Below are 902,492 nucleotides of genomic sequence, written 5' to 3'. Positions count from 1 at the left end.
GAAGATCCGCCAGTGGTTCACGAAGGAGCGGCGCGAGGAGGCGCTCGAGCGCGGTCGGGAGGAGCTCGCCAAGGCGCTGCGCCGGCAGGACCTGCCGATGCGGCGCCTGCTCACCCACGAGACGCTCGCCGCCGTCGCCGGGGACCTCAACCTGCAGAGCGTCGACGCGCTCTACACGTCGATCGGCGAGGGGCACACCGGGGCGCAGAACGTCGTGGACAAGCTCCGGGCGACCTTCGGCGGCTCCGACGGTGCGGAGGAGGACGTCGCGGAGGCGACGATCCCGACCTGGGTGCGGCCCAAGCCGAGCACCCGCACGGAGCGGCACACCTCGGAGACGGACCAGGGGGTCATCGTCGAGGGCCATGCGGACCTCTGGGTGAAGCTCGCGAAATGCTGCGCCCCGGTGCCGGGTGACCCGATCGTGGGCTTCGTGACCCGCGGGAACGGCGTCTCCGTGCATCACCGCGAGTGCGCGAACGCGATCCAGCTGACGCAGCAGCAGGGCGATCGGATGGTGGAGGTCAGCTGGTCCGGCCGTCACAGCACCGCCTACCTGGTGCACATCAAGGTCGAGGCGCTGGACCGGCCGCGGCTGCTCACCGATCTCGCGCTCGTGATCTCGGAGCAGCAGGTGAACCTGCAGTCCGCCTCGGCGCAGTCGAATGCGGACCGGCTCGCGGCGACCTTCTTCTCCTTCGAGCTCGCCGAGCCGAGCCATCTGCAGGCGGTGCTCGCGCAGGTGCGCCGTGTGGAGGGCGTCTACGACGTCTACCGCGTCACCGCGGACGGCAAGCCCGTGGGCGCGGGGGAACCGCTCACCCGCGGCTGAGACCCCGGCCGGCCGGTGCGGAGGCACCCTCACGCGGCGCGCGTGCCCCGGCCTGCGTCGTGCGCCGGGACCAGTGCGCACGCGCGGTCCATGGCCTCCTGCGCGGAGCGCGACCCGGGATGGTGGGTGATCGCCTCGAGCCGACGGCGGATCCCCTCGGGTGAGGCGTGTCCCGCGGCGATCAGGCGGGACACGGCAGCGAGCCGCTCGGCATCGGGGGAGAAGCGCAGCAGATCCATCGCGGTGCGGTCGGGGATCGTGAGCGGCGCCCCGCCGACGGTCTCCACCTCGTCCATGGCGACGCGGGCCCCGCGCTGGATCGTCCCGGCGATCGGACCCCGGTGCGCGGTCGAGATGAGCTCGACCTGGACGGGCGCCGTCCCGCCGAGCACGACCCAGGCGGCCGTGACCCCGGCGAGCACGTGATGGGGCCGCAGCGACGTCCCGAGCGCACTGCCCACGGCGAGCGCACGACCCACGGCGGTGCCGACGACGTCCGGCGGGACGTAGATACCCGGCAGCAGCCTCACGAGGTAGCCGTCGGCGACCATCCGCGCGGTGGTGGGGGTGTCCTCCCAGCGCTCGAGGGCGCGGGAGACGGGCACCGCGAGCTCCGCCGCATGGCGGGACCAGGCGAAGCAGGCGGGACCCAGGAGCGGCATCCGAGGACCGGGGGAGCGGGGAGGCGGGAGACTGTCGTCCTGCGGTGGCGGGGGCGGGCCGGAGGGCGCGGGCGGCGAGTTCTGCATGCACCGACTCTGGGGGCACGGAGGCCGCACGGCAACGCCCCGCCCGTCCTTGTGGACGGGCGGGGCGTGGGGAGGAACGGCCGGGCCGTCCTCATCGGCGGTGATCGCCGCGGTCAGCCGAGGTCGCGGGCCGAGCGCTCGATGACGGCGAGCCACTCGCGGCGGGCCTCGAGGGCGGCCTCCGCCTTCGCGATCTTCGCCGGGTCACCGGTCGCGCGCGCCTTCTCGAGGTCCTCCTCGTAGCCGGCGATCGCGGAGTGCAGCTGCGAGGAGGCGCCCTCGACACGCGCCTTGGTGCGCGGATCGGTGCGTCGCCACTCGGCCTCCTCGGCGTCCTTCACGGCGCGCTCGACGCTGCGCAGGCGGTCGTCGATCCGACGCATGTCGCCGCGCGGGACCTTGCCGGCCGCCTCCCAGCGCTCCTGCACGGAGCGCAGGGCGTCCTTCGCCCTGTCGAGATCCTTCGTCGGGTCGATCTGCTCGGCCTCGGCCAGCAGCGCCTCCTTGACGACGAGGTTCTCGCGCTGCTCGGCCTCGGAGGCCTCGAGATCGGCGTTCCGGGCGGCGAAGAAGGTGTCCTGCGCGGCCTTGAACCGGGCCCACTGGGCGTCGTCCTTCTTGCGTCCGCCGCGCGGGGCGGCGCGCCACTCGGCCATGAGGTCCTTGAAGGCGCGGACCGTCGGACCCCAGTCCGTGGAGTCCTGCATCTCCTCGGCGCGGGCGATGAGCTGCTCCTTGACGGCGGCGGCCTCCTCGTGACGCTCGTCGAGCTGCGAGAAGAACTGCTTGCGATGGCGGTCGAAGGTGGACCGCGCCGCGGAGAGCCGCTTCCAGAGGGCGTCCTCGGTGGGACGGTCGAGGTTCACGTCCTCGCTCTGCATCTGCTTCCAGGTGGGGACCATCTGGCGCATGGTCTCCCCGGCGCTCTTCCACGAGATCTGCTCGGGCGGCGTGGCGACGAGCTGCTCGATCGACTCGACGAAGGCGGTGCGTCGGGCGATCGCGTCCTGGCGGGCGGCGGTGCGCGCGCTCTCGAGCTCGGCGATCTGTGCCTTCGCCTTCTCGCGGAGCTCGTGGGCGCGGGCCCGCAGCGCGGGGATGTCACCCACGACCTGCGGTTCCTTCATGTTCTTGCGCAGATTCTCGAGCAGGCGGTTGAGCTCGTTGTGGGTGTGCCCGGTCGTGGAGAGCTTCTTCTCCGTGAGATCGAGGAAGGCCACGAGATCGAGGTAGGCGCGCGCGAACGGGTCCAGCGCGGTCTCGGGGTCGATGCCCTGGGCCTGGCCGGCCTCACCGAGGGTGCGCACCTGGGTGCCGTCCTGCACGGTGACGGTGCCGTCCTCGGTGACGGCGCCGAAGGTCTTCGCCTCGGCGAGGAGGGCGGCGTCGTACTCGGTGACCGAGGGCGCGGCCGGCAGCAGCGGGGCGGCGGGCTTGCGCCCGGCGAGCGCGGCCGGGGAGGGCGCGCCTCCCGGCGTGGGCCCGGGGCGGCCGGGGCGCGGTCGCGGCGAGGGGGTGGGTGCGGGAGCCGCGGCGGCAGACGCCTCGGCGTCGGGAGCATCCGCTGAGGGAGCCTCCGCGGCGGGAGCGTCTGCGGCGGCCGGCTCGGCGGCCTCCTCCGCAGGCGCCTCCGGGGAGGCGTCGTCCGCGGCGGGTTCCGGAGCCGGGGCGGAGGGGGCCTCGACGGCCTCGGCAGGCTCGACGGCGGGGGCGGCCACATCGGCGGCGGCATCGGCCGCTGCGGTCTCCTCGGGCTCGGGGGAGGTGGGGACGGGAGTCTCGGACTCGCTCACGATGGAGCTCCTTCGAACGGATCCGCTGCGCGGCGGGACACTGCCGCCACGAGGGCGGCCGGGCGGTGCGGGACCCTCCCGCGGAGCGGGGTGGGAACCACGTCACGGAACTCTACAGCGAGCAGGCGTGCGCCCCGCCCCCTGCCCGCGCACGCACCGGGCCCCGACCGGGCGGAGCCACGGGCGAGGAGGACGGGACGACGCCCGCCCGCCGAGGAGGGGATAATGGACCGGCCCGCTCTCCCCTCACCCTCGAAGGACGTGCACCCGCATGGCGAAGATCGCCGCTCTGTCCGGCTTCCCCGAATGGCTCCCCGCGGAGCGTCAGGTGGAGCAGCACGTGATCGACGTGTTCCGCGAGGTCGCTGAGCTCCACGGGTTCTCCGGCATCGAGACGCGCGCGGTCGAGCCTCTCGACCAGCTGCTGCGCAAGGGGGAGATCGACAAGGAGGTCTACCTCCTGCGCCGTCTGCAGGCCTCGGAGGAGGAGGAGGACCCCGCCGCCGACGCCTCGCGGATCCTCGGTCTGCACTTCGACCTCACGGTGCCGCTCGCCCGCTACGTGCTCGAGCACCAGAACGATCTCGCCTTCCCGTTCCGGCGCTTCCAGATCCAGAAGGTGTGGCGCGGCGAGCGACCCCAGGACGGCCGCTTCCGGGAGTTCTACCAGGCCGATCTCGACGTGATCGGGCAGGACGTCCTCCCCGCGCACGTGGAGTCCGAGGTCGCGATCGTCATGGCGGAGATCCTCTCCCGCCTGCCGCTGCCCGCCTTCAGCATCCATGTCAACACCCGCAAGCTCTCCGAGGGCTTCTTCCGCTCCCTCGGCTTCGAGGACCACACGGCGGTGCTGCGCAGCCTGGACAAGCTGCCCAAGATCGGCGAGGACGCCGTGCGCGCCCTCCTCGTCGACGAGGCCGGGGCCACCGCCGAGCAGGCCGACGCCGCGCTCGCCTTCGCGGGGATCCGCTCCCGGGACGCGTCCTTCGGCGACCGCGTCCGCGCGCTCGGCGGGACCGGCGAGATGGTCGAGGAGGGCATCGCCGAGCTGACCGCGGTGCTCGAGCGCGTCGAGGCGGCGGTGCCCGGGGTGATCCTCGCGGACCTCTCGATCGCCCGCGGGCTCGACTACTACACCGGCACCGTCTTCGAGAGCTTCGTCGAGGGCCACGAGTCGCTCGGCTCCGTCTGCTCGGGGGGCCGCTACGACCGTCTCGCGGAGGACAACCGTCACAGCTACCCGGGGGTGGGCCTGTCCATCGGGCTGTCCCGTCTCGTCTCGCGGCTGCTCTCCGCGGACCTCGCCCGGCCGAGCCGCCCGGTGCCCACCTGCGTGCTCGTCGCCGTCTCCGACGAGGCGTCCCGCGGGGAGAGCGAGGCCGTGGCCCGCACCCTGCGCGGGCGTGGTGTGCCCTGCGAGGTGGCGCCGACCGCCGCGAAGCTGGGCAAGCAGATCCGCTACGCCGACCGGCGCGGCATCCCCTTCGTCTGGTTCCCCGGGGCCGACGGCGCCGAGGACGAGGTCAAGGACATCCGCTCCGGCGACCAGGCCGCCGCGTCGGCCGGGTCCTGGGAGGTGCCCGAGGAGGACCGCACGGTGCGGATCCTCCCGGCGTCGGAGATCGCGCACCCGCGCTCGTGACCCGTCCCCGGGTACTCGCCGTCACACACGGCGGTGAGCACCCTCACCGTGTGCGACAGTGGGAATGATCCCCGCACCGAGAACGTTGGAGGAACCATGGCTACCGTCACCCTGACCACCGAGAACCACGACACGACCGTCGAGGACGGCGTCGTCCTCATCGACTTCTGGGCGGGCTGGTGCGTGCCGTGCCAGCGCTTCGCCCCCATCTTCGACAAGGCGTCGGAGGAGCACCAGGACGTCACCTTCGCGAAGGTCGACACCGAGGACCAGCAGGAGCTCGCGATGCGCTACGGCGTCACCTCGATCCCCACCCTGGTCGCGTACCGCGAGGGCATCCCCGTGTTCTCCCAGCCCGGCGCGCTGCCCCAGGCCGCGCTCGAGGACCTCATCGGCCAGGTGAAGAACCTGGACATGGAGGAGGTCCGCAAGGCCTACGCCGAGGCGCAGCAGCCCTCCTGATCCGCGTCCGGCCGCAGGGCCGCGCCGATCGCACGACGAAGGGCCCGCATCCGTGAGGATGCGGGCCCTTCTCGCGTTCCGGGGAGGGGCGGCGGTCGCCCTCCGCCCCGTCGGATCAGCCGTCGTGCCGGCGACCGCCGTGGCGCTTCGCGTCGTAGCGCGAGGAGTCGTCACGACGGGCACCGCCGCGGTAGCCCCCGCGATCGCCGTCGCGGTGGCGCGGGCGGTCGTCGTCGAAGCGGCGACGGGGACGGTCGTCGCGCCCGCCGCGGCCGCCGCCGGCGCCGCCGCGGGGACCGGTGTCCTCGCTGATGCGCAGCTCGCGGCCGGCGATGCGCGCACGGCTGATGTCCTCGATCTGCTTCGGGGAGAGGCTGCCCTTGATCTGGACGAGCGCGAAGTTGCCGAAGATCGAGATCTTGCCGACGTCCTTGCCGTTCAGGCCGCCCTCACCGGTGATCGTGCCGAGGATCGACGGCGGCTTCGCCCCGTGGGTGTGGCCCACGCCGATGCGGTACTGGGTGTAGCCGTGCTCGGTGCGCGAGCCGCCGGAGCGGTCGTCCCGACGGTCGCCGTGACGGTCGTCCCGGCGGTCGTCGCGGTCGTGGCGACCGGTCTGCTGGGTGAACTCCTCGTCCTCGTTCGGCGCGCCGGGGCCGGCGTCGCCGACGGTCATCGCGCCGAGCACGGCGGCCAGCTCGAGCGGGTCGATGCCCTGGCTCTCGACGAACTCGCCGATCAGCTCGCGGTACAGCTCGAGGCGTCCGCGCTCCTGGCGGGCGGGGACCTCCTTGAGGAGGGTGGCCAGGCGATGCTTCGAGACGTCCCGCGGGGACGGGATCACGGCCTCCTCGAGCGTCTGCTTGGTGGCCTTCTCGATGGTGCGCAGCGTGCGGCGCTCGTGCCCGCCGATGAAGGTCAGCGCCTCACCGGAGCGGCCCGCGCGGCCGGTTCGGCCGATGCGGTGCACGTAGGCCTCGGGCTCGCGGGGCACGTCGAAGTTCACGACGAGCCCGATCTTCTCGACGTCGAGGCCGCGGGCGGCGACGTCGGTGGCGACGAGGATCTTCAGGGAGCCGTCGCGCAGACGCTCCACGATCTTCTCGCGGTCCTTCTGCGGCACGTCGCCGGAGATGGTCGCCGCGATGTGACCGCGGGCCACGAGCTCGGTGCCCACCTCCTCGGCGGCGGCGCGGGTGCGCACGAAGACGATCGCGGCCTCGGCGTCGGAGGTCGCGAGCACGCGGGAGAGCGCGCCGGTGCGGTGACGGAAGGGGACGACGGCGAAGGTCTGATGGACGCTCGAGACCGTCGAGGACTGCGGGGTGATGCTGATCCGCTCGGGGTCGGTCATGTGATCGGCCGCGACCTTGCGGATCGCGGGCGGCATGGTGGCGGAGAACAGCGCCACCTGGCGGGAGGCGGGAGCCTTCGACAGGATCTCCTCGACGTCCTCCGCGAAGCCCATGCGGAGCATCTCGTCGGCCTCGTCGAGGACGGCGAAGCGCACCGTGTCCAGCCGCAGGCTCGAGCGGCGCATGTGGTCCATGACGCGGCCGGGGGTGCCGACGACGACCTGGGCGCCGCGGGCCAGCGCGCGCTCCTGGGGCGGGTAGGGGGAGCCGCCGTAGACGGCGACGACCTCGAGGCCGCCGATCGACGAGGCGAAGGAGGTGATGGCGTCGGCCACCTGCATGGCCAGCTCGCGGGTCGGGGTGAGCACGAAGGCCTGGACCTCGCGCAGGGACGGATCCACCGCGGCGAGCAGCGGGAGGCCGAAGGCGGCGGTCTTGCCGGTGCCGGTCTGGGCGACGCCGATGACGTCGCGGCCCTGGAGCAGCACGGGGATGGCCTTGGCCTGGATGGGGGAGGGGCGCTCGAAGCCGAGGTCGGCGACCGCGCGGCGGAGCGCCGGCGGCAGGTCGAGGTCCTCGAAGGTGGGGCCCTCGCTGCGCGGGGCCGGTGCCTCTGCCGAGGGCTGCGCGTCGCGCTGCTCGTCCGTGCCGGGCTCGGCGGGGACGGAAGAGGCGGCGGCGCCCTCGTGATCAGGGGCAGGGGAGACGTCGGTCATGGTGTCCTTCGACGGAGGTGGGTGGTTTCCCGCACCAGGTCGAAGCGCAGGAGGCGGGCCCGCTCGGGGCCGTGACGGACCGGCGATGCCGCAGGTCGGCCGCTGGTCGGAACCCGTTCAGTCTACGGACGCCCCTTGCGCCGCGACAGGGGGCGCCGTGGCGAGATCGCTCACCTTGCGCGGTACTCTGAACCGGTGCCCCCGCGGCACGCCGACCTCTCGGCGGAGCCCCGCTCCCGCCGCCCCGAAGAACGAAGGACGACCTCGTGCTGCGCACCCACCACGCCGGCGAGCTCCGCACGGAGCACATCGGACAGACCGTCACCCTGACCGGCTGGATCGGCCGACGCCGTGACCACGGCGGAGTGACCTTCCTCGATCTGCGCGACGCGAGCGGCGTCGCCCAGGTCGTGGTGCGCGAGGACGAGGCGATGCACCTGCGCAACGAGTACGTCCTCAAGGTCGTGGGCACGGTCGACCGCCGCCCCGCCGGCAACGAGAACCCTCAGCTGCCCACCGGTGAGATCGAGGTCACCGCGACCGAGGTCGAGGTGCTCAACACCTCCGCGCCGCTGCCCTTCCAGCTCGACGAGCACACCGAGGTCGGCGAGGAGGCGCGGCTGCGCTACCGCTACCTCGACCTGCGCCGGCAGGGCCCCGCCGCCGCGCTGCGGCTGCGCTCGCAGATCAACCGCGCGGCGCGCGAGACGCTGCTGGACGACGGCTTCGTCGAGATCGAGACGCCGACCCTCACGCGCTCCACCCCCGAGGGCGCCCGGGACTTCCTGGTCCCCGCGCGCCTCTCGCCGGGCTCCTGGTACGCGCTCCCGCAGTCGCCCCAGCTGTTCAAGCAGCTGCTGATGGTCTCCGGCATGGAGAAGTACTTCCAGATCGCCCGCTGCTACCGCGACGAGGACTTCCGCGCGGACCGCCAGCCCGAGTTCACCCAGCTCGACATCGAGATGAGCTTCGTGGACCAGGAGGACGTCATCGCGCTCGCCGAGCAGCTGCTCGTGAACGTGTGGCGGACCGCCGGCCACGAGATCAGCACCCCGATCCCGCGGATCACCTACGAGGAGTCGATGCGGCGCTACGGCTCCGACAAGCCGGACCTGCGCTTCGACCTCGAGATCGTCGAGATGACGGAGTACTTCGCGAACACGCCGTTCCGCGTGTTCCAGTCGCCGTACGTGGGAGCGGTCGTCATGGCCGGCGGCGCCTCGCAGCCGCGCCGCACGCTCGACGCCTGGCAGGAGTGGGCCAAGCAGCGCGGCGCGCGCGGCCTCGCCTACGTCCTGATCCAGGAGGACGGCAGCCTCACGGGCCCCGTCTCCAAGAACATCTCCGAGGAGGAGAAGGCCGGGCTCGCGGAGAAGGTCGGGGCGAAGCCCGGCGACTGCGTGTTCTTCGCCGCGGGCGAGGCCAAGCCGTCCCGCGCGCTGCTCGGCGGCGCCCGCGCCGAGATCGCCGAGCGACTCGGCCTCATCGACCACGACGCGTTCTCCTTCGTGTGGGTCATGGACGCGCCCATGTTCGAGCCGGCCGGTGACGCGGTCGCCGCGGGCGACGTGGCCGTGGGCTCCGGCGCCTGGACCGCCGTGCACCACGCCTTCACCTCCCCGAAGCCCGAGTTCCTCGACAGCTTCGACAAGGAGCCCGGCGAGGCCCTCGCCTACGCCTACGACATCGTCTGCAACGGCAACGAGATCGGCGGCGGCTCGATCCGCATCCACCAGCGGGACGTGCAGGAGCGCGTGTTCTCCGTCATGGGGATCGACGAGGAGCAGGCCCGCGAGAAGTTCGGGTTCCTCCTCGACGCCTTCGCCTTCGGCGCCCCGCCGCACGGCGGCATCGCCTTCGGCTGGGACCGCGTCGCGGCCCTGCTCGCGGGCACCGACTCGATCCGCGAGGTCATCGCGTTCCCGAAGTCCGGCGGCGGCTTCGACCCGCTCACCCAGGCGCCGGCGGCGATCACGCCGCAGCAGCGCAAGGAGGCCGGGGTCGACGCGAAGCCCGAGCCCAAGGCCGCCGCGAAGGAGCAGTCGGCGACCGTCGAGGGCGCCGCGCAGGGCTCCGCCGGGGCCTGAGCGCCCGAGCCGACGCCACGACGAGCGAGGGCCCCGCACCGTACGGTGCGGGGCCCTCGCTCGTGCTGTAGGCCTGCCCGGCATCCGGTGTCCCGGCATGCCGGGCCCGGGCGGGGCGGGAGCTCAGCGCTTCGCGCGGGGCTTCTTCGGCTCGACCGGCGCGCCGCCGTGCTTGACCTGGGGCTTGGGCAGGCGGAAGCGGCGGATCTGGATCGCCCGCATGATGCCGTAGCCCACGAGCCCGCGCTTCACCTCGCCGAACTCCTCGGTGAGGGCGGCACGGAGCCGGCGGCGCAGGAAGAACGCGTCGATCACGCAGATCGCGATGCCGCCCCACAGCAGCGCGATGAGCAGGGTGCTCATCGCGAGGTAGAGCGACTGGTCGATCAGCGGCAGGACGAGCGCGACGATCATGAACACGAGCGCGACCGGGAAGAAGTACTCGGCGACGTTGTGACGGGTGTCCACCAGGTCCCGGACGCGGCGGCGCTCGGGGCCGCGGTGCTGGAGCGGCATCTTCGCCTCGTCACCGGTCACGAGGGCCTGCTGGGCCTCCATCTGGCGGGTCCGCGAGCGCTCGCGGTCCCGGCGGCGGGCCTCCTTGCGGTCGGAGACGACGAGAGGCCGACGACGGGCGGCCTCCGCCTCCTTGCGGGAGCGGGTGGGGCGGCCCTTCGCGGCGGTGCGCGCGGCATCCGTGTCGCGGGATGCAGGGCTCTCGGGGGTCGGCGGCTGGGAGGAGTTCACCACGGCAGTCTAGGCGGAGCGTCCCCAGGGAGCCTCCCAGGGGGCCGGTACGGTGGGAGCCATGAGCACGACCTCCTCCGCACATCCCGTCCCGGCCCCCGATCCCGCCCTGGTCCAGGAGCTCCGAGCACGGCTGGAGCCGATGCTCGAGCGCTCCGTCGCCGACCTCGAGGACCTCGTCCGCATCCCCTCGATCGCCTTCCCGGGCTACGACCGCGAGCCCGTGCAGCGCAGCGCCTCCGCCGTCGCCGCGCTGCTCGAGGACGCCGGGCTCCCGGACGTGCGGATCACGGCCATCGAGGACGGTGCGCCCGCGGTGATAGGCCGCCTCCCCGCCGCGCCGGGACGCCCCACCGTCATGCTCTACGCGCACCACGACGTCCAGCCCACCGGGGACGTCGACTCCTGGTCGAGCGCGCCCTTCGCGCCCGAGCGTCGTGGGGACCGGCTCTACGGCCGCGGCGCGGCGGACGACAAGGCCGGCGTCATGGCGCATGTCACGGCCCTGCGCCTGGTGGGGGAGCGGCTCGCGGCCGAGGGGATCGGCGTGACCGTCTTCGTCGAGGGGGAGGAGGAGGCCGGATCGCCGACCTTCCGCCCCTTCATCGAGGCGCACCGCGACGCGCTCGCCGCGGACCTGATCATCGTCGCGGACTCTGCGAACTGGGCCGTCGGCACCCCCGCGATCACCGCCTCCCTGCGCGGCCTCGTGGACGCGGTGGTGGAGGTGCGCGTCCTCGAGCACGCCGTGCACTCGGGCATCTTCGGCGGCCCCGTCCTGGACGCGCCGACCCAGCTCGCCCGGCTGCTCGCGACGCTGCACGACGACGAGGGCCAGGTCGCGATCGAGGGCCTCGTCCACGCCCCGGACCCGGCCGTCGAGATGCCCGAGGAGGACTACCGCCGTGACGCGGGCGTCCCCGAGGGTCTCGAGCTCTCCGGCCGCGGGTCGATCGCGGCGCGGATGTGGACGAGGCCCGCCCTCTCGGTGATCGGCATCGACGCGCCGTCCGTCCGCGAGGCGTCCAACACCCTCGTCCCGGTCGCCCGGGCCAAGGTCTCCCTGCGCATCCCGCCGGGCCAGGACCCGCAGGCCGCCGAGGACGCGCTGCTGGCGCACCTCGAGCGCCACACCCCGCGCACCGCCCGGCTGACCGTGCATCCCGGCGAGCAGGGCCGTCCCTACGGCGCGGACCTCGCGAGCCCGGCGACGGCGCTCGCCCGGCAGGCGCTCGGCGCCGCCTGGGGGACCGAGGCGGTGGACACCGGGCTCGGGGGATCGATCCCGTTCATCGCCGACCTCCTCGAGGTCTTCCCGCAGGCCTCCGTGCTCGTGACCGGGGTCGAGGACCCGCAGTCCCGCGCCCACGGGATCGACGAGTCCCTGCACCTGGGGGAGTTCGCCCGGGTGTGCCTCGCCGAAGCGCTGCTGCTCCTCGGCGCGGGCTCGCTCCCGCAGGCCGAGGGATGAGCCCGCTCGAGGAGGAGCGTCGCGCGGAGCCCGTGAGCGCCGCGGCCGTGCCGCTGCTCGGGCTGGGCCTCGTGCTCGGCTTCCTCGGCGGATACATGCTCGGGTGGTGGGGAGCCGTCGTGGTGGCGCTCGTGCTGATCGCCGCGCTCTCGGCGGTGCTCGGCGGCCGCAGCCGCGCGGCCGCCGGGGCCGCGGCGATCGGCGTCGTCGTCGGCTACGTCGCCATCATGCTGGTCGCCGCGTTCCGGGGGCTGCTGTGGTGACCGGCTGCTCCCGGGAAGGGGAGCGCCTGCACGAGCGTCAGGACGGGCCGTCCGCGCGTGCGGTGCCACACACCATCCGCGGCGCCCGAGGCGTACGCTGGACCCATCCGCAGCACCCGAGGAGGACCGCATGACCACGACGACCGAGCGTCCCACCGCCGCGCACCAGGTGACCCTCACCCCGGAGGCGGCCGGCAAGGTGAGCACTCTGCTCGAGCAGGAGGGTCGCGACGACCTGCGCCTGCGCATCGCTGTGCAGCCCGGCGGCTGCTCCGGCCTCATCTACCAGCTCTACTTCGACGAGCGCCTCATGGACAACGACCTCACGGTCGACTTCGACGGCGTCGAGGTCGTGGTGGACAAGATGAGCAGCCCGTACCTCACCGGTGCGGTGATCGACTTCTCCGACACCATCGAGAAGCAGGGCTTCACGATCGACAACCCCAACGCGCAGAGCTCCTGCGCCTGCGGTGACTCCTTCGCCTGAGCCGCGAGACGGTCCGCGACGGCGGGCGACCCCCTCGGGGGTCGCCCGCCGTCGTGCATCCGGGCCGGTCCCGGTCCCGCGAGGGCCGCGTCCGTGCACCGGCGACCGCGGCAGGTGGCAAGGGACACACCGTCCTTCGGCGAAGCCTCGTTCCCACAGCGTGCCGGTGGTCCGGGGCCCGCGAAGAGCACGTATGATGACGGGGTGCCGTGACGTGGAGGGCGCGCCGCCGTCGTGCGGATCGTCCCCCACGGCCCTCGTCCCCACGAGGCGCGGCACCATGGGCACGTCCCCGCCCATGTGAGTACCAGCCCTGGCCCCCGCAGCAGTCCCGCCCTCCACGAGCGGGTCGCGCCACGGAACCGGTCGGGGACGACGAGCGGAAGGTCATCCTTGTGATCCCCCAGGCCCCCCAGCGCGCGCGGCGCAGTCGCCGCATGGCCGCCGGCATCGCTCTCGCAGCACTGGCCCTGGCCGGCTGCACCGAGAAGCAGCAGCGGGGGTTCCTCCCCGGATACAGCGACGGTCAGGTCACCGACCAGACCCAGCGCATCACCGACCTGTGGGTCGGGTCGTGGGTCGCGCTGGTCGTCGTCGGCCTCATCGTGTGGGGCCTGACGATCTGGTGCGCCGTCGCCTACCGTCGCCGCAAGAACGACACCGGCTTCCCGATCCAGCTGCGCTACCACGTGCCGCTCGAGCTCATGTTCACGCTGCTGCCCGTCGTCATGGTGCTCACGCTCTTCTACTTCACCCAGCGCGACATCCACGAGATCGAGTCCCTCGACAAGGACCCCGCGGTCACCGTCACCGCCGTCGGCAAGCAGTGGAGCTGGGACTTCAGCTACGAGACCGCCGACGGCCAGCAGGTGCACGAGCCCGCCGGTGTGCAGTCCTTCGAGACCGGCGTGGAGGGCGCGTCCGACTCGCTGCCCGTGCTGTACCTCCCCGAGGGCGAGACCGTCGAGTTCCAGCTCGAGTCGCGCGACGTCATCCACTCGTTCTGGGTCGTGGACTTCCTCTACAAGAAGGACATGATCCCGGGGCACACCACGACCTTCCAGGTCACCCCCGAGCGCTCGGGCACCTACCGCGGCAAGTGCGCGGAGCTGTGCGGCGAGTACCACTCGGACATGCTGTTCAACGTCGTCGTGGTCCCGGCCGACGAGTTCCAGGCGCACCTCGACGAGCTCGAGGCCGAGGGCAACACCGGCGAGCTCGGCGTCGACCTCAACCGCAACCAGGACGACTGGTCCATGCGCGAGAAGTACGACGAGGGCGTGGACCGCACGCAGCGCACCGCCGACACCACGACCACGCAGGAGGGGGACAAGTGAGCGCCCAGACCGAGACCCGCCCGGGAGCAGAGGCTCCGGCGCGGTTCAGGAAGACGCCCGAGACCGGCCTCGGCAAGCAGTTCTTCACCCTGCTCACCACGACCGATCACAAGATGATCGGCCTCATGTACATGGGGATGGCGTTCGCCTTCTTCTGCTTCGGCGGAATCCTCGCGCTCATGATCCGTGCCGAGCTCTGGGAGCCCGGCCTGCAGGTCGTGGTCTCCAAGGACCAGTACAACCAGCTGTTCACGATGCACGGCACGATCATGCTGCTCATGTTCGGCACCCCGCTGTTCAACGGCTTCGCGAACTACCTCGTGCCGCTGCAGATCGGCGCCGTCGACATGGCGTTCCCGCGCCTGAACATGTTCGCCTTCTGGCTGACGCTCTTCGGCTCGCTCATCGCCGTCGCCGGCTTCCTCACCCCGCAGGGCGCCGCCTCCTTCGGCTGGTTCGCCTACGCGCCGCTGTCGGACACCACGTTCACACCGGGCCTCGGTGGTGATCTCTGGGTCTTCGGACTCGGCCTGCAGGGCTTCGGAACGATCCTGGGCTCGGTCAACTTCATCACCACGATCATCTGCATGCGCATGCCCGGCATGACCATGTTCCGGATGCCGATCTTCACCTGGAACATCCTCATCACGGCCGTGCTCGTGCTGATGGCCTTCCCGCCGCTGGCCGCCGCGCTGCTGGCGCTGGGTGCTGACAGGCGGTTCGACGCACAGATCTTCAACCCGGAGAACGGCGGCGCCATCCTCTGGCAGCACCTGTTCTGGTTCTTCGGCCACCCCGAGGTGTACGTGCTCGCCCTGCCGTTCTTCGGCATCGCCTCGGAGATCATCCCGGCCTTCAGCCGCAAGCCGATGTTCGGCTACAAGACCCTCGTCGGCGCGACCATCGCGATCGCCGCCCTCTCCGTGACCGTGTGGGCGCACCACATGTACACGACCGGCGCGGTCATGCTGGACTTCTTCGCCTTCATGACGATGCTCATCGCCGTGCCGACGGGCGTGAAGTTCTTCAACTGGCTGGGCACGATGTGGCGCGGCTCGATCACCTTCGAGACGCCGATGCTGTTCACGCTCGGCTTCCTCACCACCTTCACCTTCGGCGGCCTGACCGGCGTGATCCTCTCGTCGCCGGTGCTCGACTTCCATCTCTCCGACACCTACTTCGTCGTGGCTCACTTCCACTACGTGATCTTCGGGACCGTGGCCTTCGAGATGTTCGCGGGCTTCTACTTCTGGTGGCCCAAGATGTTCGGCCACAAGCTCCACGAGGGCCTGGGCAAGCTGCACTTCTGGCTGCTGATGATCGGCTTCCACACGACGTTCCTCGTCCAGCACTGGCTGGGTGTCGAGGGTGCGCCCCGCCGTTACGTGAACTACCTCGCGGAGGACGACTTCGGCTGGATGAACCAGCTCTCGACGGTCGGCGCCTTCATCCTCGGCGCGTCGACGCTGCCGTTCATCCTGAACGTGGTGCTCACCCACCTCAAGGGCAAGAAGGTCGAGGTCGATGATCCGTGGGGCTACGGCGCCTCCCTCGAGTGGGCGACCTCCTGCCCGCCGCCGCGACACAACTTCCACTCGCTGCCGCGCATCCGGTCCGAGCGCCCCGCCTTCGACCTGCACCACCCCGAGGTCGCCGCGCAGGACCACATGCTGCACGAGGAGCCCGTGCAGAACCCGAGGAGCAACTGATCCATGAACACCACGTCGAAGATCTTCTACATCATCGGGACCTTCTTCCTCGTCGTCGGCATCGTGTACGGCGTGCTCTCGCACGGCGGGGAGCCGATGGGGATCGAGCCCGTGGGCGCGATCGCGCTCCCCGGCGCCTTCGCCATGTCGTTCATGATCGCGGCCTACACGGGCTTCAAGGCGAAGTCCTTCCCGGGCCGCCCCGATGACGACCACGACGCCGAGGTCGAGGCCGAGGCCGGCGTCCAGGGCAGCTTCGCCCCGTACAGCTGGTGGCCGCTCTGGGCCGCCCTCGGCGCCGCAATGGTGTTCCTCGGTGTGGCCGTGGGCTGGTGGCTCTCGACCTTCGGGATCATCCTCGCCATGTACGGCGTGATCGGCTGGGTCCTCGAGTTCTCCCGCGGACAGCACGCGCACTGACCACCGGCTCCGCCTCGTGCGGATCCTCCGAACGGCCCCGCTTCGCTCCGGCGAAGCGGGGCCGTTCCGTGTCCCGGGACGCAGAGGGGCCGTTCCGGGCCCCGGGGTGCTGGACGGCGCGACTGCCACGCGGCAGGCTGTCGCTCGACGGCGCCCGGTCCGGGCAGCCGCGAGCACCCGGAGGTCCCCATGTCCTTCTACCTGATCACCTTCCCGTCCCGCGCCATGCAGATCCCCGTCGAGGAGTTCCAGGACGTCGTGGACGCCTCGCACGCGGTCGTCGAGGACGCGAAGGCCGCCGGCGTGTACCGGTTCGGCGGTGGGATCGACGAGAGCGTGGCGCCCGTGCTGATCGGGGTCGACGGCTCGCGGGAGGACGGGTCGCATCCGCTGCGGGCTCCGCTCGACGGCGGCTACACGGTGCTGGGCCTCGCCACCCGGGCGGAGGCTGAGCAGTGGGCCGCGCGCATCGCCGCCGCGTGCCGGTGCCCGCAGGAGCTCTACGTGTTCGGGGATGACCCGGCCAGCTGAGGAGACCTGCCGCGGAGACCCGACACCACGGGTCTCTGTGTACAAATGATACAGGCTGTGGATGGCATGATCCCAGATCAACGCTGTTCAGCTCACCCCTCGCTGTCGGTGGTGGACTCCGGCGCCGTCGTCGCCGGCGGTGCGGGGAGGCGACGGTGCTCCGTGGGATACATGGCCGTCAGCAGTGCATAGGTGCGAGTGCCCGAGGTGGTGCGGGGGAGCTGGTCGTACTCCGCGACGAGCTCCATGACGCGATCCCAGAACTCGGCGGCCCTCTCCTGGTCGATCCAGGCGTAGCGCGTGAGCCCTCGCGGGTCGACCTACCGGACCCCTGCGGCGGCGTCCCAGGACGCCGTCTCGAAGGAGCCCGGCGTGACGCCGGCGGGGGAGAGTCGGGTGCCGCCGACGGTGAACAGGCGTGCCGTCCGGCCGTAGAACGCCTCCTCGCGGCCGCGGACCGGTCGGGTGCGCACCACCTTCATGACCCCGGCCTCGTGCAGCACCTTCACGTGGTGCGCGACGCTGCTCTTGGGGCGGCCGACGGCGGCGGCGAGCTCCTGCACGCTCGCAGCGCGCTCGAGCAGGAGCTCGAGGAGGAGTCCGCGCAGGGGGTCGAAGATCGCCTTGATGGTCTGCGGCTCCTCGACCACCTGGATCTCCTCGAGGGGATAGTCCGGGAACCGACTGCTCGACATCGTTCGATCACTCCTCTGCCCTGACTGATCGAAGGATATGGATCAGTCGGTCCACCGCACTCCGGACGGTTCCGGGGGAGTGGCAGAGAGGCCTGAGATGAGCACGATCGGACGTGCACGGACCGACGAGGGGTGGGAGGTCCGCCCGCTCGACGCGACGACCTGGGACGACTTCGCCGAGCTGGTGGAGCGCAACGGCGGCGTCTTCGGCGGCTGCTGGTGCATGGGGCATCACGCCACGACGGAGGGCATCTCGCACCATCAGGTCCCCGGCATCAGAGGGCCACCAAGGAGGCGCTCGTCCGTTCGGGGCGCGCGCACGCCGCCCTCGTGGACGACCCGCACGGGGTCGCCCAGGGACGGGCCGAGGACGGAAGGCTCGAGGAGCTGCCGCTGCTCGCGCAGCACCGTCGGGCGTACGAGAAGGAGCCCGGGGCGATTCCTGTTCCCGGCCTCGGTGGAGCTGTTCGAGGAGCACGGCGCCGAGCGGATCCGACAGCTCGGGAAGTGGGCCTGGCTGGTGCGCCGCACCGTGCCGGCCGCACCGCAGGGGTAGCGCTCGCCCGACCACGCCCCAGGCGCCGTCGCTCCCCGGACACGAAGGAGCCCGGGAGAGTGGCTCTCCCGGGCTCCTGCGATCAGCGGTGGCGGATGCTCAGTGCATCGCCTTCTCCGCGGGGATGCGGTAGTCGCCGTCCGTGACCTCGTCGATGACGTGCTTCTCGTGATGCGCGTGCTCCATGGCCTCCCGCAGCTCGGCGGGGGAGACAGGGGCGATGCGGTCCTTGAAGAAGAACGACGTGGCCTTGGCGCGCAGCGCCGAGACGCCGTTCCCGGCCTTGAGGGGACGGAAGTCGTCGTGCTGCACGAGGACCCAGCGCTCGAACTCGTCGAGCGGCTCGTGGATCTCGAGCATGTCGCCGGTCTTCGTCCGGACCACGCGGGAGGTCTCCTCGCCGTGGAGCACGAGGTTCCGCTTCTGACGCTGGATCGAGAGGCACAGGCGCTTCGTGATCCAGAACAGCAGCACCGGGGCGACGAAGATCGAGACGCGGAACAGCCACGTCAGGTCGTTGATCGACAGGTGCAGCTTGAGCGCGATGAGGTCGTTCGTCGCGGCCATCGCGAAGATCAGGTAGATGCTGATCCAGGCGACGCCCAGGCCCGTGCGGACCGGCGTGTTGTACGGCAGGTCGAGCACGTGGTGCTCGCGGTCGTCACCCGTCACCCATGCCTCGATGAAGGGGTAGAGCGCGAGGAACGCGAGCAGGCCGCCGTAGATGACGATCGGGATCAGGATGTTCAGCGACACCGTGTAGCCGAAGATCGTGAACTCCCAGCCCGGGATCAGGCGGAGGCCGCCGTCGGTCCAGAGCATGTACCAGTCGGGCTGGGATCCCGCGGAGACGGGGGAGGGGTCGTAGGGCCCGTACACCCAGATCGCGTTGATCGCCGTCGTGGCGGAGACCAGGGTGATGATGCCGAAGACGAGGAAGAAGAAGCCGCCGGCCTTCGCGGTGTAGACCGGGAACAGCGGGAAGCCCACGACGTTGCGGTCGGTGCGGCCCGGACCCGGGTAGTGCGCGTGCTTGTGCGCCACCAGCATGACGAGGTGGATCGCGATGAGCCCCAGGATCATGGCCGGCACCAGCAGGATGTGCATGGTGAAGAAGCGCGGGATGATGTGGGTGCCGGGGAACTCGCCGCCGAACAGCAGCATCGAGATGTAGGTGCCCACGATCGGGACCGACTTCATGAGGCCGTCGACCACGCGCAGGCCGTTGCCGGAGAGCACGTCATCGGGGAGCGAGTAGCCGGTGAAGCCGGCCACCATGCCGAGGACCATGAGCGTGAAGCCCACGAGCCAGTTGAGCTCGCGCGGCTTGCGGAACGCGCCGGTGAAGAACACGCGGAACATGTGCACGAAGATCGCGACCATGAACACGAGCGCGGCCCAGTGGTGCATCTGCCGGAACAGCAGGCCGCCCTTGACCTCGAAGGAGATGTAGAGGGTCGACTCGTAGGCGCGGGACATGTGCATGCCCTGCAGCGCCTCGTACGGCCCGTCGTACTCGACCTCGGTCATGGAGGGGTCGAAGAACATGGTCAGGAACGTGCCCGAGATCAGCAGGATGACGAAGCTGTACAGCGCCACCTCGCCGAACATGAAGGACCAGTGGTCGGGGAAGATCTTCCGCGCGAAGAACTTCACCAGGCCGCCGCCGCCGACGCGCTCGTCGAGCCAGTCGCCACCGACGGCGCCGAGCTTCATCACGCGTCCGGGCTTCTCGCCGGCGCTCTGCGTCCGGGAATCAGAAGTCGTGGTCGTCACGTGATCACTTGTCCTTGTGGATGTCCCAGAAGCTGGGACCGATCGGCTCGGGGAAGTCTCCGGTGGCCACGAGGTAGCCCTCGGCGTCGACCTCGATCGGGAGCTGGGGGAGCGGGCGGTGCGCCGGGCCGAAGATGACCTTCGCGCCGTCCGTGACGTCGAACGTGGACTGGTGGCACGGGCAGAGCATGTGGTGCGTCTGCTGCTCGTAGAGGGCCACCGGGCAGCCGACGTGGGTGCAGATCTTCGAGAACACGAGGATGCCCTCATGGCCGTTGGCGAGGCTCTCCTCGTTCTTGCCGAGGGCGGGGTCGATGCGGACGATCACCGCGGCGGCCTTCGCGCGCTCCTCGAGGTAGTGCTCGGTCTCCTCGGTGAGGTCCTCCGGCATGACGTGGAAGATCGAGTTCATGGCGACGTCGGCGGCGCGGATCGGCGTGCCGTCGTGGTCGCGGGCCAGGCGCATGCCGGCCTTCCAGAAGGTGTGGTGCAGCTTGTTGCCCGGGAGCGGGCCCAGCGTCGAGAGCGGGGCGAGCACGGCGATCGGCAGCGCGGCGAGCGCGGCGACCATCGTCGTGACGATCAGCGGGCGGCGGCCGATGCCGGACTCGTGAAGGCCGTCGGTGATGATCGTCGCCGCGGCCTGACGGGTCTCGTCGGTGCCGCGCATCGTGTGGCGCTCCTCGACCATCTCCTCGTCGGGCATGAGGGTCTTGGCCCAGTGCACCGCGGCGGCGCCGATGAAGAACACCGCGATCGCGAGGCCGAGGCCCGTGATGAGGTTCGACCACCACACCGCGCGGGTGGAGCCCTCCTCCGCGAAGATGTTCGTCCCGGTCGGCGTCACGAGGAAGTACGCCGCGATGAACACGGCGGTGCCGAGGACGGAGAGGAGGAAGAGGCCCGCGACCACGCGCTCGGCGCGGCGCTCCGCGCGCTTGTCGGAGTCGGCCTGGCGGTGGACATGGGGGGCGAGGCCCGGGTTGGGGAACCCGCCGCCCTCCTTCGGGGCGATGGCGCTGACCCCGCGGGCGGGGGAGCTGCCGTCGAGATTGTCGTTCATGTGCTCGTTCACTTGGCCTTCGCCCCCAGCCACGTGGCCGTGCCGAGGAGAAGGGCGAGGATGATGGTCCAGGCGTAGAGGCCCTCGGTGACGGGACCGAGCGAGCCCAGGGAGATGCCGCCGGGGGAGCCGGTCTCCTCGAGGGAGTGGAGGTACGTGACGACGTCACGCTTGTCCTCGGCGGAGAGGTTCGTGTCGTTGAAGACCGGCATGTTCTGCGGGCCGGTCTCCATGGCCTCGTAGATGTGCTTCGCCTCGACGCCCTCGAGGGTCGGCGCGAACTTGCCGCGGGTCAGCGCGCCGCCGGCGCCTGCGGCGTTGTGGCACATGGCGCAGTTGATGCGGAAGATCTCTCCACCCTTGGTCGCGTCGCCCTGCGCGGTGTCGAGGTACTCGTCCTCCGGCACCGACGGGCCGGGGCCGAGGGAGGCGACGTAGGCCGCGAGCTGGCGCGTCTGCTCGTCGTCCATCTGCGCGGGCTTGCGCATGGCCTGGGCGCCGGAGTTCTCCATGGGCATGCGGCCGGTGCCGACCTGGAAGTCGACGGCGGCGGCGCCGACGCCGATCAGCGACGGGCCGAGCGTGTTGCCGTCCGCGTCGGTGAGGCCCTCGGCGTTGGTGCCGTGGCAGGTCGCGCAGTTCGCGAGGAACAGCGACTTGCCGGCGTCCACGTCCTCCTGCGTGTAGGCCTCGGCCTGGGCGGTGCGCGGCTGGAAGGCGGCGTACAGCCCGCCGGTCGCGACGAGCGCGAGCAGCAGGATCACGAGTAGCGCCATCGGGTGATGGCGACGTGCGGCGAGTGCCTTCACGGTTCGAACCTCGATTCGTGGAGGGGACGAGCGGGGGAGGGATGGACGGAGCCGAGGGGAGGGTCGACCGTGGGGCGGGCGACCGGGCCGCGGATCAGAAGACGGTCCAGTCGAAGCTGACCGGGACGACGTGATCCGGGCTGATGGCGGTCATCATCGGATCGAGCATGTAGACGATGAAGAACAGGCCGATCCACACGACGTCCACGAAGTGCCAGTAGTAGGAGAGGCAGATGACGGAGATCTGCTCGTGCTGGGTGAACTTCTTCGCGGACCACAGGCGCACCATCACGAGCAGGAAGGTGATGAGGCCGCCGAGGACGTGCAGCCCGTGGAAGCCGGTGGCGAGGTAGAAGATCGAGGCGAAGGGCGAGGACGAGAGCGTCACGCCCTTGTGGATCAGCTCCGTGTACTCGAAGGCCTGGCCGGAGATGAAGAAGGCGCCCATGAGGAAGGTGAGGACGAACCATTCGATCGCACCCCAGCCAGCGATGTTGACGATCGAGCCGGTGCGGCGCTTGCGCGGCGGGAAGACCTTCTTGCCGAGGCGACCCTCTGCCATGAACACACCCATCTGGCAGGTCACCGAGCTGAGCACCAGGATCGTGGTGTTCAGCAGTGCGAAGCCGTGGGTGAAGTGCGCCTGGCCCTCCGCGAACGTGTCCGGCACCGAGGATCGCAGCGTGAAGAACATCGCGAACAGGGCGCCGAAGAACATCAGCTCGCTCGAGAGCCAGACGATCGTGCCGATCTGCGTCGGGTTGGGGCGGCCGACGGCTGCTGTGGCAGCGGCGGCAGGGCGCTCAGACAGGGTCGCAGTAGTCACGTCACCATTATGTCGTGCGGTCAGATTCGGTGGGTGCGGCTCACGACTCCCGCGCCCACTGCAGGGCACCGCCCTGACGGACCCCGCCAGCATATCCCTCCTGACGGCCTGTCACGAACCGGGACACGCGCCCGACGTCCCAGGTGGGCGGCCACTGCAGGTCCGGGGCCCGCCGCATGCGGGGCGGCGCGGGGTCCCGGGCGTCGCGGTCGTGACGAGCATCCCACCGCTTCGTCGTCCGACACGGGGGATCCGAGGCGTGGGAGCCGTCGCCCCCGGGTCCCGCCTGGTGGGAGGATCGGGCCATGAGCGCTGTTCCCGCCGTCCCCTTCACCTGGTCCCGGATCATCGGCCGTCTCGTGCGCGGCGAGGAGCTGGACGGCGCCGAGGCCGGCTGGGCCATGGACGAGGTCTTCTCCGGCGGTGCCACCCCGGTGCAGCTCGCCGGCTTCCTCGTCGCCCTCCAGGCCAAGGGGGTCACGAGCACGGAGCTCGAGGCGCTCGCGGACGCGATGATCGCCCATGCGCGGCCGGTCTCGCTGCCGGAGCGCGCGATCGACATCGTCGGCACCGGCGGCGATCTCGCCCACACCGTCAACATCTCGACGATGGCCTCGGTCGTCATCGCGGCGAGCGGGCGCACGGTCGTCAAGCACGGCAACCGCGCCTCGACCTCGAAGTCGGGCTCCGCCGACGTCCTCGAGGCCCTCGGCGTGCGCCTGGACCTCCCGGTGCCCCAGGTGGAGGCGCTCGTCGGGGAGATCGGCATGACCTTCCTCTTCGCGCAGGTCTTCCATCCCTCGATGCGCTTCGCCGCGGAGGCCCGCAAGGGCCTGGGCATCCCCACCGTCATGAACATCCTCGGGCCGATCACCAACCCCGGCCGGCCCCGGGCGAGCGCCGTCGGCGTCGCGGACCCGCTCATCGCCCCGACCGTCGCCGGGGTCTTCGCGTCCCGGGGGACCTCGGCGCTCGTGTTCCGCGGTCAGGACGGGCTCGACGAGCTCACGGTCACCGCGCCGTCGGACGTCTGGGAGGTGCGCGGGGGAGAGGTGCGCGAGCACGTGCTCGACCCCGTCGCGCTGCTCGACGTCCCCCGTGCGGGGCACGACGCACTCCGCGGCGGCACCGCGGAGGAGAACGCCCAGGTGGCGCGTGACGTCTTCGACGGGGTCAGGAGCGGGAGGCTCGAGGCCGTGCGTCACGCGGTGCTGCTCAACGCGGCGGCCGGGATCCAGGCCCATGACGGGATCGATCTCCCGGCGGAGGGCGGCTTCGAGGAGCGCTTCGCCGCCGCCTACGCCGAGGCCGAGGCGACGCTCGAGGCGGGCGGGGCCTCCGACCTCGTCGATCGGTGGGCCCGCGCCTCCCAGCGCGCGCAGGCCGAGGGCTGATCCCCCGGGGCGCCCGGAGGGCCAGCCGTTCCGGTCAGCCGTCGAGGCCGAGGTCGAAGGCCGCGTCGAGATCCTTCTTGGAGTAGGTGCGGAAGGCGATGTTGGTCGAGGTGTCGACGATGCCCTCGACCTTCCCGAGCCGGTCCGCGATGACGTCGGCGAGATCCTCGTGGGCCCGGACGCGGACCACCGCGATGAGATCCACGTCCCCGGTCACCGAGTAGACCTGCTCGACCCCGTCGATGTCGACGACGGCCTGGGCCACCTCCGGGATGCGCTGGGGCTGCACGACGATCGAGACGATGGCGGTGATCATGGGGCTCCTCCTGGGACGACGGGCCGCTCCCGGCCCGGGGCGCGGGAGGACGGCATGCAGTGCCGACCCTATGCCCCGACGGCGTCCGCGTCCGGCTCCTCGCCGGCGTCCGTCCCGGTGCGGGCATCCGCGCCCGTGCTCCCGTCGTGAACGGGAGCGGTCCTCGCGAACCGCTCCGCGAGGGCCTCGGCGTCGAAGCGGGCCCGCGCCGGCTGCTCCCACGTGCCCTCGACGAGCACCGTGCGCACGCCCTCGCCCTCGAGCCAGCCCAGGAGGATCTCCGCCTCCTGATGGTGGCCCTGGCACATCGGCGCCGGGACGGGGAGATCGGGGTCGCGGCGCGCCGCGAGCTCCTGCGCGGCGGCGACCGGGTCCGTCGACCACGGGACGAGCGCGGTGGCCGCGAAGGCGCCGTTCCGCACCGCCAGCAGCTCCCACCCGCGGCCGCCGATCACCGGGTCCGAGCTCGGCCGCGCCGCCACGAGCAGGTCGACCGCTCCGATCGCGCGGAGCCGGGAGGCCCTCCGCGCGGCGGCGAGATAGGTGAGGGTCGTGCGGCGCAGTCTCTCCGCCTCCTCGTAGCGGCCCGCCGCGACGTGCGCCCGCAGCCGGCCGGCGACGTGGTCGAGGACCTCGGAGGGGTCCTCGAGCAGGGCGCGGCGGATCCGCGCGCGATGACCGCCCTCGAGGGGCGTCCCGGACGCCCCGTGATGCTCGAGGGCGCGGCCGCGCCCCATGACCGCATCGGTGAGCAGGGCCTTGAGGGGCTCGACGTCGTGGCGGCTCGCGAGCGGTCCGATCTGCGCGGAGCCGCCCTCCTCGGGACGGGCGAGCCGCGCGGCGCGCAGTCCCTCGCGCCCCGGCCCGAGCCGGAGCCAGAGCGCCTTCTCGGGGGTGAGGCCCTGGCGGTTCGACGGGGGCTTCTCCGCGGCGATCATCCGCAGCTCCCGGACCGACGCCTCCGTGGGGGTCCGGCACTCGAGGATCCGCACCCCCTCCGCCCGCGGGAGCATGTCGAGCACCTTGCGCCGCGTCTCCGCTGCCGTGAAGTACGTGCGCACGCGGGAGCGGAGGTTGCGGGAGGTGCCGACGTAGAGCGCGTTCCCCGCGATGTCCACGAAGGCGTAGACCCCGGGGACCGCCGGGATCCCCTCCGCGAGGTGCTTCTTGCGCAGCTGCGCGGGGCTCGTGCGCCGGTGGGCGGATCCGAGGTCCTCGAGGGTCCCCGCCGCCGGGCCGAGCCGCGCGATGATCGCGTGCAGGACGTCCACGGTCGCGCGGGCATCGGAGAGCGCGCGGTGATCGGGGGTGACGGAGGCGCCGACGTGCGCCGCGAGGGTGCCCAGCTTGTGGTCGCGCACCTCGTCGCGCCGGAAGACCGTCCGGGCGAGCGCGAGGGTGTCCAGGACCGTCGGGCGAGGCCAGGTGAGCTCGAGCCGCGCGGCATGGGCGGTGAGGAAGCCGACGTCGAAGCGGGCGTTGTGGGCCACGAGCGCTGCGTCCCCCACGAAGTCGAGGAACATCGGCAGCACCGTCGCGATCACGGGGGCGTCGCGCACCGTCGCGTCGCTGATCCCCGTCAGCGCCGCCACATAGGCGGGGATCGGCCGCTGCGGGTCCACGAAGCTGCGGAACTCCCCGAGCACCTCCCCGCCGCGCACCTTCACCGCGCCGATCTCGGTGATGCCGTCCGTGCTCGGATCCGTCCCGGTGGTCTCGAGGTCGACGACCACGAGCGTCGCCTCCGCGAGCGGGGTGCCGAGGTCCTCGAAGCTCATCTGTCGGCGGCGGGCGGGCATGGCGGCAGACTACGACGGGGCCCTGACGAGCGGGTGGGGACCACCGGCCGTCAGGGCCCCGTCGGGACCGGGACGCTCAGGCGCGGGGCCGGGAGTAGATGCCCTCGATGACCTCGGAGAAGTCCTTGACGACGATGTTCCGCTTGAGCTTCAGCGAGGGCGTGAGGTAGCCGTTCTCCTCGGTGAAGTCCGTGTCGATGACCTCGAACACGCGGATCGACTCGGCCCGCGAGACGGTCTGGTTCGCGCGGTCCACGGCCGTCTGCAGCTCCGCGTAGATCCGCTCGTCCTTCGCGGCCTCGGCGACGGTCATCTCCGGGAGCCCGTTGTTCCGCAGCCAGGTCGGCAGCATCTCCTCGTCGAGGGTGAGGACGGCCGCGACGAACGGCTTCTGATCGCCCACGACCATGCACTGGCTGATCAGCGGGTGGGAGCGCAGCACGTCCTCGAGCGGCGCGGGGGAGACGTTCTTGCCGCCCGCGGTGACGATGAGCTCCTTGGTGCGCCCGGTGATCGAGATGGAGCCGTCCTCGTCGAGGGAGCCGAGGTCACCGGTGTGGAACCAGCCGTCCTTGAGCGCCTCGGCCGTCGCCTCGGGGTTGTCGTGGTAGCCCTTGAACACCATGACGCCCTTGACCAGGATCTCGCCGCTGTCGGCGATCGCCACGGCGGAGCCCGGCAGCGGCGGGCCGACGGTGCCCGGCTTCACGTCCCAGGGCATGTTCACGGCGACGGGCGCGGTGGTCTCGGTGAGGCCGTAGCCCTCGAGGATCGTCACGCCGATGCCGCGGAAGAAGTGCGCGAGGCGCTCGCCGAGCGGGGCGCCGCCCGAGACGGCCCAGCTCACCTGACCGCCCATCGCGTTGCGCAGCGTCGAGTAGACGAGGCGGTCGAACAGGGCGTGGCGGAGCCGGAGCGTGACGGGCACCGAGCCGGCCATCTTCGCGCGGGACCAGGCGATGGCGGTCTCCGCGGCCATGGCGAAGATCTTCCCCTTGCCGCCGGCGACGGCCTTCGCCTCCGCGCCGTTGTAGACCTTCTCGAACACGCGCGGCACGGCGAGCAGGAAGGTCGGGCGGAAGGCCTCGAGGTCCGGCAGCAGGTTCTTGGTGTCCGGGGTGAACGCCGTGGTCGCCGGGTGCGAGACGGCGAGCACCGTGAGCAGGCGCGCGAAGACGTGCGCGAGCGGGAGGAACATGAGCATCCGCGACCCAGGGGGGAGGACGACGTCCCCGAGCAGGGTCACCGCGCTGCGGGTGGTGTCCACGAAGTTGCCGTGCGTGAGCTCCACGCCCTTGGGTCGGCCGGTGGTGCCGGAGGTGTAGATGATCGTGGCGACGTCGGCGAGCGACTGGGCCGTGCGACGGGCCTCGAGGTCCTCGTCGGCGACCTGGGCGCCGCGCTCCTTGAGGACGTCGAGGATGCCGTCCTCGAGCACGCCGATCTGCTCGAGCGCGGGGAGCTCGCCGCGCACGGACTCCATGTCCTCGCGGTGACGGGCCTGCTCGACGATCGCGAAGCGCACCCCGGAGTTCGAGGCGATCCACTGGATCTGGCTGGGGGAGGAGGTCTCGTAGATCGGCACGGGCACGCCGCCGATCCACCAGGTGGCCCAGTCCACGAGGGTCCACTCGTAGGAGGTCCGGGCCAGGATCGCGACCGCGTCGCCGACCTGCATCCCCGAGGCCATGAGCCCCTTCGCCACCGCGCGCACCTCGTCCAGGAACTCCTGGCCCGACATCGGCACGAAGGCCCCGGCGTCGTCCCGACGCTCGAAGACCGGAATCGAGGGGTGGGACGCCACCCTCCCCAGCAGGAGGTCCGTGATGTTCTCGTCCTCGCGGCTGGTGTGCTGGGCGGCCGTGCCGTACTGCTTCATCGAATCTCCTTCGATCCGGGTCGTGCCCCCGCTCCGCGAGCGGCGCGGGCGTCCGGATGCGCTGGTGGGGGGTCGAGGCGAGTGTACGGCAGGGCACCGTACGATGTGGGCGGCCAGCTGGCCGGACGACCTGGATGACTTGGACGACGTGGAAGGGGAGCCATGCTCTCGATCGGTGTGGACATCGGCGGCACGAAGATCGCGGCGGGCGTGGTCGACGAGGACGGACGCATCATCGCCTCGACCACCCGACGCACCCCGGCCACCGATGCCGAGCTCATCGAGGCGGGCGTGGCGGACGCCGTCACGGAGCTGCGGGCGCAGCACGAGGTCGTCGGCGTCGGGGTGGGGGCCGCGGGATTCGTGGACGCCGATCGCCGCGTGGTGCGCTTCGCCGCGAACCTCGCCTGGCGCGACCGGGCGCTCGCGGAGCACCTCGAGACCGCCACCGGCCTGCCCGTCGTCGTCGAGAACGACGCGAACGCGGCCGGCTGGGCGGAGTACCGCTTCGGCGCCGCGCGCGACGCGGCCCACATGCTCATGGTCACGGTCGGCACGGGCCTCGGCGGCGCCGTGGTCCTGGACGGGCGCATGCTGCGGGGCAACGGCGGATTCGCCGGCGAGATCGCGCACATGACCGCCGTGCCCGACGGCCAGTGGTGCGGCTGCGGCCGCCGCGGCTGCCTCGAGCAGTACACCTCCGGCACCGCCCTCGTGCGGGCGGCGAAGCATCGCGCGGCGATCGGCGACCCGGTCATGGAGCCGCTCGTCGCCGCCGCCGGCGGGGACCGGGAGGAGATCACGGGCCCGCTCGTCACGCGCCTCGCGCAGCAGGGCGACCCGGGGTCGGTGGATCTCCTCCACGACCTGGGCGCGGCGCTCGGCCGGGGCGTGGCCTCGATCGCGGCGCTGCTGGACCCGGGGGCGATCGTGGTGGGAGGCGGTGTCGCCGCGGCCGGCGACCTGCTGCTCGAGCCGGCGCGCGCCGCCTACGAGGAGGATGTCACCGCGCGGATGCACCGCCCGATGCCCACCTGGGCGATCGCCGCGATGGGCAACGAGGCGGGGATCGTCGGCGCGGCGGACCTCGCCCGCTGAGTCGCCCACGGGCGGACGCGCGAGGGGATCAGAGCTCGATCCCCTCGTCGTCCCCCTTCCGGCGGGTGGGCACCTGCAGCAGCAGCGCGATCAGCCCGCCCACGGCGATCAGACCGCCGAGACCGCCGAGCCAGGCCGGCAGGGTCGCGGAGACGGTCGCGACGAGCAGCAGCACGAGACCGCCGACGAGCGCCGTCCAGGACCACAGCATGGGGGAGGACGTCGGCGCGAGGTCGGGGTCCGGCGGCACGAAGTCGCCGAGCAGGGCGGCCTCCTCCTCGTCCTCGGCCTCCCGGTCCCCGGGAGCGGGGCGCGCGCCGGCCGAGGGGTGAGCGGCGCGGGCCCGGGCGCGGGACTCCTCGCTCGTCACGGCGGGGGCGTCGTCCGTCCCGCCCTCCCACGGGTCCTCGTCCTCGTCGAGACGGGCGGGGTCCTCCGCGGCCGGCTCGCGGGGCGCCTCGCCGGGGCCCACCACGAGCCCCTCGTCGGCGAGCATCCGCGAGAACTCTGCGTCGACGTCCCGGCCCTCCGGGCGCTCCTCCCGCGGCGCGGTCACGTCGGCCGCCCGGGAGCGGGGACGTGCCGGTCCAGGAACACCGCCGAGCGCTCGAAGAGCAGCTCCGCGTCGTGGTCCAGCGGCGCCAGGTGATAGCTGCGGGGGAGCGGCAGGCGCTCGACGGGGCCGCTCACGCCGGCCGCGACGATGTCGCTGTCGCCCGCCGGGACGGTGTGGTCCTGCGGCGAGGTCGCGAGCAGCAGCGGGACCTCGACCGCGCCGAGACCGGCCCGGGTGCGGGCGAAGAGCCGGCGGAGCTGGGCGACGGCCCGCGTGGGCGTGCGGTCGTAGGCCTCCTCCACGGCGCCGGGCAGGGCGATGTCCGAGCCGATCGGGGCGACGGAGCGCACGACGGGGGCGATCAGCCCGGCGACGTGGGCGACCGGGGGCACGGTCATCCCCGGGTTCACGGCGACGAGCGCCGCGATCCTCCCGCGCAGCGCCGGGTCCTCCCCGAGGGCGAGGGTCAGCGCGCCGCCCATCGACAGCCCGCCGATCGCGATCGGGCCGTGGTCCTCGGAGAGTGCGAGCGCCGCGTCCCGCAGTGCGCCGTACCAGTCCTGCCAGGTGGTGCCCGCGAGGTCCTGCCAGCGGGTGGCGTGACCGGGCAGCAGCGGCAGCTCGACCTCCCAGCCGCGCTCCGCGTGGTGCTCCGCCCAGGGCCGCAGCGACTGGGGCGATCCCGTGAACCCGTGGCACAGGAGCAGCCCGCCGCGGGGACTAGAGTGACCCCGCGCACGCCACGGCCGGGACAGTTCGCTGAACGTCATGTGCCCATCGTCGCACCCGCGCCCGCGTGCTTCATCACGGGCCCCGTCCCCGACCCCGGGCAGATCGCCCGCGGGAGCACCCCGCCGCCCCAGGAGGAGACCGGATGCTCTACGACATCGCCAAAGGACCCGTGCGGACCGTGATCCGCGCCGTGTGGCGCCCCGACCTGCGCGGCGCCGACCGCATCCCCGCGACCGGCCCCGTCGTGCTCGCGTCGAACCACTGCGCCTACTCCGACACCGTCATCCTCCCCGCGCTCATCGAGCGCACCGTCCACTTCCTCGGCAAGTCGGACATGTTCTCGAGCCGCTCGGCGGCCGGGCGGATCGGCGGCTGGATCATGCGCCAGCTCCGGGTGATGCCCGTGGACCGTGCCGGGGGCAGCGCCTCGGAGGCGGCGATCGGCGCCGGGCTCGCGGTGCTGAGGTCCGGCGGTGTGCTCGGCATCTATCCGGAGGGGACGCGCAGCCCGGACGGTCGGCTGCACCGCGGCAAGACGGGTGTCGCGCGGCTCGCGCTCGCCGTGGACGCTCCGATCGTGCCGGTCGCGATGATCGGCAGCTTCGAGGCCCAGCGGGGCCGCCGGTTCCTCCCGCGGCGTCACCCGCGGATCCGGGTGCTGGTGGGGGAGCCGATCGACGCGCCCGCGATCGCCCGGTCGCTCGGCGACGCGGAGCGCGCCGTCGTGCTGCGCGCCGTGACCGACGCGGTCATGGACGCGATCGCGGAGATGTCCGGGCAGGAGCGGGTCGACGAGTACGCCGGGGACGTCAAGCGCCGCCTGCGCGAGGCGGCGAGCCCGGCCTCGCGGGGCGCCCGCCGCTCCTGAGCGCGCTCGCCGCGCGGCCGGGACCCGCTGCCCGGACCGCGGACGTTCCGAGGCCCGGACCGTGGGCGGGGGAGCTCCGCGGGGCCCGTACCCTGTGGGGGTGACCCAGTTCAGTCCCGATGCCCCTGCCCGCGCCCACTCCTTCACGCTCTCGGCGGCCGATGACGGCCTCGCCGCGCTCGGGGGCTGGCGCGAGTATCCGCGGGTCCAGCAGCCGATGTGGCCGTCGGAGGACGCCCGCGCACAGGTCTTCGACCGCCTGCGCGCCGCGCCGCCGCTGGTCTTCGCCGGCGAGGTGGACGTGCTGCGCTCGCGGCTCGCGGCCGCCGCGCAGGGCGAGGCGTTCCTGCTCCAGGGCGGGGACTGCGCCGAGACCTTCGCGGACTCCACGGCGGACAGGATCCGCAACAAGATCCGCACCATCCTGCAGATGTCCGCGGTGCTCACCTACGGCGCCTCCGTGCCGGTGGTGAAGATGGGCCGCATGGCGGGCCAGTTCGCCAAGCCCCGTTCCTCGGACACCGAGACCCGTGACGGCGTCACCCTGCCGACCTACCGCGGTGACGCCGTGAACGCCTACGCGTTCACGGAGGAGTCGCGCCTCCCGGACCCGCAGCGACTGTGGGAGACCTACACGACGAGCGCCTCGACGCTGAACCTGCTGCGCGCCTTCACGGGCGGCGGGTTCGCGGACCTCCGCGAGGTGCACTCGTGGAACCGCGGCTTCACCTCGGGCCCCGGCTACGACCGCTACGAGGAGCTCGCCGGTCAGATCGACAAGGCGATCCGGTTCATGGACGCGATCGGCGCGGAGTTCGACTCGCTCAAGGTCGTCGAGTTCTTCTCCTCCCACGAGGCGCTGCTGCTCGACTACGAGGAGGCGCTCTCCCGTGTGGACTCGCGCACGGGCGAGATCTACGGCTGCTCGGGCCACTTCCTGTGGATCGGGGAGCGCACCCGCCAGCTCGACGGCGCCCACGTGGACTTCATGTCCAAGCTCCGCAACCCCATCGGGGTCAAGCTCGGGCCGAACGCCTCGGTCGACGACGCGCTGCGCCTGATCGACCGCCTCGATCCCGACCGCGAGCCGGGGCGTCTGACCTTCATCACCCGGATGGGCGCCGACAGGATCCGCGACGCCCTCCCGGCGCTCGTCGAGGGCGTCCGGGACGCGGGCGCCCGTCCGGCATGGGTCACCGACCCGATGCACGGGAACACGATCACCTCGTCCAACGGCTACAAGACCCGCCGCTTCGAGGACATCCTCGACGAGGTCGTGGGCTTCTTCGAGGTGCACCAGTCGCTCGGGACGGTCCCGGGCGGGCTCCACATGGAGCTCACCGGCGACGACGTGACCGAGGTCCTCGGCGGCAGCGGGCACATCGACGAGGCGGGTCTCGAGCGGCGCTACGAGACGCTCGTGGATCCCCGTCTGAACCACCAGCAGTCCCTCGAGCTCGCGTTCCTCGTGGCGGAGATGCTCTCCCGTCGCTGAGCCGGCGCGATGTCCGGCTGCACGCAGGGGCGGTGCGATCCTCGGATCGCACCGCCCCTGCGCCGTCCCGGGAGCGGGAGGGTCAGAAGACCGAGATGGTGACCGTGGAGCCCTTGGCGACCTGGTCGCCGGCCGTCGCGGACTGCTGGTAGACGAGGCCGAAGGCGGGATCGCCCTTGGGATGCTCCACGGAGACCTTCAGCCCGGCGGCCTCGAGCGCCGAGCGGGCGTCCGCCTCGGACTTCTTGAAGACGTCCGGGACCGTGACCATCTCGGGTCCCTGCGAGATCACGAGGTTGACCGTGTCCCCGCGGTGGAGGGTGCCGGAGGCGGGGGACTGCGAGACGACCGAGCCCTTGGGCACGCTGCTCGAGTGGGCGCTCGAGGTGGTGACCGTGAACCCGGCTCCCTCGAGCGCGCTGCGCGCGGCGTCCGCGCCCCGGCCGGTCTGGTCGCTCACCGCGATCGGCACCCGGCCCTGGGAGACGACGACGTGGACCTCCCCGCCCTCGGGGAGGGAGTCGGCCTCCTGGCTCTGGGAGATGATCTCGCCCTTCGCGACGGTCTCGGAGTACTCCGGGTCGTCCTCGACGAGCACGAGGTTCTGCGCCTCGACCGCGTCGCGCGCCCCGTCCACGTCGAGCCCCGTGAGATCGGGGACCTCGAAGACCTGCTCGCCGCGCGAGACGACGAGCTCCACGGGGGTGCCCTTCTTCACGACGCCTCCGCTGCTGGGGCTCGCGGAGATGACGTGGCCGGCGGGGACCGTGTCGTCGTAGCGCTCGACGGTGCGGATCGTGAGATCGGCCGAGTCGAGCGCCTGCTCGGCGTCGGTGAGCTGGGTCCCCACGAGCACCGGGATCGTGCGGTCGGCCCCGGGGCCGGTGTTCGCGTACCAGTCGACACCGCTCCAGGCGCCGGTGCCGAGCGCCGCGACGAGCGATCCGATCGCGAGCATCGCGGCCGGACGCGAGCGGCGACGCGCCGCGAGCGGCAGATGGCGCCCTCGCCGGGTGCGGGGTGCGCGCATGACGACGGTCCGCGGAGGCTCCTCCGCGCCCTCGCCGCCTCCGTCGGAGGGGGCGTCCTCCCCGGTGTCGGGGAGCGGCTCGGGGCCGACGGCACGACGCGCGGCCGGATCGGCGTCGGCGTCGGCGTCGGCGTCGGCGGCATCGTCGGCCACGACGACGGGGGCGTCGGCCTCAGACATGTCGACGTCGGGGGCCTCCGCGGCGAAGGAGCGTGGCCCGGTGCGCAGCGACGCGAGCGCCTCGTCGAGCCGCGCGGTCGCCAGGCGCACCTCGCCCGTGCTGGTGTCCGGTCCGTTCTCCAGCGAGCGCGGGCGGGTGGCGAGCACGCCGGCCGGGAGGGTCCGGCGCAGGTCCTGGACGCTGCGGAGCAGCTCGGCGGCGCTCGAGGGACGGTGCTCGACCGTGCGCGAGCTCGCCCAGGTGATGAGCGAGTCGAGCTCGGTGGGCACGCCCTCGACGCGGCCCGAGGGGGCGGGGATGTCCTCGTGGACGTGCTGGAAGGCGATGTGCACGGGCTGGTCGCCGGTGAAGGGCTGCACGCCGGTGAGCATCTCGAAGAGCACGACCCCGAGCGAGTACAGGTCGCTGCGCTCGTCCATCTGCCCGCGCGTGACGACCTCGGGGCTGATGTACGCGACCGTGCCGAGCAGGGTCGCGCTCGCGGAGGAGTTCGAGGTGCCGATCGCGCGCGCCAGCCCGAAGTCGGCGACCTTCACCGTCCCCTCGCGGTCGATGAGGATGTTCTCGGGCTTGATGTCGCGGTGGACGATCCCCGCGGCATGGGCGGCGACGAGAGCCTGGAGGGTCTGCGCGGTGACGTCGAGCGCATCCCCCACGGTGAGGCGCCCCTGGTCGGCGATGCGGGAGCGGAGGGTCACGCCCTCGACGAGCTCCATCGCGAGGTAGATGCGGTCCTCGTCCTCGCCCTGGTCGAAGACGCCCACGACGTTGCGGTGCGCGAGACGGGCCGCGGCGCGCGCCTCCCGACCGAAGCGCCGGCGGAAGTTCTCGTCGGTCGCGAGGTGGGGATGCATGATCTTGAGCGCCACGACGCGGTCGAGGCGCTGGTCATGACCGCGATACACGGTGGCCATGCCGCCGCGCGCGATCGGCTCCTCGACCCGGTAGCGGTCATCGAGGAGCAGGCTGATGCCGGGGGAAGTCGACGTCGCCGCGCTCACGAGGCCCACTGTAGGTCGGGCATCCGGGGAGAATCATGTGCGACACGGCGGCGGAGCGACCGGGATGCCCCGTGATGTCGGGAACACCCCGTGCGGCCGCACGGCCCGCGGCAGGCGCCGGGAGCGGCGCTGTGGCACCCTGGGGGACGTGGACGACCTCGAGAACCTCATCACCCAGTGGCTCCCCCTGCCCGACGTCGCCGAGCGCCTCGATGTCGAGGTCTCCCAGGTGCGACGGCTCATCGAGGAGGGGAAGCTCGTCGCCGTCCGCCGCGGCGACCCCGTGGTCCGCTCGGTCCCCGAGGAGCTGCTCGTCGACGGCGAGATCGCACCTCACCTCGCCGGGACGATCACCCTGCTGCGCGACGGCGGCTTCTCCGACGTCGAGCTGCTGGCCTGGCTCTTCCAGGCGGACGAGACCCTCCCGGGGCGGCCGATCGACCAGCTCCGGGCCGGACAGCGCGGAGAGGTGCGCCGGCGCGCGCAGGCCCTCGCCTTCTGACCGTCCGCTGACGGCCCGCCGCCCCGTCGCCGGCCAGGACCCGGGGCTCCCGCTCAGCCGCCGATCGACTCCACGTCGGTCGCGGAGTCCGCGATCGACTGCAGCCCGGTGACGCCCAGCGTTCCCAGCTCGCCGCCCTCCGCCGCCCGGGAGAGGATCGACCGGGCCCGCTCCGCGGCGGCGCGCACATCACGCACGACGGAGTCCACCGCGCCCGTCCGCACCATGAGCTCCTGCACCGCCGTGACGTCCTCGGCCGCGGCATCGGGCCTCCCGACGGTGCGCTCGAGCAGACGGCGGCCCGCCGCGTCCGCCGTGGCCACCGTGCGGGCCAGGAGCACCGTGCGCTTCCCCTCGACCACGTCGCCGCCGATCGGCTTCCCGGTCTCGTCGGCGTCGCCCACGACGCTGAGCAGGTCGTCCCGCAGCTGGAAGGCGGTGCCGATCTCGACGGCCCAGGTCGACAGCAGCTCGAGCGCCTCCGTCCCCGCCCCCATGAGCGCGGCCCCCGCGCGGACGGGCCGCAGCACCGTGTAGGGGACCGTCTTCCACCGGATCACGGCGAGCGCGGCCTCCTCCTCCGAGGGGGCGGACGTGAAGCCGCCCGCCTGGTGGAGGACGTCGAGGTACTGGCCGCTCATGACCTCCGTGCGCAGGCGCGCGAACTCGACCGCGGCGGCGGCGGGACGAGGGCCCGCCCCCGGGGACGCGACCTCGACGGCGAGCTGCTCGGACCAGCTGAGCGCGAGATCGCCGAGGACGATCGCGGTCGCGATGCCGAAGTCCGCGGCGGAGCCGTCCAGGCCCTGCTCACGGTGCGAGGTCGCCGCCTCGACGTGGAGGGCGGGACGCCCGCGACGGGTCGGGGAGTGGTCGATGACGTCGTCGTGCATGAGGGCGGCGGCCTGGACGAGCTCGATCGCCGTGCCGAGCGCGGCGAGACGGGACACCTCGTCCTCCTCGGGGGCGCGGCCGAGCGCCGCGATCCCGCCCCAGAAGCAGAAGCGCGGGCGCAGCAGCTTGCCCCCGGCGAGGTAGTCCTCGACCACGCCGACGAGCGCCTCGGCCTCGGGGGCGACGGCGCCGAGGTGGGCGCGGTGCGCGGAGAAGGTGCGCTCCCGGCTCTGCTCGATCGCGGCGACGAGCTGCGCGTCCAGCGCCTGGGGTGCGGTCGTGGTGCCGGTGGGTCCAGCGGAAGTCATCGGGGCGTTCCTCCGTACGGTGCGTCCCTGGATCCTCCCACGCCCCGCCGGGACCTCTCCTCCCCAACGTCCCGGCGTCCACACCGTCGGCCGTGCCTCCCCGGTCCGGGCCGGCACCGGTCAGGGTCGGGACATGACCACCCACGTCCCTGCCCCTGACGGCCCCCGCGCCCTGCGCCTCCACGACCCCGCCGAGCTCCTCGCCGGCATCCGCCTCTCCTTCGGCGAGCTGATCGCCGACGCCCTCGTGCTCGTCGGCCATGCCGGCGACGGCGGCACCCCTGTGCTCGCCCGCTCCGATCTGGTGACCCTGCTCGTCCCCGACGCCGAGCTCCAGCTGCGCCACCAGCTGGCCCTGCTGAGGGAGCAGGGCTGCACCGCCGCCGCGGGGGTCCTCGTGATCGGCGACGGCCGGGAGAGCCTGCTCCCCGGTCTCGTCGAGGACGCCGCGCTGTTCCTCGGTCCGCTGCTCCTGGGTGCCGCCCGGGACGAGGGGTGCTTCTCCCTCGGGCCGATGTGGGTGGTCGGCGACGGGACGGGGGTCGAGGTGATGCTCGGCGAGCGCTCCGAGTCGTGCGTCGAGGTCCTGGTCTCCCCGCCCCGGCGGCTCCGGGACTTCGAGGAGACGGACGTCGCCGTGCGGGCCGTCCTCTCCGGGGAGTCGCTCGTCGCACCGGTGGCCGCAGGTCCCGGGCTCGAGGAGCTCGGGCGGTCGCTGCGCCTGGGCGGCGAGAGGATGCCCGCCTTCGGCCGCCCCGGGGACGCGCACCTCGTGCAGCTGCTCGAGCGCAGCGGGGACACGATCGCGCGCCGCTGCGGCCCCGGCCCGGCGGGAGGTCACGACGGCTCGGTGACGGACTGTGAACACCTCGAGGAGCTGCTCAGCGCGCTCGCCCTGGACAGCGTGCACTGGGCGATCATCGGGATCTGCGCCGATCGGGGACGCGAGGGGCGGGTCCCGCGCGACGAGCTCCTCCAGGCCATCGCGAGCGACCCGGATCTCCGTCCCCACCCCGACGTCTGTGCAGGTGGGAGGTGGTACGAGACGCTCGAGGGGCTGCGGCTCCTCGCGCTCGCCGCGCAGGGCTCCGGGGACGCGGAGCATCGCGGGACCGCTGCTGCGGCGTGGAAGGGGGCGACCATCGCCCTCACGGTCCTGGCCTGGTGGAACCATCGCGGCGCGACGGCCGGGCATCTCGTGGAGGAGCTCCGGATCCACGATCCCGCCTCCACTCTGGCACCCTTGCTGACGCGCCTGATCGACACCCCGATCCGCCCGGCCTGGTGGCCGGAGCGCTGAGGAGGGCGCCGGACGAGAGGAGAGCGAGGCGGTGACCATGATCGGCGAGCGCAGGCCAGCCGCGGTGACCCTGCAGGACGACCGCGCACTCTCCGGCGGCGCGTGGCGCCCCGAGCTGGGCCCCGGGCACCGGAGCTTCGCGGGGATCGGCGATCTCCCCCTCGAGAGCGGCGACGTCCTCGCGGACGTCACGATGGCCTACGAGACCTGGGGGTCGCTCGACGAGGACCGCGGCAACGTCGTGCTCGTCCTGCACGCCCTCACCGGCGACTCGCACGTCATCGGCGCCCAGGACGCGTCCCACCCGAGCCCCGGCTGGTGGGAGGACCTCATCGGCCCCGGGAAGGCGATCGACACTGACCGCTGGTTCGTCATCGCCCCGAACGTGCTCGGCGGCTGCCAGGGCAGCACCGGGCCCAGCAGCCCGGCGCCCGACGGCAGGCCCTACGGCTCGCGGTTCCCCCTGCTGACCGTCCGTGACCAGGTGGCCGCGGAGCGGGCGCTGTGCGACCACCTCGGCCTCCTCGACCTCGCCCTCGTCATCGGCGGGTCGATGGGCGGCATGCGGGCGATCGAGTGGGCGTGCACCCACCCCGGGGCCGTGCAGCGCCTCGCCGTCATCGCCTCCTCCGCCCGGGCGAGCGCGGACCAGATCGCCTGGAACAGCGCGCAGATCGCCGCGATCCGCGCCGACGCCGGCTTCCACGGCGGCGACTACTACGACCTGCCGGCGGAGGAGGGGCCGCATCGCGGGCTCGGCGTCGCCCGCCGGATCGCCCACACCACGTACCGCACGGCCTCGGAGCTCGAGTCGCGTTTCGGGAACCAGGCGCAGCCGGGGGAGGACCCCTTCCGCGGCACGGGCCGCCACCAGGTGACGAGCTATCTCGACCACCATGCGGCGAAGCTCTCCCGCCGCTTCGACGCGAACTCCTACCTCGTGCTGGCCCAGTCGATGAACACCCACGACGTCGGCCGCGGCCGGGGCGGCACCGCCGCGGCGCTCGCCGCTGTGCGGGCCCGCACACTCGTCGTCGCGATCGACTCCGACCGGCTCTTCCCGCCCTCCCTCGTCGAGGAGACGGCGCGGTACGTCCCGGACGCCGCCTGGCACGTGGCCTCCTCGCCCGTCGGGCACGACGCCTTCCTGCTCGCGCACCCCGATCTGGACGAGTGGATCGCCCGCCTCCTGGCCAGCTAGGCTGGCGGGAGCCGGATCGGCGCGGAGTCGTCGCGGACCGGTCCGCACGCAGCGCACCCGCAGGAGGTTCACGCATGACGATCGTCGTGGGATTCACCCCGTCCGGTCAGGGCATGGCCGCGCTCGCCGCCGCCGTGCGCGAGGCGCGCCGCAGCCGGGACGCGCTCGTCATCGCCTCCCACACGTACCACCACCCCGAGCACGGCCCGGCCGTCGCCGGGGAGGAGGAGACGCGCAGCGCGCTCGCCGAGGTCGGCGGCGAGGACGTGGACTGGTCGCTCCACCGCAGCGGGGACCAGGAGGACGTGGGGGAGTTCCTGCTCTCCGCCGCCGCGGAGTCCTCCGCGCGCCTCCTCGTGATCGGCCTGCGCCGGAAGTCGCCGATCGGGAAGCTCAACCTCGGCGCCGCCGCCCGTCGCGTGGTGCTCGGCGCCGAGATCCCGGTGCTCGCCGTGAAGGACGAGACCCCGTCCGGCGCCCTCGCGTCCTGAGACCCTCCGCGCACGGCCGCACCGCCCCTGCACCTCGCGCTCCTCGTCGGAGCGCGGCTCCGCCCCCCGGGCGAGGTCTGCGTCACCGGTTCCCGCCCCCGGGGGACCATGGGAATAGACCGTGCCCGGAGACGTTATACTTTCCAGGCTTGACGGCACCGTGCCTTCGTGCGCCATGAACCCGGTGGGGACCGGGACGGAGTGAGGCGCCGGTACCCGTCAGCCGCGCGAGAAGACCGAACGCCACAGCGCGCTCGCACCGCAGGGTGCAGCGCCGGAAGAAGGAACTCTGTGACCTCCTCCAAGACCCTTGAGACCACCGCTGACACCACGACCGAGGTGGATGTGCAGGCCGAGGAGACCCCTGCCGCCGGCACCGCGGCGAAGAAGACCGCCGCGAAGCGCACCGGGGCGAAGACCGCCGCCAAGAAGCCCGCCGCCAAGAAGGCCACCGCCAAGAAGGCGGCCACGAAGGCCGCCGGCGAGGAGCCCGAGGTCGAGGAGCCCGAGGCCGAGGAGGCCGACGAGGCCACGGCGGAGAACACCGCCGCCGACGCCAAGGTCGAGGACCGCGGCGGCTTCGTGTTCAACGCCTCCGAGGACGACGCCCCCGCGCAGCAGGTCGTCACGGCCGGAGCGACCGCGGACCCGGTCAAGGACTACCTCAAGCAGATCGGCAAGGTCGCGCTGCTGAACGCGGCGCAGGAGGTCGAGCTCGCCGAGCGCATCGAGGCCGGCCTGTTCGCCGAGCAGCAGCTCAAGCGCGACGAGTCGATCGTCAAGACCAAGCAGGGCCGCGAGCTCGGCATGATCGCCGAGGACGGCCGCGCCGCGAAGGACCACCTGCTCGAGGCGAACCTCCGTCTCGTCGTGTCCCTCGCCAAGCGCTACACCGGGCGCGGCATGCTCTTCCTGGACCTCATCCAGGAGGGCAACCTGGGCCTCATCCGCGCCGTCGAGAAGTTCGACTACGCCAAGGGCTACAAGTTCTCCACCTACGCCACCTGGTGGATCCGCCAGGCGATCACGCGCGCCATGGCGGACCAGGCCCGCACGATCCGCATCCCGGTGCACATGGTCGAGGTCATCAACAAGCTCGCCCGCGTGCAGCGCCAGATGCTCCAGGACCTGGGCCGTGAGCCCACCCCGGAGGAGCTCGCCAAGGAGCTCGACATGACCCCGGAGAAGGTCGTCGAGGTCCAGAAGTACGGTCGCGAGCCGATCTCCCTGCACACCCCGCTGGGCGAGGACGGCGACAGCGAGTTCGGCGACCTCATCGAGGACTCCGAGGCGGTCGTCCCCGCGGACGCCGTGAGCTTCACCCTCCTCCAGGAGCAGCTCCACTCGGTGCTCGACACCCTCTCCGAGCGCGAGGCGGGCGTGGTCTCGATGCGCTTCGGCCTCGAGGACGGCCAGCCCAAGACCCTCGACGAGATCGGCAAGGTCTACGGCGTGACCCGTGAGCGGATCCGCCAGATCGAGTCGAAGACGATGAGCAAGCTCCGTCACCCCTCGCGCTCGCAGGTCCTGCGCGACTACCTCGACTGAGACGAGCGTTCCCGGCCCTCGCGGCCGGATCGCACGAGACGGCGCCGGCACCCCGTGGAGGGGGCCGGCGCCGTTCGGCGTCACGGGCGGGCCGGTGATCAGGGCACGGCGCGGATCGCGTCCACGGAGATCGAGCCCGACTCGGCTCCGCCCTCCTCGGCGTTGACGAACACGCTGAAGCGGGAGACGGCGGAGAGGGCCTCGGCGTCGAGGCGGCGGTCCGCGTTCGCGGTGTCCCAGGGCGCCGGTCGCCAGTCCTCCGTCGGGATGCTCGCGAGGAACGGGTCGGTGCCGGTGAGCGGGGGATATGCCTCGAAAGCGATCCCGCCGGCGACGAGCTGCAGCACCAGGCGGTTGCCCGAGCCGTCCGGGGCGATCCACGCCTCGACCGCGGAGCGTCCGGTCCAGTCGTCCTCGAGCGAGCGGCCTGCGCCGGTGTAGTCCTGCGCGGCGAAGGAGTAGCCGATCCCCATCGCGGCGTCGCCGTCCCCGACGACCTCCCCCTCTCCCGCGCGGAGCAGGCGGAGCTCGTTGACGGTCTGTGCGACCCAGGTGCGTGCGAGGGCCGTGCCGTCGCCGTAGCTCTCGAAGTCGTCGACGACGCCCGGCGGCAGCGCGGGCTCCTCGCCGAGGACGACGACGGAGCGGACGGCGAGAAGCTCGCGGTCGCCCCGGTGCACACGGAGGGTGAGCTCGCGCGTCGTGTTCGTCAACTCCTCGGCGACGGGCTCCCAGGTGCCCGTCCACCACGGCGAGGCGCCGGACGGCGGCGCGAGGGCGATCTCCGTGGCGCCCGCGGGGCCCTCGTCGGTGCTCACGGTGACACGGTGCCCGCGCCCCGGCAGGCCGGTGACCGCGGCGCGCAGGGTGACCGGTCCCGTCGCCGCGCGAGAGCCGTCCGCAGGGCTCGCGAGGTGGGCGACCACGGAGGTGGTGCTGCGGGTGCGGGTCGTGGTGAGGTCGGGGAGATCGGCGGCGAAGACGGTCGCGGGATCGTCGTGGAAGGCGCGGAAGTCCGCGAGCATCTCCCCGTCGACCGGCGTGTACGGGGCGGCGTCGCCACCGTAGTTGGCCCAGGTGAGCATGTAGGCGGTCCGGGCGGCGGCGTCGTCGGAGAGCATCGCGCGGAGCAGGTCGGTGTACCAGGTGAGGGAGACGTTCTCCCCGTCGGGGCGGACGCCGCCGTCGATGCCGAACTCCGTGAGGGCGCTGATCTTGCCCTTCTCCTCGGCGACGGCGGCCATCATGGCGAGGTCGGCCACGAGGCCCCGGGCGTAGGTGTCGGAGAGGCCGGAGGCGTCGTAGGTGTCGCAGCCGAGCACGTCGACGAAGTCGTCACCGGGGTAGGTGCGGAGGTAGGCGTCGCGGTCCCCGCCGAATCCGCCGCCGGGGGAGAAGGCGTAGAGCAGGTTGTGCACGCCGCGGGCGTCACGGAGGTGCTCGACGGTGAAGCGGAACAGCTCGATGTACTCGCCGGGCGTCCCGTTCCCGGAGCCCCACCAGAACCAGGCGCCGGCGTTCTCGTGCCAGGGCCGGACGATGATCGGGATCGCTTCGCCGGTGTCGTCGATCGCGTGGAGCGCCGTGGTCGCGAAGCGGTCCAGGTGCTCGACGAGGGCGGCGTGGCGACCTCCTCCGGGCAGCACGGCGCGCAGGGCGTCACCGGAGGTGTCGTAGAAGTCCCCGCCGGTCGCGAGATTCTCCATGTGCAGCGTCATGGTGCTGATCGCGCCGACGCGATGGGCCTGCTGGATGCTGCGGGCGAGGTCGAGGGCGCCCTGCTCCCGGTCCTCGCGGCTCATGCCGACGCGCTCGGGGGTGTCGAAGCCGATGACGGAGGGATGGTCCCCGGTCGCGGCCCGGACGTCCGAGGCGGTGCCGTCCGGGGTCGAGAACGACGAGCCCATCAGGAGGTCCTCCTGATGGCCGAGGAGGATGCCCTGGGCGGTCCGGTCGCGCAGAGCCGCGAAGAGCGAGCGGGTGCGGGCCGTCGCCTCCGGATCCGCGACGGTGATCGGGACGGGCGGGCCGTCGGCGAGCGCGGCTCCGGCGGGGGCGAGGGTCAGCCCGGCGAGGGCGGTGCCGAGCAGGAGGCTGCGGCGACGGAGAGGTGCTGTCACGGGGGAGTCCTTCCGAGGATCCCGGACGTCGCTGTCCGGGGAGCGCCGTCTCGGGTGAGCGGCACCGACATTCTTCCCTCACTTAATTAAAGGACGCAAGGAAGTGCTCCGGGCGCGGGACGCGGACGAGGGCGCCCACCAGCAGGTGGACGCCCTCGGATGCTCGGGTCCCGCAGGGGACGGGAGATCAGTCCTCGACCGGCTCCGGCTTCGCGTGGAGGCGCTCGGTCTCGTCGATGACCTCGGAGGCGATGTCCCTCAGGGCATCGCCGTGGGCGCGGGCGTGGTGCGCGCAGAAGAGCAGCTCGCCGCCGGCCTGCAGCACCACCTTGACGTACGCCTGGGCACCGCAGCGATCGCAGCGGTCCTTCGCCGTCAGGCGGGGGGCTTCGAGAGTGAGGTTCATGGGTCCTTTTGTAGCACCTGGGCCCGCGCGGGGGGGAGGGACTCGTGACCCGGTTCGCCAGGGGCGCAACAGCCTGTGACGCGCGTCCCCGTCGGGCCCGCGCCCCCGACGCCGACGGCGTGCGGGCGCGGGCAATACCGGGCCGGGAGGCCTCGCGGCCGTAGGATCGCAGGGTGTCCAGCTCCTCCACCTCCTCCCGTCCCGCGGCCTCCGCCTACGACGCCCGCAACCTCCAGGTCCTCGAGGGTCTCGAGGCCGTGCGCAAGCGTCCCGGCATGTACATCGGGTCCACCGACTCGCGCGGCCTCATGCACTGCCTATGGGAGATCCTCGACAACGCCGTGGACGAGGCCCTCGGCGGCAACGGCGACTCCATCGGCGTGCTGCTGCACCCCGACGGCTCCGTCGAGGTCCGGGACACCGGGCGAGGCGTCCCCGTCGACACGGAGCCCCGCACCGGCCTGACCGGCGTCGAGGTCGTGTACACGAAGCTCCACGCGGGCGGGAAGTTCGGCGGCGGCTCGTACGCCGCCTCGGGCGGCCTCCACGGCGTCGGCGCGAGCGTCGTCAACGCGCTCTCCGCGCGGCTCGACGTCGAGGTCGACCGCGCCGGGAAGACGTACGCGATGAGCTTCCAGCGCGGCCAGGCGGGCGTCTTCGAGGACGACGGCGACCCGAGCCCCACCGCGCCGTTCACCCCGGCGGACGGCCCCGCCGAGCTGCGGATCGTCGGCAAGGCCAAGCGCGGCGTCACCGGCACCCGCGTGCGCTACTGGGCGGATCCCCAGATCTTCATCAAGGGCAGCCACTTCTCCCTCGACGACCTCACCCGCCGCGCCCGCCAGACCGCCTTCCTCGTCCCCGGGCTCGAGATCGCGATCACCGACCACCGCCCCGAGGCGTCCCCGGACCAGCCCGCGACCCGCGCCTACCGCTACGACGGCGGCATCGCGGAGTTCGTGGACTACCTCGCCCAGGACCAGCGGATCACCGACGTCGTGCGGCTCCAGGGCACCGGCGAGTACACCGAGACCGTCCCCGTGCTGGACAGCAAGGGGCACATGGTCTCCCAGGAGGTCTCCCGCAGCTGCGAGGTGGACATCGCCCTGCGCTGGGGCGCGGACTACGACACGACCCTGCGCTCCTTCGTGAACATCGTCGCGACCCCCAAGGGCGGCACCCACGTCGCCGGCTTCGAGCAGGCCCTCGTGAAGGTGATGCGCAAGCAGGTCGAGAACCAGGCGCGGCGCGTGAAGTTCAACGCGAAGAACGAGAAGATCGAGAAGGACGACACCCTCGCCGGCGTCACCGCCGTCGTGAGCGTGCGCATCGACGAGCCGCAGTTCGAGGGGCAGACCAAGGAGGTGCTCGGCACCCCCGCGATCCGCCAGATCGTCGGCCGTGTCGTCGAGGAGCGCCTGACGGCCTTCCTCACCTCGACCGCGAAGGGCGAGAAGGAGCAGGCCGCGCTCGTCATCGACAAGGTCGTCTCCGAGATGCGCGCCCGCATCGCCGCCCGCATGCACAAGGAGGTCTCGCGGCGCAAGAACGCCCTGGAGTCCTCGACCATGCCCACCAAGCTCGCCGACTGCCGCTCGACCGACGTCGAGCGCTCCGAGCTGTTCATCGTCGAGGGCGACAGCGCGCTCGGCACCGCGAAGCACGCCCGCTCCTCGGAGTTCCAGGCCCTGCTGCCGATCCGCGGCAAGATCCTCAACACCCAGAAGGCGTCCATCACGGACATGCTCAAGAACGCCGAGTGCGCGGCGATCATCCAGGTGATCGGCGCGGGCTCGGGACGCACCTTCGACCTCGACGCGGCCCGCTACGGCAAGATCATCATGATGACCGACGCCGACGTCGACGGCGCCCACATCCGGACGCTCCTGCTCACGCTCTTCCACCGCTACATGCGTCCCCTCGTGGAGGCCGGGCGGGTCTACGCCGCGGTGCCCCCGCTGCACCGCGTCGAGATCGTCCACGGCGGCTCCAAGAAGAACGAGCTCGTCTACACCTACTCCGAGGCGGAGCTGCTGCGGCTGCTGAAGAACCTCGAGAAGCGCGGCAAGCGCTACAAGGAGCCGATCCAGCGCTACAAGGGCCTCGGGGAGATGGACGCCGACCAGCTCGCGGACACCACGATGGACCCCCGTCACCGCACCCTGCGGCGGGTCCGCATCGAGGACGCCGAGGCGGCGAGCTCCATGTTCGAGCTGCTCATGGGCTCCGACGTGGCGCCCCGCAAGCAGTTCATCATCGAAGGAGCCGAGGAGCTCGACCGGGAGAGGATCGACGCATGAGCGTCTCCGTGCGCGTCATCCCCTGCCTCGACGTCGACGCCGGTCGCGTCGTCAAGGGCGTGAACTTCCAGGACCTGCGGGACGCCGGCGACCCCGTCGAGCTCGCCGCCCGCTACGACCTCGAGGGAGCGGACGAGCTCACCTTCCTCGACGTGACCGCCTCCTCCTCCGGCCGCTCGACCATGATCGACGTCGTCCGGCGCACCGCCGAGCAGATCTTCATCCCGCTCACCGTGGGCGGCGGCGTGCGCAGCGTCGACGACGTCGACCAGCTGCTGCGCGCCGGCGCGGACAAGTGCGGGGTGAACACCGCCGCGATCGCCCGCCCCGCGCTCGTGAGGGAGATCGCCGAGCGCTTCGGCAACCAGGTCCTCGTGCTCTCGATCGACGCCCGCCGCGTCACCGAGGACACCCCCGAGGGCAGCGCGCGCACGGGATCCGGCTTCGAGGTGACCACCCACGGCGGTCGCCGCGGCACCGGGATCGACGCGATCGCCTGGATCCGCGAGGTCTCCGAGCGGGGTGCGGGAGAGATCCTGCTGAACTCGATGGACGCCGACGGCACGAAGGACGGCTTCGACCTCGAGCTCATCACGCTCGCCCGTGAGGCGACCGGGGTGCCGCTCATCGCCTCCGGCGGGGCGGGCACGCCCCAGGACTTCGCCCCCGCCGTGCACGCCGGGGCCGATGCCGTCCTCGCAGCGAGCGTCTTCCACTTCGGGACGATGACGATCGGCGAGGCGAAGGCCGCCATGGCGGCCGACGGCATCTCCGTGCGGTGAGCATCCCGCTGGGCAGCGGGCCGGACGACAGCGGCTCCGGCGGCGTCCTCGCACCCCTCGACGTCGCCGCACCCGTGCTGGAGCCGCACAGTCGTCGGCGCGTCCTGGCGGCCCGTGCCGTGCTGGCCCTCCTGCTCGCCCTCGCGGTCGGAGCGGCCTGGCTCGTGTGGGACAACCGTCGGCTCGTCGTCACCGCGGTCGACGTCGCCGCGAGCACCTGGCCCGCGGGGGAGCGGCCGCTGCGGATCGCCCACGTCTCCGATCTCCACGGCGGCGGGGACAGCGCCGCCCGCGCCGCGCTCGTGGAGGCCGTCGCCGCGCAGCACCCGGACCTCGTCGCGATCACCGGTGATCTGGTGGACCGCCGCACGCGGGACCTCTCCGGGGCGCTCGCGGTCGCGTCCTCGCTGGCCGGGATCGCGCCGACGACGATGGTGCTCGGCAACCACGAGGCGGACTCCCCGCTGCGCGATGAGCTGCTCACGGGCCTCGAGGGCGCGGGGGTGCAGGTGCTCCGCGACGAGGCGACCACGATCGAGGTGCGGGGCACGACCGTGACCGTCGCCGGGATCGACGACCCGCGGGTCGCCTCGGTGGAGGGCGTCGTCCCCGCGGACCCGGGCACGGTGCTCGACTCCCTGCGCCTCCCCGCGGACGCTCCGGTCGTGCTGCTCGCCCATCGCCCCGAGCTCTGGGAGCACTACGTGCGGGAGGACGTGGACCTCGTGCTCTCCGGCCACGCCCACGGAGGGCAGGTGCGCGTGCCCGGGATCGGAGGTCTCTACGCGCCGCACCAGGGCTGGCTCCCCGCGCTCACCGAGGGCGCGCACGTGAGCGGGACGACGACCATGGTGATCAGCCGGGGCCTCGGCGACGGCATGCTCCCGGTGCGCGTGAACAATCCGCACGAGCTGGTGATCGTGGATCTCGCCGCCTCCCTCAGCGGCTGACCCTCCGCAGGCCCTGAGGTGCGCAGGGCAGCACGGACGAGACGGCCCCCGGTCCCGCGAGGGGCCGGGGGCCGGGGCGTCCGGGGCCGGGGTCACAGCACGTGCAGGACGCCGGAGGCGAGCAGTGCGCGCTGATGGCTGCGCTCCCGCTCCCGCAGGCGCTGCTCGTGGCGGAGCACCTCCTCCGGGGATCGGCCGCGCAGGAGCCTCCGCACGAGGAGCAGGGCGCCCGGGAGCGCGGGGTCCTGCGGGCGGGCCGGTACGGTGCCCGGCGCGGGGCGGTGCTCGTCCTCCGCGCGATCGGCGAAGCTGCGCTCGTCGAACACGGGGCGGTGCAGCGGCGCCGTCGGCGGCGGGGTGACGGGGAAGGAGGGATCGGTGGTGTCGGTGGGGGGATGACGGCGGTCGACGTCGAGCTGGATGCTCATCTGGGGTCTCCTGAGGCGGTGGTCACGATCCTTCGCCGGTGTGCGGACAGCACCTGACCGCGGATCGGGAGGGATCCGGGCAGGGGAGGGCGCGCGGCAGGACCGCAGGGGTGAGGGCAGGCGGAGCAGGCTCCGCCGGTGCGGGACGGGGACGCGGTGCGTCACCGGGGCCCGTCGGGCCTCCGCCCGGTCAGGGCGAGAGGCGGGTGGCCGTCAGCGGACGGCGGCGGTGCCGGTCGGCGTGCCGGGGCGGGAACCCCCGGGTCCGAATGCCTTCCGCGCGGCGGGCTGCCGCAGGGACCGGGGGATCGTCGCGCCCGGGACGGCCGGACCGGCCGCGGGGGCCGTGGTCGTGGTCGGGGTCGTGATCTCCATGGGATGTACTCCATCACGGCGCCCCGCCCGGGTCCAGCGGATAAACCTGCAGGCAGCACGACGCCCCGTCACCGAGCTCGGGACGAGCGGCGGTGACGGGGCGAGGGGAGCGGGGAGACGGCCCGGAGCGGGCCGGGCCCGGAGGGTCAGCCGAGGACGGTGTAGGTGACGCCGATCGAGAGGCTGTCGCCGGCGGCGAGGTCCACGGCCGCGTCCTTGGCGACCGCCGGCTCGACGCACAGGAAGCCGGGCCAGGAGTCGTCGGGGACGTCGGCCATGCCCGCCGCGAGCTCGGTCCAGGGGTTCCAGACGACGGTCTTCGCGGTGCCCCGCGGGCTCGAGACGATCGTGCGGCCCGCTCCCTCGTCGACGATCCGCACCTCTCCGGCGCGATCCACGACCCGGTCGGTGGAGCCGGTGAGCACGAGGTCACCGGCGGGGAGGACGTCGGCGGCGAGGCCGCGCGTGTTGTCGAGGTACTCGGCGCCGCCGAGTCCCTCGATCCGCACCCGGCGCACGTCGGACACGGCGAGGTAGGTGTGCAGGGCCGCCTCGACCTCGAGAGCGGTGCCCGCGGTGAGCGTGAGGTCCAGCGAGAGCTCCGCGCCGATCCGCACCACGAGACGGGCGGAGAGCTCGGTGCGATCGGCGGGGGAGACGAGGTGCAGGACCACGTCCTCACCGGCCGCCTCGGCGCGCTCGAGCGTCCAGCGGACGTTGCGCAGCCAGCCGTGCTTGATCTCCTGGTCGCCCTGACGCCCCGGCCCGAACCAGGGGCCCACGAGCGGCACGCCGCCGCGGATCGCCGCGCCGTGCCCGAACGCCGAGTCGGGGGAGAGCCAGAGGACGTCCGTGGTCCCCGCGGGCGCCCAGCTGGTGAGGTGGGCGCCGTCGAGGTGCAGGACCGCGCGGGCGGCGGGGGTGTCGACGAGCACGGCGTCGGCGCCGTGGTCCTCGCCCCGGCGCACGCCGGCCGGGAGGGGGAGATCTGCGGGTGCTGTGGTCATGGCCCCATGCTCCCATCCGGGGCGGCGAGCGCGTCGTCGCCGTTCGTCGGCGGGTGCTGCTGCGCGTCCTCGCCCCTGGCCTCCTCGGCGCCGTCGGCCGCGGCGGAGACGATGCGGATGAACAGCAGCAGCCACACGTAGACGATCGCGGCGGCGCCCATCTCGAAGGCCGTCATGTTGAGGTAGCGCACCTCCACGAACATCACGATGATCGAGACCAGGAGCGCGAAGGCCGTGATCGTGACCGGCAGCAGCCCGCCGGGCATCCGGCGCAGCAGCACCGGGGTGACGACGAGGAGCGCGCCGAACACGACGACGAGGGTCTGCGCGATCACGTCGTGCCAGGTGACGCTCACGTCTCGGGAGACGAGCGCGACGAGGGCTACGAGCACGCCCACGGCGGAGAGCAGGGTCCGGACCACCGCGGTCACCCAGGCCGGCTCGCCGGCGGAGGCGGCCCAGCGGTCGAGGTCGTGGGCGAGGAACTCGGTGACCGTGAGCAGCGCGACGCCGGTGACGAGCAGCGTGAGGTTGAAGGTGACGCTCGCGAGGTCCCCGCCCTCGCCGAGCTCCGAGAAGTACCGCTCCCACCAGTACCGGTCCGTCGCGTTCATCGCGCTTGCGAGGACCCCGGCGGTGAGGAACACCGCGAGCAGGGTCGCGAGGGAGCGGCCGGTGAGCGCGGACGCGGCCGCGGAGGTCGCATAGGCTCCTGCCGCGCTCGCCACGACCACCCAGAAGGTGCCCGCCATGCGGTCCAGCGCCACGCCCTGGAACGCCTGCTGGAACACGCCGAACAGCGCGCTCGTGAGGAAGAGCCCCAGCAGCCCGTACACGAGGGCGAGGCCCACGATGTCCAGCGCCCGCCGCCATCGGTGTGTGCCGCCGAACCACGGCATCGAGCGCGGCGTGACGACGGCGAGGACGAGCGCCGCGGTCGCCGCGGCGCAGCCGAAGACCGACAGCGCCGCGACCTGCCCGATCGACCCGGTCCCCGCGAGCGGAGCGGTGCTGCGCAGGAACACGAGTCCCACGGCGAGGCCCACCACCGCCCCGCCGCCGCCGAGCACGAGGTGCAGCGACTCCTCCCGCGTCGCGCGGGAGGCCATGAGGGCGAGGCGAGGTGCCATGGGGGAGGTCAGCCCACCGCGGCGATCGGGACCGCGACCGGGGTGCCCGAGCCGTCGCGCCGGCCGAGCGGATCGGGCAGGTCGATGGGCTGCCCGGCCTCGGAGCAGGCGCGCGCCGGGTGCGGGACGACCCAGGCGCCGATCAGCACGTCCTCGCCGCGCAGGAAGCGGTGGCAGCGGACGCCGCCGGTCGCACGGCCCTTCGCGGGGAACTCCGCGAGCGAGGACACCTTGAGCGAGCCCGTCTGCAGCAGCGGCAGGGTCGCCGAGGAGCCGGAGACCGTGACGACGTCCGCCGGGGCGGTGACGTCGACGACCCCGAAGGAGAGGACCCGCGCACCGGCGCCCAGCTTGACCCCGGCGACGCCGCCCGCGGAGCGCCCCTGCGGGCGCACACCCGAGGAGGGGAAGTGCAGCAGCTGCGCGTCGGAGGTGATGAGCACGAGGTCGAGGTCCGCGTCGTCCTCGAGGTCCACGACGCCGACGACCTCGTCGCCCTCCTTGAGCGAGATGATCTCGAAGCCGTCGGAGCGCGGGAAGTCCAGCTGGACCCGCTTGACGACTCCCTGGCGGGTGCCGAGCGCGATCGCCCCGCCGCGCTCGAGGTCCGCCGGTGCGAGGCGCACGAGGGCGAGCGCCCGCTCACCGTCCTCGAGGTCGACGAGGTCCGCGAGGCGCGTGCCGCCCGCGAGCGAGGGCGCCCCGGCGGTGGGGGCGAGGGAGGGGAGGTCCACGACGGAGAGCTGCAGCACCCGGCCGCGGCTCGTCGCGACGCCGGCGGTCGCGCGGGTCGTCGTGATCACGCGCGAGACGATGACGTCGTGGGAGGCGCGGCCCCCGTCGCGCACGAGGTCCTCGGTGCCCGCCGTGCGGGCGACGAGCCCGGTGCCGGTGAGCAGGACCGTGCAGGGCTCGTCGGCCACCTCGAGCCCGGCGCCGGAGGCGGTGGGACGGCTCTGCTCGGAGGCCTCGAGCAGCACGGTGCGGCGGGGCGTGCCGTGCTCGGCGGCGACCGCGGCGAGCTCGTCGGACACCAGGGCGCGCAGCACCTGGTCCGAGCCGAGGATCTCCTCGAGGCGCGCGATCTCGGCGAGCAGCTCGTCCCGCTCGCCCTCGAGCTCGATCTGGGAGAACTTCGTCAGCCGGCGCAGCCGCAGCTCGAGGATGTACTCCGACTGGACCTGCGAGAGGTCGAAGACCTGCATGAGCCGCGTCCGCGCGGAGTCCACGTCATCGCTCGTGCGGATGATCTGGATGACCTCGTCGATGTCGACGAGCGCGAGCAGCAGGCCCTCCACGAGGTGGAGGCGCTCGGAGCGCTTGCGCAGACGGTGCTCGGTGCGGCGGCGCACCACCTGCAGACGATGGTCGACGAACACCTCGAGCAGCTGCTTGAGGCCCAGGGTGCGCGGCTGCCCGTCCACGAGCGCCACGTTGTTGATGCCGAAGGACTCCTCGAGCGGCGTGTAGCGGTAGAGCTGCTCGAGCACCGCCTCGGGCTCGAAGCCGGACTTCACGGTGAGCACGAGGCGCAGACCGTGGTGACGGTCCGTGAGGTCCTGGTAGTCGGTGATGCCCTGGACCTTCTTGGCCTGCACCGCGTCGCGCAGCTTCTCGGCGACCTTCTCGGGGCCCACCTGGTAGGGGAGCTCGGTGACGACGATGCCCTTGCGGCGGGTCGTGACGTTCTCGATGCGCGTCGTGGCGCGCATGCGGAAGGAGCCGCGGCCCGTCCGGTAGGCGTCGCGGACCCCGTCGAGGCCCGTGATCCGGCCGCCGCTGGGCAGGTCCGGCCCGGGGACGAGGCGCATGAGCTCCTCGAGGGAGGCGTCGGGATGGGCGATGAGGTGGCGGGCCGCGGCGATCGTCTCGACGAGGTTGTGCGGCGCCATGTTCGTCGCCATGCCGACCGCGATCCCGGAGGCGCCGTTGACGAGGAGGTTCGGGTACTGGGCCGGGAGCACCTCCGGCTGGGTCAGCTGGTTGTCGTAGTTCGGGACGAGGTCCACGACGTCCTCGTCGAGGGAGTCCGTCACCAGCTGCGCCGCCCGGGCGAGGCGCGCCTCCGTGTACCGGGGCGCGGCGGGGCCGTTGTCGAGGGAGCCGAAGTTGCCGTGGCCGTCCACGAGCGGCAGGCGCATCGAGAAGTCCTGCGCCATGCGGACGAGCGCGTCGTAGATCGCGGTGTCGCCGTGGGGGTGGAGCTTGCCCATGACCTCGCCGACCACGCGCTGGCTCTTCACGTGCCCGCGATCCGGGCGCAGGCCCATCTCCGCCATCATGTAGAGGATGCGGCGCTGCACCGGCTTGAGCCCGTCGCGAGCGTCGGGCAGCGCCCGGGAGTAGATCACCGAGTAGGCGTACTCGAGGAAGGACGTCTCCATCTCGCTGGTGACGTCGATGTCGACGACGGTCTCCTCGAACGGCTCCTCGTCGGCCGGGGACTTCGTGGTGCGTGAACGGGCCATGGGGGTCATTCTTGCCCATGACCGGCACGGGGACGGGGAGGCGGGGCCCGGGGCGGGACGGTGGTCCCCGTCTCCCGGGCCGTGCGCGGCGATAGGATCCCGGCATGGCGGACCGGCACGGACCCTTCCCGTCCCCCTCGGAGCGGAGCGCGGGACGACGCTCACGGCGCCGCGGCGCCCCCGCACCGGCGCAGGCGGCGTACCCCGCCCACTGGGAGGCGGACATCGCGCTGCGGGACGGCTCCGCCGCGCACCTGCGCCCCATCCTCCCCGAGGACGCCGACGCCCTCCAGGACTTCCACGTGCGCCAGTCCGAGCGCTCCCGGTACCTGCGCTTCTTCGCCCCCATGCCGCGGCTCTCCCCGCGGGACCTCGAGCGGTTCACCGTCGTGGACCACCACGACCGGGTCGCGCTCGTCGTGCAGCGGGGAGAGGAGATCATCGCCGTCGGCCGCTACGACCGGACCTCGCCCGAGGAGGCGGAGGTCGCCTTCAACGTCTCCGACGCGAGCCAGGGCACGGGGCTCGCCTCCGTGCTGCTCGAGCACCTCGCCGCCGCGGCCCGCGAGGTGGGGATCTCGGTCTTCACCGCGGAGGTCCTCCCGCAGAACGCCCGCATGCTCTCGGTGTTCACGGACGCCGGCTTCGACGTGCGGCGCGTGCTCGACGACGGCGTGGTCATGGTCACCTTCCGCATCGACCCGACGGCGCGGTCGCTCGAGGTCATGGCGGAGCGCGAGCACCGCGCGGAGGCCCGGGCCATGGAAAGGCTGCTGCACCCCTCCTCCGTGCTCGTGGTCGGCGTCTCCACACGGGCCGACTCCATCGGCGGCCGCGTGCTCACCGCGCTCGAGGGCTCGGGATGGCAGGGCGACCTGCACCTCGTCTCCCGTGACGCCTTCGAGGTGCGCGGGCACCTCGCGAGGCCCCGCATCGCGGACGTCCCCGGGCCGGTGGACCTCGCCGTGATCGCCCTGCGCCCCGAGTCCTGGCTCGAGGCGATCGAGGAGTGCGCCGCGATCGGCGTGCGCAGCGTGCTCGTCCCCACCGAGGGCCACACCGACAGCGCGGAGGGCCGGCGCCGGCAGCGGGAGCTCGTCGCCGAGGTCCGGCGTCACGGCATGCGGCTGCTGGGCCCGGGCTCGCTCGGCGTCCTGCGCACGGGGGAGGACGCCCTCAGCGTCTCGCTCTCCCCGCGCCTCCCGCGGCCGGGCACCGCCGCCGTCGCCGGCCAGTCCAGCGCGCTCGGCGCGATGCTCCTCGCGGGGGTCGACGAGCGCGGCACGGGGGTGCACGAGTTCGTGGCCGTCGGGAACCGGGCCGACGTCTCCCTCAACGACGTGCTCCAGCACTGGGAGGACGACGAGCGCATCGAGGTCATCGGCCTCGCCCTCGAGACGATGGGGAACCCGCGCAAGTTCACCCGGATCGCGCGCCGCCTCACCCGCAGCACGCCCGTGGTGGTGCTCCGCCCGCCGGGGCTCCGGGTGAGCGGCACTCCCGGTCACGACGTGCGCGAGTCCTCCCTCCCACGGCGCGCGCTCGACCAGGTCCTCGCCTCCTCCGGGGTGGTGCAGGCGCGGACGGTCGACCACCTGCTCGACGTGGTCGACGCGGTCTCCCGCCAGGGCGTCCCCAAGGGGCCGCGGGTCGCCCTGCTCTCCAACACGGCGGCGCTCGGGGCGAGCCTGCGCGGCGCGGCCGACGAGGCCGGTCTGCAGATCGTCATCGACGACCGGAACGTCCCTCTCGCGGCGGACCCCCGCGTCATGCAGCGCGCCCTCACCGCCGTCGCCGGTCCCGATCGCGCGGACCTCATCATCGCCGGGGTGATCGACCCGCTCGTGGGGGACCACCTCGGCGCCCTGCGGGAGATGGCGACCATCGCCCGGCACAGCGAGGTCGCGCTCGTCGTCTGCCTGGTCTCCGAGCGCAGCCGGTTCCAGGAGGTGCACGAGGCGGTCCGGGAGGACCTCGCCCTCCCGCCGGTCCACGTGACCCCCGCGCTCGCCGTGCGCGCGGCCGCCGGCATGCTCGCCGCCGCCGAGCGGCCCGCGGCGGACCGCGAGGAGCCCGCCGTGCGGGAGGACGTGGACCGCGCCGCCGCCCGCAGGATCGTCGAGCAGCACCTGCCGCCGGTGGGGGAGCGGGTCACCCTCGACCTCGAGACCACGCGTGCGCTGCTCGCGGCCTACGGACTGCCGCTGCTGCCCTCGCTCCCCGCCGCGGACGCCGAGGAGGCCGTCCGCGCGGCCTCGACGGTGGGATACCCCGTCGCGCTCAAGAGCACCGACCCGGTGCTGCGCCATCGCGCGGATCTCGGCGGTGTGCGGCTGGACATCACCGACGCCGTGCAGCTGCGCCACGCCCACGCCCGGATGCGCGAGGACCTGTCCTTCTCGAGCGCGCCGCTCGAGGTGCAGTCCATGGCCCCCACGGGCGTGCCGATGGTCGTGCGCAGCGTCGAGGACCCCTCGCTCGGTCCCGTGGTGTCGCTCTCCGTGGCCGGGGACGCGACGGATCTCCTCGAGGACATCGCCTACGCGATCCCGCCCTTCTCGCAGCGCGCCGCGCGGGAGCTCGTGGACGCCCCCGCGAGCGCCGTGAAGCTCTCGGGGGAGCGGGGCCTCCCGCCGGCGGACAGGGACGCCCTCGCGGACGTCGTGGTCCGCACGGGCCTGCTCGCCGAGGACGTCCCGGAGCTCGCCTCCTTCGAGCTGTACCCGGTCGTCGTCGCGCGGGAGGGGGCGTTCGTCGTCGGCGCGAGGGCGGAGCTCGCCCCGGCCCCCAACCGGACGGACGGCGCCCGCCGCGTGCTGCTGGGCGGCCGCTCCGGCTGAGCCGCTCCGCCGTCCCCTCCCGCGTGGGACAATCGGAGGATGACGACCGCGCTCCCCGCCTCCCTGACCGCGGACCTCGAGACCGCGGGCTACTTCCCGCAGACGGCAGGCGGCTCGCTCGCCCTGGCCCTGCGCGGCGCCCCCGTGCTGGGGCACCTGGTGCGGCCGGAGACCACGTTCGACGGCCCGGAGGTGCGACGCCACCTCACGGTGCTCGTGCTGACCGCTCGCCACCTCATCATCAGCCATCTCGACGACGACCCGGCGGACGACCTCAACCCCAGCCAGGTCATCGCGACCACGGAGCGGATCCGCCTCAGCCGCGTGACCGGCACCGGGCTCTCCCAGGTCTTCGACACCGAGGGGACCCGCGTGCGGGGCAGCGAGGCCGAGGTGACGCTCGGCATCACCTGGGGCGGCACCCGTCGCGTCGACCTCGAGCGCGCGGACTGCGGCGACCCCTCGTGCCAGGTGGACCACGGCCTCAGCGGCACCATCGCCCCCTCGGACCTCGCCCTGCGGGTGAGCGCGCTCGCCGACGGCGAGGCCGCCGTCCAGGAGGCGCTCGCCTTCCACGGCCTGCTGCTCGACGCCGTCGACGCGCTCGACTCCTGAGCCCGGTGCAGCCCTCCGACTGGCCCGCCGACCTGCTGCCGCCGCCCTTCGCGGCGGGCGCCCGTCCCGCGCTGCTCGACGTCGTCGCCCCGCTGGCCCGGGCCGGGGCCCGCGGCCGCGACGTCGTCGTGCTGATCGACGGCCTCGGCGCCGAGCTGCTCGAGGAGCACCGCGCGCTGACCCCGACCCTGCGCCGACTCGCCGGGAGCACCGAGCGCGTCCGCACCGTCGCCCCCTCCACGACGGCGACCGCCATGGTCTCCCTGCACACGGGTCTGGCGCCGCTCGAGCACGGGGTGCTCGGCTACACGGCCATCGATCCCGCGACGGGCACCGCCGTCAACCAGATCACCGGTGAGCCCGGGATCGACCCGCAGCGGTGGATGCCGCTGCCCGGGCTGCTCGAGGAGCGTCCCCGCCGCGCCGTGCAGGTCGCCCCCGCGAAGCATCAGGGCTCGCACCTCAGCCGCGTCGCCTATCGCGGCTGGGACTTCCAGGGGCACGGTCGCCACGACCGTGCGGACGCGGTCCTCGTGGCCGTGCGGCGCGCCGGTCCGGACGGCCTCGTGCACCTGCACGTCGACGACGTCGACCACGCGGGGCACCAGCACGGCACGGACTCCGACGCCTGGCGCGAGGCGCTCGCCGAGGCGGACGCCCTGCTCGGCACCCTCCTGCGGCGCCTGCCCTCGGGCACCCGGGTCACGGTCACCGCGGACCACGGCATGGTCGACACGGACCCCGCGCACACCGTGGACCTCTCCGACCATCCGTCGCTGCAGCGCCTGGCGCGCACGGTCGCGGGGGAGGCCCGTGCGCTCGCGCTCGCCGTGCGCGAGCGGGACGAGGCGCCGCTGCTCGCGGTGGGGCTCGCGGAGCTGCTCGAGGACCGCGCCCTCGTGCTCACGCGCGACGAGGTGCTCGGCTCGGGCCTGCTGGGCCCGCAGGGCGCCGAGCCCTCTGCCGTCGCCGCCGGCCGGGTGCCGGACGTCCTCGTGCTCGGCCGCGGCCGCTGGGGGATCGACGACTTCTCCCGCCGCCCCGAGGGCGCACGGAAGCTGGTCGGTGTGCACGGGTCGCTCACGCCGCGCGAGGCGCTCGTCCCGCTGCTGCGCACGGAGGCCTGAGCGCCGGGCCCTCCGGAACGACCGGGCACGGGAGACGTCGGGCGCCGAGGACGACGACAGCGGCCCCGCTCGTGAGGTCGGAGCCGCTGCCGGGGCGGGCGGTCGAGCCGCTCAGTCGTGCTTGGCGCCGAAGACGATCTCGTCCCAGCTCGGCATCGAGGCGCGGCCCTTCTTCGGGGGCCTGGACGCCTTCTTCGGGGCGGGGGCGCTCTTCTGCTCGGCCTTCCCGGTGCTCTCCGCGGTGTCCTCCTGCGTCGCAGGACCGTCCTCGTGCCCATCGGCACCCGGGGCCTCATCGGCGGCGCGGTCCTCGTCCTGAGGGTCGTCGAAGCCGGGGAGCGGGGTGAGGTCCTGGGTGAGGTCCACCGTGTCCTGGTACTGGAGCGGCTCCGGGGCCGGGGCGCCGTCCTCGTCCTCGCCCGTGGGGCCGGTGGCGTCGTCCTCCGTCAGGTCCTCGGAGAAGGGGTCCTCCTCCTCGGGGGCCTCCCCCGCATGATCCCGCTGTGCGTCGAGGTCCGGATCGGCGTCCAGGTCACGATCGGCGGACGGCACGATGTCGGCGGCGGTGTCGGTGTCGGCCTCGTCGGCCGGACCGGTGATCCCGCGCGACGGCGCGCTCCGCGGCACGTCCTCGTCCAGGGTGCTCCACACCCCGGCGGAGTCGTCGTCCTCGAGCGGCGGCACCGACCGCAGCCCGCGCCGGGCGTTGAGCGCGTCCAGCTCGGCCTCGTCGAAGGCGGCCGGATGGGCGGAGCGCTCGGACGCGCCGCGCCGCGCCGCGGCGGACTCGTCGAAGGAGCCGTCGGCCTCGAGGTCGTAGACGGAGCTCTTGACCGCCATCAGACGGGTGCGGCCGCGGGACGGCTCGACGGGGGCGTCCTCGTCGCTGATCCAGCGCGCCTCGTCGTCGACGGGGGCGAGGGAGCGGTTGTCGAGATCGGCGACCCAGTGCGCCTGCCGGGTGCGACCGGCGGCGTTGAAGCTCAGCTCGAGGGTCCAGGTGCCGTCCGGGCGGCGCCAGGCGTCCCAGGCGACGTCCTCGGCGGCCTGACGGGCGGCGAGCCGCTCGGAGACCACGGAGGTGAGGGAGGGGCCGCCGCGACCCACGGGGAAGGTGCGGGCACGGCCCGCGGTCCACTCGCGCTCGGCGAGCACCGGGCCCTCGTAGCGGCGCACGTGCTCGACGGTGATGTCCGCGAGCTCGGCGATCTCCTCGGCGCTGCGCCCCGAGCGCAGCAGGCCCTGGATCTGGCGGGGGCTGAGTGGGGCGGCGTCGGCCGCCTGGATCATGCCCAGCGCCGGTCGGTCGCGCCGGACGGCGGCGCGGAGCGCCTCGTCGATGCGCAGGGTGTACCGCTCACCATCGGAGTCGAGGAGGATGAGGTGCTCCCCGTCGTCGTGGATCCCGTCGAGCTCGAGCTCGCGCATCGTCGTCCTCTCCGTCGGTGCCTGGTCGGAACGTGGACCGAGTCTAGACGCCGAACATAGCGTGTCGTGCAGGGAACTCACGCTGCGCCGCGCCCGGCGGAGGGCACGCGTGGGACCCGTGTTGTCGCAGGCCGGGCGGTCTGCAATAATGCCGCCGCATTCGGCGTTGTGTCGCGCATCGGCCCGCAGGGGACGGGCGCCTGCGCACAGCCGAGGATCCACCCCCGGAGGACGGCGGAGCTCGCCCCCGTCATCCCCCGGACCACCACCAGGAACGGACCGTAGATGGCCACAGATTACGACGCACCGCGCAAGAACGACGACGAGTCGAACGACGACTCGATCGAGGAGCTCAAGGGTCGATCGAACAAGGCGGCGACGCCGGTGGTCGACGAGGACGAGGCGGAGGCCGCGGACTCCTACGAGCTGCCCGGCGCGGATCTCTCCGGTGAGGAGCTCTCCGTCCGCGTGCTGCCGCGGCAGGCCGACGAGTTCACCTGCGCCAGCTGCTTCCTCGTGAAGCACCGCAGCCAGATCGACCACGTCGAGGGGACCCTCATCATCTGCACCGAGTGCGCCGCCTGAGCGCATCCGCAGAGCATCACCCCCGCAGCGCGGGGACAGAGCCGACGGCGCCCCTCCGGGAGGAGGGGCGCCGTCGGCGCATCAGGGGAGAGGGCGCATCGGAGGCCGCATCAGGGGAGAGCGGCCGCCGTGCGGCGGCCGGGCTCGCGGGGCTCAGGCGCTGCGCAGAGCGAGCGCGAGATCCTCGGGACGGCGGGTGGAGACGACCCAGGCGGTCGTGGGGTCGCCCTCGTCGAGCACCTCGGCGCGCAGGCCCGAACGGATCCAGCCGCGGGTGAGGTGGAAGGCGAGGGGCTCGAAGCCGACGCCCATCGTGCGCTGCCAGTCCTCGCCCTCGAGCTCCTCGGGGGTCCCCAGCAGCCCCACCTCGATCTGCGCGCGTCCCGCGCGCAGGCGCCCGCCGCTGACCTCGACCACGGGAGCGGTGAGCACCCCGAGCATGACGGCCACGACGATCCCGACGAGCCCGACGACCAGCGCGAGGGTGGCGCCCAGCGGCACGAGCACCACGCCGCACATGGCTCCCACGGCGACGATGACGATCCAGGTGCCGATCCCGGGCAGCAGGCGCTCACGGTGCAGGGGCGTGCCCGCGGCGCTCGCGGGAGCGGCGGCCGGCCGGGTCCCCGCAGGGGAGGACGGGACGGCGGGATCAGGGGGGATCGGGGCGGCGGGGGAGCTCCCCTCGGCGGCGTCGGACATGCCCCCATCGTCTCACGCAGAGCCTGGACCACTCCTCAGCACGGAGCGCCTACCCTGGGTCCCATGCCTTCCACCACCCCGACCGCCACCACCGCGGGCGCCGTCCCCGCGGAGGGCGCACCCGAGCTGCGCCTCCGCCTGGCCGAGGGGGCCGTCGCCCCCGTCCGCGCCCACGCGGACGACGCCGGCCTGGACCTCTCGAGCGCCGAGGACCTCACGATCGCCCCGGGCGGCCGTGCGCTCGTGGACACGGGCCTCGCCGTCGCCCTCCCGCCCGGCACCGTGGGCCTCGTGTGCCCGCGCTCGGGCCTCGCCTCCCGCCACGGCGTCACCGTGCTCAACGGCCCCGGCGTGGTCGACGCCGGCTACCGCGGGCCGATCAAGGTCGCGCTGCACAACACCGATCTCAGCGAGCCCTTCGCGCTGCGACGCGGCGACCGGATCGCCCAGCTCGTCGTGGTCCCCGTCCTCGCCCCCGTCCTGCGCACCGTCGAGGAGCTCGACGACACCGAGCGGGCGGCCTCCGGCTTCGGGTCGAGCGGCGGCTTCGGGCCCGCCACGGACGAGGAGGTGGCCTGAGATGGGACTGTTCTCCCGCCGCGGCAGGAAGGCCGCCGAGGACGTCGAGGAGCCCCAGGTCGGGACCGCGGACGGCGCGGGGACCGCTGCCGGCGCCGCGAAGGCCGACGCTGTCGACGCCGATGACACGGCCGACGCCGAGAAGGAGCAGGGGCGCGCCGCGCACCTCGAGGACGGCCCCTACGACGCCTCCGACGCCCCCGAGGAGGAGCGGATCGACCTCGGCGGCATCCAGGTCCCCGGGATCGACGGCCTCGAGCTGCGCATGGAGGTGGACCAGCGCACGAACGCCGTGACCGGCGCGAACCTCGTGCTGGGCGGCTCCTCGCTCCAGGTCCAGGCCTTCGCGGCGCCGAAGACCAGCGGGCTCTGGGACGAGGTGCGCACCTCCCTGCGCGACTCCGTGGTCGGGCAGGGCGGCACGGCGGAGACCCGCCCCGGCCCCTTCGGCACCGAGCTCATCACGCGGCTGCCCGTCAAGCGCTCCGACGGCCGCACCGGATACCGGCCCGCCCGTTTCCTGGGCGTCGACGGTCCCCGCTGGTTCCTGCGCGCGATCCTCACCGGGAAGGCGCTCGGTGACGCGGCGCAGGCGAAGGAGTTCGAGACGCTGATCTCCCGGCTCGTCGTGGTCCGCGGGCACGAGGCGATGGCCCCGCAGGAGCTCATCCCCCTGCACCTGCCGGGGGAGCGCGTCGCGCCGACCTCCGCTGCGCCCGACGAGCTCCTCGACCCGCTCGCGCGCGGTCCCGAGATCACCCAGATCGGATGAGCACCCCCGACGGAGGCGCCCCGGAGCAGGGGAGCGGATCCGCCCCGGGCGGCGCGTCGCGCCAGGACGGCGCCGAGGACCGGCGCGCCCGCGGCCTGGGCGGCGTGCTGCGCCAGGAGGAGTTCTCGGTGCGCGACGCCGTCGGCGGTCCGCGCGGGATCGCCGAGTCCGTGACGCCCACGCTGCTGTTCGTCGTGCTCTTCGTCGTCACCCGCTCGGTGGCCGTCGCGGCGGTCGTCGCCGTCGCGGTCGTGGTCGTCGCGCTCGTGGTGCGGCTCGTCCAGCGGCAGAGCCCGCAGACCGTCCTCGGCGGGCTGATCGGCGTGGCGCTCGGCGCGGTGCTCGCGCTCCGCTCGGGCGACGGCACCGACTTCTACGCGCCGGGCATCGCGATCAACGCCGTCGCCCTCGTGCTGCTCGTGGTCTCGGTGCTCGCCCGTCGTCCGCTCATCGGCCTCGTCGTGGGCGCGCTCGACCCGCGGGTCGAGGATTGGGCGCAGGACCCCGACGCCCGCCGCGTCTACACCCGTGCGACCTGGCTGTTCGCCGGTCTGTACGCCGCGAAGCTCGCGGTGCAGGTCCCGCTGCTGCTCGCGGGACAGGTCGCGGCGATGGGCGTGGCCAAGCTCGCCATGGGCCTGCCGCTGTTCGCCGTGGTGGCCTATCTCGTCTGGCTCATGCACCGGTCGCTGCTCGCGCGCCGGGCGGCACGATCGCAGGACGGACCGGCGCACCGCGCCGGGTAAAGAATCGATCCCGATCCGGCGCCACGGCGCCAGGTGCGTCCGCATCGCGATCATCGGGGTGGGAGACTGGCCCGGACATGAACGAGTCCGCGGCGTGTGCCGCCGCGGGAAGGGAGCGGGACGCATGAACGCCACGGACTCCGAGCCGGAGCGCACGGTCGAGGACGCCGCCGCCCAGGGCCGGCTCCTCTCCCTGACCGCCGAGCGTCCCGCCGCCGGCGGCACCTTCGTCGCCCGCCACGAGGGTCGTGTGGTCTTCGTCCGCGGCACCGCTCCCGGGGAGACCGTCACCGCCCGCCTGCTCGACGACCCCGAGCAGGCGGCCGACGCGCGCTTCTGGCGCGCCGAGGCGATCGACGTGCTCGAGGCCGGCGTGGACCGCGTCCCCTCCGTCTGGGCCGAGGCCGGCGTGGACGGCGTGGGCGGCGCGGAGTGGTCGCACATCGCCCTCCCCGCGCAGCGTCGGATCGCCTCCGAGGTCATGCAGGAGCTCCTCCAGCGTGCCGGTGTGACGAGCTATCCCATCGAGGACGTCCAGGTCGAGCCGGCCACCCATGACATGGACGGACTGGGGTGGCGCACCCGCGTGCGCTTCGCGGTGGACGCCGACGGCACGGTGGGCATGCGCGGCTGGCGCTCGCACGAGGTGCGGTCCGTCGGCGAGAACCCCCTCGCGGCCCAGGCGATCCGCGACCTGGACCTCGGATCGTGGACCGCGCCGGAGGGCGTCGAGGCGATCGACGTCGTCGCGCCCTCGGCGGGCCCGCCCGCGGTCGTCCTGATCGGTCGGGAGCTGGACCCCGCCTCGGTGAGCATCCCGGACTCGTGGGGGGACGCCGACGTCGCCGTGCGCACCGCGCAGGGGCTGACCCCGCTGCGCGGCGACGGCACCGTCACCGAACGCGTGGGGGAGCGGCTGTTCACCGTCGCGGCGACGGGCTTCTGGCAGGTGCACCGTCGGGCCGCGGAGCTGCTCACGGAGGTCGTCTCCGGTGACCTCGCGGCGCCGAGGGGCGGCAGCGTGTGGGACCTCTACGGCGGTGTCGGGCTGTTCGCCGCGGCCGCGGCGGAGCAGGTGGGCCAGGACGGGACGGTCGTGAGCGTCGAGGGCAACCGTCGGGCCTCGCAGCTCGCGGCGGAGAACCTCGAGGACCTCCGGCAGGTCTCCACCGCGACCGCGGACGTCACCGACTGGGTGCGGGCGCGTCGCGGCGGCGTCGACGTCGTCGTGCTGGACCCGCCGCGCTCGGGCGCCGGGGCGGAGCTCATGGAGCTGCTCACGAAGGTCGTGCGGGAGCGGATCGTCTACGTCTCCTGCGAGCCGTCGACCCTCGCCCGGGACCTCGCCGTCGCGGAGAAGGCGGGCTGGGGCATCGTGGACCTGCGCGTCTTCGATCTCTTCCCGCATACCCATCACGTCGAGTCGGTGACCGTCCTGGAGCGCCCGCTGCGCTGATCAGGCGCACTCCGGCGTGCCCACTCGAATATCGGGACATCAGAATTCGCTAATGCGGTGAGCATGCCCTTGGCGGCAGAACTCACGGTCTCGCCGCGGCGAGACGGCGGCGAGGCTCCGCCGGACGAGTGCCCTGCGTGCTAGGGTTATCTTGACGTCAAGATAACTGGTCCGTGGCCCCTCGCCCCGTGATCGCCGCGTCATTCCGGCGCTGACGGAGAAGTCCGTGCAGTCCGCTCCGGGACGCTGTGACCGCGATTACGATGGACGAGTTCGCCCACGACATGAAGGAGTGTGCCCCGTGAGCACAGTCGATTCGTTCTCCGCGAAGCAGAATCTCAGCGTCGGCGAGACCGACTACGAGATCTACGCCCTCGACGCCGTCGAGGGCGCCGAGAAGCTTCCCTACAGCCTCAAGATCCTCCTCGAGAACCTCCTGCGCACCGAGGACGGCGCGAACATCACCGCCGAGCACGTGCGCGCCCTCGCCGGATGGGACCCCACCGCGGATCCGTCCGTCGAGATCCAGTTCACCCCGGCCCGCGTGATCATGCAGGACTTCACCGGCGTGCCCTGCGTCGTCGACCTCGCCACCATGCGCGAGGCCGTGCAGGACCTCGGCGGCGACCCCGAGCGCATCAACCCGCTCGCCCCCGCGGAGATGGTCATCGACCACTCCGTCATGATCGACGTGGCCGGCCGTCTCGACGCGCTCGAGAAGAACATGGAGCTCGAGTACGAGCGCAACCGCGAGCGCTACCAGTTCCTGCGCTGGGGCCAGACCGCCTTCGACGACTTCAAGGTCGTCCCCCCGGGCACCGGCATCGTCCACCAGGTCAACATCGAGCACCTGGCCCGCACCGTCATGACCCGCGAGGTGGACGGGGTGCTGCGCGCCTACCCCGATTCGTGCGTCGGCACCGACTCCCACACCACCATGGTCAACGGCCTGGGCGTGCTGGGCTGGGGCGTGGGCGGCATCGAGGCCGAGGCCGCGATGCTCGGCCAGCCGGTCTCCATGCTCATCCCGCAGGTCGTGGGCTTCAAGCTCACCGGCGAGATCCCCGCCGCCGCGACCGCGACCGACGTCGTGCTCACGATCACCGAGATGCTGCGCCAGCAGGGCGTCGTCGGCAAGTTCGTCGAGTTCTACGGCGAGGGCGTCGCCCAGGTGCCGCTCGCGAACCGCGCGACCATCGGCAACATGAGCCCCGAGTTCGGCTCGACCTGCGCGATCTTCCCGATCGACGACGTGACCGTCGACTACCTGCGCCTCACCGGCCGCTCCGAGGAGCAGCTCGCGCTCGTCGAGGCCTACGCCAAGCGCCAGGGCCTGTGGCACGACCCGTCCACCGAGGCGCAGTACTCGGTGACGCTCGAGCTGGACCTCTCCACCGTGGTCCCCTCGATCGCCGGCCCGAAGCGCCCCCAGGACCGCATCGTGCTGTCCGAGGCCAAGGAGTCCTTCCGCGAGGTGCTGCCCTCCTACGCGACCGGCCACCCGGCCGTGAGCAACGGCGACGGCTCCTTCCCGGCCTCCGACCCGGCCACCCCCGACTCCGACAACGAGTCCGGCGGCGCCGCCCCCGAGCACCAGCACGTCACGGGTCGCGCCTCGCAGCCCACCGCCGTGCAGGGCGCGGACTACACGATCGACCACGGCATCGTCTCGATCGCCTCGATCACCTCCTGCACCAACACCTCGAACCCCTCGGTCATGATGGCCGCCGGCCTGCTCGCGCAGAACGCCGTGGACAAGGGCCTCGAGGCGAAGCCCTGGGTGAAGACCTCGATGGCACCCGGCTCGCAGGTCGTCACGAACTACTACACGAAGGCCGGCCTCTGGCCCGCCCTCGAGCAGCTCGGCTTCCACCTCGTGGGCTACGGCTGCACCACCTGCATCGGCAACTCCGGCCCGCTCGCGCCGGAGATCTCCGAGGCGATCGCCGAGAACGACCTCGCCGTCACCGCGGTGCTCTCGGGCAACCGCAACTTCGAGGGCCGCATCAACCCCGACGTGAAGATGAACTACCTGGCCTCGCCGCCGCTGGTCATCGCCTACGCGCTCGCGGGCACGATGGACTTCGACTTCGAGAACGACGCGCTGGGCACGGACAAGGACGGCAACGACGTCTACCTCCGCGACATCTGGCCCAACCCGACCGAGGTCGAGCGGGTCATCGGCGAGAACATCACCCAGGAGATGTTCTCCGAGGACTACAAGGACGTCTTCGCCGGCGACGACCGGTGGCGCGGGCTCGACACCCCCGAGGGCGCGACCTTCGCGTGGGACGAGGAGTCCACCTACGTGCGCAAGCCCCCGTACTTCGAGGGCATGGGCGCCACCCCGGACCCGGTCGAGGACATCACCGGCGCCCGCGTGCTCGCCAAGCTCGGCGACTCCACGACGACGGACCACATCTCGCCCGCGGGCTCGATCAAGGCCGACTCCCCGGCGGGTCGCTACCTGCGCGAGCATGGCGTCGAGCGCAAGGACTTCAACTCCTACGGCTCGCGCCGCGGCAACCACGAAGTGATGATCCGCGGCACCTTCGCGAACATCCGCATCAAGAACCAGCTCCTCGACGGCGTCGAGGGCGGGTACACGAAGAACTTCCTGACCGGCGAGCAGGAGTTCATCTACGACGCGGCGCAGGCCTACGCCGAGCAGGGCATCCCGCTCGTGGTCCTCGCGGGCAAGGAGTACGGCACCGGCTCCTCGCGCGACTGGGCCGCCAAGGGCACCAAGCTCCTGGGCGTCAAGGCCGTCATCACCGAGAGCTACGAGCGCATCCACCGCTCCAACCTCATCGGCATGGGCGTGCTCCCGCTGCAGTTCCCCGCGGGCCAGAACGCCGAGTCGCTGGGCCTGGACGGCACGGAGACCTTCGACATCTCCGGAGTGACCGCGCTCAACGAGGGCACCACGCCGAAGACGGTCGCCGTGAAGGCCACCAAGGAGGACGGCTCCGTCGTCGAGTTCGACGCGGTGCTCCGCATCGACACCCCCGGCGAGGCGGACTACTTCCGCAACGGCGGCATCCTGCAGTACGTGCTCCGCTCGCTGGTCGCCGCCTGACGAGCCCTGCACACGCCACGGCGCCCCGTCCACCTCCGGGTGGGCGGGGCGCCGTCGTGCGGGGTCGTGTCGACGGTGGTGGCCCGGCGCGGGGGATACGAGCACCCCTGAGCACAGGATCTGCACCCTGTTGCAGATGGCTCCCGCACGCCGTGAATCCCCGGTGAAGATGTGCACAGATGTGACCATGTCTCCCGTCGATCCTGGTCAGGGAGTCGTACGCTGGGCTGGTCCCGTCCCCGACCTCCTTGGGAGGAACGCGCGTGCCCACCACCCAGCAGCGCTCCTTCACCTCGCTGATGCGCACCGCCGCGCCGAGCGACCTGCCGACGGCGCGGTCGGCCCACGCCGAGGTCGCCCCTGCGGAGGTCGCGATCCCCGCGGACCCCGCCGCGCTGCGTGACCTGACCCCCGAGCAGCTGCCCGGACTCGCCCGCACCCTGCGCCGGCGCCTGCTCGAGATCTGCTCCCGCACGGGCGGGCACCTCGGCCCGAACCTCGGTGTCGTCGAGCTGACGATCGCCCTGCACCGTGAGTTCGTCTCCCCGCAGGAGCCGATCGTCTTCGACACCGGGCACCAGGCCTACGTGCACAAAATGCTCACCGGGCGCGCGGACCTCCCCGGCCTGCGCAGCGCCGGCGGCACCTCCGGATACCCCGACCGCGGCGAGTCCGCCCACGACCTCGTGGAGAACTCCCACGCCTCCGGCTCGATCGCCTGGGCCCACGGCCTGGACCGCGCCCGCCGCCTCGCCGGGCAGGACGGTGCGAGCGTCGCGGTGATCGGCGACGGCGCCCTCACCGGAGGCGTGGGTCTCGAGGCGCTCAACGAGCTCGCGGCGGATCGCGGGTCCCGCACCGTCGTCGTGCTCAACGACAACACCCGCTCCTACGCCCCGACCGTCGGCGGTCTCGCCCGGCACCTCGCGGCGCTGCGCGACGGCGACGTCCCCGCGGGGGCCGACGTCTTCACCGCGCTGGGGCTGACCTACGTGGGACCGGTCGACGGGCACGACCACGAGGCCCTCGCCGTCGCCCTCCGCCAGGCGCGTCGCGCCGCGGAGGACCCTGCCCGGCCCGGCGTCGTCGTGCACGTGCTCACCCGCAAGGGCGCCGGCTTCGCCCGCGCCGAGTCCGACGCCGTGGACCAGTGGCACGCCACCGGACCCTTCGCCCTCGACGAGGAGACCGACGCCCCCGCCGCCGCGGACACCTGGACCCGCCGGCTCGGCGCGGCCGTGCTCGACGCTGCCCAGCAGGACGAGAAGGTCCTCGCGATCAGCGCGGCGATGGTCGACCCCGTGGGGCTCACCCCGATGCAGGAGGAGATGCCGGACCGCGTGCTCGACGTCGGCATCGCCGAGCAGCTGGCGCTGGACACCGCCGCCGGCCTCGCCGCGGGCGGCCGTCGGCCCGTCGTCTCCCTCTACGCGACCTTCCTCGGTCGCGCCCACGACCAGCTGCTCCTCGACCTCGCCCTGCACGGCGAGGACGTCCTCATCACCCTCGACCGCGCGGGCGTCACCGGCGACGACGGACCCAGCCATCACGGGGTATGGGACCTGGGCCTCGCCGCGCAGGTGCCGGGGCTGTCGCTGTGGGCGCCGCGGGACGGTGAGCGGCTCGCGGGAGCGGTGCGCTCCGGGCTCGCGACCTCCGGCCCCTCCATCGTGCGCTTCCCCAAGGGCGCCTGCCCGCCCGATCTCCCGGCCACGGCGACGATCCCCGCGGGCGACGCGCTCGCCGGGGATCCGGACGCCCCGATCGACGTGCTCCTCGTGAGCGTCGGCGCCCTCGCCGGCCGCGCCGTCGAGGCCGCCCGCCTTCTCGCCGCGGAGCAGGAGGGCGCGAACGTCCTCGTGCTGGACCCGGTGCAGGCGCTGCCGCTCGGCGATGCGCTGCTCGACCTCGCGAGCACCGCCCGCGCCGTCGTCACACTCGAGGACGGCATCGCCGAGCGCGGCATCGGTGCGGCCCTCGCCGTGCGCCTCGCCGCCCGCGGCACCCTGTCCCGCCCGGCGCCGGTGCTGCGCACCCTCGGCCTCGCTCAGGAGTTCGTGCCCCACGCCAAGCGCGACGCGATCCTCACCGCGCACGGCCTGGACGCCGCGGGGATCGCCGGGAGCCTGCGCCGCGTGCTCGGCTGAGCACCGCGGGGGATCAGACGGTGGACGCCGCCGCCCCGTGCACGGGGATACTCGCTCGCTCCCGTCGGTGACGGTCTGACAGGGTGGAGCCCATGAGCACCCTCCCAGCGGATCTCGCACGTCTCCGCGAGGCCTTCGCCCTGACCGGGCTCGAGACCGCGAGCCTGACCCCCGTCGCCGCCGTCCACCGCTGCCGCACGCGGGCGGGGGAGGATGCGGTGCTCAAGCGCACCGCGCGTGCCGCCCCCGCCATGGCCCACTGGCTGAGCGCCCTGGACGCCGCCGGCGTCGACGTGGTCGTCCCCCTCGCCGAGGCGCAGGAGGTCGACGGCGCGACGTGGGTGCTCTACCCGTACATCGAGGGGGAGCGCTACAGCGGCACGACGGAGCAGCTCCGCGCCGCCGGTGACCTGCTGGGCCGCCTCCATGCCGCGGAGGTGCCGCTCGAGGGCCTGCGCCGCTACGCCCACCCCAGCACCGTGCGCGCCGAGGTCGAGGCGGATCTCGTGACCCTGCGGGAGATCCTGCACCGCGCCCTGCCCGCGGAGCGCGCCGCCGCGGCGGACGCCTCGATCACCGCTCTCGGCGCCCGCTGGTTCGAGCGCTCCTGGCCCGCCCTGCGCGCCGCGGACCCCGACCTCCCGCGCACAGGCGTCAGCTCGGACTGGAAGGCCGCGAACCTCGTGTTCCGGCCCGGCGGCGCGGTGCTCGTGGACCCGGACAACGGCGGCGTCGAGCCGCGGCTCCTCGACCTCGCCCTCGCGCTCGTGCTCTTCCCCTGCGAGACGCCCGGCGCGCCGCCGCGCATGCTCGAGCCCGCCGAGTGGGACGTGCTGGTCGGCGCCTACGCGCGCCACGTCACGCTCACCGACCGCGAGCGGGAGCTGTGGCCCGCGGCGCTGGACCACCAGTGGTGGGAGGAGGGCACCTGGGTGCTCGAGGACGCCGGGGAGGACGGCTGGACGGATCCCGTCCAGGGCGGCTACCTGCGCTCACTGGCCGAGTGGGACCCCGCCCCGTACCGCCTGCCCGACTGACCTGCGCAGCGAGGGGTCAGCCCAGCGAGGAGCGCGGGGCAGGATCGTCCGCGCGGGCGGTGAGCACGACCGGGGCGCCGTCGGTCACCTGCAGCGTGTGCTCGGCGTGCGCGCCGCGGGAGCCGTCGGCGGAGAGCTGGGTCCAGCCGTCGCGCTCGTCGACCACGAGGCGGTCGGTCGTCGGGACGAGGAAGGGCTCGACCGTGATGAGCTGCCCCGCCACGAGGCGCACGCCCTCCCCGGGGGTCCCGTGGTTCGGCACGAACGGCGCCTCGTGCATCGTGCGGCCCACGCCGTGCCCGCCGAAGCGGTCGTTGATCGTGTAGCCGAGATCGTGCGCGGCCGTCATCACCGCATGGCCGATGTCGCCCACCGTTCCGCCGGCGCGGACCTGGTCGATGCCGGCCCACATGACGCTCTCGGTGTCGCGGATCAGCTGCAGGTCCTCGGGCCGTGGGGTGCCCACGGGGACCGTGACGCAGGAGTCCGCGACCCAGCCCTCGAGCTCGACCGCGAAGTCGAGGGAGAGCAGGTCGCCGTCGGCCAGCACGCGGTCGCAGGGGCGGCCGTGCAGCACGCCCTCGTTGACCGAGGTGCAGATGACGTGCCCGAACGGCGAGGCGCCGAAGGCCGGGTGGTAGTCGATGTAGCAGCTGGTCGCGCCCGCCTCACGGATCATCCGATGCGCCTCCGCATCGACCTCCAGCAGGTTCCAGCCCGGCTCGACCACGGTGCGCAGGTGCGAGAGCACGGAGGCGACGAACTCGCCCGCGGGTCGCGCCTGCGCGAGCGTGGGCAGCTCCTGGGTCGAGGAGCGGCGGCGCCGTCCGATCATCACCGCGCGCCCTCCGGGGCGACGGGCTCGGGACGTGCGCCCGGCTCCGCGGGGTCCGTGCCCGCGGCCGGACGGCGCGTGACGAGCTCCGCACCCACCCAGGCGATGCCGCCGCCGAAGAGCGCGGCCCCGATGAGGTGGAGGAAGACGACCGCCGCGGGGAGGCCCGCGAAGTACTGGACGTAGCCGATGACGCCCTGCAGCGCGGTGAGCAGCAGGAGGACGATCGCCGCGCGGCGCGGCGCGCGGTCCGCGCGGCCCTTCAGCAGGATCACGAGCAGCGCCACGAGCAGGGCGCAGAAGACCCACACGGCGGCCGCGTGGGCGCGGGCGATCTCGACGGGGTTGATGAGCAGGCGGGTGATGTCGCCGCTGTCCCCCGAGTGCGGGCCGGTGCCGGTGACGATCGTGCCCAGCACGAGGACGACGAAGCCGGCCGCCGCGAGCGGCGCGTAGACCCACACCGCGGCGCGGGGCACGGCGAGACGGCGCGGCCCCTCCTCGTCCATGGCGCGCACGAGGAGCACCGTGGACGCGACGACGAGCAGCGGCGAGATGAGGAAGTGGGGGCTCACGAGGCCCGGGTGCAGGTGCAGGATCACGACGAGGGCGCCGATGAGCGCCTGGGCGATGGTGCCGATCAGGGGCACGGCCGCGAGCAGGAGGAACGCCCGGCCGCGGTGCCGCATCCAGCGCCAGGTGACGATCAGGACGAGCACGGCGACGATGCCGAGCAGGCCGGTCATGGTGCGGTTGCCGAACTCGATGAACGGGTGGATCCCGGACTCCGGCGTGTACCGCGGGGTGAACTGGCCGGGCTCGCAGCTGGGCCAGGTGGAGCAGCCCAGTCCGCTGCCGGTGAGGCGCACGAGCCCTCCGGTGAGGATGATGCCCATCTGGCACACGAGGTTCGCCCACAGGACGATCGCGACGATCCGGGAGCGGGCGGCGGCACCGAGCCCTGGGAAGCGGGGATCGGGCAGGGTGGTCAGGCGGCCGTGGCGCTCGGGTCGCGTCCCGGCGCCCGCGACGGGGGCAGCGGCGGTGGGCATGCGGCCGATCCTAGTGACCGGCCCGCGCACGACGGGGGTCAGAAGGTCCCGACGACGCCGGGATGGGACCAATCCCATCCCCGCGGATCGCCCGGGGCGCCAGGAGCGTCCGGGCGCGCGGCGGTGCTCAGGCGTCGGTCCAGCGGAACCAGCGGACGACGGCCGCCGTGCCGCCCGCGGCCCACGCGAGGAGCACGACGACCGAGCCGATCGAGAACGGGCCGTGGGCGAGGCAGGCGCGCAGCAGCTCGCCGAGCGCGCCGGAGGGCAGCAGGTCGACGATCCCTCCGAGGAACCGCGGGTACCGGGCGACGGGGACGGCGATCCCGGCGACCACGAACAGCACGAAGACGAGGTTCGAGGCGGCGAGGACCCCCTCGGTGCGCAGGCGCCCCGCGAGCAGCAGCCCCAGGGCGCCGAAGGCGATCGTGCCGAGGGCCCACACGGGCACCGCGGCGAGCAGGCCGCCGATCCCCGGGCGCCAGCCCATGACGAGCGCGACCGTGCCGAGCACGAGCACCTGGAGCACGTGCACGAGGAGCGTCGCGAGGATCTTCCCGGCGAGATAGCCGTCCCGCCCCAGCGGCGTCGTCGCGACCCAGCGCAGCACGCCGTTGCGGCGGTCGAAGCCGGTCTGGATGGCCTGCGAGGTGAAGGCGGTCGAGACGAGGGCGGTCGCGAGGGTCGCGGCGATCGCGGTGTCGATCGGGGCGGCGCCGTCGATGCGGCCCACGGGCAGCAGCCGCAGGCCGATCAGCACCATCGCGGGCAGGGCGAGGGCGACCATGAGCTGCTCGCCGTTGGTGAGCAGGGTGCGCGCCTCGAGCGCGGCATGGGCGAGGATCCTCCGACTCCGCGGCGCGGGCTCCGGGGCGATCGCCCCAGGGCCCTCGGGGACGGCGGCGAGGGTGGGATCGGGCGTGCTCATCGGGTGGTCTCCTGCTCGGGCTCGGCCTGCGCCATGAGGTCCAGCAGCACGGCCTCGAGATCGGCCGCCCCGCCCGCCGTGATCCGCAGCCGGGCGCCGTGGCGCTCGGCCGCGGCGCGGAGGTCGTCCTCGAGGGCGTCCCGACGACCGGGGTCGACCGAGTCGATGCGGGCGCTGAGTGACTGCGCGCCCGCGCGGTCCCGGTGCGAGGCGATGACCTCCTCGACGGAGCCGGAGGCGACGGTGCGTCCACGGGCGATCACGTGGACCTCGTCGGCGAGGCCCACCACGTCCTCCATGAGGTGCGTGGTGAGCACGACCGCCGTGCCCTTGCGCGCGAGGCCGCGCACGAGGGTGCGCACACGGCGCCGGATCGCGGGGTCCATGCCGGCGGTGGGCTCGTCGAGGAAGACGAGCTCGGGGCGGCCGATGATCGCGAGGGCGAGGGCGAGGCGCTGGCGCTGGCCGCCCGAGAGCCGCCGCACGAGCGTCCGCGCGAATCCGTCGGGCCCGGTGATGCCGAGGTACTCGGCGATCTCGTCGACGTCGAGCGGGTGGGCGTGCAGCGCGGCGCCGTAGCGCAGCAGCTGCAGGGCGGTCGCCCCGGAGGTGAGCCCGCCGTCCTGGATCATCACCCCGACCCGGGCACGGTGCTCCGGGGAGGCGCGCCAGGGGTCCGCGCCGAGCACGCGGACGCTCCCGCCGCCGGGGCGGAGGAGCCCGGTCGCGCAGGAGATCGCGGTGGTCTTCCCGGCGCCGTTGGGGCCCAGGAGGGCGGTGACGGCGCCGCGCCGCGCGGAGAGCGAGAGGCCGTCGAGGGCGCGGACCTCGCCGAAGGAGACGGCGAGGGACTCGGCGACGAGGGCGGGGGAGTGGTCTTCCATGGCGGCGCCCATGCTAGGCCCCCGTCCCCGGGAGCCGCCTGCGCTCCCGCCGCCCGGTGATCAGCGTCCCTGCACGAGCAGCGGCGTGTGCGCGGGGTCGACGACCTCGGCGGCGAGCGGAGGCTGCGGGGCGGAGCCGCCCGGGCCCCAGGTGTCGGTCGGGAAGCGGTCGCGGTCGTGGGGCTCGATCAGCGGCGCCGGGTCCGGGCCGAGCGGCACCACGCGGGTGGGGTTGATGTCGGTCTGCACCGCGTAGTAGTGCTCCTTGATGTGCTCGACGTCGATCGTGTCGCCGAAGCCCGGGGTCTGGAACAGGTCCTTCGTGTAGTTCCAGAGGTTCGGCATCGTGAACAGCGGCTGCCGGTTGGCCTTGAAGTGGGAGTAGTAGACGAGGTCGAAGCGCACGAGGGTCGGGAACAGGCGCACATCCGCCTCCGTGATCGCGGGCCCCATGAGGTAGCGGCTGCGGGAGAGGCGGTCCTCGAGCTCGTCGAGCGCCGACCAGAGCAGGCGGTACTCGCGCTCGTAGTCCGCCTGCGCGCCGGCGAAGCCCACCTTGTAGACGCCGTTGTTGACACGGTGCAGCATCCAGCGGTTCAGCTCGTCGATCTCCCCGCGCCGCTCCTCGGGGTAGAGGTCCGGGGCGCCCTCGCGCTGGAGCGCGGTCCACTGGGTCGCGAGGTCGAGGGTGATCTGCTGGAAGTCGTTGGTGACGACGGCGCGGGTCGGGACGTCGACCATGGCGGGCACGGTGATGCCGCGCGGGTAGTCGGGGTGGCGCGCGAAGTAGGCCTGCTGGAGCCGTTCGTAGCCGAGCACCGGGTCCACCCCGCCCTCGTCGAGGTCGAAGGTCCACGAGCGCCTGTCATGGGTGGGGCCGGCGATCGCGAGGGAGATCGCGTCCTCGAGGCCCAGCAGGCGGCGCGAGATGACGGTGCGGTTCGCCCACGGGCAGGCGCGGGAGACGGCGAGGCGGTAGCGGCCGGCCTCGACGGGCCAGCCGTCGCGCGCATCGACGGTGATGCGGTCGGGGATGTAGGTCATGTCGCGGTCGAAGGGCTTCCCGGCGTGGACGTAGCTGCCCGTCTGGTCGTTCTCGTCGGACGTGCTCATGAGGTCTCCTCGGTGCAGGGTCATCGCTCGGACACGGTCAGAGTAGTTGAAAAGCGTACGATCGATCGAGGGGTGCCGACGCCCCACGATCCTCCCGCGGGTGACCCTTCTCATGGGGCGGTCCGGGATCGACAATATGCAAGCTGGACATTGTAAAATCTTGGACCGATGATGGTCCCGGGACCTGCGGCGCCGACCGCGCGTCCCCGTCATCGCGAGGCCCGTCATCACGGGACCCGATTGCACCGGAAGGAGGGGCGCATGAGCACGAGCGCCGGCACCGTCGACAGCACGGGCATCGGAGCCCCGCCCGCCGCAGGAGCTCCCGGCGACATCCCCTGCGAACCCGCTCGGGGCGCCGAGCACCGCGACACCCGCGAGCGGCTCATCGAGACGATCTCCGCCCACGGACCCATCACCGCCCGGCAGCTCGCCGAGCGGTTCGGGCTCACGAGCGCCGCCGTCCGTCGGCACCTCGCGGCCCTCGAGGCCGACGGCGTCATCGCCGAGCACGAGATCATCGTGGCCCACCGCGGCCGCGGCCGGCCCAGCAAGGCCTTCGTGCTCTCGCAGTCCGCGCACGAGGCCCTCCCGGGCGGCTACGACGAGCTCGCCGTCCTCGCCCTCCAGGAGATCTCCGCCCTGGGCGGCGACGAGGCGGTGGCCCGCCTCGCGGACCGCCGCGTGGAGGACTGGGAGCGCGAGGTCGCCCGCCGCACCGCCGAGCGCGAGGCGGCAGGGGAGCACGTCTCCCTCGCCCGCAAGCTCGAGCTCCTGGCCGAGCTCCTCACCGAGCGCGGCTACGCCACGACCGTGCGCCCCCTGAACGTCCCCCTCCCCGCCGCCGGTGCGCGATCCGGCACGGGGACGCGTACGCTCGTCACGGCGCAGCTCTGCCATGGTCACTGCCCCGTCCTCGACGTGGCCGCGGACCATCCGGAGCTGTGCGAGGCCGAGACCCGCATCATCGCGCGCATCATCGGAGCACCCGTCCAGCGCCTGGCGACCCTCGCCCAGGGCGCTCACGCGTGCACGACCCACATTCCGCTCACCGAGGGAAGGACACCATGACGAGCGCACCAGAGCAGCTCAGCCAGGACGAGATCATCGACTCCATCGGCAACTACGCCTTTGGCTGGCACGACGAGGACACGGCCGGCGCGAGCGCCCGCCGCGGTCTGGACGAGGACGTCGTCCGCGACATCTCCCGCCGCAAGGACGAGCCCGAGTGGATGCTCGAGCGCCGCCTCAAGGCCCTCGGCATCTTCGACAAGAAGCCGATGCCCACCTGGGGCCCCGATCTCTCCGGGATCGACTTCGACACCATCAAGTACTTCGTCCGCTCCACCGAGGGCCAGGCCTCCAGCTGGGAGGAGCTCCCGGCGGACATCCGCGAGACCTACGACCGCCTCGGCATCCCCGAGGCGGAGAAGCAGCGCCTCGTGGCCGGCGTCGCCGCCCAGTACGAGTCCGAGGTCGTCTACCACCAGATCCGCGAGGACCTCGAGGAGCAGGGCGTCATCTTCGTGGACACCGACACGGGTCTGCGCGACTACCCGGAGCTCTTCGAGGAGTACTTCGGCACGGTCATCCCCTCGGGCGACAACAAGTTCTCCGCGCTGAACACCGCGGTGTGGTCCGGCGGCTCCTTCGTGTACGTCCCCCCGGGCGTCCACGTCGAGATCCCGCTCCAGGCCTACTTCCGCATCAACACCGAGAACATGGGCCAGTTCGAGCGGACCCTGATCATCGCCGACGAGGGCTCCTACGTGCACTACGTCGAGGGCTGCACGGCGCCGATCTACAAGTCGGACTCGCTGCACAGCGCCGTCGTCGAGATCGTCGTGAAGAAGGACGCGCGCGTCCGCTACACGACGATCCAGAACTGGTCGAACAACGTGTACAACCTGGTCACCAAGCGCACCACGGTGGAGCAGGGCGGCACCATGGAGTGGGTCGACGGCAACATCGGCTCCAAGGTCACCATGAAGTACCCGGCCGTGTGGCTGATGGGCGAGCACGCTCGCGGCGAGACGCTGTCGATCGCCTTCGCGGGCGAGAACCAGCACCAGGACACCGGCTCGAAGATGGTGCACATGGCGCCCCACACCTCGAGCTCGATCGTCTCGAAGTCGGTCTCCCGCGCCGGCGGCCGGACCTCCTACCGCGGTCTCGTGCAGGTCATGCCCGGGGCGGAGCACTCCGCCTCCACGGTGCTGTGCGACGCGCTGCTCGTGGACACGGTCTCCCGCACGGACACGTACCCCTACGTCGACGTGCGCGTCGACGACGTCCAGATGGGCCACGAGGCGACCGTCTCGAAGGTCTCCGAGGAGCAGCTCTTCTACCTGATGAGCCGCGGCATGGAGGAGACCGAGGCCATGGCGATGATCGTGCGCGGGTTCATCGAGCCCATCGCGCGCGAGCTCCCCATGGAGTACGCCCTCGAGCTGAACCGCCTGATCGAGCTGCAGATGGAAGGAGCAGTCGGTTGATGACCACGTCCACCACGGAGGGCACCGAGACCACCCAGGAGCGCTCGGACGGCGAGATCGTCGGCGGGGCCGCCGGCGCCGCCCCGGTCGCGGCCCGAGCGACGATCGACGGTCTCGCGCCCGTCGCCCCGCAGCTCGAGGACGAGCGGCTCGCGCTGCCCTCCGACGGCCCCGCGAAGCACGCGGCCACGAGCCGTGCGGCACGGCTGCGCTCCTTCGAGCTCGGTGACCACCCGGTGCCGACCTCGAAGATCGAGGAGTGGCGCTTCACCCCGCTGCGCCGCTTCACGTCCCTGTTCCAGGACGACGCGACCGAGGACGGCGCCGTCGAGTACGAAGTGACCGTCCCCGAGGGCGCCCCCGAGGCGTCGACCCTCGCGATCGGCGAGGCGCCCCGCGGCACCGCGCTCGTGCCCGAGGACCTCACCGCGGCGATCGCGTCCGCCCGCTCGGAGCAGGCGCTGCACCTCGTCGCCCCCCGCAACGCGGAGCTCGCGGATCCCTTCCGCGTGGAGATCACCGGCCGCGGGGCGGACCGCCGCGCGAACGGGCACCTCGTGCTCGAGACCGAAGAGTCCTCCACCGCGACCTTCGTCCTCAACCACACCGGCTCCGCGCAGTACGCGCAGAACGTCGAGATGGTCGTCGGCGACAACTCGCGGATGACCGTCATCGCCCTGCAGGACTGGGACGACGACGCGCTGCACATCTCCACGCACCACGCGCGGCTCGGTCGGGACGCGAAGCTCAAGCACATCGTGGTCTCGCTCGGCGGCAGCGCCGTGCGCGTCAACGCGATCGGCGAGTTCTCCGCCCCCGGCGCCGAGCTCGAGAACACCGGGCTCTACTTCGCCGACGAGAACCAGTTCCTCGAGCATCGTCTCTTCGTGGACCACGCCGCCCCGAACTGCACCTCCGACGTCGCCTACAAGGGCGCGCTGCAGGGGCAGAAGGCCCGGTCCGTGTGGGTGGGCGACGTCCTCATCCGCAAGGAGGCCGAGGGCACCAGCACCTACGAGCTGAACCGCAACCTCGTGCTCACCGAGGGCGCGCGCGCCGACTCCGTCCCCAACCTGGAGATCGAGACGGGCGAGATCGAGGGCGCCGGCCACGCCGCCGCCACCGGGCGCTTCGACGACGAGCAGCTGTTCTACCTCCGCGCCCGCGGCATCCCCGAGAAGGAGGCCCGCCGCCTGGTGGTGCGCGGCTTCTTCGCGGAGCTCATCCAGAAGATCGACGTGCCGGAGATCCGCGAGCACCTCTTCGAGTCCATCGAGGCGGAGCTCACCCGGAGCATGAACTGATGCAGGACGTCTCCGACCGCTTCGTGCAGGTCGCCCGGCTCGAGGAGCTCGCGCCGGGCACCGCGCTCGACGTCGTCGCAGGAGGGCTCGAGATCGCCCTCGTGCGCGACGAGGCCGGAGGCGTCCATGCCCTCGAGGACCGCTGCTCGCACGACGAGATCGCGCTGAGCGACGGCGACGTCGAGGGATGCACCATCGAGTGCTGGAAGCACGGGAGCCAGTTCGACCTGAACACCGGCCGCCCGCTCCAGCTCCCCGCCGTCCGCCCCGTGCGGGTGCTGCCCGTGCGGATCGACGAGGCCGCCGGGACGATCCACGTCGATCCCGCCGGCGACGCCTCCCACCCCTGAACATTCCACCGTCCCGCGAGGGATACCGGTCAAGGAGAAACCCACCATGTCTGTCCTGGAGATCACGAACCTCCACGCCACCGTCGACACCCCCGAGGGGACCAAGGAGATCCTCAAGGGCGTCGACCTCACGATCCGCGGCGGCGAGACCCACGCGATCATGGGCCCCAACGGCTCGGGCAAGTCGACCCTCGCCTACGCGCTGGCCGGCCACCCGAAGTACCAGATCACCGAGGGCTCGGTGACCCTGGACGGCGAGGACGTCCTCGAGATGAGCGTCGACGAGCGCGCCCGCGCCGGCGTGTTCCTCGCGATGCAGTACCCCGTCGAGGTCCCCGGCGTCACCGTCTCGAACTTCCTGCGCACCGCGAAGACCGCGGTCGACGGCGAGGCCCCCTCGCTGCGCACCTGGGTCAAGGACGTCAAGGGCGCCATGGACGACCTCCGCATGGACCCCGTCTTCGCCGAGCGCAACGTCAACGAGGGCTTCTCCGGCGGCGAGAAGAAGCGTCACGAGATCCTGCAGATGCAGCTGCTCAAGCCCTCGATCGCGATCCTCGACGAGACCGACTCCGGCCTCGACGTCGACGCCCTGCGCATCGTCTCCGAGGGCGTGAACCGCGCCAAGGAGAACACCGAGGTGGGCATCATGCTCATCACGCACTACACGCGCATCCTCAACTACGTGAAGCCCGACTTCGTGCACGTCTTCGTCAACGGCCGGATCGCCGAGCAGGGCGGCCCGGAGCTCGCGGAGCGCCTCGAGAACGAGGGCTACGACCGCTTCCTCGCGGCCGCGAACTGACCCCGCCGCCCCTCATCAGGAGGACATCATGACCGACCAGCTCCCGACGGCGACCGTGACCGTCGAGCAGGTGACCGAGGCGCTCAAGGACGTCATCGATCCCGAGCTCGGCATCAACGTCGTCGACCTGGGCCTTGTCTACGGGGTCACCGTCGAGGACGGCAACGCCGTCATCGACATGACGCTGACCTCGGCCGCGTGCCCGCTCACCGATCTGCTCGAGGAGCAGACCTTCGCGGTGCTCGACCCGATCACCGAGACCCACCGCATCAACTGGGTCTGGATGCCCCCGTGGGGCATGGAGAAGATCACCGAGGACGGCCGCGAGCAGCTGCGCGCCATCGGCTTCAACCTCTGATCCAGGCCCTCTCAGGCTCGCCGACCCCCTGATCCGCTTCGTTGCGGATCAGGGGGTCGTCCCGTCGTGGGGGACGGCGGCCGGCACAGGGCCAGGGGAGTCGGCGGCCCAGCCGCCGAGGATCGCCATCGCGTCCGCGGTGGGGGAGTCGGGCTCGACCTTGTAGACGAGCAGGCTGAGATCGGGGTCCTTGTCGACGGTGAAGGACTGCGAGTCGACGACCACGTCGCCCACGAGCGGGTGGTGATAGCGCTTGGGGCTGCGCCGGTAGCGCAGCACGTCGTGGGACGCCCAGAGGGAGCGGAAGTGCTCGCTCCTGGCGGACAGCTCGCCGATGAGGGCGAAGAGCACCTTGTCGCCCTGCTGGCGGCCCGCCGCCTCGTGCAGCACGGCCGTCCCGTTGCGGACGGCCAGGTCCCAGTCCACGTAGAAGTCCTTCGCCCGAGGATCGAGCACCTGGAAGCGCATCGCGTTGAAGCGGGTGCCGTCCCCGAGCGCGATGTGCTGCTCGGCGTGGGGGAACAGCTTCCATCCGATCCTGTTCGCCGCGACGATGTCGAGGCGGCTGTTCTGCACGAACGCCGGCGCGTCGATCTCGTCGACGACGCGCTGCAGGAAGCCGTCACCCTCCGGGGCCGACGGTCTCCGGGCCGGGGCTCGCCGTGCCGACTGCGGGCGCAGCGCCTGCACGAGCCGCAGGAGGTGCTCGTGCTCGACGTCGTCCAGCCGCAGCGCGCGGGAGACCGCGACGAGGATCTCCTCGGAGATGCCCTGCACCCGGCCCCGCTCGAGCCGGGTGTGATAGTCCACGCTGATGCCGGCGAGATAGGCGACCTCCTCACGGCGCATGCCCGCCACACGACGGATCCCCGGGAATGGGGTCATGCCCGCGTCCTCCGGGGTGAGACGCGCACGGCGGCTGATGAGGAACCCGCGCAGCTCTTCCTGATGGTCCATGGGGACACGCTAGGCGCGGGGGTCCGCCCGTGGGAGGGACGCGGAGACCCTGGCACCGCCTTGGGCTCCTCCCTCGGCGGTGCCGCCCCCTCCGCGGGGCTCGCCGAGCAGGGCGCCAGGTGAGTGCCCGGCGGGGCTCCTGCACGCTTCCGGAGCAGAGCGGTGGCAAGTTGAGATCCGGAGTGAGGCCTGTGCAGGGGGACACGTGTGATCGCGATGACCGTGCGTCGAATCACTTTTCATGTTCGTCATGACCTGGCCTGCGATGATGCGTGAACAGTCGACGGGATGCGAGCGCCGTGCCAGGCTCAGGGTTGAGCGCGGGCGCTGAGCCCGCCCGCGCTGTCGGAAGGTTTGAGAACTTCACAGGCGCCTCTCCGCCGCTTCTACCGTGGAGCCGTCGCCGGGCTCCGAGCCCGGCTCCCGCCGCCACCGAAGGAGCCGTCATGGAGCCCACCCCCGTCGCCCCGGAGCGCCCCCGCACCGTGTCCCGCCGCGCTCTCGCCCGCGGCATCGCCTGGAGTGTGCCCACGCTCGCCGCCGCCTCGGCGGCACCTGCGCTCGCGGCCTCGCGATGCGAGATGACGACCGTCAACATGGTCAAGGGCACCACGTCCCAGACGAGCGCCTCGACGACACTCTCGGACGGCACGAAGATCAACGCGACGCGGTCGTCCTCCTCGAACCTCTTCTTCACCCTCTCCGAGGAGAACGGCAGCGGCGCCAACGGGGGCACGTACAACTTCAACACCCGCCAGATCTCGACGTCCGGTCTCCCGGTCGGCACGTACCTCGAGCTCAACCAGAAGGCGAGGAGCACGGATGTCTCCCAGGTCCTCACGTTCACGCTGCCCAAGAAGGCGTACTGCGTCGAGTTCTGGGTGACGGACATCGATCTGCAGTCATTCACGGACCGGAAGTACGGAGATCGGGTCACGGTCTCGGGGTTCACCGGCGTCGCCTCGAACACGAGCTGGGTCACGTGCTCCGGGGCGACCTGCACCACGGCTTTCGTGAACTCCCCGGGGAACAAGGAGACCTCTCCCGATGTGCTGAACGGGGCCGTGAGGTATCGACTCACGTCGACGTCGGGGATCACCTCGTTCACCCTCAGCTATTCGTCGGCCTATACCGGGTCGTCCACGACCAACTATCAGCAGGTCTGGATCTCGCCGATCAGCTACTCGACCACGGCGGGCTGCAACTGCTTCTCCTGAGCCGGGCCCCGGTCGGATCGCAGGCGGCTCAGCCGAGCACCTCGGCGGGCGGAGTGACGGGCAGGTCGTGCGCCTCACCGGTGCCCTCGTGGGTGAGCACACCCTCGTGGGTGTGCAGGCCCGCGGCAAGGGCGGCGTCGGCGCGCAGCGCGTCCTGCCAGCCCTGGCCGGCGAGGCGCAGCACGTAGGGGAGGGTCGCGTTGGTGAGCGCCGCCGTCGCCGTGACGGGCACCGAGCCGGGCATGTTCGCGACGCAGTAGTAGATCGCGTCGTGCACCGTGAAGGTCGGGTCCGCATGGGTGGTGGGGCGGGAGTTCTCGAAGCAGCCGCCCTGGTCGATCGCGACGTCGACGAGCACGGAGCCCGGCTTCATCGAGGCGACCATCTCGTCGGTCACGAGCTTCGGGGCGCGCTTGCCGGGGATCAGCACCGAGCCGATGACGACGTCGGACTCGGCGACCTGGGCGGCGACGTCGAGGGTCGTCGAGTAGCGGGTGAGGATCCCGCCGTCGTGGGTCGTCGCGATCTGGGAGAGCCGCGGCACGTTCACGTCCATGACGGTGACCTGCGCGTGCAGGCCCAGTGCCATCATCGCGGCCTGCTCGCCGACGACCCCGCCGCCCAGCACGGTCACCTTCGCCTCCGCCGTGCCGGGCACGCCGCCCATGAGCACGCCGGAACCGCCGAGCGGCGCCATGAGGTGGTAGGCGGCGACCTGGGTCGCGAGGCGACCGGCGATCGCGCTCATCGGGGCGAGCAGCGGCAGCGAGCGGTCCGGGAGCTGCACCGTCTCGTAGGCGATCGCGGTCGCGCCCGAGTCGATCAGGGCGTCGGTGAGCGCGCGGTCCGCGGCCAGATGCAGGTAGGTGAACAGCACGAGCCCGCGCCGCAGGCGGTGGTACTCCTCCGGCAGCGGCTCCTTGACCTTGACGACCATCTCCGCGCGGGACCAGACCTCGTTCGCCTCGTTCACGATGACCGCTCCGGCGGCCGTGTACTCCTCGTCGGTGATCCGGGCGCCGACGCCCGCGCCTGCCTCGACGAGCACCTCGTGGCCGCGCGCCACGAGCTCGTGGACACCGGCGGCCGTGAGGCCCACCCGGTTCTCGTTGTCCTTGATCTCCCGGGGGATGCCGATGCGCATGGGGAAGCTCCTCGTCCTTCGCTCGTCGCGTGGCCCGGCCTCCTTGCCGGACCGGCACCAGCTTGGCATCGAGGGTGGCCGTCGTGGGCGGGAACGGCGCACCCCGTCGCCCGTCGAGACCGTGCTGTGATCCGGCGCCCCGGGGGAGGCGGCGGCGCGGCCGTGTGGCGCTGGGCACCGCGGGCGATATGCGCGGGACCTCCCGCCGCTCGCGGACCTAGACTTCACGGGGCCGTCCGGCCTCCTGACCGTCCCTCCTGAGGAGCTCCTTCCGTGATCACCGTGCACGACCTCGCCATCCGGGTGGGCGCCCGCCTCCTCATGAGCGACGTCAGCTTCCAGGTGACCGCCGGGGACCGGGTGGGCCTCGTGGGCCGCAACGGTGCCGGCAAGACGACGCTCACCAAGGTGCTCTCGGGGACCCTCGCGCCCACCGAGGGCAGCGTCGAGATCTCCGGCGAGCTCGGCTACCTCCCGCAGGACACGCACACGGGCGAGGACACGGAGCTGGTGCTCGCGCGGATCCTCTCCGCCCGCGGTCTCGACGACATCTTCTCGCGCCTGCGCAGGGCCGAGCACGAGATGGGCGACATGGAGCTCAGCGAGGCCAAGCGGATGAAGGCGATGGACCGCTACCCGCGCCTCGAGGCGGAGCTCGACTCCCGCGGCGGCTACGCGGCGGAGGCCGAGGCCAAGCGCATGGCGGCGAACCTCGGCCTGCCCAGCCGGATCCTCGAGCAGGAGCTCGGCACGCTCTCCGGCGGCCAGCGCCGCCGCGTCGAGCTCGCCCGGATCCTGTTCTCCCAGGCGGACACGATGATCCTCGACGAGCCCACGAACCACCTCGACGCGGACTCCGTGATCTGGCTGCGGGAGTACCTGCTGACCTACCGCGGCGGGCTCATCGTCATCAGCCACGACGTGCAGCTCGTCGAGCAGGTCGTCAACAAGGTGTTCTACCTCGACGCGAACCGTCAGCAGATCGACGTCTACAACATGGGCTGGAAGAACTACCTGCGCCAGCGCGAGGACGACGAGAAGCGCCGCAGGCGCGAGCGCCAGAACGCGGAGAAGAAGGCCGGCGCCCTCACCGCCCAGGCGGAGAAGATGCGAGCGAAGGCCACCAAGGCCGTCGCCGCACAGAACATGCTCAAGCGCGCCGAGCGGATGCTCGACGGGGTCGAGGGGGAGCGGCAGAAGGACCGTGTCGCCTCCCTGCGGTTCCCCAAGCCCGCCCCCTGCGGGAAGACGCCGCTCATGGCGGAGGACCTCTCGAAGTCCTACGGCAGCCTCGAGATCTTCACCGGGGTGGACCTCGCGATCGACCGCGGCTCGCGCGTGGTCATCCTCGGCTTCAACGGTGCCGGCAAGACGACCCTGCTGCGGATCCTCGCCGGGGTCGACGCCTCGGACACGGGCGGCATCATCCCCGGCCACGGGCTCCGCGTGGGCTATTACGCGCAGGAGCACGAGACCCTCGACGGGGAGCGGACGGTCCTCGAGAACATGATGACGGCCTCCCTCGACCTGCCCGAGGTCGAGGCGCGGAAGATCCTCGGCTCGTTCCTCTTCACGGGCGACGACGTGCACAAGCCGGCGAAGGTGCTCTCCGGCGGCGAGAAGACCCGCCTGGCGCTCGCGACCCTCGTCGTCTCGAGCGCGAACGTGCTCCTGCTCGACGAGCCGACGAACAACCTCGACCCGGCGAGCCGCGAGGAGATCCTCGGGGCCCTCGCCGCCTTCGAGGGGGCCGTCGTCCTGGTCTCGCACGACCCGGGCGCCGTGCAGGCGCTGTCCCCGGAGCGCGTGCTGCTCATGCCCGACGCCGTGGAGGACCTCTGGAACGCCTCCTACGAGGAGCTCATCCAGCTCGCCTGAGGCCGCGCTCGCCGACGGTGGGATCCGATGATCCCGGCTGTCCCTCGAGGTTCAGCGGATAAGCGCTGTTCTGCGGCCGCCGACTGGTAGCGTCCGGACCATGCTCGTCATCGCCCTCTCCCCGCCGCGCGGGCACCGCGGTCCCGACCCGCTCCCCGCCCTCCAGCAGGCGCTCGCCCCGCTGGAGCTGCGCCGTACCCCGGAGCGGACCGTCGGCAGCGCCGCGATCGCCCTCGCGGACCGCGCGGAGACGGCCGTGGACGCCGTGCGGATCGCCGCCGAGACGGGCGCCTGGGAGGTCGGCCTCGGCGTCGGCCCCGTCGAGCAGCCGATTCCCGCCGAGACCCGCGCGGCCGGAGGGCCGGGCGTCGCCGCCGCGACCCTCGCGCTGCGCGCCTCCCGCACGACCGGCCAGGTGCCGCTGTCCGTGCGCGCCTCCGACCCCCGCCACGAGGCGACCGCCGCCGACGCCGAGGCGGTCCTCCGCCTCGTCGGCTGGATGATCGCGACCCGCAACCGGGGCCAGTGGCGCGCCGTGCACGCGCTGCGCGAGCACCCGGGGGCGACCCAGCGCGAGCTCGCCGCCCTCCTCGGCATCACCCAGCAGACGGTCTCGCGGGCCGTGAAGACGAGCGGCTGGCGCGAGGAGAGTGCCGCCGTGCCGCTCGTCGTGCGCCTGCTGTCCATGATCGAGCTCACGTCGAGGCCCTGACCGTCGCGGCGTGGGCGGGGGAGCGGCGCCGCGGCACGCTATCCTGAACCGCGCGCGAGCCGCGGATGACCCGGCGGCGCCGACACTCATGCACATCGCCGCGGGGTCCCACGTGCCCGGCGGGAACCCGAGGAGACACATGGCGACGACGAACGACCTCAAGAACGGGATGGTCCTCAAGCAGGACAACGGCCTCTGGACCGTCACCGAGTTCCAGCACGTCAAGCCCGGCAAGGGCCCGGCCTTCGTGCGCACCAAGCTCAAGAACGTCCTGTCCGGAAAGACCGTCGACAAGACCTTCAACGCGGGCGTCAAGGTCGAGACCGCGACCGTCGACCGCCGCGACATGCAGTACTCGTACCTCGACGGCGAGCTGTACGTCTTCATGGACCCCAGCAACTGGGAGCAGACCAACGTCACCGCGGAGACCGTCGGCGACGCCAAGGACTTCATGCTCGAGGGCCAGGACGTCATCATCGCCTTCCACGAGGGCGAGGCGCTGTTCGTCGAGCTCCCGGCATCCGTGGTCCTCACGATCAGCTTCACCGAGCCGGGCCTCCAGGGCGACCGCTCCAACGGCGGCACCAAGCCCGCGACCCTCGAGACCGGCCGCGAGATCCAGGTCCCGCTGTTCCTCAACCAGGGGGACAAGGTCAAGGTCGACACCCGCTCCGGCAGCTACCTCGAGCGCGTGAAGTGACCGATCCCTCGGCGTCCTCCACCCCCTCGGCCCCGCGCAAGGGACCGGGTCTGCCCCTGCCCGCACGGGAGGGGGAGGAGATCGAGTTCGAGCGCACCCTCCCTGCCCGCACGGACCGGCTGCACACCCTGACCCGTCAGCGGATCCGTGCGCTCGACGTGCTCTTCGAGGCCGACGCCCGCCGCCTGCCCGTCCTCGAGGTGCTCGCGGAGCGCCTCCGGGTGACGGCCGCGCAGACCCCGGTCCCGGAGCGGGCCCGCGAGCTCGTCGAGGGGTACGCGGAGCACGCCGAGGAGGTCGACGACCAGCTCGAGACCCACTCGCGCGACTGGCCGCTGCACCGCATGCCGGCCGTGGACCGCGCGATCCTGCGCCTCGGCGCCGCGGAGGTGCTCTTCGACACCGAGGCCTCTGACCGCGGCCCTGTGATCGGCGAGTACACGAAGATCGCGGAGGCGCTGTCCACCGACGACTCGCCCCGCTTCGTCAACGGGCTCCTGCAGCGTCTGGTCGACGTGCAGGGCCTGCTGGGCTGAGCCCGCCCCGGCTCCGCGCCACGGCCCGCCGGCGCCGTCCCACGGGACGGGCGCCGGCGTGGCCCCGGCCGGGTCTCGCGTAGACTCGGCCCCGGTCCGCACGGACCGATCCACCCTTTAACGACACGTCCCGTGAGGCGTGGAAGGGAGAGACATGACCGAGAGCACGACCCCCGTCCCGGACCGCGTCAGGATCCTGGGACCCGAGGAGATCCGACGAGCCCTCGTGCGCATCGCGCACGAGATCCTCGAGAGCGGCCACGGCGCCGACGACCTCGTCCTGCTGGGCATCCCGCACCGCGGCGTGCCCCTCGCCGAGCGGCTCGCCGCGCAGATCCTCGCCGCCGAGGGCATCGACCGCCCCGTCGAGGACCTCGCCGGCTCCCTCGACGTGACGATGTACCGCGACGACCTGCGGCAGCATCCCACCCGGGCACCGAGCCCCACCCGCATCCCGCGCGGCGGCATCGACGGCCGCACCGTCGTCCTCGTCGACGACGTCCTCTTCTCCGGCCGCACCGTGCGCGCCGCCCTCGACGCCCTCGGCGCGATCGGCCGCCCCTCCGCGGTGCGCCTCGCGGTGCTCGTGGACCGCGGCCACCGCGAGCTGCCGATCCGCGCGGACCACGTCGGCAAGAACCTCCCCACCTCGCGCGGGGAGCGCGTCCACGTCGAGCTCGCCGAGACCGACGGCGAGGACGCGGTCGTCCTCGCCCGCCCCGCCGGCGAGGAGGAGGCCCGATGAAGCACATGATCTCGATCGCGGACCTCTCCCGCGAGGAGGCGATCGCCGTCCTCGCGACCGCCGAGCACATGGCGCAGACCCAGTCCCGCTCGATCCGCAAGCTGCCCACCCTCGTGGGCACCACGGTCGTGAACCTCTTCTTCGAGGACTCCACGCGCACCCGGATCAGCTTCGAGGCCGCCGCGAAGCGCCTCTCCGCCGACGTCATCAACTTCTCCGCGAAGGGCTCGAGCGTCTCCAAGGGCGAGTCGCTCAAGGACACGGCCCTCACCCTGCAGGCGATGGGGGCGGACGCCGTCGTCGTCCGCTCCGGCTCCTCGGGCGCCGCGCACCTGCTGGCCCACGCGGGCTGGATCGACCAGCCGATCGTCAACGCCGGCGACGGGGCGCACGAGCACCCCACGCAGGCCCTGCTCGACGCCTTCACCCTGCGCCGCCACCTGCGGCCGGGGGAGCCGGAGGCCGGACTCGACGGTGCTCACGTCGTCATCGTCGGCGACGTGCTGCACTCGCGCGTCGCCCGCTCCAACGTGCTCCTGCTGACCCTGCTCGGCGCACGCGTCACGCTCGTCGCCCCGCCGGCCCTCGTCCCCGTCGGCGCGAGCGCCTGGCCGTGCGAGATCACCTACGACCTCGACGAGGCGCTCGCCCAGGGCCCGGACGCCGTCATGATGCTCCGCGTCCAGCGCGAGCGGATGGTCGGCGGCGGGTTCTTCCCCACCGCGGGGGAGTACTCGCGCCGCTACGGCCTCTCCACCGCGCGCGCCGCGGCGCTGCCCGAGCACACGCGCGTCATGCACCCCGGCCCCATGAACCGCGGCTTCGAGATCGCCGGTGACGTGGCCGACGGCCCCCGCAGCGTCATCGTCGAGCAGGTCTCCTCCGGCGTGTTCGTCCGGATGGCCGTGCTCTACCACCTGCTCGCCACCGACTCCCGGGAGGACGCCCGATGACCACCGCACCCACCCTCCTGCTGCGCGGGGGCCTGCTCTACGGCGAGACCGTCGCGGACCTCCTGCTCGAGGGCGGCGAGATCGCCGCCGTCGGCACGGACCTCGAGGCGCCCGCGGGCGCCGAGGTGATCGACGTGGACGGCTGCGTGGTCCTCCCGGGCCTCGTCGACCTCCACACGCACCTGCGCGAGCCGGGCGGAGAGGAGGCGGAGACCGTCGAGACCGGCACCCGCGCCGCCGCCCGCGGCGGCTACACGGCCGTCCACGCGATGGCCAACACGACCCCCACCGCGGACACCGCGGGCGTGGTCGAGCAGATCGCCCGCGCGGGCGAGAGCGCCGGATGGTGCACCGTGCGGCCCGTCGGCGCGGTCACCGTGGGCCTCGCGGGGGAGCGGCTCGCCGAGCTCGACGCGATGGCGAGCTCCCGGGCCCGCGTGCGCGTGTTCAGCGACGACGGGAAGTGCGTGCACGACCCCGTCCTCATGCGCCGCGCGCTCGAGTACGTGAAGTCCTTCGACGGCGTCATCGCCCAGCACGCGCAGGACCCGCGCCTCACCGAGGGCGCCCAGATGCACGAGGGCGAGGTCTCCGCGCAGCTCGGCCTCGCCGGCTGGCCCGCCGTCGCCGAGGAGTCCGTCATCGCCCGCGACGTGCTGCTCGCCCACCACGTCGGCTCCCGCCTGCACGTGTGCCACCTGTCCACCGCGGGCAGCGTCGACATCATCCGCTGGGCCAAGCAGCGCGGCATCGCCGTGACCGCCGAGGTCACGCCGCACCACCTGCTGCTGACCGACGAGTCCGTGCGCGGCTTCGACGCCCGCTACAAGGTGAACCCGCCGCTGCGCACCCAGGCGGACGTCGAGGCGGTCCGCGAGGGCCTCGCCGACGGCACGATCGACATCGTCGCGACCGACCACGCCCCGCACCCCGCGGACGCCAAGGACCGCGAATGGGACCAGGCGGCGATGGGCATGACCGGCCTCGAGACCGCGCTGTCCATCGTGCAGTCCACGATGGTGGACCGTGAGGCGCTCAGCTGGCGCGACGTCGCCCGCGTCATGTCCGAGACCCCCGCGCGGATCGGCCGCGACGAGGATCAGGGCCGCCCCCTCGAGTCCGGCAGTCCCGCGAACGTGCTCGTGTGGGACCCGCGCCCCACGACCGTCGTCGACCCCGCCGTGCACGCCTCCCGCAGCACGAACAGCCCCTTCACGGGCCGGGAGCTGCCGGGCCGCAACCGCCTCACCGTCCACCGCGGCCGCGTCACCGTGCGCGACGGCGCCCTCGTCGAGGGCTGAGGCGCGATGGACCGCCTTCTGCCCGTGCTCGTGCTCGCGGCGGTGTTCCTCGCGGCGCTCGGCCTCATGGCGCTCGGCTGGCGTCTGCGCGGCCGGCGCCAGTCCGGACTGCCCGCCCCGGACCGTCGCAGCGAGCTCGCCGACCTCGGCGAGGAGACCGAGGTGGGGCCCGTCGACGCGATCTACGTCGACACCGTCCTCGCCGACCGTCCCCTCGAGCGGGTCGTCGCCCACGGCCTCGGCGCGCGCTCCAAGGCGCGCGTGAGCCGCGGCGACGGCGGCTCCTGGCGGATCCTCCGCCAGGGGGCGCCCTCCCTGACCATCCCCGCCGACGCCGTCCTCGACGTCGCCTCCGCCCCCGGCATGGCCGGGAAGTTCGTGGGCGGCGACGGACTCCTCGTCATCCGGTGGCGCCTCGGCGACCAGGACCTCGACACCGGCCTCCGCCTCGGCGCACGCGCCGACCACGACCTGCTGCTCTCCCGGAAGGAGCACCCATGACCGCCCCCACCCCCGCTCGGGAGCGCCGAGGCGCCTCGCGCACCGAGCCCGCCCTGCTGATCCTCGAGGACGGCACCGTCCTGCGCGGCAGCGCCTACGGCGCCCGCGGATCCCGCCTCGGCGAGGTCGTCTTCTCGACCGGCATGACCGGCTACCAGGAGACCCTCACGGATCCCTCCTACGCCGGGCAGATCGTCGTGCAGACCGCTCCGCACATCGGCAACACCGGCGCCAACGCCCAGGACATGGAGTCCTCCCGGGTGTGGGTGCGCGGCTACGCCGTGCGCGAGGCCAGCCGCGTCGCCTCGAACTGGCGCTCCGAGCAGACCCTCGACGAGCTCCTCGAGAGCCAGGGCGTCGTCGGCATCGCCGGCATCGACACCCGCATGCTCACCCGCGTGCTGCGGGAGACCGGCTCCCTGCGCGGCGGCGTCTTCTCCGGCGACGCCCTCGCCGCGGGCGAGGCGGCCCTGCTCGAGCAGGTCCGCGAGCAGCCCTCCATGGAGGGCGCGAGCTTCGTCGACGAGGTCACCATCGCCCAGCCGCTGCTGCTCGAGCCCGAGGGCGAGGTGATCGGCACGGTCGCCGCCGTGGACCTCGGCATCAAGGGCGCGACCCCCCGCGCGATGCTCGAGCGCGGGCTGCGCGTGCACCTCCTGCCCGCGACGACGACCCTCGAGGAGCTCCGCTCCACCGGCGCCGACGCCGTCTTCTTCTCCAACGGCCCGGGCGATCCCGCGACCGCCGACGCCCAGGTCGAGCTGCTGCGCGGCGTGCTCGACGCCGGGCTGCCGTTCTTCGGCATCTGCTTCGGCAACCAGCTCCTGGGCCGCGCGCTCGGCTTCGAGACCTACAAGCTCAAGTACGGGCACCGCGGCATCAACCAGCCGGTGCTCGACCGCGAGACGGGCACCGTCGAGATCACCGCCCACAACCACGGCTTCGCGGTGGACGTGCCGCTCGAGGGCGAGCACACCGCTCCCCACGACGGCGGCCGCTACGGCAGGGTCGTCGTCTCCCACGTCGGCCTCAACGACGACGTGGTCGAAGGCCTGCGCTGCCTCGACCTGACGGCCTTCTCGGTCCAGTACCACCCCGAGGCCGCCGCGGGACCGCACGACGCCTCGTACCTCTTCGACCGCCTCGTCGACCTCGTGCGCGCCCACCGCGCCGGCGACCAGAGCAAGGAGTCCTGATGCCCCGCCGCACCGACATCTCGTCCGTCCTCGTCATCGGCTCCGGCCCGATCGTCATCGGCCAGGCCGCCGAGTTCGACTACTCCGGCACCCAGGCCTGCCGCGTGCTCCGCGAGGAGGGCCTGCGGGTCGTCCTCGTGAACTCGAACCCCGCGACGATCATGACCGACCCGGAGATCGCCGACGCCACCTACGTCGAGCCGATCGACCCCGACGTCATCCGCTCGATCATCGCCGCCGAGCGCCCCGACGCGATCCTGCCGACCCTCGGCGGGCAGACCGCGCTCAACGCCGCGGTCGCCCTCGCCGAGAACGGCACCCTCGAGGAGTTCGGCGTCGAGATGATCGGCGCGAGCCTCGACGCGATCCAGAAGGCCGAGGACCGTCAGCTGTTCAAGGGCGTCGTCGAGCGCGTGGGCGGGGAGTCCGCCCGCTCCCGGATCTGCCACAGCATCGAGGACCTGCTCGAGGCCGCCGACGAGCTCGGCTACCCGATGGTCGTGCGCCCGAGCTTCACCATGGGCGGTCTGGGCTCCGGCATGGCCTACGACGAGGCGGACCTGCGCCGCATCGGCGGCGACGGCCTGCACTACTCGCCGACCACCGAGGTGCTCCTGGAGGAGTCGATCCTCGGCTGGAAGGAGTTCGAGCTCGAGCTCATGCGCGACCGCGCCGACAACTGCGTGGTCATCTGCTCGATCGAGAACGTCGACCCCGTCGGCGTGCACACCGGCGACTCGGTGACCGTCGCCCCCGCGCTCACCCTCACCGACGTCGAGCTGCAGAAGCTCCGCGACCTCGGCATCGGCATCATCCGCGAGGTCGGCGTCGACACGGGCGGCTGCAACGTGCAGTTCGCGGTGGACCCCGCGACGGGCCGCGTCGTCGTCATCGAGATGAACCCGCGCGTCTCCCGCTCCTCGGCGCTCGCCTCCAAGGCGACGGGCTTCCCGATCGCGAAGATCGCCGCGCGCCTCGCGATCGGCTACACGCTCGACGAGATCCGCAACGACATCACCGGCACCACCCCGGCGAGCTTCGAGCCCACCCTCGACTACGTCGTCGTCAAGGTGCCCCGCTTCGCCTTCGAGAAGTTCCCGGCGGCGGACCCGACGCTCACCACGACCATGAAGAGCGTCGGCGAGGCGATGGCCCTGGGCCGCAGCTTCACCGAGGCGCTCGGCAAGGCGCAGCGCTCCCTCGACGTCAAGGGCGCCGCGGTCTCCTACGCGGGCCGGCCGCCGAGCCCTGCCGAGGTCACCGAGCTCATCGACGCCTCCCGGATCGCGACCGACGGCCGCCTCGGGGCGCTCGCCCGCGTGCTGTGGTCCGCGGCGGAGGGCGTCGTGGACGCCGACGAGACGCTCGAGCGGGTCCACGAGGCCACCGCGATCGATCCGTGGTTCCTCGACCAGATGCTGCTCGTCGCGGAGATCGCCGCGGAGGTCCGCGCGGCCTCCGTGCTCGACGCGGAGCTGCTGCGGGTGGCCAAGCGCCACGGCTTCTCCGACGACCAGATCGGCGAGCTGCGCGGCCAGGGCGGCGACGTCGTCAAGGGCGTGCGCGAGGCGCTCGGCATCAACCCCGTCTTCAAGACCGTGGACACGTGCGCCGCCGAGTTCGCCTCGAGCACGCCGTACCACTACTCGAGCTACGACCAGGAGACGGAGATCGAGCCGCGCGAGCGGCCGGCCGTGCTCATCCTCGGCTCGGGCCCGAACCGGATCGGCCAGGGCATCGAGTTCGACTACTCGTGCGTCCACGCGGTGCTCGCCCTCGGCGACCGGGACCTCCCCGGCGGCGGCTTCGAGACCGTCATGGTCAACTGCAACCCCGAGACCGTCTCGACGGACTACGACGTCGCCGACCGCCTCTACTTCGAGCCCCTCACCTTCGAGGACGTCGTCGAGGTCTACGAGGCGGAGAAGGCCGTGGGACCCGTCGCCGGCGTCATCGTGCAGCTCGGCGGGCAGACCCCGCTCGCCCTCGCCCGCCGGCTCGAGGCCGCGGGGCTGCCGATCATCGGCACGAGCCCCGCGGCGATCGACCTCGCCGAGGACCGCGGCCACTTCGGCGCCGTCCTCGCCGACGCCTCGCTCCCCGCCCCGCCCTACGGCACCGCCTGGGGCCTCGGCGACGCGCTCGAGGTGGCGCGCGAGGTGGGCTACCCCGTGCTCGTGCGCCCCAGCTACGTGCTGGGCGGCCGCGGCATGGAGATCGTCTACGACGAGGCGCAGCTGACGGACTACGTGGGCCGCAACCTGCCCGAGGGCGGTCGCGCCGAGGCCCCGATCCTCATCGACCGCTTCCTCGACACCGCGACCGAGATCGACGTCGACGCCCTGTACGACGGCGAGGACCTCTACATGGGCGGGATCATGGAGCACATCGAGGAGGCCGGGATCCACTCGGGCGACTCGGCCTGCACCCTGCCCCCGGTCACCCTCGGCGACGGCGTGCTCGAGCGGATCCGCGAGTCGACCCTCGCGATCGCCCGCGGCGTGGGCGTGCGCGGCCTGCTGAACGTGCAGTACGCGCTCGCGCAGGACATCCTCTACGTCCTCGAGGCGAACCCGCGCGCCTCCCGCACGGTGCCCTTCGTCTCCAAGGCGACCGGCGTGCAGCTCGCCCAGGCCGCCGCCCGCGTCATGGCGGGGGAGAGCGTCGCGCAGCTGCGGGCCGCGGGCGTGCTGCCCGCGGAGGGCGACGGCACCTCGCTCCCGGACGACGCGCCGATCGCGGTCAAGGAGGCCGTGCTGCCCTTCAAGCGGTTCCGCACCGCCGAGGGCCGCGCGGTGGACTCCCTGCTGGGTCCCGAGATGCGCTCGACCGGTGAGGTGATGGGCCTGGACACGACCTTCCCGCTCGCCTTCGCGAAGTCGCAGCTGGCGATCTCGGGGCAGGGCCTGCCCACCTCGGGCGCGGTGTTCGTCTCCGTGGCCGACGGCGACAAGCGCGGTGTGGTGCTGCCCGTCGCGCGGCTCGCGGCCCTCGGCTTCGAGATCCTCTCGACGACCGGCACCGGCCGTGTGCTGCGCCGCTCCGGCATCCCGTGCCGGGTGCTCCGCAAGGCCTCCGAGTCCGGCGAGGGCGACAGCGTCATCGAGATGATCGAGTCCGAGCAGATCGCGCTCGTGCTCAACACGCCCTCGGGCTCCGACTCCCGCGCCGACGGCTACGCGATCCGCGCGGCGGCGACGAGCATGGACGTCCCGATCATCACGACGCTGCAGGAGTTCCAGGCGGCCGTGCAGGCGATCGAGGCGCTCCCGGAGGAGCCGTTCTCGGTGCTCAGCCTCCAGGAGCACACCGCCCGCCTCGTGGCCGCGCGGACGGTGACGGCATGAGCACGACGGGGACGACCGGGACGGACGGCACGAGGGCGGCGGTGAGCTTCGGGGCGCGGCTGCAGGCCGCGGTCGCGGAGCACGGCCCGCTGCTCGCCGGCGTGGACCCCCACGCGGGGCTGCTCGCGCAGTGGGGGCTGCCGGACTCCCCGGCCGGGCTGGCCACCTTCTCCCGGGCGGTGCTCGACGCCGTGGACGGGCAGGTCGCCGCGATCAAGCCGCAGTCGGCGTTCTACGAGCGCCACGGCTCCCGCGGTCTGGCGGTGCTCGAGGAGCTGCTCGCCGGCGCCCGGGAGCGCGGCATCCTCACGATCCTCGACGTCAAGCGCGGGGACATCGGCTCGACCATGGGCGCGTACGCCGAGGCGTACCTGCGCCCCGGCGCCCCGCTCGAGGCCGATGCGATCACCGCGAGCCCGTACCTCGGCGCCGGGTCGCTGGACCCCGCCGTGGACCTCGCGCTCGAGCACGGCAAGGGCGTGTTCCTGCTCGCGCTGACCTCGAACCCCGAGGGGCACGGCGTGCAGCACGCGATCGCGGCCGACGGCACGAGCGTCGCTCTCGGCGTGGCGCGACACGCCGAGGAGCGCGGCGGCGGCGACGGATCCGTCTGGGGCTCGGTCGGGCTCGTGGTGGGCGCGACGGTGGGGGACGCCTACCGGCGCCTCGGCCTGGACGCGGCCGCACCGAGCGTGCCGCTCCTCGCCCCGGGCTTCGGCGCGCAGGGCGCGGGCACCGCGGAGCTCACCGAGGTCTTCGGTGAATCCGCAGGTCACGTGCTGGTCTCGGTGTCCCGCGGGCTCCTCGCCTCGGGCCCGTCGGTCGAGGGCCTGCGCGTGCGCGCGAAGGACCTGCAGGCCGACTACAGCTGAGCCGCCGCGACGGGGCGGGCCCGGGGCGGATCACCGCTCCCCGGGCCCGCCCCGTCGGCGTCCCGGACGCCTCTCCGGGGGAGTGCACATGCCCCTGATCTGCGACACCTCGCGCGATCAGTGTGCTCCGACACGTCGATGGGGTTACGCTCTTCCCACGTGCGGGGGCCTTCCGGTTCCTGCGTACCACCAGCGACAGAAGAGGTAAGAACCGTGGCTCTCCCTCCCCTCACCCCCGAGCAGCGGGCCGAGGCCCTCAAGAAGGCCGCTGAGGCCCGCCGCGAGCGCGCCGCCATCAAGGCCCGCCTCAAGGACAGCGCCGGTCGTCGCAGCGAGGAGATCCAGAAGGTCCTCGAGGAGGCCGAGACCAACGAGGTGATCGGTCGCCTCCGCGTCGCGGCGCTGCTCGAGGCCCTCCCGGGCGTCGGCAAGGTCAAGGCGCAGCAGATCATGGAGGAGATCGGCATCTCCCCGTCCCGCAAGATCCGGGGCCTCGGCTCCCATCAGGCGGAGAAGCTCGTCTCGCACTTCTCCGAGTGACGCCGCTCGACGGGGCCGGTGCCGCCACGGCACCGGCCCCCGTGACGGTCCTCGCCGGCCCCACCGCGGTCGGCAAGGGCACGGTCTCCGCCGCGATCCGCGCGCGCTATCCCGAGATCTGGCTGTCCGTCTCCGCGACCACGCGGGCCCCGCGGCCCGGTGAGGTCGACGGCGTGCACTACCGCTTCGTGAGCGAGGAGGAGTTCTCCCGCCTCGTCGACGAGGGCCAGATGCTCGAGTGGGCCGTGGTCCACGGCCGCAACAAGTACGGGACCCCGCGCGGTCCCGTCGAGGAGATGCATGCGGCCGGCCGGCCCGTGCTCCTCGAGATCGACCTCGCCGGGGCGCGTCAGGTGCGGGAGTCCCTGCCCGAGGCGCACTTCGTCTTCCTCGCCCCGCCGGACTGGGACACGCTCGTGGAGCGGCTCGTGGGACGCGGCACGGAGGACGCGGAGGAGCGGGCCCGCCGGCTCGAGACCGCGAAGGTCGAGCTCGCCGCCGAGAGCGAGTTCGACGTCACGATCGTCAACGACGAGGTGGACCGCGCGGCGGACGAGCTCGCCGCGCTCCTCGGCGTCCGCCGCTGACCACCCGCACGGAGCGCCGGGCCGGGCCCGGGGCGGGGGAGTGCGCAGTCTCACCCGCCCCCGTCCCAGACCGCCTCGCGCTCGGACTGCTCCAGGGCGTATCCTGGACCGTCGCACGCACACTTTCGATGAAGGGACTTCCGTGGCCGGAACCGTCGCCCAGCCCGAGGGCATCACGAACCCGCCGATCGACCGTCTCCTGGAGACCGTCGACTCGAAGTACGCCCTGGTGCTCTACGCGTCCCAGCGCGCCCGCCAGATCAACGCCTACTACTCGCAGCTCTCCGAGGGCCTGCTCGAGTTCGTCGGCCCGCTGGTGGACGTCGAGAACCAGGAGAAGCCCCTCTCGATCGCGCTGCGCGAGATCGACGAGGGCCTGCTGACCGTCCGCGAGGTGGACGAGGAGGAGCTCGCCGCGGCCGCCGCCCCGGATCCCGACGCCCCCGCCCCGCTCGTCCTCGGCGACGACGCCCCCGAGGCGCCGTCCACGGACTTCACGCTCTGAGATGACTCCTCCGGGACGCGCCGCCGATCTGAGCGGCGCACGGGTCCTGGTCGGCATCGGCGGCGGCATCGCCGCGTACAAGGCCGCGCACCTGGTGCGCGGCCTTGTCGGCGCCGGGGCCGAGGTGCGGGTGGTCCCGACCGCCGCGTCCCTCGAGTTCGTGGGCCGTGCCACCTGGGAGGCGCTGAGCCACCATCCGGTGCTCACGAGCGTCTTCGAGCAGGTCGACGAGGTCGCGCACGTGCGTCACGGCCAGGAGGCCGATCTGACGATCGTCGCCCCTGCCACCGCCGATCTGCTCGCGCGGATGAGGGCCGGCCGGGCGGACGACATGCTCACCGCCTCGCTGCTCGTGACCCGCGGACCGGTCGTCGTCGCCCCGGCGATGCACACCGAGATGTGGGAGCACCCCGCCACCCGCGAGAACGTCGCCGTGCTGCGCGAGCGCGGGACGCTCGTGCTCGAGCCCGCCGTGGGCCGCCTGACGGGCCCGGACTCCGGCGCGGGACGCCTGCCCGAGCCCGAGGCGATCCTCGCCGCCGCCCGCGCCGTGCTCGCCGCACCGCGCACCGACGACGGCGCCGTGCGCCGCGACCTCGCCGGGCGCACCGTGCTCGTCACCGCCGGCGGCACGCGCGAGGAGCTCGACCCCGTGCGCTATCTCGGCAACCACTCCTCGGGCAAGCAGGGCTGGGCGCTCGCCCATGCCGCCCTCGCCCGCGGCGCGCGCGTGCAGCTGCTCGCGGCCAACGTCGACCTTCAGACCCCTCCCGGCGCCGAGCGCGTGGACGTGGGCAGCGCCGCCGAGCTCGCCGAGGCGGTCGAGAGCCGTCTCGACGGGGTGGACGCCCTCGTCATGGCCGCCGCCGTCGCGGACTTCACCGCGGCCTCGCGATCCGGGGACAAGATCAAGAAGGACGAGTCGCAGCCGGACTCCGTGCCCGTGCTCGCGCTCGCCCGCACCCGCGACATCCTGCGTCACAGCGTCGAGGTGCGCTCCGTCGCCTCCCACCCGGCGCGGCCGGCGATCGTCGGCTTCGCCGCGGAGACCGGGGGAGAGGGCGGCACCGCTCTCGAGCTCGGGGCGCAGAAGGCTCGGCGCAAGGGCGCGGACCTGCTCGTCCTCAACGACGTCTCCACGGGCGTCTTCGGGGCCGAGGACAACGCGGTGCGGATCCTCGACGCCCAGGGGGAGATCCGCGGCGAGGCGTGCGGGAGCAAGGTCACGGTCGCCCACGCCGTGCTCGACGCGCTCGTCCCGCGCCTGCCTGACCTACCCTGGGACGCATGACGTCCAGCGACCTGCGCACCTTCACGTCCGAATCGGTCACCGAAGGGCACCCCGACAAGATCTGCGACCAGATCTCCGACGCCATCCTCGACGACATGCTCGCGCAGGACCCCGGCGCCCGCGTCGCCGTCGAGACGATGGTGACCACCGGACTCGTGCACGTCGCGGGCGAGGTGCGCACCACCGGCTACAGCGACGTCGCCCGCATCGTGCGGGACGTCATCCGGGAGATCGGCTACGACTCCTCCGCGAAGGGCTTCGACGCCGATTCGTGCGGCATCGAGGTCTCGATCGGCGCGCAGAGCCCCGACATCGCCGCGGGAGTCGACGAGTCCTGGGAGCACCGCGACGGCGGCTCCACGGAGGCCTTCGCGAACCTCGGCGCCGGGGACCAGGGCCTCATGTTCGGCTACGCCTGCAACGACACCCCCGAGCTCATGCCGCTGCCCGTGCACGCCGCGCACAAGCTCTCCGAGAACCTCTCCGAGGCCCGCCGCAGCGGCGTGCTGCCCTTCCTCCGCCCGGACGGCAAGACCCAGGTCTCGATCGGCTACGACGCCGACGGCGTGGCCCGCAGCGTCGAGGCCGTCGTCGTCTCCTCCCAGCACGACGACGACGTCGACGTGCGCGAGCAGCTCGACCCGGGTCTGCGCCGCGTGGTCATCGCCCCCGTGCTCGAGGAGCTCTCGGGGATCGGCCTGGACGTCGAGGACGTCACCTTCCACGTGAACCCCTCGGGCCGCTTCGTCATCGGCGGCCCCAAGGGGGACGCGGGCCTCACGGGCCGCAAGATCATCGTCGACACCTACGGCGGCATGGCGCGCCACGGCGGCGGCGCCTTCTCCGGCAAGGACCCGAGCAAGGTCGACCGCTCCGCCGCCTACGCGATGCGCTGGGTCGCGAAGAACGTCGTCGCCGCCGGCCTCGCGGACCGCTGCGAGGTGCAGGTCGCCTACGCGATCGGCGTCGCCGCCCCCGTCGGCCTGTACGTCGAGACGTTCGGGACCGGCAAGGTCGCCGACCACCTCATCGCCCGCGCCGTCGAGAAGGTGTTCGACCTGCGCCCCGCCGCGATCATCGACGCCCTGGACCTGCTGCGCCCGATCTACGCGCGCACCGCCGTGCACGGTCACTTCGGCCGGGAGCTGCCGGAGTTCACCTGGGAGCGCACCGACAGGGTCGCCGAGCTGGAGCGCGCGCTGTGAGCGCCGCGGACGTCGCGTCCTCCACCGCCTCCTCCCCGGCGGCCGCCGGGCTCGACCCCGCGCTCGCCGCCCGGCTCAAGCGCGATCCGCAGGGGCTCGTGACCGCCGTCGTCCAGGACGCGCGCAGCAAGCGCGTGCTCATGGTCGGCTGGATGGACGACGAGGCCCTGCACCGCACGCTCACCACGGGCCGCGCGACCTACTGGTCCCGCTCCCGGCAGGAGCTGTGGGTCAAGGGGGAGACCAGCGGGCACGTGCAGTACGTGCGCTCGGCGTCCCTGGACTGCGACGGCGACACGCTGCTGCTCGAGGTGGACCAGATCGGCCCGGCCTGCCACCGCGACACCGACACCTGCTTCGACGGCGGGGAGCTGGAGGCCGTGGTCCTGGCCCCGGAGGAGCGCACCGCATGAGCACCGAGTCCTACCCCGAGCTCGTGGGCGGGATCGAGGGGGACGCCCTCGGCGTCGTCCAGCCCGACCGCGAGACCTTCCGCGCCCTCGCCGCCCGCCAGCGGATCGTCCCGGTGACCCTGCGGCTGCTCGCCGACGAGGACACCCCGATCTCCCTCTACCGCCGGATCACCCGCGGCACCGACGCGCGGGGCACGTTCCTGCTGGAGTCCGCCGGTGAGGGCGGGGACTCCCGCTGGTCGATCATCGGCGCCCGCGCCCGCGCCGTGCTCACGGAGTCCGAGGGTCGCGCCCGCTGGATCGGTGACGTGCCCGCGGGCCTCGCCGAGGGCGGCACGCCCGTCGAGGCGCTGCAGGAGATCACCTCCGCCTTCCGCGCCGCGCGGCTGCCGCACCTGCCCCCGTTCACGGGCGGCATGGTCGGCTTCCTCGCCTACGACGCGGTGCGCTACTGGGAGCGCCTGCCCGACTCCCCGCCGGACGAGATCGGCCTGCCCGACCTCTCGATGCTGCTCGCCGAGGACGTGCTCGTCCACGACGCCCACGACGCGACCGTGCTGCTCGTCGCGAACGCCCTGAACATCGACGGCTCCCCGGACAACGTCGATGCCGCGTACGACGCCGCCGTGGCGCGCCTCGACGCCCTGCGCGGGAAGCTCCGCGGTCCGGGCGGCGACGGCGCGGTCGCCTACACGGGCGTGCGCGAGGTCGAGCCGAAGTCCCGCACCGCCCAGCTCGAGTACGAGGCCGCGGTGCAGGCGGCGGTGCGCGACATCGTCGACGGCGAGATCTTCCAGGTCGTGCCCTCGCAGCGGTTCTCGCTGCCCACGGCGACGGACCCGCTGGACGTGTACCGGGTGCTGCGGCGCATGAACCCGAGCCCCTACATGTACCTGCTGCGCACGACCGACGCCGACGGCGCCCCGATCGACGTGGTCGGCGCGAGCCCCGAGTCGCTCGTGACCGTGCGCGGCCGCACCGCGACCACCCACCCGATCGCCGGCTCCCGCCCCCGCGGCGCGAGCCCGGAGGAGGACCAGGCCCTCGCTGAGGAGCTGCTCGCCGATCCCAAGGAGCGCTCCGAGCACCTCATGCTCGTGGACCTCTCCCGCAACGACCTGCAGCGCTTCTGCGAGCCGGGCACGGTGGTGGTGCGCGACTTCATGCACATCGAGCGGTTCTCGCACATCCAGCACATCGTCTCCACGGTCACGGGTCGCCTCCGCGAGGACGCCCGCGCCTACGACGCGCTGCGCTCGACCTTCCCCGCGGGGACGCTCTCCGGCGCCCCGAAGCCCTCCGCGATGGCGATCATCGACCGGCTCGAGCCGGTGCGCCGCGGCGTCTACGGCGGCACGGTCGGCTACATCGACTTCGCGGGGGACATGGACATGGCGATCGCGATCCGCACCGCCGTGCTCAAGGACGGCACCGCCCACGTGCAGGCCGGCGGGGGAGTGGTGGCGGACTCGGTCCCCACCATGGAGCACCGCGAGACCCAGTCCAAGGCGGCCGCCGCCCTGCGCGCCGTCGCCTCCGCCGAGACCCTGCGGCCCGCATGAGCGCCGACGACACCACCCCGGCGCCGCTGTCCGAGCGCACCGACAGCGCTGACAGCGCTGTCGGGGCACGCACGACCGGCGCCCCGGACGGACCGGCGGGCCGCCGGCGTGGCCCGGGCCGTCGGGGCGCGGTCCTGGGCGGGCTCGTGATCGCGGGCCTCGTCGCCGGCAGCACCCGCACCAGCTGGGCGACCGCGACCGCCCCGGACATCACCGGAGCCGTGCAGACCTATCCCGTGACCGGTGCGGACGCCGCTCCCGCCGTGCTCGCCCTGTCGCTCGTGGCCCTCGCGGCCGCGGCCGCGACCTCGCTCTCCTCGCGCTGGGTCCGCTGGGTGACCGGTCCCGTGCTGGCCCTCTCGGGCATCGGCACCGTCGTGGCCGCCGCCGGCATGCTCGGCGACCCCACGGCGGCCTCCGCCGGTGCGGTCGCCGACGCGACGGGCATCTCCGGCGTCGAGCTGCACGCGACCGCGAGCGCCTGGCCCGTCGCCGCGATCGTCGGCGGTGCGCTGCTCGCCCTGCTGGGCGTCCTCGTGCTCGTCGTGGGCGGCCGCTGGCCCCGCGGGAGCAGCCGCTACTCGCGGGCGACGCTCGCCCCGCGCCGCGCCGTGGACCCGGAGCAGGACCCGGCCGCCGCCTGGGACGCCCTCACGCGGGGCGAGGACCCCACGGAGCCCACGGAGGATGACGCCGACCCCGATCCCGACGAGGGGCCCGCGCCGGACCAGGAGCACGCCGACGCAGCGGACGAGCAGGTCCCCGCGGCGTCCGATGACCCGCGTCACAGCGCCGCGTCAGGACCCGCCGCACGCCCTGCGGACCGCGAGGATCCGCCCGCTGGCGTGGCACAATGACCCCGTACCCCACGCCTTCGATCGGAGCTGGACGATGACCAAGACCTACACGGTGCCGCCGCCCCCGCCGCACAACGAGGGCAAGACCCCCGCCGCCTGGACGCTCAGCCTCGGTGTCGTGATCGGCATCACGCTCGCGGCGCTCGGCATGGTCATCGGGATGCCGGCGCTGCTCGTCGTCGGCATCGTCGTCGCGGCGCTCTCCGTCGTCGCCGGCGTCGTCATGTCCGTCGTCGGCCTCGGGAAGAAGCGTCCCGCCCGCTCGGCCGCCACCTCGTGAGCTCCGCGGTGCGGGCCGGGGACGGCCTCCCCGCGCCGGAGGCCCCGCGTCCCCGCGGCCCGCACCGCGCCCTGCTCCCGCTCGGCATCGCCCTCGGCGGCGCCGGTCTCGCCTTGCTCGTGCAGCAGGTGTTCGACCCCTTCCGCACGGACGTCCCGCTGTGCGCGGTGTACCACCTCACCGGGCTCTACTGCCCGGGCTGCGGCGCCACCCGCGCCGTGCACGCGCTGCTCGACGGCGATCCGCTGCTCGCCCTGCGCAACAACGTCCTCATCGTGGTCGCCCTGCCCGTCGTCGCCGCGGGACTCGTACTCTGGACCGCACGGCGAGTGCAGGGACGCACCCTCGGCCCGCCGCCGCAGGTCGTGGTCGTCCTCCTCGCCGTGCTGGCCCTCGTGTTCGCGGTGCTCCGCAACATCCCGGCCTTCTGGTTCATCGCCCCGACGTCCCTGATCGGCGCCTGATCCGGCCCCGCCGTGATCGGCCCGACCCCTGCAGGAGTGCACCCGTGACCCTCACCGGAACCGTCCTCGACGAGATCATCGTCGGCGTCCGCGAGGACCTCGCCGCCCGCCGCGCCGAGGTCCCCCTCGCCGCGGTCGAGGAGCGCGCCGCGGCGACCGCCCCGGCACGGGACACCCGCGCCTCCCTCGAAGGCGACGGCACGACCATGGGTCTGATCGCGGAGGTCAAGCGCCGCAGCCCCTCCAAGGGCGCGCTCTCCGAGATCCCCGAGCCCGCCGTCCTCGCGGCCGCCTACGCGGGCGCCGGGGCGAGCGCGATCAGCGTGCTCACGGAGGAGCGCCGCTTCGGCGGCACCCTCGCGGACCTCGACGCCGTCCGCGCCCGGGTCGACGTGCCCGTGCTGCGCAAGGACTTCGTCGTGGACCCCTACCAGGTCACCGAGGCGCGGGCCCACGGAGCGGATCTCGTGCTGCTCATCGTGGCCGCGCTCGACGACGCGCTCCTGCGGGACCTGCACGACCAGATCACGGGCCTCGGCATGCAGGCCCTCGTGGAGACCCACACCGAGGAGGAGGTCGAGCGCGCCCTCGCCCTCGGCGCCGACATCGTCGGCGTCAACGCCCGCAACCTGCGCACCCTCGACGTGGACCTCGACCGCGCGGCCGCGCTGCTGCGGCGGATCCCCGCCGGGCCGCTGGCGATCGGCGAGTCCGCCGTCGCGGGCGTCACGGACGTCGAGGCCTACGCGGCCGCCGGCGCCGACGCCGTGCTCGTGGGCGAGGCCCTCGTGACCACCGACGACCCGGCCCGCGAGGCCGCCGCCTTCCGCGCGGTCGCCCGCCGCGGCCGGCCCCAGCAGGACGGAGAGAGCCAATGACCGACACCGCTCCCCAGGGCGGCCCCGTGCTGCCCGAGCTCACCCGCCCCACGACCCCGCTGCGCGGCGTGACCGGTCCCTACTTCGGCGACTTCGGCGGGCGCTTCCTGCCCGAGGCGCTCGTGCCCGCCCTCGACGAGCTCACCGAGGTCTACGAGAAGGCCCTCGTGGACCCGGAGTTCCTCGCCGAGTACCGCCGGCTGTGCGCCGAGTACACCGGCCGCCCCTCCCTGCTCAGCGAGGCGCCGCGGTTCTCGAGCCTCGCCGGCGGCGCGCGGATCCTGCTCAAGCGCGAGGACCTCAACCACACCGGCAGCCACAAGATCAACAACGTGCTGGGCCAGGCGCTGCTCACGCGGCGCATGGGCAAGACCCGCGTCATCGCGGAGACCGGTGCCGGCCAGCACGGCGTCGCGACCGCGACCGCCGCGGCCCTGTTCGGCCTCGAGTGCACGATCTACATGGGCGAGGAGGACACCGAGCGGCAGGCGCTGAACGTCGCCCGGATGCGCCTGCTCGGGGCGGACGTCGTCGCCGTGTCCCAGGGGTCCCGCACGCTCAAGGACGCCATCAACGAGGCCTTCCGCGACTGGGTCGCGAACGTGGAGACCACCCACTACCTGCTGGGCACCGTCGCCGGCCCCCACCCCTTCCCGACGATGGTCCGCGACTTCCACCGGATCATCGGCGAGGAGGCCCGCTCCCAGGTCCTCGAGCGCACCGGCGCCCTGCCCGACGCGGTCGTCGCGTGCGTGGGCGGCGGCTCCAACGCCATGGGCATCTTCCACGCCTTCCTCGACGACACCGACCCGCTCGTGCGGCTCGTCGGCTGCGAGGCCGGCGGCGACGGGATCGCGACCGGACGCCACAGCGCGACCCTCACGGGCGGGACGCCCGGCGTGCTGCACGGGGCGCGCAGCTTCGTCATGCAGGACGAGGACGGCCAGACCATCCCCTCGCACTCGGTCTCCGCGGGTCTCGACTACCCGAGCGTCGGCCCCGAGCACGCCTGGCTCGCGGCGACCGGCCGCGCCGAGTACCGCGCGATCGACGACGGCCCCGCGATGGACGCCTTCGCCCTGCTGTCCATGACCGAGGGCATCATGCCGGCCGTCGAGTCCGCCCACGCCCTCGCGGGCGCGCTCGAGCTGGGCCGCGAGCTGGGGGAGGGGTCCACGATCCTCGTGAGCCTCTCCGGCCGCGGCGACAAGGACGTCGACACGGCCTCGCGCTGGTTCGGCCTCGTCGACGACCAGGACCGCCCCGCCGAGCAGGGCACCTTCCCGGGCGTCCCCGGCGACCTCGAGCACCTGCGCGAGCTCGCCCGCGGCACCCTCGACACCCCTGCCCAGGAGGCCACGCGATGACCGCGCCCCGCTCCGTCGCCGCGAGCGGCACCGACCGGCTGCGCGCCGGCCATGCGATCGACGCCGCCCGCGCCGAGGGCCGCCCCGCCCTGATCGGCTACCTGCCCGTCGGCTTCCCGTCCGTGCAGGGCTCGATCGACGCCGCCCGCACGCTCATCGACCACGGCGCGGACATGATCGAGCTGGGCCTGCCCTACTCCGACCCCGTCATGGACGGCGCCGTCATCCAGCAGGCCGCGAGCGCGGCCCTCGCCGCCGGGACCCGCACCCGCCACGTGCTCGAGGCCGTCGAGGCGCTCTCCGGCCGCGGCGCCGCGATCCTCGTCATGTCCTACTGGAACCCGATCCTGGCCTACGGCCCGGACGCCTTCGCCCGCGACCTCGCCGGCGCCGGCGGCGCGGGGGTCATCACCCCGGACCTCATCCCCGACGAGGGCGCCGACTGGATCGCCGCGAGCGAGGAGCACGGGGTGGACCGCGTCTTCCTCGTCGCCCCGAGCTCCCCGGCCGACCGCCTCGCGTACGTCGCCGGGCACAGCCGCGGCTTCGTCTACGCCGCCTCCACGATGGGCGTCACCGGCACCCGTGCGAGCGTCTCCGCCGCGACCGAGGGCCTCGTCGAGCGCACCCGCGCCGCGGGCGCCCGCAACGTGTGCGTGGGCCTCGGCGTCTCCGACGGCGACCAGGCCGCGCAGGTGGGGTCCTACGCCGACGGCGTGATCGTCGGCTCCGCCTTCGTGCGCGCGCTGATCGAGAGCCCCGAGGGCGACCTCGCGCCGCTCGCCGCGGTCGCGGACGACCTCCGCGCCGGCGTGGACCGGGCGCGCGCCACCGGGGCACGGCCATGATCCCCAGCTCCCCGATCTCCGCGATCCACCTCGGACCGCTGACGATCCACTTCTACGCGATCTGCATCCTGCTGGGGATGGGCGTCGCGCTGTGGTGGGCCACGAAGCGCTGGGTGGCCCGCGGCGGGGACGGCGACGACCTCTTCGACATCGCCTTCGCGGGGATCATCGCCGGCATCGTCGGCGCCCGGGTCTGGCACGTCCTCACGTCCCCGGAGCCGTTCTTCGGGCCCGGCGGGAACCCCGTCGCGGTGCTCTACATCTGGCAGGGCGGCCTCGCGATCTACGGCGGCGTGGCCGGCGGCGCGATCGCCGTGTACGTCATGTCGCGGATCAAGAGGGTCTCCTTCGCCGCGCTCGCGGACACGATCGCCCCCACGCTCATGGTCGCCCAGGCGATCGGCCGCTTCGGCAACTGGTTCAACCAGGAGCTGTACGGCCCGGCGACGGACCTCCCCTGGGCCTGGCAGGTCACCTGCGTCACCAACGGCGAGACCATCGCCGGCTGCACCCCGGGCGACTACCACCCGACGTTCCTCTACGAGCAGCTCTGGAACCTCCTCGGCGTGATCGTCCTGCTCGCGATCTCCCGCCGCTTCCAGCTCGCCGGCGGCCGCGTGTTCTGGGCCTACGTCGGCATCTACTCCGCCGGGCGCGCCTGGATCGACGCGATCCGCACCGAGCCCGTGCTCATGGTGGGACCGCTGCGCATCCACACCGTGGTCGCCCTCGTCATGGTCGTGGTCGCAGTGGGTATGTTCTGCGTCCTGACGGTCCGCCGGCGTCGCCGCGGCGGCGAGACCGTCGCCGCCGACGGCGCCTTCGAGCTCTCCCCCCAGAACCCGGGGAACGGGCCCGACGAGACCGCTGTCGCTACCTCCGGCACCCCGCCCTCCGACCAGGACGAGCCCCGCACCGGATCGTAGGACCGGGCCCCCGCGCGACCGCGCGGCAGGCGCCAGGCCACGTCCGGAACCCGTCCCTCCCGACGCGCCCTGGCCGTCGGCCGAACCCTGAAGGGTCCCGCATGATTCCCCTCGACTCCCGCTTCTCCAGCCTCCCTCCCGCGCAGGGCCTCTACCGGCCCGAGAGCGAGGTCGACTCCTGCGGTGTGGCCATGGTCGCCACCCTCCGCGGCACCCCCGGGCACGACATCGTCGAGGCCGGGCTCACCGCCCTGCTCAACCTCGACCACCGCGGCGCCGTGGGCGCCGAGGAGAACACGGGCGACGGCGCGGGCATCCTGCTGCAGATGCCCGACGCCTTCCTCCGCGAGGTCTCCGGCCTCGAGCTCCCCGAGCGCGGCGCCTACGCGGCCGGCATCGGCTTCCTGCCCCGCGAGGACGCCGCCCGCGGCGAGGCCCTCGCGGCCCTCGACACGATCGCCCGGGAGGAGGGCCTGAGCGTCCTCGGCCGGCGCGAGGTCCCGATCGTCGAGTGCCTCGTGGGCCCCTCGGCGGCCGCCGTCCAGCCCCGCTTCGAGCAGGTCTTCCTCGTCGACACGGCGGGGGAGCGCACCGGCCTCGCCCTCGAGCGCGCCGCCTTCGCGGTGCGCCGCCGGTTCGAGCACACGACCGGCGCGTACTTCCCCTCGCTCTCCACCCGGGTGATGGTCTACAAGGGCATGCTCACCCCGCAGCAGCTCGCGGACTTCTACCCCGACCTCGCCGACCCGCGGATGACCACCGAGCTCGCGGTCGTCCACTCGCGCTTCTCGACGAACACCTTCCCCGCCTGGCCGCTCGCGCACCCCTTCCGCGTGCTCGCCCACAACGGCGAGATCAACACGGTCATCGGCAACCGCAACCGCGTGCGCGCGGCCGAGGGCGTCATGTCCACCGACGTGTTCGGGGAGGACTTCTCGCGGCTGCTGCCCGTGAACAGCGAGGGCGCCTCCGACTCCGCGAGCCTCGACGAGGTCCTCGAGCTGCTGCACCTCTCGGGCCGCTCCCTCCCGCACGCGCTCATGATGCTCGTGCCGGAGCCGTGGGAGAACGACCCCCACATGGACCCCGAGCTGCGCGCCTTCTACGAGTACCACGCGGCGCTCCAGGAGCCGTGGGACGGCCCCGCCTCGCTCGTCTTCACCGACGGCACCCAGGTGGGCGCCCGCCTGGACCGCAACGGACTGCGCCCCCTGCGCTACTGGATCACCGAGGACGACCTCGTCGTGCTCGGCTCCGAGACCGGCCTGCTCGACGTGCCCCGCGAGCGGATCGCCCGCACCGGCCGCGTCGCCCCGGGCGAGATCTTCCTCGTGGACCTCGAGCGCGGCGAGGTCGTCCCGAGCGACGAGGTCAAGCACGAGATCGCGACCGCGCAGCCCTACGGGCAGTGGGTCGCCGAGCAGAAGGTGCGCCTCGCGGACCTCCCGCGCCGCGAGCACATCGTCCACTCCCGCTCCTCGGTCGTGCGCCGCCAGCAGACCTTCGGCTACACGGAGGAGGAGCTGCGGGTGCTGCTCGCCCCCATGGCCGCCAAGGGCGCCGAGCCGCTCGGCGCGATGGGCACCGACACCCCGATCGCGGTGCTCTCGGACCGCCCGCGGCTCCTGTTCGACTACTTCACGCAGATGTTCGCGCAGGTGACGAACCCGCCGCTCGACTCGCTGCGCGAGGAGATCGTCACGAGCCTCGGCGTCACCATCGGCGCCTCCGGCAACCTGCTGGACGAGACGCCGGAGCATGCGCGCCAGCTCTCGCTCGACTTCCCGATCATCGACAACGACGAGCTCGCCACGATCTACGGCGTCCACACGCTCGAGGGCACCGCGGACTTCCGCGCGGCGCGCCTCAAGGGGCTGTACCACGTGGCCGGGGGAGCGCGGGCGCTCGAGGAGCGGCTCCACGAGATCTGCGAGGAGGCCGTCGCCGCGATCGACGCGGGCGCGACCTTCCTCGTGCTCACCGACCGTGACGCCAACGCGCTGCTCGCCCCGATCCCCTCGCTGCTCATGACCTCCGCCGTGCAGCACCACCTCGTGCGCACAGGCCGGCGCACCCGAGCCGCGCTCGTGGTCGAGGCGGGCGACGTGCGCGAGGTGCACCACGCGGCCCTGCTCATCGGCTACGGCGCGAGCGCCGTGAACCCGTACCTCGCGATGGAGAGCGTCGAGGACCTCGTGCGCCGCGGGGTGCTCGGCGACGTGACCCCGGAGAAGGCGGTCGCGAACCTCAACTACGCGCTCGGCAAGGGCGTCCTGAAGATCATGTCCAAGATGGGCATCGCGACCGTCGCCTCCTACCGCGGCGCGCAGATCTTCGAGGCCGTGGGCCTCGCCGAGGACTTCGCGGAGACCTGGTTCCCCGGCACCACGACCCGGATCGGCGGCATCGACCTCGAGGTCGTCGCGAAGGAGAACGCGGCGCGCCACGCGCTCGCGTACCCCGTCGAGGGCGACCAGCTCGCGCACCGCCGCCTCCCCGTGGGCGGCGAGTACCAGTGGCGCCGCGAGGGCGAGCCGCACCTGTTCACCCCGGAGACCGTCTTCCGCCTCCAGCACTCGACCCGCAGCCGCCGCTACGACGAGTTCCGGAAGTACACGGACGCCGTGGACGACCAGCACGAGCGGCTCATGACGATCCGCGGCCTGCTGCGCCTGCGCACCGGCCAGCTGAACCCCGTGCCGATCGAGGAGGTCGAGCCGGTCGAGTCGATCACCAAGCGCTTCATGACCGGCGCGATGAGCTACGGCTCGATCTCGCAGGAGGCGCACGAGACCCTCGCGATCGCGATGAACCGCCTCGGCGGCATGTCCAACAGCGGTGAGGGCGGCGAGGACCAGGAGCGCCTGCACGATCCCGAGCGCAGCAGCGCGATCAAGCAGATCGCCTCCGGCCGCTTCGGCGTGACGAGCGAGTACCTGAGCTTCGCGAAGGACATCCAGATCAAGATCGCGCAGGGCGCGAAGCCCGGCGAGGGTGGCCAGCTCCCGCCGGAGAAGGTCTACCCGTGGATCGCGCGTACCCGTCACTCGACCCCCGGGATCGGGCTCATCTCCCCGCCCCCGCACCACGACATCTACTCGATCGAGGACCTCGCCCAGCTGATCCACGACGCGAAGTCCGCGAACCCCGCGGCCCGCGTCCACGTCAAGCTCGTCTCCCGCTTCGGGGTGGGCACGGTCGCGACGGGCGTCTCGAAGGCGCATGCGGACGTCGTCCTCATCTCGGGGCACGACGGCGGCACCGGCGCGAGCCCGATGAACTCGCTCAAGCACGCGGGCACGCCCTGGGAGCTGGGCCTCGCCGAGACCCAGCAGACCCTGCTCCTGAACGGTCTGCGGGACCGCATCACCGTCCAGGTCGACGGTCAGATGAAGACCGGGCGCGATGTCGTCATCGCCGCCCTGCTGGGCGCCGAGGAGTACGGCTTCGCGACCGCCCCGCTCGTCGTCTCCGGCTGCGTCATGATGCGGGTGTGCCACCTCGACACGTGCCCCGTGGGTGTCGCGACCCAGAACCCCGAGCTGCGCGCCCGGTTCACCGGCCACGCCGATCACGTCGTGACCTTCTTCCAGTTCATCGCCGAGCAGGTGCGCGAGCATCTCGCGGCGCTGGGCCTGCGCTCCCTCGACGAGGCGGTGGGCCGCACCGACCTGCTGGGCCTCGCCGAGGACGACCGCTCCCGCAGCGAGCTCGCCCGCGCCAAGCACCGCGGGCTCGACCTCGAGGCGATCCTCGCGGCCCCCACGATCATGGAGGGCGACTTCCCGCGCCGCCGTCGCGGGCAGGACCACCACCTCGACCTCGCCGCGGACCACCCGTGGATCGAGCAGGCGCTCCCCGTCATCGAGGGGGAGCAGGAGTCCGTGCGCATCACCGACTCCATCCGCAACGTGCAGCGCACGACGGGCACCCTGCTGGGCCACGAGGTCACCCGCCGCACGGGCGGCACGGGCCTTGCGGAGGACGCGATCGTGCTCGACCTCGACGGCACCGGCGGCCAGAGCCTCGGCGCCTTCCTCCCGGCGGGCGTGACCCTCGAGCTCACGGGCGACACGAACGACTACGTGGGCAAGGGGCTCTCGGGCGGCATCGTCGCCGTGGGCCACGGCCGCGGGACGACCGGCTCGCTGACCTCCGCCGCGATCGCGGGCAACACCTGCGCCTACGGCGCCACGAGCGGGAAGCTGTTCCTCGCGGGCGCCGCGGGCGAGCGCTTCGGCGTGCGCAACTCCGGCGCGACGCTCGTGGTCGAGGGCATCGGCGACCACGGCGCCGAGTACATGACCGGCGGCGTCGTGCTCGTGCTCGGCCCCACGGGCCGCAACCTCGGCGCGGGCATGAGCGGCGGGACGCTCTTCGTGCTCGACCTCGACGAGAACGACCTGAACCCCGCGGACGCCGCGACCTTCGAGATCTCCCCGGTCCGCGAGGACCACCGGGAGTTCGTGGTCTCCGCGATCCGTGAGCACGCCCAGCGCACGGGCTCCGACCGCGCGGCCTCGCTGCTCGCGGACGAGGACGAGCTGTTCTCGCGCCTCACCGAGATCGCGCCGCGCGCGTTCCTCGAGATCACCGGCATCCGCGAGGACGCCCTCGCCGCCGGGATCGACCCCGATTCGAACGAAGTCTGGAACACCATCATGGAGGCCACCCATGGCTGATCCCCGCGGATTCCTGCGGTACCGCGAGCGTGAGCTCCCCGAGCGTCGCCCGGTCCCCGTGCGCCTCATGGACTGGCGCGAGGTCTACGAGGCCCGCGAGAAGGGCACCCTCGACGTCGTGTCCCGGCAGGCCGGACGCTGCATGAACTGCGGCATCCCCTTCTGCCACCAGGGCTGCCCGCTGGGCAACCTCATCCCCGAGTGGAACGACCTCGTGTACCGGGGCGACTGGCAGGAGGCCGCCGAGCGGCTCCACGCGACGAACAACTTCCCGGAGTTCACCGGTCGCGCCTGCCCCGCGCCCTGCGAGTCAAGCTGCGTGCTCGGCATCAACCAGCCCGCGGTGACGATCAAGAACGTCGAGGTGTCGATCATCGACCGCGCCTTCGACGAGGGCTGGGTCCAGCCCGTCGAGGCGAGCCGCCAGACGGGTCGCTCGGTCGCCGTGATCGGCTCCGGCCCCGCGGGGCTCGCGGCCGCGCAGCAGCTGACCCGGGCGGGCCACTCGGTCGTGGTGCTCGAGCGCGACGACCGCATCGGCGGCCTCCTGCGCTACGGCATCCCGGAGTTCAAGCTCGAGAAGCGCCACGTGGACCGCCGGCTGAAGCAGATGCGGGCCGAGGGCACGCGCTTCCGCACGGGAGTGGACGTGGGCGGCGAGGGCGAGGGCGCGATGAGCGTCGAGGACCTGCGCAGCCGCTTCGACGCGGTGCTCGTGGCGACGGGCTCCTCCGCGCCGCGCGACCTGCCCGTCCCCGGCCGCGAGGCCGCGGGCATCTTCCCGGCGATGGAGTACCTCACCCAGGCCAACCGGCTCGTGGAGGGGGACACGCTCGACGCGCCGATCTCCGCGGAGGGCAAGGACGTCGTCATCATCGGCGGCGGCGACACCGGCGCCGACTGCCTGGGCACCGCGCTGCGCCAGGGCGCGCGCTCGGTCACCACGCTGGCGATCGGCACGCAGCCGCCGGTCGAGCGCGACGAGAGCCATCCGTGGCCCACGCACCCCGTGCTCTTCGAGGTGACGACCGCGCACGAGGAGGGCGGCGACCGCTCCTTCCTCGCCTCCACGACCGGCTTCGAGGTCGGCGAGGACGGCGCCGTCACGGGCCTGCGCGTGGCGCGGACCCAGTACCGCGACGGCAAGCGGCTCCCGACCCCGGGCACCGACCAGGTGCTCCCGGCGACGCTCGTCCTCGTGGCCATGGGCTTCACCGGTCCGCAGCAGGAGGGGCTGGTCGAGCAGCTCGGTCTCGCGACCACCTCCCGCGGCAACATCGAGCACGACGACAGCTGGGAGACGAGCGTCCCCGGCGTCTTCACCGCGGGCGACTGCGCGCGCGGTCAGAGCCTCATCGTCTGGGCCATCGCGGAGGGTCGCAGCGCGGCCGCCGCGGTGGACCGCCACCTCATGGGCGCGAGCTCCCTCCCGGCGCCTGTCCACGCCGGGGAGACCGCGCTCACGGTGTGAAAGACTAGGCTCTGATCACGCGATGCTGCGTCCCCCGAGGCGGAGCGTCCCCACTCCGCCTTGGCCCGCGGCCCCTACAGGAACAACAGATGGGTTGACATGCGAAAAGCGAAGATCGTCTGCACACTCGGTCCGGCGACGAACACGTATGAGCAGATCCGTACCCTGATCGAGTCCGGGATGAACGTCGCCCGGATGAACCTCAGCCACGGCTCTCACGCGGACCACGAGCAGGTGTACGCGAACATCCGGCGCGCGGCCGAGGACCTCGGCCAGAACGTGGCGATCCTCGTCGATCTGCAGGGCCCCAAGATCCGTCTGGGGAAGTTCGAGGACGGCCCGCACTTCCTCGAGGTGGGTGACACCTTCACGATCACGGTCGACGACATCGTCGGCACCAAGGACCGCGTCTCGACCACCTTCAAGGGCCTCCCGGGCGACTGCCGCCCCGGCGACGTGCTCCTGATCGACGACGGCAAGGTCTCGGTGCGCGTCACCGACGTCTCCGACACCGACGTCACCACCGTCGTCGAGGTCCCCGGGCCCGTGTCCAACAACAAGGGCATCAACCTCCCCGGCGTCGCCGTGTCCGTCCCCGCCATGAGCGAGAAGGACATCGACGACCTCCGCTGGGGCCTGAACCTCGGTGCGGACCTCATCGCGCTGTCCTTCGTGCGCGATGCGCACGACATGGACGACGTGCTGCGGATCATGCAGGAGGAGGGGCGCCGCGTCCCGGTCATCGCGAAGATCGAGAAGCCGCAGGCCGTGCGCGCGCTGCGCTCGATCGTGGGCGCCTTCGACGGCATCATGGTCGCCCGCGGCGACCTCGGCGTCGAGCTCCCCTTCGAGCAGGTCCCGCTCGTGCAGAAGCGCGCGATCGAGCTGGCCCGCCGCAACGCGAAGCCGGTCATCGTCGCGACCCAGGTGCTCGAGTCGATGATCGAGAGCCCGCGCCCCACCCGCGCCGAGGCCTCCGACTGCGCCAACGCCATCCTCGACGGCGCGGACGCCGTCATGCTCTCCGGCGAGACCAGCGTCGGCAAGTACCCCTTCGAGGCGGTGCGGACCATGGCCCGCATCATCACGAACACCGAGGAGAACGGTGCGGACCGCATCCTCCCGCTCGGCACCATCCCGCACACCCGCGGCGGCGCCATCACCCGCGCGGCGGCGGAGATCGGCGACCAGCTCTCCGCGCAGTACCTGGTGACCTTCACGGAGTCCGGCGACACGGCCCGTCGTCTCGCGCGTCTGCGCCCGACGATCCCCCTCATCGCGCTGACCCCGTACCCCGAGGTCGCGCGTCAGCTCGAGCTGTCCTGGGGCACCGAGACGCACCTCGTCCCGATGCAGAAGGACACCGACGCGATGGTCTCCGTCGTGGACGAGCTGCTGCGCGAGCAGAAGGGCCTGCAGAAGAACGATCTCGTCATCGTCGCCGCCGGCTCGCCCCCCGGGGTCCACGGCTCGACGAACACGCTGCGCGTGCACCGCATCGGTGACCTCGACGGCACCGAGTCCGCCCGCATCGAGGCGGACCGCATCGCCTCCGGTCTGGACAACTGACACCGACGACGCCCCCGGAGGGCCCGCGAGGGCCCTCCGGGGGCGTCGTCGTCGGGTCCTCGGCGGGGGCAGGCGGCCCTCGCCGCGGTACCGGATGCGGGACTCGAACCCGCACGCCCTCACGGACAGCGCATTTTGAGTGCGCCGCGTCTACCATTCCGCCAATCCGGCTCGTCCACCCCGGAAACGGGGCTGGACTAGGATAGCGCCGATGACCATCCGTCCCGTGCACCGCCGAGCGCGGCCGCGCGCTGCCGACGTGCAGCGCGGAGCATCGCTCCCGCGGCAGGTGCGGGACCCTTTCCCGAGACACAGGGTGACATGAACGACGACACCACCACGCTTCCCGACGACGCCCCGGAGCAGACCGGCACCGAGGACGCGGCCGCCCGCCGCACGGCGGTGGTCGCGGAGGACGAGAGCCTCATCCGCATGGACATCGTCGAGACCCTGACCGAGGCGGGCTTCGAGGTGCTGGCCGCCGTGGGCGACGGCGAGAGCGCCGTGGAGAAGACCCGCGAGCTGCGCCCCGACGTCGTCGTCATGGACGTGAAGATGCCGCAGACCGACGGCGTCACCGCCGCGGCGAGGATCGGCGAGGAGAACCTCGCGCCGGTCGTCATGCTGACGGCCTTCTCCCAGACCGAGCTCGTCGAGCGGGCCCGTGACGCCGGCGCCATGGCCTACGTGGTCAAGCCCTTCACCCCGGCGGACCTGCTCCCGGCGGTGGAGATCGCGATCTCCCGCTACCAGCAGATCGTGCAGCTCGAGTCCGAGATCGCGGACCTCGGCGAGCGGTTCGAGACCCGCAAGCGCGTGGACCGCGCGAAGGGCCTGCTGCAGACCAACATGGGCCTCTCGGAGCCCGAGGCCTTCCGCTGGATCCAGAAGACGTCCATGGACCGTCGTCTCACGATGCGCGAGGTCGCCGACGCGGTCGTCGACCAGCTCGGCGGTCAGTCCAAGGAGTGATGCGAGGGCCGTCCCCGCCCTCAGGGCGGGACGGCCCTCCCGTCGCGCCGCGGGGGAGCGGCGCACCACGAGGAGCGGGGGAGCAGGGGGACCATGGCCATCTCACGTCGCCGCCTCATGCGCGGGCTCGGGATCGGGGCGCTCGGGGTCGGGGCGCTCTCCGCCTGCGACCAGCTGCCCTCCCGCGGGAGGGGCCGGCGGAAGGCGACGACCCCGCCGCCCACCGGCGTCGCCCTCGGCGAGCCGGAGACCCCGCTCGTGATCGCCTCGATCGGCGCCTCCCACGGCCGCACCGCGCAGTGGGAGCGTCCGATCTCCCTCGCGGTGCAGGAGGCGCTCACGGACGTCGACGCCCGCTGGGACGGGCTCTTCGGCCAGGAGGTCACCGGTCCGGAGCGCCACGTCCAGGAGGCGGCGGGCGAGGACCTCGCCGGGGTGGTCGCGGACTGGCAGGAGCAGGGCGTCACCGCCGTCGTCAGCTCGCTGGACGAGGACGCGCTCGTCGCCGCGATGCCCCTGTTCGCGGAGGCGGGGATGGTGGTCGTCGACGTCGCGACGGCGGGGATGAGCGTGCGGGAGGACGCGGTGCAGGACGCGGGCCTGCTGTTCCGCCTCGCACCGAGCACGCGGGCGATCGCCGCGCTCTACGCCGAGGAGGCGTGGTCCGGGTCGAGCGACCGCGGGGGCCGCCCCGGGACCGTCGCGATCGTCTCCGAGGACACCGCCCAGGGCCACAGCCTCCGCGACGAGATGAAGCTGATCCTGGACCCGATGTCCGGCTCGATCGTCCTGGAGTCCTTCCACGAGCCGGGCGAGCTCGGCGACGTGGGGAAGCTCGTGGAACAGATCATCGAGAAGAAGCCCGCCCTGCTCGTGGTCCACGGCGGCCCGGAGTCCGGGGCGCTGCTCTCCGCTCTCCAGGAGGCCACGACGGACGAGAACGGCCGCTCGGACCTCCAGCTGCCCGTGCGCCTCTCCCCGGGCGGCACCGTGGACCAGTCCGAGGCGGGGCTGGTCGCCGAGGCGATGACCCGCGCCACGGGCTACGAGCCCGGCGGCGATCTCACCGACGTTCACGTGAACATGATGCTCAACGCGGACTCGACCCTCCAGAGGAGCAGCTACGCCTACTCCCAGCAGGCCTACGACGCGGTCGTGATCCTCTGCCTCGCGGCCTACCAGGCGCTGTCCGTGGTGGGCACGGCGATCGCCGCGCAGGTGCCGGTGGTGCTCACGGGCGCCGAGGAGTGCGAGGACTACGGGACGTGCCGCTCGGCGCTGCGCGACGCGCTGATCGCGGGCGGCACGACGACCGTCTCCTACCAGGGACGGTCGGGCGCGATCGAGCTCGGGGCCGATCGCGACGCCCGCACGGGGCAGCTGCGCACGTACTCCTTCACCGGGACCGGGGCGCTCGAGGCGCCCTCCGCGACGGGCTTCGAGGTCCCCGCCTGAGCGCGGACCGGGTCGAGCGGGTCCCGGCCGCCTCAGCGCGGCGGCAGGAGCATGGTCTGCACCGTGACGGTGCTCAGGAGCGCACCGGCCTCGTCGTGCACGTCCACGAGGTAGCTGGCCGTCTGCCGGCCGGAATGGCGCACGGTGCACACGGCGCGCACCTCGCCGGCCCTCCCCGAGCGGTGGTGCAGCGCGGAGACGGAGGTCCCCACGGCCTGCGCCCCCTCGCCGTGCACCTCACGTGCCCGCAGGATCGCCGCGAAGGACGCGACCGACTCCGCGAGCGCGATCGTGGCCCCGCCGTGGAGCAGGCCGGCGGGCTGGGTGTTCCCCGCGACCGGCATCGTCATGACGCCGCCGTCGGCGCCGAGCGAGACCAGGCGCATGCCCAGGAGCTCCACGAGCGTGCCGCGCGTGGACTCCTCGAGCTGGGTGCGCAGGCCCTCGGGCATCGCGGCGAGCGGGGTGCCGGGGGAGTCCGCGGCGGCCGGGCGGGGAAGCTGTTCGTCCATGCCCCGAGCGTGCCACAACGGCCCGGCCTGCGAGGCCCGGGCCCGCGACGGTTGCGGTTCCGGGGGACGGGCGGATGTCGCCCGGGCGTGGGAGGATGCTCGCCATGAGCGCGAGCGACATCACCGACGCCCCCGGGACCACCGACCCCGGGGAGCGGCGCATCCTCCTCATCGACGGCCACGCGATGGCCTTCCGCGCCTTCTTCGCGCTGCCGGCGGACGGCTTCAGCGACGGCCGCGGGCAGGCGACGAACGCCGTCTACGGGTTCACGCGCATGATCTTCAACGTCGTCCAGTCGGAGCGGCCCACCCACGTGGTCGTGGCCTTCGACCTGCCCGGCGGCACCTTCCGCGACCGGATCTACGACCAGTACAAGGCCGGCCGCGACGAGACCCCGCAGGAGTTCAAGGGGCAGATCGGACTCATCCAGCAGGTGCTCGACGCGCTCGGCGTCGCCTGGCACACCGTGCCGGACTACGAGGCGGACGACATCATCGCGACCCTCGCCACGCGCAACGCCGCGGAGGGCATCGAGGTCTCGATCGTCTCGAGCGACCGCGACGCGATCCAGCTCGTGGGGGAGCGGGTCACCCTGCTCCAGCCCGTCAAGGGCGTCACCGAGATGAAGCGCATGACCCCGGCCGCGGTCGAGGAGAAGTACGGCATCCCGCCGGAGCGCTACCCGGACCTCGCCGCCCTCGTCGGCGAGCAGGCGGACAACCTCCCCGGGGTGCCGGGCGTGGGCCCCAAGACCGCGGCGAAGTGGATCGTGCAGTACGGCGACCTCCCGGGCATCCTCGCCCATGCCGAGGAGATCAAGGGCAAGGCGGGCCAGTCCCTGCGCGACCACGTCGAGGACGTCGAGCGCAACCGCCGGATGAACGCCGCCGTCACCGATCTCGACCTCCCCCCGCTCGAGGGCTGCCTGCTGGGCCGCGGCGACGCCGCGGCCGCGAGCGCCGTCTTCGACGACCTCGCCTTCGGCCCGACCATCCGCAAGGACCTCCCGGCGGTGCTGCTCGACGCGAGCACCGCGGAGGACGCGGCCGCCGAGGCCGCGCGCGAGCTGCCGCCGATCTCCCGCCCCGGCTCCGAGGATCTGCCCGCCCTGCTCGAGGGCGAGCTCGCCGGCGGCGCCGCGCTCGTCGTGGAGGGACGCTGGGAGCTCGGGGAGGGCGACGCCCACCAGCTGGCGCTCGCCACCGAGGAGTCGATCGCCGTGATCGACCTCGCCGGGCTGGACGACACCGCCGAGCGGGCCCTCGCCGCCTGGCTCGCGGACGCCGGCATCCCGAAGTCCGCTCACGACACGAAGCTCGCGACCCATCAGCTGGCAGGGCGCGGGCTCGAGGTCGCCGGCTGGGCGACGGACCTCGCGATCGCCGAGTTCCTGTGCCGTCCCGACCAGCGCCCCGTGGACGTCGCCGCGCTCGCGCTGCGCCACCTCCAGGAGGACCTCCAGGTGACGACCGCGGCGGCGCAGCAGGAGCTCGACCTCGGGGCCGGCGACGAGGACGCCGCCGCCCGTGATGCCGAGCAGCTCGGCCGCACCGCGGACGCCGTCCGACGGCTCGCGGAGTTGCTGCGGGCCGAGCTCGAGGAGCGCGGGGCGACCTCCCTGCACGACGACCTCGAGCTGCCGCTGTCCCAGGTGATCCGGGTCATGGAGGCCGCCGGGATCGCGGTCGAGGACACGGTGCTCGCGGAGCTCGACGCCGAGCACGAGACCCGGCAGGCGGAGGTCGCCGAGTCGGCCTTCTCCCACCTCGACGGCGATCGCATCAACCTCGGCTCGCCCAAGCAGCTCCAGGAGGTGCTCTACGAGCGCCTGGGCCTGCCCAAGGGTCGCCGCACGAAGACGGGCTACAGCACGAACGCGGAGACCCTCGCGGACCTCCTCGACAAGACGCAGCACCCCTTCCTGGTGGACCTGCTCGCGCACCGCGACGTGACGAAGATGCGGCAGATCATCGACACCCTGCGGCGGTTCATCGCCGCGGACTCGCGCATCCACACGACCTTCCACCAGAACATCGCGGCGACCGGCCGGCTCTCCTCGAACAACCCGAACCTCCAGAACATCCCGGCCCGCACCGAGGAGGGGCGCCGGATCCGCTCGGCCTTCCGCCGCTCCGACGGCTACGTCGCGCTCATGACGGCGGACTACTCGCAGATCGAGATGCGGATCATGGCCCACCTCTCCGAGGACGAGGGGCTCATCGAGGCCTTCAACTCGGGGGAGGACCTCCACCGCTTCGTCGCCTCGCGCGTGTTCTCCGTGGAGCCGGAGGAGGTCGACGGCGCCATGCGCTCGAAGACCAAGGCCGTGAGCTACGGCCTCGCCTACGGGCTCTCCGCCTTCGGCCTCGCCCGGCAGCTGCGCATCTCCCAGGGGGAGGCGACGGCGCTGCGCGACGGCTACTTCGAGCGCTTCGGCGGGGTGCGCGACTACCTCCGCGAGAGCGTCGAGAAGGCCCGTGCGACGGGCTACACCGAGACGATCCTCGGTCGCCGCCGCTACCTCCCGGACCTCACGAGCGACAACCGCCAGCGCCGCGAGAACGCCGAGCGCGTCGCGCTGAACTCGCCGATCCAGGGCAGCGCGGCGGACATCATCAAGCTCGCCATGCTGCGGGTGGACGCGCTGCTGCGCGAGCACGGCCTCGCCTCACGGGTGCTGCTCCAGGTGCACGACGAGCTCGTGCTCGACGTCGCCGAGGGCGAGGAGCAGCGGCTGCGCGAGCTCGTCGCCGAGGGGATGGGCTCCGCGTACACGCTCTCGGTGCCGCTGGAGGTGGGCATCGGCGTGGGCGAGGACTGGCTCGCCGCCGCCCACTGATCCCGGCGGCGGACCGGACCGCGTGCAGGAGGTCACAGTCCGCATCCGCGCAGGGGAGGGCTGCGTCCTCGCACGGAGCGGGCGCGGCTGGTAAGGTGACGGGGGTCTGTGCGCCTTCGCGCATCGATCCGCCCCCACGGATCGCCCCCGAGCACGGCTCAGCCCGAGCACGGATCAGGGTGGTCCCGAACGGGCACTGCACGTCCACCGTACCTACTCATTCCTGTCCCGACGGAGTTCCTGACTACATGACCGAGACCACGACCCCCCAGATCGCCATCAACGACATCGGCGGCGCCGACGAGCTCATGGCCGCCATCGATGCCACCATCAAGTACTTCAACGATGGCGACATCGTCGAGGGCACCGTGGTGAAGGTCGATCACGACGAGGTCCTCCTGGACATCGGCTACAAGACCGAGGGCGTCATCCCCTCGCGCGAGCTGTCCATCAAGCACGACGTCGACCCCGGCGAGGTCGTCGGCGTCGGCGACGAGATCGAGGCCCTCGTCCTCCAGAAGGAGGACAAGGAAGGCCGTCTGATCCTGTCCAAGAAGCGCGCCCAGTACGAGCGCGCCTGGGGCACGATCGAGCAGATCAAGGAAGACGAGGGCGTCGTCACCGGTCGCGTCATCGAGGTCGTCAAGGGCGGCCTCATCGTCGACATCGGCCTGCGCGGCTTCCTCCCCGCCTCCCTCGTCGAGATGCGTCGCGTCCGCGACCTCCAGCCGTACGTCGGCCAGGAGATCGAGGCGAAGATCATCGAGCTCGACAAGAACCGCAACAACGTGGTCCTGTCGCGCCGCGCCTACCTGGAGGAGACCCAGTCCGCGGTCCGCTCCGACTTCCTGCAGACCCTCCAGAAGGGCCAGGTCCGCGAGGGCGCCGTGTCCTCGATCGTCAACTTCGGCGCGTTCGTCGACCTGGGCGGCGTGGACGGCCTCGTGCACGTCTCCGAGCTGTCCTGGAAGCACATCGACCACCCGTCCGAGGTCGTCGAGGTCGGTCAGAAGGTCAAGGTCGAGGTCCTGGACGTCGACATGGACCGCGAGCGCGTCTCCCTGTCGCTGAAGGCGACCCAGGAGGACCCCTGGCAGCTCTTCGCCCGCACCCACGCCATCGGCGAGGTCGTGCCCGGCAAGGTCACCAAGCTGGTCCCCTTCGGCGCGTTCGTCCGCGTCGAGGACGGCATCGAGGGCCTCGTGCACATCTCCGAGCTGGCCCAGCGTCACGTGGATCTGCCCGAGCAGGTCGTCACCGTGGACCAGGACGTCTTCGTCAAGGTCATCGACATCGACCTCGAGCGTCGCCGGATCTCGCTGTCCCTCAAGCAGGCCAACGAGGGCGTGGACCCGGAGGGTGACGACTCGACCTTCGATCCCGCGCTCTACGGCATGGCCGCCGAGTACGACGCCAACGGGGAGTACAAGTACCCCGACGGCTTCGACCCGGAGACCAACGAGTGGCTCGAGGGCTACGACGCCCAGCGCGAGGAGTGGGAGGCCCAGTACGCGGCCGCCTACGAGCGCTGGACCGCGCACAAGGCCCAGGTCGCCGAGGCGATCAAGGCTGACGAGGAGTCCGCGAACGCCCCGGCGGCGAGCGCCTCGACCTCCTCGTCCTCCTCGGCCCCTGCGGCCCCGGCGCAGGCGTCCTACCAGTCGGCGTCGTCGGACGAGGGCACCCTCGCCTCCGACGAGGCGCTGGCGGCGCTCCGCGCGAAGCTCACCGGCAACTGATCCCCTGATCAGCGCCCGCTCCGGCGGGCACGCCTGAGGAACGGCCCGATCCCCGGAAGGGGGTCGGGCCGTTCCGCGTCCCGGGGGAGGGGCAGGTCGCCGCGAGTGCTCGCGGGCGTGCACACTAGGGGCATGAACACCGGTTTCGACGAGTCCCCGATCCACAGCTGGCTCACCGACATGGACGGCGTGCTCGTCCACGAGCAGTCCGCCCTCCCCGGCGCGGCAGAGTTCATCGCCGAGCTCCAGCGCTGCGGTCGGCCCTTCCTCGTGCTGACGAACAACTCGATCTTCACCCCGCGCGATCTCGCGGCCCGGCTCTCCCGCGCGGGCATCGAGCTGCCCGAGGAGTCGATCTGGACGAGCGCGCTGGCGACCGCCCGCTTCCTCGCGGAGCAGGAGCCCGGGGCGAGCGCCTACGTGATCGGCGAGGCCGGGCTCACGAGCGCCATGCACCAGGAGGGCTTCATCCTCTCCGACACCGACGTGGACTTCGTGGTGCTCGGCGAGACCCGCACCTACTCCTTCGAGGCGATCACCCGGGCGATCCGCCTCGTGGGGCAGGGCGCGAAGTTCATCGCCACGAACCCCGACGTCACCGGGCCGAGCGCCGAGGGGCCGCTGCCGGCCACGGGATCCGTCGCCGCGATGATCACCGCCGCGACCGGGATCTCCCCGTACTACGTGGGCAAGCCGAACCCGCTCATGATGCGCACCGCGCTGAACCGGATCGGGGCGCACTCGGAGACCTCCGTGATGATCGGCGACCGGATGGACACCGACGTGAAGTCCGGCCTCGAGGCGGGCATGCGCTCGATCCTCGTGATGACGGGCTCGACGCGCGCCGACCAGATCGAGCAGTACCCCTACCGGCCCACCGTGGTGCTGGACGGCATCGCCGATGTCGTCCCGCTCGTCGAGCAGCTCACCCCCGGGATCTCCGAGGAGCTGGGCGAGGACTGACCCGGTCCGGGCCCGGAGCCGGGGAGACAGGCGCTCCCGGCGCTCCGGGACCCGGCCGACGGGCCGCCCGGGGCGCTCTGGACGAGGAGGCCGGGGCCTGCGGCGACGTGAGAGAATCGGGGCCATGCTGCGCTGGCTCACGGCCGGGGAATCCCACGGCCCCTCCCTCATCTCCCTGCTCGACGGCGTCCCCGCCGGGATCGAGCTGACCGGCGACGACCTGCGGGCGGCGCTCGCACGTCGTCGCCTCGGCCACGGCCGCGGGAGCCGTCAGAAGTTCGAGCAGGACGTGCTCACGATCCACGGCGGTCTCCGCCACGGGCTCACGATCGGCTCCCCGCTCGCGATCGAGATCGCGAACTCCGAGTGGCCCAAGTGGGAGAAGGTCATGAGCGCGGACCCGGTGCCGCGCGAGGATCTCGTGGTGGACGCCGGCACCGGCGACGAGCGGGAGATCGCCCGGAACCGGCCGCTCACCCGCCCCCGTCCCGGCCACGCCGACCTCTCCGGCATGCTCAAGTACGGCTTCGAGGACGCCCGTCCGGTGCTCGAGCGGGCGAGCGCCCGCGAGACCGCCGCGCGCGTGGTCGCCGGCCGGGTCGCCGCCGCCCTCCTCGAGCAGGCCGCGGGCATCCGCCTCGTCTCCCACACGCTCTCCGTGGGCGCCGTGCGCGTCCCCGAGGACGCCCCGCTGCCCGCGCCCGAGGACGCCGCACGCCTGGACGAGGATCCGCTGCGCTGCTTCCACGCGGAGACCTCCGCGGCGATGGTCGCGGAGGTCGACGCCGCGAAGGAGGACGGCGACACCCTGGGCGGCATCGTCGAAGTGCTCGCCTACGGCGTTCCCGTCGGCCTCGGCTCGCACACGCAGTGGGACCGCAAGCTCGACGGTCGGCTCGCCCAGGCCGTCATGTCGATCCAGGCGATGAAGGGCGTGGAGATCGGCGACGGCTTCGCGACCGCCGCCCGCCGCGGCTCCGCCGCCCACGACGAGATCCTCGTCCCGCAGGAGGACGGCTTCGGCCGCGTCACGAACCGCGCCGGCGGTCTCGAGGGCGGCATGAGCAACGGCCAGGTGATCCGCGTGCGCGGCGCCCTCAAGCCGATCTCGACCGTCCCGCGCGCGCTGCGGACCGTCGACGTCGCCACGGGCGGCGAGGCCACCGCGAACCATCAGCGCTCGGACGTGTGCGCCGTCGCTCCCGCCGCCGTGATCGCGGAGGCCGTCGTCGCGCTGACCCTCGCCGACGCCCTCCTCGAGAAGGCCGGCGGCGACAGTATCGAGGAGATCCGCGCGCACCTCGCGGGCACCGCGGAGCTGCAGGAGCACCTGAGCGCACGGCGCCCGGACCCGGCCTCGTGAACGACGGGCCCGGGACCGGGCCGCTCGTCATCCTCATGGGGCCGATGGCGGCAGGGAAGACGAGCGTGGGGCGGTCCCTCGCCGCGCGCCTCGGCGTGCCCTTCGCCGACCTCGACGAGCTCATCGTCGCCGCCGCCGGCCGCGGCATCCCGGCGATCTTCGAGGACCGCGGCGAGAAGGGGTTCCGCGCGCTCGAGGCGGAGGTCCTCGCCCGCGCCCTCGAGGAGCAGCCCGGGGTGCTCGCCCTGGGCGGCGGTGCCCCGCTCCGCCCGGAGTCCGGGGAGCGGCTCCGCGGCCGGCCCGTGGTGCTGCTCGAGATCGACGAGCAGGCCGCGGCGCGTCGTCTGGGCCGCGGCGCGGGCCGGCCGATGCTCGCGGGGGACGACCCGCTCGAGCGCTGGCGGCGCCTCATGGAGGAGCGGGGTCCCGTCTACCGCGACCTCGCCGCGCACCGGGTCGACGCCGGCCGCGGGAGCCCCGGGCACGTGGCCCGCACCATCATCAGCACGCTGGGGCTGTCGGCCCCCGGCGCCGAGGAGGAGAACGCATGAGCACCACCACGATCCCCGTGACCACACCGACCGGCGGCTACGACGTGCTCGTGGGCCGCGGTCTCCTCGCCGAGATCCCGGCGCTCGTGCCCGAGGCGACGCGTCGCGTGCTGATCGTGCACCAGCCGCCGCTGCGGGAGGTCGCCGAGCAGATCCGCGAGAGCCTCGTCGGCTCCGGCCGGGAGGCCTTCGCCGCGGAGATCCCCGACGGCGAGGAGGCGAAGACCGCCCAGGTCGCCGGGTTCCTGTGGGGCGTGTGCGGGCAGGCGGAGATCGGCCGCCAGGATCTCGTGATCGGCCTCGGAGGCGGCGCCGCGACGGACCTCGCGGGCTTCGTCGCCGCGTCCTGGCTGCGTGGCATCGCGGTGCTCCAGGTGCCCACCACGGTCGCCGCGATGGTCGACGCCGCCGTCGGCGGGAAGACCGGGATCAACACCTCCGAGGGCAAGAACCTCGTGGGCGCCTTCCACCCGCCGATCGCCGTCGTCGAGGACCTCGACGTGCTCGCGGGCCTCGGCGGGAACGATGTCGCGGCGGGGCTCGCCGAGGTGGTCAAGGGGGGCTTCATCGCCGACGAGCGGATCCTCGAGATCATCGAGGAGGACCCCCGGGCCGTCCTCGACGTCACCTCCGACGCCTTCCGGGAGGTCGTCGAGCGCAAGATCCGGATCAAGGCCCGCGTGGTCTCCGAGGACCTCACCGAGCAGGGGAACCGCGAGATCCTCAACTACGGCCACACCCTCGGCCATGCGATCGAGCGCAACGAGCGCTACCAGTGGCGCCACGGCGCCGCCGTCGCGGTCGGGATGATGTTCGCCGCGGAGCTCTCGCACCTCGCGGGCAAGCTCTCCGAGGCGGACGTGGACCGCCACCGCTCGGTGCTCACCTCCCTCGGCCTGCCGACGACCTACCGCGACCGCCAGTGGCCGAAGCTCGAGGACGCCATGAAGCGGGACAAGAAGACCCGCGCGGGCGTGCTGCGCTTCGTGGTCCTGGACCGCATCGGGACCGTCAGCCGCCTCGAGGGGCCGGACCCGGCCCTCCTGCTCGCCGCCTACGCGGCCGTCACCGCGGACTGACCGTCATGGCCGCCCCGACCCTCACCGTGCGCGGCACGGAGCTCGGCGCCGGAAGGCCCGAGATCATCGTGCCCGTCGCCGGGGACGACGAGGCCGCGCTGCTCACGCACCTCGCGGCCGCCCGGCGGGCGCCGGCGCGGATCGTCGAATGGCGCACCGACCGCTTCGCCCGCGGGGCCGGCACCGCCGAGCACCGGGCGGCCGTGCTCGCGGCGCTGCCCGGGGTGCGGGAGGCGCTCGGCCCGGAGCGCGCGCTCCTGCTCACGCTGCGCACGAGCGCCGAGGGCGGGGACCGGGAGATCACCGATGACGATCTCGCCGCCCTCCTGATCGGTGCGATCCGGGCCTCCTCCCCGGACGGCGCGCCGCTCGTGGACCTCGTCGACGTGGAGACCGCGCGGGACGCGGGCGCCGTGCGCGCCGTGGTCGAGGAGGCCCGTGCGCGCGGGGTGGCCGTCGTCGGCTCCTTCCACGACTTCACCGGCACCCCGGGGGAGGCGCGGATCGTGGAGATCCTGCGCGGTCAGCGGGCGCTCGGAGCGGACCTCCCCAAGGTCGCCGTGACCCCGCGCGATGCGCGGGACGTGCTCGCGCTGCTCGGGGCGAGCCTCACGGTCGCAGCCGACGCCGCGGGGCCGCACCTCGCGATCTCCATGGGGTCGCTCGGCGCGGTGAGCCGGGTCGCCGCGGAGACCTTCGGCAGCGCGGCGACCTTCGCGAGCGCGGGCGAGGCCTCCGCCCCCGGTCAGCTGGATGCCGAGGACGTCTCGCGCCTCCTCGCCCTGCTGCGTCCCTGATCCCCGGATCCTGACAGGGGGATCAGCGCCGCTCGGGATCGGCGGGGTCCCGGAACGGGTTGATGCCGTCGAGGGCGACGTCCTGGCCGAGCACCCGGTCCTCGTACGCGGCGGCGTCGTCGTCGGCGATCGTGACGTCGTCCGCGAGGTCGTCGTGGCCGACGCCGACCACGGGGACCGTGCCGGTCTCCGCGGCGACGCGGGACCGCTCGCTGCGACGCACCCGCCGCACGAACGCCTTCATCTGCGCCGCGGACATCGTCACCTGCCAGCCGCCGTGCGCGGGGAGCGTCCAGCGCCGCCAGGCGGCGAGCCCGGCGAGCAGGGCACCTGCGGCGACCGCGACGAGCACCCACGCGGCCGGCACGTGCAGAGCCACGACGCCCCACGTGCCCACGGCGGTGATCAGGGCGCCCGTCGCGTAGAGCGGGCCGCCGCCGAAGATCGCCGGGATCCGCCCCACGAGCACGTCCCGGATCACCCCGCCGCCCACCGCGCTCGTCACGCCGAGCAGGATCGCCGGCAGCGGGTCCAGCCCGTAGCCGATGGCCTTCGCGGTGCCGGTCGCGGCCCACAGCGCCATCGCCATGATGTCCAGCACCGTCACGAGGTGTCGCCACCAGGCGCCCTCGGGGGAGAGCAGGAAGGTGACCGCGGAGCCCGCGAGCGCGCACGTGAGGTAGCCGGCGCCGGAGAACGCCGCGGGCGTGCCGTAGTCCAGCACGAGGTCGCGCACGATCCCGCCGCCGAGCGCCGCGACGATCCCGATGATCGCGAAGCCCACGGCGTCGAAGTTCAGGCGCGCCGCGAGGGCGCCCGCCGCGACGCCCATGATGAACACGCCGAGCAGGTCCAGGGCGCGCAGGAGGTCGTTGGAGACCAGGAGCTGCAGAGGATCCACGGGCCCGACGGTAGTCGCCCGGGGGCGGGCGCGCCCGTGGTCGTCGGTGAGAGGTGCCGGGCACCACTCCGCCGGTGGGACGGCGGGGGACGCGCCCCGTAGCATCGGGGCCATGGAGCGCACCGCCACCCGCGAGGGGTCCCCCGTCCGTCTCGGGCTCACGGGCGGCATCGGCGCCGGGAAGTCCACCGTCGCCGCGATCTGGCGGGAGCGGGGCCTGCGCGTGGTCGACCTCGACGCGCACTCCCGGGCGGTGCTCGACGTGCCCGGCGCCGGGGTCGAGGAGGCGATCGCCCGCTTCGGCGAGGAGTACCGGCAGGACTCCGGGACCGTGGACCGCGCGGCGCTCGCCCGCCTCGTCTTCGCCGACCCCGGCGCCCGTGCGGACCTCGAGGCGATCGTGCTGGGCCGCGTCGACGAGGCCGTCGCCGCGGAGGAGGTGCAGGCGCGGGAGGCGGGGGAGGGCGTCGTCGTGCACGACAGCCCGCTGCTGCTCGAGAAGCGTCACGACGCGGGGGACCGCTATGCCGCCGTGGTCGCCGTGCTCGCGCGGCGCGAGGACCGCATCGACCGGGTGGTCCGCGACCGGGGGCGGGAGCGGGGCTACGCGGAGTCGGTCATGGCGGCCCAGGTGAGCGACCTCGAGCGGATTCGCCGCGCGGACCGCCTGGTGCTGAACACGGGGGACGAGCAGGTGCTGCGAGGGCGGGCGCTGCACGCCCTCGAGGCGGTGCTCGCGGAGCTCGGCGTGTCGTCGGTCGGCCCTGCGACGTAGGCTCGACCCATGCGTCCTGTCACCGATCTCGTCCGTTCCGAGCATCCCTTCGAGGTCGTCTCCGAGTACACGCCCTCCGGCGACCAGCCTGCCGCGATCGACGAGCTCGCGCGCCGCATCGAGAGCGGCGAGCAGGACGTCGTGCTGCTCGGCGCGACCGGCACCGGCAAGTCCGCGACGACCGCCTGGCTGATCGAGAAGCTCCAGCGGCCCACCCTGGTGATGGCGCACAACAAGACTCTCGCCGCGCAGCTCGCGAGCGAGTTCCGCGACCTGCTGCCCAACAACGCGGTCGAGTACTTCGTCTCCTACTACGACTACTACCAGCCCGAGGCGTACGTCCCGCAGTCGGACACCTACATCGAGAAGGACTCCTCGGTGAACGCGGAGGTCGAGCGGCTCCGGCACAGCGCGACCAACTCGCTGCTCACCCGCCGAGACGTCGTCGTGGTCTCCTCCGTCTCCTGCATCTACGGCCTGGGCACGCCGCAGGAGTACGTGGACCGGATGGTGCAGCTGAGCCGCGGCGACCAGGTGGACCGCGACGAGCTGCTGCGCCGCTTCGTGGACATGCAGTACGACCGCAACGATGTCGCCTTCGAGCGCGGCACCTTCCGGGTGCGCGGCGACACCGTCGAGATCATCCCGATGTACGAGGAGCTCGCGATCCGCATCGAGTTCTTCGGGGACGAGATCGACGCGCTCTACACGCTGCACCCGATGACGGGGGAGGTCATCCGCGAGGAGGACCACATCCACATCTTCCCCGCCTCCCACTACGTCGCCGGTCCCGAGCGGCTCTCCCGCGCGATCGGCACGATCGAGACCGAGCTCGAGGAGCGGCTCGAGGAGCTCGAGGGGCAGAACAAGCTGCTCGAGGCCCAGCGGCTGCGGATGCGCACGAGCCACGACCTCGAGATGCTGCGGCAGACGGGCTCCACCAACGGCGTGGAGAACTACTCGCGTCATCTCGACGGCCGCGGCCCCGGCACCCCGCCGAACACGCTCATGGACTACTTCCCGGAGGACTTCCTGCTCGTCATCGACGAGTCGCACGTGACGGTCCCGCAGATCGGCGCGATGTACGAGGGGGACCGCTCCCGCAAGCGCACCCTCGTGGACTTCGGCTTCCGCCTGCCCTCCGCGCTCGACAACCGGCCGCTCACCTTCGGGGAGTTCACCGAGCGCACCGGGCAGACGGTCTACCTCTCGGCGACCCCGGCGCAGTACGAGCTGGACCGGTCCGACGGCGTCGTCGAGCAGATCATCCGCCCCACGGGCCTCGTGGACCCCGAGGTGATCGTCAAGCCCGTCAAGGGGCAGATCGACGACCTCCTCGAGCAGATCCACGAGCGGGTCGAGAAGGACGAGCGCGTGCTCGTCACGACCCTCACCAAGCGGATGGCGGAGGACCTCACCGACTACCTGCTCGAGAACGGCGTGAAGGTCCAGTACCTGCACTCCGACGTCGACACCCTGCGCCGCGTCGAGCTGCTGCGCTCGCTGCGCACGGGCGAGTTCGACGTGCTCGTGGGCATCAACCTGCTGCGCGAGGGCCTGGACCTGCCGGAGGTCTCACTCGTCGCGATCCTCGACGCGGACAAGGAGGGCTTCCTCCGCTCGCGCACCTCGCTCATCCAGACGATCGGCCGTGCGGCCCGCAACGTCTCCGGCCAGGTGCACATGTACGCGGACAGGATCACCGACTCCATGGAGGAGGCGATCGACGAGACCAACCGCCGCCGGGCGAAGCAGATCGCCTACAACGAGGAGCACGGGATCGACCCGACGCCGCTGCGCAAGCGGATCGCCGACGTCACAGACATGCTCGCCCGCGAGGACATCGACACCGACACCCTCCTCGCGACCGACTACCGCTCCGGCAAGGAGCGTGTGCAGCGGGACCGGGCCCGCTCCCAGGCCGTCGACGCGGTCACGGCCCGGACGGTCGACCTCGGCGACGACCCCGTCGGCGCGCTGACCGCGATGATCGACGAGCTGACCGCGCAGATGCACCAGGCGGCGGAGTCCCTGCAGTTCGAGGTCGCGGCGAAGCTCCGCGACGAGGTGCAGGGGATGAAGAAGGAGCTCAAGGCGATCCAGCGCTCCTCCTGAGCTCCGACCGGCGGTGACCTCGGGCCCGACGACGCCTCGGCGACCTGGGTCGCCCGGGCGCCGACCATGGTCGGGGGTCGCAGGGGAGGGGCGGCGCCTAGCGTCGTGGGGACCGGCCCGGTCCGCGCCCCGACCGTCCGGGCCCCTGCCTCGGAAGGACCCCTCATGACCCGGACCCGCCGCTCCCGACCCTGCGACCTCGCGATCCAGGCCGTGGCCTCGGCCTCCCTCGGCACCCTTCCCCTCCACCGCGCGCCGCGCCCCCTCCGCGCGGCGATGGTCTGGGGACCGGCCGTGCTGACGGCCGGGGTGATGGCGCGCGCGCTGCTGCGGGGACCCGCCGAGCCCCGTCCGGTCGACGTCGATGCCGTGGCCGACGGCGACGCCGATGCCCGTCGGCCCGAGGTCGAGGGCGTGCCCGCGCCGGATCCCGCCGAGGAGGTCGAGGCGTGGACCCGCCCGCCGCTGGCGATGGTGGTGCTCATGCCGATCGCGTTCGGCGGGTTCGTGGGCGCGGCGAGCGCGGCGGGCATCCGCGCGGACCGCTGGGTGGAGGAGACGCTGCGGCGTCACGGTGCCCCGGCGCCGCGACTGATCATCGGCGCCGCCTCCGGCGTCCTCGTCACGGGGCTGACCCTGCTCGAGGAGCGGGTCGAGGACCGCGACGACGCCGATGGAGCCGAGGGGCCGGGAGCGGCCGGCGACGCCTGAGCGCCGCGCGGCGGCATCGGCTCACCAGCCGCGCTCGCGCCACTGCGCCAGCGCAGGACGCTCGTCGCCCAGCGTGGTGCCGTCCCCGTGCCCGGGGTGCACCCGCGTGGCGTCGGGGAGCACGGCGAAGACCCGCTCCTCGACGTCGTCGATGAGCTGTCCGAAGCGCACCGGGTCGTGATCGGTGTTGCCGACGCCGCCCGGGAACAGGGAATCGCCCGTGAACAGGTGGTCGCCGTGCTCGCCGCCGCGCCAGAGCAGCGCGATCGAGCCGGGGGTGTGCCCGCGCAGCGCGATCACCTCGAGCTCCGCCTCCCCGACCCGCACGCGGTCGCCGTGCGCGAGGGACGCGTCGATCGCCGTGCCCGTCTGCTCCCGGATCGCGACGGCGTCCTCCGCCCCGGCGGCCGTGCGGGCACCGGTCGCGGCGACGACCTCCGCGAGCGCGCCGATGTGGTCGTGATGACGATGGGTGGTGACCACCTGGTCGAGCCGGGCCCAGGCGTCGCCCGCCGCGCCGCCGCCGGCCTCGCCGGCGCCCTCGGCGAGCAGCGCCCGCAGCCGGTCCGGCTCGGCGGCGGCGTCGATCAGGAGCTGCTCCCCGGTCGCCGTGCAGGTGAGCAGGTAGGCGTTGTTGTCCATCGGGCCCACCGAGGCGGTGCGCAGGATGAGCGGGCCCAGCGGGTGGACCGCATCGGCGCCGTGGGGGAGTGGGGTCGCGGGGTCGCTGTTCTCGCTGCGGGTGCTCATGGGACCAGTCTCGCGCACGACGACACGGGTGATCCTCTCGACGAACAGTTGTTCGAACGTGGGGGTGCGCTCGTAGGATGTGCGGGTGACTGATTCCCTCGTCGTCCGCGGTGCACGCGAGCACAACCTCAAGAACATCGACATCGAGATCCCCCGCGACAAGCTCGTGGTGTTCTCCGGCCTGTCCGGCTCCGGCAAGAGCTCCCTGGCCTTCGACACCATCTTCGCCGAGGGCCAGCGCCGCTACGTGGAGTCGCTCTCCGCCTACGCGCGCCAGTTCCTGGGCCAGATGGACAAGCCGAGCGTGGACCTCATCGAGGGCCTCTCCCCGGCGGTGTCGATCGACCAGAAGTCCACGAACCGGAACCCCCGCTCGACCGTCGGCACGATCACCGAGATCTACGACTACCTGCGCCTGCTGTTCTCCCGCACCGGCGTGCAGCACTGCCCGAAGTGCGGGGAGCGGGTCTCCTCGACCTCCGCCGAGCAGATCGTCGACATCCTGCTCGACCTCGAGCCCGGCACCCGGTTCCAGCTCATGGCCCCCGTCGTCCAGGGCCGCAAGGGCGAGCACGCGGATCTCCTCAGCTCGCTCCGCTCGCAGGGCTATGCCCGCGCCCGGATCGACGGCGAGGTGCGCCGTCTCGACGAGGACCTCAGCCTCGACAAGAAGTACAAGCACACGATCGAGGTGATCGTGGACCGCCTCGCGGCGAAGCCCGACGCCCGCCGCCGGCTCACCGACTCGGTGGAGACCGCGCTGCGCCTCGCGGAGGGGCTGCTGCTCGCCGACTTCGTCGACCGCGACGAGGACGATCCCCAGCGCACCCGCAAGTTCTCCGAGAAGCGCGCGTGCCCCAACGGGCACCCGATCGAGATCGACGACATCGAGCCCCGCACCTTCTCCTTCAACGCCCCCTACGGCGCCTGCCCCGAGTGCACGGGCCTGGGCTCCCGCCTCGAGGTGGACCCCGAGCTCGTCATCCCCGACGAGGACCTCACCCTCGCCGAGGGCGCGATCGCCCCCTGGGCGATGGGCAGCAGCGACCACCACCAGGAGATGATGGCGGCGCTCGGCCAGGAGCTCTCCTTCTCCCTGGACACGCCGTGGCGCGCGCTCCCCGAGCGGGCCCGCGAGGCGCTCCTGCACGGCAAGGACTTCGAGGTCCACGTGCGCTACCGCAACCGCTTCGGCCGCGAGCGCACCTACTCCACCGGCTTCGAGGGCGTCATGCACTTCCTCGAGCGCCGCCACTCCGACACCGAGTCGGACTGGGCCAAGGACCGCTACGAGCAGTTCATGCGCGAGGTGCCCTGCCCCGCCTGCCACGGCACCCGCCTGCGCCCCGAGGTGCTCGCCGTGACCGTGGGCGGCCGCTCGATCGCCGAGGTCTGCGACCTCTCGATCCGCGAGGCCCTCGACTACGCGACCGGCCTCGAGCTGGGCGTGCGCGAGGCCGCCATCGCCGACGAGGTCCTCCGCGAGGTCCGCTCGCGGCTCGGCTTCCTGCTCGACGTGGGCCTGGACTACCTCTCGCTCTCCCGCGCGGCCGGCACCCTCTCCGGCGGCGAGGCCCAGCGCATCCGCCTCGCCACGCAGATCGGCTCCGGCCTCGTGGGCGTGCTCTACGTGCTCGACGAGCCCTCGATCGGCCTGCACCAGCGCGACAACGAGCGCCTCATCGGCACCCTCACGCGGCTGCGCGACCTCGGCAACACCCTCATCGTCGTCGAGCACGACGAGGACACCCTCAACGCCGCCGACTGGGTCGTCGACATCGGCCCGCTCGCGGGCGAGCACGGCGGCGAGGTCGTCCACTCCGGCACCGTCGAGGACCTGCGCAGCAATGCGCGCAGCCTCACCGGGCGCTACCTCTCCGGGGATCTCGAGATCCCGCTCCCGGAGAGCCGCCGCCGGGTGGACAAGGGGCGCATGCTCAAGGTCGTCGCGCCCGCGGCGAACAACCTGCGCGGCGAGGACGTCTCCTTCCCGCTCGGTGTGCTCACGGCCGTCACGGGCGTCTCCGGCTCGGGGAAGTCCTCCCTCGTCAACGACATCCTCTACTCGGTGCTCGCCAAGGAGCTCAACCGCGCCCGCGTGGTGCCCGGCAAGCACAAGCGCGTCACGGGCCTCGAGCACCTCGACAAGGTCGTGCACGTGGACCAGTCGCCGATCGGCCGCACGCCCCGCTCGAACCCCGCGACCTACACGGGCGTCTGGGACCGGGTGCGCACCCTCTTCGCGCAGACCGCCGAGGCGAAGGTGCGCGGCTACACCGCCGGGCGCTTCTCCTTCAACGTCAAGGGCGGCCGCTGCGAGGCCTGCTCGGGCGACGGCACGCTGAAGATCGAGATGAACTTCCTGCCGGACGTCTACGTCCAGTGCGAGGTCTGCCACGGCAAGCGCTACAACCGCGAGACCCTCGAGGTGCACTTCAAGGGCAAGAACGTCGCCGAGGTGCTCGAGATGTCGATCGCCGAGGCGCTCGAGTTCTTCGACGCGGTGCCCGCGATCCGCCGCCAGATGCAGACCCTCGTGGACGTGGGCCTCGGCTACGTGCGCCTCGGCCAGAGCGCGACGACCCTCTCCGGCGGCGAGGCGCAGCGCGTGAAGCTGTCCTCGGAGCTCCACAAGCGCTCCAACGGCCGCTCGATCTACGTGCTCGACGAGCCCACGACGGGCCTCCACTTCGAGGACGTCCGCAAGCTGCTCGAGGTGCTGAACGGGCTCGTGGACAAGGGCAACACCGTCATCGTCATCGAGCACAACCTCGACGTCATCAAGAGCGCCGACCACATCATCGACCTCGGTCCCGAGGGCGGATCGGGCGGCGGCCGGATCGTCGCGACCGGCACCCCCGAGCAGGTCGCGACGGTCGAGGGCTCCTGGACCGGGCACTTCCTCGCCCCGATGCTCGGGGCGGGCCGCGCGGGACGGGGCTGATCCGCATGGCGGACCCGTCGACCTACCGTCCCCCGGCGGGGACCATCCCCACCTCGCCGGGGGTCTACCGCTTCCGCGACGCGGACGAGCGCGTGATCTACGTGGGCAAGGCGAAGAACCTCCGCCAGCGCCTGTCCAACTACTTCCAGGACCTCTCCGTCCTCCACGAGCGCACCCGGCGCATGGTCACGACCGCCGCGCGGGTCGAGTGGACCGTCGTCGGCACGGAGGTCGAGGCGCTCACCCTCGAGTACACCTGGATCAAGGAGTACGACCCGCGGTTCAACGTCAAGTTCCGCGACGACAAGTCCTACCCCTTCCTCGCCGTGACGATGGGGGAGAAGGTCCCCCGGGTGCACATCACGCGGAGACCGCGCGCGAAGGGCGACCGGACCTTCGGCCCCTACCCGCAGGTGGGCGCGATCCGCGAGACCCTCGACCTCATGCTGCGGGTGTTCCCCGTGCGCTCCTGCAGCGCCGGGGTCTACCGCCGCGCCGAGCGCTCGGGCCGGCCCTGCCTGCTCGGCTTCATCGGCAAGTGCTCGGCGCCCTGCGTGGGGGACATCTCGGAGGAGGACCACCGCCGGCTCGCCGAGCGCTTCAGCGACTTCATGGCCGGCAACACCGCCGCCTACACGAAGGACATCGAGCGGCGCATGCGGGAGGCCGCCGCCGCGATGGACTACGAGACCGCCGCGTCCCTGCGCGACGACCTGCAGGCGCTGAACAAGGTCATGGAGAAGAACTCCGTGGTCCTCTCCGACGCGACCGACGCGGACCTCCTGGGCCTCGTCCAGGACGAGCTCGGGGCCTCCGTCCAGGTGTTCCACGTGCGCGGGGGGCGGATCCGCGGCCAGCGCGGATGGACCGCGGAGATCCTCGACGAGTCCGAGCCCGAGGACCTCATCGAGCGCGCGCTCACGACGCTCTACGCGGAGGGCTCCGCGCCCCGCGAGGTGCTCGTCCCCGTCCTCCCGCGGGACGTGGAGCAGGTGCGCGGGATGCTCGGCGCCGGCGTGGACCTGCGGGTCCCGCGCCGCGGGGAGAAGAAGGACCTGCTCGGGACGGTCACGAAGAACGCCGAGGAGGCGCTGCGCCTGCACCGGCTGCGGCGCACGGGGGACCTCACCTCCCGCACGAAGGCGCTCGAGGACCTCGGCGAGGCGCTCGACCTGGCCGAGCCGCCGCTGCGCATCGAGTGCTACGACATCTCCCACTCGCAGGGCACCAACGTGGTGGGCTCGCAGGTCGTCTTCGAGGACGGCCTGCCCCGCAAGAGCGAGTACCGCCGCTACTCCGTCCACGGCGCCGCAGCCCGGGACGACACCGCGTCGATGTACGACGTCATCCTGCGCCGCATGAGGCACCATCTCGACCCGCCCGAGCCGGCGGTGGACGAGCAGGGCGCTCCCCGGCGCTTCGCCTACCCGCCCTCGCTGCTGCTCGTGGACGGCGGGCCGCCCCAGGTCGCCGCCGCGCAGCGCGCCCTCGACGACCTCGGCATCACGGACGTCGCCCTCGCCGGCATCGCGAAGCGCCTCGAGGAGATCTGGCTGCCGGGGGAGGAGTACCCCGTGATCCTCCCGCGCACGAGCGAGGCGCTGTTCCTCGTGCAGCGGCTCCGGGACGAGGCGCACCGCTTCGCGATCACCTACCACCGCTCCAAGCGGGGCCGGGCCATGCAGGCGAGCGCCCTCGACGGGATCGCCGGGCTCGGCGCGGCGCGCCGTCGGGCGCTGCTGGACCGCTTCGTCACCGTCTCCGCGATCCGCGAGGCGGAGCCCGAGCAGCTCGAGGAGGTCGACGGCATCGGCCCCGCGCTCGCCGCCAGGATCAGCGCCGCGCTACGATCCGATCAGGGGAGCGCGCCGGCGGAGGCCGACGGCGCCGCTGATCCCGAGGCCATCGGCCTCAGCATCGACATGGCCACCGGCGAGATCCTGGACCCCGCCCCCGGCGGGGACGCGCAGGAGCCCCGCCCCGACCCGGAAGGAGCCCCCGGTGACCGCTGATCGTGCCGATCGCGCCGATGACGCCACCGCCGAGCCCGGCGCCCTCGACGAGCCCGCGGGACCCGCGTCCCGCGGCGACGTCGTCATCATCACCGGCCTCGCCGGATCCGGTCGCGAGACGGCCGCCCACGCCCTCGAGGACATGGGCTGGTACGTCGTCTACAACATCGTCCCGCAGCTGATCCCGCGCCTCGTGGAGCTGCAGGCCTCGGCGGAGGGCCGCGACTACCGCGTGGCCGTGGTCGTCGACCCCCGCTCGGGCCCCTTCTTCGCGGAGCTCTCCGACGTCGTCGCCGAGCTGCGCCGGTCCCAGCACCGGCTCCGCCTGGTGTTCCTCACGGCCGACGAGGCCACCCTCGTGCGCCGCTTCGACTCGGTGCGCCGGCCCCACCCCCTGCAGGGGGAGGAGGGCGTGCTCGAGGGCATCCGCCGTGAGCGGGAGATGCTCGCCGCCTATCGGCGCATGGCGGACCTGGTCATCGACACGTCGCCGCTGAACGTCCACCAGCTGACGATGAAGATGCGCTCCACCTTCGGCACGAGCGCGGAGACGCGGCTCACGGTGACCATGCTGTCCTTCGGCTTCAAGTACGGCATCCCGCTCGAGGCGGACCACGTGAGCGACGTGCGCTTCATCCCCAACCCGTACTGGGTGCCCGAGCTGCGCGCCCTGCGCGGCACCGACCAGCAGGTCTCCGACTTCGTGCTGCGGGACGCCAACGCGGGCGAGTTCGTCGAGAAGTACCTCGAGATGATCACCCCGGCGCTGCGGGGGTACGTCTCGGAGAACAAGCACTTCACGACCCTCGCGATCGGCTGCACGGGCGGCAAGCACCGCTCCGTCGCCGTCGCCGAGCGGATCGGCGAGGAGCTGCGCCGCGCCGGCCACGCGGTGCGGATCCGGCACCGGGACCTGGGGCGCGAATGAGCATCGCGCACCGCTCCGGGGGCGTGCGCCCCTCCGTCTCCTCCCGTGCCGCCTCCGCGCGCGCCGCCCGGCGCCGCCGCGGGGAGGGCGAGCCGCTGCGCGTGGTCGCCCTGGGCGGCGGGCACGGCCTCGCGGCGAACCTGCGGGCCCTGCGCCTGCTCGCCGACGACATCACCGCGGTGGTCACCGTCGCGGACAACGGCGGCTCCTCGGGCCGCCTGCGCACGGAGATGCCCGTGCTGCCGCCCGGCGATCTCCGCATGGCCCTCGCGGCGCTGTGCGAGGACTCCGAGTGGGGGTCCATCTGGGGTGAGGTCATCCAGCACCGCTTCGCGACGACCGGGGAGCTCGACGGCCATGCCCTCGGGAACCTGCTGATCGTCGCCCTGTGGCAGATCCTCGAGGACCCCATCGAGGGGCTCGACCAGATGGGGGAGCTGCTCGGCGCGCGCGGTCGCGTGCTGCCGATGGCCCTGGACCCGCTCCACATCGAGGCGGACGTCCGCGAGGCGGGCGGTGAGCTGCGCACGATCCGCGGGCAGTGGCAGGTCGCGACCGCGGAGGGGCGCGTGGAGCAGGTGCGGCTGGACCCGCCGCGCCCGCGCGTCCCCGAGGACGTCCTCGAGGCCATCGAGCGGGCGCACTGGGTGATCGTGGGCCCCGGCTCCTGGTACACCTCGGTGCTGCCGCACCTCATGATCCCCGAGATCGCCGAGGCGCTGCGCTCCACCTCCGCCCGGCTGTGCGTGACCACGAACCTCTCCGTGGGGCAGCAGGAGTCGGAGGGCATGTCGAGCCTCGACATGCTCGACGTGCTGCTCCATCACGCGCCGGGCCTCCGGTTCGACGCCCTCGTCGCGGACCCGACCGCGCTCGAGGACGTCCTCGAGCTGGCCTCCGTGGCCGAGTCCCGGGGCATCCGCACGCTGCTGCGGCAGGTCTCGACCGGCGACGGCACCCCGCAGCACGACCCCGTCCGGCTCGCCGCCGCGTACCGTGACGTCTTCGCCGACGTCTACGGCGACGTGGACGGGCCGTCCGATCCCACCGGTCCCACCGAACCCGAGGAGGACGCCCATGGCGCTGACCGCTGACGCCAAGGAGGAGCTGAGCCACCTGGAGGTGACCCGGCCCTCGGCCCGCAAGGCGGAGGCCGCGGCGATGCTGCGCTTCGCCGGGGGACTGCACCTCGTCGGGGGGCAGGTGGTGGTCGAGGCGGAGCTGGACTCCGCGGCGGTCGCCCGCCGGCTCCACCGCACGATCGCGGAGATGTACGGCCACCGCGCCGAGCTGGGTGTGCTGCAGCCCTCGGGCATCCGCCGCTCGACCCGCTACATCGTCCGTGTCGAGCGGGAGGGCGGTCAGCTGGCCCGCCAGACGGGTCTCATCGATGCCGGCGGTCGTCCCGTGCGCGGCATGCCGCCGACGGTCGTGGGCGGTGCCGCGGTGGATGCCGAGGCCGCCTGGCGCGGCGCCTTCCTCGCCCGCGGCACGCTCACCGAGCCGGGACGGTCCTCCGCGCTCGAGCTGTCCTGCCCGGGTCCGGAGGTGGCCCTCGCGATGGTCGGCGCGGCCCGCCGCCTCGGCGTCGCCTCGAAGGCGCGGGAGGCGCGCGGCGCCGATCGGGTGGTGCTGCGCGACGGGGACGCGATCTCCGCGCTGCTCGCACGGATGGGGGCCCAGCAGACGGTCGTGGTCTGGGAGGAGCGGCGCACCCGCCGCGAGGTGAAGGCGACGGCTCACCGGCTCGCGAACTTCGACGACGCGAACCTGCGGCGCTCCGCCCGGGCCGCGGTCGCCGCGGGGCAGCGGGTCCAGCGCGCGCTCGAGATCCTCGGCGACGAGGTCCCCGAGCACCTGCGCACGGCCGGGGACCTGCGCCTGGAGCACCGGCAGGCGAGCCTCGAGGAGCTGGGGCGGCTCGCGGACCCGCCGATGACGAAGGACGCCGTCGCCGGCCGCATCCGACGTCTGCTCGCGATGGCGGACAAGCGCGCCGAGGACCTGGGGATCCCGGGCACCGAGGACGGCGTGGACGAGGAGCATCTGCCGCCCTCGCCCGACCAGGAGCGCTGAGCGTCCGGAGCCCGTCGGCCCGCGGCGCCGTCGCAGGCGGGGCGGCCCGGGACCGAGGTCCCGCGCCGGGTGCCCGGGCGCCGGTCCGTCCCACGGAGTGTGCACGCCGTCCCGCTCCTCGGACGGACAGTGATGTGGATGACCCTCCTCATTGATAGGATCACCGCGGTCGTCGGCCCAACCGGCGTCCTCTCGAGCGTACGACGGGGTGCGCGCCATCAGTCCACACCCGCAGACACCCTGCGGAACGAGGAGGAACCGTGACCATTAAGGTCGGAATCAACGGATTCGGTCGCATCGGGCGCAACTTCCTGCGCGCTGCTCTCAAGCAGGAGGCCGACATCCAGATCGTCGGCGTCAACGACCTCACCGACAACGCGACCCTCGCGAACCTCATCAAGTACGACTCCATCGGCGGCGTCCTGCCGTTCGACGTCTCGCACGACGAGGACTCCATCACCGTCGGTGACCTGACGTTCAAGGCGTACGCCGAGCGCGACCCGAAGAACATCCCCTGGGGCGAGATCGGCGCGGACGTCGTCATCGAGTCCACCGGCATCTTCACCGACGCCGAGAAGGCCAAGGCCCACCTCGAGGCCGGCGCCAAGAAGGTCATCATCTCCGCCCCGGCGAAGAACGAGGACGCGACCTTCGTCATCGGCGTGAACGAGGGCGACTACGACCCCGCCGCGCACACCATCGTCTCGAACGCCTCCTGCACCACCAACAGCCTCGCGCCGGTGGCGAAGGTGCTCAACGACGAGTTCGGCATCGTCAAGGGCCTCATGACGACGATCCACGCGTACACCTCGGACCAGGTCCTCCAGGACGGTCCCCACAAGGACCCGCGCCGTGCACGCGCCGCCGCCCTGAACATCGTCCCCACCACCACCGGTGCGGCCAAGGCCGTCGCCCTGGTGCTGCCGGAGCTCAAGGGCAAGCTGGACGGCTACTCCCTGCGCGTCCCGGTCCCCACCGGCTCGATCACCGACCTGACCTTCGAGGCGAGCCGCGAGGTCACCGCCGAGGAGATCAACGCCGCGATCAAGAAGGCCGCCGAGGGCCCCCTCAAGGGCATCCTGCGCTACACCGAGGATCCGATCGTCTCGAAGGACATCGAGGGCGACCCGCACTCGTCGATCTTCGACGCGCAGCTGACCAAGGTCAACGGCAACCTCGTCAAGGTCTTCACCTGGTACGACAACGAGTGGGGCTTCTCCAACCGCCTCGTCGAGCTCTCGCAGCTCGTCGGCAAGTCCCTCTGATCCTCCCCGGATCATCGACGGAGCCCGTCCGGAGCTGAGTCGCCCCCGGCGACCCGGCGTCCGGGCGGGCTCCGCCCTGTCCACCCCACCCTGCGAGGAGCTCTCGTGCTGAAGACCATCGATTCCCTCGGTGACCTGCGCGGCCAGCGCGTCATCGTGCGCGCCGACCTCAACGTGCCGCTGGACGGCACCACCATCACCGACGACGGCCGCATTCGTGCGGCGCTGCCGACCCTCACCCGCCTCGTCGAGGCCGGCGCGAAGGTCGTCGTCGTCTCCCACCTCGGCCGCCCCAAGGGCGCGCCGGAGGAGAAGTACTCCCTGCGACCGGTCGTCTCCCGCCTGGGCGAGCTGCTCGGCCAGGAGGTCGCCTTCGCCGAGGACACCGTGGGCGACGCGGCCACCGCGACCGTCGGCGCGCTCGAGGAGGGCCGCGTGGCCGTCCTCGAGAACCTGCGCTTCAACGCGGGCGAGACCGCGAAGGACGACGCCGAGCGCCTCGCCTTCGCGCAGCGGCTCGCGGCCCTCGGCGACGCCTTCGTCTCCGACGGCTTCGGCGTGGTCCACCGCAAGCAGGCCTCCGTCTACGAGCTCGCGACGCTGCTCCCGGCCGCGGCCGGCGAGCTCGTGCTCCGCGAGGTCGAGGCGCTGCGCAAGGTGACCGACGAGCCCGAGCGTCCCTTCGTGGTCGTCCTCGGCGGCGCGAAGATCGCCGACAAGCTCGGCGTGATCGACAACCTGCTGGGCAAGGCCGACCGCATCCTCATCGGCGGCGGCATGGCGTACACCTTCCAGAAGGCCCAGGGCCTCGAGGTCGGGAAGTCGCTGCTGGACGAGTCCAAGGTCGAGGTGGTCAAGGAGTACCTCGACCGTGCGGCGGCGAACGGCGTCGAGCTGATCCTCCCGGTGGACACCGTCGTCGCCCCCGAGTTCTCCGCGGACGCCACGCCGACGGTCGTCGCCGCGGACTCGATCCCCGCGGACCAGGAGGGCATGGACATCGGCCCGGAGACCGCGAAGCTGTTCGGGGACAAGATGGCGGACGCCGCCACCGTGTTCTGGAACGGCCCGATGGGCGTCTTCGAGTTCCCGTCCTTCGCGAAGGGCACCGCGGCGGTCGCGGAGTCCCTCGCCTCGGCCCCGGGCTACACCGTGGTCGGCGGCGGCGACTCCGCCGCGGCCGTGCGCACCCTCGGCGTGGCCGAGGACCGTTTCTCGCACATCTCCACCGGCGGCGGTGCGAGCCTCGAGCTCATCGAGGGCAAGGAGCTGCCGGGCATCGCGATCCTCGAGGAGGGCAAGGCATGACCACCCGCACCCCGCTCATGGCGGGCAACTGGAAGATGAACCTCGACTGGAAGCAGGGCCTCGCCCTCGTCGAGGACCTGGGCGACGCGCTCAAGGGCCTGGACACCTCGGCCGTCGAGGCCGTCGTGCTGCCGCCCGCGGTGGACCTGCGCACCGTGCAGACCGCCGTGGACGCCGGGAAGCTCCCGATCGCCTACGGCGCCCAGGACATCTCCGAGCACGAGTCCGGCGCCTACACCGGCGAGATCTCCGGTGCGATGCTGACCGCCCTCGGCGCGACCTACGTCGCCGTCGGCCACTCGGAGCGCCGCCAGTACCACGGCGAGACCGAGCAGGTCACGAACGCCAAGGTGAAGGCCGCCTTCGCGGCGGGCCTCACGCCGATCCTGTGCGTGGGCGAGCCGCTCGACGAGCGCAAGGCCGGCAAGCAGGTCGAGTTCTCCCTCGCGCAGGTCGAGGGCGGCCTCGAGGGCCTCGACGCCGAGCAGGTCGCGAGGACCGTCATCGCCTACGAGCCCGTGTGGGCCATCGGCACCGGCGAGGTCGCCACCCCGGACGACGCGCAGGAGGTCTGCGCCGCGATCCGCGAGTGGGTCCGCACCGTCCACGGCGACACCGCGGCGGACGCCGTGCGCGTGCTCTACGGCGGCTCGGTGAAGTCCTCGAACGTCGCCGAGCTCATGCAGCGCCCGGACGTGGACGGCGCCCTCGTGGGCGGCGCCTCGCTGAAGGCGGACGAGTTCGCGAAGATCGTCCGGTACCAGGACGCCTGAGCGATCGCTCACCCGGTCGCCGGGGCCCCGGCGACCTCGACGCTGTGACGGGCCGGACCCTGCGGGGTCCGGCCCGTCCGCGCACCGTGCCGTATCCTTGACCGGTACGTCCGACCCCTGTGGAAGGTGCACTCCCTCGTGGATCTCAGCCTCATCAAGACCATCCTCCTGGTGCTGCTCGCCGTGACGAGCCTGCTCCTGGTGCTGCTCGTCCTCCTGCACAAGGGGCGCGGCGGCGGTCTCTCCGACATGTTCGGCGGCGGCGTCTCCTCCTCCGCGAGCGCCTCGGGCGTCGCGGAGCGCAACCTCAACCGCCTCACGGTGACCGTGGCGATCCTCTGGGGCGCGTGCTGCGTGGGCCTCGGGATCCTCGAGCGCATGCTCTGACCCGGCCGCCGGCGCCCGCCGCGTGCGGCGCCGCACCGAAGACGAAGAGCCCGTCCCCCTGCTCGGCAGGAGGACGGGCTCTCTCGTGTCAGGAGTCGGTCAGAGCTTCCCGGCGGCGGCCTCGTCGAGGAACCAGGTCGTCGACTCGAGCCCGCGCACCGAGGACGCCGGCACCTGCAGCGGGTCGATGTCGCCATGGGCCTTCGCGACGGCCTCCGCCTTCTCCGCACCGGCCACGAGCAGCGCCACATGGCGCGCCGAGTTCAGCACGGGCCAGGAGAGCGACACCCGCAGCGGCGGGGGCTTGGGGGAGTCCTCGACCGGGATCGCGCTCGCGCTCGTCACCCGCTGCGCCGGGTGGCCCGGGAACAGCGAGGCCACATGGGCGTCGGGCCCGACCCCGAGCCACAGCACGTCGAAGAACGCGCGGCCGCGGGTGCGGAACGGCTCGTCGCCGCCCGCGGAGTCCAGCTGCTGGCCGTACCAGGCGGCGGCCTCCGCGAGGGACATGCCGTCCTGCGTGGAGGGCACGAGGTGCACGTTGCGCTCGGGCAGCCCCGCCGCCTCGAGCGGCTCGAGCAGGCCCTCACGGACCTGCACCGCGTTGCGGTCGTCGTCGTCCGGGCCGACGAAGCGCTCGTCGCCCCACCACAGGTGGAGGGTCGAGAGGTCCACGCCCGCGGCCTCGAGCGCCGCGGGCAGGGCCCCGGCGGCGCGCACGCCGACGGTCCCCCCGGTGACGACGAGATGCGCGACCCCGCGCTCGGTCTGCGCCTCGGCCAGACGCGCCGCGGCGGCGGTGGCCGCCTCGGTCGCGACACCGGCGGCGTCCGCCGAGACCACGTCCGTGGGCGCGGGCTTGCCGGAGGCGAAGGTCGCCGCGTCGTCGACGCCCGTGAAGGCGTGGGCGAGGACCTCGCCGTAGACCTCGTCGGGATCCAGGCGGCGCAGCTCCTCCGCGAGCAGCTCGTACAGCGAGCGCTGCGGCATCGTCACGTGCTGGTCGGAGTCGTCGCCGGGGAGCGAGAGCACCACGGTGTCCTCGCCGGTGCGACGCAGGGCGATCGTGCCGTCGGGACGCTCGAGGCTGAGCCCTTGCACGCCCTGGCCCGCGGCGTCCTCCTCCGGGGCGCGGAGGGTGACCTCCACGCCGAGCGCGTTCTCGAGCCACGCCTTCATGAGGACGACCGAGGGATCATCCTCCTGGCCCGTGACCTCGACGGCCGAGGGGACGGCGACGGGCGTGATCTCGTACAGGCTCGCCACGAGACCGCGCCAGGTGGTCAGTCGCGACCAGGCGAGGTCCGAGTCACCGCTCGTGTACCCGCGGCGGAGGCGCTTGAGCGTGCCCACCGGGTTCGAGCAGGCGGCCGCGTCGGTGATGCGGCGCTGCGACATGGAGCCGAGGACGTCGTTCACCGGGGCGGACGGAGCGGTCTCCGGCCACCAGGTGACGATCGGGGCGTCCGGCAGCAGCAGCGGCATGACGAGCGTGTCCGGGGCGATCATCGTGTTCCCGCGGGCCCGCAGGATGATGATCTCGCCGGCGCCCGCGTCGCGGCCCACGCGGATCTCCGCGTCGAGGCCGGAGGTCTCCGCCTCCTGGTCCACGTCGACCACGATGACCCGCGCGGGGTGCTCGTGCGAGGCGTGGACGGCGGCCTCGAGGGGCTCGTCGATCGTCTCACCGGTCGCGACGATGATCAGCGTGAGGACCCGGCCGATGGTGTTCGCGCCGAAGGTCTCGCGCATCTCGGTCATCGTCTTCGCGACGGCCGAGGCGGTGGTGTCTTGCAGGGTGGTGATCACGGTCGCCTCCAGGTACGTCCGTCACGGGCGAGCATCTCGTGCGCGGTGTCCGGTCCCCAGGAGCCGGGGCGGTAGGGAGCGGGCCTCAGGTGCTCGGCCCAGTATGCGGTGATGGGGTCGAGGACCTTCCAGGACAGCTCGACCTCCTTCTGGCGCGGGAACAGCGGCGGATCGCCGAGCAGCGCGTCGAGGATGAGCCGCTCGTAGGCCTCGGGGGACTCCTCGGTGAAGTTCATGCCGTAGGCGAAGTCCATCGAGACGTCCCGCACCTCCATCTGGGTGCCGGGGACCTTGGAGCCGAAGCGCAGGGTCACGCCCTCGTCCGGCTGGACGCGGATGACGATCGCGTTCTGGCCGAGGTCCGCGGTGTCCGTGGAGCGGAAGGGCAGGAACGGCGCGCGCTTGAAGACGACCGCGATCTCGGTGACGCGGCGGCCCAGGCGCTTGCCGGCGCGCAGGTAGAACGGCACGCCCGCCCAGCGACGGGTCGCGATGTCCAGGCGCATGGCGGCGAAGGTCTCGGTCGCGGAGTCGGCGGGGATGCCGTCCTCCTCGAGGTACGCCTTGACCTCCTCGCCGCCCTGCCAGCCGCTCACGTACTGCCCGCGGGCGGTGTGCGCGGCGAGGTCCTCGGGCAGCTCGATGGCCGCGAGGACCTTCTCCTTCTCCGCGCGGAGGTCCTCGGCGCGGAAGGAGACGGGCTCCTCCATCGCGGTGAGGGCGAGCAGCTGGAGCAGGTGGTTCTGGATGACGTCGCGGGCGGTGCCGATGCCGTCGTAGTAGCCCGCGCGCGAGCCGATGCCGATGTCCTCGGCCATCGTGATCTGCACGTGGTCCACGTAGCTGGCGTTCCAGACCGGCTCGAAGAGCTGGTTGGCGAAGCGCAGCGCGAGGATGTTCTGCACCGTCTCCTTGCCGAGGTAGTGGTCGATGCGGAAGACGTCCTCGGGACGGAAGACCTTCTCGACGACGGCGTTGAGCTCGCGGGCGGACTCGAGGTCGTGCCCGAAGGGCTTCTCGATGACGACGCGTCGCCAGGAGCCGTCGCGCGGCGTGTTCAGCCCGGAGTTCGCGAGCTGCTCGCACACCTGCGGGAAGGCGTCCGGCGGGATCGAGAGGTAGAAGGCGTGGTTGCCGCCGGTGCCGCGGGTGCGGTCCAGCTCGCCGACGACCTCGGTGAGGTGCTCGAAGGCCGCCGGGTCGTCGAAGGTGCCGGTCACGAAGCGCAGACCGCCGCGGAGCTGCTCGAAGACGCTCTCCGAGAAGCCCGTGCGGGAGTGCTCGGAGACGGACTTCTTCACGTACTCGGCGAAGTCGTCGTCGGACCAGTCGCGGCGGCCGTAGCCGACGAGCCCGAAGCTCGGCGGGAGCAGGCCGCGATGGGTGAGGTCGTAGATGGCGGGCAGCAGCTTCTTGCGGGCGAGGTCGCCGGTGACGCCGAACATCACCATCGAGCTGGGCCCGGCGATGAGCGGGAGCCGCCGGTCACGCGTATCGCGCAGGGGGTTGAGGGCGTCCTGCGCGTCGCGCCCTGACGTGGGCGCACTGGAGTCGGTCACTGTGGTCCCTTCCTGGACACTGGACACGGAACCGTGCGCACGGCCCCTCCCCGGGCCGGGGTCGGGGGAGGGACCGTGCGCACGGGCGGGATCAGGCGCGGGCGGCGTCGATCGAGGCGGAGACGGTCTCGAGCAGCTGGCCCCAGGCCTGCTCGAACTTCTCGACGCCCTCGGACTCGAGGACGGCGAAGACGTCGGCGAGGTCGACGCCGGCGGCGGCGACCTGGTCGAGCACGGCCTGGCCGGCCTGCGCGGCGGCCGCGTCGAGCGCGGGGGCCGGCGCGGAGTGGTCGGCCGCGGCGTCGAGGGTCTTCTCCGGCATGGTGTTCACGACGGGGGAGGCCACGAGCTGGTCGACGTACATGGTGTCGGAGTACTCGGGGTTCTTCACACCGGTGGACGCCCACAGCGCGCGCTGCACGTTGGCGCCCTTGGCCTCGAGCGCGGCGAAGCGCTCGGAGCCGAAGGCGGCGAGGTAGATGCCGAAGGCGGCCTGCGCGTTGGCGACGCCGGCCTTGCCCTTGAGGGCCGCCGCGTCGCCGCCGATCTTCTCGAGGCGGGCGTCGATCTCGGTGTCGACGCGGGAGACGAAGAAGGACGCCACCGAGTGGATGGTGGAGAGGTCCTTGCCGGCCTCCGCGGCCTTCTCGAGGCCCGCGAGGTAGGCGTCGATGACCTGCTGGTAGCGGTCGCCGGAGAAGATCAGGGTCACGTTGACGCTGATGCCCTCGGCGATGACCGCGGTGATCGCCGGGAGGCCCTCGAGGGTCGCGGGGATCTTGATCATGACGTTCTCGCGGCCGACGATCTCGAAGAGGCGCTTGGCCTGCTCGATGGTCTTCTCGGTCTCGTGGGCGAGGCGGGGGTCCACCTCGATGGAGACGCGGCCGTCGAAGCCCTTGCTCGAGGCGTAGACGCCGGAGAAGAGGTCCGCCGCGGAGCGGACGTCGTCCGTCGTGAGCTTCTCGATGACGGCCTCGACGTCCTTGCCGTCCTTCGCCAGGGCGGCGATGTCGGCGTCGTAGTCCTCGGCGCCGGAGATCGCGGCCTGGAAGATCGAGGGGTTGGTGGTCACGCCGACGATGTTCTTCGTGTCGACGAGCTCCTGCAGGTTGCCGGAGCTGAGACGGCCGCGGGAGAGGTCGTCGAGCCAGATGGAGACGCCGGCGTCGCTGAGGGCCTGGGTCTGGGGGTTCTGTGCCATGGGTGGCGATGTCCTTCCGGGCGCTCGTGGCGCCCCGTGCGAACGATGGGGATGGCGGGGTGAGGGGCGGGACCCCCATGGGTCCCGCCCCTCGTGCGGATCAGGCGCCGGCGGCGGCCAGGGACTCCTTGGCGGCGGCGACGACGGCCTCCGCCGTGAAGCCGAACTCCGTGAACAGCGTCTTGGCGTCGGCCGAGGCGCCGTAGTGCTCGAGGGAGACCGCGCGGCCGGCGGTGCCCAGGAAGCGGTACCACGGCATCGCGATGCCGGCCTCGACGGTCACGCGGGCGGTGACCGAGGAGGGGAGCACGGACTCCTTGTACTCGTCGGACTGCTCGTCGAACCACTCGACGGACGGCATGGAGACCAGGCGGGTGGGGGTGCCCTCCGCCTCGAGCTGCTTCTGCGCCTCGACGGCGTACTGCACCTCGGAGCCGGTGGCGATGAGGATGACCTCGGGGGCGCCGTTCGAGGCGTCCTTGAGGACGTAGCCGCCCTGGGCGAGGCCCTCGGCGCCCGCGTACTCGCTGCGGTCCAGCGTGGGCAGCGCCTGGCGGGACAGGATCAGGCCGACGGGCCCGTTGTCGCGCTCGAGCAGCGCCTTCCAGGCCTGGGCGGTCTCGTTGGCGTCCGCCGGGCGCACGATCGAGAGGTTCGGGATCGCGCGGTAGGCGGCCAGGTGCTCGACCGGCTGGTGGGTCGGGCCGTCCTCGCCGAGGCCGATCGAGTCGTGGGTCCACACGTAGGTCGCGGGGACCTTCATGAGGGACGCGAGGCGCACGGCACCGCGCATGTAGTCCGCGAACTGGAAGAACGTGCCGCCGTACGGACGGGTCAGACCGTGCAGCGAGATGCCGGAGAGGATCGCGCCCATCGCGTGCTCGCGGATGCCGAAGTGCAGCGTGCGGCCGTACTCGTCACCGGCGAACTCGGAGGAGGAGTACTCCGCGGGGATGAAGGACGGCTCGCCCTTCATCGTGGTGTTGTTCGAGCCGGCGAGGTCGGCGGAGCCGCCCCACAGCTCGGGGAGCACCGGGGCGAGCTTCTCGAGGACCGTGCCGGAGGCGGCGCGGGTCGCGACGCCCTTGGCGTCGGCCTCGAAGGTCGGGAACGCCTCGGCGAAGCCCTCGGGGAGCTCGCGGGCCTGGAGGCGGTCCAGGAGGGCCGCCTTCTCAGTGTTCGCGGAGCGCCACGCCTGGTAGCCCTTGTCCCACTCGGCCTTCTGCTCGGCCGCGCGGTCCGAGAGGGCGCGGGTGTGGGCGATGACCTCGTCGGAGACCTCGAAGCTCTTCTCCGGGTCGAAGCCGAGCTCCTTCTTGAGGCCGGCGACGGCCTCGTCGCCCAGGGCGGAGCCGTGGACGGAGTGGCTGCCGGCCTTGCCCGGGGTGGGCCAGCCGATGACGGTGCGCAGACGGATGAAGGTCGGCTTGTCGGTGACGCCCTGCGCCTCGACGATGGCCTGCTTGAGCGCCGCGACGTCCTCGACGTACTCGGTGCCGCCGTTGGTCCAGTCGACGGTGCGCACGTCCCAGCCGTAGGCCTCGTAGCGCGCGGCGGTGTCCTCGGTGAACGCGATCGAGGTGTCACCCTCGATGGAGATCTCGTTGTCGTCCCACAGGACGATGAGGTTGCCGAGCTTCTGGGTGCCCGCGAGGGAGCTGGCCTCACTCGAGACGCCCTCCTCGAGGTCGCCGTCGGAGGCGATGACATAGGTGAAGTGGTCGAAGGGGCTCTCGCCCGCGGCGGCCTCGGGATCGAGCAGGCCGCGCTCGCGGCGCTGCGCCATCGCCATGCCCACGGCGGAGGAGATGCCCTGGCCGAGGGGGCCGGTGGTGATCTCCACGCCCGTGGTGTGGAAGTTCTCGGGGTGGCCCGGGGTCTTGGAGCCCCAGGTGCGCAGCGCCTCGATGTCCTCGAGCTCGAGGCCGAAGCCGCCGAGGTACAGCTGGATGTACTGGGTCAGGCTCGAGTGGCCCGCGGAGAGGACGAAGCGGTCGCGGCCCAGCCACGACGGGTCCTTCGGGTCGTGACGCATGACGTCCTGGTAGAGCAGGTACGCGGCGGGGGCGAGGCTCACGGCGGTGCCGGGGTGGCCGTTGCCCACCTTCTGCACGGCGTCCGCGGCGAGCACGCGCACGGTGTCCACGGCGCGCTTGTCGAGCTCGGTCCAGCCCTCGGGGGCCTTGAAGGTGTCGGTCACGGGGAGTGCTTCCTTTCGCCGGGTGACGGCCTGTGCCGTCGGGATCACAGGCTCTGCGTCCCGCAGGAAGCGACGTCGGCGCTCGGTGCGGGACGCGGAGCGACGGGGTCCACCTTAGTGCGCACGAGGGGTGGTGAGGCGAGCCGTCCCGTCCCACGGGCCCCGGGTTCGCCGAGGGCGGAGCGCCCGCGGGCGTGCGGAGCGGCTCCGCCGGGGCCCGGGAGTGAGCTGACAGACACCTGGACGTCGGCGCGCCGTCCGTGCCCGGACTCACCCGACTCACCGCCCGCGCGCCGCCCACCTGAGCCCCGTCGGCACCTACACTGGGACCCGTCTGCATGCGGCGGGACCGTCGCGACCTCAGGAAGGACGGTGGGCGGTGACCGCCACCCCGGGAGTGCCCTTGCAGGGCACCGACCAGCACGAGCAGCGCGCCCAGCGGCACGATCACGAGGGTGTGGGGACGGAGAGCTCCGCGGCCGTGCCGTCGGGTCCCGCGTCGACGCCGGCCCCCGCGCCGAGCCCCTGGCGCCGTGTGCTCGCCGTGCTCAAGCCCTACGTGGCGCTGACGAAGCCGCGGATCATCGAGCTCCTGCTCATCACGACGATCCCCACCATGTTCCTCGCCGCGGGCGGCTTCCCGAACCCGTGGCTGATCGCCTGGACGCTCATCGGCGGCTACCTCGCCGCGGGCGGTGCGAACACGCTGAACATGTACCTCGACCGTGACATCGACGCGAAGATGAAGCGGACGAAGAATCGTCCGATCGTCACCGGCGAGGTCTCGCCGCGGGCCGCGCTCGTCTTCGGCATCGCGCTCTCCGTGGTCTCCGCGCTGTGGCTCGGGGCCCTGGTCAACGTGATGTCCGCCGTGCTCGCGGTCGCCGCGATCCTGCTGTACGTCGTCTTCTACACGATGATCCTCAAGCGCCGCACGAGCCAGAACATCGTCTGGGGCGGCGTCGCCGGGTGCATGCCCGTGCTCATCGGCTGGTCCGCCGTGACCGGCACCGTGTCCTGGACCGCCGTGCTGCTCTTCCTCGTCATCTTCTTCTGGACGCCGCCGCACTACTGGCCGCTCGCCGAGAAGTTCTCCCGCGACTACGAGACCGCGGGCGTGCCGATGCTGCCCGTCGTCGCCTCGCGCTCCTCCGTGGCGCGGCAGATGATCCTGCACACCACGCTCATGATCGCCTCGAGCCTCGCGATCATCCCGCTGGGCCACACCGGCATCGTCTACACCGTCGCCGCCCTCGGGTCCGGCGCCTGGTTCGGCTTCCTCGTGGGCCGCTACGCGCTGCGCACCCGGAAGGGCCTCACCGGGAAGAAGCTCGACCCGATGGTCGTCTTCCACGGCTCGATCACGTACCTCACCGTGCTCTTCGTGGCCCTCGCGGTCGATCCCTTCGTGCACCTGTGAGCGGGCCGGCGGTGATCCCGGGCGCGGACGACCTGCGCCCGGCCCACCGCCGCCTGCTCGAGCAGTACCTGAGCCACCTGCGCATCGAGCGCGGACTCTCCGAGAACACCCTCGCCGCCTACCGGCGTGACCTCCTGCGCTACCTCGGACACCTGGACCGCACCGGCACCGAGGCCACCGCCGTCAGCACGGAGGACGCCGCCGCCTGGGTGCGCGCGCTGCGCACCGGGGAGGACGGCGGCACACCGCTCGCCGCCGCCTCCGCGGCCCGCGCCCTCGCCGCCGTGCGCGGCCTCCACGCGTTCCTCGACGCCGAGCGCGCGTCGGAGACCGGGGACCCGACCCGGCTCGTGCCCGGTCCGGCGCTGTCCTCCCGGCTGCCGCACCCGCTGCCCGTGGACCAGGTGCTCGACCTCATCGAGGCCGCCGGCCGGCCCGGCACCGGCGCGCTGCCCGCCGAGCGCGCGCTGCGCGACCGGGCCCTGCTCGAGGTGCTCTACGGCCTCGGCGCCCGGATCTCCGAGGCGATCGGCCTGGACGTGGACGACGTGGACCGCGAGCAGCGGGCGGCGCTGCTGCACGGCAAGGGCGACAAGCAGCGCACGGTGCCCGTCGGCTCCTTCGCCCTCGACGCCCTCGACGCCTACCTGACCCGTGCGCGCCCGGCCCTCGCCGCGCGCGGCCCCGGCACCCCGGCGATCTTCCTGGGCTCGCGGGGGACCCGGCTCACGCGCCAGGCAGCCTGGCAGGTGGTGCGGCGCGCCGCGGAGGACGCCGGCCTCGCCGAGGCGGTGAGCCCGCACACGCTGCGCCACTCCTATGCGACGCACCTGCTCCAGGGCGGGGCGGACGTCCGCAGCGTGCAGGAGCTGCTCGGGCACGCCTCGGTCACCACGACCCAGCTCTACACGCAGGTGACCGTGGACTCGCTGCGCGAGATCCACGCGAGCGCCCATCCGCGGTCCGGAGCGGGGGCTTAGACTTGGGCGGCCGGATCGCCCCCGGGCAGGGGAGCGAGGGCACACCACTGCCGGGCGGCTGTCCCCAGCCGCCCCTCCCGGGGCTGGGGCCGCTCGTCGGCCCCCTCGGCGCCTCCGCCACGGCGGCGCGCCCCGCACGACCACGACGCCGACGACAGGACTCCTCCGTGAACGCGAACCAGCAGCTGGACATCGACCTCGGCCCCACGGGACGGCCGATGCCCGAGCTGCCGGAGCCCGCGCCCCTCGACGGGCACGGACCGGCGCGGATCATCTCGATGGTCAACCAGAAGGGCGGGGTCGGGAAGACGACCTCCGTCATCAACCTCGGCGCGGCCCTCGCGGAGATCGGCCGCAAAGTGCTGCTCGTGGACCTCGACCCGCAGGGCGCGCTGAGCGCCGGCACCGGGGTGAACCCCTACGAGCTCGACGTGACCGTCTACAACCTGCTCATGGACCGCAAGCACGACGTGCGCGACGTGATCCAGGAGACGGGCACCGAGAACCTCGACGTGCTGCCCGCGAACATCGACCTCTCCGCGGCGGAGGTCCAGCTCGTCAACGAGGTCGCCCGCGAGATGGCGCTCGCCCGCGTGCTGCGCCCGGTCGCGGACGACTACGACGTCATCATCATCGACTGCCAGCCGTCGCTGGGCCTGCTCACCGTCAACGCCCTCGCGGCGAGCCACGGCGTGGTCATCCCGCTCGAGGCGGAGTACTTCGCCCTGCGCGGCGTGGCCCTGCTCGTCGAGACGATCGAGAAGGTGCAGGACCGCATCAACCCGCGCCTCGAGATCGACGGCATCCTCATCACGATGTTCGACCCGCGCACGCTGCACGCCCGCGAGGTGTGCCAGCGCGTCGTGCAGGCATTCCCGGACAAGGTCTTCCACACCACGATCAACCGCACGGTGAAGTTCCCCGACGCCTCCGTCGCTGCGGAGCCGATCATCTCCTTCGCCTCCTCGAACAAGGGCGCGGACGCCTACCGCCAGCTCGCCCGCGAGCTGATCTCGCGCGGCGGCGCGGCCTGATGGCCGGCCCGCGGGGCGAGGGTGCCGGCGGGGACGGCCGGAAGGACGCCTCCGGCGAGGGACGGGGACGCCGGGGCGGTCACCGCGGGGCGCGCACCGGGGCGTCGCGGCAGCGCCGGCGCAGCGCGTTCACCCCGCCGCGCACGGTCACGCTGCGTGACGACGAGGGCCGGAAGGGCGCGACGCCCGCCGCCTCGGGCGCCGAGCCGGGAGACCTTCACCAGGAGGGCGGGGAGCGCCTCCAGAAGGTGCTCGCCCGCGCCGGCTTCGGCTCGCGCCGCGCGTGCGAGGCGCTCATCACCCAGGGTCGCGTGAGCGTGGACGGCGAGATCGTCACCGAGCAGGGCCTGCGGATCGACGCCGCCACGCAGGCGGTGCACGTGGACGGGCGCCGGCTGCAGCTGGACGAGCGCAAGCTCACCGTGGTCCTCAACAAGCCGCGGCACGTGGTCTCCGCGATGCACGACCCCGAGGGTCGCCGCGATCTCACGGAGTTCACCGAGCGCTACGACCAGCGGCTCTACCACGTGGGGCGCCTCGACTACGAGACCGAGGGCCTGCTGCTGCTCACGAACGACGGCGAGCTCGCGCACCGCCTGACCCATCCCTCCTTCGCGGTGGAGAAGACGTACGTGTGCCGCTTCGACGCCCCCGGCGGCCCGCCCCGCGGGCTCGTCAAGGCCCTGCGCGACGGCGTCGAGCTCGAGGACGGCCCCGCGCGCGCCGACCGCGCGCGGGTGCTCGCCCAGGACGGCCGCGAGGCCGTCGTCGAGGTGAGCCTGCACGAGGGCCGCAATCGGATCGTGCGCCGCATGTTCGCCTCCCAGGGCTTCGAGCTGACCGGCCTCATGCGCACACGCATCGGGCCGGTCCTGCTGGGCGACCTCGCCCCCGGCGCGACCCGCGAGCTCACCGGCCGCGAGCTCGGCACGCTCATGGCGGAGCTGGGGCTGTGAGCGCCGACGCCCTCGTGCCGTCCCCGGTGCGGATCATCGGGACCGGGCTGATCGGAGGGTCCCTGGGCCTCGCGCTGGGCCGTGCGGGCGCCCGGGTCCAGGTCGAGGACGTCTCGCCGGGGACCACGGCCCTGGCCGTCGAGCTCGGCGTGGGGGAGCGGCCCGTCGAGGGCGGTCCCGACCCGCGGCTCGTCGTGGTCGCCGCCCCGCCCGACGTCGCCGCGACGCTCGTCGCCGACGCCCTCGCCCGCTTCCCCGCGGCGCTCGTGACCGACGTCGCGAGCGTCAAGGGCACCGTGCTCGAGGGCGTGCGCGCCCTCGCCGCCCCCGCCGACCTCCCGCGCTACATCGGCGCCCACCCGATGGCGGGCCGCGAGGTCTCCGGCGTCATCTCCTCGCGCAGCGACCTCTTCCAGGGCCGGCCCTTCGTCGTGGTCCCGCACCCCGCGACCCGCGAGGGCGCCGTGAGCGTGCTGAGGGGCCTCGCGACGGAGATCGGCGCCGTGCCGGTGGTCATGGACGCCGCGGCGCACGACGACGCGGTCGCCCATGTGTCCCACGTGCCGCAGGTGCTCTCGAGCCTGCTCGCGACGAGCTTGCTCGAGCCGACGGAGCAGGCCCTCGGTCTCGCCGGCCAGGGACTGCGGGACACGACCCGCATCGCGGACTCCGACGCCCGGCTCTGGGTCGAGATCCTCGGCGCGAACGCGGCCGCCGTGGGCGGTGTGCTGCAGGGGCTGCGCGAGCGGCTCGACGACGTCATCGCGGCGCTCGGCACCCTCGAGGGCGATCCGCGCCCGGAGCTCGGGTCCCGGCGCGCGATCGCGGACCTCGTCGCCGACGGCAACCGCGGGGTGCGGCGCATCCCCGGCAAGCACGGCGGGGCCACCGACTCCTTCGCGACGGTCGTCGTGCTCGTCCCGGACAGGCCCGGCGAGCTGGGCCGCCTGCTGACCGAGATGGGCGAGATCGGCGTGAACCTCGAGGACCTCCGTCTCGAGCACACGCTCGGGCAGCCGGTGGGCCTCGCGCACATCGCCGTGGACGTCCGCGCCGAGAACCTGCTCACGAGATCGCTCACCGAGCGCGGCTGGACGGTGGCCGACGCCTGAGCGCCCCGTATCCTTGACGGATGCACACCAGCGCTCCCTCGACCGCCCCCGGCGGCGTGACCATCGCGATCGACGGCCCCGCCGGCTCCGGCAAGTCCACCGTCTCCCGCCTCGTCGCGGAGGCGCTGGACGGCGGCATGCTCGACACCGGCGCCATGTACCGGGCGGTGACCTGGTGGTGCCTCGAGAACGACGTGGCGCTGACCGACCGGGAGACCGTGGCGCGCGTCGCCGAGGCCCTCGACCTCGAGCTGGGGACCGACCCGGCCGGGGCGACCGTCGTCGTCGACGGCGAGGACGTGACCGGGGAGATCCGCAGCGAGCGGATCTCCCAGCAGGTCAGCGCCGTCGCCACCAACACCCTGGTGCGGCCCGTGCTCCAGCGCCGGCAGCGGGAGCTGCTGTTCGCGACCGCCGCCGAGCGCGGCAGCTGCGTCGCCGAGGGCCGTGACATCACGACCGTCGTCGCCCCCGACGCCGCCGTGCGGGTCCTGCTCACCGCGAGCCCCGAGGAGCGCATGCGCCGCCGCGCGCAGGAGCTGGGGCTCCCCGACTCGGAGGAGTCCCGCGAGCGCATGGAGGACCAGGTGCTGCGCCGTGACCGCGACGACGCGACCGTCTCCGAGTTCGCGACCGCGGCCGACGGTGTCCACGAGGTCGACACGACGGGCCGCGGCGTGGCCGAGGTCGTCGCCGCCGTGCTCGAGCTCGTCGAGCAGGCCCGCACCGCCACCGCCACTGCCACTGCCTCCGCCGTCGACGGCACTGCCCCTGCCGCCGGCGCGGCGGGACTCGACACGAGCGACGACGACGCGGTCGAGGCCGCCCTGCGCGCCGGTCTCGAGGACTTCGACCTCGACGCCGACGACCTCGCCCTCCTGGACGCGGACGATCTCGAGGACCTCGGGTACGGGGACCCGGCGCCGAACCTGCCGGTCGTCGCCGTCGTCGGCCGTCCCAACGTCGGCAAGTCGACCCTGGTCAACCGCATCCTCGGCCGCCGCGAGGCCGTCGTCGAGGACGTCCCCGGCGTGACCCGCGACCGCGTGTTCTACGAGGCCGAGTGGGCCGGGAAGGACTTCTGGCTCGTCGACACCGGCGGCTGGGAGGAGAAGGTCGACGGCATCGCCTACCGCGTCGCCGAGCAGGCGGAGGTCGCGGTCGAGCTCGCGGACGTCGTCATGTTCGTGGTCGACGCGAACGTCGGCATCACGACCACCGACGAGCAGCTGCTGAAGGTGCTGCGCCGCTCGCAGCGCCCGATCGTGCTCGTCGCCAACAAGGTCGACGACCAGCGCGGCGAGCTCGAGGCCGCCGCCCTGTGGAACCTGGGGCTGGGGGAGCCGTTCCCCGTCTCCGCCCTCCACGGTCGCGGCTCCGGTGACCTGCTCGACGCCGTGCTCGCCGTGCTCCCCGAGGAGGGCCGCGGCGACGCCGTCGACCACGGGCCGCGGCGCATCGCCCTCGTGGGACGGCCGAACGTCGGCAAGTCCTCCCTGCTGAACCGGCTCGCGGGGGAGCGGCGCGTCGTCGTCGACGACCTCGCGGGCACCACGCGCGACCCGGTCGACGAGAAGATCACCCTCGGCGGCAAGGAGTGGACCTTCGTGGACACGGCCGGCATCCGCCGCCGCGTGCTGCAGTCCTCCGGGGCGGACTACTACGCCTCGCTGCGCACCCGCTCCGCCCTGGACCGGGCCGAGGTCGCCGTCGTCCTCATCGAGGCGAACGAGCCGATCTCCACCCAGGACCTCAAGATCATCGACATGGTCCTGGAGTCCGGTCGCGCGCTCGTGCTCGCCTTCAACAAGTGGGACCTCCTGGACGAGGAGCGCCGCCACCAGCTCGAGTTCGAGATCGAGAAGGACCTCGGCCACGTCTCCTGGGCGCCGCGCGTGAACCTCTCCGCCAAGACGGGACGTCACGCGGAGAAGCTCGTGCCTGCTCTCGAGCAGGCGCTCGAGTCCTGGGACCAGCGCATCCCGACCGGGCGCCTCAACGCCTTCCTCGGCACGCTCGTCGCGGCGCACCCGCACCCGCTGCGCGGCGGCAAGCAGTCGCGGATCCTCTTCGCGACCCAGGCCCGGACGCGACCGCCGCGCTTCGTCATCTTCGCGACCGGCTTCCTCGAGCACGGCTACCGCCGCTTCATCGAGCGCCGCCTCCGCGAGGACTTCGAGTTCACCGGATCGCCCGTCGTGATCGGCGTCCGGATCCGCGAGAAGCGCAAGCGCTGAGCGGCGCCGGGTCGCCGGTACTGTGGTGCCCATGAGCTCCACGGACCCGCAGCGACCCGGTGACCACCCCGTCGACCCCTACGGAGCGCCGCAGCCCGGGGGCCGGGACCCGTACGGCGCGGGGTCGGGTGACCTGTCCTCCGGAGGACCCCAGGACCCGTGGGCCGCGCCCCCGCAGTCCGGCGGGTCGGCCGCACCGGCCGACCAGGACCCGTGGGCGGCACCGCCCGCGGAGCCCTCCTGGCACCCGGCCCCGGCGGATCCCTACGGCGGTGGTGTCCCCTCGGCAGGAGCCCCGTACGGCGGACCGCCCTACGGCGCTGCACCGCAGGGAGGGGCCGTGCCCGCGCCCCTCCACGGGGCACCCGGCCAGATCGGCACGAGCAGACTGCTCGCGGGGCTGATGGGGATCTTCCTCGGCGGCTTCGGCGTGCACCGCTTCCTGCTGGGGTACACCGCGATCGGCGTGGTCCAGATCATCGTCACGATCCTCACCTGCGGCGCCGGCCACCTGTGGGGCCTCATCGAGGGCATCATGATCCTCGCCAAGGCGGAGCCCTTCACCCGCGATGCGCAGGGCCGCCCGCTGACCGACTGACCACCCCCGGCACCTCCCGAGGAGCACCATGGCCACGCCCGAGTTCGTGCTCGCCCTGCGCGAGCGGATCGGCCACGCCCCGCTGTGGATGAGCGGCGTCACCGCGATCGTGCTCGACGCGGATCGCCGCCGGATGCTCGCCGTGCGCCGCGCCGACAACGGCGCGTGGACCCCCGTCACCGGCATCATCGACCCGGGGGAGGAGCCGGCGGTCGCCGCCGAGCGGGAGGTGCTCGAGGAGGCCGGCGTGCGCTGCCGGGCGCTGCGCCTGATCGACGTGAGGACCGTCGGCCCCGTCACCTACCCCAACGGCGACGTCGCCGAGTACCTCGACCTGTGCTTCCTGTGCGAGCACGAGGACGGGGATCCCCATCCCGCGGACGGCGAGAACACCGAGGCCCGGTGGTTCCCGATCGACGCCCCGCCCCCGATGAACGAGAGGTTCACCGAGATGCTGACCATCGCCCTCGCCGGTCGCCCCGAGGCGAGGTTCCGCCGATGAGGGACCCGCTGCCCGGGACGCAGGTGGCCATCGCCCTGACCGAGGACCCGCGGGACACGGCCGAGGTGCGCGTGCTGGCCGCGCCGCGCCGCGACCTCGCGCGCGACGGTGTGCTCTCCGCCCCGCTCGGCCCCTTCGCGGACGCGCTGCTCGTGGACGTCCACCGCGAGGGCCGCCTCGTGCTTCCCGGCGCCTGGGTGCAGCCCGAGGTGCTCGAGCGGGGGACCCCGCTCGCCCCGCGGCCCGTGCGCGCGAGCGACCTGCGCCTGCCCGCCGTGATCCGCGGCAAGGGCGCCGGCGCGGAGCTGCACTGGGGCGAGACGATCTGGCCCCTCTCCCTCGACGGCCACCTCGCGGTGCCGCCCGCCTCCCGGCCCTCGCCGCACCCCTACTCGCGGCTGCGCCGGCTCCTGCTCGTCGCGACCGGCCGCCGCGAGGAGGTCGCCCTGACCCTCTGGCAGAGCCCCTCCTTCGAGGTGCCCTGGCACGACGTGCGCCTGCTCCCGCGCGCCGAGCGCTGGTTCGAGCTCGCCCAGGTCCCCGCCGGCATGCGCTACGCGGACGCCGAGCAGGCCCAGGGCGTCGGGCGGGCCGCGCGCCGCTGAGCCCTGCGCGCGCGGCTCGCGCCTCCCGGCAGGCGGCGCCGCCACGCCGCCTCCTCCCTGATCATGTGATCCGCGCCATGGTCTGTGTAAGGTCGACGGGCGGTCCCGGACCCGGGCCGCCGTCACCGTCGACGAGGAGGACCCGTGCCCGCCGGTACCCCGATCCGCCCCCGCCCCGCGCGGCGCAGCTTCCTGCGCTGGAGCGCGGGCGTGGCCACGGTGCTGCCGCTGGGGGCCCTGGCCGGCTGCTCCGGCAGCAGCCGCGACCCCAGCACCCTGCGCATCGCCTACCAGCAGTTCGGCTCGAACACGATCAAGGAGAAGTGGATCCAGGGGGCCGCGAAGGAGTTCTCCGCGCAGAACCCCGATCTCGTCGTGGACCTCGTGCCGATCGTGGCCGCGGAGAACGACTACTTCACGAAGAACGAGCTGCTCATGAGCTCGCCCCGCACGAGCCCCGACCTCGTCTACGAGGACTCCTTCATCCTCCTGTCCGACGTCGGCGCCGGCTACCTGCAGCCGATGACGGACCTCGTCGAGGGCTGGGACCACTGGAAGGACATCGCCGACGCCTCCAAGCTCGCCGTCACCGGTGAGGACGGCGAGGTCTACGGCGTCCCCATCACGACGGACACCCGCGCCATCTGGTTCCACCGCGGCGTGTTCGAGGAGGCCGGGCTCCCCGCTGACTGGCAGCCCACCAGCTGGGAGGACATCCTCGAGGCGGCGCGCGCGATCAAGGAGTCCGACTCCGAGGCGACCCCGTTCTTCCTCTTCGCGGGCACCCCGCAGGGCGAGAAGGCCTCGATGCAGGGCTTCGAGATGCTGCTCTACGGCACCGGGGACGGCACCGGCCTCTACGACGACGAGACCAAGAAGTGGGTGCTCGGCTCGGCGGGCTTCGTGGACGCGCTGACCTTCCTGCAGACGATCGTCCAGGAGGAGCTCACGCTCCCGCTCGGTCAGCTGCTGGACCCGAACATCTCCGAGCAGATCTACACGCAGCTGCTGCCGGACGGGAAGCTCGGCATGCTCGTGGACGGCTCCTGGATCTCCCAGAACTGGACCGAGTCCGCCGGTCGTCCCTGGCCCGAGTGGCCGGACGAGGTGGGACTCGCGGACATGCCCACCCAGGACGGCGGCGGCACCGGGACGGTGACCCTCGCCGGCGGCTGGGGCCTGTCGATCCCGGACCACGTCACGGACCGTGAGACCGCCTTCGCGTTCCTCGAGGTGCTCGTCTCCACCGAGACGCTCGTGCAGTACGCGATCGCGGACAACCACATCACCGTGCGCTCCGACGTCGCCGAGGTGAAGGAGTACCTCGAGTACTCGCCGGCCGTCGAGTACTTCACGAACCTGCTCGAGACCGCGTACTACCGGCCCGCCCTGCCTGCCTACCCGGAGGTGTCCTCCGCGATCCAGGAGGCGATGGAGGCGGTGCTGACCGGCAGCGACCCGGCCTCCGCGGCCGCCGCGTACGACGCCACCGTGACGGACATCGTCGGCCCCGAGAACGTCCAGGAGGCGAACGGATGACCACCGCGACACCCACCACCACCGGCGAGCAGGTCCCCACGCCGCGTCGCCGCTCCCGGCTCGGGGACCGGCTGACGGCCGTCCGTGCCGTGCCCATGCTCCCGGCCGGGATCCTCCTGGTCGTGTTCATGCTCGGCCCGATCCTGTACTCGCTGTACCTCGCCTTCACCGACAGCGCGATCCGCGGCGAGGGCGCCTCGGACACGAGCTTCGTGGGCTTCACGAACTTCACCGACGCCTTCACCGACGCGGACTTCTGGAACTCCGTCGTGCTGACCCTGGTGTTCACGCTGATCTCCGCCGTGATCGGCCAGAACGTGCTCGGCATGCTCCTGGCCCTGCTCATGGAGCGCGCGAACCGGGTCATGACCTTCACGGTCACTTCGATCGTCATCGCGGCGTGGATCCTGCCGGAGGTCGTCGCCGGCTACCTGCTCTACACCTTCTTCGCCGACGGCGGCAGCCTGAACACGCTGCTCACCTCCGTGGGCCTGCCCGGGCAGGACCTCCTGTTCAGCGCCCCGATCATCGCGGTGTCCTTCGCGAACATCTGGCGCGGCGCGGCCTTCTCGATGCTCGTCTACTCCGCGGCGCTGAGCTCGGTGCCCGGTGACGTGTACGAGTCCGCGGCGCTCGACGGCGCCGGCCCGGTGCGGCGCTTCGTGTCCGTGACGATCCCGCTGCTGCGGCCCGCGATCGCCACGAACCTCATGCTCACCACACTGCAGACCCTCTCCGTCTTCGGCCTGATCTTCATCATGACCGGCGGCGGTCCCGCCCGGCAGAGCCAGACCCTGCCCCTGTACATGTACGAGCAGGCGTTCTCGTACGGGCAGCTCGGCTACGGCACCGCCGTGGCCCTGCTGCTCCTGCTGATCGGGGCGCTGGCCTCCGTCGCCTACCTGCGCCTGCTGCCGGAGGAGGACAAGCGATGACCGCCGCCGACCCGACCGCCACCGCTCCCGCCGCGGGTGTCCGCGACGACGGAGTGTCCTCCGCCGCCGCGCCGCGTGACCCCCGTCCCCGCCGTCGGAAGGCCAGCCGCGCCGCCGGGACCTCCCTCGCGAGCACCATCGCGATGGTCGTCATCGGGATCGTGTTCCTGGTGCCGCTGCTGTGGGTGGTCCTCGCCTCCTTCGACACGGAGGCCTCGCTCTCCGTCGCCTGGCCGAAGCGCTGGAGCCTGGACAACTACGCCGCCATCTGGAACACGGAGACGACGTTCCGCCCGCTCGCGAACTCGCTCGTGCTGTGCGGCGGGGCCACGATCCTCACGATGGTGACCGCGGTGCTGTGCGCCTACCCGCTCTCCCGCTACCGCTTCAAGGCCAAGCGCCCGCTGCTGCTGACGATCATCTTCTCCACGGGCCTGCCGATCACGGCGATCATGATCCCCGTCTACTCGATGTTCGTGCAGGTGAACCTCATCGACTCGATGGGCGGGGCGATCCTGTTCCTCGGGGCGAGCTCGCTGCCGTACGCCATCTTCCTCACCAAGGGGTTCATGGACGGGGTGCCGCTCGAGATCGAGGAGTCCGCCTGGACGGAGGGCGCCGGGGTCTACCGGACCCTGTGGTCCGTGGTGCTGCCGCTCATGCGCTCCGGGCTCGCGGTCGCGACGATCTTCACCTTCGTCTCCATGTGGGGCAACTTCTTCGTGCCGTTCATGCTGCTGCTGAGCCCGGACAAGCTGCCCGCGGCCGTCACCCTGTACACCTTCTCCTCGCAGTACGGGCAGGTCGCCTACGGACAGCTCGCGGCCTTCTCGATCTTCTACTCGCTGCCCGTCGTGGTGCTGTACCTCTTCCTGGGCCGGAACCTGGGCCAGGGCTTCGCCGCCGCCGGCGGCGTCAAGGGGTGAGCGCGGCGTCGGCGCGCGGCTCCCGGGCCGCGCGCCGACGCCCGAGCGCTCGCGGCCGACGGTGCCCGTTCAGCCAGGCACCCACCCAGGTGCTGCGTACCAGCAGGTCGTAGCTCAGCAGCAGCACGGCGAGCACGACCGCGAGGGCCACGACCAGCTTGACGACCAGCGGCAGCGCCAGATCGGCGAGTGGGATCTCCACGAGCAGCAGCAGCGGGAAGTGCACGAGGTAGATCCAGTACGAGGCGTCCGCGAGATAGCGGACGGCCGGGATCTCCCGGCGCACGAGGCGGGCGCTGAGGCCCAGCAGCCCGTAGACCCAGGTCCACCCGGCGAGCGCGGCGATGACGGCCACGAGCAGGGCGGGTGAGCCCGGGGGCACGAGGATCGCGGCCGTGCTCAGCACGGCGGCGGCGATCAGGTGGAGGATCCATCGGCCCTCGAGCCGGGGGAGCGCCTCGGGCCGTGCCCGCAGGAACCAGCCCGTGAGGAACGCCCCGGCGTAGGCGACGCTCGCACCGGGCACCGGCACCAGCGTGTACGGCTCGGTGATGCTGGCGAGCCCGTCCCCCTGCAGCAGGAGGCCCGCGGCGTAGGGCACGGCGGCGAGCAGCACGCCGAACGGGGAGGCGAGCACGGAGGAGATCCGCGCGGACCAGCGCCCGGCCCGCTCCGCGCCGAGCACTCGGATCGTGACGGCGCGCAGCGCGAGGACGACGACCACGATCTCCAGGAGCAGCAGCAGGAACCACAGGTGCATCGTCGGCAGCGCGAGCAGTCCGGTGGGCGATCCCGCTGCCGGCTGCGGGGCGGCGACGGGACCGAGGTCGCGCACGGCTCCGTTCAGCACGAGGGCGGCGACCATGAGCGCGAAGAGCCCGGGCCAGAACGCGACCAGCGGGAGCCCGATCCGGGTGAGCCGGTCGCGCAGGTAGGCCCCGGCGCCGCGGCGATGCAGCACCATGCTGCCGAAGTAGCCGGCAAGCATCATGAACAGCACCATCCGGAACAGATGGATCACCGCGACGACGAGGATCGCCGGCATCGAGTCGATGTCGTCGTTCACGAGCCAGAGATCGCCGGGGGCGAAGGGCATGAGGGCGTGCAGCAGCACGCCGAGCAGGAGGGCGCCGCCGCGCAGCGCATCGAGATGGTGCAGGCGGGTGGTCGGAGCGGGAGAGGGGGCGGGGGCGACGGCGGGTGAGCGGGCCATGGCCCCAACCTAGGGACGCGCCCCACGGCGACGCCTCGACCGATCGGCAGCCCGGACCTCCACCGATCGGTGGAGGGCAGGGTCCTGGCGCCGGGCGTCGCCGCGGGGGAGACTGGCGGCCATGGACGCCCCGTCCGCTCCGCCGTCGCCGCGCGCCGTCGCCCCCGACGTCCCTGCATCGAGCCCGGCGCGCCTGTTCACGGCACCCACCACGAGCGGCCGCTTCGTCGTCTGGCTGCCGCCGCTCCTGCTCGTCGTGTCCTGGCTGCTGGGCCTGATGACCGTGGGGTTCTGGCTCACCGCGGAGCAGATCACCTGGGCGCTGGTCCCCACCGGCGTGCTGCTCGTGCTCCGGGCGCTGCTGGAGGCGCTCCTGGCCCGCACGGGTCCCGGCAGCCCCGCACTGGGCGTCCTCTACGTGCTGCACCTGCTGCTCCTCGTGGTGCTCACCGCGCTGAACCCGCTCGCGAGCGTCTACGCCTTCGTCGGCTATCTCGACGGGCCGAGGTTCGTCAGCGGCGCCGCCGTCCCCGCCGTCCTCGTCGCCACCGCGTTCCTCTCCGCCCTGGGCCAGGTCGGCGGGCCGGCCTCCGCCGCGAGCGTCCCCCTCATCTACGGCGGGCTGGTCGCGGTGAACCTGCTGATCGCCGGGGCGATGAGCTACCTGTCCTGGGAGCGGGAGCGCACGATCGCCCAGCGCGAGGAGGCCCTCGCCGAGCGGGACCGCACCGCGCAGGACAACGCCCGCCTGCAGCAGGAGCTCGTGGACCGCGCGCACGATCGCGGCGTCTCCGCGGAGCGGGAGCGGCTCTCGCGGGAGATCCACGACACCGTCGCCCAGGGGCTCGTGGGTGTCATCCGCCAGCTCGAGGCCGTGGGGGACGGGCTCGGCGCCGCGGAGGGCGAGCGGGTGCGTCGGGCGGAGGAGGCGGCCCGCGACTGCCTCGTGGAAGCGCGGCGCGCGGTCGAGGCGCTCTCCCCGCATCAGCTGGACGGGGCCCGCGCGAGCGAGGCCCTCGGGGGCATCGTCGCTCGCTGGGCGCGCACGCACCGGGTGGTCGCCACCTTCGACGCGGACGACGCCCCCGCCGAGGTCGCGCACGGCCCGGTCATGCTGCGCGTCGCCCAGGAGGCGCTCGCGAACGTGGCCCGCCACGCCGGGGCCGGGACGGTCGCGGTGACGTTCGGCTCCACGGCCCGGGGGCAGCTGCTGCGGGTGCAGGACGATGGTCGGGGCTTCTCCGCGTCGACGGCGGTCGCCGGCCACGGCCTGCAGAACATGCGCGAGCGTCTGCGGGAGGTCGGCGGCACCCTGACGGTCACGTCGGCGCCGGGGGAGGGCTGCACCGTCAGCGCCGAGGTGCCGCGATGACGGGGCCCGTGCGCGTCGTCGTCGCCGACGACCATCCCGTGGTGCGGGACGGTCTGGTCGCCATGCTGGGCGCCGACCCGGGGATCGAGGTGGTGGGCACCGGGTCCGACGGCGCGGAGGCCCTCGAGACCGTCGCCGCCACCCACCCCGACGTGCTCCTCCTGGACCTGCGGATGCCGGTCATGGACGGGGTGGCGACCCTCCGCGCGCTCGCCGAGCAGGAGGGACCCCGCCCGCGGGTGCTCGTCCTCACCACGTACGACACCGACCACGGCATCCGTGCCGCCTTCGAGGCCGGGGCCGACGGCCTGCTGCTCAAGGACGCCCGCCGCGAGGAGCTCGTGCGCGCCGTCCACGACCTCGCGGCCGGGGGAGCGGTGCTCACCCCGAGCACTCTCGCGGTGCTCGCCGCCCCCGCGGCGCCGTCGGCGGCGCTGAGCCCGCGGGAGACGGACGTGCTGCGCCTCGTCGCGGAGGGCTGCACGAACCGCGCCGTCGCCTCGCGGCTCGGGATCGGCGAGGCGACGGTGAAGACGCACCTGCTGCACGTCTACGAGAAGCTCGGCGCGAGCGACCGCGCCTCCGCCGTGCGCACCGCCTGGGAGCGCGGCCTGGTCTGAGGAGGACCCCGCGTGACCCACCGACCGGTCGTCCGGGGCGCGGGACGCGATGGGGGCGCACGGCATAGCGTGGCACCGCACCCCTCGATGCACCCGCCCTCGACGAAGGAGCCGTGATGACCGAGAAGAACAGCACCCTGGACCCGCACGTCGCCCGGCGCGCACAGGCGCTCTCCACCCGCGACGGCGAGCCGTCGTTCCCCGCGCAGGACCAGCAGCCGCCCGGACTCACCGCGCCCATGACCCCGGTCCCCGACCACGGCGAGGAGAGCTACGTGGGTCATGGCCGGCTCGAGGGGCTCTCCGCGCTCATCACCGGCGGCGACTCGGGGATCGGCCGCGCCGTCGCGATCGCCTACGCCCGCGAGGGCGCCGACGTCGCGATCTCCTACCTCCCCGAGGAGCAGGAGGACGCCGAGGAGACGGCCCGCTGGATCCGCGATGCCGGCCGTCGCGCGCTGCTGCTGCCCGGCGACATCCGGGAGGAGGACACGGCGCGGTCGCTCGTGACCCGCACGGTGCAGGAGCACGGAGGGCTCGACGTGCTCGTGAACAACGCGGCCTTCCAGTGGGGCCGCGCGGAGCCCCGCGGCCTCGCGGGCATCGACTCCGCGCGCCTGCACCGCACGCTGACCACGAACCTCGAGGCTCTGTTCTGGATCACCCAGGAGGCCGCGCCGCACCTGCGCGCGGGATCCTCGGTGATCAACTGCTCCTCGATCCAGTCCTACGACCCCTCGGTGCCGCTCATGGACTACGCGGCGACGAAGGCCGCGATCAACAACGTCACCGTGAACCTCGCGGCGGACCTCGGCCCGCAGGGGATCCGCGTCAACGCGGTCGCCCCGGGACCGATCTGGACCCCGCTGAACGTCGCCACGCGCGTCAGCGACGACTACGTCGCCTTCGGCGGGAACACACCGCTGGGGCGCGCGGGCCAGCCGGCGGAGGTCGCGGGGGCCTTCGTGTTCCTCGCGAGCCCGACGGAGGCGAGCTATGTCTCCGGCACCGTGCTCGGCGTGACGGGCGGTCGCCCGGTGTTCTGAGACCGCCCGGCCGCCCTCGGCGTATCGCTCAGCGGAAGATGACCGTCCGGGTGCCGTCGAGCAGCACGCGCGACTGCGAGAACCAGGTGACCGCCTGGCGCAGCGTGCGCACCTCGGCGTCCTGGCCGATCGCCATGAGCTCCTGCGGGGAGCGGGTGTGGTCCACGCGGATGACGTCCTGCTCGATGATCGGGCCCTCGTCGAGATCGCTCGTGACGAAGTGCGCCGTCGCGCCGATCTGCTTGACGCCGCGGGCGTGCGCCTGGCGGTAGGGGTTCGCGCCCTTGAAGCCCGGCAGGAACGAGTGGTGGATGTTGATGCAGCGCCCTGCGAGCTCCTCGCACAGCTCGGGGGAGAGGATCTGCATGTAGCGCGCGAGCACCACGAGCTCCACGTCGTGCTCGACGACGGCCTCCCGCACCCGGTCCTCGAAGGCGGCCTTGGCGCCCTCGCCCGTGGTGGGCAGGTGCTCGAAGGGCACGCCGTAGAACGAGGCGAGCGGCTCGAGCGTGGGGTGGTTGGCGAGGATGAGCGGCACCTCGATCGGCAGGTGGCCCGCGTCGATCTGGAACAGCAGGTCGTTCACGCAGTGCTTCGCGGTGGAGCCGAGGATCAGTGTGCGCACCGGGCGGGCGACCTCGTCGAGGCGGTGCTCGATCCCGAAGCGCTCCACGACGGGCGTGAGCGCGGCGGCGATCTCCTCGGGGGAGGCCGTGGTGGTCAGCTGGAGACGCATGTAGAAGCGCTGGGTGGCGCCGCTCTCGAACTGGCGGCTCTCCGTGATGTTGCCGCCCACCTCGACGATCGCGCCGGTGACGGCGTGGACGATGCCGGGTCGGTCCTCGCACACGAAGGTGAGGACGTACTCGACGGTGGGGGAGGCGGCGGCGGTGGGACTGCTCATGGCGGGAAGTCTAGGAGGGAGGCCTGCGCGGCACGGAGGGCGCCGCAGGGCGGACCTCCCGAATGGGGCCCAGCTCACGCGGCGGCGTGGACCTACCGATCGTTCGGTCCCCTGACCTGCCGGGGGAGATGCGGGGGCGACGGGGGAGCCGGGGTCGCTTGACGGGGTTCGCGACGGGGGGTGAGGGTCGACACACCGGCCCGTCCTTGCCAGATGAGGCGATCTTCGCTAGGGCCGGGAGTGGAGATCGGGATCGCCCACCACCCCGTCACGAGAGGTCTCCCATGGACACCAGCGTCTTCGAGGACCACGAGTCCACCATCCGCGGCTACTGCCGGAACTACCCCACCGTGTTCGCCTCGGCGTCCAACGCGCGCCAGGTCGACGAGGACGGGAGGTCCTATCTCGACTTCTTCGCCGGCGCGGGCGTGCTGAACTTCGGGCACAACGACCCGGCCATGAAGGAGGCGCTGATCGCCTTCATCCAGGCCGACGGCGTCGCCCACGGCCTGGACACCTACACCACCACGAAGCGCGACTTCGTCCGACGCTTCCAGGAGGTGGTCCTCGCGCCTCGCGGCATGGACCACCGGATGCAGTTCATGGGCCCCACCGGCTCCAACGCGGTCGAGGCGGCGATGAAGCTCGCCCGCGCCGCGACCGGGAGGCGGGAGCTCGTCGCCTTCAGCCACGGCTTCCACGGCATGACCCTCGGCTCCCTCGCGGCGACCGCGAACGACGCCTTCCGCCAGTGGGCGGGCGTGCCGCTCGAGAACATCCTGCGCCTGCCCTTCGAGACCGCCCCCGGCGGGGACACCGCCGTCGCCGAGTACGCGGCCGCGCTGCGTGACCCCTCGAGCGGGCTGCTGCCGCCCGCGGCCTTCCTCGTCGAGGTGGTCCAGGCCGAGGGCGGCGTCAACGTCGCCTCGGAGGAATGGCTGCACGAGGTGCAGGACCTCGCCCACGAGGTGGGCGCCCTGTTCATCATCGACGACATCCAGGCCGGCGTCGGACGCACCGGCGGCTACTTCTCCTTCGACGGGATGGACCTGGACCCGGACATCATCACGCTCGCGAAGGGCCTCGGCGGCTTCGGCACCCCCATCGCCATGAACCTCAACAAGCCCGAGGTGGACGAGCACTGGGCGCCCGGCGCCCACACCGGCACCTTCCGCGGGCAGGGGCTCTCCTTCGTCGCGGGCACCGTCGCGCTCGACCGCTTCACCGACGAGGAGTTCCTCGCCGGGGTGCTGAGCAAGGGGGAGACGATGCGGGAGCGCCTCGAGGCGATCGCCGCCGCGCACCCCGACCGCGGCTGGGAGGTGCGCGGTCGCGGGATGATGCAGGCCCTCGACACCGGGGACGGCGCCTTCGCCAAGCGCGTGCAGCAGGCGGCCTTCGAGGCGGGCCTGCTGATCGGCCCCTGCGGGAGCGAGGGACGCGTGATCAAGCTGATCCCGCCGCTGACCATCCCCGAGGACGACCTCGACGAGGGCCTCGACCTTCTCGAGCAGGCGATCACCACCGCGACGGAGGCGGCCTGATGCGCCGCCGGGAGGACATGACCTTCCCGCCGGAGGAGTACGAGCGCCGGCTCGCGGAGCTGCGCGGGCGGATGGCGGAGCGGGACCTCGACGTCGTCGTGATCTCCGACCCCGAGAACCTCATGTACCTCACGGACTACCAGACCACCGGCTACTCCTTCTTCCAGGCGCTGATCGTGCCCCGGGAGGACGAGCCGGTGATGGTGACCCGGGCGATGGAGGAGTCCAACGTCGTCCACCGCACGTGGGTGGAGCTCACCCATCCCTACCCGGACTCCGGGGACGCGATCCGCGAGCTCGTCGCCGCGCTCGAGGAGCGGGGGCCGGGCGATGCCCGGGTGGGCTTCGAGCGCAACAGCTACTACTTCCCCGCCTATCAGCAGGACCGCCTCCACGACGCCTACGGGAAGGGACTGGTGGACTGCTTCGGCATCGTCGAGCAGAGTCGCCTGCGCAAATCCCCCGCGGAGATCGCCGTGATGCGCCGCGCCGCCGTGGCGGCGGAGGCGGGGATGAGCGCGGGGATCGAGGCCGCGGTCCCCGGCGCGAGCGAGAACGACGTCGCCGCCGCGATCTCCTCGGCGATGTTCCGCGCGGGCGGGGAGTTCCCCGCGGTGATGCCGTACGTGACCTCGGGGCCGCGCTCGATGATCGGGCATGCCACCTGGGAGGGCCGGACGATCGAGAAGGGCGACCACGTCTTCCTCGAGATCGCGGGCTGCTACCGGCGCTACCACGCGGCGCTCATGCGGACGATCGTCACCGACGCCCTCTCCCCGTCGATGCGCAGCGCGCAGGACACCATGAAGGAGGCGCTGGACACGCTGCGCTCGCGCATGGGCCCCGGGATGAGCGTCTCCGAGGTGGATCAGATCGTGCGCACCGTCATCACGGCGAACGACGTCGGCGCACGGCTCGTGACGCGCGCCGGCTACTCGATCGGCATCGCCTTCCCGCCCAGCTGGGACGAGGGCTACATCCTCTCGCTCATGGCGGGGGACCCCACCCCGCTCGAGCCCGGCATGACCTTCCACGTCATCCCCTGGATGTGGGGCGTGGACGGCGACAAGACCGTCGGCACCTCGGACACGATCGTCGTCACCGAGGACGGCTGCGAGTCCCTCTTCACCCTTTCCGAGGACTTCGCCGTCCCCGGCGGGTCCCCGCACGGCTCCACCCCCGACCTCATCGCTCGCGCGAGCTGAGAGGAGAGCACCATGACCCCAGCAGAGACTGCGGCCCCGTCAGCCGTCCTGCGCGTCGTCGACCCGACCACCGAGAGGATCGTGCGGGAGGTGCCGGCCGCGACACCGGAGCAGATCGCCGCGGTGATCGACCGCTCCCGCGCCGCGTTCGCGACCTGGTCCGCCACGAGCCTCGAGGAGCGCGCCGCGGTGATGCGCGGCGTCGCCGCCCACCTGCGCGAGCACGTCGAGGAGCTCGCCCCCGTCATGACGGAGGAGATGGGCAAGCCGATCACCGAGGCGCGCGGCGAGGTGGTGAAGTCCGCCTGGGCGGCCGAGCACTACGCCGACCACGCCGCGGAGTACCTCGCGACCGAGCACCTGGACTCCGATGCGACCTCCTCCTACGTCCAGCACCTGCCGCTGGGCCCGGTGCTCGGGATCCTCCCGTGGAACGCCCCGTTCTGGGTCGCCTTCCGCTTCTGCGCCCCCGCGCTCATGGCGGGCAACACGTGCGTCATGAAGCACGACCCGCACGTGCCCGGCTGCGCGACCGCGCTCGAGGAGGCGTTCCGCGCGGCGGGCGCGCCCGAGGGCATCTTCCAGGCCGTCCACGCCGCGACGGAGGACGTCGAGCTGATCATCCGCGACCCGCGGATCAGGGCGGTGTCCTTCACCGGATCGGACCGGGCCGGGGCCGTGGTCGCCGCGACCGCCGCCTCGGAGATCAAGCCGGCCGTGCTCGAGCTCGGCGGCTCCGACCCGTGCATCGTCCTCGCCGACGCGGACCTCGGGACGGCCGCGGACGTCACGGCGCTGTCCCGGATCATCAACGCGGGGCAGTCCTGCATCGCCGCGAAGCGCGTGATCGTCGAGGACTCCGTGCACGACGAGTTCGTCGCGCTGCTGCGCGAGCGGCTCGCGGCGCTCGTCGTGGGCGATCCGCGCGAGGAGACCACCCAGGTGGGGCCGATCGCCCGGGCGGAGCTGCGGGAGAACCTCCACCGACAGGTCACCGAGTCCGTCGCCGCCGGCGCGCGCTGCGAGCTCGGCGGGGAGCTGCCGGAGGGACCGGGCTTCTTCTACCCGGTCACCCTGCTCACCGAGGTGCGGCCCGGGATGACGGCCTGCTCCGAGGAGACCTTCGGCCCGGTCGCCGTCGTGATCCGCGCGGCGGACGCCGAGGACGCCCTCGCGATCGCGAACGACACGCCCTACGGGCTCGGCGCCGGGATCTGGACCACGACCGAGCGCGGCGAGGAGATGGCGCCGCGCATCGAGGCGGGACAGGTCGCCGTGAACGGGATCGTGAAGTCGGATCCGCGGCTGCCCTCGGGCGGGATCAAGCGCTCCGGCTACGGCCGCGAGCTGGGCCCGCACGGCATCCGCGAGTTCACCAACGCCCAGCAGGTGTGGGTGGGACCCGTGCGCACCTGAGGCGCTTCGCCCCGGTGCAGGAGCAGGCAGGACCGGTCACCCGGGCCTGCCTGCTCCTGCGCCGTCACCGAGCGGTCCGCCGGCTAGGGTGCGCGCTGATCGTTTTCGTCATCGTCATCATCGTGATCGTGCTCAGCGCCGCCGGCGGCGGGGGAGACAGCGCGAGCGACGCGCCCGTCGCGACCGTGGAGTCGACCGCCGGGTCGGAATCCACCGCGCCGGAGGAGACCACCGAGGAGGCGACGACGACGGAGGAGGCGGCGGAGGAGAGCACCGAGAGCGGGTCCTCCGAGGTCCCGGAGGAGGGGGAGAACGCCCTCGCCTCGGCGGAGAGCTACATCGAGATCATGGCCTTCTCGAAGAAGGGTCTCTACGACCAGCTCACCTCCGAGTACGGCGACCAGTTCCCTGAGGACGCCGCGCAGTACGCGGTCGACAACGTGGAGGCCGACTGGAACGCCGAGGCCCTCGAGGCGGCGAAGACCTACCAGAGCGAGATGTCGATGTCGAAGGAGGCGATCCGTGACCAGCTGACGTCGGAGTACGGCGACCAGTTCACGGAGGAGCAGGCGCAGTACGCCATCGACCATCTGGACGGCTGATCCACCGCAGGTGGGTCACGACGGCCCGCAGGAGCCGCGCACATGACGCGATCCCTGCGGGCCGTCGTGCGTCTCCCGGCGCGGGCTCTGGCGGGTCGGCTCCCTCTCCTCTGTCTCTCCTCGGTCGAGAGGAAAGTTTGAGGTCCGCCCATATGGTGAATGACGGACTTGTCCGTCTCCGTCGCTGTTTGTATTTTCCTGCCATCCCCTTCACCACCACACATCGCCATCGTGAGGAGATTCGTCTGATGTCTGGTCACCCGACGATCCGCCGTCGCACCGCCCTTCTCGCCACCGGATGGGCGATCCCCACCGCCGCTGTGGCCGTCGCCGCCCCGGCCTACGCCTCCAGCTGCTGCATTCCGCAGACCGTCGGGTTCGCCGATGACGGCTGGTCCGGGATCATCGATGTCGAGGGGCGGCACGGCGACACCGGCTCGTACAACGCCGGTGGGACCGCGAACGCCGGCAGCGGTGACTACGTCGACACGGGGCACCTCGTGGACGGCAAGGCGCCGTGGTCCTCGTGGTCGGACCAGGCGAACTCGGCATACGCGAACGGGCACACGTCGCTCAGCTACCGGCTCACCTATCCGCTGACGGTCACGGCGGGCTGCTCGCTGACGTTCACCATCCCGGTGTCGATGGCCTTCGCCAACAACAACCGCCAGACGAGCATCGAGCAGCTCATCGACATCTCCGTCGGCGGCACGACCCTCGCCCGCACGACCACGAGGACCGAGCCGTACGCCGCGTCCCAGTACTACCCCGACAACTCCGTCGCGGCCACGGACGTCAACACGGGCAGCTCCGCCGTGGTCCGGGCCGACGGGCGCACCGTCCTGTCGAGCACGACGAGGACCACCATCTCGTTCACGTACACGCCGACCGAGACCGGCACCGTCGACCTCGACGTCCTGTTCACCCGGGCGACGAACGCGACCGGGCAGGTCCGGCTGTCGATGAACACCCCGCCGGACACGGTGCTGACCTCGGCCAACTCGCGGACGGTCGGCAACGACAAGCTGTACGTCTACCCGATCCAGATCGGCTGCCCCTGAGCAGCAGCCGGGCACCCGACCCGTGTGGTCCGCGGTCGTCACCGTGACGTCGACCGCGGACCGCGCGGTCGACGTGATCCGAGGGTCCTCGTCCCGGCGCTGGTGACCCGGCCGCGGGGGAGCCGCGCCCGTCCTCCACGCATGCACGCCGCCGTATCATCGTCGGCGGGTCGTGCCACGGCTGAGCACGACCGTGAGCACGCCGAGGAGGAGCAGATGGATCCCGTCCGCCGGCCGAACGCCGCGACCGTCGTGGCCGATCGGATCCGCGACTACATCGTCGAGGTCGGGCTCGGCCCCGGTGACCCGCTCCCCACCGAGGCGGTGCTGTGCGACGAGCTGGGCGTCTCACGCTCGAGCGTCCGTGAGGCCCTCCGCCGGCTCGACGCCCTCGACTTCGTCGAGGTGCGGCACGGGAGCGGGAGCTTCGTCGGCGAGGTCTCCCTCAAGCCGCTCGTGGAGAGCGTCTCGTTCCGGGGTCTGATCGACCGCCGCAGCGCCGCCGAGACACTCCGGGACATCGTCGAGGTGCGCCGCGCCCTGGACCTGGGGCACGCGGAGCTCGTCGTCGACGCGCTGACGGGGACCCGTCAGGATCGTCTCCGCTCCCTCGTCACCTCGATGGTCGAGCGTGCCGGGCGCGGGGAGCACTTCCCGGACGAGGACCGGGCCTTCCACGCCGAGCTGCTGCGCGGCGCCAGCCCCAACCTGCTCGCGGAGAACCTGCTCAGCGCCTTCTGGGACATCCACACGACCCTCGTCGGCGACTTCGAGATGTCCCCGCCGAAGGACATCGCGCTCACCGCCGCGGCCCACGGCGCGATGCTCGACACGGCCGTGGCGGGTGACCTCGAGGGGTACCGGGAGGCGGTCAAGCAGCACTACGCGCCGCTGCTGCGCGCCCTCGGTGGTGCCGCCCCTGACCACGCGGTCCGATGAGGACGTCCCCGCGCTGATCTGGTGCTTCGCGAGCATCGCGACGGGCGGTGTTGTGCGGTGGCCCGGCGGTTCTTACCCTTCCTCGCGACGAAATTTGTCAGACAACCGATAGAGGAGCAGTCGATGACGACTCCCGCCCCCGCCGCCCCGGCCTCCGGCCCCTGGTTCCGTCAGCTCAGCCGCACCCAGTGGAAGGCCTTCTTCGCCTCCTGGCTCGGCTATCTCCTGGACGGCTTCGACTTCGTCATCATCTCGCTCGTGCTCACGGACGTCATGGCGGACTTCGACCTCACCACCGTCGTCGCCGCGACCCTCGTCTCCGCGGCGTTCGTCTCCCGCTGGTTCGGCGGCATGCTGCTGGGCGCCCTGGGGGACCGGTTCGGGCGCACCCACGCGATGATCACGTCGATCGTCCTGTTCTCGGTCGGTTCGCTGCTGTGTGCACTCGCCCCGGGCTACTGGATGCTGTTCCTCGCACGTCTGCTCATCGGCATGGGCATGGCCGGTGAGTACTCCTCGAGCTCGACCTACGTCATCGAGTCCTGGCCCACCCACATGCGCAACAAGGCGTCGGGCTTCCTGATCTCAGGCTTCTCCATCGGCACCGTGATCGCCGCCCAGGTCTACCGCTTCGTCGAGCCCACCTGGGGCTGGCGCGGCATGTTCGCGCTCGGGCTCGTGCCGATCGCCCTGGCGCTCTGGCTGCGCCGCACGCTCCCGGAGTCCGCGGACTTCCAGCGGCTCCAGGAGGAGCGCCGGACCGTCGGGGGAGAGCGCCGCACCCAGGACATGTTCACGACGCTCTACACCGGCCCGCGCCGCGTGCTCAACATCCTGCTCACGCTCGCCGCCTTCGCCGCGCTGCTCCTCATCTTCGCCCGCATCGTGACCGGCCCCGTCGCGATCGTCCCCCTCGCGATCCTGCTGGGAGCGATCTTCGTCTTCTTCATGGTGCAGTTCGAGGGCCGTCGCTGGCCCACGGGAGTCGCCCTCATGATCACCGTGCTCGCCGCGTTCCTGTACTCGTGGCCGATCCAGGCGCTGCTGCCCACTTACCTCGAGACCGAGCTCGGCTTCGACGCCGGCGGCGTCGCCGACGTCATCTTCTTCGCCGGCTTCGGCAGCGCCGTCGGTGCGATCGTCGCCGGGTTCACCGGTGACCGGTTCGGGACCCGCCGCGCCTACTGGATGAGCCTCGTCGTCTCCGAGCTCCTCATCTTCCCGGTGTTCCTCGTGGGCGGGGGCAACCTGCTGCTCCTCGGGGTGCTGCTGTTCGCGCAGCAGGTGTTCGGTCAGGGCATCTCCGGGCTCCTGCCCAAGTGGATCGGCGGCTACTTCTCGACGGACAAGCGCGTCGCCGGCCTCGGCTACACCTACAACATCGGCGCCCTCGGCGGCGCGATCGCGCCGGTCCTCGGCGCCTCGCTCGCCTCGACGATGCCGCTGGGGATGGCGCTGGCCGTCCTCTCGTTCGGCCTGACCGCCGTCGTCATCGTGCTGCTCTCCGTGAACGCCCCGGCCCTCGCGCAGCGTCTCGTCCATCCGGATGCGCTGCGCGAGACCGACCTGACCGACGACGTCCCCGGGGCGAGCCCCGCGGCCGAGCCCGCCTCCTGATCATCCCTCCTGCTCCCCACCGCGAAAGGCGACGACCTCCATGACCTCGGACCCCCTCCCCACCTCCTCGGCGCAGCGCCTCACCGGGGTGATCCCCCCGATCATCACCCCGCTGAACCACGATCGCTCGTTCGACGTGGAGGGTCTGCGCTCGGTTGTCACCCGTCTCGTGGACGCGGGCGTCGACGGGCTCTTCGCGCTCGGCTCGACCGGCGAGGTCGCCTTCCACACCTCGGCCGTCCGTGAGCAGGTCATCCGCGAGATCGTCGACACGGTCGACGGGCGCGTCCCCGTCCTCGTCGGTGCGGTCGCCCCGCAGACGGCCGCCGTGCTCGAGAACATCGAGCAGGCGGCCCGTCTCGGAGCGGACGGCGTCGTGGCCACCGCACCCTACTACGCGATCACCGCCCTGCCCGAGATCGAGCGCCACTTCCGCATCCTCGGCGACCGCTCGCCGCTGCCGGTGTACGCCTACGACATCCCGGTGTGCGTGCACACCAAGCTCGACCCGGCGATGCTCGTGCGCCTCGGGGCCGACGGGGTGATCGCCGGCGTCAAGGACTCCTCCGGGGACGACATCTCCTTCCGGCGGCTCGTCCGCATGAACCGCGAGGCGGGGTCACCGCTCTCCCTGCTCACCGGCCACGAGTTCGTCGTCGATGGCGCGTACCTCTCCGGTGCGGACGGTTCGGTGCCGGGCCTCGCGAACGTCGACCCCGCGGGCTACGTCGCCCTCGACAGGGCCGCCCGCGCCGAGGAGTGGGAGACCGCACGCAGCGTCCAGGACCGGCTCGCCGCCCTCATGGAGATCGCGCTCGTCGCGCGGGGGCAGAACGGCTGGGGCGCAGGCGTCGGGGCGTTCAAGACGGCGCTGCAGCTCCTCGGGGTGATCGGCAGCAACCAGGTGCCCGAGCCGTTCGAGGCGCTCGACGCCGCGGACACCGCGGCGGTCCGCAGGATCCTCGAGGCGCACGGCCCGCGGTGACGCGCCCCTGGGCCCGCGGAGCGCCGTGCACTGTGGTCGTCCTCCGGCAGCCGAGAGGGACGGCGCAGGCCCGTCAGTGCGAGGGCCTGCGCCGTGGAAGGACGGGGACTCAGCCTTGACCACCGTCGGACGGAGTCGACGGTGAATTCTCTGCAGGGACACCGCGCTCCCCAGAATTCGCGGGGCGGGGGCTGCAGGGGGCCGGAACGCATTCACACGGCGGCAGGCTGTCGACACGGAATGTGGTGACGATGTTCTGCGTGGACCCGCTGAGATCCCGCACCTCGAACGTCGCCGTCGCGATGCCATTGGCGATGTTCCCGCTGGTGCTCGACCGGAAGGACATCTCGATGCTGTCCTTCCCGGGCAGCGGGTACCAGCGGGTGGGCAGGCCTCCGCTGAACACGACGGTGGAGCCGGAGTCCGGGGTCACCGAGAGCTGGATCGCTCGCACCTCCGCATCCGCCGACCCCTTGTTGTCGATCGTGAAGGCGAGGTAGTAGCGCTTGGAGCCCTGGGTCTCCTTGCAGCTGGAATCTGTGTTCAGAGCAGGTTCGATGGTCGGGGAGATCGCGATCGCCGGGGCGGCGCCGATGCTCATCGCGACGGTGGGGGCGGCCCAGGCGACACCTCTCATGAGGGAGCGGCGGCTGGTGGGATGCGTGGACGTGGTCATCTTCTCTCCTTCGACACCTGGGCCTCCGCCAGGCATCACGACGAGGGCGTCATCGGTCCCGTGATGGCGTTCGCGCCGACTGATCGCCCGCTGTTGTGATTCGGACAACACGGGACAATAGAGGTGGAAAAGAAGTCGAATGAGACGTTGCAAACTTTTCTCGTGAGCAACCACCGACCTGCACCGAGCAGGACATGAGGAGATGACTCAGCCGGTCCGACCGCACGGTCGGTATAAGATCAGAAGGGGAAGGGAAAGTGGCTATCGATCCGAAAGTGTCCGGTGGGCCTGCATGGCAGGTTGTCGTCTCAAAGGGCACCGTCGAGCCATGGCCCGGCAGGTGGCAGTGCGATCAATTCGGCGGGTCGGACTGACCGGGCGGGACCCGCTCGCCGCCGATCTCGTCGGCGATCGTCCTCGTGATCGCCTCGATGTCGTCATCCGGGGCGTCCCAGACGACGACCACCCAGGCGCTGCCGACGACCATGTCGAACCGCGAGTACTGGGCGCGGAGAGCCGCGACGAGCTGCTCGCCGTCGTCGGCGTCCGTGGCCACGTACGGGACCACGTCGTAGGCCAGGCCCTCCTCCGGGCCGTAGCACTCGCCCGTGAGCCGGTTCAGCGACGGCGCGCTGGGGGCGAGCTCACCGGCGGCGAACTCCTCGACATCCTGCGTCCCCTCGGGCGCGCAGGTCACGTGCGCGCTGATCACCTCGTACAGCTCGCGGGCATCCGCGAAGGTCGGCGAGGCGGCGCATCCCGACATCGTCGTCACGGCGAGCGTCGCCGAGACCAGTGCTGCGGGACCCCGGGTGCGCATCGATCGGTGATCGGCGGGAGGTGCCGGTCGGCGCGGTGTCAGCGCCGGCGGCGACGGTGGACGACAGGCGCGGCCGCGGGATCCTCGCGGCGCATCGCCGAGCGCACCAAGGTGACCAGGGCGCCGGCCACGCCGACCACGATGGCGACGAACAGGGCGAACGAGAGTCCGAGCGGAGTGACCGCGACGAGGCCGAGCACGATGAGCCCGGCCAGCACCTCGATGCCGACGTTCCGGTGACGATCCACTGCTGCCCTTCCTGCTGCGAGCGACACATCGATCGGTGAGAGCTGCACGCCCTGCGCCATGGCAGAACCACAGGGCGTGCAGCGGAACACCCATTCCCGGAGGAGGATGCTAGGCAGGTCGTCGTCGGGCGTCACCGGGTACGACCGGTCGGTACGGCACGGACGCGTTCGACGGCTGCGGGACTCCACGGCGGTGCACCCCCGGCGAGGCGGCGTGACGGGGCCGTGTGCAGGGGTCGCGCGCATCCTGTGGAGGACCGGCCCGCGCCATGAGCCCCGACGGCGATCGCTCCTAAGGTGCTGGCAGGCCCACAGGGGGTCGACGGCCCGGAGCGAGCGCAACGCCCGGCCCGCCATGGGAATTAGGGGGCATCGCATGGTGGCGGACTCGACTCGATGGGGGAGCGGCCGAGGCCGGCGGCGCATCGCCCTCGGCGCGACGGCTGTCGTGCTCACGCTGGTGACGATCGCCCTGGGCGCGCGCTCCTATCTGTTCTCGACCATCGCGGTCGAGGACCTGGTCGCGCACCAGCCGGGCCTCGGTCGGGCCACGGACGTCACCGACACCTACTGTGCGAACGAGATCGGATGCGTCGAGGCGTGGGAGACGCGCCTGGGGACCTACATGAGGTTCGGCTCGAGGGCCGAGGCCACGCACTGGGCGACGATCTTCGGAGCGGAGGGCGCGCAGTGGGAGGAGTTCGTCCTCGACACGAGGGGGCGGGACTTCGGCGACGAGGACCGGATGACCGCGGTGCAGATCCTGCTCCTCTACGACGGGGTCTGAGCGCCGGGAGAGGGTTCGCAGGGTATGAAGAAAGCCGCCGACCAGTGGATTCACTGGCCGGCGGCTTCTCTCGGTCGGGCTGACAGGATTTGAACCTGCGACCCCTTGACCCCCAGTCAAGTGCGCTACCAAGCTGCGCCACAGCCCGAGAGGGTGAGCCCCGAAGGACCGAGAGCAACGATACCCCGCCCGGGGCCGTGCTCGCGAATCGAGAGGCACGTGACCTGCGGCACCCTCGTGGGGGCCGTCGCACAGCAGGGGCACAGGAACGCCGAAGCCGCGGCATAAACGGCCTCCGTAGCGTCGCTGTCATCATCACCGAGACGAAGGACGTGACCGCATGACCGACCAGGACCCCCGCCTCCAGCGCGACACCGACGGCAGCCTCCACTACGAGGGACGCCGGCTCGCCCACCAGGACGAGCCGCTCGCGGACCAGGGGCTCGGCTTCGACATCGCCACGATGGTCACCCGTCGCCGGGCCCTCGGCGCCCTGGGCGCGGGCGCCGCGGTCGCCGGTCTCGCCGCGTGCAGCACCTCGAGCGCCTCGGACTCCGACTCGACCGCCTCCGACGGCGGCTCCGATTCCTCGACCACCTCCGACGGCGAGATCCCCGAGGAGACGAACGGCCCCTACCCGGCGGACGGCACCAACGGCGTCAACGTCCTCACCGAGTCCGGGATCGTCCGCTCCGACATCACCGCGAGCTTCGGCGACTCCACGACCGCCGTCTCCGGCGTCCCCATGACGCTCACCCTCACGATCACGAACATGGAGGAGGACAACGCCCCCTACGCCGGGGTCGCGGTCTACGTCTGGCACTGCACGGCCGACGGCCTCTACTCCCTGTACTCCGAGGGGCTCGAGAACGAGAATTTCCTGCGGGGCGTTCAGGTCGCCGACGAGAACGGCCAGGTCACCTTCACCAGCATCATCCCCGGCTGCTACGCCGGCCGCTGGCCGCACATCCACTTCGAGGTCTACCCGGACGAGGCCTCCATCACGAGCACCGACAACCTGCTCGCGACCTCCCAGGTCGCGATCCCGCAGGACGTGGCGGAGACCGTCTACGCGGAGGACGGCTACGACGGCTCCACCGAGAACCTCGCGAACATCACCCTCGACTCCGACAACGTGTTCGGGGACGACGGCGGCGAGCTGCAGCTCGCGACCGTCGACGGCGACGTCGCCTCCGGCTTCACGGTGACGCTCCCGGTCGCGATCGACCCGTCCACCGAGCCGGGCGTGAGCGGCGGCGACATGGGCGGGACCCCGCCCTCCGGCGGCGGTCCGTCCGACGGGGGCGGCGGCATGGGCGGCACCCCGCCCGAGGGCGGAACCCCGCCGTCCGGGGCCTCCGACGGCGGCGGCGAGAGCAGCCTCGTGGGCAACAACCTCGTCGGCTCCCGCTGATCCTCCGGGGCCCGCCCACCACGGGCGGGCCCCGTCCCGCACCCGCCCGGTGCGCCTCCCGGCGCGCCGCGCGGTCACGCATCCGCCGCTCCCTCACCTCCCGATATCGTGGCGGCCATGCCGGAGCCGTCCCGCGAGACACCCCACGGCGAGACCCCGTACTCGCCGATGTCGCTGCTGCGCGCCCTCACCTCGAGCCCGCTCGACGTCGACGAGCTGCGCGGCACCGAGGAGGACTCCGAGACGGACTCCCACCCGGACACCCCCGCGAGCCGCGTCGTCACCCTCGTCATCGCGATCCTGCTGGGGCTCGCGGTCGCCGTCGCCGTGACGAACCTCCGCGCGGACGCCGTCTCCGAGGACTCCCCGCGCGCCGCGCTCGAGCAGGAGGTGCAGGACTCCCGCGAGCGCGCCGTCGGCCTCGAGCAGCGCCAGGAGGACCTCCAGTCGGAGATCAGCGCGCTCCAGGAGGACGTGCTGCAGTCCTCCGACTCCGCCGCGGCCGCCCGCCTGTCCACCTACGAGACCGCGACGGCCTCGACCGCGCTCAGCGGATCGGGGGTCGTGCTGCAGGTCGAGGACTCCGCCCCGCTCCCCGCCTCGCCCGGCGTCGCCGAGGGCACCGTGAACCGCGCGACCGACGAGGACCTCCAGATCGCCGTCAACGGGCTCTGGGCCGCGGGCGCCGAGGCGATCGCCGTCAACGGCCAGCGGATCTCCGCCTCGAGCGCCATCCGCACCGCGGGATCGGCCGTGCTCGTGGACCTCCGCCCGCTCTCGCCGCCCTATCGCATCGTCGCGCTCGGCGACGGCGCCGCGATCGAGCAGGCCGTCCAGGGTGAGGCGACGGGGGAGTACCTCTCCGAGATCTCCTCGCGGTTCGGGATCGTCCTGTCGTGGGAGACCTCCGAGGACCTCTCCGTGCCGGCCCGCGCCCCCGCGGCCCTGCGCGAGGCCTCCGCGACGCCGCCGGACGGGGCCGGCGACTCCGCGGGCGGCACGGACACCGCGGGCTCGGGCGCGACCGATGCCGACACCCCGCCCACCGACACCGACGCCGATCACGGCGCCACCGACAAGGAGACCCCATGATCGCGATCCTCGGCCTGCTGATCGGCATCGCCGTGGGCCTCTTCCTCCAGCCGGACGTCCCGGCCGTGCTGCAGCCCTATCTCCCGATCGCCGTGGTCGCCGCGCTCGACACCCTCGCGGGCGGCCTGCGCGCCGTCCTCGACGGGGTCTTCAACGCCCACGTCTTCATCACCTCCTTCCTCTTCAACGTCCTGATCGCGGCGCTGCTCGTGTTCCTCGGCGACCAGCTCGGCGTGGGCGCGCAGCTCTCCACCGCCGTGATCGTGGTGCTGGGCATCCGGATCTTCTCCAACGCGGCCGCGATCCGTCGCCGCCTCTTCCGGTCATGAGCGACGGCTCCCGGATCCCCGAGTCCCGCCAGGAGCAGCGGGAGGTGCTGCGGCGCCTGCGCGAGACGCTGCGCCCCCATGCGAGCGCACAGCAGGTCATCGTCGGCGTGCTCTGCTTCCTGCTCGGCATCACGATCGTGGTGCAGGTGCGCGCGCAGGACGAGGACGCCCTGCAGGGCGCGACCCAGGAGGACCTCGTGCGCCTGCTCGACGAGTCCGACCGCCACGTGAGCGAGCTCGAGCAGGAGAACGAGGACCTCGACGGCTCGCTCGCGACCCTGCAGGCCGGCCACGAGGACGACGTCGCCGCGCAGAACGCCGCGCAGGAGCGGCTCGAGGACCTCGAGATCGTCGCCGGGACCTCGCCCGCCTACGGCCGCGGGATCTCCGCGCGGGTCACGGAGAGCACCGGGACCGTCCGGGCGCGCACCGTCCTCGGCGTCGTGCAGGAGCTGCGCAACGCCGGCGCCGAGGTGATCCAGGTGGGCGACGTCCGGGTCGTCGCCTCGACGTCGTTCACGACCGCGGAGGACGGCTCGCTGCTCGTGGACGGGACGCGCGTGCCCGCCCCCTTCGACGTCCTCGCGATCGGTGACCCGACCGTCATGGAGCCGGCGCTGAGCATCCCCGGCGGTGCGGTCGACTCGGTCGCGGCGGACGGCGGGAGCCTCGAGGTGAGCTCCGAGGAGCAGGTCGCGATCGAGGCGCTCGCGACCGTCCGCGAGCCCGAGTACTCGCGGGTGGTCAAGTGAAGGTCAAATCCTGACAGGACCTGGGGCCGATGGTCCCCAGCGGGCTCTCGGCGGGCTCTCGACGTGCGAGGATGTGTCCGCCGTATCCTGTCGGACCAGAAGACAGGACGCGCCGCAGGTCCGGGAAGGGGTGCACGGTGTCCACGACGAACCACCAGTGGAACGACGACAATCTCGATCACACGTCGAAGCTGAGCGCGATCTCGCCCAGCGACCCGGTCGAGGAGGCCGAGCCCGGCCTCACCGCCCAGGACCGCCGGGCGATCGAGAACCTGCCGCGCGGCAGCGCGCTGCTCATCGTGCGCAAGGGTCCGAACCTCGGCGCCCGCTTCCTGCTGGACGCCGACACCACGGTCGCCGGCCGCCACCCCGGCTGCGAGATCTTCCTCGACGACGTCACCGTCTCCCGCCGCCACGCCGCCTTCGTGCGGGACGGGGACTCCTTCCTCGTGCGTGACCTCGGGTCGCTCAACGGCACCTACCTCGGCAAGGAGCGGGTCGACGAGGCCGTCCTCCAGGCCGGGCAGGACGTCCAGATCGGCAAGTACCGCCTCACCTTCCATCCCTTCGTCGGGACGGACTGAGGCATGCCGGCCTCCGCATCGCGCAGGCCGGGGAGCTCGCCGTCCGCGCGGATGAGCATCGGGCAGGTGCTCGAGCTGCTCCGGGACGAGTTCCCCGATCTCGCGCACTCCAAGCTCCATTACCTCGAGGCGGAGGGGCTCATCACCCCCGAGCGCACGGCGGCCGGGTACCGCAAGTACTCCCGCTCCGACGTGGATCGGCTCCGCTTCGTGCTGCGCGCGCAGCGGGACCGGTTCTGGCCGCTCAAGGTCATCAAGGAGCACCTCCTCGAGCACGGGGTCGAGGGCGACGGGGAGATCACCTCGATCGCCTCCCGGCCCGGTCCCTCGGCGACGATGCACGCCGTGCGGCTGGACCGCAGCGGCCTCTGCTCCCGCGCCGCGGTGGACGACGCCTTCCTCGTCGAGCTCGAGCAGTACGGGATGCTCCCCGAGGGGCAGATCTTCTACGGGGCCACGGAGCTCGAGATCACGACCGCCGCCCGCGACCTCGCGGCGGAGGGTCTGCACCCGCGGCACCTCGTCATGCTGCGCACCTCCGCCGAGCGGGAGGCGCACATGATCCGCTCGGTCGCCTCGCCGCGCTCGCGGCCCGCGGATCCCGCCTCGCGGGGTGAGGCGGAGGACTACGCGCGGGATCTCGGCGAGTCCATGATCACCCTGCACAGCTCCCTCCTCCGATCACGGCTGCGGGGCAGCTGACCAGGGGATCCACAGGACCCGGAGCCCCGAGGAGGGGCACTCGCGGGCCACGACCGTGACCGGTCCGTGACCCGATCGCGGCGCGTTGCTTCCGGCGCGCCGTCCCTTCGCGCTACGCTGAGCCGGTGCTCCCATCTTCCCCGTCGGGAGCCGGAACCCGGAGGCAGCTGTGAACGCCACTCGCGGCGATGATCGACAGGCGCAGTCCACTGTGCCCGCGGAACCCCAGCAGGGAGTGCTCTTCGACGAGGTCGTCGACACTCCCGGAGAGCTCGGGTACCGCGGTCCTGCCGCGTGCAAGGCCGCAGGCATCACCTACCGCCAGCTGGACTACTGGGCCCGCACCGGCCTGGTCGAGCCCGGCGTGCGCGCCGCCTCGGGCTCCGGCAGCCAGCGCCTCTACGGCTTCCGCGACATCCTCGTGCTGAAGGTCGTCAAGCGCCTCCTCGACACGGGCGTCTCCCTGCAGCAGATCCGGGTCGCCGTCGGCGCCCTGCGCGAGCGCGGGATCGACGACCTCGCCGAGATCACCCTCATGAGCGACGGCGCCTCCGTCTACGAGTGCACCTCCGCGCAGGACGTGTTCGACCTCGTCCAGGGCGGCCAGGGCGTCTTCGGCATCGCCGTGGGCCGCGTCTGGCGCGAGGTCGAGAGCGAGCTCTCGGTGCTGCCCGGGGTCAACCCGGCCGACGACGCCGAGCTGGCCCTGCACGACGAGCTCGCCGCCCGTCGCCGCAACCGCGCCGCCGGCTGAGACCAGGCGCACCGCCGCCGGCCTCGGCCGGCATCCGCAGACCGCACACGAACGGCGGGCCCCCGGGGGAGGGGGCCCGCCGTTCAGTGTTCGGGACCGGCGTGCCCGGCGCGCGGAGGCGCCGGGCGGCGGCGGGGCTCAGGAGTGCTGTCGCGAGTCGAGCACGCGACGCAGCAGCGCGTCGAAGTCCTCGGTGAGGCGCTTGCCGGAGGCGCCCTCGTAGCGGTGCAGCGGCACGGCACCGCCCTGCGCCTGCTGCAGACCCACGCGCTCCTCGATGACCGGCTCGAGCACGAGCTCGCCGAAGAGGTCGCGCAGCTCCGCGAGGCGGTACTGGTGCTCGACCGAGCGCGGCCGGTAGCGGTTCACGGCGAGGCCCAGCGGCATCAGCCGGGGAGCGATGCCGTCCTCCCGCATCTCCGTGGCGAGCTTGAGCGCACGATCCGCGGCGGTGACCGCGAAGAAGCCGGGCTCGGAGACCACGAGCGCGCGGTCCGAGGCGGCGAGGGCCGTCTGCGTGAGGCCGTTGAGGGACGGCGGGCAGTCCACGAGGACGAGGTCGTACTGGTGGGTGCGCTTGTCCAGCGCCTCCCGCAGGCGGCGGACGTCCTTCGCGGCGGGGGCGGGGGAGTCCAGGAGCGCGGAGCGCCCCGTGCCCGGGATCAGGTCGAGATGCGAGGACTCGCCCTGCGACCATGGCACGGGCACGATGGAGCGGTCCACCGTCTCCGTGCGCGGGGAGGAGAGGACCTCCGCGATGTCGAGACCCGTCGCGGGCTCGCCCAGCAGCCCGAGGGTCGAGTCGCCCTGCGGGTCCAGGTCGATCACCAGGGTGTTGATCCCCTGGTGGAGAGCGGCCGAGGCCAGCCCGAGGGTCACGGACGTCTTGCCGACGCCGCCCTTCAGCGAACACACACTCACGATGAACACCCGGGCAGTCTACCGATCCGCGGGCCGGGGCCCGGTAGCCTTCCCGAGGGCCGCACCACAGACCGCAGATCAGGCGGCCGTCGGACCCCGCAGGACGGAGCAGGATGTCGCAGATCACGCATGAGCTCGTGCTCGAGGTGCTCGAGGGCTGCGCACCCTCCGCCCTCGCCGAGGCGCGGCGGCTGGGTCCCGCGGCGGTGCTCACCCCCACCGAGCTCACGCTGCGCACCGCGGACCTCGACGGCGTGCGCGCCCTGCGCCGCGTGGTCGCGGCCTCGACGACGCTCACCGCCCCGGTGCGCCGTCCCCGCGAGCTGCTCGAGACCTCGCTCCAGCAGCGCCTCGCGTCCCTGCTCGAGGACGTGGCCCGCCAGCGCCCGCGACAGGTGTTCCACGGCCTCCGGCTCGAGGCGGCAGGAGCGGGCTCGACCGACATGCGCCGGCTCGCAGAGGCCCTCGCCGACGCCGCCGGACTCCCCGTGGACGACGCCGACGGGGACCTCGTGGCCCGGGTGCGGCGCACCCCGAGCGGCGAGGCCGGCTGGCAGGTGCTCCTGCGCACCACGCCCCGGCCGCTCGCGACGCGCGCCTGGCGCACCGTGAACTACCCCGGCGCCGTCAACGGGACGATCGCGGCGACCGTGCTCGACCTCCTCGACGTGCGGGCCGAGGATTCCCTCCTGGACATGACCTGCGGCTCCGGCACCTTCCTCATCGAGCAGCTGCACGAGACCGCCCCCGCGCGGGCCGTGGGCGTCGACCTCGACCCCGCCGCGATCGCCGCGGCCACCGCCCACCAGCGCGCGGCACGGCGCCGCGGCCGGGTCGAGTGGATCACGGGGGACGTGCGGGAGGCGCCGATCGAGGGCGGCTTCACCCGGATCCTCACCAACCCGCCCTGGGGCACGCTGCACGGGGAGCACGAGAGCAACGAGCAGCTGCTCGCCGACCTCCTGGACCGGGCGGCGGGACTCGCGGCGCCCGGGGCGCGGCTCGGGGTGCTCACCCACGAGATCCGGCGCATGCACGCCGTCCTCGAGCGGCCCGGCACCGCCTGGGCGCTGCAGGACGAGCACCGCTTCTTCCAGAAAGGGCACCACCCGCGGCTGTTCCTGCTCACGCCACGCTGAGGGGCGCGCGGGTCAGATGCCGCGGCGACCCTCGCGGAGCGCTGCGAGCCCGGCCTCGTCCCCCTGGATCTGGACGCGGGCGACCTCGTCGCGTCCCGTCACCCACAGGAGCAGGTCGAGCACCTCACCGTGCACGCGCAGGCTGCCTTCCGCGCGGCGCGGCCCCACCTGCTTGCCGCCGCGCGGTGAGACCAGCGTGACCCGGGCGTCGACACGCAGGGAGAGCCGCGCGAAGGCGCCGATGCCGCGCCAGGCCGCACGCTCGACCTCGGGGGTGATCCGGCGCGGGCGCCAGCCGTCCTGCGCGCGGCGCAGGTCCTCGTGGTGGATGAGCAGCTCGAGGTCGCCGGTGAGCGCATCGGCGCGGCCGGCGGGGGAGAGGCGCCCGGGGCCCTCGCGCAGGAGCGCGACCTTCTGCTCCCAGGGGAGGTCGAGCGCCGCCTCCCTGCGCTGCGTGAGCGCCGTCCCTGCGGGGCCCGGGAGCGCGCCGCCGAGCTGCAGCGTCCAGAAGCGCTCGCGCAGCAGGAGGTGGTCGAGCAGCTCGCGCGCGCCCCATCCCGGCAGGATCGTGGGCGCGGCCGGGCCCAGCCGCGCGAAGGCGTCGGCGATCTGGGCGCGCTCGGACCGGGGATCCGGGCCGGCGTCGCCGTCGGCGGGGCGGGGGTCGCTGGAGGGCGTCATGCCTGCATCCTAGGAGCGGGTCGCCGGGACGGTCACGGGGAGCGCACAGGGTGCGCGGGCGCGCACGGCGCCGGGGCGGCCGGCCGTGGCAGGCCGCCCCGGCGGGCCGTCAGGCCGGCGAGCTGAAGGCCGCGTCGAAGGAGGTCTCCGAGGCCGGGTAGTCGAAGCGGCGCAGCACCTCGATGGCCTCCGCGGCGCCGTGCAGGCGGTCCATGCCCGCGTCCTCCCACTCGATGGAGATCGGCCCCTCGTAGCCGATCGAGCGCAGGGCGCGGAAGGCCGCGTCCCACGGCACGTCCCCGCGGCCGAAGGAGACGAAGTCCCAGCCGCGGCGCGGATCTCCCCAGGGCAGATGCGAGCTCAGGCGCGTGTTGCGCCCCGTGATGCGCACCCGGATGTCCTTGCAGTCCACGTGGTAGATGCGGTCCGCGAAGTCCGTGATGAAGGAGACCGGGTCGATCTCCTGCCACAGGAAGTGCGAGGGGTCCCAGTTCAGCCCGAAGGACTCCCGGTGCCCGATCGCCTCGAGGGTGCGCTGCGTGGTCCAGTAGTCGTAGGCGATCTCCGAGGGGTGGACCTCGTGGGCGAAGCGCACCCCGCACTCCTCGAAGACGTCGAGGATCGGGTTCCAGCGGTCCGCGAAGTCCTGGTAGCCCTGGTCGATGACGTCCTGCGGGACCGGCGGGAACATCGCCACGTACTTCCAGATGCTCGAGCCCGTGAACCCGACGACCGTGTCCACCCCGAGCTTCTGCGCGAGCCGGGCGGTGTTCTTCATGTCCTCCGCGGCCCGCTGCCGGACGCCCTCGGGGTCGCCGTCGCCCCAGACGGCGGGGCCGACGATCGCCTCGTGCCGGAAGTCGATCGGGTCGTCGCAGATCGCCTGGCCCTTGAGGTGGTTGGAGATCGTCCAGACCTTCAGCCCGTGCTTCTCGAGGATCCCGAGCCGCTCGGCGACGTACTCCTCGTCGTCCCAGCGGCTCGCGTCCAGGTGCTCGCCGGCGACGGCGATCTCGAGGCCGTCGTAGCCCCAGCCGGCCGCGAGCTCCGCGACCTCGTCGAGGGTGAGATCGGCCCACTGGCCGGTGAAGAGGGTGTGGGGGTGCGCCATGGTGCAGTGCTCCTTCGCAGGGTGGTCGATGGCGGGGCAGGGGTGGGACGGGGCGGGCGAGGGGGCCCGCCCGGGGAGCCGGGCTCCCGGGTCAGAGGGTGACGGTGCGGCCGCCGTCGGCGTCGGAGGCGATGACCGCGTCCAGCACGCGCTGGAGGGCGAGGCCGTCGGCGAAGTCGGGGGCGTAGGCCTCGCCGCCGGCGATCGCGGCGAGCAGGTCGTGGGCCTGGTTCGTGAAGGCGTTCTCCCAGCCCAGGATGTGGCCCTGCGGCCACCAGCCCTCGAGATAGGGGTGCTCGGGCTCGGTCACGAGGATCCGGGAGAATCCCTGCTCGGTCACGGGCACCGTGGTGTCCAGGAACCACAGCTCGTCGAGGGACTCGAGGTCGAAGCGCAGCGCCCCACGAGTCCCGTACAGCTCGAGGGTGAGCGCGTTCTTGCGGCCCGTGGCCATGCGGCTCGCCTCGACGGAGGCGATGGCCCCGCCGTCGAGCTCGAGGGTCGCCCAGGCCGCGTCGTCGACCGTGACCTGCTCCGGCCCGTCCGCGCCGGGCCGCTCGGGGACCATCGTCGCGAGGCGGCCGCGCACGGCGGTCACGCGCTGCCCGGTGAGGAACTGGATCTGGTCGATCGCATGGGAGCCGATGTCGCCCAGGGCGCCCGAGCCCGCGGTCTCCGCGCGCAGGCGCCAGCTCATCGGCGCCTGCTCGTCGACGAGCCAGTCCTGCAGGTAGGAGGCGCGCACCTGGCGGATCTCGCCGAGGTGCCCCTGTGCCACGAGGTCGCGGGCGTGGGCGAGGGCCGGGACACGCCGGTAGGTGTGGCCGAGCGCCGCGACCTGCCCGCGGGCGCGGGCGGCCTCCGCGGCGGCGACCATGCGCTCGGCGGAGGCGGTGTCGTTGGCGAGCGGCTTCTCGCACAGCACGTGCTTGCCCGCCTCGAGCGCGGCGATCGCGATCTCGGCGTGCAGGTGGCCGGGGGTGCAGACGTCGACGACGTCCACGTCCTCCCGCTCGAGCACGGCGCGCCAGTCCGTCGCGCGCTCCTCCCAGCCCAGTCGCGCGGCCGCCTCGCCGACGGCCGCCTCGTCCCGGCCCACGAGGACCTTGCGCGCCACGGGCGGGCCGTCGAAGGCGGCGCCGACGGTGCGCCAGGCCTGGGAGTGGGCTCGGCCCATGAAGGCGTAGCCGACGAGGGCGACGCCGAGGGGACGATCGGCGGGGAGGGGCATGGAGCTGCTCCTTGCGGGGGTCGAGGGGGCGGCGCGACAGGTCGTCGCGGCGGGGCCTCCACACTATGCCGCGGATCACTCCGGACCAAGGGCGGCCCGGGCCCCGGCGCGGTCCATGGCGCGGAGGCCGTGCCGCACACTGGGACGGTGGAGCGGAACGTGCGGGCATGGATGAGGGCCGAGGTCGTCGAGGGGACCGAGGTGGCGCTGCTGGTCGCCGTCTCCCGGGCGCCGATCGCCGAGGAGGAGCTCACGGTGACCGTGGGCGGCGTCCCGGCGGGCGTCGTCGAGAGCCGCGACCCGGCCGGGAACCGGCTGCACGTGCTGGGTCCGCTGCCCGCGGGGACGCTCGAGATCACCTACGCGGCGACGGGGGTGGGGCCGGCTCCCGTGCAGGAGCCCGAGCCCGTCGACGCGGTGGTGCACCTGCGGCCGTCCCGCTACTGCGAGGTGGACGAGTTCGGGCGCATCGCCCCGGAGGTGGTGGGGGAGCGGACCGGCCTCGACGCCGCCCGCGCCGTCGTGGACTGGGTCCACGGCCACCTCGACTACGTGCCCGGCTCCAGCACGATCTCCGACTCCGCGCGCAGCACCTACGTGTCCCGCCAGGGGGTGTGCCGCGACTACGCCCATCTCACCGCGACGCTGCTGCGGGCGAGCGGGATCCCGGCGCGCTGCACGTCCGTCTACGCGCCGGGACTCTCGCCGATGGACTTCCACCTCGTGGTCGAGGCGCTCGTCGAGGGCTCGTGGCGCGTGCTCGACGCGACGCACCTCGCGCCGCGCGCCTCGATGGTGGCGATCGCGAGCGGCCAGGACGCCGCGGAGACCGCCTTCATGACGACGCTCACCGGGGACGTGCAGCTCACCGCGATGCAGGTCTCCGCGGTCGTGGACCCGAAGCTCCCCGTCGAGCGCTGGGACGAGCCGGTCGTCCTGCGCTGACGGGCCCTCGGGGTCAGGCGGGGGACTGCCCCTCGCCGTCCTCGGGAGCGTGGTGATCCTCGGTGCCGGGGTGCCCCTCGGCGCCGGGGCGCTCCTGGCGGCCGTCGGGGGCGTCGGCGCCGTCGGCCGCGTCGGTCGGAGCGCTGTCGTCGAGCCCCGCGAGGTACTGCTCGACCTCCGCGGCGATGTCCTCCGCCGAGGGGACCTCCGCGGTGACGCCGGCGGTGATCATGCGGTCGTAGCGCTGCTCGAGGCCGTGCACCATCTCCTGGAGCTGCTCCTGCTCCTCGACCTGGGAGGCGATCGCCTCGCGCACGGGGATCGCCTGGGACTCGAGCGCTCCGACCGGCAGCTCCGGACCCTGCTCCTCGCGCACCGCGCGCAGCAGCGCGATCGCGGCATCGGGGTACGTCGCGTCGTGGAGGTACTGCGGCACGTGCGCGACCAGGCCCACCACGTCGTGACCGGACTCCGCGAGGCGCAGCGTCAGCAGTGCCGTGAACGGCGCGCGCAGGCGGAAGGTGCCCGGCATCGTGCGCCGCACGGAGATCGAGTCCGGCGTGCCGGCGAAACGGGTCACCGGGAGCTCGCGGGTATGGGGGACCGGCGCGGGGAAGCCCTGCAGCAGGAGCGTGCGTTCGATGCCGAGCTGATCGACCACGATCCGCAGCGCGCTCGCGACGCGCTCCCACTGGAAGGACGGCTCGGGCCCGGTGAGCAGGAAGAAGGGCTCGCCGTCGGGGTCGATGACCTCGTGCAGAAGGATCTCCGGGCGCTCGTAGTCCGCGAAGTGGTCGAGCTCGAGGGTCACCTCCGGGCGGCGCCCCGCGTAGTCGTGCACCTGGTCCATGTCCAGGCGGCCCACGACCCGGCTCGAGAGCGAGTTCAGGAGGTGGTCGTCGACGAGGTCCTGCACGGAGCCGGCGTCGGAGAACGCCCCGAGCGTCACGAGCAGCGTGCGCCCGCGCAGGGACCGGGAGTCGACATGGCTCTCGTAGCTGAACAGGGTCGTGGCATCCATGATGACCTCCTCGAGGACAGGTGAAGACGTCTCCTGCAACGAGACCTCACGGCGGCGTATTCCCCCTGTGACGCCCTCGGTGCTCAGGTGAGCAGGGCCACGGTGTCCGCTCCGAGACGGATCGCGAGCGCGCCGGTCACGACGAGGAACACGATCCGCACGAAGCGGGACCCGAAGCGCAGCGCGAGCCGCGCGCCGAGGTAGCCGCCCGTGAGGTTCGCGACCGCGAGCACGGCCCCCAGCAGCCACCACACCTGACCCTGCAGCCCGAAGACGAGCAGGGCGCCGATGTTCGTGGTGAGGTTCGCGATCTTCGCGTGCACGCTCGCCTCGAGGAACCCGTAGCCGAGCCACGCGACCATCGCGATGATGAAGAACGACCCGGTGCCGGGTCCCAGCACCCCGTCGTACAGACCCACGCCGCCGCCGATCGCCCCGGCCCGCAGCACGTGCCCGCGCCCCTCGTGCCGCGGGCGGTGCACGAGCCCCATCGTCGGGCGCAGGAGGGTGTAGGCGCCCACCGCGAGGATCGCGACGAGCACGATCGGCGTCATCCAGGCCCGGGGGATGAACGAGGCGAGACCGGCGCCCGCGGCGCTCCCGGCGAGCGCGCACACCACGAGCGGCAGCACGGTCGCGAGCACCGGCGTCACCCGGCGCACATAGGTGAGCGCCGAGGTCGCCGTGCCCGCCGCGCTCGCGATCTTGTTCGTGCCGAGCACCGTCGCGGTCGAGGTGTCCGCCGGGAGACCGGTCAGCAGCGCCGGCAGCTGGACGAGGCCGCCGCCGCCCACGACCGCGTCCACCCAGCCCGCGATGAAGGCCGCCGCGATCAGCAGGACGAGGGTCAGGGTGCCGAGGTCGGCGAGCTGGTCGAGGAGGGGCACCCGTGCACAGTAAGGGATCGTCGGCAGGGGAGCGGCCATGATCCAGGTACCGCTGTTCCCTGGCAGGAGCGGCGCCCACCTGGTGCGATGATCGCCAGGCCCGGCGTGCGTCGAGCTCCGCGGTGCCGGGAGCGGCGGGGAACACCGCGCGCCGAGCGCCCCGGTCGCCTACCGTGAGCCCACCATCGCCACGGAGACCCATCACGCCTCGGAGAGGAGCGCCATCGTGCCCAGCCCCACGCTCGCCGACGTCGCCCGCGAGGCCGGCGTGTCCAAGGGGACCGCCTCGAAGGCGCTCAACGGCGTCACCGGGGTCTCCGCGGGGACCCGCGAGCGGGTGGCGGCGGCCGCCGCGGCGCTGGGATGGACGCCCTCCTATGCGGCGCGGGCGCTGTCGCGGGCGTCGACCGGGGTGTTCGGCCTCGCCCTCGCCCGCAGCTCGGAGACCGTGGGCACGGAGAGCTTCTTCATGGCCATGGTCGCGGGGCTCGAGGAGGAGCTCGCGCTCACGGACCGCGCCCTGCTGATCCAGCTCGTGCCGGATGTCGAGGCGGAGTCGGAGCTGCTCGCGCGCTGGGCGGCGGAGCGGCGGGTGGACGGGGTGGTCCTGCTCGACGCCCGCTTCGAGGACCCCCGGGCCGCGGTGATCGAGCACACCGGTCTCGCCGCGGCGGCGATGGCGAGCTCCCCGCTCTCGCCGATGATCTCGCGCCTCGCGGTCGACGAGGACGAACGGATGGACCTCGTGCTGGACCGGCTGATGACGGCGGTGGACGACCTGCCCGCCGGGGCCGGCCGGCACCTGCTGTACCTCGGCGGGCTGCCCCAGTTCCAGCACGTGATGGCACGGGAGAGACGGTTCCGCGAGCGCTGCGGCGCGGCAGGTGTGGGCGCCTCGGTGCTGCACTCGGACTACCAGCAGCACGACGTGTCCCGGTGGACGCGGGAGGTGCTCGCGCTGCACCGTGAGGCGGGGAGCCACGGGGTCCGTGGGGTGGTCGTCGACAACGACCTGCTCGCCGCGCAGCTGCTGGTGGAGCTCGGGAGGGACGGGGTGCGGGTTCCGGAGGACCTCGCGATCGTGGCGCTCGAGGACTCGATCCTCTGCACGGTGACGAGTCCGGCGATCACGGCGCTGCACCGCGACACGCGGGAGGCGGGCCGGCTGCTCGCGCGGCTGCTGGTGCGCCACATCGAGGAGGGAACGCTCACGGAGGACATCGGCCCCGGTGGGATGGTGGTGCGGGGGAGCGGGTGACCGAGCGGTCACCGAAACCGGTTGCGATCGTGACCGGTTCGTGACCCGTGTCACGGGCGTTTATTCGTCGCCAAGGCCTATTTTCTCTGCAACGGATCAAGGTCGATCCGCGGCTCCAACGGCGGAGCCCACCCAGAGAGGCAGTGGCCACCATGACCCATCGCGGCACGCTCGGCAGTTCCCCTTCTCCTTCCCGTCTCCTCCCGCAGCTGCCCTCCACGCGGCGCGGATTCCTCGCGGTCACCGGCGCCGTGGGCGGCGCGGCCGCCCTCGCGGCCTGCGGCGGCGCGACCGGAGGCGGCGCCGGCGGCGGCTCCGACGACGGCGGCGACCTCCAGGGCGTCGGCAACAACGGCCAGGCCGGCAGCGGCCGCAAGGGCGATGCGGCGGACCAGCTCTACATCGCCGGCTTCCAGTGGAGCCCGCCCACCAACTTCAACACCTTCGCCGGCGCCCCCGCCTGGCCCGCCTCGAGCAATGTCGCCCAGTACGTCTACGAGACCCTGCTGCGCTTCGACATCGTCACCGGCGAGCTGCTCCCTGGCCTCGCGAAGGAGTACAAGGCCGAGGGCACCGACTCCGTCACCCTCACCCTCCAGGACGGCATCACCTGGAGCGACGGCACCGAGTTCACCGCGGATGACGTCCTCTACACGTTCGAGCTCGGCAAGATCGACCCGAGCCTCGGAATCGCCTCCTTCTGGATCGAGGCGGACGAGATCACCGCGGACGGCTCCACGATCAACATCGCGATCAACAAGGACCGCAAGAACGTGGGCAGCGTCCTCACCCAGCTCGCCCAGCAGTTCATCGTCCCCAAGGCCGTGTTCGAGAAGGCCGCCGAGGAGACCGGCAACAAGCTCGCCACCTGGGAGACCACCGAGCTGCTCGGCACCGGCCCGTTCACCCTCGAGCTCGCCGACCAGACCCAGATCATCCTCGCCCGCAACGACAACTACTGGGGCAAGGACTTCTACGGCGGTCTCCCGCCGATGACGAAGATCATCCACCCGATCTTCAAGTCCAACGAGGACGGCAACCTCAAGTTCCAGAACGGCGAGCTCGACGTCATGCAGCAGTTCGTCCCGCAGCTGTGGAAGATGTGGGAGGGCGGCAAGCCCGTGGGCACCTACCTCCAGGACAAGCCCTACTTCACGCCCGGCTCGATGCCGATGCTGCTCATCAACACCACCAAGCCCGGGCTCGACGACCCCGCCGTGCGCAAGGCCCTCGCGCACGCCGTGGACTACGGCTCGATCGCCGAGACCGCCATGTCCGGCTACTCCGCGGAGGTCCAGGCCTCGCTCGTCATCCCCGGCGGCGCGGAGGACGCCTTCCTTGACGCCGAGAAGGCGAAGGCGGACGGCTGGAGCTTCGACGCGGCGAAGGCCGAGCAGCTGCTCCAGGACGCCGGCTACGCGAAGGGCTCCGACGGCTTCTACGCCAAGGACGGCGTGAAGCTCGGCCCCTGGAAGCTCATCACCCCGCAGGGCTGGACCGACTGGAACGCGGCGCTCGAGATCGTCGCGAAGAACCTCCAGGCGGTCGGTGTGGACGCGGCGACGAACTTCCCGCAGCAGGCCCAGGTCACGACCTCCATCCAGAACGGCGACTTCGACCTCGCCTGCTGGTACGTGGCCGGCACGAACCCCTCCACGCCGTGGCAGCGCTTCAGCGACGTCATGAGCAACGTCGACATGGTCGAGCTCGGCCAGACCGCCTACCGCAACTACGGTCGCTGGGAGAACGGCGAGGTCAACGACCTGCTGCAGGCCGCGGCCGCCGCGGCCGACGACACCGCCAAGAAGGAGGCCATCGGCGCGCTCGACGACCTGTACCGCAAGGAGGTCCCGGCCTTCCCGCTCATGTACCGGCCGGACGAGTTCTTCGAGTTCAACGCCACCAACTGGTCGAACTTCCCGACCGAGGAGAACGACTACGCGCCGCCGATGTTCCGCGGCGCCGGCAACGGCTGGATCTTCAAGCTAAAGAAGATCGGCGGCTGAGGGCACCCGTGAACCTCGGCCGTTACATCCTGCAGAAGACGGGGTGGTACCTGGTCGCGCTGGTGGCAGCAGTGGGTCTGAACTTCCTGCTGCCCCGGCTCGTCCCGGGCAACCCCGTGGACGTCATCGTCTCGAACCTGACCCGCGGCGGCTCCATCACCGGCGAGCAGCAGCAGCAGATCTACGAGACCTACGTGGCGGAGTTCGGGCTCGACAAGCCGCTCTGGGAGCAGTTCTTCACGTACCTCGGGAAGGTGTTCACGGGCGACCTCGGCACCTCCTTCGCGAACTACCCCGCCTCCGTCAACGACCTCGTCGGCCAGGCCCTTCCCTGGTCCGTCGCGGTCCAGCTGCCCGCGATCCTCATCGGCTGGGTGCTCGGCAACCTCGTCGGCGCGATCGCGGCGTTCCGCGGCGGGAACTGGGACCGGAGCGTGTTCACCAGCTCGCTGTTCCTCTCCTCCATGCCGTACTACTGCCTCTCGATCCTGCTGCTGTACGTGCTCGCCGTGGTCGCCGGGGTGTTCCCGGTGGGCGGCGCGTACTCGCTGGGCCTCACCCCGGAGCTGAGCGCGGAGTTCCTCTGGGACGCCGTGAGCTACTACTGGCTGCCGTTCCTGTCCCTCGTGATCGTCTTCATCGGCGGTCAGGCCGTGGGCATGCGCTCGATGGCGATCTACGAGCTGGGCGGCGACTACGTGAACTACGCCCGGGCCATGGGCATCCGCGACAACACGATCACGAAGTACATCTTCCGCAACGCGATGCTCCCGCAGATCACGGGGCTCGCGCTGTCGATCGGCACCCTCGTGGGCGGCGCGCTCATCACCGAGCTCGTCTTCAACTACCCCGGGGTGGGCACGCTGCTGTTCAACGCGATCTCGCAGAACGACTACCCGGTGATCCAGGCCATCACGCTGATCATCACGGTGGCGGTGCTGCTGGCCAACTTCGCCGTGGAGATCGTCTACGGCTTCGTCGACCCGCGGATCCGCGCGGCCAAGTCCGGGGAGAAGTGACATGTCGACTCCGAACGCACCGGTGACCGACGAGAAGTCGGCACCTCGCAGCAACCCGTTCCGCAGCTTCAACTTCTCCACCCGGTTCTGGGTCTCGCTGGTGATCGTCGTCGCCGTCGTCGTGCTCGGCCTGGCCGGCTTCCTCTACCCCACGGGGTCGGGGGAGAAGGTCGGCTCGCTGTACGACGCCCCCGGCGGGGGACTCCCGCTCGGCACGGACAACTTCGGGCACGACGTGCTCGCCGTGCTCATGGCGGGCACCCGCACCTCGCTGATCATCGGTCTCGTCGCGGGGAGCATCGCGACCGCGATCGGCGTCGCCGTCGGCCTGGTCGCCGGCTTCGTCGGCGGCTGGCTCGAGGAGGTCCTCATGGGCATCACCAACGTGGTGCTCGCGATCCCCTCGATCATCGTGCTGATCCTGATCTCGATCTCGCTGCCGCAGAGCAGCATCTGGTCGCTCGCGGTCGTCATCGGGATCACGGCGTGGCCCTGGACGGCCCGCGCCGTGCGTGCCCAGGCCTCCTCGGTCGCCACCCGCGAGCACATCGACGTGGCCCGGCTCTCCGGCGCGCGGCTGCCCAGCATCCTGCTGGTGGACGTGCTGCCCTACATCCTGTCCTACGCGGTGATGGCCTTCGTGCTGCAGGTCTCCGGCGCGATCCTCGCCGAGTCGGCGCTGTCGATGCTGGGCCTCGGCCCCTCGGGCACGGACTCACTGGGCACCCAGCTGCACTGGGCGCTCGCCTTCCAGGCGGTCGCCACGGGCGCATGGTGGGCCTTCCTGCCGCCCACGATCGTGCTCACCCTCGTCTCCTTCGGCTTCCTGCTGCTGCAGGCGAGCCTCGACGAGGTCTTCAACCCCCGCCTGCGGCGCGGCAAGAAGAAGCAGATGAAGCAGGCCGCGGCCCGCCGTGCGAAGGAGGCCGCCGCGCTCGCCGCCGGCGAGCAGGCCCCCGCCGCCGGCGCCGATCCCCGGCCTGTCCCCACCAGCGCAGGAGGAGCGGCATGAGCCACGCCACCACCCCGCCCGCCCCCGCATCGGCAGGGACGAAGGACCGGTCGGGCCTGCTCGCCCGGGTCACCGACGTCCGCTCCGTGTACGGCGGCGGCGAGCAGGACTTCACCGCCGTCGACGGGGTCTCCCTCGAGCTCGGCGAGGGGGAGATCCTGGGCCTCGCCGGCGAGTCCGGCTGCGGCAAGACGACGCTCGGCAACACCCTCGCGATGATCGCGGCCCCGCCGCTGTACGTGCTCTCCGGCACGCTCGAGATCGACGACGAGGTCATCGACCTCTCGACGCTCTCCCCGGCGGACGTCAAGCGCCACCGCCCCTACCGCGGCAGCACCGTCTCGATGCTTCCGCAGGGCGCGATGAACGCGATCAGCCCGACGGTGCGGATCCGCAGCCTCGTCCACGACGTCATGAGGGCCCACCGCACCGGTGTCTCGAAGGACGAGGCGCTGGACCGGGCCCGGGACCGGCTGAAGATGCTCGAGATGCCGGTGCGCGTGCTCGACTCGTACGCCCACCAGCTCTCCGGCGGCATGAAGCAGCGCGTCATCACCGTGATCTCGACGCTGCTGGACCCCCGGCTGCTGATCGCGGACGAACCCACCTCCGCCCTCGACGTCTCCAGCCAGCGCATGCTCGTGGAGATGCTGCTGGCGATGGTGGAGCAGCGGATCATGTCCGGCGTCGTCTTCGTGACGCACGACCTCCCCGTCCTCTCGCAGGTCTCGGACAAGCTCGCGATCATGAACGCCGGCTCCATCGTCGAGATGGGGCCCACTCGCCAGCTCGTCGAGGACCCGCAGCACCCGTACACCAAGAAGCTGCTCTCCTCGGTGCTGGACCCGACCGCGGAGACCCGGGAGCGCGGTCGCGACCGCGCCCGGGGCGGGGCGCCCGCCCCGGCACCGAGCACGGAGGAGGCACGATGACCGAGAGCGCCACCGGACCCGCCGCGGCCCCGGTCGACGACGCCGGCGGGATGATCACCCGCTCCGAGGCGGGGACCCCGCTGCTGTCCTGCCGCGACCTGACGAAGACGTTCAGCGTCGCGGGCGGCAGCATCACGGCGGTGGACTCCGTGAGCCTCGACTTCCCCGCCTCGAGCGTGCTCGCGGTGGTGGGGGAGTCCGGCTCCGGCAAGTCGACCCTCGCGCGGATGCTGCTGCGGCTCATGCCCGCGACCTCCGGCACGATCACCTTCCGCGACCAGGACGTCACGAAGATCAAGGGCCAGGAGCTGCGGTCCTACTGGTCCGAGGTCCAGGCCGTTTTCCAGGACCCCTTCGCCTCCTTCAACCAGTTCTTCACCGTGGGCTCGCTGCTGCGCCGCAGCCTCAAGCTCGCGGGCGTGGAGAAGGAGGAGGGCGACCATCTCATCGAGGAGTGCCTGGGCTACGTGGGCCTCACGCCCAAGGAGGCGCTGCACAAGTTCCCGCACCAGATGTCCGGCGGGCAGCGGCAGCGCGTCATGGTCGCCCGCGCGCTCATGATGCGGCCGACGGTCCTCCTCGCGGACGAGGCGACGAGCATGCTCGACGCGTCGCTGCGTGTGAACGTCCTCAACGTGCTCCACGACCTGCGCCACGAGCTGGGCCTCACGGTCCTGTTCATCACCCACGACATCGGCCAGGCCTGCTACCTCGCGGACCGCGTCGCGGTGATGGAGCACGGCGTCGTCGTCGAGCGGGGCAGCACCGAGGAGGTCATCTTCGCGCCGCAGGCGGAGTACACCAAGCGCCTGCTCGCGGACGTCCCTGACCTCCGGGGCAGCCTCAAGCACCACGCCTGAGCGACAGGCACGACCGGCCCGGTGGTCGATGGGGCAGACCCCACGCCCACCGGGCCCTGTCGTGCCCGCGGGCCGAGGCGCATACTGCCGCCATGGCGATGACGCTGAGCGATCCTCCCGTCCCTGCGGACTGGGCGCGGCACACCCCCGCCTCCGACCCGGGGCCCTGGGCGGCGCTGCTCGACGCGGTGCCGCCGCGACCCGCCGAGATCGGGCGGGTCGTGCAGAACCTCGGCGCCCATTACCGGAGCCAGGAGGCCGACCTGCCACCCGCGACCCGCGGCGACGTCGACCTGCGCTGGGTCGCCGACATGCTCGCCACCGACCAGCGCCGCCACGACGGCCGGCCGCTGGGCGCGGAGCGGCCGGTGGGGGAGCGGCTCCAGGGGTGCTGCCGTGACCACGCCCTGCTCGCCGTCGCGATCCTGCGCCACCACGGCGTCCCGGCGCGCTGCCGGGTGGGCTTCGCCGACTACTTCGTGCCCGGGTGGCACGCGGACCACGTCGTCGCCGAGTGGCACGACGGCAGCCGCTGGCGACGCTTCGACCCCGAGGTCGACCCGGCGTGGGGGCTGCTGCCGGACCCCCTGGACCTCGACACGGAGGTCGTCCTGAACGGGGGGCCCGGGCTTCGTGACCGCGGGGGAGACCTTCCGCCTGGTGCGGGAGGGCCGCCTGGACCCGTCGTCCCACGGGGTCGCGCCGGGGATCCCGGAGCTGGCGGGCGAGGGCTTCGTGCTCGCGGAGCTCCTCTGGGAGCTCGCCCACCGCTACGGGGACGAGCTGCTGCTGTGGGACTCCTGGGGCGGGGTGCCCGGGCCGGGCGAGTTGATGGACCCGGCGCTGCTCGACGTGCTCGACCGTGCCGCCGCACTGCTCGCCGCCGCCGACGCCGGGATCGGCCAGGCGGAGGCGGAGCTCCACGCCCTCTACGTCTCCGACGTCCGGCTCCACCCGGGGGCCGAGGTGGTCCGCCACTCTCCCGTCACCGACGACGCCGTGACGGTGCGCCTGCGGTGACGACGCGACGCGCGGCCCGTACCGTGGGGGCATGGCGATCATCCATCGGGCCGATCTGAGCCCCACCAAGCCCGAGATCCTGCACGCCTTCCTCTCCGACCGCAGCTGGGGCGACGGCGGCGAGATCACCGTGCTGGGCGCCTACCGCTTCGACGACCCGACGGGGGAGGTGGGCGTCGAGTGCCACCTCGTGCAGGCCGGGGACACCGTGTTCCACCTGCCGCTCACCTACCGCGGCGCGCCCCTCGACGACGCGGAGGACGCCTTCGTGGGCACCCTGCAGCATTCGGTGCTGGGGGAGCGGTTCGTCTACGACGGGCTCGGCGACGAGGTCGCGATCGACTGCTTCGCCCGCGCGCTCGCCGGGGAGCAGGAGCAGGCCGAGCTCGACGTGTACGACGGCGAGACCCTCGTCGAGCATCGGCCCCAGACCGTGCTGCTGCATCTCGAGACCGACGAGGGCGAGGAGGCGCCGAGCCTCACCGCGCTCATGGAGGACGGCGAGCCCTTCACCGTGGCGCGCACGGTGGGAGGCCTCGACGGCGCGGTGCGGCTGGTCGCCACCTGGGGCGGCGAGCACGCCGGCAGCGGCGTCGTCGCCTCCTGCTGAGACCGGGCAGCGACGACCGACGTCGGCGATCGCCGCACCCGTCGGCCTCACCGGCCACGGAGGCGCGCGGCGCCGGTCCAGGACGTCGACGTTTCCTTCCACGACCTGGAAGCAGGGGTCGACGTCCCGTCGCCGTGCCTCAGGCGGCGACGGCTCGCACCGCGGCGTCCACCTCGCCGACGTGCCCGAGGTGCCAGCGCGCGGCGGAGATCGCGTCCTCGCACACTTCGTCGTGGTCGGGGAGCCGCCTGCGCTCGAGCTCGCCCATCGTGATCCGGAGCGAGTAGCTCACCTCGAGGACGTTCGCGGCGAGGACGAGCCCCGGGAGTGCGGCCAGCTCTCGACCATCGAGCGGGGATTCCTGGTGGTAGCCCTCCAGGAACGGCCGGAGATGAGCGGCGCGATCCTCACCGGGGTGCGCGCCGCGACGCCACCGACGTCGGAGACGCCGGGAGAGATATTTGGCGAGATCCCACGCCCGCGGCGCCTGCGGCAGATGGTCGAGGTCGATAAGGGAGATGAGTTCTCCGGACCGGCCGAGCAGCACGTTGTCCGGGGTCAGGTCGCCGTGGACCAGCTGGAGCTGCAGCCGGTCCACGGCGTCAGCGATGTTCTCCCGGCAGCGGCCGAAGGCTTCTGCGAGATCAGCGGGTAGGCGCAGGTCTCCGCGTACGGCCGGGGCGAGCTGCTCGGTGTACGAGTTCGTGGACCACGGGTACGCGGCGAGTGCACGGTGGAGCCGGGCGACGGTCTGCCCGATCGCCCCTTCGAGTTCGAGTAGCGTGCTCGGGGCCAGCGCGTCGGAGGGCAGTCTCGGCATCAGGACGAAGGGATCGTCCGGGCTGCCCGCCCATGACGTGGCTCGATCGGTCAGGAGGTACTCCATGACCGCGATGTCGCTCCTCGAGAGCCAGTGCTGCACACGGCACTCGTCGGCCAGGGGAAGGTTCCGCCACTTCCCGAGCCCCTTCAGGTAATACTTCTTGCCGTCCTCCGCGAGGACGGGCCACAGCTCACGGCCGGGCAGCCTTTCGCCGAGCCGGGGATCCCTTCCGACGACGGTGTCCCATTCCTGCAGTGCGCTACGTGCTCGGTGACTGTCGTCCACGTCCGATCCTTTCCGCGTGGCCGCCGCGATGGAGCTGCCCCGTTCCTGCCAGGAGGCGGCGACGAGGTGCCCCGGCGACGAGAGGCCACCATGGAGCGAGGAGGTCCCGCACGACTCCTGTGGTGTAGGTCACTTCCGCGGAGTAGCGTCGGCCGCATGGCCACCGTCGACCCGGGCCCGACGACGATCCGCCCGCTCTCCGTCGAGAGCTGGGGGCTGTTCGACGCCCTTGTGGAGCGTCACGGCGGGATCTTCGGGGGCTGCTGGTGCACGTACTTCCATCCCGATGACGGGGAGCGTGCACCAGGCGCCGAGGGGAACCGGGAGTTCAAGCGCAGGCTCGTCGAGGAGGGCGTCGCACACGCCGCGCTCGTGATCCGAGAGGACGCCGACGGCGAGGAGGCCGTCGCTTGGGCCGAGTACGGGACGCCGGGGCAGCTCCCCGGCCTGCATCATCGCCAGCAGTACTTCGCCGACCTCGAGAACGCGGGGGAGTCCGAGCCCGACTACCGCGTGACCTGCATCTTCGTCGATCGCCGCTTCCGACGGCACGGACTCGTGACCCGGGCACTGGACGGGGCGCTCGCCCTCATCGCCCAGGACGGCGGAGGCGTGGTCGAGGGGTACCCACACGTGCCGCGGGAGAAGAAGGTCTCCGCCTCGTTCCTCTACAACGGCACACAGAGCGTCTACGAGCGCGCCGGCTTTGAGTTCGTGCGGTCCAAGGGGAGGTTCAACACGGTCATGCGTCGGGTCGTCGCCCCGGTCTGAGCGTTGGATCGGGCGCGAGCCGCGACGCGGCGCGCCGGCCCGGGCGCAGGATCAGGCCCGGTCGCAGCATCAGGACAGAAGTGCGAGGTCGCGGCGCGCGTAGCGCAGGTGCGCCCATTCCTCCTCGAGGATCGTGCGCAGGCAGTCGCCGACGGTGGGGCGCCAGCCGGTCGAGCCCCACGGATCGGCCCGCTCCTCGTCGAGCTGGGCGGGGGAGACGCTCTCGAGGAAGCGGGTGACGCGCTGCTGATGCTCCGCGCGCACGGTGAGGATCTCGTCGAAGGAGGGGATGTCGGTGCGGAGCATGGAGGTGTCCACGCCCATCTCCGCGGCGCCCGTGAAGAGCAGACCGATCTCGTGGAACGGCTGGTGCTCGCCGTGGATCCCGCCGCCCAGCCAGGCGTCGGTCGCGAGGATCAGGTGCCGCAGGGTCTGGGCGAGCGACCATTCGTCCGGGACGTGTGCGTCGACGAGCTCCGGGGGAGTGGCCTCGAGCGTCGCCTGCCAGGCGTCCTGCACCGCGGCCCAGCCCTCGCGCAGCCCGTCCGGCGTGCGGGAGCGGGACAGGGCGCGGCCGGGGAACAGCCGGTCCAGCTCCGCCTCGACGAAGGGCACGACGTCGACGCCGTTGACCAGCAGCGTGCCGAAGGCGAGGTCGTGGCTGTCGAGGTCGAGCCCGTTCAGCTCGGTGCCACGCACGGTGACCTCGCCGATGTCGCACCCGCGCAGGATCGCCCCGCGGAAGCTCGTGCGGAGGAATGTCGCGCCCGCGAACTCGCGGCTGTTCTCGATGGTGCTCATGGTGCCGCCTCGTGTCGTGCCGGGCAGGAGCCTGCGCGGTCGCGCCCAGCCTCGTCACGCGCCACGGGTTGGTCAAGGGACGGAGCATGATCAGTCGAGCTGCCGTCGGCTGCACGGCGAGGGGAGCCCTCTCCTCCACTTGACTTTACATAACGTACATTATCGGCGTTACGTCGGAAGGGTGAGAAGGGGCGAGTGGGCTGCGGTGGCCCACAGGATGCCCCGGCTCCTTACGCCGGATCCTGCGGAATCCGCCGTCCCGTCGTCCCACGTGGGACATGATCGGTGCACGCCCCGTTCACACCGACTCGCCAAGGTCGACGGGTTCGCCGTCCCGACCCGACGGAACCCCTGACCTCACGACATCGGAGACCAAGGATGACCACCCTCATGCGCCGCACCCTTCTCACCACCGCGACCGCCGCCGGCCTCGCCGCCGTCGCCGTCCCCGCCGAGGCCGCGCCGTCGACCTCCGGCACGGCGCTGATCGGCAAGGCCCGCAAGGATCAGCTCCACGTGATGACCTTCAACATCCGCATGGACAACTCCACGAACACCCAGCCGGGCGACGCCGACCACTGGCCCGAGCGCCGGCCGCTGCTCGTGGAGCTCCTCGAGCGTGAGCAGCCCACCCTGCTCGGTGTCCAGGAGGCGAAGTACGCCCAGCTCGGCGCCCTCGAGGAGGCGCTGCCGAAGCACCGCATGATCGGCTACGGCCGCCAGGGCGGCAGCCGCGACGAGTACTCCGCGATCCTCTACGACGCCACGCGACTCGAGGTGCTCGCCTGGGACCAGTTCTGGCTCTCCGACACGCCGGACGTCATCGGCTCCGCCACCTGGGGCAACACCGTGAACCGCATCGTCACCTGGGCCCACCTGCGCGATCTGCGCAGCGGCACCGAGCTCGTGCACGTCAACACCCACTTCGACCATCGCTCCGAGGAGGCCCGGATCCGCAGCGGCGAGGCGATCGCGGCGCTGCTCGAGGACGAGGAGCTCGCCGGGCTCCCCCTGATCCTCACGGGCGACTTCAACTCCCCCGCCCAGAACTCGGGCGCCTACACGACGCTCGTGACCGACGGCCCGCTGCTGGACACCTGGGACAGCGCCGAGGAGCGGCTCACCCCGGCCTGGGGCACGTTCCCCGGCTACGCGGATCCCGTCGAGGGCAACGACCGCATCGACTGGATCTGCACGAGCGACGACGTGCGCGCCCTGCGCACGGGGATCAACGTGTGGCGGGACGCCGACGGCCGCTACCCCTCCGACCATGCCCCCGTGCAGACGCTGATCGCCCTCCCCTGATCCTCGGCCACCTCTCCCCCTGCCCGCCGTGACCTGTCCGTGACCTGCAATTTCTCAGACATCCGCCCTCGAAGCGGGGCATGGTGTCAGACTCCTCACAGGTGGACGGCGCGGTTCATCGGACGTTCTCACCCCGGCCCTCTCCCGGTCGGCGGGCCGTCCCGATCCGGTCATTCCCGTCACCTGTGATGGCGAACGGCCGCCGATCGGGCGGCCCCGGACGGAACGAGGAGCGGATGTCGAGCACGACCACCGGTCAGGGTGCGCCCCCGCGGCGCCGGAGACTCACGGCCCGAGGACGTCGCGACGCGATCTGGTTCCTCGCCCTCGCCCTGCCCAACATCGTGCTCATCGCACTGTTCACGTACCGGCCGCTGCTGACGAACGTGTACTACTCGATGCTGGACTGGACGCTCGGATCGGCGAGCGCCACCTTCATCGGGCTGGGCAACTACGTCGAGTTCTTCACCTCGACGGCGGGCCACGCGAGCATCCGCATCACCGTGGTCTTCACGCTCGTCACCGTGGGCGGGTCGATGGTGCTCGGCCTGCTGCTGGCCCTCGCGCTCAACGCGCGGATCCCCGGCACCGCGATCGCCCGCTCCGCGGCCTTCGCGCCCTACGTGCTCTCCGGCGTGGGCGTGGGCCTGGTCTGGCTGTTCATCTTCGATCCCGACTTCGGCGTGCTCGCGTGGTTCCTCCGGCAGCTCGGCCTCAGCAGCCCCGAGTGGATGAACGATCCGACGATGGCGCTGGTCATGGTCATGGTCGTGTACATCTGGAAGAACCTCGGCTATTGCGCGATCGTCTACCTCGGCGGCCTGCAGTCGCTCCCGCAGGACGTGCTCCAGGCCGCCCAGCTCGACGGTGCCGGCCCGCTGCGACGGTTCTGGTCGATCAGCCTCCCGCTGCTCTCCCCCACGACCTTCTTCCTGCTCATCACGACGATGCTCAGCAGCCTTCAGGCCTTCGACATCCTCCGGATCATGACGCCCACGGGACGCGGCACCAACGCCCTCATCTTCGAGAGCTACCTGCAGGCCTTCGGCGGCTACTCGCGCGCCGGGTACTCCGCGGCGATCTCGGTGGTCCTGTTCCTCATGCTCATCGTCATCACGGTGGTGCAGGTCCGGTTCGTCGAGAAGAAGGTGCACTACGCATGAGCGCCCCCGTCGCCACCTCCCCCGGCCCTGTGACCCCGCCCGCCGGCGGGACGCCGCCACCGCCGATCCGCCGGCGCGGCGGCCCGTTCTCCCGCGAGAACCTCGCCGCGACGATCCTCACCGGCTACGTCCCGCTGATCCTCGCGACCGCCGTGGTGGTGCTGCCGCTGCTGTGGATGATGATCAGCTCGTTCAAGTCGCCGTCGGAGATCCTCACGACGGACCTCGTGGTGCTCCCCTCGGATCCGACGCTCCACAACTACCGGGTCGCGATGACCTCCGTGCCGATCCCCCGGTTCTTCCTGAACTCCGTGATCGTCACCGTGATCGGGGCGACGCTCAAGGTCACCCTCGCGATCATGACCGCCTATGCGCTCGTGTTCGTGCGCTTCCCGGCGAAGCGCATCATCTTCGTGGGCATCCTCGTGGCGCTCATGGTGCCGCCGCAGGTCGCGATCCTGCCCAACTACGTGCTCATCGCCGGCTGGGGCGGGGTCAACACCTACTGGGGCATCATCCTCCCGGGCCTGGGCACCGCCTTCGGGACCTTCCTGCTGCGCCAGCACTTCCTCACGATCCCGCCCTCGATCCTCGAGGCCGCGAGCCTGGACGGCGCCGGCCACTGGGGCAGCATCTGGCGGGTCGTCGTCCCGATCTCCCTGCCCTCGATCGCGACGGTGGCCCTCGTGACCGTCGTCAGCGAGTGGAACGACTACATCTGGCCGCTGATCATCACCACCGACTCCTCGATGATGACGCTCCCCGTGGGCCTCACGGCCCTGCAGAACTCCGAGGGGAACACGGGATCCGGCTGGGGGATCCTCATGGCCGGCACCGTCGTCGTCATCATCCCCGTGCTGCTCGTCTTCGCCGCGCTCCAGCGCTACATCGTCTCGGGGCTCACCCAGGGCAGCGTCACCGGCTGACCGGTCGCCCCGCGCACCCCTCGCACGTCCCCCTCCGCCGTCACCCCTGCAGGTCACCACCTCCCGTCCCGAAAGGACCCCCGCCATGACCGGACTCCCCCGCCCTCTCACCGCCTCCACGACCCGACGCTCCCTGATCGGGCTCGGCGCCACCGGCGCCGGCGCCCTCGCGCTCGCCGCCTGCGGCGGGCCCTCCGTGGGCGGCGGCTCCGGGGGCAGCGACGGCGGCTCGGCCGCCGAGGAGACCGACTTCTCCTCCGTCGAGCCCGCGACGGAGATCGCCTTCTGGACCAGCCACCCCGGCGGCTCCAAGGACGTCGAGGCCGAGCTCATCACGACGTTCACCGAGGAGACGGGCATCACCGTCAAGCACGTGACCGCCGGCTCGAACTACGAGGAGATCGCGCAGCGCTTCCAGACGGCCCAGGCCGCCAAGGACGACCTCCCCGCCGTCGTCGTGCTCTCCGACGTGTGGTGGTTCCGCTACTTCCTCGAGGGCAACATCGCCGCCCTGGACCCGATGATCGAGAAGCTCGGCATCGACATCGCGGACTACCGCGACTCCCTCGTCGCCGACTACCAGTACGACGACAAGCAGTGGGCGCTCCCCTACGGCCGCTCCACGCCCCTCTTCTACTACAACAAGGACCACTTCGCCGCCGCGGGCCTCCCCGACCGCGCCCCGAAGACCTGGCAGGAGTTCGAGGAGTGGGCCCCGAAGCTCACCCAGGGCGACGTCGCCTACATGTACCCCGACCTCGCGGGCTACGCCGGATGGACCCTCCAGAACGTGCTCTGGGGCCAGGGCACCGCGTGGTCCGACGACTGGACCCTGAAGGTCGCCGACCCCAAGACGATCGAGGCCATGACCTGGGTGCAGGACACGGTCCACTCCGCCGGCTGGGCGCAGGTCGCCTCGAGCGACTCGGCGGACACCTTCGCCGCGGGCGTCTGCTCGACGACGATCGCCTCGACCGGCTCGCTCGTGGGCGTGCTCGAGGCGGCGAGCTTCGACGTGGGCGTCGGCTTCCTCCCTGCCGGCCCGGTCGACGGCCCCGTCTGCCCGACGGGCGGTGCGGGCCTCGGCGTCCCCTCCGCGATCACGCCCGAGCAGCAGCTCGCCGGCGCGATGCTCATCGAGTTCATGGGCCGCCCGGAGTCCACCGTCGCGTTCTCCGGCGCGACCGGCTACATGCCGATCCGCAAGAGCGCCGACGTCTCCGCCCTGCTCGAGAAGACCCCGCAGATCCAGACCGCGATCGACCAGCTCGAGGTCACCCGCACCCAGGACTACGCCCGCGTGTTCCTCCCCGGTGCGGATCAGGAGATGGCGACCGCGGTGGGCTCGATCCTCACCGAGGAGGGTGACGTCGAGAAGGCCATGACGGACCTCCAGACGAAGCTCGAGGACATCTACACCAAGCAGGTCGAGCCGAAGCTCTCCTGACCTCCCGCCCGCCGCGAGCGGCGGCACCGCGCGAGCAGGGGCGGCGCCCCCGGCCACGGCCGGGGGCGCCGTCGTCCTCGGTTCCGGTCCTCCGGCCCCGGCTCAGGCGGTCCCGTGCACGACGGCCCGTTGGCGTCGGGCGAGCAGCCACACGAGGAGGACGGTCAGGAGGTCGGCCGCGATCATGAGGAGCATCGCCGGGCCGCCGCTGCCCGCCGAGCGGTCGATGAGGACGTTCCCGCCGTCGGCGAACAGGACGGCGATCAGCATGTTGATGATGTTGTTGGCGATGTGGAACGCGATCGCGGCCTCGAGGCCGGAGCTCAGCAGGGTGATCGCCGCGGCGCTGACCCCGAACAGCGTGTAGTACGCGATCAGCCACGGGTCCGTCGCGGCATGGACCAGGCCGAACGCGAGGCTCGAGCCGATGAGCCCGATCGCGATCGCCACGCGCGGGGACCTCGCCCAGGAGGCGATCGCGGGCATCATCGCCCCGCGGAAGATGACCTCCTCGCTCGCCGCCTGGAGCGGCGTGGTGAGCAGCGTGACGAGGATCAGCGCCACGGTCGTCGCGGTGATCGCGAAGGCGGAGAGCATGCCCTGCATCAGCAGGCTCACGACGACCGAGGCCACGAGCAGCAGCGGGGCGAGGACGAGCATCCAGCGCCCGAGCGCCCTCCAGGAGAAGGGCCGCCCGCGGCTCAGGACATGACGCCAGGGGACCCGGGCGAGCACCACCATCAGGGCGGTCGAGACCACCGCGGTGGCCACCAGGGACAGGTTCGCGGCCAGCAGCCGCAGCGGGCTCAGCGAGAAGCCCGACGGCTCCGCGCCCAGCAGGTCCACTTCCACGAACTGCGCCACGACGTCCAGGGCGAGCTGCAGCACGACCATGACGACGAGCGTGACGACGACGAGGACCGGCGGCGCCCACCAGCGCATGCGCACGTGCGCCCCGAACGGATGCCCGGGGCGGGGCCCCGTGCGCGAGGCGCGCGAGGTCGGGACGGCGGAGTGATCAGGGCCCGTGGGCGGGAGCGCGGGCGATGGCGAGGAGAGCGATGACGAGGAGCTCATGGCCCCAGCCTCGTCCTCCCGCGCAGGAGCCTCGCCCTCCCGGCGGTCACCCCGTCGCCCGACCTTCGTCGGGACGGGACGCCGCCGGGCGGGCGGAACGTCGGCCCGCTCCCCCCGCCGTGCGGGAGGGTCTCAGGCCGCGGCGGCCTCGCGCAGGCGCGCCTGGTAGGTGGGGTCGGTGCGCTTGAGCCAGCGGATCACCGCGGAGGTCACCGGGATCATCGCGTACTGGACGAGCACCTTGTAGAGGAAGCCGAGCACCGTGTACTGGGCCCACTGCTCGATGGTCGTGATGCCGATCGCCGCGGAGGCGATGGTGCAGAAGATGATCGTGTCCACGAGCTCGCCGAGCCCGGAGGAGGTGAAGAGCCGGCCGATCAGCCCGCGCTCGCCGAGGCGCTGCTTCATGCGGCCCACGACGAAGGAGTTCAGGCTCTGCCCGCAGGCGAAGCCGGCGAGGCCGGCGAGGACGACGATCCACACCGGGCCGAGCGCGAGCTCGAGGGCCTCCTGCTTCGCGAGGCCGTAGTCGTCGGGGAACGGCGGCAGGGCGATGATCGCCCAGTAGCTGAGGGAGGCGAGGATGCTCGCGGCGAAGGAGACGATGATCGCGCGGCGCGCGGTGCGGGGGCCGTACAGCTCGGTGACGATGTCGCCGAGCACGTAGGCGAGGGGGAAGAGGATGAACCCGCCGTCGGTGATGATCTCGAGCCCGGTCCCCGGGACCGTGCCGAAGCTGACCCCCTTGGCGGCGCCGATGCCGGAGAGGATCACCACCGCCACCATGGCGGCGAGGAGGATGTCGAAGTGGGAGGACCCCCGGTCGGCGTAGACGGCGCCGGCCGGGCGTCCAGTGGTCGTGGATGCGTCTGTCGTGGTCACCGGGGAAGGCTACACAGCCCTCTCCCCCGCGACGTCAGATGCCGCGCGCCGTGTAGTCGACGTCGCTCACGAACGACTCGAAGGAGCTCTCTCCTCCGTGCCACCTCACGGAGTCGCCCGCGAAGGGGCCGGAATCGGAGTACTGCCACAGCTCCCACGCCCACCAGTTGCCGGGCAGGTTCGTCGGCTCGGAGGACTGGTAGGCGGCGAGGAACAGCGGGGTGTTCGACGGGGTCCAGATGCCCACGTTGTCGTCCCACCAGTGGGCGTTGGTGTAGATGACGGGGCGGCGGCCGACGGCGTCCTTGTAGGCGCTGAGGAAGCCGATGATCCACTGACGCAGCTCCTGCTGGCTGAGCCCGTAGTCCGAGGGGAGCCCGGCGTAGCCCTCGAAGTCCACCATGCCGGGGAGCGTGATGCCGTCGTCGGTCCAGCCGCCGCCGGCGCCGAGGAAGTTCTCGACCTGCTTCTCCGGGCCGCTGCGGTCCGGCCGCGCGAAGTGGTAGCCGCCGCGCACGAGCCCGGCGCGGCCCGCCCCGGTGTACTGCTCGTTGAACGTCGAGCTGCGGTAGGTGACGCCCTCGGAGGCCTTCACGTAGGCGAAGCGGGAGCCGGCGGAGGCCTGCGCCTCCCAGTCCACGGAGGACTGCCAGCCGGAGACGTCCTGTCCGTAGATGCCGGCGGCCTGGGCGGCGGGGGCGGTGAGGGCGGTCGCGCCGACCCCGAGGGCGGCGGCGCCGACGACGCCCCCTCGGAGGAGCGACCGCCGGCCGGCGTCGGCGCCGGAGGAGGCGGCGGGCGGTGCGGGGGCGGTGAGGTGCTTGGGGCGGTAGGGAGCCATCGGTGTCTCCTGGGGAAGCGGGGACGCGGGGGAAGGGCGGATGCGACATGCGTCGCACCTGGGGCCGACCCTAGGGGCCGCTCCCCCGTCGCGCGTGCGTCCGGGGCTCGTCACGGCGTGTCGGTGCCGGATCTCCGGGACGTTCGGGGCGAACCGGGCGGGCTCGTCCCTTCGCTCCCGTCCCGCCTCCGGGACCGCCTCCCTGTGCGCTCCGGCCTCAGGCGGGTTCGAGGAAGGCGTGCAGCGTGCCGAGGATCGTCGTCGCGGCGAGCTCGGTGACGTCCTCCCGGCCGTCGAGAAGCTCCCGCAGCATGAGGTCCAGGAAGATGCCCACGAGGAGCTGGGCGAGATCCGGCAGCGGGAGCCGGCTGCGCTCACCGTTCTGCTCCATGCCGAGCGAGAGCAGGTGCGCCACGGCGTCGCGGAGCCGGCCCAGCTCCGAGGACAGCGCGGCGCGCATCTCCGCCTCACGGAGGGAGTGCGTCACCGCGTCGGTGTAGAGGAGGTACCACTGCCGCGAGTACGGGCGCAGCGCCTCGAAGGCGGCGACGAGGACGGTCGCATCGGGATCCTCGCGCAGGCACGGGTCGGGGGCGGCGACGGGGATCGCCCCCTCGACCTCGGTGCGCAGGATCGTGAGGAGCTCGTCCGTGACCGAGGAGAACAGGGCGAGGAAGACCTCCTCCTTGGAGGAGAAGTTCGAGTAGAACGCCCCGCGGGTGAAGCCGGCCGCCTTGACGATGTCGTCGACCGTGACGCCGTCCACGCCCTTGTCGACGAAGACGTCGAGGGAGGCCTGGACCAGGCGCTGACGGGTGTTCTCCTTCCGGCGCGTGCCCGCGGAGCTGGGCAGCGGCTCGAAGAGGTCGGTCATGGGGGTGGGGGCTCCTCGCGGGGAAGGCCCCTCGACGTCGAGGAGGCCGGTGATCGTGTTCCTCCGCAGTCTAGACCACCGATACACGTCTGTATCGAATGTGCGTACACTCGTGCATCGAGTGCGCCGTCGGCCCCGCCGGAGGCGCCCGCGCCCATCGCCCTGCCCCGCCCCGGAGGTCCCGTGTCCTCGTCGCTCTACCGCCTCGGCCGCGCCATGGCCGCCGCCCGCTGGAAGGTCGCGGCCGTCTGGGCCGTCCTCCTCATCGCCGTGGGCGGACTCGCCGTCGGCCTCGGCGGCGCCTTCTCCACCGAGTTCCAGATCCCCGGCACCGACGCCCAGCGCGGCATCGACCAGCTCTCGACCCGGTTCCCCGAGATGAGCGGCACCGCCGGGGAGGTCGTCTTCGTCTCCGAGGACGGCACCACGGTCGACGACCACGAGGCCCGCATCCAGCGCGTCATGGAGCAGATCGGCGACGTCGAGGCGGTCGAGGTCTCCTCCGATCCCTTCGACGAGGACGCCCCCGGCACCCGCAACGACGACGACACCGCGCTCATGGCCCAGTTCCAGATGGAGGGCCAGGTCGGCGAGTACCCCGAGTCCTCCGTCGAGCAGATCACCGACATCGTCGCGGACGGCGGCGAGACCGGGCTCGAGGCCCATGTGGGCGGGCAGTTCCTCCAGAGCTCGGAGATCCCCTTCGGCGCCGGGGAGATCATCGGGCTCGTCATCGCGCTGATCATCCTCGCGGTCGTGTTCCGCTCCCTCGTGCCCGCCGTCATCCCCATCGTCACCGCCGTCACGGGCGTCGGCATCTCGATGATGGCCGTCATGGCGCTCGCCGCGGGCATCGACATCCCCTCGGTCACGACCTCCCTCGGCGCGATGCTCGGCCTCGCCGTCGGCATCGACTACGCCCTGTTCATCCTCTCCCGCCACCGCGACCAGCTCTCCCGCGGCGACGACGTGCGCGAATCCGTGGGCGCCGCGATCGCGACGTCCGGCAGCGCCGTCATCTTCGCGGGCCTGACCGTCATCGTCGCCCTCGTGGGCCTCTTCGTCACCGGGATCCCCTTCCTCACCGTCATGGGCATCGCCGCCGCCGGCACCGTCGCCCTGAGCGTCGTCGTCGCCCTGACCCTGCTGCCCGCGATCATGGGCATCCTCGGAGAGCGGCTCCGGCCGCGCCGCGTGCGCCGCCTCATGGCGGAGAACGGCGGCGTGCTGCCCGAGGAGGAGATCGCCCGGCACGACGCGCCCAAGCGCGGGATCGGACTCGCCTGGGTGCGCCTGGTGACCCGCGTCCCCGCCCTCACGATCATCGTCGTCGTGCTCGGGATCGGCGCCGTCGCCATCCCCGCGAAGGACCTCGCGCTCGCCCTCCCCGACCTCGGCACCGAGCAGCCCGGCACCGACGCCCGCGACACCTACGACCTCGTCTCGGAGACCTTCGGCCCCGGCTACAACGGCCCGCTGCTCGTCACCGCCGACATCATCAACACTTCCGACCCGCTCGCCGCCGTCGACTCCCTCGAGAAGGACATCGAGGCCCTCCCCCACGTCGAGGCGATCCAGATCGCGACCCCCAACCGCGGCGCCGACCTCGCCGTCGTCGCGGTCATCCCCGAGGGCGGCCCGACGGACGACAGCACCAAGGCCCTCGTCGCCGACCTGCGCGACCACGCCGCCGGCTGGGAGGACGAGCTCGGCGTCTCCGACGTCATCGTCACCGGCGCGACCGCCGTCGGCATCGACATCACCGCGAAGCTCTCCGGGGCGCTGATCCCCTTCGCGATCTTCGTCGTCGGCTTCTCGCTGATCCTGCTCGCGCTCGTGTTCCGCTCCGTGTGGGTCCCGATCAAGGCGTCGCTGGGCTATCTGCTCTCCGTGGGCGCCGCCTTCGGCGTGACCGCGATGGTCTTCGAGTACGGCTGGTTCAACGGGCCGCTGAACGTCTCCGTCAACGGCCCCGTCGTCGCCTTCATGCCGATCATGGTGATGGGCGTGCTGTTCGGCCTCGCCATGGACTACGAGATGTTCCTCGTGACCCGCATGCGCGAGGAGTTCGTGCACTCGGGCGATGCCCGCCGCTCGATCGAGCGTGGCTTCACCGGCAGCGCCCCCGTCGTCGTCGCGGCGGCGCTCATCATGACCGCCGTGTTCGCGGGCTTCGTGACCGCGGGCTGGTTCATGCTGCAGCCCATCGCGATCGGCCTCGCCGTGGGCGTGCTCGTGGACGCCTTCGTGGTGCGCATGACCCTCGTCCCCGCCGTGCTCGCCCTGCTGGGCCGCCACGCCTGGTGGCTGCCGCGGTGGCTGGACCGGATCCTGCCCACGGTCGACGTCGAGGGCGAGGGCCTCGCGGCGGTCCTCGAGCACCGCCGCTGGACCGCGGAGCACGGCGAGGCCGCCCTCCGCCTCCAGGACGCCGTCGCCCCGCTCCTCGGTGCGCGCGGGGAGCTGGGCCCGCTCACCGGCTCCGTGCTCCCCGGCCGGCTGCTCGTGGTGCGCTCCGCCGGCGCCCCCGCCCGCGACACCTTCCTCGCGCTCGCCGCCGGTCGCGCCGTGCCGAGCACCGGCGTCCTCGCCGTGCACGACCGCCTCGCCCCGGACGACCTCGGCGCGATCCAGTCCCGCGTCCACCACCTCGCCGCAGGCGCCGATGTCGCCTCCCGCCTCGGCGAGGTCTCCGGACGGCACCTCGACCAGCGGCTCGTGGTCCTCGAGGACGCGACCGACCTCGAGCGGGCCCTCGACCGTGACCCCGATGCCGTCGCGGCCCGGATCGACGCGCTGCTCGACGCGGGCGTGACGATCCTCGTGGGCGCCGAGGGCGAGGACGCGGTGCCGCTCGAGCACCGCCTCCACGACATGCTCCGCGACCCCCGCCGCCTGCTCGCCCTCACCGTCCGCCCCGCCGCCGCCCCGGGGCGGCGCGCCGACACCGGCACCCACCGCCCCGACACCACCGCCCCCGCCGCCGAAGGAGCCCTCGCATGAACCGGCTGCGCCACCCCCGCACCCTCATCGTGATCCTGCTGCTGCCCGTGCTCGTCGCGGGCGTGGGCCTCTGGGCCCTCAGCGGGCGCGTGGACCGCATCGACACCGTCCCCGCCGCCGTCGTCAACCTCGACGAGGGCGCCGAGATGACGGTCGACGGGAAGACCCAGACCGTGCCGCTCGGCCGCTCCCTCGCCGGCGCGCTCACCCAGCCCGGCACCGCAGAGTCCGATGACGACGCGGCCGCCTCCGGGCTCGGGACCACCGGCTTCGACTGGCAGCTCACCGACGCCGACGACGCCGAGGCGGGCCTGCGCTCGGGCGAGTACGCGGCGGTCATCACCCTCCCGAAGGACTTCTCGAAGAAGCTCACCTCGATCGGCACCACCGACGCGGTCCCCGCGATCGTCGAGGTCACCACCAACGACGCGAACACCGCGCTGAACTCCCTCATCGCGACCGCCGTCTCCTCCGCCGCCGCGAGCTCGATGGGCGGCGAGATGACGAGCCAGTACCTCGACGGCCTCTACGTGGGCTTCGGCGACCTCAAGAGCGGCTTCCAGGACTCCGCCGACGGCGCCTCCGAGCTCTCCGACGGCGCCTCCCAGCTCGACGACGGCGTGCAGCAGACCGCCGACGGCGCCGGGCAGCTCGCCGACGGCGCCCAGCAGGCGGCGGACGGCTCCCAGCAGTTCGCGGGCGGCGTGTGGAGCCTCGCCGACGGCGCCCAGCAGGCCGCCGACGGCAACGCGCAGCTCGCGACCGGGCTCGACCAGCTCGCCACCGGCGCGGACGGCGCCGCCCAGGGCGGATCCGATCTCGCCGTGGGCCTGGACCAGCTCGCGACCGGCAGCGCGGGCGTCGCCGACGGCAGCTCCGACCTCGCGACCGGCCTCGGCCAGCTCGCCGACGGCAGCGACGGCGTCGCGACCGGGTCCTCCGACCTCGCGACGGGACTGGACCAGCTCGCCGACGGCAGCGACGGGGTCGCCGACGGCACCTCCGACCTCGCCACGGGCCTCGACCAGCTCGCCACCGGCAGCAGCGACCTCTCCGACGGCGCCGCCGCGCTGAAGACCGGCATGCACGGCACGGACGAGACCCCCGGCCTGCTCGACGGCGCCGATCAGCTCGCCGCGGGCGTCACGGGCGACGGCACCGCCGAGAACCCCGGTCTCGCCGCCGGCGCGGACCAGCTCGCGACCGGCCTCGAGGACTACGCGGACGGCGTCCGGCAGGCGCAGGGCGCGCTCACCGGCGACGGCAGCGACGCGAACCCGGGCCTGTCCACCACCGCGCAGGGCGTCGCCGACGGCGCCCAGGAGCTCGGCCAGGGCGCCCAGGACCTCGCCGACGGCGTCACCGGCTCCGGCGACGAGCCCGGCCTCGTCGACGGCTCCGACCAGGTCGCGGACGGCGCCGAGCAGGTCGCCGACGGCGCCTCGCAGCTCGCCGCCGCGATCGGTGGCGGCGACGGATCGCCCGGCATGGTCGAGAACGCCCAGGCGCTCCGCGACGCGGTGTGCGAGGGCGATCAGGTCGACGAGACGCTGTGCGCGCAGGCCGAGGGGAACCTCGCCTACGCGCAGGGCGTGGACCAGGGGCTGAACGGCGGCGACGGGGAGGACGGCCTCGTGGACGGCACGAGCCAGGTCGCCGAGGGCGCCCGCGGCGTCTCCGACGGCACCACCGGCCTCGCCGACGGCGCACAGCAGCTCGCCGACGGCCTCACCGGCACCGACGAGCAGCCCGGCCTCGTGCAGGGCGCCGAGGGCGTCCAGCAGTACGCCGACGGCCTCGCCACCGCCTTCGACGGCGACGGGACGCAGCAGAACCCGGGCCTCGTCGCCGGCGCCGACTCCCTCGCCGAGGGTGCCCGGTCGAGCGCCGACGGCGCCACCCAGCTCGAGGACGGCGTCACCTCCCTCGCCTCCGGCCTGCACGACTACGCCGACGGCGTGGACCAGCTCGCCGGCGGCGCCTCCGACCTCGCCGACGGCACCCGGCAGTCCGCCGACGGCGCCTCCGATCTCGCCGACGGCGCCTCCCAGGTGGCCGACGGCACCCGCTCGAGCGCGGATGGCGCGACCCAGCTGGCCGACGGCTCCTCGCAGCTCGCCGACGGCGCCCGCTCGAGCGCGGACGGCGCGACCCAGCTCGCGGACGGCTCCTCGCAGCTGGCCGACGGCACCCGGCAGTCCGCCGACGGCGCCGGCCAGCTCTCCGGCGGCCTCACCGAGCTCGCCGACGGCACCCGGTCCAGCGCGGACGGCGCCGACCAGCTCGCCGACGGCTCCTCGCAGCTCGCCGACGGCGCGACCGAGCTCGGGACCGGCGCGGACCAGCTCGCCGACGGCTCCTCCCAGCTGGCCGACGGCACGGGGGACCTCGCCGAGGGCACCGATCAGCTCGCCGACGGCTCCTCCCAGCTCGCGGACGGCTCCTCGCAGCTCGCCGACGGCCTCCAGGAGGGCGCCGACAACGTGCCCTCCTACACCCAGGCGGAGCGGGACCGGATGAGCGCCCAGGGCTCGGAGCCGGTCACCACGGACGTGACCCGCTGGAACGAGGCGGACGGTGCGGAGACCGCGATCTTCCCCTTCGTCGTGGCGCTCGCGCTGTGGCTCGGCGCCTTCGCGACCTTCCTGCTCCTGCCCGCGCTGCAGAAGCGCCTGCTGGACCGGGCGATGCCCATGTGGCGTGTGGCCCTGCGCTCCCTCGCCCCGGCCGTCGCCCTCGGCGTCGCCCAGGCGGTCGCCGTGCTCGCGGTGCTCACCGCGATCGGCATCGCCCCGGTCTCCCCGCTCGCCGTGGGGCTCGTGGCGCTCGGCGCGGCGGTCATGTTCGCCGCCCTGCACCAGGCGCTGCTGACGCTGCTCGGGGACCGCATGGGGCGCATCGTCTCGGTGCTGCTGCTCGTGCTGCAGGTCGTCGCGCTCGTGGGGATCCTGCCGCTGCAGACCGCTCCCCCGCTGCTGCAGGCCGTCAGCGGCGCTCTGCCGATGACGATCGTCGCGCAGGGCCTCGTGCACGCGGCGCTCGGCGGGTCGCTCGTCTCGACGAGCGGCACGCTCGGCCTGATCCTCGTGGTGACCGCCGCGTCGCTCGTGGTGACCCTGCTCGCCTCGCGCGGCGCCCGCCGTGCGGACGGCCGTCACCCGCGCGAGGTGGTGGGCGCGGAGCCGTTCCCCGCCTGAGGGCGGACCCGCTCAGCGGAAGTCGCGGGAGGCGGTCGCCGCGGCGACCTCCAGCGGCGCGGCGTCGTCGGCCACGAGGTTGACGGCGCCCGTCGCGTTCTCGACGATCCCACGCAGCACGACCGCACGGGAGCTGCGCAGCAGCGCCCGGTGCCGGGTCCAGAACCCCACCGAGCAGACGACGTTGAGGATCCCGGTCTCGTCCTCGAGGCTGAGGAAGGTGACGCCGCTCGCGGTCATCGGGCGCTGCTTGTGGGTGATGACGCCGCCCACCCGGATACGGCTGCCGTCGGCCGCGTCCCGGGTCCCGCGGATCGTGAGCACCCCCGCCTCCTCGAGGCCCGCGCGCACGAGCGCCATCGGATGCTCCCCCGGCGTGATGCCGGTGGCCCAGGCGTCCGCCGCGGCGAGCTCCGCGTCGCTCATCCCCGGCAGCATCGGCGCCTCCGCGCCCACCGCGAGGTGCGGCAGCGTGCCCGGCGTCTCCTGGGCGGCGGCGCCCGCCGCCCACAGCGCCTGCCGGCGGGACGGGGCGAGGCCGTCGAGCGCCCCGGCCGTCGCGAGCGCCTCGAGCTGCCGGGCCGTGAGCCGCACCCGCCGGGCGAGGTCCGGGACGGAGGTGAAGCGCCCGCCCTGCTCCCGCGCCTCGACGATCCGCTCGGCCGTCGTGGTGGAGATCGTGCGCACCTGGTCCAGGCCCAGGCGGATCGCCGGACCCTGCGCCGCGGCCTCCCCCTGCACCTGCGGGCGGGCCGCCCCGGCGGCGACCTCCTCGTCCGAGGGGACGCGGTAGCCGTGATGCCCCTCCCCCGTCTCCAGGTCGGTGAGGGCGCCGGAGACCTGCACGTCCGGGCCGAGCGTGAGCACGCCGTGGCGGCGGGCGTCGGCGACGAGCGACTGCGGGGAGTAGAAGCCCATCGGCTGGGAGCGCAGCAGCGCCGCCGTGAACGCCGCCGGGTAGTGGCACTTGAGGTAGCAGCTCGCGTAGACGAGGTACGCGAAGGAGTAGGCGTGGGACTCCGGGAAGCCGTAGTTCGCGAAGGCGAGCAGCTTGCGGTGCACGGCGTCCGCGTCCTCCCCCGTGATGCCGTGCCGGGCCATGCCGGCGTACAGGGCGTCGGAGAGCTCCATCATCCTCTGCGTGGAGCGCTTGGAGCCCATGGCCCGGCGCAGCTGGTCCGCCTGGGCGGGGGTGAAGTCCGCGACGTCGACGACCATCTGCATGAGCTGCTCCTGGAACAGGGGGATGCCGAGGGTGCGCCCGAGCGACTTCTCCAGCAGCGGGTGCAGGAAGGTGACCTCCTCCTCCCCGGTGCGGCGGCGCAGGTAGGGGTGGACGCTGCCGCCCTGGATGGGCCCGGGCCGGATCAGCGCGACCTCCACGACGAGGTCGTAGAACTCGCGCGGCCGCAGCCGCGGCAGGGTCGAGATCTGGGCGCGGGACTCGACCTGGAAGACGCCCACGCTGTCCCCCGCGCACAGCATGTCGTAGACGGCCGGGTCCTCCTGCGGCAGGGTGCGCAGCTCGAAGCGCTGATCGTGGTGCTCGGCGACGATCCGCAGGGCGTGGTCGATCGCGGTGAGCATGCCGAGGCCCAGCAGGTCGAACTTCACGAGCCCGGCGTCGGCGCAGTCGTCCTTGTCCCACTGCAGCACCGAGCGGTCCGCCATCGCCGCCCACTGCACGGGGCACACCTCGATCACGGGCCGGTCGCACAGGACCATGCCGCCGGAGTGGATGCCGAGGTGGCGGGGCGCGTCCCGCAGCTGCTGGGCGAGGGAGACGATGTCCTCGGGGATCTCCGCCTCCGCGAGGGAGGAGAAGGAGCGCTCGATGCGGCGCGCGAAGGCGTCCTGCGCGCCGGGATCATGGCCGAGCGCCCGCGCCGCGTCCCGCACCGCGAGCTTCGCCCGGTAGGTGATGACGTTGGCGACCTGGGCGGCGTTCTCCCGGCCGTAGCGGCCGTAGACGTACTGGATGACCTCCTCGCGGCGGTCCGAGGCGATGTCGATGTCGATGTCCGGCGGGCCGTCCCGCTCGGGCGCGAGGAAGCGCTCGAACAGCAGGTGGTGGCCGACGGGCTCGACCGCCGTGATCCCGAGCGCGTAGCAGACGGCGCTGTTCGCGGCGGATCCGCGGCCCTGGCAGAGGATCCCCTCGCGGCGGCAGAAGGCGACGAGGTCGTGGACGATGAGGAAGTAGCCGGGGAAGGCGAGGTCGGTGATGACCGTCAGCTCGTGGTCGATCTGCGCCCACGCGCCGGGCACCCGCTCGGGGCGGCCCTCGGCGGGGCGCGGCCCGTACCGCTCCCGGCCCTCCTGCTCCACGAGCTCCACGAGCCAGCTCGCCTCGTCGTGCCCCGCGGGCACCGGGAACGGCGGCAGCGAGGGGGCGATCAGCCGCAGGTCCAGCGCCTGGTCCCGGCCGATCCGTGCGGCCGCCTCGATCGCGCCCGGGTAGCGGGGCAGCAGCTGCGCCATCTCCTCGCCGCTGCGCAGGTGTCGCAGGTGCCCGGGGAGGTGCGGATCCGCGCGGGACAGCGGCACCGCGGCGCGGAGGGCGGCGTGGGCGTCGGCGAGGCGCTTGTCCGACGGGGTCGCGTAGTGCGCGTTCGAGGTGGCCACGAGCGGCAGGCTCAGCGTGTCCAGGCCGTGGGACTCGCGGACCATCCTCGCGCCCTGGGCGAGGGCGTCGTGCAGCTCGTCCGCCTCGCCCCCGCCGCCCGCCACGAGCTCGACGGCGACGTTCCCCGCGCCGAAGAGGTCCACGAGCCGGCCGATCCCCTCCGCGGCGGCGTGCGCGGCCGCCTCGAGGTCCCCGGCCGCGAGGTGCGGGGCGACGGCGCGCGTCACGGCGCCCTTGCGGCAGCCGGTGAGGATCAGCCAGTGCCCCTCCCGGGCGGTGCGGGCGAGGTCGTCGAGGCGGTAGCGGGGCACGCCCTTCTCCCCCGAGTCGAGGTGGGCGCGGGCGATCGCCGCGGAGAGCTGCGCGTAGCCCTCCGCATCCCGCACGAGCACGAGCAGGTGCTCGCCGTCCGGGTCCGGCACCCCGGTGCGCGGCGCCGAGCGCACGGGGGTGGCCGTGGCGACCTCCGCCCCGGGCTCGAGGCCGAGGGTCAGCTCCGCGCCGATCACGGTCGCGACGCCCTCCTCCGCGGCGGCCTTCGCGAAGCGGACCACCCCGTAGAGGCCGTCGTGGTCCACGAGCCCGATCGCCTCGAGGCCGAGCGCCGCGGCGTGGCGCGCCATGTCCTCCGGCGCGGAGGCGCCGTCGAGGAAGCTGAAGTGCGAGTGGGCGTGCAGCTCCGCGTAGGGGACGAGCGTCGCCGGCCGGTGCGGCGTGCTGCGCCTGCCCGTGTGCTCCACGGTGATCGGCGGGGACACCACCGCCGCGGGGCGGTCCGAGAGGATCGCCTCGAGGTCCTTCCATGCGGGCGGCCCCAGGAACCATCGCGCCATCGGAGCCCTCCTCCCTGATCGTCCTGCTGCTAGTCGTAGATGCCCTCGACCCCCCACTCCCCCGTGCGGGACAGGGTGAGCAGGGCCGTCTCCTCGTCCTGCGCGCCGCGCACCACGAGCGGCAGGCGGGCGGCGCGGTCGCCGTCGGCCGCCCACCAGCGCTCGTCGAGCACCGTCGGCGCGCCGTGGGCGAGCACCGTGAGCGCCGTCCCCGACCGCAGCCCCATCCGGTCCAGGGCGGGCACGCCGGGCGCGACCACCCGCAGCTGCGCGGGGGCGGCGCTGAGCAGTCCGCGCGCGGTGACGACGACGGGCGCGCCGTCGGCGTCCAGCAGCGCCACGGGCGGCGGGTGGCGGAACACGGTCGCCGGCACCGGGCGCGGCAGGGCGCCGGGCCACGGGCCGGGCTGCGGGTCGGGGCGCTCGCTGCGCCACGGCACCGCGGTCAGCTCGCGGGCCAGCAGGCGCCCGCCCACGGGGGCCGGCACGAGCACCGCGTCCTCCCCTGCGAGGCCCTGGGCGCGGGCCAGCGCCCGGGCCGCCCGCTGCGCGGACTCCCCCGCGCCGCCCCACAGCGCGGGGGCGCTCTCCCCCGCCGGGGCGAGCTGCGCGGGGTGCAGGCCGATCCGCACGATCGCGCCGGTCGCGGGACCGCCCAGGCGGGCCCGGGTGATCCAGCCGTCGCACTGCCAGCGGATGCGGTCCACGACGTCCGCGACGCTGAGCGCGCCGTCGTGCCGCCAGGTGCGCTCCATCTCCTCGCCGCCCTCGGTGCGGGCCACGATCCGCAGGCGCGTGCACACCAGCCCGCGGCTCACGAGCTGCTCGTGCAGCTGCTCGGCGAGCGGGCGGGCGACGAAGGCCGCCTGGTCGGTGCGCACCAGCGGCGGGTCCAGCACCGTCTCGGCGAGCACCGGCTGGGTGGGATGGTGCGCCGCCGGGGGCGCGGGCTCCTCGCCGCGGGCCAGCAGGTGCAGCTCCGCGACGTCGGGGCCGAACCTGTCCGCCACGGAGGCGGAGGGCAGCGCGGCGAGGTCGCCGAGGGTCGCGATGCCCAGGCGCTGGAGCAGGTCCACCGTCTCGGCGAGGTCGAGCTTCTTCTCGGGGCGGGTCGCGGAGGGCTGACCGCGGTGCCCCCAGCCGGGGCCGACGGGGGCGTGGCGGAGCGCGGCGACCGGGTGCGGGGCGAGGTAGTCGGCGCTGCGGCCGGGGCGCACGATCCGTCCGGCCCCGGCGGCGAGCAGAGCCGCGAAGGGGCCGTCGGCCACGCCCACGGCGGCCTCCCAGCCGGTGTGGTCCGCGACCGCGTCGAGGATCCGCTCGGCGAGCTGCTCCTCCCCGCCGTGGTGGCGGGCCGGTCCGCGGGCGGCCATGAGCAGCGTGCCCGGGCGCAGCACGTCCACGCCCGCGGCGACCGTGTCCACGGCGGCGGCGACGAGCTCGAACAGGCCGGACTCGCTCTCGCGGTCGGCCTCGAGCACGAGCGCCTCGGGGCAGGCGGCGCGGGCCGCGCGGCGGGTCTGGCCGGGCCGGGCCCCCGCCTGCAGGGCGGCGGCGGTGACCTCGACGACGCGGTGGTTCTCCAGCAGCAGCACCGGGTCCTGCAGCGGGTCCACGGGAGCGGCGGGCTCCTCTCCCCGGGCGGCGGCCTCCGTGCGCCGCTGGTGGCGGTCCAGCGCGGCCATGAGCGGCCACTGCGGGACGCGGACGGCGACGGTGCGGGTGGGCGCGCCCATCAGCCGGCCCTCCGCGCGGCGTGCAGCGGCCGGGGCGCGGGCGCCGCCGTCGCGGGCACCGCCGGCGCGAGCACGGCGGTGGCGGCGACCTCCTCGGGGACCGTCCCGAGGACGTCCTGCTCCTGGCGGACGGTCTGCTCCCGGCGGGCCGGCGGGGCCACGCCGATCATCCCGCCCACCTCGGGCAGCAGCACCTCGACGCGGTGCTCGCCCGCGAGGCCCCGCCCGGCGGAGGTCACGGCGAGGCGCCGCCGGCGCAGGCGCCCGGTGCCGGCGCCGAGGCCCTGCCAGCCGAGCGTCGTGGCGGTGAGGGAGAGATCGGCGCGGCCCGGCGGGCGGGCCGCGAGCACGAGCGTGTCCGCCGCCCGGGCCCGGCCCAGGAGGCTCCGCCAGAGGGCCGGGGCGAGGGCGAGGTCGGGGCCCAGCACGAGCACCCCGACCCCGTCGGCCAGGGCGGAGAGCACCTGCGGGGCCTGCTCGCCGGGGGCCGGGGCGAGGGCGAGGCGGGCGGGGTCCAGGCCGGCGTCGATCGCGGCGCGCAGGCCGAGGTCCGGCATGCCGGCGATCGCGCACCAGGCGTCCTGGCCGGCCGCGGCGACCGCGAGGGAGAGCAGGAGGGAGGTCGTCGCCGCGCCGTCCACCGCGACCGCGCTGCCGGCGCGCAGGCCGGTGCGGGGGAACAGGCCCGCGAGCGGGGCCGGGACCGGGAGTCGGGTGCCGTCGGCGAGCGGCTCGAGGGCCGGCTCCGGGGCGGGGGCGGTCCGGTCCGGATCCGCGGTGCGCTCCGGACCGGTGGGCACGGCCCGCATGCGCGGGGCGCCGGCGGGGTCGCCGCCGATGCTGCGCAGGGCCGTGCGGTCCAGCCGGCCGCCCCAGCGGGCGGCGCTGCGCTCGGCCGCGCCGAGGGCCGCGCGGGCCCGGGCCAGCCGGTCCTCGTGCGGGGTGCCGGCATCGCGCTCCTCCGCCGCGCGCTCCGTGCCGGACGCCGATCCGGACACCGTGCCGGACGCCGAGCGCCGGACCACCAGGGACATAACCACCTCCGTCTCCTGCCTTCCTCTCGGCGCCGACCACGACGCGACTCGAACTGATGTTCGAACGATACGCGCGTCGGGTGGGGGTCTCAAGGTGTGCAGGGTGATGCTTCGAACAACCGTGCGAAGCTTCGCAGGAGGGTGCGACGGACGGAGCGGAGGAGGTGCGGAGCCGACCGGTCGTCGGACGGACGGGCAGCCGGGCGGACGTGCGGATGGGCAGCCGGGCGGACGTGCGGATGGGCAGCCGGGCGGACGGGCAGCCGAGCACTGATGCTGTTCAGAAAACAGCGCACATCATGTACATGATGTCCCGGGTTTTCTGCGCACGCACGCACGCACACACACGCCCACGCAGCGGCGAGCGGCCTTAGCCCTCGCGCCAGTCGACGACCGCGGCCCGTCCGAGCGGAACGGGACTCGCGGTGAGCACGTGCGGGGTGCGATGGAACCAGGCCCCGCGGCGGCCGCTGTCGGCGAGCTCCCGGATCCAGGCGGCGCTGCCCGGCGTCGTCGTCGCGGCGGAGCGGTAGGCGGCAGGGTCGAGCCGGGAGACCTCGGAGTCGTCGAGGGGATCGCCGGTGCTCGTGAGCCGACGGTCCAGGACGACGGCATCGCGGACCTCGTCGATCGGGATCGCCCAGAACTCCTGGGCCGGGAGGTCCACCCCGCCGATCTCCCGCCATGCGGTCCAGATCGCGTGCGGGCGCACCGGGCTCAGGAAGACCGCCTCGGTCCAGCGCACGTCGAGCAGCGGGATCCGGGTGCTCGGCAGCCGGCGCCGCTCCGGGGTGTCGTCGTACTTCGCGATCGCCCGGGCGTAGGCCTCCGGGGACGTCGTGCGGAGGGCGCTGAGCGGCTCGAGGCGCTCGGCCCCGGCGTTGCCCGGAGTCCGGGCATGGAACACGCAGCGGGAGAGGTCCACGGGAGGCCTTCCGTCGGGGTGGGCCGGAGGACGACCGTACCCCGATCGCCTCCCCTTCCCCCACTGCGTCCCGGTGCCCAGGCCCCTCCGGCCCCGCGGCGCGGAAACCCGCTCGCGCCGGCTCACGGCATGGACGAGGATCAGGGCATGAGCACCTACGAGGACACCCGCCGCGCCTGGGAGCAGGCCTCGCAGAAGCATGTGCGGGAGTACGCGGAGCTGCTCGACGAGGCCCGCACCGCCCGCCTGCTCCCGCTCGAGGAGGAGCTGCTCGCGCCCCTCGTGGACGGCGCCCGCGTGCTGCACCCGCAGAGCGGCCACGGCATCGACGACCACGGCCTCGTCGCGCTCGGCGCGCAGGAGGTGCTGGGCCTGGACTACAGCCCCACGGCGGTCTCCGCGGCGCGCCGACGGGCGGAGGAGCTGGGCCGGCCCTGCCGCTACGAGGAGGTCGAGCTGCCGGCCACCGGGCTCGCGGACGGCGGGCAGGACCTCGTCTACACCGGCAAGGGCGCGCTCATCTGGATCGAGGACCTCGCCGCCTGGGCGGCCGAGATGCACCGGGTGCTGCGGCCCGGCGGGCACCTCTTCGTCTACGAGGCGCACCCGCTGGTGCCGCTGTGGGAGTGGGACGCCCACGATGCCCGCGTGCGGCGCGACCGCGGCTACTTCGCCCGCAGCCACGTCAACGACAGCTTCCCCGCCCTCGGCGCGACCGAGCACCAGCGCACCCTCGCCGAGCTCGTCATGACGATCACCGGGGCCGGTTTCGAGCTGCTCCACCTCGCCGAGCATCCCGAGCCCTTCTGGACGCCGCAGGACGAGGAGCCCGCCGCCGCCTGGGACGGGCGGCTGCCCAACGCGATCAGCCTGCTCGCCCGGCGCCGCTGACGTGCACCTGCTGCTCGACCTCGACAACACCCTCGTGGACCGCGAGCAGGCCTTCGCCCGCTGGGCGGAGGGGCTGGTCGCCCAGGCAGGCGGCGGCCCCGCGGACCTCGCCTGGCTGCTCCGCGCCGACGCCGACGGCCTCACCCCGCGCCGTGAGCTCGCCGCGCGGATCGCGGAGCGCCTGCTCCCCCGCGCCGCACCGGACGACCTCGAGGAGCGCCTCCTGATGGAGCACGTCGAGCACGTGATCTGCTCCCCCGCGGTGCTCGCCCACCTGCGGCGGCTGCGGGGGCAGGGAGCGCGGCTGACGGTGCTGACCAACGGGACGGGACGGCAGCAGCGGGCGAAGCTCGAGCGCACCGGGCTCGCGGCGCTGCTCGACGCGGTCGTGATCTCCGAGGAGGTCGGCGCGGCGAAGCCGGACCCGGCGATCTTCGCCGCCGCGCTCGCGCAGGCGCAGCCGGACCCTGACACCTGGATGATCGGCGACCACCCCGAGGCCGACATCCGCGGCGGCGCCGCGGCGGGACTGCGCACCGGATGGGTGAGCCGAGGCCGCCCCTGGCCGTACGCGGAGCCGCCCACCCTCCAGGCGCCGACCCTCGGCGCGCTGCTCGACCTGCTATCGCCGTCGGATCACTCCCCGGCTCGATGAGCGTCGCCCGGCATCGGCGTGACGTCGCGGAGGACCACCGCGAGCAGGACCGCCGTGCCGAGCGCGATCCCGGCATTGATGCCGATGGCGAGCTGCAGACCCGGCAGCAGCGTGGCGGCGACGACGCCGGTCGCGATCGTCGACATGACCAGGGTGCCGAGAGTGATGCCGATCTGCTGGCTCATCGTCACCAGCCCGGTCGCCAGGCCCTGCTGATCGGCGGGGACGCCCGAGGTTGAGACGACGACATAGCCGACGATCGCGACCAGGTTCGCGACCCCGCCGACGAAGGTGAGTACCAGCAGTGGGAGCAGCCACTGGCGGCTGTCGCCCGCGAAGGCGAGAGGTGCCGTCGTCGCGGCCTGGACGAGAAGCCCGGCGATGATCGCTGTCCGCGCACTGGTCCTGCCGATGATCTTCGGGGCGAGGAGACCGCCGAGGACGGTGCCGACGCCGAGCACACCGAGGGCCAGACCGGCGGAAATGGCCGAGTAGCCGAGGATCTGCTGCAGGTAGAGCGTCAGCAGGAAGACCAACGAGGTGAAGGTCCCGAAGGCCAGCACACCGGCGGCGTTCCCGCTGCCGATGCTGCGCCGCCGCAGCAAGCCCGGCGCGACGAGGGGCTCGGCGACGCGGCTCTCGATAAGGAGGAAGACGACGACGAGCACGACCGCGGCGAGGATCGGCCCCCAGGTCCCCGCGTGGGTCCAGCCGCGATGGCCGGCGGCGTCGATCCCGAGCACGAGGGCGAGGAGCGCGATGGTGATGGTGACGGCGCCGGGCACGCCCAGCCGCGGCCGCGGGCCGCGGGCAGGCTCCCGCAGGACGAACGGGCCGACGACAAAGACGGCAACGGCCACGACGACGTTGATGAAGAACGCCCATCGCCAGGACACCGCACCGGTCAGCAGCCCGCCGAGCATGGCCCCGGCGGTGAAGCCGGCGGCCATCAGCGCACCGTTGAGCCCCAGCGCGCGGGACCGGGCGGGCCCCTCGGGGAACATCGTGGTCATCAGCGACAGGGCGGCCGGGGTGACCATGGCGGTCGCCATGCCCTGGCCGATGCGCGCGGTGAGCAGCAGGACTGGTGCACTCGCGAGGCCTCCGGCGAGGGAGGAGACGCCGAGCAGGACGATGCCGATCAGGAACAGTCGCCGACGCCCGAAGAGATCGGCCACCCGCCCGAAGAAGAGCGTGAAGCCCGCCGCGCACAGAGCGAAGGAGGTGACGATCCACTGCAGGGAGGAGGTGGCGAACCCGAGGTCGTCGCCGATGTGGGGCAGGGCGACGTTGAGGATGGAGAAGTCCACCGCCAGGGTGAAGTTCGCGGTCAGGAGGACCGCCATCGCGATCGTCTGCGCGGTCGTGAACCGCTCGAGGTGCGAGGACGTGCTCGTAGTGGGGAGGGAGGTCGATGCTTCGGTCTCGGTCATGCGGATCAGCCTCGACAGCCGCACCGCCGGCAGCCAGAACCCTCGGAAGGGTGGTCTGTCGGAGCCTGGCACCCGCAGGGGCAGGCTGAGGAGGCCGGATCGCGGGAGAATCGATCCCATGACGACCCCGCAGCCCACCGACTCCCCCGGCCCCGTCGCTGAGCTGGGCGAGTTCCTCCGCTCGCGCCGCGACCGGATCAGCCCCGACGAGGCCGGGGTGGACAGCTACGGACGGCGGCGGGTGCCCGGCCTGCGCCGCGAGGAGCTCGCGCAGCTGGCCGGGGTCTCCGTCACCTACCTCACCCGGCTCGAGCAGGGACAGTCGCAGAACGCCTCCGAGGCGATCATCGAGGCGCTCGCCCGGGCCCTGCAGCTCGACGACGACGAGCGCGCGCACCTGGCCTCCCTCGCCGGCGCACGTTCGCGGCCGCGGTCGCTGCCGACGTCGCCGCCCGAGGTCGCCAAGCCCGGTGCGGAGCAGCTGCTGCACGCGATGGGCGAGGTGCCCGCGGTGCTGCTGGGCCGCTTCAACGACGTCCTCGCCTGGAACCGCGCCGGCCATCTCCTGCTGGCCGGCCATCTCGCGGCGGACGCGCCGAGCCGGCCCGAGGACCGGCCGAACCAGATGGCCCTGCTGTTCCTCGATCCGCACACCCGCGACCTCCACGCCGACTGGGCCGATGAGGCCGCCCGCGCCGTCGCGTCCTTGCGATTCGTGGCGGCGCAGTGGGCCCACGACCGCCGCCTCGCCGAGCTCGTGGGCACCCTGAGCGTGCGGAGCCCCGAGTTCGCAAGGCTCTGGGCCGGTCACGACGTGCGCCTGTGCACGAGCGGGACGAAGCGGTTCCGCCACCCCGAGGTGGGCGAGCTCGAGCTGGGGTACGAGGTGCTGCACCTGCCCGAGGGGAACGGGCAGCGCATCCTCACCCACACCGCTGCTCCCGGGAGCGCCTCGTCGGCCGCGCTGCGGTTGCTGCTCTCGGCCTCGTAGGCCTCGCGCGCTCAGCCCGCGCCGAGCATCGCCCGTCGCTGCCAGAGCACCACGGCGCTCGCCGCGGCGACGTTCAGGGAGTCCACTCCCCCGGCCATCGGGATGATGACGTGCTGGTCGACGGCGGCGAGGGTCGAGGGCTGCAGGCCGTGCCCCTCGGTGCCGAGCACGAAGGCGACCTTGCGGTCCGGGCCGAGATCCACCTCGTCCAGCGGCACCGCCTGATCAGTCAGCGCGAGGGCGAGCACGTCGAAGCCGGCCTCGTGCAGCAGGTCCACGCCGGCCGCGGGGGCGGGCTCGCCCGGCGGGTGCGGGGCGTGGGGCCAGGCCTCGAGCCGGGTCCACGGGACCTGGAAGACGGTGCCCATGGAGACGCGGATCGAGCGGCGGTAGAGGGGGTCCGCGCAGCGCGGGGTCACGAGCACGGCGTCGACGCCGAGCGCGGCGGCGGAGCGGAACATGGCGCCCACGTTCGTGTGGTCCACGATGTCCTCGAGCACCGCGACCGTGCGCGCGCCCTCGAGCAGCTCCGCCGCGGCGGGCAGCACGGGCCGCTGCATGGCGGCGAGGGCCCCGCGGTGCAGGTGGAAGCCGGTGAGCTGCTCGATCAGCGGCTCCTCCCCCACGAACACGGGGACCTCCGGGAAGCGGGCGTACAGCGGGGCGAAGCGCTCGATCCACTTCTCGCTCATGAGGAAGGAGCGGGGCACGGCGCCGGCGTCGAGCGCGCGGGAGATGACCTCGAAGCTCTCGGCCATGAACAGGCCGCGCTCGACCTCGACGCGGGAGCGCAGGCGCACGTCCGTCATCCGCACGTAGTCCTCGAGGGCGGGGTCCTCGAGATCGGTGATGGTGACGAGCTGCGCGGCGGCTCCGTCGGGCGTCACGCGCTCAGCCCAGGGCCAGGGAGCGCGCGAAGTAGCGCTCGCCCACCCGGTCCACGACGAGCGGCAGGCCGAAGGTCGCGGTGAGGTTCTGGGAGGTGAGGGTCTGCTCGATGGGCCCGGCGGCGACGACGCCGCCCTTGCGCAGCATCAGCACGTGCGTGTAGCCCGGCGGGATCTCCTCGACGTGGTGGGTGACGAGCACGGTCACCGGGGTCGCGGGGTCCTTCGCGAGCCGGCCCAGGGTGCGCACGAGCGCCTCGCGGCCGCCGAGGTCCAGGCCAGCGGCGGGCTCGTCGAGCAGGAGCAGCTCGGGGTCCGTCATGAGGGCGCGGGCGGCGAGGACGCGCTTGCGCTCGCCGGTGGAGAGGGTGCCGAAGTGGGCCTTCTCGAGGTGGCCCACGCCGAAGGCGGCGAGCAGCGTCGAGGCGCGCTCGAGGTCGAGGTCGTCGTACTGCTCGCGCCAGCGGCCCACCACGGAGTAGCCGGCGGTGACGACGACGTCCAGGGCGGTCTCGTCGGCGGGGATCGTGTCCGCGAGCTCCTGGGAGGCGAGGCCGATCAGGGTGCGCAGCTCGAACACGTCGACCCGGCCCAGGCGCTCGCCGAGGATGTCGACGGTGCCGGAGGTGGGGTGCAGCCGCGTGGAGAGCAGGCGGATCATCGTGGACTTGCCGGCGCCGTTGGGCCCGAGCACCGCCCAGCGGTCCCCCTCGGAGATCTGCAAGGACACGTCGTCGAGGATGTTGCGCCCCGCCCGGCGGACGACGACGTCCGTGAACGCGGCGGCGGTGGCGGTGTCGGCTGTGTCAGCGGAGGGGAAAGCCATGGCCGCAAGCCTATCTCCCGGCCGTGCGCCGTCGGCCCACGACCCGCCCGCGCCGCATGCCCGCCTCACCCTGCTCCCCGCCCGCCCCGCCATAGACTGGCGCGGCCCGGAACCGACCCCGAGGAGTCCCCGTGCCGCACCGACCGCTCACCCTCCGCGCCCCGCGCGGCTCCGTCGCCGCCGAGGAGATCCGCGCGGGCATCGACGCCCTGCTCGCCGACGCCGCCGAGGATCTCCCGATCGCGTTCCCGCCCGAGGTCCTCGCCGCCGCAGAGGCCGCCGCGACCCGGACCGACGGCGGCGAACGCACCGATCGCACTGACCGCACCGACGTGCCCTTCGTGACGCTCGACCCCGCGTCCTCCACGGACCTGGACCAGGCGATGCACCTCAGCCGCGAGGGCGAGGGCTTCCGCGTGCTCTACGCGATCGCCGACGTCCCCTGGTTCGTCGAGCTCGACGGCCCGATCGACCACGAGGCCCGCCGGCGCGGGGCGACCGTCTACCTCCCGGACCGCCGGATCCCCCTGCACCCCGAGGTGCTCTCCGAGGGAGCGGCGTCCCTGCTGCCGGGGCAGACGACGCCCGCGTTCGTGTGGACCCTCGACCTCGACGCGAGCGGCGCCGTCACCGGTGTGGACCTCGAGCGCGCACTCGTGCGCTCCACCGAGAAGCTCGACTACGCGGGCGTGCAGGAGCAGCTCGACGCGGGCACGGGGCACCCGCAGATGCTGCTGCTCCAGGAGATCGGCGCGCTCCGTGCCCGCCAGGAGCTCGAGCGCGGCGGCGCGAGCCTGAACGTCCCCGAGCAGGAGATCGTCGAGGACGGCGACCAGGTGCGGCTCGTGTGGCGCCGCCCCGCCCCGATCGAGGACGCCAACGCCCAGATCTCGCTGATGACCGGTATGGCCGCCGCCGATCTCATGCTGCGCGGCGGGTCCGGGATCCTGCGCACCATGCCGCCCGCGGAGCCGGCCGCGGTGGAGCGCTTCCGTCGCCAGGCGGCGGCGCTCGGCGTCCCCTGGGAGGAGGGCGTCACCTACGGGGCCTTCCTGCGCACACTGGACTGGCAGGAGGGCCGGCACCTGGCCCTGCTGAACCAGGCGACGGCCCTGTTCCGCGGCGCCTCCTACGCGGCCTTCACGAGCGCCGCGGAGGTCCCCGAGGACCCGGCGCAGGCCGCGATCGCCGCGCCCTATGCACACACCACCGCGCCCCTGCGCCGCCTCGTGGACCGCTTCGTGCTGCTCGTGTGCCACGCCCACGCCCGCGGCGAGGCGCCCGCCCCGGAGCTGCTCGCCGCGCTCGGCGAGATCCCCGAGGCGATGCGCAGCGCCGGCGGCCGCGCCGGGGACCTCGAGCGGCGCGGCATCGCGCTCGTCGAGAGCGCCGCCCTGCGTGCCTGGATCGGTGAGGAGCTCGACGCGACCGTGATCGACAGTCGCGAGGCCTCCCCCGCGAAGGACGGCAACGAGGGCACGCCCGCCCGGGTCGAGGTCCAGCTCCTGGACCCGCCGGTCACCGCGTGGGTCCCGGCGCAGGCCGAGGTGGGCTCCGCTCTGCGCGTGCGGATCGTCTCCGCGGATGCGGCCGACGGCCCGGTGCTCGAGGCGGTGCAGGGATGACCGACTCCCCGCTCGCGGGCAGGGACCTGCTCGCGCTCCCCCGCGGTGCCGTGCTCATGCTCTGGGCGGCGGCGTACCTGCGTGGGGACGTCGGCCCCGATGACGCCGCGGAGCTCGCCCACGGCGCCTCCGGCGGCACCGCCGTCCCCGGCGGCGAGGACCTCTTCGCCTGGCTCACCGGGCTGCGACGGCTCCCGCTCGCGCAGCTGCGGCTCGTGCTGCCCGTGCCGGGTCGTCTCGCCGGGCTCGTGGGGCCGCCGCCGGCGATCGCGGCGGCGCTCGCCGCGGAGCAGGCCGTCGTCGTCACGGCCGCCGGGATCGCGGACCACACGCTCGTGCCCGGCATCGACGTGGACCGCGCCGAGGGACCGCGCGGGCCCCGCGTGACCTGGCAGCGCTTCGCGGCACCCCTGGGCGCGCAGGTCCCGCCGCCGGCGAGCTCGGGCAGTGCCCGCACGGAGCTGCTCACCGCCCTCCAGGAGGCCGCACGCAGCACCGTGGACCTCGACATCGTGCCGGACGAGCCCGTCCCCCCGGACCGCATCCCCGCCGGCTGGACGGCGACCGGTCTGCCGCGGCACCTCGAGAGGTCGCAGGCGCACCTGCTCGTCCTCGCCGGTCGCACGCTGCTGCTCGCGCAGGGCGAGCTCGCCGATCCCGATCCCGGGGGGCGTCAGCTCTCCGACGCCCTCGCGCGGCGCGAGATCCTCGCCCGCCTGCAGGAGACCGCGCGCGCCGCGCTCGTCGAGACCGTCGAGCGGGTCGTCCACACCGAGATGGGCTGATCAGGCGACCCTGTCAGCCCCGACGGCCCCGATCGCGCCGACGTCCCCGCAGCCCGGTCATCCGGGCCACGGGGCCGTTCGTCACTGCGGGCTCGCTCAGCCCTCGAGGACCGCCCGGTACACGTCCAGCGTGCGCTCCGCGATCGAGGTCCACGCGAAGTGCTCCGCGGCGCGGCGCCGGGAGGCCTCGCCCATCGCCCGGGCGCGCTCCGGGTCGGAGACCATCCGCTCGAGGGCGGCGGCGAGGTCCGCGACGAACTCCTCAGGACGCAGCGGGGTGCCGGTGCCGTCCTCGGCCTGGTCGAGCGGGACGAGGTAGCCGGTCTCGCCGTCCACGACGACCTCGGGGATGCCGCCGGTCGCGGAGGCCACGACGGGGATCCCGCAGGCCATCGCCTCGAGGTTCACGATGCCCAGCGGCTCGTAGATGCTCGGGCACACGAAGGTCGTCGCATGCGTGAGGATCTGCGTGAGCTCGTGGCGGGGCAGCATCTCGCTGATGAGGTGCACGTTGCCGCGCTCCGCGGCGAGCTCCTCGACGAGGCCGGAGACCTCGGCGGCGATCTCGGGGGTGTCCGGGGCGCCGGCGCACAGCACGAGCTGGATCTCGCGGGGCAGCTCGCGCACGGCCCGCAGGAAGTACGGCAGCCCCTTCTGCCGGGTGATCCGGCCGACGAACACGATCGTCGGCGCCTCCGGGTCGATCCCGCGCGACGTGAGCGCCGAGGTCTCCGGGTTCGGGGACCAGGTGTCGATGTCGATGCCGTTGTGCACGACGTGCACGCGGGCCGGGTCGACCGAGGGGTAGGCCCGCAGGATGTCGGCGCGCATCCCGCCGGAGACCGCGATGATCCCGGCGGCCGCCTCGTAGGCGGTGCGCTCGGCGAAGGAGCTCAGGCGGTAGCCGCCGCCGAGCTGCTCCGCCTTCCACGGCCGCAGCGGCTCCAGCGAATGGGCGGAGAGCACGTGCGGCATGCCGTGCAGCAGCGACGCGAGGTGGCCGGCGAAGTTCGCGTACCAGGTGTGGGAGTGCACGAGGTCCGCCCCCTCGCAGTCCTGCGCGATCAGCAGGTCCGTGCCCATCGTCGAGAGCGCCGCGTTGGCCCGGGCGAGCTCCGCGGGGGCGCGGTAGGAGTGGGTGCCGGGCTCGTCCCGGTCCTCCCCGAAGGCGCGCACCTGCACGTCGATCTGGGGCCGGAGCACCCGGGTCAGCTCGGCGACGTGCACACCGGCGCCGCCGTAGATCTCCGGCGGGTACTCCTTGGTCAGCAGATCCACGCGCACGGGGTCCTCCTTCTTCCGCTTCCTACGCTTCTGATTCTCGTCCGGGTGACGACCGATCGGCGTGATCGGGCCCACTCCTGCATTATCCTCGCAGCATGTCCACGAAGGTCCTCGCGATCGTCCTCGCCGGTGGCGAGGGGAAGCGCCTCATGCCCCTCACGCTCGACCGCGCCAAGCCGGCCGTCCCCTTCGGGGGGATCTACCGGCTCATCGACTTCGCGCTGTCGAACATCGTCAACTCCGGCTACCTGCGGGTGGTCGTGCTGACCCAGTACAAGTCCCACTCCCTCGACAAGCACATCGCGCAGACCTGGCGGATGAGCTCGCTGCTGGGCAACTACGTCGCGCCGGTCCCGGCGCAGCAGCGCCTGGGCAAGCACTGGTTCCGCGGGTCCGCGGACGCCATCGCCCAGTCCCTCAACCTCATCCGCGACGAGAAGCCCGACCACGTGCTCGTCGTCGGCGCGGACAACATCTACCGCATGGACTTCTCCCAGATGCTCGACGCGCACATCGCGTCCGGGAAGTCCTGCACGGTCGCCGCGATCCGGCAGCCCATCGAGCTCTCCGACCAGTTCGGCGTGATCGAGACGGACCCGTCGGACCCGACGACCATCCAGGCCTTCGTCGAGAAGCCGAAGCAGACCGAGGGGCTCGCCGACGACCCCACGCAGATCCTCGCCTCGATGGGCAACTACATCTTCGATGCGGACGCCCTCGTCGAGGCCGTCACGCGCGACGCGGAGGACGACGACTCCGCGCACGACATGGGCGGCAACATCGTCCCGGAGTTCGTGGACAAGGGCGACGCCGCCGTCTACGACTTCATCCGCAACGACGTCCCCGGCTCGACGGACCGCGACCGCGACTACTGGCGCGACGTCGGCACGCTCGACGCGTTCTACGACGCGCACATGGACCTCATCGCGGTCCACCCCGTCTTCAACCTCTACAACAACGACTGGCCCACCTTCACCGGCCATCGCAACGAGGCGCCGGCGAAGTTCGTGCACGCCGGCCCCGGCCGCGTGGGCACCGCGGTGGACTCCGTCATCTCCCCCGGCGTCGTCATCTCCGGTGCGCAGGTCTCCAACTCGGTGCTCTCCCCCGGGGTGCGTCTGAACTCGTGGTCCACCGTCTCCGACTCGGTGCTGATGGACAACGTGACGGTGGGCCGGCACTGCCAGATCCACCGCGCGATCATCGACAAGGACGTCGTCGTCCCGCCGCGCACGCAGATCGGCCTGGACCGGGAGAAGGACCTCGCCCGCGGCTGGGTCGTCACCGAGTCCGGCATCACGGTGATCGGCAAGGGCACGGTCATCGAGCCGTGAGCGCCGCAGCTCCCGCCCGTGGCCTGCTCGTCTCCGACGTCGACTCGACCTTCCTCACGCAGGAGGTGATCGAGCTCGTCGCGGAGCACGCGGGGGTCCGCGACCGCGTCGAGGAGATCACCACCGCCGCCATGCGCGGCGAGCTCGACTTCGCGGGCTCCCTGCGCGCCCGGGTCGCGCTGTTGGCCGGGCTCGACGCCTCCGTGCTCGCCGCGGTGCGCGAGGTGCTCGTCCCGACCGACGGCGCGATCGAGCTCATGCGGCGCGCCCATGACGCGGGCTGGGTCACCGCCCTCGTCTCCGGCGGCTTCCACGAGGTCATCGACCCGCTCGCCGCGGAGGTCGGCATCGACCACGTCGTCGCGAACCGCTTCGCGGTGCAGGACGGGAAGCTGACCGGTGAGGTCTCCGGCCCGATCATCGACGGCGAGGCCAAGCGGGCGACCCTCGAGGAGCTCGCGGAGCGCCACGGCGTGGACCGGGCGCGCACGGTCGCCGTGGGCGACGGCGCGAACGACGCCGCCATGGTGCGCGCCGCGGGCACGGGCGTCGCCTTCCGTGCGAAGCCCGCCCTGCGGGAGGTCGCCGACGTCGTCCTCGACGGGCCCTCGCTGCTGGACCTCTGGCCGTACCTGGAGGGTGCGCCGGTCGCCTGACGCGCTCCGCCGCCTGCCCCTGACACGACGAACGGGCCCGGGACCTCGCCGCGCGAGGTGCCGGGCCCGTTCGGGTGCCGCCCGCTCAGGGGCGGACGATGGTGTGCAGCGTGAGGCTCTCCTCGCCGAGCTCCGCCCAGGTGGGCAGCGCGCCGGAGAGGACGGCCGTGCCGCCGGTCGGCATGCCGATCCGGGCCTGCGCGGCGGAGGCGGGGTCGGAGTCGTCGTCCGCGAGGCCGGTGACCAGGTGGGCCATCGTCGGCTCGTGGCCCACCACGAGCACCACGGCGTGCTTCGCCTTGACGTCGCGGATCAGCTCGAGCACCTCACCGGTGCCGCCGGAGTAGATCTCCTCGTGGAAGGTGACCTTGCCGTCGAAGCCGGGCATCGACGCCTGCACACCCTCCCAGGTCTCCCGGGTGCGCTCGGCGTCGGAGACGAGGACCCGCGTGGGCCGCACGCCCTGCGACTCGAGGTACTCGCCCACGAGACGGGCCTGCGCCCATCCCTTCTCGACGAGGGTGCGCTCCTGATCGGGCTGACCGCCGCCGCTCTCCGCCTTGCCGTGGCGCATGATGAGGAGGAGGCGACTGTCGGGGTCGGAAGCTGACATGGGGGCGCGATCACACCTTGTCGTGGTCGAGGGCTGCGGGTGGGCGGGATCGCCCGGTGTCGGTCCTCAGTGTCCCATGCCGAGGCCGCCGTCGACGGGGATCACGGCACCGGAGATGTAGGCCGCGTCGTCGCTCGCGAGGAAGCTCACCACACGCGCGACCTCGGCGGGGTCCGCGAAGCGCCCGGCGGGGATCGCCGCGCGGTAGGAGGCCTGGACGTCCTCGGGCAGGGCGGCGGTCATCTCGGTGTCGATGTAGCCGGGGGCGACGACGTTCGCGGTGATGCCGCGGGAGCCGAGCTCGCGGGTGAGCGCACGGGCGATGCCGATGAGGCCGGACTTCGAGGCCGCGTAGTTGACCTGGCCGGGCGAGCCGTAGAGACCCACGACGGAGGAGATCAGCACGATGCGGCCCTTCTTCTTGCGCATCATCGACTTGATGACCCGCTTGACGGTGCGGAAGGACCCGGTGAGGTTCGTGTCGAGCACGGACTCGAAGGAGTCGTCGCTCATGCGCAGCAGGAGCTGGTCGTCGGTGATGCCGGCGTTGGCGACGAGCACCTCGATCGGGCCGTGCGCCTCCTCCGCGGCGGCGATCGCCGCGTCGAGCGAGGCGCCGTCGGTGACGTCCGCGGCGAGGGTGAGGGCGCCCTCGGGCCCGCCCTGACCGGAGCGGCTGGTCACGGCGACCGCGTCGCCGCGCCGCAGGAACTCCTCGGCGATGGCGCGGCCGATGCCGCGGTTGCCGCCCGTGACGAGGACGCTGCGGGGGGTGGTGGGCTCGGTCATGCGTGCTCCTCGGAGGATCGGGGCGCGACCCGCTGTGACGGACGCCGCGCCGTGGTGTGGCGGTGCACTACGATACGTGGCGGAACAGTGTCGGGCTCCTCGGGGGAAACTCGACGTCGACTCACCTCTGGAAGGTGCTCCTCCTCATGGCATACCGCTTCAACCCGCCGCCGAACTGGCCCGTCGAGGATGCCGATTGGACGCCTCCGCCCGGCTGGCAGCCGGATCCCTCGTGGGGCCCCGCGCCCGAAGGCTGGAACTTCTGGGTCGAGGGCGACGCCGCCCCGGCCGCTCCGGTCCCCGGCGACTCCGCGCCGTCCGATCAGGCTCCTGACGTGTCCTCGCAGGGCGGTCTCGGTGCGCCGCAGGACGCGCCCGCCGAGCAGCAGGCTCCCGCCGACGAACCGGTCCCCTCGGACGAGCCGACGGTGCTCGGCTCCGCCTCCGACGTCGCCGCGCCCGCCGACGTCGCCGCGCCCGCCGATGGCGCCGCGTCCTCCGATGGCGCGGTGACCTCCGATGACGCCGTGCCCTCCGAGGCGCCCGCCACCGGCCACAGCCACCTCGACAGCGACGCCACCCACGTCGCGAGCAGCGATCAGCGCGACGCCCTCGGCGAGGACCGCTCGGCCGATCTCGACGCCGACGCGACCCACGTCGCCGGCAGCGCCGAGCGCGATGCCCTCGACGGCGCCGAGGCGAACGACACCGGCTCCGAGACGGCCGAGTACACCGGGCCCGATCGTGAGGCCGGGCTTGCCGAGCGCGCTCCGTACGAGGAGGGCGCCGATGCCGCTCCCGCCGCGGAGCCCGCCACCGATCAGGACTTCGGCGCCTCCGCTCCGATCGCCGGGGCCGCCGGTGCGGGTGCTGCCGGTGCCTCCGGTGCGCACGCGGCCGATCAGGGCGGCGCCGCTGATCAGGCTCCGGCCGCACCGGCCTACGGTCAGCAGGATCAGGGTCAGGGCTACGGCCAGGCCTCCCCCGCCGCGGGCTACGGCCAGGATTCCGCGGCTCCGGCCTATGGTCAGCAGGATCAGGCGCAGGGCTACGGCCAGGCGTCCCCCGCCGGCTACGGCCAGGACTCGGCGGCTCCGGCCTATGGTCAGCAGGATCAGGCGCAGGGCTACGGCCAGGCGTCCCCCGCCGGCTACGGCCAGGACTCGGCGGCACCGGCCTACGGCCAGCAGGATCAGGGCCAGGGCTACGGGCAGGGATACGGCCAGGCCTCCCCCGCCTACGGACAGTCCTCGCCCGCCCCGGGCTTCGGGACCTCCTCCGCCTCCGACGGCGCCGCCTGGACCGCCTCCACCGGCGCCGGCGAGCCCCCGAAGAAGGGCATCGTCGCGCGGTTCTGGTGGATCGGCTGCATCGCCCTGTTCCTCGTCGCCGCGCTCATCGCCGCGATCATCGCGGTGGTCGTGATCACCTCGAACAACGGCGACGACCAGGCCGGCGGTGACCCCACCACCGAGGTCGCCACCACCGATGAGGCGACCCCGACCGAGGAGGAGACCACGGACGAGGCCTCCGACGGCGGCGACGAGACCATCACGCCGTCCGTGCTGCCCACGCTCGGGGCTGACCCGCAGTCCCAGGACGTCGTCTCCTCCGACGGCAGCGGCAAGATCACCGTCACCCAGGAGTGGATCGCCCCGGACAAGCTCGAGAGCAGCTACGGCGGCACCGTCACCCCGGGCGAGCAGGGGGACGAGTACCTCGTCGTCACCGCTCAGGTCGAGGTCACCGAGGGCACGCTCATGCTGGCCTCGTACAACTTCAACCTCACCACTCCGTACGGCGGTGACATCTCGCCGGCGACCGCGACCTACGAGCTCAAGGACGCGGGCCTGGACTACCAGGCGCCGGACGAGTTCACGAAGGGCGAGACGTACACGATCCGCGTGCTCTTCGACGCGAAGAAGGCCAAGGGCATCAAGCTCGTCTACGACACCTTCTCCGATCAGTACACCTGGGACGTCCCTGCGTGACCGACCGCTTCAACCCTCCGCCGAGCTGGCCGGAGCCGCCCCAGGACGGGTGGCTGCCGCCGGACGGCTTCCGGCCGGGCCCCGCATGGGGCCCGGTCCCGGCGGGGTGGCGTCTCTGGGTCGCCGGCACGGATGAGGCGACCGCCGAGGACGCCCCGCTGCAGCGCTCGGAGGACGTCCCCGCGAGCGGGGTCCGGCCCCGCCCGCGGGTGGAGACCTACCCGGTCTCCGTGCTGAACCCCGGGATGTGGTCCCAGAACCACCTCGAGGACGAGGACTACGGCTTCCCGCCCGCAGCGCCCGTGAAGCGCCGGCCCGGACGCCGGCTCGCCGCGCACATCACCGTCACCGCCCTCGGCTTCGTGATCGCCGCGCTCGTCGCGATCGGCTTCGTGCGGCTCACCGACTTCGCGGTCGAGGACCTGCCCGGCATGCTCAGCTCCTCCGGGAACCTGGGGGACGCGAGCTCCCCCGGGGGCGAGGCATGAGCGGCCGTTCCCCCCGCTCCCGGATCATCCTCAGCCGCGACACCCTGGTGGGCCTGCTGATCGTGCTCCTCTGCGCGGCGATCTGCGTGGGCCTCGGCCTGTGGCAGTACGGCCGCTTCGAGACCAAGCGGGACGCGGCCGCGGTGATCGCGGAGAACTACTCGGCTGATCCTGTCCCGCTCGCCGAGGCGCTGCCGGACCCCGCCCAGCCGCTCGCCGCGAGCGAGCGCTGGCGCGTCGTGGAGATGACCGGCAGCTACTGCACCGATCCCGGATGCGTGCTGTACGTGCGCAACCGGCCCCTGAACAGCCAGGTCGGCTTCTGGCAGCTCGTCCCCTTCACCGCCGAGGACGGCACCGCCCTGCTCGTCGTGCGCGGCTGGGTGCCCGCGCAGGAGACCGCCTCCCAGCCCCTGGACCCGCCCGCCGTCCCCACCGGGACGACCACGGTGACGGTCCGCATGCGCCCCGCGGAGGGGACCGTCGACCGGCAGGACCCGCCCGGGCAGGTCCAGACCGTCACGCCCGAGGCGATCGCCGGGAAGCTCCCCGCCGACGTCGGGGAGTCGCTCGTGACCGGTGCCTACGGCGAGCTGGCCGCGGAGGATCCGGAGGCGGCGCGGCCCCAGGCGCTCGAGTCCCCGGACACCTCCCTCGGCCCCCACCTCTCCTACGCCTTCCAGTGGTGGATCTTCGCGCTGTTCTTCCCGGCCGCGCTCGTGTACCGCACCCGCAGGCTGATCCAGGACGCGGAGTCGGAGCAGGCGGTCCCCGCCGACGCCGCCCCGGCCGGGAGCAGGGGCGCGCACGAGGGCGAGGACGGCGACGGTGCCGAGCCCGCGGCGTCGCAGGACGGGTCCGACGGCGGCACCGGGAGCGCGGAGGCCGCCGGGGAGGCCGGCTCCCCCGCTCCCCCGTCCTCACGCCGGGAGCACCGCCCGGTCACCGCGGAGCACGACCGCCGCCGGCGAGCCCGCCGGCGCAGCCACGACGAGGAGGAAGAGGATGCCCTCATCGACCAGCAGCGCTGACCGCGCACGGTTCCTGCCCGGACCCCGGCCGCGGCGCATCGCGCACCGTGGTCTGGCCACGGACGGCGCCGAGAACACGATGCGGGCCTTCGCCGATGCCGTCGCCGCCGGCGCGACGATGCTCGAGACGGACACCCGCGCGACGCGGGACGGGCTCGCCCTCGCCGTCCATGACGAGGACCTCTCGCGGATCGCGGGCGACCCCCGCCGTATCGACGCGATCGACGCCGCCGCGGCCGGTGCCGTGCGCCTCGCGGGCGGAGAGCGGCTCGCCCTGCTCGAGGACGTGCTCGACACCTTCCGGGACGTGCCCGTGAACATCGACGTGAAGAGCGCGGACGCCGTCCTCCCTGCCGTCACCGCGATCGCGCGCACCCGCAGTGCGGACCGCGTGTGCATCGCCGGGTTCGACGGCCTCGTCGCCCGCAGCGCGGCGAATGGCGTGCGCAGGGCGACCAACCGGCTCCCGAAGCGCAGCCCGTCCCGCGCGGTGATCGCCGCCTTCCTCGCGGCGCGGGCCGTCGAGGCGCCGGACGCCGTGATCCGACGGATCCTGCGGCCCTACGGCGCGCTCCAGGTCCCCGAGCGCGTCGACGGGATCCCCGTCGTCACCGCCGCGAACGTCGCGGCCGCCCACCGCGCGGGGTGCGAGGTGCACGTGTGGACGATCGACGACCCTGTGACCATGGCAGATCTTCTCTCGAAGGGCGTGGATGGTATCATCACCAATCGCGTCGATCTGCTGTCAGCACTGCTCGAGACCGGCCGCGGTCGTCACTGACCGAGGCCTTTCCCGTCGGGGCCCCGGCACCGCTGAGATGTCCGGCGGCGATCCCGCTGCATCCGTCCTATCCGCCTCATCCGTCCGAGGATTCCCCCCCCCCCCCTCGACGTCCCCGGCGCACCACGCGCCTCCCGATCGTCCGTGACCGGGAATGACCTCGCCCTCCGGGGCGTTGATCCCGGGGCAGAACTCCGGGCGTGCCGCCGCCCGCACCGAAACACCGGCAGGAAGCGAGAACCGCATGAGCAGCCGAAGCCTGCGAGGCACCCGCCTCGGATCCCTCTCCATGGAGACCGACGAGGGCGTGCTCGCCGCCCCGCGTCAGGAGACCGTCTACGACTGCCCGAACGGGCACACGATCGTGCTGCCCTTCTCCGTCGAGGCCGACGTCCCGGCCGTGTGGGAGTGCCGCTGCGGCGCGACCGCCGTGCGCCGAGACCACGAGAAGCCCGACGAGAAGCCGGGCAAGCCCCAGCGCACCCACTGGGACATGCTGCTGGAGCGCCGCAGCGAGGAAGAGCTGCAGGTCCTGCTGGACCAGCGGCTCGCGCTGCTCCGCGCCGGCAAGCTGCACCAGCGCCGCAACCTCTGATCCCGACCGGATCAGCACGAGGCCCCCGCACCGGGAACGGTGCGGGGGCCTCGTCGCGTACGGGGTCCGTCCTGCCGCGCCGGTCTCCGGGCGCGGAAAGGAATGCGGAAAGGAATGGGGTCACTGCTGGATCGTGGGCGGGGTGCGCTCCTCGCCCTGCGGGGGCGTGCGGGCGTCGATGACGATCTCGCCGTCCACGACCCCGGCGCCGCTGCGCCGGTAGAGCACGCGGCGCGCGGTGGGCGACCCGCCGGAGAGCCCCATCGCCCGCACGGTGCGCTTCTGCACCGGCGTCACCAGGAGCACGAGCCCGATCACGTCGGTGATGAGTCCCGGGAAGAAGAAGAGCAGCGCCGCGATGACGGTGAACGCGGGCCGCGAGAGATGGTCCTTCACGTCCCCGCTCCCCCGCAGCGCCCGCACGAGCGAGCGGAGGCGCACGAAGGACTGCTGGCCGGCGGCGACGAGCAGGGCGACGCCCACGACCCAGCCGATCACGACGATCAGCACGGACCACCACAGGCTCGTCTGCACACCGATGAGGACGAGGATCGCGATCTCCAGCACGCCGAGCACGACGATGCCCACGGGGATCAGCGAGGCGAGGCGTCCCCTGCGCTCGCCCGGGGTGCCCTGACCTCCGGCTCGCGGAGCGGCGCCGGAGCGCGGGGTCGGATGGGGGGTGGAGCTCATGGCGGGTCCTTCCCGGGAGTCCTCGTGACCCGCGCCAGCCTAGCGGAGCAGTCCGAGGAGCTGCTGGGTGCGGTGCGAGAGTCCCCAGAGCGTCACCTTGACGAGCGCCTCGCGGACGATGCCGGAGCTCATCTTGCTCACGCCCTCGGCGCGCTCGTCGAAGTCGATGGGCACCTCGGCGATCGCGGCGCCGGCCGCCCGGGCCCGGCGCGTCATGTCCACCTGGAAGCAGTAGCCCTGGGAGGCGACGTCCCCCCGGACGAGCGTCGTCAGGAGCTCCGCGCGGTAGGCCCGGAACCCCGCGGTCGCGTCGGCTACGCCCAGGCCCAGCACGGCGCGCACGTACAGGTTCGCGCCGCTGGAGAGCAGCAGTCGTCGCAGCGGCCAGTCGTGGACGCGCCCGCCGGGCACCCAGCGGGAGCCGATCGCGAGGTCCGCCCCGCGGCGCACGGCCTCGAGTAGCCCCGGCAGCTGCTCCGGACGGTGGGAGGCGTCGGCGTCCATCTCGCAGAGCACCTCGTAGCCCTCCCCGAGGCCCCAGGCGAAGCCGGCGAGATAGGCCGGGCCGAGGCCCTCCTTGCCGGCGCGGTGCAGCACGTGCACGTGCGGGTCCTGTGCGGCCCGCTCCTCCGCCCAGGCGCCGGTGCCGTCGGGCGAGTTGTCGTCGACCACGAGGACGTGCGCGGCAGGCACCGCGGCCCGCAGGCGGGCGAGGGTCCCCGGGAGCGCCGCCCGCTCGTCGTAGGTGGGGACGACGACGAGGGTCGGCGGGGCCGGGGCGTTCGAGGCGGTCACGTCAGCTCCTGGTGCGGGGTCGGTCGCGGTCGCGGCGGCGAGGGGTGGGCAGGGCGCGGCGGCGCGTGCCGAGCGCACCGAGCAGTCCGATCAACCCGATCGCGGAGATGCCGATGCCGATCCAGGGACCGGCGGCGACGGCGGGCGTGATGCCGGTGCGCAGGGGCACCTCGGCGAGCAGGGCGCCCTGCTCCCAATGGCCCACGGAGGAGAGCTGGCGGCCCTCGGGGCTGAAGATCGCCGACTCCCCCACCGTGGCCACGTGGACCACGCTGCGGCCCGAGACGACGGCCATCACCTTCGCCTGGGCGAGCTGCTGGATCGACTCGTCGGAGTCGCCGAAGAGCGCGGTGTTGGACTGCACGACGATCACCTCGGCGCCGTCCCGCACCGTGTCCTGGACGAGGTTGTCGTAGGCGATCTCGAAGCAGATGAGCACGCCGACCTTCGCGGAGTCCTCGTCACCGGTGATGCTCGCGAGGTCCATGACGCCGACCTCCTGTCCGGGCAGCATGTCGTAGCCGACCAGGTCCACCTTGTTGGTGAGGGTGCGGAAGAAGGACCGTGCGGGGATGTACTCGCCGAAGGGCACGGGATGGCGCTTGGCGTAGGTGTAGGGCACGTCGCCGTCCGCGGAGTCCGCCGTGTACAGCAGGGAGTTGTTCAGACGCTCGTGGTCGCCGACGAGGGTCTGGGTGCCCACGAGGAGCGGGGCGCCGGCGTCCGCGGAGGCCTGGGCGAGCTGCGCGGAGCGCACCGGGTCCTGCCGGGGGTCGTACTCGGTGGAGTCCTCGGGCCAGACCACGAGCTCGAGCTGCTCGCCCTTCTCCTCGGCCGTGGTGATCGTGTCCCGCGTGACCTGGAGGTGGTTCTCGTAGACGCCGTCGGGCATGGTGAGCGTCGCGGGGTCGATCGGGTCCATGTTCCCCTGGATCCCGGCGATCGTCATGCTCGAGCGGCCCTCCGGCGCGCGGTTCTGCGGCAGCGGCACCACGACGGTGACGAGGACGAGGCCGACGGCCAGCGACAGCGGCCACACCCCGGCGACACCGCGGAGCCCGCGCCGCGTGCGTCCCGTGAGGGCGAGCACGCCGTGCAGGAGGAGCATCCCCAGGATCCCGACGACGAGGGCGAGGCCGGCGGTCCCGATCCAGGGGCCGAGGTTCAGCAGGGGCGACTCGGAGAGGGCGTAGGCGCTCGTCCCCCACGGCAGGCCGCCCCACGGGGCGTGGCTGCGCAGCAGCTCGACGCCCGTCCACAGCGCGGCGACGACGAGGCAGCTCGAGGCCCGCAGCCCCCGGCGCACGATGACGGTGCGGGCCAGCAGCCCGAAGAGCACCGCGGAGAGCGACTCGAAGATCCCGAGCGCGATCCACGGCATCGCCCCCGCATAGGTGTTCGCCCAGACGGTCAGCGGGACGAAGAAGGCGAGTCCCCAGAGCAGGGACACGAGCACCGCGAGCGCCGCCGAGCGCACCATCACGCCGGCGACGAGCAGGGCGACGGAGACGGGCAGCAGCGGCCAGAGGCCGTAGGGCGGGAAGGCGACGAGGCAGGCGACACCGCCCGCGACGCCGCACAGCAGCGCGATCGGCCACGGGGTCGGGACGAGCTCGGCGGCATGCTCGGCGTCGCGCCGGCGCGCCGGGGATCGCACGCCGCTCCGGGTGGCCGTCATGCGCCGCTCTGCGGCAGGGCGTCGTGGACGATCGCACCGTCGATCACGGTGCGCAGCGCCCGCGGTGCGCCCTGCTCGAGGTCGGGCAGCAGCGGGGTCCTCGAGCGGGGGTCCGTGGACCAGGTCTCGATGAGGTCCCCGTGGCCCCGCACGGTGAGGTCCCACGGCTCCCAGACCACGAAGGTCGCCTCGATGCCGGTGCGCAGGGAGCCGGGATGGCGCCGCCCCGCGACCCGCTGCCCGCCCCGGCTCGCGGCGAGGAAGGCGGCCCGGTCGCTGATGCGCTGGGAGGGCTCGCCCTGCTGGGCGGCGGCCCGGACCCAGCTCCACGGGTCCGCGGCGCCCTCCTCCCCCGCGGAGGCGAGGGCGAGCGGCGTGCCGTCGGCGACGAGGTCGAGGTACGGGACGCTCTCGGTGACCGGCGCGACGACGCGGACCCCCTCGCGCGTGCCCGTCGGTCCGGGGAGCCGCAGCACGATGCCGGCGGCGGCCGCCGCGGCGTCGCCGGCAGGATCCGGCGCGGAGCCGTCGGCGGTCGCGGCGGCGTCGACGAAGCCGGGGGTGATCAGGCATCCGGTGACGTCCACGCGCCGGGCGTCCGGGTGCAGGACGGCCGCGGAGTCCTCCGTGCCGACCCAGGCGATGAGGCCGTCCGCGACGAGCATCGCGGTCGCCTCGGGCTCGTCCGTGCTGTACAGGACCATGCCCGTGTACAGGGTGGGGAGGCGGTCGTCGTGGGGCGCGGGAGCGTCGGTGCTCGGGGAGGGCGCTGAGGGTGCGGTGGACATGGGCTGTAGGCTCTCCTGCCCGCCTGGGAGAACGCTCATCGATCGATCTCCTGGGCGACGAGTCCCCGGCGCACGGCGAGGATCGCGGAGCGCGCCACGGCCCCGAGCTGCTCGTCGACGGTGAGCTGGTCGAGCAGGTCGATCACCTGGCGGCAGTGCCGCACGAAGTCGCCCGCCGGCATGCCGGTGCCCTCGAGCGCGCCGGCGAGGTGCACGCCGCGCGCCCAGCGGTGCACGGTCGCGGCGACGGCCGGGTCCGGCGGCGGCGTCGCGTCGATGCCGTGGCGCGTCTGCGCGGCCTGCAGCTGCTGCGCCGTCCGCGCCGTGGCCTCGAGGGCGGCGTCCACGGCGGCGTCGACGATGATCTCCGGGGCACCGCCGTCGTCCCGCCGTGACTCGTGCACCGCCGCGGAGACCACGGCCGCGAGCCCGGCGGCGTCCAGCCCGGTCCAGGCGCCGTGCTCGATGCACTCGGCGATCATGAGGTCGCGGTCGGAGAAGATCCGGCGCAGGCGCAGCCCGCGCTCCGTGGGGACGAGCTGCCCGTCCCGACCCTCGAGGTAGCCGAGCTCCTCGAGCAGCGCCGTGAGGCGGTCGAGCTCGCGGGCGAGGGAGCTCGTGCGGCCCTCGATGCGGCGGTGCACGGAGGCGAGCTCCTTGCGGGTGCTCTCGTGACGGTGCACCCAGCGCAGATGCGCCTCGAGATCAGGGCACTGCGCGCACGGGTGCTCCGCGAGCTCCGCCTTCAGCGCGATCAGCGTCTCGTCCGTCGCCGCGGTCGAGGGAACGCGGCCGGCCCTCCGGCGCACGTCCGCCCGGGCGTCGTCGTGGCCCGAGAGGTGCTGGCGCAGCGCGGCGGCCGTGTCCCGCCGCACCTTCGTCGCGGAGAGGGTCTCCGCCCGGGGCAGCTTCATCGCGTCGATGACGGCCGGGGAGGAGGGGAGGTCCGACGGGCGGATCGTGCGCCGGCGGCCCTCGGTGTCGAGCAGCTGCACCTGGGGCCCGCCGAGCACCGCGGTGTCGACATCGAGCACGACCGCGTAGCCGCGCCGCTTCCCGCCGGGCAGCGCGAGGATCTCGCCGCGGCGCAGGCCCTTCAGGATGCCCGCGGTCCGGTCGCGGTCCCGCTCGGCGCGGTGGCGGGAGAGCACCTTCTCGCGGTCCGCGATGCGGTCGCGCAGGGCGGCATAGCCCAGCAGGTCCCCGCGGTCGCAGTCGAGCGCCTCGCGGTAGGAGGCGGCGGTGTCCTCGAGCTCGCGGGCGCGCCGGGCGAGGCCCACGACGGAGCGGTCCGCCTGGAACTGCGCGAAGCTCGTCTCGAGGGTCTCCCGGGCGCGGGAGAGGTCGAAGCGCTCGAGCAGGTTCACGGCCATGTTCGCGGTGGGCCGGAAGGCCGAGCGCAGCGGGTAGGTGCGCCGGGAGGCGAGGGCGGCGACCCCGGAGGCGTCGAAGCGGGGCCCCGCGAGCACGACCGCATGGCCCTCGGTGTCGATGCCGCGGCGACCCGCGCGCCCCGTCAGCTGGGTGTACTCCCCCGGGGTGAGATCGGCGTGCTCGACGCCGTTGAACTTCACGAGCTTCTCGAGCACCACGGAGCGGGCGGGCATGTTGATGCCCAGCGCGAGGGTCTCCGTCGCGAAGACGACCTTCACGAGACCGGCGGCGAAGAGCTCCTCGACGACGGTCTTCAGGAGCGGGAGGATCCCGGCGTGGTGGGCGGCGTAGCCGTCGAGGGCCGCCCGGCGGAAGGCATGGATGCCCAGCACCTCCTCGTCCTCGATGCCGATCGTGGAGAGCCGCTCGTCGAGCACGCGGCGGATCCGCAGCCGCTCGTCCTCGCTCGTCAGGCGGAGCCGCCCCTGCGCGCACTGCCGCACGGCGGCCTCGCAGCCCGCGCGGGAGAAGATGAAGACGATCGCGGGGAGCAGGGCGGCGTCGTCGAGCATCGAGATGACCTCGGTGCGGCGCGCGGGACGCGGCAGACCCCCGCGATGGTCGCGAGGGTCCCTGCCCTCCCTGCTGTACCTGTCGCGATCGCCGCCGCGGCGCTCGCCGGCCCGAGGATCCCCGCCGCGGTGGTCACCGCCGCGATGGTCGCTCCCCCGGTGGCCGCCGCCGTGCCGCTGGCCGCTGCCGCGCGGGCGATGGCGACCGCTCGTGCCGCGACGGCCCGCGTAGCCGCGGCCGCCGCCGTCGGCCGGGAGGGAGACGGAGGCGATCTGCTGGATCTGCGGGTTCACGAGCCGGTCGCTGCGCGCCCCCGGACCGTGGGAGACGACCGGGGCCCCCGCGTCGTCGACGAAGAGGTCCAGGAGCTCGTCGCCGACGACGACGTGCTGCCACAGCGGCACGGGCCGCGTCTCGGAGACCACGATCCCGGTGTCGCCGCGGACCTCCTGCAGCCAGGCGCCGAACTCCTCCGCGTTGGAGACCGTCGCGGAGAGCGCCACGAGCTGCACGGCGCGGTCGAGGTGGATGATGACCTCCTCCCAGACCGGCCCGCGGAGGCGGTCGGCGAGGTAGTGCACCTCGTCCATGACCACGAAGCCGAGGCCCTCGAGCAGCGGGGAGTCCGCGTAGAGCATGTTGCGCAGCACCTCGGTGGTCATGACGACCACCTCGGCGTCCGGCCGCACGGAGGTGTCCCCCGTCAGCAGTCCCACGCGCTCCGCGCCGAGCCATTCGGCCAGCTCGCCGTGCTTCTGGTTGGAGAGCGCCTTGATGGGCGCCGTGTAGAAGACCTTGCGGCCCTGGGCGAGCGCGAGGTGCACGGCGAACTCCCCCACGACCGTCTTGCCGGCGCCCGTCGGCGCGGCGACGAGCACGGAGCGGCCGGACTCGAGCTCCCGGCAGCCCTCGAGCTGGAACGGGTCCAGCGCGAAGGGGAAGCGGCCGGTGAACCTCCCGAGCTCGGAGGCGTCGAGACGTCGCTGCGCGGCCCAGGCCGCGTACTGCTCGGACGGGGAGGTCATGCCTGCTCCTTGCGGTCGGGCCCCTCCGGTGCGGCGGCCTCGGCGGGGCGCAGGGCGTCGGGATCCACGAGCAGGCGGACGGCGCCGGGCAGCACGCGGACGGTGAGCGGGAGCTGCGCGGCGGCCTCGCCGTCGGCGAAGGCCCGCTGGGCCTCCCCCGTGCGCAGCCCGACGGTCACCTCGTGGACGGGGCGCACGGCGAAACCGGGCACGCCCGTGTGGGTGCCGCGGAACACCCGCGGGAAGAAGCGCAGCAGCTTCGCACGGCCGACGCCGGTGAGCGTGACGAGATCCGCTGCGCCGTCGTCCATCCGGGCGCTCGGCACGAGGTGCATCCCGCCGCCGTACCAGCCGGTCGAGCAGATCGAGAGCAGGGACGTCGCGATCTCCTCGCGGGGGCCGCCGTCCACCTCGATCCAGAAGGGGCGGTCGTGCAGCGTGAGCAGCTCGCGCAGGACGGCCGCGGTGTAGCGGGTCGAGCGGCCCCGGCGGTAGCTGTTCGCCCGCGCGTTCACCTGGGCGTCGAAGCCGATGTTTACCGTGCCGAGGGCGACGGAGCGGTGATGGGGCACCTGGTCCCCGGCGGAGACCACCTCGAGCGCGTCGACGCTCACCGCCGGGCGCGAGAGGGCGTGGAGCAGCGCACGGGTCGAGGCCTCCGGATCGTCCACCGGGAGGTCCAGCGCGCGGGCGACGTCGTTGCCGCTGCCCGCGGGGACGATGCCGAGGCGCACGGGGGTACCGGCGACGATCTCCGCCCCGAGGGCGACGGTGCCGTCACCGCCCACGACGACGAGCGCGGTGAGCGAGTCGCGCACCTCGAGCGCGCGGGCCCGGGCGACGTGCATCGTGGGGCCGGAGAGGTCCACCACGGACACGCCGGCGAGCCGGAGCAGCTGGCCCACCTGGCGACCGACGCGGTGGGAGGCGCCGAAGGCGGCGGCGGGATTGGCGAGCAGGCCGACCCGGAGACGGCTCACCGGCCCTCACCGTCGTCGTCGAGGTCCGAGGGTCCGTCGATGCGGCTCGCGGTCTCGTCGTCCAGCTCCTCGTCCTCGACCCGGGGGTGTCGACGGTCGTGGAGCAGCGCGATGCCGACGGCGGCGAAGAAGAGCGAGGAGATCGCGAGGGACATGCCGATGAGGGTGATGGGCTCCGGGGTGGGCACCATGACCGCGGTGAAGGCGAAGCAGACGAAGATCACCCAGCGCCAGGCGCGCAGCATCGTCTTCCCGCGCAGGATGCCGAGGAAGTTCAGCAGCACGAGCACGACCGGCATGACGAAGGCGATGCCGAAGGCGAGCATCGTCTTCACGAGCAGGGCGAGGTACTCGTCGTACTTGATGTACTGGGTGACGGTGTCGCTGACGGGTGTGAAGCTCAGCATCACGGGGACCAGCTGGTTCACGGCCCAGTAGCCGGCGACGCAGCCCAGGAAGAAGAGCGGGATCGCGCTGCCGAAGAAGCCGATCGCGTACTTGCGCTCGTTCTTGTGCAGGCCGGGCATGACGAACAGCCAGATTTGCAGCATGAGCATGGGGCTCGACAGGATGATGCCCACGTACGCGGACATCTGGAGCCGCACGTTCAGGCCCGTGCCCACGCCCTGGAAGTTGAGGTCCGCCTGCATGCCCTGGGAGGCGGCCTGCGTGAAGGGACGCTGGAGCGCGTCGAAGACCCAGGGATAGATGAGCCAGCCCACGATCGAGAGCAGCACGATCGTGATCGCGGAGATCACGAGCCGGTTGCGCAGCTCGATGAGGTGCTCGCCGAGGGACATGCGTCCCTCGGGATCCTTGGGGCGGCGACCCTTCTTGGGGGTCCCCTGGGCCTGGGTGTCACTGGCCACGGACGTGCTTCCTCCCGGCAGTCGCGGTCCGGGCCGTCACCGGCCCGGACCCCTGACCTCGTCGGGCGACGAGGTGATCAGTCGCGGCGGTACGAGTCGTCCTCGTCGCGCGGGGCGCGGACGGGGGTCGTCTCGTCGGCGGTGTCGCGGGGGTCGTACTCGCGGCTGCGCTCGGAGGTGCGCTCCGTGCTGCGTCGCACGGGGCGGTCGTCCTCGTCGTCCTCGTCGGAGGGCCTGTCGTCGCCGCGCATCTCCTCGACCTCGCTCTTGAAGATGCGCATCGACTTGCCGACGTTGCGCGCGAGGCTCGGCAGCTTGCCGGCGCCGAAGAGCAGGACGACCAGGATCAGAAGCACCACGATCGCGACCGGGCTCTTGAAGAAGCTCATGGGGGTTACCTTTCAACATCGCCGTGGTCGTCACGGCTCGGGCCATGGTCCCACATCGGACCGGGTGCAGCCCGGGAGGCTCCGGAGGGGCTCCGCCCACCGCTCGGTGGGCGGTCCCAGGGTAGTCCCTGGACCTAGGAATGGTGTGCCATGGCGGTGCGCGCCACGGTCACGATCGTGTCTCTCAGCGAGGGGGGCGAGAGCACCGTCGCCGCGCCCGCGGTCTCGAGCACCGCGTCCACGAGCGGAGCGCGCAACGGGTCGTCGAGCCGGGCGTAGACCACGGCGCCCTCGCCGTCCCGCAGCGCGGTGGCCTCGAAGGACTCCGCGATCCAGCGCGCCGGCGGCTCGAGCCGGAGCCAGGTCCCCTCGAGCGCGTCCTCGGGGTCGCTCCCCACCACGCCCTGCAGATCCGCGGTGTCCTCGCCGGGCAGCGCGGGGTGCTGCTCGGTCCCCGGCGCGGGGAGCTCGACGATCCGGTCGAGGCGGAATCGCCGCTCCGCGCCCGCGAGCTCGCACTCGGCGAGCAGGTAGGACCGGGCTCCGTCCGTCTCGAGCCGCAGCGGGCGGATGCGCCGCACGCTCGTCCCGGGGCGGTCGGAGGCGGAGTAGCGGATCATCAGCCGGGAGGCGGGGTCGTCGTCGGCCGCCCGCAGCGCGGACTGCACCGCGGCGAGCACGGCGTCGGCGCGATGGGCGGTCCGCTCCTCGGGGCGCTCACGGGGCTCGTCGTGCGACGGCGGCTCGGTGCCCGCGTCCCCGGTCCCCGGGGCGTCCGCGTCCTCCGACGGGGCCCCGAACCCTGTGGGCGCCGCGACGGCGGGACGGTCCAGGCCTGCCGCGGCGAGCAGCGTGGCGCGGGCGGAGGCGATCGCCTCGGCCGCCTCCCCCGCCGTGGCCTCGAGCGCCGCGAGGCCGGCGAGCAGCGCCGTGACCTCGACCGCGCTCAGGCGCAGGGCGCGACGCAGCGGCTCCGCGTTGCGCACACGCACCACCCCGTGCTCCCACTCCGCCTCGATCAGGTCCTCCCAGCCCGTGCCGAGGTCGCCGCACAGGAAGAGCACCTGCAGATCGGCGGTCACCTGCTTCTCGGTGACCCCGAGCGCCTCGGCGAGCTCGACGAGCTCCACCTCGCCGCGCTGCATGACGTAGGAGGCCACCGCGATGAGGCGGGAGACGTCGTCGTTGCTCGAGCTCGAGACCCGGATCCGGGAGGCCGTGCGCTCGGGGGCGGCCTCGAGGGGAGAGAGATCGGCCGGGCCCTCGTGCGCGGCGGCGATCTGGGCGAGCACCTCGTGGATCTCCTGGCGCCACTCCGGCGGCGCGGTGACCTCTGTCCAGCGGATCTCGCCCAGCAGCAGTCGGCGCGCGGCGGCGCGGGGCAGCTCGGGCAGGGTGAGCTCGGGGGCGGCGAGATCCGCGCCCGCGCGATCGCGCAGGGCGAGCGCCTTGAAGGGCTCGGCGCGCAGTACGGCGCGGTCGCAGTCGTCGCCCGTGTGCATGCGGGAGAGGACCTCCTCGAGGTCCACCTGCTCCGGCCGCGGGCGGGCGGCCTCACCGGCCGCGCGGGGGAAGGACTCGATGCGGGAGGCGCGGAACATGCGGACGTCCTCACGGCCGGTGTCCCAGCCGTAGACGTACCAGTGGCCGTCGTGCACGCCCACCACCCAGGGCTCGACGGTGCGCTCGGCGACGGAGCCTGTCGCGGCGCGGTAGGAGAAGCGCACGCGGGTGCCGTCGGTGACGGCCTCGAGCAGCGGGCTCAGCACGGGGAGGGACTCGACGGCGCCGCGGGGCGTGCGGCGCAGCAGATCAGGATCGGCGTCGTGGCCGAGGCTCAGGAGCTTCGCCCGCACCCGCCGGGCCGCGCCGCCGGCGGCGGCCTGGTCCCAGGCCCGGCTCGCGGCGAGCAGCACGGTGTACTCCGCAGTGCTGAGGTCCAGCACGGCGTCCTCGCGCGGCGAGGCGATGCGGTAGTAGACGGTATTGTCGTCCAGGACGTCCGACTCGGTGACGAGCGGGAGCCCGAGCTCGAGGATCGCGGCCTTGTCGCGCTCGAACATGCGCTCCGCCGCCTGGTCGCTCACAGCCTCCTTGTACTCGGGGATGACGGCGAACAGCTTCGCGCGGTCGATCCGACGGCGCGAGCCGATCGTCATGATGACGTTGAGCAGTCTTTCCACACCTCGTGCAGCCACCCGCCCAGGATAGTGGTCGCGGGCACCCGCCCTGCGGATCTCCGTAGGATGGCGCGCATGCTGCGCTGGGAACGAGGAACCGTCGTGACGAACCTTCCCGCCTGGTCGGGGGTCGTGCGCTGCGAGGTGGAGCTCGAGGGCGGCGAGCGGGTGCAGGCACTCGCCTATCCGGAGCTCACGGGCGCCCCCTCCCCCGGTGAGGCGGTGCTCCTGAACACCAATGCGCTGCGGCGCGGCCTCGGCACCGGCGGGCAGGCCTTCGTCGTCGCCCGTCCCGACGCCGTCGCCACGACGGGCGGGTCCGCTGCCCAGCCGGATCCGGCCGGGCACATGGTGAAGGCCCGCTACACCCCGATGCAGACGGTGCTCGACGCGATCGACGATCCCGCGAGCCCTCACCATGCGCAGCTCCAGGACGCCGAGGACCTCGGTGGCATGCCCGTGGTCGTCACGGACCTCCACTCCGCGCTGCCCGCCGTGGTCGCCGGCATCCGGGAGACGGACCCGGACGCCCGGATCGTGCACGTGCACACCGATGCCGCGGCCCTGCCCGCGGCGTTCTCCCGCACCGCCGCCGAGCTCCGGGAGCGGGAGCTCGTGCAGGGGGTCATCAGCTGCGGGCAGGCCTTCGGCGGCGAGCACGAGGCGGTGACCGTCCACTCGGCGCTGCTGGGCGCGCGGCACGTGCTGGACGCCGACGTCGTGATCGCGGTCCAGGGGCCGGGCACGCTCGGCTCGGGCACGCCGTGGGGGTTCTCGGGCCTCCAGCTGGTGGAGTCCCTGCATGCCGCCCATGTGCTGGGCGGCACGGTCGTCGCCGCGCTGCGGGTCTCCGAGGGGGACGCGCGCGAGCGCCACCACGGGCTGTCCCATCACGCGTCGACGACCCTCGGCCGCGCGGCCCTCGCCCCGGCGCTGCTGCCGCTGCTCTCCCCGACGAACGCCGACTACAGCGCATTCCATGCGTCGGTCGCGGAACAGGTGGATTCGATGATCATCGACCGGGCGCGGAAGCGCGGGGTCGAGCACCGGAGCGTCGAGGTGCCCGGGGACGGGCTGCGGGCGGCGCTCGAGCGGATGCCGGTGCGGCTCTCGACGATGGGGCGGTCTCTCGACGAGGATCCCGCAGCCTTCCTCTTCGGCGCCCTCGCGGGGCGCGCCGCGGCGCAGCGGATCACCCGCGGCTGAGCGCGGCCCTGCGGTGAGCGGCGCCGCACCGTCTCCGGCGGTGACGCGCCGGATCAGCCCAGGGTGCCGGGGCGGGCCTCGCCGCGCTCGCGCACGAGCGCCGCGAGCCGGTGCGCGGCGGCGACGGCGCGACGGCCGTCCGCGCGCTGCAGCGCCATGGTGTCCAGCGTGGTGCCGTCGGCGAGGTCGAGGTGGGCCCAGGGATCGCCCATCGGGAAGCTCACGCCCACCACCTCCGCCCAGTCGACGGTGCGGGTGCGCAGGTGGTTGACGACGACGAGCGTGTCCGGGTGGGCGATCAGCCGCACCCGCGCCTCGAGATGGCAGATGGCGAGCGCGACCACGCCGGCGCCCATCAGCACGGCGCGGCCGCCCGGGGTGAAGCCGGGGATGACGAGGGCCCAGAAGACGACGCCGGCGAGGGTGAGGAGCCCCGTCGCGTAGCCCGCGACCCGCACCAGGCGGGGTCGCAGGACGATCGTCGGCAGCTCCTCATCGGTCATCGTGACCGCCCGGCCTCCTCAGATGCGGCAGGACTGGATCGCCGTCGCGAGGATCGCCCGCGCGCCGACGTCGTACAGCTCGTCCATCATGCGATGGGCGCCGCTCTTGTCCACCATGACGCGGACGGCGGACCACTCGCCGCCGTGCAGCGGGGAGACCGTGGGTGACTGGAATCCCGGCGAGACCGCGACGGCCCGCTCGAGCTGCGCGGTGGGGATGTCATAGTCGAGCATGACATAGCGGTGCGCGACGAGCACGCCGCGGATGCGCCGCTCGAGCACCTCGAGGGAGCGCGCGGCGGCGTCCTCGAGCTCGAGCTCCGGGCGGGAGAAGAGCACCGCCTGGCTCGTCATGATCGGGTCGCCGAAGGGCTCCAGGCCCGCCTGGCGCAGGGTCGTGCCGGTCTCGACGACGTCCGCGATCACGTCGGCGACGCCGAGCCGGATCGAGGACTCGACGGCCCCGTCGAGGTGGACCACCTCGGCGTGCACGCCGTGCTCGGCGAGGTGGTCCTCGACGAGGTTCTCGTAGCTCGTCGCGATCCGCAGGCCCTCGAGCTCGGCGACCTGCGAGCGGGTGCCGCTCGGCGCGGCGAAGCGGAAGGTCGAGCGGGCGAAGCCCAGGTCGAGGATCTCGCGGGCCGGGGTGCGGGAGTCCAGGAGCATGTCCTGGCCGGTGATGCCCACGTCCACGGTCCCCGAGCCCACGTACACGGCGATGTCGCGGGGGCGCAGGTAGAAGAACTCGACGTCGTTCTCGTGGTCGACGACGACGAGCTCCTTGGCGGTGCCGCGACGGCGGTACCCCGCCTCCTGCAGGAGGTCGGCGGCGGGCTCGGACAGGGCGCCCTTGTTGGGCACGGCGATGCGCAGCATGGAAGCTCCTCCGCCGCCGGGAGCGGCGGCGTGCTGGGTCGGGGGACGGAGGGGGACGGTCCGGGCGGGGGCCCGCAGGAGCTGCGGGCCCATCGCTCAGAGCTTGCGGTAGACGTCCTCGAGGGTGAGGCCCTTCGCGACCATCATGACCTGGACGTGGTACAGCAGCTGGCTGATCTCCAGGGCGGCGTCGTCGTCGGTCTCGTGCTCGCAGGCCATCCAGACCTCCGCCGCCTCCTCCACGATCTTCTTGCCGATCTGATGGACGCCGCCGTCCAGCTCGCGGACGGTGCCGGAGCCCTCCGGTCGGGTCCGGGCCTTCTCGATGAGCTCGGCGTACAGCGCCTCGAAATCCTTCACGGGTCCAGGGTACCGATCCCCGGTGCCCGCCCGCGCCCGCGCCCGCCCAGCGGGCGGCGGCGCGGGTGCGGGGCGCGGCGCCGGGACGCGGTGCCGGGACGGGACGGGACGAAGGGAGCGTCAGCTGCTGCGGCGTCGGCCGTGGTCGCCGCGGCCCACGGTGGGGTCCAGGTGCGCGGTCTCGACCGTCACTCCCCCGCCCTCGGCGTCGTGGCGACGGCGCACGCGCCACCACACGAAGAACCCGGTCAGCGTGAAGGCGCCGTAGAAGACGTACATGAAGGCGCTCGCCCAGTAGCCCGCGCTGATCAGCAGCGGCACGCCGACCACGTCGACCGCCACCCAGATCAGCCAGAACTCGACCCAGCCCTTGGCCATGCCGAAGGTCGCGAGCAGGGAGCCCATGAAGATCCAGGCGTCCGCCCACACCGGCTCGTAGGAGCCGAGCGCGCGGAACAGCGGGGTGAGCGCGGCCGTGCCGCCGACGAGGGCGACGAGCAGCAGGGCGCGGGTGCCCCAGGAGGCCCAGGTTGGCTCGACGGCGGTGCCGCCGGAGTCCTTCGCCTGCTTCCAGCGGACCCAGCCGTAGACGCTCGTGACGATGAACATGACCTGGCGACCCGCCTGGCCCAGCAGGTCCACGGCCTGCGGATCGCCGAAGAGGGTGCCCATGAACACCGTGAGCAGGAGCAGGTTGCCGAGGATGCCGATCGGCCAGGCCCAGACCTTGCGGCGCATGCCGCCGAAGGCGCTGAGGAGTCCGAAGACGTTGCCGAGCACCTCGCGCCAGAGCAGGAACTGTCCGTTCCCGAGGTCGAGGCGGGCGGTGAAGAGCCACTGCAGAAGATCCATGTCGGTGCCTTTCTCCCGTCGGATGCAGTGACTCCGGGGGACAAAGCTGTGCCGGCACGGGAGGACGGATGCGCGGAGGCGCCCGACCGCGTGCGGACGTGCGCCTCTCTTCCAGGCTGTACTGTCGGTGCCGGAATCCCACCGGCTCCACCGCCGAAGCGGGTCGCGGACTGTCACCGCCGGCTCGGACTTCCACCGACCCCGGAGCACGTCACGTTGCGTGACAGGGGAACTCTAGACCAGCCCGACGGGGACGACGACGCCCGTCCGCCGAGGGCGGACGGGCGTCGGACGAGGCACTCCTCGCGGGGATCAGTGCCCGGCGGCGAGCTCCCGCAGCACGGCGATCTCCTCGGCGGCGTCGCGGGCCTTGTAGATCGCGGAGCCGGCGACGAAGACGTTCGCCCCCGCCTCGGCGCAGCGCTCGATCGTCTCGCGCGAGACGCCGCCGTCCACCTGGATGGAGACCTGCAGGTTCGCCTCGCTGATCGCGCGGCGCGCGCGGCGGATCTTCGGGAGCATGGTCTCCAGGAAGCTCTGCCCGCCGAAGCCCGGCTCGACCGTCATGAGCAGCAGCATGTCGAACTCGCCGATGACGTCGAGCAGCGGCTCGACCGGCGTCGCCGGACGGAGCGCCACCCCGACGGCCGCGTTCTTGCGACGCAGCTCACGGGCGAGGCGCACCGGCGCGGCCGCGGCCTCGAGGTGGAAGGTGACCGAGGACGCGCCCGCCTCGGCGTAGACCGGGGCCTCGCGGTCCGCGTCGGCGATCATCAGATGCGCGTCCACGGGGATCGGGCTGCGTTCGACGATCTGCTCGACCATGCTCGCGCCGAAGGTGAGGTTCGGGACGAAGTGGTTGTCCATGACGTCGACGTGGACGCTGTCCGCGGTGGAGATCTTGTCGAGCTCCGCGCCGATGCTCATGAAGTCGGCGTTGAGGATGCTGGGGTGGATGTAGCGGCCGTCGGTCGCGTAGGCGGAGTTCATGAGGCCTTCGGTCCTTCCTCGGAGGGGGTCCTGCGCAGCAGGGCGATGAACATGGCGTCGGTCCCGTGCACATGGGGCCACAGCTGCACGGAGGGTCCCTCGCCGAGCTCGGCGGCCTCCTGCTCCTCGGGCAGGATGCCGGCGCGCACGGCGGGGCGGGCGTCGAGCTGCTCGACGTCGTCGCGGCGACGCAGGACGTCCGCCACGACGAGCCGGGTCTCCGCGAGGTGCGGCGAGCAGGTCACGTAGGCGACGACGCCGCCGGGGGAGGTCGCGTCGAGGGCGGAGCCCAGCAGGTCCCGCTGGAGCGCGCCGAGGTGGCCGATGTCCCCCGGGCTGCGGCGCCACCGCGACTCCGGGCGGCGGCGCAGCGCACCGAGACCCGAGCAGGGGACGTCCGCGAGGACGCGGGAGAAGCGGCCGGGCATCTGGGCGCCGATCGCGGTGCCGTCGCCGGTGCGCGTCTCGATCTCGCACCCCGCCTCGCGGAGCGTCGCGACGGCGCGGTCGACGAGCTCGGTGCGGTGGGGCTGCAGCTCGAGGGCGAGCAGGTCCGCGTCGTGGTCCACGGTGAGGCCGCCCAGCAGGGCGGTCTTGCCGCCGGGGCCCGAGCACAGGTCCAGCCAGTGGGCGTCGTCCGCGGTGACGAGGTCGTCGGCGCCGAGGGCGAGGGCGAGCGCCGTGAGCTGGCTGCCCTCGTCCTGGACGGCGGCGCGCCCCTGCTTGACGACGTCCATGCCGCCCGGGTCCCCCGAGGGCCAGGCCGCGCCGAACACGGAGAGGTGCCCGCGGGAGGCGCCCTCGTCGATCAGCTCGTCGAGGTCGGTGAGACCCGGCCTCATGACGAGAGAGACGGCGGGGGCGGTGTTCTGGGCGGCGAGCAGCGCATCGATCTCGGAGCGGTCGCGGCCGTGGCCGGCGAGGGCGTCGGAGAGCGCACGGACCACCCAGCGGGGATGCGAGTGCCGCACCGCGAGATGTCCCGTCTCGTCGCTCGCGCGATCCGGGGCCACCTCCTCGAGCCACTCCTCGAGGGTCCGCTCACCCACCCGTCGCAGCACGGCGTTCGCGAAGCTCGCGGCCCCCGCGCCGACCTCCTGCCGGGCCAGCGCCACGGTCTCCGAGGTCGCGGCGTGCGGGGCGACCGCCATGTCCAGCAGCTGATAGGCGCCGAGCCGCATGACGTCGAGGAGATCCGGGTCGACGTCCTCGAGGTCGCGGTCGATGCAGGCGGCGAGCACGGCGTCGAGACGGCCCTGCGCGCGCAGGGAGCCGTAGAACAGCTCGGTCGTGAAGGCGGCGTCCCGGCCGGGGAGGCGGTGTCGGCGCAGCAGCTGCGGGAGCACGAGGTTCGCGTACGCGTCGTCCTCGCGCACCGTGCGCAGCCCCTCGAAGGCCACGAGCCGGGAGCCGGTGGTGCGACCACGGCGCTCGGAGGGCCGCTGCTGCGACCACCCGCGGCGCGGGCCGCCGCTGCCCCGGGAGCCGGAGCGCTCGTGGCCGTGCTGGTCCCGGCCGCGGCCCTGGCCGCCACGGCCCTGTCCGTCCCGGCCGTTCCCGCTGCGGCCCTGACCGCCGTGGCGGTCCCCGCCCGGGCCGCCGGAGCGGCGCTGTCCGTCCTCGCGGCTCATGCGCGGTCCTCCTCGTTCTCGAAGCTGGTGCCGGGCTCGAGGCCCGCTCCCCGCGCCCAGTCCGCCGCGCGCATGGCCCGCTTCCCGGCGGGGGCGACGACCGACAGGGCGATCGGCGCGGTGCCGGTGCCCACGAGCAGCTGCCGACGGGTCGCGACGAGCTCGCCGGGAGCGGCGGTGACGGAGGGGTCCGGTGCGGGCTCCTCGGTGCCGAGGGCCTTGAACCGCTCCCCCCGCAGCAGGGTCCAGGCGCCCGGGTCCGGGCTCATGCCGCGCACGTGCGCGTCGACCTCCTCGGCGGGGCGCGTCCAGTCGATCCGGGCCTCCGCGGTGGTGAGCTTCGCGGCGTGGGTCGCGGCGTCGTGGTCCTGGACGGTGAAGGAGGCCGTGCCGGCCTCGAGCGCGTCGAGGGCCTGCAGCAGGAGGCCCGCGCCGTCGTGGGACATGCGCTCGAGCAGCTCGCCGGCCGTCTCGTGCGGGCCGATGGCCGTGGGCGCCGAGGCGATGACGTCGCCGGTGTCCAGACCCTCCTCGAGGCGGAACACGCTCATGCCGGTCTCCCGCTGCCCCGTGAGCACGGCCCGCTGCGCGGGAGCGGCTCCGCGCCAGGCGGGCAGCAGGGAGAAGTGCAGGTTGACCCAGCCGTGGGCGGGGATCGAGAGCGCGGCGGCGGGGACGAGGTTGCCGTAGGCGACGACGGGGGCCGCATCCGGGGCGAGCGCGCGGATCTCCTCCTGCACCGCGGCGTCGCGGAGGGTGCGCGGCGTGAGCACGGGCACGCCCGCCTCGAGGGCGAGCTCCTTGACGGGGCTCGGGTGGAGGCGGCGACCGCGGCCGCGGGGGGCGTCGGCGCGCGTGAGGACCCCGACCACCTCGTGGGGGGAGTCGAGCAGGGCGCGCAGGGACGGGAGGGCGGCCTCGGGGGTGCCGGCGAAGAGCAGACGCATGATGGCTCGATTCTACGGGGACGGCAGGGTCAGAAGACGTCGGGCGGGTCGAGCCGCACCCGCAGCGAGCCCCGCTCCTTGCGGGCGGAGCGGCCCGCGACGCCCGAGCGCAGCGCGGTCGTCAGCTCCCGGGAGCGCGAGGGGGTGATCCTGACCACCGCGCGCGCCGTGCCCGCCTGGCCCGGACCGTCGAGGTCCACGGGACCGAAGCGGTCCGTGCCGTCCGGGAGCTCGACGTTCTCCAGGAAGCGCCGGCAGGCGTCCCGGTCCCCGACGATCTCCGCGAGCCGGCTCGCGGGAGGCAGGTCCAGCTCGGCGCGGTCGGCGAGCACCCGGTCCAGGAACACCGAGGAGCGATGGGCGACGAGGTCGCGGATCGCGGGGAGCGTCGAGGTGCCGACGACGAGCACCTCCCCGCCGTGCTCGGCGGTGCGCACGAGGGCGATCGCGTTGCGCCAGCGGCGCACCGCCTCGACGTCCGCGTCGTAGGCGGCGCGGGCGAGCATCGCGTCGGCGTCCAGCAGCAGGCCCGCGGCGAAGCCGCCCTCGGGAGCGGGCTCCGCCCCGGGGGTCGCGACGACGATCCCGGCGGGGTCGACGTCGGCGTCCTCGAGCGGTCCGTGGGCGCCGCCGGCGACCTGGAGGCGTGCGGACGGGAAGGCGCGGGAGAGCTCCTCCGCGGTCCGCGTGGAGCCGACGACCATCGCCCGCACCTCGGTGCGATGGCACTCGGGGCAGCGGTAGCCGTCCTCCCGGCGACCGCAGACCCGGCAGTGCAGCGGGCCGGAGCGGCCCGTGAGCGAGAGCGGGGCGGAGCACTCGGGGCAGTGGCAGCGGGTGCCGCAGAAGGTGCAGGCGATCGCGGGGACGTACCCCGAACGCGGCACCTGCACGAGAACGGGCCCCCGGGTGAGGCCCTCGCGGATCACCCGCAGCGCCTCGCGCGGCATGCGGGAGCGGCCGGAGGCGCCCTCGCGGTCGCGCAGGTACTGGTCCATCGCGGTGATCCGGGGCCGCACGGCCGTCACGGGCGCGGGCAGCGGCTCGAGCCGGCGGAGGTAGCCGGCGGTCTCCAGGGCGCGCAGCGGCACGGACTCGCTCGAGGCGAGGAAGAGCAGCGCGCAGCGCTCCTCGGCGGAGCGCGCCTGCAGCACCGTGCGCACGTGCGGGTACGGGGCGCGCGGCTCGGTGAGGAGGTCGTCGGAGGCGTCGTAGCAGATGACGAGGGCGAGATCGCGGACGGGGGCGAAGGCCGCGGAGCGGTTGCCGAGCACCACGCGGGTCGCGCCGCGCAGCACCCGCCGGAAGGTGCGGTAGCGCTTCTCCGGTCCCTCGGTGCCGGCGAGCACCTCGTGGTCGACGCCGCGCTCGGTGAGCACGCGGGAGAGGCGGGCCACGTCGCGCTGGTCCGGGGCGATGACGAGGGCGCCGCGGTCGGGGCCGAGGTCCTCGAGGGCTCCGGCGGTCACGGAGGTCCAGGGGTCGCCCGCGTCGAGGGTGAGGCTCGCGCGGGGCACGGGACCCTCGGCGCCGCCCGCGCGGGTCAGGAGCGCCGCGAGCCCCGGGTAGCGGTCGCCCGGTCGCGGAGGCGTCGGCGGGGCGTCCGCTGCGGGAGCATCCTCGGTGTCGGTGTCGGTGTCGGTGTCGGTGTCGGTGTCGGTGTCGGTGTCGGTGTCGGTGTCGGTGTCGGTGTCGGCATCGGAGGAGGCACCCGCTTCCGCTTCCGCGGCTGCGGCCGACGCGCGGGCGGCGGCGTCCCGCTCCGCGGCCGCCATCTCGCGGTCGCGCTTCTCGGCGCGGGCGTGGCGCGGCGGGAGCGCGAGGCGGAGCACGTCGCCGACGGTGCCCGCGCAGCGATCGGCGACGTCCTCGCACACGCGCATCAGCGCGGGCGGCACGACGACGTCCTCGGAGACGAGCCGGACGAGCGGGGCGAGCGCGCGGTCCGTCGTCGGTTCGTCCCGCCGCTCGAGGACGATGCCCTCGGTGTCCTTGCCGGAGAAGCGGACCCGTACCCGCATGCCCGCCTCCGCGGCGGCCGTCTCCGCGGTGACCGCGTACTCGAAGGGGCGGTCCAGATGCGGCAGCACCCCGATCAGCCGCACGGAGGCGACGGGCCGCTCCTGCGCGAGGGCGAAGCCGGCGGTGGTGCGCAGACCACCGACCCGGCCCGCGGAGTCGCGGGCCGGGTCGGTCGGGGCGGGCGCGGCGGGGGCAGGGGCCTCGAACAGGCCCTGCTGCTCCCCGCCCGACGCGTGGGCGGAGGGGCTCAGCGCTTGTGCACCGCCACCAGGTCGCACACGAAGATGAGGGTCTCGCCCGGGGCGATGACCGGCGGCGCGCCGTGGTCGCCGTAGGCGAGGTGCGCGGGGATGTCGAGGCGGCGGCGGCCGCCGACCTTCATGCCCTGCACGCCCTGGTCCCAGCCCGTGATGACCTGGCCCACGCCGAGCTGGAAGCGCAGCGGCTCGCCGCGGTCCCAGGAGGCGTCGAACTGCTCGCCGGTCGAGTGCGAGACGCCGACGTAGTGCACGTCGACGACGTCGCCGCGGCCGGCCTCCTCGCCGTCGCCGATCGTCTCGTCGACGATCACGAGCTCGGTGGGCGCGGGGCCCTCAGGGGCGTCGATCTCGGGCTTGCTGCGGTTCATCGTTCCTCCGATATTGGGGGTGGTCAGGCGTTGGTGTGGGCGGCGTCGAGGACGTCGACCACGAAGATGAGGGTCTGGCCCGCGAGCTCGGACCCGGAGTCGGCAGGATAGGCCTCGTCGCCGGGGATCACGAGCATGACCTGGCTGCCGACCTTGAGGTCCAGCAGGTTGTCGTCCCAGCCCGTGATGACCTGCCCCTGGCCCTGGACGAAGCTGAACGGGGCGCCGCGCTCCCACGAGGAGTCGAACTGCTCGCCCGTCTCCCAGGCCCAGCCGGTGTAGTGCATCGTGAGGTAGTCGCCCTTGCGGGTCGTGTCCCCGGTGCCCTCGATGAGTGCCTCGCGGACGGTCTTCGCGGGGGCGTCGCCCGAGCCGGGACCGTCGATCGCCGGGGCGCCGTCCTTGCCGAGCGTGACCTTCGGGTAGGTGCCCGAGGGCTTCTGCTCGGCGCCCTCGGCGCGCAGCGGGGAGACGACGCGGTCCACGTCGCCCACCTGGACGAGCGAGACGGCGTTGCCGCTGCTGTCCTGCTGCCAGCCGGCCATCGCGAAGCGGGAGCCCACCGTGACCGTCTGGAAGAAGGCGAAGGCCTCCGCCCCGAGGCCGTCGGAGGTGACCTGCAGGCCCCCCGCGGGAGCGCCCTGCCACCACGACTGGAGGGTCTCCCCCGTGCTCGCGTCGACGTACATGCTGCGCATGATCACGGTGTCGCCCTCGGCGAGGGTCGCGCCGTCGCCGGCCGCGATCACCCGGGCGTCCGCGGCGTCGATGCTCAGCGGCGCGGTGAAGGAGACCGTCGGCTCGGAGCCGAGGTCGTCGCTCACGTCCACACCGGAGAGCGCGGCGGCGCCGCCGCCGTCGGACCCGCCGTCGGAGGCGCTCGAGCCGCTGTCGTCCTTCGAGCAGGCGGCGAGGCCGATGGCGGCCGTCGCGGCCAGGGCGGTGGACAGCAGGGTGCGGCGACGGATCACGGAGGACCTTTCGGATCGTGGGCCCCGGGGTGGGACACGGGGACCAGGGTACGGGGGCGCACCGGGAGGTTTCACGCCCAAGCTGGGAAGCGGCGGCCGGTGCGGCTCAGACGGCGCCGGGGGTCGGGGCGCCGTCGCCGCGGATCCGCGCCAGGAGCGCATCCACCTCGTCGCTGCGGGTCTGGAACGGGTCCAGGATCTGCACCGGCGCGGAGCCCGAGCGGGTCAGCCGCAGCGTGGTCCAGTCCACGACATGGTCCACCCCGTGCTCGAGCGCGGCCGTCACGACCTGTCCGCGCAGGTGGGCGCGGGTGCTCGCGGGCGCCGTCCTGACCGCCGCGGCGATCCGCTGCTCGTCGAGCACCGCCGGGGCGAGCCCGCGCCGGCGCAGCGAGGCGAAGACCGAGCCGCTCGGGTCGATGTCGTGGTAGCCGAGGTCGAGGCGCTCGATCACCGGGTCGTCGAGCGCGACGCCGCGCCTCTCGACGACCTGGGAGACCAGACGCTCCTTGATGGCCCAGTCGAGGTGCTGAGCGGCCCAGGAGCGGTCCCCCGTGCGCACCGCGTCGAGCGCCTTCTGCCAGGTCTCGAGGACCTCCTGCTCGGCGGGCTCGGCGACGGTCGCCGCGAGGTCGAGCCAGCGCTGCTGCACCTCGAGCGCGGTCGTGGTGCCCCCGGCGGCGAGCGCGAGCGGCTCCGCGCCCGTGAGGTCGCGGGCGACGACCCGGATCGCGGCGATGTCGTCCGCGAGCGCGAGCTCGGGGAGCGTGCGCCCGGACTCGATGAGCCGCAGCACGAGGTCCGTGGTCGCGAAGCGCAGGTGGGTGGAGACCTCGCTGCGCGTGGAGTCGCCGACGATCACGTGGAGGCGCCGGAACCGTGTGGGGTCGCCGTGCGGCTCGTCGCGGGTGTTGATGATCGGGCGGGTGCGCGTGGTCGCGGAGGAGACCGCCTCCCACATGTGGTCGCTGCGGCGTGAGAAGACGAAGCGCGGGGTGCCGGGGGCGGTGGGCTCCCCGAGCGGCCGGTCGACGACGACGCCGCCCGCGCCGGTGACGATCTGGCGGGTCACGAGGAAGGGCAGCAGGTAGCGCGGCAGCCGCGTGAACTCCCCGCGGCGGTCCACGAGGTAGTTCTCGTGGGAGCCGAACGCGTTGCCCTGGGAGTCCACGTTGTTCTTGAGCAGGTGGATGCGGGCGTCCTGGCCGTCCTCGGCGAGGCGCGTGTTCGCGGAGCCGACGAGCTCGGCGAGGATCCGCTCCCCCGCGGCGTCCTGGGCCACGAGGTCCCACCAGTCGTCGCACTCGGCGGTCGCGTACTCGGGGTGCGAGCCCACGTCGAGGTACAGCCGGGCGGCGTTGCGCAGGAAGACGTTCGAGGAGCGCCCCTGGGCCACGACCGGTCGGAACAGCTCCCGGGCGGCGGCCTCCGGCTCGAGGGCGCGCGTGGCGTCCGCACGGACGCACACGAGCCCGAACTCGGTCTCCAGCCCTCCCACGCGGCGCCTCATCGGCTCACTCGCCGCCCTTCTGGACGAAGGAGCGCACGAAGGTCTCGGCGTTCTCCTCGAGCACGGCGTCGATCTCGTCGAGGAGGTCGTCGGCGCCCTGCGCGGAGGCGGAGGTCTGGCCGCCGGTGACGGCCTCGGACGCGTTCTCCTCGTCGTCGCCGGGACGCGGGGCGTTGATGCTCTGCTGGGACATGGTGGCCTTCTTCCGTCAGGAGGGATGGGTGGGGTCGGGGCGCGGTCAGCGGTCGCCGACGGCGCGGTGCAGGGCGGTGAGCAGCGTGTCGAGGTCCGCGGCGGGGTCGACGCCGTGCTGCTCGCACCAGGCCGCCGATCCCAGCCGCGGATCGGCGAGGCGCAGCCGGTGGCCCTCCTCCTCGCCGGCGAGGGTGATGACGTCCCAGCCGGCCGAGGGCACGGCGCCCGGATGATGGGTGATGAGCTGCCCGCGCAGGTGGGCGCGGGTGCTCGCGGGCGGGGTGGTCACCGCTTCGGCGACCTCCTCCTCGGTGACGAGGGTGCGCACCTGCCCGGCGGCCCGCAGCTTCTCGAACAGCCCGCGCCCGGGGCGGAGGTCGGAGAACTGCAGGTCGATCGCGAGCAGGCGGGGGTCCGCCCAGTCGAGGTCGCCGTGGCGCCGCCGGTACTGCTCGAGCAGGCGCAGCTTGGCGATCCACTCGACGCGGTCCGCGGCGAGCATCGGGTCCTCGGCGAGCAGGTCGAGCAGCTCGCCCCAGCTCGTGAGCACCTGATCGGTCTCCGCGTCACCTCGATCGGCGACGGCGGCGACCGCGTCGAGGATCTCCCGCTGGATCTGCAGGGCGGTGAGGGAGCGGCCGTCGGCGAGCTCGACCGTGGTGCGCAGGCTCGGGTCGTGGCTGATCGCGCGGACCGCCGCGACCGGGTCGGCGAGGCGCAGCTCGGGCAGGATCGCCGCACCGGTGCGGTGCTGCGCCTCGAGCGCCGCGAGGACGAGGGAGGTCGTGCCGAGCTTGAGGAAGGTCGACTCCTCCAGGAGGTTCGCGTCCCCGATGATCACGTGGAGCCGGCGGAAGCGGCTCGCATCGGCGTGGGGCTCGTCGCGGGTGTTGACGATGGGGCGGTTCAGGGTGGTCTCGAGCCCCACCTCCGCCTCCATGAAGTCCGCCCGCGAGGAGATCTGGAAGCCGGGCTCGGTGCCGCGCGCCCCGCGGCCCACCCGGCCGGCGCCCACGAGGACCTGGCGCGTGGTGAGGAAGGGCAGCAGCACCGCGACGACGTCCTCGAAGGGCACCGAGCGGTCCAGCAGGTAGTTCTCGTGGGTGCCGTAGGAGGCGCCCTTGCCGTCGGTGTTGTTCTTGTACAGCGCGACGTCGGGGATGCCCTCGGCGCGCTCGACGATGGCCATCGCCTCGCGGGCGACGAGCTCCCCGGCGCGGTCCGCGACCACGGCCTCGCGGGCGCGCAGCACCTCCGGGGCCGAGTACTCGGGATGGGCGTGGTCCACGTACCAGCGGGCGCCGCTGCGCAGCACGGAGTTGCCGATCGAGCGGTGCACCGCCCAGGCGAGCACCTCGTCGTCGGTCCCCTCCGGGGCGACGTCGGAGCCTCGGACGGGTCCGTCGAGCTCGACGCTCGGCAGGTGCGCGTCCTTGACCTCGTCGGTCAGCTGGGTGGGGTGGGCCGCGGCGCGCTGCAGCTCGAAGCCGCGCGCGTCCCGCAGCGGGGACTCGTCCCCGTAGTCCCAGCGGACCCGGCGCCCGCGCTCCCCCTCCGCGGGGGCGAGCAGCGCGTAGGCCGCGACCGTGAGGTGGCTGAGCAGGATCGCGCTGCCGGCACCGGCGCGCGTGCGCTCCTCGAGGTCGACGTGGAGCACGCCGAACTCGGTCTCGATGCCCATGGGGCGCTCGGTGGTGAGGCCGCCGCCGCTCATCGCCGCTCCTCCTGCCCGGTCGTCCCGTCCGCACTCCGCGCGTCGTCCTGACCGTTCCCCGCATCGGGGCGCCGGAGCGGCACGATCGCCTCGACGCGCGCCCCGCGGTGCCCGGAGATCCGCGCCCATTCCTCGGGGTGCGCGGCGGAGGGCATGTCCTCGTTCTCGGAGAACTCGTCCGCCACGGCGTCCAGCAGGTGCTCCTCGCTCACCCCGGCGACGCCCGTCGTGAGCTGGTCCTTGACCGCGTTCTTCTTCGCGCGGTCCACGATGTTGCGCAGGGTCGCCCCGGAGACCACGTCGCGGAAGTGCAGGACCGCCTCGCTCCCGTCGGAGTAGTCGATCCGCACGAAGGCGGAGGCCGGGGAGTCGTCGTAGATGCGGGCGACGGCCGCGTCGAGCAGCGCCTCGCGGTCCCCGCGCAGCGGGACGTCCTCGTCGAGGTAGAGGCCCAGGATCTCGCGCCCCGCGGCGGCGTCGGGTCGCTGCACACGGATCTTCACGTCGAGGCGGCCCGGGCGCAGGATCGCCGGGTCGATCATGTCCTCGCGGTTGGAGGCGCCGATGACGATCACGTTGTCCAGGCCCTCGACACCGTCGATCTCCGCGAGCAGCTGCGGCACGATCGTGGTCTCGACGTCGCTCGACAGCCCCGTGCCGCGGGTGCGGAACAGGGCCTCCATCTCGTCGAAGAAGATGACGACCGGGTGGTGGGCGCTCGCCTTCTCGCGGGCCCGCTCGAAGACGAGCCGGATGGAGCGCTCGGTCTCCCCCACGTACTTGTTCAGCAGCTCCGGTCCCTTGACGTTGAGGAAGGCGGAGTTCTCGAGCGCCTCGGCGACGCTCACGCCGCGCACCTCCGCGGAGCGGAGCACGAGCTCGTGCGCGACCGCCTTCGCGATCATCGTCTTGCCGCACCCGGGAGGGCCGTAGAGCAGCACGCCCTTGGGCGGTCGCAGGCCGTAGGTGCGGTACAGGTCCTGCTGCAGGAAGGGCAGCTCGACCGCGTCGCGGATCGTCTCGATCTGGCCGGAGAGCCCGCCGATCGACTCGAAGGCGACGTCGGGCACCTGCTCGAGGACGAGATCGGTGATCTCCGCGCGGTCGATGCGCTCGAGCACGAGCTGCGCCTTGAGGTCGACGAGCACGCTGTCCCCCGGGTGCAGCAGCTCGTCCTCGAGCTCGCCCGAGCGGCGCAGCACGCGCGTGTCGTCCGGGGCGACGGCGACGAGCACCCGCGAGTCGGCGAGCGGCTCGACGACGGCGACGACGTTCCCGGCGTCGCCGGGGGTGATCGTCTCGACGGCGGCGAGGGACTCGTTCAGCCGGAGCTCCATGCCGGGGCGCAGAGCCTCGAGATCCACCTCGGCGGAGGTCGCGACCCGCAGGCGCCGGCCGTTGTGCAGCACGTCGACGGTGGTGCCGTCGGTGCGGCGCAGGAAGGTCGCATAGGAGTTCGGCGGGTCGCCGATCCGCTCGAGATCCGCCTTGAGCTCGAGGATCTGCCCGCGGGCAGCGCGCAGCGCCGCGGTGAGCCGGTCGTTGCGCTCCGCGAGCTGCTCGAGCTCGGAGCTCATCTCCGCGTAGGTCTTCATGGCGCTCCTTCCGAGGGGGTGAGGGGGTGCGGGCGGGTCAGCGGTCCCGGCCCTGGCGGATGTCCCGCAGCGCGCGCTTGATCTTGCGCGGGGCAACGCCGCGCTCGCCCACGTCCTGCGCGGTCCAGTCGCCGGTGCCGCCGCCGAAGCCCTCGTTGTCGGGGTGGTTCAGCTCCTCCTCGTCCCGGGAGCCCGGGGCCGGACGGGTCACGCGGCTCAGCGCGCGCGTGCCGTGGGCGGTGCGGCGCGCCGTGATGAGGAAGCCGGTGTGCGCGTTCATCCGGTGCTCGGGGCGCACGGCGAGGCCCTCGAGGTGCCAGGGCCGCACGAAGCACTCCCAGGCGTCCGGCTCGGTGAACTCCCCGTGGTCCCGCAGCGCCTCGGCGGTGCGGGAGAGCTGGGTGACCGTCGCGACGTAGGCGAGGAAGACGCCGCCGGAGACGAGCACGTCCCCGGCCGCCTCGACGCACTCCCAGGGGGCGAGCATATCGAGCACGACGCGGTCCACGGCGGACTCCCCGAGGGTCGGGGCGACGTCCTGGAAGTCGCCGATCGTGAGGTCCCACCAGGGATGGTCCTCGCCCTCGGCGACGCCGAAGAAGGTGTCGACGTTCTCCTTCGCGACGGTCGCGAAGTCCTCGCGTCGCTCGATCGAGTGGACGGCACCCTCCGGGCCCACGGCGCGCAGCAGCGCGGTGGTGAGGCCCCCCGAGCCGACGCCCGCCTCGAGCACCCGCGCGCCGGGGAAAATGTCGCCCCACATGAGGATCTGCGCGGAGTCCTTGGGGTAGATGATCGCGGCGCCGCGCGGCATGGAGAGCATGTAGTCGGCGTAGAGCGGGCGCAGCGCCTGGTAGGGGGTGCCGTGGTTGTCCTCGACGACGACGCCGTCCTCCGCGCCGATGAGCTGCTCGTGGCGCAGCACGCCGCGGTGGCTGTGGAACTCCCCGCCCTCGCGGAGGGTGATCGTGTGCAGTCGCCCCTTGGCGTCGGCGAGCTGCACCTTGTCGCCGAGGGTGAGGGGGCCGGTGCGGTCCAGGCCCGGGCGGGCCGCGCGGGGGGCGGGCACCGCGGCGGGGGCGGGGGCCGGGACGCCGGCGTCCGGGGAGGGGGTCGAGGTCATGCCCGCCAGCATAGGCGGAGGTCCGCTCCCGGTCCGGGCCCGTTCACCGTCCCCGCAGGCGCGCCGCGACCTCGGAGCCGATGATCACACCGAGCACGGTGCCGTCGTCCTCCCGGACCAGGTACACGGGACGCGGCGTCGCCATCATCGCCTCGACCAGGTGGTCGCCGGCCAGCCCCGCCGGGAGCTCCCCGAGCTCGCCCAGCGGCGCCGCGACCGCGGTGACCGGGACCGAAAGGCGGCTCGCCGCGGGGACGCCTCGGGCGGCCTCCACGTCGATCCGCAGCACCCGCGGCGCGCCTCCCCCGGGGGCCGGGGCGAGGACGAGGGCGCCCGCGAGCGCGTCCGGGTCGTCCCACAGCGCGCCCGGGAGCTCGCCGAGGAGCGTCTGCGGCCGCAGCAGCGGCACGCGGCGCGCGAGACCCCGGGCGGTGAGCACGTCGATCCGCTCCTGGAGGCTCGCCCCGCGCAGCGCCGCGGAGGCGCCCTGCCAGAGCATCGACGCGATGATCACGGCCCACAGCAGGGTGAGCATCAGGCCGGTGCCCGCGCCCCCGGCGCGCATCATCCGGTACAGCGAGACGAGCACGACGAGCACCGCGATGGCCATCCCGAGCACGGCCGTGATCCGGGTGCCGAGCGCCCGGCGGCGGAGTGCCGCGCCGAGGGCCGTCTCGAGGGCGCGGCCGCCGTCCATGGGCAGCCCCGGCAGCAGGTTGAAGACCGCGAGGGCCACGTTGAGCGTCGACGTCAGCCCCACGACCTGCGCGGGGGCGGTGCCGACGGGGAGCAGCGCGGCCGCCCCGGCGGCGAGAGCCGCGAGCACGAGGTTCGCGGCGGGGCCCGCGAGGGAGACCAGCAGCGAGCCCCACGTGCCGACCTTCTCGCCGTGGTACTGCGTGTGGCCCCCGGCGAAGGTGAGCGCGATGTGGTCCACCCGGCCGCCGAAGGCTCGGGCCACGAGGGCGTGCGCGATCTCGTGGCCCAGCACGGAGAGGATCAGCGCGAGCGCCGTCAGCACGGCGAGCAGCACCGCGACCCCCGTCGGCCGGTCCGGGGCGGAGAGCAGGGGCAGCACGAACGCGGCGAGCACGACGACCGTGAGCAGGGTGCTGGTGCGGATCTCGAGCCGCGGGAGCCCGGGCAGCCGGAGCGAGGGTGAGGGCATGGGCTCCGGTTCCTCCGTGTCAGCGGGACTGCGGGACAGCAGGTCGACGGGCGGCCGGTCGGGCCGCCCCGCCCGAGCGTATCCGGGCTTCCTGGCCCGCCCCTGGTGACGGGTCAGGCGCCACCGCCGGGCGCAGCGGCGCGGTCCTATGATGACGGGATGAGTCGCATCGCCCTCACCGCCTTCAGCGGATGGAACGACGCCGGGGAGGCCGCCACCGGAGTCCTCGAGCACCTGCTCGAGATCTGGCCCTCCCGCCCGGCCGGAGCGGTGGACGCCGAGGCCTTCATCGACTTCCAGGTGAACCGTCCCGAGATCCGCACCACCGAGGAGGGGCTCCGGGTCCTGGACTGGCCGGACACGGAGCTGCGCATCCTGCAGCCGCCGCAGGGCCCCGAGCTCGTCACCGTCATGGGCCCCGAGCCCTCGCTGCACTGGAAGCGCTTCTGCGACGAGGTGCTCGAGCAGCTCCAGGTGCTCGACGTGAGCTCCGTGATCTCCCTCGGCGCCCTGCTCGCCGACGCCCCGCACTCCCGGCCGCTCCCGGTGAGCGCCGGGATCGAGCCCGGCGCGGCGGAGAAGGTCGATCCGGTCGGCCAGTACGAGGGACCCGTCGGGGTGCCGACGATCCTCGCCCGCCGCACGACGAGCGCCGGCCTGCGCACCACGAGCATCTGGGTGCAGGTGCCGCACTACGTGGCGCAGAACCCCTCCCCCAAGGCGACACTCGCGCTGCTGCGGGCCGTGCAGGACTCGATCAGCGCGCCGATCCCGATGGAGGAGCTCGTCGAGGACGCCGAGGCCTGGGAGCGCGGCGTGGACGACCTCGCCCGCACCGACGAGGACGTGGCCGACTACGTGCGCCGGCTCGAGCGCGCCCAGGACGCCGCGGAGCTCCCCGAGGCGAGCGGGGACGCGATCGCCCGCGAGTTCGAGAAGTTCCTGCGCCGGCGCGACGGCGAATGATCCACGCCTGAGCGGGCGGTCGCGATCCCCCGCGACCGCCCGCTCGTGGCGTCGGTGATCAGCCCGCCAGGGAGATGCCGAACAGCGCGTCCACGGCCTGCGCGGGGTCCGACGGGGCACCCGCCGGGAGCTCCGACGTCACCGCGCCGTCCCCGTGCGGGGCCGCGGCCCAGGCGTCAAGCGCCGCGAGCGCCCGCGGGGTGTCGAGGTCGTCGCGCAGGGCGGAGCGCAGCTCCTCGACGACGTCGGCGCGCGGGGCGCCCGCCGCCGCGGCGGCGCGATAGGCGGCCAGCCGCTCCTGGGCCCGCTCGAGCTCGGCGTCCGTCCACTCCCAGTCGGAGCGGTAGTGGTGGGCCATGAGCACGAGGCGGATCGCCGCCGGCTCGACCCCGTCGCGCACGAGACGGTGCACGAACACGAGGTTGCCGAGCGACTTGCTCATCTTCGTGCCCTCGTAGGCGACCATCCCGGTGTGCGGGTAGAGCGCGGCGAAGGGGTGCCCCAGCCCGGCGGCGTGCGCGGCGCTCATGTCGTGGTGCGGGAAGACGAGGTCGCTGCCGCCGGTCTGCACGTCGAAGGGCAGGCCCAGGCCGCGCTCCGCGATGGACAGGCACTCGACGTGCCATCCCGGGCGGCCGCGGCCCAACTCGCCGGCGTCCCAGGCGGGCTCGCCCGCGCGCTCGGCGCGCCAGAGCAGCGGGTCGAAGCGGCCGCGCTTGCCGGCGCGGTCGGGGTCCCCGCCGCGCTCGGCGAACACCTCGAGCATCGCCGCCTCGTCCCAGCCCGAGACGTCGCCGAGGGCGCCGTCGATCGAGAGGTCCTGGTACCAGTCGGGGCCCGCGGCCTCGTCGCCGTTGTCGACGGGATAGACGCGACCGCGCGCGCGCAGGGCCTCGACGGTCGCGATGATCTCGTCCATCGCCTCGCTCACCGAGAGGTAGGTCTCCGGGGCGATGATCCGCAACGCCTCCATGTCCTCGGCGAAGAGCTCGACCTGGGAGGCGGCGAGGTCCTGCCAGTCGACGCCGTCACGCTCGGCCCGCTCGAGCAGCGGGTCGTCGACGTCGGTGACGTTCTGCGCGAGCTCGACCTCGTGGCCGGTGTCACGCAGCGCGCGCCGCATGAGGTCCGCCGCGTGATAGGTCGCCGCATGACCCAGGTGGGTCGCGTCGTACGGCGTGATCCCGCAGACGTACACCCGGGCGGTGCCGGGGGTCTGCGGGATCACGGTGGTCATCCGGCCCAGCCGGTCGTCGTGGAGCCGCAGCGGGCGGCCCGACGCCGGGAGGGGGGTGAGGGAAGGAGAGGTCCAGGAACGCACCGCACGATCATACGGGCGCGCCCCGGCCGGTGGTTCAGGAGCCCGCGAGGGGGTCCAGCACCCCCGCCAGCAGCAGGACCAGCAGGAGCACGCCCGCGGCGACGCGGTAGACCACGAACGGCAGGTACGAGCGGTTCTCGATGAGCTTCATGAACCAGACGATGACGACGTAGCCCACGCCGAAGGCGACGATCGTCGCGATGACGATCGCGAGCAGCGAGGGCTGGCCGGCGGCGACCGCCGCGGCCTGCCCGTCCGAGCTCAGCAGGGTCGGGATCTCCTTCGCGGCCTTGTACAGGCCCGAGGCGAAGACGGCAGGGATCGCCAGCAGGAACGCGTACCGGGCGGCGGCCTTGCGGGAGTAGCCGAGCAGCAGGCCGGCGGTGATCGTGCCGCCGGAGCGGGAGACGCCCGGGATCAGCGCGAGCGCCTGGGCGAGGCCGAACAGCACGCCGTCGCGCACGGTCATGTCCGAGAGCTCCTTGCGCTGCGGCGCGATCCTGTCCGCGAGGCCCAGCAGGAGGCCGAAGAGGATCAGCATCGTCGCGGTGATGTAGAGGTTCCGCAGCGCGTGGTCGATGGGGTTCTCGAAGAGCAGTCCGAGCACGCCGATCGGGATCGAGCCGAGGATCACGAACCAGCCCAGCCGCACATCCGGGTCGGACTGCGGGACCTTGCCGGCGAGGGCCCGGAACCAGCGGCCGATGATCCTCGTGATGTCCTTCCAGAAGTACAGGAGGACGGCCGTCTCCGTGCCGAGCTGCACGATCGCGGTGAAGGCGGAGCCCGGGTCCTGGCCCGGCATGAGCAGCTCGCCGATGATGCGCAGATGGGCGCTGGAGGAGATCGGCAGGAACTCGGTCAGCCCCTGGACGATGCCCAGGATGATCGCGTCGAGGACGGACAAGGAGGCTCCTTCTCGGTGCTCCGCTGATGCGGTCCACCCGGGTCGGGACGGGGCGCGGGCGCCCGCGTCGACGGTCGGGCCGCATCGCGGCCGGGGACAGACTACGCGGCGCCGGGCACGGGGCCCGGCGCCGCGTGGGCACCGTCGGTGAAGAGTCGGTGGAGGTCCTGCGAGGAGTGCCGGAGGGCGCTCGTCAGCGCCGGTCAGCGCTCGTCGGCGTCGCCCTCCTCCTCGTCGTCGAAGTCGTCGTCATCGTCGTCCTCGTCGTCGAGGTCGTCCAGATCGTCGAAGTCGTCGAAGTCGTCATCGTCGTCGTCCTCGTCGCCGTCGAAGACGATGAGGGGCGTGGCGATGTCGTAGGCCTCGAAGAGGGCGTCGTCGTAGGTGTCGAACGCGCTGGTGAGCTGCTCGGTGGCGGCCTCCAGTGCGGGATCGTCGTCACCGCGGGAGGCGGCGGCCGCCTCGTAGTGACGTTCCAGGGCAGCGATCAGCGCGGCGAGAGCGGAGCGAGGATCCGTGTTCATGCTTGGACGGTACCCCGTCCGGCGGCAGAATGGACAGCACGGACGACCGGAAAATCCTGGGAGACCTGCAGGGCCCTCGGCCCGGCGCCCGCCCGCCGACCACCCACGTCCCGGAGGCCCCGCCCGTGCCCTCGCCCTCCCGTCCGCCGCTCGGCCGCATCGTCCACGTCCGCGACCCCCGAGGGGTGCCGGACCTCCCCGTGGAACGGGGCAGACGCCCCGAGGACTACGAGTTCCAGATCATCACGGTCCCTCCCCGCACCTCCGTGGGCCAGGTGCGCGCTCACCTCACCGAGGAGGCCGAGTACGGCCGCTGGGAGCTCGCCCGCACCCGGAGGTACCTCGGCGGCGGGAAGAAGGTGTGGATGCGCCGGCGCATCATCCGCGTCCGCTCGACGCTCGGGGACCCGAGCGGCCTCTGACCCGTCGTCGCCGGGGCCGACGGCCCCGTCCACAATCAGTGCCGCGGCGGAGCGCCGGTGCGGCCGCTCTGCTGGAATGGGCCGATGCCGACCCCGGACCCGACCACGCTGCTCCCGCAGCTGGTGCTCGTCCTCGCCTATCTCCCACTCGCGATGCGGCTGTCCTGGTGGGATGCCCGCTCGCACCGGCTCCCCAACCCTCTCGTGGGGGCGCTCACGGCGGTCACCCTCCTCGGCCTCGCACTGAGCGCCCTTGTCGAGCCGGCGCTGCGCTCACCGCTGCGGGTCGCGCTCGTGCTCGCCGCGGTCATCGGCGCCGGTGCGGTGCTGCTGGCCCTCCTCGCCCCGCCGCTGCTCGGCATGGGGGACGCGAAGACCCTCCCCGCCGTGGTGCTCATGACGAGCATGCTCGGCGGTGGGGCCGTCGTGGCCGGGGCCTGCGGCGCCCTGCTGCTCGCCGGGGTCGCCGGCGCCGTGACTCTCGTGCGCACGGGGACCGGGAGGTCCCGCTTCGCCCTGGGTCCGGTGCTGCTCTCCACCCCGTTCCTGGGGCTGCTCGGCGCCCCGCTGCTGGGCCCCGCGCTCGGCGGCTGAGCCCGCGCCGCCCCGGCCGGGAGGACCCGGCCGGGAGGACCGGTCGGGTCAGCCCAGCTGCCGGCGACGCTCGTACAGGGCGATCGAGCCGGCGACGGAGGCGTTCAGGGAGGACGCGCTGCCGCCCATCGGGATCTCCGCGACCTCGTCGCAGGCCTCGCGCCACGGCGCGCTCATCCCGGTCGTCTCGTTGCCGACCACGAGCACCGTCGGCCCCGTGAGATCGACCTGGTCGAGGGTGCGACCGCCCGCCTCGTCCAGACCCACGACCGCCCACTCCTCCCCCGCCGCCCTCCGCGCGTCCACGACCGCGAGCAGGTCCCGCGGCGCGGCGAGGCGGAGCACGGGCAGCGCCATGAGCGACCCCGTGCTCGCGCGGATCGCGGCCGGATCCCAGGCGTCGGCGCTGTGGCCGGTCGTCACGAGCGCGCTCGCGCCGAGGGCGTCGGCGGTGCGGGCGAGGGAGCCGATGTTCCCGGGGCTCGACGGGCGGTCGAAGGCGACGACCACCGGCGCCTCGCCGGCGGCGTCCAGGACCGGCCCGAGGCGCGCGGGATCGTCCGTCGGCACGGCGACCACGGCGAGCAGCTCGGGCGGTCCGTCCTCCCGCTCCCCCAGCTCCGCCATGAGCTCGGGGGCGAGCTCGACGACGGGGGCGGTCGCGGCGGCGAGCAGCTCGGCCGCCCAGCGGGAGTGCCGCTCCCGGCCGTCGGTGAGCAGGGCTCGCAGCTCCATGCCGTGAGCGACCGCCTGGGTGATGGGCCGGACGCCCTGCAGGATCATCTCGCCGCTGCGGGTGCGCTTCGTGCGCGAGCGCAGGAGGGACTCCCACTGCTGGAACTGGGCGTTGCGGCGCTCGATGCGCGAGGGCAGGCCGGACCTGCCCCGGGAGGAGCCATGCCGCGCGGAGCCGCTCATGCCCCGGCCCCGTCGAAGCCGAGCTGACGCCAGGCCTCGTAGACAGCGATCGAGGCCGAGTTCGCGAGGTTGAGCGAGCGGCGTGCGGGGAGCATCGGGATCCGCACCCGGTCGTTCACCCGCGGGTGCGCCATCGCCTCCTCGGGCAGCCCCGTGGGCTCGGTGCCGAAGAGCAGCACGTCCTCACGCCGGTACTCGACCTGCTCGTAGGTGGTGCTCGCGCGGGCGGTGAAGGCGAACACGCGGGAGTCCGGGACGGCGGCGAGGGCGGTCTCGAGATCCGGGTGGATGCGGACCTCGGCGAGGTCGTGGTAGTCCAGGCCCGCCCGGCGCAGCTTCGCGTCCTCGAGGTCGAAGCCGAGCGGCTCGATGAGATGGAGGCGGGCACCGGTCACGGCCGCGAGCCGGATCGCGTTGCCGGTGTTCCCGGCGATCACCGGGTTGTGGAGGAAGACGTGCACCATGGTGGCGATCATGGCATGCGCGCCGGGGCCAGCGGGAACCGGTGCGGGCACGAGGATCGCGGAACATCGAGAACCGTCGAGGGACATCGAGAAACGCCGAGGAACGCGGAGGAACGCCGAAGGCCCCGGCTCTGGGAGCCGGGGCCTTCGAGAAACGTGTCCGAGGGGGGACTTGAACCCCCACGACCTAATACGGTCACTAGCACCTCAAGCTAGCGCGTCTACCAATTCCGCCACCCGGACGAGTGGTCGTTGCGACGACTCCTGAACAGTAGCACGGGACTGACCCCACTCCTGCACCGAAAGGGTCCCTGCCAGCAGTTTCGTGGCGACGATCACGCTCTGACGGACAGCGGCCCCGCGGGGATCTGCCCCGTCAGCACACCGAGCGCGTCCGAGACCCGCGCGGCGAGCGCGGTGGCCGCCCCCGGGATCCTGTCCGCGAGGTCGAGCAGGGCCGCGGCGCACAGGGCGAGCATCGTCGGATCGGGGTCGTCGAGACGGGAGCCGGACCAGGAGACGATCTCGTCGAGGACCTCGGAGAGCTCGTCGGCCGCGCGATGGCGATGCTCGGAGAGCAGCTCGACGCGGGCCATCGTGGCCAGTGCCGTGCATCGTCGCAGCAGCGGGGTGGTGACGTCCGGCGTCAGGTCCATGGTGACTCCTCAGCCCCCGGCGGACGGGCCGGGGATCGACGGCCACTTTACGTTCCCTTGACCGAGCGCGGCAAGGATCCCGGACGGTTGCCGGGGCATGTCCCGGGCGGGCGATCCGATCAGCGGCGCAGCTGCTCCCGCGCGGCGTCGAGCATCGCGGCGACGGGGGCGGAGGGCGCGCCGACCATCGACCGGATCTGCATGTCGGCCTGGTGCACGAGCATCTCCAGCCCGTTCGCCACCTCGGTGCCCCGCCCGCCCAGCAGACCGGCCAGCGGCGCCGGCCACGGGTCGTAGAGCACGTCGAGCAGGAGCGGGACGACCGGCAGAGCGGGTCGGGCACTCCACTCCTCGGCGATCGCGCGGGCACCCGCCGCAGCGAGGGCGCTGACGACGACCTCGGTGCCGAGCAGCTCGGCGGCGCCGCCCCAGGGGACGATCCGCGCGTCGGCGCCCTGCGCGGTGACGAGGTCGACGACGGGGGCGAGCCTCTCCGGACGGCGGGCGCTCAGCAGGATCTCCTGCGCCCCCATCCGGCACAGGGCCAGCGCCGCGCTGAGCGCCGTCGCCCCCGAGCCGAGCACGCCCGCGCGGCGCACCGTCCCGGCGCCGTGGTCGCGGAGCGCGGCGACGATCCCGTGCACGTCGTGGTTCTCCGCGCGCCAGGAGCCGTCCGCGCGCCGTACGAGCGTGTTGGCGACGGCGAGGGCGGCGGCGGTGTCGTCGTGCTCGGCCGCGAGGGCGAACGCCTCCGGCTTGCCCGGCATCGTGACGGAGAGCCCTTGCAGACCCGCGCCGTCCCCGGTCAGGAAGCCGGCGAGCTCGCCCGCGCCCACCTCGTGGCGCTCGTAGACGGCGTCCTCGATGCCCAGCTCGCGATACGCGACGGCATGCAGCAGCGGGGAGAGGGAGTGCTCGATGGGCGAGCCGACCACGGCGAAGCGGCGCACGGGATCAGCCGCCCTGCTTCGCGTCGTACCAGTCACGCCACTCCTGCACGTTCTTCTCGTGCTCGGAGTAGGTCGCCGCGAACTTCGTCTCGCCCGTGTCGGTGTTGACCGTGACCCAGTACAGCCAGTCACCCTCCGGCGGGTCGATCGCCGCCTGGATCGTCGCCTTGCCGGGGTTGGAGATCGGTCCGACGGGCAGCCCCTCGTGGAGGTACGTGTTGTACGGGCTGTCCTGCTTGCGCTGCGCCGGCGTGGTGGAGATCGTGTCGCTGCCCGTGAAGTAGGCGACGGTCGAGTCCAGCTGGAGCTTCATCGGCTTCCCCTTCGCCTCGCCCACGCCCTCGAGGCGGTTCTCGAGGGTGCGCACCACCCGGCCGTAGTCGTCCGGGTCGCGCGCCTCCTTCTCGGCGATCGAGGCGAGCGTGAGCACGCGGTGCTCGTCCTCCGGGGCGACGCCGAGCTTCTCGAGCTCCGTCTGCATGCGGTCCGTCATCATCGAGATGACCTCGCCGGCGGTGGCGTCCTCCGGGACGTCGTAGCGGCCCGGCCACAGGTAGCCCTCGAGGGACTTCGCGTCGTTCTCGGGCACGCCGAAGGAGGTGTAGTCCTTCGCGGCGGCCTCGAAGTCCTCGACGGGGATGTCGGTCGCCTCGCTGAGCACGGCCCAGATCTTCTCCGCCCGCAGCCCCTCGGGGACGATCACGCGGTGGCCCGCCACGTTCGCCGGATCCAGGATCATCGTGAGCGCGTCGGAGGAGGTCATCCCCTTCTTCAGCCGGTACAGGCCCGGCTCGATGCCCGACGCGTCCGGGGAGTTCGAGAACTGGGTGATGAAGGGCCCGGACGTCTTGATGACGCCGGCGTCGACGAGGGTCCTGGCGATGTCGGTCCCGGTGTCGCCCTCGGCGACCTGGACGAGCGCCTCGCCGCTGCCCGGCCCGGGGAAGTCCGGGTCCTCCTGCTCGAGGCTCACGTTGGAGGTGAGCCACTGGTAGCCGTAGACGCCGCCCACGCCGAGCCCGCCGAGCACGAGCAGGACGAGCAGCACCGGCAGCGCCCGGCGCAGCGGGCCCCGGCGTCGCCGACGGCGCACCGGGCCGGCGGCGCGCCGACGGCCGTGGCCGGTCGAGGCATCCTCGTCCCGCGGGTTCTGCGACTCGGCGAGCTCGTCGAAGCTGACGGCATCGTCCTCGCCCTGGCCCTCGCTCATCAGCCGTCCTCCTGCTCGGGTCCCCCGGCGGCGCCGGGCTCGGGATCCGCCGCGGCCACGAGCTCGCCGGCTCGACGGCCGGCGCTGCGCTCGAGGTCCAGCGCCTGCTGCAGGATCATCACGGCAGCGACCTGGTCCACGACCTGGCGGTGCTTCCGCCCCTTGCGGCCGGACGCGTGGAGCGCCTGGTGCGCGGAGACCGTCGTGAGCCGCTCGTCGACCATCCGCACCTCGGCGGGGTCGGGATCGCCGGCGAGCTCGGCGACGAGCTCCTCGGCGACCTGCCGCGCCTTCTGCGCGGCGGGGCCCTCGGCACCGCTCAGGGTGCGGGGAAGCCCGACCATGATGGCACGCGCCTCGGTCTCCCGGGCGCAGGCGGCGATGGCGGCGACCGCCGTGTCCCGGGGCACCGTCTCGACCGGGGTGGCGAGCATGCCGTCCGGGTCGCTGCGGGCCAGGCCGACGCGGACGTCGCCGACGTCCACCCCGAGCCTGACCCCGCGCGGGAGCTCGCTCATGCGGTCGCGATCGCCGACACGGCCCCGCGGACGGCCTCGAGGGCCTCCCCCGTGCGCGCCGGCTCGCCGCCGCCGCCCTGGGCCATGTCGTCCTTGCCGCCGCCGCGGCCGCCCATGGCCTCCGCACCGGTGCGCAGGAGCGCGCCGGCCTTCAGCCCCGCCTCGCGGGCGGCGGCGTTGGTCGTGACGACGAGCGCCGCACGGCCGTCCTCGTGGCCGGCGACGGCCACGACGGCGGCGGAGTCCTCGCCGAGGCGCGAGCGGAGGTCCTGAGCGAGGGTGCGCAGGTCGCCCGCGGCGATGCCCTCCCCCGCGTCGTGCACGAGCAGCCGCACGCCGCCGGCGTCGACCACGTGCTCGAGCAGCTGCCCGGCCTGCGCCTGGAGCTGGGCCCCGCGCAGGCTCGCGAGCTGCTTCTCCATGTCCTTGAGCCGCTGGGTCAGGGAGCGCACGCGCTCGGGGATGTCCTCCGCGGTGCCGACCTTCAGCAGGTCGGTGAGCTGGGAGACGAGTGCGCGCTCCTTCGCCTGCCGGCGGTAGGCCGAGAGGCCCACGAGCGCGTCGACGCGGCGCACGCCCGAGCCGATCGAGGACTCGCCCATGAGCTGGACGGAGCCGATCGCCCCGGTCGAGCCCACGTGGGTGCCGCCGCACAGCTCACGGGACCAGTCGCCGCCGATCGAGACCACGCGGACCACGTCCCCGTACTTCTCGCCGAACAGCGCCTGGGCGCCGAGCGCCCGCGCCTCGTCGATCGGCATCTGCCGGTCGGTGACCTCGAGCTCGTCCTGGAGCAGCGTGTTCACGCGCCCCTCGACCTGCTCGAGGCTCGAGTGCGGCACCGCCTGGCCGAAGCGGAAGTCGAAGCGCATGCGGCCCGGCGAGTTCTCCGAGCCGGCCTGGGTCGCGCCGTCGCCGAGCTCCTCGCGCAGCGCCTGGTGCACCATGTGCGTCGCGGTGTGCGCGCGGGCGATCGCGCCGCGCCGCTCGAGGTCGATGCTCGCGACCGCGCCCGCACCGGGATGGACCTCGCCCTCGACGAGCCGGCCGCGATGCACGGGCAGGCCCTTCACGGGCGCCTGGACGTCGTCCACCTCGACGATGCCGCCGGAGGCGAGGGCGATGCGGCCCTGATCGGCGAGCTGGCCGCCCATCTCCGCGTAGAACGGGGTCGTCGCGAGGACGATCTCGACGTCCGCCGGCGCGGTGACCGTGTCGACGAGCGCGCCGTCCACGAGCACCGACTCGACGGTCGTGGAGACGGTGGACTCGGTGTAGCCGAGGAAGGGCACGGCCTCGCCGCGCTGGCCGAGCAGGCGGTTGTAGAGCGCGGTGTCGGTGTGGCCGGTCTTCTTCGCCGCGGCATCGGCGCGGGCGCGCTCCCGCTGCTCCTGCATGGCGGTGCGGAAGCCGGTCTCGTCGACGGAGAGCCCCACCTCCTGCGCCATCTCGAGCGTGAGGTCGATCGGGAAGCCGTAGGTGTCGTGCAGGCGGAACGCGGCATCGCCCGGGACGGCGCGGCCGCCGTCCTGCTTCACCTCGCCCACCATCTGGTCGAAGATCGTGGTGCCCGTCGCGAGGGTGCGGCGGAACGCCTCCTCCTCGCCCAGGATCAGGTCGCTGATGCGCCCGCGATCGGTCTCGAGCTGCGGGTAGGACTCCTTCATGACCTCGAGCGAGGCGGGGAGCAGGTGCGGCATCGACGGATCGGCGTAGCCCAGCAGGCGCATGGAGCGGACCGCGCGCCGGATCAGCCGCCGCATCACGTAGCCGCGGCCCTCGTTGCCGGGGCGGACGCCGTCGGAGGCGAGCATCATCGCGCTGCGCACGTGGTCGGCGACGACGCGCATCCGCACGTCGTCCTCCGCGTCGGCCCCGTACTCGCGGCCGGTGAGCTGCTGCGCGACCTCGATCACCGGGAAGACCTGGTCGATCTCGTACATGTTCTGCTTGCCCTGCAGGAGGAACGCGAGGCGCTCCACGCCGAGGCCCGTGTCGATCGCCTTCTGGTCGAGCTCGCCGAGCAGCTCGTAGTCCTTCCCCTTGCCGGGGCCGCGCAGGAACTGGTCGAACACGAGGTTCCAGATCTCGAGGTAGCGGTCCTCCGCACGCTCGTCCCCGGGCCATTCCGGCAGGCGCCCGGTGGGGGCGTCCGGGCCGTACTCGGGTCCGCGGTCGTAGTACCACTCCCCCGTGGATCCCGCGGGGCCGGGCTGGCCGGTGTCCCAGCAGCTCTCCTCCCAGGGCAGCTGCACGATGCGCGCGGGGTCCAGCCCGATGACCTCGGTGAGATGGGTGAAGGACTCCTGGTCCTCCTCCCACAGGGTGATCCAGAGCCTCTCGGGGTCGAGTCCGTAACCGCCGTCCTCCACGGAGGACGTCAGGAGCTCCCAGGAGAAGTCGATCGCACCGGTCTTGAAGTAGTCGCCGAAGGAGAAGTTGCCGGCCATCTGGAAGAAGGTGCCGTGCCGGGTCGTGCGGCCCACGTTCTCGATGTCATTGGTGCGGATGCACTTCTGCACGCTCACCGCGCGGTCGTAGGGCGCCTTCTCGGTGCCCACGATGTACGGGATGAAGGGGACCATGCCGGCGATCGTGAAGAGGATCGAGGGGTCGGCGGAGACCAGGGAGGCGCTGGGCACGACCGTGTGCCGCTTCTTCTCGAAGTGGGCGAGGAAGCGCCGATGGATCTCGGAGGTGCGCATGGTCGTGGGGGTCCTTCCGGGCACGAGGAGCAGGGAGGCCGCACGGACCGGGGCCGGATGGCGGGGCGGTCGTGGGGCCGAGGAGGCAGATGGGGACGCGAAGGCCCCGGTCAGCGTACCGGAGCACGCCAGCCGGGGCCTTCGCCGTGATCCCGGGGGATCAGCGGGCGTAGTACTCCACGACCATCTGCACGTCGCAGGTCACGGGGACCTCGGCGCGCTTGGGGCGGGAGACCAGCTGAGACTTGAGCTCGGACAGCTCGACCGAGAGGTAGCTCGGCACGGAGGCGAGCACGTCGGAGTTGCCGCCCTCGGCAGCGACCTGGAAGGGCTCCATGGCCTGCGACTTGGGCTTGATCTGGATGGTCTGGCCCGGCTTCACGCGGAAGGAGGGGCGGTCCACCAGCTTGCCGTCGACCAGGACGTGGCGGTGCACGACGGCCTGACGGGCCTGCAGGATGGTGCGGGTGAAGCCGGAGCGGAGCACGAGCGCGTCCAGGCGCATCTCGAGGAGCTCGACCATGCTCTCGCCGGTCAGGCCCGGCTGCTTCTTCGCGTCCAGGTAGGCGCGGTGCATCTGCTTCTCGCGCAGCGCGTACTGCGCGCGCAGACGCTGCTTCTCGCGGAGGCGCACGGCGTAGTCGGACTCGGTGCGGCGGCGGGCGCGGCCGTGCTCGCCGGGCGGGTACGGACGCTTCTCGAAGTACTTGACGGACTTCGGGGTCAGCGGGAGCCCGAGTGCTCGGGACAGACGCGCCTGGCGGCGCGCGCGGGTGACGTTGGTCACGAGGTCTACCTCTTGTTGTCGACGGGGGTTGAATCCAATGAAGCAGCCGCGGATTCAGCGACCCAGACTAGCGCAGCCCCGCTCGCGGCTCAACGACTCGCGGCGCAGGTCGCACCGCGCTTCCTGTGGAGTGCCTCACGCCGTGCCGCCGTCGCCGCCTGCACCGGCCCCGTTCCCGCCGTCGCCACCTCGCACGATCCGCCGCAGGGCCTGCACGCGCTGGGCCACGCGACCCTCGGGGCCGGACTCCCGCGGTCGGTAGTAGTCCGTCCCGACGAGCTCGTCCGGGGCGTACTGCTGCGGGACCACGCCGTGCGGCGAGTCGTGCGCGTAGCGGTACTCCGCGCCGTGGCCGAGGCTCTTCGCCCCGGAGTAGTGGGCGTCGCGGAGGTGCGGGGGGACCACCCCGGCGCGACCGGAGCGGACGTCCGCGATCGCCTCGTCGAGCGCCTTGTACGAGGCGTTGGACTTCGGGGCCGTCGCGATGTGCACCACCGCCTGGGCGAGCGGGATCCGCCCCTCGGGCATGCCCAGCATCTGCACGGCCTGCATGGCGGCGACGGCGACCTGGAGCGCGGTGGGATCGGCCATGCCGACCTCCTCGCTCGCCGCGATGACGACGCGGCGGGCGATGAAGCGAGGGTCCTCCCCCGCCTCGATCATCCGGGCCAGGTAGTGCAGCGACGCGTCCACGTCGCTGCCGCGCATCGACTTGATGAAGGCGCTCGTGACGTCGTAGTGCTGGTCCCCGGCGCGGTCGTAGCGCAGCGCGGCGCGGTTCACGGCCTGCGCGAGCACCTCCGCGTCGACGACGGGCGGGTCCTTGGTGAGCGCGGCGGCGGCGGCCGCCTCGAGCGAGGTGAGGATCTTGCGCGCGTCCCCGCCGCCGAGGCGCAGCAGCGCCTCCCGGGCGTCGTCGGTGAGCTCGACCGCCCCGCCCAGGCCCTTCTCCTCGGCGAGGGCGCGGTCCACGAGGGTGTCGAGGTCCGCGCGCTCGAGCGGCTCGAGGGTGAGCACGATCGAGCGGGACAGCAGCGGCGAGATGACGGAGAAGTGCGGGTTCTCCGTCGTGGCGGCGATGAGGGTGACCCAGCGGTTCTCGACGCTCGGCAGGAGGGCGTCCTGCTGGGACTTCGAGAAGCGGTGCACCTCGTCCACGAAGAGCACGGTCTCCTTGCCCGTGGTGCGCAGGCGACGACGTGCCGCGTCGACGACGTCGCGGATGTCCTTGACCCCGGCGAGTACCGCGGAGACCTCCACGAACTCCCGGTCCCCGGAGCTCGCGACGACGTACGCGAGAGTCGTCTTCCCGGTCCCGGGCGGGCCCCAGAGGATGACCGAGGACGGTGCGGTGCGGGAGTCGTCGACCGCGACCAGGCGTCGCAGCGGGCTGCCGGGGTCGAGCACCTGGTGCTGCCCCACGACCTCGTCGAGGGACGCCGGGCGCATGCGCACGGCGAGCGGCGCCCGGTGGTCCCGGTTGCCCTCGCTCAGGGTGCGCGGCGCGGGGGCGTCCCCGCCCAGCGAGAAGAGGTCCTCGTCCATGCTCTCCAGGGTAGGCGCGGTCTCAGACGATGCCGCGGGCGCCGAGCTCGCGCGCGATCCGTCCGGGCCAGCCGGGACCCTCGTAGATGAGGGCCGTGTAGCCCTGGACGAGATCCGCGCCGGACTCGAGCCGCTCGGCGACGTCCGCGGCGGTGGTCACGCCGCCGCAGCTGATGACGACGGTCTCCGCCGGCAGCTCGCGACGCAGCAGGCGCAGCACCTCGAGGGAGCGGCGGGCGAGCACCGGACCGGAGAGGCCGCCCGCGCCGATCGACTCGACGAGGCCGCGGTCGCTGCGGAGGTCCGCCGGGCGGTCGATCGTCGTGTTGGTCGCGATGACACCGGCGAGGCCGACGTCCGTCGCGAGCCGCGCGACGGCGACGACGTCCTCGTCGTGGAGGTCGGGGGCGATCTTCACGAGCACCGGGACGTCCCGGCGCAGGCGCCGCTCCGCGGACCGCGCCTCCTCGAGGACGGCGGCGAGCACCGGGCGCAGCGCGTCCACGGACTGCAGGTCGCGCAGTCCCGGCGTGTTCGGGCTCGAGACGTTGATCGCGAGGTAGCTCGCATAGGGGGCGAGCAGACGCGCCGAGGAGCGGTAGTCGTCCGCCGCGTCGTCGAGCGCCGTCGCCTTGTTCTTGCCGATGTTCACGCCGATCACGGCGCGCTGGCCGCGCTCGGTGCGACGGGCCCGGGCGAGGCTCTTCGCGAGGGCCCGGGCCCCCTCGTTGTTGAAGCCCATGCGGTTGATGAGGGCGCGGTCCCGGACGAGGCGGAAGCTCCGCTTGCGCGGGTTGCCGGGCTGGGGCCGCGCGGTGACGGTCCCCACCTCGACATGGCCGAAGCCGAGGTCGAGCAGGGCCAGCGGCACGACGCCGTCCTTGTCGAACCCGGCGGCGAGACCGAGCGGGAAGGCGTGCTCGGCGCCCAGCACGGTGCGCGTCGGCCGCGGGTCGCGCGAGGGGTGCGGTGTCCCGAAGAGGGTGCGCAGCAGGGCGTGGCCCCCGGGCAGGGACTGCGCGAGCCGCAGGGCGTCGATCGTCAGATGATGGGCGCGCTCCGGGTCGATCCGTCGCAGGCCGTGCTGGAACAGCGCCTCGTAGGCGGTGCTCGAGGAGGAGTCGGCGGTGGTCACGGCCCTACCGTACGCGGTCATCGGCCCTCCTCCGCGGTCGGTCCCGCGTCCTGGCCGCGGCGGGCGCGGCGCCTGCTGCGCGCGATGTGGGCGAGCGCGGCGAGCGGGAGCACGAGCGGCACGAAGCCGTACCCGATCCCGAAGTCGGACCACACCGTGGGCTCGGGGAACAGCGCCGGGTCCGCGAGGGTGAGCGTCCCCACGGCGACGACCCCCACGAGCTCGACGATCACGAGGGCGAGGGCGAGCGGCGAGCGCGGTCCGCGCAGCGCGAAGGTCAGCGTCACGGCGATGTAGGTCAGCGCGGCCACCAGGGAGAGCGAGTACGCGACGGGTGCGCGGTCGAACTCGCGGAGGATCTGCACGAGGGAGCGGGCGGTCGCGGAGAGCGCGAACAGCCCGTACACGAAGACGAGGAGGGTCGTGAGACCGCGGGAGGGTCGCGCGCTCATGCGAAGCCCCCCGCCCAGATCTGCGGCAGCCGCATCATGAGCACCATCTCGGTCACGGCCGCCGCGCCGATCACGAGGCTCCCCCAGCGCGTGCGCTCCCAGAGTCCCGCCCATCCGCCCGCGAGCGGGAGCACGAGGCCCGTGAGGAGGTAGCCGTAGAGCGTCACGGGGTCGTCGACGCTCCCGCCGCCCAGGTCACGGGCCAGCAGGGCGCCCCCCATCACCGCCCACACGACGAGCGTCAGGGCACTCGCCCCGAGCAGCACGAGATCCGCGCTCAGATCCCGCACCGTGTAGTAGACGGCGAGCAGCGCCGTCAGCGCACCCACCACGTAGACCAGGGTGCTGAGCACCGCCATGTCCGGTCCGTCCTCGTCCTGCCGCCGTGCCGAAGACCGGGTGCTCCCCGGCGGCGGGATGCCCGAGCCCGGGACATGCCGCCCCGAGGGCGCCGGACCGGTGCCTACGATAGATGCCATGCCTTCGATCACCGTTTCCGATGCCAGTGTGACCTCCGTCGACACGGACGTCCTGGTCCTCCCCCTGCTCCGCGGCGCCGACGGCGCTCCGTCCGTCGTGCCCGGTGAGGACGCCGTCACCGCGGCCATCGCCGCCCTCTCCCCCTCCGCCGGCCGCGGCGAGACCCACCGCCTCCCCGCCGGCGACCTGACCTCCGCGGGCAGCCTGCTGCTCGTCGGTCTCGGCGCCGAGGAGCTCGCGGACGTCTCCGACCAGGATGTGCGGCTCGCCTACGGCGCGGCCTCCCGGTCCCTCGCGGGCGTCGGCACCGCCGCGATCGCGCTCCCGGGGGCCACGGCCGAGCAGCTCGCCGCCGCCGTCGAGGGCGCGGCGCTCGGCGCCTACGCCTTCGTCGCCCACAAGTCCGAGGCCGCGGGCGCCAAGCCGGCCCTCGGCGCGATCTCCGTGCTCGGCGACCTCGCCCCGGCCGCCGTCGAGCGGGCGGAGATCCTCGCGGACGCCGTCGCCGCCGTGCGCGACCTCGTGAACACCCCGCCGAACCTGCTGTACCCGGCGGCCTTCGCCGAGCGCGCCCAGGAGCTCGCCGCGGATCTCCCGCTCACCGTCACCGTGCTGGACGAGGAGCAGCTCGTCGCGGGCGGCTACGGCGGCATCGTCGGCGTGGGGCAGGGGTCGGCGCGGCCGCCGCGCCTGGTGAAGGTCGAGTACGCCCCCGCGGGCGCGGCCTCCTCGGTCGCCCTCGTCGGCAAGGGGATCACCTTCGACACCGGCGGCATCTCGCTCAAGCCGCCGGCCGGCATGGAGGAGATGACCTCGGACATGGCCGGCGCCGCGACCGTGCTCGGCGCGACCCTCGCCGCCGCGCGCCTGGGCCTCCCCGTCGCCGTGACGACCTACCTCGCCCTGGCCGAGAACATGCCCGGCGGCGGCGCCCAGCGTCCCGGGGACGTCGTCACGATGCGCAACGGCCGCACGGTCGAGGTGCTCAACACCGACGCCGAGGGCCGCATGGTCATGGCCGACGCCCTCGTCGACGCCGCGGCCGGCGAGCCCGACCTCGTCATGGACGTGGCGACGCTCACCGGTGCGGCCGTCGTCGCGCTCGGCCAGCGCACCGCCGCGGTGATGGGCACGGAGTCCGCGCGCGACGAGGTGCTCGCCGCCTCCACCGCGACCGGTGAGCCCTTCTGGCCCCTCCCCTTCCCCGAGGAGCTGCGCCCCGCGCTGGACGGCCTCGTCGCGGATCTGCGCAACATGGGTGCCGGGCGCTGGGGCGGCGCCCTCACCGCGGGCGTGTTCCTCCAGGAGTTCGTGGGCGACGTCCCGTGGGCCCACCTCGACATCGCCGGCCCCGCCTACGCCGACTCCCCGTTCGGCTACATGGGCAAGGGTGCGACGGGCATGAGCATGCGCACCGTGCTCGCCGTGCTCGAGCAGCGCGCCGGCCGCGCCTGAGCCGACCGGCCGACGCGCCGTGGGGGCCGGACCGACCGTCGGGTCAGGCCCCCACGGCGCGGACGCCGCTCAGGTCACTCCCGACGAGGCCCCGACTGGGCCTCATGAGCCCCTGACGTGGCCTAGCATGGACCCCGCAAGCGGCAGCGTCGGCCACGGGGCCGGCAGCCGTGCCGCATGATCCCCCTACGCACCGAGGAGCACACAGGTGGCGGATACAACCACTGACCAGTACGACGTCGTGATCCTGGGCGGTGGCAGCGGCGGGTACGCGACCGCTCTGCGCGGCGCCCAGCTCGGCCTCAGCATCGCCCTCGTCGAGAAGGACAAGGTCGGCGGCACCTGCCTGCACCGCGGCTGCGTCCCCACGAAGGCCCTCCTGCACGTCGGCGAGATCGCCGGCGCCCCCGCCGAGGGCTCCGCCCTGGGCCTGGACATCACCCTGAACTCGGTGGACTACTCGAAGGTCCTGGGCTTCAAGGACAAGATCATCGGCCGCCTGTACAAGGGCCTCCAGGGCCTCGTGAAGTCCGCGAAGGTCGAGTACGTCGAGGGCTACGGCAAGCTCACCGGCAAGAACACCGTCACCGTCGAGACCGAGGGCGGCACCCGCACCCTCACCGGCAAGAACGTCGTGCTCGCCTCCGGGTCGTTCTCGAAGACCCTCCCCGGCCTCGAGCTGGGCGGCCGCATCATCGACTCCGAGGCCGCGCTGCAGCTCACGGACATGCCGAAGAACCCCATCATCCTGGGCGGCGGCGTCATCGGCGTCGAGTTCGCCTCGGTGTGGAAGTCGCTCGGCGCCGAGTCCGTCACGATCATCGAGGGCCTGCCTCATCTGGTCGCCAACGAGGACGAGTCGCTCTCCAAGGCGCTCGAGCGCGCCTACAAGAAGCGCGGCATCGCCTTCTCGCTCGGCATCTTCTTCGAGAAGGCCGAGCAGACCGCCGACGGCGTCAAGGTCACCCTCGCCGACGGCACCGTCTACGAGGGCGACTACCTCCTCGTCGCCGTGGGCCGCGGCCCGAACACGAAGGACCTCGGCTACGAGGAGCAGGGCATCGAGATGGACCGCGGCTTCGTGCTCGCGGACAAGCAGACCCTCGAGACGAACGTCCCCGGCATCCACGCCGTCGGCGACATCGTCCCCGGTCTGCAGCTCGCCCACCGCGGCTTCGCCCAGGGCATCTTCGTCGCGGAGCGGATCGCCGGCCTGAACCCCGCGCCGATCGTCGAGTCCGGCATCGAGCGCATCACCTACTGCGAGCCGGAGCTCGGCTCCGTGGGCCTCACCGAGAAGCAGGCCAAGGAGCAGTTCGGCGAGGAGGGCGTGCAGTCCTACGAGTACAACCTCGGCGGCAACGGCAAGTCCCAGATCCTCAACACCACCGGCTTCATCAAGCTCGTGCGCGAGAAGGACGGCCCGATCGTCGGCGTCCACATGATCGGCACGCGCGTCTCGGAGCTCATGGGCGAGGCCCTGCTCATGGTCAACTGGGAGGCGTACCCCGAGGACGTCGCCTCGCTGATCCACGGCCACCCCTCGCAGCACGAGGCCATGGGCGAGGCCGCCCTCGCACTGGCCGGCAAGCCCCTCCACGCCCACGCCTGAGCCTGACGACTCCCGAAGGAGACACCTGATGTCCGAAACCGTCAAGATGCCCGCACTGGGCGAGTCCGTCACCGAGGGCACGGTCACCCGCTGGCTGAAGAGCGTCGGCGACACCGTCGAGGTCGACGAGCCCCTGCTCGAGGTCTCGACCGACAAGGTCGACACCGAGATCCCCTCGCCCGTCGCCGGCACCATCGAGCAGATCCTGGTGCAGGAGGACGAGGACGCCGAGGTCGGCGCCGATCTCGTCGTGATCGGGGACGGCTCCGGCTCCGGCGCCGCCGATTCCGGCGACTCCGGTGCCGAGGCCGCGGCGGAGGAGGCTCCCGCGGAGGAGCCCGCCGCCGAGCCCACCCAGGGCGAGGACCTCGCGTCCGACGAGACCGCCGCCCCCTCGACCGACACCCCCGCGTCCGAGGAGAAGCCCGCCGCCGGCGGCTCCGGAGAGGGCCAGGAGGTGACGATGCCCGCGCTCGGCGAGTCCGTCACCGAGGGCACGGTCACCCGCTGGCTGAAGAGCGTCGGCGACACCGTCGAGGTCGACGAGCCCCTGCTCGAGGTCTCGACCGACAAGGTCGACACCGAGATCCCCTCGCCCGTCGCCGGCACCGTGATCGAGATCCGCGTCCAGGAGGACGAGGACGCCGAGGTCGGCGCCGTGCTCGCGATCGTCGGCGACTCCTCCGGCTCCGCCCCCGCGGCGGCCCCGGCCGCCCCGGCGCCCGAGGCGAAGGCCGAGGAGAAGGCTCCGGAGCCCGCGGCCGAGGAGAAGCCGGCCGCGGCCCCTGCTCCGAAGGAGACCCCGGCCCCGGCTCCTGCACCGGAGAAGGCCCCCGCCGCTCCGGCGGCGCCCGCCGCCCCCGCCCCGCAGGCCGACGCCTCGGTCTCCGGTGCGGAGTCCTCCGGCTACGTGACCCCGCTCGTGCGGAAGATGGCCGCGGAGGCCGGCATCGACCTCTCCACGGTCTCCGGCACCGGGCTCGGCGGTCGCATCCGCAAGCAGGACGTCCAGAAGGCGATCGACGCGCAGGCGCAGCAGCAGGCGGCCCCGGCCGCCTCGGCTCCCGCCGGCGCCCCCGCCCCCGCTGCCGCTGCTCCGGTCGAGGTCTCCCCGCTGCGCGGCACCGAGGAGAAGATGACCCGCATCCGCAAGGTCACCGCCAAGCGGATGATGGAGTCGCTGCACTCCATGGCCCAGCTGACCACCGCGGTCGAGGTCGACATGACCCGCGTCGCGAAGCTCCGCGGCCGTGCCAAGGACTCCTTCGCCCAGCGTGAGGGCGCCAAGCTCACCTTCCTGCCGTTCATCATGCAGGCGGCGGTCGAGGCGCTGAAGACCTACCCGAAGATCAACGCCACGATCGACGGCGAGACGATCCGCTACGGCGCGTCGGAGAACATCGGCATGGCGGCGGACACCGAGCGCGGCCTCGTGGTCCCCGTCATCAAGAACTCCGGCGACCTCAACCTGGCGGGCCTCGCCCGGCAGATCGGCGACCTGGGCGCCCGGGCGAAGGGCAACAAGCTCACCCCGGACGATCTCCAGGGTGCGACCTTCACGATCACGAACACCGGTTCGGGCGGCGCCCTCTGGGACACCCCGATCGTCCCGGATCCGCAGGTCGGCATCCTGGGCTGCGGCACCATCGTGAAGCGCCCGGTGGTCGTGCAGAACGCGGAGGGGGACGACTCCATCGCGATCCGCTCGATGATGTACCTGTTCCTCTCCTACGACCACCGCCTGGTGGACGGCGGCGACGCCGCCCGCTTCCTCACCCACATGAAGAAGCGGCTCGAGGAGGGCGCGTTCGAGTCCGATCTCGGGCTCTGAGCCTGATCGACGCCCGGCCCGCTCCCCTGCGGGCCTGAGCGAGCACCGGTGGCCCGGCATCCTGCCCAGGATGCCGGGCCGTCGGCTTTCCTACGCGGCCTCGGTGGAGGCGATGCGCCAGCGGGTGCCGGTCCACTCGAGGTGCAGCACGACGGCCGACGGCGCCGTCGCCTCGACGGTGCGCACGGTGCCGTCCTCCTCCTGCACCTCGTGGGCGGGGGTCGAGGTCACGACGCGCAGTGATGCCGTCCCGGGCCCGTCCTCGACCGCGAGCAGCTCCGCGGCCTCGACGACCGGTTCCCCGCCGCGCACCTCGCTGCCGGCATAGGCGGCGCGCAGCGCGTCGTCCTCCGCCGCGGCCTCGCTGCCCGGGACGGCGACCGAGGTGCCCGAGGTGCCGATGACATAGGCGTGGCGTGCCGTGCCCAGCTCCGTGGCGAGCGCGAGGGCGTCGGTGATCTCGGCCGCGGCAGGTGCTTGGACGGCGGGGGCGTCGGCGGTGACCTCGCCCGCGGTGCCGGATCCGGCGAACCGTGCCCCCACGACGGCGCATCCGCCGATCAGGACGGTTCCGGCGAGCACTGCGGCGAGGAGGGTCCGGGGGCGTCGTCGGGCCGTCCGACGGACCCGGTCCACGGTGCGACGGCGCAGACCGGCGCGGGATCGCGCTCGAGTGCGGTGCTCCCCGCCGGCGGCGCGGGGCGCCGGGAGCGGGAGGGCGCCCGCCGGGACGGGCCCGGGCCATGGCGGGGACGCCGCCGGTGCGGCACCTGGTGCAGCCTCCGATGCCGGGTCCTCGAGCGGCACCTCCTGGTCGTGCTCCCCCGCAGGTCCCGCGTCTCCGGCGTCTCCGATGCCTCCGGTGGCCCTCCCACCCTCGACGTCCGTCCAGCTCCGCGAGGAGCCGCGGCGTCGGAGCGTCCGGTCGCCGTCCTCGAGCACCGAGTCCGCCCAGAGCCGGTCGAGCTGCCGGTCGCCGATGCTCCCCGAACGCCGGAGCCCGTCGAGCCGGATCGGGGCGACGCCCCCGGAGGCGCGTCGGCCCAGGCCCGTGCCCGGCGGCGCCCCGAGCACCCACCCGCGATCGTGGAGTGCGGCGAGCAGCTCGTCGAGATCCTCCCGCGCCGCCGCCAGCGCCTCGCGCTCCCCGGTGTGCGGGGCGCCGGCGGGGTCGCTGCGGCGCCCGGCCCCGGCACGCACCGGCGCGAGGAGCTCGCGCAGGTAGCCCTCCTCCTCGACGGCGAGCACGGCCGGCGCCGCGCGCACCCCGGCCAGCTCGAGCTCGGCAAGCAGCTGCATCTCCTCGCGCACCCGGAGCTCCCCCGCAGCGGTGAGCGGTCGCACGCGCACGCCCTGCCGGCCGTCCTCGAGCAGAGTCTCCTCCCGATCCTCCTGCGTCGTGAGGGAGCGGGGAGCGCGTGCTCCGTCGCCGCGTCGGCGTCCGTGCCCCCGTACCCCGGCCTCGTGCCCCGCCGGGGTCGGTGCGGGGGCGGCGTCGTCCGATGGCTGCATGGCGGCAGTGTGGTCCACCGTGCGCGTCGGGCCCGCTGGTCGTCCACAGTGCGCAGGTCGTGGCCGGAGTAAGGTGGCCGGGTGCTCGACGTGATCCGCCTCGGCCTCAGCGACCCCCGTCCCGGGGAGGACCGCCATGAGGAGTTCGACCTTCCCCCCGGTCCCCTCGAGTACCGGGCCGCGTGGGACCTGCAGCGCAGGATCCATGCCGAGGTCGTCGCCGGCGAGCGGCCGAACACCGTCCTCCTCCTCGAGCACCAGCCCGTCTACACGGCCGGGAAGCTCACGGCGGAGGCCGAACGGCCGCAGGACGGCGCCCCGGTCGTCGACATCGACCGCGGCGGCAAGATCACCTGGCACGGCCCCCAGCAGCTCGTCGGCTACCCCATCGTCACCCTGCCCGCCCCGATCGACGTGGTGGGCTTCGTCCGTGCCCTCGAGCACGCGATCATCGACGTGTGCGACGAGATCGGACTCCCCACGCGACCGGTCGAGGGCCGCAGCGGGGTGTGGGTGGTGCGCGACGGCGAGGAGGACCGCAAGGTCTGCGCGATCGGCATGCGCGTCTCCAAGCGCACCACGATGCACGGCTTCGCCCTGAACTGCGCGAACGATCTCTCGTGGGCGCAGAACGTCATCCCCTGCGGCATCGACGACGCGGGCGTGACGAGCATCAGCCGGGAGCTGGGGCGCCGCGTCCCCGTCTCCGCGGTGATCGACGTCGCGGAGGAGCGGCTGCGCGAGCTCGTGGCGGAGCGCACTGCCCCACGGGCGCGCTGAGCCGCCGCCCGCCCTCCATGCTCGATAGACTGCCGTGACAGTCGACTCCGAGGAGGCACGAGGGTGACCATCGCTCCCGAAGGACGGCGCCTGCTGCGCGTCGAGAAGCGCAACGCCGAGGTCCCGATCGAGCGCAAGCCCGAATGGATCAAGACCCGTGCCGTGATGGGCCCCGAGTACAGCGCCATGAAGAAGCGCGTGCACGGGCAGGGTCTGCACACCGTCTGCGAGGAGGCAGGCTGCCCCAACATCTTCGAGTGCTGGGAGGATCGCGAGGCGACCTTCCTCATCGGCGGTGACACCTGCACCCGCCGCTGCGACTTCTGCGACATCGCCACCGGCAAGCCGATGGCCGTGGATCCGATGGAGCCGTTCAAGGTCGCGCAGTCCGTCAAGGAGATGGGCCTGCGCTACTCCACGATCACGGGTGTGGCCCGCGACGACCTGCCCGACGGCGCCGCCGGGCTCTTCGCGCAGACCTGCCGCCAGATCCACGCGATGAACCCCGGCACCGGCGTCGAGCTCCTCATCGACGACATCAAGGGCAACGGTGAGGCGCTCGCCCAGGTCTTCGAGTCCCGCCCCGAGGTGTTCGCCCACAACCTGGAGACGGTCCCGCGAATCTTCAAGCAGATCCGCCCCGCCTTCCGCTACGACCGCTCCCTCTCGGTGATCCGCCTCGCCAAGGACAACGGCATGATCACCAAGTCGAACCTCATCCTGGGGATGGGCGAGACCACCGAGGAGATCGTCGACTCCCTCCAGCAGCTGCACGACGCGGGCTGCGACATCATCACCATCACCCAGTACCTGCGACCGTCGAAGCTGCACCACCCCATCGACCGCTGGGTCAAGCCCGAGGAGTTCCTCGAGCTGTCCCGTGCGGCCGAGGAGATGGGCTTCCTCGGCGTCATGGCCGGTCCGATGGTCCGCTCCTCCTACCGTGCCGGCAAGCTCTGGGCACAGGCCATGCGCAAGCTCGGCCGTGAGATCCCGGAGAACCTGCGGCACCTGGACGTGGACCAGCCGGCACGTCAGGAGGCGGCGAGCGTCGTCGCCCGCCAGCAGCAGGTCGCAGCGGGCTGACGCCCGACCACCGAGAGGACCGAGTACCACCATGGCCCGCAAGAGCGAGTCCACCGCGCCCCGGGGCGCCGCCGCCGAGACGCCGAAGAAGGAGCCCGGCCGGCTCAAGCAGATGCTCGAGGTGTTCAAGTACACCCAGAGCGTCGACAAGGCCACCGCGCCGCTGATGATCGGGGCGATCGTGCTCTCGATCGTCGTGTTCGTCCTGCTGAGCTGGCTCGTCTTCGACAGCCCCTGGTACGGCGTGTTCCTGGGTCTGGCCGTGGGCGTCCTGCTCGCGATGATCATCCTCGCCCGCCGCGCGGAGCGCGCCGCGTTCGAGCGGATCAAGGATCAGCCCGGCGCCGCCCTCGCGGCCATGCAGTCGATCCGTCGCGGCTGGAACGTCTCCGAGGAGCCGGTGCAGATCGATCCGCGCAGCCAGAAGATGCTCTTCCGCGCCTCCGGCCGCCCGGGCATCGTGATCGTCGCCGAGGACGCCTCGAACCTCTCGCTGAAGCTCATCGAGAAGGAGCGTCGGGCGATCGGGCGCGTGCTGCCCCATGACGAGGTGCCCATCCACCAGATCGTCGTGGGCGACGGTGAGGGCCAGGTGCCGCTGCACAAGCTCCCCTCGCACATGACGCGTCTGAAGAGGACGCTCACGAAGGACGAGGCGGCGCAGGTGACCAAGCGTCTCGCGGCTCTCCAGCGCTCGATCCGCCAGGCCGTGCCTAAAGGCGTCGACCCGATGCGCGCACGTCCGAACCGCAAGGCGATGCGCGGCCGCTGAGCCCCGGATCGTCTCAGCATCCGGAACCCCGTCGGCTACTGCCGGCGGGGTTCCGTGCTGTCCGGCCCCTCTCCGGCGGCATCGGCGGGAACGATGGTGGACGCCCGTGAGACGGCGTTACCTCTTCGTTATCTTCGTTATCGGAACGTTATCTACCCGAACGTGCAGGTCAGCGGGCACATTCGGGCGGTCCTGGAGTATCGATCGCGGCACCGTCGGCAAGGCGCCGGCGGGACGACAGGGCGGGCGGGGACACGCCGCACGCCCATGCCCGCCGGAAGCAGTCGCGTCCAGCGGGCGGTCAACGGCCCTGCGGCACGCAGCCTGCACCGTCGGCCACGGGACGTGCGCGGAGGGTCAGGCGCGCACGACGGCGGTCCCGGCGACCGCGTCATGGAGGGGCTGCCGGTCGCGGTTCCAGATCACCGCGGGCAGCACGAGCAGAAGCAGGAGCGTGCGGATCACCGCGCGCAGCACCATCGGCGAGCGGCCGCTCACCGGGGTCACCCGCAGGCGCAGCAGGAACTGCCCGGGCGTCGCACCGAAGACGGTGATGAGCAGGACGTTCATCGTCGCGAAGAGAACGAGGGTCGCCACGGACTCGTAGTCGAACACGAGGGCGGAAACGACCGAGGCGAGCGCCCAGTCCACGAGCAGCGTCGCGAAGCGGCGGCCCGCCGGGGCGACCGCGCCGGGGCCGTCGGCCGGCAGTCCCCAGGTCGATCCGGGGACGTGCCCGGCCTCGCTCGGGGCGCCGTCCATCCAGCTGCCCAGGTCCTTGCGCTCGATCACGCGCCCAGCCTAGCCGCGGGCGCGGAGCCGTCCCTGGGACCCACCGCGCTCCCCCGAGAGAGGGGGCTGGACGAGGTCCGGGACGCCGAGACCGGTCCGCGGGAGCGCGGGGCGACCACCTTCCCCACGGTCTACGCTGGGCGCACCCGCGAACGGCGCTCATGCTCGGGCGCCGGGACGTCCGGGGGCACGAGATGGCCCCGGGGTGAGACAGCACAAGACGCACCGCCCGGTGCGGATGGAGGAGATGTGTTCAACAATCCCAGCGAGGTCGTGAAGTTCATCGAGGAGGAGGGCGTCGAGTTCATCGACATCCGCTTCTGCGACCTTCCCGGCGTCATGCAGCACTTCAACCTGCCGGCCAGCTCCTTCGACGAGGAGGCCATGGAGACGGGGCAGCTGTTCGACGGCTCCTCCATCCGCGGCTTCCAGGCGATCCACGAGTCCGACATGAAGCTCGTCCCGGATCTGGACACGGCGTACCTGGACCCGTTCCGTGAGCGCAAGACGCTCATCATCAACTTCTCGATCGTGGACCCGTTCACGGACGAGCCCTACTCCCGCGACCCGCGCACCGTCGCCTCCAAGGCGCAGGAGTACCTCACCTCGACCGGCATCGCGGACACCGCGTTCTTCGCCGCCGAGGCCGAGTTCTACATCTTCGACGACGTCCGCTTCAAGACCGGCATCAACTCCGGCTTCTACGCGATCGACTCCGACGAGGCCTCCTGGAACACGGACCGGGACGAGTCCGAGTTCGGCGGCAACCAGGGCTACAAGACCCGCGTCAAGGGCGGCTACTTCCCCGTCCCGCCGAACGACCAGATGGCCGATCTGCGCGACGAGATCTGCGCGATCCTCGGCGACACCGGCCTCGAGGTCGAGCGCGCGCACCACGAGGTGGGCACCGCCGGCCAGCAGGAGATCAACTACCGCTTCAACACGCTGCTCAACGCGGCGGACGACGTCATGAAGTTCAAGTACGTCGTGAAGAACACCGTGTGGGACGCCGGCAAGACCGCGACCTTCATGCCCAAGCCCCTCTTCGGCGACAACGGCTCGGGCATGCACACCCACCAGTCGCTCTGGAAGGACGGCGAGCCGCTGTTCTTCGACGAGCGCGGCTACGGAGGCCTCTCCGATCTCGCCCGCTGGTACATCGGTGGCCTGATCGAGCACGCCCCCTCGCTGACGGCCTTCACCAACCCCACGGTGAACTCCTTCAAGCGCCTCGTGCCCGGCTTCGAGGCCCCGGTCAACATGGTCTACTCGGCCCGCAACCGCTCCGCCGCGATCCGCATCCCGGTCACCGGCTCCTCCCCGAAGGCCAAGCGCATCGAGTTCCGTGCGCCCGACCCCTCGGCGAACCCGTACCTGTCCTTCGCGGCGCAGCTCATGGCCGGCATCGACGGCATCCGCAACCGCATCGAGCCGCCCGAGCCGATCGACAAGGACCTCTACGAGCTGCCCCCCGAGGAGCACCAGCTCATCAAGCAGCTCCCGGCCTCCCTCGGCGAGGCGCTCGACGCGCTCGAGGCGGACCACGACTACCTCACCGAGGGCGACGTGTTCCCCGAGGACCTCATCTCGACCTGGATCGAGCTCAAGCGCACCACGGAGATCGATCCGTTCCGCTTCCGCCCGCACCCCCACGAGTTCGAGCTGTACTACGACATCTGAGCCGATCTCGGTGTCCTGACGGGCCCCGGTCCTGCATCCGTGCAGGGTCGGGGCCCGTCCCCCGTCTCGGGGCCGGACCATCGGTTCGCACCGGCCTCCGTTCCCGGTGGGCCCTGGGACCCGCGGATAGGCTCGCACCATGTCCCACCCGCGTCATGTGCCCGTCGCCTCGACCCCGGACGCCGTCCCCCCGGCCGTGCCGGCGCAGGACCTGACGGTGGACCTGGTGGGCACGCCCTTCGCCGCGGCGCTGCGCTGGGCGGTGCACGCGCTGGTCTACCTGCTGATCGCGCTCGCGGCGGGCCTCGCGCTCGCCCCGCCCTCGACCTCGGCGGACCTCCTGATCGTCGCGCTGCTGGTGGTGCTGGCCTCCGTGTACTCGATCGGCGCGCGCCGAGCGCTGCGCCACTCCCCCTCGCCGCGCGGGAGCTGGTCGGCGCTCGGCTACCTCGCCCCCACGGTCCTGGTCTGGGCGGTGACGCTCCTCCTCGACCCGGGAACCGTGTGGATCGCCTTCGGGCTCGACTTCGCCGTGCTGTACGCCCTGCCCACCGTGGGCGGCGTCGTCACGCTGATCGTCGTGACCGCGCTCGCCGTCCTCGGCTACGGCGGGCGGGACGGCAGCCCGAGCGCCGGGGAGATCGTCGGCCCCGTGGTGGGGGCGCTCGTCGCCCTCGCCGTCGTGCTCACGGTGCGCGCTCTCCAGCACGAGGTGGACCGGCGCACCCGCCTCGCCCGGGAGCTCGCCGAGGCCCGGGACCTCATCGCCGAGCAGACCCGCACCGCCGCGACCGCCGCGGAGCGGGACCGCATCGCCCGCGAGCTCCACGACACCGTCGCGCAGTCCTCGCTGTCCATCCAGCTCCTGCTCGATGCGGCCGACGGCGCGCTGCACCGCGAGGACGGCGCGGAGGCGGGGCGACTGCTCGCCGAGGCCCGTGCCGCGGCCCGTCGCACCTCGGTGCAGGCGCGGCGCTTCGTGGACGACGCCGATCCCGAGCTGCCCACCCCCGCCGCCCTCCACACGGAGCTCGAGCGGATCGTCGCGCGCGGCGCGGCGGAGGGCGACCTGGACCTCCGGCTCCGGGACGAGCTGCTCACCGACCCGGCGTGCCCGATGCTCCCCCGCAGCCTCTCCCGCGCCCTCGCCCGGCTCACCGAGAACCTCGTCGCGAACGTGGTGCGGCATGCCGATGCCCGGCAGGCCGTCGTGACCGTCTCCCTGCAGGGGAACGCGGTGCTGCTCGACGTCGTCGATCACGGCCGGGGATTCGACCTCGCGGCGGAGGGGTTCGGGCTGCGCTCGGCCCGCGCCCGCGCCGCCTCGGTGGGCGGGACGCTGCTGGTGGAGTCCGCTCCCGGCGAGGGCACCGCCGTCCAGGTCTCGCTCCCTCTCCCGGAGGACACCCCGATCCCCGGTGCCCACACCGGCCCCGTCGACCCCCAGGAGGACCGATGACCTGCCGTGTGCTTCTCGCCGACGACCATGCGATCGTGCGCCGCGGCCTGCTCGCGGTGCTCGCCGCGGAGGACGGCATCGAGGTGGTCGGTGAGGCGGGGACCGCGGAGGCCGCCCTCGACCTCGCCCGGCGGATCTCCCCTGACGTCGTCCTGCTCGATCTGCAGTTCGGCGCCGGCACCCGCGGCACCGCCGTGATCGCCCCGCTGCGTGCGCTCGACCCGCCGCCGGTGGTGCTCGTCCTCACGACCTACGACAACGACCAGGACGTGCTCGCGGCGATGGACGCGGGCGCCGCGGGCTACCTCCTGAAGGACTCCCCGGCGGAGGAGCTCGCGGCGGCCGTGCGCCGTGCCGGGCGGGGCGCCGGGTCGCCCGGTGCCGGGACCGCGTCAGATGCCGTCGGGGCGCAGCTGGACCCGCGGATCGCACGCCGGCTCCGGGACCGGGACTCGCCGACGGCGCTGAGCGCACGCGAGCTCGAGGTGCTCGCCCTCGTCGCCGCCGGGCGCAGCAACTCCGCGATCGCGAGCGAGCTGTTCCTGTCCCAGGCGACGGTGAAGACGCACCTGGTGCACGTCTTCGACAAGCTCGCCGTCACGAGCCGCACGGAGGCCGTCGCCGCGGCACGGGAGCGGGGAATGCTCCGCCCGGAGCACTGAGCCCGGCGGCTCAGCCCAGGTCGTCCAGGCCGCCCTTGGCGCGCAGGAGCGACAGCAGCAGCTCCTTCGGCGATCCCGCCGCGGGGAGGGCGCAGTCCTCGGGGACGAACGACCAGGCGGAGCGCAGCGCGCGGAACACCTCGAACTCGGCGTCCCCGGTGCGCAGCGGCACCGCCGCGAAGCCGCCGCCCTCGGGCAGGTGGATGACGAAGGCGCCCATGAGCTCGGGCATGTCCCGGATCGTGCCGTCGTCGTCGAGCAGGTGCTCGGCGCGGGTGACCGCGACGCCCTGCAGCGCGTAGTCGCCGCGCACCTTCTTCGAGGTCTTGATGTCCGCGCTGAGCACGGTGTTGCCGATCTTCACGATCGCATCGGTCGTGCCCGCGTATCCGACGGTGTGGTTGACGACGGTCTGCTCGACCTCGACGAACTCCGGCTGGTAGGCCTCGAGGAAGGCGCCGTACCCGTCGAGCCGCTCGTCCGCGCGGGTGAGCAGCGTGTCGAGGTCCTTCTGCGTGGCGAAGGCTCCGCTCGCGGAGCGCATCTCGGCGACGATCTCCCCCACCTGCGCCCGCGCCGGGCGCGCGCCGTCGCGACCCCAGACCTCGCAGGCCGCGTGGACGAGGGTGCCGAAGTCCGCCGCGCCGCGCGTGTGCTCCTCGGCGGCGGCGGCGATCTTCTTCTGCGAGCCCCAGCGATCACGGGTCACCCGGGAGATCTCGGCACCGGCCCGGTCGGGGTTCCGGGCGAGCCAGCTGTACATCTCGAGCGCCCGCTTGGAGGCCATCGTCGCGTACCAGCCCTGGAGGTGGTCCTTCGCGCGCATCCCGGAGACCGTCGTGATCGAGGGATAGACGAGCGGGCCGTCCGGCTCGAGGCGGTACATGCGTCCGCGCGGGGTGTCGGCGCTCAGTCGGGGCGTGGTCATGGCACCTCAGGGTGGTGGAGGGACGGGACGAGGGCGGGGTCGGCGATGCCGGAGGGAGGAACGGTGGCGGGAGCCCGGCCCAGGCTACGCCGGGCCCGGCCTGCGTTGCGGGAGGCCGTCCCGTGCTCACCGGAGCGACGTGGCGCGCCCCTCAGCGATCCGACATCCCCGAGCTGTCGCCGAAGAGGATCTCCTCCGCGATCGTCCGGGAGCGGCGGGTGAGCCGCAGGTACCGCTCCTCCAGATCCGCTGCGGAGTCCTCCTCGCCGTCCACGAGCCGGGCGAGGGCGCGGAGGTCCCAGCGGTCTGTCGGCAGCAGGTCCCCCTCGCGTCCCTTCCACAGGAACAGGCAGCGGCGGATCTGCCAGCACAGCGCCCAGGCGTCCGTGAGCTCGCGGACCTCGCGGGCGTCGAGCAGCTCCGCCTCCGCCGCGGCCTCGAGGGTCGCGAGGGTGGACGGCGTGCGCAGCTCCTCGTGGTCGTGGGCGTGCTCGAGGGCGACGAGCTGGGCGCACCACTCGACGTCCGTCATCGCTCCCCTGCCGAGCTTCACGTGGCGGGCGGGATCGGCGCCGCGCGGCAGCCGCTCCGACTCGATCCGCGCCTTCATGCGCGTGATCTCCCGCCGGGCATCGCGATCGAGCCCGCCGGTCGGATAGCGGTGGCGGTCCATCTCCGCGCTGATCTCCTCGGCGAGGGACTGCGAGGCGACGACGGGCCGTGCGCGGAGCAGCGCCTGCTTCTCCCAGGTGAGGGCATCGCGTCGGTAGTAGTCGACCCATGCGGGCACGGTGCGGGCGAGCAGGCCGTTGCGGCCCTCGGGGCGGAGGTCCGCGCTGACCCTCATGTCGGTCCCGGAGGCGGGAGCGTTCAGGATGTGCTGGACCTGCGTCGCGACGGCCACGCCGATCTCCCCGCTCGCCGCGCCGGCGCCGCGGTCCAGGACCAGGAACTGGACGTCCGCATCGGAGGAGTAGCCCATCTCCCGGGCGCCGAAGCTGCCCATCGCGATGATCGCCATCTCGATGCCGAGGGCACGGGCAGGGTCGGAGCGGCGCTCCCGCAGCTGCGGCGCGGTGTGCTCGTCCACGGCATCGACCTCGGGCAGCGGCACCGAGTCGACCGCCACGACCTTCCGCTCCCGCGCGACGGCGTGGTACGCGACGAGCAGCCCGGCCTCGAGCACCGCCTCCGCGAGATCGGTGAGCGCGTGCGCCACCTCGCGTGGGGCGGCGAGGCCGGTGAGGTGGGCGAGCGCGATGCGGAGCAGCTCGCGGTTGCGGGTGCGCCGCAGCACGTCCCGCGCCGCCTCGACGGTCTCCACGCGGCGGATGACGGCGAGGAACTCACGGCTCAGGTGCTCCCGACCGAGCGGGCGGAGGTCCTCGTCGCGGGACAGCCAGCGCACGGCGCCAGGGATCTGCTCGAGCTGCTCCCCCACGAAGCGGCTCGTGGAGAGCACCGCGGTGAGACGGCGGGCGGCGGTGCCGGAGTCCCGCAGGAGCCCCAGGTACCAGTGCTCGGAGCCGATGACATCGGAGAGCCGCCGGAACATGAGCAGGCCGAGGTCCGGGTCCGTGCCCTCGGAGAACCATTCGAGCAGCGCGGGCAGGAGCTGGCGCTGGATGGCGGCGCGGCGCGAGAGGCCCTCCGTGAGGGCCTTGATGTGGGTCAGGGCCCGGGCCCCGTCCCGGTAGCCGATCGCGGAGAGCCGCACGGCGGCGCCCTCGGGGCTCAGCGCGATCTGGTCGTCGGAGAGCTTCGCGGAGGTGACGAGCAGCGGTCGGTAGTAGATCTCCTCGTGCAGCTGCCGCACGCGCCGACGGGTGCGCTGGTAGCGGCGTCGGAACTCCTCAGGGCCCAGCCGCAGCGAGCGGGCGAGACGGCGCAGGTCGCCCTCGGCCGTCGGCAGGACCTGGGTGCGGCGCATGCGGTGGAGCTGCAGCCGGTGCTCGGTGGCGCGCAGGAAGCGATAGGCCTCGTCCATCTCCTCGACCTGGGAACGGGCGATGTACCCGCCCTCCCCCAGCCGCGCGAGCGCCTCGAGGGTGGTGCGGGCGTGGAGCTGCTCGTCGGTGCGGCCGTGGACCATCTGCAGCAGCTGGACGGTGAACTCGACGTCGCGCAGGCCGCCCGGACCGAGCTTGAGGTTCCTGTCCGCCTCGCCGGCCTTGATGTGGGCGATCACCCGGCGGCGCATGGCGCGGGTGTCCTCGACGAAGCCGTCTCGGGTCGAGGCCTTCCAGATCCAGGGCTCGACCATCGCCTCGAAGTCGCGGCCCAGCTCGCGGTCGCCGGCCGCGGCGCGCGCCTTCAGCAGGGCCTGGAACTCCCACGACTTCGCCCAGGTCGTGTAGTAGCGCCGGAACGAGTCCGGGGTGCGCACGAGCGGGCCGTCCTTGCCCTCGGGGCGGAGGTTCGCGTCGACCTGCCAGAGGGAGCCCTCCGCGGTGCGGTCCGAGCAGACCCGCGCGAGCTCCCGGGCGAGGGCGGATCCGCGCGCGACGAGCTCGTCCTCGTCGATGTCCGCGCCGTCGGCCACGGCGACGACGTGCATGACGTCGACGTCGGAGAGGTAGTTGAGCTCCCGGGCGCCCGTCTTCCCCATGGCGATGACGCTCCAGCGCACGGCCTCGTGCCCGTCCACGGCGCCGCGGGCCACGGCGGCCGCGGTCTCGAGGGCCGCGTCGGCGAGATCCGCGATCGCGGCGGAGACCTGCGGCTGCAGCGGCACCGGCTCCTCGGCGACGACGTCCGCCGCGGCGATCTGGAGCAGGCGCTCGTGATAGGCGACGCGCAGGGCGTCCCGCGCCTCACGACCGGTGAGCGCGGCGAGGGGGACGTCGGCCGCGGGGTCGGCGCCGACGGCCCGCAGCAAGTCCTCGCGCACCGCGTCCCGGGGCCTGGTCAGCCCGTCGTCGCCGCCACGCAGCACCTCGAGCAGCTCGGGATGGCGGGTGAGCACGTCGCCGAGCGCGACGGAGGTGCCCAGCAGCCGGATCAGACGGTGCCCGGGCGTCCCGGGCGTGGAGACGTCCCCGAGGAACTCCTGGAGCAGGGGCCGGTGCCCTGCCTCGATCGCGGACTCCGCGAGACGCAGCAGCCCGAGCACCGCCTCGTCCCCGTCCGGGGTCGCGCCGAGCGCGGCCGCCGCCCCCTTCTCGAGCCCGGCCAGCGCCGGCTCGGTGAGGAAGCGGCGCACCCGCTCGGTGCTCGTGAAGCCCAGGCGTGCGAGGGCACCGGTGGTGGTGGGCGGCTCGGGGGTCACACGTTCTCCTTCCTCACGCGTCCTCAGACGCGACCGAAGGTCGCGTCGAGCTCATAGGCCGTGACCTGCTCGCGGTACCGGGACCACTCGTTGCGCTTGTCGCGGAGGAAGAACTCGAAGACCTGCTCGCCGAGGGTGCGGGCCATGAGCTCGGAGCTCTCGAAGCTCTCGAGGGCGCGGAAGAGGTCCGTGGGCAGCGGCTCGATGCCCATCGCCTGGCGCTCGCGCTCGGTGAGGTCCCAGACGGCGTCCTCGGAGCCCTCGGGCAGTTCGTACTCCTGCTCGATGCCCTCGAGCCCCGCCGCGAGCAGCACCGCGAAGGCGAGGTACGGGTTGGAGGCGGAGTCCAGGCCCCGGAACTCGACGCGGGAGCTCGTGCCCTTGGTGGGCTTGTGGAAGGGCACGCGCACGAGCGCGGAGCGGTTGTTGTGCCCCCAGCAGACGTAGCTCGGGGCCTCCTGTGCGCCCCACAAGCGCTTGTAGGAGTTGACCCACTGGTTCGTCACCGCGCAGTACTCCCCCGCGTGACGCAGCAGGCCGGCGATGAACTGCCGGCCCATGCGGGAGAGGCCGTACTCGGCGCCCGGCTCGTGGAAGGCGTTGCGCCCGCCCTGGAAGAGCGAGAGGTGCGTGTGCATGCCGGATCCGGGGTGCTCGATCATCGGCTTCGGCATGAAGGTCGCCACCTGGTCCATGCCGAGCGCGACCTCCTTGACCACGGTGCGCAGCGTGATGATGTTGTCCGCCGTGGTGAGCGCGTCGGCGTAGCGCAGGTCGATCTCGTTCTGGCCGGGGCCGTTCTCGTGGTGGGAGAACTCCACCTGGATGTTCATGCCCTCGAGGTGCTCGATCGCCGCGCGGCGGAAGTCCTGGCCGTTGCCGCGGTGCACGTGGTCGAAGTAGCCGGCGTGGTCGATCGGCTGGAGCGCGCGCCCGGTCCGGTAGGGCTCCTGGAAGAGGTAGAACTCGATCTCGGGGTGCGTGTAGAAGTCCAAGCCCTTCTGCTCCACGCGGGCGAGCATGTCCTTGAGGACACGGCGCGGGTCCGAGGCGGCGGGCTCGCCGTCCGGCGTGAGCACGTCGCACATCATGCGGGCGGTCGCGTTGCTCGTGCCGCGCCAGGTGAGCAGCTCGAAGGTGCGCGGGTCCGGCCGCAGCAGCATGTCGGACTCGTAGCTGCGGGTGAGCCCCTCGATCGTGGAGCCGTCGATGCCGACGCCCTCGGTGAAGGCGGTCTCGAGATCCGCGGGCGAGATCGCGATGGACTTCAGCGTCCCCACGATGTCGCAGAACCACAGGCGGATGAACCGCACGTCGTGATCGGTGACCCGGCGGATGACGTCGTCCTGCAGCTGATCCATGCCCTTAGTGTGCACGACGCGACCCGCCCCCGGGATGCTGTCCCGGGGGCGGGTCGGGTCTGCGAGGTGTGCGCTGAGCGGGCTCAGCCGGCGGAGATGCCGGCGTCGATCAGCCAGTCGCCGGACTTCCCCTTGACGATCGAGAAGCTCGGCATCTCCTGCTCCATGAAGACGATCTTCGCGGTCCCGTCGCCGTTGTCCTCGGCCTTGACGTTCTCCTCGGTGAACATGCTCTTCATCGAGGGGTCGATGGAATCGCCGAGCTGCTTCTCGAGAGTGCTGCCGCAGGCCTCGAGAGCCTGTCCGGACACCGCATCGCCGGTGGTCGGATCGACCATGAGCGCGCAGGCACCTTCGCCGTCGCCGTCGGCCGCCTTGCCCATGAAGTCGATGAACGTCGTGCTCGCAGCCGAGAGGTCCTCCTCGGACAGCGGGCCGGAGGCGGCGGCGTCGTCACCGGCGTCCTCGCTCTCAGCGCCGCCCTCGTCGGAGGCGCTGTCCTCGGCGGCGGCCGCGTCGTCCCCGGCCTCCTCGGCGGCGCTGGCGGCCTCGGTGGTCTTCTCCTCCGGCGCGGCGGCGTCGTCGGAGCTGCCGCCGCACGCGGCGGCGCCGAGCACCACGGCCAGGCTTCCGAGCACGACGGCCCCGCGGCGGGCGTTCCTGCGGATCATGGTGGTCATCGGTGTTCCCTGTTCCCCGGAGGGACCCACCTTCTGTGCGTCCCCTGTGAGCGTTACCCTGCCACAGCCCTGCGGGCGCCCACCATGGGGAGAGGTCCCCACGTCCCTCGCCGCGCGGGCACAATGGGAGCCGTCCGTCACCGACCCGCCCAGGAGACCCCGTGAGCAGCGCCCCGACACCCCCGACCTCCGGCCCGGCCAAGATCCGCCTGCGCCACCTGCTGGACGCGAAGGAGCGCGGTCGCCCGTTCACGATGCTCACCGCGTACGACCAGATCTCCGCGCAGGTCTTCGAGGCCGCCGGCATCGACGTGCTGCTTGTGGGCGACTCGGTGGGCACCGCCGTGCTCGGGTACTCCTCGACCACGTCGACCACCCACCAGGACATGCTGACCTTCACGGGCGCGGTCGCCCGCAGCGTCCACCGCCCGCTGGTCGTCGCGGACCTCGCCTTCGGCACCTACCAGACCGGACCCGAGGACGCCGTGCGCCACGGCGTCGAGCTGATCCGGGCGGGCGCCGAGGCCGTGAAGCTCGAGGGCGGCCACGAGATCGTGCCGCAGGTGCGGGCGCTCGTCGCCGCGGGGATCCCCGTCATCGGCCACCTGGGCTTCACGCCGCAGTCCGTGAACGCCCTCTCCGGGCATCGCGTCCAGGGCCGGGAGACCGCCGGGGCCGATCAGCTCGCCGACGACGCCATCGCGCTCCAGGAGGCCGGGGTCTCCGCGATCGTGCTCGAGCTCGTGCCCGCCGCCGTCGCCGCCCGCATCACCGAGGTGGTCGCGGTGCCGACGATCGGGATCGGCGCCGGCCCCGACTGCGACGGCCAGGTGCTCGTGTGGCAGGACATGGCCGGCCTCTCCGGCTTCGAGGGCCGCTTCGTGCGCACCTTCGCGCACCTGCGCGGTCAGCTGCAGACCGCGGCGGAGGAGTACCGCGCCGCGGTCACCTCCCGCGCCTACCCGGGCCCGGAGCACTCCTTCGAGTGACCCCGGGCCGGGAGGGCCGAACCGCGGAGGTCAGTCCTCCGCGTCCCAGGCCGCGTCGTCGCGGTCCCAGGACTCGTTGCGCGCGGCGGCCTTCTCGAGCGCGTGCTGCGCCTCCTCGCGGGAGGCGTAGGGACCCATCAGCTGGCTCCCCGGGGACTGGTGCCCCTCCTCGACCTGCTTCGTGTCCAGGTTGTAGTAGAACGGCGTGGGCTCGCTCACGGTGTGCTCCTTCCCAGAGCTGAGAGGATGGTGCCCATGACTGTAGAGCAGGAATGGATCCGTCCGGAGGGACGCGCGGAGCTGGTGCCCGGCGAGCTCTCCCCCCGTCGCAGCGTGCCCGCGAGCATCGAGCGCCCCGAGTACGTCGGCAAGGACGAGGCGGTCTCCGACTCCGGTCCCTACGTCCAGACGCCCGACGTCATCGCCCGCGTCCGCGAGGCCTCCCGCGTCGCGGCCCTCGCCCTGCAGGCCGCCGGCGAGGCCGCGCGCCCCGGGGTGACGACCGATGCGATCGACGCGGTCGTCCACGAGGTGCTCCTCTCCGAGGGCGCGTACCCCTCGACCCTCGGCTACCTCGGTTTCGAGAAGTCCTGCTGCACGAGCCTCAACGAGGTCATCTGCCACGGCATCCCGGACTCGACGGTCATGGAGGAGGGCGACATCCTCAACGTCGACGTCACCGCCTTCCTGCACGGCGTGCACGGCGACACCAACGCCACCTTCCGGGTGGGCGAGGTCGACCCGCGCGTCGACGAGCTCGTCACCCGCTCCGAGGAGGCGATGATGCGCGGCATCCGCGCCGCGAAGCCCGGCCGCGAGGTCAACGTCATCGGCCGGGTCATCGAGAAGTACGTGCGCCGCTTCGGCTACGAGTCGGTGCACGACTACACCGGTCACGGCGTCGCAGAGGGCTTCCACAACGGGCTGGTCATCCCCCACTACGACTCGGCCCCCCTGTTCGACGACGTCATCGCGGAGGGCATGACCCTCACGGTCGAGCCGATGGTCACGCTCGGCTCGCAGGCGTGGGAGCAGTGGGACGACGGCTGGACCGTCGTCACCCGCGACCGCGGCTTCACCGCGCAGTTCGAGCACACCCTCGTCATCAACGAGGACGGGCCGGAGCTGCTCACCGTCGTCTGAGCGGGCCGACGGGCAGGACGGGGTCCGTGCCGCGGGGAGATCTTCGGCATACTGTCCCTCGCGGCCGCCCGTCGGACGGCCCCGGACCCGGCGGACCGGGACGAGGACCCATCGTGAGCTCTGACAAGCAGAAGACGGCCTTCGGCATCGACATCGGCGGCAGCGGCATCAAGGGCGCCCCCGTCGATCTGCGCAAGGGGAAGCTCGCCGCGGACCGCGTGCGCATCCCGACCCCGCAGCCGTCGCTCCCCGATGCTGTCGCGGACACCGTCCGCGACCTCCTGGACTCCTTCGACGTCCCCGCCGGCATGCCGGTGGGCGTCACCTTCCCGGCGGTCATCCAGCACGGGATCGCCCGCACCGCGGCGAACGTGGACGACTCCTGGATCGGCACGGACGCCGACGCCCTGTTCACCGAGCGCACCGGCCACGACGTGTTCGTGGTCAACGACGCGGACGCCGCCGGCATCGCCGAGGCCGAGTTCGGCGCGGCCCGCAAGCAGAAGGGCGTCGTCATCGTGACCACGCTCGGCACCGGCGTGGGCAGCGCGGTGTTCAACGACGGCGAGCTCGTCCCCAACACGGAGCTCGGGCACGTGCTGCTCCATGACATGGACGCCGAGAAGTACATGGCGGACTCCGCCCGGGACCGCGAGGACCTCGACTGGAAGACCTGGGCGGCGCGGCTGCAGGAGTACTACGCGCACATCGAGTTCCTCTTCAGCCCTGACCTGTTCGTCGTGGGCGGCGGCGTCTCCAAGCACCACGAGAAGTACCTGCCGCTGCTGGACCTGAAGACCCCGATCGTGCCCGCGAAGCTGCGCAACGAGGCCGGGATCATCGGCGCCGCGGCGCTGGCCCGCAAGGAGGCCAAGCGGGCGAAGAAGGCGGCATCCTCGGACTGAGGACCGACGTCGACGACGAGGAACGGGCCCGGACGCTCTCGCGTCCGGGCCCGTCCATGTCGAGCGGACCAGCCGGCCTGTAAGCCGGGTTCTGTGTTCGACAGTCATCCCTCTCGGATCGCCGTTGCCGACGACCTCCAGCGGTCCACCCGGACGCTCGGGCTGGCACCCTCGAACGCGCCCTGTCCGACCTTGCTCCCGGTGGGGTTTACCGTGCCGGCCTCGTCACCGAGACCGCGGTGGTCTCTTGCACCACCCTTTCACCCTTACCGCCCCGCCCGAGGGCGGGGAGGCGGTCTGCTCTCTGTGGCACTGTCCCGCGGATCACTCCGGGTGGGCGTTACCCACCACCGTGCCAGGCGGAGCCCGGACTTTCCTCGGCCCCGCACGAGTGCGGGGACGCGACTGCCCGGCCGACTGGTCCGCCCAGGATCCTACGCCCGCGCACCCGTCCCCTGCGCCGGGTCCGGTCGCGGCGTGCGCAAGCCCTCTGCCCCGCCTGCCGGCCCGGACGCCGCGGCCCGGGACAATGGACGGGTGCTGATGCTGCTGCCGCCCTCCGAGACGAAGACCCGCCCCGCCGACGGGAGCGCACCGCTGGATCCGTCGGCGCTCGCCCACCCGGAGCTGGCCCGGGCGCGGGAGACGATGCTGCGGGCGGCGCGGCGCACCGCCGAGGGGCGCGACGGCGGGGAGCGCCTCGGCGTGCCCGCCTCCTCCCCCGAGCTCGTGGCGCGGATGGCCGCGATCCACGAGGAGCCCGCGGGGCCGGCCCTCTCCGTCTACTCCGGGGTGCTCTACGACCAGCTCTCCGCCGGGGCGGTGATCCCCGAGGACCGGCGGGTGCTCGTCATGAGCGCCCTGCTCGGCGTCGTCGACGCCGCCGGGGACCACGTGCCCGCCTACCGGCTCTCCGCCGGGTCGCGCGTGCAGCGCCTCGGAGCGGCCGGGCCCTGGTGGTCCACCCACCTGAAGCCGCTGCGCACGCGCCTGCTCGAGGAGACCGGGGCAGGGCCCTCGCCGCTCGTCGTCGACTCCCGCTCGGGGGCGTACCGCTCGATGCTCCCGCTGCGCAGCGGGCACGGGGCGCGGGTTCTGCAGGTCGCGCCCGTGCAGGAGCGGGGAGGCGCGCGGAAGGTGATCTCGCACGACGCGAAGCACTACCGCGGGATCGTCACCCGGGAGCTGATCGCCGCCCCGGAGCTGCCCGGCGACCCGGACGCCCTCGTGGACCTGCTGCGCGAGCGTCTCGCCGCGGTGCCGGGCATCGCCGGTGCGCCGCTCGGCGTCGAGCTCGACGGGGATCAGCTCGTGGTCGTCGACCCGGTGGGCTGAGGCCCCTCCCCCGATCCGCCGGGGCCCTCCGCGCCGCCGTCGTCCTCCGTGGCACCGTCGGCCGCCTCCGCCGCATCGATCGCGGCGCGCAGACGCTCCCGCACCTCCGCGATCCGGCCCCGGGCGTCGATCCGCCGCGCCCGCGGGCGGATCTCCTCGATCCGCTCGAGCGAGGCGATCAGCTGCGGCGCATCCGTCGGCCCGGCGAGGGCGCTGTTCACCGCGTGCTCGGGCCGGTCCGGCCGCTCCGCACGGGCCGCGAGCCGGGCCGCGAGCACGGGGGCGTCGAGGTCGAGCACGAGCTCGTGGAAGCGGGCGCCGTGGCGGCGGGCCGCCTCCTCGAGCGCCGCGGGGAACTCGGGCCGGGCGAGGTACTGCCCGAGCACCGCATCGGCGCCGGCGGCGAGCTGCGCCTCGACGAGCGCGAGGGCGAGCTCCCGTGCCCGGAGCCCGGCCCGCTGCGGGTCGCCGGGCCACGAGCCGAGGCCGTGCTTGATCTGGTCGACGTCGATCGCGAGCGCATCGGGGTCGCCCGCGACGAGCTCCCGGGCGAGCGTGGACTTCCCGCTCCCGGGCGCGCCGTTGAGGAGGACCAGGCGGGCCACGGCTCAGCCCGCGCGCCCGGTCCAGGGATCGGTGGTGCGCGCGGAGACGGCCACCTCGAGACCGGGAAGGGCCGTGGTCAGCAGCTCCTGGGCGAGCGGGAGCCACAGGGCCTCGCTCGCGGCGTGCGGCACGTCCACGAGCGCCGGCACCGCGAGCGGATCCGCCGCGGACTCCACGTGCTCGAGGGCCGGATGGTGGCGAAGGTCCGAGGTGACGTAGGCGTCCGCCCCCGCCGCGGCGGCGTCGGCGAGGAAGGAGTCCCCCGCGCCGGGGCAGACGGCGAGCGTGCGGACGACGCGGCCCGGATCGCCGGTGCGGAGGATCCCGCGGGCCGTCGCGGGGACGATCCCGGCGATCCGCTCGCTCAGCGCGGCGACGCTCATCGGTGCCGGGAGCGTGCCCACGGCGCCCAGGCCGAAGCGGACGGAGCCGTGTGCGGCGCTCTCGCGGGCACCCGTGTCCTGTCCCTCGCCGCCGCCCAGCGGTCGTGCATCCTGCAGGTCAAGCGCCCGGATCCAGGCGCCCACCGTGCCGAGGGTCGAGCGGTCCACGTTGGTGTGCCCGCACCACAGGCCCACGCCCGCGCGCAGGAGTGCGGTGACGACCGCGCCCTTGCCGTCCTCGGCGGGCAGGAAGCTCGCGCCGCGCAGCAGCAGCGGATGGTGGGTGACGAGCAGCTGGTGGCCGCCGTCGATCGCCTCGCGGGCCACGTCGAGGGTCGGGTCGACGGCGAGCAGCACGGAGCGCACCGGGGCCGGCCGCTCGCCCAGCACGAGGCCGGCGCGGTCCCAGTCCTCCGACCAGGAGAGCGGGTAGGCCCCCTCGAGGACGCCGACGACGTCGCCGAGCACCGGGGCGCCCATCAGGCGCCCAGCACGCGGGTCTCGACCAGCGCGGCCTGGAACGCCTTCCAGGACATGAGCACGCACTTCACCCGGTTGGGGAACTTCGCGGCGCCCACCAGCGCGATGCCGTCACCGATGATCTCCTCGTCCCCGGCCTGCTTGCCGCGGGCGTGCATGACCTGGTCCATGTGGGCGGCGATCGGCTCGATCTCGGCAAGCGTGCGCCCGATGAGCAGGTCGCTCATGATCGAGGCGGAGGAGCGGCTCATCGCGCAGCCCGTCGCGTCGTAGGAGACGTCCTCGACGCGCACGGCGCCGTCCTCCCCGGTGCCGAGGTGCACGCGCAGGGTGATCTCGTCGCCGCAGGTGGGGTTCACGTGGTGGACCTCGGCGTCGAAGGGCTCGCGCAGACCCGCGTGCAGCGGGCGCTTGTCGTGCTCGAAGATGATGTCGGTGTACAGGGAGGTGAGATCCATGGGGTCTCCGATCACTCGAAGCGGGCGAAGAAGTCGATGACGGCGCCCATGCCCTCGACGAGCGCATCGACCTCCTCCGGCGTGGTGTAGACGGAGAAGGTGGCCCGCGTGGTGCCGGGCACGCCGTAGCGGCGGTGCAGCGGCCAGGCGCAGTGGTGGCCCACCCGCACCTCGACACCGCGGGAGTCGAGCACCTGGCCCACGTCGTGGGGGTGGCGCCCCTCGAGGACGAAGGACACGGCGCCCACCCGGTCCGGACCGGGGCCAGGGCCCAGGACCCGCACCCCGGGGAGGGCGGCGAGGCCCCGCACGGCGCGGTCGGTGAGCTCGCGCTCGTGGGCGGCGACCGCGTCCATGCCGAGCGCGGAGAGGTAGTCGCAGGCGGCGGCGAGACCGACGGCCTGGGAGATCATCGGGGTCCCCGCCTCGAAGCGGGCCGGCGGCTCGGCGTAGGTCGTGCGCTCCATGGTCACGGTCTCGATCATGGATCCGCCGGTGATGAAGGGCGGCAGCTGCTCGAGGATCTCGAGGCGGCCCCAGAGCGCTCCGATCCCCGTCGGCCCCAGCATCTTGTGCCCGGAGAACGCGGCGAGGTCAACGCCGAGGCCCGGCAGGTCCACGCTCATGTGGGGCACGGACTGGCACGCGTCGAGCACCACGAGCGCGCCCACGGCGTGGGCGGCCTCGGCGAGCTCGGCGACGGGGTTCACGGTGCCCAGCACGTTGGACTGGTGGGTCAGGGCGAGCACCTTGGTGCGCTCGGTGAGGAGGGAGCCGAGGTCGGAGAGGTCCAGCTGGAAGTCCTCGCCCAGCGGGATCCAGCGCAGCGTGGCGCCCGTGCGGCGCGCGAGCTCCTGCCAGGGCACGAGGTTCGCGTGGTGCTCCATCTCGGTCACGAGGATCTCGTCGCCCTCGCGCACCCGCAGCCGCTCCGGCGTCGAGGCGTCCCCGTTGCCCAGCGAGTAGGCGACGAGGTTCAGCGCCTCGGTCGCGTTCTTCGTGAACGCGATCTCCTCGGGTCGCGCGGCGCCGACGAAGCCGGCGACGGTCTCCCGCGCGGTCTCGTAGGCGTCGGTCGCGGCCTCGGCGAGACGATGGGCCCCGCGCTTGACGGCAGCGTTGTCGTGCCGCAGGAAGGCGACCTCGGCGTCGATGACCTGCTGGGGGCGTTGAGCGGTCGCTCCGGAGTCCAGGTAGATCAGCGGGGTCGTCTCGTCGAGCCGGCGGCCGAGGATCGGGAAGTCCTCCCGGATCCGGGCCACGTCGAGCGGGGACGGGACGGTGGACGCCTGCGGCGCGGTCATGCGGTGCCTTCCCATAGGGGACCTTGGGGGTCCTCCAGTATAGGAACGGGAGGCGCCGTCGGCGGTCCCGGGGTCGGGCATGCCACGTCGGGCTCATCCGCGGTCACGCGCACCGAGCGACGTGCATCGCGGGCACCCGTCGGACCCGTGCGGGACACGAGCAGGGCGGGGATGCCAGACTGGGCTCGTGGGCACCGTCATCCTCATCGTCTTCGCGATCGCCATCGTCACCACGCTGGTGGTGATGATCCCGCGCACCGTGCGCGCCCTGCGCGCCGACGCGGCGCGACCCCGATCGGAGCGAGAGCGGGAGCGCGACTCCCGCTCCGCCGTCATCTGGCTGCTCGTGGTCGTGATCGTCGTCGGGGCGCTGTGCCTGGCCTATCTGCTGACGCGCAGCGCCTGAGCGCGAGCGCCCTCACGGCGCGGCTGCGCGCCTCCGGCAGCGTCTTCGCCGAGGAGGAGGCGCAGCTGCTCCTCTCCCGGGCCCGCTCCGCCGAGGAGCTCGAGGAGCTCACCGCGCACCGGATCGCCGGGGCCATGCTCGAGCACGTGGTGGGCGAGGTCGAGTTCTGCGGGCTGCACCTGCCGCTCGGCCCCGGCTGCTTCGTGCCCCGGCGCCGCACGCGCCTGCTCGCCCGGCTCGCGGTCGCCGCCCTGCGCGGTCACCCCGCCTCGCCTCGCGGCCCACGGTTCGTCGAGGCCTGCTGCGGCATCGCCCCGATCGCCGCGGTCGTGCACCGCGCGCTGCCCTCGGTCTCCCTGGGCGTGGCGGACGTGGACCCGGTCCCGCTCGACCACGCACGCCGCCACCTGCCGCCCACGGCGGGGGTGCACCGCGGGGACCTGCTCGATGCGCTCCCGGCGTCGCTGCGCGGCGCGGTCGACGTGATCGCGGCGGTCACCCCCTACGTCCCGACCACGGCGCTGCCGCTCCTCCCCCGCGAGGTGCGCGAGCACGAGAGCGAGCTCGCGGTGCACGGCGGGGAGGACGGGCTGGACATCGCGCGGCGGCTCGTGACCGAGGCGCCGACCTGGCTCGCCCCGGGCGGGATGCTGCTGCTCGAGCTGCACCGGGAGCAGGCCGCCCTGCTCGCACGGGAGGCATCGGATCCGGCGCTCACGGCCCGGTTCCACGGCGCGCTCGACGGACGCACCGGAGTGCTCGCCCTGCGTCGAGGGTGCTGATCGGGTGGGTCGTGAGGGGTTCGAACCCCCGACATCCACGGTGTAAACGTGGCGCTCTACCGGCTGAGCTAACGACCCCGTCGGGGCGGGGCCCCGTGGGCGCCGCCCCGGGAGGGCGGCGCCGGTGGATCACTGACGGGAGGCGAGGCGGGTGCCGGTCCAGTCCGCGGCGAGGCTCACGGTGCTCATGACGCGCAGGCCCGCGGTGCCCGCGGCTTCCTGGACCTCGCCGGGGGTGACGTGGCCGTCACGGCCGGCCTTGGGCAGCAGCAGCCAAATCGGACCGCCCGCGGTGAGGGTGGTCAGGGTGTCGACGAGGGCGTCGGTGAGGTCGCCGTCCTCCTCGCGCCACCACATGATGACGGCGTCGACGATCTCCTGGCAGTCCTCGTCCTCGAGCTCCTCGCCGATGGCGTCCTCGATCGCGTCCCGCAGATCGAGGTCGACGTCGTCGTCGTACCCGAACTCCTGCACGATCTGCCCCGTCGAGAGGGCCATCACCTCTACGGGCGAGCTGGTGGCATTGACGTCGGACGACGGTGACAAGAATGGACTCCTCACGGGACGGGGATGGCGGACGGCGCACGAGCGGCACCGGATGCGGAGCGGACGCCCGAGGACGGAGGCCCCGAGGCACTGCTGCGCGCAGGTCGATGCTATCCCACGGCCCGTCGGCACGCATCGGGGAGGGCAGGGACCTTGGTCCGCCGGCTCCACCCGGACCGCGGCGCGTGTCGGGTCTCTCACGGTCCCAGAGGTCGACAGCGCCGTCGGGAGCGGTGCGCACGACGGTAGGCTGGCGGGCACCATGGCCGAAGGTCCGGGCGCACCGTCGCACCATCCGTCGGCTGGTCCGACGCCTCCCGTAGAGAGAAGGACAGTGTGAGTTCGTTCGAGACGCCTCGTCCCATCGGTATCAACCTGCCCAGCCATGCGCAGGATCCTGATCCCGAGGAGACGCGGGAGTGGCTGGACTCCTTCGACGGCCTCGTGGAGCAGCGCGGTGAGGACCGCGCCTCCGAGATCGTCCAGAACCTCATCCAGCATGCCCGCCACCAGGATCTCCATCTGCCGGATTCGCTGACGACGGACTACGTCAACACGATCCCGGCGGATCAGCAGCCCGAGTACCCCGGCGACCTCCGCCTCGAGCGCGAGATCCGCGACATCAACCGCTGGAACGCGGCGATGATCGTCCATCGCGCCCAGCGCCCCGGCGTCTCCGTCGGCGGCCATCTCTCGAGCTACGCCTCGATCGCGACGATGTACGAGGTGGGCTTCAACCACTTCTTCCGCGGCCGCGACCACGAGGGCGGCGGCGACCACGTCTTCTTCCAGGGCCACGCCTCCCCCGGCATCTACGCCCGCGCCTTCCTCCAGGGCCGCCTCACCCAGGAGCAGCTCGACGGGTTCCGACAGGAGAAGTCCAGCCCCGTCGGCATGCCCTCCTACCCGCACCCGCGGGCGATGCAGGACTTCTGGGAGTTCCCGACGGTCTCGATGGGCATCGGCCCGGTCAACGCGATCGAGCAGGCCTCCTTCGACAAGTACCTCCACAACCGCGGCCTCAAGGACACCTCCCAGCAGCACACCTGGGCGTTCCTCGGCGACGGCGAGATGGACGAGGTCGAGTCCCGCGGCGCGCTGCACATCGCTGCCAAGGAGCACCTCGACAACCTCACCTTCGTCGTGAACTGCAACCTGCAGCGCCTCGACGGCCCGGTGCGCGGCAACGGCAAGATCATCCAGGAGCTCGAGGCGCAGTTCCGCGGTGCGGGCTGGAACGTCATCAAGGTGATCTGGGGCGCGGGCTGGGACCCGCTGCTCGAGGCCTCCGACGACGGCGCCCTCATCGACCTCATGAACTCCACCCCGGACGGCGACTTCCAGACCTACCGGGCGGAGAACGGCGGCTTCATCCGCGACAACTTCTTCGGGCGCGACCCGCGCACGAAGGCGCTCGTCGAGGACATGTCCGACGACGACATCTGGTGGAAGCTCAACCGCGGCGGCCACGACACCCGGAAGATCCACGCCGCCTTCCAGGCCGCGATGGACCACAAGGGCCAGCCCACGGTGATCCTCGCGCACACCATCAAGGGCTACCGCCTGGGCAAGAGCTTCGCGGGCCGCAACGCGACCCACCAGATGAAGAAGTTCACCCTCGAGGACCTCAAGGCCCTCCGCGACACGCTGAACATCCCGTTCACCGACGAGCAGCTCGAGGCCGGCAGCGTCTACGACGCCCCGCTCTACGTGCCCGAGCCCGACTCCGAGGTCATGCGCTACTTCGAGTCCCGTCGCGCCGAGCTCGGCGCGGTGCCCTCGCGCCGCACCGAGCACACCCCGCTGCCGATGCCCGAGGAGAAGGTCTGGGAGGTCGCCAAGCGCGGCTCCGGCAAGCAGGAGATCGCCACGACCATGGCGCTCGTGCGACTGCTCAAGGACCTGCTGCGCGATAAGCAGAGCGGCAAGCGCTGGGTGCCGATCATCCCCGACGAGGCGCGCACCTTCGGCATGGACTCGCTGTTCCCGACGGCGAAGATCTACAACCCCGACGGCCAGAACTACCTCTCGGTGGACCGCGACCTGCTCCTGGCCTACAAGGAGTCGGTGCAGGGCCAGATCAAGCACATGGGCATCAACGAGATCAGCTCGACCTCCGCGTTCACCGCGGCGGGCACCTCGTACTCCACCCATGACCTGCCGATGATCCCGCTCTACATCTTCTACTCGATGTTCGGCTTCCAGCGCACCGGCGACTTCTTCTGGGCGGCCGGGGACCAGATGGCGAAGGGCTTCGTGATCGGCGCGACCGCCGGCAAGACGACCCTCGCCGGCGAGGGCCTCCAGCACATGGACGGCCACTCCCCGATCCTCGCCTACACCAACCCGGGCGCGGTCATCTACGACCCGGCGTACGGCTACGAGATCGGGCACATCCTGCGCGACGGCCTGCAGCGCATGTACGGGGAGGACGAGACCCGCCTCCAGGAGGTCTTCTACTACCTCACCGTCTACAACGAGCCGATCGTGCAGCCGGCCGAGCCCGAGGGGCTCGACGTCGAGGGCCTGCTCAAGGGCATGTACCTGCTCGAGGGCGCCGCGGAGGGCGAGGGCCCCGAGGTCCAGCTGCTCTCCTCCGGCGTCGGCGTGCCGTGGGCCCGCCACGCCCGCGAGATCCTCGCCGAGGACTGGGGCGTGCGTGCGAGCGTGTGGTCCGTGACCTCCTGGACGGAGCTGCGCAAGGAGGCCCTCGAGGCGGAGAAGCACAACCTGCTCCACCCCGAGGACCAGCGCACCCCGTGGATCTCCACCCGCCTGCAGGGCGTGACCGGGCCGTTCGTCGCCTCGAGCGACTACGACTTCCTGGTCCCGGACCTCATCCGCGAGTGGGTCCCGGGCAGCTACGGCGTGCTCGGCGCCGACGGCTGGGGCTTCTCCGACACCCGCCCCGCCGCGCGCCGGTTCCTCAAGATCGACGCCCACTCGATGGTCGTCAAGGCGCTCCAGCTGCTGGCCCGCGAGGGCAAGGTCGATCCGTCCCTGGTGCGCCAGGCGATCGACAAGTACGACCTCACCGACGTGAACGCCGGCCAGTCCGGCTCCTTCGGCGGCGAGTCCTGACATCGACGGGCCGTCCGTCCCCTCGGGGGCGGGCGGCCCGTCGCCGTCCCCGCACGCGGTCGCGCACCGGCGCCGCCGCTCCCCCTGCACCACCCGTCGTCCCCTCATCCGGAGGTCTCCCCGTGCTCGCGATCGTCTGCCCCGGCCAGGGCGCCCAGAAGCCCGGCTTCCTCGAGCCCTGGCTCGACCTGCCCGGCGTCCGTGAGCGCCTCGAGGCGCTCTCCGTCCCCGCCGGCATCGACCTCGTCGCCCACGGCACCGTCTCGGACGCGGACACGATCCGCGACACCGCGGTCGCCCAGCCGCTCCTCGTCGCCGCCGGCATCATCGCGGCCGCGGAGCTGCTCTCCCCCGCCGATCTCCCGGCCCCGGACCTCCTCGCCGGGCACAGCGTCGGCGAGCTCACCGCCGCGGCCGTCTCCGGGGCGCTCTCCGACGAGGACGCCCTGCGGCTCGTCGCCGTCCGCTCCCGCGCCATGGCCGACGACGCCGCGAAGGAGCCGACCTCCATGGCCGCGGTCGTCGGCGGGGTGCGCGAGGAGGTGCTCGCGGCGATCGAGCGCCACGGGCTGCACCCGGCCAACCTCAACTCCGCCGGACAGGTCGTCGCGGCGGGCGCCGTCGACGCCGTCGCCGCCCTCGCCGAGGACGCCCCCGCGCGCGCCCGCGTGATCCCGCTGCAGGTCGCCGGTGCGTTCCACACCCCGTACATGGCGGACGCCCGGGACGCCGTGGCCGCCTTCGCCCCGGAGCTCGCGCCGGCCGCTCCCGCGACGCCGCTCGTCTCCAACGCGGGCGGTGAGCTCGTCACCGACGGCGGCCGCTACCTCGAGCTGATCGTCGGTCAGGTCGCCTCCCCCGTGGACTGGGAGGCCTGCATGGCCACGCTCAAGGAGCGCGGCGTCACCGGCATCATCGAGGTCGCCCCCGCGGGCACCCTCACCGGTCTCGCGAAGCGCGAGCTGAAGGGCGTGGCGCTCGCGAACCTCAACGTGCCCGCGGACCTCGAGGCCGCGCGCGCCCTCGTGCGCGAGCACGCGGGCGTCGCCCCGACGACCGGGGAGGCCTGAGCGATGGCGATCTCCCTGCGCTCCCGCCCCACCGTCCCCGGCTCCCGGGTCCTCGCCTACGGGGCGGCCCGCGGCGACCTCGTGGTCCCCAACGACGACCTCGTGGGTCCCATCGACTCCTCCGACGAGTGGATCCGCCAGCGCACCGGCATCGTCACGCGGCACCGCGCGAGCGCCGAGCTCGGGGTGAAGGACCTCGCCCTCACCGCGGGTCGCGAGGCGCTCGAGCGCTCCGGCATCGTGATCGACGAGCTCGACGCGATCATCGTCTCGACGATCTCCTTCCCGTACCCCACGCCCTCCCTCGCGACCTGGCTCGCGGGGCAGCTCGGGCGTCCCGACGTCATCGCCTACGACATCTCGGCGGCCTGCGCGGGCTTCGCCTACGGGATCGGCCAGGCGGACTCCCTCGTGCGCTCCGGCTCCGCCCGGAACGTGCTCGTCATCGGTGCGGAGAAGCTCTCCGACTTCGTCGACCCCACCGATCGCTCGATCAGCTTCCTGCTGGGCGACGGTGCCGGCGCCGCGGTCGTGGGTGCGAGCGAGCAGCCGCTGATCGGCCCCACCGTGTGGGGCAGCGACGGGGACAACTGGTCCACGATCCGCATGACCGGCTCGCTCACGGAGTTCCGCGACGGCACGGGTCCCTGGCCCACGCTCGAGCAGGACGGCCGCACCGTGTTCCGCTGGGCCGTGTGGCACACCGCGAAGAAGATCCGGGAGATGCTCGAGCTGAGCGGTCTCACGATCGAGGACGTCGACGTGTTCGTGCCGCACCAGGCGAACATGCGCATCGTCGACGAGCTCGCGAAGCAGCTCGCGCTGCCCGAGCGCGTCGTCATCGGGCGGGACATCGCGGAGACCGGGAACACCTCGGCCGCGTCGATCCCGCTCGCGACCCATCGTCTGCTCGAGGAGGGCGCCGCGAGCAGCGGCGACGTCCTCGTGCAGTTCGGCTTCGGCGCGGGCCTCGCCTACGCCGGCCAGGTGATCGTGCTCCCCTGAGCACCCGCCACCCGGTGCGGCATGTCGTGACCGTCACGCCGCGCCGGACCACCTGGGACATCACCGCTCGGACACCGTCCGTCGCGGGTAGTCTGTCCCCGCCAGAGAAACCGACCCACAAGGAGCACCCATGGCCAGCACCGAGAACGAGATCCTCGAGGGCCTCGCCGAGATCGTCAACGAGGAGACCGGTGTCGCCACGGAGGACGTCAAGCTCGACAAGTCCTTCACCGACGACCTCGACATCGACTCCATCTCGATGATGACCATCGTCGTCAACGCCGAGGAGAAGTTCGACGTCCGCATCCCCGACGAAGAGGTCAAGAACCTCGTCACCGTCGGCGACGCCGTCACCTACATCGCGGGCGCCCAGTCCTGACCCGCTCCTGGCGCCCGGGGCCCCAGGTCCCGGGCGTCGCTGCACCCCGCCCCTTCCCGTCCCCGTCGTTCCGGAGGTCCAGATGACCGCTCCTCGCCCCCGTGTCGCCGTCACCGGTCTCGGCACCGTCAACCCCCTCGGCGGCGATATCGCCACCACCTGGGAGAACGCGCTCAAGGGCACGTCGACGGCCCATACCCTCGACAACGACTGGAAGGAGCGCTACGGCCTCGCAGTGGACTTCGCGTGCGAGGTCACGATCGACCCGTTCGACGTGCTCGCCCGTCCCGAGGCGAAGAAGCTCGACCCCTCCGGCCAGTTCGCCCTCATCGCCGCGCGCGAGGCATGGTCCGACGCCGGCACCCCCGAGGTGCCCGGTGAGCGCCTCGGCGTCGTCATCGGCACCGGCATCGGCGGCGTCTGGACGATCCTGGACCAGTGGGACGTGGTCCGCGAGCGCGGCGCCCGCCGCGTGAACCCCTTCACCGTCCCGATGCTCATGGCGAACTCCTCGAGCGCGCACATCGAGATCGAGCTCGGCGCGAAGGCCGGGGCGCACACCCCCGTCTCCGCCTGCGCCTCCGGCGCGGAGGCCGTCGCCCAGGGCTTCGACATGATCCGCTCCGGCCGGGCCGACGTGGTCGTCGTGGGCGGCACCGAGTCCTGCGTGCACCCGCTGCCGCTCGCCGGCTTCGCGAACATCCGCGCGCTCTCGACGCGGACCGACGATCCCGAGCACGCCTCCCGTCCCTACGACACCGATCGCGACGGCTTCGTCCTCGGTGAGGGCGCGGCCGTGCTCGTGCTCGAGTCCGAGGAGCACGCCGCCGCCCGCGGGGCGCGCGTCTACGCCTACGTGGCCGGCCGCGGCATGGCCTCGGACGCGCACCACATCTCCGCCCCCTCCGCGGAGGGCCAGGCCCGCGCGGTGCGCGAGGCGCTCGAGGACGCCGGTCTCGAGGCGGCGGACGTCAAGCACGTCAACGCCCACGGCACCTCGACGCCGCTCGGCGACATCGGCGAGCTGAACGCCGTCTCGCAGGCACTCGACGGCGTCACCGACCAGCTCGTCGTCACCTCGACGAAGTCGATGACCGGTCACCTGCTGGGCGGCGCGGGAGCGCTCGAGTCGGTCTTCTCCGTGCTCGCGGCGCACCACCGCATCGCCCCGCCGACGATCAACATCGAGAACCTCGATCCCGAGACCCCGATGCGGATCGCCCAGAACGCGCCGGCGGAGCTCCCCTCGGGTGATCTCGCGGTGCTGAACAACGCCTTCGGGTTCGGCGGTCACGACGTGGCCGTCATGTTCACCAGCGCCTGACACGACCGTCGACGAGAAGCGCCCCGCCCCGGTGTGATCCGGGCGGGGCGCTTCGTCGTGCTGGAGGGGAGAGCTGGGGGCGTTCCGCTGCCGCAGGGCCACGGGAGGGATGCGACAGTCCCGGCGGTCCCCGCAGGAGGCGGGACGGTTCAGCCCACGCGGTGGAGCCAGCGCATCGGGGCGCCCTCGGCGCCGTGCCGGTAGATCTCGAGCTCCTCGTCCCAGGGCTCGCCGAGCGCGATGCCGAGCTCGCGGCGCAGGGCCGTGGGATCCGCGCCCGCCCGCTCCATCGCGCCGCGCACCTGGTCCTCACCGAGCACGGTGTTGCCGGCGCGATCGGTCATGGCGTAGTGGATGCCGAGGTCGGGGGTGCAGCTCCAGCGGGAGCCGTCCTCCTGGGTGGTGGCCTCCTGGGTCACCTCGAAGCGCACCTCGTGCATGCCGCGCAGGGCGCTCACGAGGCGGGCGCCGGTGTCCTCCCGGCCGCGCCAGGTCATCTCGCCGCGGAGCATGCCGCGGTGGGCGGGCTGCTCCTCCCAGCGGATGCGGCACGGCATGCCGAGAACTCCGCTCGCGGCCCACTCGATGTGAGGGGTGAGGGCGCGCGGGGCGGAGTGGATGTGGACAACACCCTGGGTCATCGCGTTCCTTCCGGTCTCCGAGACGTCTTCCCCACGAATCGGCGGACAGGATGCAGGCGGCGATGGACTGCAGGTGGCGGGCCGGGGCCCGGGGACAGACTAGAGGGTCTCGCGGATGGCGCGCAACGCCTGCTTGCGCACGGAGCGCTCGAGGCCGTCGATGTACAGCGCCCCGTCGAGGTGGCCCACCTCGTGCTGGATGAGGCGCGCGATGATCCCCACCCCCTCGAGCTCGATCTCCTGCCCCTCGACGTCCATGCCGACGCAGCGCGCGTAGGCGGAGCGGGTGCGCGGGAACCAGAGGTTCGGGACGGAGAGGCAGCCCTCGTCCCCGTCCTGCTGGTCGTCCGAGAGCTCGACGATGACGGGGTTGAGGATGCAGCCCAGCGGCTGGTCGTGGTCCGGGAGGTTCCAGGAGAAGGCGCGCACCGAGACGCCGATCTGGTTGGCGGCGACGCCCGCGCGGCCCTCGTCGTCGACGGTGTCCACGAGGTCCGTCACGAGGCGGCGCGTGGAGTCGGTGATCTCCCGGACGGGATCGCAGGGGGTGCGCAGCACGGGATCGCCGACGATCCGGATGGGGCGGATGCTCATCGGGCGTCCTCCTCCGTGGCGGTCCCACCCTCGGAGCCGAGGATCCGGTGCGTGACCTCGACCCCCGGGACGATGCTGCGCTCGACAGTGCAGGCGGCGGCGACGGCGCGGCCGAACACCTTCACGACCGCGGCGATCTCCTTCTCGTCCAACCCTTCGAGCGGCAGCTGGATCTCCTCGCCGATGCGGAGGTAGCGGTCCTGCTCGGCGTCAGACTCGTCGTGCGCCCACAGCCGCATCGGGAAGTCCTCACCGAGGCGGCGCGCGAGGGTGCGGTCCGAGCTCATGCCCGCGCAGCCCAGCAGCGCGATCTTCAGCAGCTCGCCGGGGTTGACCTGCCCCTCACCGGAGCCGATGGGGATCTCGACGCCGCGCTGGTTGCGGCCCACGAGGGACCGCTCGCCCACGCGGTCCACCCAGACGCTCGCCTCGGTGACGCCCTCGGGGAGCGGGAAGCTGTCGTGCGGCAGGACCATGGGATCTCCCGGGTGACGGAGGGGCGGGACGGGGAACGAGAACAGCCCCGGCGCTGGGCCGGGGCTGTTCTCGGTGATGCTGGCTCCCGCGACTGGACTTGAACCAGTAACCGTTCGATTAACAGTCGAATGCTCTGCCGATTGAGCTACGCGGGATCGACCTGGACGACTCTAGCAAGCCTCCGGCCTCCTCGCATCCCGAAGAGGCCTCCGACCGGTGACTATGCCCTAAATCACGACTCGGTGGGGCGCAGCACGCCGTCCATCGGGCGCTTCGGGGCGGAAGGGTCGGTGGAGGCCCGGACGAGCAGCTCGGGCTCGATGACCCGGGACTCGAAGGTGCCCGAGCTGCGGTCCCCTCGCGCCGCGACGACCTCGAGCAGGCGGCTCGCCGCGAGGCGCCCGTACTCGACGGCCGAACGTCCGATCGCGGTGATGGGCGGGCGGTGGCTGCGGGCGAGCGGGGAGTCCTCGATGGTCACGACGGCCATGTCCTCGGGGATCGAGCGGCCGGACTCGAGGACGACATGGGCGCCGGCGAGGGCCATCTCGTCGCTGTCGAAGACGATCGCGCTGGGGGCGTCCTCCGCGGTGAGGAGCTCGGCCGTCGCCCGGGCGGCGCCCTCGGCGCCGTAGCCGGCGTCCTGGAGCACGGTGGCGACGCCGAGCTCGGCGCCGACGGCCTCGAAGGCCGCGTCACGCTGCGCGGTGTGGAGGAAGGAGGCGGTGCCCGCGACGCGCGCGACGCGCCGGTGGCCGAGGGAGGCGAGGTGCTCGACGACGAGGCGCACCGCGAGGGCGTCGTCCACGTAGACGGCGGGCAGGCTGCCGTGGTGGCCGGGGCCGCCCACGACCAGCGCGGGCTCGCCGAGGGCCTCGAGGGCGGGGACCCGCGGATCGTCCACCCGCAGGTCCACCATGACGACGCCGTCGACGCGCCGCTGCGCGAACCAGCGGCGGTAGGTCTCGATCTCCGCCTCCGGCGAGTCCACGATCTTCATCTGGAGGGCGTAGTCGCGGGCGCTGAGGACCTCCTGGAGTCCGGCGACGAACGCGCCGAAGAACGCCTCGGCGCCGAGGACGTCCGCCGGGCGGGCGAGCACCATGCCGATCGTCAGCACGGGCGCGCCGGCGAGGGCGCGCGCGGCCGGCGAGGGCTCCCAGGCGAGCTCCTTCGCGATCCCGAGGATGCGCTCGCGCGTGGCGTCGGAGACGCCGGGGCGTCCGTTGACGGCGAGGGACACCGCCGCAGGCGTGACGCCGGCCCGGCGGGCGATGTCCGCGATGGTGACGCGCCGCCGGCGCGGGGACGGCGTGGACGGTGACATGGGATCTCCCCTGGGGCGGCGCCCGGAGGGGCGGCGGACGGCGGATCGTGCTCGCTCCGACGCTACCGGGAAAGGCGGTGCAGACGGGTACTTGAGCGCTATAGTAGACGTCGTCGACCGAGGGGGAGGAGCCCCGTCGGCGATACGGGCCGCGCCCCGTGCTCCTGCCGCCCCGGAAGGACGACGATGTCTGAGGCCACCGTGCCGCTCCCCCGCACCGTGCGCTTCGGCGTCAACCACACCCCGCGGCAGGGGTGGTTCCACTCGTGGCTCGACCTCGACCTCGACGCCGTGGGCGAGGACCTCGCCGCGATCGCCGCCCTCGGGGCGGACCACGTGCGCATCTTCCCGCTGTGGACGCTGCTCCAGCCCAACCGCTCGCTCATCCGCCCCCGCGCGCTCGACGACGTGCGCGCCGTGGTCGACGCCGCCGCGACCGTCGGCCTCGACGTCGTCGTCGACGCGCTCCAGGGTCACCTCTCGAGCTTCGACTTCGTGCCCAGCTGGCTCACCAGCTGGCACCGGCGGAACATGTTCACCGACCCCGAGGTCGTCGCCTCGACCGCGCGCCTCGTCGGCGAGCTCACGGACCGCCTCGCCGGCGCCCCGAACCTGCTCGGCGTGACGATCGGCAACGAGGTCAACCAGTTCTCCGTCTCGAACCACCCGGATCCGGACCCGCTCACCCCCGCCCAGGCGGAGGCCTGGACGCGGACCATGCTCGCCGCCGCGGAGGAGCGCGCGCCCGGCCTCCTGCACACCGTCGCCAACTACGACGCCGCCTGGTTCCTCGACGACCACGCTTTCACCCCCGACCAGTCGGCGACCCTCGGCGCGGCGACCGTCGTGCACAGCTGGGTCTTCGACGGCACCGGTCAGCGCTACGGCGGCCGCTCCCACGAGGTCGCCCACCGCGGCGAGTACTACCTCGAGCTCGCCCGCGGCTTCTCCCGCGAGCCCCGCCGGCCGCTCTGGCTGCAGGAGGTGGGTGCGCCGCGCAACGTCCTCGAGGCGGCGGACGTGCCGTGGTTCGTCGGGCAGACCGTCGCGAACGTCCTGGACTGCCCGGACCTATGGGGCGTCACCTGGTGGTGCTCCCACGACGTCTCCGAGGACCTCGCGGACTTCCCGCCGCTCGAGCACACGCTCGGCCTGTTCGACGCGCAGGGGCGGCTGAAGCCCGCCGGCGCCGCCTTCCGCGACGCGATCGCCGCCGCCGCGGAGGCCCCGACCCCGGCGCCGCGCGGGCCGGCCGTCGACCTCGCGGTCGGCGGGGACCCGCTCCTGCACCGCTCCGCCGCGGCGCCAGGAGGCTCCGTCTTCGAGGCATGGATGGAGGCCAGTCGTGCCGGCGAGCGGCCCACGGTGCGCGTCCTGCGCGAGCACGCGCACGCACGGGCGGGCGACTCCCGGACCGGGGGCGCCGCCGCGACCCGCGCCGCCCGCTGAGGATCTCCGCTCCGCGGATCCTCCTCGGACCGGACCGCTCGGCGCGACGAGGACCTGCAGGCCGGTGATAGATTCGGCCCGGCCCTCCTGGAGGGCCGAGGCCCAGTAGCTCAGCCGGTCAGAGCAGCGGACTCATAATCCGTCGGTCGAGGGTTCAAGCCCCTCCTGGGCTACCACCACGCCGGTCCGTCCCGGGTTCACCTGCCCCGTCCGTGCCGAGGTGCGCGAGGATCGCCTCGTCGACCGCCGCCCGCGCCGCGAGGTGCCCCGCGACGTCGTAGGAGAAGCGGTCGTAGGCGAGGGTGCCGCCCTCGTCGACCAGCGCCGTGGCCGCGTCGCGGCCCGCGAGGCCCGCGAGCAGGGTGAGCGCACGGTGGTCCGCCATCGCCTGCGCGAGCACGCGGTGGCGGATCGACGGCCACGGGGTCCCGTCGGGTCCCGGGTAGACGACCGAGGCGTCACCGCCCGGGAACGCGCCGCCCGCGCAGGTGTCCGTGAACGGGTCGACCGGCGCGAGCGCATGCTGCGTCCACCAGAAGTTGAAGCCCCAGTGCAGGAACCCCGGCGCACCGTGCACGAACAGCTGCCGTCCCAGCACCCGGGAGCGCACCGAGGGCAGGGCGATGAAGCGGTTCGCGACGTCACGGCCCTGGGAGACGCAGTAGTAGACCCACGGATGCAGGCCCGCCTCGAGGAACGGCCGCACATGGTCCGTGGCGACGACGGGCGTCGCGACGAGCCCCTGCGCGGCATAGGCGCAGGAGCTGAGCGCGTCGACCACCTGCGCGCCGTCGAGGAGGTCCGCGACCTGGGCCCGGGCGGCGCGGTAGCCCTCGAGATCCGCCTCCCCGGGCTCGTCGCTCAGATGCCAGAGCACCTCCCCGGGCCAGTGCGTCTCGAGGTGCGCCCGGAGCACGGGGATCATCTGCTCGAGCAGCCGGCGGTAGGAGGGATCCGTCGCCGGGACGTGCCAGCCGAAGCGCTTCTCGGGGCCCGCGGGGGTGTCCACCACGATCTTCGGGGTGGCCTTCGCGCCCCACTGGGTGAACAGGTGCGCGAGCTCGATCGCGCGGAACCCGGCGGCCTCGCACAGGGCGAGCCAGCGGTCCAGCGCCGTGAGGTCGAAGCGGTACTCCCCCGGCCCCGTCTCCTCGATCCCGACGAGCTGGACCGTGGGCCGCTCGTGACCGACGGCCGTGTCCAGCGGCGGGGTCCACACGGGGGTGAGCACCGAGTTCACGTCCATCTCGCGGGCGGCGCCGAGGAACGCCTCGATGAGCTCCCAGTGCCGCTCCCCGAGCAGGGGCACGTCATAGTGCACGGCGAGGCTGTCCGCATGGAACCAGTGGGTGTTGAGGAGGGCGAGGGGCGGGAGCTCCCGGGGATGGATGCGCACCCGCACCCGGTGCCGGGCGCAGCCGCCCTCGGACTCCACGGTGATCTCGAGGTCGTGGTCGCCGGCGAGCCCCGGATCCGTCACCAGCACGTCGATCCACAGCGCCTCCCAGGTCCCGGGGGTGAGGGACACGGGGCCCGTGGGGGCCGGCTCGAGCAGGTCCGGGTACTCGCCCGGCTCGGTGACGAGGTAGTGGGCGTCGGCTCCCTCCGGCGCGGCGAAGGAGACCGGGACCCGGCGCACCGCGCTCAGGTCCGTCACGCCCGCGAGCGGGCCTCCCACCCCCACTCGGACGGTCTCGCCGTCCCCGGTCTCGAGCAGCACCGCGAGCTGGAGGGACAGCCGCTCGCCGAGGAATCCGGAGACGTGGACGTCCCCGCGGGTCGTGAGGGGCCGGGGCGGCGTCGGCCCCAGCACCTTCTCGAGGGAGTCGGTCAGGCGGGTCTGCACGGCGGGGTCTCCGGACGTCGGTGTCGGACGGTTCTGGTCTGCTGATCAGCAGGGTCCAGCGGGAACGCTACCGCTCAGGCGCCGTCGGCGTCCTCGAGATAGCGCAGCACCGCGAGCACCCGGCGGCTCGTGCCGTCCTCCCCCGTGAGCTCCAGCTTGTCGAAGATCGCGGTGATCGCCTTCTCCACGGTGCTCTGGGAGATGAACAGCCGCTCGCCGATGCCGCGGTTGGACAGGCCCTCCGCCATCGCCTCGAGCACCTCGACCTCGCGCGGGGTCAGGCGTGCCACGAGCCGCTGCTGCTCGGGCGCCCGCAGCAGGGAGCGGACCACGGCCGGGTCGATGACGGTGCCGCCCGCGGCGACCCGGCGCACCGCCGCGAGGAAGCCGTCGATCTCGGTGATGCGGTCCTTGAGCAGGTAGCCGATGCCGGGCGACTCCGTGCCCAGCAGCTCGCTCGCGTACTCGCGGGCCACGTACTGGGAGAGCATGAGCACGCCCACGCCCGGGTGCTCCCGGGTGATCCGCAGCGCCGCGACGAGACCCTCGTTGGTGTGCGTGGGTGGCATCCGGACGTCGACGATCGCGAGATCCGGGGGATCCTCGGCGACCGCGCGGAGCAGCTGCTCGCCGTCCCCGACCGCTGCGACCACCTCGACGCCCTCGTCCTCGAGCAGGGAGCGCACGCCCTCGCGCAGCAGCACGGAGTCGTCGGCGAGCAGCACGCGCAGCGGACGCGGTGGGGACAGGGGCTCAGGCATAGGGGATCTCCGCGATGATGAGGGTCGGGCCGCCGAGGGGACTGCGGACCTCCAACGTACCGTCGAGCGCGGCGACCCTCCGGGCGAGGCCCTGGAGGCCGCCGCCCTCGGGATCCGCGCCCCCGGCGCCGTCGTCGTGCACGGCGAGCCGCAGCATCCGCCGGTCACCCTCCCCGCTGCTGGTCAGGGTGAGGCTCGCCGAGGTCGCCTCCGCGTGCTTGACCACGTTCGTCACGGCCTCCCGGGCCACGAAGTAGGCGGCGGACTCGACGGCCTGCGACGGGGAGCCCTCGAGGCGGTTCTCGACGGTGAGCGGGACCGGGCAGGTCTCCGCGATGCCGGCGAGGGCGGAGGCGAGGCCGTGCTCGTCGAGCGCCGTGGGGTAGATGCGCCAGGCCACCTGGCGCACCTCCTCGATGAGCGCCTGGGACTGCCGGTGCGCCTGCTCGAGCAGCTCGTCCGCCCGCTCCGGGTCGGCGGCGCGACGTGCCCGCGCGAGCGCGACCGAGAGCGAGACGACGTTCTGCTGAACCCCGTCGTGGAGGTCCCGTTCGATGCGGCGCCGCTCGTCGTCGATCGCGAGCACCACGCCGCGCCGGGTGGTGAGCAGGCGGCTGATCCGCGACTCGAGGGCGTCCTCCCGCGTGACCGTCGTCCACCGACCCAGCAGCGCCCGCTGTAGGCCCACCGCGAGCTCCGCGTACAGGGCCGCCGCGAGCAGGCTCGAGGTGCCGAAGATGACGAGCACCGCGAGGGCGGGCCGGCTGATCGTCCAGGCGTCGAACTCCATCGTCACCGGGCCGCCGAGCAGGAGCTGGGAGACGCTGCCGAGCACCACGGCGGCGACGAGCAGCAGCAGATCCCCCATGATGTAGCCGAGCACCCCGGCGAGCACGCCGTGCACGATCGCCCGGCCGGGGCCCAGGAACTCCGGCTCCGCGCCGTCCTCGACCAGGCGCAGCCGGTGGAAGCGGTGCAGGCGACGCTGCTCCCAGCGCCGCGCCGCGCGGAGCGGGCGACGGATCCGGATCAGCGCGAGCAGCGCGGTGAGCACGAGCAGCACCCCGGTCACCAGGCCCAGGACCGTGCCGATCACCTGGCGCACGGAGCGTCGCAGCAGACGGCTCGGCTCGCGCGGCGCGGACTGCAGGGTGAGGACGGGCAGGCGCACCGGGACCTCCTGCGCGTTCGGGGAACGGCGCCGGGGCCGGCACCGGGATCGAGGCTAGCAACGCCCTCGCGGCGGCCGGCAGGGGGTCGTCCCCGAGGGATCCGGGGGTTTTCCCCAGGGTCGGCCGACGGGGCACCGTGTGTCGGCGGTCGGTCCCCGCTCCCTAGCGTGGGAGCACCGCCGGGCACCGCGACCTCCCTGTCACGCCCGGTCCCGCCCTCCACCTGGGAGTCATGCATGGACGCCGTCCTCCACCTCGCCGAGTCGCTCCTCGGCTCCCCCTGGTTCTTCGTGCTCGTGCTGGGGCTGTCCCTGCTCGACGCCGTCGTCCCGGTGGTCCCCGCGGAGACGGTCGTGATCACGGCCGGTGCCTTCGCCGCCGCACAGGGGTACCCGGCGGTGATCCCGCTGATCCTCGCGGCCTGGGCGGGGGCGCTCGCGGGGGACGTGATCGCCCACCACCTGGGTCGCCGGGCCGGCGGGCTCGCACGGCTGCTGCGGCGGCTGCGGATCGGCGACGCGGTGCTGCGCTGGGCGGAGACAGGGCTGCGCGAGCGCGGGCCGGCGATCATCATCGGCGCCCGCTTCATCCCCGGTGGGCGCACCGCGACCACGGTGACCAGCGGGATGATCGGCTACCCGCGGCGTGCCTTCGTGCTCTGGGCCTCCGTCGCCGCGCTCGCCTGGGCGGTGTACAGCGTGGGCATCGGGATGATCGGCGGTCTCACCTTCCACGACCAGCCCCTGCTGGGCGTGGCCCTCGGCATCGGGATCGCGCTCGCGGTCGCCGGCGGCATCGAGGCCGTGCGCCGGCTGCGCTCCCGCCGCACGGGGAGCTCCGGCCCGGAGGGGGCCGACGGCGGCGTCAGTCGCCCGCGCCCCGCAGCGAGCGACGACGCTCCTGCACCTGGGCGAGACGGCCGAGGATCTCCTGATAGCGCTCGCCGTCCGAGGGATCCGTCCGCTGCAGGCGCTGCTTGAGCACCGAGTACTCGCGGGTGATCGACAGCTCCGTGAGCCGGTCCATGAGCGAGCCCCCGAGCTTCTCGAGGGCCGGCTCGGTGCGCGCGGGCAGCTCGAGGTTCGCGATCTCCACGATGAGCGGGCGCACCGTCTCCCCCGCGATCTCGAGGACCTGCTCGAGGTAGCGGGCAGGGTGCAGGGCACCGGTGACCGCGTCGAGCAGGGTGCCGGCGGCGAGCATGACGTCCCACACGCCCTGCAGGGAGAGGACGTGGAAGGCGTCGTCCGGGAGAGCGGCGACCTTCGCCTCGTCGAGCAGCTGCGGGGCCTGGAGCATGACGGCGAGGGACTGCACCTCGACCTGACCCACCGGATCGCGGCGGCTGACGACGTCCGCGAGGCGCGGCACCGGCAGCGCGGGCGCCTCGTCCTCCTCGGGCGGCCGCGTCCCCGAGGGCGGCTCGACGGGATCGGCGTGGCGGCCGCCGCTGCGCCCCTCGGAGCGGGCGGCGTCGTGCACGGCGCGCAGCACCGTCCGCTCGTCCATGCCGAGCCAGCCGGCGAGCCGCCGCGCGTACTCGGGGCGCATCGCCCGGTCACGGATCCCGGCGACGACCGGCGCCGCCATGCGCAGCGCCGTCACCTGCCCCTCGACGGTGTCGAGGTCCACCTGGGCGATCGCGCTGCGGATCGCGAACTCGAACAGCGGCCGACGGGACTCGACGAGGTCCACGACGGCCTGGTCGCCCTGGGCGATGCGCAGCTCGCAGGGGTCCATGCCGCTCGGCTCGACGGCCACGTAGGTCTGGGCGACGAAGCGCTGGTCCTCCTCGAAGGCGCGCAGCGCGGCCTTCTGCCCGGCGGCGTCGCCGTCGAAGGTGAAGACGACCTCGCCGGCGAGGCCGCGGCCGTCGGTGTTCAGCCGCAGCCCGGCCGAGGGGTTCGAGTCCCCCATGACGCGGCGCACGATCTTCACGTGGTCCGCGCCGAAGGCGGTGCCGCACGAGGCGACGGCGGTCGTGACCCCTGCGAGGTGCGCGGCCATGACGTCGGTGTAGCCCTCGACGACGACGACCCGGTGCTGGGTCGCGATCTCCTTGCGGGCGAGGTCGAGCCCGTAGAGCACGCTGGACTTGTGATAGATCGCCGTCTCCGGCGTGTTGAGGTACTTGGGGCCCTTGTCCTGCTCGAGCAGGCGACGGGCGCCGAAGCCGATCGTGTTGCCGGTGATGTCGCGGATCGGCCAGACGAGCCTCCCGCGGAAGCGGTCGTAGACCCCGCGCTGGCCGGCGGAGACGAGGCCGCTCGCGGTGAGCTCCGCCTCGGTGAACCCGCGGCCCCGGAGCACGTTCGTGATCGAGTCCCAGCCCTCGGGGGCGAAGCCGACCCCGAAGCGCTCGGCCGCCTCACGGTCGAAGCCGCGCTCGGTGAGGAAGCGCCGGCCGATCTCCGCGGCCTCGGTGCCGAGCTGCTCGCGGTAGTACTCCTCCGCGATCGCGTGCGCGTCCAGGAGACGGCGGCGGGTGCCGAAGTCGGGACGGTCGCCGCCGCCCTTGCCGCTCTCCTCGTACTGGATCTGCACGCCGTACTTCGCGGCGAGCATCTCGACGGCCTCGACGAAGCTCAGGTGGTCGATCTTCTGGACGAAGGCGATGACGTCCCCGCCCTCGCCGCAGCCGAAGCAGTGCCAGTGGCCCAGCTGGGGCCGGATGTGGAAGCTAGGTGTCTTCTCGTCGTGGAAGGGGCACAGGCCCTTCATCGAGCCGATGCCGGCGCCGCGCAGGGTGACGTGCTCCCCCACCACCTCGTCGAGCCGCGCCCGCTCCCGCACGAGCTCCACGTCGGAGCGTCGGATCAGTCCCTGGGCCACGGGCTCAGAGCTCCGCGCCGAGGCCGGGCAGCGGGGTGTCCGCCGCGGTGACGTGTGTGGCGCCGCGGTCGAAGAGCCGCTCGTGGAGGCGCCCGGCGGTGACGTCGGTGTAGGAGGCGATCTGGTCGACGATCACGCGGCGGCGGGCGTCGTCGTTCTCCGCGGCCTCCCACAGCTCGGCGAAGAGCGGGCTGAGGTGCGTGGTGCCGGTGTTCCACAGCTGCGCGTAGAGGTCGCGGATGATCTCCTCCTGCCGCTCGTAGACGGGCTGCTGCGAGGCGGAGGACATGACGTACGCGGCCGCGAGGCCCTTGAGCACGGCGATCTCGAGGCGGGACTCCTCGGGCAGCTCCGCCTGGCCGCGGTAGCGGGCGAGCGGGGCGTCGCCGTGGCGCTCCCTTGTGGTCGTCACGACGGCCCGGGTGAAGCGGCCGATCAGCTGGCTGGCCATGTCCTTGAGCGCCGCGGCGGAGCGCATGCCGCCCGTGAAGTCGAGCACCCACCAGGGCTCCGCCTCGAGCCGGCCGAGCGCCTCGTCGAGCGCGGCGATCGACTCGCCGGGCACGTACCAGTCCTGGACGACGTAGAGCGCCGCGGCCCGCTCCATCGGGTCGCGCAGGCGCCGCAGGTCCAGGGTCCCGCCCGTCACCGCGTCCTCGACGTCGTGGACGGAGTAGGCGATGTCGTCGGCGAGGTCCATGACCTGGGCCTCGAAGCACTTGCGCCCCGGGATCGCGCCCTCGCGCGCCCAGGTGTAGACGTCGAGGTCGTCCGCGTAGGCGCCGAACTTCGGGGAGGCCGGGTCCGGTCCCTCGGCGCGCGCCCAGGGGTACTTGATCGCGGCGTCCACCCCGGCGCGGGTGAGGTTCAGGCCGTAGGGGCGGTCCTCGCCGATCACCTTGGGCTCGAGCCGCGTGAGCAGGCGGAGGGTCTGCGCGTTGCCCTCGAAGCCGCCGAAGTCCTCGGCGATCGCGTCGAGGACCTTCTCGCCGTTGTGGCCGAAGGGCGGGTGGCCGAGGTCGTGGGAGAGACAGGCGGCGTCGACGACGTCGGGGTCGCAGCCGAGCTCGGCGCCGATGTCGCGGCCCACCTGGGCCACCTCGAGCGAGTGGGTGAGGCGGGTGCGGACGAAGTCGTCGGAGCCGGCGCCGAGGACCTGCGTCTTCGCGCCGAGGCGGCGCAGCGCCGAGGAGTGCAGGACCCGTGCCCGGTCGCGCTGGAAGGGCGTGCGGGCCTCGGACTTGGGCTCCTCGGGGGCCCAGCGCTCGAGGTCGGGCTCCGTGTAGCCGACGGGGACCCGTGACGCGCGCGCGGGCGCCGTGGGGCTCGTGGTGGAGGCGGTGCCCATCGCTCAGCCCCCCGAGACGTCGAGCTCGGCCTCGTGGAGGCTCTCCCGGTGATCGGTGCTCAGCGAGCGGCTGTCCATCCAGCCCTGGGGCACGACGGCGTTGCGGGCGTGCCCGCTGCGCCCGCGGGGGCCCTCGACGGCCTCGCCGGGGTACGGCGCGTCCAGGTCGAGGTCCGCGAGCTTCTCGTCGAGGTCCGCGAGGGACTCCATGGTGGTCAGGCGACGGCGCATGTCCCCGCCGACGGGGTAGCCCTTGAAGTACCAGGCGACGTGCTTGCGCAGGTCGCGCACACCGCGGCCCTCGTCCTCGTAGAACTCGGCGAGCAGCTCCGCGTGGCGGCGCACGATCGCCGCGACGTCGCCGAGGCCCGGGCGCACGCGCTCGTCGCTGCCGGAGAACCCGGCGGCGAGATCGGCGAAGAGCCACGGCCGGCCCTGGCAGCCGCGGCCGACGACGACGCCGTCGGCCCCGGTCTCGTCCATCATCCGCAGGGCGTCCTCGGCGGACCACACGTCGCCGTTGCCGAGCACGGGGATCTCGGTGACGGTCTGCTTGAGGTCGCCGATCGAGGTCCAGTCGGCGGTGCCGGAGTACTGCTCCTTGACGGTGCGGCCGTGCAGGGTGATCGCGGCCGCGCCGACCTCCTGGGCGATGAGCCCGGCGTCGCGGTAGGTGAGGTGGGCGTCGTCCACGCCCTTGCGGGTCTTGAGCGTGACCGGGACGTCCCCGGCGGCGCGGACCGCGGCGCGGAGGATGCGGGTGAACAGCTCGTCCTTCCAGGGCAGCACGCCGCCGCCTCCGCGACGGGTCACCTTGGGCACGGGGCAGCCAAAGTTGAGGTCGATGTGGTCCGCGGCGTCCCGCTCGAGGATCATCTCGATGCTGCGGGCGACGACCTCGGGGTCCACGCCGTAGAGCTGCACGGAGCGAGGGCGCTCTCGATCGGCCATCCGCAGCAGGCGCCAGGACTCGGTGTGGTCCTCGATGAGGGCACGGGTGGTCACCATCTCCGTGGGGAACAGGCCGCCGTCGCCGTCGCTGTGCCGCGCACCGAACTCGCGGCAGAGCACGCGGAAGGCCATGTTCGTCACGCCCGCCATGGGGGCGAGCATGACGGGGGTGTCCACGGTGAGGCGGCCGATGGTCAGCGACCGGCGCTCGCGCCGGCCCTCCGCGAGGGCGGAATCCCGTGCCGCGGCGTCGGGAGCGGTCGCGGGAGCGCCGGGCACAGGGGTGTCCGGCGAGGTGCGGGCGTCGTGGAGAAGGGTCATCGTCCCGCGATTGTCCCATCCGGACCCGCCCCGCGGGAGGTGAGGCGGGGGTGATGTGCATCCGGGTGCCCTCGGGAGGAGGGACCGGATGACGCCGGATGACGATCCCGTGCACCGCGCGTCGCGGGGATCTACCCTGTGCTTGACCCTTCAATCATCTGGTCGGCACCAGCCCGGCCGCGAGGAGCAGCCATGACCTCCCCCGCCGACTCCCCCGCCCCCGCGGCCGGCCCCCTCTCCCACCTCGGCATGGGCTTCCTCGCCTTCGTCGACCACACCGGCATCGACGCCGCCGCCGGACGCGCGCAGGGGCTCGACGACGGCCTGGACCTCTTCGCACGGGCCGAGGGCATGGGCCTGGACAACGGCTACGTGCGCCACCGCCACCTGCAGGACTACCTCTCCTCCCCGCTGCCCTTCCTCGCCGCGGCCGGCCAGCGCACCTCGACCCTGACCCTCGGCACCGCGCTCATCCCGCTGCGCTTCGAGAACGCGGGCCGGCTCGCCGAGGACCTGGCCACGACGGACCTCCTCGTGGGCGGCCGCCTGCGGATCGGGGTCGGCTCCGGCTACGCCAAGCAGGACCACGTCAACGAGCGCGCCTTCGGCGCGGTGCCCGAGGGTGTGCGCCCCCGCGTGGACGCCGTGCTGCACGACCTCCTGGACTTCGTGGGCGGCGAGCAGGTCTCCACGGCGGACGAGTTCTTCGAGACCGAGACGGCGGGCACGCCGCTGCGGATCCGCCCGCAGGTCGCCTCCCTGCGCTCCCGGATCGCCTACGGCGCCGGCTCCGTCGCGAGCGCCGAGCGGGCGGGCCGGCTGGGGATCGGGCTGCAGGTCTCCACGCTCCAGCCCGGCGAGGCGGGACGCTCCTTCGAGGAGCTCCAGCTCGAGGTGATCGAGTCCTACCGGGCCGCGAGCCGCGCGGCCGGGCACGGCGAGGGACACGTCTCCGCGAGCCGGCAGATGCTCCCGGTCGCCGACCCCGCGGACCTCGACGCCTTCGCGGACCTCATCGAGCGCGACCGCTCCCGCCAGCAGGCCATGCGCGAGGGCGGGGCGGGGATCGGCGGCATGGCCGTCGCCTTCGGCCGCGTCGTCGCGGACGCCCCGGAGGCCGTGGCCGCCTTCCTCGCCGAGGACCGCGCGCTCGCCGCGGCGGACGAGCTCGTGCTCGCCCTCCCCTTCGGCCATCCGTACCCCGTGGTGCGCCGGATCCTCACCACCTGGGCCGAGCAGGTCGTCCCGCTCCTGCGCGGGGCATGAGAGGCGCGAGCCCGCCCACTCCGGGCCGCCTGCACCACGGATCCGACCGCCGATCGTCCCCTTCTCCTCCGTGCCCGCGGGCTGCACGCCCCCGATTCGCCGACCGGAGACGTCTCCCCACCGCCCCTCGATCGGCCGGCCGGCCGGAGAAGTATTGGCAGCTGAGGGAGCATCCCCGGCCCAACATGCTCCTTCAGGTGCCAATTCTGATGAGCCCGGTGCGGAGTGACCCGTTGCCTGGTGAGCCCGGCGACGCGTGAACCCGGCGCCGCGTAGCCCGGCTCCGCACGGGCCGGGGCGCGCAGACCGGGACCTCACACGGTCCGCGCAGGCCGTGGCCACAGGGCCCGGAGCGGCGGCGTGCACGGACGAGGCCCCCGCCCCGCTGCTGCGGGACGGGGGCCTCGGGCCGCGGCTCAAGGGCCGGGCAGGCGGGCGGCTCAGGCGCCGAGCAGACGCGCCGCGAGGTAGGACTCGACCTGGTCGAGGGCGACGCGCTCCTGCGCCATCGTGTCGCGCTCGCGGATCGTCACCGCCTGATCGTTCGCGGTGTCGAAGTCGACGGTGATGCAGAACGGGGTGCCGATCTCGTCCTGGCGGCGGTAGCGGCGACCGATCGCCTGGGAGACGTCCATGTCGACGTTCCAGTGCTTGCGGAGCTTCGTGGCGAGCTCCTCGGCGCGGGGCACGAGATCCTCGCTCTTGGACAGCGGCAGCACCGCGACCTTGACGGGCGCGAGGCGCGGGTCGAGCTTGAGCACGGTGCGCACGTCGACGCCGCCCTTGGTGTTGGGCGCCTCGTCCTCGGCGTAGGCGTCCACGAGGAAGGCCATCATCGCGCGGGTGAGACCGAAGCTCGGCTCGATGACGAACGGCGTGTAGCGCTCGTTCGCGGCCTGGTCGAAGTACTGCATCTTCGTGCCCGAGCCCTCGGTGTGGCTCGAGAGGTCGAAGTCGGTGCGGTTGGCGATGCCCATGAGCTCGCCCCACTCGCTGCCGGAGAAGCCGAAGCGGTACTCGAGGTCGATCGTGCCGGCGCTGTAGTGCGCGCGCTCGTCCTCGGGGACGTCGAAGCGGCGGAGGTTCTCCTCCTTGATGCCGAGATCGATGTACCAGTCCCAGCAGGCCTCGACCCACTCCTTGAAGTGCTGGTCGGCCTCCGCCGGCGGCGTGAAGAACTCGATCTCCATCTGCTCGAACTCGCGCGTGCGGAAGATGAAGTTGCCGGGGGTGATCTCGTTGCGGAAGGACTTGCCGACCTGGCCGATGCCGAAGGGGGGCTTCATGCGCGAGGCGGTGACCACGTTGAGGAAGTTCACGAAGATGCCCTGCGCGGTCTCGGGGCGCAGGTACGCGAGGCCGGCCTCGTTCTCGACGGCGCCGAGGTAGGTCTTCATGAGCCCGGAGAACTGCTGGGGCTCGGTGAACTCGCCGCGCACACCGCAGTGGGGGCAGGGGATCTCGGCGAGGCCGCCCTCGGGCTCGCGGCCCTTCTTCGCCTCGAACTCCTCGAGCAGGTGGTCCTCGCGGAAGCGGTTGTGGCAGCTGCGGCACTCGACGAGCGGGTCGGTGAAGGTCGCGACGTGGCCGGAGGCCTCCCACACCTTCGAGGGCAGGATGATCGAGGAGTCCAGGCCGACCATGTCGCCGCGGGACTGCACGAAGGTGCGCCACCACTGCTTCTTGATGTTCTCCTTGAGCTCCACGCCCAGGGGGCCGTAGTCCCATGCGGAGCGGGTACCGCCGTAGATCTCACCGGCCGGGAACACGAAGCCGCGCTTCTTGGCGAGTGCGATGACGTTGTCCAGCGTGCTGGCGGGGGCCTTGGCCACGGGGGTGCTCCTGGTGACGGGTGGGACGGACGGTGTCCCAGCATAGCCAGCCCCGCGCCTGTGACGGTGCCCACGAATGCCGCATCTCACCGCGGCGCCGCTTGCCGTCGACCTCCCCGCTCGTGAGAATGATTGTCATGTCGTTCGCACCCAGCCGTCGCCACCTCCTCGCCCTCCTCGGCGCCGCCTCCGGCGCCGCGGTCCTCGCCGCCTGCGGGGAGGGCGGATCCGGCTCCGACGGGAAGCCCACCGTGGTCGCCGCCTGCTACCCCATGGAGTACCTCGCGACCCGTGTGGCCGGTGACCACATCGACATCATCCAGCTCGCGACGCCGGGCGCCGACGCCCACGGCCTCGAGCTCTCCGTCAAGCAGACCCTCGAGATCCAGAAGGCCGCCCTGGTGCTCCAGATCCCGGGCCTCGCCACCGCGCTCGACGACGCGATCGCGAGCGAGGGCACGGACAACGTGCTCGACGTCTCGAGCGTCGTCACCCTGCTCGCGAGCTCCGGCGAGGACGAGCACGAGCACGAGCACGAGGAGGGCGGGTCCGACGACGGCGGCGAGGAGCACGACCTCGCCGGCGACGACCCCCACCTGTGGCACGACCCGCAGCGCATGGCGGACATCGGCGACGCGATCGCGAAGCGCCTCGGCGAGCAGCTGCCGGACGTCGCCGAGGAGCTCACCGCCAACGCGACGACCCTCCGCTCGGACCTCGAGGCCCTCGACGCCGAGCTCGAGGAGGAGTTCGCCGCCGTCGACGGGAACCGCACCTTCATCACGAGCCACACGGCCTTCGCCTACCTCGCGGACCGCTACGACCTCCACCAGGTCGGGATCAGCGGCGTGGACCCCGAGACGGAGCCCTCCCCCCAGCGCCTGCTCCAGCTCGAGCAGGTCGTGAAGGACGAGGCGGTCACGACGATCTTCTTCGAGACCACGGCCTCCCCCAAGGTCGCCCAGACGCTCGCGGAGAACGTCGGCGTCACCGCCGCGGAGCTCGACAACCTCGAGACCCAGCTCTCCGAGGACCAGGACTACCCTGCGGTCATGCGCAGCAACGCGAAGGCACTGATGGCGAGCTGGTCATGAGCCGCCCCTCCCCCGTCCCCGTCCTCGAGGCGCGCGACCTCCGCGTGAGCCTCGGCGGCTCCCCCGTGCTCGACGGCGTGGACCTGCGGGTCGAGCCGGGCGAGATGGTCGCCCTGCTCGGCGCGAACGGCTCGGGCAAGTCCACCCTGCTGCGGGCACTGCTGGGGCTGCTCCCCCTCGAGAGCGGCGAGGTGTCGCTGCTCGGCACGCCCGCCCGCCGCCGCGCCGGGCACTCGCGACTGGGCTACGTGCCCCAGGACAGCTCGAGCGGCGGCTCGATCCCCGCCACCGCCCGCGAGGCCGTCGCCGCCGGGCTGCTCGGACCGCGCACCTGGACCGTGCGCCGCAGCGACCGCCGCGTGCAGGAGGCGCTCGACGCCGTCGGCCTCGGCGATCTCGCCGGCCGTCCCGTCACCCGCATGTCCGGCGGTCAGCGGCGCCGCGTGATGATCGCGCGCGCCCTCGTGCGCCGCCCCGAGCTGCTCGTCCTCGACGAGCCCTTCGCCGGCATCGACCTGCGCACCCAGGAGCTCATCGCCGGCCTGTTCCGGGACCTCTCCTCGAGCGGCACCACGATCCTCGTCGTCCTCCACGAGACCGGCGCGCTCGCCGAGCACCTCAGCCGCGCCGTCGTCCTCGACCACGGCCGCGTCGTGCACGACGGTCCCGTCGCGGCCCTGCCCGCGCAGTCCCACGGCGACGACCACGACGACCACAGCGGCCCCGCGGGGCACATCGACGAATGCCTCGGACAGGAGATCCACCCCGCATGATCTCGCCCCTCGACCTCCTCACCTCCGACGTCCTGCGCTACCCGCTGATCATCGCCGTGCTCATCGGGCTCACCGCGCCCGTCGTGGGCACCTTCCTCGTCCAGAAGAGGCTCTCCCTGCTCGGCGACGGGCTGGGCCACGTCGCCCTCACGGGCGTGGCCGTCGGCTGGCTCGTGGGCGCCTGGCTCGCCGCGAGCCCCGCGGACCTCCTCGCGATCCCAGGCGCGCTCATCGCCTCGATGATCGGCGCGATCGCGATCGAGTACGTCCGCGAGATCGGGCACACGAGCCGCGACGTCGCCCTCGCGATCCTCTTCTACGGCGGGATCGCCGGCGGCGTCGTCATCATCAAGCTCGCGGGCGGCACCTCCCAGTCCCTCATGGGCTACCTCTTCGGCTCCCTCTCCACGGTGACCGGGCCCGACGTCGTCATCGCGGTGGTCCTCGCGGTCGTGGTCCTCGGGATCGGCCTGGGTCTGAACAGGCTGCTCGCCGCCGTCACGAGCGACGAGGAGTTCGCGCGCGCCTCCGGCCTGCCCGTGCGCGCCGTCAACGTGCTCATCGCGATGATGGCCGCGCTCACCGTCACCCTCTCCATGCGGATCGTGGGCGCGCTCATGGTCTCCGCGCTCATGATCGTGCCGGTCGCCGCCGCGCAGACCCTCGTGGTCGGCTTCGCGCGGACCATGCGCACGGCCATGGTCATCGCGGTCGTGTGCGCGGTCGCCGGGCTCGTCGTCACCGCGAGCGTGGACCTCCCGCCCGGCGGCGTCATCGTGCTCCTCACGATCGGCGTCTACGTGCTCGGCCTCGTCGTGAAGGCGCTGCGGCCCACGTCCTCGCGCCGCTCCGCGGCGGAGCCCTCGCAGGCGCAGGCATGACGCGGCACGGGTCACCCGGGATGGAGGTCCCGACGCCCATGGGGGAGAATCGGGGCATGCAACGGAACACCCGCCAGCGCTCCGCGATCCTCGAGGCGCTCACCCGGCAGGACGACTTCCGCAGCGCCCAGCAGATCCATGAGCAGATGCGGGCCGACGGCGAGACCGTCGGCCTCGCGACCGTCTACCGCAACCTGCAGGCGCTCGCCCAGTCCGGCCGCCTCGACGTGCTCGTGGGCGACGACGGCGAGAGCCGCTACCGCCAGTGCGCGGCGACCGGCCACCATCATCACCTCGTGTGCCGCGAGTGCGGGCGCACCGTCGAGTTCCTCGCTCCGGAGCTCGAGTCCGCCATGTCCCGCATCGCGCGCGAGCAGGGCTACACGGACCTCGACCACACCCTCGAGGTGTTCGGGCTCTGCACGGCCTGCGAGAGCGCCCGGGCGGGGGCCGCCGCGCGATGATGGAGTGGGTGCGGTCGCTGCCGCTGCTGCCGGCGATCGGCGTGCTCTACCTCGTCATCCTCTGCCGCGCCGGGGCCACCTATGCGATCGCCCGCGGCGCACGCTCCGTCGCCGACCGCGGCCGGGTCGCGGAGCTGCTCGCCTCCCCGCGCGTGCGCCGCGCCACCGGGATCGTCAACTCCTGGGGGGCGCCGGTCGTCGCGCTGAGCTTCCTCACCGTGGGCTTCCAGACCGCCGCGAACGCCGCCGCGGGCCTCACCGGGATGCCGCTGCGGCGGTACCTGCCGGCGCTCGCGATCGGCGGCCTCGCCTGGGCGGTCATCTACGCGACGATCGGGCTCGTGGCCCTCGCGGCCTGGTTCGAGCTCTTCCTCCGCTCGCCCTGGGCGGCCGTCGCCGTGCTCGCGCTGATCGTCGTGCTGGTCGTGGTGATCGTGCTCAGCCGTCGGACCCGGGCGCGTCGTCGCGCTCAGGATCCGATCCCGGCAGATCCACGGCCCCGCCGTAGCGACGATCCCTCCGCGCGTACTCCGTGATCGCGCGCCACAGCACCACCCGGTCCACGTCGGGCCACAGCTCCGGCACGAACACGAGCTCCGCGTAGGCGGCCTGCCACAGCAGGAAGTTCGAGGTCCGCTGCTCCCCGCTCGTGCGGAGGAACAGGTCGACGTCGGGCATCGTCGGGTCGATGAGGTGACGGGCGAAGCTCTTCTCGGTGATGCCGCGGCCGCGCAGGCGCCCCGCGCGCGCCTGCTCCGCGATCTCGCGCACCGCGTCGACGATCTCGGCGCGGCCCCCGTAGTTCACGCACATGTAGAGGGTCATGCGGGTGTTGCGACGGGTGAGCTCCTCGGCCTCCTTCAGCTCGGAGATCACCGATCCCCACAGCCGCTGCTCCCGACCGATCCACACGATCCGCACGCCCCAGCTGTTCAGCGTGTCGCGCTGGCGGCGCAGCACGGAGCGCGAGAAGCCCATGAGGAAGCGCACCTCGTCCGGGGAGCGCTTCCAGTTCTCGGTGGAGAAGGCGTACGCGGAGAGGTGCGTGACGCCGATCTGGAGGGCGCCCGCGACCACGTCCAGCAGCGCCGCCTCCCCCGCCTCGTGGCCGGCCGTGCGCGGCAGGCCCCGGCGGTTCGCCCAGCGGCCGTTGCCGTCCATGACCACCGCGACGTGCCCGGGCACCAGCTCGCGCGGCAGCTGCGGGGCGCGGGCGCCGCTCGGGTGCTCGAAGGGCTCGGCGTAGGGGGCGTCGGCGGGCATGGGGAGGGCCTCCGGGGCAGGACGTGGACGGACCCGCTGATCGTATCCGCGAACGTGACGGCAGATGACATGACGCTTGGGAGCGGGACTCCCCCACCCGTAGCGTGCCGCGGGGCCGTGCCGCGTGGTCGCACGATCGCCGCGCCCGTCGGCCCTGCCGTGCCCGCCGGCCCCGCCGCGCACCGCGGCTCCCGTGTCACCGCTCGAAAGGTCCCCCATGCCCCGCTCCCTCACCGCCCCTGCCGCGCTGGGCGACGACCTCGCCGCGCTGCGCGCGCACTTCGCCCCGCTGCTCGAGCGCATCCGGGACGGCGCCGTGGAGCGGGAGATCGAGCGGCGCCTCCCGCACGAGGAGATCCGTGCGCTCGACGAGGCGGGCTTCGGCACGCTGCGCGTCCCCGCGGAGCACGGCGGCCCCGGCGTGAGCATCGCGACGCTCACCGCGCTGCTCGTCGACCTCGCCGCCGCGGACTCCAACGTGGCCCACCAGTACCGCAGCCATCTCGGGTTCCTCGAGTCGCTGCGCTTCCAGCCCGCGGCCGTGCAGGAGCACTGGTACCCGCGGGTGCTCGCGGGCGCGACCGTCGGCAACGCGTCCACCGAGCGCGGCGGCAACCGCCTCGGCACCCTGGGCACGACGCTCACCGCAGGGGCCGACGGCACCACCCGGCTGAACGGCACGAAGTACTACTCGACCGGGACGATCTTCGCCGACTACACGCGCGTCTCCGCGGCCCTCGAGGGGCAGGACGGCCGGCGCTTCGCCGTCGTCGCGACCGACGCCCCGGGCGTGGGGATCGAGGACGACTGGGACGGGTTCGGCCAGAAGCTCACCGGCACGGGCACGACCGTCCTCGAGGACGTCGAGGTGGAGGACCTGGCCGTGCTCGAGCGTGAGCCGCGCGGCGTCGAGGCCACCCATGAGGCCGCCTTCTTCCAGCACGTGCTCCTCGCGGTGCTCGCCGGCATCGCCCGCGCGGCCCGCGACGACGCCGCCGCCCTCGTCGCCTCCCGGGCGCGCACCTTCAACACCGGCAGCGGGGTGCCCTTCCGCGAGGACCCGCTCATCCTCGAGGCCGTCGGCCGGATCGCCGCGAAGGCGCACAGCGCGGAGGCGATCGTCGAGCGCACCGCACGGGCCCTGGACGCGGGGATCGCCGCCGCCACGGACCCCGCCTCCGGGGACCCCGCCACCGGGGCGGGCGGGCTGCGCGGCGTGGACCGGGCGGAGCTCGAGGTGGAGCAGGCGCAGATCAGCGTCCCCGAGCTCGCCCTCGGCGCGGCCCAGGACCTCTTCCTCACCGTCGGCGCCTCCGCGACCTCCCGCACCAAGGCCTACGACCGGCACTGGCGCAACGCCCAGACCGTCGCGACCCACAACCCGATCGCCTTCCGCGCCCGGGCGATCGGCGACCACCTCGTCAACGGCACGGTCCCCGAGGGGCTCAACGCGATCGGTGACGCGACGTCCGGATCCGCCGCGTCCGCCCCCGCGGTGGCCGGCCAGGAGCAGGGGGCCCGCGCATGAGCGCCGCCCTCGAGCAGGCGCCGCCCGCCCCGGTGCTCGCGAGCCCGCGCGAGCAGCGGCGGGTGCTCGGCTCGGCCTTCGCGGGCACCACGATCGAGTGGTACGACTTCTACCTCTACGGCACCGCGAGCGCGCTGATCTTCACGACCCAGTTCTTCCCGAGCAGCAGCCCGCTCGCGAGCACGGTCGCCTCCTTCGCCTCCCTCGCGATCGGCTTCCTCATGCGGCCGCTCGGCGGGATCGTCGCCGGGCACCTCGGCGACCGGATCGGGCGCAAGGCGCTGCTCGTGGGCTCCCTGCTGCTCATGGGCACCGGATCCCTGCTGATCGGCCTGCTGCCGACCTTCCAGGCGATCGGCCCGTGGGCCGCCGTCGCCCTCGTCGCCCTGCGCATGGTGCAGGGCCTCGCCGCGGGCGCCGAATGGGGCGGCTCCGCGCTGCTCTCCGTCGAGCACGCCCCACCCGCCCGGCGCGGCCTCTTCGGCTCCTTCACCCAGGTGGGCTCCTCCGCGGGAATGCTCCTCGCGACCGGCGCCTTCGTGATCGTGCGCGCGCTCACCACCGAGGAGCAGTTCGCCGCCTACGGCTGGCGGCTCCCCTTCCTCGCCTCCGCGATCCTCGTGGCCCTCGCCCTGTGGATCCGCCTCGGCGTGAAGGACGCGCCGGAGTTCACGGCCGTGCGGGAGGAGGGCCGCACCTCCCGCGCCCCCGTGCTTGAGGTCCTCCGGCACCACCGGCGCCCGCTGCTCATCACGATCGCCCAGCGCGTCGCCCAGAACAGCATCTACTTCCTCATCACGGTGTACCTGCTGAGCTACCTCTCCACCGCCCGCGGCGACGACGAGGCGGGCGTGACCGCCGTGATGATCGCCTCGGCGGTCGGCATCGTGACGACCCCGCTGTGGGGACTGCTCTCGGACAAGGTGGGCCGCCGCCCCGTCGCCGTCTTCGGCTACGTCGCGATCGGCGGCTTCGTCTGGGTGCTGTTCCTCTTCCTGGACTCCGGACCGCTCTCGCTGCTGCCGCTCGTGATCATCGCCGGCATGAACGTGGCCCATGACGCGGTCTACGGGCCGCAGGCGGCCTGGTTCGCCGAGCAGTTCCCGGTCGAGGTGCGCTACTCGGGCGTGAACATGGGCTACCAGCTGGGCTCGGTGATCGGCGGCGGCATCATGCCGATGGTCGCCGCGCTGCTCTTCGCCGCCGGCGGGGACGCCCCCTGGCTGATCTGTGCCTACGTCACCGCGATCTCGGTGCTCTCGCTCACCGCCTCGCTGCTCGCGAAGGACCCGCACGGCAGCGCGCTCCGCGCCGCCCGTCGCTGACCTCCCCTCACCCGCCGGCCGGGCCCCGCGCCCGGCCGCCCCTCCCTCCGAGAAGGAGACCCATGACCTCGCGCCCGATCCTGCTGAACGCCTTCGACATGCTCACCCCTGTGCACCAGTCCCCCGGCCTGTGGCGTCACCCCGAGTCGCGCAGTGGCGACTTCCAGCGGCTCGGCCACTGGACCGAGCTCGCCCGCACCCTCGAGGAGGGCGGCTTCGCCTCGCTGTTCCTCGCCGACATCGTGGGCGTCTACGACGTCTACGGCGGCGGGGCCGATGCGACCTCCCGCGGCGGCGTCCAGTTCCCGCTGCTGGACCCGCTCGTCGCGGTGCCCGCGATGGCGGCCGTGACCGAGCACCTCGGGTTCGGCGTCACCGCCTCCGTCTCCTACGAGGAGCCGTACCTGCTGGCCCGCACCCTCAGCACCCTGGACCACTTCACCGACGGCCGCGTCGCCTGGAACATCGTCACGAGCTATCAGGACTCCGCCGCCCGCAACCTGGGGCGCAGCGCGCAGATCCCCCACGACGAGCGCTACGACCGCGCGGACGAGTACCTCGAGGTCATGTACGAGCTCTTCGAGGGCTCCTTCGCCCCGGACGCCCTGCGCCTGGACCCCGAGTCCGACGTCGTCGTGGACCCGGCGAAGGTGCGGGACGTCGAGCACCACGGCCGTTACTTCGACGTCCCCGGCCGCGCGCTCTCCGCCCCCGGTCCCCAGCGCACCCCCTTCCTCTTCCAGGCCGGCGCCTCGTCGCGCGGCCTGCGCTTCGCCCAGGAGCACGCGGAGGCGATCTTCTTCTCCGGCCCCACACCGGGCCACGTGCGGCGCTGGGTCGACGCGGTGCGCGACGGCCTGGAGAGCGCCGGCCGCGGCCGTGACGCCGCACGGATCTTCTCCCTCGCCACCGTCGTCGTCGACGAGACCGACGAGGCCGCCCAGGAGCGTCTGGACGGCTACCGGCAGTACGTGGACACCGAGTCCGCGCTCGCGCTGTTCGGCGGCTGGACCGGCGTGGACCTCGCGGGCGCCCGGCCCGAGGACCCGATCGAGCACGTGCGCACCGAGGCCAACCAGTCCGCGCTCGCCTCCTTCACGACCCTCTCCCCGGACCGCACCTGGACCGTGGGCGACCTCGCGGAGTTCGTCGCGATCGGCGGCCGCGGCCCGGTGATCGTCGGCTCGCCGCAGACGGTCGCCGACGAGCTCGAGCGCTGGATCGAGGAGGCGGGGGTCGACGGCTTCAACATCTCCGCCGCGGTGCGGCCCGCGGATCTCGAGCGCTTCGCGCGCTTCGTGACCCCGGAGCTGCGCCGGCGCGGGCTGCTGCCGGAGGCGGGCGACGCCCCGGTCACCCTGCGCGAGCGGATCGGCGGGGCCGGGCCGCACCTGCCTGCGACGCACCCTGGCGCCCGGCACCGCTGGGACGGCTGAGCGTGGGAGGCCCGCCCGGTGGATCCGTGCGGGCCTCCGATGGCGGGGGGCTGGTCAGCGCCCGAGGGCGCTCGACGTCCGGCGGGGCTCAGCGCTCGACGTAGCTGAGCGAGCGCACGGAGCGCTCGAGGTGCCAGGTGATCGTGTCCGCGACGATCCGCCCCGCCTCGTGGACGACGGTCTCCTCGGCGGCGACGGCGTTCTCCCAGTCGCCCGCGAGCAGGAAGATCATGTGCTCGACGGCGGCCTGGCGCACGGCCCGTGCGCCGGGCTTCCGGCAGGCGGTGCACACGAGCCCGCCCGCGCGGATGTCGAGGGCGTGGTGGGGGCCGTGCGCGCCGCAGGAGGCGCAGACGCTCAGCTCCGGCGCCCAGCCGGAGAGCGCGAGGGTGCGCAGCAGGAACGAGTCGAGCACGAGCGGCGGTGGGATGCGGCCCGCGGCCATGGTGCGCAGGGCGCCCACGAGGAGGAGGAACCCGCGCTGGGAGGGGTCGACGACCTCGTCGGTCAGCCGGTCCGTGGTCTCGAGCATCGCGCTCGCGGCCGTGAAGCGCGCGTAGTCCGCGCTGATCGGCCCGGCGAAGGCCTCGATCGTCACGACCTGGTTGACGGTGTGCAGGCCGCGGCCCGCGTGGAGCTGGACGTCGACGAGGGTGAAGGGCTCGAGGCGGGCGCCGAAGCGGCTCGCGGTGCGGCGCACACCCTTGGCGACGGCGCGCACCTTCCCGTGGGTGCGGGTGAGCAGCGTGATGATGCGATCGGCCTCGCCCAGCGGGTGGGTGCGCAGGACGATCGCATGGTCACGGTAGAGCTTCTGCATGGTCCCTCGAATCTACCGCCGCACGGGGACGCGCGGCGGCAGGCGGGCCGGGCTCAGGGCCTCCGCGCGACGGCGAACACACGCCGGAAGGGCAGGACGACGCCCGCGCCGGTCTCCGGGTACGCCTCCCGCAGCCGCGCGCCGAGCTCGGCCTCGAAGCGGGCACGCAGGTCCCCGGGCAGGGCGAGCAGGGTGGGCCGGGCGCCGGTGCCCTTGACCCACTCGAGCACCGGGTCCTCGCCGTGGAGGACATGGAGGTAGGTGGTCTCCCAGGCGTCGACCTCGCAGTCCAGCTCCTGCAGGGCCCGCAGGTAGTCCGCGGGGTCGTGGGAGGCGGGATGGTCCACCCCGGCCGTGTGCGCGGCAAAGGGCTCCTCGGCGGCGAGCTCGCGGCGCAGGGTGTGGCTGGGCTCCTCGAAGTTCCCCGGCACCTGGAGGGCCAGCCACCCGCCGGGAGCGAGATGGTCGATCAGCCGCGGCAGCAGATCGAGGTGGTCCGGCACCCACTGCAGGGAGGCGTTCGCGACGATCACGTCCACGGGCGAGCCGGGCTGCCAGCTGCGCAGGTCGGCGTGCTCGACCCCGATGCCCTCGATCGTGCTCGCCCGCTCGACCATGTCGGCGCTCGAGTCGACGGCGGTGACCCTCGCCCCGGGCCAGCGCTCGTGGAGCAGGGCGGTGAGCGTGCCCGGTCCGGCGCCGAGATCGACGACGGTGCGCGGCGCCTCGGCGCGGATCCGTGCGGTGAGCTCGAGGAACGGGCGGGCGCGCTCGTCCGCGTAGGCGAGGTAGGTGTCGGGGTCCCAGCGCATGGCCATCGGTGTCCTCTCCGTCGGGCCGGGGGTTCCGACCCGCATTTATCTTGACGTCAAGATATCACTGGGGGCACCGGGTCGACCGGAAGGTCCGCCGACGGGGCGACGTCGGCCCCGACGCACGGCATGATGAGGGCGGGCGGCGTCGCCGCCCCGCGAGCACCGACCGAGGAGGGGCCATGGGGATCAGGCAGATCCTGCGCCAGGACGAGAACGCCCGCAGCACCACCCGCGCGGCGATGAAGGCCGCCCGCCGCGACCGCGGCCGCGGGGACGAGCAGTACATCCATGCCGAGCGCGGCGCCCTCGCCCGCACCGTCGAGACGATCCGGGACATCGGGCTGGACGGCCGCCTCACCTACTCCTCCGCCGCGGCCGTCGCCGAGCGCGCGCGCCGGGGCCGTGGCCGGCGCCGCCCCCAGGTCGCGATCCGCCGCCTCGTGCGCAGCCACCGGCGCGGCGTCACCGTGGGCGGCTTCCTCACGGGGCTCGGCGGATTCATCACCCTTCCGGTCCTCCTGCCCACCAACGTGCTCGAGTTCTACGTGCAGGCGACCCGCATGGTCGGGGCGATCGCCGTGGTGCGCGGGTACGACCTCGACGACGAGGAGATCCGCACCCGCGTGCTCGCGACCCTCGTGGGAGAGGACTCCCAGGACCTGCTCAAGGGCCTCGGCCTCGGCCCGGTCGCAGGCGCCGCCGCGCGCGTCGCGACCCAGCGCATGCAGCGCACGCCGCAGTCCGACGTCGCCGCCGCGATCGCGAGCCGCGCGCTCTCCCGCTTCGGCATGCGCTCGGTGCGGCTATTCGGCAAGGCGATCCCCGGGCTCGGCGCCGTCATCGGCGCGTTCTCCGACCGCCGGCAGCTCTCCCGCATCCTCACCGCGGCGCTCGCGCAGTTCCCCGAACGGGGCTGAGGCGAGGCGCACCCCAGCCAAGGGCGTCAGACCTCCACGACGATCTGCACGCGCGGCTGCATGAGGGAGACGTCCTCCCCCGGCTCCACCCATCCGCCGGCGATCGTCGGGTCGGAGGTCGTCTCGACGAGCTCGAGCGCGGCCGCGTCCTCGACGGTCGCCTCGACCGTGACGGGCTCGCCCTGCGGGGCGCCGGCGATCTGCACCCGGCGGAGCGGAGCGACCGGGGAGTCGGCCCCGAGAGGCTCGCCGTCGACGCTCACGTCCCGGAGGTCGCCCGCGCTCGTGGTCAGCTCGAGCTGCGCCGCCTCGCGCGGTGAGGTGATCAGCACTCGCACCCGCCGATCGCCGTCGGCCCCGGTCCCCGCGCGCGGCAGGTCCTCGACCTCGACCGACGGGGGCGGGACGTCGGAGCTGCTCGTCGTGCCGTCCAGCTCCCTCCCCCAGGCGGTCGCGCCGGAGACCTCCCAGGTGGTCCCGCCGGTCGCGCCGTCGATGCGGGCCACCACACCCTCCTGCACCGGCTCGGGCGAGGCGAGGGTCCATGCGGTCCCGCCCGCGACGAGGGCCGCCGTGAGCACGGCGGGGAGCACCGGGATCAGCAGTCGTCGCGGGCGGCGCGCGGCGCGGTCCTGCGCCGTACCGCGGCCGATGAGCAGCGGGGCGGCGGCGCCGAGGCCGATCGCGGTGGTGCCGGCCAGGGCGCCGGCGCTCGAGGCGATCCCGAAGTCCATGAGCGAGGAGATCTGCGCGCCGAGCATCCAGCCCGTCGGGAGCAGGGTGAGCAGCCGGACCACGAGGCCCGGCCGGGGCGGCAGCAGCGTCGCTGCGAGGGTGCCAGCGGCGGCGAGGATCGCGGGCGAGAGCATCGAGCTCCCCAGCGCGGGCGCCAGCACGGCGAGCACGGCGAGCAGCATCGAGACGGCCAGCCCTGTCCCGGCGAGCAGGGCGGCACGCCCGATCAGCAGGCGGGCGAGCACCCAGCAGAGGGCGACGCCGACGGCCCCTGCCGCGAGATCCGCGAGCAGGAAGGGCTCGGCGCGCACCGGCTCCCGTGTGGTCTGCGAGAGCATGCCCGGCGTCGCCGCCGTCGCGATCTGCCAGGTGAGCAGAGCAGCCCCGACGGCGAGGGCCAGGCCCAGCAGCCCGGCGAGGGCGCCGAGCACGACCCCGCGCAGCGTCAGGCGTCCCCGCCGGCGCTCCACCAGGATCGCGGCCAGGATCGCGAGCGGCGCGAGCAGGCCGAGCGCGGTGAGCAGATGCGGCGGGAGGCGGAGGATGCCCCAGGGTGCCGTGGTCTGCACCGGGGCCTCGCCGGACGACCCGCCGAGGGCATGCAGGTCCCGGTCCGCGAGCTCGTCGGTGAGCGCGAGGGTCATGTCGCCGTAGTGCTGCAGGGAGCCCTGGTCGAGGTGCGCGGCGTCGTCCTGAGGGCTGTGGTACGCCCAGGCGTCGTCGATGATCGCCATGTCCATGCCCCACCAGCCGGCGTCCCGGTAGACGGTGAAGTCGGTGTCGTTGGGGATCAGCGCGAAGAGCGCGTCGGTGAAGGACTCGTACTCGGGGTGCGGCATGGCACCGAGCACCTCGTGCATGGGCCCGCTCGTCCGGGTCACGAGGGGCCGGCCGGAGATCCCCCGCGCCTCGTGGTTCAGCACGACCACGGGCTCGGCGAGCTCCCCGGCGCCCTCGTCGAGGAAGGCCCGCGCCCCGAGCAGACCGCGCTCCTCGCCGTCCACGAGGAGCACGACCAGGTCGTTGCGCCGGGCCTCGGGGCCCAGCGCCCGCACGGTCTCGAGGATCGTCGCGAGGCCGATCCCCGCATCCGCCGCCCCCGGGGCGTGGGGCACGGAGTCGATGTGGGTGGCCAGGACGATCGTGCCGGTGGGGTCCGTGCCGGGGCGCACACCGACGAGGTTCCGGGTGAAGCCCGCCGCCCCCTCCCCGTCGATCACCCGGGCGCCCACGCCCTCCTGGGTCGTGGTCGCGAAGCCGAGCGCCGTGAGCTGCGCGTCGAGCTCCTCGCGCGCGGTGTCGTTCGCCGCGGAGCCGACGGGCCGCGGAGCCGCGACCACCGGTGCCGCGGCCTCGGAGGCGCGGGCGGCGCTGAAGGCGTCCTCGGGGGCGTCCGTGCCCCGCGGGGCCTCGACGCCGCGGGAGGCGACGCCGAGCCCGGCCACGAGCGCGAGCACGAGGAGGAGCAGCGGGACCTGGTGGCGGAGGAGGGGCCCCGGCTGCGGGCGGGCGGTCGCGTCGTCCTCGTGCGGCGTCGTCATGCCCTGATCCTCCCGGACGGGGGCCGTCGCCGCCCCCTCCTTCGGGAGGAGATCCCCGCCCCGCGCGGGCGCTCAGCCGCCGATCCGGTCCAGACCGGCGAGGTCCCGCGGGCCGGCGCCGGCCTCGAGCAGCGCGGCGCGGAAGGCGAGCAGCGCGGGGTGCCCCGCCGCTCCGGCCCGGGCGGCCGTGTAGAGCGAGCGCTGGGGGTCGCCGGGCAGCCGCACCGGGCGGGTCCCGCCGAGGTGCTCGGAGGCGATGATGCCGGGGACGAAAGCGACGGCGTGGCCGGAGCGCACGAGGTGCACCTGCAGCAGCGGGTCCGGGGTGTCGAAGCGGATCCTCGGCTCGATCCCGGCGGAGCGCAGGTAGGTGCGCTCCCAGTCGCCGGTGCGGGTGTCCTCCGGGTCCAGCGCCCACGGCGCCTCCGCGAGGTCCGCGAGCGTCGCCGGGGCGGACCACGCTCCGGTGCTCGGGAGCACGAGCAGCAGCGGGTCGTCCAGCAGCCCCTCACGGTCCGTGCCGCGCCGCACGACCCGCCGCCCGCCCGGGTAGTCCTCCCCGAGGATCACCTCGAAGCGGTGGGCGAGCAGCCCCTCGTAGGCCTCGTCCACCTCGCGCTGGGCGAGCTCGATCCGGAGGTCCGGATGGCTCTGCTCGAGGATGCTCACCGTCGCGGGGGCCAGGGCGATCATCGGCGTCTGGAAGGAGGCGACGCGCAGCACTCCGCTCGCCTCGCCCTGGGCGAGGGCGAGCTCGGCCTCCGCGGACTCGATGAGCCCGAGCATCTCCTCGGCGCGGCGTGCGAGCTGCATGCCCGCGTCCGTGAGGATGACGCGCCGGCCCGCCTGCTCGAACAGGGTGACCCTGGTCTCCCGCTCCAGGTGGGAGAGCTGCTGGGAGACCGCGGAGGGTGAGAGCGAATGCGTCGCCGCGACGGCCGACATCGTCTCCAGCCTGCGCAGTTCGTGCAGCAGGAACAGTCGGTGCAGGTTCAGCACGGCACGTCCTCTCGTCCATGAAGCATCGCTTCACGGTACACGTCGGGAACATGCGCTGGACCGAAAGGGAGACGAGGCCGCAGAGTGGAGCCGTGACGACCTCCTCCCCCGCTCCCACCACCGCCCTCGGGACGACCCGCGGCGGCTCCGGCGTGCCCCTGACCCCGGTGCTGTTCATCCTCGGCTCGTGCACCTCCCTCCAGTTCGGCGCCGCGCTCGCGACCCGGCTCTTCCCCGAGCTCGGCTCCTGGGGCACGACCGCCCTGCGCCTGGGCATCGCCGCCGTGGTGCTGCTCGTGATCGTGCGCCCGAAGCTGCACCGCTTCACCCGGGAGCAGTGGATCGCCGTGCTCCTGTTCGGCGGGGCGATCGGCGGGATGAACGGCGCCTTCTACGCCTCGATCTCGCGCATCCCGCTCGGCACCGCGGTCGCGATCGAGTTCCTCGGGCCGCTCGCGGTCTCCGCCGTGCTCTCCACCCGCCGCACCGACCTGCTGTGGGTCGTGCTCGCCCTGGGCGGCGTGAGCCTGTTCGGCCTCGAGTCCGCCACCGGCGACACCGCCCTGAACGGGATCGGCGTGCTCTTCGCCCTGATCGCCGCCGTGTTCTGGGGCCTGTACGTGCTCGCGAGCGCACGGGTGGGACGGCTCGTCCCGGGACAGGACGGCCTCGCCGTCGCGATGGCGGTCGGCGCGCTCGTGGTGCTGCCCCTCGGCGCGCCCGGGGCGGTCGCGGGCCTCACGGACCTGCACCTGCTCACGCTCGGCATCGGCACCGCCCTGCTCGCCTCGGTGCTGCCCTACACGCTCGAGCTCGCGGCGCTGCGCCGTCTCCCCCGCCACGTGTTCGGCATCCTGCTGAGCCTCGAGCCCGTCATCGCCCTGCTCGCCGGGGTGCTGCTGATCGGTCAGGGCGCGACGCCCCTGCGCGTCGCCGCGGCGCTGCTCGTGGTCGGCGCGAGCGTGGGCATCACGCTGACCGCCCGCGGCACCGCCGCCGACGAGCCGCAGCCGGTCGACGAGCAGCCCGGCTGGGACCTGCCCACCCCCACCCACGCGACGCTCACCGGGGAGATGCCGGTGGTGCTCCCGGACGCGGAGCTCGCGGAGGACGCCGAGCGGCGCTGAGCAGCAGGACGGCCGCCCGGCGGCGGCGGAGGGGACTCCGCGCCGGCCGGGCGGCCGGTCTGCTCACCCGCTCAGGCGCGGGCGCGGTGCTCGCGGTTCAGCGCGGAGACGATCGCCTCGAGGGACGCGCGGGTGATCGAGCCGTCGATGCCGACGCCCCAGAAGATCCGGTCCCCGATCTCGCACTCGATGTAGGACGCGGCGAGCGAGTCGTCGCCCTCGGTGAGCGCGTGCTCGGCGTAGTCGAGGATCCGCACCGGGATGTGGCGCTCCGCGAGCGCCTTGGTGAAGGCGTCGAGCGGGCCGTTGCCGATGCCGGTGATCTCGTGCTCCTCGCCGTCCACGAGCAGGGTCACGGTGAGACGGTCCTCGCCGTCCCCGGTGGACTCCTGCTGCACGCCGCGGAAGCCGAAGCGGCCCCAGCGACGGCCCGGGTCCGTGGCCGGCAGGTACTCGTCGGTGAACGCGTCCCAGAGCGCCTCGGAGGAGACCTCGCCGCCCTCGGAGTCGGTGCGCTGCTGCACGATCCCGGAGAACTCGATCTGGAGGCGGCGCGGCAGGTCCAGCCCGTGCTCGGTGCGCAGCAGGTAGGCCATGCCGCCCTTGCCGGACTGCGAGTTCACCCGGATCACGGCCTCGTAGGACCGGCCCAGGTCCTTGGGGTCCACGGGCAGGTACGGGACCCGCCACTCGGACTCCTCGAGGGTGCGGCCCGCCGCGGCGGCGTCCGCCTCCATCCGGTCCAGGCCCTTCTTGATCGCGTCCTGGTGGGAGCCGGAGAACGCCGTGAACACGAGGTCGCCGCCGTAGGGGCTGCGCTCGGGCACCGGCATCTGGTTGCAGTGCTCGACGGTGCGGCGCACCTCGTCGAGGTCGGAGAAGTCGATCTGCGGGTCGATGCCCTGGCTGAACAGGTTCAGGCCCAGGGTCACGAGGTCCACGTTGCCGGTGCGCTCACCGTTGCCGAACAGGCAGCCCTCGATGCGGTCCGCGCCCGCGAGGTAGCCGAGCTCCGCCGCCGCGACGCCGGTGCCGCGGTCGTTGTGCGGGTGCAGCGACAGCACGATCGAGTCACGGCGGTCCAGGTGGCGGTGCATCCACTCGATCGAGTCGGCGTAGACGTTCGGGGTCGCCATCTCGACGGTCGCCGGGAGGTTGATGATCATCTTGTCCTCGGGCGTGGGCTTCACGATCTCGATGACCGCGTTGCACACGCGCACGGCGTACTCGAGCTCGGTGCCCGTGTAGGACTCCGGGGAGTACTCGTAGGTGATCTCCGTGTCCGGGATCGTCTCCTCGTACTTCTTGCACAGCAGGGCACCCTGGACGGCGATGTCGAGGATGCCGTCCTCGTCGGCGCGGAAGACGACGTCCCGCTGCACGATCGACGTCGAGTTGTACAGGTGCACCACCGCGCGGCGCGCCCCCGCGAGAGCCTGGTAGGTGCGCTCGATGAGGTGCTCGCGGGACTGGGTGAGCACCTGGATGGAGACGTCCTCCGGGATCCGGTCCTCCTCGATGAGGGTGCGCACGAAGTCGAAGTCGGTCTGGCTCGCGGAGGGGAAGCCGACCTCGATCTCCTTGTAGCCCATCTGCACGAGCAGCTCGAACATCCGCAGCTTGCGCTGGGCGTTCATGGGGTCGATGAGGGCCTGGTTGCCGTCGCGCAGGTCCACGGCGCACCAGCGGGGCGCGCGGGTGATGCGGCGGGAGGGCCAGGTGCGGTCCGGGAGGTCCACGGCGATCTGCTCGTGGAACGGCCGGTAGCGGTGCACGGGCATGCCGGAGGGCTGCTGGGGGGTGTCGCCGCGGGGGCCGACGACGGGGACCGAGGGGTCCAGGGTCGCGGGCACGGCGGCGACGACGGGGGTGGTGGTGGAGCTGGGGGTGGTCATCGATGATCCTTCACGAGACGGGGAGCCGAACGCCGGGGCACGACATCAGCCGCGGCGGGGTTCCGGCCGTCAGGCCCCGTCGCGGCGGAGAAGCAGGAGCATCGATCCACGCACGCGGTCACCGTAGCACCGCCGCCGCGGCGCCCCGGCCGCGGTCGCGATGCGAGACGGCGCGAGCCCTTGCGGGCCGCCGGCTCGGCGCGGATCGCGCCGCGGATCAGAAGCCGAGCCTGCCGAGCTGCTTGGGGTCGCGCTGCCACTCCTTGGCGACCTTGACCCGCAGGTCGAGGTGCACCTTGCGACCCAGCAGGCGGTTGATCTCCCCGCGGGCCGTCGAGCCGACCTCCTTCAGCCGCGAGCCGCCGCGGCCGATGATGATGCCCTTCTGGCTGTCGCGCTCGACGAAGAGGCTCGCCCGCACCACGAGCCGGCCCTCCCCCGGGGCGACCTCGGCGAAGGGGTCGTCGGGGTCGGTCTCCACGACCTCCTCGACGACGACGGCGATCGAGTGCGGGAGCTCGTCGCGCACGCCCTCGAGCGCCGCCTCGCGGATCAGCTCGGAGATGCGGTCGTCGCGGGACTCCTCGGTGAGCTGGTCGTCGGGGTAGAGCTGGGGTCCCTCCGGGAGCAGTCCGGCGATCACCTGCAGCAGCAGGTCCACCTGCTCGCCGGTGACGGCGCTGATCGGGACGATCTCGTCGACGTCGAGCAGGGAGTCGACCGCGAGCAGGTGCTCGGCGAGCTGGTCGCGGGTCACGAGGTCCGTCTTCGTGACGACGGCGACGACCTTGGGGCCGCGCCGGCCCGAGCGCATCTCCGCGAGGTCCTCCGCGATGAAGCGGTCGCCGGGGCCGATCTTCTGATCGGCGGGGAGGCAGAAGCCCACGACGTCCACCTCGCCGAGCGTCTCCCGGACGAGGTCGTTCAGCCGCTCGCCGAGGAGCGTGCGGGGGCGGTGCACCCCCGGGGTGTCCACGAGGATGATCTGCGCGTCCTCGCGCGTGACGATGCCGCGGATCGCGCGGCGCGTGGTCTGCGGCTTCGAGGAGGTGATCGCGACCTTCTCGCCCACGAGCGCGTTGGTGAGCGTCGACTTGCCGACGTTCGGCCGGCCGACGAGGGCGACGAAGCCCGCGCGATGCTCGGCGGGGGCCGCCGGATCGGAAGGATCGGGGGCAGGGGTCTCAGCGGTCATCGGGATCCTCCGGAGGGGACGGGTGGTGGTCATCGCCCGGGCGCGGGGCCCGCGAGACGAGAAGGGTGGAGAGGCGCTTGCGGCGCCCGGAGGTGGCCTCCGCCTCGAGCCGCAGGCCGTGGGCCTCGCCCGAGGAGCCGACGATCGGGACCTGGCCGAGGACCTTGCCGAGCAGACCGCCGACGCTGTCGACGTCGTCGTCCTCGATGTCCAGGCCGAAGTTCTCGCCGACCTCGCCGACGCCGGCACGGGCCGGGACCCGGAACACGCCGGGCGCGACCTCCTCGATCTCGGGCTCGACGCGGTCGTGCTCGTCGGCGATCTCGCCCACGATCTCCTCGACGATGTCCTCGATCGTGACGATCCCGGAGACGCCGCCGTACTCGTCGACGACGATCGAGATGTGCACACGGCTCGCCTGCATCTGCCGCAGGACCTCGTCCGCGGGGACGAACTCGGGCACGAAGCGGGCCGGTCGCATGATCTCGGAGACGGGTCGGCCGGGCCGGGGGTCGCGCGGCGCGTGGATCGTGCGCATGACGTCCTTGACGTAGAGCATGCCGCGCAGGTCGTCGACGTCGTCCCCCACGACGGGGACGCGGGAGAAGCCGGAGCGCACGAACAGCCGCATGGCGGCCTCCGCCGTGCCGTCGGCCGGGACGGTGACCATGTCCGTGCGCGGCACCATGAGCTCGCGCACCATGGTCCCGCCGAGCTCGAAGACGCCGTGGATCATCGAGCGCTCGTCGGAGCGCAGGTGCTCGTTCTCGAGCGCGCGGTCCACCCCGCGGCGGGCCGCGGCGGCGGCCTCGTACGGGTCCTCCGCGACGCCCGGGGTCACGGTCGCCCCGATCCGCAGCAGCGCCCCGGCGACCGGCCAGAGCAGCACGCGGGCGGCGGCGGTCGCGTGCCGGGTCGAGACGATGACCCGGGCGGAGCGGCGCCGGCCCACGGTGCGGCCCGCGACGGAGGCGGCGCAGAACAGCACGATCGCACTGCCCAGCACGCCGATGACCAGCGGGAGCACCCAGCCGTCGAGCACGAGCACGAGCGCGGCCGTCGCAGCGCCGGTCGCGAGGGTCTCGCCGAGCACGGTGCCGATGCCCACGGAGGCGAGGGTGCGCCCGGCGTCCTCGTACTGGCGGCGCACCTGCGCGGCGGCCTCGGCGGGCCGCTCCTCGAGGGCGCCGGTGACGTCCTGACGGGTGACGGAGCGGTGCGCGGAGTCCGCGGCGGCGAGCACCGCGGCGACGACGGCGCCGAGGACCGCCAGGGCGGCGAGGGCGAGCGGGGTGAGGAGATCCGCGGTCATGGGGTGGGCGGGGTCCTCAGGATCCGGGCCGGGAGGCGAGGAAGGTGAGCAGCAGGGTGCGCTGCAGGTCGAACATGACCTTGCGCTCCTCCGCCTCCATGTGGTCGTAGCCCAGCAGGTGCAGGATCGAGTGCACGGTGAGCAGGAGCAGCTCCTCGACGGTGCTGTGGCCCGCCTCCGCCGCCTGCTTCGCGGCGACCGAGGGGCACAGCACGACGTCGCCGAGCAGCCCCTCGGGCGCCGGGTGCTCCGCGGAGCCGGGGGTGAGCTCGTCCATGGGGAAGCTCATGACGTCGGTGGGGCCGGGGAGGTCCAGCCACTGCACGTGCAGCCGCTCCATGGCCTGCTCGTCGATGAGGATGATGGACAGCTCGGTCGCCGGGTGCAGGTGCATCGACTCGAAGACGAAGCGGGCGAGCTCGACGAACTCGGTCTCCTCGACGACGGCGGTGGTCTCGTTGCGCACCTCGATGCTCATCGCGGGCCGCCCTTCCCGCCGCGGTGGCGGGAGTCGCGGTTCCCGCCCGGGCCGATCTCCCAGCGCCCGTAGGCCTCGACGATGTCGCTCACGAGACGGTGGCGCACCACGTCCCGCGGGGAGAGGTGGCAGAAGGAGATGTCCTCGACGCCCTGGAGCACCTGCTCGACCACCCGCAGGCCTGACTTGTGGCCGCTCGGGAGGTCCACCTGGGTGACGTCACCGGTGACGACCATGGTCGAGTTGAAGCCGAGGCGGGTGAGGAACATCTTCATCTGCTCGGGCGTCGTGTTCTGCGCCTCGTCGAGGATGATGAACGCGTCGTTCAGGGTGCGCCCGCGCATGTAGGCGAGCGGGGCGACCTCGATCGTGCCGGCGCCCATGAGCCGCGGGATCGACTCGGGGTCGAGCATGTCGTGCAGGGCGTCGTACAGCGGCCGCAGGTACGGGTCGATCTTCTCGTTGAGCCCGCCGGGCAGGAAGCCCAGCCGCTCCCCCGCCTCGACCGCGGGGCGGGTGAGGATGATCCGCTGCACGCGCTGCGAGAGCAGCTGCTGGACCGCCATCGCGACGGCGAGGTAGGTCTTGCCGGTGCCCGCGGGACCGATGCCGAAGGTGATCGTCGAGGTGTCGATCGCCTCGATGTACTCGCGCTGGCCGAGGGTCTTGGGGCGGATGCTCTTGCCGCGCGAGGAGAGGATCGTGCGGGAGAGGACCCGCTCGAGCTGCTCGCCCTGGGCGCGCTCGTCGCCGTAGAGCGCGGCCGCACGCTGCACGGCCTCCGCGGTGACGGCCTGGCCGGTCGCGGCGAGCTCGATGAGGCTGCGCATGATGTGCTCGCTGCGGCGCAGCGCGTCGCCGGTGCCGCGCAGGGTCACCTGGTGGCCGCGCACGTGGACGTCGGTCCCGGGGACGGCGTCCTCGAGGGCGGCGAGGGCCTGGTCGTTCTCGCCCAGCACCTGGAAGGGGCTGAGGTGGTCGGGGATCGCGAGCCGCCGCTCCTGCACCTCGGGGGTGGTGCCGGGGGGCGGGGTGAGTCCATCGGTCGAGCTGGTCACATCGCTCCTTCTGCGAGCGTCCCGCCCGCGAGGACGTGCGCGTGCACGTGGAAGACGGTCTGGCCGGCGTTCTCGCCGGTGTTGAAGATCAGGCGGAAGTCCCCGTCGTCGGTGTGCTCGGCGGCGACGCGGCCGGCGACCTCGGCGACATGGGCGAGCAGGGCGGGCTCCGCGGCGAGCTCGCGGATGTCGCGCGAGTGCGCCCGCGGCACGACGAGCACGTGCAGGGGCGCCTTGGGGCTCAGGTCGCGGAACGCGATCACGGAGTCGTCCTCGTGGACGCGGTCCGAGGGGATCTCGCCGGCGACGATCCGACAGAAGACGCAGTCCGGGTCGGCGTGCGGGGCGGCACCGGGGGTCGGGGAGCTCATGCCCCCGAGTCTACGCGTGACGCAGCTCGCGCCGGATCCGGGAAGAGACGAGGCCGCCCCGGAGTTCTGGTCACCATGACAAAGCTCGGAATCCTCGTCTCCAGCGCCCGCCCGAACCGGGTCTCCGACTCCGTCACCCAGTGGGTGCGCGAGTCCGTCCCGGCCGACGTCGAGATCGACCTCATCGATCTTGCCGCCGAGGTGCTCCCCGCCTTCGACGAGCCCCACGCCCCGAAGTCCGGCGCCCGCCCCACCACCGCCCACGGTCAGGCCTGGGCCGAGCGGATCGGCGCCCTCGACGCGATCGTGATCGTCACCCCGCAGTACAACGGCTCCTACACCGGCGCGCTCAAGAACGCCGTGGACTGGCTGTACACCGAGTGGGCCGAGCTGCCCACCGTGATCGTCGGCTACGGCTGGATGGACGCCGCCGAGGTGCTCGGCCACCTGGGCGCCCTCATGCGCCGCGTGGGTGCGGACGTCGTCGCCGAGATCGGCCTCGGCTTCGGTGAGGACCTCTCCGTGGAGGGCGAGATCACCGCCCGCGAGGAGAAGGCCGCCGCGCTCACCGCCGGCCTCGAGGCCGCGACCGCGAAGGCCCTGCAGGCCGCCGCCGTCTGACCGCGACTCCCCCACCACCCCGGACCCCGCCGGCCGCGAGCCGACGGGGTCCTGTGCGCTCAGTGGCCGGGACTCGTGTAGTGCCGGGAGAGCCGGGTGAACACGGCGACGCCGAGCACCAGCAGGAGCGGTCCGGCGAGCGGCGAGAGCTGGGCGATCCAGGTGGGCACGAGGAGCTCCTCGGTCCTGCCGAGCAGGACGGTCGCGGGAAGGTACGCCATGAAGGCGAGCGGCAGCACCGCGGTGAGCAGCCACGTGCCCGCGGCCCCGAAGATCGTCATCGGGAAGGCGCCGAAGTCCGTCAGCACCCGGTCCACGGTGTCCTTGACGCGGGTCGTCGGACCCAGCACGAAGTCGAGCCCCGAGATGCCGATCTGGAGCCCCGCCTCGACGAGCCCGCCGCCCACCACGGCGGCGGCCACGTAGAGCACCGCGAGCGGTGTCCAGGTGATCGGCGTGTGCGGGGCCGCGGCGACGAGGATCGCGAGCCCCAGCACGAGGTCGCCCAGGGTGCCCGGGTTGAAGATCCGGGTGAGCAGCTGCAGCAGCGGCGGCACGGGCCGCAGCAGGAACCGGTCCCAGTCCCCCTCCCGCACCACGATCGCGCTCGCCCGGTGCTGGCCGAAGTTCACCGTGCACACGCCGTGCGCCGTGAGCCGGAGGCCGTAGAGGAAGGCGACCTCGGAGACGTCCCAGCCGGCGATCGCGCCGAAGGCTCCGAGCAGGACGCCGATGAAGGCGAGCTGCGTGCCCTGGAGGGCGGCGCTGCCGAGGAAGATCAGGACGAGGTTCGCGCGGTGCGCGCGCAGGCTCCGCCAGGCGGCGCCGAGCAGCACCGTGTAGCCGCGCAGCAGCGGCACGGGCCGTGCGAGGGAGCGCCTCCCCTCGGCGTGCGGGGCGCCGGCCGGACCGGCGATCGTCTCAGCCACCGAAGACCACCAGCCTCCGCACCGCACGTCGCCACACGAGCGCGCACACCACGGCGAGCACGAGCACCCACAGCACCTGCAGGGCGAGCGACCCCAGCGTGTGCCATCCGGGGTCGCGGTCCACGTAGATCGAGAGCGGCACGAAGATCTGCGCAGAGAACGGCAGTCCCGTGAGGATCCCGGAGAGCCAGCCCGGCATGAACCACAGCGGGATCAGCGCCCCGGAGGAGAACTGCGCGAGCATCCGGTAGATGAGGAAGGCGCCGCCCACCTCGAGCGTCCAGAAGCCCGCGAGGCCCACGAGGAAGTTCATGAGCAGGGCGATCGTGAAGCCGAGCAGCAGCGAGGGCACCGCCGCCACGCCGGAGAGCACGCTCCCGGGCGGGGCGATCGCGCCCGTCACGAGCCCTGCCACGAGCGCCGTGACCACCGCGGGGAGCTGCCCCACGGATCCGCCCACCTGCCGGGCGAGGGCGAGCGGCGCGGCGGAGACCGGCCGCATGACGTCGAAGGCGATCGCCCCGGTGCGCAGGCGGCCGATCATCGCGTCGAACATGAAGGGCTGGAACAGCGCGGTGGTGAGCACGCCGAGCACCGCATAGGTGACGGCATCGGTGCGGTCCACCCCGGCGACGGCCTCCCGCTGCCCGTAGACCGCCGTCCAGACCAGGTGCACGAGCACGACCTGCAGCACGCAGCCCACGATCCCGGTCCACGTGGAGGCGCGGAAGGCGAACTGCGCGCGGGCCGCATGGCCGATCGAGGCGAGCAGGCCGTCCACCATGAGGGCGGGACCCGTGCGTCCCGCGGCGTCGCCTGCCGCGCGGCCCCCGGGCCCGCCGGTCCCCTGGGCGGCGGTCATCGCGCGGAGCCGTGCTCGGTGTAGATCCGTCGGATCACGTGCTCGACGTCGGGCTCCCGCGAGGCGAGGTCCGTGACCTCGAGGGCGGCGGTGAGGCGGCTGATGGCCTCCGGGGCCCGCAGCTGCGCGGGATCGAAGCGGTACGTGCCGCGCTGCTCCTCGCCGTCGGCCACCACCTCGTGGAGCGTGAGGCCCGGGATCTCCTGCCGCGCGTCGATCCGTGCCGCCCGCACGACGATCTCGCGGAAGGGCGCGTACTCCGATCGCAGCCGCGCGAGGTCCCCCTCGTAGACGATGCGCCCGGTGTCGATGATGACGACCCGGTGGGCGAGCGCCTCGACGTCGGCGATGTCGTGGGTCGTGAGCAGCACCGTGGTCCCCTCGGAGCGGTTCAGCTCGGTGATGAACTCCCGGATCCGGGCCTTCGCGACGACGTCGAGGCCGACGGTCGGCTCGTCGAGGTAGAGCACCGGCGGGTGGTAGAGCATCGCCGCGACGAGGTCCCCGCGCATCCGCTGGCCGAGCGAGAGCGAGCGCACGGGCGTGTCGAGGAAGGGCCCCATGTCCAGGAGGTCGACGAAGCCGTCGAGGGTGCGGCGGTAGACGGTGCTCTCGATCCCGTAGAGCCGGGAGACGAGGTCGAAGGACTCCCGCAGCGGGAGGTCCGTCCACAGCTGGCTGCGCTGGCCGAAGACGGCGCCGATCGTGCGGGCGTTCGCCCGGCGGTCCTTCCAGGGGACGATCCCCTCGACCTCGACGTGGCCGGAGGTGGGGACGAGCACGCCCGTGAGCATCTTGATGGTGGTGGACTTCCCGGCGCCGTTGGGGCCGAGGTAGCCGACGATCTCGCCGTCGTCGACCCGGAGGGACACGTCGTCGACCGCGCGCACGGTGTCCCGCCGGGTGCTGAGGAAGGAGCGGAGGCCCGCGAAGCGTCCCTCGACGCGGCGGGGACGGTGGAACTCCTTGACGAGGTGCTCGGCGAGGATCACCGGGGACCTCCCGCGGGGCCGGGGACGACGGGTGGGGAGGGACGGTGCACCGGCATGGTCATCGACCCTAGCCGGGGATCGCTCCTCCGGCAGTCGCTTTCCCGATTCCCGCCGGGTCCGGGATCAGCCCCAGCGGCCGACGATCCCGCTGAGCACCGCGAGCGCGGCAGGTCCGGCGGTCGAGGAGCGCAGCACCTCGGGTCCCAGCAGCACGGAGCGGGCGCCCGCAGAGCGGAGCCGGTCGAGCTCGGCGGGGGCGATGCCGCCCTCGGGGCCCACCACCACAACGATCTCGGGGACCTCTCCCCCGGCTCCCCCGGCATCGCGGAGCTCGGCGACGAGCGACATGAGCCCCACGGACTCCTGCTCGTGCAGGACGAGCACGATCCCGCCCGCCGCGGTCGTCACGGCGACCTGCTCGGCGAGGGCGGCGGTGGTGACGGGCTGGTCGACCTCGGGGATGCCCGGTCGCCGGCACTGCTTGACGGCCGCGCGGACGGTGCCCTGCCAGCGGGCGCGGCCCTTGCGCAGCTTCTCCCCCCGCCACACTGAGACGGAGCGCTCCGCGATCCAGGGCACGATGCGGTCCGCGCCGAGCTCGGTCGCGGACTCGACCGCCTGCTCGTCGCGTCCGCCCGTCGCGAGCGCCTGCACGAGGGCGAGCCGCGGGAGCCGCGGGACCGGCGCGCTCGGATCGCCGAGCAGGCGCAGCTCGAGCTGCTCCTTGGCCGCGGCGGTGACCTCGGCGAGGACCTGACGGCCCGGGCCGTCGGTGAGGAGCACCTGCTCCCCCACGCCGATCCGGGCGACCTTCGCGGCGTGGCGGCCCTCCTCGCCGTCGAGGGTGAGCGCGTCACCCTCCGCGGCGCCCTCGAGGGCGTCGTCGAGGATCAGGAATCCGGGGGGCGTGGTGGGCATGTCCGCTCCTGGGGCCGGGATCGGGGGGGCAGCGCGCTGCGCGGCTCAGAGGTCGCGCAGGCGCTCGCGGAGCTTCGCGAACGGGCCGTGCACACGCGGGCTGGGGCGGTCCGCCTCGTCCCCGCGCAGGGCCGCGAACTGCTCGAGCAGATCGCGCTGCTCGTCCGTGAGCGAGGAGGGCACGTCGACGTCGAGCACGACCCGGATGTCGCCGCGGCGCTCCCGGCGCAGCGGGGTGACGCCGAGGCCCTTGAGCACGAACTCCTCGCCGGGCTGGGAGCCGGCGCGGATCTCGACCTGCTGGACGCCGTCGAAGGTCTCGAGCGGGATCGTCGCGCCGAGCGCCGCGGAGGTCATCGGGACCGCGAGGGTCGTCACGAGGTCGTCGCCCGAGCGGGCGAAGGTCTCATGGTCGTTGACCGAGAGCTCGACGAAGAGGTCGCCGGCGGGGCCGCCGGCCTCGCCCACCTCGCCCTCGCCGCGCAGCTGGATACGCGTGCCGGTCTCGACGCCCGAGGGGATGCGGACGGTGACCTCGCGCTGCTGGGAGATCCGGCCGTGGCCGGAGCAGGCCGTGCAGGGCGACTCGATGACGTCGCCGTGGCCCTCGCAGGTGGGGCAGGGCGCCATGGTCACCATCTGACCCAGGAGCGACTGGGCGACGCGCTGCACGTGGCCGGAGCCGTTGCAGGCGGTGCAGCGGGTGGGGCTCGTGCCCGGCTCGCTGCAGGAGCCGTCGCAGCGCTCGCAGAGCACGGCGGTGCGGTAGGAGACCTTCTGCTCGGAGCCGAAGACCACGTCGCGGAGGTCGATCGTGGCGCGGCGCAGCACGTCGCCGCCGCGGCGCCGGCGCGGGATCGGTCCCTGGCCGCGACCGCGGCCGCCCATGCCGGCGGCCCCGGCGAACATGTCGAAGATGTCGCCCATGTCGAAGCCGCCCGCGCCGCCGAAGCCGCCGAATCCGGCGCCGCCCATGCCCGGGCCGCCGCCCATGTCGTACTGGCGACGCTTGTCCTCGTGGGACAGCGTCTCGTAGGCCTGGGAGACCTTCTTGAACTTCTCGGCGGCCTCCGGGTCCGGGTTGACGTCCGGGTGGAGGGAACGGGCGAGCTTCCGGTACGCCTTCTTGATCTCCTCGGTGGTGGCGTCCTTCGAGACGCCGAGGAGCTCGTAGTAGTCGTCGTTCACCTGGTGGGTCCTTGCGTGGTCGGGAGGGGTGCGTTCAGGAGGAGGGTCATGCGAGGAAGCGGGAGACGTAGCGGGCGATCGCCTGCACCGTCGAGATCCCGGTGACGTAGTCCATGCGGGAGGGGCCCAGGATCGCGACGTGCGATCCCGCGCCGTAGCCGGCGCCCACGACCGCGGCCTGGTTGAGCGCCTGGTCGCGCAGCTCGGAGCCGATGCGCACCTCGACCGCGCCCGGGGAGGCGTGCATCTCGGTGAACAGCCGCAGGAGCACGAGCTGCTCCTCGAGCACGTCGAGCAGCGGCTCGACGTCCCGGGAGAAGTCCTCGGCTGAACGGGCGAGGTTCGCGGTGCCGGCCATCATGATCCGGCCCTCGGCGCGGCTCGCCGCGAGCGCGACGAGCGCCTCGGAGACCTCCACGACCGCCGGACGGTCGAGCGGCGGCACGGTCTCGAGCAGCTCCCCGAGCGGGGCGGCGAGATCGGTGACCTCACGGCCCGCGACCGCCCGGTTCAGCGCGTCGCGCATGCCCGCGTAGTGCTCCGCGGAGCGCCCCGGGGTGACGGGGATGGTGCGCTGGTCCACGCGGCCGGACTCGGTGATGAGCACGACGAGCAGCAGGGACTCGGCGACCTTCACGAGCTCCACGTGACGGATGCGGGCCTGCCGGCGCGCCGGGTACTGGACCATGGCGACCTGCTGGGTGAGCTGGGCGAGCAGCCGCACCGTGCGGGCGAGCAGCTCCTCGACGTCGCCGGAGTCCTCGAGCAGCGCCCGGATCGCGCGGCGCTCGGGGGTGGAGAGCGGCTTGATCGCCGCGACGTGGTCGACGAAGGCGCGGTAGCCCTTGTCGGTGGGGACGCGGCCGGCGGAGGTGTGGGGCTGCGTGATGAGCCCCTCCTCCTCGAGGGCGGACATGTCGTTGCGCACGGTCGCGGCGGAGACGCCGAGCTCGTGCCGTTCGAGCAGGGACTTCGAGCCGACGGGCTCGCGGGTCGCGACGTAGTCCTCGACGATCGCGCCGAGGATCTGCAGCTTGCGGGGATCCGTCCCTCTCACCTCCCTGGTCCGTGTTGCGGTGGTGCCGTGCGGCGGCCGTGCTGCGGGTGCCGGAGAGACGCTGGCACCCGGGGCCGCCGAGTGCCAATCCTACGCGTCCCCGGGACCCCTCCCCGGGAGGCGTTCGCCACGGGCGTGCACCCCGGCGGGCGACCGCCTCGCCCGCCCGCCTCACACCTCGGCGCCGGCGGGCGACTACCGTGCATGACGACGGAGATCCAGGAGGTCCCGATGACCGCACGCCATGCCGTCCTGCCGAGCACCCTCGGCCCGCTCACGGCCCTCGCCGAGGGCGACGCGCTCGTGGGCCTCTACTTCCCGGGCCACACCTATCCCTTCACTCCCGGCAGCGGGGGGCCCGAGGTCGCCGCGGGCGAGGATCCCGTGCTCGCCGCGGTCGCGAGTCAGATCGGCGAGTACCTCGACGGGGAGCGCACGGACTTCGACGTGCCCGTCCGCACCGCCGGCGGCGAGTTCTCCGAACGGGTCTGGGCCCGGCTGCGCGAGATCCCGTACGGGACGACCATCACGTACGGCGAGATCGCCCGCGAGCTGGGCGGGCCCGGCCTCGCCCAGCGGGTCGGCCAGGCCGTGGGCCACAACCCGATCAGCATCATCGTCCCCTGCCACCGCGTCGTGGGGGCCGACGGCTCCCTCACCGGCTACGCGGGTGGTCTCGAGCGCAAGCGGGCCCTGCTCGCCCTCGAGGAGCCCTCCGCGGAGGACGGGGCGCGGCTGTTCTGAGCACCGAGATCCTCGTCCCCTCCCGCGGGCCCCTCGACGCCGCCGCGGCGTGGGGCTCCCTCGTGGCGCACACGATCACGGGCCTGGACCACCTCGACCCGTCGCACGGTGCCCAGACCCGCCTCCTCACCGGCCCGGCCGGCCCGGTGCCCGTCACGCTCACCCCGCGGGCGGACGGCATCGCCCTGCGCACCCCCGCCGAGGACCCGGCCGTGCTCGCGGATCTGCAGGCGCAGGTGCGCCGTTGGTTCGACCTCGACGCGGACCTCGCGCCGATCGACGCTCACCTCTCCCGCTCCCCCGTGCTCGCCGCACAGGTCTCCGCGCGGCCCGGGCTGCGGATCACGCGCTACCCGGACCGCTTCGAGGCGGTGGTCCTCATCGTCCTCGGCCAGCAGGTCTCCCTGGCGGCCGGCCGCCTGTTCGGCGCCCGACTGCTCGCGGCGCACGGCGAGGGGACGGCGGCGACGCCCGTCGGCCCGCTGCGCCGGTTCCCTCGTCCTGCGGTGCTCGCCCGGGTCGACCCCGATCGGCTGCGCGACGAGCTCGGCCTCACGCGGTCCCGCACCCGCACCGTGCTCGCGACCGCCGCGCTGTTCGCGGATCTCCCGGACCGGGCGCCGACCTCGGAGGAGCTCGCCGCGGTGCCCGGCATCGGCCCGTGGACCCTCGCCTGCGCCGCGATCCGGGCCGGCACCGATCCGGACGCCTTCCCCGCCTCCGACGCCGTGCTGCGGCGCGCGATGGTCGCCGCGGGCGCGGGTGAGGACCCTGCCGTGGTGGAGAGCTGGCGGCCGTGGCGCAGCTATGCCGCGGTGCGGCTGTGGGCCGGGTCCGGGGCGCACCCCGCCTGAGGCGGCCGCCGTCCCGACCGCCGCTCCGACTGCCACTCCCACCGCCCCAGCGTGGTGCCCCGGAACGGCGCCGATGCCGGTGTACCGTGCCGGGCGTGCCTGCCCCGACCTCGCGATTCCCCGACCGCTACAGCCGAGACGTGCTCGCCTCCGGTCCGCCGTCCCACCACCGCAGCCGCCCCGCCTCCCGGGAGGTGCCGGCCCAGCGCGGCCTCGTCGTCGAGGAGGCCTCGACCGGCTTCACCGGGGCGATCCTGCGGGTCGAGAAGATCGCCGGGGAGACGGTCGTCGAGCTCGAGGACGGCCGCGGCAGGGTCCGCTCCTTCCCGCTGGGGCCCGGCTACATGATCGACGGCAAGCCCGTCGTCCTCACCCGGGCCGTCGCGAGGCAGGCCCCCGCGGGACCCAAGCGCTCCGCGAGCGGCTCCGTCTACGTCGAGGGCGCCCGCGCCCGCACCGCCCGCGCCTCCCGCGTCTGGGTCGAGGGCAAGCACGACGCCGAGCTCGTCCAGAAGGTCTGGGGCCACGACCTGCGCATCGAGGGCGTCGTCGTCGAGCTGCTCGACGGCGCGGACAACCTCGTGGAGCGCATCCGCGAGTTCGGCCCCTCCCCGACCCGCCGCATCGGCGTGCTCGTCGACCACCTCGTGACGGGCTCCAAGGAGACCCGGATCGCGCAGGAGGCGCTCGCGCAGCCCGGGGCCCGCGGCAACGTCCTCGTGCTCGGGCATCCGTACATCGACGTGTGGCAGGCCGTGAAGCCGGCCCGCGTGGGCATCCCCGCCTGGCCGCACGTGCCGCGCGGCACCGACATCAAGGTCGGCACGCTCGCCGCGCTCGGCTGGCCCCACGAGGACCAGGCGGACATCGCCCGCGGCTGGCAGCGCATCCTCGCCACCGTGCGCTCCTACGCCGACGTCGAGCCGACGCTCTCGGGCCGCATCGAGGAGCTCATCGACTTCGTGACCGTCGACTCCTGACCCCCGGCGGTCCCGCGCGCCTGGGGGATGTCCCCCGGGCGCCCCGGCGGCTCGCCACGGTGACGTGGGCGCCCGCGCTCCGTAGGCTGGACCCTGTTCACGACATCGCCGGTCCCGCCGGCGCCGTTCCCGAGGAGGGGCCATGAGCCAGAACGAGTACCCGCACGATCCCTTCGGCGGTCGTCCCGCGACCGATCCGGACCAGAGCACCCCGCAGAGCTCGGGAGCCGAGCAGCCCGCGTCGCATCCGGCGCCCGGCACCGGCCAGGGCCCGGGCTCCCAGCCCGCCGCCGGGGACACCGCCGCCTCCTCGCCGTATTCGGCGCCGCAGTCGCCCTACGGGGCGCCGTCCTCCGCCGGCACGGGGTCCCCGTACGGCGCGCCCTCGCCCTACCAGGCACCTGCCGCGGACGGTGCCGCCGGCGCCCCGCCGGCCGGGCAGCAGCCGGGTGCCCGGCACCAGCCCTACGGCGGCGGGCAGCCCGGCGCGGGCCAGGCACCGTACGGGGCGCCGCAGGGTGGCCCCCAGGGCTACACCGGCGACGCGCACCCGTCGGCCGCGCCGCTGCCCCCCGGCTTCTCGGGCGCCTACGACGGACCGCTCTCGGGTCAGCCCGTGAGCCCCTCCGATTCGCGCATGTGGTCGATGTTCGCGCAGCTCTCCGCCGTGCTCGGCTACGTCATCGGCGCGGGCTTCCTGGGCTGGGTCGGTCCGCTGATCATCTTCCTGGTCTACAAGGACCGCGACCGCTACGTGCGCTACAACGCCGCGGAGTCGCTCAACGCCGCGATCGCGACCGTCATCGCGGAGGTCGTGCTCTCCATCGTGATCACGATCCTCGCGGTGGTCACCCTCGGCATCGGCTCGATCCTCTTCCCGCTCGTGTGGGTCCCGGCGCTGCTGCACGTCATCTTCGCGATCATCGGCGCGGTCAAGGCCAACCAGGGCATCTGGTGGAACTACCCGCTGAACATCCGCCTGGTGAAGTGAGCCCCGCGGCCCCGCGCCGCATCGCCCACCCGGCACGGAGCCCCCGCCGGTCCTCGGACCGACGGGGGCTCCGTCACGTGCGGGCGCGGGCCTCGGCTCAGGGCACGAGGTCGCGGACGACGGCATCGGCGAGCAGGCGTCCGTTCCGCGTCAGCACCAGCCGGCCCGTCTCGAGGGCCGCCGGGTCGAGGTGACCGCGCGCGGCGTGCACGGCGATCTGGTCGCGGGTCTGCTCCGGCACCGCCTCGACGGGCAGGCCGTCGGCGATCCGCAGCTCGAGCAGGATCCGCTCGGTGGCCCGGGTCGCCGGATCGAGCGTCTCCGACTCCTGCACGGGCAGCTCCCCCTCCGCGAGCCGTGCGGCGTAGCGGCTGGGGTGCTTGACGTTCCACGAGCGCAGCCCGTCGCGATGACGGTGCGCCCCGGGGCCGATCCCCCACCAGTCGCCGCCGCGCCAGTAGGCGAGGTTGTGCCGGGAGCGGTGGGCGGGGGTGCGCGCCCAGTTCGAGACCTCGTACCAGGACAGGCCCGCAGCGCTCGCGAGGTCGTCGACGAGCTCGTACTTGTCCGCCATGTCGTCGCCGTCGGGCTCCGCGATCTCGCCCTTGCGCAGCTGCCGCGCCATGGCCGTGTTGCCCTCGATGATGAGGGAGTACGCGGAGAGATGGTCGACCTCGCAGGCCAGGGCCGCCCGCACGGAGGTCTCGACGTCCGCGAGGGTCTCCCCCGGGGTGCCGTAGATGAGGTCGAGGCTCACGGCGAGCCCGGCGTCCTTCGCCCACTGCACGACCTGCGGCACGCGCTCGGGGTCGTGGGTGCGGTCCAGGGTCGCGAGCACGGAGCGCACCGCGGACTGCATGCCGAAGGAGACGCGGGTGATGCCGCCGTCGGCGAGGACCCGCAGCGACTCGGGGGTGACGGAGTCGGGGTTCGCCTCGGTCGTGACCTCCGCGCCCGGGGCGAGGGGGATCAGGCCCCGGAGGTGGTCGAGCATGGAGACGAGGTCCGGGGCGGGCAGCAGCGTGGGCGTGCCGCCGCCGAAGAACACGGTGGAGACCTGCTCGTACTCGTATCCGGCGGCGCGGTCGTCGGCGAGGACGAGGTCCATCTCGCGCCGCGCGTTGTCCGGGTACTCGCGCTGGGATCCGCCCCCGCCGAGCTCCGTCGCGGTGTACGTGTTGAAGTCGCAGTAGCCGCAGCGCACCGCGCAGAACGGCACGTGGATGTAGACGGAGAGGTCCCGGCGACCGCCCGCGGCGCTCACCGCTCGTCCTTCAGATGACGCTGCGCGCGGGCCTCGAGCTCGCGGTGCAGGGCGACGCCGGCGGCATCGGCCCAGCGGACGAGGCTGCGGGTGAGGTCGCGGTCGCGGGCGCCCGCGTAGACGGCGGCGACCGTCGCGCCGTGCCCGGGCACGGACTCCACGAGGAGCTCGTCCCCGGCGCGCACCTCGCCGCGCTCGAGCACCCGGAAGTAGACCCCCGTGCGGCCGCGCTCGTGGTAGCGGGCGCGGAAGTCGTCCGTGCCCATCCACCGCTGGAAGGTCATGCACGGGGTGCGCGGTGCGGTCACCTCGAGCAGCGCCGTGCCCGCGCGCACGCACGCCCCGATCTCGAGGTCGTCGACCGCGAGGTCGCGCACGCGCAGGTTCTCGCCGAGGCCGCCCGCAGGGATCGGGCGCCCCAGCTGCGCCGACCAGTGCTCGGCCTCCGCGGCGTCGATCGCGTAGACGGCCTGGTCCGGCCCGCCGTGGTGGGCGCGGTCCGCCTGGACGTCCGCGTACAGGCCCAGCTCGCCGATCGCGACGGGGCCGTCCACGGGCCGCTTGTCGATCGCGGTGGTGCCGACGCTGCCGGCATCGGGGCGCAGGGCGCCGACGACGCACACCGCCTCGACCGCCCCGCGCGAGCCCGCCGCGAGGGCGCTCACTTCTTCTTCCCGTCCTTGGGCTCGGCCGCGTCGGAGGAGAGCGCGGCGATGAAGGCCTCCTGGGGCACCTCGACGGAGCCGATGTTCTTCATGCGCTTCTTGCCCTCCTTCTGCTTCTCGAGCAGCTTGCGCTTGCGGGAGATGTCGCCGCCGTAGCACTTGGAGAGCACGTCCTTGCGCATCGCGCGGATGTTCTCGCGGGCGATGATCCGGGCGCCGATCGCGGCCTGGATCGGCACCTCGAACTGCTGGCGCGGGATGAGGTTCTTGAGCTTCCCCGCCATCTCGACGCCGTAGTGGTACGCCTTGTCGCGGTGGACGATCGCGCTGAACGCGTCGACGGGCTCACCCTGCAGCAGCATGTCGACCTTGACGAGGTCCGCCGTCTGCGAGCCGGAGACGTCGTAGTCGAGGGAGGCGTAGCCCTTGGTGCGGGACTTCAGCTGGTCGAAGAAGTCGAAGACGATCTCCGCGAGCGGGAGCGTGTAGCGCAGCTCGACACGGTCCTCGCTGAGGTAGTCCATACCGCCGAGGGTGCCGCGCTTGGACTGGCACAGCTCCATGACCGCGCCGATGAACTCGGCCGGGACCAGGATCGTCGCCTTCGTGATCGGCTCGTGGATCTCCGCGACCTTGCCGGTCGGGAAGTCCGAGGGGTTCATGACCTCGACCTGCGTGCCGTCCTCCATCCGCACCTGGTAGACGACGCTCGGCGCTGTCGAGATGAGGTCGAGGTCGAACTCGCGCTCGAGGCGCTCGCGGATGATCTCGAGGTGCAGCAGGCCCAGGAAGCCCACGCGGAATCCGAAGCCGAGCGCCGTCGACGTCTCCGGCTCGTAGTTCAGCGCGGCGTCGTTGAGCTTGAGCTTGTCCAGCGCGTCGCGCAGGTTCGGGTAGTCCGAGCCGTCGATCGGGAAGAGGCCCGCGAACACCATCGGCTTGGGGTCGGAGTAGCCGGCGAGCGGCTCCGTCGCCCCGCGCACCGAGGTGGTGATCGTGTCGCCCACCTTGGACTGGCGCACGTCCTTCACGCCGGTGATGAGGTAGCCGACCTCGCCGGGGCCCACGCCCTTCGTCGCATGCGGCTCCGGGGAGCTCACCCCGATCTCGAGGAGCTCGTGGTGCGCGCCCGTGGACATCATGTCGATGCGGTCGCGGGAGCGGAGGTAGCCGTCGACCACGCGGATGTAGGTGACCACGCCGCGGTAGGTGTCGTAGACGGAGTCGAAGATCATCGCCCGGCAGGGGGCGTCCGGATCGCCGACGGGCTGCGGGAGCGTGCGCACGAGGTGGTCGAGCAGCTCGGGCACGCCCTGGCCGGTCTTGCCGGAGACGCGCAGGACGTCCTCGGGGTTCACGCCGACGAGCTGGCCGATCTCCGCCGCGTACTTCTCGGGATCCGCGCCCGGGAGGTCGATCTTGTTGAGCACCGGGATGATGGTGAGGTCGTTCTCCATCGCGAGGTACAGGTTCGCGAGGGTCTGCGCCTCGATGCCCTGCGCGGCGTCGACCAGCAGGATCGCGCCCTCGCAGGCGGCGAGCGAGCGGGAGACCTCGTAGGTGAAGTCGACGTGCCCGGGGGTGTCGATCATGTTCAGCGCGTAGTTCGTGCCGTCGACCTGCCAGGGCATGCGTACGGCCTGGCTCTTCACGGTGATGCCGCGCTCGCGCTCGATGTCCATGCGGTCGAGGTACTGGGCGCGCATGGAGCGGTCGTCGACCACCCCGGTGATCTGCAGCATGCGATCGGCCAGGGTGGACTTCCCGTGGTCGATGTGCGCGATGATGCAGAAGTTGCGGATGCGCTCCTGGGGGGTGGACGCGGGCTGGATGTCCCGTGCCTCGTCGGCAGCGATCCTGGGGGTCACCGGCGGTGGTCCTCTCTGTGGTGGGGACGGGCCCGGGGCGCGCGGAGGCGCCGCCCGGACGGCGTGTCGACCCATGCTCTCACGCGGCGCCGCGCAGGGCGCGCCACGGCGCACGGAGCCCGGGGCAGGTCACAGGCCGCGTGCGAGGCCGCCCTCCGGCGGGATACCGCCGGGCAGGGTGAAGGGCACCGCTCGTGCGAGCGTCGGATCCGGTGCATCCATGACCTGGAGGTGCACATGGGGCTCCGTGCTGTTGCCCGAGTTGCCGCAGCGGCCCAGCACTGCGCCGGCGCGCACCGGCTCCCCGGGGCGCACGGCGACGCTCCCGCGACGCAGGTGGCACAGCGCGACGAAGCGCGCCGGGCCGGGCCCGTCGACCTCGAGGACCACATGGTTCCCGGCCAGCGCCGCCCATCCCTCGCGCAGCCTCCCCCGCTGGGTGAGGGCGTAGCCCACCGAGGACAGCCCCCGATGGGCGGCATGATCCTCCGCGCCGTCGACCGCTGACACCACCCGACCCCACGCGGGTGCGAGGACCTCCCGCCCGAACCCGGGGAAGAGCTCCGGATCCTCCGTGCCGAGCAGGGCCCGCAGGCCGATCGGCGCCGTGCGGCCCCGATCGTCCACGGGCAGCAGGTCGAGCGCGTGGGAGAGGGCGAGCATCGTCGTCCCGTGGCTCGGCACGCGCGAGGTCGGGCTGTGGAGAGCGCGCCAGGGCCCGCGCAGCGGCGGGTCGAGCTCGAGCACCATCGCCCCTCCTCCGCTCCGGTCCCGGCCGGCTCAGTGCGCCGGGTGGAAGTAGGTCGAGCCGAGCGTGCGGGTCACGGCCCCGGTGACCTGCTGGAGCTGCTCCATCTCCGCGTCGAAGTCCGAGGTGAGCTCCTCGAGCGAGCGGTAGCGCAGGCTCGCCACGGCCCGGCCGACGATCCTCCGCCCGGGATCCGCGGTGCCCAGGCGGTCCGGTCCCGCGCCGTGCATCCGCGCGAGCACCTCGAGCGCCTCGTCGATCTGGAGCAGGCAGTGCGCGGCGGACCGCGGGAAGATCGAGTCCAGGAGCAGGAACGAGATCGCGGCGGAGGCCCCCACCCGCCCCCGGTACGAGCGGATGTAGGCCTCGTGGGCGCTGCAGGTGCGCAGCAGCAGCACCGTCGCCTGGTCCGAGCGGTCCTCGAGGTCATGGGCCTGGAGGATGCGCGCACCCATGTCCACCCGCTCCACGAGCTGGCCGAGCCGCCAGAACAGCCATGCCTCGTCGCGGGTCATCGATCCGTCGACGAGCCCGTTCACGACCGCGCAGCGGTCCTTCGCGTACTGGAAGACGCTGTGCATCCGCGCCGGCCGCACCCCGCGGGGCATGCCGAGCGTGGTCGTGTTCAGCGACTCCCACACCTCGGTCGAGAGCACCTCGCGGGCGCCGCGGGCGTTCTCCCGGGCGGTCTGGAGGGAGCCCGCGATCGAGGACGGGTTGGACCGGTCGGTGACGAGGCGGTCGAGGACCTTCTGCACGGACTGCTCGGAGCCCTCGGGCGCGGGGCTGCCGAAGATCTCGTGCACCGCGGCGCAGGCAGGGGCCACGTCCCCGCTGACGTCCTCGGTGATCGACTGCAGCCTCACGTCGAGCACGCGGGCCGTCTGGTCCGCCCGCTCCACGTAGCGGCCGATCCAGAACATGGCGTCGGCGATCCTACTGAGCATCGTGCGCCTCCTCAGTCGTGTGCCCGTCGTCGGTCCGGTCCTCGTGCTCCTCGGCGAGGTCGTCGGCGTCGAGCATCGGGATGGCGGAGGTGATCGGCATCGGCTCGAGGGCCCGGTCGGGCTCGCGCTCGGCGGCGTCCGCGACGAAGGACTCGTCCACGCCGGTCTCGAGCGGGGCGTCGGCCGCGTCCTCCTCGACCACCCGCATCGTGCCGGCGGAGGTAGGGACCTCGACCCGGGAGGGGCGGGTCCCGGCGAGCACCCAGGTGTCCTTGGAGCCGCCGCCGCGGGAGGAGTTCACGATCATCTCCCCCTCGGGCAGTGCCACGCGGGTGAGGCCGCCGGGCAGCACCCACACGTCCTCGCCGCTGTTCAGGGCGAAGGGGCGGAGGTCCACGTGCCGCGGCCGCAGGCCGTCCTCGACGAGGGTCGGGATCGTGGAGAGCTGGACGACGGGCTGGGCGATCCAGCCGCGGGGATCGGCCTGCAGGCGACGCCGGAGCTCGTCGAGCTCGTCCCTCGAGGCGGCGGGGCCGATGACGATGCCCTTGCCGCCGGAGCCGTCCACGGGCTTGACCACGAGCTCCGCGAGGCGGTCCAGCACCTCCTCGCGGGCCTCCGGCTCCTCGAGCCGCCAGGTGTCCACGTTGCGCAGGATCGGCTCCTCGTGGAGGTAGTAGCGCACGAGGTCCGGCACGTAGGTGTAGGTGAGCTTGTCGTCCGCGATGCCGTTGCCGATGCCGTTGGCGACGACCACGTTGCCGGCGAGGACGGCCCGCACGAGGCCGGGCACGCCGAGCATCGAGTCGGGGCGGAACACCTCAGGGTCGATGAAGTCGTCGTCGGTGCGCTTGTAGATGACGTCCACGCGGCGCAGGCCCGCGGTGGTGCGCATGTACACGCGGTTGTTCCGCTCGACGAGGTCCGACGCCTCGACGAGCTCGACACCCATGGTGCGGGCGAGCAGCGAGTGCTCGAAGTAGGCGCTGTTGTAGCGGCCGGGGGTGAGCACGACGACCGTCGGCTCGTCGCCGCCGACGTCCGGCGAGGCGGCGCGCAGGGCCGCGAGCAGCCGGCCGGGGTACTCGCCGACGCTGCGCACGGGCCGGTGGGCGAAGAGCTCCGGGAAGGTCTGCACCATCGCGCGGCGGTTGGAGAGCACATAGCTCACGCCGGAGGGGGTGCGGACGTTGTCCTCGAGCACCCGGAAGCCGCCCGATCCGTCCCGCACGAGGTCGATGCCGGCGATGTGCAGGCGCACCCCGTTGGGCGGGACGTAGCCGCGCATCGCGTCGACGATGGAGGTGGAGGAGTCCACGAGCTCCCGCGGGATCACGCCGTCCGCGACCGCGCGGGAGTCGGTGTAGAGGTCCTCGAGGAAGGCCTCGAGCGCGCGGACGCGCTGGGCGATGCCCTCGCTGACCTCCGCCCACTCCTCCGCGGCGATCAGCCGCGGGATCGCGTCGACCGGGAAGGGGCGCTCCTCCCCCGCGTAGTCGAAGGTGACGCCCTGGTCCAGGTAGGAGCGGGCGAGGGATTCCGAGCGCGAGCGGAACTCCTCCTCGCCCAGCTGCACGAGCGCGTCGTGGAGCGGTGCGTAGGTGGGTCGGAGCCCGCCGTCCGCGGCGAACATCTCGTCGCCGTCGGTCCCGGGCCCGGTGTCGTCGAAGAGGGAGCGGTCGGACATGGCTACCATTCAACACCGTCTCCCGTCGGGGACCGTGCCCCGCCCCCGGGCGTGATCCGCTCGAGACCCGGCGTCCGTGCCCGTCCCCAGGAAGGTCCCCCATGCCCTTCGGCTCCCGGCTGTCCTCCGTGCTGCGCTCCGTCCTCCGCTCCCCGGCCGCGAGGCGCGCGGCCCGCGACCTCGGCCGCTCGGCGATCGACGCCCTCCAGGACTCCCGGCGGGACGGCGGCGCCGGCGGGGACGCGAGGAGCGCCGGGCGGTCCTCGACCCCCGCTCGGCGCGAGGGCGGCGGGTCCGCCGACGGTCGCACCGCCGGCGGCGGTGCCGCTGCTCGGGGCGCCGACGGAGGCGCTGCCGCGCTCGCGGACCGCGACACCTCCTCGCCGGTGACGATGACCTACGCCCCGCACCCCGACGACGTGCCGGATCCCGGCGAGGTCGTCTGGGCCTGGGTGCACTACGAGGAGTCCCTCGAGCAGGGCAAGGACCGGCCTGTGCTCGTCATCGCCCTCGAGGACGCGGCCGACGGCGGCACGGACGGCTCGGGGCCCACCCTCGTCGCGCTCATGCTCACCTCGAAGGACCGCGTGGGCTCCGGCGACACCTCCCGCGACGAGCACGGCAACCTGTGGGTGGACGTGGGCACGGGCGACTGGGACTCCCAGGGCCGCGCCTCCGAGGTGCGGGCGGACCGCCTGCTGCGGATCGCCCCCGCAGCGGTGCGCCGGGCCGACGGCCGCCTGCCCGCCGAGGCCTTCGAGCGCGTCGCCGCCGCGGTGCGCTCGGCCCACGGCTGGGGCTGAGCCCGGGCCGCCGACGCCCTCCGGACCTGCGGATCCACGGGAGCGGGCGGGCGCGGATGGGATGCAGGACACGCCGCGTGCATCGTGACCGGGGCGTTCGCCCTCTGCTAATGTCTCTCCTTGTATGTGTGACATACCGCGAGGTGTGCGCATCCCGGCGATCCGCCGTGTCAGGGTCCGTCGGTCGGTGCGACCCGAGCGAGTACCCGTGGCAGCGACCCGGGTCCGACGTCTCCCGGCGAATCCCCACCGCCCGTCCCCGTCGGATCCGATCCTCAGCCGCTGCGGACGACCCATCACAGCAGCAGCACAAGAGAAGAGTCTTCGTGGCAAACATCAAGTCCCAGATCAAGCGGATCGGCACCAACGAGAAGGCGCGCCTGCGCAACCGTGCGGTGAAGTCCGAGCTCAAGACCTACACCCGCAAGGTCCGCACCGCGGTGACCTCCGGTGACGCCGAGGCGGCGGGCGAGGCGCTGAAGCTCGCCTCCCGCAAGCTCGACAAGGCCGTCTCCAAGGGCGTCATCCACAAGAACCAGGCCGCGAACCGCAAGTCCGGTCTCGCGAAGCTCGTCGCCGGCGTCTCCGCCTGATCGCTGATTTCCTGATCATCTGATCGGCGGGACCCCCGGGTCCAGCAGCCACGGAGCCCCGTGCACCTCGGTGCACGGGGCTCCGTGCTGTCCGAGGGCCGTCCGCCCGAGGGCCCGTCGCTCAGCGGGAGCGCCGGGCTCGGCAGATCTCCATCACCATGCGCTGGACGGACCAGCGGGGATCCCGGCCGGCGCCCTTGACCTCGTGATCGGCACGCGCGACAGCCTCGATCGCGCGGGCCAGGGAGCGGTCGTTCCAGGCGCGGGCCTCGCGGGAGAGGTTCCGGATCATCCAGTCCGGCATGCCGAGGGTCCGGGCACTCGCCCCGGGCGAGGTGATCTTCGCGAGCTGGCGCATCTTCATCGCGACCGCCGCGACGATCGGCACCGGGTCCGCCCCTGCGAGCTGCGCCTGGGCGAGGAGCTGGAGGGCCTCCTGCTCACGGCCGGCGATGGCGGCGTCCGCGACGGCGAAGGCGGTGGACTCGACGCGGCCCGCCGTGAGCGCGTGAACGTCCTGCGCGGTGATCGGTGCGGGCTGCTCGCCCGGCTCGGGAGTGGTGTCCTCGATGAGCTGACGGCTGATCGCGGCGAGCTCGGCGAGGTCGGTGCCGAAGGCGTCGACGAGGGCGGTGATCGCCTCGGGCTGGGCGCGGCGGTCGGCGCGCGCGAACTCCGCGGCGACGAAGGCCTGCTTGTCCGCGGGGCGCTTGACGGGGCTCGCGTCCACCCGCGGGACGCCGGCCTTCTTGAGCGCGTCCAGGAGCTTCTTCCCGCGGTTGCCGCCGCGGTGGACGAGCACGAGGGAGACGTCCTCCTCGGGGCGGGGCAGGTAGTCGAGGAGCTCGAGGATCAGGGCCTCGGGGGCCGCCTGCAGCTCGGGGACCACGACGAACCGCGGCTCGCCGAAGAGCGAGGGGCTCGCGACCTGGGTGAGGGCGCCGGCGGTGAGCGCCTCTCCCGAGAGGTCGTGGACCGCGACGCCCGGGTCCTGCTCGCGCGCGAGGCCCCGCAGCCGCTGGACGGCGCGGTCGGCGATCAGCGTCTCGGTGCCCTGGATCAGCACGATCGGGGCGGGCGTGACGCTGTGCCACTCGACGTCGCTCACAGTGCTCCTTCTCATCGACGGGGACCGGATCGATCCTAGCGGCCGGGACCGACGCTCCGCGGCGCGAGGGGGTCCTCTGCGGGAAGCACCACGGTCCCGTGGAGGTCGGTGCGGGCGACGGCGGCGCCTCCGCCCGCGAGCATGTCGAGGGTCCGGGTCGTGGGGTGGCCGAAGGTGTTCTCCTTCCCCACCGTGACCAGCGCGAGCTCCGGGTCGAGCTGGGCGTACAGCTCCTCGTCCTGGTAGCGCGAGCCGTGGTGGGCGACCTTGACGATCTCCGCCCGCCCGGGCGAGAGCGCCGCGAGCTCGGCCTGGGCGGCGGGCTCGAGGTCCCCGAGCGCCACGAGCCGCGTGCCGCCGCCGTCGGCCCCGCCGGTGCCGAGCCGGGCGTCGAGCGCCAGCGAGCAGTCGTTCTCCGCTCCTTCCTCCCCGCCGTCCTCCCGCGCGGCGGCATCCTCCGCGGCCTCGGCGCTCGGCGGCCACAGGACCTCCAGCGCGAGGCCCTCCTGCTCCCAGGCCGCCCCGGTGATCGCCCCGGTCACCGGAACGCCCGGCACGATCGCGGAGCGAGCGGAGGGCAACGGGCAGATCCACTGCTGCCCAGGCACCCGGTCCCCGGTGAGCGCGGCGAGACCGCCCACGTGATCGGCATGGGGATGCGTGAGGACGAGCAGGTCCAGTCGATGCACCTGGAGCCGGTCCAGGCACTCCCGCAGCGCGGCCGGGTCCGGGCCGGTGTCCACGAGCACGGTCACCGGGTCGGCGCCCGTGCCCCGCAGCAGCAGCGCATCGCCCTGGCCGACGGCGCAGGCGGCGACCGCCCAGGAGGGGGCACGCTGCCCCGGCAGCCACCTCGCCGCCCCCGGGGCGAGGACCACCACGAGCATTGCGGCGACCACCCAGCGCGTGAGCGGATGCCGCCGCGCCGCGACCGCGACGGCGAGGCCGATGATCACGGCGATCGCGCCGAGCACCCCGGGAGCGCCCTCGGGGACCGCGATCCTCGAGCCGGGCAGGGCATCCGCGGTGCGCGCCACGAGCAGCACGAGATGCGCGCCGCCCGCGGCGAGCGTGCTGAACGCGCTGCCGGCCGGCGGCCAGAGCATGCCGGCCACGAGCGCGAGCAGGCCGATCACGGTGCTGGGCCCGACGAGCGGCCCGACCACCATGTTGACGGGGACCGCCCAGATCGAGATCTCCGGGGCGAGCAGGATCAGCACGGGGGTGCAGGCGAGCTGGGCGACGAGGGGCACCGCGAGGACGAGCGCCGCCGTGCGGCCCACCCGGCCGCCGCTCATCCCCGAGATCGCCGCGGCCAAGGGCGGCGAGGCGAGCAGGATCGCCGCCGCGGCGAGGGCCGAGAGCAGGAAGCCGATGGACGCGGCGGTGACGGGGTCCAGCACGGACCACAGGGCCACCGTCATCGCGAGCGCGGCGACCGGGGAGGCGCGCACCCCGGCGAAGCGTGCCGCGAGCAGCGGGGCGGCCATCGTCGCGGCGCGCTGCACGCTCGGCTCGTCGCCCACCAGCCACACGTAGGAGGCCATCGCGAGGGCCGCGAGCGCGATCCGGCGCCGTCGGCGCACACCGAGTAGCAGCAGCGGCCCGAGCACGGCCGCGATCACGAGGGCGATGTTCGCCCCGGAGACGGCCACGAGGTGCGAGATCCCGGCGCGCTGCATGATCTCCTCGCTCGTCCCGGAGAGGCCGCGGGTGTCGCCGGTGGTCATCCCCCGCACGAGGGCCGCCTCGTCGGGTGGGAGATGGGCGGTCGCACGACGGTTCTGCTCCCGGAGGGCGTGGCGGGCGTCCTCCAGGGTGCCGCGCACGCCGCCGACCGGCACGACGCGGACCTCGCGGGCGCGGAGCACGACCAGTCCGCCGTCCGCCCGGACGGTGCCGCGCACGGCGATCACGCTCCCGTCCCTCGCGCCGCGCAGCTGCTCGCCCGCCACCCCGCCCTGCGCCCGCACGAGGAGCGGGACGGAGGCCGGGAGGCGCCGCTGCTCCGTGCCGAGGCGCACAGGGCCCGTCACCGTCCGCGCCGTCGCCCCGACGCCCTCTCGGGCCCAGAGAGGGCCGGTGCTCGGGACCTCGGGATCCGCGCCGAGACGCACCTCCAGCTCGACGACGAGACCGCGCGCCGCGGCGTCCTCGAGGAGGCCCGTCGCGGTCTCGGCGCGGTGGAGGGCGGGGAGCAGGAGCGCGGCCGCGAGCACCCCGAGCCCCAGGTGGGCGAGGAGGCGGTGCGCGAGGCTCCGGCCGCCCCACCAGAGCACGGCGGCGAGGACCAGGGCGGTGAGCACGGCGCCGCCCGCGATCGCCGCGGCGGTGCCCACGCTCATGCCGAGCACCGCGAGGGCCCAGGCGGCGGTCGCCGCGGGCAGCAGGCGCAGGTCGCCGCGGCGCATCAGACGGTCGCCCGCGGCCGGATCTCCTCGAGGGTCGCCGGTCCGATCCCGGAGACCTCCTCGAGCTGATCGACGGAGGTGAAGGGGCCGTTGGCCTCGCGGTGCTCGACGATGCGCTGCGCGATCGCGGGCCCGACCCCGGGCAGCGCGTCGAGCTCCTCGGCGCTCGCGGTGTTGAGGTCGACCGTGCCTCCCTCTCCCCCGCCCTCCCCGCCCGCATCTCCCGCGCCCTCCGAGCCGCCCGCGGCGGATCCGCCTCCCCCTCCAGCGGGGGCCTCCTCCCCGGGCGCGGGCACGTGGATCTGCTCGCCGTCCGTGAGCGGACGTGCGAGGTTCACGGCCGCGAGATCGGCGTCCTCGGTGGCGCCGCCGGCGGCCTCGAGGGCATCGGCGACGCGGGACCCGGCGGGCAGCTCGACGATGCCCGGACTCGCGACCTGCCCGGAGACGTGCACGACGACGGGAGCGCCGTCAGCCGGCGCTCCCCCGCCCGCCGCCGTCCCCGACCCCGGTGTCACGGCCGGTGCGGTGGAGCCCGGGCCCGCCGGGGATGCCCCGGCGGAGGTCGGTGCTCCGGTGCCGTCCGTCCCGACGTCGGCCGCCCCGGTGGGGGCCGTGCCGCTCGCGGCGATCGCGACGGTGCCCTCGCCCTCGGTGAGCGGGACCGCCGATCCGGAGGTGGAGAGGTGGACGACGCCGACGGCGAGCAGCACGAGCACCCCGATCCCGAGCAGCGAGGCGGCCGAGGGCGCCGGCAGGCCGCGGCGCGAGGGCCGTGGCGGCTCGTGGTGGATCTCCTCGACGAGCGGCTCCGGTCTCGACGCGGCCCGCTGCCGTCCCCGGCCGTTGACCCCGTGCGCGCCCTGGCCGCCCACCCGGTGCCGTCCCGGTCGCGGGGCGGTGTCTCGACTCCTGCTGCGTACTCCCATGCCCCGCACCGTAGGGATCGGCACCGGGACGCACGGCGCCCCGCCGTCCGGTGGGGACGGCGGGGCGGTGGGGAGGAACGATCAGGCGATACCGAAGGTCGCGAGCCACTGGTTCCAGAAGGCCGCGGCGATCACGAGCAGCACGAGCAGGTACCAGGCGATCGTGAGCAGCACCCAGCGGCGCAGCACGGCGGCGAGCGGTGCCGGGAGTCGCAGGTCCCCGGACTCCACGGTGTGCGCGAGGGTCGCGAAGAACATCGGCGCCGTCACGGCCCACACCACCATGCACCAGGGGCACAGCGCCCGGATCACGAAGATCGCGGAGACCGCGAGGAAGTGCACGAGGGCGAAGGCGAAGGTCATGCCTCCCAGACGGGCCCAGCGGAACCACCCCGGGAGCGTCGCCCCGGAGAGCATGAGCGCCCCGATCGCCCCCATGATCGCGAAACCGCCCAGCCCCACGGCCATGTTCGGGATGCCGAGCGCGCTCGCCTGCCAGGTGTTCATCACCGTGCCGCAGGAGATGAACGGGTTGATGTCGCAGCCGAGGCTCGCGCCCGGGTTCTCGAGCAGGAAGATCTTGTCCATGAACAGCGCGAGCGCGGCGATCCACCCGCCGAGCCCGCCGATCAGCAGCACGGCCCCGACGGTGCGGGCGCTCGCGCGTGGTCGGGAGGCGCGCTCCGCGGCGAGCTCGGCGTCGATCTCGGCGAGCAGCGCGGCGTCCTGGCCGGACGCGCCGCTCCCGCCGTCCCGGTGACGGTCGCCCTCGGCAGGGGTCGGGGTCATGGCGGTTCTCCCTCGGTCTCGGGCTCGGTGTCTGTCCGGCAGATGGCTCAGGCGGTGACGGGGTGCTCGCGGAACCACGCGGCGAGACGGTCGAAGCCCTCGTCCACGCTCACCGCGGGCTTCCAGCGCAGGCGGTCCTGGGTGGCGCGCTGGTCGAACCAGTGCGCGGTGGACATCTGCTCGGCGAGGAACTCGGTCATGGGCGGCTCGTCCTCCCCCGGTCGCACCGCCCAGACCGCCTCGACGAGACGACCGGCGAGACGGCCCACGGCGCCGGGGACGCGGAGCGTCGGCCGCGGCACCCCCGCCGCGTCGCAGAAGCCGCCGAACACGTCGCGCACGGTGCGCGGCTCGCCGTTGGTGACGACGAAGCTCTCGCCGTGGACGTCCTCGACGCGGTCCAGGGCCGCGACGATCGCGTCGGCCGCGTTGTCGACGTACGTCGTGTCGATGAGCGCCATGCCGTCGTCCAGCAGCGGGAGCCGCCCGGCGGCGGCCCGCTGGACGATGCGCCCCACGAGCTGCGTGTCGCCGGGGCCCCACACGATGTGGGGGCGCACCGAGGTGACGAGCAGGCCGTCGTGTCCGTCCGCGGCCATGGCGAGCTGCTCCGCGGCGGCCTTGGTGCGCGCATAGGGGCCGCGGGCGTGCTCGGGATCCGCGGGGGTCGCCCCGAGGCCCACGATCGCGGTGCCGAGGTGGGCGACGGACGGGGAGGACACGTTGACCAGGGCGCCGCCGCCGCGCTCGCGCAGGGCGTCCACGACGTTCCCGGTCCCGCCGATGTTGATCGCGCGGTACTCCTCCTCGGGACCGGAGATCGAGACCTTCGCGGCGAGGTGCACGACGGCGTCGACGCCGTCCACGGCACGGCGGACGTCCTCCGCGCTCGTGAGCGAGCCCTGCACGTCGCTGACACCGGGGATGCCGGCGGGCCGGCGCTGGAAGGCGCGGACGGCGTCGCCGCGGTCCCGCAGGCGCTCGGCGACGGCGCCGCCGAGCATGCCCGAGGCACCGGTGACCAGGACGCTGCGGGCGCTCACAGGGCGTCCGCGCGCTCGCCGCGGAGGGTCTGCTCGGCCCAGCGGGACAGCGCGGCCCGGTCGATCTTGGAGTTGTGACGGATGTCCGTGGGCAGGGAGCGCGTCGTGAACACGGCGACGACGTCCACCCCGGCGGCCTCGCGGACGCCGCGGCGCACCGCCTCCTGGAGCGCGGGCGAGGCCGGGCGCGGCCGGGTCGCGCGGCCGGGACGGTGGTCGTCCTCCGTCTCGAGCACGACGACGATCTGCTGGGTGCCGCGGGGGCCGACGACCGCGGCGCCGGCGCGGCGCACGGTCGGGACGGCCTCGGCGGCCTCCTCGATCCGGACCGGTGTGAACAGGCCCTCGGCGGTCGCGAGCACGTGGGTGGTGCGCCCCTCGACCCAGAGCCGGCCGTCCTCGTCGAGGTGCCCGGCGTCGCCGGTGGCGTACCAGCCCTCGAAGCGCCGGGAGGTGCGCGTGGTGCCCCAGAGCATGAGGTAGCGGTCCCGCACGTGCGGTGCGCGGACGAGGATCTCGCCGGTCACGCCCGGCTCCTGGGTGATCTCGCCGGTGGTCGCGCCCTCGGCGTCCAGCGGCGCGAGGGCGACCTCGACGCGCGGGACGGGGGTGCCGACGCACACGCCGGAGCCCTCGCCGGCCGCCTCGATCCCCTCGAGGGAGATCGCGGTGACGGCCAGGCACTCGGTCATGCCGTAGGGGGTGAGCGCGCTCGCGGCCGGCATGAAGTCCCTCAGCCGGCGCAGCAGGTGCGCGGGGATCGGGGCGCCGGCGGAGAAGAAGCTCGGCACCCGGGCGAGGGCCGCGCGGCCGCGGTCGTCGAGCTCGGCGGCGGTGTCGAGGATGTTGCGCAGCGCCGCGGGGGCGGTGAACACGGCGGGCGATCCGAGGGCGTCGACCGCGTCGGCGAGGGCCTGCGCGGTGAGCTCGCCGGGCCGGGTGACGTCCATGTCGGGGACGACGCTCGGGGCGCCCAGGGCCGGGCCGAGCAGCGCGAAGGGCGCGAAGCCCGCGACCAGCCCGCGGGAGGGGTCCAGCCGCAGCGTGTCCCCGACGGCCGCGAACATCGCGCCGAGCTGGGCGTGCGTGTACACCGCGCCCTTGGCGGGACCGGTCGAGCCGGAGGTGAAGAGCACGACGGCGTCGGCACCCGGGGCGGGGTGCGGTGCGTCGAGCGGGGCGCCGAGGTCCCGCATGCGCGCGCCCTCCGCGGCGAGCTGCGCGATCGAGGTCTCGACCCCGAGCGCGCGACGGTCCACCGTCGGCAGCTGCTCGACGCTGATCCGGCGACCCGGCCAGCCGAGCGCGCGGGCGCCGACGAGCGCCTTGGGGATGCCGACGATCCAGTCCGGGTGCGAGCCGATCACGGCGCGCGTGAGGCCGTCCACGCCGAGGCCGGCGTCCGCGATGACCGCGACCGCGCCGATCCGCAGGCACGCGTAGAGCACGACCGTGAGATCCGCGCCCGGGGTGATGAGCACGCTGACCCGGTCCCCGGGCCGCACCCCGTGGGCGAGAAGGCCGCAGGCGACGTCCTCGACGCGGCGGTGCAGCAGCGACCAGGAGATCTCGCGGCCGGCGCTGCCGTGCCCCGCGATCTCGACCACGGCCGGCCCGTGGGCGTGGGCGGGATCCGCGGCGAGGCGGGCGATCGGCGCGCCGACGGGCTCCGCGGGCGCCTGCTCGGCGTAGGTGGAGACCGCGGCCGGCGCCGGCGCGGGCGGTGCGGACGCGTCCTCGCCGAAGGTGTCCGCGAGCCAGGCGGCGACGAGACCGGCGACGTCGGCGTCCTCCCACACGAGGTGCGAGGCTCCCTCGAAGCGGTGCACGGCGGCGTGCGGGACCCGCGCGATGAGATCGCGCAGGTAGCGGTCGGAGAAGGTGATGTCCTTGGGGCCCCAGGCGAACAGGGTGGGCACCTGCATCTCGCGGATGCCCTCCGCGAGCCGCTCGAGCGTGGCGCGGGACGGGTGGTCCTCCGCGGCGGGGATGTCCGCGACGAAGGTCTCGATGCCGCGGCGCCGCGAGCGGCCCCGGTAGGGCGCGAGGTACGCGTCCTGGACCTCGCGCGAGAGCGCGGGCTTGGACAGGGCGAGCGTGGTGCGCAGGAAGGCGTCGGTGATCGACGTCGTCGCGGGGAGCACCGCGGGGGTCGTCGCGAGCTGCAGCGCCTTGGGCAGCTGCTCGCCGATCCGCTGGTGGATGCCCGTGTTCGTGAGGACCATGCCGACCACGTCGTGGCGGTTGTCCAGGGCCCATCCCACGGAGACGATGCCGCCCCAGTCGTGGCCCACGGTGACGACCGGGCCGCGCAGGTCCAGGGCATCGGTGAGCAGGGAGAGGTCCGTGATGCGGTCCTGCAGGCGCCGGGTGGTGCCCGTGCGCTCGGACCAGCCCATCTCGAGCTGGTCCACGGCGATCACGCGCCACGGGATGTCCTCCCGCACGAGCGAGCGGTAGAGGAAGGAGTACGTGGGGTTGCCGTGCACCGCGAGCAGCGTGCCGCGCGGGGTGACGCCGCGCTCGGCGAGCAGCGGGGCGGAGTCCAGGAGGTGCCAGCGACGCTCCTCCCCCGCGTGGTCGCGCACCTCGAGGGTGCGCTGGATGCGCGGGTCGACGCCGGGCAGGGCGGGGGGCTCGGGCTGCGGGCGGCGGGTGCTCACCACTCGACCTCCATCATCGCGGTGTTGAGTCCGGAGCCCACGCCGAGCAGCAGCACGCGCTCGCCGCGGGCGATGTTCTCCTGGTGGTGGGCGAGGGTCATCGGCACGGCCTCCGCGGCGATGTTGCCCCAGTCCGGGAAGGTCACGGGGATGCGGTCCATCGAGACGCCGGTGATCTTCGAGAAGTTGCGGGTGTACACCATCGAGACCTGGTGCGGGATGATGTGCTCGATCGAGCGGAAGTCGTGGCCGGCGTCGTTCGCGTCCTTCCAGGTGTCCAGGATCAGCGAGATCCCGTTCTCGAGGAGGCCCGCGGAGTCGGTGCGCATGTCGTGCATGTCGCCGATGCAGAGCTCGTGGTGCTGGGTGCCGGCCCGGGCCTGCGTGACCTTCAGCCGGTGGCCCTCGGGGTGCTCGTCCGCCGGGCCGATGACGGCGGCGGCGGCGCCCGAGCCGAGGGTCAGCGAGGCGAACTGGTTGTTGAAGTCGTCGCGCACGGCGGTCTTCGAGTTCAGGCGCTCGATCGTGCCGCGCTGGGCGCGCTCGACGTCCTCCGCGCCGACGATCAGCGCGTAGCGGACCTGCCCCGAGTCGATGAGTCCCGCGGCCATGGTCATCGCGTTCACGAAGCCGAGGCACGCGTTGGTGATGTCGAAGTTCATGGCGCTCGTGGGCAGGCCCAGCGAGTGGTGGACCGTCGTCGCGACCGCGGGCTCGAGGTGCTGGCGGGAGACCGAGGCGTTGATGATGAGGTCGACCTGGTCGCGCATGATGCCGGCCTTGGCCATCGCCCGCTCGGCGGCGAGCACGACGCCCTGCTTCCAGCCGTTCTCGCGGTCACGCCACCAGCGGCGCTCGTAGACGCCCGCGACGCGCTGGAGCACGCCCTTGGGCAGGCGCAGCCGCTTGCGCGCCGGAGCGAGCATCTCGTCGATCTCGTCGGACGTGACGGTGACCTGCGGGAGGCTCATCTCCACGGCGAGCAGCGCCGCGTTCCTGTGCACGAATCCCGTGTTCGCATTCCCCATGTACGTGCGCTACCTCGTCTGTCGTCGTCGGGCTCGGCGCCGGACCCCCGCTGGATGCACGAGTGGATCGGGCGCAGATGGCCCCTATCCTCCCACTGGCTCCTGGCAGTGGGCCGTGGGGTGTCGGATCCCACGTCAGGGAGCGGCGGTCTCCCCCGGCTCGTCGAGGTGGTGGCCCAGGTGGTGACGGGCGAAGGAGAGGCACTGGCGGAGGATCCGCTCGCGGCCCTCGGCCCCGCCCACCCCACGGGTGTTGACCTCGAGCAGCACGGAGCCGCCCCAGCCCGTGTTCGCGAGCCGTCGCAGCACCTCGGCGCACGGCTGGTTGCCCTCCCCCGGCGGCAGGTGCTCGTCCTTCGTGGTGGAGCCGGAGCCGTCCGCGAGGTGCAGGTGGGTGAGCCGGTCGCCGAGGCGGTCGATCATCGCCAGGGCATCGTCCCCCGCGGTCGCGGCGTGCGAGAGGTCCACGGTGACGTGCTCGTAGTCCTCGTCCGTGGGGTCGTGGTCGGGGAGGTAGGTGAGCACCTCGCGCACCCCGAGCCGCCACGGGTACATGTTCTCCACGGCGATCGCGACGCCGTAGCGCTCCTCGAGCTCGGCGACGCCGTCGACGAAGCCGTGGGCGTACTTCCCCTGCCAGCGGAACGGCGGGTGCGCGACGACCGTGGGCACCTCGAGGTCGACGGCCATCTGCACCGTGCGCTCGATCTTCACCCACGGGTCCCGGCCCCACAGGCCCTGCAGGAAGAACAGCGTGGGCGCGTGGAGGGACATGATCGGCTGCTCGTAGAGGCGCGAGTAGCCGCGCAGCTCGGCGACGTCCTGGCTGTCCTTGGGGTAGGAGACCATCACCTCGACGCCGTCGTAGCCGATGAGCTGCCCGAGCCGGAAGGCCTCCTCGACCCCGGAGGGGAAGACGCACGAGGTCGACAGGCCGACGGGGATCCGGCGCGCGGGATCCTGGTCGCTGCGCGGGTCACCGGCGGAGAGCCGACGGTGCAGGGCCTCGCGTCCCGAGCGGTGCGCGGTGCTCGGGCGGGTGATGGGCTTGCGGGGCGCGGGGCGCGACCCCTGCTCGCTGCGCTGGTTCACGGGACCTCCTCCTGGCCGTGCTCGAGCGCGGCCGCGACAAGTATGCATCGGCGCCCCTGGGCGCCGCGGGAGCCCACCTAGACTCGCGCCATGCCCGTTCGAGACCTCACGACCGCCGACGCCGCCGCCTACCGCCGCCTGAGCGCGCTCGCCTTCGGCGGGACCGCGGGAGAGGACTCGGGCAGGCCCTTCGCGTCCGGGATCATCCCGCTGGGCATCGACTCCGCGTTCCTGCCCGGCGGCGCCGAGGGGGTGCTCGCCGCGGGCGCGCAGATCCGCGAGGACCGCGTGACCCTCGCCGGCGGCACGGTCGCCTGCGGCGGGATCGGCGGGGTGGCCGTCCACCCGGCGCATCGGGCGGGAGGCCTGTTCCGCGAGCTCATGACCGCCGTCCTCGCGCGCTGCACGCAGGAGGGCATGGCCTTCTCGATGCTCTACCCGGCGAACGTCGCGATCTACCGGGCCCTCGGCTATCAGGTCGTCACCGAGGTGGGGTTCCTGCGCGTGCCGCTGCTGGACCTCCAGCGGCTGCGCCCCGTCCCGGGCCGTCGCACGGTGCCCGTGACCGCCGAGTCCTTCGACCGGGTGCGCGCCCTGTACCGGGAGCTGACCGCCGGGGACAACGGGATGCTCACGCGGGAGGGGCCGCTGTTCGGGACCGAGCTCCCGGCCGAGCCCTGGCACGCGGTGCTGCTCGAGGACGAGGCGGGCACCGCCCACGGCTACGTCTCCTTCACCCGCACGGGCGGGGAGGACGGCGTGGGGCTCGAGGTGCACGAGCTGCTGGGTCGCAGCCGCGAGGACCGCCGCGCGCTGCTGCGCTCGCTCGGCAGCTGGTCCACGGTCACGGAGACGCTGCGGCTGCGCCTCCGCGCCGAGGACCCGGTGCTCGACGCCCTCCCCGGGGGCCGCGCCCGCCACGACCCGCAGGTGATGCCGCTGGTCATGGTGCGCGTGACGGACACGGCCGCCGCACTCGCCGCCCGGCCCGCCCCGGCGGGTCTGCAGGGCGCGCTGCGCCTCGAGGTGGACGATGCCGCACTGCCTGCGGGCACGACGGCCGCGGCCGGGGCCTGGCGCGTGGAGATCGCGGACGGCGCCGTGCGCGCCGTCCCGCTCCCCGGCCCGGTCGCCGGGGCGCAGGGACTCCCCGCAGTGCACCTGGACGTCCATGCGGCGTCGCTCCTGCTGATCGGCGGCCGCTCCCTGGCCGACGCCGAGCGGCTGGGCCTCGGCGTGCAGGCGGACCCGGCGGCCCGTACCCTGCTCGATGCGCTGCTCGCCGGGCCCCGGCCCGCGGTCATGGACCAGTTCTGAGCGCCGCACCCCCACGGAGCCCCTTCCCGACACCCCGACACCGGAGCGACCACCCCGCATGGCGAAGCTGCACTTCAAGTACGGAGCGATGAACTCCGGGAAGTCCGACACCCTCATCAAGACCGCCTACAACTACGACGAGCGCGGCCTCGCCACGATCACCGTGAAGCCCGCGCTCGACACCAAGGGCGAGGACTGGGTGGTCGCGCGCGGCGGCGCGAAGCGCCGGGTCGACGTGCTCGCAGCCCCCGGCGAGGACCTGCGCCGGCACATCCTCGACGCGGCGGACGCCCTGGACCGTCGGCCTCTGCACGCCGTCCTCGTCGACGAGTCGCAGTTCCTCGAGCCCGCGCAGATCGACCAGCTGCTGCGCCTCGCGAAGGCGGAGTCGATCTCGGTGATCTGCTACGGGCTGCGCACCGATTTCCGCACCGCCGCGTTCCCCGGCGCCCAGCGGCTGCTCGAGCTCGCCGACAACGTCGAGAAGCTGCCGACCATGTGCCGCTGCGGCTCCCAGGCCGAGTTCAACACCCGCACCGTCGACGGCCGCTTCGTCTTCGAGGGCGAGCAGGTCGCCATCGACCAGGGCGCGGACGGTGACGGGGGCGCGGCCGGGGCGGTCACCTACGTCTCGCTGTGCGGGCCGTGCTTCATGGAGGAGCAGGAGCGGGCCGGGGTGCAGGTCCTGGGCTGAGCACGCCGCACCGTCGAGCAGGACGACGACAGCTGGCGGCCCCCGTCCCTCGCAGGGACGGGGGCCGCCTCGGGCCGCGGCGAGGGGCGAGGACGCTCAGGCTCTCACCACCGCGCGCGCGATCAGGAGCTCAGCGGACGGTCCTCGCCGACCTCGGCGTCGCCGCCGGCGGCCGCGGTGGAGTCCTCGGCGACGGTCGCGTCGGCCGAGTCGTCGGAGGAGCCGGAGACCTTGTCCTTCGCGGCGCTCGCGGCACCGGAGACGGCACCGCTCGCGGCCGAGGCCACCTCGGGCGCCTTGGCCTTGACGGTCTCCGCGGCGTCGTGCGCGACCTTGCCCGCGGCCTCCTTGGCCTGACCGGCACGGCGCTGCACCTCGGGATCCCCGGCGACCTGCCTCGCGGTGCGCTCGAGGGACTCGTAGGGGCCGCGGCCCAGGCGGGAGCCGACCACCACGCCGATCGCGAGACCGGCCAGGAACACGAACTTCTTCACGATGATCTCCTTCGTCGGACGGCACGCCGGATGCGACGTGGGACACGTCGAGCATGCCGGAATCCGGCCACCGTGTCACGTTCCGATGAACGCGGACCCGTCGCCGACCGGTCGGTCGCGCAGGGCGGCAGGATCGTCGATGCGGGCCTGCCCGAGGCCCTACGATGCGGGAGTCGGGGCAGCGTCGCCCCGCGACCCACCACCCGCCGGGGATCCGGCGACCCAAGGAGCAGTGCACGTTGTCCTCGTCCTCCCCTCAGCGCGAGACCCCCCGTCCCACCAGCCTCACCCCCCAGGAGATCACCGCCCAGGTCAGGGCCTGGGTCACCGAGGCCGCGGCGCGGCCCGTGCCCTCCTCCTCGCAGCTCCTCACGGGGCTGCTGCGGGACCCGAAGGGCCTGGACTTCACGCTCGCCTTCGTGGACCGGGTGATCCGACCCGAGGATCCCCGCGCCGCCGCCGTGGAGCTGCGGCGCCTCGCCCAGGACCCGCCGCGCTTCCTGCCCGCGCCGCTGCGACGCGTGCTCGGCCTCGGCGGCGCGGCCTCGCGGCTCGCCCCGCAGCTCGTGGTCCCCACTGCGCAGCGGGTCATGCGCCGGATGGTCTCCCATCTCATCCTCGACGCCCGGCCCGCCCCGCTCACCGCCTCGATCGCCCGCCTCACCGCGGACGGCACCACGCTGAACATCAACCTCCTCGGTGAGGCCGTCCTCGGCGCCCAGGAGGCCGCGCGCCGGCTCGCCGGGGTGCACGAGCTCGTCGCCCGCCCCGACGTGGACTACGTGTCCATCAAGGTCTCCTCGATCGTCGACCATCTGCCCCTGTGGGCCGCCGCGGAGACCGTCGACCACATCGTCGAGACGCTGCTCCCGCTGTACCTCGAGTCCGCCCGCTCCGAGCACCCCACCTTCCTCAACATGGACATGGAGGAGTACCGCGACCTCGAGCTGACCCTGCAGGTCTTCGAGAAGCTCCTGGACCGGCCCGAGCTCGCCCACCTCCCCGCGGGGATCGTCCTCCAGGCCTACCTGCCGGACGCCCCTCGCGCCATGGAGCGGCTGCGCGTCTTCGCCCGCCGCCGGGTCGCCGCCGGGGGCGAGCCGATCAAGGTGCGCCTGGTCAAGGGCGCCAACCTCGCCATGGAGAAGGTCGAGGCCTCGCTCCACGGCTGGCAGCAGGCGCCCCTGCTCACCAAGGAGGAGACCGACGCCCAGTACGTGCGGATGCTGCTGGACTGCCTGCGCCCCGAGGAGCTGGCGGCGGTGCGGCTCGGCGTCGCCGGCCACAACCTCTTCGACATCGCGCTGGCCCACCTGCTCATGAACGAGCGCGGCATCCCCGGCGGCGGCGAGGGCGGCGTCGAGTTCGAGATGCTCGCGGGCATGGCTCCCGGCCATCAGGCCGTCGTCGGCGAGGCGGTGGGCAGCATGCGGCTGTACGTCCCCGTCGTCCATCCCCAGCACTTCGATGTCGCCGTCTCCTACCTCGTGCGCCGGCTCGAGGAGAACGCCTCCCCCGAGAACTTCATGTCCGCCCTGTTCGAGCTGGACCGCTCCGAGGAGCTGTACGCGCGCGAGGAGGAGCGCTTCTCCCGTTCGCTCGAGCGGGCGCTGCGCGAGGTCTCCGTCGACTCCCACCGCACCCAGGACCGGCGTGAGGAGCCGCTCGACGGAGGCCCCGAGCTGGGCGACCCCGCCCTGCCCACGGTGCCGGGACGCTTCCGCAACACCCCGGACACCGATGTCTCCGTGCGCGCCAACCACCTGTGGGCCGGCCAGATCACCCACCGGATCCGCTGCTCGACCCTGGGGACCGACGAGGCCGAGGCGGCGCGCGTGAGCACCCTCGAGGGCGTCGACGCGGCGATCACCGCGGCGCTCGAGGCGCAGCGGTCCTGGGCCGCCCTCGGCACCGAGAAGCGGGCGCTGCTGCTGCGGCGCGCCGCCCGCGTGCTCGCCGCCCACCGTGCCGAGCTGCTCGAGGTGATGGCCTCGGAGACCGGCAAGACCCTCGCCCAGGGCGACGCGGAGGTGAGCGAGGCGATCGACTTCGCGCTCTACTACGCCGAGCAGGCGGAGCGCCTCGAGCGCCACGGCGAGCTGTCCCTCGCCCCGCGCCCGCTGACCCTCGTCACCCCGCCCTGGAACTTCCCGCTCGCGATCCCGACCGGCGGCACCCTCGCCGCCCTCGTCACCGGCAGCGCCGTGATCATGAAGCCTGCCCCGCAGGCCCGGCGCACCGGCGCCCTGATCGGGGCGCTGCTACACCAGGCCGGGATCCCCGAGCACGTGCTCACCCTGATCGACGTCCCCGAGGACGAGGTGGGTCGCGCGCTCATCACCGACCCCCGGATCGACCAGCTGATCCTCACCGGCGCCTACGACACGGCGAGCCTGTTCTCCTCGTGGCGCCCGTCGCTGCGGGTGCTCGCGGAGACGAGCGGCAAGAACGCGATCATCGTGACGCCGCAGGCGGATCTCGACCTCGCCGCGAAGGACGTGGCCGACTCCGCCTTCGGGCACGCGGGCCAGAAGTGCTCCGCGGCGAGCCTCGTGATCACCGTCGGCTCCGTCTCCCGCTCGCGGCGCTTCAACGCGCAGCTCGCCGACGCCGTGCTCTCGCTGCACGTGGGCGAGCCGCTCGACCCCACCGTGCAGATGGGCCCGATCATCGAGCCGCCCGGCGAGAAGCTGCTCTCCGGCCTCACCGAGCTCGGCGAGGGCGAGTCCTGGCTCGCGGAACCGCGGCAGCTGGACGACTCCGGCCGGCTCTGGTCCCCGGGCGTGCGCGTCGGCGTCCGGGAGGGCTCCGCCTTCCACCTCACGGAGTACTTCGGTCCCGTGCTGGGCGTGATCCACGCCGACACCCTCGAGGACGCCGTCCGCATCCAGAACGGCACCGACTACGGCCTCACCGCCGGCCTGCACTCGCTGGACCCGGCGGAGATCGCCTGGTGGACCGAGCACGTCGAGGCCGGGAACCTCTACATCAACCGCGGCATCACGGGCGCGATCGTGCAGCGCCAGCCCTTCGGCGGGTGGAAGCGCTCGGCGATCGGCCAGACCTCGAAGGCCGGCGGGCCGCACTACCTCGTCCATCTCCAGGACCTCGCCGACTCCCCGGCCGTGCCCTCGCGGGAGCAGGACCCGGCGGCGTGGCTCGAGGCGGCGAAGGCCTCGGACCGCGACCACCTCGCCGGGCTGCTCGCCCCGCGGGACGTGCAGGACCTCCACGGGGAGATCAACGTGCTGCGCCACCTGCCGCTGCCGGTGCTCGTGCGCGGAGCGGCGGGCACGAGCGCGGCGGAGCTCGAGCGGGTGCTGCACGCGGCCGCGACGGCGGGCGCCCCGGTCGAGGTCTCCCTCGCGGACCCGGCGCTGCTCGCCGTCGCCGTCGCCGCCGGGCAGGAGCCCGGAGCGGTGCGCGTCGAGGACGCGGCCGCGTTCGCGGGCCGGATCGCCGGGCTGGACCAGCACCGGGTGCGGGTCATCGGTGAGGTCGACGACGCGCTGCGCGCTGCGCACGCCGAGCGGGTCGAGGTGGCCCTGTTCACCGGCCCCGTGCTCGCGAGCGGCCGCGTCGAGCTGCTGCCCTTCCTGCGCGAGCAGGCGATCAGCGCGACGGCCCACCGCTACGGCAACCCGCTGCCGCATCCGCTGGACCTCACGGGCGGCCGGGGCTGGGAGCGCGGCGAGCTGTAGCCGCGCCTCCCCCGGAGGGACGGCGCAGGGGTGCGCGGCCCCTCCGGGGAGCCGGATCCCCGGTTCCCGGGACGTGGCGGGAGGACGCGGGTAGGGTTCCGGGACCTGTCCCCGGTCGCACATCGAGGTGCCCCCATGTCCCCGCAGGTCCCCCACCGCCCCACGGCGCTCCCCCGGTCCGCCGACGCCACCGGACGAGCTCCCGGCCCGGCCCGGCGCCCGCTCCTGCTCGCCGCGGCGGCGGGCGCCGTCGCCGCGCCCGTCGTCGGCTCCGCCGCGAGCGCCCACGCGGCGCCGTCCCCCGGCCCCGCGGAGCGCCGACGGCGCGCCCTCGCCGTAACCGGCGCGATGCTCAGCGCCTTCCGCGCCGAGAGCGATCCCGACATGCTCCAGGAGCGTGTGCCCCGGCAGCCCGAGGACCCGGAGTTCAGCTACGTCTGGCCGCTGTCCCAGGCCCGCGCCGCCGTGACCGAGCTGCTCGCCGGGCTGGACGCGGGCGGCCCGGACGCCGGCGACGCGACCGTCGTCGAGGAGGCCGATGCGGCGCTGATCCGCGCCCAGGAGCACTACTGGTACCCCGAGGGCGGCAGCACCGGGGTGCCCGGGTACACGGCCGCGACGAACTCCGAGCAGGGCGCGAACGGCGACTTCTTCTACGACGACAACGACTGGATCGCGCTGCTGGAGATCGAGCAGCACCTGCTCACCGACGGCGCCGCGGGTGACCTCGACCGGGCGGTGGAGCTGCTCGAGCTGCTCCGCTCCGGGGAGGCGACCGATCCGGGCCTCCCCTCGCCCGGCGGGATCTGGTGGACCCAGGCGGACTGGAACGACGACCGCAACACCGTCTCCACCGTCCCCGCCGCGAAGCTGGCGCTGCGCGTGCACCAGCTGACCGGGGACGCCGCCGCGCTCGAGGACGCCCTGCGCTGGCTCGACTGGACGCGCGGGGCGCTGCTCTCCCCCGAGGGCCTGTTCTGGGACAACGTGAAGCTCGACGGCACGATCGACCGCACGTTCTGGGCCTACAACCAGGGCGTGCCGCTCGCGACGGAGGCCCTCGCCCACGAGATCACCGGGGACCGGGTCCACCGCGACCGCGCGCTCGATCTCGTCGCCGCGATCGAGGAGCACTTCTCCCCGCTCGAGGAGGGCGGCCCGCTCGACGAGCAGCCGCTGCAGTTCACCGCGATCCTGCTCGCCGGCATGCTCCACGCGGAGGCCCTGCTCGGCGCCCGGGTGGGCGGGCGCCGCACCGTTCAGGCCGTCGCGGAGCGGCTCTGGCGCACGCGCCGCGACCCGGAGACCGACCTCGTCACCGGCTCCCGGGAGACGGACGTGGGCACGCACCCGCTCGACCAGGCGGGCCTCGCGCGGATCCTCGCCCTCGCCACGCTGCCCCGGCGCGCCTGGCGGCACCTGAGCTGATCGGGGTCCTCACACCGGGAGGTAGCGCCGGAACCTCCCGGATCGCCGCGAGCACTCCTACGCTCGTGGGATGAGCCTGCAGTCCGATGTCCGCGACTTCCTCACCTCCCGCCGCGCCCGCCTCACCCCGGACCGGGCCGGTCTGCCCGCGTACGGCGGCCATCGGCGGGTGCCCGGGCTGCGCCGTGAGGAGGTCGCGATGCTCGCGGGGATGAGCGTGGACTACTACATCCGCCTCGAGCGGGGGAACCTCTCGGGTGCCTCCGGCTCGGTGCTCGAGGCGCTCACCCGCGCGCTGCAGCTCGACGAGGCGGAGCACGACCACCTGCTGGACCTCGCACGGCGTGCCGACGCCGGCACGCGCCCGCCCCGCTCGACCCCCTCCGCGCGCTGCGTGCCCGCGGTGGTCCAGCAGGTGCTCGACGCGATCACCGACGCCCCCGCGTGGGTGCGCAACGCCCGCCACGACGTGCTCGCGGCGAACGCGCTGGGCCACGCCCTGTACGCGCCGCTCATGGAGAGCCCCGTCCGGCCGCTGAACACGGCGCGCTTCCTGTTCCTGGACCCCGCCTCCCGCACGTTCTTCCGGGACTGGGAGCGCTCCGCGGACGACGTCACCGGCATGCTCCGCATCGAGGCGGGGCGCCACCCCGGCGACCGGGACCTCAGCGACCTGATCGGCGAGCTCTCCACGCGCAGCACGGAGTTCTCGGTGCGCTGGGCGCGGCACGACGTCCGCTTCCACCGGGCGGGCTCCAAGCGCCTGCACCATCCGGTGGTCGGCGACCTGGACCTGGACTACCTCGCGATGGATCTCGCGGAGCAGGACGATCTGCGGCTCCTGGTCTACACGGCGGCGCCGGGATCGCCCTCCACGGACGGCCTGCGCATGCTCGCGGCGCGGGCCGCCCGCGGTCCGGAGACCGCAGGCCGCCCGACGGCGGGGGCTCAGGCCTCCAGGGCCTCGGGGATCACCACGTCGAAGTAGGCGGGGCCCGGGGTCTCGGGGTCGGGGCCTCCGCGCACGCCGGTCTCGAGGGCGTCGAGGCGGGAGAGCTCCTGATCGTCGAGCTCGATCCGGAGCGCCTCGAGGTTCTCGCGGATCCGCGAGGGCGTGACGGACTTGGGGATCGCCGAGCGTCCCTGCTGGAGGTGCCAGCGGAGCATGACCTGCGCCGGGGTCGCCCCGTGCGCGGCGGCGATCTCCCCGATGGTGGGATCGGCGAGCACGCTGCGGCGGTCCTCGCCCCAGCCCGGGTAGAAGGTGATGCCGCCGATCGGCGACCAGGCCTGGGTGAGCACGCCGTGCTCGGCGTCCTTCGCCTGCACCTCCGCCTGCTGGAAGTAGGGGTGCAGCTCGACCTGGTTGACGGCCGGGACGACGGCGGCCTGCTCGAGCAGGGCGTCGAGGTGGCCGGGCATGACGTTGCTGACGCCGATCGCGCGCACCTTCCCGTCGGCGAGCAGCGTCTCGAGCGCCCGGTACGCCGGGCGGGCTCTGGAAGACGCCCAGGCCGATCGGCGGCATGGTCACGCCGTTGTTCAGGACGAGATCGGGGATCGGTGCGGTCATGTGCTGCTCCTTCGTCGGTGGTCGGATCCCATCCGACCAGCCGCGCGGAGCGCGTGGGAGTCCCTGTCGTTCCGGGGAACGGCAGCACCTGTCACGCGCGGGGCAGGACATGCGGCCGGCCCCGGTCCTCGAGGGGACCGGGGCCGGCTGATCGGCTGCAGGGGGAGGCGGAGGGGATCAGCCCTCGGTGCCCACGCGGGCGCCCTCGGGGACGGTGCCGCCCTCCTCGCCGAGCACGGCCGCCCCCACCACGGAGACGTCGGCGCCGAAGGTCCAGTCGCCCTGCACGTCGAGGCTCGTCGCCTCCTTGAGGGAGGGGACGCCCTGCGGGAAGCGCAGCTCGAAGTCGCCGATGAGCTTGTACGGCTCGGAGGTCAGCGACACCCCGGGGACCGTGTCGACCTTCTGCACGAGCGCGCGGCGCTCGTCGAGGCCGTAGACGTCCGAGCGGACGAGCAGCAGGTCGCTCGTCGCCTTCACGGGCAGGAAGCGGTCGCGGCCCACGACGATCGCGGTCGCCCCGTCGAACACCTCGATCGCGGCGCCCATCGCGGACTCGATCTGGTAGACGGGCGTCGAGGTCTTGTCGCCGGGGTCGACGGTCTTCTCGTTGCGGATGAGCGGGAGGCCCATGACGCCGTCGCGCTCCTTGAGGATCGCGTCGAGCTTCTCGAGGTCCCACCACAGGTTGTTGGTGTGGAAGAACGGGTGACGATGCTCGTCGGTGAAGTAGTCCATCTCCTCCGGCGGGGTCTGCGCCGTGTCCCGCAGGATGAGCCGGCCGTCGGAGCGGCGCACGGCGAGGTGGCCGCCCTTGCGGTCCGCGGGGGTGCGGCGGCACAGCTCGGCGGCGTAGGGGGCGCCGGTCGAGGCGAACCAGCCGGCGAGGACGGGGCTCGGGACGGTGCCGAGGTTGTCGGAGTTGGAGACGGAGGCGTACCTGAAGCCGGCGTCGAGCAGCTGCTGGAGCAGGCCGGAGGTCTGCAGGGCGGTGTAGATGTCGCCGTGGCCGGGCGGGCACCACTCGAGATCGGGATCGGCGTCCCAGGTGACGGGCTGGAGGCCGTCCACCGTCAGCTTGGGCTCCTTGTTCTGCAGGAAGTCCAGCGGCAGGTCGCCCACGGGGAGGTCGGGGTGCTTCGCGAGCACCTCGAGGGTGTCCTCGCGGGTGCGGAAGGAGTTCATGAACACGAGCGGCAGGCGGGAGCCGGTGGCGCGGCGGGCCGCGAGGACCTGCTCGACGATGAGGTCGAGGAAGCTCTTCCCGTCCCGCACGGGCAGCAGGGACTTCGCGCGGTCCATGCCCATCGAGGTGCCGAGGCCACCGTTGAGGTTGATGACGACGAGCTGGTCGAAGGCGCTCTTCGCCTGCGCCGGGTCGATGGTCACGTCCTCGAGGCGGGGCGGGTCGAGGTAGGGCTCGATGGTGTCCTCGGGGATCGACCCGGTGACGCCCTCCTCGAGCTGACCGTAGTAGTGGGAGAAGACGTCGATCGCCGTCTGCGCCACGCCGGCGTCGGCCATCTTCCGCTGTGCGGCCTGGAGTCCTTCGTTGCTCATGCGCACCAGCGTATCCGGAGGGGGCCCGCTCCTCTTCCCCCGACCCGCATCCGGTGCTTGACTGGTCGCGGAGCCCGGCGGGAGTCCGCCCGCGGGCGCTGCTCGAGGAGGAGCGATGACCGCCACCGATCCGGCCCCCACCCGAGCCGGCCGCCCGCCCGTCGTGGACGAGGCCGCCTGGCGCGAGGCGCGGGACGCCCTGCTCGTGAAGGAGAAGGCGCACACCCGCGCCGGGGATGCGCTCGCCGCGGAGCGACGGCGCCTCCCGATGCTCGAGGTGGACGGCTCCGCGGAGGTCGTGGGCCCGCAGGGTCCCGTGTCCTTCCGGGAGCTCTTCGAGGGGCGCGACGCGCTCGTGGTCTACCAGCACATGTGGTGGGACGGCGCCCCGCACCAGGGCCAGTGCGAGGGCTGCACGCTGACCGCCTGGCACCTGAAGGACGCCGCGTATCTCGAGGCCGCCGGCGTCTCCTTCGCGATCCTCACGACCGGGGCGTGGGAGGAGGTCGAGCCGTTCCTCGCCTTCATGGGCTACAGGCAGCCCTGGTTCTCGGTGCGCGACGCGCCGGCGCCGATCGGCGGGGACATGGGGTACCTGAGGTCGTTCCTGCGGGACGGCGACCGGGTGTTCCTCACCTACGAGACGACGGGCCGCGGGGTCGAGATCGCGGATCCGACGCTCGCCCTCCTGGACCTCACGCCCTACGGCCGCCGCGAGGCCTGGCAGGACACCCCCGAGGGGTGGCCCGAGGGCTCCGACGCCTGCTGGTTCTGGCGCACGGACGCGGAGGGGACGCCGACCTGGGGGCCGACGGGTCGCCCCGTGCCGCAGTGGACCCGGCCCGGCGCGAGCCCGCAGACCACGCTGGGGCGCCATGGCAGCCACCCCTGATCCCCCGTCGCCGCTCCCCCGCTCCCTCAGGGCGATCACCGCGCTGGTGCGGGAGGGCACCGTCGACGTCGTCGTCTCCGATCTCGACGGCGTCGTCCGCCTCTTCCCGCCGGGTCTCTGGGCCGAGCTGGACGCGGGCCTCGGCATCGAGGATCCGCACGTGAGAGCGGCAGCGGGAGGTGCCGCGCCGGGCAGCGGGGCCGACGGACCGTCCTTCTCCGCGATCCTCGGCCATCCGATCCTGCCGGAGGTGGTGCGGGGCCGGGCCACCCACGACCGCTGGCGCCGAGAGGCGGTGCGGGCGCTCGAGGAGCGCGGTGCCGCGCCGGAGCGGGCCGCGGCGACCGTGGACCGCTGGGCCGCGATCCCGGGCCGAGCGGACCCGGTGGTGGTGCGCCGTCTGCTCGAGCTCCGTGATGCCGGCACACCCGTGCTCGTGCTCACCAACGGCACCGACCGGGTCCCCGAGGAGGTCGCGGCGATCGGTCTCACCGCGCTCATCGGCGAGCACCGCGAATGGCTGCTGAACTCCGCGGACCTCGGCGCCGCGAAGCCGGAGCCGGAGGCCTTCGCCCGCGCGCACGCGATGATCCGGGAGCGCACCGGGCTCCCGGTTCCACCCTCCCGCGTCGCCTTCGTGGACGACTCGCCCGGGCACGTCGAGGCCGCGCGCCGCTTCGGCTGGCATGCGCTCGTGCATCCCGGGGACGCCGCATCCGGCTGAGCCGCGCGGCTGCGGCCGGCGGCCGTCGGCCTCGCCGCTCAGGCCTCGCGCGGGCGGTGGACGAAGGTCGCGAGCACCACCGAGACCATCATCAGCAGCAGCCAGGAGACGAGCTTCGCGAGCGGCACCGGCTCCCAGCCGCCGGCCTGGTGCGGGTAGATCCAGGCACCGGCGGCGGTGCCGACGTTCTCCGCGAGCCAGAGCAGGAACGCGACGCCCACGAAGGCGAGGACGACCGGCATCCGGCGCCAGGGGGCACCGCGATGACTGCGGAAGCGCATCACGCAGCGGCCGTACAGCAGCAGCACCGCCGCGAGCAGCACCCAGCGGGCGTCGGGCAGGTAGTGGTGGGTGAAGAAGTTCGCGTAGATCGCGACCGCGACGACGACCGTCGCCCAGCGCGGCGGGTACCGGGTGAAGCGGAGCTCGAACAGCCGCATGACCCGCACGAGGTAGGAGCCGACGGCCGCGTACATGAACCCCGTGTACAGCGGCACGCCGCCGATCCGCAGCAGTCCCTCCGCCTCGTACTCCCAGGATCCGGCGGCCGTCTTGAAGACCTCCATGACGGTCCCCACCACGTGGAAGACGAGGATCACCCCCAGCTCGCGGAGGCTCTCCAGGCGCAGCACGATCATCGCGACCTGCACCGCGACGGCGGCGAGCACCAGCAGGTCGCTGCGCGCGAGCCCGGCGCCGTCCGGGTAGAGCGTCCGCGCGGCGAAGATCAGGACGAGCATGATCCCGCCGACCACACAGGCCCACGCCTGCTTGAGGCCGAAGGCCGTGAGCTCGACGGCCCCGCGGCGCCAGGCCCCGCCGCCGGACCCGGCCACCTCCGCGCGCGCTCCGGCCCAGCGGTCGATGCGCTCCTCGATCGGGGTGAGCGGCGCGCGGTCGGTGGTCATGGGTCGAGGCTAGGCAGGCTCCCGCGCAGGAGCCGGTGAGGACCTGGGCAGGTCCCGGGGAGGAGCTGGGGAGCTCCTGTGCGGCCGCGGGCGCCCGGGGCCTCCGCCCTCCCCTAGAATCGGTCCCCATGAGCACAGTCCTGTCCGCGGTCGCCTGGCCGTACGCCAACGGTCCCCGCCACATCGGCCACGTCGCCGGCTTCGGCGTCCCCTCCGACGTCTTCTCGCGCTACATGCGGATGGCCGGCCACGACGTGCTCATGGTCTCCGGCACGGACGAGCACGGGACCCCGATCCTCGTCGCGGCGGACGCCGAGGGCGTCACCGCCCGCGAGCTCGCCGACCGCAACAACCGCGTGATCGTCGAGGACCTCGTCGCGCTGGGCCTGTCCTACGACCTCTTCACCCGCACCACGACCCGGAACCACTACCAGGTGGTCCAGGACATGTTCGTGAGCGTGCGGGACAACGGCTACATGATCGAGCAGACGGGCCACGGCGCGATCTCGCCGTCGACCGGGCGCACGCTGCCGGACCGCTACATCGAGGGCACCTGCCCGATCTGCGGGGCGCCGGGCGCGCGCGGCGACCAGTGCGACACCTGCGGCAACCAGCTCGACCCGACGGATCTCATCGACCCCGTCTCCCGCATCAACGGCGAGACCCCGGAGTTCGTGGAGACCACGCACTGGTACCTCGACCTGCCCGCCCTCGCCGGCGAGCTGGGCCGCTGGCTCGACGAGCGGGAGGCGACCGGGCTGTGGCGCCCCAACGTCATCCGCTTCAGCCAGAACATCCTCAAGGACATCCGTCCCCGCGCGATGACCCGCGACATCGACTGGGGCATCCCGGTCCCGGGCTGGGAGGACCAGCCCACCAAGCGCCTGTACGTCTGGTTCGACGCCGTGATCGGCTACCTCTCCGCCTCCATCGAGTGGGCGCGGCGCAGCGGCGACGCCGACGCGTGGCGGAAGTGGTGGAACGATCCCGAGGCGCTCACCTACTACTTCATGGGCAAGGACAACATCGTCTTCCACTCCCAGATCTGGCCGGCGGAGATGCTCGCCCAGAACGGGAAGGGCGATCGCGGAGGCGAGCCGGGCCGGTTCGGCGAGCTGAACCTGCCCACCGAGGTGGTCTCCTCCGAGTTCCTCACGATGGAGGGCCGGAAGTTCTCGAGCTCGAAGAACATCGTCATCTACGTGCGCGACGTGCTCTCCCGCTACCAGCCCGACGCGCTGCGCTACTTCATCTCCGCCGCCGGCCCCGAGAACCAGGATGCCGACTTCACGTGGTCCGAGTTCGTCTCGCGCACGAACAACGAGCTCGTCGCCGGCTGGGGCAACCTCGTGAACCGCACCGCGGCGATGATCGCCAAGAACGTGGGCGAGATCCCGGAGGCCGGGGAGCTCGAGGAGATCGACCGCGCGCTGCTCGAGCAGATCGAGGCGGGCTTCGAGACGGTGGGCTCGCTCATCGCCGCGCACCGCCAGCGGGCCGCGATCGCCGAGGCCATGCGCCTGGTGGGCGAGGCGAACCGCTACGTCTCCGAGACGGAGCCCTTCAAGCTCAAGGCCGAGGAGCAGCGCCCGCGCCTGCTCACGGTCCTGCACGTGCTCGCGCAGGCCGTCACGGACCTCAACACGATGCTCGCGCCGTTCCTGCCCTTCTCGGCGAACGCGGTGGAGCGGGCGCTGGGCGGGGAGCTGGAGATCGCGCCGCTGCCGCAGCTGCAGGAGGTCGAGGATCTCGACGGCGGCCCCGCGTACCCGATCATCACGGGCGACTACACGGGCGTCCCCGCGTGGGGGCACCGCGAGGTCGTCACCGGCCGGCCGGTCGCGAAGCCCACGCCGATCTTCACGAAGCTCGACCCGAAGATCGTGGACGAGGAGCTGGACCGGCTCGGCACCGACTGACCGGCCCGGACCGACAGGCCCTCCGGCCTCTCCTGGACCCCCGACGGCTCCTTGCTTACACTTTCTGAGAAACTGTAAGCAAGGAGCCGTCGTGGTCGCACTTCCCCCGCTCGCGGTCCCTCCGCTGGGGCACCGCGAGGGACGCTGGGCCTTCCCGGACTCCGGCCTGCTCTCCCGCCGGGCCCGCGCGGCCGGCACCGGCACCTACCGTGCCGCGCTGCCGGCCCCGATCGCCTCGCTCCCCCTCCCGCTCCCGGCGGATCTCGCGGCCGACGTCGCCGACGCCGAGGCCGCGCTCGTCGGCCTGGACCGCGAGACTGCGGCCGCGCTCGGCGAGGACGCGCCCGTGCTCGGTCCCATGGGCGCGATCCTGCTGCGCACGGAGTCCGCCTCGAGCTCCCAGATCGAGGACCTCACCGTCGGCGCCCGTCAGCTGGCGCTCGCGGAGCTGCGGGAGTCCTCGAGCGCGAACGCCGCCCTGGTCGTCGCGAACGTGCGCGCGATGGAGGCCGCGCTCGCCCTCGCCGATCGACTGGACCTCGCGGCGGTGCTGGACATGCACCGCGCCCTGCTGGGCGACGACGCGGTCCACGGCCGGGGCGCCGGCCGCCTGCGCGAGCAGCTCGTCTGGGTGGGACGCAGCGCGAGCTCACCGGTCGGGGCCGGCTTCGTCGCCCCCGAGGCCGAGGACGTGCCCGCGGCGATGGAGGACCTGCTCGGCTTCGTCGCCCGCACGGACCTGCCTCCCCTGCTGCACGCGGCCCTCGCCCATGCCCAGTTCGAGACGATCCACCCGTTCACCGACGGCAACGGCCGCACCGGCCGGGCGCTCGTGCACGCCATGCTGCGCGGGACCGGCCTCCTGCGCACCGTGACCGCGCCGGTCTCGGCGGGACTGCTGCGGGACGTGGGCGGCTACACCGCGGCGCTCACCGCCTTCCGCGGCGGCGACGCCCGGCCGGTGGTCGAGGCGTTCACGGGCGCGGCCCGGTACGCGGCGGTGACAGGAGGCGTGCTCGTCCACGATCTGCGCGCCGAGCTCGCCCGCTCCCGGGAGGCGCTGCGGGGCCTGCGCCGCCAGGCGACCGGGCACCGTCTCCTGCCGCTTCTCGTGGGCCAGCCGGTGGTCGACGCCGCCTATGTGCGGGCGGCTCTCGGGGTCGCGGACCCCACGGCGCACCGCGCGATCGCGCAGCTGGTCGAGGCCGGGGTGCTCGTGGAGCGCACCGGGGCCCGCCGCAACCGGGTGTGGCATCATCCGGGCGTCCTCGCGGTGCTCGACGACTACGCCGCCGCTCTCCGTCGCGAGGGCTGAGCAGGATCCCCGGCTCGCACCGGCCGCGGCGCCGTGGGACTATCGCCCCATGAGCCAGCGATGCGATCAGTGCCGGAGCAAGATCCGCGGGACCCCGCACCGCACCTACACGGGCAGGATCCTCTGCGAGCGCTGCAACGACCGCCTCACCGGCGCGACGGCCGGCGCGATCATGGGCGGCGGCCTCCCGAACATGATCTCCACCGCCGGCTGGTACCAGCGGGCGAAGAAGGCCATGCGGCCGAGGAGCCGCGGCTGAGCCGTCCCCGGTGGAGCGCCCTGCCCCACCGGGGACGGCACCTCACTTGACGCTGCCCGCCGCGAGCCCGCCGATGATCCGGCGCTGGAAGGCGAGCACCATGATGATCAGCGGCACCGTGACGATCACGCCGGCGGCCATCTTCGTGCCGTAGGGGGTGTCGAACTGCGAGATGCCCGTGAACTTCGAGATCGCCACGTTCGCCGTCTGCATCTCGGGGCGGTTCACCATCGTCAGCGCGATGAGGAACTCGTTCCACGCCGCAATGAAGGTGATGATCGCCGTGGTGAACATGCCCGGTGCGGCGAGCGGCAGGATGACCCGCACGAAGGCCCCGAACCGCGTCGTGCCGTCCACCATCGCCGCCTGCTCGAGCTCGACGGGGAGCTGCCGGAAGAAGGCGTTGAGGTTCCACACCGCGAGGGGCAGCGCGAAGGAGATCGACGGCAGGATCATCGCCTGGTAGGTGTTGATCCAGCTCCAGGGCCACCAGTCGAAGCCCCCCGTGAAGAGCTTCAGCAGCGGCACCACCAGGATGATGACGGGGAACATCGACGTCGCGACCACGAGGAACATGACGAGCACCTTCCCGCGGAAGCTCAGCCGGGCCAGCGCGTAAGCACCGAGGGTCGCGAGGAGCAGCACGAGCACGGTCGTTCCCCCCGCGACGACCAGCGAGTTCGCGAGAGCCCTGCCGAAATGGTTCGCGGGGTCGAAGACCGCCCGGTAGTTGTCCACGCTGATCGGCCACGGGATCAGCGCCGTCGAGCGGCCGTCGCTCGGTCGCCGCAGCGACGAGATCAGCATCCACACGAACGGGGCGAGGCAGTACACCAGGATCAGCGCCATGCCGATCCCCACCACGATCGCACCGAGGCGTCGGCCCCGTCGCGCCGCGGTCGCCCTGTCGGCCCCGACCGTGACCCGGTCGCGTGGGGAGGTCGTCGTCGTGCTCATGGCAGGTCTCCTTCGGCGGTCGTGCGCAGGCGGCGCGGTCGCGCCCGGCGGGCGCGCCCGTCCGCGTCCCCGATGACGTCGGCCCCGAGACCGCGGACGAAGATCACCGCGACGAGGCAGATGTAGAGGAAGAGGACGACGGCGTAGGCGGAGGCCATGCCGAAGTCGGTCTTCGAGGCGGCGTCCGCCGCGAGCATCGAGAGGGTCTGCCCGGAGCGGAGCCTCCCCAGCAGCACGTACGGGAGGTCGAACATGCGCATGGCGTCGAGCAGCCGGAACAGCACGGCCACCATGAGCACGGGGCGCACGAGCGGGAGCGTGATCCGCCAGAAGGTCTGCCAGCGGTTCGCCCCGTCCACCCTCGCGGCCTCGTAGACCTGGTCGTCGATGGTCTGCAGACCGGCAAGGGTGAGCAGGCCGATGTAGGGCGCCGTCTTCCAGATGTCCGCGATGAGCACGGCGGCCTTCGCCTGGAGCCCCTCGGTGGTCCACAGGATCTGCTGGCCGATGATCTCGTTGGCGATGCCGTTCGCGTCGAAGATCAGCTGCCACATGAGGGCGGAGACCACGGTCGGGATCGCCCAGGGTACGAGGATCGAGGCGCGGATCAGTCCGGTCGCCCGGAGCGCGCGGGCCATGATCAGTGCCATCGCGACACCGAGCACCGTCTCGATCGCGACGCCCACCACGGTGAAGAGGGTCGTGTTCCAGAAGGCGTTCCAGAACCCGGCTCCCGCCCCGGAGGACGTGAAGGCGTCGAGGTAGTTCCTCAGGCCGACGAAGGTGTCGCCCTGCTGGATGATCCCGGTGGTCGGGTCGATCTCGTCCCCGCCCTGGAACAGCGACTGCCGCACGGACAGCACGAGCGGGAAGCCGACGACGAGGGCGAGCAGCAGGAGCGTCGGGGAGAGCAGGAGTCCCGCGAGGCCCTCCTGGCCGTCGCCCCGTGCCCGACGACGGTGAGCGAGCGTGCTCATGCTCAGCCCTCGACGAGACCCGTGAGCTGCTCCTGCAGCTGGGCGAGGGCGTCCCCGGCCTCCGCCTCACCGGAGATGCAGGAGTACGCGGCCTCCTGGATCGCCTGGGTGACGTCGCCGTACTTAACCACCTGGGGGCGGCTGACGCCCTTGTCGATCGCGCTCTTGAGCGTGTCGAGGAACTCGAAGGTCTTCGCGACCTCGTCGTCCTCGTAGACGGCGGCCGTGGCCGTGGGCGTGGCGGTCTCGATCATCCAGGCCTTCTGCTGCTCGAGCGCGGTCATGAAGGCGATGAAGTCCACCGCAGTGCCCTTGTTCTTCGCGAACGCACTGATCGCGAAGTTCGCGCCGCCGATCGTCGAGGTCCCCTCCCCGGCGACCGCCGGCACGAGGGAGACCTGGACCTTGTCCACGACCTGGGAGGAGCCGTCGTCGTTCTGGAAGTGATCCCACACGTACGGCCAGTTCTGGAGGAAGATCAGCTTCCCGTCCTGGAAGGCCTGGCGGGACTCCTCCTCCTTGTAGGTGAGCGCCTCCTGCGGGATGTGGCCCTGATCGAACCCGTTGCGGAGGGCCTGCAGGGCGGTGGTCGCCTCGGCGGAGTCGGCGTGCGGGGCACCCTCGGCGTCGAAGATCTCGCCGCCCGCGGAGGCGACGACGTCGGTGAGCTGGCAGGTGAGGCCCTCGTACTTCGCGTACTGGGAGCCGAAGCCGTTGATCTCCGGATGCTTCTCCTGCACCTTCACGACGATCTCCCACATCTCCTCGAAGGTCGCGGGCGGCTGGTCGTAGCCCGCCTCCTCGAGCAGGTCCTTCCGCGAGAACAGCAGCTGGGCGTTGGTGGTGAAGGGGACCGCGTAGAGCTTGTCGAAGTAGGTGCCGGTGGTGACGGTCGCCGGGATGAGCGCGTCGAGATCGAACTTGTCCTCGGGGAGGGCGACGACCCACTGGTTCGCCGCGAACTCCGCCGTCCACACGACGTCGAGTCCGAGCACGGTGTACGAGTCCGACTTCGCCTGCGCGTTGGAGATGAACTGGGACCGCTGGTCGTCCGCGCTCTCGGGCAGCTCGATGAGGGTGACCTCCTCGTCGGGATGGTCGTCGTTCCAGCGGCTGAGGAACTCCGCGAGCGCACCGGTCGTGTCCTTGCCGCGGGCGAGCGTGATGGGGCCGCGCTCCTCGAGGTCGATGCTCGTGCCGCCGCCGTCGGAGGAGCCGGAGTCCCCGGAGCCGCTACAGGCGGCGAGGCCGGCCGCAGCGGCGGCGAGACCGCCGGCGGCGAGGGCCGTACGGCGGGTGGTGATCGGGAGGGACCTGGTCATGGGGACTCCTTCGTCGCAGTCGTCCGCGGGTGCACGGGAGCGCCCGGGTGAGGCGAGAGTATGTCGTGAGTCACATCTCGGGATGCGGCTCCGTCGCCGGTGACCTATTCGTGACCCCCTGTCCGTGGACGCACGACGGCCGCGCACCCGGAGGGGTGCGCGGCCGTCGAGGGACCGGGGCGAAGGCCCGGTCAGGAGGTGGGGGTCAGTGCCCGTGGCCCCCGGCGGGCATGTCCTCGGACTCCTCCGGCTTGCGGACGAGCCAGGCGAGGACCACCGGGACCAGCGCGATGAAGGCAGCCACGAGGAACGCGGCGCGCGCGCCCGGGGCGCCGGCCGCGGCCGTCGCCAGGCCGTCCTGCTCCCCCGTGTGGAGGATGCTCGAGTACAGGCCGATGAGCACGGCGACGCCGGCGGCCCCGCCCACCTGCTGCAGCGTGTTCAGCGCGGCGGAGCCGTGCGAGTACAGCCGCGGCACGAGCGAGCCGAGCGAGGCGGAGAACAGCGGCGTGAAGGACATCGCGAGGCCCACGCTCATGACCGACTGCACGACCATCAGCACCGGCCACGGGGTCGTCTCCGACACGGTCGCGTAGTAGAACAGCGATCCCGCGATCATGATCGTGCCGGGCACGAGCAGCGTGCGCGGCCCGCGCGCGTCGTAGATGCGTCCCATGACGGGGCCCAGCAGGCCCATGAGGATCGAGCCCGGCATGAGGATCAGCCCGGACAGCAGCGCGTCGAGCCCGGCGACGTTCTGCAGGTACTGCGGCAGCAGGGTCAGCGTGCCGAACATGGCCATCGCGATGACCGCCATGATCACGACGGAGATCGTGAAGTTCCGCGAGAGGAACACGCGCAGGTCCAGGAGGGCCGCGTCCTTGCGCTGCAGGGTGAGCTGGCGCCAGGCGAAGCCCGCGAGGATCACGATGCCGAGGGCCAGCAGGATCCCGCCGGAGGTCTGCGCCGTGGTGCCCGGGATGACCCCGGTGGCGGAGCCCTCCGCGGAGTGGGAGCCGAACAGGCTCAGGCCGTAGACGATGCCGCCGAAGCCGCCGGCGGAGAGCACGATGGAGAGCACGTCGATCGGGGCCTTCGTGGTCTCGCCGAGGTTCGTCATCCACTTCGCGCCGAGCAGCAGGGCGATGATCGCGATCGGGAGGACGATGCCGAACAGCCAGCGCCAGCCGAGCGTGTCCAGCACGAGGCCGGAGAGCGAGGGGCCGATCGCCGGGGCGAGCGAGATGACCATGCCCACGCGGCCCATCATGCGGCCGCGCATGTGCGCGGGGACGACGTTCATCATGGTCGTCATCAGCAGCGGCATCATGACGCCGGTGCCGACGGCCTGGATCACGCGCCCGCCGAGCAGCATCGGGAAGCCGGTCGCGAGCAGGCTCACGAGGGTGCCGAGGCTGAACGCGCTGATCGCGGCGAGGAACACCTGGCGCGTCGTGAAGCGCACCAGGAGGAAGCCGGTGGTCGGGATGACCACGGCCATCGTGAGCATGAAGGCGCTCGTGAGCCACTGGCCGAGCTCCGGCGGCAGGCCCAGATCCGCGTTCAGGTGCGGGATCGCGATGCCCATCGTGGTCTCGTTGAGGATCGCCACGAACGCGGCGACCAGCAGCAGCCAGATGACGCGCATGCCCTGCGGGTCGATCTCCGGCTGCGCGGCGCGCGCGGCGGTGGTGTCGGTGGTGGTCATGCGTCTCCTGCATGGGAACGGACGGCCGTCAGCGCGTGACGGCCGCTCGAGGCGGACGGGAAGGGGGCGGACGCCGGGGAGGAGGCGGGCGCGGGTGCGGCCGGGCGATCGGGGTGACCGCGGCCGGGGACGGCTACGGGAGATCGCAACGACGCCCCGCGGAGGACTATTCCCGGGACGGGGCCTTTCCGCCAGGTTTTTTGTGCACGTCACCGGCGAGGGTGACCAGCAGCTCGGTGACCGCTGCGCGCCCGGCGCGGTTCGCGCCGATCGTCGACGCGCTCGGGCCGTAGCCCAGGAGGTGGATCCGGGGATCCGCGGCGACCGCGGTCCCCTGCATCCGGATCCCGCCGGCGGGGCCGTGGAGGTGGAGGGGGCGCAGGTGACGCAGCTCGTGGCGGAATCCGGTCGCCCAGAGGATGACGTCGACGGCGCGCCGTCGGCCGTCCGCCTCGAGGACGCCGTCGGGGAGGATCCGGGTGAACATCTCGTGGCGCTGCAGCAGGCCGCGTTCGGCGGCGGCGCGCAGGGCGGGAGTCCAGGCGAGGCCGGTCGCCGAGACGACGCTGCGCACGGGGAGCCCGGCCTCGACCCGCTCGGCCACGCCGGCGACGGCGAGCCGGCCCGCCTCCTCGGTGAAGGGCTCGTCACGGAAGACGGGCTCCCGCCTCGTGTACCAGGTGGTCTCCGCGACGCCTTCGAGGTCCAGCAGGAAGCCGAGCGCGCTGATCCCGCCCCCGACCACCGCCACACGGAGGCCCGCGAGGTCCTCGGCGCGGGTGTACTCGGCCGTGTGGAGGGTGCGGCCCCGGAAGCCGCGCGCCCCGGGCACGGCGGGGACGAAGGGACGGGTCCAGGTGCCGGTCGCGTTCAGCACGGCGCGGGTGCGCAGCGGGGCGGGGGCCGGCTCGCCGTCGGTCCGCTCGGCGTGGACGCGCAGCAGCGGCAGTCCGGTCGCCGGATCGGGGGGTGCGGTGCGGTCGTCCTCGACGCGGGTGACGCGGACGGGGCGCAGGATCGGCAGCGGGTTCCGCCCTTCGAAGCGGGCGAAGTAGTCGGGGACCGCGCGGCTCGCGGGCTCCTCGGGGGCGGGATCGACGGGCGGCATGCCCGGCAGCTCGCGGATCCCGTTGACCGTCGCCATGGTCAGCGCGTCCCAGCGGTGGCGCCAGGCGCCGCCCGGGCCCTCCTCGGAGTCGAGGACCACGACGGCCGGTCCCCCGGGCGGCGCTCCCGCGATCGGTGACGGCGCTCCCGGGGCGTGGGCACCGCGGCGCAGGAGGTGATGCACCGCGGAGAGCCCGGCCTGCCCCGCCCCGATCACGACGGCGTCGACGACGCCGACCGCGTCGGCGACGCGGGCCTCCCCGGGGCGGGCCGTGCTGGCGGGAGCGCTCATGACGCGGTCAACCGGCGTCGGCCCGCTCGTGTTCCCCGGGGCGACAGGGCTCACGCCCGGGCCCGGGGCCTCAGACGGCGGCGGCGACCTCGGGGGCGACGAGGCGGGCCGCGGCGAGCCCCCGCTGCAGATCCGCCCAGAGGTCCTCGACCTCCTCGAGCCCGGCGCTCAGTCGCACGGTGCCCGGGGTGACCCCGCAGATGCCCCGCTGGGCCTCGGTGAGGTGGGAGTGCGTGGTGGTGCCCGGATGGCACACGAGCGAGCGGACGTCGCCGATGTTCACGGCGATGGTCCACAGCTCGAGCGCGTCGGTGAACGCGCGGGCCGCCGCCTCCCCGCCGGGCAGGTCCACGGAGAACACGCCCGCCGTCCCGTGCGGGAAGTCGCGCTCGGCGATCGCACGGTCCTCGCGGTGGGGCAGCTGCGGGTGGTTGACGCGCAGCACGCCCGGATCGGCGTCGAGCCGCTCGGCGAGCGTGCGCGCGGTGCTGCTGATCGCCCGCATGCGCAGGTCGAGGGTCTCGATGCCGAGCAGCACCTGCTGGGCGCTCGAGGCGGGCAGGGTCGCCCCGAAGTCGGTCATGTACTTGGCGCGGGCGAAGGCGAGGAGCCCGGAGCGTCCGTGCTCGTACTCGCGGGAGAAGGTCACGCCGAAGCGTGCGTTGCGGGTGGTCAGGCGCGGCCAGCGCTCCGGACATCGGCGCGGGTCGAACCGGCCCGTGTCGACGATCAGCCCGGCGAGGGTGGTGCCGTGCCCGGCGAGGTACTTCGTGGCGGAGTGCACGACGACGTCGGCCCCGTGGTCGCCGGGCCGGTACAGGGCGGGGCTCGCGAGCGTCGAGTCGACGACGACGGGGACGTCGCGCTCATGGGCGATCCGGGCGATCGCGGGGAGGTCGACGAGCTCGCCCCCGGGGTTGGCGATCGACTCCACGAGCACCGCGCGGGTGTCCTCCTCGATCGCGCCGGCGAGGGCGCCCGGGTCCCACGGGTCCACGACGGTCGTGCGCACGCCGAGATCGGCGAGCGTGTCGTCGAGGAACTCGGTGGTGCCGCCGTACAGGCGCTGCGAGGCGACGACGTGGGTGCCGGGGGCGAGCAGGGCGCACAGCGCGATCGTCACCGCGGCCTGGCCGCTCGCCACCGCGATCGCGTCGGTGCCGCCCTCGAGGGCGGAGATCCGCTCCTCGAGGACGGTCGTGGTCGGGTTGCCGGAGCGGGAGTAGGCATAGCCGTCGCTGCGGCGGGCGAAGAGGTCCTTGAGCGAGTCGTGGTCGGGGTGCGCGTAGGCGCTCGTCGCGTAGATGGGCGGGTTGACGGCGCGGTGCGCGTCCCCGGCTCGCCACCCGGCGTGGATCGCGGCTGTGCTCATGGTGTCCTCCCGTGCTTCGCTGTGGGACCACCGTGGCGCACGGGAGGGGCAGGGGCGAAGGTTCGTGAAGAACTGTGGCGCCACCTGCCGGTGCGGTCCTCCCGCCGCGGTCGCCGCAGGAGGGAGGACCGTGGGGCTCAGGAGTCGATCGCGCCGATCGGCTCGCGCTTCTCCGCCTGGAACTGGTCCTCCACCCGTCCCAGCGCCCAGTACGCGGAGATCGAGAGCTGCTCCTTGGCCACGCCCCGCTCGGTGACGAGCAGACGGCGCAGCGCCTTCGTGAGGCCGCGCTCGGCGTGGCAGAACACCTGCAGGCCGCTGACGTCGGAGAGGTCGAGGGCGGCGGCCTCGGCGAGCAGCTGCTCGCGCTCCCCCACCACCCAGCGCAGCTCGACGCCGGCGGGGTGCGGGAGCTCGAGCGCGTCGTCGGCGTGGTCGAGGTGCACGAGGGCGGTGCCCGTGGCGTGCTCCGGCAGCGCCTCGAGGGCGGCGGCGACGGCGGGGAGCGCCGCGTGGTCGCCGAGGAGGAGGTGGCGGTCGGCGCCGGGGTCGGGCGTGTAGCCGCCGCCTGCCCCGCTGAGGGCGATGCGGTCACCGGGGAGCGCCTCGTCCGCCCAGCGCGCGGCGACGCCGGCGATCCGCGGGCCGCCGTCGGCGTCCTCCTCGGCATGGAGGACCACGTCGAGGTCGAGGGCCTGCTCCGCGGCGTGCCAGCGACGCACCGTGTAGGTGCGGCGCACGGGGAGCTTCTCCGGGGCGGCTTCGCGGATCGCGTCGAGGTCGTAGGGCGGCGTCAGGCCCGAGGAGGGATCCGCGAGCAGGAGCTTCACGTAGGAGTCGGTGTGCTCGTTGCGGCGCAGGAGCCCGAACTGCTCGCCGCCCAGACGGATCCGCAGGAGCCGCGGGGAGATCCGGGTCTTGGCCTGCACCTCGAGCACCGCCTGCACCCGCTGGGGGCGCTTCTGCGGGGCGGGGGCGGCGGTCGCGGTGCTCGTTCTGTCCATGCCCGCCAGATTACGCGCAGATCCTGTGACGAAAAACAGCTGTCCAGCTGGCGGGTGCCGCGGGCCCCCGGTCCCCGTGCGGCGCCCCCGGTCCGGATACCGTGGCCCCATGAGCGCCGCGCCCCGACCGCACGAGCACGACGTCGTCGTCGTCGGCAGCGGGCCCAACGGCCTCGCCGCCGCCGTCACCCTCGCCCGCGCCGGGCTGGAGGTGCTCGTCCTCGAGGCGACCTCCACCCTCGGCGGCGGGTCCCGCACCGAGGACCTCGGCCTCGCCCCGGGGATCCGCCACGACCTCTGCTCCGCCGTGCACCCCCTCGCCCTCGCGAGCCCCTTCCTGCACCGCTTCGACCTCCCCGCGCGCGGCGTGGACCTGCGCGTCCCCGAAGCCTCCTACGCCCAGGTCATCGGCACGGAGCGCTCGGCCGTCGCCTGGCACGACCTCGATCGCACCGTCGACGGGCTCGGGGCGGACGGCCCCGCCTGGCGCAGGAGCGTCGGCGCGCTGGCCGCCCACGCGGGGACCGTCGTCGATCTCGCGCTCGGGGACAAGCGCTCCGTCCCGCCCTCCCTGCTCGCACCCGGCGGCGTGCTCACGGCGGCCCGGTTCGGCGCGCTCCTCGGGCTCCAGGGCACCCCGCTCTGGGACCGGCCGCTGCGCACCGAGCGCGGTCGCGCCCTGCTCGCAGGGGTCGCCGCCCACGCGATCGGGCCGCTGCCCGGCCTCGCCCCCGCCGCGACCTCCCTCCTGCTCGCCTCGCTGGGCCACGCGGGCGGATGGCCCGTCCCCGTGGGCGGCTCCCAGGCGATCGCCGACGCCCTGCTCGCGGACCTGCGCGCGCACGGCGGCGAGGTCCGGACCGACGAGCGGGTGCGCACCTGGCGGGACGTGCCCCCGGCGCGGGCGGTGCTGCTGGACACGACGGCGCCCGCCGCGGCGGAGATCCTCGCGAACCGCCTGCCCGGCCGGCTCGAGCGCTCCCTGCGACGGTTCCGGCACGGGGACGCCGCCGCGAAGGTGGACCTCGTGCTCTCCGGGCCGATCCCCTGGCGCGATCCCGAGGTGGGGCGCGCCGGGACCCAGCACGTGGGCGGCACCCGCGCCCAGATGGCGCGCGCCGAGGCGCAGGTCGCGGCGGGCCGCATGCCCGAGGAGCCGATGGTGCTCGTGAGCGACCCCGCCGTCGCGGATCCCTCCCGCGCCGTGGGCGGGCTGCGCCCCGTCTGGGCCTACGCCCACGTGCCGCACGGGGACCCGAGCGATCCCACCGAGCCGGTGCTGCGCCGGCTCGAGACGATGGCGCCCGGGGTGCGCGACCTCGTCGTCGCCGCGCGCGGCGTCCCGGCCTCGGAGATGGCCGCGCACAACCCGTCCCTCGTGGGCGGGGACATCGCGCTGGGCGCCGTGACGATGCGCTCGATGATCGCGCGGCCCACCGCGACCGCGGACCCGTACCGCCTGGGCGCCGACGGCTGGTACCTGTGCTCCGCGGCGACGCCTCCCGGTCCCGGCGTGCACGGGATGAGCGGCTGGCACGCCGCGCGACGCGTGCTCCGCGACCGCTTCGGGATCCGCGACCTCCCCGACCTCGCGCCGCTCCCCCGCTGAGGCCGGTCAGGGCCCGTCACCCCAGGTCAGGGTGACGCAGGGCACCCGTGGCCGCACCCGACGATGCACAGTCATGCACGCGGCTGCATGCAGGGGAACGGGTCACATCGAGGGTTCTCACGTTGATCCGTGAACTTATGCGGCGCAGGATGGATGACCGTGAATTCCACCGGACCCCAGAATCCCCCGCGCCCGCAGGACGCCGTGCCCGCGGGCGCCACCGCCGGCGGCACCGTCGCCACGGCGGGCACCGGCGCCCAGGACCCCCACAACCCCACCGGGAAGACCTTCTTCGGTCACCCGCGTGCGCTCGCGAACCTGTTCAGCGTCGAGATGTGGGAGCGCTTCAGCTTCTACGGCATGCAGGGCATCCTCGCGATCTACATGTACTTCGCGGCGACCCAGGGCGGCCTCGGCATCGACGAGACCACCGCGCTCGGGATCGTCGGCGCCTACGGCGGCTCCGTCTACATCTTCTCGATCCTCGGCGCCCTCGTCTCCGACCGCCTGCTCGGCCCGGAGAAGACCCTCTTCTCCTCCGCCGTGATGATCATGCTCGGCCACATCGCGCTCTCCCTGCTGCCGGGTGTGCCGGGCCTCGTCATCGGCCTCATGCTCGTCGCCGTCGGCTCCGGCGGCCTGAAGTCCACCGCCGCGACGCTCGTCGGCTCGCTCTACGAGGTCAACGACCCCCGCCGCGACGCCGGCTTCTCGCTCTACTACATGGGTGTGAACATCGGCGGCCTCTTCGGCCCGCTCGTCACCGGCCTCGCCCAGGACCTCTGGGGCTTCCACCTCGGATTCGGCCTCGCCGCGATCGGCATGGCGATCGGCCTGGTCCAGTACGTGCTCACCCGCAAGGGGCTGCCCGAGTCCGTGCACCGCGTCCCGGACCCGCTGCCCCGCTCGCAGTACCCGGTCTGGGCGGGCACCGCGCTCGTCGTCGTGGTCGCGATCATCGTGCTCGTCGCGACGGGACTCGTGAACCCGGGGAACCTCGCCACGATCGTCTCCGCGCTCGCCGTGGTCGGCGCGGTCGTCATCTTCGCCCTGCTGCTGCGCAGCCGGAAGCTGGACGCCGACGAGCGCTCCCGCGTGGTCGCCTTCATCCCGCTGTTCATCGGCACCGCCGCGTTCTTCGCGCTCTTCCAGCAGCAGTTCACCGTCATCACCCTGTACTCGGACACGCGGCTGAACCGCTCCGTGCTGGGCTGGGAGATGCCGATCTCCTGGGTGCAGTCCTTCAACCCGTTCTTCATCATCGTGCTGGCCCCGGTCTTCGCGGCGCTGTGGACGAAGCTGGGCAGCCGCAACCCGATCACGCCCACCAAGTTCGGCGTGGGCATCGTCCTCATGGGCTCCGCCTTCGTGCTCTTCCTGCCGATGGCGGCGATCACCTCGGTGCCCGTGCTGTGGATCGCGCTGATCATGCTCGTCGCGACCCTCGGCGAGCTGTGGATCTCCCCCGTGGGGCTCTCGCTCGCGACGAAGCTCGCGCCGCGCTCCTACCCGGTGATGATGATGGCGCTGTACAACCTCGCCGTCGCGCTCGGCACGTCGCTCTCCGGCTCGCTCGCGTCCTTCTACTCCGCGGATGCCGAGGTCGGCTACTTCGGTGTGCTCGGCGCGGTGACGATCGGCATCGGCGTCATCATGCTGCTCATCGCCCGTCCCGTCTCCCGGGGCATGCGCGGGGTGCGCTGATCCCCTCCTGAGCCCTCGCGGCCGGGTCCCGAGGGGCCCGGAGCCGCGAAGGTCACACCACGGCCCGCCGGGACGATGTCGCTCATCGTCCGGCGGGCCGTTAGCGTGGAGCGCATGCTCACTCTCGATGAACTCGGGCTGAACGCGGCTTCCGGCACCTGGGAGCTCGACGCCTTCCACGGTGACGGGGAGGGCGTGCTCACGTCCGATGCGCGCCTGGCCCGGTCCTGGACCCGCTCGCCCGCGGAGGATCTCCCCCCGCTGTCCCCGGCGAGCGGCCTGACCCTGCACATCTCCGACGACGGCCACCTCGACGAGGAGGCGGCGTCCGGCGCCGACGAGCAGGTCGACATCTTCGCCTCCGACGGCGTGCTCGGCACGACGGCCGATGCCTTCCCGGGCCGCGTGCTGTGCGAGGGCGGCCGGCTCTTCGTGCTCTCCGACGACGAGGAGCCCTGCGGCATGCGCCGCCTCTCCGACGGCGACACCGAGATCCTCGACGAGCTGCGCCCCGCGGGCGACCAGCTGCTGCGGATCGTCTCCGTGGTCACCGACGACTCGACGCTGCACCGCTTCGTCTACCGCTACTCGCGCGCGGACTGACCCTCCTGCGCGTCCCCGCCGCGTTCAGGGGCGCAGCACCACGAGATCCGCGGTGGCCCGCGTCATCGCGACGTAGCGGGAGACGGCACCGGCGACGCCGTCCCCGAGGCCGTCCGGGTCCGCGAGCACGACCAGGTCGAACTCGAGGCCCTTGGCGAGCTCGGGGGTGAGGCGCACGATGCGCCCCTCCGGCGCCGACGGCGGCATCGGCAGCTCGAGATGCTCCGGGGCGATCACGCACGCGGTGCCCAGGGGCTCGCCGTCGGCCGCGCGATCGCCTGCCCTCCGCTCCTGCCAGGCCCGCAGCACCTGCTCGAGCCCGGCGAGGCCCGCCTCGCGCACGGGCCGTCCGGTGCGCCGCACCGACTCCGGGACGGACGCCCCGGGGACGGCCTCCCGGATCTGCTCCGCCGCGACCTCCATGATCTCCGCCGGCGTGCGGTAGTTCAGGTGCAGGGTAGCCACGTCGACGCGCGGCAGCCCCACCCGGGCGAGCCGCTCGCCCCAGCTCTCGGCGAAGCCGGCGACCGCCTGCGCGCGGTCGCCGACGATCGTCACCCGGTGGGACGGGCACCGCGCGAGCAGCATCCGCCACTGCGCGTCCGTCAGCTCCTGCGCCTCGTCGACGACGAGGTGCGCGAAGGGCCCCTCGAAGGGGTCGACGGGAGCGGCCTCGGTGACGACCTGGGCATCGAGAGCGCCGCGCAGGTCCTGGCCGCGCAGCATGGACATCTGCCGCATCTCGGTGGGGTCGTCCGCCACGAGGTCCGCGACCACCTCGTCCATGCGGGAGGAGTCCCGGGCCACCGCCCGCGCGCGTCGCTCCGCCCGCGCCTCCCGCTCGGGGTCGCCGATGCGCCGGCGGGCGGCGTCGAGCAGCGGGAGGTGCTCGAGGGCCCAGGGCGCACCGTGCGGCAGCTGCAGCCGCGCGGCCTGCGTCGCGTCGAGCCAGGGTGCGCATCGCCGCAGCAGCTCGGGGTCGCCGAGGAGGTCCCGGACGACCTGCACGGGGTCGAGCAGCGGCCAGGCCTCCTCGAGCGTCGCGGTGAGCTCGTCGTCCGCGAGGAGCTCGGGCAGCAGCTCCTCGGCGGAGGGTCCGTCCTCCCCGCCGTCGGCGTCGTCGACGTCGGTGTCGTCCACGGTCCGCTCCTCGTCGAGCCGCTCGGCGAGGATCTCCGCGAGCTCCTCGCGGACGGCGTCGCGGGCGTGGTCGTGCGCGGTGCCGGGATCGACGGCCGCGAAGGCGGCGCTCCACTCCGCCGGTCCGATCGTGAGCTCCCCCGCCGCGGTGTCCACGACGACCGTCGTGCGGGGCGGCTGCTCGTCGATCGCGACACGGGCGTCGACGGCGTCGAGCAGGCGGGCATCGGCGAGGAGCGCGGCGAGCTCCGGGTCCGCGCAGGCCTGCGCCGTCTCCCCCTCGGGGACGAGATCGGCGGGGGTGGCCGTGAGCACGTCCTCGCCGAGGTTCGGCAGGACGTCCGCGACGTAGTCGAGATAGGGCCGGCTGGGCCCCACGACGAGGATCCCGGCCCGGCCCGTGCGCAGCCGCGGATCGTGGTGGAGCAGGTAGGCGGCGCGGTGCAGGGCGACGACGGTCTTGCCGGTGCCCGGGCCGCCGTCCACCACGAGCGGTCGCCGGGGATCGGCACGGATGATCGCGTCCTGGTCCGCCGCGAGGGTGGTGAGCACGTCCCGCATCCGGGGTCCGCGCGCCCGGCCCAGGCTCGCCAGGAGCGCCGACTCGCCGTCGGGCCGCAGGTCCGACGGCGGCGTCGCGGCGGGGTCCAGCAGCTCGTCCCAGAAGGCGGTGACCTGCCCGCCCGACCAGCGGTAGCGGCGCCGGGAGACGAGACCGAGCGGCTCCGCCCTCGTCGCGGCGAAGAACGGGCGCGCGGCCTCCGAGCGCCAGTCCACGAGCAGCGGCCGGCCGCCCTGCCCGCTCACCCCGATGCGGCCCACGTGCAGCGAGCCGCCGCCCGCGAGGTCCATGCGCCCCAGGACGAGGTCCCCGCTCACGGCGGCGAGCCCGCGCAGGCGCGAGCGGAGGTGCTCCGCGATCTCGTCGCGCTCGAGCCGCCCCTGCTCCCCCGCGCCGCGGCCGGCGAGCACGGCATCGAGCCGGTCGCGGAGCACCCGCACCTGGCGGTCCAGCTCGTCGCGGGCGGCCGCGAGGTGCTGCTCGTCGGCGAGAGGACCGTCAAGGCTCGAACGGTCGGTGCTGGAACGGTCGGTGCTGGGCTGGTTCACACGTCTCCCCGGGGATGGTCCTCGCACCACGCGGCGGAGCGGTGCGAGGAGTGATGGTGCACCACCCGGGGGCCCTTGCCGCAAGCCCCCCACCTGGGCGTATCCTGATCACGGCGGACGGATCGGGGGAGCCTTCGCGCCGCACCCGTGTCCTCCCTCCTCACGCACCGGAGCGCTCTGCACCATGCCGCGGCCCTCGGCCCGCCCCACCATCGCGACGATCGCCCGTGACCTCGGCATCTCCCCCGCGACGGTCAGCTACGCCCTGAACGCGAAGCCCGGGGTCAGCGCCGCCACCCGCGATCGCGTGCTCGCGCACGCCGCGACCGTCGGATGGACGCCGCACTCCGGTGCCCGCGCCCTGCGGCAGGGGCGCAGCGGCAACGTCGGCCTCGTGCTCGCGCGTGATCCGCGCGAGGTCTCGCACGAGCCGTTCTTCGCCGCGCTCACCGCGGGCATCCAGTCCGCCGCGAGCGACGCGGGACGGGAGCTGCTGCTGCGCTTCGTCGCGGGCGGCGCCGAGGAGGAGATGGCGGTGTTCCGCTCCTGGGCGGAGCAGCGCCGCGTGGACGGCGTGCTGCTGCTGGACCTCCACCTGGAGGATCCGCGCCCCGCGCTCCTCGCCGAGCTGGGCCTGCCCTTCGTGGTCCTCGGCGCGTGGGAGGGCACCGGACCCGGGGTGCGCCTGGCGGGGGCCGAGGCGGCCGACGCCGCGACGCTCGTCGAGCACCTGCGCGCCACCGGGAGGGACGCCTGCCTGCAGCTCACGGGGCCGCTGGTCTACGAGCACGAGCACCGGCGCACGGAGCTCGTGGCCGGGCTCTGCGCCCGTGCCGGCATCGCGCACGCGGCGGTCTCCGCGCCGTACACGCGCGCCGGCGGCGAGGAGGGGCTGCGGCGCCTGCCGCTCGACCTCGGGGAGCGACCGGCGGTCATCGCCTCGAGCGACCTGCTCGCCCTCGGGGCCCAGCGGGCGCTGCTCGCCGACGGCCGTGCCGTGCCCGGGGACGTCGCGGTGCTGAGCTGGGACGACTCGGCCATCGCGGAGAACGTCGATCCGCCGATCACCGCCCTCGCGCGTCGCCCGTACGAGCAGGGCCAGGAGGCGGGATCACTGCTGCTGGGACTGCTCGACGGCGGCGCGCCCGCGGGCACCGTGCGCCGCTCCGCGCCGTCGCGGCTGGTCGTGCGCGCCTCGAGCGTCGATCCGGGGGCGGGACCGCGTTGACACCGTCCTCCACGCCCAGGAATACTTCCGTTCGAATCGATTAAGCGACGGCCTGCCGCCGTCCACCGTGCGAAGGAGCACCCGTGCAGATCTCCGTCCAGATGTACAGCGTCCGCGACGCCCTCGCCGAGGACTACCAGGGGACCGTGGGCCGTCTGGTCGAGCTCGGGTTCGCCGTCGCCGAGCCCTTCGCCCTGCTCGAGCGCCGCGACGATCTCGTGAAGGCCCGCGACTCCTTCGAGATCGCCTTCCCGAGCGCCCACCAGTCCTTCCTCGGGGACGACGACTTCACCCCGGTGCTCGAGGCCGCGAAGGCCGTGGGCGTCACCTACCTCGTGGACCCCTTCTGGAACCCCGAGGAGTGGAAGGACGAGGCGGGCGTCGCCTCGATCGCCCGGCGCCTGAACCAGCGCGCCCAGCAGGCCGCCGCCGAGGGGATCCGCGTGGGCTACCACAACCACGCCTTCGAGGTCTCCTCCCGGATCGGCGACCGCAGCGCGCTCGAGGTGCTCGCCGAGCAGCTCGACCCGGAGGTCGTGCTCGAGGTGGACACCTACTGGGCCGCCGTCGGCGGTGCGGACGTCCCCGCCCTGCTCTCGACCCTCGGCGACCGTGTGCGCCTCGTCCATCTCAAGGACGGGGACCTCGCCGAGGACCCCGCCGGCCAGCTCCCCCTCGGCGAGGGCCGCATGCCGCTGCCGGGCACGCTCGCCGCGAGCGCCGGGGTCGACTACGGCGTCATCGAGTTCGACCAGTACGCCGGCGACATGTTCGACGGCATCGCCACCTCGCTCACCTACCTGCGCGACCGCGCCTGAAACCCCTACGGAGAGAGAACCTCATGACCAGCACCTCCACCGGACCCGTCGGCGTCGGCATCATCGGCGCCGGCGTCATCTCGGAGCAGTACCTCACGCACCTCACCTCCTTCCCGGACGTCGCCGTCCTCGCGATCGGCGACATCGTCCCCGAGGCGGCCGCCTCGCGGGCCGGGGAGTACGGCATCGAGCTGCACGGCGGCCCCGAGGTCGTCCTGGACCACCCGGGCATCGAGATCGTCGTGAACCTGACGATCCCCACGGCCCACTTCGACGTCTCCCGCCGGATCGTCGAGGCCGGGAAGCACGTGTGGACCGAGAAGCCGATCACGACCGCCTCCGAGGACGCGGCCGCGCTGCTCGCGCTCGCGGCGGAGAAGGGCGTGCGCGTGGGCGGCGCCCCGGACACCGTCCTCGGCGCCGGCATCCAGACCGCGCTGCGCACCCTCCGCGAGGGCACCATCGGCACCCCCGCGAGCGCGCTGACCCTGTTCCAGACCCCCGGCCCGGAGGACTGGCACCCGAACCCCGCCTTCCTCTTCCAGGAGGGCGCGGGCCCGCTGTTCGACATCGCGCCGTACTACGTGACGACCCTCGTCCTGGCCCTCGGCCCGGTCCAGAGCGTCTCCGCGGCGGGCTCGAAGGCCCGCGAGCAGCGCACGATCGGCTCCGGCCCCAAGGCCGGCGAGGTCTTCGACGTCACCGTCCCCACCCAGGTCACGTCGATCCTGCGCTTCGAGTCCGGCCAGAACGCGACGACCCTGCTGAGCTTCGACAACCCCAACTCGCGCGCGGGCTTCGTCGAGGTCTACGGCACCGAGGCGACGCTCTCGTTCCCGGACCCCAACGTGTTCGATGGCGACTCCGAGCTCACCGTGTACCGAGGCAAGGAGGCGACCGCGATCCCGGCCGCCGGCCCCGTCACGGGCCGCGGCCTGGGCGTGCTCGAGATGGCCCGCGCGATCCGCGCGGGCGTCCCCCACCGCGGCCAGGGCGAGATCGCCGCACACGTCCTCGACGTGATGCTCGCGATCGAGGCCTCGATCGGCTCGGGCGAGACCGTCGAGGTCGCCTCGAGCTTCACCCCTGTCGAGCCGATGCCCGCGGACTTCGACCCCTTCGCGACCACCCTGTGATCGCGGCGCCCCGCACGGGGCGCCCGACCACGTCCCGCTGAGGGACGCTCCGGCCACGACCCCGCCCCGGGGTCGTGGCCGGAGCCGTCCCGGGCGCCGTCGCCGAGATCCTCGACGCGCACGCCGAGCAGCTCGCCGGCAAGGTCGTCGTGGACATCACGAACCCGCTGGACTTCTCCACCTTCGACGCGCTCGTCGTCCCCGCGGACTCCTCCGCGGCCGCGCAGCTCCAGGCAGCGCTCCCCACGGCGACGGTGCTCAAGGCCTTCAACACGACCTTCGCGACGACCCTCGCGAGCGGCACCGTGGGCGCGCTGCCCACCACGGTGCTCGTGGCCGGGGACGACGACGCCGCGAAGCAGACCCCCCTGGGACTCGTGCGCGAGGGCGGCCTCGAGGCCGTCGACGCGGGCGCCCTCTCCCGGGCCCGCGAGCTCGAGGCCATCGGCTTCCTCCAGCTCACCCTCGCCGCCGGTGAGAAGATCTCCTGGACCGCCGGGTTCGGCCTCGCCCGCTGAGGCAGTCCCCGCAGAGCACGGGACGGGCGGGGTCGGAGCGCGCAGCCCCGGAGCCGCCCGCATGTCGGCGTGCGGACAGGCCGTCAGCCCCGGACCGTCACCACCTGGCCGCTGACGGCGCTCTCCCGCGCGGCATCGAGCACGGCGAGCACCGCGACGCCCTCGTGCGCGGGGGACGGGGCGGACCCCTCTCCCGCACAGGCCCGCGCGAACTGCTCGTAGAAGGCGGCGTAGTCGCCCTGGGCGGAGGGCACCCGCTCCTCCCCCTCCGCGGTGCGCAGCAGTCCGTCGCGCGAGGGATCGTCGAAGCCCCAGCCCTCACGGTCCTCCGCGGGCCGACGCCCGGCGGCGACGGCCTCGGCCTGGACATCGGCGCTCGTGACCGCGTACGAGCCCGCGGAGCCGTACGCCCGGAGGGTCCGCTCGTGCAGGTGGTTGAGCTTGGTGGAGCTCACGTAGGAGGTCACGCCGGAGTCGTGGCGCAGGGTGAGCACGAAGGCGGCGTCGGTGCGCCCGGCCGGGAGCTCGACCTCGTCCCACTGGGCGTGCACGCTCGCCACCGGACCCAGCAGCCACATCATCTGGTCCACGAGGTGGGTGCCGAGGTCCCGCAGCAGCCCGCCCTCGGGTCCCGCCTCGAGCTGCTCGGGCTGGTCGAGGTCGAAGCGCGAGTGCACGCGCCACAGCTCACCGAGCCGGCCGCCCTCGAGCACGCCCTGCAGGGTCCGGAGGTCCGCGTCGAAGCGCCGGTTGTGGAACACCGCGAGCACGAGCCCGGCGCGCTCGGCGGCGTCCGCGAGCTCCTGACCCGCGGCCGCGGTGGGGGCGAAGGGCTTGTCCGCGACGACGTGCACCCCGGCGGCGAGGGCCTCGAGCACGAGCTCCCTCCGGGTCGCGGGCGGGGTCGTGATGGTGACGGCGTCCACCCCGGCCTCGAGCATCTCCGTGAGGGAGCCGTGGACCGGGACCCCCGGGAGGTCCTGCTCGACGGCCGCGCGGGTGCGCGGGGCGCGGGCGACCACGCCCGCGATCTCGACCCCCTGCGCCGCCTCGATGAAGGGCGCGTGGAAGTGCCGCCCGCCGTTCCCGTATCCCACCAGTCCCAGCCGCACAGCGTCCTCCTCGACAGCTCCATCGATCTCTTGTCAGAACATAACCCATCGCATGTCCGGACACGAGGGGTGCTCGCCGGGAGGTGCGAGAAGGGCGCCCCCCGCACCGCTCCGCAGGACCGCCCGTGAGCGAGCAGGGAGAATCCCTGGAACGACGCCCGGGAAGCGCTCACCCTCCCCTAGGCTGGGCCGGTGACGTTCACCGTGGAGCCCCCGATCAGCGCCGTCCTCACCGCCGCCGCCCAGCGCGTGCGCGAGCAGCTCGGCGACCGCGCCGGCCTCCTCGTCGAGCAGGCCCTGCTGCGCACCCTCACCGACACCATCACCGCGCCGGGCGACGGCACCGCCTTCGTCATCACCGGGGACATCCCGGCGATGTGGCTGCGGGACTCGACCACGCAGATGCTCCCCTACCTGCGGTTCGTCGGCGAGAGCCCCGAGCTCGCGGAGCTCCTCGCGGCCGTCGTGCGCCGCCAGCTGCGCTGCATCCTCCACGACCCGTACGCGAACTCCTTCAACCTCACGGGGAACGGCGCCCACCACGACGACCGCGACCTCTGCGAGGACCCGCACGTCTGGGAGCAGAAGTACGAGGTGGACTCCCTCGCCTACCCGGTGATCCTCACCCACCGCCTGCTGCGCCTCGCCGGCAGCGAGGAGCTGCGCCGCGGCGTCCTGGACGACACGGCGCATCGTGCCCTGCGCACCGTCGTGGACCACTGGCGGCTCGAGACGGACCACGAGGCCCGCAGCAGCTACCGCTTCGTGCGGGACATCGGCATCCCGACCGAGACCCTCGAGCGCGACGGCCGCGGCACGCCCGTGGGCGTCACCGGCATGACCTGGTCCGGCTTCCGCCCCTCGGACGACGCCTGCACCTTCGGCTACAACATCCCCGCGAACCTGCTCGCCGCCCAGGCGCTGCTCGCGATCGCGGACCTCGCCCGCACGGACCTCGAGGACGAGGCCCTCGGCGCGGACGCCGACGCCCTGCGCGAGCAGCTGCTCGAGGGCGTGCGCCGCCACGGCGTGCTCGAGGAGGGCGGACGCTCCGTCTACGCCTACGAGGTCGACGGCCTGGGCGGCACGCTCGTCATGGACGACGCGAACATGCCGTCCCTGCTCTCCCTGCCGCTGGACGCCGCCTCGGTCCATGACCCGGCGATCACCGCGGCGACCCGCGACCTCGTGCTGAGCGAGCGGAACCCCTTCTACTTCAGCGGCTCCGTGGCCTCCGGGGTGGGCAGCCCGCACACCCTGCCCGAGCACGTCTGGCCGATCGCCTTCGCGGTCGAGGGGCTCACCGGGACCCGGGAGCGCGCCCTCGAGATCCTCGACCTGCTGCTGCGCACCGACGCGGGGACGGACCGCATGCACGAGTCCTTCCACGTCGACGACCCGACGAGCTTCTCCCGCCCCTGGTTCTCCTGGGCGGACTCGATGCTCTGCGAGCTCGCCCTGCACCTCGTGGACGGACCGCACCCCGCGCTCGCCGCCGAGCGCGCGCTCTCCGAGGCCCGCACGGCCTGAGGCGAGCCCTCGCGAACGCCCCGCCGTGGGCCTGCGTCAGCCCTCGTCGAGCAGGGCGAGGGGGTCCTCGCGGAGCCGGTCCAGCGCGAGCGCGACCGCACCGCGCAGGACGACCTCCCGCCCCAGCGTGCTCGCGGTGAGCTCGGGCCACGGGGGCGAGAACTGCTCCTCGAGCACGGTCCGGGCCTCGTCGAGCACCGGCCCGATGCCCGTGACGTCGGCGCCGCAGAGCACGATCTCCTCGACGTCGAGGAGGCTCTCGATCACAGCGACGATCCGGGCGAGGCGCTCCCCGAGCCTGCGCAGCACGCCGAGCGCGAGCACGTCCCCGTCCGCCGCGGCGGTGAGGACCTCGGCGATGCCGAGCACCTCGGGGTCCACGGACCGCAGCGAGGAGGATCCGTCGTCGCGGGCGAGCGCGCCGAGCGCCCAGCGCCTCGCGAGGGCACCGAGGCCGTCGGTGGTGCCCGCATCCGGGTCACTGCCCACGAGGAGCTCGAGCATGCGCATCTCGCCCGCACCGCCGCGGCGTCCGCGCAGGAGCCGGCCGTCCACGACGAGACCCGCGCCGAAGCGCTCCCCTGTGAGCAGGGCGGCCATGTGGGCGACCTGCCGATGGGCGTGCTCGGCGAGGGCGGCGAGGTTCGCGTCGTTCTCGACGAGCACGCGGGCGCCGGGGGTGTCCGCGAAGCCGGGGTTCATGGCCGCCCAGAAGGGCGGGTCGTCCGTGGGTGAGGCGCCGTCGGCGTCGACCGGGGCGGGGACGCCGATGACCGTCAGGAGGGAGGGCGCGCCGCCCACGGCGGGCTCGGCGAGGACCTCGGCGACGGTGCGCGAGACCAGCTCGCGGCGCGCGGGACCGTCCCTCGTGGGGCCCTCGAGCTCCAGCGTGCGCTCCGCGAGCCGCCGCCCGCGCAGGGAGCAGACCTCCACCCGGAGCACGGCCTCGTCGGCGTCGACGCCGACGAGCACGCCGACCTGCTCGCGCAGCCGGTAGCGACGAGCCGGGCGGCCGCGCTGGGTCAGCCCCGCCTCACGGGAGTCCGCGAGCTCCTCGAGCCAGCCGGCGGCCACGAGATCCGTGCACACGCCGAGCACGGTCGCGCGCGTGAGGCCGCTCGCGGCCATCGCCTCCCCCGCGGTGAACTCCTCGGTGTCCAGGGCGAAGCGGAGCAGTGCGGCGGAGTTCATCCGCCGCAGCAGGCGAGGGGATCGTGCCGTGCCGTGGACCATGGCTTGACGGTAGCGGACGGGCGGGTCTATTTTCTCCACTATCTAAATCTAGACCCTAGATTTATCTGGATCCCCGGCCCCGTGGACGCCCCGCCGTCCTCGCCCGACAAGGAGACGCCGTTGTCACCTGCTCGCCCCGCCCACCCCTCCGCGTCCGCGCGGCCCGGCCGCCGCGCCGTGCTCGCCGGCGGCGCCGCGCTCACCGCGGGACTGCTCGCCGGATGCACCGGCAGCAGCCGCCCCACCGTCACGCTCTACCAGTCCAAGCCCGAGGCCATCCCCTTCTTCCGCGACCTCGTCGGCGAGGCGAACGGCGCGCAGTCCGCCTACCGCTACGTCCACGACGTCGCCACCAATCTCTCGGCGAGCTTCGTCCGTGCCTCCCCGCCGGACATCGCCTGCCAGAACTACAACCTCGAGATGGCCCGCTTCATGGAGCGCGGCGCGCTCAGCGACCTCTCCGACATGCCCGAGGCCGCGACCATCCGCGAGGACGTGCTCGCGCTCGCGGACTGGTACCCCGGCTACGAGGGGCGCACGAGCGTGATCCCCTACTCGGTCACCGGCGCGTCGGTCATCTACAACAAGGCGATCTTCGCGGAGCACGGCCTCGAGGTCCCCGTCACCTGGGACGAGATGCTCCACGTGTGCGAGGAGCTGCAGGGCGCAGGCGTGACCCCCATCTACGCCACCTTCACGGACGCCTGGACGATCACCCAGGGCCTGTTCGACTACACCGTCGGCGGCATGGTGGACGTCCGCTCCTTCTTCGAGACCATGAATGCTCAGGGCGAGGCCGTCGGCCCCGACTCCGAGGTCTCCTTCCAGCGCACCCTCCTGGAGCCCATGCGGCGCATGGTCGAGCTGCTCGCCTTCCTCAACCCCGACGCCGCCGGCCGCGGCTACGGCGACGGCAACACCGCGATGGCCAACGGCGAGGCCGCCATGTACTTCCAGGGCCCCTGGGCGCTCGCGGAGATCGACAAGGCCGGGACCGACGTGGACCTCGGGACCTTCCCGCTGCCCATGACGGACTCCGCCGAGGACCTGAGGATCCGCGTGAACATCGACCTCTCGCTGTGGATCCCCGAGCAGGCGGACCAGCCCGAGGGCGCCCGCGAGCTGCTCACCCGCTTCATGGAGCCCGCCGTGCAGGACGAGTACAACGCGTCCTTCCTCGCCTTCGGCACCACGAAGGACGCGCCGCCCGTGAGCGACCCGCGCATCGCCCCCATGCAGGAGTACTACGACCGCGGCGCCTTCACCATGGGCGCCTCGCAGTTCATCCCGCTCACGATCCCCTACGAGAACTACATCCAGTCCATCGCGCTCGGCGCGGACCCCGAGCCCGTGCTGCGCCGCATGGACTCCGACTGGGCCCGCCTCGCCTACCGCCAGTGACCACCCCGCCGACCACCACCGAAGGAGTCCGCAGCATGTCGACGACGACACCCGGATCCGCGACGGGCACGGCACCGCGCTCACGCCGGCGCCGCACCGATCCCGTCTACTACCTCTTCCTCTTCCCCGCCCTCGTCCTGTTCACCCTCGCCATCACGCTCCCGGCCGTGCTCGGCTTCGGCTACAGCTTCACCAACTCCATGGGCTTCGGCGACTGGGACCTCGTGGGGGTGCGCAACTACATCGCCCTGTTCCGCGACGAGGGCATCGTGAGCTCCTACCTGTTCACCCTCGGCTTCGCGCTGGTGACCGTCGTGGTGGTCAACGCGATCGGCTTCGCCCTCGCGCTCGGCCTCACCGCCCGGATCCGCCTGCAGTCGCTGCTGCGCACGATCTTCGTGCTGCCGATGGTCATCTCCGGCATCATCATCGCCTTCGTCTTCCAGTTCCTGTTCTCGAACTCGCTCCCGGCGATCGGGCAGGCCCTCGGGATCGACGCGCTCTCCTCCTCGATCCTCGCGAACGAGGACCTCGCGTGGATCGCGATCGTCATCGTCACGGCGTGGTCCACGATCCCCTCGACGATGCTCATCTACATCGCCGGGCTCGTGACGATCCCCGCCGAGGTCTACGAGGCGGGCGCGATCGACGGCGCGACCGGGTTCCAGCAGCTGCGGCGGCTCACGCTGCCGCTCGTCTCCGGCTACGTCGTCATCAACACGATCCTGGGCTTCAAGAACTACCTCAACGCCTACGACATCATCGTGGGCCTCACCGACGGCGGCCCCGGCACCGCGACCCGCAGCGTCGCCATGTCGATCTTCAAGGGATTCAGCGGCGGCGACTACGGCTACCAGATGGCCAACGCCGCGGTCTTCTTCGTCATCAGCATCATCATCGCCGTGGTGCAGCTGCGCATCACGCGCGGGAAGGCGAGCTTCGGAGCATGAGCACCACGACCACCCTCCCCCGTCCCGGCGTCACGGGTGACGCCTCCTCCGCCCCGCGACGCCCCCGTCGCGGCAGCCGCAGCGACCGTCGGGCCACCGGCCTCACCGTGATCCTGCTCGTCTGCTCGCTCAGCGTGCTCGTGCCGCTGCTGGTGACCGTCTCGATGGCCTTCAAGACCGGCGCCCAGGCCGTGGACGGGAAGGCGTTCAGCCTCCCCTCCCCGTGGAGCCTCGAGGGCTTCACCGGGGCCTGGGAGCTCACCGACTTCCCGCGCGCCTTCGCGGTCTCCGTGTTCGTCACCGCCGTCTCCGTGGCCGGGGAGATCATCATCTCCGCGCTCGCCGCCTACGCGATCGTGCGCAACTGGGACCGCCGCCTGTTCCGCTGGTCGTTCTTCTACCTGCTCGCGGCGATGTTCATCCCCTTCCCCGTGGTCGCCCTGCCGCAGGTGCGGCTCACGGGTATCGTGGGCCTGGACAACCCGCTCGGCGTCGCGATCCTGCACATCGTCTTTGCGCTCGCCTTCAACACCATGCTGTTCACGGCCTTCCTGCGCTCGATCCCGATCGAGCTCGAGGAGTCGATGCGCATGGACGGCGCGAGCACCGTGAAGGTGTTCCTCCGGCTGATCCTGCCGCTGCTGGGCCCCATGGCGGCGACCGTCGGCATCTTCGCCTTCCTCGGCTCGTGGAACGACTTCATGATGCCGAGCCTCATCACCTCGAACCCCGAGCTGCAGACGATCCCCGTGCTCCAGCAGATGTTCCAGTCGCAGTTCTCCAACAGCTACAACGTCGCCTTCGCGAGCTACCTCATGGCGATGGCCCCGGCGATCGTCGTCTTCGCGATCACGCAGCGCTGGGTCATCTCCGGCCTCACCCAGGGCGCCGTGAAGTGATCCGGCTCCGCCCCTGACGACCCCACCCCGACCACCCGACCCCGATCCGAGGAGCTCCCTCCCATGACCGTCCCCGCCACCGGCCCCGCCGCCCCGGCCCTCGACCCCACCTGGTGGCGCCAGGCCGCCGTCTACCAGATCTACCCCCGCTCCTTCGCCGACGCGAACGGCGACGGCATCGGCGACCTGCGCGGCGTGACCTCCCGCGTGCCCTACCTGAGCGCGCTCGGCGTCGACGCCGTGTGGCTGAGCCCCTTCTACCCCTCGGCGCTGGCCGACGGCGGCTACGACGTGGACGACCCCCGCGGCGTGGACCCGCGGATCGGGACCCTCGAGGACTTCGACGCCATGGTCGCCGCGCTCCACGGGGCCGGGATCCGCGTCGTCGTCGACATCGTCCCCAACCACTCCTCGGACCGTCACGCCTGGTTCCGCGCGGCGCTCGCCGCCGGGCCCGGCTCCCCCGAGCGGGAGCGGTACATCTTCCGCGACGGCCTCGGCGAGCACGGCGAGCTCCCGCCCGCGGACTGGACGAGCGCCTTCGGCGGCCCCGCCTGGACCCGCGTCGAGGACGGCCAGTGGTACCTCCACACCTTCGCCACCGAGCAGCCCGACTACAACTGGGCGCACCCCGAGGTGCGCGAGGACTTCCTGACCACCCTCCGCTTCTGGGCGGACCGCGGCGTGGACGGCTTCCGCGTGGACGTCGCCAACTCCCTCGCCAAGGACCTCCCCGAGGTGCTCCCCTCCGCCGCGGAGCTCTCCGCGATGCCCAAGGACGGCACCCACCCGCTGTGGGACCGCGACGAGGTCCACGAGATCTACGCCGAGTGGCGGCGCGTGTTCGACGAGTACGACCCGCCCCGCACCGCCGTCGCCGAGGCCTGGGTGGACTCCCCCGAGCGCCGCGCCCGCTACGCGAGCCCCGAGGGGCTCGGTCAGGCCTTCAACTTCGACCTGCTCGTCGCCGACCCCGAGGCGGGCGCCTTCCGCCGCATCATCACCGCGAACCTCGAGCAGTCCGCCCTCTCCGGCTCCTCGAGCACCTGGGTGCTCTCCAACCACGACGTGGTGCGCCACGCGACCCGCTACGGCCTGCCGCCGCTCGAGGGCCGCCGCGAGAAGCAGGGCACCGCCTGGCTCGCCGAGGGCGGCCCCGAGGAGGGCATCGACCGCGAGCGCGGGCTGCGGCTCGCCCGCGCGGCGACGCTCGTGGAGCTCGCCCTGCCCGGCAGCGCCTACCTCTTCCAGGGTGAGGAGCTGGGCCTGCACGAGGTCGCGGAGATCCCCGACGCCGACCGGCAGGACCCGGCGTTCTTCCGCACCACCCCGGAGGACCGCGGCTTCGACGGCGTGGGCCGCGACGGCTGCCGCGTGCCGCTGCCGTGGACCCGCGAGGGCTCCTCCTTCGGCTTCGGCGAGGGCGGCGCGCACCTCCCCCAGCCCGCCTGGTTCGGCGACTCCTCCGTGCAGGCGGAGGACGGCGTGCCCGGCTCGACCCTCGAGCTGTACCGGGAGGCGCTGCGTCTGCGCCGCGAGCTCCAGGGAGCCGAGGAGCTCACCTGGGCCGCGGGCATCGACGGCGGCGACGTGCTCGCCTTCGAGCGGCCGGGCGGCTGGCTCACGGTCGCGAACCTCGGCGCCGCGGGCACGCCGCTCCCGACCGGCGAGCTGCTCCTCGCGAGCGGCCCGCTCGAGGCGGCGGCCGACGGCGCCGCCGTGCTCCCCGCGGGCACGACGGCCTGGATCCGGCGCTGAGCCGGGCCCCGGGACCGGCCGCGCACGACGACGACAACGACAACGACAACGACAACGACAACAGGAGCATCCGCGACATGACCACCCGCGTCCTCGTCTGGAACGAGAACATCCACGAGTCCACCCAGGAGGAGATCCGCGCGATCTACCCCTCCGGCATCCACGGCGCGATCGCCGATGGCCTCACCGAGCTGCTCGGCGACGAGGTCGAGATCGCCACCGCGACCCTCGCCGACCCCGAGCACGGTCTGACCGCCGAGGTGCTCGAGCGCACCGACGTCATCCTCTGGTGGGGCCACATCGGCCACGACCAGGTCGACGACGCCGTCGTCGCCCGCGTCCACGAGGCCGTCCTCGGCGGGTCGGGACTGATCGTCCTGCACTCGGGTCACTTCTCGAAGATCTTCACCCGCCTGCTGGGCACCACCTGCTCGCTGTCCTGGCGCAACGAGGGCGAGCGGGAGATCGTGTGGACCACCTCCCCCGGCCACCCGATCGCCGCGGGCGTCGAGCAGCCCTTCGTCATCGACAAGCAGGAGATGTACGGCGAGCACTTCGACATCCCCGAGCCGGAGAACCAGGTGTTCATCAGCTCCTTCGAGGGCGGCGAGGTGTTCCGCTCCGGCGTGACCTTCACCCGCGGCTGCGGGCGCATCTTCTACTTCAGCCCCGGCGACCAGGAGTACCCGGTCTACTTCCACCCGCAGGTGCGGCGCGTCCTCGCGAACGCCGTGCAGTGGGCGGCGCCGGCCTCGGAGGTCCGCGCGACCCCCGCGGTCTCGAACCCCGCCCGCCGCGACTGGGCCGCCCTCGCGGGTGCCGCCGACACCGACACCGCCGCCACCACCGAGGAGGCCACCCGATGACGCTCCGACTCATCCACGTGGGCCTCGGCGGCTGGGGCGGCGACTGGGCGCGCACCGCGATCCCCGCGGTCGACGCCGTCGAGGTCGTCGCGATCGCCGACCCGAGCGAGCCGACCCTCCGCGCCGTCCAGGAGCACCTGGGCCTGCGCGAGGACCAGACCTTCCCGAACCTCACCGCCGCCCTCGCGGGCGTCGAGGCCGACGCCGTCGTCATCACCGCCCCGGCCGTGACCCATGCGCCGCTCGCCCTCGAGGCGCTCGAGGCCGGCAAGCACGTGATCGTCGAGAAGCCCTTCGCCACGAGCGTCGAGGACGCCGCGGCCGTCTCCCGCCGCGCGGCGGAGCTGGGCCTCGTGGTGCAGGTCAGCCAGAACTACCGCAACTACCCGGCCCCGCGGGAGGCGCAGCGTCTGCTCGCCGAGGGCGCCGTCGGCGAGCTCGCCGGGATCAGCATCGACTTCCGCCAGTGGGACAACGACCGGCCCTTCGCCGATCACCCCCACTACCGGTTCCCGCACCCGCTGATCCACGACATGGCGATCCACCACTTCGACCTGCTGCGCAAGGTCACGGGCCAGGAGGCCGCGCGGGTCTACACGAAGGTCAAGGACCCCTCGTACAGCAAGTACGTCGAGGAGGCCTCCGCCCTCATGACGATCGAGATGGCCGACGGCCTGCTCGTCTCCTACCGCGGCAGCTGGCTGAGCCGCGGTGAGCCCACCCCGTGGGCGGGTGAGTGGCGGATCACCGGCGAGGAGGGCGAGCTGTCCTTCACGAGCCGCGGCGGCGGCCACCTCCCCCACCCGGCGGACGAGGACCGCGTCTCCCTGCGCGGCGCCGACGGCACCGTCGAGGAGATCGCCCTGCCCGAGCAGGAGCTCTACGGCCGCTCCGCGGGGCTCGCCCTGTTCGCCGAGGCGATCGCGAACGGCACCGCCCCGGAGACCGCCGGCGCGGCGAACCTCGGCAGCCTCGCCCTCATGGACGCGGCGACCCGCTCCGCCGCCTCCGGGCAGGTCGAGGAGGTCCGCCTGCCCTGAGGCCACGGCAGGAGCAGGAACGGCCGGTCACCGAGGAGATCCTCGGTGACCGGCCGTTCCTCGTGCGGTGACCTCAGACGAGCTCGATGACCGCCTCCGGGTCCTCGAGCACGACCACCGGGGTGATCGTCGGATGGCCGGCGGCGCGCACGGCGGCGAGGTCCACCCGCAGCAGCGGATCCCCCGCGACGACGCGGTCCCCGGTCGCGACGAGCCGCTCGAAGCCCTCACCCTTCATCTGCACGGTGTCCAGGCCCACGTGGATGAGCAGCTGGGTGCCGTCGTCCAGGGTGAGCGCCACGGCGTGGCCCGTGTCGAAGACGTGGGTGACGGAACCGGCGGCCGGGGCGACGACGAGCCCGCCCTCGGGCTCGATCGCGAGGCCGGGACCCATGAGCTCCTTGGCGAAGGTGGGGTCCGGGACCTCGGAGAGCGGGACGACGGTGCCGGGCAGCGGTGCGCGCAGGCGCACGAGGTGGCCCGCACGCGTCGCGGTGCCGCCCGGGGCGCCACCGATCGCAGCGGCGGCGTCGGACGCCGCGGCATCGACCGCGGCGGACGAGGCCGGGGCCTCCTGGCCGCTCATGATCCGCTCCATGGCGTCCTTCACGAACTGCACGGAGGTGCCGTAGATGACCTGCACGGAGCGACCGCCGGGCTTCATGATCCCGGCGGCGCCGGCACGGCGCAGCGCGGGCTCGTCGACCTTCGAGGTGTCCGCGATCTCCATGCGCAGGCGGGTCGCGCAGTTCTCGAGGTCGAGGATGTTCTCCTTGCCGCCGAGGGCGGAGAGGAAGGCCGTCGCGGTGACGGCGTACTTGTCACCCTTCTGCTCCGTGACGGCGGGATCCGTCTCCTCGAGGTCCTCGTCGTCCTCACGGCCGATGGTCTTGAGGTCGAAGCGGCGGATGATGAAGCGGAAGACGAGGAAGTAGACCGCGAACCAGAAGACGCCCATCACGGGGATCGCCCACGGGTTCTGCGCCATCGGGTTCACCCAGCCCAGCACGAGGTCGATGAAGCCGCCGGAGAAGCCGAAGCCCATGCGCACGGGCAGCATCGCGCTGATCGCCATCGAGATGCCGGTGAAGATCGCGTGCACGAGGTAGAGCCCCGGCGCGAGGAACATGAAGGAGAACTCGAGCGGCTCGGTCACGCCCACCACGAAGCTGGCCACGGCGCTCGAGAGCAGCACGCCCGCGGCGATCTTGCGGCGGGAGGTCTTCGCGGTCGTGTACATCGCGAGGGCGGCGCCCGGCAGGCCGAACATCATGATCGGGAAGAAGCCGGTCATGTACTGGCCGGTCTCGCCGCGGGTGCCCGTGGCGTTGAGGAAGTTGCCGAGGTCGTTGATGCCGGCGACGTCGAACCAGAACACCGAGTTCAGCGCGTGATGGAGACCCAGCGGGATGAGCAGGCGGTTGAGGAAGCCGTAGATGCCCGCGCCCGCGGGGCCGAGGGTCACGATGAACTCGCCGAAGGCCACGAGGCCCGAGTAGACGAGCGGCCACACGAAGAACAGGGCGAGGGCGAGCACGAGCGAGAGCCCCGCGCTGATGATCGCCACGGAGCGGCGGCCCGAGAAGAAGGCGAGGGCGTCGGGGAGCTTCGTGTCCTTGAAGCGGTCGTAGGACCAGGCGCCGATGAGGCCGCACAGGATGCCCACGAACACGTTCTGCAGGTTGTCGAAGGCGGGGTTGACCGTGCTGACGTCGATCCCGCGGAAGGTCGCGACGTTCTCGGGGTCCAGCAGGGTCGTCACGGTGAGCCAGGAGACGAGGCCCGCGAGCGCGGAGGTGCCGTCGGGCTTGGTGGCCATGCCGAGCGCGACGCCGATCGCGAAGAGCAGGGCGAGATTGTTCAGCAGGGCATTGCCGGCGAGCGTGAGGAAGACGCCGATCACGTTGTTCGGGTCACCGGTGCCGGTGAGGATCCAGTAGCCGACGCCGCTGAGGATGGCGGCGACGGGCAGGACGGCGACGGGCAGCATCAGGGATCTGCCCAGGCGCTGGAAGAACTTCATCGTTACCTCTCGAGGAAGGGAGCCGGAGTGCGCGATACCGCTCGTATCGCCGCTCCCCCGGTCACAAACGGGCCCTATTCTGCACGCGATCGAGCGGTCGGCGCGAGGGCTCGGACCGCACGGACGGACGGTCCACCGCCTGGCCTGGGCGTTCCCCGGGAACGGATCCGCGGGGGTGTCGAGGCTCACCCGGGACACCCGCACCATCCCCACCCCCTATCTCATATCTGAGATACGCTCCCCGCATGACGACGACCGAGGACTACCGCTCCCGCATCGGATCCCTCATCCGCGACGCACGGCAGCACGCCGGGCTCACCCAGAGCGAGCTCGCCACCGAGCTCGCCACGAGCCAGAGCGCCGTGCACCGCATGGAGCAGGGCCAGCAGAACATGACGCTCGACACCCTCGCGAAGATCGGTCGCGTGCTCGACTCCGGCTTCGTCGGCATCGGCACCTCCGGCCCCACCCACCTGCGCGTCGAGGGCGGCCGCACCCTGAGCGGCGCGATCGATGTGAAGACCTCGAAGAACGCGGGCGTCGCGCTCCTGTGCGCCTCGCTCCTGAACCGCGGCACGACCGTGCTGCGCCGCGTGGCGCGCATCGAGGAGGTCAACCGCCTGCTCGAGGTGCTCACCTCCATCGGCGTGCGCACCCGCTGGCTCAACGAGGACAACGACCTCGAGATCGTGGTCCCCGAGCAGCTCGACCTCGAGGCCATCGACGCCGACGCCGCCCGCCGCACCCGCTCGATCATCATGTTCATGGGCCCGCTCATGCACCGCGCCGAGCAGTTCCAGCTCCCCTACGCCGGCGGCTGCGACCTCGGCACCCGCACCGTCGAGCCGCACATGACGGCACTGCGCCCCTTCGGCCTGCAGGTCGTCGCGACCGAGGGCCACTACCAGGCGACCCTCGACCCGGGCACCTCCCCCGCCAAGCCGATCGTCCTCACCGAGCGCGGCGACACCGTCACCGAGAACGCGCTCCTGGCCGCCGCCCGCCGCGAGACCGAGACGATCATCCGCAACGCGAGCCCCAACTACATGGTCCAGGACCTCTGCTTCTTCCTCGAGAAGCTCGGCGTGCAGATCGACGGGATCGGCACCACGACGCTGCGCGTGCGCGGCGTCGCGGAGATCAGCACCGACGTGGACTATGCGCCCAGCGAGGACCCGATCGAGGCCATGAGCCTCATCGCCGCCGCGATCGTCACCTCCTCCGAGATCACGGTGCGCCGCGTGCCGATCGAGTTCATGGAGATCGAGCTCGCCGTCCTCGAGGACATGGGCTTCCGGTACGACCGCTCCGAGGAGTACCTCGCCGCGAACGGCCGCACCCGCCTCGTGGACATCACGACCCACCCTTCGGAGCTCACCGCCCCGATCGACAAGATCCACCCCATGCCGTTCCCGGGGCTGAACATCGACAACCTGCCGTTCTTCGCCGTCATCGCGGCGACCGCGCAGGGCCGCACCCAGCTGCACGACTGGGTCTACGAGAACCGCGCCATCTACCTCACCGACCTCACGAAGCTCGGCGGCCGTGTGCAGCTCATGGACCCGCACCGCGTGCTCATCGAGGGACCCACCCGCTGGAGCGGCGCGGAGCTCGTGTGCCCGCCCGCTCTGCGGCCCGCCGTGGTGATCCTGCTGGCCATGCTCGCCGCCAAGGGCACGAGCGTGCTGCGCAACGTCTACGTCATCAACCGCGGCTACGAGGACCTCGCCGAGCGCCTCAACGCCCTGGGCGCGAAGATCACCACCTTCCGCGACATCTGATCCACCTCCGCTCCGGCCGACGCCCGCTCCCCTCACCCGGGGTGCGGGCGTCTCCCGTCCCTGCCGCGCCCGGGGCCTCCTGCCCGGGACACCGAGCATTCATCCCCTGTTCCGGATAAATCGGTTGCCACCCGCCCCGCGCTGCGGCAGGCTGGACGAGGTTGCGGGCGCTGTGCCCGCGACGACCAGCAGCATCACGGGAAGGAGGAGCCATGGAGCCGATGCGCACGCAGCATCACGAGCACCGACGAACGGCCGATGCGTCGGCCGGCACGCTCCTCCTGCCGATGCCCGCGGTCTGAGCACCGCGGCGAAGGGAGGGCAGCGACATGGCACGTCGCACCGCTCCCTGCCTCACGGCGAGAGCGCCCTTCGCGGGTTCGATCCCCGCCCCTCCCACGGGTCCCCTGGCACCGGGACATCCAGAGCCGCTCCCGCGCCTGCGCGCGGCGATGCGGAGAGTGCTGAACGACGAGTCGCCCGCTCCGGCCCCGATGCCGGGGCGGCGACTCGTGCTCCGTGGAGGTGGTCGGTGATGGGCCAGGTCAGGGTCTTCAACAAGGGGTACGACCCCTTCACCGGCATCGGCGAGATGCTCCACACCACGAGCATTCGCCACGCCTTCGGCATGATCCGGCGCGGCGTCGCGGAGCCCGTCGAGCTCGCCATCGTCGAGGACCGCATCGTGCCGACGGTGCTCGCCCTCACCCGTGAGCTCAGCGGCGCCTGGGTGGAGGGGATCGGCCAGCGCTCGATCGGCTTCTCCTGCCGGGCCGTGCACGAGCGCGATCACTGGAGCTGCGCCTACTGCGGCCGCAGCGTCTCCCGCACGCCCGCGTGCGACGCCCTGCTCGCGACCGTCGACCATGTGCTGCCCAGCTCCCGCGGCGGCGAGTCCTCCTGGCTGAACCTCGTGTGCGCCTGCAAGGAGTGCAACAACCGCAAGGCGGATCGGACGCCCGAGGAAGCAGGGATGGCGCTGCGCTTCGATCCCTACGACCCCTCCCGCGCCTACCGCACGGCGGGCGGGCACATGGAGCTGATCATCGTGGACACGGACCGGATCGCCGGCTGATCCGCCGCCCGGGCGCGCGGGCCTTGTGCTCGTCGCCGGGGATCGGTGGAATGGGTGGCCTCAGGTCCGATCGACGACGAGGAGCCGCCCCGTGCCCCGCTCATCCGCCCCGTCCGTGCGCGCCGCGCTCCTCCGTCGCCGTCTCCTCACCCTGCTCGCGGCGCTGCCGCTGCTCCTGCTGGGTGTCACCGCGTGCGGCGGGGCGGCGGAGGAGCGGCCCTCCGCTCCGACGAGCGACGCCGAGGAGTCCGCGACGCCCACGGAGAGCCCCTCCCCCACGTCGATCGAGGCCACCCGCGCCGGGGACGACGCCGAGACCGGGGATCCGACCGAGCCCGAGGACGGCGCCGACGACGGCGCGGCCGGGAGCACGACGCCGGACGACGCCCCCGCTCCCGGCTCCACCGAGCTCACGACGCTCTGGGTGGACGACTCCTGGACGATCGAGGAGCGCGAGGACGACCCGTGCGCCTTCGGCGCCGCGGTCTCGCCCTACTCCGAGCAGGACGACGTGTTCACCTGCGGGGCGACCGCGGACAGCCTCCTCGCCTGCATGATCGAGGACGGAGACACGGCGGTGTGCATCACGAACCCGCTCGAGCGCACGGCCATGCGCTTCGACTCCCCCACCGCTCGCGACGCCCTGGACGCGGGGCTCGAGGTCGAGGGGGAGCCGATCCCGATGACGGTGGAGCTCACGGACGGCGCGCTCTGCACGACGATCTCCCACGACCACGACACGCACTGGGACGGGAAGTTCAGCTGGTACCGCTGCGAGGACGGCTCGGAGCTGCTCACGGACGAGGACATCACCCACACCTTCGACGAGGGTGATCCCTGGACGGTCCAGCGCTCCGTGGACACGGGCGCCCCGGAGGAGACCGCCGTGGCGGTCGTGGCCTTCGCGGGGGTCTGACCCGGGCGAGCGGGAGCGCGGTGCTCAGACCGCGGCGAGCGGCCCCGGGGTGATCGAGGCGGCGGCGCGGCGGCGCTCGACGAGCACGTCGACGACGGCCGGGTGCGCGCCGAGCGGCGCCGTCGTGAGGTCCGCACCGGCGGCGGTGACGAGGTTCGCGAAGTGCCCGGGGGCGAGCACGTAGCTCACGGCGATGACGCGCCGGGCACCGGAGGAGCGTGCGCAGTCCACGGCGTCCGGGATCGACGGCGCGGCGCCGGCCCCGTAGCCGATGGTCACCGGGCAGGGCAGCCAGCGGGCGAGCAGGTCCCGCATCTGGCGGACGGCCACGGCGGCGGCGGGGTCCGAGGAGCCGGCGGCCGCGAGGACCACGTGGTCGCCGGGTCGGTGCCCGGCGTCGTTCCCGGGGAGGTCCGCGATGCGGTCGCGGAGGGCGAGGACGAGCCGCGGGTGAGGCCCGATGGGGGCGGCGGCGACGGCCTCGGGCCACGGCTCGACGGAGCCCGCGATGTCGACGCCGGTGTGGAACCCGGTGGAGAGCAGGAGGGGCACGACGATCACCTCGGCGCTGCGGACGGTGTCGTCCTCGGTTGCCGGGGCGGACTCGCGCGCGGTGGCGACGGCGCGGGCGACGACGTCGGCGACCTCGGGCTGCTCGACGTCGACGAAGGCCTCGAGGACCGTGTCCCCGGGGAGCGCGGCGGCGAGGGCCTCGCGCACGCGGGCGATCTCGGCGCGGCCCTCGGCGAAGCGCGTGCCGTGGGAGCAGGCGATGACGATGCTCATGACGGGTTCCCTCCTCGGGGACCGGCGGGATCGGCGGGGGCCTCGGGCGTGTAGTGCTGGACGACGGCGCGTACGAGCGCCCCCATGCGGCTGCGCTCGGGGAGCAGCGCGGGCAGGCCGCGGTCCAGCAGCGGACCGGCGGTGAGCGGGCCGACGGCGGCGAGGAGCAGGTCACCGGCCTCGGCGTGCTCCGTGATCCCGGGCATGACGCCGGCGGCCTCCGCGGCCTGCAGCCAGTTCTCGGTGCCGGGGGCGGCGGTGAAGAGCACGGCGTCGACCTCCCCGCGGCTCGCCTCGAGCACGGAGCGGTGCACGGCGGCGGGGTCGCGCGGCGGTCCCCAGCGGTAGACGGTGAGGTTCACGACCTCGGCGCCGAGCGCGGCGAGCTGCTCGTCGAGGCCGTCGGCCCCGGAGCCGTGGTGCTGGACGGCGACCCGCACGCCCTGCAGATCGAGGGTGGACAGGTGCGCGGCGATCTCGGCGGAGGTGCCGTTCTCCGCGACCCAGTCGACGGCGAGCCCGGCCTGCTGGGCGGCGCCGCGCGCCTTGGGGCCGCGTGCGATGACGCTCGCCCCGGCGAGGGCCTCCCGCAGCCGCTCGTCGATGTCCGCGGACTCCGCCGCCTCGAACCAGCCCCGCAGTCCCACCCCCGTCGTCACCACGAGCATCGACGGCGGATCGGCGAGCAGCTCACGGGTCGTGGCGAGCAGCTGCGGATCGTCGACGTGCGGGATCATGCTCAGCGCCGGGGCGTGGTGGATCTCGGCGCCGTGCCGCTCGAGGGCGGCGGCGAGGTCCTCGGCCCGCCGGTCCAGGGCGAGCACGATGCGACGGCCGCGGAGGGTCGTCGAGAGCATGGCGGGGGCGGTGGTCACGTGATGAGCTCCCTGGGGGTGGTCGGGCCCGGCGTCGCCGTGCCGGCGGCGGGGGCGGTGAGGGGGACGGGCAGCAGCAGGCCCTCGCGGGCGACCTCGCCGATGACGATGACGGCCGGGCTGCGCACCCCGGCCTCGCGCACGGCGCGCTCCGCCTCGCCGAGGGTGGTGCGGGTGGTGCGCTGCTGCGGGGTGTGCCCGTTCTCGACGACGGCGACGGGCCGCTCGGCGGGCACCCCGTTCTCGAGGGCCGCTCCGACGAGGCCGGGCAGCGCGGCGACGCCCATGAGCACGATCGTGGTGACGGCGGGGTCGGCGAGAGCGGCGAGGGTCGCCGGGCTCGCGCCGAGCGGGCCCAGGGCGTCGTGCCCGCTCACCACGTGCAGCGCGGTTGCGGTGCCGCGCTGGGTGACGGGGATGCCGGCGGCCTGCGGGACGGCGATCGCGCTCGTGATCCCGGGGACCACGTCGACCGCGATGCCGGCGGCGAGGCAGGCGGTGTACTCCTCCCCGCCGCGGCCCAGCACGAACGGGTCCCCGCCCTTGAGGCGCACCACGCGGCGTCCCGCGCTCGCCTCCTCGACGAGGATCCGGTTGATCTCCGCCTGCGGCACGGGGTGGTGCCCGGGCCGCTTGCCCACCGGGATGATCCGGGTGCGGGCGCCGAGGATCTCCGCGACGGCCTCCCCCGGGCCGAGCCGGTCCGCGACGACGACGTCGGCCTCGGCGAGCAGGCGCCGGGCGCGGACGGTCAGGAGGTCGAGCGGACCGGGCCCGCCGCCCACGAGGGCGACGCTCCCGCTCGCGGCGGGCCGGCGGGGCTGCAGGGGCAGCGCGCCCTCCGCGAGGAGCAGGGAGATCCCGTCGCGCACGGCCATCGAGCGACGGGGGTCGGCGCCGACGGCGGAGACGACGCCGACGGCCACGTCCCCGGCGGTGGTCTGCGCGGCCAGGCGCGCGGTGCCGTGTCCCGCCTGGGAGGCGTTCGTGCAGAGGATCCGACGTCGCTCGCAGTCCGCGGCCACCTGGCGGTCCACGGCGGGGCGCCCGGTCGCCGCGTGCACGAGCCAGGCGCCGCGCAGGTCACGGCGACGGTAGGCGCGCGGGATCCACGTGATCCGGCCGCGCGCGGCGAGGTCGGCGAGCACCGGGTCGAGCCGCGGGGCGACGACCCGCACGCGGGCGCCCTCGTCGAGGAGCCGGCGGGCGCGGCGCGCCGCGACCTCTCCCCCGCCCACGAGGAGCACCGTGCGCCCCTCGAGGGCGACGCCGAGCAGCAGGGTCATCGCGCGCCGCCCCGCAGCAGGTAGACCTCGCCGCCGCGGTCCTCGATCGGCCACACGTGCAGGCGCAGGTGCTCCTTGCCGCGGGGGTCCACGCAGGTGCCCGAGCGGAGGTCGAAGACCTGCTTGTACATGGGCGAGGCGACGGTGGCCCGGCTACCGCGCGTGCCGACGATCCCGCGGGAGATGACGTTCGCCCCGCTGTAGGGATCGTGGTTGTCGAGGGCATGGAGGCTGCCGTCGGGCAGGAGGAACAGGGCCACCTGGTCGCCGTCCACGAGGGCGGCACGGCCGCGCTCCACCTCGAGGTCGCCGAGCGCGCACACGCGCGTCCACTCGGTGCTCGAGCGGGTGGCCGGGGAGAGGGTCTGCGTGCTCATCGTCGTACCTCCAGGGTAGTGCCGGCGATGAGGACCTCGCCGGATCGTCGTTCATCGGGACGTGCGGGGCGCACCTGGCCGCGCTCGGGGACGTAGGCCAGGGACGGGTCGGGCGTGGTCGGGGCGTTTACGAAGGAGCTGAAGCGGGCGAGCTTCGCGGGGTCGGCGAGGGTCGCCGCCCACTCGTCCTCGTAGTGCTCGACGTGGCGGTCCATCGCCGCGTCGAGGTCCGCGCAGATGCCGAGCGAGTCCTCCATGACGACTTCGCGGAGACCGTCGATGCCGCCGTCGAGGGCCTCGAGCCAGGGCGCGGTGCGCTGGAGCTTGTCCGCGGTGCGGATGTAGTACATGAAGTACCGGTCCAGGGTGCGGATGAGGGTGTCGTCGTCCAGCCCCTCGGCGAGCAGCTCGGCGTGGCGCGGGGTCGCGCCGCCGTTGCCGCCCACGTACAGGTTCCAGCCCTGGGCGGTCGCGATGATGCCCGCGTCCTTGCCGCGCGCCTCGGCGCATTCGCGCGCGCAGCCGGAGACGCCGAGCTTGAACTTGTGCGGCGCCCGCAGGCCCCGGTACCGCAGCTCGAGCCGGACGGCCATGCCGGTGGAGTCGAGCACGCCGTAGCGGCACCAGGCGGAGCCCACGCAGGACTTCACGGTGCGCAGGGACTTGCCGTAGGCGTGGCCGGACTCGAAGCCGGCCTCGACGAGCCGCTGCCAGATCAGCGGCAGCTCCTCGAGCCGGGCGCCGAACATGTCCACCCGCTGACCGCCGGTGATCTTCGTGTACAGGCCGAAGTCCCGGGCGACCTCGCCGACGACGATGAGCCCCTCCGGGGTGACCTCGCCGCCGGGCATCCGCGGGACCACCGAGTAGGTGCCGTCCTTCTGCATGTTCGCCATGACGTGGTCGTTGGTGTCCTGGAGGGTCGCGTTCTCGCCGTCGAGCACGTGGCTCGGGGTGAGGACCGCGAGGATGCTCGCGAGGACCGGCTTGCAGATGTCGCAGCCGCGCCCTCGGCCGAACCGCTCGATGACGGCGCTGAAGGTGGTCAGCTCCGAGACGCGGACGGCGTCGAAGAGCTGGCGGCGGGAGAGCTCGAAGTGCTCGCACAGGGCCGTGGAGACCGTGCGGCCCATGCGGGTGAGCTCGGTGCCGACGAGGCTCTTGACCATGACCAGGCACGAGCCGCAGGTGGCGCCGGCCTTCGTGCAGGCGGTGACCTCGGCGGGGTCGGTGCAGCCGTCGACGCGGACGGCGTCGCGGATCGTCCCGGCGGTCACCGAGGAGCACGAGCAGACCACGGCCTCGTCGGGCAGCTCGGCCGTGGGGGCGGCGGCGTCGGCGGGCAGGAGGTAGGCGGCGGGGTCGGCGCCGAGCGCGCTGCCCACGAGCGGGCGCAGCGCTCCGTAGGCGGAGGCGTCGCCCACGAGCATGCCGCCCAGCAGGGTCTTCGCGTCGTCGGAGAGCACGAGCTTCTTGTGCACGCCGCCCACGGGGTCGGTGTAGACGACGTCGAGGGCGCCGGGGGTCGTCGCGAAGGCGTCGCCGAAGCTCGCGACCTCCACGCCGGAGAGCTTGAGCTTCGCGGAGAGGTCGTAGCCGCCGAAGGTCGCCTCCCCGCCGAGGATGCGGTCGCAGGCGACCTCCGCCATAGCGTAGCCGGGGGCGACGAGGCCCACGCACTGCCCGTCGAAGGAGGCGACCTCGCCGATCGCGAGGACCGCGGGATCCGAGGTCACGCAGCCGGCGTCGATGGTGACGCCGCCGCGCTCGTGGCAGTCCAGCCCGGCGGCGCGGGCGAGCTCGTCGCGGGGGCGGACGCCGACGGTGAGGACGACGACGTCGGCCTCCACCTCGGAGCCGTCCGCGAAGGCGACCGCGCGCACCTCGCCGTCCTCCCCCGCGAGCACCGCGGAGGTGCGCGAGCGGGTGCGCACGGCGATGCCGCGCTGCTCGATGAGGCGCTGGAGGACGCCGCCGGCGGGCAGGTCCAGCTGCGCGGACATCAGGCGGTCACCGGACTGCACGACGGTCGCCTCGGCGTCCATGCCCTGCAGCGCGCCGGCGGCCTCGAGGCCCAGCAGCCCGCCGCCGATGACGACGCCGCGCGCCGGGCGCCCGAGCGCCGCGGAGCGCCGTGCGACGTGGGCGCGCAGGCCCTCCACATCGTCCAGGGTGCGGTAGACGAAGCAGCCGTCGAGCTCGGCGCCTTCGACCGGCGGCCTCGCCGCGTAGGAGCCCGTGGCGAGGACCAGACGGTCGTAGGGGTGGACCGTTCCGGCGGCCGTGGTGACCGTGCGCGCCTCACGGTCGATCGAGGTCGCGGCGTCCCCGCTGTGGAGGGTGATGCGCGGGTCCTCGAAGATCGTCGCGGGGAGGGTGAGGTCCTCCGCGGTGGCGCCGTCGAAGAAGCGGGTGAGCCCGACGCGGTCGTAGGGGTGGCGGGACTCGTCGCCGAGGACGGTCACCTCGAGCTTCTCCTCCGCGCGGGTGACGAGGGAGTCGACGAACCGGTGCGCGACCATGCCCGCGCCGATGACGACGATGCGGGCGCTCATCGGGTGGCCCCCACGAGCTCGGGCTGCGGGGCGAGGGCCACGCTGCCGGGGGCGGCCTCCGCCGCCTTCGCGGCCGAGCGGCGACCGTGGGCGAGGTACAGGGGCACGGCCACGAAGGTCACGCCGCCCACGAGGTTGCCGAGCACCGTCGGGATCTCGTTCCACACGAGGTAGTCGGTGAGGGTGAAGTCGGCGCCGAGGAGCAGGCCCGAGGGGAACAGGAACATGTTGACGATCGAGTGCTCGAAGCCCATGAAGAAGAAGAGCATGATCGGCATCCACATCGCGATGATGCGGCCCAGCAGGTCCTTGCTGAGGAAGGCGACGACGACGCCGGTGGAGACCATCCAGTTGCACAGCACGCCGCGCACGAACAGGGTCAGCATGCCGGCGGCGCCGTGGTCGGCGTAGCCGACGGTGCGCCCGTGGCCGATCTCGCCGATCGCCACGCCGACGGGGCTCGGCGGTGCGGAGAACCCGTAGGTGAAGTAGATCGCCATGAGCACGGCGACGGTGATCGCGCCGCCGAGGTTGCCGAGGAACACGAGGCCCCAGGTGCGGAGCATCGCGCCCCAGGTGACCTCCTTGCGCCGCATCATCATCGCGAGCGGGAGGAGGGTGAACACCCCCGTGAGCAGGTCGTACCCGAGGAGGTACAGGAGGATGAAGCCGACGGGGAAGAGCAGCGCGCCCAGCAGCGGCTGGCCGGTCTGGGTCGAGACGGTGACCGCGAACGCGGCGCCGAGGGTGAGGATCGCGGCCCCCATGTAGGAGCGCACCAGGGTCTGCGTGCGGGTGTAGGTGACCTTGGAGGCGCCGACGGCGGCGAGGCGGTCGACGAGCTCGGCGGGCGAGAGGGAGGACATGGCGGCTCCTCAGCGAGAAGGGGGTGTTCACATGTCCCGTGCGCCTGCAGCGGGGTGCGGCCATCGTGGGCTCTGGTCCCGGGGACACGAAGCCCGGGAGGGCGCCGTGATCTTCTCGTGATGTGGGGTCTCAGTCCTGGACGTCGCTCGGTGCGCGGCGTCGGGCTCAGCAGGTCTCGCGGAGGTGGCCGTCCTGCCTCTCGGGGACGAGGTCCCGGTCGCGGAGCACCATGAGCGGGGCGCGGTCGGCGCGAGCGCAGGCATCGGCGAAGGTCAGCCCGGCCTCCTCGAGCGCGTCGGGGTACTCGACCTGGAGCACATGGTCGCCGTAGACGTCCGTGTAGGCGGCGCACTCGTCGAAGGCGGCGCACTCCTCGGCGACGGCGAGGTCGAAGCCGATCTCGTCGCGGCCGCGGGCGGCGAGCTCGGCGGCGTTCTTCTGCCCGATGGCGAGGCCGCTGCCGTGGGCCATGCCCACGTATGCCGTCGCGAGGTCGAGGGCGCCGGCCTCGTCGATCGCGGGGAAGCGGGTGAAGGTGTCGAGGTTGTCGATCTCGACGGCGTCGAAGCCGGCCTCCGCGCAGCCGCGGATCACGGGGCCGATGATCGCGAGGATGCCCTCGCGCTGGACCGGGGTGGAGGGGTCGAGCACCAGCTCGTCGGGCCAGTCCGGGTCCTGCACGGGATCGCCGTCGGCGTCGTCGAGCAGGAGCTCGGGGTGCTCGGACCAGACGTCGGCGTCGCCCGGCTGGGTCTGGAAGCCGTTGACGTAGCAGACCGAGTACGCGCCGGGCTCGGGGTCGGCGCCCGCGTCCCGGACGACCACGGCTGCGTCCGTCGGGGAGGCGCCGCCCAGCTGGTAGTCGAGGCCGCCGGTGGTGGGTGGCAGCGCGACGTCGCCCCTGCCGCCGTCGGAGGCGGATGTGCCCGCACGGCCCTTCGCGGCTGTCGTCGCCCTGGACGCCGTCTCCGCGCTGTCGGAGCCGGTGGCCGTGGGCGCGCCGCAGGCGCCGAGGAGCAGGGCTGCGAGCGCGAGGCCGAGGGCGCGGACGGGCCGCCCGGCGGTGCTCACTCCTGCGCCGGGGAGACCCCGAGGGTCGCGGCGTGCTGGGCGACGAGCTCCGCGAGGTCGAGATCGCGCCGGGTCACCCCGCCGACGTCGTGGCTCGTGAGGGTCACGGTCACGGAGGGATAGGTGAGGGTGAGGTCGGGGTGGTGCCCCGCGGCCTCCGCGGCCGCGCCGATGCGGTTCACGAGGTCGAGTCCGGTGGCGAAGTCGCCCGTGTCGTAGCCGGCGGTGATGCTCTCGCCGCTCTGCGTCCAGCCGCTGGGGAGGGACGCGGCGATCTCGGTGGAGGTGAGGGTCCGTTCTGCGTCAGCCATGGGGCCATCGTGCCGCTGTTCGGTCCCCGGTGCCAGGGGCCCGGGGACGGTCCGCGCCGCCGACAGGGTTCGCTCCGGGTGTTGCGCGCGCCACAGCGTCCGTGCCATGATCCCGGACAGCCGCTTCGCCGGCGACCCGCGCCGGGCATCGACGCCCCGCGCTGACTCCCCCACCTGAGACGAGCCCCTCACCCCAGCACCAAGATCGATTCGTATCGACCATCTGTGACCGTTCATCGTCGATTCGAATCGACACATCGCGAATCCACCGCCTGACCTGCCCCGACACCACAGCACCCGACCGATGCACACGAGAAGAGAGACGACGATGTCCGATCAGCTCCGCACCAGTGCCGACCACTCCCCCGTCCCCGGGTTCCGCCCCCGCCGTCGCAGCGTGGGCGCCGCGGCGCTCGCCCTCCCCGGCCTGCTGGGCCTCGCCGCCTGCGGCGGCTCCGGCGACGCCGCGAGCGGCGACCCGGGCACCGTCCGCGTCGTCGACTACTACAACACCCCGGCCGACGACACCGTCATCCAGGACACCCTCGAGGCCGTGGGCACCGAGGTCGGGGTGAGCATCAGCCGCGAGAAGGTCCCCGGCGACCAGCTCATCCAGAAGGTCCTCCAGATGAGCTCCTCGAAGACGCTCCCGGACCTCCTCATGCTCGACAACCCCGACCTCCAGGAGATCGCGAAGTCCGGCGCGCTCGCCCCGCTCGAGGACCTCGGCATCGACACCTCCGGCTTCACGCAGGAGATCCTCGACGCCGGCACTTACGAGGGGAAGGTCTACGGACTCGCCCCCACCGTCAACACGATCGCGCTGTTCTGCAACACGGCCCTGCTGAAGGAGGCGGGCGTCGAGGCGCCCACCACCTGGGACGAGCTCACGGAGACCGCCGCCGCGCTCACGAAGGACGACACCTACGGCATCGCCTTCTCCGCCATCGCCACCTACGAAGGCACCTGGCAGTTCCTGCCCTTCATGTGGTCCAACGGCGGCGACGAGACGGACCTCGCCACCGAGCAGGTCGCCGGCGCCGGGCAGCTCTGGGCGGATCTCGTCGCCGAGGGCTCCGCCTCCAAGGCCGTCGTCAACTGGGGCCAGGGCGACGTGATCGACCAGTTCAAGGCAGGGAAGGCGGCCATGGCCGTCAACGGTCCCTGGAACATCTCCGGGCTGCAGTCCGACGCCCCCGACCTCGAGTGGGAGGTCGTCACGATCCCCGTCCCGACCGAGGGCGCGGACTCCGTGGCCCCGCTCGGCGGCGAGGTCTGGACGATCCCGCAGACCGGGGACACGGAGAAGCAGAAGAAGGTCGCTGAGCTGCTGCAGAAGTTCGTCAGCCCCGAGAACCAGCTCGCCATGGGCGCCGCCCGCAGCACCATCCCCGCGAGCACCGAGGCCGCCGCGACCTTCGGGAAGGAGCACCCCGAGCTCGCCACCTTCGTCGAGCAGGTCTCCACCGCCCGCGCCCGCACCGCGAAGCTCGGCCCCGAGTGGCCCACCACCGCCAAGGCGATCTACACCGCGAACCAGCAGATCCTCGTCGACGGCGCCGCCCCGGAGCAGGCCTTCGCCGACGCCGCGGACTCCCTCGGATGAGCGCGACGACGACGGAGGACCCCATGACCACCTCGGCACCCACCACCCGCGCGGCGGAGCCGTCGGCCCCCGCGACCCGCACCCCGTCCCCGCGCCGGCCCCGGCGCCCCGGCGCCTCGGCGCTCGTGCGCTACGGATTCCTCGCCCCCGCGGCGCTCTACCTCGCGGCGTTCTTCGGCTACCCGATCGTGAAGAACGTTGTCATGAGCTTCCAGGAGTACACCTCCGCGACGTTCTTCTCCGGCCTCGCCCCGTTCGTGGGGCTGGACAACTACGTCACGGTCCTCTCGGACCCGATCTTCCTCAAGGCCCTCGGCAACACGGCGCTGTTCACGATCGGGTCGATCGTCGGCCAGTTCGTGATCGGCATGGCGCTCGCGCTGTTCTTCCGCCGCAGCTTCCCGCTCTCCGGGTTCCTGCGCTCCGTGCTGCTGCTGCCCTGGCTGCTGCCGATGATCGTCTCCGCCGCGGTGTGGCGGTGGATCCTCGAGCAGGACAGCGGCATCCTCAACCGCGCGCTCGAGACGATCGGGCTGATCTCCACCCCGATCCCGTGGCTCACCAGCGCGGACACCGCCCTGGTCGCCGTGATCATGGTGAACATCTGGCTCGGCATCCCCTTCAACGTCGTGCTGCTGTACAGCGGCCTGCAGGCGATCCCGACCGAGCTCTACGAGGCCGCGGAGATCGACGGAGCGACCGGCTGGACCTCCTTCCGCTATGTGACGCTGCCGCTGCTGCGGCCCGTGGTGAGCGTCGTACTGCTGCTCGGCGTCATCTACACGATCAAGGTGCTCGACCTCATCCTGGGGCTCACCGGCGGCGGGCCGGCGAACGCGACGCAGACCGTCGCGACCCGCAGCTACGAGATGAGCTTCGTCGAGTTCGAGTTCGGCCAGGGCGCCGCGCTCGGCAACGTCCTGATCGTCATCGCCCTCGTGTTCTCGATCGTCTACCTGCGTGCGAACGCGCGCTCCACCGCGAAGGGATGAGCCGATGACCACCACCGCTCCCGCCTCCCCCGCCCCGACCCTCACCGCCCGCCACCGTCCCGCCCTGTCGCGGAACTCCCCGCTGCGCCGCGGGATCCGCACCACCGTCGGCATCGTGCTCGTCGCGATCATGCTGTTCCCCGTCTACTGGATGGTCAGCGCCTCCCTCGCCCCCGGCGGCAACAGCCTCAACGCGCAACTGATCCCCCTGGACCCGGACCTCGGCGGCTACGCCCGCGCGATCGCGGACCAGGGACGCAATCTCGTCACCTCGCTGATCGTCGCGGTCGGCGCGGCCGTGCTGGCCCTCGTCATCGCGACGCCCTGCGCCTACGCGCTCGCACAGTTCCCGGTGCGCGGCAGCGGCGTGCTGCTGTTCGTCGTGCTCATCTCCCAGATGATCCCGGGCATCGTCATCGCGAACGCGCTGTACACCGCCTACAACCAGATGGGGCTGCTGAACACGGTGCCGGGGCTGATCCTCGCGGACGCCACGCTCGGCATCCCCTTCTCGATCCTCATCATCCGGGCGTTCATGGAGTCCTTCCCCAAGGAGATCGTCGAGGCCGCGCAGATCGACGGCTGCGGGCACGTGCGCGCGTTCTGGTCGATCGTCCTGCCGGTGAGCGTCAACGCACTCATCACCGCCGGGATCTTCTCGTTCCTCTTCGCCTGGAGCGACTTCCTCATGGCGCTGACCCTCACCACCGGTCAGACCATCCGTCCCGTGACGCTCGGGCTCTACGACTACATCGGCGCGAACAGCACCGAGTGGAGCGCCGTGATGGCCACGGCCGTCATCGCGTCCGTCCCCGCCGTGGTCCTCATGATCGCCGCGCAGAAGTACATCGCCGCCGGAGCCACCGGCGGTGCCGTGAAATGACCGGAAGGAACCCCACCACCATGACCACCCCCTCCCCGCTCCGCGTCACCGTCTGGGGCGAGAACCGCCACGAGCAGCGCGACGAGCGCGTGCGCGGCCACTACCCCGACGGCATGCACGCCGCGATCGCCGCCGGCATCACCGAGAACCTCGGCGACGCCGTCACCACGCGCTTCGCCCTGCTCGACGACCCCGAGCACGGGCTCAGCGAGGAGGTCCTCGCCGAGACCGACGTGCTCACCTGGTGGGGCCACATGGCGCACGACGAGGTCGCCGACGAGGTCGTGGACCGCGTGCAGCGCCACGTGCTCTCCGGCATGGGCCTCGTCGTCCTCCATTCCGGCCACTGGAGCAAGGTCTTCACCCGCCTCATGGGCACGACCTGCACGCTGCGCTGGCGCAACGAGTCCGACCGCGAGCTGGTGTGGACGGTGGACCCCTCGCACCCGATCGCGGAGGGCGTGCCGCACCCGATCGTCATCCCCGAGCAGGAGATGTACGGCGAGCAGTTCGACATCCCCACCCCGGACGAGCTGATCTTCGTCTCCTCCTTCAGCGGCGGGGAGGTGTTCCGCTCCGGCTGCACCTTCCGGCGCGGCAAGGGGAAGATCTTCTACTTCAGCCCCGGTGACCAGGACTACCCGGTCTATCACCACACCGACGTGCGACGCGTGATCGCCAACGGCGTCTCCTGGGCGCGCCCCGCGGTGCCCGATCGGACGGTGCCGTTCCTGGACCGCTACCCCACGGACTGGTTCCTCACGGGTGAGGGCGGCCAGGGCGTGGGCGATGCCGAGGCCGCCGGGAAGAGCGCATGAGCGCCGCGCCCCGCACGGGGGCGGTGCCGGTCGTCGTCGTCGGCGCGGGCGGCATGGGCCGCGCCTGGATGGGCGTCGTCCTCGCCTCCGCGGAGGCCCGCCTCGTGGGCGTCGCGGACGTCGTCCCCGGCGCCGCGGAGGCCGCGGTCACCGCGCTCGTCGAGGACGAGGGCCGCCGGGCCGGGATCGCCGTCGGCACCGACGGCGTCGAGGTGGCCCGCGCGGCGGGCGCCGAGGCGATCATCGACGTGACGATCCCGGAGGCGCACCATCCGGTGACCGCGGCGGCGCTCGGCGCGGGCCTGCCCGTGCTCGGGGAGAAGCCGTGCGCGGCGACCCTCGCGGAGGCCGTGTCCCTCGCGGGGCACGCCGAGGCGAGCGGCCGGCTGTTCATGGTCTCCCAGTCCCGCCGCAACAACCCGCACCTGCACGAGGCGCGGCGGCTCGCCGAGCAGCTGGGCGGGGCGGGGATCGTGGACACCCGATTCTTCAAGGCGCCGCATTTCGGCGGGTTCCGCGACGCGATGCGTCACCCGTTGATCGTGGACATGGCGATCCATGCCTTCGACGCGGCCCGCGTGATCGTCGACGGCGCGCCCGTCGCGGTGCGCGCGATCTCCCACAGCCCGTCCTGGAGCTGGTACGACGGCGACGCCGCGGCGACCGTGCACATCACCTACTCCACGGGCGCCGTGCACGCCTTCACCGGCTCCTGGTGCTCGCCCGGCCAGGAGACCAGCTGGAACGGCGACTGGCGGATCAGCTGCGCGGGCGGCACGGTCACGTGGGACGGCGAGACGCCGCCGCGGGCCGTCACGGCGGAGGGGGCGGTGCTCGAGGGCGCCGTCCCCGCGGAGGACGCCCGCTGGGAGCTCGACGCCTCGCTCGCGGCGTTCTGCGCGGCCCTGCGCGGTGGGCCGGTCCCGGACGGCGAGGTGCACGGCAACGTGTGGACCCAGGCGATCGTCGAGGCGGCGGTGCGCTCCGCGGACGAGGACCGCACGGTCACCCTCGCCGAGGTGCTCGACGAGGCACTCACCGCAGCGCGGGCGCTGCCCGGTCCCGAGGGCGTCCTGGACGCGCTGTCGCGGTGGGAGGATGGCGCCGCCGGCCTGCACGCCGGCTGACCGTCCCCGACGAAGGAGGAGCCGTGGTGAAGTCGAAGGCGCCCACCAGCCAGGACGTCGCGCGCCTCGCCGGGGTCTCCCAGAGCACCGTGAGCTACGCGCTCACGGGTGCGCGCCCCATCTCCGAGGAGACCCGCCGCCGGATCGAGGCGGCGATCCAGGAGCTGGGCTACCACCCCAACTCCGGGGCGCGCACCCTCCGCTCGCGGCGCAGCGGCGTCATCGGGCTCATGGTGCCCACCCCGCAGCCGCTCAGCAGCGGGCCCATGCCCTTCGTCGTCGCGATCTCGCAGGAGGCGCGGCGCTTCGACCTCGACGTCCTCGTCGTCACGGCCGACGAGGGCGCCGCCGGCGTACGCCGCGTCGTGGGGACCGGGCTGTGCGACGCGCTGATCCTCATGGAGATCGACCGCGACGACGAGCGGCTGGCCGCGGTCGCCGAGGCGGGTCTGCCGTGCGTGTCCCTCGGCAAGCCCGATGCGGTCCCCGGCGCCTCGGTGGTCGATCTCGACTTCGAGCTGCTGGGCCGGCTCGTGGTGGAGCGTGCGCTCGCCGAGGGCTGTACGCGGCTGCTGCTGTTCGGACGGCTCGAGGAGAAGTCCCGCCGCAACGACTCCTCGCGCTTCCTGCGCGGGGTGCACGAGGCGGCCCCGACCGGGCTCGAGGTGGTGCTCGCCCCGGGCGAGCCGGCGCAGGTCGCCGCGTTCGAGGACGGCCTCTCCCCCACCTCCGGTCGCACGGCGCTGTTCGGCCTCTCGCAGGAGCTCGAGATGCTCTTCGCCCTCGCGATGACGGACCGCCTCACCGATCCCGGCCACCTGTTCATCGGCTGGTCCGATGTCGACCTCGCGGCGCTCGGCACCGCCCTCGCACCGATCCCCCGCCTCACCCCGCGCCAGGCCGACGTCTCGGTGCTCGCGGTGCGCGAGCTCGTGCGGCTGCTGCGGGAGCCGGGGGCGGAGCCCCGCACGACGCTGCTGCCCCCGCAGTGGGCGGAGGCCGACGGCGTGCACCGGACATCCTGACGCCGCCGGCCCCGATCGGCGGCGACCACCGGGTGTCCCACCCCTGCGCGAGACTGTCCCCATGAGCGCGACCGATCCGGCCTGGCACCGCGGCACCTGCCCCCGCTGCGGGAGCCCCGAGGTGCTGCTGCACGTGATCGGACTGCCGCTCGCAGGCGTCATGGAGTCCTCCCCGCACTGGGTGCGCTGGGACGGCTGCGTCGGGCTCGGACCCGACCGTGAGTGCACCGCCTGCGGCGTCGCCTGGTGGGAGCACGACCACGGCCACGCGGAGCAGGAGGAGTCCGATCCCGACGATGACGAGGAGGAAGCGCCGGCGGCGCCGCTGCGGGTCGTGGGGGCGGTGCTCGTGGACGCGCAGGGCCGGATCCTCGCGGCCCGACGGCGCACCGGCCTGCGCGAGGCCGGGCTCTGGGAGTTCCCGGGCGGCAAGATCGAGCCGGGCGAGTCCCCGCAGGAGGCGCTGCGGCGGGAGCTGCGCGAGGAGCTCGGCGTCGAGACCCGGGTGGGGTGGCTGATCGGCCGCGGCATCACGAGCGCGGGCGGGCGGGCGCTGCACCTGGACTGCTACTGGGCGCGCGTGCTCGGCGCCGGCCCGGCGCGCTCCACCGATCACGACGAGCTCGCGTGGCTCGACCGTGACGAGCTCGCGGAGCGGGACTGGCCCGAGGCGGACCTCCCGATCGTGGAGCTGCTCGTCGAGGGCGCGCTCCCCCGCTTCTGATCGCCGCGACTCACAGTAGTTGCCTCAGGCAACTCTGGTGCTAGGGTCGGGGCATGACCACCGACCGTGACACCGCGCGCCTGCTCGACGCCCTCGTCGGCCTCGTGACCGTCTGGACCGATGCACGGGTGCAGTCCCGCATCGCCGCCGCCGTCGGCCTCCCCCTCGACCCCACCGCGATCCGCGCCGTCTATCTCATCGGCGCCCGCGGCGGGAGCCTCGGGTCCACGGCGCTCGCCGAGCACGGCGGACTCACCCGGCCCACCGCCTCGAAGCTCGTCACCCGGCTCGAGGAGCTCGGCCTCGCCACCCGCGAGCGCTCCGGCCGCTCCGTCGAGGTGGCCCTCACCCCGGCCGGGAGCAGCGCCTACGCGGCCCTCGTCGAGGCGGGCACCGCGATGGTGCGCCGCGCGGTCCCCGACTGGAGCGCGCAGGAGACCACGCAGTTCGCCGACCAGGCGCAGCGCTTCCTCGCTGCGCTCTCGCACACGACCGCCGCCCCGGCGGCCACCCCCACGAAGGAGAAGCCATGACCCGCACGTACGTCATCACCGGAGCCGCCTCCGGCATCGGCGCCGCGACGGCCGCCCAGCTGCGCGAGGAGGGGCAGCGGGTGATCGGCATCGACCTCGCGGGCACCGAGGTCGAGGGCGATCTCTCCCACCCCGCCGGCCGCGCCGAGGCCGCGCGGGCGGCGACCGACCTCGCCGGGGGCCGCATCGACGCCGTCATCGCCTGCGCGGGGATCTCCGCCCCGATCGCGACGACCATGGCGATCAACTACTTCGGCGTCGTCGAGCTGCTCGAGGCGCTGCTCCCCGCCCTGCGCGCCTCGGACGCCCCGCGCGCGGCCGTCGTCTCCTCGATGGCCTCCCTGCAGCCGGTCTCCGCGCCGCTCGTCGACGCGGCCCTCGCCGGTGACGAGCAGCGTGCGCTCGCCCTCGGCGACGAGCTCGCCGAGGATCCCTCGACGGGATTCCGGAACTACTCCTCGAGCAAGCGGGCCCTCTCCCGCTGGGTGCGCCGTGCGTCCGTCAGCGAGGCCTGGGCCGGCAGCGGCATCCCCCTGAACGCCGTCGCCCCCGGCACCGTCGTCACCCCCATGACCCGCGACCTGCTCGCCACCCCCGAGGGCGCCGCCCACGTGGACGCCGCCGTCCCGATGCCCCTGAACCACCACCAGCCGCCCGCCTCGATCGCCGCGCTGCTCGTGTGGCTGACGAGCCCCGCGAACACCCACATGGCCGGGCAGACGATCTACTGCGACGGCGGCGCCGACGCCGTGCTGCGCGGGGACGACGTCTGGTCCTGGGCGGATTCCCCCGTAGCCTGAGCGAAGGGGCACCGCGACGATCGCTCGCCGCGGTGCCCCTGCCTCGTGGACGGCCGCTCAGCCGTCACCCCTTCTCGCGGAGCACCGCCCGGCGGGCACGGAACTCGTCCTCGTCGATCTCCCCGCGGGCGAAGCGCTCGCCGAGCGCGGACTCCGCGTCGCGGCGGGGCGCGGCGGCGGCGAAGCGCCGACGGCGGATCGCGCCGAAGGTGATCGCGCCGATGATGATCAGCAGGAACAGCAGCGGGAACAGCGGGAAGAAGCCGCCGCCGTGCCACGCGGCGTCGTCGTAGGGGCCGTGGGCGGTGAGCTGGGTGAGCGTCTCGGTGAGCATGTCGGGACCTTCCGTTCGATGGTGGCCCCAGCCTCCTGCGGTCACGCCCTCCGGGCGTCGGCCCGGGAGCGGCAGTCCCGCTACGTCAGCGGGCGTAGGGCAGCAGCGCCCGCACGTCGAGCCGCTCACCCTCGACCGTGACCTCCGCGCGACCGCCCGCCTCCGCCGCGCGGCGCCGGATCCCCGCCAGCCCGAAGCCCTCGACGATCCACGTGCCGGGGGCGACCGCACTGGCCACGAGCACCTCGACCGCCTCGGCGGCGTACTGCACGCGCACCGTCGCGCGGCGCTCCGCGGCGTGCTTGACGACGTTGGTGAGCGACTCCTGCACGATCCGGTAGGCGGCGACGTCCGCCGCGGGACCGACCGGCCTCCGCTCCCCGTGCACCTCGAGCTCCACGTCGATGCCGGCCTCCCGCATCCGCGCGCAGAGCGCCCCGAGCCGGTCCAGCCCCGGCGTGGGCGCATGCGCGTCCTGCTCCGCGGCGTCCGGGGCGATCTGGGCGAGGGTCGCGCGCAGCTCCGTGAGCGCCTCCCCGCTCGCCCGGCTGATCACCTCGAGCGCGGCCCGCGCCTGCTCCGGGCGCCGGTCCGCGACGTGCAGGGCGATGTCCGCCTGCATGCGGATCGCCGCGAGGCCGTGGCCCACCACATCATGGACCTCGGAGGCGAGGCGCAGGCGCTCCGCGTCGAGCACGGCCCGCTCCTCCTCCGCACGGCGACGGGCGCGCCCCTCCCTGAGCGTGCGCCGCACGAGCCCCGCGCAGAACGGGACAGCGACCCAGGCGGAGAGCGGGAGCGCCCCGGCGAGCGCGGGGAGCACCTCCCCCGTCCGCGCCGCGTCCCCTGCCGCGGAGCCGGCGAGGAGCACGAGCAGACCCGCCCCGCCCGCGATCGCGCTGCGCGGCAGCGGGGCGCGCCCGGCGAGCGAGAAGCCGGTGATCAGCACCGTGAGCAGCACGGGACCGAAAGGCTGTCCCAGGGCGAGGAGAAGACCGGTCGCGAGCGTGGCCAGGGAGAAGGCGAGCACAGGCCACCGCCGCAGACCCACCGCCGCCACGGCGAGCGCCGCGAGGGCGTAGTCGTGGCCCTCGACCGGGGTGGTGGGGACGTGTCGGGTGCTCGACCAGGGGCCGCCATGGACCCCGGCGCCGGCCAGTCGCAGCGTGAGGAGCACGAGCAGGCCCACGGGGACCATGAGGAACAGGTCCCGGCCGCGCGGGAGGGGCACTCGTGCGCTCATCGCCCCAGCCTCCCGCCTCCGGTCCCTCCGGTCACCGCCCCCGGAGCGTAGCCCGGGATACGTCCCCGGGCGTAGGCGTCGCGGGCAGGACGCGCGGATACTGGGCCCATGACCGACGGGACCCCGCTGCGCGTGCTGCTCGTGGACGACCAGGACCTGGTGCGTCTGGGCCTGCGCACCCTGCTCGACGCCGAGGACGGCTTCGAGGTGGCGGGCGAGGCGGCCGACGGCCTCACGGCCCTCGAGGTGGCCGCCGCGACCGTGCCGGACGTGGTCCTCATGGACATCCGCATGCCGGGCGTGGACGGGATCGAGGCGACGCGGCGCCTCGCCGCGCGCCCGGAGCTCGCCGCGACGCGGGTGATCGTGCTGACCACCTTCGAGCGCGACGAGTACGTCTTCGAGGCGCTGCGCGCGGGCGCCTCCGGATTCCTGCTCAAGGACACGCCGCCGGCCCGGCTGCTCGAGGCGATCCGCACCGTCGCCGACGGCGGCTCCCTGCTCGCCCCGAGCGTGACGCGCACGCTCATCGCGGAGTTCGTCGCGGAGGAGCGTCGCGCCACCGCGCCGCACCCCCACCTGGGCGAGCTCACCGCCCGGGAGCGCGAGGTGGTGGGCCTGGTCGCCGAGGGGCTCTCGAACCAGGAGATCGCCGAGCGCCTCGTGCTGAGCCCCGCGACCGCCCGCACCCACGTGAGCCGGGCGATGGTGAAGCTCGGCGCGCGGGACCGCGCGCAGCTCGTCGTCTTCGCCTACCGCTCCGGGCTCGCCTGAGCGCTCCTCCCCACCGTCCCGCGCGCGGGCTCGCCCCTCGTCATCCACAGCGGGCCTCCCGAACCTCGCCGTTCCGACATTCCGACTACTCTCGAGCCACGTCGATGCCCGAGGGGGAGCCATGTCCATGCCGCAGAGCCCGTACGCCCCGCAGCCGATCCCCTCCCCGGGCGGCGGCCCGCCCGGTGAGCCCCCGCAGAGGCGGACCGGACTGATCATCGCGCTGGTCGTCGGAGGGCTGACCGTGGTGCTCGCCGTCCTCGTCGTCATCGCGCTCGTGGTCGTCCTCGCCGTGCGCAGCCAGGGGGCGAAGGAGGCGGCGCCGACCCAGCAGACCCCTGAGCAGCAGGCCACGGCCCTGGTCAGCGAGTACATGACGGCGCTCGAGGGCGGGGACGCCGCGGCCGTGCTCGCCCTCCTTCCGCAGGACCAGATCGAGGACCAGGTGCTCTCCGCCGAGGCCTACGCGGCCGCCCTGGCCGCCGAGCCGATCTCCGAGGTCACGTTCGGGACGCCCGTCGTCAGCTCGAGCACCGCCCACGACGCCGACGTCCCCGTCACCTTCACGGTCGCCGGGCAGTCCGTGAGCGCCGAGTACACCGTGCAGGACTGGGACTCCGACGGCACCTTCGAGATGGCCGCCCCGTACAGCTCCACCTACGTCCCTGAGGGGCTCCCGCAGCTCGGGCTCACCGTCAACGGTGAGGAGGTCGCCGAGGGATCGAACCTCTACCTCCTGCCCGGGGCCTACGAGCTCGCCATCGACCAGGAGGGCTTCACCCTGGACCCCGAGGACCCGGTGATCGTCACGGACGAGCTCCAGGGGGACCTGCCCTCCCCCGTCCTCACCGAGGAGGGCCAGAAGACCTTCCGCACGGCGGTGCAGTCCGCCGTGGACGGCTGCCTCGCGCAGGACACGCTGAAGGCCGGCTGCGGGATCGGGGAGATCCCCGGTTCCACGAGCGACGGCTGGACGGTCACCGAGGGCACCGTGAAGCGCTCGATCTCCGAGGACACACAGCGGACGATCGACACCATGGAGGGGACGCCCGGCACCGACGAGCCCACCTACGTCTCCGGTGAGGCCGTCGGCACCGTCGACACGACGATGGAGTGCACCAAGGACGGGCAGAAGGGCACCTGCGAGATGTTCCTCGGCGGGTCGATGTCCGTCCCGAGCGTCGACCTCGCCGATCCGGAGCACCCCGTCACCTGGAGCTGAGCAGGCGCTCCGCGCGGTCGCGGACCGACGGTCCCGGGCGCTCAGGTGCCCGGGACCGTGCGCTCAGCGCACGCCGCCCGGGAAGGCGGCCGGCTCCCCCGGCTGCGCCGCGGCGCCGAGGTCGATGCCGTAGTCCGCGGCGAGCCGCAGCTCGGTGCCCGCGAGCACGCCCTCGACGGACTCGTCGAGGTGGAACACGCGCGCACCGCGCAGCCGGTGCTCCTGCTCCCCGCCCAGGCCGTACGCGCCGAAGCCGGTGCCCGGCGCGTAGCCGAGCAGGATGCCGTAGTAGTCCGCCACGTAGGAGTTCACGTGGTCGTGGCCCACGAACAGACCCCGTACGTCGCCGCGGCTCTGCATCGCCGCGAACATGCCGGAGTTGAACGGGCCCGGGCACTCGTCCTCGTTGCGCTCCCCCACGATGCGGTGCTTCGCGACGGCCCGCTCGTGATCGGCCTCGGTGCGCGAGTCCACGCTCGCGAACCACGCGAAGCGGTGCTCCCACAGGGCGATGTGCTGGAACACGAGGCCCGGCACGAGCGCGCCGCGGCGCTTCTCGAGGGCCCGCGAGGTCTCGAGGTACCACTGCACCTGGTCCGGGCGCAGCCAGTCCCAGCGGGGGTAGCCCTCGAAGTCCTGACCGGCGATCTGCGCGGGGGCGTAGCGGCCGGAGTCGAGCAGCCACACGGCGAAGCCGTCCTGTCGCCCCGTCGCGGAGCGCACGGTGAGCACCTGGTTGCCGGTGCCCGTCACGCCGCGGGCGCCGGGGGTGTTGAGGTTGTGCTCGTAGCGGCGCACGAAGTCCAGGTAGTCGCCCTCGTCCATGCCGGTGCGCTCGGAGGAGTCCTCGTCGTGGTTGCCGAAGGTGAGCGCCCACGGGATGCCGCGGTCCTCCATGGGGAGCACGACGTTGTTGATCGCCTGCTTCGCCTCGAGCGCGCTCGTGGGAGAGCCGTCGATGACGTCGCCGTTGATGATCACCAGATCGGGGCGCACGTCCTCGAGCACGGCCTCCTGCAGGGCGATCGTGCGGCGGTCCGTGCGGGGCCCGTCCTGGGTGTCGTTGAACTGGACGATCGTGAAGCGGCCGTCCTCGCCGAAGTCGAGCTCGCCGCGCCGTCCGGGAAGGCTCGGGTGAGCATCCGGGGACGGCGCGGCGGACGGGTGGGGTGCGGTCACGGAGGGGTCAGCTCGCGGGCTTCCGGGTCTCCGCGGAGAGGAACCAGGCCTGCTGCTCGAGCTTCTCGATGACGCCGTGGAGGATGTCGGCGCTCGTCGGATCCGCCTCGTCGACCTCGTCGTGCACGGTGCGCATCGTGCGCACCGTCTGCTCGACGGCCGCGGTCATGAGGTCGATCGCGTCGTGGGTGAGCACCTCCCCGGCGGGGAACTCGGCGAGCGAGGTCTGCTCGGCGACCACGTCGGGGCGGCCGTCGGGCGTGGCGTGGAGGGCGCGCATGCGCTCGGCGACGTCGTCGGAGCTGTCGCGGGCGATCGCGACGACCTCGTCGAGATTCAGGTGCAGGTCCCGGAAGTTCGGACCCACGATGTTCCAGTGTGCCTGCTTTCCCACGAGGTGCAGGGCGGTGAGGTCCACGAGGACCGCCTGGAGGTTCTTGGCGAGCGCGTCGTCGGCGAGGAACCCGCCCTCGGCGTTCTCGGTGGGGGTGGTCCTCGCGGACGCCTTCTTCGATGCGGAGGTGGCCATCATGACGATCCTTCCGTCGGTGGAGCACAATGCCTGACCCCGTCGACGGTACTCGGATCCTCCCCGCCTGTCCCCTGCTCGGCGGAGTTCGGGTCACAGGACCGTCACCTGCGCGGACGCACCCCGCCGCGCGTCCGCCGCCCCGCTATCGTCACGCCCATGCCCTCCGGTCACGCCGCCCCGATCAGCGCCGGAGCGATCTCCGCCCTCGTCGCTTTCACGAGCTCCTTCGTCGTCGTCCTCACCGGCCTCGAGGCCGTGGGCGCGAGTCCCGCGCAGGCCGCGAGCGGGCTCACCGCGGTGAGCGTGCTCATGGGCCTCGGCTCGATCGTGCTCTCCCTCATGACGCGGCTGCCGATCACGGTCGCCTGGTCCACCCCCGGCGCCGCGCTGCTCGCCGCGACCGGCACCGTCGAGGGCGGCTGGCCCGCCGCGGTGGGCGCCTTCGCGCTCGTCGCCGTGCTCATCGTGCTCACGGGGCTGGTGCCCGCCCTCGCGGACCTCATGGCGCGGATCCCGCCGGCGCTCGCGCAGGCGATGCTCGCCGGGGTGCTCCTCCAGCTGTGCCTCGAGCCGGTGCTGGGCCTCGCGGCGAACCCGCTCGAGGTCGCGCCCGTCGTCATCGTGTGGCTGCTCGCGCTGCGGCTCGCGCCCCGCTGGGCCTCCCCGCTCGCCTTCGCCGCGGCGGCCGTCGTCATCGTCGTGCACCTCGTGACGACGGGCGGATCCCTGCCGGCCAGCTCCCTCGCCGGTCGTCTCGAGCTCACCGCGCCGCGGCTCACCCCGGGCGCCGTCATCGGCATCGCGCTGCCGCTGTACCTGGTCACCATGGCCTCCCAGAACGTGCCGGGCGTCGCGGTGCTGCGCAGCCTCGGCTACGAGGTGCCCTGGCGGCCCGCCATGCTCGTCACGGGCGCGGGCTCCCTGCTGGGGGCGCCGCTCGGCGGGCACGGCATCAACCTCGCCGCGATCAGCGCGGCCCTCGCGGCCGGGCCGGAGGCCGGGGAGGACCGTTCGCGCCGCTGGATCGCGAGCCTCACCTCGGGGATCGTCATGGTCGTCCTCGGCGTGCTCGCCTCGGCGGCCGCGCAGCTCGTGGCCCTCGCCCCGGAGGGCGTCGTCCCCGCCGTCGCGGGGCTCGCGCTGCTGGGCACCTTCATCGCCGCGGTGAAGGGGGCGCTCGCGCGCGAGGAGGAGCAGCTGCCCGCGGGGATCACGCTGCTCGTCGCCGCCTCCGGCATCGCGGTCGCCGGGATCAGCGCGGCGTTCTGGGCGCTGCTGGCGGGGCTGGTGGTGCGCTCGCTGCTGCGGGCGCGCCCGCGTCGCTGACGCCCTCCCCGGTGGGGCCGTCGGCGGCTGTGGCATCGGCGGGCTCGTCGGCCCGCTCCCCGATCCGCTCGCTCGGCGACTCGACCGCCGCGCGCGGCGTGTCCGCGACGAAGGCGTTCAGCCAGCGGGCCGACGGGTCCGCGTCGAGGAACAGCTCCTTCACGAGCAGGGTCATCGGCACCGAGAGCAGCGCCCCGGCCGCCCCGAGCACCCAGGACCAGAACAGCACCGAGAGGAACGAGATGCTCGGCGCGAGCCCCACCGCGCGGCCCGTGACGCGCGGCTGCACGAGGCCCTGCAGGAGCATCGCGACGACGACGCACACGGCGACCACGAGCGCCGCCGTCCACGGGCCCTGCGCGAGCAGCGCCATGAGCGTGGGCGGCACCATCGCGATGAGGAAGCCGATGTTGGGGATGTAGTTGCACACGAACAGCAGCACCGCCCACACCGCGGGCAGGGGCACCCCGAGCGCCCACAGGGCGAGTCCGTCGATCACGGCGACGACGACGCCGAACACGGTCGTCACGATCCAGTAGGTGCGCACGGCCCGGGAGAAGTCCACGAGGGCGTGGGCGAAGCGCGGGTGCGTGCGCTCGACGACCGCCATCCGCTCCGGCAGACCGGCCGCGTCCATGCCGAAGAAGATGATCGTCGCGACGGCCGCGGCGACGAGGGCGCCGATCGCGCTCACCGAGGACAGCGCCTGGTTGAGCAGGCCGAACAGGCTCGAGAAGTTGAACTGCGCGAGCCAGGTGCTGATCTGGTCCTGGCTCACGCCCACCCCGGCGAGCGCGTCGAGCGAGCTCTGCAGCAGCGCGTCGAAGGAGTCCGAGTAGCCGGGGAGCTCGAGCACGAGGGTGCGCACCGCCCACGTGATCGAGAGGAAGAACGCGGCGAGGGCGAGCAGCACCGCGAGCATCGCCGCGATCGATCCGAGCACACGTGGCGCCCCCGCCCGTTCGATCACCGCCGCGAGCGGGTGCGCCGCGATCATGAGGTTCAGCGCGAGGAAGACCGGCACGACGAGGGAGGCCAGCTCCTGGAGCCCCGCGAGGACCAGCCAGGCCGCGGCGAGGCCGATCAGCAGGAGGATGCCGCGCGGGAGGACGGGGGTGCTCATGCGGCGATCGTAGAGCCCTCGCGCGGGCAGGTCAGCGGGGCCACTCCAGGCGCGGGGTGCCCGGGCCCTCGTAGGGGGCGTCGCCGAGCTCCTCCTGGAGCCGGGCGAGCAGCGCCGCGAGCTCCTCGCGGATCCCTGCCGCGGCCGTGTCATCGGCGATGTTGGTCAGCTGCTGCGGGTCCGCGACGTTGTCGTAGAGCTCGATCTCCTCGGGCATGACGGCGCCGCTCGAGCCGGGGGTGCCGAGCCCGTCGTTGTAGTAGTGGACGTACGTGTGGGTGCGGGTGCGCACCCCGTAGTGGGCGGGGGCGTGGTGCTCGGGGTCGTCGTGCTCCCAGTAGCGGTAGTAGACGGCCTCCGGCCGGTCCTCGACGCTCTCGCCCCGCAGCAGCGGCAGGAAGCTGCGTCCCTGCTGCGCCGGGAGCGCGGAGGGTCCGATGCCGGCCGCCTCGAGCATGGTCGCGGCCAAGTCGACGTTGGTGACCATCTCGGCGACGCGCGTCCCGGCGCCGATCGCCGCGGGCCAGCGGACGACGACGGGCATGGTGAGCGACTCGTCGAACATGAGCCGCTTGTCGAACCAGCCGTGATCGCCGAGGAAGAACCCCTGGTCGGAGGTGTAGATCACGAGGGTGCTCTCGGCGAGGTCGTGCTCGTCGAGGTAATCCAGGAGCTCGCCCACGGAGTCGTCGACCGCCTGCACGCAGCGGAGGTAGTCGCGCATGTACCGCTGGTACTTCCAGGAGGAGCGCTCGGCGAGGTGCTCCTCCCCCTCGAGCTCCGGCGGCACCGGCTCCTTGACGTCGGTGAGGGTGAGGTCGTCCAGGCGCATCGCGACGCGCCGCACCGATGCGCTGCGGCCGGCGTGGTCGTCGGCGATGGTCTCCGGCTCGGGGATCGTGCCCTCGGTGTGGAGACCCTCGTAGCGGGGGTGCGGGATCCAGGGGCGGTGGGGCGCCTTGTGGTGGACGAGGAGGCAGAAGGGCCGCTCGGGATCGCGACGGTCCAGGAAGTCGATGCTGCGGGAGGTGACGATGTCCGTCGCGTAGCCCGGGACCGTCTCCTCCCCTGCGGGGCCGATCATCACCGGGTCGACGTAGGCGCCCTGGTCCGGGAAGATCGACCAGTCGTCCATGCCGCGCGGCAGCGAGGCCTCGGAGGTCCCCAGGTGCCACTTGCCGTGGACGGCCGTCTGGTAGCCCGCGTCGTGGAGCACCTCGGGGAAGGTCCCCACCCGATGGTCGAACTGGGAGTAGATCGAGCAGGCCCGGTTCACGTGGCTGTAGGTGCCGGTGAGGATCGAGGCCCGCGAGGGCGTGCAGATCGAGTTCGTGCAGTACGCCGCCTCCATCAGCGCCCCCTCCTCGGCGAGCCGGTCGATGTGGGGCGTGCTGTTCACCCGGCTGCCGTAGGCGGAGATCGAGTGGGCGGCGTGGTCGTCGGAGAGGACGAGCAGGATGTTGGGCCGGGACATCGCCCCATCCTCCACCGATCGTGCCCGTCGTCACAGCGACACGGCCGCGGAGGCCCTCCCCGACCGCTCGGATGGGCCCCTTCATCACGGTGTGATCACACGGGCGTCGATTGTCCGGGCAAGGATAGAGAATCGTGCCATGACCTCACAGCAGGATGAGCCCACCCCCGAGTCGACGGGCGATCGGGGCAGCGGCACGCCTCCCTCCCAGGCGACCCCGCACCGGCTCCGGCGGCGGCGCCGGGGCATCACCCCGGCACCGCCGCCCTGCGCCGGCTGGCGCCCGGCCCGCGGCTGATCCTCCGCCCGCCGCGAGCCCGTCCCCGGCTCGTCCCCTCCTAGTTCCCGGTGAGCAGCAGCCACCCGTCGTCGGTGACCTCCCCCTGCGAGGCGATGGCGATCGCCGGGGCCCCGTCCTTCGTGGTGTCCACGATCGCGACCGCCCAGACCCTCCGCTCGCCCGCACCGGGCTCGAGCGTGACTGCGAGATCGTGGTCGGCGTGGTCCCCGCGCAGCCAGTCCGACGGCTCCGCCTCCCCGTCCACATAGGTGCGCAGCACCCGGTGGTCCGCGGCGTCCAGCAGGGCGAAGGCGACCCGGTACCGGTGCCCCCACTGCGGGAGGTCGTTGGGGAACATGCCCCAGCCGAGGTTCGTCCAGCGGTGCCGGATCGTGCAGCTGCCCGTGCGCTCGGCCGGCGGCAGGACCACCTGCTCGAGCTGCAGGCGGTAGCCGCCCTGGGACTCGAAGTCCGCGACGAGGTCGGGGACGTCCCGGAACCAGGACTCGGTCTCCCCCATCCGGAAGTCGAGCATGTTCACGTGGGCCTCGACGGCGTCCTCGTACTCGCCGCGGCGCACGTCCTCGACGGTCTCGTAGCCGCGAGGGTCCACCGAGAAGTCGTGCTGCTTGGTGACCCAGCCGCCCTCGAAGACGATCGGCCGCCGGCCGATCCACTCCGCGGCGAGGTCCCGCTCCCACTGCCCGTAGTAGACGCTCATGCCGAAGGCGTCGTGGCGCAGCATGCACCCCTTCTCGAAGGCGTACTCGAGCAGGCCCCGGGAGTCGGGATCCGCGGGCCCCCAGTCGCCGGCCGCGCCGATCATGCGGTGGTAGTTGATCGCGAGCGGGACGTGGTCGAAGAGCCGGTGGTACAGGTCGATGTTCCAGTGGAAGACGTCCGCCCGGTTCGCGGGGTCGAGGTAGCGCATCGAATGCCCCTCTCCCCATTTGCCCAGGCCGTAGGCGTCGATGAAGGCGACCTCGTCGGGTTCGTCGAAGCGCGCGGCGAAGGCCTCGAGGAAGGTCTCGTAGCTCGACCGGAACACCGGGTCGTCCGGGTAGGGGGTCCACACGGTCCTCGAGCCGGTCTGGGTCTCGTAGCCCTCGGCGCCGGCCGCGCGCACCCAGGCGGGGGTGAAGTCGCTGGACTTGTCGCGGCTGTCGACGACCACCCGGAAGGCGAGGCGGAGGTCCCGCTCGCGGGCGCCCTGGATCATGCTCCGCAGGCCCTCGTGCACGTCCCAGCCGTAGACGCCCTCCTCGGGGTTCAGCACGGTCCAGCTGAGGCGCATGTAGAGGGTCTGGGCGTGGTCGGCGACGCGCACGGGCTCGTCGCGCCCCTCGATCTCGAGGGCGTCGTAGGTCGTCCAGTAGTCGGCCGACGGCGACCCGGTGCCGTACAGCACCCATCCGGTGAGGGGGTTGCGCAGGATGCTGGTGGTGTCCGCCGCGAGGGCGAGGGTGCGGCCGGGCGGGGCGGCGGGGGCGGCGGGGGCGGCGAGCAGTCCGGCGCCGGCGGTGGCCGCGGCGGCGCCCATGCCGAGCATGCTGCGACGGGGGATGCGGGATGCGCTGGTCATGGTTCTCTCCTTCGAGAACACCCCGGAGGGTCCGGGGAGCGGATCAGGGGACGGGACAGGGATCGAGGGGTCGGTCGGGAGCGGGGTCGAGCGGCGGGGACGGCAGGAGCGGGGAGCGCTCAGAGCTGCTCCTCGTACTCCGCGCGGATCGTGTCGCCGCTCTGGGTGGTCCAGGTCGAGGTCGCCTCCTTCACCGCGTCGAGGGAGCCGCGGCCCAGGATGTACTCGTCCAGCGAGGTCATCACGGCGCCGGCGGCGGAGGAGTTCTTCGCGGCCGTCGGCGAGTAGAGGCCGGCGACGGCGCTCTTGAGCAGCATCGGGGAGGAGTCCTCCTGCCAGGCGTGGGAGCGGCGCAGCTGGTCGTCGATCCGCACGGCGGAGGTGAGGATCTGCGGCGGCGCGGAGATCCGGTTCAGGGAGGTCGGGCCGATCTGGGCGGTGCCGGCGTCGGTCACGGAGATCGCGCCGTCGCCCGCACGCTCGAAGTGCTCGCCCTTCGTCCCGTACTGGAGGAAGAAGCCCTCCTCGCTGCCGTAGGGCGCGGCGAGGTAGTTGAGCACCTTGAGCTGCTCGAGGATGCGGCCCTCCTCCGCCTTCTTGAGCGCGGTGAAGGAGAACAGCGAGCTGCCCTGGTAGATGATCCCGGCACCGCCGTCGGCCGCGAAGGGGACGATCGCGCCGGTCGCGGTGCCCTCGGGGAGCGAGGTGTCCAGCAGCGCGGAGATCCCGTCGAGGTGCATGAGCACGCTGCCGTTCGCGATGTTGGTCTTCGCCTGCGAGCCGGACATGCTCGGGGTGTCGGGGTGGTAGTACCCGGCGTCGTGCATCTCCTTGATGTACGACGCCATCTCGAGGTAGCCCTCGTGCTCGAACTTGTGGACGAGCTTCCCGTCCACGAGGCCCCAGCCGTTGGGCACGCCGAACATCGCGGCCATGAAGTCGTAGCCCCAGTCCACGCTGTCGCCGGCGGTCTGCCCGCACAGCGCCCAGCGACCGGCCTTCGCGTCGGTCACCGCGTCCAGCAGGGCGGTGAACTCGTCCTTCGAGGAGGGGGCGGGCGCCTCGCCGGTGAGCTCCTCGACGAGGTCGGTGCGGGTGACGAGGATGCTGCCGAACGGCGGCCGGTGCACGGGGGTGCCGTAGATGCGGCCGTTGACCCGGCAGTTCTCCCACGAGGAGCTGGGGATGTTGGCGAGGTTCGGGTAGTCCGCGATCGCGTCCCCGCCGAGCAGCTCGGAGAGGTCCGTGAACTGGGCGTCCAGGAGCTGCGGCGCATTGGTGGGCATGTCGAAGGCGATGAACTCGACCATGTCGGGGATGTCGCCGCCGGCCATGACGGTCGCGAACTTGGCGCTGAAGTTCTCCGAGGAGACGATCTGCACCTCGAGGTCGGTGTCCAGCCGCTTCCGGGCCTCCTCGAGGTAGCTGTTGGAGGAGGGCGCCGGCGGGGCGTAGGAGATGACGAAGGCGGAGACGGGATCCGTGGTGTGCGGCAGCTGCGCCTCGGCGACCGAGGTGAAGAGGTCCGCCTCCTGGGGCGCCTCGAAGTAGACGGGCTGGACGTTCTCGTCGCCGGGGAGGTCCGGGGTGGGGCCGCCGGTGACGGGCGTGTAGGTGGGGACGGCGGCGAGCTCGGTGGCGATCTCCTCGGTCGCGGCGGAGCCGCCGCAGCCGGCGAGGGCCCCGGCACCGGCGATGCCGGCGATGCCGACGGCGGCCCCGGTGAGGGCGCGGCGCCGGGTGACGGCGCGCTGGGGACGGTCGGAGGCGTGCAGGGATGCGGACATGGTGAACTCCTGTGATCGGATGGCGGATGGTGGAGGGGTGGGGTCTGCGGGGCCGACGGGCAGGGCCGACGGGCGGGACCGACGGGCGGGACGCGCGGTGATGTCAGCCCTTGACGGCGCCGGTGAGCACGCCCTTGGTGAGGTGGCGCTGGACGAGCGGGTAGGCGCACAGGATCGGGATGATCGCGATCATCACGACGGCCATCTGGATCGACTGGGCCGGCGGTGTCACGGAGTCCGTGCTCGCCTCGACGAGGCTGGAGCCCTGCAGCACGTAGGTGCGCAGCACCAGCTGGAGCGTCCACTTCGAGGTGTCGTCGATGTAGAGCATCGCGTTGAAGAAGGAGTTCCAGTAGCCGACGGCGTAGAACAGGGCGACCACAGCGATCACGGCGCGCGAGAGCGGGAGGATGATCCGCAGCAGGATCCGCAGCTCGCCGGCGCCGTCGATCTTGGCGCTGTCCACGAGCTCCTGCGGGATGCCCATCATGAAGCCGCGCACGACGATCATGTTGAAGACGCTGAACGCCGAGGGCAGGATCAGCGACCACAGGCTGTCCAGCAGCCCGAGCTGCTTGACCATGAGGTACAGCGGGATCATGCCCGGGGAGAAGAGGAACGTCAGCAGCACGAACATGAGCACGGGCCGCTGGAAGAACGAGGGCCGGCTGAGCGCCCAGGCGGCCAGCACCGTCGAGGCGACGCTGATCGTCGTGCCGGCCGCGGTCACGGCGGCGGTCACGAGGATCGCCCGGGTGACGAGGCCCCCGGAGAGGATCTGCTCATAGGCCTCGAAGGTCACCGAGCGGGGCCAGAGCACGTAGCCGCCGGCGGCGGTGACGTCCGCCGCGCTGGACAGGCTCGTGGAGATGACCATGAGGAACGGGAAGAGGACGACGGTGAGGGCGACGAGGATCGCGAGCGCCTTCAGCAGGAGGACGACGGGCTGGGGTTTTCCGGCCCACACGGGCCGCACGACGGTGCTCATGACTTCGCATACACTCCTTGCTCGCCGAGCATGTGGGCGGCCTTGTTGGCCGCGAGGATCAGCACGAGGCCGACGAGTCCCTTGATGAGTCCGGCGGCGATGCCGGTGGACCAGTTCCCGTCGATCACGCCGTGGTAGTAGACGTACGTGTCCAGGACCTCCGCGGCGCCCGGTCCGACGGCGCTGCGCTGGAGGATGATCTGCTCGAAGCCGACGCTCAGCGCGTCGCCGAGCCGGAGGATCAGCAGCAGCACGATGATCGGGCGGATGCCCGGGAGCGTCACGTGCCAGAACCGGCCCCAGGCGCCGGCGCCGTCGATCGCGGCGGCCTCGTAGAGGGAGTCGTCGATCGCGGCGAGCGCGGCGAGGAAGATGATCGTGCCCCAGCCGGCGTCCTTCCAGATGACCTGTGCGGAGAGCAGGAGCTTGAAGGTCGAGGGCTCCGCGAGGATGTTGATCGTGTGGATGTCCAGCTCGCGCAGCCAGCGGTTGATGATGCCGGCGGATCCGAGGCTCTGCTGGAAGAACCCCACGACGATCACCCAGGAGAGGAAGTGCGGGAGGTAGAGCACCGACTGCACGACCGCGCGCAGCCACGGCCACACGAGCGAGTGGATGAGCAGTGCGAGCGCGATCGGCACCGGGAAGAAGAGCACGAGCTGGATCGCCGTGATCTCGAGGGTGTTGACGACCGCGGCCCAGAAGGCGGCGTCGGTGAACAGGGCGGTGAAGTTGGACAGCCCCGCCCACGGGCTCTGCAGGATCGGGATGTAGGGCTGGTAGTCCATGAACGCGATGACGTTGCCCAGCAGCGGCACGTACACGAACAGCAGCAGCAGGATCACCGCGGGGGCGACCATGAGCGCGAGCGGGTAGTCGCGGCGCAGCCGCTGCGCCCACGGCACGGTGCGCCGCGGTATCGCGGCGCCGGTGTCGCGGCGTGCGGCGGCGCGCCGGAGCACGCCGGTGCCCGGCGGCCTTGTCGGTGTCCTGACGGTCATGTGGCTCCCTCGCTCACGGGACGGTTCTGTCCTGACCTGGGGAGCGGCCACTCGGCCGTCCCGCTCGGGCGCGCCTCGTCGCGGTGGCCCGGGTGCTGGACAGTGAACGCAACCGCTACGATCACGGTCAATCACCTTCGATCACTCGCACAGAACTCGAACAGGAGTCCTCATGAACGTCCCGGGGCGCCAGGAGCGCATCCTCATGGAGCTGCGGATGCACGGCACCGTCTCCGTCGCGGACTTCGCCGCGCGCATGGGGATCTCCCCCATGACCGTGCGCCGCGACCTCCGTGAGCTCGCCGACGCCGGCGCCCTGCGACGGATCCACGGCGGCGCCGAGGCGATCGAGGTGCCGCCCTCCACGACCGTCCGCCACCGGCCCTCGGCGCGCCGCGGCCCGGATGCGGATCCCGAGGGCGGGGCGCTGTTCACGCTCGGTGTGCTGAGCCCCGACCCCAGCTACTACTTCCCCACCGTCGTGGACGGCGCGCTCGAGCGCACCCGCGAGCTCGGCGGCCGGATGATGCTCGGCGTCTCCCGCTACGACCCCGACCGCGAGCGCGTCCAGCTCGAGCGCCTGATCGCCGGCGGCGCCGATGCCCTGCTCGTGACCAGCGCCTCCGCCGATGACCCGGCGCTGCGCGAGCGCCTCGTCGACTGCGGTCTGCCGGTCGTCATGGTCGAGCGCGGCGTCGCCGAGGAGGCCGAGGGCGCCGTGCTCGAGTCGGTGCGCACGGACCACGCCGCGGGCGCCGCCCTCGCCGTCGGCCACCTCGCCGAGCTCGGCCACGAGCGGATCGGCATGTTCACCTACGACACCCCCACCGCCGGAGCGCTGCGCCCGGGCTTCGCACGGGCGCTCGAGCGCCGGGGCCTTCCCGGCGACGCCCCCGTGATCGTCATCGAGGAGGGTGAGGACACGGCCGCGCAGTCCCGACGCTGCCTGGACCGGGCGCTCGAGGCCGGGGTCACGGCGCTGCTCGTGCACTCCGACCACTACGCGGCGGACTTCCTCGGCACCGCGCTCGAGACCGGGCTCGAGATCCCCGGGGACCTGTCGCTGATCTCCTACGACGACGAGATCGCGGAGCTCGCCGCGGTGCCGCTCACCGCGGTCTCCCCGCCGCGCCGGGACGTGGGCCGGATCGCGGTGGGGCTCGTGTTCGATCGGCTCTCGAGCGGCGCCCAGGCCGGTCTCGCCGCACGTCACGTGGCCGTGCGCCCCTCGCTCGCGGTCCGCGCCTCGACGGCCGCACCCCAGGGATGATCGGTATCTGTTCGATCGCACGGTGATGGTTGACGTGGTCGTTCGGGAGCCGGTGAGATGACGGGGCCACCGAACGAGGAGACACACCCCATGACCGATCACGCCTCCGCATCCCGTCGCAGCGTCGGGATGCTCCTTCCCGAGGAGACGTTCCGACGGGTCTTCGGGCAGGTCGACCTGCAGCGGCTCGAGTCCCATCCCGCCCTGCGCCTGCTCGCGGACCGTCCCCTGCGCATCGATGCGCAGGACGCCGCGCTCCTCTCCGAGGTCGAGATCCTCGTGACCGGCTGGGGCTCCCCCGTGCTCGACGCGGCGCTCCTGGACGAGATGCCCGCCCTGCGCGCGATCGCCCACTCCGCCGGCACCGTGCGTACCCTCGTCACGGACGAGGTCTACCGCCGCGGCATCGCGGTGAGCTCGAGCGCGAGCGTCAACGCGATCCCCGTCGCCGAGTTCACCGTGGCGCTGATCGTGCTCGGCGCGAAGCGCGCCTTCTGGGCCGCGCAGCGACTGCGCGAGGGCGCCGCGGAGATCGACCTCGAGGGCAGCTGGCCCGCCGTCGGCATCCGCTCCCGCACCGTCGGCATCATCGGCGCCTCGAGCGTGGGCCGGCTCGTCATCGAGCGCCTGCGCGCCTTCGACCTCGACGTCGTCCTCGCCGATCCCACGCTCACCCCCGCCCAGGCCCGGGAGCTCGGCGTGGCCCTCGTGCCCCTCCCCGAGCTCATGGAGCGCAGCGACATCATCTCCCTGCACGCCCCGCTGCTGCCCTCGACCTCCCGCATGATCGACCGCGACCTGCTGCGTCGCATGCGGCCGGGGACCACCTTCGTCAACACCGCCCGTGGCGAGCTCGTGGACCAGGACGCCCTCGCCGACCGCCTCGACGACGGGGACGTGACCGCGCTGCTCGACGTCGCCGAGGAGGAGCCTCTCCCCCTGGGCTCACGTCTTCGCACGCACCCCCACGCGTTCCTCACCCCGCACATCGCCGGGTCCGTGGGCACGGAGCTGGGCCGTCTCTCCGCCCATGCGGTGGACGAGGTCATCTCCTTCGCCACGTCCGGCACCTTCGCCGAGGAGATCTCCGCCTCGACCTTCTCCCTGCGCGCCTGAGGAGGCCCCCGATGACCGTCCCCTCCCGCCTCTCGGACCTCCTCACCCCTCCCGTCCTCGCCGCCCTCCGCCCCGGCGCATGGCGCGCCGCCCCGCCCGTCGCGGACCGCGCCGCCTGGGAGCACGTGCCCGCCGCGCACCGCGGGAGGGTGCTCGAGGCGGCGGAGGCCTGGCAGCGCGACTCGCGCGAGACCCCACCCAGCCTCGAGCTGTGGAATCACTACCACCGCACCGGGGAGCGGCTGCCCTACGACACCGCGCAGCGGCTGCTGCTGAACGCGACCGCCTCCGCCGCCCTCGCGCTCGCGCTCACCGGCGAGGACCGCTGGCGGCGCGACCTCGCGGACGACGTCTGGCGGCTGTGCGAGCTCTCCGCCTGGTGCCTGCCCTCCCACTACGCGCTCCCCGAGGACGGCTCCCGGCCGCCGCTCCCCCAGCCCGGGCGGGACGTGCTCGACCTCGCCTGCGGCTACGCGGGCGGGATGCTCGCCGCCGTCGACTCCTTCGCCGGCGAGGCGCTCGAGGAGGAGTACCCCGGGATCCGGGCGCGCATGCACCACGAGATCCGCACCCGGGTGCTGCGCCCGTGGCGCGAGGAGGTCTACTTCTGGCACGGGATCGAGGAGACCCCCAACAACTGGGCGCCGTGGATCGTCTCGAACGCCCTGCTCTGCGCGGCGGCCCTCGAGGAGGACCCGGCCGTGCTCGCCGAGGACTCCCGCCGGGCGCTCGCGATCCTCGACCGCTTCCGCGCGGGCTATGCGGCCGACGGCAGCTGCGACGAGGGCGCCACCTACTGGTGGTGGGCCGGGGCGACGCTCTTCGAGGCGCTCGACCTGCTCGAGGAGATCACCGACGGCGCCCTCGACGGCTTCGTCGTCGAGCCGGTCGCGGCGATGGCCGCCTTCCCCATGCGCATGCAGATCAGCGCCGACTCCCAGGTCAACTACTCCGACGGCGCCGCCTCCCTGCCGCCGAACGCCTCCTGGCACCTGCTCGCCCGCTTCGGCGAGCGGGTGCAGGACGAGGCGGTCGCCGCGCACGCCCGCTGGATGGGCGGGCTGCACCCGCTGCGCCTTCCCGAGCAGCTCGCACCCCAGTTCCTGCGCACGCTCCACGAGCTGCGCGATCCCGCCTGGCGCGAGGCGGGACCCGAGGCGCCCGGCATGCCGCGCTCCTGGTACGCCCCCGGCACCGAGCTCGCCGTCATGCGCGAGGAGGAGGGCGAGGTGCGGGGCTGGTTCCTCGCCGCGAAGGGCGGCCACAACGACGTCAGCCACAACCATGACGACGTGGGCGGCGTGATCGCCTCGCTCGACGGCCTGCCCGTGCTCATCGACGCGGGCGTGGGCGACTACCGGCGCGAGACCTTCCTGCCCGAGACCCGCTACACGATCTGGACCATGCGCAGCGGCTTCCACAGCTGCCCGCTGCCCGGCGGGTTCGAGCAGCCGCCCGGGATCGGCTTCCGCGCCGCGGGCACCGTCTTCTCCGAGGACGGCGACCGCGCCGCGCTCTCCGCCGACCTCGCCGGGGCGTATCCGGAGGCGGCGGGGCTGCGGCGCTGCGAGCGGACCGCGACCCTGGACCGACGGCGCCGGGAGGTGCGGATCGAGGACGACTGGGAGGCCGCCGCCCCGCTCGTGATGGAGCAGGTGCTCATGACCCTGGACCGGCCCGTACCCCTCGGCGAGGGGCGGCTGCGCATCGGCCCCGCCGAGCTGCAGCTGGATCCCCCGGACCTCGCGGTGCGCATCGAGGAGATCCCGCTGACGGACGCTCGGCTGCGCGGGACCTGGGGTGAGCGCGTGCACCGCACGGTGCTCACCCCGAGGACGGCGACGGCCCGCGGCCGGAGCTCGTTCGTGCTCCGCCGCGGGCCGGGTGCCGGCGGGGCCACCGCCTGAGCGGGGGCCTCCGGACGGCCGTCGGCCCCGCCCCGCAGGACATGCGGGGCGGGGCCGAGGTGTCTCACACGGTGGGGACGGGCTCCGCCTTGCCGGAGCGGGAGCTCTCGTACGCCGCGAGGATGATGCCGAGCACCGCGATGCCCTCCTCCTCGGTGTTGATCGGGCGACGGCCCGTCTCGAGGCAGGTGACGAAGTCCGCGATCTCCGCGGCGAAGGTGTCGATCGGCTCCGCCGCGAACACCTGCTCCTCCTCCTCAGCGCGCAGCTTCACGCGGAGGGTCGAGCCGTCGGAGCTCAGCGAGCCCTTCTCGCCCACGACGGAGAAGCGGTCCGTGCCCGGCGCGGCCTGGTAGGCCCACGAGGTCACGAGCTGGCCCACCGAGCCGTTGTCGAAGCGCACGAGCACCTGGGCGGAGTCCTCGCCCTCCATGAAGGTGAGGCGGTGCGTGGACATCATGGAGAACGCCTCGACCGGCTTGCCGCCGGAGAGGTGCATGAGCAGGTAGGTCGGGTGGTAGCCGGTGTCGATGTACTCGCCGCCGCCGGAGGTCGCGGCCTTCGCGCGCCAGCCCATGGACTCCGGGTCGAAGTCGTTGAAGAACGAGTCCGTCGTGCGCACCTCGTAGACGGTGCCGAGGGCGCCGGAGTCGATGACCTCCTTGGCCTTCGCGACGGCGGGCATGAACAGCTGGTTGTGGGCGCACATGAGGGTGACGCCCGCCTTCTGCACGGCGTCGCGCACCTCGCGCGCCTCCTCGGCGGTGAGGCACAGCGGCTTCTCGCAGAGGATGTGCTTGCCGGCCTCCGCCGCGGCGATGATCGCGGGCTTGTGGAGGTGGTGGGGCAGGCAGATGTCGACCGCGTCGACGTCCGGGTCCTTCACGAGCTCGGTGAAGTCGCTGTAGCCGGTCGCGCCGAGCTGCTCGACGCGCTGGGCGAGGGTCTCGGGGACGGCGTCGGCCACGGCGGTGACCTTCACGCGGTCGGGGATGGTGGCGTAGCCGGCGAGGTGGGCGTTGGCGATGCCGCCGCCGCCGATGAGGCCGATGCGGACGGGAAGGGTGAGGGTCATGGTGTCTCTCCTGGGGGGTCAGGCCGCGGCGTTCGCGGCGACGACGAGCTGGGTGAGCGCGCGGGCGCGCTCGAGGTTCTCGGTGGTGGGGGTGCCGGTGCGGATCGCGGTGACCCACTGGGCGAAGGGGGCGTCGATGTCGGCGGGGACCTCGAGGTCCTTCCAGCCCTCGGCGGTGCCGAGCTGCATGCGGCCCTCGTCGAACCCGTACAGCAGGGTCCCCTCGGTGCCCTGCACCTCGATGGTGAAGGGGCTGAAGGGGGTCACGAAGCCGGTCTCGATGACGCCGATCGCGCCGTCCGGCGTGGTGATCGTGACGACCGCGTTGTCCTCGACGCCGCGGCCGGTCATGTCGGTGTACGCGGCGCGCACGCTCGAGGACTCGGCGCCCAGGATCAGCTGGGTGAGGTACACGGGGTGCGCGGCGAGGTCGCTGAACGCGCCGCCGATCGCCTCGGCCGGGTCGTAGAAGCGGGCGGGCAGCCAGTCGCCGGTCGAGCCGTTGTGGGCCAGGCGCACGCGCGAGTAGCTGATGCGGCCCAGGATCCCGGCCTCGAGCACCTCGCGCAGGGCGACGGTGTACCCGTGCGAGAGCCGCGGCAGGGACACGGTGATCTGCACCCCGGCGGCGCTCGCCGCGGAGGTCAGGGCGTCGCAGCCCTCGACGGTGGGCGAGAGCAGCTTCTCGGTGAAGACGTGCTTCCCGCTCGCGATCACCTTCCCGAGGATCTCGTCGTGGTCGGTGGTCGCGGTCGTGTTCGTGACGCCGTCGAGGTCCTCTCGGGCCAGGAGCGCGTCGAGGTCCGCCTCGAAGGGCACCCCGAGGGTCTCGGCCAGGGCGGCGCCGCGCTCGGCGTCGTCGTCCCAGACGGCCACGAGCTCCGTGTCCGGGTGGTCGAGGGCGGCGCGCCCGTACTCCTCGGCGTGCACGTGCCATGCGGAGAGCACGGCGATGCGCAGGGGGTGGGTCATGGGGAGGGTTTCCTTCTTCTCTTCTCGTGGGTGGGGTCCTGTCCGGCCCGTGCGGCCGGTGGTTCTGTGGGGGCGGCGCTCAGGCCGCCTCGATCTCCTGTCGCTCCCCGTAGGTCTCCGGCATGCGGAACCCGGGGAAGAGATCCATCTTGGGGACGACCATCGCCTGGGTCTCCTCGAGGACCTGCTGAGGGGTCTTCGAGCCGAGGGCGACGGAGGTCTTCGCGCGGTCCATCGCGTCGGAGACGACGGAGCCGACGGGCAGCGGCGGGCGGGAGGTCGATCCGGGCAGCATCTGCCGGAACAGCTCCGCGGCCGGGTCGTACGCCTTCTCCTCGATCGCGCGCAGGTGGGTGGGCAGGCTGCCGAGCGCGGGCACGTAGCTGCGCTGCCCGTCGAGCCCGGTGTGGAACTTCATGAAGTCCCACGCGGCCTTCGACATGCTCGATCCCTTGGGCATGACCAGCGAGAAGCCGCCGGACCACGTGTACGTGGGGTCGCCCTCCTCGGCGACCGGCAGCCAGGTCCAGGTCAGCGGGAGGTCCGGGGCGTACTTCCTATTGCCCGAGTTCTGCCAGGGCCCGGTCGCCGTGATGGCGAGGCGCTGGCTGAACAGGGCGGTCTGGGAGGGAGGAGCGTTCGGCGGCTGGTAGGTCGCGTAGAACGCGTCCACACGGGAGAAGGGGAACTCCTCCGCCCAGTCCGCGTAGATCCCGTAGACGCTCTCCCAGGCCGGGGAGTCCAGGACGACCGTGCCGGTCTCGTCGTCGTAGACCTCCGCGCCGAGGCCGAAGGCCCAGGTGTACGGCATGCCCTGGTCCATCCAGGGGGCGAAGCCGAGCATGTCGTAGTTGCCGCGGGAGTCCTCGTGGGTGATCGTCCGGGCGATCTCGCGCAGCTCGTCCCAGGTGAGGACGTGCTGCTCGGGATCCACGAGGTCGAGGTCCACGCCGGCGTCCTTGAGGACGTCCTGGTTGCACAGCAGGCCGCGGGCGTCGGTCGAGGTGGGCAGGCCGTAGACGCTGCCCTCGTAGGTGAGCTCGTCGATCGCGAACTGGAGCCACTGCGAGGTGAACTCCTCCACGGAGACGCCCTCGTACTCCTCGATGAGGTCGTCGAGCGGCTCGAGCAGTCCGATCGAGGCGTTCTGCACCGCGTTGAAGCGGTCCATCCACCACAGGTCCGGGGCGGTCCCGCCGCGCACCGCGGTGATGATCTGGGACATGTCCGCGGCGCCGCTCGAGGGCACCTGGTCGATGTGGATGTCGACGCCGCGGCCGGCGTCGGTGGCGAGGAAGGCCGCCTTGACCGCCTCGTCCTTGTCCTTGTCCGCCGCGCCCATCCCCCAGTAGCGCACCGTGCTGGCGTCGCTGTCGGGAGTGCGGGCGCAGGCGCCGCCGCCGAGGGCCGCGACGGCCGCGAGGCCGGTGCCCTGGAGCAGGTGTCGTCTGTCGATCATGGTGGAGCGCCTTCGCTCGTCGGGTGGTGCGGCAGGGGGATCGCCCCCTGCCGCACCGGGTCAGCCGCCGGGGACGGGACTGGGCTTCCCGTAGGTCTCCGGCATCTTGTAGTCGGGGAACAGCGCCATCTTCGGCTCGATCATCTGCTGGTTGGAGGCCACGGCCTCCTCCGGCGTCGATGATCCCAGCGCCACCGAGGACTTGGTGCGGGTGAGCGTGTCCCACATCGCCGAGCCCACCGGCAGCGGGGGCCGCGAGGTGGAGTTCGGGAGCATCGTGCGGAACAGCTCGGCCTTGGGGTTGTACTTCCCCTCCTCGATGGCCTGCAGGTTCGTGGGGAGGTTGCCGTACTGCGGCACCACCCTCGACTGCCCCTCGAATCCGGCGTAGAACTTCAGGAACTCCCAGAGGGTCTTCGTGATGTTCGCGCCGCGCGGGATGACGAGGCACTGGCCGCCCGACCAGGTGTAGGTGGGGTCGCCCTCCTTCGCCACGGGGAGGTAGGTGAACTTCAGCGGGAGGTCCGGCGCGTACTTCTCGTTGCCGGAGATCTGCCAGGGACCGGTGGTGTCGATCCCGAGGCGTCCGCTGAACATGGCGGTCTGGGTGGGCGGGGCGTTCGGCGGCTGGTAGGTCGCGAAGAACGCATCCACCGAGGCGTAGGGGAACCGCTCGGCCCAGTCCGCGTAGAGCTCGTACACCGACTGCCACTCGGGCGAGTCGAGGGTGACGGTGCCGGTCGCGTTGTCGTAGGCCGACGCGCCGAGGCCGAAGCCCCACGTGTACGGCCAGCCCTCGGAGAGCCAGGGGGCGAAGCCGAACCGCGTGTAGTTGCCGCGCTTGTCCTGCTGGACGATCTTCTCGACCGCGTCGTCCATCTCGTCCCAGGTGATGGTGTGCTGGGAGGCGTCGAACAGGTCCAGGTCCACGCCGGCGTCCTTGAGGACGTCCTCGTTGTACATGAGCCCGCGCGCGTCGGTCGTGCAGGGCAGACCGTAGAGGCGGCCGTCGTAGGTCAGCTCGTCCACGGCGAACTGGATCCACTGAGACTTGAACTCCTCCGGGGAGACGTCCTCGTACTTCTCGATGAGGTCGTCGAGCGGCTCGAGCAGTCCGATCGAGGCGTTCTGCACCGCGTTGAAGCGGTCCATCCACCACAGGTCCGGGGCGGTCCCGCCGCGCACCGCGGTGATGATCTGGGACATGTCCGCCACGCCGGAGGAGGGCACCTGATCGATGTAGATCTGGGCGTCCTTCCCGGCGTCGGTCGCGAGGAACGCATCGCGGACCTGCTCGTCCTTGTCCTTGTCCGCTGCGCCCACACCCCAGTAGCTGATGGTGTTGGGCCCCGAGGCGGGACGGGAGGCGCAGGCGCCGAGGCCCAGCGCGAGACCGGCGGCGGAGGTGCCGGTGAGGAAGGAACGCCTCGAGATCACTTGAAGCCTCCGATCGTGATGCCGCGGATGAAGTACCGCTGGAAGACGAAGAACAGGACCAGCAGCGGGAGGATCACGAGGAACGAGGCCGCCATCAGCTGGTTGAAGGTGACGTCCTGCGCGTTCACGGAGCGGAAGGTCTGCAGACCGATCGAGAGGGTCTGGACCTTCGTGTCCTGCAGGTAGATCAGCGGGCCCATGAAGTCGTTCCACGAGCCGACCGCCGCGAAGATGGCGACGGTGGTCAGCGCCGGCATCGAGGTGGGGAGCGCGATCTTCCACAGGATCGTCCACTCGCTCGCACCGTCCACGCGGGCCGCGTCGAGCATCGCCCGCGGGATCTGCAGCAGGAACTGGCGCAGCAGGAACACGTAGAACGCCGAGCCGAACGCCGCCGGGATGATGAGCGGGAAGAGCGTGTTGACGAGCCCGAGCCGCGCCCACATGTCGAACATCGGGATGAGGGTCACGGGGAAGGGCAGGAACAGCGTCGCGATGACGACGTAGAAGATCTTGTCCCGGCCCGGCCAGTCGATGCACGAGAACCCGTAGGCGATGACGAAGTTCGAGATCACCGAGAGGATCACGACGCTGATCGTGATGATCGCGGAGTTCGCGAAGAACTGCAGGAACGGCATCGCCGTGACGGCCTTGACGAAGTTCCCGAACTCGGGGACGTGGGGCCACAGCGTGGGCGGGAACTTCGCGAGCTCCTGGTCGGACTTCAGCGCCGAGGCGATCATCCAGTACAGGGGCAGCAGGAAGAGGATGCTCAGCGCGATCATGACGACGCGCGCGATCACGGTGGAGTACCAGGGGCGGCGGGTGCCGTCGGCCCGGCGGTTGTAGAGCTCGGCGTCGGACTTCTTGCGTCGGACGACGTTCTCGGTATCGGTCTGGATCATGCTGCTCATCAGCCGGCCTCCACGTCGTAGTTCACGAACCGGCGCGAGAGCCAGAAGATCAGCAGGGCCAGGGCGAGGCCTGCGAGGAACAGGAGCACGGCGAGGGCCGAGGCGTAGCCGAGCTCCGCGAAGCCGAAGGCGTTCTTGTAGAGGTACATCATGTAGAAGAGCGCGCCGGCGTCGGGGTCGCCCGTGCCGTTGGTGACGATGAAGGCCTCGGTGAACACCTGCAGGGCGCCGGAGACGCCGGTGATGAGGTTGAACAGCAGCACCGGGGTGAGCAGCGGGAAGGTGATCGAGAAGAACTGCCGGATCGGGCCGGCGCCGTCCACGCGGGCAGCCTCGTAGACGGTGCGCGGGACGTTGCGCAGGCCGGCGAGGAAGATCAGCGCCGCATTGCCCGCTCCCAGCTGGGCCATGAGGATGATCGCGATCTTCACGCCCGTCGGGTCGCCCAGGAGGTTGACGTTCGCGCCGCCGAAGAGGTTCAGCACCTGGTTGAAGACGCCGAACTGAGGGTTGAGGAACACGATGAAGATGAAGGACATCGCGAAGGCGGGGATGAGCGAGGGCGCGTAGAAGATCGTCCGGTACAGGGCGACCTCGCGCACGTTCTGGTTCATCGCGATCGCGAGCGAGAGGGCGACGATCAGTCCCAGCGGCACCGCGATGATCGCGTAGAAGATCGTGTTGCTCGCGGCCTTGGCGACGAGCGGGTCCGTCACGGCGGTGACGTAGTTCTGGATGCCCACCCAGGTGGGTGCCTCCATGCCGGAGTACCGCGTGAAGCTCAGCGAGATCGAGTAGATCACCGGGTACAGGATGAAGACGACCACACCGATGATCCAGGGCGAGATGAACAGCAGGCCCGTGCGCAGCTTGCGCCGCTGGCCGGAGTTCATGCGCCGGGGTCGATCCGGTGGTCGGGCGGCCGCCCGGTCCGAAGCCGCGGCGCGCTGTGCGCCGGGTTCCGTGACCTGGGGGCCGACGGTGTCGGGGACACTCATCGTGGTTCCTTCCTCCGCGACGTTGCGGAGTGGAGAGGGGCGGGGATCGGGTCCGTGACGGCGCCGCCGTCGGTGTCGTTCTGGGGTCCGGGGCCGTGGTGGTCCCGTGTCGAGCGTCGGATCCGGGGTGGGACGACCTGCGGCCGTCCGGGACGTGTCGTACATTACTCACACTGTTGGACTAAAGGCAATGAGGGCGGAGGGACGGTCATGCGCGGCTCCTCGATGGTGGACATCGGCGCACGCAACGAGCTCGTGGTGCTCGATGCGATCCGCAGCGATCCCGACGGCAGCTCCCAGTCCGAGGTGATCCGGCGCAGCGGTCTCTCGCGTCAGGCGGTCTCGCTCATCACGCGCCGCCTGCTCGAGCGCGGCATCGTGGAGACGGCCGGGACGCTGGGCGGCGCCCGCGGCAAGCCCCGCACGCTGCTCAAGGTCGTGCCCACGGCGCTGCTCGCCGCCGGCGTGCACCTGGACCCCTCGGGCATCGCGATCGCGATCGTGGATCTCGAGGCGCGGGTGGTCGCGGAGGAGACGCTCCCCGCCCCCACCACCGACCCGGAGGCCGACGTCGCCCGCATCGCGGCGGGCCTCGACGCGGTCCTCGACCGGCTCGAACGGGACGGCTGGCGCGCACCGGACGGCGGCACCCCCGCCGAGACGCTGCTCGGGATCGGCGTCGCCTCCCCCGGCAGCCTCGACGCCCGTCGGGGCCTCGTCGAGAGCCCGCCGTGGCTGCCCGGCTGGCGGGACGTCCCCCTCACCGAGCTCCTCGGCGCGGCCACGGGTCGCCCCGTCATGCTGGACAAGGACACCAACGCCGCGCTCACCGCGGAGCTCTGGTCCGGCCGGCGCACCGTCGAGGGCACGGTGCTGTACGTGTACGTCGGCGCGGGCGTCGGCTCCGCGGTCGCCTCCGGAGGGAGGGTCCGCGCCGGCGCGACCACACAGGCCGGCGAGATCGGACACCTGCCCACGGGCCTGCCGGGGACGCGCTGCGGCTGCGGCCGTCTCGCCTGCCTGTCCATGTTCACCGACGTCGCCGGGATGCTCGAGCGCGCCGCCGCGGGCGAGACCCTCTCCGACGGCGCCCCGACCTCCGCGCACGTCGCCGCGCTCGTCGCCCGGGCGGACGCCGGCGAGGAGGGCCCGCTCGCCGAGGTGCGCGGTCACGGCACGGCGCTCGGCGAGGCCCTGCGCACCCTCATCAGCGTGCACGACCCGTCCCTCGTGATCATCGGCGGCCCCTACTGGAGGCTGCTCTCCCCGCACGCCCTCCCGGGGCTGCTCGAGCGCGCCCGCTCCACCGAGCGCGGCGCCCCCGAGGTCGAGATCCGCTCCTCGGCGTTCGGCGACGACGTCGGCGCGATCGGCGCGGCGACCCTCCAGATGGGGCGGGCCCTCTCCCCCGCTACGCTTCCCGCATGAGCGAGCAGATCATCGTCCAGGACGTGCCGGACCGCCGACGCTACGAGGTGCGGGTCGACGGCACCCTCGCCGGTACCTCCCACTACCTCGACACCGAGGTCGAGGGGGCGGCGCAGCGCATCTTCTTCCACACCGCGATCAAGGACGCCTTCGAGGGCCGCGGCCTCGCCTCGACCCTCACCCGGGAGGCGCTGCGCGAGACCGTGGACGCCGGGCGGCGGATCGTCCCCGTGTGCCCCTATGTCGAGCGCTGGCTCACCACGCACGACGAGGTGGCCGGCGCCGTCGATGCCGTCACCCCGCATCACCTGGCCCTCCTGGAGCGGCGCGGATGAGCGCGCTGCTGCTCGAGCCCGGGGCGGCCGTCGAGAAGGTCGCGACCGGCGCCACCTGGGCCGAGGGGCCGCTCTGGCTGCCCCGCCGTCGGGCGCTCCGCTTCAGCGACATCCCCGGGGACCGCATCCTCGAGTACTCCGAGGAGACCGGGGAGCTGAGCGTCTTCGCCGAGGGCGTCGAGTTCACCAACGGCCGCACCCTGGACCTCGAGGGGCGCGTCGTGGAGTGCTCGCACGGTCGGCGCGCCGTGCAGCGCGACGACTCCGCGGGCCCCGGGGACGCGCACCGGCCCGAGGTGCTCGTGGACCGCCTGGGACCGGTGCGGCTGAACTCCCCCAACGACGTGGTCGTCGCGCCCGACGGCGCCATCTGGTTCACCGATCCGTCCTACGGCATCCAGAAGCCGGAGGAGGGCCACCTGGGCGAGGAGGAGTACGGGGACCGCTGGGTGCTGCGCCTCGACACCACCACGGGCGAGCTGCGCCCGGTGATCACGGACATGGAGGCACCCAACGGGCTCGCCTTCTCCCCGGACGCCTCGCTGCTCTACGTCGCCGACTCCGCCGGCCCGGAGCGCGGTCACTCGATCCGGGTGTACGACGTGATCGGCGGGGACCGCGCCCGCTACGGACGCCCCTTCGTCGAGGTCTCACCGGGCGTGCCCGACGGGATCCGCGTGGACACCGCGGGGAACGTGTGGAGCTCGAGCGCCTCGGGCGTGCAGGTCTTCTCCCCCGACGGCTGGCCGCTGCTGGACCTGCCTGTCCCGGAGACCGTCTCGAACCTGTGCTTCGGCGGGGACGACGGTCGCACCCTCTACATGACGGCGACGACGAGCCTGTACCGGGTGCGCACGACCGCGCAGGACGCCGCCGCCCGCTGAGCGCGGCTCAGGAGAACGGGAGCGATGCGGGGCCGCTCGCGCCGGTCCCCTCGTCGTACCAGCGCAGCACGCGCAGCGCGATCATCGTGACCCACGGGGAGGGCTCGCCCTCGGGGACGTCGAGCGGGAACCACACCTCGCCGGGCAGCACCCGGCCCTGGTGCCAGGTGCCGTCGCTCTCCCGGGACTCGCGGATCATCTCGACCGCCTCGCGCATGCGGGGATCGGGCGGGGTGCCGTCGTGCAGGGAGGCGCGGCGCATGTGGTCCGCGCTGTTCAGGGCGCTCGCGATGTGCCGGAACGGGTAACCGAACCACGGGATGAAGCTGCCGACGACCTCGTGCGTCGAGGCCCGCCGCATGAGCCCGCGCGAGAGCAGGTACTCCTCGCCCCGGCGGCGCGCGAGGCGCGTGGCAGGCGTGCCGCGGGTCGCGATCTCGTGGTCGAGCAGGCCCTTGAGGGCGTTGAGCGTCGAGTGGAAGCTGCCGCGGGTCGAGCCCTCGACCCATTCGCAGTTCCAGCCGCCGTCGCGCATCTGGTGCTCGACGAACCAGGCGGCGTTCGCCTCCATGTCCCGGCCCAGCCAGAGGCCGTTGGCGAGGGTCATCGCGTTGATGCAGCAGTCCACCTCGCCGTCCCAGTAGGGCAGGCCGTCGTACTCCCAACGGGCGTTGCGCTCGAGCTTGCCGGCGGTGTCGTTCGCGATCAGCGGCGCGGCGTCCATGCCGTCCTCGCGCATCGTCGTCAGCGTCCAGGTGGTCGCGGTCCAGGGCTGCCCGGGCAGCTGCTGGTTCGCGGGATCGTCGAGGAAGCCGCCCGGGAAGAAGGAGCCGCCGGCCCAGCGGCCGTCCTCGTCCTGGAGGGAGAGGAAGCGGGCCCCGCGCCCCTCGGTCGCGATCCGCGCCCGGGTCGCGAGCCACACGTGCTCGGGGGCGTCGAGCAGGTCGCGCTCCACCTGCCAGCGCAGGGCGGGGTCGGTGTCCAGGAGCCAGGTCCGGAGGTCGGCGTCGATCATGGCTCGATCCTGCCACCTCCGGACCTGCCCGGCACCCGGGTCGTGACTGCTCCCGCTCAGCCCTGCGCCCACTCGGCGGGCCAGGGCTCGCCGTCGGAGCGCGCGTTGAGCTCGTAGGTCCCCTTGCCGTCGAGGCTCTCGCGCAGGATGTCCGCGTGCCCGGCGTGGCGGGCGAGCTCCTCGACGAGATGCAGCGCCACCCAGCGCACGGTCCACTCCCCCTCGGTCGGGAACCAGGGCGCTTGCGGGATCGGCACGCTCGTCGCCGGGTCCGCCGCGAGCAGGGCGGCACCGAGGGCGCCGCCGGCCTCGCGCAGCGCCGCGGCGAGGGACTCCGCGGTGTCCTCCTCGCGCAGGGCAGAGGGGTCGATCGGCCCTTCCGCCGCCGCCTGCTCGGGGGTGCGCGGCGCGGGGGCGGAGGCCTCCGGGGCGGCCTGCACGCGCAGCACGGTGCCCTCGATCATGAGCAGCGCGTGCCGGGCCAGGGCGCCGAGGGTCATCGCGGACGCGCTCGCGGCGCGGCCGAGGTCCTCGTGGGAGAGCCCGTACAGGCTCGTGGCGATCTGATCGGCCTGCTGCTCGACGAAGACCGCGAGCAGCTCGCGCTCCCCGGTGACGTCGTGGCGGGTGAGGAAGGACATCGGGACTCCGTCCGGTGGGGCGGGGCCGCTCCCCGCCGTCAGGGACCAGTCTTCGCCGCGGGGAGGACAGGTCCTGTCCGCGGACCACGGCCGACGGCGGCGCGGCGGACGGCGGGACCTCCGGCGCACGTCCCCCGGCGCCGCGCACAGGTTCCGCTGGGCCGCACCACAGCCCCCTCCCCGGTGCGCGCGATGGACTGGGTCCCGCGTCGCAGCCGGCGGCGCCCGAGGACCGGAGGCCACCATGAGCACGTTCGACCGCCTGACCGAGAAGCTGCGCCGGGTGCTCGGCGCGAGCATCCCGAGCGCCGTCCCCGCCACACGCGGCGGCACCGACCGCGCCGCCGCACCCGCCGCGACAGCCGGATCCGTCCCGACGACGGGCGCCCCCACCTCCGCCGGGGCCTCCACGGGCACCTGGCAGAGCTCCTTCACCGCGCACTCCGCCGCGCTCACCGAGCAGGACCATGAGGCGATCGCGCAGTACGAGCGGATCGTCCGCGAGGCGAGCCCCGAGCAGCTCGAGGCCGTGCACCGTGAGGCGCTCGAACGCCTCACCCCGCTCCAGCGGCAGGAGGTCGAGGCCCGGCTCCGCGCGGAGCTGCCCGAGGAGGAGCGTCCCCGCTCCTCCCGCGTCGAGGACCTCGCCGGCTCGCTCACCGCGGGCGCCGCGACCCTCGGCAGCGGCGGCCTGCTCGGCGCGGGCGGGCTGCTCGCCGCCGTGGCGGGAGGGGCCGTCGTCTCGTCGGCCGCCTCCTCGCTCCTGCACGGGGCGGTCTCCCCCGGTCACGACCTGCTCGGCGCGCCCGTCGGCCCGCCGGGCGGCGAGGACTTCTGGGCGCAGGGCGACACCGACCTGCTCGGGGACGCAGGGCTGCTCGGCGGCCTGCTGGGAGGGTTCGACCTCGAGGACCTCCTGGGACGCTGAGGCCCCCGATCAGAGCGGGTACGGCCCGAATCGGCCCCAGGCGAGGAGCGTGGAGAGCACCAGCAGGACGATCGCGGGGAGCGTCTGGGCGAGCTGGTCGCCGCGGCGGATGTGGGTGAGGAAGGCGAGGGCCATCGTGATCGCGAGGCCCGCGGCGGCGAGCGGGACCAGCACCGGCGCGATGCCGAGCAGCCCGGGGAGCAGCAGCCCTGCGGCGCCGAGTACCTCGACCACGCCGATCGCGAGCACCACGGAGTGCGGGAGATCCGCCGCGTAGGGCGTGCGCTCGATGAGCTTCTCGCGCGGGACGGTGAGCTTCATGATCCCGGAGGCCGCGAAGACGGCGGCGAGGGCGAACGCGAGCACCCAGAGGACGACGTTCATGGGAGCACCTCCTCCCCGCGGCACGGGCGGCCGGGCCTGCCAGTATGCGCCGCCCGGCGGGAGATGTCAGCGGTTCGCGGGGGCGTCGCGTCGGGCGAGGGCGACGAGCTCCGCCGCCGCCCCGGAGAGGCGTCGCGGCCCGCCCCAGACGGCGGTGAGCGGCCGGCGGAGGGGCTCTCCGGCGAGCCCCACCTCGAGCAGGTCTCCCCCGCTCAGCGCGGAGCGCACGGCGAGACGGCTGAGCACCGCCGGTCCCGCCCCGCCCGCGACGGCGACGCGCACGGCCGCGTTGCTGCCGAGGACCTGCACGGGCTCGGTCGCCGCGGCGGCGGGCACGAGCTGCTCGAAGGCCTCCCGTGTGCCGGAGCCGCCCTCGCGCACCACGAGCGGCGTCGCGGCGAGCTCGTCGCGGGAGAGGTCCGTGCGTCCTGCCCAGGGATGCCCCGGGGCGACGACCACGACGAGCTCGTCCTCCCCGACCGTCAGCGCATGGAGCCCCGCGGGCAGGTGCGGGGTCTCGATGAAGCCGAGCCGCAGCGTGCCCTCGCGCACCTGGGAGACCACCCCGGTCGAGTTCAGCACGTGCGGGGTGACGCGCACGGCAGGGGCCACGGAGCGCAGCGCGGTGAGCCAGGCGGGCACCAGGTGCTCGGCGACCGTCATGCTCGCCCCGATCTCGAGCAGCGCGGCCTCCTCCTCGGTGCCGTGCTCGATCCAGTCGGTGAACGCGGCCGCGGCCTCGAGCAGCTCCCGCGCATGGGCGGCGAGCACGAGACCGGCCGAGGTGGGCCGTGCCCCGCGCGGGCTGCGCTCGAGCAGCGCCTGCCCCGCCTGCGCCTCGAGCCGGGCGATCATGCGGCTCGCGTTGGGCTGGGCCATGCCCTGCCGTCGGGCACCGGCGCCGAGGCCGCCCTCGTCGATCACGGCGACGAAGAGGGCGAGGGCCGGGAGGTTCGGCAGCGACGACGTCATATCAGCAGGATATGCCCCCGTGCCGGATCGGGGTCTACTGCATGCCCGCGCCGCGGGCCAGGGTGGATCCATGCTCCAAGCCCGCGGCCAAGCCCCCCTCAGCACCCCCACCTCGGGCTCCGCGCTCCGTCCCGCCGGACCGGGCCGCGGCTCGCGCCTCGCCGCGGCGCTCCCCGGGATCGCGGTGTGCCTCGCGGTCGCCGTCGCCGCCCAGCTCCTCACGACGCCGCTGCCCCTGCTGAGCCCGCTGCTGCTCGCGATCGTCGCCGGGATCGTGACGGCGAACCTGCTCCCGCCGCTCCCGGTGCTCACCCCGGGGATCGGCATGGCCGCCAAGCTGCTGCTGCGCCTCGGGATCGTGCTCCTGGGGCTCCAGCTCGCCCTCGGGGACGTGCTCGCCCTCGGCGCCGGGATGATCCTCGTCGTCGTCGCGGTCGTGGGGATCGGCGTGGGCGGGACGCTCCTGCTGGGCCGGCTGCTGCGGGTCGATCCGCGCCTCACCCTGCTCGTCGCGTGCGGCTTCTCGATCTGCGGGGCGGCGGCGGTCGCCGCGGCGGCCGACGTCACCGATCCCGACGGCGAGCACGAGACGCCCACCGCGACGGCGGTCGCGCTCGTGGTCGTGTGCGGGACGGCGATGATCCTGATCCTGCCCGCCGCCGTGGCGCTGCTGGGCCTCGGGACCGCGACCGGTGGGCTGTGGGCGGGCGCGGCGATCCACGAGGTCGCCCAGGTGGTCGCCGCAGGAGGGCTGATCGGCGGCGGGGCGCTCGCCCTCGCGGTCGTCGTGAAGCTCGCCCGCGTGCTCATGCTCGCCCCCGTGATGACGGCCCTCGCCCTGCGGGAGCGGGCGCGGGCGCGTCGGACCCCCGATCCGGAGGCCGGGGCGACCGCGCCGCGGCTCCCCCCGATCGTGCCCTGGTTCGTCGCGGGCTTCCTCGCGCTCGTGCTCGTGCGCACCGGGCTCCCGGTGCCGGCGGCGGTCCTCGACGACGCCCACCTGCTGCAGACCACGCTGCTCGCCGCGGCCATGTTCGCGCTGGGCTGCGGGGTGCGGGTGCGGGAGCTGCTCGGCGTGGGCGTGCGGCCGCTGCTGCTCGCGCTCTGCTCGACCGTGCTCGTGGCGCTCGTGGCGCTCGGCGGGGTCCTGCTCGCCTCCTGAGCCGCCCCACGCCGCGACCCGCATCCGCGTGCGGACACGGCACATCGCCACGCATCTGCCCGACTAGGATGCCTGACCATGACGCAGCTGCGGGTGAGGGAAGCCGCCGACCTCCTGGGGGTCAGCGAGGACACGGTGCGACGGTGGATCGAGCGGGGGACGCTCACGGCCGGCACCGACGAGAGCGGCCGCAAGGTCCTGGACGGTGCGGAGGTCGCCCGTGCGGCGCGCGAGCACGCGCGCACCCCGAGCGGCCGCCACGCCCGCACCTCCGCCCGCAACCGCTTCACCGGTCTCGTCACGGCCGTCACGACGGACACGGTCATGGCGCAGGTCGAGCTCCAGTGCGGGCCCTTCCGCGTGGTCTCCCTCATGAGCACGGAGGCGGTCCGGGAGCTGGGCCTCGCCCCCGGCAGCGTCGCGACCGCCGTCGTCAAGGCCACCACCGTCCTCGTCGAGGCCGAATCGATCGGAGTCCCCGCATGAGCCGGCGCGGCATCGCCGTGACCGGTGCGATCACCGCTGCACTGCTGCTCTCCGCCTGCTCCGGCGGCGACTCCGGGGCGAGCGATGCCGGCGGGTCCTCCACGACTCTCACCGTCTTCGCGGCGGCGAGTCTGAGGAGCTCCTTCGAGGAGATCGCCACCGACGTCGAGGCCGATCATCCCGGGGTCGACGTCCGGCTCTCCTTCGCCGGCTCCTCCGACCTCGTCACCCAGATCGGCCAGGGCGCCCCGGCGGACGTCCTCGCCACCGCCGACACCGCCACCATGGACCAGGCCGTCGAGCAGGAGCTCGTCACCGGGACCCCGCAGGACTTCGCGACGAACACCCTGACCATCGCCGTGCCCGCCGGGAACCCCGCCGGGATCACCGATCTCGCCTCGCTCGCCGAGCCGGGTGTCCAGCTCGTGCTCTGCGCACCCCAGGTGCCGTGCGGCCGCGCCGCGGAGAAGGTCGAGGGGTCCGCCGGTGTGACCCTCTCCCCCGTCAGCGAGGAGCAGAGCGTGACCGACGTGCTCGGCAAGGTCACCTCCGGCGAGGCCGACGCCGGTCTCGTCTACGTCACCGACGCCGCCTCCGCCGGGGACGCCGTCGAGCAGATCGACCTCCCCGAGGCGAAGGCCGCCGTGAACACCTACCCGCTCGCCGTCGTCGCCGGGACCTCGCAGGAGGAGCTCGCGACGGAGTTCACCCAGGAGGTGCTCGGGCCGCGCGGCCAGGAGGTGCTCGCGGCCCAGGGGTTCCAGGCGCCGTGACGAGCACGCTGCCCCGCTGGGCCTGGCCGCCCGCCCTGATCGGCGCGCTCTTCGTGCTGCTGCCGCTCGCGGCGGTGCTCGTGCGCGTCGACCCCTCGACGTTCCTGGGCCTGATCAGCGCGGGCTCCTCGCTCGCCGCCCTGCGCCTGAGCCTGGTCACCGCCGCCTGCAGCACCGTGCTGTGCCTCCTGCTCGGGGTGCCGCTCGCCCTCGTGCTGTCCCGCTCGCGGATCCCCGGACCGGTGCTGTCCCTGCTCCGGGCGCTGCTGCTGATCCCGCTCGTGCTCCCGCCCGTCGTCGGCGGTCTCGCGCTGCTCTTCACCGTGGGCCGCCAGGGGCTGCTGGGCGGGCCGCTGCAGACGCTCGGGCTGCAGGTCGCGTTCTCCACCGCCGCCGTCGTCCTCGCCCAGACCTTCGTGGCGCTGCCCTTCCTCGTCCTCACCCTCGAGGGAGCGCTGCGCAGCGCGGGCGGCGGCGCGGAGCGCGCGGCCGCGGCGCTCGGGGCACGGCCCACCCGCGTGCTGCTCGGGGTGACCCTGCCCGGGGCGCTGCCGGCGCTCGCCTCGGGGACGGTGCTCTCCTTCGCCCGCGCGCTCGGCGAGTTCGGGGCGACGATCACCGTCGCCGGCTCCCTCGAGGGGACCACGCGCACGCTGCCGCTCGAGATCTACCTGCTGCGGGAGACGGACCCGGACGCCGCGGTGGCCCTGTCGCTGCTGCTCGTGCTCGTCGCCCTGGTCGTCATCCTGCTGGCGCACCGGAGGGCACGCGTATGAGCCTGCACGTCGAGGCGCAGGCACCGGAGCGGGGGCTGGACCTCGCGCTGGACCTCCCCGCCGGCCGCACCCTCGCGCTCGTCGGCCCCAACGGCGCCGGCAAGTCGAGCCTGCTCGCGCTGCTGGGCGGCGATCTGAGGCCCGCCCGCGGGGAGGTCGTGCTCGGGGGGCGCGTGCTGACGTCCGTGCGCCCGAGCGGCCGGACCGTGCAGGTCCCCGCGCATGCGCGGCGTGTCGCGACGCTCGGTCAGGAGGCGCACCTGATCCCGCATCTCACCGCGCTCGGCAATGTCGCCTTCCCGCTCCGCGCCCGCGGGGTCCCGCGCCGCGACGCCCGGGCCCGGGCGCGCGAGCTGCTCGCGGAGGTGGGCGCCGCGGGCCTCGCCGATCGCCGCCCGGGCCGGCTCTCCGGGGGCCAGCAGCAGCGCGTCGCGATCGCCCGCGCACTCGCCGCGGATCCCGAGCTGCTGCTGCTGGACGAGCCGATGTCCGCCCTCGACGTGGACGCCGCCGCGGAGATCCGCGCCCTGCTCCCCCGCTTCCTCGAGGACCGCTCCGCCGTGATCGTCACCCACGACGTGCTCGACGCGATCACGATGGCGCACGACGTGCTCGTGCTCGAGGACGGGGAGGTCCGCGACCGCGGGCCGACGGCGGATCTGCTGGCCCGCCCGCGCACCGCCTTCGCCGCGCGCTTCGCGGGCCTCGTGCTCCTGCACGGACGCGCCGATGCCGGCCCGGCAGCGGCTCCCGGCGCTGCCCAGGACGCCGCCCTGCGCCTGCCCACGGGGGAGCTGATCCGCGGCCTCCGCCGCGGCGACCTGCGCGAGGGCGACGCCGCCCTCGCCGCGCTGCGACCCGCCGCCGTGGCGCTCGCACCGTCCGCGGGCGGCCCTCCCACCGGGACGGTCCTCGCCCGGAGGGTCACGGGCCTCGAGCCGCGCGGCGACCTCGTGCGCGTGCGCACGGCGGATCTCGAGGCGGACCTCGCCCCCGAGGCGGTCGCGGCCGCGGCTCTGCGACCGGGATCCCGCGTGCGCCTGCACGTGCCGCAGGACGCCGTGACGATCTACCCTGCGAGGTGAACCAGGAGAGCAGGGGCAGATGGACGCACAGGCAGCAGCAGGGAAGACCACGGACGTCGCACCGGACGAGCGGGAGGACCCCGGCGGCGGGAGCTCGCTGACGGTGCTCCTCGCCTTCGGCGCCAACCTGCTCGTCGCGATCGCGAAGACGGTGGTCGCGGGTCTCACGGGCTCCGCCTCGCTGCTCGCGGAGGCCACCCACTCCTGGGCGGACACCGGCAACGAGGTCTTCCTGCTGGTGGGTGAGCGGAGGGCGCGGCGCAGGCCTGACTCCTCCCACCCGCTCGGGTACGGCCGCGTCGGCTACGTCTACGCGATGTTCGCCGCGATCGGGCTGTTCGCCGTCGGCGCCGGAGTCTCCGTGTGGCACGGGATCCAGTCCCTCGGGGAGACCGGCACCGAGGAGGCCGGCTACGGCTGGGGCTACCTCGTGCTCGCGATCGCCTTCGTGCTCGAGGGCATCAGCTTCCTGCAGGCGTTCCGGCAGTCCCGCTCGGGCGCCCGGGACCGTCGCATGCCGCTGCTGCACTACGTGGGCCGCACCTCGGACCCGATGCTCCGCGCCGTCTTCGCGGAGGACGCCTGCGCTCTGATCGGTCTTGTCATCGCCGCCGCGGGCATGGGCCTGCACCAGATCACCGGGCAGGCCGTGTGGGACGCGATCGGCTCGATCCTCGTGGGCGTGCTGCTCGGCATCGTCGCGATCATCCTCGTGGGCAGGAACGCCGCGTTCCTCAGCGGCGAGGGCGGCTCCCCCGCGCTGCGCGACCACCTGCTGGGGATCATCTCCGGGCATGCGGACGTCGAGCAGGTGACCTTCCTGCACACCGAATGGGTGGGCGCGGACCAGCTGTTCGTCGTCGCCTCCGTGGACCTCGTGGGGGACGTCCGCGAGTCGGTGCTGCAGGAGAAGGTGCAGGCGATCGAGGACCTGCTCGAGCGCGAGCCCTCCGTCTCCCGGGCCGTGCTCACCCTGCGCAACCCCGCGGACGACTCCCGCCTGCTGCCCGAGGGCACCGGCGCGTGAGGGTGGACCTCCGCGCGCTCCACGGCGAGCTACTGCGCCGCCACGGCCCGCAGGGCTGGTGGTGGCCCGGCGAGGATCCCTTCGAGATCGCCGTCGGTGCGATCCTCGTCCAGCGCTCCCGCTGGGAGCAGGCCGACGTCGCCGTCACGGCGCTGCGCGCGCGTGGGCTGCTCGAGGCGGCCGCGCTCGCGGCGACGCCCGAGGAGGAGGTGCGCGAGCTCGTGCGCGCGGCGGGCTTCCCCTCGCAGAAGCCGCGGCGCCTGCGCGCCCTCGCGGCCTGGTGGGCGGAGCGCGCCCCGCAGGTGCCGGGGCTGACGGACGCCGAGCTGCGCGCGGAGCTGCGCGGGGTCGACGGCGTGGGCGAGGAGACGGCGGATGCGATCTCCCTGTACTGCTTCGGTCGCCCGGCGTTCCTGTGCGACGAGTACGCGCGGCGCGCGCTGGCCGAGCGCGGTCACGCGGTGCCGCGCTCCTACGCGGCCTTCGCCCGGGCGCTCGCCCCGTCCCTCGCCGAGGCGGCGTTCACGGTGGCGGAGCTCGCCGAGCTGCACGGACTGATCGTCGAGGAGGGCAAGGCCGCCGCCCTCGCGCGGCCGCGCCTCGCACGTCCGGCCCCCGGGGTCCCGGTTCCGTCAGGCCTCAGACCGTCGAGCCGCGCACCTCGAGCCGCGGCGGCACGACGACCCGCTGCTCGCTGAGCTCACGGCCCTCCACGAGGTCCAGCAGCATCTCGCCGGAGCGACGTCCGATCTCCGCGAGGCAGAGATCCGCGGTCGTGAGCGCGGGGCGGGCGGCGAGCGCCATGACGTCCCAGTTGTCCACACCCGTCACGGCGACGTCGGCCGGCACGGACAGCCCCCGTTCGCGGAGCCGGTCCAGCACGCCGCGGGCGATCTGGTCGGAGCCCGCGCAGACCGCGTCGAACTCGAGGCCGGAGGCGAGGGCGAGGTCGACCGCCCGCAGGCCCCATTCCTCGCTCCAGGCGCCGAACATGGGCTCGCCCACGAGCGCCTCCCCCGCCACGCGGCGCACCTCCTCGGCGCGCACACGCGAGGAGCGGTGCCGCTCGGGACCCGTGACGTGGAGGATCCGTCGACGCCCGATCGCGAGCAGGTGCTCGACGACGAGCCGCGCCGCCCCGGCCTCGTCGGTGAGCACGGCGGGGGCGGAGTCGTCGTTCGAGGGGGCGAAGGCGTGCACGACGGGGATGTCGACGTCGAGCGGGTCGCGGGCGTCGGTGGTGCGCCCGGTGACGATCAGCCCGTCGACCCGGCGGGAGCGCAGGGAGCGCAGGAGGTGCTGCTCGCGGGCGTGGTCGTCGCGGGTGTCCGCGAGGATCACGGCGATCTGCCCCACGGAGAGGGCGTCCTCCGCCCCCATGAGGATCGGGAGCATGAAGCGGCCGAAGCTGTCCGTCGTGAGGAAGCCGACCGTGTAGGTGCGACCGGCGACGAGGCCGCGGGCGCGGGCGTCGGCCACGAAGCCGAGCCGCTCGGCGGTCTCACGGACGTGCCGACGGGTCTCCTCCCGAAGGCTCCCGGTGCCGTTGAGCGCCTTGGAGACTGTCCCCACGGAAACTCCCGCGGCGCGCGCGACGTCACCGATCCTGACGGTGGTGGAGGACGTCCGCTGCGTTGACATGCAGGAACTGTACTGCGAACCCTTGCGATCCGCATCCGTGGATGCCCATACTGATCCAACGAGGCAATCGTTTGCCTCCGTTTCCGCCGACGGCGCAGATTCCGTCGGCGGCCCAGGTTCCGCTGCCGGCCCAGGTTCCGCCGCCGGCGGAGCGCACCCGACCGGCACGCTCACAGGAGAGCTCCCCCATGACGACGACGTCCGCCCTCGCCCCTCCCGTCGCCCCCACCGCCGCCGCCCGCACCGCCCTGCGGCCGCTCGCCCCCGGCGCGGCCCGGATCACCGGCGGGTTCTGGGCCCTGCGCCAGGAGCGCAACCGCCGCGACGCGCTGCGCGCGGGCCACCGCCAGCTCGAGGAGTCCGGCACCCTCGCGAACTTCCGCATCGCCGCCGGCCTCGAGCAGGGCGAGGCGCGCGGCATGATCTTCCAGGACTCCGACGCCTACAAGTGGCTCGAGGCCGTGGGCCACGAGCTGGGGCGCGGGGACGATCCCGAGCTGCGGGCCCTGCTCGCGGAGGTGACCGCCGCGGTCGCCGGCGCGCAGCAGGAGGACGGCTACCTCAACGCCGTCCACCAGCTGCGCCACTCCCCCGAGGAGCGCTACACCGACCTCGCCTGGAACCACGAGCTCTACTGCTACGGGCACCTCATGCAGGCCGCCGTCGCCACCTCCCGCTCCGCCGGGGACGACGCGCTGCTCGACGTGGTGCTGCGGATCCTCGACCACCTCGTCGAGGTGTTCCTGCGCGGCGGCCACCCGGGCGTGCCCGGCCACCCCGAGATCGAGATGGCCCTCATGGAGCTGCACCGCCTCACCGGTCGCGCCGACGCCCTCGACCTCGCCCGCCACCTCCTCGACGCCCGCGGGCACAACGCGAACGGGAAGGACAACCCCGGCTACTTCTCCGACCGCGTGCCCGTGCGCGAGGCGAGCACCGTCGAGGGCCACGCCGTTCGCGCCCTCTACCTCGCTGCCGGGGCGACGGATCTCGCGATCGAAGACGGCGACGACGCGCTCCTGGAACAGCAGCGCGCGCTGTTCGCGACGACGCTCGCGACCAAGACCTACGTCACCGGCGGCATGGGGGCGCGCTGGGACTGGGAGGCCTTCGGCGACCCCTTCGAGCTGTCCACGGACCGCGGCTACGCCGAGACCTGCGCGGGCATCGCGGCCGTGCAGTGGGCCTGGCGCCTGCTCCTCGCGACCGGCGATCCTTCCTACGCGGACGAGATCGACCACCTCCTGCACAACGCCGTCCTCCCGGGCGTCTCGCTCACGGGCACCGAGTTCTTCTACGTCAACTCCCTGCAGCTGCGCGACGGCGCGATCGCGGACGAGGGCCGGTCGATCGTCCACGGACGCCGCGGCTGGTTCGACTGCGCCTGCTGCCCGCCCAACGTCATGCGCACCCTCTCCTCGCTGGACCAGTACGTGGCGACCGCCACCGAGGACGGGCTCCAGCTGCACCTCTACGCGAGCGGCACCTGGAGCGGCGGCGGCCTGGCCGTCGAGGTCGAGACCGCCTACCCCCACGAGGGGCAGGTCGCCGTGCGGATCCTCGAGGCGCCGCAGGGAGAGGCGGCGCTCAGCCTGCGCGTCCCCGCCTGGGCCGCGGCGGGCGCGACCGTCACCGAGGGCGGCGCCACCATCGAGGTCTCCCCCGGCGCGCACACGATCCGCCGCGTCCTCACCCCGGGCGAGGAGATCCTGCTCGAGCTGCCCATGACGCCGCGCTTCGTGCGCGCCCCGCACCGTGTGGACGCCTCCCGCGGCGCCGTCGCCCTGCTGCGAGGCCCGCTCGTCTACGCCCTCGAGCAGGCGGACCAGGAGGGCCGGGGCACCGTGGACGACGCCCTGATCGACCCGTCGGTCCCCGTCACGGAGCACCGGATCGACGCGCTCGACGGGGTCGTCGCCCTCGACCTCGACGGCGCGATCGCCCCCGCTCCCGCGGGCGAGGGCTACCTGCCCTGGGACGCCCCGGCAGCAGAGCCCGCGGCGCACACCTGGCGCGCCGTGCCCTACTACGCGTGGGCGAACCGCGAGATCGGTCCGATGCGCGTGTGGCTGCCGCTGCGGAGCCGGTCGTGATCAGCCGCCGCGCGGCGATCGGCTCCGCCCTCGCGGGGGCCGTGGCGCTCGGCGCCGCGGCCTGCGCGGGGACGCTGCCGCCCACGGACACCACCGCGTCCGGCTTCGGCGAGGGCGCGACGGGGACCGTGCGCGTGTGGTGCCGGGCGGGCACCCAGGCGCCGATCACCGCCGCCGCCGAGTCCTTCAACGCCTCCCAGGACCGGCTGCAGGTGCAGGTCACGCCGATCCCCGACGCGCAGTACGTCACGAAGCTCGCGACCTCCATCCGGGGCGGCACCGTCCCGGACCTCGTGGACTTCGACCTCATCAACTGCCCCCTGTTCATCGTCCGCGAGGCCTTCGCGGACCTCACGGAGCAGGTGGAGGCGCTCGGCATCGTCCCCGTCCTCTCCCCCGGCCATCTCGGCGAGGTCACCTACCAGGAGCGGTACTACGGGGTCCCCTACCTCGGCGACTACTCGACGCTCTGGTACGACACCGCCCTCCTCGAGAGCGCAGGCGTGGACGCGGAGGCCGCCGTCTCGAGCCTCGGCTCCCTGCTGGACGCGTGCCGGCAGATCGCCGGGGCGACGCCCGACGTCGTCCCGTTCAGCTTCCCCGGCAACGCGACCGGCGCCCTCGGCTTCACCGTCCAGCCCATGATCTGGGCCGGGGGCTCCGACCTCGTCACGGGTGACGTGGGCTCCCAGCGCGGTGACGTGGAGGGCAATGCGACGGTGCGCGCGGTCCTCGACTTCCACCGCTCGCTCTGGGAGGAGGAGCTCGTCTCGCCGCGCGCCTACTCCGACGACGCCTCCCAGTGGGGCGCCGACTTCCGGACGGGGCAGGTCGCCTTCGTCCCCGGCAGCTACGGCATGGCCGCCCACGAGGCGAGCGACGAGGCGCGCTCCCGGATGCGCAACGTGCTCCTCCCGGGGCCCGAGGGCGGTCGCAGCACCTTCTCGGGAGGGGACGACCTCTGCATCCCCAACGGCTGTGCGAACCCCTCGGGCGCCTGGGAGTTCTGCCGCTTCCTGCTCGAGGTCGCCCAGCAGGAGCGTATGCCGGAGGGCGGCTACCTGCCGATCCGTGCGGACGCGGCGACGGACCGCTTCCGGGAGGACTTCCCGCTCGCGGTCCCGCCCATCGACGGCATCGCCGACGGCTTCGTCCCCTTCACCCTCGGCTACAACCTGCTGTTCAACCAGCCCGCCGGCCCCTGGCTGCAGATGTTCCGCGGAGCCGTCTTCGACGGCGACGTCGACGGCGCCATGGCCGGGGCGCAGACCGAGTTCGACCGCATCCTCGAGCAGACGAGGCCCTGACCCATGACAGCCCATCCGTCGCACAGCGTCGTCCGACGACCCCGCTCCCTCACCCATCCCCCGCGCACCGGGCTCCTGCTGGTCGCTCCGGCGATCCTGCTCGTCACGGTCTTCGCGCTGGCCCCGCTGGCCTTCGCCCTCTACATCTCGGTCACCAACTGGCCGCTCGTGGGCGAGTACCGCTTCGTGGGACCGGACAACTACCGCCTCGCCCTCACCGATCCCGGGATGTGGAAGGCGATCCGCTACACGCTGCTGTACACCGCGATCGTCACCGGCCCGATCCTCGTGATCGGCTACGGGCTCGCCGTGCTCGTCCGGCGGCGCCGACGGGGATCGACCGTGCTGCGGACGATCTTCTTCCTGCCCTTCGTCGTGGGGCTCACGACGCTGAGCTACATGCTCGTGCTCGAGGCCCAGCCCGAGTCCGGCGCGATCAACCGGATCCTCCGTGCGCTCGGCCTGAGCGACGGCACGACCGCCTGGCTCGTCGACGGCCCGCTCGCGACCGTGCTCATCTGCCTGCTCGTGATCTGGACAGTGCCGGGGCTGACGATGATCCTGCTGATGGCCGCGATGCAGTCGATCCCCGCCGAGACCTACGAGGCGGCGCAGATCGACGGCGCGAGCTGGTGGCAGCGCGAATGGAGGATCACGATCCCGATGATCCGCCAGAACGTGGCGATCGCCCTGATCATCTCCGTGATCGGCTCGCTGCTCGCCTTCAACCAGTTCTTCATCCTCACGCGCGGCGGCCCCGGCACCGACACGATGACGATCGTCGGCTACATCTACAACCGCGCCTTCGTGGAGCTCCAGCTGGGCTCCGCGACCGCCATCTCGCTGCTGCTGGTCGTGGTCGTCGCCGCGGTCACCGGCGCCCAGTTCCTGCTGCTGAGGGAGAAGGACTGACATGACCACCACCCCCGCCACCTCCACCCCCTCCACCACCTCCGCGCGCCGCGGTGCCGGCACCCGCTCCGCGCTCTACGCGGTCCTCGGCACCGCCGCCGCGCTGGTCGTCACGATCCCGCTGCTCTGGGCGGTGCTGCGGGCGTTCCAGACCAACGACACGATCGTCTCCGCGGCGACCTGGTCGCAGATGCTCGACCTGAGCGGCACGAACTTCGCCCAGATCCTCACGCCGAGCGGATCGCTGTGGCGGGCGCTCATGAACTCCGTCATCGTCTCCGTCGCGACGGCCGTGCTCACGGCGGTCGTCGCCACGCTCGCGGGGTACGGGCTCTCGAAGTTCCGCTTCCGCGGCGCCGGCGCGGCGCTCTTGGTCATCCTGCTGTCGATGATGGTGCCCTTCCAGGCGATCCTCACTCCGCTCTACCTCGAGATGAACGCCATGCACCTCACGGACTCGCTGCTGGGGCTCGTGCTGTTCTGCACCACGGTGAACCTGCCCTTCGGCGTCTTCGTCATGAAGGCCGCGTGCGACGCCGTCCCCGCCTCGATCGAGGAGTCCGCGCTGATGGACGGCGCCGGGACGGTGCGCATGCTCACGACCGTCCTGCGGCCGATGCTCCTGCCCGGCGTGGCGAGCGCCGCGCTCTACGCCTTCCTCGCCTCGTGGACCGAGTTCCTGGGTGCCCTGACCTTCATCACCCGCGAGGACCTCTACACCCTGCCCGTCGCCCTGCTGAACCTGCAGTCCGGCACCTTCGGCGAGCTCGACTACGGCCTGCTGGTCGCGGGCGCCGTGGTCGCGATGATCCCCTGCATCCTGCTGTACATCGCGCTGCAGCGGTTCTACGTGCAGGGACTGGCCGCCGGGGCGGTCAAGGGCTGACCTACGATTCTGCGATGACCTCCCGCATCGCCGTCGTCGGCACCGATCCGTCCTTCTACTCCGAGCTCGACGCGGACGTCGACTCCCCGCTCCTGGTCGAGGCGCTGCGACGTCGCGGCGCCGAGGCGGAGGTGGTCGGCTGGCGGGACGAGGCCGTCGACTGGTCCGGCCTCGACCTCGCGGTGCTGCGCAGCCCGTGGGACTACCCCCTGGACCCGGAGGCCTTCTCGCGCTGGCTCGAGAAGGCCGGGGAGGCGACGACGGTGCTGAACCCGCCCGCGCTCGTGCGCTGGAACATGGACAAGCGCTACCTCGCCCAGCTCGCCCTCGCGGGCGTCCCCGTCGTCCCCACGACCTACCACGAGGACGAGGCCTCCCTGCAGGAGGCCCTCGGGGCGGCCGACGCGGAGCACGTCGTCGTCAAGCCCGCCGTGGGCGCGGGCTCCCTGCACACGGGGCTCTTCGCCCGGGAGGACCCCGCGCTGCTCGGGCCCGCGCGGGCGATCCTCGGCGGCGGCGGGACCGTGCTGCTGCAGCCGGAGGTCCCCGAGCTCTCCGAGGGCGCGGAGAAGGCCGTGTACCTCGTGGACGGCCGCGTCACCCACGCGATCTCCAAGGGCGCCCTGCTCGCCCGCGGCGGCGGCCTGCGCGGCGGGGTCTACCAGGAGCATCCCGAGCTCGTGGAGGTGAGCGCCGCGGAGGCCGCCCTCGCGGAGCAGGTGGTCGCCGCCGCCGGTGCGGTCACGGGCGCCCCGCTGCCGCTGTACGCCCGGATCGACATGGTGGACTCCGCCGCGTTCGGGCTCGTGCTGCTCGAGGCGGAGCTCTTCGAGCCGACCTTCAACCTGCACCTCGTGCCGGAGGTCGTCGACGTCCTCGCCGAGGCGGTGCTCGCCCGCCTCCGAGCGGTGGACGGCCCCGCCGGACCTCCGGCGTGAGCAGGCCGTGAGGGGCCGCCGGGGCGGCCGTATGGATTCCGTGAGGATCGGCGCCGGGCCGTGCGGGCGGGTGTCTGATCGGGAGCCGTGCCCGACCGGGCACCGTGCCCCACGGAACCGGAGTCGCAGATGCTCGACCTCGTCCTCGTCGCGGCGGTCCTCGGACTGTTCGCGCTGCTCGGCCTCCTCGCGAAGGCGGTCGATCGGCTGTGACCCCCCTCGACCTGCTCGCCCTCCTCCTGGCCCTCGTCTCCCTCGTCCACCTCCTGCTCGCGCTCGTCCTCCCGGAGCGCTTCTGATGGGCGCCGCGACCTGGCCCCTGCTCGCGAGCCTGCTCGCGCTGGCCCTCCCCCTGCTGGTCCTGCACCGGCCGCTCGGCGACCACCTCGCCCGCACCTACACCGCGCCGGGACACCTCGCGCCGGAGCGCGCGGTGTACCGCCTGCTCGGCGTGGACCCCGACGCCGGTCAGTCCTGGCGCGCCTACGCCCGCTCGGTGCTGCTGCTCTCCCTCGTGGGGGTGCTCGGCCTGTACGCGCTGCTGCGCACGCAGGGCATGACCCCGCTGATCGCCGTGAACACCGCGGCCTCGTTCGTGACGAACACGAACTGGCAGGCCTACTCCGGGGAGACCCTCGGGGACGCGGGCCAGGCGCTCGGCCTCGTGGTCCAGAACTTCCTCTCCGCCGCGACGGGGCTCGCGGTCGCCGCGGCGCTCGTGCGCGGCATCGCCTCGCGCGGTCCCGCCGACGGCGCCTCCCCGCAGGCGACGCCGACCCTCGGCAATTTCTGGGTGGACCTCACCCGCTCGATCACCCGGGTGCTGCTGCCGCTCGCCCTGCTCGCCGCGCTCCTGCTCATGACCGGGGGCGTCGTCCAGACCCTCCGCGGCGACCTCACCGTCACCACGGTCGCGGGCGGCACCCAGGTGCTGCCCGGCGGGCCCGTCGCCTCGCAGGAGGCGATCAAGCTGCTCGGCACCAACGGCGGCGGCTTCTTCAACGCGAACTCCGCCCACCCCTTCGAGAACCCGAGCGCGTGGACGAACCTCGTGGAGATCCTGCTGATCCTCCTCATCCCGGTGTCCCTGCCGCGCGCCTTCGGCCGGATGACCGGCGACCTCCGCCAGGGTCGCGCGGTGCTCGCCGCCATGGCGCTGCTCGGGACGCTCTCCGTGCTCGCGCTGAGCGCGGCGGAGCTCGCCGGGCACGGCGCCGCTCCGGAGGCGGCCGGCGCCGCTATGGAGGGCAAGGAGACCCGCTTCGGGGTGATCGGATCGGCGATCTTCGCCGCCGCGACGACCCTCACCTCGACCGGCGCCGTCAACGCCATGCACGACTCGTTCACGGCTCTCGGCGGGATGGTCGCGATGCTGAACATGCTGCTCGGGGAGATCGCCCCCGGCGGGGTGGGCTCGGGCCTGTACGGGATGCTGCTCATCGCGGTGCTCGCGGCCTTCGTGGCCGGCCTGCTCGTGGGCCGCACCCCGGAATGGCTCGGCAAGCGGATCGGGCGGCGCGAGATGACGCTCACCGGCCTCGCCCTGCTCGTCATGCCCGTGCTGGTGCTGTCGACGACGGCGATCGGCCTGGCCGTCCCGCCGCTGCGCCGCAGCATCGAGGAGGACTCGCTCTCCGCGACCGGTCCCCACGGGCTCTCCGAGCTGCTCTACGCCGTCGCCTCCGCCGCGAACAACAACGGCTCCGCCTTCGCGGGCCTGGACGCCTCCACGCCGTGGATGACGCTCTCGCTCGCCGCGGTGATGCTGCTGGGCCGCTTCGTGCCGATCGTGCTCGTGCTCGCCCTCGCGGGGTCCTTCGCGGCCCAGCGCCCGGCTCCGGCGACCGCCGGCACCCTGCCCACCCACGGGCCCCTCTTCATCGGCCTCATGGCCGGCACGGCGGTGCTCGTCACCGCGCTCGTCGTCGTCCCCGTGCTCGCCCTGGGCCCCCTCGCCGAAGGACTGTCCTGACATGACCCGCTCCACCCTCCGCCCCGCCCTCCTCGGCGCCCTGCGCAAGCTCCACCCGCGCACGCTGAGGGACCGCCCCGTCATCGCGATCGTGTGGGCGGGCGCGGCGCTCACCACCCTGATCGCCCTGCTCACCCCGCTCGGCCTCGTCGAGGACGCCGCCGCCTCCCCGCCCGGCCTCACCCCGCTGCTCGCCGTGTGGCTGTGGCTCACCGTCCTCTTCGCGAACCTCGCGGAGGCGATCGCGGAGGGCCGCGGCGCCGCCCAGGCGCAGGCCCTGCGCGCCACGCGCAGCAGCACCGTCGCCCGCCGCCTGCACGCGGGCACCCCGGTGGATCGCCTCGGCGAGCCGGACCTCGTGATCATCGAGGTGCCCTCGGCGGAGCTGCAGCCCGGGGACCTCGTCGAGGTCCGCGCCGGGGACCTGGTCCCCGGGGACGGCGAGGTCGTGCACGGCGTCGCGAGCGTCGACGAGTCCGCGATCACCGGCGAGTCCGCCCCCGTCATCCGGGAGTCCGGCGGGGACCGCTCCGCCGTCACCGGCGGCACCCGCGTGCTCTCGGACCGGGTCGTGGTGCGGATCAGCTCCTGGCCCGGGGAGACCTTCGTGGACCGGATGATCGCCCTCGTCGAGGGTGCGTCCCGCCGCCGCACCCCCAACGAGATCGCCCTCGGGATCCTGCTCGCCGCCCTCTCGATCGTGTTCGTCGTGGTCGTCGTGACCCTCGGCCCGATCGCCGCGCTCACCGCGGAGGGCCCCGGACTGCCGGTCCTCGTCGCCCTGCTCGTGTGCCTCGTGCCCACGACGATCGGCGGGCTGCTCTCCGCGATCGGCATCGCCGGCATGGACCGGCTCGTGCGGCGCAACGTGCTCGCCCTCTCGGGGCGCGCGGTGGAGGCCGCGGGGGACGTCTCGACCCTGCTGCTCGACAAGACCGGCACGATCACCCACGGCAGCCGCCGGGCCGCGGCGCTGCTCCCGCTCGGCGACGTCGACCCCGACCGCCTCACCCGCGCCGCGGCCGCCGCCTCGCTCGCGGACCCGACCCCGGAGGGCGCCTCGATCCTGGACCTGGTGCGCGAGGGCGGCGCGGACGTCGACGCCCTCCCCCGCGGCACGGCCGTCCCGTTCACCGCCACCACCCGCATGTCCGGCCTCGACCTCGCCGACGGCGCCGTGCTGCGCAAGGGCGCCGCCTCCGCCGTCACCGCCTGGCTCGCGGAGCTCGGCCACCCGCTCGAGGGTCCGCTCGCCGCCCAGCTCGACGACCTCACCGGCGGGATCTCCCGCTCGGGCGGCACGCCCCTCGTCGTCGCCGAGCGGACCGCCGACGGCACCGCCCGCGCGCTCGGCGTCGTCCACCTCAAGGACACGGTCAAGGAGGGCCTCGGCGAGCGCTTCGCGCAGCTGCGCGCGATGGGCATCCGCACCGTCATGGTCACCGGGGACAACCCGATCACGGCCGCGGCGATCGCCCGCGAGGCCGGCGTGGACGACCACCTCGCCGAGGCCACCCCGGAGCAGAAGCTCGACTACATCCGCCGCGAGCAGGCGGGCGGGCGGCTCGTCGCGATGACGGGGGACGGCACGAACGACGCGCCCGCGCTCGCGCAGGCCGACGTCGGCGTCGCGATGAACTCCGGCACCTCCGCCGCGAAGGAGGCCGGGAACATGGTGGACCTCGACAGCGACCCCACGAAGCTCATCGAGATCGTCGGCATCGGCAAGCAGCTGCTCATCACCCGCGGCGCGCTGACGACCTTCTCGATCGCGAACGACCTCGCGAAGTACTTCGCGATCGTGCCGGCGCTGTTCGCCTCCTCGCTGCCGCAGCTGCAGGCGCTGAACGTGATGGGGCTGCACTCGCCGGCCTCCGCGGTGCTCTCCGCGGTGATCTTCAACGCCCTCGTCATCGTCGCGCTCGTGCCGCTGGCCCTGCGCGGCGTGCGCCACCGTCCCGGCGGGGCGGCCGCCCTGCTGCGCCGGAACCTGCTCGTCTACGGCCTCGGCGGGGTGATCGCGCCGTTCCTCGGGATCTGGGCGATCGACCAGCTCGTGCGCCTCCTGCCCGGCTTCTGAGCCGGCCCGCCCCTTCCACGGATCGAGGAACCATGTCCACCGGACCCACCACCGTCCCCTCCCCTGTCGTCGCGCCGGCCCGGAGCCGCCGGCCCGCGGGCACCCGCTCGGGGCTGCGCACCGCGGCCGTCGCCGTGCGCGCCCTGCTGCTGTCCACGCTCGTCCTCGGGGCGGGGTACACGCTCGTCCTCACCGGGATCGGGCAGCTGCTGATGCCCGGCCGGGCCGACGGCTCCCTGCTGCTCCGCTCCGACGGCACCGCCGCGGGCAGCACCCTCATCGGCCAGTCGTTCACCGACGCGGAGGGCGACGCCCTGCCGCAGTACTTCCAGTCCCGTCCCTCCGCCGCCGGCGACGGCTTCGACGCGACCGCCTCGGGCGGATCGAACCAGGGCCCCGAGGACCGGGACCTCGTCGCGAGCATCGAGGAGCGCCGGGCCGAGATCGCCGAGCAGGAGGGCGTGGACCCCGCCGCCGTCCCGGCGGACGCGCTCACGGCCTCCGGCTCCGGGCTGGACCCGCAGATCAGCCCCGCCTACGCGGCGCTGCAGGTGGACCGGGTCGCCCGGGAGCGGGGACTGGACCCGCAGGTGGTGCGCGCGGAGGTCGCCGCCTGCACCCGGGAGCCGCTGCTCGGTGTGATCGGGGAGCCCGTGGTCGACGTCGCCGCGCTTAACCTGGCCCTCGACGAGAAGGACGGTGGTGCATGAGCGCACGCGGTCACCTGCGGGTGCTGCTCGGCGCCGCCCCGGGCGTGGGCAAGACGTACACCATGCTCGAGGAGGGGCACCGGCTCCGGGAGGAGGGCCGCGACGTGGTCGTGGCCGTCCTGGAGACCCACGGCCGGCGCGCCACCGCCGCCCGCGCCGAGGGCCTCGAGACGGTGCCCCGGCGGCGGCTGCGGCACCGCGGGGTCGAGCTCGAGGAGATGGACCTCGAGGCCGTGCTCGCCCGCGCCCCGCAGGTCGCCCTCGTCGACGAGCTCGCCCACCGCTGCGCGCCCGGCTCTCCCCACGAGCGCCGGCACGAGGACGTCGCCTCCCTGCTCGACGCCGGGATCGACGTGCTGACGACCGTGAACATCCAGCACATCGCCTCGCTCAACGACGTCGTCGAGGAGATCACCGGGGTCCCCCAGCAGGAGACCGTCCCGGACTCCCTGCTGCGGGCCGCGGACCAGGTCGAGGTCGTGGACCTCGACCCGCAGGCGCTGCGGGACCGGCTCTCCGGCGGTCTCGTCTACCCCGCGGAGCGGATCGACGCGGCGCTGTCGAACTACTTCCGCCTCGGCAACCTCACGGCGCTGCGGGAGCTGGCGCTGCTGTGGCTCGCGGACGAGGTCGACCAGGCGCTCATCGCCTACCGGGACGCGCAGGGCATCCGTCGCACCTGGGAGACGCGGGAGCGGGTGGTCGTCGCGCTCACGGGCGGACCCGAGGGCGAGACCCTGCTGCGGCGCGGGGCCCGGATCGCCGCGCGCTCCTCCGGCGGGGAGCTGCTGGCGGTGCACGTCGGCGGCCAGGACGGGCTGCGCACCGGGGACCCGGCCGCCCTCGAGCGGCAGCGGGCGCTGTGCGAGTCCCTCGGCGGCGGCTACCACCAGGTGATCGGCGAGGACGTCCCGGCGGCCCTGCTCGACTTCGCCCGCTCCGTCAACGCGACCCAGCTGGTCATGGGCGCGAGCCGGCGGGGCGCCCTCGCCACCGTGCTCACCGGTCCCGGGATCGGGGCGAGCGTGGTCCGCGCCGCGGGGGACATCGACGTGCACATGGTCCCCCATGCGGGTGCCGCCCGCGGGGGTCCGCTCCCGCGGATCGGCGGTGCGCTCTCCGTGCGCCGCCGGCTGCTGGGCCTCGCCCTCGCGCTGCTCGGCGGGCCGCTCCTCACCGCGGTGATGATCCCGCTGCGCGGGCCCGAGTCGATCACCGGCGAGGTGCTCTCCTACCAGCTGCTGGTGGTCCTCGTCGCCCTCCTCGGCGGGCTGTGGCCGGCGCTCCTCGCGGCGGTGCTCTCCGGCGTGACCCTCGACTTCTTCTTCATCGACCCGGTGCGCACGGTCTCGATCGCGGACCCTCGCCACACGCTCGCGCTCGGCCTGTACGTCGTCATCGCGGCGCTCGTGAGCCTCGTCGTGGACCGGGCGGCGCGCCGCACCCGGGCCGCGCAGCGCTCCGCGGCGGAGTCCGAGCTGATCCAGGACATCGCCGGGAGCGTGCTGCGCGGCGGGGACGCCGTCGAGGCGGTCGCCGATCGCACCGCCCGCGCCCTGCGCCTCGAGGGTCTCGCGGTCGTCGAGGCCGGCACGTCCGGCGGTGGCAGCACGGGCGGCACGGCGGGCACGGTGCTCGCGGAGGTCGGCTCGCTCGCCGGCGGCGTCACCGCCTCCCTGCCGCTCGCCGACGGGGCACGCCTGGACTGGCGCGGCCCGGACCTGCCCGCCTCGGAGCGGCGCCTGCTCGCGGTCGCCGCCGCGCAGCTCAGCACGGCCCTCGAGCACCGGCGGCTCGAGGAGACCGCGAGCGACCTCGCGCCCCTCGCCGCCTCGGACAAGGTGCGCGGGGCGCTGCTCTCCGCCCTCGGGCACGACCTCCGGCGTCCGCTCGCCGCCGCCCGCACCGCCGTCGGCGGGCTCCGCGAGGCCGGTCTCTCCCTCCGCCCGGAGGAGCGCGACGAGCTGCTCGCCACGGCCGATCAGAGCCTCGTGGCGCTCTCCTCCCTGCTCACGGACCTGCTCGACGTGAGCCGCGTCGAGGCCGGGGCCCTGGAGGTCCGGCCACGGCCCTGCGACCCCTCCGAGGCGCTCGCCGCGGCGCTCGACGAGCTCGGCATGGGACCGGACCGGGTGGACCTCGACCTCGGGCACGAGGAGGAGCTCGTCCTCGCCGATCCCGTGCTGCTGCGCCGCGCCGTCGTGAACCTGCTCGCGAACGCGGACCGCCACGGGGGCGCCGCCGGCACGATCCGCGTCACGACGAGCGTGTTCGGCGGCCGCGCGGAGATCCGGGTGATCGACCACGGCCCGGGCATCCCCGCGGAGCGGCTCGAGGCGGTCTTCCGGCCCTTCCAGCGTCTCGGCGACACGGACAACACCGCCGGGCTGGGGCTGGGCCTCGCCCTGTCCCGCGGTGTGGTCGAATCGATGGGCGGCGCCCTCACCCCGGAGGACACGCCCGGCGGCGGTCTCACGATGGTGATCTCGCTGCCGCTCGCCCCGCCCGGAGGGAGCCCCCGATGAGGATCCTCGTCGCCGACGACGACCCGCAGATCCTGCGCGCCCTGCGCATCACCCTCGGCGCGAAGGGCTACGAGGTGATCACCGCGGCCGACGGCGCCCAGGCCGTCTCCCGCGCCGCGGACCATCCGCCGGACCTCGTGCTGCTGGACCTCGGCATGCCCGGCCTCGACGGGATCGAGGTCATCCAGGCTCTGCGCGGCTGGTCCCGCGCCCCGATCCTCGTGGTCTCCGGCCGCACCGACTCCGCCGACAAGGTCGACGCGCTCGACGCGGGCGCCGACGACTACGTCACCAAGCCCTTCGCGGTGGACGAGCTGCTCGCCAGGCTCCGCGCCCTGGCCCGCCGCGCCGGGGAGGACGAGACCGCCGGACCCGTGGTGCGCCTCGGCACGATCACGGTGGACCTCGCCGCCCGCTCCGTCCACGCCGCCCCGGACGGCGACGAAGGGCACGCCGCGCCGCGTCAGATCCGTCTCACCCCCACGGAGTGGAAGGTGCTCGAGGTGCTCGCCCGCCACCCGGGGACCCTCGTGAGCCGCGGCACGCTGCTCACCTCGATCTGGGGCGGCGAGCACGTGGAGGACACCGGCTACCTGCGCCTCTACGTCTCCCAGCTGCGACGGAAGCTCGAGCCGGACCCCGCCCGCCCCCGCTACCTGCTCACCGAGGCCGGGATGGGGTACCGCCTGCTGCCCGACGGCGACTGAACCCGGCGCCGGCCCGCGGCGGTCCGGGGACCGCAGCGGGAGAGGACGGCACTGCGAGGACCGCCGCGCGAGCGCTACCCTGCCCGAGGGCCGCCGTCGGCCCCACCCCTCCCCGATCCGAGAAGAGCTCCCGCATGCCCACGCCCCGGTCCTCCGGCACCACCCGTTTCGCGCAGAAGCAGAACGAGGTGCTGCATCGGACCCTGGGCCGCTTCGACATCGTCTTCATCGTCGTCTCCGCCGTGGTGGGCCTCGAGATGCTCGGCTCGGTCTCCTCGCAGGGCCCGGAGACCTTCACCTGGCTCGTCGTCCTGATCCTCGTGTTCCTCGTGCCCTACGCACTGATCTTCGCGGAGACCGGCAGCGCCTTCGTGGGCGAGGGCGGCGTGTACCTGTGGGTGCGGGAGGCGTTCGGCCGGCCCGCCGCGGCGGTCGCCTCCGCGTTCACCTGGATCACCCAGCCGGTCTGGGTGGGCGGGTCGATGGCCTTCCTCAGCACCGAGGCGGTGCGCGAGCACCTCGTGGCCTTCGAGGCCGGCTCCGTCGCCGACTACGCGGTGAAGCTGCTCATCATCTGGGCGACCGTGCTCGCCGCGGTGCTGTCGCTGCGCCGGGCGAAGTGGATCCCCTCGATGGGCGCCGTCTGCAAGATCGTGTTCCTCGGGATCTTCATCGTCACGGCCGTCGTCTACGCCGCGGAGCACGGGGTGCAGGGCCTCGCCCTCGGGGACTTCTCCCCCACCGTCTCCGGCTTCATCACCCTCACCCCGCTGCTGCTGTTCGCATTCCTGGGCTTCGAGTCCGGCTCGAGCGCCTCGGGCGAGATGAAGGACGCCTCGAAGGACGTCTCCTTCGCGGTGCTGCGCTCCTCCGCCCTCGCCGGGGTCCTCTACCTCGTCCCCGTGCTGACGATCCTGCTGGTCATCCCGCACCAGGACATCGACGGCCTCACGGGCCTCATCACCGCCGTCGCGACGGTGTTCGACGTCTACGGCCCGGCCGCGCCCGCCATGCTCACCCTCGCGGTGGTGCTCTTCCTGCTCGCGAACGTGGGCCAGGGGGCGGCGTGGATGATCATGTCCGACCGCATGCAGGCGATCGCCGCGGCCGACGGCTCCTTCTTCGGCGGCTTCTTCGGGAAGTTCCACGCGACCCTCGGCACCCCGATCCGCGTGAACCTGCTCTCCGGCACGATCTCGACGGTGTTCATGCTCGCCGCGATGCAGCTGACGGGCACCTCCGCGGCGCTGTTCGACGTGGTGCTATCCGTCGCGATCACGACCTACCTGTTCAGCTACCTCATCGTCATCCCGGCGGCGATCCGCCTGCGCTTCTCCCGCCCCGACCAGCCGCGCCCCTTCACGGTGCCCGGCGGGAACGGCGTCATGCTCGTCTTCGGGATCGTGACGACGGGCTTCGTCGCACTCGGCTCGTGGGTCTCCGTGTTCCCGGGCACCCTCGAGACGTTGCTGGGACTGGACTACGACTTCTCCGAGGCGATGGGCGTGCCCTATGCGGCCTTCGAGGCGCTGACCCTCGGCACGATCGGCGTGATCGTGGCGATCGCGCTCGTGGGCTACGTGGCCGGGGCGCCGCTGCGCCGCGACATGGTCGAGGCGGACCTCACCGGGGAGCCGGTCCACCCGGAGCGGTGACCGCCTGCTCCGCGCGCTCGTCGCCGAGGACCTCCAGCAGCTCCAGCTTCTCCCGGCTCCCGCTCCCCGGCGCTGCCGTGTAGACGAGGAGCAGATGGGACTCCTCAGGGTCCAGCAGGGTCTGGCAGCGCAGCTCGATCGGCCCCACCTGGGGGTGGCGGAAGCGCTTCACGTCCGCTGGCCGCACGCCGATCTCCCGCCGGTCCCAGACCTCCCGGAACTCCGCGCTCCCCTCGAGCAGCAGCTCGGCATACCTCGCAGCGCGTGAGCCGGGGCCGCGACGTCCCAGCACCTCGCGCAGCCCGCTCGCGAAGGAGCGTCCCAACAGCTCGTGGTCCCGCTCGTCGTAGAGCTCCCGCACAGCAGGGTCCATGAACCATCGATAGCCGATCGACCGCATCGGCCCCGTGAGCGCCACCAGGTCCCCCGTGAGGGCCACGGCGAGCGGGGTCTGCACGAGGCTCTCGCCCAGCTCGGTGACGATCTCGGCAGGCGCATCGCGCAGATGGTCGAGGATCCGCAGCATGCCCGGTCCCACGTGCTCGCCGCCGTCGGCCCCGCGCGTCGGAGCGGCCTGCCCGGCGAGGCGGAAGAGGTGATCGCGCTCGTCGCGGTCCAGACGGAGCGCCTGGGCGAGCGCGCCGAGCAGCGCCGCGGAGGGCCGATCGGCGTCGCCGCGCTCGAGCCGGCCGTAGTAGTCCGGGGACATGCTCGCGAGCGCCGCGACCTCCTCGCGCCGCAGCCCGGGCGTGCGACGCCGCCGTCCCGGCGGAAGACCCACCTCCATGGGGGTGAGCAGATCCCGGCGCGAGCGCAGGAAGTCGGCGAGCGAAGCCGACGCGGGGGTCGCGGGGGTCGCGGGGGTCGCGGGGTCCATGGGACCTTCCTACCCTGCGCCGCCGCGGGTATCCATGCCCCGGCAGGGTGTGGATCCGCGCGGCGGGCGGCGCGAGGCTGTCCGCATGACACGCACCGCACCCGCCCTGGACCTCCCCGATCTCCGCGGTCGCCGCGCCCTCGTCACCGGGGGGAGCGACGGGATCGGCCGCCGCATCGCGACCCGCCTCGCCGCTGCCGGCGCCGAGGTCCTCCTGCCCGTGCGCAGCGCCGGCAAAGGAGCGGCCGCCCGCGACGGCATCCTCACCGAGCACCCCGGCGCGCAGGTCGATCTGAGCTCCCTCGACCTCGCCTCCCTCGCCTCGGTGCGGGCCCTCACCGCACGGCTCCTCGAGGACGGGCAGGGCATCGACCTGCTGGTCCTCAACGCGGGGGTCATGACACCTCCCGAGCGTCGCACGACGGCCGACGGCTTCGAGCTGCAGCTCGGCACCAACCATCTGGGGCACGTCGCCCTCGTGGCGGGACTGCTGCCGCTGCTGCGGGAGCACCGTGCCCGGGTCGTCACCCAGGTGAGCGTCGCCGCCCGCAGCGGCTCCGTTCACTGGGAGGACCTGCAGTCGGCGCGTTCCTATGACGCCGGCCGCGCCTACGCGAGCTCGAAGATCGCCCTCGGCCTGTTCGCGACCAAGCTGCAGCGGCGCAGTGATGACGCCGGCTGGGGGCTCACGAGCGTGCTCTCCCATCCCGGGGTCGCCGCGACGAACCTGCTCGCCGCGCATCCCGAGTACGGCCGCGGCGAGACGAGCCTGAGCCGCCGACTCATCGGCGCTCTCTCCTCGCGCGGGATCCTGCTGGGCACCGCGGAGTCCGCGGCCCTGCCGGCCCTGCTCGCCGCCATGGACCCCTCCCCTGTCGAGGGCATGATGTACGGCCCGGGCGGGCTCGGCCATCTGGGCGGCGCGCCGACCCGGCACGCGCTGTACCGCCCCCTGCGCAGCACTGCCGACGCCTCGCGCGTCTGGGACCTCTCCCTTGAGCTCACCGATGCGCCGCTAGCGTGGGCGCATGGTCATCGATGATCCGCTCCTCGCCCGCGTCGCCGCGGCGCTCGACCCGCAGCTGAGCTCCCCGGAGCTCGCCGCACAGCTCACGGAGCGGATCCGGGAGCTGGATATGACGGCGCCCGTCGGCTGGGAGCAGCAGGTCCTCACCGGCGCTCCGGGCACGGCGGAGGCCATCGTCACGGACGTGCTGTACGAGCACGGGCTGCAGCACGGCCGGGTGGGGCCGGACCTCGCCCCGCACGTCACCACCTGGTCGCCTGCGCCCGCCGAGCGACGCCTGCCCACCCTGCTGGGCCCCGACTCCTTCCTCGACCCGGCCGTCCTCCGGGAGCGCTACGACGCGGTCGTCATCGGCTCGGGCGCGGGCGGCGGCATGGCGGCGCAGGTCCTCGCCGAGGCCGGGTGGTCGGTGCTCGTGCTCGAGCGGGGATCCTGGCCGGAGCGCGACCGCCTCCTCGAGGACCACCTCACGACCCCGCGGGCCACCCTGGGCCTGCCGCCCAGCTCCGGCCCCGAGCCGGACGCCGAGCCCCGCCTCACCGCCGCCGGCGAGGTCCCGCCCAGCTCCCCCGCCTGGGGCAACAACGCGATGACCGTGGGCGGCGGCACCCGCATGTACGGGGCGCAGGCGTGGCGATTCGTCGCCGAGGACTTCACGATGGCGAGCACCTACGGCGTGCCCGACGGCAGCTCCCTCGCCGACTGGCCGCTCACCGCCGCGGACCTCGCCCCGTTCTATGCGCGGGTCGAGGACATGTTCGGGGTGAGCGGCGGCGGGTCTCTCCCGATGCCGCCCCTGGACCCCTCGCCGCTCGGCGGGCGCCTCGCCGCGGCGGGCGAGCGGCTGGGGCTCGCGACCCGTCCGGTGCCGCTGCTGATCAACACCGTGGCACGCCGGGGCCGGGCGGCGTGCGTGCGGTGCTCGCAGTGCGTCGGCTTCGACTGCCCCGTCGGCGCCCGCGCGGGCAGCCACACGACGACCCTCCCGGCGGCGCTCGCCACCGGCCGCGCGCACCTCCTGCCGGGCGCCGTCGCCACCCGGATCCTCACCGGCGCCGGGGGCCGGGCGACGGGGGTGGAGATCGTCCTCACCGGCCCCGGCGGCGCGCAGGACCGTCGCACGGTCCTGACCGAGCAGGTGGTGCTCTCCGCCGGCGCGATCGAGTCCGCGCGGCTCGTGCTGGACAGCGGCCTCGGCGGGGACCAGGTGGGCCGGCACCTGCAGGGCCATGCCTACGGCGGCGCGACGGCCCTGTTCGAGGAGCCGGTGGTGGACCTGCGCGGGCCGGGTCCGGACGTGTCCACCGAGCGCTTCCGCCACGGCAACGCCGGGATCATCGGCGGCGGCATCCTCGCCGACGAGTTCGTCCCCACCCCTGCGGCCACCCAGCGCTACCTTCGGGAGGCAGGACTGGTCCCTGCCGGGGCACGTGCCGGGTCGCCCGAGCTCGAGCGGGCCATGCTCCGGCTGGGGAGGGTCGTCGGCCCGGTCCAGGAGGTGACGACCGCGAGCGCCCGCGTGCGCCTGGACCGTCGCCGCGACCGGCTCGGGCGGTCCCTCGTGCGCCTCGAGGGGCACCTGCATCCGGAGGACCTGCGGGGCCGGGACCTGCTCTCCGCGCGCGCCGCGGAGTGGCTCGCGGAGGCCGGCGCCCGGCGTGTGGTGCCCGCCGCCCCGCTCACGGGGACGATCGCCGTGAGCAACGGCCAGCACCAGGCCGGCACGCTGCGCATGGGGACGGATCCGTCGGCCTCCGCGACCGATCCCCACGGGCGGCTGTGGGGGCACCCGAACGTGCTCGTGGCCGACGCCTCCGTGCACGTCACCAACGGCGGCGCGAACCCGGTGCTCACCGTGCTCGCCCTCGCCCTGCGCCACACCGAGCAGCTCGTCGCGAGCGCCTAGGCTGGAGGGCATGCCTCCCGCCTCGCCGTCCGACGCCCCTGCCCCCTCCGACGGCTCCGTGCCCTCCGACGGCACTGTGCCCTCCCCCGCCCCGGCGGGCGGCGACGCGCTGCAGATCCTCTCGACCGTCTTCGGCTACGACGCGTTCCGCGGCGAGCAGGCGCAGATCATCGACCAGATCGCCGGCGGCGGGGACGCGGTCGTCCTCATGCCCACCGGCGGCGGCAAGTCGCTGTGCTACCAGATCCCGTCGCTGCTGCGGGAGGGCACGGGGATCGTCGTCTCCCCGCTCATCGCGCTCATGGCGGACCAGGTCGCGGCGCTCGGCGCCGTCGGCATCCGCGCCGCGTTCCTCAACTCGACCCTCGATCCGCACGAGGCGCAGGCCGTCGAGCAGCAGCTGATCGCCGGGGAGCTGGACCTCCTCTACATGGCGCCCGAGCGGCTCGTGCTCCCCCGCACCGTGCAGCTGCTGCAGCGGGCGAAGCTGGCCCTGTTCGCGATCGACGAGGCGCACTGCGTGTCCCAGTGGGGGCACGACTTCCGTCCCGACTACCTGGGCCTGTCGATGCTCGCGGAGGCGTTCCCCGGGGTGCCGCGGGTGGCGCTGACGGCGACCGCGACGGAGGCGACGCACCGGGAGATCACCGAGCGTCTGCAGCTGCAGGGAGCGCGGCACTTCGTGGCGAGCTTCGACCGCCCCAACATCCAGTACCGGATCGGCCCCAAGGACCGGGCCCGCGAGCAGCTGCTGCGGCTCATCCGCACCGAGCACGCGGGGGACGCGGGCATCGTCTACTGCCTCTCGCGGCGCAGCGTGGAGCAGACGGCGCAGTTCCTCGCCGACCAGGGAGTCCCGGCCCTGCCGTACCACGCGGGGCTCGACGCCCGGATGCGGCAGGACCACCAGGAACGGTTCCTGCGCGAGGAGGGGCTCGTCATCGTCGCGACGATCGCCTTCGGCATGGGCATCGACAAGCCGGACGTCCGCTTCGTGGCGCACCTGGACCTGCCCAAGTCCATCGAGGGCTACTACCAGGAGACGGGTCGTGCGGGCCGTGACGGGCTCCCCTCGACGGCCTGGATGGCCTACGGCCTCGCCGACGTCGTGAACCAGCGGCGCTTCATCGACGAGAGCGAGGGCGGGGAGCAGTTCAAGCGCAATGCCCGCGCGCACCTCGACGCGATGCTCGCTCTGTGCGAGACGGTCGGCTGCCGGCGGGTGCAGCTGCTGCGGTACTTCGGCCAGGAGGCGGGCGAGCCCTGCGGGAACTGCGACACCTGCCTGTCCCCGCCGGAGACCTGGGACGCGACGACGGCCGCGCAGAAGCTGCTCTCCGCGCTGATCCGGCTCGACCGGGAGCGTGACCAGCGCTTCGGCTCCGGCCAGGTGATCGACGTGCTGCTGGGCAAGGAGTCGGACCGTTCCCGGCAGTCCCGTCACCACGAGCTGAGCGTGTGGGGCATCGGCACGGAGCTGACCGAGCGCGAGTGGCGCACGGCCCTGCGCCAGCTGCTGGCCCGCGGGATCGTCGAGGCGGTGGGCGACTACGGCGTGCTCGTCCCGGGGCGTGCGGCGGGGCCGGTGCTGCGCGGCGAGGAGACGGTCGAGCTCGCGGTCGATCGCACGCCCGCGAAGGCGCGCGGGGGTGGCGGCCGACGGCGCGGCGGCGGGGCGGCGGAGTCGCTCGAGCCCGCGCAGCGCGAGGTGTTCGAGGCGCTGCGGGCCTGGCGCTCGGGCGTGGCGAAGGAGAAGCAGATCGCGCCGTACATGGTGTTCTCCGACGCGACCCTCGTGGGCATCATCGAGCAGCGGCCCGGGACCGTCGCGGAGCTCGGCGGGGTGAGCGGCGTGGGCGCGAAGAAGCTCGCGGAGTACGGCGCGCAGGTGCTCGCGACGCTCGAGCAGGTGGGCTGAGCGATGACGAGGCCCCTCGACGTCAAGCGTGACCTCGACGAGTACCAGGCGCACGCGGGGACGATGCGCCGCCTCGTGGTGCCGCCGCACCGCTATCTCATGGTCGACGGCCACGGCGATCCGAACACCGCCCCGCGCTACCAGGACGCCCTGCAGACGCTGTATCCGGCTGCATATGCCTTGAAGGCTGTGTGCCGAGAGGAGCTGGGTCGCGACCACGTGGTGCCCCCGCTCGAGGGGCGCTGGTGGGCGGAGGATCTCGCCGCCTTCACCACGGCCCGTGACAAGGACGCCTGGGACTGGACGCTGCTGCTGCTCGTGCCCGACCACGCCGGCGAGGAGCACGTCGAGGCGGCCCTGGCCCGCGCCCGCTCGCGCCGCACGCCCCCGCCGCTGATCGAGGAGCTGCGCTGCGAGGTGCTCGACGAGGGCAACTGCGTGCAGACCCTCCACGTGGGCCCGTACGACGACGAGGGACCCGTCCTCGCACGCCTGCACGAGGAGGTGCTCCCGGGCCTGGGGCTGCGACCGCGCGGCCACCATCACGAGATCTATCTCGGGGATCCGCGGCGCACGGCCCCGGAGCGATGGCGCACGATCCTGCGCCAGGGCGTCGAGCCCACCTCCTGAGCGCGGCCCCGGGCGTCCCGGACCGCGGACCGGGTACCCGGAGCGGGGGCGGGGCCCGATCACGCCCCGAGCACGACGAAGGGCCCCACCTCGCGGTGGGGCCCTTCGGACGAGTCACTGTCTCAAGAGTTTCTCGAGTGGAGCTAGGGAGATTCGAACTCCCGACCTCTTCCATGCCATGGAAGCGCGCTACCAACTGCGCCATAGCCCCGTAGGGTGCCGCCCTCGCGGTCCGGATCCTCTTCCGATTCTCCGTCCCCGCTCCGTGGCGACTCCACTAGATTACATGGTCAGGAGGCTCCCGTGAAATCCGGAGGGAGGTTGTGTGACAGCAACCTCATCGCCTGCCCGGTGGGGTCCGAGACGAGCGGCTCGAGCACGCTGCGGTGGCAGTTCTCGAGCCCGCCGAGGCCGCGGAAGGTCTCCGGGTCCTCGCCCAGCAGGGCCGAGATCCCGAGAGTGATCGCGGCGCCGTGCGCGACGACCATGACCGTGCCGCCGATGTTCTCCGCGATCAGCGAGCGTGCCGCGGCCGCGACCCGCTCCCCCACCGCGAGCCGTTCCTCGATGTCGAGCCCCGGCACCGGTCGGTGCGCGCGCCAGGCGGCGTGCTCCTGCGGCCAGCGGCCGCGGATCTCCTCGCCGCGCAGGCCCTCCCACGCGCCGAAGCTGCGCTCGAGGAAGGCGGCATCCGTGGTCACCGCGACCCCGCAGGCCGCGCCGATGATCCGGGCGGTCTCGTGGGCACGGTCCAGCGGGGAGGCGACGATGAGGTCCGGCGGGTTCTGCGCGATGCTCGCGGCGGCCCGCGCGGCCTGCTTGCGGCCCATCGCGTTCAGCGGGATGTCGACCTGGCCCTGGAGCCGGCCGTCACGGTTGTGGTCCGTCTGCCCGTGGCGCACGAGGACGAGGCGGGTGTGCACCGGATGGTGCACGCCGGCATGGCTGGTGCTCACGCGGTGGCGTCCCGGTCCACGTCGATGTCGAGGTCCAGCACGGGGGCGTCGCGCCACAGGCGCTCGAGCGCGTAGAAGGCGCGGTCCTCGGCGTGCTGCACGTGGACGACCACGTCGCCGTAGTCCAGCAGCACCCAGCGAGAATCCCGCTCGCCCTCGCGGCGCAGGGTCTTGCGGCGGCGCTGCTTGAGCAGCTCCTCCTCCACGGCACCCACGATCGCGGAGACCTGCCGCTCGGACTCGCCGGAGCAGACCAGGAAGACGTCGGTGATGACGATCTGCTCGGAGACGTCGAGCCCGATCACCTCCTGGGCGAGCTTGTCCGCCGCGGCCTGGGCGGCGACGCGGGCGATGTCGAGGGCTTCGTCGGATGCGGTCACGCGGGGAGCTCCTGGGTGCTCGAGGGGAGGGAGGCCGCCGGGGAGCCGGGGCCGGAAAGGCTAGAGAGGCTGGAGAGGTGGGCGTCGAGGACCGGGGCGAGCGCCGAGGCGCTGCCCGAGCCGCCGAGCACACCGGTGATCAGCAGCACGACGAGGACGACGATCGCGAGGGCGATGAGACCCCATACGACCCACATCAGCGGGCGGCCGCCCGAGCGCTCGGGGCGGTGGAGGACCCGGCCGTCGAACCGCGGCGCGGGCCGGGGATCGGGGGCCTGCGTGACGGAGAGCTCGCCGAGCTCCACGCCGTCGGCGTCCCTCTCGATCGTGGCCGTCGACGCCGGGGTGCCCGTGGGTCGCGCGGCAGAGGCTGTCGCCGCGGCGCCGGCGGTCGCGGACGCTGCGCCGTCGGCGGTCGGCGTGGACTCGGACGACGCCGTGCCGGACCGGGCGGTATCGGACGGGGCGGTGCCGGACGGCGCGGCCTCGGAGGACGAGGCGTCATCGGTCGTCGCTGCTCCCGTGCCTCCCGTGCCGCTCGCCGCACCGGTGGTGCCCGAGGTCAGGGCCACCCCGGTGGAGACGGTGCCGGCACCGGCCGCGCTGCCCGGTCGGGGCGCGGCCGGGGCGGCGGGCTCCTCGGCGGCGGCCGCGGGGGCGCCCGAGGGGGAGGCGGCATCCTGCGCACCGTCGGCCGACGGCCGCTCGGAGGGCTGCCCCGCGTGCTCGGGCGGCTCCTCCGTGAGCTCGATGATCCGCGCGCGCTTGCCGAACTTGCGCAGCGCGGGCGTCGGGGCGTCCGCGCCGGGGGCCGCGACCGCGCCGCGCACGGCGGGGACGGCGGGCTGGTCGCCCCCGGCCTCCGCCACGGGGTGCGGGGCGAGGGCGGCGGCCTCCTCCTCGCTGAGCCGACGGGCGCGACGGCCGTGCCGGGGAGCCGCGGTGGACTCACTCATGAGCGTCTCCTCCTGTGTAGAGGGCGTACTTGCTGATGTATTGGACGACGCCGTCGGGCACCAGGTACCAGACGGGGGCTCCGGCGGCCACGCGGGTGCGGCAGTCCGTCGAGCTGATCGCCATGGCCGGCACCTCGATGAGGGTGACGCCGTCGGCCGGGAGACCGGAGGTGTCGAGCTCGTGCCCCGGCCGGGTGACCCCGACGAAGTGCGCCAGCTCGAAGATCTCCTCGTTGTCCTTCCAGGTCAGGATGTTCTGGAGGGCGTCAGCGCCGGTGATGAAGAAGAGGTCGGCGTCGTCGTGCTGGGCGTGGAGATCGCGGAGGGTGTCGATCGTGTAGGTGTCCCCGGGCCGGTCCACGTCCACCCGCGAGACGGTGAAGACGGGGTTCGCGGCCGTCGCGACGACGGTCATGAGGTAGCGGTGCTCCGGGTCGGAGATCTCCCGCTCGGACTTCTGCCACGGGCGGCCGGTGGGCACGAACACCACCTCGTCCAGGGCGAAGACGCTCTGCACCTCGCTCGCGGCGACCAGGTGACCGTGGTGGATCGGGTCGAACGTCCCGCCCATCACACCGATCCGCCGCCGCTGCTGCTCCATGGGGCTCAGTGATCGGAGTGGTGCTCGGAGTCCTCGTCACGCTGGTGGCTGCCGCCGACGAGGCTAGCGATGCCGAGCAGGATGAGCATCGTGATGAACGCCCCGATGCCGATGTACTGCGGCGGCACGCCCTCGGTGGCCTCGTGGCCGGCCTCGGCGAGGATGATGAGCTGATCGATCATGACTGGGAGCGCCTTTCCTGGGTGACCGCGTCATCATCCCACAGCAGCTGGGGTCAGGGGCGCACGTGCCCCTGGCCCACGACGATCCATTTCGTGGCGGTGATCTCGGTCAGGCCCATCGGCCCGCGGGCGTGGAGCTTCTGGGTCGAGATGCCGATCTCCGCGCCGAAGCCGAACTCGCCGCCGTCGGAGAACCGGGTCGAGGCGTTCGCCATGACGACCGCGGAGTCCACCTCGGCGAGGAACCGCTGCTGGGAGCGGAGGTCCGCCGTGAGGATCGACTCGGTGTGCCCGGTGGACCAGGCGCGGATGTGCTCGAGCGCCGCGTCGAGGTCCTCGACCACGCGCACGGCGATCTCGAGGGCCAGGTACTCCGTGTCCCAGTCCTCCTCGGTCGCGGGCTCGCTCGCCACCCCGGCCGCGGCGAGGATCTCCCCTGCGCGCTCGTCGGCGTGGATCCGCACCCCGGCCTCGACGAGGCCCGGGGCGATCGCGGGCAGCGCCCGCTCGGCGACGTCGGCGTGGACGAGCAGCGTCTCGAGGGAGTTGCAGACCCCGACGCGCTGGGTCTTCGCATTGACGACGATCGCGGCGGCCTGGTCGAGGTCCGCGCTCGCGTCGACGAAGACGTGCGTGTTGCCGGTGCCGGTCTCGATGACGGGCACCAGGGAATTCTCCACGACGCGCCGGATGAGGCCCGCGCCGCCGCGCGGGATGAGCAGGTCCACGAGGCCACGGGCGCGCATGAGGACGTCCACGCCGTCGCGGCCGTGCTCGTCGATGCCGATGACGAGGTCCTCGGGCAGGCCCTGCGCGGCGAGCACGGAGCGGAGGACGGCGATGAGCGCGGTGTTGGAGTGCAGGGCGGCGGAGCCGCCGCGCAGCACGACGGCGCTGCCCGCCTTGAGGGAGAGGCCGGCGGCGTCGACCGTGACGTTGGGCCGGGCCTCGTAGACCATGCCGATCACGCCCATGGGCACGCGCACCTGACGCAGCTCGAGGCCGTTGTCGAGCAGCCCGCCGCGCACCACCTCGCCCACCGGGTCGGGGAGGGCGGCGGCGTCGCGCAGCTGCTGGGCGATCGCGGCGACGCGCTCCTCGCTCAGCGCGAGGCGGTCCCGGAGGCCCGCCTCCATGCCGGAGGCGTCCGCAGCGGAGAGGTCGCGGGCGTTCGCCTCCACGATCTCCGTGCTGCGCTCGACGAGGGCGTCCGCCATGGCCAGCAGCAGCGCGTCCTTCTGGGAGCGGTGCAGCCGGGCGAGGGCGGGCTGGGCCTCCTTCGCGGCGCGGGCGGCCGCCAGGACGGCGGTCTCGACGTCGGTGTGCTCGCGGGTGACAGTCATGCTCTCCAGCGTACGCGGGACGCGGCGAGGCACGATGGGGTGCATGAGTGATGAGATCGTCGTCGTGGTGGGCTCCTTGAACGTGGACCTCGCCCTCACCGTGGACCGCCACCCCTCGCCCGGGGAGACGCTGATCGCGGGCGGCGGTGACCGCTCCCCCGGCGGCAAGGGCGCGAACCAGGCCCTCGCCGCCTCCCGCTCCGGTGCCGAGGTGCACATGGTGGGCGCCGTCGGGGACGACCCGGACGCCGAGGTCGCCCTCGGCCTCCTGCGCGAGGACGGCGTGGACCTCTCCGCCGTGGCGGTCGTCCCCTGGCCGACGGGCCTCGCCGTCGTCACGGTCGCGGCGGACGGCGAGAACGCCATCCTCGTGGTGCCCGGGGCGAACGCCTCCGTGGACGCCGCCGCCGTGGACGGGCACGCCGACCTCCTCACCCGGGCCGCGGTGCTCGTGCTGCAGGGCGAGATCCCGCGCGAGGGCATCGAGGCGGCGGCGCGGGCGGTGCGCGCGGCGGGAGGTCGTGTGGTCCTCAACCCCGCCCCGGTGCTCCCCCTGGACCCCGCGGTGCTGCGTGCCGCGGATCCGCTCGTCGTCAACGAGCACGAGGCGGCGGCGGTGCTCGAGCAGCTCGGGGCCGCGGAGACAGGCACCGCGACGAGGACGGGCGCGGAGGCGGATCCGCAGGAGCTCGTCGCCGCCCTGCGCGACGCGGGGGTGCGGTCGGTCGTGCTGACCCTCGGCGCCCGCGGGGCCGTCGTCGCGGGCCCCGCCCTCGATCCGGGCGACAGGACGGAGGCCGACGACCCCGCGGCGATCCCGGCGGCGCAGGTGCAGGTCGTCGACACGACGGGTGCCGGGGATGCGTTCATCGGCGCGCTCGCCGCCCACCTGGCCGCGGGTGAGGGTCTCGTGCGGGCCGCCGAGCGGGCGACCGCCTTCGCGGGGAGGTCCGTCACCGCCCGCGGGGCGCAGTCGAGCTACCCGCGCTGAGCGCCGGTGCCGCACGGGAGGGTGGCCCCGCCCGTGCGGGCGCGGACCCCGTGGGGCTCAGCCCAGCATCACCATCGCGTCGCGGTGCACGACCGAGCGGCCGTAGTGGTCGCCGATGCGCTCGCGGAGCTCCGCGGTGGTGAGACCCGCCATGGCGCGGAGGTCCTCGCTCGAGTAGGCGACGAGGCCGCGGGCGATGACGGTGCCGTCGGGATCGGCGATGTCCACGGGGACCCCGGCGGAGAACGCCCCGGTCACCTCCGTGATGCCGACGGCCAGCAGGGAGCGGCGGCGGGAGCGGATCGCCGCTGCGGCGCCCTCGTCCAGGCGCAGCGTGCCCGCGCCGCGCGTCGCGTAGCGCAGCCACACGAGGCGGGAGCGGCGGCGGCCCGTCTGCGCGGGGAAGAACGTGCCGACGTCCTCGCCGCGCACGGCGGCGCCGAAGCGGTCCGCACGGGTGAGGATCGTGGCCGTGCCGGTCGTCGAGGCGTGGTGGGCGGCGTCGAGCTTGGTGACCATGCCACCGGTGCCGACCTTCGAGCCGACCGAGCCGACCTTCACGTCCACGAGGGCCGCGAAGTCGTCGACCACGCTGATCCGCTCGGCGTCGGGCTCCGCCGGGTTCTTCGTGTACAGGCCGTCGACGTCCGTCAGCAGGACGAGGAGATCCGCGCCCAGGAGCTGCGCCACGAGCGCGGCGAGGCGGTCGTTGTCCCCGAAGCGGATCTCGTGGGTCGCCGTCGTGTCGTTCTCGTTGATCACGGGGATGACGCCCACGGCGAGCATCGCCTCGAGGGCCGAGCGCACGTTGCGGTAGGTGTCCGGGCGGATGACGTCTGCCTCGGTCAGCAGCAGCTGACCGGAGATCCGGCCGTGGGCGCCGAAGGCGGCGGCCCAGGCCGTGGCCAGCAGCGACTGGCCCACGGCCGCGCACGCCTGCTGGGTGGGCACGTCGCTCGGGCGCTCGTCCAGGCCCAGCGGGCCCAGCGCCGCGGCGATCGCACCGGAGGAGACCAGCACGACGTCCCAGCCGCCGTGCAGGAGCTCGGCGACCTGGTCCGCGATGAGCCGCAGCCCGGTCTCGTCGAGGTGGCCGTCGGCGCGGGTGAGGCTCGAGGAGCCGATCTTGACCACCGCCCGCCGCGGTCCGGGGATGTCGGTGCGTGCGAGCAGCCTCGCCGGCTGATGCGGTTCGGCGGGGACGGTGACCATGCTCAGTTCTCCTCGTCGCTGATCGTCGGATCGGCCCAGTGGCCGGCGCGTCGCTCCTTCTCCATCGCCTCGATCCGCTGCATCCGGGACGCCGTGCGCTCCCGCTGCTCCTCACGCTTCTGCTCACGCGTGGGGCGGTGGTGGTCCTCGAGGCGGCGATCCGCGCCGCGCGCGCCGAGCAGGAGCTCGGCGCCGCCCACCATTGTGGGCTCCCAGTCGAAGACCACGGCGTCCTGTCCAGGACCGATGATCACGGTCGAGCCGGAGACGGCCCCCGCCTTGTACAGCGCCTCCTCGACGCCCACCTTCGCGAGGCGGTCCGCGAGATAGCCCACGGCCTCGTCGTTCGCGAAGTCGGTCTGCTTGACCCAGCGCTCGGGCTTGTCACCCACGACGCGGAAGGCGTTGTCGCCCTCGAACTGCTCCTTGACCACCTCGAACTCGCGGCCGCCGCGCGCACGCGGGGTGAGCACGATGGGCGCCTCCTCGGGCTCGGGCAGCGAGGCCCGCGCCTCCTCGACCAGACTCGCGAGGACGAAGGACAGCTCGCGCAGGCCCTTGTGGGACACGGCGGAGATGTCGAGGATCGGCGCGCCGCGGTCGCCCAGGCGCTCACGGACGAGGTCCGCCATGTCGGCGCCGTCGGGCACGTCCGTCTTGTTCAGGACGATGACGGTGGGTCGCTCCATGAGCGGCACGCGGTCGCCGGCGCCCTCGTCGAGCCCCGCGGCGTAGGTCGCGAGCTCGTTCTCGATGGTCTCGAGATCGGAGACCGGGTCGCGGTCCGACTCGAGGGCGGCCGTGTCCAGCACGTGCACGATGACGTGGCAGCGCTCGATGTGGCGCAGGAACTCCAGTCCCAGTCCCTTGCCCTGGCTCGCGCCGGGGATCAGGCCGGGGACGTCGGCGATCGTGTACCGGTGCTCGCCGGCCTCGACGACGCCGAGGTTCGGCACGAGCGTGGTGAAGGGGTAGTCGGCGATCTTGGGCCGGGCGGAGCTCATCGCGGCGATGAGCGAGCTCTTGCCGGCGCTCGGGTAGCCCACGAGCGCGACGTCGGCGACGGTCTTCAGCTCGAGGACCAGGTCGCGCTCCTCCCCCGGCTCGCCGAGCAGTGCGAAGCCCGGGGCCTTGCGCTGGCGGGAGGAGAGGGCCGCGTTGCCGAGGCCGCCCTGGCCGCCCTGGGCGGCGACGAAGCGGGTGCCGACGCCCACGAGGTCCGCGAGCACCTGGCCGTCGGCGGTCGCGACGACGGTGCCGTCGGGCACGGGGAGGATCAGGTCCTCGCCGCGCGCACCGGCGCGCATGTCGCCCTTGCCGAAGCCGCCCGAGGTGGCCTTGCGGTGGGGCTTGTGGTGGTAGGCGAGCAGGGTCGTGGTGGACGGGTCCACCTCGAGGATCACGTCGCCGCCGCGGCCGCCGTCGGCGCCGTCAGGCCCGGCGAGGGGCTTGAACTTCTCGCGGCGGATCGAGGCGGCGCCGTTGCCGCCGGCGCCGGCGATGACGTGGAGCTGGACGCGGTCGACGAACGTGGCCATGGGTGCCCTCCCGAGGGCTCTGGAGCGGATATGCATCGAGGGGCGGAGCAGCGGCTCCGCCCCTCGAGAGGCTGGGTTCCCGGACGGGCCGGGAGCGGGATCAGGCGGTCTCGACGACGCTGACCACGCGACGGTCGCGCTTGCGGCCGAACTCGACGGTGCCCGCGGTGAGCGCGTACAGCGTGTCGTCGTTGCCGCGGCCGACGCCGTCGCCCGGGTGGATGGAGGTGCCGCGCTGACGGACGATGATCTCGCCCGCGCCGACGACCTGGCCGCCGAAGCGCTTCACGCCGAGGCGCTGCGCGTTCGAGTCGCGACCGTTCTTGGAGGAGCTTGCGCCCTTCTTATGTGCCATGAGGAGTGACCTTCTCTCGAGTCTTCGACGTCGCTAGGACGATCAGGCGATGCCGGTGATCTTGAGGCGCGTGAGCTCCTGGCGGTGGCCCTGGCGCTTCTTGTAGCCGGTCTTGTTCTTGTACTTGAGGATCCGGATCTTCGGACCGCGGAGGTCCTCGACCTTCTCCGCCGTGACCGTGACCTTGCCGAGGTCGGCCTGCGTCGAGGTGATCTTGTCACCGTCGACCAGCAGGACGGGGGCGAGCTCCACGGAGTCGCCCGCCTCGCCGGCCACGCGGTTGATCACGATGGTGTCGCCGACCGACACCTTCTCCTGACGGCCGCCTGCGCGGACGATTGCGTACACCACGTCACTGCTCCATCTCGATGAGTACTGCTGCTTCTGCTGAGGGGTGCCGTTCCCCGGGTCGAACCGCCGACCTGCGACCGTCGACCGGTCCCGCGGACGGGAGGGAGGCTGCGGCCAGGCGGACCCGGAGGGGAAGGGCATCGGCGCGCTGAGCGCCACGGGACAGCCTACGATCCCCGCACCCTGCGGTCAACCACGGTGTGCGCCGCGACCTGCAGGAATGCTGTGGAACGCGTCACGCCTCGGAGTTCGGGGCGCTCTGCTGCTCGTCCTGGCTCTCCTTCTGGGTGTCATCCGCGGGCGCGGCCTCGACGTGCGCCGGAGCAGGCTCCTCGCCCTCCGCCACCGCCACGACCTCGCCGTCCACGACGACCTCCGGGTGCGGGTGCGAGGTGGTCGCCGCCGCGATGGAGGCGATCGTCGCGCGCGCCAGGGCCCGCGTGTCGTCGTTGCCCAGGCGGTGCACGTCCCCGGACTCGTCGGCGTGCTCGCCGGCGCTCCCGCGGGCGGTCTCACCGCCGTTCTCGGCGCTCTTCTCCGCCTCGCCGCCCTCGGAGTCCTTGCCACGGCCGCGGCCGCGGCGGCGCTTGCCCGAGCGGGAGGAGCCGGAGGAGGACTGCTCGTCCGGTCCGTCGATGCGGGCGCCGCCGCCGTCGCCGTGCTGGTGCGCCTCGCCGTCGATGTCCACGAGGACGCCGCGGCCGTTGCAGTGCTCGCAGGTGGTGGAGAAGGTCTCGACGAGGCCCTGGCCCACGCGCTTGCGGGTCATCTGCACGAGGCCCAGCGAGGTGACCTCGGCGACCTGGTGCTTGGTGCGGTCCCGGCCCAAACACTCGACCAGGCGCCGCAGCACGAGGTCGCGGTTGGACTCGAGCACCATGTCGATGAAGTCGATGACGATGATGCCGCCGATGTCGCGCAGCCGCAGCTGGCGCACGATCTCCTCGGCGGACTCGAGGTTGTTGCGGGTCACCGTCTCCTCGAGGGAGCCGCCGGAGCCGGTGAACTTGCCGGTGTTCACGTCGATGACCGTCATCGCCTCGGTGCGGTCGATGACGAGGGAGCCGCCGGAGGGCAGGTAGACCTTGCGGTCCATGGCCTTGAGCAGCTGCTCGTCCACGCGGTGCTTCGCGAAGGAGTCCTTGGGGCCCACGTGCGCGGTGACGCGCTCGAGGAGATCCGGGGCCACGTCCTTGACGTACTCGTGGACGGCCTCGTAGGTCGAGGAGCCCTCGACGATCAGCGAGGTGAAGTCCTCGTTGAAGACGTCGCGGACCACCTTGATCGCGAGGTCGGGCTCCTGGGAGAGGGCGATCGGCGCGGAGCGCGCCTTCTGCGCCTTCTGGATCTTCTCCCACTGGGCGCGCAGGCGCTCGACGTCGTGGGTCAGCTCCTCCTCGCTCGCCCCCTCGGCGGCGGTGCGCACGATGACGCCCGCGTCCTCGGGGATGAGCTGGCGCATGATCTTCTTCAGGCGGTTGCGCTCGGTGTCCGGGAGCTTCCGGGAGATGCCCGTCATCGAGCCGCCCGGCACGAAGACGACGTAGCGGCCGGGCAGCGAGATCTGGCTCGTGAGCCGTGCGCCCTTGTGGCCGATCGGGTCCTTGGTGACCTGGACGAGCACCGGGTCGCCGCTCTTGAGGGCGAGCTCGATGCGGCGCGGCTGGCCCTCGAGGCCCACGGCGTCCCAGTTGACCTCGCCGGCGTAGAGCACGGCGTTGCGGCCCTTGCCGATGTCCACGAACGCGGCCTCCATCGAGGGCAGCACGTTCTGGACCTTGCCCAGGTACACGTTGCCGACCATCGAGGTGTGCGACTTCGCGGCGACGTAGTGCTCGACGAGCACGTCGTCCTCGAGCACGGCGATCTGCGTGCGGCCCGGGCGCTCGCGCACGATCATCGAGCGCTTCACGGACTCACGGCGGGCGAGGAACTCCGCCTCGGTGATGACGTTGCGACGACGGCCGTTGTCACGGCCCTCGCGGCGGCGCTGCTTCTTGGCCTCGAGGCGGGTCGAGCCCTTGACGGCCTTCACCTCGTCGCGGGCCTCGCGGACCTTGACGACGGTGTTGGGCGGATCGTCGGGGGAGCTCGACTCGCCGTCCCCCGCGTCCGAGCGGCGACGGCGGCGACGCCGGCGCGAGCTCGACGAGGAGCCGGACTGGTCCTGGTCGTCGGGACCGGAGTCCTCGGAGCCCGCGTCCTCGGCGCCGGTGTCCTCGGAGGAGGCGTCCTCGGAGGAGCCGTCGCCCTCGGCGCCGTCCTCGCCGCGGGAGCCGGAGCCCCCGCTGCGACCGCGGCCGCGACGGCGGCCGGAGCGGGAGCGCGAGGACCCGCGGCCCTCGCCCTCGGTGCGCTGCTCGGCGTCGTCCCGGGAGTCCTCGTCCTGCGAGGAGTCGGCGTCGGCCGCGTCGGCGTCGCCGGAGACCGCGCCCTGCTCGTCCTCGCCCTGCTCGTCGTCCCGCAGGTCCTCGTCGCCCCGTCCGCGGCCGCGGCGCCCGCGGCCACCGCGGCGGCGGCGCCGACGGGAGGCGCCGGAGCGCTGATCGTCGTCATCGTCGGAGCCCTGGGCGTCGCGATCGTCCCCGGCGCGGTCGTCGGCGCCGGTGTCGTCGGCGTCCTCGGCACGGTCGGAGGGCTGGGCATCCTCGGCGCGCTCGAGCTCGTCCTCGTCCTCCGGCACGACCGGGATCCCGGGGCCGACGGTGGTGCGGGGCTGCACGGGCGCCGGCGCCTGGAACAGGAGCGAGGCGAAGTCGAGCTGGGCGCGCTCGCGGCGCTCGCGGCCGTCCTCGTCGGCGCGGTCGCCGCTGCCGCGGGCATCGGCGAGGGCGCGGAGGTCCGCGACGACGCTCGAGGTGTCATGGTCGTCCTCGGCGGGACGCTCGCGCTCGGCGCGGGCCGCGGGCTCGGGCGCCGCAGGGGCGTCCTGCTGGGGGGCGCCCTGCTCGAGGGCGTCCTGCTCGACGTCGGCCTCCGTCGCCGGGGCCGGGACCTCGTCGACCTCGGGCTCGGGCTCGGGGGCGGGATCGGTCGCCGCGCGGAACACGGGGGCACCGGCCGGGGCACCGGCCGCGCGGCGGCGGGGGCGCTTCGGGGCGGCGGGCTCGGCAGGCGCCGCGGCCTGCTCGGGCACCGAGGTGCGGGGCGCCGTGGTGGTCTCGGAGGACTCCGCGGCGGGCGTCTCGACGACGGACGGCGCCGGGGCGCCGGCGGGGGCTCCCGCGGCGCGTCGGCGGGTCCGGCGGGGCGCGGGATCCGCGGGATCGGGGGTGGTGGTGCTGTCAGCCATGAGGCCGTCTCCTTCGAAAGGATCCAGCGCACCCTGGGTCCACGTGGTCATCGTCCTGGGGGACGGAAGTCTCCGGCCCTCGCCAGGCGCTGCTCCCGAGGGGAGCGCAGCGTGTCGATGGAGGAGCCGACTCGGTCGCGACGGACGCGTCACCGGTGCTCCGGCGCATCGACGCCGGGAGGTTCCCCCACCCGGTACGGAGCAGGAGAGTGCCGCGGTCAGTATGGCACAGCGGGACCCTCGGAACGGGGTGCGTGTCACGCGGGCAGGGAGGACCATGGTCCTCATGGGCGCGCCGCGGTGCGCCGTACGGTCGTCATGGCGTCCCCGTCGTCCCCCTCGACTTGGAGCATTCATGGAAGCCCTCGATCTCGCCCGGTGGCAGTTCGGCATCACCACCGTCTACCACTTCCTCTTCGTCCCGCTCACGATCGGCCTCTCGCTGCTCGTCGCGGTCATGCAGACGTTCTCCGTGTTCGCGAAGGACCCGGACCGCAAGGACGCCTGGACCCGCATGACGAAGTTCTTCGGCTCCCTGCTCGTGCTGAACTTCGCGATCGGCATCGCCACGGGCATCGTGCAGGAGTTCCAGTTCGGCCTGAACTGGTCGGAGTACGCGCGCTACGTCGGGGACGTGTTCGGCGCGCCGCTCGCCCTCGAGGGGCTCGTCGCATTCTTCCTCGAGTCGGTGTTCCTGGGGCTGTGGATCTTCGGCTGGAACAAGCTGCCGGAGAGGATCCATCTGCTGACGATCTGGGCGGTCGCCCTGGGCACCACGTGCTCGGCCTACTTCATCGTGGCCGCGAACTCCTTCATGCAGCACCCCGTGGGCGCGACCCTGAACCCGGAGACCGGCCGCGCGGAGCTCGACTCGCTCTGGGCGGTGCTCACGAACGTCACCACGCTCGCGGCCTTCCCCCACGTGATCGCGGGCGCCTGGCTCGTCGCCGCCGCCTTCGTCACCGGCATCGCCTCCTGGCACATGGTCAAGCACCACCGCGCCGCGGACGACGCGGGCCGGGACACCGAGGAGGGCTCGCGCCAGCACGAGCTCGCCCGCGGCCTCTACCGGCCCACGGTGCGCTTCGGCGTGCTCGCCATGGTCCTCGCCGCGATCGCCCTGGTGGTCTCCGGCGACCAGCAGGCGCAGATCATGTTCAAGCAGCAGCCGATGAAGATGGCCTCCGCCGAGGCGCTGTGCGAGACCGAGACCGGCGCCTCCTTCTCGATCCTCACCGTGGGCGGGCCCGACGCCTTTGCCCAGGACTGCTCGAGCATCACCCACCTCATCGAGGTCCCCTACGTGACCTCCTTCCTGGCCACCCACACCTTCGACGCGACCCTCCAGGGCGTCGACGAGCTCAACGCCCAGGCGCAGGAGGAGTTCGGCTCGACGGTCACCGACATCCACGGGAACCAGGTCACCGCGGAGTACCGCCCCAACCTCTTCGTCACCTACTGGTCCTTCCGCCTGATGATGGGTCTCGCGGCCTTCAGCGGCGTCGTCGCGCTGTGGGCGCTGTGGGCCACGCGGAAGGGCCGCACCACCGGCTCGCGCGCCTTCCAGTGGTTCACCGTGCTCGCGATCCCCATGCCGTTCTTCGCGAACTCCGCCGGCTGGGTGTTCACCGAGATGGGACGCCAGCCCTGGGTGGTCCACCCCAACCCCGACGACCCGACCGTGCGGCTCATGACGCTCCAGGGGGTCTCGAGCCATCCCGCGGGCTGGGTGGTGGCGAGCCTGATCGCCTTCACGCTCGTCTACGGCGTCCTCGCGGTCGTGTGGTTCCTGCTCATCCGGCGCACCGCGCTCCAGGGCGCCCCGCTTCCCCACCGCGACCCGGGCACGGGGCAGCTGGACACGCCCGTGCTCTCCTTCGACTACTGAGAACGGAAGGACGACCGCCATGGACCCCCTCCTCGCCCCCACCGGCCTCCAGATCGCCTGGTTCGCGCTCATCGCCCTCCTGTTCGGCGTGTACTTCGTGCTCGAGGGCTTCGACTTCGGCGTGCAGATGAACGTGGGCACCCTCGCCCGCGACGACCACGAGCGCCACACCCTGCTGAGCACCATCCACCCCGTCTGGGACGGCAACCAGGTGTGGATCATCACCGGCGCCGCCGCGATCTTCGCCGCCTTCCCCGAGTGGTACGCCACGCTCTTCTCCGGCTTCTACCCCGTCCTGCTGCTCCTGCTGTTCTCGCTGATCGTGCGCGTGGTCGCCTTCACCTACCGCGACGCGCGGCCCGGGGACGCGTGGCGCCGCGCCTGGGACGGGATCCACGTCGCGACCGGCTTCCTGCCCCCGTTCCTCTGGGGCATCGTGCTCGGCGACGTCGTCGCGGGCGTCGAGATCGACCAGAACCGCTGGGTCGTGACCTCCGCCGCCGGGCTCCTGCAGCCCTTCGCGCTCCTCACCGGGGTGGTGCTCGTGCTGCTCTTCTGGCTGCACGGCTCGCACTACCTCACGCTCAAGCTCCAGGGCGAGCTGCGCGAGCGAGCCCGCCGCCGGGCGCTACTGCTCATGCTCCCCGCCCTCGTGGGCGGCGCCGCGCTGCTGCTCTGGTACCAGCTGGCGTACTCGCACCAGGCGTGGACCTGGGCGCCGCTGCTCGTCGCGGCCCTCGCCCTCGTGGGGACCCTGCTCGCCCAGCGCGGCCGGCGCGAGGGCCTCTCCCTCGTGGGGACGGGCGTCGCGATCCTCGCCGCGGCGGCGACGCTCTTCGGGGGACTGTTCCCCTACGTCATGCCGTCCACGGGCCTCGAGGGCACCGGGCTGACGGTCGCGGGCTCCTCCTCGACCCCGCACACGCTGACCATCATGCTCATCGCGACCTGCATCCTCGTGCCGGTGATCCTCGTCTACCAGAGCTGGGCGTACTGGGTGTTCCGCCATCGTCTGAACGAGGACGGCTCCACCCGCGTCACCGTGAAGCCCCTCGCCGCCCGCCTCGCCGAGGGCCACCGTCGGGCGTTCGAGGCGGAGTGACCACTCCCGCCGAGCCCCCTGCCGACAGCACGGTCGACGCCACGGCGCCGCCCGCCCGTCGCACCCGCGCGCCCCTGGACCCGCGCCTCGTGCGGGAGGTGCGCGCCGCCCGCGGCCACGTGCTGCGCACCGTGCTGCTGGGGCTCGTGCAGGCGGCCTGCGCGATCACCGTCGCCCTCGGGCTCGCGCGGCTCGGCGCGGCCCTGCTGCAGGCCGGCACCCTGCCGACGGCCCTGCCGGGCACGCTCGCCGCCGTCCTCCTCGCGCTCGGCGTGAGGGCGCTCGCGGCAGGGGTCACCGAGCGCTACGGTCACCGCTCCGCGACGGCCACGATCGCGGACCTGCGGCTGCGCCTGGTCTCCCACACGGCGGAGCTCGGCCCCCGGGCCGGAGCGGGGCGCGGGGCCGACGTCGCCTCGCTCGCGACGAGCGGGCTGGAGAAGCTGCGGCCCTATCTCGTGGGCTACGTCCCCCAGCTCCTGCTCGCCGCGACCGTCACCCCGCTGTGCCTCCTCGTGATCGCGCTCCTGGACCCGCTGAGCGCCGTCATCACCCTCGTGACCCTGCCGCTGATCCCGCTGTTCATGATCCTCGTGGGCTCCCTCACCGTGGGCCGCTCCGCCCGGCTCATCGAGGACATGCGCTCGCTGTGGGCGCAGCTGCTGGACCTCGTGGACGGGCTGCCCACCCTGCGCGCCCTGGGCCGCGAGCACGGGCCCGAGCAGACGGTGCGCGCGCTCGGCGACCGCCACCGCGCCTCCGCCCTCGGCTCGCTGCGCTACGCCTTCCTCTCCTCGATGGTGCTCGAGTTCCTCGCGACCCTGTGCGTCGCCCTCGTCGCGGTGAGCATCGGCCTGCGGCTCGTCGCCGGGGAGATGGAGCTCGCCCCGGCGCTCGCGGTGCTCGTGCTCGCCCCCGAGGTGCACCTCCCGCTGCGGAACGTCGGCGCCCGCTACCACGCCTCGACCGACGGCCTCGCGGCGCTCGACGCGACCTTCACGGTGCTCGCGGAGCCCCTGCCCTCCGCAGGGACCCTGCCCGCGCCGGACCTGCGCCGCTCGACACTCGCCCTGCGGGACGTCGCCGTGACCTCCCGCCACGGTCTCGCCCCGGACGGCGCCGAGCTCACCCTGCGCCCGGGCCGCGTGCTCGCGCTCACCGGCGCCTCCGGGACCGGCAAGACCACCGCCGTGCAGGTGCTGCTGGGTCTGCTCGAGCCCGATCGCGGACGCGCCGAGGTGATCGGCCCCGACGGCACCGTGACCGACGTCCGCGACCTGGACCGGCGCAGCTACTGGGACCAGCTGACCCTGCTCCCCCAGCGTCCGGTGCTCCCGCCGGGCACCCTCCGCGAGGTGCTCGCCGCCGCCCGCCCCGGGGCCGGCGCGGAGGAGCTCGAGGAGGCGGCGCGGCACACGGGGCTCGCCCCGGTGATCGCGGCGCGCGGCTGGGACGCGGACCTCGGCCGCGGCGGCCGCGGCCTGTCCCTCGGCGAGCGGCAGCGCCTCTCCCTCGCCCGGGCCCTCCTCTCCCCCGCCCCGCTCGTGGTCCTCGACGAGCCGACGGCCCACCTCGACGGCGGCACGGAGCAGATCGTCCTGGACCTCGTGGACCGCCTGCGCGAGCAGGGACGCACCGTCCTCGTGGTCGCCCATCGTGAGACCCTCCTCGGACGGGCGGACGACGTCGTGTCCCTCGGGACGGAGGTGACCGGATGACCGCGCTGCGCACGGCGGAGCGGGCCCTCGCGATCCCGCGGGGCCGCCTGCTCGCCGCCGTCCTCGCCGCCTCCGCGACCGCCGGGGCCGCCTTCGCCCTCGCCGCGGTCTCCGCTTATCTCGTCACCCGCGCCTGGACGATGCCGCCCGTGCTCGACCTGACGGTCGCCGTGGTCGCCGTGCGCGCCCTCGGCGTCTCCCGGGCGGTGCTGCGGTGGCTGGACCGGATGCTCGCGCACGACGTCGCCCTGCGCGGCGTCGTCTCCCTGCGCGCCACCCTGTTCACGGCGCTCGCCTCCCGCCGCGACGACGCGCTGACCCGCCTGCGCCGCGGCGACCTGCTCACCCGGCTCGGGGACGACGCCCAGGAGCTCGGCGACCACGTGGTCTCCGCGATCGTCCCCGCGCTCGTCGCCGCCGTCATGGCCGTGGTCGCCGTCGTCACGATCGCCCCGATCTCGCCGCTCGGCGCGGCGGCGATGCTGCTGGGTCAGCTCGTCGCGGCTCTCCTCGCCCCCGCCGCCGCGCACCGCGCGGCCCGGGTGCGGGAGGAGGCGGTGGTCGAGGGCCGCGCGGGGGTGGGCACGAGCCTGCTCGAGATCCTCGACGACGCGACCTCCCTGCGGCTCGAGGGCCGGCTCGACGATTCCCTGGCCGGGCTCGCCGCCGCCCAGCGGCGCCAGGACCGCGCCCTGGACCGCGCCGCCCTGCCCGCCGCCCTCGCGACGGCCGCCGTGCCGCTCGCGATCGCGCTGACCGTCCTCGGGTCCCTGATCGCGGCGGGCGCCGCGTGGACCGCCGGCGCCGCGACCGCCGGGCAGATCGGCGTGCTCGTGCTTCTGCCGCTCTCCGCCTTCGAGGCCGCGACCGCGCTGCCCGCCGCGGCCGCCCAGCACGCCCGCTCCCGCTCCGCCGCCGCCCGCCTCGAGGCCGCGGCCGGTGAGCGCTGGGACGCTGCCCGACCGGAGCCCTCCCGCACCGCCGAGCGCGCGATCACCGCGCCGCTGCGCGCCCAGGGACTCACCGCGGGCTGGTCGGCCGGGGCGCCGGTCGTCCGGGACCTCGACCTCGACCTGCCCGCCGGGTCGCGGCTCGCGGTGCTCGGCCCCTCCGGCAGCGGGAAGACCACGCTGCTGCTCACGCTCGCCGGTCTGCTCGACCCGCTCGAGGGCACCGTCGACGCCGCGGGCGAGGACCCTCGCCAGCAGGTCACGGCCTTCCCCGAGGACGCGCACGTCTTCGCGACGACGCTGCGGGAGAACCTGCGCGTGGTGCGCGGGGACGTGACCGACGAGGAGGCGCGCGCCGCGCTCGCCGCCGTCGGCCTCGCGGACTGGCTGGACACGCTCCCGGCCGGCCTCGACACCCTGCTCGGACCGGACGGCACCACCGTCTCCGGCGGCGAGCGGCGTCGCCTGCTGCTGGCGCGAGCCGTGCTCCGCTCGGGGCCGATCCTCCTGCTCGACGAGCCCACCGAGCACCTCGACGCCGCCCGCGGCGACGCACTGCTGCGCTCCCTGCTCACGCCCGGCGACGAGTCCCTCGTGCCGGCGACGAGCACGGTCGTGGTCGTCACCCATCGGGAGTCGGCGATCCCGCCCGGCACCCCCGTGCTCAGGATCGAGGAGCTCCGATGACCCGCACCCGGATCCAGGACCTCACGAGCGCCGTGCTCGCGGGCGCGGAGCCCGAGGAGCTGCTCGAGCTGCTCGTGCGCTCGGCGCGCACGGACCTCGGGGCGGAGGACGCCCTGCTCGTGCTCGCCGACGGCGCCGGCGGCTGGGTCGTCGAGCTCGCGGACGGCCCCTCCTCCTCCCGTCTGCTCGGCGCATCGGTCCCGCCGGCATCCGGTCTCGGCACCGCGCTGCGCACCGGCTCGGCGGAGGGCGTCGAGTCGATCGCGACCGTGGACCTCGGCTCCGGGATGCTCGCGGTGGACGCCGCGGTGGTCGACGCCGGGGAGCACGGGACCGGCGCCCTGCTGGTGCTCGGCCCGCCGACCACGAGCGGCCCCTCCCGCGCCGGCACCGGCAGCCGGGAGCGGCTCGACGCGCTCGCCGCCCTCGTGGCGCTCACGCTGCGCCTCCCGGACCTCGGCGACGCGGGCGAGCTCGACGACGAGCGCGGCCGCATCGCCCGCGACCTCCACGACCTCGCGATCCAGGAGCTCTTCGCGGTGGGGATGGAGCTCGAGGCGCTCGCCCAGTCGCTGTCCTCCACCGGCGAGCCGCCCAGCAACGCGCGGATCCGCTCGGCGGTCGCCGCCGGGGTCGAGGGGGTCGAGAACGCGGTGGCGCAGATCCGTCAGATCGTGCAGTCCCTGCGCCGCGAGCGCAGCGAGGCGACGCTCGCGGAGCGGCTGCGCCACGAGGTGGGCCTCGCCACGAGCGGGCTCGGCTTCGTGCCGACCCTGCGGATGCCCACGGACCCTGCGGAGCTGGACCGCATGCTCCCCCGGGAGATCGCCGAGGACGTGGTCGCCGTGGTGCGCGAGTGCCTCGCCAACGCCGCCCGGCACGCCCATGCGAGCGCGGTCGCCGTCTCGGTCAGCGTCATCGAGGAGGGGGTGGACCGCGTCGTCCAGGTCAACGTCTCGGACAACGGCCGCGGGATCGACCCGTCGGTGCGCCGCCGCAGCGGGCTCGCGAACATGTCCTCGCGGGCGCGGCGGCACTCCGGCTGGGTCGACGCGATCAGCCTTGAGCCCGGCACGATGATCTCGTGGCGGGTGACGCTGCCCCCGGAGGACTGAGGAGGGGCGGGTACCGCTCCGTCGGGCTCAGCGCCAGCCGGCGCGGCGCCGGGCGGCGACCATGGCGACGACCTGGGTGCGGCGCTGCATGCCGAGGGTCTGCAGGATCACCGTGATCCGGTTCTTCACCGTCTTCTCCGCGATCCCCAGCTGCTCGGCGATCTCCCGGTTCGAGTGGCCGTCGCCGATGAGCTCGACGATCCGGCCGTCCGACGGCGACAGCTCCGGCTCCTCGCGCTCGTGACCGGCGGGCCAGATGCTCTGCCCGCCGTGCACCGCGAGGATCGCGTCGACGATCTCCTGGGAGCGGGCGGACTTCAGCACGAGCCCGGCCGCGCCGCTCTCGCGGGACTCGCGCACGGCCGCGTCGTCGTCGAAGCTCGTGAGGACGAGCATCGTCTGCTCGGGCTCGACCTCCCGGGCGCGGCGCATGACGTCGAGCCCGGTGCCGTCGGGCAGCTGGAGGTCCACCACGAGCACCTCGGGGCGGATCGCGGGCAGGCGACGGTTCGCCTCGGCGACCGTGGACGCCTCCCCCACCACCTCGAGCCGGGGGTGGGAGGAGATGACGGTGACGATGCCGCGCCGCACCACCTCGTGGTCGTCCACGATCATGACGCGGATCGGGGGCGTGGTGTCGTCGACGGCCACGGGCTTCCTCTCCTCGGCGGGACCGGGTGCTCCTCGCGGGCTCCCGTCAGGGATCGCCGCAGATGAGCGGCCTACCGGGTCACGATATCAACGGTGCGGCCGCCGATCGCGGGCGTCCCGCCCGCAGCGTCGCGGCGGCGAGCGGGACGAGCGCCACGAGGCCGATCACCGCGAGGACGGAGAAGCTGCTCGCGGCGAGCAGCGACCCGGACGCGAACGCCGCGACCGCTCCGCAGAGGTTCGACAGCGCATCGACCCCGCCCTGGGCGGAGGCCCGGGAGCGCAGCGGCACGGCGCCGCTGAACAGGGCCGAGCCGGAGACGTTGACGAAGGACCATCCGACGCCGAGCAGGGCGAGGGAGAGGGCGATCCCTCCGAGCGCGTCCGGTCGGAGCGCCCCGACGAGCAGCGAGAGGGCGAGGACCCCGGTCCCGATCCCGATCGCGGCGCGATGCCCCAGGCGGTCCGCGACGATCCCGACGAGCGGCGCGAGGGCGTACATGCCGGCGATGTGCAGGCTGATCGTCAGCCCGACGACGGTGACCGAGCCGCCGTGATGGACCAGGTGGACCGGCGTCATCGTCATGATCGCGACCATGACGACCTGGGCCGTGAGGATCGCGAGCACAGCGAGGCGTGCGGTGGGGTTGCCCCGGAGCGCCGCGGCCGCGCGTCGCATCCGGCCGTGCACGGCGGGGGCCACGGCGTCCTCCGCCGCCGCGTCCGGAGCCGGGGCCGCCTCGGCCGGCGTCGTGCGCTCGCCGTGCCGGGCGAGCGTCAGCGGGTCCGGTCGCAGCAGGATCAGAACCAGCAGGCCCGCGAGGGCGAGGCAGGCGGCGGCGGCGATGAGGAAGGCCGCGGCGAACACGTCGAGCCCTGTCACGGCGCCGAGCCACGCCCCGGGCACCCCGAGGTTCGGGCCGAGCACCATGCCCGCCGTCCCCACCCAGACCACGAGGGCGAGCGAGCGCGCCCGGTGCTGCGGTGCCGCGAGGTCCGTCGCCGCGAAACGGGCCTGGAGGCTCACGGCGCTGCCGGCACCGATCAGGAGGAGCCCGGCGAAGAGCGGGACCACGAGCCCTCCCTGGGCGGCCACGACGAGCAGCGCGGCGCCGAGGGCTGCGATCCACCATCCGCTCGTGAGCGCCACCCGGCGACCGCGGCGCGCGGCCAGCGCGCCGAGCGGGAGGCCCAGCAGAGCCGCGCCGAGGGTGCTCGAGGTGCGCGCGAGACCTGCCCAGGCCTCGTCGTCGGTGACCTGTCCCGCGAGCAGCACCCCGATGGAGGGGGCGACGCCCACGCCGATCGTCCCGATCACCTGGGTGAGGGCGAGGACCGTGAGGATCCTGCGCTGCGCGTTGACGTGGGGATCCGTGACCGCCCGCGCCGTCACCGGAGCGCCTCGCGGGCGGCGGCGAGCGGCCCGCGGACGGAAAGCTCCTCCGCTCCGAACGGGCCGCCCTCGGCGATGTGGCCGCGGAGCACGGAGGCGAAGGACTCCGCGTCACCGCTGCGGAGGTGCTCCACGAGCGCTCGGTGCTCGGCGATGATCTCCTCGCATCGCCCGAGAAGACGCTCCCCCGCGGCGAAGAGGAGGAAGCGGTGCCGGTCGGCGAGACGGTCGTAGAGCTCGAGGAGGACCTCGCTGCCGCCGGCCTCGACGAACCCCCGGTGGAAACGGAGCGTGAGGTCGATGAAGGAGCGGAGGTCTCCCGCACGGAACGCCTCCTCCTGCTCCCGGACGGAGCGCTCGAGGGCGCTCGCGTGCGCGTCGCGACGGTCGGGGTGCACCCGGGCCGCGGCGGTCGTCTCGAGGACGAGCCGGGCATCCGCGTGCTCGGCGATCCGTTCCGCGGCGAGGCCGCGCACGAGGGCGCCGCGCTTGGGATAGATGGTGATCCAGCCCTCGTCCTGGAGGCGGCCCAGGGCTGCCCGCACCGGGGTGCGGCTCACGCCGAGCGAGGCGGCGAGGCCGGCCTCGCCGAGCATCTCCCCGGGGCGGTGCTCGCCTTCGAGGATCGCGTCCCTCAGCGTGCGGTACGCGCTCTCTGCGGCGCTGACCTGCTCGTCCATCGCTGTCCCCTCCCTGGTGGACAACTAGGATACATGTTGGATGGCAGGGAGCGCGCGAAGCACCCCGGCTCCACACGTCTGTGACGCTCAAGAATGGTCTGTCGAGTCATCAGTCGATCCGCATTGACATGGGGACTCGGCTCGAAGGGAGTACCCAACGCCATCGGACACGCAAGTTGCCAGGTCACATCCTGTGACCACCTCCTTCGCGGCCAGGTGGAGACGCCGTTCCTGGAAGTCGTCTTCGTCAAGTCACACCCTTCGATGCTGACGGGCTCGATCATGCCTGGACCCGGAAGATGGAGCCCGATGACGAGTCTCAGCCCCTCCCGGTGCCGCGCCGTTCAGGGACTGGGGTGAGCGGCATCGTAGGCCCGGAAGCCGGGCAGCGCCCGCAACAGGGCCGCGACGAGCACCATGATGAGCAGACCACCCAGCAGCGGCGGGAACCACAGCGCGACCGCGGAGGTCAGCAGCCCGGCGTAGAGATCGCCGAGGCGTGGGCCGCTGGTGACCACCACGGTGAACGTCCCCTGCAACCTGCCGCGCATCTCATCGGGTGCTGCGGTGAGCAGCATCGAGGAGCGGAAGATCGCGCTGACCTCGTCGGCGGCCCCGGTGCCCAGGAGCGCGAGCCCGGCGACTGCCAGAGCGACGCCATGGACACCGCTCCACTCGGGCCCCACGGTCCCGGATGCGCGAGTGCTCATGACGAGCAGGACGAGACCGAACAGGGCGATGAGTGCCCCGTAGACGATGACGGCTCCGCCGATCGCGGCTCCGTAGCGGCGGGTGCGCGAGACCGCGCCGGAGAACAGGCTGGCGAGGAAGGTGCCGACGGCTGCGGCGGCGGTGAGGAGACCGACCGTGGTCGGCCCGCCGCCGATGACGACCGCTCCCGCAGCGGGCAGGAGCACATAGGGTCGGCCGAGCGTCATCGCGATGATGTCCACGAGGAACCCCGCGCGGATGTTCGGGGCGTTGCGCAGGAAGCGCATCCCGTCGGCCAGGGACTTCAGGCCGGGCCTGGCGACGGCGACCAGAGGGGGCATCCTGGGCAGGGTGATGATGCCGAGGAACGCGGCAGCGAAGAGGACGACGTCGACGAGGAACGTCAGGGGCAGGCCGATGAGCGCGGCGAGCACGCCGGCCAAGGCGGGGCCGGCGGTGAGCTGGATGCCCTGGGAGATGCCTCCGAGCGCTGCCGCCGACGGCACCAGATGCGCGGGCAGGATCCTCGGGTAGCTCGACATCCTGGTCGCACCATTGATGGTCGCGGCGATCGAGTTGATGGTCGCGGCGACGTAGTACGGGAAGACGTCCCATACACCGCCGTCGGTCGGATGGATCATGTGCACGATGGCGAAGGCCGCGATCGCCGCCGTGGAGAGCCAGCCGACGATCGTCGCGACGATGAGCACCCGGCGGCGGTCGAAGGCGTCGGCGAGCATGCCGCCCCACAGTCCGGCGACCACCATCGGCAGCAGCGCGATGCCGCCGACGAGCGACACGGCGAGAGTGGAGCCGGTCAGGGCGTAGATCTGCAGGCCCACCGCGACCACGGTCAGCTGTGCGCCGATCCCCGAGATCGTCATGCCGATGTAGAGGCGGGCGAACGCCGGGGACTCCCGGATCGGGGCGAGGTCGACGAAGTGCCGCCTCGCCGTCATCGAACGGCCTCGCACGTAGCGGTCACGGCGCGGATCACTCCTGGCCTGTGGTCGCTGCGGCGGACGGGCCGTTCCCGGACGCGCGGGAGCGCGCGGCCTGCTCGTCCAGGACTCCGGTGAGATGGGACCGCGCCAGGCTGAACGCCGCCTCCCCGTCGCCGCGGGAGATCGCCTCGAGGATTGTGGCGTGCTCGTCGACGAACGATGCCATCGGTCGGGGCGAGGAGGCCTCACGGATGGTGTGCTCGGTGTCGTCGGCCAGGGGACTGTAGAGCTGGGTGAGCACGGGGTTGTGGGCTGCGAGGACCACGCCGCGGTGGAAGCGTGCCGACAATGGCGCCAGGGTGTCGATGTCCCCGCTGGTCGCCGCCGCGTGGGATCGCGCGAGCACGTCGGCGAGCTCGTCGATCTCCGCACGTGTGACGTGGGCGGCGGCGAGCTCGGCGGCCTGCGCCTCGATCGCGAGTCGCGCCTCGAGCAGGTGACGCAGCTCCTCGCCGTCGAGGAATCGCGCCAGGACGGCGTCCAGCTCGTGGGAGGCGCGGACGAACGTGCCGCTGCCCTGGATCGTCTCCAGCATCCCGACGTGCACGAGCGCCTGCACGGCCTGGCGCAGCGTGACCCGGCTGACCTCGTACTCCTCCAGCAGCTCCGCCTCCAGCGGCAGCTTCGATCCCACGGGCCACCTCCCGCTGCCGATGGCGTGCTGGAGGTTCTGGATGACCTGCTGCACCAGCGCGGACCTCCGCGGTGGTCTCGGGGCCTTCTGCGGTGCGCTCGTCATGACGCCCTCCTGGAGTGCTGCGACACACGGGTTGTTATAGGGATGCCCTTTAGTCTAGCATCGCGCCAAAAGGGATGTTCTTATGTTCTTTGGAGGTCACATGCGTCCCCTCATGATCTTCCGCGGATGGAGCCTGCCCAGCTGCTACGCCGCCATGCTGGTGATCGGCCTGCTCATGTCCGTCTACGGACCACTCGTCACCGTCCTCCAGGGACAGTTCGAGCTCAACGCGGCCACCGTGGGCACGGCGCTCGGCACCCAGTCCTTCGCCGCCGTCATCGGGGTCCTCGTCGCCCAGCCTGTCCTGCGAGCACGCGGCAACCGACAGACGATCTCGGCCGCCATGGCGCTGATCGCCACCGGCGGCGTCATCATCGCCGCCGCGCCGACCTGGCCGCTGCTGCTCGTCGGCACCACGGTCGCCGGCCTCGGGTTCGGCGGCGTCGACTCGATGATCACGCAGCTGATCCTCGTCGGATCCGGTGCGAAGGGCCCGGGGCGGGCGAACATCGCCCACGCCTGGTTCGGCATCGGCACCGTCGCGGGCCCTGGCCTGGTCTACCTCGTCGGGCCGGAGAACTACCGGTGGATCTTCGCCGGCGCCGCGGCCCTCATGGTGCTCGCGCTCCTGGGCACGACCAGGCTCGAGCCGCGCCCCACCCCGGCCGAGGTCACCACCGCCGCGCACCCGGACGTCACTGCGCCGCCGCGCAGGCCCACGCTGTTCGTGATCATCATCGCGACATTCTTCGCCCTCTACCTCACCCACTTCGCCGTCCAGGCCGGGATCGGCAACTGGTCACCGACCGTCCTGCAGGAGCAGTCCGGCCTCGAGGCCCCGACCGCGACCTTGTTCGTCACAGGGTTCTGGGCCGCGATGGTCCTCGGCCGATTCGCCGCAGCCGCACTGGCCCCTCGCTTCGCCGCGGGCACGCTGGTCACGATCAGCTCGCTGGGCCTCACGGCCGCCGTCGCGGCGACGCTCCTTCCCGCGGCAGCACCCTGGGGATTCGTGGTCGCGGGCCTGTTCCTCGGGCCGATCTTCCCCACCGGGATGGCCTGGCTGACCCACCGCGGGTACGGCCGCGGCAACAGCTTCGCCTACGTCATCGCCGGCTCCATGCTCGGCATGGCCTTCACCCCCAGCCTCGTGGGCTGGATCATCGAGGACCAGGGCAGTCATACCGCTCCGCTCGTGCTGCTGATCATCGCTGTGCTCGTGCTCGCCTCGAGCGCCGCGCTGGTCACGCTTCTCGCCCGAGCCCGGCGGAGCGAGGCAGGAGCAGAGCCGGCAGACGCTCGCGACGACGCTCTCGTCGAGGGCTGAGCCCCTGTATCGAGCACGAGGAGAAGACACCATGGCGTGGACACGATTCGCCGGGACCCTGATCGACCAGCGCGAGGTCACCGAGAGCATCTTCCGAGCCGACTTCGAGATCAGCACCGACGCGCCCGGGCACGAGTACGCGCCCCTGCCCGTCGGGGACGAATCCGTGGGCCTCTACTTCGCCCGAGACGGGGCTCTCCTGGAAACGCGTGCCTCGACCGCGCCCGGCGCTCACGGCGGGTGGGAGACGGTCGAGGACGAGGCGAGCCTGGGACGGCGCAACCTGACCGTGCGCGCCTTCGATCCATCCACCGGCGTGATGTCCATCGACGTCGCCCACCATGCCTCCGGGGCGGCCATCGAATGGTTCGACAGCGCCCGACCGGGCTGGCAGGTGCTCATGGCCGGGGCGAGGTCGTGGCACCGTCCGCCATCCGAGATCTCGGGACGACTCTGCCTGATCACCGACCTCGCCGGGCTCCCCGCCCTGGCGTGCATCCTCGAGGACACCGACCCGCGCATCGGGGTGACCGCGGTCGTCGAGGTGCTGTCCCCTGGCGACCTCGACTACCTGCCACATCATCCGCGCCTGGACCTCGTCCCGCTCATCGGCACCGGAAACGGCGTCACGCCCAGCCGCCTGACCGACCACGTCCAGCAGATGCTGGACCTCGAGACGGCGGCATACCGCTGGATCGCGGCCGAGGCAGCCCAGGTACGCCACCTCAAGAAGCGCCTCCGAGGACTCGGGGTCGACAAGGCCCATTGCGTGGCCGTCGGCTACTGGACCGACGGGACGCACTGGGCGGGTGGGCACCGCCCCTGACCGGTAGCGGCCCCAGCGGCCACTGGACCCGCCGCGCCGAGACGGTCCGCAGAGAGCGACCGAGGCTTCAGCGTGCTCGTTGGCAGCGCGGGCAGAAGTGGCTCGAGCGGCCGGCGAAGGCACGGCGGCGGATCGCCGTCCCACAGCGGGGGCACGGCTCCCCCTCCTTGCCGTAGGCGGCGAGGGAGCGCGCGAAGTAGCCGCTGCGGCCGTCGACGTTCACGTACAGCGCGTCGAAGCTCGTGCCGCCCACCGCGAGGGCGCGGCGCATGACGGCGGCGGTCTCCCGCAGCAGGGCGTGGGCGGTGCGCTGGGAGAGCGCCGTGCCCGGGGTGTCGTCGCGCACGCGCGCGGCCCAGAGCCCCTCGTCCGCGTAGATGTTGCCGATCCCGGAGACGAGCGCCTGGTCTAGCAGCAGCGCCTTCACCGGTGCGCGGCGGGCGCGCATCCGTCGGGCCACCTCGGGGAGGTCGATCGCGGGGTCGAGGAGGTCGCGGGCCACGTGCGCGGCGGCCTCGGGCAGCAGGGCGTCCGGGCTGCCCTCGCCGGCGGGGAGACCGTCCGGGGCGGGGACGAGCGGGCTCGCCCAGAGCCCGCCGAAGAGCCGCTGGTCCACGAGGTCGATGCGGGAGCCGTCCTCGAGGGAGAGCGAGACCCGGCGGTGGCGGAGCGGATCGGAGGCCGGTCCCTCGGAAGCCCCTCGTGCCGGGGTCAGGCTCTCCCCCGTGGTGAGGCGGAGCTGGCCGCTCATGCCGAGGTGCGCCATCAGCGCCTCGCCGGTCTCCGCGCCGTCCGGCCCTCCGCCGTCCGACACCGCACCGTCGGGCGTCGGCCCGTCGGCCGTCGTCCCGTCGGCTGTCGTCCCGTCGGCCAGGCGCAGCCACAGGAACTTCCCGCGGCGCACGACGGCGCTGATCCGGGCGCCGAGCAGCACAGCGCGCAGACGGCCCTCCCCGCCGCTCTGGCGGCGCAGGCTGCGGGCGTCGAGCACCTCGAGCCCCGTGATCGTGCGGCCCACCGAGCGCTCGGCGAGACCGCGACGCACCACCTCGACCTCGGGCAGCTCCGGCATGCGCGGTCCCGGCTCAGCCGCGCGGGATGAGCGTCTCGCCGCGCTCGGCGAGGATCGCCCGCACCGCGTTCTGGGCGGCCGCGAGCTCGGCGTCCTTCTTCGAATGGCCCTCGCCGCTCGCGGAGACCACGCCCTCGACGCTCACCTGGGCGGTGAAGGTCTTGTCGTGCTCGAGGCCGGTCTCGGTGATCCGGTAGACAGGGGTGAGCCCGGAAGCCGCGGCGATCTCCTGGAGACGGGACTTGAAGTCGTAGCTCGACTCGAGGAACTCGTCGGAGTCCAGCAGCGGGGACATGAGGTCCAGCACGAAGCGGCGCGAGACGTCCTGCCCGCAGGCGAGGTGCACGGAGCCGATGACGGCCTCGGTGGTGTCCGCGAGGATCGAGACCTTGGCGCGGCCGCCGGAGAGGTCCTCGCCGCGGCCGAGCTTCACGTACTCCCCCAGGTGCAGCCGGCTCGCGATCACGGCGAGCGCGCGGGCGCTCACGGTCGCGGCGCGGCGCCGGGCGAGGTCGCCCTCGGGCAGGCTCGGGTGGTCCGCGTAGAGCTTCTCGGTGACGGCGAGCTGGAGCACCGCGTCGCCGAGGAACTCGAGGCGCTCGTTGTGCGGGATGCCGTCGTTCTCGTAGGAGTAGGAGCGGTGGGTGAGCGCGAGGTCCAGCAGGCCGGACTCGCGCAGATCCGCCGCCTGGCCGCCGTCGAGCGGGAGCGCGTCGATCAGGCCCTGGGGGTCGGCGGCCTCGGTGGAGCGTCGCCGACGGCTCATCGCTCGTCGTCCTCGAAGAAGCCCTCGAGGGCGGCGAAGCGGTCGTCGATCACCTCGTGGTGGTGCTCGGGGTCGTCCTCCATGCGGAAGCCGCAGGTGGGGCACAGCCCCGGGCAGTCGGGACGGCACAGGGGACGCTCGTCGGCGTCGACGGCGAGCGCGTCGCGCACGAGAGGGTTGAGGTCCGCGGTGTCGTCGTCGGCGAGGAGCACGGAGTCCTCGCGGTCGGCGGCCTTGACCTTCTGCGGGTAGAGGAACAGCTCGTCGAGGCGGGAGGAGAACTCCTGCTCGACGGGGTCCAGGCACCGGGAGCACTCCCCCACGAGGTGGGCGCCGACGGTGCCGTGGGCGTAGATCCCCTCGACGACGGACTCGAGCTCCACGTCGATGAGGAGGTCCGCGCCCTCCTCGGGCTGCATGGCGGGGCCCAGGTCGTCGCGCGCGGGAGCGGGCACGGTGCGCTCCACGTGGCGGTGGGAGCCGGTGCGGCCCACGAGGTCGACGGCGTCCAGGCGCAGTCCGGGCGCGAACTCGGGCTCGCGTGCGGCGGGGGTGGCAGGCGTGGTGGGCATGGGATTCAGGATACGCGGGAGGCGGCGACGAGTGCGTCGAGGGCGGGCGCCGGGAGCATGTCGGAGACGTCACCGCCGAGGGCGTGCACCTCCCGCACGAGGCTCGAGGAGATGTGCGCGAGATCCGCGGCGGTGAGCAGGAAGACGGTGTCGATCTCCGCGAGGTGGCGGTTCATCCGCGCCATCGGCTCCTCGTAGGCGAGGTCGATCTGGGAGCGGAGCCCGCGCACCACGGCATGGGCCCCTGCCTCGCGGCAGAAGTCGACGAGCAGACCGCGGCCCAGGGTCCTCACCTCGCAGCGCTCGGCGAGCCCGTCGGCCGCGAGGGTCTCGCGGATGACCCGCTGGCGGGTCTCGAGGTCCAGGAGGTTCTTCTTGCCGGGGTTGTGGCTCACGGCGATCACGACGGAGTCCGCGAGGGCGGCCGCGCGGCGCGCGAGGTCCAGGTGGCCCAGCGTGAAGGGGTCGAAGGATCCGGGGAGGACGACCGTGCTCATGGCCCCCACTCTAGGGGCCGAGAGCCACCGCGGAGGCCCGCTCAGGCCGGGGTGAGGGCGGCGTGGTGGGTGCCGTCCTCGGCGATGCCCTCGATCGTGATCTCCCCGCGCAGCCCGGCGAGCGCGCCGGAGCCGCCGCCGGGCACGATCCGGTAGGCGAGGTCCACGTCCTCGCCCTCCATCGTCCCGGACTGCTGCAGCGTGAGGGTGCCGGCGTGGCCGCCGATGGTCCCCTCGAACACCTCGAGCGCCACGTAGCCGGCGCTGCCCGCCTCGGGGTCCCCCGCGGTGAGCATGACGCCGCGGCTCGTGCCCTCGATGCCGCCGTGCCAGGTCTTCACGAGGTCGAAGCGGCCGGTGCCCTCGAGCAGCGGGTCGCCGGGCACCATGGAGACGGTGAAGGTCGCCGAGACGGGCGCGGCCGGCTCGATGGGGCTGTCGCTGGTGCTCATCGGGTCTCCTGGTGGGGGGCGGTCTCGTCGGACCCGGTCATCCTCGCACCGGCGGTGTGTTCGGAGGCGAGGATCGCGTAGGTCGCTCCGTCCATCCAGCGGCCGGAGCGGTGCAGGGAGTCCTCGCGGTGCAGGGCCTCCAGCCGCATGCCGATCTTCTCCATGACGCGGCGGGAGGCGGTGTTGACGGCGAAGCACTCGGCGACGACGCGGCGCACGCCGAGACCGTCGACCGCGACGTCGAGCAGGGCCGCGGCGAGCTCGGTGCCGATCCCCTCGCCCTGCCGGCCCGGGTCGACGGTCCAGCCGAGCTCGGCGAGGGTCCCGCGGGCCTGCTCGGCCACGTCGGACTGGCCCCAGGCGTCCTGGACCTTGATCATGCCGGTCGCGACGATCACCCCGTCCCGCTCGGCGACGAGGGTGCTCGCGAGGCGGCTCGGCTCGTCCCACCAGTCCTGCATCGCCGCGAGGTCCGCGGGGCGGGTGGTCGTGTACTCCTGCACGTCCTCGCGCCCGTACCAGGGCCAGATCGCGGCGGCGTCCTCGGGGCGCGCGGGGCGCAGGACGAGGTGGGCGGTGCGCAGGGGCCAGTCGAGATCGGCGAGGACGGGGTGGGCAGGAGGCGTGTCGGTCACCGGCTCAGGGTAGGCCCGGGGGTGCCGGCGCGGCGGCATCGACCGAGGTGACGCCGCCCTCGTCGCAGGGGTCGGCGACCGCCTCGATCGCGAGATGGGGGCGGCTGCCGGGTCGCAGCGCCCCACGGATCCTGGCGAGCGCCCCGGGCAGCGCCGCGGGGTCGAGGTGGATCAGCGAGTACCAGGCGAGGATCCCGCCGTACCCGCCGTCGGGCCCGGGCACGCCCGGGAGGTCGTCGACACCGCCGAGGCGCACGTCGACGTCCGGCCGGCGAGCCCGCGCGATCTCCACGAAGGCCGGCACCGGGTCGATCCCGCGCACCTCGTGACCGCGGTCGGCGACAGAGGCGCGCCGGAGACGGGGTCAGGCGAGCGGCGGGTTCAGCCGCGCCACGGCCTCCTCGTAGCTGCCGCGCACCTCGGCGAGGCGCAGCGGCTCCACGTGCCGCACGAGGATCTCGCGGGAGGCACGCGGATCCGCGGGTTCCGCCTCGAGCAGGGAGACGACCTCGTCCGCGAACGCGTCGAGGTCCATGGCGCCGGGGCTGTCGCGGTGGCCGGGCATGAGATCGGTGCCGACGGCCGGCGGCACGAGCTCGATCATCTCGATGCCCGCCGGCGCGAGCTGGAGGCGCAGGGACTCGGTGAGCTGGTGCACCGCGGCCTTCGTGGCCGTGTAGGTGGGCGTCGCGCGCATCGGCACGTGGGCGAGGCCGGAGGTGACGGTCATGATCGTGGCGTCGCCCCGGGCGCGGAAGTGCTCCTGGACGGCGGCGATCAGACGGATCGTGCCGAGCAGGTTCGTCGTCACGGCGCGCTCGGCGGTCGCGAGCGCCGTGGCGGTGTCGGACCAGTCCTCCGCCTGCATGATCCCGGCCATCGTCACGAGCACGTCGAGCCCCGGGTGGCGGTCGATCACCTCGGCGACGGCGTGCTCGATGCTGCGGGGATCGGCGACGTCGATCTCGACCGTGTCGAGCCCCGGGTGCTCCCGGGCGATCCGTTCCAGGAGGGCGGTCCGACGGCCGCCGACGATCACGGTGCTGCCACGCTCCCGCAGGCGCAGGGCGAGGGCGAGGCCGATGCCGCTCGTCGCGCCGGGGACGAGGATCGTGTGGCCGCTGAGGTTCGCTCGAAGTGTCATGACCTCAGCGTGGGCCCGGCGAGCGTGGCGCTCCAGGCCGCGCCGATCGGGGGATCCGCGATCCCTGGATACGCCCCGGCCGCCCTGCGATGCTTCGGGGATGGACCGACCCGCCCTCGCCGCCTTCCTCGTGCAGCACCGAGCCGACCTCCGCCCGGAGGACGTCGGGCTGCCCGCGGGCGCCCGCCGCCGCACGGCGGGACTGCGCCGCGAGGAGGTCGCCCTGCTCGCGGCGATGTCCGTCGACTACTACACGCGGCTCGAGCAGAGGCGCGGGCCGCAGCCGAGCCCTCCGCTGCTCGCCGCGCTCGCCCGCGCCCTGCGCCTCACCGACGACGAGCGCGACTACCTCTTCCGGGTGGCGGGACACCCCGCGCCGGACCGCTCCTCCCCGCAGGGGCACGTCGCCCCGGGTCTGCTGCGCGTGCTGGACCGGCTCACCGACACGCCCGCCCTGATCATCACCTCCCTCGGGGAGACGCTCGTGCAGAACGAGCCGGCCCGCGCCCTGTTCGGGGACACGGACCACCTGCGCGGCCCCGAGCGCTCCGCGATCCACCGCTGGTTCGCGGACCCCGCCTCCGGTCGCAGCGCCTACCCGGCCCGGGACCATGCCCATCAGGGTCGCCTCCAGGTCGCCCAGCTGCGCGCCGCCTACGGCAGGGAGGCCACCCGCGCCCGCGCCGCGGAGATGGCCCGCGACCTCACCGCACGCAGCCCCGAGTTCGCCCAGCTGTGGGAACGGCAGGAGGTGGGGCACCGCTTCGAGGACCGCAAGACCGTCGTGCACCCGCAGATCGGGGAGATCGACGTGGACTGCCAGGCCCTGTTCACCGAGGACGAGTCCCAGGTGCTGCTCGTGCTCACCGCGCCACCCCGCTCGGAGGCCGCGAGCCGGCTCGCGCTGCTCGCGGTGATCGGCAGCGAGGATCCGCTCACAGCGGAGCCCGGTGTGCGCCGGGACACGGGATCGTAGGCTCGGTGCATGGACGCCATCGAGCCGATCGACGCCGCCGGCCCCTCGGCCAGCACCGGTCCGTCGCACGCCACCGAGCCGCTGCTGCGGGAGCTCGTCGGCGCGGTGCTGCGCGAGGAGCGCCTCCGGCAGGGCCGCACCCTCGCCCGTCTCGCCGCCGCGAGCGGGGTGAGCATGCAGCACCTGAGCGACGTCGAGCGCGGCCGCAAGGACCCCTCCTCCGAGGTGCTCGCCGCGATCACCGGCGCCCTCGGCCTCAGCGTCTACGAGATCGGCGACCGGGTCGCCGCGCTCCGCCGCTCCCCCGCCGCCCTGCGCGTCCTCGACCTCACCGCCGCCGGTCGCCGGGAGCTGCCGCTCCCGGGGCCGACGGCCGCGTCCCCCGGCGCCCTGGCCACCGGTCCGGTGCTGCTCAGCGTCGCCTGAGCACCGTGTCCGCGAGGCCGTAGTCCACGGCCGCCTGCGCGTCGAGCACCCGCTCCCGCTCGAGGTCCTCACGGACCTGCGCGAGCGGACGGCCGCTGTGCTCGGCGAGCACCGTCTCGAGATCGCGCCGCACGCGCTCGACCTCCTGGGTCGCGAGGATGAGGTCCGGGATCGCGCCGCGGCCGCTCGCCTCGAGCGGGTGCAGCACCACCCGGGCGTGCGGGAGCACCGAGCGCAGCCCCGGGGTGCCCGCGGCGAGCAGCACGACGGGCGCCGCGACCACCTGGCCGATGCAGGTCACCGCGACCGGGCAGCGCACGTAGGCGAGGGCGTCGTGGATCGCGAGGACGGCCTGCGCGTCGCCGCCCTCGGAGTTGAGGTACAGCTGGATCGGCTGCCCGGGGGCGTCGTTCTCGAGGTGGAGGACCTGGGCGATGATCGTGTTGGCGACCCCGTCGTCCACTCCCGTGCCGAGGTAGACGATGCGGTCCGAGAGCAGGCGGGAGAAGACGTCCGCACTGCGCTCGGTCCCGCTGACGGTGCGCTCGATGACGCTGGGGATCGTGTAGGAGCTCATCGGGACACCCCGCTCGGGCGGGCCGGGCCGCCGAAGGGCAGGAGCTCGGCGAGGGAGCCCAGCACGTGGTCGGCGAAGCCGTACTCGACGGCCGCCTGCGCCTCCCAGATCCGGTCCCGCTCCGAGTCCCGGGCGATCGTCTCGCGGCTCTGCCCGGTGCGCTCCGCGGTGAGGTCCAGCAGCAGGTCCCGGCCGCGCCGCAGGTCCTCCGCCTGGAGCTCGATGTCCGCGGCGCTGCCGCCGAACCCGGCCGACCCCTGGTGCATGAGCACCCGCGCGTGCGGGAGCACGTACCGCTTGCCGGGGGTGCCGTGGGTGAGCAGGAACTGGCCGGCGCTGTAGGCCATGCCGAGGGCGACGGTGCGCACGTCGCACGGGACGAGGTCCATGAGGTCGCCGATCGCGAGCATCGCGGGGACCAGGCCGCCCGGGGAGTTGATCAGCAGGGTCACGTCCCGGGTGGGGTCCTCGGCGGCGAGGAGCACGAGCTGGGCGCACAGCTGCGCGCCGTTGTCCTGCTCGAGCTCCCGGTCCAGCAGCAGGATCCGCTGGTGCAGGAGGCCGGCGGCGGTGCGCTCGGCGAGGGCGGTGGGCGGCGGGGTCTCGGTCTCGGCGGTGAGGGCGGGTGTCGATGTCATGCCCCCGAGCCTGCTCCGCCGGTCGGGCCGACGGGGCGCTCTCCGTCCTGCGCTGATCCGTCGTGCGCTGATCCGCCGTCCGCTGATCAGCGGCCGGCGGAGGAGCGCGCGGCGGGTGCCGTGCCGGCGACATCCCGGCGATCGGTGTCCCGGCGTGCGGCGTCCCCGCGCGCCGCGTCCCGGCGCGCGGCGTAGGCGGCCGGGGTGAGGCCCGTGATCGCGTGCACGTCCCGGATGAAGTGCGACTGGTCGAACCAGCCGAGGTCCGCGGCGATCGTCGCGGCGGGGCGGGGGTCCCCGCGGTCGATCGCGGCGAGCGCGTCCATGACGCGGGCGCGCACGAGCATCCGCTTGGGCCCCACCCCCACGTGCCGGGCGAGCAGACGCTGGAGGGTGCGGGCCGTCATGCCGGTGCGCTCCTGGAGCGCGGCGAGCGAGGTGACCGCGGGGTCGTCGAGCACGTCGAGCACGGCGCGCAGGGTGAGCAGCGCCGAGGTGTCCCGCGGGCCGAGGGCCAGCAGCCAGGCGTCGAGCGCGCCCGCCGCGTCGTCAGCGTCCTCCGGGAGGTCGTCGGGGAAGGGCGGGTCGGTGAACCAGCGCGCGGCGGGGACGGTGCGGTCCCGCAGGGTGCTCACCGCCTCGCTCCGGAAGGCGGCGGTCCCGCCCCGGCGGAAGCGCACGCCGACGACGCTGCCGCGCCCGCTGAGCCGCACGTCGAACACACCCCGGGTGACGGGACCGGTGATCCAGGTTCCGCCGCCGTCGGCACCGCGTCGGATCACGCCCCCGCGCTCGAGCGTGAGGTGCACGCACGGGTCGTCGAGAGTGGCGACGGGGTAGCTCGTGCCCTCCTCGAGGTCCCAGCGCACGGACCAGTAGCGGTCCACCCACGGGGCGAGCTCCACCGACGGGGGCGCGGAGCCGTAGCGGGCGCGCGCGAGGAACTCCTCCGGATGCAGCACGTGGCCGTACATGTGCTCCGGTGTCGCGTTCGTCCCATCGCCGGCGGTGGTCATGGGGGCAGTGTGGCAGGCATGACCACCACCGAGCAGTCCCCCACCCCCGTCGCCCGCCTCGCGATGCTCACCCTCGACGCCGCCGAGGTCGAGCCCCTCGCCCGCTTCTGGGAGGCGGTGCTGGGCTGGCCCGTCGTGGCGCTCACCGAGGACTACGCCATGCTCCAGGGCCCCTCGAACGCGCTGGGCATCGGCCGGATCCCCGACCATGTCGCCCCGACCTGGCCCGACGACGGGCAAAAGCAGTTCCACCTGGACCTCGCGGCCGACGACGTGGAGGCCGCCGCGCAGCGCTGCGTCGAGCTCGGCGCGGTGCGCGCGGATCCTCAGCCCGGGGAGACCTGGGTGGTGCTGCTGGATCCGGCCGGGCACCCCTTCTGCATCTCCGCCGCCGCGAACTGGGGCTGAGCTCCCGGCCGACCTCCCCACGCCGCCGCGCCGCGCGCACTCCCCGCGCACCATGCGCACTCGCGCGGCGCGCTCACTCCCAGGATGGTCCGATTCCGTTCCAGATCGGCGCCTCATCTGGAACGGAATCGGACCATCCGCGGGCGGGTCAGCGGTGAGCGACGTGAGGACGCGCGCGGGCGAGGCGGCGGTGAGCGAGGTCAGGTGGCCGGGCCGCCGTACTGGAGCACGGTCTCGCCGTAGCTCTTGGTGCCGTCGTCCGCCCAGCCCTCGGGCCAGGTGATCGGGCGGGTGCGGCTGCTGCGCTCGATCACCACGAGGGCGTCGTCGGCGAGCGCGGGCCGCAGGGTCACCAGCAGCGCCTCGAGGGTCTGGGTCGGGACGTCGTAGGGCGGGTCGAGGAACACAAGGGTCCACGGCTCGCGGGAGCCCGCCTCCGCGGCGAGCTGGGCGGCGACGGTCTCGGCCCGGCCGGCACGCACCGTGCAGCGCTCCGCGAGGTCCAGCTCCTTCGCGGCCGTCCCCAGCGAGCGGGCGCTCGGCGCGTGCAGCTCGACGAGCAGGGCGTGCGCGGCGCCGCGGGAGAGGGACTCGAAGGCGAGGGCGCCGGTGCCGGCGTACAGGTCCAGCACGCGCGCGCCGGCGAGGGCGTCCCAGCCGTCGAGCCGCGAGAAGAGCGCCTCGCGCACCCGGTCCGAGGTGGGCCGGGTGCCCTTGGAGACGATGCCGGGGATGGTCCGGCCCCCGAGGCTGCCGGAGACGATGCGGGGCACGTCAGCTCCTCTCCACGTCGGCGTCCGCCAGACGGGTCTCGATCGCCGCGGCGAGCACGGGATGGTCGGTGAGATCCGGGTCCGCGGCGACGAGCGGGAAGGCGTCCTCGCGGGCCCGGGCGATGACCTCGCCGTCGCGGATGACGTCGAGGTGCTGGAGCGTGCGGCCCAGACCGGACTGCAGCTCCCCCACGAGGTCGCCCGCGCCTCGGCGGTGCAGGTCGAGCTCGGCGAGGGCGAAGCCGTCGGTCGCCTCGGCCACGGCCTGCAGGTGCTGGGAGGAGACGGAGCCCTGCTCGACCCGGGTGTCGAGGAAGGCGATGCCGGGCGCCTCGCCGCGCCCCACGCGCCCGCGCAGCTGGTGCAGCTGGGACACGCCGAAGCGCTCCGCGTCCAGCACGATCATGGTCGAGGCGTTGGGGACGTCGACCCCCACCTCGATGACGGTGGTCGCGACGAGCACGTCGATCCGGCCGGCGACGACGTCCTCCATGACCTGCTGCTTCTCCTCGGTTCCGAGCCGGCCGTGGAGCACGCCCACGCGGGCGCCGGCGAGCTCGGGGCGGGAGGCGAGGCGGGCGGCGGTCTCGGTGACGCCGCGCGGGGGCGGCAGCGGCTCGCTCCCCTCCGGGTCCGGAGGGGCGGCATCGTCCTCGTCGATGCGCGGGCAGACCACGAACACCTGCCGGCCCGCGGCGACCTCCTCCCCGGCGCGCGCCCACATGCGCTGCTCCCAGCGCGGGAGCGACTCGTGGACGACGAAGCTCGTGACGCCGGCGCGGCGCCCGGGGCTCTCACGGAGGGTGAGCACGTCGAGGTCGCCCACCACGGCGAGCGCGGCGGTGCGCGGGATGGGGGTCGCGGTCATGACGACGACGTGCGGGCTCATGCCGCCCGGCCCCTTGGAGCGCAGGCGGCGGCGATGGTCCACGCCGAAGCGGTGCTGCTCGTCGATGACGACGAGGCCCAGCGAGGCGAACTCGACGGACTCGGTGAGCAGGGCGTGCGTGCCGATGACGATGCCCGCCTCGCCGGAGGTGACGTCGAGGAGGGTGCGCCGGCGCTCGGCGGTGCGCTGGGAGCCGGTGAGCAGGCGCACGGAGGTCGCGTCGGCGTGGCCGTCGAGGCGGCCGGCGGCGGCGAGGTCGCCGAGCAGCCCCGTGATCGTGCGGTGGTGCTGCTCGGCGAGGACCTCCGTCGGTGCCAGCAGGGCCGCCTGGTGCCCGGAGTCCACGGCGCGGAGCATGGCCCGCAGCGCGATGACGGTCTTGCCGGAGCCGACGTCCCCCTGGAGCAGCACCGAGGTGGGGTGCTCGCGGGCGAGGCGCTCCTCGAGCGCGGCGCCCACCTCGAGCTGCCCGTCGGTGAGGGTGAAGGGCAGGCGTGCGTCGAGGGCGGGACGCAGCGGGCAGTCGCCTCGCAGGGCGGGGGCAGGGGTGCGCTCGTCCTGGGCGCGGCGCTGGGCGAAGATCGCCTGCAGCACGAAGGCCTCCTCGAACACCAGGTGGGCCCGGCCGGCGAGGGTGTCCTCGACGGTCAGCGGGCGGTGGAGGGCGCGGGCGGCGTCCGCCAGCGACAGCAGGCCGCGCCGGCGGAGCACCGCGTCCGGGAGGATCCGCTGGAGGCCGTCGGCGAACTCGAGACCCCGCTCGGTCGCGTCCCGCATCGTCTTCTGGGCGACGTTCTTCTTGAGCGGGTAGACGGGCAGGGGCCGCTCGGCCCGGGCGCGCCCCTCGGGGGTGTCCTCGTACTCCTCGTAGCGCGGATGCGTGAGCTGGGGGGTGCCGGTGCGCGAGTCGCGCCCCGCGATCCCGTAGACGGTGTACCGCTCCCCCACGCGCAGGCGGGACCGGTGCCACGCCACCTGGTGCTCCTTGGCGAGGAAGAAGACCAGCTCGAGGGCGGAGTCGCCGTCGGTCACGTCGACGATGAGCAGGGTGCCGCGCCGGTTGCGCATGCTGCGCGCGGTCAGCCCGGTCACGGTGACGACCGCGGCCATCTCCTCCCCCTCGGCGACCTCGTGGATCGAGCGGAGGGCGGCGGGCACCGTGTAGCGGCGCGGGGCGAAGCGGAGCATGTCGTCGAGGGTGTGCACGTCGAAGCCGTGCATCGCCTTGAGCTCCTTGGACTCGAGGACCTCCTCGAGCGGCAGGGAGCCGGTGCCCCGCGCCGGGGTTCGCGTCCGCGCCACCGCAGCCTCCTGTTCTGTGCCGTCGCCGGGTCCATCGTGCCATCCCCGCAGGGTGCTGTGGCGGAGTCCACAGGGCGCGACGGGTGCTGTGCACTTCTGGTCCGGGGTCGCTCTGGGATATGGTGTCCGGGTTGCCCTGACCACCCGGGGGCCGTGCGTCCCCATCGCGCTGTCCAGGTCACCGAATCTCGTGCGGCGCGGATCCCATGGTCCGCGAGCCGGCCAGGCTCGGGCGGGCACCAGGTACAGCATTTCGACCCTTCAGGAGACGACAGTGGCTTCCACGTGTGACATCTGCGCCAAGGGCCCGAGCTTCGGCAAGAGCGTGTCCCACTCGCACCGCCGCACCTCGCGCCGCTGGAACCCGAACATCCAGACCGTGCGCACCGTGATCAAGGGCACGCCCACGCGCCTGAACGTCTGCACCTCCTGCCTCAAGGCCGGCAAGGTGCAGAAGCTCAGCGCCTGAGCGCCTCTGCTTCACCGCAGGAAGGGCCCTCGCCGGGAACGGCGGGGGCCCTTCTGCATGCCCGGTGGCGGTTCCGCGGGCGGTTCCGCCGGCGTCCCGGCCGGCGCGCCGGAGCGGGGCCCGCGTAGGCTGGCCGCTCCCGCCGCCCGATCCTGCTGAAGGAGCGCCATGACGGCCTCTGCCCCCACGATCCTCGCCACGAGCGCGGGCCTGCGCCCGCACCCTCGGCTCCGCTTCGGCTTCGGCCCCATGATGGCGCTCGCCACCGAGCTCGCCCACGGCGACCGGATCTGCGTGATCGGCACCGCCTCCGGGGACGACAGGGGGTTCCAGCGGGACATGGAGGAGGCGGCCCGCGAGGCCGGCTACCGCCTCCACCACCTGAGCCTGTTCTCGATGCCCAACGTGCCCGATGTGGAGGCCTACCTGCGGGGCTTCGACGTCATCTGGGTGAACGGCGGCTCGGTCGTGAACCTGCTCGCGGTGTGGCGGGCGCACGGGCTGCCGGAGATCCTGCACCGGCTGTGGAAGGAGGGTGTCGTCCTCGCGGGGATCTCCGCCGGGTCGATCTGCTGGTTCGAGGGCGGGGTCACGGACTCCTTCGGCCCCGAGCTCGCACCGGTCACGAACGGTCTGGGCTTCCTCCCCGGCGCGAACGGCGTCCACATGGACTCCGAGGCGGCGCGGCGCCCGCTGATCCACCGCCTGGTCGCCGAGGGGGTGCTCGGCCCGGCCCTGTGCACGGACGACGGCACCGGGCTGCTGTTCCGCGGCACCGACCTCGAGCGGGCCGTGACCGAGGTGCCGGGCGCCCGGGTCACGCGGATCGAGTCCGACGGCGCCGGCGGCGCGGTCGAGACGGATCTGCCCGTCGAGCTCCTGGCATGAGCGTGCCCGCGCCCTGCACGGGGCAGGGCGCGGGCACGATCGGGACCGGCGTTGGCCGGCGACGTCCTCAGACGGCGACGGGCGCGTCCTCGAAGGTCGCGGTGTCGATGACGGCGCGGAAGAACACCTCGCCGGCGACGACGCGGTCGTAGGCGGCGTCGACCTCGTCGACGGAGACGACCTCGACCTCGGCGCCGAAGCCGTGCTCGGCGCAGAAGTCCAGCATCTCCTGGGTCTCGGGGATGCCGCCGATGTTCGAGCCGGCGAGCACCTTGCCGCCGCCGATGATCGAGCCGAAGCCGAGCGACTGCGCGGCCGGCGGGAGCCCCACGACGGCCATGACGCCGCGCGGGGTGAGCAGGCGCAGGTACGCGTCGACGTCGATGTCCGCGCTGATCGTGTTGAGGATCAGGTCGAACTCGCCGCGGTGCGCGGTGAAGAAGTCGTCCTCGGTGGTCGCGAGCACCCGAGCCGCGCCCAGGTCCATCGCGAGCTGCTCCTTCTTGAGCGAGCGGGAGAGCACGGTGACCTCGGCGCCCATGGCCGCCGCGATCTTCACACCCATGTGGCCGAGGCCGCCCATGCCGAGCACGGCGACCTTCTTGGCGGTGCCGTCGGCCCGCTTCTCGGCGGCGCCCCAGCGGGCGAGCGGCGAGTAGGTGGTGATGCCGGCGCACAGCAGCGGCGCCGCCTGCTCGAAGGAGAGGGCGTCGGGGATGCGGCACACGAAGCGCTGCTCGACGGTGACCTTCTGGGCGTAGCCGCCCTGGGTGATCGTGCCGTCGACGTCCTTCGCATTGTAGGTGCCGACGCTGCCGTTCAGGCAGTTGTTCTCGAAGCCGGCGAGGCACTGCTCGCACTCGCCGCAGGAGTTCACGAGGCAGCCGACGCCCACACGGTCGCCGACCTTCCAGTCGGTGACGGCGGAGCCGACGGCGGAGACGACGCCCGCGATCTCGTGGCCGACGGTGAGCGGGAAGTGCGCCTCGCCCCACTCGTTGCGGATGGTGTGGATGTCGCTGTGGCAGATGCCCGCGGCCTTGATGTCGATGACGACGTCGGTCTCGCGGGGGTCGCGACGCTCGATCTCGACGACGCGGTAGGGCTGGTCGGGCCCGGTCTTCTGCAGGGCCTTCACGGTGATGGACACAGGGGTCTCCTCGATGTCGGGATGATCGGGCAACCTCCTCAGACTAGACCCGTCAGGGCCTGTCCGGGAGGCGGGCCGGGCTCAGGAGAAGTGGTCGAATCCCACTCCGGGCACGGGGGCGCTGTCGAGCGTGACGAGGCCCTCCGGCCCGAGGGTGAACCTGCCCACGGCGCGGAACCCCGCCGGCACCGCCGCGGCGGCGGCGAGCATGAGGTGCTCCTCACCGCCGTGGAGCACCCAGTCCAGAGGCTCCGCGCCGAGCACGGACGCGAGCGGTCGCAGCGTCTCGACGTCGGCGGCGAGCAGCGCGGGGTCGAGGTCCACGGCGAGGCCGCTCGCCGCGGCGAGCCGGGCGCCGTCCCGCACGAGGCCGTCGGAGAGGTCCATCTGGGCGCTGACCGCTCCCCCGCTCCCCCAGCCGAGCGCGAGATCCGGGTCCGGGGCGTCGTGCCACTCGAGCAGCGCGGCGGCATCGGTCGCGGCGAGCTCCGGGTCCAGGCGGGCGGGGCCGTCGGCCGGGTCGTCGAAGGCGAGCGCGGCGCGGCCGGAGAGCGCGACGGCGAGGCCGCCGGCGGAGCGGCCGAGCCGCGGGCCGCCGACGACGAGCAGGTCGCCGGCGCGGGCCCCGTCCCGCCGGATCGACGGCTCCTCGCCCGGCAGGGAGCCCACCGCGGTGATCGTCACGGAGAGCTGCTCGGCGCCGCCGAGGTCCCCGCCGACGACGCTCGCCCCCCAGGCCGCGGCGCGCTCGGCGATCCCCGCGGTGATCTGCTCGAAGGTCGAGGGCGGCTCGTCCGACGGGGCGGAGATCGCGACGACGAGCGCCTGCGGGCGCGCGCCCATCGCGGCGACGTCGGCGAGGTTCTGGATCGCGGCCTTGCGGCCCACCCGCCGCGCGCTCGTCGTGGTGCGCAGGAAGTCGTGACCCTCGACGAGGGAGTCGGTGGTGATGACCAGGCGCGGGGAGTCCAGCCGCAGCACGGCGGCGTCGTCACCCGGGCCCACCTCGGTGCGCGGGTCGACGGGGAGCTGCGGGAGCATCCGGGCGAGCAGCCCGGCCTCGCCGATCTGCGCGTGCCGCGCGTGGGAAGCCATGCTCCCAGTGTGCCGGATCCTCGGCACGTACCCTGGTGGGGTGCGTGCTCCTCGACCTCTGACCGCCGCCGTGATCGGCGGGATCGCCCTGGGCCTCGCGGGCTGCGGGACGGTGAGGGTCCCCGCCGGCCCCGAGGCCGGGGATCCCACCTGCGCCGGCGTGGTGCTCGGCGCCCCGGACGAGCTGCTGGGGCTGCCGCGTGCGGAGACCTCCAGCCAGGGCACGATCGCCTGGGGCTCCGGGGAGGACACGATCGTGCTGCGCTGCGGGGTCACCCCGCCCGGGCCGACGACGGACCTGTGCACGCGCCTCGAGGACTCGAGCGGCGTGCAGGTCGACTGGATCGTGCGGGAGCAGGACGACCTGGTCTTCTACACGACCTACGGCCGCTCCCCCGCGATCGACATCTCGGTGCCGCGGGCGGTGGCCCCGGACCAGCCCTCCGCGGCCGCCCTGGACCTGGGGCAGCTCGTCACGACGAACGTCGACGCCACCGATCACTGCGTGGGCGCGGAGGACGTCTCCTGACCCCTGCCCCCGCGGGCGCGGCCGCCCGCCGGGGCGTCAGCGGGAGCCGAGGGGGCGCGCGAGGGCCTGCTCGAGCAGGTCGGTGATCAGCGCCGTGTACTCCACACCCATGTTCCTCCAGAGCACGGGGAACATCGAGTAGGGCGTGAAGCCGGGCATCGTGTTGACCTCGTTGACGACGACCTCGCCGGTCTCCGTGACGAACACGTCCACGCGCGCGAGCCCCTCGAGGCCCAGGGCGGTGAAGGCGCGGGATGCCACCTCGCGCACCTCCTCGAGGGCGGCGTCCGGGAGCGCGGCGGGCACGTCGATCTCGACGGTGCCCTTGCCGAAGTACTTCGCCTCGTAGTCGTAGAAGGCGAGGTCCTCGCCGATCCGCACCTCGCCGGGGACGGTGGTGCGCACCTCGCCGCCGTCCCGCGGGCCGAGCACCCCGCACTCGACCTCGCGGCCGGTGACGCCCTCCTCGACGAGGACCTTGGGATCCTCCGCGAAGGCGGTCTTCATGGCGTGCTCGAGCTCCTCGGGGCGGGTCACCTTGGACACGCCGAGGCTCGACCCGGCGCGGGCCGGCTTCACGAACCACGGCAGCGCGTGGTGCTTCTCGAGGTGGGCGAGGACGGCGTCCGCCTCCTGCGCCCAGTGGTCCTCGCGGACCACGATGCCGGGGGCGCAGGGCAGCCCGGCGGCGCGCAGCGCCTGCTTCGTCGCGGCCTTGTCCATGCAGGAGGCGGAGGCGAGCACGCCGGATCCGACGTAGGGCACGTCGAGGAGCTCGAGCATGCCCTGGAGCGTGCCGTCCTCGCCGTAGGGGCCGTGCAGCAGCGGGAGGACCACGTCGACGTCCGCGAGCGGCACCACGCGGCCTGACCCGTCGACCGTGCGCAGCGTGATCGGCTCGCCGGGACGGTGGCGGGTCGAGGGCAGGAGCACCTCGGCGCCGTGGTCGCCGACGGTCGGCGTCCGACCGGAGACGAGGGTCCAGTCCGCGGGGTCGTCGGAGGCCTGCACCCAGCGGCCCTCGGGCGTGATGCCGACGGCGACGACGTCGAAGCGCTCGCGGTCGATCGCCGCGAGGATGCCGCCGGCGGTGACGCAGGAGATCCCGTGCTCGCCGCTGCGGCCGCCGAACAGGAGTGCCACTGTGGTTCTCATAGGGGGAACCCTAGTCACTCCGGGCGCACCGACCGTGACAGCAGGGCCGCTGTGACCTGGTCGATCCTCGCGCCGTCGTCGACGACGGCGACGACGGACCGGGTGATCGGCATGTCCACGCCCAGGCGCTCGGCGAGGGAGGCGACGGCGCGGGCGGTCGCGACGCCCTCCGCGGTCGAGCCCACGCGCTCGGCGGCGGCCTCGACGTCGAGCCCCTGGCCGAGGGCGAGGCCCAGGCGGTGGTTCCGCGAGAGCGGGGAGGAGCAGGTCGCGACGAGGTCCCCCATGCCCGCGAGACCGGCGAAGGTCTCGCGGTGCCCGCCGAGCGCGACGCCGAGCCGGGTGATCTCGGCGAGGCCGCGGGTGATGAGGGAGGCGGTCGTGTTGTGCCCGTGCCCGAGTCCCGTCGCCGCGCCCACGGCGATCGCGATGACGTTCTTCACGGCTCCCGCGATCTCGACGCCGGTGACGTCGACCGAGGTGTACGCGCGCAGGTACGGGGCGGCGCAGGCCTCGGCGACGGCCGCGGCGCGCGCGGCGTCCGGGAAGGCGATGACGCTGCCGCAGGGGCGGCGCTGCAGGATCTCCGCGGAGAGGTTGGGGCCGGAGAGGACGCCCACGAGCGCCGGGTCCACGCGGCCCGCCTGCGCGATGATCTCGCTGACCCGTGCGTCGGTCCCCCGCTCGATCCCCTTGACGAGGGAGAGCTGCGGGACGGCCGGCAGGGGCGAGGCGAAGGAGCCGAGGGTCGCGCGGAGCTGCTGGGCGGGGACGGCGACCGCGACCGCGTCGACCCCCTCGAGCGCCTCCTCGGGGCGTGAGGTCGCGGTGATCGCCGAGGGCAGCTCGTGCTCGCCGAGGTAGTCCGGGTTGCGGTGCTCCGCGGTGATCAGCCCGGCGATCTCGGCGCGGCGGGCCCACACGGTGACCTGGGCGCCGGAGTCCGCGAGGACCTGCGCGAAGGTCGTGCCCCAGGCGCCCGCGCCGAGCACCGCCCAGCGGGTCATCGGCCGGCCCCCGTCGCGTGCGCGGCGCGGGCCTGCTCGAGCGCCTCGGTGCGCAGGCTCGCGGCGGCCGCCGCGTCCCGCAGCACGGCGCGGTCCTCGGCGTCGAGCCGGTGACCGGCCTCGGGGCGCACGGGGTCGCGGCGCGGGTCGTGGAGCACGGCGGGCGGCTCCTCGCCGCGCGTCTCGCCGAGGAGCGCGGCGATCGCGGCCATGAGCTGCTCGGTGAGCCGCTGGGCGGCGGCGTGCTCCGTCTCCCCCGGGCCGCGGAGCGCCGGGATCGGGGCGCCGATCCGCATGGTCAGGGTGCGCCGGGGCACGGGACGCGGCAGCGCGCGGCCCACGGGCCAGGCGCGGCGCGAGCCCCAGGCGGCGACGGGGACGAGCGGGGCCCCGGTCGAGAGCGCGAGCCGGGCGGCGCCGGTGCGGGCCTGCATGGGCCATTCCTCCGGGTCCCGGGTGTAGGTCCCCTCGGGGAAGACCATCATGATCTCGCCGCGCTCGAGGGACTCGCGGGCGCTCGCGAGGGCATCGCGCCCGTCGCGGCTGCCGCGGTGCACGGGCACCTGGCCGCTCGCGCGCAGCAGCGCGCCCAGCACGGGCACGTCGAACATGGATCCCTTGGCGAGGAAGCGCGGGGCGATGCCGGAGGCCTGCAGCAGGTGGCCGTATGCGAGCGCGTCGAAGGGACCCATGTGGTTGCCCGCGAGGATCGCCCCGCCGCGCTCGGGCAGGTGCTCGCGGCCGATCCACACGGGACGCGCGATCGCCGTGACGAGCGGCCGCAGCGGGATCTGCGCGAGGCGGATGACCGCCGGGGAGCGGCGCTCGGGCGGCCGCGCGGAGCCCAGGTCCCAGCTCCGACGCCGGCTGATCCCCCGTCGGGCGCTGCGCGCGGGACGTCCGACGGAGTCGCGTCGCGTCATCTCAGGAGTCGAGGGCGCGCCGGTCGCGGCCGCGGCCCAGGCTCCGCCGCGACGGGCCCGTCGCGAGCGCGCCGCGACGCCGCAGGGTGGCGGGGGCGCGGCGGGCGAGGGTGTTCACGGCCGCCGCATGCATGAGCCGGCGCGGGGCATACGCGAGGCGACCGCGGATCGAGCGGTACTTCACGGCGGTCGTCACCTGCAGCAGCTGCCCGCCCGGCAGGAGCGCCACGCCGATCCGCACGCGGAGGTTCTCGTCGTCGTCCTTGATGAGCGCCTCGGAGCCCACGACCTCGTCGGCCACGTACTCCTTCTCCGGCGGCGGCACCATGTCCATGAGCCGCACGGCCTCGTCCCGCAGGGCGAGCAGGCCGCGGCGGGACAGCGGCGTGTTCTCGTGGGAGAAGATCGCCTCCGCCCACACCCGCGGATCCGTCTCGTCGACCCCGCGGGTGGGGACGATGACCACGTCGCAGTAGTCCGGGACGGGGATGTCCCGCAGGGCGAGCGAGCTCGCCGGCGAGGGGACCTGCTCCCCCGCCCGGGGGCCGACGGCGTCGCTCATCTGCTCAGTCCTCCCAGAAGTCCGCGCCGAGCGCGGTCAGCTTGTCGCGGAACTGCTCGTAGCCGCGGTCGATGAGGTCGATGCCGTGGATCGAGGAGACGCCCTCCGCGCCGAGCGCGGCGACGAGGTAGGAGAAGCCGCCGCGGAGGTCCGGGACGGTGATCTCGGCGCCGTGCAGGGGCTTGGGGCCCGAGATCACGGCGGAGTGGTTGTAGTTGCGGCGCCCGAACCGGCACGAGGAGCCGCCGAGGCACTCGCGGTACACCTGGATGTGGGCGCCCATGTCGTTGAGCGCGGAGGTGAAGCCGAGCCGGTTCTCGTAGACCGTCTCGTGGACGATCGAGATGCCGTCGGCCTGGGTGAGGGCGACGACGAGCGGCTGCTGCCAGTCCGTCATGAGCCCGGGGTGGACGTCGGTCTCCACGGCGATCGCGCGCAGCGGGGTGCCCGGGTGGTAGAAGCGGATCCCCGCCTCGGTGATGTCCATCCCGCCGCCGATCTTCCGGAAGGTGTTCAGGAAGGTCGACATCGGCTTCTGCTGGGCGCCGCGCACGAGCACGCTGCCCTTGGTGGCGAGGGCGGCGCAGGCCCAGGAGCCGGCCTCGATGCGGTCCGGGAGGGCCACGTGCTCGTAGCCGCCCAGGCGGTCCACGCCCTCGATGATGATCGTGCGGTCCGTCTGCACGGTGATGAGCGCGCCCATCTTCTGCAGCACGGAGATGAGGTCCTCGATCTCCGGCTCGACGGCCGCGTTGGACAGCACGGTCACGCCCTGCGCGCGCACGGCGGTGAGCAGCACCTGCTCCGTCGCGCCGACGCTCGGGTACTCGAGCGCGATCGTCGTGCCCTGGAGGCCGGACGGCGCGGTGATGTAGATGCCCATCTCGCGCTTGTCCACGACCGCGCCGAAGCTGCGCAGCACGTCGAGGTGGTAGTTGATGGGGCGGTCGCCGATCCGGCAGCCGCCGAGGTCCGGGATGATCGCCTCGCCGAGGCGGTGCAGCAGCGGGCCGCAGAAGAGGATCGGGATGCGGGAGCTGCCCGCATGGGCGTCGATCTCCGTGGCGTGGGCGCGCTCGACGTTCGAGGGGTCCATCCGGATCACGCCGCCGACGACGTCCCGCTCGACCTTCACGCCGTGGATCGCGAGCAGGTCGGAGACGATCTGCACGTCACGGATGTCGGGGACGGAGTGGAGCACGCTGGGCTCCTCGCCCAGCAGCGCCGCGACCATGGCCTTCGAGACCAGGTTCTTCGCTCCGCGGACGGTGATCTCGCCGTCGAGGGGCCGTCCTCCGCGCACATGGAAAGTCGAGCTCATGGTGTCCTTGCTTCGCTGGACAGGCGCCCGGGCGCCTGGTGACTGACCGGCACACCCTACCGGAGGGGGGTGGGGGCTCCCCGCGACGCGGGTCACTCCCCACCCCTCCGATGGTCGAGGACCTCTCAGGCGTCCTCGGCGATGCGGGCCGGGAGCGTCTTCGGCATCCAGGAGGGACGCGTCGCCTCGAAGGCGGTGATGTCCTCCTCGTGGCGCAGGGTGAGGCCGATGTCGTCGAGCCCCTCCATGATCCGCCAGCGGGTGTAGTCGTCGATCTCGAAGGGGAACACGGCGCCCGTGTCCCCGGCGTGGACCTGTCGCTCGGCGAGGTCCACTGTCACCTCGGTGCCCGGGTTCTCCTCGAGGATCTTCCAGAGCTGCTCGATGTCGTCCTGCGTGAGCTGGGCGGCGACGAGGCCCTGCTTGCCCGCGTTGCCGCGGAAGATGTCCGCGAAGCGGCTCGAGAGCACGGCCTTGAAGCCGTAGTCCCGCAGCGCCCACACGGCGTGCTCGCGGGAGGAGCCGGTGCCGAAGTCGGAGCCGGCGACGAGCACGCTGCCGCGCGAGTACGGCTCGCGGTTCAGCACGAAGTCGGGGTCGTTCGCGCGCCAGGCGTTGAACAGGCCGTCGTCGAAGCCGGTCTTGGTGACCCGCTTGAGGTAGACGGCCGGGATGATCTGGTCGGTGTCGACGTTGCTGCGGCGCAGCGGGACGCCGATGCCGGTGTGCGTGGTGAAGGCTTCCATGGTGGTGCTCCTCAGGCGGTGGGCTGGAGGTCCGACGGGGAGGACAGGGTGCCGCGGATCGCGGTCGCCGCGGCCACCACCGGGGAGACCAGGTGGGTGCGACCCCCCTTGCCCTGGCGGCCCTCGAAGTTGCGGTTGGACGTGGAGGCGGCGCGCTCGCCCGGCTTCAGCTGGTCCGGGTTCATGCCCAGGCACATCGAGCAGCCGGCCTGGCGCCACTCGGCTCCGAAGGCGAGGAAGACCTCGTGCAGGCCCTCCTGCTCGGCCTGGACGCGCACGCGGGCGGAGCCCGGGACGACCATGACCCGCACGTCGGGATGCTTCTCGCGGCCCTTGACGGTCTCGGCGAAGGCCCGGAGGTCCTCGATGCGGCCGTTGGTGCACGAGCCCATGAAGACCGTGTCGACCTTGATGTCCTTGAGCGGGGTGCCGGGGACGAGGTCCATGTAGGCCAGCGCGTTCTCGGCGGCGGTGCGCGAGGTGTCGTCGGTGAAGTCCTCGGGGGCGGGGACGCTCGCGGAGAGCGGGAGACCCTGGCCGGGGTTCGTGCCCCAGGTGACGAAGGGCTCGAGCTCGTCGGCGTCGATGTGCACCTCGGCGTCGAAGACGGCGTCGTCGTCGCTGCGCAGGGTGCGCCAGTAGGCGACGGCCTCGTCCCAGTCCGCGCCCTTCGGCGCGTGGGGGCGACCCTTCACGTACTCGAAGGTGGTCTCGTCCGGGGCGATCATGCCGGCGCGGGCGCCCGCCTCGATGGACATGTTGCAGACGGTCATGCGCCCCTCCATGGAGAGGGAGCGGATCGCCTCGCCGCGGTACTCGAGCACGTAGCCCGCGCCGCCGCCGGTGCCGATCCTCGCGATGACGGCGAGGATGACGTCCTTCGCGGTGACGCCCGGCTTGAGGGTGCCGTCCACGGTGATCGCCATGGTCTTGAAGGGCTTGAGCGACAGCGTCTGGGTGGCGAGCACGTGCTCGACCTCGGAGGTGCCGATGCCGAATGCGAGCGCACCGAACGCGCCGTGGGTCGAGGTGTGCGAGTCGCCGCAGACCACGGTGATGCCCGGCATGGTCAGGCCCAGCTGGGGTCCCACGACGTGGACGATGCCCTGGTCCTTGTCGCCGAGGGAGTGGATGCGCACGCCGAACTCCTCGGCGTTGCGGCGCAGGGTGTCGATCTGGGTGCGCGAGGTGAGGTCCGCGATCGGCTTGTCGATGTCGATCGTGGGGGTGTTGTGGTCCTCGGTGGCGAGCTGCTGGTCCACGCGGCGGGGCCGGCGCCCCTCCTGCCGGAGGCCGTCGAAGGCCTGGGGGCTGGTCACCTCGTGGAGGAGCTGGAGGTCGATGTAGAGCAGGTCCGGTTCGCCGTTCTCACCGCGGCGGACGACGTGGTCCTGCCAGACCTTCTCCGCGAGCGTGCTCGCCATGTCTTTCCCTCCTCGCGCCCGGGGTGCGGGCACTGAATCTCGGCGCCGCGAGGGTCCGCGACGGCCACGCCCGGGATCGGGCGCAGGACAAGTCTTGGGCGGTGCCGGACACGTCGCACTTGCGTCTCACCAAATAAGACGGCAGTATCGGAGCATGGACAACACCCCGTCGGAGGAGAACGGCAGCGGCGTCGGCGTGCTCGACAAGGCCGCGATCGTGCTCGGAGCCCTCGAGGCCGGCCCCGCCACCCTCGCCCAGCTCGTCCAGTCCACCGGACTGGCCCGCCCCACCGCGCACCGCCTCGCCGTGGCACTCGAGTACCACCACCTGGTCTCGCGCGACATGCAGGGCCGCTTCGTGCTCGGCCCGCGACTGGGCGAGCTCGCGGCCGCCGCCGGCGAGGACCGCCTGCTCGCGGCCGCCGGCCCCGTGCTCGCCGCCCTCCGCGACCACACCGGGGAGTCCGCCCAGCTCTACCGCCGCCAGGGCGACCACCGCATCTGCGTCGCCGCGGCCGAGCGCCCGATCGGACTGCGGGACTCCGTGCCGCTCGGCGCCGCTCTCACGATGAAGGCCGGCTCCGCGGCGCAGATCCTCCTGGCCTGGGAGGAGCCGGACCGTCTCCACCGCGGCCTGCTCGGCGCCCGCTTCACCGCGACCCAGCTCTCCGCCGTGCGCCGTCGCGGCTGGGCGCAGTCCATCGGGGAGCGCGAGCCCGGCGTGGGCTCCGTCTCCGCGCCGGTGCGCGGACCCAACGGGCGCGTCGTCGCGGCGCTCAGCATCTCCGGCCCGATCGAGCGCATCACCCGCCAGCCGGGCCGCCTCCACGCGGCCTCCGTGATGAGCTCCGCGAACCACCTCACCGAGACGCTCCGCCGCGCCGGCGCCTGACCCCGCCGAACTCCGCCCCGTCAGGCGTCCTCCCCCGCACAGGAGCCCCCGTCCCCGCCGTCAGGCGTGGGCGGGGGCTCCGTCGTCCGGTGAGGGCGGAGGCTCCGCCGTCAGGAGCGCTCGATCCAGACGGGCGTGTTCGCGTACCGCAGCACGGTCACCAGCTGGCGCGGCGCATGGACGCGGGACGCATCCTTGGCGGACCGCTCCCCCGCCACCACCATGAGGCTCGCCCCCTCGCTCGCGTGCACGAGCTCGCGGGCCGTCTCCGCGGAGGCGATGACCACGTCCCGCACGTAGACCTGCGGGTGCGTGCGACCGAGCCGGTCCCGCACCGCGCCGAGGACGTGCTGCGCCTCGTCCGGTGAGGTCATCGCCCGCACGATGAGGACCAGGTCGCGACCCCAGGCCGCGGCGAGATCCGCGGCGCGCTGCTCGTTCGCATGATCCTCGCCGTGGTCCACGAGCCCGATCGGGCCGTCACCGTCGATGTCGCCGCGCACCACGACGACCGGGCAGTGGGACTTCGCCGCGAGCGCGAGGGACTTCGAGCCCACCACGAGCGTGAGCAGACGGCCCAGACCGCGGCCGCCGACGACCATGAGATCGGACTCGTCGCTCGCCTCGACGAGCACGGGCACGGCATTGCCGTCGACGATCTGCGAGGTGATCGGGACGTCCGGGGCGATCTCGCGCGCGATCCTCACGGCCTCGACGATGAGGGCGTTCGCGGCGGAGCGGATGCCGGAGCCGGAGAGACCCGGCACGGGGTCGGTGTTGACGTCCAGCTCGGTCCACACGAAGGCGTGGAGGAGATGGAGGGTGCCGCCCGTGTGCTGCGCGTGCCGGGCGGCCCAGCGGACGGCGTCGTCCGCCTCGGGGGCGTCGAAGACGCCGACGGTGATCCTCGGAGCTGTGGCCTGCGTCATATCCCGACGATACGCCGGGTTCGACGCCCTGGCCAGGGCCACCGCCCCAGGAACGGAAGAAGCCGGTGTCCGTGGACACCGGCTCAGCCGTACCCCGTACCGGATTTGAACCGGTGTTACCGCCGTGAGAGGGCGACGTCCTGGGCCGCTAGACGAACGGGGCGTTCGGGAGCCCGAGGGCTCCTCACGGGTCGCGAGCGATCCGTGTCGTACCCCGTACCGGATTTGAACCGGTGTTACCGCCGTGAGAGGGCGACGTCCTAGGCCGCTAGACGAACGGGGCGCGGGCCAAGCAGCCGAAGCTGCGAAGCGCTGGGGTACCAGGACTCGAACCTAGAATGACGGTACCAGAAACCGTTGTGTTGCCGATTACACCATACCCCATGGTGAGAGCACGTTTCCGAAGCTTCCCGTGCCGTCCGAGCCTCTGGTGTGACTCGTCCGATCCGGTCTGCCGCGGGGGCCGTACCGAGAGACAACATTAGCGGGTCCGCGCCGGATGGACAAAGCGAGAGGGCCGTTTCGGGCTGTGAGCCTCGGCACCCCGGCTGGTCACGCGCCGTTCACCCGCCTGCGGATGAACGGCGCGCGGCCTGCCGGGGCATGGCCGGAGCCTGCTCAGGCCTCCGCGGCGGCTGCGAGGCGGTCGCGGAGCGCGCGCAGCCGCGCGAGGCTCGAGGGGCGCCCCAGGAGCTCCATGGACTCGAACAGCGGCGGGGAGATGCGGCGGCCCGAGATCGCGCTGCGCAGCGGCCCGAAGGCGAGGCGCGGCTTGATCCCCATGTCCTCGACGATCGCGGCGCGCAGCACCTCCTCGAGGGTCGCGGCGGCGAAGGAGTCCGCCGGCACCGTCTCGACCTCGGCGATCGCGCGGTCGAGCACGGCGACCGGGTCGTCGCCGAGCTTCTTCAGGGCGTCGTCCTGCACGACCAGGTCGGCATCGGCCACGAAGAGGAAGCGCAGCATGTCCGGCGCCTCCCCCAGCAGGTTCATGCGCGGCTGGACGAGCGGCGTCGCCGCCACGAGCATCGCGTGCTGCTCCGGGGTGACGGGGTCGGAGACGACGCCCGCCTCCTGGAGGTGGGGCACCATGCGCTCGGTGAACTCCGCGGGGTCCAGCAGGCGCATGTGGTCCGCGTTGATCGCGGTGGCCTTCTTGAAGTCCACGCGGGCGGGGTTGGGGTTGACGTCGGACGCGTCGAAGCGCTCGACCATCTCCTCGCGGGAGAAGACGTCCTGGTCCGCGCTGTAGCCCCAGCCCAGCAGGGCGAGGTAGTTGACCATGCCCTCGGGCAGGAAGCCCTGCTCGCGGTAGAGGAAGAGGTTGGACTCGGGGTCGCGCTTGGAGAGCTTCTTGCTGCCCTCGCCGAGCACGTACGGGAGGTGCCCGAACCGCGGGATCACATCGGTCACGCCCACGGAGATGAGCGCCCGGTACAGGGCGATCTGCCGCGGGGTCGAGGAGAGCAGGTCCTCGCCGCGCAGCACGTGGGTGATGCCCATGAGGGCGTCGTCGACCGGGTTCACGAGCGTGTAGAGCGGCTGGCCGTTCGCACGGACCACGACGAAGTCCGGGGTGGCCCCGGCCTTGAAGGTGATCTCGCCGCGCACCATGTCCTCGAAGGTGATGTCCTCGTCGGGCATGCGCAGGCGCCACACGGGCTCGCGGCCCTCCGCGCGGAACGCGGCCTTCTGCTCCTCGGTGAGGTCGCGGTCGGAGCCGTCGTAGCCGAGCTGCGGGTCGCGGCCCGCGGCGCGATGGCGCTCGGCGATCTCCTCCGCCGTGGAGTAGGACTCGTAGATGTGGCCGCCCTCGCGGAGCTTCGCGATGACGTCCTGGTAGATGTCGCCGCGCTGGGACTGGCGGTAGGGGCCGTGCGGGCCGCCCACCTCGACGCCCTCGTCCCAGTCGATGCCGAGCCAGCGCATGGCGTCGAGCAGCTGGTGGTAGGACTCCTCGCTGTCGCGCGCGGCGTCGGTGTCCTCGATGCGGAAGATCAGCTTGCCGCCGTGGTGGCGGGCGTGGGCCCAGTTGAACAGGGCCGTGCGGACCATGCCCATGTGCGGGGTGCCGGTGGGACTGGGGCAGAACCGCACGCGGATGTCCGCGCCGGTGGCCTCGGTGACGGGGGCGGGCGCGGGGGCGTTGGGGGTCACAGGGAGGTCCTCCTGAGGACGGGGTTGGTCAGGGTGCCGATGCCCTGGATGGTCACGTCGATGCTCGAGCCGGCCTCGACGGAGCGGACGCCGGCCGGGGTGCCGGTGAGGACGACGTCGCCGGGCAGCAGGGTGACGACGCGGGAGATCTCCGCGATGAGCTCGGGGACGGAGCGGAGCATGTCCGCGGTGATGCCGTCCTGGGCGGTCTCTCCGTCCACGCTCGAGGAGATCGCGAGGGCGGCGGGGTCGAGGTCGGTCTCGATCCAGGGGCCGATCGGGCACGAGGTGTCCCAGGCCTTGGCCCGGAACCACTGCTTCTCCCCACGCTGGGTGTCCCGCGCGGTGAGGTCGTTCGCGCAGGTGTAGCCGAGGACCACGTCCTCCACCTGCTCGGGCTCGAGATCCTTGGCCATCCGCTGGATGACCACGGCGAGCTCCGCCTCGAGGCTCACCTCCTCGCTGTAGGCGGGCAGCACGATCGGGTCGCCGGGGCCGACGACGGCGGTGTTGGGCTTGAGGAAGTACAGGGCCTGGTCCGGCACCTCGTTGCCGAGCTCGGCGGCGTGCGCGGCGTAGTTGCGGCCGACGCACACCACCTTCGATCGCGGGATGACGGGTGCCAGCAGGCGGACGTCCTCGAGCGGATGGATCTTCCCGGTGGGGCGGATCTCGGTGTACAGGGGATCGCCGGTGATGCCGTAGACCATGTCCCGGCCGTCCTTCTCCTGGACGATCCCGTACATCGGGTCCTCACCGGTGGTGAATCGAGCGATGCGCATGGGCGCCAGTCTAGGCCCGGGGCGGATCCGCCCCTCCCGCTGCCGGGGGCGGTGAGCCGGCCGTCGCGAGGCTGGACAGGTCGTGACGCCGCGCCCATTCTTGAAATATCAACAAGATTGCGCGAGGAGCCCGATGAGCACCGCAGCCACCCCATCCGTCCCCCGGCCCGTCAGCTTCGGCCTGGACACCTTCGGCGACGTGAGCGTCGACGCCCATGGCCGCAGCGTCGGCCACGCACAGACCCTGCGGGACGTCGTCGCCCAGGCCGAGCTCGCCGACAGCGTCGGCATCGACCACTTCTCCGTCGGCGAGCACCACCGCCCCGACTTCGCCGTGAGCGCACCGGACATGGTCCTCGCCGCGATCGCGAGCCGCACCGAGCGGATCACCCTCGGCACCGCCGTGATCGTGCTGAGCTCCGACGACCCGCTGCGCCTCTACGAGCGCTTCTCGACCCTCGACGCCCTCTCCGGCGGGCGCGCAGAGCTCACGGTGGGCCGCGGCTCCTTCACCGAGTCCTTCCCCCTGTTCGGCCACTCGCTCCAGGACTACGAGACCCTCTTCGAGGAGAAGCTCGACCTGCTCGCCACCGCGCTGCGCGAGCGCCCCCTCAGCTGGTCGGGCAGCTTCCGCACCCCGCTGAAGGACCAGGAGCTGTTCCCGCCGCTCGAGCGCGAGCTGCCCACCTGGGTCGCCGTGGGCGGGAGCCCGGCCTCCGTGGTGCGCACGGCCCGCCACGGCCTGCCCCTCATGCTCGCGATCATCGGCGGCTCCCATGAGCGCTTCGCGCCCTACGTCGAGCTGTTCCGCGAGGCGAGCGGCCAGCTGGGCACCGGGATCCTGCCCGTGGGCGTGCACTCCCCCGGCCACGTCGCCGCGACCGACGCGGAGGCGCGCGAGCAGGTCATGTCCCACTGGATCGGCCAGCGCAACACGATCGGGGCGGAGCGCGGCTGGGGATCCTCGGGCCCCGAGGAGTTCGACGCCGAGATGCACCATGGCGCCCTCTACGCAGGCTCCCCCGAGACCGTGGCCCGCAAGATCGCCCGCACCGTGCAGGACCTCGGCCTGGACCGCTTCGACCTCAAGTACGCGAACGGGCCGGTCCCCCACGAGCAGCTCATGACCTCGATCGGGCTGTACGGCTCGGAGGTCATCCCGCGGGTGCGTAAGCTGCTCGCGCAGGGAGCCTCCGACGCCGCGATGCCGCGCCGCTCCCCCGGTCGCTGACCTCCGCGGGATCGGCCCGCCCCGCCCGGCGTCGAGCACCCCTCCGGGGTGGGACCTATCCTGGCGTCTCTCCCGCGCCACGTCCGTAACGGCGAGCACCCCGCCTCGAAGGAGCGCCACGATGCCCGACCCTGCGCCGCACGTCGGGCCGCGGCTCGTCTACCGCGCGGGGCCCGGCATCCTCTACCGGGTCGCCGTGGGCATCCTGCTCGCGGGCCTCGCCGTCGCGTTCCTCGGCTGTGCATCGATGTCGCTCCTCAGGCCGGAGCGACCTCGCGTGCTCCTGGCGACCCTCCTGGTCGCCGCGTTCCTCCTTCTCGGCACAGGCGTCGCGCTGCTCCTGCGCCCCGCGTTCATCGTCACCACCGAAGGCATCACGGTGCGCGGCTACGTGCGCACGCGGCGAATGGACTGGGCCTCGATCGCGCACGTGGAGGTGGACCGGTCCTTCTTCGACCGAGGAGCGACCGTGGTCGTGCTCCGGGACGGCCGACGCGTGCGGTGCGCGCTCACCGGCTCACGGTTCGCCCTGCACCGCGGGGAGAGCGTGTTCGACCACGGCTCCGACCTCATGCAGCCCGCGCGTCCCACCCGGGCGGCGATCGACGCCCATCGATGGTGGCTGCGGGGCGGGCGCTGAGCGCGGTCGGTCACGCCCAGGAGCCGGGACCGGCGGGCCGCTGGCACACTGCTGGGATGACCGTCCCTCCCCCGCTCCGGCGGATCCCCGCCGACGAGGCGCGCGAGGAGCGCCGTGCCCACGAGGAGCGGGCCGACGTGCTCACCGCCGGCCACCGCGAGCGCCGGCGCCGCGGGGAGAAGCATCCGGTCGAGGACTTCCTGTTCACCTACTACCCGTTCTCCGCCGCGCGCCTGCGCCGCTGGCACCCTGGGGCCGGCGCCGCGTACGACGCCGCCGCGGATCACGATGAACACGGGGAGAGCGTGATCGCGGATCTCGCCGAGGACGGCTCCCGCTCCTGGTACGTCGACCTGGCCGACGGCCCCACGACCTGGCGGCGCGCGGACGTCGAACGCTTCCGCACCGAGCGCGCGAGCGCCCTGGGATTCATCCAGCGCCTGCTCTCCTCCTCGACGCTCGCCGCACGTCGGCCCGAGTTCGGCTGCTTCGGCCTGCACGAGTGGGCGATGGTCCACGGACTGCGCCCCGGGCAGCAGCGTCACGAGGACCTCCCGCTGCGGCTCGGCCAGGAGGAGACCGACGCGGTCGTCGAGAGGGAGCAGCTCGTGTGCTCCCACCTCGACGCGTACCGGTTCTTCACGCCGAGCGCCGCACCGCGCAACGCGATCACCCCGACCCGCGAGCGCCAGGTCGAGCTCGACAACCCCGCCTGCCTGCACGTGGGGATGGACCTGTACAAGTGGGCGATGAAGCTGGGCCCGCTCGTGGACTCCGCGCTCGTGCTCGACTGCTTCGAGCACGCGCGCGCCACACGGGTGCTGGACATGGAAGCGAGCCCGTACGACGTGCGCCCGCTGGGCTACGGGGTGGTCCCGATCGAGACCCCCGGCGGGAAGGCGGAGTACGTGCGCCGCCAGCGGGAGCTTGCCGCCGGTGCGGACGCCCTGCGGGGGCGGCTGCTGGAGCAGCTCGCTCCGTTCACCGCCGACGCCTGAGATGCCGAGGGCCGGCATCCCCTGGGGATGCCGGCCCTCGATCAGGAGGAGGGGCGTGCTCAGAGCGCACCGGCCTCCGCGTACGCGGACTGCGCGTCGGCGCCGAAGTACGGGCCGTACATGACGTTCTTCTGGGTGTTGTAGCCGAAGCTGTTCACCGAGTTCTGGGCCCCGTCGCCGAGGAACCAGGGGCCGCCGGAGGAGCCGCCGGTCATGTCGCAGGAGATGCCCTGGGACTGGGTGTCGCCGATCGTGTCGTCGCTCGCGGTGCCGGAGCAGGACTCGAGGGACTCGCCGTCGAAGGGCGCGGCGGCCGGGTAGCCGTAGGACGTATACGACGCGCCGCGGGCCTGGTTGAAGGCGATCGCGGTGGTGCCGACGGTGGACTCGAGGGTCGCGGTGCCGCTCTCCGGCTCGACCTTCGCGAAGGCGACGTCGTAGCTGATGTCCTCGTCGGAGACCCACTGGTCGGTCGAGACGAGATCCGTCGCGGCCCAGGTGCCGTAGGGGGCGTCGCCGTGGTCGTAGCCGGGCACGAAGACCCAGTTGGTGGCCCAGGTGCCGGCGTCGTTCACGCAGTGACCGGCGGTCGCCACGGTCGAGCCGTTGCCGGAGGCGACGGCGTTGCCGGAGCAGACGTAGTCCACGCCGCCCTGGGTGAAGAAGACCTTGCCCACGGTGTCCTTGGCCGCGGCGGCGGCCTGGGGCTTCTTGCCCTTCTCCGCACTCTTGCCGGCGACGGTCTGGGGCTTGCCCTTCTCGACGGCGTCGGTGACCGGGGAGTCCTCGGGGGCGAGGTCCTCCGCGGGGACGGCGGACTCCATGCGGGAGGCGGTCCAGTACTCGTGGGCGTCGGACTGCGCGCTCGAGGAGAGCGTGGTGCGCTCGCTGTCCGGACCGTCGGCGGCGGCGATGCCGGCGCCGCCCACGGCGAGTCCGGCGACCAGGGCGGCGCCGCCCAGGAGTCGGGAGCAGCGGCGGAGGAGAGGGCGTTGCGTCACGGTGGTGCCTTTCGACAGGTTCCTGGGGAGGGATGACGACCTCGGGAGGCCGTGGCGGCAACCTACGTCACGTGACGGAGGTCACCCGTCCGTTCGTTCCGGCTCCTCCCGGTCCGCCCGGATCACCATCACCGCCCGTCGACTACTCCTCGGTAGCCAAGCCCTCCCCCGCCCCCTCCGAGCGGCCGTCGCCATCGCCGCAGGTCGCTCCGCACTCCGTCGCCCCGTCACCCGAGGGGCTCTCGATCCACGAGCCGTCATGATCACGATCAGGTAACGATCGCTCGAACGGGGCGGGTCGCGCGGCGGCCCGTCGCTCCTCGTCCCAGTGCTCGACCGCGCCCTCCCCCGCTCTCTGCTGCTCGGTGAGCGAGGGGTCCTCGGATCGTCGTGCCGGCATCGTCGTCCTTCCGTCGCAGGAGGCACCGCAGTGCCCGGGCGCTCGAGGGTAGCCGCCCGGGCGCCCCGGCCCTGGCAGACTGGACCCATGCCTGCGCTGACCCCGTTCCTGCCCCCCGACCTCGACGGAGACGGTCAGGACGCGATCGTCGACGGCTTCATCTCCGCGCAGGAGTCGCAGGGCCGCACCCTCTACCCCCACCAGGAGGAGGCCCTGCTCGCGATCGCGGCCGGCGACCACGTCATCGCCGCGACCCCCACCGGCTCCGGCAAGACCACGATCGCCTACGCCGCGATCTTCGCCGCCCTCGCCCGCGGGGAGCGCGCCTACTACACGGCCCCCATCAAGGCCCTGGTCTCGGAGAAGTTCTTCGACCTCGTCGCCCAGTTCGGCGCCGAGCGCGTCGGCATGATGACGGGCGACTCGAGCGTCAACCACGACGCCGAGATCATCGTCTGCACCGCCGAGATCTTCGCCAACCACGCCCTGCGCGACGGCCCCTCCTCCGACGTGGGCCTCGCCGTCATGGACGAGTTCCACTACTACGGCGACCCCCAGCGCGGATGGGCCTGGCAGGTGCCGCTCGTCGAGCTCCCCCGCTGCCAGTTCGTGCTCATGAGCGCGACCCTCGGCGACGTGACCTTCTTCGAGGAGGATCTCCTGGAGCGCACCGGCCGCGAGGTCACCACGATCGCCGACGCGCCCCGGCCCGTGCCGCTCGACTTCCGCTGGGCCCTCGAGCCGCTGCCGGACACGATCGCGACGATCCTGCAGGACCGCGACGCCCCCGTGTACATCGTCCACTTCACCCAGAAGGACGCGCTCGAGCAGGCGCAGGCGCTGCTGGGCCAGAAGATCCTCTCCACCGAGGAGAAGCAGCAGGTCCGCGACATCATCGGCGACTTCCGCTTCGCCAAGGGCTTCGGGCAGGTGCTCTCCAAGCTCGTGCGCGAGGGCATCGGCGTCCACCACGCCGGCATGCTCCCGAAGTACCGCCGGCTCGTGGAGAAGCTCGCGCAGTCCGGCCTGCTGAAGATCATCTGCGGCACCGACACGCTCGGCGTCGGCATCAACGTCCCGATCCGCACCGTGCTCCTCACCGGCCTCGCGAAGTTCGACGGCAAGCGCATGCGGCTGCTGAACTCGCGCGAGTTCCACCAGATCGCCGGCCGTGCGGGCCGCGCCGGCTACGACACCGTCGGGCATGTGGTCGTCCAGGCGCCCACCTGGACGATCGAGTTCGAGCGCGAGCGGGCCAAGCAGCGCGCCCGGGAGGAGGCCGGGAAGGCCCCCAACAGCGCGAAGAAGCGCAAGAAGGAGCCCAAGCCCCGGATCCCCGAGGGCGCCGTCTCGTGGTCCGAGGAGAACCTCACCAAGCTCGTCGAGAACGCGCCGGAGCCCCTGCGCCCGCACCTGCGGATCACCCCGTCGATGGAGCTCGCGCTCATCGCCCGCCCCGGGAACGCCGTGAGCGCCGCCCGGCACCTCATCATGACCAGCCACCAGACGACGCGGCAGAAGCTCGCCCTGGTCACGCAGGCCGCCGAGATCTTCCGCGGGCTCAAGGACGCCGAGATCGTCCAGCTGCTGCCGGAGGCGGACCACCTGGGGCGGCGGCTCGCGCTCGTCGAGGACCTCCAGCTCGACTTCACGATGAACCAGCCGCTCGCGCCCTTCGCGATCGCGATGATCGACTCCCTCGACGAGGAGTCGCCGACCCTCGCCATGGACACCGTCACGATCATCGAGTCCGTCCTCGAGGATCCCCGGCAGATCCTGCTCGCCCAGCAGAACGCCGCCAAGGGCGAGCTGCTCGCCGAGCTCAAGGCCGACGGCGTCGAGTACACCGAGCGGATGGCGCGGCTGGACGAGGTCACCTGGCCGAAGCCGATGGCGGAGGAGCTCGAGGCCGCCCTCGAGATCTACCGCCGCACCCGGCCCTGGGTGCGCGCCGAGGACCTCTCCCCCAAGTCCGTGGTGCGCGAGATCCACGAGACCGGGCAGACCTTCAGCGAGTTCGTCCAGCGCTACGGGCTGCAGCGCTCCGAGGGCATCGTGCTGCGGTACCTCTCCGACGCCTACCAGGCCATGCGCCGCACGATTCCCCAGGACCTGCGCACCGAGGAGCTCGAGGACACGATCGAGTGGCTCGGCGTGCTCGTGCGCGGCATCGACTCCTCGCTCCTGGACGAGTGGGAGGCGCTCACCCACCCCGAGGACGGCCCCGGCGCCGAGGAGGAGGTGCGGCCCAGCTCGCCGCGCGGCCTCTCCGCCCAGACCAAGGTGCTGCGCACCATGGTGCGGGCCGCGATGTGGCAGCGGGTCGAGCACTTCGCCTTCGAGCGCGAGGAGCGCCTCGCCCAGTTCGACGGCGCCGCCGGCTGGGACCGCCGCGCCTGGGCGGACGCCATGGACGCCTACTACGACGCCTACGACGAGGTCGGCATCGACGGCCCTGCCCGCTCGCCCCAGCTGCTGCAGATCGCCGAGGAGTCGAAGGTGTGGCGGATCCGCCAGGTCCTCGACGACCCCGACGGGAACCACGACTGGGCGATCGAGGCGGAGCTCGACCTCGAGGCGACCGACGAGGCCGGCGAGCCGGTGCTCACGATCACCCACGTGGGGGACATGAGCTCCCGCTGAGTCAGCGGCGGCTCATGCGCACGGTGAGGACCATCGCCCCGACCGCCGCGAGGAGCAGCAGCGCGAGCGCCGGCGCATAGCTGCCGAGGCCCTGCATCGTCGCGGCCATGAGCAGCGGCGGGACGAACCCGCCGAGACCGCCGGCGGCGCCGACCACACCCGTCACGGCGCCGATCTCCCCTGCCGGGGCGACCCGGGCGACGAGCGCGAACACCGCGCCGGCGCCGAGGCCGAGGGCGCCGGCGGCGAGCAGGAGTGCGAGCGTGCCGGTGGGGGCGAGCGGCGGGTGCAGCGCGAGGACGGCGGCCGCGAGGGTCAGCGCCGCGTAGGAGACCAGGAGCGTGCGGGCGGCGGTGAATCGGTCCGAGAGCACACCGCCGAGCGGGCGCAGCAGCACCGCCATGACCACGAAGCCGGCCGTGCGCAGCGCGGCCTCCCCCGGCTCGAGGCCGTACCAGCGCACGAGCAGCGTGGGCAGGAAGACGGAGAACGCGACGTAGCCGCCGAAGGACAGCGCGTACAGCGCACTCGCCTGCCAGGTCACGGCCAGGCGGAGGGCCGCGGCCGTCGCCCGCGCGGGATCGCCGACGGCCGGGCGCCAGGTCGGGGCGGTGCGCATCGAGGTCGCCGCGACCGCGGCGAAGGCGACGAGCGCGGCGGCGGCCACGAGGAAGGGCGCCGCCTCTCCCCCGGCACGCACGAGCGGCACCGTGGTGAAGGCGGCGATCGCCGTGCCGCCCATGCTCGCCCCGTAGATGCCCGTCGCCATCCCGCGCCGCGAGGGCGGGAACCACGAGTTCACGTACGGGATGCCGATCGCGAAGGCCGTGCCGGCGATGCCGAGCATCAGCCCGCCGAGGAGGAGACCGGCGATCGAGTCCTGGCCGACGAGGCCGAGCAGCAGCACGGGCACGACGGCGGCGAGCGAGACGGCCGTGAACATGACCCGGCCGCCGAGCCGGTCCGTGAGGGCGCCGATCGGGACCCTCCCGAGCGCGCCGACGAGCACGGGCACGGCCACCACGAGGGAGGCGTCGGTGATCGTGCCGCGCTCCACGAGCACCGGCCCGAGCGGGCTCAGCAGCGCCCAGGCCCAGGAGCTCACGCCGAAGCCGAGGGTGGCGAGCACGAGGGCGCGCACCGCCCCGGCGGGCAGGGCGACGGTCGGCTCAGCGGGAGGGGCGAGGCCGACGGGCGCGGCCGGGTCGATCGGCGGGGCCAGATCGACCGTAGAGACGAGATCGGTGGAGGCGTCGAGATCGGCAGGCGTGGCGGGCGGGGCGAGCGGCGACGAGGTCACGGGGACTCAGCTCTCACGGGACGACGGGGTGAGCCCTCAGCCTGGGAGCGCCCGCGCGCCCGGACCAGCACCCCGGTCACCGGCAAGACCGTCGATCACGGTTCGGTCACGGAGCCCTCGAGGGCTCCGTGATCACGCCGCCCGGGGTCAGGCTGTCGCGTCGAGGTCCAGGTCCACCATGAGCTCGGCGGCGATCGCCTCGAGGGCCTCGCGCACCTCCGACTCGTCGGCCCCCTCGGGGAGGCGCACCACGGCCTCCGCCTCGAAGAGCATGCCGCCGCCCTCGGGCGCCTCGCGCGTGAGCGAGCGGAGGGAGTCGATGGTCGCGCCCTGGGAGTGCAGCGCCTCGGTCACCTCACGCACCATGCCCGTGCGGTCCTGGCCCAGCAGGGAGAGCACGAGGCCCATGCCCGCGGGGACACCGTCGGCGGCATCCTCCGGGTGCGCGGGCGCGGCCTCGACCTGGAGTCCCACGCCCGCCGCGAGGCCCGGCAGGGCGTCGAGGAAACCGGCCGCCCGCTCCTCGGGGAGGTCCACGCGGACGATGCCCGCGAACTTCCCGGCGAGGAGGGCGAGCTGGCTGTCCACCCAGCTCCCGCCGTGGTCGTCCACGGCCGCGGCGAGGGTGGACACGAGGCCGGGGCGATCATCGCCGATCGCGGTCAGCACATAGGTCAGCATGCGCCCCAGGGTAGCGCCCGGCACGCCCCGCGAGGCGGGTTCCCGGACCTGCCCGGGGCGGGGCGCGCGACCGGGGAGATCACGCAGGAGCCGGGGTCAGATGCCGAGCTTGTGGAACGCGTAGGTGTACGCGTCCACGATCGCCTCCCAGGCGGCGTCGATGATGTTCGTGCCCACGCCCACCGTGTGGAACTCGAGGCCCGCGCCGCCCGTGCGCACGAGCACCCGGGTCGTCGCGTCGGTGCCGTGGTGGGAGTCGAGGATGCGCACCTTGAAGTCCTGCAGCTCGAGCTCGTCGATCTGCGGGTAGGTCTCCAGGAGCCCGCGCCGCAGCGCCGTGTCCAGGGCGTTGACCGGTCCGTTGCCCTCGGCGATGGTGACCGAGCGCGAGCTCGGGTCGTCCGCCCGGGCGAGCAGGCGCACGGTCGCCTCGGTCTCGAGGGAGCCGTCGCGCAGCAGGTGCGAGGTCGCCCTCCAGGACTCGACCGAGAAGAACCGCGGCACGCGCCCCATCTCGTCGAGCAGGAGCAGCTCGAAGGAGGCGTCGGCCGCCTCGTAGGAGTACCCGGCTGCCTCGCGCTGCTTGACCGTGGTCGCGAGCCGCGCGAGCAGGTTCTTCTCCCCCGTGAGGTCGAAGCCCAGCTCGCGCCCCTTGAGCTCGATCGAGGCGCGACCGGCCATGTCGGAGATGATCATGCGCATGTCGTTGCCGACCTCGCGCGGATCGATGTGCTGGTACAGGTCCGGGTCCACCCGGATCGCGCTCGCGTGCAGGCCCGCCTTGTGGGCGAAGGCGCTCTGGCCCACGTACGGGCTGCGCGGGGAGACCGGCATGTTGACGATCTCCCCGATCGCGTGGGCGATGCGGGTGGAGTCCTCGAGCGCGGCCTCCGGCACGAGCTCGAGGCCCATCTTCAGCTGGAGGTCAGCGAGCATCGTGACGAGGTCGGCGTTGCCGGTGCGCTCCCCGTAGCCGTTGACGCAGCCCTGCACGTGGTCGATGCCGGCGCGCACCGCCGTGAGGGCGTTGGCGACCGCGCAGCCGGAGTCGTTGTGCGTGTGCACGCCGAGCCGCACCGGCGCATCGCCGACGGCGCTCCCCTCGCCCAGGCGCGCCCGGAGGTCCTCGACGATCTCGGTGACCTGGTGCGGGACCATGCCGCCGTTCGTGTCGCACAGCACCACGGCGCGGGCCCCGGCGGCGTGGGCCGCCGCGACCACGGAGGTCGTGTAGGCGGGGTCGTGGAGGAAGCCGTCGAAGAAGTGCTCCGCGTCCACGAACACCTCGCGCCCGAGCCCCACGAGGTGCTCGACCGTGTCCCGGACCATCGCGAGGTTCTCCTCGGCGGTGGTGCGCAGCGCGCCCGTCACGTGGCGCAGGTCCGACTTCGCGACGAGGGTGATCGTCGGCGCGCCGGAGTCCACGAGCGCCTGCACCTGCGGGTCCTCGGCGACCGCCACGCCGGCCTTGCGGGTCGCCCCGAAGGCCGCCAGGCGCGCGTGCCGCAGCTCGAGCTCGCCGGCGGCGCGGGTGAAGAACTCGGTGTCCCGCGGGACCGCGCCGGGCCAGCCGCCCTCGATGTAGGTCACGCCGAGCTCGTCGAGCAGGCGCGCCACGGCGAGCTTGTCCGCGACGGAGAGCGTGAGGCCCTCCTGCTGGGAGCCGTCGCGCAGCGTCGTGTCGTAGAGGTGGAAGCCCGGGATCGCGGTGGACGCGGAGCTCTCGGGGAGTGCGGGGGTCGTCGTCATCGGGGCCTCAGACCAGGCGGGTGAGCCAGCCGTGGCGGTCCGGGACCCGGCCGTACTGGATCCCGGTGAGCTCCTCGCGCAGGGACAGCGTGGTCTCGCCGGACCCGCCGTCGGCCACCGTCCACGAGCCGCCGTGGGCGCGCAGCTCCCCGATCGGCGTGATCACCGCGGCGGTGCCCGCCGCGAACATCTCGGTGATCTCGCCGGCCGCGATCTGCGAGGTGAGCTCGGCGAAGTCCAGCCGCTGCTCGACGGGCTCGAGGCCGCGGTCCTCCGCGAGACGCAGGATCGAGTTGCGCGTGACGCCCTCGAGGATCGACCCGGTGAGCGAGGGGGTGAGGATCCGGCCGTCCTTCGTGATCGCGAAGACGTTCATGCCGGAGAGCTCGTCGACGAAGGTGTGCGACTCGGAGTCCAGGAACATGACCTCGTCCGCGCCCTGGGCGGCGGCCTGCTTCTTCGCGAGCAGCGAGGAGGCGTAGTTGCCCCCGCACTTCGCGTCGCCGGTGCCGCCGGCGCCAGCCCGCGCGTACTCGTCCGTCACCCACACCACGAGCGGCTGCACGCCGCGCGGGAAGTAGGCGCCGGCCGGGGAGGCGATGAGGTAGTAGTCCGCGATCGCGGAGGAGTTCACGCCGAGGAACTCCTCGTTGGCGAACATGAAGGGGCGCAGGTACAGGGAGGTCTCCCCCTCCGGCTGCGGGACCCACGGCTCGTCGGCCGCGACGAGCGCGCGCAGCGACGCCACGAAGTCCTCCACCGGCAGGTGCGGCAGTGCGAGGCGGTCCGCGGAGTGCTGGAAGCGCTCGGCGTTGCGCTCGGGGCGGAAGGTCCAGACGGAGCCGTCCGCGTGGCGGAAGGCCTTGAGCCCCTCGAAGATCTCCTGGCCGTAGTGGAGCACGGCGGAGGCCGGGGAGATCTCGAAGGGGCCGTAGGGGAGGATCTCGGCCTCGCCCCAGCCGCCCTCGGCGGTCCAGCGGGCACGGGCCATGAAGTCCGTGAAGTGCCGGCCGAAGCCGGGGGCGGCGAGGATGCGGGCGCGCTCGTCGTCGCCCACGCGACGGGTGGTGGTGGTCGAGGTGAAGGTGAGCGCGCTCATCGGAGGCTCCTGGGGCGGGACGGGACGGAAGGGGGTGGGGGTCAGCGATCGCTCACGGCGGCGACGAGGGCGTCGCCGATCGCGACGGTGCCGCGGGCGCCCAGGGAGGCGCGCTCGGCGAGATCGGCCTCGACGGCGTCGCGGACCTTCTGGGCGGGACCCGCGTGGCCGAGGTGGTCCAGCAGCAGGGCCACCGAGAGCACGGTCGCGGTCGGGTCCGCGAGGTCCTTCCCGGCGATGTCCGGCGCGGAGCCGTGCACCGGCTCGAACATCGAGGGGAAGGCGCCCGTGGGGTTGATGTTGCCGCTCGCGGCGAGGCCGATGCCGCCGCCGATCGCGCCCGCGAGGTCCGTGACGATGTCGCCGAAGAGGTTGTCGGTGACGATGACGTCGAAGCGGGCGGGATCCTGGACCAGGTAGATCATCATGGCGTCGACGTGGGCGTAGTCCACGCTCACGCCCGGGAACTCCGCACCGACCTCGTCGACGACCCGGCGCCACAGGTGCCCGGCGTGGACGAGCACGTTGTGCTTGTGCACGAGGGTGAGCTTCCCCCGGCGCGCGGCGGCCTGCTCGAAGGCGTAGCGGATCACGCGCTCGACGCCGACGGCGGTGTTGAGGGACACCTCGGTCGCGACCTCGAGCGGGGTGCCCGTGCGCATCGATCCGCCGTTGCCCACGTACGGGCCCTCGGTGCCCTCGCGGACCACGAGGAAGTCGACCTCGCCGGGCTCCGCGAGCGGCGTCGAGACGCCGGGCACGAGCCGTGTGGGGCGCAGGTTCACGTAGTGGTCGAAGCCGAAGCGGAGCTTGAGCAGCAGACCCCGCTCGAGCACGCCCGAGGGGACCTGCGGGTCCCCCACGGCGCCCAGCAGGATCGCGTCGTGCTCGGCGAGGCGGCTCATGTCCTCGTCGGTCAGGGTCTCCCCGGTGCGGTGCCAGCGGCCCGCGCCCAGGTCGAAGGGCGTCGTCTCGACGGCGACGCCCGCCGGCTCGAGGGCCGCGCGGAGCACGCGCAGGCCCTGGGGCACGACCTCCTGGCCGATCCCGTCGCCCTCGATGACGGCGAGGCGGAGGGTCGAGTCGTTCATCTGCTGCTCCTGGAGAGGTGTCGGTCGGGGTGGTGGGCGGGGATCAGTAGACGAGATCGGCGGCGTGCACGGAGTGCGCACCGATCTCGCGACCGATCTCCTCGGCGAGCTCGCGCGGGGCGGCCTCGTCGAGGTCGAGGACGACGAGCGCCTCGGAGCCCTGGGTGGTGCCGGCGCGGGAGACCTGCATGCCGGCGATGTTCACGCCCGCGGCGCCCAGCCGCGCGCCGTACTGGCCGATCATGCCGGGACCGTCGACGTAGCGGATGACCAGGAGGTGGTCGGAGAGCGGCACCTCGAGCTCGTGGCCGCCGATCTCGACGAGCTTGTGCTCCTGGCGGGCACCGCTGAGGGTGCCGGCGACGGAGACGACGGAGCCGTCGCGGAGGGTGCCGCGCAGCGCGACGACGTTGCGGAAGCGCTCGCTCTCCTCCTCGGTCTCGAGCTTCACGGAGATGCCGCGCTCCTCGGCCATGACGGGGGCGTTGACGTAGGAGACCTGCTCCGTGACCGTGCCGCGGAACATGCCGCGCAGCGCTGAGAGCTTGAGGGCGGTGACGTCATGGGTCGCGATCTCGCCGCGCACCACGATCTCGAGCACCTCGGGGGCCTCGGCGGCCAGGGCGGTGAACAGCTGGCCCAGGCGGTCGGCGAGGGCGACGCCGGGGCGCACGAGGTCGTCGAGGGCGCCGCCCGCGACGTTCACGGCGTCCGGCACGAGCTCACCGGCGAGGGCGAGGCGCACGGAGCGGGCGACGGCGACGCCGGCCTTCTCCTGGGCCTCCGCGGTGGAGGCGCCGAGGTGGGGCGTGAGGGTGATGTTCTCGAGCTCGAGGAGCTTCGCGGCGGTCTCGCTCTTGGCGGGCGGCTCGGAGCTGTAGACGTCCAGCGCGGCGCCGGCGATCTGTCCGGTGGTCAGCGCGGTGTACAGCGCCTCCTCGTCGATGAGCCCGCCGCGGGCGGCGTTGACGACGTGGAGGTTCGGCTTCGCGATCGCGAACTGCTCCGCGCCCAGCAGGCCGGTGGTCTCCGGGGTCTTGGGCATGTGGACGGTGATGACGTCGCTCTCGCGCATGATCTCGTCGAGCTCGACGACGCGCGCGCCGAGCTCGGCCGCGCGGGCGTGGCTCACGTACGGGTCGTAGGCGAGCAGGGTGACGCCGAAGGGGGCGAGGCGCTCGGCGACCAGCTGGCCGATCCGGCCGAAGCCGACGACGCCGACGGTCTTGCCCAGCAGCTCGACGCCGGTGAGCTGCTTGCGCTCCCACTTCCCGGCCTTGACGGAGGAGTCGGCCCGCGCGAGATTGCGCAGCGAGGCGAGGATGAGGGCCACCGCGAGCTCCGCGGCGGAGGTGATGTTCGAGGTCGGGGCGTTGATGACCATCGCGCCGGCGACGGTCGCCGCGGGGACGTCCACGTTGTCCAGGCCCACGCCCGCACGGGCGACGACCTTGAGGTTCGGCGCGGCGGCGAAGACCTCGGCGTCGACCTGGGTCGCGGAGCGCACCAGCAGGGCGTCGGCGTCGACGACGGCGGCGAGCAGCGCGGCGCGGTCGGCGCCGTCGACGTGGCGGACCTCCACGTCGGGACCGAGCACCTCGACGGTGGCGGGCGACAGCTCTTCGGCGATGAGGACGACAGGACTCGTCACGGAATCTCCTCCGGTACAGACGGCGATCGTCGCACTCATCCTCGGGGCGACGCGTATGAGCACAGCGTAATCCGCTGTCCGCCATGCGGTCGCCATGATCACGATCCGAGAAGGCAGGTGGCACGCATTCCCGGGGCCGGTTCACCGGCCCTCGGGACGTCGAGCTCGCCCCCTGCGCTCTCGTCGACCGCACCGGCCGCCCCGCTCAGGATCGGAGCGGCGCGTAGGTGTCGAGGTAGCGCTGGATGAGACCGCCCAGCTCCTCGTTCATCTCCGGGTCCCGGTTCAGGGCGTGGCCTGAGTTCGGGAACACCAGGACGTCATGCGGCACACCGTGCGCCTCGAGGATGCCCTCCATCTCACGGCTCGCCGCATAGGGGGCGACCTTGTCGAGCGCCCCGTAGGCGAGCAGCGAGGGCGGGGCGCCGTCGTGCACCAGGTCCTTCGCCGTGATGGGCGCGAGGACCTCCCGATAGGCGCCGCTGCGCATCATCTCCGGGGTGATCCTCTGTCCGGCCATGATCGAGGCGAAGGCGGCACCGGCCTCGGCCGACTCGTCCGTCGCGTAGTCGCGATCCTCGATGTCGAACCAGTCCGCGGGCTCGAAGCCCGCAGGTCCCACGAAGGACATGACGGCGTCCACCGGGAGCGCGAGGTCATCGGTGGCGCCGTACGCCGTGATCATCGCGAGGGCGCCGCCGGCGGAGCCGCCCGCGAGGACGATGCCGTCCAGGTCGTAGCCGCGCTCGCTCGCGGCGGCCTCGATCGCGGCGACGCCCGCCCTGATCTCCTGCGCCATCTCCGGCACGCTCGCCGTGCTGCCCTCGGAGGCCAGGGAGTAGTTGATGGTGGCCGCGACGTATCCCTGAGCGGCGAAGCTCTCGGCGATCGAGGTGTCATCGGCCTTGTCCCCGGAGGTGAACCCGCCGGCATGGATGTAGAGGACGAGCCGGGAGGCATGCGCCGCATCGGCGGGGAGGAAGAGATCGAAGCAGTTCAGCTCGCCGTCGCCATAGGGGAGGTCGGTCTCGACGCTGCCCATCGTGTCGTCCCAGTCGACCTCCTCGATCCCGGCGAAGCTCTGACCGGTCCTGGTCGCCATGAGAGCGCCGCCGCCGGCGGAGAGCGCGAAGACGAGCACGTAGATCCCGCCCCACATCAGACGGGAGAGCCAGCGCCTCATGAGAACGTCCTCCCGCCCAGGAGGAGGTCGAGGCCGAGGTTGAGGGCCAGCCATCCCGCGGCGGCGCCGAGGACCACCAGGACCGCGATGACGATCGCGCGCTTCTTCCATGTCTGCATCCCGTCACCCTAGGGACGCAGTTCCCCGCTGACCACGGCGGATGGTCGTCGCCTCCCCGTGCGGCGTCATACCCCGGGTGGACGGGAACGTGACGTCGGTCGACGCTCCCCGGACGGCCGACGGGGCGGGCACCCGATCCTGCGATCGGATGCCCGCCCCGCCGTGAGGGGACGCCTCGGGATCAGCGCGCGGCGCTGCCCTCGGTGTAGTCCGCGTCGACGCTCGTGGTGGACCACGAGAACATCTTGCGCAGGTCGCGGCCGACGGTCTCGATCGGGTGCGTCGCCTCCTTGGCACGCAGCTCCTGGAACTCGGTCGCGCCGTTGTCCTGGTCGTCGATGAAGCGCTTCGCGAAGGCGCCGGACTGGATGTCGGCGAGGATCGCCTTCATGTTCGCCTTGGTCTCGTCGGTGACGACGCGCGGGCCGGAGACGTAGTCGCCGAACTCGGCGGTGTCGGAGATCGACCAGCGCTGCTTGGCGATGCCGCCCTCCCACATGAGGTCGACGATGAGCTTGAGCTCGTGGAGGACCTCGAAGTAGGCGATCTCGGGCTGGTAGCCGGCCTCGGAGAGGGTCTCGAAGCCCGCCTGCACGAGGTGGCTCATGCCGCCGCAGAGCACGGCCTGCTCGCCGAAGAGGTCGGTCTCGGTCTCCTCGGTGAAGGTGGTCTTGATGACGCCGGCGCGGGTGCCGCCGATGCCCTTGGCGTAGGCGAGCGCGAGGTCCCAGGCGGAGCCGGTCGCGTCCTGCTCGACGGCGACGATGTCCGGGATGCCGCGGCCCGCGACGAACTCGCGGCGCACCGTGTGGCCGGGGGCCTTGGGGGCGATGAGCAGCACGTCGACGCCCGCGGGGACCTCGATGTAGCCGAAGCGGATGTTGAAGCCGTGCGCGAAGGCGAGCGCCTTGCCCTCGGTGAGGTGCGGCTGGATCGACTCGGTGAAGACCTTCCGCTGGTCCTGGTCCGGGGTGAGGATCATGATGAGATCCGCCCACTCGGCGACCTCGGCGACGGAGCCCGTCGTCAGGCCCTCCTCCTGCGCCTTCGCGGCCGACTTCGAGCCCTCGCGCAGGCCGACGCGGACCTCGACGCCGCTGTCACGGAGGTTCAGCGCGTGGGCGTGGCCCTGCGAGCCGAAGCCGATGACGCCGACCTTCTTGCCCTGGATGATCGAGAGGTCTGCGTTGTCGTCGTAGAAGATCTCCGCCACGATGTGCTCCTTTGTGTGTGGTTGTGTCCGCGCCGGGGCGGGGTTCGCACCCTCGGCGCCGGCGACAGGTCGATCCTATCGCCGTCCGTCTTACGTTGTGAGAGGCCGTCTCAGCCCGTGACCCTCGCGGGTCAGCCGAGGAGACTGCGGTCGGTGATCGCACGGCCGCCGCGGCCGATCGCGACCTCGCCGGACTTCACGATCTCGCGGATCCCGAAGGGCTCGAGCATCCCCAGGAGGGCGTCGAGCTTGTCCTGGGTGCCCGTGGCCTCGATGGTCACGGCGTCGGTGGCCGCGTCGACCACCTTCGCACGGAACATCTGGACCACCTCGAGGACCGAGGTGCGCGAGGCGTTGTCCGCGCCCACCTTGATGAGGATGAGCTCGCGCTGGATCGTCTGGCGGGGGTCGAGCTGGACGATCTTGAGCACGTTGACCAGCTTGTTGAGCTGCTTGGTGATCTGCTCGAGGGGGTGCTGGTCCACGTCGACGACCACGGTGATCCGCGAGATCTCCGGGTGCTCGGTGGGGCCCACCGCGAGCGAGGCGATGTTGTAGCCGCGGCGCGCGAACAGCGCGGAGACGCGGGTGAGCACGCCGGGCTTGTTCTCGACGAGGACGGACAGGGTCTGGGTGTTCGGTCGCATCACGGAATCGGTGGAGTTCATGCTCAGATGTCCCTCTCCCACTCGGGGCTCATGCCCTGGGCGATCTGGATCTCGTCGTTGGAGACGCCGGCGGGGACCATCGGCCACACCATCGCGTCGGCGCTCACGGTGAAGTCCACGACGACCGGGCGGTCGTTGATCGCCATCGCCGCCTCGATCGTCGCGTCGATGTCCTCGTCCCGCTCGCACCGCAGCCCCGCCGCGCCGTACGCGTCGGCGAGCTTCACGAAGTCCGGGATGCGGCGCGAGCCGTGACCGGTGTTGAGCTCGGTGTTCGAGTAGCGCTGGTCGTAGAACAGGTTCTGCCACTGGCGCACCATGCCGAGGCTCGAGTTGTTGATGACCGCGACCTTGATCGGGATGTCGTTGATGACGCAGGTCGCGAGCTCCTGGTTCGTCATCTGGAAGCAGCCGTCGCCGTCGATCGCCCACACCGGGACGTCCGGGCGGCCCACCTTGGCGCCCATGGCCGCGGGGACCGAGTAGCCCATCGTGCCGAGACCGCCGGAGTTGATCCAGCTGCGCGGGTTCTCGTAGGAGATGAACTGGCTCGACCACATCTGGTGCTGGCCGACGCCCGCGACGAACACCGAGTCCGGGCCGCTGATCGCGCCGATCCGGGAGATGACCTTCTGCGGCGCCGTGAAGCCGTCGGCCGTCTCGGTCCACCCCAGCGGGTAGGAGCTGCGCAGCGTGTCGAGCATCTGCCACCACGCGGCGTAGTCGCGCGGGTCCTGCTCCGCGGCGTCGAGGCGGTGGCGCAGCTCCGCGGTGAGGGCGGTCGCGACCTCCCCGGCCTGCCCGACGATCGGGACGTCGGCGGTGCGGTTCTTGGAGATCTCCGCGGGGTCGATGTCCGCGTGGACGATGGTCGCGTCCGGGGCGAAGGAGTCCAGGCGCCCGGTCACGCGGTCGTCGAAGCGGGCGCCGATCGCGATGATGAGGTCCGCCCGCTGGAGCGCGGAGACCGCCGCGACCGTGCCGTGCATGCCGGGCATGCCGAGCTGCTGGGGGTGGGAGTCCGGGAGCGCACCGCGGCCCATGAGGGTCGTGACGAACGGGGCGCCCGAGAGGTCCACGAGCTCGCGCACCTCGGCCGAGGCGTCCCCGCGCAGCACGCCGCCGCCCAGGAGGAAGACGGGCCGCTTCGCGGAGAGCAGCAGCGAGGCCGCCTCGCGGATCTGTTTGAGGTGGGGCCGCGCCTCGGGGTGGTAGCCGGGGAGGTCGAGGTCCTCGGGCCACACGAACGGGGCGGTCGCCTGCTGGGCGTCCTTCGTGACGTCCACGAGAACGACGCCGGGGCGGCCGGTCGAGGCGATGTGGAAGGCCTGCTTGATGGTGCGCGGGATGTCCGCGGCGTCCTTCACGAGGAAGTTGTGCTTGGTGACCGGCATCGTCATCCCGACGATGTCCGCCTCCTGGAAGGCATCGGTCCCGATGAAGGAGGAGCCCACCTGGCCGGTGATCGCGACCATCGGGATCGAGTCCATCTGGGCGTCCGCGATCGCGGTGATGAGGTTCGTCGCGCCCGGGCCGGAGGTCGCGAGGCACACGCCGACCTTGCCGGTCGCGTGGGCGTAGCCGCTCGCCGCGTGGCCCGCTCCCTGCTCGTGGCGGACGAGCACGTGGCGGAGCTTCTTGGCGTCCAGGAGCGGATCGTAGGTGGGGAGGATCGCGCCGCCGGGCAGGCCGAAGACGACCTCGGCCCCGGCATGCTCGAGGGACTCGACCAGCGCCTGCGCGCCGGTCATCTGCTGCGGGGACATCGTTGCTCCTTCGGATCGCGGACGGGGGACCAGGGGCGGCCGTGCCATGTTCCCCTCCCCCTCTCGGGTCCGTGCCCGCGGATCACGCTGAACACGAAAAAGCCCCTCGGCCTGGGGCTCTGGAGGGGCGCGGAGGACGTCTCGTAGGGACGAACGGGCGTCAGCCGCGCTCGATGACTACGAGAAGGATCTTCTGCATGGGCACACCATAGCCCGCGCGGCCTCGCCCTCCGCCGGGTCCGTCCAGGATGCGGACCCGCGCGGGACGGCGACCGGGCGGCGCCTCGGGGTCCGGCCATGCGGCGACACATTTCGACCCAAGCATTTGTTCGAGGCCGCATAACGCGTCACTATGGATCGCATGGACAGCCCTGACACCGACCTGCGCACCCCGGCCCCGAGCGCCGCCGGCGCCGCGCCCGCGCGCGTGCGGCCCTCCCGCTCCGGGAAGCCCCAGGGGCAGTGGAAGGTCGACGGCCCCACACCCCTGAACTCCAACGAGGAGGTCAAGGCCGCCGGCAACGGGCTCGACGTCCGCCGGCGCATCGAGGAGACCTACGCCCGCGAGGGCTTCGACTCGATCGACGGCGACGACCTCCACGGCCGCTTCCGCTGGTGGGGCCTCTACACCCAGCGCAAGCCCGGGATCGACGGCGGCCGCACCGCGCAGCTCGAGCCGCACGAGCTCGAGGACCGCTACTTCATGCTGCGCGTGCGCAGCGACGGCGCCCTGCTGCCCCCGCGCGCGCTGCGCGTGCTCGGCTCGATCGCGACGGACTTCGCCCGCGGCACCGCGGACATCACCGACCGCCAGAACGTGCAGTACCACTGGATCGGCATCGAGGACGTCCCGGAGATCTGGCGACGGCTCGACACCGTCGGCCTCGAGACGACGACCGCCTGCGGCGACACCCCACGCGGCTTCCTCGGCAGCCCGGTCGCCGGCATCGCGGCCGACGAGATCATCGATCCCACCCCCGTGATCGCGGAGATCAAGCGCCGCTTCATCGGCGACCCCGAGCTCGCGAACCTCCCCCGCAAGTTCAAGACCGCGATCACCGGCCACCCGAGCCTCGACGTCGCGCACGAGATCAACGACGTGTCCCTCGTGGGCGTCGTGCACCCCGAGCTGGGCCCCGGCTACGACCTCTGGGTGGGCGGCGCGCTGTCCACCACGCCGCGCCTCGCGGAGCGCCTGGGCGCCTTCGTCACGGAGGAGCAGGCGGCGGACGTCTGGCACGGCGTCATCCGCATCTTCCGCGACTACGGCTTCCGGCGCCTGCGCAACAAGGCCCGCCTGAAGTTCCTCCTCGCCGACTGGGGCAACGAGCGCTTCCGCGAGGTGCTCGAGACCGAGTACCTCGGCTACGCCCTCGCGGACGGGCCCGCCCCGGCGCCCGCGACCGGCCCCGGCGACCACGTCGGCGTCCACCCCCAGAAGGACGGCCGCTCCTACATCGGCGCCGCACCGACCGTCGGCCGCATCGGCGGGGACCTGCTCACCCGCCTCGCGGACCTCGTCGAGGAGGTCGGCGCCGAGGGCGTGCGCCTGACCGCCTTCCAGAAGCTCGTCGTGCTCGGCGTCCCCGCGGAGCGCGTCGAGGACGCGGTGGCCGGCCTCGAGGGGCTCGGCCTGCGCACCCGGCCCGGCGCCCTCCGCCGCTCCTCCATGGCCTGCACCGGCCTCGAGTTCTGCAAGCTCGCGATCGTCGACACGAAGGACACCGCCGAGCGCACGATCGACGAGCTCGAGACGCGTCTCGCCGACGTCGAGGACCAGCTCGAGGCGCCGATCAGCATGCACGTGAACGGCTGCCCGAACTCGTGCGCCCGCATCCAGACCGCGGACATCGGCCTCAAGGGTCAGATCATCACGACCGACGCGGGCGAGCAGGTCCCCGGGTTCCAGGTCCATCTGGGAGGATCGCTGGGACGCCACGATCTCGAGGTGCCGCAACTGGGACGCACGCTGCGGCAGCACAAGGTCGCGGCGACCGAGCTGGGCGAGTACGTGGAGAGGGTCGTGCGCCGTTACGTCGCAGGTCGCGACAGCGGGGAGACCTTCGCCGCGTGGACGCACCGCGCCGAGGACGAGGAGCTGCGATGACCGAGAACCGACCTTCCGCCGCCGCCGGCACCACGGGCGAGACCCCCGAGCAGCGCACCGCGCGGCTCCGCGCGATCGCCGAGGAGGCCTCCGCGCGCTTCGCCGAGCTGGAGAAGGAGCTCGGGCCCGAGGAGCTCGCGAGCGCGGTCTCCGCGTGGGCCGCCGAGCAGTTCGGCCCCTCCCTCGCCGTCGCGTGCTCGATGGCCGACGCGGTCCTCCCCCAGGTCGTCGCCGCGCACCGTCCGGGCGTCGACGTGCTCTTCCTCGACACCGGCTATCACTTCCCCGAGACGCTCGCGACGCGCGACCGGGTCGAGCAGGAGCTCGACGTGACGATCGTGGACGTGCTCCCCGAGCACACCGTCGCGGAGCAGGACGCCGAGCACGGTCCCCGCCTGCACGACCGCGACCCGGGCGCCTGCTGCGGCATGCGCAAGGTCGCCCCGCTGAAGCGCGTGCTCGCCGGCTATGACGCCTGGGTGACCGGCGTGCGCCGCGAGGAGGGGCCCACCCGCGCCGCGACCCCCGTCGTCACCTGGGACGAGGGCTTCGGTCTGGTGAAGATCAACCCGCTCGTGACCTGGAGCTACGACCGGCTCATGGCGTACTCCGCCGAGCACGGCCTGCCCGAGAACCCGCTGCTGCACCAGGGCTACCCGAGCATCGGCTGCCTGCCCTGCACACGCGCCGTCGCCCCCGGCGAGGACCCCCGCGCAGGCCGCTGGGCCGGCAAGGAGAAGACCGAGTGCGGCCTGCACCCGTCCGAGGGCGGCACCGGCACCGAGCAGGACGCCCAGGGCGCCCCGATCGCGGCCGTGCCCCTGCAGCTGATCACCGTGAACACCGCCGAGGAGGACCGATGACCACCGTCGCCCGCCCCCCGCAGGAGCTCGGCGCGCCGACCTCCCTGCTCGACGCCCTCGAGAGCGAGGGCATCCACATCATCCGCGAGGTGGTCGCGGAGCTCGAGCGTCCCGTCATGCTCTTCTCCGGCGGCAAGGACTCGGTGGTCATGCTCCACCTCGCGGTGAAGGCCTTCTGGCCGGCGCCCGTGCCCTTCCCCGTGCTCCACGTCGACACCGGCCACAACTTCCCGGAGGTCCTCGAGTTCCGCGACCGCACGGTCGAGCGCCTCGGGGTCGAGCTCAAGGTCGCGCGCGTCCAGGACTACCTCGACGACGGCCGGCTCGAGGAGCGGGCCGACGGCACCCGCAACCCGCTCCAGACCCTCCCCCTGCTCGACGGCATCGAGGACGGCCGCCACGACGCGGTGTTCGGCGGCGGCCGGCGCGACGAGGACAAGGCCCGGGCCAAGGAGCGCGTGGTGAGCCTGCGCAACTCCTTCGGCCACTGGGATCCCAAGAACCAGCGCCCCGAGCTGTGGCACCTCTACAACACGCGCCACCGCCCCGGGGAGCACGTGCGCGTCTTCCCGCTCTCGAACTGGACCGAGCTCGACGTGTGGCGGTACATCGCCCGCGAGGGCATCGAGCTGCCGTCCCTGTACTACGCGCACGAGCGCGAGGTCGTCGAGCGCGACGGCATGCTCCTCTCCCCCGGTGAGATCGTGCCGCTGCGCGAGGGCGAGACCACCTCCGTGCGCACGGTGCGCTACCGCACCGTGGGCGACGTGTCCTGCACCGGCGCCGTCCCCTCCGAGGCGCGGGACGTCGAGGCCGTCCTCGCCGAGGTCGCGGCGACCACCGTCTCGGAGCGCGGCGCGACCCGCGCGGACGACCGCATCTCCGAGGCCGCCATGGAGGACCGCAAGAAGGAGGGCTACTTCTGATGAGCACCGCATCACTGCTCCTGGATCCCACGGGATCCGCCGAGGGCGGCTCCGGCCCCACCCTCCTGCGCATCGCGACCGCCGGCAGCGTGGACGACGGGAAGTCGACACTCATCGGCCGGCTCCTGCACGACACGAAGTCCGTCCTCGCGGACCAGCTCGCCTCCGTCGAGGCGGCGAGCCGTCAGCGCGGCTGGAAGGGCGAGCTCGCCGATCTCGCGCTGCTCACCGACGGCCTCCGCGCCGAGCGCGAGCAGGGCATCACGATCGACGTCGCCTACCGCTACTTCGCGACGGCGACCCGCTCCTACGTGCTCGCCGACACCCCCGGCCACGTGCAGTACACGCGCAACACCGTCACCGGCGCCTCCACGGCGGACGTCGTCACGGTGCTCGTCGACGCCCGCAACGGCGTCGTCGAGCAGACGCGCCGGCACCTCGCGATCGCGGGCCTGCTGCGCGTCCCCCACGTGGTCGTCGCCCTGAACAAGATCGACCTCGTCGAGAACCCCCAGCAGGTGCACGAGGAGGTCGTCTCCCAGCTCGAGGAGATCGCGAGGACCCTCTCGATCGCCGACCTGCGCGTGGTGCCCGTCTCCGCGCTGCACGGCGACAACGTCGTGACCCCGTCGGAGAAGACGCCCTGGTACACGGGTCCCACCCTCCTGGACCTGCTCGAGTCCTTCCCGGGCGGCCAGGACCTGCGCGAGGGGCCCTTCCGTCTGCCCGTGCAGCTCGTGATCCGCCCCCAGCAGGGCGCCGTCGACCCCGCGCACGTCGACTACCGCGGCTACGCGGGCCTCATCACCTCCGGCTCGATCGCCGTGGGCGACGAGGTGGGCGTGGCGGGCTCCGGCCGGCGCACGCAGGTGGTCGGCATCGACCGCGGTCCGGAGTCCGTGGACCGTGCGGAGGCCGGCATCGCCGTGACCCTGCGCCTGGCCGACGAGCTCGACGTCTCCCGCGGTGACCTCATCGCCGGGGGCGACCTCCCCGTCACGGCGGAGTCCGCGACCGCGGTGCTCTGCTGGCTCGCGGAGAAGCCGCTCGTCCCCGGTGCCCGGGTGCTCGTCAAGCACGGCACGAGCACCGTCCAGGCGCGCGTCACCGCGATCCTCGAGAAGCTCGACATCGCGGCCCTCGAGCGGGTGCCCGCGGAGCAGGGCGAGCTCAACGACCTCGTCCGGGTCGAGCTGGCCTTCGCCCAGCCCCTCCCCCTCGAGCCCTACGGCGCGAGCCGCGAGGGCGGCTCGTTCATCGTGATCGACCCGCAGAGCGGGACCACGGTCGCCGCGGGGATGGTCGGCGCCGAGCTGCGCGCCTGAGCCGCGCCCCCGTCGGACCGACCGGTCCGACGGGGGCGCGTCCGCGCAGGACAGGGCCGGAGGTCCCTCGGCGCGGCCCCGGGAGGACTCCACAATGGCGGCAGCACCTCGCCGACCCGCCAGGAGAACGTGATCATGACCGTCCCCGGTTCCTCGCCCCTCGTCCCCGTCCGTGCGCGCTCGCCGCTCGACGGCACCCGCCTCCTCGTCCTCGGCGGCGGCATGACCGGCCACCGCCTCGCGGCGCGGCTGCGGGCCGAGGACCCGGAGGGCGACTGGCGGCTCACCGTCCTCGGCGAGGAGCCGCACCGCCCCTACGACCGCGTGCACCTCTCCGACTGGTTCTCGAGCCGTCGGCCGGAGCTGCTCGAGCTCGACACGACCGTCTGGGAGGACCCGCGGATCACGCTCGTCACGGGGGACGCCGCCGCGTCGATCGGCCGCGAGGCGCACACGGTGACGACCCGGTCCGGGGCCGTGCACCCCTACGACCAGCTCGTGCTCGCGACGGGCTCGTGGCCCTGGGCGCCGCGCGCCGAGGGCGGGGACCTGCCCGGGATCTTCTCCTACCGCACCCTCGAGGACGTGGAGCAGCTGGCGGAGTGGACCGGGCTGCGCTCCGAGGCCCTCGGCCGGCCGCTGCACGGCGTCGTCGTCGGCGGCGGGGTGCTGGGCCTCGAGGCCGCCGCGTCCCTCCAGGGGCTCGGCGCCGCGGTGACCGTCGTCGAGTTCGCGGACCGGCTCATGGCCGTGCAGCTCGACCAGGGCGGCGGCGAGATGCTGCGGCTGCTCGCGCAGGACCGCGGGCTCGCCGTCCGCACGGGCGTCGGCGCGAGCGCCATGCGCCCCTCCGGGGACGGCGCCGTCGCGACCATGGTCCTCACCGACGGCGAGGAGGTCCCCGCGGACGTCGTCGTGCTCTCGACCGGCATCCGTCCCCGCGACCGGCTCGCCCGGGAGGCGGGGCTCGCGATCGGCGAGCGCGGCGGGGTCGTGGTCGGCGCGACCTGCCGGACCTCTGACCCGGCCGTCTGGGCGATCGGCGAGTGCGCCTCCTACGAGGGGACCTGCGCCGGGCTCGTCGCGCCCGGTAACGACATGGCCGACGTCGTCGTGGACCAGCTGCTCGGCGGCGAGCGGACCCACCGGCGCGCGGCGGAGGGCACGAAGCTCAAGAGCGCCGGCGTGGACGCCGCCTCCTTCGGCGACGTCAACGCGCTCAGCCCCGACGCCCTCGAGGTCTCCTTCGTGGATCCCGTCCACCGCCAGTACCGCAAGCTCGTCCTCTCCGACGACGCGACCGTCCTGCGCGGCGGCGTCCTCGTGGGCGACGTGTCGCTCTACCCGCGGCTGCGCCCGCTCGTCGGACGCCCGCTCGGCACGGACCCCTCCGCCCTCATCGCCCCTGCGGGCGGCGCCGCCCTCGAGACGGAGCTGCCCGACGACGCCGTCGTCTGCTCGTGCAACGCCGTGGACGCGGGCACGATCCGCCGCTCGGTGAGCGAGCAGGGGTGCCGCAGCGTCGCCGAGATCAAGGGCTGCACGAGCGCGGGCACCGTGTGCGGCTCGTGCGTGCCCACGCTCTCCTCCCTGCTGGACGCGGAGCTCGAGAAGCTCGGCGAGACCGTCTCGACGGCCCTGTGCGAGCACTTCCCCATGTCCCGCGCCGAGCTCTACCGGCTCGTCGAGGAGGGCGGGCAGACCACCTTCACCGAGATCGTCGCCGCCCACGGCACGGGCCGCGGCTGCGCCGTCTGCCGGCCGACGATCGCCTCCATCCTCTCCACCCTGGGCTCCACCTCGGGCAGCCTGCACAGCCCGGTGGGACGTCAGCTGGGCTCGCTCCAGGACACGAACGACCACGTCATGGCGAACATCCAGCGCAACGGCACCTATTCGGTGATCCCGCGGATGCCGGGCGGCGAGGTGACCGCCGAGCAGCTCGCCGAGGTCGCCGCGATCGCGAAGGAGCACGGGCTCTACCTCAAGCTCAATGGCGCCCAGCGGATCGGCATGTTCGGGGCGCGCCTGGACCAGCTGCCGGAGATCTGGCGACGGCTGAACGCCGTGGGCCTCGAGTCCGGGCACGCCTACGGCAAGTCCCTGCGCATGGTGAAGTCCTGCGTGGGCAGCTCGTGGTGCCGCTACGGCGTGCAGGACTCGACGACGATGGCGGTCGCCCTCGAGCACCGCTACCGGGGACTGCGCTCCCCGCACAAGATCAAGATCGGCGTCTCCGGCTGCGCCCGCGAGTGCGCCGAGGCGCGGGCGAAGGACGTGGGCGTCATCGCGACGGCCAAGGGCTGGAACCTGTACGTGGGCGGCAACGGCGGCGCCCAGCCCGCGCACGCGCGGCTCCTCGTCGAGGACCTCGACGACGCCGCGCTCGTGCGCTGCATCGACCGCTTCCTCATGCTGTACGTGCGGGAGGCGGACCGTCTCCAGCGCACCGCGCGCTGGGTCGAGGAGCGGCCGGGCGGCCTCGAGGAGCTGCGGCGGGTGATCGTCGAGGACTCGCTGGGCATCGGCGAGGACCTCGAGGCGTCGATGTCCCGGCACGTGGAGACCTATGCCGACGAATGGGCGCAGACCCTCTCCGACCCCGTGCGGCTGTCCCGCTTCGTGCCCTTCGTCAACGCCCCCGGCACCCCGGACCCGGATCTCGCCTTCGCCCCGGAGCGGGGCCAGGTGCGGCCGGCGCGGCCGGGCGACCGGATCGTGGACCACGACCCGGCGCGGGTCCGTGAACTCGCGCTGCAGGGCACGGCCGGGATCGGCGAGGATGGGTCCCGGGAGGACCGATGAACGAGGAGACGACCATGATCGACGTGTGCGCGCTGGAGGACCTGCTGCCCGAGCGCGGCGCCGCTGCCCTGCTCGGCGACCGGCAGGTGGCCGTGTTCCGCCTCGAGGACGGCGGCGTCCGCGCCGTCCAGCAGCGGGACCCGTACTCGGGGGCGAACGTCCTCGCCCGCGGCATCATCGGCAGCCACGACCTGGGGGACGGCACCGTCGTCCCCACGCTCACCTCTCCCCTGTACAAGCAGGTGTGGGACGTGGACAGCGGCGCGGTGCTCGACGCCGCCGGCGGGGAGGACCTGCCGATCGACGTCCATGACGCGGAGGTGCGCGGGGGCCGCGTGCTCGTCGCCCCCGCCCCGCGCACCGCCCGGGCCGGCTCCTGATGGGGTCGGGGCCGGAGCTCGACGCGCTGGGCGCGGCGGTCCTCGACCCGGGGACCGTCGCCCTCGTGGGCGGCGGCCCCGGTGCCCTCGACCTGATGACGGTGCGGGCGCTGACCCTGCTGCGACAGGCGGAGGTCGTCGTCGTGGACCGGCTCGGGCCGGCCTCGGTCGTCGAGCTCCTGGGCCCCGAGGTCGAGGTGATCGACGTCGGCAAGACCCCCGGCCGGCCCTCGATGCGCCAGCACGAGATCGAGGAGGTCCTCGTGGACCGCGCCCGCGCCGGGAAGCGCGTGGTGCGGCTCAAGGGCGGGGATCCCTTCGTGCTGGGCCGCGGCGGCGAGGAGGTCCTCGCCTGCCGCGCCGCGGGCGTGCCCGTCCAGGTGGTGCCCGGGGTGACCTCCGCGATCGCGGGTCCCGCCGCCGGGGACGTGCCCGTCACGCACCGCGGCACCGCGGTCGCCGTGCACGTCGTCAACGCCCACGGGGACCTCGGCGAGGCTGATCTCGCGGCGCTCCGCGACCCGGGCACCACGACCGTGCTGATGATGGGGGTGGGCTGGCTGCCGCGGCTCGTCTCCCAGGCGACCCTCAACGGCGTGCCCGGCGACCTGCCCGTCGCTGTCGTCCAGGAGGCGACGCTGCCCGGGCAGCGCACCGTGCGCGGCACGCTCGACACGATCGCGCGCGTCGTCGAGCACGAGGGCATCGGCTTCCCCTCCGTGATCGTCCTCGGGCGCACGGCCGCGGAGGGCTTCCTGCTCCCGCCGGAGCTGCCCGTGCCCCCGCACGGCTCGGGGCGCGAGGCGCTGCCCGCCCCGCTCGACCACGCCGCCGTCCGGCACGACGGCGTCCCCGGCGCCGTCTCCGTCCCGTCCCCGGGAAGCTCCCCGGTGCTCATCGGCACCGCCCACGGCACCCGCTCCCGTGAGGGGCGCGACGTGGTGCGCGCGCTGCTGCGGCGCCTGGACGCGGCGCTGCCTGGCGTGACGGTGCGCGAGGCCTATGTGGACGTGCAGACCCCCGCCGTCGGCGAGGTCGTCGCCGCCCTCGCCCCCGTGCGCGCCGAGCGCAGCACCCGCGAGCAGGGGCCGCCGGCCGCCGTGGTGGTCCCGCTGCTGCTCTCGACCGGCTTCCACGTGGGCCAGGACGTGGCCGCCGCGGTCGCCGCGCACGACGCCGTCGCCGCCGGGCCGCTCGGCCCGGACCCGCGCCTCGCGGAGGTCATGGCGCAGCGGCTCGAGGAGGCCGGTGCGACGGAGCAGGACGCGGTCGTCATGGCCGTCGCCGGCACCCGCGACGCCGCCGGCCGCGCGATGGCCGAGGAGATGCGCTCCCTGCTCGCCGCGCGCCTGGGGCGCGAGGTCACGCTCGGGTTCATCTCCGCCGCGGAGCCCGCCGTCCCCGAGGCCCTCGCCGCGGCGCGGGAACGTGCGGGCCGCGCCCGCGTCGTCATCGCGACCTACCTGCTCGCGCCGGGCTTCTTCCACGACCAGCTCGAGGCGGCGGGCGCGGACCTGCTCGCGGCGCCGCTCGGCGACCACCCGCTCGTCGCGGACGTCGCCGCGGAGCGGTACCGGCAGGCCCTCGGCGGCTGATCCCCGGGGAGCCCCGTCGGCCTGACTCCTGCCTCGCAGCTGGACTCCACGCAGCAGAGCGCCCGGCCTCCCCTGAGGGAAACCGGGCGCTCTGCGTGCGGGGTCAGTCCAGCGGGCGGCGGGTCGCGCCGTAGGTCGCCGAGCGCACGAGGTGCGCGTAGACCTTGAGCGCCTGGGAGACCTCGCGCTCGCGGTGCTCGGGGCGCCACGGCAGCGCACCCTTCGCGGTGCGGCGACGCTCGATCTCCTCGTCCGGGACCTGCAGCTCGAGCAGGCGCTTGTCGACGTCGAGCACGATCCTGTCGCCGTCCTCGACGAGGCCGATCAGGCCGCCCTCGGCCGCCTCCGGGGAGATGTGGCCGATGGACACGCCGCTCGTGCCGCCGGAGAAGCGGCCGTCGGTGATGAGCGCGCAGGCCTTGCCGAGGCCGCGACCCTTGAGGAAGGAGGTGGGGTAGAGCATCTCCTGCATGCCCGGCCCGCCCTGGGGGCCCTCGTAGCGGATGACCACGATGTCCCCCTCATTGACGGTCTTGTCGAGGATCTTCTGGACGGCCTCCTCCTGCGAGTCGCAGACGACGGCGGTGCCCTCGAAGTGGAAGAGGTCCTCGGTGATGCCGGCCGTCTTGATGACGGCGCCCTCGGTGGCGAGGTTCCCCTTGAGGACGCAGAGCCCGCCGTCCTTGGTGTAGGCGTGGGCGACCGCGCGGATCGCGCCGGACTCCCCGTCGCGGTCGAGGTCCTCCCAGACGGCGGACTGCGAGAACGCCTGGGTGGTGCGCACGCGGCCGGGGGCGGCGTGGAAGAACGCCTCCGCCTCCTTGGTGGTGCTGCCCGAGCGGATGTCCCAGTCGTCGAGCCAGGTGTCGAGGTCCGGCGAGTGCACGGAGTGGACGGAGTGGTCCAGCAGGCCCGCGCGGCTCAGCTCGCCGAGGATGGCGGGGATGCCGCCCGCCCGGTGGACGTCCTCGATGTGGTACTTCTGGCTGTTCGGCGCGACCTTCGCGAGGCACGGCACGGAGCGGGAGAGGCGGTCGATGTCCTCGAGGCCGAAGTCCACCTCGCCCTCGATCGCGGCGGCGAGGATGTGCAGCACCGTGTTGGTGGAGCCGCCCATCGCGACGTCGAGGCTCATGGCGTTGGCGAAGGCGGCCTTGGTCGCGATGCTGCGCGGGAGGACGGACTCGTCGTCCTCCTCGTAGTAGCGGCGGCACAGGTCCACGATCGTGCGGCCGGCGCGCAGGAAGAGCTCCTTGCGGAAGGCGTGTGTGGCGAGGGTGGTGCCGTTGCCGGGCAGCGAGAGGCCGAGCGCCTCGGTGAGGCAGTTCATCGAGTTCGCGGTGAACATGCCGGAGCAGGAGCCGCAGGTGGGGCAGGCGTTCTCCTCGATCTCGGCGAGCTGGACGTCGGTGATCGACTCGTCCGCGGAGAGCGAGATCGCGTCGACGAGGTCGAGACGGTGGTCGACGACGCCCTCGACGGGCTTGCCGGACTCCATCGGGCCGCCGGAGACGAAGACGACCGGGATGTTCAGGCGCATGGCGGCCATGAGCATGCCGGGGGTGATCTTGTCGCAGTTGGAGATGCACACGAGGGCGTCCGCGCAGTGCGCGTTGACCATGTACTCGACGCTGTCCGCGATGACGTCGCGCGAGGGCAGGGAGTAGAGCATGCCGCCGTGGCCCATGGCGATGCCGTCGTCGACGGCGATCGTGCTGAACTCGCGGGCGATGCCGCCGGCCTCCTTGACCGCGCCGGCGACGAGGTCGCCGAGGTTCTTGAGGTGGACGTGGCCGGGGACGAACTGCGTGTAGGAGTTCGCGATGGCGATGATCGGCTTGCCGAAGTCGGACTTCTCCATGCCGGTGGCGCGCCACAGGGCGCGGGCGCCGGCCATGTTGCGACCGTGGGTCGAGGTGCGGGAGCGGAGCTGAGGCATGGGGTCCATTAGGCCACCTGGAGCGACCGGGCGCCAAGACACGACTGCTACTAGTGGTGGAACTGATAGTTTTCGCGGCATGGACACCGGCGCACGCACCGAGCTCGGCACCTTCCTGCGCCGACGGCGCAACGAGGTGCAGCGGGCCGACTACGACCTGCCGCCCGTGGGTCGCGGCCGGACGACGGGCCTGCGCCGGGAGGAGATCGCCTTCCTCTCCGGCGTCTCCGTCACCTGGTACACCTGGCTCGAGCAGGGGCGGGACATCAACCCGTCACGGCAGGTCATCGACGCCGTGGCTGTGAACCTGCGCCTCACCGAGGCGGAGCACGACTACGTGCTCGGACTCGCCGGATTCACGCCGCCGCCGCGCCCCGATCTCGCCGAGCCCGCCCCGGTGCCCGCGCACGTCCAGCACCTGCTGGACGCTCTCGACCCCGCACCCTCCTTCGCCCTGACCACGCACTGGGACGTCGCCGCCTGGAACCGCGCCTACGAGGGCCTGTTCCCGGCGGTGCGGGACGCGGACCCCGCCCAACGGAACCTGCTCCAGTTCATCTTCACCGACCCGTGGGTGCGCTCGATGCTGCCGGACTGGGACCGCACCAGCCGCCAGTTCCTCGCGGAGTACCGCGCGGAGGCGAGCGGTCGCAGCGGCGGGCCGCAGCACGTACGTCTCGTGAACCACCTGCGCACGGTGAGCCCGGAGTTCTCCCGCGCCTGGGATGCGCACGAGGTGGACCGATTCAGCTCCCGGCGCCGGGTGTTCGAGCACCCGGTCGTGGGGCGGCTCGTCTTCGAGCAGGTCAACATCGTCCCGCAGGATGCTCCTGACCTGCACGTGGTCTCATACCTTCCGCTCGACGAGGACGGCACGCCCGCCGCGGCCGCGGCGCTGCTGGAGGCCGGCCCGGCCGCCGGGGACTGATCCCGGACGCCGCGGCCGCCCCCCCCTGCGGCCTCAGACGATCGCCACCCCGACCCGCGCGACGGGGTTCTCCATGCGCCCCGCATAGAGCAGGGACGAGGCCTGGTCGCCGAGATCGACCATCTGCAGCGTGTTGCGCAGCTGGAGCCGGTTCAGGCACGAGTGGGCGAAGCTCCCGGCACGCAGGTCCACGTCCCCGCCGATCCCGCGGGCGAGGTCCGGATGATCCGCCTCGTGCTCGTCGAGCACCTGGCCGACGAGGCCCCAGAACTCCTCCGCGCCCAGGAGGCCGTCGGCGTCGAGGATCCCGGAGAGGTGACGCAGCACGCCGTCGAACACGTCGGTGAAGATCGACAGCGCCTTCTCCTCCCCGCCCACGAGGGCGCGGATCCGCTCGACGTCCCGGGGCAGCTCCCGCTCCCCCAGCACGGCCATCTCCTCGCCGATGTCCTTGAGGAAGGCGCCGACCACCTGCTGATCGCAAACCCGCAGGATGATGTTCTCCCCGTGCGGCATGACGACCGTGTCGTGGGCGAGCAGCAGGTGCGCGAGCGGCCGCAGGTAGGCGCGCAGGTACCCCGTGACCCAGTCGGCGGGGGTGAGGCCGGAGGCGAGGATCAGGGCGCCCGCGTACGAGCGGCCCTCGTGGTCGCGGTGCAGCAGGGCGGCCATCGTGAAGGCGCGCTCGCCCTCGGCCAGGAGCGGCAGCGGGCTCTCCCGCCAGAGTGCGGCGAGCATCTTGCGGTGCGGGTTGCTGCTCGCGGTGCGGTGGTAGACGTCCCCCGTGTAGCCGATCGCGGCGCGCTCCCGCAGCACGGTCACGCCGCAGCGGGCGAACTCCGCGTCCTCGGCGACGAGGCGGGCGAGCCAGTCGTTGATCGCGGGGGTGTCCCGCATGTATGCCGGGGACAGCCCGCGCAGGAAGCCCATGTTCTGGATCGCGAGCGCCGTCTTCACGTACGGGGCGCCGGGGCGCGTGCGGTCCAGGAAGGTGCGCAGGGACTGCTGGGGCTGGAGCTCCGCCCCGCCCTCGCCGAGCGGTACGAGATCCCCGCGTGCGACGTCGGCCGCGAAGGTGATCGCGAGGCGGTGATCGGCCTGCCAGGGATGCAGGGGCAGGTAGTGATAGTCCTCCGGGTCCAGGCCCCGGGAGCGCAGGCGCGCGGCGAACACCTCCCGCTCCTCCGGCGAGAGGGCGGCGTCGAGGTGGGACTGCTCGTCCAGTCCCTCGCCGAGGGCGAGGTGGCCGAGCTCGCGGCGCAGGGCGACCCACTGCAGGCGGGTGCGGCGTCCCTGCTCGGGGGCGTAGGCGCGGTAGTCGGCGAGGCCGTAGCCGATCCGCCCGTTGGTCGCGACGAAGCCGGGGTGACCCTCCGTCATCGCCGCCTCGATCTCCTCGAGTCCCGCCGAGAGCAGCTCGGCGCTCGTGGGGCGGCCGCCCCCGAGGGCCTCGGTGAGCGTCGCGCAGCGGGCGGCGAAGGTCGAGGAGAGCTCCTCGAGGTAGGTGGAGGCGAGCTCCTCGGGCAGCCCGAGCTGCTCCTGGAGGTCGAGGACGAGGTCCAGCACGTCCAGCCGCGTCTCCTCGCCGTCCTCGTGGCGCCGGATCGAGGCCGGGTCCACGAGCCAGTGCTCGAGCGGCAGCTCACGGGCGGTGAAGGTCCAGCGCACGGCGCCGTCGCGAGCGGTGATCCGGTAGGCCCCCTCGGCGCTGCCGTCCGGCTCCGGGGTGAGCATGCGCTCGTGGCTGAACTCGGCGATGGCCTTGGCGAGCAGCTGGCGGTGCACCCGCTCCCCCACCTCCGCCCCGAGGTGCGCGAGCGGATCCGCCCCCGCGCCGAGGAGGGAGGCGGCGTGGTCGGTGCGCGTGCAGACGCTGAGCACCGCGCGCTTCGCCTCCGCGCCGGTGCCGAGCTCGATCGTGCGCAGCACCCGGAAGCCGGCGGCGGCGTTCTTGGCGAGCACCGCCGTGTTGCGCTCGTCGGGCTCCACGACGATCCGTGCGGCGCCGCGACCGTGCAGGCACCAGCGCACCACGGCGCCCATGACGGCCGTCGTGAGCCCGTGCTCGGGCTCGCCCTCCGGCGGGGCGACGAGCAGGTGCATGCCGAGGTCCCCGGGCTCCGGCTCGAGCACCCCCGCGGGAAGCAGCAGCGCGGGGTCGTAGGTCTCGACGTACACGAGCGGCTCGCCGCCGCGCATGCCGATCCACCCCTGCTCGTGCGCGGAGCAGGCGATCTGGTCGAGGTAGGTGCGCACCTGGGCGGGCGTGTGCTCGGTCATCATCCAGAAGCGGGCGCGGGGCATGCTCAGCCAGCGGTGCAGGAGGGTCGCGTCCGCGGCCGGGTCGAGCGGGCGGAAGCTGAGGTCGAGGGGACGGGTCGTGAGGTCCATGGCGGTTCCTGGGTGGCGTGGGTGGGTGGAGGGGAGGGCGGTCATCAGCGCTCGCCCTCCGGCCCGAAGCTCTGGAAGGCGATGCGGCGCTCGATCGGGTACGGCTCGCGGCCGGTGATCGCCGCGAGCACCACGGAGGCGCGCCAGGCGCCGAAGCCGAGGTCCGGGGCGGTGACGCCGTGCGTGTGCTCCTCGGTGCCGAGCACGTGGAGGCGGCCGTCGGCGTCGAGGGTGTAGTCGCGGCGGGGCGCGGGGCGGCCGTGCTCGTCGCGCAGCACCCGCGCGCCCAGGGCGTCCAGCAGCTGCGGCTCGCGCGGCGCGTAGCCGGTCGCGGCGACGACGGCGCCGGTGCGGTGGGTGCGGCCGGTCCCGGTGAGCTCGTGCTCGAGGTCCAGGACGATCTGCTCGCCCTCGCGGCGGGCCGCGGTGACGGCGGTGCCCGCGCGCAGGGTGCTCGGCACCTCGGCGCCGCCCGCGGAGAGCCGGTAGAGCAGCTCGTGGATCTCGTCGATGAGCGGGGCGCTGATCCCCTTGTGCAGCTGGCGCTGCTCTCGCGCGAGCCGGTCCCGCACCTCCCCGGGAAGGGAGCGGTGCAGATCGGTGTACTCCGGGGAGGTCATCTCGAGGGTGAGCTTCGTGTACTCCATGGGGAAGAACCGCGGGGAGCGGGTCACCCAGTCCACGCGGGTGCCGCGCCCCTCGCTCGCCTCGAGCAGGTCGCGGTAGACCTCCGCGGCGGACTGCCCGCTGCCGACGACGGTCACCGAGTCCCGGGACAGCAGCTCCTCGCGGCGGTCGAGGTACCCGGCGCTGTGGAGCACGGGTGCGCCGTCGGCCGCCTGCTCGGCGAGGGCGGCGAGCGGTCCGGGCAGGTGCGGGGCGGTGCCGAGCGCGAGGGCGAGGTGCCGGGTGCGCAGGTGCTCCACGCCCCGGGCGCGGCCGTCCTGGTCGAGCACCTCGACGGTGACGAGCAGGTGCTCGCCCTCCTCGACCACCTCGACCGCGCGGCGGCGCCAGCGCAGCGAGTCCAGCTGCTCGGCGACCCAGCGGCAGTAGGCGTCGTACTCGGCGCGCAGCGGGTAGAAGGACTCGCGGATGTAGAAGGGGTAGAGCCGGCCGGTCGCCTTGAGGAAGGCGAGGAACGAGTAGCGGGAGGTGGGGTCCGCCATCGTCACGAGATCGGCGAGGAAGGGCACCTGCAGGGTGGTCCCCTCGATGAGCAGGCCGGGGTGCCAGGAGAATCCGGCGGCCTGGTCGAGGAACACCGCGTCGACGTCCTCCAGGGGATCGGCGAGGGCGGCGAGGCCCAGGCCGAAGGGGCCGATGCCGATGCCGACGAGGTCGTGGACGTGGGCGTGCGTGGTGCCCGTGCTCATCGCGTCGCCTCCGTCCCCGCGAGCAGCTGCTCGCCGGTCGCGCGGACCTGCTCGAGCACGGCGGCGACGTCGGCCACGGTCGTCTCGGGGTTCAGGAGCGTGAGCTTGAGGCAGGGCACGCCGTCGATCGTGGTGCGGGCGACCATCGCGCGGCCCGAGCGGAACAGGTCGCGGCGGATCCGCGCCTGCAGGTCGTCGGCCACGGCGTCGGGCACGCCGGGCGGCTGGAAGCGGAGGATCACGGTGCTGAGGTCCGTGGTGCCCTGCACGTGGAGGTCCGGGTCGTCCTCGAGGTGCGCGCGCACGGCGATCGCGAGGTCGCAGATCGCGTCGACCATGCTCCCGATGTGCTCGGGGCCGAGTGCCCGCAGCGTGGTCCAGAGCTTGAGCGCGTCGAAGCGGCGGGTGGTCTGCAGGGAGCGGTCCACCTGATTGGGCTCGGCGTCCTCGGAGGCGGCCTCGGCGGCGGGGTTGAGGTAGTCGGCGTGGTGGGCGGCGGCGGCGAGATCCGCGGGGTCGCGGACCACGAGCGCGCTCGAGGAGACCGGCTGGAACCAGGTCTTGTGGTAGTCCACGGTCACGGAGTCCGCGTGCTCGATGCCGTCCAGGAGGTGCCGGCGGCGCGGGGAGACGAGGAGCCCGCCGCCGTAGGCCGCGTCGACGTGGAGCCACACGCCGGCGGCGCTCGTGACCTCGGCGATCGGGGCGATCGGGTCCACGAGGCCGCGGTCGGTCGTGCCGGCGGTCGCGACGACGGCCATGACGGTGTCCCCGGCGGCGTGGAGGTGGGCGAGGAGGGTGCGCAGGGCGCGGGGGTCCATGCGGCCGTCGGCATCCGTGGCGACGGTGCGCACGGCGTCCTCGTCCAGGCCCAGCAGCGCGGCGGAGCGGGAGACGGAGAAGTGGGCGGCGTCGGTGCTGAGCACGCGCAGCCGCGGCAGCAGGGCGGAGCGGGGCTCGCCGCTCGTGCGCTCGGCGCGGGTGCGGGCGAGGAAGAGCGCCTGCAGGTTGGACTGGGTGCCGCCGGAGGTGAAGACGCCGTCGCCGGCGGTGAACCCGATCCGCTCGGCGGTCCAGGCCACGAGCCGCTGCTCCATGAGGGTGCCGACGAGGGACTGGTCGTAGGTGTCCACCGAGGTGTTGATCGCACCGAGCATGGCCTCCGCGGCGACGGCGGGCACGGCGACGGGGCAGTTGAGGTGGGCGAGGTAGGCGGGGTGATGGAACCAGACGGCGTTCTGCGCGTAGAGGGAGTCCGCCTCGGCGAGGGCGGCGCCCGATCCGACGCCGGGGCCGTCGAGGTCGGCGGCGCCGACGAGGCGGCGGAGGCGCTCGAGGTCCGGGCCGGCGCTCGGGGCGTCGACGCTCGCGAAGCGGTCGGCGAGGCGGTCCACGGTGCGCTGCAGGAGCGCGGCGTAGTCCTCGGAGGTGCGGGCGGTGAGCAGGCCGGAGGGGGCCGGTCCGGTGGGGCTCTGCGGCGGGTCGACGACGGTCGCGGTCTGCCGGCGGGCGGCGGTCGACGGGGCGGGAGCAGTGGCGAGGACGGCCATGGGCAGGACCTCCGGGTGAGGCGGGCACGAGGCCCGGCGCGACTAAGGGTTGGCTACCCTAAATACGCAACCCTTTGCGCGCGCAACTCCGTCCCGCGTGGCGCATGACATGTCCCACGATCCCCGAGGATCGGACATAAGGCCTGGACAGAGCACCATTCCGGTGCTGCTGCACCGGATGGTCACGGCTCTCTCGGCAGCTCGACGCCGGGCGCCCATCGCTCAGCGGACAGCACCTGTCCTCGATCGGGCGGAGGATGGGCGCTGCAGGGCGGGCACGGGGCCCGCCTCGTCCACTCCGATGGAGGAGCCATGAGCGCCACGATCCAGATCACCCTCGACGCCCGCGACCCGCGCGCGCTCTCCGCCTTCTGGAAGGAGGTGCTCGGCTACGTGCATCCCGGACCGCCCGGGGTCGAGCTCTCCCCCGGTGAGGACCCGCTCGAGGCCTGGGACGCCTTCCTCGAGCGCAGCGGGGTGCCCGAGGACCAGCGCAACAGCGCCTCCGCCCTCGAGGACCCGGACGGCCGCGGGCCGCGGTTCTTCTTCCAGCAGGTGCCCGAGGAGAAGGTCGCGAAGAACCGCGTCCACGTCGACGTGCGCACCGCCCCGGATCTGCGGGACGACGAGCGGATGGCCGCCCTCGAGCGGGAGTGCGAGCGGCTCGTCGCCCTCGGCGGTCGCCGCCTCGCGCGACACGACCCGGAGCCGCCGATGAGCCTCGGCTTCATCGTCATGGCCGATCCGGAGGGCAACGAGTTCTGCCTCGACTGAGCCGATCGGCCCAGTCGCGGCGGCGAGCTGGTCCGACGGCGTCTCCCCGGGGACGACGGAGCGCCGCACCCCTGAGGGGTGCGGCGCTCCCGTGCGCGATGGCGGGGCCTCAGCCCTGCACGCCGAGCTTCTCCATGATGATCTCGCGCACGCGGCCGGCGTCGGCCTGACCGCGGGTGGCCTTCATGATCGGGCCGATCAGCGCGCCGATCGCCTGCATCTTCGCGACCACGTCTCGGTTGTCCGCTACCAATCGCCCAATTCTCCCGAGCACAAAACGAGACATTTATCCACGCGCCACAGGAACCACAAATATCCACGCGCCACAGTAAGTGGCCACACGAACATAATCTAACCTTGCCCTCGAAATCCGAGCAACCCCTTAAGTAGACACCACAATTCACAGTAATGTCACACACTCAAAGAGGGCGGCTTTAGTTGTCGATGTACGCAGGACCCATGAGGAACTCGATGCGAGATGCTGGACGAAAAAGACTTCAACGGCTGCCATTAATCACCGCACTCCTTCTAAGCTACTTTTAGCGGGTCAAGTAGCCGGATAGACCGATCCCTGAGCAACCTAGCCGCCGCATCTGCGCCTGCGACGGGGGTCGACTCATCGATGACACATTGCGAGACCAAGCCCCGAACTATTGAATCAGGAAGAGCCGCGTTTTGCAGTATCGACTTCTCAATCGTAAGCCGAACCTCGGGCCAGGCAGAACGCTCTTCATGCCTTATGAATACCCAGTTAGATAGGACAGATTGATCGAAGCCACCCTCAGATGCGGCTGAACCCTCAAGCATTCTGACCGGAAGAGCATCAGCTCGAGAAATCAAATCGCCACTTACAGGGGAATAAACCTCCCGATCGAAAATGAAGAGCTCAAATCCTTGGGTCACGGCCGAGCCGGCTCGCCTCTTCCTCTTTGCAAACAACTCGGGATCGAGGGCGTTGTTAATAGCTAGAGCTTGACTCAGTTGCCTTTCACGAATAAATCGAATCATTCGCGTAGTGAAGGAGTCAGGCTTGCTTTGGTACTCTTCGGCGAAGGTAGAAGTCCAGAGCCATCGACGAAGATGCTCGGCTGACACCTCCGGCTCGAGAAGGAAGACCGAATAGATCAGTATTCTTTGAATCTCGTAAGGCACCTCAGAAATCATTCTTGCGCCAATACCTTCGAGAAACTCCTCCATCCTCGACAGCGCAACAGACATATCGTCAACTTCCGCCTTTAGGCCCGCCGAGCGTCCCGAATAGTCTTTCAACTCGACAATCTCTCGAGCATCCACTCCAAGCCCCGCCGTCACGGCAAGACAACGTACGAGAAACTCTTCACTCAGGCCTTCGAGCGCACTATCAGAAAACTTCTCAATAAGGCCGCCAAAAGTTGGCTCCAAGTCGAAGTTCGATCTCCAGGTTAGCGCCCTGGTGAAATCAACGGCCGACAGCGGTGTGCCACTGCTATTGACCCGGCGGAATACTTCAACAACCTCATTCAATGAGGCATCGGAGAGTGAGATTATGGGGATCTGATACTCCTGAAAGGTGGAATATAGATCGAGTGCGCGGTCAATAAGCTCCGCAGAGTCTTCAAGTTGGTTAATTCGCGATTGACACTCCAAGAACCGACGGCTGTCCAATAGTGCGGACATCGGAAGGAGCCAGGCTCCGCTACTCTCTGAGTCCGAGAGCTTCCCCTTCCTTGGATACTGAAAGACCTCGTCTCGAAGGTTATAAAGCACATCGTACAAAGGCTCTTCTGCCGGGTTCTTCAGTGTCCCATAGAGAGTCGATAGACGCTGCGCTCCATCCAAGATAACTTCGAACGTCGATAGCTCCGGCTTAACTTCCGGGAAAGTGCCTGTGCGAAACCCAGAAAAGTACTCATCACCCGGCTCGAGCTTCCAAGTAAGAATGCTCCCGATTGGGTAACCCAGTTTAATGCTGTCGAGTAGTGCAAGTACGTCCCCCGAAACCCACACAAAGTGGCGTTGAAACTGTGGAATTCGAAGTTTAGTTTGATCTATTTGACGAAGAACGAAGTTAAGGTACTGGCTTCGAGGTTCAGGATTCTGCATTGTTGCCACCGTCCATTCTAGCAATACCTAGTGAACTTACTTGATCGCGGAGTCGCACAATCTCGGCTTCTACTAAGTGTGCGGCGTGACTAGTGTACGACGCCCAAAATTCTGGACGATCCGTTTCCCAGGCGATGGTCCTCTTCTTACGCATTGAAGTGACACCTGCTCGCTGTGCCTCATACATCGAATGGGTAATTTCGCCGAGAAGATCCTGCATCTTGGTCAAGACCTTAATCTCGACCGTGATTTTTCGCGCGGATCCAGACCCTATCGGAATCTCCACCACGCCGTATACGTGCCTTGCGTGGTAGCCAGAGTCTTTCGCGTGATACCGCTTATAGTGCGGCACTCCAGATGAGGAAAGGATTTCAACTATTTCGTCACTTACAGCCGCTACTTGATCCATGAACGGCACGACGAACTTTGACCTTACGAGGTCGTCTATTGCAAGATTATAGGTCTCGGTGGTAATCCACTCTTCACGCGTGTGGGTCCCCGCCTCCCTGGAATCTACAAGCTGGCTTAGATCTCTCCACCGGGGCGGATTTCCGTCCGCATAGTATTCGTTCTCGAGGATGTTCAGACGGTACAATTTGTCGATTATCGAATCGGGGCTCTTTGATACGAAATGGAACTGTGAGTCTCCGTTAGCCCAGGATTCGAGCGCCCGAATACCCCCAGGGAAGAATTCCTGAGATAATCTCGAGTGGAGAGCTGCCAACTCTGCGAATACATCCGACCCGTTTACGGCCGATAGAGCTAGCGTCTGTTCACGCCTAAACTTGAATTCGCTGGCATCGAATGAATGTCCTGTAGCTAGAGAGAGCTCCTTTTCCATCTTCTCTCGCTGCTTCTTGGCGTCGTCGGCCTTTGACGCGCATCCACTATTGGAAGAGTAGTCGGTCACCTTGCCTCGCTCCCTATTGCATTGCGCAAAGTGCCTGCCGTAGAGGATTCATTCATGCGCCTTAGGGTCGATCAAATCTGTCCGATGCGAACGGCGCACATAGGTAGACCACCGAGAGCCACTCGCGGCGACCCTACGCCGATGTGCTACATCCCACTTGTGGAGCGTAGCACTCCAGCGGCCTGCCTAGCACTCGTATGGCGCGGCGTCGCCATCGACTTAGGGCCGACCGGAAAATGCCGGTCGGCCCTAAGAAAGTGTCGAATCGATCCTCGCAAGGATCTACTAGATTCGACTGGGTCAGCCCTGCACGCCGAGCTTCTCCATGATGATCTCGCGCACGCGGCCGGCGTCGGCCTGACCGCGGGTGGCCTTCATGATCGGGCCGATCAGCGCGCCGATCGCCTGGACCTTGCCGCCCTGGATCTTCGCGACCACGTCGGGGTTGTCCGCGATGGCCTGGTCCACGGCGGTCGTGAGCACCGAGTCGTCGGAGACGACGGCGAGACCCTCGGCCTCCACGATCGCGGCCGGGTCGCCCTTGCCCTCGAGCACGGAGCCGAGGACCTTCCGGGCGATCTTGTCGTTGATCTTCTTGCCGTCCACGAGGCCCTGCAGCTCCGCGATCTGCGCCGGGGTGACGGTGAGCTCCTCGAGCTCGACCTCCTGCTCGCGGGCCACACGGGCCAGCTCGCCCATCCACCACTTGCGGGCGGACTGCGCGGAGGCGCCCGCGGCGACCGTCTGCTCGATGAGATCGAGCGCGCCGGCGTTCTGCACGTCCCGCATCTCGAGGTCGCTGAAGCCCCACTCGCCGAGCAGGCGGCGACGGCGCGCGGCCGGAAGCTCCGGCAGCGCGGCCCGGATCTCCTCGACCCACTCGCGGCTCGGCGCGACGGGGACGAGGTCCGGCTCCGGGAAGTAGCGGTAGTCCTCGGCGTCGGACTTCACGCGGCCCGAGGAGGTCGAGCCGGTGTCCTCGTGGAAGTGCCGGGTCTCCTGGATGACCGTGCCGCCCGCGTCGAGGATGCCCGCCTGGCGGGAGATCTCGAAGTGCACGGTGCGGTCGATCGCCCGGAACGAGTTGACGTTCTTGGTCTCGGTGCGGGTGCCGAGCGGGGACTCGGGCGTGGGCCGCAGGGAGACGTTGACGTCCGCGCGCACGTTGCCGCGCTCCATGCGGGCCTCGGAGACGTCGAGGGTGCGGAAGATGTCCCGCAGGGTGCGCACGTAGGCGGCGGCGACCTCGGGGGCCCGCTTTCCGGTGCCCTCGATGGGACGCGTGACGATCTCGACGAGCGGCACGCCGGCGCGGTTGTAGTCCACGAGGGAGTGCGTGGCGCCCTGGATGCGACCGGTCGCGCCGCCCACGTGGGTGTTCTTGCCGGCGTCCTCCTCCATGTGCGCGCGCTCGATCTCGACGCGCACGATCTCCCCGTCCTCGAGCTCGACGTCGACCCAGCCGTCGAAGGCGATGGGCTCGTCGTACTGCGAGGTCTGGAAGTTCTTCGTGAGGTCCGGGTAGAAGTACTGCTTCCGGGCGAAGCGGCAGGTCTCCGCGATCGAGCAGTTCAGCGCGAGGCCGATCCGGATCGCGTACTCGACGGCCGTGCCGTTGACGACCGGCAGCGAGCCGGGCAGCCCGAGGGAGACCGGGGTGATCGCCGTGTTGGGCTCCGCGGCGAAGATGTTCGGCGCACCGTCGAACATCTTGGTGGCGGTGCCGAGCTCCACGTGGACCTCGATGCCGAGCACCGGGTCGTAGCGGTCCGTCGCGTCGTCGTAGTCGACCAGCTCGGTCGTGGTGGTGGTCATCGGTCCGCACCTCCGGCGAGATCGGGGGCCCGGTCCAGCAGCGGACCGCCCCAGGAGTCCTCGAGCAGCGCCTCGAGAGCGCCGCCCACCTGGTAGAGACGCTCGTCCCCGCGGGCGGGGGCGAGGAACTGGATGCCGGCGGGCAGGCCGTCCTCGGCGAGGCCGCTGGGCAGCGAGATGCCGGGGACGCCCGCGAGGTTCGCCGGGATCGTGGCGATGTCGTTGGCGTACATCGCCAGCGGGTCGTCGACCTTCTCGCCGAGGCGGAAGGCGACCGTCGGCGAGGTGGGCGAGGCGAGCACGTCGGCCTTCTCGAAGGCGGCCGCGAAGTCGCGCTGCACGAGCGTGCGGACCTTCTGGGCGCTGCCGTAGTAGGCGTCGTAGTAGCCCGCGGAGAGCGCGTAGGTGCCCAGCAGGATGCGTCGCTTGACCTCGTCGCCGAAGCCCTGGCCACGGGTCGCCTTCATGACGGACTCCGCCGTCGGGCTCTCCTCCGGGACCACCCGCAGGCCGAAGCGCATGCCGTCGAACTTCGCGAGGTTCGAGGACGCCTCCGACGGCATGATCAGGTAGTAGGCGCCGAGCGCGTAGCCGAAGTTCGGGCAGGAGACGCGCACGATCTCCGCGCCGGCCTGCTCGAGAAGGGTGAGCGACTCGGTGAAGCGGGCGCTGACCTCGGGGGCGAAGGCCTCGCCCTCGAGCTCCTCGATGACGCCGATCCGCAGGCCCTTGACGTCCTTGCGGCCGGCCGCGGCGGCGTAGGCGCCCACCGGGTCCGCGAGCGACGTCGAGTCGCGGGCGTCGTGACCGGCGATGAGCTCGTGCAGCAGCGCGGCGTCGGCCACGGTGCGGGTCACCGGACCGGCCTGGTCCAGGGAGCTCGCCATGGCGATGAGTCCGTAGCGGGAGACCGAGCCGTAGGTGGGCTTGACGCCCACGGTGCCGGTGACGGAGGCGGGCTGGCGGATCGAGCCGCCGGTGTCCGTGCCGATCGCGAGCGGGGCCTCGAAGGCGCCCACCGCCGCGGCGCTGCCGCCGCCCGAGCCGCCCGGGATCCGCTCGCGGTCCCACGGGTTGCGGGTCAGGCCGTAGGCGCTGTTCTCCGTGGAGGAGCCCATGGCGAACTCGTCCATGTTGGTCTTGCCGAGAATCGGCAGGCCGGCGGCGCGGAGCTTCTCGACGAGGGTCGCGTCGTACGGCGGGACCCAGCCCTCGAGGATCTTCGAGGCGGCTGTGGTGGGGATGCCCTCGGTGACGACGACGTCCTTGACGGCGACGGGCACGCCCGCGAGCGGGTGCAGCTCCTCCCCCGCGGCGCGGCGGGTGTCGACGTCACGGGCGGTGGTCAGGGCCTCGTCGCGGCTCACGTGGAGGAAGGCGTGCAGGTCGCCGTCCACGGCGTCGATGCGGTCCAGGTGGGCGGCGGTGAGCTCGGCGGAGGAGATCTCCCCGGCGGCGAGCGCGGCGGCCTGCGAGGCCGCGGAGGTGCGCAGGATGTCGGTGCTGGTCATGGTCACTCCTCCCCCAGGATCTGCGGCACGGCGAAACGGCCGTCCTCCGCCTGGGGCGCGGCGGCGAGCGCCTGCTCCTGCGTGAGGGTGTCCGTGACGACGTCCTCGCGGTACACGTTCGTCATGGGGAGCGGGTGGCTGGTTGCGGGGACGTCGGCCGTGGCGACCTCGGACACGGAGGCGACAGCGTCCATGATGGCGTCGAACTCGCCGGACAGGCGGTCGACCTCCTCATCGGTGAGCTGGATCCGTGCGAGGTCGGCGAGGCGTGCGACGTCGTCTCGTCCGATCGAAGGCATGGGGACAGTCTAGGCCGCGGCGCCCGCGCGCCCGGACCGTCCGTCCGCTCAGCCGCGGCGGAGGTAGTGGTACTCGCCACCGGCGCGGAGCCCGGCGCCCCGGTAGAGCGCGCGTGCTGCGGCGTTGTGCTCCTCGACCTCGAGCAGGGCGTGGCCGGCGCCCTGGACGGCCGCGAGCGCGAGCAGGGAGCCGACGACGGCGCGGCCCAGCCCCTGGCGGCGGTGGGCGGGGTCCACGGCGATCGCGTCGAGCACCGCGACGGTGCGTCGGCCCTGGGTGACGAGGGCGGCGCGGCCGACGGCGGCGCCCGCCGCGCCCTCGGCCGACGGCAGGGAGACGTAGACGGCGGGCGTGCCGGCCATGAGGTCGCGCGTGGTCTCCCGGGCGCCCTCCTCGGGCCGCGGGGAGAGGTGCCAGGAGGCGGCGAGCCAGTCCTCGTCCGGGGCGCCCACGAGGATCCGGGCGCCGGGGTGCGGCGCGGTCCCGGCGGCCGGGAGCTCGCGCTGCTGGACGAGCGTGTGCCCCTCGGGGACGTAGCCGCGGGCCAGGAGCAGCTCCCGCAGCGGGCCGTGCTCGAGGCGCGGGGCCGTGAACAGGCGGAAGGTGGGGGTCTGCCCGGCGGCCTCGGCGAGGCCCTCGAGCCGTTCGACGGCGGCGGCGAGAGCGGCGGGCTCCGCGGGAGGGTCGATCGGCACGATGCTGTTCGCACGGCGGGTGACCCCGCGCGAGCGCAGCAGCGCGAAGCCGTCCACGTCGAGGCGCGCGAGCGCGCGCCAGCCGCCCAGCAGGGACTCCACCAGGGCGGAGCCGTCGATGTCGGAGGACGGAGGGGAGGGGCGGCGGGAGCGCTTCGGCATGATCACGAGCCTACGCGGCGCCCGCCGACTAGACTCACCGTCCAGCCTGCGCAGCGACGCGCGGGACCGCCCGATGCCGAAGGTGGAGGACATGTCCGTCGATCCCCATGTGGACTACCACTCGCACGACCCGAAGGACGAGGAGCCGCTCTCCGAGAATCCCGCGATCCGGGAGGCCCAGCTGCACGAGCGGCGCATGCGCCGGGCTCTCGCCTCGAAGGAGGACCCGATGCACGACGACGAGTCCACCGTCGAGCGGATGCGCCGCCAGGCCGCGGAGGACGACGAGGCCGAGCGCACCCGTGAGGAGACCGAGCGGGACGCCGGCCCGGGCTACGACATCTGAGGGGGCGACCCGGCCGACGGGACGCCGTCCGTGACGTCGCGCCGTCGTTCCTCCCCAACTCGCCGGCGTCCACCGAGGGGCCCGTCGCCGCCGCGCGTCGGGGAGGACCGGCACACTGGGGGCATGTCTGCACCGTCCTCCCCCGCCGTCCCCGACGACCGCAGTGATCGCGGTGACCGCGGTGAACGTCATGCTCTGCACGAGGAGGCGCTCGCGGGGCTGAGGGCGCTCACCGGCCGGGAGGACGCCCGGTTCCATGAGGGGCAGTTCGAGGCGATCCAGGCGCTCGTCGCGGAGCACCGCCGTGTGCTCGTCGTCCAGCGCACCGGCTGGGGGAAGTCCGCCGTGTACTTCCTCGCCGCGCTGCTGCAGCGCCACCGCGGCGCCGGCCCGGCGCTGATCATCTCCCCACTCATCGCGCTCATGCGCGACCAGGTCGCCGCAGCCCGCCGCGCCGGGGTGCGCGCCGAGGCGATCAGCTCCGCGAACCCCACCGAGTGGCGTGACATCGAGGAGGGTCTCGCGGCCGACGCGATCGACGTGCTGCTGGTCTCCCCCGAGCGCCTGGTCAACCCTCGTTTCCGGGAGGAGCAGCTGCCGCGCCTGGTGGACCGCTGCGGGCTGCTCGTGATCGACGAGGCCCACTGCATCTCCGACTGGGGGCACGACTTCCGGCCCGACTACCGCCGCCTCCGGGACCTCGTCGCCGAGCTCGGCGGGCACGTGCCGGTCCTCGCCACGACCGCCACCGCGAACTCCCGCGTGGTCGCCGACGTCGCCGAGCAGCTCGGCACCGGCGAGGCGGGCGCGGAGGTGCTCACCCTGCGCGGCTCCCTCACCCGCGAGTCGCTGCGGCTCGGCTCGCTGAGCCTGGAGGACGACAGGCAGCGGCTGGACTACCTGGTGCGGCACCTGGACTCCTTCGAGGGCTCCGGGATCATCTACGCGCTGACCGTCTCCGCCGCGGAGGATCTCGCCTCCCTGCTGGACCGGCCGGGGCGGCGCGTGCGCGCCTACACCGGGCGCACCGACCCGGAGGAGCGGGCCGAGCTCGAGCAGGCGCTCAAGGACAACGAGGTCAAGGCGCTCGCCGCGACGAGCGCGCTGGGGATGGGCTTCGACAAGCCTGACCTCGGCTTCGTGATCCATCTCGGGGCGCCCTCCTCCCCCGTCGCCTACTACCAGCAGGTGGGCCGCGCGGGCCGCGCGACCGACCGGGCGGACGTGCTCCTGCTGCCCGGCCGGGAGGACCGGGCGATCTGGGAGTACTTCGCGACCTCCTCGATGCCCTCGCAGGAGAGCGCCTCGCAGGTGCTCACCGCCCTCGCGGAGTCCGGGGCTCCGCTGAGCACCCCGGCGCTCGAGTCGCGGGTGGACGTGCGCCGCAGCGCGCTCGAGCTGCTGCTCAAGGTGCTCGCCGTCGACGGCGCGGTGCAGAACGTCAAGGGCGGCTGGATCGCCACCGGGGCGCCCTGGCACTACGACGCCGAGCGCTACGCGACCGTGGCTCGCGCGCGCCGGGAGGAGCAGCAGGCCATGCTCGAGTACGAGCGCCTCGCGGGCGGTCCCGAGCAGTGCCGGATGGTGTTCCTCGCCCGGCAGCTCGACGACGCGACCGCCGAGCCCTGCGGCCGCTGCGACGTGTGCGCCGGGCCGTGGTTCCCTGCCCCCGACGCCCCGGCCGCCGGTGCCGACGGCTCCGAGGGTGCCGATGCGCGCGTCGCGGCCCTGCTCGACCGGGTCGGGGTGCCGGTGGAGCCGCGGGCGAGCTGGCCCTCGGGCCTGGACCGGCTGATGGGGCCCGGCGCTCCCAAGGGACGCATCCCGGAGGGCGAGCGCGCAGCGGAGGGGCGGGTCATCGCCCGCATGTCCGACCTCGGCTGGGCGGTCCCGCTGCGGGAGCTCCTGCGCACGGACGAGGACGGCCGTCCGGTCGACGACGTCGTGCCCGAGCGGATCGGATCCCGGATCGTGGAGGTGCTGAAGGACTGGGACTGGGCACAGCGGCCCGCGGCGGTCGTCGCCGTCCCCTCGAGCACACGGCCCCGGCTGGTGGGCTCGCTCGCCGCGGGGATCGCAGGGATCGGCCGGCTCGAGGACCTCGGCGCCCTCGACCTCGCCCCGGGCGCGGGCCCGCTGCGAGGCGGCGGGAACAGCGCCTTCCGCGTCGCGGACCTGTGGGAGCGCTTCGCCGTGGGCGAGCAGCTGCAGGCCCGGCTCGATCAGCTCGACGGCGCACCGGTCCTGCTGGTCGACGACGTGATCGACACCCGCTGGACCATGGCGGTCGCGGCGCGCCTGCTGCGCCGTGCGGGTTCCGGTCCCGTGCTGCCGCTCGCGCTCGCGCAGCAGGCGTGAGCGCCGCAGGGGTCAGCTGTAGCCGCCCTGCTTCACGGCGAACACCGCACGGAACCCTTCGCCCTCGGTGAGGGACCACAGGAGGTCGGGGCCGTCCGCGTCCTCCCAGTAGCTCAGCGACTGTCCCCAGGAGACCCAGGGGTAGGTGGTGAGCGCTCCCTCGCCGGGCCAGTACGAGAGGGTCTTGTGGCGGGAGCTGTTGAACCACCAGCGCCCGTTGTGGGAGCCGACGCCGTTGAGGTAGTGCAGCGGCACCTCGAGCGCCTCGCTCGCGGTCGTGGACCCGGCGAAGGTGGGGCCGCCCGTCTGGAAGCCGAAGCGCACCGCACGAGTGGTGCCCGTGGGGTAGTCGTCGCAGTCCTCGCAGCGGTACTCGGTCATGACGATCGACCGGGTCACGCGGTCCAAGGAGATGGTCGACCACACGAGCGGCGCGGTGCCCGCGTCCACCTCCGAGGAGATCGTCCCGACCTGCGGCAGGGCGTAGGCGTAGTTGTGCGCGTAGAAGGTCCCTCCCACGCGACCGATCTGGTCCTTCGTGCCGCCGGTGTCGGTGGTGAGGATCCTGCTCATGTCGAACACCCGCATCCCGCCGGGCTTCGCCGCGGAGTCCGCGACGTAGAGCAGGTCCCCGTACCAGGCGATCCCGCCGGCGTGGATCTCCACGTCCCGGAAGCTGGGCTCCTCCGCGGTCCCGGTCGGCTCGACGAGCAGGATCCGCCGATAGGCGTCGGGATGGTTCGCGTCCCAGTCGATCAGGTTGATGCGGCTGGACTTCGGGGAGTTGTTGTAGAAGCTGACGGCGATCACCTGGCGCCCGTCATAGCGGCCGTTCCCCGCGGTGCCCACCGCGTCGCGGCTCGTCGCGATCCCCTGCGGGAAGGCGTCGGGGTCGTTCTCGTCGCTCGTGGCGAAGCGGAAGCCGTGGACCTGGGTGTCGATGACCGTGGCGGGGGTGCGCTCGTGGTTGGCGTGGTCCATCACCTCGCTGACGCTCGCCCGACCGGCCTGCTCCAGCAGCGCCTCGACCCGTGCGGTGGAGGACGTGTAGTCGGCGGTCAGCCGGAAGGCGGACGGCTCCACCGTCGTGGGCGCCGGGGCGGCCTGGGCGGGAGCGATCGCCGCCCCGGTCGCGGCGACGGCCCCGAGCAGACCGGCTCCGCGCAGCAGCGCGCGTCGGTCCACGCCGGGGCCGGAGGGCTGCGGGTGAGGGGCCGTGGCCCGGCCGGGACGGTGTGCGGGACGTGGGGCGCTCATCGGAGAGCAGCCTTCCTGTCGGGTGCGATGTGCGTCACACACCCTTCCATCACCCCTGGCCGATGTCGAGACCGTCGGCCCTCTCGTCCCCGGACGCCGCGAGCGCGGCGAGCGCGTCGGCCACCCTGGCGCGGCCCGCGGCGTCGAGACCGCGCAGCGGCCGCGGGAGAGGATCCTCCCCCACCAGCCCGCGCTGCACGGCGATCTCCGCGATCACGCGCAGGCTCCCGCCGTGCTCGGCGAACAGGGCGAAGAAGCCGTCCAGATGGGCCGCGAGGGCGCGCGCCTCCTCGTCCCGGCCCTCCTCGTGCGCACGGACGATCGCCATGGTCTGCTCGGGCAGCACCCCGCCGATCGCGGAGAACCACAGGTCGCAGCCCGCCTCGAGGCCCACCGCGCCGACGGCGTCGCCGGAGACGCCCACCCGCACGTGCTCCGGGACCGCGGAGCGCACCTGGGCGACCCGCTCGCGCGCCGCCGGGAGCGCCGCGGGGACCGGCGGGATCTTGATCCCCGCGACGCCCGGCAGCGCCGCGACTCGGGCGTGGAGCTCCGGGGTGAAGGTCACGTGCGTGGTGCCGGGGTTGTCGTAGACCACGAGCGGGACGGACAGCTCCGCGGCGACGTCGGAGAACAGCCCCACCACCTCGGGATCGGCGAGCGGGTGGTAGCTGACGGGGGCGAGGAGCACGCCGCTCGCCCCGGCCGTCTGGGCGTCCTCGGCGAGCGCGAGCACGTCCCGGGTGGCGAGGGCGCCGATCCCGGCGAGGACCGGCACGCCCTCGGCGGCGGCGACGGCGACCTCGATCGCGCGGCGTCGCACGTCCCGGGGCAGGTACGGGTACACCCCTGTCGAGCCGAGCACGCCGATCGAGGCGGCACCCGCCTCGACGATGCTCCGCACGAGCGCGGTGAGGGCATGCTCGTCGAGGGCGCCGTCCCGCAGCGGGGTGAGCGGGAAGGCGCTGAGCCCCTGCAGCCAGGTCGTCTCCGCGCTCATGCCTGCTCCGCCTCGGCCCCGTCGGCGTCGCCGGACTCCGCCTGCTCGGACTCCGCCTGCTCGGACTCGGGCAGCCCGGCGGGACCCTGCTCGAGCAGCGTCGTGAAGCCGGCCTCGTCCAGGATCCGCAGGCCGAGGTCCCGTGCCTTGGTCTCCTTGGAGCCGGCGTTCTCCCCCACCACCACGAAGTCGGTCTTCTTCGAGACGGAGCCGGAGGCCTTGCCGCCGCGGGAGATGATCGCCTCCTTCGCGCCGTCGCGCGAGTAGCCCTCGAGACCACCGGTGACGACGACGGTGAGCCCCTCGAGGGTCTTCACGAAGCCCTCCTCGACGTCGTCCGCCATGCGCACGCCGGACGCGGCCCAGGCGTCGACGATCTCCTCGTGCCAGTCCACGGTGAACCATTCGCGCAGGCTCTCGGCGATGATGCCGCCCACGCCGTCGGTCTCGGTGAGCGCCTCGAGATCCGCCGCGCGGATCGCGTCCATCGTGCCGTAGGCGGTCGCGAGGGAGCGGGCCGCGGCGGGGCCCACGTGGCGGATGGACAGCGCGACGAGCACGCGCCACAGCGGCTGCTCCTTCGCCTTGGCGAGCTCGTCCATGAGCTTCTGGGTGTTCGCCCCGGGCGCGGCGGGCTTCGTGAGCGTCCACTCGCCGCGGGACTTGTAGTAGCGCCACTGGGGCCGGGACCAGAAGGCGGGCACGAGCTGCCAGTCCCCCGTCGGCTCCCCGTTCCGCCGCAGCGGCTGCCAGACGGCGACCTCCTCGAGCTGCTCGGGCGTGAGGTCGAAGAGGTTCGCCCCGGTGGTGACGACGGGCTGCTGCGGGGCGGGCAGCATGCCGGCGGTCTCCTCGGTGATGCGGAGCATGGGGACGCCGTCGTTGCCCTGCGTCTCCTGGCCGCCGCGGACCGTCACGAAGACCGGGGAGTCGAACTCCTCCTCGCGCCGCAGCGGGAGGTAGATCGCGTGGCCGGCGCGCAGGGCGGCGAGGGCCTCCTCACGGCGGCCCTCCGGGTCGGTGAGCGCGATCGCGCTCTCCTCGCCGAGGGTCTCGATGTCGAAGCCGCCGCGGGAGGCGGCGTGCTCGACGCGGCCCGTCACCTGGGCGGGGCAGTCGCGCGTGTTGGGGCAGCGCCAGTCCTTGTCGCCCTCCTTCTCGGGGCGGATCTCCGTGCCGCAGGAGGGGCAGTGCTCGGGCATGACGAAGGGCGTCTCGGAGCCGTCGCGCAGGGCGTCCACCGGCCCCAGGATCTCGGGGATCACGTCACCGGCCTTGCGCAGCACGACCATGTCCCCGATGAGCACGCCCTTGCGCTCGACCTCGAACTGGTTGTGCAGCGTCGCCTTCTCGACCGTGGACCCGGCGACCTGCACGGGCTCCATGACGCCGAAGGGGGTGACGCGGCCGGTGCGGCCCACCTGCACCTGGATGTCGATGAGCCGGGTGGTGACCTCCTCCGGCGGGTACTTGAAGGCGATCGCCCAGCGCGGGGCGCGGGAGGTGGAGCCCAGGCGCCGCTGCTGCGCGAAGTGGTCGACCTTCACGACGATGCCGTCGATCTCGTGCTCGACGTCGTGGCGGTGCTCGCCGTGGTGCTCGACGTAGGCGACGACCTCGTCGATCGAGGTGACGACGTCCTTGTAGCGGCTCGTGGGCAGGCCCCAGGAGGCGAGCAGGTCGTAGATCTCGCTCTGGGAGCCGACGGGCGGATCGGGCCAGGCGCCGAGGCCGTGGACGGTAAGGCGCAGCGCCCCGAGGCGCGCCTCCCCCGCCTCGCGCTCGAGGCCCTCCTTCTTCTCGAGCTGCTGGCGCAGACCGCCCGCAGCAGTGTTGCGGGGGTTCGCGAAGGTCGGGAAGCGCCGGGTCGCGGCGAGCTGCTCCCGCTCCTCGTCGAAAGGCCGGGAGGTGGCCAGGCGGGACTCCCAGCGGGTGCGGGACTCGGCGACGGCGCGCTCACGCAGCTCGACCTGGAGTTCGTTGAGGCGGGCGAAGGCGGCGGTGGGCATGAAGACCTCGCCGCGCACCTCGACCAGGGCGGGGTGGCCCTCACCCTCGAGGCGGCGCGGGATCCCCTCGATGCGCAGGGCGTTGGTCGTGATGTCCTCACCGGTGCGGCCGTCGCCGCGGGTGGCGGCGGTGACGAGCTCGCCGTGCTCGTAGCGGAGGTTGATCGCGAGGCCGTCGATCTTGAGCTCCGTCAGCCAGCGCACCTCGCCGCCGATCTCCTCCGCGGCGTGGGCGCACCAGTCCCGCAGCTCCTGCACGGAGAACACGTTGTCCAGGCTCTGCATGCGCTCGGCGTGGTCGATCGTCGCGAGGCCGGAGGCGGCCTGCCCGCCGACGGTCTGCGTGGGCGAGTCCTCCTTGGCGAGCTGCGGGTTCTCCGCCTCGAGCGCACGCAGCTCCTTCTCGAGGGCGTCGTACTCGCCGTCGGTGAGGGTGGGGGCGTCGTGCTCGTAGTACTCCGCGCGCGCCTGCTCGATGCGGGCGGTCAGCTCCGCGATGCGCTCCTGCGCGTCGAGGGTCCGGGCGTCGTGACCGCCGTCCTCGGGGTCGCGGGGGTCGAGCTCGGCATCGGTGCGGGGGTTCTCGTGCGTCACGCCCGTCATTGTCCTCCATGGCCCCGACGACCCTCCACCCCGCCGCTACCCTCGAGGGCATGGAACTGATGCCGGGCACGAGCAGCGGGGACTGGCTCCTCGCCCGCGCCGGCGGCTGGGCACAGGTGGACGGCGTGGCCGGCACCGGCTTCGAGGCCTATGCGCGCATCCTGCACCCGGCCACGGCGAGACGGGTCGATCCCGCCGACATCGACGAGTGGGGCATCCCGCGGACCGTCGAGGAGGGGCGGTGGCGCTGGGAGCAGGTCGCCGCACGGACCGGCGCCACGATGCATCCGCTGATCCAGTGGCTCGCGATGACGGGCGGCGAGCAGGACCCGGAGCTTCCCGGCGACTGGAGCGTGCAGTCCCCCGAGCAGGGGCTGCTCGCGCCGGATCTGCTGGCCGCGATCTGCGAGCACCTCGCCGCGGCGACGGCGACCCCGCAGGACCTGGTCGCCGCCTTGTGGGCGGGCCACGGGCACCTGCACGGCGGAGGCGCGCCATATCGCAGCGGCCCGCGATGGCCGCTCGACCTGCCCTGGCGGCACGGCCGACGGTGGTCGCCCGGTCGGGGACGGCCGATCGGTCGACGACGGCAGTCCGGTCGGCAGCGGTCACCCGACGGTTCCCCGGCCGGGCCCGGGATCTCCCGCGCCCTCCGGGCACGTGCCCGGAGGGGCCCGTTCCTCGACTGGCCGGCTCGGGAGATGCTCCTGTTCTCGACCTCCGCTCGGGAGCTCGGTGATCCGGAGTGGCCCGGCAGCTCGGGGTGGGGCCGGGACATCGACGGGAGCCCCGCGATGATGCCGCAGCTGCTCTGGCCCGCGGGCCACGAGTGGGCTCTCGCCTCGGAGATCGATTGGGACTCGACGATCGTCGCGGGATCCGCGGAGCTCGTGGCGGCGATCCTCGCCGATCCCCGGCTCGAGGCGTTCCCCGTCGGCCCCGAGGACGCGCTGACCGAGGACAGCGACCTCGTCAACGGCTCCTGAGCCGGTGCCTCGCCCCCTCGACCACGCCGGTCAGTCCGCGACGCGCTCCGCCCAGGCGGGGGCGGCGCGCAGCAGCGCGACGAGCGCGTCCTCGTCCAGCAGGTCCTCGACCGCGGGGGCCGTGGAGGGATCCGTGCGCCCCTCGTGGACGCGGTGGGAGGCGCCCGTATGGGCGATGAGGGTGAACCCCGCGGCGTCGGACTCGGCGTAGCCCAGCTCGTGCCAGATCCGCAGCACCGCCCCGAGCTCCCGCTCCATGCGGCCGCCCGGGCGCGGGTCCACGACGAGCTCGAGCGCCACGCCCGCCTCGTGCGCATTCGCGATCTCCTCCCACAGCGCCCGCCCGGCCCCCTCGAGGGCGGGGAGGCGGCGCGGGGCGAGGGCGAGCCGGCGGGCGCCCGCGGTGCGGGCCTCCGCGATCAGCCGTGCGTCGGCGCCCACCCCGAGCGTCACCTGCGCGGGGTCGAGCCCGGCGCCCGTGCGCAGGGCCTCGAGCAGGCTCTGCCAGAGCAGGGCCACGCGCGCCGGCGGCACCGGGTCGTAGTGACGACGCCCCGACGGGGTGGGGATCGATCCGGCGACCACGGCCGCGACGGCGTCCTCCCGCACGAGCAGGTGCGGCGCGGCGCCGGGGACCCGCTCGCGCAGGGCGTGCAGGTGCTCCGCGAGACCCTCGGCGAGCAGCAGCGGCAGGTCCCTCACGGCGCCCGTGTCGGAGAGCGTCCGCTCCCCCGTCGCGACGAAGGTCGAGGCGGCGAGGGTCGCCGGCCCCAGCACGGTGCTCTGCAGCGGTCCCTCGTAGCCGAGCAGGGCGATGCGGGCCGCGTCGAGCATCCGCCCACGCAGGTCCGTCGCATGCGCCCAGGCCCGACCGAGGCCCGGGCCGATCCGCCAGCCGTAGGGGGCGAGGTCCCCGGTGACCCCGGAGAGCAGGGAGAGCGTGGCGGGGAGCAGGTGGTCCGTGGGGTCCGAGCCGAGGGCGGCGGGAAGGGCGAGGCGGGTCGCGATCTGCGCGTCGAGGTCGTCGCCGAGCAGGGCGCGCAACCGCATCAGCGCGGCGAGCGGCGGATCCGCGGGCAGGTCCAACCGCTCGATGCGCGAGGGCTCCGGCGCACGGAAAGTGCCGTCCCCGGCGAGTGTGACGAGGGTGGCACGGTTATCGGCGGGGCTCATGCGGTGCGGCGCTCCAGGGTGGCGGCGGCGAGCACGCGGTCGCCGTCGTAGAGGACGAGGGTCTGGCCGGCGGCGACGCCGCGCACCGGCTGCTCGAGGTGCACCCGCAGCAGCGGCTCGCCCTCGGACGGGATCGAGGTCACCCGCGCGGGCACGGCCTCGCCGTGGGCGCGGATCTGCGCGGAGACCGCACGGCCCGGCTCGAGCTCCTCGAAGGTGACGAGGTCCGTCGCCTCGAGCTCCGTGGTGGAGAGCAGCTCGGAGGCGCCGATGACGACACGACGGGAGACGGGGTCGACGTCGACGACGTATCGGGGACGGCCGTCCTCCGCGGGACGCTCCACGCCGAGCCCCTTGCGCTGGCCGACGGTGAAGCCGTGCGTCCCGCGGTGGTGGCCGAGCACGGCGCCCTCGGTGTCGACGACCTCGCCGGGAGCCTCGCCGAGGCTCCGCTCGAGGAACCCGCGGGTGTCGCCGTCGGGGATGAAGCAGATGTCGTAGCTGTCCGGCTTCGTGGAGACGCCGAGCCGGCGCTCGCGGGCCTCGGCGCGCACGGCCGCCTTGTCCTCCATCTCCCCGAGCGGGAACAGGGAGCGGGCCGCGGCCTCCGGGCCCATCACGGCGAGCACGTAGGACTGGTCCTTGCGGGCGTCCCGCGAGCGGTGCAGCGAGGCGGCGCCGCCCGGGCCCTCGGCGCGCACCGAGGCGTAGTGACCGGTGCAGACGGCGTCGAAGCCCAGCAGGGTGGCCCGCTCGAGCAGGGAGGCGAACTTGATGCGCTCGTTGCAGCGCACGCACGGGTTCGGGGTGCGGCCGGCGGCGTACTCGGCGAGGAAGTCCTCGACGACGAGGTCGTGGAAGTCCGCGGAGAGGTCCCACACGTAGAAGGGGATGCCGATCCGCTCCGCCGCGCGGCGGGCGTCCTCCGCGTCCTCGACCGTGCAGCAGCCGCGCGATCCGGTGCGCCGCGCCTCGCGCGAGGTCGACAGCGCCATGTGCACGCCCACCACCTCGTGGCCGGCCTCGGCGGCGCGGGCCGCCGCCACGGCGGAGTCCACCCCGCCGCTCATCGCCGCGAGCACCTTCATCCCGCGCACCTCCTCCGTGTCCCGGGCGAGTCTACGGAGCCGTGCCCCGCTCCCCCGCACCCGCGAGGCGTGAGATGCGTCCAGCGACCCGGCTCAGCGGGCGAGCGCGCCCACGGCCCGCGCGCGCCGCAGCGACTCCGGCAGCGCCGCGAGCAGGAGCTCGACGTCCTCCGCGGTGCTCGTCCACCCCAGCGAGAGCCGGAGCGCCCCGCGCGAGCGGGCGGCGTCCATACCCATCGCCGCGAGGACGGGGCTGTGCTGGGTGACACCCGCGGAGCACGCGGACCCCGCGGAGCTGTCCACCCCGCGCTCGTCGAGCAGGAACAGCAGCGCATCCGAGTCCGCGCCGGGGAACACCACGTGCACGATGTGCCCGGACTGCGGGGAGTGCTCGGGCAGGGTGAAGCGGGCCTCCGGGTCGATCCGTGCGATCCCCTCCCGCATCCGCGCCGCGAGCTCCCGCAGGCGGCCCGCCTGCTCGGCCCGCTCCGCGAGCACCTCCCGCAGCGCCGCGGCGAAAGCCGCCGCATGCGGCCCGTCGAGCGTGCCCGAGCGCACCCCGCGCTGCTGGCCGCCCCCGGTGGAGAGCACGGCGAAGGGCACCTCGGGCCTTGCGACGAGCACGCCGACCCCCACCGGCGCCCCGATCTTGTGCCCGGTCAGCGACATGAGGTCGAGGTCCTCGAGGGCAGGGAGGTCGACGTGGCCCAGCGCCTGCACGGCATCGGTGTGCACGAGGGTGCCGTGGCGACGGGCCGCGGCGGCGAGGGCGGCGACGTCCTGCCGCGCCCCGGTCTCGTTGTTCACGAGCGCCGCGCTGAGGACGCCGACGGCACTATCGGCGAGCACCTGCTCGACGGCCCCGGCGTCCAGCAGCCCCGCGGCGTCCACGGCGAGCTCGCGCGCCTCGATCGCCGGGGTGAGGGAGCGTGCGGTCGCGAGCACGGCGGGGTGGTCGGTCGCGCAGACGGCGACCGCGGTGCGGGCGGGGTCCTGCGCGAGCACGCCGAGCGGGGCTGCCCGCAGGGCGAGGTTGTCCGCCTCGGTGCCCCCGGAGGTCATGATCAGCCAGCTGCGCGGCACCCCGAGCAGCTCGCCGATCTCCTCGAGGGCGTCGTCGAGCACCGCCCGCGCGGCGCGCCCCGAGGCGTGCATCGCGGAGGGGTTGCCGCGCACGGCCGCCGCGCGCAGGTACGCCTCGGCCGCGGCCGGCCGCAGGACCGTCGTCGCCGCATGGTCGAGGTAGGCGCGACGGGGCGCGCTCGCCTCAGGATCGGGGGCGCTCACCATGGCTGGGACGGGTCCTCGTCGGTGCCGCCCTCGGTCTCCTCGCCCTCGCCGCCCTGGGCGTCGCGGTTGCGCTGCTCGAGCTCGTCGCCCTTGTCCGGGTCTTCCGTGGGGCCCTCGGTCGTGGCCTCCTCGGTGGGGCCGTCGCCCTCGGGGTCCTCGTGCTTCGGGGTGCCGGGGTCCATGGGCTCGCCGTCCCCGGGCTCCCCCTCCCCGGAACCACCCTCCTCGCCGCGCGCATCGGGGTCCTTGCCGGCCTGCTCGTCCGCCTCGCGGCGCTTCTCCTTGATGCGCTCGCCGTTCTCGCCGGTGGTGCCCTCGTCCTCGTTGCCGGTGCCGCCGCCTCCGCCGCCGCCCTGGCCCTCGCCCTCACCCTCGCCGCCACCGCCGCCGCCCGCGCACGGGGCGAGCAGCTCCTCGGCCTCGTACAGACGATCCGCCTTCTGGGTGGGATCGGTGAGCTCGTCGGCCTGGTTCTCGATGGAGATCGCGAGGTTGTTGAGGATCTTGCACTGGGCGTGGGCCGGCTGGTTGAGGTCCGTGCCCTCCTGCCAGGCGGTGAGGGAGGCCCGCAGCTCCTCCTCGGCCTCCGCGTCCTTCCCCTGCCGCAGCAGGTCCGTGCCCTTGGTCAGGTGCGGGAGGTAGGGCTCGAAGCGGTTGACCACCCAGACCGGCGCGAGGCGCTCGATCGCGCCCTCGTAGTCGCCGTCGCCGTACGCGGACTGGTGGTACGCCTGCGTGATCGGCATCGACACGAACTTCACCGCGAGCAGGGACAGGAAGAGGATCGGCAGCGCGAGCACCGCGAAGACGATGATCCGCGTGCGGCGCAGCCGGCGCCGGTTCAGCCCGAAGTCCGCCGGGCGACCGCCCGCGTCCTGGTGCAGCGGGTCCCCCTCGGGCCGCCCGGACGGGCCCGCCGACGGGGTCGCCGGGGTCGACGAGGGCTGATCCTGCACGGGTGCGCTCATCGCGAGGCTCCTTCGAGGTCGTGCCGGTCGAGCTTGCGGGGCAGGCGATAGGTCATCTCGCCGAGCTCCCAGATCATCAGGGCGGCGAGCGGGATCGCCGCGATCCAGTACCAGTCGCGGAAGTTCGTCGTCTCGCGGGTGGACTCGATCGGCACCGGGCGCAGCGTCACGCCGTCCATGGTGCCCTCGATCGGCTCGTCCGGCGAGGTCCGGTGCAGGTACGGCACGCCCATCTGCCCGGCGATCGTCTGCAGCTGCTTCTCGTCGATCTTCGAGAGACCCTGCTGGCCCGAGCCGTCGGTGATGTAGTCCCCGTCGTGGGCACCGCCCTGCGCCTTCATCGGCCCGCCCTCGGCGGTGCCGTAGCCGAGCACGCCGCCGCCGTCCACGAATCCGGCGACGGCCGAGTACGGCTGGGTCTCCTTGTCGTCGGTGTTCTCCCCGTCGGAGAGCACGTAGACGAGCACCGAGGAGTCCGGGTCCTCCCGCTGGGTCTCGGTGACCGCCGTGGTCAGCGCCTGCAGCGGCCGGTCCACGTTCGAGCCCTGCGAGTAGTCGGTGGGCTCGGTGGTGAGCGTGTCGATCCAGGCCTTCGCGGCGCCCGCGTCGGTCGTCAGCGGCAGCTGCTGGGTCGCGGTCGAGTCGAAGGCGATGATCGAGTAGCGCGCCCCCTCGGTCATGCCCATGATCCGGGTCATGTCCGCCTTGACGCCCTCGAGCCGCGGCTGGTCGCCGTCGGCCCCGTAGTCCTCGGCGTTCATCGAGCCGGTGCGGTCCACGACGAAGAACACGTTCGCGTCCATGCGCTGGGTCTGGCGGTCGTCGAGCGGCGTGACGGGGCGCAGGGCCACGACGAGCAGCAGGAGGACCATCAGGCCGCGGCGCAGCCAGGCGGCGCGCTGGCGCGGGCGCCGCACCAGCAGCACCACGCACAGCACGAGCATCGCGCCGAACAGCGGGACCGCGGCCCACGGCGTGAGCAGGGGCTCGAGGCGGATCATCGCGACCTCCATCCGAGCGCGAGGACGGCCATCAGCGCGAGCAGCGTGAGCACGAACATCGGCCCGGGATGATCGCTGCGCACGAGCACCGGCTCCGCCCCCATCTCCTGGGCCTGGCTCTTCTGGATCTGCTGGATGATCGTCGGGATCGCCTGCGGGTCCGAGGACTGGTAGAGCTTCCCGTCATGGGACTCCGTCGCGCTGCGGAGCTCCTCGAGGCACTCGGGACCGCATTCGTAGGCGCCCGGGTAGAAGGTGAACAGCGAGATGTCCCGCGAGGTGACGGCGTCCGCCGCCTCGTCGAGCGTGAAGATCGACTCGCCGTTGACCTCGTTGTCCGTCGCGAAGATGATCGAGCGCGAGCGGTCCTCCTCCGCCTGGTCGAACAGCTGGGCGCACGAGGCGAGGCCGTCGGGCACGATCGAGGCCTGGTCCGCGACGCCGCGGGTCCCGTCGACGAAGTCGACGTACTGGCGCACCTTGTCCTCGGAGTAGTCGCGCTGGCCCAGGCGGTAGCCGAACTCGTCGAAGTCGATCGCCTCGGAGCCCTCCCGCAGCTGCTTCTCGATGAGGTCGTAGTCGTTGGTGAGCGGGAAGACCGTGCGGCTGGTCGAGTTGAAGATCGACAGCGCCACCCGCTCCCCGTCGAACGAGTCCACGAGTTCCGCGAAGGTCGCGAGGATCTGGGTGTCGTACTCGTACATCGACCCGGAGACGTCCAGGCACAGCACGATGTCCCGCGAGGCGAAGGACGGCGTCTCCACACGCTCGGAGGCCACCCGCCCGGAGAGCACCGAGGAGGAGAGCACCCCGATCACGGTCACGCCGACGAGCGCCACCCGGAGCACGCCGGCGACCCGCTGGGCGCGCGTGAAGCTCGGGATGCGGTCCATGAAGCGGCTGTTCGCGACCACCACCGGGGAGCGCCGCATCGCCCGGCGGTTCCAGAAGGTGATCGCCCAGACCGCGATCGCGGCGAGCAGGAGCAGGAGGGTCACCCACCACAGGGTCATGACCATCGGCGCACCACCTCCCGGGCGCGGCGCACGGAGTCGCGCAGGGCGGTGTCCGAGGCGGCGGCGAAGTCCGGCTCGTAGAGCGCGGCGATCAGCTCGCCCACCTCGCGGGTGCGGGGGTCGGCGCGGAGCGTGCCGACGTCCTGGCTCGTGACGTCGTGCCCCGTGGTGCGCCGCACGAAGCGGCGCATGATCGCGGTGAGCTCCTGGTGGCCCTCGCGGGCGTCGAGCTCCCCCGCCTCGTGGCGGTCGGCGAGATCGTTGACCGCGCGCAGGAACTCCGCCTTCAGGGTGTCCACGTCCGTGGGCCGGGCACGGTAGGCGATGCGCCGCTCGATGCCGCGGGTGATGCGCAGCGTGCCCACGATCAGCGCGGCCACGACGATCACGCACAGCACCGCGAGGATCAGCCAGGCGACGGAGTACTGGGGAGGGTCGATGATCTCCGGCGGGGCGGGCTGGGCGAGCACGGCGCCCGCGGCGAGCAGGGTCTCAGGCACGGGCATGGCGGTACTCCCGGGAGCGGAGCATGGCGATCATGTCCTCGACGACGGTGGACTCCCCCTCGGTGATGACGTGCGTGAGGTGCAGGCGGTCGAGCATCTCGGTGATGCCCTCCTCACGGGCGCGGCGATAGTTCTCCACGTCCCTGCGTACGCGCTTCGAGGTGCGGGCGAGCGAGGTCAGGTCCCGCGGGTCCTCGATGTCCACCACGTCGTTCTCGAGCGCCTCCGCCTGCAGCGGGTCCGCGTCCCGGATCCGCACCACGAGCACGTCGTGGCGGGTCGTGAGGCGGCGCAGCGAGGCGAAGTCCTCGACGGAGGGGTGCGCCTCGTCGGTGATGATGGTCATGAGGGTGGAGCGACTGGTGACGCGGAAGGCGCGCTCGAGCAGCCAGGCGCTGTCCGGCGCCGGGGAGCTCGCCGTGGTGCCCTGCTGGATCGAGCGCAGCAGCAGCTCGAGGTGGCCGTCGCTCGAGCGCGCGGGCAGCTGCATCGGCGAGCGCTCGGAGCCGCCGACGAGCCCCACGAGGTCACCGCTGCGCTGGGCGAGGAAGCAGATGAAGCCCGCGGCCATCACGGCGGCGTCGCGCTTGGAGGTGCCGTCCGCGGCCGTCGCGGACATGGCGGAGGAGGTGTCCGCGACGATCGAGAGGTGGCGCACGCGCTCCTCGTTGAACTGGCGGATGAGCGGCTCGCCGGAGCGGGCCGTCGCCTTCCAGTCGATGTCGGAGATCTTGTCCCCGGGCTGGTAGTACTTCAGGTCGTCGAAGTCCTCGCCGCTGCCCTTGAACAGGGAGCGGCCGCGGCCCTGGATCAGTCCCCGGGCGCGGTTGGAGGTGTGCAGGTCCACCCGGGCCTTGACCCGTGTGATCAGCGAGGTCGCCATGGCGTGACCTCCTTCCGCGTGCTCGTCGGCACCGATCAGGGCATCGGCACGGCGTGGAAGACCGCGTCGATGATCTGCTCGGGCTTGATGCCGCCGGCGAGGGCGTCGAAGGTCAGCACGAGGCGGTGGCGCAGCACGCCGTAGCGCATCGCGCGGACGTCGTCCGGGGTGACGTAGTCGCGGCCGTGGAGCAGCGCGTGCGCCTGGCCCACCCGCATCAGCGCGAGGGAGCCACGGGGGCTCGCGCCGACCCGCACGGACTGCGTGAGGTTCGGGACGGGGCGGGGGCCGGAGCCGCGCGTGGTGAAGACGAGGTCGATGATGTAGCGCTTGACGGCCGGGTCGACGTGGACCTGGTCGACCTTCTCCTGGAGGAAGCGGATGTCCTCGAGGGAGACGGTGCCCACGCTCTCGCGGGGCCCGGTGAGGCTGCCTGCCGTCGAGCGGTCGAGGATCTCGTGCTCCTCGCCGGGACGCGGGTAGGTGAGCACCTCCTTCATGAGGAAGCGGTCCATCTGCGCCTCGGGGAGGACGTACGTGCCCTCCTCCTCGATCGGGTTCTGGGTCGCGAGCACCATGAACGGCTCAGGCAGGCGGTGGATCTCGCCGCCGATGGAGGTCTGCCGCTCCTGCATCGCCTCGAGCATCGCGGACTGCGTCTTCGCGCTCGAGCGGTTCACCTCGTCGAGCAGCACCACGTTCGCGTGCACGGGGCCCAGCTGGGTCGTGAAGGTGCTCGTGCCGTAGTTGAAGATCTGCGTGCCGATGATGTCGTTCGGCATGAGGTCGGGCGTGCACTGGATGCGCGAGAAGGACCCCGAGATCGCGGAGGCGAGCGCCGAGGCGGCGGTCGTCTTGGCGAGGCCGGGCACGGACTCGAGCAGCACGTGGCCGCCCGCGGCGAGCGCGGTGAGCAGGGTGAGGCGGAGGTTCTCCTGGCCCACGACGCGGGAGCCGAAGACCCGCGAGATGGTGCGCACGATCTCCGCGCTGCGCTCCATGTCCCCCGGGCCGATCGCGGCGCCGCCCGGAGCGGCGAAGTCGCCGCTGCGGCGGGGACGGCCGGTCGCCTGCGCGCCGGGCTGCGCGGGGGCGGGATGCCCGGACGCCTGGACCTGGGGTGACGGTTGGGGCGCGGCGCCGCGCGCGGCGGGCTGCGGGATGGGTGGCTGTGTCATGTGCTGCGTGTCCCCCGTCGGAGCGGCGTGCGCCTAGCGGTCTGCGGTCGTGGACGGACCGTGAGGTCCGCTGCGGTGCGGGTCCCGGCTCCCCCGGGCCGCGCCGGCGCCCGGCCCTCCCCGGAGCGGAGCGCGGGGCACCCGGCCGATCCTAGCCGCTGTGGTCCAGGTCGCGTCGCCGCGGCTCAGGCGCGGGGACGGCGACCGGCCCCCGGGTGGGAGAATGCGCGGGTGCAGGCAGACCGATTCGACCGCGCGACCCCGCCGCTCGCGCCCACCTCCCCCGGGCTCGTCGTCGACGAGCTGGGTCGCGGGACCTTCGCCGTCGCCGCCCCCCGCGCGACCGCGGTGGACCTGTGCGTGCGCTCCTCCGGGGCGGAGCGGCGCCAGCGCCTGCGGCACTTCGACGGCGGCCTGCGCTGGGACCACGTGACCGGCATGCTGCCCGGCACCCAGTACGGCCTGAGGGTCGAGGGACCCTGGGACCCCGGCGCCGGACTCTTCGGGAACCCGCGCCAGCTGCTGCTGGACCCTACGGCCCGCGGCATCTCGCACGCCTCGCCGCTGCTGAGCTCCTTCTTCCCCTTCGAGGTGGACTCGATGCTGGAGGCCGTCGGCCCCTCCGCCGAGCCCAGCCCCGTGGACTCGGGCCCCGAGGCCGTGTGGTCCGTCGTCGTGCGGGACGACTTCGACTGGCAGGACGACCTGCGCCCGCTCGTGGACTGGGACGCGACCGTGCTCTACGAGCTCCACGTCAAGGGCTTCACCCGCCTCCACCCGGCGCTGCCGGCCCCGCTGCGCGGCACCTACGCGGGGCTCGGCCATCCCGCGATCACCGGCTACCTGCGCGAGCTGGGGGTCACCTCCGTCGAGCTGCTGCCGATCCACGCGGCGATGGACGAGCCGCACCTGACCCGCCTGGGCCTCACGAACTACTGGGGCTACTCCTCGCTCTCCTTCTTCGCGCCCGAGCCCTCGCTCGCGACCGCCGCCGCCCAGCGCGCCGGCGCGCAGGCGGTGCTCGACGAGGTGCGCACCATGATCCGCAGCCTCCACGCGGCCGGGCTCGAGGTCATCCTCGACGTCGTCTACAACCACACCGCGGAGGGCGGGGCGGAGGGCCCCTCGCTGTCCCTGCGGGGGCTGGACAACCTCGCCTACTACGCGATGGACCACGGCTCCTTCCAGGACGTCACCGGCACCGGCGGCACCCTCGACGCGACCTCCGTGCACGTCGTGGACCTCGTGCTGGGCTCCCTGCGGTACTGGGTGCAGGAGATGCACGTGGACGGCTTCCGCTTCGACCTCGCCGCGACCCTCGGCCGGGACGCGGGCGGCTTCCGCCCCGACCACCCGCTGCTGCGCGCGATCGTCACCGATCCGGTGCTGCGCGGGGTGAAGCTCATCGCCGAGCCCTGGGACGTGGGCACCGGCGGCTGGCAGACGGGCGGCTTCCCGCCGCCCTTCGCCGAGTGGAACGACGCCTTCCGCGACGACGTGCGCTCCTTCTGGCTCTCCGACCGCGCCCACCGGGAGCGCTCCGGCGACCGGGCGGTCGGTGGGGTCCGCGATCTCGCGACCCGGCTCGCGGGATCGAGCGACCTCTTCACCGGCGGCGACCCGGAGCACCTGCCGCCGGGGCGCAGCCTCCGCTCCCCCTGGGCGTCCGTGAACTACGTGAGCGCCCACGACGGCTTCACCCTCCACGACCTCACGGCCTACGAGGAGAAGCACAACGAGGCCAACGGCGAGGAGAACCGGGACGGCACCGGGAACAACCGCTCATGGAACCACGGCGTCGAGGGCGAGCCCGAGGACGGGCCCGAGGGCGAGACCGCGCGGGAGGCGCTGCGCCGGGAGCGCCTGCGCACCCAGCGGGCGCTGCTCGCGACCCTGATCCTCGCCTCCGGCACCCCGATGATCACCGCCGGGGACGAGATCGCCCGCACCCAGCGCGGCAACAACAACGCCTACTGCCAGGACAACGAGATCTCCTGGCTGAGCTGGGACGTCGACGACCTGGCACGCGTCCAGCGGGAGGCCGTGCGGCGGCTCCTGCAGCTGCGGGCGGCCTACCCCTCGCTGCGCACCCCGCACTTCCTCCAGCCCGCGCACGCGGAGGCCCTGGACCCGGGCCAGGTCGCCTGGTTCCGCGCCGACGGCGAGGGCATGACCCATGCCGACTGGATGGACCCCACCCGGCACCTGCTCGCCATGCTCCGGCCCGGGATCCCGGGCGAGCCCGGCACCGGGGAGGCGACCGAGCACCTGCTGATCGTCGTCTCCGCGGAGTCCGAGCCGGTGCCCCTGCACCTCCCGGGCGCGCCCTGGCCGCAGGGGGTCGCCCGGGTGCTCTTCGACAGCGATCTCGAGGACATGTCCTCCCTCCCCTCCGCTCCCCTGGCCCCGGGCTCCCGCCTGATCGCCCCCGGGAGCGTCCTCGTGGTCGGGATCGCGGAGCCCTGACCCCGGCGGGACGGCTAGGGTGAGCACCGTCACCGCGCCCGGGTGCGGGCGCGCGTCCGCGCAGTCAGGAGAGTTCGTGTCATCTTCGTCGTCCCCCCTGGACCGGACCCCGGCGACCACCGCTCCCACCGGGAGCGGGAGCCGCCCGCCGCAGCACGCCGCACCGGCCGCCCCGGCGCCGGACCCGCTGGACGCCGGCGTCGGCCGGATCCCGATCATGGACGTCACCCCCGTCGTCGACGGCGGCCGCTTCCCCGCCTCGTGCGTCGTCGGCGAGAGCGTGCGGATCACGGCGAACGCCTTCCGCGAGGGCCACGACGCGATGGGCGTGCAGGTGATTCTCACGGACCCGCAGGGCGCCGAGACCGTGCGCCGACTGCGCTCGACGAACCCGGGCCTGGACCTGTGGGAGACCCGCGTGCGACCGGACGCCGCGGGTCACTGGTCCTTCCGGATCGAGGCCTTCTCCTCGCCGTACGACACCTGGGCCCATGTGGCGGAGGTGAAGATCCCCGCCGGCATCGACGAGCCGCTCGTGTGCGCGGAGGGGGTCGCCGTGCTGCGCGCCGCCCTCGCCGAGGTCGCCTCCGGGGCCCGCCCCGCCGCGGACCGCGCCCTGCTCGAGGCCGCGATCGCGAGCCTCCAGGACTCCTCCCTCTCCCCCGCCGCGCGCGTCGCCCCGGCGCTCGCCGCGGACCTCCGCGGGGTGCTCGACGTGCGCCCGCTGCGCGAGGGGGTCACCGTCTCCGGCCCCCACGCGCTCGTCGTGCACCGTCCCCGCGCCCTGTTCGGCTCCTGGTACGAGATGTTCCCCCGCTCCGAGGGCGCGCGCTTCGACCCGGAGAGCGGCTGGGTCTCCGGCACGCTGCGCACCGCGGCCGACTCCCTCGACCGCGTCGCCGCGATGGGCTTCGACGTCGCCTACCTGACCCCGATCCACCCGATCGGCACCGCCTACCGCAAGGGCCGCAACAACTCGCTGGAGCCTCGCCCCGGCGACCCCGGCTCCCCCTACGCGATCGGCGCCGCGGAGGGCGGCCACGACGCGATCCACCCGGACCTCGGCACCATGGAGGACTTCGACGCCTTCGTCGCCCGCGCGAAGGAGCTCGACCTCGAGGTCGCCCTCGACGTGGCCCTGCAGTGCTCGCCGGACCACCCCTGGGTCACCGAGCACCCCGAGTGGTTCGTCGTGCGGCCCGACGGCTCGATCGCCTACGCCGAGAACCCGCCGAAGAAGTACCAGGACATCTACCCGCTGAGCTTCGACACGGACTACGAGGGCCTGTACGCGGCGATCCGCGACGTGCTCGAGCTCTGGGTCGAGCACGGCGTGACCCTGTTCCGGGTGGACAACCCGCACACGAAGCCCGTGCGCTTCTGGGAGCAGCTGCTCGCGGAGTTCGACGAGAAGCACCCCGAGGTCGTCTTCCTCGCCGAGGCGTTCACCCGCCCCACGATGATGCACACCCTGGGCAAGGTCGGCTTCCACCAGAGCTACACCTACTTCACCTGGCGCCACACCCCCGCCGAGCTCCAGGAGTACCTCGAGGAGCTCGTCGAGGCCGCCCCCTACATGCGCCCCAGCTTCTGGCCGACGACCCACGACATCCTCACCCCGTTCATGAGCTCCGGGGGCCGGGCGGCCTTCGCGCTGCGAGCGATCCTCGCCGCGACCCTCGTGCCCACCTGGGGCATCTACTCCGGCTACGAGCTCGTCGAGGACGTCCCCCGCCCGGGCGCGGAGGAGCAGATCGACAACGAGAAGTACGAGTACCGGCCGCGCGACTTCGCCGGGGCGCTCGCCCAGGGCACGAGCCTCGAGCCGCTGCTGGGCGACCTCAACCGGATCCGTCGCGCGCACCCGGCCCTGCAGACCCTCACCACGATCCGCTTCCACGAGGCGGAGGACGAGGACGTCGTCGTGTTCTCCAAGCACCTGCCGGCCGACGATTCCCCCACCGGGCAGGCGGACACGGTGCTCGTCGCCTCGCTCACCGTGCACGACCGCGGCGCCTGGACCCGCCTCTCCCTGGACCTCGGCGCCCTCGACGTCGGCGCGTCCTTCGAGGTCGAGGACCTGCTCACCGGGGAGCGCTTCACCTGGGGCGAGGACCCCTTCGTCATCCTCGACCCGCACGACCGCCCCGCGCACGTGCTGCGCATCGTCCGACCCGAGGAGGACCCCCATGTCCGATGACGCGACCCCCGTCGTCCCCGCAGGCGCCGGACCCGCCGGGGACCGGACGACACCCGACGCCGGCCCCTCCCGTCTCCAGCTCGAGGTCGACGAGCTCGGCGCGGCCGCGACCGGCTCCTACCACGACCCGCACTCCGTGCTCGGGGCCCAGCCCTACGAGGGCGCCGTGACCGTCCGCGCCCTCAAGCCGCTCGCGCACGCCGTCGAGGTGGTGCTCGAGGACGGCACCTCCGTCCCCATGGAGCACGAGTACGACGGCATCTGGGTCGCGGTCGTCGACCGCCCCGCGCTCGAGCGCTACCGGCTGCGGGTGACCTGGGCCGCCGGGGAGCCCGCGGTCGAGGTCGAGGACCCGTACCGCTTCCTGCCCACGCTCGGCGAGCTCGACCTGCACCTCATCCGGGAGGGCCGCCACGAGGAGCTGTGGCGCGCGCTCGGCGCGCACGTGCGCACCGTCGACGGCGTGCGGGGCACCTCCTTCGCGGTCTGGGCCCCCGGGGCGCGGGCCGTGCAGGTCATCGGCGCCTTCTCCGGCTGGGACGGCCGGCAGACCGCCCTGCGCTCCCTCGGCGCCTCCGGCGTGTGGGAGATCTTCCTGCCCGGGATCGGCGCGGGAGAGGTCTACAAGTTCCGGATCCTCGGCGCCGACGGCACCTGGCGGGACAAGGCGGACCCGATGGCCCGCCGCGCCGAGGTCCCGCCCGCGACCGGCTCGATCGTCGCCGAGAGCGACTACGAGTGGACGGACGACGCCTGGCTCGCGCGGCGCGCGCAGCAGCAGCCCGTGAGCTCCCGCATGTCGATCTACGAGGTGCACCTGCCCAGCTGGCGACCGGGCCTCGGCTACACCGAGCTCGCGACGGAGCTCGTGGACTACGTGGTCGAGATGGGCTTCACGCACGTGGAGTTCATGCCGCTCGCCGAGCACCCCTTCGGCGGCTCCTGGGGCTACCAGGTGACCGGCTACTACGCCCCCACCTCACGGCTGGGCACCCCGGACGAGCTGCGCGCGCTGATCGACGCCCTGCACGCGGCGGGGATCGGCGTGATCATGGACTGGGTGCCCGCCCACTTCCCCAAGGACGAGTGGGCCCTGGGCCGCTTCGACGGCACGCCCCTGTACGAGCACGCGGACCCGCGGCGCGGCGAGCACCCCGACTGGGGCACCTACGTGTTCGACGTGGGACGCCACGAGGTGCGCAACTTCCTCGTCGCCAACGCCTGCTACTGGCTCGAGGAGTTCCATGTCGACGGCCTGCGCGTGGACGCCGTCGCCTCGATGCTCTACCTGGACTACTCCCGCGAGGAGGGCCAGTGGGTGCCCAACGTCCACGGCGGGCGGGAGGACCTCGAGGCGATCGCCTTCCTCCAGGAGGCCAACGCGACCGCCTACAAGCGGGCCCCCGGCATCGTCATGATCGCCGAGGAGTCCACCTCGTTCCCCGGGGTCACGCGTCCCACGGACGCCGGCGGGCTGGGCTTCGGTTTCAAGTGGAACATGGGCTGGATGCACGACACCCTCGAGTACCTCGGCGAGGACCCGGTGCACCGTCAGCACCACCACGGCGAGCTGACCTTCTCGATGGTCTACCAGTACTCCGAGAACTTCGTGCTGCCGATCTCCCACGACGAGGTCGTCCACGGCAAGGGCTCGCTGCTGCGCAAGGCGCCCGGCGACGACTGGCAGCAGGCCGCCTCGCTGCGCGTCTACCTGGCCCTGCAGTGGACCCATCCGGGCAAGCAGCTGCTGTTCATGGGCAGCGAGTTCGCCCAGGGCACCGAGTGGTCGGAGCAGGACGGCCTCCCCTGGTGGCTCGTCGAGTACCCGCTGCACCGCGGCGTCCAGCAGCTCGTGAAGGACCTCAACGCGCTGCAGGCGGAGCTCCCGGCCCTCCACGAGCTGGACCAGGACCCCGCGGGCTTCGAGTGGCTGATCGGGGACGACGCGGGCCACAACCTCGTGGCGTTCGTGCGCCGCGACGGCGCCGGGGACCCGGTCGTCGTGGTGCTGAGCTTCTCCCCCGAGCCGTGGCTGGACCTGCGGGTCCCGCTGCCCGAGGGCGGCACCTGGCTCGAGGTCCTCAACTCCGACGCGACCGTCTACGGCGGCAGCGGCGTGGGCAACCTCGGCCGCGTCCACGCCGAGACGGTGGCGGCGCACGGCCGGGAGCACTCCGCGCGGCTCGCGGTCCCGCCGCTCGGCGCCGTGGTCCTCGTGCCCGCCCGGCTCCGCGAGGGCTGAGCGCGCCGCCTCCGATGCACGAGGGCCTGCCCGATCCGCGGATCGGGCAGGCCCTCGTGCATCATCCGGCCGCCCGACAGGGCAGCGGCCGGGTGCGCGCGCTCAGTAGAGCAGGTTCGCGAGGCGGCGCCGCGCCGGGCCCACCCGCGGGTCCTCGGCGCCCGCGACCTCGAACAGCTCGAGCAGCCGGGCGCGCACGGCGTCCTTCGTCTCCTGGTCGGCGCCCCGGAGGAGGTCCAGCAGGCGCCCGAAGGCGTCGTCGACATGGCCGCCGAGCATGTCGAGGTCCGCGACGAGCAGCTGCGCGTCGAGATCCGCGGGCGCCTCGGCAGCGGCCGTGCGGGCGGCGGCGGGATCGGCCTGCTGGGTGCGGCGCATGAGCTCGACCGTGGCGCGTCCGGCCTTCGCCTCGTCGTCCGCCGGGCTCTGCTGGAGGCGGCGGTCGTAGGCGTCGACCGCGGCGTCGAGGTCCCCGCGCTCGATCGCGGCGTAGGCCTCGGCGATCAGCGGGTCCAGGGGCTCCTCCGCCGGGGCGCCGGCCGCGTCGTCGGCGCCGGCCGCGGCGCCGGAGACGTCCATGCCCTGCTGCTGGGCGAGCTGGACGACCTGGTCGAGCAGAGGGCCGATCTCCTCCGCTCCGAGCACGGAGTCCACGATGGGCTGGAGCTGGCCCTGCAGGAGCAGGAGGAGTGTGGGCAGCTGCTGCACGCGGAGAGCGCCCGCGACGCGAGGCTGGGTGTCGGCGTCGACGACCGCGAGGCGCACGGCGCCGCCGCGCGCGGTCACGCCGTCGCGGAGCGACTGCAGGAAGGCCTCGCCCTCGGGGACGCGGGAACTCGAGACGAGCAGCAGCGTCGCGACCTGCTGGGAGTCGGCGATGAGCTGCTCGAGCCCCTGCTCGGTGACCGCGACCTCGTAGGGACCGGCGGTGCCGGACGCGCCGACCGCGTCCCCCGCGGGCTGCTTGAGCTGGGCGAGATCGATGATGCCGTAGGGATCGGACACGGAGGAGCTCCTTCGACGGGGTCGGAAACCCCTTCAGTCTACGAAGCCCGCGGCCGCGGGCCGCGCGTGTTCGCCAGCGGCTGTGCGCCGCGCCCCGGGAGCGTCCCCGGAGGCGAACGCACCGGGACGACAGCGCCCCGGGCCCGCCGTGGCGGGGTCCCGGGGCGCGTCGCGGGGAGCGCGGGTCAGGAGCCGCTCGTGCCCGTCGCCGTCTGGGTCGCCCCGATGGGCTGGACCTGGGCGTCGGAGTCCTTCGCGGGGATGTACACGGCGACCTGGGTGCCGAACTCGCGGATGAACTCCTTGGTGAACTCCTTGGTGCCGATCACCGTCGTGTACTTGTTGTCCTCGGCGTAGCGGACGGTCGCGCCGTCCTTGATCGCCACCTTGCGCACGGAGGTGAGGGTCGCGAGCACGATGGCGCCGCCGTCCGCGGTGCGCAGACCGGCGAACTCGTCCTCGACGACCGTGAACACCTCCTTGATGGTGGCCACCTCGTCCTTCTCGACGCCGGCGTTGAGCTCCTTGCGCTCCGTCTGGATGCGCTTGTGGGTCTCGGTCTGGAAGGGGTTCTCGGCGAGCTTGTCGTCCTTGTCGGCGGCGTCGCCGTCGGAGAGCACCTTCGCGTAGAGCGCGAGGGCGTCCTTCGGGGTCATCAGCAGGTCGTCGGTGTCCGGGGTGACCGGAGCGGAGCCCACGAGGTCCGCGGGGACCTCCGGCATCTCCACGCCGCTCGCCTGCTGCGCCCAGCCCCAGGTGGTGTACGGGGAGCGGGCATCGGCCTGCTGGAGCGCCATGAACATCGGCACGCCGTCCTTCGCCGAGTTCGCGACGAGCGCGATCGCGGTGCGCGGGAACTCGGCGTCCGTCGAGGTCATGGGGACCATGAGCGACTCACCGGGGGCGGTGAGGTCCTGCGCCCACTGGTCGTCCTTCTCGATGAGCCCGTACATCGCCTTGCGGAACGCGGCGGCGGAGCCGACGACGCGCGGCGCGAGCTTGCCCGCGTCGCGGGCCTCGTCCGCCGCGGCCACGGCCGCGCCGATCTCGGTGACGACGGTCGTGAGCTGGTCCTCGGTGGTGTTCGGGGTGGGCTCGGCGAGGGTGGGGCCGGCCTCGGCGGCGGGCGGGGCCTCGGGGGTCTCGGCGCACGCGGCGAGCAGGCCGGCGAGGGCGAGACCGCCTCCGCCGAGCACGAGACGGCGCCGGGCGACGGTGCGGGGGCGGGGGCTGGTCATCGGTCCTCCTCGGGGGACTCGGCGCGGCGCTGGTCCTCGTCGACCACGGACCAGAGGTCGGCGTCGTCGGCGGAGGCCGGGGCCTCCGGGGCGGTGGGAGCGGTGGGAGGGGTCCGGTCGGGGGCCGCGGTGGCCGCACCGGCCGCGCCGGCAGCGCTGGACGCGGTGGGCGCGAGCGGCGTCCCGCCGTCCTCCGTGCGCGGCAGCTCCTCGGTGGGATCGGCGGCGACGACGGCGTCGTCGGCGCGGTCACCATGATCCGCGTCCTCGACCTCCTCGTCGCGGCGGCGGCCGCCGCCCAGGGAGACCACGAGCAGCACGAGGCCGATCACGGCGATCGCGGCGCCGCCCGCATAGGCGAAGGGCACCCAGCGGTTCTCCGCCTCGACCGGCCAGGTGATGCTGACCTTCTCCGCACCCGCGGCCTTCCCGTCCGTCACCAGGAGGATCGGGCGGTACTCCTGCTCGTTGTCCCCGGTCTCGCCCGCCGCGAAGTCCGCGATGTCGATCGTCACGGGGCTCGCGGAGGTCTCCACCGAGCGCCACAGGTCCGAGGAGGTCGGGTCCTCGATCTCGGTCGCACCGTCCGCGCCCACGACCTCGGTGGTCAGCGTGGACCAGTCGCTCGCGCCCGTGATGCGGGTGTACTTCGTGCCGTCGAGGTAGGAGGTCACGTCACCCTCGGGCGCGGTGATGACGGAGACGTCGGAGGCGCCGGTCACGGTGACCGTGCCCTCCTTGCCGCCGATGTAGAGCACGCCGGGGTCGATGACGACGGCCGGGCCGGCGTCGGCGAGCTCCGCGGTCGCGGTGACCTCGGTGGCGGGGGCCCAGGTGGTCTCTCCGAGACGGCCCAGGACGAGTCCGATCACTCCGATCAGGACCAGCAGGATGGCCAGCAGACGTTGCACGGTGGCAGCTCCTTCGAGTTTCACCGGGCACCGCCCGGGCAGGGGACCCGCTCACGATACGGGCGCGCCCGGGACGGGACCACCCCCACGTGAGCACTCGCACCCGGTGACCTCACAGGATCGGCTACCCTTGCCGGGTGCGTCTCGTGGTTGCCCGCTGCTCCGTCGACTACACCGGTCGACTCACCGCCCATCTCCCGCTGGCCCCTCGCCTCCTGATCCTCAAGGCCGACGGCAGCGTGCTGGTGCACTCCGACGGCGGCAGCTACAAGCCGCTGAACTGGATGAGCCCGCCCGCGACGCTGCGCACCACCGAGCGCACCGCCGCCGAGGCCGAGGCCGATCCCGAGGGCGCCTGGATCCAGCAGTGGGACGTCACCCACACCAAGACGGGCGACACGCTCCGCGTGCGGATCCACGAGCTGCTCGAGGAGTCCACCCACGAGCTCGGCGAGGACCCCGGCCTCCAGAAGGACGGCGTCGAGGCGCACCTGCAGGCGCTGCTGGCCGAGCACATCCACACCCTCGGCGAGGGCTGGACCCTCGTGCGACGCGAGTACGGCACCGCGATCGGCCCCGTGGACATCCTCGCCCGGGACGCGCAGGGCCGCGCCGTCGCCGTCGAGATCAAGCGGCGCGGCGAGATCGACGGCGTCGAGCAGCTCACCCGGTACCTCGAGCTCCTCAACCGCGACCCCCTGCTCGCGCCCGTGCGCGGCATCTTCGCCGCCCAGATCATCAAGCCCCAGGCCCGCGTCCTCGCGCAGGACCGCGGCATCGACTGCGTGACCCTCGACTACGACGCCCTCCGCGGCATGGACGACGCGGAGTCCCGCCTGTTCTGACGCGCGCCCAGCAGTTCCCACCCCGCCGGGATCCCGGGACCCGTCCCGCCCCGGCCCCGCCCCACCGAGGAGTCCCGTCGTGAGCACCACACCCTCCCCCGCCGATCCCCACGGCGGCGACGTCGACCTCGCCGTGCGCGGCACGGCCGTGCTGCCCGGCGGCCTCGTGCCCGACGCCCTCGTCCTCGTCACCGGAGGGACGATCCGCTGGTCAGGACCCGCGACGTCCGCGCCGGAGCATCGCGCGGCCCGCACGCTCGAGCACGAGGGCCTCATCCTCCCCGGCCTCGTCGACCTCCACTGCCACGGCGGCGGCGGCGCGTCCTTCCCGGACTCCACCACCTCCGAGGAGATGCTCACCGCGGTCCACGAGCACCGGCGGCACGGGACCACCTCCCTCGTGGCCTCGCTCGTCACCGCCTCCGCGGACACGCTCCGCGCCCGCGTGCGCGACCTCGCCCTGCTCGCCGCGACCGGCGAGATCGTGGGCATCCACTCCGAGGGGCCCTTCGTCTCGGTCGAGCGCCGCGGCGCCCAGAACGCCGAGCACATCGTGGACGGAGACCCGCACCTCGTCGCCGAGCTCGCGGAGCTGGGAGATGGCGCCCTCGCGACCATGACGCTCGCCCCGGAGACCCCGGCCGCCGAGGCCGTCATCGACGCCCTCGCCGCCGCCGGCGCCGTCCCCTCCCTCGGGCACAGCGACGGCTCCAGCGCGGAGATGACGGCCGCGATCGCCCGCTCCACGGAGGCGCTGCGCCGTCACCGCGGACGCAGCCCGCTGCCCACCGCGACGCACCTGTTCAACGGCATGCGCCCCGTGCACCACCGCGATCCCGGTCCCGCGCTCGCGGCGCTCGACGCGGGGGCCCGCGGCGAGATGGTCCTCGAGGTCATCGCCGACGGCGTCCACCTCGACGCCCGGACCGTCGCCCATGTCTTCGCGATCGCCGCCCCGGACCACGTGGCTCTCGTGACCGATGCGATGGCCGCCGCCGGCATGGCGGACGGCACCTACACGCTCGGCGCGCAGGAGGTCGCCGTCGCCGGCGGCACCGCCACTCTCACCGACGGCGGGGCGATCGCCGGCGGTACGGCGCACCTGGTCGACGTGGTGCGCTTCGCGGTGCAGGAGGCGGGGGTCGATCTCACGGCCGCCGTGCGCGCCGCGAGCATCGTCCCGGCACGGGTGCTGGGGCTCGAGGACTCGATCGGCTCGCTCGCCGCCGGCCGGAGCGCGGACCTGCTGCTCACGGATCGCGGTCTGGAGGTCTCCGCGGTGCTGCGCCGCGGGGAGACCGTCACCGTCTGACGCTCGGACCTCGGGCCTCAGGCCTCAGGCCTCAGGCCTCAGGGTCAGTCGGCGTCGCCGAGGACGAGGCCCGTCGGCGCCGCCTCGAGCCAGGACTGCAGCGCCGCGGCGGCGGGGGCGTCCATGAGCGCCTGCACGGTGCGGCCGCCCCGCAGGAAGAAGGCGACGAGCACGCGCTCGGGCGCCGCTCCCCCGGGTCCCGACGGGCCCGCGGGCTCGACGAGCCGCTCCCGCTCGACCTCGAGGATGTCCCGGCGCGGGATCATCAGCTGCGGCCCGGGCAGCAGCGACAGGTCGCGGAACCAGCGCAGGCGGTCGTTGCCCACCTGCAGCACGCCGTGCTGCCAGACCTCACGGCGCCCCAGGAGGCTCCGCGCCATCTGGCACTGGACGGCTCCCGCCCGGTCGAGGACGACCGCGCGGCGCACGTTGAGCGCGAAGAGCACGACCAGCGCCAGAACGACGAGCATCCCGACCCCCACGAGGAGGATCGGGATGCTCGGATGATGCATCGGCGTCAGCGTCGGTTCAGCGCTCGGCCGGATCGCGGCGAGCCGCGCGGTCGACAGCGATGGTGACGACGTCGGCGTCCACGGACACGAAGCCGCCCGCGACCTCACGCTCGGTGACCTGGCCGGACTCGTCGTGGATGCGCACCACACCGCGGTCGAGGATCGCGAGGGTCGGCTGCATGCCGGGCAGGATGCCCATCGAGCCGTCCGCCGCCGGCACCACGACCTGAGAGGCGCTGCCGGACCACACGGTCCGGTCCGAGGTGACGAAGGTGACCGCGAGGGAGCTCACTGGCCGAGCTCCTTCTGGATGTTGTGCCAGTTCTCGAGCACCATGTCGATGCCGCCGACGTTGAAGAACGCCTGCTCCGGGACGTGGTCGAACTCGCCGTCGCAGATGCCCTTGAACGACTCGATGGTGTCCTTGAGGGGCACGTCGGAGCCGTCCACGCCGGTGAACTGCTTGGCGAGGTGGGTGTTCTGCGAGAGGAACTGCTGGATGCGCCGTGCACGCGACACGGTGACCTTGTCCTCCTCGGAGAGCTCGTCGACGCCCAGCATCGCGATGATGTCCTGGAGCTCCTTGTTGCGCTGCAGGATCTGCTTCACGCGGACCGCGACGTCGTAGTGCTCCTGGCCCACGTAGCGCGGGTCGAGGATGCGCGAGGTCGAGGACAGCGGGTCGATCGCCGGGTACAGACCGCGCGAGGCGATCTCACGGGAGAGCTCGGTGGTCGCGTCCAGGTGGGCGAAGGTGGTCGCCGGCGCCGGGTCGGTGTAGTCGTCCGCCGGCACGTAGATCGCCTGCATCGAGGTGATCGAGTGGCCGCGGGTCGAGGTGATGCGCTCCTGGAGCACACCCATCTCGTCCGCCAGGTTGGGCTGGTAGCCCACGGCGGAGGGCATGCGGCCCAGCAGCGTGGAGACCTCGGAGCCCGCCTGGGTGAAGCGGAAGATGTTGTCGATGAAGAGCAGGACGTCCTGCTGCTGCACGTCGCGGAAGTACTCGGCCATCGTGAGGCCGGTCAGCGCGATGCGGAGGCGCGTGCCCGGCGGCTCGTCCATCTGGCCGAAGACCAGGGCGGTCTTCTCGATGACGCCGGACTCCGTCATCTCCTCGATGAGGTCCCAGCCCTCACGGGTGCGCTCGCCCACGCCGGCGAACACGGAGACGCCGTCGTGGTTGTTGGCCACGCGGTAGATCATCTCCTGGATGAGCACGGTCTTGCCCACGCCCGCGCCGCCGAACAGGCCGATCTTGCCGCCCTGCACGTACGGGGTGAGGAGGTCGATCGACTTGATGCCGGTCTCGAACATGGTCGTCTTCGACTCGAGCTGGTCGAAGTTCGGGGCCTTGCGGTGGATGGGCCAGCGCTCGCTGACCTGCACCTCGGAGGCGGGCTTGTTCAGCGGGGTGCCGGTCACGTCGAACACGGTGCCCAGGGTCGCGTCGCCCACGGGGACGGAGATCGGGGCGCCGGTGTCGGTGACCGCCTGGCCGCGGACGAGGCCGTCGGTCGGCTTCAGGGCCACGGCGCGGACCATGCCGTCGCCGAGGTGCTGCGCCGTCTCGAGGGTCAGGGTCGAGGGCTCGAGGCCCGCGCCCTGCACCGAGATCTCGGTGGTCAGCGCGTTGTACAGCTCGGGGATGTCCCCCGGGGGGAACTCGATGTCGACGACCGCGCCGGTGACACGGGCAACCCGGCCCGTGCCCTTCTGCGCGGGCGCCGCGGTGGCGTCAGTGGTGTCGGTGATGCTCATCTGCATTCTCTCCAAATGGTTCGGGCCGGCGCTCGGTGCGCTCGAGGCGGCTCAGCGTTCCTTGCGACCGGATCCCGAGAGGGCGTCGGCGCCGCCGACGATCTCCGTGATCTCCTGGGTGATCTCCGCCTGACGGGCCGAGTTGGCCAGGCGGGTGAACTTCTTGACCTGGGTCTCCGCGTTGTCCGTCGCCGTCTTCATCGCCCGCTGCGTGGCCGCGTGCTCCGAGGCCATCGACTGCAGCAGGATGTTGACGAGCTTGGACTCGAGGTACCGCGGCATGAGCTCGTCCATGACCTGCTCGGCGTCCGGGGTGAACTCGTACAGCGGGTACGTGGGGCGGGCGGTGCCGTGCTCCTCGTCCGCGTCGACGACCTCGATCGGGACCAGCCGGGTCGCGCGGGCGACCTGCTGGAAGCGGGTCTTGAACCGCGTGCCGACCAGGTACAGCTCGTCGAGGTGGGTCTCCGGGTCCTCGCTGAGGAGGTCCGCGGTGACCCGCTGGGCGATCTCGTGGCCGAGCTCGGGGAGCTCACCCTCGTGGTACGGGGCCCAGGCCTCGTGCGGCGGGCGGTTGCGGAAGCGGTAGTAGGTCTCGCCCTTGCGGCCGACGACGTACAGGACCGGGGTCTTGCCCTCCTCCTGCAGCGCGTTCGCGAGCTCCTCCGCAGCGCGGATGACGTTGTGCGAGTACGAGCCGGTCATGCCGCGGTCCGCCGTGATCAGCACGATCCCGGCGCGCCCGTTCGTGGAGCGCTCCTGGTCCAGGAACGGGTGGGCGACGTCCCCGGAATGGGTCGCCACCGCGCCGATGGCCCGGGTGATCGCGTCGGCGTACGGAGTCGTGGCCAGCACGCGGGCATGCGCCTTGGCGATGCGCGAGGCGGCCACCATCTCCTTGGCCTTGAAGATCTTCTTCATGCCCTGGGCGGAGCCGATCCGCTTCTTGTACTCCCTCTGCTGGGCTCCCATGTCTCTCCTTCGCGGGAAGCGCCGTGCGGGTGGTCCGGGCCGCCCGCCCCGAGGGGCGGGCGGCGAGCCGGATCATCCGCGGACGATGCGCTCCTGGTCGATGTCCTCGTCGGAGGCGCTGGTGTGGACGTCGCTCACCGCGGAGCCCTGACCCTTGCCGGCCAGGTAGTCCTTCTTCACCTGGTCGAGGATCGAGGAGAGCTCCTGCTCGGTCGCGTCGGAGAACTTCTTCGAGGTGCGGATGTCCTCGAGCACGGAGCCGTTGTGGCGGAGGTGCTCGAGCAGCTGCGCCTCGAACTCGCGGACGTCCTCGACCTCGATGTCGTCGAACTTGCCGGTGGTGCCGGCCCAGATCGAGACGACCTGCTCCTCGTCGGGGAACGGCGAGGACTGCGCCTGCTTGAGGAGCTCCATGAGGCGGGCACCGCGGTTGAGCTGCTGCTTGGACGCGGCGTCGAGGTCCGAGGCGAACATCGCGAAGGCCTCGAGGTCGCGGTACTGCGCGAGCGAGATCTTCAGCGTGCCGGAGACCGACTTCATCGCCTTCGTCTGCGCCGAGCCGCCCACGCGGGAGACCGAGATGCCGACGTCGACCGCCGGGCGCTGGTTCGCGTTGAACAGGTCCGACTGCAGGAAGCACTGGCCGTCGGTGATCGAGATGACGTTGGTCGGGATGTACGCCGAGACGTCGTTGGCCTTGGTCTCGATGATCGGCAGACCGGTCATCGAGCCGCCGCCCATCTCGTCGGACAGCTTCGCGCAGCGCTCCAGGAGGCGGGAGTGCAGGTAGAAGACGTCACCCGGGTAGGCCTCGCGGCCCGGCGGGCGGCGCAGCAGCAGCGACACGGCGCGGTAGGCCTCGGCCTGCTTGGACAGGTCGTCGAAGACGATGAGGACGTGCTTGCCCTCGTACATCCACTGCTGGCCGATGGCCGAGCCGGTGTAGGGGGCGATGTACTTGAAGCCGGCCGGGTCCGAGGCGGGGGCGGCGACGATCGTCGTGTACTCGAGAGCGCCGGCCTCCTCGAGGGTGCCGCGGACCGACGCGATGGTCGAGCCCTTCTGGCCGACGGCGACGTAGATGCAGCGGACCTGCTTCTCCGGGTCGCCGCTCTCCCAGTTCTTCTTCTGGTTGAGGATCGTGTCGAGCGCGACCGTGGTCTTGCCGGTCTGGCGGTCGCCGATGATCAGCTGGCGCTGGCCGCGACCGATCGGGGTCATCGCGTCGATCGCCTTGAGGCCGGTCTGCATCGGCTCCTTGACGCTCTTGCGCTGCATGACGCCGGGCGCCTGCAGCTCGAGGGCGCGGCGGCCGGAGGTCTCGATGGCGCCGAGACCGTCGATGGGCTGGCCCATCGGGTCGACGACGCGGCCGAGGTAGCCCTCGCCCACGGGCACGGAGAGGACCTCGCCGGTGCGGCGGACCGTCTGGCCCTCCTCGATCCCGGTGAACTCGCCGAGGATCACGCAGCCGACCTCGCTGAGGTCGAGGTTCAGCGCGAGGCCGAGGGTGCCGTCCTCGAAGCGCACCAGCTCGTTGGCCATGATGTTGGGCAGGCCTGCGACGCGGGCGATGCCGTCGGCCGACTCGGTGACGCGGCCGATCTCCTCGCGGTCGGGAGTGCCGGCCTGGTAGGTGGACACCGCGGTGTCCAGGGCGTTCCGGATGTCCTCCGGGCGGATCGTGAGCTCAGCCATCGCGGTGCTTCGCTTCCTCTTCTCCCCCAAGCGGGGGCTGTGGTCTCGGGTGGGGTTCGCCTCGGGGAGGGGCCGTCAGGCCACCAGGCGGGTGCGCGCCTGGGCGAGGCGCGCGAGGACGGTCGCGTCGTAGAGGTCGTCGCCGACCTCGATGCGCAGACCGCCGACGACGTCCTCGTCCAGCTCGGTGTTGATCTGGACCTCGCGGCCGTAGATGCCGGCGAGGATCGAGCCCAGACGGTCCAGCTGCTCGGGCGCCAGCGGGCGGGCGCTCGCGACGACCGCCAGCAGCCGGCGGCGACGCGCCGAGGCGATCTCCGCGAAGGCGAGCAGGCGACGGGCGGGCTTGAGGTCGCTGCGACGCTCCACGCCGCGGGCGGCGAGGGCGACGGTCAGCGGGTGGGCGCGGCCCTCGAGCAGGCGGGTGATGATGCCCTCCCGCCGGCCCGGGGTCCCCCGGGCGTCGTCGAGGGCTCCGCTGAGCTCGCCGCTGTCCTCGATGAGGCGCGAGACCTGGAAGAGCTCCTCCTCGACCGCACCGAGGGCGTCCTCGCGGGAGGCCTGCTCCAGGAGGGCCTCCACGCCGAGCTGCTCGAGGGCGTCCAGGACGTCCTCCTGCTCGGACCAGCGGCGGCGGACGACCTCGAGCGTGAGCTCGAGGGCGACGGGGCCGACCTTCCCCTCGAAGAGCGAGCGGACGACGGACTCCTTGACCTCGGCCGGACGGCCGCCGTCGCTGAGGGTCCGCACCAGCTGGTTGCTGGAGTCGATCGCGTCGGCGATCCCGAACAGATCCGCGGCGACCGTCCCGAGGACGACGTCGTCGCCCCGGAGCAGCTGCTCGGATCGCTGGGTCACCTCACGCAGGGAGGTGGAGGAGGTTCCTCGCATCTGGTGTCCTTATCGGGTCGCGGTCGGGGTCGACTCGAGGTCGTCCAGGAACCGGTCGATCACTCGGCGGGAGCGCTCGTCGTCGGAGAGGGACTCCCCCACGATCTTCGAGGCGAGGTCGCTCGCGAGCGTCCCGACCTCTCCGCGCAGCTGGGCGGCGGCGCTCGTGCGCTCCGCGTTCAGCTGCTGGCGCCCGGCGGTGAGGAGCCGCTCGTTCTCGGAGCCGGCCTGGGCCTTGGCCTCCTCGATGATGCGGGCGCCGTCCTGGCGGGCGCGGTCGCGGATCGCGGACGCCTCCTGACGGGCCTCGGCGAGGGCCTGCTCCTGATCGGCCTTCAGCTGGTCGGCCTGGTGCTGGACCTCCTCGGCCTTCTTGAGGCCGCCCTCGATCTTCTCCGCACGCTCCTCGAGCACGGCGTTGAGCCGCGGGAGGATGAACTTCATGAAGACCAGGGCGAAGATGACGAGGAAGATCAGCGTCCAGACGATCTCCTGGGGCTCAGGCACCAGCAGGCGCCAGCCCGGCACACTCTCTTCAGCCTGAATCATCAGCGGGTCCTCAGAAGATGAAGCCGGTGACGATGGCGAGGAGCGTCAGGATCTCGGTGAACGCGATACCGATGAACATCGTGGTCTGGAGCTGACCGCGGAGCTCGGGCTGACGAGCCATGGCCTCGGCGGTCTTGCCGACGATGATGCCGATGCCGATGCCCGGGCCGATCGCGGCGAGACCGTAGCCCACGGTCGCGATGTTGCCCTCGAGAGCGGCGATGAGCGAGGTGTCCACAGGGGTTCCTTTCGTTGTGCCGACCGATCGGACGGCAGCGGTGTGGGGGTGGAGCAGGGGGTGGGGACGATCAGTGCTCGTCCGAGGTCGCCATCTGGATGTACACCGCGGTGAGCATCGTGAAGATGAAGGCCTGGAGGGCGGCGACGAAGATCTCGAAGCCGTAGATCCCGATCGCGAGCGCGCCGGAGAACGGTGCGAGCGCGATGAGCGCGGAGCCGGAGAAGAGCAGGGCCTGGGTCATGCCGATGAAGACCACCATCATGATGTGCCCGGCGACCATGTTCGCGAGCAGTCGGATGGTCAGCGACGCCCAGCGGATCAGGATGACCTGCAGGAACTCGATCGGCACCAGCAGGATGTAGATCGGCTTCGGGACGCCGGGGGGCATCGTCTCGTGCTTGAGGTAACCGCCCAGGCCGTGCTTCTTCACGCCGAAGACGACGTAGGTGACGAAGGTCCAGAGGGCCAGCAGCAGCGGCATGCCGATCACGGAGGTGCCCGCGAGGTTGAGCCCCGGGATCACGCCGCCCAGGTTCATCGCGAAGATGAAGAAGAACATCGTGATGAGCATCGGGGCGAAGCGCTTGCCCTCGCGCAGGCCGAGCGTGTTCTGGATGATCGAGCTGTTGACGAACTCGATGAGGATCTCGACGATGCTCTGCGCCTTGCCCGGCACGAGCTTGGCGCGGGAGGCGATGATCGCGAGCACGATGAGGGTCACGGCCAGGATGATCAGGCGGACCAGCTGCACGCGGTTGAACTCGAACCAGGTCCCCTCGAAGAGGATCGCGTCCGGGAAGAACTCCCCGATCGTCGGGACGTGGAAGAACGAATCACCCTCGGCGAGGACGTGGGCGGTGTCGGAGGTGTTCAGCGCGAGCTCCCGTGGTCAGGTGTGGCATCCGGAGGTTCGCGGCGGGATTCCGGGCCGTCCCGCGGTGCGGGGGCCCGGGCGCGTCCGGCCCGGATGGTCGTGCGGTGTCCCTGCACCCGCGGACCTCGGCCCGGGGTGTCTCACGGCCACTCCACCGCGGACCTCGACCCGGGGAACGGGCGTGGCCTCTGCGGTGGCACCGTCGCCGTCGGTTACGGCACTTCGCCTCGCGTGGAGATCCGCTCAGGGCTTCCCTGCGGCGAGGGAGGAGGGTGCCGTCACCAGCGTCGGCTCAGGCCGCGTGAAGACGATGTGAGCATATCAGAGCGTCACTGCTCACCGGGGTCGTCCGGGGTCGTCGGGGCGACCTCGAGACGAGGTCTTCCTCGCATCATGCCGACGGCCTCCGTGACCGCAGAGACGATCGCTCCCGCGAGCAGCGCGAGCCCCAGCCAGGGGCGGGACAGCCACTCGGCGTCCCTGAGCAGGAGCAGCGCGATGATCAGCACGAACATCTTCACCATCCAGCTCCCCATGAGCACCATCGCCCATGCCGTGGCGTCGAGCCGCCGGGCCGCGAGGGCGCTGCCCACTGTGGGCAGGGTCACCACGAGCGCGAGGGCCGATCCGACGAGCGCGCCGGCCACCGCGCCGTCCTTCCCGACGCCGAGCGCGACCAGGATCACGACGAGGTCGATGACGACGCCGGCCGCGACGGCGAGCAGCAGTGCGCGCAGCAGCATCCGCTCGTTGCGGGCGCGGGCGGTGCGGATGCCGTCGGCCTGGTCGGGGCGGGGGGTCTCAGCGGGGGGCATGGTGGTCCTCGAGATCGGTTGCGGGTCCGGCGGCGGGGCCGGGATCGGATCGTGCGGCGCGCCGGCGGCGCAGGCGGGTGAGCGGGTCGAGCGTGACGAGCACGGCGACGAGGAGTCCCAGCACCCAGGCCACGACGACGGTGCGCAGCGGCAGCACGAGCGGGAGCAGCAGGCCCACCGAGACCAGCACGGTCCAGACGTACATGATGAGCACCGCGCTGCGCTTGGAGTGGCCCAGCCGCAGCAGGCGGTGGTGGAGATGGGACTTGTCGGCGTGGAACGGGGAGCGCCCCGAGCCGATGCGACGCACCACCGCCATCGCGAAGTCCAGGAACGGGATGATCATGACGCCGATCGGCAGCAGGATCGGCAGGAACTGCCCGAAGAAGTCCGCGCCGGAGAGCGCCGCGGGGTCCACCTGCCCGGTCACGGCGATGGTGGAGGCGGCGAGCAGCAGCCCCAGCAGCATCGACCCGGAGTCCCCCATGAAGATCCGGGCGCGATGGAGGTTGTGCGGCAGGAAGCCCAGGCAGGCGCCGATCATCGCGGCGGTGACGAGCGCGGCGAGGGAGGAGTAGTCCGTCGCGGAGTTGTCCCTGGTGAGCAGGTAGGCGTAGAGGAAGAAGGCGGTGCCGCCGATCGCCATGACGCCCGCCGCGAGCCCGTCGAGCCCGTCGACGAAGTTCACGGCGTTCATGCACACGATGACGACGAGCACGGTGAGGATGATCGAGGTGTGGCTCGAGAGCAGGGTGACGCCGCCGATCGGGAGGGACACGAGCTGCACGCCCTGCCAGGCCATGAGCAGCGCGGCGAGCGCCTGACCGGCGAGCTTCGTCCACCAGTCGAGGTCCCACTTGTCGTCCGCCGCGCCGAGCGCGCAGACGAGGCCCGCCGCGCCGAGGATCGCCCACGGCTGGTGGGAGTCCTCGTACACGGGGGCGAGGAACGGGATCCTCGACCCCACGAGCATCGCGACCGCGACCCCGGCGAACATGGCGACCCCACCCAGCCTCGGCGTCACGGCGTCGTGCACGTCCCGCTCGCGGACGGCGGTCATCGCCCCGAGCCGGCGCGCGGCCAGGCGGACCGCGGGCGTGGTCAGGTAGGCGACCGCCGCCGAGATCAGGAGGACGAAGAGGTAGATCCTCACCCGGCGGGGTTCTCCTGCCGCGGGGTGCCGGCGGCCCCGTCGGCGGCGCCGGCGTCGGCGCTCCCCTCGACCGCGGCGACCTCGTCGAGCTGCGGGCTCGGCGTGGTGATCTCCGACTCCGCGGGCAGGTCGAGGCCTCCGGCGGCCGGGGCGACGGCGGCCGAGGACGCGGGCTCGTCGGCGGACGGGGACACCGCCCCGCCCTCGGTGACGGGAGTGGAGTCGCCGACGGTCCCGGCCTCGGTCCCGCCGTCGGCCGCCGTGCCGGACCCGGTCCCGGCCTCCGTGCCCTCGGCCGGTGCGGCCTCGTCGCCGGGCGCGAGCTCCTCGGCCGGATCGGCATCCGGGTCCTGCTCGGGCTCCGGGGCGGTGAAGACGTCGCCGACGAGGTCCACGATCTGCTCGCGGGTGATGGTGCCCTCGCGCAGGATCACGGCCGGGGTGACGGTCGCGTCGACGATCGTCGAGCTCGTGCCGATGCGCGCCTGGCCGCCGTCGAGGTAGATCTCCACCGCGTCGCCGAGCTGGGTCGCGGCGTCGAGGATCGTCAGGGCCGCGGGCTTCCCGTGCCGGTTCGCGCTCGAGACGGCGAGCGGTCCCGTGCGTCGCAGCAGCTCGAGGGCGGTCTCGTCATCGGGCATGCGCAGCGCGACCGTGCCCCGGGTCTCCCCGAGGTCCCAGGTCAGCGAGGGCTGCGCCGAGAGGATGAGGGTGAGCGCCCCGGGCCAGAACTCCTCGGTGAGGCGCTCCGCCCACTCGGGGACGTCGACCGCGAGGGCCATGAGCACGGCGTGGTCGCCCACGAGCACCGGCGGCGGCGTGTCGCGGCCGCGGCCCTTCGCGTCCAGCAGCGCCTGCACGGCGTCCGGGGTGAAGGCGTCCGCGCCGATGCCGTAGACGGTGTCCGTGGGCAGGACGATCAGCCTGCCGTCGCGGACGGCCGCGACGGCCGCCTCCAGGGAGTCGTCGCGGTTCTCGGGGTTCTGGGTGTCGTGCACGCTCACCGGGTCAGTCTCTCACTTCCCCGCCTGGGAGCACCGGTGCGCCACCAGGAAGCGGTCACGGCCCGTGAGGTCCTGCGCGGTGCGGATCGCCGTGAAGCCGCCGTGGCGGGCGGCGACCTCCCGGGCGGCGGGGCCCTGGACGTCCGCGTGCTCCATGACGAGCACACCCCCGGGGCGCAGCAGAGCGTGTGCCCAGCGGAGCACATGGGCGGGGAGGGCGAGGCCGTCCGCTCCCCCGCCGTAGAGGGCGCGCTCGGGATCGTGGTCACGCACCTCCGGCTCGCGCGGCACGGCGCCCGGCGGGACGTAGGGCGGGTTCGAGAGCACCGCGTCCACCCCGCCCGCACCGTCGACGGCCTCGGCCCCGGCGAGCTCGCGCAGCGCGGCGGCGGCCGGGTCGTCGACGTCGACGGAGAGGTCCAGCTGCAGCACCCGGCCACGGCCCGGGCCGGCGGCGTCGATGTTCTCCGTCGCGAGCGCCACCGCGGCGGGATCCACGTCCACGGCCGTCGCGGTCGCCCGGGGCATCTCGTCGAGGACGGCCGAGGCGAGCGCCCCGCTGCCCGTGCAGAGGTCCACGACGCGCGACGGGACCCCGCCGAGCTCCTGCGTCATGAGGTCCACGGCGAGCTCCGTCTCCGGGCGCGGGACGAAGACGCCCGGCCGCACCGTGAGCTCGAGCCGGCGGAAGGGTGCGCGGCCCAGGATGATCTGCAGAGGCTCACGGGAGGCGCGCCGGGAGACCAGCTGCTCGAGCCGCTCCTCGAAATCGGCGGGCAGGTCGTCGAGGAGGACCAGCGGTCCCTCGTGGCGCGCCGCGGCGACGATCAGCGCGCGGGCGTCGACGCTCGGGGACGGCACCCCGGCGCGGCCCAGGGTCTCCGTGCTCGCGGCGAGGGCCGCCCGCAGCCGGGTGCGGTCCTCCCCGCTCATCCCTCGCCCTCCGCGCTCTCGGCGAGGCGGGCGGCGCGCTCGGCCTCGCGGGAGGAGCCGATCAGCGCGTCGAGGTCCCCGGCGAGCACCTGCGCGAGGTTCCCGGCCTTGTAGCCCGTGCGGTGGTCCGCGACGCGCGACTCGGGGAAGTTGTAGGTGCGGATGCGCTCGGAGCGGTCCACCGTGCGCACCTGCGAGCGGCGCGCGGCCGAGGCCTGGGCGTCCTGCTCCTGGCGGCGCACGTCGAGCAGCCGCGTGCGCAGGATCCGCAGCGCCTGCTCGCGGTTCTGCAGCTGGCTCTTCTGGTCCTGGCAGGAGACGACGATGCCCGAGGGGAGGTGCGTGATCCGCACGGCGGAGTCCGTCGTGTTGACGCTCTGCCCACCGGGACCGCTCGAGCGGAAGACGTCGATGCGCAGGTTCGCGGGCGCCATCTCCTCCGCGAGCAGCTCCGCCTCGTCGGTGGTGTCCGCCTCGGGGAGCACGAGCACGCCGACGGCGGAGGTGTGGATGCGGCCCGCGGACTCGGTGACGGGGACGCGCTGCACCCGGTGCACCCCGGCCTCGTGCTTGAGGTGCGCGTAGACGCCGTCCGCCGGGGCGGCCGCGGAGCGGGCCCCGATCGCGACGGTCACGTCCCGCAGCCCGCCCAGATCGGAGGGCGAGGAGCTCATGACCTCGACGGTCCAGCCCTTCGACTCGGCGTAGGCGCGGTACATGCGCAGCATCTCCGCGGCGAACAGCGCCGACTCCTCGCCGCCCGCCCCGGCCTTGATCTCGAGCAGCACGTCGCGCCCGTCATCGGGGTCACGGGGAGCGAGCAGCTCCTCGAGCTCCGCCTCGAGCTGCTCGGCGCGTGCGGCGAGGTGCTGCGCCTCGGCGGCGAACTCCGGGTCCTCCTCGGCGAGCTCCCGGGCGGTGGCCAGGTCCTCGAGGACGGCGTCACGGGCGTCCGCCGCAGTGACGATCTGGTGCACCTCGGCATAGCGGCGGCCCACGGAGCGCGCTCGTGAGGCGTCCTCGTGGAGGGAGGGGTCGGCCATCGCCTGCTCGAGGCGGCCGTGCTCACGGCGCAGGGCGTCGAGCCCCGCCCTCTGCGCGTCGGTGCTGCTCATCCTCGCTCCCCCACCTCTCTGGCTCGGGCCTGACGGCCCCGGACATGACGACGCCGGCGCCCGCCCCAGGGGCGGACGCCGGCGTCGGAGACCTGCCTCAGGCTGACCTGGCGCAGATCGACCGGTCGATCAGGCTGTGCTCTCGCCTGATCTCCTACCGCTCGTACCTCGCAGTACGTCGATCAGGCCTTCTTCTTGCCGTAGCGTGCCTCGAAGCGGGCCACGCGGCCGCCGGTGTCGAGGATCTTCTGCTTGCCGGTGTAGAACGGGTGGCACTCGGAGCACACCTCGGCGCGCATCTCGCCGTCGGTCTTGGTGCTGCGGGTGGTGAACGTGTTGCCACAGGTGCAGGTCACCGTGGTCTCCACGTATGCGGGGTGGATGTCAGCCTTCATGAGAGTCTCCTTCGTCCGGGTCGCTGGGTCGTCGCCCGGCGGGCGCCGTGAACCAGAACCGACGCACCATCCTGCCATGAGCGCACCCACCGGCGCGAGAGCGTGCGATGCGGCGTGGGCAACATCGCAGGCCCCGCGCGCCGGCGCCCTCCCCCGCCGTGCTCAGGCGGAGCCGCGTCGGATGAGCCGGTAGGGCAGTTCGCGCCGGGACCGCTCGCCCAGCAGCGGCAGCGCCCCCGAGAACATGCCGTCCACGAGGTCCACCGCCTCGCGGGCCATGGCCTCGAGGTCCACGCCGAGGCTCGTCAGCTCCGGGGTGACGAGCGTGCCGATCCCGAGGCCGTCGATGCCCATGACCCGCACCTGCTCGGGCACGGCGACGCCGCGCGACCGGAGCTCCTTGAGCACCGCGAGGGCGTGCGCGTCGTTCCATCCGATGAGGAGGTCCGGCGACGCGGCCAGCGCCGTGTCCAGCTGCGCCCGGACGCCGTCCGGCACCATCGGCACGACCTCGAGCTCCTCGAGCACCCCGGCGAGTCCCTCCCGGACGCGGCGCGCGCGATCGGAGGGGCCGGTGAGGTCGTTGTCCAGGAGGACGGCGCGGCGCACCCCCTGGGAGCGCAGGTGCGCGGCGAGCTCCTCGAGCGCGGGGTCCAGCGCGAAGAGCACGCCCGGGCGGTCCCCCGTGCGCGGCCCGTCGAGGCTCAGGATCGGCATCCGCTCGGGGACGGCGTCCCCCGTGCGCTGCGGCAGGCCGTAGCCCACGAGCGCGTCGACACGGCGCGCGAGGTCGCGGCCCACCTCCTCCGGGTCCTCGGCGCCGCCGGTCTCCGCGACGAGCACGGTCCAGCCGCGCTCGGAGGCGGCGCGGATCATCGCCCGCGCCACCTCGGGGAAGAAGGCGTTGGCGAGGTCGTCCACGAGCAGGCCGAGCGTGGGCGGTCCCGCGCTCACGAGGCCCCGCCCGAACCGCGAGGGTCGGTAGTGGAGCTCCTCGGCGGCGGCGAGCACGCGCTCCCGGGTGCTCGTGGAGATCCCCGGCATGTCGTTGATGGCCCGGGAGACCGTCTGCCGGGAGACCCCGGCGCGCGCCGCGACGTCGATGATCGTCGCCCGGCGCGCGCCGGGGCTGCTGTCCTGCTGCGTCATGCGCGGGAGTCTGTCACGCCGGCCGGTCGGAGCGCAGGTCCAGCCATGCCGTCTGCTCGGGGGTGAGCGAGATCGACAGGCCCGTCATCGAGGAGCGCATCTCCTCGATCGAGCGGGGCCCGAACAGCGGGAAGGTCGGGAAGGGCTGCGCGAGCACGTAGGCGAGCGCGACCGCGGTGGTCGGCACGCCGAGCTCGGCGGCGAGGGCCCCGGCGCGGTCGAGGCGCTCGAAGTTCTCGTCGGAGTAGTAGCAGCGCACGAGCTCCGCGTCGGAGAGGTCGTCCTTGCGGGCGCGGCCCGTGAAGAACCCGCGGGCCTGCGAGGACCACGGGAACAGCGGGATCCTCCGCTCCTCGAGCCAGGCCTTGGAGGCCGGGTCGGTCGCGTGCACGCAGCCGGCCCACGGCACGTCGAGCGCCTCGGCGAGGCCGAAGTGGTTGCTCAGGAGGCTGAAGCCCTGCTTGCCGTTCGCGGCGGCGTAGGCGTTGGCCTCGTCGACGCGCTCGGGGGTCCAGTTCGAGCCGCCGAAGGCGCGGATGCGGCCGGCGCGCACGTGCTCGTCGAGCACGTCGACGAACTCGCCCACGGGGATGTCGAGGTTGTCGCGGTGCATCATGTACAGGTCCGCGTAGTCCGTCTGCTGGCGCTCGAGGGACTCGCCCAGCTGGCGGGTGATCGACTCAGGGTCGCAGTGCGGGGTGTGGGCGCCCTTCATGATCACCACGACGTCCTCGCGGACCCCGCGGTTGGCGACCCACTGCCCCAGGAGCACCTCGTGGTGCCCGCCTCCGTAGATGTACGCGGAGTCGAAGGTCGTGCCGCCCTCCTCGAAGAAGGCGTCGAAGAGCGCGGAGGCATGGGCGAGGTCGACCTGGTTGTCGCAGCCCATGACGAGGCGGGACACCTTCTTGCCGACCCCGGGGATCTCCCCGTAGGGCATCGAGGCGCCGTCGCGCACGCGCAGCGGGTCACCGGAGACGGTGGGGATCGCGGCGGTGTCCGCCTCGAAGGGGTAGCGGAGCCCGAGCTGGGCGCGCCAGGCGTCCAGCGACTTCGCCTGGGCGTGGCTGAACGCGAGGGTGAGCTCGGGGACCTCGTCCTGCCCGGCGGCGACGGCGCGGGCGAGCGCGTCGGCCTCGAGCGCGTAGGCGTGAGCGGGCTCGATCTCGATCTCTCGGCTCCCCTCCCCCACCACGTCGACCCGGATGACCTGGCGATCGGTGAGCGCCCACGGGTCCTCGAGGCGCAGCACGCCGCGCGTGCCGGTGATCGTCGCGGACTGCGGGTCCGCGAGGCGCACACCGGTGCGGAGCGAGGCGGTGGCGCCGGAGGGGAAGACCAGCTCGGCGGTGGCCCACTCGTCGACGCCCGTCGGGCCGAGGGTCCCGGCGCCGCTGAGCGAGCTGGGCTCCACGGCGAGGGTGCCCGCGGCGGCGCCGGCCACGAGGCGGGCGAGGGAGAGCGGGTAGCAGCCCACGTCGAGGATGCCGCCGCCGGCGACGTCGGTCCCGAACAGACGGCCCTCGCGGCCGCCAGTGTCGAAGGAGAAGGAGGCGTCCACGTGGGTGATCTCGCCGAGCTCGCCGGAGGCGACGATCTCGAGGACGCGCAGGGTCTGCGGGTGGAAGCGGTACATGAAGCCCTCGAGGAGGACCTTCCCGCTGCGGCGTGCGGCGTCGGTGATCGCCATGGCGGTGCCGGAGTTGGGGGCGAGCGGCTTCTCGCACAGCACGTGCTTGCCGGCGCGGAGCGCGGCGATCGCGAGCTGGGCGTGGCCGGTGTGCACGGTCGAGACGTAGACCGCGTCGATCGCGTCGGAGGCGAGCACCGTGTCGTAGTCGCCGATCACGGCGTCGGCGCCCAGGTCGAACTCCTCCGCGAAGGCGCGGGCACGGCCGGCGTCGCGACTGCCGACGCCGGCGAGCTCGCCGAGCTCGCTGTGCGGGAGATGGGTGGCGAAGCGGCGGGCGATCGAGCCCGGGCCGAGAACGGCCCAGCGCAGACGGGTGCTCATGGAGACCTCACTGTCCTTCGGAGTCGGGGCGTGAACGTTCACGCCATGGACGACGCTACACGTCCTCCGCCGACGGGGCAACGCGCTCCCCACCATGGCGCCGCCGCACCGGGCCGCACGAGCTCACCACGGCTCCCCCGGAGCGGCCGCCGCCCCGTCGGTCCGCGACGTGATGCTTGACACGCGGCCGCCCCGGTGCCACTGTCCTCCCAGCCGTGAACGCTCACGGCGCAGGACCTCAAGGACGAGGAGCGCCCATGACACCACCCACACGACGACGGCTGCTGCAGGCCGCAGGACTCGCGGGCCTCGGCGCCGCAGGCCTCTCCGCCTGCGGCTCGAACGCGTCGATCTCGGACGACCCCCACGAGCTCGTGCTCTGGTACTGGAACCGCTCGGCGAGCCCCGAGCTGCTCGAGGAGGCCGCGACCTCCATCCCCGGATCGGACTCCCACGTGCGGGCGGACGTCATCGGCACCACCTTCGACACGAAGCTGCGCACGAGCCTCGCCGGCGGCGCCTACATCCCCGACATCACCTACATCAACTCCAACAACGCCCTCTACTTCCGCAACGAGGACCAGTTCCTCGACATGACCGAGCTCGGGGCCGACGAGGTCAAGGGCGACTACTACCCCTGGAAGTGGGACCTCGGGACCACACCGGAGGGACGCTTCTGCTTCTTCCCGCTGGACATCGGCCCCACCGGCTTCTACTACCGCCAGGACGTCTTCGAGAAGGCCGGCCTCCCCACCTCCCCCGAGGAGGTCTCCGCCGCCGTCACCACCTGGGAGGACTGGATCGCGCTCGGCACTGAGCTGCTCGGCGCGACGAAGGCCAAGCTCGTCAACACCGGCCGCCACGTCTACGACCAGTTCCTCAACGCGAGCCCCGAGCGCTACCTCGACGAGGACGACGCCCCGCTCTACCTCGAGGACGGCTCCGCCGTGCGCGAGGCCTGGACGACGGCCGTCGCCGCGATCGAGGCCGGGATCACCGCCGGCATCCCCGACGCCCGCGGCCCGGACCAGAACGCCGCCTGGTCCAACGGCTCCACCGCCGGCCACATCAACGCCGCCTGGTGGGCGCAGATCCTCCAGGAGTCCGCCCCGGACACCGCCGGCCTGTGGCGCCTCGCCGAGCAGCCCGTGCGCCCCGGCAACTCCGGCGGCTCCTTCGCCGCGATCCCCCGGACCTGCAAGGACCCCGAGGCCGCCATGGCCTTCATCCGCTGGATCAACACCCCCGAGAACCAGGCCCGCGCCTACGAGGACGTCCAGCTCTTCCCCTCCTGCCCCGCCTCCTTCGACTCGCTGAGCTACTCCGGGGACTTCTTCGGCGACCAGGACCCGCTCGCCTTCTTCTCGAAGGCCGCGGAGTCCGTGCCCAGCTCCTTCATCTCCACCTGGGAGTCGCTCGTCTCCGGGAGCTTCGCCCTCGAGCTCGACAACGTCGAGTCCTCCGGAAAGGACCCCGACGCCGCGTGGGACGACGCCGTCGCCGCCGCGAAGAAGGTCCTCACCAAGAGAGGAGTGCTCTCATGAGCGCCACCACGCCCATCGCCCCCACGGCCGCGGGAGCCCGCCGGACCGACGCGGCCGTCCCCCGCAGCCACGAGAAGGGCTGGCGCGCCGTGCGCGCGCACTGGCCCCAGTACCTCGCGATCAGCCCCTTCTACGTGCTGTTCCTGGTCTTCGGCCTCTTCCCGATCCTCTTCTCCATCGTCCTGTCCTTCACGAACTGGGACGGCATGGGGAAGATCGAGTTCGCGGGGCTCGCACAGTACGCCTACCTGATCCAGGACAGCCGATTCTGGAACGCCGTGGGGAACACCTTCATCATCTGGTTCCTCTCCACGGTGCCGATGCTCGCGCTCGCGCTCGGGATCGCCTTCCTGCTCCACCAGAACATCCGCCTGCGCGGCATCTACCGCGTCGCGTTCTTCCTCCCGAACGTCACCTCCATGGTCGCCATGGCGATCGTGTTCGGCTCGGTCTTCTCCGACTCCTTCGGCCTCGTCAACTCCGCGCTCACGGCGATCGGCGCGGACTCGATCCCGTGGCTCTCGAGCAGCTGGGGCATCAAGGTGACGATCGCCGTCATGGTGATCTGGCGCTTCACCGGCTACAACGCGATCATCTACCTCGCCGGTCTGCAGTCGATCCCCACGGACCTCTACGACGCCGCGAAGATGGACGGCGCCTCGACCTGGCAGATCTTCACCCGGGTCACCGTGCCGATGCTGCGACCGGTCATCCTCTTCACCGTCATCACCTCGACCGTGGGCGGGCTGAGCCTGTTCACGGAGCCGCAGGTGCTGCTCGGCAACGAGGGCGGCGTGGGCGAGGCCGGCATGACGATCGTGCTCTACCAGTACAACCAGGCCTTCACCCAGTTCGACTTCGGCTACGGCTCCGCGATCGCGTGGGCCCTGTTCGTCATGGCCTCGATCTTCGCGATCATCAACTGGCGCCTGCTCAGCGAGCGTGACCGCACGCCGCGCGCCGCCCGCCGCTCGAAGGGAGCGCGCTCATGACCACCGCCGACCCCACCCGCACCGCCGCGGGCCCCGCCCCCGCCGCGCGCCGCACCGCCGGCGATCGCCGCGCGATCCTCGCGGACCGTGTCGAGAAGGTCCTCACCCATGTGCTGATCCTCGTGGGCGTGCTGCTGTCCGTCTTCCCGTTCTACTGGCTCGCGGTCATGTCGACCTCGACGACCGGGGAGATCTTCGGCTACCCGCCCCGGCTGTGGCCCAGCGACTCGCTCGTGACGAACCTGCAGAACCTGTTCTCGAGCGTCGACATCCTCGGCGCGCTGCTGAACACGATCATCGTCTCGACGCTCTGCGCGGTGCTCGTCATGTTCTTCGACTCGCTCGCCGCCTTCGCGTTCGCGAAGTACGACTTCCCGGGCCGCAACGTGCTGTTCGTGCTCATGCTCGCGACGTTCCTCATCCCGGGCAGCCTCTCGCTCGTGCCGAGCTTCATGCTCATGTCCTCGATCGGCTGGGTGGGCACGCTGCAGGCGCTCATCGTGCCGGGCGCCGCGAACGCCTTCGGCATCTTCCTGCTGCGCCAGATGGCGGCGGGGTCGATCCCCCACGAGCTCGTCGAGTCCGCGCGCATCGACGGGGCCGGGTTCTTCACCACCTACTGGCGAATCGGCGTGCCGATGATGCGCGGCGGTCTCGCGTTCCTCGGCATCTTCACCTTCATCACCGCCTGGAACGACTACGTGTGGCCGCTCATCGTGCTCGTGAATCCGGGCAGGCAGACCCTGCAGACCGCCCTGCAGAACCTCAACTCCCTCTACCTCACCGACTACGGGATGGTGATGGCGGGAGCGCTCGTCAGCGTGCTCCCGCTGATCGGTGTGTTCATCATCGGCTCGCGGCACTTCATCGCGAACATCGCCGCGGGCGCCCTCAAGGGCTGAGGGACGGGGGCCGGATCCCCTCCCCCGGCAGAACGGCCGACGGGCCGTCCCGGACCACCGCGAGGTGGTGCGGGACGGCCCGTCGGCCGTGCGGGGCGAGGTCAGTCGGCGGTGCGCTGGCCGACGCTCGGCGTGTTCTTCTGGACCGTCATGAGGAACTCGGTGTTGGACTGGGTCTTCTTGACCCGCTCCAGGAGCAGCTCGAGCGCCTGCTGCTGCTCGAGGGAGCCGAGCACGCGGCGGAGCTTCCACATGATCGCGAGCTCCTCCTTGCCCATGAGCTCCTCCTCGCGGCGGGTGCCGGAGCCGTTGACGTCCACGGCCGGGAAGATGCGCTTGTCCGCGAGGTGGCGGGACAGCCGCAGCTCCATGTTGCCGGTGCCCTTGAACTCCTCGAAGATCACCTCGTCCATCTTCGAGCCCGTCTCGACGAGCGCCGAGGCGAGGATCGTCAGCGAGCCGCCGTTCTCGATGTTGCGCGCCGCGCCGAAGAACCGCTTGGGCGGGTAGAGCGCCGAGGCGTCGACACCGCCGGAGAGGATGCGGCCCGAGGCGGGCGCCGCGAGGTTGTAGGCGCGCGAGAGGCGGGTGAGGGAGTCCAGCAGCACGACGACGTCGCGGCCCATCTCCACGAGGCGCTTGGCCCGCTCGATGGCGAGCTCGGCGACGATCGTGTGGTCCGAGGCGGGGCGGTCGAAGGTCGAGGCGATGACCTCACCCTTGACCGTGCGCTGCATGTCGGTGACCTCCTCGGGGCGCTCGTCGACGAGCACCACCATGAGGTGGACCTCCGGGTTGTTCTGGGTGATCGCGTTCGCGATCTGCTGCATGATGATCGTCTTGCCGGCCTTCGGCGGCGCGACGATGAGGCCGCGCTGGCCCTTGCCGATCGGCGAGACGAGATCGATGATCCGCGGGGCGACGGAGGTGCCCGTGGTCTCCAGGCGCAGCCGGGAGTCCGGGTAGAGCGGGGTGAGCTTGCCGAAGTCCACGCGCTGGCGGGCCCGCTCGGGGGTCATGCCGTTGATCGCGTCGACCTGGACGAGCGAGGAGTAGTTGCCCTTGCCCTGGTTGCCGCCCTTGCCGCGGCGGTTGCGGCCGCCGGAGTACTGCTGCTCGACGTGCTGCTGCTCCTCGCCGTCGCGGGGGGCCTTGACGAGACCGGTGAGCGCATCGCCCTTGCGCAGGCCGTACTTGCGCACCTGGTTGATGCTCACGTGCACGTCGCTCGGACCGGGGAGGTAGCCGGTGGTGCGCACGTAGGCGTTGTTGTCACGGATGTCGAGGATGCCGGCCACGGAGACGAGCTCCTCGCCGTCGCGCAGCTGGTCGTCCTGGCGGTCGTCGCCGCGCTGACCGCCCTGGTTGCCCTGGCCTCCCTGGTTGCCGTAGCCGCCCTGGTTGCCCTGGCCCTGGTCGTTCTGGCCGCGGCCGCGACGCTTGCGGTCGCGCGACCGGGTGCGGCTGCGGCCGCGGGAGCGGCGGTCGTCGTCGTCCTGGCCGCCGCGGTCGCGGTCGCGGTCGTCGGACTCGCCGGAGCGGTCCGGGAGCTCGATGTCCTCGACGCGCGCCGGGCGGTCACCGCGCTGCTGGCCGCGGTCGCCGCGGTCCTGACGGTCGTTGCGATCCTGGCGGTCGCCGCGGTCCTGACGATCGTTGCGGTCCTGACGCTCACCGCGGTCCTGTCGCTCACCGCGCGAGCCGGAGCGGTCGCCGCGGCCGGAGGGGGCGGACTCGCCGGAGGGCGCATCGGCGGGGGCCGACGTCGACTCCGCGGACTGCGCGCCGCGGTCCTGGTTCTCACCGCCGGAGCGGCCGGCGCGGGAGCGACGACCCTCGCGGGCACCCTGCTCGTCACGACGCTCGCCACCCTCGGGCAGGCGGATCGCGAGCTCGGGCGCCGACTGCTGGGAGGCGCCGCGCTCCTCACGGGCGGGTCGCTCCTCGCGCGGGGCGCGCTGCTCGCGCGGCGCGGACTGCGGCGCCGCGGCCTCGGAGGCCGCCGCGGGCACACGACCCGTGCGGATGGCCTCGACGAGCTCGCCCTTGCGGAGGCGGCCGGCGCCGCGGATGCCGCGCTCGGCGGCGAGAGCTCGCAGCTCGGGGAGCTTCTTCGCGGCGAGATCCGAGGATCCGCCTGCGGTGGGGGTGGTGTCGTTCACCCGATGTCCTTCCTCGTCGGACCGTCGTGCGGTCCCGTGTGGATCAGCATGGGCCGAGGCCCGGGGCTGGGGCGTGCGCCGGCAGAGGGGCCGGGACTCGGCGGGCAGGTGCCTGGTCAGCGGTGCGGGGCATCGGGGACCGGCCTGCGGGATGGTTCTGGGGGTGCGCCGGCGCCGGAGCGCAGGGGTGCGCGCGAAGATGCGATGCGCGAGATCCTGCGGGGCACGGGGCAGGCGGTGCAGTCAGGAAACTGAACTCTCAGAGAGCTGACGGGAGCATCGGAGACGTCGGGTACGGGGTGTGGTGCCAGCCCGCCCGCGGTCTTCGCCGCCTGGACGCGCGGTCAATCTACCACACAGCGGGCGCCGTCCTCGCGCAGCGGCACGGCCGCGATGCGCCAGGCGGCGGGCTCGGCGACCACGCGCCGCACGAGCTGCGCGACCTCCGCGCGGTCGCCGCGCAGCACGAGCAGCGAGGGGCCGGCCCCGGAGATCACCGCGGGGTGCCCCTCCTGGCGGAGCACCCGCAGCAGCTCGACGCTCTCCGGCATCCCGGGTGCCCGCTGCTCCTGGTGCAGGCGGTCCTCGGTCGCCGTGAGCAGCAGCGAGGGATCCGTGGCCAGGGCGTGCACGAGCAGCGCCGCGCGCGAGGCGTTGAATGCCGCGTCGCCGTGCGGGACCTCCTCGGGCAGCAGGCCGCGGGCCTGATGGGTCGCGAGGGTGGTGCGGGGAAGCAGCACGAGGGGTCGCAGCGCCTCCCCGTGCAGCGCCAAGTTCACGGCGCGGGCCCGCTCCTCGCCGCGCGAGGCCTCCGTCCAGGAGAGCACCGCCCCGCCGAGCAGCGCGGGCGCGGCGTTGTCGGGATGGCCCTCGAAGGCGGTCGCGAGCTGGAGCACCGCGTCGTCGTCGAGCGCCGCGGGATCCGCGAGCAGCCCGCGGGCGAGCAGCAGGCCCGCGACCGTCGCCGCGGCGCTCGAGCCGAGGCCGCGGCCGTGCGGGATGCGATTGCGGGTGCGCAGACGCACGCCGACCTGCGGGGCGCCCGCATGGTCGAGGCCGCGTCGCAGGGCGCGCACCACCAGGTGCTCCTCCCCCGTCGGCACGGAGCCGGCGCCCTCGCCCTCGGCGAGGACCTCCACGCCGCCCGTGGTCGCCTCGAGCTCGAGGTCGTCGACGAGATCGAGGGCCAGGCCCAGCGCGTCGAAGCCCGGCCCCAGGTTCGCGGAGGTCGCGGGGACCTGCACCCGCACCCGGGTGTGCTCGATCCTCACAGCCCCATGGCCTCCGCGGCCGCGGAGATGTCCACGGGGATGACGGTCGGCGTGAGATCGCGGCCGCTGAGCGCGGTGTCCACGTCCTTGAGCCCGTTGCCGGTCACGGTGATGACGATCCGTGCGCCGGCGGGGACCAGGCCCTGCTCGGCCTTCTGCAGCAGTCCCGCGACGCCCGCCGCGGAGGCCGGCTCGACGAAGATCCCGACCTCGGCGGCGAGGAGGGCCTGCGCGGCGAGGATCTGCTCGTCGGTCACGGCGTCGATGCTGCCGCCGGAGTCGTCGCGCGCGGCGACGGCGAGGTCCCACGACGCGGGGGCTCCGATCCGGATCGCGGTCGCGACCGTCTCCGGGTCGAGGATCGGGCGGCCGGCGACGAAGGGCGCGGCGCCCGCGGCCTGGAAGCCCCACATGCGCGGCACGGAGTCCGAGATCCCCTTCTCGCGGTACTCCTGGTAGCCCATCCAGTAGGCGGAGATGTTGCCCGCGTTGCCCACCGGCAGCAGGTGGAGGTCGGGAGCACCGCCGAGCGCGTCGACGATCTCGAAGGCGGCCGTCTTCTGCCCCTGCAGGCGGTAGGGGTTCACCGAGTTCACGAGCTCGACGGGGTGCTCGGCGTCGAGCTTGCGCGCGATCTCGAGGCAGTCGTCGAAGTTGCCCTGCACCTGCACGAGCTTCGCCCCGTGGACGACGGCCTGGGCGAGCTTGCCCGCGGCGATCTTGCCTTCGGGCAGCAGCACCACGCAGGTGAGGCCGGCGGCGGCCGCGTAGGCCGCGGCGGAGGCGGAGGTGTTGCCCGTCGACGCGCAGACGACGGTGGTCGCCCCGTCGTTCAGCGCCTTCGACATCGCGGAGACCATGCCGCGGTCCTTGAAGGAGCCCGTCGGGTTCTGGCCCTCGACCTTGATGTGGACCTCGGCCCCGACCTTCGCCGACAGCGCGGGCGCGGCGACGAGCGGGGTCCCGCCCTCACCGAGGCTCAGCAGCGTGTCCGTGGAGGAGAAGGGCAGGTGATCGGAGTACTCGGCGAGGACGCCGCGCCACTGGTGTGCCATGCGGGTCATTCTCCTTCGATGCGCAGGACGGAGTCGATGGACAGGACGGTGGAGGTGGAGGAGAAGTCGTCGAGCGCGGCGGTCATCGCGGACTCGAGCGCCCGGTGCGAGGTGATGCCGATGTGCGCGCGACCCGGGGCGTCCTCGTCGGCCGCGAGGAGCTCCTGGTGGATCGTGGAGATCGAGATGCCGTGGCGGGAGAGGGTGCCGGCGATCTCGGCGAGCACGCCGGGCCGGTCCTGCACCGTCAGGGAGACGTAGAAGGCGCTGCGCAGCTCGTCGATCGAGGCGACCGGGAGGTCCGCGTAGTTCGACTCGCGGGGCCCCACTCCGCCGGAGACCCGGTGGCGGGCGGCGGAGACGACGTCGCCCATGACCGCGGAGGCCGTGGGCGCACCGCCGGCGCCCTGCCCGTAGAACATGAGGGAGCCGGCGGCCTCCGCCTCGACGAAGACCGCGTTGTACGCCTCGGCGACGGAGGCGAGGGGGTGGGAGTCCGGGATGAGGGCCGGGTAGACGCGGGCGGAGACCCGCTCCTCGGTGCCGTCCTCGATGCGCTCGACGATCGAGAGCAGCTTGATGGTGCGGCCCATGCGGGCGGCCGCGGCGATGTCCTGGGCCGAGACCGCGGTGATGCCCTCGCAGTGCACGTCGCCGATGCCGACGCGCGTGTGGAAGGCGAGGGAGGCGAGGATCGAGGCCTTCGCGGCGGCGTCGTGGCCCTCGACGTCGGCCGTCGGATCCGCCTCGGCGTAGCCGAGCTCCTGGGCGGAGGCGAGCGCGTCGTCGAAGCCCGCGCCGGTGCTCGCCATCGCGTCGAGGATGTAGTTCGTGGTGCCGTTGACGATGCCGAGCACACGCTGGACGCGGTCGCCCGCGAGGGACTCGCGCACCGGACGGACGATCGGGATCGCCCCGGCCACGGCGGCCTCGAAGTAGATGTCCACCCCGTGCTCGTCCGCCGCCTCGTAGAGGGAGGCGGCGTCCTGCGCGAGCAGCGCCTTGTTCGCGGTCACGACGCTCGCGCCGTGCGCCATCGCCTCGAGCAGCAGCCCGCGGGCGGGCTCGATGCCGCCCATCACCTCGATGACCAGATCGGCCTCGCGCACGAGGGCGCTCGGCTCCGTGGTGAGCAGGGCGGCGTCCACGTGCGGGCCGCGGTCGCGCTCGGCGTCCCGCACGGCGACGCCGATCAGCTCGAGGCGGGCGCCGATGCGCTGGGCGAGGTCCTCGCCCTGCTGCGTGATCAGGCGGATGACCTCGGTCCCGACGGTCCCGGCGCCGAGCACGGCGACGCGCAGGGCGGGGAGCTGATCGGAGGGCGAGGGGGTCGTGGAGACCATGGGGTGAAGTCCTTCCGCGGGGTCCAGGGGCGGCCTGGGAGGCACACGGCACTGTATCCGAGCAGGTGCCGGGCGGATGTCCGGGGATGAACGCATGAGACGCGCTCCCCGGACGCACGCCGCCTCAGCCGATGTCGAGGGCGAGGAGGTCGTCCTCCGTCTCGCGGCGCACGAGGGTGCGCAGCTCGCCGTCCTTGACCGCGACCACCGGGGGGCGCGGCACGTGGTTGTAGTTCGAGGCGAGGGAGTAGCAGTAGGCGCCGGTCACGGGCACCGAGACGAGGTCCCCGCGGCGGACGTCCGCCGGCATGTACTCGTCCTTGACGACGATGTCCCCGCTCTCGCAGTGCTTGCCGACGACGCGCACCACCTCGGGCCGCTCCCCCGAGACGCGGGAGGCGAGCAGGCACGAGTAGTCCGCGTCGTAGAGCGCGGTGCGGATGTTGTCGCTCATCCCGCCGTCGACGGAGACGTAGACGCGGTGGTGCGGGCCGCCGAGGCTCACGTCCTTCACGGTGCCCACGCCGTAGAGGGTCTGCGTGGAGGGGCCGGCGATCGCGCGCCCCGGCTCGAAGGACACGTGCGGCACGTCGAGCTCGAGCTCGTGGCACTGCTTCTCGACGATGCCCGCGATGCCCGCGGCGAGTGCCTCGGGCGTCGAGGGGGTGTGCTGGGTGTTGTACATGACGCCGAAGCCGCCGCCGAGGTCGAGCTGGGTGATCGTGTGCCCGAGCTCGTCGCGCACCTGCGCGACGAGGTCCAGCACGCGCCGCGCCGCGACCTCGAAGCCACCCGTGTCGAAGATCTGGGAGCCGATGTGCGAGTGCAGGCCCACGAGCTCGAGGTGCTCCGCCGCGAGCACGTCCCGCACGCCCTCGAAGGCCCGGCCGCCGCTCAGGGAGAGGCCGAACTTCTGGTCCTCGTGCGCGGTCGCGATGAACTCGTGGGTGTGCGCCTCGACGCCCGTGGTCACGCGGAGCATGACGGCGGTCGTGGTCCCCGCCTCGGCGGAGAGCGCGTCGATGCGGGCGATCTCGTCGAGGGAGTCGGCGACGATGCGGCCCACCCCGACCTCGATCGCACGGCGCAGCTCGGCGTCGGACTTGTTGTTGCCGTGCAGGGCGATCCGCTCGGCGGGGAAGCCCGCGCGCAGCGCCACGGCGAGCTCGCCGCCGGTGCAGACGTCCAGGCCGAGGCCGTCCTCCTGCACCCAGCGGGCGACGGCGCCGCACAGGAACGCCTTGCCCGCGTAGTAGACCTGGGCGCCGGCATGCGGGCGGAACGCCTCCGCGAAGGCGTCGCGGAAGCCGCGGGCGCGCTCGCGGAAGTCGTCCTCGTCCAGGACGAAGGCGGGGGTGCCCACCTCCTCGGCGATCCGGGTGACGCTCACGCCGCCCACCTCGAGGGCGCCGTCGGCCCCGCGCACGGTGGTGCGCGACCACAGCCCGGGGATCAGCGCGTTGACGTCGGTGGGGAAAGGGAGCCAGGTGGGGGCGGCGTCGTTGCCGTGGAGGGCTCCGGCTTCGTGGGCGCGCATGGGGCTGCTCCTTGATGTCTGCGGGGGCGGGGATCGCGGGGTGGGGCGGGGTCACCGGGGGCGACGCCACGACCCTAGACGGCGGCGTCGCCGGCGCGCCCCGACCGTCCGGCCGACGGCCCGCCCCGGCTGCGCCCGGCCCCGCAGAGCCCCGCGCATCGCCGCCCGTCCGCGCAGGTCATGACGTTGCCGGCTCGCCTCCGGCGCCGCGCTCCCGCTGTCCGCGTGAGGCATCGCACTTGATAGCGTGGCCCCGCACGCACCGGCCCGACACGGAGGAGCTCCCATGCCCGATCCCCAGACCGGCCCCGAGGACGATCGGCGACCGGAGGCCGGCCACGAGCTCGTCGTCGTCGCCAACCGCCTCCCCGTCGACTCCCGGACCCTCCCCGACGGCGCGACCGAGTGGGTGACGAGCCCCGGCGGCCTGGTCACGGCGATGGAGTCGGTCATGCGCACGGTGGACTCGGGCGCCTGGGTGGGCTGGGCCGGCGGCACGGGCGAGGCCCCCTCCCCCTTCGTCGCGGACGGCATGCACCTCTACCCCGTCCCGCTCGACGGCCACGAGGTCGAGCGCTACTACGAGGGCTTCTCCAACGCGACCCTGTGGCCGCTCTACCACGACGTCATCGTCGACCCCGAGTTCCACCGCACCTGGTGGGACGACTACCAGAGCGTCAACCGCCGCTTCGCCCGCGCGGCCGCTGAGGTCGCCGCCCCGGGCGGCATCGTCTGGGTGCACGACTACCAGCTGCAGCTCGTGCCCGCGATGATCCGCGAGACCCGGCCCGACGCGCGCATCGGGTTCTTCAACCACATCCCCTTCCCCCCGGTCGAGCTGTTCAGCCAGCTCCCCAAGCGCAACCAGATCCTGCGCGGGCTGCTCGGCGCGGACGTCCTCGGCTTCCAGCGCGAGGGGGACACGCTGAACTTCGTGGCCGCCGTGCGCAAGCTCCTCGGCTACCACACCGACGGCCAGACGATCACGGTGCCCGGGCTCGGCACCGCCCCCTCCCGTGAGGTCCAGGCGCGCACCTTCCCGATCTCGATCGACTCGCAGTCCGTCTCCGACCTCACCGAGGACCCGGACATCCAGGAGCGCGCGCGGCAGCTGCGCGCGGACATGGGCGATCCCGCCAAGATCGTCCTCGGCGTGGACCGCCTGGACTACACCAAGGGCATCCGGCACCGGCTGAAGGCCTGGGGCGAGCTCCTGGCCGACGGTGCGATCGACCCCCGCGACGCCGTCATGATCCAGGTCGCGACGCCGTCCCGCGAGCGGGTGGACGCGTACCGGCAGCTGCGCGACGAGGTCGAGCTGACCGTCGGGCGGATCAACGGCGACCATGCGCCGATCGGCCGGCCCGCGATCTCCTACCAGCACCGCTCCTTCGACCGCCGCGACATGACCGCCCTCTACATGGCGGCCGACGTCGTCCTCGTGACCGCCCTGCGCGACGGCATGAACCTCGTGGCGAAGGAGTACGTCGCCTCGCGTCCCGACGAGCAGGGCGTGCTCGTCCTCTCCGAGTTCGCGGGCGCCGCGGACGAGCTGCGGGCCGCGCTGCGCGTGAACCCCCACGACATCGACGAGCTGAAGTCCTCGATCCTGCGGGCCCTCGCGATGGGCGAGGACGAGCAGCGCGAGGCGATGACGTCCCTGCGCCGCCAGGTCATGGACCACGACGTGCAGGCCTGGGCCCACGCCTTCCTCGACGAGCTCGAGGCCGTGGGCCGGGACGAGATCACCACCCGCCGGATCCGGCTCACCGGGGAGACGCCCACCCCCGAGGCCGAGCTCGAGGCGAGCCTGCGGACCTTCGCGGAGGTCCCCCGCATCCTCGTCGCGAGCGACTTCGACGGCGTCCTCGCACCGATCGTCGCCGAGCGGGACGCCGTGCAGGCCGATCCCGAGGCGATCGGCGCCCTCCGCGAGCTCTCGGAGATGCCGGGCGTCTCCGTGGCGCTCGTCTCCGGGCGCTCGCTGACGAACCTCGACCACCACACGCGCATGCCGAGCTCGGTCGTGCTCGTGGGCTCGCACGGCGCGGAGGTCGGTGCCCTGCCGCCGTGGATGCACGCGGAGGTGCTGGACTCCTTCGCGCTGACCATGTCGCCGCAGAAGGAGCTGCTGCTCGAGTCGATCACCCGCGCCCTGCACCGGATCGCGAGCGCGAACCCGGGCGCGGAGGTGGAGACGAAGCCCGCGGCGGCCGTGCTGCACACCCGCCGCGCCCGGGGCCGCGGCGCCGGGAACGCGACCGAGGCAGCGCTCGAGTACGCCCTGAGCCTCCCGGACGTCACCGTGACCCCCGGCAAGGAGGTCGTCGAGTTCTCCGTCGTGGACGCGAACAAGGGCGTGGCGATCGAGGCCCTCGCCCGCGCGAGCGCGGCGGACGCCTGGCTCTACCTGGGCGACGACGTCACCGACGAGACGGTCTTCGACCAGCTCGGCGACGACGACCTCGGCATCAAGGTGGGTCCCGGGGACACGGGCGCCGGGCTGCGCGTGGAGGGCACCGCGCAGGTGCGCGAGCTGCTCACCCACCTCGCCGCGCTGCGTCGCGCCCGCGGCTGAGCGGGACGGCTCAGCCCAGGAGCCGTGCGGGTCGTCGACCGCGGACGCTGCTGAGCAGGGCGATCCCCTCCGCCGCGCGCAGATCCGCCTCGGCGAGGGGGCGCTCGTGGATCTCCCCCGCCTCGAGGGCGAGCCGTCTCCCCACCCCGGGGAGGCAGCCGTCCTCGAGCGGCGGGGTCCACCAGGACCCGTCGATGCGGGCGATCAGCGTCGCGATCGTGGACTCGGTGACCCGGCCGTCCCGCCCGCGCAGGAGCACGTCCTGGACCGCCGGTGATCGCCGGCGAGCCCGCTCGAGCGCCCGCTCCAGATGCGCCCGGTCGGTGCTCTTGTGCCGGAGCGCCGGGGAGTCCGGGTCCTGGACCTCGTCGTCGAGCACGAGCAGCACCGGGCCCTCGGACGGCGCGGGCAGCGGGCGCTCGGTGAGCGTGGCCGCGCCGTCGAGGCCGAGCGCGAGCCGGAGCACCGCCCCCTGCTCCCCCGCCGCGCGGGCGCGCTCCCGCAGCTGCTCCGCGAGGGCGGCGCGGTCGCAGGGGATCATGAGCTCCGCCGCGAAGGACTCCAGCCGGTCCAGGTGGGCCTCGAGGTGCTGCGGTCGTCCTCCGCGCGCCGCGAGCGTCTCCAGGAGCGCGAAGCCCGCGGGATCCGGCGCCGCACCCCCGTCGGCGACCGGCACGACGGGAGCGGACGTCGTCCCGGGACGGGGCCGATTCGCCGGACGCGGCGTGATCGCCTCGAGCACCCGGGCCTTCACCTGCAGCTCCTCCCACTCCGCGGCCGCCTCCGAGGCCCACGTGATCCCGCTGCCCACGCCGTAGGTCGCGGCGCCGTCGGCCCGGTCCACGACGATCGTGCGGATCGCGACGGAGAAGGAGCTGCTCGCCGGCCGCCGACCATCCGGGGTGTCGCGCGCCGGCGCCATCCAGCCGATCGCGCCGCAGTAGGCGCCGCGCGGGCCGTCCTCGAGCCGGGCGAGCAGCGCCGTCGTCGCGGCCTTCGGCGCGCCCGTGATCGAGCCGCACGGGAACAGCGCCGTCATGGCCTCGGCGAGCCCGGTCCCGGCGGCGGCTCTGGCCGTGACGGTGCTCGTCATCTGCCACAGCGTGGGATAGGGCTCGGCATCCAGCAGCGCGGGCACCGCGACCGTGCCGGGCTCGGCGCAGCGGGCCAGGTCGTTGCGCAGCAGGTCGACGATCATGATGTTCTCCGCCCGCTCCTTGGGGCTGCGCAGGAGGTGGGCGCGGGCGGCGGCGTCCGCGGCGGGGCCGCTCCCCCGGGGCGCCGTGCCCTTCATCGGCCGGGTCGTGAGCCGGTCCCCCTCGCGCCGCACGAACAGCTCGGGGCTCGCTCCGAGCACGACATGGCTCCCCAGGTCCAGGTAGGCGCCGTGGCGCGTCCGCTGGCGGTCGAGGAGATCGCGGTGGCAGGCGAGCAGGTCCCCCTCGATCCGGCCGTCGAGGCGGGTCGTGAGGTTCGCCTGGTAGGTGGTCCCCTCGGCGATCGCCTCACGGACGGCGTCGACGGCGCTCGCGTGCTCGGCCGCGCTCCACCGCGGCGTCCACGGCCCGGTGCGGTAGTCCCCGCGTGCGCGGGGAGCGCGGGCCACGTCCTGCTGATCGGGGGCGTCGGCGACGACGAACCACACGAGCGGCAGCGGGGCCGGGCCGGGCGCGACCGTCAGCGCCGGGTCCAGCCCGGGCGCGGCCTCGTAGGCGATCATGCCGGCCGCCCAGGCCCCGGCGTCGACCCGCGCCTGCACGGCGCGCAGGGCGGGGAGCACCTGGTCCGGGGTGCGGGCGACGATCTCCTCCCGCGCCTCGCTCAGCTGCAGCACCTCCCCGGTCACGGGGTCCTCGAAGCGGGCGCGGGGTGCGGCGGTCATGACCACGGGGGTGGCTCGATCACGGCCCGCCCTCCGGCGGTCACCAGGAGACGCTCATCTCGGTGCCGTGCACGCGCCGCGCGGCCGCCTGGGTGCCCGTGGCCCCGGGCAGCAGCTCGACGAGCTCCTCGCGCACCCGGGGGCCGTCCTCGTCGACGTCGGTCCGGCGGCATCGCACCTCCACCGGGAGGATCCCGGGGCTGGTCACGCCCGCGACGATCGCCTCGGCGGGGTCGAGGGCGATGGCGCAGAACCGGCCCGGCTGATCCGCGCGGACCATCGTGGAGACGGCGACCTCGACGAGCGCCGGCTCCTGGGGCTCGAGCGCCCGCGGAAACTCGACGACGATCCCGAGGTACTCGCCGCCGAGGGGGCCGGAGGCGAGGATCTCGCCGCCGGAGGCCTCGATCTCGCCGAGCGCGCGGCCGCTGCGGTGCAGCGGGAGCACCACCCGCGCCACACCCTCGCGAACGGCGGTGAACAGCACCCGGTGCCGGACCACGGACTCGCCGCTGTCGCGCAGGTGGAGGACGGAGGAGATCAGCTCGACCTCGAGATCCTCCGCCCCGGCGGCGCCGTGACGCTCCCGGAGCGCGTCGAGGTCCTCGCGGATGCGGGAGAAGAAGAGCGTCTCACCGCCCTGCTGGGCCCGCTCGCCCTGCAGGTTCTGGCGCAGCTCCCCGGGGTCGAGGCCCAGCACCCCCTCGAGCACGTCGACGATCGCGAAGGAGCTCCGGCGGTGCGGCAGGGACGTCCCCCGCGCCCAGGAGCGGAGGGTGGGCGCCGAGACCGGCGCCCCCTGCCGCTCGCACTCGGCCGCGAGCGCACGCACCGAGATGCCCATCGCCGAGATCGCCGCGTCGAGCCGCTCGGCGAACCGCTGTGCCCCGTCCTTCATGCCTGCTCCCCCCATGACCACTCGATGCGGAGCCCACCCTGCACCAGGTCCGAGCGTGTGGCGAGCGCACGCGTCCCCTGGAGGCGTGCGGCCCTGCGGGAGCGTCCCTCCGGGTTCTCGGCCGTCGGGTCCTCGATGACGTCGATCCGCTCGGGCACCGCATCGGGGTGGAAGTCCACTCCGAGCACGAGCCTCCCGAGCGGGTGCGCGGCGCGCAGCTCGTGGTTCTGCGGTCCGTCGGCCCGGGGCTCGGGGCCCTGCACGGGGACGATCTCGTACTCGATCATCGTCATCTCCCCGCGTCGCAGCGGGGCGTCCAGCAGCAGCTCGCTGACGACCTGGCCGGTGCTGCGGCTCACCCGGCGACGGCCCAGCCGGGCGCCCGAGCTCGCCTCGAGCACGCGCAGCCCTCCCGCCTCGCGGACGGAGCCGTTCGTGTAGGTCCCGATGACGAGCCGCTCGGCGCCGCTGCGGGCCGCCTGGAGCACCATCTGGCAGCGGCTGCCGGTGAAGCGGCCCTGCTCGTCGTACTGCGCCACGTCGGTCATGGCGAGCCGCTGCATCTCGGTGTTCGAGGTGATGCCGAGGCTCTCCGCGGCCCGTTTGAACTCCGCGCCCTCGTGGAAGACCTTCTCGGCGGGGGCCTCCTGCTCCCACCACAGCGAGGAGCCCACCAGGATCGGATGGGGAGCCTGCGTGAGGTAGCCGGGCTCGGTGTCCAGCAGCTGCTCGAGGGCGTGGACCGCGCGCTGGGCCTCGTACCGTCGGGGCCGGGTGTAGCCGTTGCGCCACAGGCTGATGGTGGAGGCGGAGCAGGAGATCCCCCGCTCCTCGAGCCGTGCGGAGAGGCGTTCGAGCCCGAGGCCCTTCCGCGCGATCGCGCGGCGCAGCCGGTCGGCGAAGAGCAGCTCCTCGCCGAGCTCGCCCGAGGGGCCGACGGCGTCGCCGCCCTCCTCGGTGCTGCCGATGCGGTCCATGCCACGCTCCTCGGGGTCGATGTCCCGGCCATTGTGTACGAGCGCCGCCCCCCGGGGGAATCGGCACCCGCACGATCGGTCCGCGGGGCGCTGCGACACGGACCCGTCCCGACATGCAGAGGACCCCGCCCTCCGGCCACGAGGGCCGGCGGACGGGGTCAGGGGTGCCCGCGACAGGATTCGAACCTACGACCTTCTGCTCCGGAGGCAGACGCTCTATCCACTGAGCTACGCGGGCCGACTCCGGCATCCTAGCAAGCCGTGCGGCCCGAGCGGACCGCGCGGGCCCTGCAGGGCCGAGGGAGTGAGGCAGGCCTCATCGCAGCAGCGGCAGCTGGGCCCCGTGGAGGACGGCGGAGGGATCCGCGGGGATGCCGAGGCCGCTCGGCTCCGCGCCGGAGCGCACGAGCAGGTCCCCGATCGCGGCGATCATCGCGCCGTTGTCGGTGCACAGGCGGATCGGCGGGATCCGCAGCGTGATGCCGAGGGACTCGCAGCGCTGCCGCGCCGCCTCGCGCAGCCGGGCGTTCGCGGCGACGCCGCCCACGATGACGAGCGTGTCCAGGCCCCGGTCGCGCACGGCGCGCACGGCCTTCGTCACGAGGACGTCGACGACGGCCTGCTCGAAGCTCGCGGCGACGTCGGCCACGGGCACGGCCTCGCCGGCGCGCTCGATCGTCTCGACCGTGCGGGCGACCGCGGTCTTGAGCCCGGAGAAGGAGAAGGTGTACGGCGCATCGCCCTGGCGCAGCATCGCGCGCGGGAAGGCGAAGGCGGTGGGATCCCCGCCCGCCGCGGCGCGCGAGATCGCGGGACCGCCGGGGTAGCCGAGGCCCAGGAGGCGGGAGACCTTGTCGAAGGCCTCGCCGGCCGCGTCGTCGAGGGTGTCGCCGAGGTGCTCGATCGGGTCGCGCACGAGGTCGCCGACGGCGAGGATCGAGGTGTGCCCGCCGGAGACGATGAGCACGATCGAGCGCTCCGGCAGGGGGCCGTGCTCGAGGGTGTCCGCCGCGGCATGGCCGGCGAGGTGGTGCACGCCGTAGAGCGGGACGTCGAGAGACCAGGCCACGGACTTCGCGGCGGCGAGGCCCACGTGGACGGCGGTCGCGAGGCCGGGACCGGAGGTGGCGGCGACGTGCGTGATGTCGACGAGCTCGACGCCGGCGTCGGCGAGGGCGAGGCGGAGCGTCGGCACGGCGGCGTCCAGGTGGGCGCGGGCGGCGATCTCGGGGACCACACCGCCGAAGTCGGCGTGCTGGGCGGCGCTCGAGGCGAGGCCCTGGCCCAGCAGGACGCCCTCGGAGACGATCCCGAAGCCGGTCTCGTCGCAGGAGGACTCGACGCCGAGGACGACGGGGGTGCGCGTCACTTCAGCAGCGACATCGGGTCGGAGTAGGCGCCGGACTCGTCCATCTTGGCGAAGTGCAGGTGGCAGCCGGTCGAGCGGCCGGTGGAGCCGACGTAGCCGATGACGTCGCCCTGCTCGACCTTCGCGCCCACCTCGGTGTTGAAGCCCTGCAGGTGGTAGTAGCCGGTGACGACGCCGTCGCCGTGGTCGATCTTCACGCGGTTGCCGGAGGCGGGGTGGTTCTCGACGGCGACGACGGTGCCCGCGGCGGAGGCGTGGACCGGGGTGCCGCACGCGGAGCCGAAGTCGACGCCGTCGTGACCCTTGCCGTAGCCGAGCACGGGGTGGATGCGGTAGCCGTAGCCCGAGGTGATGGGGCCGCTCACGGGGCGGATGAAGCCCTCGGCGCTCGCGGTGAGCTCCTCGCCGGTGGCCTCGTCGACGATCTCGGGGGCGGGGGCCTCGACCTCGATGCCGGTCGCAGCGGTCGCGGAGTCGTCGGCGGCCGCGCCTGCGGAGTCCGCGGCGGTGTCGGCGTCCTCCGTGGAGGCGCGCTCCTGGCTGCGGTCGGCGGCGGCGTCGCCGCGGGTCGCGGAGGCGACGTCGGCGACCGGGAGGGCGACGGGGGCGGTGGCGGACTCGGCGAGGGCCGGGACGGACTCGGAGGCCGGGGTCGCGACCTCGGCGACGGCCTGGGACTCGTCCACCCCGGCGGCGGCCGCGGCGAGGGGGGCGGCGATGGTCGCCGTGGCGAGCGCTCCGAGCACCCCGACCTTGACGACGCCGGCGGTCAGCGTGGAGTCGCGGTGGGTGCCGCCGGTGACCCGGCTCTTGCGGACGTTCGCCCGCCCGGTGGCGCGATGATTCGCCAAGAGATCAGCCTGCTTCCTTCGTCAGTTCTGGGCATCGGTCCGTGATCGACGCCGAGCTGGGGGAAGGAGCGTCTCCGAACAACGCGTACCAAAATAGGGGCCCGACCCGAGGGGTTCGACCTCGGGTCGGGGGCCTTTGCCGACTTTTTGCGCTCTCGGGGAAAAGGGGGGTGGGATCTTGACGCGCCGCCGTCGGAGCCGACCCTCCCGATACCCGGACGCCACCCCGCGGGCCCTCCCGACACCCAGGCCGCGCCCCGGGCCGCGGTCTACAGTGACGCCATGCCGACCCCGGAACACCCTGCCCCCAGCAGCTCCTCGGCCCCCGGCGCGGACCCCGTGCGCGTGGTGGTCGTCGAGGACGAGCCGACGATCACGCGCGCGATCGCGGACCGTCTCTCCGCGGAGGGCTGGGAGGTGACGACCGCACCGGACGGCCCCTCGGGGGTGCGCACGGTGCTCGAGGTCCACCCGGACCTCGTGGTCCTCGACGTCATGCTCCCCGGCTTCGACGGGCTCGAGGTGTGCCGCCGGATCCAGGCCGCGGACCCGGTCCCCGTCCTCATGCTCACCGCCCGCGACGACGAGACGGACATGCTCGTGGGGCTCGGCGTCGGCGCCGACGACTACATGACCAAGCCGTTCTCGATGCGCGAGCTCGTCGCCCGGCTCAAGGCCCTGCTGCGCCGGGTGCGCCGCGCGCCCGCGCCGGCCCCCGCGGGCGGCGCATCCGCCGATCAGCAGCTCGCCCTCCAGATCGGCGACCTCGTCATCGACCGGGCCGGGCGCCGCGTCATGCGCGCCGGGGTGCCGGCGCACCTCACCCCCACGGAGTTCGACCTCCTGCTGTGCCTCGCGACGGCGCCCGGCACCGTGCTCACGCGCGAGCAGCTCCTCGCCGACGTCTGGGACTGGGTCGACGCGACGGGCACCCGCACCGTCGACTCCCACGTCAAGGCGCTGCGCCGCAAGCTCGGCGCCGACCTCGTGCGCACCGTGCACGGCGTGGGCTACGCGCTCGAGGCCCCGGAGGACGCCGAGGACGCGTCGCTCGACGCCGGCGCGGACGACCCTGGCCTCGAGCCGCCCCGGGACCCCGCCGGGCCCACCGCCGCCCCGTGATCCCCGCCGAAAGACGGGCCGCCGCGCTGCACCGCGTCGAGGAGCGCTTCGACGTGCGCCCCCTGGACCGCGTGAGCTCCTTCAAGGTCAAGCTCGGCGTGCTCGTCGCGGTGGTCGTCACGGTCGCCTCACTGCTCGCCTGGGCCGGCTTCTACGCGGGGCTCCAGCCGCTGCTCACGATCCCGATCGTGGTGATCCTCGCGCTCGTGGTGACGCAGCTGCTCGCGCGCGGCATGACCTCGCCGCTGCGGGAGATGACCCGCGCCGCGGTCGCCATGTCGCGGGGCGACTACTCCCAGCGGATCCGCGCGAGCAGCCGCGACGAGGTGGGCGAGCTCGCGGCCGCGTTCTCCACGATGGCCGCCGAGCTCGAGCACACCGATCAGCTGCGCCGCGACCTCGTGGCCAACGTGTCCCACGAGCTGCGCACACCGGTCGCCGGCCTGCGGGCGCAGCTCGAGAACCTCGTGGACGGCGTCACCGAGCCGGATCCCGCCGCGCTCGAGGTCGCCCTCGGGGAGACGGAGCGGCTCTCCCTCCTCGTCGACCATCTGCTGGACCTGTCCCGGCTGGACGCGGGGGTGGTCGAGCTGGATCTCGAGACCGTCGAGCTCACCCCCTTCCTCCACGAGGTCGCGGACGCCGCGGACCTCGCCGCGGGGCAGCGCGACGTGCGCTGGATCGTCGAGGTGGAGCCCGCGGACCTCGTCGTGACGGCGGACGCCGCCCGGCTCCACCAGGTGATCCACAACCTCCTCGACAACGCGGCGCGCCACTCCCCCGTGCGCGGACGCATCCGGATCACCGCACGGGGCGACGCCCCGAGCGGCACCGTGAGCATCGACGTGCACGACGAGGGTCCCGGGATCGCGCGGGAGGACCGCTCCCGGGTCTTCGAGCGCTTCCAGCGCGGCGGCGCCCCTGATTCCTCGGGAGGCACCGGCCTGGGGCTCGCGATCGCCCGCTGGGCCGTGGGCCTGCACGGCGGCAGCATCGAGGTCCTCGACGACCCGCGCACGGAGCAGGCCCGATCGGGCCGCTCCTCGCTGATCCGCGTGACGCTCCCGCAGGAGCCGGCCCGCCTCCGCTGAGCCCGTCGGGGTGGGGTCGGGACCGCGGTCCCGGCCGCCCCTCCGACGACCGTCCGACGGCCCCGCCGATGCGCTCCGACCACCCGGCGCGAGGTGACCTCTCCCACCTGGACGGCCCCGTCTGTGAAGGACCTGCGCACAAGCGCCGACGGTGCTCCCCGCCTCCGTTAGGGTGGTCCCATCCGCATCACCCGACCGTGAGAAGGCTGGCGATCTCAGAGTGTCACAGACGACACAGGGCCCGGACACCTCCCCCGTTCCGGAGACCCCGGACTTCGGACCCAATCAGTGGCTCGTGGACGCGCTCCGCGAGCAGTGGCAGCAGGATCCCGCGAGCGTCGACCCGAGCTGGGCGGAGCACTTCGGCCGCTCCGCCGAGGACTCCCCCGACGCTGCCGAGGCCCCCGCACCATCCGCATCCACCGACGCCGCCGCGTCGGGCACGGCGGGCGACGATGCCCCCGAGCCCGCGCCGGAGCGCGCACCGGACCCGGCTCCCGAGCCGGAGGAGCCCGAGAAGCCTGCGGCGGAGCAGCAGCCCGCCGAGGAGGCTCCCGCCACGGAGCAGCGCTCCGACGACGCCGGCTCCCCCAGCACCACCGCCTCCGGGGACCGCACCCCGGACGCCTCCCCCGCCTCCCCTCCCGCCGAGAAGGAACCTGCCGCCGTGACCGACCAGCCCGCGAAGGAGACGCGGAGCGCCGCCGTCTCCACCACCTCGGACCGCCCCGCGAAGGTCCCCACCACGACCGCGCAGATCCCCGCGGTCGAGCTGCGCGAGCCCGAGGTCGCCAAGCTGCGCGGCCCCGCGGCCGCCGTCGTGCGGAACATGGACGAGTCGCTCACCGTCCCCACCGCGACCTCGGTCCGCGACGTCCCGGTCAAGCTGCTCTTCGACAACCGCATCGTCATCAACAACCACCTCAAGCGCCACCGCGCCGGCAAGGTGTCCTTCACCCACCTCATCGGCTGGGCGATGGTCGAGGCGGTCTCCGAGATCGGCGACCTCAACAACGGCTTCGACGTCGACGAGAAGGGCAAGCCCGTCATGCTCGTCCGCGAGGACGTGAACTTCGGCCTCGCCATCGACATGCCCCGCCCGGACGGCTCCCGCGGCCTCGTGGTCCCCAACATCAAGGCCGCCCAGCGCTTCGACTTCCGCGGCTTCTGGCGCGCCTACGAGGAGGTCGTGAGGAAGGCCCGCGCGGGCAAGCTCACGATGGACGACTTCACCGGCACCACCGTGTCGCTGACGAACCCCGGCGGCATCGGCACCGTCCACTCGATCCCCCGCCTCATGAAGGGCCAGGGCGTCATCGTCGGCGTCGGCGCCATGGACTACCCGGCGCAGTTCCAGGGCGCGAGCCCCCAGACCCTCGCCGATCTCGCGGTCTCGAAGGTCATGACCATGACCTCGACCTACGACCACCGGATCATCCAGGGCGCGGCCTCGGGCGAGTTCCTCAAGGCCATCGGGGACAAGCTCCTGGGCAAGGACGGCTTCTACGACCGGGTCTTCGCCTCGCTGCGGATCCCGTACAAGCCCGTGCGCTGGGTCCCGGACAACCCTTTCAAGGACTCGAAGTCCGAGCGCCTCGCGCGCGTCATGGACCTCATCCACTCCTTCCGCGTGCGCGGCCACCTCATGGCGGACACCGATCCGCTGCAGTACCGCGTGCGCCACCATCCCGATCTCGACGTCGAGACCTACGGCCTCACCCTCTGGGACCTCGACCGCACCTTCCCCACGCGCGGGCTGGGCGGCAAGGAGGAGATGCCGCTGCGCGACATCCTCGGGGTGCTCCGCGACGCCTACTGCCGCACGATCGGCATCGAGTACATGCACATCTCCGACACCGAGGAGCGCGCCTGGCTCCAGCGGGAGATGGAGACCCCGCGACGCCCCTTCGCCAAGGAGGAGCTCGCGCACATCATGGACCGCCTCAACGCCGCGGAGGCGTTCGAGACCTTCCTGCAGACCAAGTTCGTGGGCCAGAAGCGGTTCTCGCTCGAGGGCGGCGAGTCCGTCATCCCGATGCTCGACGCGATCCTCGAGGGCTCCGCGCACGAGGGCATCGAGGAGGTGGGCATCGGCATGTCCCACCGCGGTCGTCTCAACGTCCTCTCGAACCTCGCGGGCAAGAGCTACGGGCAGATCTTCCAGGAGTTCGAGGGCAACTTCGGGCAGAACCTGGGCTCCGGCGACGTGAAGTACCACCTCGGCACCGAGGGCACCTTCACGGCGGTCGACGGCTCCACCACCAAGGTGTACCTCGCGGCGAACCCCTCGCACCTCGAGGCCGTGAACCCGGTGCTCGAGGGTATCGTCCGCGCCAAGCAGGACCGCCTCGAGAAGCCCACCGAGTTCCCCGTCCTGCCGATCCTCGTGCACGGCGACGCGGCCTTCGCCGGCCAGGGCGTCGTCACGGAGACCCTCAACCTCTCCGAGCTGCGCGGCTACCGCACCGGCGGCACGATCCACGTGGTCATCAACAACCAGATCGGGTTCACGACGCTCCCGGACTCCTCGCGCTCGTCCTTCTACTCGACGGACGTCGCGAAGACGACGCAGCTGCCGATCTTCCACGTGAACGGTGACGATCCCGAGGCGTGCGTGCGCGTCGCCGAGATCGCCTTCCGCTACCGCCAGAAGTTCCACCGCGACGTCGTCATCGACATGGTCTGCTACCGCCGCCGCGGTCACAACGAGGGCGACGACCCCTCGATGACCCAGCCGCAGATGTACAGCCTGATCGGGGACAAGCCCACCACCCGCAAGGTGTACATGGACTCCCTCATCGAGCGCGGCGAGCTCACCGAGGAGGAGACCGGGAAGCTCGTGAAGAACTTCCAGGACCACCTCGACGAGGCCTTCGCCTCGACCCGCAAGGACTCCGGCGCGGGCTCCGGCGAGAACGAGCGCTCGGTCCAGGGCCTCGAGAAGCCCGTCGCCCAGCGCGGCGGCGAGTCCTCGGGCGACCAGGACACCGCCGTCAGCGCAGAGGTCATCACCCGGATCGGGCAGGCGCACTCCGAGGTGCCCGAGGGCTTCACCGTGCACCCCAAGCTCGCCTCGCTGCTGAAGAAGCGCACGCAGATGTCCGAGGAGGGCGGCATCGACTGGGCCTACGGCGAGCTGCTCGCCTTCGGTTCGCTGCTCCTCGAGGGGCGCCGTGTGCGCCTCGCCGGGCAGGACTCCCGCCGCGGCACCTTCGTGCAGCGCCACAGCGTGCTCATGGACCACACCGACGGCGAGTCGTGGACCCCGCTGCACCACCTGGGCGAGGGCCAGGGCCGCTTCAACGTCTACGACTCCTCGCTCTCGGAGTTCGCCGCGCTCGGCTTCGAGTACGGCTACTCCGTCGAGGACACGGACGCCCTGGTGCTGTGGGAGGCGCAGTTCGGCGACTTCGCGAACGGCGCGCAGACCATCATCGACGAGTTCATCTCGGCCTCGGAGCAGAAGTGGGGCCAGAACTCGGGTGTGGTCATGCTCCTCCCCCACGGCTACGAGGGCCAGGGGCCGGACCACTCCTCCGCCCGCATCGAGCGCTTCCTCCAGCTGTGCGCGGAGGACAACATGCGCGTCGCGATGCCGTCCACCCCGGCCAGCTACTTCCACCTGCTGCGCCGCCAGGCGAAGCTCGAGCCGCGCCGGCCGCTCATCGTCTTCACCCCGAAGTCGATGCTGCGCAACAAGGCCGCGGTGAGCGCCGTCGAGGACTTCACGAGCGGAGGCTTCCGCCCGGTCCTGCCCGACACGACGGTGGACCCGCAGCAGGTGCGCCGCGTGATCCTCACCTCCGGCAAGGTCTACTGGGACCTCGTGGCGCGCCGCGAGAAGGACGGCATCACCGACACCGCGATCGTCCGCCTCGAGCAGCTCTACCCGCTGCCCACGGCGGAGCTCGTGGAGGTGCTCGGGGCCTACCCGGACGCCGAGCTCACCTGGGTCCAGGACGAGCCGAGCAACCAGGGCTCCTGGTCCTACATGGCGATGAACTTCCCCGTCGAGGTGGGCCGCACGCTCCGCGTGGTCGCCCGCCCCGCCTCCGCCTCGCCCGCGACCGGCTCCAACAGCGCCCACAAGGCGGAGCAGGAGGACCTGGTGCAGCGCGCGCTGCACTCCTGAGCGCCGGTAGAGTGTCCCGTCCTGTCCCCTGACCCTCCAGGAGGTCCCGGTGCCCGCACCGTCCACCAGCCCCGCCACGCCCACCACTCCCCGGGTGCGGGTCATCGCGCTCGGCGACGAGCTGCTCGCCGGGGTCGGTGACGCGCGTGCCCTGGGCTGGCTCGGTCGTGCGGTCGCGAGCGCGCAGGACCCCTCCGCCCGGATCGACGTGTTCACCTCGGCGCTGCCCGGGGAGACCTCCGCGGAGCTCGCGGAGCGCTGGGACGACGCGGTGCGGCGCCGGATGGACCCCGAGGCGCAGGCCGACGGCTCGATCGAGCACCGCGTGGTCATCGCGCCGGGCCGGGCCGACGTCGAGCACGGGGTCTCCATGGCCCGCGCGCGGCTGAACCTCGCGAAGATCCTCGACGGTCTCGAGCGCCTGCGGGTCCCCGCCTTCGTGGTGGGTCCGCCGCCGAGCCGCGACCGGGGTCGCAGCGCGGCCGTGCGCGAGCTGTCCGACGCCTACGCGGACGTCTGCTCGCGGCGACGGGTCCCGTTCGTGGACATGGTGGCCGGTCTCGAGGGCCACGAGCAGTGGGAGGGTGATCTCGCGCGCACCGACGGCGACCACCCCGGGCAGACGGGCTACGGGCTCATGGCCTGGCTCGTGCTGCACAGCGGCTTCGAGGACTGGGTCTCGGGCCGCGCCTGAGGGCAGTGACTCGCGCCTCAGGTGCGGGCACCTGACGGGGACCGGCCCGACCTGTGGCAGAATTGCGGGGTTGCCCGGGCGAAGGAAGGAGAGCGTGATGAGCAAGCGTGGACGCAAGCGCAAGAGCCGCCGCAAGAGCGGCGCCAATCACGGCAAGCGCCCCAACGCCTGATCCGTGAGGCGTCGGCCCGCCGGCCGACGCACGACGAGGGCCTCCATCCTGATCGGATGGAGGCCCTCGTCGTCGTCCGGTGCCCGTCGCGCTCAGGAGCGCCAGCTGGTGCGCGTGACGCTCACGGTCGTGCCGGCGGCATCGGTGGAGGTGACGGTGACGGTGCGGCACTGCAGCGCGATCCGGTCGCGCAGCCCCGAGGGGGCCGGGGTGTCGCAGCAGCTGCGGCGCACGAGCTCCTTCAAGCGCCTCAGGCGCTCGACCTCGTCCGCACACTCCGGGCAGTCCGCCGTGTGCGCGGACATCCTCTCCGCGAGCTCCTGGGGCAGCTCGCCGTCGAGCGCCTCCTCGAGCCCGTAGCGCAGGTCGCGACGGGGATCCTCCCCTGCCTCCTCCGGCGTGCTCCGCATGCTCATCGTTCCTCCTCCCCGGCCTCGTGGTCGGTCGTGTGCTGATCGGTGGTTCCCGCCTCGGCGCGGCGCAGGTAGCCGAGCGAGCGGGCGTGGTCGGAGAGCAGGTCGCGCAGCTGGCGGCGTCCCCGGTGGAGCCGCGACATGACCGTCCCGATGGGGGTGTCCATGATCTCGGCGATCTCCTTGTAGGCGAAGCCCTCGACGTCCGCGAGGTACACCGCCATGCGGTAGTCCTCGCGCAGCTCGGCGAGGGCGTCCTTCACCGCGGAGTCCGGGAGGCTCTCGAGCGCCTCGGTCTCCGCGGAGCGCAGCCCGCGGCTGGTGTGGGACTCGACCTCGGCGAGCTGCCAGTCCTCGACGGAGTCGCTCCAGGACTCCTTGGGACGACGCTGCTTCTGCCGGTAGGTCGAGATGTAGGTGTTGGTCATGATCCGGTAGAGCCATGCGCGCATGTTCGTGCCGGGGGTGAAGCGGTCCGCCGCCCGGAAGGCCTTCATGAAGGTCTCCTGGACGAGGTCCTCCGCGTCCTGCGGGTTGCGGGTCATGCGCAGGGCGCCGCCGTAGAGCGCGTCGAGGTGCGAGAGCGCCTCGGTCTCGAAGTCGAAGGCGTTCTCCGGGGCCGGGTCCGGGGTCACGGCGAGGGGTGCGGGGTCGCTCGAGCTCATCGTGTCCCAACTTACGCCAGCATCACCGGGGCACGCGCCCCGGCCGCCGCCCGCGAGGGCTGTCGCCGTCATCCGCTCTCCGTCCGTCCCGTCCGATCGGTCCCTGGGCGGCGCGCCGTGCGCACCACCCCCGGGTGCAACGCCCCGGACGGCCCGGGTGTTCCCCGCGCGGTAGGCTGGCGCCGGTGACAGGGGTCTCCCCGTCCACCCCCGGCCGGTCCGGGGACCGGGCGCGACCCCGTCGCACCGCCGCAGCCGTCGACATCGTGAGGACACCGAGGACACCATGGCACTGGTCCGTCGCATCGCCCGCCCCCTGCTCGCCGCCCCCTTCATCCTCGAGGGCGTGCGCACCGCACTGCACCCCGAGCGGGAGACGGAGGTGTACCCGAAGGCCTTCGAGTCCGCGGACGCCAAGCTCGCGCAGTCCTCGGCCCCGGGCTTCGTCGACGTGCGCACCGTGGTCCGCGCGACCGGTGTGGTGGCCGCGGGCGCCGGCCTGCTCTACGCCACCAACAGGGCGCCCCGCGCCGCGGCCGTGGCCCTGCTCGCCACGACCTCCGTCGGCTGGGTCGGCCGCAAGAAGGTCTGGGAGCTCCGCGGCGAGGAGCGCCTCCGCGAGGTGCAGTCGATCCTCGTCGACGCCGGCCTCCTCGGCGGGCTGCTGCTCGCGACCGTGGACCACGACGGCCGCCCCTCCCTGGGCTACCGCATGGACCGCCTGGTCGAGCGCTCGCAGAAGGCCGCCGCCGCCAAGCAGCGCGAGCTCGGGAAGAGCGCCGCGAAGGTGGAGAAGAAGGTCGGGAAGTCCGTGAAGGACGCGAAGGGCACGGCCGAGAAGAAGCTCGCCGCGGTCCAGGGCTGAGCGCGTGACCACCGACGTCCTGTGGACCGCGCCGGTCGCACAGGGGCCGGTCGACGCCCTCGTGAGGGTGCCGGGCTCGAAGTCGCTCACGGCCCGCTGGATGCTGCTCGCGGCGATCGCCGACGAGCCCTCGCGGCTCACGGGCGCGCTCGTCTCCCGGGACACGCGACTCATGCGCGACGCGCTCGAGCGGCTCGGCGCCCTGTTCTCCGTGGAGGACGGCGCGCTCTCGGTGGTGCCGATCCCGCCGCCGGGCGAGCACCCGGCCGAGCCGATCGAGATCCACTGCGGCCTCGCGGGCACGGTCATGCGCTTCGTGCCGATGCTCGCCGCGCTCCATCACGGGGACGTCCGCTTCACCGGTGACGACGGCGCCCTCGTGCGGCCCATGGGCGCGGTGCTCCAGGCCCTGCGCGCCCAGGGCATCGAGGTCACCGAGCACGGCGAGCCCGATCGCCTGCCCTTCACGGTCCACGGTCGCGGGAGCCTGCGCGGCGGCCGCATCGAGGTCGACGCCTCCGCCTCGAGCCAGTTCATCTCCAACGTGCTCCTCACCGGTGCGCGCGGGGAGGAGGACCTCGAGCTCGTCCACGTCGGGCCGACGCTCCCCTCGCTCCCCCACATCGACATGACGATCGAGACGCTCGCGCAGGCCGGCGTCACCGCCTCGCACGACGTCGATCCCGAGGGCCGCCACCGCTGGCGCGTGACCCGCGGCTCCCTGCACCTGGACGAGATCACGGTCGAGCCGGACCTCTCCAACGCGGGCCCGTTCATCGCTGCCGCGCTCGTCACCCAGGGCACGATCGCCGTCTCGGACTGGCCGGAGACGACGACGCAGCCCGGGGACGCGTACCGCGAGCTGCTCACCCGCATGGGGGCGGAGGTCTGGCGCGAGGAGGACGAGATGCTCTTCCGCGGCGACGGCAGCCTCCACGGGATCGATGCGGACCTCTCCGCCGTCGGCGAGCTCACCCCGACCATCGCGGCGCTCTGCGCGCTCGCGGACTCCCCCAGCCGGCTCACGGGCGTCGCGCACCTGCGCGGCCACGAGACGGACCGTCTCCAGGCCCTCGCCGCGGAGCTCACCAAGCTCGGCGCGCGCACCACGGAGCTCGAGGACGGCCTCGAGATCGTCCCCGGTCCCCTGCGCGGGACGGTCTTCGAGACCTACGCGGACCACCGCATGGCCACGGCCGCGGCGATCATCGGGCTGCAGGTGCCCGACGTCCGCGTCGTCGACGTGGCCTGCACTTCCAAGACGCTCCCGGACTTCGTGGGGATGTGGCTGTCGATGCTGCACACGGAGGCCCCGGAGGGCGGCACCCCGTGAGGAGGGGTGCGCGGGACCTCGACGAGTCGGACGTCCGCGTCCGTCCCAACCGTCGCGGGTCCCGGCCGCGCACGAAGGACCGCCCCGCCCATGCGGACGCCGTGCAGGCGCGCGTGATCGCCGTGGACCGCGGTCGCTGGCGCACGGTGGTCGACGCGGGCGGCGAAGGACAGCGGATCGTCACGGCGATGCGCGCCCGGGAGCTGGGCCGCTCCCCCGTGGTCCCCGGGGACCTCGTGGGTCTCGTCGGCGACACCTCCGGCCGCGACGGCTCGCTCGCGCGGATCGTCCGCATCGAGGAGCGCAGCTCGTTCCTGCGCCGCAGCGCGGACGACGACGACTCGACCGAGCGGCCGCTCGTCGCGAACGCCGACCTCATGGTGATGGTCACCGCGCTCGCGGACCCGGAGCCCCGCGGCGGCATGATCGACCGCTGCCTGGTCGCGGCCTTCGTCGCCGGGATCCCCGCCCTGCTCGTGCTCACGAAGGCGGATCTGCGCGCCCCCGAGGAGTTCCTGCGCACCTACGCGCCGCTCGGGCTGGACCACGTCGTCACCCATCAGGAGGCCGACGGGACGATCGTGGGTCTGGACGCGCTGCGGGAGCGGCTCGAGGGGAACGTGAGCGTCCTCGTGGGCCACTCCGGCGTCGGGAAGTCCACGCTGCTGAACGCCCTCGTGCCGGGGGTCGGGCGGGCCACCGGCGCGGTCAACGATGTCACCGGCCGCGGCCGCCACACCTCCTCCTCCGCGCTCGCCGAGCAGCTTCCTGGCGGCGGCTGGGTGATCGACACCCCCGGCGTGCGCTCCTTCGGGCTGGGGCATGTCGCGCCCGAGCAGCTGCTGGACGCCTTCGTCGATCTGGCGGAGCTCGCCGAGCAGTGCCCCCGCGGGTGCACCCACCTCGAGGACGCCCCGGACTGTGCGCTCGACGCGCTCGTCGAGGCCGGGGAGGCCGGCACCGCCGGGCCGGCCCGCCTCACCTCCTACCGGCGCCTCGCGGTGACCCTGCGCAAGAACGATCCCTGGGACGTCTGAGCGCGGCGAGGTGGACGGCCAGGGCCTCGCGTCGCTGCGGGCCCGGTGGGCCGCGACCGCCTAGGGTGTGACGCATGTCCAGCCGATACGCCGATGACCTGCGCCTCGCCCACGTGCTCGCCGATGCCGTGGACCAGCTGACGATGTCCCGCTTCAAGGCGCAGGACCTCGAGGTCTCCACCAAGCCGGACCTCACCGAGGTCACCGACGCCGACCGCTCTGCGGAGGAGCTCGTGCGCGCACAGCTCTCCCGCTCCCGCTCCCGGGACCAGGTGATCGGCGAGGAGTTCGGCTCGAGCGGCTCCTCCCCGCGGCAGTGGGTCATCGACCCGATCGACGGCACGAGCAACTTCGTGCGCGGGGTCCCCGTGTGGGGCACCCTGATCGGCCTCGTCGAGGACGGCGAGCCCGTGGTGGGCCTCGTCTCCGCTCCCGCGCTGTCGCGGCGCTGGTGGGGCGGCGAGGGCGCCGGCGCCTGGACGGGGCCGCGGCTGAGCTCCGCGAGCCGGCTCCAGGTCTCCTCGGTGGACAGCATCGAGGAGGCGTCGCTGTCCTACTCCTCCCTGCACGGCTGGGCGGACATCGACCGCCTCCCGCAGATGCTGAACCTCATGCAGCGCTTCTGGCGCACCCGCGCCTACGGCGACTTCTGGTCCTACATGCTGCTCGCCGAGGGCGCCGTCGACGTCGCCACCGAGCCCGAGCTGAAGCTCCACGACATGGCCGCCCTCGTCCCGATCATCACGCAGGCCGGCGGCCGCTTCAGCTCGCTCGACGGCGAGCCCGGCCCGTTCGGCGGCAACGCCGTGGCGACCAACGGCCTGCTCCACGAGGAGGTCCTCGAGGCGCTCGCGGCACGCGGCTGAGCCCGTCGCCGCCGAAGGCCCTGAGCGACGCGCGACGGCCGTGCACCGACGCCGCTCGGACGGACGGGATCCGTGGAGCGGCCCCCGCTACGATGTGAACGACCTGCGCGCCGGGACCCGGGAGGGTCCGCCGCGCGCCTGCCATCGGACCCTCGGAGGACCTGCCTCATGACCGTCAAGCGCGTCGCACTGCTCACCGCCGGGGGCTACGCCCCGTGCCTCTCCTCCGCCGTCGGCGGCCTCATCGAGCGCTACACCGAGCTGGTGCCGGACGTCGAGATCATCGCCTACAAGCACGGCTACTGGGGCCTGCTCTCCGACGAGAAGATCGTCGTCGACGAGACGGTGCGCGCGAACGCGCACGTGCTGCACGACTTCGGCGGCTCGCCGATCGGCAACTCCCGCGTGAAGCTCACGAACACCGCGGACCTCGTCAAGCGCGGCCTCATCGCCGAGGGCGAGGACGCCCTCGAGGTCGCCGCGAAGAAGCTGCAGGCGGACGGTGTGGACGTGCTGCACACGATCGGCGGCGACGACACGAACACCACCGCCGCGGATCTCGCGAAGTACCTCGCGGACAACGACTACCCGCTGCAGGTCGTCGGGCTGCCCAAGACGATCGACAACGACATCGTCCCCGTCAAGCAGTCCCTCGGCGCGCGCACCGCCGCGGAGCAGTCCAGCCTCTTCGCGCAGAACGTGCTCGCCGAGCACGGCTCGAACCCGCGGATGCTCATCATCCACGAGGTCATGGGCCGCGCCTGCGGCTACCTCACCGCGGAGGCCGCCCGCTACTACCAGCAGTGGCACTCCCGCCAGCAGTGGCTCCCCCAGATCGGCCTCTCCGCCGAGAAGTGGGACGTCCACGCCGTGTTCCTGCCGGAGCTGAAGCTCGACATCGACGCCGAGGCCGCGCGCCTGCGCACCGTCATGGACGAGGTCGGCAACGTCAACATCTTCCTCTCGGAGGGCGCCGGCATCCCCGAGATCGTCGCCGAGATGCAGGCCCGCGGCGAGGAGCCCGAGAAGGACCCCTTCGGCCACGTCAAGCTCGACACGATCAACCCCGGCCAGTGGTTCGCGAAGCAGTTCGCGGAGAAGCTCGGCGCGGAGAAGGTCATGGTCCAGAAGTCCGGCTACTTCTCGCGCTCCGCGAAGGCGAACGCCGACGACCTGCGCCTGATCAAGTCGATGACCGATCTCGCCGTGCAGGTCGCCCTCGAGGGCGGCTCCGGCCTGGTGGGCCACGACGAGGAGCAGGGCGACGTGCTGCGCGCGATCGAGTTCTCCCGCGTCGCCGGCCACAAGGCCTTCGACGTCTCCCAGCCGTGGTTCCACGAGGTCATGGAGCGCACCGGCCAGGGCGTCGTCCCCGCCGAGAAGCACTGAGCCCGGCCACCCCGAGCCGCTGAGATGGCGCCGCGGATCCTCACCTGGCGCCGCGGCCTGCGCGCGCTCCTCCGTCCCGGAGGGGCGCGCGCCGTCGTCTCCCGGGTGGACGACTCGCCCCTGTGGGCGCCCGGCCGGCCCCGGCAGGGCATGCTCGGCGACTGCTGGGTGATGGCCTCGATGCTCGCGGTCCACGAGACCGCGCCGGAGCGCCTGCGCGCCCTGCTCGCCGAGCAGGCCTACGGCGCCGTGCTCGTCACCCTCCCCGGGGCGGCGCCCATGCGCGTGGAGCGCTCACTGCCGGTCGACGAGCACGGCCGCTTCCTCTACGGACGGATCGACGGGCACGGCCCCGGCTGGGCGGGCGTGCTCGAGAAGGCGATCGCCGAGCACGTCGCCGGCGGGTACGGCTTCCTGCAGCGGGGGCTCGCCCGCTACGGGCTCCAGATCCTCACCGGCGGCCGCGGGCGGATGCTGCTGCGCTCCCCCGACGCCGGGACGATCCGCCGCTGGCGCGCGGAGCACCGCGCGATCACCGCGTCGACGCATCCGCTGAGCCCGCGCGTCAGGACCGAGCACGGGCCGCTGCCACCCGACCACGTGTTCGCCGTGGTCGACGCCGATCCGCGCACCGGGCACGTGCAGCTGCGCAACCCCGTGCGCCCCGCCGCGCTGCTGCGGGTCGACGCCCGCAGCTTCCGCCGCGGCTTCCTCGCCGTGGACGTCACCGCTCCCCTGCGCTGAGCGCTCCCTTCCTCGGCCGACGGAGCCGCGCCGCACGAGGAGCCCGGCGCGGGATCTCCGGGCTCAGGAGCGGCGGGCGACCGTGTGGTCGAGCGTGCCGAAGACGTCCAGCCAGGCGTCCGCCACGAGACGGTGTCCGGCGATCGTGGGGTGCACACCGTCCTGGGCGATGCTCGCGGGCGTGTGCCCGACGGCCCAGGCGTCCTCGAGCACGGCCTCGAGGTCGACGATCGCCGCACCGAACTCCTTGCCGAGCGCGCGGATGATCGCGATCTTGCGGTCCAGCTCCCCGTGGTACCCCGCCTTCTCCTCGTCGACGTCCGCCACGAAGGGCAGCACGAGCAGCACGGGCAGGCCCGGTCGGGAGGCGGAGAGCTGGTCGAGCAGGAAGCGGTAGTCCGCCTCGAAGTCCTCGTCGGAGACGTGCTCGCCGCGGGTGAAGCCGTGCCACACGTCGTTGACGCCCACGTAGATCGTCACGACGTCCGGGCGCAGGTCCAGGCAGTCCGCGTCGAAGCGCTCACGCAGGTCCAGGACCTTGTTCCCGCTGATGCCGCGGTTGATCACGGTCGCGGTGGGCTCGTGGGCGGCGAAGTGCTCGGCGAGCAGGCGCACGTACCCGAAGCCGAGGCCCTCGGGGTCCTCGGTGCGGCTGCAGTCGGTGATCGAGTCGCCGATGAACACGAAGGTGCGGGGCGCGGGCGCGGACGTCATGGTCATGCGCACATCCTGCCAGAGCGGGGACCCGATCGAGCGGTCCGGTCCGCCGTCGAGGATCCGGTCGCCGGCCCCTCCGACGAGGGGGTGGGACCGCCGACGGCACGCCATGCCCCTTTTGCGACGTACCTCCTGTTGCGAGGGGGTTTCTGGTGATGCTTCCCTTCAGATGCGCGCCCCCTCCCCACCGGGCGGAACGGTCGACGCCGGCGACAGCCGGCACTCCTCCACCATCCCGCCTCCCTCGCCCTCGAGGACCTTCCCCACGGGCGCGCGGTCGCCGGCCCGGAGCCGCGACCTCCCCGTGACCCGAGGACACCTCCATGCCGATTCGCGACCTCTCCCCTCGCCCGGATCCGGGCCCTGCCGGCGCCGCCCCGGTGACCGCCCGCCTCGCGCGATCACGACGCCTGCGTGCGCTGAGCGCCCGAGGGCTCACCGCGCTCCTGCTCGCCGCGCTCGGCGCGGCCGGGGCGATCTCCCCCGCGAGCGCCGAGGACTCCGCGCGCACCGACAGCCTCCAGCTCGTGCGCTCGGGCCAGCTGCTGCTCTCCGGGAAGATCGGGGCGCGGAGCGCGGAGCGGACGATCCGGTTCGGCCGCGCGACGGACGTCATCGTCCTCGGCGACTGGGACGGCGACGGCGTGGACACCCCCGCCGCGTACCGCGCCGGGACCGTCTACCTCAGCAACGACCTCAGCGGGAAGGCGACGTCGACCTTGACCTTCGGGCCGCGCACCCTCGCACCGAAGGATCTCGTCGTCGGCGACTGGAACGGGGACGGCAAGGACGGCCTCGCGTACAAGGTGGCGGGCAGCAACCGCATCGTCTCCACCGAGAGCACCCGCGGCAGGGCCACGACCTCCACGACGACGTTCGGCCGCTCCACGGACACCCTCGTCGCCGGCGACTGGGACGGCGACGGCAAGGACGGCATCGGCGTGAAGCGGGGCAGCGTGCTGCACCACCGCAGCACGATCCGCTCCGGCACCGCGAAGCAGGCCACGATCGGGACCGGCGAGTTCCTCGTGGGCGACTTCGACGGCGACGGCAAGGACACCGTCGCCACCCGCTCGGGCAACGTCGTGACGATCAGGAACCGGCTCGGCTCGAGCCCCGTGGCGCGCAAGGTCGCCTACGGCCGCTCGACCGACAGGATGCTCGTCGCGGACGTCGGCCTCGGCGGCGGGACCGCACCGCAGTCCGTCGTCGGCTCCACGGCGTTCACCCCGGCGGTCGAGAAGAGCTGGGGCCTCGGGTCGGGCTACGCCGCGAACTCCGTGAACACGACCGTCTTCCGCGCGAGCTCCGTCACCACGGGCGTCGTCGACGGCACGACGAGGCAGTTCACGGCCTGGTACGACGGCACCGGCAATCTCATGCTCGCCCAGCGCGCCCTGGGATCGGACCGCTGGACGGTGCGCGACTCCGGCAAGGACGGTCCCGTCCAGGACGCCCACAACTCCATCAGCATCGCCGTGGACGGCAAGGGATACCTCCACGTCGCCTGGGGCATGCACTCCTCGGCGCTGAGGTACGCGGTCTCCACCTCCCCCGGGTCCCTGACGCTCACCGAGAACCGGAGGATGACCGGGAGGAACGAATCCGCCGTCACCTACCCGCAGTTCCTCCGCACCAGCACCGGCAACCTGTTCTTCCTCTACCGCGACGGGGTCTCCGGCGACGGGTCCCTGTCCATCAACCGCTACGACACCGCCCGCGGGAGCTGGTCGCAGGTCGCCAGCACGGTGATCGACGGCGAGGACAAGGGGTCGCCGTACTGGCAGGCGGCCCTGGACTCCCGGGATCGGATCCACCTCAGCTGGACCGTGCGCCGCAGCGGGTCCGTCTCGACCAACTCGCACGTGTACTACGCGCGGGCGACCGACGCCACGAACACCCGCTGGCAGACGAGCACCGGCACGGCGCTCGGGACCCGGATCTCCGCCACCGGCGGCGAGCGCATCGCCGAGGTCCCCGAGGGGTCGAACCTCATGAACCAGACGTCCATGACCACGGACGACCGCGACCGCCCCTACCTCGTCTCCTACTGGAACGACGACCAGGCCGTGCCGCAGTACCGGCTCCTGCGCAACCTCGGCGACGGATGGGAGTCCTCGACGGTCGGCACCCGCACGACGCCCTTCGATCTCGAGGGGGTCGGGACCAGGTCCGTGCCGATCGCCCGGCCGCAGGTGGTCGTCCAGGGCTCCGGCACGCAGGCGAAGGTCTCCGTGCTGATCCGCGACGTCGAACGCGGCTCGAAGGTCTCGATGCTGACGAGCACCTCCCCCATGGACCGCTCGAACTGGGTCGCCCAGGACCTCACCACGACCTCCGTCGGCGCCTGGGAGCCGTCCTACGACGTCGAGCTCTGGCGCGAGAAGGAGCAGCTGGTGCTGTTCGTCCAGAACACGGTGCAGAGCATCGGCAACGGCGAGCAGCTCGCCGATCAGGGCGCGACGAACGTCTACGTCGTGACGGTGCGCGACTGACGGACCCCGCGTCCGTCCCGGCGAGGCGCGGCGGCCCCCGGGGGCGCCGCGCCTCTCCCCTCTCGAGGAGGGTGCCCATCCCTCCCTGCACGATGAGCGGTGCCCCCCCCACGGGGACGCGGGGGCCGGGGCCTGCGCGGGCACAGGGAAAGGGCCCGTGCCCAGCATTTCTGCTGGACACGGGCCCTTCTTCGTAGCGGGGGCAGGATTTGAACCTACGACCTCCGGGTTATGAGCCCGGCGAGCTACCGAACTGCTCCACCCCGCGGCGACATGAGTAACTCTACGACGACCGAACCCGCAGGTCCAATCCATAGGGGTCGAACGTGGGCCAAGCCACGTTCACGCGCTGTTCACGCGCGTTCCCGTGCCCGAGCGGCCTGCCCGCCCGCCGTGATCGACGGGCGGGCAGGCCGCGAGGATCGGGTCGGTCAGCCCTCGCCGCCGTCGGACGGCGATCCGGTGGGAACGCTCTGCCCCATCTCCTCCTGCGCCGCGATCGCGCGGTTCAGCGCATCGGAGACGCGGTCCTGGGCCTCGCCGTAGGCGGCCCAGTCCCCCTTCTCCATCGCCGCATCCGCGTCCTTGACGGCCTGGTCCATGTCCGCGAGCGCCTGGTTCAGACGCTCCTCGGCGGAGCCCTGGTCTCCGCTCGCCGGGGCCTCGGTCTGCGTGCCCTCGTCCCCTGCGGGAGGCTCCGTGGTCGTGGCGTCACCGGTCTCGGCGTCGACGGCGCCGCTCGCACCGCCGGTGTCGCTCACGGAGGCGTCACCGGCATTGGCGCCGGAGTCGCCGCCGAAGACGAGATCGAGCGCCTCGTCCAGCGTGGGAGCGAAGCCGATCTTGTCGCCGAAGGAGACCAGCACCATCTGCAGCAGCGGGTACTGCGTGCCGCCGCCCGCGGAGGAGGACTGCAGGTACACCGGCTGCACGTAGAGCAGACCGCCGCCGACCGGCAGCGTGAGCAGGTTGCCGTTGATGACCTCGGAGTTGCCGGACTTCAGCAGGTTCAGCGCCCGCGAGACGTTCGGCTCCGAGTTGAAGGTCGCCTGCACCTGCCCCGGACCGTTGACCGGGTTGGACGCCGGCAGCACGAGCAGCCGCATCCGGCCGTAGCTCTCCGCGGGGTTGCCCTTCTCGCTGCCGGTCTCCGAGTCCACCGCGAGGTAGCCGGTGAGCACGTTCTGGCCCTGCTGCGGCCGGTACGTCGAGGACACGGTGAAGCGGGGGGCGTCCGCCCCCGGCACCTGCATCGTGAGGTAGGTCGGAGGCTGCGCCGCCTGCTCCCCCGAGGTGCCGTCCGGGTTCTCCGGGGCCGGCTTCGTGGGATCGGGCGTGACCTGCCAGAAGTCCTGCTGGCCGAAGAACTCCCCGGCGTCCGTCACGTGGTACTTCGACAGCTGCTCGCGCTGGGCCTTGAAGTAGTCCGCCGGGTAGCGCAGGTGGCTCATGAGCTCGCTGCTGATCTCGGTGTGGTCGTGCAGGGACTTCGGGAACACCTCGTTCCACGCCTTGAGGATCGGGTCCTCGGTGTCCCACGCGTAGAGGGTCACCGAGCCGTCGTACGCGTTGACCGTGGCCTTGACCGCGTTGCGCATGTAGTTCGCGTTCGGCACCCGGTTCTGCGAGGTGTCCCCCGCCGACGTCTGCGAGTCCGTGACGACGGAGTCGAGGTCCAAGGACGTCGAGTACGGATAGCGGTCCGACGTGGTGTAGCCGTCGATCACCCACACGAGCGAGCCGTCCACGACCGCCGGGTACATCTGCGAGTCCAGCGAGAGGAACGGGGCGACCTCGCGCACACGCTCCTGCGGGTCGCGGTCGTAGAGGATCTGCGACTCGTCGTTGACGTAGCTGGAGATGAGGATGTTGGGGTCGCGGAACTTGATCGCGTACAGCAGGCGGTTCACGAAGCTGCCCACGGACGGGCCGCCGTCACCGGTGAAGGTGTAGTTGACCTGGTCGCCGCCCTCGTCATCGGTGCCGCCGGACTGGTAGTCGAACTCCTCGAGCTCCGAGCCCTCCGGGGCGCCGACGATCGAGTAGTCCGGGGAGTGCCGGCCGAAGTAGACGCGCTCCTCGTAGTCCCCGAAGGCGCCGGAGCCCGGCACGCCGGACTCGAGGAAGGTGGGCTCGCCGTCGCTGCTGCGCTGGTTGCCGTAGGCCGCGGCGGTGCCGTAGCCGTGGGTGTAGACGATGTGCTGGTTGACCCAGCCCTGGGTGTCCAGCTGGAACCGGTCCGGGCGCAGCTCGCGCACGCCGATCACGGTGTCCTGCTGCTGCCCGTCGATCTGGTAGCGGTCCACGGAGAGCACGTCGTCGAAGCCCCAGTAGCGACGGTTCGCCTCACGCTGCTGGAAGGTCGGCGCGATGACGTTGGGGTCCATGAGGCGGATCTGGGCGGTGGTCGCCGCGTCCTCGCGCAGGGCGCCGGGCTCGGCGTCCGTCGTCGCGGTGTAGGGGACCTCCTCGACGCCGTCGATGCCGAAGGCGGCACGGGTCGCGTCGATGTTGCGCTGGATGTACGGCTGCTCGAGGGTGCGCTCGTTCGGGCTCACCTGGAAGCGCTGCACGGCCCAGGGGTAGATGTTCCCGACCACGAGGGTCGCGAGGATCATCAGGCCGGCACCCACGGCCGGGATCCGCCAGTCCGACCGGAAGATCCACAGGACGAACAGCGCGGCCACCACGATCGCGGAGATCGCGAGGATCGTCTGCGCGGGGAGGATCGCGTTGACGTCCGTGTAGGACGCGCCGTCGAAACGGCTGTGCGTGCCCACGAGGAGGTCGTAGCGGCGGAACCAGTGGCCCGCGCCGAGCAGCACCACGTAGATCGCGGCGAGCACGCCGAGGTGGCGGCGGGCCGATCGGGTGACCTCGAGGCCGCTCTCCTGCCCCCAGGCGACGCCGCCGTAGACGAAGTGGCCGATGAGCGCGCCGACGATCGCCACGAGGAGGACGAACTGCCCGAAGGAGATCACGAGGTCGATCAGCGGCAGCTGGAAGACGTAGAAGGAGATGTCCTTGGAGAAGATCGGATCGGTCTCGCCGAACTGCTGCGGGTGCAGGAAGAGCTGCACGTCCTGCCAGCGTCGCGCGGCCGCGAGACCGCCGAAGGCGCCGATCACGATCGGCGCGGCGATGGTCAGGCCGCGGCGCAGCGGCTCCACGGCGGTGCGGAACTGCTCGAGGGCCTCCTGCTCACGGGTGACCGGCGGATACACCGGGCGGCGCAGGTAGGACAGGCGGAGGCTGAGGAAGAGCGGGGCCGCGAAGAGCAGGAAGCCGAGCGCGAAGAGCACCGCCTCCGTGCCCCAGCGCACCACCAGCACCTCGGTGACGGCCAGCTGGTCGAACCAGAGGTACTTGGTCCAGACCTCGGAGGCCAGCAGCAGCACGAGCACGACGAGGGCGAGCACGCCCAGCGTTATCGCCAGCGGGGAGATCCGCCGCCGGCTCGGGGCACCTCCCTCCGGCGCAGGTCGGGGTCGGGGGGTGTCGCCGAAGGGCGCGGAGAAGCTCACAGATGTCCTCGGGTCGTGCAGCTGGGGACCCCGACGTGCGAACGACGGACCGCGGGCCCCGGATACAGTGGGGAGTGACCACCGGCAGTGGTGGTCCCCACCATTCTGTCAGGTCGACCGCGAAGGGCGGCTCACGATTCGATGACGACTCCGGACCCTCTGGATGCCCCCACCGCCGCGCTCGCGGCCGCCGTGCTCGAGGTCGCCCGTCATGTGGCCGAGGAGCCGCTCCCCGCACCGCGCTGGTTCGCGCTCGCGCGGGTCTCCGAGCTGCTCGCCGCCTCGCCGTCGCTCGCCTCGCTGCTGGGGGTCGAGGAGGCCGCCGCCGGGGAGAGCGCCGCGGACGAGCACGCCCTGACCCCCGTCGAGCTCGACGACGCCGCGGCCGCCGGGCCGGGCACCGCGCCCACGGACCCGCTCGAGGGCCTCGCGAGCATCGCCTGGCCGGATCTGGCCGTCGGCGGGGCGCTGGCCTGCGATCTCGCCGCCTCCGCCTGGACGGTGCGCGCCGAGGAGGGCCAGGAGACGCTGCCGGCCGGCTCGACGCTCCGGATCGTCGTCGCCGCTCTCGAGGACGGCACCACGTGGTCCGCCGTGCGCAGGCCCGGCGGTGACGGCTTCGTGCTGGGTGAGGCCCTCGTGCCGGAGCTGTCCTCCGCCCTGCTGCAGTCCCTGCGCGAGGACGGCTGAACCTCGCCCTCGTGCTCGGGGCGCTCCCCGCGCTCGGGGGCCGGGACGATCCTGCATCGCCCCGGCCCCGGCGCGCGCAGGGGTGCGCTCACGCGACGGCGACGGCCTCCTCCGGGATCGTGACCTCCTCCTCGCCGGGGGTGAGGACCTCCCCGGTGTTCGGGTCGTGCTCGGGGATGGTGTCCAGGCGCAGGCGGCCCTTGTAGGTGGCGCTGCCCCAGACGAGGTCCACGGCGACGCTCTCGGCGTTGATCTGGAGGTCCGTGCGATCCGTGCCGGCGTCGTCCTGCCACGTGTTCGTGCTCAGCCGGCCGGTGACCACGACGGGGTTGCCCTTGCGGACCGAGGAGAGCACGTTGGCCCCCAGCGCGGGGCCGGTGAAGACGGTGTAGAACTCGGACCTGAGGTCCTTCCAGGTCTGCGACTCGCGGTCGAAGTAGCTGTCGGTGACCGCGACCCGCAGCTTGGCGCCGTTGCCCTGGGTCTTCGGCTGGGGGTCCTCGGTGAGGTTCCCGCGGATGGTGATGACGGTGGCGTCCTTCATGGGGGATGTCCTTCCCTGTGCCGGGAGGCTCCCGGCGCCGGCACCGTGCCGACTGCCCTCACTGTCCCGTCGCCCCGCCCGTCGGAGCCATGCCACGGGCAAGGATGTGGACAGACCCCCGATGGGGAGGAACGACCTGCCCCCGGATGCGCGAGGACGGCCGGCCCCCATCACGGGGACCGGCCGTCCGTCGGCTGCCCGGGACCTGCCGGGCGGGGTCGATCAGGCCTGCGGCACGACCAGGCCGGAGGCGGTCGAGGTCGCGGCCTCGAAGCGCTTCTGGACGTCGGCCCAGTTCACGATGTTCCAGATCGCCTTGACGTAGTCCGCCTTGACGTTCTGGTAGTCGAGGTAGAAGGCGTGCTCCCACATGTCCAGCTGGAACAGCGGGATCGTCGCGACGGGCACACCGTTCTGCTGGTCGTAGAACTGCTCGATCACGAGGTTCCCGCCCACGGGCTCGTAGGCGAGGATCGCCCAGCCGGAGCCCTGGATGCCCAGCGCCGCGGCGGAGAAGTGCGCGCGGAAGGCGTCGAAGGAGCCGAACTGGTCGTCGATCGCGGCGGCGAGCTCGCCGGTCGGCTTGTCGCCGCCCTCCGGCGAGAGGTTCTTCCAGAAGATCGAGTGGTTGGTATGACCACCGAGGTTGAAGGCGAGATCCTTCGACAGCTGGTTCACGGTGCCGAAGTCCTCGGCCTCGCGCGCCGCGGCGAGCTTCTCGAGCGCCGTGTTCGCACCCTTGACGTAGGTCGCGTGGTGCTTGGAGTGGTGCAGCTCCATGATCTTGCCGGAGATCGACGGATCGAGAGCGCCGTAGTCGTAGTCGAGATCGGGAAGCGTGTACGTGGACGCAGCCATTCGGATCATCCCTTCGAGGTGTCGTGCGCGGGAGCCGCAGGTGCGGGTCCCGCCGTGGATTCATCCTGCCACGTGCACTCCGCGAATGGTCCGGGCAGTTCACGGGGAGCGAACACTCCCCGCCTCCCCGGAGCCGCCGTGACCGGCGCATCGCACGGTCGTCGGCCCCGCGCGCCACAATGGGCGGATGCGCACAGGCCCGCAGGATCCCGCTCCCGACCCCGGGGAGGGCACCGGCCTGCCCGCCTCCTTCTCCCCCGCGACGACCGCCTGGTTCGCCGAGTCCTTCGCGGGCCCCACCCCGGCGCAGCGCGGCGCCTGGGCCGCGATCGAGCGCGGGGAGGACACCCTCGTCGTCGCCCCCACCGGATCCGGCAAGACCCTCGCCGCCTTCCTCACCGCGATCGACCGCCTCACGGCGGCGGCGCCGGAGGAGCCTCCGGCGCCGCCCCGCGGTGCCCGCTCCGCGCGCGGCGCCCGGGAGCGACGGCGCACCTCCGTCCTCTACATCTCGCCGCTCAAGGCGCTCGGGGTGGACGTGGAGCGGAACCTCACCTCGCCGCTCGTCGGCACCGCCCGCGCCGCCGAGCGGCTCGGTCTGCCGCGCCGGGAGATCAGCGTCGGCGTGCGCACCGGGGACACCCCTGCCGCGGAGCGCCGCCGGCTCGCCGCGCATCCCCCGGACGTGCTCATCACGACCCCCGAGTCGCTGTTCCTCATGCTCAGCTCGCAGGTGCGGGAGACGCTCACCGCCGTGGACACGGTGATCATCGACGAGGTCCACGCGGTCGCCGGGACCAAGCGCGGCGTGCACCTCGCGCTCTCCCTCGCCCGCCTCGACGCGCTGCTCGAGCGGCCCGCGCAGCGGATCGGGCTCTCCGCGACGGTGGAGCCCGTGGACGAGGTCGCCGCCTTCCTCTCCGGGGCGGGGCGCCGCCGTGACGTGACCGTGGTGCGCCCGCCCTCGACGAAGCGCTGGGACCTCGCGATCACGATGCCCGTCCCCGATCTCCAGGCGATCGAGCCGCCGGCGGACGCGGTCGACGACGAGGACGTCTCCGGCACCATCTGGCCGCACGTGGAGCGGGCGGTGCTCGCGGAGGTCCTCGCCCACCGCTCGACGATCGTCTTCACGAACTCCCGCAGCCAGGCGGAGCGGCTGACCGGCAAGCTCAACCGGCTCCACGCCCGCCGCATGGCCGCCGATCCCTCGCCGCTGTCCGACGGGGCCGACGGGGCCGACGGGGCGGAGCGGGTCGAGGGCCCCGACGGCGCCGAGGTGGAGGACATCGCCCGCGCCCACCACGGCTCCATGTCCAAGGAGATCCGCGCCCAGATCGAGGACCAGCTGAAGTCCGGCAGCCTCCGCTGCGTCGTCGCGACCTCCTCCCTCGAGCTCGGCATCGACATGGGCGCCGTCGACCTCGTGCTGCAGGTCGCCGCGCCGATGAGCGTCTCGAGCCTGCTCCAGCGCGTGGGGCGCGCCGGGCACGACGTCGGCGCCGTCTCCCGGGGTGTGCTGCACCCGCTGCACGCGATGGACGTGCTGCGCTCCGCGGTCGCCGTGCAGGAGGCGGTCGCGGGCCGCATCGAGCCGCTCTCCGTGCCGCGCAACGCCCTGGACGTGCTCGCCCAGCACACCGTCTCCGCCGCCGCGATGGAGGACCTCCAGGTCGAGGAGTGGTTCGAGCTCGTGCGCAGCGCGCACCCCTATCGCGCGCTGCCCCGCGCGGCCTTCGACCAGACGATCGACCTGCTCGCCGGCCGCTACCCCTCGACCGCCTTCACCGAGCTGCGACCGCGGCTCGTCCACGACCACGAGACGGGCACGCTCTCCGGGCGCCCGGGCGCCCAGCGCCTCGCCGTGACGAGCGGCGGCACGATCCCGGACCGCGGCCTGTACCCCGTCCATCTGGTCACCGGGGACGACGACACCCAGCAGCGGCGCGTGGGCGAGCTCGACGAGGAGATGGTCTACGAGTCCCGCCGCGGCGACGTCATCACGCTGGGCACCACGAGCTGGCGGATCGAGGAGATCACCGCCTCCCGGGTCACGGTCTCCCCCGCCTTCGGCCTCACGGGCCGGATCCCCTTCTGGCACGGCGACGGCGACGGTCGTCCCGCGAGCCTGGGCCGCGCCCTGCAGGCCGCGCAGGCGGAGCTCGCCGCCCTCCCCCGCGAGGAGGCGGAGGGCCGGCTCGAGTCGCTGGGGCTCGACGACAACGCCCGCACCGTGCTGCTCGACCAGCTCGCCGAGCAGCAGCAGATCACGGGGGCGGTGCCCGGGCCGGGGCAGCTCGTCGTGGAGCGCTTCCTCGACGAGCTCGGCGACTGGCGGGTGGTCCTGCACTGCGCGCTCGGCCAGCGGATCACGGGCCCCTGGGCCCTCGCCGTCGGCGCCCGCGTCGAGGAGCGCTACGGGCTCGACGGCCAGGTCATGGCCGCGGACGACGGCATCGTCCTGCGCATCCCGCACGGCGAGCAGCCGCCCGGCGCGGACCTCTTCGTCTTCACCCCGGAGGAGATCGAGGAGGAGGTGCGGCGGCTCGTGGGCTCCTCCGCCCTCTTCGCCTCCCGCTTCCGCGAGTGCGCCGCGCGGGCGCTGCTGCTGCCGCGCCGGGACCCGAACCAGCGGGCGCCGCTGTGGCAGCAGCGCCAGCGCTCGGCGCACCTGCTCGAGGTGGCGCGCCCGTACCCCGACTTCCCGATCATGCTCGAGGCCGCCCGCGAATGCCTCCAGGACGTCTACGACCTCCCCTCCCTCGTGGACCTCATGGGTCAGGTGCAGCGTCGGACGGTGCAGGTGCGCGAGGTCGAGACCGAGGCGCCGTCCCCCTTCGCCCGCTCGCTGCTGTTCGGCTACCTCGCCCAGTTCATCTACGACACCGACGCCCCGCTCGCGGAGCGCCGCACGGCCGCGCTCGCCCTGGACCAGTCGCTGCTCGCGGAGCTGCTGGGATCGGTGAGCCTGCGCGAGCTGCTGGACGCCGAGGTGATCGCGGAGGTCGAGCAGCGCCTGCAGGGCCTCGCCGAGGAGCGGGCGCTGCGCACGGCGGAGCAGGTCGCGGACGCCCTGCGACGGCTGGGCCCGCTCACCCGCGCCGAGCTCGCCGATCGGGCCGCCGGCGAGCTCGACGTCGATGCGGCGATCGAGGAGCTCGAGCGGGCGCGGCGCGTGATCACGGTGCGCTTCGCGGGCGCCGAGCACGTGGCCGGGATCGAGGACGCCGCGCTGCTGCGGGACGCCCTCGGCGTGGCCCTGCCGCCCGGGATCCCCGAGTCCCTGCTCGCCCCCGTGGACCGCGCCGTCCCCCAGCTGCTGCAGCGCTGGGCACGCTCGCGCGGTCCCTTCCCCGCGGAGCACGCGGTCGAGGCGCTCGGTCTCGCCCCCGGCGTGGCCCGGGCCGCTCTCGAGCAGCTGGCCTCCGAACGGGTCCTCCAGACCGGCGAGTTCACCCCCGGCCGCACCGGGGAGGAGTGGGTGGACGCGGAGGTGCTGCGCCGGATCCGGCGCGCGAGCCTCGCCGCGTCCCGCCGCGACATCGCCCCGGTGCCCGGCCCTGTCTACGCGCGCTTCCTGAGCAGCTGGCAGCACCTGGTGCCGCGCCGGGCCGACGGGCGCCGCGCCCGCTCCGACTGGCACGGCCGGGACGGGCTGCTGTCGGTGGTCGACCAGCTCACCGGGGTGTCGCTGCCGGCCTCCGCCTGGGAGTCGCAGGTGCTCCCGGCGCGACTGCCCGAGGTCACGCCGGCGCTCGTGGACGCCGCCTTCGCCGCCGGCGAGCTCGTGTGGACCGGGCACGGCCGGCTCGGCGCCGACGACGCCTGGGTGCGCCTGCACCTCGCGGATGCCCTGCCGCTCGGCCTGGACGCCGCGGAGCTCGACGCGTCGGCCTCCGCGCTCACGGAGGGCTCCACCGCGGCGCGGCTGCTGGCCCTGCTGCGCGGGACGCCCGGGGCGCTGCGGACCGGGGAGCTCCTCACCGCGCTCGCGGCGGAGGGCGCGGCGGTCCCGCCGGAGGAGCTGCAAGAGGCGCTGTGGGAGCTCGCGCTCGCCTCCCTCGTCACGAACGACTCCTTCGAGGCGCTGCGCGTGCTCACCCGCGGCAGCGCCCCGCGCTCCCCCCGCTCGCGCACGCCCGGACGCTCCCGCACGCTCAGCCGCCGCGGTGCCGCCCGGCTCTCCGCGGCGATGATGCGGCAGGGCGCGTCGAGCCCGTCGGAGCTCGTCACGGGGCCGACGGGCGCCGGGAGGTGGTCGGCCGTGCGCGTGGAGCCGGTGGACCCGGCCGCACGGGCCGGTGCGCTCGCGACGCTGCTGCTGGACCGGCACGGGGTCGTCACCCGCGGTGCGATGGACGTCGAGGACCTGCCGGGCGGCTTCGCGGGCGTGTACCGCGTGCTGTCAGTGCTCGAGGAGAACGGCAGCTGCCGCCGCGGCTACTTCGTGGACGGCCTCGGCGCCTCCCAGTTCGCCCCGGTCGAGGCCGTGGACCTGCTGCGGGACCGCGAGCGGGAGACGGAGGAGCGCTCCGGCCCGTCGCCGGAGGTGGGCGCCGTGGCGCTCGCCGCGACGGACCCGGCGAACCCCTACGGTGCGTCGCTGCCCTGGCCGGCGCTCGCCCCGGCACCTCCGGAGGGCGCGACCGTCCGAGCGGCCCGCCGCGCGGGCGCCCTCGTGCTGCTCGTGGACGGTCATCCCCTCGCGTTCGTCGACAAGGGCGCCCGGAGCCTGCTGTGGTGGGCCGACGGCGAGCTGATCACCCCCGCCGCGGAGCAGCTGGTGCGCGCCGTCGTCGAGGACTCCCGCCTCCCCCAGCTGCAGATCGAGCGGATCAACGGCCATGCGATCGGCGCGGAGCCCGTCACGGGGATCGCGCAGGCGCTCGTGGACGCCGGCTGCTACCGCTCCCCGAAGTCGCTGCGCGTGCGGGCAGGAGGCCGCTGATGCCGGAGGGGGACACCGTCTTCCGCCAGTGCCGGATCCTGCACGAGGCGCTCGCGGGCGCGACGCTCACGTCGAGCGAGCTGCGCGTCCCGCGGCACGCGACCGCGGATCTCACCGGCTGGCAGGTGCGCGAGGTGCGCCCGCGCGGCAAGCATCTGTTGATCCGCCTCGTGCCGCCCGAGGCGTCCGGGGCGCCGCCGATGACCCTGCACTCCCATCTGATGATGGACGGCATCTGGCACGTGGACGGCCGCGCCCTCCGCTCGAGCGACACGAGCGCCGGGCCGCGGGACCTCGCGACGATCCGGATCCGGCTCGACGCACGGCACGACGACGGCCGCGAGGTGCGGGCGATCGCCTACGAGGTCCAGCAGGTGCGGCTCCTGCGCACGGCCGACGAGCCCGAGCTCGTGGGCACGCTCGGACCGGACCTCCTGGACCCCGACTGGTCCGACGGGCACCGGGAGCGCGCGATCGCGAACCTCGCCGCGGAGCCCGACCGGCCGATCGGACTCGCCCTCCTGGACCAGCACCTCCTGGCCGGGGTGGGCAACATCTACCGCAGCGAGCTGTGCTTCCTGCGCCGGGTGCATCCCGCGGCGCCCGTCGCGCAGGCCGGGGACCTCGGCACGCTCGTGGACCTCGCCCGCCGGCTGCTCCTGCTGAACGCCGAGCGGGAGGTGCGGGTCACCACCGGCGGCATGCTGGGCCGGGACGGCGACCTCTGGGTGTACGGGAGGGGCGGGCAGCAGTGCCGCCGCTGCCGCGCCCGGATCCAGCGCTCCGAGATCGCCGAGCCGCGCCTCGAGGGGACCGAGGGCCGGGTGTTCTGGACCTGCCCGCGCTGTCAGGGTCCCGACCCTCGGGGCGCCGCGACGGGACCTCGCGCCTGGTCCCCGCACCTGGGACGGGGCCCGTCGGACGGTCGGAGGGCTCCCGGCGCGGACCGTCCGTGGGACGGCCGAGGCCGCACGGATCGCTAGACTCGGGGCGGCGCCGGGCGGATCGGGGATCCTGCCCGCCGCGCCTCGCCTCCATAGCTCAATGGATAGAGCAACGGCCTTCTAATCCGTCGGTTGCAGGTTCGAGTCCTGCTGGGGGCACCTGACCTGCATGGATGCCCTGGCAAGGGGTTCCCGAGGGGCCGAGTCGACAACTGCTCGACGCGTTGATGCGGACCGCTCTGCGACGGTCGCTCCGACGTTGGCCGACCGGCCGCTCCTGATGGCGAGAGGCCATGGGCACGCTCCGTGCACGGGTCCGTGGTCCACGAAGCGGCGAGCGCCTGTCCGGGGGATAGCCGGTCCCCCGACGGAGCGATGTGCACCGCGGATCCGCTTCCTAGTGTCGAGGACATGTCACGACTCAGCGTCCCCCTGCAGTTCCTCACCGTCCTGGCCTGGTCCGGGCTCTCGAGCATCGTCGTCGGTGCGGTGGGCGGCAGCGCCCTCGCCGTGCTCCCGCTCGGAGTCGGATCCGCCGTCGTCGCCGTCCTCCTCTACCGATGGATCGTCTCCCGCACCGAGCGCCGTGCCGTGGACGAGCTCTCCTCGACCGGCGCCATCCGCCCCCTCCTCCTCGGCGCCGTCGTCGGCATCGGGCTGTTCACCCTCGCGATCGCCGGCATCGCCGCTCTGGGCGGCTACCACGTCACGGGGCCGGGCACCGTCCAGGGACTGCTCTGGTACGTGGGCTTCATGGCCATGGCGGCCGTGAGCGAGGAGCTCCTCTTCCGCGGCATCCTGCTCCGGCACGTCGAACGATGGTTCGGCACCTGGATCGCTCTGATCGGGACGGGCATCGTCTTCGGGCTCATGCACCTGCTGAACCCCGACGCGACCCTCTGGGGCGCCATCGCCATCGCCGTGGAGGCGGGCGGCATGCTCGGCGCCGCGTGGATCGCGACCCGACGGCTGTGGCTGCCCATCGGCCTGCACCTCGGCTGGAACCTCGCCGAATCCGGGATCTTCGGGACTGCCGTCTCCGGCAACGGCACCAGCTCGGGACTGCTCGCATCGGCCCCCGCGGGACCGACGGCGATCAGCGGCGGCGTGTTCGGTCCCGAGGCGAGCGTGGTCTCCGTGGCGGTCTGTCTCGCGGTCACGGTCGTCCTGCTGGCGATCGCCCGTCGCCGGGGGCTCGTCGTCCCCCTGCATCGGCCGCAGCGGACCTCGACCGGGACCCGCGCACCCGGGGCCCTGCCCGGTGCGTCGGCGGGGACCCGAGACGGATCCTGATGCCGCATGCCGTGCCGCTCGCGGCGGCCCCCTCCCTGATCGCGCGGCGATGGGCGGGGGCCGACCGCCGTTCAGGACACGGCGAGCGCGATCAGCCCATCCCCCCGTGCTGCGTCAGGTACAGGCCGACGCCGGGCACGATGATCAGCAGCCCCAGCACGATCCAGCCGAAGCGGGCGAGAAGGTTCAGCGCGATCCCCCAGCCGGCGCGACCCCGGGCATGGGTTTCGCGGCTCCGCGAGGAGAGCCCGAGGTACAGCCCGATCGCCGGTGCGACGAGGATCCAGCCGGCCAGGAGCGAGCAGACACCGAGGACGAGGCTCGCGGTGCCGCGCCCCGTCCCGGGGTTCCCGGCGGCGTACATCACGGCGGGGGCGGAGGTCTGAGGACGAGAGGTCGTGGACATGCCACCACGCTAGGAACCGCGTTCCGTCGCCGTCGTCAGCCCGCAGGTGGTCCCGGCCGCCGTCGGATCCCCCTGTGGTGGGAGCCCAGGGGGGTGCAGTGCTACGGCCGACCGTCCCGCGGATCAGCGCCCCGCGACCTCGAGCGTGGTCGTGACCGGGGTGGGGTTCTGGAAGAGGTCGAGCACGGGGCAGTGGGCGTCGACGGCGGCGCGGAGCTCCTCGTAGCGCTCGGCGGTCTCCGGGCCCGTGAGGCGCACGGTGAGGCGCACGTCCCCGAAGCCGGCGCGCACGGTCTCGTCCTTGCCGAAGAGGCGCGCGGCGTCGAGGTCGCCCTCGGCGGTGACGTCCACGTCGTCCACCTGGATGCCGAGCGCATGCGCGTACAGGCGGTACACGACGACCTGGCAGGAGATCAGCGCGCCGAGCGCTACCTCGACCGGGCTCGCGGCGAGGTCGTCCCCGGCGAGCGCGGCGGGCTCGTCGACCGCGAACCCGTGCTTCCCGGCGGTGATGCGGGAGGCGACGGAGCCGACGCCGGTGCCGGTGACGCGATAGGTGAGGTGGGCGGCCTCGCGACGAGCGTCGATGCGCTCGCCCCAGGCCTGCCCGGCGGCGGTGAGGCGCTCGGGCCGGGCGGCGGCGCTCTCGGCGAGGGCGGTGTCGAGGGAGGTGCTGTCGGTGAGTGTCATGGGCACACGCTAGGGACCCGGCACGCGGGAGTCACCACTCGCCGCCACACGCCGTCATCAGCACCGGTGATGACCGTCCCCCTCCGGCGCCGCACCGCCGGGGGCTCCCGGGATCCGGACATCCCGGGCGCCACCTGGGCAGATGCTCGGCGTGGTCGGCGATCACGTGTTCCCGGCTCCGTAGGATGCCCTCCATGACCTTCACGCCGCCGAGGATGGATGCCACCGAGTCACGGGCCTGGCTGGCGCTCATCGCGACCTGCGAGCTGCTCCCCGCGGCGCTCGACGCCGAGCTCCAGGCGGACGCCGGCATGACCCACTTCGAGTTCCAGCTCCTGGGCCGGCTGAACCTCGCCTCGCGGCACACGCTGCAGATGAAGGAGCTCGCCGTCGCGACGAACTCCTCCCTCCCGCGGCTCTCCAAGGCGATCAAGCGGCTCGAGCACCGGGGCTGGGTCTCGCGCACCCCGCACCCGGAGGACCGTCGCGCGACCAATGCGACGCTCACCCAGGACGGCCGGCGCGCGATGATCCTCGCGACGCCCGGGCACCTGGAGACCGTCCGCGCCGGGGTGCTCGAGAAGCTCAGCCCCGCCCAGATGGAGCAGCTGGCCGACGCCCTCGAGCCCATCGTCGAGGGACTCGATCCCAAGGACCACTTCCGCCTCACCCGCGCGGAGGACGCCGACTGACCCTGCACGCGGCGGCTCAGCGACCGCGGTCGTTCTCCCCCACCGCGCGGCTGTGCGCCGAGGACTCCTCGTTCCAGCGCTCGACCCAGTCGGGCACCACCAGGTGCTCCGGCACCGGACCGGCGCCCTCGAGCACCTCGGAGACGTCCACCGAGCCGCCCTTCCAGCGCAGGAAGCGGGCGCGCACGATCGCGTCGGCGTAGACGGTCTCCCCCACCCGGAACACCTGCTCCATGTAGATCCACCGCTCGTCGTGGCCGAGCACGCGGGTGGAGAGGTGGAAGCGCTGGCCGAGCGTGAGCGAGCGGCGATAGGTGATGGTCTGCCCGGCGACGACGGGGTACCAGCCCTGGGCGGAGATGTGCTGCCAGAACCCGGAGCGGATCATGAGGTCCATCCGGCCCAGGTCCATGAGGGAGAGGTACCGGCCGTTGTTCATGTGCCGCTGGACGTCGAGGTCGAGCGGGTTGACGCGGAACGCCGTGCGGGAGGTGTCCCAGATGCTCAGGGCGCGGCTGCGGCGCAACCGGAGGCGGATCATCAGCCACAGCAGGCGCAGGTACATGTTCATCGGTGAGGTCCTCCCGGCGACGGTGCCGTGCGGGGCGGCCCCGCGACGATGACCCGATGGTAACTACTCGCGGCGCCGCCGGGGGCGCCCTGTTCCGCGAGCAGGGCCCGGCGAGCGGGCCGGTGCTCGGCGTAGGGTAGGCGCTCGTGACCTCCACCAGCGCCCGCGCCGCCTCTGACCGCATCATCTGGGTCGACTGCGAGATGACCGGACTCGACAAGCAGAACGATGCTCTGATCGAGATCGCCGTCCTCGTGACCGACGCCGACCTCAACATCCTCGGCGAGGGGGTGGACGTCGTCGTGAAGCCCCCGGCCGGGGCGCTCGACGGCATGGACCCCTTCGTCGTCACCATGCACACCACCTCCGGGCTCATCGACGAGCTCGACGGCGGCATGAGCATGCGCGAGGCGGAGGAGCTGTGCCTGGCTTACGTCAAGGAGCACTGCCCCGAACCGGGCAAGGCCCCGCTCGCCGGAAACAGCGTCGGCACCGACCGCGCGTTCCTGGACCGCGACGTGCCGGAGTTCGCGAACTGGCTCTCCTACCGCACGATCGACGTCTCGAGCCTGAAGGAGCTCGCCAAGCGCTGGTTCCCGCGGGTCTACTACAACGTCCCCAAGAAGCACGGCGGCCACCGGGCGCTCGCGGACATCCGCGAGTCAATCCAGGAGCTCAAGTACTACCGCCAGGTGCTGTTCGTCGCCGATCCCGGCCCCACGACCGCCCAGGCGCAGGAGGCCTCCCGCGCCTTCGAGCTGCCCGCCGGCTCCGTCGCCGCCCCCGTCGAGTCCGCGCGCCCGCCGCGCGCCCCGTGGCTCGACGCCCCGGCCCATCGCACCTGGCTCGAGGGCGAGGGCGACGACCTCCTCCTGTTCGGCTCGGAGTCCGTCCGCGAGGACGGCGGCTTCGCCTGGCTCGACGAGAACGGCGAGCCCGATCTGTCCCGTCCCTCGGAGCTGTGGATCACCTGCCGCATGACCCACTGCTTCTCCCTCGGGCACCTCCTGGGGCGCCCGGACTTCGGCCGTTTCGCCGATCACGGGATCGCCGCCCTGACGGGGGTCTTCCGGGACCGCGAGCACGGCGGCTGGTTCGCCGCCGTCGAGGGCGGGAAGGTCGTCGACGACACCAAGCAGGCCTACGCCCACGCCTTCGTGGTGCTCGCCGCGGCCTCCGCGACCGCGGCCGGCCGGCCCGGTGCCGCCGCGCTCCTGGACGAGGCGCTCGAGGTGCTCGATGCGAAGTTCTTCGACGCCGAGGCCCGCCTCAGCGTCGACACCTTCGACCGCACCTTCACCGATCTCGAGGACTACCGCGGGATCAACGCCAACATGCACACCGTCGAGGCGCTCCTCGCCGCGGCCGACGTCACCGGCGACCGCCGCTGGCTGGACCGCGCCGTGGGCATCGCGACCCGGGCGATCGACGAGTTCGCGCGCGCCAACGACTGGGCGCTGCCCGAGCACTTCGACACCGACTGGAACCCGCTGCTGGAGTACAACGCCGACGAGCCGAACCACCCGTTCCGCCCCTACGGCGCGACGATCGGCCATTGGATCGAGTGGGCGCGCCTCGTGCTGCAGGCCCGATCCGCGCTCATCGCAGCGGACGGTGAGGCGCCCGAGTGGATGCTCGAGGCGGCGACCGCGCTCATGGAGAAGTCCGCGGCGACCTTCGGTCTCGACGGCGCACCGGGCTTCGTCTACACGGTGGACTGGGACGGGAAGCCCGTCGCCCAGGAGCGCATGCACTGGGTCGCGGCGGAGGCCGTCGGCGCGGCCGCCGTCATGTACCGCGTGACCGGCGACCCTGTGTGGGCCGAGCGCTACGAGCAGTGGTGGGAGTACGTCTCCACGTACCTGCTGGATGCCGAGGGCGGCTCGTGGTTCCACGAGCTCGACGCGGACAACGAGGTGCAGGGCGTGACCTGGCCCGGGAAGCCCGACATCTACCACGCCTTCCAGGCCACGATCATCCCGCGCCTGCCGGTCGCCCCGGCGATGGCGGAGGCGCTGCGCGAGGGACTCCTGGACAGCCAGGTCTGAGGAGACCGCGATCCGGACGCCGACGGGCCCGGGGCGCGACGCCGAGACGGCGCGCGCCCCGGGCCCGTCCTGGTGCCGGGAGGGGTCGGAGGTCTCAGGCCTGCTCGAGCCGACCCACGGCCGCGTCGAGGCGCTCGATCTTGCCGTCGAGCTCGCCGGCGTCATGGCCGGGGCGGATGTCCGCCTTGAGCACGAGGGAGATCCGGGAGCCGTAGCGGCCGGCCTCGAAGGTGGCGGCCTTCACCACGGCCATCACCTCGTCCCACTCCCCCTCGATCTCGGTGAACATCGAGCTGGTGCGGGTGGGCAGGCCCGAGTCGCGGACCACGCGCACGGCGGCGGCGACCGCGTCGTGCACGCTCGCGGCATCCGCCCCCTCACCGAGCGTGCGCTCGAGGTGAGGGTCGGAGGGGGTGCCGGTGGGCTGGACGGAGAAGGCGACGATCATGCCTGCAGTCTCCTCCATCGCGGCGCGGCACGGGAGGCGCCGCCGGATGGGGCGCGTCTCACACCGCGAAGTCCCGTTCTGCGTAGGAGGACGGCCTCCGGTGGCGGTATGCTTGGTTCTCGTTGCGGAGCGTGCTCCGCACATGGTGGTCGTAGCTCAGTTGGTAGAGCTCCTGGTTGTGGTCCAGGCGGTCGCGGGTTCAAATCCCGTCGATCACCCCAAGAAACGCCCTGGTGACAGGGCGTTTTTTCATGCCCTGGGCACCGCCGTCCCGCCCCACGGGCACAGTGGGGCGCCATGGGCCGCCCTCAGGCGGCGTCCCAGCCTCCCGGGTCCTGGCTCTCCTCGCCGGTCTCGTCGCGCCACCACACGGTGGGGCGAGGGCTGCGCGTGACGAGCCCGAGCTCGAGCTCCGCCTGTCGTGCGTCGACCCGCTCGCGCACCTGGCGGGCCCACAGCGCGTACTGCTCCTTCATGCTCATGCCCGCGAGTCTGCCGCCCGGGTCCGACGCTCGAGCCGCCCCTCAGGTCCCTCAGCGCATGGGGTCGCGCGCACCCCGTGGGATGTCGAACGCGACTGATCATCGCGCGAGGCCGCCCGGGCGCCTGCCAGCTCCCCGTGGCACCATCGACCCTCCTGCACCCGACGGAAGGACCCTGCGATGACCGCGACGCCTGGAGACGCCGACGTCCCCGACCGGGTGCGGGACATGGTGGCGGCGCGCCAGCAGCAGCTCGAGACCGTCGGCGCGGACCCGCAGGCGCTCGCGGAGCAGCTCCGCCAGGTGTTCGAGGAGTTCACCGAGCTGCGGATGCACTACCAGTTCGGGATCGACGAGGTCCTGACGAAGGTGGAGATCCTCCGCAAGGAGTTCGAGCAGATGCACGAGTACTCCCCCATCGAGCACGTCCGCACCCGGCTGAAGTCCGTGGAGTCCCTCGTCGAGAAGGCGCTGCGCACCGAGGGCGAGATGACCGTGCGGGCGATCCGGGAGCGGATCCACGACATCGCGGGCATCCGCATCACCTGCAGCTTCGTCTCCGACGCCTACTGGGTCGCGGAGATGCTCGCCGCGCAGGGCGATCTCGAGGTGCTCACCGTCAAGGACTACATCGCGTCGCCGAAGGCCAACGGCTACCGCTCCCTGCACCTCATCGTGCGCGTGCCCGTCTACCTCTCCACGCACGTCGAGCAGGTCCCGGTCGAGCTGCAGATCCGCACGATCGCCATGGACTTCTGGGCGAGCGTGGAGCACAAGCTGTCCTACAAGTACGAGCGGAACCTGCCGCCCGAGCTGCGCGAGGAGCTCGACGACGCGGCCCGGGTCGCGGACGATCTCGACGCCCGCATGGAGCGGCTGCGCGGGGAGATCCGCCCCATGCCCGTCCACGAGGGCGGTCTGTTCACCCAGCGGCCCGCACCGCCCACGGAGGACTGAGCACCGGGCCCCGTCGGCAGGTCTCCCCCGCACGGGGGTTGTCGGCCCCGCGGGCGCCGGGGATCATGAGCCGATGCAGACCCCGGCTCCGTGGACGAGCACCCTCGCCCTGATGCTGCGCCTCGCGCTCGCCGCGGTGGTCCTCGCGGCGCTGACCTCCGATGCGGTGCACGCGGCCCGTGACGGGCTGCTCGCGCAGGACGTCTCCTACTTCACCAACCAGAGCAACGCCATGCTCGTGGTGCTCGCGGTGGCGACGGCGTGGATGGCGGTGCTCCCCCGCCGCATCGACGACCTGCGCGGCGCGGTCGCCTTCTACCTCGTGATGACGGGGCTCGTGTACGCGCTGCTCGTGGCGCCGCTCTCCGAGCTGGGGCGCTGGGACATCGGCTGGCAGGGCATCGTGCTGCACCGCCTCGCGCCGCTCGCCGCGCTCGCGGACTGGCTGCTGACGCCGCGTCGGGGCCCGGCGCGCCGCACCCGGATCCTGTGGTGGCTGGCCTACCCGCTCGCCTACCTGGCGCTCACCTGGATCCGCGGCGCGATCACGGGCTGGTACCCCTACGCCTTCCTGGATCCCACGGTCGCCGGCTGGGGTCCGGTGCTGGTGACGGTCCTCGTGGTGCTCGCCGCCTTCGTCGCCGTCGGCACGCTCATGCACCTGATCGGCGGGAGGCTCGCACGGGGCGCGGGTGAGCCGGATCGGCGCACCCGCGCCCGCACGCGCGGGCATCGCTCCGCGAGCGAGGTGGGCCCGGGGCCCGCTCAGCCCTGACGCAGCTGCTGACGGTACGCGCGGCGGTACTGCGGCGGGATGATCTCGGGGTCCCCGTGCAGCGCGATCGCGGCGTGGAGGCCCCAGGAGGGGTCGCGGAGGAACGCGCGGCCCACACGGACCACCTCGGCCTGTCCGGTGACGAGCACGTGCTCGGCCTGGAAGGGCTCGTCGATCATGCCGACCGCGGAGATCGGCACGTCCGTGTGCGCGCTGAGGTGCGCGGCGAGCGGGGTCTGGTAGCCGGGGCCGACGGGGATCGCGGCGTGCACGTTGCCGCCGGAGGAGACGTCGACCATGTCCACGCCGTGCTCGCCGAGCCAGGTGACCACCTGGGTGGTCTCCTCGAGGTCGAAGCCGCCGTCGGTCCACTCGGTCCCGGAGAGCCGCGCGAGCAGCGGCATGCCCTCGGGGATCCGCTCGCGGACGGCGTCGACGATGCGCAGCAGCAGCTTCGCGCGCCCGGCGAGGTCGCCGCCGTAGGAGTCGGTGCGGCGGTTGCTGAGCGGGGAGAGGAACTCGTGGAGCAGGTAGCCGTGCGCGCCGTGGATCTCGAGGAGATCGAAGCCCGCCTCGACGGCGCGCTCGGCGGCGGCCACGAAGGCGTCGACGACCCGGTCGATCCCGTCCTCGTCGAGGGCGAGCGGATCGGCGAGCCCCTCGAAGGGCACGGCGGAGGGCGCCACGGTGGTCCAGCCGCCCTCGGCCTCCGGGAGCGACTGGCCGGGGCGGCCGGTCCCCCACTCGGCGCCGGTGGAGGCCTTGCGGCCGGCGTGCGCGAGCTGGATGCCGGCGGCGGCGCCCTGGTCGTGGACGAGGTCGACGACGGGCCGCAGGGCGTCTCGCTGCGCCTCGTCCCAGAGACCGAGGTCCGTGGGCGAGATGCGGCCCTCGGGGACGACGGCGGTGGCCTCGACGATCACGGCGCCGGCGCCGCCGCGGGCGAAGGAGCCGTAGTGCATGAGGTGCCAGGGGGTGACGACGCCGTCGCGACCGGTGGCGGAGTACTGGCACATGGGCGGGACCCAGATGCGGTTGCGCACGGTGAGGTCGCGCAGGGTGATCGGGGACAGGAGCTGCTGGGACACGGATGACCTCCGGACGTGCTGACGGGGCGGACGGGCCGCACCCTCGCCGTGGGAGCACGGCGGGCGGGGCCCTGATGACGGCGACGCTAGACCCTCGAGCCATCACCGCACCAATAGCAGGCCCTATCGATGGGATGCCTCCACCTATGGCACGTCGATGTCGGAGCACCTAGGATGCGACGGTGACCTCGACGCTTCTCCCCGCCACGCAGGACCTCAACCTCCTGCGCACCTTCCTCGCCGTGCACCGCGCCGGCTCCTTCACCGCGGCCGCACCTGTGCTCGGTCTCACACAGCCGACGGTCACCGCACAGATCCGCACGCTCGAGCAGCAGCTGGGCCGTCGCCTCTTCCAGCGCCTCCCGCGCGGGGTCGAGCCCACCCCCTTCGCCCGTGAGCTCGCCGAGCGCGTCGCGGGCCCGCTGGACGACCTGGACCTCGTGGCGACGGGCGACTGCGAGCTCGACGGTCGCACCGCCCCGGTCCATCTCGCCGGCCCCTCGGAGGTGCTCTGCGCCCGGGCGCTCCCCGCGCTCGCCCCGATCGTCGCCGACGGCCTCCAGCTGCGGATCGAGTGCGGGGAGGACGAGGCGCTCATCGAGCAGCTGCGCGACGGCCGCCACGACCTCGTCCTCACCGCTCAGCGCCCCCGCGGCCACGCCCTCGAGGTGGTGCCCCTCGCGGAGGACGAGCACCTCCTCGTCGCCGGCGCCCCCTGGGCGGAGCGGATCGCGCAGCGCCCCGAGGGGCAGCCCGTGTGCGCGGCGCTCGAGGCCGTTCCCCTCGTAAGCATGGCGGCGGACATGCCCGTGGTGCGCCGCTACTGGCGCACCCAGTACGGCAAGCAGCACCCGGCGGTGGGGCCGGCCCTCACCGTCCCGAGCCTGCAGGCGGTCGTGACGGCCGTCCGCGCCGGGGCCGGCTACAGCGTCCTGCCGCGGTCCCTGTGCCGGGAGGGCCTGGCCTCCGGTGCGCTGACCGTGCTCGAGGAGGTCGCCTCCCCGTCCCTCACCCCGCTGCTGCTCGTCCGCCGTCCGGGCGCCGAGTGCAATCCGGCGACCGAGCAGGTCGCGGCGGCGCTGCAGGAGGCCGCGACGACCTGGTGAGCACGACCTCGGGGACGGTCAGGACCGGGCGACCGGCGGGGCGCCCGACGGCGGCGTCGATGCGGGTGCAGGTGCGGATGCAGATGCGGGTGCGGTCGACGGGCCGCCGCCCGCCGAGGCCCCAGCGGCCGTCGCGCGCACGTGCGCGCGGTGCGCTCGCAGCGTGAGCAGGAGCAGCGCGCCGACGCTCACCACACCGATCACCACGTGCACCGCCATGCTCGTGGTGGCGTCCCACGCGGTGTGCAGCACGATCGCCGCGACGTAGGTCGCCGCGAGCTCGAGGGCCGCGAGCACCTTGCGCGAGGAGGCCACGAGATGCCACAGGGCCGCGCAGATCGCCCCGGTCCACGCCACGTGGCCCGCCGGGACGAGCACGCCCCGCAGGATGAGCGTCGCGTCGAGCTGGGCGAGGCCGCCGCCCTTCTCCAGGAGGGCGTTGAAGCCGTAGCCCATCGTCTCGAGGACCGCGAAGCCGGTGCCAGCGGCGATCCCCACGACGATCCCGCCGCCGCGGGTCGCGCGATGCGCGGTCGCGAGCACCACGAGCGGGACGACGAGCTTCGCCGTCTCCTCGATGACGCCCACGAGCAGGATCGACTCCCGGCCCAGGAGCGCGCCCGCGATCGACTCCTCGAGGCCCGCGATCGTGATGCCGACGAGACCCGCGAGCACGACCGTCTCGAGCACGACGGGGGTGGGCACGAGTGCACCGGCCCGGCTGGACTGGGCGAACAGCAGCACCGTGAGCGGGACCGTCGCCGCGCCGACCAGCAGGACGCTCGGGAGCATCGTGGAGTTCCGGGTGAGCAGCATGACGACGAAGAGCACGACGTAGGCGACCACCCCCACCACCAGGGCGGCGATCCACGAGAAGCGGTAGTACCACGGGTAGGCGGTCGGCATGGCGGGTTCCCTTCGTCTCGACTGAGGACAGTATGCGTGTTGCCCAGGTCACCCGGGGACGGGATCATCGGGGCATGAACGATCGACGTCGCGTCCTCATCACCGGAGCCACCGGAGGCGTGGGCCTCCACCTCGTCCAGGGGCTGGGCGAGGAGTACGACCTGGTCCAGCACGGCCGCACCCCGCGCACTCCCGAGCAGGAGGGCGCTCTGCGCACGGCCGACATCTCCGCCTATCCCGAGGTGCTCGCCCTCATGGACGGCGTGGACACCGTCGTCCACCTCGCAGGAGCCGCCTCCCCGGAGTCCACCTGGGAGGACGTGCTGGAGGCCAACATCGTGGGCACCCGCCACGTCCTCGAGGCCGCCCGCGAGGCCGGCGTGCGGCGCGTGGTCCTCGCCTCCTCGAACCATGCGATGGGCATGTACGACCGCCTCGAGCAGTGGCCCGTCTACCCGGACACGCTCCCCCGCGCCGACTCGCTCTACGGCGTCTCGAAGATCTTCGGCGAGGCGCTGGGCCGCTTCTACCACGACGAGCACGGCCTCGACGTGATCTCCCTTCGCATCGGCTGGGTCACCGAGGACCCGCTCGAGGCGGAGGAGGACGTGCTGCGCGCGATGTGGCTGAGCCCCGGGGACTGTGTGCGCGTGGTGCGCCGCGCCATCGAGGCGGAGAGCACCTTCGGTCTCTACTACGCGATCTCCGACAACCCCAACCGCCGCTGGTCGATGACGAACACGACGCTCGAGCTCGGGTACCGGCCGCAGGACTCGTGGGTGGACCTCCCGGGCGCCCGCGAGCACGTCGTCGAGGGCGGGGCCGACGTCCCCGACACCTGGCCCGCCGGGTCCTGAGCACCACCGCCCCGCACCACGGCGGGGATCACGACCCCCTTCCCACCGAGCATGTCCGATTGCGCGCTGTGGTTCCACAACGGGAACCCAGCCGCGCAATCGGACATGGATTCGGTGTGCCGCGCCGGGGATGACGGCGCCCCCACCTGACCGCGCCGGGTCGTCGGCCATCACGCCCCGGGAACGACGAAGCCCCCCGGTCTCTCGACCGAGGGGCTTCTCATCGGGTGCGCCATCAGGGACTCGAACCCCGGACCCGCTGATTAAGAGTCAGCTGCTCTAACCAACTGAGCTAATGGCGCCGACGAGGAAGAACATTACCGCCCGCCCGGCCGCGCGCCAACTCCAGAGGGCCCTCTGTGAGGGAGCTGACAGCAGCGACCGCCCGGCGCGCCCGCCGCCGCCCCGCGCCCGCTGTCCAGCCGACTCCCCGGTCCCACCTGGAGCATCGCCTAGACTCGACCTCCTAGACTCGGACGCCCGGGCCGCCGCTCCCTCGGCGGTCCGCCACCACCGCACAGGAGGTCTGCGTGAGGATCGCCGTCACCGGAGCCACCGGCGTGCTCGGCCAGGAGGCCGTCGAGGCGCTGGTCGCCGCGGGCCACGAGGTCACGGGGGTCACCCGTCGTGACTCCGGCGTCCCCATCATCGAGGGGCGCGGCGGCAGCGCCGTCGTCGCGGACGTCTTCTCCTCCGGGGACCTCGCCCGCGCGTTCCGCGGCCACGACGTCGTCATCAACACCCTCGCCCACGTGCCCGTCGGCATGTCCGGCCTGCGCCCCCTCGCCTGGCGCGAGGACGACCGCCTCCACCTCGAGGCCTCCGTCGCGATCGCCGAGGCCGCCGCGCGCGCCGGCGCCAGGCGCCTGGTCCAGGAGTCCACGGTGTACCTCTATCCGAGCAACGGATCGGACTGGATCGGCGAGGACGAACCGCTCTCCGTGCGCAACCAGGCGTTCCGCCCGCGCGTCCGGGAGATGCGCGCCGCCGTCGACTTCGCGACCGCGGGCCGCACCGCCGTCGTGCTGCGCCTCGGCCAGCTGTTCGGCCGTGACCAGCACACCACGCATGCCCTGAAGGCCGTCCGCCAGGGCGACCCGATCCTCCTGGGCTGCCAGCAGGACTACATCACCCTGCTGCACCACAGCGACGCGGGCCGCGCCTTCGTGGCCGCCCTCCGCGCCGGCAGCGGGTTCTACAACGTGGGCGGGGAGCCGATCACGAAGGGTCGCTGGGCGAAGGACCTCGCCACGGAGGCCGGCGCCTCGGCCCCGGCGAAGTTCTACCCGGAGATCACGCAGGCGATCGTCGGCACCCGGCTCGAGACACAGCGGCGCTCGCTGCGCGTCTCCTCGGTGCGCTTCATGTCGGAGACGGGCTGGCGCCCCACCGTCGGCCCCTCCACCCCGGGCTGGTCCCGCCGCTGAGCGCAGCAGCTCCCTGATCAGAGCGAGGGGCCCCGCCGTCGACGACGACGGGGCCCCTCTGTGCTCGCGCTCAGAGCGTGCGGATGACCTTCGCGGGGTTGCCGACCGCGACGGAGCTCGCGGGGACGTCCTTGGTCACCACGGAGCCTGCGCCGATCACGGAATCCGCGCCGATGCTCACGCCGCCGATGATCGTGGCCCCGCCGCCGATCCACACGTTGTCGCCGATGGTGATCGGCTCCGCGGCCTCCCACCCGGCCCGGCGGGGCTCCGCCTCGAGCGGGTGGATCGGGGTGAGCAGCTGGATGTTCGGGCCCAGCTGGCAGCCCGCTCCGATCCGGATGTCCACGACGTCCAGGGCGGTGAGCCCGTAGTTCACGAAGGTGCCCGCGCCGATGTGCAGCTGGGTGCCGTAGTCCAGGCGCAGCGGGGCGCGCACGTGGGCGCCCTCGCCGAGCTCGCCGAGCAGCTCGCGGAGGATCTCCTGGGAGCCGTCGGGGTCCTCGGGGTAGGCGTGCTCGAAGCGGGCGGCCGTCTCGAGGGCGAGCCGGTAGGCCTGCTGGATCGCGGGGTCGTCCGCGATGTACCAGTCCCCGGCCAGCATGCGCTCGATCGCGGGGCGCGGGTCGTTCTCGTCGATCTCGAAAGGCTTCATACGTCAAGCGTACGGGCGTACGCCCATCGGTCGTCACACGTCGTGGTCCGCATCTCCGGTGTGCGCACGCAGCGGGATCGCGGTGCGGCGTCGGTCTCAGTGCGCCAGGCGCATGCCGAGCGTCGGCGCGGCGTCGACGAAGCCGAGGGAGCGGTACAGCCGCTGGCCGGGCGGGTCCGCCATGAGCGTCACGTAGGGATCCGGCGGAGCGGCCTCGCGGATTCTTCCCAGCTGGTCCTCGAGCACGGCCCGACCGAGCCCTCGACGCTGATGCTCCGGGGACGTGGCCATGTCGGCCACATGGAAGTACCAGGTTCCGTCGCCGATCACGCGCCCCATCGCCACGAGCAGCCCCTCGTGCCGCACCGTCGCCCAGGCCCAGCTCGCCTGCACCGCCCCGACCGCCTGCGAGGGCGTGCGCGGGCTCAGGCCGGAGGCGCGCCGCAGCTCCACGTACTCGTCGATGGTGGGCGGCTCGACCGCGAGGTGATAGTTCTCCGGGACGCTCATGCGACGATCTTGGCATCGTCCCCCGATAATCGGGGGATGAGCATCTCCCCCACGCCCCTCGAGGACTCCGCTCGCTGCCCCTGCGGGAGCGGCGACACCGTCGGCGGATGCTGCGGTCCGCTGCTCGCAGGCACGAAGCGCGCCGCCACCGCGGAGGCGCTCATGCGCTCGCGCTTCACCGCCAACGTGGTCCACGACGCCGATCACCTGCTGCGCACCTGGCACCCCCGCACGAGCCCTTCCTACCGGGACCTCGAGTCCTCCTTCGACGACGGCTTCGTGTGGAAGCGGCTGCTGGTCACGGCGACCGAGGCGGGCGGCCCCTTCGACGCCGAGGGGATCGTGGAGTTCACCGCGATCGCCCGCACCCCGGAGGGTCGGAGGGAGCTGCGGGAGCGCTCGAGCTTCGTGCGGGAGGACGGCACGTGGCTGTACATCTCCGGCGAGCTGACGAACGCCCCGGGCTCGCACTGACGACGAACGCCCCGGGCTCGCACTGACGACGGACGCCCCGGGCCCGCGCTGAGGCGGGCCCGGGGCGTCCGGTCGGAGTGGGCGATCAGCGGCCGACGGCCGCGGCCCTCTTCTCCGCGCGCTTCGCGGCGTCCTGCAGGAGCGACGCGAGCTCGCCGGCATAGCGCTCGGCCTCGTCGGTCCCCGGCAGGGTGGACTTCTTCAGGGCCTTCTGGACGTCCTTCGCGGACCGACCGGTCTGCTTGCGGCCCTGCTTGATGGCCTTCGCCGCCTTCTGCCCGCGGGTGGGCTCTCGGCGGGAGGCGGCGACCGCGATCGCGACGCCCGCTCCCAGCACCGCCACGCCGATGACGCCGCCCGCGATGGCCTTCAGGGGCACCGCGGGGGACTTCCCGTCACCGGCGTCGGAGAAACCCTTCAGCGACCCGACGAGCTCGTTCTTCCAGCGCAGCGCTGCATTCTTGGGGTTGACCCGGTCGATCAGCTCGTCGATGTCAGCGGCGAGGTTGTCCTGACGCCGGTAGGCCTCGTCGCGCATGTCGTCCAGGCTCTGCTTCTTGGCCACCATTGCCTCCGTGCGGGGTTGCGGTCTCGGTTGCGGGAATCGTATCGCGAGCGGGGATCAGCCCTGGGTGCGGGCGAGGAAGTCTCCCGCGCCGCCCACGAGCTCGACGTGCCCGGAGGGGACGTCGGCGGTCGCGGCCTTCACGACCTCGGTGGCGAACTCGTCCACCGAGTAGAGCCGGCCGGCGGCCTCGCGCCGCGCCTCGAGGGCGCCCGGCTCGGCACGGTTCAGCAGGGTCGCGGTGACGGTGCCCTCGATCATGTCGCCGGAGACGACGACGAGGGAGACGCCCTTCTCGGCGAGCTCGGGGAGGCGCGCGGTGAGCGCATCCTCGCCGGCGCGCTTGGAACGGGCCACGGCCTCGTACTGCGCCATGGTCTCCACCTCGTTGATGAAGTGCGCCTGGTGGCTCGTCACGAACACGACGCGCGAGCCCTCGCCGAGGTGCTCGAGGCCGGCGGTGAGGGCGTCGTCCTGGGCGTCGCGGTTGAGCTTCATCGCGTAGTCCTCGCCGAGGTCGCTCTCCATGCCGCCCGAGGCGTTCAGGACGAGCAGGTCGAGGCCGCCGAAGGTGTCCACCGCGGCCTGCAGCAGGGAACGGACGCCCGCAGGGTCGGTGAGATCGGCGCCGACGGCGATCGCGTGGCCCCCGGCGGCCTCGATCTCCGCGACGACCTTGTTCGCACGGGGCGCCTTCTGGCGGTAGTTGACGACGACGTTCGCGCCCTGGGCGGCGAGCTGCTTCGCGGTGGAGGCGCCGACACCTCGGGAGGATCCGGTGACGACGGCGGTCTTGCCTGCGAGGGCGCTCATTGCTTCTCCTGTGGGACGGGGACGTGACCCGGGAAGCCTACCGGTTGCGGCTACCCTGGTCCGGCGCGCGAGTGGCGGAATCGGTAGACGCGCTGGATTTAGGTTCCAGTGCCCCAGGGCGTGGGGGTTCGAGTCCCCCCTCGCGCACGCGAGGGGCTGTTCTCGGAGCGCTCCTGGTCGGATTCGCGGATCATGTGCGGATCCCGGGGCCGACACTGCAGCGTTGTGCTCCGATCTCCGCGCAGCCGCGAAGGCGGCCGTCATAGGTACGGGCGACGACGTTCAGGGGCGTCGGCGCGACGGCCTGGACGAGCTCCGCCACGGCGCCGAGGTGTCGAGGGCCTCCCGGGTCGCCCGCAGCCGGTCGCACGCCTCCCCGGCCTCGTGCATCCGGGCGCCCGACCCGTCCTCGATCGAGAGTGCGGCGATGCCCGTTCAGGCGTTCGGGATGATGAAGAAGCCGTCGTCGTGCATGGCCCGGAACCGTCGGCGCCGGCTCTCGACATCGATCACGGATGACCCTCCTGGTCACTGCTGGATGCTGACATCGAGGTGATCCCTCCACCCGTGCCCGGGGGGGGACGGCCTGACGTCCGGCCACCGCACCCGAGCGCCTCCTCAGGACCCCGTGCTCCCGGGGGGGGGCGTGCTCGGGATCAGATCTCGCGAGGAGGTCATCGCGCTGGCGCGGATCCCACGGATCCTCGAGGGCGGAAGGGCCGACGGGACCGCCGATGCGGCGGCCCCGTCGGCCCCGATGCGGAGGGTGATCGCTCAGCCGGCGACGGGCGCGGTCCGCCGCGCCGCGATGCGCTGCCCCGCCTCGTGCGCGCTCGCCGTCGCTGCCTCGTGCTGCGCCGCCCCGGCCTCGGCGAAGCGGTCGAGGGCAGGGTTGATGCCCACCAGGGTGAGCTCGCGCTCGACGACCGTGAGATCCGCGCCCCAGAGGTCCGCGAGGATCGCGCGCATGTAGCCGGTCGCGAAGTCCCAGCCTTCGCGCGGGGTCCCCGCGCCGTAGGAGCCGCCGCGCGTGGAGACCAGCACGGCGGGCTTCCCCTCGAGGATCCGGACGCTTCCGCCCGCGGAGCGGCGGTCGGTGTGGATGAGATCGATCCAGGCCTTCATCTGCGAGGACACGCCATAGTTGTAGAGCGGGGAGTCGACGAGCACAGCATCGGCCGCCTCGATCTCGTCCACGAGCACCGTCGCGAGCACCGTCGCCGCCGCCTGGGCCTCCGTGGGGCCGGACTCCCCGGCGAACGCGGCGGAGACGGCGGCACCCATGGCCTCCGGGGGGATCGGGGTCTCATGGAGGTCCCGGACGGTGACCGTGGCGTCCGGGTGCTGCTCGCGCCAGCGTGTCTCGACGATGTCGCCGAGCTCACGGCTGGCCGAGCGAGGGCCGTTGATGCTGGCGTCGATGCGGAGGAGATGCATGGGAGAGTTCCTCTCGGAGGGCGGGACCTAAGAACTTCAATATTGAAGGACTTCGGCAGAGTAGTACACCCTTGAAGCAGTTGGAGAGGATGGCGTCATGGAGATCACACCGGAGCCGGAGCCGACGGAGCCGCCCTGGCTCGACGAGACCGAGACGCAGACCTGGCTCGCCCTGGCCTCGGTGGTCCTCCGCGGCCTGCGGCCCATCGAACAGGATCTGCGACGGACGAGCGGGCTCACCCTGTTCGAGTACATGGTGCTCAGCCGGCTGTCGATGAGCCCGGATCGCCGCGCCCGGATGAGTGACCTCGCCTTCCTGGCCAACGGCTCCCCCACACGCCTGGCGAACGTGATCACCCGTTTCGAGAGGCAGGGATGGGTGCGCCGCGAGGCCGACGCCACGGACCGCCGCGGCGCGCACGCGATCCTCACCGAGGCCGGGTTCGCCGTGGTCGAGCAGGCGGCGCCCGCGCACGTGCGCTCGGTGCGCGAGCATGCGATCGACCGCCTCGACCCCGAGCAGAGCCGCGCGCTCCGCGCGATCGCCCACACCCTCACCGGAGACTGCTGACCCGGCACGGTCGCCGGCGCCGTGCTTCCGAGCGCGACGGCAGAGCGGCCCCGGACAGCGGTCAGGGCGTGCGATCAGCCTGTCGGCGCAGCCCCTCGAGCAGGAGGTCGAGGCCCGCGAGGAACTGCTCGGTGTCGTCATGGTCCGCGACGACGTCCACGACGTAGTGGGCGAAGGGGTACTCCTCCGGATCGGTGGCGCGCCAGGCGGCGACCTCGCGCTCGAGGTACTCCGGGCCGCTGAGCTCCCCCTCGACGACCTCCCGCGGCAGCTGCTGCCCCAGGTCCGCCGCGATGCCGATGACGAAGCCCACCACCGCCGAGATCGCATGGAAGGTCTCCCGCGGCGCCATGCCGAGGCGCATCACCTCCTGCCCCATGCGCTCGTAGAGCGCCAGGTCGTTGGGCTGCAGGCGCGTATTGCGCAGGAAGTAGGCCGTGATCCAGGGACGGCGCACGATCACCTCGAAGAAGGCGACCGCGAGGGCGCGCAGATCCGCGATCGGGTCGTCGCTGCGCGGGAAGGACTCCACCCGCTCGAGGAGCTCCCCGACGACATGGTCCCCGGCGCGGTCCAGCAGCTCCTCCTTGCTCGAGACGTACCAGTAGATGCTGCCCACGCCGCCGCCCAGTCGCACCGCGAGGGCCCGGAAGGTGAGCGCCCCCTCCCCCGCCTCGTCGAGCAGGGCCACGGCGGCCGTGACGACCGCCTCCATCGAGAGCGAGGCCCGGGCTCGGGGATCCCGCCGCCCGCCGGGGCCAGGGCCAGCGCCGGGACCAGGGCCGGGGCCGACGCCGCCGCGCCCCACGGGGCGGCGCCCACCTGCACCGCGACCGCCGCCGGGACGCTCGGGGCGGCCGCCGCCGCGGCGCGGCGAGGGGCCGGGGGGACGTCGTTCTTCCATCCGCTCATCACATCACACTTGCGCCGGACCGAACGCCGTTCTATCTTCTCGAACTGTGTTCGATTCTCGAACACCGTTCGATCCTTCAGGAGGACACCATGACCACCACCCTCGCGCCCTCGCCGGCGCGCACCTACACCTCGCTGCGGGCGGCCTGGGTGCCGCTCGCGGCCCTCTGTCTCGCCTTCTTCGTCGAGATGGTCGACAACACGCTGCTGACCATCGCCCTGCCCACCATCGGCCGCGACCTCGGCGGCAGCACCACGACCCTGCAGTGGATCACCGGCGCCTACTCCCTCACCTTCGGCGGCCTGCTGCTCACCGCCGGCTCCGTCGCGGACCGCCTGGGTCGCCGCCGCGTGCTGCTCGTGGGCCTCGCCGCCTTCGGCCTCATCAGCCTCGCCGTGCTCGCCGTGAGCACCGGCGGGGAGCTCATCGCCCTGCGCGCGTCCCTCGGCCTCGCCGCCGCGCTCACCGCGCCCATCACGAACTCCCTCGTGTTCCGGCTCTTCGAGGACCCGGCCCTGCGACGCCGCGCCATGACCGTCATGATCGTGGTCGGCATGAGCGGCTTCATCCTCGGACCCGTCCTGGGCGGCACCGCCCTCGCCCACCTGCCCTGGCAGTGGCTGCTGCTGATCAACGCCCCGCTCGCCCTGCTCGCCGTGCTCGGCGTGCTCCGCGGTGTGCCGGCGGACCGCCCCGAGGACCTCACCCGCGACCGTCTCGACCTGCCCGGCGCGCTGCTGAGCATGCTCGCCATCGGCCTCGGCTGCTTCACCCTGACCAGCGGCGTCGAGCACGGCTGGACCAGCGCCCTCACCCTCGGCTGCGCGATCGGTGCCCTCGCCGCGCTCGCGGCGTTCCTCGTCCACGAGCGGCGCACCGCCTCCCCCATGCTCGACCTCTCCCTGCTGGGGCGGCCGACGATCCGCGGCGCGGCCCTCGCGCAGATGGGCTCCTCCCTCGCCATGGCCGGCATCATGTTCGGTCTGATCCTGCACTTCCAGTACGCGAACGGCTGGAGCCCGCTCGTCGCCGGACTCGCGAACCTCCCGATGATCCTCACGATGATCGGTGCGACGCCCGTCTCCGAGGCGCTGCTCTCCCGCCTCGGCCACCGCATGGCGTGCCTCGTGGGTGCCGGGCTGCTGGCCCTCGGGCTCGCGGGCATGGCCCTCGCCGTGAGCCACGGCTACCTCGCGATCGCCGCGGCCATGATCGTGCTCACCCTCGGGATGCGCACCGTGATGACCATCTGCGCCGTCGCCCTCGTCGAGGCGATGCCGGAGAACCGCACCTCGCTCGGCGCGGCCCTGAACGACACCGCCCAGGAGCTCGGGACGAGCATCGGCACCGCCCTCGTGGGCACGCTCATCGCCGTCCTCGTCGCCTCCGTGCTGCCCGCCGGCACGTGGGACACGGCGCTCGTCACGCTCTTCCACCACGGCGAGGCGATCACCTACGGCGCGCTCGCGGTGGTCGTGGGACTGCTCGCCGGATGGGGCGCGCTCACCCTCACCGACTCGCGCACGGCCGAGGCCCACTGACCCTGCCCCACCCCACGAGCGGCACGCCGATCGGCGCGCCGACCACCGGCGGTACGCTGGCGGGCGTGCCCCGCGACCGCGGCCACGCCCCGACCTCGAGGAGATCCCCGATGACCCTGTTCGGTCTCGTCCGCCACGGCCAGACGGAGTACAACCGGCAGGACCTCTTCCAGGGATCCAGCGACGTGCCGCTGAACGAGACGGGGCGCGAGCAGGCCCACGTCGCGCTCGACACCGTCCCCCCGGTCGACTGGGACCTCGCGATGTCCTCCTCCCTCTCCCGGGCGGAGGAGACCGCGCGGATCATCGCGGAGGACCACGACATCCCCTTCGCGGGCACCGAGCCGCGGCTCGTGGAGATCGACTGGGGCGCCGCGGAGGGCAACCCCGTGGCCGAGATGGAGGAGCGCTACCCCGGCCGCGCCTTCCCCGGCCGCGAGACCACCCAGTCCGTCGTGGACCGCGCCGCCGAGGCGCTCGAGGACCTCGCCGAGCAGCACCCCGGGAAGAACGTCCTGATCGTCGCCCACGGCACGCTCATCCGCCTCCTGCTCTCCGGCGTCACCGGCGAGCACCTGCCCTCGATCCCGAACGGGACCCTCTCCCTCATCGAGGTCGAGGGCGAGACCTGGCGGGTGCGCATGGTCGCCGGTGACGAGGTCGCGTTCCCGGCCGTGACCGTGCCGCGCGACCGCTCCCCCCGCTTCGCCCTCGAGGACCACCACCTGCGCCCGCAGGGCCTCGAGCCCGCCCGCGACTGACGCGGGCCCGCCCCACCGGCGGCACCGGCCGCCGGGACCGATCCGTCGACATCACCCGAGGAGACACCGTGAACCGCACCGCCGTCGACGCCGAGGGAGCCTGGTTCGAGCCGGAGCGCATCACCGAGCTGCGCCGCCTCCTGCCGATCCCCTACGTGGACGTCGTGCCCGTGCGCACCGACGTGGACGGGACCGTCACCGACGTGGGCCTGCTCCTGCGCGCCTCCGGCAGCGGTCGGATCGTGCGCACGATCATCTCCGGCCGCGTGCTCGTCCACGAGACCCTGCGCGAGGCGATCGCTCGTCACGTCGAGAAGGACCTCGGGCCGATGGCCATGCCGCGGATCCCCGCGTCCCCGACGCCCTTCACCGTCGCCGAGTACTTCCCCACCCCGGGGCAGTCCCTGTTCACCGACCCGCGGCAGCACGCGATCTCCCTCGCCTACCTCGTCCCGATCGGCGGGGAGACCGAGCCGCAGGAGGACGCCCTCGAGCTGGCCTGGCTGCCCGTGCAGGAGCTCCTGGACTCCACGATCCTCGACGAGATGGAGGGCGGGCACGACATCGTCGTGCGCCGCGCCCTCGCGCACGCCGGGGTGATCTGAGCCCTCGCACCGCCGCGCGCACGCCACGGGACGGAGCAGGCCCCCGGGGACGTCCCCGGGGGCCTGCTGCCTGCGACGGTCAATCGTGTCGGGAGGGTCAGCCCTCGAGCAGCTCCGCGACGTGCCCGGCGATCGCGCGGAACGCCTTCCCGCGGTGCGAGATCGCGTCCTTCTCCGCCGCAGTGAGCTCCGCGGAGGTGCGGGTCTCCCCGTCGGGCACGAAGAGCGGGTCGTAGCCGAAGCCGCCCTCCCCGCGCCCCTCGGTGAGCAGGCGGCCGGTCATCTCCCCGCGCAGGACCACCTCGCGGCCGTCCGGGGAGACGAGCGCCGCGGCGCACACGAAGCGGGCGCCGCGGTGGGCGCCCTCGATGTCGGAGAGCTGGGCGAGCAGCAGGGCGTTGTTCGCCGCGTCGTCCCCGTGCCGGCCGCTCCAGCGGGCGGAGAAGATCCCCGGGGACCCGCCGAGCACGTCCACGGCGAGACCGGAGTCGTCGGCCACGGCGAGCAGTCCCGTCGCCGACGCCGCGGCCCGGGCCTTGATCAGGGCGTTGCCCTCGAAGGTCACCTGGTCCTCGACGACGTCCGGCAGCGCGATGCCCGCGGAGGAGACCACCTGCTCCGGGGCGAGCGAGGGCACGGCGTCGGCGAGGATCCGCCGCAGCTCCTCGAGCTTGCCCGTGTTGTGCGAGGCGAGGACGACGCGTGCTCCGTCAAGGATGGAGGGCTTGCTCATCGCTGCTCCGCCAGCACCTCGCGCTGGATCCGCGCGAGGTCCGCGCATCCGCCTTCGGCGAGATCCAGCAGCTGCGTCAGCTCGGCGCGGGAGAAGGGGGCGCCCTCGGCGGTCCCCTGGACCTCGACGAGGCCGCCGCTGCCGGTGACGACGACGTTCATGTCGGTGTCCGCGGCGACGTCCTCGCGGTACTCGAGGTCCAGCAGTGGGCGGCCGTCGACGATGCCCACGCTGATCGCGGAGACGGAGTCGGTGAGGACCTCGGCGGTCGCGGAGAGCGAGGTGTGGCGGCGTCCCCAGGTGATCGCGTCCGCGAGGGCGACGTAGGCGCCGGTGATCGCGGCGGTGCGGGTGCCGCCGTCGGCCTGGAGCACGTCGCAGTCGAGCTGGATCGTGTTCTCCCCGAGCACGTCGAGGTCGATGACGGCGCGCAGCGAGCGGCCGATCAGGCGGGAGATCTCATGGGTGCGCCCGCCGATCTTGCCCTTCACGCTCTCGCGCTGCGAGCGGGAGTCGGTCGCGCGCGGCAGCATCGCGTACTCGGCGGTGACCCAGCCGGAGCCGGAGCCCTTCTTCCAGCGCGGGACGCCCTCGGTGAAGGAGGCGGCGCACAGCACCCGGGTGCGGCCGAACTCCACGAGCGCGCTGCCCTCCGCGTGGTCGAGCCAGCCGCGCGTGATGCGCACCTCGCGGAGCTGCTCGGGGGTGCGTCCGTCGACGCGCGGGGCGGAGGTGGCGGGGGTGGTCATCGGGGGGATGCTCCTCGGGGTCGTTCAGCGGGACAGTTCGAGGATATCCATCGGGGCGACGAGGCGGACAGGGCCGTCGAAGACCTCGCGGGCCTCCGCGAGCGGGACGGCCGGGTCGGTCCAGGCCGGCACGTGGGTGAGCGCGAGGGAGCGCACGCGCGCCTGCTCCGCGATCAGCCCCGCGCGGCGGCCGGTGAGGTGCACGCCCGTGAAGCGGTCGTCGCGGCCCTCGATGTAGCCGGCCTCGCAGAGGAAGAGGTCCGCGTCGGCGGCGAGGTCCAGCAGCGCCGGGCAGGTGTCCGTGTCCCCCGAGTAGGCGAGCACCTGGTCGCCGCTGGTGACGCGGAAGCCGTAGGCCTCCACGGGGTGCAGCACGGCGCGCACCTCGATGCGCAGCGGACCGATCTCGAGGAGCTGGCCGTCCTCGATCGCGCCGTAGGCGAAGGGCACGCGGTCCACGCCGTCGGGGACGTGGCCGTCGCGGCTGAGCACGGCCGCGAGGCGGTCCGGCAGGGCGGCGGGGCCGTGCACGGGGAGCTGGGGCAGGTCCGTGCGCTCGTGGTACGCCCAGAACACCTCGAGACCGGTGACGTCGAGGAAGTGGTCCGGGTGCAGGTGGGAGACGATCACCGCGTCGAGCTCGGTGGGGTCGATCGCGGACTGCAGGGGCCCGAAGGCGCCCGAGCCGAGGTCCAGGAGCACGCGCCAGGTGCGGCCCCCGGCGTCGGTCTCCTCGAGCAGGTAGCTCGAGGCGGCGCTGTCGGGGCCGGCGAAGCTGCCGCTGCAGCCGATCACGCGGATCCTCATGGCACCACCACCGGGAGGGTCGTCGTCATCGTCACGGCCGGGCCCAGGAAGCGGCGCGAGAGGCGTGCGAACATCGACGGCCCGCCGAGGCCGTCCGCGGTCTCCGCGAAGACGTGCTGCGGGGGCCGCGCGTCGGTGCGCTGGATGCCGGCGGCGCGCAGCTGCCGGTACACGTCCAGGGCGGTCTCCTCCGCGGAGGAGACGAGCGTGACCTCGGGGCCCATGACGAGCCGGATCGGTCCGGCGAGCATCGGGTAGTGCGTGCAGCCGAGCACCAGCGTGTCCACGCCGGCGGCCTTGACCGGGGCGAGGTACTCCTCGGCGACCTCGACGACCTCGTCGCCGCTGATCTCGCCGCGCTCCACGAACTCGACGAAGCGGGGGCAGGCGGCGGAGGTGATCTCGAGGGCGGGGGCGGCGGCGAAGGCGTCGTCGTAGGCGCGGGAGGAGACGGTCGCGCGGGTGCCGATGATGCCGACCTTGCCGTTGCGGGTCGCGGCGACGGCGCGCCGCACGGCCGGCTGGATGACCTCGACGACGGGCACGTCGTAGCGCTCGCGGGCGTCGCGGAGCACGGCGGCGCTCGCGGTGTTGCAGGCGATGACGAGCATCTTCACGTCCCGCTCCACGAGCGAGTCCATGATGTCCAGGGCGAGCGCGCGGACCTCCGCGATGGGGCGGGGCCCGTAGGGCGTGTGGGCGGTGTCCCCGATGTAGAGGATCTCCTCGCCGGGCAGCTGGTCGAGGATGGCGCGGGCGACGGTCAGCCCGCCCACGCCGGAGTCGAAGACGCCGATCGGCGCGCTGCCGGAGGCCGGGCCGTGCTCGCCCGGACCGCTCGTCCCCACCACGCTGTCCATCCCAGAAGGCTAGGGCGCGCGCGCCGCACGAGCAGTGACGGCGCGCTCAGTGGGGCGAGGGTCACAGCGCCGCGCCCGCCGCGCGAGGGGCGTCGGAGCACGACGGCGCGGGAGGGCCGACGGGGATCAGTCGAGGGCGCGCAGGAGCGACTCCTGCAGCCAGGAGAGCAGCTCGTAGACCGCGATGACGACCTCGGAGCCGACGTGCTCGTCGTCCTCCGGGGAGGCGCCCTCGACGCGCTCCCCGATCTGCTGGAGCATCCGCACGGTGTCGAAGTCGCCGTCCCGCTCGAGACCCAGACGGTCCGCGAGCACGATCCGCACGTCGTTCAGGGCGCGCAGGACGACGACCGCCTGCTCCTCGTCGATCACCACCTCGCCGTGCCCGGGACCGGAGCCGTCGAGGATCGACATGACGGTGCGCAGGTCCGCGAGCTTCGCCTCGGCGAGGTCCTGCTGGCCGAGCCGCCGGTACTCCGCGGCCAGCTCCGGGTCCTCGCTCGCGGCGGGGAACAGGCGCCGCACGGCGCTGTCGGAGGGCTCGCGCGCCTCCCGTGTCGCGAACTCCGCCTCGAGCCGCTGGAGGGGGTCCTCGCTGCGCGCGGCGCGGCGGAGGGAGCCGTTCCCGGTCTCGATGCCGAGGTCGGTGCGGATGAGCTCGGCGGTCTCCTGCGCGACCTGCGCGAGGATCGCCTTCTCCTCACCGTCGAGGCGGCAGGCGAGGGTCGAGTCGGGTCGCCGGCGGAACGCGTGGGCCATTCAGTCCTCCCCCGCCCGCTCGAGCGTGGCGCGCAGGCCGTAGGAGTGCATCGCCTGCACGTCCGTCTCCATCCGCTCGCGGGACCCGCGGGACACGATCGCCCGGCCCTCCTCGTGCACCTGCGTCATCAGCGCCTCGGCGATCGGGCGCGAGTAGGCGAAGTGGCGGCGGAACACGTAGACGACGTAGCTCATGAGGTTCACGGGGTCGTTGTGCACCGCGGTCGCCCAGGGGCCCTCCGCGGTCGGCCGCTCGTGCGGGGTCAGGTCGGTCGCGGCGCCCGGCGCGGATCGGGGCTGCGACAGCACGGCGGGCATGACATCTCCTGACGGGACGGGGGAAGGCAGGGGCGATTCTACGTGGCGCGCCTGCGTCGGAGGCGGCCGTACACATTACGGTGGGACCGTGACCTCCTCCCTGCTCACCGACCTGTACGAGCTGACGATGCTCCGCGCCGCCCGCGAGGCGGGCACCGCGGAGCGCGCCTGCGTGTTCGAGGTCTTCACCCGCTCCCTCCCCGAGGGCCGTCGCTACGGCGTGCTCGCGGGCACGGACCGGGTGCTGCGCGCGATCGCCGACTTCCGCTTCGACGAGGCGGACCTCCGCTACCTGCGGCGCACCGGCGTGCTCGACGAGGACACCCTCGCCTTCCTCGCCGACTACCGCTTCACGGGCGACGTGCACGGCTACGCCGAGGGCGAGCTGTTCTTCGAGGGCTCCCCCGTCCTCCGCATCGAGGGCACCTTCGCGGACGCCGTCATGCTCGAGACCGTCGTGCTCTCGATCCTCAACCACGACTCCGGCGTCGCCTCCGCGGGATCGCGGATGATCACCGCCGCCCGCGGCCGTCCCTGCATCGAGATGGGCGGGCGCCGCGTCCACGAGGACGCCGCGATCGCCGCCGCCCGCGCCGCCTATCTCGTGGGCTTCGCCTCGACCTCGAACCTCGCCGCGGGGGCCCACTACCGGATCCCCGTCGCGGGGACCTCCGCGCACGCCTTCACCCTGCTCTTCGACACCGAGGAGGAGGCCTTCCGCGCGCAGATCGCGTCCCAGGGCGCGGGGACGACGGTGCTCGTGGACACCTACGACGTCGAGCAGGCCGTCCGCACCGCCGTCGGCATCGCCGGGCCGGGGCTGGGCGCCGTGCGCCTGGACTCGGGCGACCTCGGAGCGCAGGCGCGGGAGGTCCGCGCGCTGCTGGACTCCCTCGGCGCGACGTCGACCCGCATCACCGCGACGAGCGACCTGGACGAGCACCGGCTCGACGAGCTCGCCGACGCCCCGATCGACGGCTACGGGATCGGCACGCGGCTCGTCACCGGGGGCGGCCACCCCGCTCCCGGCTTCGTCTTCAAGCTCGTCGAGCGCGAGGGTGCCGACGGCGCCATGCACCCGGTCGGCAAGCGCTCCGCGGACAAGCAGACCCTCGGCGCCGGCAAGAGCGCCTACCGGCTCCTCGTGGGCGATCGTGCGCGGGCCGAGCTCGTGCTCCCCGGCGAGGCGGAGGTCGCGGAGTTCGAGCGGGAGCTCACCGCGCAGCTGCTCGCGTCGCAGGCCCCCGCGGAGTGGGCGCGCACGCGGCTGCGGCCGCTGCAGGTGCCGCTGCTCCAGGGCGGGCACCGGGTCTGGGACCTCTCCCCCGTCGAGGCGCTCGAGCATGGGCGGGAGCGGCACGCCTCCTCGCTCGCGGAGCTCTGCCTGCGCCCGGAGGACGGCCCCGACGGGCCGATCGCGATCCCGACCCTGACCGACGGCGCCCAGGCCGCCCGCGCCCTGGGCTGACGGCAGCCCCGGGGCCGACGGCGGCCCGGCATCGAGCCCGACCCGGCCCTGCTGGTCCGGTCCGCCCGGGGACTACTTCCGACCCACGAACCAGCCGCGCAGCAGGTCGATCCGCGCCTGGATCTGCTCCGCGCTCGCCTGGGCGACGGCGGGGCCGCCGGTGCGGGAGCGCAGCGAGCTGTGCACCGAGCCGTGGGGCGTGCCGGACTTGCGGGACCAGGCGCCCACGAGCGAGCTGAGCTCCTTGCGCAGCTCCATCAGCCGGCGGTGGTCCACGACCGGCACCTGCCGCTCCTCGGGGCGGGAGCCGCCCGCGCGCCGCAGCCGCTCCTGCTGATCCGCCTGGTGCTGCTGGAGGACGGTGCGCATCTGGTCCGCGTCCAGCAGGCCCGGGATCCCCAGGAAGTCCTGCTCGTCCTCGCTGCCCTCGACGCCGCCGGAGCCGTACTCGCCGCCGTCGAACAGCACGCGGTCGAAGGACGCCTTCGACTCGAGCGCCTCGAAGGACATCTCGAGCTGGTCGGAGGCCTGCTCGGGCCGGTTCGCCTGCTCGATGAGGGACTCGTCGAGGCCGGTCTCCGCGTCGCCCTCCGCGGGACGACGGTCCAGCACGTGGTCCCGCTCGGCCTCCATCGCGGCGGCGTGGGCCATGAGGATCGGCACCGTGGGCAGGAAGACGCTCGCGGTCTCGCCGCGGGTCCGCGAGCGCACGAAGCGCCCCACGGCCTGGGCGAAGAACATCGGCGTCGCGGTCGAGGTCGCGTAGACGCCCACGGAGAGCCGCGGCACGTCGACACCCTCGGAGACCATGCGGACGGCGACCATCCAGCGGTCCTTCGAGGCGGAGAACGCCTCGATCCGGGCGCCCGCGCCGGCGTCGTCGGAGAGCACCACGGTGGGCTGCTCGCCGGTGATGTCGTGCAGGGTCGCGGCGTACGCGCGGGCAGCCTTCTGGTCCGTCGCGATGACGAGGCCGCCGGCATCGGCCACGTGCCGGCGCACCTCGGTGAGGCGGCGGTCGGCGGCGGCGAGCACCGTCTGGATCCAGTCGCCCTTGGGGTCGAGCGCGGTGCGCCAGGCCTGCTGGGTGATGTCCTTCGTCTCGAGCGCACCGAGCTGCGCGGAGACCTCGTCGCCCGTTTTCGTGCGCCAGTGCATGCGCCCGGAGTAGGTCATGAACAGCACGGGGCGCACGACGTGGTCCTTGAGCGCCTCGCCGTAGCCGTAGGTGTAATCCGCCTTCGAGCGCAGGAAGCCCTCGCCGTCCTCCTCGTAGGTGACGAAGGGGATCTGCGAGTCGTCGGAGCGGAACGGCGTTCCCGTGAGCGAGAGCCGCCGCACGGCCGGGTCGAAGGCGTCGCGCACGCCGTCGCCCCAGGTGCGGGAGTCGCCCGCGTGGTGGATCTCGTCGAGGATCACGAGGGTGCGGTCCGCCTCGGTGCGTGCCCGGTGCAGCGCCGGATGCATGCCCACCTGCGCATAGGTGAGCGCGACGCCCTGGTAGTGGGCGCCGTGGCGGCCCTGGGCGTTCGAGAAGTTCGGGTCCAGGGAGATGCCCACGCGGGCGGCGGCGTCGGCCCACTGGGTCTTGAGGTGCTCGGTCGGGGCGACCACCGTGATCCGGCGGACGGTCCCCTCCTGCAGCAGGCCGGCGGCGATCTGCAGGGCGAAGGTCGTCTTGCCGGCGCCGGGCGTCGCGACCGCCATGAAGTCCTTGGGGGACCTGCTGCGGTAGAGCTCGAGGGCCTCCGCCTGCCAGGCGCGGAGCTTGGTGGCGGTGCCCCACGCGGCACGCTCGGGGTAGGCCGGGGACAGCGATCGCGCGGCCGCCTCGGAGGGGTGGCGCGGGTCGCTCGCGGAGAAGAGGGAAGGAGTCGTCACAACGCCGTCCACCGTACCGCCGCGGGCCGACGATCCCCCTGCAGGGACGATGTGAGGAAGTCGCCCCGGCGCGTCGTCACGGACGCGGGCCCGCACCCGCCCCGGAGGGGACGGGCACGGGCCCGCGGGGCCGGTGCGAGGGTCAGCGGCGGCCGCCGAAGAAGCCGCGGAAGCCGCCTCCCTTCCCCCCGCCCTTGCCGCCCTTGCCGTCGCCGCCGTCGGCGGGCTCGCGCAGGCCCTCGTAGATCTCCTTGCACTCCGGGCAGACCGGGTACTTGTTCGGGTCGCGGCCGGGCACCCACACCTTGCCGCAGAGGGCGATCACGGGCGTGCCGTCGAGGGCCGCCTGGGTGATCTTGTCCTTGCGCACGTAGTGGGCGAAGCGGTCGTGGTCGCCGCCGTCGGTCTCCTGCTCCTGGGCCTGCTTCTGGCGGTCGAGCACGGCCGTCGAGCCGGAGCCCGGCTGGTCGGCGTAGGGGTCGGTGCGCGACGGGTCGGAGGTGGAGGACATGACGGCTCCCTGGGGCGATGGCGCGGGCGGACCCCCCGAGCCTAGCGGCCCCGCCTCCGCGCTGTCAGGGAGCGGCGGTGGGACGATGCGGGGCATGAGCACCGGGACGGACCTGCCCCCGACGATCCCCGCGCGAGCGGCGGCGTTCCTCTCCCGCGTCCCCGCCGAGGTGCGCCGCTCCGGCGGCTCCCCCGCCGCGCGGATCGCGGTCGCGGCGCTCGCCCTCGTCCTCAACATCGGCTTCTTCCTCCCCTCGCTGCCCGAGGGCACCCCCGGCGTGGGCGTCCCGGGGATGGACAAGCTCTGGCATCTGCTCGTCATGGCGCTCACCGTATGGGCGATCGGCCGCCTGCTCGCCCCGCTCCGACGCTTCCCGATCGGCTGGGTCGCGATCGGCGTGGTCCTCGAGGCGGCGCTCGTGGAGCTCCTGCAGGGGGCGCTCATGCCCGGGCGCTCCGCCGATCCGCTCGACCTCCTCGCCGGGGTGATCGGCGTGGGCGGCGGCGTGGCCGTCTGGTCCCTCGAGCGGCGACGGGCGCGGGGACGGCGACGGGCCGCCGAGGACGAGCCGGAGCTCGCCGTCGACGGCCCGCAGGCCTGATCCGGGTCACGCCCGGTGCGCGGTCAGCGGCCGTGCACGCTCACCGTTCGAGGACGATCTCGTCCGCGTAGACCGGACGCATGGCGCCCGTGATCGTGTCCACCGTGCCGGCCTCCTCGCGGGCGACCTCCTCGACCGCGCTCGCGACCGCCTTGGTCACCCCGTCGTGGAAGACGCTCGGGACGATGTACGTGGGGTTCAGCTCCTCGGCGGAGACGACATCGGCGAGGGCCTTCGCCGCGGCGAGCAGCATCCGGTCGCTGACCTTCGTCGCGTGCGCGTCCAGGAGCCCGCGGAACACGCCCGGGAAGGCGAGCACGTTGTTGATCTGGTTGGCGAAGTCGCTGCGGCCGGTCGCGACGACCTCCGCGTGCTTGGCGGCCTCCGCCGGGTCGATCTCCGGGGTCGGGTTCGCCATCGCGAACACGATCGAGCGCTCCGCCATCGTGGCGACGTCCTCGGCCGAGAGGATGTTGCCGGCGCTCACGCCGATGAAGACGTCCGCGTCGCGGATCGCGTCGGAGAGCGTGCCCGTGAGCTCGCGGGGGTTGGTGACCTCCGCGATCCACGGCAGGCGGCCCTCGAGCTGCTCTCGCCGCTCGTGGACGATCCCGTGGATGTCCGTGACGACGACGTCCCGGGCGCCCGCGGCGCGCAGCAGGCGCAGGATCGCGGTGCCCGCGGCGCCCGCGCCGGAGAGCACGATGCGGGCGGTCGCGATGTCCTTCTCGACGACGCGCAGGGCGTTGCGCAGCGCGGCCACGACCACGATCGCGGTGCCGTGCTGGTCGTCGTGGAAGACGGGGATGTCGAGCTCCGCGCGCAGGCGGTCCTCGATCTCGAAGCAGCGCGGGGCGGAGATGTCCTCGAGGTTGATGCCCGCGAAGACCGGGGCGATCGCCTTGACGTGGGAGACGATCTCGTCCACCGAGTGGGCGTCCAGGCAGATCGGGAAGGCGTCGATGTTCGCGAAGCGCTTGAAGAGGGCGGCCTTGCCCTCCATGACCGGCATCGCGGCGAGCGGGCCGAGGTCGCCCAGGCCCAGGATCGCGGAGCCGTCGGAGACGACCGCCACGGTGTTGCGCTTGATGGTGAGGCGACGGGCGTCCTCGGGGTTCTCCGCGATGGCCTTGACCACGCGGGCCACGCCCGGGGTGTAGATCATCGAGAGGTCGTCGCGGTGACGGATCGGCAGCTTCGACTCGACGGTGAGCTTTCCGCCCAGGTGGGCGAGGAAGGTGCGATCGGAGACCTTGCCGAGCTCCACCCCGGAGAGGTCCTTGAGGGACTCCACGACCTGCATCGCATGGTCGTGGCCGGCGGTGAGCACGGTGATGTCCGCGCGCATGCGCTCGGGCCCCGAGGCGGAGACGTCCAGCGCGGTGACCGTGGCCCCGCCCTGCTCGAGGCGACTGGTGATGTCGCTGACCGCGGCGGAGCGGGCCTCGAACTCGAGGCGGATCGTGATGGAGTAGCTGACAGACGGCGACGGTGACATGAGGCACAGCCTAACGAGCGCGGGGCGGTGGCGAGCACCGCCCCGGCGGGTTCGTCAGTCGGTGTACGGATCGACCTCGGCCTGGTAGCGGTCCCAGATCGCCGCGGCGGCCTCGGCCTGCTCCTGGTAGCGCTCGGGGAAGGCGCTGGCCTGCACGGCCTGCGCGGCGCTGCCCACGTCCCAGCTCTCGTAGTCGGGGGCCACGTCGAGCAGGCCGGGGGCCTCCGAGTGGTCGCCGAGGCCGAGGAAGGCGTCGATCGCGCGCTTCTTGTGGCGGACCTGCTTCGCGGTGCCCCACCCCATCGAGGGACGCTGCTGGAACATGCCGCCGGAGTCGAGGTCGACGGCCGGCTCGTAGTTGTACAGCCACGCCTCGACGATCGCGGTCGCGAGGACGATCTGGGCGCCGTGGGCGCTGATGCCGTGGCCCTTGCACACCGCGATGACGAAGCGCGCGTTGTCGGTCTGCCAGTCGTCCATGTCGTCCAGCGCGAAGAACTCGCGGTTCTCGGCGCGCGTCAGGAACTCCTCGGTCCACTCGTCGGAGGCCTCGGCGGGGGCCGACGGGGCGGCGATCGCGGTCGCGGCGAACGTGGGGACGGAGACGGCGGCGAGGCCCAGCGGGGCGGCGCGGAGCAGGTGGCGGCGGGAGACGGTCATACGGGAGAGCACCTTCGGGCGGGGCGCCCCGGAGGACGCGGTCGGATGCGCGGCCGGGGACCCGGCGGCGGACCGGGGCTGTGGGCCAGGAGATGGGCCGACCGCGCCCCGGTGGGAGCCCGATCGACGGTACGGACCGCTCGCAGCGCTGTGAACAGGGGTTTCGCGGATCACATCGGGAATGTCCGCCTCGCCGGAGTGCCGTTTTGCCGGCGCATGACGATCCTTGACCGTCCTTGACGGCGTTTCGGACACCTGCCTGCCAGGGCATCGTCGCCGGTGACCGCCCGGGAACCGGGCGCGACCGGGGCCGGAGCCGCTCCGCAGCGCACGAGACGAGGATCCGACGGCAAAAGTTCGACCACCGGGCGCGTCCCGTGAGCGCGAGCACGCTCCGACGGCCCCGGGATGTGCGCCCGACCACGTGGACGGCACCGTTCGGAGCGCCGCCGCGCCGTCCTCAGAGCGCGGCGATGGCGCTGCGGATCCGCTTGTCGGAGACGGTCATCGCGGTGCCGAGGGTCTGGGCGAACAGGCTCACCCGGTACTCCTCGAGCATCCGGTCGATCTCGAGCACGTCGGCCTCGCGGCGGCGGCGCGGAGAGAGGCGGCCGCGCACGGCGTGCCAGTGCTCCTCGGCCATCCGCAGCTGCCCGTCGAGCTGCTCGTCGCGGCGCGGGTTCTCGGCGAGCTTCTGCAGCCGCAGTCGATCCGCCTCGAGGTAGCGGCGCAGGTCGCCCAGGCGCTCCACGCCGGTCCGGGAGACGAAGCCGTCCCCCAGCAGCGAGGCGGCGTGCTCGCGCACCCGCGTGAGCTGGCCGAGCACCGACAGCGAGGGCACCCGGGAGAGCTCCTTCTGGAGCTTCCCGTTCACCGCGAGCGCGGCGGCGGCGTCCTTCACCGCCCGGGCGGCGAGCTCGTCGTGCCGGGCGCGGACCTCGGCGACGAGCGCGTCGAAGGCGGCGCGCTCGCGCACGTCCCCCTCCCCCACGAGCGCCGAGGTCGCCGCGCGGGAGGCGTCCTCGAGCAGCGCGGCGGTGCTCGCGTACGGGGAGCCGGCGACGGCGAGCTTGGTGGGGTTCGGGAGGGCGTTCAGCACGCCCTGGAGATCCGTGCCGACGGCCCGGTCCACGAGCGCGATGACGCCCTCGCGGTGGGCGAGGGCCTGCTCGTCCGCGGTCGCGAGCACGGCGAGGTCCACGCGCTGCAGGCGACCGTCCTCCCCGCGCCGGGCGACGAGCGCCGGATAGCCGGTGACGGTGAGCCCACCCGTGCGCGAGACGTGCGTGCGGGGCACCCCGGCCTCGGGGAAGGTGGGCAGGTCGGTGCGGGCGAGGTCGTCGCCCTGGGTCGAGACGGTCGTGTCGATCCGGGCCTTGAGCTGTGTCTTGAGCGCCGCGAGGTCGTCCCCGGCGCCGATCTGGCGACCCTTCGCGTCCACGACCCGGAAGTGCATGCGCAGGTGCGGCGGCAGCTTCGCCGTGTCGAACTCGGGGCCGTAGAGACCGAGGTCGTCGGGCACGCCGGGCAGGCCCACGAGCTCGTCGGCGACCGCCTCGAGGAACGGCTCACCGGCGTCGGGGTCGTCGTCGTGGAGGGTCGCGGCGACCGTCCTCGCCCGCTCCGGGGCGGGCACGAGGTGGCGGCGGATGGGCTTGGGCAGGGAGCGGATCAGCTCGGTGACGAGCTCCTCGCGCATGCCCGGCACGAGCCAGTCGAAGCCGCGCGGCTCGAGCCGGTTGAGCACGGCGAGCGGCACGGTCGCGGTGACGCCGTCGGCGCCCTTCGCGCCGACCTCGCCGAAGGAGTAGCTGAGCGGGAGGGTGAGGTCCCCCTGCACCCAGACGTCGGGGAACTCGGCGAGCAGGGTCTCGGCGACGTCGTCCTCCGCCGCGAGCAGGTCCTTCTGGGTGAGGGTGAGCAGGTCCGGCGTCTCGTGGCGCTGCTTCTTCCACCAGGAGTCGAAGTGCCGGCCGGAGACGACCTCGCGAGGGATCCGGGCGTCGTAGAAGCCGAACACCTGCTCGTCGGAGACCAGCAGGTCCCGCCGGCGGGTCTTCGCCTCGAGCTCCTCGAGCTCGGCGACGAGCGCCCGGTTGTCGCGGAAGAAGTGGTGGCGGGTGCGCCAGTCCCCCTCGACCAGGGCGTTCTGCAGGAAGATGTCGCGCGCGGCCTCGGGGTCCACGCGGCCGTAGCCGACGACCCTGTCCGCGACGAGCGGCACGCCGTAGAGCGTGACCTTCTCGTGGGCCATGGCGCTCGCCTGCTTCGAGGACCAGTGCGGGGCGGAGTAGGAGCGCTTGAGCACGTGCGCGCCGACCTCCTCCGCCCAGGCGGCGTCGATGCGGGCGGCCGTGCGCCCCCACAGCCGGGACGTCTCCACGAGCTCGGCGACCATGACCAGCTCGGGCCGCTTCTTGGCGAGGGCGGAGCCGGGCCACAGGGCGAAGCGGGCGCCGCGGGCGCCGGAGTACTCGCGGGTGCGGTCGTCGTAGAGGCCGACGTGGCTGAGCAGCCCGGCGAGCAGCGACTGGTGGATCGCGGCCGGGGAGGCCGGGGTGTCGTTCGCGGAGAGCCCGGCGTCCTTGGCCATGTCCCGCAGCTGGGCGTGCAGGTCCCACCACTCGCGTATCCGCAGGTAGTGGAGGAACTCCTGGCGCACCTCGCGCCGGAAGGCGGAGGAGGAGAGCTCGTCGCGGCGCTCCTTGAGGTGGTTCCAGAGGTTCAGCAGGGCGAGGAAGTCGCTCGTCTCGTCCTCGAAGCGCTTGTGCTTCTCCCGGGCCTGCTGCTCCTGGCCGAGCGGCCGCTCCCGCGGGTCCTGGATGGAGAGGGCGGCGACGATGACGAGGGCCTCGCGCAGGGCTCCCAGGCGGTCCGCCTCGATGAGCATGCGCGCCATCCGCGGGTCCAGCGGGAAGCGGGCGAGGGTGCGGCCCACGCGGGTGAGACGGCGGCCGCCCGGCGAGCGCGGATCGTCCTCGATCGCGCCGAGCTCCTCGAGCAGGCGCACGCCGTCGATGATCGCGCGGCTCGCGGGCGGCTCGACGAAGGGGAAGGACTCGACGTCGCCGAGCCCCAGCGAGGTCATGAGCAGCACGACCGAGGCGAGGGAGGTGCGCAGGATCTCCGGCTCGGTGAACTCGGGGCGGCCCTCGAAGTCCTCCTCGGAGTACAGGCGCACGGCGATGCCGGCGTGGGTGCGGCCGGAGCGGCCCGAGCGCTGGTTCGCGCTCGCCTGCGAGACGGGCTCGATGGGCAGGCGCTGGACCTTGGTGCGCTGGGAGTAGCGGGAGATGCGGGCGAGGCCCGAGTCGATGACATAGGTGATGCCGGGGACCGTCAGCGAGGTCTCGGCGACGTTCGTGGAGAGGATGACGCGGCGGTAGGTGCCCGCGGCGGGCGGCGAGAAGATCTTTTGCTGGTCCTGGGCGGAGAGCCGGCCGAACAGCGGCAGCACCTCGACGGGCAGGGCGGCGCGGCCGCGGGTGCCGCGGGCGAGGTGCGCGGTGAGGGCGTCGGAGATCTCGCGGATCTCCCGCTCCCCCGGGAGGAAGACGAGCATGTCGCCGGGACCTTCCGCCGCGAGCTCGTCGACCGCGTCGAGGACGGCCTGGGTGAGGTCACGCTCGACGGAGTGGACGTCCTCGAGCTCGTCGTCCTCCTCGAGGTCGGGCTCGAGCACGAGCGGGCGGTAGCGGACCTCGACGGGGAAGGTGCGCCCGGAGACCTCGATGATCGGTGCGGGGACCCGCTCTCCGGAGGGAAGGGTCGCGGCGAAGTGCTCCGCGAAGCGCTCCGGGTCGATGGTCGCGGAGGTGATGACGACCTTGAGGTCGGGCCGCTCGGGGAGGATCTGGCGGAGGTAGCCGAGGATGACGTCGATGTTCAGCGAGCGCTCGTGCGCCTCGTCGATGATGATCGCGTCGTAGCGGCGCAGCAGGCGGTCGCGGCCGATCTCCGCGAGCAGGATGCCGTCCGTCATGAGCTTCAGCCGCGCGCCCTTGGCGGTCTGCTTCGTGAAGCGGACCTGGTAGCCGACGGTCCCCTCGCCGAGGGTCTCACCGAGCTCGCTCGCGATCCGGCTCGCGACGGAGCGCGCCGCGATCCGTCGCGGCTGGGTGTGGCCGACGAGGCGACCCTCCGCCCCCAGGCCCATCTCGAGCAGCATCTTGGGGATCTGCGTGGTCTTGCCGGAGCCGGTCTCGCCGGCGATGACGACGACCTGGTGCTCGCGCAGCGCCTCGACGATGTCGTCGCGACGCTGGGAGACGGGGAGGTCCGCGGGGTACTGGATGCGCAGGGCGGGCGTGGTCATGGCGGCCCCATGCTACGGCCCCGCGGGCGCCGGGGCCTGCGGGGCCGGCCCGGGTCAGCCCCGGCCGCCGTCGGACACCGACGAGCGGGCGGTCTCCTCCCCGCCGCCGTCCGAGGCCTCGGGCTCCGCCGCGGGCTCCTCATCCTCGGGTGCGCTCTGCTCGACGGCCTCCTCCTCGGGCTCGGGCGTCTCGGGCGTCGACTCCTCCGGCTCCGCGGGCTCCTCGGGCTCCTCCGCACGCTGCTCCTCGACGGGCCGGCCGTCCTCCTCCGCCGCGGGCTCCTCCGGCGCGGGGTCCTCCTCGGGGGCCTCGGCCTCCTGATCCGCCGCGGCCCCCTTCGCCGCGGGAGCGGTCGTCTCCTCGCAGGGCGCGGGGACGCACTCGCAGGGCGGGAGGGAGCCGATGTTGAAGGTCTCGGTGACGGTCTGGACGACGCCGCTGGGGTCGCGCACCTCGAAGGTGGCGGTCGCCGTGCCCTGGGAGATGTTCCCGTTGGCCGTGGACGTGTAGTCCATGAGGATGGTGTCGTGACCGCCCACGGCCTCCCAGGCGGTGGGGAGCCCTCCCGAGAAGACGACCGTCTGCCCCGAGTTCGCCGCCACGGAGAGCGCGATCGCGCGGACCTCGGCGGTGCCGGATCCCGTGTTCTTGATGGAGAAGGCCAGGTAGTACTTCTTCGAGCTCTGGGTCTCCTTGCAGCTGGTCGCGGAGAGCGTGACGACGATCGGTGGGGACACGGCGAGCGCCGGCACCGCCACGGCGATCGTGGCCATGGGCGCCGCCCAGGCGATGCCCTTCATGAGCGAGCGTCTCGTCGCGCCCTGCATCTCCTGGACCATCCCAACTCCCCTGTCTCCTCCCGGCGATGGGCCGGGGCCCCGACCGTGGCTGGTCGATGGGAGACCCCACGGCGACCCCCAGATCGGACATCCAGCCCGATTGAGCCATATCGGATGAACTGGACATTAGGCCTCCCGACGGAGCCTGTCGCCGCGATTCCGGCATATCTCCCATTTGTGATGATGTCGTGATGTTACCGACTCGTCGCAATTGCCGGTTCTCAGGTGTTCGGCAGCGGACTCGACCGAACCCCCTCCCCATGCCGGGCTCACCACTAGACTCGGGATCCGCGTCCGGAGACCCCGGCGCACCCCGAGCGATGGAGCCACGGAGACCACCCATGTCCCAGCCCCCCATGCGCGCACTGCGCAAGACCTCCCCCGCCGCCGGCCTCGAGCTCCTCGAGCTGCCCCGGCCCGCATGCGGCCCCCACGACGTCCTCATCCGGGTGCTGCGCGCCGGGATCTGCGGCACCGACCTGCACATCCAGGACTGGGACGACTCCGCCCGCGCCATGTGCGACACGGTGCCCTTCACCCCCGGCCACGAGTTCTACGGCGAGGTGGTCGAGGTCGGCGCCGAGGCCGGCGACGTGCGCGTGGGCGACCGCGTCTCCGGCGAGGGGCACGTCGTATGCGGGACCTGCCGCAACTGCCGCGCCGGCCGCAGGCAGATGTGCATCCGCACCCGCAGCGTCGGCGTGCAGCGCGACGGCGCCTTCGCCGAGTACGTCGCGATCCCCTACCTCAACGTCTGGGTCCACGAGCACGAGGGCCGCACCGACCTCATCTCCCCCGAGCTCGGCGCCCTCTTCGACCCCTTCGGCAACGCCGTGCACACCGCGCTGAAGTTCCCGCTCGTCGGCGAGGACGTGCTCATCACCGGTGCGGGACCCATCGGCCTCATGGCCGCCGCGGTCGCCCGCCACGCCGGGGCCCGCTTCATCGCCGTCACCGACGTCCACGAGCACCGCCTCGAGATGGCGCGCGCCGCCGGCGTGGACCTCGCCCTGAACGTCGCGACGACCACCGTCGACCGGGCGAAGCAGGACCTGGGCCTCAAGGAGGGCTTCGACGTGGGCCTGGAGATCTCCGGCCAGCCCTCCGCCCTCCAGGGCATGATCGCGACGATGAACCACGGCGGGAAGATCGCCCTGCTCGGGCTGCCGGCCAGGCACTTCGAGCTCGACTGGACCACCGTCATCACCCACATGCTCACGCTGCAGGGGATCTACGGCCGCGAGATGTACGAGACCTGGAACGCGATGAGCGCCATGATCTCCACCTCCCCCGTGCTGCGCGAGCGGGTCCTCGCGACCGTCTCCCACGTCCTCCCCGCCGCCCGCTGGGAGGAGGCGTACGACGTGGCCCGCTCCGGCAGCGGCGGCAAGGTGCTCCTGGACTGGGAGCACCTGGACTGACCCGCCCCGCGCCCATCCCCGTCACCGCCACCCCGGAAGGACCCCCGTGTACACCGACCTCAAGGACCAGCTGACCGCCGAGCTCACCGCGATCGAGGAGGCCGGCACCTTCAAGCACGAGCGCGTCATCACCACGCCCCAGGCCGGCCGGATCACCGCCGGGCCCGCCGGCCGCGACGGCGCCGAGGTGCTGAACTTCTGCGCCAACAACTACCTGGGTCTGGCCGACGACCCCCGCCTCGTCGACGCGGCGAAGCGGGCGCTCGACGAGCGCGGCTTCGGCATGGCCTCCGTGCGCTTCATCTGCGGCACCCAGGACATCCACCTCGAGCTCGAGCACGCGCTGTCCGCCTTCCTCGGCACCGAGGACACGATCCTGTTCTCCTCGTGCTTCGACGCGAACGGCGCGGTCTTCGAGCCGCTGTTCGGCCGGGAGGACGCGATCGTCTCCGACGCCCTGAACCACGCCTCCCTCATCGACGGGATCCGGCTGTCCAAGGCCGTGCGCTACCGCTACGCGAACGCGGACCTCGCGGACCTCCGCACCCAGCTCGAGGCGACCCGCACCCAGAACGACGGCGCGCCCGCCCGGCGCACCGTGATCGTCACCGACGGCGTGTTCTCGATGGACGGCTACCTCGCCCCGCTCCCCGGGATCTGCGACCTCGCCGAGGAGTTCGGGGCACTGGTCATGGTCGACGACTCCCACGCCGTGGGCTTCATGGGCGCGACCGGCGCGGGCACCCCCGAGCACTTCGGCGTCTCCGACCGCGTGGACCTCTACACCGGCACCTTCGGCAAGGCCCTCGGCGGGGCGAGCGGCGGCTACGTCTCCGGCCGCGCCGAGATCGTCGCGCTGCTGCGGCAGAAGGGCCGCCCCTACCTGTTCTCCAACTCCCTCGCCCCCTCGATCACCGCGGCGACCCTGCAGGCGCTGGAGCTCGTCGAGGGCAGCGCCGAGCTGCGGGCGACCCTCTTCCGCAACGCGGAGCTGTTCCGGGCCCGGATGACGGAGGAGGGCTTCGACCTGCTCCCCGGCGAGCACGCGATCGTGCCCGTCATGCTCGGCGACGCGGCGCTCGCCGGGCGCATGGCCGACGCCATGCTCGAGCAGGGCGTCTTCGTCACCGCCTTCTCCTACCCGGTCGTCCCGCAGGGGAAGGCGCGGATCCGTGTGCAGCTCTCCGCCGCGCACACCGAACAGGACGTCGAGGCCGCGGTGCGCGCCTTCGTCGCCGCCCGCGCCGCCGTGCAGGGCTGACCGTCCGTCCGCACGAGAACACCCGATATCCGCTCGCCCCGGTGCCCGGGCCGCACATACGGTCCTGCGCATGGACGTGATCAGGCTCGCAGGACCGCCCGGGGTCGGGAAGTCGACGCTCGCGCAGAGGATCGCGCAGGAGAGGTCCTCGACGCTCCCGTCGGTCGGGTACGTGGACATCGATCAGCTCGGCATGCTCTACCCCGCGCCGGAGGGCGACGACGACCGCTGGGCGCTCAAGGAACGCGCCCTGATCGCGCTCGCCGCCGTCCACCGCGAGCGTGGCACCCGCCTGCTCCTGGTCTCCGGGGTCGCCGATCCCGTCGCACCGCCGCCGGAGACCGCGCCGGGCCGCACCCGCTCGCTGTGGCTGACCGCGGAGCCGGAGACGCTGCACGCACGGCTGCAGGGACGCGGATGGGGACCGTCCATGGTCGAGGAGACCGTCGCGACCGGCAGCGCCGAGTCCCGGCGGCGGCACCCCGACTGGACCGGTCTCCCGGTCGACGGCGTCGACGAGGCGCAGGCGGCCGCCGCGGTCCAGGAGCACCTGGCGACGGCGGCGGGGTCCGCCCCGCCCGGAGAGGGGGAGGCGCCCGGAGGACGGCTCGCCGACCACGCGCCCAGCGACCGGGAGCAGCGCGCGGAGCACGATGCGCTCACGACGCCGGTGCTGTGGGTGACCGGGCCGCGCTGCGCGGGCGCCTCGAGCGTCGCCTGGTCCCTCGCGAGCGGCGGCTGGGCGCAGGGACGCCGCACCGGGTTCCTCGATCTCGCCCAGCTCTCGTTCCGGCGCTCCGTCGGCGGCGACGAGTCCGACGGCGTGGTGCCCGACGCCGCGGGGCCCGTCTCCGCAGAGGCCGTCTCCGCAGAGGCCTGGCAGGATCCCGCGCTCGGCCTGGACGTGCTCGCGGCCGTCGCCGCGGTGCTCGTCGGGGCGGGGATGCAGGAGCTCGTCGTCACCGCCCCCTTCCCGGTCCAGCCGGCACAGGTCCGTGCGGCGCTGCCCGGCGCCCCCGTGCGGGTCGTGCGGCTGCACGACGAGCCCGGTGCCCTGCGGGAGCGGGCGCTGCGCCGGCGCGCGGGCGAGGGGCCGATGCTCGCGGGCGACGACCTCATCGGTGCCTCGGACGAGCAGGTCGAGGCGGCCCTGGAGCGCGCCTCGCGAGAGCGGGCCGTGCCGCCGCGCGACGGGGAGGAGACCCTCGAGGTCCACGGCCGGACCCCGGAGGAGCTGGCCTCGCTGATCCGGGACGGCGCCGGCCCGTCCGGTGACACGCGTGATCCGGCGCCCGGTGCTGCCCGGGACGAGGCGGGACGCTGATCAGGCGTCGAGCAGACGCTGCCCCGCCCGTCCCAGCGGGTGCTCCGCCGGGTAGGCGGTGGCCAGGGCGAGGGCGAGCCGCACGGACCACGCGCCCGCTCGATCGGCGAGCGCCGCCCAGAGGGCCGCGTCCTCGATGCCCGGCCAGGTGGCCGTCTCGCGGTAGCGCGCGAGGATCCCCGCGTCCGGGTGATGGAGCAGCAGGGCGCCCAGGTCGCTCGCGGGGTCACCGGGGGTCGCGTCACCCCAGTCGATGAGCACGGGCGGCTCGGCGCCGGTCTCCGGGACCACGAGATTCCCCGGATGGGGGTCCCCGTGGAGCAGCAGGTCCGGGCCCGCCCAGGTCGCGGCGCCGAGCCCGCGGTCCCAGCGACGGCGGGCCTCCTCGCGGGCCCGGCCGGGGAGCTCCGCCCGGTCGAGATCATGCGCGAAGGCCGCGGCCCTGGTCACGAGCGGCACACCCCGCACGGGATTCCGCTCGAGGGAGGCAGCGATCGGGAGGGAATGCACCGCGCCGAGCATCTCCGCGAGCGCCACGGCGGCCCGCTCCTGCTGCGCGGCCGGGGCCGACGCGGCGACCTCCCCGGACGTCCAGGTCACCAGCAGCGCCTCGGGGTGCGTTCCGAGCAGATCAGGGATGCGCATCGGCAGCGGCCCGGCACCGTTCAGCAGGCGCAGCACGATCGCCTCGCGCATGAGCAGCGGCCGCGCCGCCTCCCGTCGGACGACCCGCAGCACGACCGGTCGGCCGTCGGGCCCGGCCTGCTGCCGATGCCCCCGCTCGGGCCGCTCCTCCCCCACTGGCCGGTGCTCCCCCACGGGCCAGAGCACGTTGTCCCATCCCTCACCGAGCGGCGCGGGCCCGATGCGCAGCTGCAGTGACGTGTGCTCGACGCCGGGCTCGAGGTCCAGCTCCTCCAGCAGACGCCGGACCCGCCGCTCGTCGACGGGGAGGTCGGCGGGCGGCGGGCTGACGGTCGACGGACTGACAGGCAACGGGGCCGACGGAGGCGGAGGGACGGGATCCGAGGTCACCGGGCCACGATAGGCGGCCGCGCCCCTGCTCCCGCCGACGGGCGAGGGATCAGATCGCGCCGTCGAGCACCGCGGCGGTGCGGGCGTCCTGCTTGGCGCGGTCCCGCGGGTACACCTTGTAGAAGCCGAACCACAGCACGGCGTTCAGCAGGTAGGGCACCGTCATGAACCACAGGAAGGTGCCGCCCAGGCCGATCGCGTCGGCGATGTTGCCGGCGAACATCGAGAACAGCGCCGCGATGCCGCCCTGGACGAAGGAGAACAGGAACGCGAAGGCGGTGGCGCTCAGCTGCAGCGGGACGACGGTGGAGATCATCGGCAGCACGCAGCCGGAGAAGCCGATCGAGAACACGAGCCCCAGCACGAGCGCCGAGCCGTACACGAACGGGCGGTTCTCGAAGGGCAGCTGGGTGGTGAGCGCGACGGTGATCGCGAAGGTCACGAGGTAGATCTGCATGAGCATGACCCGCCCCTTCGCCCCGAAGCGCTTGTCGAAGAGGTCTCCGAGGTAGCCGCCCAGGAACGCGGAGAACATCGTGCCCACCGAGTACACGGCCATGATGACCGTCGACTCGGGCACCGAGTAGTGGCGCACGTCGACGAGGAAGGTCGAGAAGAACGGGAGCACGGCCACCGAGGTCACGAAGGGGATCATCGCGACCGTGAGCGCGATGGTCGGGATCCGGAACAGCTTCAGCGCGTCGCTGAAGGAGAAGGTGCCGGAATCGGGGTCCGTGCTGATGAGCGAGGAGGAGACGCCGCGGGTGCTCGGCACCCACAGCAGGATCAGGATGCCCGAGAGGATCGAGACGCCGCCCATGGCCCACATGGCGTAGCGCCAGCCGTCGGGGTTCGCGCCGAACATGCCGATCGCCGGGCCCATGACGATGCCGACGCCGCCGCCGATCCCGCGCACGAGCCCGTAGGCCTTCCCACGCTCCGACTTCGCGAAGATGTCCGGCAGCAGTCCGTTGAGGATCGGCTCCGAGGCGACGGTGCCGATCGCGGAGATCGCGAAGAGCACCACGAGCACGGTGTAGTTCGGGGCGAAGCCCGCGAGCACCGTCCACAGGCCCCAGACGCCCGTGACGAGGAAGAGGATCTTCTTGCGGCCGAAGCGGTCCGCCATCATCGCCCAGAACGGGCCGAAGAGCATGCGCGCGAGGCGCGGGATCGCGGTGAGCATGCCGAGCGCGCCGTAGTCGAGGCCGAAGGCCGTGCGGATCAGCGGGAAGAAGACGTTGATGAGGCCGGACTCGGAGTTGTCGACGGCCTGCGAGAAGCCGAGCGCGGCGACCGTGCGCCCGCGCCCGGACGGGACCGCGCCGGGCGCGTCGCCCGAGGGGATCGGGGCGCCGGAGCCGGTGAGCTCGGCGGTGTCGTGGAGCTGAGACATCGATGTCTCCTTTCATGGACCGCGAGGAGCGCCGTCGACGGGCCGCGATGGCCGCGGCTTCGACTGCTGCTCGGGAGAACGAGGCCTCTGCGGTACGGCCCCGGCGCCGATCCTGGGGCTCGTTGCAGTCCTCCCGGCATCCGTTGCCAGCCCTTGCCAGGGGCAACCCCCGGCAACTCCGGCGGGGCCCGGAGCGCCTGCGAAGGCCTCTCCTCGACGACCTGCGGGCACGAGAAAGGCCCCTCCCCCGCGCTGGTGCGCAGGTGAGGGGCCTTCGTCGGTGAGTGCAGTCGTGGAGACGGCGGGAATCGAACCCGCGTCCGATAGTGCGAAGCCAGGGCTTCTCCGGGCGCAGTCCGTGAAGGCGTTTTCTCAGTCCCGACGATCACACGGACACGTCGTCGACGGACTCAGTCACTCTGAGGTGTTCACCCGACCTCGATGACGAAGGTCGGCAGCAGTGGCTCCTTTGATGATGGAACGATCCGGGTCAGGAGCAAGCCCGGGGTTCCAGACTGCTAACGCTGATCAGGCAGCGAGAGCGAAGTCAGTGCGCTTGGTTTCGGCACTTATGGGTTTCCGGAGGACATTAACGAGTTGACTCCGGGTTCTCGGCCCGCTTCCCCTCGCAGGACAACTACCGTCGAAACCGATCGTCCCCTTGCGTGGGTTGCAGCACGGAGGTGACGGCCCTCGGACCGTCCCTGCACTCACTCTTCTGTTGTCAAGCAACCCGTCCCCGGCAGCCGCGCGCGGCCTCCGGGAGCGAGGACGAGTCTACTCCTCCTCGGCCTCGCTGCCCAACGGATATCCGTCAGCTCACGGCGAAGCGGCTCACCCTGGACCTCACGGCGCCCGCGGCGGGATGATGCCACGATGAGCGGATTCCTCGCCGAGGGCGTGCCGGTGACCATCGACGAGAGCACCCTGCGCGAGGTGGTCGAGGATCCCGACGCCCTCGCCGCATGGTGCGACGCGCACCCCGAGGACCCGCGGGCCGTCGCCTACCTGCGGATGCTGGGCCGGCTCGACGAGGCGGCCGCCGCCGGCCGGCGCGGCCTCGAGGACCCGGCCCTGCCCCCGCTCGTGCGGGCCGTGCGCCGCGCCCGCTACGCGCAGGTGCTGCAGTGGCAGGGCGCCTTCCTCCCGGCGGACGAGCAGTTCGACCTCGCCGCCGAGGAGACCGGTCTCGAGGACCCGACGACGCCCTCCTCGCTCTCCGTGCTCGCCGCGGTGTTCCACCAGCGGGCGCTGAGCCGCTTCGAGCATGCGCGCGCGGAGCTCGGCCAGGAACGGCCCCGGGCGGCGGAGCGGCTGCGCACGAGCGCGCTCGAGGACGCCCGACGCGCGCTCATGATGCGGGAGCACCTCGCCGCGGACGACGAGGACCTCGTGGGCGCGAGCCGCCGTGCGGTGCGTCGCCTCGAGCGCGGGCTCTGAGCGGCGTCAGACCAGCTCGCGCTGGCGCATGGCGCGCTGCGCCTCGCGCATGTCCTGCTGCTCGCGGAGGGTCTGCCGCTTGTCCCATTCCTTCTTGCCGCGCGCGAGGCCGATGCTGACCTTCGCGTGGGAGCCGAGGAAGTAGATCTCGAGCGGCACGATCGTGTAGCCCTTCTCGCTGGACTTGCCGGCGAGCTTGAGGATCTCCCGCTTGTGCAGGAGGAGCTTGCGCTTGCGGCGCGCGGCATGGTTGGTCCACGTGCCCTTGACGTACGGGGCGATGTGGACCGCGTCCATCCACACCTCGCCGCCCTCGATGAAGCAGTAGCCGTCGATCAGCGAGGCGCCGCGGTCGCGCAGCGACTTCACCTCGGTGCCGGTCAGCACGATGCCCGCTTCCCAGGTGTCGTCGATGAAGTAGTCGTGGCGAGCGCGCTTATTGGAGGCGATGAGCTTCTTGACGGGGCCGTCGTCGGTCGCCGCCCGGCCCTTGTCGGTCTTCTTCGCCATGGAGTCCTCCTGTCGCTCGCCCGCGGTGGGCCGCACCCTTCGTGCGGCGGACGGACACCCCAGCCTACGCGGCGACGCGCCGTGCGACGAGCCGTTTTCCTGCGCCCTGGGCGGACGTCACCCGCCGCCGTCGGCCGCCCTCGGGATCGCCGATCGCGGGGCCGGCGCTCACACGTAGCCGGCGGGGTCCACGGCGTTGCCGTCCTCGTGCACCTCGAAGTGCAGGTGGCAGCCCGTCGAGGAACCGGTCGTGCCCACGTAGGCGACGGTCTGGCCGGCCTTCACCGACTGCCCCGCGCTCACGGCGTAGCCCTGCAGGTGGTGGTACGAGGTCGTGATGACCTTGCCGCCCGAGATGCCGTGGCTGAGGATCAGCTTGTTGCCGGCGCTGTGGTTGAAGGTCGTCGCGAGGACGCGACCGTCGTGCGCCGCCTTCACAGGGGTGCCGCAGGCGACCGGGAAGTCGACGCCCGCGTGGAGCTTCCGCGTGTGGTAGATCGGGTGGTAGCGCCAGCCGAAGTTCGAGTTCATGCGCGAGTCCACGGGCCGGATCCAGCCGCCCTTCGCAGAGCTCGAGCCGCCGCTGTCCCCGCCCGAGGGCGCCGGGGTGGACGCGGCGGCCGCCTGCTCGCGCTCCTTCTCCTGGCGGGCGAGCTCGGCGATCTCGTCGTCGAGCGTGCCGCCGCGGTCCTCGAGGTCGCCCTCCTGGTCCTGGTACTTCTTCTTCTTCGCCTCGAGGTCGTCCCGCTGCTGGGTCTGCTGGGCGTAGAGGTCGTCGAGGGAGGACTTCGCGTCCGAGGCCTTCTGCTCCGCGTCCTCGGTGCGCTGGACGGCGTCCTCGGACTGCTGCTTGAGGTCGTCGATCTCCTCGCGCACGGCGGTGAGGCGGTCCGCGGAGTTCTCGGTGAGCGCCTGATCGGTGCGCAGCGAGTCCAGACGGCTGCCCTGGGAGGCCAGGGTGAGGCGGTAGTTCATCGAGCGGTCCACCGCGTCCTGCGGGGTCGCGCTGTCGAGGTACACGCTCGCCGGGCTGGGCAGCCCACCGCCCTTGTAGGCCTCGATCGCGACCTGCTTGAGCTCCTCGTCGGAGGAGTCGACCTCCTGCTGCCCGGTGTCGACCTCGCCGGAGAGCTCACGCTCCTCCTCCTGCGCCGCCTCGAGCCGGTCACCGGTCTGCTGGTCCTCCTGGCGCGCGGCCTCGAGCTCCGCCTGGGCGTCGTCGAGGTCCTGCTGCGCCTGCGGGATCAGCAGCTCGGTCTCCGCGAGGTCGAGGTAGGTCTGGGCGAGGTCGTCGTTGACGTCGCTCAGCTCGATGCGGAGGTCCTCGAGCTGCTGATCCACCGAGGCGCGCTCGGCGACCTTGTCGTCCTTGGACCCCTCGGCGAGGGCCGCGGGCGCGGTGAGCAGCGGCCCCATGAGCAGGGCCGCCGCGGCGAGCACGGTCAGCGGGCGGCGCAGCGCGGAGGGCCTCATGCTCACACCTTCAGGTAGCGGTTCAGGGACACCACGGAGGCGCCGATCGCGAGCACGGCGCCGAGCACCACGAGGATCGGCGCGGCCCACAGCAGGTCCCCGGTCGTGATGGTGATGAGCTCCGCGCCGAGGGTCGGTGTCAGCCAGTCCTCGACGATGTAGTGCAGGCCCAGCCACAGCATCCCCGAGGCGATGACGCCGCCGATGATCGCGGCGACCGCCCCCTCGAGCAGGAACGGGGCCCGGATGAACACATTGGACGCGCCCACGAGGCGCATGATCGCGATCTCCCGGCGCCTGCCCGCGACGGACATGCGGATCGTGGTGGCGACCAGCAGCGCGGCCGCGATGAGCATGAGCACCGCGAGACCGAGGGCGAAGAGCGTGGACTGGTTCAGCACGTCGATGAACGGGGCGAAGGCGCTCAGGAGATCGGTGACCTCGTCGACGCCGTCCCTGCCCTGGAAGAACTCCACCACGGCGGCGGACTCCTCCGCGTCCTTGAGCGTGAGGTGGAAGGAGACGGGCATGTCCTCGGCGGTGAAGTTGGAGACGAACCCCTCGCCGGAGAACTGGTCCTGGTAGATCTTCAGCGCCTCCTCCTGCGACCGCTCCTCGTAGGACTCGACGTACGGGGAGAGCACGTCGCCCTCGAGGGCGGTGCGCACCTCCTCGATCTGGGCGTCGCTCGCCGCTCCCCCGGCGCACGAGGCGGCGGTCGAGTGCGGGGAGCACAGGTAGATCGTCACCTGCGACTGCTCGACGAGCGTGGACTTCATGTCCATGATCTGCTTCTGCATCAGCAGACCGGCGCCCACGAAGGAGAGGGACACGGCGGTCACGATGACCACGGAGATCACCATGGCGACATTGCGCCAGAGGCCGGTGAGGATCTCCCCGAGGATGTAGCGGGCCCTCATCGGTGGTCCTCCTCGTCCTCGGCGAAGGCGGCGTCGTCCGCGTCCAGGTGGTGGGCCTCGCGCTCGTCGATGAGGTCCTCCTCGAGGACGTCCTCGGAGGCGCGGTCCTCGTCGACGTGATCATGGCCGGCGCGACCGGCGCGCTCGGCGACGTCGGGAGCCGGCGTCGGGTCCGACGGCCGCGAGGGATCGGCCGGGTCTGCGGCACCGGCGACGGTCACCGACTCGCCGTCCTCCGCATGGCCCGAGATGACGCTGTCCTCGGCGGCTGACTCGTAGCCGCCTCCCTCCTCGTCGCGCACGACCTCGCCGCCCACCATCTCGACGACGCGGCGGCGCATCCGGTTCACGGCGGCGCGGTCGTGGGTGGCCATGACGACCGTCGTCCCGCGCTCGTTGATCTCGGCGAGCAAGTCCAGGATGCCCTCCGCGGTGGCCGGGTCGAGGTTGCCGGTGGGCTCGTCGGCCAGCAGGATCGAGGGCCGGTTGACGTAGGCGCGGGCGATCGCGACGCGCTGCTGCTCACCGCCGGAGAGCTCGTGCGGGAGGCGGCGGCCCTTGTCCTCCAGGCCCACCATCTCGAGCATCTCGGGGACCAGGCGCCGCACCACCTTGCGGGGCGTGCCGATCACCGCGAGCGCGAACTCGATGTTCTGGTAGGCCGTCTTCGAGGGCAGGAGCCGGAAGTCCTGGAACACCATGCCGATGTCGCGGCGCAGCGCAGGCACGCGCCACGAGGGGATCCGGGCGAGGTCCTTGCCGGCCACGTGGACGGAGCCGCGCGTGGGCGCGACCTCCTTGAGGACCATCCGCATGAGGGTGGACTTCCCCGAGCCGGAGGCGCCGACGAGGAACACGAACTCCCCGCGGGCGAACTCGATGTCGAGGTTCTCCACCGCGGGGCTCTGACCGCGCAGGTACGTCTTGGTGACGTTGTCGAAACGGATCACGGGAGGGGATCGGTGCCTGTCACATCGGGGGCGTCGTGCCGTTCCAGGGTAGAAGGCGCGCGGGGCGGCGCGCCGCACGGCCCGCCCGGATCGAGGTCAAGACCTGGTCAAACCTGATCGGAGCGGAGACGCGGCGGCCCGCAGGAGCGGCGATACGGCGGGCGGCGGCGGGGCGTCCCGCCCCGGGGATCAGTCCTCGGAGCGGTTCTGGCCGGCGCGCCAGCGGATGCCGGCGTCGATGAACTCGTCGATCTCGCCGTCGAACACCGAGGAGGGGTTGCCCTCCTGGTACTCGGTGCGGAGGTCCTTGACCATCTGGTACGGGTTCAGCACGTAGGAGCGCATCTGGTCGCCCCAGCTGGCCTTCACGTCCCCCGCGAGCTCCTTGCGCTCCGCGGCCTCCTCGGCCTTCTTCAGCAGCAGCAGGCGGGACTGCATGACGCGCAGCGCCGCGGCGCGGTTCTGGATCTGGGACTTCTCGTCCTGCATCGAGACCACGATGCCGGTGGGGAGGTGGGTCATGCGCACGGCCGAGTCGGTCGTGTTGACGCTCTGGCCGCCGGGGCCCGAGGAGCGGAACACGTCCACCTTGAGCTCGTTCTCCGGGATCTCCACGGAGTCGGTGGACTCGATGAGCGGGATGACCTCGACCGCCGCGAAGGAGGTCTGGCGGCGGCCCTGGTTGTCGAAGGGGCTGATGCGCACGAGGCGGTGGGTGCCGCCCTCGACGGAGAGGGTGCCGTAGGCGAAGGGCGCGGAGACCTCGAAGGTGACGGACTTCAGGCCCGCCTCCTCCGCGTAGGAGGTGTCCATGATCTTGGTCGGGTAGCCGTGGCGCTCCGCCCAGCGCACGTACATGCGCAGGAGCATCTCGGCGAAGTCCGCCGCGTCGACGCCGCCGGCGCCCGCGCGGATCGTCACGACCGCGTTGCGCTCGTCGTACTCGCCGGCGAGCAGGGTGCGCACCTCGAGCTCGTCGAGGGACTTCTTGATCGAGCGGTACTCGGACTCGGCCTCGGCGAGGGTGTCCTCGTCGTCCTCCTCCGCGGCGAGCTCGACCATGACCTCGAGGTCCTCGATGCGGCCGTCGAGCTCGGAGATGCGGCGGCGCTCGGCCTGGGCGTGGGAGAGGGCGGCGGAAACCTTCTGGGCGTTCTCGACGTCGTCCCAGAGATCGGGCGCGGAGGCCTGCTGCTCGAGCCCCGCGATCTTCTCGTCGAGGGCGTCGATGTCCGTCACCTGCTCGATCGACGAGAGCGTCGAGCGCAGATGGGGGATCTCTTCGGAGAAGTCGATGGCAGCCACGAGGGGGGAGTCTACGGCAGGGGCGGCCGGGTGCCTGCGGGATCGCCGGGTGCGGCGGTCGCGGGGCGTCGCATCTCACGGACGTGACCCGCCTCGATCGCCTGCCCGATCTCCCGCCCGATCGCCTCCAGCAGCTCCTCGCCGCGGGCGATCGCGTCCTCGACGCCGCCCGCGCGGGAGACGAGGTCCAGGGCACGGCGGATCCCGGCCTGCTCGAGCTGCTCTTCGCCGAGGGTGACGGCGCCCGCGACCGCCCACACCGGGATCCCGGCGGCGACGGCGCGGCGGGCGACCTCCGCCGGGCCCTTGCCGTGCAGGGTCTGCTCGTCGAGCTTCCCCTCCCCCGTCACCACGAGATCGGCGCCGGCGAGGCGCTCGTCGAAGCCGGCGAACTCGAGGACGACGTCCGCCCCGGAGCGCTGGGTCGCCCCGAGCAGCAGCAAGGCGAAGCCGGTCCCTCCGGCCGCCCCGGCGCCGGCGGCTCGCGCGTGCCCACCCTCGGGGTCCAGGAGCGCGGCCGCACGGGAGAGGATCGCCTCCGCCTCACGCACACTGTCCTCGTCCAGGCCCTTCTGCGGGCCGTACACCGCGGCCGCGCCCTCGGGACCGAGCAGGGGGTTCGCGACGTCGTTCGCGGCGATCAGGGTCACGCCGTCGAGGGCCGCGAGGGCCGGGGCGACATCCGCCTGCGCGAGCTCCTCGAGCCCGGCGAGACCCGGGGCGATCGGCTCGCCGCCGGCGGTGAGCAGTCTCGCGCCGAGGGCCCGGAGCAGTCCCGCGCCCGCGTCGGTCGAGGCGCTCCCGCCGAGGCCCACGACGATCGTGCGCGCTCCGGCGCCGACGGCCGCGAGGATCAGCTCCCCGAGCCCGCGGGTCGAGGCAGTGCGCGGGGCGAGGTCCCCGCCCGGGAGCGCCGCGAGGCCCACGGCGCTCGCGAGCTCGAGGACGGCGACGTCACCGTCGAGGGCCCAGGTCGATTCGTGGGGTTCGCCCGTGGGCCCGGTGATCCGTGCGGTGCGCTCCTCGGCGCCGGCGGCGAGCGCGGCGTCGACCGTTCCGTCCCCGCCGTCCGCGATCGGGCAGCTCGTGAGCGCGGCCCCGGGGGCCGTCGCCGTGATCCCGCGGGCGAGGGCGGCGGCGACCTGCGCGGCGGTGAGGGAGCCCTTGAACTTGTCCGGGGCGAGCAGGACGGCCGTCATGCCACGGCTCCCGGGAGCGGGGCGGGAGCGATGGTCGGGTGCGACGGCGTCATCGGCGGACCTCCGGGTGGTGAGGGTGGGACGTGCGCTGCGGGCGGCGGCTCTGCGGCAGGGGCTGCTCGCACGCTAGTCGACGGCGCTCACCGGGGTCGACGTGCGGCCACGGGTCGGGAGGGGCGTGAGCCGGGCACGCGCATCCCGGCCATCGGTCGGTGCCGCGGTCGGCGTGCGGGGGCGCCCGTCCCGTTCAGCGGGCGCGCGACTCACCCTCGACCTGGAGCGGGATCGAGGTGCCGCTCCGGCGCGTGAACCATCCGGCCAGCGGCGGGTCCGTGCGCGCGGAGAGGACGATGCGCACGGTGCCGTCCGCCTCCACGCTCACCTCGTCGAGCCCGATGTCGTGGGTGCGGGTCGTGTCCAGCGGGTAGCGGGAGAGCTGCTCCTCCGCGGCGGCCCGGGCCGAGGACTCCGTGATCGGGGAGGAGTCGCCGGCCGTGTAGATCTCCTCCATGTCCACCCCCTGGGCAGCGGCGAGCGCGATCGAGTCGGCGGCGGACTGCAGCTCGTTGCGCTCGAGGTGCACCCCGGTGATCGCGGCGCCCACGGCCATCACGAGCAGGATCACGACGAGCACCCCGGTGGTGAGGACGGTCATCGATCCCTCGCTCGCGCGGATCGCCGCGCGCAGGGAGCGCGGTCCGGGACCGCTGGGGCGGGCGCGATGCACGGGACGGGGCACGGTGCTCATCCGTTCGGCGCCCGGTAGCGGTCCACGGGCACGGCATGGGTCGCGCTCACGGCGACCGGTCCCCCACCGCCGAGGACGGGTCCGAGGCCCGGCACCGGCACGGGGATCCGCACCTGCGCGGTGACGAGGCCACCGGGGGTCGAGCAGGGATCCTCGGTGCAGGAGATCGTCACGACGTCCTGGGCCTCGAGGCCGAAGTCCTCGAGCACGAGCCTGGTGTGCCGGGCGGCACGGTCCCGGGCCGTGCCCGGATCCTCCTCGACGGCGTGGATGCGGGCGGCGTCGCGGGCGACGACGTCCGCCGCGAAGACCGCCGACTGCACCGAGCCGAGGGTCAGCACGAGGTACAGGGTCGGGATCAGGAGCGCGACGCCGAGCACGACGAACTCCACGAGGGCGTTGCCGTCCTCCCCCGCGGGGCCGGCGGTCCGGGCGGCGCGCCGCGCGCCCGTCGGGAGGTGGCGGCCCGCGGCGAGGCGGAGCTCGGCGCCGGGTCCCCGCTGCCGCCGCGGGATCGGCCGCCCGCTCACCAGGACTCCTCGTCCAGGGCGCGCCCCTCGACGTGCAGGGAGGCCTCGGGACCCAGCAGTCCCACGAGCGGGAGCGTCGCCTCGACCTCGACGGTCACGAGGCCGTCGGCGTCCTGGGAGGCCACGGCATGCGCGTCGTAGCCGGAGCCGAAGCGCTCGGCGATCAGCCGCTCCGCCCGGAGCGCACCGTCCTCCGGGGTGGCGCCCACGAGCGCCGCCCGATGCGCGCCCTGGACGGCCGCGTCGGTGAGCGTGTTGCGCGTGTGCAGCAGCAGCGCCGCCTGCACGATCGTGAGGGCGATGACGATGATGAGCGCCGCGACCATCGGGAACTCGGCGACGGCAGAGCCCCGCTCCGAGGCGAGACGGTCCCGCAGCCGGTCCGGGCGGATCCGCCGCGCGCGCGAGGAGGCTCCGCTCGCCGTCGCCACGGCCGTCGGGCGCGGTGCCGGACGAGTCGTCGGGCACAGGGATGCTGGGCGCGTCATCGGCTGGGACCTCCTCCCCGGGCTGATCGTGCGGGCTGTCAGGACGGACCGGGACGGCTCAGAGCGAGCCGCCGAGGAACGGCGCCATCGCGTTCTCGAAGATCTGCACGATCTGGTCGCTCGCCACGGCCCACAGGGCGATGACGATCCCGGCGGTCATCAGCGTGATGAGGACCCAGCCCGGGACGTCGCCGCGCTCGGAGCCGAGGCGGGAGGCGAGGGCGGCGAGCAGCCGGCGGTGGACCGGGGGCTTCGGGCGGGCGAGGTGGGTGCGATGCACGGTCATGGTGTCCTCCTCGGACGGTTCGGTGTGCGTGCGATGCAGGGACGGATGGGCGGGGTGGGACGGGAGGGCGCGGAGCGCCTCACAGCGCGATCTCCAGGACGGCGAGGCCGGGGAAGATCGCGAAGACGATGACGAGCGGCAGGACCAGGAAGACGACGGGGACGAGCATGACCACCTCACGGCGGCCGGCGGTCTCCATGAGGTCCCGCTTGGCGGATTCCCGCGCGTCCTGCGCCTGGGCGCGGAGCACGTCGGCGAGCGGGGTGCCGCGCTCGATGGCGACGGAGACGCCCTCCCCGAACCGGGCGAGGGCCGTGAGCGGGGTGCGCGTACCGAGCGCCGCGAGCGCCGGGGCGACGCCGGTCCCGGCGTGGATGTCCGCGACGGTCGCCGCGAACTCGTCCGGCAGCGCTCCGGTCGAGGAGCGGGCGACCCGCTCCATCGCCCCGATGGGGCTCTCGCCGGCCGCGACGGCGAGCGCGAGGAGATCGGCGACGGTGGGGAACTCCCGGGCCATGCGCGAGGCGCGGCGCTTGATCTCCATGGTCAGCAGGTAGTCGCGCAGGAGGACGCCGAGGACCACACCGATCGCGACGATGAGCAGCCCCATGAGGGGGCTCGTCCCGCGCAGGCCGATCGCGGCGAGCGCGACGCCGAGCCCGATCACGAGGCCGATCGCGCCGAACACCACCTGCTCGATGCGGAAGGAGTCCACGCTGCTGCGCCGGCCCGCAAGGCGCAGCCGCTTCTCGAGCTGCTCCGCGCCTCCCGTGAGCCGCTCGAGCAGGCCGAGCGCGTGCTGGGCCACGGGGCCCAGCAGGTTCTCGATCACGAGGCGGGCGCGGCCGGAGTCGGGCGAGGCGTCGAGCAGGGCGCTGCCCGCGGCGCGGCGCAGGTACGGGTCGACGCGCGCGGCGAGGTCGCGTCGTCGCAGCCAGGGCAGGAACCCGCTGATGAGGACCAGCCCGCAGCCGAGCATGAGACCCAGCAGAGCTCCCGCGACGACGGTGCTCGGCCCGGTCATCGCAGCACCCGCTCGTCCTGCGGGAGCCGCGCGATGACGAGCATGACGCGGTAGGCGATCACGGAGACGACGGCGCCGCCGAGGATCATCACGAGCCCCGCGCTCGAGTCGTAGGCCTGCGCGGCCTCGGGCCGCGTCGCCATGAGGGCCAGCACGAGCCACGGGGCGACGAGGGCGAGGCGCGCGGCGTTCACGGTCCAGGACTGCCGCGCCTCGATCTCCGCGCGGGTGCGGGCGTCCTCGCGCAGGAAGGCGGAGAGGGTGCGCAGCAGCGCGCCCAGATCGGTGCCGCCCACGTCGCGGGTGATGCGCAGGGCCTCGACGATGCGGTCGCCGACGGGATCCGCGAGGCGCACCTTGAGCCGGTCCAGGCTCGCTGCGAAGTCGCCGCTGGCCTGGTAGTCCCGCCCGAACTCGGTGAACGCGGGGCGCAGCTGCTCGGGTCCCTTGCGGCTGAGCTGGACGAGGGCCTCGGGCAGCGAGAGCCCCGCCCGGATCGCGGAGTTGATGTGGTCGACGGCCTCCGGCCACACCTCGCGCAGGGCGGTGGCACGGCGCCGCGCGGCGGAGCGCAGCAGCAGCACCGGGAGACCGCTCGAGGCGGTGCCGATCGTGACCGAGGGGACCACCGCGCCGGAGACCGCCCACAGCGCCGCGGCGACCACGAGCCCGAGGCCGGCGCTCAGCAGGGGGACCGCGATCGGCGGGACCGTCCCGAGGCCGACGACGACGAGGTCGTCGCGGAGCCGGTCGAGGACCTCCCCGATCCGGCCGCGGCGCACGGCGGATCCCTCCTGCTCCCACAGCGACCACCAGATCGCGAGCAGCCCGAGGCCCAGCACGAGGCCGACGAAGGCGCCGTCGATCATGCCGCCTCCCCGGGCGCGAGGATCCCGCGGAGGTCGACCCCGGCGCGCGCGAAGCGATCGGGGTGCGGCGGGTGCCCGTCGCCGCGCACGAGGCGGTCGCCCTGGACGCTGAAGAGGTCGGAGACCTCGATGACCTCGTCCTCGACGCGGCCCGAGAGGCCCACGATCTCGCGGACCCGCCGGCGGCCGTCGGCGAACATGTCGAGATGGACGACGATGTCGATCGCGCTCGCGACGGTGGGGACGACGAAGCGGCTCGCGACGTTCTCCCCGGCGAGCAGGGGCAGGGTGCAGAGCTTCGCGACCGCATCCCGCGCGGAGTTCGCGTGCAGGGTGCAGAGCCCGGGCAGGCCGCTGTTGAGGGCGATGAGCATGTCCAGCGCCTCCGCCTCGCGCACCTCCCCCACGACGATGCGGCTCGGGCGCATGCGCAGCGCCTCCTTCACGAGCCGCCGCATCGAGATCTCGCCGGTGCCCTCGAGGTTCGCCTGGCGGGTCTGGAGGGCGACCACGTCCCGCAGCGGCAGCGCGAGCTCGAAGACCTCCTCGATGGTGACGACGCGCTCGCGGGGCCCGACGGACTGGGCGAGGCAGCGCAGGAAGGTCGTCTTCCCGGCACCGGTCGCGCCGCTGACGATGACGTTGAGACCGGCCGCGACGGCGGCGTCGAGGAAGGCCGCGGCCTGCGGCGTGAGCGAGCCGAGCTGCACCATGCCCTCGAGGTCGTGGGCCTTGGCGACGAACTTGCGGATGTTGACGGAGGCGTGGCGCCGGGTGACCGAGGGGATGACCACGTGGAGGCGGGAGCCGTCCGGCAGGAGGGCGTCCACGAAGGGGGTGCTGAGGTCGAGTCGGCGCCCGGAGCTCACGAGCATGCGCTCGACGATCCCGCGCACCTCGTCGTCCGTCATGACGATCGTGGTGAGCTCGCTGCGCCCGTTGCGGGCGCAGAAGATCTGGGTGGGCGAGTTGACCCAGATCTCCTCGACGCCCGGGTCGTCGAGCAGGTCCTGGAGGGGGCCGAATCCGCCGATCCTCGCCGCGACCTCCGCGACCACGAGGTCGGTGTCGCGCACGGTGGGGACGGCGCCGCCGGCGGCGCGGCGGTCGTAGTCGGTGACGACCTCGCGGATGAGCGGCTCGAGCCCGTCGGCGCGCGCATCGAGGCCGCGGCGGCGGATCAGCTCCCGCGACTCGGCCTCGATGATGGTGGCGGCGTCCATCCCACTCCCCTCGGTGGTCCCACGATCGCGGTCGGTGCCGACCCCTCGGTCGGTCCCGCGTCGTTCCTCGCCGGTCACTGTAGGAAGCACGGCGCTCCGCCCGCTCGCCGCTCCCCGGGAATGTGGACAACTCTCCCAGACTCCTTTCGTGCAAGGATGTCGGTGCAGGTGACACACCGTGGCGCCGCCGCGCGCCCCGTCCCGTCAGGAGCACGTCCATGGCACTGTCCTCCGCATCGCCCGGCTCGAACGGCGAGCTCGACTCCTCCCCCCGGCTCAGCCGGCCCACGCTGAAGTACATGGCCAAGCGGGTCCTCGCGGAGTTCTCCCGGGACGGCGGCACCGATCAGGCCGCGAAGCTGACCTACTTCATGGTGCTGTCCATCGCGCCGACCCTGCTGGCCGTCTTCTCCCTCGCGACCCTGCTGCTCTCGAGCATCAAGGACCAGATCTCCCAGCTCCTCGTCGACGCGATCAACAGCGCGGCCGGCGGCAGCGGACTGGGCGCCGACAAAGCGGTGAAGTCCACGGTCGATTCGCTCATGGGCTCCGCGAGCGGCGGCACGATCGCGCTCATCATCGGTATCGCGACCGCGCTGTGGTCCGCCTCCGCGTACGTGAAGGCCTTCGGCCGCGTCGCCAACGACATCTACGAGGTGCCCGAGGGCCGCGGCCCGATCCGCCTCAACGGCGGCATGCTCGCCCTCACCGCCGCCCTCGTGCTCGGGATCCTGCTCGTGCTCATCTCGATCCTGCTCAACGAGACGATCGTGCAGGGCGTGCTGGGCCCGATCGCGGACTCGATCGGCGCGGGTGGCGTGCTCACCTTCCTCATGGACTCCTTCCTGCCGATCTGGGCGTGGGTGAAGTGGCCCGTCATCCTGGTGCTCGCCTTCGCGCTCATCTCGCTGCTCTACTGGGGCGCCCCGAACGTGGAGAAGCCGTTCCGCCTGATCTCCCCCGGCGGCGTCGTCGCGATCATCGGGGTGGCCGTCGCCGCGGTCGCCGTCTCGATCTATATGACCACCTTCGCGAGCTACTCGAGCTACGGCGCGATCGGCGGCATCATGGCCGTCCTGTTCGCCCTGTGGATCATGAACATCGTGGTGCTGATCGGCGCGGAGGTCGACGCCGAGTTCGAGCGGGCCCGCGAGCTCGAGGCCGGGCGCCCCGCGGAGGACGGCCTCGCCCTCCCGCTGCGCGGCGAGAAGGGCGCGGAGAAGGCGGAGGCCAAGCACGAGAAGCTCGTGGACGAGGGCCGCGACATCCGCCTGCGGAACCTCCACCGCGACGCCGACTCCTACACCTCCGAGGAGTACCGCCTGACCCCGCGCGAGGCGAGCGGGGAGGACGCCGCCGGCGGCGGGGACGCCGGGTCGGACACCACCGGGTCCAAGGACTCCTGACATGTGCGGTCGCTTCGCCTTCTACCAGGAGATCGACCCGCTCCTCGACGACCTCGACGCCGTGGACCTCACGGACGGCGAGCTGCGCCGGCGCTGGAACGTGCCGCCCACGGCCCCCATCCACGTGGTCACGGAGTCCGTGGACAAGGAGTCCGGTGAGGTGGTGCGCGCCCTCCGGGTCGCCCGCTGGGGCCTGCTGCCGCCCTTCGCGAAGGACGAGGCGTTCTCCTCGCGCACCTTCAACGCGCGGCGGGAGACGATCGAGGAGAAGCCGAGCTTCCGCGGGAGCCTCGGCCGCTACCGGGCGATCGTCCCGATGGACGGCTACTACGAGTGGGTGCGCGGCGAGGGCGGGCGCTCCAGGAAGCAGCCGTACTTCATCACCCCGCAGGACGGCTCGCGCCTGTACATGGCCGCGCTCGTCTCCTGGTGGAAGGGCTCGGGCCATCACGAGGGCCCTGCGGCGAGCGCGGACGGCACCTTCCTGCTCAGCGCCACGATCATCACCCGCGAGGCGACCGGGGAGCTCTCCCGCATCCACGACCGCACCCCGGTCATGCTGCGCCGCGACGCGGTGGACGCCTGGCTGGACACGTCGATGGACGACCGGCACGACGCGGCCGCCTGGATCCGCGACGACGCCCACCTCCTGGACGATGCGACGCTCGAGCTGCGGGAGGTGGGACCCGCCGTCGGTAAGGTCGGGAACGACGGCCCCGAGCTGATCGAGCCCGAGGAGCGGCTGCTCTGACCCGCCCGACCCCGGTCGGAGCCGCCCTCCGCCCGCAGGATGACGACCGCGGGCGGCGCCGGCCCCTACGCTTCCGGACATGACCCCTTCGAGCCACCCGGCACCGGTGCGCCCCGAGCGCGGCCGCCGGGACCCCTTCCGCTGGGTCATCGACCATCCGGGCACGGTGGACGCCGCCGTCTTCGGTGCGGCGGCCGTCGCCCTCCTGGGCTTCACGCTGCTGACCGGCGCCTGGGGCTGGTGGCTGCCGGCGACCCTGCCCATGCTCGCCGCGGCCGCCGTGTGCCGCACCCGCCCGGGCCTCGGCGTCGCGCTCATGGCCGCGTTCGCGCTGCTCCACATGCCGCTCGTGCCGGTGGTCATCGGCGACGTGCTGACCTTCTATGCGATGTTCTGCGCGATCGCCTACGGCCGCCCGCTCGTCCACGCCCTCGGCATCGTCGCGGGCGCCGTCGGCGCGATCGTGCAGTCCGGCTACTGGGCGATCTTCGCGCTGGTGAGCGGCGCCTCGTCGCCGATCGAGGGGGCGATCACCTTCCTCGCGCTGCTGTTCGCGGGGACCGTCGCGCTCATCGCCGTCTGGGCGCTCGCGAACCTCCAGCGCGCCCGCGTCCAGCAGATGCGGCTCGTCGCCGAGCGCGCGGAGCAGGCCGAGCGGGAGCGGGAGCAGCGCACCGCCCTCGCGGTCGCCGGAGAGCGCAGCCGCATCGCCCGGGAGATGCACGACGTCGTCGCCCACTCCCTCTCCGTGATCATCGCGCAGGCCGACGGTGGCCGCTACGTCGCCTCGGTGCGCCCCGAGCAGGCGGCGGACGTCCTCGCGACGATCGCCGACACGGGCCGCTCCGCCCTCGCTGACATGCGCTCGCTGCTCGGCGTGCTCCGCCAGGACGACGAGACGAGCTACGGCCCCCAGCCGGGCCCCGAGATGCTCGAGGAGCTCGTGGCCCGGGTGCGCACCGCCGGCCTCGACGTCGACCTGCACGTGGACGGGCGCCTCGACGACCTCCCCCGCTCCGTCGGCGCCTCCCTGTTCCGCCTCGTGCAGGAGGCGCTGACGAACACGCTCAAGCACGCGGGCCCGCGGGCGACGGCGGCCGTGCGCGTGCGGCGCTCCGTCGGAGGTCTCGAGGTCGAGGTGATCGACGACGGCCAGGGCACCGATCCGGCCTCCGACGGTCAGGGCCACGGCATCACCGGCATGCGCGAGCGCATGAGCGTGCTCGGCGGGACGCTGCAGGCGGGCCCGCTGCCCGGGCACGGCTTCCGGGTGCTCGCCCGGATCCCCCTCGGCGCCCCCGCATCGACCTCGCCATCGGCCCCGACGTCCTCGCCGCCCTCGAGCTCCTCGTCGGCTCCCGCGGCCCCGTCGGCCCCGCCGTCACCGAACGTCCCGCCCCGAACCGAGAGGACACTCCCGTGAGCACTCCCGCCTCCTCCCCCGACGCCCCCGGCGACCGCCCCCTGCGCGTCGCCCTCGTCGACGACCAGCCCCTCGTCCGGGCGGGCTTCGCGATGGTGATCGGCACGCAGGACGACCTCGAGGTCACCGTCCAGGCCTCCGACGGCGCCGAGGCGGTCGAGCAGCTGCGCGCCCACCGGGTCGACGTGGTGCTCATGGACGTGCGCATGCCGCGGATGGACGGCATCGAGGCCACCGCGCGCATCCTCGAGCAGTCCCCGCCGGACCGCGCCCCCAAGGTCATCGTCCTGACCACCTTCGACCTCGACGAGTACGTCGTCTCCGCGATCCGCGCCGGGGCGAGCGGCTTCCTGCTCAAGGACGCCCAGCCCGAGGACCTCCTCGCCGCGATCCGCACCGTCCACCGCGGCGACGCCGTCATCGCCCCCTCGGCGACGCGCCGCCTGCTCGAGCGGGTCGTGAGCACCCCCGAGCCCCAGCAGCGCGACACCTCCGTGCTCGACGCGCTCACGGACCGTGAGCGGGAGGTGCTCGTGCTCATGGGGCGCGGCTGCTCGAACCAGGAGATCGGCGCCCAGCTCTTCGTCGCCGAGGCCACCGTCAAGACCCACGTGGGCCGGGTGCTCGCGAAGATCGGGGCACGGGACCGCGTGCAGGCCGTCATCATCGCCTTCGAGACGGGGCTCGTGACGCCCGGGGAGGGCGGGGCTCCGCCCTCGGTATGACATCGGGGGCGCCGCTCCCCCTCCCGCGGTGGAGGAGCCGGGACCCGTGGACGGATGCCCGGGGAGCCCGGCGCGGGCGAGGATCGACGAGGATCCCGACCCCGTCCCGAGGAGAGCCATGAGCCAGCCGTCCCCGTCCACCCTCGCCCCCGCCACGAGCGCGGGCCCGGGCCCCGCCCTCGTCGCCCGCGATCTCGTGCGCACCTACGGCAGGGGCGAGGGCGTCGTCACGGCCCTCGACCACGTCGACGTGGACATCGAGCGCGGCGCCTTCACCGCCGTCATGGGCCCCTCCGGCTCCGGCAAGTCGACCCTGCTGCACGTGCTCGCCGGGCTCGACACCGTGGACTCCGGCTCGATCCTCCTGGACGGCACCGAGATCACGGGCCTGCGGGACGACGCGCTGACCCGTCTGCGCCGCGACCGCATCGGCTTCGTCTTCCAGTCCTTCAACCTGCTGCCCATGCTCACCGCGGAGCAGAACATCCTGCTCCCCCTCGAGCTCGCCGGCCGCCGTGCGGACCGCGCCTGGCTCGACACGATCACCTCCGCCTTCGGGCTCACCGACCGGCTGGGGCACCTCCCCTCGCAGATGTCCGGCGGTCAGATCCAGCGCGTCGCGATCGCCCGCGCCCTGGTCACCTCCCCCGCCGTCGTCTTCGCGGACGAGCCCACCGGCAACCTCGACTCCCGCACCACGGAGGAGGTCCTGGACTTCCTGCGCCTGAGCGTCGACGAGTTCGACCAGACCGTCGTCATGGTCACCCACGAGCGGGACGCCGCCGAGCGCGCGGACCGCATCATCACCCTGGCCGACGGCCGCCTGGCCTCCGACGAGGACCTCCGCGGGGCCCGCCGATGAGCGCCTCCGCACGCCGCGTCCCGATCCGCCTGACCCCGATGCGCCGCCACCTCGCGGCGATCCTCACGGTGGCCCTCTCCTGCGCGTTCGTCGCGGTGATGGTGCTCGCCGGCAATCTCGTGCAGGAGTCGCTGCGCGCCTCCACCGCCCAGACCTACTCCGGCGCCGACCTCGTCGTCGAGCAGGAGATCCCGGACGACGCCTGGGAGAGCACGACGCCGCTGCCCGCCCCCGAGGTCGCCGGCACCGAGGACGTCTGGCCCCTCACCCAGGGCTTCGCGCAGCTGACCTCCTCGGCCGTGGCCGACGGTCCCTACCTGCAGGTGGTCCTCACCCCGCCCGGCGAGGACGCTCTCGAGGAGGGCTCCCCCGCCGCCGACGACTCCCAGGTGGTGCTCGACCGGACCGCCGCCGACGCCCTCGAGGTGGGGGTCGGCGACACCGTCACCCTGCCCGCCGGCACGATCGTCCCCGAGGACACGACCGATCACACGCTCACCGTCTCCGGCATCGCCCCGGCCGCCGAGGGCGCCGCCCTCGGCGCGACCCCGCGCATCCTCGCGGACGACGCGAACTCCGCGCTCCTGCTCGGCCCCACCCGCGGCACGACGACGGACACCTGGCTCGCGACCGTCCCCGCCGGGACCGATCCCGCCGACGTCGCCGCCGCGGCGAGCACCGGCGGCACGACCGTCACCACCGTCGAGGACGCCGAGCAGGAGGCCGTCGACCAGCTCATGACGGGCTTCGCCGCCCTCGGCGTCATCCTCGGCGTCTTCGTCGTCATCGCGCTGTTCACGAGCGCCGTCGTCATCGCGAACACGTTCACGGTGACCGTCGCCCAGCGCACCCGCTCGCTCGCCCTGCTGCGCACCCTCGGCGCGACCCGCGGCCGCGTGGGCCGCATCGTGCTGCGCGACTCCGCCCTGGTGGGCGTGGTCGGCGCGGTGCTCGGCGTGATCGGCGGGCACCTGCTGGTGCAGGCCGCGCTCGCGGGCGCCGCCGCCGCCGGCTGGCTCGACGCGGTCATGGCCGTGCCGGTCTCGCTCACGTCCGTCCTCGTGCCGATCCTCGCGGGTCTCGTCCTCACCGTCCTCGCGGGCCTCGCCCCGGTGCGGGCAGCGACGCGGGTCGCCCCGCTGCAGGCGCTGCGCACCGTCGCCGCCCCGCCCCGCGGAGGCTTCGGGGTGCGCGGCGTGCTCGGCGTGATCGGCGCCGGGGCGGGCCTCGCCCTCATGATCGGCGGCGCCGTGCTCGCCGGCTCCCACCCCCTGCCGGGCATCCTCCTGGCGGTGCTCGGTGGGCTGCTGAGCTTCGGCGGCATGCTGCTCGCGCTCGTGGTCCTCACCCGGCCGCTGGCCCTGCTGCTGGGCCGCGTCGCCGGCCGGATCGGCGGCCTCCCCGCCCGGATCGCGGCGGCGAACATCGCCCGCAGCCCGGGCCGCAGCGCCGCGACCGTCGCCGCCCTGCTCATCGGCACCACGCTCATGACGATGATGGCCGTCGGCGCCCGCACCACCGAGGCGTCGCTGACCGCGGAGCTCGACTCCAACCGGCCGATCGACCTCGTGGTCTCCGCCGCCGCCATGCCGGAGGACGCCGCTGCGCAGATCGCCGCCGTGGACGGCGTGCGCGTCGCCGAGTCGGGCACCGTCGGCAGGATCGACGTCGGCGCCGACGAGCCCCTGCTCGTCTACGGCCTGGACCCCGAGACCGTGCGCGAGACCTCGCACCGCCCGGCCGTGGCGGACGAGCTCGCGGACGACACCCTGCTCGTGGGGTGGGAGCGCGCGGAGGAGACGGGTCTGCAGGACGGCGAGAGGATCACCGTCCCCACCGTCGACGGCAGCACCCGCGAGCTCACCGTCCGCTTCGACGCGAACCTCAAGATGCCGATGCTCACGCCCGGCACGCTCGAGGCCGTCTCCCAGGACGGCACCCGCCCCGTCGTCGTCGCCGACTTCGAGGACGAGGGGACCGCCGCCCGCGGGGACACCGACGCCTACGGCATCGTCGACGCGGTCTACCAGGTGACCTCCGGGGACGGCTTCTCGGAGGCCGACGTCGTCGCCGGCGGCGCCGAGCGCGAGATGTACGGCCAGGTCCTGCGGGTCCTGCTCGGCATCACGGTGGGCCTGCTCGCCGTCGCGGTGCTCGTCGCCCTGGTCGGCGTGGCGAACACCCTGAGCCTCGGCGTGGTCGAGCGGCGCGGGGAGAACGCGCTGCTGCGGGCGCTGGGCACCACGCGCCGCCAGATGCGCGCGATGCTCGGCTGGGAGGGCGTGCTGCTCGCGCTCATCGGCGCCGTGCTGGGGATCGTCCTCGGTGCGGTCTACGGAGGGCTCGGCGTCATCGCGCTGCTGGGCTCCGCCGTCGCGGTGACGGTGACGATCCCCTGGGGCCAGGTGGTCCTGGTGGTCGTGGCCGCCGTGCTCGCCGGCTTCCTGGCCTCGGTGCTGCCGGGTCGCTCCGCGGCCCGCACGGCCCCGGCCGCGGCGCTCGCCGCCGCGGAGTGAGGCCGGCCGGCGGGGGCCGTCCCCGCCGCTGACACGGAAGGGCCCGGAGGATCGCTCCTCCGGGCCCTTCTTCTCGGTCTCCTGCGGGTCGGGGTCCGCTCAGCGCCCCTCGCCCGTGGGCAGCGGGGTCGAGCGCACGAGGGAGAGCAGCAGCAGGAACGCGGCGATCGCGACGACGAGGCCGAGCGCCCCCTGCCAGACGAGGCCGCCGCTCAGCATGCTCGCCCCGACGAGGGCCTGGAACAGCTGCCAAGTGATGCCGTAGCCGAGGCCGAAGCGGCCCCGCACAAGGATCGAGCGCGCGGCCACCGCGGCGCCGGCCGCGAACAGCAAGAGGAACACGCCGAGCCCGGTGCCGAAGCGGCCGTCGAGCTGCCCGCCGGAGACGCCGACGAAGCAGAAGGTCGCCACGGCGACGAGCAGGACCGCCTCGAGGGCGAGCAGCGCGGCGGCCACAGGGCGGATCCGCGGGTCGCGCTCGCTCGCGGTGGCGGGGGCGGCAGGGCTCTCGGAGCCGGGACGTGAGGCGCGGGACATGGAGGCACTGTATCCGCCCCTATGCCCCTCCCACGGGCTCCTGTCCAGCGCTCCGGGAGCGGCATCACAGGACCCGCGGGACCGTGTGGGAAGTGCCACCCAGGCTTTGCGGCCAGGCCCTTGTCGCCGCCGGGAGCGGTGCTGAGAATGGATGAGGCCCCTCCACGGCGAGGACACCCGCGTCGGAATCTCTCCGTCACGGGGACACTCCGGCGGGGCCGCCGACCCCGAGCACGCCCCTCCCGGGGGCAATCCTCGCCTCGCGCCACCGCAGCGGTGGGACGGGGCGATTCCGGAAAGTGAGAGTGACGATGGACTGGCGCCACCGTGCCGAGTGCCTCAACCATGATCCCGAGCTGTTCTTCCCGATCGGGAACACCGGTCCGGCGATCACGCAGATCCAGGAGGCGAAGGCGGTGTGCCAGAAGTGCGAGGTCATGACCGCCTGCCTGAAGTTCGCCCTCGAGTCCGGCCAGGACTCGGGCGTCTGGGGCGGCCTGTCCGAGGACGAGCGCCGCTCCCTCAAGCGTCGCAACGCCCGCGCCCGTCGCGCGAGCTGATCGCGCCGCCGCACCGCCTGCGGCACCCCTGACCTGATCAGGGCCCAGTCCCGCCCGCTGCGGGACCCCTGCTCCGCCACGGCGCGGCCGACCCCGTCGGCCGCGCCGTCGTCGTCGGAGCACCCGGCCCCTCGCCGCCCGCCCCTCGGGGGCCGGCAGCTCGGGCCCCTCCCTCAGAGCCCGATCGGCTCGAGGTACACGTCGATGACCGCGCTCGTGCCGCCGTCGGGCAGGTTCTGCCAGGTGAGCGTCCCGCCGAGCTGGCCCTGGACGAGGGTCTGGGCGATGTTCGTGCCGAGGCCCGAGGGCTTCGCCGTCCCCATCCCCGCGCCGTCGTCCTCGATGGAGATCACGAGGTGGGCGCCCGTGCGCTCGCTGCGGATCGTGAGCGTCCCGCCGGTCTCGGAGAGCCCGTGCTCGACGGCGTTGGTCGCGAGCTCGGTGACGACGAGCGCGAGCGGGGTCGCCTCGTCGGCGCGGATCTGCCCCACGCGCCCCACCTTCTCGGTGCGCACCTCGACCTGGCTGTCCGCGATCCGCGGCGAGCCCTCACGGTGCACGGTCGCGCTCGCCGCGTCGACCGCGAGCCGCAGGCAGCGGTCGATGACGTCGTCGAAGACCACGGCCTCCTGCGAGCCCTGGAGCAGCGACTCGTGGACCAGGGCGATCGTGGAGACGCGGCGCATCGCCTCGGCGAGCGCGTCCCGGGCCTCGTCGGTCTTCATGCGGCGCGACTGCATGCGCAGCAGCGCGGCGACGGTCTGGAGGTTGTTCTTCACCCGGTGGTGGACCTCGCGGATCGTCGCGTCCTTCGTCATGAGCTCCCGCTCGCGACGGCGCAGCTCGGTCACGTCGCGCACCAGCACGATCGCCCCGGTGCGGGCGCCCTGCTCGGTGATCGGGACGGCGCGCAGCGAGAGCGTGCCGCCGCGGGCCTGCATGTCGGAGCGCCAGGCCGCGCGCCCCATGAGCACGAGAGGCAGCGACTCGTCCACCGGTGCGCGGCTCTGGAGCACCTCCGTCGCGGTCTCGGCGAGCGTGCCGCCGAGCATGTCCCCCGCGATGCCGAAGCGGTGGAAGGCGGAGAGCGCGTTGGGGGACGCCCACTGGACCACGCCGTTCTCGTCGAGCTGCACGACGCCGTCGCCCACACGGGGCGCTCCGCGCCGTGGCGGGATGGGCGCGCCGTCGATCGGGAAGGCGCCGTGCTCGATCATCCGCAGCAGGCGGGTGCCGAGCTCCTGCTGGTGCGTCTCGCTCGAGGAGGGGTTGGAGGTCGGCGCGGGCGACTCGACGGCGAGGACCGCGAGGGTCCGGCCGTCCTTGCGGACCGGGGTGAGCAGACCGCGGGCCTCCCGGCCCTCCCGCTCGAGGACGACGACGCCGCGCTGGCTGCGCTCCCCGTCGAGCAGGGCGTCGAGATCCGCATCGGCGCCGCGCGGGAGGCGGTCGCCGACGGGGTCCTCGAAGTACACGGTCGAGCCGGTCGCGGGGCGGCAGTGGGCGACGGCCATGGGGCCCTCCTCGGCGCGGACCCAGAGCACGAGATCCGCCCGCAGGAGGTCCGAGACGAGGTTCCAGTCGCCGACGAGGTGCTGCAGCCAATCGGCGCCCTTCTCGGAGAAGGAGCTGATGTCGGAGAGGTACTTGGACAGGCTCGGCATGAGCACAGGATAGGCGCCGCAGCCCGTGCTCCTGGGAATCGACCGCGACGCCTGCCGTAGGCTGGCGCCGTTGCCCGTTCCCGCTGGAAGGACGCCTGTGAAGCTCTCCGAGAACCTGACGATCCCCGCCTCGGCGGCCGATGCCGCCGCGATGTACGCCGACGAGTCCTACGCCGAGGTGCGGCGCGCGACGCTCCGCGCGAGCTCGGCCTCGTCCCGGGTGGAGGGCGACCCGGCGGGCGCCTTCACCGTGCGCACTGAGATCGCCATGACGACCGAGAAGGTGCCGGACGTGGCCCGCCGGTTCGTGGGCGCGACGGTCACGATCCGCGAGGAGCAGGTGTGGTCCGCCCCGGGGGCCGACGGCGCCCGCACGGGCACCATGTCGATCGACGTCGCCGGCACCCCCGCGACCTTCACGGCGGCGCTGGCGCTGACCCCGCAGGGCGAGGCCACGAGCCAGGTGGTCATCGACGGCGACCTGACCGTCAAGGTGCCGCTGCTCGGCGGCAAGCTCGAGAAGACCGCCGTCCCGTACGTCTCCAAGGTCCTGCGGGCCGAGGAGCGCGCCGCGCGCACGTACCAGGACTCGCGCTCCCGCTGATCCCGCTCGCCGGATCATGACGTCGCCCTCCCCCGTGCAGGGGAGGGCGCCGTCATGTCGGGCGGCGAACGGCGCCCCGGGGGCGTCGTCGGAGGGGGTCAGCCGTTCCCGTCGAGGTAGGCGATCGCCTCGCGCCCCTCGCTCGGGTCGAACCAGAGCAGGGCGGGGTCGGTGTCGTCCTCGGCGGCGGCCTGCGCGGTGAGCTCGGTGACGTGCACCGCGGCGAGCGGCGACGTGACCGTCTCGAGGAGCACGGCGCCGTAGGCGCCTCCGGTCTCCTCGGCGAGGCCGAGCGCACGGTCCGGGACGTCGAGCGCGAGGACGAGTCCGCGCGAGGTGGGACCGGCCTCGGACAGCGCGACGTGCACCGCGTCCTGCAGCGCGTCGTACTCGAGATCCTCCTCGTCCTCCCCGGGCCGATCGGCCCGGGCGGGCGCGGTGACCGCCCAGGCCGGGCGACCCGCGGCGATCTCGATCCGGGTGCCCGCGGAGCTCAGCACGGAGCGGTCCTCGGCGGTCAGGGGAAGGAAGATCCTCATGCCGACATCCTCTCACCCGGCCCGGGCGGGCTCCGGTGCGGCCTCCGCCGCCGGCACGGCACCCGCGGTCGCCCCCTGGAGGGCGGGTGAGGCGGCGAGCTCCCGCAGCGCGCGGCGCAGCGGTGAGCGCGGTGAGCTCTCGGCGAGCAGCGCGCCGTCCCACACGGCGGTGCGGCACGCGGCCGGATCGTCCGGGAGCAGGTGCAGGCTCGTCATCGGCATCCGGGTGCCGAGGAGCTCCTTCACCCGGTCCCCCGGCACCGGTGACCCCATGCGGTTCACCACCACGTGGAGCTCGCGCACACCCAGGTCGCGGAGCCGGTCGTGCTCACGCAGCAGCCGGGTCAGGCTCACCGGATCAGCGGTCGCGGTCGCGATGACGGCGTCGGCCCGCTGGATCGCGGTGAGCGCCGCTCCGTTGCGCTGCGGGGCGGCCGTGTCGTAGCTGAGCTCCTCGTCCTCCTCGAGCGGGGCGGCGACGTCCACGATCACGAGCTCACCCCGGCGGGACAGCGCCCGCCAGAGTCCGTCAAGGGAGCTGCGTCCCAGCTCCGGCCATCGTGAGGGGACCCCGATCCCGCTGAGGAGCCGCAGGCGGGGCTGGACGACGGGCAGCAGCGCGTCGAGCGTGCGCGAATCCAGGGTGTCCCGGTCGAAGGCGCGGCAGGCCGCGACGATCCCCGGGGACTCGTCGAGCACGCCGAGCAGCTGGCCGAGCGCCGGACCGTAGGTGTCCGCGTCGACGAGGACGGTGTCGCGGCCCGCGCGCGCGGCCTCCGCGGCGAGGTTCAGGGCGAGGGTCGAGCGTCCCGGGGCGCCCGCGGGGCCCCAGACCACGACCACGCGGCCGCCCTCGGGGGCGTCGTCCAGGACCGGGTCCTGCGTCCAGGGCTCCGCGGTCTCCTCACCGTCGACCGCGGCGGAGATCGCGGCGAGGATCTCCTCGATCGGCGCACCGGCGTCCACCACCTGGCGCAGGCCGAGGGAGGTCTGCTCGGGGGCGGTCTCCGCACGCAGACCGATGACGGCGACGTGCTCGAGCAGTCCGGCGAGCACGTCCCGGCCGAGCCCGCGCACCGAGAGGTCCAGCAGGACCGCCTGCCCGATCCCGGCGCCCACCACGGCGGCGGTCTCGGCGAGATCAGCGCAGCGGCGCACCACCCGGACGTCGTGATCGCCGTCCTGGGCGAGGTCGTGGACGATGCGGACCTCGTCGGCGCCCGAGGCGCACAGCACCAGGTCGATCATGTGCCGACCCCGTAGGCGCCCGGCACCCCGATGACGTCGAGCCGCTCCTCCCGGGAGAGCACCTCGAGGACCCCGGCGAGATCGTCCCGCGGCACGAGCACCTCGACGGCCATCGACCGCATGCCCAGGGTGCTGCCCTCGTCGATCGTCCTCACGACGGCGTTCTCGACGAGCAGCTCGGCCTGACCGGTGCCCTCGTCCACCTCGCCCGTGTGCCAGAGCTCGACGGTGCTGCCGGCCTGGACCGACTGCGCGACGGAGGAGTCCACCGGGATCACCACGGGCCGCAGGTCGACGTCGGTGCTCTGGCCGACGGCGGCGGCGGGCAGCAGCTCGCCGGCGCGGATGGGCTGCGTGGCGACCGCGCCCTCGGGGATCGCCTCGAGCGATCCGACGTACATGCCGTCCTGCTCGCCGAGGCGGAGCTCGACGACGGTGAGGTCCTCCGGGGCGAGCGCCTGCCCGGGGACGATCACGGAGCGTGCGACCAGCACGGGTGTGGTCTCGGCGAGCCGGGAGACCAGCAGGGCGCCCATGAGCACGCTGCCGAGGACGAGCACCACGCCGACGATCAGCCGCGGGTCCTTCCACCGCGGCCGCCGCAGCCTCATCATTCCTGTGCTGGCCCCCACGGTCCCCTCCTGCGCTCCGCCCGATCGTGTCCCGACCGGGTCCTGGCCGGGAGAGTACGGGAGAGGGCACCTCGCCTTCGCGGGAGGGCGGCGGATTGTGGACAGCCCGTCGCGGAGGAGGGGTCGCCGGCCGTTCGTCCACAACGCCCCCGCGCCCGGGCGCCGGAGGTGTGAGACTGTCCCGGACCGTCCGACCCGCCAGGCCCCGTTGCCGGAAGGAGCGCCGATGCAGCCCCGTTTCGTGCCGCTGACCGACGTCGCCGAGATGCTCTCGATCTCGGCATCGCAGGCCTACGCGCTCGTGCGCACGGGAGAGCTGCGCGCCATCAAGGTGGGCGGCCGCGGCCAGTGGCGTGTCGAGATGACCGAGATCGAGTCCTACATCGAACGCAGCTACGCCGCCACCGAGCGGGTGCTCGAGGAGGAGCGGGAGCGCACACACCGCTGAGCGGTGCGGAGCCCATCAGCGCAGGCCTGATCGGGCGGGCCTGATCCGAGCGGAGCTATGGCGCGCGGCGTCGAAGGACGCCGGATCCCTCAGCTCGAGGAGACCAGGAGCAGGCCGCCGAGCGCGACGGTGATCGACCCGGGCCCGGACGCGGCCCCGGCCTCCCCCGTCGGCACGGTCCTCAGGTCCAGAGCGTCGGCGCCGACGGCCGCGATGCGTCCCGTCACCTCTCCCGCGAGCGTGGTCACCCGGACCACTCCGCGGTCCCGTGCGAGCGCGCGCAGCACCGAGGTGAGGGACTGCTCCGGCGCCGCACCCTCGGCGCGGGGACGAGCTCGGGCGCCGAGCCCCTCGACCATGCCCACGGCAGGCAGCGGGACGAGCCGTCTCGCGCCTCCCTCGGCGAGCCGGACCCATCCGTCGGTGGCCTCGACGAGGCGGCCGCCGACCCTCCGGCCGCCGCGAAGATGGAGCACGAGCTGTGCCCCGATCGCCGCGCGCATCCTGTCCGCGAGCAGCAGCTGCGAGCGCTCGGCACGAGTGAGGTCCTCGGCGAGGGCGCGCATCTCCTCCCGCTGCTCATGGGCATGACGGCCCTCGATGTCCTCGAAGATCCGCTCGAACCGCATGGGCTCACTGTACGGAGGCGGCGCCCCGGCGGGAACGGGTCCGTCCCTGACGGCGACCGTCTCCGCTGCTGCACCCCCGACACCCGATACGGACGTTCCCCGCAGAGCGTGAAGGATCACCCATTCCGGTCGTACCTAGGGACGAACGGTCGTCCCATCCTCGTCCTTTGGTGCTGCTGACCTGCGGCGATGGGGCGGAATTTTCGTACCGATGGCCGATTGTGCGCCGTGTCACCCGTCCGTAGATTCCTGGACTACGACGTCATCGACACCAAACGGCATCAAACGCACGGGTCGAGGCACACCGGCCATCAGAGGGGAAGAACCATGGGGGAAACGCAGGTCGCCGAGGCGGCACCGGGACGGACGGGAGCCGTCCGCACCGGGCTGACGGCGGTGCTCGCCGCGGCCGGGACCCTCGCCATGGCGGCGGCGGCACGCACCCTGGTCGAGCCGGCCCTCACCGGCAGCGGGGAGCAGGCGCTCCTGAACGGAGTGCTGCTGGTGCTCGCGGCCGCCGGCGCCCTGCTGTGCCTCTACCTCACGATCGTCTGGGCCCTCGCCACGCTCGTCCTCGTCGCCGGGCCTGCCACCGCCCTGGGCCGCACCCTGCTCGGCGCGCTCCGCCTGATCGCTCCCCAGCTGGCGCGTCGGATCACGGTCGCCGCCGCTCTCGGCACCGCCGCGACCGCGATGGTGCTGGGGCCCGCGAGCGCCGCGGACCAGGGAACGGGGTTCCTCGACCTCTCGGGCGTCGGGGCCGGCACCGCGCAGGAGCTCACCGCCCCCGCGGACCCTGCCCCCTCGGACGGCGGAGGCGAGACCGGAGGCGCAGCGCCCACCGAGGAGGGCGAGCTGCCCCCGCTCGGCTGGGAGAGCGCGCCGAGCTCGCAGGAGCCGGGCACCGCCGAGGACGAGGCACCCGTCCAGCACGAGGCCCCCGAAGGCGACGACACGTCCGACGCCGCCCCGGAGACCTCCGACGCCCCCGCCGACCCCACCGCTCCGGCGGAGGGCGCGAGCGACCCTGCGGACGACACCGACTCCACCGACGCCACGGATTCTCCCCGCGCCGCCGATGCCACGACACCGCCGCGCACGATCGTCGTCGGCGCCGGGGACTCGCTGTGGACCCTCACCGACGAGGCCCTGGGCCCGGGAGCGGATTCACCCCAGGACATCGCCAGCTCCTGGCCCCGCCTCTACGAGGCCAATCGACACGAGATCGGGTCCGATCCCGATCAGCTCACCCCCGGGCAGGTCCTCACCGTGCCCTCCGCCCTGACCGACGAGGAGTCGTCATGACCACCACCGACCAACGACCCCTGCCCGCCGCCACGCTCACGGACGGAGCGGCGCTCGCCCCGGAGGATCCCCGCAGCGTCGAGCGGATGGTCGAGCCCGTCGCCCGTTTCGCCGTCGAGATCGTGCGGGACATGCGGCCTGAGAACGCGCTCGCGCGGGTGGTCACCCCGGAGGTCGCGACCATGCTCGCGCGGCGTGCCCGGCTCACCCGGCGCCTCCGCGACTCCACCGGGCACACGCCCTCGCGCCGGATGCAGGTCACCGGCGTCCACACCTGCATCGTCAACGAGACCACGGTCGAGGCGAGCTGCGTGATCCGCGACCTCGACCGCGCCCGCTTCCTCGCCATGCGCTGGGAGCTGCGGCACACGGGCTGGCGGGTGACCGTCCTCGAGATCGGCTGACCGAGCGGCGCGCACGAGAACGAGGCCCGTCCTCCCCGAGGGGAGGACGGGCCTCGTCGTGAGCGGCGGGACCGACCCCGCGCCCTGCTCAGGCCTTGCGGCGGCGTCGGCGCTCCGCGCGGTTGGGCTTGTCGCGGTCCTTCGGACCGTGATCCGCCTCGGTGTGGTCCGCACCGTGCTTGGCGTCGTGGCGCGCCTGGCGACGACGCTGCGCACGGGACATGGTCCCGGGATCCGTCCGGCCCGAACCCTCCGCGGAGCTGTAGCTGAGCCGGCGCGGATCGGGCCCGTCGCCGAGGCCCTTCGCGGTCACCACGACGCTCCGCTCGGCGGCGAGCTCGTCAGCGTCCTCGAGCTCTCCCTCCGCCGAGCCGGCCTCGGAGTCCTCGCCCTCCCGGTCGTCCAGGAGACCCTCGAGCTCTCCCTCGTCCTCGGCGGTCCCGTCCTCCGCGGTCAGGTCCCCGGCCTCGGCGCTCTCGCGATCGGCGGCGGCCTCGTCGGCCGATCCCTCGGGCGCCTCGGCCTTCTCGTCGTCCCGCGCGGCCGAGGCCGTCGCGGCCTGGGCGGCGGCGGAGGTCGTGCGCAGGAGCTCGGAGACGGCCTGCGGCACCACGGGCGAGGCCTGCTGCACCTGCACCTCGAGGTTGAAGAGGTAGCCGACGGCGTCCTCCTTGATGCCCTCCATCATCTCGTTGAACATCAGGTGGCCCTCGCGCTCGTACTCGACGAGCGGGTCGCGCTGGGCCATCGCCCGCAGCCCGATGCCCTCCTTGAGGTAGTCCATCTCGTAGAGGTGCTCGCGCCAGCGCCGGTCCATGACGGAGAGCAGCACGCGCCGCTGCAGCTGGTGGACGGCCGCCTCACCGAGCTCGTCGGCTCGACGGTCGTAGGCCAGCCGCGCGTCGGAGAGGATCTCCTCGCGCAGCATCGCCGCGGTGAGGTCCTCCTTGCCGCCGGCCTCCTCGATGAGCTCCTCCGCGGTGACCGAGATCGGGTAGGCGCTGCGCAGCGCCCCCCACAGCTCCTCGAGCTCGAAGTCCTCGGGGTTCGATCCCTTGGTGTGCTCGGTGACGATCCCGCCGATCACCTCCTCGATGAAGCGGTCGACGTGCTCGTCGAGGTCCTCGCCCTCGAGGATCCGCGAGCGCTCCTCGTAGAACTTCTTGCGCTGCTTGGTCAGGACGTCGTCGTACTTCAGGACGTTCTTGCGGATCTCGGCGTTGCGCGACTCGATCGAGTTCTGCGCGCGCTGGATCGCCCCGGAGACCATGCGGCCCGTGAGCGGGATCGCCTCGTCCACGCCGCCGCGGGCGAGGAGCGCCTCGGCCGCTCCCGCGTTGAACAGGCGCATGAGGTCGTCCTGCAGCGAGAGGTAGAACCGGGACTCGCCCGGGTCGCCCTGACGCCCGGAGCGGCCGCGCAGCTGGTTGTCGATGCGCCGGGACTCGTGGCGCTCCGTGCCGAGCACGTACAGCCCGCCGAGCTCGGTGACCTCGTCGTGCTGCTCCTCGACGGCGGCCTTCGCGCGCTCGAGCGCCTCGTCCCAGGCGGCCTCGTACTCCTCGGCCTGCTCCTCGGGGTCCAGCCCCGACTCCTGGACCTCGGCGTGCGCCATGAACTCGACGTTGCCGCCGAGCATGATGTCGGTGCCGCGGCCGGCCATGTTGGTCGCGACGGTGACGGCGCCCTTCGCGCCCGCCATCGCGACGATCGCCGCCTCACCGGCGTGGTTCTTCGCGTTGAGGACCTCATGGGTGACGCCCTGTGCGGTCAGCAGCTTCGAGAGGTACTCGGACTTCTCGACGCTCGTGGTGCCCACGAGCACGGGCTGGCCCTTCTCGTGACGGGCGACGATATCCTCGACGACCGCGTCGAACTTGGCCCGCTCGGTGCGGTAGATCCGATCGGCCTGGTCCACGCGCTGCATCTCGCGATGCGTCGGGATGGGCACCACGCCGAGGCCGTAGGTGTTCATGAACTCGGCGGCCTCGGTCTCCGCCGTGCCGGTCATGCCCGAGAGCTTCTCGTAGAGCTTGAAGTAGTTCTGGAGGGTGATCGTGGCGAGGGTCTGGTTCTCCGCCTTGATCTTCACCCCCTCCTTGGCCTCGATGGCCTGGTGCATGCCCTCGTTGTAGCGGCGACCGGCGAGGATGCGGCCGGTGTGCTCGTCGACGATCATGACCTCGCCGTTGAGGACGACGTAGTCCTTGTCCTTCTTGAACAGCTCCTTGGCCTTGATGGCGTTGTTGAGGAAGCCGATCAGCGGGGTGTTCAGCGACTCGTAGAGGTTCTCGATGCCGAGGTGGTCCTCCACCTTGTCGATGCCGGCCTCGAGCACGCCGACGGTGCGCTTCTTCTCGTCGACCTCGTAGTCGCGGTCGCGGCGCAGCTTCTGCACGACCTTCGCGAACTCGGAGTACCACTTGTTCGCGTCGCCGGAGGCGGGGCCGGAGATGATCAGCGGCGTGCGGGCCTCGTCGATGAGGATCGAGTCGACCTCGTCCACGATCGAGAAGAAGTGACCGCGCTGCACGCGGTCCTCCGGGGTGAGCGCCATGTTGTCGCGCAGGTAGTCGAAGCCGAACTCGTTGTTCGTGCCGTAGGTGATGTCCGCGGCGTACTGCTCGCGGCGCTCCGCCGGGGTCAGCCCCGCGGTGATCACGCCCGTGGTCAGGCCCAGGGCGCGGAAGACGCGGCCCATGATGTCGCTCTGGTAGGTCGCGAGGTAGTCGTTGACGGTCACGACGTGGACGCCCTTGCCGGCGAGCGCGTTGAGATAGGCCGGCAGCGTCGCCACGAGGGTCTTGCCCTCACCGGTCTTCATCTCCGCGATCCGGCCGCGGTGCAGGGCCGCGCCGCCCATCACCTGGACGTCGTAGGGGCGCTGGCCCAGCGTGCGCTCGGCGGCCTCGCGGACGGCCGCGAAGGCCTCGACCTGGATGTCGTCGAGGGTCTCGCCGTCGGCCAGGCGCTCACGGAAGCGGGAGGTCTCCTCCCTCAGCTCCTCGTCGCTCAGCTCGGTGAAGACGTCACCGGCGGCCGTCACCCGCTGGGCGATGGACTCGAGCCGACGCCGCTCGCGGCCCTCGCCGGCGCGCAGGATCGTATCGAAGAGGTTTGCCACACGTGCTCCCGTTGCTGTCGTCTGCGCCCGGGTGGGCGCGTCGTGCCGGACCCATCGTAAGCGCCGCGCCCCTGGACGGCGCCTGCGCGCCCTCGGACGGGGCGTCCCGACGGTCCCGGATCACTCCGTGCGGTGTCCCGTGCTGGTCCGTCAGGCAGGACCCGCGGCCCCCGCGGTTCCCGTCGCCCCCGCCGACTGCTCCCCCGGGCCGTCGTCGCGGACGGCCTCCGCGAGCACTCCCGACAGCTCCCCCGTCCCGCTCCCGGTGCTCACCTCGATCCCGTCGAGCCCCTGCCAGCGGGCGGCGCGCGCGAGCTCACCGGCGAGCGCGGCGGCGAGCTCGTCGGGGCCGGTGCGCAGGTAGCGCCCCAGACGCGGCAGAGCCTCCGCATGCACCCCGCGCACCTCGAGGACGCCGCGGGCGCGATCGGCCCGCAGGTCCACCCGCAGCGGGAAGCGGTCGCCGTGGAGGAAGGGCAGCGCGTAGTAGCCGGTGGTGCGCTTCGCGGCGGGGGTGTAGATCCCGATCCGGTACTCGACGTCGAAGAGCCCCTGCAGCCGGGGCCGGAAGAAGACGATCGGGTCGAAGGGGCTGACGAGGGCGGCGGTGCGCAGGGGCGCGGGCTGCGGCGCGTCCCGGTGCAGGAGCATCGTCACGGGGCCGTCCGGGCGTCGGACCTCGACCTCGGTGACCTCTCCCCGCCGCTGCAGCTCCGCGATGGCCGGTCGGGCGTCGGCGGCGCGCAGGCGGAAGTAGTCCGCGATCGCGGCGGGATCGGCGACGCCGAGCGCGCGGGAGGCGAGGCGGGTGAGCGCGAGGACCTCGGCGTGGTGGTCGCTCGGACCGGGAGCGGGACCGTCCCGCTCCGCCCCGGCGGCGCGGGCCCAGGCCTCGTCGTCCGCGGCGGGGAGGTAGAGCCGCTCGAACTGCACGCTGCGGCCCACGCAGTCCAGCGCCCCGGTCCGGAAGAGGTACTCCACGACCCATTGGCTCGAGGTGCGTCGCCAGCCCCATCCCTCGCCGCGCTCCTCGTCGCCGAGCAGCCGGGAGATCGCGGCGGCGCTGAGCGGGCCGTGCTCCTCGAGCAGGCCGCGGACGTGCTCGACGAGGTGCGGCGAGCGCGCCGCGGCCTCCCGCACCGCGCCCCAGTCGCGGGTCCCGGCCGCGCGGCGGCGGAAGCGCAGCAGGGCGTGGACCTCCTCCGTCGTGAACGTCGCCTCATGGGCGAGCGCCTCGCGCAGCAGCCGCTCGTGCCGGGTGCCGGGCACCGAGAGCTGGTCCAGCGCCCGGACGTCCCAGCTGCCGCTGCGGGTGAAGACGGGCAGGTGGTGGGCGCGGGCGAAGACGCTCACGGAGTCGATCTGGAGCAGGTGCGTCACGGCGACCGTCCGTCGCAGCGCCTCCCGGCTCACGGCCGGCGAGGGGACGGCGGCGCGGCGCGTGCCGCCGATGCCCTGCGAGCGCAGGGCGATGCGACGGGCCTCGGCCCAGCTCAGGGTGGTCGTCATGGGATGGGGCGTCCTCGGCGTGGGACGGGCGGGAGGCGCGCGGGGCGCCTCCCGCCCGGGGCGGTCGGTGGCTTCAGATGGTGCGGGGCGGGGTCAGGAGGGCGTCAGCTCGCCGTCCAGCTCGATGACGCCGTAGTGCCAGCCCTTGCGGCGGTAGACCACCTTCGGGTGCCCGGTCCCGGCATCCACGAAGAGGTAGAAGTCATGGCCGACGAGCTCCATCTGGTAGAGGGCGTCGTCGATGCTCATGGGGGTGGCGGGGTGCTTCTTCTCGCGGATCACCACCGGGCTGGCGGGATCGTCGGCACCGGTGCCCTCGAGCCCGGTGGGGGTGTCCTCCGTCGTGCCCTCGGGCTCCGTCTCCTGGAGTGGGGCGGGCAGCTCGGCGTCCGCCGGCATGGTGCGCACCGAGGCCGCACCAGGGCTGTGCGCACGGTCGCGGCCGCGGTGGCGGTCCTTGCGACGGTCCCGGGCGCGGCGCAGGCGCTCCAGGAGCTTGCCGTAGGCGACGTCGAGCGCGCCGTAGAGGTCGTCCGCGCGGGCCTCGGAACGGATGACGGATCCGTTCTCGAACACGGTCAGCTCCACGCGATCGCTGAGCTCGGCCTGCCGGGGGTTCTTCTCCTGCGAGACCTCGACGTCGACCCGCAGCGCCGCGGGGGCGAGCTGCGTGACCTTGTCGAGCTTCTCGGCGAGGTGGCGGCGGAATCGATCCGGGACGTCCATGTGGCGTCCGACGACATTGATCTCCATGAGTACTCCTCAGGTTCGGTGGGCGGCCGCTCGGAGCCCGGCCGCAGTGGCTCGTGGGCTGGGTGTGCGCACCTCCTCCGGTTCAGAGGGGTCGTCGGTGTGACGAGTCGCACCAGTGTGCCACGGATTCCCTGCGTGTGTCCTGGACCTCCCGCAGGTCTCCACCCCCGGTTCCGGGGACACCGCGCGGCGCGTGCCGCAGGCGCCTCCGGGACCGGCGGGGATCACCGCACGACGGGCGGGGACGGCAGCCGTGACGCCGCCACGACGACCGCGCCGAGCACCTCCGCCCCCTCCGCGACGAGCGCGTCGTGCATCGCCCGGAGCGTCGCGCCCGTCGTGACGACGTCGTCGACGATCACGAGGCGACGACCGGTCAGAGGATCGGGCCGGCCGCGGCGCCGGGAGAGGGCGAGCTCGATCCGCCGCTCGCGCCGGCCGCGGCGCCCGCGTCCCTCCTGCGCCGTCGTGGGTCGTGAGCGGAGCAGGAGCGCGGTCCCGGCGCCCTCGCGCTCGAGGGCGCGGGCGAGCTCCGCGGTGTGGTCCTCCCCGCGACGCAGCCGCGCCGCGCGGCGGGAGGGCACGGGCACCAGCTCGACCGGCGGCGGATCCGCCGGGACGTCCGAGCGCCGACGCCCGTGCCCTCCACCACCTCCCGCCCTCTCACCGGCTGCACCCGCGAGCAGCGCGACGGCCGGCGCGAGACCCGCCGCGATGGGGGCCGTCAGGTGGGCGCGGCCCCCGTTCTTCCAGGCGAGGACGAGCGACTGAAGCCCGGCCGTGTACTCCCCCAGCGCGAGCACCGGCATCACCGGCCGGTGGTCGACGCCCGCGGGGAGCTCGACGCCCTCCGCCGTGGTCCCGGCGCGGATGCGGGCGGCGGCGAGCACCTGCAGGGCGTCGCAGCCGTCCTCGACCCGAGCGGGCTCCCCGTGCAGCTGCGCGGCGCAGTCCGGGCACAGCCAGTCCCCCTCCGCGCCGCAGGGGCAGTCCCGGGGCGCGACGAGATCCGCGGTGCGTCGCAGCAGCTCCAGGAGAGCGCCGCGCACGGCGAGCACGGCGCGCAGGACGCCGGTCGGGAGCGGGTCAGGGGGCGGGAGCGGAGCAGTCGCTCCGGCATGTGCGGTCATGCGCCCATCCCAGCCGGGCGGCGTCGCTCCCGCCTCCCCGGTTCCCCCGCGGTGGACGGCGCCGTCCTGGGGAGGGACGACGCCGCCGCCCCGGGATCAGTAGAAGGCCGGGTCGGTGGACCGCACGCCGATGTCGGTCCACCCCTCCCCGTCGCTGCGCAGCAGGGTCCCCTCCACCGTGCCCGCCCAGAAGGCCTCGGCGACGGCCGTGCCGGCGAGGCTCTTCACGGCGGTCTCGAACACCGGGAGCAGGTCCCGCCCCGTCGCGAGGTCCAGGACGGCGCCGCGCACCTGCTCGGCGCCGGTGTCCGTGCCCAGCACGATGACGGCGATCTCGTCGTACCAGGTCGCCCGCGTGAGATCCCCGAGCAGCGGGGTGGGGACCTGCCGGGGGTCCGTGAGTCCGCTCGGCGCACCCGAGGCGTCGCGGACGATCGCGCACAGGTCGAGCCTGGTGCCGGTCGCGTCGGCGGAGAGCACGATCAGGCGCGTCGCGTCCGCCGCGACGTCGAGGGCCCGCACCTCGCGCCCCTCGAGCCACGGCGCGTCGATCTTCACGTCCTCCTCCGCGGCGCGCCCCGAGAGGGCCAGCAGCACGCCGCCGCTGTCCCGGCTCGCGGTCCACACGTATCCGGCGTCGTCGATCCGTGGGGCGACGAAGCCCGCGCCCGTCGCGGCCTCGCGCAGCGGCACCGAACCGTCCGTCGCGGTCACCAGCACGACCTTCTCCTCCGGGGAGAGCGCCGCGACGAGCAGGCCGTCCTGCGCGATGACGGGGGCGTGCACGGTGCGGTCCGAGAGCGAGGGCACCAGCTGCGGGAGGGCCGTCGTGGCGCTCGCCTCGGCGAGGGAGACGACGCCGGTGTCCCCCGCGGCGATGGGACGGTGCCCGGGCAGCGCCCGCTCGATCCGCGCCTCCTGGGTCGCGCTCAGATCGGCGCCGTCCCACACGAGCTGGACCCCGGAGAGCGTGCGCAGCGAGCGGAGGGACGCCTCGAGCTGCGCGAGGGCGAGGGCGCGCCGCTCGTCGGGCAGGTCACCCACGGCGGAGGGCACGGTCACCTGGACGCCGCCGTCGGCCCCCGTCGTGACGCGGGCGTCCGCGACCTCCTTCGTGTCCGGCACCTCGGAGCTCACCGCCCCCGCGAGGAAGTCCGAGGGGCCGTCGGCGAGCCGGGCGAGCACGCCGCTCGCCCCGTCGAACAGGGAGAACCAGCGGTGATCGGGCACGAGGTGGCGGGCCCGGGCGTCCACGAAGTACAGCCGGCCCGGGGCGAAGAGCGACTCGAACACGGCCTCCGAGAGGAAGATGCCGTCCGGCGGGTCGACGATCCGCCAGCTGTCCCCCTCCTGCGAGAGCTCGACGGTGATCTCCCGCATCGCGGGGACCGCGAGCGTCGTGCGCACCCCGTCCACGTCCACCGTGTCCACCGCCTCGGCGATGAGGCGGACGTGGGTGTCGTCCACGGGCTCGGCCCGCAGGTCCTGGCTGCCCGAGTAGATCGTGACGCCGGCACCCGGGTCCCACGAGGTCGAGGCCTCGGAGGTCAGGAACTCGCGGGCCACCGCGTAGTCGTCCTCGGGTCCCACCCCGGCCTGGACGAAGCCGAGCACGATCTGCGCCGGGCTCGCGCCGTCCGCCGGGGGCACCGCCTGCACGTACGGGGCGCCGCCCTGGGCCTGGTCGCCCAGCGGGCGCACGGAGACGGTCGACGAGGAGGGGATCCGGGCACAGGCCGCACCGAATCCGACGAGGCCCGCGGCGCCGAGCGCGCCGAGCACCTGTCGCCGGCGGGGTCGGGGCGCCGGGCGAGGACGGGGCGGGGTCATCGGCCCTCCTTCTCGGTCGGGGACGGGGCCGTCCCGGGGCCCAGGTCCGGCAGACGGTCGGGGCCGATGGGGATCTCCCCGGTGAGGGTCGAGGGCTCGAACTCCGGCGCCTCCCGGTCGAAGGAGCGCTCCAGGCGCAGCGGGGAGCGGGTCGGGGAGGTGCCCGGCCGGCGCGGGAGGGTCAGGCGGAAGACGGCGCCGCGCCCCTCCTGCCCCCAGGCCTGCAGCCACCCGCCGTGCAGGCGCGCGTCCTCGACGGAGATCGACAGGCCCAGGCCCGTCCCGCCGAGGGTGCGGGCGCGTGAGGGGTCCGCCCGCCAGAAGCGGTCGAAGACGCGCCGGGCGTCCTCGGGCGAGATCCCCCGGCCGAAGTCCTGGACGACGACCGCGACGGTGTCGGCGTCCGCCGCCGTCTGCACGAGCACCGGTCCCCCGGCGCCGTGCTCGATCGCATTGGTGAGCAGGTTCCGCAGGATCCGGTCGATCCGCCGGGAGTCCACGACGGCGGAGGTGTCGCGGCCCGCGAGCCGCAGGTCCAGGGTGCAGCCGCGGGCCTCGGCGAGCGGGGCGGCGTTCTCCGCCGCGTGCCGCACGAGGTCGTCGATCTCCTCGCGGTGCGCCTCGAGCTCGGCCGCGCCGGCGTCGAAGCGGGAGATCTCCAGGAGGTCCGCGAGCAGCGAGTCGAACCTCTCGACCTGGGTGGAGAGCAGCTCGGCGGTGCGGTGGAGGTCGCCGGGCAGCTCCTCACGGCGCCCGTCGAGCACGGCGGCTGCCATCCGGATCGTGGTCAGCGGTGTGCGCAGCTCGTGGGACACGTCGGAGACGAAGCGGTGCTGGACCCGGGAGAGCTCCGTGAGGTCGTCGATCTTCTGCTCGAGGCTCAGGGCGAGATCGTTGAAGGACCGGCCCACCTGCGCGAGCTCGTCGCCGCCCGAGACCTGCACCCGCGTGCGCAGGTTGCCGGCGGCCATCCGCTCCGCCGCCTGTGCCGCGCGGCGCAGCGGCACCGTCACGAGCCGGGCGACGACGATCGCGATGCCCACCACGAGGGCGAGGAGCACCGCGCCGCCGCCGAGCATCACACGCTGCACGAAGGAGAGCGTCTGCTGCTCCTCCTGCAGGGGGTAGAGCACGTAGAGGTCATAGGTCCCCACCCCGGCCACCGTCACCCGCGACCCCACGAGCAGGGCGGGCGTGGTGCCGTGGGCGCCGTCGGGCAGGCCCACGGAGCGCCAGGCGAGGGAGTCCGGGTGCGCGGCGACCTCGTCCTCGAGATCCGGGTCCACGAGGGAGAGGAGGTCCTGGTCCGAGGCCACGGAGAGGACCGTCCCGGACGGGTCCGCCGGCACGAGCGCCACCTCCCGGCGGGTCGCGTCGCCCTGGCCGCCGGTGTCCTGCACGAAGGCGAAGGCGGCGTCCTGCTGCTGGGTGGTCGTGGCGCCCGGGAGCTGGGTGAGGGTGTCGGTGAGCGCGCCGCGCACGTCGACCGTCTCCTCGAGCACGCGGTCGCGCCGCTGCTCGTACAGGCCGTCCGCGATGACGGTCGAGAGGTAGACGCCGACGGCGAGGATCGCGAGCAGGGCGAGCAGCGTCGTCACGGTCACGACGCGCAGCGCGAGCGGCCAGGTGCGCACGTCCACGCCGCGCCGCAGCCGCTCCCGGATCACCGCGGAGCGTCCCGCACCGCGCTCCGGGGCGGGCTCGGAGGGGCTCCGCTCCTCGCTCAGACCGCGCCGCCCGCGCGGTAGCCCACGCCGCGCACGGTCACGACGATGCGCGGGTTCTCGGGATCGTGCTCGATCTTCGAGCGGAGGCGCTGCACGTGCACGTTGACGAGGCGGGTGTCCGCGCTGTGGCGGTAGCCCCAGACGTCGCGCAGCAGCACGTCGCGGGTGAACACCTGCCAGGGCTTCCGGGCGAGCTGCGTGAGGAGGTCGAACTCGAGCGGGGTCAGCGGGATGACCTCGCCGGCGCGGCGCACCTCGTGGCCGTCGACGTCGATCTCGAGGTCGCCGATCGCGAGGGACTCGGTGGTGGGCGCGTCCGCGCGGCGCACGCGCGCCTTGATGCGGGCGACGAGCTCGTCGGGCTCGAAGGGCTTGGTGAGGTAGTCGTCGGCCCCGGCCTCGAGCCCCTCGACGACGTCGGCCGTGTCGGAGCGCGCGGTGAGCATGATGATGGGCACGCCGGACTCGCGCCGCAGGCGGCGGCACACCTCGATGCCGTCCATGCCCGGGAGCATGAGGTCGAGCAGGACCAGGTCGGGCTTCAGCCGCGGGAAGGTCTCCAGCGCCGAGGCGCCGTCGGGCGAGGTGGCGACCTCGAAGCCCTTTCCGCGCAGCACGATGCCGACCATCTCGGCGATCGCCTGGTCGTCGTCGACAACGAGGATCCGTGAAGGCGTCGTCATGAGGGTCATTGTGCCACCGTCGCGCCCCCACCCCGTGCAGGTGGGGAGGTCGCGCGCCCTCACCCTCGGGGCAGGGCCCGATCGACGTTCGTCGGAGGGCCCGCGCGCGCCGAGGCCGTACGTTGGAGCGGCACGACCGTCGCCGTGCCGACGCCCGCCCGCACCCGCGTCGCCCCGGACACGACACCGACCCCGACACCGACCCGCAGCAGCTGCCGAGGAGGCACCATCCCATGAGCACCGGCTGGACCGCCCCCGGGGCCACAGGAGCAGAGGGACCGCAGGAGGGACAGGGCGCCCCCGTCGGCCAGGACCCTCTCGGCGCCGTTCCCGCGGGGACCCCGCGACCGGGAGGCCGGCCCGCGGGGCCCGCCCGCGAGCTCGCCCTGCACCTCCCCCTCTTCCCGCTGCGACCGCTCGGCGTGGGCGAGATCCTCGGCGCCGCCGTCCGGATCTACCGCCTCCGCGCGCGCCCCGTGCTCGTGCTCTCCGCGGCCGTGTTCGGCGTCGCGACGATCCTCACCGGCCTGCTCACCGGCGTGGGGCTCGCGCCGATGGTCGGCGACCTCCGGGCGATCATGCAGGAGTCCTCGACCTCCGCCACGGGCAGCTCCACCGACGTCTTCGGCTCCGTCGGGGACGTGGTCCTCACCGCGGTGAGCTCGGTGGCCACCTCCCTCATCATGCTCGTCGCGACCGCCGTGGTGCTCGCCCCGCTCAGCCGGATCGCGATCGACGCCGCGACGGATCCCTCCCCGGACGCCCCCGTCGACGTGTGGGCCGCGGCCCGGCGCCTCGCCCCGACCGCCGTGCTCACCGCGCTGCTGACGAACGTGCTCCTGGTCCTCGCGATGCTCGTCCCCGCGGTGCTCGGTGCGCTCCCGCTGATCCTCACGGGGAGCGCGGACGCCGTGACCGTGTCCCTGCTGATCGTCGGCCTCGTGATCGGCCTGCTCGCCACGGTGTACGTCTGGGCGCGGACCGTGCTCTCGGTGCCCGCCCTCGCCGTGGAGGGGCTCGGGCCCGTGGCCGCCCTGCGACGCTCCCTGCATCTGACCTCGGGCCGCCGCCAGTGGCGCGTGCTCGGTGTCTCCGTGCTCGTCACCGTGCTGTTCACGATCGCGATCCAGGTCGTCTCCGGCGTCTTCGGGACGATCGGCACGATCGCCTACCTCGCGGTGCTGCTCGCGAGCTCCTTCGAGGCGATCGTCCTCGGGATCACGCTGCTCACGATCGCCACGATGCTCGGCTCCTTCGTCGCCCAGGCGCTCCTGGCCCCCTTCGGCGCCGCGGCCTTCGCCGCGCTCTACGCCGATGTCCGGATGCGCGACGAGGCCTGGGACGTCGAGCTCGCCCGCACGGCCCGTGAGCGCGCCGGACTCGGCGAGCACGGCGGCGCGGGCCAGCTCGGCGGGCACCGGTGACCCCGGAGGAGGCGCGGCGGCGCCTGCACGAGGAGCTCGCCAAGCGCGAGTACGCCGACTCCGAGGGGTTCGTGGCCTGGGTGCTGCACCGCCTCGAGCTGTGGTTCACCGCGCTCATGGACGGCGTCCGCGCGAGCTCCGTGATCCAGGGCTCGCTCGCCGTGCTCTCGGCGCTCGTCCTCGTCGCGGTCGTCGTGCTCGTCCTGCGGCGCACGGGGCTGCTGCGCCGCAGCGCGGGCCTCGCCGTCTCCTCCTCGCTCGTCGCCGAGTCCGCGCTCACCGGGGCCGAGCTCCGGGAGGCCGCCGCCCAGGCCCTCACCGAGCACCGCGCCGACGACGCCACGGTGCTCGCCCTGCGCGCGCTCGTCCGCGACCTCGACGAGCGCACGCTGCTCGAGGCGGACGAGGGCCTCACCGCGCACGAGGCCGCCGCGGTCGCCGCGCGCTTCTTCCCCGACCTCCGCCATCGCCTCGAGCGCGGGGCGGCCGCCTTCGACACCGCCGCCTACTCCTCTCGCAGCGCGCAGCTCAAGGACGGGGAGGACCTGCTGCGGCTCGCCGAGTACGTCGCGCAGTCCGCGCCGGACCTCGACGGGGCCCCCATCCCCTCGCCCGCGGTGACCGCCCCGTGACGGCGCCGACCCTCACCGGCGTGCGCGCGATCCCGCGCTCCCGTGTCCTCCTCACGGCGGCGATCGCGATCGCGCTGATCGCGACGGGCGCCGTGACCGTGCTGCGCGGCTCCTACCGTGACGGCGCGCTCGAGCCGGACGCCCCCACGCCCCAGGGCAGCCGGGCGGTCGTGCGCGTCCTCGAGGACACCGGGACCGCGGTCGGCACCGCCCGCCACACGAGCGACGCCGCCCGGGACCTGCGCGGCGGGGGCACGGTGCTCCTCGCGGACGCCGAGGGCCTCTCCCCCGCCCAGCTCGACCTGCTCGCCTCGTCCCTCGACGCGCCGGGCGCCGGGCACCTGGTCCTCGTGGCACCGGACGCCCTCACCCTCGCCGCGCTCACGGAGGACGTGGAGCCCGCGGGCTCGATCGCCGGGGAGGCGACCGTGGCCGCGGGCGACTGCGGGGGCCTCGCCCACGGGGCCCGCGCCCTCGCCGTGCGCGGCGAGGACGGCGCGCTCGCCGACCAGGGCCGGCTCGGCGCCGCCCGCACCTATGCGGTGCACGGCGACGCCGAGGGCTGCTTCGACGCCGGCGGCGGCTCCCTCCTCGTCTCCGACGGGTCGATCACGGTGCTCGGCGCGGCGGACGTCCTCACCAACGAGGGCATCACCGGGGCCGACGACGCCGCGCTCGCCCTGAACCTGCTCGGCGTGGAGGACACGCTCACCTGGTACGTGCCCTCCGCGACCGATCCTCTCGCCCTCACCGCGCCGTCCCTGCTCACGCACCTGCCGCGCTGGACCGGCCCCGTCGCGCTGTGGCTGATGGCGCTGGTCGTCGTCGCCCTGGTCGCGGCCGGCCGACGGCAGGGACCGGTCGTCGTCGAGCCCCTGCCCGTCACGGCGCGCGGCGAGGAGCTCGTGCTCGGCCGGGCGCGTCTGCTCGAGAGGGCGTCGGAACGGACGGCCGCCGCCTCCGCGCTGCGCGCCGCCGCCGCCGGCCGTCTCGCCGCCCGCCTCGGGCAGCGGCGCGAGACCTCCCTCGACGCGCTGCTCGCCGCGCTCGCCCCGCACACCTCCCTGTCCCCCGACCGCCTGCGGGCGCTGCTCGAGCACCGTCCGGTGACGGACGACCAGCAGCTGCTCCGCCTCGCCCATGACCTCGACGCCCTCGAGAAGGAGATCGACCGATGACCACGCCCGCCCCCGCTCCCGAGCCTCCCCTCGACCGGACGTCCGCGCCCTCCCCCGCCCGCGACGCCCTGCAGGGCCTCGCCGCCGAGATCCACAAGGGGGTCGTCGGCCAGGACGCCGCCGTGACCAGCCTCGTCGTGGCGCTCCTGTGCCGCGGCCACGTGCTGCTCGAGGGCGTCCCCGGCGTCGCCAAGACCCTGCTCGTGCGCTCCCTCGCCGCGGCGCTGGACGTGCGGATGCGGCGCGTCCAGTTCACCCCGGACATGATGCCGGGCGACATCACCGGCTCCCTCGTCTACGACAACGCCACGAGCGACCTCGTCTTCCGTGAGGGCCCGGTCTTCACGAACCTCCTGCTGGCCGACGAGATCAACCGCACGCCCCCGAAGACGCAGTCCGCGCTGCTCGAGGCGATGGAGGAGCGGCAGGTGACGGTCGACGGCGTGCCGCGACCGCTCCCGGACCCGTTCCTCGTCGTCGCGACGCAGAACCCGATCGAGTTCGACGGCACGTACGCCCTGCCCGAGGCGCAGCTGGACCGCTTCCTGCTCAAGGCCGTCATGCCCCTGCCCGAGCGGGAGGACGAGATCGACGTGCTGCGCCGCCACGCGGACGGCTTCGACACGACCGACCTCGCCGCCACGGGCCTGCGGGCCGTGGTCGACGCGGAGGCCCTGCACCGGGCGCAGGCCGACGTCGCCACGGTCGCCGCGGAGGAGCCGGTCGTGCAGTACATCGTCGACGTCTGCCGGGCGACCCGCCGCTCGCCGAGCCTCGCGCTCGGGGTGTCGCCGCGCGGGGCGATCGCGCTGCTGCGCACCTCGCGCGCCTGGGCCTACCTCGCCGGGCGCGACTTCATCACCCCGGACGACGTCAAGACGCTGGCGCCCGCGACCCTCGGGCACCGGGTGCGTCTGACCACGGAGGCCGAGCTCGAGGGGACCCAGGTGGACTCGGTGCTCGCGGCGACCCTCGCCTCGGTCCCGGTGCCGCGGTGAGGATCTCGCCCACCCTGCGCGCCGCACCGGCAGGGCTGCTCGCCCTGCCCGTGCTCGTGCTGTGGCCGTCCTGGGGCACCGTGCTCGCGTGCGCCGCGGTGTGGCTGCTCGTGGTCCTCGGCGACGCGCTCGCGGCCCCCTCCCCCCGCCGGCTGCAGGTGGTGCGCCGCTCCCCCGCCCAGGTGGTGCTGGGCGGGACCGGCACGGGCCGCCTGCTGCTGACGAACCCCGGCCCGCGACGCGCGCGCCTGCAGGTGCGCGACGCCTGGAACCCGACCGCCGGCCTCGACTCCCCGCGCGCGGCGGTCGACGTCCCGGCGCACGAGCGCCGGGAGATCCCCCAGCGCTTCACGCCCACCCGCCGCGGCGAGCACTCCTCGCGCGCGCTCGTGATCGACTCCCGCGGACCGCTCGGCCTCGCGCGGCGCAGCGCACGGATCGACTCCCCGGGCCGGATGCTCGCCCTGCACCCCTTCGGCGCCCGTCGTCACCTGCCCTCGCGCGTGCGGCGCCTGCGGGAGATCGAGGGGCTCGCCGCGGTCCACCAGCGTGGGCAGGGCACCGAGTTCGACTCCCTGCGGGACTTCGTGGACGGCGACGACGTGCGCTCGATCGACTGGCGCGCCACCGCCCGGCGGCGCAGCGTCGTGGTGCGCACCTGGCGCCCCGAGCGCGACCGGCACGTGCTGGTCGTCGTCGACACCTCGCGCACCGGAGCCGTGCGCCTCGGCGAGGGGACCCGCCTGGACGCGGCGTTCGACGCCGCCCTCCTGCTCACCGCGCTCGCGGGCCAGGCCGGCGACCGGGTGGACCTGCTGTGCGTGGACCGCGTGGAGCACCTCTCGGTGATCGGCTCGCGTCGCGGCACCGCCCTGCACGACATGGTCTCCGCGACCGCGCCCGTGCACCCCGCGCTCGTGGAGACCGACTGGGAGCTCGCCGCGGCGCGGATCCGCGAGCGCACCCGCCGCGGCTCCCTCGTCGTCCTGCTCACCCCGGTGGACGCGACGACCGTCCACGGGGCCCTGCTCCCGGTCGCGGCGCGGCTCGCCGCCGATCATCCGGTGGTGATCGGCTCCGTCTCCGATCCCGCCCTCGACGAGCTCGCCGCGGGCCGCGAGGACGTCCCCGCGCTGTACGCCGCGGCCTCCGCGGAGACCGCCCGCGCCCGGGCGGCGGGCACCGCGCGGGCCCTCGAGCGCACGGGCGTGCACGTCGTGGATGCCCCGCCGGAGCGCGCGCCGCAGGCCCTCGCCGACGCCTATCTCGCTCTCAAGGCCGCCGGCCGGCTCTGAGCCTCCGCGCGTCGCTGCTCAGCCGGCGACCGCGACGCGGGCGCCCACGAGCTCCTCGGAGAGGTCGCCGCGGGCACCGGCGCGGTGGGCGCGACGTCCCAGCACCAGCATGTAGGCGAGGAAGGCGATCCACACGATCGCCCCGATCCCGAGGCGCACCGGCGCGGGCAGCGCGCTCGGCGTCACGAAGCCCTCGACGAGGCCCGAGACCAGCAGCACCGGCACGAGCCCGATCGCGACCGTCACGAGCGCCCGCGAGGTGCGTGCGAGCGCCCAGCCCCGCGGGAGCGCACCCGGGCGCACCCACGCCCAGAAGGTGCGCAGGCCGGCGCCCGCGCCGACCATGAGCGCCGTGATCTCGAGCAGCCCGTGCGGGAGCAGGTAGACGAAGAAGGTGGGCAGGCCGCCGTAGGCCCCCATCACCCCGGCGGAGAGGCCGACGTTCAGCCCGTTCTGGAGGAGCATGAGCACCGGCCACACCCCGGTCACCCCGAGCACGACGGCCTGCACGGTGATCCACGCGTTGTTGGTCCACACCTGGGCGGCGAAGCCCGAGGCCTGACCCTGGAAGTAGTACGCGACGAAGTCGTGCTCGACGAGCTCCTCCTGCGCCTCCTGCGGGAGCACGAGGTCCCGGGCCGAGGCGTCGAGGCCGAACCACAGCCCGGTGGCTACGGTGGCGAGGAGGAAGATCCCCGTCGCGAGCGCCGCGGCGCGCCGGGAGGAGTACAGGGCGGCCGGGAGGTCCACGAGCAGGAAGCCGCGCAGCTGCGCCCAGGTGCCGATCCGCACGCCGGTGATCCGCAGCCGGGCCCGGTGCAGCAGCAGCGAGAGCTCCGCGGTGAGGGACGGGTCCGGCGTCGTCGAGCGCACCACCGAGAGGTGGGTCGCGGTCTCCTGGTAGAGCGCGACGAGCTCGTCGATCTCCTCCGCGTCGAGGCGGCGGAGGGAGGTCAGCTCGCGCAGCCGCTCCCACTGCGGGCGGTGCACGGCGATGACGGCGTCGATGTCCACCGGCCCAGACTAGGACCGCGCCGGCGCCGCCGAGGCCGACGAAAGTCGCATGCGCCCCGGCCGGAGGCCGACGCTCGATGCGTGCCCGGCGCCGCCCCGCCTGCCAGGATGGGGCGCATGGTCACCTCGGGGGCCGCCCCGGCGGCGGCGAGCACGCGCGATGCGCTCATCACGGGTGAGGCGGTGCTGCTGGACCTGCGGCCCGCCTCCTTCGCCGTGCGGATGCTCTCGGGCGCGATCGACGGCGCCGTCCAGCTGCTGCTGCTCATCGGCGGGTCGGTCGCCATGGCCTGGGCGGCCACGGCGCTGTCCGTGGACGCGGGACTCGCGACCGCCGCCCTGCTGGCCACCGCGGTGAGCGCCTACGTGGGCTATCCGCTGCTGTGCGAGACGCTGGGGCGCGGCCGCTCCCTGGGGCGGCTCGTGGTGGGCACCCGGGTGGTGCGGGACGACGGCGGCCCGCTGCACGTGCGCCAGAGCCTCCTGCGCGCGGTGTGCGCGATGCTCGAGATCTGGGCGACGGCAGGCGCCCTGGCCCTGACCTGCTCGGTCATCGATCGTCGCTCCCGCCGGCTCGGGGACATGATGGCCGGCACCCTCGTCCTCCAGGAGCGCATGCGCCACCGGAGCCCGGAGCCGCTGCCCCTGCCGGCGGCGCTCGAGCCGTGGGCGCGCGCGGCGGACCTCGGGCGCCTGCCCGCGCCGCTCGTCCAGGAGATCCGCTCCTTCCTCCCGCGGGCGGAGCGGATCCATCCGGAGTCCCGGCGCGCCCTGGCGCGGGACCTCGTCCAGCGGACGCTGCCGCACGTCGCGCCGGCGCCGCCCCCCGGGACGGACCAGGAGGCGTTCCTCGCCGCGGTCGTCGCCGAGCGCGCCTCCCGGGACGAGGCCCGGAGGCGCCGCTCGGACGCGCGCCGGCGCGAGCTCACCGCGGAGCTGCGGGCCCTGCCCTTCAGCCGCTGACGACTCGGGGGTCAGGCGCCGTCAGGGGCCTCGGCGCGACCGGCGATGAGGACGGGGATCCCGCCCTCGACCGCGTGCACGCGGCCGCAGGCCTCGCAGCGCAGCCCCGCGGTCGCGTCCTGCAGCGAGCCGCCGCAGTCCGGGCACCGGAGCACGGCACGCACCCAGGAGGGCACGTCGACACCGCTCGCCCCGGCGGGCAGCGAGCTGCCCGCCCCGGCACCTGCAGCATCACCGGCATCGGCATCGGTGATGATCGCGAGGACCTCGTCGCGGACGGACTCCATCAGGGTGGCCTCCTCGGCCTCGACGTTCAGGCGCAGCAGCGGCTCGGTGTTCGAGGAGCGCAGGGACAGCCACCAGCGCTCCGCGGCGGGCACGTCCTCGCCCCAGTGGGTGAGGGTGAGCCCGTCGAGGTCGTCGGCCTCCACCCCGGGACGCGCGCCGAGCGCCGCACGCACGCGCTCGCGCGCCGCCGAGGGGTCGGCGACGGTCGTGTTGAGCTCTCCGCTCGCGGCGTAGGGCTGATGCTCCGCGACGAGCGCGGAGAGCGGGCCGTCGGACTCCTCGAGCGCGGCGAGCACGTGCAGCGCGGCGAGCAGGCCCGAGTCCGCGAAGAAGAAGTCCCGGAAGTAGTAGTGCGCCGAGTGCTCCCCGCCGAAGACGGCGCTCCGCTCCGCCATGATCGCCTTGATCAGCGAGTGGCCGACGGGCGAGCGCACGGCCTCGCCGCCCGCGGCGGCGATCACCTCGGCGACGTGGCGCGAGGAGACGAGGTTCGCGACGACCACGGGCCGCTCCTCCCCCGCGGCGCGGGCGCGAGCGATCTCGCGGCCGGCGATGAGCGCGGTGACGGCGGAGGGGTCCACCGGGCGCCCCTGCTCGTCGAGGACGACGCAGCGGTCGGCGTCGCCGTCGAAGGCGAGGCCCAGATCCGCGCCCGCGGCGAGGACGGCGTCGCGGAGGTCCACGAGGTTCGCGGGGTCCAGCGGGTTCGCGGGATGGTGGGGGAAGGTGCCGTCGAGACCGAAGTGCAGCGGCACGACGTCCAGGTGCTCGAGCGTCCCGAGCACGGCCGGGACGGTGAGGGAGGCCATGGCGTCCGCCGCGTCGACGACCACGCGCAGGCGCCGGCGGCCGCCGAGCGGGACCAGGCGGTGCAGCAGCGCCGTGTAGTCCTCGAGCGTGTCGAGCGGCGCGCGGCGGCCGCCCTCCCGCTCGGGGATCACGCCTGCGGCGAGGTAGGCCTCGGCGCCGCGGCGCACGTCCTCGAGACCGGTCTCGCGGCTGATCGCGCGCGCCCCGGCCCGGGTGAGCTTGAGCCCGTTGTCCGGGGCGGGGTTGTGGCTCGCGGTGACCATGACGCCCGCGGCGTCGTGCTGGCCGGAGGCGCAGTACAGCTGGTCCGTCGAGGACAGCCCGGCCTCCGCGACCGTCGATCCGCGGCGCGCGGCGCCCTCGGCGACGGCGGCGGCGAGGGCCGGCGAGGAGACGCGCATGTCGTGGGCGACGATGATCGGCGCCGCGTCGAGGAGGTCCGCGAAGGCCGCCCCGAGGGCGCGCGCGATCTCCTCGGTGAGCTCGGTCCCGGCCACCCCGCGGACGTCGTACTTCTTGACGATGCCGCTGAGGTCCACGGCCTGCTGCTCAGTCATCGGTGCTCCTCACGACATGGAGATGGCGCCCGGCCTCGGCGGCGGGGCGGTCGGCGACGCGCCCTGCCCGACCGGCGCGGTCGGGGCGGGCGGCGGGATCGGTGCGGTCCGCGGGACCGGGGACGCCCGGGACCTCGCGCGCGGGGCGGAGGGCGTCGGCGAGGGCGACGAGCTCGTCGGGCACCTCGTGGCCGCCCTCGACGCGCAGCAGCTCCCAGCCGCGCGGGGCGGTGGTGCGGGAGGCGTGCTCGGCGCAGAGGTCGTAGGTGTGCGGCTCGCTGTGCCGCGAGAGCGGGCCCAGCACCGCCGTGGAATCCGCGTAGACGAAGGTGAGCGTGCTCACCGCTGGTCGCGAGCAGGCGGTCCGGGAGCATTCACGTGCAGGCACGCCCCGGATTCTACGCAGGCGCGCGGGGTCGCAGGCCGAATCGCCCGCCCGGTCCGGGGTGTCGTGCGGCACCCCGCCCGGGGCCGGAGCGCGCAGGAGGGAGGGCTAGAGTGCCGCCCATGGACAGGGACCTCGCCGCACGCGCCGTGCCCGATCCGCGCTCCGCGCCCCGGCGGCGGGACCGCCACGGACGGGGCTTCCGCCGGGACCTGATCCCCGCGCACCTGCCCGGCCACCGCAGCCGCCGCGAGCGCTTCGACGACCTCGTCGCGGACTCCGTCGCCACGGTCGCCGAGCGCTTCCCGCGCCGGCTCGCCCACCTCCAGGTCATGGTCGAGGAGGTCCCGCCGGAGGACCCGGCGCCGTGGGAGGACGCCCCCGTCGTGCTGGGCCGTGCGCTGCCCGCGACCCGGGAGCACCCGCCGCGGGTCGTGCTCTACCGTCGGCCCGTCGCGACCCGCTGCACGGGGGACGAGGAGCTCGAGGCGCTCGTGCGCCAGGTGGTCTCCGAGCAGATCGGCTCGCTGCTGGGCATGGCCGCGGAGGACGTCGACCCGGAGGCCTGGGAGGACTGAGGGGCCGGCGAGGTCCGGGGACCTGCTCCCGGGAGGAGGAGGGTCAGCCCTCGACCCGGATGCTCGTGCCCTCGCCGGTCGCGGCGCTCGGCACGACGGTCACCGCGGAGTGGAGCACGCCGCCCGCGCCGTCCTGCTCCCGCTGCATCCAGGCGGCGCGGACCGCCCCGGGCTGGTCCGGCACGACCACCACGGCCACCGGCTGGGCCCCGCCCGCGCGCAGCGACGGATCGGCGACGACGGTCGAGGTGTCGGCGGCGAGCTCCCGCACGATCGGCTCGGAGGTGGTGGCGTCCGCCGCGACCGTGATGAGCGTGCAGGTGGTGTCCGCCTCCGCCGCGAGGGTGAGCCAGCCGTGGCCCCCGCCGGGCGGGAGCGCCACGATCCCGCTGCTCGTGAGCGAGGGCGCCGGCACGAGCACGGCGAGGTCGACGGGGGCGCCGAGGGTGCTGCCGGCGAGATCCGCCCCCGCGATCGGGGAGCGGACGGCGGCGCAGATCGCGGCGTCCGCGCGCACCCGCACCGTGACGGCGCCGTCGGGGAGGGACTCCAGGGCGAGGGTGGTCACGGACTCCCCCGTCACCGGGACCTCGCCCGGGGAGCCCTCGTCGATCACGCCGTCGGGTCCGAGCACCTCGACCTGCGCGGTCGTGTCCTGGGCGCGGAGGTTCGCGAGCACGAGCGTGGGGGCCGTGCCCGCCACCTCGACGCCGGGGATGACGAGATCGCGGTCCGGCGCGGCGATCGGCGTGAGGATCTCGACGCCGCCCGGGGTGAGGCCGCTGCGCTCGGAGAGCTGGAGGTGCATGGCCAGGGGCGAGCCCTGCACGGCGACCTCGAGGGCGAGGGCCTCCTGGTCCGGGACGATCGACTCGAGGAGCACGGACTGCTCCTCGCCGGGAGCGACGACCACCTGGCTGCGCCCGGACATGGCGGCGGGGCCGTCCGGCGTCCAGACCTGGAGCGCGGCGGTCGCGGGGCGCGAGGAGGGGTTGCGGAGCACGAGCTGCGCGCTCGAGCCGGCGGTCGTCGTGAGGCCGAGGAAGATCCCCTCGGTGCTCGGCGGGAGCGCGCGGGTGAGCGCGAGCGAGCGGTAGTCGCCGCTCGGGGTGAGGGTCGACTGGACGGCGTCGGCCACGGGTCGGTCGTCCTCGGCGGTCGCCGCGCCGAGCCGGGCGGTCCCCTCGACCGCGGAGGCGCCGAGCACGGTGTTGCCGATCGCCCCGGCGGTCACCGTGGCGTCCAGGGCGTCACCCTCAGAGTCCTCGGTGTCCTCGAGCGTGAGCGCGGGGGCGCTCGCCTCCCCCTGCTCGTCGCGCCGGGTCTCGGAGCCGCTCACCCGGCCGAACAGCAGGGACGAGTCCGTCTCGAGGGCGATCGCGCCCACGGCGACGGCCGTCGAGGGCGGCGTGACGGCGAGGTCGGCGTCGGTCGCGGTGTCGAGCACCTCGTCGGGCACCTGCACCGGTCCGGGGACCAGGAGGGTCAGCAGCCCGGGGCGGGCGGTCGTCGCGGCGCGCTCCGCCTCCGGGGCGACGCGCGGGGGCAGCTCGACGACGGCGGCCGCGGCGGCCGCGAGCGGGAGCAGCGCGCCGAGCGCGAGCAGGGGGCGGCGGCGGGTCCCGCCGGCGGCGTCCTGCCCCGCCCCGGTGCGCGGGGTCCCGGCCCCGCCGTCGTCGGCGGCGTCGGCGCCCTCCCCGGGGCGGGGCGCCCCGCCCTCGGGGAGGACGTCGGCGAGCTCGTCGCGGTCACGGCTGTCAGGCATGGAGCTCCTCCGCACTGCGGGTCCGGGCGCGCCAGGGGATCGCGATGAGGGCGGTCAGGCCCGTGCCGGCGTACAGCAGCCCCTGCCACAGCGGCCGCCAGGGCGTCGAGCGTCCCACCTCGAGGTCGCCCTCGGCGCCCGCGGGGAGGACGAAGCCCTGGGACCAGCCGTCGACGAGGGTCGGCTCGAGGCGCTCCCCGTCGAGGGTCGCCGTCCAGCCGGTGTCGTAGCGCTCGGCGAGGACGACCGTGCGCTCGGCGGGGGCGGCGGCGACCGTGCCCCGCGCGTCGACGACGGTGCTCGCGAGGGGGGTCGCGTCGTCCGCGGAGCGCACGACGGCGCGGGCCGGGGCGTCGACCACGCGCCAGAGCCCGCCGGTCGCGGAGACGGTCACCTTCTCGAGAGCGGGAGAGGAGTCGAGGGCGGCGACGAGATCCGTCTGCGCGGCGGGGTCCCCGGGGACCAGCACGTAGGACACGGCCGGGGAGGCGGCGGACTCGTCGGTCGCGCCGGCCTCCCCCGAGACCAGGCCGGAGACCCAGGTCCGCAGAGCGGTCGAGCCGGGATCCGCGCCGAGCTGCTCCCCGGCGGCCACGGTCGCGATGTCGCGCGCGTCCGCGACGCCCGCCCGCTGCAGCGCGCTGTCCCCGCCGTGCACGACCAGACCGGCGCTCACGGCGCCGTCCTCGTCCTGCGAGAGGGTCAGCACCCGGGTGCGGGCGTCGGTGAGGCCCTGGTCCGCGGCGGCGGCGGGCACCTCGGCGGCCTCCGTGCGCTCGACCTCGAGCAGGCCCGGCAGCAGCACCGTCCAGCCGGCGACGGTGACGAGGCAGACGGCGGCGACGCCCGCGGCGAGCACGGTGGTGAGCGTGCGGCGCGCCCCGGAGACCGTCGCGTCACGGCGTGCGAGGGCGTCGAAGGAGGCGGCCGCGCCCACGGACAGCGCGAGCAGGAGCACCGAGAGCAGCGGCAGGAGCTCCGCCGTCACGACCCGGTCGCCGTCCACGGCGACCGCGACGGAGCGGGCGATCTGGCCCGCCGCGAGCACCGCGGCGGCCAGCAGCAGGGAGAACCGGCCGGCGCGGCCCGCGGGCCCCGCGAGGAACGGGGCGACGAGCGCGCCGAGCACCACGGGCACGAGCGGCAGCAGGGGCAGCAGCGGGAGGAAGGCCGCCGCCGCAGGCCCCGTGAGGCCGGCGAGCGGCGCGAGGGCGCTGCGCACGGCGTCGACGTCCGGCAGTCCCGGGCCGGTCGCGGGCATGCCGCCCACGGCGAGCAGCGTGCGCGGCGCATCCACGTACACGCCCAGGTAGGGCAGGTGCAGGGCGAGGGACGGCACGAGCACCCACAGCAGCCGCCAGCGGCGACCGCGCACCGCGGGCGCCAGCAGGGCGAGCCCGAGCGCCGCGACGAGGACCAGCACCGGCTGGACCGCACCGATGACGAGCAGCAGCAGGCCCGCGGCCGCCGCCGCGGAGACGCTCGCCTGCGAGATCTTGTGGGGCAGCCCGATCGCCCGTCCCACGGGGAGGGCGAGCAGCGGGAGCAGGGCGTGCACGAGCAGCAGCGGCCAGGCGCCCGCGACCAGCCCCGTGAGCAGGACCGGGGCGAGCGCCCAGGCGACGGTCAGGGCGAGCCGGGCACCGATCGCCCGGGTGATCGCCCCGGCGGCCCACCAGGCCGCGAGCGCGGCGACGGGCACGGAGGCGAAGACGATCGCCTCGACGAGCAGGTCGCCGTCCACGGGGAGGTGGCCGAGCAGCCGGACGAGCGGATCGGCGGGACCGCGGGTGCCGAGACCGCCGGGGATCCAGCTGGACCAGGCCGCCTCCCACGTCGCGCGCCAGTCCGCGGGGAGCGCCAGCAGGCCGGGCCCGCGGAGCTCGCCGCGACCGAACAGCGCCCGCAGCGAGACGAGACCGAGCACCACGGAGGAGAGCGCCACGACGGCGGTCCAGACGACGTGCCGGCCGTAGTCCGCATCGTCGATGCCGTGGCGCGTGCCGGCGATCCCCCAGGTGGTGCGGCGGATGCGGCGGGTGCGGTCGTCGTCCGCGAAGAGCCGGTTCCAGACGTCGGCGGCCGTGCGGCGCAGGCTCTCGCCGAGCGGCAGGTAGAGCGGGGCGAGACGACCGCGGGGCACACGGGCCCGGCGCCGGGCCCGCATCCCGCGACGCAGGACCCCGGGCGCGCGGCGCATCGCCGATGCCCAGGCCCGCAGCTCCACCGGGAGCCGGCGCGGCTGGACGGCGGCGACGTCCCCCGCCATCCGCAGCAGCGTGATCAGCGGCAGGAGCACGAGCAGCAGCACGGCCGCCGGGAGCGGGCGGTGCTTGAGCTGGACGAGGATCCGGCCCGTCCGCTGCTCCTGGAGGCGCTCGAGGAAGGGTGCGCTCGGCGCAGGGACCTCCGTCCGGGCGGCGGGCTGGACGACGACCCGCTCCCCCGCGCGCCAGACCCGCTGGCACAGGTCGATCTCCGCCCAGGGGGCGGGCAGCACGGGGTCGAGTCCGCCGAGCTCGCGCAGGGTCCGCTCGCGCACGAGCATGCCGGAGAGGGCGACCGCGAGGACGTCGTGGCGCCAGTCCGACTGCCCCTGGTCGATCTCGCCCGGGTCGACGCCCGTGACGATGCGGCCGGTGCGGGAGAGGCTGAGGCCGACGTCCACGAGGGTCGCCGCACGGGCGAAGCGGCCCTCCCCGGGGGTGTCCTCGTGGCGCACGCGCTTGGTGCCCACGACCGCGGTGGACGGGGAGCGGGTGAGCAGCGCGAGCTGCTGCTCGAGCGCGTCGGCGGAGGGGACCGAGCCGTCCTCGACGATCCACAGCCAGTCGTCGCGACCGGCGGCGGCGGCACGGCGCCCGCCGCGTCGTCGGCGTCGGCGGAGCCGCTCGGGGACGCGGGCGAGATCCTCCGCCTCCTGGGTGCGCCGTCGCTCGAGCTCGTCGACGTCGACGTCGGCCGCCCGGCGGCCGGCCGACGGGGCGCCCCGGCCGTCGGCGTCCTGCTCCTCGGACGGGTGGGCGCCGTCGGCGTCCCCGGCGCCGCCCTCGGCGACATCGGGGCCCGTGGGGGTGAGCGTGTCGAGGAGGTCGAGCGCCTCGCGCAGGGCCCCCGCGCGTCCCACCCCGGCGGAGGTGGTGAGCAGGTGGTCGGCGCCGGCGGCACCCTCGAGGGCGGTGAGCACCTCGGGGTCCAGCGCGGCGGGCGCGACCGCCACGAGGAGATCGGCGGGGGTCGTCTGATCGCGCACGGCCTGCACGGCGGCGCGGGAGGAGTCGACGGACGACGTCCCGGACAGCAGGACGACGGCGGTGATGCGGCGCGAGGTCACCTGGACAGGATGTCAGACCGCCCGGCGCTTGAGCTTGCGCCGCTCACGCTCGGACAGTCCGCCCCAGATGCCGAAGCGCTCGTCGTTCTCCAGCGCGTACTCGAGGCACTCGGAGCGCACCTCGCACGAGACGCACACCTTCTTCGCCTCGCGGGTGGATCCGCCCTTCTCCGGGAAGAAGGCCTCGGGATCCGTCTGCGCGCACAGGGCGCGCTCGTGCCACGTCAGCTCCTCCTCGGCCTCGGTCGGCGCATGATCCAGCAGGGTCAGCTCGACACGCCCGTCGGGTTCGACCTGGTCGTCCATCACCGGCCGCTCCTTCCTCTCGAGGGTCACCCCAGTGGCCTGGTCCGCCCCTAAAATACACCCGTGTAACTCTCCCCCGTCAAGCGGGCGGCGCCCGCCGAGGTCGCCGTCACCCCGCTGGCGAGCACCTCGTGCCCACCGTCCGTCGGCCACCCGCCGGCCCCGATCGGAGACCCCGCCGATGACCCAGCCCCGCCCCACGACCCGCCCCGTCGAGCCCGGCCACGTCGAGATCGTCCCCGTCCCCCACCTGCCCGAGGTCACGGCCGGCGACGACCTCGTCGCCCTGCTCGCCCCCGCCCTGCGCACGGCCGGGCTCCGCGACGGCGACGTCGTCTGCGTGTCCACGAAGATCGTCTCCAAGTCCCTCGGCCTCACCGTCGAGCCCGCCGACCGCGACGCCGCGATCGAGCGGGCCGCCGTGCGCACCGTCGCCCGGCGCCTGCACACCCTGCGCGTCACCTCGATCGTCGAGATCCCCTCCGGTCCGGTCATGGCGGCCGCCGGGGTGGACGGCTCGAACGCCCCCGGGGGGCCGCTGCTGCTGCCCGAGGATCCCGACGCCTGCGCCCGCGCGCTGCGGGAGGGACTCGTCGCCGCCCTCGGCGTCGAGCTCGGCGTGCTGCTGACCGACACCTCCTCGCGGGTCTGGCGGGTGGGCGTGGGGGACGTCGCCCTCGGCGCCGCGGGCGTCGCCTCCCTCCAGGACCTCCGCGGGGAGGCCGACGACACCGGTCGCACGCTCCACGTCACCGTCCGCGACCTGGCCGACGAGCTCGCCGCCGCCGCGGACCTCGTCAAGGGCAAGGCGAGCCGCGTGCCCGTCGCGATCGTGCGCGGGGTCGCCGGTGCCGTCGTCGCGGACCCCCGCGACGAGGTGCCCGCCGCCCGCCTCGCCCGCACCGGCGGCGACGACTGGTTCCGCCGGCCGAGCCTCGAATCCGTCTGGCAGTCCCTCGGCCTCGCCCTCGAGGACGAGCCCGTGGCCCGCATGTCCCCCGAGCCCGACGACGAGCGCATCGACCGCGCCCTCGCCGTCGCCGCCCTCCCCCGCCGCGGAGCCGCCCCGCTCGCCGCCCGCGCCGAGCGCACGGCCCCCGACCGCATCGACGTGCGCCCCACCTCCCCCGGGACCGCGGGACTCCTCGACGCCGCCACCCTCGGCGAGCGGGTGCGGACGGCGCTGGCCGCCGAGGAGATCGCCGTCCCGCTCCCCCCTCTGCACGTGAGAATCCACGAGGAGACCGCATGACCACCGCCCCGTCCCTGCGCCGCGGCACCGAGCTGCTCGCCGCCCTCGAGTCCCTCGGCCCCCGCCCCGCTCTCGCCTGGCACGAGGAGGGCGGGCGCATCGAGCTGTCCGGCCACGTCCTCGCGAACTGGGTGACCAAGGCGATCGGCCACCTCGACGCGGAGGTCGCCCTGCAGAGCGGTGACCTGCTCGTGCTCGACCTCCCGCCCCACTGGAAGCGGCTCGTGCTCGCCCTCGCCGGCTGGTCGCTCGGCGCCCGGGTCGAGATCCTCCCGACGGGGGCCGACGACGTGCCCGATGACGGAATCCGCGTGCTCGCCACCGACCGTCCCGGCTCGGACCTCGCCGACGACGCCGAGGAGGTGCTCGCCCTCGCCGCCGTCTCCCTCGCCCCGCGCTTCGCGGGCGAGCTGCCGCCGCTCGTGCACGACTGGGCGCAGGAGGTGCGCGCGCACCCCGACCGCCTCGCCGCCGCCCTGCCCGCCTGGTCCGGCCCGCAGCCCGGGGGCGATCACGAGGGAGTCCCGCGGCTGCTCGTCCCCGGTGACGGCCTCGGCCAGGTCGGGGCCGCCCTCGGGGCATGGCTCGCCGGGGGCGGGATCGTCGGCCCCGCCGAGGACCTCGACGAGCGGGCCATGGCCGACGAGGCGGTCACGGGCCGCGCATGACGGAGCCGGGCCCGCCCGGGGAGATCCCCGGACGGGCCCGGCCCGATCCGCTCCTGCGCTCCCGCACGGGGAGCGGAGCGCTCAGCTCGCGCGGAGCACCGCGACGGCCTCGGTGGGATCGCCGTCGAAGATGATCTTCCCCTTGCGGAGCACCACGATCCGCGTGCAGAGCTTCTGCAGCATCTCGAGCTCGTGGGAGACGACGACCATCGTGCGGCCCGCGGCCTGCAGCTCACGGATCCGCTCGAGGCACTTCTTCTGGAACGGCTCGTCGCCCACGGAGAGGATCTCGTCCACGAGGAAGATGTCCGGGTCCGTGTGCACCGCGACGGAGAACGCGAGCCGCAGGAACATGCCCGAGCTGTAGTACTTCACCTCGGTGTCGATGAACTCCTCGATCTCGCTGAACGCGACGATGTCGTCGAAGCGCTCCTCGAGCTGCTCGCGGCTCATGCCGAGGATCGCGCCGTTGAGGAAGACGTTCTCGCGACCCGAGAGGTCCGGGTGGAAACCCGCGCCGACCTCGATCAGGCCCGCCACGCGCCCGCGCAGCATCACCCGGCCGGCGTCCGGGAAGAGCACCCCGGAGATCGTCTTCAGGAGGGTGGACTTGCCCGAGCCGTTGAACCCGATCAGGCCCACCGTCTCGCCGGCGTGCACCGTGAGGTCCACGTCGTCGAGCGCCATGAAGGTGTCCGCGAGCTTCTTGCGCTGCAGGGCCGAGAAGACGAGCTCCTTGAGGGAGCGATCGTGGCGGAGGGAGAAGCGCTTGGAGACATGCTCCACGCGCACCATCTCGCGATCCGTGGGGACCGCGGCGGAGGTGGGGACGTCCGCGATGTTCGGGGTCATCGGTGCCCTCCTCTCACAGTTCCTGCGCGAAGCGGCGCTTCGAGCGCTCGAAGACGATCGTGCCGATCACGAAGACTGCGACGGCGATGAGCAGGCCCGCCCACCAGAGGCCGTACGGCTCCCCCGGCTGGGCGAGGGTGTAGGCGAACGGGTGGTCGGTGGCGAGCTCGTCGACGACCGGCTTCGAGTACCGCCAGAAGGCGATGTGGAACAGCTGCACCACGATCGTCAGGGGGTTCAGCTGGTAGATCCACCACAGGATCGTGCCGTCGAGCGACTTCTGCACCATGTCGATCCGGTACAGCACCGGCGACAGCCAGGTCGCGACCATGACGATGAGGTCCACGAAGTTCTCCACGTCACGGAACGCCGCGTTCAGCGCCGCGGTGAGCATGCCCAGCCCCATCGTGAACACGAGCAGGATCAGCATCCCCAGCAGGAAGGCCACCGCCGCCGTGGGCGACGGCAGCCAGCCGTTGAGCACGGCGCCCACCACGAGCACGAGCAGCTGCGGCAGGAAGTGCACGAGGGCGACCATCATGCTCGCCCACGGGAACAGCTGGCTGGGGATGTAGATCTTCGCGACGAGCGCCCCGTTGCCCGTGATCGAGCGGGTCGCGTTGCCGAAGACCTCACCGAACAGGTTCACCACGACGATCCCGCTGAAGAGGTACACGGCGTACGCCGGGGTGCCCTTGTTCAGCTCGAGGAACACGCCCATCGCGATGTAGAACACGAGGAACTGCACGGCGGGCTTGACGTAGCTCCACACCATGCCGAGCACGCTGCCGCGATAGCGGACCCGCAGCTCCTTCTTCACCAGCAGGCGCAGCAGGAACCGCTCCTTGAGCGGGTTCAGCCAGCCGGCGTCCTGGCCGGGGGCCTTCCACCCCTCGGCGCGCTCCGCGGCCGAGGGGGTGCGACGCGCCGGGGCGGTCGCCGTCACGCGGAGGCCCCCTCCGGGGTGGACGGCGCGGCGGTGTCGACGTCGTCGATGCCCGGGCGCACCGGGGCCGGGTTCGCGCTGAAGGTGCGCTCCCAGGCGGTGAAGGAGGTGATCTCCTCGGCGGCCGCGCGGTACTCGTCGCGGAGCCGGTTCCACTGGCGGTACAGGTCCAGGTGGGTGCGCGCCGTGCGGACGAGCATCGAGCGGACCTGCTCCGGGCGGCGGCGGTACCAGGCGAGCTTCGTGCCCTCCGCGTTGGAGACCACGGCGCTGTCGTAGTGGCTCAGCGTCCACCACTTCGCGTCCTGGTGGGCGATCGCGGCCTGCGGATGCTGGGTCGCACCCTCCGGCGGCGCCGAGATCAGCTGGCGCGCCATCGCCTTCGCGGTCCACAGCGGGAGCAGCGCGCGGCGCGGGGCGGAGAAGGCGCGACCCTTGCGCGGAGGCTTGTGCATCCGCACCTCGGGGAACTGGTCGGCGTCCGCCTTGGTGACGGAGTCGTCGAAGGTCTGCGCCATCGCCCGCAGCTCGGGCAGCTTGGTCCCGATCTCGTCGTGCAGCACGCCCGGTCCGCGCAGCACGTCCTCCTGGGCGATCAGGCGCGCTGCCTCGGTGTAGTACTGCATGGACATGAGGTGCTTGACGTCGATGCCCTGGGACTCGGTGAGCACCTTGCCGCCGCGCTCGTAGACCGAGTGCAGCAGCGCCGTGATGATGCGGTTGCGCTCGTGGAAGTAGATCTGCCAGTCCAGCGCGTCGTTCTTGTCCGTCCACGTGATGTGCCAGACGGCCGCGCCGGGCATCGAGACGGTCGGGTAGCCGGCCTTCTTCGCACGGAGGCCGTACTCGGCGTCGTCCCACTTGATGAAGACGGGCAGGCTCAGGCCGATCGCCCGGACGGTCTCGGTGGGGATGAGGCAGGTCCACCAGCCGTTGTAGTCGACGTCGGCGCGGCGGTGCAGCCACGGGGTGGAGCGCAGCGGCTCGACCGCGAAGTCGTGGCCCAGGCGCCCCTCGGGGATCGTCACCTTGGGCTGGATCGCCCACGGGTCCACGCTCTCGCCGAAGGCATGCAGCACCGAGCGGTTGTTGAGGTCGAACATGTGCGCGCCCACGAGCATCGGGGTGCGCGCGAAGTCCGCGAAGGTGAGCATGCGCAGGAGCGACTCGGGCTCGATGTCGATGTCGTCGTCGCAGTTGATGACGTACGTCGAGGAGCCGTTGGTCGACGCCTCGTACATGCCGCGCGAGAAGCCGCCGGAGCCGCCGATGTTGCCCTGCTCGATGATCTGCAGCTGCTCGCCCATGGCGGCCTGCAGGGGCTCGATCTCGTCGTGGTCGTTCAGGCGGTCGGTGCCCTGGTCCACGACGTACATGACGTCGAGCTTCTCGCGGAGGTCGGCGTCCTTGCTGATCAGCTCGATGTTGTCGAGGCAGTAGGAGACCTTGTTCATCGTCGTCATGGCGATCGAGAAGGTGCCCTCGGTGCGGGCGGCGGAGGCGTCGGCCGTCCACTGCGCGCCGTGGATCGTCAGCGGGTCCGGCCCGGAGATGACGTCGAACCAGTACCAGCCGCCGTCGCCGAAGGCCGTCAGCGGCAGGTCGAAGCGGGTCTCGCCGGGGCGGGACACGATCGCCATGTCGTGGCGCTGGATCGCACCGCGCGCGTTCGAGCGGTAGACGATGATCTGCCCGCGCCCGCTGGTCGCGATCGTGAGCGTCACCTCGCGCACCGGGGTCCAGCGGCGCCAGTAGCTCGCCGGGAAGGCGTTGAAGTAGGTGCCGAAGGAGCGCAGCGACTGCGGCGGCACCTCGACGCCGTGGCGGGCGCTGAGCTCCTCGAGGTCGAGCTGGGACGCCCCGGCGGCGCCGGTGGCTCCCGCGGCGGGCTCCGCGCTCTCCGCGGTGGCGCTGCCCAGCCCGAAGGAGCCGGTCTGGGCGCCCGAGCGGGCGGCCTGCGACTCGATGTACAGCGGGATCACGTCGGGCGTCGGCGCGAGCGGCATGATGAGCCGCTGCAGGATCCGCTGCGGCGCGCTCTCAGCGGACTCGGTGGACTCGGCGAACTCGGTGCTCTGGGGACGGGTCGTGCTCACGATCGGTGTCTCCTCCTCGGGGACGCGCTCAGCGGCGCAGCAGGTCGGCGAGCTTGTTGTCGGCCATCGACAGCGCGGCGCCGATCGCCATGTGCATGTCGAGGTACTGGTAGGTGCCCAGGCGGCCGCCGAACAGGGTGCGGGGCTCGGCGTCGGCCATCTCGCGGTAGCGCAGCAGCGAGTCGCGGTCCGTCGAGGAGTTCACGGGGTAGTACGGCTCGTCCTCGCGCTCCGCGAAGCGCGAGTACTCGCGCTGGATGACGGTGCGGTCCTTGGGGTACTCCCGCTCGGGGTGGAAGTGGCGGGGCTCGATGATGCGCGTGAAGGGCACCGACTCGTCCGCGTAGTTCATGACCGAGGTGCCCTGGAAGTCACCGGTCGTGTCCAGGTGCTCGGTCTCGAGGTCGATCGTGCGCCACTTGAGGTCGCCGAGCTCGTAGTCGAAGTAGCGGTCCACGGGGCCCGTGTAGACGACCGGGAGCTGGCCGCGCACGGCCTTCTTGTTGAAGGGCTGGGACTCGTCGAAGTAGTCCACCCCCAGCTGCACCTCGATGTTGGGATGGTCCGCCATGCGCTCGAGCCACGCGGTGTAGCCCTGCTGGGGCAGCCCCTCGTGGGTGTCGTTGAAGTAGCGGTTGTCGTACGTGTAGCGCACGGGGAGGCGGGAGATGATCCCGGCGGGCAGGTCCTTGGGGTCCGTCTGCCACTGCTTGCCCGTGTAGTGCTTGATGAACGCCTCGTAGAGCGGGCGGCCGATCAGGGAGATGCCCTTGTCGTTGAGGTTCTCGGGATCGGTCCCGGCGAGCTCGCCGGCCTGCTCCTGCACGAGCGCGCGCGCCTCGTCCGGCGTGTACGCGGAGGAGAAGAATTGGTTGATGGTGCCGAGGTTGATCGGCATGGGGTACACGATGCCCTGGTGGTTCGTGTACACCTTGTGCACGTAGCCCGTGAACGCGGTGAAGCGGTTGACGTACTCCCACACCCGCTCGTTCGAGGTGTGGAACAGGTGGGCCCCGTACTTGTGGACCTCGATCCCGGTGGCCTCGTCGGCCTCGGAGTACGCGTTGCCGCCCAGGTGCGGCCGCTTGTCGATGATGGTGACCTTGGCGCCGTGCTCGGTCGCGGCGCGTTCGGCGATGGTCAGGCCGAACAGGCCGGAGCCGACGATCAGCAGATCAGGAGTGGCCACGGGGGTTCCTTTCGAAGCGGTCGGACGGTCCTCGGCGGACCAGCTCACAGTAACGGAGGCGGGTGGCGGGGGCGGCGCCCCCGGGGACGGCGCGTCGGGCGATGTGCGCCCTGTCATGCGCCCGCCCGTGCGAGCTCAGCGCATGGGCTCCACGAAGCGGCGGTAGCCGAAGCGACGCAGCCGCCACGGGGCGAGACGGTACCCGCCGCGCAGCACGATGTTGGTCAGGAACGCGCGGGGACCGATCACACGGTCCAGCAGGAGCGTGCGCTGGAGGCGCAGGTCGCTCGTGAAGAGCGTCCAGCCGCCGCGGCGCTCGAAGAGGTGCTCGTCGACGCGGTAGTCGACGACGACCTCCTCGACGTTGCCCATCCGGGCGCCGCCGAGCATCATCCGCTCCCACAACCAGTAGTCCTCGAGCAGCGGGAGGTCGCGGTAGCCGCCCACGGCGAGCGCGACCGAGCGGCGAAGCACGATCGTGGGGTGGTGGAAGGGCGAGTGGCGGCCCAGGTAGCCCACGATCTGCTCGTGCTCGAGGGGTCGGGTGCGCAGCGGCCCCTCCCCCGGGGCGACCCGGTCGCTGAACTCCTGCATGGAGCCGCCGAGCAGATCGGCGCCCTCGCCGTCCTCCGTGCGCGCCATCCGCGGGATCTGGACGGCGAAGCGCTCGGGCCGGCAGAGGTCGTCGGCGTCGGCCCGCGCGACGATCTCGTGCGGGGAGGCCTCGAGGCCGTCCTGGAGGGTGAGGGCGATGCCCCGGTGCTGGGGATGGCGGAGCACGCGGGCGGGACCGAACTCCTCGGCCTCGACCCGCGCCACGAGCTCCTCGAGCGCGCTCGGGAGCGGGCCGTCGACGGTGAGCAGGAGCAGGTCCGGGCGCAGGGTCTGGCCGGTCGTCGCGGAGGCGATCGCCGCCTCGACGCGCGCGGGCTCGTCGCGCCCCCACAGGGGCATGAGCACGGCGAACGGGGGGACGGCGCTCATCGCCCGGCCGCCCGCTCGATGCGGCGGACGTCCGCCGCGGCCTCCGGGTCCGTCGCGAGCACCGCGGCCGACGGGCGCGGGCCGCGGCGCAGCGCGGCGAGCAGCCCGCGGGCGCCGACGCGCGTGAGCTCGCCGCGGTGGCGGGCGAGCCGGCGCAGCCAGCCCAGCACGGTGCTGCCGCCGTAGAGCACCTTCTCCGACGGGGTGAAGGAGGTGGTGCGCAGCAGCGCCCAGGTGCGGTTGCGCACGTCGTAGTAGAAGCGCGACCCCGGGTTGGACTGGGCGTCCCCGAAGAGCACGGTGCGGTGCTCGACCACGGAGGCGGGGACCTGCAGCCCCCGGCCCCGGCGCAGCAGACGGCCGGTGTGCTCGAAGTCGTCGGACCAGATGAAGTAGTCGGCGTGCGGGAGGCCCAGGCGGCGCACGTCCTCGCCGCGCAGCAGCGCGGAGACGTAGCTCGCGGTGCGGATCGGCCGGCCGCCCGCGGCGGCGGCGTCCCGCTTCTCCCCCGCGCTCGCCCGGAAGCGGGTGCGCTGGGTGTTCATCGGGTGATCGCGGCCATCGGTCCAGACAGCGCGCGAGCTGAGCACGCTCAGACGGACCGGGGACGCCTCGATCGAGCGCAGCAGCTCCGCGAGGGCGGAGGGCGTGGGGACCGTGTCGTCGTCCATGAGCCACAGCCAGTCGGCGTCGTGGCGCACGAGCGCGCGGGCCATGCCGGCGGCGAAGCCGCCCGCCCCGCCCACGTTGCGGCGCAGGTGCAGGACGTCGGCGCCGAGGGGGTGGGCGTCGGCGACGCGACCGGAGCCGTCCGAGGAGGCGTTGTCCACCACGACCACGGCATCCGGGCGGCAATCCTGGGCGGCGAGGCCGTCCAGGCACTGCTCGAGCAGCTGCTCGCGGTTGTAGGTGACCACCACCGCGACCACGCGCGGGGCGCTCTCCTGCCCCCGTGCTGCGGTGCTGTCCACAAGGCCTCCTGCTGGTGCGTCGTCGTGGCGCCGGGGTCCCCCGGCGGCGCCGGCGGGCGCCTCGGACCAGTGTACGGAGAGGTCCCGGGCCGTTCCCGGGAGCCCCGCGCACAGCGTGTGAAGGTTCGCAGGAGGTTCAGCGACGTCATGGACCCGGTGCGGTCGCGCGGGAGGGTTGGGGCTAGCCTGTCGGGCGCCATCACCCGTCAGCACCCGCCGGCCCACGCCGCGGCGGACCCCCGAACAGACCCGCAGCACGCGAGCGAGAGGAGACGGCACATGAGCGATCAGCAGCCCCCGCGCTCCCCGCGACACGGAGGACCGCGCCGCCCCCGGGGCCACCGCGCCCGCGCCGGCGGCAGCGCCCGCCCGGTCCCCGCGCCGGGACGCGGCGAGCGCGAGGAGACCCCGACCCGCGCCTACCCGGCCGTCGACCCCCGCACGACCCCCGCCCGCGACCGGGCGCCGGAGCGTCATGCGGCGCCCGCCCGCGACACCTCCGATCCGCTCCTGGCCGGCGGTCCGCCTGCCGGGGACCTGCCGGACGGCGCTCCCCGCCGCCACGGGCGCCGGCCCGGCCGCCGCTCGCGCGTGCCCCGCCCCCTGCGGCTCGGGATGACGCTCGTCGCCCTGGTCCTCGTGGTGCTCCTCGCCTGGGGCGCCGGCCTCGCGCTGTGGACGAACTCCCGGATCGAGCACGTCGACGCGCTCTCCGGGGCGGAGGCCACCGAGGGGCAGACCTACCTCATCGCCGGCTCCGACGCCCGCGGCGGCGACGCCGTGGCCGACGACGGCACGACCGGCCAGCGCACCGACACGATCATGCTGCTGCACAAGGCCCCGAACGGCCGCAGCTACCTCGTCTCCCTGCCCCGCGACACCCTCGTGGACATCCCCGGTCACGGGAGGTACAAGCTCAACGCCGCCTTCGCCTTCGGCGGCGCCCCGCTGCTCGTGAAGACCGTGGAGCAGTTCACCGGCATGACGATCGACCACTACGTCGAGATCGGCTTCGACGGGGTCGAGGGCATGGTCGACGCGGTCGGCTCCGTGAACCTCTGCATCGACCAGGACGTGGACGACGAGAAGTCCGGGCTGAAGATGACCGAGGGCTGCCACGACGTGGGCGGTGAGCAGGCGCTCGCCTTCGTGCGCGCCCGCTACTTCGACCCCACCGCGGACATCGGCCGCCAGGCCCGCCAGCAGCAGTTCGTGGGCGCCCTCATGTCCCGCGTCGCCTCCCCCGGCGTGCTCCTGAACCCGCTCGCCCAGGTGCGCCTCGCGGGCGCCGGCACGGACGCCCTCGCGACGAGCGAGGGCACGGGGATCGTGGACCTGGGCCGGATGGCCCTCACGGCGCGCAGCGCGATGAAGGCCGGCACGGTGACCATGCCGATCGAGGACCCGGCCTACCAGACGAAGCACTCCGGCCAGGCGATCCTCACGGACGAGGACGACACGGCCGCGTTCTTCGGCTCGATCGCGGACGGCAGCGCGGAGCCGAAAGCCGCCTCCTGACGACCGCCCGCCCCGGCGCTCCCCGCTGATCCGTCCCGTCGTGAGCCGACGGGACGGATCAGCGGAAGAGCATGTCGATGACGATGTTCACGGAGTTGAGCACCGACTGGCCCTTCGAGCGGGAGTAGTCCGTGTAGAGGATGTGCACGGGGTGCTCGCGCACGGTCAGCTCGTGGCGGCCGATCTCCTCGACGATCTCCGAGGCGTGCGCCATGCGGTTCTGCTCGATCGCGATCTTCTGGCACGCCTCGCGGCCCAGGACCCGCAGCCCGTTGTGGGCGTCCGTGAGCCGCACGCCGCTGGTGATGTTCGAGTACCAGACCGCGCCGCGCAGCACGATGCGCTTGATGAGGCCGGGGCGCGTGCGCCCGTCGAGGAAGCGGGAGCCGAGGACCACGTCCACGCCCTCCTCCTCGCGCAGGGCGATCATGGCGGCGGCGTCGTCGACCTGGTGCTGGCCGTCGGCGTCGAAGGTGACGACCTGGCGCATCCCCGGGTCCCGCAGCGCGTAGTCGATGCCGGTCTTCAGGGCGGCGCCCTGGCCGAGGTTGAAGGGATGGCGCACGACGGCCGCACCGGCCTCCTCGGCGATCCGCGCGGAGGCGTCCGCGCTGCCGTCGTCGACGCAGACCACGAGCGGGTAGCGGGTGCGCAGGGCGCGGATGACGTCGCCGATGACCTCACCCTCGTTGAACAGGGGCACCACGAACCAGGTGCGTTCCGCGCCGGGGCTGTCCGCCTCGGGCGCCGGCTCCGGATGCTCGGTAGAGGTCATGCAGGGCTCCTGGGGACGCGGGACGTCCGGGACGACGAGGCAGGGCATCCGGGTCCAGGCCCGGGACAACGATGGACGATACCCTGTCACGGTGGATCGCCCCCGGGCGACCGTCCCTCGCAGAAGTGGCGCAGTGCGCCGGAAGGAAGATGTCACGTGAAGACTGCTGTCGTCGCCCTCGGCAAGATCGGGCTCCCGCTCGCCGTCCAGTTCGCCGATGCCGGCCACGAGGTCGTGGGCGTCGACGTCAACGCCCGCCAGGTCGAGCTGATCAACCAGGCGAAGGAGCCGTTCCCGGGCGAGGCCCAGCTCGCCGAGAAGCTCGCCGAGCTCGTCCCCGCCGGCCGCCTCCGCGCGACCACCGACTACGCCGAGGCGATCCCCGGTGCGGACGCCGTCGTCATCGTCGTCCCCCTGTTCGTGGACGACGCGAGCTGGGAGCCGGACTTCGGCTGGATGGACCAGGCGACCCGCTCGCTGGCCGAGCACCTCACCCCCGGCACCCTCGTCTCCTACGAGACGACGCTGCCCGTGGGCACCCTGCGCACCCGCTTCGTCCCGATGATCGAGGAGATCTCCGGGCTGAAGGAGTCCGAGGACTTCTTCGCCGTCTTCTCCCCCGAGCGCGTTCTCACCGGCCGCGTGTTCGCGGACCTGCGCAAGTACCCCAAGCTCATCGGCGCGATCTCCGAGGAGGGCACCGCGCGGGCGCGCGCCTTCTACGAGTCCGCGCTGACCTTCGACGAGCGGCCCGACCTGCCCCGCCCCAACGGCGTGTGGGACCTCGGCTCCCCCGAGGCCTCCGAGCTCGCGAAGCTCGCCGAGACCACCTACCGCGACGTGAACATCGCGCTGGCCAACGAGTTCGCGCTCTTCGCGCAGGACCACGGCATCGACGTGTACAAGGTCATCGAGGCCAGCAACTCCCAGCCCTACTCCCACATCCACCAGCCGGGCATCGCGGTGGGCGGCCACTGCATCCCGGTCTACCCGCGCCTGTACCTCTCGGGCGACCCGAGCGCGACGACGGTGCGCACCGCCCGCCAGCTCAACGCCTCCGTCCCCGCGTTCCTCGTGGACCGGGCCGCGGGCCTGCTCGGCTCGCTGAAGGGTCTCAAGGCCGTCGTGCTCGGCGCCTCGTACCGCACCGGGGTGAAGGAGACCGCGTTCTCCGGCGTGTTCCCGGTGGTCGAGGCCCTCCGCGCGCAGGGCGCCGAGGTCGCGGTGCACGACACCTACTACGACGACGAGGAGATCGCGGGCTTCGGCTGGGCGCCCTACCACCTGGGGGAGGCCGCGGATCTCGTGATCGTGCAGACCAACCACCCGGAGTACGCGGAGCTCTCCGCCGCGGAGGTCCCCGGCGTGAAGCTCGTGGTCGACGGCCGCAACATCACGACCGCCGAGAACTGGGCCGGCACGCCGCGCCTGGTCCTCGGAGACGGCTCCGCCTCCACCCACCAGCAGGCCGAGGGGGCCTGAGCCAGTGGGCGCCCACGAGCTGATCCTCGCGCTGGGGCCCACGATCCCCGCCGGGAGCCGCACCCTGATCATCCAGATCCTGCTGGTCCTGGGGATCCTCGCGATCATCGCCTGGCTGTTCATCACCCGCGGGGCGAAGCAGCTGGCCGTGCGCCGCCTGCTGATCCTCGGCTTCGCCGTGTTCGCGGTGCTGACGGTGATGTTCCCGCGCGTGCTGACCTCGGTCGCGCACGTCGTCGGGGTGGGCCGCGGCGCGGACCTCCTCCTCTACGCGACGGTGATCGTGCTGCTGGGCTCGCTCGCGCTCGCGGAGGCCCGCACGAAGAACGCGGAGAAGCGCACCACGGTGCTCGCCCGCCGCCTGGCGCTGGACGAGTCGGAGCAGCCGCTCGCCTACCGCGAGCGGACGCTCGGCACCGACCGCGGATGACCGACGTCCTGCTCCTGCTGCTGAGCATCCTGCTGGTCCTCGCGGCGACCTATGTGCCCGGCTATGCGGTGCCGCGCGCCCTCGGCGGCTCGCGCCTGCTGTCCCTCGCGATCGCCCCGGCGGTCGCCGCCGGGATCGCGGGCACCGCGGCCCTGATCGCCCCGTTCCTCGGGGTGGGCTGGTCGCTGCTGCCGCACCTGGGGCTCGCCCTCGTGCTCGTGGGCCTCGCGGTGCTGCTGCGCCGGTGGGGCGTGCGCCTGCCGGGAGCGGCCCTCGAGGGCCGTCTGATGCCTCCGCGCACGGTGCTGCTCGCCCCGGTGTGGGTCACCCTCGCCGCCGCGCTGGCCGTCGTGCCGATCGCGGTGCGGGCGCGGACCCCCGGGGTGGTCCTCGAGCGCTGGGACACGCTCTACCACCTCTCCGCGCTGCAGCGGATCCGGGAGACCGGCACGGCCTCGAGCCTCGACGTCGGCTCGGTCTCGAGCACGGTGGGCGAGGCGACCGCGTACCCGGCGGCGTTCCATGCGCTGGCCTCCCTCGTGCCGGGGGTGCCGGTGCCGATCGTGCTGAACGGCGCGGTGCTGGCCCTCGCGCTCGTGCCCTGGGTGCTGGGCTCGGCGCTGCTCGCACGGGCCGTGTTCCCCGAGGTGGCCTGGGCACCCTTCGCCGCCGCGATCGGCGCGGCCATCGTGCCCGCCGCCCCGCTCGACGAGTGGATCCACCTCTCCGCGATCCCGAACCTCGTGGGCTTCGCTGCGCTCCCGGGCGCCCTCGCCGCGGTGCTCGCCCTGTGGCAGGCGCTGCTCCCCGGGCCGACCCCGACGGTGCCGACGTCGGCGCAGCGCTCGGAGCCGGCGGTCGACGCCGCCCCCACGACCCCCGGGTGGCGGCCGGCGCTCGCGGCGCTCGCGATCGCGGGCCTCGCGGCGCTGGGCCTCGGCCTGCTGCACCCGAACGTCGCCGTCATGGCGCTGCTGCTGACGACCGTGCTCACCGCGGCGACCGCGCTCCGCGAGCGACGTCGCCGGCGCCTGCTGTGGCTGGTCCCCGTCATCTGCGCGCTCCCCGTGCTGCTGCTGGCCCTGACCCCGCTCGCCGCGGCGGTCACCGGCTTCCAGGGCGGCCTCCAGGTGCCGTGGTGGTCCGCGCTCGGCGAGATCCTGCTGGGCCTGCTGACCGTGTGGCCGATGGCGCTCGGCATGATCCTCGCGGCCCTGTGGTGGCCGGGGCTCGTGCGCACGCTGTGGCGCGGTCCGGCCCGCTGGGTGGGCGTCGCCTGGATCGTGGTGGCCGTGCTGTACCTCGACTCCGCGGTGGACTCCCCGCTGGGCCTGTCGACCCTCTGGTACCGCGGGCAGGACCGCCTGTCGATGCCGCTCGCCATGCTCTCCGTGCTGCTGATCGTGCCGGGCCTGCAGGTCTGGGGCCGGCTGCGCGGTCCCCTCGACGCCCACGGCCGCCGCCCGCGCCCCTCCCGCCCCGTGATCGCCCTGCTCGTGGTGCTCGCGCTCGCGGCGGCGGCGAGCTCGATCCCGACCCGCCTCGACAATGCGGCGAAGAACCTCTCGGCGGAGTACTCGGGCCGCGGCCGCTTCCTCCAGCAGGACGAGCTCGAGGCCTGGGCCGCCGCGGATCCCACGATGGACCATTCCCTCAAGGTGCTCGCGAGCCCCTTCTCCGGCGCCTCGCACATGTACGCGATCCACGGGCAGCAGGTGTACTTCCCGGTCGCGGGCATGGCGCTCGAGAACCAGGACCGGGCCCTGCTCTACGCCCTCTCCGGCTCGAACGGCGAGGTGCCCGCCGCCCAGGTGTGCGATCTGCTGCACGAGGCCGGCGTCGGGTACGTCTACCAGGAGCAGATCACCTACCAGTGGTCCTCGACCTTCGACCTCGTGAACCGGGCGGATCCCGCGATCGGCACCGTGGTCTTCGAGACCGACCACTCCCGCCTCATCGCCGTCGACTGCGAAGGGACCACGTGACCCCTCACGCCCCGGACCCCGCTCAGCCCGCGACAGGACCGCCGTCGCCGCCGGCTCCCCCCGCGCCCCGGCGCCGGGAGTACGTGCCCGCGCTCGACGTCATCCGGATCGTCGCGATCCTCGGCGTCGTGGCGGTGCACGTGGTGGGCGGCGGCGTCGAGGACGGCTCGGCGCCGCTCGGGATCACGGCGGTGGACATGGCGGCCTCCGCGGCCGTGCCGGTGTTCCTCATGATGGCGGGGGCCCTGAACCTCCACCCCTCGGCGCTGCGCCGCGGGCCCGGCGCCTTCTGGCGGCAGCGGGCGGTGCGGATCCTTCCCGCGCTCGTGGTGTGGTCCGCGTTCTACATGCTCGTCATCGGTCCCCTCGCGGGCGCGGAGATGAGCGTCGGCACCGCGATCGACCAGGTCATCACCGGCAAGACCTTCACCCACCTGTACTTCCTGTGGGCGATCGCCGGGCTGTACGTGATCGCGCCCGTGATCGCCTCCTTCCTGCACGCGGTGCCGGAGCAGGAGGGCCGCCGCGCGTGGGGGCTGGGCCTGCTCGCCTGCGCGTGGACGGCGCTCGCCTTCGCGGTGCCGTACCTGACCCGGCAGCCGAGCATCGAGGGGCTGGACTCCCATCGGCCGATCGAGCCGGGCTCCCTCACCTACTGGATGGCCTTCGCGGGGTACTTCGTGATCGGCCGGGCGGCGATCGTGGCGCCCGTCGCGCGACGCTGGGCGCTCGCGGCCCTCGCGACGACGCCCCTCGCGATCGCCGCGCTGACCTGGCTGTACGAGGCGGGCCGGGACGACGGCGGCTCGCTGCTGGTGCGCACGCTCCGGCCGGACTACTCCTCGCCGAGCGTCATGGTCTACGCGCTGCTGCTGTTCCTGGCGCTCGCCTCGCTCACCGGGTCATGGCGGGTGGGACCGCGCGCCCAGGCCTGGCTGCGGGCGCTCGGCAACGCGACCTTCGGGGTGTTCCTCGTGCACTTCGCGGTGCTCGTGCTGCTGCGGCAGATCCCCGCGCTCGAGGGCTACGACCTGTGGCAGATGGCGACGGTGTGGCTCGTCACCGTGCCGGTCTCCTTCGTCATCGCGCTGGTCGCGCAGCGGGTGCCGGGGCTGCGGCTCATCTTCTGAGCCCTGCACCCGTGCCGGGCGCCGTCCCGGCCCCGCCGCGCGGGAGCGCTCAGCGCCTCGCGGCCTCGATGACCGCGGCGGCGGCCCGGGCTGCCGCCCCCTGCAGCGAGGCGTGCTCGAGGGTCCACTCCCGCAGGTGCTCCGTCGTGGGACGGTCCTCCCCGTCGAGGGCGGCGCGCATCGCCTCCGCGACCTGCGCGGGGTCGTACTCGCTCGCCCAGCCGAGCCCGCCGCCGCGGATCCGCTCGAAGGCCGCGCCCTCGCCCGCGTGCACGACGGGGGTGCCGGAGGCGGTGGCCGCGTAGATCTTCGTGGGCAGCGCGAACTCGTAGCCGAGCCCCGGGGTGATCGAGCTGAGCCCGGCGACGGCGCCGCGGAGCATGCGGGACATCTCCGCGGGGGCGAGCCGGCCGCGGAACTCGATGCCCTCGATCCCCTGCCGCTCGACCATCGCGGCGAGCTCCTCCTTGCCGCTGCCCTCCGAGAAGAACAGCAGCCGCGCCTCGGGGCGCTCGGCGCGGAGCCGGGCGAAGGCCTCGACGAAGATGTCCGCCCCCTGCCACTCCGAGACGGTGCCGCCGTAGACGAAGTAGGGGCCGGGCTCCTCGGGGGCGGGGCCGTCGGCCGTGAAGGTGTCCGTGTCGATGCCGTTGCCGACCATGGTCAGCGAGGGGCGCCGGCCGATCAGCGCGGCGACCCGGTCGTCGACGCCCGTCGAGATCGTGAGGACCTTCGCGGCGCGGCGCCAGGTGGTGGTCTCCATGAGCCGCACGCCGGCGACGACCGCGCGGGGAACGCTGTCCACGCTCTCGGAGGCGTCGGACCAGATGTCCGCCGCGTAGAACACGGTGGGCACGCGCCGCAGCACTCCGAGCACGGTCGCGACGATGCCGGTGGTGGGCGGCGGCTCCGCGACGATGACGTCGGGCCGGCGGCGCAGCAGCAGGCGCAGCGCGAGGGGCACGTCGAAGCTCATGTAGGAGACGTAGCCGCGCACCTGCTGCTGGTGGTCGCGCTTGACGGGGAAGCGGGAGACGCCGTGCACGCGGTCCTTGCCGACGGTGCCGCGCGGCGGGCGAGTGGTGAGCACGGACACCTCGCAGCCGGCCTCCTCGAGGGCCCGCACGAGCGCCTCCTCGCGGAACGCGGCGGCGACCGGCTCGGGCGTGAACACGCGGGTCGCGACGACGACGCGCGGCGGGTCGGTGCGGCGGCGGCTCATCGGGCGCGCTCCTGCAGCAGCGCGACGACGCGCTGGGCGGCCTGCCCGTCGCCGTAGTGGTCCGGGCGGTCCGCGGTGGGGCGGGGCCGGCCGACGGCCGCGGGGAGGTCGGCGGGATCCGCGACGAGCTGGTTCCAGCCGTTCTCGAGGGTCTCGACCCATTCGGTCTCGGTGCGGACGGTCGTGCAGGGCGTGCCCAGCAGGTACGCCTCCTTCTGCAGGCCGCCGGAGTCGGTGACGACGGCGCGGGCGCGCTGCACGGCGGCCACGAGGTCCGGGTACGCGAGCGGCTCCCCCACGTGGACGGCGCCGCCGGCGAGGTCGATGCCCGCCTCCTCGGCCTTCGCCACGAGCCGCGGGTGCGCGAAGAGCGCGAGCGGCGTGTCGAGGGACTGCAGGCCGCGGACGATCGCGCGCAGCCGCTCGGGGTCGTCGGTGTTGTCGGCGCGGTGGATCGTCGCGACGGCGAAGTCCGCGGCGGGGTCGATCCCCTCGGGGAGCCGCAGCGGCTGGTCCCGGACGGCGGCGGCGACGCGCAGGCAGACGTCGGTCATGACGTCGCCGACGACGACCGTGCGCTCCGCGAGGCCCTCGGCGGCGAGGTGCTCGCGGGCGACCTCGGTCGGGGCGAGGAGGAGGTCGGCGGCATGGTCGGTGAGGACCCGGTTGTGCTCCTCGGGCATGCGCCGGTTGAAGGAGCGCAGGCCCGCCTCGAGGTGGGCGACCCTGAGGTGCATCTTCACCGCGGAGAGCGTGCCCGCGAGGGTCGAGTTGGTGTCGCCGTAGACGAGCACCCAGTCCGGACGGTGCTCCTCGAGCACCTCGTCCATCGCGGCGAGCATGGAGCCGGTCTGGCGGCCGTGCGTGCCGGAGCCGCTGCCGAGGTTGACGTCGGGGGCGGGGATCCGGAGGTCCGCGAAGAAGACGTCGCTCATCGCGGCGTCGTAGTGCTGGCCGGTGTGGACGATGACGTGCTCGACGCCCTCCGCCTCCGCGGCGGCGTCCGCCACGGCGGCGAGCTTCACGAACTGGGGCCGGGCTCCCACCACGGACAGGATCTTCATCGGGCGGGTCCTCCTGGACGGCTCGGTTTCTGGACGGCTCGGGTGCGGTGCGCGCGTTACAGTGTGCCGGACCCACGATATTCGTCCCAGGAGCACTATGCCCTCGTCAGGGAACGCCCCGCGCGTCGCGGTCCTCGTGCACAACGACGCGACGAACGACTCCCGGGTGCTGAAGGAGTCCGCCTCCCTGCGCGAGCAGGGCGCCCGTGTGAGGATCGTCGCCGTCGAGCGGCGGCTGAAGGGCCGCGCCGCCGGGACCTCCGAGCTCGCCCCCGGCCTCGACCTGCACCGGGTCCCCGAGTTCGCGCTCGAGCGGATCGCGCCCGCGCTGACCCGCCTCACCCGGCGTCCCGCCGCGACGGGCACGGCGGACTCGCCCACCACGTCGGCCCCGCCGGCCGCCGCGACCACGACGGCCTCGTCGGCCGCGCCGACGCCGCCGCGGGCCGGCCGTCCGTCGCCCCTCGCCGTGGCGCGCCGCCTCGGCACCCGCGCCGCCGGCGACCTGGGCCGCCGCGCGTACCGGACCATCGAGCTGGGCACCTGGTGGTGGCGCTCCGCGCGCGCCGCGCACGCCTTCGCCCCCGAGATCGTCCACGCGAACGACACCAACGCCCTGGTCCCCGCGCTCGCGATCCAGGCGCTCGGCCGCCGCGAAGGCCGGCGAGTGCGCCTGGTCTACGACTCCCACGAGCTGTGGCGCCACCGCAACGTCGAGGGGCGCCGCCTGCTCGCGCCGCTGCTCGACGCCGCGATCGAGCACATGGCGATCCCCCGGGCCGACGTCGTGATCACCGTCTCCCCCTCGATCGCCGAGTGGCTGCGACGCACCTACCGCCTGGACCGCCTCCCGCTCGTGGTGCGCAACGTGCCCGTCGCCGGTCCCCTGCCCGATCGGGGCACCGGCGTGCTGCGCGAGCGGGCCGGGCTCTCCGCGAGCGACCGGGTCATCGCCTACGGCGGGCGGATCACGACCGCCCGCGGCATCGAGGAGACCCTCGCCGCGCTCCCCCACCTGCCCGCCGACGTCCACCTCGTGCTGCTCGGCTACGGCGAGGAGGACTACCTCGACCAGGTGCGGGCCCGCGCCGCCGAGCTCGGCGTCGCCGGCCGCGTGCACCTCGTCGGCGCGGTCGCCCCCGCGGAGGTCTCCTCCGCCCTCGCCGACGGCGACGTCGCCGTGGTGCACGTGCGGCCCGTCTGCCTCTCCTACCGCTACGCGCTGCCCAACAAGCTCTTCGAGTCGATCCGCGCGGGACTCCCGATCGCCGCCGCTGACCTCCCGGACATGCGCGCCGTCGTCGAGGAGCTCGGCGTGGGCGAGGTGTTCTCCGGCGAGGAGCCCGCGGACCTCGCCGCCGCGCTGCTGCGGATCCTCGAGGACCCCACCGCCTACCGCGAGCGCGCCCGCGCCGTCGCCCCGCACCTGACCTGGGAGGCGGAGGCCGCTCCCCTGCTCGAGGCCTACGCCCGACTCTCCGAGGAGGCCCGGTGACCACGACCCTCGTCACCACCTGGTTCCCGACCGCGTCCGCGCCGTCCCGCGGCGCCTTCGTGGTCCGCGACGCGCTCTCGATCGCGGAGCACCTGCCGATCCGGCTCGTGCACCTCGTCCCGCCCGCGGACGACGACGGCACCCGCCGCCTCGTCCACGAGGGCATCGACGTGCTGCGGATCCCCATGGACCCCCGCAGCCCGCTCTCGGTGCTGCGGGCCGCCCGCGCCCTGGGTCCCGCGCTCGAGGGCTCCGAGGCCGTGCACACGATGGCCTTCTCCACGCTGCTCCCCTTCGCGCTGCACCGGCCGCGCGCCCCGTGGCTGCACACCGAGCACTGGTCCGCGCTGACCACGCCCGCGACGCTCCCCGCGCCGGCCCGCGCGGCGCTGCCCGTGCTCTCCCGCCTGCTGGCCCTCCCGGACCGCGCGACCGCGGTGTGCGAGTACCTCGCCGCGCCGCTGCGCGCCGTGCGCGGCGCCCGGCCGACGGACGTCGTGCCCTGCATCGTGGACCCGGGGCCGCTGGTCCCCCGCCGTGACCGGGCCGACGGCGCCCTGCGCCTGGTCTCCACGGGCGGCCTCATCGACCGCAAGGACCCGCTCGTCGCGGTGCGCACCCTCGCGGCGCTCGAGCGGCGCGGCGTCGACGCGCACCTCACGTGGCTCGGCGAGGGCCCCCTGCGCGAGGAGACCGCGGCGCTCGCCCGGGAGCTCGACGTCGAGGACCGCCTGGACCTCGCCGGCACCGCGGACCCCGCCGGGGTGCGGGAGGCGCTCGGCGCGGCGGATCTCTTCTTCGGCCCCACGAAGGCGGACAACTTCTTCGTCTCCGCGGCGGAGGCGCTCGTCGCCGGCCGGCCCGTCGTGCTCGGCGCGACCGGCGGCCAGGGCGAGTACACGCGCCCCGAGGTCGGGGCGCTCGTCGACGAGCAGGACCCGGAGGCCTACGCCGCGGCGATCCTCAACGTCGACGCCCGCACGCGCGGGCTCGGCAGCGAGGAGATCGCCGCGACGATCGGCGACCGCTTCTCGACGCCCGTGGTGGGCTCCGCCTACGCGGAGCTGCTCACCGCGCTCGCCGGGGGCGCGCGATGAGGCCCGTCACGATCGTCATCGCGTGCCATACGCCCGAGCGGCCCGTCGGCCGGGCGGTCGCGTCCGTCCTCGAGGGCAATGGCGAGCACGCCGAGGTGCTGGTCGTCGCCCACAACCGTCCCGCGGAGGAGATCCGCGGCGCGCTGCGCGCCGAGCACCGGCAGGCCGTGCGGATCATCGAGCACCACGACGAGCACCGCTCCGCCTCCGGGCCCTTCAATGCCGGCATGCGCGCCGCGACCACGCCGTTCGTGGGGATCATGGGATCCGACGACACCCTCGCGCCGGGCGCCGTCGCCTCCTGGCTCGCCGTGCAGGAGCGCACGGGCGCCGAGTTCGTGATCACCCGCCTCGCCCTGGGCACGGCCGGCCACGGCGTGCCGACGCCCGCCGCGCGCATGCACCGCGCGGGCCTCGCGGACCTCGTCCGGGACCGTCTCTCCTACCGCTCCGCGCCGCTGGGCCTCATGAGCCGCGACATGCTCGAGCGCACCGGCGCCGCCCTCGTGGAGGGGGCGACCGTGGGTGGAGACGTCGGCATGGTCACGCAGCTCATGGCGACGGTCCCGACGGCCTACGACCGGCTCGGCCCGCCCTACGTGATCGGCGAGGACGCGGGCGACCGCGTCACCTACGTCGTCCGGCCGATGACCGAGCAGCTGGGCTTCTTCCCGGACCTCCTGCAGGCCCCCTGGTACGCCCGGCTCCCCCGTGCGGCGCGCGCCGCGATCGGCACGAAGATCCTGCGCATCCACGTGTTCGGTGCGGTCTTCTACCGCCAGGAGGAGGAGATCTGGACGGCGCAGGAGCGCGCGTCCCTCGCCGCGATCACCGCGGACGTGCTCGAGCGCTCCCCCGGCTGCGAGCGCCCGCTGTCCCGGGCGGACCGGCGCCTGCTCGACGCCTGCCTGGACCCGGCGGTCCCCGCGGCGGAGCTCATGGCCGCGGCGCGGGACCGGCGCCGCCACGGCCGCCCGGACACGCTGCTGCCGCGCGAGCTCGGCGCCGCCCTGCACCGTGAGGCGCCGCTGCGCTTCATGGCCGCCTCGCTCGCGGTCCAGCAGCTCCCCCGCCTGCGCCGCCGCTGAGCTCCGGCGGGGTCACACGACCTCGGCGCGATCACCGTCGACGACGAGCACCTCGCCGTCCCGCAGCCTCCAGTGGGCCACGCCGTCGCGCGCGTAGCGGCGGGACACCTCCCCGAGCAGCCCGGACTCGGGGTGCTCGGGCGAGTCGAGGTGGGGGACGACGGGCCGGTCGAGGATCCCGAGGCCGGCCGTGCGGACCTCGCCGTGCAGCCGGTGCGCCTCGTCCGTCGGATCGCAGTGCTCGAGACCGGCGAGGGACGGGGCGAGCACACAGGCGCCGGCGCTGAACCCGGCGTGGACGAGGGCGTCCGCGCGCAGGGCCTCGACGAGCAGGGCGTCGAGCCCGGAGCGTGCCATCGCGCCGCGCAGCGTGAAGACGTTCCCTCCCCGGACCCAGAGGAAGTCCGGCGCGCCGACGGCCCGGCCGATCGTCGAGGGGTCGTGCTCGCGCAGGTCCAGGTCCCGCGCCTCGAGGCCGATCGCGGCGAGGGCGTCGATCTGCCGTGCCGTGTCCTGCGCGCGCCGCTCCTCGTCGCCGCCGTCGAGGGCGTTCGCGACGACCCAGCCGCGCGCACGCGGCCCGGCCATCCGCACGAGCTCCTCGCTGTGGTCGCCGAGACCGTACGAGGAGAGGTAGAGCCTCACGGCCGGCCCCTCACGCCCCGGGCCTCATGCCCGATCGAGGATCCGCTCGAGGGCCGCCTGCCAGGTGAGCACCTGGCGCTCCGCGGAGAGCTCCTGCGCCGAGGAGTCCGCGGCGCGCTTCCACGCGTCGACCCTCGACGGGGTGAGCGCGGCGAGCTCGGTGTGCATGGCCTCCGCGGTCGCCGCGGGCAGCACCGCGCCGAGGGAGTGCTCACGCACGAGGTCCGCCATGTCCGGGGAGGGGCCGACGATCACGCCGGTGCGCCCCTGGACCGCCTCGTAGAGCTTGTTGGGCAGGGAATGCTCGAGGTTGAAGGTCGAGTTCGGGAAGACGACGAGGGAGACGTCGTACTCCGCGACGGTGTCCACGAGCCGCGCGTAGGGCACCGGGTCGCGCAGGGCGGCGCCGGGCACCTCGGCCGCGAGCTGCCGCAGGTGCTCGATGTACCCCGGCTCGCTCGGCATGAGCATGAGGTCCAGGGTGACGGCGCCCTCGAGGCCGCGCACCGCCTCGACCATCGCCTCGAGGTGGCGGTTCGCGCGCGCCACGCCCGTGTGCAGAAGCCGGATCGGGGCGGCGGTGGGGCGCACGGGCAGGTCGCGGTGCGCGGAGGCGTTGGTGACGACCTCGACGTCCACGCCGAAGCGGGCCGCGTACTCGCGCGCGAGACCCGGGGAGACGGTCGTGACGGAGGCGACCTCGGGCAGGCACGTGCGGCACAGCCAGCGCTGGTACGGGGCGACGAAGGTGCGCCAGGCGAGCTGGTGCTCCTTCTCCCGCGGGGCGTACTCGTGGAGATCGGCGTGCACGCCGCGGCGCGGGGAGAGCCACAGCGCGAGCGGGAGGGTGTTGACGTCGTTGGCGAGCACCGCGTCCATGGTGCCCACGTGCTCCGCGAGCAGCTCGTGGGCCGCGGCGACGGCGCTCATGGACCAGTACGCGCCGCGGTGGCGGCCGGTGAGCAGGTGCTGCTTGGAGCTGGGCCAGGCGCGCGTGCCCTGCGGGATCTCCACGTGCTCGACGCCCGGGTGGGGGCGGGGGCCGAAGCCCACGGTCGTCACGTCGTACCGCTCGGCGAACAGCGCGATCTGGCGCTGCACGCGGGGGTCGCTCTCGAGGGTCGAGAACGAGAGGATCATCAGCGAGCTCATGCCGGGGTCTCCTTCTGCACGGTCCCGTCGACCGTCGTGTCCGAGGCGGGCGCGCCGTCGGCCGTCGCGGCCCCGCCGCCGAGCCCGGCGAGCGCGGCCTGCTCGGCGAAGGCCGGCACCGCGGCGACGACCTCGTCGAAGCTGCCCTGGGCGAGGACCTCGCCCTCCTGCATGTAGAAGACGACGTCGCAGTGCTGGATCGTCGCCAGGCGGTGGGCGATCGTGATCGTCGTGACGTCCTCGCCGAGGTCGCGGATCGCGGAGGTCACGGCGGCCTCGGTCTTCGTGTCCAGGGCGCTCGTGGCCTCGTCGAGGACGAGCACCTGGGGATCGGCGTACAGGCCGCGGGCGATCCCGAGGCGCTGGCGCTGGCCGCCGGAGAGCGTCGTGCCCCGCTCCCCGACCTTGCCGTGGATCCCGCCGGGGCGGGCCTCGATGACGTCGAGCAGCTGGGCCCGTGCCAGGGCGGCCCGCACCCGCTCCTCGTCGACCCCCGAGGGGTCCCAGGTGAGCGCGATGTTCTCCCCCACGGAGACGTCGAACAGGGCGACCTCCTGGGGGACGTAGCCCACCGAGGACCGCCACTGCCGCAGCACCGTCGTCACGTCCTCGCCGCCCACGCGGATCTGCCCGTCGGTGGGGGTGAGCAGGCCCAGGAGGAGGTCCACCATCGTGGACTTGCCGGCGCCCGAGGTGCCCACGAACGCGACCGACGAGCCGGCCGGGATCCGCAGCGACACGTGGCGCACCGCGGGCTCCTCGCGGCTGGGGTACACGTAGCTGACGTCGTCGAGCACGATGTCCCGCGGGCCCGCGGGCAGCACGCCGCTGTCCGGGCGCTCCGTGCGGGAGACCGCCTCCCGGGCGTGCTCGATGTCGTCGATGATGTAGTCGGAGAACGCGGCGTTCGTGAGGATCCGGTTCTGGGTGGACTGGAAGCGGGTGAGCGAGGGCAGCAGGCGGAAGCCAGCGACGGCGAAGAGCGCGACGGAGGCGAGCGCGCCCGTGGGGCCCGAGCCGAGGTAGCCGACCCCGCCGACGACGACGAAGCCGCCCACGAGCCCCGCCTCGAGCACGAAGCGCGGCATCTGGTTGTAGTACTGCGCGAAGGCGCGGGTCTCCGAGGCGGTGCCGCGGCGGTCCTCGACGATCGCCTCGACCTCCTTCTCGTTGCCCTTGAGGGTGATCTCCTTGAGGGAGGAGAGCACCTCGCCGAGCAGCTGCACGACCTGGATCGAGTTGTCACGGTTCACGGCGCCGTTGCGCACGGCGAGCGGGGAGATGACCCGCGAGAGCACGATCGCGACGATGCCCAGGTAGATCATCGTGGCGAGCGCCATCTTCCAGTCCGCGATGAACAGGCCCGCGGTGATCACGGAGATCGTCGCGAACTCGCTGATCACGGTCATCGAGGGCATGAGCACGTTCGCGACGACCGCGGCGACGCCGGAGTCGACCATGCGGATGATCTCCTGGCTCGAGCGCGAGGTGCGGTCCACCCAGGGCGCGGACATGTACGAGCGGAAGAGCATCTGGCCGATCGCGACCTCGTGCTTCGCGAAGCGCCGGGTCGCGACGCGGATCGTGATGAGGTTCAGCACCGACTTGATGATCGTGAGCACGACGAACACGCCCACGAGGCTCGTCACCTGGCCGAAGCCCACGAGCTTCCAGCCGACGACCGGGACGGTCACCTCGGGGGCACCGCCCGTGAGCCCGGGCAGGGCGATCGCGACGGCGCCGAGGGCGATGACGTCCAGCAGCGCGAGCAGGCTCATGACGACCGCGAAGGTCCACAGGAACTTCTTGGCGTCGCGGGGCAGCACGGACATCGTGCGCAGCACGGTCTGGACGGTCTGTTTCACGGGTGGGCTTCCTCTCGGCGGGGACGGGGCGTCCCCGCGCTCGGTGGGTGCACGCTATCGCGGGGCGAGCCGGCGGGGCTCAGCACAGCGGCTCGATGCGGTAGAGGGCATAGGGGCCGTCGCGGTCCACGAGCACCAGGCGGTCCTGCGGGATCTCCTGCAGCCCCTCCCACAGCTCGGAGGGGCCCGGGGCGATCGCCTCGCCGGACTCGGCGGAGGTGTCGACGTAGAGGTGGTCCGCGCCCACCTTCTTCCAGGACTCGCACACGTCGGGGTTGGTCGCCGCCTCGTCGAGGTAGCGGGCCGCGCGGCGGGAGTCGAGGGTCTGCGGCTCGGCGAGGGTGGGGAACACCGTCTCCACTCCCCCGAGCGACCAGTAGAGGGCCTCGCCGTCGCGCGGGTTCCCGATGACGACGGCGTCCTCGGGCAGCTCCGCGGCGGAGCGCTCGATGAAGGCGCGCTCGCGGGCCGTGACGTAGGGCGCGAGCTGCACGCCGTACGCGGTGTAGGCGAGGGAGCCGACGAAGGGCAGCCGGTCCGGGACGGCGACGGCGCCGACGGCCGTCGCGCCGAGCAGCGCCGCCGCGACCGGGGTGCGCCAGCGGCGACCCTCCCCGCTGCGGTCGCGGCGCAGCAGGGCGCGCAGCCCGAGCATCGCGAGCAGGGTGACGCCGCACAGCAGCAGCGGGGCGATCCGCTCGCGTGCCCCGTACCAGGGGTTCACCCAGGCGCGGGCGAGCGGGGACGGGACGTTGGTGAGGATGCTGAGGGCGAGCACCACGCCGAGCAGCGCGGTCGCGCTCGCCGCGAGGGCCACGGCGGCGGGGTCCGTGCGCCGGGAGCGGAGGCCGGCGAGCAGGCCGAGGGCCGCGAGCAGCCAGGGCACGAGCACGGGCCACAGCTGCACCGGGAGCCCCGTGAGCCGGGGACGGTCGATGAGCACGGAGACGAGCAGCGCGGGCCAGCCCCAGGGGGAGGTCGTGGTGAGGTCCATCGAGGCGAGCAGCACCCCGGATCCCGCCGCGTAGAGCACGGCGAGTGCCGCTAGGACCACGAGCAGGCGCACCCCGCGCCGGCGGTGGGCGGTGCCGAGCACGTCGACCACGGCGCGCGCGAGCAGCGCGGCGAGCACCGCCGCCCCGAGCGAGAACACGTTCGAGGGGTGGGCGAGCACGGCGCCGACGAGCAGCACCGTCCCGAGCAGCAGCGTCCCCGCGGCCTGCGGGAGCTCCGCCCGCAGCCGGCCCGGCGCGGGCAGGACCGCCGCGATCCGCCACAGCGCGCCGAGAGCGACGGGCAGGCACAGCGAGCCGAGCACGAAGGGCCACAGCCCCATGACGAGGGTGATCACCGGGAGCGAGAGGAACAGGGGCGCGCAGAGTGCCGAGGCGGCGGTGAGCACGCGCCGCTCGAGCGGCGGGGTCGCCGGTCCCAGGAGCAGCCCGGTCATCGCGGCGAGCGCGGCGGGGAGCAGGGCGAGCATCGCGAGCGCCATCGCGTTCGCCGAGGTCACCGGTCCGAAGGGCAGGAGGGCCGTGAGCACGTCCCAGGCGGCCGGGTAGAAGGTCGGCTCGTGGTAGATCCCCTGCAGAGCGGTGAGCAGGAAGGCGTCGCCGTCCTCACGCACGAACTGGATCGCGGCGAGGTGGAAGAAGGAGTCGTAGCTGCCGTTGAGCGTGTCGATCGTGCCCATGCCGACGCGCGCGCCGGCCGCGGTCGCGAGGCCCGTGACGGCCGCGACGAGCACCGGGAGGCCGTCGAGCGCCCGCTCCCGCAGCGGACGCCGCTCCTGCTCCCCCGCCCCGTCCGGTGCGGTGCTCGCACGGCGGCGACGCAGGAGGGCGCGCACGAGCAGCACCGCGAGGACCGCGAGGACGAGGGAGCCGGTCGCCGTCGCCGGGGACCACGGGAGCCCCACGAGCTTCAGGGCGGCCCCGGCGAGGACCGTCAGCAGCACGGTCACGGGCGGTGCGGCACCGAGAGCCACAGCGATCCGTGCCCCGCCCGCGCGCAGCAGGAGCAGCCCGGGCGCGCTCAGCAGCGCCGCGGCCAGCAGGGTCGGCAGGATCCAGTCGGCGCTCATGAACGGCGGCCGGGGACGATCGCGTCCTCGTACCGCTGCACCACGAACTCCGGGGAGCGGCGGGCCACGACCCAGCGCCGGGCGTCCTGGGACAGCGCGGAGAGGTCGCCGTCCTCGAGCACGCTGCGCACGCGCTCCGCGGCGGCGTCGACATCCGTCACGACCCAGTCCTCGCGGTAGATCGTGCGGGCGCCGCCGTAGGCGCGGGCGCCGGGCCAGTCGCGCACGAGCGGCAGGCAGCCGGCGGCGAGTCCCTCCATGACGGCCTCGTGCACCCCCTCCACGAGGGAGGAGGAGACGATCCACCCGGCACCGGCGAGCACGTCGGGGACGTCGTCGCGGGGGCCGAGGATCTGCACGGATCCGGCGGGGAGCGCCGCGAGGCGGGCGCGGACCTTCCGCTCGTGGGCGGAGTCGTCCGCGGAGGAGTCCGGCAGGCCCGGCCCCACGAGGAGCAGGCGGAACCGCGGATCCGCCTCCCGCAGGCGCTCGAGCAGGTCGAGCGTGAAGAGCACGTCCTTGACCGGGCGCACCCAGCCCACCTGCGCGAGCAGGTGCGGGTCGTGGCCGGCGCCCGGCTCGGGCCCGAGCCCGTGGGCGAGGAAGTTCTCCACCTCGAGCACGGAGCCGGCCCGGGAGAGGTGCGGGGTGAGGTGGTCGAGCAGGATGCGCACGTGCCCGGAGACGAAGAGCACCCGGTCGATCACCGGGTAGACCGTCAGCAGCGGGAACGGCGTGTAGACCTCGAAGCGGTGGAAGCGCGCCACGGTGCGGCGGGGCATCAGCTCGAGCAGCGACATCCAGGTCAGGACGTGGTGGCCCCATTCGACGAGGACGACGTCGGCCCACTCGATCTGCTCGGCGAGCGGCGCCGGCGTGGGCAGGCGCCGACCGTGCAGCGCGAGATCGAGCCGGGCCCGCAGCACCCGCTCCCGGGAGGGGCGCTCGGCGACGGGCAGGGAGTCCACCTCGAAGCGGCGGATCTCCACGCCGCGCGCGCCGAGCGACTCGATGACCGGGTCGACGAAGGTCCAGTTGCGCTGGGCGACGACGAGCAGCCGCACGGGCGCGCCGTCCTCCGCGGTGCGGGGGGCGGGGCGCCTCGGGCCCGGGTCGTGCGCCGGGAGGTCGAGCAGCAGCGGCCCCAGTCGCGCCGCCCGGAACGGGGCGAGGAAGGCGGCGGGGTCCGTGGCGAGCGGCGACGGGGTCGCGTCGTAGTGCTGCGCGGGGTGGTAGGCGAGGCGCAGCGCCTTGTCGAACCAGCCGAGCGCCTCCTCGTGCCTCCCGGCGGCGACGAGCGCGTCGGAGCGGGTGAGCAGGGCGTCCTGCACGTCGGCGCCGTCGGAGGGGAGCTCGCCGCGGTCCATCCGGTCCATGGTGTCCATGTAGCGGGCGCGGTCCCCGGGCGCGCCGGGGAGCACGCGCCCGCCGCGCGCCGCCCAGCGCAGGGCGTGGGTGCGCACGGCGCGGACGGCGGCCTGTCTGCTCATGCCCCCGGGCCCGGATCGGGGGCGACGACGGTCCCCTCGCGCGCGGACTCGAGCACCGCCTCGACGGTGCGCACGGTGTGCAGGCCCTCGCGCATGGTGACGATGTTCGAGCCCCGGCCGAGGACGGCGTCGCGGAAGGCCTCGTGCTCGGTCGCGAGCGGCTCGGTGCGCTGGAGCGCGTAGCGGATCGCGTCGCCCTCGCTGACCCCGCGGAAGGAGGCCATGTGGTCCCAGTGGTTGGTGTCCGCCTCGGCGTTCGCGATGAAGGTGAGGTCCGCGTTGACGGTGTCCCCGATGAGGGCGCCGTTCTCGCCGGTCACGACGGTCACGCGCTCCTTGAACGGGGACAGCCAGTTCACGAGGTGGTTGGTGATCGTGCCGGAGGCGAGGCGCCCGGCGATCGAGACCATGTCCTCGTCCTCGCGGCCCGAGCGGCGGGTCGAGGTCGCCGCGACCTGCGCGTACGAGGACTGGGCGACCCAGGCGGTGAGGTCGAGGTCGTGGGTGGCGAGGTCCTTGACGACGCCGACGTCGGCGATGCGGGCGGGGAAGCCGCCCTGGCGCCGGGTGGTGATCTGGTAGATCTCCCCCAGCTGGCCCTCGGCGATGCGGCGACGCATCTCCTGCAGGGCGGGGTTGTAGCGCTCGATGTAGCCCACGGCGCCCACGAGCCCGGCCTCCTCGTAGGCGGCGGTGATCTCCTCCGCCTCGGAGATGTCGAAGGCGAGGGGCTTCTCGACGAGCGTGTGCACCCCGGCCTCGGCGAGGCGCAGGGCGACGTCCTTGTGGAACTGGGTGGGGACCGCGACGACCGCGTAGTCGATCCCGGCGTCGATGAGCGCGTCGACGTCCGGCAGCACCTCGTATCCGGGGGCGGCGCCGTGCGGGTCGCCGTAGGCGTCGGCCACGGCGACGAGGTCCACACCCTCGAGGGCGCGGAGGTTGCGGGCGTGGTGGCGCCCCATCATGCCGAGGCCGATCAGCCCGGCCCGCAGCGGGGTGCGCGTCTGGTCCGTCATGCTCACGCCCCCGCCTTCGCGACGGCGTTGACGGCCGCGACGATGCGGTCGCGGTCCCCGTCGCTCACGCTCGGGTGCACGGGGATCGAGAGCACCTCGCGCGCGAGCATCTCGGTGACGGGGAGGTCGAGGTCCACGCGGAAGGTGTCCAGGCGGTGCACGGGGGTCGGGTAGTAGACCCCGCAGCCCACGGCGTGCTCCTCGCGCAGGGCGGTCGCGAAGGCGTCGCGCTCGGCGGCGCTCGCGCCCTCGACGCGGACGGTGTACTGGTGGTAGACGTGCACGGCGCCCTCGCGGACCACGGGCGTCACGACGCCCTCGAGGTGCGCGTCGAAGTGGGCGGCGAGCTCCTGGCGGCGGGCGGTCCAGGCGGGGAGCTTCCCCAGCTGGACGCGGCCGATCGCGGCGTGGATGTCGGTCATGCGGTTGTTGAAGCCGGCGACCTCGTTCGCGTACTGCTTCTCCATGCCCTGGTTGCGCAGCAGGCGCACCTGGCGGGCGAGCTCCGGGCCGTCGGTCGCGACCATGCCGCCCTCGCCGGAGGTCATGTTCTTCGTGGGGTACAGCGAGAACATCGCGCCGCGGCCGAAGCTGCCGACGGGCGCGCCCTGCCAGGTGGCGCCGTGCGCCTGGGCGGCGTCCTCGAAGATCCACAGGCCGTGGGCGTCCGCGATCCGGAGGAGCTCGTCCATCGGCGCGGGGTGGCCGTACAGGTGCACGGGCTGGATGCCGACGGTGCGCTCGGTGATCGCGGCCTCGACGGCGGCGGGGTCGAGCGTGAAGGTCTCGGGGTCCACATCGACGAAGACCGGGGTCGCCCCGGAGACGGCGACGGAGTTCGCCGTGGCGGCGAAGGTGAAGGAGGGCACGATGACCTCGTCGCCCGGGCCGAGGCCCAGCGCGAGCATGCCGAGGTGCTGGCCAGAGGTGCCGGAGTTGACGGCGACGCACTCGCGGCCGGCGACGAGGGCCGCGCCGAACTCCTCCTCGAAGGCCGCGACCTCGGGGCCCTGGGCGACCATGCCGGAGGCGAGCACGCGATCCACCGCGTCCCGCTCCTCCTGGCCGATCAGCGGCTTGGCCGCGGGGATCATGGGGAGATCGGTCGTCATCGTGCGGATCCGTCCTGTTCATCGGTGCTGTCGGTGCTGCTGCTGTCGCTGCCCGTGGTGGCCGGGGCGTCGATGGGGCCGTCGGCCTCGTCGGGCTCGTCGGCGGCGTCGGCCACGAGCGGGGCGGGGCGGGGGGCGTCGACCACGGGGGTCGAGGCGAGCTGGAGGCCGCCCGTGGACTCGTCGGGGATGTACCACTCGCCGGTGACGGGGCACATCCACGCGTCGGTGCCGTCGGAGGCGGGGACGAGCTTCTCCCCCGCGCGGCCGACCCAGGCCAGGCGGCGGGCGGGCACCCCGGCGACGAGCGCGTGCGGGGGGACGTCCTTCACGACGGTGGCGCCCGCGGCGACCATCGCCCAGGCGCCGATCGTCACGGGGGCGACGCACACGGCGCGGGCGCCGATCGAGGCGCCCTGCTCGCAGGTCACGCCCACGGGCTCCCAGTCGCTCGCGGACTTCGGGCTGAGGTCAGGGTTCACGGCGCGGGGGAAGTGGTCGTTCGTGAAGACGGCGGCGGGGCCCACGAAGACGCCCTCGGCGAGCCGGGCGGGCTCGTAGACGAGGGCGTGGTTCTGGACCTTGCAGCCGGCGCCCATCTCGACGCCGGAGCCGATGTAGGCGCCGCGTCCCACGATGCAGTCGGCGCCGAGAACGGCGCCCTCACGGATCTGGGCGAGGTGCCAGATCGCGCTGCCCGCGCCGATCACGGCGTCCTCGGCGATGTCGGCGCCCGGGGCCACCCGGTACGCGGGGGTGTTCGTCATGGCCTCGACGATACCGCGCGGACCAGCCGCTTCCCAGGAACCACGGCGCGGGCCCGGCAGCTGTTGCACATCTCGCCCCGGCCCTCCACAAGCCCTTCACGCGGGACCGCGGGGCTGGGGGATCAGCGGGAGGAGCGCAGCGCCTCGCCCTTGCGCAGCGCGACCTGTCGCAGCTCCGCCTGGAAGGCCTCCATGCGCGCGCGGAGCTCCGCGGCGCGCTCGTCCCCGCCCGCGGCGAGGATCCGCGCGGCGAGCAGCCCGGCGTTGCGGGCCCCGCCGATCGAGACGGTCGCGACCGGGACGCCGGCGGGCATCTGCACGATCGAGAGCAGGGAGTCCATGCCGTCGAGGTGCTTGAGCGGCACCGGCACGCCGATCACGGGCAGCGGGGTGAGGGCGGCGAGCATGCCGGGCAGGTGCGCGGCCCCGCCGGCGCCCGCGATGATCGTGCGCAGGCCGCGGGCGGCGGCGCCGCGGCCGTAGTCGACCATGTCCTCGGGCATGCGGTGCGCGGAGACGACGTCGACCTCGACGGGCACCCCGAACTCGGCGAGCGCCTCCTCGGCGGCCTTCATGACGGGGTAGTCGGAATCGGATCCCATGACGATGCCGACCAGCGGCGCGGGGGTGCTCATGCGGTCTCTCCTGCGGTGACGGGGGTGGGGGCGGGGACGGATCAGGTCGCGGGACGGGTCACGGGGCGGGGACGGCGTCGCCGTCCCCCGGCCCGTCGACGATCAGGCGCTCGGCGCGGTGGGCGCGCTCGAGGAGGGCGCCCGGCTCCTCCCCGAGCAGGGTCACGTGGCCGATCTTCCGGCCGGGCCGCACGGACTTGCCGTACAGATGCACCTTGAGCTCGGGATCCGCGGCGAGCGCGGCCTCGAGGCCGGGACGGAGGTCCTCGGCGGCGCCGCCGAGCAGGTTCACCATGACGGCGCACGGGGCGAGCGGGGTGGTCGCGCCGAGCGGGAGGTCCGCGACGGCGCGCAGGTGCTGCTCGAACTGACCGGTGACCGCGCCGTCCATGGACCAGTGGCCCGTGTTGTGGGGGCGCATGGCGAGCTCGTTGACGCTCACGGCGCCGTCGGCCGTCTCGAAGAGCTCGACGGCGAGCATGCCGACCACGTCGAGGTCCTCGGCGATCGCGAGGGCCAGCTCGCGGATCCGGCGCTCGGCCTCGGGGTCGAGGTCCGGCGCGGGGGCGATCACCTCGTAGCAGACCCCGTCCTTCTGGCGGGAGGCGACGACGGGGTAGGCGACGGCCTCTCCCCCGGGTCGTCGGGCCACCTGGGCGGAGAGCTCGCGGGTGAAGGGCACGAGCTCCTCGCCGAGGAGCTCGCCGCCCTGGGCGAACCAGTCCGCGACGTCCTCGATGCGCTCGACGATCCGCACGCCGTGGCCGTCGTAGCCGCCGCGCGGGGTCTTCACGACGATCCGGCCGCCCGCCTCGGCGAGCGCCACCTCGAGCGCGGCCGGGTCGGACAGGCGCCACCAGCGGGGGCAGGGATGGCCGAACGCGGAGAGCCGCTCGCGCATGTGCAGCTTGTCCTGGGCGTGCAGGAGGGCGTCCGGGCCGGGCCGGACGGCGGCGAGGCCGTCGCGGCCGATCCCCTCGAGGATCCGCGGCGGCACGTGCTCGTGGTCGAAGGTGATCACCTCGACGGGACCGGCGAGCTCGCGCACGGCGCGCTCGTCGTCATGGGCGCCGAGGGTCACGTCCCCGGCGACCGCGGCGGCGCTCTCGGCGGGGTCGGTCGCGAGGACGGTGAGGTCCAGCCCGAGCTCGATCGCGGGGCCCAGCATCATGCGGGCCAGCTGCCCGGCGCCGACGACGCCGATGCGTCGGGCGCTGCGGGCGGGGGTCAGGGAGGTGGGGGCGTCAGGCACCGGATCAGTGTAGGCGGGGCCGTGGGCGCCCTCCCCGGCCGTCCGTCCCCGCCGTCGTCCGAGCGCCGCGCGCGGCGCCGACCGGCGGGCCGGGAGTCTCAGCCGCGGGAGCGGTGGCGCCGGCGCACCACGGAGCCCTGCGGCAGGGAGGAGAGGTCGTCGGTGCGCTCGATCCCCGCCGGCTCCTCCTCGCCGGGCGCCGAGATGAGGAAGACGCCGAAGGTCGCGGGGCTCTCGGTGAGCAGCTCGAGACGGCCGCCGTCGTCCTCCACGAGGGTCCGCGCGAGGGCGAGGCCGACGCCGGTGCCCTTGGAGCTGCGACCGGAGACGGAGCGCTCGAAGATGCGGTGGCCGAGCGCGGGGTCGATGCCGCCGCCCTCGTCCATGACCTCGACGACGGTCGAGTGGTCGTTGCGGCGCACCTTGACGCTCGTGCGGCCGCCGCCGTGCATGAGGGCGTTCTCGATGAGGGTCGCGACGACCTGGGTGAGGGGGCCCGTCGATCCCCAGACGGCGGCGCTGCGCGGCACCTGGATGCGCAGCTCCCGGCCGGCGCGGCGGTACGCGGGAGCCCACTCCTCGCTCTGCTGGGTGAGCACGGTGCGCAGCTCGACCACGCCGGGCGTGCGCCGCTGGGAGGAGCGCGGGGCGTTGATGAGGTCGTGGACCACCTCGGTGAGGCGGTCGATCTGCTCGAGGGAGATGCGGGCCTCCTCGCGCACCCACTCCTCGGAGCTCGTCGCGAGGATCTCGTCCAGGCGCATGGACAGCGCCGTGAGCGGAGTGCGCAGCTGGTGGGAGGCGTCGGAGGCGAGGCGGGACTCCGCCTCGAGCCGCTCGGTGAGCTGGGCGCCGGAGCGGATGAGCTCCTCGGCGACCTCGTCGACCTCGACGATGCCGGCGTCGGTCCAGGGGCCGCGGGCGCGTCCGCTGCCCATCTCCTCGGCGCGGCGGGCGAGCCGTGAGAGCGGCATGGAGATCCGCTGCGCCTGCCACAGCGCGACCGAGACGCCGATCGAGAGCGCCGCGAGGCCCGCGACCACGAGCAGCACGATCGCGCTCGCGGTGTGGGCGCGCACGTCGGACTGCGGGATGAGCACGCGGATCGACTGGCCGTTCGCCCCGTTGGTCGAGACCTGCAGCGGCGAGTCGCCGGGGTCGTCGCCGACGGAGATCACCTGGCCGTCGTGGGTGACCTCGATCGCGACGTGGAGGTCGGTCTGGGCGTCGACGTGCCGCTGGAGCAGCGCCTGGTCGAGATCGCGCTTGCTCGCGAGCCGGGAGTCGGTGTCGACGCGGACCTCGTCGAGGATGCTGGTGGCCTGGGTGGTGAGGCTCTGCTGGGACAGCGTCAGCCACGAGTAGCCGAGCGGGATGCCGAGGATGAGGACGACCAGGAGCACCGTGATCATGGTCGCCTGCAGCACGCGCTGCCGCAAAGGTCAGCTCCCGTCGCCGGTCTCGAACCGGAAGCCCACCCCGCGCACCGTGGTGATGCGTCGCGGATCGGAGGCGTCGTCGCCGAGCTTCCGGCGCAGCCAGGAGATGTGCATGTCGAGGGTCTTCGTGGAGCCCCACCATTCGGCGCCCCACACCTCGCGCATGAGGTCGTCGCGGGTGACGACGCTGCCGGACTCGCGCACGAGCACGGTGAGCAGGTCGTACTCCTTGGCGGAGAGGCTGAGCTCCTCGCCGTCGGCGTAGGCGCGGCGGGCGGAGACGTCGAGGCTCACGCCGTTGACGTCGAAGCTGTCGCCCGTCTCCTCGACGGCCTGGGCGCGCCGCAGCAGCGCACGGATGCGCGCCTGGAGCTCGCCGAGCCGGAAGGGCTTGGTGACGTAGTCGTCCGCGCCGGCGTCCAGCCCCACCACGGCGTCGACCTCGTCGGCGCGGGCGGTGAGGATGAGGATCGGGGACTCCAGACCGCCCTTGCGCAGGCGCCGGGCGACCTCGAGGCCGTCCAGATCGGGCAGCCCGAGGTCCAGGATGACCACGTCGATCGGGTCCTCCCCCGCGGCGATCGCGAGCGCGTCCATCCCCCGGGAGGCCCGGGTGACGGTGTAGCCCTCGCGGTCCAGGGCGCGGGACAGCGGTTCAGCGATGGCCGAGTCGTCCTCGACGAGAAGCAGTCGTGTCACGTCAGCCATAGTACGTCCCGCGCTCACAGCCCCAGGTCCAGGGCCGCCGAGCGGCCCCGCCGGAGCTCCGCCAGGTGCACCGTGCCGATGCCGTGGAGGTCCACGTCCTCGCCCTCGGCGACCTCGAAGCCGCCGGGGATCGCCTTCTCGACGGCGTCCGCCGTGTCCGGGTCGATCATGACCGTCCCGGGCCTCGCGACGGACTCCATGCGGGCGGCGAGGTTCACGGTGGGGCCGAAGACGTCGCCGTAGCGGGAGAACATCGATCCCCAGGCGAGGCCGACCCGCAGCGGGGGGAGGTCCGGGTCCGCGGTGATGGTCTCGGCGAGGGAGACCGCGATCTGGGCGCCGTCCTCGGGCGTGTCGGCGAGGAACATGATCTCGTCGCCGACGGTCTTGACGACGCGGCCACCGCCCACGGAGATGACGTCGCGGCCCACGGCCTCGAAGCGGGCGACGACGTCGGCCAGCTCGGCGCCGGAGAGGTCGCGGGAGAGCCGGGTGAACTGGACGAGGTCGGCGAAGCCCACGGCGCGCTGGAGCGGGAACAGCTCGTCGGTGCCCCGGTGGAGCACCTCGGACCCGGCCCGGGCGGCGTACGCGGCGAGCTGGCGCCGGAAGGTGAAGACGACCTGGGACTCGAGGGTCTCGAGCAGCTCGGGCATCCGGTCGAGCATCTGGAGGCGGGCGTCGGCGTCCCCGAGGCCGTCGACCACCTTCGCCTCGTCGACCATGGCCTCCGTGATCCACATGGCCAGGCGCCCCATGTGGAAGCCGAGACCGCGGGTGATGGAGGAGAAGGCGCGCTCGGAGAGGGCGTCGTCCTCGACGATCGCGGCGAGGTCGCCGATCGCGTGGGCGTCCTCCTCGGTGTAGACGACCGTGTCCTCGTCCACGGGGCTGAAGCCCAGGGAGCGCCAGTACACGGAGGTGAGGCGCTCGGGGATCCCCTGCTCCTCGGCGAGGTCGCGTCGGGAGTACTTGCGGGGGCCCTGGAGGAGGACCTTCTCGAGGGCGCCGACGCTGCGGCGCACCTGTGCGAAGCGCCGGTTCAGCCCGAGCACCTCCTCGCCGTCGATCGAGGTCTGCTCGAGGTCCGGGCTGGTGTCCGTCGCGCTCGGCGCGGCCTTCCCCGCCGCCTCCTCGGGCGTCGTGGGCCCGTGCGCCGTCGTGGCGTCCGGGGTCCCGGGCGCGCTCTCCGTCCCGTGGATGTCGCTGCTCACCGCGTCCCTGCCTCCTCGCCGTCGTGACCGTTCCGAACCGGACCTGCCATGGTGCCCCCGCTTCCTCGGACGGCCCTGAGATGCCGGACGTCGCCGACGTCCACCGCCACGACCCCGCCCTGCTCCGGGCCGGGGTCGACCAGGAGCCGTCCGCGATCGTCGATGCCGAGCGCCCTCCCGGTGAGGGGCGCCGACCCGCGGGGACCGTCGTGCCCGAGGGGCTCGACGCGCACGTCCCGCCCGAGTGTGACACAGGTCATAGCGAAGCGCTCGTCGAGTCCGGTGGCCGAGGCATCGCCGCCGCTCGCCTCGAGCGCCTCGAGTTCCCGGGCCACGCGGGAGGCGATGCCGGCGGCGAGCGCGTCCCGCAGCGCGGGCACCTCCGCCGCGGTCAGCCCCTCGCCGTCCCCGTCGTCCAGCAGCCCGCCGGGCCCGTGCAGCCACACCGCCCCGGGCACCTCCGAGCCGTCCTCGCCGCGGATCGGACCGCGGAGGTTCAGGCCGATGCCCAGCAGCACGATCCCCGCGCCGCGGCCCTCGACGAGGATCCCGCCGAGCTTCCCGCCGGCGGCCGTGTGCAGGTCGTTGGGCCACTTCAGGCCGAGCCCGGCCGCCTCGAGCCCCGCGGCGGCCCCGGGCAGCGCCCGCAGGGCGTCCAGGGCGGCGACGCCGAGGGCGAGCGGGAACCAGGAGCGGTCCCCGGGGGCGAGCGCGGACTCGTGGACGACGGTGAGCGCGAGGGCGCGCCCGGCAGGAGAGGAGAAGCGGCGCCCGAGCCGGCCGCGCGCGGCGGACTGCTGCGCGGCGAGCACGGCGAAGGGGGCGGCCCGCCCCTCGGCGCGCCGACGCGCGGCCAGGTCCTGCGTCGAGGGCGTCAGGTCGACGAGCTCGACGGGGACCGCGGGCGGCTCGGCCTCCCCGGGAGCCCCTCCGCGGACGACTGACGTGTTCATCCGGGGTCTCCTCGCATGCCAGGGCTCACTGCCGGGCTCCCCGACGGGGGCCGAGGGGTAGCGTAGTATCCCTGTGTTTCGGGCCGTGGACCCGCGCCTGCCGCCGGACCCCGCCCGCGCCCCTGCACCCCGATCAGGCGGCCCCAGGGTCGCAGTTGGAGGCTCCGTGTCCGACGCCCCTCGGCCGCTCACCACCGCTCAGCGACTCGAGGACCTGCGCGCCCGCTCGGCGACCGCGGTCTCCGACGCCGACGGTCTCGCCGTCCAGAAGCAGCACGCCCGGGGCAAGGGCACCGCTCGCGAGCGCATCCACGACCTGCTGGACGACGGCTCCTTCGTCGAGACCGACCGCTTCGTGGCGCACCAGTCCCACTCCTTCGGCCTCGAGCGCAAGCGCCCCGCGGGTGACGGCATCGTCACCGGCTACGGCACGATCGACGGCCGCCAGGTGTGCGTGTACTCGCAGGACTTCACCGTCATGGGCGGCTCCCTGGGCGAGGCCCACGGCCGCAAGATCCAGAAGATCCAGGACCTCGCGCTGTCCACCGGGGTGCCGATCATCGGCATCCTCGACGGCGGCGGCGCGCGCATCCAGGAGGGCGTGGCCTCGCTCGCCATGTTCGCCGGGATCATGCGGCGCAACACGCGCGCCTCGGGCGTCATCCCGCAGATCTCGCTGATCATGGGACCGGCCGCGGGCGGCGCCGTGTACTCCCCGGCCCTCACCGACGTCATCGTCATGGTCGAGAAGACCTCCCACATGTTCATCACCGGACCGGACGTCATCCGCACCGTGACCGGTGAGGACGTCGGCTTCGAGGAGCTCGGCGGCGCGCGCACCCACTCCACCCGCTCGGGCGTCGCCCACTACATGGCACCGGACGAGTCCGAGGCGATCGAGTACGTCAAGGACCTGCTCTCCTACCTCCCCTCGAACACGCTGAGCCCCGCGCCCGTGTTCCCCACGCCGCTCGAGGAGCAGCCCACCGCGGAGGACCGCGCGATGGACGTGCTCATCCCCGACTCCCCCAACCAGCCCTACGACATGGGCGAGGTGTGGCGGGCGATCCTCGACGACGGCGAGTTCCTCGAGATGCAGCCCGGCTACGCGCAGAACATCGTCGTCGGCTTCGGCCGGGTCGAGGGCAGCAGCGTCGGCATCGTCGCGAACCAGCCCTCGCACTTCGCCGGCACGCTCGACATCGACGCCTCGGAGAAGGCGGCGCGCTTCGTGCGCCTGTGCGACGCGAACAACATCCCCGTGCTCACGCTCGTGGACACGCCCGGGTTCCTGCCCGGCACGGACCAGGAGTACAGCGGCATCATCCGTCGCGGCGCGAAGCTCCTGTACGCCTACGCGGAGGCGACGGTCCCCCTGGTCACCGTCATCACCCGCAAGGCCTACGGCGGCGCGTACATCGTCATGGGGTCCAAGGACCTCGGTGCGGACGTCAACCTCGCCTGGCCCACCGCGCAGATCGCGGTCATGGGCGCCCAGGGCGCGGTGAACATCCTCCACCGGCAGGGCCTCAAGCAGGTCGCCGAGGAGGGCGGGGACGTCGAGGCGGAGCGGCTGCGCCTGCAGACCGAGTTCGAGGACCAGTTCGCGACGCCCTACGCGGCGGCCGAGCGCGGGTGGATCGACGGGGTCATCGAGCCCTCGGAGACCCGCGTCCAGGTGGCCCGCGCGCTGCGCGCCCTGCGCACCAAGCGCGACTCCCTGCCCACCAAGAAGCACGGGAACATCCCGCTGTGAGCACGGCGTCCCCGGTCGCCGCGGGCGGTCCCGACGGGCGGTCCGACGTCCGCCTCGTCTCCGGCCGCCTCGAGGCCGACGAGCTCGCGGCGATCGCCGTCGTCGTCTCCGCGATGAGCGTCACGAGCCGCCTCGAGGCGGAGGAGCGCTCGCTCGACGGCGGTCCCGTGCAGGAGAGCGCCTGGACCTCCCCCGTGCACACGCATGCCCGCGGGCATCGCGAGCGCCACCACCCCTCCACCTCGGCCTGGGTCTTCGCGGACCGCTGAGCACGCCGGCGCGCCGGGGACCGCCCGTCGCGCCCGTCCCCGCCGCGAGCGTCGCACGGCGTTCATCCGGGCGTCGCGCGGCCGCCATGCCGTGGTCGCCGGGGACCGATGGGATCGGTCCATGACCTCCCTCCCCCGCCGCGAACTCCTCGCCGCGCTCGCCGTGTCCCCGCTCGCCCTCGCCGCCCCGGCTCTCGCGACCCCGCCGCGCGGCTCCGACCGCGGTCTGCGGCTCGTGGCCCGCGCGACCCTCCCCTCCGACCACCTCGAGGAGGGCCCGGTCTCGGGCGCGGCCGTGAGCCCCGCGAACGGGGTGTCCGGCCCGTTCGACGGGCAGGTCGTCCCGGGGCTCTCGGCGGTCGTCGAGATCGGTGACGGGAGCTACTGGGCGATGCCGGACAACGGCTTCGGCGCGAAGGGCAACTCGGCGGACTTCCTGCTGCGGATCTACCGGGCGACCCCGCGCTGGGAGACCTCCCGCGGCGGCGCGGGCACGATCTCCCTGGACTCCTTCGTGTCCCTGAAGGATCCCCGGCGCATGCTCGACTTCCCGATCGTCCACGAGGACACCGAGGAGCGGCTGCTCACCGGTGCGGACCTCGACGTCGAGTCGCTCGTCCTCGCGAAGGACGGCAGCTTCTGGATCGGCGAGGAGTTCGGCCCGTTCCTGCTCCATGCGGACGCCGACGGCGCACTGCTCGAGGTGCCGGTCCCGCTCCCGGGCGGCCTGCGCTCCCCGCAGAGCCCGTACCTCGAGGAGGGCGAGACGCCGAGCGTCCGCGCGAGCAAGGGCTTCGAGGCCCTCGCCGCGTCCCCGAACGGGAAGATCCTGCACCCGATCCTCGAGGGGTACCTCCCCGGCGAGGAGGACCAGCACCGCGTCGAGGTGCTCGAGTTCGACGTGCGCCGCCGCGCGTACACCGACCGCCGCTGGACCTACCGCACGGACCTTCCCGGGAACCTCGTGGGCGACGCCTTCGCCCTGGATCCCCACCGCCTGCTGATCCTCGAGCGGGACGACGTGTGGGGACCGGACGCGGTGACGAAGAAGGTCTACCGGGTGGACCTGCGCCGCACCGATGCCGACGGGACGCTCGAGAAGACCCTCGTCATCGACCTGCTCGCGATCCCCAACCCGGACGGCATCGGCCTCGCGGCGGATCCCGGCGCCTACGGCGTGGGCGGGAGCTTCTCCTTCCCCATGCAGTCCGTGGAGACGGTCGTGCTGCTCGAGGACGGCCGCCTGCTCATCGCGAACGACAACAACTACCCGGGCAACGACGCCCGCTACCCGGGCACCCCGGACGACACCGAGATGATCCTCATCGATCTCGGCACCCGCCGCCGCGGGAGGGCCTGACCGCCAGGCGCGATCGCTCACCCGGCGGCGCGGAGCACGTCGGCGAGACCCTCCCGGAGGTCGGCGACGAAGGCCTCGGGCACCTCCCAGCTCGGGAAGTGCCCGCCCCGGGAGGGCGCCGCCCAGCGCACGATCCGGTGGTAGCGGCTCTCCGCCCAGACCCGCGGCGCCTTCGCGATGTCACGCGGGTAGGTCGTGATCGCGACGGGGACGTCGACCGTGAGCTCGGGGTCGATCCGGGCGTGGCTCTCGGTATAGATCCGTGAGGCGGAGGCGCCGGTCCGGGTGAGCCAGTGGAGCGTGGCGTTCTCCAGCACCCGCTCGCGCGGGACCGCGTCGAAGGGGGATGCCGTCCAGTCGGACCACTCGGCGATCTTCTCGAGGAGCCAGGCGAGCAGGGCGAGGGGCGAGTCCACGAGGGCGTAGCCGAGGGTCTGCGGGCTCGACTGCATCACCTTCGCGTAGGCGAGGCGCTCCTCGTCGAAGCGCCGGGTCTCCTCCGCCCATCGGGCCTCGACGGGGTCGAGCACCTCCGGCCGGTGTCCGGGGAGTCCGAGCGCCCAGGTGAGGTGCGCGCCGATGACGCGCTCCGGGTGGCGGCCGGCGAGGATCGTGGTGATCGGGCCGCCCCAGTCGCCGCCGTGCGCGAGGAACCGGTCGTGGCCGAGCCGCCGCATGAGCTCCGCCCAGGCGTGGGCGATGCGCTCGATGCCCCATCCCGGTTCGTCCGGGCGCCCGCTGAGGCCGAATCCGGGAAGCGAGGGCGCGACGACGTGGAAGGCCGGAGCACCCTCCGTCGAGGGCTCGGCGAGCTCCTCGATGAGGTGCACGTGCTCGACGATGCTCCCGGGCCACCCGTGGGTGAGCAGGAGCGGGGTGGCGTCGGGGCGGGAGGAGCGCCGGTGCAGGGCGTGGATCTCGAGGCCGTCGATTCTCGTCACGACCTGGCCGAGGCGGTCCAGGCGCGCCTCGAACGCTCGCCAGTCGAACCCGTGCCGCCAGTGCTCCACGAGGTCGACGAGCTCCGCGAGCGGGACGCCCTGGGTCCACCGCGAGCGCGCATCGGCCCCGTCAGTCCCGTCGGCCCCGTCGGCCCCGTCGGCCACGGTCTCGCGCTCCGGCAGCCGGGCCGCGTCGAGGCGGGCGTGCAGGTCGGCGAGCTCCTGGTCGCTCGCACGGAGGCGGAACGGCCTGATCTGCGCCTCGTCCTCCTCGCGGTCCTCGGTGCGCTGCGGATGGTCCTGCATGACGGGTCCCCTCCCGGTGCTGCGGCCGCCCTCATCGGCGAACCGTCTATGCCGGTTCTATCATCGGACCGTTGCGATCGACAACCATCTATGGTGGTTCACGTGCAGACCGACTCCCCCGACTTCCGCCTGGGCACCGTCCTCGCCACGAGCTTCACCGCGACCCTCACCGAGCGCGCGGGCGAGCGCCTCGAACGCATCCCCACCCCGCAGCGGCTCGCCGACTGGCTCGAGGTCAGCGGGCTGGCCATCCCGGGATGCACCGTCGCCGACCTGGAGCTCGCCCGAGGGCTGCGCGAGGCGATCCACGCGGCGGCGACGGCCGCCGCGACCGGCACGGACCTCCCGCCTCGCGCCGTCGCCACGCTCAACGACCACAGCACCCGCGGCCGCGCGAGCGCGACGCTCACCGCCGCCGGCGCGCGGGAGTGGCACCTCAGCGCCGAGCAGCCGCTCCAGGACGCGCTCGGCGTCATCGCGGCGGACGCGATCGCGATCGTCTCCGGCGCCCGCGACGGACGCCTCGCCCTCTGCGCCTCCCCCACCTGCCGCGCGGCCTTCTTCGACACCAGCCGCAGCCGCTCCCGGCGCTGGTGCGACATGAACACCTGCGGCAACAAGGAGAAGAAGGCGCGCCTGCGCGCACGCGGGCAGGCGTCCTGACCTCGGCGCGTCAGCCCGGGGCGCCCGCCTGCCGCTCGTAGTCGGCACCCCACTCGTCGAGCAGCGCGATGATCGGGGCCAGGCTCGCGCCGAGCGCGGTGAGGGAGTACTCGACCTTGGGCGGCACCTCCGCGTAGACCTCGCGATGGACGATGCCGTCGGTCTCGAGCTCGCGCAGCTGGCGGGTGAGGGTCCGGGGCGGGGCGGCGGGCAGTGCCCGGCACAGCTCGCCGTGACGGAGCGTCCCGACCCCGAGGTGCTTCACGATCGTGAGCTTCCAGCTCCCGCCGAGCACGGCCGTCGACACCTCCACCGGGCACACCTCGAGCGCCGCCCTCACCGATCCGCGCATGCTCGATCCCTCCCTGCTCGCCACGTCCTGACCCTTACGGCCAAGAATGACCCTACTACCGCTTCGGCGACGTACAGGGCAGTCTGGACGGATGACCATGACCCCGTCTCCGACACCGACTCCGACCGTCCTCTGGCTCAGTGCCCACCCCGAGCCCCGCTCCCTCACGGCGTCCCTGCGGGTCTCCGGCATCGCGCACCTGCGGGCCGCCGGTCACGAGGTCATCGAGTCCGACCTCTACGCCATGGGCTGGGACCCGGTGCTGCGCGGTGAGGGGATCAGCGCTCAGGGCGAGCGCTTCGACCCGACCGCCGACGTCCGGCGCGCGCTCGTCGAGGGGCGCCTGCCCGAGGACGTCCGCCGCGAGCAGGCCAAGCTCACCGCCGCGGACGCCCTCGTCGTGCAGTTCCCGCTGTGGTGGTACGGCCTCCCGGCGATCCTCAAGGGCTGGATGGACCGGGTGCTCGTGAGCGGGTTCGCCTTCGGCACCGATCCGCGGACGGGTCGTCGACTGCGCTTCGAGGACGGCCCCTTCCGCGGGAAGCGGGTGCTCACGGCGCTCACCCTCGGCGACCGGCCGCGCGCGATCGGCCCCCGCGGCAAGAGCGGGCAGCTCGAGGAGCTGCTCTTCGGGCTGCTCCACGGCACCTTCGCCTACACCGGCATGGACGTGCTGCCCCCGTTCGCGGTCCCGAGCGCGGACCGGGTGGACGAGGAGGCCTTCACGAGGGCGCAGGCGGCGCTCCACGTCCGGCTGGACGGCCTGCTCACCGATCCTGCGCTCCCGTACCGGCCCCAGTTCCGGGGCGACTACACCGAGGAGTGGGAGCTCGCCCCGCACGTGCGCCCGGGCGAGGAGGGGCTCTCGGTGCACCTCGTGCACGAGGAGGAGCGCGATCCCTCCCACGCTCTCTAGACTGCGACCCATGTCGAGCGACTCCCCGGCCACCGGCCGCACCCCCTCCGCCCTGGACGCCCTGGCCGACGGCTACGTCGACCGCCTCGCCGCGGCGGACCCGTTCCTCTCCACGCAGCTGGGGATCGTCGGCCACGACGCGGAGGTGACCGATTACTCCCCCGCCGCCGAGCAGGCGCGCCACGACCTCTCCCGTGAGCTGCTCACCGCGATCGTCGAGGTGCCCGACGCCGACGGCGTCGACGCCGTGACCCGCGCGGCGCTCCAGGAGCGCCTGGGCCTCGAGCTCGAGCGCGCCGAGCAGCACCTCGACGTGGCGGCCGTGAACAACCTCGCCTCCGTGCTGCAGTCGCGGGACGTCCTGGACCTCATGGCGACGGAGACCGCCGCGGACTGGGAGGTGCTCGCCGAGCGCATGGCCGGCTTCCCGCGCGCCCTGTCCTCGTGGGCCGAGTCGCTGCGCGAGGCCGCCACCGCGGGCACCGTCTCCGCCCGCCGCCAGCTGCGTCTCGGCGCCGAGCAGGCCCGCGGCTACGCGGCGGATGGCGGCTTCTTCGACACCTTCGCCGCGGAGGCCGTGGGCGACGATGCGCAGAAGGCGCACGTGCGGGAGGCGGCGGATCAGGCCCGCGCCGCGTACCGCGAGATCGCCGACGTCCTCGAGGAGCTGCTGCCGCAGGCGCCGGAGGCGGACGCCGTCGGCCGCGAGGCCTACCAGCTCGCCTCCCGCACCTACCTCGGCACCGAGATCGACCTCGACGAGACCTACGCGTGGGGCGTCGAGGAGCTGCGCGCGATCATCGCCGAGCAGGAGCAGGTCGCCGCACGCCTCAACGGGCGCTACGGCACCGGCGGCGGCAGCAGCGTCGCCGCCGCGAAGGAGGCGCTGAACGCCGATCCCGCCCGCATCCTCCACGGCAGCGACGCGCTCCAGGCCTGGATGCAGCAGCTCTCCGACACGGCGATCGCGGATCTCGCCGGCACCCACTTCGACATCCCCGAGCCGCTGCACCGGCTCGAGTGCCGGATCGCCCGCACCGGCTCCGGCGGCATCTACTACACGGGCCCCAGCGAGGACCTCACCCGCCCCGGCCGCATGTGGTGGGACGTGCCCGCGGGCACCGAGGAGTTCCGCACCTGGGCGGAGACCACGACCGTCTACCACGAGGGCGTCCCCGGCCATCACCTGCAGGTGGGCACGCAGACCCTGCAGGCGGGCTCCCTGAACCGCTGGCGCGCCATGCTCTGCTGGGTCTCCGGCCACGGCGAGGGCTGGGCCCTGTACGCCGAGCGGCTCATGGAGCAGCTGGGCTACCTCGACGACGACGGCGACCGCCTCGGCATGCTCGACGCGCAGCGCCTGCGCGCGGGCCGCGTGGTCCTCGACATCGGCCTGCACCTGGGACTGCCCATGCCGACGGGCGTGCCGGGCTCCGACGGCGGCGCCTGGGACGAGCGCACCGCCTGGGACTTCATGACGGAGAACTGGGGCATCGAGGAGGCCGAGCGCCGCTTCGAGCTGCACCGCTACCTCGGCTGGCCGGGACAGGCGCCGTCCTACAAGATCGGCCAGCGCACCTGGGAGCAGATCCGGGACCGGGCGACGGCCGCGGACTCCTCCCCCGGCGCCGTCCGTGACTTCCACCGCCGCGCCCTCGAGCTCGGCAGTCTCCCCCTCTCCGTCCTCGAAGGAGCCCTCTGATGAGCACCGCCCCCGTGTCCGCCGCCGCGACCGAGGACGAGTTCGAGCCGCTGCTGCTGCTCGCCTCCGCCTCGCAGGGCCGCCGCCACGTGCTCGAGGGCGCCCGCATCGCGCACTCGACCCTGCCCGTGGATCTCGACGAGGCGGCGATCCTCGCCGCGGCGCGCGAGGCCGCCGGCGACGAGCCGCTCACCGCCGCGGAGGAGGTGCTGCTGCTCGCCCGGGAGAAGGCGCAGGCGGCGACCGCCCGCAGCGAGGGCGGCTACGTGGTGCTCGGCTGCGACTCGATGCTCGAGCTGGACGGCGAGACGGTCGGCAAGCCGCACACGGCGGAGGTCGCCGTCGAGCGCTGGCACCGCCTGCGCGGCCGCACCGCCGTGCTGCACTCGGGCCACTGGCTCGTGGACGACCGTGACGAGGAGGACGGCGGGACGGGCGCGACCGTCGGCGCGACGGCCAGCTGCGAGGTGACCTTCGCCGCGGTCACGGACGAGGAGATCGAGGCCTACGTGGAGACCGGGGAGCCGCTCGGCGTCGCCGGCGCGTTCACGATCGACGGGATCGCCGGTCCCTTCGTCACCGGCGTCGACGGTGATCCGCACGCCGTGGTCGGGCTGTCCCTGCCGCTGCTGCGGGAGCTGCTCGCGGGGATCGGTCTGACCGTCATGGATCTGTGGGACCTCCCCGAGGCCGATGGGGACGCCGACGCCGGCTGAGCCGCCTGCGCCGATCGGCGCGCCCGCCCCGTTAGACTCGACCGTCGTCGCCTCCTGGAAGGACCCTCGCCCCATGGCTTCACGCCACCCCAAGCCCCGCCCTCTGACCACGGTGCTCATCGCCAATCGTGGGGAGATCGCGGTGCGTGTGGCCCGGGCCTGCAAGGACGCGGGCCTGCGGTCGATCGCCGTGTACGCGGACCCGGACCGCGACGCCCTGCACACCGTCATCGCGGACGAGGCCTACGCCCTCGGCGGCACCACCGCCGCGAGCTCCTACCTCGTCATCGACAAGCTCCTGGACGTCGCCAAGCGCTCCGGCGCGGACGCCGTCCACCCGGGCTACGGGTTCCTCTCCGAGCGCGCCGACTTCGCCCAGGCGGTCATCGACGCCGGGCTGACCTGGATCGGCCCGAGCCCCGACGCGATCGAGAAGCTCGGCGACAAGGTCTCCGCGCGGCACATCGCGCAGAAGGCCGGCGCCCCGCTCGTGGCGGGCACCAAGGACCCGGTCCAGAGCTCCGACGAGGTCGTCGCCTTCGCGCGCGAGCACGGCCTGCCGATCGCCATCAAGGCGGCCTTCGGCGGCGGCGGCCGCGGCCTCAAGGTCGCCCGCGAGGAGGGCGAGGTCCGCGAGCTGTTCGACTCCGCGGTGCGCGAGGCGACGGCCGCCTTCGGCCGCGGCGAGTGCTTCGTCGAGCGCTACCTCGACTCCCCGCGCCACGTGGAGACGCAGTGCCTCGCGGACCAGCACGGCAACGTCCAGGTGGTCTCCACCCGTGACTGCTCGCTGCAGCGCCGCCACCAGAAGCTCGTCGAGGAGGCGCCCGCTCCGTTCCTCACGCCGCAGCAGAACGCGCAGCTGGTCTCCTCCTCGAAGGCGATCCTCCGCGAGGCCGGCTACGTCGGCGCGGGGACCTGCGAGTTCCTCGTCGGCAAGGACGGCACGATCTCCTTCCTCGAGGTGAACACGCGGCTCCAGGTCGAGCACCCGGTGACCGAGGAGGTCGCCGGGGTGGACCTCGTGCGCGAGCAGCTGCGGATCGCCGCCGGCGAGCGCATCGAGGACTCCGATCCCGTCGTGCGCGGCCACTCCTTCGAGTTCCGCATCAACGGCGAGGACCCGGGCCGCGGCTTCATGCCCTCCCCGGGGCCCGTGCACCGCTTCGACGCGCCGAGCGGCCCGGGCGTGCGCGTGGAGACCGGGGTGCGCTCCGGCGACGTCGTCTCCGGTGCGTTCGACTCGATGCTCGCCAAGCTCGTCGTCACCGGCGCGACCCGCCAGGAGGCGCTCGAGCGCTCCCGCCGCGCGCTCGCCGAGTTCCGCATCGAGGGCCTGCCCACGGTCCTCCCCTTCCATCGCGTGGTCGTCGAGGACCCGGCCTTCGCCCCGGAGGATCCCGAGGCGCCGTTCGCGGTCCACACGCGCTGGATCGAGACCGAGTTCACCGGGGAGATCCCGCCGGCCTCCCTGCCCGCACAGCCGGAGGAGCCCGAGGACCGCGAGGCGGTCGTCGTCGAGGTGGACGGTCGCCGCGTAGAGATCTCCCTTCCCGCGTCCCTCCGCGCCCCGCAGCAGGCGGTGCGCCAGCGCCGCAAGCGCCAGCACCGCGCCTCGGGCGAGGCGGCGGTCTCCGGCGGCACGGTCACCGCGCCGATGCAGGGCACGATCGTGAAGGTCCAGGTCGAGGAGGGGCAGACCGTGGCCGACGGCGACCTGCTGCTCGTGCTCGAGGCGATGAAGATGGAGCAGCCCATCACGGCGCACCGCTCCGGCGTCGTCACGGGGCTCAGCGCGGAGGTCGGCGCGACCGTCTCCGCCGGCGCCGCGCTCTGCACCATCGACGACTGAGACCCTGCCGGTCACCGGCACCGCCCGGCAATCACGCGCTCGCTGATCCGCGGCCGCGTCGGACGAGCCCGCACCGCAGCACCCCCTGTTCCGAGAAGCCCGGACATCATGTACATGATGTCCGGGCTTCTCTGCACAGGGCCTTCCCCGGGTTCCACTCCGGTTCCGCGGCGGGATTCTCGGTTGTGCTGACCTCTCCCTTCGACGATCCTCGACCGCATGGAGTCGACGATCCGCACCGCGGCCACGGGGCTCGGCCTCGGCCGGGTGACCGCGATGTCCCCCGTCGACGGCGGACTGTCCAACGACATGTGGCGGGTGGGCACGGACGAGGGTGAGTTCGCGATCAAGGTGATGCGGGTTCACGCGGATTCGGCGGGATTCCAGGACAGCATCGAGTCCGCATTCGTCGTCGAGAAGAGAGCGTTCCGCGCTGGTGTGCCCTGCCCGGAACCCATGCCGACGTCCGAGGGCCGAGCGCTCCTCCGTGCAGAGGGGACGTGGGTACGGGCGCATCGGTGGTGCGAGGGTACTGCTGCTGCGCCCGGTGAGTGTCTCGAGGAGGCCGGCCATCTGCTGGCGCGGATCCACCGCGTCGGTCGGCGCAGCACGGGCGCCATCTCCGATCGCCCGCACGGAGGCCACGCCTGGCGCGCACTGGGCGATCAGGGCGGGCTCCCGGCTTTGCTCGCCGACCAGCTGCGTGCCGCGGCGACGCGCCTGGCACGGCTCGAGTCGATGACGGCCGTGAGCGCCCACCGTCGGGTCGAGCTCGCAGACTCCCACGGTGATCTCGACCCGAAGAACACCCTCCGCAGCGCTGAGCAGCTCCTCGCCGTGGACTGGGACGCCGCCGGCCGGCGATCTCTCGAGCGCGAATCGGTGGGCCTTGCACTCGACTGGGCAACGGGCATCACTAGCTTCCACCGCGTGCTCAGCGCGTACACCGGATCAACTGGGCTCCGGCTGCCGGCAGAGCCTTGGGTGTTCGGCGGATGGGTGGCGGCGCTGAGCGACTGGCTCGTCTTCAATGTCGAACACCGAGCGGAATCGGATCTCGGCCGGCGTGAGGCATCGCAGACGTGCGACCGGCTGCTCGCGCTCCATCGCGACCTGGATGCTCATCTCGCCGTGCTCAGCGCGCTCTGACGTCGATGACGGCCACCGGTCGGACCGAACGCCCGATACGGGTCCGCGCTCCGCGTTCAGTCCCCGAGCGTCATCGCGATCTGCCGGGCGGCCTCGGCGAGCGAGCCGGTCATCGACGGGTAGACGATCGAGGTGTTCGCGAGCTGCTCCACGGTGAGCCGCTGGGCGACGGCGAGGGTGATCGGGTGGATGAGCTCGCTCGCCCGCGGGGCGACGACCACGCCGCCCAGCACCGTGCCGGAGTCGTGGCGCACCACGAGCTTCACGAAGCCCTCGCGCACGCCCTGCATCTTCGCGCGGGCGTTCGTGCCGAGCGGATAGGAGCGGACGTCGGCGACGACGAGGCCGTCCGCGACGTCCTGCTCGCTCGTGCCGACGGTCGCGATCTCGGGGCTCGTGAACACCGCGGAGGCGACATGGGCCCGGATCAGCGGGGCGACGGCCTCTCCGAGCGCGTGGTGCACGGCGGTGCGGCCCTGGATCGCGGCGACCGAGGCGAGCGGGAGCACGCCGGTGCAGTCCCCCGCCGCGTACACCCCGCGCACCGAGGTGCGGGAGACCCGGTCGGTCTCGACGTGGCCGCTCTCCCGCAGCCGCACCCCGGCCTCCTCGAGGCCCATGCCCTCCGTCGCGGGGATCGCACCGAGCGCGAGCAGCACGTGGCTGCCGCGGATCTCCTCCCCCGAGGTGAGGGCGACCCGCACCCCGTCCCCCTCGACGCGGGCGGAGGCGGCGCGGGAGCGGGAGCGCACGGTGATGCCGCGGCGACGGAAGGACTCCTCGAGCACCGCCGCGGCGTCGCGGTCGCTGCCGGGGAGGACCTGGTCCCTCGAGGAGACGAGCGTGACCTCGCTGCCGAGCGCGCGGTAGGCGCTCGCGAACTCGGCGCCGGTCACGCCGGAGCCGACGACGACCAGGTGCGAGGGCAGCTCGTCGAGGTCGTAGAGCTGGGTCCAGGAGAGGATCCGCTCGCCGTCCGGCGGGGATCCGGGCAGCTCGCGGGGACGGGCGCCCGTGGCGAGCAGCACGGCGTCCGCGTCGATCCGCTCGATCTCCGCTCCTGCCCCGTCCTGGGCGTGCACGGCGACGAGCCCCGGCGCGAGGAGGTGCCCGCGCCCGAGGACCGTCCGCACCCCGGCCTCGGCGAGCGCGGCGGTGACGTCGGCGGACTGCGCCCGGGCGAGCCGGCGCACGCGCGCGTTGACGGCCGCGAGGTCCACGGTGAGCGCCCCCGCGCCGGGGCTGCCGGCGGTGTCGGCGTCGCGGATGCCGAGCGCCCCGGAGCCGGCGACGAGGTCGAGGACGTCCGCGGTCGCGATGAGGGTCTTCGAGGGGACCACGTCCGTGAGCACCGCGGCCCCGCCGAGGGGCCCGGCGCTCACGAGGACGACCTCCGCGCCGAGGCGGGCGGCGGTGAGCGCGGCCTCGTAGCCGCCGGGCCCGCCGCCGATCACCACCAGGCGGGTGCCGCCGTCGTCGGCGGTGATCCGAGGGGCTCCGGCGGGGATCGCGGTCGTGGAATCGCTCACGGTGCCATTCTCGCCCAGGCCTCTCACCGCGCGGGCGGCAACGGAGGGTCCGGGGGCGTCCCCCGGCGGGCACGGCCCGCGCTAGGTTTCTCCCATGAGCGATTCGACCCCTGATCCGTACCTCCTCGCCCGTGATGCGGCGGCCGCGATCGCCGAGGCCAGCGGCGTCGGCTCGCACGACGTCGCCCTCGTGCTCGGCTCCGGCTGGGCCGGCGCCGCGGACCTCCTCGGCGAGACCGTCTGGCAGGCCCCCGCGACCACGATCCCCGGTTTCCGCGCCCCCGCCGTCGCCGGTCACGTGGGCACCCTGCGCTCCGTGGAGGTCGAGGGCAGCGGCGCCCACGCCCTCGTGCTCGGCGCGCGCACCCACTACTACGAGGGCGCCGGCGTGGACCCGGTCGTGCACGGCGTGCGCACCGCGGCCGCCGCCGGCTGCCGCACGATCGTGCTGACCAACGGCTGCGGCGGCATCGACCCGTCGTGGGAGCCCGGCACCCCCGTGCTCATCGCCGACCAGATCAACCACACGGGCGCGACCCCGCTGCGCGGCGCGACCTTCGTGGACATGACCGACGTCTACACCCCCGCCCTGCGCGACATCGCCCGCGAGGTGGACCCGGACCTCCCCGAGGGCGTCTACATGCAGTTCCACGGGCCGGCCTACGAGACCCCGGCGGAGGTCCGCATGGCGCGCACCCTCGGCGCGACCCTGGTCGGCATGTCCACCGCGCTCGAGGCGATCGCCGCCCGCGAGGCGGGGCTGGACGTGCTCGGCATCTCGCTCGTCACGAACCTCGCCGCCGGCATCTCCCCCGTGCCGCTCTCCCACGAGGAGGTGCTGCAGGCGGGCCGCGAGGCCGGGCCCCGCATCTCCCGCCTGCTCGCCGAGACCGTCCGACGGATCACCGGGGCGAGCACGGAGGACGCACCGGCATGAGCGCCGCCGCCCTCACGCCCGAGCTGCAGGAGCGGGCGCACGCCTGGATCGCCGACGACCCCGACGCCGAGACCCGCGCGGTCCTCGAGAGCCTCCTGGAGCAGGCGGAGGGCGGCGACGAGTCGGCCGTCGCCGAGATTGCCGACGCCTTCTCCGGCACCCTCGAGTTCGGCACGGCCGGCCTGCGCGGCCGCATGGGCCCCGGTCCCCTGCGCATGAACCTCGCCGTGGTCTCCCGCGCCGCCCGCGGGCTCGCCGACCACCTCGTGGGCACGCTCGGGCTCGAGGAGCCGCTCGTGGTGATCGGGCACGACGCCCGCCACCGCTCACGCGACTTCGCGCACCGCTCCGCGGCGATCATGGCCGCGGCCGGCTGCCGCGTGCAGCTGCTGGACCGGGCGCTGCCCACCCCGCTCGTCGCCTTCGGCGTGCGGCACCTGGGGGCCGACGCCGGGATCGTCGTCACCGCCTCCCACAACCCGCCGGCGGACAACGGCTACAAGGTCTACCTCGGCGGCCGCGCGGCGGACGCCGACGGGGACGGCGTGCAGATCGTGCCGCCGTCGGACGCGCAGATCGCCGCGAGCATCGAGGCCGTCGGCCCCGTGCTGGAGATCCCGCACGACGCCGAGCCGGAGATGATCGGGGACGCGCTCGTCGAGGACTACCTCGAGGCGATCTGCGCGCTCATCGACCCGGCTGTCCTGCCCGCGCTCGCCGAGGTGGGCGGCGGGCGGTCCGTGCGGATCGTCCACACGGCCATGCACGGCGTGGGCACCGAGACGGCCGTCGCGGCCCTGCACCGCACGGGCTTCACCGACGTGCACACCGTCGGCAAGCAGGCGGACCCCGACCCCGACTTCCCCACGGTCGCCTTCCCGAACCCGGAGGAGCCCGGGGCGATCGACCTCGCCCTCGAGCTCGCCCGCACCGTCGAGGCCGACGTCGTCGTCGCGAACGACCCGGACGCTGACCGCTGCGCCGCGGCGGTCCTCGACCCGCACCTCGGGGACTGGCGGATGCTCACCGGCGACGAGCTGGGCGTGCTGCTGGGCGACCACCTGCTGCGCCGCCACGGCTACCGGGGCACGGTCGCGAACTCGGTCGTCTCGAGCCGCTGGCTGGGCCGGATCGCCGAGGCGGCCGGTGCGACGCCCGCGACGACCCTCACGGGCTTCAAGTGGATCGCGCGCGCCGCCGGCATCGTCTTCGGCTACGAGGAGGCGATCGGGTACTGCGTGCTGCCGCGGGTCGTCAAGGACAAGGACGGGCTCTCCGCGGCGCTCATGGTCGCGGAGATGGCCGCGTACGCGAAGGCGGAGGGCACCACGCTCGTGGGGAGGCTCGACGCGCTCGCCCGTGAGCACGGGCTCTTCGCGACCTCGCAGCTGTCCCTGCGCGTCACGGACCTCTCGGACCGCGACGTCATGATGGCCCGCCTGCGCGAGCAGCCGCCCGTCTCCCTCGCCGGCTCCGAGGTGGCCGAGGTGCAGGACCTCGCCGAGGGCTCCGTGGAGACCACGGGCCTCCCCGCGACGGACGGCGTGCTGCTCGCGACGGCGGACGACGCCCGCGTGATCGTGCGCCCCTCGGGCACCGAGCCGAAGCTCAAGTGCTACATCGAGGTCCACGAGGAGGTCGCCGCGGGGGCCGACGACGCCGCCCTCGGGGCGATCCGCGTCGCCGCCGCGGAGCATCTCGCCGCGATCACGGAGGACATGCGCACCGCGCTCACGGGCGCCTGAGCACAGCGCCTCGAGGAGCGCACCGACGCGGAAGGGCAGCCGGGACCACGTGGTCCCGGCCGCCCTCCGTCGTGCGTGCGGGCCGCCGCTCAGTAGCCGGTGCCGGTCCCGCCCTCGAGGATCGCGCGCGAGGAGGACAGGCCCAGGCGGCTCGCGCCGGCGGCGACCATGGCCTCCGCGGCCTCGCGGGTGCGGATGCCGCCGGAGGCCTTCACGCCGAGGCGGTCGCCGACGGTCGCGCGCATGAGCGCGACGGCGTGCTCGCTCGCCCCGCCCGCGGGGTGGAAGCCGGTGGAGGTCTTCACGAAGTCGGCGCCGGCGCGCTCGGAGGCCTCGCAGGCGGCGACGATCTGCTCGTCGGTGAGCGCGGCGGACTCGATGATCACCTTGAGCACCACGGGGGCCGGGGCGGCCTCGCGCACGGCGCGGATCTCCGCCTCGAGGGCCTCGTCCTCACCGGCGCGGGCGAGGCCCACGTTGATGACCATGTCGACCTCGTCGGCGCCCTTGGCCACGGAGTCGGCGGCCTCGGCGGCCTTGATCGCGGGGGCGTGCTGTCCCGAGGGGAAGCCGCAGACGGTCGCGACCTTCACGGTCGTCTCGATCGGCAGCATCGACGGGGAGACGCAGATGGAGTAGGTGCCGAGCTCCTCCGCCTCGCGGGCGAGGGCGAGGGCGTCCTCGCGGGTGGCCTCGGGCTTGAGGAGGGTGTGGTCGATGAGGGCGGCGAGATCGGTGCCGGGAGCGGGGTTCGTCATGGCCCGAATCCTCCCACGATCGGACGCCGACGGACCGCAGCCCCGCACCTGTCGAGCTATCTGATAGGTTGCGCGGGTACGGCGCCGTCGGTCTCCGCGAGCGCCCCGCCCCACGAAGGAGAAGCGTCGATGACGACGTCCCCCGGCCCCGCCCCCGCGGACGCCCCCAGCACCACCATCCTGTCCAAGGAGGTGGACCCCTACGTCGTGGACGGCTCGCAGATCGCCGAGCCGCCCTCCACCCTGCGGGGCAAGCTCACGTTCCTCGGCCCCGGCATGATCACCTCCGCCGCCGTCGTCGGCTCCGGCGAGCTGCTGACCGCCACGGCCCTCGGCGCGACCGTCGGCTTCATGCTGCTGTGGCTCGTGCTCGTCTCGACCTTCCTCAAGGTCTGGGTGCAGATCGAGCTCGCCCGCTGGTCCATCTCCACCGGCCGCACCGCCGTGGACGGCTACGACGACGTCCCGCCCAGGATCGGGAGGCGCGGCTGGATCGCCTGGCTCCAGCTGCTCATGTTCCTGCAGTTCTTCATCGGCCAGGCGGGCGTCATCAGCGCCTCCGCCTTCGCCTTCTCCTCCCTCCTGCCGATCGGCCCCGAGCCGTACTCGCTGCTCTCGATCGGCACCTGGGTCGCGATCCTCGTCGTCGTCGCGATCGCCATCCACTCCCTGAACCGCTACGCGGTCGTCGAGCGCATCTCCACCGTGCTCGTCCTGGCCGTGACGCTCTTCGCGATCGCCATGGTCTTCCTGCTCCAGGGCACCGAGTTCGCCTGGACCCTCGGCGACCTCGGCGGCGGCCTGCGCTTCCAGGTCGCGGCGGGCGCGATCGGCGTCGCCATCGCCATGTTCGGCATGACCGGCGTGGGCGCCGGCGAGACCACCGCCTACACCTACTGGGTCGTCGAGAAGGGCTACGCCGCCTGGACCGGCCCGAACGACGGCACCCCCGGCTGGGTCACCCGCGCCCGCGGCTGGATCTCCGTCATGAAGGTCGACGCCTGGGTCAGCTGGGTCGTCTACACCGCGTCCACCGCCGCCTTCTACGTGCTCGGCGCGGCCGTGCTGCACCCGCAGGGGCTCGTCCCCGAGGGCAACGAGGTCATGGTGACGATCTCCTCGATCTTCGACTCCGCCGTCGGCACCTGGGGCGGTGTGCTCTTCCTCGTGGGCGCCGGGCTCGCGCTGTTCAAGACGATCCTCGCGAACGTCCCGAGCCTCAGCCGGATCGTGGGCCAGACCCTCGCCGTCTTCGGCGCCTACGACTGGCGCGACCAGACCGCCCGGAACCGCTGGCAGCGGATCATCATGATCATCCTGCCGATCGGCTGGGGCCTGCTGGGCACGATCGCCTCCTCCCCGCTGCTGCTCGTGATCATCGCCGGCATCCTCAACGCGGTGTACCTGATCGGCGCCGCCATCGCGACGGTCTACCTCGCGCGCACCCAGACGGACCCACGGATCCGCGACGGCCGACCCACGGAGGTCATGCTGTGGATCTCCGCCGCGGCGATCATCGCGGTGGGCGTGATCGGGCTGGTCAATGCCTTCTGACCCCGCCGTCGAGGGCGCGAGCTTCCCGCTCGGCGACGCCGCCCGCCGCCATCTCGCGGCGCCGTCGAGCGCCGACGGCTCCTCCGGCCTGTCCCGCGAGACCCTCGTGGACCGGGCACGGGACGCGGTGCTCGCACTCATCGACGACGAGCACCTCGGCGCCGGGGACGCGCTGCCCTCCGCCGCCGTCCTCGGCGAGCGCTTCGGGGTCTCCAAGGCCGTGGTGCGCGAGGCGCTCTCCGCGCTCGCAGCCCTCGGCATCGTCGAGATCAGCAACGGGCGCGCCGCCCGCGTCCGCCCCCCGGACAGCTCGATCGTGCGCTTCTACCTCTCCCGCGCGATCCGCGACACCCCCGGGGACGGCTTCCTCGTGCTCATGGACCTCCGCGCTCCGCTCGAGGTGCGCGCCGCCTCCCTCGCCGCGGATCGCCTCGCCGCCGATCCCGCGGGACGCGAGCAGCTCGAGGAGCTGCTCGCCCGGATGGGCGACGCGCTCGGCGACTCCGAGGAGTACCCGCGGCTGGACCTCGAGCTCCATGCGCTCATCGCCCACCTCTCCGGCAACCTCGCCCTCCAGGGCGTGCTCGACGCCGTGAGCGGGCCGCTGTTCCGGGCCATGCGCGAGCTGCGCGTGACCCGCGAGCAGCGCGGCCTCGTCGGCGCCGAGCACGACGAGCACAGCGCCGTCGTCACCGCGATCCTCGCCGGTGACCCTGCCGCCGCGGCCGCCGCGATGGAGGCGCACATGACCGCCGCCGCCGGCTTCGCCGTCCCCCGCTGACCACCCCGCCCACCGAACGCCCCACCCCGATCCTGGAAGGACCACCCTCATGCGCAGCCTCGAGATCCACGCCGTCCGCGACCTCCGCCTCGCCGAGCGCGAGATCGTCCCGCCCGGCCCCGGCCAGGTCCGCATCGCCGTCGAGTACGGCGGCATCTGCGGATCGGACCTCGGCTACTGGAAGCACGGCGGCACCGGCACCGCCCTCATGCGCCACCCCTTCGTGCTCGGACACGAGATCTCCGGCCGCGTGGCGGAGCTCGGCGAGGGCGTGACCGGGCTCGCCGAGGGCCAGGGCGTCACCGTCCACCCGGCCCGCACGCACGGCGAGCTCCCCGAGCGCCTCGCCGGGCGCGAGAACCTCCACCCGCAGCTGACCTACTTCGGCTCCGCGCAGCACGAGCCGCACACCGACGGCGCCTTCGCCGAGTCGGTCACCGTCGACGCGGACCAGGTCGTGCCGCTCCCCGAGGGTCTCTCGACCCGGCGGGCCGTGCTCGCCGAGCCGCTCGGCGTCGCCATGCATGCCGTCTCCCGCGCCGGGGACGTCACCGGCCAGCACGTGCTCGTGAGCGGCTGCGGCCCCGTGGGCCTGCTCGTCGTGCTCGCGGCCCGCGCCGCCGGCGCCCGCCGCATCACCGCGGTGGACCTCTCCGAGGTGGCCCGCGAGCGTGCGCTCGCCCTCGGGGCCGACGTCGCCGCCGAGTCCCCCGACGACCTCGACGAGGAGTTCACCGTCGCCTTCGAGGCCGCCGGCGTCGCCCCCTCCCTCGAGGGGATCCTGCGCAACGCCGCCCGCGCCTCCGTGGTCGTGCAGGTGGGCAACCTGCCCACGACCCCCGTCCAGGTGACCCTCGCGACCCTCGTCACCCGCGAGATCGACTACCGCGGCACCTTCCGCTTCGTCGACGAGATCGAGCGCGCCGTGGAGCTGCTCGCGACCACGCCCGAGGCCGAGCAGGTCATCAGCGACGAGTTCCCCCTCGACCAGGCGGAGGCCGCCTTCGAGGCGGCGGCGGGCCGCGGCTCCAGCAAGGTCGTGCTCACGATCGCCTGAGCGATCCCGGGAACGTTCCCGGAAACAGGGTGACGCCCCGCCCGGCACGTGTGAGGATCGACGTCCCGTCGTCCTCCCGCGACCCGGTCAGGGCGTCACCCCACCCCTCGAGAGGCTCACCGATGAGCAGCTGGAATCACGCCGCCCGCTCCGCCCGACCGCTCCCTCCCGGCCGCATCCGCGCCCGGGGCTGGCTCGAGCGCCAGCTGCGCCTCCAGGCGGAGGGCCTCACCGGCCGCCTGCCCGAGGTCTGGCCCGACGTCGGCCCCGACAGCGGCTGGCTCGGCGGGGACGGCGAGAGCTGGGAGCGGGGCCCCTACTACCTCGACGGGCTCCTCCCCCTCGCCCACGTGCTCGGGGACGAGGCGCTCCTCGCGCAGGTCGAGCCGTGGATCGAGTGGATGCTCGCCTCCCAGCGACCGGACGGCTCCTTCGGCCCCGACCGGGACGACGACTGGTGGCCGCGGATGGTCGCCGCGAAGGTCCTCGTCCAGCATGCGGAGGCCACGGGTGACGAGCGCGTGGCGCCCTTCCTCCTGCGCTGGCACCGCCACCAGCTCGAGCATCTCCCCGCGCGGCCGCTCGCGCAGTGGGCGAGGGCGCGCGGCGCCGAGGACGTGCTCACGATCGCCTGGACCCACGCCCGGACCGGCGAGGCCTGGCTCGAGGAGCTCGCCGCGCTCGTCCTCTCCCAGACCTTCGACTGGGACACGCATCTCGCCACGCGCCTGATCACGGGGCAGGCGCAGGTCTCCGCCCACTCCGCGCACGGCGTGAACGTCGCCATGGGGCTCAAGACCGGCGCCGCCGCGCAGCTCCTGGACGGCGACCCGGGCCACCGCCTCCGCACCGAGGAGTCCTTCGCCCAGCTCGACCGCTGGCACGGGCAGGCGCACGGCTGGTTCTCCGGCGACGAGTGGCTGGGCGGGCCGGAGGCGACCGCCGGCGTCGAGACCTGCCTGGTCGTGGAGATGATGCACACCGTCGAGGTGCTCTCCCGGGTGTACCGCGACGCCCGGCAGGGCGACCGCCTCGAGTCCCTCGCCTTCGATCTGCTCGCCGCCTCCTGCGACCCGCGCATGCTCGCCCACCAGTACCACCAGCAGGGCACCCAGATCGCGATCTCGGTGGCGCGGAGGCCGTGGTCCTACTCGAGCGACGACGCCAACATGATGGGGCTCGAGCCGCACTTCGGCTGCTGCACCGCGAACCTCCACCAGGGCTGGCCCAAGCTCGCGACGAGTCTGTGGGCGCTGGACCCGGACGACGCTCTGCGCGCGGTCGCCTACGCCCCCTGCGAGGTCGACACGAGCGTCGCGGGGACCGACCTGTCCCTCGAGGTCGACACCGCGTACCCCTTCGAGGAGACGGTGCGGATCCGCGTGCGCGGCGACGGCCCCGCGACGCTGCGGCTGCGCGTGCCCGAGTGGTGCACCGCGCCGCGCCTGCTCGTCGACGGCGAGGAGCAGGCGCTCGCGCCCGGGGCCGACGGCCACGTGGACGTCCGACGGGACTGGACCGGGCAGGAGCGCACGCTCGAGCTCACCCTGCCCATGCGCGCCCGGGTGGTGCGCCGTGCCCGCCAGGCCGCCGCCGTGCACCTGGGCCCGCTCGTCATGGTCGCGAGCCCCGGAGAGACCTGGACCCCGGTGCCGGACGCCCCCGGTCTCGCGGAGTGGGAGGTGCATCCGCGGGGCACCTGGAACTGGGCGCTCGCGGATCTCGACGGCGCGGGGTCGTGGGAGGTGCGCCGCGGCGCGGTGCCCGAGGCGCCGTGGTCGCTCGGTGAGGCGACCATGCTCGAGGCCACGGGCGTGAGGGTCGACGGCTGGCGGGCCGACGGTGCCTCCGCCGCGGCGCCCCCGCCGAGCCCCGTGCTCGAGCGCGGTCCCCTCCATGGGCTGCGCCTGGTCCCCTACGGCACGGCCCGGCTGCGGGTCATGGAGTTCCCGGTGATCGGCGATTGGGTGAGCGGGGGCAACGAGGACGAGTTCTGAGAGGCTCGTCATGGGGAGGGCGGGAGCGGCGGTGCAGCCGATGCGGCGGGACGGCAGGGCCCGGCGCGGCGCCTAGAATCGACGTCCATGACCGCTCCCGCCGCCGCCTCCCGCCCGCCGCGCCGGATCGTCATCGTGGCCGGGCCCTCGGGCAGCGGGAAGGGCGAGATGTCCCGCCGCGCCGGGCTCCCCACGGTGCCGCTGGACGAGTTCTACCGCGACCACGACGATCCTTCCCTCCCCCGCCGTTTCGGCATCGTGGACTGGGACGACCCGGCCTCCTGGGACGCCGGGGCCGCGCTCGAGGCGCTCGTCTCCCTCGCCCACGAGGGCAGCGCCCAGGTGCCCGTCTACTCGATCCCCCGCTCCTGCCGCACCGGCACCACCACGCTGGACGTCGGCGGCGCGGAGCTCGTCATCGCCGAGGGGATCTTCGCCGCGGAGCTCATCGCCCCGCTGCGGGCGCTGGGCCTGCTCGCGGACGCGATCGTGCTGCACCGGCCGGTGCCCGTGGTGTTCGCGCTGCGCCTCACCCGAGACCTCCGCGAGGGCCGCAAGCCGCCGCTCACGCTGCTGCGCCGCGGCTGGGCCCTCGCCCGGGAGCAGCGGGGCGACCTCGAGCGCTGGTGCGGCGCGGGGATGCGGCCGGTGGGGCTGCACGAGGGGACGGCGCTGCTGCGCCGTCTCACCCAGCTCGCCGAGGCGGAGCGCCGCCAGCGCTGGACCGCCGGGGCGCCCACGGTCCTGGAGATCACGGCCGTGGCCTTCCTCCGCGAGGGCGAGGGCGGCGAGGAGCTGCTGACGGTCCGCAAGCACGGCACCGGCTCCTACATGCAGGTGGGCGGGAAGCTCGAGCCCGGGGAGAGCCCGCTCGCGGCGGCCCTGCGGGAGGTCGAGGAGGAGATCGGCGTGCGGCTGCGCGCGGAGGACCTCGAGGAGCTCGGCGAGTTCGAGTCGGTCGCCGCGAACGAGCCCGGCACGCGCGTGCGCTCGACCGTGTTCCGCTGCCGCACGGCCCTGCCCGAGCCGCTCGCGGTGCGCGCCGAGCTCGCGGACCACCGCTGGATCAGCGTGGCGGCCCCGGCCCCCGGTCCCCGCCTCGCCCCGCTCATGACCGAGCACATCCTGCCGGCGCTGCGGCAGGCTTGAGCTCCGCGCGGCGCCGCGCACTCCGCCGCCGCACGTGACACGGCCCCTGCCCCGCGCATGCGGGACAGGGGCCGTCGCGCAGCCGCTGCCGGACGTCAGGCGATGCGGTCCATGACGATGCGGCGCTCGGGCAGGGCGGTGCCGGGAGCGGCGAGCGTCCAGGAGCCCTCGATCGCCTCGAGCGCACGGCCCACCCGCTCGGGGGTGTCCGTGTGCAGGCGCGCGAGCACGTCCCCGGCACGCACCTCGTCCCCGAGGTGCTTCTCGATCTCGACGCCCGCGGCGGCCTGCACGGCCTCGCCCGGGCGGGAGCGGCCCGCTCCCAGCCGCCAGGCGGCGACGCCCACGCCCATCGCGTCGAGCCCCGTGACCACGCCGTCCTCGGTCGCGCGCAGCTCCTCGACGTGCGTCGCCGTGGGCAGCGGGGCGTCCACGTCCCCTCCCTGGGCGGCGATCATCGCGCGCCAGGAGTCCATCGCGCGGCCGTCGCGCAGCGCCGCCTCGACGTCCGCGTCGTGCACACCCGCGGCCTCGAGCATCTCGCGGGCGAGGGCGACGGTGAGCTCGACGACGTCGGCCGGGCCGCCGCCGGCGAGCACCTCGAGGGACTCGCGCACCTCGAGGCCGTTGCCGGCGGTGCGGCCGAGCGGCGCGGACATGTCGGTGAGCAGGGCGACGGTGCGCACGCCCGCGTCGGTGCCGAGGTCCACCATCGTGCGGGCGAGCTCGCGGGCGTCGGCCTCGTCGGTCATGAACGCCCCGGCGCCGGTCTTCACGTCGAGCGTGAGCGCGGCCGTGCCCTCGGCGATCTTCTTGGACATGATCGAGCTCGCGATGAGCGGGATCGCCTCGACGGTGCCGGTGACGTCGCGCAGGGCGTAGAGCTTCTTGTCCGCCGGGGCGAGGCCCGAGCCGGCCGCGCAGATCACGGCGCCCACCTCGTCGAGCTGCCGCATCATCTCGTCGTTGCTGAGCGCGGCGCGCCAGCCGGGGATCGCCTCGAGCTTGTCGAGCGTGCCGCCCGTGTGGCCCAGGCCGCGGCCGGAGAGCTGCGGGACGGCGACGCCGAAGGAGGCGACGAGCGGGGCGAGCGGGAGGGTGATCTTGTCCCCCACACCGCCGGTGGAGTGCTTGTCCGTGGTGGGCTTCGCGAGCGCGGAGAAGTCCATGCGCTCGCCGCTCGCGATCATCGCGGCGGTCCAGCGGGCGATCTCCGCGCGGTCCATGCCGTTGATGAAGACGGCCATGGCGAGCGCGGCCATCTGCTCCTCGGCGACGACGCCGCGGGTGTAGGCATCGATGACCCAGTCGATCTGGGCGGGCTCGAGGGTGCGGCCGTCGCGCTTGGTGCGGATGACGTCGACCGCGTCGAAGGGCTCGACGGCGGGGGCGGGCTGGTTCATCGGTCTCCTCAGGAGCGGTGTCGGTGGCGGTACCGGCGTCGGTGTCGGGGTCAGGGGAGCTCGAGGTCCGCGGGCCCGAAGGCCTGCGGGAGCACCTCGTCCATGGTGCACGGTCCCGCGGGGGTGAGCACCACCAGGCTCTCCCCCGCGTGCTCGGAGAGGAGCTGCCGGCAGCGCCCGCAGGGCATGACCACCTGCCGCTCGTCCCGGCTCAGGTGCTCGTCCCCGCCCACGCATACGAAGCGGGAGAGCCGGCCGCCGCCTCCGGCGACGAGCTCGCTGATGAGCCCGCACTCGGCACACAGGGTCACACCGTAGCCGGCGTTCTCCACATTGCAGCCGCGCACGAGGCGGCCGTCCTCGGTGAGCGCGGCGGCGCCCACCCGGAAGTGCGAGTACGGGGTGTAGGCGCGCTCGGCGATCTCGCGGGCGGCGGCGAGCAGCTCCGCGAACTCCTCGCCGACCTCCCTCCCGGCCGTGCCGGCGCCGTCTCCGGTGCCGTTCGCCGTCGATCTCCGCTCCCCCATGGTCACTGCTTCGCGTAGGGCACGCCGTCGGCGGCCGGGACGCGCACCCGCCCCACGACGCCGGCCACGGCGAAGAGGGTGACGATGTACGGGAGCATGAGCAGGAACTGGCTGGGGATGCCGGCGCCGCTCCCGGTGGGCAGCGTGCCGAGCCGCAGCTGGAGGGCATCGGTGAAGGCGAACAGCAGCGCCGCGGCGAGCGCGCCCACCGGGTGGTAGCGGCCCAGGATCATCGCGGCGAGGGCGATGTAGCCCTTGCCGGCGCTCATCTCCTCGCCGAAGGCGACGCCGGTGCCGATCGTGAGGGTCGCCCCGCCGAGGCCCGCGACGGCGGAGCCCAGCAGCACGTTGCCCCAGCGGGTGCCGTTGACGTTGATGCCGACGGTGTCCGCGGCGCGGGGGTGCTCGCCGACGGCGCGCACGCGCAGGCCCCAGCGGGTGCGGAACAGGGCGACGGTGAGCACCGCGACGATGATCCACATGAGGTAGACGAGGATGTTCTGCTCGAACAGCACCCGCCCGATCACGGGGAGATCGGCGAGCAGCGGGATGCGCAGGGTCGGCAGGCGCAGCGGCTGGTTGAACATCTGCGGGTTCTGCTTCATGACGGTGCCGAAGAAGAAGCTCGTCAGGCCGATCGCGAAGACGTTGAGGACGACGCCGACGATGATCTGCTGGACCCGGTAGCCGACGGCGAACAGGGCGAGCAGCACGCCGATCAGGAGGGACATGACGGGCGCGGCGATCAGGCCCGCCCAGGGGCTGCCCACCATCGAGCCCACGAGCACGGCGCCGAAGGCGCCCATGAGCAGCTGGCCCTCGATCGCGATGTTGATGACGCCGGAGCGCTCGGAGAGCACGCCGGAGAGGGCGCCGAAGGCGAGCGGCACGGCGAGCACCATCATCGTCTGCAGCATGGCGCCGACGTCGACGGTCGCGCCGTGGAAGGCCCAGTCGAGGAAGGCGATCACCCACAGCAGGCCGAAGACCACCACGAGCGCGGTGCGCCAGCGGCCGAGTGCGGTGACCGTCGCCGAGGCCCACCAGAGCACGCCCGCGATGACGAGGCAGAGCGCCGCGAGGACGATCGCGAGCACCCGCGCCGGGATCGCCACGTCCCCGGGGACGATGCCGCCGGGGTTGAGGTCGCCCTCGGCGGCGAGGCGGAAGGTCGTGGAGTCCGCCGCGGGCGAGCCGAGGCCGAAGACGAGCAGCGCCGCGAGGGCGAGCACCGTCAGCGCGGTGGGCAGGTGCCACCAGGAGCGCAGGCGCTCGGAGGTGCGCACGGGGACGACGGGGGCGTCCGCGGTCGCGGGGCCCGGGTCCTGGACGAGGGTGCTCATGCGTTCTCCCCCTTCGGGGCGTCGGGGCCGCTGGGGTCCACTGTGCTGACGGTGCCGGCGGGATCAGCGGGATCGGCGGGATCGGTGGTGCCGACTGGGCCGACGGCGTCCGCAGCATCACCGGGCGGGCCCGGCGGCTGCGCCCCGCCGTCACCGGCGTCGCCGGCCGCGGGCTCGACCGGGGCGCGGTGGGCGCCCTCGCGCGGGGCGGCGGGGCCCTCCGCGGCGGCGACCGCGGCGGCATCGGCCGCGAGGAGCGGGGCGGCGTGCGCGCCGGTCGCGGTGCGTCGGTGCGGGGCGCGGGGGCGGTCCACGCCGCCGAGGCCCACGAGGAAGCGCACGAGCGGCGGCGCGGCGATGAAGAGCACCACGAGCGCCTGGATGACCTGCACGAGGTCGATCGGGACGCCCTGCGCGGACTCCATGAACCGCCCGCCGGTCGAGAGGCCCGCGAAGAGCACGCCCGCGAGCAGGATGCCGACGGGGCCGGAGCGGCCCAGCAGGGCGACGGTGATCGCGTCGAAGCCGATGGAGCCGGCGATCGAGCCGGTCAGCCGCTGCTCCGTGCCGAGCACGTGCACACCGCCCGCGAGGCCGACGAGGGCGCCCGCGACGACCATGACGCCGATCGCGCTGCGGCCCACGTCGATGCCGGCGACCTCCGCGGCGCGCGGGTTCGAGCCGACGGCGCGGAAGCGGAAGCCCAGGGTGGAGCGGCTCATGAGCCACCACAGGAAGACGACGGCGAGGAGCGCGACGACGAGTCCCAGGTGGAGGCGGTACTGGTCGCCCGCGAGGAGCGGGAGGCGCGCGGTCCCCGCGATCGCGGGAGAGGTGGGCTGGGCCTTGTTCGCGCCCGTGAAGGCGGAGGTGGTCAGCGCGAAGGCGAGGGCGTAGGTCGCGATCCAGTTCAGCATGATCGTCGTGATGACCTCGCTCGCACCGAAGCGGGCCTTGAGGAAGCCCGCGATGCCGCCGTAGAGGCCGCCCGCGACGATCGCCGCGAGGATGCAGACGAGCAGGTGGATCACGACGGGGAGGTCGATCGCGAAGCCGACGTAGCCCGCGGCGGTCGCGCCCACGATCAGCTGGCCGGTGCCGCCGATGTTGAACAGGCCCGAGCGGAAGGAGACCGCCATGCCGACGGAGGCGATGATCAGCGGGGTCGCGACGGTGAGGGTCTCCAGCAGCGGCTTGATGCCGCGCAGGAAGGCGGGGCCCAGCAGGTACAGCCCGCTGCCGCCGCGCTCGGCGATGTCGCCGGCGACCCTGCGCGCGCCGGGGAGGTCGAAGACGGAGCCGCGGAACATCGCCGCGTAGGCCTCGGTGATCGCCGTCCAGGAGGCGCCGATGAGGTCGGCCGGCCGGGAGAGGAAGTAGCCGGCGGCGGCGCGCACGTCCACGTCGGAGACGAGGATCAGCACGGAGCCGACGACGAAGGCGAAGACGAAGGCGAGCACGACGACGAGCACGTTGCTGCGCGCGATCGCCTGCAGCACCGAGCCGGCGGAGCGCTCGGCGGCATCGGCCCCGGGAGTGCCGGGGTCGCCGGGCTGCGTTGCGGTGCCGGGGGCGACCGCGGGCGCCTGGCCGTCGGTGGGGGCGCTCATACGATGTCTCCTTCGTCGGCGAGCGTGCTGTCGCTGGTGCGGGCGCCGGCGGCGACCGCCTCGCGGGCGGCTTCCACGGTGTAGCCGGCCATCATGAGCCCCAGCACGTCGCGGTCCTCGTCCGCGGGGACGATGCCGAGGATCCCGCCGCGGTACATGACCGCGATCCGGTCGGCGAGCTGGATGACCTCGTCGAGCTCGGTCGACACGATGATGACCGGGGTGCCCTTGTCGCGCTCGGCGACGATGCGGCGGTGGAGGAACTCGATCGAGCCCACGTCCACGCCGCGGGTGGGCTGGGAGGCGATGAACAGGGAGAGGTCGCGGCCCAGGGCGCGGGCCATGACGACCTTCTGCTGGTTGCCGCCGGAGAGCGTCGAGACGGCGTCGTCGATCGATCCGGTGCGCACGTCGAACTCCTCGACCTCGGCCGTGGCGCGGCGGCGCACGGCCTCGGGGTGCAGGAGCACGCCGGTCGCGTAGGGGGCCCGGTGGTGCTGGTCCAGGACGAGGTTCTCCGCGACGGAGAAGTCGGGGACGAGCGCGTCGTGGGTGCGGTCCTCGGGCACGAAGCCCACGCCCGCGTCGAGGATCTGGCGGGTGCTGCGACCCACGAGCTCCGCGCCGTCGAGGCGGATCGAGCCGCGGGCGCCCTTCTGCAGGCCCAGCAGGGCCTCGGTGAGCTCGGTCTGGCCGTTGCCCTGGACGCCCGCGACGCCGAGCACCTCGCCGCGGTGCACGTCGAGGTCCACGTCGTCCAGGAGCACGATGCCGTCGGCGTCGGTCACGCCGAGGCCGCGCACCTCGAGGGCCACCTCGCCGGGGACGGCGGGGGCCTTGTCGAGGTCGAGGGCGACGGAGCGGCCCACCATGAGGGAGGCGAGCTCGGTCTGGTCGGCGGAGGGATCGGCGGTGCCGACGATCCGGCCGCGGCGGATCACGGTGATGCGGTCCGCGACGGCCTTGACCTCGCGGAGCTTGTGGGTGATGAAGACGATCGAGGTGCCCTCGTCCCGCAGCTGGCGCATGATGCCCATGAGCTCGTCGGTCTCGTGCGGGGTGAGCACGGCGGTGGGCTCGTCGAGCACGAGCACCTTCGCCTGGCGCGAGAGCGCCTTGATGATCTCCACGCGCTGCTGCGCACCGACGGGGAGGTCCTCGACCACGGCGTCGGGGTCGATGTCGAAGCCGAACCGGGCGGAGAGCTCGCGCACGGTGCGGCGGGCGGAGGCGAGGTCGAGGAACCCGAGGGTGCCGGGCTCGTTGCCGAGCATGACGTTCTCGGCGACGGTGAAGGGCGGCACGAGCATGAAGTGCTGGTGCACCATGCCGATGCCGGCGCGCATCGCGTCGCCGGGGCCGCTGAAGCGGAAGGGCTCGTCGTCCAGGAGGATCTCGCCGCCGTCGGGCCGGTAGAGCCCGTACAGCACGTTCATGAGGGTGGATTTGCCCGCACCGTTCTCCCCCAGCAGGGAGTGGATCTCTCCGGGCTCGACCACGAGGTCGATCGCGTCGTTGGCCACGAAGGTGCCGAAGACCTTCGTGATCCCTCTGAGCTCGAGCTTCACGCCTGCTCTCTCCGTCGGGGTGGGCGGTGCCGGGTCGGCGCCGCAGGGGCGTGGCCGCCGCCCCTGTCGAGGGTCCCGACGGGGGCGGCGGCCACCTGGTGGTGCGGTCTCAGCCGAGGTTCTGCGGGGAGGCGTCGGACTCGACGGTGATCTTCCCGGAGATGATGTCGGCCTTGAGCTGGTCCACCTCGGACTTGAGCTCGTCGGGGACCTGGGCGTCGAGGTCGTGGTACGGGGCGAGGCCCACGCCCTCGTTCTCGAGCGTGCCCACGTAGGGCTCGTTGGAGAAGTCGTCGGAGGAGGCGGCGGTGGCGACGTCCTCGACGGCGGGGGCGATGCCCTTCATGACCGAGGTGAGGATGAGCGGCTTCGCGGCGTCGTCGTCCACGGACTCGTAGCCGTCGGAGTCGACCCACACGACGTAGCGGCCGTCGGCCTCCTTCGCGGAGGCGAGGGTCCCGGAGCCGACGGGGCCGGCGACCGGCATGACGATGTCCGCGCCCTGGGAGTAGAAGGTGTCGGAGAGCGCCTTGCCCTTGGACTGGTCCTCGAAGTCGCCGGTGAAGGAGCCCTTCTGGGTGTCCTTGTCCCAGCCCATGAGCTGCACGTCGGCCTTGTGGACCTCGTTGTACTTGGCGACGCCGTCCGCGAAGCCGTCCATGAAGATGGTGACGGTCGGGATCTGCATGCCGCCGTAGGTGGCGACCTTGCCGGTCTTCGAGGTGCCCGCGGCGACGTAGCCGGCGAGATAGGCCGCCTGCGCGGTGTCGAAGGAGAGCGGCTTGACGTTGCCGACCTCGATCGCGTTGCCGTCGGCGTCCTGCGCGGTGGAGTCGATGATCGCGAACTCGACGTCCTCGTTGGCCTGGGCGGCGGTGCCCGTGGCCGGGGCGAGGAGGAAGCCCACGGTGAAGATGAGGTTGCAGTCCTGGGAGACCAGGTTGTCGATGTTCGTCGCGAACTGGGCCGGGTCGGTGGACTCGGCGGTGGAGGTCTCGATGCCGAGCTTCTCCTTCGCGGCGGTCAGGCCCGTGAAGCCGGACTCGTTGAACGACTTGTCGTCGAAGCCGCCGGAGTCGGAGACCATGCAGGCCTTGAAGTCCGAGGTCGCCCCGGAGCCGCCGTCGCTGCCACCGGAGGAGGCGGACTCCTCCGGCGGGGCGCCGCAGGCCGCCAGGGTCAGGATGCCGGCGCCCGTGAGGGCGATCGCGCGCGAGATGCTCTTCATGAAGTTCCTCCGAGGAAAGGGATGCCGGACGCGCCCGGTGTCGGGCGTCACCACGTCGCAGTCCTCCGGAGACTAGCCGCGCCGCACACGTCGTGAGACGCAGTCGCGCTCCCGGCCTCGAACCGTTATGAAATCGTCGCGCAGACGGCGGGGAGATGGCCGGCAGGCGACCGCCGCGCTCCCCCCGGGGCGCGGCGACTCATCCGCGCTGCGTGACGAGGTCCCGCTGCAGGCATGCCGTGGCGAGCACCGCGGCGCCGTTGCCGATCGCCCGCTCGTCGATCATGAGGTCACCCATGTGGAGGTCGTAGCTGCGCCCGCCGGGCGTGCGCGTGCCGAGCCGGGCGAGGGCGCCGGGCACCTTCTCGAGGTACCAGGCGAAGTCCTCGCCGCCCAGCGACTGCGCGGTGGGGTCCACGTTCTCGCGGCCCAGCACGGAGGCGGCGGCGGCCTCGAGCACCGCGGTCGACGAGGCGGAGTTCGAGACCGGCGGCACCCCGCGGTCATGGGTCACGCGGGCCTCGACGCCCCACGGCCGCACGAGATCGGCGAGGAGCTCCTCGAGCAGCTCCTCCGCGCGGTCCCAGGCGTCGTGGTCCAGGCAGCGCAGCGTCCCCTCGAGCGTTCCCGAGCTGGGGATCGCGTTGAAGGCGGAGCCCGCGTGGATCGAGCCCCACGTGAGGTTCACGCCGGAGCGGGGGTCCATGCGGCGGGTGAGGGCCGCGGGCAGCCCGGTCGCGATCGAGCTCAGCGCGAAGACGAGGTCCTGCGTGAGGTGGGGCCGGGAGGTGTGGCCGCCCGCGCCGCGCACCTGCACCTTGACCGGGTCGGTCGCGGAGGTGATCGGGCCGACCTTGAGCCCCACGTGGCCCACGTCGACGCCCGGGTCGCAGTGCAGGGCGAAGATCGAGTCGACGCCCTCGAGCACGCCCTCGCCGATCAGCTCGAGCGCGCCGCAGGGGTGGCGCTCCTCGGAGGGCTGGAAGACCAGGCGCACGCCGCGGCGCAGCTGCCCCTCCTCGGCGACCCGCACGAGGGCCATTGCGGCGCCGAGCACGGCGCTCATGTGGACGTCGTGCCCGCACGAGTGGGAGACGCCCTCGACGCTCGAGCGGAAGGAGACGGTCGAGAGCTCGGGGATCCCGAGCGCATCCATGTCCGCGCGCAGGGCGACGGGCTTCAGGGAGGGGTCGCTGCCGGGCACGTCGCAGATGAGCCCGGTGCGAGGCATGCGCACGGGGCTCAGCCCGAGCGCCTCGAGCTGCTCGGCGATGTAGTCGGTGGTGCCGTGCTCCTCGTGGGAGAGCTCGGGGTGGCGGTGGAGGTGGCGGCGGATCCCCCGCAGGTGGTCGGAGTGCTCGTGGACGGTGCGCATGATGAGCCCGTCGGGGCCGAGCATCGCCTGCTCCGGTCCGCCCGGGTGCTGCTCCTGCTGAACCTGCTGCGCCTGCACGTGCGTCCTGCCTTCCGGGCGGTCCCTGGGGCCCGTCCCTCGATCCTGGCCGCCCGCGGTCACGGGCGGCGGCTGCCGGGCCTCCCCCGCCCGGCGCTGCTCCTGCTCCCCTCGCCCCGCGCAGCCGCGCGGACCTCAGCGCAGGTCGTCCCTCCCAGAGCCGGACAGGGAGGAGACGATCGCCGAGAGCTCCTGGGCGTGGTCGTCGGCGAGCACGAGGAGGGCGTCCTCGGCATCGACCACGGTGATCCCGTCGAGGCCGACGAGGGCCACGTGACGATGCGTGGCACCGTACACCGTGGCCCGGGAGCCGACGGCATCCACGGTGACGGTGCCCAGCACCCGGACATCTCCCCCACCGCCGATGCCGTCACCGTCCCCGTCGGCAGCGCCGACCGTCCGGACGCCGCCGCCGGCCGCCGGCGAGCGCAGCTGCCGCGCCAGCGCCGCGAAGTCGCCGACGTCGTCCCAGTCGAAGCGGGCCGGCACCACGGCCACGCGGCCGCGCGCGGCGAGCGGCTCCGCGAGCGCGTGGTCGATCGCGATCGAGAGCAGGGAGGGCCAGACCTCCTCGAGCACGTCCTGCTCCTGGGCGGTGCCGCCGGCCGCCGCGATCCGTCGCACGCCCTCGGCGAGCGGCGGGATCTGCACGGCCAGCTCGTCGAGCAGGACCCGCGCGCGGACCACGAACATGCCGGCGTTCCACAGGAACCGGCCCGAGGCGAGGAACTCCTCCGCGACCTCCCGGGTCGGCTTCTCGACGAACCGGGAGACGGGCAGCGCCCCCGCGCGCTCGAGCACGGGCGCCACCGGCGCGCTGGAGCGCTCGATGTACCCGAAGCCCGTCGCCGGGTGGGTGGGGACGATGCCGAGCGTGACGAGGTGGCCGTCCTCCGCGGCGGCGCGCGCGGCGCGGACGTCCTCGGCGAAGGCGGCGGTGTCGGCGACCAGATGGTCCGCGGCGAAGGAGCCGATGACGGCGTCCGGCGTCTCCCGCTCGACGACGGCCGCGGCGAGCGCGATCGCGGGCATCGAGTTGCGCGGCGAGGGCTCCGCGATCACGAGGGCCCGCCCGGCCGCCTGCTCCTCGACCGCGGCCCGGTGCACGGCGCCGGTGACGACCACGGGAGGGGCGTCGGAGAGCGGGAGGAGCCGCTCGATCGTCTGCTCGAGCAGGGAGGATCCCGAGCCGGTGAGATCGAGCAGGAACTTGGGGCGCTCACGCCGTGAGAGCGGCCACAGTCTGGTGCCGGAGCCGCCGGCGGGGATGACGGGGACGAAGGGGGCCTCGGGCATGCGGCCAGGGTAGCGGCGTCCTGGGGAGCGGTCCGAGGCCGGCCCGACACCGCCGCGCGCGGGACAGAAAGCGCACGTCATGGTGTTACGCTGACGGGGCCCCTGTCGGGGGCGATGATGATGTCGCCGTGTCGTGAACCGGCCCTCTGCGGGTCCCCAGTGCGGGCCCTGCAGCCGTCGGGCCGGGTGCGGCGCGACAGGCCCCTGCGGGCCCGCCCGTCATCCCGCCCGCCGACGACTCAACCGACGCTTCTGGAGGAACTCCGTGGCTTCCGCCCAATCCGGGACGCTGTATCGCGGACGCGAGGGCATGTGGTCCTGGGTCGCTCACCGCATCTCAGGGATGCTCATCTTCCTGTTCCTGCTCGTCCACGTCCTCGACACCGCCCTCGTGCGTGTCTCCCCCGAGGCGTACAACGAGGTGATCGGGCACTACAAGACGGTGGTGTTCGGCCTCGGCGAGATCGGCCTGGTGGGCGCCGTGGTGTTCCACGCGCTGAACGGCCTCCGCATCATCCTGGTGGACTTCTGGTCGAAGGGCACGAAGCACCAGCGCGGCCTGTTCTGGGGCGTCGTCGTGCTGTGGGTGGTCCTCATGGCCGGCTTCCTCCCCCGCCACCTCATGCACATGTTCGGAGCCTGACCATGAGCGCACAGACCTCCTCCACGCGGATCCCCGATCCCACCACGCGCTACCGCCGCACCGGCCAGCGCGGCGTGAACACCGAGATGCTCTCGTGGATGTTCATGCGCGCCTCGGGCGCCCTGCTCGTGATCCTCATCTTCGGCCACCTCTTCGTGAACCTCTGGCTGGGCCTCGGCGTCAAGGGCATCGACTTCGCCTTCGTCGCCGGCAAGTGGGCCAACCCCTTCTGGCAGGTCTGGGACCTGCTCATGCTGTGGCTCGGCCTCATCCACGGCGGCAACGGCGTGCGCACGATCATCAACGACTACGCCCGCTCCTCGACGCCGCGCCTGGTCCTCAAGGGCCTGCTGCTCGTCGCCGTGGTCGTCACGATCGTGCTCGGCACCCTCGTGATCTTCACCTTCAACCCCTGCCCGGCCGGCGCGGAGCCCAGCCTCCTGCCCGCCGTCTGCCAGGGCTGACGGCTCGGCCGTCCCGCATCTCGCGATCGAAACGGAGCACTCCCCGACCATGCAGACTCATGACTACGACGTGGTGATCGTGGGCGCCGGCGGCGCCGGCATGCGCGCCGCCCTCGAGGCCTCCAAGCGCGCCCGCACCGCCGTCGTCACCAAGCTCTACCCCACCCGCTCCCACACCGGCGCGGCGCAGGGCGGCATGTGCGCCGCCCTCGCCAACGTCGAGGAGGACAACTGGGAGTGGCACACCTACGACACCGTCAAGGGCGGCGACTACCTGGTGGACCAGGACGCCGCCGAGGTCATGGCCAAGGAGGCCATCGACGCGGTGCTCGACCTCGAGAAGATGGGCCTGCCCTTCAACCGCACGCCCGAGGGCAAGATCGACCAGCGCCGGTTCGGCGGCCACACCCGTGAGCACGGCGAGGCGCCCGTGCGCCGCGCCTGCTACGCCGCGGACCGCACCGGCCACATGATCCTCCAGACCCTCTACCAGAACTGCGTGAAGCAGCAGGTGGAGTTCTTCAACGAGTACTACGTGCTCGACGTGCTCATGACCGGCGACCCGCGCACCGACGAGGGCGTCCGCGCCTCCGGCGTGGTCACCTACGAGCTCGCGACCGGCGAGATCCACGTCTTCCGCGCGAAGTCCGTGGTCTTCGCCTCCGGCGGCTTCGGCAAGGTCTTCAAGACCACCTCGAACGCGCACACGCTGACCGGCGACGGCCCCGCCATGGTGCTGCGCCGCGGCATCCCGCTCGAGGACATGGAGTTCTTCCAGTTCCATCCGACGGGCCTCGCGGGCCTGGGCATCCTGCTCTCCGAGGCGGCCCGCGGCGAGGGCGCGATCCTGCGCAACAGCAACATGGAGCGCTTCATGGAGCGCTACGCGCCGACGCTCAAGGACCTCGCCCCGCGCGACGTCGTCGCCCGCGCGATGGCCAACGAGGTGCGCGAGGGCCGCGGCTGCGGTCCGAACAAGGACTACGTGCTGCTGGACCTCACCCACCTCGAGCCCGCGCACATCGACGCGAAGCTCCCGGACATCACCGAGTTCGCCCGCACCTACCTGGGTGTGGAGCCGTACACGGAGCCGGTGCCGGTGTTCCCCACCGCGCACTACGCCATGGGCGGCATCCCCACGAACATCCGCGGCGAGGTGCTCCGCAACGCCGAGGACGTCATCCCCGGCATGTACGCCGCGGGCGAGGTGGCCTGCGTGTCCGTGCACGGCGGCAACCGCCTGGGCACGAACTCGCTGCTGGACATCAACGTCTTCGGTCGCCGCGCCGGCATCGCCGCCGCGGAGCACGCGGCGACGGTCGAGTCCCCCGAGCTGCCCGAGGGTGTCGAGCTCCCGACCGTCGAGCTGCTGCAGCGCCTCCGCGACCGCCCGGCCACCGAGGACCGCGTCGCGGACATCCGCCGCGACCTGCAGGAGACCATGGACGCCAACGTCCAGGTGTTCCGCACCGATGAGACCTGCCGGAAGGCGCTCGCGGACATCGAGGCGCTCAAGAAGCGCTACGAGACCGTCGCCGTCCAGGACAAGGGCCTGCGCTACAACCTCGACCTGCTCGAGGCCGTGGAGCTCGGCTTCCTGCTGGATCTCGCGGAGACCGTCGCGCTCGGTGCGCTGTACCGCAAGGAGTCCCGCGGCGGCCACTTCCGCGAGGACTTCGACAAGCGCGACGACGTCAACTTCCTGCACCACACGATGTACTACCGCACCCTCGAGGGTGAGGAGGGTGCCGAGGGCACCTCGATCCGGCTCGGCACCAAGCCCGTCGTGATCACGCGCTACGAGCCGAAGGAGCGTACGTTCTGATGACCGCCGTCGCCGAGAAGACCCCGGCCCCCGAGTCCGCCGCCGCGGAGATCCCCTCCTTCGAGGTCACCCTCCGCATCAACCGCTTCGACCCGGACTCCGGGAAGGACTCCTCCTGGGAGGACTTCACCGTCACGATGCACGGCACCGACCGTGTGCTCGACGCCCTGCACGAGATCAAGTGGCACCTGGACGGTTCGCTGAGCTTCCGCCGCTCGTGCGCGCACGGCGTGTGCGGCTCCGATGCGATGCGCATCAACGGCCGCAACCGCCTGGCCTGCAAGACGCTGCTCAAGGACCTCGACATCTCCAAGCCCATCCTGGTCGAGCCGATCAAGGGCCTGCCGGTGGAGAAGGACCTCATCGTCGACATGGACCCGTTCTTCGAGTCCTACCGCGAGATCATGCCGTTCCTCGTGGCGAAGGGGCAGGAGCCCAGCCGCGAGCGCCTGCAGTCCGCGGAGGAGCGCGAGCGCTTCGACGACACGACCAAGTGCATCCTGTGCGCGGCGTGCACCTCGTCCTGCCCCGTGTTCTGGACCGACGGCCAGTACTTCGGCCCGGCCGCGATCGTCAACGCGCACCGCTTCATCTTCGACTCGCGCGACGACGCCGGCGAGCAGCGCCTGGAGATCCTCAACTCCAAGGAGGGCGTGTGGCGCTGCCGCACGACCTTCAACTGCTCCGAGGCGTGCCCCCGCGGCATCCAGGTCACCAAGGCCATCGCCGAGGTCAAGCAGGCCGTCATCCGCGGCCGCGTCTGATCCTCCGGGGATCGCCCGTCCGCGGGCGACCCCAGCTCGACGGAGCGCCCGGTCCCCGCGAGGGGGCCGGGCGCTCCGTCGTCCCGCATGAAGGCGTCAGGTCAGTCGTAGGTGACCACGAGCGGCGAGTGGTCGGACCAGCGGGTGTCGTAGCTCGGGGCCCGGTCCACCTGCGCGGCGGTCGCCCGCTCCCCCAGCTGCGGGGTGGTCAGCTGGTAGTCGATGCGCCAGCCCGAGTCGTTGTCGAAGGCCTTCCCGCGCTGCGACCACCAGGTGTAGGGGCCGGGCACGTCGCCCGCGAGACGGCGGTGCACGTCGACCCAGTCGCCCTCGACGAGGAGACGGTCGAGATAGGCGCGCTCCTCGGGGAGGAACCCGGCGGACTTCAGGTTGCCCTTCCAGTTCTTGATGTCGTTGTTGGCGTGGGCGATGTTGAGGTCGCCGGTGAGGACCACGTGGCGGCCGTCGGCCCGCAGGGCGGCGAGGCGTTCGAGGGCGACGTCGAGGAAGGCGTACTTGTCGGTCATGGTCTGCGGCTTGTCCACGCTACCGGAGTGCATGTAGCAGGAGATGACGGTGAGGTCCTGGCCGTCGCCGAGGGGATCGCCGAGGTCCGCCTCGAGCCAGCGACCCGAGTGCGCGTCCTCCTCCTCGAGGCCGGGCAGGCCGCGCCGCACGCCCTCGAGGTCGATCCGCTCGAGCGAGGTGCGGGCCGCGATCGCGACGCCCGCACGGCCCTTGAGCCGTGACGCCTCGCCGACGATGCTCCAACCCTCCCCCATGAGGTCGGCGAGCAGCTCGTCCGGTGCCCGCACCTCCTGGAGGGTGACGACGTCCGCGGAGGTCGCGGCGAGCCAGTCGCCCATGCCCTTCCGGGCGGCGGCGCGGAGGCCGTTGACGTTGACGGTGGCGAGTGTGAAGGTCATGCCCGCCAGTATTACAGGGAGGGCCGACGCACGCCGCCCGCGCCCCACCCGCCCCTCCCCCGGGGCGGGCCCGCACACGACGAGGCCGCCCCGGTCGGCACCGGGGCGGCCTCGTGCGCGGCGAGCGGGTCGCTCAGGCGGCGGGGCTGATCCCCGCGGCCCGCTCGGCCGCCTCGACGACGTTGGTCATCAGCAGCGCGACGGTCATCGGGCCGACGCCGCCTGGGTTCGGGGACAGCCAGCCGGCGACCTCCGCGACCGCCGGGTCCACGTCGCCGTGGACCCGGTACTTGCCGGTCTCGGGGATCTTCTCGCCCCGGGTCACGCCCACGTCGAGCACGGCGGCGCCGGGCTTCACGTCCTCCGCGCGGACCAGGTGCTTCACGCCTGCCGCGGCGACGATCACGTCGGCGCGACGGAGATGCTCGGAGAGATCCTTCGTCCCGGTGTGGGTGAGGGTGACGGTCGCGTTGATCGCCCGACGGGTCAGGATCAGCCCGATCGACCGGCCGATGGTCACCCCGCGGCCGACCACCACGACGTGCTTGCCGCTGAGGTCGATGTCATGGCGGAGCAGCAGATCGATCGCGGCACGCGGGGTGCACGGCAGCGGCGAGGTGATCGGTGCGTTCACGTTGAGCACGAGCCGGCCCAGGTTCGTGGGGTGCAGGCCGTCGGCGTCCTTGTCCGGGTCGATCCGCTCGAGGACCGCGTCGGTGTCCAGATGCTTGGGGAGCGGCAGCTGCACGATGTAGCCGTGGCAGGTCTCGTCGTCGTTGAGACGGTCGATGACCTCCTCGACGTCCTCCTGGGTGGCGTCGCCGGGGAGCTCGATCTGGATCGAGTTCATCCCGATCGACTCCGAGCGGCGGTGCTTCATGCCCACGTAGAGGCGCGAGCCGGGGTCGTCACCGACGAGCACGGTCGCGATGCCGGGCGTGATGCCCCGCTCCTTGAGCGCGGCGACGCGCTCGGCGAGCTCCTGGGTGATCGCCTTCGCGGTGGCCTTGCCGTCGAGGATCTGAGCGGTCATGGGGCTCCTTCCGGGGAGCGCTGGGAACGGTCGGGGACGAGCGCGGGGCCCGGCATCGGCCGGGCCCCGCGAAGGTCGATCAGTACTGCTGGAGCTCTGCGTAGAGCGGCTTCTTCTCGGCGAGGGCCGCGGTGCGGGCCCGCAGGGACTCGATGTCCGCGCCGCCGGTGAGGGCGAGGGCGATGACATCGGCGACCTCGGTGAACTCCTCGGCGCCGAAACCGCGGGTCGCGAGGGCCGGGGTCCCGATGCGCAGGCCCGAGGTGACGCGCGGGGGACGCGGGTCGTTGGGGACCGCGTTGCGGTTCACGGTGATGCCCACCTCGTGGAGGCGGTCCTCGGCCTGCTGGCCGTCGAGCTCGCTGTCCACGAGATCCACGAGCACGAGGTGCACGTCGGTCCCGCCGGAGATGACCTTCACGCCCTGGGCGGCGGCGTCCTCCTGCTGGAGCCGCTCGGCGAGGATCTTCGCGCCCTCGAGGGTGCGGGCCTGGCGGTCCTTGAAGTCCTCGGAGGCGGCGACCTTGAGCGCGACGGCCTTCGCGGCGATGACGTGCATGAGGGGCCCGCCCTGCTGGCCGGGGAAGACGGCGGAGTCGATCTTCTTCGCCCACTTCTCCTTGCACAGGATCATCCCGGAGCGGGGGCCGCCGATGGTCTTGTGGATGGTGGTGGAGACGACGTCCGCGTAGGGGACGGGGCTCGGGTGCAGGCCCGCGGCGACGAGGCCCGCGAAGTGCGCCATGTCGACCCAGAGCGCGGCGCCGACCTCGTCGGCGATCTCGCGGAAGCGTGCGAAGTCGAGCTGGCGCGTGTACGCGGACCAGCCGGCGACGATGACCTTGGGCTGCGACTCGACGGCGAGGGCGTGGACCTTGTCCATGTCGATCAGGCCGGTGCCGGGCTCGGTCTCGTAGGCCACGATGTCGTAGAGGCGGCCGGAGAAGTTGATCTTCATGCCGTGGGTGAGGTGGCCGCCGTGCGCGAGCGAGAGGCCCATGAGGGTGTCGCCGGGGCGGGCGAGGGCGTGCATGACCGCGGCGTTCGCGGTGGCGCCCGAGTGCGGCTGGACGTTCGCGTGCTCGGCGCCGAAGAGGTCCTTCG

The 902,492-nt window shown here is 73.3% G+C and carries 796 protein-coding genes, 17 tRNA genes, 2 other RNA genes, 5 pseudogenes and 1 riboswitch (2 of these 821 only partly in view); of the genes and pseudogenes, 392 read left to right on the top strand and 428 right to left on the bottom strand.

What is annotated here, in order from left to right:
• Window positions 1–832 carry the final stretch of a RelA/SpoT family protein gene (locus tag NLU66_RS13015; protein WP_259360085.1) on the top strand. It extends 1,616 nt beyond the left edge of the window, so the window shows 832 of its 2,448 coding nt (coding positions 1,617–2,448); the start codon falls outside the window, past its left edge; it ends in the stop codon at window positions 830–832.
• A gap of 29 nt (window positions 833–861) precedes the next feature.
• Here the strand turns inward: NLU66_RS13015 and NLU66_RS13010 are convergent, their stop codons facing one another.
• Window positions 862–1,494, bottom strand: coding sequence for a hypothetical protein (locus NLU66_RS13010; protein WP_259360084.1), 633 nt, complete (start codon window positions 1,492–1,494; stop codon window positions 862–864).
• A gap of 200 nt (window positions 1,495–1,694) precedes the next feature.
• Window positions 1,695–3,374 (bottom strand): DUF349 domain-containing protein, encoded by a 1,680-nt coding sequence (locus tag NLU66_RS13005; RefSeq protein WP_259360083.1) that lies wholly within the window; start codon window positions 3,372–3,374, stop codon window positions 1,695–1,697.
• 271 nt (window positions 3,375–3,645) lie between these two features.
• Here NLU66_RS13005 and hisS point away from each other — a divergent pair, with 271 nt between their 5' ends.
• On the top strand, window positions 3,646–5,016 hold the full coding sequence (hisS, locus tag NLU66_RS13000) for a histidine--tRNA ligase (RefSeq protein WP_259360082.1): 1,371 nt from the start codon (window positions 3,646–3,648) through the stop codon (window positions 5,014–5,016).
• Between the two features lie 96 nt (window positions 5,017–5,112).
• Window positions 5,113–5,478: a thioredoxin gene (gene trxA / locus NLU66_RS12995; RefSeq protein WP_137770958.1), complete on the top strand. Its 366-nt coding sequence runs from the start codon at window positions 5,113–5,115 to the stop codon at window positions 5,476–5,478.
• Between the two features lie 115 nt (window positions 5,479–5,593).
• Here trxA and NLU66_RS12990 read toward each other — a convergent pair whose 3' ends face one another.
• Window positions 5,594–7,549 (bottom strand): DEAD/DEAH box helicase, encoded by a 1,956-nt coding sequence (locus NLU66_RS12990; RefSeq protein WP_259360081.1) that lies wholly within the window; start codon window positions 7,547–7,549, stop codon window positions 5,594–5,596.
• A gap of 266 nt (window positions 7,550–7,815) precedes the next feature.
• Here NLU66_RS12990 and aspS point away from each other — a divergent pair, with 266 nt between their 5' ends.
• The gene (gene aspS, locus NLU66_RS12985; protein WP_259360080.1) at window positions 7,816–9,636 is read left to right on the top strand and encodes an aspartate--tRNA ligase; all 1,821 of its coding nucleotides are present in this window, start codon (window positions 7,816–7,818) and stop codon (window positions 9,634–9,636) included.
• Window positions 9,637–9,759: 123 nt separating this feature from the next.
• Here the strand turns inward: aspS and NLU66_RS12980 are convergent, their stop codons facing one another.
• Window positions 9,760–10,383, bottom strand: a complete 624-nt coding sequence (locus tag NLU66_RS12980) for a DUF3043 domain-containing protein (protein WP_259360079.1) — start codon at window positions 10,381–10,383, stop codon at window positions 9,760–9,762.
• Window positions 10,384–10,444: 61 nt separating this feature from the next.
• Between NLU66_RS12980 and NLU66_RS12975 the strand changes: the two genes are divergently transcribed.
• The 7 genes from NLU66_RS12975 to NLU66_RS12945 all read left to right on the top strand — a co-directional run bounded on the left by NLU66_RS12975 (window position 10,445) and on the right by NLU66_RS12945 (window position 16,601).
• Window positions 10,445–11,854 (top strand): dipeptidase, encoded by a 1,410-nt coding sequence (locus NLU66_RS12975; RefSeq protein WP_259360078.1) that lies wholly within the window; start codon window positions 10,445–10,447, stop codon window positions 11,852–11,854.
• Window positions 11,851–12,117, top strand: a complete 267-nt coding sequence (locus NLU66_RS12970; protein ID WP_137770953.1) for a hypothetical protein — start codon at window positions 11,851–11,853, stop codon at window positions 12,115–12,117. The genes NLU66_RS12975 and NLU66_RS12970 overlap by 4 nt, the downstream gene beginning before the upstream one ends.
• Window positions 12,118–12,247: 130 nt before the next feature.
• A complete protein-coding gene (gene erpA, locus NLU66_RS12965) occupies window positions 12,248–12,604 on the top strand; it encodes an iron-sulfur cluster insertion protein ErpA (protein WP_137770952.1) in 357 nt (118 codons plus the stop codon).
• 395 nt (window positions 12,605–12,999) lie between these two features.
• A complete protein-coding gene (gene coxB / locus NLU66_RS12960) occupies window positions 13,000–13,941 on the top strand; it encodes a cytochrome c oxidase subunit II (protein WP_259360077.1) in 942 nt (313 codons plus the stop codon).
• Window positions 13,938–15,650 carry a cytochrome c oxidase subunit I gene (gene ctaD / locus NLU66_RS12955; protein WP_259360076.1) on the top strand — a complete coding sequence of 571 codons (1,713 nt, stop codon included), beginning with the start codon at window positions 13,938–13,940 and terminating at the stop codon, window positions 15,648–15,650. Before coxB ends, ctaD begins: the two co-directional genes overlap by 4 nt.
• 3 nt (window positions 15,651–15,653) lie before the next feature.
• Window positions 15,654–16,070 carry a cytochrome c oxidase subunit 4 gene (locus tag NLU66_RS12950; RefSeq protein WP_259360075.1) on the top strand — a complete coding sequence of 139 codons (417 nt, stop codon included), beginning with the start codon at window positions 15,654–15,656 and terminating at the stop codon, window positions 16,068–16,070.
• Between the two features lie 189 nt (window positions 16,071–16,259).
• Window positions 16,260–16,601: a transcription initiation protein gene (locus tag NLU66_RS12945; protein WP_259360074.1), complete on the top strand. Its 342-nt coding sequence runs from the start codon at window positions 16,260–16,262 to the stop codon at window positions 16,599–16,601.
• A gap of 92 nt (window positions 16,602–16,693) precedes the next feature.
• Here the strand turns inward: NLU66_RS12945 and NLU66_RS12940 are convergent, their stop codons facing one another.
• The 6 genes from NLU66_RS12940 to NLU66_RS12915 all read right to left on the bottom strand — a co-directional run bounded on the left by NLU66_RS12940 (window position 16,694) and on the right by NLU66_RS12915 (window position 22,326).
• Complete coding sequence (locus tag NLU66_RS12940) at window positions 16,694–16,849, bottom strand: hypothetical protein (RefSeq protein WP_259360072.1); 156 nt, start codon at window positions 16,847–16,849, stop codon at window positions 16,694–16,696.
• Window positions 16,850–16,921: 72 nt separating this feature from the next.
• A complete protein-coding gene (locus NLU66_RS12935; protein WP_259360071.1) occupies window positions 16,922–17,296 on the bottom strand; it encodes a helix-turn-helix domain-containing protein in 375 nt (124 codons plus the stop codon).
• Window positions 17,297–17,951: 655 nt separating this feature from the next.
• Window positions 17,952–19,568 carry a cytochrome b gene (locus tag NLU66_RS12930; protein ID WP_259362592.1) on the bottom strand — a complete coding sequence of 539 codons (1,617 nt, stop codon included), beginning with the start codon at window positions 19,566–19,568 and terminating at the stop codon, window positions 17,952–17,954.
• A gap of 64 nt (window positions 19,569–19,632) precedes the next feature.
• Window positions 19,633–20,691, bottom strand: coding sequence for a ubiquinol-cytochrome c reductase iron-sulfur subunit (locus tag NLU66_RS12925; protein WP_259360070.1), 1,059 nt, complete (start codon window positions 20,689–20,691; stop codon window positions 19,633–19,635).
• Between the two features lie 8 nt (window positions 20,692–20,699).
• Window positions 20,700–21,500: a c-type cytochrome gene (locus tag NLU66_RS12920; RefSeq protein WP_259360069.1), complete on the bottom strand. Its 801-nt coding sequence runs from the start codon at window positions 21,498–21,500 to the stop codon at window positions 20,700–20,702.
• 94 nt (window positions 21,501–21,594) lie between these two features.
• Entirely contained in the window at window positions 21,595–22,326 is a 732-nt protein-coding gene (locus NLU66_RS12915) for a cytochrome c oxidase subunit 3 (protein WP_259360068.1), read from the bottom strand.
• A gap of 305 nt (window positions 22,327–22,631) precedes the next feature.
• On the opposite strand from NLU66_RS12915, the gene trpD reads away from it, so the two are divergent.
• Window positions 22,632–23,720 (top strand): anthranilate phosphoribosyltransferase, encoded by a 1,089-nt coding sequence (gene trpD / locus NLU66_RS12910; protein ID WP_259360067.1) that lies wholly within the window; start codon window positions 22,632–22,634, stop codon window positions 23,718–23,720.
• A 34-nt stretch (window positions 23,721–23,754) separates the two neighbouring features.
• On the opposite strand, the gene NLU66_RS12905 is transcribed toward trpD, so the two are convergent.
• The 3 genes from NLU66_RS12905 to NLU66_RS12895 all read right to left on the bottom strand — a co-directional run bounded on the left by NLU66_RS12905 (window position 23,755) and on the right by NLU66_RS12895 (window position 27,714).
• A complete protein-coding gene (locus NLU66_RS12905) occupies window positions 23,755–24,036 on the bottom strand; it encodes an Lrp/AsnC family transcriptional regulator (RefSeq protein WP_259360066.1) in 282 nt (93 codons plus the stop codon).
• A gap of 68 nt (window positions 24,037–24,104) precedes the next feature.
• Window positions 24,105–25,835: a DEDD exonuclease domain-containing protein gene (locus tag NLU66_RS12900; RefSeq protein WP_259360065.1), complete on the bottom strand. Its 1,731-nt coding sequence runs from the start codon at window positions 25,833–25,835 to the stop codon at window positions 24,105–24,107.
• Between the two features lie 76 nt (window positions 25,836–25,911).
• Window positions 25,912–27,714: an AMP-dependent synthetase/ligase gene (locus NLU66_RS12895; protein WP_259360064.1), complete on the bottom strand. Its 1,803-nt coding sequence runs from the start codon at window positions 27,712–27,714 to the stop codon at window positions 25,912–25,914.
• Between the two features lie 162 nt (window positions 27,715–27,876).
• Here NLU66_RS12895 and NLU66_RS12890 point away from each other — a divergent pair, with 162 nt between their 5' ends.
• Window positions 27,877–28,812, top strand: coding sequence for an ROK family glucokinase (locus NLU66_RS12890; protein WP_259360063.1), 936 nt, complete (start codon window positions 27,877–27,879; stop codon window positions 28,810–28,812).
• A 28-nt stretch (window positions 28,813–28,840) separates the two neighbouring features.
• Here the strand turns inward: NLU66_RS12890 and NLU66_RS12885 are convergent, their stop codons facing one another.
• Window positions 28,841–29,368 (bottom strand): hypothetical protein, encoded by a 528-nt coding sequence (locus NLU66_RS12885; protein WP_259360062.1) that lies wholly within the window; start codon window positions 29,366–29,368, stop codon window positions 28,841–28,843.
• Window positions 29,365–30,138 carry an alpha/beta hydrolase gene (locus NLU66_RS12880; protein WP_259360061.1) on the bottom strand — a complete coding sequence of 258 codons (774 nt, stop codon included), beginning with the start codon at window positions 30,136–30,138 and terminating at the stop codon, window positions 29,365–29,367. The genes NLU66_RS12885 and NLU66_RS12880 overlap by 4 nt, the downstream gene beginning before the upstream one ends.
• Before the next feature lie 104 nt (window positions 30,139–30,242).
• Between NLU66_RS12880 and NLU66_RS12875 the strand changes: the two genes are divergently transcribed.
• Window positions 30,243–30,968, top strand: a complete 726-nt coding sequence (locus NLU66_RS12875; RefSeq protein WP_259360060.1) for a lysophospholipid acyltransferase family protein — start codon at window positions 30,243–30,245, stop codon at window positions 30,966–30,968.
• A 100-nt stretch (window positions 30,969–31,068) separates the two neighbouring features.
• Entirely contained in the window at window positions 31,069–32,463 is a 1,395-nt protein-coding gene (locus NLU66_RS12870; RefSeq protein ID WP_259360059.1) for a class II 3-deoxy-7-phosphoheptulonate synthase, read from the top strand.
• Window positions 32,464–32,545: 82 nt separating this feature from the next.
• Here the strand turns inward: NLU66_RS12870 and pknB are convergent, their stop codons facing one another.
• Window positions 32,546–34,675 carry a Stk1 family PASTA domain-containing Ser/Thr kinase gene (gene pknB, locus NLU66_RS12865; protein ID WP_259360058.1) on the bottom strand — a complete coding sequence of 710 codons (2,130 nt, stop codon included), beginning with the start codon at window positions 34,673–34,675 and terminating at the stop codon, window positions 32,546–32,548.
• Between the two features lie 148 nt (window positions 34,676–34,823).
• On the opposite strand from pknB, the gene NLU66_RS12860 reads away from it, so the two are divergent.
• A complete protein-coding gene (locus NLU66_RS12860; RefSeq protein WP_259360057.1) occupies window positions 34,824–35,177 on the top strand; it encodes an Rv2175c family DNA-binding protein in 354 nt (117 codons plus the stop codon).
• A gap of 53 nt (window positions 35,178–35,230) precedes the next feature.
• Here NLU66_RS12860 and NLU66_RS12855 read toward each other — a convergent pair whose 3' ends face one another.
• Window positions 35,231–36,379: a polyprenyl synthetase family protein gene (locus NLU66_RS12855; RefSeq protein WP_259360056.1), complete on the bottom strand. Its 1,149-nt coding sequence runs from the start codon at window positions 36,377–36,379 to the stop codon at window positions 35,231–35,233.
• Window positions 36,380–36,512: 133 nt separating this feature from the next.
• Between NLU66_RS12855 and NLU66_RS12850 the strand changes: the two genes are divergently transcribed.
• The 4 genes from NLU66_RS12850 (at window position 36,513) to NLU66_RS12835 (ending at window position 40,919) form a co-directional block, all read left to right on the top strand.
• Window positions 36,513–37,679: a hypothetical protein gene (locus tag NLU66_RS12850; protein ID WP_259360055.1), complete on the top strand. Its 1,167-nt coding sequence runs from the start codon at window positions 36,513–36,515 to the stop codon at window positions 37,677–37,679.
• A 37-nt stretch (window positions 37,680–37,716) separates the two neighbouring features.
• Window positions 37,717–38,880, top strand: coding sequence for a homoserine O-acetyltransferase MetX (gene metX, locus NLU66_RS12845; RefSeq protein ID WP_259362591.1), 1,164 nt, complete (start codon window positions 37,717–37,719; stop codon window positions 38,878–38,880).
• Window positions 38,881–38,954: 74 nt separating this feature from the next.
• Entirely contained in the window at window positions 38,955–39,371 is a 417-nt protein-coding gene (locus NLU66_RS12840) for a universal stress protein (RefSeq protein ID WP_259360054.1), read from the top strand.
• A gap of 168 nt (window positions 39,372–39,539) precedes the next feature.
• Entirely contained in the window at window positions 39,540–40,919 is a 1,380-nt protein-coding gene (locus NLU66_RS12835; protein WP_323374423.1) for an RNA polymerase sigma factor, read from the top strand.
• Between the two features lie 98 nt (window positions 40,920–41,017).
• On the opposite strand, the gene NLU66_RS12830 is transcribed toward NLU66_RS12835, so the two are convergent.
• Together NLU66_RS12830 and NLU66_RS12825 are read right to left on the bottom strand one after the other, a co-directional pair.
• Window positions 41,018–43,039, bottom strand: a complete 2,022-nt coding sequence (locus NLU66_RS12830) for a glycoside hydrolase family 26 protein (protein ID WP_259360053.1) — start codon at window positions 43,037–43,039, stop codon at window positions 41,018–41,020.
• Window positions 43,040–43,226: 187 nt separating this feature from the next.
• Window positions 43,227–43,445: a hypothetical protein gene (locus tag NLU66_RS12825; RefSeq protein ID WP_259360052.1), complete on the bottom strand. Its 219-nt coding sequence runs from the start codon at window positions 43,443–43,445 to the stop codon at window positions 43,227–43,229.
• 173 nt (window positions 43,446–43,618) lie between these two features.
• Between NLU66_RS12825 and NLU66_RS12820 the strand changes: the two genes are divergently transcribed.
• The 3 genes from NLU66_RS12820 to NLU66_RS12810 are packed head-to-tail and all read left to right on the top strand — an operon-like array spanning window position 43,619 to window position 47,477.
• A complete protein-coding gene (locus NLU66_RS12820; RefSeq protein WP_259360051.1) occupies window positions 43,619–45,745 on the top strand; it encodes a DNA gyrase/topoisomerase IV subunit B in 2,127 nt (708 codons plus the stop codon).
• Entirely contained in the window at window positions 45,742–46,527 is a 786-nt protein-coding gene (gene hisF, locus NLU66_RS12815; protein ID WP_259360050.1) for an imidazole glycerol phosphate synthase subunit HisF, read from the top strand. The genes NLU66_RS12820 and hisF overlap by 4 nt, the downstream gene beginning before the upstream one ends.
• Window positions 46,524–47,477 carry a metallophosphoesterase gene (locus tag NLU66_RS12810; protein ID WP_259360049.1) on the top strand — a complete coding sequence of 318 codons (954 nt, stop codon included), beginning with the start codon at window positions 46,524–46,526 and terminating at the stop codon, window positions 47,475–47,477. The genes hisF and NLU66_RS12810 overlap by 4 nt, the downstream gene beginning before the upstream one ends.
• 92 nt (window positions 47,478–47,569) lie before the next feature.
• Here NLU66_RS12810 and NLU66_RS12805 read toward each other — a convergent pair whose 3' ends face one another.
• The 4 genes from NLU66_RS12805 to NLU66_RS12790 form a co-directional block, all read right to left on the bottom strand.
• Complete coding sequence (locus tag NLU66_RS12805) at window positions 47,570–47,905, bottom strand: hypothetical protein (RefSeq protein ID WP_259360048.1); 336 nt, start codon at window positions 47,903–47,905, stop codon at window positions 47,570–47,572.
• Window positions 47,906–48,426: 521 nt separating this feature from the next.
• On the bottom strand, window positions 48,427–49,287 hold the full coding sequence (locus NLU66_RS12800; protein WP_259360047.1) for a D-hexose-6-phosphate mutarotase: 861 nt from the start codon (window positions 49,285–49,287) through the stop codon (window positions 48,427–48,429).
• Complete coding sequence (locus NLU66_RS12795; RefSeq protein WP_259360046.1) at window positions 49,284–50,417, bottom strand: hypothetical protein; 1,134 nt, start codon at window positions 50,415–50,417, stop codon at window positions 49,284–49,286. The genes NLU66_RS12800 and NLU66_RS12795 overlap by 4 nt, the downstream gene beginning before the upstream one ends.
• An 8-nt stretch (window positions 50,418–50,425) precedes the next feature.
• Window positions 50,426–52,885, bottom strand: a complete 2,460-nt coding sequence (locus NLU66_RS12790) for a DNA gyrase/topoisomerase IV subunit A (protein WP_259360045.1) — start codon at window positions 52,883–52,885, stop codon at window positions 50,426–50,428.
• A 104-nt stretch (window positions 52,886–52,989) separates the two neighbouring features.
• Between NLU66_RS12790 and NLU66_RS12785 the strand changes: the two genes are divergently transcribed.
• Genes NLU66_RS12785 through NLU66_RS12775 form a run of 3 tightly spaced genes read left to right on the top strand, consistent with a single transcriptional unit; the run spans window position 52,990 to window position 57,467 of the window.
• Complete coding sequence (locus tag NLU66_RS12785; protein ID WP_259360044.1) at window positions 52,990–55,725, top strand: GNAT family N-acetyltransferase; 2,736 nt, start codon at window positions 52,990–52,992, stop codon at window positions 55,723–55,725.
• Between the two features lie 39 nt (window positions 55,726–55,764).
• Window positions 55,765–56,340: a DUF5998 family protein gene (locus tag NLU66_RS12780; RefSeq protein ID WP_259360043.1), complete on the top strand. Its 576-nt coding sequence runs from the start codon at window positions 55,765–55,767 to the stop codon at window positions 56,338–56,340.
• A gap of 5 nt (window positions 56,341–56,345) precedes the next feature.
• The gene (locus NLU66_RS12775; RefSeq protein ID WP_259360042.1) at window positions 56,346–57,467 is read left to right on the top strand and encodes an alkaline phosphatase family protein; all 1,122 of its coding nucleotides are present in this window, start codon (window positions 56,346–56,348) and stop codon (window positions 57,465–57,467) included.
• Between the two features lie 111 nt (window positions 57,468–57,578).
• Here the strand turns inward: NLU66_RS12775 and sepH are convergent, their stop codons facing one another.
• A complete protein-coding gene (gene sepH / locus NLU66_RS12770; protein WP_259360041.1) occupies window positions 57,579–58,895 on the bottom strand; it encodes a septation protein SepH in 1,317 nt (438 codons plus the stop codon).
• 285 nt (window positions 58,896–59,180) lie between these two features.
• Between sepH and NLU66_RS12765 the strand changes: the two genes are divergently transcribed.
• On the top strand, window positions 59,181–59,480 hold the full coding sequence (locus NLU66_RS12765; protein WP_137770918.1) for a DUF4193 domain-containing protein: 300 nt from the start codon (window positions 59,181–59,183) through the stop codon (window positions 59,478–59,480).
• A 153-nt stretch (window positions 59,481–59,633) separates the two neighbouring features.
• On the opposite strand, the gene NLU66_RS12760 is transcribed toward NLU66_RS12765, so the two are convergent.
• A complete protein-coding gene (locus NLU66_RS12760; RefSeq protein WP_259360040.1) occupies window positions 59,634–60,182 on the bottom strand; it encodes a DUF3093 domain-containing protein in 549 nt (182 codons plus the stop codon).
• A gap of 63 nt (window positions 60,183–60,245) precedes the next feature.
• On the opposite strand from NLU66_RS12760, the gene dut reads away from it, so the two are divergent.
• The 7 genes from dut to NLU66_RS12725 all read left to right on the top strand — a co-directional run bounded on the left by dut (window position 60,246) and on the right by NLU66_RS12725 (window position 69,998).
• Complete coding sequence (gene dut, locus NLU66_RS12755) at window positions 60,246–60,761, top strand: dUTP diphosphatase (RefSeq protein WP_259360039.1); 516 nt, start codon at window positions 60,246–60,248, stop codon at window positions 60,759–60,761.
• 1 nt (window position 60,762) lies between these two features.
• On the top strand, window positions 60,763–61,533 hold the full coding sequence (locus tag NLU66_RS12750) for a DUF3710 domain-containing protein (RefSeq protein WP_259360038.1): 771 nt from the start codon (window positions 60,763–60,765) through the stop codon (window positions 61,531–61,533).
• The gene (locus NLU66_RS12745) at window positions 61,530–62,279 is read left to right on the top strand and encodes a DUF3159 domain-containing protein (RefSeq protein WP_259360037.1); all 750 of its coding nucleotides are present in this window, start codon (window positions 61,530–61,532) and stop codon (window positions 62,277–62,279) included. The genes NLU66_RS12750 and NLU66_RS12745 overlap by 4 nt, the downstream gene beginning before the upstream one ends.
• Before the next feature lie 124 nt (window positions 62,280–62,403).
• Entirely contained in the window at window positions 62,404–63,735 is a 1,332-nt protein-coding gene (locus NLU66_RS12740) for a class I SAM-dependent RNA methyltransferase (RefSeq protein WP_259360036.1), read from the top strand.
• 301 nt (window positions 63,736–64,036) lie between these two features.
• The gene (gene acnA / locus NLU66_RS12735) at window positions 64,037–66,814 is read left to right on the top strand and encodes an aconitate hydratase AcnA (protein ID WP_259360035.1); all 2,778 of its coding nucleotides are present in this window, start codon (window positions 64,037–64,039) and stop codon (window positions 66,812–66,814) included.
• 263 nt (window positions 66,815–67,077) lie between these two features.
• On the top strand, window positions 67,078–68,961 hold the full coding sequence (locus NLU66_RS12730; RefSeq protein ID WP_323374422.1) for a 1-deoxy-D-xylulose-5-phosphate synthase: 1,884 nt from the start codon (window positions 67,078–67,080) through the stop codon (window positions 68,959–68,961).
• Between the two features lie 92 nt (window positions 68,962–69,053).
• The gene (locus tag NLU66_RS12725) at window positions 69,054–69,998 is read left to right on the top strand and encodes a phosphotransferase (RefSeq protein WP_259360034.1); all 945 of its coding nucleotides are present in this window, start codon (window positions 69,054–69,056) and stop codon (window positions 69,996–69,998) included.
• A gap of 16 nt (window positions 69,999–70,014) precedes the next feature.
• Here the strand turns inward: NLU66_RS12725 and map (NLU66_RS12720) are convergent, their stop codons facing one another.
• From map (NLU66_RS12720) to NLU66_RS12700, 5 genes are all read right to left on the bottom strand, one after another.
• Window positions 70,015–70,836 carry a type I methionyl aminopeptidase gene (map, locus tag NLU66_RS12720; protein ID WP_259360033.1) on the bottom strand — a complete coding sequence of 274 codons (822 nt, stop codon included), beginning with the start codon at window positions 70,834–70,836 and terminating at the stop codon, window positions 70,015–70,017.
• The gene (locus NLU66_RS12715; protein WP_259360032.1) at window positions 70,833–71,885 is read right to left on the bottom strand and encodes a COX15/CtaA family protein; all 1,053 of its coding nucleotides are present in this window, start codon (window positions 71,883–71,885) and stop codon (window positions 70,833–70,835) included. The genes map (NLU66_RS12720) and NLU66_RS12715 overlap by 4 nt, the downstream gene beginning before the upstream one ends.
• A gap of 127 nt (window positions 71,886–72,012) precedes the next feature.
• Window positions 72,013–72,813 carry an ABC transporter permease gene (locus NLU66_RS12710; RefSeq protein WP_259360031.1) on the bottom strand — a complete coding sequence of 267 codons (801 nt, stop codon included), beginning with the start codon at window positions 72,811–72,813 and terminating at the stop codon, window positions 72,013–72,015.
• Window positions 72,810–73,697 (bottom strand): ABC transporter ATP-binding protein, encoded by an 888-nt coding sequence (locus NLU66_RS12705; RefSeq protein WP_259360030.1) that lies wholly within the window; start codon window positions 73,695–73,697, stop codon window positions 72,810–72,812. Before NLU66_RS12705 ends, NLU66_RS12710 begins: the two co-directional genes overlap by 4 nt.
• Window positions 73,698–73,757: 60 nt before the next feature.
• Window positions 73,758–74,810: a glutathione S-transferase family protein gene (locus NLU66_RS12700; protein WP_259360029.1), complete on the bottom strand. Its 1,053-nt coding sequence runs from the start codon at window positions 74,808–74,810 to the stop codon at window positions 73,758–73,760.
• A 261-nt stretch (window positions 74,811–75,071) separates the two neighbouring features.
• Between NLU66_RS12700 and NLU66_RS12695 the strand changes: the two genes are divergently transcribed.
• The 6 genes from NLU66_RS12695 to NLU66_RS12670 are packed head-to-tail and all read left to right on the top strand — an operon-like array spanning window position 75,072 to window position 80,122.
• Window positions 75,072–75,881 carry a helix-turn-helix transcriptional regulator gene (locus tag NLU66_RS12695; protein WP_259360028.1) on the top strand — a complete coding sequence of 270 codons (810 nt, stop codon included), beginning with the start codon at window positions 75,072–75,074 and terminating at the stop codon, window positions 75,879–75,881.
• A complete protein-coding gene (sufB, locus tag NLU66_RS12690; RefSeq protein WP_137770904.1) occupies window positions 75,878–77,305 on the top strand; it encodes a Fe-S cluster assembly protein SufB in 1,428 nt (475 codons plus the stop codon). Before NLU66_RS12695 ends, sufB begins: the two co-directional genes overlap by 4 nt.
• Window positions 77,305–78,609 (top strand): Fe-S cluster assembly protein SufD, encoded by a 1,305-nt coding sequence (gene sufD / locus NLU66_RS12685; RefSeq protein ID WP_259360026.1) that lies wholly within the window; start codon window positions 77,305–77,307, stop codon window positions 78,607–78,609. Before sufB ends, sufD begins: the two co-directional genes overlap by 1 nt.
• The gene (locus tag NLU66_RS12680) at window positions 78,609–78,959 is read left to right on the top strand and encodes a non-heme iron oxygenase ferredoxin subunit (RefSeq protein ID WP_259360025.1); all 351 of its coding nucleotides are present in this window, start codon (window positions 78,609–78,611) and stop codon (window positions 78,957–78,959) included. The genes sufD and NLU66_RS12680 overlap by 1 nt, the downstream gene beginning before the upstream one ends.
• Window positions 78,960–79,005: 46 nt before the next feature.
• The gene (gene sufC, locus NLU66_RS12675) at window positions 79,006–79,764 is read left to right on the top strand and encodes a Fe-S cluster assembly ATPase SufC (RefSeq protein ID WP_137770901.1); all 759 of its coding nucleotides are present in this window, start codon (window positions 79,006–79,008) and stop codon (window positions 79,762–79,764) included.
• 28 nt (window positions 79,765–79,792) lie between these two features.
• Entirely contained in the window at window positions 79,793–80,122 is a 330-nt protein-coding gene (locus NLU66_RS12670) for a metal-sulfur cluster assembly factor (RefSeq protein WP_259360024.1), read from the top strand.
• Window positions 80,123–80,170: 48 nt separating this feature from the next.
• On the opposite strand, the gene NLU66_RS12665 is transcribed toward NLU66_RS12670, so the two are convergent.
• Window positions 80,171–81,079: a helix-turn-helix transcriptional regulator gene (locus NLU66_RS12665; RefSeq protein ID WP_259360023.1), complete on the bottom strand. Its 909-nt coding sequence runs from the start codon at window positions 81,077–81,079 to the stop codon at window positions 80,171–80,173.
• Between the two features lie 446 nt (window positions 81,080–81,525).
• Here NLU66_RS12665 and NLU66_RS12660 point away from each other — a divergent pair, with 446 nt between their 5' ends.
• Window positions 81,526–82,296, top strand: coding sequence for a hypothetical protein (locus NLU66_RS12660; protein ID WP_259360022.1), 771 nt, complete (start codon window positions 81,526–81,528; stop codon window positions 82,294–82,296).
• Window positions 82,297–82,324: 28 nt separating this feature from the next.
• On the opposite strand, the gene ald is transcribed toward NLU66_RS12660, so the two are convergent.
• Window positions 82,325–83,440, bottom strand: coding sequence for an alanine dehydrogenase (gene ald / locus NLU66_RS12655; RefSeq protein WP_259360021.1), 1,116 nt, complete (start codon window positions 83,438–83,440; stop codon window positions 82,325–82,327).
• Window positions 83,441–83,713: 273 nt separating this feature from the next.
• On the opposite strand from ald, the gene NLU66_RS12650 reads away from it, so the two are divergent.
• The 28 genes from NLU66_RS12650 (at window position 83,714) to pyk (ending at window position 115,626) form a co-directional block, all read left to right on the top strand.
• Complete coding sequence (locus tag NLU66_RS12650; RefSeq protein WP_259360020.1) at window positions 83,714–85,318, top strand: ABC-F family ATP-binding cassette domain-containing protein; 1,605 nt, start codon at window positions 83,714–83,716, stop codon at window positions 85,316–85,318.
• Between the two features lie 100 nt (window positions 85,319–85,418).
• Window positions 85,419–86,030, top strand: coding sequence for a MarR family transcriptional regulator (locus NLU66_RS12645; RefSeq protein WP_259360019.1), 612 nt, complete (start codon window positions 85,419–85,421; stop codon window positions 86,028–86,030).
• A gap of 139 nt (window positions 86,031–86,169) precedes the next feature.
• Complete coding sequence (gene efp / locus NLU66_RS12640) at window positions 86,170–86,730, top strand: elongation factor P (RefSeq protein ID WP_137770896.1); 561 nt, start codon at window positions 86,170–86,172, stop codon at window positions 86,728–86,730.
• Window positions 86,727–87,266, top strand: a complete 540-nt coding sequence (gene nusB, locus NLU66_RS12635) for a transcription antitermination factor NusB (protein WP_259360018.1) — start codon at window positions 86,727–86,729, stop codon at window positions 87,264–87,266. Before efp ends, nusB begins: the two co-directional genes overlap by 4 nt.
• 154 nt (window positions 87,267–87,420) lie before the next feature.
• Window positions 87,421–88,011, top strand: coding sequence for a bifunctional pyr operon transcriptional regulator/uracil phosphoribosyltransferase PyrR (gene pyrR / locus NLU66_RS12630; protein ID WP_259360017.1), 591 nt, complete (start codon window positions 87,421–87,423; stop codon window positions 88,009–88,011).
• On the top strand, window positions 88,008–88,964 hold the full coding sequence (locus NLU66_RS12625; RefSeq protein WP_259360016.1) for an aspartate carbamoyltransferase catalytic subunit: 957 nt from the start codon (window positions 88,008–88,010) through the stop codon (window positions 88,962–88,964). The genes pyrR and NLU66_RS12625 overlap by 4 nt, the downstream gene beginning before the upstream one ends.
• A complete protein-coding gene (locus NLU66_RS12620) occupies window positions 88,961–90,265 on the top strand; it encodes a dihydroorotase (RefSeq protein ID WP_259360015.1) in 1,305 nt (434 codons plus the stop codon). The genes NLU66_RS12625 and NLU66_RS12620 overlap by 4 nt, the downstream gene beginning before the upstream one ends.
• 6 nt (window positions 90,266–90,271) lie before the next feature.
• Entirely contained in the window at window positions 90,272–90,766 is a 495-nt protein-coding gene (locus NLU66_RS12615) for a hypothetical protein (protein WP_259360014.1), read from the top strand.
• Entirely contained in the window at window positions 90,763–91,962 is a 1,200-nt protein-coding gene (gene carA / locus NLU66_RS12610; protein ID WP_259360013.1) for a glutamine-hydrolyzing carbamoyl-phosphate synthase small subunit, read from the top strand. Before NLU66_RS12615 ends, carA begins: the two co-directional genes overlap by 4 nt.
• Window positions 91,962–95,309 (top strand): carbamoyl-phosphate synthase large subunit, encoded by a 3,348-nt coding sequence (carB, locus tag NLU66_RS12605; protein ID WP_259360012.1) that lies wholly within the window; start codon window positions 91,962–91,964, stop codon window positions 95,307–95,309. The genes carA and carB overlap by 1 nt, the downstream gene beginning before the upstream one ends.
• On the top strand, window positions 95,306–96,181 hold the full coding sequence (gene pyrF / locus NLU66_RS12600; RefSeq protein WP_259360011.1) for an orotidine-5'-phosphate decarboxylase: 876 nt from the start codon (window positions 95,306–95,308) through the stop codon (window positions 96,179–96,181). Before carB ends, pyrF begins: the two co-directional genes overlap by 4 nt.
• A 213-nt stretch (window positions 96,182–96,394) precedes the next feature.
• A complete protein-coding gene (gene mihF / locus NLU66_RS12595) occupies window positions 96,395–96,721 on the top strand; it encodes an integration host factor, actinobacterial type (RefSeq protein ID WP_137770887.1) in 327 nt (108 codons plus the stop codon).
• Window positions 96,718–97,308: a guanylate kinase gene (gene gmk, locus NLU66_RS12590; protein WP_259360010.1), complete on the top strand. Its 591-nt coding sequence runs from the start codon at window positions 96,718–96,720 to the stop codon at window positions 97,306–97,308. The genes mihF and gmk overlap by 4 nt, the downstream gene beginning before the upstream one ends.
• Window positions 97,309–97,450: 142 nt before the next feature.
• Complete coding sequence (gene rpoZ / locus NLU66_RS12585) at window positions 97,451–97,813, top strand: DNA-directed RNA polymerase subunit omega (RefSeq protein ID WP_137770885.1); 363 nt, start codon at window positions 97,451–97,453, stop codon at window positions 97,811–97,813.
• 1 nt (window position 97,814) lies between these two features.
• On the top strand, window positions 97,815–99,104 hold the full coding sequence (coaBC, locus tag NLU66_RS12580; RefSeq protein WP_259360009.1) for a bifunctional phosphopantothenoylcysteine decarboxylase/phosphopantothenate--cysteine ligase CoaBC: 1,290 nt from the start codon (window positions 97,815–97,817) through the stop codon (window positions 99,102–99,104).
• Entirely contained in the window at window positions 99,101–100,309 is a 1,209-nt protein-coding gene (gene metK, locus NLU66_RS12575; RefSeq protein ID WP_259360008.1) for a methionine adenosyltransferase, read from the top strand. The genes coaBC and metK overlap by 4 nt, the downstream gene beginning before the upstream one ends.
• Window positions 100,306–100,722: a phosphoribosyl-AMP cyclohydrolase gene (hisI, locus tag NLU66_RS12570; protein ID WP_259360007.1), complete on the top strand. Its 417-nt coding sequence runs from the start codon at window positions 100,306–100,308 to the stop codon at window positions 100,720–100,722. Before metK ends, hisI begins: the two co-directional genes overlap by 4 nt.
• The gene (locus NLU66_RS12565; RefSeq protein WP_259360006.1) at window positions 100,719–102,284 is read left to right on the top strand and encodes an anthranilate synthase component I; all 1,566 of its coding nucleotides are present in this window, start codon (window positions 100,719–100,721) and stop codon (window positions 102,282–102,284) included. Before hisI ends, NLU66_RS12565 begins: the two co-directional genes overlap by 4 nt.
• Window positions 102,281–103,141 carry a Trp biosynthesis-associated membrane protein gene (locus tag NLU66_RS12560; protein ID WP_259360005.1) on the top strand — a complete coding sequence of 287 codons (861 nt, stop codon included), beginning with the start codon at window positions 102,281–102,283 and terminating at the stop codon, window positions 103,139–103,141. The genes NLU66_RS12565 and NLU66_RS12560 overlap by 4 nt, the downstream gene beginning before the upstream one ends.
• A gap of 34 nt (window positions 103,142–103,175) precedes the next feature.
• On the top strand, window positions 103,176–103,421 hold the full coding sequence (locus tag NLU66_RS12555) for an HGxxPAAW family protein (RefSeq protein WP_259360004.1): 246 nt from the start codon (window positions 103,176–103,178) through the stop codon (window positions 103,419–103,421).
• Window positions 103,418–103,885: a DUF2752 domain-containing protein gene (locus NLU66_RS12550; RefSeq protein WP_259360003.1), complete on the top strand. Its 468-nt coding sequence runs from the start codon at window positions 103,418–103,420 to the stop codon at window positions 103,883–103,885. The genes NLU66_RS12555 and NLU66_RS12550 overlap by 4 nt, the downstream gene beginning before the upstream one ends.
• A gap of 44 nt (window positions 103,886–103,929) precedes the next feature.
• Complete coding sequence (gene trpC / locus NLU66_RS12545) at window positions 103,930–104,763, top strand: indole-3-glycerol phosphate synthase TrpC (RefSeq protein WP_259360002.1); 834 nt, start codon at window positions 103,930–103,932, stop codon at window positions 104,761–104,763.
• A complete protein-coding gene (gene trpB, locus NLU66_RS12540) occupies window positions 104,760–106,130 on the top strand; it encodes a tryptophan synthase subunit beta (protein WP_259360001.1) in 1,371 nt (456 codons plus the stop codon). Before trpC ends, trpB begins: the two co-directional genes overlap by 4 nt.
• The gene (gene trpA, locus NLU66_RS12535) at window positions 106,127–106,978 is read left to right on the top strand and encodes a tryptophan synthase subunit alpha (RefSeq protein WP_259360000.1); all 852 of its coding nucleotides are present in this window, start codon (window positions 106,127–106,129) and stop codon (window positions 106,976–106,978) included. Before trpB ends, trpA begins: the two co-directional genes overlap by 4 nt.
• Complete coding sequence (gene lgt / locus NLU66_RS12530) at window positions 106,975–107,904, top strand: prolipoprotein diacylglyceryl transferase (RefSeq protein ID WP_259359999.1); 930 nt, start codon at window positions 106,975–106,977, stop codon at window positions 107,902–107,904. Before trpA ends, lgt begins: the two co-directional genes overlap by 4 nt.
• Window positions 107,905–108,005: 101 nt before the next feature.
• Complete coding sequence (gltB, locus tag NLU66_RS12525; RefSeq protein WP_259359998.1) at window positions 108,006–112,586, top strand: glutamate synthase large subunit; 4,581 nt, start codon at window positions 108,006–108,008, stop codon at window positions 112,584–112,586.
• Window positions 112,579–114,057 (top strand): glutamate synthase subunit beta, encoded by a 1,479-nt coding sequence (locus tag NLU66_RS12520; RefSeq protein WP_259359997.1) that lies wholly within the window; start codon window positions 112,579–112,581, stop codon window positions 114,055–114,057. The genes gltB and NLU66_RS12520 overlap by 8 nt, the downstream gene beginning before the upstream one ends.
• 99 nt (window positions 114,058–114,156) lie before the next feature.
• Window positions 114,157–115,626: a pyruvate kinase gene (pyk, locus tag NLU66_RS12515; protein WP_259359996.1), complete on the top strand. Its 1,470-nt coding sequence runs from the start codon at window positions 114,157–114,159 to the stop codon at window positions 115,624–115,626.
• Between the two features lie 88 nt (window positions 115,627–115,714).
• Here the strand turns inward: pyk and NLU66_RS12510 are convergent.
• Window positions 115,715–115,797: transfer RNA gene (locus tag NLU66_RS12510), tRNA-Leu, on the bottom strand.
• A 150-nt stretch (window positions 115,798–115,947) separates the two neighbouring features.
• Between NLU66_RS12510 and NLU66_RS12505 the strand changes: the two genes are divergently transcribed.
• A complete protein-coding gene (locus NLU66_RS12505; protein WP_259359995.1) occupies window positions 115,948–116,598 on the top strand; it encodes an ANTAR domain-containing response regulator in 651 nt (216 codons plus the stop codon).
• A 93-nt stretch (window positions 116,599–116,691) separates the two neighbouring features.
• Window positions 116,692–118,053: an ABC transporter substrate-binding protein gene (locus tag NLU66_RS12500; RefSeq protein WP_259359994.1), complete on the top strand. Its 1,362-nt coding sequence runs from the start codon at window positions 116,692–116,694 to the stop codon at window positions 118,051–118,053.
• Window positions 118,054–118,085: 32 nt separating this feature from the next.
• Here NLU66_RS12500 and NLU66_RS12495 read toward each other — a convergent pair whose 3' ends face one another.
• A complete protein-coding gene (locus tag NLU66_RS12495; protein ID WP_259359993.1) occupies window positions 118,086–118,565 on the bottom strand; it encodes a PaaI family thioesterase in 480 nt (159 codons plus the stop codon).
• Window positions 118,566–118,669: 104 nt separating this feature from the next.
• On the opposite strand from NLU66_RS12495, the gene polA reads away from it, so the two are divergent.
• The 7 genes from polA (at window position 118,670) to aroD (ending at window position 127,897) form a co-directional block, all read left to right on the top strand.
• On the top strand, window positions 118,670–121,405 hold the full coding sequence (gene polA / locus NLU66_RS12490) for a DNA polymerase I (protein WP_259359992.1): 2,736 nt from the start codon (window positions 118,670–118,672) through the stop codon (window positions 121,403–121,405).
• 248 nt (window positions 121,406–121,653) lie between these two features.
• Entirely contained in the window at window positions 121,654–123,144 is a 1,491-nt protein-coding gene (rpsA, locus tag NLU66_RS12485; RefSeq protein ID WP_259359991.1) for a 30S ribosomal protein S1, read from the top strand.
• Between the two features lie 132 nt (window positions 123,145–123,276).
• Entirely contained in the window at window positions 123,277–124,107 is an 831-nt protein-coding gene (locus NLU66_RS12480; RefSeq protein ID WP_259359990.1) for an HAD-IIA family hydrolase, read from the top strand.
• 124 nt (window positions 124,108–124,231) lie between these two features.
• Complete coding sequence (aroC, locus tag NLU66_RS12475) at window positions 124,232–125,470, top strand: chorismate synthase (RefSeq protein ID WP_259359989.1); 1,239 nt, start codon at window positions 124,232–124,234, stop codon at window positions 125,468–125,470.
• Window positions 125,467–126,021 (top strand): shikimate kinase, encoded by a 555-nt coding sequence (locus NLU66_RS12470; protein WP_259359988.1) that lies wholly within the window; start codon window positions 125,467–125,469, stop codon window positions 126,019–126,021. Before aroC ends, NLU66_RS12470 begins: the two co-directional genes overlap by 4 nt.
• On the top strand, window positions 126,018–127,100 hold the full coding sequence (gene aroB, locus NLU66_RS12465) for a 3-dehydroquinate synthase (RefSeq protein ID WP_259359987.1): 1,083 nt from the start codon (window positions 126,018–126,020) through the stop codon (window positions 127,098–127,100). Before NLU66_RS12470 ends, aroB begins: the two co-directional genes overlap by 4 nt.
• A gap of 5 nt (window positions 127,101–127,105) precedes the next feature.
• Entirely contained in the window at window positions 127,106–127,897 is a 792-nt protein-coding gene (gene aroD / locus NLU66_RS12460; RefSeq protein WP_259359986.1) for a type I 3-dehydroquinate dehydratase, read from the top strand.
• 22 nt (window positions 127,898–127,919) lie between these two features.
• Here aroD and NLU66_RS12455 read toward each other — a convergent pair whose 3' ends face one another.
• Entirely contained in the window at window positions 127,920–128,798 is an 879-nt protein-coding gene (locus NLU66_RS12455) for a trimeric intracellular cation channel family protein (protein ID WP_259359985.1), read from the bottom strand.
• A 112-nt stretch (window positions 128,799–128,910) separates the two neighbouring features.
• Between NLU66_RS12455 and coaE the strand changes: the two genes are divergently transcribed.
• The 3 genes from coaE to NLU66_RS12440 all read left to right on the top strand — a co-directional run bounded on the left by coaE (window position 128,911) and on the right by NLU66_RS12440 (window position 132,399).
• The gene (gene coaE / locus NLU66_RS12450) at window positions 128,911–129,573 is read left to right on the top strand and encodes a dephospho-CoA kinase (RefSeq protein ID WP_259359984.1); all 663 of its coding nucleotides are present in this window, start codon (window positions 128,911–128,913) and stop codon (window positions 129,571–129,573) included.
• Window positions 129,574–129,582: 9 nt separating this feature from the next.
• On the top strand, window positions 129,583–131,688 hold the full coding sequence (gene uvrB, locus NLU66_RS12445) for an excinuclease ABC subunit UvrB (RefSeq protein ID WP_259359983.1): 2,106 nt from the start codon (window positions 129,583–129,585) through the stop codon (window positions 131,686–131,688).
• 165 nt (window positions 131,689–131,853) lie between these two features.
• Window positions 131,854–132,399, top strand: coding sequence for a hypothetical protein (locus tag NLU66_RS12440; RefSeq protein WP_259359982.1), 546 nt, complete (start codon window positions 131,854–131,856; stop codon window positions 132,397–132,399).
• 21 nt (window positions 132,400–132,420) lie between these two features.
• On the opposite strand, the gene NLU66_RS12435 is transcribed toward NLU66_RS12440, so the two are convergent.
• A complete protein-coding gene (locus NLU66_RS12435) occupies window positions 132,421–133,149 on the bottom strand; it encodes an MBL fold metallo-hydrolase (RefSeq protein WP_259359981.1) in 729 nt (242 codons plus the stop codon).
• An 85-nt stretch (window positions 133,150–133,234) separates the two neighbouring features.
• Between NLU66_RS12435 and uvrA the strand changes: the two genes are divergently transcribed.
• The 9 genes from uvrA to secG all read left to right on the top strand — a co-directional run bounded on the left by uvrA (window position 133,235) and on the right by secG (window position 144,842).
• A complete protein-coding gene (uvrA, locus tag NLU66_RS12430; RefSeq protein WP_259359980.1) occupies window positions 133,235–136,093 on the top strand; it encodes an excinuclease ABC subunit UvrA in 2,859 nt (952 codons plus the stop codon).
• 5 nt (window positions 136,094–136,098) lie between these two features.
• The gene (gene uvrC, locus NLU66_RS12425) at window positions 136,099–138,105 is read left to right on the top strand and encodes an excinuclease ABC subunit UvrC (RefSeq protein ID WP_259359979.1); all 2,007 of its coding nucleotides are present in this window, start codon (window positions 136,099–136,101) and stop codon (window positions 138,103–138,105) included.
• Between the two features lie 85 nt (window positions 138,106–138,190).
• A complete protein-coding gene (rapZ, locus tag NLU66_RS12420; RefSeq protein WP_259362588.1) occupies window positions 138,191–139,033 on the top strand; it encodes an RNase adapter RapZ in 843 nt (280 codons plus the stop codon).
• Window positions 139,030–140,127 carry a gluconeogenesis factor YvcK family protein gene (locus NLU66_RS12415; RefSeq protein WP_259359978.1) on the top strand — a complete coding sequence of 366 codons (1,098 nt, stop codon included), beginning with the start codon at window positions 139,030–139,032 and terminating at the stop codon, window positions 140,125–140,127. The genes rapZ and NLU66_RS12415 overlap by 4 nt, the downstream gene beginning before the upstream one ends.
• Window positions 140,111–141,109, top strand: a complete 999-nt coding sequence (whiA, locus tag NLU66_RS12410) for a DNA-binding protein WhiA (RefSeq protein WP_259359977.1) — start codon at window positions 140,111–140,113, stop codon at window positions 141,107–141,109. Before NLU66_RS12415 ends, whiA begins: the two co-directional genes overlap by 17 nt.
• Window positions 141,110–141,369: 260 nt before the next feature.
• On the top strand, window positions 141,370–142,374 hold the full coding sequence (gene gap / locus NLU66_RS12405; RefSeq protein ID WP_137770852.1) for a type I glyceraldehyde-3-phosphate dehydrogenase: 1,005 nt from the start codon (window positions 141,370–141,372) through the stop codon (window positions 142,372–142,374).
• Between the two features lie 105 nt (window positions 142,375–142,479).
• The gene (locus NLU66_RS12400; protein WP_259359976.1) at window positions 142,480–143,682 is read left to right on the top strand and encodes a phosphoglycerate kinase; all 1,203 of its coding nucleotides are present in this window, start codon (window positions 142,480–142,482) and stop codon (window positions 143,680–143,682) included.
• Window positions 143,679–144,455 carry a triose-phosphate isomerase gene (gene tpiA, locus NLU66_RS12395; RefSeq protein WP_259359975.1) on the top strand — a complete coding sequence of 259 codons (777 nt, stop codon included), beginning with the start codon at window positions 143,679–143,681 and terminating at the stop codon, window positions 144,453–144,455. Before NLU66_RS12400 ends, tpiA begins: the two co-directional genes overlap by 4 nt.
• A gap of 138 nt (window positions 144,456–144,593) precedes the next feature.
• Complete coding sequence (gene secG / locus NLU66_RS12390) at window positions 144,594–144,842, top strand: preprotein translocase subunit SecG (protein ID WP_137770849.1); 249 nt, start codon at window positions 144,594–144,596, stop codon at window positions 144,840–144,842.
• A 99-nt stretch (window positions 144,843–144,941) separates the two neighbouring features.
• Here secG and pgl read toward each other — a convergent pair whose 3' ends face one another.
• The 4 genes from pgl to tkt all read right to left on the bottom strand — a co-directional run bounded on the left by pgl (window position 144,942) and on the right by tkt (window position 151,614).
• The gene (gene pgl, locus NLU66_RS12385; RefSeq protein ID WP_259359974.1) at window positions 144,942–146,651 is read right to left on the bottom strand and encodes a 6-phosphogluconolactonase; all 1,710 of its coding nucleotides are present in this window, start codon (window positions 146,649–146,651) and stop codon (window positions 144,942–144,944) included.
• Window positions 146,648–148,210: a glucose-6-phosphate dehydrogenase gene (zwf, locus tag NLU66_RS12380; protein WP_259359973.1), complete on the bottom strand. Its 1,563-nt coding sequence runs from the start codon at window positions 148,208–148,210 to the stop codon at window positions 146,648–146,650. Before zwf ends, pgl begins: the two co-directional genes overlap by 4 nt.
• A gap of 91 nt (window positions 148,211–148,301) precedes the next feature.
• The gene (tal, locus tag NLU66_RS12375; RefSeq protein WP_137770846.1) at window positions 148,302–149,414 is read right to left on the bottom strand and encodes a transaldolase; all 1,113 of its coding nucleotides are present in this window, start codon (window positions 149,412–149,414) and stop codon (window positions 148,302–148,304) included.
• A gap of 100 nt (window positions 149,415–149,514) precedes the next feature.
• Window positions 149,515–151,614 (bottom strand): transketolase, encoded by a 2,100-nt coding sequence (tkt, locus tag NLU66_RS12370; protein ID WP_259359972.1) that lies wholly within the window; start codon window positions 151,612–151,614, stop codon window positions 149,515–149,517.
• A gap of 535 nt (window positions 151,615–152,149) precedes the next feature.
• On the opposite strand from tkt, the gene NLU66_RS12365 reads away from it, so the two are divergent.
• From NLU66_RS12365 to NLU66_RS12310, 12 genes are all read left to right on the top strand, one after another.
• Window positions 152,150–153,034, top strand: coding sequence for a heme o synthase (locus tag NLU66_RS12365; RefSeq protein WP_137771740.1), 885 nt, complete (start codon window positions 152,150–152,152; stop codon window positions 153,032–153,034).
• Complete coding sequence (locus tag NLU66_RS12360) at window positions 153,031–154,014, top strand: site-specific tyrosine recombinase XerD (RefSeq protein WP_259359971.1); 984 nt, start codon at window positions 153,031–153,033, stop codon at window positions 154,012–154,014. The genes NLU66_RS12365 and NLU66_RS12360 overlap by 4 nt, the downstream gene beginning before the upstream one ends.
• Window positions 154,015–154,232: 218 nt before the next feature.
• The gene (locus NLU66_RS12355; RefSeq protein WP_137771738.1) at window positions 154,233–155,048 is read left to right on the top strand and encodes a ParA family protein; all 816 of its coding nucleotides are present in this window, start codon (window positions 154,233–154,235) and stop codon (window positions 155,046–155,048) included.
• Window positions 155,048–156,004 (top strand): pseudouridine synthase, encoded by a 957-nt coding sequence (locus NLU66_RS12350; RefSeq protein WP_259359970.1) that lies wholly within the window; start codon window positions 155,048–155,050, stop codon window positions 156,002–156,004. The genes NLU66_RS12355 and NLU66_RS12350 overlap by 1 nt, the downstream gene beginning before the upstream one ends.
• Window positions 156,001–157,116, top strand: coding sequence for a prephenate dehydrogenase (locus NLU66_RS12345; RefSeq protein WP_259359969.1), 1,116 nt, complete (start codon window positions 156,001–156,003; stop codon window positions 157,114–157,116). The genes NLU66_RS12350 and NLU66_RS12345 overlap by 4 nt, the downstream gene beginning before the upstream one ends.
• A 20-nt stretch (window positions 157,117–157,136) precedes the next feature.
• Window positions 157,137–159,353 carry a bifunctional cytidylate kinase/GTPase Der gene (der, locus tag NLU66_RS12340; protein WP_259359968.1) on the top strand — a complete coding sequence of 739 codons (2,217 nt, stop codon included), beginning with the start codon at window positions 157,137–157,139 and terminating at the stop codon, window positions 159,351–159,353.
• A 31-nt stretch (window positions 159,354–159,384) separates the two neighbouring features.
• The gene (locus NLU66_RS12335; RefSeq protein WP_259359967.1) at window positions 159,385–159,951 is read left to right on the top strand and encodes a TM2 domain-containing protein; all 567 of its coding nucleotides are present in this window, start codon (window positions 159,385–159,387) and stop codon (window positions 159,949–159,951) included.
• 28 nt (window positions 159,952–159,979) lie between these two features.
• Entirely contained in the window at window positions 159,980–160,453 is a 474-nt protein-coding gene (locus tag NLU66_RS12330; RefSeq protein WP_137770840.1) for an NUDIX hydrolase, read from the top strand.
• Complete coding sequence (locus NLU66_RS12325; RefSeq protein ID WP_259359966.1) at window positions 160,450–161,058, top strand: hypothetical protein; 609 nt, start codon at window positions 160,450–160,452, stop codon at window positions 161,056–161,058. Before NLU66_RS12330 ends, NLU66_RS12325 begins: the two co-directional genes overlap by 4 nt.
• 144 nt (window positions 161,059–161,202) lie before the next feature.
• A complete protein-coding gene (locus tag NLU66_RS12320) occupies window positions 161,203–162,597 on the top strand; it encodes an extracellular solute-binding protein (protein WP_259359965.1) in 1,395 nt (464 codons plus the stop codon).
• The gene (locus NLU66_RS12315; protein WP_259359964.1) at window positions 162,594–163,532 is read left to right on the top strand and encodes a carbohydrate ABC transporter permease; all 939 of its coding nucleotides are present in this window, start codon (window positions 162,594–162,596) and stop codon (window positions 163,530–163,532) included. Before NLU66_RS12320 ends, NLU66_RS12315 begins: the two co-directional genes overlap by 4 nt.
• Complete coding sequence (locus NLU66_RS12310; RefSeq protein ID WP_416232157.1) at window positions 163,529–164,458, top strand: carbohydrate ABC transporter permease; 930 nt, start codon at window positions 163,529–163,531, stop codon at window positions 164,456–164,458. Before NLU66_RS12315 ends, NLU66_RS12310 begins: the two co-directional genes overlap by 4 nt.
• Here NLU66_RS12310 and NLU66_RS12305 read toward each other — a convergent pair.
• The gene (locus NLU66_RS12305; RefSeq protein ID WP_259359963.1) at window positions 164,448–165,671 is read right to left on the bottom strand and encodes an acyltransferase family protein; all 1,224 of its coding nucleotides are present in this window, start codon (window positions 165,669–165,671) and stop codon (window positions 164,448–164,450) included. The two genes, NLU66_RS12310 and NLU66_RS12305, sit on opposite strands and share 11 nt — an antisense overlap.
• 121 nt (window positions 165,672–165,792) lie before the next feature.
• On the opposite strand from NLU66_RS12305, the gene NLU66_RS12300 reads away from it, so the two are divergent.
• From NLU66_RS12300 to NLU66_RS12290, 3 genes are all read left to right on the top strand, one after another.
• Window positions 165,793–167,043: a sensor histidine kinase gene (locus NLU66_RS12300; RefSeq protein WP_259359962.1), complete on the top strand. Its 1,251-nt coding sequence runs from the start codon at window positions 165,793–165,795 to the stop codon at window positions 167,041–167,043.
• A complete protein-coding gene (locus NLU66_RS12295) occupies window positions 167,040–167,663 on the top strand; it encodes a response regulator (RefSeq protein WP_259359961.1) in 624 nt (207 codons plus the stop codon). Before NLU66_RS12300 ends, NLU66_RS12295 begins: the two co-directional genes overlap by 4 nt.
• Window positions 167,664–167,779: 116 nt before the next feature.
• Window positions 167,780–168,709, top strand: a complete 930-nt coding sequence (locus tag NLU66_RS12290; RefSeq protein ID WP_259359960.1) for an SDR family oxidoreductase — start codon at window positions 167,780–167,782, stop codon at window positions 168,707–168,709.
• 28 nt (window positions 168,710–168,737) lie between these two features.
• On the opposite strand, the gene NLU66_RS12285 is transcribed toward NLU66_RS12290, so the two are convergent.
• On the bottom strand, window positions 168,738–169,613 hold the full coding sequence (locus NLU66_RS12285) for a formyltetrahydrofolate deformylase (RefSeq protein WP_259359959.1): 876 nt from the start codon (window positions 169,611–169,613) through the stop codon (window positions 168,738–168,740).
• Window positions 169,614–169,897: 284 nt separating this feature from the next.
• Here NLU66_RS12285 and NLU66_RS12280 point away from each other — a divergent pair, with 284 nt between their 5' ends.
• The 8 genes from NLU66_RS12280 to NLU66_RS12245 all read left to right on the top strand — a co-directional run bounded on the left by NLU66_RS12280 (window position 169,898) and on the right by NLU66_RS12245 (window position 178,982).
• Window positions 169,898–171,157 carry an aspartate aminotransferase family protein gene (locus NLU66_RS12280; RefSeq protein ID WP_259359958.1) on the top strand — a complete coding sequence of 420 codons (1,260 nt, stop codon included), beginning with the start codon at window positions 169,898–169,900 and terminating at the stop codon, window positions 171,155–171,157.
• Window positions 171,157–172,362: an ectoine hydrolase gene (gene doeA / locus NLU66_RS12275; protein WP_259359957.1), complete on the top strand. Its 1,206-nt coding sequence runs from the start codon at window positions 171,157–171,159 to the stop codon at window positions 172,360–172,362. Before NLU66_RS12280 ends, doeA begins: the two co-directional genes overlap by 1 nt.
• 12 nt (window positions 172,363–172,374) lie before the next feature.
• Entirely contained in the window at window positions 172,375–173,778 is a 1,404-nt protein-coding gene (locus tag NLU66_RS12270; RefSeq protein WP_259359956.1) for an NAD-dependent succinate-semialdehyde dehydrogenase, read from the top strand.
• 122 nt (window positions 173,779–173,900) lie between these two features.
• Window positions 173,901–174,380 (top strand): Ltp family lipoprotein, encoded by a 480-nt coding sequence (locus NLU66_RS12265; protein WP_259359955.1) that lies wholly within the window; start codon window positions 173,901–173,903, stop codon window positions 174,378–174,380.
• Between the two features lie 248 nt (window positions 174,381–174,628).
• Window positions 174,629–175,441, top strand: a complete 813-nt coding sequence (locus NLU66_RS12260) for a hypothetical protein (protein WP_259359954.1) — start codon at window positions 174,629–174,631, stop codon at window positions 175,439–175,441.
• A gap of 216 nt (window positions 175,442–175,657) precedes the next feature.
• Window positions 175,658–176,380 (top strand): FadR/GntR family transcriptional regulator, encoded by a 723-nt coding sequence (locus tag NLU66_RS12255; RefSeq protein ID WP_259359953.1) that lies wholly within the window; start codon window positions 175,658–175,660, stop codon window positions 176,378–176,380.
• A 123-nt stretch (window positions 176,381–176,503) separates the two neighbouring features.
• The gene (locus tag NLU66_RS12250) at window positions 176,504–177,997 is read left to right on the top strand and encodes an MFS transporter (RefSeq protein ID WP_259359952.1); all 1,494 of its coding nucleotides are present in this window, start codon (window positions 176,504–176,506) and stop codon (window positions 177,995–177,997) included.
• Between the two features lie 40 nt (window positions 177,998–178,037).
• A complete protein-coding gene (locus NLU66_RS12245) occupies window positions 178,038–178,982 on the top strand; it encodes a dihydrodipicolinate synthase family protein (RefSeq protein ID WP_259359951.1) in 945 nt (314 codons plus the stop codon).
• A 109-nt stretch (window positions 178,983–179,091) separates the two neighbouring features.
• Here NLU66_RS12245 and NLU66_RS12240 read toward each other — a convergent pair whose 3' ends face one another.
• The 3 genes from NLU66_RS12240 to NLU66_RS12230 all read right to left on the bottom strand — a co-directional run bounded on the left by NLU66_RS12240 (window position 179,092) and on the right by NLU66_RS12230 (window position 180,786).
• Window positions 179,092–179,658, bottom strand: a complete 567-nt coding sequence (locus tag NLU66_RS12240; protein WP_259359950.1) for a hypothetical protein — start codon at window positions 179,656–179,658, stop codon at window positions 179,092–179,094.
• Window positions 179,659–180,010: 352 nt separating this feature from the next.
• Entirely contained in the window at window positions 180,011–180,478 is a 468-nt protein-coding gene (locus tag NLU66_RS12235; RefSeq protein WP_259359949.1) for a hypothetical protein, read from the bottom strand.
• A 38-nt stretch (window positions 180,479–180,516) separates the two neighbouring features.
• The gene (locus tag NLU66_RS12230) at window positions 180,517–180,786 is read right to left on the bottom strand and encodes a hypothetical protein (protein ID WP_259359948.1); all 270 of its coding nucleotides are present in this window, start codon (window positions 180,784–180,786) and stop codon (window positions 180,517–180,519) included.
• A 400-nt stretch (window positions 180,787–181,186) separates the two neighbouring features.
• Between NLU66_RS12230 and NLU66_RS12225 the strand changes: the two genes are divergently transcribed.
• The gene (locus tag NLU66_RS12225; RefSeq protein ID WP_259359947.1) at window positions 181,187–181,513 is read left to right on the top strand and encodes a hypothetical protein; all 327 of its coding nucleotides are present in this window, start codon (window positions 181,187–181,189) and stop codon (window positions 181,511–181,513) included.
• Window positions 181,514–181,587: 74 nt separating this feature from the next.
• Here NLU66_RS12225 and NLU66_RS12220 read toward each other — a convergent pair.
• A tRNA-Pro gene (locus NLU66_RS12220) sits at window positions 181,588–181,661 on the bottom strand.
• 192 nt (window positions 181,662–181,853) lie between these two features.
• Between NLU66_RS12220 and NLU66_RS12215 the strand changes: the two genes are divergently transcribed.
• The 7 genes from NLU66_RS12215 (at window position 181,854) to NLU66_RS12185 (ending at window position 187,140) form a co-directional block, all read left to right on the top strand.
• On the top strand, window positions 181,854–182,927 hold the full coding sequence (locus NLU66_RS12215) for an intradiol ring-cleavage dioxygenase (RefSeq protein WP_259359946.1): 1,074 nt from the start codon (window positions 181,854–181,856) through the stop codon (window positions 182,925–182,927).
• A 117-nt stretch (window positions 182,928–183,044) separates the two neighbouring features.
• Window positions 183,045–184,019, top strand: a complete 975-nt coding sequence (locus NLU66_RS12210; protein WP_259359945.1) for a DUF881 domain-containing protein — start codon at window positions 183,045–183,047, stop codon at window positions 184,017–184,019.
• A complete protein-coding gene (locus tag NLU66_RS12205) occupies window positions 184,016–184,348 on the top strand; it encodes a small basic family protein (protein WP_137770831.1) in 333 nt (110 codons plus the stop codon). The genes NLU66_RS12210 and NLU66_RS12205 overlap by 4 nt, the downstream gene beginning before the upstream one ends.
• The gene (locus tag NLU66_RS12200; protein ID WP_259359944.1) at window positions 184,345–185,100 is read left to right on the top strand and encodes a DUF881 domain-containing protein; all 756 of its coding nucleotides are present in this window, start codon (window positions 184,345–184,347) and stop codon (window positions 185,098–185,100) included. The genes NLU66_RS12205 and NLU66_RS12200 overlap by 4 nt, the downstream gene beginning before the upstream one ends.
• Window positions 185,101–185,237: 137 nt before the next feature.
• The gene (locus tag NLU66_RS12195) at window positions 185,238–185,684 is read left to right on the top strand and encodes an FHA domain-containing protein (protein ID WP_323374416.1); all 447 of its coding nucleotides are present in this window, start codon (window positions 185,238–185,240) and stop codon (window positions 185,682–185,684) included.
• Window positions 185,685–185,750: 66 nt separating this feature from the next.
• Complete coding sequence (locus NLU66_RS12190; RefSeq protein WP_259359942.1) at window positions 185,751–186,386, top strand: MerR family transcriptional regulator; 636 nt, start codon at window positions 185,751–185,753, stop codon at window positions 186,384–186,386.
• Window positions 186,387–186,555: 169 nt separating this feature from the next.
• Window positions 186,556–187,140, top strand: coding sequence for a MerR family transcriptional regulator (locus tag NLU66_RS12185; RefSeq protein ID WP_319641461.1), 585 nt, complete (start codon window positions 186,556–186,558; stop codon window positions 187,138–187,140).
• Window positions 187,141–187,278: 138 nt separating this feature from the next.
• Here the strand turns inward: NLU66_RS12185 and NLU66_RS12180 are convergent, their stop codons facing one another.
• On the bottom strand, window positions 187,279–188,070 hold the full coding sequence (locus tag NLU66_RS12180) for a ParA family protein (protein ID WP_259359941.1): 792 nt from the start codon (window positions 188,068–188,070) through the stop codon (window positions 187,279–187,281).
• 104 nt (window positions 188,071–188,174) lie between these two features.
• On the opposite strand from NLU66_RS12180, the gene NLU66_RS12175 reads away from it, so the two are divergent.
• The gene (locus tag NLU66_RS12175; protein ID WP_259359940.1) at window positions 188,175–189,200 is read left to right on the top strand and encodes a methyltransferase; all 1,026 of its coding nucleotides are present in this window, start codon (window positions 188,175–188,177) and stop codon (window positions 189,198–189,200) included.
• A 12-nt stretch (window positions 189,201–189,212) separates the two neighbouring features.
• Here the strand turns inward: NLU66_RS12175 and NLU66_RS12170 are convergent, their stop codons facing one another.
• The 3 genes from NLU66_RS12170 to NLU66_RS12160 all read right to left on the bottom strand — a co-directional run bounded on the left by NLU66_RS12170 (window position 189,213) and on the right by NLU66_RS12160 (window position 192,223).
• On the bottom strand, window positions 189,213–189,881 hold the full coding sequence (locus tag NLU66_RS12170; RefSeq protein WP_259359939.1) for a TIGR03085 family metal-binding protein: 669 nt from the start codon (window positions 189,879–189,881) through the stop codon (window positions 189,213–189,215).
• Between the two features lie 109 nt (window positions 189,882–189,990).
• A complete protein-coding gene (locus tag NLU66_RS12165) occupies window positions 189,991–190,992 on the bottom strand; it encodes a sugar phosphate isomerase/epimerase family protein (protein ID WP_259359938.1) in 1,002 nt (333 codons plus the stop codon).
• A 91-nt stretch (window positions 190,993–191,083) separates the two neighbouring features.
• On the bottom strand, window positions 191,084–192,223 hold the full coding sequence (locus tag NLU66_RS12160; protein WP_259359937.1) for a Gfo/Idh/MocA family protein: 1,140 nt from the start codon (window positions 192,221–192,223) through the stop codon (window positions 191,084–191,086).
• 147 nt (window positions 192,224–192,370) lie between these two features.
• Here NLU66_RS12160 and NLU66_RS12155 point away from each other — a divergent pair, with 147 nt between their 5' ends.
• Window positions 192,371–193,168, top strand: a complete 798-nt coding sequence (locus tag NLU66_RS12155; RefSeq protein WP_323374415.1) for a transglutaminase-like domain-containing protein — start codon at window positions 192,371–192,373, stop codon at window positions 193,166–193,168.
• 13 nt (window positions 193,169–193,181) lie between these two features.
• Here NLU66_RS12155 and NLU66_RS12150 read toward each other — a convergent pair whose 3' ends face one another.
• Both NLU66_RS12150 and NLU66_RS12145 read right to left on the bottom strand, forming a co-directional pair.
• Window positions 193,182–194,189 carry a PAC2 family protein gene (locus NLU66_RS12150; RefSeq protein ID WP_259359936.1) on the bottom strand — a complete coding sequence of 336 codons (1,008 nt, stop codon included), beginning with the start codon at window positions 194,187–194,189 and terminating at the stop codon, window positions 193,182–193,184.
• An 83-nt stretch (window positions 194,190–194,272) separates the two neighbouring features.
• The gene (locus tag NLU66_RS12145; protein WP_259359935.1) at window positions 194,273–195,076 is read right to left on the bottom strand and encodes a TSUP family transporter; all 804 of its coding nucleotides are present in this window, start codon (window positions 195,074–195,076) and stop codon (window positions 194,273–194,275) included.
• 226 nt (window positions 195,077–195,302) lie between these two features.
• Between NLU66_RS12145 and NLU66_RS12140 the strand changes: the two genes are divergently transcribed.
• The 9 genes and pseudogenes from NLU66_RS12140 to NLU66_RS12105 all read left to right on the top strand — a co-directional run bounded on the left by NLU66_RS12140 (window position 195,303) and on the right by NLU66_RS12105 (window position 203,793).
• Window positions 195,303–196,334 carry a LacI family DNA-binding transcriptional regulator gene (locus NLU66_RS12140; RefSeq protein ID WP_259359934.1) on the top strand — a complete coding sequence of 344 codons (1,032 nt, stop codon included), beginning with the start codon at window positions 195,303–195,305 and terminating at the stop codon, window positions 196,332–196,334.
• A gap of 152 nt (window positions 196,335–196,486) precedes the next feature.
• Window positions 196,487–198,340 carry an ABC transporter substrate-binding protein gene (locus NLU66_RS12135; protein WP_259359933.1) on the top strand — a complete coding sequence of 618 codons (1,854 nt, stop codon included), beginning with the start codon at window positions 196,487–196,489 and terminating at the stop codon, window positions 198,338–198,340.
• An 8-nt stretch (window positions 198,341–198,348) separates the two neighbouring features.
• Window positions 198,349–199,359: an ABC transporter permease gene (locus NLU66_RS12130; protein ID WP_259359932.1), complete on the top strand. Its 1,011-nt coding sequence runs from the start codon at window positions 198,349–198,351 to the stop codon at window positions 199,357–199,359.
• 1 nt (window position 199,360) lies between these two features.
• The gene (locus tag NLU66_RS12125) at window positions 199,361–200,371 is read left to right on the top strand and encodes an ABC transporter permease (RefSeq protein ID WP_259359931.1); all 1,011 of its coding nucleotides are present in this window, start codon (window positions 199,361–199,363) and stop codon (window positions 200,369–200,371) included.
• Window positions 200,368–201,303, top strand: coding sequence for an ABC transporter ATP-binding protein (locus NLU66_RS12120; protein ID WP_259359930.1), 936 nt, complete (start codon window positions 200,368–200,370; stop codon window positions 201,301–201,303). The genes NLU66_RS12125 and NLU66_RS12120 overlap by 4 nt, the downstream gene beginning before the upstream one ends.
• On the top strand, window positions 201,300–202,163 hold the full coding sequence (locus NLU66_RS12115) for an ABC transporter ATP-binding protein (protein WP_259359929.1): 864 nt from the start codon (window positions 201,300–201,302) through the stop codon (window positions 202,161–202,163). Before NLU66_RS12120 ends, NLU66_RS12115 begins: the two co-directional genes overlap by 4 nt.
• A gap of 92 nt (window positions 202,164–202,255) precedes the next feature.
• Window positions 202,256–202,702: pseudogene (locus tag NLU66_RS17740) on the top strand (transglutaminase-like domain-containing protein); the annotation flags it as partial.
• A gap of 94 nt (window positions 202,703–202,796) precedes the next feature.
• Window positions 202,797–203,183 (top strand): hypothetical protein, encoded by a 387-nt coding sequence (locus NLU66_RS12110; protein ID WP_259359928.1) that lies wholly within the window; start codon window positions 202,797–202,799, stop codon window positions 203,181–203,183.
• 31 nt (window positions 203,184–203,214) lie between these two features.
• Window positions 203,215–203,793 (top strand): maltokinase N-terminal cap-like domain-containing protein, encoded by a 579-nt coding sequence (locus tag NLU66_RS12105; RefSeq protein WP_259359927.1) that lies wholly within the window; start codon window positions 203,215–203,217, stop codon window positions 203,791–203,793.
• A 139-nt stretch (window positions 203,794–203,932) separates the two neighbouring features.
• Here NLU66_RS12105 and NLU66_RS12100 read toward each other — a convergent pair whose 3' ends face one another.
• A complete protein-coding gene (locus tag NLU66_RS12100; protein WP_259359926.1) occupies window positions 203,933–204,901 on the bottom strand; it encodes a phosphotransferase enzyme family protein in 969 nt (322 codons plus the stop codon).
• Window positions 204,902–205,057: 156 nt separating this feature from the next.
• On the opposite strand from NLU66_RS12100, the gene NLU66_RS12095 reads away from it, so the two are divergent.
• The gene (locus tag NLU66_RS12095; protein WP_259359925.1) at window positions 205,058–205,672 is read left to right on the top strand and encodes a GNAT family N-acetyltransferase; all 615 of its coding nucleotides are present in this window, start codon (window positions 205,058–205,060) and stop codon (window positions 205,670–205,672) included.
• 69 nt (window positions 205,673–205,741) lie between these two features.
• On the opposite strand, the gene NLU66_RS12090 is transcribed toward NLU66_RS12095, so the two are convergent.
• Window positions 205,742–206,473: a DinB family protein gene (locus tag NLU66_RS12090; RefSeq protein ID WP_259359924.1), complete on the bottom strand. Its 732-nt coding sequence runs from the start codon at window positions 206,471–206,473 to the stop codon at window positions 205,742–205,744.
• Window positions 206,474–206,851: 378 nt separating this feature from the next.
• On the opposite strand from NLU66_RS12090, the gene NLU66_RS12085 reads away from it, so the two are divergent.
• From NLU66_RS12085 to NLU66_RS12070, 4 genes are all read left to right on the top strand, one after another.
• Window positions 206,852–207,778 (top strand): endonuclease/exonuclease/phosphatase family protein, encoded by a 927-nt coding sequence (locus tag NLU66_RS12085; RefSeq protein ID WP_259359923.1) that lies wholly within the window; start codon window positions 206,852–206,854, stop codon window positions 207,776–207,778.
• A 236-nt stretch (window positions 207,779–208,014) separates the two neighbouring features.
• Window positions 208,015–208,941: a carbohydrate ABC transporter permease gene (locus NLU66_RS12080; protein WP_259359922.1), complete on the top strand. Its 927-nt coding sequence runs from the start codon at window positions 208,015–208,017 to the stop codon at window positions 208,939–208,941.
• Window positions 208,938–209,867: a carbohydrate ABC transporter permease gene (locus NLU66_RS12075; protein ID WP_259359921.1), complete on the top strand. Its 930-nt coding sequence runs from the start codon at window positions 208,938–208,940 to the stop codon at window positions 209,865–209,867. The genes NLU66_RS12080 and NLU66_RS12075 overlap by 4 nt, the downstream gene beginning before the upstream one ends.
• Window positions 209,868–209,952: 85 nt before the next feature.
• Window positions 209,953–211,314 carry an ABC transporter substrate-binding protein gene (locus NLU66_RS12070; RefSeq protein ID WP_259359920.1) on the top strand — a complete coding sequence of 454 codons (1,362 nt, stop codon included), beginning with the start codon at window positions 209,953–209,955 and terminating at the stop codon, window positions 211,312–211,314.
• Between the two features lie 102 nt (window positions 211,315–211,416).
• Here NLU66_RS12070 and NLU66_RS12065 read toward each other — a convergent pair whose 3' ends face one another.
• The 4 genes from NLU66_RS12065 to NLU66_RS12050 all read right to left on the bottom strand — a co-directional run bounded on the left by NLU66_RS12065 (window position 211,417) and on the right by NLU66_RS12050 (window position 214,988).
• A complete protein-coding gene (locus tag NLU66_RS12065) occupies window positions 211,417–212,391 on the bottom strand; it encodes a CPBP family intramembrane glutamic endopeptidase (protein ID WP_259359919.1) in 975 nt (324 codons plus the stop codon).
• Window positions 212,392–212,523: 132 nt separating this feature from the next.
• Entirely contained in the window at window positions 212,524–213,273 is a 750-nt protein-coding gene (locus NLU66_RS12060; protein WP_137770809.1) for a queuosine precursor transporter, read from the bottom strand.
• A gap of 34 nt (window positions 213,274–213,307) precedes the next feature.
• A complete protein-coding gene (locus NLU66_RS12055) occupies window positions 213,308–214,114 on the bottom strand; it encodes a GH25 family lysozyme (RefSeq protein ID WP_259359918.1) in 807 nt (268 codons plus the stop codon).
• Window positions 214,115–214,331: 217 nt separating this feature from the next.
• Window positions 214,332–214,988 (bottom strand): TetR/AcrR family transcriptional regulator, encoded by a 657-nt coding sequence (locus tag NLU66_RS12050; protein WP_259359917.1) that lies wholly within the window; start codon window positions 214,986–214,988, stop codon window positions 214,332–214,334.
• Window positions 214,989–215,171: 183 nt separating this feature from the next.
• On the opposite strand from NLU66_RS12050, the gene NLU66_RS12045 reads away from it, so the two are divergent.
• Together NLU66_RS12045 and NLU66_RS12040 are read left to right on the top strand one after the other, a co-directional pair.
• Entirely contained in the window at window positions 215,172–217,991 is a 2,820-nt protein-coding gene (locus NLU66_RS12045; RefSeq protein ID WP_259359916.1) for an MMPL family transporter, read from the top strand.
• On the top strand, window positions 217,988–221,188 hold the full coding sequence (locus NLU66_RS12040) for a YhgE/Pip domain-containing protein (RefSeq protein WP_259359915.1): 3,201 nt from the start codon (window positions 217,988–217,990) through the stop codon (window positions 221,186–221,188). Before NLU66_RS12045 ends, NLU66_RS12040 begins: the two co-directional genes overlap by 4 nt.
• 12 nt (window positions 221,189–221,200) lie before the next feature.
• On the opposite strand, the gene NLU66_RS12035 is transcribed toward NLU66_RS12040, so the two are convergent.
• The 4 genes from NLU66_RS12035 to NLU66_RS12020 all read right to left on the bottom strand — a co-directional run bounded on the left by NLU66_RS12035 (window position 221,201) and on the right by NLU66_RS12020 (window position 228,342).
• Window positions 221,201–224,647 (bottom strand): error-prone DNA polymerase, encoded by a 3,447-nt coding sequence (locus NLU66_RS12035; protein WP_259359914.1) that lies wholly within the window; start codon window positions 224,645–224,647, stop codon window positions 221,201–221,203.
• A gap of 29 nt (window positions 224,648–224,676) precedes the next feature.
• Complete coding sequence (locus tag NLU66_RS12030) at window positions 224,677–226,383, bottom strand: DNA polymerase Y family protein (protein WP_259359913.1); 1,707 nt, start codon at window positions 226,381–226,383, stop codon at window positions 224,677–224,679.
• Entirely contained in the window at window positions 226,383–227,417 is a 1,035-nt protein-coding gene (locus tag NLU66_RS12025; protein WP_267136245.1) for a hypothetical protein, read from the bottom strand. The genes NLU66_RS12030 and NLU66_RS12025 overlap by 1 nt, the downstream gene beginning before the upstream one ends.
• Window positions 227,418–227,787: 370 nt before the next feature.
• A complete protein-coding gene (locus NLU66_RS12020) occupies window positions 227,788–228,342 on the bottom strand; it encodes a hypothetical protein (RefSeq protein WP_259359911.1) in 555 nt (184 codons plus the stop codon).
• 147 nt (window positions 228,343–228,489) lie between these two features.
• Here NLU66_RS12020 and NLU66_RS12015 point away from each other — a divergent pair, with 147 nt between their 5' ends.
• Window positions 228,490–229,233 carry a methyltransferase domain-containing protein gene (locus NLU66_RS12015; RefSeq protein WP_259359910.1) on the top strand — a complete coding sequence of 248 codons (744 nt, stop codon included), beginning with the start codon at window positions 228,490–228,492 and terminating at the stop codon, window positions 229,231–229,233.
• Between the two features lies 1 nt (window position 229,234).
• A complete protein-coding gene (locus NLU66_RS12010; protein ID WP_259359909.1) occupies window positions 229,235–229,888 on the top strand; it encodes an HAD family hydrolase in 654 nt (217 codons plus the stop codon).
• Here NLU66_RS12010 and NLU66_RS12005 read toward each other — a convergent pair.
• Complete coding sequence (locus NLU66_RS12005) at window positions 229,870–231,321, bottom strand: MFS transporter (RefSeq protein ID WP_259359908.1); 1,452 nt, start codon at window positions 231,319–231,321, stop codon at window positions 229,870–229,872. The genes NLU66_RS12010 and NLU66_RS12005 overlap by 19 nt on opposite strands.
• Before the next feature lie 118 nt (window positions 231,322–231,439).
• Between NLU66_RS12005 and NLU66_RS12000 the strand changes: the two genes are divergently transcribed.
• Window positions 231,440–232,312 carry a helix-turn-helix transcriptional regulator gene (locus NLU66_RS12000; protein ID WP_259359907.1) on the top strand — a complete coding sequence of 291 codons (873 nt, stop codon included), beginning with the start codon at window positions 231,440–231,442 and terminating at the stop codon, window positions 232,310–232,312.
• A gap of 11 nt (window positions 232,313–232,323) precedes the next feature.
• Here the strand turns inward: NLU66_RS12000 and NLU66_RS11995 are convergent, their stop codons facing one another.
• Both NLU66_RS11995 and NLU66_RS11990 read right to left on the bottom strand, forming a co-directional pair.
• On the bottom strand, window positions 232,324–233,121 hold the full coding sequence (locus NLU66_RS11995; RefSeq protein WP_259362583.1) for a TrmH family RNA methyltransferase: 798 nt from the start codon (window positions 233,119–233,121) through the stop codon (window positions 232,324–232,326).
• Window positions 233,122–233,203: 82 nt separating this feature from the next.
• The gene (locus NLU66_RS11990) at window positions 233,204–234,025 is read right to left on the bottom strand and encodes an ABC transporter ATP-binding protein (protein WP_259359906.1); all 822 of its coding nucleotides are present in this window, start codon (window positions 234,023–234,025) and stop codon (window positions 233,204–233,206) included.
• A 131-nt stretch (window positions 234,026–234,156) separates the two neighbouring features.
• Between NLU66_RS11990 and NLU66_RS11985 the strand changes: the two genes are divergently transcribed.
• Both NLU66_RS11985 and NLU66_RS11980 read left to right on the top strand, forming a co-directional pair.
• Window positions 234,157–235,650, top strand: coding sequence for an RNB domain-containing ribonuclease (locus tag NLU66_RS11985; protein WP_259359905.1), 1,494 nt, complete (start codon window positions 234,157–234,159; stop codon window positions 235,648–235,650).
• Window positions 235,647–236,435, top strand: a complete 789-nt coding sequence (locus tag NLU66_RS11980) for a hypothetical protein (RefSeq protein ID WP_259359904.1) — start codon at window positions 235,647–235,649, stop codon at window positions 236,433–236,435. Before NLU66_RS11985 ends, NLU66_RS11980 begins: the two co-directional genes overlap by 4 nt.
• 96 nt (window positions 236,436–236,531) lie before the next feature.
• Here NLU66_RS11980 and glgA read toward each other — a convergent pair whose 3' ends face one another.
• Complete coding sequence (gene glgA, locus NLU66_RS11975) at window positions 236,532–237,719, bottom strand: glycogen synthase (protein WP_259359903.1); 1,188 nt, start codon at window positions 237,717–237,719, stop codon at window positions 236,532–236,534.
• Between the two features lie 95 nt (window positions 237,720–237,814).
• Here glgA and glgC point away from each other — a divergent pair, with 95 nt between their 5' ends.
• Together glgC and serB are read left to right on the top strand one after the other, a co-directional pair.
• Window positions 237,815–239,053: a glucose-1-phosphate adenylyltransferase gene (glgC, locus tag NLU66_RS11970; protein ID WP_259359902.1), complete on the top strand. Its 1,239-nt coding sequence runs from the start codon at window positions 237,815–237,817 to the stop codon at window positions 239,051–239,053.
• On the top strand, window positions 239,050–239,709 hold the full coding sequence (serB, locus tag NLU66_RS11965) for a phosphoserine phosphatase SerB (protein ID WP_259359901.1): 660 nt from the start codon (window positions 239,050–239,052) through the stop codon (window positions 239,707–239,709). The genes glgC and serB overlap by 4 nt, the downstream gene beginning before the upstream one ends.
• Window positions 239,710–239,794: 85 nt before the next feature.
• Here the strand turns inward: serB and NLU66_RS11960 are convergent, their stop codons facing one another.
• Window positions 239,795–240,322, bottom strand: a complete 528-nt coding sequence (locus tag NLU66_RS11960; RefSeq protein WP_259359900.1) for a SixA phosphatase family protein — start codon at window positions 240,320–240,322, stop codon at window positions 239,795–239,797.
• Window positions 240,323–240,388: 66 nt separating this feature from the next.
• Window positions 240,389–241,111, bottom strand: coding sequence for a 3-oxoacyl-ACP reductase FabG (gene fabG, locus NLU66_RS11955; protein WP_259359899.1), 723 nt, complete (start codon window positions 241,109–241,111; stop codon window positions 240,389–240,391).
• A gap of 146 nt (window positions 241,112–241,257) precedes the next feature.
• Between fabG and NLU66_RS11950 the strand changes: the two genes are divergently transcribed.
• The 5 genes from NLU66_RS11950 (at window position 241,258) to NLU66_RS11930 (ending at window position 245,997) form a co-directional block, all read left to right on the top strand.
• Window positions 241,258–243,102, top strand: a complete 1,845-nt coding sequence (locus NLU66_RS11950; protein ID WP_259359898.1) for a hypothetical protein — start codon at window positions 241,258–241,260, stop codon at window positions 243,100–243,102.
• Window positions 243,099–243,590, top strand: a complete 492-nt coding sequence (locus tag NLU66_RS11945; RefSeq protein ID WP_137770792.1) for a hypothetical protein — start codon at window positions 243,099–243,101, stop codon at window positions 243,588–243,590. The genes NLU66_RS11950 and NLU66_RS11945 overlap by 4 nt, the downstream gene beginning before the upstream one ends.
• A complete protein-coding gene (locus tag NLU66_RS11940; RefSeq protein ID WP_259359897.1) occupies window positions 243,587–244,621 on the top strand; it encodes an SURF1 family protein in 1,035 nt (344 codons plus the stop codon). The genes NLU66_RS11945 and NLU66_RS11940 overlap by 4 nt, the downstream gene beginning before the upstream one ends.
• A complete protein-coding gene (locus NLU66_RS11935; RefSeq protein ID WP_259359896.1) occupies window positions 244,596–245,402 on the top strand; it encodes a glycerophosphodiester phosphodiesterase family protein in 807 nt (268 codons plus the stop codon). Before NLU66_RS11940 ends, NLU66_RS11935 begins: the two co-directional genes overlap by 26 nt.
• A 244-nt stretch (window positions 245,403–245,646) precedes the next feature.
• Window positions 245,647–245,997 (top strand): RNA polymerase-binding protein RbpA, encoded by a 351-nt coding sequence (locus tag NLU66_RS11930; protein ID WP_137770789.1) that lies wholly within the window; start codon window positions 245,647–245,649, stop codon window positions 245,995–245,997.
• A gap of 120 nt (window positions 245,998–246,117) precedes the next feature.
• Here NLU66_RS11930 and NLU66_RS11925 read toward each other — a convergent pair whose 3' ends face one another.
• From NLU66_RS11925 to NLU66_RS11885, 9 genes are all read right to left on the bottom strand, one after another.
• On the bottom strand, window positions 246,118–246,690 hold the full coding sequence (locus tag NLU66_RS11925) for an FxsA family protein (RefSeq protein ID WP_259359895.1): 573 nt from the start codon (window positions 246,688–246,690) through the stop codon (window positions 246,118–246,120).
• A 39-nt stretch (window positions 246,691–246,729) separates the two neighbouring features.
• Window positions 246,730–247,485, bottom strand: coding sequence for a polyprenol monophosphomannose synthase (locus tag NLU66_RS11920; RefSeq protein WP_259359894.1), 756 nt, complete (start codon window positions 247,483–247,485; stop codon window positions 246,730–246,732).
• Between the two features lies 1 nt (window position 247,486).
• Window positions 247,487–249,163, bottom strand: a complete 1,677-nt coding sequence (gene lnt, locus NLU66_RS11915) for an apolipoprotein N-acyltransferase (RefSeq protein WP_259359893.1) — start codon at window positions 249,161–249,163, stop codon at window positions 247,487–247,489.
• On the bottom strand, window positions 249,160–249,951 hold the full coding sequence (locus NLU66_RS11910; RefSeq protein WP_259359892.1) for a hypothetical protein: 792 nt from the start codon (window positions 249,949–249,951) through the stop codon (window positions 249,160–249,162). The genes lnt and NLU66_RS11910 overlap by 4 nt, the downstream gene beginning before the upstream one ends.
• A gap of 35 nt (window positions 249,952–249,986) precedes the next feature.
• Window positions 249,987–252,923 carry a DEAD/DEAH box helicase gene (locus NLU66_RS11905; RefSeq protein WP_259359891.1) on the bottom strand — a complete coding sequence of 979 codons (2,937 nt, stop codon included), beginning with the start codon at window positions 252,921–252,923 and terminating at the stop codon, window positions 249,987–249,989.
• Window positions 252,920–253,903, bottom strand: a complete 984-nt coding sequence (locus tag NLU66_RS11900) for a diacylglycerol/lipid kinase family protein (RefSeq protein ID WP_259359890.1) — start codon at window positions 253,901–253,903, stop codon at window positions 252,920–252,922. The genes NLU66_RS11905 and NLU66_RS11900 overlap by 4 nt, the downstream gene beginning before the upstream one ends.
• On the bottom strand, window positions 253,900–254,772 hold the full coding sequence (tatC, locus tag NLU66_RS11895; RefSeq protein WP_259359889.1) for a twin-arginine translocase subunit TatC: 873 nt from the start codon (window positions 254,770–254,772) through the stop codon (window positions 253,900–253,902). Before tatC ends, NLU66_RS11900 begins: the two co-directional genes overlap by 4 nt.
• Before the next feature lie 77 nt (window positions 254,773–254,849).
• The gene (gene tatA, locus NLU66_RS11890; protein WP_259359888.1) at window positions 254,850–255,161 is read right to left on the bottom strand and encodes a Sec-independent protein translocase subunit TatA; all 312 of its coding nucleotides are present in this window, start codon (window positions 255,159–255,161) and stop codon (window positions 254,850–254,852) included.
• Window positions 255,162–255,295: 134 nt separating this feature from the next.
• Entirely contained in the window at window positions 255,296–257,320 is a 2,025-nt protein-coding gene (locus tag NLU66_RS11885) for a WYL domain-containing protein (protein WP_259359887.1), read from the bottom strand.
• 123 nt (window positions 257,321–257,443) lie between these two features.
• Here NLU66_RS11885 and NLU66_RS11880 point away from each other — a divergent pair, with 123 nt between their 5' ends.
• Window positions 257,444–258,547: a DUF3866 family protein gene (locus tag NLU66_RS11880; RefSeq protein WP_323374414.1), complete on the top strand. Its 1,104-nt coding sequence runs from the start codon at window positions 257,444–257,446 to the stop codon at window positions 258,545–258,547.
• Window positions 258,548–258,600: 53 nt separating this feature from the next.
• Here the strand turns inward: NLU66_RS11880 and NLU66_RS11875 are convergent, their stop codons facing one another.
• The 16 genes from NLU66_RS11875 to NLU66_RS11800 all read right to left on the bottom strand — a co-directional run bounded on the left by NLU66_RS11875 (window position 258,601) and on the right by NLU66_RS11800 (window position 275,632).
• Entirely contained in the window at window positions 258,601–259,050 is a 450-nt protein-coding gene (locus NLU66_RS11875; RefSeq protein WP_259359885.1) for a PH domain-containing protein, read from the bottom strand.
• Between the two features lie 18 nt (window positions 259,051–259,068).
• On the bottom strand, window positions 259,069–259,926 hold the full coding sequence (gene hisG / locus NLU66_RS11870) for an ATP phosphoribosyltransferase (protein WP_137770780.1): 858 nt from the start codon (window positions 259,924–259,926) through the stop codon (window positions 259,069–259,071).
• Window positions 259,927–260,022: 96 nt separating this feature from the next.
• A complete protein-coding gene (locus NLU66_RS11865; protein WP_137770779.1) occupies window positions 260,023–260,286 on the bottom strand; it encodes a phosphoribosyl-ATP diphosphatase in 264 nt (87 codons plus the stop codon).
• Between the two features lie 120 nt (window positions 260,287–260,406).
• A complete protein-coding gene (gene pnuC, locus NLU66_RS11860; RefSeq protein WP_259359884.1) occupies window positions 260,407–261,138 on the bottom strand; it encodes a nicotinamide riboside transporter PnuC in 732 nt (243 codons plus the stop codon).
• A 95-nt stretch (window positions 261,139–261,233) separates the two neighbouring features.
• Window positions 261,234–261,351: riboswitch (FMN riboswitch) on the bottom strand.
• Window positions 261,352–261,450: 99 nt separating this feature from the next.
• Window positions 261,451–262,128: a ribulose-phosphate 3-epimerase gene (gene rpe / locus NLU66_RS11855; RefSeq protein WP_259359883.1), complete on the bottom strand. Its 678-nt coding sequence runs from the start codon at window positions 262,126–262,128 to the stop codon at window positions 261,451–261,453.
• A complete protein-coding gene (locus NLU66_RS11850; protein WP_259359882.1) occupies window positions 262,125–263,759 on the bottom strand; it encodes an RsmB/NOP family class I SAM-dependent RNA methyltransferase in 1,635 nt (544 codons plus the stop codon). The genes rpe and NLU66_RS11850 overlap by 4 nt, the downstream gene beginning before the upstream one ends.
• Complete coding sequence (fmt, locus tag NLU66_RS11845; RefSeq protein ID WP_259359881.1) at window positions 263,756–264,706, bottom strand: methionyl-tRNA formyltransferase; 951 nt, start codon at window positions 264,704–264,706, stop codon at window positions 263,756–263,758. The genes NLU66_RS11850 and fmt overlap by 4 nt, the downstream gene beginning before the upstream one ends.
• A gap of 29 nt (window positions 264,707–264,735) precedes the next feature.
• Complete coding sequence (locus NLU66_RS11840) at window positions 264,736–266,862, bottom strand: primosomal protein N' (protein ID WP_416232196.1); 2,127 nt, start codon at window positions 266,860–266,862, stop codon at window positions 264,736–264,738.
• Window positions 266,863–266,975: 113 nt separating this feature from the next.
• The gene (locus NLU66_RS11835) at window positions 266,976–267,356 is read right to left on the bottom strand and encodes an FKBP-type peptidyl-prolyl cis-trans isomerase (RefSeq protein ID WP_259359879.1); all 381 of its coding nucleotides are present in this window, start codon (window positions 267,354–267,356) and stop codon (window positions 266,976–266,978) included.
• Window positions 267,357–267,379: 23 nt separating this feature from the next.
• A complete protein-coding gene (locus tag NLU66_RS11830) occupies window positions 267,380–268,327 on the bottom strand; it encodes an FKBP-type peptidyl-prolyl cis-trans isomerase (RefSeq protein WP_259359878.1) in 948 nt (315 codons plus the stop codon).
• Window positions 268,328–268,433: 106 nt separating this feature from the next.
• Window positions 268,434–269,837, bottom strand: coding sequence for a Pup--protein ligase (gene pafA / locus NLU66_RS11825; RefSeq protein ID WP_259359877.1), 1,404 nt, complete (start codon window positions 269,835–269,837; stop codon window positions 268,434–268,436).
• 4 nt (window positions 269,838–269,841) lie between these two features.
• Entirely contained in the window at window positions 269,842–270,030 is a 189-nt protein-coding gene (locus NLU66_RS11820; protein ID WP_259359876.1) for a ubiquitin-like protein Pup, read from the bottom strand.
• A gap of 45 nt (window positions 270,031–270,075) precedes the next feature.
• Entirely contained in the window at window positions 270,076–271,746 is a 1,671-nt protein-coding gene (dop, locus tag NLU66_RS11815; protein WP_259359875.1) for a depupylase/deamidase Dop, read from the bottom strand.
• Window positions 271,743–273,341 (bottom strand): proteasome ATPase, encoded by a 1,599-nt coding sequence (gene arc, locus NLU66_RS11810; protein WP_259359874.1) that lies wholly within the window; start codon window positions 273,339–273,341, stop codon window positions 271,743–271,745. The genes dop and arc overlap by 4 nt, the downstream gene beginning before the upstream one ends.
• Window positions 273,342–273,378: 37 nt before the next feature.
• Window positions 273,379–274,464: a tRNA (adenine-N1)-methyltransferase gene (locus NLU66_RS11805; protein ID WP_259359873.1), complete on the bottom strand. Its 1,086-nt coding sequence runs from the start codon at window positions 274,462–274,464 to the stop codon at window positions 273,379–273,381.
• Between the two features lie 43 nt (window positions 274,465–274,507).
• On the bottom strand, window positions 274,508–275,632 hold the full coding sequence (locus NLU66_RS11800; protein ID WP_259359872.1) for a site-2 protease family protein: 1,125 nt from the start codon (window positions 275,630–275,632) through the stop codon (window positions 274,508–274,510).
• A 159-nt stretch (window positions 275,633–275,791) separates the two neighbouring features.
• On the opposite strand from NLU66_RS11800, the gene NLU66_RS11795 reads away from it, so the two are divergent.
• Window positions 275,792–276,598 carry a PAC2 family protein gene (locus NLU66_RS11795; RefSeq protein WP_259359871.1) on the top strand — a complete coding sequence of 269 codons (807 nt, stop codon included), beginning with the start codon at window positions 275,792–275,794 and terminating at the stop codon, window positions 276,596–276,598.
• A gap of 58 nt (window positions 276,599–276,656) precedes the next feature.
• Here NLU66_RS11795 and mshC read toward each other — a convergent pair whose 3' ends face one another.
• The 3 genes from mshC to NLU66_RS11780 all read right to left on the bottom strand — a co-directional run bounded on the left by mshC (window position 276,657) and on the right by NLU66_RS11780 (window position 279,350).
• Window positions 276,657–277,919, bottom strand: coding sequence for a cysteine--1-D-myo-inosityl 2-amino-2-deoxy-alpha-D-glucopyranoside ligase (gene mshC / locus NLU66_RS11790; protein ID WP_259359870.1), 1,263 nt, complete (start codon window positions 277,917–277,919; stop codon window positions 276,657–276,659).
• Window positions 277,920–277,953: 34 nt separating this feature from the next.
• A complete protein-coding gene (locus NLU66_RS11785; RefSeq protein ID WP_259359869.1) occupies window positions 277,954–278,826 on the bottom strand; it encodes an undecaprenyl-diphosphate phosphatase in 873 nt (290 codons plus the stop codon).
• A gap of 203 nt (window positions 278,827–279,029) precedes the next feature.
• Window positions 279,030–279,350: a DNA primase gene (locus tag NLU66_RS11780; RefSeq protein ID WP_259359868.1), complete on the bottom strand. Its 321-nt coding sequence runs from the start codon at window positions 279,348–279,350 to the stop codon at window positions 279,030–279,032.
• 185 nt (window positions 279,351–279,535) lie between these two features.
• Between NLU66_RS11780 and NLU66_RS11775 the strand changes: the two genes are divergently transcribed.
• Together NLU66_RS11775 and NLU66_RS11770 are read left to right on the top strand one after the other, a co-directional pair.
• Entirely contained in the window at window positions 279,536–279,772 is a 237-nt protein-coding gene (locus tag NLU66_RS11775) for a DUF5703 family protein (RefSeq protein ID WP_416232195.1), read from the top strand.
• A gap of 84 nt (window positions 279,773–279,856) precedes the next feature.
• Complete coding sequence (locus NLU66_RS11770) at window positions 279,857–280,366, top strand: hypothetical protein (protein WP_259359866.1); 510 nt, start codon at window positions 279,857–279,859, stop codon at window positions 280,364–280,366.
• Between the two features lie 48 nt (window positions 280,367–280,414).
• On the opposite strand, the gene NLU66_RS11765 is transcribed toward NLU66_RS11770, so the two are convergent.
• The 13 genes from NLU66_RS11765 to NLU66_RS11705 all read right to left on the bottom strand — a co-directional run bounded on the left by NLU66_RS11765 (window position 280,415) and on the right by NLU66_RS11705 (window position 292,065).
• Window positions 280,415–281,284 (bottom strand): TrmH family RNA methyltransferase, encoded by an 870-nt coding sequence (locus tag NLU66_RS11765; protein ID WP_259359865.1) that lies wholly within the window; start codon window positions 281,282–281,284, stop codon window positions 280,415–280,417.
• Window positions 281,281–281,748 carry a tRNA (cytidine(34)-2'-O)-methyltransferase gene (locus tag NLU66_RS11760; RefSeq protein ID WP_259359864.1) on the bottom strand — a complete coding sequence of 156 codons (468 nt, stop codon included), beginning with the start codon at window positions 281,746–281,748 and terminating at the stop codon, window positions 281,281–281,283. Before NLU66_RS11760 ends, NLU66_RS11765 begins: the two co-directional genes overlap by 4 nt.
• Window positions 281,749–281,905: 157 nt before the next feature.
• Window positions 281,906–281,991, bottom strand: a tRNA-Leu gene (locus NLU66_RS11755).
• A 92-nt stretch (window positions 281,992–282,083) separates the two neighbouring features.
• Window positions 282,084–282,404: a hypothetical protein gene (locus NLU66_RS11750; RefSeq protein ID WP_259359863.1), complete on the bottom strand. Its 321-nt coding sequence runs from the start codon at window positions 282,402–282,404 to the stop codon at window positions 282,084–282,086.
• A gap of 119 nt (window positions 282,405–282,523) precedes the next feature.
• Window positions 282,524–283,354, bottom strand: a complete 831-nt coding sequence (locus NLU66_RS11745) for a shikimate dehydrogenase (RefSeq protein WP_259359862.1) — start codon at window positions 283,352–283,354, stop codon at window positions 282,524–282,526.
• 4 nt (window positions 283,355–283,358) lie between these two features.
• Window positions 283,359–284,564, bottom strand: coding sequence for an endolytic transglycosylase MltG (gene mltG / locus NLU66_RS11740; protein ID WP_259359861.1), 1,206 nt, complete (start codon window positions 284,562–284,564; stop codon window positions 283,359–283,361).
• Window positions 284,564–285,082 (bottom strand): Holliday junction resolvase RuvX, encoded by a 519-nt coding sequence (ruvX, locus tag NLU66_RS11735; RefSeq protein WP_259359860.1) that lies wholly within the window; start codon window positions 285,080–285,082, stop codon window positions 284,564–284,566. The genes mltG and ruvX overlap by 1 nt, the downstream gene beginning before the upstream one ends.
• Entirely contained in the window at window positions 285,079–287,787 is a 2,709-nt protein-coding gene (gene alaS, locus NLU66_RS11730; RefSeq protein WP_259359859.1) for an alanine--tRNA ligase, read from the bottom strand. The genes ruvX and alaS overlap by 4 nt, the downstream gene beginning before the upstream one ends.
• A 160-nt stretch (window positions 287,788–287,947) precedes the next feature.
• Complete coding sequence (gene rpsD, locus NLU66_RS11725) at window positions 287,948–288,574, bottom strand: 30S ribosomal protein S4 (protein ID WP_137770754.1); 627 nt, start codon at window positions 288,572–288,574, stop codon at window positions 287,948–287,950.
• 135 nt (window positions 288,575–288,709) lie between these two features.
• On the bottom strand, window positions 288,710–290,119 hold the full coding sequence (locus NLU66_RS11720; RefSeq protein WP_259359858.1) for a replication-associated recombination protein A: 1,410 nt from the start codon (window positions 290,117–290,119) through the stop codon (window positions 288,710–288,712).
• 22 nt (window positions 290,120–290,141) lie between these two features.
• Complete coding sequence (locus NLU66_RS11715; protein WP_416232156.1) at window positions 290,142–291,275, bottom strand: quinone-dependent dihydroorotate dehydrogenase; 1,134 nt, start codon at window positions 291,273–291,275, stop codon at window positions 290,142–290,144.
• Window positions 291,272–291,706, bottom strand: a complete 435-nt coding sequence (locus NLU66_RS11710) for a hypothetical protein (RefSeq protein WP_259359856.1) — start codon at window positions 291,704–291,706, stop codon at window positions 291,272–291,274. Before NLU66_RS11710 ends, NLU66_RS11715 begins: the two co-directional genes overlap by 4 nt.
• Window positions 291,703–292,065 (bottom strand): hypothetical protein, encoded by a 363-nt coding sequence (locus tag NLU66_RS11705; RefSeq protein WP_137770751.1) that lies wholly within the window; start codon window positions 292,063–292,065, stop codon window positions 291,703–291,705. Before NLU66_RS11705 ends, NLU66_RS11710 begins: the two co-directional genes overlap by 4 nt.
• 118 nt (window positions 292,066–292,183) lie before the next feature.
• Here NLU66_RS11705 and NLU66_RS11700 point away from each other — a divergent pair, with 118 nt between their 5' ends.
• From NLU66_RS11700 to sucB, 3 genes are all read left to right on the top strand, one after another.
• Entirely contained in the window at window positions 292,184–293,641 is a 1,458-nt protein-coding gene (locus NLU66_RS11700) for a leucyl aminopeptidase (protein ID WP_259359855.1), read from the top strand.
• 208 nt (window positions 293,642–293,849) lie between these two features.
• Entirely contained in the window at window positions 293,850–295,253 is a 1,404-nt protein-coding gene (lpdA, locus tag NLU66_RS11695) for a dihydrolipoyl dehydrogenase (protein WP_259359854.1), read from the top strand.
• Window positions 295,254–295,281: 28 nt separating this feature from the next.
• On the top strand, window positions 295,282–297,084 hold the full coding sequence (gene sucB / locus NLU66_RS11690; RefSeq protein ID WP_259359853.1) for a 2-oxoglutarate dehydrogenase, E2 component, dihydrolipoamide succinyltransferase: 1,803 nt from the start codon (window positions 295,282–295,284) through the stop codon (window positions 297,082–297,084).
• Between the two features lie 90 nt (window positions 297,085–297,174).
• On the opposite strand, the gene NLU66_RS11685 is transcribed toward sucB, so the two are convergent.
• Window positions 297,175–298,596, bottom strand: a complete 1,422-nt coding sequence (locus tag NLU66_RS11685) for a hypothetical protein (RefSeq protein WP_259359852.1) — start codon at window positions 298,594–298,596, stop codon at window positions 297,175–297,177.
• Window positions 298,597–298,677: 81 nt separating this feature from the next.
• Between NLU66_RS11685 and lipB the strand changes: the two genes are divergently transcribed.
• The 3 genes from lipB (at window position 298,678) to NLU66_RS11670 (ending at window position 301,234) form a co-directional block, all read left to right on the top strand.
• Window positions 298,678–299,376, top strand: a complete 699-nt coding sequence (gene lipB, locus NLU66_RS11680; protein ID WP_259359851.1) for a lipoyl(octanoyl) transferase LipB — start codon at window positions 298,678–298,680, stop codon at window positions 299,374–299,376.
• A 63-nt stretch (window positions 299,377–299,439) separates the two neighbouring features.
• Window positions 299,440–300,462 (top strand): lipoyl synthase, encoded by a 1,023-nt coding sequence (gene lipA / locus NLU66_RS11675; RefSeq protein WP_259359850.1) that lies wholly within the window; start codon window positions 299,440–299,442, stop codon window positions 300,460–300,462.
• 31 nt (window positions 300,463–300,493) lie between these two features.
• Window positions 300,494–301,234 carry a DUF4191 domain-containing protein gene (locus NLU66_RS11670; protein ID WP_259359849.1) on the top strand — a complete coding sequence of 247 codons (741 nt, stop codon included), beginning with the start codon at window positions 300,494–300,496 and terminating at the stop codon, window positions 301,232–301,234.
• A 357-nt stretch (window positions 301,235–301,591) separates the two neighbouring features.
• Here the strand turns inward: NLU66_RS11670 and NLU66_RS11665 are convergent, their stop codons facing one another.
• Complete coding sequence (locus NLU66_RS11665; protein WP_259359848.1) at window positions 301,592–302,026, bottom strand: RDD family protein; 435 nt, start codon at window positions 302,024–302,026, stop codon at window positions 301,592–301,594.
• Window positions 302,027–302,275: 249 nt separating this feature from the next.
• On the opposite strand from NLU66_RS11665, the gene glnA reads away from it, so the two are divergent.
• The 3 genes from glnA (at window position 302,276) to NLU66_RS11650 (ending at window position 305,827) form a co-directional block, all read left to right on the top strand.
• Window positions 302,276–303,706: a type I glutamate--ammonia ligase gene (glnA, locus tag NLU66_RS11660; RefSeq protein WP_137770742.1), complete on the top strand. Its 1,431-nt coding sequence runs from the start codon at window positions 302,276–302,278 to the stop codon at window positions 303,704–303,706.
• 139 nt (window positions 303,707–303,845) lie between these two features.
• Complete coding sequence (locus NLU66_RS11655) at window positions 303,846–305,165, top strand: sensor histidine kinase (RefSeq protein WP_259359847.1); 1,320 nt, start codon at window positions 303,846–303,848, stop codon at window positions 305,163–305,165.
• Complete coding sequence (locus tag NLU66_RS11650; RefSeq protein ID WP_259359846.1) at window positions 305,162–305,827, top strand: response regulator; 666 nt, start codon at window positions 305,162–305,164, stop codon at window positions 305,825–305,827. The genes NLU66_RS11655 and NLU66_RS11650 overlap by 4 nt, the downstream gene beginning before the upstream one ends.
• Before the next feature lie 10 nt (window positions 305,828–305,837).
• Here the strand turns inward: NLU66_RS11650 and NLU66_RS11645 are convergent, their stop codons facing one another.
• The 4 genes from NLU66_RS11645 to NLU66_RS11630 all read right to left on the bottom strand — a co-directional run bounded on the left by NLU66_RS11645 (window position 305,838) and on the right by NLU66_RS11630 (window position 312,064).
• A complete protein-coding gene (locus NLU66_RS11645; protein WP_259359845.1) occupies window positions 305,838–306,755 on the bottom strand; it encodes a hypothetical protein in 918 nt (305 codons plus the stop codon).
• Between the two features lie 151 nt (window positions 306,756–306,906).
• On the bottom strand, window positions 306,907–310,023 hold the full coding sequence (locus tag NLU66_RS11640; RefSeq protein WP_259359844.1) for a bifunctional [glutamine synthetase] adenylyltransferase/[glutamine synthetase]-adenylyl-L-tyrosine phosphorylase: 3,117 nt from the start codon (window positions 310,021–310,023) through the stop codon (window positions 306,907–306,909).
• A 23-nt stretch (window positions 310,024–310,046) separates the two neighbouring features.
• Complete coding sequence (locus NLU66_RS11635) at window positions 310,047–311,384, bottom strand: glutamine synthetase family protein (RefSeq protein WP_259359843.1); 1,338 nt, start codon at window positions 311,382–311,384, stop codon at window positions 310,047–310,049.
• An 83-nt stretch (window positions 311,385–311,467) separates the two neighbouring features.
• Window positions 311,468–312,064 (bottom strand): hypothetical protein, encoded by a 597-nt coding sequence (locus tag NLU66_RS11630; protein ID WP_259359842.1) that lies wholly within the window; start codon window positions 312,062–312,064, stop codon window positions 311,468–311,470.
• A 161-nt stretch (window positions 312,065–312,225) separates the two neighbouring features.
• On the opposite strand from NLU66_RS11630, the gene panB reads away from it, so the two are divergent.
• On the top strand, window positions 312,226–313,053 hold the full coding sequence (panB, locus tag NLU66_RS11625) for a 3-methyl-2-oxobutanoate hydroxymethyltransferase (protein WP_259359841.1): 828 nt from the start codon (window positions 312,226–312,228) through the stop codon (window positions 313,051–313,053).
• Between the two features lie 30 nt (window positions 313,054–313,083).
• Here the strand turns inward: panB and NLU66_RS11620 are convergent, their stop codons facing one another.
• Window positions 313,084–313,272 carry an SPOR domain-containing protein gene (locus NLU66_RS11620; protein ID WP_137770735.1) on the bottom strand — a complete coding sequence of 63 codons (189 nt, stop codon included), beginning with the start codon at window positions 313,270–313,272 and terminating at the stop codon, window positions 313,084–313,086.
• A 36-nt stretch (window positions 313,273–313,308) separates the two neighbouring features.
• On the opposite strand from NLU66_RS11620, the gene map (NLU66_RS11615) reads away from it, so the two are divergent.
• A complete protein-coding gene (gene map, locus NLU66_RS11615) occupies window positions 313,309–314,196 on the top strand; it encodes a type I methionyl aminopeptidase (RefSeq protein ID WP_259359840.1) in 888 nt (295 codons plus the stop codon).
• Between the two features lie 113 nt (window positions 314,197–314,309).
• Window positions 314,310–315,101, top strand: coding sequence for a polyphosphate--glucose phosphotransferase (gene ppgK, locus NLU66_RS11610; RefSeq protein ID WP_259359839.1), 792 nt, complete (start codon window positions 314,310–314,312; stop codon window positions 315,099–315,101).
• 64 nt (window positions 315,102–315,165) lie between these two features.
• Here ppgK and rnpB read toward each other — a convergent pair.
• Window positions 315,166–315,522, bottom strand: an RNA gene (rnpB, locus tag NLU66_RS11605) — RNase P RNA component class A.
• A gap of 122 nt (window positions 315,523–315,644) precedes the next feature.
• Here rnpB and yaaA point away from each other — a divergent pair.
• Entirely contained in the window at window positions 315,645–316,436 is a 792-nt protein-coding gene (gene yaaA / locus NLU66_RS11600) for a peroxide stress protein YaaA (RefSeq protein WP_259362582.1), read from the top strand.
• Here the strand turns inward: yaaA and NLU66_RS11595 are convergent.
• The 4 genes from NLU66_RS11595 to NLU66_RS11580 are packed head-to-tail and all read right to left on the bottom strand — an operon-like array spanning window position 316,406 to window position 319,667.
• Entirely contained in the window at window positions 316,406–317,041 is a 636-nt protein-coding gene (locus tag NLU66_RS11595) for an AAA family ATPase (protein WP_259359838.1), read from the bottom strand. The genes yaaA and NLU66_RS11595 overlap by 31 nt on opposite strands.
• Window positions 317,042–317,044: 3 nt before the next feature.
• The gene (locus NLU66_RS11590; protein ID WP_259359837.1) at window positions 317,045–317,905 is read right to left on the bottom strand and encodes a Nif3-like dinuclear metal center hexameric protein; all 861 of its coding nucleotides are present in this window, start codon (window positions 317,903–317,905) and stop codon (window positions 317,045–317,047) included.
• On the bottom strand, window positions 317,905–318,363 hold the full coding sequence (gene sufU, locus NLU66_RS11585; protein WP_259359836.1) for a Fe-S cluster assembly sulfur transfer protein SufU: 459 nt from the start codon (window positions 318,361–318,363) through the stop codon (window positions 317,905–317,907). Before sufU ends, NLU66_RS11590 begins: the two co-directional genes overlap by 1 nt.
• An 11-nt stretch (window positions 318,364–318,374) precedes the next feature.
• Window positions 318,375–319,667, bottom strand: a complete 1,293-nt coding sequence (locus tag NLU66_RS11580; protein WP_259359835.1) for an aminotransferase class V-fold PLP-dependent enzyme — start codon at window positions 319,665–319,667, stop codon at window positions 318,375–318,377.
• A 187-nt stretch (window positions 319,668–319,854) separates the two neighbouring features.
• Here NLU66_RS11580 and NLU66_RS11575 point away from each other — a divergent pair, with 187 nt between their 5' ends.
• Window positions 319,855–320,073, top strand: a complete 219-nt coding sequence (locus NLU66_RS11575) for a hypothetical protein (protein WP_137770727.1) — start codon at window positions 319,855–319,857, stop codon at window positions 320,071–320,073.
• Window positions 320,040–320,855: a hypothetical protein gene (locus NLU66_RS11570; RefSeq protein WP_259359834.1), complete on the top strand. Its 816-nt coding sequence runs from the start codon at window positions 320,040–320,042 to the stop codon at window positions 320,853–320,855. Before NLU66_RS11575 ends, NLU66_RS11570 begins: the two co-directional genes overlap by 34 nt.
• A 5-nt stretch (window positions 320,856–320,860) precedes the next feature.
• On the opposite strand, the gene NLU66_RS11565 is transcribed toward NLU66_RS11570, so the two are convergent.
• Both NLU66_RS11565 and NLU66_RS11560 read right to left on the bottom strand, forming a co-directional pair.
• Window positions 320,861–320,933: transfer RNA gene (locus NLU66_RS11565), tRNA-Val, on the bottom strand.
• 51 nt (window positions 320,934–320,984) lie between these two features.
• Complete coding sequence (locus tag NLU66_RS11560; protein ID WP_137771727.1) at window positions 320,985–321,353, bottom strand: DUF3052 domain-containing protein; 369 nt, start codon at window positions 321,351–321,353, stop codon at window positions 320,985–320,987.
• Between the two features lie 384 nt (window positions 321,354–321,737).
• Between NLU66_RS11560 and aceE the strand changes: the two genes are divergently transcribed.
• From aceE to NLU66_RS11535, 5 genes are all read left to right on the top strand, one after another.
• The gene (gene aceE, locus NLU66_RS11555) at window positions 321,738–324,482 is read left to right on the top strand and encodes a pyruvate dehydrogenase (acetyl-transferring), homodimeric type (RefSeq protein ID WP_259359833.1); all 2,745 of its coding nucleotides are present in this window, start codon (window positions 321,738–321,740) and stop codon (window positions 324,480–324,482) included.
• A 122-nt stretch (window positions 324,483–324,604) separates the two neighbouring features.
• Window positions 324,605–325,552: an ACP S-malonyltransferase gene (locus tag NLU66_RS11550; protein WP_259359832.1), complete on the top strand. Its 948-nt coding sequence runs from the start codon at window positions 324,605–324,607 to the stop codon at window positions 325,550–325,552.
• A gap of 3 nt (window positions 325,553–325,555) precedes the next feature.
• Window positions 325,556–326,557, top strand: coding sequence for a beta-ketoacyl-ACP synthase III (locus NLU66_RS11545; protein ID WP_259359831.1), 1,002 nt, complete (start codon window positions 325,556–325,558; stop codon window positions 326,555–326,557).
• A 130-nt stretch (window positions 326,558–326,687) separates the two neighbouring features.
• Window positions 326,688–326,936, top strand: coding sequence for an acyl carrier protein (locus NLU66_RS11540; protein ID WP_137770722.1), 249 nt, complete (start codon window positions 326,688–326,690; stop codon window positions 326,934–326,936).
• A gap of 82 nt (window positions 326,937–327,018) precedes the next feature.
• On the top strand, window positions 327,019–328,260 hold the full coding sequence (locus tag NLU66_RS11535) for a beta-ketoacyl-[acyl-carrier-protein] synthase family protein (RefSeq protein ID WP_259359830.1): 1,242 nt from the start codon (window positions 327,019–327,021) through the stop codon (window positions 328,258–328,260).
• 149 nt (window positions 328,261–328,409) lie between these two features.
• Here NLU66_RS11535 and NLU66_RS11530 read toward each other — a convergent pair whose 3' ends face one another.
• The 5 genes from NLU66_RS11530 to NLU66_RS11510 form a co-directional block, all read right to left on the bottom strand.
• Window positions 328,410–328,901: a DUF3145 domain-containing protein gene (locus NLU66_RS11530; RefSeq protein ID WP_259359829.1), complete on the bottom strand. Its 492-nt coding sequence runs from the start codon at window positions 328,899–328,901 to the stop codon at window positions 328,410–328,412.
• A gap of 99 nt (window positions 328,902–329,000) precedes the next feature.
• The gene (locus tag NLU66_RS11525; protein ID WP_259359828.1) at window positions 329,001–329,495 is read right to left on the bottom strand and encodes a peptide deformylase; all 495 of its coding nucleotides are present in this window, start codon (window positions 329,493–329,495) and stop codon (window positions 329,001–329,003) included.
• Entirely contained in the window at window positions 329,492–329,971 is a 480-nt protein-coding gene (locus tag NLU66_RS11520; RefSeq protein WP_259359827.1) for an OsmC family protein, read from the bottom strand. Before NLU66_RS11520 ends, NLU66_RS11525 begins: the two co-directional genes overlap by 4 nt.
• Before the next feature lie 80 nt (window positions 329,972–330,051).
• Window positions 330,052–330,127: transfer RNA gene (locus NLU66_RS11515), tRNA-Asn, on the bottom strand.
• Window positions 330,128–330,204: 77 nt separating this feature from the next.
• A complete protein-coding gene (locus NLU66_RS11510) occupies window positions 330,205–331,299 on the bottom strand; it encodes a LacI family DNA-binding transcriptional regulator (RefSeq protein ID WP_259359826.1) in 1,095 nt (364 codons plus the stop codon).
• Between the two features lie 186 nt (window positions 331,300–331,485).
• On the opposite strand from NLU66_RS11510, the gene NLU66_RS11505 reads away from it, so the two are divergent.
• Window positions 331,486–332,748: a glycoside hydrolase 5 family protein gene (locus NLU66_RS11505; protein ID WP_259359825.1), complete on the top strand. Its 1,263-nt coding sequence runs from the start codon at window positions 331,486–331,488 to the stop codon at window positions 332,746–332,748.
• Window positions 332,749–332,847: 99 nt separating this feature from the next.
• Window positions 332,848–332,924, top strand: a tRNA-Ile gene (locus NLU66_RS11500).
• On the opposite strand, the gene NLU66_RS11495 is transcribed toward NLU66_RS11500, so the two are convergent.
• From NLU66_RS11495 to NLU66_RS11485, 3 genes are all read right to left on the bottom strand, one after another.
• Window positions 332,903–334,594 carry a DUF4091 domain-containing protein gene (locus tag NLU66_RS11495; RefSeq protein ID WP_259359824.1) on the bottom strand — a complete coding sequence of 564 codons (1,692 nt, stop codon included), beginning with the start codon at window positions 334,592–334,594 and terminating at the stop codon, window positions 332,903–332,905. The two genes, NLU66_RS11500 and NLU66_RS11495, sit on opposite strands and share 22 nt — an antisense overlap.
• Before the next feature lie 74 nt (window positions 334,595–334,668).
• Entirely contained in the window at window positions 334,669–335,355 is a 687-nt protein-coding gene (locus NLU66_RS11490) for a response regulator transcription factor (RefSeq protein ID WP_259359823.1), read from the bottom strand.
• The gene (locus NLU66_RS11485; protein ID WP_259359822.1) at window positions 335,348–336,526 is read right to left on the bottom strand and encodes a sensor histidine kinase; all 1,179 of its coding nucleotides are present in this window, start codon (window positions 336,524–336,526) and stop codon (window positions 335,348–335,350) included. Before NLU66_RS11485 ends, NLU66_RS11490 begins: the two co-directional genes overlap by 8 nt.
• 237 nt (window positions 336,527–336,763) lie before the next feature.
• Between NLU66_RS11485 and NLU66_RS11480 the strand changes: the two genes are divergently transcribed.
• A complete protein-coding gene (locus NLU66_RS11480) occupies window positions 336,764–337,507 on the top strand; it encodes a DedA family protein (RefSeq protein ID WP_259359821.1) in 744 nt (247 codons plus the stop codon).
• Here NLU66_RS11480 and dnaG read toward each other — a convergent pair.
• The 3 genes from dnaG to dusB are packed head-to-tail and all read right to left on the bottom strand — an operon-like array spanning window position 337,392 to window position 341,979.
• Complete coding sequence (dnaG, locus tag NLU66_RS11475) at window positions 337,392–339,359, bottom strand: DNA primase (protein WP_259359820.1); 1,968 nt, start codon at window positions 339,357–339,359, stop codon at window positions 337,392–337,394. The genes NLU66_RS11480 and dnaG overlap by 116 nt on opposite strands.
• A 4-nt stretch (window positions 339,360–339,363) precedes the next feature.
• Complete coding sequence (locus NLU66_RS11470) at window positions 339,364–340,707, bottom strand: deoxyguanosinetriphosphate triphosphohydrolase (protein WP_259359819.1); 1,344 nt, start codon at window positions 340,705–340,707, stop codon at window positions 339,364–339,366.
• A gap of 3 nt (window positions 340,708–340,710) precedes the next feature.
• The gene (gene dusB / locus NLU66_RS11465) at window positions 340,711–341,979 is read right to left on the bottom strand and encodes a tRNA dihydrouridine synthase DusB (protein WP_259359818.1); all 1,269 of its coding nucleotides are present in this window, start codon (window positions 341,977–341,979) and stop codon (window positions 340,711–340,713) included.
• A gap of 192 nt (window positions 341,980–342,171) precedes the next feature.
• Between dusB and NLU66_RS11460 the strand changes: the two genes are divergently transcribed.
• The gene (locus tag NLU66_RS11460) at window positions 342,172–343,245 is read left to right on the top strand and encodes an LLM class flavin-dependent oxidoreductase (RefSeq protein ID WP_259359817.1); all 1,074 of its coding nucleotides are present in this window, start codon (window positions 342,172–342,174) and stop codon (window positions 343,243–343,245) included.
• 440 nt (window positions 343,246–343,685) lie between these two features.
• Here NLU66_RS11460 and NLU66_RS11455 read toward each other — a convergent pair whose 3' ends face one another.
• Complete coding sequence (locus NLU66_RS11455; RefSeq protein ID WP_259359816.1) at window positions 343,686–345,077, bottom strand: glycine--tRNA ligase; 1,392 nt, start codon at window positions 345,075–345,077, stop codon at window positions 343,686–343,688.
• Window positions 345,078–345,214: 137 nt separating this feature from the next.
• Between NLU66_RS11455 and NLU66_RS11450 the strand changes: the two genes are divergently transcribed.
• From NLU66_RS11450 to NLU66_RS11430, 5 genes are read left to right on the top strand one after another with little or no spacing between them, the layout of a single operon-like run.
• Window positions 345,215–346,171, top strand: a complete 957-nt coding sequence (locus NLU66_RS11450; protein ID WP_259359815.1) for a metal ABC transporter substrate-binding protein — start codon at window positions 345,215–345,217, stop codon at window positions 346,169–346,171.
• A complete protein-coding gene (locus tag NLU66_RS11445) occupies window positions 346,168–346,944 on the top strand; it encodes a metal ABC transporter ATP-binding protein (protein ID WP_259359814.1) in 777 nt (258 codons plus the stop codon). The genes NLU66_RS11450 and NLU66_RS11445 overlap by 4 nt, the downstream gene beginning before the upstream one ends.
• Window positions 346,941–347,825: a metal ABC transporter permease gene (locus tag NLU66_RS11440; protein ID WP_259359813.1), complete on the top strand. Its 885-nt coding sequence runs from the start codon at window positions 346,941–346,943 to the stop codon at window positions 347,823–347,825. The genes NLU66_RS11445 and NLU66_RS11440 overlap by 4 nt, the downstream gene beginning before the upstream one ends.
• Before the next feature lie 56 nt (window positions 347,826–347,881).
• A complete protein-coding gene (locus NLU66_RS11435; RefSeq protein WP_259359812.1) occupies window positions 347,882–348,289 on the top strand; it encodes a Fur family transcriptional regulator in 408 nt (135 codons plus the stop codon).
• The gene (locus NLU66_RS11430) at window positions 348,289–348,825 is read left to right on the top strand and encodes a DedA family protein (RefSeq protein WP_323374413.1); all 537 of its coding nucleotides are present in this window, start codon (window positions 348,289–348,291) and stop codon (window positions 348,823–348,825) included. The genes NLU66_RS11435 and NLU66_RS11430 overlap by 1 nt, the downstream gene beginning before the upstream one ends.
• Here the strand turns inward: NLU66_RS11430 and NLU66_RS11425 are convergent.
• Entirely contained in the window at window positions 348,728–349,552 is an 825-nt protein-coding gene (locus NLU66_RS11425; protein WP_259359810.1) for an isoprenyl transferase, read from the bottom strand. The two genes, NLU66_RS11430 and NLU66_RS11425, sit on opposite strands and share 98 nt — an antisense overlap.
• Before the next feature lie 217 nt (window positions 349,553–349,769).
• Between NLU66_RS11425 and NLU66_RS11420 the strand changes: the two genes are divergently transcribed.
• The 3 genes from NLU66_RS11420 to NLU66_RS11410 all read left to right on the top strand — a co-directional run bounded on the left by NLU66_RS11420 (window position 349,770) and on the right by NLU66_RS11410 (window position 353,841).
• Window positions 349,770–351,080, top strand: coding sequence for an acyl-CoA dehydrogenase family protein (locus NLU66_RS11420; RefSeq protein WP_259359809.1), 1,311 nt, complete (start codon window positions 349,770–349,772; stop codon window positions 351,078–351,080).
• Complete coding sequence (locus NLU66_RS11415) at window positions 351,077–352,405, top strand: MFS transporter (RefSeq protein ID WP_259359808.1); 1,329 nt, start codon at window positions 351,077–351,079, stop codon at window positions 352,403–352,405. The genes NLU66_RS11420 and NLU66_RS11415 overlap by 4 nt, the downstream gene beginning before the upstream one ends.
• Window positions 352,406–352,467: 62 nt before the next feature.
• Complete coding sequence (locus tag NLU66_RS11410) at window positions 352,468–353,841, top strand: LLM class flavin-dependent oxidoreductase (protein WP_259359807.1); 1,374 nt, start codon at window positions 352,468–352,470, stop codon at window positions 353,839–353,841.
• An 88-nt stretch (window positions 353,842–353,929) separates the two neighbouring features.
• Here NLU66_RS11410 and recO read toward each other — a convergent pair whose 3' ends face one another.
• A complete protein-coding gene (gene recO, locus NLU66_RS11405) occupies window positions 353,930–354,661 on the bottom strand; it encodes a DNA repair protein RecO (protein ID WP_259359806.1) in 732 nt (243 codons plus the stop codon).
• Window positions 354,662–354,714: 53 nt separating this feature from the next.
• Window positions 354,715–355,479 (bottom strand): trans-aconitate 2-methyltransferase, encoded by a 765-nt coding sequence (locus NLU66_RS11400; protein ID WP_259359805.1) that lies wholly within the window; start codon window positions 355,477–355,479, stop codon window positions 354,715–354,717.
• A gap of 176 nt (window positions 355,480–355,655) precedes the next feature.
• On the opposite strand from NLU66_RS11400, the gene NLU66_RS11395 reads away from it, so the two are divergent.
• Window positions 355,656–356,393: an EcsC family protein gene (locus NLU66_RS11395; protein WP_259359804.1), complete on the top strand. Its 738-nt coding sequence runs from the start codon at window positions 355,656–355,658 to the stop codon at window positions 356,391–356,393.
• Between the two features lie 26 nt (window positions 356,394–356,419).
• Here the strand turns inward: NLU66_RS11395 and NLU66_RS11390 are convergent, their stop codons facing one another.
• On the bottom strand, window positions 356,420–358,669 hold the full coding sequence (locus NLU66_RS11390; protein ID WP_259359803.1) for a M28 family peptidase: 2,250 nt from the start codon (window positions 358,667–358,669) through the stop codon (window positions 356,420–356,422).
• A gap of 72 nt (window positions 358,670–358,741) precedes the next feature.
• Window positions 358,742–359,668 (bottom strand): LysR family transcriptional regulator, encoded by a 927-nt coding sequence (locus NLU66_RS11385; protein WP_259359802.1) that lies wholly within the window; start codon window positions 359,666–359,668, stop codon window positions 358,742–358,744.
• A gap of 92 nt (window positions 359,669–359,760) precedes the next feature.
• Between NLU66_RS11385 and NLU66_RS11380 the strand changes: the two genes are divergently transcribed.
• A complete protein-coding gene (locus tag NLU66_RS11380; RefSeq protein WP_259359801.1) occupies window positions 359,761–360,795 on the top strand; it encodes an EamA family transporter in 1,035 nt (344 codons plus the stop codon).
• Between the two features lie 71 nt (window positions 360,796–360,866).
• Here NLU66_RS11380 and leuA read toward each other — a convergent pair whose 3' ends face one another.
• From leuA to NLU66_RS11350, 6 genes are all read right to left on the bottom strand, one after another.
• Window positions 360,867–362,690, bottom strand: coding sequence for a 2-isopropylmalate synthase (leuA, locus tag NLU66_RS11375; RefSeq protein ID WP_259359800.1), 1,824 nt, complete (start codon window positions 362,688–362,690; stop codon window positions 360,867–360,869).
• A gap of 217 nt (window positions 362,691–362,907) precedes the next feature.
• A complete protein-coding gene (era, locus tag NLU66_RS11370) occupies window positions 362,908–363,885 on the bottom strand; it encodes a GTPase Era (protein ID WP_259359799.1) in 978 nt (325 codons plus the stop codon).
• Window positions 363,875–365,197: a hemolysin family protein gene (locus NLU66_RS11365; RefSeq protein WP_259359798.1), complete on the bottom strand. Its 1,323-nt coding sequence runs from the start codon at window positions 365,195–365,197 to the stop codon at window positions 363,875–363,877. Before NLU66_RS11365 ends, era begins: the two co-directional genes overlap by 11 nt.
• A gap of 16 nt (window positions 365,198–365,213) precedes the next feature.
• Window positions 365,214–365,675, bottom strand: coding sequence for an rRNA maturation RNase YbeY (ybeY, locus tag NLU66_RS11360; protein WP_137770695.1), 462 nt, complete (start codon window positions 365,673–365,675; stop codon window positions 365,214–365,216).
• Complete coding sequence (locus tag NLU66_RS11355; protein WP_259359797.1) at window positions 365,672–366,733, bottom strand: PhoH family protein; 1,062 nt, start codon at window positions 366,731–366,733, stop codon at window positions 365,672–365,674. Before NLU66_RS11355 ends, ybeY begins: the two co-directional genes overlap by 4 nt.
• Window positions 366,730–367,104 (bottom strand): histidine triad nucleotide-binding protein, encoded by a 375-nt coding sequence (locus NLU66_RS11350; protein WP_259359796.1) that lies wholly within the window; start codon window positions 367,102–367,104, stop codon window positions 366,730–366,732. Before NLU66_RS11350 ends, NLU66_RS11355 begins: the two co-directional genes overlap by 4 nt.
• Before the next feature lie 75 nt (window positions 367,105–367,179).
• Between NLU66_RS11350 and NLU66_RS11345 the strand changes: the two genes are divergently transcribed.
• Window positions 367,180–367,725: an NADPH-dependent FMN reductase gene (locus NLU66_RS11345; protein ID WP_259359795.1), complete on the top strand. Its 546-nt coding sequence runs from the start codon at window positions 367,180–367,182 to the stop codon at window positions 367,723–367,725.
• A gap of 59 nt (window positions 367,726–367,784) precedes the next feature.
• Here NLU66_RS11345 and NLU66_RS11340 read toward each other — a convergent pair whose 3' ends face one another.
• The 6 genes from NLU66_RS11340 to hrcA form a co-directional block, all read right to left on the bottom strand.
• Window positions 367,785–368,654, bottom strand: coding sequence for an ABC transporter permease (locus NLU66_RS11340; protein WP_259359794.1), 870 nt, complete (start codon window positions 368,652–368,654; stop codon window positions 367,785–367,787).
• A complete protein-coding gene (locus NLU66_RS11335; protein WP_259359793.1) occupies window positions 368,647–369,516 on the bottom strand; it encodes an ABC transporter permease in 870 nt (289 codons plus the stop codon). The genes NLU66_RS11340 and NLU66_RS11335 overlap by 8 nt, the downstream gene beginning before the upstream one ends.
• Window positions 369,513–370,508: an ABC transporter ATP-binding protein gene (locus tag NLU66_RS11330; RefSeq protein WP_259359792.1), complete on the bottom strand. Its 996-nt coding sequence runs from the start codon at window positions 370,506–370,508 to the stop codon at window positions 369,513–369,515. Before NLU66_RS11330 ends, NLU66_RS11335 begins: the two co-directional genes overlap by 4 nt.
• A gap of 123 nt (window positions 370,509–370,631) precedes the next feature.
• Window positions 370,632–371,426: a 16S rRNA (uracil(1498)-N(3))-methyltransferase gene (locus NLU66_RS11325; RefSeq protein ID WP_259359791.1), complete on the bottom strand. Its 795-nt coding sequence runs from the start codon at window positions 371,424–371,426 to the stop codon at window positions 370,632–370,634.
• A gap of 45 nt (window positions 371,427–371,471) precedes the next feature.
• On the bottom strand, window positions 371,472–372,614 hold the full coding sequence (gene dnaJ / locus NLU66_RS11320) for a molecular chaperone DnaJ (protein ID WP_259359790.1): 1,143 nt from the start codon (window positions 372,612–372,614) through the stop codon (window positions 371,472–371,474).
• Between the two features lie 46 nt (window positions 372,615–372,660).
• Complete coding sequence (hrcA, locus tag NLU66_RS11315) at window positions 372,661–373,671, bottom strand: heat-inducible transcriptional repressor HrcA (protein ID WP_259359789.1); 1,011 nt, start codon at window positions 373,669–373,671, stop codon at window positions 372,661–372,663.
• Between the two features lie 231 nt (window positions 373,672–373,902).
• On the opposite strand from hrcA, the gene NLU66_RS11310 reads away from it, so the two are divergent.
• The 4 genes from NLU66_RS11310 (at window position 373,903) to NLU66_RS11295 (ending at window position 377,240) form a co-directional block, all read left to right on the top strand.
• A complete protein-coding gene (locus tag NLU66_RS11310) occupies window positions 373,903–374,415 on the top strand; it encodes a methylated-DNA--[protein]-cysteine S-methyltransferase (RefSeq protein ID WP_259359788.1) in 513 nt (170 codons plus the stop codon).
• Window positions 374,412–375,269, top strand: coding sequence for a DNA-3-methyladenine glycosylase family protein (locus NLU66_RS11305; protein WP_259362581.1), 858 nt, complete (start codon window positions 374,412–374,414; stop codon window positions 375,267–375,269). The genes NLU66_RS11310 and NLU66_RS11305 overlap by 4 nt, the downstream gene beginning before the upstream one ends.
• 86 nt (window positions 375,270–375,355) lie before the next feature.
• Entirely contained in the window at window positions 375,356–376,249 is an 894-nt protein-coding gene (locus tag NLU66_RS11300) for a DUF3097 domain-containing protein (RefSeq protein WP_259359787.1), read from the top strand.
• Between the two features lie 142 nt (window positions 376,250–376,391).
• The gene (locus tag NLU66_RS11295; RefSeq protein WP_259359786.1) at window positions 376,392–377,240 is read left to right on the top strand and encodes a DUF4870 domain-containing protein; all 849 of its coding nucleotides are present in this window, start codon (window positions 376,392–376,394) and stop codon (window positions 377,238–377,240) included.
• Between the two features lie 97 nt (window positions 377,241–377,337).
• On the opposite strand, the gene hemW is transcribed toward NLU66_RS11295, so the two are convergent.
• From hemW to NLU66_RS11265, 6 genes are all read right to left on the bottom strand, one after another.
• Window positions 377,338–378,504: a radical SAM family heme chaperone HemW gene (gene hemW, locus NLU66_RS11290; RefSeq protein ID WP_259359785.1), complete on the bottom strand. Its 1,167-nt coding sequence runs from the start codon at window positions 378,502–378,504 to the stop codon at window positions 377,338–377,340.
• Entirely contained in the window at window positions 378,501–379,169 is a 669-nt protein-coding gene (locus NLU66_RS11285; protein ID WP_259359784.1) for an MOSC domain-containing protein, read from the bottom strand. The genes hemW and NLU66_RS11285 overlap by 4 nt, the downstream gene beginning before the upstream one ends.
• Complete coding sequence (lepA, locus tag NLU66_RS11280; RefSeq protein WP_259359783.1) at window positions 379,166–381,037, bottom strand: translation elongation factor 4; 1,872 nt, start codon at window positions 381,035–381,037, stop codon at window positions 379,166–379,168. Before lepA ends, NLU66_RS11285 begins: the two co-directional genes overlap by 4 nt.
• A gap of 129 nt (window positions 381,038–381,166) precedes the next feature.
• Entirely contained in the window at window positions 381,167–381,787 is a 621-nt protein-coding gene (locus tag NLU66_RS11275) for a M23 family metallopeptidase (protein WP_259359782.1), read from the bottom strand.
• A gap of 30 nt (window positions 381,788–381,817) precedes the next feature.
• Window positions 381,818–382,732, bottom strand: coding sequence for an alpha-E domain-containing protein (locus NLU66_RS11270; protein WP_259359781.1), 915 nt, complete (start codon window positions 382,730–382,732; stop codon window positions 381,818–381,820).
• On the bottom strand, window positions 382,722–384,419 hold the full coding sequence (locus NLU66_RS11265) for a circularly permuted type 2 ATP-grasp protein (protein ID WP_259359780.1): 1,698 nt from the start codon (window positions 384,417–384,419) through the stop codon (window positions 382,722–382,724). The genes NLU66_RS11270 and NLU66_RS11265 overlap by 11 nt, the downstream gene beginning before the upstream one ends.
• A 101-nt stretch (window positions 384,420–384,520) precedes the next feature.
• On the opposite strand from NLU66_RS11265, the gene NLU66_RS11260 reads away from it, so the two are divergent.
• Complete coding sequence (locus NLU66_RS11260; RefSeq protein WP_259359779.1) at window positions 384,521–385,222, top strand: type II toxin-antitoxin system PemK/MazF family toxin; 702 nt, start codon at window positions 384,521–384,523, stop codon at window positions 385,220–385,222.
• A 326-nt stretch (window positions 385,223–385,548) separates the two neighbouring features.
• Entirely contained in the window at window positions 385,549–385,815 is a 267-nt protein-coding gene (gene rpsT, locus NLU66_RS11255) for a 30S ribosomal protein S20 (RefSeq protein WP_137770678.1), read from the top strand.
• Window positions 385,816–385,936: 121 nt separating this feature from the next.
• Here rpsT and holA read toward each other — a convergent pair whose 3' ends face one another.
• From holA to NLU66_RS11215, 8 genes are all read right to left on the bottom strand, one after another.
• On the bottom strand, window positions 385,937–386,923 hold the full coding sequence (gene holA, locus NLU66_RS11250; protein ID WP_259359778.1) for a DNA polymerase III subunit delta: 987 nt from the start codon (window positions 386,921–386,923) through the stop codon (window positions 385,937–385,939).
• A 35-nt stretch (window positions 386,924–386,958) separates the two neighbouring features.
• Window positions 386,959–389,334, bottom strand: coding sequence for a ComEC/Rec2 family competence protein (locus NLU66_RS11245; RefSeq protein WP_259359777.1), 2,376 nt, complete (start codon window positions 389,332–389,334; stop codon window positions 386,959–386,961).
• A complete protein-coding gene (locus tag NLU66_RS11240) occupies window positions 389,334–390,263 on the bottom strand; it encodes a ComEA family DNA-binding protein (RefSeq protein ID WP_259359776.1) in 930 nt (309 codons plus the stop codon). Before NLU66_RS11240 ends, NLU66_RS11245 begins: the two co-directional genes overlap by 1 nt.
• Window positions 390,264–390,344: 81 nt before the next feature.
• The gene (locus NLU66_RS11235; protein WP_259359775.1) at window positions 390,345–391,052 is read right to left on the bottom strand and encodes a vitamin K epoxide reductase family protein; all 708 of its coding nucleotides are present in this window, start codon (window positions 391,050–391,052) and stop codon (window positions 390,345–390,347) included.
• Window positions 391,053–391,099: 47 nt separating this feature from the next.
• Entirely contained in the window at window positions 391,100–392,095 is a 996-nt protein-coding gene (locus NLU66_RS11230; RefSeq protein WP_259359774.1) for an NAD-dependent epimerase/dehydratase family protein, read from the bottom strand.
• Complete coding sequence (locus NLU66_RS11225; protein WP_259359773.1) at window positions 392,092–394,758, bottom strand: alpha/beta fold hydrolase; 2,667 nt, start codon at window positions 394,756–394,758, stop codon at window positions 392,092–392,094. The genes NLU66_RS11230 and NLU66_RS11225 overlap by 4 nt, the downstream gene beginning before the upstream one ends.
• Window positions 394,755–395,786 (bottom strand): 3-oxoacyl-ACP synthase III, encoded by a 1,032-nt coding sequence (locus tag NLU66_RS11220; protein WP_137770671.1) that lies wholly within the window; start codon window positions 395,784–395,786, stop codon window positions 394,755–394,757. The genes NLU66_RS11225 and NLU66_RS11220 overlap by 4 nt, the downstream gene beginning before the upstream one ends.
• Window positions 395,787–395,921: 135 nt before the next feature.
• Window positions 395,922–396,878: a sugar phosphate isomerase/epimerase family protein gene (locus tag NLU66_RS11215; protein ID WP_259359772.1), complete on the bottom strand. Its 957-nt coding sequence runs from the start codon at window positions 396,876–396,878 to the stop codon at window positions 395,922–395,924.
• Window positions 396,879–396,968: 90 nt separating this feature from the next.
• Here NLU66_RS11215 and eis point away from each other — a divergent pair, with 90 nt between their 5' ends.
• Both eis and NLU66_RS11205 read left to right on the top strand, forming a co-directional pair.
• Window positions 396,969–398,195 carry a GNAT family N-acetyltransferase gene (gene eis, locus NLU66_RS11210; RefSeq protein ID WP_259359771.1) on the top strand — a complete coding sequence of 409 codons (1,227 nt, stop codon included), beginning with the start codon at window positions 396,969–396,971 and terminating at the stop codon, window positions 398,193–398,195.
• Between the two features lie 58 nt (window positions 398,196–398,253).
• Complete coding sequence (locus tag NLU66_RS11205; RefSeq protein WP_259359770.1) at window positions 398,254–398,889, top strand: thymidine kinase; 636 nt, start codon at window positions 398,254–398,256, stop codon at window positions 398,887–398,889.
• A gap of 122 nt (window positions 398,890–399,011) precedes the next feature.
• On the opposite strand, the gene NLU66_RS11200 is transcribed toward NLU66_RS11205, so the two are convergent.
• Window positions 399,012–399,383, bottom strand: coding sequence for a hypothetical protein (locus tag NLU66_RS11200; protein WP_259359769.1), 372 nt, complete (start codon window positions 399,381–399,383; stop codon window positions 399,012–399,014).
• A 239-nt stretch (window positions 399,384–399,622) separates the two neighbouring features.
• Here NLU66_RS11200 and NLU66_RS11195 point away from each other — a divergent pair, with 239 nt between their 5' ends.
• The 3 genes from NLU66_RS11195 (at window position 399,623) to NLU66_RS11185 (ending at window position 405,500) form a co-directional block, all read left to right on the top strand.
• On the top strand, window positions 399,623–403,084 hold the full coding sequence (locus tag NLU66_RS11195; protein ID WP_259359768.1) for a bifunctional proline dehydrogenase/L-glutamate gamma-semialdehyde dehydrogenase: 3,462 nt from the start codon (window positions 399,623–399,625) through the stop codon (window positions 403,082–403,084).
• Between the two features lie 135 nt (window positions 403,085–403,219).
• Complete coding sequence (locus NLU66_RS11190) at window positions 403,220–404,512, top strand: glycoside hydrolase family 76 protein (RefSeq protein ID WP_259359767.1); 1,293 nt, start codon at window positions 403,220–403,222, stop codon at window positions 404,510–404,512.
• A gap of 70 nt (window positions 404,513–404,582) precedes the next feature.
• On the top strand, window positions 404,583–405,500 hold the full coding sequence (locus NLU66_RS11185) for a helix-turn-helix transcriptional regulator (RefSeq protein ID WP_259359766.1): 918 nt from the start codon (window positions 404,583–404,585) through the stop codon (window positions 405,498–405,500).
• Here NLU66_RS11185 and NLU66_RS11180 read toward each other — a convergent pair.
• Both NLU66_RS11180 and NLU66_RS11175 read right to left on the bottom strand, forming a co-directional pair.
• Window positions 405,461–406,000: pseudogene (locus NLU66_RS11180) on the bottom strand (aldo/keto reductase); the annotation flags it as partial. The gene NLU66_RS11185 and the pseudogene NLU66_RS11180 overlap by 40 nt on opposite strands.
• 262 nt (window positions 406,001–406,262) lie before the next feature.
• Window positions 406,263–407,645 carry a UTP--glucose-1-phosphate uridylyltransferase gene (locus NLU66_RS11175; RefSeq protein ID WP_259359764.1) on the bottom strand — a complete coding sequence of 461 codons (1,383 nt, stop codon included), beginning with the start codon at window positions 407,643–407,645 and terminating at the stop codon, window positions 406,263–406,265.
• A 115-nt stretch (window positions 407,646–407,760) separates the two neighbouring features.
• Here NLU66_RS11175 and NLU66_RS11170 point away from each other — a divergent pair, with 115 nt between their 5' ends.
• Window positions 407,761–408,537: a DUF899 domain-containing protein gene (locus tag NLU66_RS11170; RefSeq protein WP_259359763.1), complete on the top strand. Its 777-nt coding sequence runs from the start codon at window positions 407,761–407,763 to the stop codon at window positions 408,535–408,537.
• Window positions 408,521–409,261: an HAD family hydrolase gene (locus tag NLU66_RS11165; protein ID WP_259359762.1), complete on the top strand. Its 741-nt coding sequence runs from the start codon at window positions 408,521–408,523 to the stop codon at window positions 409,259–409,261. Before NLU66_RS11170 ends, NLU66_RS11165 begins: the two co-directional genes overlap by 17 nt.
• Window positions 409,262–409,299: 38 nt before the next feature.
• On the opposite strand, the gene NLU66_RS11160 is transcribed toward NLU66_RS11165, so the two are convergent.
• Entirely contained in the window at window positions 409,300–410,169 is an 870-nt protein-coding gene (locus tag NLU66_RS11160) for a DUF817 domain-containing protein (protein ID WP_259359761.1), read from the bottom strand.
• A gap of 128 nt (window positions 410,170–410,297) precedes the next feature.
• Between NLU66_RS11160 and metG the strand changes: the two genes are divergently transcribed.
• The 3 genes from metG to NLU66_RS11145 all read left to right on the top strand — a co-directional run bounded on the left by metG (window position 410,298) and on the right by NLU66_RS11145 (window position 413,662).
• The gene (gene metG / locus NLU66_RS11155) at window positions 410,298–412,088 is read left to right on the top strand and encodes a methionine--tRNA ligase (protein ID WP_259359760.1); all 1,791 of its coding nucleotides are present in this window, start codon (window positions 410,298–410,300) and stop codon (window positions 412,086–412,088) included.
• A gap of 91 nt (window positions 412,089–412,179) precedes the next feature.
• Complete coding sequence (locus tag NLU66_RS11150; RefSeq protein ID WP_259359759.1) at window positions 412,180–413,403, top strand: Fic family protein; 1,224 nt, start codon at window positions 412,180–412,182, stop codon at window positions 413,401–413,403.
• A gap of 49 nt (window positions 413,404–413,452) precedes the next feature.
• Window positions 413,453–413,662: a hypothetical protein gene (locus NLU66_RS11145; RefSeq protein WP_137770660.1), complete on the top strand. Its 210-nt coding sequence runs from the start codon at window positions 413,453–413,455 to the stop codon at window positions 413,660–413,662.
• Between the two features lie 42 nt (window positions 413,663–413,704).
• Here the strand turns inward: NLU66_RS11145 and NLU66_RS11140 are convergent, their stop codons facing one another.
• From NLU66_RS11140 to NLU66_RS11110, 7 genes are all read right to left on the bottom strand, one after another.
• A complete protein-coding gene (locus tag NLU66_RS11140; protein ID WP_259359758.1) occupies window positions 413,705–414,619 on the bottom strand; it encodes a carbohydrate ABC transporter permease in 915 nt (304 codons plus the stop codon).
• Window positions 414,616–415,596, bottom strand: coding sequence for a carbohydrate ABC transporter permease (locus NLU66_RS11135; protein WP_259359757.1), 981 nt, complete (start codon window positions 415,594–415,596; stop codon window positions 414,616–414,618). The genes NLU66_RS11140 and NLU66_RS11135 overlap by 4 nt, the downstream gene beginning before the upstream one ends.
• A 2-nt stretch (window positions 415,597–415,598) precedes the next feature.
• Window positions 415,599–416,918 carry an ABC transporter substrate-binding protein gene (locus NLU66_RS11130; protein ID WP_259359756.1) on the bottom strand — a complete coding sequence of 440 codons (1,320 nt, stop codon included), beginning with the start codon at window positions 416,916–416,918 and terminating at the stop codon, window positions 415,599–415,601.
• Window positions 416,919–417,123: 205 nt separating this feature from the next.
• Window positions 417,124–418,626 carry an MDR family MFS transporter gene (locus NLU66_RS11125; protein ID WP_259359755.1) on the bottom strand — a complete coding sequence of 501 codons (1,503 nt, stop codon included), beginning with the start codon at window positions 418,624–418,626 and terminating at the stop codon, window positions 417,124–417,126.
• A 166-nt stretch (window positions 418,627–418,792) separates the two neighbouring features.
• The gene (locus NLU66_RS11120; RefSeq protein WP_259359754.1) at window positions 418,793–420,025 is read right to left on the bottom strand and encodes an NAD(P)/FAD-dependent oxidoreductase; all 1,233 of its coding nucleotides are present in this window, start codon (window positions 420,023–420,025) and stop codon (window positions 418,793–418,795) included.
• Between the two features lie 70 nt (window positions 420,026–420,095).
• Window positions 420,096–421,397: an O-acetylhomoserine aminocarboxypropyltransferase/cysteine synthase family protein gene (locus NLU66_RS11115; RefSeq protein WP_259359753.1), complete on the bottom strand. Its 1,302-nt coding sequence runs from the start codon at window positions 421,395–421,397 to the stop codon at window positions 420,096–420,098.
• Window positions 421,398–421,534: 137 nt separating this feature from the next.
• Window positions 421,535–422,401 (bottom strand): siderophore-interacting protein, encoded by an 867-nt coding sequence (locus NLU66_RS11110; RefSeq protein ID WP_259359752.1) that lies wholly within the window; start codon window positions 422,399–422,401, stop codon window positions 421,535–421,537.
• A 109-nt stretch (window positions 422,402–422,510) separates the two neighbouring features.
• Here NLU66_RS11110 and NLU66_RS11105 point away from each other — a divergent pair, with 109 nt between their 5' ends.
• The 3 genes from NLU66_RS11105 (at window position 422,511) to NLU66_RS11095 (ending at window position 426,317) form a co-directional block, all read left to right on the top strand.
• On the top strand, window positions 422,511–424,010 hold the full coding sequence (locus NLU66_RS11105; protein WP_259359751.1) for a phytoene desaturase family protein: 1,500 nt from the start codon (window positions 422,511–422,513) through the stop codon (window positions 424,008–424,010).
• Window positions 424,011–424,163: 153 nt separating this feature from the next.
• Window positions 424,164–425,714 (top strand): peptide MFS transporter, encoded by a 1,551-nt coding sequence (locus NLU66_RS11100; RefSeq protein ID WP_259359750.1) that lies wholly within the window; start codon window positions 424,164–424,166, stop codon window positions 425,712–425,714.
• 114 nt (window positions 425,715–425,828) lie between these two features.
• Window positions 425,829–426,317, top strand: a complete 489-nt coding sequence (locus NLU66_RS11095) for a hypothetical protein (protein WP_259359749.1) — start codon at window positions 425,829–425,831, stop codon at window positions 426,315–426,317.
• A 24-nt stretch (window positions 426,318–426,341) separates the two neighbouring features.
• On the opposite strand, the gene helR is transcribed toward NLU66_RS11095, so the two are convergent.
• The gene (helR, locus tag NLU66_RS11090; protein ID WP_259359748.1) at window positions 426,342–428,567 is read right to left on the bottom strand and encodes an RNA polymerase recycling motor ATPase HelR; all 2,226 of its coding nucleotides are present in this window, start codon (window positions 428,565–428,567) and stop codon (window positions 426,342–426,344) included.
• Window positions 428,568–428,751: 184 nt separating this feature from the next.
• Between helR and NLU66_RS11085 the strand changes: the two genes are divergently transcribed.
• From NLU66_RS11085 to NLU66_RS11070, 4 genes are all read left to right on the top strand, one after another.
• Window positions 428,752–429,795 carry a LacI family DNA-binding transcriptional regulator gene (locus NLU66_RS11085; RefSeq protein ID WP_259359747.1) on the top strand — a complete coding sequence of 348 codons (1,044 nt, stop codon included), beginning with the start codon at window positions 428,752–428,754 and terminating at the stop codon, window positions 429,793–429,795.
• Between the two features lie 83 nt (window positions 429,796–429,878).
• On the top strand, window positions 429,879–430,613 hold the full coding sequence (locus tag NLU66_RS11080) for a sugar phosphate isomerase/epimerase family protein (protein WP_259359746.1): 735 nt from the start codon (window positions 429,879–429,881) through the stop codon (window positions 430,611–430,613).
• A 23-nt stretch (window positions 430,614–430,636) separates the two neighbouring features.
• Window positions 430,637–431,749 (top strand): Gfo/Idh/MocA family protein, encoded by a 1,113-nt coding sequence (locus NLU66_RS11075; RefSeq protein ID WP_259359745.1) that lies wholly within the window; start codon window positions 430,637–430,639, stop codon window positions 431,747–431,749.
• 74 nt (window positions 431,750–431,823) lie between these two features.
• On the top strand, window positions 431,824–432,267 hold the full coding sequence (locus NLU66_RS11070) for a diguanylate cyclase (protein WP_323374412.1): 444 nt from the start codon (window positions 431,824–431,826) through the stop codon (window positions 432,265–432,267).
• 83 nt (window positions 432,268–432,350) lie between these two features.
• Here NLU66_RS11070 and NLU66_RS11065 read toward each other — a convergent pair whose 3' ends face one another.
• Window positions 432,351–433,379 carry a Gfo/Idh/MocA family oxidoreductase gene (locus tag NLU66_RS11065; RefSeq protein ID WP_259359744.1) on the bottom strand — a complete coding sequence of 343 codons (1,029 nt, stop codon included), beginning with the start codon at window positions 433,377–433,379 and terminating at the stop codon, window positions 432,351–432,353.
• Window positions 433,380–433,571: 192 nt separating this feature from the next.
• Between NLU66_RS11065 and NLU66_RS11060 the strand changes: the two genes are divergently transcribed.
• On the top strand, window positions 433,572–434,909 hold the full coding sequence (locus NLU66_RS11060; RefSeq protein WP_259359743.1) for a glycoside hydrolase family 125 protein: 1,338 nt from the start codon (window positions 433,572–433,574) through the stop codon (window positions 434,907–434,909).
• Between the two features lie 36 nt (window positions 434,910–434,945).
• Here the strand turns inward: NLU66_RS11060 and NLU66_RS11055 are convergent, their stop codons facing one another.
• Window positions 434,946–436,142, bottom strand: a complete 1,197-nt coding sequence (locus NLU66_RS11055) for an ROK family transcriptional regulator (RefSeq protein WP_259359742.1) — start codon at window positions 436,140–436,142, stop codon at window positions 434,946–434,948.
• A gap of 120 nt (window positions 436,143–436,262) precedes the next feature.
• Here NLU66_RS11055 and NLU66_RS11050 point away from each other — a divergent pair, with 120 nt between their 5' ends.
• The 6 genes from NLU66_RS11050 to NLU66_RS11025 all read left to right on the top strand — a co-directional run bounded on the left by NLU66_RS11050 (window position 436,263) and on the right by NLU66_RS11025 (window position 443,056).
• Window positions 436,263–437,543 carry an ABC transporter substrate-binding protein gene (locus tag NLU66_RS11050; RefSeq protein WP_259359741.1) on the top strand — a complete coding sequence of 427 codons (1,281 nt, stop codon included), beginning with the start codon at window positions 436,263–436,265 and terminating at the stop codon, window positions 437,541–437,543.
• Between the two features lie 35 nt (window positions 437,544–437,578).
• Complete coding sequence (locus tag NLU66_RS11045; RefSeq protein ID WP_259359740.1) at window positions 437,579–438,493, top strand: carbohydrate ABC transporter permease; 915 nt, start codon at window positions 437,579–437,581, stop codon at window positions 438,491–438,493.
• Complete coding sequence (locus NLU66_RS11040; RefSeq protein WP_259359739.1) at window positions 438,490–439,392, top strand: carbohydrate ABC transporter permease; 903 nt, start codon at window positions 438,490–438,492, stop codon at window positions 439,390–439,392. The genes NLU66_RS11045 and NLU66_RS11040 overlap by 4 nt, the downstream gene beginning before the upstream one ends.
• Before the next feature lie 63 nt (window positions 439,393–439,455).
• The gene (locus NLU66_RS11035; RefSeq protein ID WP_259359738.1) at window positions 439,456–441,150 is read left to right on the top strand and encodes a glycoside hydrolase family 13 protein; all 1,695 of its coding nucleotides are present in this window, start codon (window positions 439,456–439,458) and stop codon (window positions 441,148–441,150) included.
• Between the two features lie 77 nt (window positions 441,151–441,227).
• Entirely contained in the window at window positions 441,228–442,016 is a 789-nt protein-coding gene (locus tag NLU66_RS11030) for a ThuA domain-containing protein (protein WP_259359737.1), read from the top strand.
• Entirely contained in the window at window positions 442,013–443,056 is a 1,044-nt protein-coding gene (locus NLU66_RS11025; protein ID WP_259359736.1) for a Gfo/Idh/MocA family protein, read from the top strand. The genes NLU66_RS11030 and NLU66_RS11025 overlap by 4 nt, the downstream gene beginning before the upstream one ends.
• Before the next feature lie 73 nt (window positions 443,057–443,129).
• On the opposite strand, the gene nagE is transcribed toward NLU66_RS11025, so the two are convergent.
• On the bottom strand, window positions 443,130–445,079 hold the full coding sequence (gene nagE / locus NLU66_RS11020; protein ID WP_259359735.1) for an N-acetylglucosamine-specific PTS transporter subunit IIBC: 1,950 nt from the start codon (window positions 445,077–445,079) through the stop codon (window positions 443,130–443,132).
• Window positions 445,080–445,324: 245 nt separating this feature from the next.
• Here nagE and NLU66_RS11015 point away from each other — a divergent pair, with 245 nt between their 5' ends.
• The 4 genes from NLU66_RS11015 to NLU66_RS11000 all read left to right on the top strand — a co-directional run bounded on the left by NLU66_RS11015 (window position 445,325) and on the right by NLU66_RS11000 (window position 448,851).
• On the top strand, window positions 445,325–446,860 hold the full coding sequence (locus tag NLU66_RS11015) for a UDP-N-acetylglucosamine 1-carboxyvinyltransferase (protein ID WP_259359734.1): 1,536 nt from the start codon (window positions 445,325–445,327) through the stop codon (window positions 446,858–446,860).
• A gap of 315 nt (window positions 446,861–447,175) precedes the next feature.
• Window positions 447,176–447,259 (top strand) — tRNA-OTHER (locus NLU66_RS11010).
• 136 nt (window positions 447,260–447,395) lie between these two features.
• A complete protein-coding gene (locus NLU66_RS11005; protein ID WP_259359733.1) occupies window positions 447,396–447,935 on the top strand; it encodes an HNH endonuclease in 540 nt (179 codons plus the stop codon).
• A gap of 91 nt (window positions 447,936–448,026) precedes the next feature.
• On the top strand, window positions 448,027–448,851 hold the full coding sequence (locus NLU66_RS11000; RefSeq protein ID WP_259359732.1) for a hypothetical protein: 825 nt from the start codon (window positions 448,027–448,029) through the stop codon (window positions 448,849–448,851).
• Window positions 448,852–448,875: 24 nt separating this feature from the next.
• On the opposite strand, the gene NLU66_RS10995 is transcribed toward NLU66_RS11000, so the two are convergent.
• The 8 genes from NLU66_RS10995 to NLU66_RS10960 all read right to left on the bottom strand — a co-directional run bounded on the left by NLU66_RS10995 (window position 448,876) and on the right by NLU66_RS10960 (window position 456,979).
• Window positions 448,876–449,637 carry a sirohydrochlorin chelatase gene (locus NLU66_RS10995; protein WP_259359731.1) on the bottom strand — a complete coding sequence of 254 codons (762 nt, stop codon included), beginning with the start codon at window positions 449,635–449,637 and terminating at the stop codon, window positions 448,876–448,878.
• Entirely contained in the window at window positions 449,634–450,512 is an 879-nt protein-coding gene (locus tag NLU66_RS10990) for a uroporphyrinogen-III synthase (protein WP_259359730.1), read from the bottom strand. The genes NLU66_RS10995 and NLU66_RS10990 overlap by 4 nt, the downstream gene beginning before the upstream one ends.
• Complete coding sequence (cobA, locus tag NLU66_RS10985) at window positions 450,509–451,798, bottom strand: uroporphyrinogen-III C-methyltransferase (protein ID WP_259359729.1); 1,290 nt, start codon at window positions 451,796–451,798, stop codon at window positions 450,509–450,511. The genes NLU66_RS10990 and cobA (NLU66_RS10985) overlap by 4 nt, the downstream gene beginning before the upstream one ends.
• Window positions 451,795–452,175 carry a nitrite reductase small subunit NirD gene (gene nirD, locus NLU66_RS10980; RefSeq protein WP_259359728.1) on the bottom strand — a complete coding sequence of 127 codons (381 nt, stop codon included), beginning with the start codon at window positions 452,173–452,175 and terminating at the stop codon, window positions 451,795–451,797. The genes cobA (NLU66_RS10985) and nirD (NLU66_RS10980) overlap by 4 nt, the downstream gene beginning before the upstream one ends.
• Window positions 452,172–454,730, bottom strand: a complete 2,559-nt coding sequence (nirB, locus tag NLU66_RS10975) for a nitrite reductase large subunit NirB (RefSeq protein ID WP_259359727.1) — start codon at window positions 454,728–454,730, stop codon at window positions 452,172–452,174. Before nirB (NLU66_RS10975) ends, nirD (NLU66_RS10980) begins: the two co-directional genes overlap by 4 nt.
• A complete protein-coding gene (locus tag NLU66_RS10970; protein WP_259359726.1) occupies window positions 454,727–455,596 on the bottom strand; it encodes a formate/nitrite transporter family protein in 870 nt (289 codons plus the stop codon). Before NLU66_RS10970 ends, nirB (NLU66_RS10975) begins: the two co-directional genes overlap by 4 nt.
• A gap of 166 nt (window positions 455,597–455,762) precedes the next feature.
• Window positions 455,763–456,668 (bottom strand): endo alpha-1,4 polygalactosaminidase, encoded by a 906-nt coding sequence (locus NLU66_RS10965; RefSeq protein WP_259359725.1) that lies wholly within the window; start codon window positions 456,666–456,668, stop codon window positions 455,763–455,765.
• On the bottom strand, window positions 456,665–456,979 hold the full coding sequence (locus tag NLU66_RS10960) for a 4a-hydroxytetrahydrobiopterin dehydratase (RefSeq protein WP_259359724.1): 315 nt from the start codon (window positions 456,977–456,979) through the stop codon (window positions 456,665–456,667). Before NLU66_RS10960 ends, NLU66_RS10965 begins: the two co-directional genes overlap by 4 nt.
• A 328-nt stretch (window positions 456,980–457,307) precedes the next feature.
• On the opposite strand from NLU66_RS10960, the gene NLU66_RS10955 reads away from it, so the two are divergent.
• The 9 genes from NLU66_RS10955 (at window position 457,308) to NLU66_RS10915 (ending at window position 465,487) form a co-directional block, all read left to right on the top strand.
• Complete coding sequence (locus NLU66_RS10955) at window positions 457,308–458,585, top strand: sugar ABC transporter substrate-binding protein (RefSeq protein WP_259359723.1); 1,278 nt, start codon at window positions 457,308–457,310, stop codon at window positions 458,583–458,585.
• A 23-nt stretch (window positions 458,586–458,608) separates the two neighbouring features.
• Window positions 458,609–459,577 carry a carbohydrate ABC transporter permease gene (locus NLU66_RS10950; protein ID WP_259359722.1) on the top strand — a complete coding sequence of 323 codons (969 nt, stop codon included), beginning with the start codon at window positions 458,609–458,611 and terminating at the stop codon, window positions 459,575–459,577.
• 4 nt (window positions 459,578–459,581) lie between these two features.
• Window positions 459,582–460,460, top strand: coding sequence for a carbohydrate ABC transporter permease (locus NLU66_RS10945; protein WP_416232155.1), 879 nt, complete (start codon window positions 459,582–459,584; stop codon window positions 460,458–460,460).
• Between the two features lie 20 nt (window positions 460,461–460,480).
• Window positions 460,481–461,278, top strand: a complete 798-nt coding sequence (locus NLU66_RS10940) for a ThuA domain-containing protein (RefSeq protein ID WP_259359721.1) — start codon at window positions 460,481–460,483, stop codon at window positions 461,276–461,278.
• Window positions 461,275–462,405, top strand: coding sequence for a Gfo/Idh/MocA family protein (locus NLU66_RS10935; protein ID WP_259359720.1), 1,131 nt, complete (start codon window positions 461,275–461,277; stop codon window positions 462,403–462,405). The genes NLU66_RS10940 and NLU66_RS10935 overlap by 4 nt, the downstream gene beginning before the upstream one ends.
• Before the next feature lie 23 nt (window positions 462,406–462,428).
• Window positions 462,429–463,430, top strand: a complete 1,002-nt coding sequence (locus NLU66_RS10930; RefSeq protein ID WP_259359719.1) for a LacI family DNA-binding transcriptional regulator — start codon at window positions 462,429–462,431, stop codon at window positions 463,428–463,430.
• Between the two features lie 61 nt (window positions 463,431–463,491).
• Window positions 463,492–464,154 (top strand): (deoxy)nucleoside triphosphate pyrophosphohydrolase, encoded by a 663-nt coding sequence (locus NLU66_RS10925; protein WP_259359718.1) that lies wholly within the window; start codon window positions 463,492–463,494, stop codon window positions 464,152–464,154.
• A gap of 53 nt (window positions 464,155–464,207) precedes the next feature.
• Window positions 464,208–464,687: a MarR family winged helix-turn-helix transcriptional regulator gene (locus NLU66_RS10920; protein ID WP_259359717.1), complete on the top strand. Its 480-nt coding sequence runs from the start codon at window positions 464,208–464,210 to the stop codon at window positions 464,685–464,687.
• Window positions 464,684–465,487 carry an SDR family NAD(P)-dependent oxidoreductase gene (locus NLU66_RS10915; RefSeq protein WP_259359716.1) on the top strand — a complete coding sequence of 268 codons (804 nt, stop codon included), beginning with the start codon at window positions 464,684–464,686 and terminating at the stop codon, window positions 465,485–465,487. The genes NLU66_RS10920 and NLU66_RS10915 overlap by 4 nt, the downstream gene beginning before the upstream one ends.
• A gap of 64 nt (window positions 465,488–465,551) precedes the next feature.
• Here NLU66_RS10915 and NLU66_RS10910 read toward each other — a convergent pair whose 3' ends face one another.
• Together NLU66_RS10910 and NLU66_RS10905 are read right to left on the bottom strand one after the other, a co-directional pair.
• Window positions 465,552–465,821 carry an SHOCT domain-containing protein gene (locus NLU66_RS10910; RefSeq protein ID WP_259359715.1) on the bottom strand — a complete coding sequence of 90 codons (270 nt, stop codon included), beginning with the start codon at window positions 465,819–465,821 and terminating at the stop codon, window positions 465,552–465,554.
• An 85-nt stretch (window positions 465,822–465,906) separates the two neighbouring features.
• The gene (locus NLU66_RS10905; RefSeq protein ID WP_259359714.1) at window positions 465,907–467,064 is read right to left on the bottom strand and encodes a sensor histidine kinase; all 1,158 of its coding nucleotides are present in this window, start codon (window positions 467,062–467,064) and stop codon (window positions 465,907–465,909) included.
• A 108-nt stretch (window positions 467,065–467,172) separates the two neighbouring features.
• Between NLU66_RS10905 and NLU66_RS10900 the strand changes: the two genes are divergently transcribed.
• The gene (locus NLU66_RS10900) at window positions 467,173–467,838 is read left to right on the top strand and encodes a response regulator transcription factor (protein ID WP_259359713.1); all 666 of its coding nucleotides are present in this window, start codon (window positions 467,173–467,175) and stop codon (window positions 467,836–467,838) included.
• 121 nt (window positions 467,839–467,959) lie between these two features.
• Window positions 467,960–469,060: a hypothetical protein gene (locus tag NLU66_RS10895; RefSeq protein ID WP_259359712.1), complete on the top strand. Its 1,101-nt coding sequence runs from the start codon at window positions 467,960–467,962 to the stop codon at window positions 469,058–469,060.
• Window positions 469,061–469,123: 63 nt separating this feature from the next.
• Here the strand turns inward: NLU66_RS10895 and NLU66_RS10890 are convergent, their stop codons facing one another.
• Window positions 469,124–470,239, bottom strand: coding sequence for a metallophosphoesterase family protein (locus tag NLU66_RS10890; protein WP_259359711.1), 1,116 nt, complete (start codon window positions 470,237–470,239; stop codon window positions 469,124–469,126).
• A gap of 7 nt (window positions 470,240–470,246) precedes the next feature.
• Window positions 470,247–470,768: a Dps family protein gene (locus tag NLU66_RS10885; RefSeq protein WP_259359710.1), complete on the bottom strand. Its 522-nt coding sequence runs from the start codon at window positions 470,766–470,768 to the stop codon at window positions 470,247–470,249.
• Between the two features lie 159 nt (window positions 470,769–470,927).
• On the opposite strand from NLU66_RS10885, the gene NLU66_RS10880 reads away from it, so the two are divergent.
• A complete protein-coding gene (locus NLU66_RS10880; RefSeq protein ID WP_259359709.1) occupies window positions 470,928–472,097 on the top strand; it encodes a benzoate/H(+) symporter BenE family transporter in 1,170 nt (389 codons plus the stop codon).
• Here NLU66_RS10880 and NLU66_RS10875 read toward each other — a convergent pair.
• Entirely contained in the window at window positions 472,024–473,220 is a 1,197-nt protein-coding gene (locus tag NLU66_RS10875) for an AI-2E family transporter (RefSeq protein WP_259359708.1), read from the bottom strand. The genes NLU66_RS10880 and NLU66_RS10875 overlap by 74 nt on opposite strands.
• 31 nt (window positions 473,221–473,251) lie before the next feature.
• Window positions 473,252–474,694 carry a sulfatase gene (locus NLU66_RS10870; protein WP_259359707.1) on the bottom strand — a complete coding sequence of 481 codons (1,443 nt, stop codon included), beginning with the start codon at window positions 474,692–474,694 and terminating at the stop codon, window positions 473,252–473,254.
• 139 nt (window positions 474,695–474,833) lie between these two features.
• Here NLU66_RS10870 and NLU66_RS10865 point away from each other — a divergent pair, with 139 nt between their 5' ends.
• Window positions 474,834–474,992, top strand: coding sequence for a hypothetical protein (locus NLU66_RS10865; RefSeq protein WP_168198079.1), 159 nt, complete (start codon window positions 474,834–474,836; stop codon window positions 474,990–474,992).
• Between the two features lie 40 nt (window positions 474,993–475,032).
• Here NLU66_RS10865 and NLU66_RS10860 read toward each other — a convergent pair whose 3' ends face one another.
• From NLU66_RS10860 to NLU66_RS10845, 4 genes are all read right to left on the bottom strand, one after another.
• A complete protein-coding gene (locus tag NLU66_RS10860; RefSeq protein WP_259359706.1) occupies window positions 475,033–476,556 on the bottom strand; it encodes a DUF4832 domain-containing protein in 1,524 nt (507 codons plus the stop codon).
• Window positions 476,557–476,675: 119 nt separating this feature from the next.
• Window positions 476,676–478,343, bottom strand: a complete 1,668-nt coding sequence (locus tag NLU66_RS10855; protein ID WP_259359705.1) for an extracellular solute-binding protein — start codon at window positions 478,341–478,343, stop codon at window positions 476,676–476,678.
• A gap of 103 nt (window positions 478,344–478,446) precedes the next feature.
• Complete coding sequence (locus NLU66_RS10850) at window positions 478,447–479,331, bottom strand: carbohydrate ABC transporter permease (protein WP_259359704.1); 885 nt, start codon at window positions 479,329–479,331, stop codon at window positions 478,447–478,449.
• Complete coding sequence (locus tag NLU66_RS10845) at window positions 479,328–480,332, bottom strand: ABC transporter permease (RefSeq protein ID WP_137770620.1); 1,005 nt, start codon at window positions 480,330–480,332, stop codon at window positions 479,328–479,330. The genes NLU66_RS10850 and NLU66_RS10845 overlap by 4 nt, the downstream gene beginning before the upstream one ends.
• Window positions 480,333–480,504: 172 nt before the next feature.
• Here NLU66_RS10845 and NLU66_RS10840 point away from each other — a divergent pair, with 172 nt between their 5' ends.
• The 3 genes from NLU66_RS10840 (at window position 480,505) to NLU66_RS10830 (ending at window position 484,625) form a co-directional block, all read left to right on the top strand.
• Entirely contained in the window at window positions 480,505–481,602 is a 1,098-nt protein-coding gene (locus tag NLU66_RS10840; RefSeq protein WP_259359703.1) for a substrate-binding domain-containing protein, read from the top strand.
• 90 nt (window positions 481,603–481,692) lie between these two features.
• On the top strand, window positions 481,693–482,718 hold the full coding sequence (locus tag NLU66_RS10835; RefSeq protein WP_259359702.1) for a hydroxyacid dehydrogenase: 1,026 nt from the start codon (window positions 481,693–481,695) through the stop codon (window positions 482,716–482,718).
• Window positions 482,719–482,729: 11 nt separating this feature from the next.
• Window positions 482,730–484,625, top strand: a complete 1,896-nt coding sequence (locus NLU66_RS10830; protein ID WP_259359701.1) for a heparinase II/III family protein — start codon at window positions 482,730–482,732, stop codon at window positions 484,623–484,625.
• Between the two features lie 64 nt (window positions 484,626–484,689).
• Here the strand turns inward: NLU66_RS10830 and NLU66_RS10825 are convergent, their stop codons facing one another.
• From NLU66_RS10825 to NLU66_RS10800, 6 genes are all read right to left on the bottom strand, one after another.
• The gene (locus NLU66_RS10825; protein ID WP_259359700.1) at window positions 484,690–485,700 is read right to left on the bottom strand and encodes a Gfo/Idh/MocA family protein; all 1,011 of its coding nucleotides are present in this window, start codon (window positions 485,698–485,700) and stop codon (window positions 484,690–484,692) included.
• An 18-nt stretch (window positions 485,701–485,718) separates the two neighbouring features.
• A complete protein-coding gene (locus tag NLU66_RS10820) occupies window positions 485,719–486,672 on the bottom strand; it encodes a Gfo/Idh/MocA family protein (protein WP_259359699.1) in 954 nt (317 codons plus the stop codon).
• Between the two features lie 79 nt (window positions 486,673–486,751).
• The gene (locus NLU66_RS10815) at window positions 486,752–488,131 is read right to left on the bottom strand and encodes an extracellular solute-binding protein (protein WP_259359698.1); all 1,380 of its coding nucleotides are present in this window, start codon (window positions 488,129–488,131) and stop codon (window positions 486,752–486,754) included.
• A 60-nt stretch (window positions 488,132–488,191) separates the two neighbouring features.
• Window positions 488,192–489,568: an extracellular solute-binding protein gene (locus NLU66_RS10810; protein WP_259359697.1), complete on the bottom strand. Its 1,377-nt coding sequence runs from the start codon at window positions 489,566–489,568 to the stop codon at window positions 488,192–488,194.
• Entirely contained in the window at window positions 489,565–490,473 is a 909-nt protein-coding gene (locus tag NLU66_RS10805; RefSeq protein WP_259359696.1) for a carbohydrate ABC transporter permease, read from the bottom strand. The genes NLU66_RS10810 and NLU66_RS10805 overlap by 4 nt, the downstream gene beginning before the upstream one ends.
• Before the next feature lie 8 nt (window positions 490,474–490,481).
• Entirely contained in the window at window positions 490,482–491,375 is an 894-nt protein-coding gene (locus NLU66_RS10800) for a carbohydrate ABC transporter permease (protein ID WP_137771724.1), read from the bottom strand.
• Between the two features lie 315 nt (window positions 491,376–491,690).
• On the opposite strand from NLU66_RS10800, the gene NLU66_RS10795 reads away from it, so the two are divergent.
• Genes NLU66_RS10795 through NLU66_RS10785 form a run of 3 tightly spaced genes read left to right on the top strand, consistent with a single transcriptional unit; the run spans window position 491,691 to window position 494,127 of the window.
• Complete coding sequence (locus NLU66_RS10795; protein ID WP_259359695.1) at window positions 491,691–492,908, top strand: ROK family transcriptional regulator; 1,218 nt, start codon at window positions 491,691–491,693, stop codon at window positions 492,906–492,908.
• A complete protein-coding gene (locus NLU66_RS10790) occupies window positions 492,905–493,243 on the top strand; it encodes a GNAT family N-acetyltransferase (RefSeq protein ID WP_259359694.1) in 339 nt (112 codons plus the stop codon). The genes NLU66_RS10795 and NLU66_RS10790 overlap by 4 nt, the downstream gene beginning before the upstream one ends.
• Window positions 493,240–494,127, top strand: a complete 888-nt coding sequence (locus NLU66_RS10785) for an SMP-30/gluconolactonase/LRE family protein (protein WP_259359693.1) — start codon at window positions 493,240–493,242, stop codon at window positions 494,125–494,127. Before NLU66_RS10790 ends, NLU66_RS10785 begins: the two co-directional genes overlap by 4 nt.
• Before the next feature lie 7 nt (window positions 494,128–494,134).
• Here NLU66_RS10785 and NLU66_RS10780 read toward each other — a convergent pair whose 3' ends face one another.
• Window positions 494,135–495,142, bottom strand: a complete 1,008-nt coding sequence (locus NLU66_RS10780) for a squalene cyclase (protein ID WP_259359692.1) — start codon at window positions 495,140–495,142, stop codon at window positions 494,135–494,137.
• A gap of 56 nt (window positions 495,143–495,198) precedes the next feature.
• Entirely contained in the window at window positions 495,199–495,783 is a 585-nt protein-coding gene (locus NLU66_RS10775) for a DinB family protein (RefSeq protein WP_259359691.1), read from the bottom strand.
• Window positions 495,784–496,027: 244 nt separating this feature from the next.
• Between NLU66_RS10775 and NLU66_RS10770 the strand changes: the two genes are divergently transcribed.
• Entirely contained in the window at window positions 496,028–496,711 is a 684-nt protein-coding gene (locus NLU66_RS10770) for a hypothetical protein (RefSeq protein ID WP_259359690.1), read from the top strand.
• A gap of 9 nt (window positions 496,712–496,720) precedes the next feature.
• Here NLU66_RS10770 and NLU66_RS10765 read toward each other — a convergent pair whose 3' ends face one another.
• Window positions 496,721–497,095: a DoxX family protein gene (locus tag NLU66_RS10765; protein WP_137770606.1), complete on the bottom strand. Its 375-nt coding sequence runs from the start codon at window positions 497,093–497,095 to the stop codon at window positions 496,721–496,723.
• 66 nt (window positions 497,096–497,161) lie between these two features.
• A complete protein-coding gene (locus NLU66_RS10760; protein WP_259359689.1) occupies window positions 497,162–498,067 on the bottom strand; it encodes a LysR family transcriptional regulator in 906 nt (301 codons plus the stop codon).
• A 70-nt stretch (window positions 498,068–498,137) separates the two neighbouring features.
• Between NLU66_RS10760 and NLU66_RS10755 the strand changes: the two genes are divergently transcribed.
• The 7 genes from NLU66_RS10755 to NLU66_RS10725 all read left to right on the top strand — a co-directional run bounded on the left by NLU66_RS10755 (window position 498,138) and on the right by NLU66_RS10725 (window position 504,074).
• Entirely contained in the window at window positions 498,138–499,229 is a 1,092-nt protein-coding gene (locus NLU66_RS10755; RefSeq protein WP_259359688.1) for a YeiH family protein, read from the top strand.
• 78 nt (window positions 499,230–499,307) lie between these two features.
• The gene (locus NLU66_RS10750; protein ID WP_259359687.1) at window positions 499,308–499,715 is read left to right on the top strand and encodes a TOBE domain-containing protein; all 408 of its coding nucleotides are present in this window, start codon (window positions 499,308–499,310) and stop codon (window positions 499,713–499,715) included.
• A complete protein-coding gene (modA, locus tag NLU66_RS10745; protein ID WP_259359686.1) occupies window positions 499,712–500,488 on the top strand; it encodes a molybdate ABC transporter substrate-binding protein in 777 nt (258 codons plus the stop codon). The genes NLU66_RS10750 and modA overlap by 4 nt, the downstream gene beginning before the upstream one ends.
• Window positions 500,485–501,264: an ABC transporter permease gene (locus NLU66_RS10740; RefSeq protein ID WP_259359685.1), complete on the top strand. Its 780-nt coding sequence runs from the start codon at window positions 500,485–500,487 to the stop codon at window positions 501,262–501,264. The genes modA and NLU66_RS10740 overlap by 4 nt, the downstream gene beginning before the upstream one ends.
• Window positions 501,261–502,349, top strand: coding sequence for a sulfate/molybdate ABC transporter ATP-binding protein (locus tag NLU66_RS10735; RefSeq protein ID WP_259359684.1), 1,089 nt, complete (start codon window positions 501,261–501,263; stop codon window positions 502,347–502,349). Before NLU66_RS10740 ends, NLU66_RS10735 begins: the two co-directional genes overlap by 4 nt.
• Window positions 502,350–502,368: 19 nt before the next feature.
• Complete coding sequence (locus NLU66_RS10730; protein ID WP_259359683.1) at window positions 502,369–503,376, top strand: cation diffusion facilitator family transporter; 1,008 nt, start codon at window positions 502,369–502,371, stop codon at window positions 503,374–503,376.
• Window positions 503,373–504,074 carry an endonuclease III gene (locus tag NLU66_RS10725; RefSeq protein WP_259359682.1) on the top strand — a complete coding sequence of 234 codons (702 nt, stop codon included), beginning with the start codon at window positions 503,373–503,375 and terminating at the stop codon, window positions 504,072–504,074. Before NLU66_RS10730 ends, NLU66_RS10725 begins: the two co-directional genes overlap by 4 nt.
• On the opposite strand, the gene NLU66_RS10720 is transcribed toward NLU66_RS10725, so the two are convergent.
• Complete coding sequence (locus tag NLU66_RS10720; protein ID WP_259359681.1) at window positions 504,016–505,017, bottom strand: LacI family DNA-binding transcriptional regulator; 1,002 nt, start codon at window positions 505,015–505,017, stop codon at window positions 504,016–504,018. The two genes, NLU66_RS10725 and NLU66_RS10720, sit on opposite strands and share 59 nt — an antisense overlap.
• Window positions 505,018–505,205: 188 nt before the next feature.
• On the opposite strand from NLU66_RS10720, the gene NLU66_RS10715 reads away from it, so the two are divergent.
• The 12 genes from NLU66_RS10715 (at window position 505,206) to NLU66_RS10660 (ending at window position 520,802) form a co-directional block, all read left to right on the top strand.
• A complete protein-coding gene (locus tag NLU66_RS10715; RefSeq protein WP_259359680.1) occupies window positions 505,206–507,110 on the top strand; it encodes a glycoside hydrolase family 127 protein in 1,905 nt (634 codons plus the stop codon).
• A complete protein-coding gene (locus NLU66_RS10710) occupies window positions 507,083–508,417 on the top strand; it encodes an extracellular solute-binding protein (protein ID WP_259359679.1) in 1,335 nt (444 codons plus the stop codon). Before NLU66_RS10715 ends, NLU66_RS10710 begins: the two co-directional genes overlap by 28 nt.
• A gap of 3 nt (window positions 508,418–508,420) precedes the next feature.
• Complete coding sequence (locus NLU66_RS10705) at window positions 508,421–509,329, top strand: carbohydrate ABC transporter permease (RefSeq protein ID WP_259359678.1); 909 nt, start codon at window positions 508,421–508,423, stop codon at window positions 509,327–509,329.
• 1 nt (window position 509,330) lies between these two features.
• Window positions 509,331–510,215, top strand: a complete 885-nt coding sequence (locus NLU66_RS10700) for a carbohydrate ABC transporter permease (RefSeq protein WP_259359677.1) — start codon at window positions 509,331–509,333, stop codon at window positions 510,213–510,215.
• Between the two features lie 14 nt (window positions 510,216–510,229).
• Window positions 510,230–511,153: an ATP-grasp domain-containing protein gene (locus NLU66_RS10695; protein WP_259359676.1), complete on the top strand. Its 924-nt coding sequence runs from the start codon at window positions 510,230–510,232 to the stop codon at window positions 511,151–511,153.
• A gap of 87 nt (window positions 511,154–511,240) precedes the next feature.
• Window positions 511,241–511,366 carry a hypothetical protein gene (locus NLU66_RS10690; protein WP_259359675.1) on the top strand — a complete coding sequence of 42 codons (126 nt, stop codon included), beginning with the start codon at window positions 511,241–511,243 and terminating at the stop codon, window positions 511,364–511,366.
• An 85-nt stretch (window positions 511,367–511,451) separates the two neighbouring features.
• Window positions 511,452–513,125, top strand: coding sequence for a potassium-transporting ATPase subunit KdpA (gene kdpA / locus NLU66_RS10685; RefSeq protein WP_259359674.1), 1,674 nt, complete (start codon window positions 511,452–511,454; stop codon window positions 513,123–513,125).
• Window position 513,126: 1 nt separating this feature from the next.
• Entirely contained in the window at window positions 513,127–515,205 is a 2,079-nt protein-coding gene (gene kdpB, locus NLU66_RS10680) for a potassium-transporting ATPase subunit KdpB (RefSeq protein WP_259359673.1), read from the top strand.
• Window positions 515,206–515,237: 32 nt separating this feature from the next.
• Window positions 515,238–515,915: a potassium-transporting ATPase subunit KdpC gene (kdpC, locus tag NLU66_RS10675; protein ID WP_259359672.1), complete on the top strand. Its 678-nt coding sequence runs from the start codon at window positions 515,238–515,240 to the stop codon at window positions 515,913–515,915.
• Window positions 515,912–518,440, top strand: a complete 2,529-nt coding sequence (locus NLU66_RS10670) for an ATP-binding protein (RefSeq protein WP_259359671.1) — start codon at window positions 515,912–515,914, stop codon at window positions 518,438–518,440. Before kdpC ends, NLU66_RS10670 begins: the two co-directional genes overlap by 4 nt.
• Window positions 518,437–519,147 carry a response regulator gene (locus NLU66_RS10665; protein WP_259359670.1) on the top strand — a complete coding sequence of 237 codons (711 nt, stop codon included), beginning with the start codon at window positions 518,437–518,439 and terminating at the stop codon, window positions 519,145–519,147. The genes NLU66_RS10670 and NLU66_RS10665 overlap by 4 nt, the downstream gene beginning before the upstream one ends.
• A 134-nt stretch (window positions 519,148–519,281) precedes the next feature.
• Window positions 519,282–520,802: an APC family permease gene (locus tag NLU66_RS10660; RefSeq protein ID WP_259359669.1), complete on the top strand. Its 1,521-nt coding sequence runs from the start codon at window positions 519,282–519,284 to the stop codon at window positions 520,800–520,802.
• On the opposite strand, the gene NLU66_RS10655 is transcribed toward NLU66_RS10660, so the two are convergent.
• Entirely contained in the window at window positions 520,771–521,679 is a 909-nt protein-coding gene (locus tag NLU66_RS10655; RefSeq protein ID WP_259359668.1) for a helix-turn-helix domain-containing protein, read from the bottom strand. The two genes, NLU66_RS10660 and NLU66_RS10655, sit on opposite strands and share 32 nt — an antisense overlap.
• Window positions 521,680–521,764: 85 nt before the next feature.
• Between NLU66_RS10655 and NLU66_RS10650 the strand changes: the two genes are divergently transcribed.
• Genes NLU66_RS10650 through NLU66_RS10635 form a run of 4 tightly spaced genes read left to right on the top strand, consistent with a single transcriptional unit; the run spans window position 521,765 to window position 527,160 of the window.
• Entirely contained in the window at window positions 521,765–522,721 is a 957-nt protein-coding gene (locus NLU66_RS10650) for an SDR family oxidoreductase (RefSeq protein ID WP_259359667.1), read from the top strand.
• Window positions 522,708–524,612 carry a GMC oxidoreductase gene (locus NLU66_RS10645; protein ID WP_259359666.1) on the top strand — a complete coding sequence of 635 codons (1,905 nt, stop codon included), beginning with the start codon at window positions 522,708–522,710 and terminating at the stop codon, window positions 524,610–524,612. The genes NLU66_RS10650 and NLU66_RS10645 overlap by 14 nt, the downstream gene beginning before the upstream one ends.
• 10 nt (window positions 524,613–524,622) lie before the next feature.
• Window positions 524,623–526,530, top strand: coding sequence for a DNA helicase RecQ (gene recQ, locus NLU66_RS10640; RefSeq protein ID WP_259359665.1), 1,908 nt, complete (start codon window positions 524,623–524,625; stop codon window positions 526,528–526,530).
• Between the two features lie 3 nt (window positions 526,531–526,533).
• Window positions 526,534–527,160 (top strand): GyrI-like domain-containing protein, encoded by a 627-nt coding sequence (locus NLU66_RS10635; RefSeq protein ID WP_259359664.1) that lies wholly within the window; start codon window positions 526,534–526,536, stop codon window positions 527,158–527,160.
• 138 nt (window positions 527,161–527,298) lie between these two features.
• Here NLU66_RS10635 and NLU66_RS10630 read toward each other — a convergent pair.
• The 7 genes from NLU66_RS10630 to NLU66_RS10600 form a co-directional block, all read right to left on the bottom strand.
• A tRNA-Ala gene (locus NLU66_RS10630) sits at window positions 527,299–527,371 on the bottom strand.
• 79 nt (window positions 527,372–527,450) lie between these two features.
• Window positions 527,451–528,116: a histidine phosphatase family protein gene (locus NLU66_RS10625; RefSeq protein WP_259359663.1), complete on the bottom strand. Its 666-nt coding sequence runs from the start codon at window positions 528,114–528,116 to the stop codon at window positions 527,451–527,453.
• On the bottom strand, window positions 528,113–528,496 hold the full coding sequence (rsfS, locus tag NLU66_RS10620; protein WP_137770582.1) for a ribosome silencing factor: 384 nt from the start codon (window positions 528,494–528,496) through the stop codon (window positions 528,113–528,115). The genes NLU66_RS10625 and rsfS overlap by 4 nt, the downstream gene beginning before the upstream one ends.
• The gene (locus tag NLU66_RS10615) at window positions 528,493–529,452 is read right to left on the bottom strand and encodes a hypothetical protein (protein ID WP_259362617.1); all 960 of its coding nucleotides are present in this window, start codon (window positions 529,450–529,452) and stop codon (window positions 528,493–528,495) included. Before NLU66_RS10615 ends, rsfS begins: the two co-directional genes overlap by 4 nt.
• Window positions 529,445–530,023, bottom strand: a complete 579-nt coding sequence (gene nadD / locus NLU66_RS10610; RefSeq protein WP_240811300.1) for a nicotinate-nucleotide adenylyltransferase — start codon at window positions 530,021–530,023, stop codon at window positions 529,445–529,447. The genes NLU66_RS10615 and nadD overlap by 8 nt, the downstream gene beginning before the upstream one ends.
• Window positions 530,024–530,058: 35 nt before the next feature.
• Window positions 530,059–530,235 (bottom strand): hypothetical protein, encoded by a 177-nt coding sequence (locus NLU66_RS10605; protein ID WP_259359662.1) that lies wholly within the window; start codon window positions 530,233–530,235, stop codon window positions 530,059–530,061.
• A gap of 53 nt (window positions 530,236–530,288) precedes the next feature.
• Window positions 530,289–531,578 carry a glutamate-5-semialdehyde dehydrogenase gene (locus NLU66_RS10600; RefSeq protein WP_259359661.1) on the bottom strand — a complete coding sequence of 430 codons (1,290 nt, stop codon included), beginning with the start codon at window positions 531,576–531,578 and terminating at the stop codon, window positions 530,289–530,291.
• Window positions 531,579–531,621: 43 nt separating this feature from the next.
• Between NLU66_RS10600 and NLU66_RS10595 the strand changes: the two genes are divergently transcribed.
• A complete protein-coding gene (locus NLU66_RS10595) occupies window positions 531,622–532,569 on the top strand; it encodes a ribokinase (RefSeq protein WP_259359660.1) in 948 nt (315 codons plus the stop codon).
• Window positions 532,570–532,626: 57 nt separating this feature from the next.
• Here the strand turns inward: NLU66_RS10595 and proB are convergent, their stop codons facing one another.
• The 5 genes from proB to NLU66_RS10570 form a co-directional block, all read right to left on the bottom strand.
• The gene (gene proB, locus NLU66_RS10590) at window positions 532,627–533,781 is read right to left on the bottom strand and encodes a glutamate 5-kinase (RefSeq protein WP_137770578.1); all 1,155 of its coding nucleotides are present in this window, start codon (window positions 533,779–533,781) and stop codon (window positions 532,627–532,629) included.
• Between the two features lie 2 nt (window positions 533,782–533,783).
• Entirely contained in the window at window positions 533,784–535,319 is a 1,536-nt protein-coding gene (obgE, locus tag NLU66_RS10585) for a GTPase ObgE (RefSeq protein ID WP_259359659.1), read from the bottom strand.
• 100 nt (window positions 535,320–535,419) lie between these two features.
• Entirely contained in the window at window positions 535,420–535,674 is a 255-nt protein-coding gene (gene rpmA / locus NLU66_RS10580; protein WP_259359658.1) for a 50S ribosomal protein L27, read from the bottom strand.
• 42 nt (window positions 535,675–535,716) lie between these two features.
• Window positions 535,717–536,025: a 50S ribosomal protein L21 gene (gene rplU, locus NLU66_RS10575; protein ID WP_259359657.1), complete on the bottom strand. Its 309-nt coding sequence runs from the start codon at window positions 536,023–536,025 to the stop codon at window positions 535,717–535,719.
• Between the two features lie 235 nt (window positions 536,026–536,260).
• The gene (locus NLU66_RS10570; RefSeq protein WP_259359656.1) at window positions 536,261–539,317 is read right to left on the bottom strand and encodes an Rne/Rng family ribonuclease; all 3,057 of its coding nucleotides are present in this window, start codon (window positions 539,315–539,317) and stop codon (window positions 536,261–536,263) included.
• Between the two features lie 355 nt (window positions 539,318–539,672).
• Here NLU66_RS10570 and NLU66_RS10565 point away from each other — a divergent pair, with 355 nt between their 5' ends.
• From NLU66_RS10565 to NLU66_RS10545, 5 genes are read left to right on the top strand one after another with little or no spacing between them, the layout of a single operon-like run.
• Window positions 539,673–541,205 carry a cytochrome ubiquinol oxidase subunit I gene (locus NLU66_RS10565; RefSeq protein ID WP_259359655.1) on the top strand — a complete coding sequence of 511 codons (1,533 nt, stop codon included), beginning with the start codon at window positions 539,673–539,675 and terminating at the stop codon, window positions 541,203–541,205.
• A gap of 19 nt (window positions 541,206–541,224) precedes the next feature.
• Window positions 541,225–542,307: a cytochrome d ubiquinol oxidase subunit II gene (gene cydB / locus NLU66_RS10560; protein WP_259359654.1), complete on the top strand. Its 1,083-nt coding sequence runs from the start codon at window positions 541,225–541,227 to the stop codon at window positions 542,305–542,307.
• Window positions 542,304–544,025, top strand: coding sequence for a thiol reductant ABC exporter subunit CydD (gene cydD / locus NLU66_RS10555; protein ID WP_259359653.1), 1,722 nt, complete (start codon window positions 542,304–542,306; stop codon window positions 544,023–544,025). Before cydB ends, cydD begins: the two co-directional genes overlap by 4 nt.
• Window positions 544,022–545,662, top strand: coding sequence for a thiol reductant ABC exporter subunit CydC (cydC, locus tag NLU66_RS10550; RefSeq protein ID WP_259359652.1), 1,641 nt, complete (start codon window positions 544,022–544,024; stop codon window positions 545,660–545,662). Before cydD ends, cydC begins: the two co-directional genes overlap by 4 nt.
• Window positions 545,659–546,777 (top strand): sensor histidine kinase, encoded by a 1,119-nt coding sequence (locus NLU66_RS10545; protein WP_259359651.1) that lies wholly within the window; start codon window positions 545,659–545,661, stop codon window positions 546,775–546,777. The genes cydC and NLU66_RS10545 overlap by 4 nt, the downstream gene beginning before the upstream one ends.
• A gap of 27 nt (window positions 546,778–546,804) precedes the next feature.
• On the opposite strand, the gene NLU66_RS10540 is transcribed toward NLU66_RS10545, so the two are convergent.
• The 5 genes from NLU66_RS10540 to NLU66_RS10520 form a co-directional block, all read right to left on the bottom strand.
• Window positions 546,805–547,392, bottom strand: coding sequence for a response regulator transcription factor (locus NLU66_RS10540; protein WP_259362579.1), 588 nt, complete (start codon window positions 547,390–547,392; stop codon window positions 546,805–546,807).
• A 115-nt stretch (window positions 547,393–547,507) separates the two neighbouring features.
• Window positions 547,508–548,821 carry an MFS transporter gene (locus NLU66_RS10535; protein WP_259359650.1) on the bottom strand — a complete coding sequence of 438 codons (1,314 nt, stop codon included), beginning with the start codon at window positions 548,819–548,821 and terminating at the stop codon, window positions 547,508–547,510.
• On the bottom strand, window positions 548,818–549,501 hold the full coding sequence (locus tag NLU66_RS10530) for a GntR family transcriptional regulator (RefSeq protein WP_259359649.1): 684 nt from the start codon (window positions 549,499–549,501) through the stop codon (window positions 548,818–548,820). Before NLU66_RS10530 ends, NLU66_RS10535 begins: the two co-directional genes overlap by 4 nt.
• A 344-nt stretch (window positions 549,502–549,845) precedes the next feature.
• Window positions 549,846–551,171, bottom strand: a complete 1,326-nt coding sequence (locus tag NLU66_RS10525) for an MFS transporter (RefSeq protein WP_259359648.1) — start codon at window positions 551,169–551,171, stop codon at window positions 549,846–549,848.
• Window positions 551,172–551,205: 34 nt separating this feature from the next.
• Window positions 551,206–551,904: a FadR/GntR family transcriptional regulator gene (locus NLU66_RS10520; RefSeq protein ID WP_259359647.1), complete on the bottom strand. Its 699-nt coding sequence runs from the start codon at window positions 551,902–551,904 to the stop codon at window positions 551,206–551,208.
• A gap of 151 nt (window positions 551,905–552,055) precedes the next feature.
• On the opposite strand from NLU66_RS10520, the gene NLU66_RS10515 reads away from it, so the two are divergent.
• On the top strand, window positions 552,056–553,282 hold the full coding sequence (locus NLU66_RS10515) for an MFS transporter (protein WP_259359646.1): 1,227 nt from the start codon (window positions 552,056–552,058) through the stop codon (window positions 553,280–553,282).
• A gap of 31 nt (window positions 553,283–553,313) precedes the next feature.
• Window positions 553,314–554,108 (top strand): siderophore-interacting protein, encoded by a 795-nt coding sequence (locus tag NLU66_RS10510; protein ID WP_259359645.1) that lies wholly within the window; start codon window positions 553,314–553,316, stop codon window positions 554,106–554,108.
• Window positions 554,109–554,175: 67 nt separating this feature from the next.
• On the opposite strand, the gene mutM is transcribed toward NLU66_RS10510, so the two are convergent.
• The 8 genes and pseudogenes from mutM to NLU66_RS10470 form a co-directional block, all read right to left on the bottom strand.
• Window positions 554,176–555,180, bottom strand: coding sequence for a bifunctional DNA-formamidopyrimidine glycosylase/DNA-(apurinic or apyrimidinic site) lyase (gene mutM / locus NLU66_RS10505; RefSeq protein WP_259359644.1), 1,005 nt, complete (start codon window positions 555,178–555,180; stop codon window positions 554,176–554,178).
• Between the two features lie 13 nt (window positions 555,181–555,193).
• Window positions 555,194–555,946 carry a ribonuclease III gene (rnc, locus tag NLU66_RS10500; protein WP_259359643.1) on the bottom strand — a complete coding sequence of 251 codons (753 nt, stop codon included), beginning with the start codon at window positions 555,944–555,946 and terminating at the stop codon, window positions 555,194–555,196.
• The gene (locus NLU66_RS10495) at window positions 555,943–556,518 is read right to left on the bottom strand and encodes a YceD family protein (protein WP_259359642.1); all 576 of its coding nucleotides are present in this window, start codon (window positions 556,516–556,518) and stop codon (window positions 555,943–555,945) included. Before NLU66_RS10495 ends, rnc begins: the two co-directional genes overlap by 4 nt.
• Window positions 556,519–556,523: 5 nt before the next feature.
• On the bottom strand, window positions 556,524–557,015 hold the full coding sequence (gene coaD / locus NLU66_RS10490) for a pantetheine-phosphate adenylyltransferase (RefSeq protein WP_259359641.1): 492 nt from the start codon (window positions 557,013–557,015) through the stop codon (window positions 556,524–556,526).
• A 41-nt stretch (window positions 557,016–557,056) separates the two neighbouring features.
• A complete protein-coding gene (locus NLU66_RS10485) occupies window positions 557,057–557,467 on the bottom strand; it encodes a DUF3224 domain-containing protein (protein ID WP_259359640.1) in 411 nt (136 codons plus the stop codon).
• On the bottom strand, window positions 557,464–558,102 hold the full coding sequence (locus tag NLU66_RS10480; RefSeq protein WP_259359639.1) for a GNAT family N-acetyltransferase: 639 nt from the start codon (window positions 558,100–558,102) through the stop codon (window positions 557,464–557,466). Before NLU66_RS10480 ends, NLU66_RS10485 begins: the two co-directional genes overlap by 4 nt.
• Before the next feature lie 4 nt (window positions 558,103–558,106).
• Window positions 558,107–558,436, bottom strand: a pseudogene (locus NLU66_RS10475) (class I SAM-dependent methyltransferase); the annotation flags it as partial.
• 30 nt (window positions 558,437–558,466) lie between these two features.
• A complete protein-coding gene (locus tag NLU66_RS10470; RefSeq protein WP_259359638.1) occupies window positions 558,467–559,246 on the bottom strand; it encodes an SDR family oxidoreductase in 780 nt (259 codons plus the stop codon).
• Window positions 559,247–559,346: 100 nt separating this feature from the next.
• On the opposite strand from NLU66_RS10470, the gene NLU66_RS10465 reads away from it, so the two are divergent.
• Window positions 559,347–560,222 carry a helix-turn-helix transcriptional regulator gene (locus NLU66_RS10465; RefSeq protein ID WP_259359637.1) on the top strand — a complete coding sequence of 292 codons (876 nt, stop codon included), beginning with the start codon at window positions 559,347–559,349 and terminating at the stop codon, window positions 560,220–560,222.
• Between the two features lie 9 nt (window positions 560,223–560,231).
• Window positions 560,232–560,648: a helix-turn-helix domain-containing protein gene (locus tag NLU66_RS10460; protein ID WP_259359636.1), complete on the top strand. Its 417-nt coding sequence runs from the start codon at window positions 560,232–560,234 to the stop codon at window positions 560,646–560,648.
• Here the strand turns inward: NLU66_RS10460 and NLU66_RS10455 are convergent.
• The 3 genes from NLU66_RS10455 to NLU66_RS10445 form a co-directional block, all read right to left on the bottom strand.
• The gene (locus NLU66_RS10455; RefSeq protein WP_259359635.1) at window positions 560,635–561,225 is read right to left on the bottom strand and encodes a ClpP family protease; all 591 of its coding nucleotides are present in this window, start codon (window positions 561,223–561,225) and stop codon (window positions 560,635–560,637) included. The two genes, NLU66_RS10460 and NLU66_RS10455, sit on opposite strands and share 14 nt — an antisense overlap.
• Entirely contained in the window at window positions 561,222–561,863 is a 642-nt protein-coding gene (locus NLU66_RS10450) for a ClpP family protease (protein WP_259359634.1), read from the bottom strand. Before NLU66_RS10450 ends, NLU66_RS10455 begins: the two co-directional genes overlap by 4 nt.
• 86 nt (window positions 561,864–561,949) lie before the next feature.
• Window positions 561,950–562,879: an AraC family transcriptional regulator gene (locus NLU66_RS10445; RefSeq protein ID WP_259359633.1), complete on the bottom strand. Its 930-nt coding sequence runs from the start codon at window positions 562,877–562,879 to the stop codon at window positions 561,950–561,952.
• 18 nt (window positions 562,880–562,897) lie between these two features.
• On the opposite strand from NLU66_RS10445, the gene NLU66_RS10440 reads away from it, so the two are divergent.
• Complete coding sequence (locus NLU66_RS10440) at window positions 562,898–563,287, top strand: VOC family protein (RefSeq protein WP_259359632.1); 390 nt, start codon at window positions 562,898–562,900, stop codon at window positions 563,285–563,287.
• Between the two features lie 200 nt (window positions 563,288–563,487).
• Here the strand turns inward: NLU66_RS10440 and NLU66_RS10435 are convergent, their stop codons facing one another.
• Both NLU66_RS10435 and NLU66_RS10430 read right to left on the bottom strand, forming a co-directional pair.
• Window positions 563,488–564,060 carry an RsmD family RNA methyltransferase gene (locus NLU66_RS10435; protein WP_259359631.1) on the bottom strand — a complete coding sequence of 191 codons (573 nt, stop codon included), beginning with the start codon at window positions 564,058–564,060 and terminating at the stop codon, window positions 563,488–563,490.
• Between the two features lies 1 nt (window position 564,061).
• The gene (locus tag NLU66_RS10430; RefSeq protein WP_259359630.1) at window positions 564,062–566,251 is read right to left on the bottom strand and encodes an ATP-dependent DNA helicase RecG; all 2,190 of its coding nucleotides are present in this window, start codon (window positions 566,249–566,251) and stop codon (window positions 564,062–564,064) included.
• Between the two features lie 274 nt (window positions 566,252–566,525).
• On the opposite strand from NLU66_RS10430, the gene rpmB reads away from it, so the two are divergent.
• A complete protein-coding gene (gene rpmB, locus NLU66_RS10425) occupies window positions 566,526–566,720 on the top strand; it encodes a 50S ribosomal protein L28 (protein ID WP_137770559.1) in 195 nt (64 codons plus the stop codon).
• 168 nt (window positions 566,721–566,888) lie between these two features.
• Complete coding sequence (locus NLU66_RS10420) at window positions 566,889–567,608, top strand: peptidase E (RefSeq protein WP_259359629.1); 720 nt, start codon at window positions 566,889–566,891, stop codon at window positions 567,606–567,608.
• A 67-nt stretch (window positions 567,609–567,675) separates the two neighbouring features.
• On the opposite strand, the gene NLU66_RS10415 is transcribed toward NLU66_RS10420, so the two are convergent.
• Together NLU66_RS10415 and thiL are read right to left on the bottom strand one after the other, a co-directional pair.
• The gene (locus NLU66_RS10415) at window positions 567,676–568,758 is read right to left on the bottom strand and encodes an NAD(P)-dependent alcohol dehydrogenase (protein ID WP_259359628.1); all 1,083 of its coding nucleotides are present in this window, start codon (window positions 568,756–568,758) and stop codon (window positions 567,676–567,678) included.
• 81 nt (window positions 568,759–568,839) lie between these two features.
• Entirely contained in the window at window positions 568,840–569,853 is a 1,014-nt protein-coding gene (gene thiL, locus NLU66_RS10410; RefSeq protein ID WP_259359627.1) for a thiamine-phosphate kinase, read from the bottom strand.
• A 40-nt stretch (window positions 569,854–569,893) separates the two neighbouring features.
• Here thiL and NLU66_RS10405 point away from each other — a divergent pair, with 40 nt between their 5' ends.
• Entirely contained in the window at window positions 569,894–570,382 is a 489-nt protein-coding gene (locus NLU66_RS10405) for a DUF3515 domain-containing protein (RefSeq protein WP_259359626.1), read from the top strand.
• Window positions 570,383–570,418: 36 nt separating this feature from the next.
• Here the strand turns inward: NLU66_RS10405 and NLU66_RS10400 are convergent, their stop codons facing one another.
• The 7 genes from NLU66_RS10400 to leuC all read right to left on the bottom strand — a co-directional run bounded on the left by NLU66_RS10400 (window position 570,419) and on the right by leuC (window position 577,520).
• Window positions 570,419–571,537, bottom strand: coding sequence for a D-alanine--D-alanine ligase family protein (locus tag NLU66_RS10400; RefSeq protein WP_259359625.1), 1,119 nt, complete (start codon window positions 571,535–571,537; stop codon window positions 570,419–570,421).
• A gap of 14 nt (window positions 571,538–571,551) precedes the next feature.
• Complete coding sequence (locus tag NLU66_RS10395; protein ID WP_259359624.1) at window positions 571,552–572,544, bottom strand: NAD(P)H-dependent glycerol-3-phosphate dehydrogenase; 993 nt, start codon at window positions 572,542–572,544, stop codon at window positions 571,552–571,554.
• Window positions 572,541–573,467, bottom strand: coding sequence for a lysophospholipid acyltransferase family protein (locus NLU66_RS10390; RefSeq protein WP_259359623.1), 927 nt, complete (start codon window positions 573,465–573,467; stop codon window positions 572,541–572,543). Before NLU66_RS10390 ends, NLU66_RS10395 begins: the two co-directional genes overlap by 4 nt.
• Before the next feature lies 1 nt (window position 573,468).
• Entirely contained in the window at window positions 573,469–574,029 is a 561-nt protein-coding gene (locus NLU66_RS10385) for a DUF2867 domain-containing protein (protein WP_259359622.1), read from the bottom strand.
• 4 nt (window positions 574,030–574,033) lie between these two features.
• Window positions 574,034–575,350, bottom strand: coding sequence for a UDP-N-acetylglucosamine 1-carboxyvinyltransferase (gene murA / locus NLU66_RS10380; protein WP_259359621.1), 1,317 nt, complete (start codon window positions 575,348–575,350; stop codon window positions 574,034–574,036).
• 125 nt (window positions 575,351–575,475) lie between these two features.
• On the bottom strand, window positions 575,476–576,096 hold the full coding sequence (leuD, locus tag NLU66_RS10375) for a 3-isopropylmalate dehydratase small subunit (RefSeq protein WP_259359620.1): 621 nt from the start codon (window positions 576,094–576,096) through the stop codon (window positions 575,476–575,478).
• Between the two features lie 11 nt (window positions 576,097–576,107).
• Window positions 576,108–577,520 (bottom strand): 3-isopropylmalate dehydratase large subunit, encoded by a 1,413-nt coding sequence (gene leuC / locus NLU66_RS10370; RefSeq protein WP_259359619.1) that lies wholly within the window; start codon window positions 577,518–577,520, stop codon window positions 576,108–576,110.
• Window positions 577,521–577,674: 154 nt separating this feature from the next.
• Between leuC and NLU66_RS10365 the strand changes: the two genes are divergently transcribed.
• Window positions 577,675–578,412: an IclR family transcriptional regulator gene (locus NLU66_RS10365; RefSeq protein ID WP_137770547.1), complete on the top strand. Its 738-nt coding sequence runs from the start codon at window positions 577,675–577,677 to the stop codon at window positions 578,410–578,412.
• 110 nt (window positions 578,413–578,522) lie between these two features.
• On the opposite strand, the gene NLU66_RS10360 is transcribed toward NLU66_RS10365, so the two are convergent.
• The 6 genes from NLU66_RS10360 to NLU66_RS10335 all read right to left on the bottom strand — a co-directional run bounded on the left by NLU66_RS10360 (window position 578,523) and on the right by NLU66_RS10335 (window position 582,280).
• Complete coding sequence (locus NLU66_RS10360) at window positions 578,523–579,341, bottom strand: universal stress protein (protein WP_259359618.1); 819 nt, start codon at window positions 579,339–579,341, stop codon at window positions 578,523–578,525.
• 90 nt (window positions 579,342–579,431) lie between these two features.
• Window positions 579,432–579,504, bottom strand: a tRNA-Glu gene (locus tag NLU66_RS10355).
• Window positions 579,505–579,551: 47 nt separating this feature from the next.
• Window positions 579,552–579,624: transfer RNA gene (locus NLU66_RS10350), tRNA-Glu, on the bottom strand.
• 29 nt (window positions 579,625–579,653) lie between these two features.
• Window positions 579,654–579,725: transfer RNA gene (locus NLU66_RS10345), tRNA-Gln, on the bottom strand.
• Between the two features lie 234 nt (window positions 579,726–579,959).
• Window positions 579,960–581,498: a glutamate--tRNA ligase gene (gene gltX / locus NLU66_RS10340; protein ID WP_259359617.1), complete on the bottom strand. Its 1,539-nt coding sequence runs from the start codon at window positions 581,496–581,498 to the stop codon at window positions 579,960–579,962.
• The gene (locus NLU66_RS10335) at window positions 581,495–582,280 is read right to left on the bottom strand and encodes a fumarylacetoacetate hydrolase family protein (protein WP_259359616.1); all 786 of its coding nucleotides are present in this window, start codon (window positions 582,278–582,280) and stop codon (window positions 581,495–581,497) included. Before NLU66_RS10335 ends, gltX begins: the two co-directional genes overlap by 4 nt.
• Window positions 582,281–582,413: 133 nt before the next feature.
• Here NLU66_RS10335 and NLU66_RS10330 point away from each other — a divergent pair, with 133 nt between their 5' ends.
• The 3 genes from NLU66_RS10330 (at window position 582,414) to NLU66_RS10320 (ending at window position 585,149) form a co-directional block, all read left to right on the top strand.
• Window positions 582,414–583,511 (top strand): Atu2307/SP_0267 family LLM class monooxygenase, encoded by a 1,098-nt coding sequence (locus NLU66_RS10330; RefSeq protein WP_259359615.1) that lies wholly within the window; start codon window positions 582,414–582,416, stop codon window positions 583,509–583,511.
• 121 nt (window positions 583,512–583,632) lie between these two features.
• Window positions 583,633–584,151, top strand: coding sequence for a PH domain-containing protein (locus NLU66_RS10325; RefSeq protein WP_259359614.1), 519 nt, complete (start codon window positions 583,633–583,635; stop codon window positions 584,149–584,151).
• A 56-nt stretch (window positions 584,152–584,207) separates the two neighbouring features.
• Window positions 584,208–585,149 (top strand): 3-methyladenine DNA glycosylase, encoded by a 942-nt coding sequence (locus tag NLU66_RS10320; RefSeq protein ID WP_259359613.1) that lies wholly within the window; start codon window positions 584,208–584,210, stop codon window positions 585,147–585,149.
• 59 nt (window positions 585,150–585,208) lie between these two features.
• Here the strand turns inward: NLU66_RS10320 and NLU66_RS10315 are convergent, their stop codons facing one another.
• Entirely contained in the window at window positions 585,209–586,150 is a 942-nt protein-coding gene (locus NLU66_RS10315) for a trypsin-like serine peptidase (protein WP_259359612.1), read from the bottom strand.
• Between the two features lie 487 nt (window positions 586,151–586,637).
• On the opposite strand from NLU66_RS10315, the gene NLU66_RS10310 reads away from it, so the two are divergent.
• Window positions 586,638–589,193 carry a DEAD/DEAH box helicase gene (locus NLU66_RS10310; RefSeq protein WP_259359611.1) on the top strand — a complete coding sequence of 852 codons (2,556 nt, stop codon included), beginning with the start codon at window positions 586,638–586,640 and terminating at the stop codon, window positions 589,191–589,193.
• A 1-nt stretch (window position 589,194) separates the two neighbouring features.
• Here NLU66_RS10310 and NLU66_RS10305 read toward each other — a convergent pair whose 3' ends face one another.
• The 11 genes from NLU66_RS10305 to NLU66_RS10255 form a co-directional block, all read right to left on the bottom strand.
• Complete coding sequence (locus NLU66_RS10305) at window positions 589,195–590,493, bottom strand: MFS transporter (RefSeq protein ID WP_259359610.1); 1,299 nt, start codon at window positions 590,491–590,493, stop codon at window positions 589,195–589,197.
• Window positions 590,494–590,640: 147 nt separating this feature from the next.
• Entirely contained in the window at window positions 590,641–591,174 is a 534-nt protein-coding gene (locus NLU66_RS10300) for a glycine cleavage system protein R (protein ID WP_259359609.1), read from the bottom strand.
• A 96-nt stretch (window positions 591,175–591,270) separates the two neighbouring features.
• Window positions 591,271–592,923 carry a citramalate synthase gene (gene cimA, locus NLU66_RS10295; protein ID WP_259359608.1) on the bottom strand — a complete coding sequence of 551 codons (1,653 nt, stop codon included), beginning with the start codon at window positions 592,921–592,923 and terminating at the stop codon, window positions 591,271–591,273.
• A gap of 7 nt (window positions 592,924–592,930) precedes the next feature.
• Window positions 592,931–594,022 (bottom strand): branched-chain amino acid aminotransferase, encoded by a 1,092-nt coding sequence (locus tag NLU66_RS10290; protein WP_259359607.1) that lies wholly within the window; start codon window positions 594,020–594,022, stop codon window positions 592,931–592,933.
• Between the two features lie 41 nt (window positions 594,023–594,063).
• A complete protein-coding gene (locus NLU66_RS10285) occupies window positions 594,064–595,113 on the bottom strand; it encodes a 3-isopropylmalate dehydrogenase (RefSeq protein ID WP_259359606.1) in 1,050 nt (349 codons plus the stop codon).
• A gap of 43 nt (window positions 595,114–595,156) precedes the next feature.
• Window positions 595,157–596,764, bottom strand: a complete 1,608-nt coding sequence (serA, locus tag NLU66_RS10280) for a phosphoglycerate dehydrogenase (protein WP_259359605.1) — start codon at window positions 596,762–596,764, stop codon at window positions 595,157–595,159.
• A 205-nt stretch (window positions 596,765–596,969) separates the two neighbouring features.
• Window positions 596,970–597,947 carry an alpha/beta hydrolase gene (locus tag NLU66_RS10275; protein WP_259359604.1) on the bottom strand — a complete coding sequence of 326 codons (978 nt, stop codon included), beginning with the start codon at window positions 597,945–597,947 and terminating at the stop codon, window positions 596,970–596,972.
• Window positions 597,944–598,066: a hypothetical protein gene (locus NLU66_RS10270; RefSeq protein WP_259359603.1), complete on the bottom strand. Its 123-nt coding sequence runs from the start codon at window positions 598,064–598,066 to the stop codon at window positions 597,944–597,946. Before NLU66_RS10270 ends, NLU66_RS10275 begins: the two co-directional genes overlap by 4 nt.
• 182 nt (window positions 598,067–598,248) lie before the next feature.
• A complete protein-coding gene (ilvC, locus tag NLU66_RS10265; RefSeq protein WP_259359602.1) occupies window positions 598,249–599,280 on the bottom strand; it encodes a ketol-acid reductoisomerase in 1,032 nt (343 codons plus the stop codon).
• A 131-nt stretch (window positions 599,281–599,411) separates the two neighbouring features.
• On the bottom strand, window positions 599,412–599,948 hold the full coding sequence (gene ilvN / locus NLU66_RS10260; RefSeq protein WP_240811083.1) for an acetolactate synthase small subunit: 537 nt from the start codon (window positions 599,946–599,948) through the stop codon (window positions 599,412–599,414).
• 2 nt (window positions 599,949–599,950) lie between these two features.
• On the bottom strand, window positions 599,951–601,714 hold the full coding sequence (locus tag NLU66_RS10255; RefSeq protein WP_416232154.1) for an acetolactate synthase large subunit: 1,764 nt from the start codon (window positions 601,712–601,714) through the stop codon (window positions 599,951–599,953).
• A 361-nt stretch (window positions 601,715–602,075) separates the two neighbouring features.
• Here NLU66_RS10255 and NLU66_RS10250 point away from each other — a divergent pair, with 361 nt between their 5' ends.
• The 7 genes from NLU66_RS10250 (at window position 602,076) to cobA (NLU66_RS10220) (ending at window position 611,715) form a co-directional block, all read left to right on the top strand.
• Window positions 602,076–603,821, top strand: a complete 1,746-nt coding sequence (locus NLU66_RS10250; protein ID WP_259359600.1) for a nitrite/sulfite reductase — start codon at window positions 602,076–602,078, stop codon at window positions 603,819–603,821.
• The gene (locus NLU66_RS10245) at window positions 603,818–604,684 is read left to right on the top strand and encodes a phosphoadenylyl-sulfate reductase (RefSeq protein ID WP_259359599.1); all 867 of its coding nucleotides are present in this window, start codon (window positions 603,818–603,820) and stop codon (window positions 604,682–604,684) included. Before NLU66_RS10250 ends, NLU66_RS10245 begins: the two co-directional genes overlap by 4 nt.
• Window positions 604,681–605,610, top strand: a complete 930-nt coding sequence (cysD, locus tag NLU66_RS10240; protein WP_259359598.1) for a sulfate adenylyltransferase subunit CysD — start codon at window positions 604,681–604,683, stop codon at window positions 605,608–605,610. The genes NLU66_RS10245 and cysD overlap by 4 nt, the downstream gene beginning before the upstream one ends.
• Window positions 605,610–606,935 carry a sulfate adenylyltransferase subunit 1 gene (locus NLU66_RS10235; protein WP_259359597.1) on the top strand — a complete coding sequence of 442 codons (1,326 nt, stop codon included), beginning with the start codon at window positions 605,610–605,612 and terminating at the stop codon, window positions 606,933–606,935. The genes cysD and NLU66_RS10235 overlap by 1 nt, the downstream gene beginning before the upstream one ends.
• A gap of 135 nt (window positions 606,936–607,070) precedes the next feature.
• Window positions 607,071–609,740 carry a nitrite reductase large subunit NirB gene (nirB, locus tag NLU66_RS10230; RefSeq protein ID WP_259359596.1) on the top strand — a complete coding sequence of 890 codons (2,670 nt, stop codon included), beginning with the start codon at window positions 607,071–607,073 and terminating at the stop codon, window positions 609,738–609,740.
• The gene (nirD, locus tag NLU66_RS10225; protein WP_259359595.1) at window positions 609,737–610,120 is read left to right on the top strand and encodes a nitrite reductase small subunit NirD; all 384 of its coding nucleotides are present in this window, start codon (window positions 609,737–609,739) and stop codon (window positions 610,118–610,120) included. The genes nirB (NLU66_RS10230) and nirD (NLU66_RS10225) overlap by 4 nt, the downstream gene beginning before the upstream one ends.
• Window positions 610,120–611,715 carry a uroporphyrinogen-III C-methyltransferase gene (gene cobA / locus NLU66_RS10220; protein ID WP_259359594.1) on the top strand — a complete coding sequence of 532 codons (1,596 nt, stop codon included), beginning with the start codon at window positions 610,120–610,122 and terminating at the stop codon, window positions 611,713–611,715. Before nirD (NLU66_RS10225) ends, cobA (NLU66_RS10220) begins: the two co-directional genes overlap by 1 nt.
• A gap of 103 nt (window positions 611,716–611,818) precedes the next feature.
• Here the strand turns inward: cobA (NLU66_RS10220) and ilvD are convergent, their stop codons facing one another.
• Window positions 611,819–613,654, bottom strand: coding sequence for a dihydroxy-acid dehydratase (gene ilvD, locus NLU66_RS10215; RefSeq protein WP_259359593.1), 1,836 nt, complete (start codon window positions 613,652–613,654; stop codon window positions 611,819–611,821).
• A gap of 79 nt (window positions 613,655–613,733) precedes the next feature.
• On the opposite strand from ilvD, the gene NLU66_RS10210 reads away from it, so the two are divergent.
• Window positions 613,734–614,582 carry a helix-turn-helix transcriptional regulator gene (locus NLU66_RS10210; protein WP_259359592.1) on the top strand — a complete coding sequence of 283 codons (849 nt, stop codon included), beginning with the start codon at window positions 613,734–613,736 and terminating at the stop codon, window positions 614,580–614,582.
• A 33-nt stretch (window positions 614,583–614,615) separates the two neighbouring features.
• On the opposite strand, the gene NLU66_RS10205 is transcribed toward NLU66_RS10210, so the two are convergent.
• The 3 genes from NLU66_RS10205 to NLU66_RS10195 are packed head-to-tail and all read right to left on the bottom strand — an operon-like array spanning window position 614,616 to window position 619,899.
• The gene (locus tag NLU66_RS10205) at window positions 614,616–616,973 is read right to left on the bottom strand and encodes a GNAT family N-acetyltransferase (protein ID WP_259359591.1); all 2,358 of its coding nucleotides are present in this window, start codon (window positions 616,971–616,973) and stop codon (window positions 614,616–614,618) included.
• A gap of 44 nt (window positions 616,974–617,017) precedes the next feature.
• A complete protein-coding gene (locus tag NLU66_RS10200) occupies window positions 617,018–618,349 on the bottom strand; it encodes a lysine N(6)-hydroxylase/L-ornithine N(5)-oxygenase family protein (protein ID WP_259359590.1) in 1,332 nt (443 codons plus the stop codon).
• On the bottom strand, window positions 618,346–619,899 hold the full coding sequence (locus tag NLU66_RS10195; RefSeq protein ID WP_259359589.1) for a pyridoxal phosphate-dependent decarboxylase family protein: 1,554 nt from the start codon (window positions 619,897–619,899) through the stop codon (window positions 618,346–618,348). Before NLU66_RS10195 ends, NLU66_RS10200 begins: the two co-directional genes overlap by 4 nt.
• A 312-nt stretch (window positions 619,900–620,211) precedes the next feature.
• Here NLU66_RS10195 and NLU66_RS10190 point away from each other — a divergent pair, with 312 nt between their 5' ends.
• Window positions 620,212–620,673: a VOC family protein gene (locus NLU66_RS10190; protein WP_259359588.1), complete on the top strand. Its 462-nt coding sequence runs from the start codon at window positions 620,212–620,214 to the stop codon at window positions 620,671–620,673.
• Window positions 620,674–620,782: 109 nt separating this feature from the next.
• On the opposite strand, the pseudogene NLU66_RS10185 reads toward NLU66_RS10190, so the two are convergent.
• The 7 genes and pseudogenes from NLU66_RS10185 to NLU66_RS10155 all read right to left on the bottom strand — a co-directional run.
• A pseudogene (locus NLU66_RS10185) lies at window positions 620,783–620,908 on the bottom strand (hypothetical protein); the annotation flags it as partial.
• 293 nt (window positions 620,909–621,201) lie between these two features.
• Entirely contained in the window at window positions 621,202–622,755 is a 1,554-nt protein-coding gene (locus tag NLU66_RS10180; RefSeq protein WP_259362578.1) for a DUF262 domain-containing protein, read from the bottom strand.
• Window positions 622,742–623,665 (bottom strand): hypothetical protein, encoded by a 924-nt coding sequence (locus NLU66_RS10175; protein ID WP_259359587.1) that lies wholly within the window; start codon window positions 623,663–623,665, stop codon window positions 622,742–622,744. The genes NLU66_RS10180 and NLU66_RS10175 overlap by 14 nt, the downstream gene beginning before the upstream one ends.
• Window positions 623,666–623,965: 300 nt before the next feature.
• Window positions 623,966–625,480 carry an Asp-tRNA(Asn)/Glu-tRNA(Gln) amidotransferase subunit GatB gene (gene gatB, locus NLU66_RS10170; RefSeq protein ID WP_259359586.1) on the bottom strand — a complete coding sequence of 505 codons (1,515 nt, stop codon included), beginning with the start codon at window positions 625,478–625,480 and terminating at the stop codon, window positions 623,966–623,968.
• Window positions 625,477–626,991 carry an Asp-tRNA(Asn)/Glu-tRNA(Gln) amidotransferase subunit GatA gene (gene gatA / locus NLU66_RS10165; RefSeq protein ID WP_259359585.1) on the bottom strand — a complete coding sequence of 505 codons (1,515 nt, stop codon included), beginning with the start codon at window positions 626,989–626,991 and terminating at the stop codon, window positions 625,477–625,479. Before gatA ends, gatB begins: the two co-directional genes overlap by 4 nt.
• 2 nt (window positions 626,992–626,993) lie before the next feature.
• Window positions 626,994–627,290 carry an Asp-tRNA(Asn)/Glu-tRNA(Gln) amidotransferase subunit GatC gene (gatC, locus tag NLU66_RS10160; protein WP_259359584.1) on the bottom strand — a complete coding sequence of 99 codons (297 nt, stop codon included), beginning with the start codon at window positions 627,288–627,290 and terminating at the stop codon, window positions 626,994–626,996.
• Window positions 627,291–627,338: 48 nt separating this feature from the next.
• Entirely contained in the window at window positions 627,339–628,148 is an 810-nt protein-coding gene (locus tag NLU66_RS10155) for a GNAT family N-acetyltransferase (protein WP_259359583.1), read from the bottom strand.
• Between the two features lie 91 nt (window positions 628,149–628,239).
• Between NLU66_RS10155 and NLU66_RS10150 the strand changes: the two genes are divergently transcribed.
• Both NLU66_RS10150 and NLU66_RS10145 read left to right on the top strand, forming a co-directional pair.
• Window positions 628,240–628,494, top strand: coding sequence for a hypothetical protein (locus tag NLU66_RS10150; RefSeq protein WP_259359582.1), 255 nt, complete (start codon window positions 628,240–628,242; stop codon window positions 628,492–628,494).
• A gap of 123 nt (window positions 628,495–628,617) precedes the next feature.
• On the top strand, window positions 628,618–630,852 hold the full coding sequence (locus NLU66_RS10145; RefSeq protein ID WP_259359581.1) for a RecQ family ATP-dependent DNA helicase: 2,235 nt from the start codon (window positions 628,618–628,620) through the stop codon (window positions 630,850–630,852).
• A 12-nt stretch (window positions 630,853–630,864) separates the two neighbouring features.
• On the opposite strand, the gene NLU66_RS10140 is transcribed toward NLU66_RS10145, so the two are convergent.
• Genes NLU66_RS10140 through NLU66_RS10130 form a run of 3 tightly spaced genes read right to left on the bottom strand, consistent with a single transcriptional unit; the run spans window position 630,865 to window position 635,721 of the window.
• On the bottom strand, window positions 630,865–632,109 hold the full coding sequence (locus NLU66_RS10140; RefSeq protein ID WP_259359580.1) for a hypothetical protein: 1,245 nt from the start codon (window positions 632,107–632,109) through the stop codon (window positions 630,865–630,867).
• A gap of 49 nt (window positions 632,110–632,158) precedes the next feature.
• Entirely contained in the window at window positions 632,159–633,109 is a 951-nt protein-coding gene (locus NLU66_RS10135) for a dihydrodipicolinate synthase family protein (protein WP_259359579.1), read from the bottom strand.
• The gene (locus tag NLU66_RS10130; protein ID WP_416232153.1) at window positions 633,106–635,721 is read right to left on the bottom strand and encodes an NAD-dependent DNA ligase LigA; all 2,616 of its coding nucleotides are present in this window, start codon (window positions 635,719–635,721) and stop codon (window positions 633,106–633,108) included. The genes NLU66_RS10135 and NLU66_RS10130 overlap by 4 nt, the downstream gene beginning before the upstream one ends.
• 50 nt (window positions 635,722–635,771) lie before the next feature.
• Here NLU66_RS10130 and NLU66_RS10125 point away from each other — a divergent pair, with 50 nt between their 5' ends.
• Window positions 635,772–636,707, top strand: coding sequence for a hypothetical protein (locus NLU66_RS10125; protein WP_259359578.1), 936 nt, complete (start codon window positions 635,772–635,774; stop codon window positions 636,705–636,707).
• A 30-nt stretch (window positions 636,708–636,737) separates the two neighbouring features.
• On the opposite strand, the gene NLU66_RS10120 is transcribed toward NLU66_RS10125, so the two are convergent.
• The 9 genes from NLU66_RS10120 to NLU66_RS10080 form a co-directional block, all read right to left on the bottom strand.
• Window positions 636,738–637,880 (bottom strand): hypothetical protein, encoded by a 1,143-nt coding sequence (locus NLU66_RS10120; protein WP_259359577.1) that lies wholly within the window; start codon window positions 637,878–637,880, stop codon window positions 636,738–636,740.
• Window positions 637,877–638,968: a tRNA 2-thiouridine(34) synthase MnmA gene (gene mnmA, locus NLU66_RS10115; RefSeq protein WP_259359576.1), complete on the bottom strand. Its 1,092-nt coding sequence runs from the start codon at window positions 638,966–638,968 to the stop codon at window positions 637,877–637,879. The genes NLU66_RS10120 and mnmA overlap by 4 nt, the downstream gene beginning before the upstream one ends.
• Window positions 638,969–639,061: 93 nt before the next feature.
• Complete coding sequence (locus NLU66_RS10110) at window positions 639,062–640,258, bottom strand: cysteine desulfurase family protein (protein WP_259359575.1); 1,197 nt, start codon at window positions 640,256–640,258, stop codon at window positions 639,062–639,064.
• Window positions 640,252–641,226, bottom strand: a complete 975-nt coding sequence (locus NLU66_RS10105) for a hypothetical protein (protein WP_259359574.1) — start codon at window positions 641,224–641,226, stop codon at window positions 640,252–640,254. The genes NLU66_RS10110 and NLU66_RS10105 overlap by 7 nt, the downstream gene beginning before the upstream one ends.
• Window positions 641,223–642,227: a vWA domain-containing protein gene (locus tag NLU66_RS10100; protein WP_259359573.1), complete on the bottom strand. Its 1,005-nt coding sequence runs from the start codon at window positions 642,225–642,227 to the stop codon at window positions 641,223–641,225. The genes NLU66_RS10105 and NLU66_RS10100 overlap by 4 nt, the downstream gene beginning before the upstream one ends.
• Window positions 642,224–643,246: a vWA domain-containing protein gene (locus NLU66_RS10095; protein WP_259359572.1), complete on the bottom strand. Its 1,023-nt coding sequence runs from the start codon at window positions 643,244–643,246 to the stop codon at window positions 642,224–642,226. Before NLU66_RS10095 ends, NLU66_RS10100 begins: the two co-directional genes overlap by 4 nt.
• The gene (locus NLU66_RS10090) at window positions 643,237–643,749 is read right to left on the bottom strand and encodes a hypothetical protein (RefSeq protein ID WP_259359571.1); all 513 of its coding nucleotides are present in this window, start codon (window positions 643,747–643,749) and stop codon (window positions 643,237–643,239) included. Before NLU66_RS10090 ends, NLU66_RS10095 begins: the two co-directional genes overlap by 10 nt.
• Window positions 643,736–644,632 carry a DUF58 domain-containing protein gene (locus tag NLU66_RS10085; protein ID WP_259359570.1) on the bottom strand — a complete coding sequence of 299 codons (897 nt, stop codon included), beginning with the start codon at window positions 644,630–644,632 and terminating at the stop codon, window positions 643,736–643,738. Before NLU66_RS10085 ends, NLU66_RS10090 begins: the two co-directional genes overlap by 14 nt.
• Window positions 644,633–644,667: 35 nt before the next feature.
• Window positions 644,668–645,810, bottom strand: coding sequence for an AAA family ATPase (locus NLU66_RS10080; RefSeq protein WP_416232152.1), 1,143 nt, complete (start codon window positions 645,808–645,810; stop codon window positions 644,668–644,670).
• A gap of 231 nt (window positions 645,811–646,041) precedes the next feature.
• Here NLU66_RS10080 and glgX point away from each other — a divergent pair, with 231 nt between their 5' ends.
• The 3 genes from glgX to glgB all read left to right on the top strand — a co-directional run bounded on the left by glgX (window position 646,042) and on the right by glgB (window position 652,718).
• The gene (glgX, locus tag NLU66_RS10075; RefSeq protein ID WP_259359569.1) at window positions 646,042–648,276 is read left to right on the top strand and encodes a glycogen debranching protein GlgX; all 2,235 of its coding nucleotides are present in this window, start codon (window positions 646,042–646,044) and stop codon (window positions 648,274–648,276) included.
• Between the two features lie 187 nt (window positions 648,277–648,463).
• Complete coding sequence (locus NLU66_RS10070; RefSeq protein WP_267136244.1) at window positions 648,464–650,476, top strand: alpha-1,4-glucan--maltose-1-phosphate maltosyltransferase; 2,013 nt, start codon at window positions 648,464–648,466, stop codon at window positions 650,474–650,476.
• Complete coding sequence (gene glgB / locus NLU66_RS10065) at window positions 650,466–652,718, top strand: 1,4-alpha-glucan branching protein GlgB (RefSeq protein ID WP_259359568.1); 2,253 nt, start codon at window positions 650,466–650,468, stop codon at window positions 652,716–652,718. Before NLU66_RS10070 ends, glgB begins: the two co-directional genes overlap by 11 nt.
• A 102-nt stretch (window positions 652,719–652,820) precedes the next feature.
• On the opposite strand, the gene NLU66_RS10060 is transcribed toward glgB, so the two are convergent.
• The 3 genes from NLU66_RS10060 to NLU66_RS10050 all read right to left on the bottom strand — a co-directional run bounded on the left by NLU66_RS10060 (window position 652,821) and on the right by NLU66_RS10050 (window position 655,872).
• Window positions 652,821–653,723 (bottom strand): co-chaperone YbbN, encoded by a 903-nt coding sequence (locus NLU66_RS10060; protein ID WP_259359567.1) that lies wholly within the window; start codon window positions 653,721–653,723, stop codon window positions 652,821–652,823.
• Between the two features lie 185 nt (window positions 653,724–653,908).
• A complete protein-coding gene (locus tag NLU66_RS10055; RefSeq protein WP_259359566.1) occupies window positions 653,909–654,961 on the bottom strand; it encodes a hypothetical protein in 1,053 nt (350 codons plus the stop codon).
• Window positions 654,958–655,872: a hypothetical protein gene (locus NLU66_RS10050; RefSeq protein WP_259359565.1), complete on the bottom strand. Its 915-nt coding sequence runs from the start codon at window positions 655,870–655,872 to the stop codon at window positions 654,958–654,960. The genes NLU66_RS10055 and NLU66_RS10050 overlap by 4 nt, the downstream gene beginning before the upstream one ends.
• A gap of 137 nt (window positions 655,873–656,009) precedes the next feature.
• On the opposite strand from NLU66_RS10050, the gene nucS reads away from it, so the two are divergent.
• Both nucS and NLU66_RS10040 read left to right on the top strand, forming a co-directional pair.
• Window positions 656,010–656,717 (top strand): endonuclease NucS, encoded by a 708-nt coding sequence (gene nucS, locus NLU66_RS10045; RefSeq protein ID WP_259359564.1) that lies wholly within the window; start codon window positions 656,010–656,012, stop codon window positions 656,715–656,717.
• Window positions 656,718–656,796: 79 nt separating this feature from the next.
• The gene (locus tag NLU66_RS10040; protein WP_259359563.1) at window positions 656,797–658,029 is read left to right on the top strand and encodes an N-acetylglucosamine-6-phosphate deacetylase; all 1,233 of its coding nucleotides are present in this window, start codon (window positions 656,797–656,799) and stop codon (window positions 658,027–658,029) included.
• Window positions 658,030–658,073: 44 nt separating this feature from the next.
• Here the strand turns inward: NLU66_RS10040 and NLU66_RS10035 are convergent, their stop codons facing one another.
• From NLU66_RS10035 to NLU66_RS09955, 17 genes are all read right to left on the bottom strand, one after another.
• Window positions 658,074–658,541: a DUF2550 domain-containing protein gene (locus tag NLU66_RS10035; protein ID WP_259359562.1), complete on the bottom strand. Its 468-nt coding sequence runs from the start codon at window positions 658,539–658,541 to the stop codon at window positions 658,074–658,076.
• Between the two features lie 16 nt (window positions 658,542–658,557).
• On the bottom strand, window positions 658,558–658,833 hold the full coding sequence (locus NLU66_RS10030; protein WP_259359561.1) for a F0F1 ATP synthase subunit epsilon: 276 nt from the start codon (window positions 658,831–658,833) through the stop codon (window positions 658,558–658,560).
• Window positions 658,830–660,302: a F0F1 ATP synthase subunit beta gene (atpD, locus tag NLU66_RS10025; protein ID WP_168198074.1), complete on the bottom strand. Its 1,473-nt coding sequence runs from the start codon at window positions 660,300–660,302 to the stop codon at window positions 658,830–658,832. The genes NLU66_RS10030 and atpD overlap by 4 nt, the downstream gene beginning before the upstream one ends.
• A gap of 51 nt (window positions 660,303–660,353) precedes the next feature.
• Window positions 660,354–661,274, bottom strand: a complete 921-nt coding sequence (locus NLU66_RS10020) for a F0F1 ATP synthase subunit gamma (protein WP_259359560.1) — start codon at window positions 661,272–661,274, stop codon at window positions 660,354–660,356.
• A 72-nt stretch (window positions 661,275–661,346) separates the two neighbouring features.
• The gene (gene atpA, locus NLU66_RS10015; protein WP_259359559.1) at window positions 661,347–662,972 is read right to left on the bottom strand and encodes a F0F1 ATP synthase subunit alpha; all 1,626 of its coding nucleotides are present in this window, start codon (window positions 662,970–662,972) and stop codon (window positions 661,347–661,349) included.
• 75 nt (window positions 662,973–663,047) lie between these two features.
• Window positions 663,048–663,863, bottom strand: coding sequence for a F0F1 ATP synthase subunit delta (locus tag NLU66_RS10010; protein WP_259359558.1), 816 nt, complete (start codon window positions 663,861–663,863; stop codon window positions 663,048–663,050).
• A gap of 9 nt (window positions 663,864–663,872) precedes the next feature.
• Window positions 663,873–664,412 (bottom strand): F0F1 ATP synthase subunit B, encoded by a 540-nt coding sequence (locus NLU66_RS10005; protein ID WP_259359557.1) that lies wholly within the window; start codon window positions 664,410–664,412, stop codon window positions 663,873–663,875.
• A gap of 10 nt (window positions 664,413–664,422) precedes the next feature.
• Window positions 664,423–664,650, bottom strand: a complete 228-nt coding sequence (gene atpE, locus NLU66_RS10000) for an ATP synthase F0 subunit C (protein WP_137770489.1) — start codon at window positions 664,648–664,650, stop codon at window positions 664,423–664,425.
• 70 nt (window positions 664,651–664,720) lie between these two features.
• Window positions 664,721–665,404, bottom strand: a complete 684-nt coding sequence (gene atpB, locus NLU66_RS09995) for a F0F1 ATP synthase subunit A (protein ID WP_416232151.1) — start codon at window positions 665,402–665,404, stop codon at window positions 664,721–664,723.
• Window positions 665,405–665,856: 452 nt separating this feature from the next.
• On the bottom strand, window positions 665,857–666,342 hold the full coding sequence (locus NLU66_RS09990) for a hypothetical protein (RefSeq protein ID WP_259359556.1): 486 nt from the start codon (window positions 666,340–666,342) through the stop codon (window positions 665,857–665,859).
• Window positions 666,329–667,495, bottom strand: coding sequence for a glycosyltransferase family 4 protein (locus tag NLU66_RS09985; protein WP_259359555.1), 1,167 nt, complete (start codon window positions 667,493–667,495; stop codon window positions 666,329–666,331). Before NLU66_RS09985 ends, NLU66_RS09990 begins: the two co-directional genes overlap by 14 nt.
• Window positions 667,492–668,499, bottom strand: a complete 1,008-nt coding sequence (locus tag NLU66_RS09980) for an L-threonylcarbamoyladenylate synthase (protein ID WP_259359554.1) — start codon at window positions 668,497–668,499, stop codon at window positions 667,492–667,494. The genes NLU66_RS09985 and NLU66_RS09980 overlap by 4 nt, the downstream gene beginning before the upstream one ends.
• A gap of 12 nt (window positions 668,500–668,511) precedes the next feature.
• Complete coding sequence (gene prmC / locus NLU66_RS09975) at window positions 668,512–669,432, bottom strand: peptide chain release factor N(5)-glutamine methyltransferase (RefSeq protein ID WP_259359553.1); 921 nt, start codon at window positions 669,430–669,432, stop codon at window positions 668,512–668,514.
• On the bottom strand, window positions 669,429–670,547 hold the full coding sequence (prfA, locus tag NLU66_RS09970; protein ID WP_259359552.1) for a peptide chain release factor 1: 1,119 nt from the start codon (window positions 670,545–670,547) through the stop codon (window positions 669,429–669,431). Before prfA ends, prmC begins: the two co-directional genes overlap by 4 nt.
• A gap of 182 nt (window positions 670,548–670,729) precedes the next feature.
• Window positions 670,730–670,942, bottom strand: coding sequence for a 50S ribosomal protein L31 (gene rpmE / locus NLU66_RS09965; protein WP_137770482.1), 213 nt, complete (start codon window positions 670,940–670,942; stop codon window positions 670,730–670,732).
• Window positions 670,943–671,104: 162 nt separating this feature from the next.
• Complete coding sequence (locus NLU66_RS09960) at window positions 671,105–672,091, bottom strand: LacI family DNA-binding transcriptional regulator (protein WP_259359551.1); 987 nt, start codon at window positions 672,089–672,091, stop codon at window positions 671,105–671,107.
• A 13-nt stretch (window positions 672,092–672,104) separates the two neighbouring features.
• Entirely contained in the window at window positions 672,105–674,105 is a 2,001-nt protein-coding gene (locus tag NLU66_RS09955) for an aldo/keto reductase (RefSeq protein WP_259359550.1), read from the bottom strand.
• A gap of 257 nt (window positions 674,106–674,362) precedes the next feature.
• Between NLU66_RS09955 and NLU66_RS09950 the strand changes: the two genes are divergently transcribed.
• From NLU66_RS09950 to NLU66_RS09940, 3 genes are read left to right on the top strand one after another with little or no spacing between them, the layout of a single operon-like run.
• A complete protein-coding gene (locus tag NLU66_RS09950; protein WP_259359549.1) occupies window positions 674,363–675,649 on the top strand; it encodes an ABC transporter substrate-binding protein in 1,287 nt (428 codons plus the stop codon).
• Entirely contained in the window at window positions 675,646–676,641 is a 996-nt protein-coding gene (locus NLU66_RS09945) for a carbohydrate ABC transporter permease (protein WP_259359548.1), read from the top strand. Before NLU66_RS09950 ends, NLU66_RS09945 begins: the two co-directional genes overlap by 4 nt.
• Window positions 676,638–677,543 carry a carbohydrate ABC transporter permease gene (locus tag NLU66_RS09940; protein WP_137770477.1) on the top strand — a complete coding sequence of 302 codons (906 nt, stop codon included), beginning with the start codon at window positions 676,638–676,640 and terminating at the stop codon, window positions 677,541–677,543. The genes NLU66_RS09945 and NLU66_RS09940 overlap by 4 nt, the downstream gene beginning before the upstream one ends.
• Window positions 677,544–677,644: 101 nt before the next feature.
• Here the strand turns inward: NLU66_RS09940 and rho are convergent, their stop codons facing one another.
• The 5 genes from rho to lysA all read right to left on the bottom strand — a co-directional run bounded on the left by rho (window position 677,645) and on the right by lysA (window position 684,911).
• Window positions 677,645–679,705 carry a transcription termination factor Rho gene (gene rho / locus NLU66_RS09935; RefSeq protein ID WP_259359547.1) on the bottom strand — a complete coding sequence of 687 codons (2,061 nt, stop codon included), beginning with the start codon at window positions 679,703–679,705 and terminating at the stop codon, window positions 677,645–677,647.
• A gap of 344 nt (window positions 679,706–680,049) precedes the next feature.
• Window positions 680,050–680,976 (bottom strand): homoserine kinase, encoded by a 927-nt coding sequence (gene thrB, locus NLU66_RS09930; RefSeq protein WP_259359546.1) that lies wholly within the window; start codon window positions 680,974–680,976, stop codon window positions 680,050–680,052.
• A complete protein-coding gene (gene thrC / locus NLU66_RS09925) occupies window positions 680,973–682,031 on the bottom strand; it encodes a threonine synthase (RefSeq protein ID WP_259359545.1) in 1,059 nt (352 codons plus the stop codon). Before thrC ends, thrB begins: the two co-directional genes overlap by 4 nt.
• 5 nt (window positions 682,032–682,036) lie before the next feature.
• Window positions 682,037–683,374, bottom strand: a complete 1,338-nt coding sequence (locus NLU66_RS09920; protein ID WP_137770473.1) for a homoserine dehydrogenase — start codon at window positions 683,372–683,374, stop codon at window positions 682,037–682,039.
• Between the two features lie 124 nt (window positions 683,375–683,498).
• Window positions 683,499–684,911 (bottom strand): diaminopimelate decarboxylase, encoded by a 1,413-nt coding sequence (gene lysA / locus NLU66_RS09915; protein ID WP_259359544.1) that lies wholly within the window; start codon window positions 684,909–684,911, stop codon window positions 683,499–683,501.
• 286 nt (window positions 684,912–685,197) lie between these two features.
• On the opposite strand from lysA, the gene NLU66_RS09910 reads away from it, so the two are divergent.
• Window positions 685,198–687,489 carry a bifunctional alpha,alpha-trehalose-phosphate synthase (UDP-forming)/trehalose-phosphatase gene (locus NLU66_RS09910; RefSeq protein ID WP_259359543.1) on the top strand — a complete coding sequence of 764 codons (2,292 nt, stop codon included), beginning with the start codon at window positions 685,198–685,200 and terminating at the stop codon, window positions 687,487–687,489.
• Window positions 687,490–687,499: 10 nt separating this feature from the next.
• Here the strand turns inward: NLU66_RS09910 and pabB are convergent, their stop codons facing one another.
• The 6 genes from pabB to NLU66_RS09880 form a co-directional block, all read right to left on the bottom strand.
• Window positions 687,500–689,371, bottom strand: a complete 1,872-nt coding sequence (pabB, locus tag NLU66_RS09905) for an aminodeoxychorismate synthase component I (RefSeq protein ID WP_259359542.1) — start codon at window positions 689,369–689,371, stop codon at window positions 687,500–687,502.
• Between the two features lie 40 nt (window positions 689,372–689,411).
• A complete protein-coding gene (locus tag NLU66_RS09900) occupies window positions 689,412–690,269 on the bottom strand; it encodes a hypothetical protein (RefSeq protein ID WP_259359541.1) in 858 nt (285 codons plus the stop codon).
• Window positions 690,266–691,246: a hypothetical protein gene (locus NLU66_RS09895; RefSeq protein WP_259359540.1), complete on the bottom strand. Its 981-nt coding sequence runs from the start codon at window positions 691,244–691,246 to the stop codon at window positions 690,266–690,268. The genes NLU66_RS09900 and NLU66_RS09895 overlap by 4 nt, the downstream gene beginning before the upstream one ends.
• A gap of 165 nt (window positions 691,247–691,411) precedes the next feature.
• Window positions 691,412–691,484 (bottom strand) — tRNA-Arg (locus NLU66_RS09890).
• A 78-nt stretch (window positions 691,485–691,562) separates the two neighbouring features.
• The gene (gene tsaD, locus NLU66_RS09885) at window positions 691,563–692,615 is read right to left on the bottom strand and encodes a tRNA (adenosine(37)-N6)-threonylcarbamoyltransferase complex transferase subunit TsaD (protein ID WP_259359539.1); all 1,053 of its coding nucleotides are present in this window, start codon (window positions 692,613–692,615) and stop codon (window positions 691,563–691,565) included.
• Window positions 692,612–693,466 (bottom strand): M23 family metallopeptidase, encoded by an 855-nt coding sequence (locus tag NLU66_RS09880; protein ID WP_259359538.1) that lies wholly within the window; start codon window positions 693,464–693,466, stop codon window positions 692,612–692,614. Before NLU66_RS09880 ends, tsaD begins: the two co-directional genes overlap by 4 nt.
• 282 nt (window positions 693,467–693,748) lie before the next feature.
• Between NLU66_RS09880 and NLU66_RS09875 the strand changes: the two genes are divergently transcribed.
• From NLU66_RS09875 to NLU66_RS17735, 5 genes are all read left to right on the top strand, one after another.
• Window positions 693,749–694,588: a response regulator transcription factor gene (locus NLU66_RS09875; protein ID WP_259359537.1), complete on the top strand. Its 840-nt coding sequence runs from the start codon at window positions 693,749–693,751 to the stop codon at window positions 694,586–694,588.
• The gene (locus NLU66_RS09870) at window positions 694,585–695,679 is read left to right on the top strand and encodes a HAMP domain-containing sensor histidine kinase (RefSeq protein ID WP_259359536.1); all 1,095 of its coding nucleotides are present in this window, start codon (window positions 694,585–694,587) and stop codon (window positions 695,677–695,679) included. Before NLU66_RS09875 ends, NLU66_RS09870 begins: the two co-directional genes overlap by 4 nt.
• A 295-nt stretch (window positions 695,680–695,974) precedes the next feature.
• A complete protein-coding gene (locus tag NLU66_RS09865; protein ID WP_416232150.1) occupies window positions 695,975–699,811 on the top strand; it encodes a multifunctional oxoglutarate decarboxylase/oxoglutarate dehydrogenase thiamine pyrophosphate-binding subunit/dihydrolipoyllysine-residue succinyltransferase subunit in 3,837 nt (1,278 codons plus the stop codon).
• Between the two features lie 49 nt (window positions 699,812–699,860).
• Entirely contained in the window at window positions 699,861–700,505 is a 645-nt protein-coding gene (locus NLU66_RS09860) for a GDSL-type esterase/lipase family protein (protein ID WP_259359534.1), read from the top strand.
• Between the two features lie 97 nt (window positions 700,506–700,602).
• On the top strand, window positions 700,603–700,677 hold the full coding sequence (locus tag NLU66_RS17735; protein ID WP_370297284.1) for a 50S ribosomal protein bL37: 75 nt from the start codon (window positions 700,603–700,605) through the stop codon (window positions 700,675–700,677).
• Between the two features lie 92 nt (window positions 700,678–700,769).
• Here the strand turns inward: NLU66_RS17735 and NLU66_RS09855 are convergent, their stop codons facing one another.
• Both NLU66_RS09855 and NLU66_RS09850 read right to left on the bottom strand, forming a co-directional pair.
• On the bottom strand, window positions 700,770–701,093 hold the full coding sequence (locus NLU66_RS09855; RefSeq protein ID WP_259359533.1) for a zf-HC2 domain-containing protein: 324 nt from the start codon (window positions 701,091–701,093) through the stop codon (window positions 700,770–700,772).
• Complete coding sequence (locus NLU66_RS09850; protein ID WP_137770464.1) at window positions 701,090–701,755, bottom strand: sigma-70 family RNA polymerase sigma factor; 666 nt, start codon at window positions 701,753–701,755, stop codon at window positions 701,090–701,092. Before NLU66_RS09850 ends, NLU66_RS09855 begins: the two co-directional genes overlap by 4 nt.
• A 286-nt stretch (window positions 701,756–702,041) precedes the next feature.
• Between NLU66_RS09850 and NLU66_RS09845 the strand changes: the two genes are divergently transcribed.
• The 6 genes from NLU66_RS09845 (at window position 702,042) to NLU66_RS09820 (ending at window position 707,989) form a co-directional block, all read left to right on the top strand.
• Complete coding sequence (locus NLU66_RS09845; RefSeq protein ID WP_259359532.1) at window positions 702,042–702,620, top strand: hypothetical protein; 579 nt, start codon at window positions 702,042–702,044, stop codon at window positions 702,618–702,620.
• Window positions 702,621–702,624: 4 nt separating this feature from the next.
• Complete coding sequence (gene aroA, locus NLU66_RS09840; RefSeq protein WP_259359531.1) at window positions 702,625–703,953, top strand: 3-phosphoshikimate 1-carboxyvinyltransferase; 1,329 nt, start codon at window positions 702,625–702,627, stop codon at window positions 703,951–703,953.
• Window positions 703,950–704,990, top strand: a complete 1,041-nt coding sequence (gene rsgA, locus NLU66_RS09835; RefSeq protein ID WP_259359530.1) for a ribosome small subunit-dependent GTPase A — start codon at window positions 703,950–703,952, stop codon at window positions 704,988–704,990. The genes aroA and rsgA overlap by 4 nt, the downstream gene beginning before the upstream one ends.
• A gap of 74 nt (window positions 704,991–705,064) precedes the next feature.
• Window positions 705,065–705,856, top strand: a complete 792-nt coding sequence (hisN, locus tag NLU66_RS09830) for a histidinol-phosphatase (RefSeq protein WP_259359529.1) — start codon at window positions 705,065–705,067, stop codon at window positions 705,854–705,856.
• A gap of 168 nt (window positions 705,857–706,024) precedes the next feature.
• On the top strand, window positions 706,025–707,245 hold the full coding sequence (locus NLU66_RS09825; RefSeq protein ID WP_259359528.1) for a pyrophosphate--fructose-6-phosphate 1-phosphotransferase: 1,221 nt from the start codon (window positions 706,025–706,027) through the stop codon (window positions 707,243–707,245).
• A 24-nt stretch (window positions 707,246–707,269) separates the two neighbouring features.
• Entirely contained in the window at window positions 707,270–707,989 is a 720-nt protein-coding gene (locus NLU66_RS09820) for a C2 family cysteine protease (protein WP_259359527.1), read from the top strand.
• Between the two features lie 63 nt (window positions 707,990–708,052).
• Here the strand turns inward: NLU66_RS09820 and NLU66_RS09815 are convergent, their stop codons facing one another.
• Window positions 708,053–708,709 carry an SGNH/GDSL hydrolase family protein gene (locus NLU66_RS09815; RefSeq protein ID WP_259359526.1) on the bottom strand — a complete coding sequence of 219 codons (657 nt, stop codon included), beginning with the start codon at window positions 708,707–708,709 and terminating at the stop codon, window positions 708,053–708,055.
• Window positions 708,710–709,029: 320 nt separating this feature from the next.
• Between NLU66_RS09815 and NLU66_RS09810 the strand changes: the two genes are divergently transcribed.
• Window positions 709,030–711,201 carry a BNR repeat-containing protein gene (locus NLU66_RS09810; protein WP_259359525.1) on the top strand — a complete coding sequence of 724 codons (2,172 nt, stop codon included), beginning with the start codon at window positions 709,030–709,032 and terminating at the stop codon, window positions 711,199–711,201.
• Between the two features lie 194 nt (window positions 711,202–711,395).
• On the opposite strand, the gene NLU66_RS09805 is transcribed toward NLU66_RS09810, so the two are convergent.
• Together NLU66_RS09805 and NLU66_RS09800 are read right to left on the bottom strand one after the other, a co-directional pair.
• Window positions 711,396–711,469, bottom strand: a tRNA-Met gene (locus tag NLU66_RS09805).
• A gap of 163 nt (window positions 711,470–711,632) precedes the next feature.
• A complete protein-coding gene (locus tag NLU66_RS09800) occupies window positions 711,633–714,725 on the bottom strand; it encodes a UPF0182 family protein (protein ID WP_259359524.1) in 3,093 nt (1,030 codons plus the stop codon).
• 141 nt (window positions 714,726–714,866) lie between these two features.
• Here NLU66_RS09800 and NLU66_RS09795 point away from each other — a divergent pair, with 141 nt between their 5' ends.
• Entirely contained in the window at window positions 714,867–715,415 is a 549-nt protein-coding gene (locus NLU66_RS09795) for a PPA1309 family protein (RefSeq protein WP_259359523.1), read from the top strand.
• An 88-nt stretch (window positions 715,416–715,503) separates the two neighbouring features.
• On the opposite strand, the gene NLU66_RS09790 is transcribed toward NLU66_RS09795, so the two are convergent.
• Window positions 715,504–715,959: a single-stranded DNA-binding protein gene (locus NLU66_RS09790; protein WP_259359522.1), complete on the bottom strand. Its 456-nt coding sequence runs from the start codon at window positions 715,957–715,959 to the stop codon at window positions 715,504–715,506.
• Between the two features lie 222 nt (window positions 715,960–716,181).
• Window positions 716,182–716,817 (bottom strand): superoxide dismutase, encoded by a 636-nt coding sequence (locus tag NLU66_RS09785; RefSeq protein WP_137770453.1) that lies wholly within the window; start codon window positions 716,815–716,817, stop codon window positions 716,182–716,184.
• Window positions 716,818–717,004: 187 nt separating this feature from the next.
• On the opposite strand from NLU66_RS09785, the gene NLU66_RS09780 reads away from it, so the two are divergent.
• From NLU66_RS09780 to NLU66_RS09765, 4 genes are all read left to right on the top strand, one after another.
• Window positions 717,005–721,765: an ATP-dependent helicase gene (locus NLU66_RS09780; protein WP_259359521.1), complete on the top strand. Its 4,761-nt coding sequence runs from the start codon at window positions 717,005–717,007 to the stop codon at window positions 721,763–721,765.
• On the top strand, window positions 721,765–722,748 hold the full coding sequence (locus tag NLU66_RS09775; protein WP_259359520.1) for a DNA-formamidopyrimidine glycosylase family protein: 984 nt from the start codon (window positions 721,765–721,767) through the stop codon (window positions 722,746–722,748). The genes NLU66_RS09780 and NLU66_RS09775 overlap by 1 nt, the downstream gene beginning before the upstream one ends.
• 47 nt (window positions 722,749–722,795) lie before the next feature.
• Window positions 722,796–722,868: transfer RNA gene (locus tag NLU66_RS09770), tRNA-Arg, on the top strand.
• Window positions 722,869–723,120: 252 nt separating this feature from the next.
• Complete coding sequence (locus tag NLU66_RS09765) at window positions 723,121–724,002, top strand: CPBP family intramembrane glutamic endopeptidase (protein ID WP_259359519.1); 882 nt, start codon at window positions 723,121–723,123, stop codon at window positions 724,000–724,002.
• 91 nt (window positions 724,003–724,093) lie between these two features.
• Here the strand turns inward: NLU66_RS09765 and NLU66_RS09760 are convergent, their stop codons facing one another.
• Both NLU66_RS09760 and NLU66_RS09755 read right to left on the bottom strand, forming a co-directional pair.
• Entirely contained in the window at window positions 724,094–724,408 is a 315-nt protein-coding gene (locus tag NLU66_RS09760) for a hypothetical protein (protein ID WP_259359518.1), read from the bottom strand.
• Between the two features lie 123 nt (window positions 724,409–724,531).
• Window positions 724,532–725,098 (bottom strand): OsmC family protein, encoded by a 567-nt coding sequence (locus NLU66_RS09755; RefSeq protein ID WP_259359517.1) that lies wholly within the window; start codon window positions 725,096–725,098, stop codon window positions 724,532–724,534.
• A 194-nt stretch (window positions 725,099–725,292) separates the two neighbouring features.
• Here NLU66_RS09755 and NLU66_RS09750 point away from each other — a divergent pair, with 194 nt between their 5' ends.
• Entirely contained in the window at window positions 725,293–725,790 is a 498-nt protein-coding gene (locus tag NLU66_RS09750; RefSeq protein ID WP_259359516.1) for a MarR family winged helix-turn-helix transcriptional regulator, read from the top strand.
• 16 nt (window positions 725,791–725,806) lie between these two features.
• On the opposite strand, the gene NLU66_RS09745 is transcribed toward NLU66_RS09750, so the two are convergent.
• Window positions 725,807–726,361: an acyl-CoA thioesterase gene (locus NLU66_RS09745; protein WP_259359515.1), complete on the bottom strand. Its 555-nt coding sequence runs from the start codon at window positions 726,359–726,361 to the stop codon at window positions 725,807–725,809.
• Between the two features lie 146 nt (window positions 726,362–726,507).
• On the opposite strand from NLU66_RS09745, the gene orn reads away from it, so the two are divergent.
• A complete protein-coding gene (gene orn, locus NLU66_RS09740; protein ID WP_259359514.1) occupies window positions 726,508–728,409 on the top strand; it encodes an oligoribonuclease in 1,902 nt (633 codons plus the stop codon).
• Between the two features lie 94 nt (window positions 728,410–728,503).
• On the opposite strand, the gene NLU66_RS09735 is transcribed toward orn, so the two are convergent.
• Window positions 728,504–728,857: a thiamine-binding protein gene (locus tag NLU66_RS09735; protein WP_259359513.1), complete on the bottom strand. Its 354-nt coding sequence runs from the start codon at window positions 728,855–728,857 to the stop codon at window positions 728,504–728,506.
• A 145-nt stretch (window positions 728,858–729,002) separates the two neighbouring features.
• Between NLU66_RS09735 and NLU66_RS09730 the strand changes: the two genes are divergently transcribed.
• Window positions 729,003–729,078: transfer RNA gene (locus NLU66_RS09730), tRNA-His, on the top strand.
• A gap of 87 nt (window positions 729,079–729,165) precedes the next feature.
• Here the strand turns inward: NLU66_RS09730 and NLU66_RS09725 are convergent.
• Window positions 729,166–729,339, bottom strand: coding sequence for a hypothetical protein (locus tag NLU66_RS09725; RefSeq protein ID WP_259359512.1), 174 nt, complete (start codon window positions 729,337–729,339; stop codon window positions 729,166–729,168).
• Window positions 729,340–729,519: 180 nt separating this feature from the next.
• Between NLU66_RS09725 and NLU66_RS09720 the strand changes: the two genes are divergently transcribed.
• Together NLU66_RS09720 and NLU66_RS09715 are read left to right on the top strand one after the other, a co-directional pair.
• Window positions 729,520–730,296, top strand: a complete 777-nt coding sequence (locus tag NLU66_RS09720; protein ID WP_259359511.1) for a GTP pyrophosphokinase — start codon at window positions 729,520–729,522, stop codon at window positions 730,294–730,296.
• Between the two features lie 73 nt (window positions 730,297–730,369).
• A complete protein-coding gene (locus NLU66_RS09715; RefSeq protein WP_259359510.1) occupies window positions 730,370–731,071 on the top strand; it encodes a Pr6Pr family membrane protein in 702 nt (233 codons plus the stop codon).
• On the opposite strand, the gene NLU66_RS09710 is transcribed toward NLU66_RS09715, so the two are convergent.
• The gene (locus NLU66_RS09710) at window positions 731,062–732,159 is read right to left on the bottom strand and encodes an NADH:flavin oxidoreductase/NADH oxidase (protein WP_259359509.1); all 1,098 of its coding nucleotides are present in this window, start codon (window positions 732,157–732,159) and stop codon (window positions 731,062–731,064) included. The genes NLU66_RS09715 and NLU66_RS09710 overlap by 10 nt on opposite strands.
• 182 nt (window positions 732,160–732,341) lie before the next feature.
• Here NLU66_RS09710 and NLU66_RS09705 point away from each other — a divergent pair, with 182 nt between their 5' ends.
• Window positions 732,342–733,265: a LysR family transcriptional regulator gene (locus NLU66_RS09705; RefSeq protein WP_259359508.1), complete on the top strand. Its 924-nt coding sequence runs from the start codon at window positions 732,342–732,344 to the stop codon at window positions 733,263–733,265.
• An 18-nt stretch (window positions 733,266–733,283) separates the two neighbouring features.
• Here NLU66_RS09705 and NLU66_RS09700 read toward each other — a convergent pair whose 3' ends face one another.
• The gene (locus NLU66_RS09700) at window positions 733,284–734,171 is read right to left on the bottom strand and encodes a PrsW family intramembrane metalloprotease (RefSeq protein ID WP_259359507.1); all 888 of its coding nucleotides are present in this window, start codon (window positions 734,169–734,171) and stop codon (window positions 733,284–733,286) included.
• Window positions 734,172–734,245: 74 nt separating this feature from the next.
• Between NLU66_RS09700 and NLU66_RS09695 the strand changes: the two genes are divergently transcribed.
• Window positions 734,246–735,028 carry an NAD-dependent epimerase/dehydratase family protein gene (locus tag NLU66_RS09695; RefSeq protein WP_259359506.1) on the top strand — a complete coding sequence of 261 codons (783 nt, stop codon included), beginning with the start codon at window positions 734,246–734,248 and terminating at the stop codon, window positions 735,026–735,028.
• Window positions 735,029–735,256: 228 nt separating this feature from the next.
• On the opposite strand, the gene NLU66_RS09690 is transcribed toward NLU66_RS09695, so the two are convergent.
• A tRNA-Lys gene (locus NLU66_RS09690) sits at window positions 735,257–735,330 on the bottom strand.
• A 228-nt stretch (window positions 735,331–735,558) separates the two neighbouring features.
• On the opposite strand from NLU66_RS09690, the gene NLU66_RS09685 reads away from it, so the two are divergent.
• The gene (locus tag NLU66_RS09685) at window positions 735,559–736,455 is read left to right on the top strand and encodes an NAD-dependent epimerase/dehydratase family protein (RefSeq protein ID WP_259359505.1); all 897 of its coding nucleotides are present in this window, start codon (window positions 735,559–735,561) and stop codon (window positions 736,453–736,455) included.
• 70 nt (window positions 736,456–736,525) lie between these two features.
• On the opposite strand, the gene NLU66_RS09680 is transcribed toward NLU66_RS09685, so the two are convergent.
• Window positions 736,526–737,110, bottom strand: a complete 585-nt coding sequence (locus NLU66_RS09680; RefSeq protein ID WP_259359504.1) for a sugar O-acetyltransferase — start codon at window positions 737,108–737,110, stop codon at window positions 736,526–736,528.
• A gap of 96 nt (window positions 737,111–737,206) precedes the next feature.
• The gene (locus NLU66_RS09675) at window positions 737,207–737,620 is read right to left on the bottom strand and encodes a GNAT family N-acetyltransferase (RefSeq protein ID WP_259359503.1); all 414 of its coding nucleotides are present in this window, start codon (window positions 737,618–737,620) and stop codon (window positions 737,207–737,209) included.
• A 36-nt stretch (window positions 737,621–737,656) separates the two neighbouring features.
• Here NLU66_RS09675 and NLU66_RS09670 point away from each other — a divergent pair, with 36 nt between their 5' ends.
• Entirely contained in the window at window positions 737,657–738,094 is a 438-nt protein-coding gene (locus NLU66_RS09670) for a YchJ family protein (RefSeq protein ID WP_259359502.1), read from the top strand.
• 85 nt (window positions 738,095–738,179) lie between these two features.
• On the opposite strand, the gene NLU66_RS09665 is transcribed toward NLU66_RS09670, so the two are convergent.
• Window positions 738,180–738,662 (bottom strand): hypothetical protein, encoded by a 483-nt coding sequence (locus NLU66_RS09665; RefSeq protein ID WP_259359501.1) that lies wholly within the window; start codon window positions 738,660–738,662, stop codon window positions 738,180–738,182.
• 54 nt (window positions 738,663–738,716) lie between these two features.
• Window positions 738,717–739,472, bottom strand: coding sequence for an SDR family oxidoreductase (locus NLU66_RS09660; RefSeq protein WP_137770428.1), 756 nt, complete (start codon window positions 739,470–739,472; stop codon window positions 738,717–738,719).
• A gap of 65 nt (window positions 739,473–739,537) precedes the next feature.
• Here NLU66_RS09660 and NLU66_RS09655 point away from each other — a divergent pair.
• Window positions 739,538–739,619, top strand: a tRNA-Leu gene (locus NLU66_RS09655).
• A gap of 627 nt (window positions 739,620–740,246) precedes the next feature.
• On the opposite strand, the gene NLU66_RS09650 is transcribed toward NLU66_RS09655, so the two are convergent.
• Window positions 740,247–740,909, bottom strand: coding sequence for an FMN-dependent NADH-azoreductase (locus NLU66_RS09650; protein WP_259359500.1), 663 nt, complete (start codon window positions 740,907–740,909; stop codon window positions 740,247–740,249).
• 97 nt (window positions 740,910–741,006) lie between these two features.
• On the opposite strand from NLU66_RS09650, the gene NLU66_RS09645 reads away from it, so the two are divergent.
• Window positions 741,007–741,480 carry a MarR family winged helix-turn-helix transcriptional regulator gene (locus NLU66_RS09645; protein WP_259359499.1) on the top strand — a complete coding sequence of 158 codons (474 nt, stop codon included), beginning with the start codon at window positions 741,007–741,009 and terminating at the stop codon, window positions 741,478–741,480.
• Window positions 741,481–741,541: 61 nt separating this feature from the next.
• Here the strand turns inward: NLU66_RS09645 and NLU66_RS09640 are convergent, their stop codons facing one another.
• Window positions 741,542–742,195: a TetR/AcrR family transcriptional regulator gene (locus NLU66_RS09640; RefSeq protein ID WP_259359498.1), complete on the bottom strand. Its 654-nt coding sequence runs from the start codon at window positions 742,193–742,195 to the stop codon at window positions 741,542–741,544.
• A gap of 287 nt (window positions 742,196–742,482) precedes the next feature.
• On the opposite strand from NLU66_RS09640, the gene NLU66_RS09635 reads away from it, so the two are divergent.
• From NLU66_RS09635 to NLU66_RS09625, 3 genes are all read left to right on the top strand, one after another.
• Complete coding sequence (locus NLU66_RS09635; RefSeq protein WP_259359497.1) at window positions 742,483–743,934, top strand: MFS transporter; 1,452 nt, start codon at window positions 742,483–742,485, stop codon at window positions 743,932–743,934.
• Window positions 743,935–744,044: 110 nt separating this feature from the next.
• A complete protein-coding gene (locus tag NLU66_RS09630; protein ID WP_259359496.1) occupies window positions 744,045–744,695 on the top strand; it encodes a histidine phosphatase family protein in 651 nt (216 codons plus the stop codon).
• Between the two features lie 68 nt (window positions 744,696–744,763).
• Window positions 744,764–745,300 carry an NUDIX hydrolase family protein gene (locus tag NLU66_RS09625; protein WP_259359495.1) on the top strand — a complete coding sequence of 179 codons (537 nt, stop codon included), beginning with the start codon at window positions 744,764–744,766 and terminating at the stop codon, window positions 745,298–745,300.
• A gap of 97 nt (window positions 745,301–745,397) precedes the next feature.
• Here the strand turns inward: NLU66_RS09625 and rdgB are convergent, their stop codons facing one another.
• The 6 genes from rdgB to clpS form a co-directional block, all read right to left on the bottom strand.
• Entirely contained in the window at window positions 745,398–746,033 is a 636-nt protein-coding gene (gene rdgB, locus NLU66_RS09620) for an RdgB/HAM1 family non-canonical purine NTP pyrophosphatase (protein WP_259359494.1), read from the bottom strand.
• Window positions 746,030–746,782 (bottom strand): ribonuclease PH, encoded by a 753-nt coding sequence (rph, locus tag NLU66_RS09615; RefSeq protein WP_259359493.1) that lies wholly within the window; start codon window positions 746,780–746,782, stop codon window positions 746,030–746,032. Before rph ends, rdgB begins: the two co-directional genes overlap by 4 nt.
• 24 nt (window positions 746,783–746,806) lie before the next feature.
• Window positions 746,807–747,589: an MBL fold metallo-hydrolase gene (locus NLU66_RS09610; protein ID WP_259359492.1), complete on the bottom strand. Its 783-nt coding sequence runs from the start codon at window positions 747,587–747,589 to the stop codon at window positions 746,807–746,809.
• Window positions 747,586–748,449 (bottom strand): glutamate racemase, encoded by an 864-nt coding sequence (gene murI / locus NLU66_RS09605; protein WP_259359491.1) that lies wholly within the window; start codon window positions 748,447–748,449, stop codon window positions 747,586–747,588. The genes NLU66_RS09610 and murI overlap by 4 nt, the downstream gene beginning before the upstream one ends.
• A gap of 126 nt (window positions 748,450–748,575) precedes the next feature.
• Complete coding sequence (locus tag NLU66_RS09600; RefSeq protein ID WP_259359490.1) at window positions 748,576–749,208, bottom strand: DUF2017 domain-containing protein; 633 nt, start codon at window positions 749,206–749,208, stop codon at window positions 748,576–748,578.
• Window positions 749,209–749,526, bottom strand: coding sequence for an ATP-dependent Clp protease adapter ClpS (gene clpS, locus NLU66_RS09595; protein ID WP_259359489.1), 318 nt, complete (start codon window positions 749,524–749,526; stop codon window positions 749,209–749,211).
• An 88-nt stretch (window positions 749,527–749,614) separates the two neighbouring features.
• Between clpS and NLU66_RS09590 the strand changes: the two genes are divergently transcribed.
• Window positions 749,615–750,994, top strand: a complete 1,380-nt coding sequence (locus NLU66_RS09590; protein ID WP_259359488.1) for a nicotinate phosphoribosyltransferase — start codon at window positions 749,615–749,617, stop codon at window positions 750,992–750,994.
• A 72-nt stretch (window positions 750,995–751,066) separates the two neighbouring features.
• On the opposite strand, the gene NLU66_RS09585 is transcribed toward NLU66_RS09590, so the two are convergent.
• Window positions 751,067–752,875 carry a DEAD/DEAH box helicase gene (locus NLU66_RS09585; RefSeq protein ID WP_259359487.1) on the bottom strand — a complete coding sequence of 603 codons (1,809 nt, stop codon included), beginning with the start codon at window positions 752,873–752,875 and terminating at the stop codon, window positions 751,067–751,069.
• Window positions 752,876–753,017: 142 nt separating this feature from the next.
• Entirely contained in the window at window positions 753,018–753,386 is a 369-nt protein-coding gene (locus NLU66_RS09580) for a DUF3039 domain-containing protein (RefSeq protein ID WP_137770417.1), read from the bottom strand.
• Between the two features lie 94 nt (window positions 753,387–753,480).
• Here NLU66_RS09580 and NLU66_RS09575 point away from each other — a divergent pair, with 94 nt between their 5' ends.
• On the top strand, window positions 753,481–753,987 hold the full coding sequence (locus NLU66_RS09575) for a VanZ family protein (RefSeq protein WP_259359486.1): 507 nt from the start codon (window positions 753,481–753,483) through the stop codon (window positions 753,985–753,987).
• 40 nt (window positions 753,988–754,027) lie between these two features.
• Here NLU66_RS09575 and NLU66_RS09570 read toward each other — a convergent pair whose 3' ends face one another.
• The 4 genes from NLU66_RS09570 to NLU66_RS09555 all read right to left on the bottom strand — a co-directional run bounded on the left by NLU66_RS09570 (window position 754,028) and on the right by NLU66_RS09555 (window position 761,300).
• Complete coding sequence (locus NLU66_RS09570) at window positions 754,028–755,485, bottom strand: NAD-dependent malic enzyme (protein WP_259359485.1); 1,458 nt, start codon at window positions 755,483–755,485, stop codon at window positions 754,028–754,030.
• Between the two features lie 54 nt (window positions 755,486–755,539).
• A complete protein-coding gene (locus NLU66_RS09565) occupies window positions 755,540–756,145 on the bottom strand; it encodes a hypothetical protein (RefSeq protein WP_259359484.1) in 606 nt (201 codons plus the stop codon).
• A 460-nt stretch (window positions 756,146–756,605) separates the two neighbouring features.
• Complete coding sequence (gene hrpA / locus NLU66_RS09560; RefSeq protein ID WP_259359483.1) at window positions 756,606–760,460, bottom strand: ATP-dependent RNA helicase HrpA; 3,855 nt, start codon at window positions 760,458–760,460, stop codon at window positions 756,606–756,608.
• A 54-nt stretch (window positions 760,461–760,514) separates the two neighbouring features.
• Complete coding sequence (locus tag NLU66_RS09555) at window positions 760,515–761,300, bottom strand: hypothetical protein (RefSeq protein WP_259359482.1); 786 nt, start codon at window positions 761,298–761,300, stop codon at window positions 760,515–760,517.
• A 356-nt stretch (window positions 761,301–761,656) separates the two neighbouring features.
• On the opposite strand from NLU66_RS09555, the gene tdh reads away from it, so the two are divergent.
• The 3 genes from tdh to NLU66_RS09540 all read left to right on the top strand — a co-directional run bounded on the left by tdh (window position 761,657) and on the right by NLU66_RS09540 (window position 765,306).
• Entirely contained in the window at window positions 761,657–762,721 is a 1,065-nt protein-coding gene (gene tdh / locus NLU66_RS09550; protein ID WP_259362574.1) for an L-threonine 3-dehydrogenase, read from the top strand.
• Between the two features lie 46 nt (window positions 762,722–762,767).
• Complete coding sequence (locus NLU66_RS09545) at window positions 762,768–763,982, top strand: glycine C-acetyltransferase (protein WP_259359481.1); 1,215 nt, start codon at window positions 762,768–762,770, stop codon at window positions 763,980–763,982.
• 70 nt (window positions 763,983–764,052) lie between these two features.
• Window positions 764,053–765,306 (top strand): AAA family ATPase, encoded by a 1,254-nt coding sequence (locus NLU66_RS09540; RefSeq protein ID WP_259359480.1) that lies wholly within the window; start codon window positions 764,053–764,055, stop codon window positions 765,304–765,306.
• Here NLU66_RS09540 and NLU66_RS09535 read toward each other — a convergent pair whose 3' ends face one another.
• From NLU66_RS09535 to ssrA, 3 genes are all read right to left on the bottom strand, one after another.
• On the bottom strand, window positions 765,307–766,341 hold the full coding sequence (locus tag NLU66_RS09535) for a phosphotransferase (RefSeq protein ID WP_259359479.1): 1,035 nt from the start codon (window positions 766,339–766,341) through the stop codon (window positions 765,307–765,309).
• A gap of 49 nt (window positions 766,342–766,390) precedes the next feature.
• Complete coding sequence (locus NLU66_RS09530; protein WP_259359478.1) at window positions 766,391–767,737, bottom strand: MFS transporter; 1,347 nt, start codon at window positions 767,735–767,737, stop codon at window positions 766,391–766,393.
• A gap of 290 nt (window positions 767,738–768,027) precedes the next feature.
• Window positions 768,028–768,398, bottom strand: a transfer-messenger RNA (tmRNA) gene (gene ssrA, locus NLU66_RS09525).
• 215 nt (window positions 768,399–768,613) lie between these two features.
• Between ssrA and NLU66_RS09520 the strand changes: the two genes are divergently transcribed.
• Window positions 768,614–769,177, top strand: a complete 564-nt coding sequence (locus NLU66_RS09520) for a hypothetical protein (protein WP_259359477.1) — start codon at window positions 768,614–768,616, stop codon at window positions 769,175–769,177.
• A 6-nt stretch (window positions 769,178–769,183) separates the two neighbouring features.
• On the opposite strand, the gene smpB is transcribed toward NLU66_RS09520, so the two are convergent.
• From smpB to NLU66_RS09455, 13 genes are all read right to left on the bottom strand, one after another.
• Window positions 769,184–769,687 (bottom strand): SsrA-binding protein SmpB, encoded by a 504-nt coding sequence (gene smpB / locus NLU66_RS09515; RefSeq protein WP_259359476.1) that lies wholly within the window; start codon window positions 769,685–769,687, stop codon window positions 769,184–769,186.
• Window positions 769,688–769,855: 168 nt separating this feature from the next.
• Window positions 769,856–771,160: a peptidoglycan DD-metalloendopeptidase family protein gene (locus NLU66_RS09510; RefSeq protein ID WP_259359475.1), complete on the bottom strand. Its 1,305-nt coding sequence runs from the start codon at window positions 771,158–771,160 to the stop codon at window positions 769,856–769,858.
• Between the two features lie 2 nt (window positions 771,161–771,162).
• Window positions 771,163–772,080: a permease-like cell division protein FtsX gene (ftsX, locus tag NLU66_RS09505; protein ID WP_259359474.1), complete on the bottom strand. Its 918-nt coding sequence runs from the start codon at window positions 772,078–772,080 to the stop codon at window positions 771,163–771,165.
• Window positions 772,077–773,030, bottom strand: coding sequence for a cell division ATP-binding protein FtsE (ftsE, locus tag NLU66_RS09500; protein WP_259359473.1), 954 nt, complete (start codon window positions 773,028–773,030; stop codon window positions 772,077–772,079). The genes ftsX and ftsE overlap by 4 nt, the downstream gene beginning before the upstream one ends.
• 189 nt (window positions 773,031–773,219) lie before the next feature.
• Window positions 773,220–774,335 (bottom strand): peptide chain release factor 2, encoded by a 1,116-nt coding sequence (prfB, locus tag NLU66_RS09495; RefSeq protein ID WP_259359472.1) that lies wholly within the window; start codon window positions 774,333–774,335, stop codon window positions 773,220–773,222.
• Between the two features lie 11 nt (window positions 774,336–774,346).
• Window positions 774,347–775,534 carry a glycerate kinase gene (locus NLU66_RS09490; protein ID WP_259359471.1) on the bottom strand — a complete coding sequence of 396 codons (1,188 nt, stop codon included), beginning with the start codon at window positions 775,532–775,534 and terminating at the stop codon, window positions 774,347–774,349.
• Window positions 775,535–775,781: 247 nt separating this feature from the next.
• On the bottom strand, window positions 775,782–776,273 hold the full coding sequence (locus NLU66_RS09485; protein WP_259359470.1) for a pilus assembly protein TadG-related protein: 492 nt from the start codon (window positions 776,271–776,273) through the stop codon (window positions 775,782–775,784).
• A gap of 5 nt (window positions 776,274–776,278) precedes the next feature.
• Entirely contained in the window at window positions 776,279–776,812 is a 534-nt protein-coding gene (locus NLU66_RS09480; protein WP_259359469.1) for a hypothetical protein, read from the bottom strand.
• Window positions 776,809–777,300: a TadE/TadG family type IV pilus assembly protein gene (locus tag NLU66_RS09475; protein WP_259359468.1), complete on the bottom strand. Its 492-nt coding sequence runs from the start codon at window positions 777,298–777,300 to the stop codon at window positions 776,809–776,811. Before NLU66_RS09475 ends, NLU66_RS09480 begins: the two co-directional genes overlap by 4 nt.
• 58 nt (window positions 777,301–777,358) lie before the next feature.
• Window positions 777,359–777,586: a hypothetical protein gene (locus NLU66_RS09470; RefSeq protein ID WP_137770400.1), complete on the bottom strand. Its 228-nt coding sequence runs from the start codon at window positions 777,584–777,586 to the stop codon at window positions 777,359–777,361.
• A gap of 79 nt (window positions 777,587–777,665) precedes the next feature.
• Window positions 777,666–778,610, bottom strand: coding sequence for a type II secretion system F family protein (locus NLU66_RS09465; protein ID WP_259359467.1), 945 nt, complete (start codon window positions 778,608–778,610; stop codon window positions 777,666–777,668).
• A complete protein-coding gene (locus NLU66_RS09460) occupies window positions 778,607–779,479 on the bottom strand; it encodes a type II secretion system F family protein (RefSeq protein ID WP_259359466.1) in 873 nt (290 codons plus the stop codon). Before NLU66_RS09460 ends, NLU66_RS09465 begins: the two co-directional genes overlap by 4 nt.
• Window positions 779,476–780,702 carry a CpaF family protein gene (locus NLU66_RS09455; RefSeq protein ID WP_259359465.1) on the bottom strand — a complete coding sequence of 409 codons (1,227 nt, stop codon included), beginning with the start codon at window positions 780,700–780,702 and terminating at the stop codon, window positions 779,476–779,478. The genes NLU66_RS09460 and NLU66_RS09455 overlap by 4 nt, the downstream gene beginning before the upstream one ends.
• Window positions 780,703–780,920: 218 nt before the next feature.
• On the opposite strand from NLU66_RS09455, the gene NLU66_RS09450 reads away from it, so the two are divergent.
• From NLU66_RS09450 to NLU66_RS09425, 6 genes are all read left to right on the top strand, one after another.
• Window positions 780,921–782,108, top strand: a complete 1,188-nt coding sequence (locus tag NLU66_RS09450) for a YihY/virulence factor BrkB family protein (RefSeq protein WP_259359464.1) — start codon at window positions 780,921–780,923, stop codon at window positions 782,106–782,108.
• A 1-nt stretch (window position 782,109) separates the two neighbouring features.
• On the top strand, window positions 782,110–782,859 hold the full coding sequence (locus NLU66_RS09445; RefSeq protein WP_259359463.1) for an SOS response-associated peptidase: 750 nt from the start codon (window positions 782,110–782,112) through the stop codon (window positions 782,857–782,859).
• 79 nt (window positions 782,860–782,938) lie between these two features.
• A complete protein-coding gene (locus tag NLU66_RS09440) occupies window positions 782,939–784,282 on the top strand; it encodes a sensor histidine kinase (protein WP_259359462.1) in 1,344 nt (447 codons plus the stop codon).
• Window positions 784,279–785,007: a response regulator gene (locus NLU66_RS09435; protein WP_259359461.1), complete on the top strand. Its 729-nt coding sequence runs from the start codon at window positions 784,279–784,281 to the stop codon at window positions 785,005–785,007. The genes NLU66_RS09440 and NLU66_RS09435 overlap by 4 nt, the downstream gene beginning before the upstream one ends.
• Before the next feature lie 118 nt (window positions 785,008–785,125).
• Entirely contained in the window at window positions 785,126–785,869 is a 744-nt protein-coding gene (locus NLU66_RS09430; protein ID WP_259359460.1) for an ABC transporter ATP-binding protein, read from the top strand.
• Window positions 785,866–788,385 (top strand): FtsX-like permease family protein, encoded by a 2,520-nt coding sequence (locus tag NLU66_RS09425; RefSeq protein WP_259359459.1) that lies wholly within the window; start codon window positions 785,866–785,868, stop codon window positions 788,383–788,385. Before NLU66_RS09430 ends, NLU66_RS09425 begins: the two co-directional genes overlap by 4 nt.
• A gap of 99 nt (window positions 788,386–788,484) precedes the next feature.
• Here NLU66_RS09425 and NLU66_RS09420 read toward each other — a convergent pair whose 3' ends face one another.
• Complete coding sequence (locus NLU66_RS09420) at window positions 788,485–788,922, bottom strand: hypothetical protein (RefSeq protein WP_259359458.1); 438 nt, start codon at window positions 788,920–788,922, stop codon at window positions 788,485–788,487.
• Between the two features lie 311 nt (window positions 788,923–789,233).
• On the opposite strand from NLU66_RS09420, the gene NLU66_RS09415 reads away from it, so the two are divergent.
• Entirely contained in the window at window positions 789,234–789,482 is a 249-nt protein-coding gene (locus NLU66_RS09415) for a WhiB family transcriptional regulator (RefSeq protein WP_103385108.1), read from the top strand.
• A gap of 173 nt (window positions 789,483–789,655) precedes the next feature.
• Here the strand turns inward: NLU66_RS09415 and NLU66_RS09410 are convergent, their stop codons facing one another.
• Entirely contained in the window at window positions 789,656–791,146 is a 1,491-nt protein-coding gene (locus NLU66_RS09410) for a sensor histidine kinase (RefSeq protein WP_259359457.1), read from the bottom strand.
• Between the two features lie 97 nt (window positions 791,147–791,243).
• Here NLU66_RS09410 and NLU66_RS09405 point away from each other — a divergent pair, with 97 nt between their 5' ends.
• Window positions 791,244–791,750, top strand: coding sequence for a DUF2505 domain-containing protein (locus tag NLU66_RS09405; RefSeq protein ID WP_259359456.1), 507 nt, complete (start codon window positions 791,244–791,246; stop codon window positions 791,748–791,750).
• A gap of 98 nt (window positions 791,751–791,848) precedes the next feature.
• On the opposite strand, the gene NLU66_RS09400 is transcribed toward NLU66_RS09405, so the two are convergent.
• The 3 genes from NLU66_RS09400 to NLU66_RS09390 are packed head-to-tail and all read right to left on the bottom strand — an operon-like array spanning window position 791,849 to window position 794,169.
• Window positions 791,849–792,289 (bottom strand): DUF6912 family protein, encoded by a 441-nt coding sequence (locus NLU66_RS09400; protein WP_259359455.1) that lies wholly within the window; start codon window positions 792,287–792,289, stop codon window positions 791,849–791,851.
• Between the two features lie 12 nt (window positions 792,290–792,301).
• Window positions 792,302–793,537: an AAA family ATPase gene (locus NLU66_RS09395; RefSeq protein ID WP_259359454.1), complete on the bottom strand. Its 1,236-nt coding sequence runs from the start codon at window positions 793,535–793,537 to the stop codon at window positions 792,302–792,304.
• A complete protein-coding gene (locus NLU66_RS09390; RefSeq protein ID WP_259359453.1) occupies window positions 793,534–794,169 on the bottom strand; it encodes an SAF domain-containing protein in 636 nt (211 codons plus the stop codon). The genes NLU66_RS09395 and NLU66_RS09390 overlap by 4 nt, the downstream gene beginning before the upstream one ends.
• Window positions 794,170–794,395: 226 nt before the next feature.
• Here NLU66_RS09390 and NLU66_RS09385 point away from each other — a divergent pair, with 226 nt between their 5' ends.
• Window positions 794,396–794,617, top strand: a complete 222-nt coding sequence (locus NLU66_RS09385; protein WP_103384782.1) for a helix-turn-helix domain-containing protein — start codon at window positions 794,396–794,398, stop codon at window positions 794,615–794,617.
• Window positions 794,618–794,706: 89 nt separating this feature from the next.
• Here the strand turns inward: NLU66_RS09385 and NLU66_RS09380 are convergent, their stop codons facing one another.
• Entirely contained in the window at window positions 794,707–795,246 is a 540-nt protein-coding gene (locus NLU66_RS09380) for a hypothetical protein (RefSeq protein ID WP_259359452.1), read from the bottom strand.
• A gap of 327 nt (window positions 795,247–795,573) precedes the next feature.
• On the opposite strand from NLU66_RS09380, the gene NLU66_RS09375 reads away from it, so the two are divergent.
• Together NLU66_RS09375 and NLU66_RS09370 are read left to right on the top strand one after the other, a co-directional pair.
• On the top strand, window positions 795,574–796,551 hold the full coding sequence (locus tag NLU66_RS09375; protein WP_259359451.1) for a LysM peptidoglycan-binding domain-containing protein: 978 nt from the start codon (window positions 795,574–795,576) through the stop codon (window positions 796,549–796,551).
• Complete coding sequence (locus NLU66_RS09370; protein WP_137770384.1) at window positions 796,548–796,955, top strand: Rv3235 family protein; 408 nt, start codon at window positions 796,548–796,550, stop codon at window positions 796,953–796,955. The genes NLU66_RS09375 and NLU66_RS09370 overlap by 4 nt, the downstream gene beginning before the upstream one ends.
• Window positions 796,956–797,043: 88 nt before the next feature.
• Here the strand turns inward: NLU66_RS09370 and secA are convergent, their stop codons facing one another.
• The 7 genes from secA to mtrA form a co-directional block, all read right to left on the bottom strand.
• Complete coding sequence (gene secA, locus NLU66_RS09365; protein ID WP_259359450.1) at window positions 797,044–800,079, bottom strand: preprotein translocase subunit SecA; 3,036 nt, start codon at window positions 800,077–800,079, stop codon at window positions 797,044–797,046.
• A 150-nt stretch (window positions 800,080–800,229) separates the two neighbouring features.
• The gene (locus NLU66_RS09360) at window positions 800,230–801,588 is read right to left on the bottom strand and encodes a winged helix-turn-helix domain-containing protein (protein WP_259359449.1); all 1,359 of its coding nucleotides are present in this window, start codon (window positions 801,586–801,588) and stop codon (window positions 800,230–800,232) included.
• Window positions 801,589–801,681: 93 nt separating this feature from the next.
• Window positions 801,682–802,341 carry a ribosome hibernation-promoting factor, HPF/YfiA family gene (gene hpf / locus NLU66_RS09355; RefSeq protein WP_259359448.1) on the bottom strand — a complete coding sequence of 220 codons (660 nt, stop codon included), beginning with the start codon at window positions 802,339–802,341 and terminating at the stop codon, window positions 801,682–801,684.
• A 224-nt stretch (window positions 802,342–802,565) separates the two neighbouring features.
• A complete protein-coding gene (locus NLU66_RS09350; protein ID WP_259359447.1) occupies window positions 802,566–803,471 on the bottom strand; it encodes a ComF family protein in 906 nt (301 codons plus the stop codon).
• A gap of 96 nt (window positions 803,472–803,567) precedes the next feature.
• Window positions 803,568–805,301 (bottom strand): LpqB family beta-propeller domain-containing protein, encoded by a 1,734-nt coding sequence (locus tag NLU66_RS09345; RefSeq protein WP_259359446.1) that lies wholly within the window; start codon window positions 805,299–805,301, stop codon window positions 803,568–803,570.
• On the bottom strand, window positions 805,298–806,968 hold the full coding sequence (mtrB, locus tag NLU66_RS09340) for an MtrAB system histidine kinase MtrB (protein WP_259359445.1): 1,671 nt from the start codon (window positions 806,966–806,968) through the stop codon (window positions 805,298–805,300). The genes NLU66_RS09345 and mtrB overlap by 4 nt, the downstream gene beginning before the upstream one ends.
• Window positions 806,969–807,024: 56 nt before the next feature.
• The gene (gene mtrA / locus NLU66_RS09335; RefSeq protein ID WP_137770377.1) at window positions 807,025–807,720 is read right to left on the bottom strand and encodes an MtrAB system response regulator MtrA; all 696 of its coding nucleotides are present in this window, start codon (window positions 807,718–807,720) and stop codon (window positions 807,025–807,027) included.
• 224 nt (window positions 807,721–807,944) lie between these two features.
• Between mtrA and NLU66_RS09330 the strand changes: the two genes are divergently transcribed.
• The 5 genes from NLU66_RS09330 to NLU66_RS09310 are packed head-to-tail and all read left to right on the top strand — an operon-like array spanning window position 807,945 to window position 813,238.
• The gene (locus NLU66_RS09330) at window positions 807,945–809,135 is read left to right on the top strand and encodes a glycerophosphoryl diester phosphodiesterase membrane domain-containing protein (protein WP_259359444.1); all 1,191 of its coding nucleotides are present in this window, start codon (window positions 807,945–807,947) and stop codon (window positions 809,133–809,135) included.
• The gene (locus NLU66_RS09325; protein WP_259359443.1) at window positions 809,132–809,767 is read left to right on the top strand and encodes a DUF4129 domain-containing protein; all 636 of its coding nucleotides are present in this window, start codon (window positions 809,132–809,134) and stop codon (window positions 809,765–809,767) included. Before NLU66_RS09330 ends, NLU66_RS09325 begins: the two co-directional genes overlap by 4 nt.
• Window positions 809,764–810,945, top strand: coding sequence for a DUF4350 domain-containing protein (locus tag NLU66_RS09320; RefSeq protein WP_259359442.1), 1,182 nt, complete (start codon window positions 809,764–809,766; stop codon window positions 810,943–810,945). The genes NLU66_RS09325 and NLU66_RS09320 overlap by 4 nt, the downstream gene beginning before the upstream one ends.
• Window positions 810,942–811,943: an AAA family ATPase gene (locus NLU66_RS09315; RefSeq protein WP_259359441.1), complete on the top strand. Its 1,002-nt coding sequence runs from the start codon at window positions 810,942–810,944 to the stop codon at window positions 811,941–811,943. Before NLU66_RS09320 ends, NLU66_RS09315 begins: the two co-directional genes overlap by 4 nt.
• Window positions 811,940–813,238 (top strand): DUF58 domain-containing protein, encoded by a 1,299-nt coding sequence (locus NLU66_RS09310; protein WP_259359440.1) that lies wholly within the window; start codon window positions 811,940–811,942, stop codon window positions 813,236–813,238. The genes NLU66_RS09315 and NLU66_RS09310 overlap by 4 nt, the downstream gene beginning before the upstream one ends.
• Before the next feature lie 18 nt (window positions 813,239–813,256).
• Here NLU66_RS09310 and NLU66_RS09305 read toward each other — a convergent pair whose 3' ends face one another.
• Window positions 813,257–814,252: a stage II sporulation protein M gene (locus tag NLU66_RS09305; protein WP_259359439.1), complete on the bottom strand. Its 996-nt coding sequence runs from the start codon at window positions 814,250–814,252 to the stop codon at window positions 813,257–813,259.
• A 117-nt stretch (window positions 814,253–814,369) separates the two neighbouring features.
• Between NLU66_RS09305 and NLU66_RS09300 the strand changes: the two genes are divergently transcribed.
• Window positions 814,370–815,215: an RDD family protein gene (locus tag NLU66_RS09300; protein ID WP_259359438.1), complete on the top strand. Its 846-nt coding sequence runs from the start codon at window positions 814,370–814,372 to the stop codon at window positions 815,213–815,215.
• Between the two features lie 11 nt (window positions 815,216–815,226).
• On the opposite strand, the gene NLU66_RS09295 is transcribed toward NLU66_RS09300, so the two are convergent.
• Window positions 815,227–816,870: a phosphomannomutase/phosphoglucomutase gene (locus NLU66_RS09295; protein ID WP_259359437.1), complete on the bottom strand. Its 1,644-nt coding sequence runs from the start codon at window positions 816,868–816,870 to the stop codon at window positions 815,227–815,229.
• Window positions 816,863–817,213 carry a DUF3499 domain-containing protein gene (locus NLU66_RS09290; protein WP_259359436.1) on the bottom strand — a complete coding sequence of 117 codons (351 nt, stop codon included), beginning with the start codon at window positions 817,211–817,213 and terminating at the stop codon, window positions 816,863–816,865. Before NLU66_RS09290 ends, NLU66_RS09295 begins: the two co-directional genes overlap by 8 nt.
• A gap of 164 nt (window positions 817,214–817,377) precedes the next feature.
• Between NLU66_RS09290 and NLU66_RS09285 the strand changes: the two genes are divergently transcribed.
• A complete protein-coding gene (locus tag NLU66_RS09285; protein ID WP_259359435.1) occupies window positions 817,378–817,833 on the top strand; it encodes a metallopeptidase family protein in 456 nt (151 codons plus the stop codon).
• A 43-nt stretch (window positions 817,834–817,876) separates the two neighbouring features.
• Here NLU66_RS09285 and NLU66_RS09280 read toward each other — a convergent pair whose 3' ends face one another.
• From NLU66_RS09280 to NLU66_RS09270, 3 genes are read right to left on the bottom strand one after another with little or no spacing between them, the layout of a single operon-like run.
• Window positions 817,877–819,598 carry a DUF5719 family protein gene (locus NLU66_RS09280; RefSeq protein WP_259359434.1) on the bottom strand — a complete coding sequence of 574 codons (1,722 nt, stop codon included), beginning with the start codon at window positions 819,596–819,598 and terminating at the stop codon, window positions 817,877–817,879.
• A complete protein-coding gene (locus NLU66_RS09275) occupies window positions 819,591–822,932 on the bottom strand; it encodes a glycosyltransferase (RefSeq protein WP_259359433.1) in 3,342 nt (1,113 codons plus the stop codon). The genes NLU66_RS09280 and NLU66_RS09275 overlap by 8 nt, the downstream gene beginning before the upstream one ends.
• A gap of 12 nt (window positions 822,933–822,944) precedes the next feature.
• A complete protein-coding gene (locus NLU66_RS09270) occupies window positions 822,945–823,238 on the bottom strand; it encodes a WhiB family transcriptional regulator (protein WP_137770368.1) in 294 nt (97 codons plus the stop codon).
• Window positions 823,239–823,419: 181 nt separating this feature from the next.
• Here NLU66_RS09270 and NLU66_RS09265 point away from each other — a divergent pair, with 181 nt between their 5' ends.
• Together NLU66_RS09265 and NLU66_RS09260 are read left to right on the top strand one after the other, a co-directional pair.
• Complete coding sequence (locus tag NLU66_RS09265) at window positions 823,420–824,490, top strand: coenzyme F420-0:L-glutamate ligase (RefSeq protein WP_259359432.1); 1,071 nt, start codon at window positions 823,420–823,422, stop codon at window positions 824,488–824,490.
• Window positions 824,487–825,158: a TIGR03089 family protein gene (locus NLU66_RS09260; RefSeq protein WP_259359431.1), complete on the top strand. Its 672-nt coding sequence runs from the start codon at window positions 824,487–824,489 to the stop codon at window positions 825,156–825,158. The genes NLU66_RS09265 and NLU66_RS09260 overlap by 4 nt, the downstream gene beginning before the upstream one ends.
• Window positions 825,159–825,239: 81 nt before the next feature.
• Here NLU66_RS09260 and NLU66_RS09255 read toward each other — a convergent pair whose 3' ends face one another.
• The 6 genes from NLU66_RS09255 to NLU66_RS09230 form a co-directional block, all read right to left on the bottom strand.
• Entirely contained in the window at window positions 825,240–826,010 is a 771-nt protein-coding gene (locus NLU66_RS09255) for an ABC transporter ATP-binding protein (RefSeq protein ID WP_137770365.1), read from the bottom strand.
• A gap of 13 nt (window positions 826,011–826,023) precedes the next feature.
• A complete protein-coding gene (locus tag NLU66_RS09250; RefSeq protein WP_259359430.1) occupies window positions 826,024–826,956 on the bottom strand; it encodes an ABC transporter permease in 933 nt (310 codons plus the stop codon).
• Entirely contained in the window at window positions 826,953–829,052 is a 2,100-nt protein-coding gene (locus NLU66_RS09245; RefSeq protein WP_323374410.1) for a glycosyltransferase, read from the bottom strand. Before NLU66_RS09245 ends, NLU66_RS09250 begins: the two co-directional genes overlap by 4 nt.
• 28 nt (window positions 829,053–829,080) lie before the next feature.
• The gene (glf, locus tag NLU66_RS09240) at window positions 829,081–830,241 is read right to left on the bottom strand and encodes a UDP-galactopyranose mutase (RefSeq protein ID WP_137770363.1); all 1,161 of its coding nucleotides are present in this window, start codon (window positions 830,239–830,241) and stop codon (window positions 829,081–829,083) included.
• A gap of 135 nt (window positions 830,242–830,376) precedes the next feature.
• The gene (locus NLU66_RS09235; protein WP_259359429.1) at window positions 830,377–831,225 is read right to left on the bottom strand and encodes a glycosyltransferase; all 849 of its coding nucleotides are present in this window, start codon (window positions 831,223–831,225) and stop codon (window positions 830,377–830,379) included.
• A complete protein-coding gene (locus NLU66_RS09230) occupies window positions 831,222–832,196 on the bottom strand; it encodes a glycosyltransferase (RefSeq protein ID WP_259359428.1) in 975 nt (324 codons plus the stop codon). The genes NLU66_RS09235 and NLU66_RS09230 overlap by 4 nt, the downstream gene beginning before the upstream one ends.
• A gap of 279 nt (window positions 832,197–832,475) precedes the next feature.
• Here NLU66_RS09230 and NLU66_RS09225 point away from each other — a divergent pair, with 279 nt between their 5' ends.
• Window positions 832,476–833,714: an LCP family protein gene (locus tag NLU66_RS09225; protein ID WP_259359427.1), complete on the top strand. Its 1,239-nt coding sequence runs from the start codon at window positions 832,476–832,478 to the stop codon at window positions 833,712–833,714.
• 58 nt (window positions 833,715–833,772) lie between these two features.
• Here NLU66_RS09225 and NLU66_RS09220 read toward each other — a convergent pair whose 3' ends face one another.
• On the bottom strand, window positions 833,773–834,489 hold the full coding sequence (locus NLU66_RS09220) for a glycosyltransferase family 2 protein (protein ID WP_259359426.1): 717 nt from the start codon (window positions 834,487–834,489) through the stop codon (window positions 833,773–833,775).
• A 156-nt stretch (window positions 834,490–834,645) separates the two neighbouring features.
• Between NLU66_RS09220 and NLU66_RS09215 the strand changes: the two genes are divergently transcribed.
• From NLU66_RS09215 to NLU66_RS09200, 4 genes are all read left to right on the top strand, one after another.
• A complete protein-coding gene (locus NLU66_RS09215; RefSeq protein WP_259359425.1) occupies window positions 834,646–835,971 on the top strand; it encodes a nucleotide sugar dehydrogenase in 1,326 nt (441 codons plus the stop codon).
• A 4-nt stretch (window positions 835,972–835,975) separates the two neighbouring features.
• Window positions 835,976–836,401 (top strand): DUF2304 domain-containing protein, encoded by a 426-nt coding sequence (locus NLU66_RS09210; protein WP_259359424.1) that lies wholly within the window; start codon window positions 835,976–835,978, stop codon window positions 836,399–836,401.
• Window positions 836,398–838,386 (top strand): DUF6541 family protein, encoded by a 1,989-nt coding sequence (locus NLU66_RS09205; protein ID WP_259359423.1) that lies wholly within the window; start codon window positions 836,398–836,400, stop codon window positions 838,384–838,386. Before NLU66_RS09210 ends, NLU66_RS09205 begins: the two co-directional genes overlap by 4 nt.
• Window positions 838,387–838,469: 83 nt before the next feature.
• A complete protein-coding gene (locus NLU66_RS09200; protein ID WP_259359422.1) occupies window positions 838,470–839,516 on the top strand; it encodes an acyltransferase in 1,047 nt (348 codons plus the stop codon).
• A gap of 49 nt (window positions 839,517–839,565) precedes the next feature.
• Here NLU66_RS09200 and NLU66_RS09195 read toward each other — a convergent pair whose 3' ends face one another.
• Window positions 839,566–840,738 (bottom strand): glycosyltransferase family 4 protein, encoded by a 1,173-nt coding sequence (locus tag NLU66_RS09195; RefSeq protein WP_259359421.1) that lies wholly within the window; start codon window positions 840,736–840,738, stop codon window positions 839,566–839,568.
• Entirely contained in the window at window positions 840,735–841,802 is a 1,068-nt protein-coding gene (gene wecB / locus NLU66_RS09190; protein WP_259359420.1) for a non-hydrolyzing UDP-N-acetylglucosamine 2-epimerase, read from the bottom strand. The genes NLU66_RS09195 and wecB overlap by 4 nt, the downstream gene beginning before the upstream one ends.
• Window positions 841,803–841,899: 97 nt before the next feature.
• Here wecB and NLU66_RS09185 point away from each other — a divergent pair, with 97 nt between their 5' ends.
• Genes NLU66_RS09185 through NLU66_RS09175 form a run of 3 tightly spaced genes read left to right on the top strand, consistent with a single transcriptional unit; the run spans window position 841,900 to window position 845,482 of the window.
• Window positions 841,900–843,297 carry a glycosyltransferase gene (locus NLU66_RS09185; RefSeq protein WP_259359419.1) on the top strand — a complete coding sequence of 466 codons (1,398 nt, stop codon included), beginning with the start codon at window positions 841,900–841,902 and terminating at the stop codon, window positions 843,295–843,297.
• On the top strand, window positions 843,294–844,394 hold the full coding sequence (locus NLU66_RS09180) for a glycosyltransferase (RefSeq protein WP_259359418.1): 1,101 nt from the start codon (window positions 843,294–843,296) through the stop codon (window positions 844,392–844,394). The genes NLU66_RS09185 and NLU66_RS09180 overlap by 4 nt, the downstream gene beginning before the upstream one ends.
• On the top strand, window positions 844,391–845,482 hold the full coding sequence (locus tag NLU66_RS09175) for a glycosyltransferase family 2 protein (RefSeq protein WP_259359417.1): 1,092 nt from the start codon (window positions 844,391–844,393) through the stop codon (window positions 845,480–845,482). Before NLU66_RS09180 ends, NLU66_RS09175 begins: the two co-directional genes overlap by 4 nt.
• Before the next feature lie 12 nt (window positions 845,483–845,494).
• Here the strand turns inward: NLU66_RS09175 and NLU66_RS09170 are convergent, their stop codons facing one another.
• The 14 genes and pseudogenes from NLU66_RS09170 to NLU66_RS09105 all read right to left on the bottom strand — a co-directional run bounded on the left by NLU66_RS09170 (window position 845,495) and on the right by NLU66_RS09105 (window position 861,816).
• Window positions 845,495–846,127, bottom strand: a complete 633-nt coding sequence (locus tag NLU66_RS09170; protein ID WP_259359416.1) for a peptidase E — start codon at window positions 846,125–846,127, stop codon at window positions 845,495–845,497.
• Window positions 846,128–846,151: 24 nt separating this feature from the next.
• Window positions 846,152–847,279: a glycosyltransferase family 1 protein gene (locus tag NLU66_RS09165; RefSeq protein WP_259359415.1), complete on the bottom strand. Its 1,128-nt coding sequence runs from the start codon at window positions 847,277–847,279 to the stop codon at window positions 846,152–846,154.
• Window positions 847,276–849,144, bottom strand: coding sequence for an ABC transporter ATP-binding protein (locus NLU66_RS09160; protein WP_259359414.1), 1,869 nt, complete (start codon window positions 849,142–849,144; stop codon window positions 847,276–847,278). The genes NLU66_RS09165 and NLU66_RS09160 overlap by 4 nt, the downstream gene beginning before the upstream one ends.
• A 79-nt stretch (window positions 849,145–849,223) precedes the next feature.
• Window positions 849,224–851,227: a DUF6541 family protein gene (locus NLU66_RS09155; RefSeq protein WP_259359413.1), complete on the bottom strand. Its 2,004-nt coding sequence runs from the start codon at window positions 851,225–851,227 to the stop codon at window positions 849,224–849,226.
• Window positions 851,224–852,717 carry a glycosyltransferase family 4 protein gene (locus tag NLU66_RS09150; protein ID WP_259359412.1) on the bottom strand — a complete coding sequence of 498 codons (1,494 nt, stop codon included), beginning with the start codon at window positions 852,715–852,717 and terminating at the stop codon, window positions 851,224–851,226. The genes NLU66_RS09155 and NLU66_RS09150 overlap by 4 nt, the downstream gene beginning before the upstream one ends.
• The gene (locus NLU66_RS09145; RefSeq protein ID WP_259362571.1) at window positions 852,714–853,736 is read right to left on the bottom strand and encodes a Gfo/Idh/MocA family protein; all 1,023 of its coding nucleotides are present in this window, start codon (window positions 853,734–853,736) and stop codon (window positions 852,714–852,716) included. Before NLU66_RS09145 ends, NLU66_RS09150 begins: the two co-directional genes overlap by 4 nt.
• Window positions 853,737–853,738: 2 nt before the next feature.
• A complete protein-coding gene (locus NLU66_RS09140; RefSeq protein WP_259359411.1) occupies window positions 853,739–854,848 on the bottom strand; it encodes a DegT/DnrJ/EryC1/StrS family aminotransferase in 1,110 nt (369 codons plus the stop codon).
• Between the two features lie 173 nt (window positions 854,849–855,021).
• Window positions 855,022–855,615, bottom strand: a pseudogene (locus tag NLU66_RS09135) (acyltransferase); the annotation flags it as partial.
• Window positions 855,616–855,737: 122 nt separating this feature from the next.
• Window positions 855,738–856,250 (bottom strand): 5-(carboxyamino)imidazole ribonucleotide mutase, encoded by a 513-nt coding sequence (purE, locus tag NLU66_RS09130; protein WP_259359410.1) that lies wholly within the window; start codon window positions 856,248–856,250, stop codon window positions 855,738–855,740.
• A gap of 58 nt (window positions 856,251–856,308) precedes the next feature.
• Window positions 856,309–857,421, bottom strand: coding sequence for a 5-(carboxyamino)imidazole ribonucleotide synthase (locus tag NLU66_RS09125; protein ID WP_259362570.1), 1,113 nt, complete (start codon window positions 857,419–857,421; stop codon window positions 856,309–856,311).
• A 179-nt stretch (window positions 857,422–857,600) separates the two neighbouring features.
• Entirely contained in the window at window positions 857,601–858,914 is a 1,314-nt protein-coding gene (locus NLU66_RS09120) for an ATP-binding protein (protein ID WP_259359409.1), read from the bottom strand.
• A gap of 30 nt (window positions 858,915–858,944) precedes the next feature.
• On the bottom strand, window positions 858,945–859,640 hold the full coding sequence (locus NLU66_RS09115; protein WP_137770340.1) for a response regulator transcription factor: 696 nt from the start codon (window positions 859,638–859,640) through the stop codon (window positions 858,945–858,947).
• Window positions 859,641–859,663: 23 nt separating this feature from the next.
• Window positions 859,664–860,863 (bottom strand): adenylate/guanylate cyclase domain-containing protein, encoded by a 1,200-nt coding sequence (locus NLU66_RS09110; RefSeq protein ID WP_259359408.1) that lies wholly within the window; start codon window positions 860,861–860,863, stop codon window positions 859,664–859,666.
• A complete protein-coding gene (locus NLU66_RS09105; protein WP_259359407.1) occupies window positions 860,860–861,816 on the bottom strand; it encodes a biotin--[acetyl-CoA-carboxylase] ligase in 957 nt (318 codons plus the stop codon). The genes NLU66_RS09110 and NLU66_RS09105 overlap by 4 nt, the downstream gene beginning before the upstream one ends.
• A 166-nt stretch (window positions 861,817–861,982) precedes the next feature.
• Between NLU66_RS09105 and NLU66_RS09100 the strand changes: the two genes are divergently transcribed.
• From NLU66_RS09100 to NLU66_RS09090, 3 genes are all read left to right on the top strand, one after another.
• Window positions 861,983–863,572: an acyl-CoA carboxylase subunit beta gene (locus NLU66_RS09100; RefSeq protein WP_259359406.1), complete on the top strand. Its 1,590-nt coding sequence runs from the start codon at window positions 861,983–861,985 to the stop codon at window positions 863,570–863,572.
• Entirely contained in the window at window positions 863,569–863,841 is a 273-nt protein-coding gene (locus NLU66_RS09095; protein ID WP_259359405.1) for an acyl-CoA carboxylase epsilon subunit, read from the top strand. The genes NLU66_RS09100 and NLU66_RS09095 overlap by 4 nt, the downstream gene beginning before the upstream one ends.
• 121 nt (window positions 863,842–863,962) lie before the next feature.
• Window positions 863,963–865,201 (top strand): esterase-like activity of phytase family protein, encoded by a 1,239-nt coding sequence (locus tag NLU66_RS09090; protein WP_259359404.1) that lies wholly within the window; start codon window positions 863,963–863,965, stop codon window positions 865,199–865,201.
• Window positions 865,202–865,218: 17 nt separating this feature from the next.
• On the opposite strand, the gene NLU66_RS09085 is transcribed toward NLU66_RS09090, so the two are convergent.
• On the bottom strand, window positions 865,219–866,448 hold the full coding sequence (locus tag NLU66_RS09085) for an epoxide hydrolase family protein (protein ID WP_259359403.1): 1,230 nt from the start codon (window positions 866,446–866,448) through the stop codon (window positions 865,219–865,221).
• Between the two features lie 102 nt (window positions 866,449–866,550).
• Here NLU66_RS09085 and NLU66_RS09080 point away from each other — a divergent pair, with 102 nt between their 5' ends.
• Entirely contained in the window at window positions 866,551–867,111 is a 561-nt protein-coding gene (locus NLU66_RS09080) for a CGNR zinc finger domain-containing protein (protein WP_259359402.1), read from the top strand.
• 10 nt (window positions 867,112–867,121) lie between these two features.
• Here the strand turns inward: NLU66_RS09080 and NLU66_RS09075 are convergent, their stop codons facing one another.
• Window positions 867,122–867,376, bottom strand: coding sequence for a winged helix-turn-helix transcriptional regulator (locus NLU66_RS09075; protein WP_323374409.1), 255 nt, complete (start codon window positions 867,374–867,376; stop codon window positions 867,122–867,124).
• Between the two features lie 178 nt (window positions 867,377–867,554).
• On the opposite strand from NLU66_RS09075, the gene NLU66_RS09070 reads away from it, so the two are divergent.
• From NLU66_RS09070 to NLU66_RS09050, 5 genes are all read left to right on the top strand, one after another.
• Window positions 867,555–868,379 carry an NAD(P)H-dependent oxidoreductase gene (locus NLU66_RS09070; RefSeq protein ID WP_259359401.1) on the top strand — a complete coding sequence of 275 codons (825 nt, stop codon included), beginning with the start codon at window positions 867,555–867,557 and terminating at the stop codon, window positions 868,377–868,379.
• A gap of 10 nt (window positions 868,380–868,389) precedes the next feature.
• On the top strand, window positions 868,390–870,081 hold the full coding sequence (locus NLU66_RS09065) for a DUF885 domain-containing protein (protein ID WP_259359400.1): 1,692 nt from the start codon (window positions 868,390–868,392) through the stop codon (window positions 870,079–870,081).
• The gene (locus tag NLU66_RS09060) at window positions 870,081–870,797 is read left to right on the top strand and encodes a Maf family protein (RefSeq protein WP_259359399.1); all 717 of its coding nucleotides are present in this window, start codon (window positions 870,081–870,083) and stop codon (window positions 870,795–870,797) included. The genes NLU66_RS09065 and NLU66_RS09060 overlap by 1 nt, the downstream gene beginning before the upstream one ends.
• A gap of 73 nt (window positions 870,798–870,870) precedes the next feature.
• Window positions 870,871–872,649, top strand: a complete 1,779-nt coding sequence (locus NLU66_RS09055) for an acetyl/propionyl/methylcrotonyl-CoA carboxylase subunit alpha (RefSeq protein WP_259359398.1) — start codon at window positions 870,871–870,873, stop codon at window positions 872,647–872,649.
• Window positions 872,650–872,868: 219 nt separating this feature from the next.
• Window positions 872,869–873,798, top strand: coding sequence for a phosphotransferase enzyme family protein (locus tag NLU66_RS09050; protein ID WP_259359397.1), 930 nt, complete (start codon window positions 872,869–872,871; stop codon window positions 873,796–873,798).
• A 56-nt stretch (window positions 873,799–873,854) separates the two neighbouring features.
• On the opposite strand, the gene NLU66_RS09045 is transcribed toward NLU66_RS09050, so the two are convergent.
• A complete protein-coding gene (locus NLU66_RS09045; protein ID WP_416232149.1) occupies window positions 873,855–875,327 on the bottom strand; it encodes an NAD(P)H-quinone dehydrogenase in 1,473 nt (490 codons plus the stop codon).
• A gap of 94 nt (window positions 875,328–875,421) precedes the next feature.
• Here NLU66_RS09045 and NLU66_RS09040 point away from each other — a divergent pair, with 94 nt between their 5' ends.
• Together NLU66_RS09040 and NLU66_RS09035 are read left to right on the top strand one after the other, a co-directional pair.
• A complete protein-coding gene (locus NLU66_RS09040) occupies window positions 875,422–876,264 on the top strand; it encodes a purine-nucleoside phosphorylase (RefSeq protein WP_259359396.1) in 843 nt (280 codons plus the stop codon).
• A complete protein-coding gene (locus NLU66_RS09035; RefSeq protein ID WP_259359395.1) occupies window positions 876,261–878,009 on the top strand; it encodes a phospho-sugar mutase in 1,749 nt (582 codons plus the stop codon). The genes NLU66_RS09040 and NLU66_RS09035 overlap by 4 nt, the downstream gene beginning before the upstream one ends.
• A gap of 89 nt (window positions 878,010–878,098) precedes the next feature.
• On the opposite strand, the gene deoC is transcribed toward NLU66_RS09035, so the two are convergent.
• Window positions 878,099–878,767 carry a deoxyribose-phosphate aldolase gene (deoC, locus tag NLU66_RS09030; RefSeq protein WP_259359394.1) on the bottom strand — a complete coding sequence of 223 codons (669 nt, stop codon included), beginning with the start codon at window positions 878,765–878,767 and terminating at the stop codon, window positions 878,099–878,101.
• A 129-nt stretch (window positions 878,768–878,896) separates the two neighbouring features.
• On the opposite strand from deoC, the gene NLU66_RS09025 reads away from it, so the two are divergent.
• The 5 genes from NLU66_RS09025 to NLU66_RS09005 all read left to right on the top strand — a co-directional run bounded on the left by NLU66_RS09025 (window position 878,897) and on the right by NLU66_RS09005 (window position 885,305).
• Window positions 878,897–880,321 carry an Nramp family divalent metal transporter gene (locus tag NLU66_RS09025; protein ID WP_259359393.1) on the top strand — a complete coding sequence of 475 codons (1,425 nt, stop codon included), beginning with the start codon at window positions 878,897–878,899 and terminating at the stop codon, window positions 880,319–880,321.
• On the top strand, window positions 880,311–881,102 hold the full coding sequence (locus NLU66_RS09020) for a FadR/GntR family transcriptional regulator (protein ID WP_259359392.1): 792 nt from the start codon (window positions 880,311–880,313) through the stop codon (window positions 881,100–881,102). The genes NLU66_RS09025 and NLU66_RS09020 overlap by 11 nt, the downstream gene beginning before the upstream one ends.
• Before the next feature lie 49 nt (window positions 881,103–881,151).
• Window positions 881,152–882,159 (top strand): L-idonate 5-dehydrogenase, encoded by a 1,008-nt coding sequence (locus NLU66_RS09015; protein ID WP_259359391.1) that lies wholly within the window; start codon window positions 881,152–881,154, stop codon window positions 882,157–882,159.
• A gap of 122 nt (window positions 882,160–882,281) precedes the next feature.
• On the top strand, window positions 882,282–884,156 hold the full coding sequence (locus NLU66_RS09010; protein WP_259359390.1) for a glycoside hydrolase family 127 protein: 1,875 nt from the start codon (window positions 882,282–882,284) through the stop codon (window positions 884,154–884,156).
• An 87-nt stretch (window positions 884,157–884,243) separates the two neighbouring features.
• On the top strand, window positions 884,244–885,305 hold the full coding sequence (locus NLU66_RS09005) for an NUDIX domain-containing protein (protein ID WP_259359389.1): 1,062 nt from the start codon (window positions 884,244–884,246) through the stop codon (window positions 885,303–885,305).
• Between the two features lie 95 nt (window positions 885,306–885,400).
• Here the strand turns inward: NLU66_RS09005 and NLU66_RS09000 are convergent, their stop codons facing one another.
• The 8 genes from NLU66_RS09000 to NLU66_RS08965 form a co-directional block, all read right to left on the bottom strand.
• Window positions 885,401–886,708, bottom strand: coding sequence for a thymidine phosphorylase (locus tag NLU66_RS09000; protein ID WP_259359388.1), 1,308 nt, complete (start codon window positions 886,706–886,708; stop codon window positions 885,401–885,403).
• Window positions 886,709–886,758: 50 nt separating this feature from the next.
• Complete coding sequence (locus tag NLU66_RS08995; RefSeq protein ID WP_259359387.1) at window positions 886,759–887,235, bottom strand: cytidine deaminase; 477 nt, start codon at window positions 887,233–887,235, stop codon at window positions 886,759–886,761.
• 2 nt (window positions 887,236–887,237) lie between these two features.
• Window positions 887,238–888,578, bottom strand: coding sequence for an ABC transporter permease (locus tag NLU66_RS08990; RefSeq protein WP_259359386.1), 1,341 nt, complete (start codon window positions 888,576–888,578; stop codon window positions 887,238–887,240).
• Window positions 888,575–890,188 carry an ABC transporter permease gene (locus NLU66_RS08985; protein ID WP_259359385.1) on the bottom strand — a complete coding sequence of 538 codons (1,614 nt, stop codon included), beginning with the start codon at window positions 890,186–890,188 and terminating at the stop codon, window positions 888,575–888,577. The genes NLU66_RS08990 and NLU66_RS08985 overlap by 4 nt, the downstream gene beginning before the upstream one ends.
• On the bottom strand, window positions 890,185–891,756 hold the full coding sequence (locus tag NLU66_RS08980) for an ABC transporter ATP-binding protein (protein ID WP_259359384.1): 1,572 nt from the start codon (window positions 891,754–891,756) through the stop codon (window positions 890,185–890,187). Before NLU66_RS08980 ends, NLU66_RS08985 begins: the two co-directional genes overlap by 4 nt.
• A gap of 109 nt (window positions 891,757–891,865) precedes the next feature.
• Window positions 891,866–892,984, bottom strand: a complete 1,119-nt coding sequence (locus NLU66_RS08975) for a BMP family lipoprotein (RefSeq protein ID WP_259359383.1) — start codon at window positions 892,982–892,984, stop codon at window positions 891,866–891,868.
• Window positions 892,985–893,183: 199 nt separating this feature from the next.
• A complete protein-coding gene (locus NLU66_RS08970; RefSeq protein ID WP_259359382.1) occupies window positions 893,184–894,437 on the bottom strand; it encodes an amidohydrolase in 1,254 nt (417 codons plus the stop codon).
• Window positions 894,438–894,572: 135 nt separating this feature from the next.
• Window positions 894,573–895,733, bottom strand: coding sequence for a mannose-1-phosphate guanylyltransferase (locus NLU66_RS08965; protein ID WP_259359381.1), 1,161 nt, complete (start codon window positions 895,731–895,733; stop codon window positions 894,573–894,575).
• Between the two features lie 265 nt (window positions 895,734–895,998).
• Here NLU66_RS08965 and sdhC point away from each other — a divergent pair, with 265 nt between their 5' ends.
• The 4 genes from sdhC to NLU66_RS08945 are packed head-to-tail and all read left to right on the top strand — an operon-like array spanning window position 895,999 to window position 899,429.
• A complete protein-coding gene (gene sdhC, locus NLU66_RS08960) occupies window positions 895,999–896,376 on the top strand; it encodes a succinate dehydrogenase, cytochrome b556 subunit (RefSeq protein WP_103385101.1) in 378 nt (125 codons plus the stop codon).
• A gap of 2 nt (window positions 896,377–896,378) precedes the next feature.
• Window positions 896,379–896,840, top strand: a complete 462-nt coding sequence (locus NLU66_RS08955) for a succinate dehydrogenase hydrophobic membrane anchor subunit (protein ID WP_259359380.1) — start codon at window positions 896,379–896,381, stop codon at window positions 896,838–896,840.
• A gap of 49 nt (window positions 896,841–896,889) precedes the next feature.
• A complete protein-coding gene (gene sdhA, locus NLU66_RS08950; RefSeq protein ID WP_259359379.1) occupies window positions 896,890–898,665 on the top strand; it encodes a succinate dehydrogenase flavoprotein subunit in 1,776 nt (591 codons plus the stop codon).
• Window positions 898,665–899,429, top strand: coding sequence for a succinate dehydrogenase iron-sulfur subunit (locus NLU66_RS08945; RefSeq protein ID WP_259359378.1), 765 nt, complete (start codon window positions 898,665–898,667; stop codon window positions 899,427–899,429). Before sdhA ends, NLU66_RS08945 begins: the two co-directional genes overlap by 1 nt.
• 101 nt (window positions 899,430–899,530) lie before the next feature.
• On the opposite strand, the gene NLU66_RS08940 is transcribed toward NLU66_RS08945, so the two are convergent.
• The 3 genes from NLU66_RS08940 to glyA all read right to left on the bottom strand — a co-directional run.
• A complete protein-coding gene (locus NLU66_RS08940) occupies window positions 899,531–900,355 on the bottom strand; it encodes an exodeoxyribonuclease III (RefSeq protein WP_259359377.1) in 825 nt (274 codons plus the stop codon).
• A gap of 133 nt (window positions 900,356–900,488) precedes the next feature.
• Window positions 900,489–901,388, bottom strand: coding sequence for a bifunctional methylenetetrahydrofolate dehydrogenase/methenyltetrahydrofolate cyclohydrolase (locus tag NLU66_RS08935; RefSeq protein WP_259359376.1), 900 nt, complete (start codon window positions 901,386–901,388; stop codon window positions 900,489–900,491).
• 79 nt (window positions 901,389–901,467) lie between these two features.
• Window positions 901,468–902,492: the 3' portion of a serine hydroxymethyltransferase gene (gene glyA, locus NLU66_RS08930; RefSeq protein ID WP_416232148.1), read on the bottom strand. 247 nt of this gene lie beyond the right edge of the window; the window shows 1,025 of its 1,272 coding nt (coding positions 248–1,272); the start codon falls outside the window, past its right edge; its stop codon occupies window positions 901,468–901,470.

The sequence above is a fragment of the Brachybacterium sp. NBEC-018 genome (assembly GCF_024860185.1).
GTDB lineage: Bacteria > Actinomycetota > Actinomycetes > Actinomycetales > Dermabacteraceae > Brachybacterium > Brachybacterium rhamnosum.
This window is presented reverse-complemented; position numbering and strand designations above follow the sequence as displayed.

Excerpts from the sequence above, each read along its gene's own strand:
- NLU66_RS13010 (WP_259360084.1), bottom strand. The coding sequence starts at position 1,494 with ATGCCGCTCCTGGGTCCCGCCTGCTTCGCCTGGTCCCGCCATGCGGCG.
- hisS (WP_259360082.1), top strand. The coding sequence starts at position 3,646 with ATGGCGAAGATCGCCGCTCTGTCCGGCTTCCCCGAATGGCTCCCCGCG.
- trxA (WP_137770958.1), top strand. The coding sequence starts at position 5,113 with ATGGCTACCGTCACCCTGACCACCGAGAACCACGACACGACCGTCGAG.
- NLU66_RS12990 (WP_259360081.1), bottom strand. The coding sequence starts at position 7,549 with ATGACCGACGTCTCCCCTGCCCCTGATCACGAGGGCGCCGCCGCCTCT.
- NLU66_RS12975 (WP_259360078.1), top strand. The coding sequence starts at position 10,445 with ATGAGCACGACCTCCTCCGCACATCCCGTCCCGGCCCCCGATCCCGCC.
- NLU66_RS12970 (WP_137770953.1), top strand. The coding sequence starts at position 11,851 with ATGAGCCCGCTCGAGGAGGAGCGTCGCGCGGAGCCCGTGAGCGCCGCG.
- erpA (WP_137770952.1), top strand. The coding sequence starts at position 12,248 with ATGACCACGACGACCGAGCGTCCCACCGCCGCGCACCAGGTGACCCTC.
- NLU66_RS12950 (WP_259360075.1), top strand. The coding sequence starts at position 15,654 with ATGAACACCACGTCGAAGATCTTCTACATCATCGGGACCTTCTTCCTC.
- NLU66_RS12945 (WP_259360074.1), top strand. The coding sequence starts at position 16,260 with ATGTCCTTCTACCTGATCACCTTCCCGTCCCGCGCCATGCAGATCCCC.
- NLU66_RS12940 (WP_259360072.1), bottom strand. The coding sequence starts at position 16,849 with ATGGAGCTCGTCGCGGAGTACGACCAGCTCCCCCGCACCACCTCGGGC.
- NLU66_RS12935 (WP_259360071.1), bottom strand. The coding sequence starts at position 17,296 with ATGTCGAGCAGTCGGTTCCCGGACTATCCCCTCGAGGAGATCCAGGTG.
- NLU66_RS12930 (WP_259362592.1), bottom strand. The coding sequence starts at position 19,568 with ATGAAGCTCGGCGCCGTCGGTGGCGACTGGCTCGACGAGCGCGTCGGC.
- NLU66_RS12925 (WP_259360070.1), bottom strand. The coding sequence starts at position 20,691 with ATGAACGACAATCTCGACGGCAGCTCCCCCGCCCGCGGGGTCAGCGCC.
- trpD (WP_259360067.1), top strand. The coding sequence starts at position 22,632 with ATGAGCGCTGTTCCCGCCGTCCCCTTCACCTGGTCCCGGATCATCGGC.
- NLU66_RS12905 (WP_259360066.1), bottom strand. The coding sequence starts at position 24,036 with ATGATCACCGCCATCGTCTCGATCGTCGTGCAGCCCCAGCGCATCCCG.
- NLU66_RS12900 (WP_259360065.1), bottom strand. The coding sequence starts at position 25,835 with ATGCCCGCCCGCCGCCGACAGATGAGCTTCGAGGACCTCGGCACCCCG.
- NLU66_RS12895 (WP_259360064.1), bottom strand. The coding sequence starts at position 27,714 with ATGAAGCAGTACGGCACGGCCGCCCAGCACACCAGCCGCGAGGACGAG.
- NLU66_RS12890 (WP_259360063.1), top strand. The coding sequence starts at position 27,877 with ATGCTCTCGATCGGTGTGGACATCGGCGGCACGAAGATCGCGGCGGGC.
- NLU66_RS12880 (WP_259360061.1), bottom strand. The coding sequence starts at position 30,138 with ATGACGTTCAGCGAACTGTCCCGGCCGTGGCGTGCGCGGGGTCACTCT.
- NLU66_RS12875 (WP_259360060.1), top strand. The coding sequence starts at position 30,243 with ATGCTCTACGACATCGCCAAAGGACCCGTGCGGACCGTGATCCGCGCC.
- NLU66_RS12855 (WP_259360056.1), bottom strand. The coding sequence starts at position 36,379 with ATGACTTCCGCTGGACCCACCGGCACCACGACCGCACCCCAGGCGCTG.
- NLU66_RS12850 (WP_259360055.1), top strand. The coding sequence starts at position 36,513 with ATGACCACCCACGTCCCTGCCCCTGACGGCCCCCGCGCCCTGCGCCTC.
- metX (WP_259362591.1), top strand. The coding sequence starts at position 37,717 with ATGATCGGCGAGCGCAGGCCAGCCGCGGTGACCCTGCAGGACGACCGC.
- NLU66_RS12840 (WP_259360054.1), top strand. The coding sequence starts at position 38,955 with ATGACGATCGTCGTGGGATTCACCCCGTCCGGTCAGGGCATGGCCGCG.
- NLU66_RS12825 (WP_259360052.1), bottom strand. The coding sequence starts at position 43,445 with ATGAACCTCACTCTCGAAGCCCCCCGCCTGACGGCGAAGGACCGCTGC.
- hisF (WP_259360050.1), top strand. The coding sequence starts at position 45,742 with ATGAGCGTCTCCGTGCGCGTCATCCCCTGCCTCGACGTCGACGCCGGT.
- NLU66_RS12805 (WP_259360048.1), bottom strand. The coding sequence starts at position 47,905 with ATGAGCATCCAGCTCGACGTCGACCGCCGTCATCCCCCCACCGACACC.
- NLU66_RS12800 (WP_259360047.1), bottom strand. The coding sequence starts at position 49,287 with ATGACCACAGCACCCGCAGATCTCCCCCTCCCGGCCGGCGTGCGCCGG.
- NLU66_RS12795 (WP_259360046.1), bottom strand. The coding sequence starts at position 50,417 with ATGGCACCTCGCCTCGCCCTCATGGCCTCCCGCGCGACGCGGGAGGAG.
- NLU66_RS12790 (WP_259360045.1), bottom strand. The coding sequence starts at position 52,885 with ATGGCCCGTTCACGCACCACGAAGTCCCCGGCCGACGAGGAGCCGTTC.
- NLU66_RS12785 (WP_259360044.1), top strand. The coding sequence starts at position 52,990 with ATGGCGGACCGGCACGGACCCTTCCCGTCCCCCTCGGAGCGGAGCGCG.
- NLU66_RS12780 (WP_259360043.1), top strand. The coding sequence starts at position 55,765 with ATGACGACCGCGCTCCCCGCCTCCCTGACCGCGGACCTCGAGACCGCG.
- sepH (WP_259360041.1), bottom strand. The coding sequence starts at position 58,895 with ATGCGCGAGCTCGAGCTCGACGGGATCCACGACGACGGGGAGCACCTC.
- NLU66_RS12765 (WP_137770918.1), top strand. The coding sequence starts at position 59,181 with ATGGCCACAGATTACGACGCACCGCGCAAGAACGACGACGAGTCGAAC.
- NLU66_RS12760 (WP_259360040.1), bottom strand. The coding sequence starts at position 60,182 with ATGTCCGACGCCGCCGAGGGGAGCTCCCCCGCCGCCCCGATCCCCCCT.
- dut (WP_259360039.1), top strand. The coding sequence starts at position 60,246 with ATGCCTTCCACCACCCCGACCGCCACCACCGCGGGCGCCGTCCCCGCG.
- NLU66_RS12750 (WP_259360038.1), top strand. The coding sequence starts at position 60,763 with ATGGGACTGTTCTCCCGCCGCGGCAGGAAGGCCGCCGAGGACGTCGAG.
- NLU66_RS12745 (WP_259360037.1), top strand. The coding sequence starts at position 61,530 with ATGAGCACCCCCGACGGAGGCGCCCCGGAGCAGGGGAGCGGATCCGCC.
- NLU66_RS12740 (WP_259360036.1), top strand. The coding sequence starts at position 62,404 with ATGAACGCCACGGACTCCGAGCCGGAGCGCACGGTCGAGGACGCCGCC.
- NLU66_RS12725 (WP_259360034.1), top strand. The coding sequence starts at position 69,054 with ATGAGCACCCTCCCAGCGGATCTCGCACGTCTCCGCGAGGCCTTCGCC.
- NLU66_RS12715 (WP_259360032.1), bottom strand. The coding sequence starts at position 71,885 with ATGCCCACCGCCGCTGCCCCCGTCGCGGGCGCCGGGACGCGACCCGAG.
- NLU66_RS12710 (WP_259360031.1), bottom strand. The coding sequence starts at position 72,813 with ATGAGCACGCCCGATCCCACCCTCGCCGCCGTCCCCGAGGGCCCTGGG.
- NLU66_RS12705 (WP_259360030.1), bottom strand. The coding sequence starts at position 73,697 with ATGGAAGACCACTCCCCCGCCCTCGTCGCCGAGTCCCTCGCCGTCTCC.
- NLU66_RS12700 (WP_259360029.1), bottom strand. The coding sequence starts at position 74,810 with ATGAGCACGTCCGACGAGAACGACCAGACGGGCAGCTACGTCCACGCC.
- NLU66_RS12695 (WP_259360028.1), top strand. The coding sequence starts at position 75,072 with ATGAGCACGAGCGCCGGCACCGTCGACAGCACGGGCATCGGAGCCCCG.
- sufB (WP_137770904.1), top strand. The coding sequence starts at position 75,878 with ATGACGAGCGCACCAGAGCAGCTCAGCCAGGACGAGATCATCGACTCC.
- sufD (WP_259360026.1), top strand. The coding sequence starts at position 77,305 with ATGACCACGTCCACCACGGAGGGCACCGAGACCACCCAGGAGCGCTCG.
- NLU66_RS12680 (WP_259360025.1), top strand. The coding sequence starts at position 78,609 with ATGCAGGACGTCTCCGACCGCTTCGTGCAGGTCGCCCGGCTCGAGGAG.
- sufC (WP_137770901.1), top strand. The coding sequence starts at position 79,006 with ATGTCTGTCCTGGAGATCACGAACCTCCACGCCACCGTCGACACCCCC.
- NLU66_RS12670 (WP_259360024.1), top strand. The coding sequence starts at position 79,793 with ATGACCGACCAGCTCCCGACGGCGACCGTGACCGTCGAGCAGGTGACC.
- NLU66_RS12665 (WP_259360023.1), bottom strand. The coding sequence starts at position 81,079 with ATGGACCATCAGGAAGAGCTGCGCGGGTTCCTCATCAGCCGCCGTGCG.
- NLU66_RS12660 (WP_259360022.1), top strand. The coding sequence starts at position 81,526 with ATGGAGCCCACCCCCGTCGCCCCGGAGCGCCCCCGCACCGTGTCCCGC.
- ald (WP_259360021.1), bottom strand. The coding sequence starts at position 83,440 with ATGCGCATCGGCATCCCCCGGGAGATCAAGGACAACGAGAACCGGGTG.
- NLU66_RS12645 (WP_259360019.1), top strand. The coding sequence starts at position 85,419 with ATGCTCGTCATCGCCCTCTCCCCGCCGCGCGGGCACCGCGGTCCCGAC.
- efp (WP_137770896.1), top strand. The coding sequence starts at position 86,170 with ATGGCGACGACGAACGACCTCAAGAACGGGATGGTCCTCAAGCAGGAC.
- pyrR (WP_259360017.1), top strand. The coding sequence starts at position 87,421 with ATGACCGAGAGCACGACCCCCGTCCCGGACCGCGTCAGGATCCTGGGA.
- NLU66_RS12625 (WP_259360016.1), top strand. The coding sequence starts at position 88,008 with ATGAAGCACATGATCTCGATCGCGGACCTCTCCCGCGAGGAGGCGATC.
- NLU66_RS12620 (WP_259360015.1), top strand. The coding sequence starts at position 88,961 with ATGACCACCGCACCCACCCTCCTGCTGCGCGGGGGCCTGCTCTACGGC.
- NLU66_RS12615 (WP_259360014.1), top strand. The coding sequence starts at position 90,272 with ATGGACCGCCTTCTGCCCGTGCTCGTGCTCGCGGCGGTGTTCCTCGCG.
- carA (WP_259360013.1), top strand. The coding sequence starts at position 90,763 with ATGACCGCCCCCACCCCCGCTCGGGAGCGCCGAGGCGCCTCGCGCACC.
- carB (WP_259360012.1), top strand. The coding sequence starts at position 91,962 with ATGCCCCGCCGCACCGACATCTCGTCCGTCCTCGTCATCGGCTCCGGC.
- pyrF (WP_259360011.1), top strand. The coding sequence starts at position 95,306 with ATGAGCACGACGGGGACGACCGGGACGGACGGCACGAGGGCGGCGGTG.
- coaBC (WP_259360009.1), top strand. The coding sequence starts at position 97,815 with ATGACTCCTCCGGGACGCGCCGCCGATCTGAGCGGCGCACGGGTCCTG.
- metK (WP_259360008.1), top strand. The coding sequence starts at position 99,101 with ATGACGTCCAGCGACCTGCGCACCTTCACGTCCGAATCGGTCACCGAA.
- NLU66_RS12565 (WP_259360006.1), top strand. The coding sequence starts at position 100,719 with ATGAGCACCGAGTCCTACCCCGAGCTCGTGGGCGGGATCGAGGGGGAC.
- NLU66_RS12560 (WP_259360005.1), top strand. The coding sequence starts at position 102,281 with ATGAGCGCCGACGACACCACCCCGGCGCCGCTGTCCGAGCGCACCGAC.
- NLU66_RS12555 (WP_259360004.1), top strand. The coding sequence starts at position 103,176 with ATGACCAAGACCTACACGGTGCCGCCGCCCCCGCCGCACAACGAGGGC.
- trpB (WP_259360001.1), top strand. The coding sequence starts at position 104,760 with ATGACCGACACCGCTCCCCAGGGCGGCCCCGTGCTGCCCGAGCTCACC.
- trpA (WP_259360000.1), top strand. The coding sequence starts at position 106,127 with ATGACCGCGCCCCGCTCCGTCGCCGCGAGCGGCACCGACCGGCTGCGC.
- lgt (WP_259359999.1), top strand. The coding sequence starts at position 106,975 with ATGATCCCCAGCTCCCCGATCTCCGCGATCCACCTCGGACCGCTGACG.
- gltB (WP_259359998.1), top strand. The coding sequence starts at position 108,006 with ATGATTCCCCTCGACTCCCGCTTCTCCAGCCTCCCTCCCGCGCAGGGC.
- NLU66_RS12520 (WP_259359997.1), top strand. The coding sequence starts at position 112,579 with ATGGCTGATCCCCGCGGATTCCTGCGGTACCGCGAGCGTGAGCTCCCC.
- pyk (WP_259359996.1), top strand. The coding sequence starts at position 114,157 with ATGCGAAAAGCGAAGATCGTCTGCACACTCGGTCCGGCGACGAACACG.
- NLU66_RS12505 (WP_259359995.1), top strand. The coding sequence starts at position 115,948 with ATGAACGACGACACCACCACGCTTCCCGACGACGCCCCGGAGCAGACC.
- NLU66_RS12500 (WP_259359994.1), top strand. The coding sequence starts at position 116,692 with ATGGCCATCTCACGTCGCCGCCTCATGCGCGGGCTCGGGATCGGGGCG.
- NLU66_RS12495 (WP_259359993.1), bottom strand. The coding sequence starts at position 118,565 with ATGGACGAACAGCTTCCCCGCCCGGCCGCCGCGGACTCCCCCGGCACC.
- polA (WP_259359992.1), top strand. The coding sequence starts at position 118,670 with ATGAGCGCGAGCGACATCACCGACGCCCCCGGGACCACCGACCCCGGG.
- rpsA (WP_259359991.1), top strand. The coding sequence starts at position 121,654 with ATGACCGAGACCACGACCCCCCAGATCGCCATCAACGACATCGGCGGC.
- NLU66_RS12480 (WP_259359990.1), top strand. The coding sequence starts at position 123,277 with ATGAACACCGGTTTCGACGAGTCCCCGATCCACAGCTGGCTCACCGAC.
- aroC (WP_259359989.1), top strand. The coding sequence starts at position 124,232 with ATGCTGCGCTGGCTCACGGCCGGGGAATCCCACGGCCCCTCCCTCATC.
- aroB (WP_259359987.1), top strand. The coding sequence starts at position 126,018 with ATGAGCACCACCACGATCCCCGTGACCACACCGACCGGCGGCTACGAC.
- aroD (WP_259359986.1), top strand. The coding sequence starts at position 127,106 with ATGGCCGCCCCGACCCTCACCGTGCGCGGCACGGAGCTCGGCGCCGGA.
- coaE (WP_259359984.1), top strand. The coding sequence starts at position 128,911 with ATGGAGCGCACCGCCACCCGCGAGGGGTCCCCCGTCCGTCTCGGGCTC.
- uvrB (WP_259359983.1), top strand. The coding sequence starts at position 129,583 with ATGCGTCCTGTCACCGATCTCGTCCGTTCCGAGCATCCCTTCGAGGTC.
- NLU66_RS12440 (WP_259359982.1), top strand. The coding sequence starts at position 131,854 with ATGACCCGGACCCGCCGCTCCCGACCCTGCGACCTCGCGATCCAGGCC.
- NLU66_RS12435 (WP_259359981.1), bottom strand. The coding sequence starts at position 133,149 with ATGAGCACCCGCAGCGAGAACAGCGACCCCGCGACCCCACTCCCCCAC.
- uvrC (WP_259359979.1), top strand. The coding sequence starts at position 136,099 with ATGGCGGACCCGTCGACCTACCGTCCCCCGGCGGGGACCATCCCCACC.
- NLU66_RS12415 (WP_259359978.1), top strand. The coding sequence starts at position 139,030 with ATGAGCATCGCGCACCGCTCCGGGGGCGTGCGCCCCTCCGTCTCCTCC.
- whiA (WP_259359977.1), top strand. The coding sequence starts at position 140,111 with ATGGCGCTGACCGCTGACGCCAAGGAGGAGCTGAGCCACCTGGAGGTG.
- tpiA (WP_259359975.1), top strand. The coding sequence starts at position 143,679 with ATGACCACCCGCACCCCGCTCATGGCGGGCAACTGGAAGATGAACCTC.
- tal (WP_137770846.1), bottom strand. The coding sequence starts at position 149,414 with ATGGCACAGAACCCCCAGACCCAGGCCCTCAGCGACGCCGGCGTCTCC.
- NLU66_RS12355 (WP_137771738.1), top strand. The coding sequence starts at position 154,233 with ATGCCCGAGCTGCCGGAGCCCGCGCCCCTCGACGGGCACGGACCGGCG.
- NLU66_RS12350 (WP_259359970.1), top strand. The coding sequence starts at position 155,048 with ATGGCCGGCCCGCGGGGCGAGGGTGCCGGCGGGGACGGCCGGAAGGAC.
- der (WP_259359968.1), top strand. The coding sequence starts at position 157,137 with ATGCACACCAGCGCTCCCTCGACCGCCCCCGGCGGCGTGACCATCGCG.
- NLU66_RS12335 (WP_259359967.1), top strand. The coding sequence starts at position 159,385 with ATGAGCTCCACGGACCCGCAGCGACCCGGTGACCACCCCGTCGACCCC.
- NLU66_RS12330 (WP_137770840.1), top strand. The coding sequence starts at position 159,980 with ATGGCCACGCCCGAGTTCGTGCTCGCCCTGCGCGAGCGGATCGGCCAC.
- NLU66_RS12325 (WP_259359966.1), top strand. The coding sequence starts at position 160,450 with ATGAGGGACCCGCTGCCCGGGACGCAGGTGGCCATCGCCCTGACCGAG.
- NLU66_RS12315 (WP_259359964.1), top strand. The coding sequence starts at position 162,594 with ATGACCACCGCGACACCCACCACCACCGGCGAGCAGGTCCCCACGCCG.
- NLU66_RS12310 (WP_416232157.1), top strand. The coding sequence starts at position 163,529 with ATGACCGCCGCCGACCCGACCGCCACCGCTCCCGCCGCGGGTGTCCGC.
- NLU66_RS12305 (WP_259359963.1), bottom strand. The coding sequence starts at position 165,671 with ATGGCCCGCTCACCCGCCGTCGCCCCCGCCCCCTCTCCCGCTCCGACC.
- NLU66_RS12300 (WP_259359962.1), top strand. The coding sequence starts at position 165,793 with ATGGACGCCCCGTCCGCTCCGCCGTCGCCGCGCGCCGTCGCCCCCGAC.
- NLU66_RS12295 (WP_259359961.1), top strand. The coding sequence starts at position 167,040 with ATGACGGGGCCCGTGCGCGTCGTCGTCGCCGACGACCATCCCGTGGTG.
- NLU66_RS12290 (WP_259359960.1), top strand. The coding sequence starts at position 167,780 with ATGACCGAGAAGAACAGCACCCTGGACCCGCACGTCGCCCGGCGCGCA.
- NLU66_RS12285 (WP_259359959.1), bottom strand. The coding sequence starts at position 169,613 with ATGAGCAGTCCCACCGCCGCCGCCTCCCCCACCGTCGAGTACGTCCTC.
- NLU66_RS12280 (WP_259359958.1), top strand. The coding sequence starts at position 169,898 with ATGGACACCAGCGTCTTCGAGGACCACGAGTCCACCATCCGCGGCTAC.
- doeA (WP_259359957.1), top strand. The coding sequence starts at position 171,157 with ATGCGCCGCCGGGAGGACATGACCTTCCCGCCGGAGGAGTACGAGCGC.
- NLU66_RS12270 (WP_259359956.1), top strand. The coding sequence starts at position 172,375 with ATGACCCCAGCAGAGACTGCGGCCCCGTCAGCCGTCCTGCGCGTCGTC.
- NLU66_RS12260 (WP_259359954.1), top strand. The coding sequence starts at position 174,629 with ATGTCTGGTCACCCGACGATCCGCCGTCGCACCGCCCTTCTCGCCACC.
- NLU66_RS12255 (WP_259359953.1), top strand. The coding sequence starts at position 175,658 with ATGGATCCCGTCCGCCGGCCGAACGCCGCGACCGTCGTGGCCGATCGG.
- NLU66_RS12250 (WP_259359952.1), top strand. The coding sequence starts at position 176,504 with ATGACGACTCCCGCCCCCGCCGCCCCGGCCTCCGGCCCCTGGTTCCGT.
- NLU66_RS12245 (WP_259359951.1), top strand. The coding sequence starts at position 178,038 with ATGACCTCGGACCCCCTCCCCACCTCCTCGGCGCAGCGCCTCACCGGG.
- NLU66_RS12240 (WP_259359950.1), bottom strand. The coding sequence starts at position 179,658 with ATGACCACGTCCACGCATCCCACCAGCCGCCGCTCCCTCATGAGAGGT.
- NLU66_RS12235 (WP_259359949.1), bottom strand. The coding sequence starts at position 180,478 with ATGCGCACCCGGGGTCCCGCAGCACTGGTCTCGGCGACGCTCGCCGTG.
- NLU66_RS12230 (WP_259359948.1), bottom strand. The coding sequence starts at position 180,786 with ATGGCGCAGGGCGTGCAGCTCTCACCGATCGATGTGTCGCTCGCAGCA.
- NLU66_RS12215 (WP_259359946.1), top strand. The coding sequence starts at position 181,854 with ATGACCGACCAGGACCCCCGCCTCCAGCGCGACACCGACGGCAGCCTC.
- NLU66_RS12210 (WP_259359945.1), top strand. The coding sequence starts at position 183,045 with ATGCCGGAGCCGTCCCGCGAGACACCCCACGGCGAGACCCCGTACTCG.
- NLU66_RS12205 (WP_137770831.1), top strand. The coding sequence starts at position 184,016 with ATGATCGCGATCCTCGGCCTGCTGATCGGCATCGCCGTGGGCCTCTTC.
- NLU66_RS12200 (WP_259359944.1), top strand. The coding sequence starts at position 184,345 with ATGAGCGACGGCTCCCGGATCCCCGAGTCCCGCCAGGAGCAGCGGGAG.
- NLU66_RS12175 (WP_259359940.1), top strand. The coding sequence starts at position 188,175 with ATGTCGCAGATCACGCATGAGCTCGTGCTCGAGGTGCTCGAGGGCTGC.
- NLU66_RS12170 (WP_259359939.1), bottom strand. The coding sequence starts at position 189,881 with ATGACGCCCTCCAGCGACCCCCGCCCCGCCGACGGCGACGCCGGCCCG.
- NLU66_RS12165 (WP_259359938.1), bottom strand. The coding sequence starts at position 190,992 with ATGGCGCACCCCCACACCCTCTTCACCGGCCAGTGGGCCGATCTCACC.
- NLU66_RS12160 (WP_259359937.1), bottom strand. The coding sequence starts at position 192,223 with ATGCCCCTCCCCGCCGATCGTCCCCTCGGCGTCGCCCTCGTCGGCTAC.
- NLU66_RS12150 (WP_259359936.1), bottom strand. The coding sequence starts at position 194,189 with ATGGATGCCACGACCCTGTTCAGCTACGAGAGCCATGTCGACTCCCGG.
- NLU66_RS12135 (WP_259359933.1), top strand. The coding sequence starts at position 196,487 with ATGACCCATCGCGGCACGCTCGGCAGTTCCCCTTCTCCTTCCCGTCTC.
- NLU66_RS12125 (WP_259359931.1), top strand. The coding sequence starts at position 199,361 with ATGTCGACTCCGAACGCACCGGTGACCGACGAGAAGTCGGCACCTCGC.
- NLU66_RS12120 (WP_259359930.1), top strand. The coding sequence starts at position 200,368 with ATGAGCCACGCCACCACCCCGCCCGCCCCCGCATCGGCAGGGACGAAG.
- NLU66_RS12115 (WP_259359929.1), top strand. The coding sequence starts at position 201,300 with ATGACCGAGAGCGCCACCGGACCCGCCGCGGCCCCGGTCGACGACGCC.
- NLU66_RS12105 (WP_259359927.1), top strand. The coding sequence starts at position 203,215 with ATGGCGATCATCCATCGGGCCGATCTGAGCCCCACCAAGCCCGAGATC.
- NLU66_RS12095 (WP_259359925.1), top strand. The coding sequence starts at position 205,058 with ATGGCCACCGTCGACCCGGGCCCGACGACGATCCGCCCGCTCTCCGTC.
- NLU66_RS12090 (WP_259359924.1), bottom strand. The coding sequence starts at position 206,473 with ATGAGCACCATCGAGAACAGCCGCGAGTTCGCGGGCGCGACATTCCTC.
- NLU66_RS12085 (WP_259359923.1), top strand. The coding sequence starts at position 206,852 with ATGACCACCCTCATGCGCCGCACCCTTCTCACCACCGCGACCGCCGCC.
- NLU66_RS12080 (WP_259359922.1), top strand. The coding sequence starts at position 208,015 with ATGTCGAGCACGACCACCGGTCAGGGTGCGCCCCCGCGGCGCCGGAGA.
- NLU66_RS12075 (WP_259359921.1), top strand. The coding sequence starts at position 208,938 with ATGAGCGCCCCCGTCGCCACCTCCCCCGGCCCTGTGACCCCGCCCGCC.
- NLU66_RS12070 (WP_259359920.1), top strand. The coding sequence starts at position 209,953 with ATGACCGGACTCCCCCGCCCTCTCACCGCCTCCACGACCCGACGCTCC.
- NLU66_RS12065 (WP_259359919.1), bottom strand. The coding sequence starts at position 212,391 with ATGAGCTCCTCGTCATCGCTCTCCTCGCCATCGCCCGCGCTCCCGCCC.
- NLU66_RS12055 (WP_259359918.1), bottom strand. The coding sequence starts at position 214,114 with ATGGCTCCCTACCGCCCCAAGCACCTCACCGCCCCCGCACCGCCCGCC.
- NLU66_RS12050 (WP_259359917.1), bottom strand. The coding sequence starts at position 214,988 with ATGACCGACCTCTTCGAGCCGCTGCCCAGCTCCGCGGGCACGCGCCGG.
- NLU66_RS12040 (WP_259359915.1), top strand. The coding sequence starts at position 217,988 with ATGAACCGGCTGCGCCACCCCCGCACCCTCATCGTGATCCTGCTGCTG.
- NLU66_RS12035 (WP_259359914.1), bottom strand. The coding sequence starts at position 224,647 with ATGGCGCGATGGTTCCTGGGGCCGCCCGCATGGAAGGACCTCGAGGCG.
- NLU66_RS12030 (WP_259359913.1), bottom strand. The coding sequence starts at position 226,383 with ATGGGCGCGCCCACCCGCACCGTCGCCGTCCGCGTCCCGCAGTGGCCG.
- NLU66_RS12025 (WP_267136245.1), bottom strand. The coding sequence starts at position 227,417 with ATGTCCCTGGTGGTCCGGCGCTCGGCGTCCGGCACGGTGTCCGGATCG.
- NLU66_RS12015 (WP_259359910.1), top strand. The coding sequence starts at position 228,490 with ATGAGCACCTACGAGGACACCCGCCGCGCCTGGGAGCAGGCCTCGCAG.
- NLU66_RS12005 (WP_259359908.1), bottom strand. The coding sequence starts at position 231,321 with ATGACCGAGACCGAAGCATCGACCTCCCTCCCCACTACGAGCACGTCC.
- NLU66_RS12000 (WP_259359907.1), top strand. The coding sequence starts at position 231,440 with ATGACGACCCCGCAGCCCACCGACTCCCCCGGCCCCGTCGCTGAGCTG.
- NLU66_RS11995 (WP_259362583.1), bottom strand. The coding sequence starts at position 233,121 with ATGACGGACGTGCGCCTGCGCTCCCGCGTCGAGGTCGAGCGCGGCCTG.
- NLU66_RS11990 (WP_259359906.1), bottom strand. The coding sequence starts at position 234,025 with ATGGCTTTCCCCTCCGCTGACACAGCCGACACCGCCACCGCCGCCGCG.
- NLU66_RS11980 (WP_259359904.1), top strand. The coding sequence starts at position 235,647 with ATGACCGACTCCCCGCTCGCGGGCAGGGACCTGCTCGCGCTCCCCCGC.
- glgC (WP_259359902.1), top strand. The coding sequence starts at position 237,815 with ATGTCCACGAAGGTCCTCGCGATCGTCCTCGCCGGTGGCGAGGGGAAG.
- NLU66_RS11960 (WP_259359900.1), bottom strand. The coding sequence starts at position 240,322 with ATGTCAGCTTCCGACCCCGACAGTCGCCTCCTCCTCATCATGCGCCAC.
- fabG (WP_259359899.1), bottom strand. The coding sequence starts at position 241,111 with ATGACCGAGCCCACCACCCCCCGCAGCGTCCTCGTCACGGGCGGCAAC.
- NLU66_RS11950 (WP_259359898.1), top strand. The coding sequence starts at position 241,258 with ATGGCATACCGCTTCAACCCGCCGCCGAACTGGCCCGTCGAGGATGCC.
- NLU66_RS11940 (WP_259359897.1), top strand. The coding sequence starts at position 243,587 with ATGAGCGGCCGTTCCCCCCGCTCCCGGATCATCCTCAGCCGCGACACC.
- NLU66_RS11935 (WP_259359896.1), top strand. The coding sequence starts at position 244,596 with ATGCCCTCATCGACCAGCAGCGCTGACCGCGCACGGTTCCTGCCCGGA.
- NLU66_RS11930 (WP_137770789.1), top strand. The coding sequence starts at position 245,647 with ATGAGCAGCCGAAGCCTGCGAGGCACCCGCCTCGGATCCCTCTCCATG.
- NLU66_RS11925 (WP_259359895.1), bottom strand. The coding sequence starts at position 246,690 with ATGAGCTCCACCCCCCATCCGACCCCGCGCTCCGGCGCCGCTCCGCGA.
- lnt (WP_259359893.1), bottom strand. The coding sequence starts at position 249,163 with ATGACGGCCACCCGGAGCGGCGTGCGATCCCCGGCGCGCCGGCGCGAC.
- NLU66_RS11910 (WP_259359892.1), bottom strand. The coding sequence starts at position 249,951 with ATGTCCACCGCACCCTCAGCGCCCTCCCCGAGCACCGACGCTCCCGCG.
- NLU66_RS11905 (WP_259359891.1), bottom strand. The coding sequence starts at position 252,923 with ATGACCTCCCCGTCCGAGCAGTACGCGGCCTGGGCCGCGCAGCGACGT.
- tatA (WP_259359888.1), bottom strand. The coding sequence starts at position 255,161 with ATGAGCTTCTTCAAGAGCCCGGTCGCGATCGTGGTGCTTCTGATCCTG.
- NLU66_RS11885 (WP_259359887.1), bottom strand. The coding sequence starts at position 257,320 with ATGACGATCGGCTCGCGCCGTCGGATCGACCGCGCGAAGCTGTTCGCC.
- NLU66_RS11875 (WP_259359885.1), bottom strand. The coding sequence starts at position 259,050 with ATGACCGATGAGGAGCTGCCGACGATCGTCCTGCGACCCCGCCTGGTG.
- hisG (WP_137770780.1), bottom strand. The coding sequence starts at position 259,926 with ATGCTGCGCATCGCCGTGCCCAACAAGGGCGCCCTGTCCGAGCCCGCC.
- pnuC (WP_259359884.1), bottom strand. The coding sequence starts at position 261,138 with ATGGATCTTCTGCAGTGGCTCTTCACCGCCCGCCTCGACCTCGGGAAC.
- rpe (WP_259359883.1), bottom strand. The coding sequence starts at position 262,128 with ATGAACTCCGCCTACGCGACCGACGGCCGCTACATCCACCCCAGCATC.
- NLU66_RS11850 (WP_259359882.1), bottom strand. The coding sequence starts at position 263,759 with ATGAGCCGCGAGGACGGACAGCGCCGCTCCGGCGGCCCGGGCGGGGAC.
- fmt (WP_259359881.1), bottom strand. The coding sequence starts at position 264,706 with ATGCGTCTGCTCTTCGCCGGCACCCCCGAGGCCGCCCTCCCGTCCCTG.
- NLU66_RS11835 (WP_259359879.1), bottom strand. The coding sequence starts at position 267,356 with ATGAACCGCAGCAAGCCCGAGATCGACGCCCCTGAGGGCCCCGCGCCC.
- pafA (WP_259359877.1), bottom strand. The coding sequence starts at position 269,837 with ATGAGGCGCCGCGTGGGAGGGCTGGAGACCGAGTTCGGGCTCGTGTGC.
- NLU66_RS11820 (WP_259359876.1), bottom strand. The coding sequence starts at position 270,030 with ATGTCCCAGCAGAGCATCAACGCCCCGCGTCCCGGCGACGACGAGGAG.
- dop (WP_259359875.1), bottom strand. The coding sequence starts at position 271,746 with ATGAGCGGCGGCGGCCTCACCACCGAGCGCCCCATGGGCATCGAGACC.
- arc (WP_259359874.1), bottom strand. The coding sequence starts at position 273,341 with ATGAAGACCTACGCGGAGATGAGCTCCGAGCTCGAGCAGCTCGCGGAG.
- NLU66_RS11805 (WP_259359873.1), bottom strand. The coding sequence starts at position 274,464 with ATGACCTCGACCCCCTCCCCGGACGCCGGCGTCCCGGCCCCCGCCCCC.
- NLU66_RS11800 (WP_259359872.1), bottom strand. The coding sequence starts at position 275,632 with ATGCCCTCACCCTCGCTCCGGCTGCCCGGGCTCCCGCGGCTCGAGATC.
- NLU66_RS11795 (WP_259359871.1), top strand. The coding sequence starts at position 275,792 with ATGAGTCGCATCGCCCTCACCGCCTTCAGCGGATGGAACGACGCCGGG.
- NLU66_RS11780 (WP_259359868.1), bottom strand. The coding sequence starts at position 279,350 with ATGAACACGGATCCTCGCTCCGCTCTCGCCGCGCTGATCGCTGCCCTG.
- NLU66_RS11770 (WP_259359866.1), top strand. The coding sequence starts at position 279,857 with ATGCCGACCCCGGACCCGACCACGCTGCTCCCGCAGCTGGTGCTCGTC.
- NLU66_RS11765 (WP_259359865.1), bottom strand. The coding sequence starts at position 281,284 with ATGAGCGGCTCCGCGCGGCATGGCTCCTCCCGGGGCAGGTCCGGCCTG.
- NLU66_RS11760 (WP_259359864.1), bottom strand. The coding sequence starts at position 281,748 with ATGGTGCACGTCTTCCTCCACAACCCGGTGATCGCCGGGAACACCGGC.
- NLU66_RS11750 (WP_259359863.1), bottom strand. The coding sequence starts at position 282,404 with ATGGACCTGACGCCGGACGTCACCACCCCGCTGCTGCGACGATGCACG.
- mltG (WP_259359861.1), bottom strand. The coding sequence starts at position 284,564 with ATGAGCGAGGGCCAGGGCGAGGACGATGCCGTCAGCTTCGACGAGCTC.
- ruvX (WP_259359860.1), bottom strand. The coding sequence starts at position 285,082 with ATGAGCGAGCTCCCGCGCGGGGTCAGGCTCGGGGTGGACGTCGGCGAC.
- alaS (WP_259359859.1), bottom strand. The coding sequence starts at position 287,787 with ATGCGCACCTCCGAGATCCATCGGCGCTTCCTCGCCCACTTCGAGAAG.
- NLU66_RS11720 (WP_259359858.1), bottom strand. The coding sequence starts at position 290,119 with ATGGACGAGGACCTCTTCTCGCTGGGCGGGGACGCCCCCGCGCCGCGC.
- NLU66_RS11715 (WP_416232156.1), bottom strand. The coding sequence starts at position 291,275 with ATGACCGCGTACGGTAGGGCCGTGACCACCGCCGACTCCTCCTCGAGC.
- NLU66_RS11710 (WP_259359856.1), bottom strand. The coding sequence starts at position 291,706 with ATGAGCGCGCGACCCTCCCGCGGTCTCACGACCCTCCTCGTCTTCGTG.
- NLU66_RS11705 (WP_137770751.1), bottom strand. The coding sequence starts at position 292,065 with ATGGCGGTGCTCAGCACCCTGGTCTACGTGGTGGGTGCGCTGACGGCG.
- NLU66_RS11700 (WP_259359855.1), top strand. The coding sequence starts at position 292,184 with ATGCCTTCGATCACCGTTTCCGATGCCAGTGTGACCTCCGTCGACACG.
- sucB (WP_259359853.1), top strand. The coding sequence starts at position 295,282 with ATGTCCGAAACCGTCAAGATGCCCGCACTGGGCGAGTCCGTCACCGAG.
- NLU66_RS11685 (WP_259359852.1), bottom strand. The coding sequence starts at position 298,596 with ATGCAGCCATCGGACGACGCCGCCCCCGCACCGACCCCGGCGGGGCAC.
- NLU66_RS11670 (WP_259359849.1), top strand. The coding sequence starts at position 300,494 with ATGGCCCGCAAGAGCGAGTCCACCGCGCCCCGGGGCGCCGCCGCCGAG.
- NLU66_RS11655 (WP_259359847.1), top strand. The coding sequence starts at position 303,846 with ATGTCCCACCCGCGTCATGTGCCCGTCGCCTCGACCCCGGACGCCGTC.
- NLU66_RS11650 (WP_259359846.1), top strand. The coding sequence starts at position 305,162 with ATGACCTGCCGTGTGCTTCTCGCCGACGACCATGCGATCGTGCGCCGC.
- NLU66_RS11645 (WP_259359845.1), bottom strand. The coding sequence starts at position 306,755 with ATGACCACGCCCCGACTGAGCGCCGACACCCCGCGCGGACGCATGTAC.
- NLU66_RS11635 (WP_259359843.1), bottom strand. The coding sequence starts at position 311,384 with ATGGATCAGCTGCAGGACGACGTCATCCGCCGGGTCACCGATCACGAC.
- NLU66_RS11630 (WP_259359842.1), bottom strand. The coding sequence starts at position 312,064 with ATGACCACCATGATCCGCAGGAACGCCCGCCGCGGGGCCGTCGTGCTC.
- map (WP_259359840.1), top strand. The coding sequence starts at position 313,309 with ATGACTGTAGAGCAGGAATGGATCCGTCCGGAGGGACGCGCGGAGCTG.
- yaaA (WP_259362582.1), top strand. The coding sequence starts at position 315,645 with ATGCTGCTGCCGCCCTCCGAGACGAAGACCCGCCCCGCCGACGGGAGC.
- NLU66_RS11590 (WP_259359837.1), bottom strand. The coding sequence starts at position 317,905 with ATGGGCGCCCCGGTGCTCGGCGACGTCGTCGGCGTCCTCGAGGGGGCC.
- sufU (WP_259359836.1), bottom strand. The coding sequence starts at position 318,363 with ATGGATCTCACCTCCCTGTACACCGACATCATCTTCGAGCACGACAAG.
- NLU66_RS11580 (WP_259359835.1), bottom strand. The coding sequence starts at position 319,667 with ATGACCGCGCCGCAGGCGTCCACCGTCCCGTCCCCGCTCGACGTGGCC.
- NLU66_RS11560 (WP_137771727.1), bottom strand. The coding sequence starts at position 321,353 with ATGGCCCTCTCGACGGGGCAGATCGTGCAGGAGTTCGGGTACGACGAC.
- NLU66_RS11545 (WP_259359831.1), top strand. The coding sequence starts at position 325,556 with ATGGCGATCTCCCTGCGCTCCCGCCCCACCGTCCCCGGCTCCCGGGTC.
- NLU66_RS11540 (WP_137770722.1), top strand. The coding sequence starts at position 326,688 with ATGGCCAGCACCGAGAACGAGATCCTCGAGGGCCTCGCCGAGATCGTC.
- NLU66_RS11535 (WP_259359830.1), top strand. The coding sequence starts at position 327,019 with ATGACCGCTCCTCGCCCCCGTGTCGCCGTCACCGGTCTCGGCACCGTC.
- NLU66_RS11530 (WP_259359829.1), bottom strand. The coding sequence starts at position 328,901 with ATGACCCAGGGTGTTGTCCACATCCACTCCGCCCCGCGCGCCCTCACC.
- NLU66_RS11525 (WP_259359828.1), bottom strand. The coding sequence starts at position 329,495 with ATGAGCATCCGCCCCATCCGGATCGTCGGCGATCCCGTGCTGCGCACC.
- NLU66_RS11520 (WP_259359827.1), bottom strand. The coding sequence starts at position 329,971 with ATGGTCCTGCCGCACGACAGCTTCCCGCTCCCCGAGGGCGTCACCGAG.
- NLU66_RS11510 (WP_259359826.1), bottom strand. The coding sequence starts at position 331,299 with ATGTCACCGTCCACGCCGTCCCCGCGCCGGCGGCGCGTCACCATCGCG.
- NLU66_RS11505 (WP_259359825.1), top strand. The coding sequence starts at position 331,486 with ATGTCTGAGGCCACCGTGCCGCTCCCCCGCACCGTGCGCTTCGGCGTC.
- NLU66_RS11490 (WP_259359823.1), bottom strand. The coding sequence starts at position 335,355 with ATGCCTGAGCCCCTGTCCCCACCGCGTCCGCTGCGCGTGCTGCTCGCC.
- NLU66_RS11480 (WP_259359821.1), top strand. The coding sequence starts at position 336,764 with ATGGACGCCGTCCTCCACCTCGCCGAGTCGCTCCTCGGCTCCCCCTGG.
- NLU66_RS11470 (WP_259359819.1), bottom strand. The coding sequence starts at position 340,707 with ATGGGCACCGCCTCCACCACGAGCCCCACGGCGCCCGCGCGCGCGTCA.
- dusB (WP_259359818.1), bottom strand. The coding sequence starts at position 341,979 with ATGACCCTTCTCCACGACGCCCGCACCTCGCCGGACACCCCTGTGCCC.
- NLU66_RS11460 (WP_259359817.1), top strand. The coding sequence starts at position 342,172 with ATGACCTCCCCCGCCGACTCCCCCGCCCCCGCGGCCGGCCCCCTCTCC.
- NLU66_RS11450 (WP_259359815.1), top strand. The coding sequence starts at position 345,215 with ATGTCGTTCGCACCCAGCCGTCGCCACCTCCTCGCCCTCCTCGGCGCC.
- NLU66_RS11445 (WP_259359814.1), top strand. The coding sequence starts at position 346,168 with ATGAGCCGCCCCTCCCCCGTCCCCGTCCTCGAGGCGCGCGACCTCCGC.
- NLU66_RS11440 (WP_259359813.1), top strand. The coding sequence starts at position 346,941 with ATGATCTCGCCCCTCGACCTCCTCACCTCCGACGTCCTGCGCTACCCG.
- NLU66_RS11435 (WP_259359812.1), top strand. The coding sequence starts at position 347,882 with ATGCAACGGAACACCCGCCAGCGCTCCGCGATCCTCGAGGCGCTCACC.
- NLU66_RS11430 (WP_323374413.1), top strand. The coding sequence starts at position 348,289 with ATGGAGTGGGTGCGGTCGCTGCCGCTGCTGCCGGCGATCGGCGTGCTC.
- NLU66_RS11425 (WP_259359810.1), bottom strand. The coding sequence starts at position 349,552 with ATGCCCGCCGACGCCCCCTACGCCGAGCCCTTCGAGCACCCGAGCGGC.
- NLU66_RS11420 (WP_259359809.1), top strand. The coding sequence starts at position 349,770 with ATGCCCCGCTCCCTCACCGCCCCTGCCGCGCTGGGCGACGACCTCGCC.
- NLU66_RS11415 (WP_259359808.1), top strand. The coding sequence starts at position 351,077 with ATGAGCGCCGCCCTCGAGCAGGCGCCGCCCGCCCCGGTGCTCGCGAGC.
- NLU66_RS11410 (WP_259359807.1), top strand. The coding sequence starts at position 352,468 with ATGACCTCGCGCCCGATCCTGCTGAACGCCTTCGACATGCTCACCCCT.
- recO (WP_259359806.1), bottom strand. The coding sequence starts at position 354,661 with ATGCAGAAGCTCTACCGTGACCATGCGATCGTCCTGCGCACCCACCCG.
- NLU66_RS11400 (WP_259359805.1), bottom strand. The coding sequence starts at position 355,479 with ATGGCCATGCGCTGGGACCCCGACACCTACCTCGCCTACGCGGACGAG.
- NLU66_RS11395 (WP_259359804.1), top strand. The coding sequence starts at position 355,656 with ATGGGGATCAGGCAGATCCTGCGCCAGGACGAGAACGCCCGCAGCACC.
- NLU66_RS11390 (WP_259359803.1), bottom strand. The coding sequence starts at position 358,669 with ATGACGACGCCGCACGAGGACGACGCGACCGCCCGCCCGCAGCCGGGG.
- leuA (WP_259359800.1), bottom strand. The coding sequence starts at position 362,690 with ATGACCACCCCCAGCTCCACCACCACCCCCGTCGTCGCCGCCGTGCCC.
- era (WP_259359799.1), bottom strand. The coding sequence starts at position 363,885 with ATGACCGCTGAGACCCCTGCCCCCGATCCTTCCGATCCGGCGGCCCCC.
- NLU66_RS11365 (WP_259359798.1), bottom strand. The coding sequence starts at position 365,197 with ATGACCGCGGATCTCCTCACCCCGCTCGCCCTCGCCGCCCTGGCGGTC.
- ybeY (WP_137770695.1), bottom strand. The coding sequence starts at position 365,675 with ATGAGCATCGAGGTGCGCAACGAGACCACCGCCGTCGTCGAGGAGACC.
- NLU66_RS11350 (WP_259359796.1), bottom strand. The coding sequence starts at position 367,104 with ATGAGCTCCCCGACCCCCGGTGCCGCCCCGCACGCCGACCCGGACTGC.
- NLU66_RS11345 (WP_259359795.1), top strand. The coding sequence starts at position 367,180 with ATGACAAAGCTCGGAATCCTCGTCTCCAGCGCCCGCCCGAACCGGGTC.
- NLU66_RS11335 (WP_259359793.1), bottom strand. The coding sequence starts at position 369,516 with ATGACCGCCGCCCAGGGGACCGGCGGGCCCGGGGGCCGCGCGGCAGGC.
- NLU66_RS11325 (WP_259359791.1), bottom strand. The coding sequence starts at position 371,426 with ATGCCCACCACGCCCCCCGGATTCCTGATCCTCGACGACGCCCTCGAG.
- NLU66_RS11310 (WP_259359788.1), top strand. The coding sequence starts at position 373,903 with ATGACCGCACGCCATGCCGTCCTGCCGAGCACCCTCGGCCCGCTCACG.
- NLU66_RS11295 (WP_259359786.1), top strand. The coding sequence starts at position 376,392 with ATGAGCCAGAACGAGTACCCGCACGATCCCTTCGGCGGTCGTCCCGCG.
- NLU66_RS11275 (WP_259359782.1), bottom strand. The coding sequence starts at position 381,787 with ATGGTGCTCGAGCTCGACCCGCCGCTGCGCGGGCCCTGGCGCGCTCTC.
- NLU66_RS11270 (WP_259359781.1), bottom strand. The coding sequence starts at position 382,732 with ATGCTCAGTAGGATCGCCGACGCCATGTTCTGGATCGGCCGCTACGTG.
- NLU66_RS11265 (WP_259359780.1), bottom strand. The coding sequence starts at position 384,419 with ATGTCCGACCGCTCCCTCTTCGACGACACCGGGCCCGGGACCGACGGC.
- NLU66_RS11260 (WP_259359779.1), top strand. The coding sequence starts at position 384,521 with ATGCCCTTCGGCTCCCGGCTGTCCTCCGTGCTGCGCTCCGTCCTCCGC.
- NLU66_RS11245 (WP_259359777.1), bottom strand. The coding sequence starts at position 389,334 with ATGCGCCGCGGCGACCTGCGCCTGCTGCCCGCGGCGACCGCCGCCTGG.
- NLU66_RS11240 (WP_259359776.1), bottom strand. The coding sequence starts at position 390,263 with ATGGGAGTACGCAGCAGGAGTCGAGACACCGCCCCGCGACCGGGACGG.
- NLU66_RS11235 (WP_259359775.1), bottom strand. The coding sequence starts at position 391,052 with ATGACCCCGACCCCTGCCGAGGGCGACCGTCACCGGGACGGCGGGAGC.
- NLU66_RS11220 (WP_137770671.1), bottom strand. The coding sequence starts at position 395,786 with ATGGGGAATGCGAACACGGGATTCGTGCACAGGAACGCGGCGCTGCTC.
- eis (WP_259359771.1), top strand. The coding sequence starts at position 396,969 with ATGCCCGTTCGAGACCTCACGACCGCCGACGCCGCCGCCTACCGCCGC.
- NLU66_RS11205 (WP_259359770.1), top strand. The coding sequence starts at position 398,254 with ATGGCGAAGCTGCACTTCAAGTACGGAGCGATGAACTCCGGGAAGTCC.
- NLU66_RS11190 (WP_259359767.1), top strand. The coding sequence starts at position 403,220 with ATGTCCCCGCAGGTCCCCCACCGCCCCACGGCGCTCCCCCGGTCCGCC.
- NLU66_RS11185 (WP_259359766.1), top strand. The coding sequence starts at position 404,583 with ATGAGCCTGCAGTCCGATGTCCGCGACTTCCTCACCTCCCGCCGCGCC.
- NLU66_RS11175 (WP_259359764.1), bottom strand. The coding sequence starts at position 407,645 with ATGAGCAACGAAGGACTCCAGGCCGCACAGCGGAAGATGGCCGACGCC.
- NLU66_RS11170 (WP_259359763.1), top strand. The coding sequence starts at position 407,761 with ATGACCGCCACCGATCCGGCCCCCACCCGAGCCGGCCGCCCGCCCGTC.
- NLU66_RS11165 (WP_259359762.1), top strand. The coding sequence starts at position 408,521 with ATGGCAGCCACCCCTGATCCCCCGTCGCCGCTCCCCCGCTCCCTCAGG.
- NLU66_RS11160 (WP_259359761.1), bottom strand. The coding sequence starts at position 410,169 with ATGACCACCGACCGCGCGCCGCTCACCCCGATCGAGGAGCGCATCGAC.
- metG (WP_259359760.1), top strand. The coding sequence starts at position 410,298 with ATGAGCACAGTCCTGTCCGCGGTCGCCTGGCCGTACGCCAACGGTCCC.
- NLU66_RS11145 (WP_137770660.1), top strand. The coding sequence starts at position 413,453 with ATGAGCCAGCGATGCGATCAGTGCCGGAGCAAGATCCGCGGGACCCCG.
- NLU66_RS11140 (WP_259359758.1), bottom strand. The coding sequence starts at position 414,619 with ATGAGCACGACGACGACCTCCCCACGCGACCGGGTCACGGTCGGGGCC.
- NLU66_RS11135 (WP_259359757.1), bottom strand. The coding sequence starts at position 415,596 with ATGAGCACGCTCGCTCACCGTCGTCGGGCACGGGGCGACGGCCAGGAG.
- NLU66_RS11130 (WP_259359756.1), bottom strand. The coding sequence starts at position 416,918 with ATGACCAGGTCCCTCCCGATCACCACCCGCCGTACGGCCCTCGCCGCC.
- NLU66_RS11125 (WP_259359755.1), bottom strand. The coding sequence starts at position 418,626 with ATGACCACCACCGACACCACCGCCGCGCGCGCCGCGCAGCCGGAGATC.
- NLU66_RS11120 (WP_259359754.1), bottom strand. The coding sequence starts at position 420,025 with ATGAGCGCTCCCGCCAGCACGGCCCGCCCCGGGGAGGCCCGCGTCGCC.
- NLU66_RS11115 (WP_259359753.1), bottom strand. The coding sequence starts at position 421,397 with ATGAGCACAGCCGCGATCCACGCCGGGTGGCGAGCCGGGGACGCGCAC.
- NLU66_RS11110 (WP_259359752.1), bottom strand. The coding sequence starts at position 422,401 with ATGGACAGAACGAGCACCGCGACCGCCGCCCCCGCCCCGCAGAAGCGC.
- NLU66_RS11105 (WP_259359751.1), top strand. The coding sequence starts at position 422,511 with ATGAGCGCCGCGCCCCGACCGCACGAGCACGACGTCGTCGTCGTCGGC.
- NLU66_RS11100 (WP_259359750.1), top strand. The coding sequence starts at position 424,164 with ATGACCGTGAATTCCACCGGACCCCAGAATCCCCCGCGCCCGCAGGAC.
- NLU66_RS11095 (WP_259359749.1), top strand. The coding sequence starts at position 425,829 with ATGCTCACTCTCGATGAACTCGGGCTGAACGCGGCTTCCGGCACCTGG.
- NLU66_RS11085 (WP_259359747.1), top strand. The coding sequence starts at position 428,752 with ATGCCGCGGCCCTCGGCCCGCCCCACCATCGCGACGATCGCCCGTGAC.
- NLU66_RS11075 (WP_259359745.1), top strand. The coding sequence starts at position 430,637 with ATGACCAGCACCTCCACCGGACCCGTCGGCGTCGGCATCATCGGCGCC.
- NLU66_RS11055 (WP_259359742.1), bottom strand. The coding sequence starts at position 436,142 with ATGGTCCACGGCACGGCACGATCCCCTCGCCTGCTGCGGCGGATGAAC.
- NLU66_RS11045 (WP_259359740.1), top strand. The coding sequence starts at position 437,579 with ATGTCGACGACGACACCCGGATCCGCGACGGGCACGGCACCGCGCTCA.
- NLU66_RS11040 (WP_259359739.1), top strand. The coding sequence starts at position 438,490 with ATGAGCACCACGACCACCCTCCCCCGTCCCGGCGTCACGGGTGACGCC.
- NLU66_RS11035 (WP_259359738.1), top strand. The coding sequence starts at position 439,456 with ATGACCGTCCCCGCCACCGGCCCCGCCGCCCCGGCCCTCGACCCCACC.
- NLU66_RS11030 (WP_259359737.1), top strand. The coding sequence starts at position 441,228 with ATGACCACCCGCGTCCTCGTCTGGAACGAGAACATCCACGAGTCCACC.
- NLU66_RS11025 (WP_259359736.1), top strand. The coding sequence starts at position 442,013 with ATGACGCTCCGACTCATCCACGTGGGCCTCGGCGGCTGGGGCGGCGAC.
- nagE (WP_259359735.1), bottom strand. The coding sequence starts at position 445,079 with ATGAAGTTCTTCCAGCGCCTGGGCAGATCCCTGATGCTGCCCGTCGCC.
- NLU66_RS11015 (WP_259359734.1), top strand. The coding sequence starts at position 445,325 with ATGACGACGACCGAGGACTACCGCTCCCGCATCGGATCCCTCATCCGC.
- NLU66_RS11005 (WP_259359733.1), top strand. The coding sequence starts at position 447,396 with ATGGGCCAGGTCAGGGTCTTCAACAAGGGGTACGACCCCTTCACCGGC.
- NLU66_RS10995 (WP_259359731.1), bottom strand. The coding sequence starts at position 449,637 with ATGAGCATCGTCATCGCCTGCTCCCACGGCACGCGCTTCGCCGAGGGC.
- cobA (WP_259359729.1), bottom strand. The coding sequence starts at position 451,798 with ATGACCCTGCTGCTCGGCGTCGCCCTCGAGGGGCGCACGGTGCTCCTC.
- nirD (WP_259359728.1), bottom strand. The coding sequence starts at position 452,175 with ATGAGCACGCAGACCCTCTCCCCGGCCACCCGCTCGAGCACCGAGTGG.
- nirB (WP_259359727.1), bottom strand. The coding sequence starts at position 454,730 with ATGAGCGCCCGCATCGTCGTCATCGGCGCGGGCATGGTCGCGCACCGG.
- NLU66_RS10970 (WP_259359726.1), bottom strand. The coding sequence starts at position 455,596 with ATGTCCTCCCTCTCGCCCGCCGAGCTCGTCGACCGCCTCGCCGCCGTC.
- NLU66_RS10960 (WP_259359724.1), bottom strand. The coding sequence starts at position 456,979 with ATGGCTGACGCAGAACGGACCCTCACCTCCACCGAGATCGCCGCGTCC.
- NLU66_RS10955 (WP_259359723.1), top strand. The coding sequence starts at position 457,308 with ATGTCCGATCAGCTCCGCACCAGTGCCGACCACTCCCCCGTCCCCGGG.
- NLU66_RS10950 (WP_259359722.1), top strand. The coding sequence starts at position 458,609 with ATGACCACCTCGGCACCCACCACCCGCGCGGCGGAGCCGTCGGCCCCC.
- NLU66_RS10945 (WP_416232155.1), top strand. The coding sequence starts at position 459,582 with ATGACCACCACCGCTCCCGCCTCCCCCGCCCCGACCCTCACCGCCCGC.
- NLU66_RS10940 (WP_259359721.1), top strand. The coding sequence starts at position 460,481 with ATGACCACCCCCTCCCCGCTCCGCGTCACCGTCTGGGGCGAGAACCGC.
- NLU66_RS10935 (WP_259359720.1), top strand. The coding sequence starts at position 461,275 with ATGAGCGCCGCGCCCCGCACGGGGGCGGTGCCGGTCGTCGTCGTCGGC.
- NLU66_RS10925 (WP_259359718.1), top strand. The coding sequence starts at position 463,492 with ATGAGCGCGACCGATCCGGCCTGGCACCGCGGCACCTGCCCCCGCTGC.
- NLU66_RS10920 (WP_259359717.1), top strand. The coding sequence starts at position 464,208 with ATGACCACCGACCGTGACACCGCGCGCCTGCTCGACGCCCTCGTCGGC.
- NLU66_RS10915 (WP_259359716.1), top strand. The coding sequence starts at position 464,684 with ATGACCCGCACGTACGTCATCACCGGAGCCGCCTCCGGCATCGGCGCC.
- NLU66_RS10910 (WP_259359715.1), bottom strand. The coding sequence starts at position 465,821 with ATGCTCACCGAGACGCTCACCCAGCTCACCGCCCACGGCCCCTACGAC.
- NLU66_RS10905 (WP_259359714.1), bottom strand. The coding sequence starts at position 467,064 with ATGAGCGCACGAGTGCCCCTCCCGCGCGGCCGGGACCTGTTCCTCATG.
- NLU66_RS10900 (WP_259359713.1), top strand. The coding sequence starts at position 467,173 with ATGACCGACGGGACCCCGCTGCGCGTGCTGCTCGTGGACGACCAGGAC.
- NLU66_RS10895 (WP_259359712.1), top strand. The coding sequence starts at position 467,960 with ATGTCCATGCCGCAGAGCCCGTACGCCCCGCAGCCGATCCCCTCCCCG.
- NLU66_RS10885 (WP_259359710.1), bottom strand. The coding sequence starts at position 470,768 with ATGGCCACCTCCGCATCGAAGAAGGCGTCCGCGAGGACCACCCCCACC.
- NLU66_RS10880 (WP_259359709.1), top strand. The coding sequence starts at position 470,928 with ATGCCCTCCGGTCACGCCGCCCCGATCAGCGCCGGAGCGATCTCCGCC.
- NLU66_RS10875 (WP_259359708.1), bottom strand. The coding sequence starts at position 473,220 with ATGAGCACCCCCGTCCTCCCGCGCGGCATCCTCCTGCTGATCGGCCTC.
- NLU66_RS10870 (WP_259359707.1), bottom strand. The coding sequence starts at position 474,694 with ATGTCCCGGCCCAACATCCTGCTCGTCCTCTCCGACGACCACGCCGCC.
- NLU66_RS10865 (WP_168198079.1), top strand. The coding sequence starts at position 474,834 with ATGACCTCACAGCAGGATGAGCCCACCCCCGAGTCGACGGGCGATCGG.
- NLU66_RS10860 (WP_259359706.1), bottom strand. The coding sequence starts at position 476,556 with ATGACCAGCGCATCCCGCATCCCCCGTCGCAGCATGCTCGGCATGGGC.
- NLU66_RS10855 (WP_259359705.1), bottom strand. The coding sequence starts at position 478,343 with ATGTCCGCATCCCTGCACGCCTCCGACCGTCCCCAGCGCGCCGTCACC.
- NLU66_RS10850 (WP_259359704.1), bottom strand. The coding sequence starts at position 479,331 with ATGAGCACCGTCGTGCGGCCCGTGTGGGCCGGAAAACCCCAGCCCGTC.
- NLU66_RS10845 (WP_137770620.1), bottom strand. The coding sequence starts at position 480,332 with ATGACCGTCAGGACACCGACAAGGCCGCCGGGCACCGGCGTGCTCCGG.
- NLU66_RS10840 (WP_259359703.1), top strand. The coding sequence starts at position 480,505 with ATGAACGTCCCGGGGCGCCAGGAGCGCATCCTCATGGAGCTGCGGATG.
- NLU66_RS10835 (WP_259359702.1), top strand. The coding sequence starts at position 481,693 with ATGACCGATCACGCCTCCGCATCCCGTCGCAGCGTCGGGATGCTCCTT.
- NLU66_RS10830 (WP_259359701.1), top strand. The coding sequence starts at position 482,730 with ATGACCGTCCCCTCCCGCCTCTCGGACCTCCTCACCCCTCCCGTCCTC.
- NLU66_RS10825 (WP_259359700.1), bottom strand. The coding sequence starts at position 485,700 with ATGACCCTCACCCTTCCCGTCCGCATCGGCCTCATCGGCGGCGGCGGC.
- NLU66_RS10820 (WP_259359699.1), bottom strand. The coding sequence starts at position 486,672 with ATGACCCACCCCCTGCGCATCGCCGTGCTCTCCGCATGGCACGTGCAC.
- NLU66_RS10815 (WP_259359698.1), bottom strand. The coding sequence starts at position 488,131 with ATGATCGACAGACGACACCTGCTCCAGGGCACCGGCCTCGCGGCCGTC.
- NLU66_RS10805 (WP_259359696.1), bottom strand. The coding sequence starts at position 490,473 with ATGATCCAGACCGATACCGAGAACGTCGTCCGACGCAAGAAGTCCGAC.
- NLU66_RS10800 (WP_137771724.1), bottom strand. The coding sequence starts at position 491,375 with ATGAACTCCGGCCAGCGGCGCAAGCTGCGCACGGGCCTGCTGTTCATC.
- NLU66_RS10795 (WP_259359695.1), top strand. The coding sequence starts at position 491,691 with ATGCGCGGCTCCTCGATGGTGGACATCGGCGCACGCAACGAGCTCGTG.
- NLU66_RS10790 (WP_259359694.1), top strand. The coding sequence starts at position 492,905 with ATGAGCGAGCAGATCATCGTCCAGGACGTGCCGGACCGCCGACGCTAC.
- NLU66_RS10785 (WP_259359693.1), top strand. The coding sequence starts at position 493,240 with ATGAGCGCGCTGCTGCTCGAGCCCGGGGCGGCCGTCGAGAAGGTCGCG.
- NLU66_RS10780 (WP_259359692.1), bottom strand. The coding sequence starts at position 495,142 with ATGATCGACGCCGACCTCCGGACCTGGCTCCTGGACACCGACCCCGCC.
- NLU66_RS10775 (WP_259359691.1), bottom strand. The coding sequence starts at position 495,783 with ATGTCCTTCCTCACCCGCCACGACGTCACCGGGGAGCGCGAGCTGCTC.
- NLU66_RS10770 (WP_259359690.1), top strand. The coding sequence starts at position 496,028 with ATGAGCACGTTCGACCGCCTGACCGAGAAGCTGCGCCGGGTGCTCGGC.
- NLU66_RS10765 (WP_137770606.1), bottom strand. The coding sequence starts at position 497,095 with ATGAACGTCGTCCTCTGGGTGCTCGCGTTCGCCCTCGCCGCCGTCTTC.
- NLU66_RS10760 (WP_259359689.1), bottom strand. The coding sequence starts at position 498,067 with ATGACGTCGTCGCTGCCGAACCTCCCGGCCCTCGCCCTCTTCGTCGCC.
- NLU66_RS10755 (WP_259359688.1), top strand. The coding sequence starts at position 498,138 with ATGCTCCAAGCCCGCGGCCAAGCCCCCCTCAGCACCCCCACCTCGGGC.
- NLU66_RS10750 (WP_259359687.1), top strand. The coding sequence starts at position 499,308 with ATGACGCAGCTGCGGGTGAGGGAAGCCGCCGACCTCCTGGGGGTCAGC.
- modA (WP_259359686.1), top strand. The coding sequence starts at position 499,712 with ATGAGCCGGCGCGGCATCGCCGTGACCGGTGCGATCACCGCTGCACTG.
- NLU66_RS10735 (WP_259359684.1), top strand. The coding sequence starts at position 501,261 with ATGAGCCTGCACGTCGAGGCGCAGGCACCGGAGCGGGGGCTGGACCTC.
- NLU66_RS10730 (WP_259359683.1), top strand. The coding sequence starts at position 502,369 with ATGGACGCACAGGCAGCAGCAGGGAAGACCACGGACGTCGCACCGGAC.
- NLU66_RS10720 (WP_259359681.1), bottom strand. The coding sequence starts at position 505,017 with ATGTCAACGCAGCGGACGTCCTCCACCACCGTCAGGATCGGTGACGTC.
- NLU66_RS10715 (WP_259359680.1), top strand. The coding sequence starts at position 505,206 with ATGACGACGACGTCCGCCCTCGCCCCTCCCGTCGCCCCCACCGCCGCC.
- NLU66_RS10705 (WP_259359678.1), top strand. The coding sequence starts at position 508,421 with ATGACAGCCCATCCGTCGCACAGCGTCGTCCGACGACCCCGCTCCCTC.
- NLU66_RS10700 (WP_259359677.1), top strand. The coding sequence starts at position 509,331 with ATGACCACCACCCCCGCCACCTCCACCCCCTCCACCACCTCCGCGCGC.
- NLU66_RS10695 (WP_259359676.1), top strand. The coding sequence starts at position 510,230 with ATGACCTCCCGCATCGCCGTCGTCGGCACCGATCCGTCCTTCTACTCC.
- kdpA (WP_259359674.1), top strand. The coding sequence starts at position 511,452 with ATGGGCGCCGCGACCTGGCCCCTGCTCGCGAGCCTGCTCGCGCTGGCC.
- kdpB (WP_259359673.1), top strand. The coding sequence starts at position 513,127 with ATGACCCGCTCCACCCTCCGCCCCGCCCTCCTCGGCGCCCTGCGCAAG.
- kdpC (WP_259359672.1), top strand. The coding sequence starts at position 515,238 with ATGTCCACCGGACCCACCACCGTCCCCTCCCCTGTCGTCGCGCCGGCC.
- NLU66_RS10670 (WP_259359671.1), top strand. The coding sequence starts at position 515,912 with ATGAGCGCACGCGGTCACCTGCGGGTGCTGCTCGGCGCCGCCCCGGGC.
- NLU66_RS10665 (WP_259359670.1), top strand. The coding sequence starts at position 518,437 with ATGAGGATCCTCGTCGCCGACGACGACCCGCAGATCCTGCGCGCCCTG.
- NLU66_RS10660 (WP_259359669.1), top strand. The coding sequence starts at position 519,282 with ATGCCCACGCCCCGGTCCTCCGGCACCACCCGTTTCGCGCAGAAGCAG.
- NLU66_RS10655 (WP_259359668.1), bottom strand. The coding sequence starts at position 521,679 with ATGGACCCCGCGACCCCCGCGACCCCCGCGACCCCCGCGTCGGCTTCG.
- NLU66_RS10650 (WP_259359667.1), top strand. The coding sequence starts at position 521,765 with ATGACACGCACCGCACCCGCCCTGGACCTCCCCGATCTCCGCGGTCGC.
- NLU66_RS10645 (WP_259359666.1), top strand. The coding sequence starts at position 522,708 with ATGGTCATCGATGATCCGCTCCTCGCCCGCGTCGCCGCGGCGCTCGAC.
- recQ (WP_259359665.1), top strand. The coding sequence starts at position 524,623 with ATGCCTCCCGCCTCGCCGTCCGACGCCCCTGCCCCCTCCGACGGCTCC.
- NLU66_RS10635 (WP_259359664.1), top strand. The coding sequence starts at position 526,534 with ATGACGAGGCCCCTCGACGTCAAGCGTGACCTCGACGAGTACCAGGCG.
- NLU66_RS10615 (WP_259362617.1), bottom strand. The coding sequence starts at position 529,452 with ATGAGTGAGTCCACCGCGGCTCCCCGGCACGGCCGTCGCGCCCGTCGG.
- nadD (WP_240811300.1), bottom strand. The coding sequence starts at position 530,023 with ATGGGCGGGACGTTCGACCCGATCCACCACGGTCACCTGGTCGCCGCG.
- NLU66_RS10605 (WP_259359662.1), bottom strand. The coding sequence starts at position 530,235 with ATGATCGATCAGCTCATCATCCTCGCCGAGGCCGGCCACGAGGCCACC.
- NLU66_RS10600 (WP_259359661.1), bottom strand. The coding sequence starts at position 531,578 with ATGACTGTCACCCGCGAGCACACCGACGTCGAGACCGCCGTCCTGGCG.
- NLU66_RS10595 (WP_259359660.1), top strand. The coding sequence starts at position 531,622 with ATGAGTGATGAGATCGTCGTCGTGGTGGGCTCCTTGAACGTGGACCTC.
- proB (WP_137770578.1), bottom strand. The coding sequence starts at position 533,781 with ATGGTCACCGTCCCCGCCGAACCGCATCAGCCGGCGAGGCTGCTCGCA.
- obgE (WP_259359659.1), bottom strand. The coding sequence starts at position 535,319 with ATGGCCACGTTCGTCGACCGCGTCCAGCTCCACGTCATCGCCGGCGCC.
- rpmA (WP_259359658.1), bottom strand. The coding sequence starts at position 535,674 with ATGGCACATAAGAAGGGCGCAAGCTCCTCCAAGAACGGTCGCGACTCG.
- NLU66_RS10570 (WP_259359656.1), bottom strand. The coding sequence starts at position 539,317 with ATGGCTGACAGCACCACCACCCCCGATCCCGCGGATCCCGCGCCCCGC.
- NLU66_RS10565 (WP_259359655.1), top strand. The coding sequence starts at position 539,673 with ATGGAAGCCCTCGATCTCGCCCGGTGGCAGTTCGGCATCACCACCGTC.
- cydB (WP_259359654.1), top strand. The coding sequence starts at position 541,225 with ATGGACCCCCTCCTCGCCCCCACCGGCCTCCAGATCGCCTGGTTCGCG.
- cydC (WP_259359652.1), top strand. The coding sequence starts at position 544,022 with ATGACCGCGCTGCGCACGGCGGAGCGGGCCCTCGCGATCCCGCGGGGC.
- NLU66_RS10545 (WP_259359651.1), top strand. The coding sequence starts at position 545,659 with ATGACCCGCACCCGGATCCAGGACCTCACGAGCGCCGTGCTCGCGGGC.
- NLU66_RS10540 (WP_259362579.1), bottom strand. The coding sequence starts at position 547,392 with ATGATCGTGGACGACCACGAGGTGGTGCGGCGCGGCATCGTCACCGTC.
- NLU66_RS10530 (WP_259359649.1), bottom strand. The coding sequence starts at position 549,501 with ATGGACGAGCAGGTCAGCGCCGCAGAGAGCGCGTACCGCACGCTGAGG.
- NLU66_RS10525 (WP_259359648.1), bottom strand. The coding sequence starts at position 551,171 with ATGACGGCGAGGCGGCACTTCGTCGACCTCGCCCCGATCCGGGAGTCC.
- NLU66_RS10515 (WP_259359646.1), top strand. The coding sequence starts at position 552,056 with ATGCGTCCCCTCATGATCTTCCGCGGATGGAGCCTGCCCAGCTGCTAC.
- NLU66_RS10510 (WP_259359645.1), top strand. The coding sequence starts at position 553,314 with ATGGCGTGGACACGATTCGCCGGGACCCTGATCGACCAGCGCGAGGTC.
- mutM (WP_259359644.1), bottom strand. The coding sequence starts at position 555,180 with ATGCCGGAGCTGCCCGAGGTCGAGGTGGTGCGTCGCGGTCTCGCCGAG.
- rnc (WP_259359643.1), bottom strand. The coding sequence starts at position 555,946 with ATGAGCCGTCGGCGACGCTCCACCGAGGCCGCCGACCCCCAGGGCCTG.
- NLU66_RS10495 (WP_259359642.1), bottom strand. The coding sequence starts at position 556,518 with ATGCCCACCACGCCTGCCACCCCCGCCGCACGCGAGCCCGAGTTCGCG.
- coaD (WP_259359641.1), bottom strand. The coding sequence starts at position 557,015 with ATGAGCACGGTCGTCCTCCCCGGATCCTTCGACCCCTTCACGCTGGGC.
- NLU66_RS10485 (WP_259359640.1), bottom strand. The coding sequence starts at position 557,467 with ATGAGCACCAGCGACAGCCCCATCGAGCCGGCCGCGCCCGTCTCGGCG.
- NLU66_RS10470 (WP_259359638.1), bottom strand. The coding sequence starts at position 559,246 with ATGACACTTCGAGCGAACCTCAGCGGCCACACGATCCTCGTCCCCGGC.
- NLU66_RS10465 (WP_259359637.1), top strand. The coding sequence starts at position 559,347 with ATGGACCGACCCGCCCTCGCCGCCTTCCTCGTGCAGCACCGAGCCGAC.
- NLU66_RS10460 (WP_259359636.1), top strand. The coding sequence starts at position 560,232 with ATGGACGCCATCGAGCCGATCGACGCCGCCGGCCCCTCGGCCAGCACC.
- NLU66_RS10455 (WP_259359635.1), bottom strand. The coding sequence starts at position 561,225 with ATGAGCTCCTACACGATCCCCAGCGTCATCGAGCGCACCGTCAGCGGG.
- NLU66_RS10450 (WP_259359634.1), bottom strand. The coding sequence starts at position 561,863 with ATGACATCGACACCCGCCCTCACCGCCGAGACCGAGACCCCGCCGCCC.
- NLU66_RS10445 (WP_259359633.1), bottom strand. The coding sequence starts at position 562,879 with ATGACCACCGCCGGCGATGGGACGAACGCGACACCGGAGCACATGTAC.
- NLU66_RS10440 (WP_259359632.1), top strand. The coding sequence starts at position 562,898 with ATGACCACCACCGAGCAGTCCCCCACCCCCGTCGCCCGCCTCGCGATG.
- NLU66_RS10420 (WP_259359629.1), top strand. The coding sequence starts at position 566,889 with ATGACGGCCTCTGCCCCCACGATCCTCGCCACGAGCGCGGGCCTGCGC.
- thiL (WP_259359627.1), bottom strand. The coding sequence starts at position 569,853 with ATGGCTTCCCACGCGCGGCACGCGCAGATCGGCGAGGCCGGGCTGCTC.
- NLU66_RS10400 (WP_259359625.1), bottom strand. The coding sequence starts at position 571,537 with ATGAGAACCACAGTGGCACTCCTGTTCGGCGGCCGCAGCGGCGAGCAC.
- NLU66_RS10395 (WP_259359624.1), bottom strand. The coding sequence starts at position 572,544 with ATGACCCGCTGGGCGGTGCTCGGCGCGGGCGCCTGGGGCACGACCTTC.
- NLU66_RS10390 (WP_259359623.1), bottom strand. The coding sequence starts at position 573,467 with ATGACGCGACGCGACTCCGTCGGACGTCCCGCGCGCAGCGCCCGACGG.
- NLU66_RS10385 (WP_259359622.1), bottom strand. The coding sequence starts at position 574,029 with ATGAGCGACGCCGTCGGCCCCCGGGCGGGGGAGCAGGTCCCCTCGCCG.
- murA (WP_259359621.1), bottom strand. The coding sequence starts at position 575,350 with ATGAGCTCGACTTTCCATGTGCGCGGAGGACGGCCCCTCGACGGCGAG.
- leuD (WP_259359620.1), bottom strand. The coding sequence starts at position 576,096 with ATGGAAGCCTTCACCACGCACACCGGCATCGGCGTCCCGCTGCGCCGC.
- leuC (WP_259359619.1), bottom strand. The coding sequence starts at position 577,520 with ATGGCGAGCACGCTCGCGGAGAAGGTCTGGCAGGACCACGTCGTCCGC.
- NLU66_RS10365 (WP_137770547.1), top strand. The coding sequence starts at position 577,675 with ATGGACAACACCCCGTCGGAGGAGAACGGCAGCGGCGTCGGCGTGCTC.
- NLU66_RS10360 (WP_259359618.1), bottom strand. The coding sequence starts at position 579,341 with ATGACGCAGGCCACAGCTCCGAGGATCACCGTCGGCGTCTTCGACGCC.
- NLU66_RS10335 (WP_259359616.1), bottom strand. The coding sequence starts at position 582,280 with ATGCGCATCGCTCGATTCACCACCGGTGAGGACCCGATGTACGGGATC.
- NLU66_RS10330 (WP_259359615.1), top strand. The coding sequence starts at position 582,414 with ATGAGCACCGCAGCCACCCCATCCGTCCCCCGGCCCGTCAGCTTCGGC.
- NLU66_RS10325 (WP_259359614.1), top strand. The coding sequence starts at position 583,633 with ATGCCCGACCCTGCGCCGCACGTCGGGCCGCGGCTCGTCTACCGCGCG.
- NLU66_RS10320 (WP_259359613.1), top strand. The coding sequence starts at position 584,208 with ATGACCGTCCCTCCCCCGCTCCGGCGGATCCCCGCCGACGAGGCGCGC.
- NLU66_RS10310 (WP_259359611.1), top strand. The coding sequence starts at position 586,638 with ATGCCTGCGCTGACCCCGTTCCTGCCCCCCGACCTCGACGGAGACGGT.
- NLU66_RS10300 (WP_259359609.1), bottom strand. The coding sequence starts at position 591,174 with ATGCTGACCTATGTGCTGACCGCGATCGGCGATGATCGCCCCGGCCTC.
- cimA (WP_259359608.1), bottom strand. The coding sequence starts at position 592,923 with ATGACGACGACCCCCGCACTCCCCGAGAGCTCCGCGTCCACCGCGATC.
- NLU66_RS10290 (WP_259359607.1), bottom strand. The coding sequence starts at position 594,022 with ATGAGCGCGCTCACCTTCACCTCGACCACCACCACCCGTCGCGTGGGC.
- NLU66_RS10285 (WP_259359606.1), bottom strand. The coding sequence starts at position 595,113 with ATGAACGACTCGACCCTCCGCCTCGCCGTCATCGAGGGCGACGGGATC.
- NLU66_RS10275 (WP_259359604.1), bottom strand. The coding sequence starts at position 597,947 with ATGAGGCGCTGGCTCTCCCGTCTGATGTGGGGCGGGATCTACGTGCTC.
- NLU66_RS10270 (WP_259359603.1), bottom strand. The coding sequence starts at position 598,066 with ATGCAGACATGGAAGAAGCGCGCGATCGTCATCGCGGTCCTGGTGGTC.
- ilvN (WP_240811083.1), bottom strand. The coding sequence starts at position 599,948 with ATGAACTCCACCGATTCCGTGATGCGACCGAACACCCAGACCCTGTCC.
- NLU66_RS10255 (WP_416232154.1), bottom strand. The coding sequence starts at position 601,714 with ATGTCCCCGCAGCAGATGACCGGCGCGCAGGCGCTGGTCGAGTCCCTC.
- NLU66_RS10250 (WP_259359600.1), top strand. The coding sequence starts at position 602,076 with ATGGACAGCCCTGACACCGACCTGCGCACCCCGGCCCCGAGCGCCGCC.
- NLU66_RS10245 (WP_259359599.1), top strand. The coding sequence starts at position 603,818 with ATGACCGAGAACCGACCTTCCGCCGCCGCCGGCACCACGGGCGAGACC.
- cysD (WP_259359598.1), top strand. The coding sequence starts at position 604,681 with ATGACCACCGTCGCCCGCCCCCCGCAGGAGCTCGGCGCGCCGACCTCC.
- NLU66_RS10235 (WP_259359597.1), top strand. The coding sequence starts at position 605,610 with ATGAGCACCGCATCACTGCTCCTGGATCCCACGGGATCCGCCGAGGGC.
- nirB (WP_259359596.1), top strand. The coding sequence starts at position 607,071 with ATGACCGTCCCCGGTTCCTCGCCCCTCGTCCCCGTCCGTGCGCGCTCG.
- nirD (WP_259359595.1), top strand. The coding sequence starts at position 609,737 with ATGAACGAGGAGACGACCATGATCGACGTGTGCGCGCTGGAGGACCTG.
- cobA (WP_259359594.1), top strand. The coding sequence starts at position 610,120 with ATGGGGTCGGGGCCGGAGCTCGACGCGCTGGGCGCGGCGGTCCTCGAC.
- ilvD (WP_259359593.1), bottom strand. The coding sequence starts at position 613,654 with ATGCCTCAGCTCCGCTCCCGCACCTCGACCCACGGTCGCAACATGGCC.
- NLU66_RS10210 (WP_259359592.1), top strand. The coding sequence starts at position 613,734 with ATGGACACCGGCGCACGCACCGAGCTCGGCACCTTCCTGCGCCGACGG.
- NLU66_RS10205 (WP_259359591.1), bottom strand. The coding sequence starts at position 616,973 with ATGGACCTCACGACCCGTCCCCTCGACCTCAGCTTCCGCCCGCTCGAC.
- NLU66_RS10200 (WP_259359590.1), bottom strand. The coding sequence starts at position 618,349 with ATGAGCACGGGCACCACGCACGCCCACGTCCACGACCTCGTCGGCATC.
- NLU66_RS10195 (WP_259359589.1), bottom strand. The coding sequence starts at position 619,899 with ATGGCCGTCCTCGCCACTGCTCCCGCCCCGTCGACCGCCGCCCGCCGG.
- NLU66_RS10190 (WP_259359588.1), top strand. The coding sequence starts at position 620,212 with ATGAGCGCCACGATCCAGATCACCCTCGACGCCCGCGACCCGCGCGCG.
- NLU66_RS10180 (WP_259362578.1), bottom strand. The coding sequence starts at position 622,755 with ATGCAGAATCCTGAACCTCGAAGCCAGTACCTTAACTTCGTTCTTCGT.
- gatB (WP_259359586.1), bottom strand. The coding sequence starts at position 625,480 with ATGACCACCACCACGACCGAGCTGGTCGACTACGACGACGCGACGGAC.
- gatA (WP_259359585.1), bottom strand. The coding sequence starts at position 626,991 with ATGACCAGCACCGACATCCTGCGCACCTCCGCGGCCTCGCAGGCCGCC.
- gatC (WP_259359584.1), bottom strand. The coding sequence starts at position 627,290 with ATGCCTTCGATCGGACGAGACGACGTCGCACGCCTCGCCGACCTCGCA.
- NLU66_RS10155 (WP_259359583.1), bottom strand. The coding sequence starts at position 628,148 with ATGCCGAAGCGCTCCCGCCGCCCCTCCCCTCCGTCCTCCGACATCGAC.
- NLU66_RS10150 (WP_259359582.1), top strand. The coding sequence starts at position 628,240 with ATGTCCGTCGATCCCCATGTGGACTACCACTCGCACGACCCGAAGGAC.
- NLU66_RS10145 (WP_259359581.1), top strand. The coding sequence starts at position 628,618 with ATGTCTGCACCGTCCTCCCCCGCCGTCCCCGACGACCGCAGTGATCGC.
- NLU66_RS10140 (WP_259359580.1), bottom strand. The coding sequence starts at position 632,109 with ATGAGCGCCCCACGTCCCGCACACCGTCCCGGCCGGGCCACGGCCCCT.
- NLU66_RS10135 (WP_259359579.1), bottom strand. The coding sequence starts at position 633,109 with ATGAGCGCGGAGACGACCTGGCTGCAGGGGCTCAGCGCCTTCCCGCTC.
- NLU66_RS10130 (WP_416232153.1), bottom strand. The coding sequence starts at position 635,721 with ATGACGGGCGTGACGCACGAGAACCCCCGCACCGATGCCGAGCTCGAC.
- NLU66_RS10125 (WP_259359578.1), top strand. The coding sequence starts at position 635,772 with ATGGAACTGATGCCGGGCACGAGCAGCGGGGACTGGCTCCTCGCCCGC.
- NLU66_RS10120 (WP_259359577.1), bottom strand. The coding sequence starts at position 637,880 with ATGAGCCCCGCCGATAACCGTGCCACCCTCGTCACACTCGCCGGGGAC.
- mnmA (WP_259359576.1), bottom strand. The coding sequence starts at position 638,968 with ATGAAGGTGCTCGCGGCGATGAGCGGCGGGGTGGACTCCGCCGTGGCG.
- NLU66_RS10110 (WP_259359575.1), bottom strand. The coding sequence starts at position 640,258 with ATGGTGAGCGCCCCCGATCCTGAGGCGAGCGCGCCCCGTCGCGCCTAC.
- NLU66_RS10105 (WP_259359574.1), bottom strand. The coding sequence starts at position 641,226 with ATGAGCGCACCCGTGCAGGATCAGCCCTCGTCGACCCCGGCGACCCCG.
- NLU66_RS10100 (WP_259359573.1), bottom strand. The coding sequence starts at position 642,227 with ATGATCCGCCTCGAGCCCCTGCTCACGCCGTGGGCCGCGGTCCCGCTG.
- NLU66_RS10095 (WP_259359572.1), bottom strand. The coding sequence starts at position 643,246 with ATGGTCATGACCCTGTGGTGGGTGACCCTCCTGCTCCTGCTCGCCGCG.
- NLU66_RS10090 (WP_259359571.1), bottom strand. The coding sequence starts at position 643,749 with ATGCCCGTGCCTGAGACCCTGCTCGCCGCGGGCGCCGTGCTCGCCCAG.
- NLU66_RS10085 (WP_259359570.1), bottom strand. The coding sequence starts at position 644,632 with ATGGCGACCTCGCTGATCACACGGGTCAAGGCCCGGGTGGACCTGCAC.
- NLU66_RS10080 (WP_416232152.1), bottom strand. The coding sequence starts at position 645,810 with ATGACACAGCCACCCATCCCGCAGCCCGCCGCGCGCGGCGCCGCGCCC.
- glgB (WP_259359568.1), top strand. The coding sequence starts at position 650,466 with ATGTCCGATGACGCGACCCCCGTCGTCCCCGCAGGCGCCGGACCCGCC.
- NLU66_RS10055 (WP_259359566.1), bottom strand. The coding sequence starts at position 654,961 with ATGACCAGCCCCCGCCCCCGCACCGTCGCCCGGCGCCGTCTCGTGCTC.
- NLU66_RS10035 (WP_259359562.1), bottom strand. The coding sequence starts at position 658,541 with ATGCATCATCCGAGCATCCCGATCCTCCTCGTGGGGGTCGGGATGCTC.
- atpD (WP_168198074.1), bottom strand. The coding sequence starts at position 660,302 with ATGAGCATCACCGACACCACTGACGCCACCGCGGCGCCCGCGCAGAAG.
- NLU66_RS10020 (WP_259359560.1), bottom strand. The coding sequence starts at position 661,274 with ATGGGAGCCCAGCAGAGGGAGTACAAGAAGCGGATCGGCTCCGCCCAG.
- atpA (WP_259359559.1), bottom strand. The coding sequence starts at position 662,972 with ATGGCTGAGCTCACGATCCGCCCGGAGGACATCCGGAACGCCCTGGAC.
- NLU66_RS10010 (WP_259359558.1), bottom strand. The coding sequence starts at position 663,863 with ATGCGAGGAACCTCCTCCACCTCCCTGCGTGAGGTGACCCAGCGATCC.
- NLU66_RS10005 (WP_259359557.1), bottom strand. The coding sequence starts at position 664,412 with ATGATTCAGGCTGAAGAGAGTGTGCCGGGCTGGCGCCTGCTGGTGCCT.
- NLU66_RS09990 (WP_259359556.1), bottom strand. The coding sequence starts at position 666,342 with ATGCCCCCCGCTGAGACCCCCCGCCCCGACCAGGCCGACGGCATCCGC.
- prmC (WP_259359553.1), bottom strand. The coding sequence starts at position 669,432 with ATGAGCGGGGAGGACCGCACCCGGCTGCGGGCGGCCCTCGCCGCGAGC.
- prfA (WP_259359552.1), bottom strand. The coding sequence starts at position 670,547 with ATGAGCAGCACCGACGCGCAGAGGGCGGGGCTCGACGCCCTGCGCCGT.
- rpmE (WP_137770482.1), bottom strand. The coding sequence starts at position 670,942 with ATGAAGGCTGACATCCACCCCGCATACGTGGAGACCACGGTGACCTGC.
- NLU66_RS09960 (WP_259359551.1), bottom strand. The coding sequence starts at position 672,091 with ATGACGCAGCAGGACAGCAGCCCCGGCGCGCGCCGGGCGACGATCATC.
- NLU66_RS09955 (WP_259359550.1), bottom strand. The coding sequence starts at position 674,105 with ATGAGCACCCGTCTGCGCTGGGCCGTTCTCGGCCCGGGCTCGATCGCC.
- NLU66_RS09950 (WP_259359549.1), top strand. The coding sequence starts at position 674,363 with ATGACACCACCCACACGACGACGGCTGCTGCAGGCCGCAGGACTCGCG.
- NLU66_RS09945 (WP_259359548.1), top strand. The coding sequence starts at position 675,646 with ATGAGCGCCACCACGCCCATCGCCCCCACGGCCGCGGGAGCCCGCCGG.
- NLU66_RS09940 (WP_137770477.1), top strand. The coding sequence starts at position 676,638 with ATGACCACCGCCGACCCCACCCGCACCGCCGCGGGCCCCGCCCCCGCC.
- thrC (WP_259359545.1), bottom strand. The coding sequence starts at position 682,031 with ATGGCACACCAGTGGCGCGGCGTCCTCGCCGAGTACTCCGATCACCTG.
- NLU66_RS09920 (WP_137770473.1), bottom strand. The coding sequence starts at position 683,374 with ATGGTCTCCACGACCCCCTCGCCCTCCGATCAGCTCCCCGCCCTGCGC.
- lysA (WP_259359544.1), bottom strand. The coding sequence starts at position 684,911 with ATGCGCGCCCACGAAGCCGGAGCCCTCCACGGCAACGACGCCGCCCCC.
- NLU66_RS09910 (WP_259359543.1), top strand. The coding sequence starts at position 685,198 with ATGCCCGATCCCCAGACCGGCCCCGAGGACGATCGGCGACCGGAGGCC.
- pabB (WP_259359542.1), bottom strand. The coding sequence starts at position 689,371 with ATGACCGCCGCACCCCGCGCCCGCTTCGAGGACCCCGTGACCGGGGAG.
- NLU66_RS09900 (WP_259359541.1), bottom strand. The coding sequence starts at position 690,269 with ATGAAGGACGGGGCACAGCGGTTCGCCGAGCGGCTCGACGCGGCGATC.
- NLU66_RS09895 (WP_259359540.1), bottom strand. The coding sequence starts at position 691,246 with ATGGACCGCATCGGCAGCACCGAGGAGGGCGGCGACGCCGTCGGCCCC.
- NLU66_RS09875 (WP_259359537.1), top strand. The coding sequence starts at position 693,749 with ATGCCGACCCCGGAACACCCTGCCCCCAGCAGCTCCTCGGCCCCCGGC.
- NLU66_RS09855 (WP_259359533.1), bottom strand. The coding sequence starts at position 701,093 with ATGAGCATGCGGAGCACGCCGGAGGAGGCAGGGGAGGATCCCCGTCGC.
- NLU66_RS09850 (WP_137770464.1), bottom strand. The coding sequence starts at position 701,755 with ATGAGCTCGAGCGACCCCGCACCCCTCGCCGTGACCCCGGACCCGGCC.
- NLU66_RS09845 (WP_259359532.1), top strand. The coding sequence starts at position 702,042 with ATGGCACTGGTCCGTCGCATCGCCCGCCCCCTGCTCGCCGCCCCCTTC.
- hisN (WP_259359529.1), top strand. The coding sequence starts at position 705,065 with ATGTCCAGCCGATACGCCGATGACCTGCGCCTCGCCCACGTGCTCGCC.
- NLU66_RS09825 (WP_259359528.1), top strand. The coding sequence starts at position 706,025 with ATGACCGTCAAGCGCGTCGCACTGCTCACCGCCGGGGGCTACGCCCCG.
- NLU66_RS09820 (WP_259359527.1), top strand. The coding sequence starts at position 707,270 with ATGGCGCCGCGGATCCTCACCTGGCGCCGCGGCCTGCGCGCGCTCCTC.
- NLU66_RS09815 (WP_259359526.1), bottom strand. The coding sequence starts at position 708,709 with ATGACCATGACGTCCGCGCCCGCGCCCCGCACCTTCGTGTTCATCGGC.
- NLU66_RS09810 (WP_259359525.1), top strand. The coding sequence starts at position 709,030 with ATGCCGATTCGCGACCTCTCCCCTCGCCCGGATCCGGGCCCTGCCGGC.
- NLU66_RS09795 (WP_259359523.1), top strand. The coding sequence starts at position 714,867 with ATGACGACTCCGGACCCTCTGGATGCCCCCACCGCCGCGCTCGCGGCC.
- NLU66_RS09790 (WP_259359522.1), bottom strand. The coding sequence starts at position 715,959 with ATGAAGGACGCCACCGTCATCACCATCCGCGGGAACCTCACCGAGGAC.
- NLU66_RS09785 (WP_137770453.1), bottom strand. The coding sequence starts at position 716,817 with ATGGCTGCGTCCACGTACACGCTTCCCGATCTCGACTACGACTACGGC.
- NLU66_RS09780 (WP_259359521.1), top strand. The coding sequence starts at position 717,005 with ATGCGCACAGGCCCGCAGGATCCCGCTCCCGACCCCGGGGAGGGCACC.
- NLU66_RS09775 (WP_259359520.1), top strand. The coding sequence starts at position 721,765 with ATGCCGGAGGGGGACACCGTCTTCCGCCAGTGCCGGATCCTGCACGAG.
- NLU66_RS09765 (WP_259359519.1), top strand. The coding sequence starts at position 723,121 with ATGTCACGACTCAGCGTCCCCCTGCAGTTCCTCACCGTCCTGGCCTGG.
- NLU66_RS09760 (WP_259359518.1), bottom strand. The coding sequence starts at position 724,408 with ATGTCCACGACCTCTCGTCCTCAGACCTCCGCCCCCGCCGTGATGTAC.
- NLU66_RS09755 (WP_259359517.1), bottom strand. The coding sequence starts at position 725,098 with ATGACACTCACCGACAGCACCTCCCTCGACACCGCCCTCGCCGAGAGC.
- NLU66_RS09750 (WP_259359516.1), top strand. The coding sequence starts at position 725,293 with ATGACCTTCACGCCGCCGAGGATGGATGCCACCGAGTCACGGGCCTGG.
- NLU66_RS09745 (WP_259359515.1), bottom strand. The coding sequence starts at position 726,361 with ATGAACATGTACCTGCGCCTGCTGTGGCTGATGATCCGCCTCCGGTTG.
- NLU66_RS09735 (WP_259359513.1), bottom strand. The coding sequence starts at position 728,857 with ATGATCGTCGCCTTCTCCGTCCAGCCCACCGGCACCCCCTCCGACCCT.
- NLU66_RS09725 (WP_259359512.1), bottom strand. The coding sequence starts at position 729,339 with ATGAGCATGAAGGAGCAGTACGCGCTGTGGGCCCGCCAGGTGCGCGAG.
- NLU66_RS09720 (WP_259359511.1), top strand. The coding sequence starts at position 729,520 with ATGACCGCGACGCCTGGAGACGCCGACGTCCCCGACCGGGTGCGGGAC.
- NLU66_RS09715 (WP_259359510.1), top strand. The coding sequence starts at position 730,370 with ATGCAGACCCCGGCTCCGTGGACGAGCACCCTCGCCCTGATGCTGCGC.
- NLU66_RS09700 (WP_259359507.1), bottom strand. The coding sequence starts at position 734,171 with ATGCCGACCGCCTACCCGTGGTACTACCGCTTCTCGTGGATCGCCGCC.
- NLU66_RS09695 (WP_259359506.1), top strand. The coding sequence starts at position 734,246 with ATGAACGATCGACGTCGCGTCCTCATCACCGGAGCCACCGGAGGCGTG.
- NLU66_RS09680 (WP_259359504.1), bottom strand. The coding sequence starts at position 737,110 with ATGAAGCCTTTCGAGATCGACGAGAACGACCCGCGCCCCGCGATCGAG.
- NLU66_RS09675 (WP_259359503.1), bottom strand. The coding sequence starts at position 737,620 with ATGAGCGTCCCGGAGAACTATCACCTCGCGGTCGAGCCGCCCACCATC.
- NLU66_RS09670 (WP_259359502.1), top strand. The coding sequence starts at position 737,657 with ATGAGCATCTCCCCCACGCCCCTCGAGGACTCCGCTCGCTGCCCCTGC.
- NLU66_RS09665 (WP_259359501.1), bottom strand. The coding sequence starts at position 738,662 with ATGGTGGCCAAGAAGCAGAGCCTGGACGACATGCGCGACGAGGCCTAC.
- NLU66_RS09660 (WP_137770428.1), bottom strand. The coding sequence starts at position 739,472 with ATGAGCGCCCTCGCAGGCAAGACCGCCGTCGTCACCGGATCCTCCCGA.
- NLU66_RS09650 (WP_259359500.1), bottom strand. The coding sequence starts at position 740,909 with ATGCATCTCCTCCGCATCGACGCCAGCATCAACGGCCCTCGCTCGGCC.
- NLU66_RS09645 (WP_259359499.1), top strand. The coding sequence starts at position 741,007 with ATGGAGATCACACCGGAGCCGGAGCCGACGGAGCCGCCCTGGCTCGAC.
- NLU66_RS09640 (WP_259359498.1), bottom strand. The coding sequence starts at position 742,195 with ATGGAGGCGGTCGTCACGGCCGCCGTGGCCCTGCTCGACGAGGCGGGG.
- NLU66_RS09635 (WP_259359497.1), top strand. The coding sequence starts at position 742,483 with ATGACCACCACCCTCGCGCCCTCGCCGGCGCGCACCTACACCTCGCTG.
- NLU66_RS09630 (WP_259359496.1), top strand. The coding sequence starts at position 744,045 with ATGACCCTGTTCGGTCTCGTCCGCCACGGCCAGACGGAGTACAACCGG.
- rdgB (WP_259359494.1), bottom strand. The coding sequence starts at position 746,033 with ATGAGCAAGCCCTCCATCCTTGACGGAGCACGCGTCGTCCTCGCCTCG.
- rph (WP_259359493.1), bottom strand. The coding sequence starts at position 746,782 with ATGACCACCCCCGCCACCTCCGCCCCGCGCGTCGACGGACGCACCCCC.
- NLU66_RS09610 (WP_259359492.1), bottom strand. The coding sequence starts at position 747,589 with ATGAGGATCCGCGTGATCGGCTGCAGCGGCAGCTTCGCCGGCCCCGAC.
- murI (WP_259359491.1), bottom strand. The coding sequence starts at position 748,449 with ATGGACAGCGTGGTGGGGACGAGCGGTCCGGGCGAGCACGGCCCGGCC.
- NLU66_RS09600 (WP_259359490.1), bottom strand. The coding sequence starts at position 749,208 with ATGGCCCACGCGTTCCGCCGGCGACCCGACTCGACCCTCGCCTGCCGC.
- clpS (WP_259359489.1), bottom strand. The coding sequence starts at position 749,526 with ATGCCCGCCGTGCTGTCGCAGCCCCGATCCGCGCCGGGCGCCGCGACC.
- NLU66_RS09580 (WP_137770417.1), bottom strand. The coding sequence starts at position 753,386 with ATGTCCTCCACCTCCGACCCGTCGCGCACCGACCCCTACGCCGACCAG.
- NLU66_RS09575 (WP_259359486.1), top strand. The coding sequence starts at position 753,481 with ATGAGCACCGGGACGGACCTGCCCCCGACGATCCCCGCGCGAGCGGCG.
- NLU66_RS09570 (WP_259359485.1), bottom strand. The coding sequence starts at position 755,485 with ATGTCACCGTCGCCGTCTGTCAGCTACTCCATCACGATCCGCCTCGAG.
- NLU66_RS09565 (WP_259359484.1), bottom strand. The coding sequence starts at position 756,145 with ATGACCGTCTCCCGCCGCCACCTGCTCCGCGCCGCCCCGCTGGGCCTC.
- hrpA (WP_259359483.1), bottom strand. The coding sequence starts at position 760,460 with ATGACCACGCCCGCCCTGCGCATCCAGTACCCCGCGGACCTCCCCGTC.
- NLU66_RS09555 (WP_259359482.1), bottom strand. The coding sequence starts at position 761,300 with ATGGTCCAGGAGATGCAGGGCGCGACGAGACGCTCGCTCATGAAGGGC.
- tdh (WP_259362574.1), top strand. The coding sequence starts at position 761,657 with ATGCGCGCACTGCGCAAGACCTCCCCCGCCGCCGGCCTCGAGCTCCTC.
- NLU66_RS09540 (WP_259359480.1), top strand. The coding sequence starts at position 764,053 with ATGGACGTGATCAGGCTCGCAGGACCGCCCGGGGTCGGGAAGTCGACG.
- NLU66_RS09530 (WP_259359478.1), bottom strand. The coding sequence starts at position 767,737 with ATGTCTCAGCTCCACGACACCGCCGAGCTCACCGGCTCCGGCGCCCCG.
- NLU66_RS09520 (WP_259359477.1), top strand. The coding sequence starts at position 768,614 with ATGAGCGGATTCCTCGCCGAGGGCGTGCCGGTGACCATCGACGAGAGC.
- smpB (WP_259359476.1), bottom strand. The coding sequence starts at position 769,687 with ATGGCGAAGAAGACCGACAAGGGCCGGGCGGCGACCGACGACGGCCCC.
- NLU66_RS09510 (WP_259359475.1), bottom strand. The coding sequence starts at position 771,160 with ATGAGGCCCTCCGCGCTGCGCCGCCCGCTGACCGTGCTCGCCGCGGCG.
- ftsX (WP_259359474.1), bottom strand. The coding sequence starts at position 772,080 with ATGAGGGCCCGCTACATCCTCGGGGAGATCCTCACCGGCCTCTGGCGC.
- NLU66_RS09490 (WP_259359471.1), bottom strand. The coding sequence starts at position 775,534 with ATGACGGCCGTCCTGCTCGCCCCGGACAAGTTCAAGGGCTCCCTCACC.
- NLU66_RS09475 (WP_259359468.1), bottom strand. The coding sequence starts at position 777,300 with ATGACGCGCCCAGCATCCCTGTGCCCGACGACTCGTCCGGCACCGCGC.
- NLU66_RS09470 (WP_137770400.1), bottom strand. The coding sequence starts at position 777,586 with ATGACCGTGCATCGCACCCACCTCGCCCGCCCGAAGCCCCCGGTCCAC.
- NLU66_RS09465 (WP_259359467.1), bottom strand. The coding sequence starts at position 778,610 with ATGACCGGGCCGAGCACCGTCGTCGCGGGAGCTCTGCTGGGTCTCATG.
- NLU66_RS09460 (WP_259359466.1), bottom strand. The coding sequence starts at position 779,479 with ATGATCGACGGCGCCTTCGTCGGCCTCGTGCTGGGCCTCGGGCTGCTC.
- NLU66_RS09455 (WP_259359465.1), bottom strand. The coding sequence starts at position 780,702 with ATGGACGCCGCCACCATCATCGAGGCCGAGTCGCGGGAGCTGATCCGC.
- NLU66_RS09450 (WP_259359464.1), top strand. The coding sequence starts at position 780,921 with ATGGCACTGTCCTCCGCATCGCCCGGCTCGAACGGCGAGCTCGACTCC.
- NLU66_RS09445 (WP_259359463.1), top strand. The coding sequence starts at position 782,110 with ATGTGCGGTCGCTTCGCCTTCTACCAGGAGATCGACCCGCTCCTCGAC.
- NLU66_RS09440 (WP_259359462.1), top strand. The coding sequence starts at position 782,939 with ATGACCCCTTCGAGCCACCCGGCACCGGTGCGCCCCGAGCGCGGCCGC.
- NLU66_RS09430 (WP_259359460.1), top strand. The coding sequence starts at position 785,126 with ATGAGCCAGCCGTCCCCGTCCACCCTCGCCCCCGCCACGAGCGCGGGC.
- NLU66_RS09425 (WP_259359459.1), top strand. The coding sequence starts at position 785,866 with ATGAGCGCCTCCGCACGCCGCGTCCCGATCCGCCTGACCCCGATGCGC.
- NLU66_RS09420 (WP_259359458.1), bottom strand. The coding sequence starts at position 788,922 with ATGTCCCGCGCCTCACGTCCCGGCTCCGAGAGCCCTGCCGCCCCCGCC.
- NLU66_RS09415 (WP_103385108.1), top strand. The coding sequence starts at position 789,234 with ATGGACTGGCGCCACCGTGCCGAGTGCCTCAACCATGATCCCGAGCTG.
- NLU66_RS09410 (WP_259359457.1), bottom strand. The coding sequence starts at position 791,146 with ATGCCGAGCCTGTCCAAGTACCTCTCCGACATCAGCTCCTTCTCCGAG.
- NLU66_RS09400 (WP_259359455.1), bottom strand. The coding sequence starts at position 792,289 with ATGAGGATCTTCCTTCCCCTGACCGCCGAGGACCGCTCCGTGCTGAGC.
- NLU66_RS09395 (WP_259359454.1), bottom strand. The coding sequence starts at position 793,537 with ATGATCGACCTGGTGCTGTGCGCCTCGGGCGCCGACGAGGTCCGCATC.
- NLU66_RS09385 (WP_103384782.1), top strand. The coding sequence starts at position 794,396 with ATGCAGCCCCGTTTCGTGCCGCTGACCGACGTCGCCGAGATGCTCTCG.
- NLU66_RS09380 (WP_259359452.1), bottom strand. The coding sequence starts at position 795,246 with ATGCGGTTCGAGCGGATCTTCGAGGACATCGAGGGCCGTCATGCCCAT.
- NLU66_RS09375 (WP_259359451.1), top strand. The coding sequence starts at position 795,574 with ATGGGGGAAACGCAGGTCGCCGAGGCGGCACCGGGACGGACGGGAGCC.
- NLU66_RS09370 (WP_137770384.1), top strand. The coding sequence starts at position 796,548 with ATGACCACCACCGACCAACGACCCCTGCCCGCCGCCACGCTCACGGAC.
- NLU66_RS09360 (WP_259359449.1), bottom strand. The coding sequence starts at position 801,588 with ATGACGACCACCCTGAGCTGGGCCGAGGCCCGTCGCATCGCCCTGCGC.
- hpf (WP_259359448.1), bottom strand. The coding sequence starts at position 802,341 with ATGGAGATCAATGTCGTCGGACGCCACATGGACGTCCCGGATCGATTC.
- NLU66_RS09350 (WP_259359447.1), bottom strand. The coding sequence starts at position 803,471 with ATGACCGCACATGCCGGAGCGACTGCTCCGCTCCCGCCCCCTGACCCG.
- NLU66_RS09345 (WP_259359446.1), bottom strand. The coding sequence starts at position 805,301 with ATGACCCCGCCCCGTCCTCGCCCGGCGCCCCGACCCCGCCGGCGACAG.
- mtrA (WP_137770377.1), bottom strand. The coding sequence starts at position 807,720 with ATGACCCTCATGACGACGCCTTCACGGATCCTCGTTGTCGACGACGAC.
- NLU66_RS09330 (WP_259359444.1), top strand. The coding sequence starts at position 807,945 with ATGAGCACCGGCTGGACCGCCCCCGGGGCCACAGGAGCAGAGGGACCG.
- NLU66_RS09315 (WP_259359441.1), top strand. The coding sequence starts at position 810,942 with ATGACCACGCCCGCCCCCGCTCCCGAGCCTCCCCTCGACCGGACGTCC.
- NLU66_RS09300 (WP_259359438.1), top strand. The coding sequence starts at position 814,370 with ATGGTCACCTCGGGGGCCGCCCCGGCGGCGGCGAGCACGCGCGATGCG.
- NLU66_RS09295 (WP_259359437.1), bottom strand. The coding sequence starts at position 816,870 with ATGACTGAGCAGCAGGCCGTGGACCTCAGCGGCATCGTCAAGAAGTAC.
- NLU66_RS09285 (WP_259359435.1), top strand. The coding sequence starts at position 817,378 with ATGGACAGGGACCTCGCCGCACGCGCCGTGCCCGATCCGCGCTCCGCG.
- NLU66_RS09280 (WP_259359434.1), bottom strand. The coding sequence starts at position 819,598 with ATGCCTGACAGCCGTGACCGCGACGAGCTCGCCGACGTCCTCCCCGAG.
- NLU66_RS09270 (WP_137770368.1), bottom strand. The coding sequence starts at position 823,238 with ATGGACGACCAGGTCGAACCCGACGGGCGTGTCGAGCTGACCCTGCTG.
- NLU66_RS09265 (WP_259359432.1), top strand. The coding sequence starts at position 823,420 with ATGACCCAGCCCCGCCCCACGACCCGCCCCGTCGAGCCCGGCCACGTC.
- NLU66_RS09260 (WP_259359431.1), top strand. The coding sequence starts at position 824,487 with ATGACCACCGCCCCGTCCCTGCGCCGCGGCACCGAGCTGCTCGCCGCC.
- NLU66_RS09255 (WP_137770365.1), bottom strand. The coding sequence starts at position 826,010 with ATGACCCCGAACATCGCGGACGTCCCCACCTCCGCCGCGGTCCCCACG.
- NLU66_RS09235 (WP_259359429.1), bottom strand. The coding sequence starts at position 831,225 with ATGAGCGCCGTCCCCCCGTTCGCCGTGCTCATGCCCCTGTGGGGGCGC.
- NLU66_RS09225 (WP_259359427.1), top strand. The coding sequence starts at position 832,476 with ATGAGCGATCAGCAGCCCCCGCGCTCCCCGCGACACGGAGGACCGCGC.
- NLU66_RS09220 (WP_259359426.1), bottom strand. The coding sequence starts at position 834,489 with ATGACCTCTACCGAGCATCCGGAGCCGGCGCCCGAGGCGGACAGCCCC.
- NLU66_RS09205 (WP_259359423.1), top strand. The coding sequence starts at position 836,398 with ATGACCGACGTCCTGCTCCTGCTGCTGAGCATCCTGCTGGTCCTCGCG.
- NLU66_RS09195 (WP_259359421.1), bottom strand. The coding sequence starts at position 840,738 with ATGAGCCGCCGCCGCACCGACCCGCCGCGCGTCGTCGTCGCGACCCGC.
- wecB (WP_259359420.1), bottom strand. The coding sequence starts at position 841,802 with ATGAAGATCCTGTCCGTGGTGGGAGCCCGGCCCCAGTTCGTGAAGCTC.
- NLU66_RS09185 (WP_259359419.1), top strand. The coding sequence starts at position 841,900 with ATGCCCTCGTCAGGGAACGCCCCGCGCGTCGCGGTCCTCGTGCACAAC.
- NLU66_RS09175 (WP_259359417.1), top strand. The coding sequence starts at position 844,391 with ATGAGGCCCGTCACGATCGTCATCGCGTGCCATACGCCCGAGCGGCCC.
- NLU66_RS09165 (WP_259359415.1), bottom strand. The coding sequence starts at position 847,279 with ATGAGCTCGCTGATGATCCTCTCGTTCTCGACCCTCGAGAGCGACCCC.
- NLU66_RS09155 (WP_259359413.1), bottom strand. The coding sequence starts at position 851,227 with ATGAGCGCCGACTGGATCCTGCCGACCCTGCTGGCCGCGGCGCTGCTG.
- NLU66_RS09150 (WP_259359412.1), bottom strand. The coding sequence starts at position 852,717 with ATGAGCAGACAGGCCGCCGTCCGCGCCGTGCGCACCCACGCCCTGCGC.
- NLU66_RS09145 (WP_259362571.1), bottom strand. The coding sequence starts at position 853,736 with ATGACGGACCAGACGCGCACCCCGCTGCGGGCCGGGCTGATCGGCCTC.
- NLU66_RS09140 (WP_259359411.1), bottom strand. The coding sequence starts at position 854,848 with ATGACGACCGATCTCCCCATGATCCCCGCGGCCAAGCCGCTGATCGGC.
- purE (WP_259359410.1), bottom strand. The coding sequence starts at position 856,250 with ATGAGCACCCCCGCGCCGCTGGTCGGCATCGTCATGGGATCCGATTCC.
- NLU66_RS09125 (WP_259362570.1), bottom strand. The coding sequence starts at position 857,421 with ATGATGCTGGGCCCCGCGATCGAGCTCGGGCTGGACCTCACCGTCCTC.
- NLU66_RS09120 (WP_259359409.1), bottom strand. The coding sequence starts at position 858,914 with ATGATCACGGTGCTCCTGGTCGTCCTCATCCTCGGCATCCCGCTCGGC.
- NLU66_RS09105 (WP_259359407.1), bottom strand. The coding sequence starts at position 861,816 with ATGAACACGTCAGTCGTCCGCGGAGGGGCTCCCGGGGAGGCCGAGCCG.
- NLU66_RS09090 (WP_259359404.1), top strand. The coding sequence starts at position 863,963 with ATGACCTCCCTCCCCCGCCGCGAACTCCTCGCCGCGCTCGCCGTGTCC.
- NLU66_RS09085 (WP_259359403.1), bottom strand. The coding sequence starts at position 866,448 with ATGCAGGACCATCCGCAGCGCACCGAGGACCGCGAGGAGGACGAGGCG.
- NLU66_RS09070 (WP_259359401.1), top strand. The coding sequence starts at position 867,555 with ATGACCATGACCCCGTCTCCGACACCGACTCCGACCGTCCTCTGGCTC.
- NLU66_RS09065 (WP_259359400.1), top strand. The coding sequence starts at position 868,390 with ATGTCGAGCGACTCCCCGGCCACCGGCCGCACCCCCTCCGCCCTGGAC.
- NLU66_RS09060 (WP_259359399.1), top strand. The coding sequence starts at position 870,081 with ATGAGCACCGCCCCCGTGTCCGCCGCCGCGACCGAGGACGAGTTCGAG.
- NLU66_RS09055 (WP_259359398.1), top strand. The coding sequence starts at position 870,871 with ATGGCTTCACGCCACCCCAAGCCCCGCCCTCTGACCACGGTGCTCATC.
- NLU66_RS09050 (WP_259359397.1), top strand. The coding sequence starts at position 872,869 with ATGGAGTCGACGATCCGCACCGCGGCCACGGGGCTCGGCCTCGGCCGG.
- NLU66_RS09040 (WP_259359396.1), top strand. The coding sequence starts at position 875,422 with ATGAGCGATTCGACCCCTGATCCGTACCTCCTCGCCCGTGATGCGGCG.
- NLU66_RS09035 (WP_259359395.1), top strand. The coding sequence starts at position 876,261 with ATGAGCGCCGCCGCCCTCACGCCCGAGCTGCAGGAGCGGGCGCACGCC.
- deoC (WP_259359394.1), bottom strand. The coding sequence starts at position 878,767 with ATGACGAACCCCGCTCCCGGCACCGATCTCGCCGCCCTCATCGACCAC.
- NLU66_RS09025 (WP_259359393.1), top strand. The coding sequence starts at position 878,897 with ATGACGACGTCCCCCGGCCCCGCCCCCGCGGACGCCCCCAGCACCACC.
- NLU66_RS09020 (WP_259359392.1), top strand. The coding sequence starts at position 880,311 with ATGCCTTCTGACCCCGCCGTCGAGGGCGCGAGCTTCCCGCTCGGCGAC.
- NLU66_RS09015 (WP_259359391.1), top strand. The coding sequence starts at position 881,152 with ATGCGCAGCCTCGAGATCCACGCCGTCCGCGACCTCCGCCTCGCCGAG.
- NLU66_RS09010 (WP_259359390.1), top strand. The coding sequence starts at position 882,282 with ATGAGCAGCTGGAATCACGCCGCCCGCTCCGCCCGACCGCTCCCTCCC.
- NLU66_RS09005 (WP_259359389.1), top strand. The coding sequence starts at position 884,244 with ATGACCGCTCCCGCCGCCGCCTCCCGCCCGCCGCGCCGGATCGTCATC.
- NLU66_RS09000 (WP_259359388.1), bottom strand. The coding sequence starts at position 886,708 with ATGAACCAGCCCGCCCCCGCCGTCGAGCCCTTCGACGCGGTCGACGTC.
- NLU66_RS08995 (WP_259359387.1), bottom strand. The coding sequence starts at position 887,235 with ATGGGGGAGCGGAGATCGACGGCGAACGGCACCGGAGACGGCGCCGGC.
- NLU66_RS08990 (WP_259359386.1), bottom strand. The coding sequence starts at position 888,578 with ATGAGCACCCTCGTCCAGGACCCGGGCCCCGCGACCGCGGACGCCCCC.
- NLU66_RS08985 (WP_259359385.1), bottom strand. The coding sequence starts at position 890,188 with ATGAGCGCCCCCACCGACGGCCAGGCGCCCGCGGTCGCCCCCGGCACC.
- NLU66_RS08975 (WP_259359383.1), bottom strand. The coding sequence starts at position 892,984 with ATGAAGAGCATCTCGCGCGCGATCGCCCTCACGGGCGCCGGCATCCTG.
- NLU66_RS08965 (WP_259359381.1), bottom strand. The coding sequence starts at position 895,733 with ATGCCCGAGGCCCCCTTCGTCCCCGTCATCCCCGCCGGCGGCTCCGGC.
- NLU66_RS08955 (WP_259359380.1), top strand. The coding sequence starts at position 896,379 with ATGAGCGCACAGACCTCCTCCACGCGGATCCCCGATCCCACCACGCGC.
- sdhA (WP_259359379.1), top strand. The coding sequence starts at position 896,890 with ATGCAGACTCATGACTACGACGTGGTGATCGTGGGCGCCGGCGGCGCC.
- NLU66_RS08945 (WP_259359378.1), top strand. The coding sequence starts at position 898,665 with ATGACCGCCGTCGCCGAGAAGACCCCGGCCCCCGAGTCCGCCGCCGCG.
- NLU66_RS08940 (WP_259359377.1), bottom strand. The coding sequence starts at position 900,355 with ATGACCTTCACACTCGCCACCGTCAACGTCAACGGCCTCCGCGCCGCC.
- NLU66_RS08935 (WP_259359376.1), bottom strand. The coding sequence starts at position 901,388 with ATGACCGCTCAGATCCTCGACGGCAAGGCCACCGCGAAGGCGATCACC.